This is a genomic window from Mesorhizobium sp. HAY1-8B, assembly GCF_056868045.1.
In genome coordinates this window covers 1011278-1924592 of the sequence record NZ_CP200321.1, presented here as the reverse complement: position 1 = coordinate 1924592, position 913315 = coordinate 1011278, and the positions used below count along the sequence as shown (strand labels likewise).

Genomic DNA, 913315 nt, shown 5'->3' with positions numbered 1-913315 from the left:
TGGGATCGAGAACGCTGGGCGGGGTCGCATGGTCGACGGGCCTTGCTTGATCGTGTCAGTTTAAGGAGCGAGGGTGGCCGCGCGCATGTCGTCGATCGTGGCTTCCGCCCCTTCTCGAACACGTCCCGCCGTTTCCGAAGCGAACCCAGCGCCCAAGGACGCAAACCTCGCGACCTCGCTGGTATAGTCGGACGTAGCGTTCTGGAAAAAGTTGACGACCACGTCGTAGGTATCAGCGAATCCGTCCCGCCTCATCAGCGTTTCGATTAGCCTCAGATCGTCCCAAAAACGCCGACTGAAAAAGGACGCTCCTTCCATCTGCAGGCTGAACAGCGCACAGGTGGAATGCATCTGCCATGCCGCAGCGGCATCCAATAGTTTCTGCCCTGTCTTGGCGAACGGGAACAGGTCTGGCGCGCTGAATTCTTCTGCCTTCCAGGTCATTGTAAAATTCCTTGGCTTCCGTCTTCCACGTCAATGCCTAGTCTTCGGGTGGCGCGGCCTTGAACGGCGGCCGAATCCATAGCTCACCGCAGGGAGCTTGCGTCTCTTGGAGGACGCCATTTCGAAGTAGATGCCGATCCCGGCGATACAAGCGAAGCAAAGCAGGACGCCCAAAAAGAGAATGCCTCCAGCGGACATGAACTGATCCTTGTGTGGCTCTGATCGAACATCGCAAGGTCAATTCCGGCACGCATTGATCAAGATCAATCGGCCCCAGCGGCACAGACTTGCCCCGTCCTCGTCCGCCGCTTCCCGACTTTGACATTGATCAAGGCGAGGAAGGGCATTGCCTGGCACGACATCGGCGGAGCAACTGCCTTGCATAAAGTGGAAATGAGGACGCGATGAAGGAACTGCCGCTTGCCGAAGTCTATCGGCTGATAGAGCCCGGTCCCGTTGTCCTCCTGACAACCAGGTCAAAGCAGGGCCGCGCGAACGTCATGACCATGTCCTGGCACATGATGGCGGGAATCGCGCCACCGACCATGGCTTGCGTCGTGTCGAGCGACGACTTCTCCTTCTTCGCTTTGCGTCAAACGAAGGAATGCGTAGTCGCGATCCCTGCCATTGGCCTTGCGGAGAAAGTCGTCAAGGTCGGAAACTGCTCCGGACGCGACACTGACAAATTCGCGACAGCCTGGCTGACGCCCCTTCCCGCCGAGCGCGTTTCGGCTCCCCTGATCGCCGAGTGCTTCGCCAACCTCGAATGCCGGGTCATCGATATACGCCTGGTGAACAAATATAATCTGTTCGTCCTCGAGGTCCTGAAAGCATGGATCGACCCGGGTCAACCGAAACCGAAGACGATCCATCACATCGGAAATGGCGCCTTCGTCGTGGACGGCGAAGTGGTTCATTTCCAATCCCGTATCCCCTGAGCCGCTGCAACCATTTTGATCGACATCAAGGTGAGAACGTTCCTGCAAGGCTAGCTTCGGTGCACCGAATCTCTCAAGCGGAAGCGCCCCGATGAGCTACAAATCCATTCTGTTGAACTTGGGCATCGATGGTTCGATCGAACCGCTCGCGCGGGTCGGCATCGATCTTGCCAAACGTTTCGATGCAAAGCTGATCGGTTTCTGCGCCGCGGACGCTCCGCTGCCGGTCACGATGGCGCCCGAGGGCGCGGCGATCGCTGCTGAACTTTGGGATCAATCGAGGATCGAGATCCGGCAACGGCTTAATGACAGGCATTCCAAGTTCGACAGGCTCGTCGCCGGAACGGTCAGGGCGGAATGGCGTGACACGGTCGAGAATCCAGATCACGCCCTCGCCAGAGCTTCTCTTCTCGCCGACCTCGTCGTCACTGGCGCTTCGCTTGGCGCATCCACGGGCGACGCTTACCGTATGGCTGATCCGGGCAGTTTGGTGCTGCGCGCCGGCAGACCTGTCCTGGTCGCCGCCCGTGGCGCGGCGAGTTTGCCGCTCGGCCGGGTGGTCGTCGCCTGGAAGGACACGCGGGAAGCAAGGCGCGCCGTGGCAGATGCGGTGCCACTGATGGCCATGGCCAATGAAGTCACTGTGGTGGCGATTGATCGCAATCCGGGTGACTGGATCGGGGACGGAGTCAAGGATGTCGCCAGTTTCCTCGCCGGGCACGGCATCAAGGCGGGGACCGAAATCCTGAAGTCAGACGAGGAAGGAAATCGACTCATAGACTTCTTGGCCTCCGTCAAAGCAGACCTAATCGTGTCGGGCGCCTACGGGCACAGCCGGCTGAGGGAATGGGCGTTCGGCGGCGTTACCCATTCGCTGCTGGATGAGGTCTGGCTTAATCGGCTGATGTCGAGCTGATGTTAGTGGGTCCGAAAGATGCTAAGTCTTGATACGATCGACCTTGGGCGCAGTTACGCCTCAGCGCATCTGCGAGGAGAATACTCCTTAAGCCATCGGACCTTTCGCCGAAGCCTCTACGCCTCGGGGTACGGCAAACCAATGAAATATTTGGCTTTTTAACCCTCACCGCTTGCCAAGAAACACGGGGTCGGCAAGCATGTTTTCCACGTTGGCCAGCCGCTCGCTGTCTATTCCGGTCGCGATCCCCCTCGATGCGAAATGCTCCACCAGCGCACCACTACGAAGATTGCCCGCCGCACCGGGGGCGTAGGGGCAGCCGCCGAGCCCGCCGGCCGCGGAATCGAAGACCCTGAGCCCGAGGCTCCATGCCGCATCGACATTGGCCAGCGCCATGCCGCCGGTATCGTGGAAATGGCCGGCGAGTTGCGTCGCCTCCGCCTCCGCGAGGCATGCCAGCACCATGGCGTGCACGCGTTCGGGGGTTGCCATGCCGATCGTATCGGCGACGGCGATTTCCGCACAGCCGAGATCGCGCAGCCGCGCGACGACTTTCGCGGCCGCGCCAGGCTCGATCGGACCTTCATAGGGACAGTCGACGGCACAGGAAACATAGCCCCGCACCGGCAAGGCGTGTTCGGCCGCCAATGCGATCACGGGCACGAAACGGGCCAGTCCCTCCTCGATCGTGCAATTGGTGTTTCGCCTCGAAAACGTCTCGGAGGCGCTGGTGAAGACCGCAAGCTCCTGCGCGCCCGCCGTGATCGCCGCCTGGGCGCCTTGCTCATTGGGCACCAGGGCGGAAAGCACGAGGCCTGCACGACGCACCGCGCCCCGCATGACGGCGTCATGGTCGGCCATCTGCGGGACCCATTTCGGCGAGACGAAGGCCGTCGCCTCGATGCGGGCGAAACCGCAATCAGCCAGCATGCGAATCAGGCGCAGCTTCAGCCCGGTCGAGACCAAATGCTTTTCGTTCTGCAACCCATCGCGCGGACCGACTTCGACGATCGTAACCTGGCGCTCCACGCGCAACGGTTCAGTGGACGGCGGCATACATGATCTTTTCTTCCGATGCTTCGTCGATGGTCATCTCCTCGACGATCCGCCCCTGACGCGCCACCAGGATGCGGTCCGACAGGTTGAGGATTTCGGGCAGGTAGGAGGAGATGACCACGACGGCCGCGCCGGCATCGGCGAGTTTCTCGATCATCCGATGAATCTCGGCGATCGCTCCGACGTCGACGCCGCGGGTCGGCTCATCGAAAATGATCAGTGACGGCTCCTGGATCAGCGATTTGGCTATCACGACCTTCTGCTGATTGCCGCCCGACAGCTCCACCACCTTGGCGTTGCCGCCGATCGAACGGACCTTCATGGCCTCGATCCATTCGGCCGATTGTCGCCTGGCCTCGCTCATGCCGACCATGGTGACCGGATTGGACCCCTTCGCCAGCTTGCCAAGGAACACGTTCTGGACGACGCCCATCGTGTCGAACAGACCGTCAAGCTTGCGGTCCTCGGTGATGTAGGCGACGCCGCGCCGCACAGCCTGCCGCGGGACGCGAAAGCGCACTGTCTCGCCGCGCAGCTGGATGCGCCCGCCATGGAAAAAGTCGCGCTTCAGCACGCCGGCGGCGATCTTCATCATTTCGGTACGACCGGCACCCACCAGCCCGAACAGGCCGGTGACCTGGCCCGCGAACACCGATAGTGTCGCGCTGCGCACCGCCTTGCCCATCGAGACGTTTTCCAGGGCAAGGACCTTGTCGCCGGGACGGCGGGCGACACGCCTTGCGGCGGCATCGCCGTAGAGTGCATCGGTCAATTGCCGGCCAACCATGGCCTGGACGATCTTCTCACGGGTGAGATTGCGGGCATCGTCGGTGGCGATCAGCGCACCGTCGCGCAACACGCTGATGCGGTCGGCGATCGACAGCGCCTCCTCCAGCGCATGCGAAATGAAGATGACGGAGGCGCCCTCGCCCTTCAACCGTTCGACCAGCGCGAAGAAGTGCTGCTTCTCCTCCGGGGTGAGCGTTGCCGTCGGCTCGTCGAAGATGAAGATGCGGGCCTTGTGATGGACGGCGCGGGCAATCTCGACCATCTGTTTCTTGGCCGCCCCGAGCGTCGACACCAGCGCTGTCGGTTCGACATGGAAGTTCAGCCGCTGCAAATGTTGTTGCGCGCGGATGTTGACGCCGCGCAGCCGGTTGAAAAAACGCTCCTCGCCGAGAAAGATGTTTTGGGCGACGTTCATGGACTGGACGAGGTTGGTTTCCTGGAAGACCATGGCGATGCCATGTTTCATGGCCTCGCCCGGAGACGAGAAGCTCACCGGCTTGCCGTCGATCAGCATTTCGCCAGAGGTCAAAGGATAGAGGCCGGCGAGCACTTTTGTCAGCGTCGATTTGCCGGCGCCGTTCTCGCCGAGCAGTGCATGGACTTCGCCGCGCCGGAGTGTGAAATCGACGGCGCGCACCGCCGCGTTGCCGCGGAACTCCTTGGTCGCCTTGCGAAATTCGACGATGTCAGCCATGCACGGATCCACCGTCATCTGCCGGCACTGCCAAGCGCAGCAGCGTGCCCGATCCGCGCGACGTGGCATAGACGCGGCCGCCATATTCGCAAATGGAAGTAATGCCGTGCATGGAGCCATCGGCGCGGCTGTGCCAACTCTCGCGCAGCAGGCCCTTGTCGTCGCAGCGGGCGACCAGGCCATAGGACCGCGACGGCGCCCAGGGCTTGAGCACGCCCATCTGCCGGATGGAACCCTGGCTCAGTGGCTGGTCGGGTTTCGCCGAACCGGCGAGTTCCGGCCCGATCCATTCGTCAGGATCGATCGTCGCCATCATTTCGCGGCGGTAGTCGTCCTCGCGCAGCACCAGTTCGAACAATTGCCGGCGCGGTGCGAACAGCGCTATCCACAGGCCACCGCCGGCGGCGGATGAAAGCCGACAGGGGTAAGCCGGCAAATCCTCCAGCATCGCCATGGGACGCGCCGCGGATTTCAGGTCGATGACGATAACACGATGGCGCCAGCTTTCGCTGATCGCCAGGCGGCCGTCGCCGAGGAATGCCGCGCCGTTGGGGAAGGCCAGGCCCTGGGCAAGCGCGCGGCCTGAGCCCTCGGTGGGGTCGACCGCGAACACGCCGCCGCTTGCGCCGTGTTCCATCAGATCGCGTTTCCAATGGCGCGTCGAATGCTTGCGCGAGCCGACGCAGACGAACAGCGCCCCATCAGGCGCAAAGACGCCGGCGGTGAGGCACGACGTCATGTCGGGCGCGAGCTCGATCCGCTTCCAGGTGCCTGCCTGACCGACATGCAAGCCATCGCCTTCGATGCCGACGGCCAGCCGGCCACCGGGCGCCGATGCGACAAAGGTCACCGGTGCGGGAAACTCCGCCACGGCGGCAGGCGAAACGCGCGCGCCGTCGAGGTCAATCCTGAGAAGCGTCTTGTCGCTGCTGCAAAGCAGCCCTGTCGGCGATGCGACGAGATTGTCAATCCCGGGAAGGGCCAGCAGCCGCTCCGCCTCTTCCAGCCGGTTGTCCGGCTTGAAGACGCCGTCCATCGCCGGCACGCTGATGCCGGCATCATCGGCTGAAAACAGCCGGCGCACCAATGTGCCCAGGCCCACCATCAGCGCTTCCCCCAATAATCGTCATGCGCCGTCCATTGCGGGTCGGCGCCCTCGACGCGGACGCGGCCGATGCGGTTGTTGGACACTCCGCCCAGATAGAGCCAGCCCTTGTGCTCGCAGGTCGAGGTGATCGAGGGATGGTTCTCGCCAGCCTTGTCCCAGAGTGCATCGATGATCTCGCCGGTCGCCGACACGCGTAACACGCAGCCGCGATTGATGTTGGGAAACATCCATTCATCGGCGGCGATACGCCTGGCCATACGGCGGCGGAAGGCAGGCTTGCGCATGGCCAGGTCGAAGGTCTTGGTGCGCATGCCGAGGAGCGCGATCCAGTAAGTGCCGTCCGAGCCGCGGTTGAGGTTGTCGGGATAGCCGGGAAGATTGTCGACGAAGATCTCGCGTTTGCCCTTGTTCGGCCCGTCGAACCAGTAGCGGTTGATGCGGCAGGCCCAGGTCTCGGCGAAAAGCAGCGACTGGCCGTCGCGGCAGATGGTGACCCCGTTGGGAAAAATCAGGCCGCGCAGGATGGTGCGCGTGGAGCCCGTCTTCGGATCATGGCATATCAGGCGCCCATTGCCCCTGCCCTCGAGAGCATCGACCGCCCATTCCGACATCTCGTAGCGGATCGTCGCCTCGCTGAAGAAGATGCGTCCGTCCGGTGCGATGTCGAGATCGTCAGGAAGCCGCAGCCGCGAATCGTCGATCACCGACAGCAAGCTGCGGTTGGTTTCGTCGGTGACTTTCGAGACCTTTCCATCGGGCGCAACGCGATAGAGCCCCATGCCGCCGACACAGGTCAAAAGATCGCCATTGGGCGCGAAAGCGAGACCCAGGGGATGCCCGCCAATGCGGGCGAAGACCTCGCAGCGCCCATAATCCGGCGCCAGGAAGCGCATGATCGTGCCGTGTCGCGTTCCCGTGTAGAGATTGTCGTCGCGGTCGAGCACAACATCTTCAGGCCCTTCGACGTCGCCGAGCCCGATCAGTTGCGTGGCGCCAAGCTTGTCGTTGACGGCCAGCACGCTGCTTCCCACCGTGGCCGCTTGCTCGGGAAGGCGCAGATACGTCGGCGAAACATAGACCTTGTTCAAGAGCTTGCCGCGGTTCTTCACCCATTTGGCGTCGAACAGCACGGCGGCGATCAGAACCAGGCCGAGGATCAGTTGGTTGACCGAGCCCGGCATCGACAGCCGGATTAGCCCGTTCGTCAGGATCAGCACCAGAATGGAGCCGATCACCGCATTGCCGACCGAACCCCGGCCACCACCCAGCGAAACGCCGCCAAGCACGACGGCGGTCAGCACCGAAATCTCCAATCCTATTCCGGTGTCGGCGCCGGTGCTGCCAAGCCGGGCTGAAAAAAGGAAGGCGGCAATTGCGGTCAGCACGCCCGAGGCGACATAGGCCAGGCAGACGGTCAGCTTGACGTTGACGCCAGCATTGTATGCCGACCGCCGCGCGCCGCCGACCGCGCGCAGACGCCAGCCCGGCCTGAGCCGTGACAGGACGACATGCGCGCCGATGGCAATGATGGCGAAGATGACGAACGAGACCGGCACGCCGTGGAACGAACCGAAGCCGATCAGGTCCCATGTCGGGGACACCGGCATCGAGCCGACGATGGCGCTGGCAAGGCGCGGAAAGATGATGTCATAGAGCGCGCGGTAGATGACCAGCGTCACCAGCGTGGTGATGAAGGCGCGCAGCCTGAGGTAGCCGATAAGAACGCCGTTCAGCAATCCACAGACAATTCCTGTCGCCAGCGTGGCAATGAGCGCCACGCCGATCGGCAGGCCAAGCACGTTCATCGACACCAGCGCGGCCAGCACGCAAAGAGCGAACACGGAGCCGACCGAGAGGTCGATGCCGCCCGAAAGGATGACGATCGTCAGGGCCAGCGCGACGAGGCCGAACTCCGACACCTGGCGGGCAAGATCCGAGAACGTCCCGGCCGACACGAAGCCGGGAATGGTCCAGATCATGGCCAGAACCGTAACCACCAACGCAAGGGCCGGAATGACGTTGTCAATCCAGCTCTTGGTCAGAAGTTCGCCGAACAGGCGGTCCGGCACGAACCGGTAGCGCAGTCGCAGCAGCACGTCACTGGCGGCCATCGGTCCTGTTATCCGTTACTTCAGGTCGTCCAGGGTCCAGCAATTGCGCTGGTTGACGTTTGCCTTGGTGATCTGAGTAAGCGGATTGAAGTAGAGCGTCTTGGTCTCGCCCGCGGCACCGTCGGAAAGCAGCAAGCGCGCGATCTCCGCATTCAGGATTTCGCCCTGCAGCGGCACGTTGTAGCTGATGTAGAGGTTGAACAGGCCCTTCTCGACATTCTCGCAGCCGACCTTGTTGCCGCCACCGCTGGTGACGAGGAAGACTTGGGCACTCTTGCCGGCCTGCTGGATGGCGGACGCCGTGCCGGTATCCTGGTTGTCCCAGATGCCGATGGCTCCGCAGAGGTCCGGATGCTGCTGCAGCACGGTGTCCATGATCGAACGCGCCTTTTCCGGATTGTATTCGGTGGCCTGCTGCGAGACGACCTGAATATCGGGATGCTGGTTCAGCACGCGATAGATGCCGTCGAGCTGAAAGACGTCCGACGCCGCCGTCGGCACCCCGGTGTCGATTGCCACCTTGGTCGAGGCGCCCTTTCCGGCGCTGCACTTGTCGACCACGGCCTGCGCCGCCTGCTCGCCGATCTCGGTCCAGTCGGCGCCGACATAGGAGTCGGTCTGGGTGTTCGATTCGAGGTTGATCTGCACCACCTTGATACCGGCGGCCTGCGCCTGCGCCAGCAGGCGGGCGTAGGACTGGATGTCGGGATTGTGCGCGACGATCAGATCGGGCTTCTCGCTTATCAGCGACTGCAGCGCCTTGGTGCCGGCGTCGGTGCTCCAGGCTGGATCACGGATCTCGAAGCTGTATTTGAGCCGCTTGGCCTGCTGGCGCATAACGGCTGCCCAGCCTTCGGTGAGGTCGAAGCCCATCGACAGCGGCAGAAAGACGACCTTCTTGCCTTCAAGCGTCTTGTGGAACGTCGTCGAGCGTGGATTTTCCAGGCCCTTGTCCTGCGCGCTGGCCGTGACCACTCCCGCCAGGGCGATACAGGCCGCGGCAAGCCATCTTGTCGTTTTCATAAGTCGCATTGGTTTCCTCCCATTGCATTTGGCGTTTTGGTTGGTTCTCAGAGATCCCCTTGCTGGGATGTCTGCTCGTCACGTGGATTGACGAGTGAATCGATGACGATCGCCAGAAGCAGCACGACGCCCTTGACCAGGTTCTGGATCGTGTAGTCGATGTTCATGATCGTCATGCCGTTGAGCAGGACGCCCACGAAGATGGTGCCCAGAATGACGTTTCGGACCTTGCCGTGGCCACCATTCAGGCCAATGCCACCGAGCACCACGACCAGCAGGATGTCGTAGATCATCGTCGAGTTGAAAAGCCGGGCATTGATCGCCGAAGCAGACGAGGCAAGGATCAGTCCGGCACCGTAGGCGATCAGTCCGCTGATCGCATATTGCGCAACGACCATCGGCCGATAGGGAATGCCGATGATCTTGGCAGCTGCCGGGTTGTTGCCCATGGCATAGATCTGCCAGCCGAACCGCGTGCGGCTGAGCACCAGGTGCAGCACCAGGCAAAGCAGGGCAAACGCCACCACGGTCACCGGAATGCCGAGAATGCGACCTTGGCCGATAAGTGAAAACCATTCGGCTCCCGGCGGCACGTTCTGCATTTCCAGCGTGAAGAAGAAGGTCCTGCCGAGGCCATAGATCACCGAACCGGCGGCAAGTGTTGCAAAGATGGGCGCAACATCGCCGAAGGCGATCAATGCCCCAATCAGCAGCCCGGCGCCGATCGCGAACAGGGCTCCGATCAGCAATGCGAACTCCAGCGAATAGCCCGAGCGCGCGATCACGAATGCCCATGAAACGGAAACCACCATCGTCGCTATCATCGAGACGTCGATGCCCCTGGCGATGACCACCAGCGCCATGCCTAGCGCCAGGATGCCGAGGATCGACACGCTTCGTACCAGAGCGAGGATGTTGCCGGCGCTGAAGAAGGACGGCAGCAGCAAGGAAAAGAGCGCAAAGGCCAGCACCGCCAGCACCAGCACGATGCCTTCCTGGGTCTTCAGCAGGCTTTGAGCCCTTGCCGGATAGCCGTTTGCGGTTGCGTCGCTCACGCTCAGCCCTTCTCCTTGCCGAGTCTCAATAGAATTTCCCTGGCGCGATCGACACGGACATCGTGATTGGCGGCAAGTTCCTTGGCCACTGTCTCGATGTCATCGCCAACCGCCCCCGCCACGATCGCGATGTTGCGGGCGTGCAGGGCCATATGCCCTCGCTGGATGCCTTCGGTGGCCAGGGCCCGCAGCGCTGCCATGTTCTGCGCCAAACCAACAGCCACCGTGACCTCGGCAAGCTCCTGCGCGGTCTTCACGCCAAGCAGTTTCAGCGCGGCGCGCGCGGCCGGATGCGTCTTGGTGGCGCCGCCGACAAGGCCGAGCGCCATCGGCATTTCCAGCGTGCCGACAAGGGCGCCGGCCGCATCGGCTTCCCAACGGCTGAGCGACGTGTAGCGCCCAGTGCGCGCCGCCCAGGCATGCGCGCCGGCCTCTATCGCGCGCCAGTCGTTCCCGGTCGCGACAACGACCGGATCGATACCGTTCATGATGCCCTTGTTGTGCGTTGCGGCGCGATACGGATCGACGACCGCCAGCGAGCAGGCCTCGACAATGCCGGCGACCATGCGCTCGCCGGTGAACTCCCGCGTTGCCAGTGCCTCCGGCGTCAGGCGCACCCGCGCTCGCGCCAGCCGCAGGTCGGCAAGGTTGGAAAGAATGCGCAGCCGAACGACACCGCCGGACAACCGCTCGATCATCGGCGCGACCGCTTCGGCCATGGTGTTGACGGTGTTGGCGCCCATCGCGTCACGCACGTCGACGAGAAGATGCAGCACCACCATCGGCCCGACGGCCGTGTCCTCGAACACCTGCACCTCGATATCGCGACATCCGCCGCCGAGCCGGTTCAGGACCCGGTCCTTTTCATTGGCCGCGGCCACGATCTCATCGCGGCTCGACAGGAGCCGGGCCCGCGCCCCATGCGGATCGGATATGTCGAGTATCTGAACCTGCGCCCGCATGATCGGCGCCGTACTCGACGTCTCGAACCCGCCACAGCCGCGAGCGATGCGCGCCATATAGGATGCGGCGGCGACGACGGAAGGCTCCTCCACCGCCATCGGGATGAGATAATCGCGTCCGTTGATGGTGAAATTGGTGGCGACGCCGAGCGGGATCTCGAATGTGCCGATCACGTTCTCGATCATGCCGGCGGCAATGTTGAGCGGAAGCGCGCCTTGCCCGCGCAAGGCGTCACGGTCCGCCTGAGAAAGGCCCGCAGCCTCGCCGGCCTTCGCCAGGCGATCTGCCGGTGACAGATCGCGAAACTTCTCGATGCGGGAATTCAGCCGCGGCTCGACGCCGTCCAAGACTGCTCCCATCACCATCGCCTCCCTGCGAATGCTGTTTTCTTGTTGAGCCAGCTATCGTCCAACTGATACCATCAGGCAAGGTACAGTTTTAAGAAACAGCGGCCAACTGTACCAGTTCATTTCCGGGCACGCCGCCGCAAGGAACAGAAGATGACGCGCGCCGAGGCCGTGGCCAACGAAATCAGAAGGCGCATCGAGACGGGTTCACTCATCGCCGGCGCCAAGCTTCCGTCGATACGCAAGGCCGCCGAGCAGTTCGACGTTTCCAAAAACACGATTGTCGATGCATACGACCGCCTGGTTTCGGCCGGAATTGCACTGTCACGACCGGGCGCGGGCTTCACCGTCGCCGAACGACGCCGGCAGAAGCCAAGCGAGCGCCCGCTTCATGTGGCCGAGGCGGTGGACATCGCCTCCCTGCTCAATGCACAGCTGGAGGAGAGCTTTTCAATCCGCGTCGGCGACGGCCGCCCCCCGGCCTCATGGATGGAGGAGTCCGAGGTGCGGCGTCACCTCGGGCTGCTGGGCAGAAACCACCGATCCAGCAGTGACGGCTACGGCTCGGCGATGGGGCTGCCGGCGCTGCGCGAGCGGCTGGCCTTCGATCTGATGGAACGCGAGGTGCAGGCTGCGCCGGATCAGATCCTGCTGACGTTCGGCGCCAACCATGCCCTCGACCTCATCATACGCCGCTTTCTGGTGTCCGGCGACACGGTGCTGGTCGACGATCCCGGCTACTACCCGCTGTTCGCCAAGCTGAAGCTGGCGCAGGTCCGCATGGTCGGCGTCAGGCGAACCGCGAACGGGCCGGATATAGAGGACCTCTCCGGCAAGACCGAGCGCGAGCGCCCGAAGCTGTTTTTCACCCAATCGCTCGCCCACAATCCAACCGGCAGTTCGACCAACCTCCCGACGGCCCATTCGATCCTGACGATCGCCGCGCGATACGACATGCTGGTGGTCGAGGACGACCCGTTCATCGATCTGCCAACCGTGCGCGGCGTGGGCCTGGCACCGCTCGACCAATTGCAGAACGTCATCTGCGTGCGCACCTTCGCCAAGACGCTGTCGGCCAGCCTGCGCTGCGGCTATATCGCGGCACGCCCCGACCTCATCGCCTCGCTGGCCGAGCTGAAAATGCTGACGACCGTCAACAGCTCTGGCCATATCGAGCGGTTGATCCATGGGTTGATCAACGAGGGCCATTACCGGCGGCACCTGAAGCGCCTCGGGCAACGTGTGCGCCAGGCGACCGAAACGGTCGTCCCTCGTCTTCAGAAGATCGGCCTGCGGCTCTTTGCCGAACCCACCGGCGGGTACTACGTCTATTTGGAGCTGCCGGACCACGTCGACGACATCGCTCTTGCCCGGGAAGGGGCTCGCGAAGGGATTTTCATCGCGCCAGGCACGGTGTTTTCGCCGGAACGCCGGCCAGGCAAAGCTGGTATTCGCGTGAACATTGCGTGGGCTTCGGACCCTCGTTTCTTTGAATTCATGCAGCGAGCAAGAACGTCCTGACGCGGCATCACTCACTGTTTCCTGATCGAATGGGCAAAGCAGTGAACCTTCTGCGCACTCGGACGCCGCCGCCATTGATCGCGTGCAGTACGGCACTTTCGAAATCGGCTGGGAAGCACGCCTGGATCTTTGCCGCCCGTACGGCTGCCGCCACCCCAAGAAGCGCGTGGGGAGACGGAAAGCTGGCTTCGGTTGGTCTCTCCAGCGCCGCGACCGTCGTGTCGTTCTGGGTAGGCAGCGTGTTGTACCTGCTCGGCTTCGCCGCTTTACGCGGATTGTGGCGAAGAGCGCGTCGAGCGCCAGAATACGTTCGGCAGTTTAGGTGGTGTCGGCCTGGAATGACTTTGCTCTACTCGACCCGTCAGCGGAATTGATTTGCTTGGTGATCCCCCATCCTTAGGGCAAACTTCCCGGAGGGGCTGCAGGAGGTGAAATGAGAGCACGTGCAGCGACGCTCGGGGATCTCGAGGATGTCTTCCATGGTTTGTCCAAGCGGATGTCGGACGAATACGCGGCGGCCGGTAAGGACAGCAAGATCGCCTACGACAATCTGATGATGAATTTGAAGGAAGGCCGCGCGCACGCGCTTGTCGAGGGTGACAAGGCCGTAGCGATCATCGCCTGGCATGAGAACAGCGACGCCGCCGATACGCTGTTTGCCGCGCAGGAGGATTTCTTCCGCGCCTCGACCGTGCGTTTCTGCAAGCGGCACATCCGCCACATCCAGGCGCTCGCCGGCAACCTCCCCATCCACTCACGCAGTTGGTTGCAGGGGCCTGACGTCGCCAGATGGTTCAGCGTCATCGGCTATGTCGAGCGCGGCCAGGAGAACGGCGCCAATCTGTTCGAACTGCCGCCGGCGCGCGCCAGCTGAGGAATCCTGGCTGGTGGCAGGTCTCCTCCTTGCCGCAACGCCGACTGTACCTCGCCATCGGTGGCCTTGCGAGTTGCACACTCGGCCGCCTTATGGACCGCGTGGGCAAGCGGCTTGCGCAGGGCGACGATTGGCGGGATGTTACGAAGGGGCAACCGGGGCCAGACCGGCAGGCCGAGATCGATATGGCTGCTGAAAATGTCGCGAGCATTCTTTGCCCTTCTTACCTTTGTTGCCTTGCTGACACCGATAGAGGCGAGCAAGCGTGTGTCTCATCTGCTTGACCGCTCCAACCTGCCGATCTCCTATCTTCGCGAATCGGATCTCGTGACCGCATACACGAGTGCAATGGCGCGCTTTCGTCTGCAGTTCACGGGACGCGCGGGCGAAACCAATCTTGCGGTCTCTCTCGAACCATTGCTTTTGCGGGCGGAATTCCGTGCGCGGACATGGCGCTCGGCGGACGGCAGCCTGTTGCAAGGCTTCGCCGGCAAGGGCGGCTTCCGGTTGACTATCGGTAACTGCCTGGCGCGTATCTGCGCTGCCAGCGAATGCAGCGATGCCGGTTGGCCGGTTTACACCTGCAGCGATGGACGAAAGCGCAAGATGTCCGTCACCGATTTTGTGACGGCAAGCTTCGATGGTGTCCCTTATCGTCGATTGAGCGCCTCCCCTTCACGAGAATGATGGCGCAGTGGCGGGCACTGCGACTCGCCGCCGCAGTCGTGCAGAACCCTCAGCATGCTGAATTGATCGGCGGCATCATCTTTTTTCCGCGAACATGGTCCATATGGAATGGGATGGCGGCGTGCCCCGGGGCACGGACTCGTGTCGCGTTCGAGCCAGATGGCCGAAAAATCGATGACAAGTGCCGCCGGAACGTGTTGAAGACGGCGGTCAACATGGAGAGGAACGTGCGATCGGGTTGCACTCGGCAAGTGTTGATGGTTTGTTGCCGGTCAGCGGAGAACGAGTGATGCGAGAATCCATCGGTGAAGACGAATACGGGTCTTTCGATCCGGACGACCTGCCGAATCTGAATGCAATCGGCCCGGCCATGGGCGGCGGCAACGACTTCGAAAAATACGCGGTCGCCGTGATCATCGTATTCGGCGCCCTGATCATTGGCGGGCTGATGGCCGCGTCGATGACCTTCGGCCATCGCAACGGATTCCTCTTCGCGCTTGGCGGGGCGACCTCGGCCTGGATATCGGGAAATGCGCTTCTGCTCGACCGGCCGCGCATCTATGCGCTGTTCGTCGGCATCGCCGCCCTGATGCTGATTGCATCGACTATCACGCTGGTCACTTGACGGCCCCGGCCATGAGCCGGCGCCTGTCCAAGGGGTTTACCCGGATATCAATATCCGAGAGCCTCCCCCGATGCCGCACGGCTGTCGATGGCGCCATTGTAGCGTGCGCCGCCGCCCTTCTCGATTTCCGCCAGGCTCTTGCCGCCGACGAGAATGCCGGCCGCCTGGCCCCAGGTCTGGTCGCTGAGATCTAGGTGGTAGCCCATGCCGGCCAGCAGCTTTTCGGTATCGGGCGAAAGTCCAAACGGCTCGACATAGACCGTATCAGGCAGCCATTGGTGGTGGATGCGCGGCGCGTCGATCGCCTCCTGGATGTTCATGCCGTGGTCGATGACGTTGACGATCGCTTCCAGCGTGATGGTGATGATGCGCGAGCCGCCGGGACTGCCGATGACCATGAACGGCTTGCCGTCCCTGGCCACGATGGTCGGGCTCATCGATGAGAGCGGCGTCTTCTTCGGCTGGATGGCGTTGGCCTCGCCCTGGATCAGGCCATAGAGGTTCGGCACGCCGGGCTTCTGGGTGAAATCATCCATCTCGTTGTTGAGCAGGATGCCGGTGCCGTCGGCGACGACGCCTGCGCCGAAGGACCCATTCAGCGTATAGGTCACTGCAACCGCGTTACCATCCTTGTCGATGATCGAATAATGCGTGGTCTCCTTCGACTCGCCAAAACCCTTCGGCATCAGGTCCTGCGACACGCCGGCGCGGAACGGGTCGATCTTGTCGCGGATGTCCTTGGCGTAGGCTTTATCAAGCAATTTCGAGACCGGGTTGTCGACGAAATCGGGATCGCCGAGTGCCGAGTTACGGTCGACATAGGCATGGCGCATCGCCTCGACCATGACATGCACCGTCTCGGCCGAGCCAGCGCCGAGATAGGACAGCGGATAGCCCTCGAGCACGTTGAGGATTTCGCAAATGATGACACCGCCTGAGCTCGGCGGCGGCGAGGACGTGATCTCGTAGCCGCGATAGGAACAGGTCACCGGTTTTAATTCGCGCACCGCATATTGCTCGAAATCGGCCTTGGCCAAGATGCCGCCCTTGGCCCCACTCGCCTTGACGATCGCGTCCGCAATAGCGCCCTTGTAGAAGGCGTCAGGGCCTTTCTCGGATATCGCCGAGAGCGAAGCGGCAAGATCAGGCTGGGTGAGCCGCTCGCCGATGCCGTAGGGCTTGCCATCGGCCTTCAGGAAGGCGGCAGCCGCGGCCGGGTCCTTCGCCAACCTTTCAGCGCTGCTGGCGAACGAGGCGGCATCGCCCTGATTGAGGATGAATCCGTCCTTGGCATAGTTGATCGCCGGCGCCATCAGGTCCTGCCTGGACAAGGTGCCATATTTCTCGCGCGCCATCTCGAAACCGGCCACCGAGCCCGGCACGCCGACCGCGAGATAGCCGTCCAGGCTGGCGCCCTTCACGGGCTTGCCGTCCTTGTCGAGATACATGGTCTTGGTCGCCGCCAGCGGCGCGCGCTCGCGAAAATCGAGGAAAGTCGATTTGCCGTCGGCGAAACGGATGGTCATGAAGCCGCCGCCGCCGATATTGCCGGCATTGGGGTAAACGACGGCCAGCGCATAGCCTACCGCGACCGCCGCATCGACCGCGTTGCCGCCCTTCTTCAACACCTCGACGCCGACTTCCGACGCCAGATGCTGAGCCGTCACCACCATGCCGTGTTCGCCTTTGGCGGGCGCTGGCGACGCCGCAAACGTCACCTGAAGTGGCGCTATCGCAAACGCAAAAGAGAGGCTGACGGCGATCAGGGTTTGGCTGATATGGCGCATGGCGGTGCTCCTGGATGGGGTGCCCAGAAGACCCTGTCGCCGCCGTCAAGTCCACCATCAATGGTGGGCCAGACGGATCAATTCAGATGTCAGGCGCGTCAGACAATCCCGCCCGAGCCGCCGGCGACGGCGGGGCGCTCGGCCGCTACCTTGGCGCGGTAGCCAGCCGCCCGGTAGGCGGCGACGGGATCGATGGCGCCGCCGGTTTTCAGACGCGCCATGGCCAGGATCGGCTCGACATCGGTGCGGTAGGCCGCCTTCAGCGTCTGCGTGGCCATCAGCGCGTCATTGCCGTCCTGGAAACCTTCGAGTGCCTTGCGGTCGACCAGCAGGGCCTGCGCATAGGCGCGCTGCACTTCGACCGCCGACAGCATCAGGCTTTCGATCGGATCGGTGACGTTGTGGCTCTGGTCGAGCATGTGGGCCGGGTCAAAGCCGTCGGCGCCGGAAAGTTCAGCATCGACCAGTTCGTTGAAGACGAGGAACAGCCGGTAGGGATCGATCGAACCGGCATCGAGATCGTCGTCGCCATATTTGGAATCGTTGAAGTGGAAGCCGCCGAGTTTCTTGAACTGGATCAGCCGAGACACGATCATCTCGATGTTGACGTTGGGCGCATGGTGACCGAGGTCGACGAGGCAGAACGCCTTGTCGCCGAGTTCTTTCGCTATGATGTAGTTGGTGCCCCAGTCCTGCACGACGGTGGAATAGAAGGCCGGCTCGTACATCTTGTGCTCGGTGAACAGCTTCCAGTCGGCGGGCAGCCCGGCATAGACCTCTTTCATCGCATCGAGATAGCGCTCGAATGCCTTGGCGAAATTGACCTGGCCCGGAAAGTTCGAGCCGTCGCCGATCCACACCGTCAGCGCCTTGGAGCCGAGCGTCTTGCCGATCTCGATGCATTCGAGATTGTGCTCGATCGCCTGCCGGCGCGTACCGGCATCGGCATGCGAGAGCGAGCCGAATTTGTAGGAAAGCGCCTGGTCCTTCGCGTCGGAGAAGGTGTTGGAATTCATGGCATCGAAGCCGAGACCGAAACGCGAGGCCGCCTGCTTCAGCCGGTTCGGGTCGGCCTTGTCCCAAGGAATGTGCAAGGAAACGGTCGGTGTCGCCTGCGTCAACTGGCTGATGACGGCACAATCCTCGATCTTGTCGAAGATGTCGCGCGGCTCGCCGGCTCCGGGGAAGCGGGCAAAGCGGGTGCCGCCTGTGCCGACGCCCCAGGAAGGGATGGCCACGGCGAATTTCTCGACCTTGTCGCGGATAGCGTCGATGGCGATGCCGCGACGGTCGAGGCGCTCGCCGAGCGAGGCGTAGTCGCGCTCGAGGTCGACCTTGCGGGCGGCGTTGTGGCTGGCGACGACGTCGGCGGAAATGATCGTTTCGGACAACTGCTATTCCTCCCAATATTTGTTCCGTCGGCGCCGTCCCGCCTGCCGGCACTGCGGCCCTTCGCTATCGCTCCGGGCGTTCGTCGTTCGGGAAGCCAAGCAATTGGCTCTCCGTCCGCTTCGCAGACCACTTCTCACCCCCGTGAACAGGGAGAAGGAAGAAGACCTAGCGCGTAAAGCTCTGCGCGTTGCCGGCGTCGACGTTGATGATGTTGCCGGTCGACTTGGCCGACATGTCGGAGGCGAAGAAATAGATCGCTTCGGCGATGTCTTCCGGGAAGACCGAGCGCTTGAGCATCGAGCGCGAACGGTAATGTTCCTCGAGGTCGTCCGTGGACATCTTGTAGGCGGCGGCACGCTGTTCCTTCCACTCGCCGGTCCAGATCTTGGAGCCGCGCAGCACCGCGTCCGGATTGACGACATTGACCCGGATCTGCGCCTCCGCGCCCTCCAGCGCCAGACACCGGGCGAGATGGATCTCGGCGGCCTTGGCGGTGCAATAGGCGGCGGCGTTGGGCGAGGCGGCAAGGCCGTTCTTGGACGCGACGAAGACGACATTGCCGCCGATCTTCTGCACCCTGAACAGCCGGAACGCTTCCCGCGAAACCAGGAAATAGCCGGTCGACAATATGTCCATGTTCTTGTTCCACAGCGCCAGCGACGTCTCCTCGATCGGCGCCGAGGAGGCGAGACCCGCGTTGGACACCAGGATGTCGATGCCGCCGAACTCGACCGCCGTTTCGGCGAAACCGGCTACGACCTGATCCTCCGAGGTGACGTTGATGACCACAGGCCGGACGAAATCCTTGCCGTACGCCTTCGCCAGTTCCTCATTGGCGCTGGCGAGCGCTGTTTCGTCGATGTCGGCCAGCACCACGCAGGCGCCTTCGCGCAACAGGCGGTTGGCCGTCGCGCGGCCGATGCCGCCGGCGCCGCCGGTGACCAGCGCGATCTGCCCGGCCAGCGACTTCGGTTTCGGCATGCGCTGCAGCTTCAGATCCTCGAGCAGCCAGTATTCGATGTCGAAGGCTTCCTGGGCGGGCAGGCCGACATAGGACGAGACGGTCGAGGCGCCGCGCATGACATTGATGGCGTTGACGTAGAATTCGCCGGAGATACGCGCCGTCGCCTTGTCGCCGGCGAAGGTGAACATGCCGACACCGGGCATCAGATAGACCACGGCATTGGGATCGCGGATGGCGGGTGAATCCGGATGCTTGCAGCTGTCGTAATAGGCCTGGTAGCCGACGCGGTATGCGGCGATGTCGTAGGCGAGGCGCGCGATCACCGCATCGACATCGGGTTTGGCCGGATCGAACTCGATGACCAGCGGGCGGATCTTGGTGCGCAGGAAATGGTCGGGGCACGAGGTGCCCAGTGCCGCTAGCGGGCGCAAATCCCTGGAGTTGACGAATTCGAGCACGGCCGCCGAATCGTCGAAATGGCCGAGCTTATGGCTCTTTTCCGAGATCAGGCCACGGATCCTGGGCATCAGTTTCGCGGCGATGGCGCGCCGTTCGGCTGCACCAAGCGACTTGACCGCCTCGCCGCCGAAAATGGCGAGGCCCTCGGAGCGGCGCTCGAACCACTCGATCGCCTGGTTGATCACCGAGATCGTCGTCTCGTAGCATTCCTTGGGCGTGTCACCCCAGGTGAACAGGCCGTGGCTTTCGAGGATGACACCCTTGGCGGCGGGATTCTCCAGGCAGAATTTCTCCAGCCACAGGCCTAGCTCGAAGCCCGGCCGCTTCCACGGCAGCCAGCCGATGGCGCCGCCGAAGATCTCTGTCGTCAGCGCTTTGGAATCCTTGGCAGCGGCGATCGCGATTATGGCGTCGGGATGCATGTGGTCGACGAAAGGCTTCGGCACATAGGCATGCAGCGGCGTGTCGATCGAGGCCGCGCGCGGATTGAGATTGAAGGTGCAGTGGGGCAAATATCCCACCATCTCGTCCTCGTGCTCGACGCCGCGATACAGGCTTTTGAGCGCGCGCAATTTGTCCATGTAGAGCGTGGCGAAACCGTCGAGCTTGATCGAAGCGCTGTCTCCACCGGAGCCCTTGACCCAGAGCACTTCGACATCAGCGCCGGTGAGCGGATCCTTCTGCCAGATCTTGGACGATGTGTTGCCGCCGCCATAGTTGGTGACGCGCTTATCGGAGCCGAGCGTGTTCGAGCGGTAGACCAGAAGCTCAGGCTCGCTCAGCCCCAAGGCTTTCGCATCGTCCCACAGATTGGCAAGGCGCGAGCCGGAGCGCTTGTCGAGCATAGGTATCCTCCCTGGGACGCAAAACCGCGGTCCATTTTGCCGGGAATGTCTACGCAAGAGGTTCGCTTGTCAATCACAAACGATCAAGACCGATCATATTGCACTGCACAATGAAATTATATGATCGGAAATGATTGACAGTGCTTGTTTTGAGTGCCTAGATGGCCAGGCAGGGAGGAACCATGCACGAAAAAGAGCGCCACAGGATCATTCTGTCCGCCGTCCAGGAGAAGCCTGTGGTGACGGTGCAGGAGATGGTCGACCTGACGGAGTCCTCCGAGGCGACGATCCGGCGCGACATAGCGGCTCTTCACGTACAAAAGCGCCTGCGCCGGGTGCGCGGCGGCGCCGAGGCAATCTCGCCGCCGCAATTCATCGGCCTGGCCGGCCGGCCCTTTTCCGTCAACGAAACCATCAACGCCGCGCAGAAGCGGGCCATCGCCCGAGAAGCCGTGGAATTGTGCGGGGACGGCGAGCCGATCATCATCAATGGCGGCACCACCACCTTCCAGATGGTGCATTTCCTGACCGGCCGCCGCATGCCGATCTTCACCAATTCGTTCCCGATCGCCGAGCATCTGCTCAAGCACTCCAAGAATACGGTGATGCTGTCGGGCGGCACCATATACCGCGAGCAGAACATCATCCTGTCGCCCTTCGACAATGACGTGACGCGCAATTTCTACGCGCGCCGCATGTTCATGGGGGCGCAAGGCTTGGGACCGCTGGGCCTGATGGAAGGCGATCCGCTGCTGATCCAGGCCGAGCAGAAGCTTATCGACCAGGCCGACGAACTGGTCGTGCTGGTCGATTCCTCGAAATTCCGCAAACGCTCCAGCCTGATCCTGTGCGGGTTATCGCGCATCGCCACGGTCATCACCGATGACGGCATCGAGGATCGCGAAGCCAAGATGTTGGAGACCGCCGGCGTGACGCTGATCGTCGCCCGCAAATCGGCAAAGGAAGAATCTTCACTGCAGGCCTGAGACGCCCGCAGCGGCGATGGAAATGCAACGCTCAAGGGAGGATATACGATGAGCTTCTTGAAGAAATTGATGGTTACGGCGGCCTTTTCCGCCGCCATGTTCGTGAACGCGGCCTATGCCGAGAATGTCAAGATCGCGCTGGTGGTGAAGTCGCTCGGCAACGGCTTCTTCGACGCGGCCAACAAGGGCGCCGAAGAGGCGGCCAAGGAACTCGGCGACGTCGACATCATCTACACCGGCCCGACCAAGGCGACCGCGGAAGCGCAGATCGAAGTGGTCAATTCGCTGATCGCCCAGAAGGTCAACGCCATTGCCATTTCCGCCAATGACGCCGACGCGCTGGTGCCGGTGCTCAAGAAGGCCATGGAACGCGGCATCACCGTCATCTCCTGGGATTCCGGTGTCGCCAAGGAAGGCCGCCAACTGCATCTCAACCCGTCCGACACCGGCCTGATCGGCGAGACCATCATCAAGCTTGCCGCCGACTACCTCCCGGAAGGCGGCGATGTCGCTATCCTGTCGGCGTCCTCGACCGCGACCAACCAGAACGCCTGGATCGACGCGGCCAAGAAAATCCTGCCGGAGAAGTTCCCCAAGATCAAACTCGTCGCCACCGTCTATGGCGATGACGATTCGGCCAAGAGCACCGACGAAGCCAAGGGTCTGCTGAAGTCCTACCCGAACCTCAAGGCGATCATCGCGCCGACCACCGTTGGCGTCGTTGCCGCCGCGCAGGTCGTTACCGACGAGAACCTGATCGGCAAGGTCAATGTCACCGGCCTCGCGCTGCCGTCCGAATTCAAGAAGTTCATCGACAACGGCGCCAGCCAGGCGGTCGCGCTGTGGAACCCAATCGACCTCGGCTACTCCGCCGTCTACCTCGCCCATGACCTGGCGGTGAAGAAGGAAGAGGCAAAGCCCGGCGCCACGCTGTCGATCGGCCGCGTCGGCAAGGTGACGCTCGACGACACCAACTCTGCGGCGATGGCTCCGCCCTTCCAGTTCGACAAGACCAACATCGAGAAGTTCTCCAAGATCTATTGATCTCTGACCCTCTCAAGCTGTCGCGGCGGGGCTCACGTCCCGCCGCGACTTTAAACGGACCTTGTTTCAGGGCTTGATACAACGATGGACACGACAGCCCAACACGGCGCGGCGATGGAGAAGCCCCTGGCCACCACCCCACGCCTGACGCTGTCCGGCATCTCGAAGAGCTTTCCCGGCGTGCGCGCGCTGCACAATGTCAGCCTCTCGCTCTATCCGGGCCAGGTGACCGCATTGATCGGCGAGAACGGCGCCGGCAAGTCGACGCTGGTCAAGATCATGACAGGCATCTACCAGCCGGACGCCGGCACGATCAGCATCGACGGCCAGGCCGTCACCCTGCCCAGCGCACATGCCGCCTTCGGCCATGGCGTCACCGCCATCCATCAGGAAACCGTGCTGTTCGACGATTTGACGGTCGCCGAAAACATCTTTCTTGGCCACGCGCCACGCTCGCGCTTCGGCACCATCGACTGGCGCACGATGCGCAGGAATGCCCGCGAAGTGCTCGATACCATGCATGCCGGCCATATCGATGCCGACGCCCGGCTGAAGGATCTCGGCATCGCCAACAAGCACCTCGTCGCGGTGGCGCGCGCCATGTCGATCGACGCGCGGATCGTCATCATGGACGAGCCGACCGCCGCCCTTTCGATGAAGGAGATCGAGGAGCTCTTTTTGCTGATCGAATTCCTCAAGGGCGAAGGCAAGGCGATCCTGTTCATCAGCCACAAGTTCGACGAGATCTATCGGATCGCCGACCGCTACACCGTGTTCCGCGATGGCGAGATGGTCGGCGAAGGGCTGATCAAGGATGCCGCCCAGAGCCAGATCGTGCGCATGATGGTTGGCCGCTCGGTCGATCATATCTTTCCGCAGCGCAAGGCCGAGATCGGCGCGCCGGTGCTCACTGTTTCAGGGCTTTCGCATCCGACCGAATTCAACGACATCGGCTTCGAACTGCACAAGGGTGAGATCCTGGGCTTCTACGGCCTTGTCGGCGCCGGGCGCAGCGAGGTGATGCAGGCGATATCAGGCATCACCCGCATGTCAGGCGGCACGATCACGTTGGACAGCAAGACGATCACGCCGAAATCAGCGGCGGATTCGATCGAAGCCGGCATCGTCTATGTGCCGGAGGAACGCGGCAAGCAAGGCGTGGTGATCGGCCTGCCGATCTTCCAGAACGTCTCGCTGCCCTCACTCAAGCGTACCTCCAAGTCAGGCCTGCTGCGGCTGGCGGAAGAGTTTTCGCTCGCCCGCTCCTACACCGAGCGGCTTGATCTCAGGGCCTCCTCGCTCAGCCAGGATGTCGGCACATTGTCGGGCGGCAACCAGCAGAAGATCGTCATCGCCAAATGGCTGGCGACCGCGCCCAAGGTGATCATCCTGGACGAACCGACCAAGGGCATCGACATCGGCTCCAAAGCCGCCGTGCATGGCTTCATGGCCGAACTCGTGGCGCAGGGCCTGTCGGTGATCATGGTGTCGTCGGAACTGCCGGAGATCCTCGGCATGTCGGACCGCGTCGTCGTGATGCGCGAGGGGCTTGTCGCGGCCGTTTACGAGAACAAGGGGCTCGACGCCGAAACGCTGGTTCGGACAGCAGCGGGAATCGCGGCATGAAGGCCTTTCTCAAATATCGCGAAATCTGGCTGGCCGCCGCCATCGTCGTGCTGATCGGGCTGATCTCGACCCGCTTCCCCGCCTTTGCCGATCCAGGCAATCTGCGCCAGGTGTTCAACGACACCTCGATCCTGATGATCCTGGCGCTCGGCCAGATGGTTGTCATCCTGACGCGCTCGATCGACCTGTCGATGGCGTCCAACCTCTGCTTCACCGGCATGGTGGTGGCGATGCTCAACGCCGCGCACCCGGCAATCCCGATTCCGCTGCTGATCGTCATTGCGCTGGTCGTCGGCCTGGTGCTCGGCGCCATCAACGGTCTGCTGGTGTGGCGGCTGAACATCCCTTCGATCGTGGTGACATTGGGCACGCTGACCATCTATCGCGGCGCCACTTTCGTCATATCGGGCGGTGCCTGGGTCAATGCCGACAAGATGAGCCCCGACTTCATCGGCTTCCAGCGCGCCGCCTTCCTCGGCATCCCGGTGCTGTCCTGGATCGCCATACTGGTCATCGCGCTGTTCTTCATCCTGATGACACGCACGGCGCTGGGCCGCTCGATCTATGCCATCGGCGTCAACCCGACGGCATCGGTCTATGCGGGCATCGATGTCGGCCGGACCAAATTCATCGTCTTCTGCATCTCCGGCATGATCGGCGGCTTGGCCGGCTATCTCTGGATCTCGCGCTACGTGATCGCCTCGGTAGAGGTCGCCAATGGCTATGAGCTCAACATCATCGCCGCCTGCGTCATCGGCGGCATCTCGATCGCCGGCGGCATCGGCTCGGTCGGCGGCGCGGTGCTGGGGGCGCTGTTCCTAGGCATCATCTCCAACGCCCTGCCGGTCATCAATATCTCGCCCTTCTGGCAGATGGCGATTTCAGGCAGCGCCATCATCCTGGCCGTCGTGCTCAACGCACGCGGTGAACGCCAGCAGGGCCGCATCATCCTCAAGAAAGTGGGGGCGGCATGACCGACATCCCTGCCCCGCGCCATATTCCCGACCGGCTCGACAAGCCGCTGTCTTCGGCGATCTTTTCCTGGGAAGCGCTGCTGGTCATGGTGGCTGTCGCCATCTTCGCCATCAACAGCTTCGCCTCGCCCTATTTCCTCGACCCCTATTCGTTGTCCGACCTGACCTTCAACTTCACGGAGAAGGGTCTGATCGCCTTTGCCATGGCGCTGCTGATCATCTCGGGCGAGATCGACCTGTCGGTGGCCGCCATCATCGCGCTCGCCTCGACCATGATGGGCATGGCGGTGCAGACCGGCGCCGGCACGTCGGCGCTGGTGCTGATCGGCATCGTGGTCGGGCTCGGCTGCGGCGCTTTCAACGGGCTGCTGGTGACAAGGCTCGGCCTGCCCTCCATCGTCGTCACCATCGGCACGATGAGCCTGTTTCGCGGCATCGCCTTCATCATCCTCGGCGACCAGGCCTACAAGGGCTACCCCGAAAGCTTCGCCTTCTTCGGCCAGGGCTATGTCTGGTGGGTGGTATCGTTCGAACTGGTGCTCTTCCTGATCGCGGCCGTCGTCTACTGGTTCCTCCTGCACCGCACCAGCTTCGGCCGCCGTGTCTTCGCCATCGGCAACAATCCGGTCGCGGCGCAATTTTCCGGCGTGCGCGTCGGCCGCATCAAGTTCATCCTGTTCTGCCTGACCGGGCTGATGTCGGGCATCGCCTCGGTGCTGATCACCTCGCGGCTCGGCTCGACAAGGCCGTCGATCGCGCAAGGCTATGAACTGGAAGTCATCACCATGGTGGTGCTTGGCGGCGTCAGCATTCTGGGCGGCGCCGGCAGCATTGTCGGCGTGGTGCTTGCCGCCCTCATCATGGGGCTGGTGACCTTCGGGCTCGGCCTGCTCAACGTTCCCGGTATCGTCATGTCGATCTTCATCGGCCTGCTGCTGATCATCGTCATCGCGCTGCCGATCGTCTGGCGGCGGCTGCGCGGGGGACGCTGATGCCGCAGAAATACGCGTTCAAGATGACGCTCAAGCCGGGCATGAAGGCCGAGTACGGGAAGCGCCACGACGAGATCTGGCCGTCGCTGGTCGCGCTCTTGAAACAGGCAGGCGTCCGCGACTACTCAATCCATCTCGACGAAGAGACCAACACCCTGTTTGGCGTGCTGTGGCGGCGGGACGACCACGACATGGACGAATTGCCGAAACATCCGGTGATGCGGCGCTGGTGGGCCCACATGGCCGACATCATGGAAACGAGGCCTGACAACGAGCCGGTGGTGGTGCCGCTGGAAACCGTGTTCCATATGGAATGAGTGCGATGCGCCACATCGCCGTGATCGACATCGGCAAGACCAACGCCAAGGTAGCGCTGGTGGACCTCACAACGTTGAGCGAGGTCGCGCTACGCCGGATGGCCAATGCGCCGCCGCGGCAGACGCCCTACCCGCACCATGATGTCGAAGCTCTGTGGACATTCATCCTCGACAGCCTGGCCAGCCTCAACCACGAGCGGCGCATCGACGCCATTTCGATCACCACCCATGGCGCGACCGGTGCGTTGGTCGACGCGTCAGGCGAACTGGTGCTGCCGGTACTCGACTATGAATTCGATGGTCCCGACGCGCTGGCGGCGGACTATGACGCGATCCGCCCGCCCTTTGCCGAGACCGGCACGCCGCGCCTGCCGCTCGGCCTCAATCTCGGCGCGCAATTCTTCTGGCAGCAGAAACGCTTTCCGGCCGAGTTCGCGCGGGCCGCGGCGATGCTGATGTATCCGCAATACTGGGCCTTGCGCCTCACCGGCGTTACCGCCAACGAGGTCACCTCGCTTGGCTGCCACACCGATCTCTGGGACCCGTGGAAGGCGGATTTCTCGTCATTGGTCGGCCGCATGGATTGGCGCCACTTGATGGCGCCGGTACGACCGGCAAGAGACCGTCTCGGCCCGATCCTGCCCGCGCTCGCGGTACGAACCGGGCTTGATCCGCAAACACCGGTGTTCTGCGGCTTGCACGATTCCAACGCCTCGCTGCTGCCGCATCTCTTGTCGGATGCGCCACCCTTCTCGGTCGTCTCGACCGGGACCTGGGTGGTGTCGATGGCGGTCGGCGGCAAGCAGGTTACGCTGGATGCGGCGCGCGATACGCTGGTCAATGTCAATGCACTCGGCAATCCCGTGCCGTCGGCTCGCTTCATGGGTGGGCGCGAATTCTCGCTGCTGACCGACGACAAGCCGCAGGATTGCAGTGGAAGCGATGTGCTTGCGGTTCTGGCAAGGAAGATCCTGCTGCTGCCGTCGACGCAGCAGCGATCGGGGCCGTTCCCACAGCAGGCCGCGACATGGCTTGATGCCGACGGCATGAATGATGGCCAGCGCTTTGCCGCCATCTCGTTCTATCTGGCGCTGATGACGGCGACGTGCCTCGATCTGATCGGCGCCGACGGTCCGACCACCGTCGAAGGGCCCTTTGCCCGCAACCGGCTCTTTGTCGGCATGCTGGCGGCGGCCACCGCCCGCAGCGTCGTCGCCTCGGAAGCCGCAACCGGAACCAGCATTGGCGCGGCATTGCTGGCATCGGATCAGGCCGCGACGCACGGCAAAGGCGAAAGGCTGGAACCGCCGACCAACCCGGCCTGGGCGGACTATGTCAGCGCATGGCGCACGGCGGTCGAAGCACAAGGCTGATTACAGGATCCGCTTGCCGAAGGCCGACATGATGAAATTGACGGTATCAGTGCCGATCCTGGGCTCAAGATCCTTGGTCAGGCCGGAGACATCCATCGAAAGCAGGCCGCCGGAGAGCGCGATCGCCTCCATCGCCTGATGCGTCTCGCGCACGGTCAGCCCGCCGGAGCCAGCCGCCCAGCCGGCGAATTCGGTCGCTGTCGGCGAATAGCTGACATGAAAGCCTTGCGTGCCCGACGTGGCGATACGGATCGCCTCATGCATCAGGTCGCGCATGCCCATGGCGTCGATGTCGGTCATGGTGAAGGCCGACACCCGCGAATCCTTCAGCACCCGCGCCTCGGCCGGATCGGCATGGCGCAAGCCGACGATGACGACATTCTCCGGCGAAAGCTGCGGCTGCAGCGCGCCGGCCTTGTGGTCGAGGCCGAGCGCACGCGCCAGCACCGAGGCCTCCGGCAGGTCGATGCCCTCTTCATCCTCCGGCATCAGGGCGGCGATGGAATCGAGCCAGATCAGGCCGAAGGAGTGCGTCGCGCGCGCCGTCACGGTCAACGCCTTGTGGACGACGCGGCGATCAGCACCGGCGGTGAGACGGATCAGCCCCGAGGGAGGCCGCTCGACATCGGCCAGTTCGACGACGTCGAAATTCATCGCCTCCAGCCGCCCACCCGTCCCCTCGCGGGCGAGGATGCCGGCGGCTTCCGGTTCAGCCGAGATCGACACCATCTTGCGGCCGGAAAAATCCGCGACGTCGTGCATCGGCGCCTTCTCGACATATTCCGAGGTCATCGCCAACAGCATGGCGCCGTAGCTCATGCGGAAGGCAACGCGGTCGCCGACGGTGGGCCGCGGATCGGCGTCCTGCACATCGAGCAGCAGATGGTCGCTGGAGGCGCCGAGCACGCGTATCCCTTTTGCGATGGGAGTCAGCCCTTCGACCAGCACGTCCTCGCGGCCGATATTGGCGATGGCACGCAACCTGTCGCCCTCGTCGGGGAAAACGGGCTGGTTGCCGAAAGCGTCGTAGCCGGACTCGCCGATCGGCCGCGACGGCTTGAGCTTGACCTCGATGATATCGCTGGTCAGGCGGCAGGCATCGGGTTCGAGTTCGGCCCATGGCATCTCGCGAAAGGTCTCGACGCCGCCTTGCAGGATCGCCTCGCCGACCCTGAGATTGTTGATGCCGGCGGGCAACCTGCCTTCGAGCAGCAGCGTCAGCGACGACGAGGCACCGCCTGAAATCCAGTCGAGGCTTTTGCCGGACAGGCGCTCGGTCTTGTAGGCGTGAGCGACGAGCTGGCCGAGATTCTCCGGCGTCGGCATGATGGCGCCGAAGCAGCCGAGATTGGTGCCGATGCCGGCGATGCGCACCCCTTTGAATTCAAGGATCTTCTCGACGGTGGGGATCAGGTCGCTCGGCCAGATGCCTTCGCGGAGATCGCCGAGATCGATCATGAGCATGATGTCGTGGACGCGGCCCATGCGCTCGGCGATGCGCGAAATCTCGCGAATGGTGGCGAGTTCCGATTGCAGACTGATGTCGACGGTGCGCACCACCTCCTCGACGCGCGCCATGGGTGGGCTGCGCAGCAGCATGATCGGCGCGTTGATGCCGCTGTCGCGCAGCCGGCGGATGTTCTCGAAACGCGATTCGGCAATGCCGGCGACGCCGCCGCGCAGCATGGCGCGCGCCACTTGCGGCATGCCGCACATGCCTTTGGTGACGCCGAACACCTTGATGCCGGACAGTGCACAGCGGTCGACGATGGTGCGGGCGTTGCGCTCGATGCGACCAAGGTCGATGGCGACTTGCGGTCCCGACATGGGCTAGCCTCCGTAGACCAGCCCCTGCGGGTCGATCTCCGGCTTGCGGCCAGCGACAAGGTCGGCCAGGAATTTCCCGGAGCCGCAGGCCATCGTCCAGCCGACATGGCCATGGCCGGTGTCGAGATAGAGATTCTCATAGCGCGCCTGGCCAATGACCGGCACGGAGTTCGGCATCATTGGCCGCAGGCCAGCCCATAGCTCCGCTTTCTTCTCATCGAAAGCGCCGGGAAAGAGATCCCTGGCAGTCCTGAACATGGTGGCAAAGTCGCCTGGCTTGTGGGTGCGGTCGAAGCCTGTGAATTCGGCGGTCGAGGCCAGCCGCAAGCGGTTGCCAAGGCGCGAATAGGCCATCAGCTGGTCCTCGTCGGCGCCGCCCATGGTCGGGCCCTTGCTCTCGTCTTCCAACGGAATGGTCGCGGTGTAACCTTTCACCGGATAGACCGGCAGGTCGATGCCGTAGCGGCGGCCGAGCAGGCCGCTTTCCGGGCCCATCGAGATGACCACGGCATCGCCACCGATCGGTCCGGCGGAGGTCATCACCGCGCGCACCCGGCCGCCCTCGATGTCGAGGCCTTCGACCGTCGTGCCGTAGAGAAATCTCACGCCGAGCCTTTCGGCGGCATGGGCGGCGAGCTTCTCGACGAACTGCCGGGAATCGCCGGTCTGGTCGATCGGCGAGTAAACTCCGCCGGCGATCTTTTCCTTCACGCCGGCAAGGCCCGGTTCAAGCTCGACCAGCCGGTCGCGGCCGACGATCTCGATCGGCAGGCCATGCTCGGCCAGATAGCGGTAGTTGTCGGTGCCGGTGTCGAGGCTGTGCTGTGAGCGGAAGAAGTAGAGGATGCCTTTCTTGCGCTCATCATAGTGGATGCCCGTGTCCGCCGAGATGGCGTTGATGCACTCACGCGAATAGAGCGCCAGGCGTAGCTTGACCTGGCTGTTGGCGCGCAGGCGGGCCACGGTACACTGGCGCAGGAAGCGCAGGCTCCAGGCAAGGAAATAAGGATCGAAGCGCAACCGCACCTTGATGCCGAGATCATGGTTGTAGAGCCCGCGCAGGAAGGTCTTCAGCGCCGCCGGCGAGGCCCAGGCGGTGGCGTCGCCTGGCGAAACCAGCCCGGCATTCGACTGGCTGGTGCCACGCGCCGGAGCCGGATGGCGCTCTATCACGGTGACTTCGTGGCCGTCGGCAGCCAGATAATAGGCGGCCGCCGTGCCGACGACGCCAGCTCCAAGCACCGTTATCTTCATGCCATCCCCCAAAAGCTCTCCGCGGCACGGCGCCTCCACGCCGTGTCGCGACTGCTTCCATAGCCTGTCACCGCGCGCGTTGCGAGCCCTCGGGGAGCCTGGCTCAGCCGCGTGCGGAGTTCTTGCTGGTCAGGATGCGTTCCCAGGCGAGCGCGTCGGCGACGATCTGGTCGAGGTCGTCGCGCTGCGGGGCCCAGCCGAGTTCCGCTCGCGCGAGGTCCGAATTGGCGACCACGGCCGCCGCATCGCCGGGACGCCGATCGCCCATCCTCACGTCGAAATCATGACCGAAGGCGCGCCGCACGCTGTCGATCACCTCAAGCACGGAATAGCCATGGCTGTAGCCGCAATTGGCGACGAGGCTCGGGCCCCCCGCGCGCAACCGCTGCAAGGCGAGGCGATGCGCGGCGGCCAGGTCGCTGACATGGATGTAATCGCGCATGCAGGTGCCGTCCGGCGTCGGGTAGTCAGTGCCGAACACCTGCATGAAGGGACGCTTGCCGAGCGCGGTCTCGCAGGCAACCTTGATAAGATGCGTGGCGCCCGGCGTCGACTGGCCCGTGCGACCCTTTGGGTCGGCGCCGGCGACGTTGAAGTAGCGCAGCGCCGTGTAGCGGATGTCGTGCGCAAGGCCCGCGTCGCGCAGCATCCATTCGCTCATCAATTTGGAGAGGCCGTAGGGCGATTCGGGCGCCAGGCGGGCGTCCTCGCGCACCGGCTCAAGCCCGGCGCCACCATAAACGGCGGCGGTCGAGGAGAAGATGAAATTGGGCACGCCCTCACGCACCGCGGTTTCGATCAGCGTGCGCGTCTTTGAGGTGTTGTTCTCATAGTAGGCAAGCGGGTCGGCGACCGATTCCGGAACCACGATGGAGCCGGCGAAATGGATGATGGCGTCGACATGATTGTCCCGGATGATCGATCCTACCAGTTCCTTGTCGGCGACATCGCCGACGATGAGCTTTGCCTCCGGCGCCACCGCCCATTCGAAGCCGGTCGAGAGCCGGTCGAGAACGACCACGCTGTCGCCGGCATCAAGCAATTCCCAGACCATGTGGCTGCCGATATAGCCGGCGCCGCCTGTCACCAAAACCGTCATCCGCATCCTCGCATCTCAAGATTTATCGGAAACTGTCTCAAACACCGCCTTACTGGAAAGCCGTCCGCATGGCCATTAGAACCCTTGGTAACCGGCGTTCACTTGATGTGGCATCGTGTGGAAACAAAAGTGATCCACAGAGCGTGTCTTGGACCGGGAATAGGCCACGATCCGCCAGCGTTAGGAACAGGCGCGGGGCGTGGCATTTTGACCAAAGCGGCCCGGTGGACGACCAATAAGGCAATGATTATGATCCCGCGCAAAATTGGGAAGCCGACATGAACTACCAGCGGTTCTTCGAAGAAGCGATCGATCAGCTCCATGCGGAGCGTCGCTATCGTGTCTTCGCCGATCTCGAGCGTATCGCGGGCAAGTTTCCGCGCGCCATCTGGCGTTCGAACGGCCGCGCCGAGGAAATCACCGTCTGGTGCTCCAACGACTATCTCGGCATGGGCCAGCACGCGGATGTCATCGCCGCCTTCCAGAATGCGGCCGGCAAGATGGGTTCGGGAGCCGGTGGCACCCGCAACATCTCCGGCACGTCCAACCCGCTGGTCGAGCTCGAGCATGAACTCGCCGACCTGCACGGCAAGGAGGCAGCGCTGGTCTTCACGTCCGGCTTCGTCTCCAACGAAGCTTCGATCTCGACCATTGCGCGGCTTTTGCCGAACTGCCTGATCATCTCGGACGAGTTGAACCACGCCTCGATGATCGAGGGCGTGCGGCGCTCGGGCGCGGAAAAGAAGATCTTCCGCCACAATGACGTCGCGCATCTGGAGAGCCTCCTGCAGGCGGCGGGCCGCGAGCGCGCCAAGCTGATCGTCTTCGAAAGCGTCTATTCGATGGACGGCGACATCGCGCCGATCAGAGAGATCGTCGAGCTCGCCGAACGCTACAACGCCATGACCTATATCGACGAGGTCCATGCCGTGGGCATGTACGGACCGCGCGGCGGCGGCATCACCGAGCGCGAAGGCCTCGCCGACCGCATCGACATCATCCAGGGCACGCTGGCCAAGGCGTTCGGCACGCTGGGCGGCTACATCACCGGCACCAGCGCGGTGATCGACGCGGTTCGCTCCTATGCGCCGGGCTTCATCTTCACCACGGCGCTGCCGCCCGCGATCGCCGCCGCCACCACCGCCTCCATCCGCCATCTCAAGCAATCGCAGGCCGAGCGCGACGCGCAGCAGCAGCAGGCGAGCCGAACCAAACAGATCCTGGCGGCCGCCGGCCTGCCGGTGATGGACTCTCCGACCCATATCGTGCCGGTGCTGGTTGGCGATCCGGAGCTTTGCAAGATGGCGAGCGACCGGCTGCTTGGCGTTCACGGCATCTACATCCAGCCGATCAACTACCCGACCGTGCCGCGCGGCACCGAGCGGCTGCGCATCACGCCGACGCCGTTCCATTCGGATGCGCTGATCGCGCAACTGCAGGATGCACTGGTCGAGACCTGGGATGCGCTCGGCATCCCCTATGCCAGTTCCGGCCGTCCCGCTGTCGCCAAGAGCGACCGCATCATTCCGCTCCTGGTCCCCAAGTCGGGCGGCTGATCTCGGGCGGCTTAGAGCAATTCCAGGAAAAGTGTGAAACGGTTTTCCGTCCGGAATTGCGTCAAAACAAATAGTTAGAGCACTTCGCCGTTTCCGTGAAACGGTGAATTGCTCTAAAGCCACCTCCGGCTCAAACGGTCTTCATCCACTTCGCCAGCCGGTGCGCCGCTTCCTCGATCTGATCGAGCCGGCGGTGGAAGCACAGCCTGAGGAAGGCTTCGCCGCCGGGACCAAAGGCCGTGCCGGGCGCCAGGCCGACATTGGCCTTGTCGACGATCTCGAAAGCGGCCGAGCGCGAATCGGTGATGCCGTCGACGGCGAAGAACAGATAGAAGGCGCCCTGCGGCACGGTGAACCGCGCCCGGCCAGTGGCTCCGAGAATGCCGCAGACCAGGTCGCGTGCCTTCCTCGCCCGCTCCACCTGTTCGGCGACGAAGCCATCGCCCTCATCGAGCGCGGCGATCGCACCGCGCTGCATGAATTGGGCAACACCCGAGTTCGAATACTGGATCAGGTTCTCGAACACCTGCTGCAGGCTCGGATGCGTCTTGATCCAACCGACACGCCAGCCGGTCATCGCCCAGTTCTTGGAAAAGGAGTTGACGAACAGGATGCGGTCCTCCGCCGTCGCGATGTCGAGGAAAGACGGGGCGCGGCCATGGCCATAGTGGAACAGCGAATAGATCTCGTCGGCGATGATCCAGAGGTTCTTCGCCCGCGCAAGATCGAGGATCGCCTGCAAGGTCTCGTGATCGGCGGTCCAGCCGGTCGGGTTCGAGGGCGTGTTGATGAACAGCGCCCTGGTGCGCGGCGTGATCGCCGCCGCTATCTTCTCGACGTCGCAGGACCAGCCATTGCCCGAGTTGTCGAGCGTGACCGGCACCGGAACGGCTCCCGATATCGCCGCCGCGGCATCGAAATTCGGCCAGGCCGGCGACAGATAGATAACCTCGTCGCCGGCCCCGGCGAGCGCATCGAGCGCCAGCTGGATCGCATGCATGCCGGAGCCGGTGACGATGAACTGCTCCTCGGGGAACGTCCTGGCGAAATGCCTGGCATAGTAGCGGGCAAGCGCTTGCCTGAGATCAGGAATACCCTTCTGCCAGGTGTAGAAGGTCTCGCCATTGGACAATCCCCGAGCAGCGGCGTCGGAAATGAAGGCCGGCGTCGGCAGGTCGCCCTCACCCGCCCAAAGCGGGATCAAGCCGTCGCGCAGGCGGCCGTAATTGACGACGGCGACAATGCCGCTTTCAGGTGCCGCGCGGGCTTCGGCACGCAAGCTGTCGATCAAGGTCATGGCGGGTCGGTTCCGGTCTCAAGCGTTGGTCAGCGCTCCTTACCAGATGCGAAAACAGAAAACCCCGGCCGCGAGCGACCGGGGTTTTGGTCCAGCAATGGCAGGCCGAGTTATTTCTTGGCGAGCAGATCGCGGATTTCGGTCAGCAGCGCGACATCGGCGGGGGGCGGCGCCGCGGCGGGCGCGGGCTTCTCGGCCTCAAGCCGCCGGCGCAGATTGTTCACCGCCTTGACCATCAGGAAGATGATGAAGGCGAGGATGAGGAAATTCAGCACCACGGTGATGAAACTGCCATACGCAAAAACGGCGCCTTGCTTTTTGGCGTCCGCCAGCGAGGTGGCGTTGACGGCCGAGGAAAGGCCGAAGAAATAGTTGTTGAAATCCAGGCCACCGAAAATCGCGCCGACGATCGGCATGATGATATCATTGACCAGCGAGGTAACGATCGTGCTGAAGGCGCCGCCGATGATGACGCCGACGGCCAAGTCCATCACGTTACCCTTGGAAATGAATTCCTGGAATTCTTTCAGCATTCCGACCCTCCTTGTCATGACCCGACCGCGCTGCCGTTCCGTCCTTGCGGCATCGACCATGGGCACAATAACAAAAACCTGAAGTTGCAACATGGGTAAAAGGGAGAAAACAATCGCTTTCTCCTTGCCCGCGTCAACCTCCAGAAATCATGCCCTCCATGCGCCCAAAGCCGCGATGGACTTAGGGCTCAAGCTGTGATTGCGTTCGAACAAGCCGGGTAAAAAGACGGCAAAGGAGGAATTTCCAGGCGTGCAGGGTTTGTTCATCGTCATCATCGCGATCGCCTATGTGACGCTGCTGTTCGCCATCGCCAGCCTGGGCGATCGTCGCTCGGCCATTTCAGGGCCGGGCCGCGCAAGGCCGTTCATCTACGCGCTCAGCCTGGCGATCTACTGCACCTCGTGGACCTTTTTCGGCTCCGTCGGCCTCTCGTCCGAACGCGGCCTCGAATTCCTCGGCATCTACACCGGCCCCGTGCTGGTGTTCGTGTTCGGCTTTCCCCTGCTCAACCGCATCATACGGCTGGCCAAGACCGAGAAGATCACCTCGATCGCGGACTTCCTCGGCGCGCGCTACGGCAAGAGCTTCACCGTCGCGGCCATCGCCACGCTGATCGCCACCATCGGGGCGGTGCCCTACATCGCGCTGCAATTGAAGGCGATCTCCGGCTCGGTCAGCCTGATGGTCGAGCACTATACGGGATCGCCGCCCTCCTTCGATCCGTTCGTCAGCGACATCTCGCTGGTCGTGGCGATGCTCCTGGCGTTGTTTGCCGTGCTGTTCGGCACCCGCCACGCCGACGCCACCGAACATCAGGACGGGCTGGTGCTGGCGGTGGCGGTCGAAACCGTGGTCAAGCTCGCCGCTTTCCTGGCGATCGGCCTGATGGTCACCTTCCTGATCTTCGGCGGCCCGGGCGACATGTTCGCCAAGCTGGCGCAAAATGGTCAGGTGCGGCAGGCGATGGGCTACAACACCTCGCTTGCCACCTGGCTAGTGCTGACGGGCCTCAGCGGCTGTGCCATCATCATGCTGCCGCGGCAATTCTACGTCACCATCGTCGAGAACCGCGGCGAGGCCGAGTTGCGCACCGCGACCTGGGTGTTTCCGCTCTACCTCGTGGCGATCAACCTGTTCGTGCTGCCGATCGCGTTTGCCGGCCTGTCGCTGGTCGGCACCGGCACCAGCAGCGATCTCTACGTGCTGTCGCTGCCGCTCTTCAGCGGCCACGACCTGCTGGCCATGGCGGCCTTCATCGGTGGGTTGTCCGCGGCAACAGCCATGGTGATCGTCGAAAGCGTGGCGCTGTCGATCATGATCTCCAATGACCTCGTCATTCCGCTGTTCGTGCGCCGTCTGCTCAAGACCTCGACCTTGGAGACCGAGGACTGGTCGACGCTCATCCTCAACGTGCGGCGCGGAGCGATCTTCATCCTTCTGTTCATCGCCTTCCTCTACTATCGCGAGAGCACCAACAGCGCGCGGCTGTCGTCGATCGGCCTGATGTCGTTCGCGGCCATCGCGCAATTCGCGCCGGCGCTGATCGGCGGGCTGATCTGGCGCGGCGCCAACGGCAGGGGGGCCGCGCTCGGCATGGTCGCCGGCATCCTTGTCTGGAGCTACACGCTGCTCCTGCCCTCGCTTGTCGCGCCCGACACCGACATCGTCGTGCATGGGCTGTTCGGCTTCGAGGCACTGCGCCCGCAAGCCCTGTTCGGCACGGTCGCCGAACCTCTGAACCACGGCGTGCTATGGAGCCTGTCGATCAACGCGGTGTTCTTCGTGCTCGGCTCGCTGTCGCGCGCGTCGGTGCCGCTGGAGCGCATCCAGGCATCGATCTTCGTGCCGCGCGACGCCGGCCCGATGCCCAGTCTACGCCGCTTCCGCACCGCCATCACCGTCAATGACCTCAAGGACACGATCGGCCGTTATCTCGGTGTCGAGCGCACCGAGCGCTCTTTCCAGTCGTTCGAGAGGACCAACGGCACCTCGCTGCAAGGCAAGGAGCAGGCGAGCATGGACGTCATCCGCTTCTCCGAGCAGCTTTTGGCCAGCGCCGTCGGCTCCTCCTCGGCACGGCTGATCCTGTCGCTGCTGTTCAGGCGCCATGACCGCGAATCCCGGGATGCCTTCCGCCTGCTCGACGACGCCACCGAGGCGCTGCAGCACAACCGCGACCTGCTGCAGATCGCGCTCGACCAGATGGAGCAAGGCATCACTGTCTTCGACAAGGACTTTCGGCTGATCTGCTGGAACCGCCAGTACCGGGCGCTGTTTGATCTGCCCGACGAGATGGGCCAGGTCGGCGTCTCGCTCGACCAGATCTTGCGCCACCTCGCCGAGCGAGGCGACATTCCCACCGACCAACGCGTGACAATGCTCAACCGTCTGACCAGTTTCGTCAGCCCCTGGCAGATGGAGCTGAAGACCAGCGGCCGCATTCTCGAACTGCGCTCCAACCCGATGCCGGACGGCGGCATCGTGGCCACCTATGCCGACATTTCCGGCCGCGTCGAACAGGATCTGGCGCTGAAGCGCGCCAATGAATCGCTGGAACAGCGCGTCAAGACCCGTACCATCGAGCTGACCAGGGTCAATGAGGAGTTGACCCGGGTCAACGAGGAACTGGCGCAGGCGCAGATGCTGGCCGAGGAGGCCAATCTGGGCAAGACGCGCTTCCTCGCCGCCGCCGGCCATGACATCCTGCAGCCGTTGAATGCTGCCCGGCTCTATTGCTCCTCGCTGATCGAGAAAGCCGGCAAGGGTCCGGCCGGCAAGGCCGCGGTCAACATCGAATCCTCTCTGGAATCGGTTGAGACGATCCTGGGCGCCGTGCTCGACATCTCCCGCCTCGATGCCGGCGCGATGAAGCCGGACGATACCGCCTTCAACCTCGACGGATTGCTGCGCCAGATCGGCAATGATTTTCGACCGATGGCCGCGGAGAAAAAGCTCGACCTGACGATCATGCCGTCTTCTCTGACGGTGGTGACCGACCGCAATCTGTTGCGCCGCCTGATCCAGAACCTTGTCTCCAATGCCATCAAATATACGCGCCAGGGCCGCATCCTGGTCGGCGTGCGGCGACGCGGCGAACTGGCGGAGATCCAGGTGATCGACACCGGCATCGGCATCGCCGGCGACAGGCTGAACACCGTCTTCCATGAGTTCACCCGGCTGGACGAAGGTGCGCGGGAGGCCGAGGGCCTCGGTCTCGGTCTCTCCATCGTCGACCGCATTGCCAGGGTACTCAGGCTCGAAATCCGCCTCTTCTCCAATCCGGGCAAGGGCACGCGCTTCTCGGTCATACTGCCGGTGGCGGCTGTGGCGGCGCCGCGGCGCGAGATCGAGAAGGCACCAGCACGCGCCGCTTCCTCGCTTGCCGGGCTGACAGTACTTTGCATCGACAATGACGCGCGCATCCTCGACGGCATGCGTCTTCTGCTCGAAGGCTGGGGGTGCACCGTCGACACCGCCTCCGGATCGGGAGAGTTGCTGCGGCCTGGCGCGCGCAGGCCCGACATCGTGCTTGCCGACTATCATCTCGACGGCGTCACCGGGCTCGACGCGATCAGGACCTTGCGCGCGACCTGCGGCCAGGATCTTGCGTGTGTGCTGGTCACCGCCGATCGTTCCAACGAGGTGCGCGCGGCGGCTAGCGAACTCGACGTTCCGATAATCAACAAGCCGCTGAAACCGGCGGTGCTGCGTTCGATGATGGCCAGGGTCAGGCCGCTTGCCTCGGCGGCCGAATAAGATCAGCTCCTATTCGCCTCGTGAGCACTATGCCAGGGCCTTCGAGATATCGTTCGCGGTCTGGATTACCAGCGGAGCAAGACTCTCGCCGCGGCAGGCGGGCCGGCGCGACCGCCTCGACGTCGCCGCGTCTCGGCAGGGCAAGCTATCTCGGTGAGCGGGCAGTCGGCGCGCCGGACGGCGGCGCTGCGGCCGTTGCGACCTGGATGCGCGCGATCGCACAAGCGATAGCCAGGCAAGGGTGACAGACAAGGCTGAACGATGACCTGAAACACGTCGCATGAATCCGTTGCGGCGCCGGCACTCAGTGCGCCGGCTGCAACGGATCACTGCCGATCTTGGACAGCAGGATAACCGCCTGGGTGCGGCTGTCGACACCGAGCTTCTGCAGGATGGCCGAGACATGCGCCTTGATCGTCGCCTCGGAGACGCCGAGTTCGTAGGCGATCTGCTTGTTGAGCAGGCCCTCGGCCAGCATGCCGAGCACGCGGGTCTGCTGCGGGGTCAGCGCCTGCAATCTTTTGATCAGGTCCGATATTTCGGGATCGCGCTCGACGCCGAGATCGACGCCCACCGGAGCCGCTATGTCGCCGGCCAGCACCGACTGCACGGCGTTGCGGATCTCCTCCATGCTCGCCGATTTGGAGATGAAGCCGGAGGCGCCAAGATCGAGCGCACGCCTGATGGTCGCCGGATCGTCATGCGCAGAGACAACGATCAGCGGCACCGCCGGATGGATGCCGCGCAGCGAGATCAGGCCGGAAAGGCCGCTGGCGCCCGGCATCGACAGGTCGAGCAGCACAAGATCGACATCCTCATTGGCCACGACCAGCGCCTTGGCGCTTTCGAAATCGCCGGCCTCGTGGATGGCGGCGACATTGCCGATGCCGGCAAGTGCCTCACGCAGCGCGCCGCGAAACAGCGGGTGATCGTCGGCGATGACGAAAGAATAGCCTGACGGCAAATGTTCCTCCCCGAATCCCGTCGATGATTTTTAAGCTTTTCGGGACCAGTCGGACGATTATGAGGGGCCGCGCGCCGTTTTCAAGCGGCAAAGCCGGCACGCCCCATTTTCCCTGGTTTGGATGCTCAGGTTTTCTGCGAGTTGAGCTGGGCGCCGTCGCCGTTATCCCTGTCCATATCCTTGACGATGCCCATGAAGCCCTTCAGGAAGCGCTCCATGTAGCTCATCGTCTTGTTGAAATCCTCTTCGCTCGGAAGCTTCGATTCGAGACGGGCGGAGAGCGAATTCTCCAGCTTGGTGACGCGCTCATCCATTGCCTTCATCGAGGTCTGCAGGCGGTCGACCTCGTCCTGGAAGGCGGCGCGTTCGTCGGCCGCCATCTTGCAGACGAGCTGGCCCGAACGCTCTTCGCAGAGCGACATCGCGCCGGTCTGCGTGTCCATGCGGACATAGCCGTTGTCGGACTTTTCCAGCCGGTAACGATCGGTTTCTTCCGAATAGGCTGATGCCGCGACCAGCGAAACGAGCGCGGCGGGGATCAAAATGTGGTGCAGACGCATGTTGTCCTCCATGGCCAAGGCCTGAAATATCGCATGTTTGCGCCGGAAATGGGGAAGACCCTTGGCGTGGCCTTCCCCGCACGACTGGTTCGGACTATAGCGCAACCATGTCTCAGTTTATCTACAAGATAACCCCGCGAGCGCTTTGGCGCGAGGCCGAAGCCAATGGCCGCTTCACCGGGGCGCCGATCGATGTCACCGACGGCTTCATCCATTTCTCGACGGCGGCGCAGGTCCGGGAAACGGCGGCAAAGCATTTTTCCGGCCAGACAGACCTTCTGCTCGTCGCCATCGACGGCGCCAGCCTGGGGCCTGCCCTGAAATATGAGGTATCGCGCGGCGGCGCGCTGTTTCCGCATCTTTACGGTGTGCTGGAGCTGAAAGCCGTCACGTGGGTGCGACCGCTGCCGCTTGGTCCCGACGGTACCCACCAGTTCCCAGCGCTGGAGGCCGAATGAGCGTGCTCGACCGGCTCGGCCAGAAGCTGCTGTTCACCTTCGATCCGGAAACCGCGCACGGCCTGTCCATCGCGGCGCTGCGCTGCGGACTGCCGGTCGGCGCGCGGACGGTGCACGATACAAGGTTGAAGGTCAGCCTTTGCGGCCTCGATTTCCCCAACCCGCTCGGCATGGCGGCCGGCTATGACAAGAACGCCGAGGTGCCGGACGCGCTGCTTGGCCTCGGCTTCGGCTTTGCCGAGGTCGGCACGGTCACGCCGCTGCCGCAGGCCGGCAACCCGAAGCCGCGCATCTTCCGGCTGACGGCGGATGAAGCGGTGATCAACCGGCTGGGCTTCAACAATGAGGGCCATGCGGCGGCCGAAAGACGCCTTGCCGCCCGCAAGGGGCATTCCGGTATTGTCGGCGTCAACATCGGCGCCAACAAGGACAGCACCGACCGCGTCGGCGACTATGAGCGCGGCGTCGCCCGTTTCGCCCCCTATGCCGGCTATCTGACGGTCAACATCTCGTCGCCCAACACGCCCGGCCTGCGCAACATGCAGGCGCGCGAACAGCTCGGCGAGCTTCTGTCTCGCGTCATGGCCGCACGCGCCACGGCGTCCGCGCAGCCGCCGGTCTTCCTGAAGATCGCGCCGGATCTGGTCGAGGCCGAGCTGGAAGACATCGCCGCCGAGGTCACCGAGAAAAAAATCGACGGCGTTATCGTCTCCAACACCACGATTTCACGGCCGCCGCTGCGCAGCGGTGGCACGATAAGCGAAACCGGCGGACTTTCCGGCAGGCCGTTGTTCGAACGCTCGACCATCGTACTGGCCAGGATGCGCAGACTGCTCGGGTCGGATATCGCCATTATCGGCGTCGGCGGCGTCGATACCACGGATGCGGCGCTGGAAAAGATCCGCGCGGGCGCTGATCTCGTCCAGCTCTACACCAGCATGATCTATGCAGGGCCGGCACTGCCGGGCCGTATCGTCGCCGGCATGGCGCGCTTTTGCGAGACGGGGCGGCTGAACTCCATCCGCGCGTTGCGCGACAGCCATCTCGATCGGTGGGCGTCAAAGCCGCTCAGCTGAACGCCGTCCGCACCCGCAGCCGCAGAATCGCCAGCAGGCTGAAGCCGCGCGTCAACAGGAACACGTGAAGTGCCGCCCACAGGCCATGATTGCCGAAGGCAGGCGCGAGCGTCAGCAGCGCGACGATAAAGACGAGAAATGACAGCAACATCATGTTGCGCATGTCGCGCGACCATGTCGCGCCAATAAAGACACCATCCATCTGGAACGCCAGCACGCCGCTCAGCGCGGTGAATGCCGCCCAGGGCAAATAGATGTCGGCCACCGAGCGGACCTCCTGCGATGTCGTGACGACGGCGACCAGATCGGCACCAGCCGAGAGCAGCACCAGCGTCGCGGCTCCGGCAAGCCCGAAACCCCAGAACAAGGTCAGCCGCACCGCCCGCCGGAAGGGCTGCTCGGCACGTGCGCCGACGGCACGGCCCGCGAGCTGTTCGGCGGCGGTGGCAAAGCCGTCGAGGAAATAACCGGCGACGAGGAAGAAGTTCATCAAGACCGCGTTGGCGGCCAGCGTCACCGTGCCGAACTGCGCACCTTGACGCGTGAACAGCGCGAAGGCGGCGAGCAGCGAGAACGAGCGGATCATGATGTCGCGGTTGAGCGACAGCATGCGCAGGAAGGCGCTCATGTCGAGCAGGCGATGGCGCGGCAGGGACGCGGTCGAGCGGAAGCGGAGCACCACGATGGCGAGACCCAGCAGCATGGCCAGGAACTCGCCGGTGACGGTCGCCCAGGCGACGCCGGCAACACCCCAGCCGAGCTTCAGGCCAAGCAGGAAGCAGAGCGCGATGTTGATGCCGTTGAGCACCAGCTGCAGCACAAGGCCGAGCCCGCCCTCGCCACGCCCCAGCACGTAACCGAGGATGGCATAGTTGATCAGCGAGAAGGGTGCGGCAAGCAGCCTGATCCTGATGTAGACGCCCATCGCCTCGCTGACGCGCGGTTCAGCGCCCATGAACCACTGGCCGCCGACGGCGATCAGCGGTGAAAGCGCTACCAGCACGATGCCGGCGACGACCGCGATCAGCACGGCACGCCAGAACACCGCCTGTTCCTCCAGCGCGTCGCCGCGCCCGAACGCCTGGGCGACGAGACCCGTGGTGCCGGAGCGCAGGAAATTGAAGGTGGTGAAGACGACACTGAACACCAGAGATCCCGCGGCCAGGCCGCCGAGAAGGGCCGCGTCGCCGAACTGCCCGACCACCGCCGTGTCGACCAGGCCGAGCATTGGCGTGGTCAGATAGGCGAGCGTCATCGGCACCGCTATGGCGAGCACGGAACGGTTGGTGACGACAAAAGATCTGGCGTCGGCTGGGATTGCACCCTTGTCCAAGGAATTGCTGCCTTGCTGATTGATGCTTGATCGAGGAGCCGATGTGCCCCATTTTCCGGCCACCGCGCAATCGTTCTTCCCGCGATGGCCAACCGAAATCCCGGTCTGGCGTGAGCCCGCCGGATTCCGTTCATGCCCCTGCAGATCGTCCACCATCCTGACTACGACGCCGGCTTCACTGCCAACCATCGCTTCCCGATGAGCAAGTATCCGCTCCTGATGGAGGCCTTGCGGGCACGCGGCCTGGCGGGACCCGACGCGCTCAACACAGCGGTCCCCGCACCAGCGTCATGGCTGAAGCTTGCCCATGCGGCCGACTATGTCGACCAGGTCATCGGCTGTTCGGTGCCGGAAAAAATCGAGCGTGAGATCGGTTTTCCGGTCGGCCCGCGCGTTTCGCTCCGCGCGCGGCTTGCCACCGGCGGCACGGTGTTGGCCGCGCGACTTGCCTTGCGCCACGGCATCGCCTGCAACACCGCCGGCGGCAGCCATCATGCGCGGCGCGCGCAAGGTGCCGGCTTCTGCACCTTCAACGACGTCGCCGTCGCTTCGCTGGTCTTGCTCACACAGGGTGCGGCACAGAATATCCTGGTCGTCGATCTCGATGTACATCAGGGCGATGGCACCGCGGATATTCTGAGCAGCGAGCCAAGCGTGTTCACATTTTCCATGCATGGCGAGCGCAACTACCCCGTGCGCAAGATCGCTTCCGATCTCGACATTGCACTGCCCGACGGAACGGGCGATGCCGCCTATCTCGAAAGGCTGGCCACGATCCTGCCGGAGCTCTCGGCCCAGTTGCGCTGGGACATCGTTTTCTACAATGCCGGTGTCGACGTCCATGCCGAGGACCGGCTCGGCAGGCTGGCACTTTCCAATGACGGCCTGCGTGCCCGCGACAAGATGGTCATCGGCCATTTTCGCGCGCAAGGCATTCCGGTCTGCGGCGTCATCGGCGGCGGCTATTCCACCGATGTGCCGGCCCTTGCCGCACGGCATGCCCTGCTGTTCGAGGTTGCCACGGGTTACGCCTAGCCCTCTGTTTTAACGCAATTCCGAACGGAAAACCGTTTCACACTTTTCCTGGAATTGCTCCAAGTCACTTCCGGTAATTGGCGATCCTGAGCAGGATGAAGGCCGGCACGACGATCGCGGCACCGAGCAGGATGTAGCCAAGGAAGCGGTCGATGGCATGGAAGCCCAGATTCCAGAGGTCGATGAAGAATTTCTGGATGCCGTAGAACACATCCATCGGCGACCAGCCGAAGGCATTCATGACAAGCCCGACGAGGAACGACACCACCAGCAGCTTCAGGATCACCCTGAGCGGCGAGTCGCCGAGAAAGCGCGTCAGTGCGGACAAGGCCGTCTCCCGATTGAGATGCCCAGACTCACGGGCACAGCCCAGAGATACGTGCTTGGCGGTGATCCATCAAGCCAGCGTGCTCTGTCCGCGTAACCCGATTGGCCGCCGCTGGAAACCCGCGTATCCACCTTACTTATCTGTTTTCTAACCAATTGCCGCTATTGCCATTGCAAGAGCGGGAGCCAGGCTTTGGTGGGAACGGGAAAAATCGGCGCGCACCGCGCGGTCATGCTGTCGGTTGTCGTGCCATGCTATAACGAGCGCGATGGCGTGGCCGAGCTTCACCGACGCGTCAGCGCCGCATGCCTTGAACAGAACGCTTCCTACGAGATCGTGCTCGTCATCGACGGCGCGACAGACGGCACCCGCGAGACCATTTTCGAACTGGCCGAAAAGGACGACCATGTCGTCGCCATCGACCTTGCCCGCAACTACGGCCATCAGATCGCGCTCAGCGCCGGGCTGGAATTCTGTCGCGGCGAGCGCATTCTCATTCTCGACGCCGACCTTCAGGATCCGCCCGAACTGCTCGGCGCGATGATGGCCAAGATGGATGAAGGCTTCGATGTCGTCTACGGCCAGAGGGTGAAGCGCGACGGCGAAAGCTGGTTCAAGCGGGCTTCGGCCTCGATGTTCTACCGATTGCTCGGCCGGATGGTCGATGTCGAGATCGCGTCGGACTCCGGAGACTTCCGGCTGATGAGCCGCCGTGCGCTCGATCATCTGAACGCGATGCCCGAACGCTATAGGTTTATTCGCGGCATGGTGAGTTGGATCGGCCTGAACCAAATTGCCTTTCCGTACGAGCGGCACCGGCGTTTTGCCGGCACCACTCACTACCCGCTGAAGAAGATGGTTCTTCTGGCGGTCGACGCGATGACCAGCTTTTCGATCCTGCCTTTGCGATTTGCCTCGCTGCTGGGGATGATGTTCGGCCTGCTCGGCATGGTCGTGCTTGGCTATACGCTGTTCGAATGGTCCAGGGGCAACGTGGTACCCGGCTGGACGAGTCTTGCCGCGATCATGCTGATCATGGGCAGCGTCCAGCTTCTGGTGCTTGGCATCTTCGGCGAATATCTTGGCCGCATGTACATGGAGACGAAGCGGCGGCCGCTGTACTTCGTCAATGAGATCGTTTCGCGTGACCAGCCGACCAAGGACAGCGACCTACCCATCCATCGCCTGCAGGAGATGGCGAAAGGGTCGCGCCTAGCTGAGGCGAAAGTCGACCGGATGCAACCGAAACGGCGTGGGCGGCATGCGGTCGGCTCTTCCATCTGACGTCTCGCGGATGCTGCGCTTTGGCGCTGTAGGGCTTCTCAACACGGCGCTCGGATATACGTTGATCCTGGCCGGGCTGGCGCTGGGCCTCGGCGATATCGTTTCCAATGCGGCCGGCTATGCCGCTGGCCTCACCCTTGGCTTCTTTCTCAATCGCCGCTGGACATTCGCACTTGCAGGCGGCTTCCGCCCCGGCGCGGTTGCTCGATACGCGATGACCTTCGTCGTTGCCTACGGCGCCAATCTGGGCATCGTCATTGCCGCCATGTCCGCCGGCTTCATCGAGAACCCGTTCGTCCACCTGGCGGGAAACTGCCTCTACTCGATCATCTTCTATCTCGGCTCGGCCCGGTTCGTCTTCGTCGGCGGCGCGGATGATCCTGACGCCTTCGCCGCAACGAGCGCGAAATGGCCCGGAGCCGTGACATGAACCAGGCCGCAGCAGTCGTGACGGCGACGCCGTCACCCGGAGCCGTGACATGAACCAGGCCGCAGCAGTCGTGACGGCGACGCCGTCACCCGGAGCCGCAACATGAGCCAGGCCGCTGCAATCGCCACGGCAACGCCTTCGCTGGGCGACGCGCAACGCATCAGGCTGATATTCTGCCTTCTGTGCGCCTGCATCGTGGCTTGTGTGCTCAGCGCCCTTGCCAGCGCGATCCTGCAGGATCCCGACAATTGGTGGCAGGTGAAAGTTGGCCTGGACTTCCTGGAACACGGGACGTTTCCGCTTGTCGACCCTTATTCCTATACGTTCGGCGGCCAGCCCTGGATCGCCAAGGAATGGCTGGGACAGGTCTTTCTGGCGCTTGCCTACCGCGCGGGCGGCTGGAATGGCGTCGTCGCACTGATCATCGCCACCGTCGGCCTGACCGTCTTCCTGATGGGATGGTTCCTCAGCGCATGGCTGAGGCCGATACTGGCGATAGGGCTGACCTTCGTGGTGGCTTTCCTGATCGCCCCTATCTATACCGCACGCCCCCACGTCTTCACCTTGCCGATCATCGTCGTCTGGACGGCAATGCTGTTTCGCGCCGCGCGGGAAGAGAGGGCTCCACCTTTGTGGCTGCTCATACTTGTCGTCTTGTGGGCCAACCTGCACGCCACGTTCACCCTGAGCTTCGTCATCGCCGCCTTTGCCGGGCTTGGTCTGCTGGCGCGCTCGGGCCTGTCGAAACCCGCTCTCCTGGCGAAATGGGTGGCTTTCGGCCTCCTCTGCCCACTTGTGAGCCTGATGCATCCCTACGGCGTCAAAGCCATCCTGGCGACATTCACCGTGGCCTATGGCAACGAGGCGGTGCCGCTCATACTGGAGTGGCGGCCGTTCAATGCCCAGGAGCAGATCTTCGAGGAAGCGGTGATGCTGTTGGCGCTTTTCGGGCTTCTGGTGTCGAGGCTGCGGATCGGCTGGGCCAAGGCGCTGTTCGTCGTCTTCGCCTTGCATGTCTATCTCACCCATCTGCGATTTGTGTATCTGCCCTTCCTGCTGATTCCCTTGGTGATCGCCGTCGAGGTCGCACAGCAATACCCTTCGCTCTCAACCACGACCTGGCTGACGGAAAAGCGTGACGGGTTGGAAAAATTCTTCGCCAACCGGTTCTACGCTGTCTGCGGCGCCATGGCCGTCCTGCTGGTCGCGGCGGCCGCAATCCTCGGCAATGCCTACCAGGTGGCACCGAGCCCGAAGACATCCGCCAGCGGTGCCCTCGCATTCGCCGGGGATCACCACCTATCGAGCAACGTGCTGAATTCCTATAATTTCGGCGGCACCCTGATTTTTCATGGCATCAAGACTTACATCGACGGCAGGACAGACCAGCTGTTCCTGGGCGGTTTCACGAAAACCGACGACGCAACGGGACGCAGCGACGGAAAACCGCTGCTCGAGGCCCAGTTGAAGAAATACGCCATTGGCTGGGCACTGCTTACAGCCGACGACACCCGCATCCCCTTCTTCGCGGAGTTGGGCTGGAAGCGGGCCTATGCGGACGATTATGCCGTGATTTATCTGCCCGGCACCTGATTTTCAGCATCGAGAGAGGCCGGTGCAGCCGGCGCCCAAACCCCGGCATCCGGCTTGACATGAATATTGCAGTGCAGCAAACTTATGCTGCAGAGCACAGTCCGTGAAACCACGAGCCACGATTTTGTACGACGGGGAAATCGCAGCATGAGGAGCATGTCAAGTTCCGAGGCACGAGCCACGGCGTACGGACCGGCCGAATGAACTACAGGCGCGATATCGATGGCCTGCGGGCCGTTGCCGTGCTCCCCGTCGTGCTCTTCCATTTCGGCGTGTCCGCCATTCCCGGCGGCTTCACCGGCGTCGACATTTTCTTCGTGATATCGGGCTATCTGATCAGCGGCAGCCTGCTCGACGATCTCGAGCGCGGCCAGTTCTCGATCGGCCGCTTTTACTGGCGCCGCGCACGGCGGATCCTGCCGGCGCTGACCTTCGTCATCCTGCTCGCGAGCATCGCCGCCTGGTTCATCCTTCTGCCGTCCGACCTTCACGAATACAGCCTCAGTGTGATCGCGGCCTCGACCTTCTGGTCGAACATCTATTTCTGGAAGACGACCAACTATTTCTCGATCGACGCGGAACTGCGGCCCCTGCTGCACACATGGTCGCTTTCGGTCGAGGAGCAGTACTATATCTTCGCGCCGATCCTTGTGTATCTGATCTACCGATACGCCTCGAAGCGCTGGCTGACGATATTGCTGCCGATTGCCATCGGCAGTTTTGCCCTGGCGGTGATGGCAACCACGCTGGCGCCGACCGCCGGTTTCTACCTCTTGCCGACGCGTATCTGGGAACTGGCGCTGGGCGCCATGCTGATGCTGAGAAAGCCACCCGCACTTGCCAGCCGTCCGCTGACGGAACTGATCGGCCTCGCCGGTTTCGGCCTGCTTGCATTCGGGTTTCTGACGATTTCGGAGAGTGACCCGTTTCCGGGCTACAATGCCCTGTTTCCCTGCATCGGCACGGCGCTGCTGATCTATGCGGGCCAGATCCACCCGGACAGACCTGTCCCTGTCGCCACCCGCGTGCTTCAGCTCACTCCATTGGTCTGGGTCGGCCTGATCTCGTATTCGCTCTATCTCGTTCACTGGCCGATCAATTCGTTCGTCCACTATCTCTCGCTGAAAGCCATCGGCGTGCCGACGATCATCGCAATGATCGTGGCGAGCGTCGCCCTGGCGACGTTCTCCTGGAAATATGTCGAGCAGCCGTTCCGCCGGAAAAGCACCTTCACGGCGCCGCTGCCCATCTTCGCCTTTTCGGCCACAGCGATCGTCCTTCTGTGCGTCGGCGGTTTGGCCGGCGCGCTCGGCAAGGGGTTTCCGCAACGGTTCCCGGACTTCTCGACGGAGCGGGTGCTGGTGGGCGACTGGCGCAATGGCGTCTGCTTCAACGAGGGCGCGAGCCGGATCGAGAACTGGAACCTCGCCGACTGCACCCGAACGCACGGCTTTCCAACCAATGTGCTGTTGTGGGGCGATTCCTTCGCCGCTCACTACGTATCGGGCCTTGAGGCCAACGCGCAGAAAATCCAGGCCAATGTCATCCAGTACACCTATGCCGGCTGCCCGCCCAACCTGAGCTACTTCTCGTATGCCCGGCCGGCCTGCACGCGCTTCAACGAACGGGCGCTGTCGATCATCCGCGATGCCAACATCCAGGCCGTGATCCTGAGTGGCCGATGGACCGACTATCAGGCCAGGGGTTTCGACGGCCTGCAGAAGACGATCGACCGGCTTAACGGGATGGGCGTCAAGGTCTATGTCATCGGGCAGTCTCCGGAGTTCATCGCCGACGTGCAGAAAATCGCCTTCTTCGCACGGCGCGAGCATGTGGCGAACACATCCTGGCCGATGGCCATGGACCCGGACATCAACAAGCAGGTGCTGCCTTTCGTCAAAGGGGCAACGTTCATCGACCCGCTGGCCTATCTGTGCGACGCGGCCGGCTGTTCCTACGCAGACGCCGGCACCAGGCAATTTCTCTATTTCGACTACGGTCATTTCTCTTCGGCGGGCGCGATACTCGCCATCTCGAAATACTGGCCGAGCTTTGCCGCCAGCAACAAGGTCGCGAAGGCAAAATAAAAACGCAGGCCCGCGCTGAGGGAACTGCTGGAGAGTGCGTTTCGCGAGCCGCTTTGCGATTGCCCGAAGGCCGAACCTCATGGTAACGAGGGCACGCGCGGGTATGATGTAATGGTAGCCTGTCAGCTTCCCAAGCTGAACGCGCGGGTTCGATTCCCGCTACCCGCTCCAAGCTTTCGGCGCACCATCCAGACAACAGACGGATAAGGCGGCACTTTCAAAGCCGCCGCCCAATCGACAAAGGACGACACCTGTGAGCGAACCCACCGTGGCCGAGGCGACTGAAAATATCTATGCGTCGCTACGGGCGGACAATGCCGACATCGACGCACATATCGCGACGCTTAAGGCAGCGCTGACACGAGAGGGCACAAAAGAGGCTGTGTTCGATCCGACCAAGTTGGCGCAGAACAACCGCTCGGGCCGCAAATTGATGCAGGCTTATTTTCGGCAGCGCGGCGTGAGCGTGAAGTTTTCGGACCAGTAGGCCGAGCGGGCGATCTCAAGCGCGCCGCTCGGAGTGCTCGGACGGACCGGCGTTTGCCATTTGGGGTCGGCTGCCTGGCGAAATAATAACGATCGACCGACAGCTCGAACGCCGCGTGGGATCACGGTCTCCCCCGTCATTCGTGCGAGCCAAACTGCAACGATCAATCGCGGTGTTCGGGCATGGCCTTCAGCTGATCCTTCGTCCATGACGTGACGGCATGGACATCTCCATCCTCGTCGCGCATGAAGTCGAGTTCATTCGATGCGACCGCAACGGGCTTTGCACCGATGCCAAGAAACCCACCGACATCGATGACAATTTGCGTGCCATGGACATGGTCGACGGAACCGATCTTCTCGTCGGCCGGGCCATAAATGGTAGCACCCTCAAGAATGTCGGGGGTCAGTTCCGAGCCAGCAAGGCGGGTGTGATTCGAGTGGTCCATGAGCTGCTTCTCCGCTTGGGTTGACACGATCTAACCAGCGAAAAGGCGAACGGTTCCAGCGGTCCCGAGGCGGACTATCGCTTGTGTCTGCGCCGAAAAGCCTTGGCGCCCTTGCTGAGCGCCTTGGCGGCCTTGCCAGCGTCCTGCCAGCCCTTCAGCTTGATGGTCTTGCCCGTGCCCAGCACCGAGGACAAGAAGAACTGTTCGATCTCCTTGCGCAAGTCTTGCGGCACATGGTCAGCGGCCACGGGCCGGTCGGGGGCGTCCTCCTTGCGCGGGCAGAAGATATAGCGGTCGTTTCGGATTACGTTCCCGTGCGGGTCCTTCTGCTTCACCCGCAGCGCACCGAGCAATTCGCATTCAATGACTATACCAGGTGCCGTTGCCGCCTGATGGATCACCATGCCGTCAAGCGGATCGCCGTCATCGCCGAGGGTGGATGGCACAAACCCCCAATCATAAGGGTATGTGTTGCCCACCGGCAGCGGTCGTGAATATTGGAAGACACCTGTTTTCGGCTCGTAAGCGAGCTTTGCCGCTGCTCCCCTTGGTGTTTCGATAACGACACGAAAGAAGTCCCGGGATCTCGTCGGAAGTTTCAGGAAGTTTGTCATAGCCCATGCATCCAAGACCATTGTCGCAGTAGCACGCGCGAAGAGGCAAAAGGTTCCCTTTTCCGCGAGGCCACGAGTGGAACCTGCTTTGGATGCAATTGTTCAACAGTGTAGCGAAAGGGAGAGTTTGATGGCTAAGATTTCGCCGCATGCGCTGAAGGGTGTCGGCTACGTGATTTCGACGATGAGCGTCATATTGCTGGCAGTGGTCAGCTGGAAAAGTGCCTCGCAAGATCCGATGCTTGCCATATGCCTGTTCGCCGGTGCCGCCACATCGGTAATAGGCATGTGCTGCCGCTGGACTTCCTATGCGATTGAAAAGCGCCAGCAAAGTACGCAGCGGATGCCTTGAGTCCTCGGGGCCAGTCACTCGATCTCAATGGCTCCACGCGCTCCTTTTCGGGCCTTTGCCACGACGACAGCCTTTGGTTCTAAAGTCCCCAACGACATCCGTTGCTCACGCAAACGCGCCGTCTTTGCTTCCCGGGCTTGCCGCTCGGCATCAAGCATCAGCTTGCTCACGCGGTCCGCTCTCTCAATCCTCTCGCGATCAACCTTTCGTTTCAAGAAAGCCTCCTCTGGTCTGACGGCCAAAAGCGTGGACTCGAGAAATTGTTCCCGAAAAATAAAATTGCCTTTCGGTGTCATTTGTTATTGCGGCGTTGCAGCTCGAGATGCGGCCTGCACGCCTTGGATACGAGGACCGAAAATGGCTGTTTTGCACGCGCGCGGTGTCGAGCTGGTCTGTGAGCTGTTGAGCGCAGCCGATCACCTGGAGAAGATAAATCCGGAGGAAGTCAGGGAGTTGTTGCGCGAAACCGCCACGGTCCTCGGCGACCTGCTGAAACGCGACAAGCCGGCGCCGCCGCCGGAATGAAAAAGCCGCCCACCGGAGCCGGCGGGCTTTTTCATGACAAGCGCTTTCGAGAGCGTGCCGGTCCGGCAGGATCGGCACGGGATTGGTCAGGCTTAAACCTGGCCGAGGCGCATCTGCTTCTTGAGCAGGAACCGGGCAAGGTTGTTGATATTCCGCGGCGCCACCTTCTTGGGAAGATGGGCCAGCAGGCCCTTGGACTTGGCGTCGCTCCGGAACCGCTCGGCCCACTCTTCGGTGCAGCTGTCCCGCTGCAATCGCAAATTCGTCCTGAACTCGCAGTTCGGGACTTCAATCGACAACTGCCGGGCCACCGACGCGACGTAGGGACGAGGGTCGTCCAACAGATCTTCATAGAACAAATGGTCGTAAGGCAGGTCGGCCATGCGCAGATAAGCCTCCCAGAAAGCATAGCTCTGCCCGATCAGGAAATAGGCCTGGCAGATTCCGGCAAAGTCGTATTGCGGAACCCGATCCTCGCCGCCCATCGTGCTTCTCCAACGACCCGACGCCTTCGCCCGACAATAGGAGATGGCTTGGCGAAGGCGGTCCCGCCGCTCCAGAAAGACCACACCCATGGCATGGCGCCGGACGCATTCGGCAAGGAAGTCGGCGTCATATTTCGCTTGCGACCAGTGAAGGTGGCGTGGAAACAGCTTGACGGCGAACCTGCCATTTTCGGTCCCGCCACGATCGATGACGGCGGACAGGAGTTCGTCGAAGGATTTCGGCCTGAGGCCCAACGTGTCCGTATCGAGCCATTCGGCCGACCGGCCCAGTATTCCCGTGCTGTTCGCCAGACTGCCGAGCCATTCGGAGCCACTGCGGGCTTCGGTCAGTATCGCCACGCCTTTCATGCGTGCGGATTGCCTCTGGCCTGTGGATCTGTGGTCACAATTGTAGAATACGATTCTTTTCGGTAGCCGTCTGGCATAGTCACAATCCCCAGTAAGCAGCGCCCAACGGGTAACGGCTGGTATGGTTCCACCGATTCCTAGATTGAGCTAAAATACGTGGCTGGGCCCATAACGGTCGTTTGATCGGTGCCCTGGGACACCGATTTGCAAAACGCATACATTGGCCCTGCACGTTTTGTGCACCCTGTCGACACCGGCCACGCTGTTGGTGGCCGGCTTGCGTCAGTGAGAATCCAATCGTTACCAGAGCCATACCCGCTCGCGCCAGCAACGGACGCGGCGACGACCATGACGCCAGTAACTGCGGCACACCCGTCTCCAGCCTCTACGCCTTCCGCCATACCGGCGATGATGGCGGTAATGCCCGCGACGATGGGAGACCTGTTCCAGTCCGACCTCGTCATCGCCTTCGAAGACAGCCGGATCCGGCTTGTCCAGTTCATCGAGAATTCCGTTGCCTTGGGGAATACCGGCAACCGCCCGGCCAGGCCCGGCCACGCTCGCAAACGCCACGGCGCCCGCAACACCCAGCATTCCAGTGAGAAACAACCGACGTTCCATCAAAAACCTCCAGAGTTGTTGACTATCGGCACCTCGTTCCCTCGCCCAAACAGGCTGCAGCGACATGTCGATTGGATTGAACGCGCGACTGCGCTTCTTGTTCCATCATCCCCCTTCGCGCAGGGCGAAGTCGTGCAGCATCTTGGCGGAGGCGAGAGTGCGCGACGCCGGCGCCCTCAGAATGTCACGCCGAGATCGACCTTGGCGCCCTGGTCGACGCCGCCGCCGAACTGGCCAGTATAGGACAGGCCGAGCTTGGCGTTGGGGGCGAGCAGCAGGTCGAGACCGGCCTCGATGAGCGCGCTGTCCCTGCCGATCGGCACGCCAGCGATGGTGAAGCGATCGCCGCCTGCGAAAGTGACGGTCGACAGCGGCTTGATATCGCCGAAGGCATGACGCCAGCCGAGCATGCCGCGCGCGGTGGCATTGACGCCGCCAAGCGCGAATTCGGTGGAACCGCGCAAGCCGAGCGTGGTGAAGGTGGCATCGGTGGTCGAACCGGCACTGGCCAGCGCCGCTGAGCCACCTTGTTCGGTAAACCCGTTTGTGTGGACGCTGACATAAGCAAGATTGGCGAAAGGCTCGAACTTGAATTGTCCGGCATCGGCCCTGTAGGCGAACTCCCCGAAGATTTGCGCGGTGCCAGCCTCATAGTCGGCCGAGAGCGCGTCTGCAAAACCGTCGAAAGCTACCGAGCGCCTGGTCGAGATGCTGCTCCAACTGTAGGTGGCGCCGGTGCGGAAGGCGATTGCGCGCCAGTTGGTGCCGCCATAGAGACCGAGATGATAGTTGTCGCTCTTACCGGTCGAATTGCGACCGTCGGCACCGAAGCTCGAATGGCTGTAGCCGCCGAGCAGACCAACACGCCAGCCGCCGACCGACGTATCGGCGCCGGCCAGCAGGCCGCCAGTCGAGCGATCGAAAGCGGCGGCGTTGCCATCGGAGTCCATGCTGCCCCAGGACCCAAAAGCCTGGCCCCAGACGGCGAAACGATCGGTGTCGGCGGCGACCATTTCGGGACCGCCCTCGCCATAGGCCATGATCGGCAGGGCGGCCACGCCGCCATCGCCGAAGGCAGCGGATATGCGGTCAGTGGCGGCATCACGGACGAAATGGCCATCTTCCAGCAGCATGCCCTTGGCCGAGGCATGGATCTCACCCGACAATTGGTCGAGGGCATCTTGAGCGGCAGCCGTGGCGGGCAGTTGAAGGATGGCGTCGTAGAGCGGATTGCCGCTGCCCAGGCTCTCGGCGCCGCCGCCGGTGGCCATCTGGTTGGCGGCCAGGCCAACCGAGGCAAAACTGATGTTATTGCGGTGCAGCCGCAGATAGACATTGTCCGCGTCGTAGCTGAGCGAAGGATCGAGGAAGGCAAAATTGCTGGTCACATCGGCGAAGGCACCGCTAACGCCGCCGGCCGCCGACAGGATCGTGTAGTCGGTCTGAGGACTGTAACTGCCCGCACCAGCCAGCACGCTGACCGTTCCGCCGTTGATCGTGGCCGACCCAGTCGCGTTGATACGGGAGGCTTGTCCGGCCGCATTCGCGCCGACCTGATAAGTCGAGCCGGTGTTGAAGGTGACGGCACCCACGCTCATCGTGCCGATGCCACCGCCAGCGCCGGATGCGAGCGTGCCAGTGAAGAGGCGGCCGGAGACCGTGACAGTGCCCGTGATCGTGCCGGTGCCGCCGAGCGCAGCCCCCGATGCAACCGCGACCTGGGTGTTGCTCAAGGCCCCTTCGATGAGCAGCGTTCCACCGGTCACCTTGGTGTTTCCGGTATAGGTATTGCTACCGCTCAAGGTAAGCGTGCCCGCGCCCGATTTTGTCAGCCCGACGACCGTCGGCACGAGAATCGCCGGAAGGCTGGCACTACCGGGACTGGCGATATAGATGCCGTTGCGGATGGCGCCACTAAAGGTGGTGTCCGTGGCCTGATCCACGGTGAGCAGGCTGGGAGCCCCCATCGCGACCGTGCTGGTGATATCGCCTGCACCCGACAGCGAACCGACCGTCTGCGACGTGATGCCGAGGTCGAGAGTGGCGCCGCTTGCGACGAAAAGCGATCCGGTTGGGGCGCCGAGCGTGCCGCCATCTCCAAGGAACAGCCTCCCCGCCTCGATATTGGTGCCGCCTTCATAAGTGTTGGCCCCGATCAGATACAGCTCGCCCGCGCCCTGTTTGGTCAGCGCCCCGACGCCGCCGAGCGGGGAGGATATCTCCACGTCATAACCGTTGCTGTCGATGAAGGCGCCTCCCGCCTTGATCGTCACATCGCCGGCAGCGAAGTGGCCGAGCAGATCGGCGTCGGCAGTCGTGGCGCGCAAAATGCCGCCATCGAAATTGACCGTCGCGCCATCGAGACCTTTCCAGACGCCATTGGTTTCCAGTACCCCGCGTGCCCCGGCCGTGCCGTTCAGATTCAGCGTGCCACTGCCGGAGCTTGTGCGCACCATATCGACCGTGCCGACGCCGGTGCTGACCCTGCCACCATCTGCGACGGTAAGCGTGCCCGCGCCCTGATAGCCGAGGCGCAGATAATCCGTCGTCCACACTGACCCGATGCCGGTGACGAGCATCGTGCCATTGCTGCCGGCCACTTCGCCGATATAGCTGGTCAGGTTCGCGACCGTACCGCCATTTGCGATCGCCAGCGTGCCGCCATCGACAGTGGTGAACGAAAACGCGCTGTTGCCGGTCAGGGTCAGCGTACCCGCACCATCCTTGATGAGCCACACGGCGCCTTCCCCAGCGCCCGTCATGAATCCGTCTGTGATCGCACCGCTGAAACTGGTGTTGGTCGCCTGATTGACCGTGAGCGGGCTTTGCCGGCCGCCATACACCGTAGTGGTAATGCTGCCGGCGCCGGACAGCGCGCCGACCGTCTGGTTGGTACCGGTAAGATCAAACGTGCCACCGCCGGCGATCGCAAGCGCACCAGTTGGTGCGCCAAGCGTGCCACCCAGGTCGACGTCGAACTTCAGCGTGCCCGCCGAGATCGTGGTTCCACCCGTGTACGTGTTGAACCCGGAAAGAACGAGCGTACCAAGGTCGGTCTTTTCGACGCCGCCACTGCCGGTGAGCACGGACGAAATGGTCGCCGTCATGCCTGCCCCGTCAGCAGTGCCGTCACCCACGCGGATCGGCGTGGCCGCCGCGGTGAAGTTCAGCGCATCACCCGTTACCTTGTAGCCATCGACAAAGAACTGCATCCCGCTGCCTACGTCCAGCGCGCCACCGCCCGCGCTGACCGTGACCGTGCCCGGCGTGCCCTGGAATATCTGCATGGCCGCCGGATCGTAGGCGCCGCTCGCGCTGCCGCTGGCGTTCGTCCAGTTGGTTCCGGCAGCGCTCCACGTGCCTGTGCCGCCATTGACCATATTGTTGGCCGTGGTCTGGGCGCCGTTCCAGAAGCTGTGGGAGCCGGACGCGACCGCCCCGACCAGCAAGTTGACCTGGTTGACCACTGAAGTCTGCACGATCAGATCGCCGCCGGCATAACCGGTTGGCGTCGCGCCAACGATCATCCCATTGTCGGTCAGCGCCCCACCATAATCGAACAGGCGATAGAGACCGTCGCCGAAACCGCCGGTGTCGCTGATGTTGAGCGTGCCGGCGAGCGTCAGGTTGCCGGCGACGTTGAACAGGCGCGTGTTGCCCGGTGCGCCGAGCGAGACATCGACGAGCGAGCCGCTGTTCAGCGTCAGCGACCCCATCGACAGGGTCTGGCCGGTGTGGCCCAGGAGGATGCCGCCGGATGCCACGGAAACATCGCCGGCGATCGATCCGGCGCCGCCCAGGCTGCCTCCCGACGCAACCGCAACCGGGGACGTGCCCAACAGAATGGGCCCCCACATTACACTGCCCAGGGATCCATCGACGAGCAGCGTGCCGCCCGTCACATTGGTGGTGCCGGTATAGGCGTTGTTGCCGCTCAGGGTGAGCATGCCGGCGCCGGACTTGGTCAGTCCGGTCATGGTGGTTACGCCATTGATTTCGTCGAAGTAGTCCGTGATGACGCCACTGAAAGTGGTGTCAGTGGCTTGATCGACGGTGAGCAGGCCGGGGTTGAAATCCGAACGGGTGACGGTGCCCGCACCCGAAAGTGAGCCGACCGTCAGGGCCGTGGTATCAAAAAGCAGCGTGGCACCGCTGGCGATGTCGAGCTCCCCCGTTGGCGCACCGAGAGTGCCGTTGCCCTTGAGATCCAGGGTGCCCGCTTCGATCCGCGTCCCGCCGGTATAGGTGTTGGAACCCGAAAGTGTCAGCGTGCTCAATCCGCGTTTGACCAGTTCGAGCGTGCCGCCACCGGCGCCGTCGGCGATCACGCCACCGAAAGAGGAATCTCCAAGGGCCGAACCATCGATCGTCAGCACGGCATCCGCCGCGCCGCCGTTTACGATCTGCCCGCTGGGGATGTAATTCGTGATCCGCCCGACGGTCGTGCTGTAGCCGTTGAGGTTGAGGAGACCTCCGGCGCTCACTGCCTGACTGCCGAATTCCAAGTCGGTATTCACGGTCGTTGCGTTGGCGGCCCATATGTCGACGACGCCGTCTCCACCGAGCCTCAGCCAGGCGCCATCGATGGCGCCGGTGGCCATTGCGTTCACGGTGCCGTCGATGACCAGCGTCCCACCGGTAATGGCGTTGGCAACGTTCGCATTCACGACGGCGTCGAAGGTCGGCAACTGCACGAGACCGCCGCTGACGGCGCCGGCAGCGTTCGCATTGAGGACGGCGCCATTGCGGAAGGTCGCCGCTACAGTGCCGCTGAATGTGTCGGCTGTGTCGGCATCCACTTCGCAACCATTGGTGGGACCGCCGTTGAAATCCGGGAAACCGCTGGTGTAGGGGGCCCCTCCCGGGTCACAAGGCTGTTGCGCATGGGCCGTCGAAGGCGCGCAGGCGATGGCGAGGAGCGCGAGGGTCGAGGTCGTGACCGACAGCCTGCCGAGCGAAATGGTCCTCGAACGATTGCCGCGCCCTGCCGCCATTGCCATGCTCCCTCGCGGCAGCCGCCCGCGCGCCGACGCAAGGGAAGCGCGGGTATGCACCCTCCCCCGCGCCGCCACCGGCGGCACCGCGATTTCGTCGATTTGGTTCCGATCCCGAACGGGAGTCGTCGATGGTCTTTTCCGCCGGGGCGACTGACACATCAATCCCGCGTTCGAGGGGGTACCGGCAGAATATTATGGTAAATTCGACATTTCGCCCGGCGGCCACGCAACGCGCTTCCCGGCATTCCGGTCGGCCGTCGCCGTCACCAAGCGCGGCACCATTGTCTGAGCCAGACCCGCCGAGCGTTTGCCCCCCGCTGACCTGCTTCGACGCAGCGATCAGGACTTTCGTCCTGCGGCGTGGGTCGGGATGGCCAAGGTTAGTTGCGTGCCGCGTCCAGGCGCACTTTCGATTGCTATTCGTCCGCCCATCTGGTCAGCCCGACGGCGGATGTTCGCAAGGCCCCGTCCTTCTCCGACAGCGCCTGAGGCTCTCTCGGGCTCGAACCCCATGCCGTCGTCCGACAATATGATGAGAATTGCGCCATCGTCACCCGGGTTCATCGCGAGTTCGATCCTTGTGGCGGAAGCATGGCGCAAGCTGTTGGCGATACCCTCCTGCAACAGGCGATAGAGGCTGAGCAGCCGCCGCACGTCGAGGCTCGGCGCCGGGATCGGGAGCGTGCAGCGATAGTCCAGGGTGATGCCAGATCGGGCAAGACGGCCTGCCATGCGCTCCCGGAACATCGCCAGCGCCTCGTCGATCGGTTCGTTGCCCGCGTCGATTGCACTGGCCATGTTGCGCAGGTCATCGACTGAAGACTGTAGTCCCTGCTCGATTTCCCGTGAAGTCAGTCGATTCTCGCGGACATCAAGGAGAAGGTGCGTCAGCACACCGCCGACTCCATCGTGCATGTCGCGTAGCAGACGCTGACGCTCGGCGTCGATCGCGATCAGCCGTTCCTGATGGCGCAGCAATCGCGAGGAGCGCAGCAGGCTCGCATCCTGCTCCAGCACCTGACGTTCCAGGTCGCTACGCGCCTCCTCGGCCTCCTGATTGAGCCTGTGCCCCTGCAGCGCGATCTCGAACAGGATGCCGAACATCGTCAATGGCGGTGCGAGGACCGACGCCTGCAGCGCGAAGCCAGTGGGCGGCGGCAGGAGAAACAGGTCGAAGCCAATCGAGGCAAGAGCGACAAGCAATATCGCCAGAACCCGGATCGCCGGCCCGGGAGCTGTCCTTCCCATCCGTAGCAAGGCCAAAAAGCCATATCCGAGCAGCAGCGTCAGCGTGATCGCATCGAGCCAGGCGACGATTGTCGCGAAGCTGGCGCCCGCGATCATGGTCCCGAGCAATATGGCAAAGACGGCAACGAAATAGCCGCAGGCCGCCCACGCCTCGCGCGGCCGCCAGTCGGCAAAGGCGTTCACGGCAAGCGCTGCTGTCGTCAACATTAGATATTCCACGCCGTAGCGCAGCAACGGAAACCAGACATAGGGCAGGCTCTCCGCACCGAAGGTGGTGAGCCAGGCGTCGATGCCCACCGAGATGAGCAGCAGGCCAGTGATGCACTGGAGCCGCGAAAACCCGTTGACCGGCAACAGGACGAGCAGCGCTGCGCCCATCATCAGTTCCGTCACAACGACCAACCATACCATGTCGAAGCGCTGGAACTTCTCCCAACCGGCCGCCTCATCCATACGGTCGAAAGGCCCTGCATAGGCTGTCGCGGCCTCCGGACAGGGATTTCCCCGGCAGGTGAGCGACCACTCATTCCCCGCCGACGTCTCCGCGCGCGACAACAGGCTCGCCTGCGCCGGCTGCAGGACCACGGGCTGCCAGCCTGGGATACGCAGCATGGCCGGCCCTGAAAGCCCGGCAGCATAGGCGCCCACCTCGGCCGGCTCGGACGCCAGCAGCGCCCGCGCCGCTGGCAACCGATAGTCCTCTAGTGTGCCCACGGGCTGCAAACCGGCGACGATGAGCGCATAAGCGCACCAGAACAGCAGTTGCGCGCCGAGAATGATAGCCAGCGCGCGGCGCCATCCCGTCAGCCGGGGCATGATGGTCACAGACGTAGCAACCCGCTGCGAAAGGCGCGTACCATGGCCTCGCCCCGATTGCTGACCCTGAGCTTCCTGTAGATCGATTTCACATGATCACCGATCGTGTACGGCGATATTTCCAGTTCGGCCGCCGCCTGCCGGTTGCTGTACCCGCGCGCCAGAAGCTGGAGCAGTTCGATTTCGCGCGGTGACAGCGGCGGATCGGCATCATCCGATTTCGAATCTTCCCGTTGCCGGCGCAGATGACGCAGCACATAAGCGGCGATGCTGGGCGACAATGGCGCACCACCGGTCAATGCATTGGCAGCCTGCTGGCCGATGTCGAGACTGTCGATATCTTTCAGCAGATAGCCGTCCGCTCCCGCCAGCACAGCCGCCAGCACCGTATCCTGATCGCCCAGCACCGAGAGGACGAGTATTTTCGGCTCAAGACCGCCTCGTGCACGGATTTCCTCGATCAATTCGATCCCGCTCCCATCGGGAAGGCCAAGATCGAGAATAAACAGGTCCACCTTCTCTTCGAGCAGAGCACGCGCACCGGCCAGCGTCCCCGCGATGGCCGCCAGCGACAAGCCGTCATGCGCCGCCACGCCGCGTCCAACATGAGCGGCAACGAGCGGATCATCCTCGACAACGACGACGTTCGCTTTCACGTCCCCCTACCCGCCTGTCCTGCAATGGATCTGCCGGGCCATTGTAAACCGATCAATACACCAGATGGCAACCTCTTCACCCGCCGACAATCACGTGGCCACGCATCAACCGACCTCCCGCAGGATGAAATCGTGCAGCATCTTGGCGGCCGGCGACAGCACGCGATTCCTGACCGTGATCAGGCTGTAGGGCCTGACCTCGATGTCGAATTCGGTCTGGACGACGTCGATGGCGCCGGCGAGCCCGTCGGGATTCTGGATGAATTTCGCCACCTGCACCGAAACCGGTGCGATGGCGTCGGATTGCGCGACCATGACCAGTGTGAGCAGCAGCGAACTGGTGTTGAGGATCCGGTCCGGCAGGGCGATGTTGCGGTTCAGGAAATTGCTCTCCATCGCCTGGCGCAAGGGCGAACCGCCCGACTGGAAAACCCAGTCGTAGGCGGCGGTGTCTTCCAGCCGCACCACGCCGCCGCTGGTGAGCGGGTGGCCACGGCGCACGATCAGGCAGGCTTTCTCGACGCCGATGACACGCGATTCGAACAGCCGCGGATTGAGGTCGTCGGGGATGCGGGCGATGATGAAATCATGGCGCGTGGCGATCAGTTCGCGCGCCAGCACATTCGAGGTCTCGACCTGCATGGTGATCTCGATGCGCGGGTAGATGCGGCGGATTTCGCGGATCGCCGGTACCGCAAGTTCGATCGCAGGCGCCGTCACGGCACCCAGGAACACCGATCCACCCTTGCCCGCCTTGAGCTCGGAAATCTCGCGGTCGACCTCGCGCATCTCCAGCAGGATCGAGCGCGCACGCCTGGCCAGCGCCTTGCCGTAGGGTGTCAGCGTGATGCCGCGCGGCAGCCTTTCGCACAGCTTGACCTCGAGTACCGCCTCCATCTCGGCGATCATGCGCGAGGCCGCCGGCTGCGAGATGTTCATGACTTGCGCCGCCGCGCTCACCCGGCCGTGATCGTCGAGGGCGACGATCATGCGCATGTGACGCAGGCTGAGACCGCTGCGCAGCAGGGTTTCGCCGTCGCCCGGTATGTCGCTGGAAACGTTTAAAGCCGTAGTCGGATTCTGTAACGCCGCCATGGTTTTCCTTACCTCCTGCCGCGGCCCGATGGCATTTGCCAGCGACCCGTCACGCATCACAACATATACCACTTGCGGTATAGCAATCATCAAAGATCGCATTTGACAGTTATGGCAAAAGGGCGGCAACGTCAGCGCGTTCCGAGACGCAACGGTCGCCGACGATAAAAATCGTATCGATTGAAATCAGTGCCTCGGGGCCATGGGAGGATACCGGAGATCGATATGACGGCAGCAGTGCCTTGGCGCTTCTGCACGATTGCGCGGCCCGCGACCCCCGGGGTGCCGCGTCCATCAACCAGGGAGAGTTAAGTGAAAATCATCAAGACACTGGCCGCAGTCGCGGCGCTTGGCATCGCTGCCATGACCTACTCGGCGCACGCAGCCGACAAGGGTCTTGTCGGCGTGCTGATGCCGACCAAGACCTCGCAGCGCTGGATCAATGACGGTGATGCCGTGAAGTCCCAGCTCGAGGCTCTCGGTTACACCGTTGATCTGCAGTATGCGCAGGACGACATCCCCAACCAGCTCAGCCAGCTGGAAAACGAAATCACCAAGGGCCCGAAGGCGCTGATCATCGCCTCGATCGACGGGACCACCCTGTCGGATGCGCTGCAGAAGGCCGCTGACGCCGGCGTCGTCGTCGTCGCCTATGACCGCCTGATCAAGAAGACCGCCAATGTCGACTACTACACCACCTTCGACAATTTCGGCGTCGGCGTGATCCAGGCGAATTCGCTGGTCAAGGGCCTCAAGGAGCGCTTCCCGAACACCAAGCCCTGGAACGTCGAACTGTTCGGCGGCTCGCCCGACGACAACAATGCCTTCTTCTTCTACAACGGTGCGATCTCCGTCCTGCAGCCGTTGATCGACGACGGCTCGATCAAGATCAAGTCCGGCCAGACCGGCATGGACAAGGTCGGCACGTTGCGCTGGCTGGCGGCAACCGCCCAGGCACGCATGGATAACCTCTTGTCGGCCAACTATTCGGACGGTAGCCGCGTCGATGGCGTCCTGTCGCCCTATGACGGCCTGTCGCGCGGCATCACCGCCTCGCTGCGCGCCGTTGGTTACGGCACGGAAGCACAGCCCTGGCCGATCGTGACCGGTCAGGACGCCGAGACCGCCTCGGTCAAGCTGATCATCACGGGCGAACAGTACTCGACCGTGTTCAAGGACACCCGCGACCTGGCCAAGGCCACCGTCGAACTCGTCGACAAGGTGCTCTCGGGCGGCAAGCCGGATGGCCTCGACACCAAGACCTACAACAACGACGTCAAGGTCGTTCCCTCGATCCTGCTGACGCCGCATGAGGTCGACAAGTCGAACTACCAGAAGCTGGTCGTCGACTCGGGCTACATCAAGGCCGAAGACCTGAAGTAATTTCGGTTGTAAAGTCAGGGGTCCTGCGCAACGCAGGGCCCCTTTTCGTTCACAAGCGACCCCGGTATTGTTTCTGCCGGCCTCGGAGGAGCTTGCGCCAATGACCTCGACGATTTTGGAGATGCGCGACATCACCAAGACGTTCCCCGGCGTGAAGGCGCTGTCGAACGTCAACCTGCGTGTCGAGGAAGGCGAGATTCACGCCGTGGTCGGCGAGAACGGCGCCGGCAAGTCAACGCTGATGAAGGTGCTGTCGGGCGTCTATCCCGCGGGGACCTACGACGGCCAGATCATCTTTCAAGGCCAGGAATGCCAGTTCAAAGGCATCCATGACAGCGAACACAAGGGCATCGTCATCATCCACCAGGAGCTTGCGCTGGTGCCGATGCTGTCGATTGCCGAAAACATCTTTCTCGGCAACGAACACGCCAGATACGGTGTGATCGACTGGGATGCCAACGAGCAGCGCACCAGCGCCCTGTTGAAGAAGGTGGGCCTCAAGGAAGACCCCAAAACGCTGATCACCAATATCGGTGTCGGCAAGCAGCAGTTGGTCGAGATCGCCAAGGCGCTGAGCAAGGAAGTCAAGCTGCTGATCCTCGACGAGCCGACGGCCTCGCTCAGCGAAAAGGACAGTCAGGCGCTGCTCGACCTTTTGCTCGAGTTCAAGCGGCAGGGCATGACCTCGATCCTGATCTCGCACAAGCTCAACGAGGTGAACCGGGTCGCCGACAAGGTTACCGTCATCCGCGACGGTCGCACCATCGAGACGTTGGCCAAGAAGGACATTTCGGAAGACCGCATCATCACCTCGATGGTCGGCCGTTCGCTCGACGACCGCTATCCGCCACGCGAGCCCAAGATCGGCGAGGTCGTGTTCGAAGTGAAGAACTGGTCGGTCTATCACCCGCTCCATGCCGAACGGCAGGTGATCAAGGGCATCGACATCAACGTGCGCAAGGGCGAGGTGGTCGGCATTGCCGGGCTGATGGGCGCTGGCCGAACCGAATTCGCAATGAGCCTGTTCGGCCGCTCATATGGCCGCCGCATTACCGGCGAGGTGCTGCTCAAGGGCAAGCAGATCGATGTCTCGTCGGTGAGCAAGGCGGTCGAACACGGCATCGCCTATGTCACCGAGGACCGCAAAACCTACGGTCTCAACCTCATCGACCATATCAAACACAACATAACACTCGCCAATCTGGGCGGCGTGTCGCGCCACAGCGTGATCGATGATCTGCGCGAGCTCGCCATCGCCAACGACTATCGCAAGAAAACGAACATCCGTGCATCGAGCGTCTATCAGATGACCGGCAATCTTTCGGGCGGCAACCAGCAGAAGGTGGTGTTGTCGAAATGGCTGTTCGCCGACCCGGACGTGCTGATCCTCGATGAGCCGACACGCGGCATCGATGTCGGCGCCAAGTACGAAATCTATACGATCATCGCGCGTCTTGCCTCGGAAGGTAAGGCGATCGTGGTCATCTCGTCGGAGATGCCGGAATTGCTCGGCATCACCGACCGCATCTACGTCATGAACGAAGGGCGCATCGTGGGCGAAATGCCCGCGGCGGACGCAAGCCAGGAAAAAATAATGCGCGCCATCGTTCGGGGAGAAGGAAAAGCAGCATGAGCACCGAAAGCGCCCCCGCCCCGCAGGGCAACGTCGCCGAAGAACAGCGTCCACGCATCGCCGTCTCGGCGCTGACGGCGAACCTGCGCGAATACGGTCTGATCATCGCGCTGATCGTCATCATGCTGTTCTTCCAGTTCACCACGTCGGGAACGCTGTTCAAGCCGGTGAACCTCAGCAATCTGGTGCAGCAGAACTCCTTCATCATCGTGATGGCGCTGGGCATGCTGCTGGTGATCGTTTCCGGCTATATCGATCTCAGCGTCGGATCGGTCGCGGGCTTCATCGGCGCGCTGGCGGCAAACATGATGGTCATCTGGCAGCTCGGGCCGCTCAGCAATCCGCTGGTGGTTTCGATCGTCTGCCTGATCGTGGGCGGCCTTATCGGCGCGGCGCAAGGCTACTGGATCGCCTATCACCGAATACCGAGCTTCATCGTGACGCTGGCGGGCATGCTGATCTTCCGCGGCATCTGCCAGGCGCTGCTGGGCGGCGGATCCTCGGTGGGTCCCCTTCCGGACGACTTCAAGGCGCTGAGCTCCGGCTTCATTCCGGACGTGATCGGCCCGCTGACGCTGATCCCGCCGACGGTGAATGCCGCCGGCAAGACCATCATGGGCAGCGGCCTGACGCTGCATATGACCACGATCGTGCTGGGCGTGATCGCCGTGCTGGCCTATGCCTATTTCGGGCTGCGCACCCGGCGCAAGCGCGAGCGCCATGGCTATGAGGCCGAACCCTTCCCCCTGTTCGTCGTCAAGACACTGGTCGCCAGCGCGCTGGCGCTGTTCCTGGTCTATGAGTTCGCCAGTTACAGGGGGCTGCCGGTAGTGCTCCTCGTCATGGGCGTGCTGATCTCGCTGTTCGTCTTCGTCACCAAGCGTATGACCATCGGCCGCCGCATCTACGCAATGGGCGGCAACGCCAAGGCGGCGCAGTTGTCGGGCATCAACACCGAGCGGCTGACGCTCTACGTGTTCATCAACATGGGCGTGCTTTCGGCACTCGGCGGCCTGATCATCGCGGCTCGCCTCGGCCAGGCCGTGCCGGCGGCGGGTCTGGGCTCAGAGCTCGACGTCATCGCCGCCGTCTTCATCGGCGGCGCCTCGGCGATGGGCGGCGTCGGCCAGGTCATAGGCGCCGTGGTCGGCGGCTTCATCATGGGCGTGATGAACAACGGCATGTCGATCATGGGCGTCAACGTCGACTGGCAGCAGGTGGTCAAAGGCCTTGTGCTGCTCGGCGCCGTGATCTTCGACGTCTACAACAAGAACAAGGCCTGACACGAGCAATTCCAGGAAAAGCGCATCGCGGTTTTCCCACAGGAATTGCGCGGAAACAAAATACCGGGAGCGGCTCGGTTCCTCAGAGCTGAACCGCTCCAGCAAGGCAACAAGGAAGGCATACGGGTCCAGATCGCGGTGCTGCCGGCAACCCGCCGGCGTCAAGAAGTCCCTGAGGGACCAAGCTCGCGAGCGCAATCCGGACGAAGAATTTCACCCGTGGCGCGGCGAGGTCCGAGCCGCGCAGGTCAAGGTTTGCCAAGAGGCAACCGGACCAAGGCAAATAAGAGAGGATTGATCATGCTGATCTCGCAGATTCTCGACGACGCGGAGACCATTCGTGTCGTGGCCCGCAGCGGCGGCAAGACCCGGATCATCAACGGCGCCCGCAGCGTCTATTCGCTGGCGATGGAAGCTGCACGCACCGGCGTCGGCCTCATCGCGCTGATCGAGCGCAAGGGACTTGGCGAGGCGGTCGATCTCGACGCCGCCTACAAGAAGGGGCGGCTGTTGTCGCCGATCAACCATCCCGATCCGGCGCATCTGCATCTCACCGGCACCGGGCTGACGCATCTGGGTTCAGCCGCCACACGCGATTCCATGCACAAGAAGCTCAGCACCGATGGCGAGGAGCAGCTCACAGATTCCATGAAGATGTTCCGCATGGGCCTGGAGGGCGGCAAGCCCGCCAAAGGCCAGGTTGGCGTGCAGCCGGAATGGTTCTACAAGGGCAACGGTACCATGGCCGTGGCGCCAGGTGCGGCACTCCTGTCGCCGGCCTTCGCCAAGGACGCCGGCGAGGAACCCGAGGTTGCCGGCATCTATGTCATAGGCGACGACGGCGCCCCCTTCCGTGTCGGCTTCACGCTGTCGAACGAATTTTCCGACCATGTGACCGAGCGCGTGAACTATCTCTTCCTCGCCCATTCCAAGCTGCGCAATGCCTCGTTCGGGCCGGAGATCCTGATCGGCGACCTGCCTTCCGACATCCGCGGCACATCGCGCATCGTACGCGACGGCAAGACGCTGTGGGAAAAACCGTTCCTGTCGGGCGAAGCGAACATGTCGCACACCATCGCCAATCTTGAGCACCATCACTTCAAATATTCGGCGTTCCGCCAGCCGGGTGACGTGCATGTGCATATGTTCGGTACCGCGACACTGTCCTTCGCCGACGGCGTCAAGACCGAGGCCGGCGATGTGTTCGAGATCGAGGCGGGGGATTTCGGCCTGCCGCTGCGCAATCCGCTGGAGATCGAAAAGCCGGTGAAGGTGGCGGTGAAGGCGCTGTAAGGCGTCGACGACAGCATGATTTTCCCCCACGAGGGGGAGGTTGGCAGCGTCACCGCGCGGCGCGGAAATGCTTGGACAGCTTTAGGCCCTGCGCCTGGTAGTTGGAGCCCAGATCGGTGCCGTAGAGCGCTTGCGGGCGCTTCAGCATGTGCTCGTAGACCAGCCGGCCGACGATCTGGCCGTGGTCGAGGATGAAGGGTACCTCGTGGCTGCGCACTTCGAGCACGGCCCGGCTGCCAGTGCCGCCGGCCGCCGAATGGCCGAAGCCCGGGTCGAAGAAGCCGGCATAGTGGACGCGGAATTCGCCGACTAGAGGGTCGAACGGCGTCATCTCGGCGGCATAGAGCGGCGGTACGTGCACCGCTTCCTGGCTGACGAGGATGTAGAATTCGTCGGGATCGAGCACCAGTTCGCCGGCCCCGCTCTTGTGGATCGGTTCCCAGAAATCGACGACATCCTGCGCCCCGCGCTTGTCGACATCGACAAGGCCGGTGTGATGCTTGCCGCGATAACCGACCAGACCCTCCTTGTCGCCATTGAGATCTATCGACAGCGCGATGCCGCCACCCGAGATATTCGGCGGCTCGGTGGCGACCAGCATCTCGGCACGGTGCAATTCATGCAGTTCGCCCTCCGAGAGCAGCGCGTTGCCGGTGCGGAAGCGTATCTGCGACAGGCGCGAACCGGTGCGCACCACGATCGGGAAGGTGCGTGGGCTGACTTCCAGATAGAGCGGACCGTTGTAGCCGGCCGCGATCTTGTCGAACTCGTGGCCACGGTCGGTCATGACACGGGTGAAGATGTCGAGCCGCCCGGTCGAGCTTTTCGGATTGGCCGAGGCGGAAATCTCCGGCGGCAATGTCAGGCTCTCGAGCAAGGGCACGATGTAGACGCAGCCGGTTTCCAGCACCGCGCCGTCGGCAAGACTGATCTCGTGCAGCTTAAGCCGGTCGAGCTTCTCCGAAACCTTGTGATTGGGGCCGGGCAGGAAGGAGGCCCGCACCCGCCATGCCCTGTCACCGAGTCTCAGATCGAGACTGGCCGGCTGGATCTGGTCGGCATCGAGCGCGCGCGGCGACTTCAGCGCGCCAGACTGGAACAGCGCCGAAATGTCCTGATCGGGAAGAATGCCCGTCTCTCGCAAGGCTTCGCTCCTAGAGGCAGGCTTTGTCGAACCCGCTTGGTACAAACCTCTTAATGAAGCCGGCAATTGACGCAAGCGTGGGACGGGTCTAAAGGGTCGTTATCCCGTGGTGATTTGGCCGGTCGGCTTGCAGCCACGTTAAACAAGTCGCTAAAGGACCGTCGGGCCGCAAGGCCGTATGGACCGGTTGCGACTTTCGCGGCCGGTTTTTTTGTGTCTGGAACAAAGCGATGAGCACCAAGAAGCGCAACTGGAAGCCTCAGACAGCCCTCGTGCATGGCGGAACCCTGCGTTCCGGCTTCGGCGAAACCTCCGAAGCGATGTACCTGACGCAGGGCTATGTCTACAAAACGGCCCAGGCGGCCGAAGCCCGGTTCAAGGGCGAGGAACCGGGTTTCATCTATTCGCGCTACGCCAATCCGACCGTCGACATGTTCGAAAAGCGCATGTGCGCGCTCGAAGGCGCGGAGGACGCGCGCGCCACGGCATCGGGCATGGCCGCGGTCACGGCGGCCCTTCTGTGCAGCGTCAAGGCCGGCGACCATATCGTGGCGGCGCGCGCGCTGTTTGGCTCTTGCCGCTGGGTGGTCGAGACGCTGGCGCCTAGATACGGCATCGAGGCCACGCTGGTCGACGGCACCGACATCGCCAATTGGGAAAAGGCGGTCAGGCCCAACACCAAGCTCTTCTTCCTGGAAAGCCCGACCAACCCGACACTGGAAGTGGTCGACATCGCCGCGGTTGCCGCGCTTGCCAACTCCATCGGCGCACGGCTTGTCGTCGACAATGTCTTTGCCACGCCTTTGCAGCAAAAGCCGTTGCAGCTTGGCGCGCATATCGTCGTCTATTCGGCGACCAAGCACATCGATGGCCAAGGCCGCTGTCTCGGCGGCGTGATCCTGTCGGACAAGAAGTGGATCGACGAGAACCTGCACGACTATTTCCGCCACACCGGCCCCAGCCTGTCGCCCTTCAATGCCTGGACGCTGCTGAAGGGCCTGGAGACACTGCCGCTGCGCGTGCGCCAGCAGACGGAGAGCGCCGGCAGGATCGCCGATTTTCTCGCCGAACAGCCGCAGATTGCTCGCGTCATCTATCCCGGCCGCGCCGACCACCCGCAGGCCGATATCGTCAAGAAGCAGATGTCGGGCGGCTCGACGCTGATCTGCCTCGATGTGAAGGGCGGCAAGCAGGCTGCCTTCGCCCTGCAGAATGCACTCGACATCGTGCTGATCTCGAACAACCTTGGCGACGCCAAGAGCCTGATCACCCATCCGGCGACGACGACGCACAAGAATTTGAGCGACGAGGCCCGCGCCGAACTCGGCATCGGGCCTGGTACGCTCAGGCTGTCGGTCGGCCTGGAGGATACTGACGACCTTCTGGAAGACATCGCACAGGCGCTCAGATCGCAAACTCGCTGAGTCTGCATTCTGCCCATATTTGTTGGAAAATCGGACCACCCGCTTTATGTTATTGGTGGCGGTGAGCGGATTCGACTCGACCGCGAGGCAGGGGATCGATGTCCGATTTCGCTAGTTCTTTTGATGACTACTATATAGACCTCCCGGATGACCCGGACGAGGCCTTTATAGTTTTTCAGACTCGGAAGTTTGAAGAACTTCAGAGCGTTCTCCGAAACGCAAATATAAATCATTGGAATAATGAGAGGAACTATATTTTAGCCATTCAAGCGTTTGATGAAGTTTACGATCTCAAGATATTGTCAGGGGTTACCGTCCCCTCAATTAATGAGGATTTCGCCGAGTTCTATACAAATACCCAAGGCGCGATACAAAAGGCTGTCATCAAGTGTCAGCTCGAAAGAAGCCGGCGGGTTAGAGGTGACAAAACTGATATTGTAATTTTGAATGCGGAAGAGCGGAAAGCGATCAGGCAGCTAATTGAGAGCATAAAAGAGAGGCTGGATGCGATTTCTATTCCTGAAGAGAAGCGCCGTTCGCTGTTTCTAAAATTGAACGCGTTTTTGTCGGAATTGGATCAGAATTTGACTCGGACTCAGGCTTTTCGGTTTTTCGCCCTAGAGATTGCAAGGACCGCCGGCGCCGCAACTGAAGAGATAAAACCTCTTTGGGAACGAGTTGACCGAGTTCTCGATTGGTTGGATAAGGCCAAGAAATGGTCTGAAAGCCTGCCTCCTTGGACTGAGCGGCGCAAGATAGAGGGGCCTAAACAGCAACCTCCTGCGCCAAGAGAGTTAGACGACGAAATTCCATTCTAGCGCAAACTCAAGCGCGCGACGGCGCCTCTTCAAGTTCGGCGGCCTTGGTGCCGATGGTCATCGCATTGCCGCGCCAGTCGACGGCGCCGCCGAGCCAGCCGCGTGCCCACATCGCCGGCAGGATCAGGTCACGCATCACGGTCGCCGCGACCATGCGCGGCGAAAGGTACCAGCCCTTGGACCAGGCCAGTGCACATTCCGGGAGGTAGAAGGCCGCCAGCACGGCGACGGCAGTCAGCGGCACGCTGAAGCCGGCGCTTGCCGCCGCAACCAGCGCAAGCAGCAGCGGCACCACCGCGCCGGTCAGGATTTCGGGCGCGAAGAACAGCGGGAAGGTGACGCGGCGCAGGCGCGCCCAGCGGGCCTGGCGCGACCAGATCTCGCCAAGCGTGCGCCGGCCAAGCGGCTGTTCGAAGGGCGAAGCGACGAGATTGACGCGCAGGCCGAGCCCATTGACCAGCTTGGTCGCGGCGGCGTCCTCGGCGATTTCTGCCGCCAGCGCGCGGATGCCGCCATTGGCATCCAGCATCGGCTTGTTCCAAAGCATGCTCTTGCCCTGGGCAAAGCCAAGGCCGAGCGCCTCACCGGCATACTGCCAGCGAGCCTGCAGGGTGTTGAGGAAGGCGCACTCGACCTCGGCCCAGAAGCCCTCCGGCCGCGAGCCGATCGGCGTCGAGCAGACAAGGCCCGTGTTTGACCGCCATGCCGCCATCAGATGCTGGATGTAATCCCTGGGCATCAGTACGTTGGAGTCGGCCAGCACGACCCAGTTGTGCCGCGCTGCTTCCCAGCCCTTGACGCAATTGTTGAGCTTGGGATTGGCGCTGACGCGATCGTCACCGATCAACAGCCGGGCCGGCACCTTGGGGAAACGGGCGATAGCTTGTCTGATCAACCCGACCACCGGATCATCGGCATGGGCAACGCAGAAGATCAACTCATAGCGCGGCCAGTCGAGCGAGAAGGCGCGTTCCAGAGTCTCGTGCGTGAACGGCTCGACGCCACGCGACGGCACGACAATCGACACCGGCTGCGATTTGCCGGCTGGCGGCGAGATCGTGGTGCGCCGTTTCAGCCGCGAAGCGGCCAGCGCGATGCTGGCAGCGTTTGAAAGGATAAGAGCAGTTGAAAGCAAGGCGGCTATGAAAGTGAGTTCCATCGAGGTCTGGGCACTCCAGAAGAGACGGCCCGCGGTGTGGCCGCTTTCAACAGTTCGACAGAGCGCCGAGTCGCTCGGTTCGCGCACACCACCATTGTCATGTGTCACTTAAATGACATTCTTTGCCGGCACCTGCCTTTCGAGGACGAGCGCGACAAGACGCGCACGTTGACCTCCTCGCCTGGAGGGCCGAAAGTTTTGTTTGTTTGAGCATGATCTTTGGACAAACGGAAACCGTTTGGCCGAGAAAACCGGTTCCCACTTTTCGGGATCATGCTCGACATCGTTTTGGAGCCGCTTATGTACCGCGCCGTCACGCGCAATATCGAAGTGCAGGTCAGGCCGTTCTATCTCGAGGACCGTTCGGATCCTTCCGAGAACCGCTATGTCTGGGGCTACCAGGTAACGATCGACAATCAGTCGGACGAATTCGTGCAGCTTCTGTCCCGCTATTGGCACATCACCGACGGCGCCGGCCGGGTCGAGGAAGTGCGCGGCCCCGGCGTTGTCGGCGACCAGCCCGAACTCAATCCCGGCGACAGCTATCAATACACGTCGGGCTGCCCGCTCTCGACGCCGTCAGGGATCATGGTCGGGCGCTATACGATGCGCAACAAGCGCGGCGAGACATTCGACATCGCCATCCCTGCCTTTTCGCTGGATCTGCCGGGCACGAGACGGACGGTGAATTAGCATCTTTCTCCCCGTTCTACGGGGAGAAAGACTGACTCACTGTGCCGCGAATTCCGCCGGGTCGAAGTCATATTGCTTCGAGCAGAATTCGCAGGCGACGTGGATGCCGCCATCCTCGGTCGAGTCCTTGATCTCCTGCGCGGAGAAGCCCTCGAGGATGCCACGGATCTTGTCCCTGGAGCATGAGCACTGGTCGGCGACGGGGACGCCACCGAAGACGCGCACGCCATGCTCATGGAACAGGCGATAGAGCAGCCGTTCGGCGCCGATCGTCGGATCGATCAGCTCTGTCGGTTCGATGGTGCCGAGCAGCGCCAGCAATTCCTGCCAGGAATTGTCGGCCGGATCGTGGATCTCCTCGCGCGGATCGCCGTCGCCGCCGGGCAGGTCCGGAACGCGCATGCGCTCGGGGGACTGCGGCAGGAACTGCGCCAGGATGCCACCGGCACGCCACTGTTCGCGCGCGCCACCAGGGCCCGGCGTCAAAAGCTTGGCCACGGAGAGCCTGATATCCGTCGGAATCTGTTCCGACTGGCGAAAGTAGGTGCGCGCCGCGTCCTCCAGCGTCTCGCCGTCGAGTTGCACGATACCCTGATAACGCTGCGTGTGGGCACCCTGGTCGATGGTCAGCGCCAGCACGCCGCTGCCGAGCAGCGTCTGCTGGGACGTCTCGCCTGCCGCGACCAGCGCCTCGAGCCGATCCGCGTCGAAGCGCGCATAGGCACGCAGCGCCGAAGGCGTCGAAAAATCCGCCACCAGCATGTCGACCGGCCCGTCGGTGCGGGTCTGCAGGATGAACTTGCCCTCGAATTTGAGGGAGGTGCCGAGCAGCACCGTCAGCACGCAGGCTTCCGCCAGCAGGCGGGCGACCGGCTCGGGATAGTCGTGGCGGCTGAGGATGGCGTCGAGCATCGGCCCGAGCTGGACAGTGCGACCGCGCACGTCGAGCGGACCGACCTCGAAAGGCACGACATGGTCGTCGCCGGCATAGCCGAACTCGCCGAGTTTGGGGTGATGTTCAGTCACTTGATGCGTTTCCAACATGACAAAGCTCCAGGGCGCGGCCATGCCGTCCCCCTGGGGTGCATGCGTCCAAACGCGCTTGATTTGCGTGATGCGGCGCAGATAAGCATCGCGCCCCCGCGGATCAAGCGCCCAGACACTTCATCTCAAGCACCAAGACACCAGGCGAGCACCGCCTTCTGGGCGTGGAGCCGGTTCTCGGCCTCGTCGAAGACCACCGAATGGGGTCCGTCGATGACCTCGTCGGTCACTTCCTCGCCGCGATGCGCAGGCAAGCAGTGCATGAACAGCGCGTCCGGCTTGGCATGCGCCATCAGCTTGGCATTGACCTGATAGGGGGAGAAGACGTTGTGGCCGCGGGCGCGATGCTCCTGGCCCATCGACACCCAGCAGTCGGTGACGACGCAGTCGGCCTGGTCGACGGCTTCCTCGGGCGAGCGGGTGAAATGCAGCTTGCCGCCATGCGCCTTGGACCAGTCGACATGCTTCTGCGCCGGCTCGCTGCCTTCGGGAACGGCGACGTTGAGGTTGAAGCGGAACCGCGCAGACGCTTCGAGCAGCGAATGCAGCACATTGTTGCCGTCTCCGGTCCAGGCGATGGTCTTGCCGGCAACCGGACCGCGATGCTCCTCGAAGGTCATGATGTCGGCCATCAGTTGGCAGGGGTGGGTGTCGTCGGTCAGCCCGTTGATCACCGGCACGGTTGCGTTCTCGGTCAGTTCCAGCAACCGCTCATGCGAGGTGGTGCGGATCATGATCGCGTCGACATAGCGCGACAGCACCTTGGCGGTGTCGGCGATGGTTTCCGAGCGGCCGAGCTGCATCTCCGTACCGGTCAGCATGATGGTCTCGCCGCCAAGCTGGCGCATGCCTACGTCGAAGGAAACGCGTGTGCGGGTCGACGGCTTGTCGAAGATCATCGCCAGCACCTTTCCTTCGAGCGGCTTGGTCCGCTCGCCGGCCTTTAGGCGCGCCTTTCGCACCACCGCGTCGTCCAGCATGAAGCGCAGGTCGCCCTCGGAAACGGTGGAAAGATCGGTAAAATGGCGAACTGACATCAGCAATGTTCCGGAATTACTTCGCGGCGGCCACGGCGATGGCGTCCGCCAGGCCTTTGGCACCAGCGCGGATGCGGTTGAGCGCTTCGTGGATCTCGGCGTCGGTGACGGTGAGCGGCGGCAGCAGGCGGATGACGTTGTCACCGGCCGGAACCGCCAGCAAATGCTGATCGCGCAGCGCCATGTTCACCTTGGTGTTGGGCATGGCACATTTGAGGCCAAGCATCAGGCCGATGCCCCTGATGCCTTCGATGACATCGGGAAATTCGTCCGCGATCGCCGCCAGGCCTTGCTTCAACAACAATGCCTTGCGCTGGACATCCTCGAGGAAGCCGTCTTCGAGCACCACATCGAGTACTGCATTGCCGACAGCCATTGCCAGCGGATTTCCGCCGAATGTGGTGCCGTGCACGCCCGACGTCATGCCAACCACTGCCTCGTCAGTGGCCAGGCACGCACCCATCGGGAAGCCGCCGCCAATGCCCTTGGCGATCGCCATGATGTCGGGCGTCACGCCCGTCCACTCATGCGCGAACAGCTTGCCGGTGCGGCCGATGCCGCATTGGACCTCGTCGAAGATCAAGAGCAGGCCGTGCTGGTCGCAGAGCTGGCGCAACCGCTTCAACGATTGTGTCGGCACCGGACGGATACCACCCTCGCCCTGCACCGGTTCGATGAGGATCGCGGCGGTTTCCGGCGTGATCGCCTTCTCGGCGGCATCGATGTCGTCGAAGCCGACCTGGTCGAAGCCTTCGACCTTGGGGCCGAAGCCTTCGAGGTATTTGTACTGGCCACCGGCCGCGATGGTCGCCAGCGTGCGGCCATGGAAGGCGCCTTCGAAGGTGACGACGCGGAAGCGCTCGGGATGACCCTTGACGAAGTGGTAGCGCCGCGCCGTCTTGATCGCGCATTCCAGCGCCTCGGCACCGGAGTTGGTGAAAAACACCTTGTCGGCGAAGGTGGCGTCGGCCAGGCGCTCGCCAAGCCGGCTCTGTCCCGGGATCTCATAGAGGTTGGAGACGTGCCAGAGCTTGCCGGCCTGCTCGGTCAGCGCCGCGACGAGATGCGGATGGCTGTGGCCGAGCGAATTGACCGCGATACCGCCGGCGAAATCGAGATATCGCTCGCCCTTGTCAGTAACCAGCCAGGTGCCTTCCCCGTGGTCGAAAGCCAGGGGTGCGCGAGCAAAGGTCTCGTAAAGCGCCGAACCGCTCATTATATGCGTCTCCGGTACCGGAAAATCAAAAAAGCCGCCAAAGCGGCGGCCTTGTGCGGCTTATCGTGTTTTTCGGCCATGAAGTCAACGAAAACGTCGCGTAGTGCGCGCGGCAAGCCCTCCAACGCGACGCCGGCTCATAAGCGACCGGGCAAGTTGGGGAAAACCGAAAAAACCGATTCGTGTTGCACTTGGGACTCTTGTCACCGAGTCAGCGCATAAGGTAATTGTAGTCGAGAAATAACTAGATTTCGTGCGGCGGACCTAATCACCAGATATATGTGGTGTCTGCCCCAGCAGTGGTGCTGGGTCGGGAGTGGATTCCGATTGCCGCACGCTTAGCAGGAGCGCGGTCTCATGAACTGGACTGACGAGCGGGTCGAACTTCTCAGAAAACTGTGGTCGGAGGGTCTGAGCGCAAGCCAGATTGCCGCCCAGCTTGGAGGGGTGAGCCGCAATGCCGTCATCGGCAAGGTGCACCGGCTGAAGCTGTCGGGCCGCGGCCGCGCAACGGCAACGCCGGCACGCCAGAAGAAGGCGACACAGGGCTCGACCGTCCAGAAATCGGTGGCGCGCGCCGCAACCACGGCTCGCCATGTCACGACATCGATCGGCGCGACCGCACTTCAGACGCAATTCGACGCCGAGCCGGTGACGCGACACTATATCCGCCCGGTCGAGAATGTGGTGGTACCGATCTCACGGCATCTGCAGCTCGTCGAGCTGACCGAGCGCACCTGCAAATGGCCGAATGGCGATCCGTTGTCGGAGGACTTCAACTTCTGCGGCAACGAAGCCGCCGAAACCGGTCCATATTGCAAATACCACGCCCGCGTGGCCTTCCAACCGGCGGCGGAGCGCAGACGCAATCGCTGAGAGGAATAGGACAGTAGGGCAATATGTTTCGAGCTGCGCTGAAGAGCGGCTTATCTTAACCTACTGCCCTACTGCCGTGTCTTCAGAGCCATCCATTCTTGCGAAACCGCCAGTAGAGAAACGCGCAGATCGCCGCGCTGGTGGCCAGCACCATCGGGTAGCCATATTCCATCTTCAGTTCCGGCATGTCGGTGAAGTTCATGCCGTAGATGCCGGCGAATGCCGTCGGCACGGCCAGAATGGCGGCCCAGGAGGCGAGTTTCTTCGAGATCGCCGTTTCCTGGCTCTGGCCGACCAGCAGGCTTGCCTCGAACGCGAAGGCCAGCACCTCGCGCAAACTGTCGATCTTTTCCTGGACCGTGCGGATGTGGTCGGTCACGTCGCGAAACAGCGGGTGCATGGCTGAATGGATTTGCGGCAGGTCGGCGCTGGTCAGCCGGCGGCAGACTTCAACCAGCGGCAGCGCTGCATTGCGCAGGCGCAGGAGATCGCGGCGCAGCATATAGAGCCGCTCGATGTCGGGACCGGTCATCGGCTTCAGCAGGACCTTGTCCTCGATCGCCTCGACCTCGTCCTCGATCTGCTCGAGCACGGGCATGTAGTTGTCGACGATGAAATCTAGAATGGCATAGAGGACGAAATCCTCGCCCTTGGCCAGTGAATGCGGGCAGCTTTCCCAATGCTGGCGAACGGCGGCGTAGGAGGTCGACGGGCCATGCCTGACGCTGACGATATAGCCCGAGCCAACGAACAGATGCGTCTCGCCGAAGGTCACCCGTCCTTCGATCAGCTGCGCGGTGCGGGCGACGATGAACAGCGCGTCACCATATTGCTCTAGCTTGGGCCGCTGGTGAGGATGCTCGGCATCCTCGATCGCCAGTTCGTGCAGATGGAACTGGGCCTGGACGCGTAGCAGAAGGTCACGGTCCGGTTCGAGCAGCCCGATCCAGACGACGTGTCCTGATTTCTTGGCCCAGTCGCCGGCTTCCTCGATCGGGATATCGGCAATACGCCGCCCGGCGGTGTAGACACTGGAGGCGATGATGCCTGACGTTGGCGCCGCGGGCTTGAACTCTCGGATATATTCCATCGCAGCCTCCTGAAGGCAGGACCTTTATCAAGGCCTGAGAAGCTTAACGCCGGGATAGTTTAGCGCAATCTGATCTGGCGTTCGAGAGGAAGAGCGTTCATTCCGCCGTCAGCGTCGCGGAAAGACTTATCTTGTCGGTCTTGTCGCCTTTCGGCCGCTCGGCCGGCATCTGGTCGCCCGTGACGATGTAATAGATGGTTTCGGCGATGTTGGTGGCATGATCGCCTATGCGCTCGATGTTCTTGGCGCAGAACAGGAGATGCGTGCAGGGCGTGATGTTGCGCGGATCCTCCATCATGTAGGTCAGCAATTCGCGAAACAGCGACGTGTACATGGCATCGATCTGGTCGTCGCGGTCGCGCACGAAGCCGATCTTGTCGACCGAGCGCGAGGCATAGACGTCGAGCACTTCCTTGAGCTGCGTCAGCGCAAGGTTGGCCAGAGCCTCCAAGCCACGAAACAGGCTGGTTGGCTGGCGGCCGTCGGTGACGGCGACCACCCGCTTGGCGACATTCTTGCCGAGGTCGCCGACCCGTTCGAGATCGGCGGAAATGCGGATGGCGCCGACGATCTCGCGCAGATCCGTCGCCATCGGCTGGCGCTTGGCTATGATGATGATCGCCTTGTCGTCGATTTCGCGCTGCCCTTCATCGAGCACGGCGTCATCGCGAATGACTTTCTGGGCCAGTCCCGGATCGGCATTGACCAGAGCGGCGACCGCCTGCTCGACCATGCGCTCGGCATGGCCGCCCATAGCGGCGATGCGCTTCGACAGATATTTCAGCTCCTCGTCATAGGCGCTCATGATGTGCACGGACTGCATGAATGAAATGCCTTCCCACGGGTTCTTTGCTTTGAGTCGTTTCCTCGAATCCCCGCTGATACGCTAGCGGGATGACAGAAAAAAGAAACGGTCCAGGGGAAAACTAGGGCGAGATCAGTGCGTCGGCAAATGAACCGAGAAGGCGGCGCCCTTGCCGACCTCGGATTTGATCGTCAGCCTGGCATTGTGGCGCGTCAGAATATGCTTGACGATCGACAGGCCGAGGCCGGTGCCTTTCTGGGTCCGGCTGGTCTCGACGTCGATGCGATAGAAGCGCTCGGTGATGCGAGGAATGTGCTCCTCGGGAATGCCGGGGCCGAAATCCCGGATCGTCACGTCGATGCCGGGTTCGGAATCGAGGTCGCCGCGCGCGATCGACACCAGGACGCGGCCGCCCGACTGCCCGTATTTGCAGGCGTTTTCCAGGAGATTCTCGAAAACCTGGAACAGCTCGTCGCGATCGCCCGGCACATTGAGCGGCCCTTTGGCGAAGTCGCGCTCGATGGCAACGCTGTTTTCGCGGGCAAGAGGGGCCAGCGAATCGATGACGCTGTCGACGGTCTGGCGCAGGTCGACCTCCATCCCGGGCTTCAGATAGGGCTTCATCTCAAGCCGAGACAATGACAGGAGGTCGTCGATCAGCCGCGCCATGCGGCCGGTCTGGTTCTGCATGATCTGCAGAAATTGCTCGCGCGCCGCCGGATCGTTGCGGGCCGGTCCGCGCAGCGTCTCGATGAAACCGGCGATCGAGGCCAGCGGAGTGCGCAATTCGTGGCTGGCATTGGCGATGAAGTCGGCGCGCATGCGGTCGATCCGCCGCGCCTCGCTCTGATCCTTGAACACCAGCACATAGAGATCGGTGCCGTGCCCGACCGAGGACGCGCTGACCCGGTAGGCCCGCTCGACCGGCAGCTTCTCGGTATAGTCGACGACATCCGAGGCGAGCGTACCCGACAACACGCTGTCGAGCAGGGTCTGCATTTCCGGCGCCCGGAATTTCAGCGGCAGCGATATGCCCGGTGCAATCCCGCCAAAGGCGGCAAACGCGGCGGCGTTGGCATGGACGATGGTGGCGGCATGATCGAAGATGATGAGCGGGTCAGCGACGGCCGCCGCCAGATATTCGCCCGACAGGCGCTGCAGGCCGATCGCCTCGATCGCGGCGGTCCCGTCGGCGGACTGGCGCAGACCCGCGGCCGGCAGCATAGCCGCCGCAACCAACAGGAGCAGCGCCGGTACCAGCACGTAGGCGGAAATGCCCGCGAAGGCAAAGGCGATCAGAACCGCGGCGACACCGGCAGCGAGCAGCCAGCGGCTGTTCCACAGCCGGGCGGCCAGGATTTGCACCATGCCTTTCTGCCCTGCGTCCAGTTCAGTCATTCGCTCGCGCGCCCGCGCCCCATGCCGTTCCACCGGTCGTGCGGCAGCGGAAACTTCCGCTGGACCGCTCCGCGCACGATCCCGTAAATCGGGAATCGATTCTCGGAAAGGATCATGCGCAAAATCAAAAGTCCTGCAGCGTCGTTTGCGCGTCCAGACGGACGCGCGGTCTGTAGTGGCTCCCAATAGCATGAGTCCGAAAGCTGGAAAGGGTTCGTCAGCATGAAAAATGCCAAGGAAAGTTCCGCCGCGCCGGCTTCGGGTCCGCTGAAGATCAGGATCGACGGCAAGGAACGGGAGTTCGACATCGAGAATCCCGAGCTTCCGGACTGGGTCGAGGACAAAAAGCTGACCGCGGGTGGCTACCCCTACGACAAGAAGATGAAAAGCGACGAGTATGACGAGACGCTCGAAAAGTTGCAGATCGAGCTCGTCAAGGCGCAGGCATGGCTGCAGGCGACCGGCAAGCGGGTGATGGCGCTGTTCGAGGGCCGTGACGCCGCCGGCAAGGGCGGCACGATCTTCGTGGTGCACCAGTACCTCAACCCACGCACGGCGCGCAACGTGGCGCTGACCAAGCCGACCCCGACCGAGCTGGGACAATGGTACTATCAGCGTTATGTCGACCACTTCCCGACATCGGGCGAGTTCGTCACTTTCGACCGCTCCTGGTACAACCGCGCCGGCGTAGAGCCGGTGATGGGCTTCTGCACGCCCGAACAGCACGAGAAGTTTCTCGACGAGACGCCCCATTTCGAACGGATGATCGTCAATGACGATATCCATTTCTTCAAATTCTGGCTGAACATCGGCCGGGAAACGCAGCTCGAGCGTTTTCATGACCGTCGCTACAGTCCGCTAAAGAGCTGGAAGTTCTCGCCGATCGATGTTGCCGGCATCACCAAATGGGATGATTACACCAAGGTGCGCGACACCATGTTCGAGCGCACCCACAAGGCGTTCGCGCCATGGATCATCGTGCGGGCCAACGACAAGCGTCGCGCGCGGCTGGCGGTGATGCGGCGCATCCTGTTGTCGCTGCCCTATGAGGGGCGCGATCTCGATATCATCGGCAAGGAAGACAAGAAGATCATCGGCGAAGGGCCGTCATTCCTCGGCAAGGAAGGCTGAGTTCGCCGTGCCGCGTGGCCTCCACGCGGCACGGCATTCTTCGCGATCCTCAGGCCGCCAGCCTTGCAATGCGCTGCAGGCGCCGCAGCGTGGTGTCGTCCTGCAATGCCTGCTGGAACAGCGATATCTCCTGGTCGATGCGGTCGCACAGCGCGGCGGTGTTCCCCTTGAGCAGGCCACGGGTCTGCAGCAGGGCAGCGACCGGCTTCTTGGCCAACTGCCTGGCCCGGCCGAGCGTCGCCTCCTCCACGCCGTCATGCACGATCTCGGCGACGAGGCCGAGCGCCCTGGCATCCTCGGCGTGGAGCGTGTCGCCGAGGCAGAAGAAGCGGAAAGCGCCGGCATAGCCGAGCTTCTGCGGCGCCAGGATGCTGGTCGCCGCGTCGGGCACAAGGCCGAAATCGACGAACGGCACCCGGAACGTGCTTTCATTGGACGCGATCACCATGTCGCAGTGGAACAGGATCGTGCAGCCGACGCCGACGGCATCGCCGTCGACGCAGGCGAGGATAGGCTTCGGAAACGTCGCCAGGGTGCGGAACATGTCGGTGACAGCGGCGATGAGCTTCTGATGCTTGGTGGCGTCGAGGAATTCGGAGAAGTCGCCACCGAGGCAGAAACAGCCTGCCAGGCCACGTAGCACGACGACACGAACCTCATCATTGTCGGCGGCTTCGTGGAACGTCCTGGCAAGGCTTTCATAGGCCCTTCTGTCGAGCACCGGCCGGCCGTCATTCGACGACACGGTGACGATGAGCGTGTGGTTGCGCAGTTCTGGTTGCGGGTGCATGGCCATCTCCGATCTCATGACGCCCTCCTTTGGCCGAACATGTCGGGATATCCCCTGGCCAGAACGGGAGCATGATGATTGCGGCGCGAACGCACCACGTCCAGCGTGTGCTCGGTGAAGGAAAGCAGTGTCGCCACGACCTGCTGATTTCCGTAGGTGCGCTGGTAGCCCAGCGGCGTCGCCAGGAAATGCAGTTGCAAGGCGCGCAATACCCACATCGGCTCGAACTCGATGATCACCTTGTCGACGCCGCGCTTCAGCCCCCACTCGACGAAGCCGGCGATCAATTCGGTGCCGACGGTCGAGACGCCGCGACGGCCATCGCGAAAACCGGGAGCCACCGCATAGCGGGTCAATTCCCAGATGTTTGGGCCCGATGGCGGCGTTCCCTCGGAAAGGTCGGTCAGGACTTCGGTCAGCAGATGGGGCCGCGTGGTCGGCAACATCCTTTGATAGCCTGCGATTTCGTTGCCCCTGATGACGATCTGATGTACCGCCTCATCATGGTCGAACTGGTCGACCTCGAATCCGTCCGGGCGCCGCAGGTCCTCCCACCCCATTTCTTCGACAAATATCTGGTAGCGCAGCCGATGGACGGCCTCCCAAAGGTCGGGACGTTCCATCAATTCCTGAGTTGTAAGACAAAAAAGCATGCCGTCGTCTCCTGGGTTTAAGAGGAAGATACGGCCGTGCTTCAGTGAGAAAATTGCGTGATCACGTAGGCAAGAATTTCTAGGTCGGCACGGCCGACCTAACTAATGTAGCCGCGCCTTATCGCTTCGGCGACAGCCTGAACCCGGTTGACGGCACCGAGTTTGCTTTTGGCGTTAAGAAGATGTTTCTCCGAGGTGTGCTCCGAGATGCCGAGGATCTGCGAAATCTCCCATTCGGACTTGCCGACAGCCGCCCATTGCAGGCATTCGCGCTCGCGCGGGGTCAGCTCGATATGGTCGATGGTCTTGGCCGCCACGGTGTGGAGTTGCATGGCACGGCCAACGGCATAGGTGGAGACCAGCGACACCAGGCCGAACTCGTCCGCCGATAGCTGCACGGCCTCGCCACCCAGCGACACCATGACGATCTGGCCGTCGAGTGTGATCAGCGGGAAAGCCAAGCCGTCGCGCAGCTTGAAGGCCCCGGCATCGCCCATCACTTCGCCGCTGCTCTTGTCGATGCGAATGCCCTCGGCGGCTTCCCGCCACTGGAACGGCGCCTGCAGCTGCTTCATGTGGCTGACCACGGGATCGTGATCGACATAATTGCGTGACACGTAGCGCTCGAGCCATTCGACAGGCCAGTCGCACAGCAGCACATGCTGCTTTTGCTGCCCGGTCGGCGTGCCCGGCTGCGGAACAGTTCCGGCCATAAGCGCGGTCAAACCGAAATCCGACGTTATGCCCAACAGCTTCTCGCAAACCGCCGCCGCCGTTCCGGCGTGCTGCAGTTGATCTATGTATTCCAGCGTACGATCGAATTGACCCATCGCAACATCAACCCCATGTTGCCTCATGCATTGAGACCGATGGTCCATGCCTTGTCTGCACTTTGCCACCGACCACGGATTGCAATCGCACTTTTCCGGTTGTGGTTCTCGACCCTGGTCCCCCCAACCAAGGCAGCCACCGCTGTTTGCAAACGCGTTAAATCATATCCTGAAATCGGGGCGTTGAAATCAAAAACCATTGTGCCTGTATCATTTTCGTACCAAAACCAGTGCGAAAACGAGTGCGGCGGAGTTCAATCGTGGCGTTCCAATGGCGGTTCCTGATCCTGGCGTCGCTGCTGATCGCGGCACTGCCGCTGGCTTCTGGGGCACGCGCGGCGGAACCGCAGGTGCCGGTGTTGTGGGACGCCAAGGAACGGTTGCCCAAGCCGGATCTTTCGGCCCTGCCACGGCTGCGGTTCCTGACGACCACGGATTTTCCACCCTTCAATTTCCTCGACGGCGCGGGAAAGCTGTCCGGTTTCCACATCGACCTGGCACGCGCCATCTGCGCCGAACTCGGCATTATCGACAAATGCCAGATCCAGGCATTGCCGTGGGCCGAGCTCGAGGGGGCGCTTGAGAAAGGCGAGGGCGAAGCCATCATCGCCGGCATCGCCGCAACGCCACAGGCACGCCAGACATATGCCTTCTCACGCTCCTACCTGCAGTTTCCGGCGCGCTTCATCATGCCGAAGGGCAAGGCGTTGACGGAACCGGTCTTCGACAAATTGCACGGCAAGCGTGTCGGCGTGCTCGCCGGCTCGGCGCATGAGCGCATGCTGCGCGACTATTTCAACACGGTCCAGATCGTCTCTTTCGACGGACCGGAGGCCCTCTACGCCGATCTCAAGGCAGGCAAGATCGATGCGGCCTTTGGCGACGGCATGCGCTTCGCCTTCTGGCTGGGCGGCTCGGATGCGGCTGGCTGCTGCCGCTTTGCCGGCGGCCCCTATCTGGCGCCCGAATATCTGGGCACGGGCATGGCCATCGCCACACGGGCGGACAATCCGGCCCTGGCCGCCGCGATCGATTACGCGCTGCAGGAGATTTCGATGAAAGGTACTTTCGCCGAATTCTACCTGCGCTACTTCCCGGTCAGTTTTTTCTGATCCGGTCCCGGTCGGTGTTTCCGATCCGCCCGTAACGCCGTCAGGTCAGCGTGCGAAGCCGGGCCTTGGCGGCGCGGCCGATGGCGGCGACGGTCAGAGTGTCGAGATCGAGCTGCCGGCGGATCAACTGCAGCACGCGCACTTCCTCCATGCGCATTTCGAGATCGACGGCGGCCACTTCGAAAGCCGCGGCATAGGCGGTGTCGCGCAGGCGCTCCGGCAGGGCTTCGGCGACTTGGGCCAGGACACCCTCCAGGCCGTCCTTTTCATGCAGCAGCTTCTGGCAAGCCTGGGCGACGGGAACCAGCTGGTCCTGCTTGAAATCCTCGAAGACCGGCCATGAGCGGACAACATCGCCGATCCGGGCCAGTTCGACATCGGTCATGTCCCGATCGGAGGCCGAGGTGATGACCATCAGATAGATCAGGGCTTCATGCGGGGTCGGCGACGGCATTCTTTACTCCTTGCACGGGCCTCGAAGGTAGGTAGGCGCCATCTGCGCCGCAAGGAAAAAGCGCTGCGCGCGTTGACGCTCCGGCCACGCACGCCTAGAGACCGGTTGAAAATCGACACCGCGGTCATATCAGGCGAATTTGGCCGGCGAATAATTGGAAAACAGGACCATGGCGGGATCAAACATCATCGATCTCAACCCCGAGCTGCTGGCGGCTGCCGCCGAGAGCAAGGCGTGGCCGTTCGAGGAAGCCAAAAAGATCATCGAGCGCTACAAGGGCGCCGACTTTCCCGAAACGATCCTTTTCGAGACCGGCTATGGTCCGTCCGGCCTGCCGCATATCGGCACGTTCGGCGAAGTGGCGCGCACATCGATGGTACGCCACGCGTTCCGCGTGCTGACGCAGGACAAGGTCGCGACCAAGCTCTTGTGCTTTTCCGACGACATGGACGGCATGCGCAAGATCCCCGACAGCGTGCCGGATCGCGCCGCGCTTGAGCCGCATCTGCACAAGCCGCTCTCTTCGGTTCCCAATCCGTTCGGTGGTGACTATGCGAGCTTCGCCGACCACAACAACGCGATGCTCTGCCGCTTCCTGGACACGTTCGGCTTCGACTACGAATTCGCCAGTGCGACGCAGTACTACAAGTCGGGCCGTTTCGACGCGATGCTGCTTCGCGCCGCCGAGCGCTACGACAAGATCATGGCGGTGATGCTGCCGACGCTCGGACCCGAGCGGCAGGCGACGTACAGCCCGTTCCTGCCGATTTCTCCGAAGAGCGGCCGCGTGCTTTACGTGCCAATGAAGCATGTCGATGCCAAGGCCGGCACCATCACCTTCGATGACGAAGGCACCGAGACCACGCTTTCGATCACGGGCGGCAGGGTGAAGCTGCAGTGGAAGCCGGATTTCGGCATGCGCTGGGCAGCCCTTGGCGTCGATTTCGAGATGTTCGGCAAGGACCACCAGACCAATGCCGTGGTCTACGACCGCATCTGTGACATCCTGGGCGGGCGCGCGCCGGAGCATTTCGTCTACGAACTGTTCCTGGACGAGAACGGCCAGAAGATCTCGAAGTCGAAGGGCAACGGGCTGACCATCGACGAGTGGCTGACCTACGCCCCGACCGAGAGCCTCGGGCTTTACATGTACCAACGGCCGCGGCAGGCCAAGAAGCTCTATTTCGACGTCATCCCGCGGGCCGTGGACGAATATTACACCTTCCTCGCCGCCTACCCACGGCAGGACTGGAAGGAGCGGCTGGGCAATCCGGTCTGGCATATGCATGACGGCAACCCGCCCGCCATCGACATGCCGGTGCCGTTCTCGCTGCTGCTTAACCTGGTCAGTGCTTCCAATGCGCAGAACAAGGATGTGCTGTGGGGCTTCATCTCGCGCCACGCCGCCGGCGTGACGCCGACCACCCATCCCGAACTCGACAGGCTGACGGGCTATGCGATCCGCTATTTCGACGACTTCGTAAAGCCGACGAAAACATTCCGCGCCGCCGACGATGTCGAGCGCGAGGCACTACAGGCACTGGACGCGGCGCTTGGCACGCTGCCGGCGGACGCCAGCGGCGAAGCGATCCAGAACGCCTCGCTCAACGTGGCGCGCAAGATCGAACGCTATCAGGATCATTCCAAGCAGAGCCCGGAAGGCGGCCCAGGCGTTTCTGGCGCCTTTTTCCAGATGATCTACCAAGTGCTCATCGGGCAGGAGCGCGGCCCACGCTTCGGCTCGTTCGCCGCGCTCTACGGCGTCGCCGAGACCCGTGCGCTCATTCAGCAGGCGCTGGCTGGCCAGCTGGCTTGAGGGCGCCGTCGACCTCTTCCAGGATCGAGCCCGGCGCCTGGGGCGCCGGGGCGGGCGCGGCGGGCATCGCCGAGATGCCGGCAAGATCCGGCGCCGGCCCGAAAATGCCCTTCTTCGCGCTTTGCGCCTTTTCGCCGGCCTCGACATAGGGCCCGCCCTTGGCGGCACGCGCCCAGCCGTTTTCGACCAGCCACTGGCCGACGTCCTGCTTGCCGATCCGGCATTCCGCTGCGATCCGGTCGCGCCCACCTTCGGGCGGCACCGTGCAAACCACCGCGCGGCCGCGCAGAAAGGCCCTGAACGCGCTGCGCGCGCGAATGCCGCACGGCCAGGATTTGCCGTCTGTGGTGCAGGCCTCGTCCTGCGCGACGACATCGATTCCGGAAACCGCGACGGAATAGCCTTTCGCCTCGATCAGGCCGGCGGCCGGCGCGACCGGCTGGAACAGCTTCGTGCCGTTCCAGTCGTCGGGCATCTTCGGCTTTGGCGGCATGGCCAGCGCCAGCTTACTCAGCGGTTCGCGCGGTTCGACCCGCTCGATTTCCCCGGCGGGCAGTTCCGGCGGCGCGACGACCTCCGGATCGATCGCCCGCGAATGCACCGCCGGCTTTGCCGGTGGCGCAGCGGCCGGCGCTGGAATGGCTGACGTAGCCGGCTCTTCGGGCCCGGCATCGGTGCCTGCCTGAGAGATCGTATCAACGCCAGGATCGATCTGGTCCACCGTGACGGTGCCTTCGCTTCCTTTCAGCGTGCGGCCGCCGGCGACGACCAGGGCCGCCATCACCGGAACCATCACAACCGCCAAGGCAAGATGAGGAAGCCGCACCAGTTCGGACCTACTGACTTGCCCAGACAATCCGCGCCACCCATTCGACATCGCGCATGGGAATGTCGCGGTCGGGATGATCGGGATTGAGGGACACCAGCGCGATCGACTTGATGGTCTGGCGCTCGAGCACCTTGGCCATCACCTCGCCTGACGTGGTCTTGACGACGACGCGATCGCCCTTGCGGGTGGCCGCGCCCGGCTCGACGATGAGGACGTCACCATTGCGGTAGAGCGGCAGCATGGAGTCGCCTTGCACCTGCAGCGCATAGGAGCTTTCTGTCGACTGCGCCGGCAGTTCGACCAGATCCCAGCCCTGCCCTGCCGGAAAACCGGCATCGTCGAAAAAGCCGCCGGCGCCGGCCTGGGCAAAACCAAGCAAGGGCACGGATCGCCGGTAGGCGGGCGCGGCGCTCATGCGGCCTTCGATAAGCCCGGTGAATTCGTCGAGTGAAGCACCCGTCGCCTCGATGATCTTGGCCAGCGATTCGGTCGAAGGCCAGCGTGGCCGGCCGTCGGACGACAGGCGTTTCGATTTGTTGAAAGCAGTCGAATCGAGCCCCGCGCGCCTTGCCAAACCTGAAGCCGAAAGCGAATAGCGCTCGGCGAGAGCATCGATGGCGGCCCAGACGCGGTCGTGCGAGAGCATGTCGTGCTCTCCTTCGAGACAGGAAAAAATGCCTGTTCGTTCTAGTCCGCGAAGGCCGCTTTGTCCACCGGCACCACTCACACGACACACATTCGTGTCGACCCTGGACATTGGGATTCCCGGGATCAATTGGCCGCCTTGGCGAGGGTACGCAAACCCTGGTGCGACGCCATGAAAATCCGTTCCGCCTCCGTTGGCTGTCGTGGATCGACTGTGCGACCAAGGGCTGCAACAACCTCGGCAATGTCGAGGAAGCGGCGAGCCTTGCGGTCGTAGACGCCGGCGGTCGTCAGGATCAAAGCAGCCGTCTCGCCATTGTCGAGGACGAAACGGTGCTTGCCGATGACCTGGCTGCCTTCCCAGGTTTCGATCGACGACACCACTTCGAAGCGGCGCCACAGCCTGATCTCGCGTGCGTAGACCGCCTGCAGCCCGCCCATCATCGGCGCCCAGCCGTTCTTCCGCGCCAGCGTGATCAGCCCCGCGCGGACAAAGAGGTCAATGCGGCCGAGGTCGGCCAGCATCATGTAGCGCGCATTGTTGAGATGGATGTTGAAATCGATGTCGGTCGGCAGGCAGCGAAAGGCCAGCCGGCCTTCACCGCCCATCACATAGGGGCCACGGCTTCGAGCCGTGGCCAGCATGCGCGCCATGCGCGCCCAGACGTACATAATCCCGCGTCAGGCGGCTTGCCTCACGTCGCCCTTTGCGTAGGGGTCGAAGCGTTCGTAGAAGGTCTCGCCCTTCTCGGCCATGTCGATGAGAAGCCTGGGCGCCTTGAATTCGGCGCCATATTTCTTCTGCAGCCCCTTGGCGATCTTGACGAAGCGCTTGGCGCCGATGCCGTCGATGTAGGACAGCGCACCGCCGGTATAGGGCGCGAAGCCGAAGGCCAGGATCGACCCAACATCGGCCTCGCGCGGGTCGGTGACGATGCCCTCTTCCATCACCCGTGCCGCCTCCAGAGCGATGGTGACGAGCAGCCGCTGCTGCAGTTCCTCGTAGTCGACTTTCTCGGGCTCGAGCTGCGGATAGAGGTCCTTCAACCCCGGCCACAGCTTCTTCTTGGCGGGCTTGGCCGGATAGTCATAAAAGCCCTTGCCATTCTTGCGGCCGAAACGGCCATGGTCGTCGACCATGGTGTTGATCAGTGCCATCTGTTTGGGGTCGACGGCGTTGTCGCCGAGATCCCTGATGGTCTGCTTCATGATCTTCTGGGCAAGGTCGATCGCCGTCTCGTCGGTCAGCGCCAAGGGACCGACCGGCATGCCGGCGGCCTTTGCCGCATTCTCGATCATCGGCGCGGGAACGCCTTCGATCAGCATCTTGTAGGCTTCAGACATGTAGCGCAGCACGCAGCGATTGACGTAGAAGCCGCGCGTGTCGTTGACGACGATCGGCGTCTTCTTGATGGCACGGACGAAATCGATCGCGGTCGCCAGCGCCTTGTCGCCGGTCTTCTTGCCCAAAATGATCTCGACCAGCATCATCTTGTCGACCGGCGAGAAGAAGTGGATGCCGACAAAATTCTTCGGCCGCGCCGAATTCTTCGCCAGCGAGGTGATCGGGATGGTCGAGGTGTTGGACGCGAAGATCGCCGAGGACTTCAGCACGGCCTCCGCCTGTTCGGTGGCGGCCTTCTTGACGGCGGAATCCTCGAACACCGCCTCGACGACGAGGTCGCAACCGGCAAGGTCGGCATAGTCGGCCGTGGGCGTGATCAGCGACAGGAGCTTGTCCTTCTCCTCCGGCTTGGCGCGGCCCTTCTTGACCTGATCCGAGACCAGGCTGTCGGAATGCGCCTTGCCCTTCTGAGCGGACTCGATATCGCGGTCGAGCAGCACCACCGGGATACCGGCCTTGGCCGTGACGTAGGCGATGCCGGCGCCCATGAAACCGGCGCCGAGAATGCCGATCTTCTTGAATTTGGTTTCCGGCACGCCGGCCGGGCGGCGCGCGCCCTTGTTCAGTTCCTGCAGCGACACGAACAGCGAGCGGATCATCGCCGCCGCTTCCCTGGTCCGCATGATCTCGGTGAAATAGCGCTGCTCGATCCTGAGCGCGGTGTCGAACGGCACCAGCAGGCCTTCATAGACGCATTTCAGGATGGCGGCGGCGGCCGGGTAGTTGCCATAGGTCTCGCGACGCAGGATGGCGATGGCCGGCGGCCAGAGATTGAAGCCGGCCGGCGAATAGATCTGGCCGCCGGGCAGCTTGAAGCCCTTCTCGTCCCAGGGCTGGACCGCTTTCAATCCGTTCCTGATCATGGCCTTGGCGGTCTCGATCAGCTTGGCCGGCTCGGCGACCTCGTGGATCAGGCCCATGGCCTTCGCCTTCTGCGGCGACAGATTCTGGCCCGAGGTCAGCATCTGCAAAGCCTGCTGCTGATCGGTCAGCCGCGGCACACGCTGGGTGCCGCCGGCGCCGGGGAAGATGCCGACCTTGACTTCCGGCAAGGCCATCTTGACCTTGTCTGAATCAGCGGCGACGCGACCGTGGCAGGCCAGCGACAATTCGAAAGCGCCGCCCATGCAGGTGCCGTTGATCGCCGATACCCAGGGCTTGCCTGATGTTTCGAGCTTGCGCCAAAGGCCGCCCATGCGGCCGGCATTGTCGAACAGCAGCTTTGCCGCCTTCTCCGGATCCTTGTCTTTCTCCCTGGCAAAGACCGCCAGCATCTTCTGGAGCATGGTGAGATCGGCGCCGCCGGAGAAGCTGTCCTTGCCCGAGGTGATCACCGCACCCTTGATGCCGGCATCGGCCACCACATGGTCGATGATCTTGTCCAGCTCGCCCATCACCTCCTCGGTGAACACGTTCATCGAGCGGTCCGGCATGTTCCAGGTGACGAGCGCAATGCCGTCAGCGTCGGTGTCGAGGGTGAAATTGATGTAGCTCATTGTTCTCTCCCCGTCAGACGCGTTCGATGATCGTTGCGGTGCCCATGCCGGCACCGATACACAGCGTCACCAGCGCGGTGTTGAGATCGCGGCGTTCGAGTTCGTCCAGCACGGTGCCGAGGATCATCGCGCCGGTGGCGCCGAGCGGATGGCCCATGGCAATGGCGCCGCCATTGACGTTGATCCTGTCGTGCGGGATGTCGAAGGCCTGCATGTAGCGCAGCACCACCGAGGCGAAGGCCTCGTTGAGCTCGAACAAGTCGATGTCCGACAGCTTCATCTTGGCGCGCTTCAGGAGCTTCTCGGTGACGTCGACCGGACCGGTCAGCATCAGCACCGGCTCGGAACCGATATTGGCAAAGGTGCGGATGCGCGCGCGGGGTTTGAGGCCCATGGATTTCCCGGCCTTCTTCGAGCCGAGCAGCACGGCCGCCGCGCCATCGACGATGCCCGACGAGTTGCCAGCGTGGTGGACGTGGTTGACCTCTTCCACCTCGGGGTGCTTCTGCACCGCGACCGCGTCGAAACCGCCCATTTCGCCGGGCATGACGAAGGACGGGTTGAGCGATGCGAGCGACTGCATGTCGGTCGAAGGCCGCATGTGCTCGTCATGGTCGAGAATGGTGAGCCCGTTCTGGTCCTTGATCGGAATGACCGAATTCTTGAAGCGGCCGTCGGCCCAGGATTTGGCGGCGCGCTTCTGGCTCTCGACCGCATAGGCGTCGACGTCGTCGCGGGAGAAACCGTATTTGGTGGCGATCAGGTCTGCCGAGATGCCTTGCGGCACGAACCAGCCGGGCAGGCCGACCGAGGGGTCCATGAACCAGGCGCCGCCGGAGGCGCCCATGCCGACGCGCGACATCGATTCGACACCACCGGCGATGACGATCTCATCGGCGCCCTGCGCGATCTTGGCGGCGCCGAAATTGATGGCGTCGAGACCCGAGGCGCAGAAGCGCGATATCTGCATGCCAGGCGCCTTGGTGTCGTAGCCGGCCTCGAAGGCGGCGGCGCGCGGAATGACCGAACCCGCCTCGCCGACAGGATCGACGCAGCCGAAGATGATGTCGTCGACTGTACCGGTGTCGAGCCCGTTGCGGTCGCGCAATGCCTCGAGCGTCTTGGCGGCAAGCCGCACCGCCGGCACCTCGTGCAGCGATCCGTCCTTCTTGCCCTTGCCGCGCGGCGTGCGCACGGCGTCATAGACATAAGCCTCAGCCATTTTCTTGCTCCTTGGGTTTGCCGGTCGCCACTCTCAGAGAGAGCGTCCGATCAGCAATTTCATGATCTCGTTGGTGCCGCCGTAGATGCGCTGGACGCGAGCGTCGCGGAACATGCGGGCGATCGGATATTCATTCATGTAGCCATAGCCGCCATGCAATTGAAGGCATTCGTCGACGACTTTGCCCTGCAGGTCGCTGAGCCAGTATTTCGCCATCGACGCCGTCACCGGATCGAGGCCACCATTGATGTGGCGGGTGACGCAATCATTGTAGAAGACGCGGCCGATGGTGGCCTCGGTCTTGAGCTCGGCCAGCTTGAACTGGGTGTTCTGGAAATCGATGATCGCCTTGCCGAAGGCCTTGCGCTCCTTGACGTAGTCGATGGTCAGCGCCAGCGCGCGCTCGATCATGGCGATGGCGCCGGTGCCGATCTGCAACCGCTCCTGCGGCAACTGCTGCATCAGCTGGATGAAGCCCTGGCCTTCCTCGTGGCCAAGCAGATTGGCGGTCGGCACGCGCACGTCGTTGAAGAACAGTTCCGACGTGTCGTTGGCCTTCAGGCCGATCTTGTCGAGGTTGCGACCGCGCTCGAAACCGTCGACCTCATCGGTCTCGACGACGATCAGCGAGGTTCCCTTGGCGCCCTTTTCCGGATCGGTCTTGGTGACGACGATGATGAAGTTGGCGAGCTGGCCGTTGGTGATGAAGGTCTTGGAGCCGTTGATCCTGTACTGGTTGCCGTCTTTCTCAGCCCGCGTCTTGACGCCCTGCAGATCGGAGCCGGCACCAGGCTCGGTCATGGCGATGGCGCCGATCAGCTCGCCGGTCGCGAGCTTCGGCAGCCATTTCCTCTTCTGCTCCTCGGAGCCGTAGTGCAGGATATAAGGGGCGACGATCGAATTGTGCAGGCCGATGCCGAAACCGTCGACGCCGACATGGCCGATCGCCTCGATGATGGCGCTCTCATGCGCGAAGGTGCCGCCGGACCCACCATACTGCTCCGGCATCGAGGCACAAAGCAGGCCGGCGGCACCCGCCTTCAGCCAACTTTCGCGGTCGACCATCTCGTTCTTCTCGAACTCGTCGTAGCGCGGCGCGATCTCCTCCGCCATGAAGCGGGTCGCCATGTCGTAGAGCATGCCGACCTCGTCCGCCGCCCAGGCGGGCTTGGGAAGGCCAAGTATTTCGGCGGGGTTGGTCATGTGGATATGGTACTCCTCCCAGAGCGCATCGTCGGAGTTGAGGTCGGCGCACGTCACGCGGGCCTCAACCGCCCCTCCCCTCGAGGGAGAAGGCAACCATCTTTAGAACGCTTCGGCGGGCAGGGCCATCAGCGTGTCCGCGCCACTCGAAATACGGGCGAGATGGGCCGACGTCTCCGGCATGATCCGCTCCATGAAGAAGCGCGCCGTCACCACCTTGTTGTCGTAGAAGGACTGGGTACCGTTGGCGCCGGTCTTGCCCTGTGCCACCTTGGCCATCTGCGCCCACATGTAGCCCAGCGCGACAAGGCCGAAGAGATGCATGTAGTCGGTCGAGGCCGCACCGGCATTGTCGGGCTTGGCCATGCCATTCTGCACCAGCCACATGGTCGCCGTCTGCAGGTCGTTGAGGCCCTTCTTCAGAGCCTTGGTGAACGGCGCCATCTTCTCGTCGGCGCGGTTTTCCTCGCAGAATTCGCCGACCTCCTTGAAGAAGGCCTGGATGGCGCGACCGCCATTCAGCCCGAGCTTGCGGCCGACGAGGTCGAGCGCCTGGATGCCGTTGGCGCCTTCATAGATCATGGCGATGCGGGCATCGCGCACGAACTGGCTCATGCCGTGCTCTTCGATATAGCCGTGACCGCCGAAAACCTGCTGGGCCATCACCGCATGGTCGAAACCCTTGTCGGTGAGCACGCCCTTGACCACAGGCGTCATCAGCCCGGTGTAGTCGTCGGCGGCCTGGCGGTCCTTGTCGTCGGCGGAGCGATGCGCGATGTCGGACTTGATGGCGGTCCACAGCGCCAGCGCGCGGCCGGCTTCGTTGAAGGCCTTCATGGTCATCAGCGAACGGCGGATGTCGGGATGGACGATGATCGGGTCGGCCTTCTTGTCCGGCGCCTTGGCACCCGACAGCGAACGACCCTGCAAGCGGTCCTTGGCGTAGGCGACAGCGTTCTGGTAGGCAATCTCCGACAGCGACAACCCTTGCAGGCCGACGCCGAGGCGGGCTTCGTTCATCATCGTGAACATCGCCTTGAGGCCGCCATTGGCCTCGCCCAGCAGCGTGCCTTCGGCCTCATCATAGTTCATGACGCAGGTCGAATTGCCGTGGATGCCCATCTTCTCCTCGATCGAGCCGCAGGAGAGCGTGTTCTTCTCGCCCGGATTGCCCGAAGCATCGAGCTTGAGCTTCGGCACGATGAACAACGAAATGCCCTTCACACCTTCCGGCGCCCCCTCGATGCGAGCCAGCACCAGATGGACGATGTTGTCCGACATATCGTGCTCGCCGGCCGAGATGAAGATCTTCTGGCCCGAAATCCTGTAGGTGCCGTTGCCGTTCGGCACCGCCTTGGTGCGCAGCAGGCCGAGATCGGTGCCGCAATGCGGCTCGGTCAGGTTCATGGTCCCGGTCCAGGAGCCCTCGACCATCCTGGGCAGCCAGGTCGCCTTCTGCTCGTCGGTACCGTGGGTGATGATCGCCGCGATCGCGCCTTGCGTCAGGCCCGGATACATCATCAGGGCCATGTTGGCCGAGACCATGTACTCGGAGACCGCCTGGTGCACCATGTAGGGCAGCCCCTGGCCGCCGAACTCGACCGGTGCGGCCAGCCCCATCCAGCCGCCCTCGCGATACTGGTCGAAGGCCTCCTTGAAGCCTTTCGGCGTCGTCACCGAACCGTCGTCGTGACGGACACAGCCTTCCATGTCGCCGACACGGTTGAGCGGATGCATGACGTTTTCGGCGAGCTTGGCGCCCTCGGCGAGGATCGCTTCCAGAACGTCGGGCGTGGCGTCGGCAAATCCGGGAAGGTTGGAATAGCGCTGATAGCCCAGCACCTCGTTGAGTACGAACAGCGTATCCTGAACCGGAGCCCTGTATGTCGGCATGCTCTTTCTCCACCCTGCGGACCTGGTCCGAAAAGCCCCCGAATTCATGTCAGGGCAGCATGCGGACCCGTGTTGGAGTCGGGATAGCAAAAATTGACGTTTGCGTAAACGTCAATTTTTTCGATGCGACAAGATTTCCGCCCTACCCAAGCCTGGTGAGCCTAGCCGCGCAACGTCGTGCGAGCCAGCGCCGAGGGATCAGAGAGAGAGAGAGAGAGAGAGAGAGAGAGAGAGAGAGAGAGAAGAGGCAGGTGCACAAGGCGAAAAAGCCGCGTGGCAGAGCCCCGCGGCTTGATCGTGCCAGAACCGGCGGTTTGCTTAGCCTGCGACGCTCGCCTGCGGCGCTGTGCGCTCGGCCAGCATCTGGCGAACCGCCGACATCGAGCCTGAGAGCTCGTTGATGGCGTCATCGATCAGCGCCCGCTGCTTCTGCAGGCGGGCAAGCTGCTTCTCCGACTTGTCCAGCGCCAGCCGCAGCTGCTTGGTGTTGGAACCGGTCGGATCGTAGAGATCCATCATCTGCTTGACGTCGCGCAGCGAGAACCCGACCTTGCGGCCAAGCAGGATCAGCTTCAGCCGAGCCTTGTCGCGGCGTGTGTAGAGACGGGTCGAACCGTCGCGCTGCGGGTTGAGCAGGCCCTTGTCTTCGTAGAAACGCAGCGTACGCAGCGTCACGCCGTATTTCTTGGCCATTTCGCCGATGCGGACGAGATCCTCACCGGCTTCGACAGATACATTATTGGTATTGGCGGCGGTCTCGCCGGCCGAGATAAGCTTCATGGTCACTGGCTTTCCCCGTCTGGTGGCGTCGCGGTCCTGGACCATGCGTCGCCTGACTGGAAGCGGGGGCGTGCTTCCGGCCGTGGTTTCGACAAACAAAATCGCAAACAGCACACTCAAATGCGCCTTTTACGTTTACGTCAATTCTATACCGATAGCCGCCTCATGACGCAAGGGGCGTTCTATGAAGGTGCTTTATGCCGCACCGCGGGCAGCGACAGCCAACTTCTTGCAACTTCTTAAGCTTGGTTAACGCGTTGTTTACCACGTTGAGGGAAATGTGGGCGCGTCGGCTACCCGTGTTTATCCTGTATCGAATTTTTCACGGTTTTTCGGAGCGCGGGTGAACCCCGGGAAGCTTGTCTTCCACCGTGGCATGGAAGCGCGGTCGCCTTCGTTCCGGCAGGGACTTGGGGAGCTGGCCGCAAGCCGGCCAATCTGAAAGACGGACGCACCGATGAACAGCAAGCGGTCCTACCTCGATACACTCAACGCCGGCAGGCAGCGCAGGCCGCAGACCACGCTCGAGCAACTGAACCGCTCGCTGGAGACGCTGGAGCAGCGATTGGGGCAGAGCCGCGAGGAGGTGACGGCACGTCCGGCTCCGCGCCAATACGGCGCCGACCCGCGTTATCCCGCCACGGACCCGCGCTATCCCGCCGCGCAGCCAACCGGCCAGCAGCGCTGGTACGAGGATCCGCAACCGGCACCACGCCCGCAGAGCCCGGCGCCAGCCCCTTCATTCGAGCAGAATTACCAAGCCATCGCCCGCGACATCGACCGTGTGCGCGGCCAGGAAGACAGTGTCGCCATGGTCGGCAAGATCGCCGGCGAGCTGCGCGGCATGCGCGAGGAACTGCGCCACCAGATGACGGCAGGCCTGCAGCGAGAATTCGATGCACTGCGCAAGGATATCGACCGCGCCTTCCAGGCGAACGCCAAGCCCGGCGCAGCGGGCAAGGGCAGCGCCGAGCTCGGCGTCGAGTTCGAACGGCTTTCCGGCGCCATCAAGTCGCTGTCGGAGAAGAGCGACGACAGAAGCGTCAATCTGCTGCGGCTGGAGCTCGAGCAGGTCAAGGCCGCGCTCGACACGCTGGCGCGCGAGGAGAGCGTGCAGAAGGTCGACCGCCGCTGGGACGAATTCGACCGCCGCTGGACGGCTTTCGAAGACCGCGTCGACGCCGACCAGCGCAAACGTTCCGACGATCCGGCCCTTGCGGCGCTCACCGACCGGTTGGAGCAGATCAGCAACGCCGTCAACAACCTGCCGGAATCGCTGTCGCTGCGCTCGCTCGAGGAAAAGGTCCGTACCCTGGCCGGCGCTGTCGATCACTTCGCCAGCCAGCAGGACAATCGCGGCGGTGACACGCTTGCCATGATCGACGAGCGGCTGGACGAGATTTCCCGCGCCATCGTTGCCTCGACCGTCGCGGCACAGGCCAATTCGGTCGACCACGAAGCCTTCGACCGCATCGAGAAGCGCATCGACTCGCTCGCCCGGCAGATCGAGGAAGTGGCACAGGATCGCCCTGGCGACGCGGTCATGGATCGGCTGGGCACGCTATCGAACCGGGTCGACGAACTTGCCGGCCGCGCCAACCTTCCCGAACAGGCGATGGAACGGCTGGCCAAGCAGATCACGCTTATCGCCGACAAGATCGACCAGGCGCCTGCCATGCCCGACGCCGACTATATCTTCCAGGGGCTGGAGCAGCGCTTCGACGTGCTGTCCGGCATGATGGAACGCCGGCAGGGCGACGCCATCGAACAGGGCAACATGCTGTTTCGCGATCTCGAGCGCCGCCTGGACGAGGTTGCCGACCGGCTCGACCAGCGCTTCGTGCCGCAAGTCGACAGCGCCGGCATCATGGAAGCCATCGACGCACGCTTCACCGCGCTCGCAACGCGCATGGAGACGCGCGCGCCCGATCCCGCCGGCGAAGCGGCGATCCGTGGACTGGAAAGCCGGCTCGATGACATTTCCAGCCGGCTCGACGCATCGGCGGCCCAGGTGGCCGGCATCGACCCGGCGCTGATCCGCAGCCTGGAAGCGCAGGTCGCCGGCCTGTCCGCCCATCTTTCCAGGCCGAGCACCCCACTGCCGGAATTCGAGGACATCAGCCCGCGCCTCGACGAAATCGAGAAGGCGCTGGCCGGCACCCGCGATTCCATCCTCGGCGCCGCACGCGAAGCGGCCGAGAACGCGGTGCGTTCGCTGGCCGGGTCGAGCGCCAACACGACGGCCGTTTCCGGCCTCGCCCAGGATCTGAAGACACTGGAAACGCTGACGCGGCGTTCCGACGAGCGCAATTCGCGAACCTTCGAGGCCATCCACGACACATTGCTCAAGATCGTCGACAGGCTTGGTTCGCTGGAGACCAGCGAACCGCCCGAAGCGGTAAGCGAGCTTCTGGACACGCGCCAGGACGAGGCAGTCGGCAAGCGCCGCGCGCGGACCGCCAAGATGGCTGTCGAGGCGCCGTCCCTGGATATCGACGAGCCGACGCCGCTGACCGGCGACATGGCCGATCTCGATGGCCGCGCCGCCGCCATCTTGCGCAACGAGCACGGTGCGCGTGGCGATCTGGGTACGCGTGGCGACCTGGGTACGCGCACGCCCGCGGAAGCCGCCGCGGCTGCCGCCATCGCGGCCCTCGGGTCCGACACCATCGCCGAGAAGGACCAGCCGACAGGCCGCAAATCGATGTTCGGCGGGCTGGCACGTGCCTTCAAGGGCAAGAAGGCGGCGGATGTTCCGCCGCTGGCCGGTTCGACGCCGAGCAGCGATATCCCGAGTGTTGATCTCGACGAGCCTCTCGACCCGAAAGTGGCCAATCGCCCGCTGGAGCCCGGCTCCGGTGCGCCGGACCTCAATGCCATCATGAAGCGGGTGCGCGACGAGCGTGGTCAGCCGGCCAAGCTCAGCGAAAGCGACGCCGCGAAATCGGACTTCATCGCCGCCGCACGGCGCGCAGCCCAGGCCGCCGCGGCCGAGGCCGACGCCTTGAAGCGCCAGTCAACGATGAAGGGACCGGTGAAGGCGCTCAGGATCGGCGACCTGCTCAAGGCGCGGCGCAAGCCGATCCTGATGGCGGCGGCGGCGATCATGCTGGCGCTTGCCGGCCTGCAGCTCGGCAAGGCGTTTCTCTCGGATCCCGCCCAGGTGGCAGGCAATGACGCGGCACCGATCGTCGCCGCGAAACCTGTACAAACGGCGTCCGTCGACACGACGAGCCAGCCAAAGGCGGAAGTTCAGTCGGCCGCAACGGACAGCGCGCCGGCCCGCGCCGTCAGGCAGGCAGAACCATCCGCGTCCGCGACCAAGGACGACATGGTGACGCAGACCGCCCTGGCGATGCCGTCAGACATGGATGCAACGGCGGATACAGCGCCGGTTGCGGCGCCCGCGGCTTCGGCCGCCTCTTCCGGCCCGAGCGCTGCCGCCTCCGACGCGATGGCTCCGGCACCAGCCGCGCCCGTTGCCGTGACCCCGTATGCGACGGCGTCAGTTCCGACCGCCATCACCGGCGGCGCGCAAGCGACGGATACCGATGCCCAGCCGGTCGCGGCTGCCCCGACAGCGGTCAATGAGACCACGGCCAAACTCACCACCGGTGCCGTTGCGCCGACGGATGCACCGGCAGCCACGACCAAGTTCGACATTCCGGCCGATGCCGGCCCGGCCGCATTGCGCGATGCCGCCGCCAATGGCGACGCCAAGGCGCTGTTCGAGATCGGCTCGCGCTACGCCGAGTCGCGCGGCGTCAAGGAAGACATGGCGGCAGCGGCCAAATGGTACGAGAAATCGGCCGAACTCGGTTTCGCGCCGGCCGAATACCGCATCGGCAATTTCTACGAAAAAGGCATCGGCGTCGCGCGCGACATCAAGAAGTCGAAGACCTGGTACCAGCTCGCCGCCGAACAGGGCAACGCCAGCGCCATGCACAATCTGGCCGTGCTGTTCGCCATGGCCGCCGATGGCGTGACCGACAATGAATCGGCAGCGCATTGGTTCCAGGAGGCAGCCGACCTCGGCGTCAAGGACAGCCAGTTCAATCTCGGCATCCTCGCCGCCAAGGGCGTCGGCATGAAGCAGAACCTCGAGGAATCCTACAAATGGTTCGCGCTCGTCGCCAAGACGGGCGACAAGGACGCGGCCGCCAAGCGCGACGAGATTGCCAACGCGCTGCGGCCCGAGCAGCTCGAGCGGGCACGCGCCGCGACCGAATTGTGGAAGGCCAAGCCGCTCAACGCGGCATCCAATTCGGCCGACATTCCCGAGTCCTGGCAAGAGGGTACGCCGCAGACGACCGCCGGCATCGACATGAAGAAGGCGGTCAAGAACATCCAGCTCATCCTCAACAAGAACGGCTATGACGCCGGCGGCGCCGACGGCGTCATGGGCGACAAGACCAAGAACGCGATCATCGCTTTCCAGACCGACAACAAGCTGCCGGCGACCGGCGCCGTCGATGAGAAACTGGTCCGGGCGCTGCTGGCGCGCAAATAACAGAACAAGCGTCGTTTCCACGACGCTACTGCCATACATTTGCCTGTTAACTGATTGAGATATTTTTTGTTTCGGCGCGGCGACGGGGTTTGACCCCGCCGCCGCGTCGGCGCAAGGAAAAATTGGCTTTTCGGTGCGAGACTGCTCACAGCGGCTGTATTTCGCCGACAGGCAAACTGATCGAGACTGACGGGTGGGCATCTATCTCCCGATTGCGGAAATTTCCGTCAACGTCTTCGTGCTGCTGGCCATGGGCGCGGCGGTGGGCTTCCTATCGGGCATGTTCGGCGTCGGTGGCGGGTTCCTCATCACGCCACTCTTGATTTTCTACAACATCCCCCCGGCGATCGCGGTTGCCACGGGCGCCAACCAGGTCATCGCCTCTTCAGTCTCCGGCGTGCTTTCTCACATGAAGCGAGGTACGCTCGACTTCAAGCTCGGCGGCGTGCTTCTGGCCGGCGGCATCGTCGGCTCCACCGCCGGCATCTACGTCTTCGCCTTCCTGCGCCGGCTTGGCCAGCTCGACCTGTTCATCTCGCTGCTTTATGTCGTGCTGCTCGGCACGGTCGGCGGACTGATGCTGGTCGAAAGCATCAATGCACTGCGCGCAACACGCAGCGGTGCCGCCCCGGTGCTGAAGAAATCCGGCCAGCACAACTGGATTCACCGGCTGCCACTGAAGATGCGCTTCAGGGCGTCGAAGCTGTTCGTCAGCGTCATCCCGGTGCTTGGCCTTGGCGCCGGCATCGGCTTCCTGTCGTCGATCATGGGCGTCGGCGGCGGCTTCATCATGGTGCCGGCGCTGATCTATCTGCTCAAGGTGCCGACCAATGTCGTTATCGGCACCTCACTGTTCCAGATCATCTTCACGTCGGCCTATACGACGCTGGTCCATGCCACCACCAACCAGACGGTCGATGTCGTGCTGGCCTTCCTGTTGATGGCGGGTGGCGTGGCCGGCGCGCAATATGGCGCCAAGGCCGGCCAGAGGCTGCGCGGCGAGCAACTCAGGGCGTTGCTGGCCTTGCTGGTGCTGGCCGTGGCGATCAGGCTCGCCATCGATCTTTTCGTCACCCCGCCCAATCTCTATTCGCTGTCCAGCGTGGGCCTCAACTGATGACGGGCCCGAAAGCGTTCGCAGCCGCCATCCTCCTGTCACTGCTTGCGGCCGCCGCACCGGCGAAGGCACAGTCGCCGCTGCCGGAAGGCATTCAGATCGGGCTCTCCACCGACAATGTCTCGATCACCGCCGGCTTTTCCGGCGCCGACCTGACCATCTTCGGCTCGCTGGAAAACCCCGACCCGCTTATAGCCCGTCAGAACCGCTACGATGTCATCGTCGTGCTCGAAGGCCCGCCGCGACCGGTGGTGGTGCGCCGCAAGGACCGGGTGCTTGGCGTGTGGGTCAATCTCGATTCCGAAACCTTCGAGAACGTGCCGATGTCCTATTCGGTGGCAACGACGCGGCCGCTGCAGGATATCACCGAACCGAACAGCTACAGACAGCTGTCGCTCGGCGCCTCCAACCTCTATATGCAGCCCGCCGACGCCGGCGACAGTCCGGCGACGATCGAGGAATTCACCGCGGCATTGCGCGAACGCAAGGCCGCGACCGGCCTCTACAGCGAAAATGTCGGCGGTGTGCAATTCCTGTCGCAGAACCTGTTCCGCGCCACCGTCAGGCTGGCGCCGAATGTGCCGGTCGGCACCCACAAGGCGCGCGCCTTCCTGTTCAGGAGCGGCCTGTTCATCAAGGAGAGTTCGGCCCAGCTCGAAATCCGCAAGTCCGGATTCGAACAGTCGATCTTCCGGGTCGCCCACGACTACTCCTTCCTCTATGGCGTCTTCGCCATATCGCTGGCCATGCTGACGGGCTGGCTCGGCAGGCTGGTCTTCCGCAAGGACTGAGCCATCCCAAAGGGGGTTTCCCTTTCCCGCCTCATGCTATAGACCGCACCTCCCCGCCCACCGGGCAAGCACGCACAATTCAATTCGGCAAAGTGGTTCGGTCGCCCGAAACCGCAGCGCACGCTTCTCCTGCGAGCGCCGATCCACTGCCTGGCGCCAATGACAGGAGGCTGCCTTGCGACCAGCATTCGCCGGTATCGACTTCGGCACTTCGAACTCCACTGTCGGCGTGGTCCGCAACGGGCAACCCCGTCTCGTCACGCTTGAGGACGGCCAGGTCACGCTGCCGAGCGCCGTGTTCTTCAATTTCGAGGATGGCCGCATCTTTTTTGGCCGCCAAGCGATCGCCAACTACACCGACAGCGTGGAAGGCCGGCTGATGCGTTCGCTGAAGAGCGTGCTCGGCAGCTCGCTGGCGCATGAAAAGACACGCATCAAGGCGCGCTCGATCGGCTTCATGGAGATCATAGGCCTGTTCCTCGGGCATCTCAGGAAAAGGCTGGAAGAGGATGGCGGCGACCAGGTGGAGACCGTGGTGCTCGGCCGCCCGGTGCAATTCGTCGATGACGATGCGCAAGCCGACGCCAATGCCCAGAGCGACCTGGAAAAGGCCGCGCACGCCCAGGGCTTCAAGCACATCGCCTTCCAGTTCGAGCCGATCGCGGCGGCGCTCGACTATGAGCAGAGGGTGACGCGCGAGGAGCTGGCGCTGATCATCGACATGGGCGGCGGCACATCGGATTTTTCGGTCGTGCGCGTCTCGCCCGAGCGCGCCCGATCGCCGGACCGCAAGGACGACATCCTGGCCAGCCGAGGTGTCCATATCGGCGGTACGGATTTCGACCGACTGCTCAGCATCGCCCATGTCATGCCGCAGCTCGGCTATCTCTCCCCGACCAAGGACGGCAAACGCAATCTGCCGGCCAGCTATTTCATCGATCTCGCGACATGGCAGCGCATCAATCTGGTCTACACCGCCAAGGCGATGACGCATCTGCGCCAGATCCGCTACGAGGCCGCGCGCGCCGATCTGGTCGACCGCTTCATCCACATCGTCGAGCACCGCTACGGGCACGCGCTGGCGGCATTGGTCGAAAAGGCCAAGATCGAGCTGACCGACCTGTCGTCGGCGGAAGTCTCGGTGAGGCTATCTGACGTGGAGTTTGCCGCCGAGATCACACGCAACGGGCTGGACGCCACGATCGCCAGGGACATCGAGCGCGTCACCGCAACGGTGGCCGAGACCATCCGCGACGCGCAGGTCAGGCCGTCCGACATCACGGCGGTGTTCCTGACCGGCGGCTCGACCGCGATCCCGCTGGCAAGACGGGAAATCCTGTCGCTGGTGCCGCACGCTTCCGTCATCGACGGCGACATGTTCGGCTCGGTCGGGCTTGGCCTGGCGCTGGATGCCCAGCGCAAGTTCGGCTGACCCCAACCCTACCCTGGCGCAGACCCGTTCATCTCTGTAGCCAGATGTGCCTTCAGCGCCATCTGGGCCAGGCTTGCCTGCCGATCGCGGTGCGTGATCATGGCGAAGTCGCGCTTCGGCAGTTCAATCGGCACGGCTCTCAGACTGCCCTCAGCCACGGCGCGTCCGACGACGAGTTCCGAGATGATGGTGGCGCCGGCACCCGCCTCCACCGCCTGGCGGACGGCTTCGTTGCTGGGCAGCACCAGGAAGATCTGCAAATCGGCAAGCGAAATGCCCTCGCGCCGCGCAAGGTCCTCCAGCACCTCGCGCGTGCCCGAGCCGCCCTCGCGGATGATCCAGCGCAGGCCCTTGATGTCTGGCCGGCCCGGCGCGGTTTCGACGATCTCGGGATGTGACGCGGCAACCACCAGCATCAACCGGTCGGTATCGACCTTGGCGCGGCGCAATATGTCGGACTCGGTGCGCCCCTCGACCAGGCCGAGATCGGCGGTTCCGTCCAGCACGCTGGCCTCGACCTGCCTTGTGTTGCCGATGCTGACGCTCAGCCGCACCGCCGGATAGGCCTCGTGGAAGGACGCCAGCCGGCGCGGCAGCCAGTAGCTGGCGATGGTCAGGCTGGCGGCGATGGAGAGGCTGCCGGCGACCGTCTGCGAGACATGTTCCAGCACATTGCGGGCGGCGGCGGCCCGCTCCAGCACGGCCTTGGCTTCTGGCAGGAACCGGTGGCCCGTCTGGGCAAGCTCGATGTTGCGGCCGACGCGGTTGAACAGATGGACGCCGTGCTGCTCTTCGAGCGCGCGGATGGCGGCCGAAGCCGCCGACTGGGAGATACCCAAAAGCTCCGCCGCCTTGGTCATGTGGCCGCGCTCGGCGACGGCAACGAAAATGCGCAACTGCTCCAGGGTCATGGACGCATTAAGAACCAATATCGATCGAATTTACAAGAACAACTGATTAGACGGATCGATGGCTTTATTCTACTTTTTCAGGCGAAGTTAGAAAAAATTGGCCTTCAGGTCGCGGCGCATAAAATGATCGGGCGGTTCAGATCCCTGTTTGCCCATTGGGCCCGTGGCATAAGGCGGCGGCTGGCCGGCGATCGCTATCACCCGGAAGAACATTACATGCGCGGCCCGGGGCCGAAGACGCGGGCCAAAGCCGCCGGCCGTGCGGGCACAACCAGCCCATGATCCACGGTCCGCCGCGCGGCGCGAATTCGGCACCATCGCAACGCCCGCTTGCCGACACGCGCGCGCCCGATGAGGGTGACGGCGTCGACACCTCGCCAAGCGTTTCGGACAGCATCGCCAAGACCACCTGCTACATGTGTGCCTGCCGGTGCGGCATCGACGTACACATCAAGGACGGCAAGGTCCGCTACATCAACGGCAACAAGGACCATCCGGTCAATCGCGGCGTGATCTGCGGCAAGGGCAGTTCCGGCATCATGCAGCACTATAGCCCGGCCCGGCTGAAGAAGCCATTGCTGCGCACCGGCCCGCGCGGCTCGGGCGAGTTCCGCGAGATCGAGTGGGAAGAAGCGTTTGCGATCGCCACCGAACGCCTGTCCGCCATCCGCCGGAACGATCCGAAGAAACTCGCCTTCTTCACCGGCCGCGATCAATCGCAGTCTCTCACCGGCTGGTGGGCGAGCCAGTTCGGCACGCCGAATTTCGCCGCCCATGGTGGCTTCTGTTCAGTCAACATGGCGGCCGGCGGCCTTTACTCGATCGGCGGCTCGTTCTGGGAGTTCGGCGAGCCCGACTGGGACAACACGCGATATTTCATGCTGTTCGGCGTCGCCGAGGATCATGATTCCAACCCGATCAAAATCGGCCTCGGCAAACTCAAGGCGCGCGGCGCCAAGGTGGTGTCGATCAATCCGTGCCGGACCGGCTACAATGCGATCGCCGACGACTGGATCGGCATCCGGCCCGGCACCGACGGCCTGTTCGTCTTCGCACTCATCCACGAACTGCTGAAGGCTGGCCGCGTCGATCTCGATTATTTGCTCCGCTACACCAACGCCCATATCCTCGTCGTGCAGGAGCCTGGCGCCTCCGACGACGGGCTGTTCGTTAGGGATGCCGACGGCAACCCGCTGGCCTGGGACAGGGTGGCGAAGACCGCCGTCAAGGCCATCGACCCGGAGGCAAAGCCGGCGCTGACCGGCAGCCTTGAAATCGACGGACGTCGGTGCACGCCGGTGTTCCAGCTGATCGCCGACCGATATCTTGACGAGAGCTACGCCCCCGATGCGGTCGCCGAGCGTTGCGGCATTGCCGCCGATACGATCCGCCGGATCGCCGCTGAACTCGCCCATGTCGCCTTCGAACAGACCATCGAACTGCCGGTGGCCTGGACCGACTGGGCCGGACGCCGGCACGCGACGATCAAGGGACGGCCGGTTTCGATGCATGCCATGCGTGGCATCTCCGCCCATTCGAACGGTTTTCATACCTGCCGCGCCATCCACCTGCTGCAGGTGCTGCTGGGCACGGTGGACGTTCCCGGCGGCTTCCGCTTCAAGCCGCCCTACCCCAGATCGGCGCCGCCTGGCCCGAAACCCGCCGGCAAGACCGTCAAGCCGATGACGCCGCTCGACGGCATGCCGCTCGGCTTTGTCTGTGGGCCGGACGATCTGCTGGTCGATGAGGCCGGCACGCCGCTTCGCATCGACAAGGCCTATTCCTGGGACGCTCCGCTGGCGGCACACGGACTGATGCACACCGTCATCCGCAATGCCTGGGCCGGCGATCCCTATCCGATCGACATGCTGATGATGTACATGTCGAACATGGCCTGGAATTCCTCGATGAACACCGTCGAGACGATTGCCATGCTGACCGACCATGACGAGGTGGGCAATTACAAGATCCCCTTCATCATCTATTCCGACGCCTATTACTCCGAGACCGTGCCGTTCGCGGATCTGGTGCTACCCGACACCACCTATCTCGAACGCCATGACTGCATCAGCCTGCTCGACCGGCCGATCAGCCACGCCGACGGGCCGGGCGACGCCATCCGCCATCCCGTCGTCGAGCCGGACCGTGACGTCAGGCCGTTCCAGTCGGTGCTGATCGAGTTGGGTGCGCGGCTGGGACTCCCCGGCTTCGTCAATGACGACGGAGCGGCCAAATATGCCGACTATGCCGACTACATCGTCAACCACGAGCGCACGCCCGGCATCGGTCCGCTGGCCGGCTGGCGCGGCAAGAACGGGACGTCGATCGGCAGGGGCGAGGCCAATCCGGATCAGTTGCAGCGCTACATCGACAATGGCGGCTTCTGGCATCACGACTTTGCCAACGACCAGCGCTACTACAAGATGGCCAACCGCTCCTATCTCGATTTCGCGGTGCAGATGGGTTTTATCCCCAAGGCCGATCCGATCGTTTTCCAGCTCTATTCCGAGCCGATGCAGCGCTTTCGGCTGGCCGCGCGTGGCCATGGCCGTGTCCAGCCGCCGGAGGGCGAGCGTCAGCGCATCGAGACCTACATGGACCCGCTGCCGTTCTGGTACATGCCCTTCGAGGAAGCGGCCGTCGACCTCGAGAGATATCCGCTGCATGCGCTAACGCAGCGGCCGATGCACATGTATCATTCCTGGGGCTCGCAAAATGCCTGGCTGCGGCAGATCACCAGCCAGAACCGGCTGTTCGTGCACCACCGCACCGCTGCCGGCCTCGGCCTCGTCGACGACGACTGGGTCTGGATCGAAGGCATCAATGGCAGGGTGAAGGGGCAGATCAAGCTGATCGACGGGGTGAACGAAAGCACGGTCTGGACCTGGAACGCGATCGGCAAGCGTCGCGGCAGCTGGGGGCTGAAGGATGACGCCGCCGAGAGCAATCGCGGCTTCCTGCTCAACCACGTCATCGGCGACCAGACCTCGGCCGACGCGCAGGGCAAACGTTATTCGAATTCCGACCCGGTCACCGGCCAGGCGGCATGGTTCGATCTTCGCGTGCGAATCGTCAAATGCGCTGATGAGGAAGCCGGCTTCACCGAGCCGCAATTTGAGCGTTTCCACCAGCCGCCGCATTTCGAGCCCTCGCCCGACAAGCTGACTTTCGGCGCCGAATTTCGCCGGGCAAGAGAGGCCGCGGAATGACCTGCCTTCCCTCTCATACGGACAAGAAGCTCGGTCTGGTCATCGATCTCGACACCTGCGTCGGCTGCCAGGCCTGCGTCACCGCCTGCAAGGAATGGAACACCGGCGGACACATGGCGCCGCTGACCGACATCGACCCCTATGGCGGCCATGTCGATGGGGTCTGGTTCAACCGCGTGCACAGCTATGAGCACACCACCGAGATGGGCGGGCGTACGGTCAATTTTCCGCGCTCCTGCCTGCATTGCGAGACGCCGGCCTGTGTCACCGTCTGCCCGACTGGCGCCTCCTACAAGAGGGCCTCGGACGGCATCGTGCTGATCGACGAGGACAAGTGTATCGGCTGCAAATTGTGCAGCTGGGCCTGTCCCTATGGCGCGCGCGAATTCGACACCGATGTCGGCGTCATGAAGAAATGCACGCTCTGCGTCGACCGCATCTACAACGACAATCTGGCTGAGGAAGACCGCGTGCCGGCCTGCGTCGCCGCCTGCCCGACAAGCGCGCGGCACTTCGGCGATCTCGGCGATCCCCTCTCGGCCGTCTCGAAACTGGTGGTGGAGCGCGGCGGGGTCGACCTGATGCCGGAACTCGGCTATCGGCCGACCAACAAATATCTGCCCCCGCGCGCGCATACGCAGCGCGCCGCATCGGTCACCGCTCCCGCGCTGGAGCCGGTGCGGGCCGAAGGGGGTTTCCTCGGCTGGGTCGACCGCATGCTTTCGAACTGACATCCATGCATCCAGCCCTCTCCGTTGTCTTCTTCACCACCGCCACTGGTGCCGGCTACGGCCTGCTCGCGCTGCTTGGCGTGCTCGGTGGGCTCCAGATCATCCCGCCCGATTTCTGGCTCGGCCTCATCGGCCTGGCGCTGGCGCTCGGCCTGGTCGCGGCGGGATTGTTGTCCTCGACCGGTCATCTCGGCCGGCCCGAACGCGCATGGCGGGCGTTCTCGCAGTGGCGCAGTTCCTGGCTGTCGCGCGAGGGCGTGTCGTCGATCATCACCTTCATCCCGGCGGGACTGTTCGGCATAGGCTGGGTGTTCTTCGGCCACACTGATGGCTGGGTGGCCATTGCCGGGTTGCTGGCCGCCATCGGTGCGATCGTCACCGTCTGCACCACTGGGATGATCTATGCGTCACTGAAGCCGATTGCCCAATGGCACAGCCGCTACACCTTGCCAGCCTATCTGATCTTCGCGACCATGACCGGCAGCATTCTGTTGAACGCGCTGCTGCAGGGCTTCGGCATCGGCTCAAGAGCCATGCTTGCGCTGTCGATGCTTGCCAGCCTTGCCGGCTGGGGCTGGAAACTCGCGACGTGGCGCTACAATGACCGGCTCGAGATCCCAACCACCGCCAACACCGCGACCGGTCTGGCCGGCGGGACGGTGCGGTCGCTGGAATGGCCGCATACCGAGGAAAACTACCTGCTCAAGGAAATGGGCTTCCGCATCGCGCGCAAGCACAGTGCGAAGCTGCGCCGGATCACGCAGTTGCTGGCCTTCGCTCTGCCCGTCCTGCTGCTCATCGCCACCTTCGTCCTGCCCTGGCCCTTTGCGGCGGCGCCGTCGGTGCTCGCCGCGATCGTCCAGTTTGCCGGCATGCTGGTCGAGCGCTGGCTATTCTTCGCCGAGGCAAAGCACACGGTCACCCTTTACTACGGACGTTGACAGTCAGCCAGGCCGCAGCATCGAACCGGAAATCGCAAAGATGCGCTGGGTGCCAAGCATGTAAGCCATCAGCGTTTCCAGCCGGAACAGGCCGGCATAGGCGCGGTCGAGCACATTGAGCGAACCGGTATAAGCGCCGAAGGCCGGCATTATCATGCGGCCGCCATCGCCGGCAAAGCAGCGCCTACGCACCGAGCGGCCTTGTTGCACGATCCGCGCGCAAGGGTGCAGATGGCCTGATACCTCGCCCTCGACGCGCAGCTTGGACGGTTCATGCCGGAACAGCAGCGAGCCTATGGCCAGTTCCCGCACGGTTTCACCGGGTAGATCGGCCGGCGCTTCCGGATCATGATTGCCGGCGACCCAGAACCAGTCACGGCCTGCCATCAGCGCTTCCAGCCGCTCGCGAAAGCTTGCATGCATGCGCTCGGCACCACCGCCATCATGGAAGCTATCGCCCAGGCTGATGACGATCGACGGCTGGTAGTCCGATATGACCGCCTGCAATCTGAGCAAGGTCGCACCGGTGTCGTAGGGCGGGATCAGCATCCCGCGCCGTGCCAGCGACGAGCCCTTTTCCAAGTGCAGGTCGGAAACGGCCAGAAGCCTGAATTCGGGAAAATAGAGCACGCCGCGCGGATCGCAGACCGCGCGCTCGCCGGCGATGCCGATCATCTCGGCCTCGCCAATCAGCGATGCGCGTGCAAGCGAAAAATTCATTCCTCGACCATCTCCGGCCCCATGGCCTCCTCGACCAATGTCGCCGCATCCATCAACAGTGTTTCGTCGGCTTCGCCGTTCACCGGCATCTTGCCGATCTCGAGCATGATGGGCACGGCGAGTGGCGAAATCTGCTCCAGATTCTTATGCATGATTCGACCCTGGATGCGCGAGAGCATGTCGGCAAGTCTGCTGACATCGAGCAGACCGGCTGCCGCATCGGCGCGCGTCGCCTGCAGCAGGATGTGGTCGGGCTCATGGCTGCGCAGCACGTCGTAGATCAGATCAGTCGACACGGTGACCTGGCGACCGCTTTTCTCCTGACCCGGATGGCGTTTCTCGATCAGTCCCGAAATCAGCGCGCAGTTGCGGAAGGTGCGCTTGAGAAGCCAGCTGTCGGCCAGCCAGGCTTCGAGATCGTCGCCCAGCATGTCCTGGTCGAACAGCGCGCCGAGCGACGGTTTTCGGGACTTGAACATGGCGCCCATGTCACCCAGCGACCATATGGCCAGCGCATAGTCGGTGGCGACGAAGCCGAGCGGCCTGGCGCCTGCCCTGTCGAGGCGGCGGGTGAGCAACATGCCGAGCGTCTGGTGGGCGAGCCTGCCCTCGAAGGGATAGGCGACCAGATAATGGCGGTTGCCGCGCGGAAAGGTCTCGATCAGCAGGTCATCGCGTTTGGGCAGCACCGACTTGTCGGCCTGGAATCGCAGCCAGTCGGCCACCTGCTCGGGCAGCTTCTTCCAGCGCTGCGGATCGTCCAGCATGATGCGGACCTGTTCGGCGAGATAGGTCGAAAGCGGGAACTTGCCGCCACCATAGTAGGGCACCTTGGCATCGCTGCCGGGCGCGTTCGACACAAAGCATTCGTTCTCGCGAATGCCTTCGAAGCGCAGCACCTTGCCAGCGAACATGAAGGTGTCGCCATGCGTCAGCGTTTCGAGGAAGGCCTCCTCGATCTTGCCGAGAACGCTGCCGCCGCGCGTAGCCGAGCCTTTGCTGCCAGCCTTGACGTAACGCACGTTGAGCGCCGGCACTTCGATGATGGTGCCGACATTGAGCCTGTATTGCTGGGCGACGCGCGGATTGGGAACCCGCCATAGGCCATCCTTGTTCAGGCGGATCCGGGCGTATCGCTCATAGTTCTTCAGCGCGTAGCCGCCAGTGGCGACGAAATCGATGACGCGGTCGAAGGTCGGCCGATCGAGGCTGGCATAGGGTGCCGCCGTTCGCACTTCCTCGAACAGATCATCGGCGCGGAAGGGTGCGCCACAGGCGCAGCCGAGCACGTGTTGGGCCAGCACATCGAGACCGCCATCGACCAGCGGCGGTGTATCCTGTGCACCGAGATAGTTGGCGTCGAGCGCGGCCCGGCATTCCAGCACCTCGAAGCGATTGGCGGGGATGAGGATCGCCTTTGACGGTTCGTCCATGCGGTGGTTGGCGCGGCCGATGCGCTGCGCCAGCCGGCTCGCCCCCTTCGGCGCGCCGACATGCACGACCAGATCGACATCGCCCCAGTCGATGCCGAGATCGAGCGTCGAGGTGGCGACGATGGCACGCAGCGCGTTCTCGCCCATCGCCTTCTCTACGCGCCGGCGCTGGGCAACATCGAGTGAGCCGTGATGAAGCGCGATCGGCAAGGTGTCGTCGTTGACCCGCCACAATTCCTGGAACAGCAGTTCCGCCTGGCTGCGGGTGTTGACGAACAGCAGCGTCGTCTTGTGGCGCTTGATCTCGCGATAAATCTCCGGCGTGGCGTAGCGGGCCGAATGCCCTGCCCACGGCACGCGCTCTTCGGAGTCGAGGATGGAGATCTCGGGCTTCGCACCACCCGTGACGATGATCAATTCGGACATGTCGCCGGGTGGATTCTGGCTGACCAGCCAGCGTCGCAATTCGTCCGGTTCGGCCACCGTCGCCGACAGGCCGATTGTCTGCAGGCCGGGCACAAAGCTGCGCAGCCGCGCCAGGCCGAGCGCCAGCAGATGGCCGCGTTTCGACGTCACCAGCGAATGCAGCTCGTCGAGCACGACATAGCGCAGGTCCTCGAAGAAGCGCCCGGCATCGCCGGCCGCTATCAGCAACGCCAGTTGCTCGGGCGTGGTCAGCAGAATATCGGGCGGCACCAGCTTCTGCCGCTGGCGCTTGTGCGACGGCGTGTCGCCGGTGCGCGTCTCGATGCTGATCGGCAACCCGATCTCCTCGACCGGCTTGCCGAGATTGCGCTCGATGTCGACGGCGAGCGCCTTGAGCGGCGAGATGTAGAGCGTGTGTATGCCGCGATGCGCCTGCCCCGGCTTTCGCCTTGGCCTGACGGCCAGTTCGGTCAGCGAGGGCAGGAAACCGGCCAGCGTCTTGCCAGCCCCGGTCGGCGCGATCAGCAGCACCGATTGCCCACTTTGAGCCTTCGCCAACAATTCGATCTGATGGGCGCGCGGCGACCAGCCTTTCTCGCCGAACCATCTGAGGAATGGCTCGGGCAGGGCCACAGTGGCATTCTGTTCGGCAAGGCGCGGCTCAACTGTCACGCGCAAGAGGTAGCGCGGCCACGGGCAATCGCCAAGGAAAATCGGAACAAAAGGGGATCGAGGAGAGCGCTCCTCTTCCCATCGCTATACGGCGAGAGGATGCCGGCAGGGCAGGCAAGGGCCAGCGCCAGCGATCACAAATTGGCTTGGCGCGATCACCTGCAGGCTCGCGCCGCCCCTCATCCGCCCTTCGGGCACTTTCTCCCCGTATAGTGACGGGAGAAGGAAGGAGCTTACGGCCGCCGAAACCCCGTCGGGCCGCCATAGAGATAACCGATGCGGGCGATGGCATCCTTCAGCCCTTCGCGTGAGACCAGCATGGTGTGGCCATTGGCATGGATCATGGTCTCGGCATCGGTCATGACCGCGACATGACCTTTCCAGAAGACGAGGTCGCCCCGGCGCAATCCGGCATGGTCCGGGCCCGGATCGAGCGGCTCGCCGATGCTTGCCGCCTGCATGTCGGAATCGCGAAGCACGTCCCGGCCGGCCATGCGCATCGCCAGCTGCACGAGGCCCGAACAGTCAATGCCGAAGCCGGACGCGCCACCCCAAAGATACGGTGTTCCAAGAAAGGTCTCGGCCACCGCGACATAGTCGGCGGCGACTTCGCCGATCGGCCGCAAATGGCCCGCGATGATCCCCTCGCCAGAGGGCAGGACGGCATAGTACGTACCGCGCGTTTCGGCGCTCCCCGCCACGGTCACCATCGATCCCATTGATAGCCGTCCAGCGATCGGAAAGCGCAGATCCGGACCGGGGTAGAGGAAGGTGCGGGGCACCGAGACGATATGGGTGGGCGCGTGGTCCCGTCCGCCCAGCATGGATGCGTTGACGTAGCCGACATAGCCATCGCGTTCGGCCTGGATCCAGGCCCAGCCTTCGGCTTCCTCGAAAACCAGCACATCGTCACCAAACAGGGCTTGCGTGTTGATGCCCGCATCCGCCCTAGGCGCCTTGCGGATATCGGCCACCGAGACCGAAATCCGCGCCGGCCGGCCGGCGACGAAGCGGTCGGCGACGACCTCACCCTTCAGCCTTGCGTCGGCAAGGTCGGAACGGAAAGCGTGAAGGCGGGCATCGTGAGCGGTCAAATCGGCAATCCGGTCAAATGGCTAGTGGTCAGATGGGCAGTTCGTGCGCCCTGGCGATGATACCATCGCCGAAGCGCTCGACAAAGAGCGCGCCCTCGACCGTTCGCTTGATCAGGACATTGCGCTTGTCGAGCTCGTCGCGATGGCGCGAGACCAGCTTCAGCGCGCCCATCGTGTCGAGCGCGCGGGTGATGACCGGCTTGGTGACGTTGAGGCGAGCGGCGAGCCCACGCACCGTATGCGGCGGCGGATCGAGATAGATGGTGAACAGGATCGCCGTCTGGCGCATGGTCAGGTCGGGTGCGTCGTCGCGCACCTGCGACAGCATCACCTGCTGCCACAGTCGCAAGGCCTGGCTCGGGCGCATCGCAATCGACATCGCACAAGCATGACACCAAATTGTTTCGGTTCCGTTTCAGTTTCGGCGATTTGCCGGCTCTGTTGGCCGGCTCAGCCGAAACGCTTGGAAATGACCCGCTCCAAAGCCCTGATACCCTGGGCTTCGCCGCCAGCAGGGCCATGCGGGCGGTCGGCGGGGTTCCAGGCGAAGATGTCGAAATGCGCCCAGCTCTCGGTCTTCTCGACAAAGCGCTTGAGGAACAGGGCAGCGGTGATCGAGCCGGCGAACCCGTCCGTGGTGACATTGTTGATGTCGGCGATCTTCGATGACAGTTTCGCATCGTAAGGCCGCCACAGTGGCATGCGCCACAGCGGATCCTCGACCGCGGCGGAAGCCGCGGCCAGATCCGAGGCCAGCGCCTCGTCACCGGTGTAGAAGGGCGGCAGATCGGGGCCAAGCGCGACACGGGCGGCTCCCGTCAGCGTGGCCATGTCGACCAGGAGCTGCGGTTCCTCGTCGTCGGCAAGCGCCAGCGCGTCGCCCAGCACGAGCCTCCCTTCGGCGTCCGTGTTGCCGATCTCGACAGTGATGCCCTTGCGGCTCGCCAGCACGTCGCCCGGTCGGAAAGCATTGCCGGCGATCGAATTCTCGACCGCGGGGATCAGCACCCGCAACCGCACGTTCAATCCGGCGGCCATGATCATGGAGGCCAGGCCAAGCACGTTGGCAGCGCCGCCCATGTCCTTCTTCATCAGCAGCATGCCGGATGATGGCTTGATGTCGAGGCCCCCAGTGTCGAAACAGACACCCTTGCCGACCAGCGTCACCTTCGGCGCGGGCTTCGGTCCCCATGTCATGTCGATCAGGCGCGGCGCGCCGGTCGAGGCACGGCCGACGGCATGGATCATCGGGAAATTCTGGGCGAGCAGGTCGTCGCCCTTGATGACAGAGACTTCGGCCTTATGAACACCGGCCAAGGTTCGCACCGCCTTCTCCAGATCGTCCGGTCCCATGTCGCTGGTCGGCGTGTTGACCAGGTCGCGTGTCAGAAAGACGCCATCGGCGATACGGCGAACACGCCCTGCGTCGACACCGGCCGGCAGACGGAAGCGCAACGCCTTGCCCGACTTCTTGCCATAGCGGGTAAAGACATAGCCGCCGAGCGCCAGTGCGATTGCCGCGAGTTCCGGCTCGTTCGGCGTCGCGGCGAAATGCCAGTCGCCTTCCGGCAGGTTTTTGGACAATACACCGAGTGCCAACGCGCCGTCGCCGTCTCCAATGCCGAACAAGGCCCCGGCAAGCGCACCGTTTTGGCCGGGCACGGCCAGCGTCCTGCCTGCCTCGCCGGAAAAGCCGTTGGCCCTGGCCCAGGCCATCGTGGATGGCGCAAGGCCCGCGGCCTCCAGACCGTCCCTGGCCACCAAGTGCACCGGCAACGCGCCGTCCAATTTCTTCTCGACGAGTTCGACAGGCATTCGATGTTCTCCATGCCGAACCAAACCGAGTCGGCGTTTCTTAACTCTCCGTTAGGGTTAACAGAATATTTCTGCGGGAGGGAAGATGGCCACGCAATGGCCGCGCGCATGAATGGAGGCTTGGGTAGCGATGCCGACCGACCGCACAGTGAATGCCAGGGGAAAACGGCTCGTCACCACGGCCCTCATGCTGGCGCTCGCGGCGGGCGTCGCCGGCTGTGGAACCGACAAGCTCACCACCGGCTCGATCGGCCGCACCGGCGGCAAGCCGCTTGCGACCATGTCGGCTGGAGAGTTGCACAGTGCGACGGCCGCCCTTGGCCAGTCCTACGCCAGGAACCCCAACGACAAGCGAATCGCGACCAACTTCGCGGCCGCGTTGCAGATGGACGGCGATGCCGACCAGTCGCTTGCCGTGATGCGCAAGCTGGCGATCGCCTACCCCAAGGACCGCGACGTGCTCGCCGCCTATGGCAAGGCGTTGGCCGCCAATGGCCAGTTCGAAGCAGCGCTCGACGCCGTGCGCCGCGCGCAGACACCGGAATATCCTGACTGGAGGCTGGTGTCGGCGGAGGCGGCCATCCTTGACCAGATCGGCCAGAAGGACGACGCGCGCCAGCTCTACCGCAAAGCCCTCGAACTCAAGCCGAACGAGCCCTCGGTTCTCTCCAATCTCGGCATGTCCTATGTGCTGGAAGGGGATCTGCGTACCGCCGAGACCTATATGCGCTCGGCCGCCCAGCAGCCCGGCGCCGACAGCCGTGTACGCCAGAACCTGGCGTTGGTCGTTGGCCTGCAGGGCCGTTTCGACGAAGCCGAGAAAATCGCCTCGCAGGAGCTCTCGCCCGAACAGGCACAGGCCAATGTCGCCTATCTCAGGCAGATGCTGGCCCAGCAGAATGCCTGGAGCCAGCTCAAGGATCAGGACAAGGCGAAGCCGGCAACCAACTGACAACGATTTCGCCGACAGACGTTGAAAGCCGCGCTGCATGCAGCGCGGCTTTTGACTTTGGGCGAGGACCTGCCGCGACTTTTACTGACTGGTCGACGCTGGCGCCCCGGAATGATCGCCAAAGATGCCGCGCTGGCTGACCTGGATGCCGGCGGGGCCCAGGATGATGGCGAAAAGCACCGGCAGGAAGAACAGGATCATCGGCACGGTGAGCTTGGGCGGCAAGGCGGCGGCCTTCTTCTCGGCGGCGTTCATGCGCATGTCGCGGCTTTCGGCGGCAAGCACGCGCAACGCGTGCGCCACGGGCGTGCCGTAACGTTCGGCCTGGACGAGCGCCTGCGAGACCGATTTGACCGATTCCAGGCCGGTGCGGCTGGCAAGATTCTCATAGGCCTGCTTGCGTTCCTGCAGATAGGAGAGCTCGGCGTTGGTGAGGATGAACTCTTCCGCCAGAGCCACCGACTGCGCGCCGATCTCGTCGGCAACCTTGCGCAGCGCGGCTTCCACCGACATGCCCGACTCCACGCAGATCAGCATCAGGTCGAGCGCATCAGGCCACGCCATCTGAATCGACTGCTTGCGCTTGGTGGCGCGGTTGTTGACATAAACGACCGGTGCGTAGAAGCCGCCATAGGCAACGAGGACGCAGACGAACAGCCGCACGACCAATGGTTTGTCCGGCAACCCTCCAAGCACGAATATGTAGACCAGGGCCAGTGCGAAGCCGACAAAAGGCAGCACGAGACGAAAGAAGAGAAATCGCGTCAGTGGGTTCTGCCCGCGAAAGCCGGCGACCTTGAGCTTCTGCAAGGTGTTCTCGTCGGCCAGGGCGCGCCGCAGGTCGAGCCGGTCGACAATGTTGCGCATGCCTTCCGACTGTTGCTCGCGCAGGCCTTTGCGGCGGCGATCGGCCTCGCTAGCAAGCCGCGCGCGCTGCTTGGCGCGAAGCTCGTCGCGCTCCAGCGCGACCGACTTCATGCGCGCCTTGAGCTGGTTGCCGCCAAGCGCCGGCAGCAGTGTAAAGACGGTCGCGAACACGGCGATGGCGACCAGCACCGCGATCAGGAACGCCGGATCCGTCAGTGACTTGACGACTTGTTCACTCATGCCGCGGCCCTAGACATCAAAGTTCATCATCTTGCGCATCACGAAGATGCCAATCGACATCCAGACGGCGGAAACGCCGAGGATCAGATTGCCAACACTGGTGTTGAACAGCGGCATCAGGTAGAGCGGGCTCGATAGGTAGACCAGGAAGGCGACGATGAAGGGCAGCGCGCCGATAATGGCGGCCGACGCCTTTGCCTCCATGGACAGCGCCTGGACCTTGGCCTTCATCTTCTTGCGGTCACGAAGCACGCGCGAGAGGTTGCCCAGCGCCTCGGACAGATTGCCGCCGGCCTGCGACTGGATCTGGATGACGATGCCGAAGAAACTCGCCTCGGTGCATGGCATAGTTTCGGGCATGCGCAGGGTCGCATCGGGGATCGACAGGCCCATCTGCTGCGCATCGACGATGCGACGGAACTCGGTCTTCACCGGCTCCGGGGATTCGTTGGCGATCAGGCGCACGGCATCATTCAGGGGCAGGCCGGACTTGACCGCGCGCACGATGATGTCGAGCGCATTTGGAAATTCGTTGAGGAATGCCTTGACGCGCCGGGCGCGGCGAAATGAGACGAACCAGCGCGGCAGGCCGAGCGCACCGGCCAACAGCACGCCTGGCAGGACAAGCATCGGCGCCCCGGCCATGAAGGCGACCACGGTCAGCGCGAGACCGCATATGGCGGAATAGATGTAGAAGCGCTCGATCGAAACCTTCATGCCGGCCTGGCGAAGCTGGGCTTTGAGCGGCGGCTTCTTGACGGCGTTGTCCTTGGTTCTCTGCTTCTCGTCGAGGTCCTTCAGCGAATCCTGTACCGATTTACGGCGCTTGGCCGCATCCGCCGCGCGGTCGCGCGTGGCCTTGACGATGGAACGGTCGGTCTCCGCGGCCTTGATGGTTTCAAGCCGCTTGCCGGCCTGTTTCTCATTGCTGATCTGGTTGAACAGGAACGCATAGGCGACCGCGCCGGCGCTGAAGCCGGCGAGCACGACAAAAGCCAATACGGTGCCGTCAATTCCAAACATCGACCAGAACCTTCACGCCGGCGGATACGTCAGTCAGCACGTTTCTCCATCGCCTCGAGCGCAGTGGCGAGGCGCTGTTCCTCGCCGTAGTAACGGGCTCGATCCCAGAAATGCGGGCGGCCGATGCCGGTCGAGACGTGCTCGCCCAACAGCCTGCCGTTGGCGTCCTCGCCCTTGATGTTGTAGAGGACGATATCCTGGGTGATGATGACGTCGCCTTCCATACCGATCACCTCGGTGATGTGGGTGATGCGGCGCGATCCGTCGCGCAGACGCGCCGCCTGGATGATCACGTCGATGGAGCCGACGACGATCTCGCGCACGGTCTTCTGCGGCAGCGAATAACCGCCCATGGCGATCATGGATTCAATACGGTTCAGGCATTCGCGCGGGCTGTTCGAGTGGATCGTTCCCATCGAACCGTCATGGCCGGTGTTCATCGCCTGCAGAAGGTCGAACACTTCGGGTCCGCGCACTTCGCCGACGATGATGCGCTCGGGCCGCATGCGCAGGCAGTTCTTGACCAGATCGCGCATCGTCACTTCGCCTTCGCCCTCGAGGTTGGGCGGGCGGGTTTCCAGGCGCACGACGTGCGGCTGCTGCAGCTGCAGTTCGGCCGAGTCCTCGCAAGTGATGACGCGCTCCTCACGGTCGATGTAGTTGGTCAGGCAGTTGAGCAACGTCGTCTTGCCCGAGCCGGTGCCGCCCGAGATGACGATGTTGCAGCGAACGCGGCTGATGATCTTGAGAACCTCGGCTCCCTGCGGGGAAATGGCGCCGAACTTGACCAGTTGATCGAGCGTCAGCTTGTCCTTCTTGAATTTTCGGATGGTCAGTGCGGCTCCATCGATGGAGAGCGGAGGCGCGATGACGTTGACGCGGGAGCCGTCGGGAAGGCGTGCGTCGCAGATCGGGCTGGATTCATCGACACGGCGGCCGACCTGGCTGACGATGCGCTGGCAGATGTTGAGAAGCTGCTGGTTGTCGCGAAAGCGAATGCCGGTCTGTTCGACCTTGCCGTTGACTTCGATATAGACGTTCTTCGACCCGTTGACCATGATGTCGGCGATGTCGTCGCGTGCGAGCAATGGCTCGAGCGGCCCATAACCAAGCACGTCGTTGCAGATGTCATCGAGCAGTTCCTCCTGCTCGGCAATCGACATCGCGAAGTTCTTGATCGCAATGATATCGTTGACGATGTCGCGAATTTCCTCGCGCGCGCTTTCGGGTTCGAGTTTGGCGAGCTGCGAGAGGTCGATCGTGTCGATGAGCGCCGAGAAAACCTGGCTCTTTGTGTCGTAGTAGGTTTCGCTCTTTTCGCGACCCCGCTTCGCCTCCGGCGCGATGGGCGGCGCTTCGACCGCGCGGCGAGCCGGCGGAGCGACAGGTGCGCCTGGCTGCGGCTGTGCCGCGGGCCGGGCCAAAACCGCCGTATCCGCTGAACCCGCGGGCGGCGGCGCGGCCGGCGCAGGTGCTGGCTGGCGGAATTCCGGCGTGAACCGGTTGCCGTCGTCGTTGCCTCTTTTACCGAACATGATCGACTACCGACCCCACTGCGTCACTTCTTGTTGCGTGAGAGCTTGCCGAGCAGACTGCTCAGGCCAGCCTTCTTTTTTGTCCTGATCTCGCTGCGGCCGGTCAGCACATGGGCAATCTCATTGATCATGGCCACAACCGGATTCTTGGCATCCATCTCGCCGAGCATGCGCCCATTGTTGGCTGCATTGCCGAAAAGCAACGGGTCAAAGCCGATGACCGACATCGGCGTCAGGCCGAGCGGCTCGGCGAAATCGGACGGCGAAATTTCCGGCCGCTTGGGGACGCCGGCCTGGTTGATGATGAGCTTCGGCGGCGGGTCGTTGGGGCGAAGCCGCTTCAGCATGTCGACCAGGTTCTTGGTGTTGCGCAGATTGGCCAGTTCCGGCGTCGCCGTGATGACGATCTCGTCGGCCTTGACCAGCGTGTTCTTTGCCCAGCCCGTCCAAACATGGGGAACGTCCAGCACCAATAGCGGCACACTGCGCTGAGCGGTATCGACAAGCTGCGCGAAGGCATCGGGATCGAAGTCGTAGACGCGTTCCAGCGTCGAGGGCGCCGCGAGCAGCGACAGGTGCTCCGCGCACTGGGTCAGCAGCCGGTCGAGATAGACTTCGTCGATGCGTTCGGGCGAAAACACCGCTTCGGCGATGCCCTGTGCCGGATCCTGGTCGAAATTGATATTGGCCGTGCCGAAGGCGAGGTCGAGGTCGGCAACGACGACCTCGGACTTGAATAAGGAGGACATTGCCCAGGCTACATTATGGGCGATGGTGGAAGAGCCGACGCCGCCCTTGGCACCGACAAAGGCCATCGAACGGCCGAGCGGCTCGGCCTCAGGGTCGACGAAAATCGACGACACGACACTGACGATGTCGGCCATCGACACCGGCGCGATGACATATTCGGAGATGCCGGAGCGGATCAGCTCGCGATAGAGACCGACGTCGTTGTAATGGCCGATAACCACCACTTTCGAGGATGGATCGCAGTGTTCCGAGAGCTGGGCGAGCTGCTCCAGCAATTGCTTGGGTTCGCTGCGTGACTCCAGCAGGATCAGGTTCGGCGTCGGTGCCGACTGATAGAATTCGATGGCGGTGGGAACACCGCCCATATGGACCTTGAGATGCGCCTTGGTCATGCGGCGATCCTCGCCGGCGCGCTCGACCGGATTGGCAACGCCCTCGGTCTCGCAGAATGCCTGGATCGAGATGCGGGGGACCGGCCGCAAGGCCTGCATCGCGGCGATGTCCTGCGGTGAGGTGTCACCGCCGTCCACGGTGGCGTCATAGGCAAGGTTGCTCATGGTCATGCTCTTTCCGTGGCCTGTTCTTTCCGTGTCTTCTCTTTCCCAAGGGCGGCTTAGTAGGTCACTTCCGAATTGCCGAGGAATTCATCCGAAATGCCCCTGTTGCGGTAGACATCGATCACCGCGCCACGATTTTCCGCGTCGATAGTGGTCTGCTTGCGCGGTCCGAGCAGGTCGGACGGGTTCGCAACCTGGGCGGCGAGATTGTTCTGATAGGAGCAGCCGAAGTCGGCATAATGCTTGTTCTCCGACGTCTCCGCCAGATCGTCGGGCCAGCGTCCGCATTTGTCGGTCTGGGCTCTCACCGCGATATAGGAGACGCGAACCGGGGCCGATGTCTCGCTCGATCCAGCCTGATAGGAAACCACGACGATCCGGTTGCGCTTGACGCCGCTGGCGACCGCCAGCCGGGCGAAATCGCGGCCGGCCGCCGACGCGGCGACCTGATTGGCTGATCCGCTGGGGATCTGGATCGTCAATGTCGGAGCGGCACTCTTGTCATAGCCGTCGAGGAAACCGAGCAGCGTGTCGCGCTGCGAACCGGTCATGCCACGGTCGCCGGCGCCGACAGGAAGATCGATCTTCTGGTTCTTCTCCGCGATCACGATCGGATGGTTGGTGCGATAGTCGTCCGGAATGGCACCCACGGTGATGCTGTCGCGCTGGGCGCAACCGGCCAGCAAGGCCGTTGCCGCCGCCGCCAGGATCGAGAGCGCCCGCAGGCTGGCCCGTGAACGGCCGGTGCGCATCGTCGTGGCGATGCTCCTTGTGTTCAACGCTGACTGAGACATGTCCGCTTCCCCATTCACTTGTAGATAAAGCCGACAACGCCGTGATACCGGCCGTTGGGCTTGTCGGTCTGCATGGTGCCGTAGACGCGATTGACCTTGCCAAGGAACATGCCGGCGCCGTCGCTCGGAGGGTTGAAATTGTCGTCCGGCTTGGCGAGATCGTTGCGGGCTACCGGCTTCGTCAGATAGGGCGTGATGATGATGACGAGCTCACTTTCGTTGCGCACGAAGTCCCTGCTACGGAAGAGCGCCCCAAGCACGGGAATCTTCGTCAGTCCCGGCAAGCCGTTCACGGCCTGCCTGACATCGTCGCGAACCAGGCCGGCGATCATCATGGAGCCGCCCGAGGGCAGTTCGACTGTCGTATCGGCAAGGCGCTTGCGCAGCGACAGGATATTCGTGCCGGGGCTCGTCACGCCATTGGAAAGCGACACGGATCCTTCGGTCGTCGGCTCCGAAACCGAGGTTCTGACCTTCAGGCTGATACGGCCGGGAGACAGCACGACCGGCTGGAATTCCAGGCCGATGCCATACTCGATCTTTTCGATGTTATAGGTTGTCAGGCCAGTCTGGTTGTCGGTGGATACGTTCTGGGAGACGCCGGACACCATGTTGTATTCGCCACCGACCTTGAAGGTCGCCTTCTCGCCGGATACGGCGGTCAAGGTCGGCTCAGCCAGCGTCTTCATGACCCCGGACTCCTCCATGGCGTTGATATAGGCCATCAGTGCCGAGTTGCCGATGCTGAAGCCCGAATGCGACAGCTGCTTGCCCAATCCCGTGAAATTGTCGCTGATCGCACCGTAGCTGATGCCATTGCTGCCGCCATTGCCGATCATGTTGACGCCGAGCTGTTTCATCACGGACCGGCTGACTTCGGCGACGGTCACTTTCAGCGTGACCTGGTCGTCACCGATGATCTGCAGGAGATTGACGATCTTCGAGACGCGTCGTTCCTGGTCGGGGTTGTTGATGTCGACACCGCTCTGGGCCGAGCCGCCGGCCGCGGTCTGCGAATACTGACCCGTCGTCGCTTCACCGCCCGAAACGAAGATCGTCGCCAGATCGACCGCCCGCTTCGCATCCAGCGGTGTATCGACGGTCCCGGTCAAGACGACGTTGTCGTTCAGCAATTCCACCTTGACGGCCGAGGTCGGAAGGAAGCGCTTGATGTAGCCCTCCAGGCCGGCAACGTCGCGTTCGACGGCCAGATCCAGGCTGGCGATCTGTTCGCCGTTCGGACCGAAGACGAAGATGTTGGTCTCGCCGACCGACTTGCCGAACAGGTAGATCCGCCTTGCGGTGCGGGTCACCGCATCGGCGACGCTCGGGTTGGCGACAAGAATGTCGTAGGCATCGCTCGGCAGGTCTATGACCACCGATTTGTTGAGGCCCAGCTTGACGCGCTGCGTGGCTGTCGTAGCCGTCACCTGCGTACTCTTGGCCTCGACAACGCCCTGCACATTCGTCCCGACGAGCAGCAGGCCGAATGCCGCGGCTGCGATTGCCGGCAGTTTACCGCTTAGCCTCATTTCCTTGCCCCTACCTCGGAAACTTCACCCGACTTGATCAATCTCACCGTTCCCTTGCGGCCATTGCCGGAAACGAGATAGTCGGCCTCGTCCACATTCTTTTCCTGGGTGTCCGTGATCGCCCGCAGCGCCAGGGTCAGGCGATCGGCCATCTGCTGGGCAACAGTGATGATCTCCGCCTGTTTGGGCGTGAGCTCCAGCGTGGCGGTCTGGCCGACCCTGGTCTTCTTGCCCTCCTCGTCCTCCTGGATGGTCTGGTCGATTGCCAGGACGCGGATATTCTTGAGGATGGTTTCAGTGTTGAAACCGGTGCTGCCGCTGTTTGCATCCGCCCTTCGCGTCATGATGACGTCGACAAAATCGTTTGGAAGGATGAAGCCGCCTGCCGAAGTGTCGGCCGATATGGCGGTGGCGACCGCCCGCATCCCGGAAGGCAGGATGGACGACATGAAGCTCTGGCCCTCGCCGATCAGCTTGGAACGCCGCACGGGCTCGCCCGCGTACATCGGCACACGGGCGATCGATCCCTTCAACTTGTCCAGGGCGTCGGGAGCGGTTGCCTTGGTGATGAAATTCGCGTTGACGCCGTCGGCCGGCCAGGATTGCCAGGAGATGTTGTTCTGGAGCGCGTTGCCCATCGCGACATCGCCCGAGAGCACGAGCACGTCCTGCAGGGGCACGGCGGGAGCCTGGGGACCCGAATCGACGACGATCTGGGGCGGCGGCGCGGCGACCATGTTCTTTGCGACATAGCCAGCGCCACCTGCCGCGGCCACCGCCACGCTCAGAATAATCAGTCGGGATGCTGGCATCTGTCCGAACCCTCGCCCTTGGCAAACCACCTAGCCAAGCCGGACTTTGCAGCGGCAATCGTCAAAACAAGGTTAATGCAATGCTTACGATCGTGATTAATTTAAGGTTTACATAAATTAGCTGGATCGCCTCGCCACGGATGCAAAAGAGGGTCCTGGCCGCCGGCGCTCCAAAGCCGGTCGGGCAAGCCGATCAAGGTGACGGAATTCAGATCGCGTTCAGCTCGCCAGCCTTGCCAGCGCCCACACCATCAAGGGCGAATCCGGATAGGTCAGCAGTCCGCCCAGGCCGAGCGCGATCCCATAGGGAACCCCGGTCGTGTCATCCGCGAAATGACGCAGGAATGGATTGCGACCGGTAATAACCGCCAGCGGCGATTTCCGATAGACGAGAATGGCAAGCGTCAGCAGGCCGCCGATAAATGTCGAGACGACCAGGTATTCGACAAGATGAACGTTCAACCCCATCCACACGGCCGTGGCGGCGAGCAGCTTGGCATCGCCTCCACCCATGCCACCCATTGCGAACAGGCCGAACGTCACGGCAAGGACCAGGGCGCCGGCGGCGAAATGCCAACCATAGGCCGCCCATTCCATACCCGTCAGTGGCGCAACCAGCGCAAAGACGGCGACAAGCAGCACCGACACGCGATTGGCAATCGTCATCGACAGCATGTCGGAGATCGCGGCAAACAGCATGCAGAACGGAAAGACGACGAAGATCAGGGCCTCAAGCATCGGCGCTCATGCCTATTGTCAGAATTCCAAGGGGCTCAATCTAGGCTCGTTCGATTAACGATTGATGAGGCCCGCAACGAAAAGATGGCTGGTATTGGCAGTGACATGGACGAACAGAATAAAACAGGGGCCGCCATGTGGCGGCCCCTGTCTGGAACGCTATCGGAGCGTTCAACAATAAGCAGATCAGCTGCCGCTGGTGTTCAGGGTGCTTCCGATGGAAGTGAACTTGGCGTTGATCGCATTGCCGAGTGCGCCGGCGCCGGTGATGATGGCGAGCGCGATGAGAGCGGCGATCAGACCATATTCGATAGCGGTCGCGCCGGATTCGTCCTTCACGAAACGTGCAAAAAGATTAGACATTCGAGAGCTCCTACTCCACGTGTTACAGCACTTCCGTCAACTTCTGTGATGGTTGATCGGATGCTGCCAATCTAGGGAGAAGCTCTTTCGATCGGCTTAATAAACAGCCTTACCGATTCCTTTCCCGGCTCGAACGGAGTGCTTGGTTAACTCCATGCTAAGCGCCGGCTAAAGTACCGTTCCCCAAGCCAACGCCGCAAAGGGCAAGGACTTGAGGAATCTTGCGACCCAGAGCGGATCGACCATGCGAGCAGCCGTAGCGATCGCCATATCCGGCGCCAGCACGCCGACTTAACCGTTGGTTCACCAATCTCGTTCATGTTCCGTTGAACAGTTTGCTTGCTTGGAGCGCCTCGATGGCCGTGCAGAGATCCTCAATCCTGATTGCCGTGCTTCTTGCCGCCACGGGCCTGATCACGCCAGCCAGAGCCGGCGCCGATATAGAAGTCACCATGAATCAGGCCAAGATCGTGAAACTGTCGCGCCCCGCCGACACGATCGTCGTCGGCAACCCGGCAATCGCCGATGCCTCCGTCCAGGATGCCTCGACGATCGTGCTCACCGGCAAGGGTTTCGGTGTCACCAACCTCGTCGTTCTCGACCAGGACGGCAGCCCGATCGTCGACGCACAGGTTACCGTCGTGCGGCAGGCAGCCTCGTCGGTTCGCATCTACCGGCGTGCCGAGGTCCAGACCATGTCTTGCACACCCTATTGCGAGAGCTCCTACAAGAGCGAGGCCGAAAAATCCTCCGAAGCCGAAATGAACGTCAGCAGATAGGCTGCACGGCCCCGGCGCCCGTCCAGGTTACCGGCCAGTTAAGACGCCCTCGCCGACTTTAACGATCATCCAAACCGGACTTCAATTGGTTTGCGTTAGTACACCTGCCAGGACCGTCCAGGGATGGCAGGAACAGGGCATGCGCAACGGATTCGGCTCGACAGTTCGGCACAAGATGGAGCGCGCCAGGTCTTTCAGGCGCTTCCTTCGCGACCGGCGTGGCAGCACGGCGCTGGAGTTCGCGCTGCTCGCATTGCCGTTCGCCCTCCTTGTGTTCGCCATCCTTGAAAGCTGCATCTCGTTTGCCGGCCAGGAGGTGATGGCCAACATCACCGACGATGTCGCGCGCCAATTGCGCACGGGCAAGTTGAAGCCGGCCGATGTGGCCGGGGACAAGCTGACGACCCTGATCTGCGGCAGGCTGCAGATCATCGTCTCCACGGATTGCCCGCAACAGTTGCTCGTGGATCTTCGCGAGTATCCGACTTTCGCCGACGCGGCGACGGCGACCTTCAAGATCCAGAGCGGCGACGTCGTGCTGATGCAAGGCACGAATTCACAGACTTTCGCGAACGCGCCTGGCCTGGCGGAATCGAAGAACATGCTGCGGGTCTTCTACAAGTGGCCGGTCATGACCGATCTGATGGCCAAGTCGATGGCTAATCTGAATGGTGGCAGGACGCTGCACTTCGCGTCCGTGACCTGGCAGAACGAGCCGTTCGACAATTGAGTTCGAAGACGCCAACAAGAAAAAAAGGCAATGACATGATGCGTGCGGGGGCACATCCGGGAATTGCAGGGATCTGGGGCAAGGCGGTCGGGTTCCTCTCCAATCGCCGTGGGGTGGCGGCGGTCGAGTTCGCTCTGATCGTGCCGATCCTGCTGGTCATGTACTTCATGACCATGGAGGCTTCGCAGGCCATCGAGACCAGCAAGAAGGTCAGCCGCATCGGCAGCATGGTTGCCGACCTCGTCACGCAGCAGCCGACCATCGTCAAGGCGGATCTCGACGCCATCATGAAAATCGGCACCTCGACCATCCAGCCCTACAACCGCTCGACACCGAACATCACCATCACCGCAATACAGGTCACCACCGATACGCCACCCCAAGTGAACGTGGTGTGGTCGCGCAAGGTGGTCAACGGCGTCTACAGTATCGCTACTGCCCTGCCCGCGACCACCACGGTTCCGGCAACGCTCAAGGTCGCCGGCACCTTCCTCATTCGTGTCGAGAGCAATCTGGCCTATACGCCGATTATCGGCTGGACGACGGACACCCAACAAAAGCTTGGACTGACCAGATCCCTTACCACGACGATCCCGATGGGCGAGACCTACTACCTGCGCCCACGCAGGAGCCTGACGATCCCCTGCAGCGATTGCTGAAGGTTTTTACCGCTGGCCACCATCGGCCGACACAAAGCGCACGATGGCTTGTGCCGTCGCATAGTCTTTCGGGGCCACGGTCAGAAAGCCGCCGGAGTGTTTCGATTCCAGGAGATCGTAGACATCCGGCGTCGTCGATTTGAGGTTGGTGAGGAAGACGGTCAGCCTGCGCTTGGCTTCCGGGTCGAGATCGCTGCGTACGGCATGGGGACCGTATCTCAGCAAGCCCGACGTCCACACGACCTGAAATGCCGACGGCGAAAGCCCGGCCTCTTCCAACCTTGCCTGCGTGCCGTCAGACAACAATGGCTGGCCGTCGGCCGTCGCCGTCACCCAGCCGAACAAAGCGTCAGCCTGGCCATCGAAGAGCATTTTTTCCGCCGCGGACGCTGAATCGGCATGGAGCAGAAACGGTGAATCTTCGGTGATCTTGACGTGTTCGGCGGCCAATCCCGCCAGCGGCAAAAGCGAACCTCCGACGCTGTCCGGCGGCGGCATGGCGATCCGGTGCGTCTCCATCGCCGCCAGGTCGGGCAGTTTGCCGTCCCTGGTCAGCAGCACGGAGCGGATGCCGGCCGCGCCGTCGGAATCGACCGGAGCCACAAGCGGCTCGATGCATCCACAACGCTGCAGCGCCGTCGCGTAGGCCGTCGCCGAATAGATGGCATATTCGATCCGGGCATTGGCCTGAGCCTCGATCAGTGCCGCATAATCGCGCGCGACGACAAACTCCACCTTCATGCCAAGCGCATCGGTAAAGGATTGCGTCAACAGCGCCAGGCCCGGGACGGTGTTGCCGGCGCCAGGCTCGGCGACGATACCGATGCGAAACGTGCCGATATCATCGCGCCAGTCGGCCCGCGCCGGACCACACCAAAGCGCGCCGTGCACGGCCACAAGGGCAGCGCATGCCTTCCGCGCGGCATTCATGACAAGACCGTCCTGCGTTTTCTTCGATCCATATCCATTGCCCGCTGCGCGCGACACTTTACATCCTGGATTGAGCTTGTCGTCGCCCAAAACCGCTGCACACTTTTGGGGGACATGGGCCTTAGTTTTTGTGCATGTCGTTGCCCCAAAACCGCTACGCACTTTTGGGCGACATGCACTCTTAGGTTTGCTTATGTCGTTACCCCAAAACCGCTGCGCACTTTTGGGCGACATGCACTGGACTATCGCGCCAAGCTGTTGCCGTTTGGTTTCCGAATTGCCAATGCCGCCGTGGAACCCTATGTCTGGGCGTCCAAACTGGCGATAATGACCCGATGGCGCGTGCTTTCCTCTTCGTCCTGGATTCTTTCGGCATCGGCGGCGCGGCCGACGCCGAACGCTATGGCGACGCCGGCGCCAACACGCTCGCGCACATCGCCGAAGCTTGCGCCGAAGGGCGCGCGGATCGCGAGCGGCTTCGGCAAGGGCCGCTGTTTGTCCCCCACATGGCATCGCTCGGGCTCGGCAAGGCAGCCGAGACGGCGACAGGATTGGCTTTTGCCCATTTCGGGACGGATCTGCTCGCCAATGCCTTCCATGGCGCGGCGCAGGAAGTTTCGAGCGGCAAGGACACTCCGTCCGGTCACTGGGAGATCGCGGGCCTGCCGGTGCGTTTCGATTGGGGATACTTCCCGGATACGGTTCCAGCCTTTCCGGCTGATCTGACCGCTGCGATGATCCGCGAGGGCGAGGTTTCAGGCATTCTCGGCAACTGCCATGCGCCGGGCACCGAAATCATCGAACGGTTCGGCGAGGAGCACATCCGCACCGGCAAGCCGATCTGCTACACCTCCGTCGACTCGGTCCTGCAGATCGCCGCGCATGAAGTCCATTTCGGGTTGGAGCGGCTTTATGAATTCTGCCAGGTCGTGCGCCGTCTGGTTGATCCGCTCAGAATCGGGCGCGTGATCGCACGGCCGTTCGTCGGTGAAACCGCCGCGACCTTCGAACGGACGTACAACCGCCACGACTATGCCGTGCCGCCGCCGGAGCCGACCTTGCTCGACCGGCTGACCGCGCGGGGGAGCCGCGTCATCGCCGTCGGCAAGATCGGCGACATCTTCGCCCATCGCGGGATTTCGGAAGTGCGCAAGGCCGCCGGCAACATGGCCATGTTCGACAAGGCGCTCGGCGCGATGGACGATGCCGGCAACGGCGATCTCGTTTTCGCCAATTTCGTCGATTTCGACACCGAATTCGGTCATCGCCGCGATGTCGCCGGCTATGCCGCCGCACTCGAGGCCTTCGACCGGCGGCTGCCGGAGGCACTCGAAAGGCTGCGGCAGGACGACCTACTCATCCTGACGGCAGACCACGGCAATGATCCGACCTGGCGAGGGACCGACCATACGCGTGAACGCATACCGGTGATCGGCACGGGACCCGGTCTGAGGGGTGGCGACATCGGACTGAGAACAACATTCGCCGATATCGGCGAGACCGTCGCCGAACACCTCGGGCTGGCGCCCGGCCGCCACGGCACTTCTTTCCATGCGATGATTGGCGGCCATGCCTGAATTGCCCGAAGTCGAAACGGTCCGGCGCGGCCTGCAGCCTGTCCTGGAAGGTGCCCGTCTGGCCAGGGTCGAGGCGCGACGGCCAGATCTCCGGTTTCCCTTTCCCGAACGGTTTTCCGAACGGCTGACCGGCAGGACGATCACGGCGCTCGGCCGCCGGGCCAAATATCTGACCATGCATATGCAGGATGGCCCGCTGCTGATCTGCCATCTCGGCATGTCGGGTTCGTTTCGTATCGAGGCCGACGATGACAGCGACACACCAGGCGTGTTCCACCACGAACGCTCGAAAAGCACGGTGCACGACCATGTCGTGTTCCATGTGGTCTCCGCCGCCGGTGCCCCGTCGCGCGTAATCTTCAACGACCCGCGCCGCTTCGGCTTCATGCTGTTCGCGGAAGGATCGCCGGAGACGCATCCGATGCTGGCCGGGCTGGGCGTCGAGCCCACGGGCAATACGCTGGACGGCGTGCTGCTCGCCTCGTTGCTGAAAGGCCGCAGATCGCCGCTCAAGGCAGCACTTCTCGACCAGAGACTGATCGCGGGACTTGGCAATATCTATGTCTCGGAGGCGCTTTGGCGTGCCGGCCTGTCGCCCTTGCGCGAAGCCGGCACCATCGCCAAGCCGGGCAAGAGGGCCAGGGAACAAAGCGAACGCCTGGCCGAGGCGATCCGCTCGGTCATATCCGATGCCATCGCCGCCGGCGGGTCGTCGCTGCGCGACTATGTGCACACCGACGGATCGCTGGGCTACTTCCAGCACTCCTTCGCCGTCTACGACCGCGAGGGGGAGCCCTGCCCGAAACCCGGCTGCGGTGGTCACATCGAGCGTATCGTGCAGAGCGGACGCTCGACCTTCTATTGCCGGACGTGTCAGAGCTGAGTTAGTGAACGGTTTTCGTGGGAAGGCGCATGGCTTTCCCTTGAGAAGGCTTCAAAACAAAGAGATAGACCGGATCGCGAGGAGAAGCAGCCATGGCCTATGAAACGATCATCACCGAGACGCGCGGCAAGGTCGGACTGATCACGCTGAACCGGCCGAAGGCGCTCAATGCGCTGAATTCCCAGATCCTTGCCGAACTCGTCTCAGCAGTGAACGGTTTCGGCGCCGACCCCGGCATTGGCGCCATGGTTATTACCGGCTCCGACAAGGCCTTTGCCGCCGGTGCCGACATCAAGGAGATGCAGGCGATCTCCTATGTGGACGCCTACAGCCAGGACTTCTTCGTCGGATGGGAAGAGTTCACGCGGGCGCGCAAGCCGATCATTGCGGCGGTGGCCGGCTATGCCCTGGGTGGCGGGTGCGAACTGGCGATGATGTGCGATTTCATCATTGCCGCCGACACGGCCAAATTCGGCCAGCCCGAAATCACGCTCGGTGTCATTCCTGGCATGGGCGGGTCGCAACGCCTGACCCGGTTCGTCGGCAAGTCGAAGGCGATGGACATGTGCCTGACCGGACGGATGATGGATGCAGCGGAAGCCGAACGCTCAGGCCTGGTGTCGCGGGTCGTGCCTGCCGGCGAACTCGTCGAGGAGGCCATCAAGGCGGCGGCCAAGATCGCCGATTTCTCGCTGCCGTCGGTGATGATGGCGAAGGAAGCCGTCAACCGCTCCTATGAGACGACGCTGGCAGAGGGATTGCGGTTCGAACGCCGCCTGTTCCATTCGCTTTTCGCGCTCGAAGACCAGAAGGAAGGCATGGCGGCTTTCGCCGAAAAGCGGAAGCCGAATTTCACCAATCGGTAAAGCCTTGCCGGCCGACGATCGAAACCCTGGGGCGGCGACCAAAAAGAACGCCGGGCAGCGTTGACGCGCCGGAAAAGCTGAACTATAAGCCGCACCAACCGAGGCGGCCCCGTGGCTGCCCGTTTGTTTTTTGCGCCCTGCGGCATGCCGCGTGCGCCGACCAGATCAGAAGAGAGGCATCATGGCCAACACATCCTCGGCCAAAAAGGCAACGCGCAAGATCGTCCGCCGCGCAGCGATCAACAAGAACCGCCGCTCGCGCGTGCGCACCTATGTCCGCCAGGTCGAGGAAGCACTCGCTTCCGGCGACAAGGCTGCCGCACAGGCCGCCTTCAAGGCTGCCGAACCGGAATTGATGCGCGCCGCGACCAAGGGCGTCATCCACAAGAACACCGCGTCCCGCAAGGTGTCGCGGCTGGCCCAGCGCCTCAAGGTATTGTCTGCCTGACATCGCCTTTTCAGACTGATCTTCTTTAGAACCCGGCCAGTCGCGCCGGGTTTTTTCGTTTGCCGGCAAGCACTTAAAAAGAATACTCGGAAATGGCGGTCAAAGCGGATTCCAAGCTTCGAAATGCTTTGCCGGCACATGCATGTCCGCTGATGGTTGGCACGCCTGAAAAGCATCCGCTTAAGAACTCTTAATTCTCAGAAATAAGCGATATTTTTCAAATAGTTATCTGTGGTCATCCACAGCTTGTCCACAGCGCCCCGGGGAGGTGGGAGGACAACTGGCTGTCAAGCAAATTATTTCAGAATATTTCGCGCCGGCCCGTATTTTTCATATTCGCGGGAAAAGGGTTTGAATCACAATGGCTTTGTCAAAATACACCGCCGTGGCATGGCGCTCCAACGCGCCCGAGGTAACCAGATTCCTTAAAAATCCGTTAGACGTGGCCTTGCCCTATCCACAGCGATTTCGGTAATGTCGATCTATCGAAAGGGACGGGCCTCTGGCCCTTAACCAGCCTGACGCGGCCAGCTTAAATTGGCGGGATTTGCGACGCGGATCAAGTCTGCGGATAGGTTTGGTTTGCTCTTTTTCGATACGGTAGGGGACTGGCGTAACTAGACATGGCAGGTCGATGGCGCGCCGGCGTTTTCGCCGGGCGGTGTTGTATTGCCCTGACATACCCGACGCGGACTGGCTTCCATGGGCCGGCACCGGTTCCCTGAGACAATGGGCGATGTTCACTGCCAGCGGCGGCAGCGGACGTCGTAGCAAAGCGCAGTCGCTGGAAGAAGGATGCAGGAGGCGCATCCCCGGCGGAAAAACAGGTACAAAAACAAGGAACTCGATCATGCAGAGCGGCATCGAAAGGGAGCTTACGGGCGACCTCCCATTTCCTGGAACTTTGATCGGAGCAAACGAGATGGCGGTCTCCAGCGACGCGGAACAGAAGTTCGACCGGGTCAAGACCCAGTTGAAGGCGCGCCTGGGGGCTGAAGTCTATTCGAGCTGGTTCGGCCGCATGAAGGTCGCGGAGGCATCCAAGGGCATTGTCCGCATCTCGGTGCCCACCGCGTTCCTGCGCTCGTGGATCAACGGCCACTATCTCGACCTCATCTCCGAGCTGTGGAAGCAGGAGGATGCCGATCTCCTCAAGATCGAGATCGTGGTGCGCACGGCCACCCGCCAGGGACGCAACCATGCGGAACCGGATTTGGCCCCGGCACGCAAGATGACACGGCAGACGCAAACCGCATTGGCCGCCGGCACCGTGAGCCCCGGCAGGGTGGAACGCCCCCCGGTGCCGCGTCCGGGCGCCGCGACCGAGAGCGAGTTCCGCCACAATGTGCTGGGATCCCCGCTCGACCCGCGCTACACGTTCGGTTCCTTCATCGAAGGCCCGTCGAACCGGGTGGCTTTCGCCGCCGCCAAGGCCGTGGCGGAATCGCAGTCGAGCGCAGTGCGCTTCAACCCGCTTTTCCTTCACGCGACTGTCGGGCTCGGCAAGACCCATCTGCTGCAGGCCATCGCGGCGGAATCGCTGAAACAGAACCCCAAGTCGCGCGTCGTCTATCTCACCGCGGAATATTTCATGTGGCGCTTCGCCACGGCGATCCGCGACAACAATGCACTGACGCTCAAGGAACAGTTGCGCGACATCGACCTGTTGATCATCGACGACATGCAGTTCCTGCAGGGCAAGTCGATCCAGCATGAATTCTGCCATTTGATCAACATGCTGCTCGACAGCGCCAAGCAAGTCGTTGTCGCCGCCGACCGGCCGCCGTCGGAGCTGGAATCGCTTGAGCCGCGGGTCCGCTCGCGCCTCAATGGCGGTGTCGCGCTCGAAATGTCGGCGCCTGATTTCGCCATGCGCCTCGGCATGCTCAAGCTGCGCCTGGCCACGGCCCGGGTTGACGACGCGTCGCTCGACATTTCAGACGAAATCCTCAACCACGTCGCCCGCACCGTGACCGGCAGCGGACGCGAACTGGAGGGGGCGTTCAATCAGCTGCTGTTCCGCCAGTCGTTCGAGCCGCAGATCACCATCGACCGCATCGACGAGATCCTCGGCCATATCTATCGCACCGGCGAGCCGAAGCGGGTTCGCATCGAGGACATCCAGCGCATCGTGGCGCGCCACTACAATGTCTCGAAGACGGAGTTGCTGTCCAACCGGCGCACGCGCACCATCGTCAAGCCGCGACAGGTCGCAATGTACCTGTCGAAGGTGATGACGCCGCGCTCGTTGCCCGAAATCGGACGGCGCTTTGGCGGCCGCGACCACACAACGGTGCTGCACGCCGTGCGCAAGATCGAGGACCTGTCCGGCAACGACAACACGCTGGCGCAGGAACTTGAGCTGCTGCGACGCTTGATCAACGATCAAGCCTGATCGGACCGAGACAGGCAAGCCAGAACCGTACCGGAATTCAATGGCTTGGCCGCTCCGTGGCCTCGCTGAAATGGGCTCGCGGCGCTGGCTGGTGGCGATCCGGATTCCGGATTCAGCACCCTGCCCGGCGGTCTTCGCGGCCTTTATCCCCAGAAAGCCCGCGCAGCCGCCCGGAACCGGCGGCGCGGGCTTGCGTTTGCTGGCTTTTTCCTGTCAGTTTACGCAGATTCTGAGCCTGTTCAGACCTTTCGCGGGGCGCCGCCAGCCGGAGACCCGCTCATCCTTTCAAGCGAGCCTGTTTCGTCATGCGTGTTATCCTGGAACGGTCAAATCTCCTGAAGTCGCTCAACCACGTCCATCGCGTGGTCGAACGGCGCAACACGATACCGATCCTGTCCAATGTGCTGCTCAGCGCCGAGGGCGCCAGCCTCGAAATGAAGGCGACCGACCTCGATCTGGAGGTGACGGAAGCGACGCCCGCCAAGGTCGAGCGCGGCGGTGCGACGACGGTTCCGGCGCATCTGCTCTACGACATCGTGCGCAAACTCTCGGACGGCGCCGAGGTGATGCTGAAGACGGACGAGGACGGCAACGCCATGACGGTGACGTCGGGCCGATCGAGCTTCCGCCTGCAGTGCCTGCCGCAATCCGATTTCCCCGAGCTCTCGGCCGGATCCTTCTCGCATATCTTCCGGCTCGACTCGGTTGCCCTGAAGGGGCTGATCGAGAAGACGCAGTTCGCCATTTCCACCGAGGAGACGCGCTATTACCTCAACGGCATCTACCTGCACACGCATGAGGTCGGCGGCAAGTTGAAGCTGCGCTCGGTGGCGACCGACGGCCACCGTCTGGCGCGCGCCGAAATCGATGCGCCGGCGGGCTCCGAGGGCATGCCCGGCATCATCATTCCGCGCAAGACGGTGAGCGAACTGCAGAAGCTGGTCGACGACCCGGATGTCGCCGTGACGACCGAACTGTCCGACACCAAGATCCGCTTCACCATTGGCAGCGTGGTCCTGACCTCGAAGCTGATCGACGGCACGTTCCCCGATTATCAGCGGGTCATTCCGACCGGCAATGACAAGAAGCTGATCCTCGACCGCCAGAGTTTTGCCGCCGCGGTCGACCGCGTCTCGACCATCTCCTCCGAACGCGGCCGCGCGGTGAAGCTTTCGATCAGCGAAGGCCAGGTGACGCTTGCGGTCAACAACCCGGATTCAGGCAGTGCCACCGAAGAACTGGCCGCCGACTATTCGTCCGACCCGATCGAGATTGGTTTCAACGCCAAATATCTGCTTGATGTCGCCGCGCAGCTGACCGGCACGGAAGCCAAATTCATGCTGGCCGATGCCGGTTCGCCGACACTGATCCACGACATGGCCGACGAGACCGCGCTTTACGTGCTGATGCCGATGCGGGTATAGCCGGCGCTGCATCATCGATCCGGTTCCGCGGCGGAACCGGCAGCGACAACAATGGCGACTTCTACAGGCGGATAGCGGTTGCCGGCACAAACTCATATAAGTAAGCTTACACTTACTAATTTTCGCAACTATGCGGCGCTGACGATCGATCTCGCCCCGGGGCCCGTGGTCTTTTCAGGCGACAATGGCGCCGGCAAGACCAACCTCCTCGAGGCAATTTCCTTCCTGACGCCGGGACGCGGCCTGCGACGTGCGCCCTACGCCGACGTCGCACGCGAGGGCGGCGATGGCGGCTTCGCGCTGCACGCCCGCCTCGACGGACCTGACGGCCAAGTCGAGATCGGCACGGGCATTTCCGGCGGTGAGGGCGAAGGCGGCAGGCGGGTTCGCATCAACGGCGCGACCGCGAGATCGGCCGAAGACATGCTGGAATGGCTGCGAGTGGTGTGGCTGACGCCGGCCATGGATGCGCTGTTCACCGGACCGGCCGCGGATCGCCGACGCTTTCTTGACCGGCTGGTGCTGGCAATCGATCCCGGCCATGGGCAGCGGGCGCTCGACTACGAAAAAGCGATGCGCGGCCGTAACCGGTTGCTGATGGATGGGTCTCGGGACGATCGCTGGTTCGAGGCGATCGAGACACAGATGGCCGAAACCGGCGTCGCCATTGCTGCGGCGCGCGCCGAACTGGTGCGCCTGCTCGCCGCCATGATCGACAGGCTGCCCGACACGGGACCGTTCCCGCAGGCCGACATCAGCCTTTCCGGCGATCTGGAAACGGAGGTTTCCGCCGCGCCGGCAGTCGATGTCGAGGAGCGGTTCCGACGGGCGCTCGCCGATGGCCGCGATCGTGACCGCGCCGCCGGACGTACGCTCGAAGGACCGCACCGTTCCGATCTCCTGGTGAGACACAGGCCCAAGGCAATGCCGGCCGAACTCTGTTCCACCGGCGAGCAGAAGGCACTGCTGGTCGGCATCGTCCTGTCACATGCCCGGCTGACCGGCGAGATGTCGGGCCTGACACCGATCCTGCTGCTCGACGAGATCGCCGCTCATCTGGACAGCGGGCGGCGGGCGGCGCTGTTTTCGATCCTCGAGGAGTTGAACTGCCAGGCCTTCATGACGGGAACCGATGCCGCGCTGTTTTCCAGCTTGCAAGGCCGCGCGCAGTTCCTGACCGTCGACCACGGCACGGTTGGGCCAACCGAAGGCTCCTGACAAGGTTTTTCAGCCGCTATATGGTCCCGACATGACCACCGCGCTTACCGCCGACGAAATCGAACGCTACGCCCGCCACATCGTGCTGCCAGAGGTCGGCGGCGCGGGCCAGCAGAAGCTCAAGCAAGCACGGGTCCTGGTGATCGGCGCCGGCGGGCTGGGCGCGCCGGTGCTCGAATATCTTGCGGCCGCCGGTGTTGGCACGCTCGGCATTATCGACGACGACACCGTGTCGCTGTCCAATCTGCAACGCCAGGTCATCCACGGCACCGATACGGTCGGCATGCTGAAAACCGAGAGCGCAAAGGCGGCAATCGCCCGCATCAATCCCAACACCGCCGTCGAGACCCACACAGTCCGGCTGAGCGCGGAGAACGCCCCTGCCCTTGTCGCCCGCTATGACATCGTCGTCGACGGTTCCGACAATTTCGAGACCCGTTATACGGTGGCCGATGCCTGCGCGAGCGCGCGCAAACCGCTGGTGCATGCCGCTGTCGGTCGCTTCGACGGCTCGGTGACGGTGCTGAAGCCATTCGAGAACGGCAAGGATGGCAAGCCGAACCCGGGCTATCGCGATCTCTTCCCGGAAGCTCCGCCGCCGGGCCTTGTGCCGTCATGCGCCGAGGCCGGGGTGCTTGGCGCGCTGACCGGCGTCGTCGGAACGCTGCAGGCGATGGAGGCGATCAAGCTGATAACCGGTATCGGCGAGCCGCTTGTCGGCAGGCTGTTGCTCTACGACGCGCTCGCAGCACGCTTCGAAACGATCCGCTACGCCAGGCGCTGACCTTGACGCAAACGATGCCCCTTTCCATCGACCGCATTTCGATCGCCTTCAATCGTTGGGACGAGGTGCTTTCCCTGATCATGCGTGCCTTCGCCTTCATGGACGGCGTTATCGACCCGCCGTCCTCTGCTCACCTGCTCACCGTAGACACACTGCGCGACAAGGCCGGGCGGGAGACCGGTTTGGTGGCCCTCGACGGCGCCAGGATCGTCGGCTGCGTCTTTGCTCTTGAAAGGGCAGATGATTTCTACGTCGGCAAGCTCGCCGTCGACCCGGACCGCCAGGGGCAAGGCATTGGCCGGCGGCTGATGCGGGCGGTCGAACAGTTCGCGCTCGACCACGGCAAGGCGGCGCTGGAGTTACAGACACGGATCGAGCTCACCTCCAACCATGCCGCCTTTGCCCGCCTCGGCTTTCACGAGACCGAACGGACGGCGCATGACGGCTACGCCAGGCCGACCTCGATCACCATGCGCAAGGCTCTTTCGTAAGCTTCAGCTTTCGCTTGAAGACGGCGAGCCGGTCAGGTCCTGAGCGGCAGCACGCGGTCCGGCGGGCGGTGGCCATCGACGAATGCCCGGATATTGATGATGACCTTCTCGCCCATGTCGATGCGGCCTTCGAGCGTCGCCGAGCCCATATGCGGCAGAAGCACGACCTTGTTCCTGGCGGCGAGCTTGAGCAGCTTGGCGTTGAGCGCCGGCTCGTGCTCGTAGACGTCGAGGCCGGCCCCGGCGATCTTGCCGTCCTGGATCAGCTTGACCAGCGCTTCCTCGTCGATGATGTCGCCGCGCGCGGTGTTCACGACATAGGCCGTGGGCTGCAGCAGAGCCAAGCGCCGTGCCGACAGAAGATGGAAAGTCGCCGGCGTCGACGGACAATTGACCGAGATGATGTCCATGCGGGCCAGCATCTGGTCGAGGCTTTCCCAATAGGTCGCCTCAAGCCCGTCCTCGACAGCCGGCAGGACGCGATGGCGGTTGTGGTAGTGGATGGAGAGGCCGAAGGCCTTGGCGCGCCGAGCGACGGCCGTGCCGATGCGCCCCATGCCGACAATACCGAGCCGCTTGCCCCAGATGCGCCGGCCAAGCATCCAGGTCGGCGACCAGCCCGCCCATTTCTTGTCGCCGGTGAGCACATTGGCGCCTTCCGCGAGCCGGCGCGGCACCGCCAGCAGCAGCGCCATGGTCATGTCGGCGGTATCTTCGGTGAGTACATTGGGCGTATTGGTGACGGTGATGCCCTTCTTGGCCGCCGCAGCCACGTCGATCTTGTCGACGCCGTTGCCGAAATTGGCGATGAGCTTGAGGTTGTCGCCAGCCTGGGCGATCAGCGCCGCGTCGATCTGGTCGGTCACCGTCGGCACCAGCACGTCGGCCTCCTTGACGGCGGCAACCAGTTCCGGCTGCGTCATCGGCCTGTCCTCGACATTCAGCCTCGCGTCGAACAGCTCGCGCATGCGGGTCTCGACCGGGTCGGGGAGCTTTCGCGTGATGACCACGAGAGGCTTCTTTTTGCCTGGCATTGTTTCCCTCGTTGAGACCTCTTTAACCAAGACCGGCGAAACTGAAAGCCGGTCGCGGTAGCCGATTTACCCATGTAACAAGCGGTGCCGCCGAAGACAAAGAAAAAGGGGCGCAGAGGTCACCGGGCCAGCGCCGAAAGGAACGAAAGTGTCTGGTTTCGCGTCGCTTCGCCTGACCCTCAGCGCAGCATTTCTCGGCGCTCTCCTCTATTCCCCGCTCGCCGCGGCGCAGAGCGCGGCCGCACCAGCCCAGAGCGCCGTCACGCTCGGGCCGAGCGGCCTGCCATTGCCGCGATTCGTCAGCCTGAAATCCGGACGCGTCAACTCGCGCGTCGGCCCCGGCGCCAATTATTCGGTCGACTGGATGTATATGAAGGCAGGGCTGCCGATGGAGATCATCCAGGAGTTCGATACGTGGCGCCGCGTGCGCGATGCCGACGGTTCGGAAGGCTGGATCAACCAGTCGCTGCTGTCAGGCCGGCGCACCGCGATCATCGCGCCCTGGCAGCGCGGCAAGGGCGCCCAGATCAATCTTCTGCGCAGCCCCGACAAGGATGCCAGCGTGGTGGCGATCATCGAGCCGGGCGTCATGGGCACGATCAAGTCCTGCGACGGCCAATGGTGCGAAATGACGCTCGACGGCCATACTGGCTGGCTCGCCCAGGCGGCGGTCTGGGGCGCCTATCCCGGCGAGCGGGTCAAGGACTGAGGTCGTTCCGTTCGTGCCCGATACGGCCGAGATGGGATCCTGAAGGCCGGTTGACGGTTTCAGGCCATAGCCCAATGCGCGGTCGATGGCGATGTGGGCGATCCAGACGGCCGCACGACAGCCGATTCGAGCCGGATTGTCAGGTCGAGGGGTTTCGTCCCTTGCCGATTATTCCGACCTGGTCGATTGTTCTGGTCTTGCCGCTCATTCCTGGCGCTTGGGGCGCAATCTCACCACGATATCGACATTGGCGATTTCCATGCCCTCGGGCGGGTCCGGCAGGTTGGTGACCGTCACAGGGCCGCTGGCAATGTCGAAAATCCGGTTCTCGCCTTCGATGTAGAAATGGTGGTGGTCCGAGGTGTTGGTGTCGAAATAGGTCTTGGCGCCCTCGACGGCCAGGATTCGCAGCAGTCCCGCCTGGGTGAACTGGTGGAGCGCGTTGTACACCGTGGCCAGCGACACCGGCACGCCGGCGGCCAGCGCTTCCTCGTGCAACTCCTCGGCCGACAAATGGCGGTCGCCCTTGGCAAAAAGCAGGTCGGCCAGCGCAATACGCTGGCGCGTCGGCCTCAGGCCGGCTTCACGCACCCGCTTGTCCACAGCGACATTTTCCTTCCGGCAGCCCCGGTCCATCTGGTCTTCCAAGCTTGCAGTCCCGCTTCAAGACACGCCCAGAATGGCAAAAAAATGAACGTCTGCCGAAACCGGACCCCTGTTGACATATATTCTGTCGTCCGAATGCGATCAATAGCGCGCATTGACCCGGGCAGACTGGCGGGTTAAGCGCAAACGCCGGTTTCCGGCCTGAAACAGATTGTGTTAGGACACCGACGACAAGGGCGCGCTACCGCCCGGACGATATGGGGACGAGATTGATGGCGGGTAAATCCAGCTACGACTACGAAGAATTGCTGGCCTGCGCCCGCGGCGAACTGTTCGGTGAGGGCAATGCCCAGTTGCCCTACCCGCCCATGCTGATGTTCGACCGCATCACCGAAATCAGCGAGACGGGCGGCGCCTTCGACAAGGGCTTCATCCGCGCCGAGTTCGACATCAAGCCGGACCTGTGGTTCTTTGCCTGCCATTTCATCGGCAATCCGATCATGCCAGGATGTCTCGGCCTCGACGCCTTGTGGCAGTTGACCGGCTTCTATCTCGGCTGGCTCGGCGAACCCGGCAAGGGAATGGCGCTGTCGACCGGTGAGGTCAAGTTCAAGGGCATGGTCACCCCATCGGTCAAAAAGGTCGAGTATGGCGTGGATTTCAAGCGCGTGATGCGTGGCCGACTGGTACTCGGCATCGCCGATGGCTGGATGAAGGCGGATGGCGAGCCCATATATGCGGCTACCGACCTGAAGGTCGGTCTGTCCAAGCAGTCGGCGGTCGCTTGACCGCAATCCTGGCCGACCACTGGCCAGCATCCCTGGAAGGAGTTGCGAATGAGACGTGTCGTAGTCACAGGCCTCGGCATCGTGTCGTCGATCGGCAACAATGCCAACGAGGTGCAGACCTCGCTGCATGACGCCAGATCCGGCATCAGCTTTTCCGATTCCTTCGCCGAACATGGCTTCCGCTGCCAGGTCTGGGGCGCACCTACACTCGACCCGTCCGCCATGATCGATCGTCGCGCGATGCGCTTCCTGAGCCAAGGTGCGGCCTGGAACCACGTCGCCATGGATCAGGCGATCGCGGATGCCGCCTTGAGCGAAAGCGACGTCACCAACGAGCGCACCGGCATCGTCATGGGCTCGGGCGGCCCCTCCACCCGTACCATTGTCGAGGCGGCCGAAACCACGCTCAAGAACGGTAGCCCCAAGCGCATCGGCCCGTTCGCGGTGCCAAAGGCGATGTCGTCGACCGCGTCGGCGACGCTGGCCACATGGTTCAAGATCCACGGCGTCAACTATTCGATCTCATCGGCCTGCTCGACCTCGGCGCATTGCATCGGCAATGGCTACGAACTGATCCAGTGGGGCAAGCAGGATATCGTCTTTGCCGGCGGCCACGAGGATCTCGACTGGACCATGTCGGACCTGTTCGACGCCATGGGCGCCATGTCGTCGAAGTTCAACGACAAGGCATCGGCCGCATCCCGCGCGTATGACGTCAATCGCGACGGTTTCGTCATCGCGGGCGGCGCCGGCGTGCTGGTTCTGGAAGAACTGGAACATGCCAAGGCGCGCGGCGCCAAGATCTATGCCGAGATCGTCGGCTACGGCGCGACCTCGGACGGCTACGACATGGTCGCGCCTTCCGGCGAAGGCGCGGTCCGCTGCATGCGCCAGGCGCTGGCGACGGTTTCCACGCCAATCGATTACATCAACACCCACGGCACCTCGACGCCGGTGGGTGATTCCAAGGAAATGGGCGCCATCCGCGAGGTGTTCGGCGAGAAGATGCCGTTCATCACCTCGACGAAATCGCTGACCGGCCATTCGCTGGGCGCGGCTGGCGTGCAGGAATCCATCTATTCGATCCTGATGATGCAAGGCGGCTTTATCGGCGAGAGCGCCCATATCGAAACGCTCGACCCTGAATTCGAGGGCATGCCGATTGTGCGAAAGCGCATCGACAACGCCAAGATCGACACCGTCCTGTCAAATTCCTTCGGTTTCGGCGGCACCAACGCGACGCTCGTTTTCCAGCGCTATTCCGCATAAGGCTAGCGCTTTTCTAAAAGGATTGCCTGACATGGACGGATTGATGAAGGGCAAGCGCGGGCTTGTCATGGGTGTCGCCAACGATCATTCGATCGCCTGGGGCATCGCTCAGAAATTGTCCGAACATGGGGCGGAGCTCGCCTTCACCTACCAGGGCGAGGCCTTCGGCCGCCGGGTCAAGCCGCTCGCCGACAGGCTGGGCGCGTCGCTGGTCGTTCCCTGCGATGTCGAGGACAGCGCTTCGGTCACCGCCACGTTCGAGACGCTTGGCAATGCCTGGGGCGGGCTGGATTTCGTCGTCCATGCCATCGGCTTTTCCGACAAGAATGAGCTGAAGGGCCTTTACGCCGACACCAGCCGCGACAACTTCGTCCGCACCATGGTGATCTCCTGCTATTCCTTCACCGAAGTCGCCCGCAATGCCGCGCCATTGATGACGCAGGGCGGCTCGATGATCACGCTGACCTATGCCGGTTCGGTCCGCGTCATGCCGAACTACAATGTCATGGGCGTCGCCAAGGCCGGCCTCGAGGCCAGCGTGCGTTATCTCGCCAATGACTATGGTCCGCGCGGCATCCGGGTGAACGGCATCTCGGCGGGGCCGGTGCGCACGCTCGCCGGCGCCGGCATTTCGGACGCCCGCCACATGTTCTCCTACCAGCAGCGCAACTCGCCGCTGCGCCGTACCGTGACCATCGACGAGGTCGGCGGCTCGGCGCTTTATTTGCTGTCCGACCTGGCTTCCGGGGTCACCGGTGAAATCCACTATGTCGATTCCGGCTATCACATCGTATCGATGCCGACGCTCGATGAGTTGAAGCAGACGGATGGCTAACGAGTACTGGAACGGGTCAAGGCGACACGTTTCGGGCAACATGGATGGAGCCGTTTCGCAGGAATGGTCCTTTTCCAGTAAAGAAATAATCCTCTCCAGTAAAATTGGATGCATTCGCGGAAACTCATTTTAAGAGGATTTCCGCTATAGAGGCCCGCAATCTGGGGACCTTTGAATGCCTGCCGTCAGCAACCCGAAGCGAACACCGGTGTTCCGACTGCTCACGATAGCGAGTTCGGGGATTGGCAGTTTCGTCCTCGGCATCTGGGGTCTGAAGCACGGTCTCGGCGCTGAGTTTGCCGGCATATCGGTGGACATGATGGTCGCGATCATGGCTGCGCTTTGCGCGCTCGCGGCATCGGTGGCGGCAATGTCCTTCTTCGCCGGCGTCGATGAATCGGCGGATTTCGTTTTCAACGAAACCCATTTCGACAAGCTGACGGGACTTCTGGCGCGACCGGCGATGGTCGGCAAGATCGCCGAGGCGGCATGCGTGACAAGCCGGACCGGGGAACCGGTGTTCCTGATCGACATCGACATCGACCGGTTCAAGCAGGTCAACGATGCGATTGGCTATAGCCAGGGCGACGAGTTGATCCGCGCCTTCACCAAGCGGCTGCAAGACAGCGTGCCCGCACGCGCCCTGATCGGGCGCATCGGGGCCGGGGAGTTCGCAATATTGCTACCGGATCACCAGATCCAAGGGACGATGGAGGGCATGATCGAGCGGCTCATCGACGAGATGATGGAGCCCTATGAACTCAGCAGCCATCAGCAATCGGTGAGCCTGTCCGTGGGCATCGTGGCCATGCCCAAGGATGGCGTCGATCCGGTCCTTATCCTGCGCCGGTCCAACCTGGCGCTGCAGCATGCGCGCGCCAGCGGCGTCGGCAACTGGTCGGTATTCGACAGCGAGATGGGACGAGTCGCCGATTATCGCCAATGGGTGGAATCCGAGCTGCACACGGCTTTCGAACGTGGCGATTTCGACCTCCACTATCAGCCACAGCTCGACCTGCCGAGCGGCCGCATCGTCGGCTATGAAGCGTTGATCCGCTGGAACCATCCTGAACGAGGCATGATCCCGCCCATGGAGTTCATCCAGATCGCCGAGGAAACCGGAATGATCAACCCGATCGGCGAATGGGTCCTGCGCAAAGCCTGCAACGACGCCCGACATTTGCCAGACGACTGTTTCGTCGCGGTCAACATTTCGCCGGTCCAGTTCATGACCAAGGATTTCGTCGGCATCGTGCGCGACACGATGCGGGCCACCGGCATCAAACCGTCGCGGCTGGAGCTGGAGGTCACCGAGACGGCGATGATGCAGGATCGCGATCGCGCTGCCGCCATCCTGAAAGAGCTTGCCGAAATGGGCATCTCCGTTGCCGTCGATGATTTCGGCACCGGCTATTCGAACCTCAGCTATCTGATCGATTTCTCGTTCGGCAAGCTGAAGATCGACCGCTCCTTCGTCAGCCGCATCGATACCGATTCCAGCTCCGGCGCCGTCGTCTCGACCATTGTCGGGCTTTCGCGTGCGCTTGGCGTCAGCATCATTGCCGAAGGCGTCGAGACCGAGAGCCAGGCAACGCTGCTGCGGGCGGCCGGCTGCGAGGTGGTGCAAGGTTACCTGTTCGGCCGGCCGGCGCCACTCAAGATCAGCCTTGGTGGCGGGCAAGCCACGGAAGAGGTCCGACGCGTCGCCAATCTGCACTGAACGCGATACGCATCGTTTCAGCGACGCGCGACAAACACCTTGAACATGCCGTCGCGGGCAAGCTCGGCGTGGCTGGCAAAGGCGGCCGACAGCACCGGCTCGTATGGAAGCTGGCGGTTGGCGACCATGACCAGCCTGCCGCCGGGCTTGAGCGCCTTGGCTGCCGCGCGGATCATGCCGGCACCGATCTCCGGCTCCGCCGCACGGCTGCGATGAAAGGGCGGGTTCATGGCGATGACGTCATAGCGGCGCTCGACAGGCTCGGCGAGCAGATCCGTCCAAAAGAAGCCTTGCGCCACGGTGCTGCCGAGGTTTCCCTTGGCAGCCTCCAGGGCATCGAAATCCGCCTCGTAAAGGTCGAGCGCCGACAAGCCCGGCGAACGGGCAGCCATTTCAGCCGCCACATAGCCCCAGCCGGCGCAGAAATCGGCCGCATTGCCACGCAGATCGCCGGGCAAATTGTCGACCAGCAGTTTCGAACCCGCATCGACGCGATCGAAGGAAAACATGCCGGGTGCGGTGCGGAACCGGTCCTCGACCAGCAAGGTGGGGTTGGCGGCCCGAAACGCCGCGGCAGCTCGCATATCCGCCGGACGGCGCAGCCAGAAGGCAATGCCGTGATATTTCGGCATATGCCCGTCGAGGGACACGAACTCGTCGACGCGCTTGCGCAGGCTGGCAACCCCCTCGTCCTTGCCGCCGGCGATGATGACCAGTCCGCCCGGCACCACGCGCTCGAGAGCCTCGGCGATACGCAGTTCGTTCTGGCCGCGATGGCGGCCAGCGAGCACCAGGGCGGCATCAAAACCGTCACCCACCGGTTGCGGCGTGACCGTGAAACCCGCCGCCTGCAACGCGCGGAAATGCGGCCGGAAGCCCTGTACGAGATGCAGCGAGGCCTCGAAGCCAGGTGGTGAGCGCAGGCCGGGCTCGGCGCCGAGGAAGAGGATGCGCTCGCCCTTTCCCGGCAAGGCAATAGCCTCGGCCTCGAACGGATGGAAAAGCGTCTTCAGCGCTTCAGCGGGCATAGCCGTGTTCCCCATGGTCTTACGCAATTCCTGTGGGAAAGCACTACGCACTTTCCTGGAATTGCGCCAAACGAAAACGGGCGCGACATAAGCCGCGCCCGCTCCGATTGTCGGTCAGTTTGCTCAGGCTGCGTCTTCTTCGCCTTCGGCCTTCTTTTCGCGCACGATTTCCTTGCCGGTGGCCTGGTCGACAACCTTCATCGACAGGCGGACCTTGCCGCGCTCGTCGAAGCCCATCAGCTTGACCCAGACCTTATCGCCTTCCTTGACGACATCCGAGGTCTTGGCAACGCGGTCATTGGCGAGCTGCGAGATGTGGACGAGACCATCGCGGGGACCAAAGAAATTGACGAAAGCGCCGAAGTCGGCGGTCTTGACGACCGTGCCTTCGTAGATCTCGCCGACTTCCGGCTCGGCGACGATGGTGTGGATCCATTTCTTCGCCGCCTCGATCTCCTTGGCGTTGGAGGAAGCGATCTTCACCGTGCCGTCGTCCTCGATGTTGATCTTGGCGCCGGTCTTCTCGACGATCTCGCGGATGACCTTGCCGCCCGAGCCGATGACGTCGCGGATCTTGTCGGTCGGAATATGCATGACCTCGATGCGCGGCGCGAACTCGCCGAGTTCGGCGCGGGCGCCGGTCAGGGCATGCGCCATTTCGCCGAGGATATGCTGGCGGCCATCCTTGGCCTGGTCCAGCGCGATCTTCATGATCTCCTCGGTGATGCCCTCGATCTTGATGTCCATCTGCAGCGAGGTGATGCCGTTGGCGGTGCCGGCGACCTTGAAGTCCATGTCGCCGAGGTGATCTTCGTCACCCAGGATGTCGGACAGAACCGCGAAGCGCTCGCCTTCCTTGATCAGGCCCATGGCGATACCGGCAACGGGCTTGGCCAGCGGCACGCCGGCATCCATCAGCGCAAGCGAGGTGCCGCAGACGGTTGCCATCGACGACGAGCCGTTGGACTCGGTGATCTCCGAGACGACGCGCAGCGTGTAGGGGAACTGGTCAGCGCTCGGCAGCATCGGCCGGATGGCGCGCCAGGCGAGCTTGCCGTGGCCGATTTCGCGACGGCCCGGCGAACCCATGCGGCCGGTCTCGCCGACGGAATAGGGAGGGAAGTTGTAGTGAAGGAGGAACTTCTCCTTGTACATGCCGGTCAGCGAATCGACATACTGTTCGTCTTCGCCAGTGCCGAGCGTGGCAACGACCAGCGCCTGGGTCTCGCCGCGAGTGAACAGCGCCGAACCATGGGTGCGCGGCAGCACGCCGACTTCGGAAACGATCTTGCGGACCGTCTTCAGGTCGCGGCCATCGATGCGCGAGCCGGTGTCGAGGATGTTCCAGCGCACGACCTTGGCCTGGAGTTCCTTGAACACGGAACCGATCTGCTCGGAAGTGTATTTGGGCTCTTCGCCTTCGGCCGGAGCGAACGCGGCCTTGACCTTGGCCTTGACGGCGTCGACGGCGGCATAGCGCTTCTGCTTGTCGGTGATCTTGTAGGCTTCGCGAAGCTCGTCGCCGACGATGTTCAGCATTTCGCCTTCGAGCGCGGAATAGTCAGGCGCGGTGAAGTCCCGTGGCTCCTTGGCGGCAACTTCGGCCAGCTTGATGATGGCATCGATAACCGGCTGGAAGCCCTTGTGGCCGAACATGACAGCGCCGAGCATCAGCTCTTCGCCAAGTTCCTTGGCTTCCGACTCAACCATCAGCACGGCGTCGGCGGTGCCGGCGACAACGAGGTCGAGCTTGGATTCCTGCATCTCGTCGATGTGCGGGTTGAGAACGTACTCGCCGTTGATGTAGCCGACGCGCGCGCCGCCGACCGGACCCATGAAGGGAACGCCCGACAGGGTCAGCGCGGCCGAGGTGGCAACGATCGACAGGATGTCCGGATCGTTCTCGAGGTCATGCTGGACGACCGTGACGACGATCTGGGTATCGTTCTTGTAGCCGTCGGCGAAGAGCGGACGGATCGGGCGGTCGATGAGGCGCGAAACCAGCGTTTCCTTTTCGCTCGGACGGCCTTCACGCTTGAAATAGCCGCCCGGGATCTTGCCGGCGGCGTAGGTCTTTTCCTGGTAATTGACGGTCAGCGGAAAGAAATCCAGGCCGGGCTTGGGCTCCTTCATCGAAACGACGGTGGCCAGAACCTTGGTCTCGCCGTAGGTGGCAAGCACAGCGCCGTCAGCCTGGCGCGCGATCTTGCCGGTTTCGAGGATGAGCGGGCGACCGCCCCATTCGATTTCTACTTTGTGTTGATTGAACATGTCTTGTCCTTTGTATGAGGAAAGGCCGCGCCGTTTCAGCGTGCGCGGGTGCCCTTTCCTCTGCTTCCTTTCTCGGGCAGCCACGGGCAAGACAACGGGAGGCTCGGGTTTCATCGGCGCGGTGGCCTTACGAGCGTCCTGCAATCCTGCCCCATGACCGTCCATGGGTGGCTTCGAGTGGCCCTCTGCGCGCTCGAAGCCGGATATGGCCAATCGATCGACTGGCCTGCGCACAACCCCGAAACCCACGGCTTACGGAACGCGTCATGCGCAAATTCAACTTTTGGAGCGCCCGGCCGGCATCCGGAAGGGTGCGCGGCGCTCCAGTCCTGCATCCGAGATCGGGTTGGCCCGGGCTCGAATGCGCGACCGGCGGACTCCTTGAAGGAGCCCGCCGGTCAATTCGTCAACGGCGCAGACCGAGCTTCTCGATCAGTGTCTGATAGCGCGCGTCGTCCTTGCGCTTGAGATAATCAAGCAGGCTGCGGCGCTGGGACACGAGAGCGAGCAGACCACGGCGGGAATGGTTATCCTTCTTGTGGTCCTTGAAATGGTCGGTCAGGTTCTTGATGCGCTCGGAAAGGATGGCCACCTGGACTTCCGGAGAACCGGTATCGCCCTTGGCGGTAGCGAATTCACCCATCAATTCCTTCTTGCGCTCGGCAGTAATCGACATCGTGTTTTTCCTTATCTGTTTGAGGAAACGGGTCGCCCTCAGCCGGGATGTCGTCCAGCAGGGGCCGGTGCAAGCTAAGCGTCGTGGCGCTATGCTGCGGCGCATATAGTGCAATTCCCGGCAAAACACCAGCCCAATTCACCAAGCCGGCTTTTCAGCCCCAAATGGCAAGTTTCGGCGTAGTCAAAGCCATTTCTTCCATTTGAAGAACGCAATCAGGCTGACCGCGATAACAGCCATGAACAGGAGCGCCTCCGGGTAGCCGTAATAGGCCTTCAACTCCGGCATGTTCCACGGCGAGCTCTCGGGATCGAAATTCATGCCCCAGACACCGACCAGGAAGGTGAGAGGCATGAAGATGACCGAAACGATGGTGAGATAGCTGATCACGTCGTTGGTGCGCGCCTGGCTCAGCGACAGATGCATCTCGATCAGGCCGGTCAGCATGTCGCGCTGGGTCTCGACGAGTTCGATCAGCCTGAGCGAATGGTCGAGCGTGTCATTGAGGAAGACCTTGGTCTCGGCTCTGACATAGGGCACTTCGTTGCGGATCAGCGTCGCCAACGCATCGCGCATCGGCCACAGCACGCCCTTCAGCACATTGGCGTCGCGCCGCAATTCGTGCAGCTGCCGCATCTGATGCTTGTGCGGCGAATGCAGCATCTCATCCTCGATGCTGTCGACCAGATCCCCGGCCCCCTCGATCGGCGGAAAATAGCTGTCGACGATAGCGTCGATAAGCGCGTAGGCCAGATAGTCGGCGCCGCGGGTCCGCAACCGGTTGGGAGCCGAACTCTCGATGCGCTTGCGCACCGGGTCGAACGGATCGCCCTCGCGCTCCTGGAAGGTGACGACGAAGTTCTCGCCGACGAAGAGAGCGATCTGTTCGTAGCGATGCGAGGTGACATCGTCGATCATGCGCACGACGACGAAGGCATGATCCTCGAAGAAGTCGACCTTCGGCCGCTGGCCGGTGTTGACGACATCCTCCAGCGCCAGCGGATGCAGGCTGAAGATGCGGCCGATCTCCTCGATCAGCCCGATGTTGGCGAGGCCGGTGCAGTCGAGCCAGATCACCGGCCATTTCCGGCAATTGGCCTCGACGTCGGCGATGCTGGCATTGTCGATGGTCTTGAACTTCTGCGGCGAGATCAAGGTCAGCCGCAATTCGGAACGCCGCGCCGCCGGATCGGCGATCAGCGTACCCGGCGAGGCACCGACCGGCGGCCGCCTTGTCTTCACCGGCGCCCGCTTTTTCACCGCCTCGGCTTTTGCCATGTGCCCCTTGAGCGTAGAGTCGACGTGAAGTTAGAACCTTGTTCTCGCAATTTCGAACAGAAAACCGTTTCACACTTTCCTGGAATTGCGTCAGCCGTCAGCCGGCAAAGACCCGCTTGGGCTTGAACATGCCCTGTTCGATCGCGCCGATGGCGACCAGCTTGCCGCGCGCCGTGGCGCAGGCCTCTTCGGCCTCCACCGGCGCATCGCGGCCGCGAATGATGACGGGATTGCCGAGACGGATCTTGGTCGCCGCGTCATCGCTGATGGCGATCTGCGGCAAGCAGTCGAGAGCGGCCGATGTGTCGACAAGAAGCGCATCGATGGCATCGAAGTCGACGGGGATCTCTGTCGGCTCGGCGCCATCGGCGGGCTCCGGTTTGTCCTCACCTTGCACTCCGAAGCGAGCCGCCTCGAGCTCGGCGATGGTGACGAAATCCTCTTGCGTGAACGGCTCAACCTCGACCCGGCGCAGGTCGGAAATATGGCCGAAGCAGCCGAGGTCGCGGCCCATGTCACGAGCCAGCGAGCGCACATAGGTGCCCTTGCCGCATTCGACCTCGAAAACCGTGTGATCAGTGTGGTGCTCGATGATGTCCAAACGACCGATTTCGATCTCGCGCGGGGGAATATCGACCGTCTCGCCTTCGCGGGCAAGGTCATAGGCGCGTTCGCCTGATATCTTGATGGCCGAGAATTGCGGCGGCGTCTGCATGATGACACCGGTGTATTTCGTCAGCAACGCCTTCACCTCGGCTTCCGCCGGACGCAGGTCGGAGCTCTTCGTCACCGGCCCTTCGAGATCGTCGGTGGAGCGCTCATCGCCCCAGGCGACCGTGAAGCGATAGATCTTGGCGCCGTCCTGCACGTAAGGCACGGTCTTGGTGGCTTCGCCGAGCGCGATCGGCAGCATGCCGGAAGCCAGCGGATCGAGCGTGCCGGCATGGCCGGCCTTCTCTGCCTGGAACAGCCACTTGATCTTGGAGACAGCCTCGGTCGAGCCCATGCCGACCGGCTTGTCGAGCACCACCCAGCCGGAGACCGGCCGGCCCTTCTTCTTGCCGCGGCGCGCCATTATTCGCTGTCCTTGTCGTCTTTGGCCTTGATGTCTTTGTCCCTGTCGTCATCGTTTTGGCCTTCGGCACCCAGATCCCGCGCCACCTCGGGCGACTTCAGGAGATCGTTGATCCTGGCGAAATTGTCGAAGGAGGTGTCGAGCTTGAAGCGGAACTCCGGCATGAACTTCATCTGCCGCAGGGCGCCCGAGACACGGCCACGGACGAATTTCGCATGCTTGTTCAGCGCCTCGACTACCGCATCGGTATCCTTGGCACCGAGTGGCGAAACGAACGCGGTAGCGACCCTCAGATCGGTGGACATACGCACTTCCGACACCGAAATGACGGTGTTCTCGATCAGCGGATCGATGATCTCGCCGCGCTGCAGGGTTTCGGACAGGGCATGGCGCACCTGTTCGCCGACGCGCAGCATGCGCTGGGATGGGCCGGATGTGGTGGAACGGGGCATTTTTCTCAATCCTGAAAGCGTGAGGCGCGGAGTAGGACCGTGCCGCATGTCTCAAATGGGTCATTCTCAAAAGGCTTTGGGCGGCGGTCTTTCGACCACCGCCCGGCACCGCAAGTCACGCGAACTCAGAGCGTCCGGGTCACCATCTCGACGCGGAAGCACTCGATGATGTCGCCAACGCGCATGTCCTCGTAGTTCTGGAAGGCCATGCCGCACTCCTGGCCGCCGGGGACTTCCGAAACCTCGTCCTTGAAGCGCTTCAGCGTCTTCAGCGTGCCTTCGTGGATGACGACGTTGTCGCGGATCAGGCGTACGCCCGCGCCGCGCTCGACCTTGCCTTCGGTGACACGGCAACCGGCGATCTTGCCGACCTTGGTGATGTCGAAGATTTCGAGGATCTCGGCATTGCCGATGAAGGTCTCGCGACGCTCCGGCGACAGCAGGCCCGACAGAGCCGCCTTCACATCATCCACGAGGTTATAGATGATCGAGTAGTAGCGGATCTCGATGCCCGCGGCCGCGGCCGCGGCGCGCGCCTGCACGTTGGCGCGAACGTTGAAGCCGATGATCGCAGCACCCGAAGTCTCCGCCAGCGAGACGTCGCTTTCGGTGATGGCGCCGGCGCCGGCATGGACGATGCGCGCACGCACCTCGTCGGTGCCGAGCTTGTCCAGTGCGGCGTTGATCGCCTCGATCGAACCCTGAACGTCGCCCTTGATGACCAGCGGGAATTCCTTCAGCCCGCTCGTCTGCAGCTGCGACATCATCTGTTCGAGCGAGCCACGCTGGCCGGCATGCCTGGCCACCGCCTTCTCGCGCGCCAAACGCTGGCGATACTCGGTGATCTCGCGGGCGCGGGCCTCGTTGTTGACGACCGCGAAGCGATCGCCAGCCTGTGGCGTGCCCTGAAGGCCGAGCACCTCGACCGGCATAGCCGGCGGCGCTTCCTTGATCTGTTCGCCGCGATCGTTGACCAGAGCGCGCACCCGGCCCCATTCGTTGCCGGCGACGAGGATATCGCCCGGCATCAAGGTTCCGGTCTGCACCAGCACGGTGGCGACGGGACCACGGCCCTTGTCAAGCTGCGCCTCGATGACGACGCCCTCGGCGGTACGGTCCGGATTGGCCTTCAGGTCGAGGATTTCGGCCTGCAGCAGGATCGCCTCGAGCAGCTTGTCGAGATTGGTGCCCTTGGTCGCCGACACTTCGACGTCCAGCACTTCACCACCCATGGATTCGACGAAGACCTCATGGCGCAGCAGTTCCGAGCGCACCTTCTGCGGATCGGCGTCATGCTTGTCGATCTTGTTGATCGCCACGATGATCGGAACGCCGGCCGCCTTGGCATGGCTGATCGATTCGATCGTCTGCGGCATCACGCTGTCGTCGGCCGCCACCACCAGGATGGCAATGTCGGTGGCCTGGGCGCCGCGGGCACGCATCGCCGTGAAGGCGGCGTGGCCGGGCGTGTCGATGAAGGTGATCTTCTGACCATTCTTCTCGACCTGATAGGCACCGATATGCTGGGTGATGCCGCCGGCCTCGCCGGAGACGACATTGGCATTGCGGATCGCATCGAGCAGCGACGTCTTGCCGTGGTCGACGTGGCCCATGATGGTCACCACAGGCGGACGCGACACGAGGTCTTCCGGACGATCGGCGATGTTGAACAGGCCTTCCTCGATGTCGGACTCGGCGACGCGGCGGACCGTGTGGCCGAATTCGGTGGCGACCAGCTCGGCCGTATCGGCGTCGATGACGTCCCCCGGCTTCAGGATCTGGCCCTGCTTCATGAAGAACTTGACCACATCGACCGCACGTTCGGACATGCGCTGCGCCAGTTCCTGGATGGTGATGGTCTCGGGCAGGATCACTTCGCGCATGACTTTCTCGCGCGGCTCATTGTGCATCGCGCGCTTGAACTTCTCCTGGCGGCGACGCATCGACGACAGCGAACGGGCCCGCGCATCCTCGTCGGAAAGCGCGGAATTCAGTGTCAGCTTGCCACGGCGACGATCTTCCTCGCCCTTGGTCGGCTTGGCCGGACGCGCCACTTCGGGCGTGACCAGGCGACGTACCGGCGCACCGGCGCCGGTCCGCTTCGGCTTGACCTCTTCCTCTTCGTCGACGGTTGCCAGTTCCGCGGCCTGCGGCGCGCGGCGGCGTGCCTCTTCCTCGGCGCGACGGCGCGATTCGGCCTCGGTCTGCAACCGTGCCTCTTCCTCGGCCTGGCGGCGCGCGGATTCCTCGCGTTCCCGCTTGCGGCGCTCGTCGTCCTCGGCGCGGCGCTTGGCTTCCTCGGCGGCGCGCTGACGGTCTTCGACCTCGCGGACCTTGGACCCTTCAAGCGCCCTGCGGCGGGCTTCCATTTCACTGCGCGACAATTCGTTCAGCACCATGCCGCTGCGCTCGACCGGAGCTGGCGGCGGAGGCGGAGGCGGTGCCTTGGGCGCTTCCTGCACGACAGGCGCTGCCGCGACCGGCGGCTTCGGCGCGAAGACAGGCACAGGGGCAGCGGCAACCGGCTCCGGCTTGTCGCCGGGCAGGGAGAATTTGCGCTTCTTGGTCTCGACCACGACCGACTTGGTACGGCCGTGCGAGAAGTTCTGGCGCACGGTGCCCTGTTCCATGCCGGGGCGCTTCAGCGTCAAGGTCTTCTTGGGTGTAACACTCAACGTCTTGTCGTCGCCCGATTTCGTATCGCTCATTCCATATCCTCTGCGGCCTCATCTTCGTCAGCAACGGCCGCAAGCATTGCCAGATCGTCCGGGGTACCGCCCCGATACCGGTCGAGCGCAACCATGCGCTTCTGGACCGCCTTACCCGCGTCTCCCGCGAGGACGGCAGCATGTATCACATTTGTACCCCCCAATGCCAAGCTCAACTCGGCCTCGGAGAAAAGTTTGTAGGCAAGGATGGAGGGGCCGCCGATATGGACGGTCGCTCGCCGCGCCTGGCTGATCTTGCGTACGCCATCGTCGGACGCCTCGGTCGCGTGGAGTACGAAAAGCGCCAGCCCGCCGCGCACGGCACTCTCGACCTTGGTAGCACCGAGAGCGATCGCGCCTGCCTTGCGGGCGAGACCCAGCATGCCCAGCGCGGATCTGGAGAGCAGTCCGTCGACCATGCCGCCAAGATCCGGCGGCACAACCACCTGTGCCTTGAAGGCGCGGGCAAAAAGGTTCTTGGCCGCCGCCTTGTCGATATGTAGGCGGTCGGCGCTCACCCAGCAACCACGGCCGGGCAGATTTCTCTTGAGATCGGGAACGACGGCCGAATCCGGGCCGACGACGAACCGGATCAGATCATCCGGTTCGGCCTGCTTGCGGGTGACGATGCAGGTGCGATCGTTCATCTCGTCCTGGGGCGGGTTCTGTGCGATGCGGTTTCACCTCACGCACCAACGGCTTCGTCAGCCGATGCTTCTTCGGCCGCAAGCTCGTCTTCGGTGATCCAGCCGGCCTTGAGGCGGGCATTGAGCACCATCTGCTCGGCATCGGCGCGCGAAACGCCGTGATTGGCCAGCACGCCCGGATAGACTTTTGTCTCGCCGTCCTTGCGTTCCTTCCAGCCGGTCAGGTCGTCAGCGGCATAGCCGGCGAAATCCTCGATCGTCTTCACGCCGTCCTCGCCGAGCGTCACCATCATGGCGGTGGTGATGCCGGGGATTTCGCGCAGTTCGTCCGAGACACCCAGCGCCTTGCGCTTCTCGTCATGCTCGGCCTCGATCTTCTCGAGATATTCGCGAGCACGGGTCTGGATTTCGGAAGCGGTGTCGTCGTCGAAGCCGTCGATCGAGGCGATCTCGCCGGCGTCGACATAGGCGACTTCCTCGACGCTGGTGAAGCCTTCGGAGGCCAGCACCTGGCCGACCATCTCGTCGACATCGAGGGCTTCCATGAACAGCGCCGAGCGCTCGACGAATTCCTTCTGGCGGCGCTCGGACTCCTCGGCCTCGGTCAGGATATCGATATCCCAGCCGGTGAGCTGCGAGGCGAGACGCACGTTCTGGCCGCGGCGGCCGATGGCCAGCGACAGCTGATCGTCGGGAACCACCACTTCGATGCGCTCGGCGTCCTCGTCGAGCACAACCTTGGCGACTTCCGCCGGCTGCAGCGCATTGACGATGAAGGAGGCGGCCGAGGGCGACCACGGAATGATGTCGATCTTCTCGCCCTGCAGTTCGCCGACGACGGCCTGGACACGGCTGCCGCGCATGCCGACGCAGGCGCCGACCGGATCGATCGAGCTGTCACGCGAGATGACGGCGATCTTGGCGCGCGAGCCCGGATCGCGGGCAACCGACTTGATCTCGATGATGCCGTCATAGATTTCCGGCACTTCCATGGTGAAGAGCTTGGCCATGAACTGCGGATGCGTGCGCGACAGGAAGATCTGCGGACCGCGCTGCTCGCGGCGCACATCGTAGACATAGGCGCGGACGCGGTCGCCATACTTGTAGTTTTCGCGCGGGATCAGCTCGTCGCGGCGGATGATGGCCTCGCCACGACCGAGATCGACGATGACGTTACCATACTCGACGCGCTTGACGGTGCCGTTGACGATCTCGCCGATGCGGTCCTTGTATTCGTCGTACTGACGGTCGCGCTCGGCCTCGCGCACCTTCTGCACGATGACCTGCTTGGCCGACTGGGCGGCGATGCGGCCGAAATCCATCGGCGGCAGCTGTTCGGCGATGAAATCGCCGAGCTGGGCGTCGGGATTGCGCTCACGGGCCGAGGAAATGGCGATCTGCGTGGCATAGTCGTCGACCTTTTCGACCACTTCCATCAGCCGCTGCAGCTTCATCTCGCCGGTGTTCGGGTTGATGTCGGCGCGGATGTTGGTCTCCTGGCCATAACGCGAACGCGCCGCCTTCTGGATCGCATCGGCCATGGCGGCGATAACGATCGACTTGTCGATCGACTTTTCACGCGCGACCGCGTCGGCAATCTGGAGCAGTTCAAGTCTGTTGGCGCTTACAACCATGTTTTTTCTCCCGAGCCTGTTTGCCGGACCTTCTCGCCCGGCAGCTCAATCAACTTTCCTGTTCGTGTTCTTCCGTAGCGTCCGCTTCCGCACCCTCTGGCACGTCGTCGTCCGGCTCGCCGCGTCGTTTCTTGGCTTCCTTGCGCGCCCTGTTGTCCTTCGACAACGCGTCGCGGATGAGGTCGTCGGTCAGGACCAGGCGTGCCTCGGCGATCGTGTCGTAAGGCACACGCACCGTCGGCTCCTCGCCATAGGCCGCCTTGTCGCGCTCGATCAGCACGTCATTTTCGCCGGCCTCGGCAATCTTGCCCTTGAAACGCTTGCGATCGGCGACGACGACCGATGTCTCCATCTTCACCAGATGGCCGGTCCACGCCGTGAAATCCGACTTGCGGACCAGCGGCCGGTCGATGCCGGGAGAGGAAACTTCGAGATGGTATGCTTTCTCGATCGGATCATCGACATCGAGCGCCGGCGACACCGCGCGGCTGACCTCTTCGCAATCCTCGACGGTCATGGTGCCGTCCTCGCGCTCGGCCATGATCTGCAGCGTCAGCCCGTTCTGGCCGGACAGACGCACACGCACCAGACGAAAGCCGATGCCGCGCAGCACCGGCTGAATGATCAGCGCGATGCGCGCATCGATGCCGCTTTCGCGGATGATGCGGTCGTCACCTTCGCTTGCCGTCGCAGTCATCAATTACCTGTCGTTCGTTTCAAACCTATCGGCAGGTAATAAAAAGAGCGGGACCGGGTGGACCCACTCTTCGTCATACCGACCAAGAATTTGAGGCTGATATAAACGAACACTGCCTGTGTTTCAAGCCCGCCGTGGCAAACCGACGAGGTGTCACGCCGCCGCGCCAGCGTTGCGTCAGACGCATGGCCTCCATGCAGCCGCACCTCTGTGAGCCTTGATGCCGCATCCCCATCTATAGTGCATCGCACAAATTCAGAGAGATTTCGCAGACGCGAAAGGGCACGACCATGAGCAACCGTAAGATTTTTTCCGCCATAGGCGATCTATTCACGACGTTCGGCAGCGCGGTGGCCGCATCGCGCGCCGTGGAAGCCGGCCGCAAGCCGCGCGCTGACGACCTGCGCAAGCTTGGCATGGATCCGGCTGTCTTCAACCGGATCGGTCGTTTCTGAAAATCCGGCGGGAGGCGCCGTGACACTTATTTCCTGATAAAAGTCAGATAGGCCGGTGGGCGGCCCTCGCGAATGGCCTTCGCCTCGTAACGCGTGCCTGGCCAACCATCGTAAGGGCGATGCCAATCCGCCGCTTCCGTAGCCTGCCATGCGAAGGCGCCATGCGCCCGGCAATGAAGCAAGGTCCAGTTGACATACGTATCGATGTCTGACGCGAAGCGGAATTTTGAACCCGGCTTCAGCACATGGGCGAAACGGTCAAGATTGACCGGGCTGACGAAACGCCGCTTCCAATGCTTCTTCTTCGGCCAGGGATCGGGATAGAGAAGGTCTATGCCGTCGAGCGAGGCCGGGGGCAACCAGTCAAGCAGGCGGGTGGCATCATCGTCGTAAACCCTGAGATTGGCCAGCGGCCTCGCCCGCACCGCCATCATCATCTTGGCCATGCCGTTGACGAACGGCTCCACACCGATGAAGCCGACCGTCGGCGTCTCGATTGCGCGATGCAGAAGATGCTCGCCGCCGCCAAAGCCGATTTCGAGCCGAACCGCCGAAATATCAGCCGCAAACAGAGTGCGCAGATCCGACGGCGCTTTGGCCGTCAGATCGAGCCGGTAGGCGCCTAGCCCGCTTTCCAGGGCCGCCGCCTGCTGCGGGCGAACGGGCTTGCCGCGTCGACGACCGAAGAAGGCTTCGGTCGTACGGCTTGGCCTGTTTTCAGGGCTCATCTGGTTGGCGCGAGGTCTGTCGCGGCTCAGGCCGCGACAGCATCCTTGAGCGCCTTGGCGAGATCGGTCTTCTCCCAGGAGAAAGACCCGTCACGGCCGGCCTTGCGGCCGAAATGACCGTAGGACGACGTCTTGGCGTAGATCGGCTTGTTGAGGTCGAGATGCCGGCGGATGCCGGATGGTGACAGGTCCATCACGCTGCGCAGCGCTTCCTCGAGCTTTGCCTCGTCGACCTTGCCGGTACCGTGCAGGTCGACGTAGACCGACAGCGGCTGGGCGACACCGATGGCGTAGGAAAGCTGGATGGTGCAGCGGTCGGCAAGCTTCGCCGCCACGACATTCTTGGCCAGGTAGCGCGCCGCATAGGCGGCCGAACGGTCGACCTTGGTGGTATCCTTGCCGGAGAACGCGCCGCCGCCATGCGGTGCCGCGCCGCCATAGGTGTCGACGATGATCTTGCGGCCGGTGAGGCCGGCATCACCGTCCGGGCCGCCGATGACGAACTTGCCGGTCGGGTTGATGTACCACATGCAATCGTCGGCAATCTTGAGATCACCAAGCGCCTCGCGGATATAGGGTTCGACGACCTTGCGGACTTTCTTGGAATCCCAGGTCGCATCGAGATGCTGTGTCGACAGCACGATCTGCGTTGCCTCGGCGGCCTTGCCGTCGATGTAGCGGACGGTGACCTGGCTCTTGGCGTCCGGTCCGAGCTTGCCGGCCTCGCCGTTGTTTTCGTGACGGGCGGCGGCCAGCAATTCGAGGATCTTGTGGCTGTAGTAGATCGGCGCCGGCATCAGGTCCGGTGTCTCGCGGCAGGCATAGCCGAACATGATGCCCTGGTCGCCGGCACCTTCCTCGCCCTGGCGGTCGGCGGCGTTGTCGACGCCCTGGCCGATATCCGGCGACTGGCCGTGCAGGAGAACCTCGATCTTGGCTGTCTTCCAGTGGAAGCCGGCCTGCTCGTAGCCGATCTCGCGGATCGCCTTGCGGGCGACGGATTTGAACTTCGCCGGATTCACGACCGGGTGACCGGCCGCGTCCTTGAGGATATTGCCTGCCTTGTCCTTCTTCAGCAGCGTCTCGGGGACGCGCACTTCGCCGGCGATGACGACACGGTTGGTGGTCGCCAGCGTCTCGCAGGCGACACGCACTTTCCATGGGTCCATGCCGGTCTTCTTGGCCTCACGGTAAACCAGATCGACAATTTCGTCGGAGATCCGGTCACAGACTTTGTCGGGATGGCCCTCGGCAACGGACTCCGAGGTAAAGAAGTAATTCTGCCGCGTCACGGGTGTCCCCTCTTGAAAAACGATCGGCAGGCTGCCGATTTTGGCGCGCCACGTGTTAGCGGGGCAAAGCGCCGCTCGTCAAGCGTTGCCGCCATTCTGGCACGACTGTCGATGTCAATATCTTGTGCCACCGGCGGCGAATGCCGCCGGTGGCAGGCGCATTGAGCGTCAGTCGAGGTCGTCCGCGGCGAGCGACTTCACCAGATCGATGATCCTGCGGCGTACCTTGACGTCGGCGATCTTGACGAAGGCCCGGTTGAGTTGAAGGCCTTCGGGACTGCCGCAGAATTCCACGGCGAAAGCCATCGACGCATCCTCGGCAAAGCCACGATTGGCCGTGGGCTCCTGGCCCGGCGCATCCTCGAAAAAGAAGGCGACGGGCACGCCGAGTATGGAGGCAATCGCCTGCAGGCGGCTGGCGCCGACGCGGTTGGTGCCCTTTTCATATTTCTGGATCTGTTGAAATGTGATGCCGAGATTCTCGCCCAGCTTCTCCTGGCTCATTCCGAGCATGTTGCGCCGAAGCCGGACGCGACTTCCAACGTGGATGTCGATGGGATTCGGTTTTTTCTTGTTTTCTTCTGTCATATTTTCCTCGCCGAATTTTTTCGGCTTTGTGATTTTTTTCCACCCAAACAAAGCCGGGGCGACTGCCCCAACAGAACGATCCACCGGCTTTGAGAATTTTTCAGGCAGTACAGTATGAGTTTCTAATGTGTCGACTGTCAATTCACCCGTAGCCTTTGCCTTACGTTCAGCAGCACCCCCACCACCGCAAACAGCAACATGATCAGCATTCCGTTAATGCGCCGCTGGCCCGAGGAAACGACCGTCTGTCCGGAAATCGGCACCTTCACATCGATGGCGCCGCGCGCGTCGATCGCCAGCGCATCGACGATGCGTCCGTGTGGATCGACGACGGCCGAAATGCCGTTGTTGGCAGCACGCAGCAAGGGCAATCCATTCTCCACCGCGCGAATCTGGGCTTGTCTGAAATGCTGATAAGGTCCTGGCGTGTCCCCAAACCAGGCATCATTGGTAACGTTCACAATAAGCTGCGCTGACGTAGCGTCAACCGCCACAAGATCCGGAAAGATCACCTCATAACAAATAAATGGCAGGGCTCGGATGCCGCCAGGCAGCGTGATGGCGTGCCGCTCGTTGCCGGCTGCGAACGTCACCGGCCCAGCAACAAGCTGTGCGATGCCGAAACGGTTGAGCAGGTCGGCGAAAGGCAGGTATTCGCCGAACGGCACCAGATGGACCTTATCGACGGCATCGGTGATTTCGCCCTTGTCGTCGATCGCCACCACGGAATTGTAATAACGGCTGTCGGCGGCCGCGGAGCCGCCTTCCTCGCGAACGACGCCGGCGATCAGCATCTGGCCATCGGCCAGCATGTCGCCCAGCGCCGTCAGCGCATCCGGACGCTCGGTGAAGAGGAATGGCACCGAGGTTTCCGGCCAAAGAATGAGTTGCGGCTTACCGTGACCGGGGTCCGGCGCCTTGGCGGACAGGCCCAGCAAGGTAGCGAAGATGCGATCGCGCACCGAGGCGTCCCATTTTTCCGACAGGTCGACGGCAGGCTGGACGATGCGGACATCAAGGCTGCGCTGCGCCGGCTTTTCAGGAGCGGCAAGCCTGACATAGCCGAACCCGACATGGGCCGCTGCAAGCAGGATGAATAGCGCCGCGCCCAGGCGAAGATGCCGGCGCGCCGCCAGCAGCGCGGGCAGCGAAAAAAGGAACACGGCAAGCGCATTCATACCGATCATGCCGGTCACCGAGACGCTCTGCATCAAGAGAGGCACGGGCATTGCCGCGTAACCGATCGCATTCCAGGGAAAACCGGTGAACAGGAAGCCGCGCAGCCACTCCGTCAGCCCGAAGCCGAAGGCCAAGGCGGCAATGCGGCCGATATCGCTGCTCCACAGCAGGCGGGCAACCATCGTTGCGAAGCCATAGAAAAAGGCGAGCGCGAAGGGAATACCGACCACGGCGAAGGGAAGCGCCCAGGCAAAATCATCGGCCTCGACCAGCAGCGCCGAGCCGATCCACCAGAGACCGGCGAGGAAATAGCCGAAACCGAACCACCAGCCGACGGCGAAGGCCGGCCGCAGGCGCCGGAACAGGCTGCCGGAGGCTTCGCCGGTCGCGCCATCAAGCAGCCAGACCAGCACCGGAAACGAAATGAAGCAGGCTGCGAAGAAATCATAGGGCGCCTGCCCAAGCACCGTCAGCGCTCCGGCAAGAAAGGCCACGAGCGCGCGCCGCCAACCCCAAAGCAGAATTATCCGGCCGGCAAGGCGCTCCATGCATACTTCCGAGTCGCGCGAATCAGGACGCAAGATTTATCAGGCCGCGGCCTGCGCTCCAAACGGCCGATCGGCCGGGATGCCTCGACCGCCGCTCTAAAACGCGCCGCGTCGAAACGGATTCATGCGACACGCTTCAGGTCTTTGTTCTTTATGCATGTCGTTCTGCCAAAACCGAGGTCACTTCTGGGCGACGCCCACTAACGGTGCCAGCCGTCGATGCGCAGGCCACTCAGCCGCTCGGCCTCTTCGCGGGAAACGGAACGGATGGGCTGAGTGAAGGTCCAGACATGACCCTCGGGATCGCGCGCTCGATACTGGCGTTCGCCGTAGAACTGATCCGCCGGCTCCTGGATTATTTCGGCGCCGCTCGCGCGCGCCTGCTCGCAATGCGCATCCAGCGCGCCCACGAGCCTCACATAGACCGACTGCGTGTTCTTGCCCGACACCGAAGCAGGACTCGCGACATAATCGCTCCATTCGGAATCGACGATGATGTAGCAATCGCCGAACCGCATCTCGGAGTGGACGAGCTTTCCCGCGGCATCGGTCACCACCATGCTGGGCTCAAAGCCAAAAGCCGCTTCGAGCCATGCCAGCGCTGCGCGAGGATCCCTGTAGAAAACGCCGGAACCCAGACTTGCGTGCCTGAACGGGTCGTCGATCGTCATCGAGAGCCGAACCGTTCAGGCTTGTTCGGTGCGCGCCGTAGCCCGCCGGCGGCGCTCGCCCTTCTGGCTCTGCACGATGCGCACGCGCTTGACGCGGCGCGGATCTGCATCGAGCACATGGAACTCGAAGCCCGGAATGGCCTGTACCACTTCGCCACGCGTCGGCACGCGACCAAGCGTGTTGAAGATCATGCCGCCAATGGTGTCGACATACTCGCCGTGCTCGCCTGCGGCGAAGTCCTCGCCGATCATCTTGGCGACGTCGTCGATCTCGGCCTTGCCGTCGACGATGAACACGCCGTCCCCGGCCTGGGTGATCATCGGCTCATCATCGTCATGCTCGTCCTCGATGTCGCCGACGACCATCTCGACAATATCCTCGAGCGACACAAGTCCGTCGGTGCCGCCATATTCGTCGATGACCAGCGCCATCTGCGTGCGCGTCGTCTGCATGCGGCCCATCAGGTCGGAAGCAAGCATCGATGGTGGCACGAACAGAACCTGGCGGATCAGATTGAGCTCGCCGATGGTGCGTGCGAGGTCGACCTGAGCGAGATCCAGTTGCGTGGCGGCGGGGGTCTTTCTGGTCGTGCGGCCCTTCTTGACGCGCGCGAGCTTGGTGATGTGGGCCAGCACGTCGCGGATATGGACCATGCCGCGCGGATCGTCGAGCGTCTCGGAATAAACCGGCATGCGGGAATGGCCGGACTGCTCGAAGGTGCCCAAGAGGTCGCCGAGCGTTGTGGCGATCTCGACCGCCTCGATGTCGGCGCGCGGCACCATGACGTCCTCGACGCGCACCTCGCGCAGCCGCAGGATGTTGTTGAGCATGGCGCGCTCGCCAGGCGAGAAGGATTCGACGTCGCTAGCCGTCTCGGCCAGCGCGCCGGCGATTTCCTCACGCAGGCTGGTGCCGTTGCGTTGCCTGAACAGGCCCAAAACGCGGTCGAACAGGGAGGGGCCGGCAGGCGAAGACTCGCTGGCAACGCTGCCGGTGTTGGCAGCACCAGTGGTAACGGTACTCGGACTTGATCCCTCTTCCGACGTATCGGAAGCCTTGGGCGCACTGCCGGCGTCGGGGCGGGCGGCAGTCTCTGGTTTGTCGTTCATCGTCGTCCGGTCAATTGTCAGATGTAGTTACGCGTAGGGATCGGGAATGGCAAGCCTTGCAAGGGCTGCGCGTTCGATGGCTTCCATAGCCTCGGCCTCGGCGTCGGTCTCGTGATCATAGCCCAGCAAATGCAGCAGGCCATGGATGACGAGATGGGTGATATGGTTCTCCAGGGGCTTGTCTTCCAGTGCCGCCTCGCGCGTCACTGTCTCGGCGGCAAGCACGATATCGCCCAGCATCGGCGGCAGTGGGCCGCCGGGCACGGGCGGAAAAGCCGGGAAAGACAGGACGTTGGTGGGTTTGTCCTTGCCGCGCCAGCCGGCATTGAGCGTACGGATATGGGCGTCGTCGGAAAAAACGACGCTGAGCTCGGAACGACCGGCCACGCCGGTCTCGGCGAAAGCAGCATCAACCGCCCGATCGACCAGCCGCGTCAGGCTTGCCTCATCGGGCCAGTCGCCCGCTTCGACCGATATATCGATGTCGACGGGCACCGAAGGGCTCCCGTCGCCGGATAAATTGTCCTCAGGCATGAAGCCGCATCGCTGAAATCAATTCTCCGCGCCGAGGCCCCGCGCCAGTTTGGCATCGCGGTCATAGGCCCTGACGATCTCCGCCACCAGCGGATGGCGAACGACGTCGACATCGTTGAAGCGCACGGTTACCGCGCCGGCCACGCCGTCGAGGACACGCAAGGCCTCGACCAAGCCCGATTTGGTGCTCGGAGGAAGGTCGATCTGGGTCGGATCGCCGGTGACAATCATGCGCGAGTTCTCGCCAAGACGCGTCAGGAACATCTTCATCTGCATCGGCGTGGTGTTCTGCGCCTCGTCGAGGATAACAGCGGCATGCGCCAAGGTACGGCCGCGCATGAAGGCAAGAGGTGCGATTTCGATGACTTCAGCGGCAATGGCGCGCTCGACCTTGTCGGCCGGCATCATGTCGTAAAGCGCATCGTAGAGCGGCCGCAGATAAGGATCGACCTTCTCCTTCATGTCGCCGGGCAGGAAGCCCAGCCGCTCGCCAGCCTCGACGGCCGGCCGCGACAGAATGATGCGCTCGACCATGCCGCGCTCGAGCAGCATCGCCGCATGCGCCACCGCCAGATAGGTCTTGCCGGTGCCGGCCGGACCGATGCCGAATACCAGTTCGGAGCGCTCGAGCGCCCGCATATAGGCGTCCTGGTTCAACGAGCGGGCATAGATGGTCTTCTTGCGGGTGGCGATCTGGGCGGCGGAGACCTTGCCCTTGCGCTCCAGCGTCGGCAGCGTCAGCTGATCGTCGGCGGCGACCGCCATGCGCACGGCGCCGTCGACATCGGACTGGCCGATATCGACGCCTTTCTGCAGAATCCCGTAGAGATTGTCCAAGGCGCGGCGTGCCTGCTCGGCGGCCGAAGCTGACCCCTTGATGGTCAGCTGGTTGCCGCGCGAGCGGATATCGACGCCGAGCTTCTGCTCGAGCCGGGCGAGGTTCTCGTCGAACTGACCGTAAAGGGCGCTGGCAAGCTTGTTGTTGTCGAAAGTCAGAACGATGTGCGCCATGTCAGAAGCCCCAGATGCCGGTACCGGGGGCAGGTTCTTCAGCTCTGCTGCGCTCAACCGTCTCTCCTCATCTGCCGAGGTCTGTGGCTATGCATGTCGTTGTCCCAGAACCGGGACCACTTTTGAGCGACATGCATCAGGCCAACTCGGCGAACAGGCTGTTGTAGCCCGTCTTCGTGATTCGCACCTGGATAATGTCACCGATTTCGCCGGCCTTTTCATCAACAATAACGGGCTGCAGCCAAGGTGAGCGGCCGACCTTCTGACCAGCCTGGCGGCCAGGCTTCTCGATCAGCGTGTCGATGGTGCTGCCGACAAGGCTCAAGCCGAAATCCTGCTGCTGTTTCAGGAGCAGTGCCTGCAAGCGCTGCAAGCGCTCGTCCTTGATCGTTTCCGGCACATGATCAGGCATGTCGGCGCCCGGTGTGCCCGGGCGCGGCGAATATTTGAACGAGAAGGCCGAAGCGTAGTTCACCTGGCGGACCAGTTCCATGGTCGCCTCGAAATCGGCTTCCGTCTCGCCGGGGAAGCCGACGATGAAGTCACCGGACAAGGCGATATCGGGGCGCGCTGCGCGGATGCGATCGAGCAACGCCAGATAATCCCTGGCCGTGTGCCTGCGGTTCATCAATTTCAGGATGCGGTCGGAGCCCGATTGCACCGGCAGATGCAGATAAGGCATCAGCGACGGCAGGTCGCGGTGGGCCGCGATCAGTTCGTCATCCATGTCGCGCGGGTGGCTGGTGGTGTAGCGCAGCCGGGCCAGGCCGGGGATTTCAGCCAGCCGGAACAGCAGCCGGCCAAGGCCCCACTCCTCACCGTTCCCGCCCTGGCCGTGCCAGGCATTGACGTTCTGGCCAAGCAGCGTCACCTCGCGCACGCCGGCTTCGGCCAGGCGCTCGGCTTCCGCGACGATCTGCGCCACCGGCCGCGAAACTTCCGAGCCCCTGGTATAGGGCACGACGCAGAAGGTGCAGAACTTGTCGCAGCCTTCCTGCACGGTGAGGAAGGCGGTGACACCGCGCTTGATCACCTCGGCGCGCTTGGGCTGTGGCAGGTGTTCGAACTTGTCCTCGATGGCGTAGTCGGTCTCGACGATCTTCTCGCCGCCGCGCACTCTAGCCAGCACGTCGGGCAGGCGGTGATAGGTCTGCGGCCCGATGACCAGGTCGACGGCCGGCGAACGCCTGATGATCTCCGCACCCTCGGCCTGCGCCACGCAGCCGGCGACGCCGATCAGCAGTTCGCGGCCGGCAATGGCGCGCTCCGCCTTCATGTCGCGGATGCGGCCGAGCTCGGAATAGACCTTTTCGGCCGCCTTCTCCCTGATATGGCAGGTGTTGAGCAGCACCAGATCGGCCTCGCCGATGGCATCGGTCGCGGTATAGCCGTCGGCGGCCAGCGCGTCGGTCATGCGCTGGGAGTCATAGACGTTCATCTGGCAGCCATAGGTCTTGATGAAGACCTTCTTCGCTGCCGTGGCGAGCGATGCCGGCTGTCCGGCCACCGTGCCGATGTCGTCGCTTTCAATCGTGTTCAAGTCCATCCGGCGGCTTCTAACGCCTTTCCGTGACAAAAAACAGACGATTCTCGGCGTGCGCCCCCAAGGCGCATGTCGGGGCTAGCGGCTTGGGCGCGGATCGGCGAGTGCCGCCTGCATCATCCCGCGCACATGGCTTTCCATCAGCTTCGACGTTTCCTTGCGGTTCGAACCCTTCGCAAAGGCGATCGGTTCGCCGAAATGCACTTCGACGTCGAGCGCGCCTTCCGCCATCAGCACCTTGAGATGCGGCATCAGATCCTCGTCGCCGATCCAGGCCGCGATCGGGCGGTGCCGACGGCCGAGCGGCACGCCATGCAGGCGCGTGTAGGCGATCGCCACGGGCTGGATAAACACCTGCTCGGCCGCTCCCTCCGAAATCGCCATCGAGGCAGCGCCGAACAGCGTGCTCTTGAATGGCAGGACAACGTTGCCGTCACCGGTCGACCCCTCGGCGAACAGCACCATGGCGTCGCCCTTGGCCATGCGGCTGGCGATCTCGCTTGCCTGGTCGCCGGAGGAACGCTTGCGCTCGCGCTCGATGAAGACGGTGCGCTGCAGCTTGGACAGCATGCCGATCAGCGGCCAGCCTTCCATATCGGCCCTGGCGATGAACTTCACATCGGCAAAAGAGCCCAGCGCCATGATGTCGGTCCAGGAGATGTGGTTCGAGGCAACGAGCAACGGGCGCTTGGCCGACAGGCCCCCTTTGACATGGACGCGCATGCCGAGCGCCCTGAGGACAAGCCTGTGCCAGATCTTGAGGATGAAGGTTTCCGGCCACCAGCCGGTCTTCATCGACAGGATCTGCAGCGGCACCAGGACCAGCGAACCGGCGACGACAAGGCCCAGGGCCAGGAAAATCCTGATTTTTCCGATCATGCTGTCCTGATCCTGCCATTACAGCGCCGCGCGTTCTCTTGGACGCGCAAAGGACGCCGTAATGCTTTAATTTCGACGCACGATCCTTTCCGAAAATCGGAACCGATTTTCGGGGTCATGCGGCGTCTGGCTAGCGAAGATCGCGGCGCATGACAAGCGCGCCGGTCGGCCCGCGATCGGGCGACTTGTAATAGTCCGGGCGCTTGCCGACTTCGCGGAAGCCCAGCCGACGGTACAGGGCGATCGCGGCGACGTTGGTCTCGTCTACCTCCAGGAACAGCGCTTCGGCGCGTTGCACATGCAGTTCGCGCAACACGGCGTCCATCAACTGCCAGCCCAATCCCTGGCGGCGATGGGATCGCGCCACCGCGACAGTCAGGATCTCGCCCTCGCCGGCGGCCAGCCGGGCCAGCACGAAGCCGACGGGTGGCTTGGCACCCTGCCCGGTTTCGCGCGCGGCATAACCGAACACGGTGTCCTGTCCGAGCAAAGCGGCGAACTCGCCATCGGTCCACGGGCGGACAAAGTCCTCGCGATGCAGCAACGAGACCGCAGGGCTGTCGGTGATCCTGAGCGGCTCGAGTGCATAGTCCCGGCGCCGCGGCTGTAAGAAAGGTATGCGCATTAATTTTGTTGCCTTGAAAGAATAAATCCGGCTTGCGGCTTTGCATCGGCGCCGCGCAGGTAAAGTGGTTTCGGCCTTTCACCCTCGCCTTTGGCGGCGGCGAGGCGGGCGTATGTGACAATGTCGGCGGTGGCCGTCCGAGGCCCGATGTCGGAAATCCGACCCGCCGATGCGGCGATCTGCACCGCCGCGGTGCCGGCAAGCACCGCAAGGTTCTCCACCGCCAGGGCAGTGGCTTCCGACAATGTGGTCACCGCTGGTCCGTAAGTCAAACCTGACATTTCGTCGTAGAGCGCGGCATGGATTTCCTCGCGACCGGCATCAAGCGCCGCCAGCACGGCACGGCCGGGAAATGCCGCTGCCGCCTCGGCGGCCAGTGCCTCGAGCGTCGTCACCCCGATCGCCGGGATTTTCAACGCCAGCGCCAGGCCGCGCGCGGTCGACACGCCGACGCGCAGACCGGTGAAGGACCCCGGGCCGACAGAGACGGCAATGGCGCCAAGGCCGGGATAGTCGGTCGCGCCCGCCTTCAGCGCCTCGGCGATGACGGCCATCAGGTGCTCGGCATGGCCCTTGCCGAGATCGAGCACCACGCGGCCAAGCTCCCGCCCGGCCGCCGCGTCGTAGACGCAGGCGGCGCAGAGGCTGGCGGCACAGTCGATGGCAAGCACTTTCATGAAACGACCGGTTCCGAAAAACAACTTCCCTGTGCCCGCCAAGGCGCGCCACCGCAAGCATAATTTGTTAAGCGGCTTCGCTTCCGCCAGGGCGCCGTCAAACCTGCTCGATGCGCAGCATGTGGTTGTCCCAGACATAGTCCGGTTCCGACCGTGTCGCGCCGCTGCCCTCGATGATCTCGCCGGCGCCGGTGGTTGCCATGAAGCCAGATCCGTCCGGCGCCAGGCCGCAGACCTCGACCAGCGCACTGGTCGAAACCACCCTGCCGCTCGCCACGTCGATCACGGCAAGCGAATTGCCTTCCGGCGACGAGACGGCGACGGTGCCGGCTAAAGGATTGGCGGCGACCGAGCCTATGTAGTTGCGAAAGCCGGACAGCACGTCCGGCGACATGTCGAGCAACTGCAAATCCTTGCCGCGCGCGGCGCGACCAACCAGCAGCGGACGATCGGTGCCCGGCCCCCTATACTGACAGCCGAACCAGACGGTGCCGGCCTGGTCGGTGTCCATGTGGCGGATCGACAGTTGGTGCAGGGAAGCCGCCAATTCATGCTTCTCGATCAGGTCGCCGGTGACACGATCGATCAGCACGTAGGACGGCTTCATGGTGGCGATGTTGAGTTCCGCGCGGCCATAATCGGGATGGGTCTCGATGCCGCCATTGGCGACCGCGATCGTCCTGCCATCGCCCAGCAGCAGAAGCTCGTGCGGACCCATGCCGTAAGTCGGGAATTCACCGATGCGGCTGAACTTCGCCCGCGCGTCGTAGATGCCAACGACGCCGGCAGCGTTGTCGAAGTCGTTCTCGGTGGCATAGAGCAGGGCTCCGTCGGGCGAGAACACCCCATGGCCGAAGAAATGCCGGCCGGTGACGCTGGCGATGGTCAGCGGGGCGTCGCGCCCACTGTGATCGAAAACCACGGCGAAGGTGCCGGGCTGGCGGGCGAAGACCACCGAGCGCTTCGAGATGGGATCGAAAGTGACATCATGGCCGCGATCGGGCAGGTCGATCGCATGCAGCACCTTGCCGGCCTCGGACAGGACGGCGGCGCCAAAACTGCCGTCACGCTTGACGAAAGCGGTGGCGAAGACGGCGTCGGCAGCGAGCGTCTTCGCCCAGGCCGATGGAGTCATCGCAACGGCAAAGCCGATGCCCGCGGCTCTCAGGAAATCCCGGCGATCGATCAGCGGCGTTTTCAAGGATCAATCTCCATCGAGCGACGAAAAGCCTGCGGTCAGGCCGAATTCGGCGGTCAGCCGGGTACCGATCAGGGTCGAGAGGCTGGAGGTGATCAGGGCGAAATGCTCGAGTTCTTCGCGCAGTGCCGGGTCCGCGAGCGCCTTGTCGATCGGACCCGAGACGGACTTCGCGGTGGCGACACCGTTGACCAGCTGGATATGGATCGACTCCGCCATCCAGCGCGCATCGGGCGACAGCGCATCGCCAAGTTTGGAGGCCTGGAACAGCGCATCGATGCCGGCGAGATTTCCTGCCAGCGAGTTGGTGGTGTTTTGCGAACGCCAGTAGATCGCCTGCTTGGGCTTGTCCGCCTCGGGCTTGCCGCCAAGGAAACCTTTCAGGCGGACATCCCGGACCATCTCCAGCTCGTTGATGAAGACACCGACCAGTTCGGTCACCGCTTCGTTGCCGTCGCGGTAGAGCGCATTCTGCGGCCCGGGATTGGACCAGAGTGCGGCAAAACCGTCCGGCTTGTTCCAGGCTGCGCTGACCTCGCCAGCCATGGTTTCGATATTGCCGGCAACCGCCGCTCCATAGGCGCAGCGATAGGGATCATCCTTACCCGTCAGCGCATCGGCGCCGTCGCCGAAAAGCACGAACTCCAGCGCGCCGAGCCCCTGCATGGCGACGCTCTTGCCGGCAAGCTGTGCCGGATCGGTGGCCGCCGGATCCTTGTCCAACAAGGCCGCCTGCACCTGTTTGAGGCCGATGCTCTTGCGGTCCGGCCAGAACAGCATGCGCTCCAGACGATTGTTCTCCTTGATCGGTCCAAAACCGATGATCTCGGCAGATGACCAGGCATGGACCGTGGCGGAAAACTCGGTCCGCGCCGCGTCGAGCTCGCCTCGAGAAGGCGCCTTGCAGAGCTTGTGCATCGCCTTCGTCAAGGTTTCGGCATGCTGGTGCAAATCGGCATAGGCCGGGCGGACGAAGCCGTCGATCGCCTGCTGGATGATGTCGGAGGCCTTCACCGCCGCCGATGCCGGGAAAACGCCCAGCAGGGCCAGCGGAAGAACGAGAACCAGCGCGGAACGCTTCAGCATCAGAATGACTCCAGGAATTTGAGCAGCGCATCGCGCTCGGCCGCATTGGCGGCGGCAAAGCGGTCGCGCGCCTTCTGCGCCTCGCCACCATGCCACAGGATCGCCTCGGTCAGGCTGCGCGCGCGCCCATCATGCAGAAAGAAGGAATTGCCGTTGACGGTCTCGGTGAGGCCGATGCCCCACAGCGGCGGGGTGCGCCATTCGCTTCCCGTCGCATCGCCCACAACCTGGCCGTCGGCCAGGCCGGGCCCCATGTCGTGCAGCAGGAAGTCGGAATAGGGCCAGACCAATTGGAAGGCCTGCGACTTGTTGGGCGCGTCGCGGCGGGTGACGAATTTCGGCGTGTGACAGGAAACGCAGCCGATTGCATAGAAGACCTTCTTGCCGGCGAGCACATCAGGCGCAGCGAGATCGCGGCGTGCCGGCACGGCCAGGTTCTGCGAATAGAAGGTGACGAGATCCATCACCGGCGTCGGCGCCTCGACCGGACCGAGGCGCGCCTGCACGCCATTCGGCATTGCGAGGCATTCTGCCTGCGCCGCGGTGCAGTCGCCCCAATGTCTTGGTTCTTCCGGCGTCGAAATGCCGATGTCGCCGGCAAAGGCATCCGCGGCCTGCTGCCGGATCGATGCGGTCTGCGCCTTCCAGCCGAAACGGCCAAGCGTCAACTCGCCGCTCAGACCGTCGAGCACGATGTTGGGCCTGCCGGAAATGCCGTCATTGTCGCGGTCGTCCGGATCGGCGTGGGACAGAATGTCCGCCGGCGCGATCTGCTCGATCAAGCCAAGGCCGATCATCGGCGGCGTCAGACGCGGCGACAGCGTGGTATGCGGATCGAGCGGCCCATAGGCGAGATCGGTGACGGAATAATCGGGCTTGCGCAGGGAAACCACGGTGCCATCCGTCAGTTCTACCTTACGTTCCTGATAGTCGACGCGCATCCGGCCTTCGCCGCGCAGGCCGGGCACCGCCAGCTCCTGCAACTGCGTGCCGTAGACCGGGTCGGGAAAATTGAGCCGTTGGCGGTTGGCGATCGCCGCTTTTTCCTCGGCGCTGCCGGCGTCCCGCGCCAGGCGCAGGAACATCGAAGTGGTGCCGGTATCGCCTTGCGGCGGACGGCCGCGGCCGTCCTTCAGATGGCAGTTCTGGCAGGCCCGCTCGTTGAAAAGCGGACCAAGCCCGTCCGACGCCTGCGTCGAGGATGGCGACGAGACCCAGTTCTTGCGGAACAAGGCGTTGCCGAGCTTGAAAGTGCCCTCTTCCTCGAAGGTGATGTTGGCCGAGGATTGCGAGAAGGCGTCGCGGCTGACGTCCTTCTCGGACGTGCCGGCGCCACCTTGCATCAGCTCGAACGGCTCGGGTTTGGAGAAATCCGTGGTCGGCCTGGTGACGGCGGTGACCCGCGTCTGATCCCGGACATTGAGGTCGCCGCGCGTGGTGGCAAGGCCGGCTGGCTGAAGGTCACCCGCAATCGCGGACGATGTTAGTGCCAGGACAAGAATGGTAGAGCGCCGACAAGCCGGTCCGGCTGGTCTTTTCGGGAGAAGCGGCGAGCCGGCGGCCCGCCGCGAGCGGCGCAGGAATTCTAAGAGGCGCCGCATTCCCGCATGCCTTTACTCCGCCTCGTTGGCCGAGTCGGCGTTGAGCTGGCCGTACTTCTCCTCGCCGATCGAGGCGAGCAGGTCGAGCTGCGTCTTCGAGAAAGTCGATGTGACCCTCCTCGTCGGCCAGCAGATCCTCGAACAGTTTCATCGTCACGTAATCGCCCACCTCGTGGCAGATCTCGCGCGAACGCTTGTAGGCAGTGCGCGCGTCATATTCGCCGGCGAGGTCGGATTCGAGCACTTCCTTGACGTTCTGCCCGATGCGCAGCGGCGCCACGGACTGCAGGTTCGGATGGCCTTCAAGGAAGATGATGCGCGCGATGAGCTTGTCGGCGTGGTGCATCTCCTCGATCGATTCGGCCCGCTCCTTCTTTGCCAGCTTGGTGTATCCCCAATCCTCCAGCAGACGGAAATGCAGCCAATATTGGTTGACGGCTCCAAGCTCCAGAAAAAGAGCCTCGTTAAGCCGCTCGATGATCTGACTTTCGCCCTTCATGGGTTCTGCTCCCGTATTGGATGCGCAGGCCTCTGACGCGATCCAGATGTGAAACGACATCCACGCCGCTCGCCTCCGAGCAGGCGTGGTAATTTTCGGTGACCCGAATGATCGTTTCCACCACATTTGGGAAGCAGCCGCAACAGCGACCGCGCTTTTGCATCGAGTGATAGATCTTTGCCGGCACGATAAGTTGCCAAGGGTCCTGGTCCAGCAGCCCGATGATCGTCTGCTCGATCTCCCTCTCCGTGATGATATTGCAATGGCAGATCAGCATTTATAGTGCTCGGATGGCTGACGGCGCCTTCCGCGCCGTGTGGCTTGATTGGTCCTGGAGCCCATTCCGGAGCCAATTGTCAGGCTCCGGAACCACGCACCAGGTTCGGTCTTACTTGAACACCTTGTCGGGCGCGTCGAGGCTGTCGGAGCCTTCGAAGGCGATGGCGTTGAGTTTCAGCGAGCCAACGGCACGTTCGATCGACTTGGTCTGGTCGACCAACGCGTCGATCGCCGCCTGCACGGTGGCGTTGCCTTCCTTGTTTCCTTCAGCGATCTGCTGGTCATAGGCCTCACCGGCCTCGGCCCGCGTCTTGATCGCCTCCATCTTGGCGACGGTCACATCGAGCTTGTCGGACAGTTCCTTGTCGATCGCCGGATCGGCAACCTTGACCATGTCATGCACCGAAGGCCCGGAAACGACGGTGCCGTCGAGCCTGGTATAGCTGGCGAGGTAAGCAGCACGGATGCCGATCGCGTCGTAGAGATGCGAGTTGTAGGTGTTGTCGGAGAAGCAGTCGTGCTCCTCCTCCGGGTCGTGCAGCAGCAGGCCGAGCTTCATGCGCTCACCGGCCAGTTCACCATAGGACAGCGAGCCCATGCCGGTGAAGATGACCGAGATCGCGGTGTTCGGCTCTTCGTCGACGAGGGCCTTGCGCGCGGCGCCGTCTTCCTTCCAGTTGCCGACCATTTCCTGCAGGTCCGAAACCAGAAGCGTGCTGGCCGACTTCAGATACTCGGCACGGCGGTCGCAATTGCCGCCGGTGCAGTTCTTGAGGTCGTAGTCGGTGTAGGGGCGTTCGCCGGCGCCCGGGCCGGTGCCGTGCAGATCCTGGCCCCAGAGCAGGAATTCGATGGCATGATAGCCGGTGGCGACATTGGCCTCGATGCCACCGGCCTCCTGCAGCGTGCCGGAGAGGAATTCCGGCGACAGTTTCGAGGCATCGACCTTCTTGCCGTTGATCTCGATTTCCTTGTTGGCGATCACATTGGCGGTATAGAGCGAATTCGCATCCGATTCGGTGCCGTAGCTCTTGGCGACATAATCGATCAGGCCTTCGTCCAGCGGCCAGGAATTCACCTTGCCTTCCCAATCGTCGACGATCTTGTTGCCGAAGCGGTAGACCTCGGTCTGCTGGTAAGGCACGCGCGATGCCTTCCAGGCGTCGCGAGCGGCCTTGAGCGTGTCAGCGGACGGATTGGCAAGCAGCGCGTCGATCGCCTTGTCGAGGGCCTGGGCCGTGGTCAGCGAATCCTCATACTTGGCAAGCGCGATGTCTGAATAGGTCTTGATGACCGCTTTCGCATCGGTTTCCGCCTTGGCCGGCAGCACAAACACCGCCGCCGTCAGCAGTGCCGTGGCGCCAATCGCCGCAAGCCTGCCGCCATATCGTGCTGTCATTATCGCTCTCCAGTTTTTTGGAAATTCTATAAACGGCGCGTGCGGCAGCCGGCGCCAGGCCATGTCGATGCCGTGGGGCGCAAGACTTGCCACGCGATCGCGCGGTTCGGGGAAGAAAGACACCAAAATGCCTCCAATCGAACGGGTTCAAGGCCCAGACATCAAAGGGATGCGCTAACGCGCAGGCTTCCATAAAGCTTCGACGCCCATGGAAGTCAACGAAAATCGTCTGGAAAAGCCAATTGAAACAATAGTTTAGAATTATTCTAAACTACGAATGTCAACTTTATACCTCGACTGTGCCGGCTTTGCCGCCGAACTGTACGATTGACAGCCGTCATCCCGGGTGCGACCCGCAAACGCTCTCTTGCGGCGGCGCCAGACAATTGCCACTTGGCGAGACGCCCTAGGATCGAATCGGGATCGGAATGCGATGAAGAACGGTGTGGTCATTGTCGGTGCGGGTCACGCGGGCGTGCAGGCGGCCGCCAGTTTGCGCGAGGACGGCTATGACGGGCCGGTGATCCTCGTCGGCGACGAGAACGAGTTGCCTTACCACAAGCCGCCGCTGTCGAAGACCTTCATCAAGGATGCCGAGGCCAAACCGCAACCCTTGCGAGGCGAGGCCTTTTATACCGGCAACGCGATCGACTACCGGCCGGGCATCCGGATCGAGCGTATCGATGCCGGCCGCCGCAGCCTGGAGATGTCAGGCGGCGGCGAACTTGCCTTCGATCATCTGGTCCTGGCGACCGGGTCGCGCCCACGCGTCCTGCCGCTGCCGGGCTCGGACCTGTCGGGCGTCTTGTCGTTGCGCTCGTTGGCCGACGCACGGCTGATCCGGGAGCTCAGCGCGAGCAGCGAGGATGTTGTCATCCTCGGCGGCGGTTTTATCGGACTGGAGATCGCCGCGACGCTGCGCGCGGCCGGCCGCACGGTGACTGTGGTGGAAGCGGTCGACCGGCTGCTCGGCCGCGCCGTGGCGCCCGTGGTGGCCAGCCATGTCCGCCAGCGGCTGGAGGCGACCGGCGTACGCATCCTGACCGGCACCTCGATTTCAAGGCTCGAAGGCGAAAACGGCCATGTCGTGGCCGCGATCACCTCGTCAGGCGAAAGGCTGCCGGCGCGCATGGTCATCGTCGGCATCGGCGCCGTGCCCAATGTCGAACTGGCACAGGAAGCCAGCCTTGCCATCGCCAACGGCATCCGCGTCGACCACCAGATGCGCAGTTCGGCGCCGGAAATCCTGGCCATCGGCGACGCCGCCTCCTACCGGCACTGGTTCACGGGCGGCGACGTGCGGCTGGAATCGGTGCAGAACGCCACCGACCAGGCCCGCCTTGCGGCCCGCACGATCACCGGTCACGCGGACGCCTATTCGGCGGTGCCATGGTTCTGGTCCGATATTGGCGACATGAAGCTGCAGATGGTCGGGCTGACCGCCGGCGGCGACAGCCACGTCGTGCTGGGCGACCTGCCCGACAACAAGTTTTCCATCTATCACTATGCCGGCGACCGGCTGCTCGGCATCGAATCCGTCAACCGCCCCGGCGACCACATGCTTGGCCGCAAGATGCTCGGTGCCGGCTTCTCGCCGACGCCGCAAACGGTCGCCATGGGTCCCGAGGGGCTCAAGGCGGCATTGGCCGCGTTTCAGCAGGACGAGCCGGCAAGGGCCGCGGGCTAGATGCGCTTACCCTCCCCTTGTGGGGCTGCAAAGCAGCGGGGTGGGGTCAGCGCCAAGCCCCCCACCCGGACCTTCGGTCCGACCTCCCCACGAGGGGGAGGTAGAACGCTAGGCAGCGCAGACTTCGCGGATCGAGCTTTCCAGGATGTCGAGCGCCTCGTTCATGACCTCGTCCTGGATGGTGATCGGCGCCAGGAAACGGATGACGTTGCCGTAGACGCCGCAGGTCAGCAGGATCAGGCCCTTGTCCAGTGCCTTCAGCCGGATGGCGTTGGCGATCTCCGCCGAGGGCAGGCCCTTCTTGACGTCGTTGAACTCGACCGCGTTCATGAAGCCGAGGCCCCTTATATCGACGATCTCGGGCACGTCGTCGCGGATCGACTGCAGGCGCTGCTTCAGCCGCGCGCCAAGCGTGTTGGCGCGGTCGCACAGCTTTTCGTCCTCGATCACGTCAAGCACGGCGTGTGCCGCGGCAACGCCGATCGGGCTGCCTCCATAGGTGCCGCCGAGGCCGCCCGGGCCAGGCGCATCCATGATCTCGGCGCGGCCGGTCACCGCCGACAGCGGGAAGCCGCCGGCGAGGCTCTTGGCCATGGTGGTGATGTCGGCAGCGACCTCATGATGATCCATCGCAAACATCTTGCCGGTACGGGCGAAGCCCGTCTGCACTTCGTCGGCGATCAGAAGCATGCCGTGCTGGTCGCAGAGCTTGCGCAGAGCGGTCAGGAGTTCACGGGGCGCGTCGTAGAAGCCACCCTCACCCTGGACAGGCTCGATGATGATCGCAGCGACGCGGGCCGGATCGACGTCGGCCTTGAACAGCTTGTCGAGCGCGGCAAGAGAATCGGCGACCGAGACACCATGCAGCGCCACTGGGAACGGCACGTGGTAGACGTCGCCCGGCATGGCGCCGAACCCGACCTTGTAGGGAACGACCTTGCCGGTCAGCGCCATGCCCATGAAGGTGCGGCCATGGAAGCCGCCGCCAAAGGCGATGACGGCCTGGCGACCGGTGGCGTTGCGGGCGATCTTGATGGCATTTTCGACCGCCTCGGCGCCGGTGGTGACGAAAATGGTCTTCTTCTCGAACTTGCCGGGCAGCATGGCGTTCAGCCGCTCGGCCAGCCTGACATAGCTCTCATACGGCACGACCTGGTGGCAGGTGTGGGTGAAACGGTCGAGCTGCGCCTTGACCGCCTCGATCACCCTGGGGTGGCGGTGGCCGGTGTTGACGACCGCGATGCCGGAGGAGAAGTCGATGTAGCGGCGCCCCTCGACATCCCAGATCTCCGAGTTTTCAGCCCGGTCGGCGTAGATTTGCGTGGTCATGCCGACGCCGCGCGAGATCGACTGGTTCTTGCGTTCGGAAATGGCTGAATTCTTCATGATATCCCTCATCGGGCCGGCGCCCGTTCTCGTTGATCAGATGTCTTCTGACCTTATTTCATGTTTTCCTCAAGTCGGCACCACCGGATGGCGATTGGGCCTGCGACGAGCAGATCTCCGCCCTTAACCAGTAGGGCGATACACGTACGAGAACGGTTTCCTTTTTCGGGGGATCGATTATCCTCCGAATATCCGCCAGGCATCGCTATCAGCGAGCGGCCCGCGGCTGGGGGAGCCCATGAGCAGGAACGCGACATCGTCCGTCTCGCCGCCATCCATCAAAACCTCCAGCCTTTCGTCTTTTCCCTCGGCAGTCTGCGTCTGCGCAGCCGCCCTGCTGCTGGCCGGTTGCCAGAAGCAGGAAGCGGCGGCCAGGAAACTGCCGGTCATGGTGCGCGCGGAAACGGTGGCGATGGCCGACTACGCACCGAGGACCTCGCTGACCGGGGTGATCGCGGCGCGTACGCTGAACAATCTGTCGTTTCGGGTCGGCGGCCGCGTCGCCGAGCGGTTTGTCGATGTCGGCCAGCATGTCGACCAGGGCGCGGTGCTGGCCCGCATCGATCCGCAGGAACAGGAATCCGATCTGCGTTCCGCACAAGCCGATCTCGATGCGGCGCAGGCGCAGTTGACCCAGTCCGCCGCCGCCTTCCAGCGGCAGAAGACGCTGCTCGCCCAGGGCTTCACCACCAGGCGCGATTATGACGCCGCCGACCAGGCGATGAAGGTGGCACAAGGCAGCGTCGATGCCGCGCAGAGCGCATTCGCCAATGCCCAGCAAAACCTCTCCTTCACCGAGCTCAAGGCGGGCGCGCCCGGCGTCATCACCGCCCGCCAGGTCGAAACCGGCCAGGTGGTGCAAGCGGCGCAAACCGTCTTCACCGTCGCCGAGGACGGAGACCGTGACGCCGTGTTCAACGTGCAGGAGACGCTGGTCGCCAGGACGCCGGCCTCGCCGGCGGTGACGATCACGCTGTTGGCCGATCCGCAGGTCCGGGCAACAGGCAAGGTGCGCGAAATCTCGCCGGTGGTAGACCAGGCCTCCGGTTCGATCCGGGTCAGGGTCGGCATTCCCGACACGCCGGCCGGCATGCCGCTAGGGGCGGCCGTGATCGGCTCGGTCAGCGCCAAGCCGGCGAAGGCGATCCTGTTGCCCTGGCAGGCACTGACGTCCAGTGCCGGCAGGCCGGCTGTCTGGATTGTCGACCCAGCGACCAAGGCGGTGTCGACGACGCCGATCGAGGTGCTGGCCTTCGATTCGGGCACGGTCGTGGTCGCCAGCGGTCTGAACGAAGGCCAGAGTGTCGTTACCGCGGGCGGGCAGTTACTCAGTCCCGGCCAGACGGTGGAGATATCGGGGGCGGGCCAATGAACCGGCTGCCACGAATTGTGCTCGGCCTGTTCGCGCTTGGCGCGCTCGCCGCCTGCTCAAAATCCGAAGAAAAGCCGCCGGAGATCATCCGGCCGGTGCTTTCGGTGGTGGTCGAGCCGCGCACGATCGAGACCTTCGGCTTCGCCGGCTCGGTCGAGCCGCAGGTCAGCGCCGACCTTGCCTTCCGTCTGCTGGGCCGGGTCGTCTCGCGCGACGTCAAGGTGGGCGACCTCGTCACCAAGGGCACGACGATCGCCGCCCTCGACCCGACCGCGCTGGAGCTGGCGGTGCAAGCGGCCAAGGCAGAGCTCTCCAATGCCGAGGCACAGTTCGCCAATGCCGCGGCGAGCGAGGAGCGCCAGCGCCAGCTGCTAGCCTCGGCCAACGCTTCGCAGGCCGTCTTCGATGCCGCGCAGCAGGCACGCAAGGCCGCGGAAGCCAGCGTCGAGCGAGCCAGGGCTTCGCTGGCCAAATCGCAGGAACAGCTTGGCTATGCCAGGCTGTTCTCCGACTTCGACGGCGTCGTCACCGCGGTCGGCGCCGAGGTCGGGCAGACGGTCTCGGCAGGCCAGACAGTCGTCACCGTGGCGCGCTCCGACCTGCGCGAAGCGGTGGTCGACATTCCCGACCAGCTGATCGGTGATCTCACCGCCGGCACGCCGTTCCAGGTCATCCTGCAATCGCTGCCGACGATCCACACCGAGGCCAAGCTGCGCGAGATCGCGCCACAGGCGGAGGGGTCGACGCGCACCCGGCGCGTGCGGCTGACGCTCACCGATCCGCCGCAGGCCTTCAGGCTCGGCTCGACGATAACGGCGACCCGCGTGACCAAGGTGGCGCCAACGATCGAACTGCCGATGTCGGCGCTGCTCGAAAAGAACGGTTCCGACAAAGTTTGGATCGTCGACCCGCGGACGTCGAGCGTGAGCACGCGCGACATCAAGATCGCTTCCAGGAATGGCGGCACCTTCACGGTGGCCGAGGGACTTGAGGCCGGCATGCGCGTGGTCACCGCGGGCGTCCATAGCCTGAGCCAAGGCCAGAAGGTTAGAGTGCCGGAGGGCGGCGTCTGATGAAGGGCTTCAATCTCTCCGACTGGGCGCTCAGCCACCGCTCCATGGTCTGGTATTTCATGCTGGTCTTCGTGGTGGCCGGCATATTCTCCTACCTCAATCTCGGCCGCGAGGAAGACCCCAACTTCACCATCAAGACGATGATCATCCAGGCCAACTGGCCGGGCGCGTCGGTCAAGGAGACGGTGCAGCAGGTGACCGACCGCATCGAGAAGAAGCTCGAGGAGCTCGACAGCCTCGACTTCACCAGATCCGTCACCACCGCCGGCCAGACCGTCATATTCGTCAACCTGAAGGACACCACCAGGGCGCGCGATGTCGTGCCGAACTGGCTTCAGGTGCGCAACATGGTCAACGATATCAAGGCGCAGTTTCCGCAAGGCGTGCAGGGGCCGTTCTTCAACGACCGCTTCGGCGATGTCTACGGCAACATCTATGCCTTCACATCGGACGGGCTGACGCCGCGCCAATTGCGCGACTATGTCGAGGACGTCCGCACAAGAATCCTGACCGTGCCCAATGCCGGCAAAGTCGACCTCGTCGGCGCGCAGGACGAAGCCATATACCTGGAATTCTCGACGCGCCAGATCGCGGCCCTTGGCCTCAACCAACAGGCGATCGTCGCCAGCCTGCAGGCGCAGAACGCGATAACGCCGTCCGGCGTCATCCAGTCCGGACCGGAGCGCATCAGCGTGCGCGTCGACGGCCAGTTCACTTCCGAAGAGAGCCTGCGTGCCATCAATCTGCGCGTCAACGACCGCTTCTTCCGGCTGAGCGACGTGGCAACGATCACACGCGGCTATGTCGATCCGCCGACGGCACTGTTCCGTTTCAACGGCCAGGACGCCATCGCGCTCGCCATCGGCATGAAGCCCAACGCCAATCTGCTCGAATTCGGCGCGGCGCTGCACAGGGAGATGGACAAGGTGCTGGCCGACCTGCCGGTCGGCGTCGGCGTGCATCTGGTCGCCGACCAGCCGGTGATCGTCGAGGAAGCGGTCTCGGGCTTCACCCGCGCGCTGTTCGAGGCGGTGGCCATCGTGCTTGCTGTCTCATTCATCAGCCTTGGCATGCGCGCCGGCTTCGTCGTGGCGCTGTCGATCCCGCTGGTGCTGGCCATCACCTTCACGGTCATGGAGTATCTCGGCATTTCGCTGCAGCGCATTTCGCTGGGCGCACTGATCATCGCACTCGGGCTTCTGGTCGACGACGCCATGATCGCGGTCGAGATGATGGTGGCGCGGCTGGAGGTTGGCGACAACCTGCGCAAGGCGGCGACCTATGTCTACATCTCGACCGCCTTCCCGATGCTGACCGGCACGCTGGTGACGGTCGCCGGCTTCATCCCGATCGGCCTCAACTCAAGTGCCGCCGGCGAATACACCTTCACCCTGTTCGTCGTCATCGCCGTGTCGTTGCTGGTGTCATGGATCGTGGCGGTGCTGTTCGCGCCGCTGCTGGGCGTTACCATCCTGCCGGCGACGATGAAGACCAAGCATCACGACCAGCCTGGCCGATTCACTTCGCTGTTCCGGCGGGCGCTGGTGTTTTCGGTGCGCCGGCACTGGCTAACCATCATCGTCACGGTGCTATTGTTCGCGGCCTCGATCGCCGGCTTCGGCCTCGTCCAGCAACAGTTCTTCCCGCCGTCCGACCGGCCGGAGCTGATCGTCGACTGGAACCTGCCACAGAACTCGTCGATCGCCGAGACGCGCGACCAGATGGAACGGTTCGAGCAGCGGGCGCTGGTCGGCAATCCCGACATCGACCATTTCAGTTCCTATATCGGCCAGGGCGCGGTGCGCTTCGTGCTGGCCTATGATGTGCAGCCGGCCAACCCCTATTTCGGCCAGACCGTGATCGTCACCAAGAGCCTCGAGGCGCGCAACCGGGTCAAGCCGGCGCTGGAAAGGCTGTTGCGCGAGGAATTTGTCGGCACCGACGCCTTCGTCAAACTGCTCGAACTCGGACCGCCTGTCGGCCGTCCGGTGCAGTATCGCGTCGGCGGACCAGACATCCAGACCGTGCGCGAGTTGGCGCAGCAATTCGCCGGCCTCATCTCGGCCAATCCGAAGCTCGCAGCCCCCACCTTCGACTGGAACGAGCCGCAACGCGTGCTGAGGGTCGACGTGCTGCAGGACAAGGCACGCCAGCTCGGCATCACCTCGTCCGACATCGCCAGTGCGCTCAACAGCACGGTCGGCGGCGCCACCATCACCCAGGTGCGCGACGCCACCTATCTGATCAATGTCGTGGCGCGCTCACGCGATGCCGAACGCGGCTCGATCGGGACACTGCAGAACATGCAGCTGCCGACCAGCACCGGCGAAGCCATCCCGCTCGCGGCGGTGGCCAATTTCAGTTACGACCTCGAGCAGCCGACAGTGTGGCGGCGTGACCGCATTCCGACGATCACCGTGCGCGCCGGCATGGTGGGCGACACGCTGCCGGCCACCGTGGTCAACGAGCTGAAGCCGTCGGTGGATGCCTTCATCGCCAAGCTGCCGCCGGGCTATTCGGTGGAAACCGCCGGCTCGGTCGAGGAAAGCGCCAAAAGCCAGGGGCCGATCGCGGCCGTGGTGCCGCTGATGCTGTTCATCATGGCGACCATCCTGATGGTGCAGTTGCAGAGCTTCCAGCGTCTGTTCCTGGTCGTGGCGGTGGCGCCGCTCGGGCTGATCGGCGTGGTGGCCGCCCTGGTGCCGAGCGGCGCGCCGCTCGGCTTCGTCGCCATCCTCGGCGTGCTGGCGCTGATCGGCATCCTGATCCGCAACTCGGTCATCCTGATCGTCCAGATCGAGGATCTCGTCCGAGAGGGTAAGGACCGATGGACGGCCGTCATCGAGGCGACCGAACACCGCATGCGGCCGATCGCGCTGACGGCGGCCGCCGCCAGCCTGGCGCTGATCCCGATCGCGCGCGAAGTGTTCTGGGGACCGATGGCCTATGCCATGATGGGCGGCATCATCACCGGTACAGCGATCACGCTGCTGTTCCTGCCGGCGCTTTATGTGGCGTGGTTCCGGATCAAGGAGCCGAAGCAGCGGGACGAACCATCCGTTCCGGAGAACGGCGAACTGACGCAAAGCTCGACTTAAGACTCTGCTGCATCACTCGTTATCGTTGGAGGGTATAGGGAGTGATTTGGCGCGCTGCCAGGGCGAAATGTTTGAAGTACGCCAAGCATGCCAGCCTTTTGGCAGATCGGCCAATTCCAGGATGCTCTCATCCCTCTGAACCACATTTTGGAGGCTGACGAGCATTATCTCGCGTTCATCGCGATTTTGCTTTTCGCTGCTATGAAATTGCCAACTGCCACCTTCATCGTTGTAGTTGTCGTCGTCGTCAGCTTCATGCACAACATATGCGATCCAGTCGCCACGTTTGAATATGCTCTTGTCCGATACCACCGCGACATTGGGCGGATCTGCAAACTTCCATTCCTTCATGGAATTCCCCAAGACGGTTGGTTTGCGTACAGGAAGAACGAATTCAGGCGGTTCTCACGAACCCTTCGCTCGCCCTGAGCAGATTGCGCGTATAATCCTCGGTCACGCGGTGCGCGACAAGTTGGGCGGCCGTGAGATTCTCCACCGCCTCGCCGCTTTGCATCACCATCAGCCGCTCGCACATATGGGTGATGATGGCGAGGTCGTGGCTGACCATCAGGAAGGTCAGCTTGCGCCGCCGGCGGACCTCTTCCAGAAGGTTGAGCACTTCCGCCTGCACCGAGGCATCGAGCGCCGAGGTCGGCTCGTCGAGCAGCAGGATCGACGGCTCGAGGATGAGCGCACGCGCGATCGCCACACGCTGGCGCTGGCCGCCGGACAATTGGTGCGCGTAGCGGAAGCGAAAACCGTTGCCGAGGCCGACCTCGTCGAGCGCGCGTTCGATCCGCTTTTCGCCGTCGGCAAAGCCGTGGATGGCGAGCGGCTCCTGCAGCAGGCGGTCGACGGTCTGGCGCGGGTGCAGCGAGCCATAGGGATCCTGGAAAACCATCTGCACTTCGCGGTAGAAGGCCTTGTCGCGGCGTGCGCCGAGCTTCTTGCCATTGACGGTGATGCTGCCCGAAGCGACCGGCGCGAGACCGGCGATGGCCCTGAGCAGCGTCGATTTGCCGGAACCGCTCTCGCCGACCAGGCCGAAGGATTCGCCCGACCTCACTTCAAGGCTCACGCCTTTCAGCGCGCGAAACCGGTCGAAGATCACTTCCAGCCCATCGATGGTGATCGCAGAAGTCATGCCGCCCACTCCGGCTTGCGGTCGAGCACCGGCAGCGGATGGCGCTCGAAGCCGATCCTGGGCATGCAGTTGAGCAGGCCGCGCGTGTAGGGATGCTGGGCCTGGCCGAGTTCGGAGGCCTTGAGCTGCTCGACCACCTTGCCGGCATACATGACGATGACGCGGTCGCAGAAGGACGAGACCAGGCGCAGATCATGCGAGATGAAGATCAGCCCCATGCCGCGCTCGCTGACCAATTTATCGAGGATGCCGAGCACGTCGAGTTGCACGGTGACGTCGAGCGCCGAGGTCGGTTCGTCGGCGATCATCATTTCCGGTCCGGCGATCAGCATCATGGCGATCATGGCGCGCTGGCCCATGCCGCCGGACACTTCATGCGGATGCAGGTCGAAGACACGCTTGGGGTCGCGGATCTGCACCGCCTCCAGCATGGCCAGCGCCCGCTCGCGAGCCTCGGCCCTGGAAACCCTTTCGTGCGTGCGCAGCGTTTCGACGATCTGCCGGCCGATGCTCATCACCGGATCGAGCGAATATTTCGGATCCTGCAGGATCATGGCGATGCGGTTGCCCCGCAACGCCCGGCGTTGGCGCGGCGAGATGCCGAGCAGGTCGAGGCCGTCGAAGGCCAATTTGTTGGCCGATATCCGGGCCTGCGGCGGCGTCAGTCCCATGATGGCGCGGCCAGTCTGCGACTTGCCCGAGCCGGACTCGCCGACGATGCCGAGCCGTTCGCGGCCAAGCGAGAAGGAGACGCCGCGCACCGCTTCGATCAACCCGGTGCGGGTTGGGAAAGTGACACGCAGATCCTCGACCTCAAGAAGCGCGCTCATTGGTCACCACTGCGGGGATCTAGCGCGTCGCGAAGGCCATCGCCGAGCAGGTTGAAGCCGAGGCTGACGATGAGGATGGCGAAGCCCGGGGCGCCGGCCACCCACCACTGGTCGAGGATGAAGCGGCGGCCGGACGCGATCATCGTGCCCCATTCGGGCAGCGGCGGCTGCGCGCCGAGACCGAGGAAGCCAAGGCCGGCGGCGGTCAGGATGATACCAGCCATGTCGAGCGTCACGCGGACGATCAGCGAGGAGATGCAGAGCGGCATGATGTGGCGCAGCACGATACGAGTGGGCGAGGCGCCCATCAATTGCACCGCCTTGATGTAATCGGAATTGCGCACCGTCAGCGTTTCGGCGCGCGCGATGCGGGCATAGGGCGGCCAGGAGGTGATGGCGATGGCAAGCACCGCGTTTTCGATGCCGGGGCCGAGCGCCGCCACGAAGGCCAGCGCCAGGACCAGCTTCGGGAAAGCGAGGAAGATGTCGGTGATGCGCATCAGGACGGCATCGGTCCAGCCGCCTGCGTAACCGGCGACGGTGCCGACCAGCAGACCGATGGGGGCCGCGATAATGGCGACCAGGATGACGACATAGAGCGTCCAGCGCGAACCGTAGAGGATGCGTGAAAGGATATCGCGGCCGAGGTCGTCGGTGCCGAACCAGTGCTGCTCGCTCGGCGCCAGCAGCCGCGCGTTCTTCAGATCGCCGAAGGTCGGCGAATAGGGCGCCAGCACGCCGGCAAGGGCGGCGATGACCAGCAGGGCGATGATGATCAGCAGGCCGACGAAAGCCAGCCGGTTGGCGGAAAAACGCCGCCACGCGACATAGGCGCGGCCAAGCCTTGCCTGCATGCGCGAGGCCGGCCGCTCGCTGAGCAGCCAGTCGCGCCGGCTCTGGATGGTGTCTGTACTCATCCTGTCTTCGTCCTCGGATCGAGCACGCGGTAGAGAAGATCGGACAAGAGATTGATGCCGATGAACACCGAGCCGATGACGATGGTGCCGCCAAGCACGGCGTTCATGTCGGCGTTCTGCAGCGAATTGGTGATGTAGAGGCCGATGCCCGGCCAGGAAAAGACGGTTTCCGTCAGCACCGAGCCTTCGAGCAGGCCGGCATAGGAGAGCGCGATCACCGTGACCATCGGTACGGCGGCGTTGCGCAGCGCGTGGCCCCAGATGATGCGGGTTTCCGACAGGCCCTTGGCACGCGCCGCGACAATGTATTCCTGGGCGAGTTCGTTGAGCATGAATGAGCGCGTCATGCGGCTGATATAGGCGAGCGAGAAATAGCCGAGCAACGAGGCAGGCAGGATGATGTGCCGGAAGGCGTCCCAGAAGACATCCCACTGACCCTGCATCGCCGAATCGAGGAGGTAGAAACCGGTGATCGGGGTGAAGGTGTACTCGTAGACGACGTCGAGCCGTGCCGGAAAGGCCACCCATTGCAGCTTGGCGTAGAACAGTACCAGGCCCAGCAGGCCGAGCCAGAAGATCGGCACGGAATAGCCTATCAGCCCGATGACGCGCACGATTTGGTCGATGACGCTGCCGCGCCTGACCGCGGCCAGCACACCAAGCGGCACGCCGAACAGCGCACCGATCAGCGTCCCGAGCGTCGCCAGTTCCGTGGTTGCCGGAAGCGCGCGGCGGATGTCGGTCATGACCGGATTGGTGGTCAGCACCGAGGTGCCGAAATCGCCGTTCAGCGCGCCTTTCACATAGATGTAGAACTGCTCGATCAGCGGCAGGTCGAGGCCCATCTCGCGCCGCGTGCGCTCGACGACATTGGCCGGCGCCCGGTCGCCGAGCACCGCCAGCACCGGATCGATCGGGATGACACGGCCGATGAAGAAGGTCACCGCGAGAAGACCAAGATAGGTCGTTATCGCGATGACCAGGAAACGGCCGAGCGATGATGCAAGGGCGACGGCGCGGGCGCCACCGCGCCCGCTTCCGTTTTCAACCGCACTCATGCAGCGCGTCCGCGGGCGCTATTCCTTCGAGACCGGCCCGACGAAATTGGTGTCGAAGCTCGGGCCGAGCGCGAAGCCCTTGAGGTTCTTGCGCAGGCCGGCGACTTCCAACTGCTGATGGATGACGACGAAGGGGCTGGTGTCGAGGATCTTCTTCTCGAGGTCCTTGTACATGTCGGCGCGCTTGCCTGAGTCCTTCTCCAACAGGGCCGCTTCCGTCTCCTTGGTCAGGTCCGGAATATCCCAGGCATTGCGCCAGGCGAGCGTCTTGGTCTTGCCTTCATCCGAATTGTCCGGATTCGAGGCAAAGGTCTGGGCGTTGGAGTTCGGATCGAAATAGTCCTGGCCCCATTGGCCGATATAGATGTCGTGATTGCGAGCGCGATACTTGGTCAGCGTCTGCTTGCCGTCACCCGGGATGATCTCGAGCTTGATGCCGGCTTGTCCGAGCGTCTGCTGGATCGATTCCGCCATGCCGGTCGTCGGCTGACCGGTGCGCACGTCCATGGTTACGCTGAAGCCGTCGGCCAGGCCGGCCTTGGCCAGCAATTCCTTGGCCTTGGCCACGTCAAGCTTGAACGGGTTCTCGTCCAATTCGCCAAGCACGCCCTTGGGCAGGAAGGTCTGGTGGATCTCGCCGATGCCCTTGAGGATGGTCGAGCTCAGCGCGTCGTAGTCGACCAGATATTTGAAGGCCTGGCGTACTTCGGGCTTGGCGAGGTTCGGATTCTTCTGGTTCAGGCTGATGTAATAGACCGTGCCCTTCGGCGCGCTGGTCGAGGTGAGGTCGGCGTTCTTGGCGATGGCGTCGAGATCGTTCGGCTCGAGGTTGCGGGCGACGTCGATGTCGCCGGCTTCAAGCGCCAGGCGCTGGGCCGAGCTTTCCTTCATGTTGCGATAGATGACACGGGCAAGCTTGGCTTTCTCGCCGTGATAATTATCGTTGCGCTCCATGACGACAGCTTCGTTGGCGCGCCATTCACGCAGCTTGTAGGCGCCGGAGCCAGCATAGCCGGTCTTCAGCCAGGCATTGCCGAAATCATTGTCCCATTTGTAGTCGGCGCTCGGCGTCACCGCCGCGACATGTTCCTTGACGAGCTTGGCGTCGACCACCGAAGCGACGGTTGCCGAGAGACAGTTCAGCACGAAGCTCGGCGCATAGGGCTTGTCGACGGTGAACTGGAAGGTGGTGTCGTCGATTGCCTTGGCCTTTTCGGTGACGTTGTCGCCGCTGATGCCGAACTGGTCGATGATGAAGGCCGGGCTCTTGTCGAGCTTGACGGCGCGCTCGAACGAATAGGCGACATCGGCCGCGGTGATCGGGTTGCCGGAGGCGAATTTGAGGCCGGGCTTGAGCTTGAAGGTATAGGTCAGGCCGTCGTCGGAGACGGTCCAGCTTTCGGCGAGATCGCCCTTGACCTTGGAGGTGTCGCTGAGGTCGAGGCGGACCAGCAGGTCATAGGTGTTGCCGGTGATTTCGGCCGTCGACAGTTCGAACGCCTCGCCCGGATCCATGGAGATGATGTCGTCGATCGCAAAACCTTCGACCAGCGTGTCGGCGGGCGTGACCGCCCCAGCCGGGGCTCCGGCCAAAAGCAGTGCCGACATGGCCGCGCCCGCGAGCAAGATGCGGGATCGTAGAGCAAGCTTTTCCATCATCATGGTGATTGTTCCCTTTTTTGTTGTTGACCTGAGTTCCCGGCTCAGGATTAAGGTGTTCTTTTCGAGGCCTATGATGGCCCCTTGTCCACTTACCGTCGTGGTTTTTGTCCATTTGGTCAACACCATATCCGGCGGCCTCGTGGCCGGCAACGAGCATTTACACGACGGCTCATTGAAGCAGGATGGCGGGTCGCGCGTCGACGCATAGGCCGGCCAATCGAGGCAACCGACCGAGAATAATCTGCTAATTTCGGCGTTATTTCAGTGCGGTGACCAGGCCCGCATCGGGAAAGCAGGTTGCGGCCTGACCGTTCTTGGCCTGCCACTTGCCGATCGAGCGGCGGGTCTTGAAGCCGGGCAGGCCATCGGCGCTGCCGACATCATAGCCCTTGGCTTCCAGCACCCGTTGCAGGGCGGCAATATCGGAACGGTGCAGATCGCCAACGGGGCCCCAACTGCCGGAAAAATCCTGATCGCCATGCGCGATGCGGTCGGCGCCATGGCCAATGAACAGCGCGTAGAGGTCGCTGGTGTTGTATTCCTTCAGCACGTAGAAATTGGGGGTGGCGATGAAAGCCGGTCCACTGCGGCCGGCCGGCATCAGCAGGAAGCCCTCGGCTTTCAACTCGCTCGCCGGAAACGGCTTGCCGCCGACGCGCTTGATGCCCATACCAGCCCACTCAGATATCTTCTTGCCCTGATCGGGACCTTCCAGCGAGCAGGAGACGCTCTCCGGCACGGTCACCTCGAACCCCCAGCCCCGTCCCCTCACCCAGCCATAATGGACGAGATAGTTGGCGATCGAGGCGAGCACGTCGGGCGTCGAGTTCCAGATATCGACGCGACCGTCGCCGTCGAAATCCACGGCATGCTTGAGAAAGGAGGTCGGCATGAATTGCGGCTGGCCGAGCGCACCGGCCCAGGACGATTTCATAGCGCCGACAGGGGCCAGCCCACGCTCGACGATTTCCAGTGCCGCCAAGAGCTCGGTGCGGAAGAAATCCTTCTTGGTGGACATGAACGCCTTGGTGCCCAGCACCTCGAAGGCGTCATAAGGCATCTTCGCCGCGCCGAAACCGGTCTCGCGGCCCCAGATCGCCAGAATGATCTCGCCGGGCACGCCATAGCGCTTTTCGATCGCGGCAAGCGTCCTGGCGTTGGCCGCCTCGCGCGTGCGTCCACCCGACGTCACGGCGCGAACCGTCTTTTCGGCGAAATAGGCGCCGGGCGAGCCGAACTCGGCCTGATGCTGCTTCTGCGGCGTCTTCGGCTTCTCGCCAGGCATGACAAGGTCGGGCAGCTTCAGATTGGGTTTTATGCCGTCGAAGGCGGCATCGAAGGTCTTCTTGGAAATGCCTTTCGCTTTGGCTTCGGGCCAGAGATCGTTCTGCAGCCAGGCGCGGAACTGGTCGTCGATCTTGGCGGCCGAGACCGGGGTGACGAGGAAGACACCGAGAAGCATAGCGACAAGGGCGAAGGCGATCGTACGAAGGAATGCAGTCATTCGGCAAACGTCCCCGCCAATTGCGTCAAAACGCCGTCCGCGAGCGCAGCGCCGCGGCGAGCGTGCCCTCGTCGAGATAGTCGAGTTCACCGCCGACGGGCACGCCATGCGCCAGCCTTGTCACCTTGATGTCAAAGCTGGACAGCTGGTCGGTGAGGTAGTGCGCGGTGGTCTGGCCCTCGACCGTTGCGTTGACGGCGAGGATGATTTCCTTGACCTCGCCGCCGGCGACGCGGTCGATCAGCGAGCGGATGTTGAGCTGATCAGGGCCGACGCCGTCGAGCGGCGACAGCGTGCCGCCGAGCACATGGTAGCGTACGTTCATTGCCGCCGCGCGTTCGAGCGCCCAGAGATCCGAGACGTCCTCGACGACGATGAGGGTGGCGGCATCGCGGCGCGGATCGGTGCAGATCATGCAAGGATCCGACGTATCGACATTGCCGCAGGTGGAGCAGATGCGTACCTTGTCGGCAGCCTCGCCCATGGCGGCGGCGAGCGGCGACAGAAGCTGCTCCTTCTTCTTGATCAGATGCAATGCCGCGCGCCTGGCCGAACGAGGCCCGAGCCCCGGCACTTTGGCCAGCAGCTGGATCAGGCGTTCGATCTCGGGACCGGCGATTCGCTTGGACATCGCTCTGATCTAGGATTTTTCAGAGCGCTTTGAAACATCCCGTGTCAGCGTATGGTCTGCCATGCCGCCACGAGAAGCCGTGACGATGCGAATCAGTTGACCTCGAGCGGTCGACTCTGGCTGGCGATCATCGCACCGATGGCATCGGTGTTCTCCGGCGTCGACTGGAACCCCATCGCCGCCTCTTGCGGCTCACCCTGAACCGAACTGATGACCCTCGTGTTCAAGGTTCCGCCGAAACGGGCGGCATCCGGTTCTTCCATCGGCTCCTGCATCGCGACCATCGTCTGCTTCACGGTCACACGCGTCGACTTCGCCGTGGCCACCGGGGTCGCGGTCACATAGGTCTCTTGAACCGGGGAGGTCCTGGTTTTGGGCTGCCGGGCCGGTTCCGCGGCGGCGGTCATATAGACCTGCTGCGCCGGAGCGACGCGGGACGTTTTGGCCGGGCGCGCCGGCTCGGCCGAGGCAACCATCGTCACCGGCGCGGCCGGCTTCACGATTTCGGATCCAGCCGAGGCAACCGCCACGGTCGGCTCGTCGGGCAGCGGCTGCCAGTTGCGGCCGCGCTTCTCGTAGAAGGCATTGCCACCGGCGACCATGGTGTAATGCATGTTCTTGTAGGGGAAGCGCAGGCCCGCCGTGTGGAAATACATGGTGTTCTTGAGCTTGGCCTTGCGCTCGCCCTTGAGCACAGCGTTGGCCGCTTCCTCGACATCGGGCATTGCGCGCGAATTCATCGGCCTGGTCATGACGCCCGGCGCGAATTGGCCGGGCTCACCCACCACTTCGCAGATGGTGTTGCCATGCTGGCCGGAGCGCAGGCGGTTCATCACCACGGTGCCGACAGCGATCATGCCGTCGCGGCTCGACCTGTTGGATTCGAAGAACATTGCCCTTTCCAGGCATTCCCTGTCCTTCGGCGTGTGGCTGTAAGGCCGCGAGCTCAGGAAACTCGGCGTGATGGCATCGGTCAGACTGGCGACGGACATGCCATGCGACGTCGTTTGGCTACAGGCAGCCAGGAACAGGGGAGACGTGATGACGCCGAGCAACAGCGGCGCCTTCCATCGCGTGACGATCAACAGGTTACCCTCTCACTTCGATGCCCGCCCCCAGGCTGCGGCAAGAATGAGACACTTTCGGGCAAAATGATGGCCAAAACGTTATTAACAGCGTACTGTTGCCGAAAAGGCACAATTTCGAGGCTTTCCAGATAGATCGAGCCATCATTTGACAAAAGCGATGACCGCTATCCCTTCGTTTCGCCGCAATTGTCGAGGGAAAACCGCGGCACACTTTTCCGGGGAATCGCTACCGCCCCGCCGCAATCGCGGCCGGCCGACCAGGCTCAAGCTCCTCGACTTTCTCCGAAAACAGGCCGCGCCTGAGGAACAACGACCGCGCGTTCCTGGCCGTCGGCGCGATCTTTCCCGGCCAGTCGCTATCGATGAATTCGGCCTTGGTGAAATCGGGATTCGTCTCGGAAGCCGCCTCGAGGAATTCGGCGATTTCCAGCACGATCGCACGCTCCTCCTTCGAAAGCGCCGATGTGCCGGCCTCGATCGACGGCCGGTGCACGAAATCCTCGAACAAATGGAAATAGCCCTTGATGCCGACGATATCGACGCCGTCATCGCAATCCGCGAGGATTTCCAGGATCTCATAGATCCTGTTGCGGATACGCTGCTCGATCAGTCTTTCGGACGGCTCTTCGGTCATGGGCGCATCGCCGCTGGGCTCAACTTTCGTGCATGACACTCAAAACCGCCGCACGGTTTTGGGTGTCATGCATCAGAACGGCAGTTTCATTCCCGGCGGGATCGGCAGGCCGGCGGTCAGTGCCTTGGTCTTTTCCTGCATGATCTGCTCGACCTTGGCCTTGGCGTCATTGTGGGCGGCAAGAATCAGGTCCTCGAGGATCTCGACATCGTCCTCCTTGAACAGAGACGGGTCGATCTTCAGCGACTTCATCTCGAATTTTCCGGTCAGCGTCACGTTGACCAACCCGCCGCCAGCCTGACCGGATGCTTCCAGCGTGGCGATCTCGTCCTGCATGGCCTGGAATTTGGCCTGCATTTCCTTCGCCTTGCCCATCAGGCCGAGAAGATCTTTCATGGTCCGATCCTTGTCTTGGTTTATCAGGTCTCGTCGTCATCCGCCGGCGGCTCGACCGGCACTTCCGCCTCGGTCTCGTCTGCCTCCGGCGCATCGGGAATGCGCACGTCGATGATCTTGGCGCCGGGAAAACGCGCAAGTATGGCGGCCACGGCCGGATCGCTCTTGGCATCGAGGAAGGCATTTTCGCGCTTCGTCGATTCCATTTCAGCCAGCGTCTGGCCGCCCTCTTCCTTGGATAGGGAGACAAGCCAGTTGCGGCCGGTCCAGGCGCGCAGTTTCGTTGTCAGATCGTTGAGCAGCAGCTTGGGCGCATCTTCGGTCAGGCTGACGTCGATGCGGCCGGGTTCGATGCGCACGGGACGGATGCAGCGCTTGACCAGCACCTTGAAGGCGATGTCGCGTTGTGCGTCGGCGAGGGCAACGATATCGGCCAGCGACCTGACCGGCACCTGCTGCGGCTCGGATACCGGCGCGGGCGGCGCGACGAAGGCGACCGGCGCCGGCGTGGCCTCGACCAGCCGCATGGTCTGCGCGCCACCGGACCCGGATGGCAGACGCGTCTGCGCCACCGCGCTGGCTCCACCGCCATTTCCGTTGCCGGAACCCGCAGGCGCGCCATTCGGACGCGATGCACCATTTTGTGCCGATCCGGCGCCCTCAAGCGACCGCAACGCTTCATCCAGCGTCGGCAGGTCGGCGGCATGGGCCAGCCGGATCAGCACCATCTCGGCGGCACTCACGGGCCGATTGGAGGACTGCACTTCGGGAATGCCCTTGAGCAGCATCTGCCAGGTCCGCGACAGCACCCTGACCGACAGCGCCCTGGCGAAATCGGCGCCGCGCTCGCGCTCGTCCTGCGACAGCGAAGCATCATCCATGGCGGTCGGCACGAAACGCAGCCGGGTGACAAGGTGGTTGAACTCGGCAAGATCGGTCAACACGGCGGCCGGATCGGCGCCGGTGTTGTACTGCGTGCGGAATTCGGCGAGCGCCGCCGCCACGTCGCCCTTCATCACATGTTCGAACAGATCGACGATGCGGGCGCGGTCGGCCAGGCCCAGCATGGCCCGCACGGCCTCGGCGCTGACGGAGCCTGCGCCGTGCGCAATCGCCTGGTCGAGAATGGAGAGCGAATCGCGCGCGGAGCCTTCGGCCGCGCGCGCAATCATCGCCAGCGCGTCATCGTCGACCGAAATGTCTTCCTTGGCGGCGATCGAAGAGAGATGCGCGACCAGCGATCCCGCATCGATGCGTCTCAGGTCAAAACGCTGACAGCGCGACAGGACGGTGATCGGCACTTTGCGGATTTCGGTGGTGGCGAATATGAATTTGACGTGCGGCGGCGGCTCTTCCAGCGTTTTCAGCAGGCCGTTGAAGGCCTGCGTCGACAGCATGTGCACTTCGTCGATGATGTAGACCTTGTAGCGCGCCGAGACCGGCGCATAGCGCACACGCTCGATGATGTCCCTGATGTCGTCGATGCCGGTGTGCGAGGCGGCGTCCATCTCGATGACGTCGACATGGCGTCCTTCCATGATCGCCTGGCAATGCTCGCCGAGCACGGCAAGGTCGACCGAAGGCTGGTCCACGGTCGCGGTCTTGTAATTCAGTGCCCGCGCCAGGATGCGCGCCGTCGTGGTCTTGCCGACACCCCGAACGCCGGTCAGCATCCAGGCCTGGGCAATGCGGCCGGTGGCAAAGGCGTTGGTGAGGGTGCGCACCATCGGCTCCTGGCCGACCAGCTCGGAAAAATTCGACGGACGGTATTTGCGCGCCAGCACGCGATAGGCAGCGGCCTTTCCATTCTCCGGGTCTTTTGGCTCCAGGCTTTTTGGCCCCGAATTTCCGGCTTCGCTCATTCGCCCGTTAAGCTCCAAAAGGCCGCGCCCAAAGGCGCCGATTCCTGCGCATAGTCTCGCCCGCGCTGCAATGCGTCGTCAATGTCGCGAGGAGGGCCGATGAGGTGGGAGGCTGGAACAATGACCCGTTCCGGGCTCGTTAGGGCTGCTTCCTTCCGGACCTGACCCGGTTGGCGAGTGGATCGTCCACCACCAACCTCCCGCTGTCCATATCGGCAATTGCGCGATGAAATGCAAGTGCGCAGGCGATTTGGCGCACCAAACCGTGAGAGGAACAATGATTCGCTTGCAGCCCCAGTGCCGCCGCTCTAGCGTCATCAGTTCGAGGAAACCAAGAAAAGCAAGGGAAACGCCGATGCTGCCGGGCCTGAAGGCCGGATTCATGCTGGATGCCCGGTTGGAGGCGGACAGCGAGCAGTTGATGTGGCTTGGGCTGTGCGAATTGCGGGTAATGAACGATCGCCGCTGGCCATGGCTGCTTTTGGTACCGCAGCGGCCGGGCGCGGAGGAAATCCACGACATGACGCCGCTCGACCAGGCCATGCTGACCTTCGAGACCAACATGGTGGCGCAGGCGCTCAAGAAAGTCAGCGGTTGCACCAAGATCAACACGGGCGCGCTCGGCAACATCGTGCGCCAATTGCATATCCATATCATCGCCCGGTCCGAAGGCGATCCCGGCTGGCCCGGCCCGGTGTGGGGGCACGGCCTGCGCGAGCCCTATGAGCGCTCCGACCTGCGCCGGTTTGCCGAAACGATAAGGGCGGCGCTATAAGCTCCCCTGTGTTCATTCCAAAACATGTCCATCCCAAAGAACCAGAGTCCGCATGAGCTTCAGCCTGTTTGACGCGCCCCTGCGCGAGCCGAGCCAGTTTGTCGGCTTTGCCGGCAACACCATCGACCGGCAATCCGAGAACCGCGCCGACGATTCGGTCGACAAGACGCTGGCCGATCCAACGACGCGGCTGCTGTTGATGAATGGCGGCCGGCTCTATCTGAAGTTGGGAAATGGCAGCGGCCTTGATCCCTGGTTCGGCATCTCCGAGAGCCAGCCTTTCAAGCCTTCTTTCGACCAAAGCGTCCTGCTCGGCTTTTCCGACCAAGGACCGGTGCTTGCGGTGCCGGCGGGCGTTGACGCCGAACAGCTGCCGGAGACCGTCAAGGCGATCGACTACCGGTCAGTCTACATGCAAGGGCTGATCGACGAAGCGGCCGCCGGCGCGATGGCGCAAGGGGCCGCCCTGCTCGCCTGGCACGCCAGCCACCGTTTCTGCAGCAAGTGCGGCACCCAATCGCAGATGCGGGCCGGCGGCTACAAGCGCCATTGCCCGAATTGCGGCACCGAGCATTTTCCACGCACCGACCCGGTGGCGATCATGCTGACGGCGACGCGGGAGAAATGCCTGCTTGGGCGCGGCCGGCACTTCGCGCCGGGCATGTATTCGGCGCTCGCGGGCTTCATCGAGCCGGGCGAGACGATCGAGGCGGCGGTGCGCCGCGAGACGCTGGAGGAGGCCGGCATCCGGCTCGGCCGCGTCGTCTACCACGCCAGCCAGCCTTGGCCGTTCCCCTACTCACTGATGATCGGCTGCTTCGGCGAGCCGCTCAATGAGGACATCCAGGCCGACCTCAACGAGCTGGAGGACTGTCGCTGGTTTGGCCGAGACGAGGTGCGCCTGATGCTGGCCAGGGAGCATGCCGATAATCTGGTCACGCCGCCGAAAGGGGCGATCGCGCATCACCTCATACGCGCTTGGGTCGACAGCGAATAGCCGATATTGAAAGTCATTGCAGGAGAGACAAATGATCCGCCACACCGTCGTCTTCACGCTGAAGCACGCGCCGCATTCGCTGGAGGAAAAGCGCTTCCTCGTCGATGCCAGGAAAATCCTCACCGCGATCCGGGGCGTCACGCATTTCGAGCAATTGCGGCAGATCAGCCCCAAGAACGACTATCGGTTCGGCTTCTCGATGGAGTTCGCCGACCAGGCCGCCTACACCAGATACAACGACCATCCCGACCATGTCGCCTTCGTGCGTGACCGCTGGGTGCCGGAGGTCGAGAAATTTCTCGAGATCGATTATGTGCCGCTGGGCGCGGTGATCTAGAGTTCACCGTTCACGGAAACGGCGACCCGCTCCAACTCTTTGTTTTGACGCAATTCCCAAGGGAAAGCGCTAAGCACTTCTCCTGGAATTGCCCTAGTCCGCCACCTTCCATTGCTCGCGCGACTGGCTGGCCGGATAGACGCCCAGGATGCGCACCTCACGGGAGAAGAAGCGAAGCTCGTCCAGCGCCAGCTTGACCAGCGGATCGTCGGGATGGCCCTCGATGTCGGCGTAGAAAAGCGTCGCCGTGAAAGCGCCGAGCTGGTAACTCTCCAGCTTGGTCATGTTGATGCCGTTGGTGGCAAAGCCGCCCATCGCCTTGTAGAGCGCGGCCGGCACGTTACGGACGCGGAAGATGAAGGTCGTCATCATCTTGGTGTCGGCCGTCGGCCGTTCGGCCCATTGCTTGCTCTTGGTCAGGACGACGAAGCGGGTGACGTTGGAATCGGTGTCCTCGACGTTCTCCTCGATGATGTCGAGCCCATAGAGCGTCGCGGCCAGTGCCGGCGACAGGGCGGCCATCGTGCGGTCCTTGACCTCGGAGATCATCTTGGCGGCGCCCGCCGTATCGCCGGCCACGACCGCCTTCCAGCCGTTCTTGCGGATGTATTTGCGGCACTGGCCAAGCGCATGGATGTGGCTGTGCACGGTCTTGATCTCGTCGCGGCTGACGCCGGGCAGCACCATCAACTGGAAATGGATCGGCAGGAAATACTCGCCGACGATGTGCATCCTCGATTCCGGCAAGAGATGGTGGATGTCGGCGACGCGTCCGGCGATGGTGTTCTCGATCGGGATCATGGCGAGATCGGCCTTGCCGGTCTCGACCGCGTTGAACGCATCCTCGAAGGTCGGGCACGGCAACGGCTCCATCGAGGGATAGACGTTGCGGCAGGCGGTATCGGAATTGGCACCCGGCTCGCCCTGGAAGGATATTCTGTTGGTTTTTTCAGGCATGGCGAAGGAATTTCTCAGTTTGAAAGGATGGTTCGGGCGCGCTCAAGGTCTTCCGGCGTGTCGACGCCTAGCGGCAGCGACCGGACGATCTCGGCATCGATGCGCATGCCGGCTTCCAGCGCCCGCAGCTGCTCCAGCCGCTCGCGGCGTTCCAGCGGCGACGGCTTCAGCGCGACGAAGCGCTCGAGTGCCGCGCGGCGATAGGCGTAGAGGCCGACATGGTGATAGAGCGGCCCCTCGCCCCAAGGTGCTGTGGCGCGGGTGAAATAGAGCGCCCTCAGCCTGGTGGCAGACAGCGGCGAGCCCACGATCTTGACGACATTGGAATTGGTCCTTTCCTCCTCGCGGACGATCTCGACACCGAGTGTGGCGATATCCACCGCCCCGTCCTCGAATGGCCTGAGCGAGGCGGCGATGATGCCGGGATCGATGGTCGGCAGGTCGCCCTGCACATTGACGATCGTTTCGACCTTTTGTCCAGGATCGAGCGCGACCAGCGCCTCGTGGATGCGATCGGAGCCGGATTCGTGGTCGATGCGCGTCATTACCGCCTCGAACCCATGCGCGCGCACCGCTTCGGCCACGCTTTGCGTGTCGGTCGCCACCACCACCCGGCCGAGGCCGGCTTCGGCCGCACGGCGGGCGACATGGACGATCATCGGCACGCCGGCGATGTCGGCCAGGGGTTTGCCCGGCAGGCGGGTGGAGGCCATGCGGGCCGGTATCAGGATCAAGGTGGACATCGCTATGGCAAGGCGTTCGAAAAGAGGAGGGGAAAAGTGGCAAAAGGTCTCACTGGCAGCGCCCTTATAGGTGTTGCAACGCCCGAGCAAAAGACCTAGTTTCCGCCCGATTTGACCGGCTCTGGAGGGCAGGTCTCGATACCGACGGACGGAGTGGACGGTTCGGTCCGCCGGAAAAGGGAGCAAGGGGCGTATGGATTCCAACGAAGTCAATAAACTGCTCGCCGGATTGCTCGGAACCGTTTTCGTCGTTTTCTCGGTCGGCCTGGTATCGGACGCACTGTTTGCCTCGCCGCCCCCGGAAAAGCCCGGCTTCGCCATCGAGGCGGCTGAGCCCGCCGAAGGCGGCCCGGCCGCGCCGGCTGCCGCCGCCAAGCCGATCGCCGACCTGCTGCAGACCGCTAATGTCGAGGCGGGCGCTGCCGTCTTCAAGAAGTGCCAGGCCTGCCATTCCGGCGAAAAGGGCGGCCCCAACAAGGTCGGCCCCGATCTGTGGGATCTCGTCGACCGTCCCGTCGCCGAACATGCAGGCTTCGCCTATTCGGCCGGCATGAAGGAATTCTCCAAGGGCGGCACCGAGAAGTGGACCTACGACAATATCAACCACTTCATCACCTCGCCGAAGAAATTCGTGAAGGGCACCGCCATGGGCTTCGCCGGCCTGCCCAAGGACGAGGACCGCGCCAACGTCATCGCCTATCTGCGCACGCTGTCGGACAATCCTAAGCCGCTGCCGGCACCTGGCGCCGCCGCGGACGCCAGCGCGCCCGCCAAGCCGGTCGATGCGGCCGCCCCGGCGAAGCCGGCTGAGGGCGCCGCACCGGCCAAGCCTGCTGCTCCAGCGCCGGCACCCGCCCAGTGAACAATTTGTAATCTCCACGATCTTGAAAAAGCCGGGTTCAACCCGGCTTTTTTGTTGGGAATATCCAGGGTGCGGCGACAAAGCCGGTGCATTACTGTTTTCACCAGCGCCAAATCATCTAGGATCGCGTCCTGGATGATCTGGCACGCATCGCGAAGAGGATAGTGCATGACGGTTGGCCGAATGCTTCTCAAGTCGCTGCTGGCGGCGGCCCTGCTGGCGGCGGGGTTGCAGACGACCCGAGCCGACGAGTGGCGGACCACCTCATCGCTGATCGGCCAATCCAAATATGGCGACAATTTCCAGCATTACGACTACGTCAACCCGAACGCTCCCAAGGGCGGCACGCTGAATTCGGTGGTGCTCGGCACCTATGACAGCTTCAACCCCTATATCGTCCAGGGATCGCCGGCGGCGGGTTTGGTCGGCTTCGGCGGCGGCCTGCTCTACGACACGCTGATGGAACAGGCGACGGACGAGGGCAGCACCAGCCACCCGCTGATCGCCGACGCCTATAAATATCCTGCCGACTACTCCTCGGCCACGTACCGGCTTGACCCGCGCGCGAAGTGGCATGACGGCCAGCCGATCACCGTCGACGACGTGATCTGGTCGTTCCAGGTGCTGAAGGCCAACAGCCCGCAATACAACCGGTATTTCGAGAATGTCACCGACGCGGTGGCGATCTCCGATCGCGAGGTCGAGTTCCATTTCAACCAGAAGGGCAATCGTGAACTGCCGAAGATCATCGGCGACCTCGTCGTTCTGCCGAAGCATTGGTGGGAAGGCACCGACGCCCATGGCAAGAAGCGCGACATCACCAAGGGAACGCTGGAACCGCCGCTGGGCTCGGCCGCGTACAAGATCGCCAGCTTCAAGCCAGGCTCCGAAATCGTCTGGCAGCGCGTGCCGGACTATTGGGCGGCCAAGTTGCCGGTGAAGATCGGCCGCGAGAATTTCGACACGCGCCGATATACCTACATCCTCGACGACAATGCCGCCTGGCTGGCCTTCACCAAGGGCGGACTGGAAGACATCAACCGCGAATACAGCTCCCGCAAATGGGCGACGGCCTATAATTTCCCGGCCATCCAGGCCGGCGACGTTATCAAGAAGGACTTCCAGACCCAGTCGCCACAGCCGATGCAGGGCTTCGTCCTCAACCAGCGAAGGCCGCTGTTCCAGGACCGGCTGGTCCGCGAGGCACTGACCATGCCGTTCGATTTCGAGAGCATGAACCGCACCTTGTTCTTCGGCTTCAACACCCGCACATCGAGCTATTTCCAGGGCACCGAACTGGCATCCAGCGGTTTGCCGCAAGGCAAGGAACTGGAAATCCTGGAAAAATACCGCGACAAGCTGCCGCCCGAACTCTTCACCCAGGAATTCAAGCTGCCCGTCTACGATTCGCCGCAAGCGGAGCGAAAGTACCTGAAGCAGGCTGTCGATCTCTTCGCCAAGGCCGGGTGGGTCATCAAGGGCGGCAAGATGGTCAACGCCAAGACAGGCGCGCCGTTCAAGTTCGAGATCCTCGGCTGGAACGACACCGACCAGGTAATCGCCAGCCCTTACATTGCCAATCTGCGCAAGATCGGAGTCGACGCCTCGCTGCGCATCATCGACCAGACGCAGTACATCAACCGCGTCAACAACTTCGATTTCGATGTCGTCACGGGCCTGTTCGGCCAGTCGGATTCGCCCGGCAACGAGCAGCGCGATTTCTGGAGTTCGAAGGCCGCCGACGCACCTGGTTCGCGCAATCTGATGGGCATCAAGGATCCGACCGTGGATGCGCTGGTCGACCGCATCATCTTTGCCACGGACCGCGATGATCTCGTTGCCGCCACCCATGCGCTCGACCGGGTTCTGCTGTGGAACTTCTACGTCGTGCCGCAATATCACCGGTCGGCGGTCTGGCTAGCCTATTGGGACAAGTTCAAATTTCCCGACAAGCAGCCTGCCTATGTCGGTGTCGATATCGATTCCTGGTGGATCGACGTCGACAAGGAAAAGGCGCTGGCGGCCAAGTACAAGGGCGGCAATTGATGGGGCGGCAATCGATGACGGCCCTGCCCCGCCGTGATTTTCTCGTGCTTGGCGTGGCGGCGGCGGCCGCCGCCTTGTCGCCCGCAAAGGCCTTCGCCGACATTGCGACCGGCACCAAGCTGCATGGCCTGTCCGCCTTTGGCGACCTCAAATACGGACCGGATTTCACCCATTTCGACTATGTGAATGTCGACGCACCGCCCGGCGGAATTTTCAATTTCTCGCCGCCGAACTGGGGCTACAACCAGAACACACAAACCTTCAACACGATGAACTCCTTCGCCGACAAGGGCGATGCGCCGCCGCGCATGGAGATGTGTTTCGACGGGTTGATGGTGCGCGCACTCGACGAGCCCGACGCCGTTTACGGCCAGATCGCCGACGGCGTGACACTGTCGGAAGACCGCAACTCCTTCACTTTCTCGCTCCGCCCCGAGGCGCGCTTCCACGACGGCACGCCGCTGACCGCTCATGACGCCGCCTTCACCTTCAAGCTTTACAAGGACAAGGGCCATCCCGACCTGTCGTTGTCGCTGACGCACATGGTCGACGCCGTTGCTGTCGACGACCGCACGCTGCGGCTCACCTTCTCCGGCAAGCAATCGGCCCGCACCGTGCTCAACGTTGTGGAATTCCCCATCCTGTCGAAGGCCTTCTATGCGGCCAACCCTTTCGACTCTTCGCAGTTGAACCCGCCGCTCGGCTCCAGCGCCTACAAGGTCGGCCGGTTCTCGGCCGGCGCATGGATCGAATATGATCGGGTCGCGGACTATTGGGGCCGTGATCTGCCGGTCAATCGCGGCCAGAACAATTTCGACCGTATCCGCATCGAATTCTACCAGAACCGCACCGCCGGCTTCGAAGCCTTCAAGAAGGGCGAAATCACCTACCGCGAGGAATTCACCTCGCGCGTCTGGGCGACCGCCTACGACTTCCCCGCGCTGACCGCCGGCAAGGTGGTCAAGCACGAATTCCCCGCCGAGAAGCGGCCGACCATGCAGGGAACGGCGGTCAACCAGCGACGCGAACAGTTTCGCGACGCTCGCGTGCGCCAGGCGATCGCGCTCTGCTTCGATTTCGAATGGACGCGGCGCAATTTCTTCTACGGCTCCTACGAGCGCTCGCAATCCTGCTTCGAGAAATCGGATTTTCGCGCCGAAGGTGTGCCATCAACACAAGAGCTGGCGCTGCTGGAGCGGCTGCGAAGCCAGGTGCCGGCGGAGGTCTTCGGCCAGGCCGTGGCCCAGCCGGCATCCGACGGTTCCGGTCGCGACCGCAAGCTGCTTGGCCAGGCGGCGAAGCTTCTGGCCGCAGCCGGCTGGAAACGGTCGGGCGATTTCGTCGTCAACGGCAAAGGCGGCCGGCTTTCGGCCGAATTCATGGTCGACGACGACACTTTCGTGCAGGTCTATTCGCCCTGGGTCGCCAACTTGAAGGCGATCGGCATCGATGCCACGATCCGGCTGGTGGATTCGGCCCAATACCAGGCCAGGCAGGCGACCTTCGATTTCGATCTGCTGTCAGCTGCTTTCTCGTTCAGCGCGACACCGACACGCGACGATCTCGAAGGCTTCTTCCATTCCAGGACGGCCAACCTCTCCGGTTCGCGCAATCTGCCGGGCACCTCAGACCCCGCGATCGATGCGCTGATCGACACGGTGGGCGCGGCAAAAGACCGTGAAAGCCTGACGGTCGCGATGCGAGCGCTCGACCGGGTCTTGCGCGCGCGGTGCGATTGGATTCCAAGTTGGTTCCTGGCGAATCACCGAAGCGCCTATTGGGACATGTTCGGCTTTCCCGAGCAAAAGCCCGATTTCGGCTTTCCGGTCGAAACGCTGTGGTGGTTCGATAAGGGCAAGGCGGCAAAAATTGGCAAAGGCTGAGATGTTGGTCCGCGGAGGGCAGGAAGCCTGATGGGCGCCTATATACTGCGCCGCATCCTTTTGATGATCCCGACCCTGTTCGGCATCATGGCGATCTCCTTCGCCGTCATCCAGTTCGCGCCGGGCGGACCGGTCGAGCAGGTCATCGCCAAGCTGACCAATCAAGGCGGCAGCGACCGCCTCGGCGGTGGCGGCGGCGATGCGGGCGGCTCCAACTTCGACGCCGCCGGCGACGTCAGCTCGAAATATCGCGGCGCGCAGGGGCTCGATCCGGAATTCATCAAGAAGCTGGAGAAGCAGTTCGGCTTCGACAAGCCGCCGCTCGAGCGCTTCGGCATGATGCTGTGGAACTATGCCCGCTTCGATTTCGGCAACAGCTACTTCCGCGACATCTCGGTGCTCGACCTGATCCTGGAAAAGATACCGGTGTCGATCTCGATCGGGCTCTGGATCACGCTTCTGTCCTATCTGATTTCCATCCCGCTCGGTATCCGCAAGGCGGTGAAGGATGGCTCGCCTTTCGACGTCTGGACCAGCGGCATCGTCATCGTCGGCTATGCCATTCCCGGCTTCCTGTTCGGCATCATGTTGATGGTGCTGTTTGCCGGCGGCTCGTTCTGGGACTGGTTTCCGTTGCGCGGCATCGTCTCGGACAATTGGGACCAGTTGTCCTGGCCGGCCAAGATCGCCGACTATCTCTGGCACATGACCTTGCCGCTGACGGCGCTGGTGCTGTCGGCCTTCGCCACCACCACGCTACTGACCAAGAACTCGTTCCTGGAGGAGATCCGCAAGCAGTATGTGGTGACGGCGCGCGCCAAGGGCCTGTCGGAGCGGCAGGTGCTCTACGGCCATGTCTTCCGCAACGCCATGCTGATCGTCATCGCCGGCTTCCCCGGCGCCTTCATCTCGGCCTTCTTCACCGGTTCGCTGCTGATCGAGAACATCTTCTCGCTCGATGGCCTGGGACTGCTCGGCTTCCGGTCGGTGGTCGAGCGCGACTATCCCGTGGTGTTCGCCAATCTCTACATCTTCTCGCTTCTCGGCCTGTTCGTCGGATTGTTGTCCGACCTCATGTACACCTGGGTCGATCCGCGCATCGATTTCGAGCGGAGAGACATCTGATGTCGGAGGCAAGCGTGACCGCCGGAGTGGTGCCGGAGCGGATGCCACGGCCATTCCTGTCGCCGCTCAACAAGCGCCGTCTGCAGAATTTCAAGGCCAACCGGCGCGGCTACTGGTCGTTGTGGATTTTCCTCGTCCTGTTCGTGCTGTCGCTGTTTGCCGAATTCATCGCCAACGACAAGCCGATCATCGCCTCCTACAAGGGCGAGATCCTGTTTCCGGTGCTGGTCGCCTACCCCGAGGAAAAGTTCGGCGGCTTCTATGCCGTCACCGATTATCGCGACCCGGTGATCCAGGACGAAATCAACGCCAATGGCTGGATGATCTGGCCACCGATCCGCTATTCCTACCAGACCGTCAACAACGCCATTCCGGAGGCCGCACCCGCCAGGCCGTCCTGGCAGTATGACGCCGCGAAGCGCTGCAACCAGTATCCGCAAGGGGCTGCCGACCCGGCCTGCATCGTCGGCAACTGGAACTGGCTCGGCACGGACGACCAGGCGCGCGACGTCCTGGCGCGGGTCATCTACGGCTTCCGTATTTCGGTGCTGTTCGGGCTGATCCTGACCGCGGGCTCGGCGCTGATCGGCGTCGGCGCTGGCGCCTTGCAGGGCTACTTCGGCGGCTGGACGGACCTGCTGTTCCAGCGCTTCATCGAAATCTGGTCGGCGATCCCGGTGCTCTATCTCTTGCTCATCGTCGCCGCCATCCTGCCGCCGGGCTTCTTTATCCTGCTCGGCCTGATGCTGTTGTTCTCCTGGGTGGCACTGGTCGGCGTGGTGCGGGCCGAGTTCCTGCGCGCCCGCAACTTCGAATATGTCAACGCCGCCCGCGCGCTCGGCGTGCCCAACCGCACCATCATGTTCCGGCATTTGTTACCCAACGCCATGGTGGCGACATTGACCTTCCTGCCCTTCCTGCTCTCAGGCTCGATCTCGACGCTGACCTCGCTCGACTATCTCGGCTTCGGCCTGCCGCCAGGTTCCGCCTCGCTGGGCGAGTTGCTCAAGCAGGCGCAGCGCAACCTCAATGCGCCGTGGCTCGGCATTTCCGGCTTCGTCGTCATCTCGCTGATGCTGTCGCTGCTCGTCTTTGTCGGCGAGGCAACGCGCGACGCCTTCGATCCGCGCAAGACGTTCAAATGAGCGAAGCGCCTTTGCTCAGCGTACAGGACCTCAGCGTCGCCTTCAGCCAAGGCGGCGGCCAGTCTGTCGCCGTCGACCACGTCTCCTTCGACATCGCGAAGGGCGAGACAGTGGCGCTGGTCGGGGAATCCGGCTCCGGCAAGTCGGTCTCGGCGCTGTCCGTGCTGAAGCTCCTGCCTTACCCCAGCGCCAGCCACCCCTCGGGAAAAATCCTGTTCCGGGGCACCGACCTGCTGGCGATGACCGAGAAGCAGCTGCGCCAGGTGCGAGGCAACAAGATCACCATGATCTTCCAGGAGCCGATGACCTCGCTCAATCCGCTGCACACGATCGAGCATCAGATCGTCGAGATCCTGAAGCTGCATCAAGGCATGGCCGATCGCCCGGCCAGGGCGCGCACGCTGGAACTGCTGAACGAGGTCGGCATCCGCGACCCGCAAAAGCGCCTCGACGCCTATCCCCACCAGCTTTCGGGCGGCCAGCGCCAGCGCGTGATGATCGCCATGGCGCTGGCCAACGAACCGGAACTGCTGATCGCCGACGAGCCGACGACCGCGCTCGACGTCACCGTGCAGGCGCAGATCCTCGAACTGCTCGCCGGCTTGAAAAGCCGCAAAGGCATGTCGATGCTGTTCATCACCCACGATCTCGGCATCGTGCGCAAGATCGCCGACCGGGTCTGCGTGATGACCAAGGGCAAGATCGTCGAGACCGGACCGACCAAGGAGATCTTCGCCAACCCGCAGCACCCCTATACGCGGCACCTTCTGGCGGCCGAGCCGAAAGGCAAGCCGCCGGCGGCCAATGCCGACGCCAAGCCGGTGATGACCGGCAAGGACATCAAGGTCTGGTTCCCGATCAAGCAAGGCTTCTTCCGCCGCACGGTCGACCATGTGAAGGCGGTCGACGGCATCGATGTCACCGTGCGCGCCGGCCAGACGCTGGGCGTGGTCGGCGAATCCGGTTCGGGCAAGACCACGCTCGGCCTGGCGCTGGCGCGGATGATCTCGTCGACCGGGACCATCCAGTTCAACGGGCGCGACATCAACCAGCTCACCTTCAACGCCATGCGGCCGCTCAGGCGCGAATTGCAGATCGTCTTCCAGGATCCGTTCGGTTCGCTCAGCCCACGCATGTCGATCGCCGAGATCATCGAGGAAGGGCTCAAGATCCACGAGCCGAAGCTGTCGCCCGATGAACGCGACGACAAGGTTGCGGACGTGCTGAAGGAGGTCGGCCTCGATCCGGCGACCCGCAACCGCTATCCGCACGAATTTTCCGGCGGCCAGCGCCAGCGTGTCGCCATCGCACGCGCCATGGTGCTCAACCCGCGCTTCGTCATGCTGGACGAGCCGACATCGGCGCTCGACATGAGCGTACAGGCGCAGGTCGTCGACCTCTTGCGCAATCTGCAGGCCAAGCACGACCTCGCCTATCTCTTCATCAGCCACGACCTCAAGGTCATCCGGGCGCTTGCCAACGATGTCATCGTCATGCGCAATGGTCAGATCGTCGAAGCCGGCCCTTCCCAGCAGATTTTTGAAAATCCGCAAACCGACTATACTCGGGCGCTGATTTCGGCGGCCTTCAAGATAGAGACGGCGCCAGTCGGCATCGTCAGTCAGTGATTAGAGGGACTAAACGAACAACGATGGAAAAAGGCCGCATCCTGCTTGCCGTCACTGGCTTTCACCCGCAGCGCTGGCGCGATCTGTTGTCGGCCGAGCGCGAGGTGGTTCTGGAGCCGGACGGCGCCAAGGATCCATCGATCACCTATGCGGTGGTGTGGAAGCAGAAGCCGAACCTGTTGTCGTCGCTGCCCAACCTGCGCGCCATCTTCTCGATCGGCGCCGGCGTCGACCATATTTTCGCCGATCCCGGCCTGCCCGACGTGCCGATCGTCAAGGTCGTCGCCGACAACCTCACGCAGTACATGACGGAATATGTCGTCTGGCGGGTGCTCGATCACCATCGCCACGGCCTGCTCTACCGGTCGCAGCAACCGAAGAAGATCTGGCACGAGGCGCAGCAGAGGCCGGCCGGCGACATTTCCGTTGGCATTATGGGGCTCGGCAATCTCGGCCGCGCCGCGGCCTCGGTGCTTCTTTCGCTCGGCTTTGCCGTCAATGGCTGGTCGCGCAACGACCGGCCGATGCAGGGCGTCGCGACCTATTCCGGCGAGGCCGGCTTGATCCCGTTCCTCAAGGCAACCGACATACTCGTCGTGCTCTTGCCGCTGACGCCCGACACGCAGGGCATCATCAATTATGGCGTTCTGAAGGAACTGCGCAAGCGCAACGGCCTTGGCGGCTCGGTGCTGATCAACGCCGGACGCGGCCGCCTGCAAAAGGACGCCGACATCGTGCGGGCGCTGGACGATGGCACGTTGAAGGAGGCGAGCCTCGACGTGTTCGAGGTCGAGCCGCTGCCGAAGACCAGCCCGCTATGGAGCCATCCGAAGGTGTTCGTGACGCCGCACGCCGCGGCGACCTCCGATCCGATGCACCTGGCGCCGATCATGCTGCGCCAGATGGATGCCTTCGAGCGCGGTGAGCCATTGCAGAACCTGGTCGATCGCAAGGTGGGTTACTGATCGCGTCAGCGCTCCTGCGCCATGCTTTCCAGCTTCTTCGAATGCTGCACCCCTGCCAGGTCCATCACGTGCTCCTTGCGGGCACGCTGAAGGTCCAACGGCGACTTGCCTTCGATCATCCGGGCAATGTCTTCCACAATCAGGTGGCCCATCAGTTGCCGGCCACCGCTTACCGCGGCGGCACGGTGGGGCGACAGGATGACGTTGGGCATGCCCCGCAAGGCATGATCCCTGGCCAGCGGCTCCGACGGGAACACATCGATTGCAGCGCGGATGCGCTTTGTCCGCACCGCCTCGACCAAGGCATCGAAATCGATGAGATGTGCACGGCTGACAAGGACGAGCAACGCGTTCGGCTGCAGCCTGGCAATGGTAGCCGCATCCACAAGGCCCTTGTTGGTCCTGGTCGGCGCCGCCGTCACGAAGAGCACGCGGCAGGTGCTCGCGACTTCCTCCAGGGAAGCGAGCCTGACGCCATGCTGCCTGGCCACAGACGGATCAAGCCAGGGGTCGTAGGCGGATATCCTCGGCGAGAACGGCGCCAGGAGCCGGCTGCACTCCTTGGCAATGGCGCCGAAGCCAACAAACCCTATCGCCTGTTCGAACAAGGTGAAATCGGTCGCCGGGTTGTCGTTGAGCCAATGTTCACCACCGGTACGGAACAGTTCATGTTCTTCCACGAGGCCACGCGCGCCCGACAACGCCATGGCCACCGCCATTTCGGCGACCGAGCCGCGCATGCCCGGACCAGTTGCCAGCACCTCGATGCCGCGGTCGAAACAGGAAGCGTAGTCGATGGTGTCGGGAAAGGCGCCGTAAAGCTCGATCACCGCCTTGAGTTTGGCCGCACGCTTGATCTGGGCGGCATCGAGCGTCGGCAAGGCCGAGAGATAGAAGGACATGCCGGCCAGGTTCTCATCCAGTACATGATCGGGCATGGGCTCGTTCTTCGCCCAAACCAGATCGCAAAGCTCGCCAAGTCGCCTCAGGTCAGCCTGCGTGAACAGTTCGTCAAGCTGTCGCCATTGTGGGTCAAGGACCGCAACGGGTTTGTTCATATCGACATCCTCCCTTGGAGTTGAAGCTGTTGACGCGGCATCACGCGTTCGTTGCCTTCGCCTGCCGGCTGCTCACGCCTTTGCCCCGGTAATCAAGGCGACCAGTTCCTCGCCCGAGGTCTCGCTCGTGCGGCGATGACCGACGACGTGACCATTGCGCATGATCCATATTTCGTTCGAGAGCCGCATCACCTGATCGAAATTGTGACTGATCAGAAGGAAGGTCCTTCCTTGTTGCCGCAAGCGGTCGATCAGGCCTTCGACTTCAAGACGTTCCCGCACGCCAAGGGCCGCCGTCGGTTCGTCCATGATGGTGAGCTTGGCGTTCCAACCCACCGCGCGGCTGATGGCCACCGCTTGCCGCTGGCCGCCGGACAGCTGACGCACGCGCGCATTGATCGACGGTATGTTGATCTGCAGGCCGGCCAGCATTGTGCGCGCCTGGGCGGCCATGGCACGCTTTCGGGTGATGCTCAACGGACCACCCCAGGTAAGCTCGCGGCCGAGAAAAAGGTTCTGCCAGATCGTCAGGTCATCGACGAGCGCGAGGTCCTGGAACAGTGTCTCGACACCGATGCGCCTTGCGTCGTCAGGGCTGCGCAGCGTCGCCAGCCGGCCATCGAAAAATATCTCTCCGGACGTTGGTTGATGCACGCCGGTCAATATCTTGACCAGGGTGGATTTTCCCGCGCCATTGTCGCCGACGATGGCTGCGACCTTGCCTTCCTCGACGGAGATGCTGACGCCATCGAGGGCGACGACCGAGCCGAAATGCTTGTGGACATTGCGCACCTCCAACATCTTGCGCCCGACGGGGGTGCCGACCGCGCCATCATTCGAAGCAGGAGCGATCGTCATTTTTGAAACCGGTAAGCGATGGCGAAAAGGATGACGACCATGCCGGTGACGATCGGCTGGTAGAAAACGCCGACGCCAAGCAGCGTCATCAGGTTCAGAAGGGCGGTCAGGACCAGGGCGCCCACTACAGGGCCAATGATCGTGCCACGCCCGCCAAAGAGGCTCGTTCCGCCGAGCACCGATGCGGCTATCGAGTTCAGCAAGTAGGAACTGCCGGTGGCGGGTTCGGCGGATCCGATGCGCGCGGTGAGCATGACGCCGGCGATGCCAGCGAGCAAGCCGCTGATGGCAAAGGCCGCGATCTTGATCCTCGCGACCTTGAGGCCGAGGTTGCGGCTGCCTTCATGGTTGCCGCCGATGGCGAACAGGTGCGTGCCCAGTTGTGTGTGGAACAGGAGCAGGTGGGCAATGACGGCAACCACGGCCGCGAGCAGCGTTATGTTGGGGATTGGCCCGAAGCTGCCGCTGGCCAGTTGCGTAAGCAAGGGTGAAATGACGCCCACCGGTCGGCCGTTCGACAGCACCAGGGCACAACCCGAAGCAATGCTGAGCATTCCCAATGTCGCTATGAAATCGCTGATCTTGCCCTTCGAAATGACGATGCCGCTGATGATGCCGAACAACATGCCTGTAACAACGGCCATCACGATGCCGATCGGCACGCCCCATTTCTGGGTGACGGAGATGCCGATCATCACGCAGGATATCTGCACCAGCGACCCGACCGAAAGGTCGATGCCCGCCGTGATGATGACGAAAGTCTGTCCGATCGCCACCACAACGAGGATCGAGCAGGCGACAAGAATCGAAGTGATGTTTCCGGCCGTCAGGAACAGTGGCGAAGCCAGCGCTCCGACCGCCATGAGCACCAAGAGCGCCAGGACGATCGCCCAGTCCAGCACACCGCTCGACCCGACCGTCCGTGCAATGCGGCCGGCCGACGCTCGGACGGCCGTTTCTGTCTCTGCTTGCAAGCTCACGCGCCAGGCCCTGCTATTTGATCAGCTTGGCAATCGGGCTGTGATATTCGAACCAGGGCTGCGGCGACGACGTCTTGGCCGCGGCGATATTCTCGGAGGTGATCAGGGCCTGTGGCGCGACCGTGGTCGCGTCGACCGTGGCACCCTGCGACGCCGCAAGGCAGGCTTCGACCTCGATCTGGCCCATCAGGTAGGGGAACTGCGCGGCGGTGCCGGTCATCTGTCCGGCCTCGATGGAATTGAGCGCGTCGTCGATGGCATCCGTGCCGAACACCAGGACCTTGCCGGCCAGGCCAGCATTGTTGACCGCCTGCTGGACGCCCAGCGCCATGCCGTCGTTGGCAGCATAGAAGCCTTTCAGGTCGGGGTGAGCGCGCAGGATCGCATCGGCGGCGTTCAGAGCCTTCTCGCGATCCCAATCGGCCGCCTGTTCCTGAACGATTTCGAGGCCGCCGGCGCCGGAGCGAAACCCTTCGAGTCTCTGGATGCTGGCCGGATGGCCCGCAAGGCCACCGATCAGAGCAACCTTTCCCGTGCCGCCCAGGCGTTTTACCATTTCCTCGGCCACGGCCTTGCCCGCATCGGTATGACGCACGGTGACATAGGTTGTCAGCTTGACGCCGGCGGCGGCGAGCGCGTCGTTGTCGAATGCGTCCCCCGCGACGATCGGGATGTTTTTCTTGGCCGCCGTCACCAGTGGCTGGATCAGATTGCTGTTGCTGATCGGCGCGACGATGAAGCAGTTGAAATCCTGTCCGACCATTGTCTGGACCATGTTGGTCTGTTCATCGATGGCCGACTCATCCGTGCCGGCCTGAACCGTGACCGTTGCGCCGATCTCCTTTGCCTTCGCCTCGATGCCTTGTTGCGTGGCCAGCCAATAGGGATTGGCGAGTGTCTTCAGCACCACGGCGATCTTCAGGTTCTTCCCCGGCAGGTCGGCGGCCCATGGCTGACCGACAAGGACCAGAGACAGGATCGATCCCGCAAGCAGACTTTGCATCGAGACTTTAACGCGCATGCCTTATTCCTCCCATTGTGTGGTTCGCCAGGCTGGCTCCATCCGGACCAGCGCAGAAGCGTGAAATTGTGCGCTTCTTGAGCGGCGCACATCTTTCCGAAGCTCAGGATAGAGGCTGCCCGGTCATCAACAATCAGCAGCTCCATCAGATCGCATCAAACGGCGGCGAACCGTCACTGTCATGCGACGGAACGAAGTGCATCGAGCCCTGCTTGCGGCGGAGAAACACGTAAGGGACCGCACGGGTGGCGGCTCTCCAATACGGTGTGTCGGGATCGTCAGCCCGGCAGAGCGAACTTCTTCTTCTGATTGTCCGGCTTGCCGCAGTCGCGGCGGTCGATGGACCGGTTCATGGCGTCGATCTCGCCAGCCGCCTTGTCGCTGTCGCGCTGGGCCTTGGAGCGCATATCGGGCGTGAACGGACCGAAACCCATCGCTGGATTGGAGAAGGTCGGCTTCACGGTCGTCGCAAGATTGTATTGCTGTGCCAACCCATTGCGCCGCGCCAGCAGCTGATCGCACGGCACGGTGTCGTATTGCAGGGAGGATTCTATGTTGGCGTCCTGCCGCTCGGACATCGAATTGCCGACGCAGCCGGCCGTTGCCAGGCAAGAGGCCAAGACCATCATGTTCCAGCGCATATGATATGCTCCTCCTGATATCCCGCCCCTGACGCGACCAGATCGCAAATATCAGTCGCGCACGCAAATCGGACTTTTTCGCAGCAGCGCGGAGCGGTGACGGGATTCAACCGCAATGATCATGCCCACTTCAAGTGGCGTGAGCCTTCAGGGCCAAAACGACCAAGCCTTTGACGGGTTCGCGGCGATCCTGCCGAATGGTCGTTGGCTCCAGCGCCAGGATTGAAAGCCCGTTGGCCTCGAGTGTCCGCCTGACATAGCTGTCCGAATGGGCGTAGCGCCGCGAGGGCTGCAGCGCGAAGTCGCCGCTTGCAAGGCTCTCGACAGAGAAAGCAAACAGGCCGCCGTCGGCGAGCAGACCGGCGACCCTCTCGATCAGGCCTTCGAGTGCGCCGACATAGATCAGGACGTCGGCCGATGTCACCAGATCGGGATTTTCGCCTGAGTGGGAAAAACCCTGCAGATCAGCCTTTGTCAGCGTGTCATAAATGCCTTTCGTCCGCGCCTTCTTCAGCATCCTGGCAGAGATGTCGATCCCCTCCAGCCGGTCGACGATCGGCCTCAGCCTCTCGCCCATCAGCCCGGTGCCGCAGCCCAGGTCGAGCGCCAGACGGAAGCGGCCCGACCTTGCCTTGCGAATCACCTGCTCGAGGACTTTGGGCAACCGGTAGTCGAGCTTGCCGACCAGCATCTCTTCGAATGTCTCGGCGTAGTGGTCGAACAGCGCTTCGACAAAGGCGCTAGGCGGCGCGCTGGAAACCGGGCCTTTGCCGATCAGCTGCAATTTGAGGGCCGCGCCCTGGCGATCGGCTGGATCCAGGTTCAGCGCCATCACCCAGGCCTGCGCCGCCAGGTCGAGCCTGCCTGATGCGTCCTGCATCTCGCCAAGGCGAAACCAGCCCATTGCCCATTGCGGCGCCAATTCCAATGCGCCGAGCAGGAGTTCGGCCGCCGCCACGTGATCGCCGGAGGCAAAGAGCATCTCGGCATAGTCGGCACGGCGATCGGCGTTCAAATCGCCCGATGAGGTCTGCAACGGCTTCATGATGGCGGGTTCCGCCGGCGGAGGCAGCCGGGCCACCATCTCTGTAATGCAAAGGATGCGGAAGCTGAACCGAATTGAGCGTTCTTTGCCAGGAGAGTCAGCAGTCTCCGACGACAGGCTTCCCGCAGCGGAATTATATCCTATCTTGCAGACCATGCGCGCCAGCGACCTGCTTCATCCCCGGCCAGAAGGCCTTTATTGCCCGCCGGGCGATTTCTTCATCGACCCGGTGCGGCCGGTGGGCCGGGCGCTGATCACCCACGGTCATTCCGACCATGCTCGTTCCGGCCACCGCTCGGTGCTGGCGACGCAGCAGACGCTCGACATCATGGGGCTGCGCTATGGCGAGGGCTTTGCCAGCACCACGCAACCAGCCCGGCTCGGCGAGACGATCGTCCTCGACGGCGTCAGCGTCAGCTTCCATCCGGCCGGCCATGTGCTGGGCTCGGCACAGATATCGGTCGAACATCAGGGCATGCGTATCGTCGCTTCCGGCGACTACAAACGGCGAAAGGACGCGACCTGCGTGCCGTTCGAGCCAATCCGCTGCGACGTGTTCATCACCGAGGCGACCTTCGGCCTGCCGGTGTTTCGCCACCCGCCCGACACGGAAGAGATCGCCCGCCTGCTGAAATCGGCGGCGCAGTTTCCCGAACGCTCGCATCTGGTCGGCGCCTATGCGCTGGGGAAAGCGCAGCGGGTGATGCGGCTGTTGCGCGACGCCGGCTACGACAGGCCGCTCTATATCCATGGCGCACTGGCCAAGCTCAGCGAGTACTATCAAAGCCAGGGCATCGACCTCGGCATACTCGAACCGGCGACGGTGGAAGGCGGCAAAGGGGATTTCGCCGGCGCCATCGTGGTCGGCCCGCCATCGGCCTTCGCCGACCGCTGGGCGCGGCGTTTCCCCGATCCGATCTCGTGCTTCGCGTCCGGCTGGATGCGTATCCGCCAGCGCGCCAAGCAGGGCGGTGTCGAACTGCCGCTGATCATCTCGGACCATGCCGACTGGGACGAGCTCACCGCCACCATCAAGGAGACCGGCGCCGAGGAAATCTGGGTCACGCATGGCCGTGAGGAAGCACTGGTGCGCTGGTGCGAACTCGAAGGCATTGCCGCCCGGCCATTGCATCTTGTGGGCTATGAGGACGAAGGCGATTGATGGCATGAACCGCTTCGCCGAACTCCTCGACCGCCTGGTGCTGACGCCGTCGCGCAACGGCAAGCTGACGCTGCTGGTCGACTACTTCCGCAGCGTCGAGGACCCGGATCGCGGCCTGGCGCTGGCCGCCATCACCGGCGATCTGAACATCGCCGCGGTCAAGCCGGCGATGCTGCGCACCCTTGTCACCGAACGCATGGACCCGGTGCTATTCGGCTATTCCTACGACTATGTCGGCGACCTCGCCGAGACGGTGTCGCTGGTCTGGCCGCAAACCCCCGGCAAAATCCCCAACCGTGAGCCGACACTCGGCGAGGTCGTGGCCAAGTTGCAGGCGGCAAGCCGCTCCGACGGACCGAAGGTGCTGGCTGGGCTGCTCGACAGCGCCGGCATTTCGGCGCGCTTCGCCATTATCAAGCTGGTCACCGGCGGCCTGCGCATCGGAGTGTCGGCGCGGCTCGCCAAGCAGGCGCTGGCGGATTTCGGCAAGGTCGACGTCGCCGAGATCGAGGAACTCTGGCACGGGCTGTCGCCGCCCTATACGGCGCTGTTCGCGTGGCTGGAGGGCAAGGCTGAAAAACCCCGCAACACGGCGATGGCGCTGTTCAGGCCGGTGATGCTGTCGAACCCGGTCGGCGACGGCGATCTGGAAAAGCTCGATCCGGCGGACTATGCGGCCGAATGGAAATGGGACGGCATCCGCGTCCAGGCAGTGGCGGAAGGCGGCATCCGCCGGCTCTATTCGCGCACCGGCGACGATGTCTCCGGCGCCTTTCCCGACCTTGCCGACGTGATGCAATTTTCCGCGACGCTGGATGGCGAGTTGCTGGTTGGCGATCCCCGACAGGCGACGGGGACGTTCTCGGACCTGCAGCAAAGGCTGAACCGCAAGACGGTGACACCGAAGATGCAGCAGCAATATCCGGCCTTCATGCGCTGTTACGATTTGCTGCAGATCGGCGCCGAGGATTTGCGCGAGCTATCCTTCCGAGAGCGGCGCGACCGCCTCGAAGCCTTCGTCAAGACGCTCGACCCCAGTCGTTTCGACCTGTCGCCCTTCGTCGACTTCGCGGATTGGCAGGCGCTGGAGGAGATGCGCCGCGCGCCGCCGCACCCGATCATCGAAGGCGTAATGCTGAAACGCTGGGATTCGCCCTATGTCGCCGGACGGCCGAAAGGCCCGTGGTTCAAATGGAAGCGCGATCCGCACACGGTGGATGCCGTCCTGATGTATGCCCAGCGCGGCCATGGCAAGCGCTCGAGCTTCTACTCCGACTATACGTTCGGCGTCTGGTCCGGGGCCGAGGGCGAGGAGGAACTGGTGCCGGTCGGCAAGGCCTATTTCGGCTTCACCGACGAGGAGCTGAAGCAGATCGACAAATATGTCAGGGACAATACGGTCGAGCGCTTCGGCCCGGTGCGTTCGGTGCGGGCGGACCGCGACAATGGCCTGGTGCTGGAAGTCGCCTTCGAGGGGCTCAACCGCTCGACCCGGCACAAATCCGGTGTCGCCATGCGCTTTCCCCGCATTTCACGGCTACGCTGGGACAAGCCGGCCAACGAGGCCGACCGCATCGAGACACTGCAGGCGCTGCTCGCTCGCTGAGTTCCAGCCGACTAAGGCTCGATCGAGACGCGGATCTCGTAGATGTTGACCGCCTTGCCCTGCTTGTCGAAATCGGAATTGACGGCGATGGTTCCGGCCGAGCCCGGCCGCTTGTTGGGGAACTGCACGTCGAACAGATATTCGTTGCGCTGCTGGCCGACCGCGTAGCGTTTGCGGCCACAGTCGCCGAGTTCGCCGAAATTGCAGTCGACGGATATCTGCGTGTCCTTGCCGTCCTCGGCGCGGGCGATGATATCGAACACGGCATGCTTGCCGGCGAGCTTCTCCAGCACGCCTTGCCCGACATCGAAGGCGATCGCCGAGCCGGAGGCGCCGGACCGGATGCGCAGGAACGGACCGGTGTCGTCCTTCATTACCTCGGCCTTGGCGTCCGACGGGGCGGCGACATGTGTGGGATCGGTCGGCGAGAACACATTGATCCAGTCGCGCGATTGGTCCGCGGCGCCAGGCTTTGCCGGCGCATTGGCGCCGTCGGCCGGCGTGAAATCGTCGTCCTCCACGGTTGGCGGCGCCTCCGGCGGTGCCGTATCGAGTTGCGCCGCGGTCTTGAAAACACCGGTCTGCATGGCGAAAAACAGGCCGATGCCAACCGCCGCAAGCAGGGTCACGGTGAAGAAGATGGCGGTCAGCGGCAGGCGACGACCGCGAATGCGGCGTTCGTCGCGATCGGGCGCCACTTCCGCCGCGGCTCCCGAAGCGGCGGGAGCGGACATGTCGATGGCCGGCGCGCCGGGCAGCGTGGCGTCCGGCATGATGTCGGGAACGACCGGCAGCACGCGCGAGCGCGGCGCGTCGGATGCGGGCTGCGCGGGGCCGTCGACGGCGACCGCGGGCAACGGCGTCCTGTCGCCGATCTCGATCGCGGGCGCCGCGGTGGCCGCGGGCTCGCCCGCCGGGGAATCGACTTGCGGACCAACATCCGGCACCGCCGGCAGGAACTCGGATTCGATTTCGGCGATCTTCGCCTGGATCGCCTTGCGGCGCTTGATGGCGACTTCCACGGTCACGCCGGGATTGGCCTGGAGCGCACGATCGAGCGCGGCAAAGGCCGACCGGTAGACCTTCTCGCGGAACGCGCGGTCCTCGGCATTGCCCTTGTCCAAGGCGTTCCGGATCGCTTTTTCGATCGCGTCCAAGCGAGATCCCTCTGCAAATTGCACCAATCTTCCCTGATGGTTAGCCGTAGGCGACCAATCAATCAACGGGCGTGCGGCTGCATTCTGCCTCGACGGGCCGTCCAAAGTCCATCTTGGCGATGTTCCGGCAAATAAAATCGGACCATCCCGGCGATTCTTCGCAGGCAGCGACGCCCCAACCCTGGTTTCGACCGTGTTGGGCGCTCGTGCATGATTTGCCAAGTCGCATCTTGAATTCACGGCCAGTTGAGTTTATCACCCAGCCCATCTTGGAGGCCTTGGCCTCCCGGGCCGCTTTAGCTCAGTTGGTAGAGCACATCATTCGTAATGATGGGGTCGCGTGTTCGAGTCACGCAAGCGGCACCAATCCTTCATCCAAATATGTCCACCCTCGTCCTAAAATGGCATGAAAACCTGCCACTCAGCTGGTCACTGCCGTTGCCCGGTTGCGAGAACCGAAAGGTCCGGTTGCCGCAATAGACGATCTTATCGAGGAGTTGAGGAGCTTGAGCGTTCCGAAGAGGAGGCCTATCTCCCCGAGCCTCCCAGCGACTGGACCGTTGGAAGCTTGCGCTTCACGATCGAGCAGGAGCGTGATTGAGCGTTGCTTAAGACCACGACGGTTACAGCGTGCACTCGTTTCGCGTTCGTAACCTCTCTTGGTACCCGAAGATGGACAGCCGCTTTAAGGTTGATATGTAATCACGCAATGGCCGAGATGAGGCGCAACGCTGACTTTGCCGCACAACAGGGTATGCCCCTGGGTGACGTAACCCGCCGGCGACACGTCAGCGTAACATCTGGGTTGATATAACCCGTTGTGACAGGATGGGTCGAAGCCTAAACCTCGATGTGACAATGGCGATAAGCCGGCTCCAGTAGCTATGTTCGGCCTTACGCGAACGTCCGCTATGCGCCTCATTTCGGAGGTTCAAGGGCCGAACCCTCATCTCCCAAAAGCTGCCATAGCACTAAGCGAAGTCAATGGCCGAGATTGGTGGGAAATTGACCGTCTGCTTTTGTCAGCACGCCTTGAGAAGCAGACATTTACTCGGAACTGCGAAACGCCTTGCTGGCATTCCGTCTGACAACTGCCGTAGTTGGAGGTTGCAGCATACCTGGGCTGGTCGCTTTTTGTCATGATATTGCCTGCCCAATGCCTTGGCGTCACGATTACTGTTTGCATGTGGGAGCCTGGGAATGCAATCGACCCGAAGCGACATTGAGGGCAAGCGTCGCTCCGGGCCTGACAAGGGCGCTTGCCCCGTTCTGTCAAACTTGCGCCTGACCACCGTCGACGAAGAACTCGACGCCGTTCACGAAGCTTGCCTCATCCGAAGCGAGGAAAAGAACGGCCCTTGCAATCTCCTCGGGTTCACCGACACGCCCGAGCGGGATTCGCGAGCCCAGGAAATTGAGAAGCTCCGTTTGCTTCTCAGCATCGTCACCGGCGAGACCGACGAGACCGGGCGTGCGCGTCGCGCCGGGGCTGACGACGTTGACGCGAATGCGGCGCTCCTTGAGGTCGAGGATCCAGTTGCGGGCAAAGTTGCGCACCGCCGCCTTGCTGGCAGAATAGACACTGAAGGCTGGCGTTCCTTCACTGCCGGCAGTCGAGCCTGTCAGCACGATGGCGCCGCCGTCTTTCAGCAGCGGCAAGGCCTTCTGGACAGTAAAGAGCGTGCCCTTCACGTTCGTGTCGAAGGTGGAGTCGAACTGCTCTTCGGTGATCGCGCCCAGCGGGGCAAACTCGCCGCCACCTGCATTGGCGAAGACGACATCGATCTGCGCGTGGTGCTGCTGCACGGTGTCGTAGAGTCGATCGATGTCCGCAAAATTTGCCATATCGCCCCGTACACCTGTCGCCTGACCGCCGATCGCCTTGACCGCCGCGTCCAGCGCGTCCTCACGGCGCCCGGTGATGAAGACCGATGCACCCTCTTGCGAGAAGGCCTTGGCAGCCGCGAGACCGATGCCGCTCGTCGCGCCCGTTACCACTACGACTTTGTTCTGGAACCTGTTCGTCATCTTCGTTTCTCCATCTCTCGGCGACCTGCTCGCCATTGCCTGGAGAGATAATTCGACAACGATGATGCTTATAGACGGCGGATGTGGCACGTAGCGTTCCATTGGAGGAACGATAATGCGCCACGACCTCAACGACTACGTCTACTTCGCAGAAGTGGTTGCCCATGGCGGGTTCGCAGCTGCTGGCCGGGCGTTACGCGAGCCTAAGTCGAAACTCAGCCGGAGGATCTCAGCGTTGGAGGTCCGCCTCGGCGTGCGCCTGATCGAGCGGTCCAGCCGACGCTTCCGGGTCACCGAAGTGGGGCAAACCTTCTACGAGCGCTGCCGTGTCATGATGCTGGAGGCAGCGCGGGCAGAAGCGCTCGTCGCGGAGGCAAAAGCCGAGCCGCACGGGCGCATCCGCATGAGCTGTCCGCTCAATCTGGTAGAGAAAGTATCCGCCATTGCCAGCGACTTCCTTGCCCAGTTCCCGAAGGTCCAACTACAACTGGTCGTGACGGACAGAGCCATCGACCTTATCGAAGAGCGTGTAGACTTGGCATTGCGCGTCCGCCGCGAACTGACAAGCGACGCTTCCCTCACCATGCGCTCACTCGGCCGCTCACGCTGGATCCTCGTCGCCAGCCCGCAGATGGCGAGCCAGCTCGGTACTGACATCGCCGATCTTGCCTCCATCGCAACGCTCGGCACGAGTGATGCTGAAGGGGAGATCACATGGACGCTCGAGCGTGACGACGGGGCAACTCATGTGCTGCGCCACGAGCCACGCATGACCTGCGCTGACTACGCCGTTGTCTGCGACGCAGCCGCGAGCGGACTGGGAGTCGCTTTTCTGCCGGACCACGCCTGCGCAGCGCAGGTTGCCGCAGGCAAGCTGGTTCGCGTCTTTCGGGACTGGCGGAGCGAGGACGGTATTGTCCATCTCGTCTTCACAACTCGTCGCGGCCTGCCTCCAGCCGTGCGCGCTCTCATAGACCATATGGCGAGAAAGTTTCCCGATCTGCAGGCGCGGGAGGTACCGCAGGCGCTGGGGCGATGAATGTCCGCTTTCAGGATTGGTAAATGATAGTGCGAACGACCGAAATGGGGTCGCATGGAGAACGGCAGCTTATCTCGAATGCCTGCCGAAACCCGACCATCCGGTATCGGCCCCAGTGCTGCCGGGCCACAACGCGCCTGATGTCGGCCGCCGTGTATTATCTTGCCCTTCCTTAAAGCTGACACCTACTTGACAGCATCCGCAACTCAAGCCGATTCCGGCATCGAGTAGCGCGGCATCGGCAGGGATGATCACGGTGCTTTTTGATCTCGTGGCAGCCGGCCTGTAGCACTTAGCGCACAGCGGCATGAGACCCGACATTCAGTGTGTCTGCAAACCTGGCTTCATCTACGGCGAGACTTCACAATGCGGCCGATCTGGACCAGATTCAGAATCACAAAGAAAACGTTCCAGCCGACGACGTTCATGAGTGGCGCCGGCTGGCCATAGAAATACACGGCGAGGCAGGTTGCAGCCGCTGTGGTGAGAATCCTCAGCCGCAAGATGTCCAGCGTGAAGTAGGCGATCACATACATGACGTTCGCCACGTTTATCAGAAGTTCCATTTCCCTGGTTTCCAATTGGTCTGGGCACTCAGACGAGACGGTCCTTGAAGTGTTCCCGAACAGCATGTGCGATCGCACCGCGGCGAATGCCTATGTCCTTCAGGATGTGGTCAGGCAGTTCGTGCAAAGCCCTCTCGGCCCTGCGTGCTCTCAGACCGATCGAAACGCGCTTCAGGTAGTGAAACATTGGTTTTCTCCATTCGTGAGGAATCGCGGCACCGGAATGGGGCATGCCGTCCAAGCGCCGTCTGTTCATTGTTTGCTGATTGGATGACGCTGCCCCGCTTTGATCGGGCGAGGCAGCGACTGGCGGTCTCAGGCGGCCGCTGTCATCGGATCATTGCGAATGATGACCGTGTCGGCGACCGGGTAAAATTCCTCACCGGGCATGCCAACGCGCTTGGCGTGATCGCGGATGGCCTCGCCGTCTTTGGCCTCGTAGATGCAGAAGGTGCCGATGCGGCCATCGGGTTCGTGCACGACATAGCTGCGGATCCAGCTGACCGTACCCGACATCTGTTCCTTGGCGACCTTTGCCGATTTGGCGCCGGCGGCTTCGAGTTCCTGCAGTGATGCCCAAGCGCTGGGGCGGCGGATAACAAATAGGTTCATGATCTTTCCCTTTCGATTTCGCGCCAACCCTTCGCGGCGCTGCTTATTGCCAGGCGTGTCTGCTTGGCTGGGGAAAGATTACCTTCAGGGAGGACTGATCATCCTTATCGGGACCTGATCTCTGGCTGATCTTTCGCCAGCACCGCCGATAAGCTCGATCGGCGGCTCGTCCTAAAAAGGAGGGCGGATTGGATCAGCGGGTGAGTTCTTGCATGGAACGATCGCCAACCGGCTGGCTTTCGCGCGAAAAATCATGGCGAAGCGTTGCGGCTTCCTGTTCCAGGCGCCGTGATCCCAAATGGCGGGCCGATCTCTCCGCCGCAGTGATTTCCACTTTCGCTCCGCTGATGTCGCCCGAACGCAGCAGGGCACTGGCGAGCTGCAGCCGAACCCTTGCCGCGTGATAGTCGACGCCTGCACTGGTCCAGAGCTGCCGGGCCAATAGCAGAAGCCGATTTCCGTTTGGGTCGCCTGGCTCGCAAAGTGCTGCCTTGGTTTCGGCTATCAATGCCTGCGTTGCCGGTTGCCGCCAGCGTTCTGGCTGCGCATCGATTTCTTTGAGATAGATTGACGCCTGGTCAGAGCGCCCGCCGCGTGCTGCAATGCAGGCCGCGTTCACCAACAGGTTTCCGCGTCGCTGCAGATGGAACCACGACGTCCCCTGCAGAGCCCGGTCGATTGCGGCAAGCGCCCCGTCCAGATCGCCGGTTTCGAATAGAAGCACAGCATTGCCCGGCTCCGCGTCCCAGCCGAGCGCATAAGCCTGATCGTAGTCGGCGCGCGCTGATTTAAGGTCGCCGATCATGGCGAAGATATCGCCGCGGACACGAAAGCCTTCGCCGAGCGACCAGGATTCCTCCAAGGAGAGCTTGGGCAGCGCTTCGTTTATGCAAGTCAGGGCTTCCGGCAATACCTGCTGCGCCGCGACCACTTCAGCGCGATGAAGGTCACACGCACCCGAGGTCTGCGCAAAACTTACGGTGCACCAACTTTCAAAGCCTTCGCTCCACTGGCGGGCACGAGGCCAATCGGCATATGTCCTGCAGCTCCAGAGGATATTGCAATAAACAAGGCTGCCGGTGATCGGGTCAACCTGGCTCGACAAGGCGATCGCCGCCGCATGATTCTGCTGCTCGCTGCCCTCCGCGATCTTGCCGAGGGCGAGATTGAAAAATCCCTTATACGTCAAAGTCAGAGCCCGCAGGCCGGGATCGTCGCAATTCTCAGCTATCGCGTGAGCGGCTGATGCCAGTCTCAGCGCTTCCTCAGGCCGGCCGCCGGAAGATGCCAGGCGTGACCTCATCCACAGCAGATATGCCTGCGTGCTATCGTCTTTTGACTGGGAAAGGAGCGACGCTGCACGTTCCAGCCATCCCTCGGCTACGGCACCTGATCCGCGCTCGGCCTGGATCTTTGCGAGTGTGATAGCGGACCTGGCGGCGCGGGCGAAGTCGCCAGCCTCGACATGAGCTGCCACCGCGCGGTTCAGCACGGGGATCGCCTCGGTTGGCCGCCCGCCACATTCGACGACCAGCGCCCAGAGATCGACGTCAGCAGGAGAGAGACCTTCATCGTCCGCCAAATTCGCAAAAAGTCTTGCAGCAGCGCTCCAATCGCGCAAGGCTGCCAGCTTGCGCGCCTTGGCAAGCGTGTCGTCCCCTTGCAGAGAGGCAGGCCGCGCGTAGCCCAGTCCCGGATCGTCGATGGCGAAGCGATAGCCGTGGCGAACGTAGCTGTGTATCGCGTCCTGCAGGCCGCCTGCCGCAAGCGCCTTGCGGGCGAGGCTGACCACGCGCTGAAGCGATGCTTCAGTCACGATGACATCCGGCCAGAGAGCGTCCATCAACTCGTCCTTGGGTACGACCCTGCCGGCGTTGCGCACCAAGTACACCAGCAAATCATAGACAAGCGGCTGGATTTTCTGCCCAACGCCGCTTAGCGACAGCTTGCGGGCAGCTTCATCAAGTTCGAATTGTCCGAATGCGTGATGCATCGACCCTTTCCAATGCAACAATGTACCTTATCAGTTTTGACTATGGGAGAGGCCTGGGCCGAAAGGTGGCAAGGCTTAAGCTGGGTCGGTAGCCAACGCAACTTTAGCCATAGCCCACCGAAAACTGGACAGTCCGCTCCCGGCCCCGTTGCCGCCGTGAAAAAGCTCAAGCGGCGCAATATCTCGTCTATTCCACGTTGCAAACTGCCGTTTAATGATGCTTTGTCGACGTTGGTGCCGGCCGCCTTCATGGCGACGCGGCAGCCCTACCGCAGACTCAACGGCAACCTCTGTCGCTATCTCGCCTAGGACGGCGAAGATCTCATGGCGGTCATCCCTAGGATTGATTGGCGATGATTGGTCCTCCCGGCTCCCGTGGCCGGCGCTTCTCCGCCCGTAAAGTGAGTGTTCAGGGCCCAGATGTGGTTCCTCGGTCTTGATCCAACACTTGGAATATTGGAGACGCGATGGTTTCATGGATGTCAGCACAGCTATCAACAGGTAAATTATTCTTTGTAATTTGTTAGTATTTCCTAAAGCAACGATATGGCCTCGTCTTCTACTCGCACGCATAACTTGATTCGGAGTGGATTATGACATCTGCGTTGCCGCCTAGATTGTTCATCGGTCTAGCGACGATGACCGGCTTGCAGGCGTGTGGTCTTTATACCCCGTTGAAGACAGCGTCCGAACCCGATCGGTTCACCGCTCTTGTCTGATGGAACCCCGAATTTATCACGCAACGGGATCTTCGAAAGCAGTATCATATCAAATATCCGATGCGAGGTCCGCAAAGGACTCTATCGCGCAAGCCAACTCAAAACTATGCCATATCTAGAGGACTGGGGACAATCATTACGCTTACGCTCACGTGGGATGAAGTGTCGACTGTTGCGCCTGGCCTATCGATAATACATCCGCTGAATAGCTGAGAAGAGTCCCTTAGCTCGCGCTCCAGAATTGAGACGAGGCCTGCTTCGCCCTCACCCGTAACGATGTAATCCACATCATCGAATTCGGAGAGAAACGTATCAGCCGAATTATTACCATCACTTCGCGACGGATTATGAGTCCCTAAGCGGCACCAATTTCCCACTTCTGGTTGTCGTCCCATATGCCGCAATTGGCACATGCACCACTGTCTGTGTGATGGCTCGCGCCGCGGCGATCCATATCCGCCATTGTCGCGACTCGGGTTTGGTGGGAAACTCGTGGGCCTCAGCATGGGAGGTCCGAAATGCCCAACACTTTCAAGACCGGAGACGTCGTCAAGCTGAAGTCGGGAGGGCCGAAGATGACGGTCAGCGATGGGGCCGCTTCCGGCATGTATCTCTGCCACTGGTTCAACAAGGAAGGCGACGTTTGGACGCCGCAGCATGCGGGTTTCAAACCCGACCAGTTGGTCGCCGCCGATCAACCTGCGTAATCCCTGCCCGTCCACCAGGAACGGTGGCCGGCCCGGCGTGAATGCAGGCGGCGCGGGAGGATGCGTCACGGCGGTCGCTCTTGGGAGCGACGTCGAGTCGGTATCGCAATCGAAGGTATCCGTACAGGCGACCGACGGATTTTCCCCATCTCGGCGTTTAACGGTTGAAGCGTGACCACGGTATGGGCCGTGGCCGACGCGCCAACCGGAGACGCCGAAGCATGATACGCCGTTCGATCCTTGCCGTTGCCTTGAGCCTGCTGACCGTCGCGGCTCTCGCCCAGACAGCGACACAGCCCCCGGCTGCCACGCCTCCGGCCGCCGCCCCCGCAGCGTCAAATGCCAAGTCTGAACTCACGCTGGCCAAGTTCCAGAAGCGGCGGGAGAAGGCGGTCATGGCCGCCGACACGGACGGTGACGGCAAGATCAGCCTCTTGGAATGGGAAGCCATTCAAGCCAAGCGCAACGTCAAGGGAGACGCCGCCAAATCCTTCGCCCGTATCGATTCCAATCATGACGGCTTCATCGATCGCGCCGAGCTCGATGCGTTCTTCGCCAAGCGTTTTGCCAGGCTGGACAAGAACGGCGACGGCGTTCTGACAGCCGATGAGATGCCAGGACACAAATCCGCTCCCAAGCCGGAGCAATGACCAAGAGGCTATGACGCGTGATGGATATCGGGAGTGCGCGAGCCGATGAGCGCCGATCCGGACGAGGAGCTGGTTCGTCGGGTCGGAGCTGGCGATCCCGCGGCGGTGCAGACGCTCGTCGCGCGCAAATTGCCGCGCATCCTTTCACTTGCCGTGCGCATGCTGGGCGACGCGGCGGAGGCCGAGGACGTCGCGCAGGAAACCTTCGTGCGCATCTGGCGTCATGCCTCCAGCTGGCGGCGCGGCAATGCACGCTTCGACAGCTGGATCCACCGGGTGACGCTCAACCTTTGCTACGACCGGTTGCGCCGGCGCCGCGAGGTGGTGACCGACAATCTGCCGGACATGGCCGACCCTGCCCCGCTTCCCGACGCCCGCGAAGAGCCACACCGCGTCGAGCAAGCCTTGCAGGCGATCGCGCCGCGCCAGCGCGAGGCGATCATCCTGGTCTACTATCAGGAGATGTCCAACATAGAGGCGGCCGCGACACTGGAGATCAGCGTCGACGCCCTGGAGAGCCTGCTTTCGCGCGGCCGTCGGTCCTTGCAGATGATTCTGGCCAGGGACGGCGTCCATGACTGAGAAAGGCGCGATCATGGATGCCGGACATTCATCGCGCCCCGCGGGCGCCCGGTGGGGCTGCCTCGTTTCCAACCCGCGTGGGCACGCGGCACCAAGGGGCAAGGGGAAAACACATGGCTGAAGACATCGAGGACGGCCCGGCAATGGATGCCAAGCGCTTCGCGGCGCTCGCCGAAGCCTATGGCGGCGATCTGCGGCGCTGGCCGCAAGCGGAGCGTGAGGCAGCCACCATTTTTGCTTCAACCGAGGCGGGCCTAGCCATTTCGCGGCATGCCGGCACGCTTGACGCCCTGCTTGACAGCTATGGCGTCCCGCACCCCGGCAAGACACTGCACGACACCATCCTGCGGACCGCCAGCCGGCACATCGTCCGGGGCCGGCATCAGCGGTTCTGGTGGCTCGGGCTGGGGTTGGCCGGCATTGGGCTCGCCGGCGCCATCGCCGGACTGGCCCTGGTGGCCGTCGTTACGCCGGAGGTTCAGCCCGACCACTATGTGCTCGACGCCAACGCGACGGCCTTCGGCGACGCCGGACCCGACACGATCGAGGAAGACCTATGAGCACCGGCCGTAACCTCCTCATCGCGTCGGTGGTGGTGAATGTCTTCCTGGCCGGTGCGCTTGCCGGCGGAGCCGTCTGGATAAGAAGCGGCAAGCCGGCCCAGGGCTATTCGCTGGAAGCGGCCGGGGGCCGCCTGCCCGACCAGCAGCGTACGCTGTTCCGCAAGGCGTTGCGCGAAGTCCGCCAAGAGTCGCGCGAAATCATTCGCGACGGCCAGCAGGCGAGGCGCGAGGCGGCGGATTTGCTGCGGCAGCCCGTCCTCGACACGGCGGCCCTGTCGGCCGCCCTGGAGCGGGCCCGCAATGCCGACGTCACCGTGCGCACGCGGCTTGAGCAGCGCATCGTCGAGTTCGCGGCAGCAGCGTCCACCGAGGATCGCAACATGCTGGCCGAGGGCCTCGCGAGACGCAGCGGGACGCAGCCATCGGCCAAGCCAAAAAAATCGCCGTGACGACCGACGGAAATGCCGATGGCGCCCGTTTAACGAGATGAAGGGCAGGATCTGCCGGACCATCTGGCGCCGACAGTTTCAACCTCGGACAACTTCGGAGTTTGGCCATGAACTATCTGGCAAAATACGCGATCACCGCCGCTCTCGCGGTGACCGGAACGGCTGCGACCGTTGCGGCGTCCTCGGCGATGCCGCTGGCGCCGCTTGCCGCCCCGGCGGTGGTGGAGCAAGTCGCCTGGGGTTGCGGCCCCGGCTGGCACCCCAATCCCTGGGGGCGTTGCGTCCCCAATCGCGTGGTGGTCTATCCCCGCTATCACTACTGGCACGGCCCGGCTTATTACGCCTGGCATCCGCACCGCCACTGGCACCGCTGGCATCGCTGGTAAGGGCCATGGGGCCGCCCACCGCGCCGGCTCCATGATCCCAGCTGAGCAGGCACGAACCGGCTCGAATGGGCTTCAGGCGCTGCTCGCCGGAAGCCCCAGCAATGGAGAGCTGACTTGGCTATCCCGGCCTCCAATTCCCCGCCAGATCCGACCCTCGTCGCTTGCAACCGCTTCGGGCTCGGGGCAAGGCCCGGCGACCGCGACAGGATTGCCGGCGACCCGCGCGGCTATCTGAAGGCGGAACTGCGGCAACTCGACATCGCCCTGATCCCGCTTGACGATCCGGCCTATGCGGGCCTGCTGGGCAGCACACCGGCTATTCAGGCCAGCATGGCGGCAAATGTCCAGCGCAGGCTCGAGCGCGAGCGCATGGCTGCGGCACAGCCGGCGATGGCAACGGCGAGCATCCAGAACATGCCTGCCCAAGCCGCGCCGGCCCAGCCCGTCCAACCCATGCCGTCGCCCGCGGCGCCGCCAAAGCCAGCCGTTCCGCCGGTCGAGGCCACGCTGTTCCGCGCCGAAGCCCAGGCGCGCTTCGACAAGGCTCTGCGGGCCGATGCCGGCTTTGTCGAACGTCTGGTCTATTTCTGGTCGAACCATTTCTGCGTTTCCGTGGCGAAGGACAACGTCGTGCGGGCGAGCGCCGGTGCCTTCGAACGGGAAGCGATCCGCCCTTTCGTGCTCGGCCGTTTCGCCGACATGCTGACGGCCGTGGAGCGGCATCCGGCGATGCTGTTCTATCTCGACAACCAGCAGTCGATCGGCCCGGATTCCCGCGCCGGCAAGAACCGCCAGCGCGGCCTCAACGAGAACCTCGCCCGCGAGATCATGGAACTGCATACGCTCGGCGTCGGCAGCGGCTATACCCAAGCCGATGTCACCAGCTTTGCGCGCATCCTGACCGGCTGGACGATGGCCGGGCGTGAAGGTCGGCTGGGTGAACCCGGCAGTTCCGTCTTCAACGCCAATGCGCATGAGCCGGGCGACGCGGTGCTGCTCGGCAAGACCTATCCGGCCGGGGGCATGGCTCAGGCCGAGGCGGCACTCAACGACATCGCCGGCCACCCGGCGACGGCGCGGCACATCGCCACCGAGCTTGTCCGCCATTTCATATCCGACGATCCGCCGCCGGCCGCGGTGGCGCGGCTGGCCAAGGTTTTCGCCAAGAGCGACGGCAATCTCAGGGCATTGGCCACGACCCTCATCGATATGCCGGAGGCCTGGTCGACGCCACTGGCCAAGATGCGCTCGCCGTTAGACTACATTGCCGCCATCCGGCGGGCGGTCGGCCCGGGTCCGGCGAACGATCCGGGCCAATCGCTCAACTGGCTTAACGTGCTGGGCGAGCCGCTCTGGCAGCCACCGGGGCCGAACGGCTTCTCCGACCAGGCGGACAGCTGGGCGTCGGCGGAAGGCATGAAGGTCCGCCTCGACATCGCCTGGCAGGCGGCCCGCCAGGTCAAGGACATAGGCAATCCCAACGACATGCTCGACGCCGCCATTGGGCCTTCCGCCTCGCCGGAGACGCGGCAGGCGATCGCCCGCGCCGAGTCCAAGCAGCAAGGCCTGGCGCTGCTGCTGATGGCGCCCGAATTCCAGAGACGATAGCTCGAGCGATAGATCCGGCGCCGACAACTCCCATGGAGACCAAGCCATGAGCCTGCTGTGTGAAACCCCTCATCCCTCCCGCCGTGCCGTGCTGATGACCGGCGGCGCGCTGTTTGCCTGGGCCTATCTGCCCCGCTTCGCTCGCGCCGCCGACAATCGCGACCCACGCCTGATCGTCATCGTCCTGCGCGGCGCGCTCGACGGCCTGTCAGCGGTCGGCCCGGTCGGCGATCCCGACTATGCGGGCCTGCATGGCGACATCGCTTTGTCGCTCACCGGCTCGCACGCGGCGCTGCCGCTCGATGGTTTCTTCGTGGTCAATCCGGCGATGCCGGTGTTCGCGCGGCTGTTCAAGGCAAGCCAGGCGGCGGTGGTGCATGCGGCCGCGACGGGCTATCGCGAACGCTCGCATTTCGACGGGCAGGATGTGCTGGAAAGCGGTTTTGCCGGACCCGGCCATGTCGCCACCGGATGGCTCAACCGGGCGCTGGAAAGCCTGCCGGCGGGCGATCGCGTGGCCGCGCTTGGTGGTCTCGCCGTCGGCCCGTCGACGCCGCTGGTGATCCGTGGTGCCGCCCCCGTGCTCGGCTGGGCGCCGCAATCCCTGCCGGAGCCGGCCGGCGACCTCGCAGCGCGGGTTCTCGATCTCTACCAGCATCGCGATCCGGTGCTGGCGGTGGCGCTGCAAAAAGGCCTCGATGCCGACCGCATGGCGCTGGACGACCAGATGGGTGCCAAGGCGATGAAACCGAAGGGCGGCCTCGACAGCGCCGCCGGCATGCGGCAGGCCGCGCAAGGCGCCGCCAAGCTGATCGCGGCCGATGACGGTCCGCGTGTCGCCGCACTGGCCTTTGACGGCTGGGACACGCATGTCAACGAAGGCGGCGCGACAGGCCGGCTCGCCACGCTGCTCGGCGGCCTCGACGGCGCCTTCGAGGAGTTCGAGAAGGGCCTGGGCGAACGCTGGAAGGACACGGCGATCGTCGCCATCACCGAGTTCGGGCGCACGGCACAGATCAACGGCACGGTCGGCACCGATCACGGCACCGGCACGGTGGTGCTGCTCGCCGGCGGCGCGATCAAGGGCGGCCGCGTCATCGCCGACTGGCCGGGATTGAAGCCGGCTCAGCTTTACCAACAGCGCGACCTCGCCCCGACCAGCGATGTCAGGGCGGTGCTGAAGGGGTTGCTCGCCGACCAGTTCGGCCTTTCCGCAACCGTGCTCGGCGACAAGGTGTTTCCGGAGTCCACGCAAGTGAAGCCGATGCGAGATCTCGTCGCCTGATGGCCTGAACGAAAGACACCCGCGCCGTTTCCGGAGCGGGTATTTCGGTCGCCCGTCCGATCGCTCGAGGGATCACCAGCCCCAATAGCCGGGGTGCCAACGGTGATGGGCCCAGAAGCCGGGATGCCAATGGCGCGCCGGCCGGATCATCATGCGGCGGTTCGGCACGCAATTGCCCCAACGGTTCATGTGCCAGCCGGGACCGCAGCGCCAGCCGACCGTTTCGATCGGCGCCGGCGCGGCACTCGGCCTGGCCATCGGCATGGCCTGCAAGCCGGCGCCGGACAGCATCAAAGTGCCGGCCGCCAGTGCAAAGGGCAGCAAGTATCTTGTGAACATGTGTTGTCTCCGTGGTTTCGTCCCTAACCACCGTGAAACGCGGCACACGGCCGAAACCCGTCGCAGCGAGACGGATCACATCTTCGTTAGATCTCTACAGCGTTCCGAATTCAGCACACGGTGCCTCGCGATTCATACCGGCCGCCCGCCGAAAGCTTCGATCGGCGGCGGCGTGGCTTCGTCATTGACAGGGCAGGCCCCCACCTCTGATAGGGCAGGCCCCACCTTTGCAGCTTGGCAGATTGATCCAGATCAATGAGCGATGACAGGTCCGCGCTAGGGTTGATGGAAACCAATTGACAGAAATGCTCAGGCTGAAGGCCATGTAAGACCAGGAGATCACGCCGATGATGATCCGCACGCTCTCTACTTTGGAATGCACGAAATTGCTGGCGGCCAACCGCACGGGCCATCTGGCATGCGCGAAGGACGGACAACCCTACGTCGTGTCCTTCAACTACGCCTACGCCGACAGTCACCTCTATGCATTCTCCTTGCTGGGTAAGAAGATCGACTGGATGCGGGCCAATACCCTGGTGTGCGCCCAAGTGGAAGAACATACAGAGGGGCGCGGATGGAGAAGCGTGATTGTCGACGGCCGCTATGAGGAACTGACGGACCGGATCGGCCACAAGGTTCAACGGGACCATGCATGGTCGGTGTTGAGCACGCACGTGGACTGGTGGGAGCCTGGTGCTCTCAAGCCTGTCACGCCTCTGATGTCAGACAGCTTGCCGCACGTCTTTTTCCGGATCCTTGTCGAAAAAGTTTCTGGACGGGAAGCAAGCGAATAGGTCTTGTCCACCGTTCGATGCTTGCATCCGGCGCCGCCTCGCGCAGGCGCCGGATCCGGCCGATGGCGGCATCGCGACGTTGGACGGAATCGAGCGTCGACAGCATGTGGTCGAATTTCGACTGGGCACGGGGCATGGGTGTCGCTGTTGGCCTTTGATCACGCTGCCTCGACCTTGGCGACCGGCACATCCTCCCCACGTACCAGTTTGGTCACGCCGGCAAAATCGAGCTTGCCGGAGCCCAGCACCGGCACTTTCTGGACGACGCGCACTTCGGCGGGCACCATGAGGTCCATGGCACCGTTCGCCTTGGCGAAGGCCAGGAACTCGGCACGTGTGGCGCCGGGGACTTCGGTGATGAGAATGAGCTTCTCGCCCTTGCGCGCATCCGCCACAGCCGCGACGGCCGACAACGAGCCCTTCCACAATTCACCCGCCAGCGCTTCGACGGCGGCGAGCGAAATCATCTCGCCACCGATCTTGGCGAAACGCTTGGCGCGGCCGCGAATGGTGATGAACCCTCCGTCGTCGACCGAGACGACGTCACCGGTGTCATGCCAGCCATCCGGCAGCGGTTCGAGCACGCCCGGCTTCTCGGCGCGCAGATAACCCGCCATCACGTTGGGCCCACGGACATGCAGCCGGCCGCCATCGTCGACACCGGGCACCGGATCGAGACGATACTCCATGCCGGGCATGACCTTGCCGACACTGCCGGAGCGGTTGTACATCGGCGTGTTGATGGAGATCACCGGTGCGGTCTCGGTGACGCCATAGCCTTCCAGGATACGCACGCCGAACTTCTCCATATAGGTCATGCGCGTGGACGCCTTGACCGGTTCCGCGCCGGCAAAGCAATAGCGTATCGATCGGAAGTCGTACGGGTGCGCGGTCCGCGCATAGCCGCTGAGGAACGTGTCGGTGCCGAAGATGATCGTCGCGTTGGATGCGTAGATCAGTTCCGGCACGATGCGGTAGTGCAGCGGCGATGGGTAGAAATAGACCGGCACGCCCGAAATCAGCGGCAGCACCGTGCCGGCCGTCATGCCGAAGGAATGGAAGATCGGCAGCACGTTGAACACCTTGTCGCCCGAGTGGAAGTCGATGCGCGAGGCCGCCTGCGCGGCGTTGGCCAGAATGTTGCGGTGAGTGAGCACGACGCCCTTCGGCGTGCCTTCCGAACCCGAAGTGAACAGGATTACCGCCGGGTCGTTGGGCTTGCGCGGCGCGCGCGGCGTCGACTTGCGCAGCAGGCCGAGCAGCTTGTCCTTGAGACCGATCGTCTTGCGCAAATCGTCGAGCCAGACGATATCGATCGAGCGGCCGATTTCCTCGACCACCGCGCCGAGCTTTGCCTGCTCGACAAACGCGCGGGAAGTGAGCACCGTGCGCACCTCGGCGGCCTTGCAGGCGGACAGGATATTGGCGGCACCCGCGGTGAAGTTGATCATCGCCGGTACCTTGCCCGCCGACATCACGCCAAGCAGCGTCGCGCATGAGCCGTTGGCGTTGGGCAGCATGACGCCGAGCGTCTGCTGATCGGCATAGAGGTTCTCGAATTTCTCGCCAAGCACGGCGGCCGCCGTCAGCAGCTTGCCATAGCTTAGCGAGCCGGTGACCGGATCCTGCACGGCGAGCCGTTTCATGCCGCGTTCGTTCGCGGTCAGGATGATCTTTTCCAGGACCGTCCTGTCGATGTCCTGGGTGCGGAAGACGAGATCCGACATGACCTGATAGAGGGCGGCACCCGCCGCGGCGCGGCGCTGGCGGCCTTTCAGCTCGGGCGGCACTTCCAGCTTGACCGGCTCCAGAATGGTCACCTTGACCTTCGGGAACAGGCGGCGGCGCACATGCTGCGACGTCAGCCGGGAGAACGGGCTTTTCTCCAACCCGTCGATGCGGATCGGCACGACCATCGAGCCGGTCTTGTCGGCCACCATGGCGGCGCCGTCATAGACCTTCATCAGCCCGCCGGTGACGGTGATGCGGCCTTCGGGGAAGATGACCAGCGGATCGCCGCCCTGCACGATCTTGATCAGCGTGCGGGTCGACATCGGCTTGGCCGGATTGAGCGGCAAAGCGCGGGCGAGCTTCATGAACGGCTTCATCCACCAGGCCTGGGCAATGGCGTAGTCGATGGCGAAGACCGGCTCCTCATCGGTCAGCGTCAAGGCGAGCGGACCGTCGAGGAAGCTGACATGGTTGAGCGCCAGGATCGGCGCCTTGCCGGCCGCCTTGAGGTTCTCCATCCCTTCGACCTCCAGGCGCAGGAAGGCGCGGAACAGGATGGAGACGAAGTCGCGGAACGCGTTGGTCGGCAGGAATTTCAGCATCAGCCAGGCTGCAATGGCATTGGCTACGGCCAAGCCGAAAAGGATGCCGCCGGTGGAGACTTTCGTCTGGATCACGGCGACAACAATGCCGCCGACCGTCATGAAGCCGGCATTGACGATGCTGACGGCGGCGACGACGCGGGCGCGGCGCGCTTCGGGCGACCAGGCCTGCACGGCGGCGAAGGTCGGCACGACGAGGAAGGCGCTGGCGATGGCCATGCCGGCGAGGTCGATCGCGACACGGATCGTGTTTGGCCCGGCGAAGAACAGGGCAAGGGTCTCGGCCCTCGGCGAAGGCTGCATGCTCCAGATGGTCCAGGCCAGATGCAGGCCGAACAGCGCCAGCAGAGCCGTGCCGACCGGCGCGGGCAGCAGCACGATGCGCCCCTGCGACATCCAGGCGGCAATGGCCGAGCCGATGGCGATCGAGACGGCAAAGACCGCGAGATAGACGGTGACGGCGATCTCGTTGCCACCGAGCGAATCCTTGATCAAGGTCGGCAGGATCGAAAGCACGATGGCGCCGATGAGCCAGAACCACGAAGTCATCAGGCCGGCGCGCCAGATGCGCTTGTCGGTGCGCAATTCGCTGACCTGGCGCCAGGTCGAGCGGAAGATGTTCTTGTCGATGACAAGGTCGGGCGCCGCGGAACCCGTGGACGGAATGTAGCGGCTGACAAACCAGCAGCCGACCGCCAAGGCCATCATGATCGGCCCGAACACCGTGACGCCAATGCCATCGGCCGAGACGACGCCGCCGGCAATGGTGCCGCCGAGGATGGCGGCAAAAGTGGCCGACTCGATCCAGGCGTTGGCCTTGGGCAGTTCCTTGCGCTCGAGGTGATCAGGCAGGATGCCGTATTTGATCGGCCCGAACAGCGCCGAGATGATGCCGAACATCAGCAACGCCGTCATCAGCACCGGGATCGACGACAGCGCGATGCCGGCGACAGAGACAGCCGCGGCGGCGATCTCGACGAATTTGAGCCGCCGGGCGATGAGGGCCTTGTCGAAGCGGTCGGCGATCTCGCCGCCAAGCGCGGACAACAACAGGAAGGGCGCCATGAAGACGGCCCCTGCCAAAGTGACCAACGAAGCCGCCTGATCGGCGGCCAGCGTGAAGAGAATCAGGAACACCAGGGTGTTCTTGAGGAAATTGTCATTGAAGGCGGACAGGAACTGCGTCCAGAACAGGGGCGCAAAGCGCCGGGACAACATCAGATGCGTGTTCATGGCGATTTCCATTTGGCGGAACCCTACGACGGCGTGCCGGTGGGCCCTGCGGGGTTGCAGGCGCTGTTTCAATCTCAGTGATATCAGTGAGCTGATTAAACTTCCTTACTGCGCTTGATGCTCATCCGTGGCTTTCGACGCGGAAATGAACATCGTTCACAACCGAAGTCTATCATTTTTTGAACAGCGTTCAAGCGAAAAATGAACAACGTTCACCGCAACTGGAAGCAGCGACGGCGGCCAGCGGCGTTTGTAAGGGGTCAGGGCGCCCCAGTTGCCGGGCCTGCTCCGAGCGTCGCCACTGTCTTCAGCGCACCGTCGAGCATATCGCCCTTCTCGTCCTTGAGGGCCGCCTCGCGCAGGCGGCGGATCCAGTCGGCGGCATCGGCTCGGCCCTTGAGCATGGGAAGCGCCGACAGCACGCGGTCGAATTTCGACTGGGCGCGGACATGGGTGTCGCTGTAGCCCTTGATCAGCCGGCGACAGTTGAGGATTTCGACGGCGAGCGCATGGTCCTGGGACACATGGGCGAGCGCCAGCGCGTACCAGCGATCGAGATGGCTCATCTCGACCTTGTGGCGCAGCAGGCTGCGGCGCCAGCGGCGCAGGCCGCCGATGAACCAGAGGGCCGCAAAGCCGGCAAAGCTGTCGGTGCGGATGCGGCGGCCATGGTTGATGCGCCGGTCGAGAAAGGCGGCGAGCTTCGGCCGGTTCTCAATGTAGCTGCCGAGCCCCGTCGGCAGTGTGCCGCAGAACTCTTCGATGCGCGGATGGAAATATTCGGTCACCTGCAGGACCGAGCCCTCCTTGAGGCCAACCTCCTTGCGCACACGCCGATCACGGGTCGAACGCGTCTTCAGATCGGCAACGCGGATCATGTCGTCATAGCAGAGCGCGTTGGCGAGATGCTTGGCGGCGGCGATGGACAGCGCATGGGCATGGTCGGCGCTATCCAGCGCGACGGCCTTGTCCAGCCGGTCAAGATACTCGCCACCATAGGCGATGTCCTGATAGTCGACGACCTTCCTCAGGCCCCGTAGCGCCATGTCGCGCACGGCGACGGGCATCAGGTCGATGCGAGCGGCGAGCACCTGCCAGCCCTGCAGCAGGCTTTGCGGGCCGGTCACGCGCCCCGCACCCAATGCGGATTCGACAATCACAGGCTCCGCCTGTTTTGGCGCAGATCCGGCCGTGCCGCGCGCGCGGTCAAACGCGGCGCCAAAGGCGACAAGACTCGCCTTGACGCCACGGCCCCCGGCGCCAATCGCCTGTTCATAGCTTTCGCGCGTGAACGGCAGCGCGTCTGACCCCGCCAGCGCGCCAAGCAGGCTGGCCGAGATCATCGAACCGTTGTCGGCGGCGATCTTTTCCATGTCGAAAGCGATGAAGCGCTTCGATGCGGCCTCCGCTGTCGCATGCACCTTGGAGGACGAGGCTCGGCCATCCCCCGGCTCGATTTTTTCCGACACGGCGGCGATGCGATGCGACGAGGCGATCAGTGTCGTGCGCTCGGGCGTGACGAAGCCGCGGATGATGGCGCGGCCGGCCTCCATCAATTCGGCGGCGATCAGGATGTCGACATCGCCTTGCGAGGGCGACAGTGCGAAGACCGGCAGCCGGCCGGTGTCGCGGGCCATCTCGACATAGTAGATCGTCGCGCCGGTGCGCTGGGCGACGCCGGCGACCGAGGTCGATTGCGCGACATAGCCATTGCGCTCGGCGACGCCGGTGATCCAGTCGGCCAGCACACCGCCGCCCTGGCCACCGACCGCCAGCACGGCGAGCTTGATGACGCGCTCGTTGTCCTGGGCGCTGGCCTTGGCGCGAAGTGGCGGGACAGCGTCAAGCATCGGAGAAAGTCAGGCGCCGGCTTTCGCGGCGGCGCTGCAACAGGCTGATCACGGCGCGGCGCGCGCTTTCCAGGAAGCGGTCCCAACGGCTCGGATTGTGCACGACGTCGGCACGATAGAAGGACGGGCAGAGCACCGCCGCATCGGCGACCTCGCCGCAATTGCCGCATCCGACGCAGTTCTGGTCGATGGACGCCACCGGATCGTCGCGCAGCGGATCGTCGAGCGACTTGACCGACAGCGACGGGCAGCCGGACAGCCGCATGCAGGCATGGTCGCCGGTGCAGATGTCCTCGTCGACGCCGAATTTCGGTTTCACGACCCTTGTCCCGCCCTTGATCGCCTTGTCGACCAGCGGCTTTTCGCGGCGCTGGCGGTTGAGCATGCATTCGGACGAGGCGACGATGACCTTCGGCCCCTTCTCCTCCGTCGTCAGCGCCTCGCGCAGCGCGGCTTGCATCTTGCCGACATCGTAGGTGCGGTCGACATGACGCAGCCATTTGACGCCCATGCCCTTCACCGCTTCGGTGATCGGATGTTTTGTCGACTTGGTCTTGTTGCCCGCGCGCGACGACAGGATGTCCTGTCCACCGGTGGCGGCCGAATAGAAATTGTCGACGATGACGATGACGCCGTCATTCTTGTTGAACACGGCATTGCCGATCGAGGAGGTCAGGCCGTTGTGCCAGAAGCCGCCATCGCCGACGAAGGAGATCGAGCGGCGCTTGGCGTCGGGCGAATTGAACGCCGAGGCCGAGGCCGGGCCGAGACCATAGCCCATCGTGGTGGCGCCGAGTTCGAAAGGCGGCATGATCGAGAACAGATGGCAGCCTATGTCGGAGGCGATGTGGTGCTTGCCGAGTTCCTGCTCGACCAGTTTGGTCGCGGCGAAGATCGGCCGCTCCGGGCAGCCGATGCAGAAGCCCGGCGGGCGGCCCGGCACGACGTTGACGAGGTCCGCGGTGTCGACGCCATCGCCGACCTTGTTGGGCGCGCGCACTTCACCTGGGAGCAGATGCGGCGCCTCGGCGCGCAGGAACGTGCCGATGCGTCGAGCATGACCTGGCCGGTGTATTCGCCGGCCATCGGCAGATGCTCCTTGCCGACCAGCCTGGTGCCGCGCCCGGCCTTGTGCAGCATCGAAGCAAAAGCCTGTTCGATGTAGTTGGGCTGGCCTTCCTCGACGACGAGCACCGACTGCTTGCCCTCGCAGAAGGACAGGAACTCGTCATCGATCAGGGGATAGACGGCGTTGAGCACGTAGAGCGGCACGTCGGTGTCGCCATAGGTGTCGGCAAGACCGAGACGCTGCAAGGCACGGATGACCGAATTGTACATGCCGCCCTGCATGACGATGCCTACCGAGCCGTGGTCCGACCCGAAGAATTCGTTGATCTTGTTCTTGGCGATGAAATCCACCGCCGCCGGCCAGCGCTTTGCCACCTTCTCCTTCTCATGCAGGAAGGAAGCGGGCGGCAGCACGATGCGGCCGGTGTCGCGGCGCGGTGCTTCCAACGCATCGGCCACCGTCATCGGCGGGCGCTTGTTGTCCTTGGCGATGAAATGGCCGTGGACGTGGCAGCAGCGGATGCGTACCTGCAGCATGACCGGCGTGTTGGAAATCTCGGACAGCTCGAAGCCGTCCTCCACCGCCTTGACGATCGACGGCAGGTTCGGACGCGGGTCGAGCAGCCAGACCTGGCTCTTCATGGCAAAGGCATGGCTGCGCTCCTGCATGATCGAGGAGCCCTCGCCATAGTCCTCGCCGACGATGATCAGCGCGCCACCGGTGACGCCGCCAGACGCGAGGTTGGCGAGCGCGTCGGAGGCGACGTTGGTGCCGACGGTCGACTTGAAGGTCGCCGCGCCGCGGATCGGATAGTGCACCGAGGCGGCCAGCATGGCGGTGGCGGTCGCTTCCGAGGCGCTGGCCTCGAAATGCACGCCGAGCTCGCCCAGAATGTCTTGCGCGTCGGCCAGCACATCCATCAGATGGCTGATCGGCGCGCCCTGATAGCCGCCGACATAGCCAACGCCGCATTGCAGCAGCGCCTTGGTGATGGCGAGGATGCCTTCGCCGGCGAATTCCTCGCCTGCGCCGAGCCTGAGTTTCTCGACTTCCTTGGCAAAAGACCGTTCGGCCATTTCTTCAATCCTTCCGTTACCGCCCAGCCCGTTATCGGCTGGCACTGGCGGCGCGTAGGTCTAGATGTCGTGCTTGCGAATGTTCTTCAGCATCTTCTGCAGCGTCGCGATGAGTGCCGCGTATTCGGCATCGTCGACATCGTCGAACATCGCCTCGAACGCATCATGCATGGCCGGCCAGGCGCGCGTGAACTCGCCGCGACCCTCGTCGGTCAGGAACACATGGCGGATGCGGCTGTCGGTGACGCCCTGCTCGCGCCGCACGAAGCCTTGCCCCTCCAGCGTGTCGAGCGTGCGGCTCAAGGTCGACTGCTCTATGACCGTATAGACCGAGAGGTCGTTGACGGTGACGCCGTCCGCGACCGACAGAACAGCCAGCGTGCGCACCTGCGGAATGGTCAGGCCCTGCTTGCGGAAATCGTCGCGCAAGGTGGCGTTGTAGCGGCCCATGATGCGGTTCATCAGATAGGGCGCGAATTGCTGCAGGCCGATCTGCCCCAGGGTCGAGATGCGCTGGCGCTTCTCCCCAACCTTCTGCTCCATCACAGCCTCCCCGCCAGGAGAAAGCCGGAACCGCCGCCGAGGCCTGCACCCGGATGGGTCGAGGCGCCGATATGGTAGAGGTTCTTGATACCGGTCTGGTGATTGCGGCTGGTCTTGAACGGCCGCCACAGGAAGGACTGGTCGATGGTCGAGGAGCCGCCATAAGGGTCGCCGCCGACCAGATTGATGTTCATCGCCTCGAGATCGGCCGGCGAATAGGCGCGGCGGGCAATCACACTGTCCTTGAAACCGTCAATGTGGCCGGCGAGGATCGCTTCGGCGCGATCGGCGTAGGCCTCGCGCAGCGCCTCGGTCCATTGCCCGTCAGCCGGGGCCTGCAGTTTGCCGGCGGCATCGCCCTTGATGTACCGGGGCGCCTCGGGCAGTTGCAGCCAAAGGATCGCCTTGCCCGCCGGACAGCGCGAGGGATCGAGCGCATGCGGCTGGCCGACACAGATGGTGGGCACCTCCGGCAGCATGCCGCGCACCGCCTCGTTGCAGGCCTTTGAGACGCCATCCAGTCCCGGCGTCAGATGCAGCAACGCCACCTTGTCCAGCCCCTCGCCGCGCCATGCCGGCGGCTTGTCGAGGGCGTAATGGATCTGGAAATTGCCCTTGCCGTAGCGATATTTCCGCGTCGCATCGACATCGGCTTGGGCAGCATCCGTGCCGAGCAGCCGACCGTAAAGCTGTGTCGGCGTGACCGAGCAGATCACGCTCTTCTTCGCATGAACCGTTTCGCCCGAGGCCAGCCGCACGCCGGTGGCGCGGCCCTCGGCCAGGATGATGGAAGCAACGTCCGCTCCTGTGGAGATGACGCCGCCGCGCTCGGTGATCAATGCCTCGAAAGCCGACAGCAGGTTCCTTGCCCCGCCCTTGACGATCGGCGCGCCGGCCGCCTCGAGCGCGAAGGCAATCACCTTGGCGATCTGGCCGGAGAACGCATCCTCGGGGCCTAGTCCGGCATGCAGTACCCAGGGCGCCCAGAGCGCCCGGATGGTTTCGGACTGGTAAGTACCTTCCAGCCAGCCACGCGCCGGCACCAGGGCGTCGCCGAGAAAGGCGGCAAGGCCGCGCGAGCCACGCCGCCAGGCATCACCGGCCAACAGCTTCGCCGTCGGATAAGACCAGAGCGCCCCGCCGAGCAGACCGAACAGCAGGCCGGCATTGCGCTCGATGCCGCCGACATCGTCCGCGTGCCGATCGCCGTCACCCGCCGCGATTGCGTTGAGTGCGGCGACATTGGCGGCACGGTCGGTGCCGAGCACCGCATGGCTGCCATCCGGCCGAAGCACACCGGTCGGCGTTGCGGTGTGGCAGAATTCCAGCCCATGCCGCGCCAGGTCCTTGCCGAGTGCGGCGAAGGCCGGCGAGGTGATGAACAGCACGAAGGTGGTCGCCATCACATCGTGGACGAAGCCGGGCGCGGTGATCTCCTCGGTGCGCATGCAGCCGCCGATGCGGTCGTTGCGCTCGAGAACGAGCACATCGGCGCCCTTGCCGCCAAGCATCGCCGCGCAAACCAGCGCATTGATGCCGCTGCCGACGATGATGTGGTCGGGCGCTTTCATTGACAGTTTCTCTCGACCGTCGGGGCTGCGCGCATGATCTTCTCCCGAAGACCCCACCTCGCTCTATTTGCCCGATACCAGCGCCAATGCGCGGATCGGGCTGCCGGTGCCGTGCTCGATCTTGAGCGGCGCCGCGATCAGGATCGCGCCCTTCGGCGGCAACTGATCGAGATTGCAGAGGCTGGCGAGGCCGTAGCGGTTGGCCTTGTGCATCAGCGTGTGCGCCGGGAATGGCGGTTCCATGCCGCCGGCCTTGCCGGCGTCGGTGCCAATGGTCTCCGAGCCCCAGCCCTTGATGTCCTTGCTGATCAGGAACTGGATGGCTTCAGCCGTCGGGCCGGGCGTATGCGGGCCGGTCTCGTTGGCGTTGAGGAACTCGGCTTCCGAGCCGTTGCGCTTGTACCAGTCGGTGCGCATCACCACCCACTCGCCGGCGTTGATGGCGCCATGCTTGGCTTCCCATGCCTTGATGTGGTCGACGGTGAGCAGGAAATCGGGATCGGCGGCGGCTTCCTTCGAGCAGTCGATGACATTGACCGGGCCGACGAAGTTCTGCGCCGGAATGGTGTCGGTGGCGCCGTCCGGGTAATCCTTGCCGCTGATCCAGTGCTGAGGCGCATCGAAATGCGTGCCCGAATGCTCGCCAAGCTTCAGCCAGTTCCATGCCCACCAGGGACCGTTCTTGTCGTAACGGGAGATGTTATGGATCTCGACCTTCGGCGTGTCGACCGCGAGTTCCGGCGGCAGCTTGATCAGCGGTGTATCGGGACCGAGCGGTGCCGACAGGTCGACCACCTTGATGGCGCCGGAAAGAAGCTGGCCGGCGACCTCGCCGAGGAGTTTTTGGGTGTCCATGGTCTCTGTTCCCTCTTTTCGATGATGATCAAGGCTCGTCGCGGCCCTTAATATCCTACTAGACGAAAACATATGCATCTGCAATTATCTTTAAGCATAAAGGAAATGGGAACGGGGCGTGAGCGAGTTCGACGCCATCTTTGTCGGGGCGGGCCACAACAGTCTGGCATGCGCCGCGCATCTGGCGCTCAAAGGCTGGAAAACCGGGATCTTTGAGCGCAATGCAACAATCGGTGGCGCTGTCCAGACCCGTGAATTCACCCTTCCCGGCTTCCGCCACGATTTCGGCGCGATGAATCTGAGCCTGTTTGCCGGCTCCGCCTTTCACCGGAAATATGCAAATGAATTGAAAGCGCAGGGGCTGGAGTTCGCGCCCGTCGCCGACTGTTTTGCCAGCGCGTTTCCGGATGGACGCTGGTTCGGCGTCAGCAACGATCTGGAAAAGACCGCAACGCGCATGGCCGCTTTCTCCGCTGCCGACGCAGCGACATGGCGCAAGCTGGTCGCAGCCTTCCCGGCGGAAGCCGAGCATCTGTTCCGGCTGCTCGGCTCGCCGATGGGCGCTCGCGCGCTTGCCGGCACGGCGTGGAACCTGTGGCGCAAGAAGGGTGTCACCGGCGCACTCGACACCGGTCGGCTGCTGTTGTCGTCGCCACGCGCCTGGCTCGAGGAGACTTTCGAGTCCCCACATGTGCGGGCAACGCTCGCCACCTGGGGCATGCATCTCGATTTCGCGCCCGATATCGCCGGCGGTGCAGTGTTCCCCTACCTGGAATCGATGGCGAACCAAAGCTACGGCATGGTGCTGGGCAAGGGCGGGGCGGACACCATCATCCGGGCTCTGACCGGCATGGTGACCTCCGCCGGCGGCCAGATCGTCACTGGTGCCGATGTGGCCGAGATCACCGTATCCGGCGGCAAGGCGACGGGGGTGCGGCTCGCTTCCGGTGAGACGCATACCGCCACCAAGGCGGTCATCGCAGGCGTCGCACCCCGGGCGCTGACCGGCAAGCTGCTGCCCAACGGTTCCGGCGACACCGGCTTTGACACGTCGATGAAAAAGTTCCGCCACGCACCAGGCACGATGATGATCCACCTGGCGCTCGACGATCTGCCGGACTGGAGCGCGGGGGCCGAGCTTCGGCAGTTCGCCTATGTGCATCTGTCGCCCTCGCTCGACACGATGTCGCGCACCTATCAGCAGGCGATGGCGGGCATGCTGCCGGACGAGCCGGTGCTGGTCGTAGGCCAGCCCTCCGCGATCGACCCGTCGCGCGCGCCTCAGGGCAAGCATGTGCTGTGGGTGCAGGTGCGCATGCTGCCAGCCGACATCCTGGGTGATGCATCGGCCAGGATCGCGCCCGCGCATTGGGATCAGGTCAAGGAGGCCTACGCCGAGCGCGTGCTCGACATCATCGAGACCTATGCGCCCGGCCTGCGGGGCAAAATTCTCGGCCGGGCGGTGTTCTCGCCCATCGACCTCGAACGCGAGAACCCGAACCTCGTCGGCGGCGACCAGGTCTGCGGCAGCCACCATCTGGCGCAGAACTTTTTGTTCCGCCCGGCGCGCGGCTATGCCGGCTGGAACACGCCGGTCAATAATCTGCATCTAACGGGCGCCGCGACATGGCCGGGCGCCGGCACCGGTGCGGCCTCGGGCTTCATGCTCGCGCAACAGCTTGGCGGGAGGTAGGCCGACAATTTTATCGGGGCGACGAGAGGCAAGGCGCTGCTGCCCACGAAGCCTGAACCAATGACCTGACACTGCCGCGCAAAGACAATAACCAACAAGGGGAACGACCATGACAATCAACAGACGCGAATTGCTTGGATACAGTGCCGCCGCACTTGGTGTGGCCGCCGTTGGCCTGCCGCGGATCGCCAAGGCGGCCGCCGGCGAACTGACCATCGCCTACAATGTCAACCTGCCCTCCTGGGATCCGACCACCGGACCCTCGGCCGTCAACCCGACGATCCAGGGCCTCTATCAATCGGTCTTCGACCAGTTCATCCCACAGAAGCCGGACCTGTCCTTCGCGCCGGGCCTGCTCACCGAATGGGGCTGGAACGACGACCGCACCAAGGTGACGATGACGGTGCGCGAAGGCGTGACCTGGCATGACGGCTCGCCGTTCACGCCCGAGGACGTGGTCTGGTCGCTGCAGCGGGCAGGCGACGAAAAGACCGGCAATCCGATCCAGTTCGTCTGGAAGAACGTCAACAACTTCAAGATCGACGGCAACAAGATCACCGGCGACGTCGTGCAGTTCGACCCGGTCTATTTCAAGTGGATGTCGTTCCTGACCGGCTACATCCTGCCGAAGGCCTATTACGAGAAGGTCGGCGCCGAAGGTTTCGAGAGGGCGCCGATAGGCACCGGCCCGTACATGGTCGAAAAGTTCGAACGCAACGCCTTCCTGCGGCTCAAGGCCAATCCGAACTATTGGGGCGGCAAGCCGGCCTTCGAGAATGTGACGATCAAGTTCGTCACCGACGCGGCGAGCCGCGTGGCCGAGATCGAGTCCGGCTCCTCGCAGGTGACGCTCGAAATCCCTTACGAGGAATATGACCGGCTGATCGCCAAGGACGGGCTGGCCGGCTCGTGCAAGAACGTATCCGACATCGGCATGATCTTCTTCAACAACAAGGACGCAATGCTGGACAAGAATGTCCGGCAGGCGGCCGTGATGGCAGTGGACAAGGAGCTTCTGGTCAAGCGGCTGCTGCGCGGCTACGGCCAGCCGATCGCGACGCTGGAGACGCCGGAATATGCGGCCTTCGACCCATCGATCAAGGTCGAGCACAATCCGGAAAAGGCCAAGGAGTTGCTCGCCGCCTCCGGCTACTCGCCGGAGAAGCCGGCCAAGGTCACCATCCAGACGACCAAGGGCTTCAAGCCCAAGGACTACGAGATGGTGCAGGCGATCGTCGGCATGTGGCGCAAGGTCGGCATCGAGGCGACGATCGAGGTCTACGAGATTGCCAAGCACTATGAACTGCGCGCCGCGCACAAGCTGGCGCCGGCGGCCTTCTACAACTGGGGCAACGCCATCGGCGATCCGACCACATCAACCGGTTTCGCCATGTTCGGGCCGTCGCCGCACTCGTCCTGGAAGACCGACGACCTCGACGCCAAGATTGGTCCGCTGTGGGGCGAGAAAGACGAGGCCAAGCGCATCGCCGGCTGGAAGGCGGTCGACAAATATATCGCCGAGCAGGCCTATGTGCTGCCGCTGCTGCAGTTCGCCCAGCCAATCGTGCATGCCAAGGGCGTCAACGTCGTGCAGCATATCTCCGGCGCGCTGCTGCCCGCCCTGATGACCCCGGCCTGATATCGGCCTGGATTTGCCGCGCGCCGTCCATAGCGACGGCGCGCATTTATACAGGCATACGAGCCTGCGGGCTCCTGCAAAGATTTACATGCTCATGCAACGATTCCTGATCCGTCTCCTGACGATGCTGATCACGCTGTTCGGCGTGGCCATCGTCGTCTTCGTCGTGATCCGCGTCGCGCCCGGCGATCCGATCGCCATGATGCTGCCGCCCGGCGCGACGGATGCCGACATTGCCCGCCTGCGCGCGCTGTACGGGCTCGACAAGACCATCGTCCAACAATTCTTCATCTGGCTGTCCGGCGTGGTGCGCGGCGATTTCGGCACCTCGATCTCGTTGCGGCAAGACGTGCTCGGCCTCGTCTTCAGCCGGCTGCCGGCGACGTTGGAACTCGCCATCGTCGCGCTGCTCATGGCGGTGGTGCTCGGTGGTACGACGGCGATCCTCGGCGCGCGCGAACGCGGCACGGCGGTCGAGGCCGGCATTGACATCGCCAGCGGCGCCGCGCTTTCCATTCCTGATTTCCTGTGGGGCCTGGTGCTGATCCTTTTGTTTGGCGTGCTGGTGCCGATCTTCGATATTTCCGGCCGGGTCTCGCCACAGCTCGATTTGCCCTTCGTCACCCAGTTCTATTTCTTCGAGAGCCTGCTTCGGCTGCGCTTCGACCTGACCTGGGACCTGCTCAAGCACATGCTGATGCCGGCGGTGGCGCTGGCGCTGCCGCTGGCGGCCATCATCTCGCAACTGCTGAAACAGTCGCTGAAGGAAGTGCTCGACCTCGACTATGTCGTGCTGGCCCGGGTGAAGGGGTTTTCGGAGACGCAGGTCATCTTGCGCGAAGCGCTGAAGAACGCCGCTTTGCCGACCCTGACCCTGGTCGGTGTGCAGTTCACATTCCTCATCGGCGGCACGGTCATCGTCGAGCGGCTGTTCTCCTACGAAGGCCTCGGCAACATGGCGATCGATGCCGTCATCAACCGCGACCTGCCGCTCATCCAGGGCATCGTGCTGGTCTTCGCGCTGCTGTTCGTGCTGATCAACCTCGCTGTCGACATGATGTATGCGCTGCTCAATCCGAGGCTGCGCCATGGATAGAGCCACAAAACGCGGACTGAGCCCCAGGCTGTGGCTCGCCGGCTGCTGGCTGCTGCTGGCGCTGCTGGCGGCGATCTTCGCGCCACTGGTCGCGCCGCAGGATCCGCTGGCACAGGATCTGATGCTGGAGCGGCTGCCGCCTTTCTGGCTCGATGGCGCCGAGCCCGGCTATTGGCTGGGCACCGACAGTCTCGGCCGCGATCTGTTGTCCAGGCTCATCTTCGGCGGCCGCATCGCCTTCATCGTCGCCTTTGCCGCGGCCATCGCCGCCTGCCTGGTCGGCTCGACACTCGGGCTGATCGCGGGCTATTTCGGCGGCTGGGCCGACCGCGTCATCTCACGCATCGTCGATGTCTGGATGGCGTTTCCGCCAGTGCTGTTCGCTATCCTTTTGGTGGCCGTTCTGGGAACGGGCTTGAGCTCCGTCATCCTGGCCATTGCCATCATCGACTGGACGCGCTTTTGCCGGGTGATCCGCGCCGAGGCGATGGGCCAGTCGCGCATGGACTATGTCGAAAATGCCCGCATCGCCGGCTATGGCCGCATCGGCATCATGCTGCGCGAAGTACTGCCCAATGTGGTGCCGTCGATCGTGGCGCTGCTGTCGCTGGAGATGGGCATCGCCGTCATCGTCGAGGCGATCCTGTCCTTCGTCAATCTGTCGATCTCGACCGACGACCCGACCTGGGGCGGCCTCATCGCCGAGGGCCGGCTGTCGATCCACCAGGCGTGGTGGGTGCTGGTGTTTCCGCTGATCACGCTTATCCTCACCGTGCTGTCGTTCAGCCAGTTCGGCGAAGCGTTGAAGACGCGTTTCGATCCGGTGCTGCGATGAACGCCTGTCTCGACATCGCCAATCTCAGCGCCGTGCTGCCGAACGGCGCCCGCGTGCTGCGCTCGGTGTCCCTCTCAGTGCAGCCCGGCGAGGTCCGCGCCCTGGTCGGCGAGAGCGGCGCCGGCAAGACAATGATAGGCAAGGCGGTGCTTGGCGTGTTGCCATCAAGCGTGCGCATCGTCGAAGGCGACATGCTGCTTGAAGGCGAAGCCCTCGGCAAATTGCAGCCAAAGGCGCGGCGTACGCTGATCGGCGCGCGCACCGCACTGATCCCTCAGGACCCGCTGACCGCGCTCAACCCGTCGCGTCGCATCGGGCCGCAGATGACCGACCGGCTGGTGCGCATTCTCGGCTGGAGCAGCGACAAGGCCGACACACGGATCCGGCACTTGCTTGACGAGGTGCAGATCCGCGACCCCGACCGCGTACTGAAAAGCTATCCGCACGAGCTCTCCGGCGGCATGCGCCAGCGTGTGCTGATCGCCGCCGCCTTCGCCGCCGAGCCCCGGCTGATCGTCGCCGACGAACCGACCACGGCACTCGACGTCACCGTGCAGAAGCAGATCCTGCGGCTGATCGCTGCGTTGCAGCGCGAGCACGGCACCGCGATCCTGTTCGTCACCCACGATCTCGGCGTCGTCGCCAAGATCAGCCAGAAGGTCTCGGTTCTCTATGCCGGCAAAGTGGTGGAGGAGGCTGAGACGGCCGCTCTCTTCGCGACGCCGCGGCATCCCTATACGCGCGCGCTGATGGCGGCGACGCCGCGCTACACCGATCCATTCGCCTCGCTGAAACCAGTGGACGAAGCGGTGCTGGCAGGGCTTGCGGCGGAGATCGCGGCGGCGGACCAGGCGTGGAGGCCCAGCCATGGCTGAACCGCTGTTTTCCGTGCGCGGGCTGAAGGTCGCGCTGCCAGACATGACACGCAAGCCGCTGATCGGCCGCGCGCCCTTGGCCGAGATCTTGAAGGGCCTGGATTTCGACCTGCCCAGGGGTTCGGTGACCGGCATTGTCGGCGAATCCGGGTCCGGCAAGTCGACGCTCGGCCGCGCTTTGGTGCGGCTCTTGGAACCCAGCGCCGGCTCGATCAGCTTCGACGGCCGCGATATCACGCATCTGCCGGAAGCGGAGTTGCGGCCATTGCGCCGCGACCTGCAGATGATTTTCCAGGATCCGATGTCGTCGCTCAATCCGCGCCGCACCATCGCCAGCATCATTGCCGCGCCGCTCAAGCAGAACGGGCTTGGCGACAGGCTCAAGGAACGCGTCGCCGAGGCGCTGCAGCGCGTCGGGCTGCCGCAAAGCTTCGCCACCCGCTATCGCCACGAACTGTCGGGTGGCCAGCGCCAGCGGGTCGGCATCGCGCGCGCCCTGGCGCTGTCGCCGAAATTCGTGCTGGCCGACGAGATCGTCTCCGGCCTCGACGTGTCGACACAGGCGCAGATCCTCACCCTTCTGGAAAAGCTGGCGGCGGAGATGGGCCTGACCGTCGCCTTCATCAGCCACGATTTGTCCGTCATCCGGCGGCTGTGCCGGCAAGTGATCGTCATGCGCGAAGGCGTGATCGTCGAAGCCAGCGCCACCGACGCTTTGTTCGACAGCCCTGGAAAGGCCTACACGCGCGATCTCATCGCAGCCATTCCGCTGCCCGAGATCGATGCCGGCTGGCTGGACATCCCTTCAGCCGGCAAGGCGCCGCCATGATTGCATACGCACGCCGAAAAGCGGGCCTCGGACGTGCGACCGGCAAACAACCAGGTCCCGCCAATGGAGAGGACTGACATGAAGACGATACTTCGAAACGCAACGCTCGCCGCCGCTGTCCTTGGCAGCGCCGGCATGGCCTCGGCGGATTCGATCCCCGGCATGCGCGGCCACGATCACACCGGCATCACCGTTCCCGACATGAAGCAGGCGGTCGACTTCTTCACCGAAGTGGTCGGCTGCAAGAAGGCGATGTCCTTCGGCCCGTTCGCCGACGACAAGGGCACCTTCATGCAGGATCTTCTGGGCGTCGATCCCAAGGCTGTCATCGAACAGGTCACCATGGTTCGTTGCGGCTATGGATCGAACATCGAGCTGTTCAAATACACCGCGCCCGACCAGAAGAACCTGACGCCGAAGAACAGCGACATTGGCGGTTTTCACATCGCCTTCTATGTCGATGATGTCGCCGCGGCTAAAGCCTATCTCGACGGCAAGGGCGTCAAGACGCGCATGGGGCCCTTGCCGGTGAAGGAAGGCCCTGCCGCCGGCCAGACCATTCTCTATTTCCAGGCTCCCTGGGGACTGCAACTGGAAGCGATCAGCTATCCCGACGGCATGGCCTATGAGAAGGGTGCCGAGACAGTGCTGTGGAGCCCGAAGAACCCGGACAAGTGACCACCCGGCGCGCGCTTGCGGTTCGACACGCAAGCGCGCCGCCCAATACCCGCACAATGATTTCGATATAAAACTTTAAGCTTGAAATATCTTGCCGCCGGCGCGATACTTGAAGACACAGCAAGCGAAGAGGAGATCGCACACATGAAGGTTGCGGTTCTCGGCGGCGGACCAGCCGGCCTCTACTTTGCCATTTCGATGAAGCTTCGGGACGCCGCCCACGATGTGACGGTGTTCGAGCGCAACCGCGCCGACGACACATTCGGCTGGGGCGTGGTGCTGTCGGCCGAAACGCTTGAGAATCTCGCGAAGAACGATCCAGTCAGCGCCGTCTGGATCAAGAAGCATTTTGCCTATTGGGACGACATTGCCGTCATTCATGACGGCGTGCGCACGGTCTCGTCAGGCCACGGCTTCTGCGGCATCGGCCGCAAGCGGCTGTTGATCCTGCTGCAGCGCCGCGCCCGCGAACTCGGCGTCAAGCTGATGTTCGAGACCGATATCGCCGATCCCCGCCCCTATATGGAGACGCATGATCTGGTCGTCGCCGCCGACGGGCTGAACTCCAGGGCGCGCAACACCTTCGTCGACGTCTTCAAACCCGATATCGACACCCGCAAATGCAAGTTCGTCTGGCTCGGCACCCACCAGAAATTCGACGACGCCTTCACCTTCATCTTCGAGAAGACCGAGCATGGCTGGGTGTGGGCGCACGCCTACCAGTTCGACAGCGACACCGCGACCTTCATCGTCGAGTGCAGCGAACAGACCTGGGCTGCCTTCGGCTTCGGCGCGATGACGCAGCAGGAATCCATCGCGGTGTGCGAACGCATCTTCGCCAAGCATCTCGGTGGCCATGCGCTTATGACCAATGCCAACCATATCAGGGGTTCGGCCTGGATCAATTTCCCGCGCGTGCTTTGCGAGCGCTGGTCGTACAAGAACCTGGCACTGATGGGCGATGCCGCCGCATCGGCGCATTTCTCGATCGGCTCAGGCACCAAGCTGGCGCTGGAAAGTGCCGTGGCGCTGGCCGACTATGTCGAGACCGAGCCGAATCTCGACGCGGCGTTCCGTAAATATGAGGATGCCCGCCGCACCGAGGTGCTGAAGCTGCAATCGGCGGCGCGTAATTCGCTCGAATGGTTCGAGGAGGTCGAGCGCTATCTCGGCCTCGACCCGGTGCAGTTCAACTATTCGCTGCTGACCCGCTCGCAGCGCATCAGCCACGAGAATTTGCGGCTGCGCGATGCCGAATGGCTGGGCGGCGCCGAGGAATGGTTCCAGCGCCAGGCGGGTGCCGGCGGCAACAGGCTGCGCCGGGCGCCGATGTTCGCGCCCTTCAAGCTGCGCGACCTCAGGCTCAACAACCGCGTCGTCGTCTCGCCGATGGCGCAGTACAAGGCCGTCGACGGCTGCCCGACCGACTGGCATTTCACCCATTATGCCGAGCGCGCGAAGGGCGGCGCCGGCCTCGTCTATATCGAGATGACCTGCGTCAGCCCGCAAGGGCGCATCACACCCGGATGCCCCGGCTTCTACGCGCCTGAGCACGAGGTGGCGTGGAAGCGGCTGGTCGACTTTGTCCATACCGAGACCGAGGCGAAGATCTGCGCCCAGATCGGCCATTCCGGTGCCAAAGGTTCGACCCGGCTGGGTTGGGAAGGCACCGACGTGCCGCTGGCCTCGGGCAACTGGCCGATCATGGCCGCATCGGCCGTCGCATGGTCGCCCGAAAACCAGGTCCCGAAGGCGATGGACCGAGCCGACATGGATCTGGTGCGCGACCAGTTCGTGGCTTCGGCCGAGATGGCTGATCGCTGCGGCTTCGACATGCTGGAGATCCACGCCGCGCACGGCTATCTCCTGTCGTCCTTCATCACGCCGGTCACCAACCGGCGCACGGACGCCTATGGCGGTTCGCTTGAGAACCGCATGCGCTATCCCCTTGAAATCTTCCACGCGGTGCGCGCCGCCTGGCCGGCACAAAAGCCGATCTCGATGCGCATCTCGGCCAATGACTGGGTCGGCATCGAAGGCGTGACACCGGCCGATGCGGTCGAGATCGCGCGGCTGCTGCATGAAGCTGGCGTCGACATATGCGACGTCTCGGCCGGCCAGACTTCGGCACTGGCAAAGCCGGTCTACGGCCGCATGTTCCAGACGCCTTTTTCCGACCGCATCCGCAACGAGGTCGGCATGGCGACGATGGCGGTCGGCAACATCTACGAGCCGGACCATGTCAATTCGATCCTGATGGCCGGCCGCGCCGACCTGGTGGCGCTGGCACGGCCGCATCTTGCCGACCCCTACTGGACGCTGCATGCGGCAGTGACGCTTGGTGACCGCGCCGTCAAATGGCCCGATCCCTACCTGCCCGGGCGCGACCAGCTCTATCGTCTGGCGGAGCGCGATGCGGCAGCGGGGCTGAAAGTATGACGGCCGCAACAGCGATCTCCGGCAAGCATGCGCTGGTCACCGGCGGCGGCTCCGGCGTCGGCCGGGCCATCGCGCTGGCACTGGCTGGCGCTGGCATCAATGTGACCATCTGCGGCCGCCGTGAAGCAGAACTCGCAAAAGTTGCCGGCGAAAGCGAAGGCATTTTCGGCATCGCCGCCGATGTCACCAGCGAGGCATCCATGGCCTCGCTCCACGAGACGGCGCAAGCCGCGCGCGGGGCCTTCGACATCGTCGTCGCCAATGCCGGCATGGCCGGCAGCATGCCGGCGCACAAGACCGCGCTGGCCGACTGGCAGAAGATGCTCGACGTCAACCTGACCGGCGCCTTCCTGACTGTGAAGCCGGCGCTGGCCGGGATGGCCGCGCGCAAGGCAGGCCGCATCGTGTTTATCGCTTCGACGGCGGGATTGAAGGGCTACGCCTATGTCGCGCCTTACGTCGCGGCCAAGCATGGCGTCGTCGGCCTGATGCGGGCGCTTGCCGCCGAGACGGCGAAATCCGGCGTCACCGTCAACGCCGTGTGCCCGGGCTTCGTCGAGACCGACATGCTGGAGGAGTCCATCCAACGCATCGTCGAAAAGACCGGTCGCTCGGCCGGTGAGGCGCGGGCAAGCTTAGCCTCGACCAATCCGCAAGGCCGCTTCATCCAGCCGCAAGAGATCGCCGCCGCCGTGCTGTGGCTGTGCGGCGACGCGGCGGCATCGATCACCGGACAGGCAATTTCGATCTCAGGAGGCGAGACATGGTAGCCGGCCCGCTGCCCGCACCGTCGGGACCCGGCAAGGACAGGCTGCGCCTGTGGATCAGGCTGCTGCGTGCCTCGCGCACGATCGAGGCCGAACTGCGGGAGCGCCTGAAGAAAGAATTCGATACGACCTTGCCGCGCTTCGATGTGATGGCAGCACTCTACCGCGCCCCCGAAGGCATGCTGATGAGCGACCTGTCGCGCTTCCTGCTGGTCTCCAACGGCAATGTCACCGGCATTGTCGATCGGCTGGTTTCGGAAGGGCTGGTCGCCCGCGCCCGCCGCAATGGCGACCGCCGCACCTCCATGGTGCGGCTGACGGAGGAAGGCACCAAATCCTTCGCCACCATCGCCGCGGCGCATGAGGGCTGGATCGGTGAATTGCTGGGCAAGGTCAGCGAGGAAGATGCGCGCCGGCTGACCGGCATGCTGACCTCGTTCCGCAGCAACTGGGAGGGACGCGAATGACCGGGATGGCCGGCCTCAAGCCGAAGCATTTCCTGTGGGAGGTCGAGGGCAGGATCGCGAAGGTCCGGCTCGACCGGCCGGAGCGCAAGAACCCGCTGACCTTCGACAGCTATGCCGAGTTACGCGATACGTTCCGCGACCTTGTCTATGCCGACGATATCGACGCCGTGGTGTTCCTCTCCAATGGCGGCAATTTCTGCTCCGGCGGCGATGTCCACGACATTATCGGCCCGCTGGTCAAGATGGACATGAAGCAGCTCCTCGCCTTCACCCGCATGACCGGCGATTTCGTCAAGGCGATGCTGAATTGCGGCAAGCCGATCATCGCGGCTGTCGACGGTGTGGCGGTCGGCGCCGGCGCCATCATCGCCATGAGTTCCGACATCCGCATCGCCACGCCGGAAGCCAAGACCGCCTTCCTGTTCACCCGCGTCGGCCTCGCCGGCTGCGACATGGGCGCCTGCGCGATCCTGCCGCGCATCATCGGCCAGGGCCGTGCCGCCGAACTGCTCTACACCGGCCGCACCATGACGGCGGCCGAGGGCGAGCGCTGGGGCTTCTACAACAGGCTGGTCGATGCCGCATCGCTCGAGGCCGACGCGCTCGACATGGCGGCGCGCATCGTCTCCGGTCCGACCTTCGCCCATGGCATCACCAAGACGCAACTCAACCAGGAATGGTCGATGGGCCTCGACCAGGCGATCGAGGCGGAAGCACAGGCGCAAGCGATCTGCATGCAGACACGCGACTTCGAACGTGCCTACAAGGCGTTCGTGGCCAAGGAAAAGCCGGTGTTCGAGGGCAATTGATGGCTGACAAGAGTTTCCTCAACTGGCCGTTCTTCGAAGACCGTCATCGCGAGTTGGCCGAGCGTCTGGAAGCATGGTGCGCCAAGAACCTGCCGGTCGATCACCATGATGTCGATGCCGCCTGCCGCGAACTGGTGGCAAAGCTTGGCCAGGACGGCTGGCTGAAGCCGACGGCTGTTGACACCGACAATCCGGGGCCGCTCGACGTACGCACCTTGTGCATCACGCGCGAGACGCTGGCGCGCCATGACGGGCTCGCCGATTTCGCCTTCGCCATGCAGGGACTGGGCACAGGAGCGCTCAGCCTGTTCGGCACATCGAACCAGCAGCAATGGCTGGCCAAGACGCGTGCCGGCAAGGCGATCTCGGCCTTTGCCCTGTCGGAGCCACGGTCGGGATCGGATGTCGCCAACACCGAGATGACGGCGACCCGTGATGGCGACAGCTACATCCTGACAGGTGAGAAGACCTGGATTTCCAATGGTGGCATCGCCGATCTCTATGTCGTCTTTGCCCGCACCGGCGAGGCGCCGGGCGCCAAGGGGCTGTCCGCCTTTCTGGTGCCAGGCGACGTCAAGGGCCTTGGCATCGCCGAACGACTCGAAGTGATAGCGCCGCATCCGTTGGCGCGGCTGTCCTTCGACCAGGTCCGCCTGCCCGCCGCCGCACTGATCGGCAAGCCCGGCGACGGCTTCCGCATCGCCATGTCGGTGCTCGACGTGTTCCGCTCGACGGTCGGCGCGGCGGCGCTCGGCTTTGCCCGCCGGGCACTCGATGAAAGCATCAAAAGGGTGGCCGAGCGCAAACTGTTCGGCGCGCCGATGGCCGAATTGCAGATGGTGCAGGGACATGTCGCCGACATGGCCCTCGACGTCGACGCGGCGGCGCTCCTGATCTACCGCGCCGCCTGGACCAAGGACATGGGCGCGGCGCGGGTGACACGCGAGGCGGCCATGGCCAAATTGTTCGCCACCGACAAGGCGCAAGAGGTGATCGACAGAGCGGTGCAGTTGCATGGCGGCGACGGCGTCCGCAAAGGCCATATCGTCGAGAGCCTGTATCGCGAGATTCGCGCACTGCGCATCTATGAGGGCGCATCCGACGTGCAGAAAGTGGTGATCGCGCGGCAAGTTATGAGCGCGGGCTGACAGCGACATTGACGGCATTCGATTTTGACACTTGGCTTTTGGAATACGGGGAGGCTTGAAATGCACGAGGTTCTGCAGCCTGAAGGCTGGGCCAAACCGGTCGGCTACGCCAATGGCGTCGCGGCGCGTGGGCGTCTCATCTTCGTCGGCGGACAGGTCGGCTGGAACGGGCAATGCCAGTTCGAGACCGACGACTTTGTCGGCCAGGTGAAACAGACACTGGAGAACATCGTGGCGGTGCTGGCGGAGGCAGACGCCACGCCTCAGCACATCACCTCGATGACCTGGTATTTCACCGACAAAGCCGAATATCTGGCCAATCTCAGGGGCATCGGCGAAGCCTATCGCGAGGTGATCGGCCGGCATTTTCCGGCGATGGCCGCCATGCAGGTGGTGGCACTGGTCGAGGACCGCGCCAAGGTGGAAATCCAGGCGACCGCGGTCATACCGGATTAATCTGTCGTCATTACCCGCGAAGGCCTGCCTGCCTCAGCAGCGGCAGAACGTGATCGCAGAAATAGGGCAGCTCCTGCGTGTAGTTGACGAAGGAAAGCGCGATGCCCTGATAGCCGTGCCCGGCAATGGCGGCCATGTCGGCGGCAATCGTTTCCGGGGTTCCGATCAGGGGATAGGTGCCGGCGCCGCCGGCGAAGCGCTGGCGGTAGCGGTCATAGGCGTGCGGGTCGTGCGACCGCGAGAATTCCTTCTTGCCGGCCATATGGGCATCGACCGCGTCATGGTCGGCCAGATCGACCGCGTAGCGCGTGTAATAGGCCTGCGCCTCTTCCATCGTCGGGCGGCAGACGACATGCGCCACCGTATAGACGCCGACATCACGGCCGACCTTGTCGGCCCGTTCGCGGATGTCGGCGACATGTTTGCCGGCATCGCTCATTTCGGAAAAGGTCGTGAACAGATAGTCGCACCGGGCGGCGGCGAAATCGCGGCCCGGACCGCCGAATGCGGCATTCATGGTCACCGGACGCGGGATCTGCAAACTGGCCGGCCGACTGACCGCTTCCTTGAGACGATAGTAGGTGCCTTCATAGTCGAGAGGCTCGGTAGAGGCATAAAGCTTTTCGAGGATTTCGATCCATTCGGCCGCCTGGTCGTAGCCCTTTTCGACGAGCGCCGTGCCGAACATGCCGAATTCCTTCGGGTTCCAGCCGCAGACGATGTTGAGGCCGGCGCGGCCCTGACTGATGTGGTCGACCGTCGCCAGCGCCTTGGCGGCATAGAGCGGATGCACCAGCGGCACATGCACGGTCGTGAACAGGCCGATCTGCTCGGTGGCGACGCTAAGCGCCGCCGCCCAGGTGAAGGTCTCGAACGACCATTCGCGCACCTTGTTGCGGCCGCCAAAGCCGCGCCAGCGCGCGATCGGCAGCAGAAACTCCAGCCCGGCACGATCGGCGATTTGCGCCGCCGTCAGATTGTCATGCCAACTCGCCGTCCAGCGTTCCGACACATCGGTGATGGCAAGCCCGCCATCGGCATTGGTCGAAAAGACGCCGAGCTTCAGTTTGTTCGAACCGTGCAGGGGATGCGCTTTGATCATCTCGGGAACTCGCGGCGGGAGGCTACACGCTAGGCTCGCGCCAGAATATTTCAAGCCTGAAATAGCTTCGCCTCGCGGTCGTTTGCGGATATGGATTTGAGCAAGTCGAAAAAGAGGATGGACATGAGCGAGTTCCGCCAGAAATGCATCGGCAAGACGAACCTCGTCGGTTCCTTTGCCGCCATTCCCCATCCCGTTGCGGTCGAAGTGATGGCGCTATCCGGCCTCGATTTCCTCTGCATCGACTGGGAGCATGCCCAGATTTCGCGCGACATGATCGAGACCATGGTGCGAGCCGCCGATGTGCATCGCGTGCCGGCGATGGTGCGTGTTCCCGGCCATGCGCCGGAGGCGATCCAGGCGGCGCTGGACAGTGGCGCGCAAGGCGTGCTGGTGCCGCGCGTCTCGACCGCCGCCGAGGCGGCGATGGCCGCCAAAGCCTCGCGTTATCCGCCGTTGGGCGAGCGCGGCGTCGGACCCGGCCGGGCCGCGGGCTATGGCTATCGCATTCCCGAATATCTTGCCGGCGCCAACGACAGAACCATCGTCGCGGTCCAAGTCGAGACTGCGGTGGGGCTCGCCAACATCGAGGCGATCGCGGCGGTCGACGGCGTCGACGTGATCTTCGTCGGCCCTGGCGACCTTTCGGTGTCGATCGACGCGATCGGACCGCAAGGCGCCGACAAGCTCAATGCGGCGATCCGGACGATCATTGCCGCCACGATCGCACATGGAAAGACATCAGGCATATTTTGCGCCAGCCCACAGACGATCGGCCGTTGGGCAGCCATCGGCGCGAGTTTCTTCGTGCTGGCCAGCGACACGATGTTTCTGGGCGCCGGCGCGGCGGCCAACTTTGCCGCGGCGCGCGACGAATTGGCATGAAACGGGCGCATTGGGGCAAAAAAGGCGTATCGCCAGGGCAACAGGCCACCCAAACTTTTTAAGCTTAAAACTTTCGCCTTGAAAAGTGCGGCACTTTGGATAGCATCCAAGGATCGATGGTGACCGCGATGCCGGAGGGGTTGCCGGCCAGTCCATCGCAGTGCTTCGGGTGGGAGGGGTTCAGTCCTTGTCGTTCATGCTGCCCCAGTCATCGTCCAGCGCGCGCTATGCTTTCGATGGCGTACGCGCGCAGATTCGTGATCTCCATACCGAAAACATCGCCAACCTTGCCGTGCGCGCGCGTGAATTGGGCGACGTCATCGCGCTCTGGTACGGCGAAGGCGACATGGTGACGCCCGCCTTCATCCGCGACGCCGCCAAGGCGGCCTTCGACGAAGGTCAGACTTTCTACGTGCCCAACATGCGCGGGCTCGGAGCTCTGAATGAAGCGCTGTCGGAGTACCAGACGCGCATCCACCGCCGGCCGATCCCGATTACACGGACCACCGTCACGCCGGGCGGCATGCAGGCGCTATACCTTGCACTGGAACTGCTGGTCGATACCGGCACAAACGTCGTCTACGTCGCGCCGCAATGGCCTAACATCCACAACGCAATCCACCTGATCGGCGGCGAACCGCGACCATTTTCGCTCGACTTCGAGGGTGACTGGCGTCTCGACCTCGACAGGCTGTTCGCAAGCTGCGACGCCCGCACCCGCGCCATCTTCCTGTCGACGCCGTCCAACCCGACCGGCTGGACCGCCTCGGCCGAGGAGATGCGGGCCCTGCTCGATTTCAGCCGGCGCACCGGCATCTGGATCATTTCCGACGAGGTCTATGGCCGGCTCTATCTCGACGGCGACGTCGCGCCCTCGATCCTGCAAATCGCCGAGGACGGCGACCGGGTGCTGTCGGTCAACAGTTTCTCCAAGGCCTGGGCCATGACCGGCTGGCGCATCGGCTGGCTGACGCATCCATCGGGAGTGGCCGACCAGCTCGGCGCCATGACCCAATACGTCAACAGCGGCACTGCCGCTCCTATCCAGGCTGGCGCCGTTGCCGCAATTCGCCAGGGCGAGCCACTGGTCGAAGAAATCCGGCAGCGGATCAGGACCGGCCTCGACCTCGCCTATATCAGGCTGGCACAGATTCCGGACGTCATTTTGCCGACGAAACCGCGTGGCGGCATGTATGCCTTCTTTGCCATGGAAGGCGAAAGCGATGCCAGTCGCGCCTGCGCCAAAATCCTGGAGACGGCGCGTGTCGGGCTGGCGCCCGGCCATCTCTTTGGAAGCTCGGCAACGGCATTCCTGCGCATGTGCGTCTGCCGTGACCGCGACCAGATAGCGACCGCGCTCGACCGCATGGTCGCTGCCATGAATTGACGTCCCGCTGGGAGGCGGGACGGCAAGAAACCGTGCGGGGCCAGCCCCGTCCGATCAACAACCAGAGGGAACACCCCAGAGGGACGACCAATGAAGCTCACCCGTCGCAATCTGATCCTGCTCGCCGCCGCCGTCGGCATCGCCGCCGGCCCCGCCACCGCCTATGCCGCCGATGTGCTCAATGTCGGCGCCTACCCGACCAATCCGCCCTTCGAATACAAGAACGAGAGCGGCACTTTCGAGGGCTTTGAAGTCGATATCGTCAACGAAGCGGCCAAGCGCATCGGCATGACCACCGACATCGCCGACCTCGGCTTCCAGGCGCTGTTCGCGGCCACCACCTCGAAGCGTATCGATGTCGCCATCTCCTCGATCACCATCACCCCGGAGCGGCTGAAGTCGCAGTCCTTTACCCAGCCTTACTATGATTCCGACATGGGCATCGCCACCAAGACCGATAGCGCTGTTAACACCGAGGCCGACCTCAAGGGCAAGATCGTCGGCGTGCTGTCCGGCTCGACCGGCGAGACCTGGGTCAAGGCGCATCAGGAAGCCGATGGCTTCAGCGACGTGAAGGGCTATGACACCCAGCAGAACCTTTTGCTCGACCTCAGCGCAGGCCGCGTCGACGCCGCCGTCAGCGACATTCCGGGCATGGAATACTCCTTCACCAAGATGAAGGACCTGAAGGTGAAGCAGCGCATCAAGACCGGCGAACAGTACGGACTGATGATGACCAAGGACCACCCGCTGCTCGGCAAGCTCAACGACGCGCTGACGGCGATGAAGAAAGACGGCACGCTGGCCGCGATCCACAAGAAGTGGTTCGGTAGCGACGCGCCGGCCGACTCGTCGACCGTCAAGGAAATGCCGATGCCGAAGGCCTGAGCGGCAACCCAGAACAGGGGCGTGCCGGCTTAAAAGGCCGGTACGCCTCGTTTTCGTTGATGATCCTTCCCCGGAGCCACAGGTCAGCGCGGCAAAACCGCTTTCGGTGTTTCCGGGCCCTGCTCCAGCGTCACGGGACGCAAAACGGTTCGGGAACGCTCCCATGTCGCTGATCGACACCTTCTTCAACGCCGACGTCATCGCGTCGAGCCTTCCTGCGCTGCTGCGCGGATTCCTGAACACGCTGCTGCTCGGACTGCTCAGCATCGGCATCGGCATTCCTATCGGCCTGGTGATCAGCCTGCTGCGGCTCTATGCGCCGAAGCCGCTGCGATGGCTGGCGGTCGGCTATACCGACATTTTCCGCGCCTTGCCGGTGCTGGTGGTGCTGATCCTGATCTACTACGCGCTGCCCTTCCTCGGCATCCGCCTGTCGTCCTGGGCGTCCGCGGTGACGGCGTTCGCCATCATCATGTCGGCCTATTCGGCGGAAGTTTTCCGATCCGGCATAGAGAGCATTCCGCGCGGCCAGTTCGAAGCTTCGCAAGCGCTCGGCCTGCCGTTCCTTTTGACCTTGCGCAAGGTGGTGCTGCCGCAGGCCGTGCGCGTGGTCATCCCGCCGATGACCAGCAACTGCGTCTCGATGTTCAAGGACACCTCGCTCGCCTCGACCGTGGCGCTGCCGGAACTCTTGAAGGAAGCGACCAACGCGCAGTCGCTCTACGCCAATCCCTCGCCGCTGATCGGCGCGGCACTCGTCTATCTCATCTTCCTCTGGCCGATGGTCCGCCTCGTCAGCCTGCTTGAAGCCCGCTTCAAGACCGAAAAGACGCGCTGACCATCAGACCGTTCGCCATAGCACTTCGCAGGAGACATCCCTTGAGCAATTCCCAGGCCACCGCCACCGGCGGCTTCCCCGTCGCCACCATCCGGGCCATGTTTCCCGCCCTGCAGCGGGCGGGCGATTTCATCTTCCTGGACAACGCCGCCGGTGCACAGATTCCGCAGAGCGTGCTCGACGCGGTGACCAACCACCTTGTCTCGCACAATGTGCAGCGCGGCGGCCGCTATGGCCGCAGCGTCACCGTCGACCAGTCGGTCGCCGATGCCCGGACAAGCGTGGCGCTGCTGATCAACGCCTACAGCCCGGCGGAGATCTGCTTCGGCATGAACGCCACCTCGTTCATCCGTCTGGTCAGCCTCGGCATCGGCCAGATGCTGCAGGAGCGTGACGAGATCGTCATCACCGACATGGACCACGACGCCAACATCGCCACCTGGCTGGCACTGGAATCGGCCGGGGCGAAATTCAAGTGGTGGCGCATGCGCGAGGACGGCAACCTGCATGTCGACGATCTGCGCCCGCTGGTTTCCGACCGCACCCGCCTCGTCGCCTGCACGGTGACGGCGCATTCGATCGGCTCGATCGTCGATGTAGCTTCCGTGGCCAAGATCGCGCATGCGGCCGGTGCCGAGGTGTTCCTCGACTGCGTGCATTACGGGCCACATGGGCTGATCGACGTGCGAGCCTGGGATTGCGACTACCTCGTCTGCTCCGGCTACAAGAACTTCTCGCCGCATATGGGCTTCCTCTGGGGTCGTTTCGACACGCTGAAGCGGCTGCCGACCTTCCGGGAGGATTTCATTCCGGACGAACCGCCCTACAAGGTGGAGGCCGGTACATTCATCTACGAGAATGTCTCCGGCATGGACGCGGCCGTGCAGTATCTGGAACTGATCGGCCGCAATCTCGCGCCCTCCAACAACCGCTCGCGGCGCGAAAATATCGTTGCCGGCATGACCGCAATCCGTGACTACGAGCTGGTTCTGGCGCGCGAGATGCTTGGCGTGCTCAAGGGCTGCGGCGCGACCATCTACGGCGTCGCGGACGAGGCCCGCATCAACGAGCGCGTGCCGACCTTCTGCTTCAACATCGGCAAGCTGTCGCCGCAAAGGATCGTCGAGGAGATGGCCGAGATGCAGATCGGCATCCGGGACGGCCACATGTACGCGCCACGCCTGATGAAGCGCCTCAACCTGTCGATGGACAGCGGCGCCATCCGTGCCTCGTTGGTCCACTACAACACGGTCGAGGAGATCCACCGCTTCGGCGAGGCGCTGCGCGCCATCATCGCCAAGCTGTCCTGATGGACGAAGGGTGCCTGACGGCTGCGGCTCGCAGCCTCAGGCGGCCGCCTTCTTCTTCGCCAACCGCGCTTTGATCGAAGCGACGTCGGCGCGCGGGGTCGCGGCGAACAACGTCCGGGTGTAGCTGTGCTTGGGGTCGGAAAAGACCTCGTCGCGCGAGCCGTATTCGACCGCCTCGCCGAAATACATCACCATCACATCGTCGGCGATGTAGCGCACCACGGACAAATCGTGGCTGATGAAGACATAGGTCAGCTGGAATTCGTCCTGCAGGTCGGCGAGCAGGTTGAGCACCTGCGCCTGCACCGAAAGATCGAGCGCGGAAACCGGCTCGTCGAGCACCAAGAGGCTCGGGTTCAGCATCAGCGCGCGGGCGATGGCGATGCGCTGGCGTTGGCCGCCCGAGAACATGTGCGGATAGCGGTTGTAATGTTCGTGACCGAGGCCGACCTTCTTCAGCATCTTCATGGCGAGGTCACGCCGCTCGGCGGCCGATTTGTCGGTGTTGATCAGCAGCGGCTCGCCCAGCACGTCTCCGATCTTCTGGCGCGGATTGAGCGAGCCGTAGGGGTTCTGGAAGACGATCTGCACCTTGCGGCGCATCTCCTTGGTCAAGCCGCCCTTGGCGATGTCGACCTTGTTGCCGTCGATGAACAGATCGCCCGCGGTCGCCGGATCGATCAACGTGATGATGCGGGCAAGCGTGGACTTGCCGCAGCCGCTTTCGCCGACGATAGCGAGCGTCTTGCCCTTGTCCACGGTGAAGGAGACGCCCTTGACCGCATGCACGGTGCGCGGTCCGGAGAAGAGGCCGCCGCCGATGTGATAGTCGCGAACAATGTTCTTGCCTTCGAGGACCGTGGTGCTCATACGGAAGCTCCAGCGGCAGAGGGAGCGGGCTCGAACAGCATGTCGGACACGGTCGGCAGCCGGTCGCCGACGGCGTTTTCCGGCAGCGCCGACAGCAGCGCGCGCGTGTAGTTGCTCTTCGGCGATTCAAACAGCGATAGCACGTCGGCCTCTTCCATCTTGCGGCCCTTGTACTGGACGATCACGCGGTCGGCGGTCTCGGCCACCACGCCCATATTGTGGGTGATCATGATCAGGCCCATGCCGTATTTGGCCTGCAGCGAGACCAGCAGATCAAGGATTTGCTTCTGGATGGTGACGTCGAGTGCGGTCGTCGGCTCGTCGGCGATCAACAGCTTAGGATTGCAGGCAATGGCGATGGCGATCATGACGCGCTGGCACTGGCCGCCCGACATCTGGTGCGGAAACGAGCTCAGCCGTTCCTCCGGATCGGCAATGCCGACCAGCTTCATCAGTTCGATGGCCCGCGCCCGGCGCTGGGCGCGATCCATGCCCATGTGGAAGCGCAGCACCTCCTCGATCTGGAAGCCGACCGTGAAGCACGGATTGAGGCTGGCGATCGGTTCCTGGAAGATCATCGAGATATCCTTGCCGACGATCTTGCGCCGTTCGGACGGACTGAGCTTCAACAGATCGACGCCATCGAAGGTCATGCGGTCGGCCCTGACCGTCGCCGTGTTGGGCAACAGCCCCATCACCGCCAGCATCGACACCGACTTGCCGGAACCGGACTCGCCGACGATCGCCAGCACCTCGCGCGGTTCGATCGAAAGGTCGATGCCTTGCACGGCCATGAACGGTCCGGCCGCGGTGTCGAAGGAAACGGTGAGGTTCTTGATCTCGAGCAGGGGCATGCTCACGACCTCTTCAGCTTGGGGTCGAGCGCATCGCGCAGGCCGTCGCCGATCAGGTTGATGGCGAAGACGGTGATCAGGATGGCGAGGCCCGGGAAGGTCACCACCCACCAGGCGCGCAGGATGAACTCACGTGCTTCGGCAAGCATGGTGCCCCATTCCGGCGTCGGCGGCTGCGCGCCCATGCCGAGGAAGCCGAGCGCGGCCGCCTCGAGAATGGCGTTGGAGAAGGACAACGTCGCCTGCACGATCAGCGGCGCTATGCAGTTGGGCAGGATGGTGACCAGCATCAGCCTGAGATGGCTGGCACCGGCAACCTTGGCCGAGATGACATATTCGCGGTTCTTTTCCGCCATCACGGCGGCCCGGGTCAGCCGCGCGAAATGCGGCTGCAGCACGAAGGCGATGGCGATCATGGCATTGACGAGGCCAGGGCCAAGGACCGCGACCAGCACCAGCGCCAGAAGCAGCGACGGGAAGGCCAGGATGATGTCCATGATGCGCATGATCAGCGTATCGACCCAGCCGCGGCAATAGCCGGCGAGCAGGCCGAGGATGACGCCGGAGATCAGTGCCGTGGTGACGACGACGAAGCCGATGGCGAGCGAGAAGCGTGAGCCATAGATCAGGCGCGACAGCATATCGCGGCCGACGGCGTCGGTACCGAGCAGGAACTGCGCATTGCCGCCCGCCTGCCAGGCCGGTGGCGTCAGGAAGAAGTCACGGAACTGATCGTCAGGCGAATGCGGGGCGAGCAGCGGCGCGAAAAGAGCGACCAGGATCAGCAACGCGAAGACGAAGAGCCCGATCACCGCGCCCTTGTTGATGGAGAAGTAGTGCCAGAATTCCGCGAACATCTGCAGCCGCGCGTCCTGCGGCTTGACGACGGTGGCGGCTTCGACGGTGGCTGGGCCTTCGTTGGTCATGTCAATTGGCCCGTATGCGCGGGTTGATGACGGCGTAGAGCACGTCGACGATGAGGTTCACCGACATGACGATCAGCGCGATCAAAAGCAACCCGCCCTGGACGGTGAAATAGTCGCGCTTGGAAATGGCGTCGATCATCCATTTGCCGATGCCGGGCCAGGAGAAGATGCTCTCGGTCAGGATTGCGCCGGTGAGCAGCGTGCCGACCTGCAGGCCGATGGTGGTGACGACCGGAATCAGCGCGTTGCGGAAGGCATGCAGGCCGACGACGCGGAAAGGGGTCAGGCCCTTGGCACGCGCGGTGCGCACATAGTCCTCACCCAGCACTTCGAGCATGGCCGAACGCGTCTGCCTGGCAATGACCGCCAGCGGTATGGTGCCGAGCACGATGGTCGGCAGGATGAGGTGCGACACCGCCGAACGGAATGCGCCCTTCTGCCCGGAAATCAAGGAATCGATGGTCATGAAGCCGGTCACCGGCTTGAAGAAGTAGAGAAGGTCGATGCGGCCGGAGACCGGCGTCCAATGCAGCGTGCCGGAAAAGACGATGATCAGCAGCAGACCCCACCAGAAGATCGGCATGGAATAGCCCGCCAGCGCGGTGCCCATGGTGAGCTGGTCGAACCAGGAGCCGCGGCGGATCGCGGCGAAGATGCCGAAGGCGACACCGAAGACGACGGCGAAGATCATGGCGAAGATGGCGAGTTCGACCGTTGCCGGGAACCGCACCAGGAAATCCTTGAGCACCGGCGTCTTGGTGGAAAACGAGGTACCGAAATCACCGCTGAGGATGTTGGTCAGGTAGGTCAGATATTGTTGCCAGATCGGCAGGTCGAAACCGAACTGGTGCATCAGCGCCGTGTGACGTTCGGGCGACAGGCCACGTTCGCCCGCAAGCACCAGCACCGGATCACCGGGCAGGATACGCACGAAGCCAAAAGCGAGGATGGTTATCCCGATGAAGGTCGGGATGATGAGGGCGAGCTTGCCTAGGATATAACGCAGCATGGCGGGCGAGGTGGGGCGGCAGCTTGTGGCGCCGCCCCGTTTCGCGAACCTTATTCGGCGATATCGACGCCGTCAAAGCGGTGAATCCCGAGCGGATCCATCGCAAAGCCGGTGACGGTCTTCTGCATCGGCATGAACACCTTGGAATGGGCGAGCGTTGCCCACGGTGCCTGTTCCTTGAAGATGACCTGTGCCTGTTCGTAGAGCTTGGTGCGCTCGGCCTGGTCGGAAACCGTCTTGGCCTTGTTGATGAGCGCATCGAAGTCCTTGTTGCACCATTCCGCGCGGTTGTTCGAACCGACGGAAGCGCAACTCAGGAGCACGCCGAGGAAGTTGTCCGGATCGCCATTATCGCCGGTCCAGCCGACGATGACTGCGCCGTCGTGATCGACCGCCGAAGCGCGCTTGAGGTATTCACCCCAATCGTAGCTGACGATGTTGACCGTGACGCCGACCTTGGCGAAATCCGCCTGGATCAGTTCGGCGGTGCGGCGGGCGTTCGGCATGTACGGGCGCGAAACGGGCATCGCCCAGACGTTCATCTTGAGATCCTTGACGCCGGCTTCCTCAAGCAGCTTCTTGGCCGCATCCGGATCGTACGGATCGTCCTTCACGTCCTTGTTGTAGGACCACATGGTCGGCGGGATCGGGTTGATCGCCACCTGGCCGGCCCCCTGGAAGACCGCGTCGATGATGGCCTTCTTGTTGATGGCCATGTTGAGCGCCTTGCGGACGCGCACGTCGTCGAACGGCTTCTGCTGGGTGTTGTACATCAGCGCGCCGACGTTGAGGCCCTCCTGCTCGTCGACCTTCAGGTTCGGATCCGCCTGCAGGCCGGCAATGTCGGCCGGGGCCGGGTACGACATGATATTGCACTCGCCGGCCTTGAGCTTCTGCGCGCGCACCGCCGGATCGGTGGTGATGGCGAAGACCAGGTCGTCGATCTTCTGCTTGCCGCCCCAATAGTCCGGGTTGGCCTTGTAGCGGATGGCGGCGTCGGTCTGGTAGTCGACGAAGATGAACGGGCCGGTGCCGACCGGCTTCTGGTTGAACAGTTCAGGCGTCTTGTCGGCCTGCAACTTGTCGGCATATTCCTTCGACACGATCGAGGCGAAGTCCATGCCCAGCGTCGGAATGAAGGTGATCGCCGGCTCCTTGAGGGTGAACTTCACCGTCAGGTCGTCGACCTTCTCGACCTTGGTGATGTTGTCGCCGAACTGGTCATTGTAATACTGGTAGGCAATGCCGGGAATGTACTGGAACCACGGGCCGTTCTTGTCGACCTGACGCTGGAACGAGAACACCACGTCGTCGGCGTTGAAATCGCGCGTCGGGGTGAAATAGTCGGTGGCGGCGAACTTGACGCCCTTGCGCAGCTTGAACGTATATTCCTTGCCGTCGTCGGAGATCGTCCAGCTTTCAGCCAGTCCAGGCGAGGTCGTGGTCTTGCCGTGATCGAACTCGACGAGGCGGTTGAAAACGGTACGCGAGGACGCGTCGAACGTCTGGCCCGCGGTGTACGGCGCGGGATCAAAGCCCTCCGGCGATGCTTCCGCGCAATAGACCAGGGTTTTCGCGTTGGCCACGCCTCCCAGGACGCTTGCAGCCAGCAACGCGGCTGCAAAAGTCAATTTCTTCTTCATTGAGCACTCCCTGATGTTCTTCCAAGCCCCTCTATCAGGCTCGCGAAGCGCGCATATAAGCACCGTTTTTCCGGCTTTGGAACACCCCGTTTGCTTACCCCGCGGGAAGCAGGAAAAGAATCCGTAATTTTGCTAAATGGCAGAAGAAATTAGCAGTTTTTTCCATTCACGATATTATTAACGACCGCATTTTTTTATTGATCCGGCATATGGCGACGTCGCCGCCGCGTCGCGTCTTCAGCCGGCCATGGAAGCGGAGAGATACCGTTCCAAGCGTCGCCGGCGGGGAAGATTTTCGGCGGTAAATCTTTCGGCGCCTTGCCGCAAGGGCAAGACTTGCACCGCCGCCGATAGAGGCAATACATAGATGGTCAGGCTGGCGGCAGCGGAGGACGTCTCTGTCATCTGGAGGCGGGCGCGGCACAGGCGACCAAGAGACGGGCGAAGAAGAATTGCTAGGGAGGAACGGGTGGCAAAAGCATCGAAGGCGCCAGTGAAAGTGTCGGCCAAGGCGGTTTCGAAACCAGCCACAGCCGACGGCCCGAGCAAGGCTGCTGCCAAAGCCGCGGCCGCCAAGGCAGGCGCAAAGCCCGCCAAGACAGCACCAGCGGCAAAGGCGGCGACCACGGCCAAGGGCGCCGCCAAGCCGGCCGTGAAAGCCGCCCCGGCAAAGACCTCGCCAACGAAGCCTTCTCCCGTCAAGGCAGGGGCGAACAAGACCGGCGCAACGAAGGCCGCATCGCCAGCGAAGGCGGCGGCACCGTCACCGCCGCCCGCACCAGGCCGGCGACTGCCGAAGGCACTCACCGAGCTCGTCGCCGGCCTGCCAGAAAAACCATGGCTGAAAAGCTATCCGAAGAACATGCCGGCCGAGATCGGCCCCCTTCCCCACAGCTCCATCGGCGACTTCCTTGTCGCCGCGTGCAAGCAGTTTTCCGGCCAGCCGGCCTTCACCTGCATGGGCAAGTCGATCACCTATGCGGAACTCGAGCGGCTCTCGGCGGCATTCGGCGCCCATCTGCAATCGACGGGACTGCAGAAGGGCGCGCGCGTCGCGCTGATGATGCCGAACGTACTGCAGTATCCGGTGGCGATGATGGCGGTGGCCCGCGCCGGCTATACGGTGGTGAACGTCAATCCGCTCTACACGCCGCGCGAACTTGAACACCAGCTCAAGGATTCCGGGGCGCAGGCCATCGTCATCCTCGAAAACTTCGCAAGCACGCTGCAGGCGGTGGTCTCCAGGACCTCGGTCAAGCATGTCGTGGTCGCTTCCATGGGCGACATGCTCGGCGGGCTGAAGGGCACGATCGTCAATCTGGTCGTGCGCCGCGTCAGGAAAATGGTGCCGGCCTGGTCATTGCCCGGTCATGTCAAGTTCAACGCGGCGCTGAAGGCCGGCAGCGGCATGAATTTCAAGCCGGCCACGGTGGCTGCCAATGATGTGGCCTTCCTGCAATATACCGGCGGCACCACGGGGATATCGAAAGGCGCGACCCTGTTGCACAGCAATGTGCTGGCCAACGTCGCGCAGAACTCGCTCTGGGTCGAAGACGCCTACACGATCAAGCCGAAGCCCGCGCATCTCAACTTCGTCTGCGCATTGCCGCTCTATCATATCTTCGCGCTGACGGTGAACGCGCTGATGGGCATGCAGCAAGGCGCCCAGAACATCCTCATTCCCAACCCGCGCGACATTCCAGGCTTCGTCAAGGAACTCGGGAAATATCCGGTCCACATCTTTCCCGGCCTCAACACGCTGTTCAATGCGCTGCTCAACAATGAGGATTTCCGCAAGCTCGACTTCAAGCCGCTGATCCTGACGCTGGGCGGCGGCATGGCGGTGCAGAAGGGCGTTGCCGAGCGCTGGAAGGCGCTGACCGGCTGCCCGGTCTCGGAAGGCTACGGCCTGTCGGAAACCTCGCCGGTGGCGACCGCCAACAAGTTCACATCGGGTGACTTCACGGGCACCATCGGCCTGCCGCTGCCCTCGACCGAAATCGCCATCCGCGACGATGACGGCAACAATTTGCCGCTGGGCGAGGTCGGCGAGATCTGCATCCGGGGTCCACAGGTGATGGCCGGCTACTGGAACCGGCCCGACGAGACCGCCAAGGTGATGACCAAGGACGGCTTCTTCAAGTCGGGCGACATGGGCTTCATGGACGAGCGTGGCTACACCAAGATCGTCGACCGCAAGAAGGACATGATCCTGGTCTCCGGCTTCAACGTCTATCCGACCGAACTCGAGGAGGTCGTGGCCATGCATCCGGGCGTGCTTGAAGTCGCGGCGATCGGCGTGCCGGACGAGCATTCGGGTGAAGTGCCGAAGCTGTTCATCGTCAAGAAGGATCCAGCCCTGACCGTGGAAGCCATCACCGCTTTTTGCCGCGAGAACCTTACCGGCTACAAGCGGCCCAAATACATCGAGTTCAGGACCGAATTGCCGAAGACGCCGGTCGGCAAGATCCTGCGGCGGGCGCTGCGCGGCTAGTGATCCTTGCCGACAATGATGCACCAGACCGGCGCCCTCGCCTCGATGCGGCGGAATTCATCAAGGCCAACATGCGCCTTGTCCCGGTGCCCGCACTTCCCGAAATCCGGCTCTACACCGCCCACCCGGGCAGTGGATTGAGACGGCTGGTCGAGCCCGAAGACGGCGCCTACGCGGATGTGGACACGCCGGAACCGCAGCCGCCCTACTGGGCCTATGCATGGGCCGGCGGCGCCGTTCTGGCGCGCTATATCCTCGACCATCCGATGCGCGTGGCGGGCCGCCGCGTGCTCGACCTGGGCGCAGGGTCCGGCCTAGTCGGCATCGCCGCCGCGAAGGCCGGCGCGTGCGAGGTGGTTGCCGCCGAGATCGACCGCAACGGCATCGCCGCGCTCGGCCTCAATGCCGAGGCGAACGGCGTCGAGATCACCATTGCCGAAGGTGATATTACCAAGGGCCTGCCACCGGCGGTCGACCTCGTGCTCGCAGGCGACGTGTTCTATAGCCGCGACGTTGCCCGACGGATCACCCCCTTCCTCGATCGCTGTCTGGCAGCAGGCATCGATGTGCTGGTCGGCGATCCCCGCCGCAACGATTTGCCGCTGTCGCGGCTGCGACTGCTCGCCGAATATCAGGTGCCGGATTTCGGCGATGCAAAGGGTACTGCAAGCAAGCAGAGCGGAGTGTTTTCGTTCGAGGCGGAACGGTGGTAGGGGAACGGGCATTGCAGCCGCGAGGCTCAAAGTGATGTCGGTGCCAGAATTCGCTTGGAATCCCGACGCGGGTTCCGTCTAAAATATGTTTGATAGCTTTAATCCGATCCGTTCACAGATATTTGTGCGTTACATTGGTTGTAAGTATCTCCTTGGACGGGCTCTTAGTTGACTTCCGGGCTCGGCCCAGCCAGCCTGCTAGCCCTCGACCGGTAGATACCAGATGGCGACGGTAACGCCAATGTTACCGCGACTTTAGAACTCATAATATTACCTAGATCGTAACAATGATCAAACAGGCCAATTATAAGATAACAGTACTGACTGTGGCTTCTGCCGGAATATCAATTTTCATGCCTTCGTCGCATTCTCTCGCGGGCGAACTGGTTATCACCGAACAATTGACATGTGGAGCGCTCGGCGACTCAGAGCGGCAGCAATGGGAAACTGCCGCCGCCTCAGGCAACACGGCAGCGCTCAACAATCTCGGGTTCATGTACGTATTGGGTTGCGGTGTGAAGCCAGACCCGCAGCGCGCAAGGGATTACTTCGGGCAGGCCGCCGACAAGGGCGACGCCCAAGCAGAGCACAATCTAGGATACCTCTACGATAGAGGCATCGGCGTGGCTCAGAACAGTGCTCTCGCGTTTGGCTGGTATACCAAGGCGGCGGCTCAGGGATTTGCTCAATCGGAATTGAGCCTAGCCACAATGTACCAGATCGGCCAAGAGGTACCAAAGGACCCGGTCAGGGCCGCCGAACTCCTCCGCCAGGCGGCGGACCAAGGGTTTGCGCTTGCTCAATTTCAACTCGGCGCAGCCTATGAAAGCGGCGAAGGCGTTGAGCGCGATTATGCTCAAGCGATGATGTGGTATCAGAAGGCGGCAGCCCAGAACGATCCCACGGCGCTAGTGGCAATTGGCTATTTATATGAATATGCCCGGGGTGTTCCACAGGATTTCACCGCTGCCATGCACTGGTATCGGGCTGCCGCCGCGCTAGGCAGCCCTATCGGGGAAAATAATCTGGGCGGACTTTATGACACCGGTAGAGGCGTCGCACGCGATGCCGCACAGGCCGCCATTTGGTACGCAAAGGCCTCGGCGCAAGGACTGTCCGCAGCCAGTGCCAATCTCGGCACCCTCTATGCGGCCGGCAAAGGAGTGCCGCAAGATTATCAACGTGCTGTGGAATTGTTTTCGACTGCGGCTGAACGTGGGAATGCTAAAGGTGAGTATAATCTCGGAACGGCCTACTTAACCGGAAAAGGCGTGGGGCAAGATTATGCCCTCGCTCGTCACTGGCTCGAAAAATCAGCAGATCAAAAAAATCCTCGAGCGCAATATGATCTGGCTGCTATATACATGAATGGTCTGGGTGTCGAAAAGAACATTGAAAAAGCGATAACTCTGCTTGAAGAGAGTGCAAATAATGACGAACAGGACGCCCAGATTGCGCTTGGTGCAATCTTTGAATTTGGTATCGGTGTAACAAAAGATCGATCAACCGCTATTATGTACTATGAGAAAGCCGCCAAATCCGGTAATATGAGAGCAAAAGATGCACTTAAGCGCCTTTCTTGACGAATTTTATCTAAATTTCTCTCTGTTCCCAGAAGGCCGTGACCGTAGAGCAAGCTATAGGGGTAGATTTGGCGTCGGATTGGAAGCGGATGCTGCGGTAGATGGACCGCTTAATCGCGGGAGGCGGTCGGCTGGGCCGACTGAACGGAACCACCTTGTCCGCTTCCTACTCCGGCCATCCCGAGAGCAGACATTCGGCTCTCGGCCCCATCTCAGCCATCAATGGCAAAGCGCCTTTCCACCCCCTCCCGATCAAACCGTCTCCTTGACCGGCGTTGAAAGGAAATCCGGCAGGTCGGCAACCGAATCCAGGATGATGTCGGCGATCTCGGCCAGCGATTCGCGCGTACCGGTGCCGGAAAGTACGCCGACCGCCAGGCCACAACCGCCGGCACGCGCCATTTCGAGGTCGTGGCGGTTGTCGCCAACCATGGCGATCTCCGACGGCTTCAGCCCGGTGAGGTCGCAGAAGGCCTGGATGGTGTCGGGCGCGGGTTTGGGATTGGCCACCGCGTCGTAGCCATAGGCCGCGTCGAAAAGCTGCGCGACGCCGAGCGTGACCAAGGTCTTTTCCGCGCCGCTGGTCGAATCATTGGTGGCGACGCCAAGCCGGTAGGATTTTTTATGCAGCGCCGCCAAGGTGTCGACGACGCCTGGCAAGGCCACCGCCATCGTCGAGCCCTGCACCGAGGTGATCTCGTTGAAGCGGGCGACGGCCAGCATCTGATCTTCGTTCGACAGGCGCGGAAACCACAGTTCGACGACGTCGAGATTGGTGCCGGAAGCAAAGATGGAGTCCGGCTTGAAGCGCCGGTTGGCGAAATCGAAGCCGGCGGCCGCGAGCAGCCTGTCGGCCTTCCAGCGGTCGCCATCGGATGCGTCCATGGCCATGAAGTCGGCAACGCCGAGCCAGGTCGCGTTGAAGTCGACAAGTGTCCCGTCCTTGTCGAACAATATCCCCTTGATGTCTGCCAAGTCGATCACTCCGAACCACGCAATTGGTGGATGCGTTCCACAAGGCCCCTTGTAGAGGCGTCGCGGTTTGCGGCGCTTTCCTTGCCTTCCACGACAGGCAGCAGGCCGGTCGCCAGTTCCTTGCCGAGCTCGACACCCCACTGGTCGAAGGAATTGATGTTGAACAGCGTACCTTCGACGAAGACGCGGTGTTCGTAGAGCGCGATCAGCCGGCCGAAGGTGCGCGGGTCGAGCTTGCGATAGAGGATGGTCACCGACGGCCGGTTGCCGGAGAAGACACGATGCGGCGCTATCCTGTCGACATCCGCCGGCTTCATGCCCTTGGCCAGCATCTGCGCGCGCGCCTCGTCCAGCGTGCGACCCTTCATCAGAGCTTCCGACTGCGCCAGGCAGTTGGAGAGCAGCAGGTCATGCTGGTGCTTGAGCTCCGGCTCGTGGCCGACGGCCGCGGCAAGGAATTCGACCGGGATGAAGTCGGTCCCCTGGTGCAGGAGCTGAAAGAAGGCGTGCTGGCCATTGGTGCCGGGCTCGCCCCAGACCAGCGGCCCGGTCGGCGTCGTCACGGGCGTGCCGTCGAGGGTGACACCCTTGCCGTTCGATTCCATATCGAGCTGCTGTAGATAGGCCGGCAGCCTGGACAGGCGCTGGTCATAGGGGATGACCGCGCGCGCCGGATAGCCGCAGATCACGCGATGCCACCAGCCGACCAGCCCTAGAAGCGCCGGCAGGTTCCCGGCGAGCGGGGTGGTGCGGAAGTGCTCGTCCATCTCATGCGCGCCGTCGAGGAAGGCGCGGAAATTTCTTGGGCCGACGGCGATCATGACAGGCAGGCCGATCGCGCCCCAGACCGAATAGCGGCCGCCGACCCAGTCCCAGAAGCCGAAGACACGATCCTGCTCGATGCCGAACCTGGCCACCAGGTCGAGCGCCGTCGAGACGGCGGCGAAATGCTTGCCGACCGCTTCCTTGCCGAGCGCCTTCTGCACCCAGTCGCGCGCCGTCTGCGCGTTGGTCATCGTCTCGACCGTGGTGAAGGTCTTGGAGGCGATGATGAACAGTGTGGTCTCGGCGGACAGGCCCTTCAGCGTGTCGTGGATATGGGCGCCGTCGATGTTGGAGACATAGTGCGCGCGCGGTCCGTCATGATAGGGGGCGAGCGCCAGCGTCGCCATGGCCGGGCCGAGGTCGGAGCCGCCAATGCCGATGTTGACGATATCGGTGATCTTCTTGCCGGTGGCACCTAGCGCCTTGCCGGAGCGGATCGCGTCGGCAAAGGCCCCCATCGCGTCGAGCACGGAAATGACATCCGCCTTGACGTCCTGGCCGTCGACCGTGACGCCCTTGCCGCTGAGGTTGCGCAGCGCCGTGTGCAGCACGGCGCGGTCTTCGGTGATGTTGATCTTCTTGCCGGCAAACATGGCGGCGCGGCGGCCCTCGAGATCGGCGGCGGCGGCCAGCTTCTCCAACAAATCCATGGTGGTGGCGTCGACGGCGCATTTCGACCAGTCGAGCAAAAGGTCGCCGTCGGTGGCGGAGAATGTCTGGAATCGCTGTGGATCGGCGGCGAAGGCTTGACGCATGTCGGCCGGCGCACCGGCGCGATGATCGCGCAAGGCGGCAAGCTGCTTCTGGAAGGCTGACTTATCCACTGGCGGGTAGCTCCTGGCGTTTTGGATGCACCATATCAGACCGGATGTTTCCGGCGCGTGTCGTCGCGGCACAACTATTGAGCCGAACTCCGTGCGGTCAATACGCGGCGATGCCGCATCGCATCACGATGCGATGACACAATGTGTCGCTCAGGGAGGTTGCAGCGCCCGATTTCGGCCGGAAGGATCACTGGCATAAATCCCAAAGATCAGAAAAATTGATTGGCGCAACCCCTTGTGCCACCGTTACATTCGACTGGTCCAGCCAAGCGAAAAAAGCTGGCCATCGAGGAACATCTTCCATGCCACAGAGAAACGACACGGCGATATGGTCCGGCCTGTTCCGGATTTCGGCTGAATCCGGCCAGACCCTGCAGGCGCAGATCCGCCAGGCCATCGTGGCCGCCATTCTCGACCGGCAGATCGCCGCTTCGATGCCGCTTCCCTCCTGCCGAATCCTGGCCGAAAAACTCGGCGTGGCACGCGGAACCGTGGTTCTCGCGTTCCAGCAGCTCGTCGACCAGGGGTTCCTGGTGGCGCGCGAGCGGCGCGGCCATTTCGTCAATCCAGACGTGCTGGCGACACCGGCCAAGCCGCACCAGAAGGCGCCCGACCAGGCCAATGAGATCGACTGGAAGGCGCGCCGGCAGATCGCCGCCAGCGACATGCCGCCGCCGGCCAAGCACGAGAACTGGATCAAGTCGTCCTACCCCTTCGTCTATGGCCAGTTCGACCCGGCGCTGTTCCCCACCGCCGAGTGGCGCGAGTGCAACCGCATGGCGCTGGCCGTGCTCGAGATCCGCAACTGGGCGTCCGACATGGTCGATCGCGACGATCCGCTCTTGATCGAACAGATCCAGGCGCGGCTCCTGCCCCGGCGCGGCATCTTCGCCAATCCCGACGAGATCATCGTCACGCTTGGCGCCCAGAACGCGCTGTACATGCTGGCTTCGCTGTTGATGACCAAGGGCTCGAAGGTGGCGATGGAGGATCCTGGCTACCCCGACGCGCGCTCGATCTTCCGCCTTGCGGGCGCCGAGATCCAGCCCGTGCCTGTCGACCAGTCCGGCATCGTAACCTCTTCCATCCCCAATGATTCCGGCTTCGTGTTCGTCACGCCCAGCCATCATTGCCCGACCATGGTGCCGTTGTCGGCCGAGCGGCGGCAGGATCTGCTCGCACGTGCCAACCGTCACAACCAGATCATCATCGAGGACGGCTATGACAGCCAGCTTCTCGACGAGGCGCCGCAGCAGGCGTTGAAGAGCCTCGATCGCTCCGGCCGCGTCGTCTATGTCGGCTCGATGTCGAAGACGCTGGCTCCGGGCCTGCGGCTTGGCTACATCGTCGCGTCGGCTGGACTAATCGCGGAACTCAGGGCACTGCGCCGTTTCATGCTGCGCCATCCGCCGGCCAACAATCAACGCGCCGTGGCGCTGTTCCTGTCGCTCGGCCATCACGAGGCCCTGGTGCGGCGTCTGTCGAGCGCCTTTGACGAGCGGCGCAAGCGTCTGGTCCATGCGATTTCCGCTTTCCTGCCGGAATGGCGTTCGACCGATTCGGCCGGCGGCACGTCGCTCTGGCTCGAAGGGCCGCGGGGCACCGATTCCCGTGGTTTGGCCGAGGCCGCCGCCTCGCGCAGCGTCATCATCGAGCCGGGAGACCGCTTCTTCGACCGCACTGAAAAGCCTTCGCGTTTCATGCGGTTGGGCATTTCCTCGATCGCGCTGCAGCACATCGAGCCCGGCATCCGCGAACTCGCCACAGCGGCCGGGCGCAGACCGGCCGCTGCCTGATCCACCCACCCGATCCTTTGACCGGAGCCCCAAGGGCGGTTCCGGTTCCTTTAGCTCTGGCACATGCAACCGAACCGGCTGGCCCATAGGCTGTGCCAAAGCCGGCGGCATAGTCGTGGCACAAAGGGGAAGAAGCAGCCGATGGTGGACCAACCGCCGCCCTGCTTCCGAGAAAGCTGGGAGTGTCTCCATGTCAGTGGTTCTTGAAAAGCAGGAAGCGGCGGCGGATCAGCGCTCGCGCCGCTCCGGTGGACGCGAAGCGCGCCGAGCCATGCGGGCAGCGCCGCTGGCAGACGACATCAGGCCGGTGCGCGCCGGCCTCGAGGGCGGCAGCTACGGGCCGTTGCGCGGGAACGACCAGGAACGCATCCACGAGGCGGTGCTGACGCTGCTGGAGACGGTCGGCTTCGCCAATGCGATCCCTTCCTGCATCGAGGCACTGACCAAGGTCGGCGCCACCCATGGCGATGATGGCCGCATCCGTTTCCCGCGCGCGCTGGTGCTCGACACCATCAAGAAGGCAGCGCGCAACTTCACCTTGCACGGCCAGGACCCGAAACACGACATGGTGATCCAGGGCAAGCGCGTGCACTACGGCACGGCGGGTGCCGCCGTGCATCTGGTCGATGTCGAGAAGCGCGAATATCGCGAGTCGCTGCTGCAGGACATCTATGACGCGGCCCGCATCGTCGACGGGCTCGACAACATCCATTTCTTCCAGCGGCCGATGGTGCCTCGCGACATTCCCGATCCGCTCGAAATGGACTTCAACACGCTCTATGCCTGCGTGATGGGCACGTCCAAGCATGTCGGCACCTCGTTCACGGTGCGCGAGAACGTGCAGCCGGCGCTGGAGATGCTCTATGCCATTGCCGGCGGCGAGGAGAATTTCCGCGCCCGGCCTTTCGTTTCGAACTCCAACTGCTTCGTCGTGCCGCCGATGAAGTTCGCCGAGGACGCCTGCGGCGTGCTCGAGGCCTGTGTCGAGGGCGGCATCCCGATCCTGCTGCTGTCGGCCGGCCAGGCCGGCGCGACCGCTCCGGCGGCGATTGCCGGCGCGGTGGTGCAGGCGGTGGCCGAAGTGCTGGCCGGCCTGGTCTATGTCAACGCCATCAAGCCGGGACATCCGGCGATCTTCGGCACCTGGCCGTTCGTGTCGGATCTGAGGACCGGCGCCATGTCGGGCGGCTCGGCCGAGCAGGCGGTGTTGACAGCTGCCTGCGCGCAGATGGCGCAGTTCTACGATTTGCCCGGCGGCTCTGCCGCCGGCATGACGGATTCGAAACTGCCCGACATCCAGTCCGGCTATGAAAAAGGCATCACCGACGTGATGGCCGGTCTTGCCGGGCTCAACCTGGTCTATGAATCGGCCGGCATGCATGCCTCGCTGCTCGGCTTCTGCCTGGAAAGCCTGATCATCGACAATGACATGCTCGGACATTGCCTGCGCTGCGTCCGCGGCATCGAGGTGACCGATGAAGCGCTGTCGATCGACACCATCGCCGAAGTCTGCCTGAAGGGACCGGGCCACTATCTCGGCAACGAGCAGACGCTGCGGCTGATGCAGACCGAGTATTTCTATCCGGCCGTCGGCGACCGGTTTTCGCCGAAGGAATGGAACGAAAAGGGCCGGCCCGACATATTGCAGCGCGCGATCATCGAGAAGAAGCGCGTCCTTGCCGAACGTTTCCCGCGCCATGTGCCGAAGCTGCTGGACGACAGGCTGCGCGCGCGCTTCGGCGACATGATCAAGCTGCCGCGCGCCAATATGGGCGGCTGAGTCAAAGAGTCAGTCGGCGCCCAGGCCGTAGCGTTCGACCACTTCGGCGTTGATCAGCTTGGCATGCAGCGTCATCAACACGATCTGGGCGTCGAAACTGTCGCCGGCCTCGACCGCGTGCTCGATACGGCGCTCCACGTCCTGCCGCTGCCGCAGGCCGTGGGAGCGTTCGAACGCCTCGGGTCCGGCAATGCAATAGCTGAACAGCCGCGCCACGTCCGGGTAGGCCTGTGGCGGCGGCTCGTCGGACCAGCGATCCTTCATCAGATTGACGAGGGTGAGTTTCACGCCCTCCGGCACAAGGGCGGGATGAAGATCGGCGTCGCGCAATGCCGTATCAAGCTGCCTCAGATCGCCCGATCGTCCGAACATGCCGAGGAAGCCAAGGGAAGAGCGTCGCTGCGCCATGATGTTCCAATCCGTTTCCAACCACTTAAGTGGTCGGCGAGCGGAATACAAAGGCAGGCGAATATCTAAGCGCGTCGCGTTGAAACGGGTTCATGTGACACGCCTCAGGTCTTTGTTTTCATGCATGTCGTTCTCCCCAAAACCGAGATCACCTTTTGGGCGAGATGCATTAGCCGCTCGCCGCCAGCAGCAAGACACCGGCAAGGGCCGATCCGGCGAGTGTCGGCAGCATGCCGATCTTCAGCTTCAGGACGGCGATCATCGCGGCACAGGAAAGCAGCGCCGCACGCCAGTCGATCGACGAAAGTATCGGCACATTCATGCCGAGGCCCGTCGCGTGCACCTCACGGAAAACGACGTGCAAGGCAAACCACAAGGCAAGATTCATGATGACGCCGACAACAGCGGCGGTGATCGCGCCGAGCGCCGCCGACAAGGCCCTGTTGCCGCGCAGCGCCTCGATATATGGCGCGCCAAGAAATATCCAGAAGAAGCACGGCGTAAAGGTCACCCACAGGGTCAGCAGCGCTCCGAGCGATCCGCCAAGCAATGGGTTCAGCGACCCGGCGTGACGGAACGCGGCGATGAAGCCGACAAACTGCAGCACCAGGATGAGTGGCCCAGGCGTGGTTTCGGCAAGCCCAAGCCCATCGACCATTTCACCGGGCGCGAGCCAGCCAAAGGACTGGACGGCCGCCTGCGCGACATAGGCCAGCACCGCATAGGCGCCACCGAAGGTGACGACCGCCATCAGGCTGAAGAACCGGCCGATCTCGGTCCACACGCTGGCGGAACCGGTGAACCACCAGATGAGCAGAACCGGTCCGAGCCAGATCGGCAGCCAGATCGCGACAGTACGTGGCGCATGCCACCTGGTCGGTTTGACATGGGTCAGTTCGCCGCGTTCGAACATCAAGTCGACGGCGCCCTTGACGTCGGGACCGTCATCCTTGCCGTGCGCCGAACCGGAGAAGAGACCAGGGGAGAGGCGGTCTCCCAGCCATCCTGTCAGACCCGCGAGCAGGATAATCAGCGGGAACGGCACATTCAAAGCGTATATGGCGATGAAAGCTGCGACCGCGATCGACACCATGGCCCGGTTTTTCAGGGCGCGCTGTCCGATGCGGATCACCGCCTCGATGACGATGGCAAGCACGGCCGCCTTCACCCCGAGGAAAAGCGCCTCGACGAGCGGCATGTCGCCATAGATCACATAGAGGCTGCTCAAGATCAGCATGACGAGCGCGCCGGGCACGACGAACAGGATGCCGGCGACAAGGCCGCCGATCGTCCTGTGCAGCAGCCAGCCGATATAGATGGCGAGTTGCTGGGCTTCCGGGCCAGGCAAGAGCATGCAGTAGTTCAGAGCATGCAGGAAACGCTGTTCGCCGATCCAGCGCCGCTCCTCGACCAGTTCCCTGTGCATCAGGGCGATCTGCCCGGCCGGTCCGCCGAAGCTGAGCAGTCCGATCTTCGCCCAGAGCTTCACGGCTTCGGCAAAGGTCGGCACGGCCGGCGCCTCGACGTTCCCCGACTTGTGTGCAGGCGCAACGGCGCTCATGACGGTTTACCCGCGCTGGGCCAATTGTGGGTTTCCTCGGTGGCGTCGCGGCACCAGCGGAAGAACGCATCGTAGAGCAGCATGCCTGCTTCCAGTTGCTCCAGATCGTCGCGAAACATCCGCGACAAGCCAAGCGAGGCAGCCAGAAAGCCGGCGGCCTGGGGCACCAGATCGAGGTTTGCGGTATCGGCAGCGCGCACCATCACGGCAAGGCGATCGAGTGCGGCGGATTCCAGCCCGAATTCCTCGATCATCGTATCGAAGGTGCAGCGTTCGCCACGATGGCTCCAGAACACGTTGTCGATGTCGAACGGCTCGGCCTGAAAGCGGTCGGCCACAGCAGGCACTTCGGCCGCCTCGACGAACAGGAAGACCGCGCGAGGATCGATGAAACGCCGGATCAGCCAGGGGCAGGCGATGCGGTCGACCTTGGGGCGCGCGCGCGTCACCCACACCGTGCGGCCCTTTTCGTCGCGCGGCGGCAATTTGTCGGTGCGGACCAGAAGCCCGTCCGCATCGCCCCAGGCTTCGAAACCGCCTTCGAGAGTTTCGGCGGGAATCCCCTCCTGGCGCAGCCACGCGGCTACACCTTGCGAGAGTTTGCGGCCTTTCTGGCAGACCACCACCACGGGCTTGCCGGCGAAGTCGGGCGCCCAGGTCAAAACGGTTTTGAAATCGCGACGGACCGAGGCCGGCAGCAGGCGCGGATCGGCGTCGAAATCCTCATCAATGCGGACATCGATGATTGCAGACGCACCCGGCAGGCCGACCAGACGGGATAGTTGCGATACGGTGATAGCGGTTGTTGACGGCATGGCGTCCACCTCCTGATAGAGAAGCCTGGACGCGAACGTTGGGCTGACGCCTCACGGGGTCGTCGCGATACACCCCTTGTTATGATCGTGGATTTGTTGGGCGCGCTTGTCAAGGATCGTGACCGGTCTCGAACGGCGGCCAGGACGCACAATGCCCAAACGAAAGCACGGCCGGCGGCCTGATTGATCAAGCCGCCAGCCGTCGATCCAATGTCAGTGGGTGTCCCCGGAGCAATCAATGATTGTCCCTGGGAACGCCGCTGGTATGGGCGACGTCCAGGTATTTCACGGCCGGCTTCAGCACCATCCCTTCCGAGAACTGGTCGACCATGCCGCGCTGGATCTCCTGCCACGGCGTCTGGTGCTTGGGGTAGTGGTAGCCGCCATTGCTCTCCAGCTCGGCGCGCCGCCTGGCAAGCTCTTCATCGCTGATCAGCATGTTGGCGGTGGCTTTGCGCAAGTCGATGCGCACACGGTCGCCGGTCTTGAGCAGCGCCAGTCCGCCGCCGATCGCGGCTTCCGGCGAGGCGTTGAGGATCGATGGCGAGCCCGACGTGCCCGACTGGCGGCCGTCACCGATGCAGGCCAGCGAGTGGATACCCTTCTTGATGAGGTAAGCCGGCGGCTGCATGTTGACGACCTCGGCGCCGCCGGGATAGCCGACCGGGCCGGCGCCGCGCATGAACAGGATGGTGTGCTCATCGATGCCTTGCGCCGGATCGTCGATGCGGGCGTGGTAGTCCTCCGGACCGTCGAAGACCATGGCGTTGCCCTCGAAGGCTTCCGGATCGTTCGGATTGGACAGATAGCGCTCGCGGAATTCCGGCGAGATGCCGCTCATCTTCATGATCGCGGAATCGAACAGATTGCCCTTGAAGTTGATGAAGCCGGCATTGGTCTTGAGCGGTTTGTCGACACTGTGGATGACGTCGGCGTTTTCGTTTGCGACACCCTTGCAATTATCGCCGATGGATTTGCCGTTGACGGTCACGGCCTCAGGATAGGGCAGCAGCCCGGCCTTCATCAGTTCGGCAACCACGGCTGGCACGCCGCCGGCATGATGATAGTCCTCGCCCAGATATTCGCCGGACGGCTGCAGATTGACGATGAGTGGCACCTTGAGGCCGATCTTCTGCCAGTCGTCATTGTCGAGCGGCACGCCGAGATGGCGGGCGATGGCATTGAGATGGATCGGTGCGTTGGTGGAGCCGCCGATCGCCGAATTGACGACGATGGCGTTCTCGAAGGCCTTGCGCGTCATGATGTCGGACGGCTTCAAATCCTCATGCACCATGTCGACGATGCGCTTTCCCGTCTCGTAGGCGATCTGGCCGCGCTCACGGTATGGCGCCGGGATGGCGGCCGAGCCCGGCAGTTGCATGCCGAGCGCCTCGGCCAGCGAATTCATCGTGGTGGCGGTGCCCATGGTGTTGCAATAGCCGGTGGAGGGCGCCGAGGAGGCAACGATGTCCATGAACTCGTCATAATTGATCTCGCCGGCCGACAGGCGCTGGCGCGATTCCCAGACGATGGTGCCGGATCCGGTGCGCTTGCCCTTGTGCCAGCCGTTGAGCATCGGGCCGACCGACAGCGCGATGGCCGGGATATTGACGGTGGCCGCCGCCATAAGCAGCGCCGGCGTGGTCTTGTCGCAGCCGATGGTGAGCACAACGCCATCGAGCGGATAGCCGTAGAGCACCTCGACCAGGCTGAGATAGGCAAGGTTGCGATCAAGGGCCGCGGTCGGGCGCTTGCCGGTCTCCTGGATCGGATGGCAGGGGAACTCGAAGGGGATGCCGCCCATCGAGACGATACCTTCGCGCACGCGCTTGGCGAGCTCGATATGGTGCCGGTTGCAAGGCGACAGATCAGAGCCGGTCTGGGCAATGCCGATCAGCGGCTTGCCCGACATCAGTTCGGCGCGGGTCAGCCCGTAATTCAGGTAACGCTCCAGATAGAGCGCCGTCATTCCCGGATTGTCGGGGTTGTCGAACCACTCCTGCGAGCGAAATTTCTTCTTTCCTGTGGGGGCGCCAGCCATCATGGTCTCCGTATTTGTATGACAAATCGATATGACAACGCGCGGATGCAGGCAAGGGGCACGCGCGATCTGAATCCGGACTTTGGTGCGATAGACATGTATCGGGCCGCGCGCTAGGACCAATCGACATCAGTTGCACGGGAGGTCTTGATGGCTTTGGTGATCGAAGGCGAGGAACGCATCGCGGCGCCCGTCCAGAAGGTATGGGAAGCTCTGAACGATCCGGCGGTGCTTAAGGAGAGCATTCCCGGTTGCCAGAGCCTGGAGAAGACGTCGGACACCGAGATGGCGGCGACGGTCGTGCTGAAGATCGGACCGATCAAGGCGACCTTCAATGGCGAGGTGACGCTGAAGAACCTCAAGCCGCCGCATTCCTACACGATCCAGGGCGAAGGCAAGGGCGGCATCGCCGGTTTCGCCAAGGGCGGCGCCGACGTGACGCTGACGGCGGATGGGCCGAATGCCACGGTGCTCAAATATGCCGCCAAGGCCGAAGTCGGCGGCAAGATCGCCCAGCTCGGCAGCCGGCTGATCGAGTCGACGTCGAAAAAACTGGCCGGGCAGTTCTTTTCGACATTTGGCGAGAAGGTCGGCGGCTGACCCTCTTCCCGGGAGGTCACTCGAAGACGATGCTCGGCACCGCCGCTTCGGCCGCGCCGCGTTCTTCATTGACCCTGTCCCAGACCTTGGTGGCGATGTCGCGGTAGGTTTTCGCGGCTGCGCCGTCGGGCTTCGAGACGACCACCGGCGCACCGGCATCCGAGCTTTCGCGGATGCCCATTTCCAGCGGCACTTCGCCGAGGAAGGTGACGCCGAGGCGTTCGGCTTCGCGGCGCGCGCCGCCATGGCCGAAAATGTCGTAGCGCTTGCCGGTGTCAGGGGCGATGAAATAGCTCATGTTCTCGACGATGCCGAGCAGCGGCACGTCGACCTTCTTGAACATGTTCAGCCCCTTGCGGGCATCGATGAGGGCCAGGTCCTGTGGCGTCGAGACGATGACGGCGCCGGCCAGCGGCACCTGTTGCGCCATGGTCAATTGCGCATCGCCGGTGCCGGGCGGCATGTCGACGACGAGCACGTCGAGCCTGCCCCATTCGACCTCGCGCAACATCTGTGTCAGTGCCGACATCACCATCGGCCCGCGCCAGATCATCGGCGTTTCCTCATCGACGAGGAAGCCCATCGACATCACCTTGAGGCCGTAATTCTCCATCGGCTTCAGGATCTTGCCGTCAACCGTCTGCGGGCGGCCATGGATGTCGAGCAGCTTGGGCATGGACGGGCCGTAGATGTCCGCATCGAGCACGCCGACCCGCAAGCCATTGGCGGCAAGGCCAAGCGCCAGGTTGACGGCGGTGGTCGACTTGCCGACGCCGCCCTTGCCCGAGGCAACCGCGATGATCGCCTCGATGCCGGGCACGCCGCGCTTGCCCTGGCTGTGCGAAGCGGGGGCATGCGGAGCGGAACGCGGTGCGGCGGGCGGAGCCGGCGGGGCCGGCCTGGACGCGGGACGAGCCGGAACCGGTGCCTCCATGCCGCCGCCCTTCTTTTCCGCCGTCAACGCGACAACGGCGCCGGCAACACCTGGAATTGCCTTGACGACACGTTCGGCGGCGGCGCGCAGCGGCTCCATCTCCTGCGCCCTGGCGGCTGGAACAGTGATCGAGAAGAACACTTTCGAATCGGCGATGAAAATCTCGGAAACCATGCCGAGGTCGACAATGTTGCCGGTGAAATCCGGCCCATTGACCGTCTTCAGACGCTCGGTGACGATTTCCTTGGTAACGGACATGATTTTATCCTGGCGTTGGGCTGCCGCTCAGATAGTGCAGATTGAAGCCGACTCCAAGCGCCACGATGCCCGCGGTCAACCCGCCAGGTCGACGGCGAGATAGGTAAGAGCCGAAATCGCCGCCGTCGCCGGCAAGGTGATGATCCAGGCGATGACGATGTTCCCGGCGATGCCCCAGCGCACCGCCGAGACGCGGCGGGCAGCGCCGACGCCGATGATGGCACCGGTGATCGTGTGCGTGGTCGATACGGGAACGCCGAGCCAGGTGGCGGCGAACAGCGTGATGGCGCCGCCGGTTTCGGCGCAGAAGCCCTGCATCGGATTGAGCCGGGTGATCTTCGAACCCATCGTGTGGACGATCCGCCAGCCGCCGAACAGCGTGCCGAGCGCCAGCGCCGACTGACAGGTGAGGACAACCCAGAGCGGCACGTAGAATTTCTCGCCGAGCATGCCTTGCGAATAGAGCAGCACGGCGATGATGCCCATGGTCTTCTGCGCATCGTTGCCGCCATGGCCGAGCGAATAGAGCGAGGCGGAAAAGAACTGCAGGACGCGAAAAGTGCTGTCAACGGCGAACGGCGTCTGGCGCAGGAACAGCCACGAAACCACCAGGATCAGGACAAGCGCCAGGATAAAACCGGTCGCCGGCGAGAGCACGATCGCGGCGACCGTCTTGCCAAGTCCCGACCAGACAATGGCACCGATGCCCGCCTTGGCGACGCCGGCGCCGACCAGTCCTCCGATCAGCGCGTGCGAGCTGCTCGAAGGGATGCCGGCAATCCAGGTGACGATGTTCCAGACAATGGCGCCGACGAGAGCCGAGAAGATCACCGCCGGCGTGACGATGCTGACGTCGACGATGCCTTTCCCCACGGTTTCGGCGACATGCAGGCCGAAGAACATGAAGGCGATGAAATTGAAGAAGGCTGCCCACAGCACTGCATATTGCGGCCTGAGCACGCGTGTGGAGACGATGGTGGCGATGGAGTTGGCCGCATCGTGCAGGCCGTTGAGAAAATCAAAGAACAGCGCGACGGCGACAAGGCCGGCCAGCAGGGGGAAGGCGATCGCGGCGTCCATCGCCTAGACGTTCTCGATGACGATGCCGCTGATCTCGTTGGCGACGTCCTCGAAGCGATCGACCACCTTCTCCAGCTGACCATAGATTTCCGAGCCGATCAGGTAGGCCATCGCGTCACCGCGGCCGTGGCGCCTGAACAGATCCTTCAGGCCCTGCTCATGCAAATCGTCGGCCCGGCCCTCGGCGCGCATGACTTCCTCGGCGAGGGCGTTGAGGCGTGCGCTGTTGGCGCCGACCTTGGCGAGCAGCGGGATCGCCTCCGCGACCAGCCGCGCGGCGTCGACGATGACGGCGCCCATTTCCTGCATCAGCGGATCGAACTCCCGCTTCTCGAACAGTCTTACCGTCTTGACGGTCTTGTGCATCATGTCGATGGCATCATCCATCGACTGGATCAGATCCTTGATGTCGCCGCGATCGAAAGGGGTGATGAAGGAGCGTCGCACGGCCAGCAGGACTTCGGCGGTGACGTGATCGGCCTCGTCCTCGAGATCGACGATCTTCTGGCACCAGCGATCGATGTCCTTGCCCTGGAGAAGCTGCTGCAGCGCCTCCGCGCCGCCGACCACCGTGCGGGAATGCCGCTCGAACAGGTCGAAGAAACGATCTTCGCGTGGCAGCAGCTTGCGGAACCAGCCCAGCATGTCAGTCTCCCATCGCGCCCGGTCCACGACCGTTTTATTGACATAGCGCCGCGCGATGCCGCGGGAAACAGTAAGCCGGCTGAAAGATGTGGATGCGGAACGATTGCGCATATTGCTTGCGGCAAAGGACAATTTCCCCGAGCCTGTGCGTGACGACCGGAAGGATGGCATGATCGACAAACTCGAATTCTTCATCGCGCTGGCCAAGGAAGAACATTTCGGCCGGGCGGCGGAAGCATGTGGCGTCACCCAGCCGACCTTGTCGGCCGGCATCAAACAGCTGGAGGGGCAGCTCGGTGTCATGCTGGTCAATCGCGGGTCGCGTTTCCAGGGGCTGACGCCGGAGGGCAAGCAGGTGCTGGTCTGGGCGCGCCGCATCGTCGGCGATTCGAGGGCCATGCGCGAGGAGATGCGGGCCGCGCGCCACGGCCTTTCCGGCCGCATCCGCATTGCCGCCATTCCGACCGCGCTGGCCATGGTGGCGCGGCTGACGACGCCGTTTCGCGAAAAGCACCCGGGCGTCACCTTCTCGGTGCTGTCGCGCACTTCGATCGAGGTGCTGTCGTTGCTCGGCAATTTCGACATCGACGCCGGCATCACCTATCTCGACAATGAGCCGCTCGGGCGGGTGACCAGCGTGCCGCTCTATGACGAGCGCTATCAGCTGATCACGGCGGTCGGAAACCCCTACTCCGACCGCGACAAAGTGACATGGGCCGAGATCAGCCGGTTGCCGCTCTGCCTGCTGACGCCGGACATGCAGAACCGCCGCATCATCGACCAGCATCTGGCCGAGGCCGGGGTTCAGGTGCGGCCGACGCTCGAATCCAACTCGATGATCGTGCTGTTCTCGCACATACGGACCGGCAAATGGTCGTCGATCATGCCGCTCAACCTCGCGGAAACATTCGGCTTTTCCGAGCCGATCCGGGCCATTCCGATCGTCGAGCCGGATGCCAGCCACACGGTCGGCCTGGTGGCCACGCCGCGCGAGCCGCACACGCCTTTGGTGCAGGCGCTGCTGGACGAGGCAATGGCGCTGGCAGACGATTTCCGCGCCCACCGCTAGGCTAGAGAAAGGCGGCTGGACGTGCTTGATAGAAATTTTCTATCAAGCGACGGATCAGCTTTATTGATTTCGCGGGTTTCCTCTGTTTTTGTAACGACTTAGCGCTAGAACGCTACCGACCAGGGAGGGCGCTGCATGACGATGCAGCCTGCAAGTACCGAGATCGTATCGCGCACGGCCGCGATCATCCACGAGCTGAAAGGCCTCGAAGGCCCGCTGCTGCCGATCCTCCACGGCATCCAGGAAGAGTTCGGGCATGTGCCGCAGGACGCCGTGCCCGTCATCGCCGATGAACTGAACCTGTCCAGGGCCGAGGTGCATGGCGTCGTGACCTTCTATCATGACTTCCGTGCGCGGCCGGCCGGCCGCCACGTGCTCAAGCTGTGCCAGGCGGAAGCCTGCCAGTCGATGGGTTCGGATGCGGTGGCCGCCAGGGTCAAGCAGCTGCTCGGCATCGATTTCCACGAGACCACCCGCGATGGATCGGTCACGCTCGAGCCGGTCTATTGTCTCGGGCTTTGCGCCTGTTCGCCGTCGGCGATGCTGGACGGCGAGGTGATCGGGCGGCTCGATGACGACAAGATAGACGAGATCGTTGCCGAGGTGCGCTCATGATCCCCCGCATCTATATTCCCGGCGATTCGGGCGCGCTGGCGCTCGGCGCGGAAAAGGTCGCCAAGGCCATTCGCGCTGAACTGGCCGAGCGTGGCATCGAGGCCAAGATCGTGCGCAACGGGTCGCGCGGCGCCTATTTCCTCGAGCCCATGGTCGAGGTGGCGACCGCCAACGGCCGTGTCGCCTACGGGCCGGTCAAGCCCTCGGACGTCAAGAGCCTGTTCGATAGCGGCTTCCTCACCGGCGGCCATCACAAGCGCTGGCTGGGCGCGCCGGACAAGATTCCCTTCCTGGCCAAACAGACCAGGCTGACCTTTGCGCGCTGCGGCATCAACGACCCGCTGTCGCTCGACGCCTACAAGTCGCTCGGCGGGCTGAAAGGCCTGCAGAACGCGGTGGCCATGGTGCCCGCCGATGTCGTCAAGCAGGTTACCGAGTCGGGCCTGCGCGGCCGTGGCGGCGCGGGTTTCCCGACCGGCATCAAATGGAAGACGGTGCTGGATACGGCGGGTGACCAAAAATACATCGTCTGCAACGCCGATGAAGGCGACAGCGCCACTTTCGCCGACCGCATGATCATGGAGGGCGATCCCTTCGTGCTGATCGAAGGCATGACGATCGCCGGTGTCGCGACCGGCGCGACCAAGGGTTTCGTCTATATCCGCTCGGAATATCCGCACGCGGTGGCGACGATGAACAAGGCCGTCGAGATCGCCCGCAAGGCCGGCGTGCTCGGCGTCAATGTGCTGGGTTCGCCCAACGCCTTCGACATGGAAATCCGCGTCGGCGCCGGCGCCTATGTCTGCGGCGAGGAAACCTCGCTGCTCAACAGCCTCGAAGGCAAGCGCGGCGTTGTGCGCGCCAAGCCGCCGCTGCCGGCGATCCAGGGCCTGTTCGGCAAGCCGACGGTGATCAACAATGTCATCTCGCTGGCTTCCGTCCCTATCATCATGGACAAGGGTGCGGCCTTCTACAAGGATTTCGGCATGGGCCGTTCGCGCGGCACGATCCCGATCCAGATCGCCGGCAACGTCAAGCATGGCGGCCTGTTCGAGACGGCCTTCGGCCTGACGCTGGGCGAGATCGTCGACGATATCGGCGGCGGCACCGCCACTGGCCGGCCGGTGAAGGCCGTGCAGGTCGGCGGCCCGCTCGGCGCCTATTTCCCGCGCTCGCTGTTCGACACCGCCTTCGACTATGAAGCCTTTGCCGCCAAGGACGGGCTGATCGGCCATGCCGGTATCACCGTGTTCGACGATACGGCCGACATGCTGAAGCAGGCGCGCTTCGCCATGGAGTTCTGCGCCATCGAAAGCTGCGGCAAGTGCACGCCCTGCCGCATCGGCTCGACGCGTGGGGTGGAGACCATCGACAGGCTCGCCGCCGGCATCGAGCCGGAAAAGAACCTCGCTCTGGTCACCGATCTCTGCAACACGATGAAGTTCGGATCGCTCTGCGCGCTGGGTGGTTTCACACCCTACCCGGTGATGAGCTCGATCACCCATTTCCCCGAGGATTTCAAGCCCGCGCCTGCGCGCGTGGCTGCTGAATAGGAGCTGGCAGATGAACATCAAGGCCGACTTCCCGATACTCATCGAAGAACTCGATTACGGGACCCCGGAATCGAAGTCGCAAAAGCAGGTCACGCTGATCGTGGACGGTCGCAGCATCAGCGTGCCGGAAGGCACCTCGATCATGCGGGCGGCGATGGAAGGCGGGGTTGAGATCCCGAAGCTCTGCGCCACCGACATGCTGGACTCGTTCGGCTCCTGCCGTGTCTGCCTGGTCGAGATCGAAGGGCGCGGCGGCACGCCGGCGTCCTGCACGACACCGGTCGGCGAAGGCATGGTGGTGCGCACGCAGTCCGACCGGCTCGACGCGATCCGCCGCGGCGTCATGGAACTCTATGTCTCCGACCATCCGACCGGATGGAACGAGAAGGCCGGAACCGGCGCCAGCGAATTCGACGCGGTGGCGAAGTCGGTCGGCCTGACAGAGAACCGCTACGGCATCGAGGGCCGCAACCACGTCAAGCAGGAAGATGGCGTGGCGCCCGGCCATGGTTCGCTGGCGGTCGACTACATCGCCCGCGACGAATCCAACCCCTATTTCACCTATGATCCGGCACAGTGCATCGTCTGCTCGCGCTGTGTGCGCGCCTGCGAGGAGGTTCAAGGCACCTTTGCCCTGACGATCGAGGGCCGCGGTTTCGAGTCGCGCATGGTTGCCGGCATGCATGAGGACTTCATCGCCTCCGAATGCGTGTCCTGCGGTGCCTGCGTGCAGGCCTGCCCGACCGACGCGCTGCGTGAGAAGACAGTGCTCGAGAAGGGCATGCCCGAGCGCTCGGCCGTAACCACCTGCGCCTATTGCGGCGTCGGCTGCTCGTTCAAGGCCGAGGTGAAGGGCGACGAAGTCATCCGCATGATGCCCTACAAGGATGGCAAGGCGAACCATGGCCATTCCTGCGTGAAGGGCCGTTTCGCCTACGGCTACGCCACCCACAAGGACCGCATCCTGTCGCCGATGATCCGGGAAAAGGTCAGCGACCCCTGGCGCGAAGTGAGCTGGGAAGAGGCGATCGCCCATACGGCCAAGGAATTCCGCCGGATCCAGTACCAGTATGGACGCACCGCGATCGGCGGTATCACCTCCTCGCGCTGCACGAACGAAGAGACCTATCTCGTGCAGAAGATGGTACGGCAGGGCTTTCGCAACAACAATGTCGACACCTGCGCGCGTGTCTGCCATTCGCCGACCGGCTATGGGCTCGGCCAGACCTATGGCACCTCGGCCGGAACGCAGGATTTCGATTCCGTCGAGTTCACCGACGTCGCCGTCATCATCGGCGCCAATCCGGCTTCCGCCCATCCGGTCTTCGCCTCGCGGCTGAAGAAACGCCTGCGCCAGGGTGCCAAGCTGATCGTGCTCGATCCGCGTCGCACCGAAATGGTGAAATCGGCACATATCGAAGCGGATTACCATCTGCCGCTGAAGCCCGGCACCAATGTCGCGGTGCTGACGGCGCTGGCGCATGTCATCGTCACCGAAGGCCTGTTCAACGAAGCCTTCATCCGCGAACGCTGCGACTGGACGGAGTTCCAGGACTGGGCATCGTTCGTCGCCCTGCCGGAAAACAGCCCCGAGACCGTCGGCAAGCTTTCCGGCGTCGATCCCGAGCTGATCCGTGGCGCTGCCCGGCTCTACGCCAAGGGCGGCAATGGCGCGATCTATTACGGCCTCGGCGTCACCGAGCACAGCCAGGGCTCGACCACCGTCATGGCGATCGCCAACCTTGCGATGGCGACAGGCAATATCGGCCGCCCAGGCGTTGGGGTGAACCCGCTGCGCGGCCAGAACAACGTGCAGGGCTCGTGCGACATGGGCTCCTTCCCGCACGAACTGCCGGGCTATCGCCACATCTCCGGCGAAGCCGTGCGCGACATCTATGAAAGCCTGTGGGGGGTGAAGCTCGACGACGAGCCTGGCCTGCGCATCCCCAACATGCTGGATGCCGCCGTCGACGGCTCGTTCAAGGGCATCTACATCCAGGGTGAGGACATCCTGCAGTCCGATCCCGACACCAAGCATGTCGCCGCCGGCCTTGCCGCGATGGAATGCGTGGTCGTGCACGACTTGTTCCTCAATGAGACGGCGAACTATGCGCATGTCTTCCTGCCAGGCTCGACCTTCCTGGAGAAGGACGGAACCTTCACCAATGCCGAGCGCCGCATCAACATGGTGCGCAAGGTCCTGGAGCCGAAGGCACGCTACGCCGACTGGGAAGCAACGCAGGAGCTCGCCCGCGCGATCGGGCTCGACTGGAACTACCAGCACCCCTCCGAGATCATGGACGAGATCGCCAAGACGACGCCAAGCTTCGCCGGCGTCTCCTTCGAGTTGCTCGACCGTGTCGGGTCGGTGCAATGGCCCTGCAACGAGAAGGCTCCGCTCGGCACGCCGATCATGCATGTCGACGGCTTCGTGCGCGGCAAGGGCAAGTTCATCCGCACCGAATATGTGGCGACGGACGAGAGAACCGGGCCGCGCTTCCCGCTGCTTTTGACCACCGGCCGCATCCTCAGCCAGTACAATGTCGGCGCGCAGACGCGGCGCACCGACAATGTCATGTGGCACTCGGAAGACCGGCTGGAAATCCATCCGCACGATGCCGAGAACCGCGGCCTGCGCGATGGCGACTGGGTGCGGCTGACCAGCCGCTCCGGCGAAACGACGCTGCGCGCGCTGATCACCGACCGGGTGTCGCCGGGCGTGGTCTACACGACGTTCCACCATCCCGACACGCAGGCCAACGTCATCACCACCGACTTCTCCGACTGGGCGACCAACTGTCCGGAATACAAGGTGACGGCGGTGCAGGTCGGCGCCTCCAACGGGCCGTCGGAATGGCAACGCGAGTACGATGAACAGGCAAAGCACAGCCGCCGCATCGCCTCGCTGCAGGCGGCGGAGTAATCTTGGCCGCGCGCCGCAAAGCAACGACCGAGATATCGCGGCTGGCGCACCGCGCCAGTGGCACGGCTGCGGCCAACCGCATGGTGCCGGAGGAGACGCCGGTGGCGTTCTCCTTCGCCGGCACCACGCATGCGGTGATGATGGCAAGCCCGGCCGACTTCGAGGATTTCGCGCTCGGCTTCTCGCTGACCGAAGGCATCATCGCTTCCCCTGAAGAGATCGAAGCGATCGAGGTCGAGGATCATGGCGCCGGCATCGACATCCAGATCCGGCTGAAGGACCAGGCCAACACGCGCTTCGAGGCGCGGCGGCGCAGGCTGGCCGGGCCAGTCGGTTGCGGGCTCTGCGGCATTGAATCCATAGAGGAAGCGATGCGCTCCGTCGATGCGGTTGGTGCGTCAAAACTTACGCTTGGCGCCGACGATATCGTGCGCTCCGTCAAGCTGCTGTCGAAGGTGCAGCCGCTGCATCAGGAAACCGGAGCCGTGCATGCCGCCGGCTTCTATATCCCCGGCAAGGGCGTCGTCATGGCGCGCGAGGATGTCGGCCGCCACAATGCGCTGGACAAGCTGGCCGGCGCGCTGGCCAAGGCCGGCATCGACGGCGCATCGGGCGCTGTCGTGGTGACGTCGCGCGTATCGGTCGAGATGGTGCAGAAGACGGCGGCGATCGGCTCGGCCTTCATCATCGCCGTATCGGCGCCGACGGCACTTGCCATCCGCACCGCCGATGAGGCCGGCATGACGCTGGTGGCGCTGGTGCGCGGCGACGATTTCGATGTTTTCACCCACCCTGACCGGGTGGTTTTGGGAGTTGCCCAGCATGTCGCATGACGAAGATCACATCACCAGCACCAGCGAGAAGCTGGTGCGCATGGCCAACCAGATCGCGGCCTTCTTCCATTCCAAGTCGCGCGAGGAAGGGATTGCCGGCGTCGCCGAGCACATCAACAAGTTCTGGGAGCCCAGGATGCGGCGGCAGTTCTTCGAGATGCTGGACAGCGGTGAAGGCTTCGACGAACTCGTCGTGGCCGCATCCGCCAGGATCAAGCGCCCGATCTCGCCGGCCGAGGCCGATCTGAAGCTCGGACTGAAACCCTCCCCAGCCGATATTGCCGCCTCGCAGAAGTAGCCTCCGGACCGCACGGACTTATATTTCCTTTCGCTAAAGTTTGAGCTGCCGCTATCGATGCGGCTCTGCTATGTTTGACGATCAGAAATCGTCAGGCCGGGCGGAAGAACTCGTGAGGCCGATCGAGACCCGATATGCCCTCAGTGGCGAGGTGCGGATCGCCTATCAGGTGGTCGGCCAGGGCTCGCTTGATCTCGTCTTCGTCCCCGGCTTCATTTCCAATCTCGACCTGCATTGGGAAGACGAGGGCTATGCCAGGCTCTTGAGGCGGCTGTCGGCGTTCTCGCGGCTGATCCTGTTCGACAAGCGCGGCACCGGTCTTTCCGACCGTGTCGATGCCCGTCATTTGCCCAGCCTCGAAACCCGCATGGACGATGTGCGCGCGGTGATGGATGCGGCCGGCAGCGGGCGGGCGGCACTGCTCGGCGCCTCCGAAGGCGCGCCGATGGCCATGCTGTTCGCAGCCACCTATCCGGAGCGGACACGGGCGCTGGCGCTCTATGGCGGCTATGCGCATTTCCACAAATGGGTGATGCCGCCCGAACGCGTCGATGCCTTCATCGCTATGGCCGAAACGGCCTGGGGCACCGGTGCCACCTTGCCCAGTTTCGCGCCGGGGCGGGTGGATGACACCCGTTTTTCAACCTGGTGGGCGCGCTTCGAGCGCTTGTCGGCGAGCCCGACAGCAGCAGCGGCACTGGCGCGGATGAACGCGGAGATCGACGTGCGGGGCGTGCTGGCGGCAATCAGCGCGCCAACGCTGCTGATCCATCGCCGCAACGATGCCCGGGTCGATCCCGACGCCAGCCGCTTCCTGGCCAGGAAGATCCCGAATGCGCGGCTGGCCGAAATCCCGGGACGCGACCATCCGATCTGGACCGGCGATGTCGACCGGGTGGCCGACCTGATCGAGGAATTCCTGACCGGCGGGTGCGCCGTGGCGGAAGCCGAACGCGTCCTGGCCGCGCTTCTGGTGACGCGCATCTACGATACGGCGCGGCTTGGCGACCGGATGTGGAGCGAACGCCGTGAGCGTTTCCAGGAAACGTGGCGAGCGCTTGTCGGGCGCCATGGCGGGCGCTGCGTGGACATGCATGGCGAAACGATGATTTCGCGCTTCGATCGGCCAGGGCGCGCCTTGCGCTGCGCGGCGGCTTTGCGCGAGGCGGCGCAGCAGATCGGCGTGGCGAGCGCCCAGGGGGCGCATGTCGGCGAGATCGAGTTGCGCGGGCCGACCGGATTGACAGGCCGCGTGACGATGCACCTCGCCACGCATGCCGGGCGCGGCGACATATTGGCGTCGCGGCTGGTCGCCGACCTGGCTGCCGGCTCAGGGCTTCATTTCACCGACGCCGGCCGCATCGGCATCGACGAACTGGACGAACCGCTGGCGCTTGTCCTGGCGATGTCCGAACGGCATCTGGAACCGGCTTGCCGCCCCAAGGCCAGGGCGACCGAGCCGGCCTGCCTGACGGCGCGCGAGAGCGAGGTGGTGAATTTGATTGCCGACGGCAAGAGCAATGCCGCGATCGCGGCCGAGCTCAGGCTGAGTGAGCACACGGTCAAGCGCCACGTCGCCAACATATTGCTCAAACTCGACCTGCCATCGCGAGCCGCGGCGGCGGCATTTTCCGTCAGGCACACTGGCCCGGACGGGCCATGAGAGCCATGGCGCTTTCGGGCGAAGCGGGCATGCCAACGCAGGCGCTATCAATTTCCCCCATGCAGGCCAGGCGGATGCCGCCGGGAAGGCGCTGCGAACGGAGGATGAAATGCTCAAGTCAAAACTGAATGTCAGATCATTTGTGATCGCGGCAGGCATTGGCGCGCTGTCCGCGATCGCTCCCGCAAAGGCCGAGGATGCATCGGCGACAGCCGCCTACAAGGACATCCAGGCGACGCTCGGCTCGGTGCCGGACATGTTCAAGACACTGCCTGAGGTAGCGGTCGCCGGCGCCTGGGCCGAGATCAAGGGGGTGCAGCTCAACCCCAAGACCGCGCTCGACGGCAAGACCAAGGAGCTGATGGGCCTTGCGGTGGCCTCGCAGATACCCTGCCAGTACTGCGTCTATTTCCACACCGAGGCGGCCAAGCTCAACGGCGCAAGCGACGAGGAAATCAAGGAAACGATCGCGATGGCGGCGATCGTTCGCCATTGGTCGACGATGCTCAATGGCAGCCAAGTCGATCTCGCCACTTTCAAGAAGCAGACCGACGACGTCTTCGCGGCCGTCAAGGCGAAGTCGCAGTGAAAGACGCTGCCCGTCGATAAGCGCCGGGCAGACTTGTGAATGTCAACCGCCCGATCGTGAAGACGGGCCATGGAGGATAAAATGCTGACCAAGACCCAAGCCGTGGATGGCGCGGCCATCAAGAAGGCGATCGAAACCCGCGACGGCAAGATGCTGTCGAGCTTCTATGCCGATGACGCGCTGGTGCGGGTGATCGACCGCAACAACCCGCCAAGCAAACCGCGCGAAATCCGCGGGCGCGCGGCGATCACCACCTTCTGGGACGATATCTGCAGCCGGGCAATGACCCACAAGGTCGATACGACGATCGCCGACGGCAACAGCCTGGCCTTCACCCAGGCCTGCGCCTATCCGGACGGCACAAAAGTGTTCGCCGCGGCGATGCTGGAACTAAAGAACGGGCAGATCGCACGGCAGACGGTCGTGCAGGCCTGGGACGAGTGAGGCCGCCATGTTCAGCGCCAGATGGCAGATCGACGCCAAATTCGGCCACAAGCAGACCGTGCTCGAATTGCTGAAGAAATGGGAAAGCGAGATTGGCTCACAGGTCGGTCTCGCCGACCTCCAGTTCCAGATCATGACCGGCTCGATCGGCGCGCGGGAGGCGACGGTCGAATCCCATCACCAGGTCGAGAGCCTGGCCCAGCTGGAGGCGTTTTTCGCCAAGATCGGCAAGATCGACGCGCACGCCAAATGGGGCAAGGAGATGGAGCCCTATGTCGTGTCAGGCACCAGCCTGTGGAACATCTATCGAATTGTCGAGTAGCGGCTGCGCAGCGGTCTTACCTCTCCCCTTGTGGGAGAGGTCGGATTGCCCCGATTTGTCCTTCACAAATCGGTTGGCAATCCGGGTGAGGGGTAAGCTGGCCGCCAAGCTGGAACACCCCTCATCCGGCTCGGCGCTGCGCGCCGATCCACCTTCTCCCACAAGGGGAGAAGGGAAAATGGCCGCCTCCCGGCCCTTCGCAGGCTCAGGGCGTTCGAAGCTCGAAAAGCCAAGCAATTGGCTTTTCGTCCGCTACGCGGACCGCTTCTCACCCGTGTGCCACCATCACATGGCGCACGGCGGTGTAGTCTTCCAGCGCATAGAGCGACATGTCCTTGCCGTAGCCGGACTGCTTGAGGCCGCCATGCGGCATCTCGTTGGTCAGCATGAAATGGGTGTTGATCCAGGTGCAGCCATATTGCAGGCGGGCGGCCGTCGCCATGGCGCGCGAGACATCCTTCGTCCACACCGATGACGCCAGGCCATAGTCGCTGTCATTGGCCCAGTTCACCGCCTCGTCGACTTCCGAGAACCGGGTGACCGAGACGACCGGGCCGAAGACCTCGCGGCGCACGATCTCGTCTTCCTGCAGCGCGCCGGCGACGACGGTCGGCTGATAGTAGAAACCGCTGCCCTCGCCCGGCTTGCCGCCGGTGGTGATCTCGATGTGCTTCAGCTCCGAGGCGCGCTCGACGAAGCTCGACACGCGATCGCGCTGACGGCGCGAGATCAGCGGCCCGATCTCGTTCTCGGTATCGTCGGGCAAATTGTACTTGATGGTCGACACCGCCGCGGACAGATCGGCGACAAGCTTGTCGTAGATCTTCTTGCCGGCATAGATGCGGCAGGCGGCGGTGCAATCCTGGCCCGCATTGTAGTAGCCGAAGGCGCGCAGGCCATTGACCACGGCGCCAAGATCGGCGTCGTCGAAGACGATGACCGGCGCCTTGCCGCCGAGTTCGAGATGGGTGCGCTTGACCGATTTGGCGGCGGCCTGCAGCACTTTCTTGCCGGTGGCGACGTCACCGGTGATCGAGATCATGTTGACCTTGGGATGGTTGATCAGCGTGTTGCCGACGCTGTCGCCACGGCCGAGCACGACATTGACGACACCTTCGGGCAGGATCTCGGCCAGGATCCTGGCGAGCTTCAGCGCCGTGAGCGGCGTCTGTTCGGAGGGCTTGAAGACGACCGTGTTGCCGCCGGCGATCGCCGGCGCCAGTTTCCAGGCCATCATCATCAGCGGGTAATTCCAGGGCGCGATGGAGGCGACGATGCCGATCGGGTCGCGCCGGACCATCGAGGTGTGGCCAGGCAGATATTCGCCGGCGACAACGCCCGGCATCGAACGCACCGCGCCAGCAAAGAAGCGGTAGCAGTCGACGATCGCCGGGATCTCGTCGTTGAGCACGGCATTGATCGGCTTGCCGCAGTTCAGCGCCTCGAGCGTGGCGAAGTCCTTGGCCTCGGCCTCGATGCGGTCTGCGATCTTCAGCAGATAGCCGGAGCGCTGGGCCGGCGTGGTGCGCGACCACAAGACGAACGCCTGTTCGGCGGCCCTGACAGCCGCCTCGATCTGCGCCTGGCTGGCCTCTGGCAGGTTGAGAATGGTCGCCCCTGTCTTCGGATTGAGGATCGGCTCCTCGGTCTCGGCGCCCTTCTCGAATTTCGAGCCGATCAGCATCTGGGTGTCCATGGAAGTCTCTCCCTTATGAACTGAAGTTACTTGCCCGAACCGGCGATCTGGTCACCGTCGCGGGTCAGGTAGTAGGCAAACAGGATGGGCAACAGCGTCACCAGCACGACGACCATGGCCACGACATTGGTGACCGGACGCTGGCGCGGACGGATCAGCTCCTCCAGCATCCAGATAGGCACGGTCTGCTGCTGGCCGGCGGTGAAGGTGGTGACTATGACCTCATCGAAGGACAGCGCGAAGGCCAGCATGCCGCCAGCAAGCAGCGCGGTGGCGATGTTGGGCAGCACGACATGGCGGAAGGTCTGGAAACCATCGGCGCCGAGATCCATCGAGGCCTCGATCATCGAGCCGGAGGTGCGGCGGAAGCGGGCGACAGCGTTGTTGTAGACCACGACCACGCAGAAGGTGGCGTGGCCGAGCACGATCGTCCAGAACGAGAAGGGAATGTCGGCCAGCGCAAAGGCCGAGCGCAACGCGATGCCGGTGATGATGCCGGGCAGCGCGATCGGCAGGATGACCAAAAGCGAGATGGTTTCGCGGCCGAAGAATCTTGTGCGCGACACGGCGGCGGCACACAGCGTGCCGAGCACCAGTGCGATCGCTGTCGAGATGGCGGCGACGCGCACCGACAGGGATAGCGCCTCCCAGACGTCAGGCCGGTTCCAGGTGACGGCGAACCACTGCGTGGTCAGCCCCGGCGGCGGCCAGACGAAGCTCTTCTCCTCGGTGGTGAAGGCATAGACGAAGATCAGCAGGATCGGCAAATGCAGGAAGAGCAGGCCGCAGGCTGCAGCGACCTTCAGGCCGAGCGGAGCGGATTGACCACGATCAGAGCGCATCGAAAGCCCCCATGCGCTTGGCGCCGCAGAGGTAGAAGCCCATGATGACGATGGGCACCACGGTGAAGGCGGCGGCGAGCGGAATGTTGCCGGCCGTGCCTTGCTGCGAATAGACGGCCTGGCCGATGAACAGGCGCGAGGTGCCGATGATCTGCGGGATGATGTAATCGCCCAGCGTCAGCGAGAAGGTGAAGATCGAGCCGGCGACGATGCCGGGCAGCGCCAGCGGGAACAAAACATTGCGGAAGGTCTGCCCCGGCGAGGCGCCGAGGTCGGACGAGGCCTCGACCAGATTGCCGGGCACGCGCTCAAGCGCTGCCTGAACCGGCAGGATCATGAAGGGCAGCCAGACATAGACGAAGACGATGAAGGTGCCGGTGAACGAAACCGACAGCGAGTTGCCGCCGACGACCGGCAGCGACAGCCAGCCATCGAGCAGCCACAGCAAATGCAACTTGGCGAGCAGCCAGGTCAAAATGCCTTCCTTGGCGAGGATCAGCTTCCACGCGTAGATCTTGACCAGGTAGCTCGACCACAGTGGCAGCATGACGCCGAGATAAAACAGCGCCTTCCAGCGGCCGCGTGCGTAGCGCGCGGCATAGTAGGCGATCGGAAAGGCGACGATGGCCGAGGCCAGCGTGACCAGCGCCGCCATCGTCACCGTGCGCAGGATGATGTCGAGATTGGCGGCCTGGAACAGGTCGCCATAGGTCTTCAGCGTGAACTGCCGGTTGATGAGGCCGGAGAATTCGTCGATGGAGAAAAAGCTCTGCGCCAAGAGCGCGAAGAGCGAGCCGATATAGACGATGCCGAGCCACAGCACCGGCGGCAACAGCATCAGGAGCAGAAGCAGTTGCGGCCGGCGCCAGAACAGGTCCGACAACGCACCGCGCATGCCGCCGCTGCCCGGCAGGATCGCAGGAGCCGTGGCGCGCGGCATGGTGGCGTCGACGCTCATGCCGGCTCGTCCATCAGATGCAGGTGTTCGCGGTTGAAGGTGAGCACCACCGCCTCGCCTTCCACCGGCAGGGCAGTGCCTGCCGGCACGACGGCGTGCAGCTTCAATCCGTCGGCATCGAGCGCCAGCCTGGTGGTGGCGCCGAGATAGTTGGCCGAGACAAGACGGGCGGCGACGCCTTCGCCGCTTGCGGCACGGCCGACGCGAATGGATTCGGGTCGCAGGCTGCCCCAGCGGTGCTGGCCGGAATAGCGCTGGACGAAATCCGGCGGCAACACGTTGGAGGAGCCGACGAAATCGGCGACGAAACGGGTTCTCGGCCGCTGATAAATATCCTCCGGCGTGCCGATCTGCATGATCCTGCCGTCGTTGAAGACGGCAACCCGGTCCGCCATCGACAGCGCCTCGCCCTGGTCGTGGGTGACGAAGACGAAAGTGATGCCAAGCGCCTTCTGCAGCGATTTCAGCTCTTCCTGCATGTTCTCGCGCAGCTTGAGGTCGAGCGCGCCGAGCGGCTCGTCGAGCAGCAGCACCTTGGGCTGGTTGACCAGCGCGCGGGCCAGCGCGACACGCTGGCGCTGGCCGCCGGAAAGCTGGCCGGGCCGGCGGGCGCCGTAGCCGGGCAGCCTGACCAGCGACAGCGCTTCCTCGGCCGCCTTGTGGCGTTCGGCCTTGCCAACGCCCTTTACCATCAGCCCGTAGGCGACGTTGTCCAGCACATTGAGATGCGGGAACAGCGCATAGTCCTGGAAGACGGTGTTGACGTTGCGGCGGTAGGGCGGCACGCCCTCGGCGCGCTCGCCGAAGATCGAGATCGAACCGGCGGTGGGCTGTTCGAAACCGGCAATCAGGCGCAGGCATGTCGTCTTGCCCGAACCAGACGGCCCAAGCATGGCGAAGAATTCGCCCGGCGTTATGTCGAGATCGACGGCGTCGACAGCGCGAACGCTGCCGAAATGGCGGGAGACTTTCTGGAAGGAGACGGCAGAGGTCATGGGCTGTCAGTCTGTTGCCGGTTTTGTTCTATTGAATCATCTTCGCCTGCAAATCATGGCTTGGATGGCAAATTCGCGCGCCACTTCACCTCCCCCTCGATGGGGGAGGTCGCGGCGAAGCCGCGGGTGGGGGTGATCTGGCACAAACGCCCGCGCTGCCCCACCCCGACGCTGCGCGTCGACCCTCCCCACAAGGGGGAGGGTAAGCGAAATCACCGTCCGCCGATGACGCCGATATAGTCCGACACCCAGCGGTAGTAAGGCACGCACTGGTCGTTCTGGGTGACGCATTTCGAGACCGGCGTCTTCCAGAACTTGATCTTGTCGAAATTGTCGTAGCCGTTGGTCTTGCAGCCTTCCTCGCCGAGCAATTCATTGCCCTTGCAGGCGGCAGGGACGACCGGCAGCGAACCGAACCAGGCCGAAACATCGCCCTGCACCTTCGGCGACAGCGAATGCTCAAGCCACATATAGGCGCAGTTCGGATGAGCCGCGTCGGCTTCCATCATGGTGGTGTCGGCCCAGCCGGTGACGCCTTCTTCCGGCACGGTCGAGGCGACCGGCTTCTTGGCGGCGACCAGCGTGTTGACCTGATACGGCCACGAACCGGATGCCACGACGCCTTCATTCTGGAAATCGTCGACCTGAATGGCGGCATCATGCCAGTAGCGGCCGACCAGCGTGCGCTGGACGCGCAGCAGGTCGAGGGCGGCCTTGTACTGGTCTTCGTTGAGCTCGTAGGGGTCCTTGATGCCGAGTTCCGGCTTGTGGAACATCAGATAGTTGGCGGCGTCCGCGATGTGGATCGGTCCGTCATAGGCCTGGACGCGACCCTTGTTGGACTTGCCGTCCGGCAGCTTCATCTCCTCGAAGACGACGTTCCAGCTCTTGGGCGCTTCCTTGAACACCTCGGTGTTGTACATCAGGATGTTTGGGCCCCACTGATAGGGAACGCCGTAGTGCACCTTGTCGACGGTGAACCAGGGCGCGTCCTTGAGGCGATCGTCGACCGTCTTCCAGCTCGGGATCAGATCGGTGTTGATCGGCTGCACGCGCTTGCCGGCGACCAGGCGCAGCGAGGCATCGCCTGAAGCCGTGACGAGGTCGAAGCCGCCTTCGTTCATCAGCGAGACCATCTCGTCGGAGGTGTTGGCGGTCTTGACGTTGACCTTGCAGCCGCTCTCCTTCTCGAAAGCGGTGACCCAGTCATAGCCCTTGTCGGTCTCGCCGCGCTCGATATAGCCAGGCCAGGCAACGATGTTGACCTGGCCTTCGCCCTTGCCGAGCTCCTTGACCTGGGCGATGGCCTGACCCGAGAAGGTCAGCGCGACCGTCAGCGCAGTGCATGACTTCAGAAATGAATTCATCATCGATCTCCCATTTTGGCGCCCGATCCCGAAACCGCTCCGGTTTTCGCCAGATCACGCGCGGACTGAAAAACTGTCGGTTCGTCCTGTGGACTTGATGTCGCTCTGGTGGCGGCTTGGTCCGTGGAATGGAAGGTGCTTGGAAAATTCCGGTTTCGCAAATTCATTTATCAGAAAGTCGATATCGGTTTTTCCGATAGATTGACACTCTGCAATCAGGGGCGTTGGCGGACCGTGCGCTGCGACTGGGCAAGGCCGACGAAGTCCCGTGCCGCCTGCGGCAGGCCGGAGCCGCGCCGCCAGACCATGCCGACCTGGACCACCGGCAAGGAGCCTGAAATATCGCGCGATTCGATACGGTCGCCTTCCAGCGACCATGGCCGGTAGACAAGATCGGGCAGCAGCGCCACGCCGGCCCCGGTTGCAACCAGACTGCGCACTGCCTCGACCGAGCGGGTGCGGAAGGCGACATGCGGCTTGGCGCCGATCGCCGTCAGCAGCTTGCCGGTGTTCTCCTCGATCTCGTCGACGGTGAGCATGATCAGCGGTTCGCCGGCGATGTCGCCAATGCCGATGATGTCGGCGCCGGCGAGCGGATGGCCGAGCGGCAGCCACAGGCGGTAGGCCGAGACCTCGAGGATTTCGGACTGCAGCGCCGTGCGGTCGCGCAAATTGGAAGTGACCATGACGGCGATGTCTAGTTTGCCTCCGATCAGCAGATGTTCGAGGTAGTCGCCATTGTCCTCGATGGCCGAGACCTCGACACCCGGATAGGCGCGTCGATAGCGGGCGAGCAGATCCGACAGCACATAGCCGGCGACCAGCGAGGTGACGCCGAGCTGCAGCCGCCCGCCCGCCACAGCCTGCTCGCCGGAGAATGAGCGGCGCGCATCGGACACGTCGGCGAGGATCTTGGTCGCATGACGCAGGAACTGATGGCCCTTGTGGGTGATGTTGAGGCCACGCGGATGGCGCTCGAACAGTTCGACGCCGAGATCGCTTTCGAGTTCCTTGATCGCTTCGGTGACCGAGGATTGCGAGATGGAAAGGTTCTGCGCCGCGCCCGACACCGTGCCTTGCTCGGCGACGGCGATGAAGAACTGCAACTGGCGGATGGTGAAGGCCATGGCCGGACTAAACACCGGCGCGGGAAGGAAGGAAAGCCGGTGGCGGGCGTTCTCCGCGTCGAGGTTCTTCCGGTGGAATTCCGATTGAGAATACGGCACTTGCTGTCTCAGCGCCGAACCCGAACCTGTGCACATTCGAACCCGACACCTTGATGTCGGCAAGGGAGGTTCGTGCCGACCGGCGCTGTTTGCAATGATTGGATCGCATAAACATTGCGGGAGGGCGCTAACGCGGCGGATTTGACATCGCCATCAATCGTAACTAACTAAGTTACATGAAACGCAACAGCCGACTGTCCTCAACCCTGCACATTCTCGTCCACATGGCCGAGAAGCCCGAACAGGCGCTGACCTCCGAGCAGCTTGCCACCTTCATCCACACCAATCCGGTGGTGGTGCGTCGCACCATCGCCGGCTTGCGCGATGCCGGCATCGTCACCTCATCGCGCGGGCATGGCGGCGGCTGGCTGCTCGGGCGAACGCCCGGGACCATCTCGCTGGCCGAGATCAGCGCCGCGCTTGGCGAGACGCTGCTGCCGTTCAGCACCGAGCCGGAAAGCCCCGGCTGTCTCGTCGAGCAAGCGGTGATCGCCGTGCTCGACGATTTTCGCATCGCGGCGGAGAAGCTGCTGGCGGAGAAGCTCAGCCGCATCACGCTGGCCGACCTGACCGCCGATTTCCGCCGCCGTTATGACCTCATTGGAGTCTCCAGCCATGCAATATGACCTTGCCGTCGTCGGCGGCAGCTTTGCCGGCTTGTCCGCCGCGATCCAGGCGGCGCGGGCCCGGCGCAACGTCCTGGTGATCGACGCCGGCCAGCCGCGCAACCGCTTTGCCGCGCATTCGCATGGCTTTTTCGGTCAGGACGGGCGTACCCCCGGCGCCATACTCGACGATGCAAGGCGGCAACTGCTTGCCTATCCGACGGCCAGGTTTGTCCAGGCGCGTGCCGACAAGGCCGTGGCCAACAGCAGCAGCAATTTCGAGATCACCACCGATGGCGGCGAGACATTCGGCGCCGCGCGACTGGTTCTGGCCACCGGCGTGCGCGACATCCTGCCGGAGGTTCCCGGGCTTGCCGGGCAATGGGGCAAGACCGTGCTGCACTGCCCGTATTGCCACGGCTTCGAGGTTTCCGGCGGGCCGCTTGGCGTGCTCGCAACCGGCCCCATGTCCATGCATCAGGCGCAGTTGATCGCCGACTGGGGCGACGTCACGCTGTTCGGCAACGGCCAGATAGAGCCCGACACCGAGCAGATGCTCGCCATGGAGGGCAAGACCATCAGGTTCGAACCCGCGATAGTCAGCGAACTCAGGGAGGACGGCTCCGGCGGCCTGATCGTCCACCTCGACAGCGGCCGACAGGTTGGTGTCAGGGCGATGTTCACCGCACCGCGCAACATGATGGCGAGCCCGCTGGCCGAGCAGCTTGGTTGCGGCTTCACCGACAGCTTCCTCGGCCCGGTGATTACTGTCGATGACCGGCAGCAGACGACAGTCCCTGGCGTCTACGCTGCCGGCGACGCGGCGCGCGCGATGCACAACATCGCCTTTGCCGTATCGGGCGGGACTTTCGCTGGCGTGTGCGCCCACCAATCCCTGGTGTTCGGCTAAAAAGCGACTTCGCCGCCGGCGATGCTGAGCCGCGCGCCCGCCTGCGCCAGCGCCGCGGCCACATCGTGCGGCGGCGCGCGGTCGGTGGCGAGTTCGGAAAAGCCGTCGAAGCCGCAGACCTGGACAAGGCCCTGGCGGCCGAACTTCGTGTGGTCGGTGACGACGAGCGAGCGCTGGCCGCGTGACAGCACCATGCGGGCGAATTCGGCCTCTTCCAGATCGTAGTCCATGACACCCGTCACGGAATCGACGGCACCGGTGGAGATGATGGCATGGCTGACGGAGAAACGGCTGACGAACTCGATGGCCGAAATCCCGAACGCGGCCCCCGAATCGCTGCGCAATTCGCCGCCGGCCATATAGACTTTGTTGCCGTTGATGGTGGCCAGCGTGCGGGCGATATCAGACGAATTGGTGACGACCGTCAGCCGCCGGTGGCCGAGCAGTTCCCGCGCCAGGAACGAGGTCGTGGTGCCGGTATCGAGCATGATGGACTCGCCATCGCGGATGGTGGCGGCGACCATGCGGGCAATGACGCGCTTGGCATCGGCATTCTCGCGCATGCGTCGCTCGAACGGCGCTTCGCCGATCATCGACGGCAGGCCGATGGCACCATGCATCTTCAGCACCGACCCATCAGCGGTGAGCGGCTTGACGTCGCGGCGCACGGTTTCGAGCGAAACACCCAGCCGGTCGGCCAGGCTGGCGATGGTGACGGTTCCCTCTTCCTGCAGCAGCCGAAGGATCTCGCCGTGGCGTTTGGAATGGACCATTGGGGTTTCCCGGGCTCAGCTTTTGACCGATTTTAAGGCAATTCAAGCGCTTTTAAAGGGACTGACCCCTAGTTTCGGGCAAAACACCCAAAAAAAGTCACATCTTTTTGTTGACAACCGGGCAACCTTGGCGTGAAATCCAGCCATCGACAGGGGTTTCGGAGTTGCGACGGGAGCGCGATGGCAGAGCCGCAACTCACTGGCCAGGCAGTCTTGAACGTGCCTGACGCAAGGAATTTTCAGATCCGCGGGGGCGGATGCCGGGATCAAAAACCTGGCCAAGGGGCTCGTCGGTGCGGTGCGGGATACCGATCCTGGCGTCCCGCACCGACGAGATTATTTGCGTTTCTCCCCGCCGTCGCTGCGCTGTCCATGGCGCCTTGTCGAAGCCCAGCAACCCAGGGATGACCCCGTGATTGCCGAAGACCGCATCCGCGCCCTGCCCTGCTGGACCGGCTCCATCGAGATCGCCCCGCTGCCCGGCGGCCTGAGCAACGCCAATTATGTGGTCAGCGACGGTGCCGGACGGCATGTTGTGCGCTTCGGTCAGGACTACCCGTTCCACCATGTCTTCCGCGAACGCGAGGTGATGACCGCGCGGGCGGCCCATGCCGCCGGTTTCGCACCGGCGGTCCATTACGCCGAACCGGGCATCATGGTGACGGCGTTCCTTGGCGCCAAGACCTATCTTGCCGAGGACGTGCGCACCAATCTCGGCCGCGTCGCCGCCTTGATGCGCGGCTTCCACCGGGAGATGCCCAATCATATTTCCGGCGCCGGCTTCATGTTCTGGGTCTTCCACGTCATCCGCGATTATGCGCGCACGCTTGAGGAAGGCGGCAGCCGCAAGCGCGGTGACTTGCCACGGCTGCTGACGCTGGCAGACGAATTGGAGCGGGCGCAGAAATTGCTGCCGATCGTCTTCGGCCACAACGACCTTTTGCCGGCCAACATTCTCGACGACGGCAGCAGGCTGTGGCTGATCGATTTCGAATATGCCGGCTTCAACACGGCGATGTTCGACCTTGCCGGCGTCGCTTCGAATGCGGGCATGAGCGACGAGGAATCCTTCGCCTTCCTGACCGCCTATTTCATGAAGGAACCAGACGAGGCGATCCGCCGCTCGCACGCCGCCATGCAATGCGCCTCGCTGTTGCGCGAGGCGATGTGGAGCATGGTGTCGGAACTCTATCTCGACGCGCCCGGCATCGACTACGTCGCCTACACCGAGGAAAACCTGATGCGGCTCGACGCGGCGCTGGACAACTACCGGACGAAATACGGGATCCTGAAATCATGACCTTGCCCAGCCAGGCCGCGGTCGTCGTCATCGGCGGCGGCATCATCGGCTGCTCGACGGCCTATCATCTGGCGCGCGACCACAAGGCCGACGTCGTGCTGCTGGAACAGGGCAAGCTGACCTCGGGCTCGACCTGGCACGCGGCCGGTCTGGTCGGGCAACTACGCTCGTCGGCATCGATCACCCGGGTGCTCAAATATTCGGTCGACCTCTACAAGGGGCTGGAGGCTGAGACCGGTCTTGCTACCGGCTGGAAGATGACCGGCTGCCTGCGGCTTGCCACCAATGCAGACCGCTGGACCGAATACAAAAGGCTGGCGACGACGGCGAAGAGCTTCGGCATGGACATGCATCTTTTGTCGCCGGCCGAGGTCAAGGCGATGTGGCCGCTGATGGAAACCGGCGATCTCGTCGGTGCCTCCTGGCTGCCGACCGACGGCCAGGCGAGCCCTTCCGACATCACGCAGTCGCTGGCCAAGGGCGCGCGCATGCATGGCGCGAAGCTGTTCGAGGATGTCCGCGTCACCGGCTTCGAGATGAAGGGCGGCCGCATCACGGCCGTTAAGACAAATCAAGGCGACATCGCCTGCGACAAGGTGGTGAACTGCGCCGGCCAATGGGCACGGCAGGTGGGCGCCATGGCCGGCATCAATGTGCCGCTGCAGCCGGTGAAGCACCAATACATCATCACCGAGAAGATCGATGGACTGGCAACCGACGCGCCGACGCTGCGCGACCCCGACCGGCGCACCTATTTCAAGGAGGAGGTCGGCGGGCTGGTGATGGGCGGCTATGAGCCCAACCCGCAGGCATGGACGACAGGTGATGTGCCCAACGACTGGGAATTTCGGCTGTTCGACGACGATTACGATCATTTCGAACAGCACATGACACAGGCGATCGCACGGGTGCCGGCGCTGGAAAGCGTCGGCGTCAAGCAGATGATCAACGGACCGGAAAGCTTTACGCCGGACGGCAATTTCATTCTCGGCACAGCGCCCGAATGCGCCAACATGTTCGTCGGCGCCGGCTTCAACGCCTTCGGCATCGCCTCGGGCGGCGGCGCCGGCTGGGTGCTTGCGCAGTGGGTGGTCGACGGCGAGGCGCCGCTCGACCTGTGGGTGGTCGACATCAGGCGCTTTTCCAACCTGCACAGCGACCGGCAATGGGTGTGCGAACGCACGCTGGAAGCCTATGGCAAGCACTATACGATCGGCTTTCCGCACGAAGAGTATGCCTCAGGCCGGCCGCGCATCGTCTCGCCGCTTTACGACAGGCTGAAGCAACGGCGCGCGGTGTTTGGCTCCAAGCTCGGCTGGGAGCGGCCGAACTGGTTCGCACCCGAAGGCGTCGAGCCGCAGGACATCTATTCGATGGGCCGGCAGAACTGGTTTTCGGCGGTCGGCGACGAGCACCGGCATGTGCGCGAGCATGTCGGCATCTTCGACCAGTCGTCTTTCGCCAAATATGAATTGAGCGGCCCCGATGCGGCCAAGGCGCTGGACTGGATCTGCGCCAACGATGTCAGCAAGCCGGTCGGCCGGCTGACCTACACGCAACTTCTCAACACGCGGGGCGGCATAGAGGCCGACCTGACCGTGGCGCGGCTGGCCGAAGAGAAATTCTACATCGTCACCGGCACCGGTTTCCGCACGCATGATGCCTCCTGGATCCGTGACCATATCGGCGAGGGCCTCGATTGCAGGCTGACCGATGTCACCGAGGAATTCGGCACGCTGTCGCTGATGGGACCGCGCGCCCGCGATGTGCTTTCCGCGGTGACCGAGGCCGATGTGTCGAACGCGGCATTCCCGTTCGGTCATGTGCGCGAGATCGCCGTTGCCGGCCACACGGTGCGGGCGCTGCGCGTCACCTATGTCGGCGAACTCGGCTGGGAATTGCATGTGCCGATCGCGGCCACCGGTGACGTCTTCGACGCATTGACGGCGGCGGGCGAGAAGCACCGCATCCGCCCGGTCGGCTACCGGGCGCTGGAATCGCTGCGCCTGGAAAAGGGCTACCGCGCCTGGGGCTCCGACATCACGCCCAACGACACGCCGCAGGAAGCCGGGCTCGGCTGGGCGGTCAAGCTGCGCAAGAACACCGATTTCGTCGGACGGCGCGCGCTCGAGAAACTCGATGGCGTGCCTTTGAAGAAGCGCTTTGCCGGCTTCACGGTCGACAATCCGCAGATCGTGCTGCTCGGCCGGGAGACCATCCTGCGCGATGGCGAGCCTGTCGGTTACCTGACCAGCGGCGGCTATGGCTACACGCTCGGCAGGAATATCGGCTATGGCTATGTGCGCAATGGCGACGGGGTGAGCGACGATTTCCTCGCCTCGGGTGATTATGAACTGGTGGTCGCGATGGAGCGGACGCCAGCCAAGATCCATCTCGAGCCGATGTACGATCCAACAGCGGAGAGGGTAAAGGCCTAGATACGGTTCATCGTTTCGCCGAAACGCCGAACCGCCTCTTTGTGTTGACGCAATCCCCAAGAGAAAACAGCGACACACTCTTCCTGTAATTACTTCAGTTTACCCGCAGGACGAGGCCTCGGCTGGGCACGGTGTCGGCCTCGCCCGGCATGGAGACGTAAGGCCGCGTCTCCTCGGCGCGGGTGACGATGCCTTGCGCCTCGAGTTCGGCGATCCGTGCTGCAAAACCCTGATCCCACAGCGTGTTCTTGACCGTCAGCACGATCACCCCGCCGGGACGGCAGATGCGGATCAGGTCGTCCAGCCCTTCGACGCCGACATGGCCCGAGGTGAAGACGCCGGCCGAGATGATCCCGGCATAGGCATCGTCGGCAAAGGGCAATGGCCCGCCCATCGCCAGGCAATGCAGTGCGGAATAGACGCCCTTGCGGGCGGCCTGATCCAGCATGCCTTGCGAGATGTCCAGCGCCTCGACTTCGGGATAGCCCGCAATGTTCAACCATTCACCGATGAGCCCGGTGCCCGCGCCGGCATCGAGCAGCGGCGCCAAGCCACGCGGCAGATGGCGGGCGAGCAAGGCAAGGCAGATCGTCGGATGGCGATAACCGGCGGCTGACATGTCGGCGTCATACGTCTGCGACCAACGGTCATAGAGGGCGGCCACTTCCTCCGGCCGCTTCGCCGCATAGGCGGCGCCGAGCGCCCCATGATGTTTGCCGTCCACCATCGCCGTTCCGCCAGCCGCTCTCTTGCTCACCACGATCTGATGATAGCCAAACGGCGAAAATTGTGGAACCGTTGCGATGAGAAATAATCGCGTGGGGGCGCAGGCATGAGGACAGACGAGGCGCGGGCAGAACTTGCCGCCATTCCGGTGCTGGCCGGCTATGCCGGACCGCTGGACCGGCTTGGCGGCCTCACCAATCTGGTCTTCAAGGCCGGCGACTTCTGCCTGCGCATTCCGGGCAAGGGCACCGAGGAATACATCAACCGCGCCAACGAAGCGGTGGCCGCGCGTGAAGCGGCAAAGGCGGGCGTCAGCCCTGAAGTGCTGCATGCCGACGCCGGCACCGGCGTGATGGTGACGCGCTTCATCGCCGGTGCACAGACGATGTCACCGGAGAAATTCAGGGAACGGCCGGGCAGCCCCGCCCGCGCCGGCGAAGCGTTCCGCAAGCTGCACGCGTCCGGTGCGGCGTTTCCTTTCCGCTTCGAACTGTTCGCGATGATCGACGACTATCTCAAGGTCCTGTCGACCAAGGACGTCGCCCTGCCCGCCGGCTACCATGGCGTGGTGCGCGAGGCCGGGAGCGTGCGCTCGGCGCTGGCCACCCATCCCTTGCCGCTCGTCGCCTGCCATTGCGATCCGCTGTGCGAAAACTTCCTCGATACGGGCGAGCGGATGTGGATCGTCGACTGGGAATATTCGGGGATGAACGACCCGCTCTGGGATCTCGGCGACCTCAGTGTCGAAGGCAAGTTCGACGCTGCGCAGGACGAGGAGATGATGCGCGCCTATTTTGGCGGCGAAGCAAAGCCGGCGGAGCGCGGCCGTATCGTCATCTACAAGGCGATGTGCGACCTGCTGTGGACGCTGTGGGGGCTGATACAGCTTGCCAACGACAATCCCGTCGACGATTTCCGCGCCTATGCCGACGGCCGCTTCGCGCGCTGCAGGGCGTTGATGGAGACGCCGGAGTTTTCGCGGCATCTGGCGGCAATACGCCGGGGTTAGCCCTTTGGGCGACAGGCGTCAATTCACGCCCTTCGGCACGTTTTCAGGCGGCACCGTGGTGTCGACCACCTTTTGGCGGTGGAAAATGAAGATGCCGGCCAGGACGACGATGCCCGAGCCGATCAGGATGCGCGGGCCGGGAACGTCACCGAAGAACACCAACCCAAACACCACGGCCCATAGCAGCAGCGTGTAGTGCAGCGGTGCCAGCGTCGAGGCCGGCGCCAGCTTCAATGCCCTGGTGATCATCAGATGGGCGGCACAGGAGACGATGCCAAGCAGGAGCATGGCGCCGAAATCGATCGCGGAGGGTGTCCGCCACGCGCCGATGGTCAGCGCGCCGCCGACCAGCAACGTGCCGATCGTCTGCCATGTCACAAGGTTGGTATCGCTGGTGCCACGCAAACGCCGGTTAAGGATGATGGCGAAGGCAAAGGCGATGCTGCCAACGAGGGCGAAGGCCGAGGATAGCGAAAACGCCTCCGAGGACGGCTTCAGGATGATCAGCACGCCGCAGAAGCCGACCAGGATCGCCAGCCAGCGCCGCCAGCCGACCTTTTCGCCCAGCAGCAGGTGCGACAACGCCGCGACGTAGATCGGTCCGGCCATGTAGAAGCTCATCACATCGGCGAGCGGCAGATAGACGACCGCGGCATAGAACAGCCCGGTATCGGCCGTGGTCGCCACCACGCGCAGGAGTTGGAGGATGGGCCGCTCCAAGCGGAAAAGCTTTGCGGCGCCCTGGTTGGCGATCATCGGACCGAGCACGATGAAGGCGCCGACAGAGCGGATCAGCACCACCTGACCGACAGAGAAGCTCGCGACCAGCCATTTGCCCATCGCATCGTTCAGCGCAAACATGAAATCGCCGGCCAGCATCAGCAGAATGCCGGCCAGAAGAACGTTCCTGATTGTGGAATTCTGCGCCACGGGCTGCGTCATGCCGATCCCGATTCCTCCCTCACGTAGGCCGCGTCGTAGACCGAAGCCGCTGCTTTGACGAGGCGAAATCAGGAAATCGGTAAGACCAGCATGGGGAATCGGCTATATCTAGGTGGTTCTGTGCCTGCGGTTCACCTGCGCCGGCCTGCCAGGCAGGGAAAGCCTGGTATCCTGCCTTGTCCGTTCCGCCACAACCTTGCCCTTGGCGATGACGCCAATGCGCTCGGCGCGCAGGCGCAGGGCCTCGATCGGATTGCCGGCGTCGAGAATGACAAGACTGGCGCGCTTGCCGACCGCCAGGCCCAGATGATCCAACCCCATGATGGCGGCGTTGACGTTGGTGACCATGTCGAAGCAGCGCGCCATGTCGGCCGGGCTCGACATCTGGGCGACGTGCAGACCCATGAAGGCGACATCGAGCATGTCGGCGGTGCCCAGCGAATACCAGGGATCGAGCACGCAATCCTGGCCCCAGCCGACGCGGATGCCCAGCGCCTGCATTTCCTTGACCCGGGTCAGGCCACGGCGCTTGGGGAAGGTGTCGTGACGGCCTTGCAACATGATGTTGATCAGCGGGTTGGGGATGGCGGAGACGCCGGCCTCGGCGATCAGCGGCAGAAGTTTCGAGACATAGTAGTTGTCCATCGAATGCATCGAGGTGAGATGCGAGCCTGCCACCCTGCCCTGCAGGCCCAGGCGCTGCGTTTCATAGGCCAGCTGCTCGATGTGGCGCGACAGCGGGTCGTCGGTCTCGTCGCAATGCAGGTCGACCATCAGGCCGCGTTTTGCCGCGATCTCACAAAGCTCGGTCACCGAGCGCGTGCCGTCGGCCATGCTACGCTCGAAATGCGGGATGCCGCCGACGATATCGACGCCCATGTCCAGCGCACGAATGGTGTTTTCGCGCGCCTTCGGCGAGCGGTAGAAGCCGTCTTGCGGAAACGCCACGAGTTGCAGGTCGATGTAAGGGGCGATCGTTTTCTTGACGTCGAGCAGGGCCTCGACCGCAAGCAGCCTGTCGTCGCAGACATCGACATGGGTGCGGATGGCGAGCAGGCCCATCGACACCGCCCAGTCGCAATAGGCAAGCGCCCGGTCGCGCACCGCCTCGTGCGTCAGCAACGGCTTCAGTTCACCCCATAACGCAATGCCTTCGAGCAGCGTGCCCGAGGCGTTGATGCGCGGAATGCCATAGGACAGCGTTGCATCCATGTGGAAATGCGGATCGACAAAGGGCGGCGAGACCAGATTACCGCTTGCATCGACCTCGGTCCGGGCGGAACCCTGCAGTTTGGGCTCGATCGCCGCGATCGTCTCGCCGCTGATGCCGATGTCGGCAATCCTGCCATCCGGCAGCGTGCCGCCACGAACGATAAGGTCGAAATCCATCTGTCGTCATCCCATTCCAGAATCACCCAGCCATGGTGGCGCAAAAGACAGCTTGCCGCAGCCGTTTCTTTCGCCGACCGCGAAAGGTTTCCTCCAGCGACAACTCCCTCTATAAGCCGCCTTTCGTCCACGCAGCGATCGGCTTCGGACTCAAGGCCACAGTCGCAAACCATGGAAGTCCCGTGTGAACCTGAACTTGCCGTTCCTGAAACGCGACGAACGCTCGGTGGAGAACCAGCGCCTTATCGGGCGGTTGGTAAAAGAGTCCTTCGGGCAGCATAAGTTCGGATACGGCGCCGCCATCCTGTCGATGCTGGTGGTGGCCGGCATGACGGCTGCCAGCGCCTGGATCCTGCGCGAAATCACCAATGAATTCGTGATCGACAAGCGGGTCGACCGTGTCAACATGATTGCCGGCGCGGTCGCCGGGATTTTCATCCTCAAGGGCCTCGCCAATTTCGTCCAGGCCTACTTCATGAGCCGGGTCGGCAATGCCATCATCGCCGACCGGCAGCGCAAGATCTACGACCGCATCCTGGCGCAAGGCATCGAATTCTACCATTCGACCTCGTCATCCGACCTGATCACCCGCATGACCAACAATGCCCAGGCGGCACGCAACGTGCTCGACCTGATCGTTACTTCCTATGTCCGCGATCTGGTGACCCTGCTCGCCTTGATTGGCGTCATGGTCTGGCAGCAACCGATGCTGTCGCTGATCTGCTTCGTCGTCGGTCCGCTGGCCATCTACGGCGTCAATCGCATCCTGAAGCGTGTGCGCAAGTTCGCTGCCATGGAGTTCCGCTCGGTCGGCCAGATCATTCAGGTGATGCAGGAAACCGCGATCGGCGTGCGGGTGGTCAAATCCTTCAACCTCGAAAGCTTGATGCGCAAGCGCATGTACAAGGCGGTGGCGGACGTCGAGGATCGGGCCAACAACATCGCCGCGCTGGAAGCGGTGACCAGCCCGGTGATGGAGACGCTGGCAGGGCTGGCGATCGCCGGCGCCGTCATGGTCAGCGGCTTCCTGGTCCTGCAGGGCGGCCAGATGCCTGGCAACATCATGGCCTTCATCGCGGCGCTGCTGCTTGCTTATGAGCCGGCAAAGCGGCTTGCGCGCGTGCGCATCTCGTTGGAAAGCGGCATTGTCGGCGTGCGCATGATGTTCCAACTCGCCGACGAGCCGCTGACCCTGGCCGAGAAACCGGGCGCGCGGCCGCTTCGGGCCGGACCAGGCGAGATCCGGTTCGATGCCGTCAGCTTCGCCTATCAGAACGGTCCGCCTGTGCTCGACGGATTCGACCTGACCCTTTCAGCGGGCAAGATGACGGCGCTGGTCGGGCCTTCCGGCGGCGGCAAGTCGACCATCCTGAACCTGATCATGCGCATGTACGACCCGAAGAGCGGCAAGGTCCTGCTCGACGGCCAGGATATTTCGCATGCGACGCTCGCCTCGCTCAGGGAAAAGATCGCCTATGTCAGCCAGGAGACATTCCTGTTTGCCGGCACGATCATGCACAACATCCGGCTCGGGCGAGAAGGCGCGACCGACGAAGAGGTGATTACCGCCGCCAAGGCCGCCAACGCGCATGACTTCATCATGGCGCAGGCGAAAGGCTATGAGACCGATGTCGGCGAGAATGGCGGCCTCTTGTCGGGCGGCCAGCGCCAACGCATCTCGATCGCACGCGCCATGCTGCGCAACGCCGAAATCCTGCTCTTGGACGAGGCGACCAGCGCGCTCGACGCCGAATCCGAAGCGCTGTTCCGCGAAGCACTGCAGCAACTGACCGAAGGCCGCACGACGATCGTCATCGCGCACCGCCTGTCGACCGTGCATCAGGCCGACACGATCGTGGTGCTGGAGGGCGGCAAGGTGGTAGAGAGCGGCTCTCACAAGGCGCTGCTCAACCAGGGCGGGCTTTACCAGAAGCTGTATGAGTATCAGCTGATGCCGTAGCGCGGCGCCTTTCCTTCTCCCCTTGTGGGAGAAGGAAGAAACTACCTCACTCCGGCACGTGCCGCACCGCGCCCTTGTCGGCGCTGGTGGCGAAGGCGGCGTAGGCGCGCAGCGCGGTCGTCACCTTGCGCTTGCGCTTTTCTTCCGGCTTCCAGGCCAAGGCGCCCTTGGCCGCCATCGCCGCCCGGCGTGCCTCAAGCTCGGCATCGCTGACGGCCAGGCGGATGGTGCGGTTGGGAATGTCGATCTCGATCGTATCCCCTTCCCTGACCAACCCGATCGTGCCGCCTTCGGCGGCTTCGGGCGAGACATGGCCGATCGACAGGCCCGACGTGCCGCCGGAGAAGCGGCCATCGGTGACCAGCGCGCAGGCCTTGCCCAGGCCTTTCGACTTCAGATAGCTGGTCGGATAGAGCATTTCCTGCATGCCGGGGCCGCCACGCGGTCCCTCATAGCGAATGACGACGACATCGCCGGCCTTGATCTCGTTGGACAAGATTGCCTTGACCGAAGCGTCCTGGCTTTCGAACACCCGCGCCGGGCCGGTGAATTTCAGGATCGACTCGTCGACGCCCGCCGTTTTCACGATGCAACCGTCGAGCGCCAGATTGCCTTTCAGCACGGCAAGACCGCCATCCTTCGAAAACGGCGTCTTTGCGGAACGGATGACACCCGTCTCACGATTGGTGTCGAGATCGTCCCAGCGCCGGTCCTGGCTGAAGGCGACCTGCGTCGGCACGCCGCCGGGCGCGGCGAGGAAGAAGTCGCGGACATTCTGGCTGGAGGTGCGCGAAATATCCCAATGATCGAGCGCCTCGCCGAGGCTGGCCGTATGCACCGTCGGCAGGTCGCGGTTGATCAGCCCTGCTTCGTCGAGCTGGCCAAGGATCGCCATGATGCCGCCGGCGCGGTGGACGTCTTCCATATGCACGTCGGACTTTGCCGGGGCCACCTTGCAGAGCACAGGAACCCGCCGCGACAGCCGGTCGATATCCTCCATGGTGAAGTCGACCTCGCCCTCATGCGCGGCGGCCAGGATGTGCAGCACCGTGTTGGTCGAACCGCCCATGGCGATGTCGAGCGTCATGGCGTTCTCGAAGGCGCCTTTCGAGGCGATGCTGCGTGGCAGTGCCGTCTCGTCGTCCTGTTCGTAATAGCGCTGGGCGAGATCGACGACGAGATGGCCGGCCTCGACGAACAGGCGCTTGCGGTCGGCATGCGTCGCCAGCGTCGAGCCGTTGCCCGGCAGCGACAGGCCGAGCGCCTCGGTCAGGCAATTCATCGAATTGGCGGTGAACATGCCCGAGCAGGAACCGCAGGTCGGGCAGGCCGAGCGCTCGATGACCTTGACGTCCTCGTCGGAGATCTTGTCGTCGGCGGCCGCGACCATGGCGTCGACCAGGTCGAGCGCCTGCGTCTTGCCAGCCAGCACCACCTTGCCGGCTTCCATCGGTCCGCCGGAGACGAACACGGTCGGGATGTTGAGGCGCAGCGAGGCCATCAGCATGCCGGGGGTGATCTTGTCGCAATTGGAGATGCAGACCATGGCGTCGGCGCAGTGGGCGTTGACCATGTATTCGACGGAATCGGCGATCAATTCGCGCGACGGCAGCGAATAGAGCATGCCGTCATGGCCCATGGCGATGCCATCATCGACGGCGATGGTGTTGAACTCCTTGGCGACGCCGCCGGCCTTCTCGATCTCGCGCGCGACCAGTTGGCCGAGGTCCTTCAGATGGACATGGCCCGGCACGAATTGGGTGAAGGAATTGACCACCGCGATGATCGGCTTGCCGAAATCCGAGTCCTTCATGCCGGTGGCGCGCCACAGGCCGCGGGCGCCGGCCATGTTGCGGCCATGGGTGGTGGTGCGGGAGCGATAGGCAGGCATGTTTTTTCCTTGGTGGCTGGCCGTGGCCAAAGCATGGCGCGGCGGAGCTGAATTTCGATCGCAGGCGTTATAGACGCCACAGCTTGGTCTGGCCACATTTTTGCGATGCGCCAGATTCCGCCGAAAAACGAGAACCCACGAAAAATCGCATGCCGCTGTCGGATTGCGGAGCGCACGGCCGTCCTTGGGCAGACGGCACGGAAATGGCACTATTCCCGGGGTCAGCCGTTTCACTGTAGCAGCAAGAGCAAGCGAGGAGCGCGACATGCAAAAGATCACCACCTGCCTGTGGTTCGACGGCCAGGCCGAAGAGGCGATGAACCACTATGTCTCCATCTTCAAGAATTCGAAGGTGCTGAGCGTTCTGCGCTGGCCCAAGGGACACGCCAGTGAGGGCAAAGTGCTGATGACCACGTTCGAGCTCGACGGCGTGCCGTTCCAGGCGCTCAATGGCGGCCCGAACTTCAAGTTCAACGAGGCGATGTCACAGTCGATCGACTGCAAGACGCAGGAAGAGGTGGATTATTTCTGGGAAAAGCTCACGGAAGGTGGCGAGCCCGGTGTCTGCAGCTGGCTGAAAGACAAGTTCGGCGTCTCCTGGCAGGTCGTGCCGGAGCAATTGCCGAGGCTGCTTCTCGATCCGGACAGGGCCAAGGCCGGCCGGGTGATGTCGGCGATGATGCAGATGGGCAAGATCGACATCGCCAAGATCGAAGCGGCGGCCAAAGGGTGAAAAGCTGTCCGCGCAGCGGACGAAGCCAATTGCTTGGCTTTTCGAGCTTCGAACGGTGAAGACCCGGTTCGCCCTTCGGGCACCTTCTCCCCGTAACCCGGGGAGAAGGGAGAACTTTACGCCGCCCTGTCGCGGACCTGGTAGTCCTTGATCGTGGCGAAGCGGATTGCCTTCCAGCGCTCCGCTTCGTAGTTCAGCGAGAAGGCGTGCTGGGCGAGGAACACCGGATCGTTGTCGAGGTCGCGGGCGATGTCACCGCGATGCGCCTCGATGAAGCGCAAGACTTCCGCCTTGTCGTCGGCCGATATCCAGCGGCAGACGGAAAAGCGCGACATCTCGAATTCGACGGGCAGCGTGTATTCGAAATTCAGCCGCTCCTTCAACACGTCGAGCTGCAACGCGCCGACAACGCCGACGATGGCGGGTGAGCCGTCCTCGGGCGAGAACAGCTGCACGACGCCTTCCTCGGCCATCTGGTGCAGCGCTTCCTTGAGTTTCTTCGCCTTCATCGCGTCGCCGAGGCGGACGCGGCGCAGGATCTCCGGTGCGAAATTCGGCACGCCGCGGAACAGTATCTCCTCGCCCTCGGTCAGCGTATCGCCAATGCGCAGCGTGCCGTGATTGGGGATGCCGACGACGTCGCCGGCAAAGGCTTCGTCTGCCGTGACGCGAGTGCGGGCAAAGAAGAATTGCGGCGCGGACAGGGACATCGGCTTTCCCGTGCGCACCAGCTTGGCCTTCATGCCGCGCTCTAGCTTGCCCGAGCAGACTCGGACGAAAGCGATGCGGTCGCGGTGATTGGGGTCCATATTGGCCTGGATCTTGAAGACGAAGGAGGTCATCTTGTCCTCGGTCGCCTCGACCTTGCGGGTGTCGGCCTCCTGCGCGCGCGGCGGCGGGCCGAAGGCGCCGAGCGCCTCGATCAGGTCGCGCACGCCATAATTGCGCAGCGCCGAGCCGAAATAAACCGGCGTCAGGTGGCCTTCGCGAAAAGCGTCTATATCAAGGGGTCTGCACGCTTCTCGCGCGAGCTCCAGCTCCTCGATGAAGGCCTCGCGCTCGTTTTCCGGCAGCAGGCCGGCGACGCGGTTGGAATCGGGACCATTGACCGGCGTGCGTTCCTTCTCGTCGTCGCCCTTGCGCACCGCGTTCAGCGCCAGGTGATAGGTGCCGGAGAACGTTTTGCCGCGGCCGATCGGCCAGGTGATGGGGGCAGTGTCCAGCGCCAGCTTCTGCTCGATCTCGTCCAGGATTTCGAACGGATCGCGACTTTCGCGGTCCATCTTGTTGACGAAAGTGATGATCGGGATGTCGCGCAGCCGGCAGACCTCGAACAGTTTCAGCGTGCGCGGCTCGATGCCCTTGGCGGCGTCGATGACCATGACGGCCGAGTCGACCGCCGACAGCGTGCGATAGGTGTCGTCGGCGAAATCCTCGTGGCCGGGCGTGTCCAAGAGGTTGAAGACATTGTCCTCATATTCGAACGTCATCACCGAGGTGACGACCGAAATGCCGCGCTCGCGCTCTATCTTCATCCAGTCGGACCGGGTCTGGATGCGGTCCTTCTTGGCCTTGACCTCGCCGGCAAGCTGGATGGCGCCGCCGAACAGCAGCAGCTTTTCGGTGAGCGTCGTCTTGCCGGCGTCGGGGTGGGCGATGATCGCGAAGGTGCGGCGGCGCGCCACTTCCTCTGGTATTGTTTCGGGCATTCTCTGGGATTTCCGTGTGACAGGCCGGGCTTCTAGCAGCGCAGTGCCGGGCTGTCGACCGGTCCGGCGGCACTGACGCCGCCGGATGCCATTGGCCGCTCAGGCCAGTTCGCTCATATGGCTCACCTGGAGGATCTGCGGAAGCCAGCCGGCGATGGCGCCGCCTATCGCGTCAGCGTGGTCCTCCTGCAGATAGTGCGCGCCGGGTCCGAGATTGATGAACCGACAGTTTTTCAGCCCGGCCGCGAATTCACGTGCCGCCTCCGGCCCGATCAACGCGCCGGGATCGCCGGCGAACAGCAGTTTCGGATAGGTGGACAGCCGCAGCGTGCGATGATCATGCTCGCTGATGGCTGCAACGTCGGCGGGTTGGCCTTGGATGGGCAATTCACGGGGCAGGCGCAGAACCGGCTTGCGCGATTGCGGTGTCGGGAAAGGCGCCCGGTAGGCAGCCATCTCTTCCTCGCTCATCGTTCGCAGCACCGAGGCCGGCAGCACCTTTTCGACAAAGACATTGTCTTCCAGGACCAGCTTTTCGCCGACACCGGGCGTGCGCAGCGCCTTGAACATTTCGCGGGCCTGCGGGCGCTGGTGAAAATCCTCCCAGCGCTCGAAGGGCCGGATGAATTCCATGAAGGCGAGACCGAGAATGCGCTGCGGCCGCCGCGCCGCGAGATGGAAGGCCAGGGCCGTGCCCCAATCCTGCGCGACCAGCACCATTTCCTTGATGTCGAGCGCATCGAGGAAGGCGTCGAGATAGCGGACATGGTCGAAGAAACGATAGTCGATATCGGGTTTGCCGGACTGGCCGTAGCCGATCAGGTCCGGCGCGATGCAGCGGCCAAACGGCGCGACATGCGGGATGATGTTGCGCCAGATATGGGACGAGGTCGGGTTGCCGTGAAGGAACAGCACGGTTTGACCGGACGTTCCGGCCTCGACATAGGACATGGTCGAATCGAGTACGGCAATCTGAGAACGCCGCAAGGCGTTGTCGGCTTTCGAGTTCATTGGGGTGTCTCCCTGGCGAAAACAGTGCTGAAGATGATTTCCTTGAACCGTTCGAGCGGCGCGGGGCTGCGTTCGACCTTCATGCGCAGCATGGCGCCCTGCCAGGATGACAGCAGGAAGTCGGCGAGGTCCTCGGCCTCGAAGGTTTTAGGGATGTCCCCGGCCGCCTGGCCTTCGGCGATACAGGCGGCGAAAGGCTGGCGCCAGCGCTCGAAGATAGCGACGAGTTGCAAACGCAGCGGCTCGCTGTGCACCGCGGTCTCCAGGCTGAGATTGCCGATCATGCAGCCACGCGCCCAGTCATGCGCCTCGAGCTTCGAGGTGATGACGTCGAGGTAGCGGCGCAGCCTGCCGATCGGCGGCGTGCCGTCCTGCGCCAGCGCTGCTTCAACCAGCCCGCTGACATAGGCGAAATAGCGGTCCAGCACCTCGCCGGCGAACGCCTCCTTGGAGGCGAAATGGTTGGTGAAAGAGCCCGGCCGCGCATCGGCGGCCGCCACGATGTCGCGCACGCCGGCGGCGGCATAGCCCGAGTTCCAGAGGGTCTTGAAACCGGCATCGAGGAGTTTTTCGCGGAGTGATTGTCTAGCCATGGTCGTATAATACGTACGTACGTATTGAAGTCAAGGCGCATATTTTGCCATGCCCGATGTTGGCAAGCGACGAACGAGGTGGCACTTGGAGGGGGTGCTCTCAAGGACAAGAGGCAGAGGAGTTGATATGACCGCGTCGAAACAAATCATCGTCATCGGCGCCGGCATTATCGGCGCCTCCATCGCCTGGCACCTGACCGAGGCAGGTGCGCAGGTGACGGTCATCGCGGACAGTGCACCCGGCGGTGTGGCGACGCCGAACTCGTTTGCCTGGATCAACGCCAGCTGGGGCAATCCGGAGCCCTATTTCCGGCTCCGCATCCGCGCCATGGCCGAGTGGAAGCGGCTCGCGAATGATTTGCCGGGCCTGCCGCTGGCCTGGTGCGGCGGCCTGAACTGGGACCTGCCGGCGGACAGGCTCGAAGCCTACGCGGCCGAGCACTCTTCATGGGGCTACGGCATCGAACGGGTTGACCGGGAGCAAGTGGCACGCATCGAACCCAACCTCGTCGAGTTTCCCGGTTTTGCCCTGCACGTCGCGGAGGAAGGTGTCGCAGAGCCCGTGGCCGCCGCGAAAGCGCTGCTGGCGGACGCGGAGCGACAAGGGGCGCGCGTCCTGTCCAGTACGGTGACGGCTCTTGTCCAGACCGATGGCAGGATCACGGGCGTGGACACATCGCATGGGCTGATTGCCGCCGACGAGGTGGTGATCGCCGCCGGCGTCGGCGCTCCGGACATTGCCGCGACGGCGGGGATCAGCCTGCCGATCGAGACGCCGCCTGGGCTGATCGTCCATTCGCGGCCCTACAAGAAACTGCTCAACGGTCTGGTGCACGCCGACAGGCTGCATATGCGCCAGACCGCCGAAGGCCGCATCATCGCCGGCTCGGATTTCGCCGGCGGCGATCCCGGCGATGACCCCGCCGCCACGGCGCGCGAATTGTTTGCAGTAGCGAAGGCAGCGTTGCGCGGCGCCGAGGATCTGGAGCTCGATTTCCACACCATTGGCTACCGCCCCAATCCGATCGATGGCTTTCCGATCATCGGCCGGGCCGAGGGCATGGACGGCGTCTACGTCGCAGTCCTGCATTCCGGCATCACGCTGGCGCCGGCCGTCGGCCTGTTCGCCACGCGAGAGATTCTTGATGGCGAGCGCGATCCGCTGCTGGCGCCCTATGGGCTGTCGCGCTTTGCTCAGTAACCCGGCGGACGGCGGAAGCCGCCGGACAACCCCGCCATTGCGCTGGCTATGCCAAGCAGCCGCGATTCCGACCAGCGTTTGCCGACCAGTTGCAGGCCGATCGGCAGGCCGTCACCATCCTGTCCGTACAGCATCGAAAGTGCTGGGTGGCCGCTGTAATTGAAGACGGCGCCATCGGCCGGCAGCATCCAGTAGCTCTGCTCCTCGCCACCGGCGTTGATCGGCGTGCCCGGCTCGCAATGCGGAAAGGCCGTGGTCATGGCAACCGGGCAGAGCAGCGCATCATGGCGGTCGAAAAAATTGTCCCAGGCGAGTGCGGCCGAACAGTGGATTGTTCGACTGCCAGTCCGACAACATGGTCGCGACATTGGTCTTGGCCATCAGCACGCCGCCGGCGGCCTTTAGCCTCGCAACCACCGGGCTGTCGTCGCTGGCGACATAGTGGGCGAAGGCCGGGAAGCCGACCGTGGTTTTCATGCCCGCGGTGTCGTGCGTGTCCTTTAGCGTGAAGGGAACGCCGTGCAGCGACCCGGGCGCGGCGCCGCGCGCGAGTGCGGCGTCGCCCTTTTTTGCTTGGCTGTATGCGCTCTCCCGGTCGAGCAAGATGACGGCGTTGACACCTTCATTGTGCCGGTCGGTCTGCGCCAGATGGGCATCGAGTGCCTCGACGGCGGAGATTTTACGCTGGGCGATGGCTGCGGCGAGGTTGGTTATCGAGGAGAAAGCGATGTCCATGGCAAATGCTCCGGCTTGACCGCTTGCCTGGAAAATGGCGGACAGCGGCACGACTTCAAGCGGATTTGAGCATTCGGAGCTTAGCTCCGTTTGATCGGAATTGTGCCGGTCGTCTGTTGAGACCGGCGCTCTACGGCGGCGTTTCCGACTTAGACTACCCTACCAGCGCAAGCTTCGCCGCCGTTGGCGCAAATGGCCGAATGCTGATCCCGTCCCCAGTCATGGTGACGAAGCTCGACGGCGGGATCGCCTGCCAGTCGCCGCCTTCGCGATCGAAGGGTTCGGAGACGATGCAACCGCCGCCGCCCTTGCGCAGGATAGAGGTGTAGAGTGTTGGCGCATGCGCATCGGTGGCATATCGAACCGCGTGCAGCGCCTGCCCATCCGAGAATGCGGCGGTGAGTTTCAGTGCCGGTTCGAGGCCGGCTCGGCGCGAGGCTTCGAGAATCCGGCTGGTGGCGCGCGACACCGCACCCTGCGGGTCGCCGGCCAATCCTTCGTCGATCATAAGCAGAAAAAAGAGTTCGGAATCGGTGGTGCCTTCGCGCTGGTCGAAGACGGCGTCGGACAATGAATTCTCCAGCGCGCGACGGATTTTCTCGAAGCCCCCTATCTGGCCGTTATGCATGAACGACCAGCGGCCGGAGATGAAGGGATGGCAGTTCATGCGGCTGGTGGCGCCGCCGGTCGAGGCCCGCACATGGGCGAGGAACAGGCCGGATTTGATCTGCCGGCACAGGCTCTTCAGATTGGGATCGGACCAGGCCGGCAGGATGTCGCGGTAGAGGCCGGGCTCCTGACGGTCGCCGTACCAGGCAAGGCCAAAGCCGTCGCCATTGGTCGGTGACTTCGCCTCCTGGGCGCAATGGCTCTGGGCGATCAGCGAGTGGCAGGGCGCCGTGAGGATGTCTTCGAGAAAGACCGCTTCACCGAGATAGGCCGCCCAACGGCACATCGCTTCTGTCGTCCTCTAGGCGCGATCCGGAAGAGCCGCGGGCTCGTTGGTCGCGTGTGTGCCTCTGTTGTGCGTCCGCTCGTAAAGCTCACGGACGATTCGGCTGGCGGTAGTCTCGAAGAGAAATGGCAAGAAAGCGTGAACGAGCGCGGCACCCGCCGCCATCAACAAACGCGACGAAAACCAGGCGGCAAAGGCCATATGGCCGAAATAGGTTTCGCCAACCTTGGCCGGATGAGAGGTGAAGATGCTTGCGACCGACATGCTGGCCCCCTTCAGCGTGAGTTCCGATATGAGTATCCTGGCACGCTTCGCCGGTTCATCGGTCTCAAAATGTCCTTGTATTTTGCTATTCCATGGGACAAACATCCCAATATGGCGCTGGATATCGATGAAATAGACCGAAAACTGCTTGCCGAATTGCAACGCGACGGCACGCTGTCGGTCGACCAGCTATCGGAACGGGTGGCCTTGTCGCGCAATGCCTGCTGGCGGCGCGTCAAGCGGCTGGAAGAGGGAGGCGTCATCACCGGGCGCGTGGCGCTGGTCGATGCCGACAAGCTCGGGCTTGGCTTGTCTGTGTTCATCCTGGTCCGGACGTCGAACCATGACCCGGACTGGCTGCAGAAATTCCGCGCCGCGGTGACCGGCTTCCCCGAGATCACCGGCGTCTACCGCATGTCCGGCGACCTCGACTATGTCCTGCGCGCCCGCGTCGCCGACGTGAAGGCCTATGACCGGCTCTACCAGCGGCTGATCGCCAAGGTGGCGCTGTCCGACGTGTCGGCCTCCTTCGTGATGGAGGAGATCAAGGAAACGACAGTGGTTCCGATGGAAGTGCGCTGAAGCGCGCTCAGGCCACAGTGATGCCCGAAAGAAAGCCGTTGATACCCTTGCGGGCGAATTGACCGAATCGGCAATCGCGCCGATAGGATCGATTTTATGCGCGCAGCCCTCCAAAACTCCTCCGTCATCGGTCCGACCGTCGGCTTCGTCAGGTTGCCGCATGCTGAAGGACTACCCATCCCCGCCTATGAAAGCGCCGGCGCCGCCGGCATGGATCTGCGCGCCGCGGTGCCCGACGACCGGCCGCTGCTGATCCTGCCGGGGAAACGCGCTCTGGTGCCGACAGGGCTGATCCTGGAAATCCCCGAAGGCATGGAAGGCCAGGTGCGGCCGCGCTCCGGCCTTGCTTTCAAGCATGGCCTCACCGTTCTCAATTCGCCAGGCACGGTCGACAGCGACTATCGCGGCGAGGTGAAGGTGCTGCTGGTCAATCTCGGCGATGAGGATTTTGCCGTGACGCGCGGCATGCGCATCGCCCAGATCGTTTTCGCTGCCGTGACGCAGGTGGCCGTCGAAGAACGTTCGCTGGCCGGCGGTACGGCGCGTGGCTCGGGCGGGTTCGGATCGACCGGCACCGCCTGATGCCCATCCCGAAACTTGTTATCTTCGACTGCGACGGGATCCTGGTCGACACGGAGAACCTCGCCAACCGGCGCCTTGCCGAGTGGCTGAGCGCGGCTGGCTATCCGACGAGCTTCGAATATTGCCGCAAGAATTTCTCCGGCCGCAGCATGGCCTCGGTGCAGAAGGAGATCGAAGAGCAGACCGATGTTCGCCTCGGCACCGATTTCGTCGATCGCTGGAATGCCGGCCTACCGGACCTGTTCGCGCATGGGGTCGAGGCGATCCCCTATGTCCGCGAGTTCATCGAGGCGGTCCGCGCGGCCGGTATCGACTATTGTGTCGCCACTTCGGCAAGGGTGTCGAAGATGCATATCACGCTTGGCCAGACCGGGCTGCTGCCGCTCTTCGAACATGCGATGTTCAGTGCCACCATGGTCGGGCGCGGCAAGCCTTTCCCCGACCTGTTCCTGCATGCGGCCAAGACCATGGACTTCGCGCCCGCCGACTGCATCGTCATCGAGGACAGCGTCGCGGGCACGCAGGCCGGCATTGCCGCCGGCATGCGGGTGTTTTCCTATCATGGCGATCCCTATTCCGACCGCGACGGCCTGATCCAGGCCGGCGGCATCCTGTTCGACGACATGCGCGAGCTGGCCGGCCTGGTGCCGATCCACTGATCCTGTTCCGACACGGCTGCACGATGCTGGAACCCGTGCTAGCGTGACTGGCCTGATCTCCGGGGGGACACTCATGCCGACGAACCTGCTCCGCTTCATGCTCGCCTTGATGCTGCTGCCGTTCTTGTGGACGGCGGCCGGAGCGCAAACCGTGAGTTTTCCCGAACTCAACAGCCCACTGCCCGGCCGCAGCGATGTCAGCTATCTCGACCTGGCCAAAATGGTCATCCCGGACCTCGCCGCCGACAAGGACGGTTTCTACAAGGGTGGATTGCCGATCGACATGCGCCACATTGCCGGTGGCGATGAGGGCGGCTCGCCACCGGAGACGACGAGCCTGTCCAATGCGGCAGTGCTTCCCATCAAGGCCGGCGGCAAGGATCGGCTGGCGATGCTGTTCGATCTCGGCGATTCTCCCGACAGCGCCGAAGGCTATGCGGTGCTGGCGCTCTTCGACGTCACGGCCAAGCCGAAACTGCTCGATGCGGCCAATGTCGCGGTCGACCGCGGCACCTATTTCCGCGAGCCGAACAAGCTTTCGATCGGCGACGGCGACGACGTGCTCATCTCCATGAGCACGCATTTCAATTCGAACCAGGGCTATGTGAGTACGCTGCTGATCCTGCCTCGCGGGGATCGCCTTCAATTGGTCGACACGATCAACACGTTCGACGAAAACGTCTGCGCCTACAAACGCACCCAGGATCTGGCCTTCCTGACGCTGGACGACGGAAAGCCTTATGCAGCGATCAAGGTGACGGCGACCGACGCCACGGTGCCGAGTGGTGAAAGTTGCGATGAGGCTGCGCCCAAGGCGGCGTCGCACGACATTTCCGTCACCTACCATTGGGACAAGAAGACCTCACACTACGTCAAGGATTCCGACGCGTTCGAGAAATTGTCAGCAGAGAACGCGAAACGCTTCTGAGCCAAACGCATTCGTTTGCCCGACTTGAGACAGCGCGGTAGCATCCGCTCCAAAACTCGTGATGGGGAGCATTCATGGACAAGGGCAAGATTTTTCGCGACCTGCATGCCTCGACCTTCGTCATGCCCAATCCCTGGGATCCGGGCACGACCAAGCTGCTCGGCTCCTTCGGTTTCAAGGCACTGGCGACAACCAGTGCCGGCTTCGCCTTTTCGCGAGGCCTGCCGGACGGCTCGGTGACCTTCGAGCAGATGATCCATCACTGCCGCGAGGTGACGGCGGCGACCGACCTGCCGGTCTCGGCAGATCTCGAGAGGGGCAAGGGCGACAGCGCCGAGCGGGCCGCCGAAACCATCTTCGCGGCGGAAGCGGCCGGCCTTGCCGGCTGCTCGATCGAGGATCACACCGGCGATCCCGACAAGCCGATCTATGATTTCTCGCATGCGGTGGAGCGCGTCGCCGCGGCGGTGGAAGCGGCGCGGGCGCTGAAGCGCGATTTCGTGTTCACCGCGCGCGCCGAAAATTTCCTCTGGGGCAGAACCGATCTCGACGACACGATCAAGCGGTTGCAGGCCTTCGAGAAAGCTGGCGCCGACGTACTCTATGCGCCAGGGATCGGTGACATCGAGATGGTGCGTACGATCTGCTCGGCGGTCGGCAAGCCGGTCAATGTCATGGCAAAGCCGGGCTTTACCATCGCCGATCTTGCCATGGCCGGCGTGAAGCGCATTTCACTCGGGCCATGGCTGACCAATTTCGCCTACGGCATGCTGGAGACGGCGGCACGCGAGATCCAGCAGGACGGCACGTTCGGCTTCACCCGCGCCGCCATGCCTTTCGGCAAGCTGCAGGCGCTATACAGCAAGCCATCATCATGAACAGGCTGGGCGCATGACGCTGACCGTTGTCGACATGCATACGGGCGGCGAGCCGCTGAGGATCGTCACCGGCGGCTATCCCCGCATCCCGAAGGGCACCATCCTGGAAAAGCGCGCCTATGTGCGCGACCGTCTCGATCATCTCAGAAAAATCCTGATGTTCGAGCCGCGCGGCCATTACGATATGTACGGCGCCCTGCTGGTCGAGCCCGACTTGCCGGGCGCCGATCTCGCGGTGCTGTTCATGCACAATGAGGGCTATTCGACGATGTGCGGCCACGCCATCGTCGCGCTCGGCCGCTACGCCATCGATGAAGGGCTGGTGACGAAACAGGAGCCGATCACGACCGTCAACATCGAGGCGCCGTGCGGCCTGGTCGTCGCTTCGGTCGAGGTTCTGGACGGCAAGGCCGGCGCCGTGTCGTTCGAGAGCGTGCCGGCCTTCCTGTTTGCCGGTGACCAGCAGATCGAGCTGACAAGATATGGCAAGATAGGCTTCGACATCGCTTATGGCGGCGCTTTCTACGCGCTGGCGGACTGCCATCAGTTCGGGCTGGAATTCGGCCGTGATCGCGTGCGCGATTTTGTCGATGCCGCAACGACGCTGACGGACAGGCTCAAGTCAGAATTTCCGCTTTCGCATCCCGACCACGCCGACCTCGCCTTTCTCTACGGCACCATCCTGACCGACGGACGCGACGCGTTTTCCGGCGAGGTGACGAAAAACATCTGCGTCTTCGCCGAGGCCGAGGTCGACCGCTCGCCCACCGGCTCCGGCGTCACCGCCCGTCTCGCCGCCATGCTTGCCAAGGGCGAGATTGCCATCGGGCAGACGCGGACCTTCGAGAGCATCGCCGGCTCGCGCTTTTCGGGCGCGGTGGCTCGGACGGCACAGGCCGGCCCGCATGATGCGATCATCGCCCGCGTCGGCGGCCGCGCCTACTATTCCGGACGGGCGGAATTCATCGTCGAGCCCGATGACGAGCTGGGACGAGGTTTCCTGCTCCGTTGAACCGAGCTGGCTCAGCTATCGACGTGCCGCTTCCCGTGCGGAAATCGTCTTGTGCAGATGCACCATCATGGCGGCGGCGAAGAGCGGCGTCACCAAATTGAGCAACGGCACGGCGAGGAAGGCCGCGATGACCAGCCCGGCGAGAAAGACCGTGCCGGCGTACTGCCGGCGCAAGGCCCTGGCTTCGTCTTCGCCGCGAAAGCGCATGGCGGCAAATTCGAAGAATTCGCGGCCAAGCAAATAGCCGTTGACGACGAAGAAGGCGGCAATGTTGATGCCCGGCACCAACAGGAGCAGCAAGGCGACGATGTTGCCGAGGATGACGACGCCGAAGAATTTTATCGCCAGCACCAGCGAGCGCAGCGCCGGCATGGCGCGCCCAGTCGGGTCGCCGGGATAGTCGGTGCGCTCGACCACTTCGGCGACATCGTCGAGGAACAGGCCGGCGATCACAGCCGTCACCGGCGCGACGAGCAGCGCCGTGCCGAAGGCAAGCGCTATTGCCGCGATGATGCCGCCCAGCCAGCCGGCCCAGGACGGCATGCCGGGCAACAAGGCCTGCAGCCAAGGGAGCGCCAGCCATTCGACCAGGCTGGTCAGGCCGAACCACAAGGCGACCAGGGCCAGCACGGTCAGGCCAAGCGTCTTGAGGAACACGGCACGAAACGGCGGCGAGAGCAGCTCGAGGGCCGCAGTGCGGGCAGCGTCGAAAATCACCGTGCTTCAACCCCAAATCAGCGACAGCGCCGTAAAGGCGGGACGTTCACGAGATAGGCAGCGCGGCTCGTGAGCACAAGCGCGTATCGCTATCGGGCAAACGCCGGCTTCCTGACCGGGATCGTCATGGCCGCAACGCCGATCACGACAAAGGCCATGCCCAACCATGCCGTTGGCCCCAGGCTTTCGCCGAGGAAGACAGCACCGATGCCGACGCCGATCGGTACGCGCAGATAGGCCTGCGACGTCGTGCCGACCGAACCCAGCGTGTGGATCAGGCGAAAATAGATGACGAAGGCCAGCGCGGTTGAAAACACCGACAGGCCAAGCAGGGCCAGGATCGAGGCCATCGAGGGTGTCAGCGTCCATGGCTGGTCGACCAACAGGCTGAGCGGCACCAGCATGACCGCGCCGCACAGCATCGAACCGGCGGCCGGCAGCATCGGATCGAGGCCCTTGAAGCCGCGGCCGAAGATCGCCGCACCCGCATAGCAGATCGTTGCCACGACGATGGCGACCTGTGCCCACAGTTCGTGACCGAGACCACCCAGCGCCTGCGTGCCGACAATGAAGCAGATGCCCGCCATGCCGGCGCCGACACCGATCAGCTTGCGCGCCGTCACCGACTCATGGCGGGTGATGAGCGCGGTGAAGACGAAGGTGAAGATCGGCGAGGTCGCGTTGAGGATCGTGGCCAGGCCGGCATCGACCGAGCGCTCGGCGGCGGCGATCAGCGTGAATGGTATGACGCTGTTGAGGCATGCCTGGAAGGCGAAGCGGCGCCAGCTTGCCGCATCGCCCGGCATGGCCAGCCCGCGCCAGCGGATAATGGCGAACAGGATGCCGCCGGCGATCAAGGTGCGGGCGGCGATGAAGGTGACCGGCGGGATCGTCTCGACGCCGATCTTGATGAAAGTGTAGGAGGCGCCCCACAGCACCGCCAATACGGCAAGCAACGCCAGGTCGATGGTCTTGTCGTTCTTCGCGGACATGGGCTTGCCGTCTTCCGGTGCGGTCGATCCGGCCCGATTTGTAGGCAATGCGGCGATGAAACGCTTCGTCCACGGTCGAATTGTCGTAGCGCCTGGCTGTTGGCGCCCTGTTCAGGGGCGATCCCGTCAAAGTTGAGTGTCATGCTCTAGGCAAAGCTGTCGTTAATCGCTAAACCCGCGCCCGGCCAGCGTGGCAAGAAGCCGGCTCGGGTTTTGGCGGAGATATTGATGCCGGATTATGACGTGCTTTGCATCGGCAATGCCATTGTCGACATCATCGCCCAGTGCGAGGAGGAATTCCTCGAAACCAACGGCATCATCAAGGGCGCGATGAACCTCATCGATACGCGGCGCGCCGAACTGCTCTACAGCCGCATGGGCCCGGCGATCGAGGCCTCCGGCGGCAGCGCAGGCAACACGGCGGCCGGCGTCGCCTCCTTCGGCGGACGCGCCGCCTTCTTCGGCAAGGTCTCCAACGATGCGCTGGGCGAAATCTACGCGCACGACATCCATGCGCAGGGCGTCGCCTTCGACACCAAGCCGCTCAAGGGCGAGCCGCCGACGGCACGCTCGATGATCTTCGTCACTCCCGACGGCGAACGCTCGATGAACACCTATCTCGGCGCCTGCGTCGAACTCGGCCCCGAGGATGTCGAGGCCGAAAAGGCATCGGGCGCCAAGGTCACCTATTTCGAGGGCTATCTGTGGGACCCGCCGCGCGCCAAGGAGGCGATCCGGCAGACGGCCAAGCTGGCGCACGCGGCGGGCCGCGAAGTGTCGATGACGCTTTCGGATTCGTTCTGCGTCGACCGCTACCGTGAGGAGTTCCTCGAGCTGATGCGCTCGGGCACGGTCGATATCGTCTTCGCCAACAGCCACGAGATCAAGTCGCTCTACCAGACATCGTCCTTCGACGAGGCGGTGGCCAAGATTCGCAAGGACTGCAGAATAGCCGCGGTGACCCGTTCTGAAAAAGGCTCGGTCATCGTGCGCGGCGACGAGACCGTGGTCATCCAGGCGACGGCGATCCGGGAACTGGTCGACACGACGGGCGCCGGCGATCTCTACGCCGCCGGTTTCCTGCATGGCTACACGCAAGGCCGCGACCTCAAGACCTGCGGCGACCTTGGCTCCCTGGCCGCCGGCCTGGTGATCCAGCAGATCGGCCCAAGGCCAAGGCAAAATCTGCGCCGCGAGGCGGAACTGGCCGGGTTGCTGTAACCGCAAGCTCGGCGCTTCTGTTGTAAACAGCCGGCCGCGCCGCAGCCCTTCGCAGGCTCAGTGCGTTCGAAGCTCGAAAAGCCAAGCAATTGGCTTTTCGTTCGCTGCGCGGACCGCCTCTCACCGTCGCGTGACTGTCACAGATCGCTCCTACACGAAATTGAGAGCCTCCCGTGACTGACATTTCGGGGGCCCGCAGTCAGATGGGGTGTTGAAAGATGCAAGACAGCAAGCTGTCGGGCGGTGCGTTTCGTTGCCGCCATGATTTCCGTTTTCCGCACTAGAAATTCAGCGATCGGCCGCGGCTGAGGGGAGAGCGCGCGCGGCCGGAAGACAGATGCATGAGCAGATTTCAGATTAACGGTCTCGGACAGGACGACTTCGCGGATATGGTCGCGGAGGATGTCGAGCGCGCGCTTGCCCATTATGACGAGGCCATCAACCAATCCACCGTGGTCTCTGTCGGCAAGATCGCCGGCAGCATAGCATCCGCCGTCACCTTGCTGTCGCCGAAACACCAGAGGGCCATCGACGCCATCCATGCCGACCTTCCCGGCCTTGCGTCGAAATTCGTGCGCGCGCTGGCAGCGGAAGCCGAGCGCCGCAGCGAAGCCGGCACTGCCGGGGCCACGAGCCCTTCGACGGCTTTGCTGGCCGATGAGCCGCTTCCTCCCCCGCCACGGTCCGACGACCTCGAATCGATGCTGATCGAGGACTGGGCCGGCCGTGTCGCCGGTTCGACCTACCTCGAAGAAAATCTGGGCATCGCCCGCTCGACCCTGCATCGCTGGCAAAGGCGCGGCGACGTCATCGCCTTGCGCAAGGGCGGCCGCAAACACGTCTTCCCGCTGGCGCAGTTCGTCGACGGCAGGCCGGTCGCGGGCATAAGCGACGTGCTCAAGCAGATCGGCAATCCGAGGCTGGCGTGGTTATGGCTGACACGCCCGGCGGCACAGCTCGACGGGCGCATCCCAATCGACCTGTTGCGTGCTGACGAGGTCTCGGACGTGGTCGAGGCGGCGCGGGCGTTCGCGCCGGGCTGAAGCTCTCATCCGCTGCGCGGACCGCTCCTCAAGTCCCCGCCGTGTATGCCGCGATCACCGCCATGTTGACGATGTCGCTATCCTTGGCGTTCAGCGAGACGATCTGGACCGGCTTGTTCAAGCCGACCAGCAGCGGGCCGATGACCGTCGAGCCGCCGAGTTCCTGCAGCATCTTGGTCGAGATCGAGGCCGAGTGGAAGGCCGGCATGACCAGCACATTGGCCGGGCCGGTGAGGCGGATGAACGGATACTGCGCCATGGCGCGGGCGTTGAGCGCGACGTCGGCGGCCATTTCGCCGTCATATTCGAAATCGACGCGGCGCTTGTCGAGGATGCGCACCGCTTCCTGGACGCGTTCGGAGCGTTCGCCCTGCGGATGGCCGAAGGTGGAATAAGCGAGCATGGCAAGCCTCGGCTCGTAGCCCATGCGGCGGGCAAAGCCAGCCGCCTCCTCGGCGATGTCGGCGATCTGCTCGGCGTTCGGCATGTCGTGCACGGCGGTGTCCGCGACCAGCACGGTCTTGCCCCGCGCCAACACGATCGACACGCCGATGACGCGGTGGCCGGGTTTGGCGTCGATGACGCGCCTGATATCGTCGAGCGCGGTCGAATAGTTGCGGGTCACACCGGTGACGATGCCGTCGGCGTCGCCCAGCGCCACCATGCAGGCGGCGAAGTGGTTGCGGTCGTTGTTGATCAGGCGCTGGCAGTCGCGGAACAGGAAGCCCTTCCGCTGCATGCGCTCATAGAGATAGTCGGTGTAGATGCCGTTGCGGCGCGACAGCCGGGCATTGATGATCTCGATGCCTTGCTTGTTGAGGTCGATGCCGGCGTGCTTGGCGTTTTCCTTGATGACATCGTCGCGGCCAAGCAGGATGGCGGTGCCGAGCCGCTGGTTCACATAGGAGACGGCGGCGCGCATCACCTGCTCCTCCTCGCCTTCGGCGAAGACGATGCGCTTGGGCTGGCGGCGCACGCGGTCGTAGATGCGCTGCAGGGTCGAAGCGATCGGGTCGCGGCGGGCCGACAGTTCCTGTGCGTAGCGGTCGAGATCGAGGATCGGCTTGCGGGCGACGCCCGAATCCATCGCCGCTTTGGCGACGGCCAGCGGAATGGCCGAAATCAGGCGCGGGTCGAACGGCACCGGAATGATGTAGTTGGGGCCGAATTTCGGCCGATTGCCCTGATAGGCGGCGGCGACGTCGTCGGGCACGTCCTGGCGCGCCAGTTCGGCGAGCGCCCTGGCCGCGGCGATCTTCATGTCGTCATTGATGGTGGTGGCCCGCACGTCCAGCGCGCCGCGGAAGATGTAAGGGAAACCGAGCACGTTGTTGACCTGGTTCGGATAGTCCGAACGCCCGGTCGCCATGATGGCGTCGGTGCGGATCTCGGCCACTTCCTCCGGCGTTATTTCCGGATCGGGATTGGCCATGGCGAAGATGATCGGGTTCTTGGCCATCGACTGCACCATGGCGGTGGTCAGCGCGCCCTTGGCCGAGAGGCCGAGGAAGACGTCGGCGCCGTCGAGCGCCTCGGCGAGGCTGCGCGCGTCGGTCTTGACCGCATGCGCCGACTTCCACTGATTCATGCCTTCGGTGCGGCCCTGGAAGACCACGCCCTTGGTGTCGCACAGGACGATGTTTTCCGGCGCGAAGCCCATCGCCTTCATCAGCTCGATGCAGGCGATGCCGGCGGCACCCGCGCCGTTGCAGACCAGCTTCGTGGTCTTCATGTCGCGGCCGGTGACTTCCAGCGCGTTGATCAGGCCGGCGGCCGAGATGATGGCGGTGCCGTGCTGGTCGTCATGGAAGACGGGGATGTCCATCAGCTCGCGCAGCCGCTGCTCAATGATGAAGCATTCCGGCGCCTTGATGTCCTCGAGGTTGATGCCGCCGAAGGAAGGACCGAGGAAGCGCACGCAATTGATGAACTCGTCGGCATCCTCGGTGTCGACCTCGAGGTCGATGGAATCGACATCGGCGAAGCGCTTGAACAGCACCGCCTTGCCTTCCATCACCGGCTTGGAGGCCAGCGCGCCGAGATTGCCGAGGCCAAGGATAGCGGTGCCGTTGGAGATGACGGCGACCATGTTGCCGCGCGTCGTGTAATCGAAGGCCCGGCTGGGGTCCTCGGCGATGGCGCGCACCGGCACGGCGACGCCAGGCGAATAGGCGAGGCTCAGATCGCGCTGCGTCGTCATCGGCTTGGTGGCGACGATCTCAAGCTTGCCTGGCCGGCCCATGGCGTGGAATTCGAGCGCTTCCTGCGCGCTGACGGACGGACCGCTGTTCTCGGTTTTCCTGGCCATGATGCTTTTGATTTCCTCGCCGGTGCAGCACCTCCTTGAAGCGGGTGCTTTGTTTCGGTCCGAATTAAGACCACGCGCCGCCGCGTGTAAACCGCCACCACGCCTGAATCGCGGATCGCATGGGAAATTGCGGGCACTTCTCGCCTCGGTCTTCCCCTGCTTTTCGATGACCCGGCATTAAACCCGGCCATCACATCTGCTAGCGTGCCGGGCCATGAACATGCACAGCCCCAACGAGCCCGACGTCCCCGAGGTGATGACGCCGCCACAGCCCGGCACGGCCGCAGTGACACCGATGATGGAGCAGTTCATCGAGATCAAGGCGGCGAACCCGGATTCGCTGCTGTTCTACCGCATGGGCGATTTCTACGAGCTGTTCTTCGACGATGCCGAAAAGGCGAGCCGCGCGCTGGGCATCGTCCTGACCAAGCGCGGCAAGCACCAGGGACACGACATCCCGATGTGCGGCGTGCCGGTGCATGCGGCCGACGATTATCTGCAGAAGCTGATCGGCCAGGGGTTCCGCGTCGCCGTCTGCGAACAGATCGAGGATCCGGCCGAGGCCAAGAAGCGCGGCTCCAAATCGGTGGTGCGCCGCGACGTGGTGCGGTTGGTGACGCCGGGCACGATCACCGAGGACAAATTGCTGGCGCCGTCGGAATCAAGCTTCCTGATGGCGCTGGGGCGGGTGAAGGGCGGGGCGGACCATTCGTTCGCGCTGGCCTGGATCGACATCTCGACAGGCGCCTTCCGCGTCGCCGAGACCACCGCCGACCGGCTGCTCGCCGACATCTTCCGTGTCGATCCGCGCGAGCTGATCGTCGCCGAACCGGTGTTTTATGATCCGGAGCTGAAGCCTGTGTTCGACGTGCTCGGCCGCGTCGCCAACCCGCAACCGCCGTCGTTGTTCGATTCGGCCTCTGCCACCGGGCGCATCGCCCGTTTCTTCGAGGTGGCGACACCGGACAGTTTCGGCACGTTTTCGCGGGCGGAACTGTCGGCGATCTCTGGCGCCATCGCCTATGTCGAGAAGACGCAGAAGGCCGAACGCCCGCCGCTGTCGCGCCCTGAGCGCGAAGAGCAGGGCTCGACCCTGTTCATCGATCCGGCGACACGCGGCAATCTCGAGTTGCTGCGCACGCTGTCCGGCAACCGCGAAGGCTCGCTGTTCAAGGCGATCGACCGCACGGTAACCGGCGGCGGCGCAAGGCTGCTCGCCGACCGGCTGATGGCGCCGCTGACCGACCCGGCGGCGATCGGCGCACGACTGGACTCGGTGTCGTTCTTCCGCTCCGAAACGCGGCTTTGCCAGGCGGTGCGGGCGAGCCTGAAAAGCGTCGCCGACATGCCGCGCGCTTTGTCCAGGCTGGCGCTTAACCGCGGCGGCCCGCGCGATCTCGGCGCGTTGCGCGCCGGCTTCGAGGCGGCGGGCGCCATCGCCGAGACCTTTGCCGCGATCGCCCTGCCCCAGGAATTGGCGGCCGCACTTGCCGCCATTCATGCCTTGCCCAAGCCGCTTGCGCAGCACCTGACGCAAGCGCTTGGCGACGAACTGCCGCTGCTCAAGCGCGATGGCGGCTTCGTTCGCGGGGGCTACCACCCGGAACTCGACGAGATGCGGGCGCTGCGCGACGAGTCGCGAAAGGTGATCGCCGCGTTGGAACGCTCGCTGATCGAGGAGACCGGCATCCGTTCGCTGAAGATCCGGCACAACAACGTGCTGGGTTACTATATCGAGGTGACCGCCAACCACCACGCGGTCATGACCGGCAGCGATGGCGCCAAGGCGCGCTTCATTCACCGCCAGACCATGGCCAATGCCATGCGCTTCACCACGACCGAGCTTGCCGAACTCGAGACCAAGATCGCCAATGCCGCCGACCGGGCGCTGAGCATCGAACTGGCCGCCTTCGATGCGCTGACGGCAGAAGCCGTCGGCGAGGCGGAAAAGATCCGTGCCGGCGCCGACGCGCTTGCCGCTCTCGACGTGTCGGCGGCACTCGCGCTGCTTTCTGAAAGCGAAGCCTGGTGCCGTCCATTGGTGGATTCGAGCCTCGCCTTCGATATTTCCGGTGGCCGGCATCCGGTCGTCGAACAGGCGCTGCGCCGTTCGGGCGAGGGACCGTTCGTCGCCAATGATTGCGATCTCTCGCCAGAGGGGAGCGCCAAGAACGGCGCGATCTGGCTGCTGACCGGCCCGAACATGGGCGGTAAATCGACCTTCCTGCGGCAGAACGCGCTGATCGCGATCCTGGCCCAGACGGGCTCCTTCGTGCCGGCGGTATCGGCTCATATCGGTGTCGTCGACCGGCTGTTCTCGCGCGTCGGCGCTTCGGACGACCTGGCACGCGGCCGTTCGACCTTCATGGTCGAGATGGTCGAGACGGCGGCCATCCTCAACCAGGCCGGCGATCGGGCGCTGGTGATCCTCGATGAGATCGGCCGCGGCACCGCCACTTTCGACGGCCTGTCGATCGCCTGGGCGGCGGTGGAGTATCTGCATGAGAAGAACCGCTGCCGGGCGATCTTCGCTACCCATTTCCACGAGATGACGTCGCTGGCCGGCAAGCTGGCGCGGCTGCACAACGTCACCATGCGGGTCAAGGAATGGGAGGGCGACGTCGTCTTCCTGCACGAGGTCGGCAAGGGTGCGGCCGACCGTTCCTACGGCGTGCAGGTGGCACGGCTGGCCGGCCTGCCGGAAGCGGTGGTGGATCGGGCCAAGGAAGTCCTGCACCAGCTGGAAGAAGGCGAGGTTTCCGGCAAGACCAACCGGCTGGTCGATGACCTGCCGCTGTTTTCCGTGGCGATGAAGCGGGAGGCGCCGAAGCCGCTGAAAAGCGATGCGCTTGGCACTGCGCTCGGCGAGATCAATCCCGACGAGATGACGCCACGGGAAGCGCTGGAAGCGCTGTACCGGCTGAAGGGATTGGCCGGCAAGTAGTCAGATCATCTCCAGCCCGCGCTTGCGGATCGGCGGGGGGAAGGCGCGGTCGAGATCGGCGAGGTCTTCGCCCGTGAGCGCGATGTCGAGCGCGGCGACGTTCTGGCGGACGTGCTCCTGGCTGCTGGCCTTCGGGATGGCGATGACGCCGTCCTGATGAATCACCCATGCCAGGGCTATTTGCGCGGCGGTCGCATTGTGGCGGGCGGCGACCGCATCGAGCCTGGCATTGCGCGCCAATGCGCCCTGCTCGACCGGCGAATAGGCCATCAGCGGAATGCCGCGCTGCCGGCTCCAGGGCGCCAGATCGAACTCGAGGCCGCGACGGACCAGATTGTAAAGCACCTGGTTGGTCTGGACGTTGCCGCCATTGGCAACGCTGACTAAGTCTTCCATTTCCTTGGTGTCGAAATTGCTGACGCCCCAGTGACGGATCTTGCCGGCCTTCTTAAGCGCCTCGAACGCCTCGACCGTCTCCGCCAACGGCACGCTGCCTGGCCAATGCAAGAGATAGAGCTCGATGCGGTCGGTGCGCAGGCGCTTCAGGCTGTTCTCACAGGCGCGCTGCACACCCGCGCGCGAAGCGTTCGACGGTAGAACTTTCGAGACCAGAAAAGTCTCGTCGCGGCGCCCGGCAATGGCCTCGGCGACGACTTCCTCGGCGCCACCGCTGGCATACATTTCGGCGGTGTCGATCAGCGTGATGCCGAGATCGAGGCCAAGCTTGAGAGCATCGACTTCCGTGGAGCGACGGCGTGGATCCTCACCCATCTTCCATGTGCCCTGGCCGAGAACGGGTATGGCCTCGCCAGACGGCAACGCGATGGTTCTGACGCTCGACGGCATGGCAGGCTCCAGTTGAGGCCCGATCGCATCACAGGCCGGACGAGAAATCCAGAGCGTTCTCGCCGCAGCCTACCTTGCGATGCCTCGAAAGCTCTACTTCACCGGATGGGCGGCAAGCCAGTCCTGCATCTGCTTGATCTCGGCTTCCTGGGCGGCGATCACGCCTTCGGCCAGCTTGCGGATCTCCGGGTCCTTGCCGTTGGCGAGCTCGACCTTGGCCATGTCGATGGCGCCCTGATGATGCGGGATCATGCCGCGAACGAAATCGACGTCGGCATTGCCGGTATATTGCGATGCCATCATGTCGGCATGCATCTTGTCCATCGCCGCCTTGTAGCCTTCGGTCGAAGGGCTGGTCGCGTCCGTCGACATGCCGGCCATGTCGTGTTTCATGTCTTCGCTCTGCGCCGGAACGGTTTCGAGGAAGACGGCGAGCAGCATTCCAGCCGCCATCAGCAAAAGCACGAGTTTCTTGGCCAAAGTCATTCATGGTCTCCTGTTACTTCGGTTTCGTATTTGGGGGTTTGGATCAGAGTTTCAACGTCCGCAGACGCAATGCGTTGGCGATGACGGAAACGGAGGACAGGCTCATCGCCGCCGCCGCCAGCATCGGCGACAACAGCATGCCGGTGAGCGGATAGAGCACGCCGGCGGCGACCGGCACGCCGAGCACGTTGTAGAGGAAGGCGAAGAACAGGTTCTGGCGGATGTTACCGATCGTCGCCTGGGCGAGTTTACGGGCCCGGACGATGCCGTTGAGGTCGCCCTTGACCAAAGTGATGCCGGCGCTTTCGACCGCGACATCGGCGCCGGTGCCCATGGCGATGCCGACATCGGCGCTGGCCAAGGCCGGTGCGTCGTTGACGCCGTCGCCGGCCATGGCAACACCGGCGCCCCTGCCGCGCAATTCCTCGACCAGGGCTGCCTTCTGTTCCGGCAGCAAACCGGCACGAACCTCATCGATGCCGAGGCTTTTGGCGATCGCCTTGGCGGTGCGCTCATTGTCGCCGGTTGCCATGATGATCCTCAAGCCGCTGTCATGCAGCGCCCGGATCGCCTCGGCGGTGGTGGCCTTGATGGGATCGGCGACGGCGACGATGCCGGCCAGCGTCTTGCCGGCAGCGACAAACATCACCGTCTTGCCTTCAGCCTGCAGCGCCTCCGTCCTGCTGGAGATGGAGGCGATGTCAATACCGAGATCGGCCATCATCGCCGCATTGCCGAGCGCGACTTTCTGTCCCGACACGGTGCCAAGAACGCCCTTGCCGGTGACCGCCTCGAAATCGCTGGCCTCCGCGATCTTCAGGTCACGGGAGCCGGCGCCCTCGACGATTGCCTCGGCAAGCGGATGCTCCGAGCCTTTTTCCAGCGCGGCGGCAAGCGCCAGCAATTCATTCTCAACCATGCCCCCGGCAGCGACGACATCGGTCAGTTTCGGCCGGCCTTCGGTCAGCGTGCCCGTCTTGTCGACGATCAGCGTGTCGACGGAGGCGAAGCGTTCAAGGGCGGCGGCTTCCTTGATCAGCACGCCGGCATGCGCCCCGCGCCCGGTGGCGGTCATGATCGACATTGGCGTGGCGAGGCCGAGCGCGCAGGGACAGGCGATGATCAGCACCGAGACCGCCGAGACGACGGCGAAGATCAGACTGGGCTCGGGGCCGAAGACCGCCCAGGCCATGAATGCCACGATGGCCACAAGGACGACCGCCGGGACAAAGTAGAAGGAAACGCGATCGGCCAGGCCCTGAATGGGCGCGCGCGAACGCTGTGCCTTGGCGACGAGTTCGACGATGCGAGCAAGCGTGGTCTCGGCGCCAATGCGCTCGGCACGCATGATCAGCGAACCGTTCTTATTGAGCGTGCCGCCGGTAAGGGCGTCGCCTTCGGCCTTTTCGACCGGCAACGGTTCGCCCGTGATCATGGATTCGTCGATGGAAGAGCGGCCTTCGAGCACGGTGCCGTCGACCGGCACGGCATCGCCGGGCCGGATGCGCAGGCGATCGCCGGCCTTGACGCTGTCCAGCGGCACGTCGGTCTCGGAACCGTCTTCGCCGATACGCCGCGCGGTCTTCGGCGCCAGATCGAGCAAGGCACGGATCGCCGATCCGGTCATTTCGCGGGCGCGCAATTCCAGAACCTGGCCGAGGAAGACCAGCGCGACGATAACCGCGGCGGCCTCGAAATAGACCGGCACCGCGCCGCCATGGCCACGAAACTGATGCGGAAAGATGTCGGGGAAGAGCGTGGCGACGACGCTGTAGAGATAGGCCGCACCGACGCCGAGCGAAATCAGCGTCCACATGTTGGGGCTGCGGTTGACGACCGACTCCCAGCCGCGATGGAAGAAAGGAAAGGCTGCCCAGATCACCACCGGGCTTGCCAGGACCAGCTCGATCCAGACCTTCGTGCGATCGTCGACCAGGCCTTCCAGCGACAGGCCGACCATCGGCGCCATGGCGATGATCAGAAGCGGGATCGACAGGACCGCGCTGACCCAGAGCCGCCTGGTGAAATCGACCAACTCGGGATTTGGCCCTTCATCGCCGGATGGTACGCCCATCGGCTCCAGCGCCATGCCGCAGATCGGGCAGGAGCCGGGCTTGTCGCGGACGATTTCCGGATGCATCGGACACGTGTATTGCGTGCCCTTGAGTGCCTGCACCGGCGCCGGCCTGTCGCTGAGATAGGTTTGCGGTGCCGCCTCGAATTTCGCCTTGCAGCCGGCGGAACAGAAATAGAAGCCCTGGCCTTCATGGCGCACGAAATGCTTCGCCGTCGAGCGGTCGACGCTCATGCCGCAGACCGGGTCGGTGGCCGTCATGTATCTTTCCGGCTCGGCCTGGAATTTCGTGCGGCAACCTTCACTGCAGAAATGATAGAGGCGGCCGCCGTGCTCCGATGTCGGCTTGCCGGCGTCCGGATCCACGGTCATGCCGCAGACCGGATCGCGCAGAACGGCCGTATCGGCACCCTTCGGCGCGCAACAGTTGCCGTGCGCGCCATGTGAATGGTGATCGCCGCGATGGTCATGGTCTGAATGCGTCATTCCAGGAATGCCTCTATCCTCTGCCTGTTTACGGAGGTAGTGCTTCCAGTAACTGGAAGGTCAAGGGCTGTTTTGATTTTTCGTGTTTCCAGATCCAGCCCCGGGCTGTTCGCCCCCGAAAAAACCCTCATTCCGGAGCGCGGCCTGCTAATATATATGCCGGTTATATAAGCAGATCCCTCCAACACGATGCCGATCCCGTTAAAACATGAAGTGTTTGGTCATCAATCTTGATCGGTCTCCTGACCGCCTTGCCCATATTACGGCGGAGTTTGCCCGCATCGGCATCGCCTTCGAGCGAATCGTCGCGATCGACGCGCGTGACCATCCCGACCTGATGCTGCATCCGCAGCATGCGATGTATTCCATCCGGCGCCTGTCCCACAGCGAGATCGCCTGCATGCACAGCCATCGCGTCTGCTGGGCCATCATCGCGCAGGACGACGCCCCTTATGGAGCCGTCTTCGAGGACGACATCGTGTTTTCCGCGAAAGCCGGCGCCCTGCTTGCCGACGTGAGCTGGATTCCGGCCGATGCCGATGCCGTCAAGCTCGAGACATTCTTCATTAAAACCATGACCCAGAGGAAAAGAACCGCCGTCGGTCACGGCTTTTCCTTGGTCAGACTCCGCAGGAACCACGTCGGAACCGCCGGCTACATCCTGTCGAGGCAAATGGCGCGCGACCTCCTCGACGCTACCGCACAAGCCAGCGCGGCAGCCGATGATCTCGTCTTCAATCCGGCGTTCCCGACGTCGAGCAAAAAGACGATCTACCAGCTTGTTCCCGCGCTTTGCGCACAGGATCAGTTCGTCGGCGACAGGCTGCCGAGCCTGCTTGTCGAGGAACGCGATGCGGCATGGGACGCAAGCGGGCTGACCATCAAACGCAGAAGGCCGGTCGCCGAGAAAATAAGGACAGAGACCAGACGCGTCGTCGAATGGATCATTGACTACTGCCGAATGCGGCGATACACGGTCGTTCCTTTCGATCCGCCTGAAGCAGACCGATAGACTTGTTGACCTGGAATAGAAAATTTTCCCCACTTCCCGTCGCATGTACTCCGCCAGTAATCCTGGGAAGATGGGCCGGGTTTAAATCTTGGTTTTCTGATCTGGCGTAAAATATCCCCAGAAAAGATCAACAAATCACAACGTCACCTGTGCTAGAGGGCTCCTGCTGGACGGCTGTGCCGGTTCCGTGAAAGCAAGGGTTTCGTACAAAAATCGCTGGTAGAACATGAAGTGCCTGGTCATCAATCTCGATCGCTCTCCCGACCGGCTTGCCCATATGACCGCCGAATTTGCTCGCATCGGGATCGCCTTCGAGCGGGTGGTGGCAATTGACGGCAGGCAGCATCCGTATCTGGGGCTTCAACCACAGCATGCACTGCACGCCGTGCAACGCCTTTCCGGCAGCGAGATTGCTTGCCTGCACAGCCATCGCGCCTGCTGGGCCATCATCGCGCAGGACGACGCGCCCTACGGCGCCGTGTTCGAGGACGACATGGTGTTTTCGGCGAAGGCCGGTGCGCTGCTTGCCGATGCGAACTGGGTTCCGGCCGATACCGATATCGTCAAGCTCGAGACATTCTTCCACACGACCGTGATCCAGAGAGAACGGTTTTCCGTGGGCCACGGCTTTTCCATGTTCAGACTGCGCAAGAACCACATAGGAGCCGGAGGTTACCTGCTCTCCAAGCAAGCCGCCCGCGACCTTCTCCTGGCAACCGAGGAGGTCAACGTGGCAGTGGACAATCTCATTTTTGATCCCGCGTTCGCAACATCGACCGGCAAGACGATATACCAGCTCGTTCCAGCCCTGTGCGCGCAGGAACAGTTCGTTGGTGCCAAGTTGCCCAGTCTGCTTGCGCCGGAACGGGACGCCGAGTGGGTCGCCGCCGGGCTTGCGAACAAGCGCAGGAAGCCGGTCACGGCGCGAGTCAGGAGAGAGGTCCGGCGGACCGCGCGGTGGATTGCCGACTTCTGCAGGTTCCGGCGACAGATTGTCGTCCCCCTCGGCCCGATCGAGGCAAGCGACCAATGAAGCGCCTGGTCATCAATCTCGATCGGTCTCCCGAGCGGCTTGCCCACATGACAGCGGAGTTTGCCCGCATCAACATCGGGTTCGAGCGGGTCGCGGGGATCGATGCAAAGCAGCATCCCGACCTGGTGCTGCAGCCTCAGCACGCGATACACGCCATCCGGCCGCTTTCCGGCAGCGAGATCGCCTGCCTGCACAGCCATCGTGCCTGCTGGACGATCATTGCCCAAGACGATGCCCCGTACGGCGCCGTGTTCGAAGACGATATGGTCTTCTCCGGCAAGGCGGGGGCTTTGCTGGGCGATATCGGTTGGGTGCCGGCGGACGCGGATGTCGTGAAGCTCGAGACGTTCTTCTCCAGAACCGTGGTCCAGAGGAGAAGGATCGCCGCTGGAAACGGTTTTTCCGTGGTCCGGCTCCGCAAGGGCCACCCGGGGGCCGGGGGTTATCTCCTCTCGCGGCAAACGGCACGCGACTTTCTGGAGGCGACGGCGCATATCAACATAGCTGTCGATGATCTCATCTTCGACCCCATCATGTCAGCCGGCAAGACTGTCTACCAACTTGTTCCCGCCTTGTGCGCGCAGGACCAGTTCGTTGCCGACAGGCTGCCAAGCCTGCTTGATCAGGAGCGGGATGCCGCGCGGACCGCGAGTGGGCTTATGACAAGGCACAGAAAGCCGACAGCGGTGAGAATCAAGAGAGAGGCCGGACGGACCATACGGTGGATCGCCGACTTCTGCAGATTCCGGCGACACATTGTCGTACCCCTCGATCCGATCGAGGCAACGGACTAGCGGTTCATCGTTTCACGGAAGCTAGGTGCTTTTCCCGAGAGGAACCGTTTCACACTTTCCTGGAGTTGCTTCAGCCCTCGCACCGGGCTGCAAGCCGGCCCCATACCCAGCGCCGCGAAAACGCGCTATAGACGCCGCCCAAAAGGCAAGGCCGACCGGTACCTATGGCGAAAATCTCCCTGAAGCTCGATGAACTGATCGATGGCGAAGCCTTGCGCCGCGAGATGACCGCGCTGACGGCCGCCACGGCCGGCGACGGTTCCGGGCAGGCCGCCCGCGCTGGTGTGCTCCAGCTTCTCAAGGCCCGGCTCGCCGAAGGCCGAAAGATCGCCGAGGCCATGCTGAGGCAAGATGGCGGCGGCAACGCCTGCGCCGAGCGGCTGTCGCATCTGATGGATGAGCTGATCCGGGCGCTCTACGATTTCGCGGCGACGCATGTATACCGGGTGAAGAACCGCTCCGTGGCCGAACGCATGGCCGTCGTCGCCGTCGGCGGCTATGGCCGCGGCACGCTGGCGCCAGGATCCGACATCGACCTCCTGTTCCTGCTGCCCTACAAGCAGACGCCGTGGGGCGAACAGACCGTCGAATACATGCTCTACATGCTGTGGGATCTGGGCTTGAAGGTCGGCCACGCCACCCGCAACATCGACGAGTGCCTCAGGCTGTCGCGCACCGACATCACCATCCGTACCTCGATCCTGGAAGCGCGCTTTCTGTGGGGCGAACGCAAGCTCTATGACGAGCTGATGCTGCGCTTCGACCACGAGGTGGTGCGAACGACCGGTCCGGAATATGTGCAGGCCAAGCTCGCCGAACGCGACGAGCGCCACGCCAAGGCTGGCGAAAGCCGCTACCTGGTCGAGCCCAATGTGAAGGACGGCAAGGGCGGCCTGCGCGACCTGCAGACGCTGTTCTGGATCGGCAAGTACTTCTACCGGGTGCGCACCGGCGAGGAACTGGTCGAAAAGGGCGTTTTCACCGGGGCCGAGTACCGGGAGTTCCAGAAGGCCGAGGACTTTCTGTGGGCGGTGCGCTGCCATATGCATTTCCTCACCGGCAAGGCCGAGGAGCGGCTGCATTTCGACATCCAGCGCGAGATCGCCGAGCGGCTGGGCTACACCACCCATCCCGGCCTGTCGGCGGTCGAACGGTTCATGAAGCACTACTTCCTGGTGGCCAAGGATGTCGGCGACCTGACGCGCATCTTCTGCGCCGCGCTGGAGGAGGAGCAGGCCAAGCATGTGCCGGGGTTCAACCGCATCTTCTTGACCTTCCAGCGCCGCAAGCGCAAGCTCGCCGGCACGTCGGACTTCATCGTCGACAACCACCGCATCAATATCGCCGACGATCAGGTGTTCGAACGCGATCCGGTCAATCTGCTGAGACTGTTCTGGTTCGCCGACAAGCACGGGCTGGAGTTTCACCCCGATGCGCTGAAGCTGCTCACCCGCTCGCTCGGCCTGGTCAACAAGTCGCTGCGGCGCGACGAGGAAGCCAACCGGCTGTTCCTCGACATATTGACCTCGGACCGCAACGCCGAGCTCAACCTGCGGCGCATGAACGAGGCCGGGCTGCTGGGCCGGCTCATCCCCGATTTCGGCAAGATCGTCGCCATGATGCAGTTCTCGATGTACCACCACTACACGGTGGACGAGCACCTGATCCGCTGCATCGGCGTGCTGGCCGAGATCGAGCGCGGCGACGGCGAGAAGATCCATCCGCTGTCGCATTCGCTGATGCCGGGCCTGAAGAAGAGCCGCGAGGCGCTCTATGTCGCCGTGCTGCTGCACGACATCGCCAAGGGCAGGCCGGAAGATCATTCCGAGGCCGGCGCGCGGATAGCGCGGCGCATCTGTCCGCATATGGGACTGTCGGCGGCGGATACGGAAACGGTCGCCTGGCTGGTCGAGAACCACCTCGTGATGTCGATGACGGCGCAGACCCGCGATCTCAACGATCGCAAGACCATCGAGGATTTTGCCTCGATCGTGCAATCGGTCGAGCGGCTGAAACTGCTTTTGATCCTCACCGTCTGCGACATCAGGGGCGTCGGCCCGGGTGTGTGGAACGGCTGGAAGGGCCAGTTGCTGCGCACGCTCTACTACGAGACCGAATTGCTCCTGACCGGCGGCTTTTCGGAAGTGTCGCGGGCACAGCGCACCGCGGCGGCGCGCGAACGCCTCGCCGAGGCGCTCGCCGACTGGCCCGACAAGGCCCGCAAGCGCTATGTCGGGCTGCATTATGAAAACTACCTGCTGACCGTGGATCTGCAGGACCAGCTTCGCCACGCCGAATTCATCCGCGAGGCGGACGCGGCCGGCAACAAGCTCGCCACCATGGTCAAGACGCACCAGTTCGAGGCGGTGACCGAAATCACCGTGCTGGCGCAGGACCATCCGCGTCTTCTCTCGGTCATTGCCGGGGCGTGCGCCGGCGCCGGCGGCAACATTGTCGACGCGCAGATCTTCACCACCTCGGACGGCCGCGCCCTGGACACGATCCTGATCTCGCGGGAATTCGACCGGGACGAGGATGAGCGGCGGCGCGCCGAGCGCGTCGGACGGCTGATCGAGGACGTGCTGTCGGGCAAGAGCTGGCTGCCGGAGATGATCGAGAAGCGCACCAAGCCAAGGCGCGGGTCCAAGGTGTTCAAGATTCCGCCGCGCGCCGAGATCCGCAACACGCTGTCGAACCGCTTTTCCGTCGTCGAGGTCGAGGGGCTCGACCGCCCGGGCCTGCTGTCGGAGATCACCGGCACGCTGTCCGACCTGTCGCTCGATATCGCATCGGCGCACATCACAACCTTCGGCGAGAAGGTCATCGACACCTTCTATGTCACCGACCTCACCGGCCAGAAGATCGACAGCCCGGCCCGCATCGCCACGATCCGCAACCGGCTGATGGCGACGCTCGAAGGCATCGCGCCCGAACGCGGCGGCAAGGCCAAGGCGGCCGCCGAGTGACTGCCATCCCCACCTTGTCCCGATCCCTGGAGCTATTCATCGCTTCAAGGAAACGGCGAACCGCGCTAACTCTTTGTTTTAACACAATTCCCAAGGGCAGAGCGCTATGCGCTTTGCCCGGGAAAACCGCTCACACTTTTCCCGGAATTGCTCCAAGGCAGTCTTCAAACGCATGAGCCTCGTCAAGAAATTTGCTACCGTCGCTTCCGGCACGCTGATGAGCCGCGCGCTCGGTTTTGGCCGCGAGATGCTGATGGCGGCGGCACTCGGCACCGGTCCGGTCGCCGACGCCTTCAACGCCGCTTTCCAGTTTCCCAACACCTTTCGCCGGCTGTTCGCCGAAGGCGCCTTCAACGCCGCCTTCGTGCCGCTGTTCGCCAAGGAGATCGAGACGCATGGCACGGACGGCGCCAAGCGTTTCTCCGAGGAAGTGTTCGGCGTTCTGTTCTCGGCGCTGCTGGTGCTGACCATCGCCATGGAACTGGCGATGCCACTGATCGTACGCTACCTGGTGGCCCCAGGCTTCGCCGACACGCCGGGCAAGTTCGAGACGACCGTCCGGCTCGCGACGATCATGTTCCCCTACCTGATCTGCATGTCGCTCGCGGCCATGATGGCGGGCATGCTGAATTCCCTGCGCCGCTATTTCGCCGCGGCGGTCGCGCCCGCTTTCCTCAACATCATCCTGATCAGCGTGCTTGGCTACGCCTGGTATCATGGACTGGACGCACATGCCGTCGGGTTCAGCCTGTCGTGGGGCGTTCTGGCGGCGGGCATCGTGCAACTCGCCATTGTCTGGGTGGCGGTGCGCAACGCCGGCATCTCGATCGGCTTCCGCCGGCCGAAGATGACGCCGAACGTGAAACGCCTTCTGATCCTGGCGCTGCCGGCGGCGATAACCGGCGGCATCACCCAGATCAACCAGTTGATCGGCACCGCGATCGCCTCGGCGCAGGACAGTGCCGTCTCCTCGCTCGCCTATGCCGACCGCGTCTATCAGCTGCCGCTCGGTGTCGTCGGCGTCGCGGTGGCGATCGTGCTTCTGCCGGAACTGTCGCGGGCGCTGAAATCAGGCAATCTCATCGAGGCCGCCAACCTGCAGAACCGCTCCGTCGAGTTCACCTTGTTCATGACCTTGCCGGCGGCCGCCGCACTCTGGGTGATGTCGGAGCCGATCGTGCGGCTGGTCTATGAGCGCGGCGCCTTTGCCGCCAACCATTCGACGCCCACGGTGGCGGCGATCCTGGCGATCTTCGGCTTGGGCCTGCCGGCCTTCGTGCTGATCAAGGCCTTCACCCCGGGCTATTTCGCCCGCGAGGACACGCGCACGCCGATGATCTTCGCCGCGATCTCGGTGGCGGTGAACGTCGCCACCGCGCTGACGCTATTCCCAAGGATGGGCGCACCCGGCATTGCGGTCGCCTCGGCCGTGGCCGGCTGGGTCAACGCGCTGATGCTGCTTGCGGTGCTGATCCGGCGCGGCCACTGGGGCCGCGACGTGCCGCTCCTGAAGCGCATTCCCCGCTTGGTTCTGTCGGCGGCGGTAATGGCGGTGGCGCTGTATTTCGCCGAGCATTGGCTGGCCGTCAGGCTCGGCCCCGGTTCGCCGCTGGTCGTCAAGGCAACGACGCTGCTGACGTTGGTGGCCGGCGGCGCGCTGCTCTATTTCGTCACCGCCTTTGCCATAGGCGGCGCCGATTTCGGCATGATCCGGCGCAATGTCAAACGCAAGGGACCACCGGCGCCTAAGGAACAGTCTCCAGACCAGTAAGCCGGACGGTGGCGATGTCGCCGGCAAGCATCAGTCTTCTCCAGAGACAATTCGTCGTAGATTTGGCGCGGCAGTGGCTCGCGTGCCTGTTTGCTTAGCTCGATCCCGAATTCTGACCGAAGCCGCGCCGCCGTCTCCAGCGGTGTCTCGCGGTCGCGTCGGCGCTTGAGCGCTTCCTCGTCGGCAACGGTCACGGGCATCCTATTTCTCATCAGGATCGTATGAAATACACGTGCCACCATATCATACACGTCGATGTCGGCACGGACCTGTCAGACGGGGAAAGGCGCAACAAGCGCGGCGCCCGACAACATCGAACAAACAATTCAGCTGAGGCAATGGCTGTGCGGGTTCTCCTGCCTCTTGATCGTCTCCACACTCTCGTTCATAAGCGCGCCGTCGAAAGACTTTCGCCGCGCGCGAAACGGCCCTCCACAAGCCATGAGGAAACCCATGTCCGCCTTCAAGCCTCTCGTCTTCTCCGGTGTCCAGCCGACCGGCAATCTGCATCTCGGCAACTATCTCGGCGCCATCAAGAAATTCGTCGCCCTGCAGGACACGTCCGACTGCATCTACTGCGTCGTCGACCTGCATTCGCTGACCGCGCAACTCGTGCATGACGACCTTGCCGACCAGACGCGGTCGATCACCGCCGCCTTCCTTGCCTCCGGCATCGACCCCAAGAAGCACATCGTCTTCAACCAGTCGCGGGTGATGCAGCACGCCGAGCTTGCATGGATCTTCAATTGCGTCGCGCGCATCGGCTGGATGAACAAGATGACGCAGTTCAAGGACAAGGCCGGCAAGGACCGCGAGAATGCCTCGCTGGGCCTGCTTGCCTACCCGTCGCTGATGGCTGCCGACATCCTGCTCTACCGCGCCACGCATGTGCCGGTGGGAGAGGACCAGAAGCAGCATCTTGAACTGACCCGCGACATCGCCCAGAAATTCAACAATGACTTTTCGAGCCGCATCGCCAGCCTTGGCGTCGGCGTCGAGATGCAGGTTGGCGAGGAGACGGTGAACGGCTTCTTCCCGATCACCGAACCGGTCATCGGCGGCCCGGCGGCACGCATCATGAGCCTGCGCGATGGGTCGAAGAAGATGTCGAAGTCAGACCCGTCGGACCTGTCGCGTATCAACCTGACGGACGATGCCGACACCATCTCGAAGAAGATCCGGAAGGCCAAGACCGATCCGGAAGCCTTGCCGAGCGAGGTCGACGGGCTGGAAAGCCGGCCGGAAGCGGAAAACCTGGTCGGCATCTATGCCGGCCTGGCCGAGATTTCGAAGGCCGACGTGCTCAAGGAATTCGGCGGCCAGCAGTTTTCAGTGTTCAAGCCGGCGCTGGCCGACCTCGCGGTGGAGAAGCTGGCGCCGATCGCCGGCGAGATGCGCCGCATCCAGGGCGACCGCGCCTATGTCGACGCGGTGCTCAGGGATGGCGGCGAACGCGCCGGCGTGCTCGCCGAAACGACCATGAAGACGGTGCGCGACATTATAGGCCTGCTGCAGGGCTGATCCGGCGTCGGTGCACTGCATCAACACTGGCACAAGGCCGGCCGCTTGCGGCCGGTCGAAGCGGGTGGCAGATTGCGGTCGAAAACACACTCGTGTCTCTGATCTTGAAATTCGCCAGAGTTGGATATCAAGGGTAATGCGAATTTCAAAATCAGGGACACGAGCAAACTATTGATTTCTAGTGTCGTTTTTGATTTCGAAGTTCGCTCGGGGCGAGATATCGAAAGCAGGCGAACTTCGAAATCACGACACTAGGTAGATAGACATGGTCTCCAAACGCCTTAGCCGCGAAGCCGGTCATCGCAGGAAATTCCTGACGATCATCGACGACACGCCCGAGTGCGAACGCGCCGTTGCCTACGCCTCGAAGCGGGCGCTGAGCACCAACGGCACGCTGGTGCTTCTCTATGTCATCGTACCGGACGATTTCCAGCACTGGCTGGGCGTCGAGAAGATCATGCGCGAGGAGGCGACCGCAACGGCGCGCGCGGCCCTCGACGGCTATGCCAACAAGGTGCGCCAGAAGCTCGGCATCGAGCCGGAAATGGTGGTGCGCGAAGGCAAGCCGACGGAAGAGATCCACAAGCTGATCGAGGAAGACCAGGATATAGCCATCCTGGTGCTGGCGGCCGGCGCCGGCAAGGAAGGGCCAGGACCGCTGGTCGGTGCCGTTGCCGGCAAGGGTGCGGCCTTCCCTATTCCGGTCACGGTCGTGCCGCAAAACCTTTCGGACGAGGAAATCGACAGCCTCGCTTGAAACCAGCCAGGGATTCGATCCCCAGCCAGCAAAAACATTCCGCCAGCCAGCCGTTCGGGCGACGCGTTTCGCTTGAATATCCAGCCAATAGAGCCTATTTAGAACTATTCCAAACTAGATGCCCGAAATGGGCACGGAGACGGCCATGTTCATCCAGACCGAATCGACGCCCAATCCTGCGACGCTGAAATTCCTGCCCGGCAAGGAAGTGCTCCTGGAAGGTACCGCCGATTTTCGCGACGCCGATAGCGCAGCCACGGCCTCGCCGCTGGCCGGCCGGCTGTTCGAAATCACCGGCGTCACCGGCGTCTTCTTCGGCTACGACTTCATCACCGTGACCAAGGACGGCCCCGACTGGCAGCATCTGAAGCCGGCGATCCTCGGCGCCATCATGGAGCATTTTATGTCCGGTGCGCCAGTCATGGCCAAGACCGGCCCGGCCGCGGAGACCAGCCAGACCGGCGAATTCTACGACAAGGCGGACGAGGAGCTCGTCATCACCATCAAGGAACTGCTCGACACACGAGTGCGCCCGGCAGTGGCCCAGGACGGTGGCGACATCACCTTCCGCGGCTTCGAGAACGGCACGGTGTTCCTGCACATGAAGGGCGCCTGCGCCGGTTGCCCGTCATCGACGGCGACGCTGAAGCACGGCATCCAGAATCTGCTTCGCCATTTTGTGCCCGAAGTGCAGCAGGTCGAGCAGGTCGCCTGATACTTCCCGCGCGCCGCCGCTTCGGCCTGCGAGCGCGACTTGGAACATCCTGTTCGTGAATAACAAAAAACCGGGCCGAATTGCCCGGTTTTCTGTTTGGGACGTCCGTTGTTGCCTAGACGGTCCGCGCACGAAAGGTTTGACCTGATCCTGAGATCAGGATGCTCACATCACGATGACCTTGGCGCCGACCGAGGCGCGGTCATAGAGATCGATAATGTCTTGGTTCATCAGCCGGATGCAGCCAGACGACATCGCCTTGCCGATCGAATTCCATTCCGGGCTGCCATGCAGACGGTAACCCATGTCGCCGCCCTTGTTGAAGAGATACATGGCGCGCGCGCCGAGCGGGTTCTTGAGGCCCGGTTCCATGCCGCTGGCGAACTTGGCCAGTTCCGGCTGGCGCTTGATCATTTCACGGGGCGGCGTCCAGGTCGGCCATTCGCGCTTCAGCGCGATATGAGCGGTGCCATGCCACTCGAAGCCCTCGCGGCCAACGCCGATGCCGTAACGGATCGCGCGGCCATCGCCCTCGACGAAATAGAGGAACTTGTTCTGCGTATCGACGATGATTGTGCCTGGCTTTTCCTTGGTGTCGTAGTTCACTTCCTGTCGGTGATACTGCCTCGGCACTTTTTCGATCGGGATGCGCGGCAGCTGGTAGCCAGCGTCGGTCACCGCGCCGTAGTCGTTTGAGAAAATCTGCCCGCCGATGGTGCTGCAACCGGCGATAGCAGTGGACAGCGCCAATGCGGCAATAATTGCAAGCGACTTCATGCGCATGTGATGATCCGGTGCCCTGCCCAAACGCCAGCGGCACGAGTCGGCCGCTTTCTCACCATCATTCATGCTGGCATTTGCTTTGCTTGCCAAGCACACGATGCCTATATCCGTGGCCTTACCTGCTGGTAAGCGTATCAGTATGGCATTTCGGCAACAGCCTTCACCAGATTGTGAAGTAAATTCAATGGGCCTGAACGCGCGGGCCATAAGATCGAGGATCTCCGCCATGAATGTCGGCGACGCCGCCCACCGTTCAGGACTGCCGGCCAAGACCATCCGCTACTATGAGGAGATCGGCCTGATCGCACCCGCGCGTGCCGCCAACGGCTACCGTGATTATTCCGGCGACGACGTGCACCGGCTGGCTTTCCTGCGCCGCGCGCGCAACCTCGGCTTTTCCATCGACGATTGCCGTCAGTTGATGGCACTCTACCGGGATCGCGGTCGCGCCAGCGCCGATGTGCGCGAGATCGCGTCCGCCCATGTCAGGGCAATCGAGGAGAAGGTGCGCGAACTGCAATCCATGCGCTCGACGCTGCAGAAGCTGATCCATGCCTGCCATGGCGACGACAGGCCGGACTGCCCGATCCTGGATGACATGGCGGGGACGGCGGCGGGAGCCGACCAGGCGTTCGGCTGACCCTTCGAAGAGTTCCGGCACCACGCGCAAACGCTGAACTATGCCGCGGGGCTTCGTCTCGGCGTGCTCGCAACGCCCGACGCCCTGATCTATATTCATGGCGGCTACAGCCACGCCGCCTTCAAGGGTCCGGCTTTCCATCGGCCACCCCATTGGATGCCATCGTACGCAATCTGCTCGCCACGGATCGGTCGAACCAGGGACTTCAACGCTATTTGCGCTTACTAATATATATGTAGGTTAATCCACGCGGGGATAATCATACCCAACGCCAAACCGCAATGGCCGGCGCGGCCCCCTATAAACCCAAAGCCAGACTGCGCCGGCTATTCCGCCAGCCATCTTCCCTTACGTCAGCCCTTATATGCTGAATAACTAAAGTAATGGAACGTCCAATGGACATTGACGGAACCAAAACGGTAACGTCGGACCTTTGCTTTTCTGGCGCAAGACTTTAGTCCTGCCGTCCTATGGTTAGGATCGGAAGTTGATCGAGGCGACATAGGGCCGTCTCGCAGCAGGTCAATACCAGACTGCACTTGACCGGCTTATGGCGCGATCGCGGAAGGTCGCTCATGGTCCAACGTGTCTGTCAAATATACAATCGCCCGGCACAAACGGGTTCAAACCGTGAACAGAATCTGGCATGGTGCTTGTCATGCCAATCATCTCCCCCATCGCAATCAACCCTCTCATTGACGGCCGCCAGTCGGAACGCGCCTTGCTGGTGCGGCGTGGCGTGCAGCGGCTGCTCATGGAAATGGGCGCGCATGTGCTGCCTGAACTGTCGCTGGCCACCGGCCGCCGCGCCGACCTCGTGGCACTGACCCGCCAGGGCGATATCTGGATCATCGAGATCAAATCCTCGATCGAGGATTTCAGGGTCGACCGCAAATGGCCGGACTACCGGCTGCATTCCGACCGCTTCTTCTTCGCCACCCATCCCGGCGTGCCGGCCGAGATATTTCCGGACGAGTGCGGCTTCATCCTGTCCGACGGCTACGGCGCCGAAATCATGCGCGATGCGCCGGAGCACCGCATGGCGGCGGCGACGCGCAAGGCGCTGATGCTGCGGATTGCGCGCGCCGGTGCCTCGCGGCTGTTGGCGGCGGAGCTGGCCGGCGTCTCGGTGCCGGTGCTGGAGGGGGAGAGCGAGTAGTTCGCGGGCCTGCGCGGCATCTGCCGCCGCTACTCTTCACCGCCCTCCGCTCCAGCAGCAGGCGCCATCAGCAGCACGGCGGCGCCGAGGATGGCGGCGATGAAGGAGCCAGCGAGAATGCCGACCTTGACCGCGTCCTGCAGGGCCACGTCGCCGGCGAAGGCAAGCAGGCCGATGAACAGGCTCATGGTGAACCCGATGCCGCAGAGCAGCGAGATGCCGAGCATGTGTGACCAGCCGGCATGGGCCGGCAGGTCGGCCAGGCCAAGCCTTATGGCAAGCGCGGACGAGCCGAGCACACCGACGAGCTTGCCGACCACCAGGCCGGCGGCGACACCCAGCGTCAACGGCTCGATCAGCGCGCCAAGGCTAAGGACGGCGAGCGAAACGCCGGCATTGGCAAAACCGAAAATGGGGATGATGACGAAGGGCACGATCCTGTGCAGGCCATGCTCAAGCCGGTGCAGCGGCGAATGGTCGAGGTCGTGGCCGATCCCGGCCGAGCGTTCGAGCGGGATGGTCAGCGCCAAGGCGACGCCGGCAAGCGTGGCGTGGACACCCGATTTCAGCACCAGCACCCACAGGATGGCGCCGAGCACGAGATAGGGCACCAGCGTCATTACCCGCATGCGGTTGAGCACGACGAGCACGGCAATGACGGCGAAGGCGGCGCCGAGATAGGCCAGCGACAGGCCGCTGGTATAGAAGATGGCGATGATGATGACGGCGCCGAGGTCGTCGATGATGGCGAGCGCGGTGAGAAAAACCTTCAGCGAGGCCGGCACACGGCTGCCGAGCAGCGACAGCACGCCGAGCGCGAAAGCGATGTCGGTGGCGGTCGGGATCGCCCAACCGGGCAGTGCGGCTGAATTGTTGCGGTTGATGGCGACATAGACCAGTGCCGGAACCAGCATGCCGCCCGCCGCAGCGATGCCAGGCAGGACGCGGCGCGGCCAGCTGGAAAGCTGGCCGTCCAGCATCTCGCGCTTAATCTCCAGCCCGACGAGCAGGAAGAACACAGCCATCAGCCCGTCATTGATCCAGTGCGAGACACTGAGCGGGCCGAGATAGGCGTGGAGCACGGAGAAATAGGTTCCCGACAGCGGCGAATTGGCGACGATCAGGGCAAGGGCCGCCGCCGCCATCAGGATGATGCCGCCGGCCGCTTCGCTATCGAGAAATTCGCGGAAGACGGAAAGCGGCCGCTGCTTCAAATCCTGCATGTCGCCTCCGATGTCACCCGACCTGCCGACTAGCGCGGTGCGCGCTTGGCGAGTATCCGCTGCAGCGTGCGGCGATGCATGTTGAGCCGGCGCGCGGTCTCGGAGACGTTGCGCTCGCACATTTCGTAGACGCGCTGGATGTGCTCCCAGCGAACGCGGTCGGCCGACATCGGGTTCTCCGGGGGCGCGGCGCGCTCGCCCGAGGTGCGGGTGAGGGCGGCAAAGATGTCGTCGGCGTCGGCCGGCTTCGACAGATAGTCGACGGCACCGAGCTTCACGGCGGTCACCGCGGTGGCGATGTTGCCGTAGCCGGTCAGGATGATGGTGCGGGAGTCCTCGCGCTTCTCGCGGATGGCGGCGACCACGTCGAGGCCGTTGCCGTCGCCGAGCCGCATGTCGACCACGGCGTAAGCCGGCGGATTGGCGCGGGCCTTGCCCACGGCCTCCTCGACGCTCTCGGCGGTCTCGACCACGAAGCCCCTGGTTTCCATGGCGCGGGCCAGACGGGTGAGGAACGGCTTGTCGTCATCGACGATCAAAAGCGAGGTGTCTTCGCCTTCAACCATTGCGCCAATATTTTCATCGCCTGTCATTGTCTTGAAAATTCCTGCTGCCTTAATTTTACGCAGATATAGTTTTGCGCCGCTATTGTCCAACTTATGCAATGTCAAACATGGTGGCAGGGGCCGTTTCCGGGTTCAGGAAGACTGTTCTCGGCCACGAAATCTGCACCACCGCCCCCTCGCCGAGGCCACTTGAATTGCGGAAATCCAGCGCGGCACCCGAGCGTTCAAGCAGTGTCTTGGCAATGAACAGGCCAAGCCCAAGGCCTCCGCCGGCCTCGGTGCCCTGGCGCGTCGACATATAGGGCTCGCCGATGCGATCGATGATCTCTGGTGGAAAACCGGGCCCGTCGTCGATGATCGAAAAGGTGACGGTCGCCTCGTCCCAGCTCCAGCGCACGGTGACGCTCTTGCGGGCGAAATCGACGGCGTTCTCGACCAGATTGCCAAGACCATAGATGACGCCCGGATTGCGGCGCCCGACCGGCTCGGGCCCGGTGCGCTCGCCGGGGCGAAGCTTGATCGAGATGCCGAAGTCGCGATGCGGCGCGGTGATCTCCTCGACCAGCGAGGTCAGCGGCAAGCGGGAAAGATGCGCCTCACCCTCGGACGACAGGCTGGTCAGACGCTTGAGGATTTCGCGGCAGCGCTCGCTCTGCGAGCGCAGCAGCTTCACGTCTTCCCCGTATTTCGGGTCGCTGCCGAGCGCTCTTTCCATCTCCTTGGCGACAAGCGTGATGGTGGCGAGCGGCGTGCCAAGCTCATGCGCGGCGGCCGCCGCCAAGCCGTCGAGCGCCGAAAGGTGCTGCTCGCGCTGCAGCACCAGTTCGGTGGCGGCAAGCGCATTGGCCAGAAGCCGGGCTTCGGCTGCCACCCGGAAGGCATACATGGCCGTGAAGGCGATCGAGGACAGCACCGCCATCCACATGCCCGCGACATAGATGAAGGGCATCACCAGCGGCGCGCCTTCATACCAGGGCAGCGGCAGATGGATGAAAACCAGCAAGGTCGCCGCTATCATCACCAGCCCGCCGAGAATGGCGGTCAGGCGCAAGGGCAGCGACGTCGCCGAGATGACGACGGGCACCGTCATCAGCAGCGAGAACGGATTGGTCAGGCCGCCGGTCATGTAGAGCAGGCCGGCAAGCTGCAGGCTATCGAAGATCAGGATGCCGAAAGCGGCGAACGGGGTGAGCCGGTGCGCGGCCGGAAAGCGGAACGCCAGGAACAGGTTCATCCAGGCCGAACAGGCGATCAGCGCGAAGCAAAGGCTGACCGGCAGCGGGAATTTCAGGCCATAGGCGACGACGAGCACCGTTACGCTCTGGCCGACAATGGCAAGCCAGCGCAGCCGGATCAGCGTATTGAGACGCAGCCTCTGGCTTTGCTGGAAATCGGGCGCACGCAAAACATTGATCATGGCCATGGATTACAGCCGCAGAGCGCCCAAGGCTAGGTCCGCTCCAATCCGATGGAGTCGGATTGCAGCTCTACTTCTGGTTTGAGCATGATCTTTTCCAAAAACCGGTTCCCACTTTTTGGGATCATGCTCGCGGTTTAGCGCGGGCGGTAGCGGCGGCGAGCAGCGGATTCTCCGGCCAGACATGCTTGGGATAGCGGCCGCGCATGTCGGCGCGTACATCGGTCCAGGAGCCGCGCCAGAAGCCGGGCAGGTCGCGTGTCGTCTGGATCGGCCGGTGCGCCGGCGACAACAGTTCGAGCGTCAGCGGCACCGTGCCGTTGGCGATCGAGGGATGGCGGTCGAGGCCGAACAGCTCCTGCACGCGAACCGCCAGCACCGGCCATTCGCCGTCATAGCGGATCGGCACATGGCTGCCCGACGGCGCGTCGAAATGCGTTGGCGCCAGGGTATCGACCTTGCGCTGGAGGTCGTGCGGCACGAGCGAGGCAAGGCCGGCCGAAACAACCCCGGAATCGACGGCGGCCAGGGACGCGGCGCCCGGCAGGAACGGCAGCAGCCAGTCGTCAAGGCGCTCGATCAGCGCGTCATCCGACATATCGGGCCAGGGCGCTCCGAGGCCGCGATGCAACCAGGACAGCCGTTGGCGCAGCGTCTCGGCCTCCTTGCTCCAGGTTAGCAGCGACAGCCCATGCTCGCGCAAGGCGTCGAGAATGGCACGGTCGGCCTCGGCGCCTGAAGGAGCGGGCAGCATGCGCTCCGCGAGCGTGATAGCGCCCAGGCGAACGGTCTCGCGCACCCGCACGGCGCGCCGGTCGCGATCGAAGCTCGTTTGCCGGCGCGTTTCGATCCGGTCGGCCAGCGTGGCGCGGATGTTGTCCTCGCCGATTGCGGCCGCCGCGGCGATGCGCGCGTTCTGCGCCTTGCCCTGCAGGTCGGCGACAACCACGAACGGCTCGCCCGCCAGAGGGTCGGCGGCATCGAGCATGGCGCCGGAACCATTGGCCAGCACGAAGCGTCCGCGCTCGCCGCGCGCCTTGGCGACGCGATCCGGCCAGGCGTGGATGAGCAGGGGACCAGCAGGAACAGCCGCGCTGTCCTTCGCGCCGCTCGCCTGTCTTGCCAACCGCTCCGCTAGCTGCCGCGCGGCGACGGCGCGCGGCGATCGTTCAGCGCGAAAGCGCATCAGCCGCCGTTCGAGGTCGGCGCCGTCGCCACCAAGGCCGCGTTCGGTCAGCAGCACGGCCAACATAGCCGCCTCGCCGGCATGGCCGCTCTTCGCCGCCTCGGCGACCATATGCGCCAGCCGCACCGGCAGAGCGAGCTTGCGCATAGCCATGCCCGCTTCCGTGAGGCGGCCTGCCTCATCGATGGCGTCCAGCGCGCGCAGCAGCACCCTCGCCTCGTTGAGCGCCGGCGCGGGCGGCGGATCGAGGAAGGCGAGCGCCGTCGGATCGGCGACACCGAAGGCGGCGCAGTCGAGCAGCAGGCCCGACAGATCCGCCTCGAGGATTTCCGGCGGCGTGAAAGCGGGAAGCGCCGCCGTCTGTTCTGCGCGCCACAGCCGGATGGCGACGCCGGCTTGCGTGCGCCCGGCGCGGCCGGCGCGCTGATCTGCGGAAGCCTTGCTGACGCGCACGGTCTCCAGCCGCGTCAGGCCGCTCGCCGGCTCGTAACGCGGCAGCCGCGACAGGCCGGAATCGATGACGACGCGCACGCCGTCGATGGTGATCGAGGTTTCGGCGATGGAAGTTGCCAGCACCACCTTGCGGCGACCGGGCGGCGCTGGCTTGATCGCGGCGTCCTGCGCCTTGCCGTCGAGCTGGCCATGGAGCGGCACGATGTCGGTGTCGGCGCCGACCTTGCCGGCCAGCCGCTCGGCGGTGCGATCGATCTCGCGCTGGCCGGGCAGGAAAGCAAGCACGCTGCCGCTTTCGTCGGTGAGCGCCGAGCGGATCGCCTTGGCCATGGCATCCTCGATCGGGATACCGGCCGGCCGTTCGTCGTAGCGGATATCGACGGGGAAGGCGCGGCCCTCGCTTTCGATCACCGGCGCGCTCGACAGAAGCTTGCCGACGCGGGCGCCGTCGAGCGTCGCCGACATAACAACCAGGCGCAGATCCGGCCGCAGCGCCCCTTGCACATCGAGTGCCAGGGCAAGGCCGAAATCACCGTCGAGCGAACGCTCGTGGAATTCGTCGAAAATGACCGCCGAGACACCGGGCAGTTCGGGATCGTCGAGGATCATGCGTGCCAGCACGCCCTCGGTGACGACCAGGATCCTGGTCCTGGCCGAGGTGCGGTTCTCCATCCGCATGGCATAGCCGACCGTGCCGCCGGGCTCCTCGCTTAGCAATTCGGCCATGCGCCGCGCGGCAGCGCGGGCGGCGAGCCGGCGCGGTTCGAGCAGAACGATCCGGCCGGTTCCCAGCCAGGACGCGTCCAGCAGCGCCAAGGGCACCAGCGTCGTCTTGCCGGCGCCGGGCGGCGCCACCAGCACGGCGCTGTTGCCATTGCCAAGCGCTTCGCCGAGCGCCGGCAACACAGCTGTGACCGGAAGCTCCGGCAACGGTTTCGTCTTCATCGCGCCCGCATATCAGCGGTCCCGGCCGCCGTGCAACTTTATCGCGCTAACGCCTGGTCAAAGGCGGGTGCGCGAAAACGGGTTCCAGCGCACCGTGCCGAGCCTCACCTCCTCGCGCACCATCGTCAGCAGGCCGGAGGCGCCGACAACCGCGAGGCCGACCAGCGATAGCCAATCGGGATATTCCTGGAAGAACAACGCGCCGAGGATGACCGCCCACACGATCTGCGAATAATGCGTCGGCGCGATCCGGTTGGCGGGCGCGTATTTGGCCGCCAGGAGCTGCATGAGCTGCCCGCCGGCGGTGAAGGCGCCGGCCATCGCCAGCCAGACAAGCTGCATGGCGTTCGGCAATGTGAAGGAGCTGACGGCGGCGCCAGCTCCGTTGAACAGCAGGCCATAGCCGACAAGCACGCCGAGCATCGATGTGCGCTTCTCCTGCTGGGCGAGCGAGCGCAGCAGGATAACACTGGCCGCGGCGAGAAAGGCGTTCACGAAGGCGGCCAGATGGCCGAGGTTCAATTCGCGGAAACCCGGTCGCACCACCAGCATCACCCCGGCAAAGCCGGCGACAACCGCCAGCCATCGCCAGGGACCAACCTTTTCCTTCAGGATGACGGTGGACAGGATGGTGACCAGCAAAGGCGCCAGGAAGATCAGCGCGTAGACTTCGGCAAGGGGAATGTGAGTGAAGGCATAGACGCTGAGCACGCCCGACGCGATGCCGGCCAGGGCCCGCGCCTGCACGGCCCATGGCCGCTTCATGCGCCAGAAATCGCGCCAGCGTTCACCCGCGGGGCGGCTGAAGAACAGGAAACAGCCGGCGAACAAGGTGGAGAAGAAGCCGATCTCGAAGACGGTGAACTGTCCGCCCAGGCTCTTGATCACGGCATCGCTGCCCGAATAGCTTGCATAGGCGATCAGGGCGAGCAGGATTCCGTTCGGCACGTTTTTCCATTTCCGGGAGAGAGTAGCGTGAGAATACTGGCGCTCGGTGCGCATCCGGACGACATCGAGATCTTCATGTTCGGTACGATGGCCGCCTATGCGGCGCAAGGCGCAGAACTCACTTTTGCCGTGGCCACGGATGGTGCCAGGGGCGGCAAGAGCGATGCCGCGGTCCTCGCGCGTGTCCGCCGTGGGGAAGCAACGGCGGCGGCGGCGCTGCTTGGCGCGGCACCGCGCTTCCTCGACTTTCCCGATGGCGAACTGGTGGCCGATGCGGCGCTGATCGGTGCGCTGAAGGCGCTTGTACGCGAGACCGGGCCGGACCTGGTCTTCACGCACGCGCCCAACGACTATCACGCCGACCATCGCGCGCTGTCGGACGGCGTGCGCATCGCTGCCTCGTTCGCGGTTCCTGTGCTGCATGCCGACACGATGGGCGGCACCGGATTCTCGCCGACGCACTATGTCGATGTTTCCGCCCATCGGGATGTCAAGACGCAAGCGATCCGCGCGCACCGCTCGCAACGGCCGGAGCAATATGTCGACCGGGCGCGCATCCAGAATGAATTCCGCGCCGGCCAGTGCAACGGCCTCCCCGGTTCACTGGCCGAGGCCTTTCGTTTCGAGCCGACATTTCCCTTCGCCGACATACGCGCCTTGCTGCCGCCCGCGCCGCCGGTCCGGCCGGTGACGCCACAGCCCTATGTCATCGGCGAGGCCAACTGAGCGGCTGCCGGAAAAACCATCCGGCGGTCATTTCCCAACGATTTCAATCACCCGTTTCGTCATGCTGCGGCGCAGCAACGAATTCGCTTGCCTTGTTTAGTAAAAATTGCATCACTAAACAAATTACTAAACATCCGCGGTGCCGAGACGCCGCCATGTTTGGGCCTCTGAGGAGAGAGGTTTGAGAGCTCTTGAAACCGTCATCCGGGCGCGTTTCGCAAATGGGAGGAAGACATGAAATCGAGCTTGAAAATGGCGTTGGGACTGGCCTCGGCGGTGGTTGCGTCGACAGCTGTTTCGAACGCCGCGCACGCTGAAGACCTGACGCTGTGCTGGGCCGCATGGGACCCGGCAAACGCGCTTGTAGAACTGTCCAAGGATTTCACCAAGGAAACCGGCATCGGCATGAAATTCGAATTCGTGCCGTGGACCAACTATGCCGACCGCTTCCTCAACGAGCTGAACTCGCACGGCAAATTGTGCGACCTGATCATCGGCGACAGCCAGTGGATCGGCGGCGCGGCCGAGAACGGCCACTACGTCAAGCTGAACGACTTCTTCGACAAGGAGAAGATCAGCATGGACGACTTCGTGCCGGCAACGGTCGTCGGTTACTCCGAATGGCCGAAGAACACGCCGAACTACTGGGCGCTGCCGGCCATGGGCGACGTCGTCGGCTGGACCTATCGCAAGGACTGGTTCTCCAAGCCCGAGCTGCAGAAGGAATTCAAGGAAAAGTATGGCTGGGATCTCGGCCCACCCACCACCTTCGACCAGTTGAAGCAGATCGCCGAATTCTTCCAGAAGCGGCAGATCGACGGCAAGACCGTCTATGGCGCCTCGATCTACACCGAGCGTGGTTCGGAAGGCATCACCATGGGCGCCATGGACGTGCTCTACAGCTACGGCTTCCAGTATGAGAACCCGAAGAAGCCCTACGAGATGGAAGGCTTCGTCAATTCGGCCGACTCGGTCAAAGGACTGGAATTCTACAAGTCGCTTTACGACTGCTGCACCCCTCCGGGCGCATCGAACAGCTACATGGGTGAAGGCGTCGATGCCTTCAAATCCGGTCAGGTGGCGATGCACATGAACTTCGCCTTCACCTGGCCAGGCCTGCAGAAGGACGAGAATGTCGGCGGCGACAAGATCGGGTATTTCGTCAATCCCAAGGGTCCCGGCGGCGCCCAGTTCGCGCAGCTTGGCGGCCAGGGCATTTCGGTGGTGTCCTATTCCGACAAGCAGGAATCGGCGCTGAAGTACATCAAGTGGTTCGCCAACAAGGATGTGCAGGCCAAGTGGTGGTCCCTCGGCGGCTATTCCTGCTTGAACGCCGTGGTGAAGGATCCGAAGTTCCCGGCCAGCCAGCCCTATGCGCAGACCTTCCTCGACTCGATGGCCATCGTGAAGGATTTCTGGGCCGAGCCAAGCTACGCGCCGCTGCTGCAGGCCTCGCAGAAGCGCTTCCATGACTATGTCGTTGCCGGCCAGGGCTCCGCCAAGGATGCGCTCGACGGCCTGGTCAAGGACTGGACCCAGGTCTTCCAGGACGATGGCAAAATGTAACCGGCTCCTCCCGAGCTAGGACCCAGAGCCGGATGATTTCGGGTCGAACAGACCTGAAATCATCCGCTCCGGACCAAGAGAGAGAGCATGATGTCGTCCGAAAACCGCTTCACACTTTTCGGCATCATGCCCCTGGTCCCGTGCCGCCCTTGGCACGGGACGCAGTTCAGATAAATTCCATGACAGAGACGACCCAAGTGACCGAAGCAGGACTGACCATGCTCAATCGGACCGCGGAGAACGTTGCCCGGGCGACCCCGGAACCGTTGGCCCGCAAGGTCCGTGGCATCAGCGACAAGGGCCTCGCCTGGCTGTTCATCTCGCCGACGATCCTGTTGCTGCTGGCCATCAACATCTTCCCGCTGTTCTGGGCGATCTATCTGTCGTTCACCAATTACCGGGCCAACCGGCCGAACGAGGTGGTGAAGAACCTCGGCTTTGCCAACTACCAGCGCATTCTCGGCGACCAGGACATCTGGATCGCCATGCAGACGACGGCGCATTTCGTGTTCTGGACCATCCTGTTGCAGACGCTGATCGGCTTCACGCTGGCCTGGCTGATCGACCGGAAGTTCCGCGGCCACGCCTTCTGGACGACGCTGATCCTGGTGCCGATGATGCTGTCGCCGGCGGTGGTCGGCAATTTCTGGCGCTTCCTCTACGAGCCGCAGATCGGCCTGTTCTCTTATGTCATCTCGTTCGTCAGCGGCATTCCACCGACAAGCATCCAGATGCTCTCCAACGTATCGCTGGCGCCGTGGTCGATCATCATCGTCGACACCTGGATGTGGACGCCCTACGTGATGCTGATCTGCCTCGCCGGCCTGCGCTCCATCCCTGAATACATCTACGAGGCGGCCGAGGTCGACCGCGCCTCCAACTGGCGGCAGTTCTGGTCGATCACGCTGCCGATGGCGCTGCCCTTCATCATGCTGGCGGTGCTGTTTCGCGGCATCGAGAACTTCAAGATGTTCGACATGGTCAATCTCTTGACCGGCGGCGGGCCGGGGTCGACCACCGAGGTCGCCTCGATCACGCTGAAGCGGCAGGCTTTCGAGAGCTGGCGTACCGGCTATTCCTCGGCTTTCGCCATCATCCTGTTCGTGGCGGTGTTCGGCCTCGCCAACATCTACGTCAAGGCGCTCAACAAGGTGAAGCAGAGATGAGCCTGACCACAGCCCATTCGGTCGTCGCCCCCTCGGCCAACTCGAAGCGCATCGCCGGCGCGATCATCATCGCCTATGCGCTGATCTCGATCGTGCCGCTGTTGTGGATCTTCGCCACCAGCTTCAAGACGCCGCCGGATTCGATCGCCTATCCGCCGAAGCTGCTGTTCCAGCCGAGCCTCGAAGGCTACTGCAATCTGTTCACGACGCGGACGCGGCAGACGCCGGAATACATCAACTCGCTGGGCCCGGCGACCGGCTTCTGCGACGAGACCACGCGCAAGCGCAACATGGTGATCGCCGGCCCATCCAACTTCCTGCCCCGCTTCGTCAATTCGTTGATCATCGCCTTCGGCTCGACCTTCTGTGCGGTCTTTCTCGGCACGCTGTCGGCCTATGGCTTCTCGCGCTTCAAGGTGCCGCTCGCCGACGACCTCCTGTTCTTCATCCTGTCGACGCGCTTCATGCCGCCGATCGCGGTCGCGATTCCCATCTACCTGATGTACCGCGAGCTTGGCCTGTCGGACACAGCGCTTGGCATGATCCTGCTCTACACGGCGGTCAACGTGTCGCTGGCGGTATGGCTGTTGAAAGGCTTCATCGACGAGATTCCGCGCGAATATGAAGAGGCGGCGATGATCGACGGCTACACGCGGCTGCAGGCATTCTGGCGCACCGTGCTGCCGCAGGCGACGACCGGCATTGCCGCGACCGCCATCTTCTGCCTGATCTTCGCCTGGAACGAATATGCCTTCGCCGCACTGCTGACATCGGGCACGGCGCAGACCGCGCCGCCCTTCATCCCGACCATCATCGGCGAAGGCGGCCAGGACTGGCCGGCGGTGGCGGCCGGCACGACCATCTTCCTGGTGCCTATCCTGGTTTTCACCATCCTGCTTCGCAAGCAATTGCTGCGCGGCATCACCTTCGGCGCGGTGCGCAAATGAGCATGACCAAACCAGCCAAACGCAAATCGCGCTGGCCGGCCTGGGCCCGGCGCGGCGTGATGGAAAACATCGCGACGGCACTGATCGCCATCGGCTTCCTGATGTTGTTCCAGCCCTTCGCGCTGTCGCTCTACACCTACTCCTTCATCACCATGCTAGCCGGCACCGTGATGTTCATCATCGTCTCGAAGTTTCCGGAATAACCATGGCCGAAATTCGCGTCCAGCACCTGAGAAAGGCCTTTGGCGATTTCGTCGCCGTGCAGGATTCCAACTTCGTCGTCGAGGATGGCGAGTTCTTCGTCATGCTTGGGCCATCGGGCTGCGGCAAAACGACGACCTTGCGCATGATTGCAGGGTTGGAACTGCCGACTGGCGGCCAGATCCTCCTCGGCGGCGACGACGTCACCATGCTGCGGGCACGCGAGCGCGACATCGCCTTCGTCTTCCAGCTGTTCGCGCTCTATCCGCACATGAATGTGCGCAAGAACATCGGCTTTCCGCTGCTGGCACAAGGCATGCCGTCGGCCGAAATTCGCAGCCGCGTCGAGGAGACGGCAAAGCTCCTGCGCATCGACCATCTGCTCAACAAATCCGTCTCCGGCCTTGCCGGCGGCGACCGCCAGCGCGTGGCGCTCGGCCGCGCCATCGTGCGGCGGCCGAAGTGCTTCCTGATGGACGAGCCGCTCGGCACGCTCGACACGGAATTCCGCGACCTGATGGTCCATGAATTGCGCGAACTGCACAACCGCATCCACGCCACCACGGTGTATGTCACGCATGACCAGATGGAGGCGATGTCGATGGCCGACAAGATCGCCGTCATGAACCACGGCGTCATCGAGCAGTTCGGCAGTCCGCGCGAAATCTACGATCGACCGGCAACCATGTTCGTCGCCGACTTCATCGGCTCGCCGCCGATGAATTTTCTGGGCTTCGGCGGCGGGCTCGCCAAGGGCGCCAAGGAAATCGTCGTCCAGGGTGCGAAGGTCACGGTACCGGAAGTACGCGAGGACATCGCGCCAGCCGACATGGCGCTCGGCATCCGGCCTGAACACATCCGCTTCGACGATGCCTCGAAACTGCGCGGCGCCATCTACGGCACCGAATATCTCGGCACCACCCAGATCGTCGCGGTGGAGACGGCGGACGGCATCATCAAGGCGCGCGTGCCAGCCGAGATACGGCTCAATGCCGGCGATCATGTCGGCCTGACGCTCAACAGCGCGCGGCTGTCACTGTTCGACAAGGGATCGGGCCGCGCGGTGCGAACCGCGGTCCACGACACCGCCTCTCAAGGGAGAGCGCAGCATGGCTGACGTGCACATCAAGAACGTGACCAAGAGCTTTGGCGAGCATGTCGCCGTCGACGGTCTCGACCTGCACATCGCCGATGGGGAATTCGTCGTGCTGCTCGGACCGACCGGGGCCGGCAAGACGACGACGCTGCGGCTGATCGCCGGGCTGGAGCGGCCGGACAGCGGCACGATCGAGATCGGCGGCCACAATGCGACGACGCTGTCGCCGGCCGAGCGCGACACCGCCTTCGTGTTCCAGCAATATTCGCTGTACCCACATCTGTCGGTGTTCGACAATCTCGCCTTCCCGCTGCGTTCACCGGCACGCAAAATACCGGAAGACCAGATCCGCCGGCGGGTCGAGGAGGTGGCGAAGATGGTGCGCATCCATCACAAGCTCCCCAACCGCTCGACCAAGCTGTCGGGCGGCGAAATGCAGCGCGTCGCCATAGGCCGCGCGCTGGTGCGCAAGCCGGCCATCTATCTGATGGACGAACCGCTGTCGTCGCTCGACGCCAAGCTGCGGGCGGATCTCAGGCTCGAGCTGAAGCGCATCCAGTCCGAGCTCGGCGCCACCATGCTCTATGTCACGCACGATCAGATCGAGGCGATGACCATGGCCGACCGCATCGGCATCCTCGCCGACGGCGTTCTGGTGCAGATCGGCACGCCAAGGACGATCTATTCGGAGCCCGCGAACCTGCATGTCGCGGCAAGGCTCGGCCAGCCGGCGATCAATCTTCTGCCGACCGGCTTGCTGCCCGATGGCGGCGCTCCGGCGGGCACCAAGACGATCGGCGCGCGCACCGAACATCTGACGATCGAAAAGGCCATGAATGGCCATGCCGACGGCGTCGTCGACTGGGTCGAGCATCTCGGCGACCAGAACCATCTGCATGTGACGGTGGGGCCAAAGAAACTGGTGACGCTGACCGACCCGGACACCGATCTGGCGCAAGGCGACAAGGTTATGATCCGCTATCGCTCGCCGCTCTATTTCGGCGCCGACGGACAACGGTTGATGTGAAAGGGGTCCGGCGCTCCCATTGAGGGTTCACGCCGCCTCTGATTGACGATCGCGAATACGGGACGAATTCGATGAAGCACTTTTTAAACCGCAGGGAAACGATCGTCACCGAGGCGCTGGACGGCCTGTTGCGGACCATTGGCTCAGGCGATCTCGCGCGCCTCGACGGCTATCCCGAGATCAAGGTCGTGCTGCGCGCCGACTGGGACAAGGCGAAGGTCAGCGTCGTTTCCGGTGGCGGCGCCGGGCACGAGCCCTCGCATGCCGGGTTCGTCGGTAAGGGCATGCTGACGGCGGCGGTTTCGGGCGAGATCTTTGCCTCGCCAAGCGTCGAAGCGGTGCTGGCGGCCATCCGCGCCGTCACCGGCCCGGCCGGCTGCCTGCTGATCGTCAAGAACTACACCGGCGACCGCCTCAATTTCGGCCTGGCGGCCGAGAAGGCGCGCGCCGAAGGTTTTGCCGTCGAGATGGTGATCGTTGCCGACGACATCGCTTTGCCCGACATCGCCCAGCCGCGCGGTGTCGCCGGCACCTTGTTCGTGCACAAGATCGCGGGACATTTGTCGGAGACCGGCCGTGATCTGGCAGAGATCGCGGCAGCGGCGCGGGCCGCTGCGAAGGACATTGTTTCGCTCGGCATGTCGTTGTCGTCCTGCTCGATTCCCGGCCAACCGCACGAGGACAGGTTCGGCGAAAATGATGGCGAGCTTGGCCTTGGCATCCATGGCGAGCCCGGCGTCGAGCGCATCGCGGTGCAAAGCGCGGACCGGCTGGTGGCGATCATGGCCGAGCGCCTGGCGGCGCGGCCCGATCCGAAGGCAAGCCATGCCTTGCTGATCAACAATCTCGGCGCGGTGCCGCCGCTCGAAATGTCGCTGGTTGCCAATGCGGTTCTGGCCTCGCCGCTGGCCAAGACCGTCAAGCTGGCAATCGGTCCTGGCCCGCTGATGACGGCGCTCAACATGAACGGCTTCTCGCTGTCGCTGATCCGGCTGGATGCCGCGCGAGAAGAAGCCCTGCTGGCGCCGGTCGGCCCGTACGCCTGGATGCCAGCAAAGCTGGTCGCAGCACCTGCCATTGTGCCCATGGCGAAGGCAGTCCGACAAAGTACGGCCCACAAGGCCAGCCAGAATGCCGGCACCAGGCGCCTGATCGTCACCGTCTGCGACAGACTGATTTCGCTCGAAGCGACGTTGAACGGACTCGACGCCAAGGCGGGCGACGGTGACACCGGCTCGACGGTGGCGACCGGCGCGCGCAGCATTCTTGAACGGCTCGACGCGCTGCCGCTGGCCAACCCCGCGGCGACCCTTGGCGCCGTCGGCGACACGCTGAGCGCATCGATGGGCGGCTCCAGCGGGGTGCTGCTGTCGATCTTCTTCACGGCGGCGGCGCAGGCGCTGGACGGCGGCGCCAGCCTGCCCAAGGCGCTGCTCGCCGGACTTGAGCGAATGACCTTCTATGGCGGCGCCAAACCGGGCGACCGTACCATGGTCGATGCGCTGGAGCCGGCGCTCAAGGCGCTCGACAGCAACGGCCCTGGCGAAGCAGCGATCGCGGCCCGGCGCGGAGCCGAGGCGACGGCCGCCATGGAGAAGGCAAAAGCTGGACGCTCCGCCTATGTCGGCACCAAATTGCAGGGCGTGGTCGACCCCGGCGCCTATGCTGTGGCCGAGGTTTTCGCAGCCGTCGCCGCGCTGCTCGTCACGGCCTGACACATGCACCAGTTGTCGAATGACCGTTCTTTCGCTACTGCCGGCAAGGTGAAAACCGGGACTTTGGACAACATGACGGCGTTGAACCTTGCCGGGCTGATCGCGGCCGCCGCGGATACGATTGCCGCGCACGCCGAGGAATTGACGGCGCTCGACCAGGCAATCGGCGACGGCGACCATGGGCTGAACATGAAGCGCGGCTTCGAGGCCGTGCGGGCCGAGGCTGACGTGTTCGCCGCGAAGCCCTTGCCCGAGGCCCTGAAGGCGATCGGCACCAAGCTGGTGATGACGGTTGGCGGTGCCTCCGGCCCGCTGTTCGGCACACTGTTCATGGCGCTGGGCAAGGAGATTGCGGCGGAGCCCGATCGTGCCAATTTGACGGCTGCCTTCGGCAAGGCGATCGAAGCGGTGGCCGCGCGTGGCAAGTCGCAAGTCGGCCAGAAGACGATGCTCGATGTACTGCAGCCGGTGCATGACGCCTTGGCGGGAGGCAAGACGGCGGCGCAAATCGCCGACGTCGCCGACGCCGCCGCCGAAGCGACCGTGCCGATGAAGGCGCTACGCGGCCGCGCCTCGTTCCTTGGCGATCGCTCGATCGGCCATATGGATGCTGGCGCGCGCTCGACCGCGCTGCTGGTGCGCATGTTGGGGCAAGCGATCGGGGAAAGCGCATGAGCAATGTCGGGATCGTGATCGTGTCGCATTCGCCGCTGGTCGCGGAGGGCACGGCCGACATGGTACGCCAGATGGTGGGCGACGAAGTGCCGCTTGCATGGTGCGGCGGAAACGGCCATGGCGGGCTTGGCACCAGTGTCGAGGCGATCATGGGTGCCATCGACAAGGCCTGGTCGGAGGCCGGTGTCGCCATCCTGGTCGATCTCGGCGGAGCCGAGACCAATTCGGAAATGGCGGTGGAGATGATCGGCGAGCCGCGTGCGCAGAAGATCGCCGTCTGCAACGCGCCGATCGTCGAGGGCGCGGTGATGGCGGCGACCGAATCCTCCGGCGGCGCCTCGCTGAAGGAAGTGGTGGCGACGGCGCACGAATTGTCGCCGTCGTGAGTGAACGGGATCTCTGAAAATGTCCGCAGCCGCCGAAGCGACCGTCCTGATTACCCACGATGTGGGCCTGCATGCGCGTCCCTCGGTGAAGTTCACCAAGCTGGCCAAGACGTTTGCCGCCGACGTGGAAATCGCGCTTGCCGCCAACGGCCCATGGTTCGACGCCAAGAGCATCGTCAAGGTGATGGCGGCCAAGGCGCCGAAGGGCACGGTGTTGCACATCAGGGCCAGCGGCAGCGGCGCCGATGATGCCGTGCGCGCGCTGATCGAACTGGTGCAGCGCGATTTCGACGAGGACGCCGGTCATGTCCGGTCGGCCTGACGCCGGCGCGCGCCTTCGCCGGCCTGCAAGGAATGCGGGCCATGCGGATTGAGGGGGTTCCGGCCTCGGCCGGCTATGCCGAAGGGCCGTTGTTCGACCTCGACCGGCCGCCGGCCATCTATGCAGGCAAAGCCACATCAGCCGAAGAGAAGACGTCGCTGGAAGTCGCGATCGGCAAGGCGGTAAGCCGGCTTGCGATAATAGTCGAAACCGCCGACAGCGACGCCGCCGGCATACTCGAATTCCACATCGCCATGCTGGAGGACGATGCACTGAGCGGACCCGCCTTCGCTTCGATCGCGTCCGGACGGACCGCCGACGCGGCATGGCGGGAGGCGCTCGACGCCGAAATCGCCGGCTACGAGGCCTCCGACCAGGATTATTTCCGCGCCCGCGCCACGGACCTGCGCGATATCAGGGACCAGGTGCTGCGCGCGCTGACCGAGGACGGTGGCGCTACTGCGCCTACCGGTGCCATCCTGTGCGGCGAGGACATCGCGCCGACACGTTTTCTCGAAACCGACTGGAGCCATGGCGGCGGCATCGCGCTGAAGGCGGGCAGCACCGCCAGCCATGTCGCCATGTTGGCGCGCTCGCGTGGCGTGCCGATGGTGGTGGGGCTGCGCGAACCGCTTGCCGGTCTTGCCGGCATGGCGCTGCTTGACGCCGAACACGGCAATATCGTTCTGGCGCCGTCGACGGCGGAGATCGGATCGTTCCGGCGGTCGTCCTCTTCCTTCGCGGCCCGACAAGGCAAGGCGAGGACTTTTCTGGCGCGGCCGGCAGCGACAAGAGCCGGCACGGCGGTGCGGGTGCAGGTCAACATCGCCGCCCCGTCCGATGTCGACGCCATAGATGTCACGACCTGCGACGGTGTCGGGCTGATGCGCACCGAATTCCTGTTCGGCAGGATATTGCCGGATGAGGAGACGCAGTATCGTGCCTACCGCAAGGTGCTTGAGTGGGCTGGCGACAAGCCCGTGACGATCCGTACTGTCGATGCCGGCGGCGACAAGCCGGTGCCGGGCTTCACCGTCGAGGAAGGCAATCCATTCCTCGGGCTGCGCGGGATCAGACTGTCGCTGGCGCGGCTTGACATTTTTCGCGTGCAGATCAGGGCATTGCTGCGCGCCGCGCCACACGGCAATCTCAGGGTCATGTTTCCGATGATCGCCATCGCCGATGAGTATGAGCGCGCAGCCGCCCTGTTCGCGGAGGAACAGGCAGCCCTTGCCGGGCGTGGTGTCGCGCACAAGATGCCGCCGCTCGGCATCATGGTCGAAGTGCCTTCAGTCGCCATCGCGCCGGAAGCATTCGCCGGCGTCGCCTTCTTCTCGATCGGCTCCAACGACCTGACGCAATATGTGATGGCGGCAGCGCGGGACAACGCTACTGTTGCCCACCTCAATTCAGTTCGCCATCCCGCGGTGCTGCGGCTGATCGGCTCGGTCACTGCCTTTGGACGGGAGAGCGGCATTCCCGTCAGCCTGTGCGGCGATGCCGGCGGCGATCCGGACGCGATCCCGTCGCTGCTCGAAGCAGGCTTGCGCGATCTTTCCGTCGCGCCGGCGCAACTCGCCATGGCCAAGGCGGCCATTTCAGATGTTTCGGTGTAGGCGCGGCTGGCATGGTCGACATCAAACCCGAACCCGGTTCCGAAGAGGCGATCCGCGCCTACAAGACGATCCTGTCGCAGGTCATCGACCAGCGCCCGTCCGGCATGCGGCAACGCCTTGCCGACGCGCTCGGCAAGCACCGCAGTTTCGTGACGCAGATTTCCAGCCCGGCCTATACGGTTCCGATTCCGTCGAAGCATTTGCCGGCTATTTTTTCCGTCTGCCATTTCAGCCCGGCCGAGCGGGATCAGTTCCTCGCCGCCTACCATCAGGCGCATCCGGGAAAAATGTCGATCGCGGCAGGCATGCGCAAAACCCGGCACGTTTCGCTTGTCGTTCCCGATTTCGGTGACGACAAGCAGAATGCGGCGCTCGACCGGGCCATCAACGAATTCATCCAGAAGATCACCAGCATCGCCGGCAAGGGTGGCGGCTGACCATTTCTTGCCGGGCTGTTTGGGAGGATGCCATGAAGAAATTTATAAACGCGGTGGACACGGTGCTGACCGAGAGCCTCGACGGTTTCGTGGCCGCCCATGCCGATATACTGGTGCTTGGCGAGGAGCACAAATTCGTCCGCCGCAGGACCTTGCGGCCGGGCAAGGTGGCGCTGATCTCCGGCGGCGGCTCGGGCCACGAGCCGCTGCATGGCGGTTTTGTCGGCCATGGCATGCTGGACGCCGCCTGCCCCGGCCAGGTGTTCACCTCGCCGACGCCGGACCAGATGCTGGCGGCGGCGCAGGCCGTCGACACCGGCGCCGGCTGCCTGTTCATCGTCAAGAACTACGAGGGCGATGTGATGAACTTCGACATGGCCGCCGAAATGTCGGAAGGCGTCCTGCAGGTGGTGACCAATGACGACGTCGCCGTCGAGAATTCATCCTATACGACCGGCCGGCGTGGCGTCGCCGGCACGCTGGTGGTGGAAAAGATCGTCGGCGCGGCGGCCGAGCATGGCCTCGCCCTGCCCGTGCTGAAGACGCTGGGCGAGCGCGTCAACGCAGCCACCCGTTCGATGGGTGTGGCTCTGACCAGCGGCACCGTGCCGGCCGCGGGCAAACCGACATTCGACATCGGCGACGGCGAAATGGAATTCGGCGTCGGCATCCATGGCGAACCCGGCCGTCGCCGCGACAGATTGAAAGGCGCCGATGCGATCGCCGAGGAAATCTGCACCGCGATCCTGGGCGATCTTGGTGACAGAGCGACAGGCCCGGCGCTGCTGTTCGTCAACGGCTTCGGCGGCACGCCGCTGATGGAGCTCTATCTGATGTATAACAGCGCCCGCCGGATTTTCGAGAAGCGCGGCGTGACGGTAACCCGCTCGCTGGTCGGTACCTATGTCACCTCGCTCGACATGGCCGGATGCTCGATCACGCTGACCATGCTCGATGAAGAGATGATCGGCTGGTGGGACGCGCCTGTCCACACGGCAGCATTGCGCTGGGGCATGTAGGACTGGCTTCCACAGCGCTTTTCTGCAACCGTCCTGGACATCCCCCTGGCGATAAGATTTGTCTGGCTTGATGCTGCCATCCCTGACCTCCGCCGAAGAAAGACTGCTGCTGCGCTTCGCCGATCCGGAGGCGGCGGCAGTCGAGGACAATTTGTCGGCAAAGTCTCTGTCCGCGCTGCTCGACAATGCCGAATTCCACGGCATCCTGCCGATCATGCTGCGCAAGCTCAGGGAGCGCGGCGATGCACGCCTGCCGCCGGATACCGGCTTGCGGGACAAACTCGACGATTTGCGCGACAAGGCGACGATCGCCACCGGCCAGTCGATGCTGCTGCAATATCATGGCGACCGCATCATGAAGGAGATGGCGGCACAGGGCATTCCGGCGCGGATCGTCAAGGGACCGGTCTTCGCGCGAAGGCTTTATCGCAACGTGTCGGACAGGCCGTTCACCGACATCGACATCCTCGTCGAACCCGTCAACCTTGCGCGGGCAAACCAGGTGATCGCGGCATGCGGCTTCGAACTCGGCAGCAATGAGGCCGAATCCTACCAGCTGCAGGAGTTCAAATGGCTGGAAAAGGAGAATTCCAGCCTGCTGGTCGAACTGCATGGCGACCTGGTGCATGACACCGGCATGCGGCGGCGCCTGTCGCTGGGGTTTCGCGAACTGGGCGTCATCGACGGAGATGTGAGGGACACGCCGGCCGCGCTTTTGACCATCGCCATCGTGCACGCCGCCGGCGGCCACAAATTCCACCGGCTGCAGCTTTGCGTCGACGTGCTGCAAGGGGTGCGGGCGCTGCAATCAGCGGAATCGGAAAGACGCCTGCTCGATGCGGCCCGGATGACCGGCATCGAGCTCGAACTGGCCATCGTGCTCAATGTCACTGGCCAGTTGTTCGGCGAGGGTCGCGCGCTTGAGCTCGCCGGTCGGATCAAGCCCGATCTGTCGATAAGGCTGGCCAAGCGGCTGATCACGACGAACACGCTGCTCAGGGTCAATTCCCGGGAGAAAATCGGCTCGCGTTTGCGGCGCGATGCCTTCCGCTGGATCCAGCGGCTGGCCAAGGCCAGGCCATACGCCGCTTGAACTTGCCGTCAACCCGGTGATGTCAAAGTGGCGCTTATCAGCGCCGCCGCGTCGGCCGGGCGTGCGCCCACTTCCAGGGTGAATGTCGGCACCGACGAAACCAACTTGCCGATCGTCGCCAGCCGGCGCTTCTGCGACGGCAGCAGGCCAGTCATGCCGGTGCGGACATTGTCCATCGCCAACGCCACCATCGCGTCGGTCCGGGCCATGGGCACGAGCCGGGTCTCACGGTCGGCGGAGCGCGCCAGGTGCAGCAGGGCCGCCACCGGCCGGGCAATCGGGCTTTCGATCCGTACGATCTCGCTCAACCGCTGCAGCGAGACGGCCTGTTCGCCGTTGCGGTCCCACGACGGACCAAGGCAAGGCGCAACCTGCGGGATCATCTCGGCGGTCTTCTGGTGGATCTTGACGTGGCGCGGCAGACCCCAGGCCAAGGGCTTCTCCAAAGCCAGATCCAGGATCATGGCGTCGTCGGAGCAGAGACCAAAGCCTTGCGTTGCCAGCGCCAGCGACGTCGTGGTCTTGCCGGTGCCGCTTGGGGCATGGATCAGCACGATGGTGTCGCGGCCCGGCAGTGTCAGGCCGGCCGTGTGCAGCATATGCTGGCCACCGGCGTCGAGTGCCGCGTCCAACACCAGCATCGATGGCGTCCAGGCTGCTTTCGCACCAGGGCGAACCCGAAGTTTCGCCCACCCTTCCTCGTCATTAATGGCAACGGCCTGGCGCCCGGGAAAGATGAGATGGATGGTGCCGCCCTCAGCGACCATCCGGCAGTAGCCGTCCTCCGGTATCTCACCATCGAAGACGAGCGATCCGCCGGGCTGCTCGTCGAGAACGTCCGCCTCGGTGATATCGAGACGAAAGCCCGGCGCGGTATCACCGGTGATTCGCAGGATGCCCAGCATCCTGTCGAAATCCTGCCAAAGCTCGGGGCGTTCGGCCGATATGCCGAAGACCTGGCCGTTGAGGTCGTAGCATGCTGAAGGCCTGGTCAAGCGGGGCGCACCTTTGAGGCATCGGCATGGTGGCGATAGATCTCCACCATGCCGGGAAGGCTGTCACTGACCACCGGCCTGCCGTCGAGGCAGACCCAGCAATGCGCAGAGACGCGCGGCGTCTGCAGTGACTTCGGATCGACGCCGAAACGCAGCTCCGGATCGAAGCCGGCGAGGCGCAGGAAGCGATGGCCGAGCAGGCCTTCCCGCAGGCATCTGCGGTCGCGCATCAGCCAGGGATGGCGGACAGTGCGATTGACGCGAGCGACGATGTAGGCAGCTGGCAGGCCGCGATAGGGGGTCGAGGAGGCAAGCGGGGCCCATTTCAGCACGTCCTCGAAGCTGCGCCCGGCAATGAGCGACGGCATCAGTCGCGCGCTTGTCCAGAGATGGCAGCGAAACAGGGCACGCAGGAGCGGACTGTCAGCCATCAGGCGGTACCTCTAGCCATCAAGCATTTGGGGCGGCGAGGATACCTTCCGAGACCAGATCGCTGGCCAATGCCGCCATGTCCTCATCGAGCGTATCCTTGTCGACCTCGAACTCCTCGCAAAGCAGGCCGACGATCTGATCGAGGCTGCGCGCGCCATCCACCTTGTCGAGAAAGGCTTCGGTCGTGCCGTTACAGGTATAGAGCTGGCCGCTGCGCGCCAGAAGCACGACGGCACCGTCGCCGACATGCTGGACCGAGGCGTCGTCCGCCAGCCGCAAAACCGTTCCAGAGACAATTTCCATCACCAACCCCAACAAGCCCTGCCAGAACCCGAAAATGAGATAGCGCGGCGGTGCGGCGCTGTCTATCGGCCGGCCGGGAGAGATAGCCGATGCGGCTTTGCGGTGCGACGGATTCCTGCCGATCGCAGAAGCGCCATCACCCGTTCCTAACCGAAAATCGTCCCAGAAATAGTCGTCGCCGTGACGCCACAGGCAAGTGCGTTGACCGATGGGACCGTTGCTTTTCTTCCCTTAAGTAAGGTAAAGACTCCACGGGTTTTGGGGAGATAGCGTATGCGTTACAACTGGGAGCGGGCTCCGACGACTTTCGAACGTCATCGAAAAGCCCTAGCGGCGGCGATTTTGATCTTCGGCGGCGTAGGCCTCATGCTTGTGGCCCTGCCGATCTAGTACAATCGAATTTTGTCCAATGAATACCGTTCGTTAGACGGCTATCGGACCGGCTCCTCAGCATGCCTGCCCCGTCACGGCAACGAAACGGCGGTCGCGGCCTTCGAGGCCCTGGCTGAAGCGCTGCACCAGCACGCCGGTCATCAGCGCGAATACCGGTTTTGCCATGATCGGCAATGGAAGGCGCATTGTTCGGATCCTCCCCCGCGAAGGCTCCACTTCACGACACAGCGCACCAGGGGTCAAGACGAGACCGGCTCAGACGAAAATCAGGGAAGACAGCGCCGGAAAAAACAGCATAGGCTGTTTGCAAAGACGGCAAATGGTTCCCTGGGGAGGTTACGGATGGCTTCACGCTATCATGAGGTCTATGACGGCTGGAAACGCGAGCCGGAGGAATTCTGGGCGGACGCGGCCGGCGCCATCGACTGGTATTCGCCCTGGGACAAGGTGTTCGATGCCACCGCCGGCGTCTATGGCCGCTGGTTTACCGGCGCGACCTGCAACACCTGCTACAATGCCATCGACCGGCATGTCGCCGGCGGACGCGCCGACCAGATCGCGCTGATCTACGACAGCGCCATTACCGGAACGGTCAAAAAATTCACCTATGCCGAGCTGAAACGTGAAGTGGTGGCGCTGACCTCGGTGCTGAAGAACCGGGGCGTCGGCAAGGGCGACCGCGTCATCATCTACATGCCGATGGTGGCGGAGGCGGCCATCGCCATGCTCGCCTGCGCCCGTATCGGGGCCGTGCATTCGGTGGTCTTCGGCGGCTTTGCCTCGCATGAGCTTGCCACCCGCATCGACGACGCCAGGCCAAAGCTGATCATCTCGGCCTCCTGCGGCCTGGAGCCAGGCCGCATCGTTGCCTACAAGCCTCTGCTCGACAGAGCGATCGAGATGTCCCGCCACAAGCCGGACGCTTGCCTGATCCTGCAGCGCGACCAGCTGCGCTGCGATTTGAAGGACCATTTCGACATCGACTATGCCGATGCCGTCGCGCGCGAGCGGGCCGCAGGCGCCAATGTCGACTGCGTGCCGGTGCTCGCCACCGATCCGCTCTACATCATCTACACGTCGGGCACGACCGGACAGCCGAAGGGCATCGTGCGCGACAATGGCGGCCACATGGTCGCGCTGAAATGGACGATGGAGAACGAGTTCGGCGTCAAGCCGGGCGAAGTGTTCTGGGCGGCGTCGGATGTCGGCTGGGTGGTCGGCCATTCCTACATCGTCTACGCACCGCTGCTGCATGGCTGCACCAGCATCCTGTTCGAAGGCAAGCCGATCGGCACGCCGGATGCCGGCACCTACTGGCGGGTCATCTCGGATCATGGCGTCGTCGCGCTGTTCACCGCGCCGACGGCCTTCCGCGCCATCAAGGGGCAGGACCCCAAAGGCGAATTCGTTCCCAAATACGACCTGTCGAAATTCCGCACGCTTTTCCTCGCCGGCGAGCGCGCCGACCCCGAAACCATCAAATGGGCGGAGCAGAAGCTGAATGTGCCGGTGGTCGACCATTGGTGGCAGACGGAGACCGGCTCGCCGATGACGATCAACCCCGCCGGACTTGGCCTGTTGCCGGTGAAATACGGCTCACCTGGCGTGCCTATGCCCGGCTACGACATCCGCGTGCTTGACGATGCCGGCCACGAGGTGCCGCGCGGGACGCTCGGCAATGTCGTGGTCAAGCTGCCGCTGCCCGCCGGCTGCCTGCCGACGCTGTGGAACGCGGATGCCCGCTTCCGCCAGGCCTATCTCGATGAGTTCCCCGGTTTCTACAAGACAGCCGATGCCGGCATGATGGACGAGGACGGTTACCTCTACGTGATGGCCCGCACCGACGACATCATCAATGTCGCCGGCCACCGGCTGTCGACCGGCGCGATGGAAGAGGTGCTGGCCGCCCATCCCGATGTCGCCGAATGCGCTGTCGTCGGCATCGCCGATGCGATGAAGGGCCAAATTCCGCTCGGCTTCGTGGTGCTGAACGCCGGTGTGGCGCGCGACGGCGGCGCCATCGAAAAGGAGGTCGTCGCCCTGGTGCGCGAGCGTATCGGCCCGGTCGCCGCCTTCAAGACCGTGGTGACAATCAAGCGCCTGCCCAAGACCCGGTCGGGAAAGATCCTGCGCGGCACCATGCAGAAGATCGCCGACAAGGAAGAGTGGGCGATGCCGGCGACCATCGACGACCCTGCCATCCTGGACGAGATCACCGCTGCCCTGAAGGCGCGCGGGATCGGGGTTTGAGGCCGACACGGCGAGCGGTTTCGCGCCGCCCTTCCCTTGCCGGTCGACCTGTCTTGACCGGCAAGCAATACTTTTATTGTGCAATGCAGCAAGCCACCCTACAGTGACGGGTGGGGGGCCATCCAGCGGTGCGGTATGGCTCAACAGAAAATTACGTTCGGCGGCGTCGACATCCTGCGGTTTCTCGCCGCCGTGCTGGTCATGATCTACCACTATGGCTTCTGGGTGTGGGCCTATCCTGGTGGCATTTCGGCGCAGGCCACGGGCGGCGTGCCGGCGCAGCCAACCATAGGAGCCTGGGTCGGGTCCGGCTGGGTCGGCGTTGAGATCTTTTTCGTCATCAGCGGCTTTGTCATCGCTTTCAGCGCCGAGAAATCGACGCCGCTGCGGTTTTTCGAGGCAAGGTTCAAAAGGCTGGCGCCGGCGGTCTGGATCTGCGCGCCGATCACCGCCGTGCTTTTGCTGCTCATCGGCCTGAGTTGGCCAACCGATGCGGTGGTCAGGCTCGTCCGCACCGGCCTCTTCGCGCCCTATGGCTCCTGGGTGGACAGTGTCTACTGGACGCTCGGCATCGAGATCGCCTTCTACGCCATCGTTTGGATCCTGCTGCGGCTCGGCCGCTTCCATCTCATGGAAATGGTCGCCATCGCCATCGGCCTGATCAGTACGCTGTTCTGGTGCCTCTATTATCTCTTTGACTGGTCCGACTTCGCCGAGACACGCTGGCTGCAGCTTACCCTGGTGCACCATGGCTGTTTCTTCGCGGTCGGCGTGTTGCTCTGGCTGATGCGGTTCAAGGCGCTGACGCCTTCCCGCCTTGGCTTCTGCCTGTTGTTCCTCGGCGGCGGCGTGCTGCAGATCGCCAGTTCGGTCGACGTCCACAGCATCAAGGTCAATGCCGTGATGCCCTATGCGCCGCCAATCCTGATCTTTCTCGTCGCTATCGCCTTGATGGCATGGTCGTTGCGGCTCAACCTCGGCTGGAGCGGCTGGCGCCGGATCGGCCTGATGACCTATCCGCTCTACCTGATCCACGATGTCGTCGGCGCGGCAATGCTTGGGGCGATGGTCCGTTCCGGTGCGCCTTATCTCCCGTCGATGGCGATCGTCGGCGCGGCCATGATCGCGGCAAGCTGGCTGGTGGCGACCGAGGCCGAGCCGCGTATCCGGCTGCTGCTCGACCACACCGTTTTCCGCTACCGGCTCAAGGCTGCCTAGACGCCAGCCGATCTATCTCTTTGTTCTGGTGCAGCTCGGGGCGGAAAACCGCCTCGCCCCTGTCCTGGAATTGCGCCGTGGCGTGAACCATGCCGGCATCAGGCCGGGCGTCGACCTCGCGGCGCAGGACGACCGTGACCTGCTCCATATCCGTTCGGATTTCTTCGACGCGGCGCATCTGCTCGACCGCTGGGTGGTGCATGGAGACACGCCGGTGGGCATCCCGAGACTTGAGGGACGCAGGCTGGGCATCGACACCGCCGCCTTCCAGAGCGGCCGCCTGACGGCGGTCAGGATCGCCGACAAGCAGGGCCGGCTGATCTTCTCCTGATCAGACGCGGCGGCTCTAAATCAAAGAGATAGAGCATGATGTCGTCCGCTCTGGCAATTCCAGGAAAAGTGTGAACGGTCTTCCCGGGAAAAGCGTGTAGCGCTTTCCCTTGGAAATTGCGTCAAAACAAAGAGTTAGGGCGGTTCGCCGTTTTCGCGAAACGACGAGATGCCCTAGACCGGTGCCTTGCTGCGGACTTCCGACTTGTCGAGATAGTAGGTCGAATATTTGTCGAAGAATTTCTCCGACGCCCCGAACGATCCATATTTGGCGAGCTTCTTCAGATCGACCTTGTTCAGCACCACCCCGACGATCTTGTTGGCGACATAGGGTTCGGATTCCAGCATCGACCGCACCATGGCGCGCGGCGTGCGGCCCCATTCGGTGACGAGCACGAAGCCGTCGACGAGCGGCGCGAAGGCCTTGGCGTCGACCACCGGCCCAAGCGGCGGCAGATCGACGACGATGTATTCGAACGTCTCCTTGGCATTCTCGATGAAGCGCCGCATTCCGGCCGAGGAAAGCAGTTCGCTGGTGTGCGAGAAGTGCCCGCGCGACACGGCCGGGATGATGGCGAGCTTGGTCTGCCTGTCGATCTTGCCGACGGATTGCCATGTCTGGCCGCTCACCACCGCCTCCATCAGGCCTTGCTCGGCCTCCATGCCAAGGCTGCGGCTTAGACCGGGATTGCGCAAGTCGCCGTCGATGAGCAGCGTCCTGGCGCCGTTGGCGGCAAGCAGCCCGGCGAGATTGGCCGCCACCGTCGACTTGCCCTCGCCGGGAAGCACGGAGATGACGCCGATGACGCGGCTGCCTTGTCCCTCCATCACGACATCGAAGGCGATCTTGGCGCTGCGCAGCGTTTCGGCAAACATCGATGCCGGAGCGTCGATGCTCACCCTCATTCGCGCCCGCCTTTCAATGGCGGCCGGCGATCTGGCTGCCTTGGCATCCGGCTGAGCCTCGGCCGGCTTGTCGTCCTTGGCGGGTTTGCTGCCGATGGTCGGCAGGTAGCCGAGGAATTTGAGACCGACGCGGTCGCGCACCTCGTCACCGGTCCGGAAAAACCGCTCGTTGAATTCGTTGAGGGCGCCGAAGCCGGCCCCCATCAGCACACCGAGCACGAGCGAGAGCCCGAGCACGACAATGGTACGCGGGCTCGAGGCGGAGAGCGGCGTCGAGGCGTCCGAGATGATGCGGATCTTGCCGACCGGGAAGGATTGCTGCTGCGCGGCTTCCTCGTAGCGGCCGAGGAACGTCTGGTAGAGGGTCGTGAGCGCAGTCGCCTTCTGGTCGAGGTCGCGCAACTGGACCTGCGACTGGTTGTCGATGGAGCTCTTGCCCTGTGCGGCGGCGACATTGGCCCTGAGCGCGGTCTCGCGCGCCAGCGCCACCTCATATTCGTTGCGATAGCTTTCAGTGAGCTGCTTCAGTTCGCCAAAAATCTGCGCCGATATGTCGGCCTTTTCCTTGGCAAGCGCGACGGCCTGCGGATGTTCGGCACCGAAATTCGCCTCGACGTCCTGCTGCCGCTTGGCGACGGTGAGGTAGCGGGTCTTGAGCGCCGAAATGACCGAGCTGCTCGGCTGGTCGGCCGATATGGCCGCGTCCTTGAAGGCGTTGTCGGAGCCACTATCGACAATCGACTTGTACTGCTGGTAGCGGGCGCTGGCGCGAGCCGTGTCGGCCTGCGCCACGATCAGCTGGGCGTTGAGATCGGCAAGCTGCTTGTCGCTCATCAGCTGGCCATCGCTGTTGGCGGACAGGCCGTGCTCGGCCCTGAATTTCTCGACCGCGAGCGATGCCTGCTGCGAGCTCTCGCGCAGTTCCGTCAGCCGGCCCTGCAGCCAGACCGCCGCGCGCTCGGTGGCGTCGAAGCTGGCGTCGAGCTGATCTGCGAGGTAGGCGTCGGCATAGGCCTTGGTGATCGCGGTCGCGAGTCCCGGATCCGTCGCCTGATAGCCAAGCGCGATGACATAGCTTCGCCCGACACGCTCCGCCCGGATTTCGTTCTGCAGCTTGAGGATCGCGTAGTCACGGCGCGACGTGGCAATCAGCGCATCGCGGGCAGCCGGGTCGAGTTTGCTGATGTCACCAAGGCCCGGCATGGCCGGGCTGGGGCGGACATACTGGATCAGGCCGCGGATCAGGCCGACGCCCCTGGCAAGCGCCGACTGCGGCGGGTTCATGAAGGCATCGTTCTGGTCGAGCTTGAGCTTGTCGACGACCACCGCGGCAAGCCGCGTCGAGGTCAGTATCTCGATCTGGCTCAAAATGGCGGAATCGGTCTGCATGGTGGTCGACGCCGCCGAAATGTCGTCGACGATCTTGTTCAGACCCTCATCGATCAGCACACTTGAAACCGACACAAATTTGGGTGGCGTGGTCTGCAGATAGAGCATGCCCAGGAAAAGACCGATGGCGGCGCAAACGGCAACCACCTTGGCCTGCCGCGCAGCCATGCCAAGCAGACGCTCGATATCGATGAAGTCTTCGCCGTCTCCTGCATCCGAATTCGGCAATGGCATCCTCTTGTCGAGAGGAAAGTTGGCATAGTTCATCGTCGGTCCAATCCCAGAGCCTGTTGCGTCCCGATCATCGGGCTGAGGCTCTATCTCTTTGTTTGGGCGCAATCTTTTCCGAAAACCGGGACTGACTTTCCGGGATCGTGCCTTGGCTTGCAGTTGCCTCGACGGCCGGGAGCATTGCCGTGGGCAACGCAAGCCTCATGCCAACCAGCGAGGAACCTGCCGGCCCCTCGCCAACAGTCATGTGACAATGCTCCCGAAAAATGGGCATTATGCGGCTTCTTCCTGGCGTTCATGCGACCGGACGAACTCCTGAAGCATCTCGAAGACCGGACCCTTCATGTCGTTGCGCGCCAGCGCGAAGGCGATGTTGGCCTGGATGAACCCTTCCTTGGACCCGCAGTCGAACATGCGCCCCAGGAAAGGCTGGGCAAAGAACGGCTGGTTCTTCGACAGGCGGACCATGGCGTCGGTCAGCTGGATCTCGTTGCCGGCACCACGTTGCTGATCGCCCAGCAGCGCGAAGATCTCGGGCTGCAGGATGTAGCGGCCGTTGATGTAGAAGTTCGACGGCGCGTTGGCCGGGGCCGGCTTCTCGACCATGGCCGTGACCTCGAAACCGCCGCCGATATCGGCGCCGCGGCCGACAATGCCGTATTTGTTGGTTTCGCTCGGATCGCAGCGCTCGACGGCGATCACATTGCCGCCCGTCTCGGCGTAGAGATCGGTGATCTCGGCCAGGCAGCCGCGCCCGCCGAAGGAGACCATGTCGGGCAGAAGCAGGGCGAAAGGCTCGTTGCCGATGACTTCGCGGGCGCACCAGACGGCGTGGCCGAGGCCTTGCGGCGACTGCTGGCGGATGAAGGACGTGGCACCAGCCACAGGCAGCATGCTTTCTAGCGCCTCCAGCTGGGTCTTCTTGCCGGTCTGCTCCAGGGTGCCGATCAATTCCGGATGCAGGTCGAAATAGTCCTCGATGACGGCCTTGTTGCGGCCGGTCACGAACACGATGTGCTCGATGCCGGCTTCGAAGGCCTCGTCCACCGCATATTGCACGACAGGCCTGTCGACCACGGGAAGCATTTCCTTCGGCATCGACTTGGTCGCCGGCAGGAACCGTGTTCCAAGCCCCGCCACCGGTATCACGGCCTTCCTGATTTTCTTCATCGCAAATTCCTTCTGAGGAGATCGACTGCAGTCCATTCACAGGCCACGAAAAATCCCTCCATGTGCCTGCATCTTCACCTCCCCGCCCCCACGGCAAACTGTGCCGCTACTCGTCGCAACCGCACGGCGATCGGCATGCCCATATGCCTGACCGCCGCCGGGTCGCTGAGCGCCGTCCGGATCGCCTTGAGCGGGGACCGCGCCTTGATATGCTGGACCATCGCCAGGAAGGAGGCCGCCTTGCGCAGGCTACGGCCGCGCCGGGCAAAGGCCGCCTGAGCTGCCTCGTCCATCCGATGAGTTTGAGCGAATACGGCGTCCGCCTTGCGCATCGCTTCAACATGATGAAGTTCGAGCACACGCGAGATGGAGCCGCTGCGAATGTGATAGGCGTAGCCGATATCGGGCTCGACCACGCATCTGCCGCCCTTGGCCAGGGCTTCGGCAAACAGGATATAGTCCTCGCCGATCCTCAGTTTCTCGTCATAGCGAAGCCGGTTCTCGTCCAGGAACCGGCGCTGGAAGATCGGCTTGAGGTAGCCGAGGTTGAACTTCGATTCGAAGACGATGTTGCCGGCGATGTAGGTGGCCAGCGAAATCTCGCGCAAACCTTCCAGATACTGCCGCGGGAACATCGCATCCTCGACCACACCGTCCTCGCGGATGACCTGGAGATTGTCGACGGCGATCTGGGCATCGGCTTTTTCGGCGCGGTTGATCATGGCGGCGAGACGGCCGGGAAAGACGGCGTCGTCGGAATCGAGAACCGCGATCCACCTGCCGCGGGCGACGTCGAGGCCGGCATTCCTGGCGCCGCCGGGGCCGCGATTCCTGGCGAGCGCAACGACGCGCACGATGTCCCCGGGATAGGCCCGCGCCACATCGAGCGTGGCATCGCGCGACTGGTCGTCGACGACGATGATCTCCACCGTGACATCCTTCTGCGCGATGGCGCTGGCGATCGCCCTGTCGAGCGTCGCCTCGGCATTGTAGGCCGCGATCACAACGGAAACGTCGGGGGCTGAGACATCGGGGGACGGGGAAACGTCAGGCTGCACGCTTGCCCCCTTCCCCCGGCGAGGGTTGGCCATAGAGGCGGATTTCGCGGACGCCGACAAGACCGCTGACGACACCGACATGCATGATGCCGCGCAACACGCTGCGGTTCCTGCGTACCGGGCTGGCGACGACGGGAAGTGCCGCAGCGAAACAATAGGCCGCCTTTGCCGCGGCCAGGCCGACATGCTTGATCAGCCCGATGCCGCGCGCATTGCCGCCCAGGAGGTGACCATGCGTCTGACCGACGCGAAAACGGCGCCGGCCAAGCCAGTCGAACGCGGCCCTGGCACGCGGCACCACCTCGTCCACCCAGGCGTCTTGAGAGAAGGCGATGCGGCCGCCTGCCGTGACCATCTGATCGAAGAACTCGGTGTCCTCGCCGCCGGTCTGGCCGCGCGCCAGGCTGAAGCGGCGGCCGCGCAAGCTGTCCGATCCCATACGCAGCAGGACATTGCAGGTGTAGCCGGTGCGGATTTCGCCGCGCACCCAGACGGGCAAGGTCGAATGGAAATCGCCACGCCGCATCCATTCGGGCGCATCCGGACGGTAGAGCGCGCGCACCGGGCCGAGCACGGCTGTTGCGCCGCTGTCCTCAGCCGTCGCGACCAGTTCGGCCAGCCAACGGGGCGAAGCAGTCTCGTCATCGTCGATGAAGGCGAGGAAATCCGCCTCGCTGGCATCCAGGCAAGCATTGCGGGCGACCGAGATGTTGCGCGCCGGAGCGTGCCGGTAGCGGATCGGCAATTTCAAATCCCGCGCCAGCGCCGTCACCAGGGCCTGCGCGCTTGGCGTGTCGTCATTGTCGGCAACGATGACGCTGACATCAAACCCTGCCGGCATTTCCATGGCGGCGAGCGAGCGGAGCGTATCGGCTAGCTCCGGCCGCCTGAACGTGCACACGCCGATGTCGATGCCGCGGTTCTTGGCCTGAACCGCCATCACGCCACCCCGCGTCGCGCGCCAAGGCCGAGAAGCTGCAGCCAGAAGCCGACGGACCAGCCGAAATGCATGACCATCGCCGAGACGCCGGCGAGCGCGATGTCGGCATTGCGCTGGCGGATGGCCGTCACCAGACCGTAGCCCAGGCAAACCGCCGCCCAGACCAGCAAGGGCACAGCCGCGATCCAATGCACGAAGGAGAAGGCAGCCAGGAGAACCACCGGAAAGACCGCCAGCGGCACCATCTGCCGGACCTTCGGAATGACGCGGTGCTTCAGCACATTCTTGGCGCGGCCACGCCCATAACCGAGATACTGGAAATAGAGACCTTTGAGCGACCCGCGCGGGTAATAGACCATATGCGTCTTGCCGCTCATCCAGATCTTGTAGCCGGCTTGCCGCAGCCGATAGTCGAGTTCGGCATCCTCATTGTGGCTGAACGTCTCGTCATAGCCGCCGACAGCGCCGAAGGCTGAAATCCTCATCAGCGCGTGATGGCCATGGTCGACCCACTCTCCGGCGGAGAGGTGACGATGCTTGGAGCCACCGGTGCCGAGTTTCGAATTCTGCGCCGCCGCAACCGATTTCTGTACCGCGCCGCTGCCGCTGGTCAGCATCGAAACCACGACCGAATCCGCACCCGTGGCCAGCGCTTCCTCAAGCAGCCGGTCACAATAATCGTCGGGATAGCCGCCATGCGCGTCGATGCGGATCAGATAGTCCGCGCCCTCACCGAAAGTGCCGATGGCGAGATTGATCGCCGCGCTCTGGATGCGGCGCTTGTTGTGAAGCAGGATGACGCGCGAATCCTTCGCGGCGATCTGCTCGACAATGGCCAGCGTGCCATCGGTGCTGCCGCCATCGGCGATGATGATCCTGGCGCCCAGCCTTTGAGCCGCGGGCCGCAATTGATCAAGCAGCGTGCCGATATGGGTTGCCTCGTTCAGGCAGGGGATCACGATCAGGCTGGAGGGAAGCGCTTGCGTCATCAGGCGATGTCCATTCTATGCCATGGCTTCGGCCGCGAGGGGCTCGCGCACGGTGGTCAGGCGGCGCAATTTTTCGACCAGCGCCCTGCAGTCGCTGCGATCGTAGCTCCACGTCCTGGGATTATGGGCAAGCACGCGCGCCTTCAGCCTGCCGAAGCGGTGCTCTTCCATCTTGCCAAGCGCGGCCTCGAGCGCCTGGAAAGTCGGCTGGGGCAGGAGAATGCCGATATCCTGCTGGCTGAGGAACCGTCCCGTTTCCGTATGGCCCATCGAGATCGGCACCGCCCCGAAGCGACAGCCCTCATAGAGGCGGTTGGGCAGCAGCCATTCCGAATTCTGGCCCTCTTCGAAGAAATCGATCGCCCAGGCGAAATGGACGTCCTGGTAGATCGCCGCCATGTCCTCAGGGTTGCGGTAGGGTCCGCGAAACCACAGATAAGGCTCGGCATCGACGAAGTCATGGAAATCCGGGAATTCCGAGAGCGCCGGACGGCCGCGCAGCACGACCTCGAAACGTCCATCCATGCGGCGCGTGAAATCGGCCAGCAGCCTGAGCGAGCGGCGACAGCGCAGCGCCCCGAACCAGCCGATCCGCCATGGCGGAGCGACAGGCCCCTCCACCGCCTCGCCTGTGCCCGGCAGGATCGCCGCCGCTTCGAAATACTTGTTCTCGACCAGTTCGACGGGGGCGGCGACCTGTCGGAAAGGTTTGAAATAGTTGGCGATGAAGGCGGGCGAACTGGTCACCAGGAGCTTCACGTCGCGCGCCAGATGGCGTTCGGTGGCGCGCAACGCCTTGCCGAGGACATCGTCGCGGAGCACCAGGCGGTGGATATCGAGGCATTCATAGACAATCGGCACCTTTGCACCGAAGGCCGACCCGGCGCGACGGGCAAGCGCCAGCATTTCCAGATTGCGCGCTATGATGAGATCGGGCCGCGGCGTGCCGCTCAGCTTCGCCCGAAGCGAAACCGTCGCTTTTGCCACCGCCGCAAGGCGTTGGGCGAATCGGCCGTCGCGCGTCGCGCCAAGGTCGATCGGCAGCAATCCTTCGATATCGGCAATCGGGGTGGCGGTGCGGCGGAAGCCCGCCAGGGTGACCTGGGCGCCACCTGTCCTGAGCATTGTGATCCGCCGGCGAACCGCCGGATCGGAGACATCGTGCACCAGGTACAAGACATGCAGCATGAAAACTCGACCGCTGTTTGACCCACCCAGGGGGAACCTAGTACAGCTCTTGCTGCATCGCAACATTTTTGGTGCAGTGTAGCAAAATTGGTCACCTCTACCGCGCCGCACAAACATATCGCCTGCGGTCCACAAACTCTTGAGAATGACCCCGCAGTTGCGCCGCGCAAAAGCAATATGGCCCGCTGCGCAAGCAATTTCGGGCAGTTTCACCCATCTTGCGGCAACAAGGCGATCTCACCGGACGAGTCGCGAAGCCCCAGCGACGGAGATGATGGTTAATCAATTCCTAAATAATGTATTGCAGTGCAACAAAAAATGATGTTGAATTCTTGCCAGGGAAGTTGGGTTTTGGAAGTTGGCTAGGGGATCCGCGCCTGCATTGTGTTGCAGCGCGGTATATGATTGCAGCGCTGCTGCAGCTTTGGAATAGCCTGCGAATACCCCCTGATGCCACTGTGTCGATACGGGTGGTGCTGTATGAGCAAGGCTCTTCGTATTGCCGTCTATGACGACAAGTATCCGACCAGCTTCGTTACACCGCGAACATCCAGGCATACGATCTTGCGACAGCGATTTCTGCCGCTGAACCTGGTCTCGTCGAAGCTGGAAGGTGTGACGCTGATCGAACCTGCCCTGTCTGTCGACATGGTGCATGCGTTCAACCGGATACCGGTCAATTCCTCCAAATACATCATGTCGTTCGAATCCCATTTGCCCCGGCAATTCGCTCTTCGCAAACGTGGGCTGGTGGCGCGCTACCTGATGTGGCGGATCACCAACCCCAGTTGCCGCCGCATCATCGCCTTGTCGCATTTTGCCCGCAGAAGTCTGCTTGCCCAGCACTCCGACCATCCAGAACTGGACCTGCTGACGAAAAAACTGCTGGTCCGCCACCCGAACATCGTGGTGCCGGCAACGAAAGACGCGATGGCGCAAGACGTTGCCGAGGAGTTGGTGCTGACATTTATCGGCGCCCACTTTGGCCGCAAGGGCGGATGCGTGGCGGTCAAGATCGCGGAAAAGGCAGTCGAGCAAGATCTGCCAATTCGAATGAACATCGTGTCCAGTCTGCAGGTTGGCGGCCATATATGGACGGATCCGACGAGCCCGGGCTTCTTCGACCCCTACATCAAGCTGCTCGAACTGCCGAACGTCCGGCATCACGGTGTGTTGCCAAACCAGGAGGTACGACAATTGCTGCGCAACTCGCATTTCGGCGTCCTCGCCACCTTTGGAGACACTTTCGGTTACTCGGCGCTGGAATCGATGTCCGAGCACACGCCGGTTCTTGGAACGAAGGTCTGCGCCTTACCGGAATTCCTGGAGGATGGCGTCAACGGGATCTCATTGCCTGTGGAGCTCGACGATACCGGCGACTGGTCCAGCCCGGGATACGACGCGCGCGGGGAGGCGAAATACGCACGGTATTTCCGCGATGAGGTCGAACGGCTCGCCAGCCTGGCCATCGAACGGCTGAAGCCGTATATCGGGCAACCGGCCTTGATGGCGCCGCTGCGACGCGAAGCCCGCAGGACCGCGGAGGTCATGTTCGCGGCAGAGCCGGCAGGCGCGTTCTTTGATGCGCTCTACGATCGTGTCGCAGCGGAAAAGGCCCGCCAACCGGCACAAATCGATCCCGCCCTCGACGTTTCGTCTCCCCAGTCCCTGCCGCTTGAACCCCTTGAGCCCGTGTCATTGCCGTTTGCCCCTGACCCGCAGAATGCAACGGGGCAAGTTCACCGCATTCCGACAGCCTCCGCGGCCTGAGCACCACCGCGAGCATTGCAACAGAGGCTCTTTTTGCCTGGGCGTTGGCCCACCGATCGAGAGGGACCACTCCGCCTGTTCTCGCTGCCCGGATCGCGCCCACACCCGCAAGGAAACTTTTTGTTGCATCGCAACATTTTGATGCGGCGTGGCAAAAAACCGCCTCACCGGGGTGCAAGACTCTTCGGGATGGCGCATGCCCAGCGCCACGGCGCCAAGGCCGCATCGAGTACGTCGCCGCCGACAAGGGCAAGGCGGCCAATGGAGGCTACCGATGAATTACACACGCAGAAAACTCCTGGCGCTTCTGGCCGCCTCCACGGCGGTACAATCGGTCGCCAGCCAGGCACTGGCCGAGAGCGTCGTGGCGGGAAGCGGGGACGTCGTCCTCGACAAACTTCCCGACTGGGCCGATGTGAAACTCCAGCTTTGGAAATACTCCAATCCCTTCGCACCGTCGCAGTGGAGCGAGCCCAAGCTCGGAGGCTATGACTGGAAGGCCGCCAACGTCAAAATCGTCGATGGCGCACTTCAGCTTACCGTCAGCGAGAAAGCCTCGGCGGAGGTGATCTCGGGCAGCAATTCCGCATCCGCATCGGCGAAATGGGAGGTGGACGTAACGCTGCCGACGATGAAACCAGGGCTGATCGCGGCGCCACTCTGGATCTTTAACGACAAGGCCCATGAGGAGGTCGATTTCGAGATCGTAGGCACCAGGGGGTTACAACTCACCGTCTGGGCGAACGTCGATAACCAGCACAAGGCAGTCTGGGTAAAATGGATTCGGGTTGGCGACCTTTCGGGCAAACGATATCGTCTCGGCCTGCAATATGAGGCCGGGAAACGAGTTATCTTTTCCATCGATGGCCAGGAAGCCGCGGTCGTCACGCCGGCCGACACCACCGGCGGTGCCTTTCCGAACAAGCCCATGCAGCCGTATTTCGACCTTTGGGTAGCAGCAGGTGCCATCATGGACCCGCGCTGGGCCGGCAAATGGGAGCCGATGGCTCCGTCGGAGAGACTGGTCATGACCGTTCACGGATACAGGCGGACCGACATTTAGCCATGAGGTAACTTCTTGCCGAGATGCTGTCGTGGATAGCCTCGAGGAAGGGCGCATGCGCCAATCCGGATATGCTGCATTGCAGCATTTTTGGTGCAGTGTAGCAAAAATCCACGTTTTCTGTTGCACTGCAAAATTATTGCCGTAGTTTGGGGTGGGTGGCGGTTGTGGATTTCGGATTTCCGGAATCCGCGCAAAGATCAGGAATCCTGAATTTGGAAGCCAATCCATTCGACCCGCCAGAAGGCTCGTTGCGCAAATCGGTCGGGCGCGGCGCGGTGGTGACCGCCCTGTCGCAATCGGTGCGGGTCGCGACACAGATCATATCCGTCATCGTGCTGTCGCGGCTGCTGTCACCGCAGGATTTCGGCGTCGTGGCGATGTGCGCGCCGGTCCTGGCATTCATCGCGCTGTTCCAGGATTTCGGCCTGACCCAGGCAACGATCCAGAAATCGGGCATCCGGCATGAGGAGGTGAACTACCTCTTCTGGATCAATGTCGCGGTCAGCGCGATCCTGGCCTGCGTGCTCGCGGGCGCGGCACCGCTGGTCGCGGCCTTCTACAGCGAGCCGCGCGTGGCCGGGCTGGTGGCCGCGTTCGGCCTGCAGATCATGGCCTATGGGCTCGGCGCCCAGCATCTGGCGCTTTTGACCCGGCGCATGCAGTTCGGGCGCCTGGCGATCATCGATGTCGCCAGCGCCATCGCCGGGCTGGCGGTATCGATCGCCTGGACCTTCATCGACCGTTCCTACTGGGCGCTGTTCGCCGGCACGCTGACCGGCGCGGTGCTGCCGACGCTGTGTTACTGGGCAAGCTCGCGGTGGCGGCCCGGCATGCCGCGCAAGGTCGCTGGCATCGGCGAACTGATCAATTTCGGCGCCGGCATCACCGGCTTCAACTTCGCCAATTTCTTCGCCCGCAACCTCGACAATGTGCTGATCGGCAAATACTGGGGCGAGCAGCAACTCGGCCTTTACGACCGCGCCTACAAGCTGCTTCTGTTCCCACTCAGCCAGATCACCAATCCGCTGTCGAAGGTCATGGTGCCGGCGCTGTCCAGGCTGAAGGACGAACCGGACCGCTATCGCAGCGCCTATCTGCGCGTCATGCCGCTGATCCTTTTGGTGGCCTTGCCCGGCGTTGCCTTCGCTACCGCCATGTCGGATGTGCTGATCCCCTTCGTGCTCGGCGAGCAATGGCGCGCAAGCGCTTCGATCTTCCTGGCGCTCGGCTTTGCCGGGCTGCTGCAGCCGCTCAACAACCCGGCGGGCTGGCTTTTCGTCAGCCAGGGCCGCTCCGGTGACTTCATGCGCTGGGGCATCATCACGGCGGTGACGTCGGTGCTCGCTTTCGCGATCGGCCTGCCCTATGGCGCGCTCGGCGTGGCCATCGCCTATGCGGTCAGCGAATATCTGCGCACGCCGTTCCTGTGGCTCTATGTCGGCAAGAGCGGACCGCTGCGGGCCAGTCATGTGCTGCGCGCCGCGACCCCGTTCGTGCTCGGCGCGCATCTGGCGCTGGCGGCGGTCTGGCTGATCAAGCCGATGCTGCCGCAGCAACATGTCATCGCCTTGGCCAGCGGCGCCATTCTTGCCTACCTCATCACCATCGTCGTCGCGCTCGCCTTCGCATCCGGCCGCGAGGCCTTGCGCGAGGCCCTGAAAATGCTGCCGGCAAGGCAGCCAGCGGCAACGCCGCGCGAGGCGCAATAATTTCGACGCCTTTGCCGGCTACCCAACATCCACACGAGCATCAGGTCCGATCCATGCACTACCGATCGATCTCCGACATGAACGACGCCATCGTCAGCAACCTTCACCGGCTGCCGCGCGACATCGACCTCGTGGTCGGCGTTCCCAGAAGCGGCGTGCTGGCGGCGACGCTGGTGAGCCTTGCCGCAAACATTCCGATGACCGACCTGGATAGCTTCCTGGAAGGCCGTGTCTACACGTCAGGCATCACCAAGCGCCGCGCCGCACTCGACCGCAAGGTCTCCGAGATGCGCAAGGTGCTGGTGATCGACGACAGTGTGGCGGGCGGCAATGCCATGCGCGACGCCCGCGTCCGCATCCAGGCTGCCGGTATCGAAGCCGACTTCACCTTTGCCGCCGTGTTCGGCCTGCAGCCCCGGCACCCCGAAACCGACGTCGTCTTCGAGGTCGTGCCTCATCCGCGCATGTTCCAGTGGAATTTCATGCATCACAAATTCCTGGCGCAATGCTGCGTCGACATAGACGGGGTGCTGTGCCTCGACCCGACCGAAGCGGAAAACGACGACGGCCCCGCCTATGAAAAATTCCTCAGCGAAGCGCGCCCTCTTCATGCCCCGACCCACAGGATCGGCTGGCTGGTCACCAGCCGGCTCGAGAAATACCGCGCGCTGACCGAGGCATGGCTCGCAAGGAACGGTATCCAGTACGACCAACTGATCATGCTCGACCTGCCGAGCAAGGCGGAGCGCCAGCGGCTTGGCGCGCATGGCAGTTTCAAGGCTGATTTCTACCGCAAATCCGACGCCATCCTGTTCATCGAAAGCGAGCATGCGCAGGCGTTGAAGATCACCGAACTGTCGGGCAAGCCAGTGCTTTGCGTCGAAACGCACATGGTCAGCGTTCCCGACGCGCTGTCGCTGCCGGCGCTCGGCCAGGCAGCGCGCAACCTGCCAGCGAGGCTGCGGCAGATCAACTCGCAGGAGGGCCGCAAGGGCGCCGCCAAGGCCCTCGCCCGCGCCCTGCTTGGCGCCCGCGGCTACGAGACGCTGAAAAGCCGGGTCAAGCGCCCGGCCTGATCAACGCCGTGACAGCTGTCATCGAGCAGCGCGCCCGCCATGGCTACGCCGCCTGGCGGGCGCGCTGCCGCACCGCCCTGTCCAGTATGGAGAAGAAGGTGACGAACTGGCGGTCCGGGTCGAGTTCCGGGCGCGCCGCGAAACCGCGCGCGAGGCCCGAGACGCAATCATATTCCTTGTTGTCGTTCCACAACCGCCTGACGGCCGCGACCCAGTCGGCGAGCGGAGCGTCGTAATCCAGCACCGCGCCGCCCGGGCCGATCGCTTCGGGCAGGCCGCCGCGCCGCGAGCCGACGACGGGGATTCCGCTGCAATGGGCCTCCGACGCGACGCGTCCCCAGGCTTCTTCCCATTTGCTGGGCGCAAGCAGGATCCTGGTGCGGCCATAGACCGTCTTCATGTCGTTGGTGCGGCTTTCCAGCGTGACATTGCCAAGCGGTGCGATCGTCTCTTCGATGCGCGCGCGATGGTCCTCCTCCAGCTTCCAGCTTTCAACGAACAGGAACGGGATCTCGGGGCAGGCACCGGCGATGCGCACCGCCAACTCGAAACCCTTTTCCTCATAGGGATTGATCAGCGTGACAAACTGGCCCGTGGTCGGCGTGCTGTACTGCGTCGGGTTGATGGTCGGCGGGATCACTGTCGCCTCGATGCCGAACTCCCTGCTGTAGGTGCGCGCGGTGAATTCGGAATTGGCGATGTAGAGGGCGGAGCGCAAATCGCGCAGGTCGCCGGCCAGTTCATGAAACTCGACATTTCTGAGATAGACGACCAGCGGCACGCCCTCGGCCTGCAGCGCCTTGCCGAGCGGAACCGACTTGTGGCACTGAACCACCGCCACATCCGGCTTCACGCGGTTGACGGCAAAGCCCGCCGCCTCCCAGGGGAACCACGCCCGGATCACCGGGTAGCCGGGGAAACTGTCGACGACCGCGGGCTGGCGCAAAAGCTTCATCTTGGCGCGCGCCTTGAGGCCGAAGACGCCGTCGCCGAACAGGGCGGCAAGCACCGCGGCCTCATGCCCATGCTCGATCAGTTGTTCGGCCAGATGATGCGTGCTCGACTGGACGCCGCCGCTGAATTCCGGCGGGTAGCCGTTGCCGCCTGCAAAAAGAACTTTCATGATCGTGACTCCTGTCTTTTCGCGTTTCATTCGATGCGGCCGGTTAACAGCCGCGTCGAAGGCGCCTCATGCGCTCGGAGGCGGATCAAGCGTCGCGAACGGGTTTGTGCATGAGTGCCATCCGGTGAAGCGGATCGGATCGTCGGGCGAACTGCGCCCGGCGTAGTCCGTCAGCATATGGAATTCGGCAACGAGCCAGCGATCGAAATGCCTGAGATCGCGCCGCTTGCGCTGCGGCAGCAACCCACGCGCCTGGCCGAGCTTCGTCTTTTCAAGCAAGGTAACGGCATCGCCCAGCGTCTCGCTTGGGAATATCCAGGGATTCCGGTTACGGAACTCCAGCACGAACTGCTGCAGATGCTCGATGCGCATGTTCAGCCTGCCAAGATATTTTTCCAGCGTGACCCGAACCAGATCCTCGTCCGAAAACGAGGAGACGGCCGCGTAGGCAGCGCCCGTCGAGGCAACTCCACCCGCCAGGATGGCCAGTGCCGAGCGCCGTGTGACTTCGATCATGGGCCCGCTCCTCTCACGCGATCCGGCTCGCCGCCCGCAGCGACAACGCCGCCGCCGTCAGGCTCGGGTTGGCGCAGGAGCAGCTCGGGTAGGTGCTGGTGCCGACGACAATCAGGTTTCTCAACCGGTGATGGATCATGTCGCTGTCGATGACCGAATCGGCCGGGCCGGTGCCCATCCTGAGCGTTCCCTGCACATGCGATTCGGTTGGCCGGATGCCGCGATCGAAAAGTCTTTCGACCGGCAGCGGGGCGAGCAGCCCGGGCAATTTATCCAGCGCCCGGGCCATGCCCTTCACCGCGTAGTCCGACGGCGCCTTGAAGGAGACAAAGGCATTGTCGTCCTCGTCGAGGGTGACGAAGTTCTCGTCATCGAGCAGGTTCTCCGTGACCACGACCAGCGGCAGCGTCTGGCGCAGACGCCCCTTCTCGGCGCGCATCCCGTGCTGCCAGCGGTTCTCGAAATAGACCAGGGCCGCCGCGTGCTCGGACCGGTGCGGGCCGTCATAGAGGCCGAAATTCAGCCCGGTGGTAATTGTGCTGCCGTCGAAATTGTCGACGCCGTCGAGATAGACCTCGAAATTCCAGCCATAGGATTCGTGCAGGCCGCGCCCGACGAATTCATCGCCCAGGCCGGAGCGCAGCATGATCGCGGCGCTCTGGATGGCATTGGCGCCGAGAATGAAGAGGTCGCCGCTGACCTGATATTGCTTGCCGTCATGGACGAAGGTGACCGAACGGACCGTACCGCCGACATGGTCGAGCCGCCGCACTTCCGCACCGAGGCAGACCGAAACGTCGGGATGCTCGAAGACGTGCATCAGGCCGTTGTTGGCGGTGAATTTCGCGTCGACCGGGCACAGCCAGCAGCGCAGATTGGCACAGCACGAGGTGCGTTGCGAGGTCGGGACCCGGGCACGGGCGGTCGGCATGACGAAGTGCTGGTCGGGTTGGGCCGCCTTCATCATCTTGTCCGGCGTCGACATGCGATGCGGCGGTTGCGGAAACGGTTTTGAACGCGGCAGCATCGCCGCCATGTCAGGGTCGCCCGAGATCGACATGATCTCTTCGGCATCGCAGTAGAACGGCTCGACATCGTCATAGCTGATCGGCCAGTCATTGCCGATGCCGTAGGTGCTTTTCAGCCTGAAATCATTGGGATGGAACCGTGGCGTCTGCGCGAACCAGCAGTTGGTCCCGCCGCCCAGCCCGATCGTATAATTCCACGGCTTGTCGGAATTGGTCTTGTAGGTCGTCTCGTCGTCGATGTCGGTGTTGGCGTTCTGGTCGAGCTGCCATTCATGCGTATTGTGTCGGCCCCACTCCAGCACCAGGATGCGCGCCTTACGCCGCTTGGCGAACTCGTGCAGGAAGAAGGCCGAACCGAAGCCGGAACCGATCGCGACAAGATCGAAATGATCCCTGGTGATTTGCTCGGGCTTTACATCCAGCACCATCAGCTACAACTCCGCACAGAAATACACACCCATCGGGGCCTCGCGACCGTTCTTCATGTCCGAGACCAGTCTCACCACTCCAGTCTCATGCCGCCATTCTGCCGATCGAGTGATATTCGATGCCATGGCGCGCCACGACCTTGGGATCATAGAGGTTGCGCCCATCGAAGATGACCGGTGTGCTCAGCGCGTCCTTGAGCGCGTCGAAGGACGGCGCGCGGAAGCTCTTCCATTCGGTGGCGATGAGCAGTGCGTCGGCACCGCGCAGTGCCGCTTCCTTGGTGCCGCACAGCATCAGGTCGTCGCGCAGCCCGTAGATGGCCTGGCATTCCTGCATCGCCTCGGGATCATAGGCCTGCACGGTCGCGCCGGCCTTCCAAAGCGCCTCCATCAGGACGCGCGCCGGCGCCTCGCGCATGTCGTCGGTGTTGGGTTTGAAGGCCAGGCCCCACAGCGCGAAGGTCTTGCCCGCAAGATTGCCCTTGAAGTAGCGGTTGACCTTGTCAAACAGCACGGACTTCTGGTCGTTGTTGCGTTCCTCGACGGCACGCAGCAGCTTGGCGTCGAATTTGACGCCTTCGGCGGTCTTGATCAGGGCGCGGACGTCCTTGGGGAAGCACGAGCCGCCATAGCCGAGGCCCGGATAGATGAAGTGATAGCCGATGCGCGGGTCGCTGCCGATGCCCTTGCGCACCTCCTCGATATCGGCGCCGAGTTGCTCGGCCAGATTGGCCATCTCGTTCATGAAGCTGATCTTGGTCGCCAGCATGCAGTTGGCGGCGTATTTCGTGAATTCGGCGCTGCGCACGTCCATCACGATCATCTTTTCGTGGTTGCGGTTGAAGGGCGCGTAGAGCTCGCGCATCACCGCCTCGGTGTCCTCGCTGGACGTGCCGACGATGATGCGGTCGGGCTTCATGCAGTCGGAAACGGCCGAGCCTTCCTTGAGGAATTCGGGATTGGAGGCGACGTCGAAGCTCAGGTCCTCTCGCCCTCTTGTCTTCAGCGTTTCGGCGATCCTGGCCTTTACCTTTTCGCAGGTGCCGACCGGCACGGTCGACTTGCCGACGATGATCTTGGCGGTGTCCATCTCGCGACCGATGGTCTCGGCGACCGCCAGCACATATTTCAGATCGGCCGAACCGTCCTCGCCGGGCGGCGTGCCGACCGCGATCATCTGGATTTCCCCATGCCTGACCGCGGCGGCGGCATCGGTGGTGAATTTGATGCGGCCGGCGGCGTGATTCTCCCTGACGAGGCTTTCGAGGCCCGGCTCGAAGATCGGGACGAAGCCCTGGTTGAGCCGTTCCACCTTGTTCGCGTCGATGTCGACGCAAACAACCTGGTGGCCGACCTCGGCAAGCACCGCCGCCTGCACGAGGCCGACATAGCCAATTCCAAACACCGTCAAGTTCATTCGATTTCGTTCCTGTCCAGGGTCGCGAACCACTTTCGGTCCGGCCGGTTCAATTCGACGTTCCCAACTATTTTATAGTGCATGCGAGCGATTCAGGAAATTGACAGGGTTCGCCGAGCGCGGTGAAGGCGACGCGTTCGATCTGCAACGAAAGCTTGCGGCCCGGATCCGCGAACGCGCCCATCCAACCTTTCATCGTGTCGCTGCCCCAAAAGCTGAAGAAAATCTTCTGCGCATGGCTGGGCAGCTTCGCCGGATCGGTGATGGTGTTCACCAGCTGGCCGTTGACGTACCAGCGCAAACTATCCTTCTCCCAAACGAAGGCGTAGTCGTTGAAGGCCTTGTCGGTGCCGCCCGGCACCTCGACCAGCTTCTCGTTCTTGCCCTTGCCGTCGATATAGGCGTTGACCTGCACCTTGGATGTGTCCTTGGTCAGGATCTCGAAGTCGATCTCGTCCCAAGGCTGCTTGTCGGACGGGCCGATATAGGAAAAGAAAGCCGCGTTCAGGCCGGGACCGGTGTCGGTCTTCATCCGCGCCTCATAAGTGCCGTAGCCGAAGCGCTGCTTGGTCTGGATCTCGCCGCAGGCGAACTCGCGATCCTTCGTCTTCTGCTTCTCGAACCCTAGTGACAATACACTGTCGGACAGGCTGATCTGCCCCTTCGACCAGGTGCAATTCTGGTGACTGCCGTTCGTCCAGCCGTCGGAAACGTACCAGCGTTCACGATTGAAACTGGTGAAATCGTCGACGAAAGAGGGGGCCGTCTCGATATTCTGTGCATAGGCGGGAACTGCCGGGAAACCGGCGAGAGCGGCCAACAGCAGCGCCCCGGCCGGACCCAGCAGCCACAGCCCGGTCCGCCGGGTCCGGTGCGCGATGGGCAATGCATCAATTGCAGTCGTGGATGTGGATTTCGAACCCGAATTCATACCAAACTCACCTTTGTGCTGTGTGTCCCCAACCCAAAGTCGACGTTTGAACCGCTTCCAAACGGGCCAACCTTGACCTCCTCCTTGACCCTCCCGAAATCCCTCTCCAGTCTTGCATCGCATCCTTGCGGCAGTCCCGCGCCTTCACGGTCACGCTCGGCCGGTGCCAGCGGGCCTGGCGAAATCGACCGCGGCGGCCGAATCGGACGTCCCACCCTCGTCGAAGACCGTATGCAGCGAATGACGGAGTTCCTTCATCATGCCGTTCTGGCGCGACAATGCCGCGATGCGACGCTCGCAATTCAGGATCGACTCCGTCAGCGCGGTGACTTCGGATGAGCGTCTGCGCGAGGCAGAGCCGTTTTCCATGGCTTCGACAAGAAAGGCCGCGTTGGTGGCAGTCTTGCGGTAACGGCTCTCCAGGCCGGTTCTCTCGGCTTCGATCTCGGCTGCAATCTGCTCGAAGAGCTTCGCCAGCCGGTCCAGGCGCGAGACGTCGGCCTGCCGGTCGCGGGCAGGATCCCTTGATCTGAAGCCGAATATCGAGGCCATGGCTTAAATTCCTGTCATCGCCGGCTTGCGTGCCGGGCTACTGGCCAATCCCCGCAACCGGGGCTGAAAAACTCGTACCGCATTGTCCAACTCCACTGACGGGAGAGACTTCAGACCAATCCGATCGGGGGCCAGTTCGGCTGGTCGTTTAATTTGCTGCACCGCAACATAGACTGCCATCGTCGGAGCCGTGAGGCAACCACCCAATTCGTAAACTCATAAATCCGGTGGAAATGGTTTGCGCGGTGACGTGCTGCCGGCGGGGGCAAAGCGAGCATTCCCAGCGGCTTACCGTTCCTTGCCCGCACTGGTCCCGGCCATCAGGAAACGCAACGGCGGCACATGCCTTTGCCCGGAGGCAAGGCCAACGCGACGAAACAGCGCCTCGAGCTTGTCGGACGCCACGCCCTGGACGATGGGGACCAGGTTGGATTGACTGGCGAACGCATAGGCCGCGGCCGAAGCCAGCCCGCGCTCGGCCTTCACGTCAAGGAAGTTGCGCAGCCGGTATTTGTCGCGCACGTGCCGCTCGTGCCGCCGCAGCACTGCTTTGGAACCTTCCGGCAAGCTGTCGATCGCCAACAGCGCCAGATCCGCGTCGGCCAATCGCTTCAGGTCCTGCGTCTTGTGGCGGCCGCTGAGCGAATCGGCGCGCACGATGGCGCCGTAGCCGCAGGAGCGGATGACCTTGAACCGCGCCCCGTGGGCGACCGCGCGGGCGTAGAGTTCGTAATCCTCGCCCAGCCGCAGGCTCTCATCGTAGCGCAATCGGTGCCGATCGAGGAAGGCGCGGCTGATCACGGGCTTCAGGAAGCCAAGCTCGCCTCTTTGCACGCGGCGCCTGGAGATGTTGCCTTCGACGAAGCGCTCCAAGTCGAGGAATTCCGGCTCGGCGGCAAAATCCGGGGCAACGATTTTCGTCGCGTCGCCTGTCGTGTCATCCCTGATCAACATGATGTTGTCGGCCGCGAAATCCCAATCGGCGCCGGCAAACAGGTTGCGGAACCGGCCTTCGAGGAAGAAGTCGTCGGCATCCAGAATGCTGATGAACGGCGCCTTCGAGCCGGCTATCGCGGCATTGCGGGCGAAGGACGGGCCGCGATTGACGTCGAGACGCATCACCGCAAGCCGGCCGCTACCGTCGTCGGCGGAGCGGGCGACCTCGGCGGTGTTGTCGGTGGAGCCGTCGTCGACGACGACGACCTCCGTCACTTCCGGTTCGCGCAACGCGGATGCGATGGCTACCGCGATCGTACGTGCCGCGTTTTTGGCCGCGATGATCACGCAGACCTCGGATTTCGTCATCGACATGGGTTTTGCCTCTTGCACAGGTTTCGATCTGCCCTCGCCCTGTACGTATTCGATGCCCATCGCCATCACGGACTGGCCGGCCGTTCGAAGATACGGCGGCTGATATCCGCCGATGCCGCCCAGCCGGCTTCTGCCAGATAGCGGACGGGAGCCCGGCCGCACAATTCCCACAACACGGTTCGCCGCTGCGGCCATCGCAGTGACGACAGCCATGGCGCGATGACCATGTTGAGCAGATCCTCATTGCCGATGCGCGAAAGGATCGGCTTGGCCCGCTCCGACAAAAGCGTATCGGTGCCGCCCAGCAGCACGTCGGCGGCACGCAGGCCGAGCAGCAGCGTATCGTCCAGCCCCTGGCTCACCGCCGCATCGAGAACACGGCGCTGATCGGCCTCGTCGAGACGGTTGGCGCTGGCCCTGATGTCGCAGACATAGCCAGCGCAGGGTTCGCGGTTGAACAGGGCCTTGGCGACACTGATGCAGGACAGCATCAGCGTGTCGGCGACCGACGTGAACGGCACTCCAGTGCCGGTGATCTCGACCAGCCGTTTGCGTCGCAGGAACCCGTCGGCATCGCGTGGGCTGGGCGAGCCGGGCTGCTGGAGCCGATAGTGAAGGTCGACCGTGGAGGATTTCGGCCCGCTTCCGCGAATCATGTGCTGTTCGCCAAGGAAGCGAACCCACCAGACCGAGCGCGACTTGCCTGATACCTCGTAGCCGATCGAACGCAGCGCGTCGCGCGCCGTCGAGAAACCTGCAGGCGAAACCAGGATATCGACATCGCCCGAAGGCTTCATGAAATGGTCGTCGTAGAGCAGATGCTGCTGAAACGGGCCTTTCAGAAAAACGAAATCGATCTGCCTGTCGCGCAGCGCCTGATGGATCGCCATCGAATCCATAAGGCAGGCGGCGTTCATCGAGACCGTCTGTCGGCGATAGGTATCGAGCCATCGGGAAAGCTCAGCCGGCCTGTCGCCCGCCGGCGCGCGCGACAGCGCCTTCAGAACGAAGGTGGCGACTTTGTTCAGCCTGGCGATGTCGGCGACGGCAGCATCGGAAAGGCCCTGCCGCGACAGATCGGCGGCCGAGGCCGCCGCGCCCGAGAAATACAGCCGCAGGCAGGCCTGCACATAGGCAATCTCGTCGGCGCAGTCGGCGGCGCGCAGTCGTTCATAGGAACTTTCCGGCAAGGCCATTGAGCGCATGGTCTCCAAAACGCGGTTTGCGCGACGCGTATGCTGCAGGTGCGAAGCAAAGCATCCTCAAAAACCTCGGCGGCGTAAAGTCTTTCCTTTCGCAGTGCGAAATTTTGCAACCAGAGCGGTTGCCAAGCCTCCCGAAGACCGCGAAATATACGATTGGAATTGCAACCGACGTCGAGGCGTTTCGGCCGATCATCACCATGGGTCGGCTAACAAGAATCCATCTTTTTTAGGCGTGCCTAAAAAATCATCAGCATTACCAACTTTTTATGCAAGTAAAATCAATCGTTTAAAGAATCACCCTCGCCGAAGGCATCCCTTGATGCTTCAATCCAAAAGAGGCGGAATTTTGAGCAACCCGCACACGCATGGTAACGCCCGCAACCCGCAATTGATTAACCAGAGGTAAATCAGGCTTGACTCATAAATGCTGCCATGCAGCTATTGCACCGCAGCATGAAAGTGCTGACGGCACTCGACAGGCCGTTTCCAGTCCTCATTGGAGAGTAAAATGGAACAGAATGTTGAAAAGCACGAGTACGAAACGCCAAGCCTGACGGTACATGGTTCCATTGAGACCATCACCCAGGGCGGTGGTGGCAGCACGGCAATCGACGCGTCGTTTCCCGCGCACACCCCAATCGGCGACCTGACGTTCTCCTGAGACTAACCTGGTTCCGGAGGAGTGACGTTGGGCCTCCGGGATCCAAGACCATAAATGGAGCCGGGGATGAAAATCCCCGACTTTCCCTTTTGACCTGACGACGCGTAGACCGTGTGTTGCAACGAGGTTTTGGCATGAACTGGAACCCATCCGAGCACGATTGCGTAAGTGCCACCGGGGATGCCGTGGCTTGCGAATTTGGTGAGGGCCTCGCGCTTCTCAATCTCAAATCCAATATCTATTACAGTCTCAACGGCGTCGGCGCTTTCATCTGGGAGCTGATCCAGGAGCCGAAATCGATCGCCGATATCCGCGGCGCCGTGCTTGCGCGCTACAATGTCGACGCCGAGCGCTGCAAGGCCGACGTTGACGCATTGCTGCAAGGCCTGGCCGAAAACGGACTTGCGAGGCTGCAGCATGAGGCACTCGTCTAGGCAGGCTCCGCAAAAGGTCATGATCCCGCGGCAAAGACCTGTGATGGAACAAAGACCCAGGCCGACAACCCGCCGGCCCGGTCGGCGAAGTTTGGCCAGGGTTCTGTCGCTGAGCGGCTCTGAAGCCCTTTTCCTCTGCCACTGCCTGCTGGTGGTCGCGGCCGTCCGGCTGGGGCTGACATTGTTCTCCTACAACCGTGTTCGTGGCATGGTGACCCAGCTCAACGCGCGCCAGTGCGCCAGCATGGGCGAGCTGCGGCTCGTCGCCTGGGGCGTCGCCGCGGCTGCACGGTTCGTGCCGCGTGCCACTTGCCTTACCCAGGCACTTTCGGGTCAATACATTCTCGCACGCCAGGGCAATGCCTCCAACATCCGCATCGGCATCGAACGCGGCACGGGCGAGCAATTGAAGGCGCATGCCTGGCTGGTCAGCGACAACCATGTCGTGCTTGGCGGCTCCGTCGACGGCTTCGCGCATCTGGTCGACCACGGCAGCAAATGAGCGGCGTGGCCGGAATCCTGTTGCGACAGGGACACGCGATTGCGGTCCGAGGACACGCATCCGCGGTTCGGGGATCTGCGCCGGCGGACGCGGCGACCGACATCCAGCAGATGCTGGCACGCATGCGCCACCGTGGTCCCGACGGAAATTCGTGGTGGCTGGACAGCGGCATCGCGCTTGGCCACGCCTGGCTCAACACCACGGATGAGGCCGGCCCCGGCCCGCTCACCATGGCCGGCGGCAAGCTCGCCATCACCGCCGATTGCCGGCTGGACAATCGCGACGAGCTGATGGCGAGGCTGGGTGTCCGCGACAGATCGGTCGCTGACGCAGTGTTGCTGATGCGGGCCTATCTGCGCTGGGGCGAATCCTGCCCCGTCCACCTGCAGGGCGATTTCGCCTTTGCCATCTGGGATGCCGAGCGGCAGCTGTTGTTTTGCGTTCGCGACCATTTCGGGGTCAAGCCATTCTACTACCACGCCGCGGACCGGCGTTTTGCCTTTGCCTCCGAGATCGGGCCGATCCTTGGCCTCGACGGGGTCGATGCGCGCATCAGCGAGCACCGCATTTCGGGATTCCTGGCCGGACTTCCCGACGACCCGCAATCCACGCCCTACGGCGATATCTTCAGCCTGCCGGCGCGTCACAGCCTCACCGTCACCGCCCAACAGGTGGTGCTGCGCCGATACTGGCAGATCGAGCCATCGACGCGGCCGCTGCGATCGGATGCGGCGGAGGAATTTAGCCATCTGTTCGCCCAATCAGTGCGCAACCGGATGCGCGGCAGTCAGTCGATCGGCGCGATGCTGAGTGGCGGCCTCGACTCCTCCTCGATCGCCTGTGTCGCCGGCCTGCAGAATGCCGCCGAGCGGAAACCCAAGCTGCCGACCTTCTCGCTGATCTTCGAAAAGGGTTCATCGATGGATGAGCGGGCGTTCATCGATGCCGTGCTTGACCAGCAAAAGACCGATCCGACGCTGATCCCTGTCGGCAATTATGCACCCTTCGCCGAGTTCGAACGGGTGCTGGAGGAGCAGGAAGGCACCTTCCTTGCGCCGGGCCTGACGCTGACCCGCGGCATCTACAGAACCGCAGGCGCCAAGGGCGTCAAGGTGCTGCTCGACGGCCATGGCGGCGACGAGGTCGTTTCACAGGGCCATGGCCATCTGCACGAGCTTGCCAATGGCGGCAGGTGGCTGGACCTTTGGCGCGAGGTCCGCAGCGCCTCCAACACCTATGGCGACAGCACGCTCGCCCTCTATTTCCAGTTCCTGACCCTCTATGGGCCGGCATGGCGGATCGCCAGGCTGAGACAGCTGGCGAACCGGGCGCTGAACCGGATACGCAAACCCACGCGGATACAGCGCGGCCGCAGCTGGCGCGACCTGATCAATCCGGACCTGGCCAGGCGCACCGAGATCATCGACCGTTTCCACCGGGCCGGATACATGCCGCCGGGCGTCCAGGCCAGCGACGCCTTGAGCCATCGCTGGATCCTCTTGAACGGCTATGTGCCGCACTCTTTCGAGGTGCTCGACAAGGCGGCCGCCAATTTCGGCGTCGAGCCACGGTATCCCTTCTGGGACAAGCCGCTGGTCGAATTCTGCCTGGCGCTGCCGGGCGAGGAGAAACTCAGCCACGGCTTTGGCCGCTATGTGTTGCGCCGGGCGATGGAGGGCGTCCTGCCGGCGGCGGTCCAGTGGCGGCGCGACAAGATCGATTTCACCGCCAATCTGGTCAATGGCATGGTGCGCAACCACCGCGACCTGCTGGAGCAATTGCTGGTCTCGGATGCCGGTCGCATCGAGCCCTATGTCAACCTGCCACAGGTGAGCGCCGCATATGGCCGGCTGCTGCGCCAGCCCGATCAGGCAACCCCTCTCGATGTCCAGTATGTCTGGCGTTCGGCCTCGCTGTCACTCTGGCTGCGGCAGGTCCAGCATAGCGGGAGCCCAGCATGATGCCTCGCGACCAGCCGTTCGCCACCTGCCTTGGTGATCATCCTCCCCATGACGGGATGATGAGGGAGCGACGTTACTACCGAGCCTACGGCCTGACCGTCGCATCCGACGTGGCGTTGCCCGAACTGCAACCGGCGGAACCGGCGACGCCGGATATCCTGATCGCCATCGGCATGATCGACATGCCGAAGCCTTCGCCCGAGACCGCGACGATCTTCCGCTTCGAGCCGGACCGGCAATATCTGGCATGGCATGCCGTCGGTGCCTTCCTGATCAGTGATTTCAGCCGCATCGATATCGAGCCGGCGCCCGGCGTCGACGACGCGCTGCTGGCCTTCCCGCTGCTCGGGCCGGTGATGGCATTGTTGCTGCACCAACGTGGCCTGCTCGTCCTGCATGCCAGCGCCATCGCGGTGGCCGGGAGGGGCGCCATCTTCATGGGCGACAAGGGCGCCGGCAAGTCGACGACGGCAAGCGCGCTGATCCGAGCCGGACATGATTTGCTTACCGATGATGTCGTGGCGCTGGACCTGGCCAACCCGGCCACGCCGATGATCGTTCCGGGCTTTCCCCAGATCAAGCTAGCCGCAGATGCCGCGGCCGCGATTTCGCTTGGCCAGGCGGAGGTGCGGCCGCAAGTGCATCCGGCGATCGAGAAGATGCAACATCGCCTGCACGGCGCCTTCTCCGGAGGCACGGTGCCGGCGACCAGGATCTATGTCCTCGAGCGCGGCCAAAAGGCCGGGATCACGCCCTTGCCCGGTATCGCCGCCCTGCCGGCCATCATCAAATTCTCCTATGTGACGCGGTTCGGCCGCGCGGCGCTGTCCGGCGATTTCGCGACGCTGCATTTTCGCCAATGTTCAGCAATCGCTAACCATGTCGGCGTGTTCCGGCTGGAAGTTCCGACCGGCCTCGACAGGATTGGCGAGGCGGTGGAGCTGATCGAAGCCGACCTTGCGGTTGGCAGTTTAGCCGCCGGGGAGCCGGTGGCTGGCCGTCGGCAGCGGTGAGGGCAATCATGTCGAAGTTCTCGATCCTTCGCCTGTCGCTGTTTCATGATGTCGCCGCGTTCGGCGCCGTCATTGCCCAGATCGGCGGGCGACGGACCTGGACGGCGCTGCTGTTCCTCATCCTCGGCAGCCTGACGGAAGGCATCTCGATCCTGCTGCTTGTGCCGCTGCTGCACCTGGTCGGGCGCGCCGACCAGGATTTCGCGGTGCGGTTGCCGAACAATGATTTCGTGCGCTGGCTGGTGCCGGACGGAACGCTGCAACTGACGACGGTGCTGTGCGCGCTGGTCGGGCTCGTTGCCGTGCAGGCAGCATTCAACCGCTTCAAGTCGGTCTACATGGCCAGGCTTCTGTTTGATTTCATCAACCGCTTGCGCATGAACCTGTTCGAGAGCATCGGCAAGGCGCGATGGGGGGTGTTCTCGCGCATGCGCAGCTCAGACCTCGACCATGCCCTGACCGGCGACATCGATCGCGTCCAGGGCGCCGCCTTCTCGCTGCTGATGCTGGTGCAGATCGCGGTGCTTTTGGTGGGCTATCTCGTGATCTCCATGTTCATCTCGCCGATCATGACGGCGTTTGCGATCGTCATCGGCATCGTGATGTTCATAGCGCTGCAGCCGTTTCGCTCGCGCGCCACAGCCTTCGGGCGTGTCCTGACCAGCAACCGCCAGGATCAATACCGGACAGTCTCGGAATTCCTCGGCGGCATCAAGGTGGCCAAGAGCCTGAATGTCGAGGCCAGTTATTTCGCGCAGTTGCAGGCAACCCTGGAAAGGATGAAGGCCGACAACATCGACTATGTGCGCAACAGCTCGATCGGTACCGCCGTATTCCAGGTGACGAGTGTCGTGGGCCTCAGCCTGTTCATCTACGTGGCGCTGGTCCGCTTCAACCTGTCGCTGGCCGAGATTGTCGTGCTGCTCCTGGTTTTCATGCGTATCGCGCCGCGCTTCATGGACATGCAGACGCAGGCCCAGCAGGTGCTGATCAACCTGCCCGCCTATATGGCCATGCGCAGCCTGCAGGCACGCTTCGATGCCGAGCGCGAGCCGGGCCATGCCGAATTCGACGATGCCGAAAAGCTGTCGCTCGATACCGGGCTGAACATTCGCGGCGTCTCCTTCGGCTACGACGAAGGCGCCGGCAAGGCGGTGGTGAGCGACATCACCTTCGGGCTTCCGGCCGGCAAGGTCACCGCCCTGATCGGGCCTTCGGGGTCAGGCAAGAGCACGATCGCCGACATGCTGCTTGGCCTGCTCGAGCCGACCACCGGCAAGATCCTGGTCGACGGTGTCGAGATCGACGCCAGCAATCGCCGCCGCTGGCGCGATCAGGTGGCCTATGTGCCCCAGGACGTGTTCCTGCTGCATGACACGATCGCGGCGAACCTGCGGCTTGCAGCGCCACAGGCCAGCGACGACGCGCTATGGACCGCGCTGCGCGCCGCACATGCTAGCGAATTCGTCGAACAGCTCGGCCAGCGGCTCGAGACCGTGGTCGGCGACCGTGGTGCGCGCCTCTCAGGTGGCGAGCGCCAGCGCATTGCACTGGCGCGCGCGCTGCTGCGCAAGCCGTCGCTGCTCATCCTCGACGAGGCGACCAGCGCGCTCGATTGGCAGAACCAGGCACTGATCGCCAGGTCGATCGATGGATTGCGCGGCGCAATGACCATCCTGACCATAGCGCACCGGCCATCGATGATCGCCTTCGCCGACTGGGTGGTGGCGATGGAAGACGGCCGTGTGGTGGAGGTCGGACAGTATCAGCGGCTGAAGGCGAAGCCGGCGAGCCGGCTATCCAGGATGCTGTCGGGAGAACAGTCGGAAACCGAACCCGCCAATGTGGCCTGAGGCTGGATCGGGGGGCGAGAATTCAGGCTAGGCCGGCATCACCTGAATATCTGAACGCCCTAATGCAGGCTGCGCCGGGCGCTGCCCAGCTTCTCGCCTTCGGGCGCGTCGGGCGAGTTCAGCTTTCTTTCGGCTTCGCGTAGCCTGTCCGCAGGCGTCGGCGCGCTCCTGGCGATCATGGCATAGACGAGGATGAAATAGCCGGCCTGGATAACCGCCGCGCAGATGATGAGGCGCAGCAGCGTCGTGCCCAGCGAGGCGCCGCCAAGCCAGGACCAGGCGACGACGATCGCAAGAGCGAAAAGCATCCCAACGATGAATTTTGGAAGCGACATTACCCAACAGCCCATAAACCGGCTCGGGTCATATCCAACAATTGCCCCACCCGAGCGCCGTCCCTTGTCATGCGGGCTTGTTAAATCACCCGCTCTCGGCCGGTTGCTTCCGGCCTTTCACCCTGTCGCCACTGTGACAGGTATAATTTGCAATTCTATTAAGGCGAGCAGGAGGCGGCAAGGGCAACCGCACATATTTTTGATTGAGCTTACGCGATCGACTCTGTCATGCTGCAACGCACACGACGGCATTTCACTCAACATGCAACCGACGGCCTTTTTCAGTACAATCCGTAATATTAAGTAGTATTTTATGTTAATAGTCGTGAGGCTCGTACCTTTCTAAAGCACTAATATGTGCCGTCCCAGGCGAACGAGTGCGCCCTGCCCAAAAATCGCCCCAAAAAGGTCCGTATTTTTTTCCATTTGCCCATTTATTGTCACAAATTTGCTAAATATTCCGAAAAATGTGCATTGCTAGCTTATTATTTAGTCAATTCATGACGTGACTATTTCAATGGGCCGGGAAATTGTGTGTTGCGCTGCAACATTTTTTTGATATCGTGTGGTGAACCATTCGTTCAACGCATGGAGTTTCCGCATGAGGGATATTGCCAAGTCGGCCACGGCGGGCTTTTCGCAGGCTGACACCGATTTTCCGCCGCCGATCGGCGGCCTCATCAAGCGCTGCTTCGATATCGCCGGTTCGCTGGTCGGTCTGATTGCTCTCAGCCCGCTGTTCGTGATGATTGCCCTGCTCGTCAAGTTTTCCGACGGTGGATCGATTTTCTATGGCCACCGTCGAATCGGGCGCGGCGGACGGATTTTTCCGTGCCTGAAATTCCGCACCATGGTCCCGGACGGCGACAAGGTGCTGACCGCGTATCTTGCCACCAATCCGGATGCCAATGCGGAGTGGATAGCGACCCGCAAGCTGAAGAACGACCCGCGTGTCACCCGCGTCGGAGCGGTGTTGCGGAAGCTCAGCCTTGATGAACTGCCGCAGATCATCAACATCCTGCAGGGCGACATGAGTCTTGTAGGGCCTCGCCCCGTGGTGCGTGACGAGTTGGAAATCTACGGCAGTGCCGCGGTGTATTATCTGAAATCCCGGCCCGGCCTGACCGGCCTGTGGCAGGTCAGCGGCCGCAACGACGTCTCGTACGACAGCCGAGTCGCCTTCGACCGCCACTATGTCGAGAACTGGTCGCTGTTCGGCGACGTGCGCATCATCATCAAGACCGTGCCGGCCGTCTGGATGTCACGCGGCTCTTACTGACCGGCCGCAGGCACCAGGCATCCGGCGGCAAGCTCATCGGGCGATGGGGTTAAAACGGATCGGAACGTTCAGTTGAAAACAGACATGTTCGAAGCCTTTAGCAGCGGCCGCTTTTCCGGCCGCTCTCGGCTCGTGGCCAGCTGCCTTGCGGCGTCGCTCGCTTTTCTTCCCCGGATCGCCGCGGCCGAGGAATACCATCTCGGCTCGCAGGACAAGCTCACCATCCGCATCGCCGAATGGCAGACCGTGGAAGGCACGTTCCGCGACTGGTCGGCGGTGAACGGCGAATACACGGTCGGCCCGGGCGGAACGCTGTCGGTGCCTTTTGTCGGCGAGTTGCCGGCGGCCGGCAAGACCACGGCGGAAGTCGCTGCGGCAATCGGCGAGGCGCTGCAGCACAAGCTCGCCCTGTCGGACAAGCCCGAAGCCTCGGTCGAAATGGCGCAATTCCGGCCATTCTACATTTCGGGTGAAGTGCAGAATCCCGGCCAATTCCCCTATGTGCCCGATCTGACGGTGCTGAAAGCACTCAGCGTCGCCGGCGGCATCAGGCGCAATACCGACTACGGTCCCCAGCTCGGCAAGGACCTGGTCACCGCCAAGGGCAATTTCGATATTTCCGACGACCAGCGCGTGCGGCTGCTCGTCAGGCGCGCCCGCATCGATGCCGATCTGGCCGGCAAGACGAGCTTCGAAGCGCCGAAGGAGGTCGAGGGCGACCCAAGGCTGCCGACCATCGTCAATGACGAGATGACGATCCTGACCGCCGACCAGAAGGCGCTGAAGCTGAAGCTTGAGGCGCTCGACGATCTCAAGGGTGTCCTGCAGGCCGAAATCGAATCGCTCCAGAAGAAGATCGCCAACCAGCAGAAGCAGGTCGACCTGGCGCAGCAGCAGCTCGCCAGCATCGGTCCGCTGGCGCAGAAGGGCCTGGTCGCCAATGCGCGGCTTCTGGATTCGCAGCAGTCCGTTACCGACCTGCAGGGCAAGATCCTCGACTACGAGACGGCCATCCTCACCGCCAAGCAGGCGATCAGCAAGGCGACGCAGGACGCCATCGATGCCCAGAACACGTTGAGCTCGAGCCTCGCCGCCGACCGGCAGCAGACCGAAGCCGACCTGAACGAGGCCGCGTTGAAGGTGAATATGCAGAGAGGCCTGATAGCCCAGGCCAGCGATCCCGCGACGACGGCCGCCATCACCAACGACCAGCAGCCTACCCTGCTCTATTCGCTGGTGCGCAATGTCGACGGCAAGACCAGCGAAATCGCCGCCAAGGAAGACACGCTGGTGCTGCCCGGCGATGTGATCAAGGTCAAGCTGGCGCCGCTGGCCAGCCAGTAAGACCCGGGACTTCGGCGCCATCAAGCGCTTCGATCCGTATTCAGGGAATTCCCACCTCCGCCAGGCCCGCCTGGTGGAGGTTTTTATTGACGCGATTTTCGGGCCGCCAAACGATTGGAGCGTTTCGCGGAAATGGCGAACCGCTCTATCTCCTTGTTTTAACGCAACTCCCAAGAGAAAACGCTACGCGCTTTTCCCGGGCAACCGCTCATACTTTTTCTGGAATCGCTCCAGTTCACGATGCGTCGGCGGCCGGACGACCGACATGGCGGGGCCAGGCTGGCTCGCCCCGTGCCGCATCCGCCGGCTCGAAAGCCGGCGACCACCGCGTGCGGGTGACAGGCAGCCGGGCCAGCTTGAAGTAGCTGAAATACATCAGGAAGGAGCCCATGATGTAGGGATTGAGGATCTCGACCTCGACGAAGGAGCGGATAAGCAGCAGCACCATCACGCCGAAGAGAACCACCGATTCCGACTGCCATGCCTTGAAGATCACCGTCGAGACGTGGCCGTAAAGCGTGCGCAGCATGATCAGCGATACCATCGCCGCTCCGGTGAAGCCGAGCTCGACAAGCGCCTCGACATAGGTGTTGTGGAAATGGAAGCCGGTGCGGGTGGTGATGTAGAATTCGTTCCACAGCCGCTCGGCCTCGGCAAAACCCTGCACCCAATAGGCGGCATAACCGACGCCGAGGATCGGCGAGCGCTGCGCGGCGTTCCAGCCCTGCTCCCACAGATAGGTCCGCCCGGTGAGGGTCGAATCCTTGCCGAAAAGGCCAAGCACGAAGTCCATGAGCCCGAGATTGAGCGCAACGAAGGCCACCACGGCGATCAGGCCGGCGCCGACCAGGAAGATCACCCGGCGATAGCGCCGTGACAAAAGCTTGGTCATGGCAAGAAGCGCGATCAGCGCCAGGACCGCCGGTATCGAGGCCATCGAGGTGGCGGAATGCGAGACAACCAGCACATAGGCCGACAACAGCACGACGGGCACGGTCAGGATGAAGCTCAGCCGGCCACGCCGCAGGAAAGCAAGGAACACCACGGAGAAATAGATGCCGAGGGAGCCGACAAAGCCGATCTGGTTCTTGGAGGCAAAGGCGCCGACGAAATTGTAGGTGCCATCAAGCACGTCCTCGGAATAGCCGCCCACCTTGAGCGAATAGAGGAGGACGAAGAATATCCCGATCAGCGCGCCCAGCGTCAGGGTCCGCACGCTGACGGTGCGCGCGGCGACATAGGCACAGGCGATGTGGGAAAGGTACTGGATCGCCGTCCTGGCGGTGATGCCGGGTGCCTGCGACCAGAAGACGGAGAAGCAGACATAGGCCGCGAACAGCAGCGGCAGCCACGCGCTGGACAGCTGCCGCAGGAAGCGCCGGTAGTCGACCAGAATGAGCGGAAGCCAGACGGCGTAGTAGGCCAGGACCAGCACCTGGCCGAAAATGACGGAATAGGAGAACGCCCAGATCGAGAGGGCAACGGCAAACGCGCCATAGACCGAGTTCTTCTCGGGATCGACCAGCAGGGACTTTGGAATCTTCATTTCAGAGTCCCGTCGATGCGACCCAAGTCCGGCAGGCCGCAAGCCGGCCGGCATATCCGCGAACAGGGGCGTGCAATAAACGGCATCTCCATTGTGCAGTGCAATATAACCTATCGCACCGCATGCTCAATGGCAAATCCGGTCACCTTGTCTTACATCGGCGCGAACGGGGAGAGGTCAGCCGGCACACAGCACGCTCGCGCCGATCAGGCGAGGAGAACGCTACCACAGGGCTCCGCCGGTGACCTGTATGTTTTCCATGGTGATGCCTCTGGCGAGATCCGAGCACAGGAATACCGCCAGAGCGGCTATCTCCTGCGGCTGCAGCATGCGCTGCTGCGGGTTGCCCCTGGCAATCTCGGCCATTGCTTCTTCGGCCGTCCGCCCCTTGCCCTCGCGCTCGACGACTTGCGCCACATTGCGTCGCATCAGTTCGGTCTCGACCCATGTCGGGCTGATCATGACGCAGGTGACGCCGTGCGCGGCCCCTTCCAAGGCCACGCAGCGGGTGAGGCCGAGAAGTCCGGCCTTGGAAGCGCAATAGGCGGGGTTATCCTTCCAGCCGACGGAAGCGGCGGTCGAGCCGATGTTGACGATGCGCCCCCAGCCGCGCTCGATCATGCCGGGAAGCACGGCGCGGGTAGCGCGGAAGGCGCCGGTCAGGTTGGTGTCGACGATCTTGTCCCACAGCGCATCGGAATGGCCGCAGACCGGCTGCTCGGTGGTGGTGCCGGCGGCGTTGACCAGTATGTCGGCAGGGCCGATGGCGGCTTCGGCTTCGGCCACGAAACGGTTGGTGATCTCACTGTCGCGGACATCGAGATGAGCGGCCCGAACCCTGGTGCCATGGGCTGACAGGGCCGATCGCACGCGCTCAATTTCGTCGGCGCCCGGATAATAGGCGGCATCGGATCTGTCGGTGTCCGCAGGCGCGATATAGGAGCCGACGGCAACATTGGCGCCGGCTTGCGCCAAGGCCGTCGCAATGGCGAAACCCATGCCCGAAAACCCGCCGGTGACGATCGCGCCGCGGCCGGAAAGGTCTGTCATCGCGTGGTTCTCCGTTGGTTTGGGCAGGCAATCAGGTCCGGGAGTATTTGTCGACGCGGTTCGCGGCTTCACCCCCTCAAAGAGGCTTGCCCAGCCATTCGCGATAGAAGCCTTCAAGATCCGGTTCGAAATCGTGCACGATGGGATAGCCGGGTGCCGCCGCTTCGACCTCGTGCATGGTGCCGCACTCAGGGCAGATGAATTCGCGAATCTCCATCCATTGCGGATCGGGGATATCGCTGTTGGGATAGATTTCGCGCAGCGATTCCTCGGTGTTGCGCACGATGATCGAAGCCTTCAGCTTCCAGTTCTTGCGATAGTCGCCAAAGGAATGGCCGCATTCGCAGCGTGTCACCCTCTCGTCGCCGCTCTGGCAGATGAAGAGATGATCCGAGACCGGCAACAGGATCGGATCCTTCCAGCCGACGCGGTCCTGCAGCACCGCGACATATTTGAAGAAGCGGTCGTCGTCCTTGTAGGCGCTCATGACGCGGCGCGTCTGCGGCCAGGGCAGCGTGCCCGCGACCAGATCGGCGATGACTTCCTTGCTGTACGAGGTCATGGCTTTGCTCCCGGCATGAAGATCGATTTGGCGTCGACGTTCCAGAAATCGCTGAATTCCCTGGTGAAGCGCGACGACAGCTTGATCGCGCTGGCATACATTTTCTTCACCTCCGGTGCGAAGTCGGCCTTTTCGACACGGCCGCGTTCGGTCGCGATCCATTCCGAGACCGGCCTTGCCTGCGCCAGCCGCCTGGCGCGCATCTCGGCGCGATGACGCTTGGTGGCCTCGAGATTGGCGACGGGATAGCCGTCCTCATCCTCATCCAGCATGATGCCGAAGATGCCCTCGGCCGCTTCCTTGGTCAGATAGCCGTTCTCGACATCCATCGCCGTCTTGATCGGGTCGCGCTCCAGCACGTCGCCATAACCGCCGCCACCATTGTAGGAATGGGTGAAGACGTCGCCGGTCTTGTGCGGGGCAGTGATATAGGGCCCTTCCATCGTCACGTGCTCGCCCTGCAGCCGTACTTCGAGTTCGGAGCGATGCGGGTTGGTGCCGGTGTGGTGCGCCAACGGCGCCCGTTTTTCGGCGAGTTCGAAGATGTTTGAATCGCGTACCGCGCGATGCTTCTGGCAGGTCGGCGCCGGATAGCCGCCGCACATGCCGCCATTGTCGAACACACGGGAGGAATGCTCCGATGTGACCAGCCTGAGATGGTCGGTCTTCGAGACCAGCCATGTCGACAGGAAGGAGCAGCCGCCGCGATATTTGCCGGCGCCGCCGGAATTGGGAACGATCGAGCGGCCTATATAGACCATCGGCATGCTCTGTTCCCAAATCTCGATGTTTCCCATGTCGGATTCAGGGTTCCAGCCGACATAGGCCGTGTCCAGCCCATCCTTGATCGCCAGCGCGCCGGAACCGGCGGCAGCACATTCGAAATGCGCCATGCCGAACAGCTTGCCGTACTGGCTGGTGCCGCCCATCTCGATCATCGGGCTGTTGACCTGGCCGACGAAGGCCTCCTCGACAAAACCGCGGCCGATGAAGGAGCGCGACAAAAGCCGCTGGAACACGCCATAGGCAGGAAGCAGCAGGGCCCATGAGGTGGCGGTCGCAACCATCTCGTTGTCGGGGTTGGTCCAGGTGCCGTGCGGCAGTTTCAGTTCGGTCGCCATCCAGGCGCCGTCATTAACCAGGCCTTCGAAATTCATGTGCTGGGTGAGCGTCACGAACATGCCGCCATCCATTCCGGCCGGCGTGCAGTTCATCGAATGGTAACCCCAGGGCTGCGTGCCTTCGAAGTCCATGATGATCTTGCCGTCGGTGGTGATCTCCATCTCGATCGGTATGTTGTAGAGCCAGTCGGGATCGCCGAGCGGCTGGTAGCCCGGCTTGCCCTTGGTGACGTGGCCGTAGAAGGTGTGGCCGCGATAGATGCCGGGCACTGTCAGCTGGCGCGTGCGGGCGAGCTGCGCGCGGCGGCCTTCCTCGATGAACTCCTTCGACACCTGCATCCAGTAGTCGAGGCCGATCTCGTCGATCAGCGTCTTGACGCTTTCGCGCATGTCGATGCAAGAGGCGACCTTGGCCTTCTCGTCGAGCACCCAGTAGATCGGCATGCGCAAATTGCGCTCGCAACGGATGACATAGTCGCGGCGGATCTCGTCGTTCTCGCCGACCTTTTCGGCGCAGACGAAAAGACCCTCGGTGAAGCGCTCCTGCGCCAGTGCCACGTCGCCGCCGGGCGTGATGCCGCCAGCCTCGAGTTCGTGGCAGACCGCGCCGGCCCAGCCAACCAGCTTGCCCGAATGGAAGATCGGCACAACGTCCATCACGTCGGGCACCTGCACCGTACCGATGAAGGCATCGTTGTTGGCGAAGATATCACCGTCGCGGATGCAAGGGTTCTCTTCGTAGCCGTTGCGGATCATCCATTTGATGAAGCGGCTCATCGTGTGCACATGCACCATGATGCCGTTGGAGAGCGCGATCGCATCGCCTTCCGGCGTGTAGATGGCGACGACCATTTCACCGACTTCACGCACGCCGGGCGAGGCGGAGATGCGACGGGCCATCTCGCGTGCCGAGACGCAGTAGGCGCGCAGCTTGGTGTGCAATGTTTCGAACTTCAGCGGGTCCTGGTTGCGCAGTTCGAGCTCGGTGATGCCGTCATAGCAGCCGGTCTCTTCCATGAGTCGTTCGGATTCGATCAGCCTTTCGCGGATGCGGAGCGCGGAGGCGGGTTTGTCCAGCATGGCGTTCGCCCTTCTCAAGCGTGGGTGTAGTGCAGCAGCGTCCATTCATCGACATGGACACGGTCTTGCGGGTGAACGACCAGCGTTGTCGCCGGGTGTTCGATGATGGCCGGGCCGATGACCTCGTGGCCGGGCCGCAGAAGGTCCATCTCGTAGAGATTGGCCTTGTGCCAACGTCCGCCAATATAGGCATCGCGAACGCCCTTGTGGGCGGACGCCGGATCCGACTTGCCTAGCGGGCGCTTGAGCAGCACCGGCTTGACCTTGTCGGCGGTGGCGATGAGGCCGAGTTCGGTGATGGAGAAACCGGCTTCGCCATAGCGCGAGACGCGATGGTTGACCTTGGCGTAGACCGCCTCGAACTCGTCGATGACCCTGCGCATGTCGTCGGCCGATTGGATGGCCGACAGCGGCGCCATCACCTCGACGTCCTCGAGCTGGCCGGTGTAGCGCATCATCAGGAACGGCACGGTCCTGATCTTGTCGCGCGCATGGCCGTCCTCGATCATCTCGTCGACCGCCGCCTTGGTGAGGTCGTCCCAGACATTGGTGACCTTCTTGCCGAAGGCGGGCAGTTCGTCATCGCTGGCGCGTGCGCCGATGTCGTGCTGCGTCGACACAGAATGTCGACGCATGAAATCGGCGGTGGTGCAGCCAAAGGCCGAGAAGGCGGCGGCAAACTGGAAGGTGATGATGTCCTTGAAGCCGATGCCCCTGGAGCAGCCGGCCAGATGCAGCGGACCTGAGCCGCCATAGGACAGCAGCGTGAATTCCGAGGGATGGATGCCTTGGCCGGAGATGACGCGGCGCAACGCATTGTTGGCGTCGGCCTCCAGCATGTCGATCATGCCTTCGGCGGCCTCCTCTACACCGACGCCAAGCAGGCGTGAGCACTTTTCCTCGAAGGCCGCCCTGGCCTTCTCGACCTGCAGCACGACCTTGCCGCCGAGGAAATAGTGCGGGTTGAGGCGGCCGAGTATGGCGTCGCAATCGGCGATGGTCGGCTCCGTGCCACCCTTGGCGAAGCAGATCGGGCCGGGGTCGGAGCCGGCGCTTTCCGGCCCGAGCGAGACTTTCCTGGTCAGCGGGTCGACCTTCAGGATCATGCCCGCACCGGCGCCGATCGTATCGAGATGCAGCGTCGGGACATTGAGCTTGAAGCGGTCCATCAGCGGCTCGTTCTCGATCCGGGTCTGGCCGCGGGTGATGACCCCCATGTCGAAGGAGGTGCCGCCCATATCCGAGCAGATCAGCGAATCATTGCCGATCAGCTTGCCGACATAGGCCGCGCCGAGGATGCCGCCGATCGGGCCGGAGATCATGGTCTCGTGCAGGCGCGGGTGGTTGGTGGAGGTCAGACCGCCGAAGGAGAGCAGCGTCTGCACGCCGTATTTGAAGCCGTATTTCTTCGCGACGTCCTCGATGCCCTTGAGCTGCTTGCGGCCGCGCGAGGTGGCATAGGCCTCGATCAGCACCGAGTTCAGCCGCGACTGTTCGCGGATGACCGGGCGGACCTCATGGCTGGTGTAGACGCGGATATCGGCGCCGGCGGCAGTGACCTCCTCGCGGCAGATCTCGGCGATGCGCTTCTCGTGCACCGGATTGACGTGCGAGAAGATCGTCATGATGCAGATGCCCTCGACCTTGTCGGCGATGAGCTTCCTGGCGGCGGCAACGACCTCATGTTCGTAGAGCGGCAGGATGATGTCGCCGAACTGGTCGATGCGTTCGGTGACGCCATGGGTGCGGCGGCGCGGCACAAGCGGATCCGGGTGCTGGTGCGTCACCGCATGGAGGCGGTCGGCATAGGAATAGTCGGCCCAGGCCTGCAGGCCGCGGCCCATCAGGATCATGTCCTCGAGGCCCTTGGTGGTGATCAGGCCAAGCCGGCGGCCGGTGCGCGACAACAGCGTGTTGAGCATGCCGGTGCCGGAATAGAGCACCACGTTCACGCCCGAAAACAGCTGTTCCAGCGAGATGCCCCAGGCGTCGGCCGCATCCTCCGCCGAAGCGAGGAAACCCTCGGCCTCGTTCTTCGGCGTGGTCGCCGACTTTCCGATCTTGAAGTGGCCGTCCTGATCGACAAGGATGGTGTCGGTCATGGTGCCGCCGGCGTCGATGCCGATGACGATGGGGTTGGTAGTGATCTGGTCCACGGGTCGCCTTCCCTCTTCGAGAATGACCGCAGGCTAGATTCGATCGCGCGGATCGCGCCATATGCCTAAAGGCACAATGACGAGCGGGGGACTCGTCACCGACAAAGAGGCATGCGCATGGGCAATATCTGGGCGCCGCTCGCAAAGGCGATCGCCGCCACCGGCACGGACAAGCATGTCGACTGCCTGATCGATCTGATCGGCGCCGACATCGATCACGACCTTGTCACGGTGACGCGCTACTCGACGACCCAGACACCGGAATTCGTCAAGCACCGGCGCTTCTCCGACGAGATGGTCCAACGCTATCTCGCCAGCTACTACGTCTTCGACCCATTCTATGCCTCCTGGCGGCGCGAGCGCCGGTTGGGCATCATGCCGTTGAAGCGGCTTGCCGACGACGAAGCCAAGCGCGGCCAGTACATAGCCGGCTTCCTGACGCAGTCGGAGATCTGCGACGAGGTCGGCATCATGCTCGCCGATGGCGGCGACTGGTGCCTCGGCATCTTCCTCGACCGGTCGACCAGCGCGTTCAAGGAGAGCGAGATCGCCCTTCTGGATGAGCGGCTGCCGGTGTTCGAGGCGCTGCACGCGCTCGACATCAAGGCGCGCGGACGAGAGTTTCTTCGCACGTCGGCGCCAACCGGTCCGGGCGCCTCACCCCGGCAGGAGCCGACCATCCCGACGGGGCTGTGGCCGGAACTGTCGCTGCGCGAACGCGAGCTGGTGCAGCTCATCCTCGCCGGCCATCCGACGGCCAACATCGCCGAGCGCCTCGGCATCACCGTCGGCACCGTCAAGAACCACCGCCGGCGCATCTATGAAAAGCTCGACATCACCACCGAGCGGGAATTGTTCCTGCAGTTTTTCCAGCACCGGGCCGACCGGTAGCTAGCCTCTAATGTCTGCGCCACGTGGCCTTTCAGTGCCGCCGAAACGATCCGATCACGCGCCTCAAAATTCCACTTGCGGAACCGCGCCGTCCCGGCTTAGTCTCGGCTTTGCGCAGAAAATGAAATTTAATTCCATTTACCTGCCGAACCCGCAAGCCAGTGTCGTGGCGAGAAAATCGCCTGACACAATCGACTGAGACAATATTTGATATATCATCTACCGAAACGGAACTAGCCTAAATGGTTCAGCAGACAGCGATCCAGCCATCGGCGCCCTGGTTGCGGCTCGACGTCGACGAGTCCGACTGGAACGCCGCCGAGGTGCCGAACCTGGTGCGCTGGTATCACCAGATGCTGCTCATCCGCCGTTTCGAGGAAAAGGTGCTCGACCTTGCCAATGCCGGGCTGGTGCATGGGCCCGCGCACGCCAGTATAGGACAGGAGGCGACGGCGGTCGGCGCGATGTCGATGCTTGGCACCGGCGACCGCATCAACGGTACGCATCGCGCGCACCATCAGGTGCTGGCCAAGCTCGTCAACGCGCAGACACCGGCTGGGTTCAACCCACTGCATGACGCTTTCAGTGCGGACATGCAGGGGTCCGTGCGGGGCCTGATGGCCGAGATCATGGGGCTCAACGCAGGTTACTGCGGCGGCCGCGGCGGCTCGATGCATATGCGCGACGATGCTTCCGGCATTCCCGGCACCAGCGCCATCATCGGCGGCAACCTGCCACACGCGGCGGGCTATGCGCTGGCCGACAAGCTGCTTGGCACCGGCAACATTTCGGTCGCCTTCTTCGGCGACGGAACGATGATGGCCGGACCGGCCTATGAGGCGATGAACATCGCCGCGCTCTACCGGCTGCCGGTAATCTTCTTCGCCGAGAACAACTTTTATGCCGTCTCCACCCATGTCAACGAACAGACGCGCGAGACGCGGCTGGCGTCACGTGGTCCGATGCTGGGCTTTCGCGGCATCGAATGCGACGGCATGGATGTGGTGGCGGTCCATCACGCCATGCGCGAGGCGCGCCGGGCGATCGAGGAAGACGGCGGGCCGGTGCTGGTCGAGGCGCTCTGCTACCGCTTCCTGCACCAGAGCGGTGCACGGCCGGGCAGCGAGTTCGGCTATCGCACACGCGCCGAGGAGGACGTCTGGAAGGCGCGCGACCCGCTCACCACGATGGCCGCGCGGCTGAAGACGATGGGCATTCTCAATGCCTCCGACCTCGCTACACTCGACCAGCGCGTCATGGAGGTGGTCAACACCGCCGCCGACTCGCTGACCGAAATGAGCGGCAATGCGTTGCGCATTCCCGACCATCTGTGGCCAAGCCCTGATGAAGTCGACAACCAGATCCGCGGCGACCTTTCGGAACTCAGGAACGAACGCTTCCTGGAGATGGAGGACGTGCCGCCGGCCGGGACCAGGCCGGTCAAGTTCATGGTTGCCGCATCGGAAGTGATCGCGCGCGCCATGGAGCAGGACCCGCGCATCATCATCATGGGTGAGGATGTGCACCGGCTGCGCGGCGGCGTCTCGGGCGCCACCAAGGGCGCGCTGGAGCGCTGGCCGGAGCGCGTGCTGGCGATGCCGATCGCCGAGAACGGTTTCGTCGGCGTGGCGCTGGGCGCGGCCCTGTGCGGCCTGCGGCCGATCGTCGAGATCATGTTCGGCGACTTCTGCCTGGTCGCCGCCGACCAGCTTTTCAATGCGGTCAGCAAGGTGCGGCACATGTTCGGCGGCGGCTTCCCGGTGCCGATCGTGGTCAGGGTGCGCGTCTCGCCGCACACCGGTTACGGCTCGCAGCATTCGGGCGATCCGTCCGGCCTGTTCGCCCTCTATCCCGGTTGGCGCATCGTCGCGCCGACGACGCCCTTCGACTATGTCGGCCTGATGAATTCGGCGCTGAAATGCGACGACCCGGTCGTCGTCATCGAGCATGTCGAACTGTTCCCGAGCGAGGGGCCCGTTCCAACCGATGACCGAGACTATTGCGTGCATCTCGGCAAGGCGAAAGTCGTCAGGCCAGGCAGTGCCTGCACCTTGCTCACCTCGGCCAGCATGGTGTCCGTTGCAAGGCAGGTGGCCGAGGAGACCGGCGTCGATGCCGAGATCATCGACCTGCGCAGCCTCGACCCGACCGGGCTCGACTGGCAACTGGTGGAAGCCTCCATCCGCAAGACCAACCGCGTCGCCGTCGTCGAGCAGGTACAGCGCGGACTGTCGCTCGGCGGACGGCTGACACAGGAGATTCAGGACCGCGTGTTCGACTATCTCGACCACGAGGTGCTGCATGTGACGGGCAGCCTTTCGGCTCCCGTCGTATCGGCCCCGCTCAACCGGGCCGCACTGGGCGGCGCTGACAAGCTCAAGGCCGCTCTTCGATCCCTCACCGGCGTGAGCGGGTAGAGCTGATGCATTGCCACAAAGATCCGACAAGAAAATGGGAGAACTGACATGAACATCCTACCGAGAACTAAGACCAGGGCGACGATGCTGGCGGCCGTGCTTATGGCCACCAGCGCCTTCTGGGCGCCGTCGACCTTCGCTCAGGACGAGAAGCCGCTGGTCATCGCGCGCAACATCGACCTCAACTCGCTCGATCCGCACCGCGCCTTCTGCGACACCTGCCAGATCTACAATTCCAGCGTCTATGAATCCCTGCTGACGCTGGACAAGGACAACAAGCTGGTCCCACTCTTGGCTTCCAAGTGGGAAGGCAATGCCGACCAGACCAGCTTCACCTTCACGCTCGACCCGGCCGCCAAATTCTCGGACGGTTCGCCGGTCGAAGCCAAGGACGTGAAATGGTCGTGGGAGCGGCTGAAGAACCTCAAGGGCAGCGCTTCGTTCCTGATGGACAATGTCGCCTCGATCGAGACACCGGACGCACACACGGTCGTCGTCAAGATGGTCGCGCCGAGCTCGGAATTCCTCAATATCGCGGCGGCGCCCTATACGGCTGTCGTCAACAGCAAGGTTGCTACCGAGGCCGGCGCCAAGGCCGGTGCGGACGCCTCGACCACGGACAATGCCGAGGCCTGGTTCCTGGCGCATTCGGCCGGCAGCGCGCCGTTCGTGCTGAAATCCTATGAGCCGAACTCGGAAGTGCGCCTGGTGCGCAACGACAAGTACTGGCGCAAGGCGCCGGCGCTGAGCGAAGTCGTCATCCGCCAGACCAAGGACGCGGTGGCGCAGGCGCAGATGCTGCAGAGCGGCACCGCCGACATCGCCATGCAGATCGACCCGGATACCGCCAAGACGATGACGGGCAGCGACGTCAAGATCGAGACCGTGCCGTCCTACAACTTCATCTATGTCGCGCTGTCGCCCGGCGCCAAGGCCAACAAGGTGCCGTTGACGCCCGAGGTGCGCGAGGCGATCTCGCTTGCGCTTGACCGCCCGAGCATCCTCGACTTCACCATCGGCTCCGAAGGTCAGCTGATCAGTGCACCGATCCCGCTCGGCTTCCCCGGCGGTTCGGGCTTCGAGGCACAGCCCTATGATCTGGACAAGGCAAAGGAACTGCTGGCCAAGGCCGGCCATGCCGACGGCTTCGAGATGGAAGCGGCGTTCCCGGGCATGAACGTCTATGGCGTCGACCTGTCGCTCCTGATGCAAAAGATCCAGCAGGACCTGGCCAAGGTCAACATCAAGCTCGATCTGCAGCCGATCCCCTTCGCCAACTGGCGCGAACGCATCAATGGCGACGGCATCCCGATGACCGCGGTGTTCTACGCGCCGGACTATTACGGCACCTCGCAGTACATCGAGTATTTCGCCATGACCAAGGGTAGCCCGTGGGCGCGGCGCGCCGGCGCGGAACGCGAGCCTTCGGTGCTCAACCCGAAGGAGTCCGAGCTCTACAAGGCGGCGCTCGCCGCGAGCGGCGACGAGGCCGCCAAGCTCTGGCATCAAGCCGGCGAGGAGATGATCAAGGACAGGGTCATCCTGCCGCTGGTCAGCCCGAACCTGATCCTGGCCTACAAGTCCGACGTCAAGGGCGTGCGCTACAGCGCCTGCTGCAACCTGCCGCTGGCCGAACTCAGCCACTGAACGAAAAGATGACGGGGAGGCGCAAGGCCGCCTCCCCGTTTCTCCCTCTGGAAGATCGGAAATCCTGTTCTTCCAGCACATAGAATTAATATATGATATATCAATGAGCGGAGACAAACCATGCCTTCCCTGATCAACTCCAAGGACCAGATGCTGCGCGAGCGCGCGGCGTCGGTCATTCCGGGCGGCATGTGGGGGCACATGTCCACGCGCTATCTCGGCTCCGCCTATCCGCAATTCTTCGAGCGCGCCGACGGCTGCAGGGTCTGGGATGTCGACGGGCGCCAATACATCGACCTGATGTGCAGCTGGGGTCCCAACATCCTCGGCCATCACCATCGCGCGGTCGAGGAAGCGGCGGCGCGGCAGCGCAGCCTGGGTGACGCCATGAACGGCCCGGGCGAAGTGCTGGTCGAACTCGCCGAACTGCTGGTCAAGACTGTGGCGCATGCCGACTGGGCGATGCTGCAGAAGAACGGCACCGACGCCACCACGGCCTGCGTGACCATAGCGCGAGCGGGCACCGGCCGGCGCAAGGTACTGGTGGCGCGCGGCTCCTATCACGGCGCGGTGCCATGGTGCACGCCCTCGCTCGCCGGCGTCACCGCCGAGGATCGCGCCCATCTGATCCATTTCGACTACAATGACGTTGCCAGCCTGGAAGCCGCCGTCGAGCAGGCCGGCAATGATCTAGCCGCCGTCGTCGTCACCGCCTTCCGGCACGACATCGCCCGCGACCAGGAACTGCCGACCGCCGCCTTTGCCAAGCGCGCACGCGAACTCACCTCTGCCGCCGACGCGGCGCTGATCGTCGATGATGTCAGGGCCGGGTTCCGCATCGATCTCGCCGGCAGCTGGGAGCCCCTCGGCGTGCGGCCGGACCTTTCCGCCTTCTCGAAGGCTATCGCCAATGGCTATCCGCTGGCCGCCATCACCGGCACGGACCGGTTCCGCGAGGCCGCGACGAAAGTCTATGTGACGGGCTCGTTCTGGTATGGCGCGGTCGCCATGGCCGCCGCGATCGCCACCATCAAGACGCTACGCGACACCAATGCGATCGCCAGCATGAATGCCGCCGGCGAGAGGTTGCGCTCCGGCCTCGACGCGGCCGCCAGGAAGCATGGCCTTTCGCTTCGCCAGACCGGGCCAGTGTCGATGCCGATGGTGCTGTTCGACGGCGATGCCGAATTCAGGAAGGCCGATGCCTTCTGTTCGGCCGCCTTGCGCGAAGGCGCCTATTTCCATCCCCGGCACAACATGTTCCTGAGCGCCGCGCACACCGCCGGGGACGTCGACCTTGCGCTTCAGGCCGCCGATGCCGGCATGGCCGCGGCTGCGCAGGTGGCGTGAGCCGGCGCCGATGCGTTTGGGGAGAAAGGATCGCTCAGCCGGCCGCCGAGACCAGGCGGCCGTTCTGCGCGGCGCGGCGCAGTTCCTCCGGCGTGACCGAACCGTCGTTCAGCCTTTCCAGAACCTTGACCAGCAGCCGGCCGCCTTCGATCATGTCTTGCTGGATGCCCTTGCGCACACCGTTCTCGTCGCGCGCGCGCAGCGCGTCGAGTATGTCGAGATGACGATGGCGGCCGTCATAGGTCGGCCTGGCGTTCGGGTACTGGTAATTGACCAGCGGGCCGTTGCGCAGCCAGATGCCCTCGATGATGGCGAGCAGCTCCGGCATGCCCGCCGCCTGGTAGATCGAGTGGTGGAATTCCCAGTTGTCGCGGACGGCCTCGAACCAGCGGCCATTGTCCTCGTCGTCGATCAGCCTCTCATGCACCGCCGTCAGACGGTCGATCTCGCGCGGTTCGATGCGCATCGTCGCCGCGGCACCGGCCATGCCTTCAAGATGCAGGCGAATGCTGCGCAGTTCCAGATATTGGGCGAGCGACAGCTGGGCGACGGTGATCGACCGGCCCGCCTCCATCTCCAGGCCCTTTTCACGGACCAGTTGCATCAACGCCTCGCGCACCGGCGTTTCGGAAACCTGAAGACTGGCGGCGAGGTCGCGGATCTTGAAGCGATGGCCGGGCCAGAAACGGCCTTCCATCATGGCGCGGCGCAGCTCTTCGTAGACGCGTGTCGTCAGATTGTCGCGCGCGATCGGCGCGATGGAAGCAGTCACATCCAGTCTCCGTCCTTGCAGGGGCGCAGGCGTCGCCTGAGTCGAGCGGGCCGTGTATATGATATCACAAGTCGCCTGACCATCGACGTCGGACACGCAAAAATGAGACGAAGCGCATGACCGCGTTGATGCCTTCCCTGTTGTTCGGCGCCATTGCCGACGATCTGACCGGCGGCACCGAACTGGCGTCGATGCTGGTGGCCAGGGGCATTCCGACCGGCTGTACGGTCGGGCTCGAAGCGGCGATCCCGTCGGGGAATCTTGCCCATGTGATCCTGCTGAAAACGCGCGTCATCGCCGCCGGCGACGCGGTGAGCCAGGTGCTCGAGGCCGCCGACCGGCTGGCCGAAGCGGGCGCGCGGCAGATCTTCTTCAAATATTGCGCCACCTTCGATTCCACGCCCGCCGGCAATATCGGCCCCTGCGCGGAAGCGCTGCTCGAACGGCTGGGCGGCGGCGCGACGCTGTTCACGCCGGCGTTGTGTGAAACCGGCCGCACGGTCTACCAGGGGCATATGTTCGGCGGTGCGCAATTGCTGGCCGAATCGCCCAAGCGCTTCGATCCGCTGACGCCGATGACCGATTCCAACCTGGTCCGTGTGCTGCAGGCGCAAAGCAAGGGCAAGGCAGGGCTGGTGCCCTGGCTCACCATCGATGCCGGCCCGGAAGCCATCCGCGACGCCGTGCGGGAGAAACGCGCGCGCGGCGAGACGCTGCTGGTCACCGACACGCTCCGCGAGCGCGACCTGGCGGCGATCGCGCAAGCCGCCTTCGACCTGCCGCTGATGACCGGCAATTCCTCGGTCGTGGCGCATCTGCCACCGGCCTGGATGGCACACGGGCTGCTGAACCGAGACGATCTCGTTGCGGCCAGCCTGCCGGCAGTCGATGGCCCGGCAGCGGTACTGGCCGGCAGTGTCGCCGATCGCACCATCGAACAGCTCGAACGCTTCGCGCAAAACAATCCGGTGTTGACGATCGATCTCGCCGAGGCCTTTGGCGGCAAGGACGTTGTCGCGGAAGCGCACGCCTTTGCGGGGCGGTATCTGCCCGGCGCGATGATCGCGATTGCCACAACCGCACCGCAAGCGACGGTCGAGACGTTGCAGCAGGCACATGGCCGTGACGTGGTGGCGGCGCGGGCGGAAGAGATACTGGCCGGGATTGCGCAAATCCTGGTTCGCGATTTCGGCGTGCGGCGCCTGGTCGTTGCCGGCGGCGAGACAGCCGGCTCGGTGGTCAAGGCGCTCGGCATCAGCCGGATCGCCATGGGTGCCTATGAGGGCCCCGGCCTGTCGCGCGCCATCGCCCACCTGCCCGGCATGCCCGACGATCCGCTGGCGCTGATGCTGAAATCCGGAAAGCTTGGCGGCCCCGACATTTTCGCCGATGTGTTGCAGGACATGACGCGGGCCACCACCATCGCGCCCGCGATCGACACATGGCCACCGGCAAAGCCAACCATCGAGCCAAGGACTGGAAAGACTTCGTGATGAATACCGAAACCGCACGCGCCAAACTGATCGCCGCGACCGAGACGCTGGACGCCAGCGGGATGAATGTCGGCACCACGGGCAATATCAGCGTGCGCACGGCAGGCGGCATGCTGATCACGCCGACGGGAATTGCCACGAGCGCGCTGCGGCCGGAGCAGATGGTGGCGATGCGGCTCGATGGATCCTGGGATGGCGCCTTCAAGCCGTCGAGCGAATGGGAGATGCATGCCGAGATCTACAAGGCTTTCCCGGAGGCCGGCGCCGTGGTGCACGCCCATCCCGACCATTGCGTGGCGCTGTCCTGCCTGCGCGAAGGACTGCCGCTGTTCCACTACATGGTGGCGGGTTTCGGCGGCGACGATGTGCGCTGTTCGGACTATGCGCTGTTTGCGTCAAGCGAACTGGCCAAGGTGGCTGTTGTTGCACTCAAGGACCGCAATGCCTGCCTGCTCGCCAATCACGGCATGATCGCCTTCGCCGGCGATCTCGACACGGCGCTGATCCGCACCATCAAGCTCGAAACCCTGGCGCGGCAATATCTTCTGGCGCGAAGCGCCGGCGCGCCCGTGCTGATCGAGGGCGGCGAGCTTGCTGCCATTCGTGGGCGCTACAAGACCTACGGCCAGCAGAAGTAATCGGTCTGGTCAGTCTCTTCGGCTCAACGCAATTCCGGACGGAAAACCGTTTCACACTTTTCCTGGAATTGCTCAGTCGACCTGCAGGTGCGAGACGAATTTGCTGTTGAGATAGCTCTCCAGCGCGTCGGCACCGCCTTCGGTGCCGTTGCCGGAATCGTTGATGCCGCCGAACGGCACCTCAGGCAGCGCCAGGCCATAATGGTTGATCGACACCATGCCGCTGGCAATGCCCGACGACATCTTCGCGGCACTCGCCGCCGAGCGGGTGAAGCCATAGGCGGCGAGCCCATAATTCAGCCGGTTGGCTTCGGCCAGAGCCTCGTCCAGCCCGCTCACCGGCGTCATCAGCGCCAGCGGGCCGAACGGTTCCTCGTTCATGGCGCGGGCGTCGGTGCCGACGCCAGACAGGATGGTCGGCTCGAAGAAATAGCCGGAATTGCCGATGCGCTTGCCGCCCGTGACGAGCTCGGCGCCTTTCTGCACGGCGTCGTGGACCAGCTCTTCCATCGCCTGGACGCGGCGAGGATTGGCGAGCGGGCCCATGGTCGTGCCTTCGGCGAAGCCGTCGCCGACCTTGATCCGGCTTGTCGCCTCGGCGAAGCGGCCGACGAAATCATCATAGACGGCGTGATCGACGAGGAAGCGTGTCGGCGCGACGCAGATCTGGCCGGCATTGCGGAATTTCGACGCCACCATCGCGCGGGCGGCGCGGTCGAGATCAGCGTCGGGCAAGACGATGACCGGCGCGTGGCCGCCCAATTCCATCGTCGCGCGTTTCATATGCAGGCCGGCGAGCGACGCCAGTTGCTTGCCGACAGGCGTCGAACCGGTGAAGGAGATCTTGCGGATCACCGGATGAGGGATGAGATAGGCGGAGATTTCCGACGGCGTGCCGTAGACGAGGTTCAAGACACCATCGGGCAGGCCGGCATCGACAAAGGCGCGCACCAGTTCGGCGGGCGAAGCCGGCGTTTCTTCCGGTCCCTTGATGACGATCGAGCAACCGGCGGCAAGAGCGGCGGACAGTTTGCGCACCGCCTGGTTGAGCGGGAAATTCCACGGCGTGAAAGCGGCCACCGGGCCGACCGGCTCCTTGACCACCGACTGGCTGACGCCCTCTAGGCGTGCCGGCACGATGCGGCCATAGGCGCGGCGCGCTTCCTCGGCGAACCAGTCGATGATGTCGGCGGCAGCGAACGCTTCCATGCGCGATTCGGCAAGCGGCTTGCCCTGCTCCAGCGTCATCAGCGTGGCGACGTGTTCGTTGCGCTCACGCAGGATGTTGGCGGCCTTGCGCATCAGCTTGGAGCGGTCGAAGGGCGAGACGCGCCGCCAGGCGTCGAACCCCTTCGCGGCGGCGGCGAGCGCTTCATCCAGATCGTCGATGCCTGCATGGGCGAGCGAACCAAGCTCGGCCTCCGTCGCCGGATTGATCACGGGCATTGTGCGACCGTCGCGAGCCGGGCGCCACGAGCCGTCTATGTGGAGATGGATGTCAGGATACATGGCAGGCTCCGTGAAAGGTCAGGCGGGAACAGGTTCGGCGGCGGGCGTGTAGATGCCGATGGCACCGGAGCCGGCCAGTCGGTCGATGGTCTCGGGGCTGTAGCCGAGGATATCGGTCAGCACAGTGGCTGTGTTCTGGCCGAGCATCGGCGGTGCCGTGAAGTCGGCGGTCAGTTGGGCAGCCAGCCCCTGCGCCGGGCGCACCATGGCGACGGAACCCAGATGCGGATGCGGCAAGGTGTGGACGAGGCCGCGCTCGCGGACATTGGGGCTGTCGAAAACCTCTGGTATCGACTTCACCGTGCCGGCCGGCACACTGGCCGCGGCACAGGCCGCCATCCAATGGTCGCGCGGCTTGGTCCTGAAGACCCTCGCCAATTCGGGGATCAGCGCTTCGCGATTGGTGGCACGCGCCCCCGCCTTGATGAAGCGCTGGTCCTTTGCCAGGTGTGGCAAGCCGACGACCTTCTCGCACAGCGCGGCGAATTGCTTGTCATTGCCGACCGCCAACGCAAAGCCGCCATCGGAGGCGTCGAATATCTGGTAAGGCACAACAGTCGGATGCGCGTTGCCGTAGCGGGCGACCTCGCGGCCGGTGTTGAGGTAGCCGCTGCCGACATTGATGAGCAGGCTGAGCGCACAGTCGATCAGCGACAGGTCGAGGAACTGACCCGTGCCCGTGGTGGTGCGTTCGTAAAGGGCGGCCAGGATCGACTGCGTCGCGACCATGCCGCAGACGACGTCGGTGATGGCGACGCCGACGCGCATCGGCTCGCCGTCGCTGTCGCCGGTGATGGCCATCAGGCCGCTTTCGGCCTGCATGACGAAATCATAGCCGGGCCGGCCGGCGTCGGGCCCGGTCTGGCCATAGCCGGAGATCGAGCAGTAGATCAGGCGCGGATTGGAAGCGCTGAGTTCCTGGAAGCCGACGCCAAGACGGTCCGCCGTACCGGAGCGGAAATTCTCTACGACGATGTCGGCCTTGGCCGCCAGTTCGCGTACGATCGCCAGCCCTTCAGGGCTTTTCATGTCGAGCGCGATGCTCTGTTTGCCGCGATTGGCGCAGAGATAGTAGGTCGAGACGCCCTTGTAGCTCGGCACCGACCAGGCGCGAGTGTCGTCGCCGCCATCGATGTTCTCGATCTTCCAGACCTCGGCGCCGAGATCGGCAAGGCTCATCGTTGCCCATGGACCGGCAAGCACGCGCGAGAGGTCGAGCACCTTGATGCCTTCGAGCGGCAGGCGCGGACGGCTTGCCTGGCCGGCATCCTTGAAGTGGTCTTCAGTCACGATCAAAATCCTTTGCGGCGGCGGCTGGCCTTGCGGCCCGTCAGACAGCCTTGAAGGCGTTGACGGGTTCCGGAAAATGGCAGGCGACGCGGTGCTTTTCGCCTGATGGTCCGAGCGGCGGTTCGACGGACGCGCAAATCGCCTGCGCCTTGAAGCAGCGTGTGCGGAAGCGGCATCCCGACGGCGGATTGAGCGGGCTCGGCACGTCGCCCGACAGCACGATCCGCTCGCGCTTGCGCTCCTTCTCGGGATTGGCGAGCGGCACGGCCGACAGAAGTGCCTGTGTGTAGGGATGCAATGCTCTTGAATAGAGCTCGGCCGCCGGCGCGATCTCGACGATCTTGCCGAGATACATCACGGCGACATGATGCGAGATATGGCGCACGACCGAAAGATCGTGGGCGATGAACAGATAGGAGGTGCCGAAGGATTGCTGGATGTCCTTCAGCAAATTGAGCACGCCGGCCTGCACCGAAACATCGAGCGCCGAGACAGGCTCGTCAAGGATCACAACCTGCGGGTTGAGCGCGAGCGCGCGGGCGATGACGACACGCTGGCGCTGGCCGCCGGAGAGCTCATGCGGATAGCGCCGGCCGTGCTCGGGATTGAGCCGCACCAGTTCGAGCAGTTCGGCGACGCGCGCGCGACGGTCGGCCTTCGACATGTCGCTCATGCGCAGCGGCTCGGCGATGTTGTCGGCGATGCGCATGCGCGGATGCAGTGAACCGTACGGATCCTGGAAGACGAGTTGGATGTAGCGCCGCATCAGGCGCATGTCCTCATGGTTCAGCGCCAGAAGGTTCTGGCCGCGGAACCAGCTTTCGCCGCTGGTCGGCTCGATCAGCCGCATCAGGCAGCGCCCGAGCGTCGACTTGCCGCAACCGGATTCGCCGACGAGGCCCAGCGTTTCGCCGGGGGCTACGTCGAAGGAGACATCGGCGACCGCCCGCACATGGGCAATTGCGCGGTCGAAGACGAGGCCGCCGCGAACCGGGAAGTCCTTGACCAGATGGCGAACCGACAGCGCAGGCGCTGTGTGCAATGCCGCGTCGGTCTTGTGTTCGGCCACTGCGCTCATGGGGTCACGCTTCCAGTCTCCAGGCCTGCCGCCGCCGACGAGACGCCGTGGAAGGGCGGCAAGGTCGTCGCGAAATGGCAGGCCGAGAAGCGGCCGCCAATATCGTGCAGCGGCGGATCCTCGATCCGGCAGCGCGCCTCGGCATGGATGCATCGCGGATGGAAGGCGCAGCCGCCCGGCAGACGGCCGAGCGCCGGCGGTGAGCCATCGATCGAAAACAGCCGCTCGCGGCTTTCCTCCAGATTGGGGATCGAGGCGATGAGGCCGCGCGTGTAGGGGTGGCGCGGATCGGCGAACAGGTCCGACACATCAGCCTGCTCGACGACACGGCCGGAATAGACCACCGCGACCCGGTCGGCATGGCCGGCGACGACGCCAAGATCATGAGTGATCAGCACCAGGCCAAGGCCGAGCCGCTCCTGCAGCGAACGCAGTACCGTCAGGATCTGCGCCTGAACGGTCACGTCGAGCGCCGTGGTCGGCTCGTCGGCGATCAACAGATCAGGATCGTTGGCCACGGCCATGGCGATGACCGCGCGCTGGCGCATGCCGCCGGAGAATTCATGCGGATACTGGTTGACCCGGCGCTCCGGCTGCGGGATCGCTACAAGATTAAGCAATTCGACCGCGCGCGCCATGGCCTGCTTGCGGGTCAGGCGCTGATGCAGCCTGACCGCCTCGGCGATCTGGGCGCCAACCGTCATAACCGGATTGAGCGACGAAAGCGGATCCTGGAAGATCATGGCGATGCGCGCGCCCCTGATCTTGCGCATTTCGCGCGCCGGCTTGCCGACCAGTTCTTCTCCCTTGAAACGGACAGAGCCGGTCACGACCGCGTTCTTCGAGGTCAGGCCGAGAGCGGCAAGCATGCCGACCGATTTGCCCGAGCCGGACTCGCCGACAATGCCGACCACCTCGCCCTTGGCGACGTCGAGGTCGATGCCGCGCACGGCCTCGAACTGGTTGCCCGCCTTGCGGAACCCGACGCGCAGGCCGCGAATGGACAGCAGCGGCTCGCGCTCACCCTTGCCGGCCGCGCCGGAACGCGCTGAAGATAGCTGTGCGCTCATCGTCTAGTCCGACCTTGGATCGAGAATGTCGCGCAGGCCGTCGCCGATGAAGTTGAAGCCGAGCACGATGGTGAGGATGGCGGCCCCGGGGCCGAAGGCGATCCACCACTGGTAGAAATGGACGGCGCCGTCGGAGATCATCGAGCCCCATTCGGGCGTCGGTGGAGTGGCGCCGAGGCCGATGAAGCTGAGCGATGCGGCAAGCAGCACGACCTGGCCGAGGTCCATGGTCGCGCTGATCAGCACCGGCGTCCAGCAGAGCGGCAATATGTGCTTGAACAGGACGCGGCTTGGCCTGGCACCTGCGGCGATCGCCGCCTCGACATGCTCGCGCTCCTTCACTTCCAGCACCTGCGCACGCATCAGGCGGGCGTAGACCGGCCACCAGACCAGCACCATGGCGATGGCCGCATTGCCGAGGCCCGGTCCGAGCGAGGCCGCGACGGCCATGGCGAGCAGCATCGGCGGGAAGGACAGAGTGACGTCGACCAGCCGCATGATCGCCGCGCCCGTCAGGCCGCCGACGAAGCCGGAAATGGCGCCCAGCAGCGAGCCGATGACCACGGCGGAGACGACGACCAGAACCGCGATCGGCAGCGAATGCGCCGCCCCGTGCAAGGTGCGGGCCAGCACGTCGCGGCCAAGCGCATCGGTGCCCAGCCAGTGCGCCCAGCTCGGCGGCTGCAGGCGGCGCGCGACCATTTCGAGTGGATCGAACCGCACCACCAGATTGGCGAACACGGTCATGAACAGCCAGAACAGGATGACGACCGTGCCGATGACCAGCGGCGCGGTCAGCCATTCGGGAATGCCGGCGGAGCGTGATTTGGTGACGACGGCCGACATCAGCTCAACCTCACCCGCGGATTGGCCACGACATAGAGGATGTCGGTGATGAGGTTGGTGACCAGGAAGGCGAGGCCGCCGACAATGGTGACGCCGATGATCGCCGGAAAATCCAGCGCACGCGCCGCCTCCACGGCATAGGAGCCCATGCCGGGCCAGGAAAAGATGGTCTCGGTCAGCACCGCGCCGGTGATCAGATAGGCGAAGGAATAGCCGATGACGGTCAAGGTCGGCACCATGGTGTTGCGCAGCGCATGCACGATGACGACACGGAATTCGCTCGCGCCCTTGGCGCGTGCGGTGAGCACAAATTCGCGACTCATCACATCGAGCATGTTGGCGCGCACCAGCCGCGAGATGGTCCCAGACACCGTCCAGCCCAGCACGAAAGCGGGCAACAGCAGATGCCACACAGCGTCCTTGAAGACGGTGAGGTCTCCGGCCAGCAGCGAATCGATGGTCAGGAATCCGGTGATGCCAGGCGGCAGCGGCAGCCGAGCATCGAGCCGGCCAGGCCCCGGCAGCCAGTTGAGCATGACCGAGAAGATGAACAGCAGGCCAAGGCCCGACCAGAACACCGGCAGCGACGAGCCGAACAGAGCGAACAGCCGCGCGCCATGGTCGATCAGGCTGTTACGGAAATAGGCGGCCAGCACGCCAAGCACGATGCCGAGCGTGGTGCCGAAGATCATGGCGGCGAAGACCAGTTCCAGTGTTGCCGGCAGGCGGTAGAGAATATCAGTGCCGACATTGCGCTTGGTGATGAAGGATGTGCCGAGGTCGCCGCTCATCAAATTGCCGAGATATATCATATAGCGCTCAGGCAGAGGACGATCCAAACCCCAGCGCGCCTTGGCGGCGGCGACCACTTCGGGATTGCTCATCTGCTGTTCGGCGACGATTGCGGTCAGCGGATCGCCCTTCGTCACCGTGGTGATCAGAAAAGCGATGGTGACGATGCCAAGCACCAGGAACGGCATCGCGATAAGCCGGCGCAAAATATAGCGGGACACGTGGCTACCTTCACAAGGACGGGCTTCGTAAGATGGCACAAGGCGCTGGAAGATGCCATCGAGGGGGCATATTGACAGGCTGCAAAAGCCGCTGTCAATATAAATGGAATTTAATTTCATTTTTGACTACACTAGCCGGCGAGACCGGCCCGACAGGTGGGCACTCCGCCAGAAAGACCGCCAGCGTGCGCAAGCGAGCGACCCGGTACGAGACGGATGTTGACGGCGAAGGCGCGCAGCTTTCGACGTCGCTGGTTCGCGGGCTCGGCATCCTGCGCGCCTTCCGGCCAGGCGACGCCTCGCTTGGCAACCAGGACATCATCGCGCGCACCGGGCTGCCCAAGGCCACGGTTTCGCGCATCACCTACACGCTCAGCGCACTCGGCTACCTGCTCTATGACAAGGAGCTCGGCCGTTACAGCCTGGGACCAGCGACCGTGGCGCTCGGCTATTCGGCGCTGAGCTCCAGCGCCGTCGTCCACATCGCAAGGCCGCTGATGCAGCCGCTGGCCGACTTGACCGGTGCGGCGGTGGCGATCGGCACGCGCGACAGCCTCAACATGGTCTATCTCGCCAATTGCCGGTCGGAGAGCCTGGTCACGCTGCGGCTCAATCCGGGCTCCTATTTGCCGATCTGGAAGACCTCGATGGGGCTGGCCTATGCGGCGGGACTTCTGCCCGAGGAGCGGACCAGCCTGGTACGGGCGCTGCAAGAGGCCGAGCCCGACAAGGCAGCGATGATCGCCACGGCAATCGAGGAGGCGATCGCCCAGTACGCTCAGCTTGGCTACGTGACCTCGTTCGGCGCCTGGCACAGCTACATCCACGCGGTCGGCGTGCCGTTCCGTCCGCGAGACGGTTCGCCGCTGGTCGCCATCACTTGCGGAGGTATCGGCGAGATCATCACCGAGCAACGCGCACATGCCGAAATCGGACCGGCGCTGGTGGCGATGGTGGAAGCGCTGCGCCGAGAGCTTGAGGGAACTTCAGCCTGATCCGCATTGGCCCAGAGAATGGGGGCTCCATGCCGGCTTGAACTTGCCTGGCCGTGACATCACGGTCGCCGCGGCCGATCAAGCCAGTTGCGGACAAGGGAGAAGCAAATGAACTTCGCGGGACGCTTCAACGGTCGCACGGCTGTCATCACCGGCGGTGCCTCGGGCATCGGCCTGGCGGTCGCGCAAAGGATCGTCGCGGAAGGTGGACGCGCCAGCGTCTGGGACCGCGATCCGGCCCAGATCGAACAGGCAAGGACCATCATCCCTGGCCTGCATGGTGTTACCGTTGACGTCGCCGATGCCACCGGCGTTGAAAGCGCCGCCGCACGGACCATCGAGGCCCTTGGCGGCGTCGACATCCTGGTCACCAGCGCGGCCATCACCGGGCCGAACATGACGACCTGGGCCTATTCGGCCGAGGATTGGCAGAGGGTCATCGACATCAACATCAATGGCGTCTTCTACTGCAACAAGGCGCTGGTGCCGCACATGCTCGAGCGCAATTATGGCCGCATCGTCAACATAGCCTCGATCGCCGGCAAGGAAGGCAATCCCAATGCCTCCGCCTACAGCACTTCAAAGGCGGCGGTGATCGGCCTGACCAAGTCGCTCGGCAAGGAACTGGCCAAGACCAAGGTGACGGTGAATTGCGTGACGCCGGCGGCCGTGCGCACCGCGATCTTCAAGCAGATGAGCCAGGAGCATATCGACTTCATGCTGTCGAAGATACCGATGGCGCGCTTCGGCGAGGTCGAGGAGGTGGCGGCACTGATCTGCTGGATCGCCTCGGAGGAGTGCTCGTTCACGACGGCCGCCGTGTTTGACGTTTCCGGCGGCCGCGCCACCTATTGAGCCTGATCGAAACATCCCGGCCCTGGCCGTTGCGACTACAATTCCGCGTGACGAGGCAACGATCGGAACCGGACAGGCGTATAGTAGCTGAGGACTGGACGGGGCGGTGACACAACAGGGTTTGCGGGAAGCCATGACACGACGAGACAGCCCGGCAAGGGCGATTAGCCATTGCCGCCATACCGGCACCATGCGATCGACGGAAGCATCGACGACCAGGCTGGAGCTTGCATCGTTTGCCTGACGCAAATCCTGCCGCGTTGTCCGATGACGAGCTTCTGGACCGCTACCAGCGCGCCGCCTTCGGCTATTTCCTTGAGAATGTGAATTCCGACAACGGTCTGGTCGCCGATACGTCGCGGCCGAACTCGCCGGCCAGCATCGCCGTCGTCGGTTTCGCCCTGTCCTGTTATCCGATCGGCGTCGAGCGCGGCTGGATGTCGCGCATGGCGGCTGTGGAGCTGACGCTTGCGGCGCTGCGTTTCTTCTCGGTCAGCCCGCAAGGCGGCGGTGACGACGTCACCGGCCACAAGGGTTTCTACTACCATTTTCTCGATATGCGGACCGGGCTGCGCGTCTGGCGCTGCGAACTGTCGATGGTGGACACCGCTCTGCTGATGGCCGGTATCCTGGTGGCCGGCGCCTATTTCTCCGGCGAGAATGAACAGGAAGCCGAAATCCGGCACCTGGCCGAAACGCTCTACCGGCGCGTCGACTGGCGCTGGGCGCAAGGCAGCAGTCCGACCTTGCGGCAGGGCTGGAAGCCGAAGAGCGGCTTTCTGCATTATGGCTGGGAGGGCTATAACGAGGCGACCATCCTCTATGTGCTGTCGATGGCCTCGCCGGACAACCCAACCTCCGACGACAGCTACGAGGCCTGGACGGCGACCTACCAGTGGGAGAACATCTACGGCCATGACGTGCTCTATGGCGGACCGTTGTTCATGCACCAGTTCTCGCACGCCTGGATCGATTTCGCCGGCATCCGCGACGCCTTCATGCGCGAGAAGAACTCCGACTATTTCGAAAACAGCCGCCGCGCGACCTACCTCCACCGCGACTATGCCCGCCACAACCCCTATGGTTTCGACGGCTACGGCGAGAACCTTTGGGGCCTCTCGGCCGGAGACGGGCCCGGCGGTTTTCGCGCCAGCGTCGAGCGACGGAGGCACCGGTTTTCCGGCTATGCGGCGCGCGGCGCTCCCTTCGGGCCGGATGATGGCACGATCGCGCCCTGGTCCTATCCGGCATCGCTGCCCTTCGCGCCGGACATCTGCATGGCAGCGATGCGCCATCTCGGTGAGCACTATCCCGAGGTGATCGAGAACTTCCGGCTGCCGAGCGGATTCAATCCGACCTTGGCCAACAGGCGAAAATTCGGCCGCAACGGCTGGGTATCGGAAGGCCATTACGGGCTGGACCAGGGCATCGTGGTGATGATGATCGAGAACCACCGCTCGCGCCTGATCTGGGAGCTGATGCGGTCCAATCCGTACATTCGCCGCGGTTTGGGAAAAGCAGGCTTCACCGGCGGCTGGCTGTCGCAGCCGGCGGGGCCGTCCGCGGAGGGGCGCGATGCCGCGTGAACGGACAAAGGCCGCCAGCTTCCCAGTCGACCGCAACGACGTCGAACTGATCCGGGGCGCGCATCCGCCGCATTGGAAGAACCCTCTCCCCGGCGGTCCCTACAATCTCGTCGTCATCGGCGCCGGGCCGGCGGGGCTGACCGCGGCGCGTGATGCGGCAAGCCTCGGCGCGAAAGTCGCGCTGATCGAGCGCGGGCTGATCGGCGGTGCGTGCGTCAATGTCGGCGGCATCCCGTCAAAGTCGATCATCCGCACGGCCAGGCTCTATGCCGACATGCGTGATGCCGAGAATTTCGGGGGCGACACGCCGGAGCGTCTTCAGGTCGACTTCGAGCGGGCCATGACGCGGATGCGGCAGATCCGCCAGCGGATCAGCGGCGCCGATTCGGCCGTGGCCATCGCGGCCGAGGGCATCGATCTCTATTTCGGCGAAGCCCGCTTCGCCGGACCGGACACGGTGGTGGTCGCGGACAAGACGCTGCATTTCAAGAAGGCATTGGTCGCGACAGGCGCGCATCCGAGCGTGCCGGCGATTCCAGGGCTCGCCGAGGCCGGCTATCTCGACAATGAGAGCATGTTCAACCTCACGCAACGTCCCGAGCGGCTCCTGGTCATCGGCGGCGGGCCGCTTGGCTGCGAGACGGCGCAGACCTTCTGCCTGCTCGGCGCGAACGTGATCCTGGCGCAGAGCGATCCGATGTTCCTGCCCGGCGAGGAACGAGACGCCGCGCAGATCCTTTCGGACGCGCTGGCGCGCGAGGGGATCGAGGTGCGCCTCAACACAGAAGTGGTGGCGGTGCGGACAGAGGGCGGCAAGAAGCTCGCCGATCTGATGCGGGATGGCGACACGACGACGATTTCCGTCGACGAGATCATCACCGGCGTCGGCCGCTCGCCCAATGTCGAAGGCCTCGGCCTGGCAGACGCCGGGGTGGCGTATGACGCCAGCGGCATCAAGGTGAACGATCACCTGAGAACCACGAATCCGCACATCTACGCGGCGGGCGATGTGTGCCTTGAATACAAGTTCACCCATACCGCCGAGGCGACAGCGCGCATTGTCGTGCGCAATGCGCTGTTTCGCGGGCGCGAAAGGCTCAGCGAACTCGTCGTTCCCTGGTGCACCTATACCGATCCGGAAATCGCCCATGTCGGTCTCTATCCGATCGAGGCGCGACGGAACGGCATTCCGGTCAAGACCTATACGGTGCTGATGCATGATGTCGCCCGTGCCGTGATGGACGGCGAGGAGGAAGGATTCGTCAAGATCCATGTCAGGGAGGGGTCCGACCGTATCCTGGGAGCGACGGTCGTCGCCAGCCATGGCGGCGAGATGATCAATGCGGTGACGCTCGCCATCCGGTCGGGCATGGGACTGCATGCCCTGGCCGACGTCATCCATCCTTTCCCGACGCAGGCACAAGGCATCAAGATGGCGGGCGACGCCTACAGGCGAACCCGGTTCACCTCCTTGCGCAGGCGTCTGGCGGCGCGCTGGCTGGCATGGTCCAGGCGATAACTTCGCCGGCCCGCAGAGAGCTCGGGGCGGAAGTGGTCAGAAATATACAGTGCTTGACGAAAGCCTTGTTCAGCTAAACAAGGTGGCGCCGATGCTTGTGGTCACGGAATCGTTCTGAATGCCATCTGAATTGGGGCCTCTGCCTGGAACAACGCCACAGGCGTCCGCTTTGAACGGCCCAGGCGCGCGACCGGCTGTCGGCTCGCTCGAGCGGACGGCCCGGAGGCGTACGCTGATCGTGTCGCACGACCCGGGCTTTCCGCCGGCTTCAGGTTCGGATCTGAGAAACTATCGCAACGCTGAAGCGGCCGCCAGGTTCGGCCCGGTCTGCCTGGTTTCGGTGCGACCAAAGACAGAAGGGACCGTGCCTGATCCATTGATCCGCGTAGAGGCTCTGTCGGTCGAGGGAGAGCCCCGCACAGCGTCGATCGGTTGGTGGCGGTCAAGGGCGGAGAATCGCATACCGTGTTCCGCCCTGACACGGCTTGAGGCCCTGATCGGGGAATTCCGCCCGGACACCATCATTGTCGAGAGCGTCAGCCTGTTCAAGCTGCTGCGGCCTCTGCGGCCTCTAGCTAAGCAACTCATTCTCGACATGCACAATGTCGAATCCGACCTGGCCGGACAGATCAGGCATCTCAGCACCAAGCGAACCGCGGCTGCATTCAGCGTCAGGTTCCTCGAGAGGAAGGCACTATCCCTTGTCGACAGGGTATGGGTCTGCTCGAACCTGGATCGCCAGAAGCTGATGACGCTTTCCCGGCACAAGATCCCGATCGACGTCGTTCCGAACGGAATTCCGAAAGCCGGCAGTGGTCCCGGGCGCCTGCCTGCCGAGCCGTCAACCGGCAACGGCTTTCCTGTGATCGTGTACATCGGCCATCTCGCCTATCCGCCAAACGTTGATGCCGCGCAGCGATTGGCCAGTGTCATATTGCCCCGTATCCGAAACGCCCTGCCGGATGCCAGGCTCGTCCTGGCTGGACGCACCCCAAGACCGGAGGTGCAGGCATTGGCCGGATTGCCTGGTGTGGAGGTCATTGGAGATCCCGCGGATGTCGCGCCACTCTTGTCCAGCGCGCATCTCACCATCGTCCCGCTGACGGCGGGCGGCGGCACACGCATCAAGATCCTGGAAGCAATGGCCGCGGGCGTGCCGGTGGTCGCCACGCCGATCGCGGCCGAAGGCCTGGACCTGGTCGAAAATGACGAGGTGCTGCTGTCTCACTCCGACGAAAAGCTTGCCGAGACGGCCATCGAACTCTGCCTCGACCCCGAGCGCAGGGCGCGGCAACGCCTTCGCGCGTATCAGGCGGTATGGGCAAGGTTCAGCCCGCAAGCGATAGGCAATGCCGTTCGAGACGGACTTGGACTGAACGGTGCGACCATATGATCCCGCCGATCCTGCACCAGACATGGAAGACCGACAGCGTTCCCGCACGCTTCCAGGCGTATGCTGAGAGCTGGAAGCGGCACAATCCACACTGGACGGTGATGTTCTGGAGCGACCGGATGCTGCTCGAATTCGTGGCTGAGCACTATCCTGATTTCCTGCCAATGTTCTGCAGCTACACGAACGGCGTGCAGCGCTCGGATGCGGCCCGCTACATGCTGCTGCATCATTTTGGCGGGGTCTATGCCGACATCGACTGCGAATGCGTCGCGGCCTTCGATCCGATCATGGACGAGAGCCGTGTCGTGCTGTGCAAGGAGCCGGCCTCGCATGCGGCCGTCCAGGTGGATTTCCGGGACCTGCCCCACCTCCTGTTCAACGGGACGATGGCGAGCCCGCCCCGTCATCCGTTCTGGATCCATCTGCTGTCGATGATGCCCGGGCTCGCCGGCGCCAAGGACGTGCTCGACGCGACCGGTCCTTGCCTTTTGACCTCCGCCCAGCGCGGCTACAGCGATCAGGCGGCCTTCGCCATCCATCCCTCCGGTCTGTTCGCGCCGGTGACGTCTGGCGGGAGCACGGAGATCGAGGCCGGCGACGATGCGGCGCCGCTTTCGATCCATCACTGGGCAGGCACATGGTGGACCCCGGAGCCGCCGCCGAAATGGACGACCAAGCTTCGCAACCGGGCCTATCGGCTTCGGTACCACCTGACACGCGGTGCGTATCTGGATGAGGCCGTGGCAAAAGCCAGCGTCGACAAGGCTGTCCTCTCGGCACCGCCGCCCCCGGGCGGCAATATTGCCGTTCTGGTGCCGCTTCGCGATGCCGCCGACCTTATCCAACCTTTTCTCGATGCGCTGGATGGGCTCGACTACCCCAAGGACAGGATCAAGCTGGTCTTCTGCGAAGGCGACAGCCTGGACGGGAGTTGGGAGCGGCTACAGGCCGCGACAGCGGGACTGGCCGGCAAATATCGCGACATCGTGCTTCTGCAGCGACAGGTCGGCACCAAGCTCGACAGGGCAAAGCGGGCAAAGCCTCGGATGCAACGCGTCAGGCGGGGCGCGATCGCCAAGGTGCGGAATTACCTGATCGATCACGGGCTGCAGGAAGACGACGACTGGGCGTTGTGGATCGATATCGACGTCTGGCGCTTTCCCGGCGATGCGCTGAAGCAGTTGATCGCCACCGGACATCGCATCGCGGTGCCCAACTGCGTGAAGGTCGCCAATGGCGGCAGCTTCGACCTGAACAGCTTCATCATCAGGCGGCAGACCAAGGATTATCGCTACTACCGCGAGATACGCGGCGGCCTTCACCAACCTTCGGCGCAGACGCCAAGTCGATACCATCTCAGTGATGTCAGGCATCTCGACATCATCGGCCTGGACGCGGTCGGCGGAACGATGCTGCTGGTCGATGCCGCCTTGCATCGCGGCGGCCTTCGCTTCCCCGAAATTCCCTACCGCGACCTGATCGAGACCGAAGCTTTTGGCGTGCTCGCCAACGATCTCGGCATCAGGCCGGTCGGCCTGCCGAAGCTGGAGATCCTACACGTCCCCTGGTGAAGCGGCGGCCTGCCGAAGCGCCAGCCTGAGCGGCTCCAGACAGGTTTGCGGGCGCAAGCGCTCCCAGACATAGTTCGGGTCCGTCAGATGGGCGACCTTGTCGATCCAGCGTTGCGGCGCTTCGGGATCCCTGACCTCGTGCCAATCCTCGACAATGATGACAGGCAGGCCTTCGTAGAGAGGGTCTATCGGCGATGTCTTGGTCACCACGATGCAGCCGAGATAAAGCAGTTCCCATGTCCGGTGGCAGTCCAGGCCGTTTCCCGTGGTCGAGAGCACGAGCGGGTATTGCGCATACAGCTCCCAGATCGCGCGCTGCGACACACGTTTCCCGAGGAAATCGACATGTGGGCATCCGTCCAGGGCATCAAGCACTTCTCGACGCTGGCTGGAGCCCCTGCTGATGCTGAAATCGCAGAACACCCTGGGTGGACGGCGAGCCGCATCCCCCTGCCGGCCGCGCAGTGTTCGCAACTGCCGCGCCATACCAGCGGGCGTGGCAAGGGAACGTGGCGTATGGAGGTCCAGCCCGATCGGGAACGGCTTGATCCTGGGATGATCGCTGTCGCAGTTCTGGGTGTACCAGGACACCATATAGGGGTTGGCGAGAAGCCGCTCGACGGTATCTCTTGCCATGTCCGATGGCGCCGAGGCATCGCCGTCGGTGGTCAGCAGGATGAAGGGCGCCTTGATGGTCGGCAGGGCCACCCGGGTAAACGTGTCGAGATCGCAGGTTCGCGAAACCCTGGCCAAGGTGCTCAGCCGAACCCAGACGATGCCGTGCGCGCCGCTATAGTGGTCGCGGAAAAAGGCCTCGCCCTGGGTCGATTCGGTCGGTGCGCGGCGATACCAGTCGGGCCCGGCAAAGTCGCAGAAATGCGCGATCCCTTGCGACCAAAGCACGGGAGGAACGCTGAAGAATCGCAGCGCCTTGGAATACACAGCTTTTTTGCGTTTTGCCCACCAACGCTTCATGCCCATCGGCAACGCTTAGCCCAGACGCGGTAGCGGCTGCAATGTCCTGCCGCTCCATACCCATGCGACAACCCGCGATTCAACCCTGGACACACCAATCGTCAGGCGTGCAATTCCCTCGAAATCGGCGGTCCGACCGAAAATCCGGAGAATGTGACTTCGAAACCCTCGCGCTGTGGCGAGCAGCACATCATGCCGACATCGACCGTCTTCGAGATCGGGAAATAGGCGAGCCGCACCGGCTTCCAGTGACCGTCCGAAGCATCGAGATACTGGACGCGGATCGCCTGGCCATGGCGGGTCAGGCGGATGCTGACGCCATTGGGACCGGCATGAATGGCCACCAGCGACCAGTCCGATGTGTCGTTGGTGACCACGACGGAGAAATAGGCGAGGCCGTCGGTGTATTCGACGCCGGCTTTGATCCAGTTCGTTTCGCTCAGCCGGACCATCAGCCCGGCCTGGTCATAGAGCACCTTGTAGTCGCCCTTGACGGTGACTTCGGCGGTGAAATCGCCCTCGACCTGCCGATGCAGGAAGTGGCCGTTGTCGCGCCAGAAGCCGTAGAAGGTCTCGCGCCAGAAATCGGTCTCCTTGCCGGTGCGCACGCGCACCGCATCGCCGTCAATGGCGTGATGCGGCGGCGGGTTGAGCCAGGTCAGGTCCTGCAATGCCATTGCCTCGTGCCGATTCCGTGGTGAAGGCTCGCCGGCCCGACAGGCCGGCGCCTCATCAGCCCGCGAGTGTATAGGCGGTCTTCACCGTGGTGTAGAACTCCATTGCATAGCGGCCCTGTTCGCGCGGGCCGTAGCTCGAGCCCTTGCGGCCGCCGAAGGGGACATGGAAATCGACACCCGCCGTCGGCAGGTTGACCATCACCATGCCCGCTTCCGAATTGCGCTTGAAGTGGGTCGCGTGCTTGAGGCTCGTGGTGCAGATGCCCGAGGTCAGCCCGAAGGGCGTGTCATTGGCGACGGCAAGCGCCTCGTCATAGTCCTTGACGCGGATGACGCTGGCGACCGGGCCAAAGATCTCTTCGCGCGAACTGCGCATGGCATTGGTGGCCTCGGTCAGCAGCGCGGGGCTGAGATAGAAGCCCGGCGTCTTGCGGTCGAGCCGCTCGCCGCCGAAGGCGAGCGTGGCGCCTTCCCTGACACCGATGGCGATATAGTCCTCGTCCTGCTTCAACTGGGTGGCGTCGACGACCGGGCCGATCTGGGTCTGCGCATCGAGCGCATCGCCGATCACCAGCTTGCCCATCCGCTCCTTCAGCGCGTCGACGAAACGGTCGTGGATACCTTCGGTCACGATCAGCCTCGACGAGGCCGTGCAGCGCTGGCCGGTCGAGAAGAAGGCGCCGTTGAGCGCGCAATCGACGGCGACCGCAAGATCGGCATCGTCAAGCACGACCAGCGGGTTCTTGCCGCCCATTTCGAGCTGGAACTTGCGCATGTGTTCCACGCTTGCGGCGGCGACGCGTTTTCCGGTGCCGACCGAGCCAGTGAAGGTGATGGCATTGACGTCGGGGCTGTCGAGCATGGCCTGGCCGACCACCGAACCCTTGCCCATGACGAGGTTGAGCACGCCCTTGGGCAGGCCGGCGCGATGCAGGATGTCGACGATCGACCAGGCGCTCTCGGGAACGAGTTCCGCCGGCTTGAAGACGATGGTGTTGCCATGGGCCAGCGCCGGCGCGATCTTCCAGGCTGGAATGGCGATGGGGAAATTCCATGGCGTGATGATGCCGACGACGCCGACCGCTTCGCGCGTGATCTCGACACCGACGCCCGGCCGCACGCTCGGAACCATCTCTCCGGTCAGCCGCAATGTTTCGCCGGCAAAGAAATCGAAGATCTGGGCGGCGCGGATGGTTTCGCCAATGCCTTCGGCCAGCGTCTTGCCTTCCTCGCGCGCCAGGTTGCGGCCGATCTCGTCCTTGCGCGCCATGATCTCGTCGGACGCCTTTTTCAGCACCGCGTGGCGCGCCAGCGGACCGGAGCGGGACCATGCCGGGAACGCCGCCTTGGCCGCGGCGATCGCTTGGCTAGCCTGTTCAACGCCCGCCGAGGCATATTCGCCGACGACGTCGCCGGTATCCGAGGGGTTGATGTTGCGGGACCCGGCGTCGCCGACCCATTCGCCATCGATGAGGTTTTTTCGAAACTGAGCCATGTCCTGGTCTTTCCTGCTGGTTGGCCGCGCGGCGGCATCTGTCCGAACTGGTATTTGCCAGACAATTGCGTTGCGGGAAAGCACGCACTGGCCGAGCCGCCGCGACAAAAATCCCCGGGCCTATCCCTGGCCTTGATGGGACGGCAGGGGCCGGCACCCATGAACCCGCAATCCGGCTGACATCGGCCAGATGTCATCGCGGCTCAAACGAATTGCCCTGTACATAAGTGTCCACGAGCTTGATTTGCCTGATCCGGCATGTCATGCGTCATGCTGATGGCAGCAATCGAAACGACGATCCAGCGCGCCGGCGCCACCGGCAACATCAAGGCCACTCGTGAAGACTGGCTGAAGCTGGCGCTTGAAACACTGATCTCGGACGGTGTCGAACGCGTCCGCGTGCTGACGCTTGGCCAGCAGCTCGACGTCTCGCGCTCCAGCTTCTACTGGTATTTCAAGAGCCGGCAGGATCTGCTCGATCAATTGCTGGGCTACTGGCGGCAGACCAACACCAGGTTCATCGTCGAACGCGCCTCGCGGCCCTCGGCGACCGTCATTCGTGGGGTGATGAGCATTTTCGAATGCTGGGTGGATGAAAAGCTGTTCGACCCCCGGCTGGACTTCGCGATCAGGGCCTGGGCCCGCCGCTCGCCCGCAATCCGGCGCGCGCTCGATGAGGCCGACGAAGAGCGTGTCAATGCCATACGCGACATGTTCAAGCGCCATGGCTACGAGGAAGAAGACGCATTCGTGCGGGCCCGCGTCCTCTATTTCATGCAGATCGGCTATTACTCGCTCGAACTCAACGAACCGATGAGCACCCGCCTTACCCACGTCGCTTCCTATCTGCGCAGCTTCACCGGCCAGGAGCCTCCGGCGGAAGATGTCGAGGACTTCGCGCGCTATGTCGAGAAGACGCTTTCCGGCAAACGGTAGGCGCGCAACCATGGCCGCGGGGCCCTGAAGCCTTCTTGACGACACGCACCTCGCGCCCACCCCATGGACAGCACGCCCCCTCCGGGCTAAAGGCTGCAACGCACTAGACACATATGTACAATGCCGATAGGGTGCGCCGCCATACAGGTGGAGTGCGGCAGGATGAAATCCCAATACAGGGCGATCGTTATTGGCGGCGGCGTGGTTGGAGCCTCGGTGCTCTATCACTTGGCTAAGTTCGGCTGGAGTGATGTCGCACTGATCGAACGCGAGGTGCTGACAGCCGGGTCGAGCTGGCACGCGGCCGGCGGCTTCCACGCGCTGAACGCCGACCCCAACATCGCCGCGCTGCAGGCCTATACGATCGACCTGCTGTCGGAGGTCGAAAAAGAATCGGGCCAGAGCATCGGCATGCACATGACCGGCGGCATCTCGGTTGCCTCGGCGCCGGAACGCTGGGAATGGCTGAAGGCTTCCTACCGCATCTTCCAGACCATGGGCATAAACGATGTCCATCTGGTCGGCGTCGACGAGATCAAGCAACGCTGCCCGATCCTCAATACCGACGGCATGCTGGGCGGCCTTTATGCGGCACGCGAAGGCCATATCGACCCCTCGGGAGTCGTCCACGCCTATGCCAAGGCAGCGAGGAAGCGCGGTGCCGACATCATCGAGCACAACCGCGTTCTGGAGCTCAATCGTCGCGCCGATGGCAGCTGGGACGTGGTTACCGAGAAAGGCACTCTCATTGCCGAGCACGTCGTCAACGCCGGCGGATTGTGGGCCAAGCAGGTCGGCCGGATGGCCGGCATCGATCTGCCGGTTTCGCCAATGGAGCATCACTATCTCGTCACCGAAGCGCTGCCCGAGATCCAGGCGCTCGGCCGGGAATTGCCGCTGATCGTCGACCTCGAGGGCTTCACCTATATGCGCCAGGAGCAGAAGGGGCTGCTGCTCGGCATCTACGAGATCAACCACAAGCACTGGAACATGGACGGGGCACCCTGGGATTACGGCATCGAGCTGATCCAGGAGGACACCGACCGCATCGCCAACGAACTGGCGCTCGGCTTCAGCCGCTATCCCTGCCTGGAGACAGCCGGCATCAAGCGCTGGGTGAACGGCGCCTTCACCTTCTCGCCGGACGGTAATCCGCTGGTCGGCCCGGTGCGCGGTGTTCCCAACTACTGGGTGGCCTGCGGTGTCATGGCCGGCTTCCTGCAAGGCGGCGGCGTCGGCAAGTCGCTGGCCGAGTGGATGATCCATGGCGAACCGGAAGCCGACGTCTACGGCATGGACATCGCCCGCTACGGCGATTTCGCCTCCAACCGCGAATACATCAAGCAGACGACCGGGCAGTTCTATTCGCGCCGCTTCGTCATGAGCTATCCCAATGAGCAATTGCCTGCGGGGCGGCCGTTGAAGACAGCAGGCGCGCATGACGCCATGGATGCGGCCGGCGCGCGCTGGGGCAATTCCTGGGGCATGGAAGTGCCGCTCTATTTCGCCCCGCAAGGTTTCGTCGAAACACCGACGCTGAAGCGCTCCAATGCCTTCGACATCGTCGCCCGGGAATGCCGCAAGGTACGCGAAGGCGTCGGCCTGCTCGATATCACCGCCTTCTCGCGCTACGAGGTCACCGGACCGCAAGCGGAAGCCTGGCTCGACCGGTTGCTTGCCTGCGCCCTTCCCAAGCCTGGCCGCGCGAAACTCGCGACGATGCTGGGCGAAAACGGCAAGCTCAAAGGCGACCTCACCGTTTTCAACTGGGGTGACGGCAGCTGGTGGATCATGGGGTCCTACTATCTGCGCCAATGGCACATGCGCTGGTTCGAACAGCATCTCGGCGAGGGCGTGGCCGTACGCGACATTTCGGACGCGGTCGTCGGCTTTTCGCTCGCCGGCCCCAATGCGCGCCGCCTGCTCGAACGGCTGACGCACCAGGATGTCTCGCATCAGGCCTTCGGTTTCCTCACCTGCAAGATGCTGGATGTCGGCCTGGTTCGTGCCAAGGTCGGGCGGCTCTCGGTCATCGGCGAACTCGGCTACGAAATCCATTGCCAGGCCAATGAGCATGCGGGGCTGCGCCGGGCGCTGCTTGCGGCAGGCAGCGACCTCGGCGTAACCGAATACGGCTTCGGCGCGGTCAATTCGCTGCGGCTCGAAAAGAGTTTTGGCATCTGGTCGCGTGAGTTCACGCAGGATTACACACCGGCCGAGACCGGCATGGACCGCTGGATCGCTTTCGACAAGGGCGATTTCATCGGCCGCGAAGCGGCGCTGAAAGAGCAGAAGGCCGGCGCCAGGCGCACGCTGGTGACGCTCGAGATCGATGCCGCGGATGCGGACGCCAGCGGCTACGAACCGGTCTGGAGCGGAGGCAAGCTTACCGGCTTCGTCACTTCCGGCGGCTATGGCCATACGGTCGGCAAGAGCCTCGCCATGGCGCTTGTCGATGGCGATGCCACCGATGTCGATACTGAGTTGACAACCCATATCGTCGGCGTCGAAAGAGGTGCGCGCGTCATCGCTTCGTCGCCTTACGATCCACTGGGCAAAGCGATGCGGGCATGACCGATCGAACCGGTGCCATCCATGCTGAAGACCATGCCATGATCCACGCTCGCTCCCTGAAATCAGGCCTGTCCGGCACGCCATGACCAGACGCTATTCCGCTCTGTCGCTGTTCAAGGAAGGCCTGGTCGGCCAGACCGGCTGGAGGCAGGCCTGGCGCTCACCCGAGCCGAAACCATCCTATGACGCGGTCGTCATCGGCGGCGGCGGCCATGGGCTGGCGACGGCCTATTACCTTGCCAAGAATCACGGCATCGCCCGGGTGGCCGTGTTGGAGAAAGGCTGGATCGGCGGTGGCAACACCGGCCGCAACACCACGGTGGTACGATCCAATTACTATTATCCGGAAAGCGTCGAGCTCTACGGGCTGGCGCACCGGCTCTATGAAGGCCTGTCAAAGGACCTGAACTACAACGTCATGCTGTCGCAGCGCGGCATGGTCAATCTCTGCCATTCGACCGCCGAAATGGAGATCGGCGCCCGCACCGTCAACGCCATGCAGATCAACGGCATCGATGCGGAGCTGTTTTCACCGGAGGATGTGCGGCGCGTGGCGCCGATCTACAATTTTTCTCCGGATGCGCGCTTTCCCGTGTTCGGCGGCATCTGGCAGGGCCGCGCAGGCACCGCCCGCCACGACGCCGTCGCCTGGGGCTATGCCCGGGCGGCGAACCGGCTCGGCGTCGATATCATCCAGAATTGCGAGATCACCGATTTCATCGTCGAGGGCGGCCGCTGCCGCGGCGTCCAGACGACGCGCGGCGCGATCCGCACCGAGCGCGTCGGCATGGCTGTGGCCGGCCATTCCTCGGTGCTGGCGGCCAAGGCCGGTTTCCGGCTGCCGATCAATTCCTACGCCCTGCAGGCCTGCGTTTCCGAACCGGTGAAGCCGATCCTCGACACGGTGGTGCTGTCGCCCGGCTGCGGCGTCTATGTCAGCCAATCGGACAAGGGCGAGATCGTCATTGGCGGCGGGCTCGACCGCATCCCCTCCTATGCGCAGCGCGGCAATTTGCCGACGCTGGAAACCGTCATTGCCGGACTGCTGGAGATGTTCCCGATCTTCGGCCAGTTGAAGCTGATGCGGCAATGGGCCGGCATTGTCGACGTCGTGCCGGATTCCTCACCGATCATCGGTCCCTCGCCGCTGCCCAATTTGTTCCTCAATTGCGGCTGGGGCACTGGCGGCTTCAAGGCCATTCCCGCCGGCGGCACGCTGCTGGCAAACCTGCTGGCCACGGGCAAGCACAATGATATCAGCCGTCCCTTCGATCTCGATCGTTTCGCCAGCGGGCGGCTGATCGACGAAGCGGCCGGCTCCGGCATCGCGCACTGAGACAAAGACCAGAGGCCATCATGCAGCTCTTCCCTTGCCCGTTCTGCGGCCCGCGCGACGAGACCGAATTCCACTATGGCGGTGATGCCGGCAATGCCAGGCCGGATGGCGCCGACGTGCCGATCGAGCGCTGGGCAAATTACCTCTATCTGCGCGGCAACCCGAAGGGAGCGGCACGCGAAATCTGGGTGCACATGAATTGCGGCGAGTTCTTCGTCATGGAACGTGACACGGTCACGCACAAGGTGGTGTCCTCGACCGCCCTTGGCGGGGAGCACGCGACGTGACCGCCTCGCGCCTCGCCACCGGCGGCAGCGCCATCGACCGCTCGCGCCCAATCCGATTCAGCTTCGATGGCGCAACCGTGGACGGCTTTGCCGGCGACACCATCGCCTCGGCGCTGCTGGCCGGCGATGTCGCGGTCGTCGGCCGCAGCTTCAAATATCACCGGCCGCGCGGCATCTGGGGCGCCGGCGTCGAGGAGCCAAACGCGCTGGTCGACATCGGCGGCCCACAGGCGACGCCGAACACGCGCGCCACGACCGAGCCGGCACGCGACGGGCTGGTGGCGAAAAGCGTCAACGCGACGCCCAGCGCGCTGGCCGACCGCAACGCCTTTCTCGACCGCTTCTCGCGCTTCATTCCGGCGGCGTTTTACTACAAGACCTTCATGTGGCCGGACTGGCACATGTTCGAGCCGCGCATCCGCGCCATGGCCGGACTGGGCAAGGTCGACACCGACTGGGCGTCGCCGGGCACGGCTGACCAGATCAACCACCATTGTGACGTGCTGGTGGTCGGCGCGGGACCGGCCGGATTGGCAGCGGCAAGGCTGGCGTCAGGCGCTGGCCTCTCCGTCACGCTGGTCGACGACCAGCGGACGCCGGGAGGATCACTTGGCCACCGCGCCGGCGAGATCGACGGCAAGCCGGCTTCCGTGTGGATCGACGAGACGGTTGCGGAACTTGGCGCGGGCGGTCACCTGATCCTGACAGCGACCACCGCCTTCGGCATTTACGACCACAATCTGGTCGGTCTGAACCAGCGTCATTTCGATGGCCGGCACGACACGCTGTGGCGGGTTCGGCCGCGCCAGATCGTGCTGGCGACCGGCGCCATCGAACGGCCACTGCCCTTTGCCAACAACGACCTTCCGGGCATCCTGTCGGCGGACGCGGCACTTGCCTATCTCAGGCGCCATGCGGTGCTGGTTGGGCGGCGCATCGCCGCCGCCACCAACAATGACAGCGCTTACGAGGTCGCGGCAGCGCTGGCCGAGGCCGGCGCCGAAGTCACGCTCGTCGACATCAGGCGTGACGGCATGCCCGACGCACCGGCCAAGGTGCGGCTGGTCAAAGGGAGCGCGCTTGCTTCCGCCAGGGGCAAACTGCGCGTCGAGGGCGTGACGCTGGATGACGGCACCAGGCTCGATGCCGATTGCGTGCTGGTCTCGGGCGGCTGGACGCCGACCATTCATCTCTTCGGCCAGGCCAAGGGCAGGCTGGCCTGGAGCGACGCACGCGCCGCCTTCCTGCCGGGCGATCCTGTCGACGGCATTTCAGTCGTCGGCGCCGCGGCTGGCGCGGTCTCCTTGTTGGAGGTGTTCGCCGGCTCGGAGAAAGCTGTTGGCTTGCTCGGCCAGACGAAAGCAGCCGTGCCGCGCAGCACGGGTCCGGAAGCGACGGGCGGCGTTGCGGCCGCCTGGCCGGTGCCCGGTTCGAAAGGGCGCATCTGGATCGACTACCAGAACGACGTGACGGTAAAGGACGTCGAACTGGCGGCGCGCGAAAACTTCGTCTCGGTCGAGCATCTGAAACGCTACACCACGCTCGGCATGGCGACCGACCAGGGCAAGACCTCCAACCTGCCCGGCTTGGCGCTGATGGCCGGCATCACCGGCCGCACCGTGCCGGAAGTCGGCACCACCACCTACCGTCCGCCCTTCACGCCGGTGCCGCAGGCAAGCTTTGCCGGCGCGCGCGTCGGCGAACTGATGGCACCGGTGCGCAGGCTGCCGCTGGAGACCATGCATCGCGCCGGCGGCGCCGTCTTCCAGGAATATGGCGGCTGGCTGCGGCCGGCCCATTATGGCGGCCGCGGCGCTGACGCGGATCGCGCCATCCAGGACGAGGCGTTGCGCGCGCGCCAATCGGTCGCGCTGTTCGACGGTTCGACGCTGGGCAAGATCGAGGTGATCGGCCCCAAGGCGGCCGCGTTCGTCGATTTCCTCTACTACAACACCATGTCGACGCTGAAGCCGGGCCGCTGCCGCTATGGCTTCATGCTGTCGGAGAACGGCGTGGTCTTCGATGATGGCGTGCTGGTTCGGTTGGACGAGCATCGCTTCGTCGTGTCGTGTTCATCCTCGCATGTCGCTGCCGTGCATGCGCGGCTGGAAGAGTGGCGCCAGGACCGATTTGGCCGCGACGCGGTCTATATCCACAACGCCACATCGGACATGGCGACGCTGACCGTTTCGGGGCCAAACGCCCGCAAGCTGCTCGAAAAACTGGAGCTCGGCCTCTCGCTCGACGAGGCCGACCTGCCGCATATGGCGATCGGTCACGGCAGCTATGGCGGCGACGAGGTCCGCGTCGCCCGCGTCAGCTTCACCGGCGACAGGAGCTACGAGGTCTCCATCCGCGCAGATCGTGCCGAGCCTCTATGGGCGCATCTGCGTCAGGCCGGCCAGGTGTTCGACGCTGTCGTCATCGGCCTCGAAGCGCTGATGATCCTGCGCGCCGAGAAAGGCTTTATCGTCATCGGCAAGGACACCGACGGCACGACGCTGCCCCACGACCTCGGCAGCGAAGCGCCCCGCACCAAACGCCAGACCGAATATGTCGGCCGCCGCTCGCTGTTCACCGAGGAGGCATCGCGAAACAACCGCCTGCAGCTTGTCGGCCTGGCGGTGCCGTCTGGCGAGGCGCCGCTACCAACTGGCGCCCACGGCATCAAGCGGAGCGACGGCAGACTGTACAGCCAGGGCTTCGTCACCTCGAGCTACCAGAGCCCGACGCTTGGCCGTCCCATCGCGCTTGGCCTGATCGAGCGCGGCGCGGTCCGCCACGGCGAGGCGATCGAAATCCAGCATCTCGGCAAGGTTCGGACGGCAACGATTGCCGCGCCTTGCGCCTTCGACCCGGCGGGAGAGCGGCTCCATGCGTGATCTCGCGGAAAAATGGTCGGTCGCACCTGACTGGCAGAACGCCACGATCGAGGTGCCGGGGCTCAGGATAGGCGCGGTTGCCGGGCTGCACCAACGTCTGGTCAGCGGCGACCTTGCTGCATGGGCCGAGGCATCCGGCTTCGATGGAACGGCCGTCGGTGCGTTCGGCCTGGCCGAGGGCGCACGCTATTCGGTTCGTCTGGCACGCGACCGATTGCTTGCCGTGTCGGCCACGCCCATCGGCATGGCCACGGGGTGGTGCAGCCAGGGGTTCGCGGTGACGGAGATCAGCGCCGGGCTACAGGCGTTCGAGGCAGAGGGCGCGGCGCTTGATGCTTTCATCGCCCGTGGAACGGCGCTCGATCCCGGACAACCGAGCACCAGTGCGGCACTGTCCTTTGCCGGCATCAGCGCCATCGTCTATCGCCATGAAAGCAAGCTGCGCATCCATGTCGACCGCGGTCTCGCGGCCTATCTCTGGACGTGGATGGAGCAGGCTACCGGCCACATCGCGGCGAAAACCAGCCGGCCATGATCACGCTCAGAGCGTGAACGACCAGAACAGGCAGGCCAGCGTCGCGGCGGCGAAGACCACGAAGAACAGGCTGCGCAACAGCACGTTGCGGCGCAACTCGTTCATGACGAAGTGGCAGCCGACAACCGCCACGGCAAACAGGAACCGCCAGTTCAGCAGCGCCCACAAGGCGCTGCCCTGACCGAAAGCCCATCTGGCGAGAAGGCCGCCTACGATGGTGGCAAACAGCACGATCACCGTCCAGAAGATCGCGTCGGCGGCATGGGTGAGAACGATGCTGGCGGCGCGGATCGGCAGGATCATCATCAACAGCGCGCTGAAGAAGTAGACGGCAGCCAGCGGAATGAACGTCCCGGCATCGGCGATGCCGTCGAGGCGCCTGACGCCGATCGCACCATAGGGATAGCCGTGCCGTGCCACCGCCAGGCTCAACGCCATCAGCAAGGCGGTCAGCACCGCGACGAGTGCGAAGGTCGTGAGGGCTTTGCTCATGGTGTTCCTGTCCCGGGCGAATCAGACAGGAACTTTGTAGCGGGCGGTCGTAAATTGCACGTAAGCGGCGGTACCGCCCGTGCGGATTTCGACCTTGGCGCAATCCTCTTCGCGGCTGGCTATTCGGCGGCGATCCTGCCGGCCGAGCGGTTGGCGAGCACGAAGCCGACCTCGTCGACCGCCTGCGCCGCGCGCTTCAGGATGGCCTCTGAGCGCAGCACGCCGTCGGTGAAATCCTTGTCGGTGGCATAGACGGCGGTCGGCAGGGCAAAGGCCTCGAAGAAGCCGAACAGCGGCCGCAGCTGATGCTCGACGATCAGGGCATGACGCTCGCCACCGCCGGTCGCGGTCAACACGATGGGCTTGCCCCGGAGCGCTGCCGGATCGATCAGGTCGAAGAAGTGCTTGAACAGGCCGGTGTAGCTGCCCTTGTAGGTCGGCGAACCGACCACGAGCACATCAGCCGCGAGGATCTGGGCCAGGATCGGTTGAGCCTGGCCGTCGAGGTCGCGCGCCCACCTTGCCGTACCCAGCGATGGGCCGACATCCTCGATGTCATAGGTGCTCGCCGACAGGCCATGGCGCGCGGCGATGTCCCTGGTGACCAGATCGACGAAGGCGCGCGTCTTTGACGGCCGGGTGATGTTGCCGGAAAAGCCGACGACTGTTGGGTTTGACATGGCAGTGGGCCTCTTGATGGTCGAAGTTTTGCTGTGCGGGCCGCCCGCCCGCCGGTGGAAATCAGCTCCAGGCGTGCAGCGGCGGAATTTCGCCATTGGGGATATATTTTCCGAGGATCGAGTACTTCCATCGCACCGGATCGTGCCGCATGTCGGCGGCTTTCGCCACCTGTATCAGACAGGGGAGGTCGACGGTCCTGCCGCCTTCGGTCGTGATGGGAAAATGGCTGTCGCCAAGTGTCGGCGGGAAGCGGAGAACCTTGATGCGATCGGAAACGTCCGTGGTCATGGCCGGCCTCCCGCGATCCAGCGGCGGGCTATACCTGACGGCGTTGAAAGCGGGCGCAGAAGGGCTGGCATGGCGTGGTCCTGTCCAGAAAACAGATCGCCGATGCAGATTGCTTATTCTATAAATTCTGTAGAGTTAGTTTATTCCAAATCGTTGCCCACGATTAGTTTTTTCTCTTCAGACCATAAGGGCGGAGTCGGCCGAGGGCCGGCCCGGCTGAACCGGGCCGGCTTCGATGATCAGAATGCCGGTTCGACCGAATTGACATTATCCTTGGTGACGACGGTGAGCGGGATCGGCAGCCGGTCCTTGACCTCCTTGCCGTCGATGATCTGCGCCATCGTGTTGATGGCCAGGCGGCCGTCCTCGACCGGCGACTGGACGATGGTCGAATACATCTCATTGCTGCGGATCGACTCGAATGCGTCCTTCTGGCCGTTGATGCCGACGATCGGCGGTGCCGCCTTGGAGGGGTTGGCCTCCTTCCAGGCGTCGATGAAGCCGCGCGCCATGGTGTCGTCATTGGCGTAGACGCCACTGATCTGGTCGCCGAAGCGGGTGATCAGGTCGCGGCTCACCACCAGCGCCTTCTGCTGGTCGAAGTCGGCGTTGACCGTGTCGAGCACCTTGATATCGGCGTTGGTTTCCTTGAGGCGGTCGGTGAAGCCGGTCACGCGGCCGATCGTGGTACCGTTGCCGGCCTGGCCGGCGATGATGACGACGGAGCCCTTGCCCCCCAGCGCCTTGCTGAGCGAATCCGCGGCGAGCTTGCCTTCCTCGTAGACGTCAGGCCCGGTGAAGGACTTGATGAACGGCTTGGCATCGTCGCTCATCGGCGAATTGATGAGGATCGCCGGAATGTTGGCCTGCTGTGCGCGGGCGAGGCCCGGTATGTAGGCCTGCGGATCGAGCGGCCACAGGATGATGCCGTCGACCTTGCGCGCCACGCAGGTGTTTAGCTGCTCGGTGCCCTTCTGGACGTCGAAATCCTGGCTAAGGCTCAGGATCTCGATGTCGAGCTCCTTGGCACGGGCTTCAAGCGCCTTGTTGGCTGGCGTGGCATAGGCATGCGAATCCGCCGCCGTCACATAGCAAACCGTCTTGGCACTGGCCCAGCCTGTCGATGCCAGCACCGCGATGGCGGCGATCTGGAGCATGCTTGTCTTGCCGATCATGTTTTTCCTCCTTGAGTGATTGGATTGTCGCGAATGAGCGCGGGGCGCGTGCCCGGAGCCCTCCCCTTGGTGGTAACGGCCCGATCGAGCACGACGAGCAGGATCAGGATGAGCCCCGATACGACCTGCTGGACGTATGCGGGAACGGACTGGAACTCCATCGCGATGGTCAGCGAGCCGATGGTCAGCACGCCGCCGAGCGTGCCGAGCGCGGATCCCCTGCCGCCTTCGAGGCGGGTTCCGCCGACGACGACGGCGGCGATGACGGCAACCGTCAGTTCCGAGCCGAAGACGGGCGAACCGGTGTTGGTGACGAGGCTCTGCAGAACCCCGGCCAGGCCGGCGAGCGTGCCGGCGAAGACGAAGCCGAGAAAGACGACGCGGTCCGAAGCAACGCCGCTTTCCTTGGCGGCCGCCGGATTGGAGCCGACGGCAAAGACATTGCGGCCCGGAATGGTGCGCGTCAGCCAGAAATGCAGCAGCACGATCAGGATGATGAACAGGGCGCTGCGAATGGTGAAGACATCGAGATAGATCTTGGCCAGCGCCAGCGAGAGCATGATGTCGGTGCCTGTCACCGGCTGGCTGTTGGTGATCCAGTGCGCGAGCGAACGGAAGATCAGCATCGTCGCCAGCGTCAGGACAAGCGAATTCACCTTCAGGCCGACGACCAGCGCGCCGTTGATGGCGCCGGCCAGCGTGCCTACCAGGACGCCGGCGATCACGGCTGGGAGGATGCCGATCTCGCGTTGGAGGATAACCGATACGATGCCGGCCAGCGCGAACACGGCGCCGCCGGAGAGATCGATCTGGCCCGATATCAACAGCACCGTCAGGCCGATGGCGATCAGGCCGATCGTCGCCGCGCGGTCGAGGCCTAAGCCGAGGGTCGAGGCGGAGAAGTAACCGGGAACCACCAGCGCCGAGATGACGAGCGTCAGGCCGAGGATGATCACGACCCGATGCCGCGAGGCAAGCGTCAGCAGCCGCATCATGCCACCCCTCGCTTGCGCAACGCGGCATCCATGCCGACGGCGCCGACGATCAGGATGCCGAGCACAAAGCCCTGGATCGGCGTGCGCACGCCGTCGAGAACCATGACATTGGTCAGAAGCTGTACGAAGATGAGGCCGGCGATCGCCCGCGGCACGGAGCCGAAACCGCCGATGATCGACACACCGCCGACCACCACCGCGGTGATGGCGCTGAATTCATAGCCAGCCCCGATGAGCGGCCGCGCGCTTTGCAACGTCAGCCCGAGCAGGCCGCCGCTGATGCCGGAGGCGAGCGCCGTGATGACGAAGGCGCCGGCCTTCACCGCCTGCACGGGAACGGCGCTTGCCTCTGCGGCTTTGTAATTACCGCCGGTGGCGAGCGTCCACCGGCCCCAGACGGAACGCGACAGGACGAAATGGCCGATGAGGGCGATGGCCAGGAAGATCAGCACCACGACCGGAATGCCGAACAGGCGGCCCTTGGCGAATTCGGCCGAGGCCGGGTTGCTGCCGTAGACGATGACCCCGCCGACCGCCGCCTGGACGATGCCCAGGCCAATGGTGCCGATGCCGAGCGTGGCGATGATGGGATTGATGCCGACATAGCCGACCAGCACGCCGTTGAGCAGGCCGATCAGGCCGGCGAGGCCGACCGCCAGAACGAAGGCGGGCAGCGGCCCGATCAGCGGCTGCAGCCCGAGCGACAGGATGGCGCCGCAGGCGATCGTTGCCGGCACCGACAGATCGGCCAGGCCGCCGACCACCAGCACAAAGGTCATGCCGACGACGACGATGCCGACGATGGACATCGAGGTCAGGACATTGAGCAGATTGCCTGTGGTGAAAAAGGCAGGGCTGACAAAGGAGCCGTAGAGCAGAACGGCGAGGATGGCGAAGGCGAGCCCTGCCTTCGACAGGGCGTCGACAAGCCTGCCGCCGCGCGTAAAACGCTCGTTGCGGGTCACGCCGCTGATCTCCATGGCCGCGTCGGTCACGCCATTTCCTCCCCGGTCGCCAGCGCCATGATGCGTTCCTCGCTGAGGTCGGCCCGCATCAGCGGTTCGGAAGCGTGCCCGTCGCGCATCACCACGACGCGGTCGCAGACGCCGAGGATTTCGGGCAGTTCCGAGGAGATCATGACCACCGCCATGCCGCCGGCGACGAGTTGGCCGATGATGTGATGGATCTCGGCCTTGGCGCCGACATCGACGCCGCGCGTCGGCTCGTCGAGGATCAGCGCCGACGGCTTGGCGGCAAGCCATTTGGCGATCACCGCCTTCTGCTGGTTGCCGCCTGACAGGAGATTGATGCGGCGTTCGCCGTCGGGCGGCGAAATGGAAAACTGCTTCACATAGTCCGCCGCCAGCGCGCGATCGGCACCGCGCCTGATGCGCCCGAAACGGCTGAGGCGACGCAGTATGGGCAGGCTGATATTTTCCCGGATCGACATGCCCGGCACGATGCCGTCGCCCTTGCGGTCTTCCGGAACATAGGCAATCCCGGCCCTGACCGCCTGGGACGGGGAATTGATCGAGACCTTGCGGCCGTTGACGCTGACCGTGCCTTCGACCAGCCGCGACAGGCCGAAGATGGCGCGCGCCACCTCGGTGCGGCCGGCGCCGACCAGGCCGGTCAGGCCCAGTATCTCGCCGGCTCGCACATCGAAGCTGATATCGCGGAAGTGCTTGCCGTCGCTGATGCGCTCGACGCGCAGCACGGACCTGCCAATCTCGGCCGGGCTTTTGGGGAAGACGTTGCTGACCTCGCGGCCCACCATCAGCCTGATCATCTGGGCGGCGTTTATGCCTTGGATCGGACGGGTCTCGATCATCGAGCCGTCGCGCAGCACGGTCACCTCGTCGGCGATCTCGAGCACCTCCTTCAGCCTGTGACTGATGTAGATGATGGCGATGCCGTCGTCGCGCATCTTGCGCAGGATCCGGAACAGTGCCGCCGTCTCATGCTCGCTGAGGCTCGATGTCGGCTCGTCCAGGACGATGATCCGGGGCTGGGCCGCGTAGGCCTTGGCGATCTCGACGAGCTGCTGCTGGCTGATCGACAAATTGCCGAGCCGTTCGCGCGGGTTGATGGCCGCTCCCAGCTCGTCGAGGACGGCGGCGGCCTTCCTGACCATCTCGCCCTTCCGCAGAAGACTCCATTTGCCGGGCATTCGGCCCAGATAGACGTTTTCCGCGACCGTCAGATCCGGAACCAGATTGATCTCCTGATGCACCATGCGGATGCCGAGCGCCTGGGCGTCGGCCGGCCGGCGCATGCGCACCTCGGCACCGCCGACCTTGATGGTGCCGCTAGTGGGTGCGTAGGAGCCGTTGAGCACCTTCATCAGCGTCGACTTGCCGGCGCCGTTTTCGCCCACAACAGCATGGACGGTGCCGAACCTGACAGCGAAATTGACGCTGGACAGAGCCTTCACGCCCGGAAACGTCTTGCTGATGCCTTTCATGTCCAAGGCGAAGTCGGCGGCGACGGCACTCATGTCTGGCAGGTTCCTCCCTGGCGGCCTATCCCGTTGTCCTCGGCATCGGGTGTTGCGTTATTTTAGTATAATACCCCATTGGAACGCGAACCTCCTCCGACCTGAATGCTCACCTCCCGGCGTGCGAATTGGTTCAGGCCTTCGTCTGCGGATCGAATTCCTCACTGCGGATGCCGGACTATTGCACTAATATAACAGTTCTGACAAGCTGGATTCCGATGAACTGGAACCGCTCCATTGCCGGCAGAGATCGCCACGCGCATTGGGTGCATTCCAATCTACATTCTAATATAATCTGATCACTTCTGGTGAACGAAGCTACGGATTTGCCATGGACCTGGACCCTTCGACCCTCAATCGGGCTCTGCCGCTTCGCGATCAGATCTATCAGAAGATCCGTAATCTGATCGTCGTCGGACAGATGAAGCCGGGGGAAGTTATCAACGAGGTGGCCATCGCGGAGGCACTCGGTGTTTCACGGACGCCGGTTCGGGAAGCGGTCAAGCGCATCAGTGACGAGGGCCTGGTCAAGATACTGGCGCAGACCGGCACCTATGTCGCGCCGATCAGCCGGGCCGACCTGGAAGAGGCCTATGTGATCCGCCGGGCGCTCGAGATGGAGAGCGCCAGGCGTGCGGCCGTGAAGCTGACGCCGGCAGCCGCCGAACTGCTTGAGGACAACATGGCGGCGCACCGGCTGGCCATATCGCGCGGCAGGTACGCAACCGCGATCCAGCTCGACGACGTCTTCCATCGTACCATTGCCGAGATCTGTGGCCTGCCAATGATCTGGCGGGCCGTCGACATTTCCAAGGCGCAGATGGATCGTGGCCGTTATCTCGCTATTCCCAAGCCCGGCTATGGCGAACAGACGATCGAGCAGCACGAGGCCATCCTTGACGCGCTGAAGCGACACGATGCCGAAGGCGCCGCGAAGGCAATGGAGCACCATCTCGAGACGTCGTTCCGCAACACGCTCGAAGTCGCCGCCGACCTTCTCGGCTGAACCCGCACCGGAGACGACCCGCACATGCGGAGAATGGGACTTTGCATCGGCCTGAAGGCCGAGGCGATCGCCGAATACAAGCGCGTCCACGCCGCCGTCTGGCCAAGCGTGCTCGAAGTCATCAGCCGTGCCAACATCCGCAACTACTCCATCTTCCTGCGTGAGCCCGAGAACCTGCTTTTCGCCTATTGGGAGTATCATGGCAGCGATTTCGCCCAAGATGCCGCACGAATGGGCGAATCCTCCGCCATGCGCAAATGGTGGGAGCTGTGCGATCCCATGCAAAAACCATTGCCGACCCGCGCCGACGGAGAATGGTGGGCAGCCATGGAAGAAGTCTTCCATCTCGACTGACCGCGAACCAATCGTGCGTGGTCGCCTGCCCGGCCAGATGCCCGGTTTCAGTCGGGATTGATCCGAGCGCGGCGGACGGGTGGAATTCACTCCCCTCTACGCCAAGACGGTTCCTCAGCGCCGGTAAGGCGGCTGTCACTGCCGCCGCTTGACCACTGACATTCTATTATATTAGTATTTCTCATCGTTCATCCCTGACTTCGTCGGGGAGAGCTTCCTTCAGAGTTTGTGTAATGACGCGGTTCATCCAGCTTTCGCATGCCGACAACATTCTTCTTGCGGTCGACCCGTTGAAGGTCGGCGACAGGGCCGGCGAGGTCGCCGCCAGGGCACGGATACCGCGCGGCCACAAGATGGCCATGCGCGACATCGCTTCGGACGAACCGATCGTGAAATACGGCCAGACCATCGGCTTTGCACGCGAACCAATCGTCGCCGGCGACTGGGTGCACGAGCACAATGTGTATCTGCGCAATTTCGAGCGCGACTACCTGTTCGGCACAAACGCCAGGCACACGCCTGTTCTTCCAGAGGCCGAACGCGCCACCTTCCTGGGTTACCGCAGGCCGAGCGGCAAGGTCGGCACGCGCAATTTCATCGCCGTCCTGACTTCGGTGAACTGCTCGGCCAGCGTCGCCCGCTTCATCGTGGAAGAGGTCAACCGGTCGGGCATCCTGCGCGACTATCCCAATGTCGACGGCGTCATTTCGCTCGTCCACGGCACAGGTTGCGGCATCGACACCAAGGGCCCCGCCTACGATCTCCTGAAACGCACGCAATGGGGGTTTGCCACCAACCCCAATGTCGGCGGCGTGCTGATGGTCGGGCTCGGCTGCGAAGCGTTCCAGATCCCGCGCTGGATGCAGTCCTACAACATCGAGGAGAGCACCATCTTCCGCACGATGACGATCCAGGAGACCGGCGGCACCCGCAAGACCGTCGAGGCCGGTGTCAAGGCGATCCTCGACATGCTGCCGACCGTGAATGCGGCGGAAAGAACGCCGCAGCCGGCTTCCGAACTGGTGCTGGCGCTGCAATGCGGCGGGTCGGACGGTTACTCCGGCATCAGCGCCAACCCGGCGCTTGGTGCGGCGGTGGACCTGCTGGTCGCGCAGGGCGGGACGGCCGTTCTCTCGGAGACGCCCGAGATCTATGGCGCGGAGCATCTTCTCACCTTGCGCGCCGAGACCCGCGAAGTGGGAGAGAAGCTGATCGAGCGCATCCGCTGGTGGGAGGACTATACCGCCAGGCACGACATGGAGATGAACAACAACCCGTCTCCCGGCAACAAGCTGGGCGGGCTGACGACCATACTGGAGAAATCACTCGGCGCCTCCGCCAAGGGCGGCACGACCAACCTGCGCGCCGTGCTGGAATATGCCGAGCCGATCAACGAGCGCGGCCTCGTCTTCATGGATACGCCGGGTTACGACCCGGTCTCGGCCACCGGACAGGTTGCCGGCGGCGCCAACATATTGTGCTTCACCACGGGACGCGGCTCGGCCTTCGGCTGCAAGCCGACGCCTTCGATCAAGCTCGCCTCCAACTCCTTCATCTTCGAGCAGATGCGCGAGGACATGGACATAAACTGCGGCGACATACTGGACGGTGTGACGCTGGCCGAGAAGGGCGAGGAGATCTTCACCGAGATCCTGCGCGTGGCATCGGGCGGGCGCACCAAGTCGGAATCGCTCGGTTATGGCGACAACGAGTTCGTGCCCTGGAGTCTCGGCGCGACGATGTAGCAATCCCGCCCGCTTTCATCGGGCAGCCCTCCAGCATCTCAAACGGAAAGAACCGCTCGACATGAACAGGATCGATCTTGACGGCCAGCACGCCGTGGTCACCGGCGGCGCGCAAGGCCTCGGCTTCGCGATGGCCAAGCGTTTTGTCGCCTCCGGCGCGACGGTCACCTTGTGGGACATCGACGAAGCCCGTCTCGATGCGGCCAAGCGGGAGCTCGGCAAGGCCGCCACGACGCTGGCCGTGGACATAGCCAGTTGGGAAGCGGTGGACGCCGCCCGCGCCAGAACGGAGGAGATCGCCAACAAGATCTCCATCCTGGTCAACTCGGCGGGCATCGCCGGTCCGGCCGCGCCGCTCGATAGCTACGACATCGATGTCTGGAAGAAGGTCATCGACATCAACGTCAACGGTACCTTCTACGTCAACCGCGCCGTGGTTCCCGGGATGAAGGAGCGCAATTACGGGCGCATCGTCAACATCGCCTCGGTCGCCGGCAAGGAAGGCAATCCCAATGCCGCCGCCTATTCGGCCTCGAAAGCCGCGGTCATCGGCATGACCAAGTCGCTTGGCAAGGAACTGGCGCAGTACGACATCGCGGTCAACTGCATCTCACCGGCGACGGCGCAGACGCGCATCCTCGAGCAGCTGACGGCCGAGCACATCGAATATATGCGTTCGCGCATTCCGCGCGGCCGCCTGCTGGAGGTCGACGAGGCCGCCGCCATGGTCGCCTGGCTCGTCTCGAAAGAAAACAGCTTCACCACGGCCTCGACCTTCGATCTGTCGGGTGGACGCACGACCTACTGATCGAGATCAAGCTTCCGCGGCACTGGCTTCCGGCGTCAGCCGACGGCCGGGACGGCACGTGTCCGCCCCGGCACGATCTCGAGCGCGCCGTCGGGCATGGCGGCCGCGATGCCTAGAATGTGACCGGAGCCGAGAAGCAGCCGCGGAGAGCCCAGCGGGGGCGTCGTCATCGATCTCGTCGCCGAAATGGGCAACAGACGGCGAGCCCTGCTTGGGAAAGGTCGGCGCGGCGGTTAGGCGGTGAGGCTGGATTGTCGGCGCAACCCTCTAGTGAGCGGAGCTGCTCGAGGCGAGCGTGACCAGGGCCGTACGGCCCATTCACCGGTTGCGGTTGGCTGAGAGACTGTTTGGTGGAGCCAATCGGAATCGAACCGACGACCTCTTGAATGCCATTCAAGCGCTCTCCCAACTGAGCTATGGCCCCACTTCCGGCAGTCAACCGGCGCCGTTTCCGGCGAAGAGATCAGCGCGGGTTGGAACACCGCGCCGTTAGTGCAGGCGGCTTCTAACCCCGCCTTTCCCAGATATCAAGCCTTCAATGCCGGCTTTTTGTTCACAGGCCAAGAAAGCCTGCAAACGCTTGTCTCTCGGGTCGATCAGACCTCGTCGTCGTCGTCGCCGACGCCGATCATGTCGGCAACGTCGTCGTCTTCTTCCTCTTCGTCGGCAAGGAAGGTATCGTCCTCGTCGTCGCCGAGATCAACGTCCTCGTCGTCGCCGAGATCCGGCAGGTCGTCACCCTTGACGTCCTCGTCGGCCTCTTCGAGCGAGACCACTTCAACGCCCTCTTCGTCCTCGGCGTCCACTTCCTTCTCGGCCACTTCCTCTTCCTCCTCGAGAGCGGCGATCTTGCCTTCCTCGAAATAGGAACGCGGATAGGTCTTGCCGGTGTAGGGCGAGACGATCGGGTCCTTGTTCAGGTCGTAGAATTTTCGACCCGTTTCGGGGTCGATACGCTTTGTGCCAAGTTCGGTTTTTGCCACGGCAAGCCTCGTGAATAAAAGAGTGGTCCCCTTAACCACTGTTTGCGGCGCTGTCAAAGCCAAAAGCCGGCGTCACAAAACCAAGTCCTGAAAGGCCTCGCGGCAAGTGACGACCATGGGGATGACCATTTCGCCCCGCCGTGATACGAGACCGCCGCAACAAATGAAAAGCGCCGGCCCGCCGGCATTCCGTTCAGGGAAATTCCATGTCTCACGCCGCCGCTGCCAAGCCGGCCACCGCCCGCAAATCTCAAGCCCTTTCCGGCACGGCACGCGTGCCGGGCGACAAGTCGATCTCGCACCGCTCCTTCATGTTCGGCGGTCTCGCCTCCGGCGAAACCCGCATCACCGGTCTGCTGGAGGGGGAGGACGTGATGCGCACGGGCGCGGCCATGAAGGCGATGGGCGCGCATATCGAGAAGCGCGGCGCCGAGTGGGTGATCCGCGGCACCGGCAACGGTGCGCTCTTGCAGCCGGAAGGCCCGCTTGACTTCGGCAATGCCGGCACCGGCTCACGGCTGACCATGGGTCTCGTCGGCACCTATGACATGGAAACCACCTTCATCGGCGACGCCTCGCTGTCCGGGCGGCCGATGGGCCGCGTGCTCGAGCCGCTGCGCCAGATGGGCGTGCAGGTGCTGAAGGCCACACCCGGCGACCGCATGCCGATCACGCTGCATGGTCCCAAGCACGCCGCCCCGATCACCTACCGCGTGCCGATGGCCTCGGCGCAGGTGAAGTCAGCCGTGCTGCTCGCCGGCCTCAACACGCCCGGCATTACCACGGTGATCGAACCGGTGATGACGCGCGACCACACCGAAAAGATGCTCAAGGGCTTTGGCGCCAACCTGTCGGTCGAGACCGACGAACGCGGCGTGCGCCACATCTTCATCGAGGGCCAGGGCAAGCTGACAGGCCAGACGATCGCGGTACCGGGCGACCCGTCCTCGGCCAGCTTCCCGCTGGTCGCGGCGCTGATCGTGCCGGGTTCGGACATCGTGATCGAAAACGTGCTGATGAACCCGACCCGCACCGGCCTGCTTCTGACGCTGCAGGAAATGGGCGGCAAGATCGACATCCTCAACCCGCGCAATGCCGGCGGCGAGGATGTCGCCGACCTGCGCGTGCGCTATTCGGAATTGAAGGGCGTCACCGTGCCCCCGGAGCGGGCACCGTCGATGATCGACGAGTACCCGGTGCTGGCTGTGGCCGCCAGCTTCGCCGAGGGCGAGACGCTGATGCAGGGGCTGGAAGAGCTGCGGGTGAAGGAATCCGACCGGCTGTCGGCCGTCGCCAACGGGCTGAAGCTCAACGGCGTCGACTGCACCGAGGGCGAGGCTTCGCTTGCCGTGCGCGGCAAGCCGGGCGGCAAGGGCCTCGGCGGCCATCCCAACGGCCTGGATACGACGGTGCAAACCCATCTCGACCACCGCATCGCCATGAGCTTTCTGGTCATGGGGCTGGCGACGGAGAAGCCGGTGACCATCGACGATCAGGCGATGATCGCGACGAGCTTTCCGGAGTTCATGGGGCTGATGACGGGGTTGGGCGCGGAGATTGAGTGACGGGTGATGGCAATTACAAACCCTGGAGAATGGGGGCCGACATCCCTCCCTTCGCCATCCACGGGCGGAGCGGGAGCGAAACGGACGCGTAGACCCGAGGATCCATGCCGTGACGCCAAAGCGTCTCGACGATGCAGAGTTATGGACCGCAGCATTCTTCGACTGATGTCACGGCATGGATCCCAGGGTCTCCGCGACGCAGCTGCGCTCCTGCTCCGCCCTGGGATGACGAAGGCGCGTGGGCTGGACGCCAAGCCTTGCGAAGCGCTGGGCTGCCAATGACCTCAACCTTCACCATCGCCATCGACGGACCCGCCGGCGCCGGCAAGGGCACGCTGGCCCGGAGGCTTGCCGACCACTATCGGCTGAACCTGCTCGACACCGGCCTCACCTATCGGGCGGTCGCCTATGCGCTGATCCAGCACGCGCTGCCGCTCGACAATGTCTCGGCCGCCGAAACCGCCGCCCGTCAGGTCGACCTGGCGAAGCTTGACCGCGCGGTCTTGTCGGCGCATGCCGTTGGCGAGGCGGCCTCGAAGGTCGCGGTGTTCCCGACCGTGCGGCGCATTCTCGTCGAGAAGCAGCGCGCGTTCGCCAAGACGCCGCCGGGCGCGGTGCTGGACGGGCGCGACATCGGCACTGTCGTGTGCCCCGACGCCGACATCAAACTCTATGTGACGGCGAGTGCCGAAGTGCGGGCACGACGCCGGCTGGCCGAGATTGAAAGCATCGGCGGCACCGCCAATTTCGCCGAAATCCTCGCCGACATCGTGCGCCGCGACGAGCGCGACATGGGCCGTGCCGACTCGCCCTTGAAGCCGGCCGCCGACGCGCACTTGCTTGATACCAGCGAAATGGCTATAGAAGCCGCGTTTCTCGCGGCCATGGCGATCGTTGACGACGTGCTGGCCAGGAGAAACAAGGCCTGATCCGGGTTTTCATGCTGTTTCCGTTGCCGGAAGCGAAGAAAATACCCATATCGGGCACGAACCAGCCTGCCAGCATTCTTCATGCGCCGGAATTGCCGCTTCAAAGCGGCCCAGGGCTTTTTAAAGCCCGGAACGCCGGCAGGCCAACGCAACGCTAACCCACGGCGCCCGTCCCGCTCAGAGATGCGGGGCACTCCAGGAGAAACAATGTCAGCTGCAAATCCCACTCGCGACGATTTCGCGAGCCTGCTCGAAGAATCATTCACCACCGGCCATTCCGGCGAAGGTCAGGTCGTCAAGGGCACGATCACCGCGATCGAAAAGGACATGGCCATCATCGACGTCGGCCTCAAGGTCGAAGGCCGCGTGCCGCTGAAGGAATTCGGCGTCAAGGGCAAGGACACGACCCTCAAGGTCGGTGACACCGTCGAAGTCTATGTCGAGCGCATCGAGAACGCGCTTGGCGAAGCGATGCTTTCGCGTGAGAAGGCTCGTCGCGAAGAGAGCTGGGTCCGCCTCGAAGAGAAGTTCACCAAGGGTGAGCGCGTCGAAGGCGTCATCTTCAACCAGGTCAAGGGCGGCTTCACCGTCGACCTCGACGGCGCCGTGGCCTTCCTGCCGCGCAGCCAGGTCGATATCCGCCCGATCCGCGACGTCTCCCCGCTGATGCACAACCCGCAGCCCTTCGAGATCCTCAAGATGGATCGCCGCCGCGGCAACATCGTGGTGTCGCGCCGCACCGTCCTCGAGGAAAGCCGCGCCGAACAGCGTTCGGAAATCGTGCAGAACCTCGAAGAAGGCCAGGTTGTCGAAGGCGTCGTCAAGAACATCACCGACTACGGTGCGTTCGTCGACCTCGGCGGCATCGACGGCCTGCTGCATGTCACCGACATGGCATGGCGCCGCGTCAACCATCCGACCGAAATCCTCAACATCGGTCAGACGGTCAAGGTGCAGATCATCCGCATCAATCAGGAAACCCACCGCATCTCGCTCGGCATGAAGCAGCTCGAGAGCGATCCGTGGTCCGAGATCGGCACCAAGTTCCCGATCGGCAAGAAGATCAAGGGCACCGTCACCAACATCACCGACTACGGCGCGTTCGTCGAGCTGGAGCCGGGCATCGAAGGCCTCATCCACGTTTCGGAAATGTCGTGGACGAAGAAGAACGTGCATCCCGGCAAGATCCTGTCGACGACGCAGGAAGTCGACGTCGTGGTGCTCGAGGTCGATCCGGCCAAGCGCCGCATCTCGCTCGGCCTCAAGCAGACGCTCGAGAATCCGTGGGAAGCCTTCGCGCGCAACCATCCGGTCGGCAGCCAGGTCGAGGGCGAGGTCAAGAACAAGACCGAGTTCGGCCTGTTCATCGGCCTGGAAGGCGACGTGGACGGCATGGTGCACCTCTCCGACCTCGACTGGACCCGTCCGGGCGAGCAGGTCATCGAAGAGTACAATCGCGGCGACATCGTCAAGGCGCAGGTGCTCGACGTCGACATCGAGAAGGAGCGCATCTCGCTCGGCATCAAGCAGTTGGCCCGCGACACGGTCGGCGAAGCGGCGACTTCTGGTGAACTGCGCAAGAACGCCGTCGTCACCTGTGAGGTCATCGGCGTCAAGGATGGCGGTCTGGAAGTGCGGCTGGTCGACAGCGGCATCGAGACCTTCATCAAGCGCTCGGACCTGAGCCGCGACCGCGACGAGCAGCGCCCCGAGCGCTTCACCGTCGGCCAGAAGGTCGATGCCCGCGTCATCGCCTTCGACAAGAAGACCCGCAAGCTGCAGGTCTCGATCAAGGCGCTGGAAATCGCCGAAGAGAAGGAAGCGGTCGCCCAGTACGGCTCGACCGACTCCGGCGCTTCGCTGGGCGATATCCTGGGTGCCGCGCTGAAGAAGCAGGGCAACTAAGCCTCTTCTTCCACCCCCAAAACAAAACCCCGCCGGCGCGATCCGGCGGGGTTTTTCTTTGGCGAAAGCCAGGTCGTTCGATTACGGAGCTACGCCCGGCCGTAGAGCGGCACCAGCGTTCCGCTCATGGCCTGGTTGGCGGGCGAGGCGAGATAGGCGATGGCTTCGGCAGCCGCTTCGAGGCTGACCCATTTGGTGAAATCGGCATCCGGCATGTCGGCGCGGTTTGCCGGCGTGTCGAGCGTCGAGGGGGCCACGGCATTGACAAGGATGCCCTTGGCCTTGAGCTCTTCGGCCATCGCCACCGTCATGGCCGCGACCGCCGCCTTGCTGGCCGTGTAGGCGACCATGCCGGCGCCGCGCCTGGGGTCGAGCCCGGCCCGCGCGGTCACATTGACGATGCGCCCAGCGGTGCCCGAAGCCAGCATCGAACGAATAGCCGCGCGGCTGCAAAGGAAGGTGGTGCGGGCATTGGTGTCCATCATCTCGGCAAAGGACGCCGATTCGATCTTTTCCACCGGCGCCATGGCGAAACCGCCGGCGAGATGGATCGATCCCCACAAGGCGGGAACCTGAGTGTAGAAGCCTTCAACCTTGGCGGAGTCCGACAGGTCGACATTGTGCGCCAGCTTGACGTTCTCATGCGCGGCGAATGGAAAATGCTGGGGTGCCGCGGCATGTGCGTTCGGCACATGGCAGACCGCGCCCTGCTCCAGCAGTCTGCCAACCACCGCACCGCCGAGCGCACCGGTTCCACCGGTCACGACGATATGCCTGCCTTGAAGTGTTTCCGTCATCCTGGATCGCTCCTGTCGTATTCTTATGATTATTTCGCTTGTTGCGCCGCGCCGACGCGAAGCGTCGCGCCTTTCGGCCAATCACTCAACTGATATCTCGACATGGCAGTTGTTGCGTCTTTGCATGCGTCAGCTCGCTGGCCACCGCGATTTGCCGGCCCTGCGGCTTGAGCCGTGCAACAGGCAAGCCGGCAAATGGCCGATACAGGTTGAAAAATCAACGCCGGCCTTGGCGCTCAATCGACCGTGATTTCGATGACACGCGGCAACCCGGTCGCCCGCGCCTGCCTCAACGCCTGCGGCAAGGCGCCGATATCCGCCAGCCGCTCGGCACCGATGCCATAGGCTTCGGCCAGCTTGCAGAAATCCGGCGGCGCCGGCGAGACCCCGACAGGTTCCACACCGACATCGAGCATCGAGGTCTCGATCTCGCGATAGCCCCTGTTGTTCCAGACCACGAAGATGACCGGGGCCTGGGCATCGAGTGCCGCGCCGAGTTCGGGCAGCGTGAACTGGAAACCACCGTCTCCAGTCAGGCAGACGACCGGTGCATCGGGCACGGCAAGTGCCGCCCCGATCGCCGCCGGCGGGCCGTAACCAAGCGCGCCGAAGCCGGTGGCGGCGTTGAACCAGCCGCCCGGCCGGTCGTGGTCGTAGTAGAGGTTGGCGGCATAGACCGGCTGCGTCGAATCGCCGACGACAATGGCGCCCGGCAGTGCGTCACGGATCATTTCCACCGCGTGCACCTGCGCCACATAGGCCGGGCTGAGCTCGGCGAACGCCGCCCTCCGCGCCGCGGCGGCGCGTGCCTCACCGTCTGGCGCCGCAGGATGAGCGGAGCCGGTCGCGGCGAGCAAGGCCTCGATCGCCTCGGCGCAGTCGGCCTGGATACCGATCGTCACCGGGCGGCGCGCGAGCTGGTCGGCGCCGATGTCGATGCGGATCAGGTTGGAAGGCAGAACGAAGCCGCCATCGCCGTAGCCGTCATAATCGGTCGGACCGAATTCGGTGCCGGCGGCAATCACCAGATCGGCCTCGGCCATCAGCGCGCGGACCGCCTTCAGGCTGGGGCTTGCCGGCACGCAGAGCGGGTGGCGGTGCAGCAGACCCCGCGCATTGGTGGTCTCGATGACCGGCGCACCGAGTTTCTCGGCCAGGCGCCGCAATGGCGCTTCGGCACACTTGGCGCCGCCGCCGGCCAAGATCAGCGGGCGGCGCGCGGCCGCGATGAGTTTGGCTGCACGGGCAATTGCCGCGCCGTCCGGCGCCGGCGGTGCCGCATTGCTCAGCAGTGCCGCGATATCGTCAGCCGGCTTGACCATGACATCGGTCGGGATCTCGATATGCACCGGGCCCGGCCGCGAGGACGAAAACAGGGCGAAGGCCCGTGCCAATGCCCCGGGCAACTCGCTGGCCTCGGTGACACGCTGCGACAACAGCGCTACCTTCTCCATCATGCCGCGCTGATCCGGCAGCTCATGCAGGAAGCCAAGCCCCTTGCCCAGCGTCGGCGTGGCGTTGACACCCGAGATGACCAGCATCGGCACCGAATCGGCGCGCGCCTGGCCCATGGCGGTGATGGTGTTGGTCAGCCCCGGTCCGGTGATGACGAAGGCGACACCCGGCCTGCCGCTGGCGCGGGCATAGCCGTCGGCCATGAAGCCGGCGCCCTGTTCGTGGCGCGGCGTGACATGGCGGATTTTCGAGCGCGCCAGGCCACGGTAGAGCTCGACCGTGTGGACGCCGGGAATGCCGAAGACGGTGTCGACGCCGTGGGCTTCGAGCAGCGTGATGAGGGCCTCGCCAATGGTCGGCCCCGTGGTCGTCCCAGCTGTCGTCATTGGCGCAGCACCGGACGTGTCAGGCAGGTCGGACCACCCTCGCAAGCGATACACAGCGCATCCGCCTCGAAGGTGGAGACCGTGCAGCCGGCCGCCGCCATGGCCGCCGCCGTCTTGGGAAAACCGGCGACGGCGATCACCTGGTGCGGTGCGGTCGGCAGGACGTTGAGGCTGAGCCCGTTGGAGGCCATGAACTCATCGGCATCGCCCTCGACCAGCTTGATGCCGCGTGCCCGCAGCATCTGGTAGAAAGGCGCCGGCAGGAGCGGCGAATAGACCAAAGCCAGATCGTCGGCGAGCGGGCTGATCACCGACATCAGATGCAGGCAGGCCTCTTCGCCGTGCCACAGTGGCAGATCGAAACCAAAGACCTGTATGCCCTTGGGCGAGAGCAGGTTGGCGAGCTGCTGGATGCCGTCCTGGTTGGTGCGTACGCCGCGGCCGATGGCCAGCGTGCCAGCATCGACCCAGACGCAGTCACCGCCTTCCACCTGACCGGGATGCTCGATGCGGCCGAGGATCGGAATGCCCATGCGGGTGTAGGCGGCTTCGTGCAGGCCGGGCTCCGGCCGGCGCAGTGCCTTGCCCATGGACAGGATGATGGCGCCGTGATCGGTCATCAGCGAAGGATCGTGGGTGAAGACGGAATCGGCCAGCCCGTCATCGGCGTCCGTCAGCCATTCGATCTCGGCACCTGAAGCGGCGACCAGCCGCGTCAGCCGCTCATGCTGGGCGGCGGCTTTTTGCGGGTCAAAGCCTGGGCCATAGTGCCATTCCCGCGCCCTGGCGTGGCGCATGGCACTCGACGCGGATCGCATCAGCACGCGTTTGAGCGGTCCTGCCATGGACTGCGAACCGTATGTTTTGCCCACTAAATTCTCCCGAAACATCCCTGCCGCCACTAACCACTACAGCAAGCCGTGATCAATGGTCCAAAAACCATGGTTGACGGAGGCAAGCGGAACGGTCCATCTTGAGAATGGGAACTCTGTCCAGTGATGGGTAATGGGTAAAACAATCCAGCAGCGATGGGCTCGACCGCTCCGCGGAGCGTCGAAGGGATGATGGCGCAGGGCGCCGCATCCGTCCTCACACAAACGGCGCAGGACGGCGCCGCCGAAGCCATCCATGTCGAAAACCTACACAAGAAATTCGGCGAACTGCATGTGCTGAAGGGCGTGTCGCTGTCGGCGCGCGACGGTGAGGTAATCGCCATCATCGGTGGCTCAGGCTCGGGCAAATCGACGCTGCTGCGCTGCATCAACTGCCTCGAAAATCCGACCAGCGGCATCATCCGCGTCAATGGCGAGGAGATCAAGCTGAAGGCGGACAGCCACGGCCACACCGTTCCGGCAGACCGCAAACAGATCGAGCGCATCCGCTCCAAGCTCGGCATGGTGTTCCAGAATTTCAATCTGTGGAGCCACATGACGCTGATCGAAAACGTCATCGAGGTTCCGGTGCATGTGCTTGGCGTCAAGCGCGACGAGGCGATCGCCCAGGCCGAAAAGCTGCTGGCGCGCGTCGGGCTTGCCGAAAAGCGCGACGTCTATCCCGCCTATCTGTCGGGCGGCCAGCAGCAGCGCGCCGCTATCGCGCGCGCGCTCGCCATCAATCCGCGCGTCATGCTGTTTGACGAGCCGACTTCGGCGCTCGACCCCGAACTGGTCGGCGAGGTGCTGAAGGTGATCGGCGACCTGGCGCGCGAGGGCCGCACCATGGTGCTGGTCACCCATGAAATGAAGTTCGCCCGCGAGGTCGCGACCCACGTCGTCTATCTCTACAACGGGCTGGTCGAGGAAGAAGGCCCGCCGGAGCAGATCTTCGGCGCACCGAAATCCGAAAGGCTGAAGCAGTTCATCCGCAACATCGGCTAGGGACAGGCCGAGACGGAAGAAAACCGGGAACCAACAACAAACTGGGAGTTTGAAATGAAGACTGTTCTGAAGACATTCGCCGCGGCACTGCTGCTCGGCGTCGCCGCCATGGGCGTGGCCAAGGCCGATCCGGTCAAGATCGGTGTCGCCGCCGAGCCCTATCCGCCCTTCACCTCGCCGGATGCTTCGGGCAAATGGGTCGGCTGGGAGATCGACTTCATCGACGCCGTCTGCGCCGAGGAAAAACTCGACTGCGTCATCACGCCCGTTGCCTGGGACGGCATCATTCCGGCGCTGACCACCAAGAAGATCGATCTCATCGTCTCGTCGATGTCGATCACCGACGAACGCAAGAAGACGATCGACTTCTCGGACAAGTATTACAACACGCCGACGGCGATCATCGGACCGAAGGACCAGAAGTTCGGCTCGACGCCGGATGACCTCAAGGGCAAGGTCGTCGGCGTCCAGGTGTCGACCGTGCACGCCGTCTACGCCAAAAAGCACTTCGGCGCCACCGCTTCCGAAATCAAGGAATACCAGACCCAGGACGAAGCCAACCAGGATCTCGCCGCCGGCCGCCTCGATGCGGTGCAGGCAGACTCCATCGCGCTTGGCGAATTCCTCAAGTCCGACCAGGGCAAGGCCTGCTGCGACTTGAAGGGCATGGTGGCTCCGGACGACGAAGTGCTCGGACCGGGCGTCGGCGCCGGCGTGCGCAAGGAAGACACCGCCCTGAAGGAAAAGATCAACGCCGGCATCAAGGCGATCCGCGCCAACGGCAAGTATGACGAAATCTCGAAGAAATATTTCGATTTCGACATTTACGGCGGCTCGACGCAGTCGAACTGACCCCCCTCGCACAGGCCGGAGGGCATGACGCCAAGGTCATGCTCTCCGGCCGACCCTTCCCACGCATGCTTGCCGTCGGCCACTGACGTCGGCGAATAGCGCCAGCAAACCGGGGGCGAAGCTGATCGACGCGCTTCTTCCGGCCTCGGCGGCCGGTATCATCGAACTCCTGTCGCCCGCGCCGGTCGGCTGGGGCGGGACACTCATGCTCGGGCTGCTGCATTCGATCGAGATCGCCGTCGGCGCCACGATCGTCGGCCTGTTCATCGGAACCTGCGGTGCCTACGGCAAGCTCTATGGCGGGCCTGTCGTGCGCGACCTGCTTGCGGTCTACACCACCGTGGTGCGCGCCGTGCCCGAACTGGTGCTGATCCTGTTGCTCTACTACGCCGGCACCGACCTGATAAACCAGATGCTCACCGCGATCGGCTACCAGCGTGTCGATATCAACGGGCTGGTGGCCGGCATAGCCGTGCTTGGCTTCGTCCAGGGCGCCTACTCGACAGAAGTCATGCGCGGCGCGATCCTCGCCATCCCGCAGGGCCAGATCGAAGCCGCCCGCGCCTATGGCATGTCGCCCGGCCTTCTCCTGCGGCGTATCACGCTGCCGGCGATGCTGCCCTTCGCCATTCCGGGTCTCGCCAATCTGTGGCTGATCGCGACCAAGGACACCGCGCTGCTGGCCGTCGTCGGCTTCTTCGAACTGACGCTTGCGACACGGCAGGCGGCAGGAGTCACCAAGGCCTATCTGATATTCTATCTCGCCGCCGGAGTGCTCTATCTCGCGGTGACGCTGTTTTCCAACCTCCTGCTTGGCCGCGCCGAGAAATGGGCGCGGCGCGGCATGCCTTCGATCAAGGACGCACGCTGATGGTGGGCGAAGCTGCCATCATCAACACGGCGGCGCGCGCCTCGCTATGGCTGCAGCCGCATCGCATCGTCCTCATCGTGATCGCTCTGGGGTTGGTGCTGTCAGCCGCCTTTTTCATGCGCTGGGACTGGCTGCCGCAATATTGGGCACTGGGCCTGATGGGCATCTGGCGCTCCCTGTGGATCCTGGCCGTCACCTGCGTGCTCGGCTTTCTGATCGCCGTGCCGGTCGGGCTGGCGCAAGCCGCCGGTTCAATCTGGGTTGCGGCGCCGGCGAAGGTTTTCTGCACCATCATCCGCGGCACACCGCTGCTTTTGCAACTGTGGCTGCTCTATTACGGGCTGGGTTCGCTGTTCCCGCAATATCCATGGATCCGCGAATCCTGGATGTGGCCCTATCTCAGACAGGCCTGGCCGTATGGCGTGCTGGCTCTGACCCTGTCCTTCGCAGGTTACGAGGGCGAGGTGATGCGCGGCGCCTTTGCCGGCGTGCCCAAGGGACAGCTGGAAGCCGCCCGCGCCTTCGGCATGAACCGCTGGAAGATCTTCCAGCGCATATGGCTGCCGCAGGCCTTCTATCGGGCACTGCCGACGCTGACCGGTGAAACCGTGCTGCAGTTGAAGTCGACGCCCCTGGTGGCGACGATCAGCGTCATCGATATCTTCGCCGTCTCGTCCAAGGTGCGACAGGATACCTACCTCACCTACGAGCCCTTGCTGCTGCTGGCGTTGATCTATATGGCGATCACCGGCATTCTCGTCCTGGCCTTCAGCCGGATCGAAGCGCGGATACCGGTCAAGGTCGGCTAGAGGCGCACCGATCGCGCACGGCACGATGGAGATATCCGCCGCTTTTCTTGCAGTTGCGGACGATTTTCAACACAAACGCCGGCTCATCTGCTGCTACGCACGCACGGACCCGACCAACTCAACCAGTTCTCGCGACCCCAGGACGGCCATAATGCAACTCAGTCTCGACCAGGCAAGAGGACTGTGCCGGATGGCGGCACTCGGCGCCGGCGCCAATGAGGAGGCCGCGCAATCGCTCACGGCCTCGATCATCGCAGCCGAGGCGGAAGGGCTTTCGGCCGTCGGGCTTTCGCATTTCATCGACTATCTCGAGGCCCTCGAGGCCGGCCGCATCGACGGCAATGCCGATCCGGTGATCACCAGGCCGGCGCTGGCCGTCTATCTTTCCGACGCACGCGGCGGGCTGGCGCATACCGGCTTCGACCGGACGATCGACGACCTCGCCAAGGCGGCAAGACTGTTCGGCGTTGCCATCTTCTCGCAGAAGAACGCCTATACATGCGGCGCGCTTGGCTATTTCACCGGAAGGCTGGCGGCACAGGGACTGGTATCGTTCGCCGCCACCAATGGCCCGGCCGTTCTCGCCGGCTCGGGCTCTGTCAAGCCGGTCTATTGCACCAACCCGATGTCGTTTGCCGCACCGGCCGCCGACGGCGCGCCGCTTGTCATCGATCAGTCCTCGAGCGCCACGGCCTTCGTCAACATCCGCAAGGCGGCCGAGGACGGCAAGAAAATTCCCGAAGGCTGGGCGCTGGACGCCAGCGGCAACCCGACCACCGATCCGGCAGCGGCCATGAAAGGCGCCATGCTTGCCTTTGGCGGCCAGCGCGGGGCCAACATCGCGCTGATGGTCGAAGTGCTGGCGGCGGGCATTTCCGGGGCCAACTGGTCGCTCGACGCGCCATCGTTCACCGGTGGGCCGGACAGCCCCGGAACCGGCCTGTTCGTGCTGGCCATCGAGCCCAAGCTGCTCGACCCGGATTTCGAGCAGCGCATGAAGGACCAGCTTGACCGTCTGCGCCGCCGCTTTGGCGTGCATGTGCCGGGCCGTGCCCGGGCCGAGGCGGTCGAGAAGGCGCAGGCGCGCGGCATCACCGCGCCCAAGGCGGTGGTGCAGCGCATTTCCGAATTCGCCGAGCGCTATTCGGCTTGAAGAGATCGACTTTTTTTCCGTGCCTTCGTGAACCTTTGCGCGCATCGCGACGACCCATGATTGTCCGGGTTGGGGTTGCCCGGTCGGTGTCTTCTGTCGGATGCGTCCAGGGCTGGGGCGGGCGGGCTTGCTTCACGCCAAGCTGATACCGTCTCAGGTCAGGCCGCCTCGTTGGACCCTGGTTTCGACATGAACTTCACCCGGAAAACCCCGCTTCGGCGGGGTTTTCTGCGTTTCATCCTGCGCACATAAACATGATTGTGAAAGTTAACTTTTGTTAACTTGACTTGACGGGGACCATCGGGCGTTTGCATGGGGATCATCACAACAACAGGAGCCACGATGTCCGCAACCACCGACGCTTCCCACGGCAAGCTGATCATTCCGGCGCTTGGCCGCCTGTATTCGTCGCTGCATGACGGGGCCGAAACCCTTCTTCGCGTCATCGCCGGCGGGTTTCTTACCATCCATGGCTCGCAGAAGATCACCAATCCGTTCGGTGCGGCCGAAATGGTCGAAGGCCTCGGCTTCTATCCCGGCGCCTTCTGGTCGCTGCTTCTGGCCTGCGCCGAATTTTTCGGCGGCATTTTCATCGCCATCGGGTTTTTGACACGGCCGGCCGCTTTTGCCGGCCTGTTCGTGCTGCTGGTCACCGTCTGGTTCCACTGGGTGACCATGGGCCAGGGTTATTCGGGTGCCGAGAAGTCGCTTTTGTGGGCCGCGATCCTGCTCTTCTTCGTCATTCGCGGCGGCAACCGGCACTCGGTCGACGCCCGCATCGGCAAGGCATTCTGACAAGCTTTCGAGAGCGGTGACGCGACGACGCGTCACCCTTTGCCTTTGGCGCAAAACGGACTATGAAACGGCTTCAGCCAAGCCATCTGGAAAGTGCGCCGGAGCCCACCATGACCGAAATCCTGCAGACCCCAAAGCTCGTCGTCGTCTTTGGCGGGTCAGGCTTTGTCGGCCGCCATGTCGTGCGCGCGCTGGCCAAGCGCGGCTATCGCATCCGGGTCGCCTGCCGGCGGCCCGACCTTGCCGGCCATTTGCAGCCGCTCGGCAACGTAGGCCAGATCCAGCCGGTACAGGCCAATGTGCGGGTGCGCTGGTCGGTCGACCGCGCCGTGCAAGGGGCCGACCATGTCGTCAATCTCGTTGCCGTCCTGCATGAGAGCGGCCGGCAGAAATTCTCCGCCGTGCATGAATTCGGCGCCCGCGCCGTCGCCGAGGCCGCGCGTTCCGTTGGCGCCGGGCTGACGCATGTTTCGGCGCTTGGCGCCGATGCGGGCTCCGAATCGGATTACGCGCGCACCAAGGCGCTAGGCGAGAAGGCCGTGCTGGAGACGATTCCCGACGCCGTCATCTTCCGGCCGTCGATCACCTTCGGACCCGAGGACAGCTTCTTCAACCGCTTTGCCAACATGGCGCGCTATTCGCCGGTGCTGCCGCTGATCGGCGGCGGCCAGACCAAGTTCCAGCCGGTCTATGTCGGGGACGTCGCCGAGGCGGTGGCGCGCTCGGTCGACGGCAAGGTCAATCGCGGCCAGATCTACGAGCTTGGCGGCCCCAATGTGCTCACCTTCAAGGAGTGCATGGAAGAGTTGCTGACGGTGATCGAGCGCAAGCGCCTGCTGGTCCCGGTGCCGTGGTGGGTGGCCAACATCCAGGCGTCGATCCTCGGCCTGTTGCCCAATCCGCTGCTGACCAAGGACCAGGTGATGCAGTTGCGCGAGCATAACATCGTTTCGGACGCCGCTGCCAAGGCCAACCGGACACTTGCCGGGCTTGGCATCCAGCCGCAGTCGATCGCAACGATCCTGCCGAGCTACCTCTGGCGCTTCCGCGCCGCCGGCCAGTTCCAGCAGCGCAAGCCCGCAGCATAAGCCCAAGGTGCGTTGAGATTCACGTCAGGCCGCCATCGTTCGCAGGCGGGATCACCTGAATGTCGGCATGCCTAGAGCGTTTCACGGAACCGCAGAACCGCTCTAACTATTTGTTTTTACGCAATTCCGGACGGAAAACCGTTATACACTTTTCCTGGAATTGCTCTAGCGAGGCGTTACCTGCATCGGCAGCCCGCCTTGCGGCTGGGTCGTCAATTTCTGCACCGGCCAGGGTTTTGTTTCGGCCGTGGTGTCGAAGCGGAAGCGCGACAAAAGGATGGCGAGCGCGATGATCGCCTCCTGCATGGCGAAACTGGCGCCGATGCAGACGCGCGGGCCTGCTCCGAACGGCAGATACTGGAAACGGTCGATCTTTTCACGGTTCCCCGGGTGGAAACGCTCGGGCAGGAAGGCATCTGGCCGGTCCCACAGCTTCCTGTGACGATGGACGACCCACGGCATCACCAGCACGGCCGCGTGCTTGGGGATATAGAGATCCTTCCACATCTCAGGCACGATCGGCTCGCGGTTGATCGAGGGCGCCGGCGGATAGAGCCGGAGCGCCTCGTCGAAGGCGGCGCGGGTCAACGGCATGGCGTCGAGCCACTTCGTCGGATCGGGTTCGCGGGCCAGAACCTGGTCGATTTCCTGCTCGACCCGGTTGCGCTCCCATGGCGATTCGGCGAGGCAATAAAGCGTCCAGCCAAGCGCCCGCGCCGTCGTCTCATGGCCGGCGCCGATGAAGGTGATGATGTTGTCCTCGACCTCCGAGCGCGTCAGCCCCTCCGGGCCTTCGGCCTTGAGCAACAGCGTCAGGAAATCCTGTGGTACGGCATCGGGATCACGCCTGAATTTCTCTTCGCGCATCTTGACGGTATCGGTCACGATCTTGCGGAAATAGGCCATGGTCTTGCGGCCGCGGATGCGGGTGAGCCGCGGCAGCCAGTCGGGCGCGCGCAGCAGGTCGAGCGGATCGACACGGCCCATGGTCTCGAACAAACGGTCGATCTCGTTGGCGAAACTGCCCGGCTCGCCCGCGATTTCGCCGGAGAACAGCGTCTCGGCCAGGATGTCATAGGTGAGCAGCGTCATGTCATGGGCAATGTCGGATGTGCCGCCCTGCTCGTAGCGGGTGACGAATTCGAGCGTGCGCTTCAGCATCGGCTGGGCAAAGCCGAAGATGTGGCGCGGCGTGAACACCGGCGCCATTGCCTTGCGCGACCGCTTCCAGACCTCGCCCTCGGCGGTCAGCAGGCCATCGCGCAGGATCGGGCGCAAGATCTTCTGGCGCACCGTTGCCATTTTGTAGTTCTTGGCGTTGTCGACCAGAACATGGCGGATGAGGCCGGGATCGTTGGCGATGACCAGCGGGCCGCCGGCGCCCTTGGCCGAAATCCAGGGTTCGTTGTAGGTCGGCTCGCCCCAGAGTTCGAGCGGATTGCGGTAGACGATGCGGATCATCTCCAGCGTCGAAGGCGGCGATGTGCGCGGCTTCGGTGCGGGAGGAACGAAGGGGGCGGGCTGAATGTCCATGAAGTGCTCCGCTGCTGCTTCAATGTAGTGGCTGGCACCCCGGACGTCCATGTGACCGAACGGCAGGCAATTCGCGGTACGAAGCAGGCAGTCTGTTCATCCGATCGTGACCGCTCCGCCTGGCGTTCAACCTTGTCCGACAGGACGCTCTGCCGTAGTGACAGTCACCAACAGATACCGCCGACAAAGGAGCCTGTCTTGAAGCACCAGTTGAACATCATCATCGGCAGCACGCGGCCAGGCCGCGCCGGTCCTGTTTTCGCGGAATGGCTGGAGACGTTCGCGCGCGAGCACGGGAAATTCGAACCGGTGCTGACCGACATCGCCGCGTTCCACCTGCCGGTGCTCGACGAACCGCATCATCCGAGGCTGGGCAACTATCAGAACGACCACACCAAGGCATGGTCGAAGGCGATCGACGCCGCCGACGCCTTTGTCTTCGTGGCGCCGGAGTACAATTATTTCGCCGCGCCCGCGATCATCAACGCGATCGACTACCTCGCGCGCGAATGGAAGTACAAGCCCGCCGCCATTTTCAGCTATGGCGGCGTCTCCGGCGGCCTGCGCGCTGCGCAGGCGCTGAAGCCTCTGTTGGCCGCCGTGGGGATCATGCCGATCCCCGAGGGCGTCGCGCTGCCGATGTACCAGAAGCTGCTCGACGAGAACGGTGCCTTCAGCGCCAGCGACCAGGTGACCGGTGGCGCCAGGACCATGCTGGACGAGCTGTTGCGCTGGAGCGAGGCGTTGAAACCGATGCGCGCTGCCTGAAAGAGCCGGTTTGGCCGAATGCCCGGCTTGCTCGCGCCATGAAGAGGTGGAATGGTCGGCAAGGGACTGAGCCGGGGGCGGTTCGACTTGCGTTTGCTGTTTGCCTTGCTGCTGATGCTTGCGACCACCGTCACCGCGGTCGCGGAACGGCGCGTGGCGCTGGTCATCGCCGAGGATGACTACCGGCTGGTCCGGCCGCTTGCCAATCCCCTGCATGATGGCGAGGCCATGCAAGCCGCGCTGAAGAAACTCGGCTTCGAGGTCGTGCTCGAAACCAATCGCGACCTCAGGCGTATGCGGCGCGCTCTCGACGATTTTCGCGAGGATGCCAAGGGCGCCGATGTGGCCTTGGTCTATTTCTCCGGCCATGGCGTCGAAATCTCCGGCGACAACCGGCTGCTGCCGGTCGATGCCGACGCCTCCTCGCTCGATCAACTGGACAAGACCAGCCTGCCGCTGGAAGAGGTGCGCGACGCCGTGGCCGCCACCGCGAAGGTCGGGCTGATCGTACTCGACGCCTGCCGCAGTGATCCGTTCTCGGGGAGCAGCGGCGACGGTCGCGGCGCGACCTCGCTAGCGAAGGATGTCGCCGACAAGGTCAAGCCAGGCCTCGGCCGCGTCGGGCGAGCGGAAAACATCCTGTTCGCTTTCTCGGCCGCACCCGGCGAGACGGCCGCCGACGGCACCGGGCAAAACTCACCCTTCACGACGGCGCTGACCAAATATCTCGGCACGGACGGGCTCGAAGATCCGCTCGGTGCTGACCTTGGTGCAGCAGGAGGTGTATGACCTCACACGCGGCAAACAGCTGCCTTATGTCGAAAGCGGCCTGCCGAAATTGTTCTTTGCCACTGCGGCCAAGGAACAGCTGCCGGAGCGCGAACGCCTGCTGCTTGCCATGGCCGATGTGACACCGGAGATGCGCGGCGAGGTCGAGCAGATCGCCAGCGACGCCGACATGCCGCTGGCCCCGCTCTATGGCGCACTGATCAGCGCCGACGCCGGCCATCTCTCCGCCGACAGCCTGAACGCCCGGCTGCGCGAAGCTGCCGACGCGTTCGTCAAGGTGCGCAGCGAAATGAAGACACTCGCCTCCGACGATCCGCGGGTGGCGGAGTTGCGCCGGCAGGCCGAGGAACAGCTTTCGCTCGGCGCCTTCGATGGCGCCCGCGCCCTTCTCGCCAAGGCAGCCGACATCGACAATGTTTCGCGCCAGGCGCTGAAGGTCAATTTCGTCAGCCGCACCCTTTCCGAGGCCGCGACGCTTTATCTGTCCGGCGGTGCGGCGCGCGCCGACCTCGACTACGCCACCGCCATCAAGGACTATGAAACGGTGTTGTCGCTCTATGGCGAGGCCGGGCAGTCCTCATTGGCGTTGGAGGATGCCGACCGCCAGATCCGCACCCTGGACGAACTCGGCAAGCTCTACACCCTTGTCGGCAACACCGACGCCGCAGGCCGAGCCTTTTCGGCGCTGGTATCCAATCTCGAATTGCGCGCCGCCCGGGAAACCGATCCGAGCGTCAAGCGCGACTTTGCCGTCAGCCATATCAAGCTCGGCAATATCAGGATGGCGCAAGGCGACCTGCCGGCCGCGCTGGAGAATTACCAGACAGCCAGAACCATGCTCCTGGATTTGACCGCGGCCGAGCCCGGCCGCCTGCCATGGTTCGGCGATTTCGCCATGGTCGACGACAAGATCGGCAATGTGCTGGTGACGCAAGGCGATCTGGCGGGGGCCTCGCAGGTCTATCAGGAAAGCCTGTCGATCAAGAAACAGCTCGCCGCCAACGAACCCGAACGCGCCGACCTGCAACGCGACCTGACCATCACCTATGACGAGATCGGCAATCTGGCACACAGCGCCGGCCAGTTCGACAATGCCGAGGCGGCCTATGAGGAGAGCCTGAAGATCCGGTTGGCGCTGGCCGGGAAGAAGCCGCAGGATGCCGAGCGCCAGCGCGACGTCTCCGTCAGCCATGACACGATCGGCGATCTCAAGCGCGAACGCGGCGATGCCGCCGGTGCGCTCGCGGCCTACCAGGCGAGCCACGCGATCGTCGAACAACTGGTCAGCCGCGATCCCGACAACAGCGAGTTGAAACGCGACCTGTCGGTCGGCAACGCCAAGATCGGCAATGCGCTGAGCGACCAGGAGAAGTGGCCGGACGCACTGGCCGCCTATCAGGAAGCGCTCCGAATATCCCGCGTGCTGGCAGCCAGCGATCCAAACAACACCGACTGGCAGCGCGACCTTTCGGTATCTATTGAAAAGGTCGCCGGGGTTCTCGCCATTCAGGGCGACCAAAACGGGGCGCTGAAAGCCTATATGGACAGTTTCGCCATCGCCGACAGGCTGGCGAAACTCGATCCGGCGAATGCCGACTGGCAACGCGACTTGTCGATCACGCTGTCCGAGATCGGCATGCTCAAGGTCAGGCAACGCGACGTCAGAGGTGCACGGCAGGCCTTTCAGGACAGCCTCGACATCCGCCAGCAGCTTGCCCGGTCCGACCCTGATAACGCGACATGGCAGCGCGACCTGGTGGTCGCCATGGTCGACTACGCCCAGGTCGCCAAGAACCCCAAGGCGGTGCTCTCCCAGGCGCTCGACATGACGCTGGAACTCGACCGGACCGGGCGGCTGGCGCCGCGATACAAGTTCATGATCAAGTTTCTCAGGGAGCGCGTGGCCAAGGCGAAATAGCGCCCGGCGGGAGCCAGCCATGGACAGCCGGCTCATCCCCGAGGAAATGCCCGCAAACCTTGGAAAAACCGCCTTTAGCGCCTATATCTAGCGCATATCAGACGCGCGATTCGGGGCCGATTTTTCGCGCTGTACAAGCGGCATCTAGACAATAGGTTTTCATGAGCGACCAGACCGAGAACACCAACGGCGCCGAAGCCGAATACGGCGCCGATTCCATCAAGGTTTTGAAGGGGTTGGATGCTGTCCGCAAACGCCCTGGCATGTATATCGGCGACACCGACGACGGTTCCGGCCTGCATCACATGGTCTATGAGGTGGTCGACAACGCCATCGACGAGGCGCTGGCCGGTCACGCCGATCTCGTCACCGTGACGCTCAACCCCGATGGTTCGGTGACGGTAATCGACAATGGCCGTGGCATTCCGACCGATATCCACACCGGCGAAGGCATTTCGGCCGCCGAAGTGATCATGACGCAGCTGCATGCCGGCGGCAAGTTCGACCAGAACTCCTACAAGGTGTCGGGCGGCCTGCATGGCGTCGGTGTCTCGGTGGTCAACGCCCTTTCGGCATGGCTGAAGCTCAAGATCCGCCGCAACGGCCAGATTTATGAGATGAGCTTCACCCACGGCAATGCCGATGCGCCGCTGAAGGCGACGGGCAGCTACCAACAGGACAAGCAGCCAGGCACCTATGAGGGTCGCAGCGGCAGCTCGATCACCTTCTTTCCGTCGGCCGAGACCTTCACCATGGTCGAGTTCGACTTCGGCACGCTGGAGCACCGGCTGCGCGAGCTCGCCTTCCTCAATTCCGGCGTGCGCATCGTTCTGACCGATGCCCGTCACGCTGACATCGTACGGCATGAACTGCACTATGATGGAGGCCTCGAAGAGTTCGTCAAATATCTCGACCGGGTCAAGAAACCGCTGATCGAGAAGCCGATCGCCATCAAGGCCGAGCGCGACGGCATCACCGTCGAAGTGGCGATGTGGTGGAACGACAGCTACCACGAGAACGTGCTGGCCTTCACCAACAACATCCCGCAGCGTGATGGCGGTACCCATCTGGCCGGCTTCCGTGGCGCGCTGACGCGCCAGATCACCGGCTATGGCGAATCCTCGGGTCAGACCAAGAAGGAAAAGGTCTCGCTGATCGGCGACGATTGCCGCGAGGGCCTGACGGCGGTGCTGTCGGTCAAGGTTCCCGACCCGAAGTTCTCCTCGCAGACCAAGGACAAGCTGGTCTCGTCGGAAGTGCGGCCGGTGGTCGAGGGACTGGTCAACGAGGCGCTCGGCACCTGGCTGGAAGAGCATCCGACGGAAGGCAAGGTGGTCATCGAGAAGGTGATCCAGGCCGCGGCGGCGCGCGAAGCCGCGCGCAAGGCGCGCGACATCACCCGCAAGACCTCGCTCGGCGTTACTTCGCTGCCGGGCAAGCTGGCCGACTGCCAGGAGCGCGACCCGGCAAAATCGGAAATCTTCATCGTCGAGGGTGACTCGGCCGGTGGCTCGGCCAAGGGCGGCCGCTCGCGCCAGAACCAGGCCATCCTGCCGCTGCGCGGCAAGATCCTCAATGTCGAGCGCGCCCGCTTCGACCGCATGCTCGGCTCCGACATGATCGGTACGCTGATCACCGCGCTCGGCACCTCGATCGGCAAGGACGAGTTCAACGCCGACAAGCTGCGCTACCACAAGATCATCCTGATGACCGACGCCGACGTCGACGGCGCCCATATCAGAACCCTGCTGCTCACCTTCTTCTTCCGGCAGATGCCGGAGCTGATCGAGCGCGGCCATCTCTACATCGCCCAGCCGCCGCTCTACAAGGTAACGCGTGGCAAGAGCTCGCAATACATCAAGAATGAAAGCGCCTTCGAGGAGTTCCTGATCGAGTCCGGGTTGGAGGAAGCTTCGCTCACGCTGGGTTCAGGCGAAGTGCGGACCGGGCAGGATCTGCGCGGTGCCGTTGACGACGCGCTCGCTGTCCGCCAGCTGATCAACGGCCTGCACACGCGCTACAACAGAGGCGTGGTCGAACAAGCCGCGATCGCCGGCGGGCTCAACCCCGAGGTCTTCGGCGATCTTGGCCGCGCCAACGCCATGGCGGAGCGGATTGCACAACGGCTCGACATCATCGCCGAGGACACCGAGCGCGGCTGGATCGGCCGCATGTCGACCTCGAATGACGGCAGCGGCGGCTATGTCTTCGAGCGCACCGTGCGCAGCGTCAAGGAATACGCCCATCTCGACATGGGGCTGATCAATTCGGCCGACGCCCGCCAGCTTGACCGCTACGCACAGCGCCTCAGTGAGGTCTACGGGACGCCGCCGGTGCTGCGGCGCAAGGATGTGGCCGAAACAGTCTCGGGGCCGCTGGCGCTGCTCAACGCCGTCTTTGCGACCGGCCGCAAGGGCCTGACCATGCAGCGCTACAAGGGTCTCGGCGAGATGAATGCCGAGCAGCTCTGGGAGACCACGCTCGACCCGAATGTGCGTTCGCTGCTGCAGGTCAAGGTCAATGATGCGACCGATGCCGACAGCCTGTTCTCGCGTCTGATGGGCGACGAGGTGGAGCCTCGGCGCGAATTCATCCAGGACAATGCGCTGTCGGTCGCCAATCTGGATATTTGATCGACCGCAATATTGGCGCGCCCAAGCATAGCGCTATCCCTGGGGAATAGCTTCAAGGAAAGAGATAGAGCAGTTCAACGTTCTCGTGAAACGGCCCATGACGCGCCAACGTGTTCCATCGCCGGCAAACAAAATCATTTTATAGCCCGCCGGAACGGAAGTCATCTCGGGACATTGTGACACATCGATCACAATTGCTCACAGGAGGCCTTCATGGGACGTGGCATTTTGCTCTGGTTGCTCGGTATTCCGATTCCGATCATCATTCTCATCATGCTGTTCGTACGGTAGGGGGCGTTGATGCAGCCCACCGTATCGGCTATCGACCTAACCGCTTCAGAAGAATCCTCAGCTACGGCTGTCAGCTGGGGGCCGATCATCGCCGGCGCCTTCGCGGCCTCGACGCTGACTTTCACCCTCATGCTGCTTGGCTCCGGTCTGGGCCTCAGCATGGTTTCGCCATGGTCAGGGTCCGGCGCCTCGATCACCACCTTCGCTGTGTCGACCGCGATCTGGCTGATCATCGTGCAGTGGCTGTCCTCCGGCGTCGGCGGCTATCTTGCCGGACGCCTGCGTACCAAATGGGTCGGGATCCACACCGACGAGGTCTATTTCCGTGACACCGCTCACGGCTTCCTCGCCTGGGCACTGGCCACCTTGCTCGTCGTCGGCGTGCTTGGGTCGGCGCTTTCGGCAGCACTCAGCTCAGGCGTGCAGGCGGTATCAACCGTAGCGTCGGGTGCCGCCATGGGTGCATCGGCCGGCGCTTCCGCCAATGCGGGCAGCGCATCGGCCGATAATGCGACCTCCTATCTGGTGGATTCACTGTTCAGACCGGCCGATCCAGCCAAGCTTGCGGCTGCGAACCCGGACAGCGATGCCGCCGCGGTCGGGCAGGCCTCACGCATCCTTATCGCCAGTGCGGCAGCGGGCGAGATTTCGGCTGAGGACAAGACCTACCTATCGCAACTGGTTGCCGCCCGCACCGGCCTTTCCGAGGCCGACGCCAAGGCGCGTGTCGATGCACTGGTGGCCAAGGTGGAGGACGCCAAGGTCAAGGCAAAGCAGGCGGCCGACACCGCCCGGAAGGGCAGCGCGACCTTTGCCTTGCTCGGCGCCTTGTCGCTGGTCATCGGCGCCTTCATCGCCAGCGCCGCCGCGGCCCTCGGCGGCAGGCAGCGCGACGAAGAGGAAGCGATTTTCCTGACCAGCCGCTGAACCCAGGCACACTCCCGAAAAATGAAAGAGCCCGGTTTCGAAGCCGGGCTCTTTGCTATTCGGATAAGCGGCGCGTTTGCGCGATTGGCCGGATCAGTGATCCATGGCCTTAACGATTTCCTCGGTCATCTTCTTGGCGTCGCCGAGCAGCATCATGGTGCCGTCCTTGTAGAACAGCGTGTTGTCGATGCCGGCATAGCCGGAGCCGAGCGAGCGCTTGACGAAGAGGCAGGTGCGCGCCTTGTCGACGTCGAGGATCGGCATGCCGTAGATCGGCGACGACTTGTCGTCACGGGCCGAGGGATTGGTGACGTCATTGGCGCCGATGACATAGGCGACGTCGGCCTGCGCGAACTCGGAGTTGATGTCCTCCAGTTCGAAGACTTCGTCGTAAGGCACGTTGGCTTCGGCCAAGAGCACGTTCATGTGACCAGGCATGCGGCCGGCGACGGGATGGATGGCGTATTTGACGTCGACGCCGTTGGCCTTCAGCTTGTCGGCCATTTCGCGCAGCGCGTGCTGCGCCTGGGCGACGGCCATGCCGTAACCCGGCACGATGATGACCTTCTGTGCGTTCATCATCAGATAGGCTGCGTCATCGGCCGAGCCCTGCTTGACAGTGCGCTCGATGCCGTCGTCCGCCGCAGCGGCCGTCTCGCCGCCGAAGCCGCCGAGGATGACCGAGATGAAGCTTCGGTTCATGCCCTTGCACATGATGTAGGACAGGATGGCGCCGGAGGAGCCGACCAGCGCGCCGGTGATGATCAGCGCCAGATTGCCAAGCGTGAAGCCGAGTGCCGCGGCGGCCCAGCCCGAGTAGGAATTCAGCATCGAGACGACGACCGGCATGTCGGCGCCGCCGATCGGGATGATCAAGAGGATGCCGAGCACCAGCGAAGCGGCGACGATCAGCCAGAAGACCAGTTTCGATTCGGTCGTGACCAGCAGCACGATCAGCACGACCAGCGCGATGCCAAGGGCGGCGTTGATGAAATGGCGGCCGCCGATCATGATCGGCTTGCCCGACATGCGGCCGTCGAGCTTCAAAAAGGCGATGACCGAGCCGGTGAATGTGATGGCACCGATGGCGACGCCAAGGCTCATTTCGACCAGGGCCTGGGCATGGATGTCGCCCGCCGTGCCAATGCCGAAACTTTCCGGCGCATAGATCGCCGCGGCCGCCACCATGACGGCGGCAAGGCCGACCAGCGAGTGGAAGGCCGCAACCAGCTGCGGCATCGAGGTCATGGCGATGCGGCGCGCGGTGACGGCGCCGACACCACCGCCAATGGCGAGGCCGAGCACGATCAGGCCGAAGCGGCCGGCAGACGGTGTTGCCAGCGCCAGCGTGGTGGCGATGGCGATGCCCATGCCGATCATGCCGTAGAGATTGCCCTGGCGGCTGGTGGTCGGATGCGACAGACCGCGCAGCGCCAGGATGAACAGGATGCCGGAGACCAGGTAGAGGAAGGAAGCGAGATTGACGGTCACGTCACTTTTCCTTCTTCTTGTACATGGCCAGCATGCGCTGGGTGACGAGGAAGCCACCGAAGATGTTGACCGAAACCAGCATCAGGGCGACGAAGCCGAAACCGGCGGCGACGCCGGAGGCAGCAATGCCGACAGCCAGCAGCGCGCCGACGACGATGACCGACGAGATGGCGTTGGTGACGGCCATCAGCGGCGTGTGCAAAGCGGGGGTCACCGACCAGACCACGTAGTAGCCGACGAAGATCGCCAGCACGAAGATGGCGAAACGGAAGACAAAGGGATCGATGGCGCCGCCGGAGAGCGCGTGCGCGGCATCACCCGCCGCTTCGGCACCGCCTGGAGCATTTGCCAGGTTCTGCACCGCCAGCCGGACGGCAGCACTTGCCTGATCGAGCTGGTCGAGGGCTTTCTGCAAGGTCTGATCCATCACGCGGTCCCTTTCGACTTGGGCGAGGGCGACTTGGATGCGGCGGTTTTCCTGGGCGCGGCCTTTTTCGGCGCGGCGGGCTTGGAAGCATCGGCGACCATGGTCGTGGCCGGGATCGCGGCCGGCTCGACATGGGGCTGCTGGTCGGCCTTGGCGAAGGCCGGATGAACAACCTTGCCGCCGTCGGTCAGCATCGTCGCCTTGACCAGATCGTCATCTCGGTTGATGGCAAGCGTCTTCGTGGTCTTGTCGACCAGCGTCTCGAGGAAGGCGAACAGGTTCTTGGCATAGAGCAGCGAGGCGGATGCGGCGACGCGGCCCGGCACATTGAGGTGGCCGACGATCTTCACATTGTTGGCCGTGGTGACGACCTTGCCGGCTTCCGCGCCCTCGACGTTACCGCCGCGCTCGACCGCCAGATCGACGAGCACAGAGCCCGGCTTCATCGAGGCGACCATGGCCGCCGAGACCAGTTTCGGCGCCGGGCGGCCGGGGATCAGCGCCGTGGTGATGACGATGTCCTGCTTGGCGATGTGCTCGGCGGTGAGCGCCGCCTGCTTGGCCTGGTATTCCTTCGACATCTCCTTGGCGTAGCCGCCCGCGGTTTCCGCGGCCTTGAACTCGTCATCCTCGACAGCCAGAAATTTCGCGCCGAGCGAAGCGACCTGTTCCTTGGCGGCGGGGCGCACGTCGGTGGCGGTGACGACCGCGCCGAGGCGGCGCGCCGTGGCGATCGCCTGCAGGCCGGCGACGCCGACACCCATGATGAAGACCTTGGCCGCCGGCACGGTGCCCGCCGCCGTCATCATCATCGGCAGCGCCCGGTCATATTCCGAAGCGCCGTCGATCACCGCCTGGTAACCGGCAAGGTTGGCCTGCGAGGACAACACGTCCATCGATTGGGCGCGGGTGATGCGCGGCATGAATTCCATCGAGAAGGCGGTGACGCCGGCCTTGGCCAAGGCCGCCACGGCGGCGTCATTGCCGTAAGGATCCATGATGGCGATCACGGCGGCGCCGGATTTGTAGTTCTTCAGTTCGGCTTCATCAGGTCGGCGAACCTTCAGCACGACATCGGCCTTGGCGACATCAGACGCCTTGCCGATGGTGGCACCTGCCTTGGCAAACTCCTCGTCGGGGATGCGCGACCTTGTGCCGGCGCCGGTTTCGACAATCACATCGAAGCCAAGCCCCGCCAGTCGCTTGACCGTATCGGGCGAGGCCGCGACACGCGGCTCGTTCGCGTCAAGCTCACGAGGGATGAAAACCGTCTGTCCCACCGCATGATCCTTTCGGCTGGAACCTGTTTGCGCAAAGTGTCGGCCGGACATCCGGCGACGTCAATGGCAACGGGGTTTTGGAAGGTCTATCGCATCTATCGCAGAATGAAGGCGCCAGCGGCCATAATCAGGACGAACAGGATTAGCGCCGAGAAGAAGCCGCCCGCGAAGAAGCCGAAAGCCATCGCCAGAAGAAGCGCGCCGCAGAAAAGCGACCCGTATTTAGCCAGCATGAGAAAGCCCGCATAGGTGCGGTCATGCTCGGCATAGTCCATCTTCGCGCCCAGTTCGACAGGACCGGTCGGCGAGTGATCAGCCATAGGAATACCCCTTCGAAGACATCTTTCAGGCACATAGCGAAAAGCCGGGCCGAGAGCAATGGCGCTATTGCCGCATCGCGGCCGAGACTGCCTCAAGGGAAAATTGAAACTGCAGGCCTATCCCGGCGAGGGACAGCCTCCGCGCGAGGCTGGATCGGCGGCCTCAGCCGGCGAGGTGCGGGAAAAGACCGAGCAATCCGACGACGATCAGATAGAGCGCGACGATGTAGTTCAGCAGCCGTGGCATTATGAGGATCAGCACGCCGGCGATCAGCGAGATAAGCGGCGTGAGCGCGAGCTGGGAAATATGCATGTCGGGGTCCTTTCCAGAAGCGATGCCCACCAACTTACGGCGATGCCGCCATACACAACGCCGTCACGCCAGGAAAGCTCCATCGTGATGCACGTTGGCCAAAAGCCGAGTCCGGTTCAAAGCGAGGACATGCCCGAGGAAGCGGCCAAAAGACTTGCGTGGACTCAGGCTGCTTCGAAGTACTTGGCGGTGGGCAAGATGGTCAGCGGTGCCAACTCGCCCCTGTTGGGGCGTTGGAAGAGCATGCGTTGCTCGAATGCCGTCGAGTTGAAGAACGGAAAGCGATCCAGCGTTGCCTGCATGTTCTCGGAGCACTTCGACTGGAAGAGATGCACGGGGACGGTAAGGCCGGGATAATTTCGCGGAGGCACCGCCTGCTCCGATCGGAAGATGCGATGATAGAAGGCGGAGTGCTCTTCCTTGATCGCCGTCAGGCAATAGGTCGGCTTGAAATGGCTGCAAGCAACCACCGCCAGCCTGAGGGTGACATACGGCAGCACGCGCAAGCTGCTCGACCACTCAAGGTCGGCTGCGAACCGGCTTGGATCGACGAAAGTCTCGCCAGTCGCCAGTCGCCGCGCCAGCACGTCGCCGAAAACATCGGTGCTGGGCGACACGGGATATCTCGCGCTGACGTAGTGGATTCTGATGGTGCTGACGAGCGCGCCGTCGAAGAAGACGCCGAAGCGGTATGAATTGGGCAGGTCGTCGAAGTCGTCCTTCACCATGCGGGAGGCATCTGGCTTCACCATGCCGGCGTGAAGATAGGAATTGTAGCGAAGCCTATAGATCGCCTCTAGATCCTCGGCGCCATCGCAAAGGCGATACTCCACATGCTCCAGAACATCCATGACGTGGTCTGAAAACACTGAGGGGCTATTCTTGCCCTTGCCCGCAGTCGCCGCCACGGGCGTACCCAACAACTTGTTTTCCATTCTGTCCTCGTACCGCCGCATAACGACAATAGCGAAGCACAGAAGGAACAAGAAGCAAAATTCCGAGCTTTTGCGTTTACCCTAAATTAACGTTAACAAATGGTAAATTGCGGCCGGTGGAAAATCTGGGTCTCGATAACTGGATTTCAGGGGACGGCGCGCTTGGCGATCGGCTGCAATTCGGCGGCGAAAGGCCAGGTCACATTGGACATGGTTTCGATGCCCGACGCGCTCAGTGCGGCGCCGAACAGGAAGCCCTGGACAAGATCCGGTTTCACCGAATGCAACAGGATCTTGAGTTGCTCGAATGTCTCGACGCCTTCGATGGTGACGGTGAGACCCAGGATACGGGCCAGGTCGACGACGCCCTTCAACAACTCGAGCGAGCGCGGATTCTGAGTGACATCCATCACGAAAGAGCGGTCGATCTTGATCTTGTCGAGAGGCAGCTTGTGGAGATAGCTCAGGCTGGAATAGCCGGTGCCGAAATCATCGAGGGCGATGCGCACGCCAAGCCGCTTCAGTTCCTCGATATATTGGCGCGTCTGCGACTTGTCGTCGAGCAACGCGGTTTCGGTGACTTCGATCTCCAGCCGGCCGGCGGCGAGGCCTGAACTGGCCAACGCATCGCGGACCTTGTGGATGACATCGCCGTTGCGGAAATCCCTGGCGGAAAGGTTGACCGAGACGCTGGTCTGGTCAGGCCATTTGGCGCATTCGGCGCAGGCCGCCTGGAGCACGAAAGTGCTGATCTCGGAAATGATGCCCATCTCCTCTGCCAGCGGGATGAAGACGCCGGGCGAAATCGGCCCGAGATCGGGATGGTCCCAGCGGCACAGCGCCTCGCAGCTGGCGATGCGCATGGTCTTCATGGCCACGATCGGCTGATAGACAACCCGCAGGTTCTTGCTTTCCACCGCGGTGCGCAGATCCGCCTTCATCAGCTGACGGTTGCGGAACGCGGCATCCATCGCCGCCTCGAACAGCCGCCAGCCGTTCTTGCCGAGCTCCTTGGCCTTGTAGAGCGCCAGGTCCGCCTTGACGATCATGGCGTCGACGTCGGTTCCCTCGACCTTGGACAGCACCGCGCCGGCGCTGGCCTGGATCCGCAAGCCGTGACCGGCGACGTCGACCTCGCCCTGCAGGTCGGCGAAAATCTGGTCGAGCAGGCTGGCGAGATGGCTTTCGTCCTCGATGCGGTCGAAGAACATCATGAATTCGTCGCCGCCGAAGCGGCTGACGGTAATGCCTTGCCCGGCGATCGCCGCGAGCCGTTCCGCGACGGCATAGATCAGGCCATCGCCGACAGGATGGCCGAGCGTGTCGTTGACGCTCTTGAAATCATCGAGGTCGACCACCGCCAGGCCGCACAGGCGGTCGCGCTCGCCGGAGGCCATCAGTTCGCCGACCAGTTCGTGGAAATAGGCGCGGTTCGGCAGGCCGGTGAGGTTGTCGTAGCGCGCCATGAAACGGATTTTTTCCTCCGTCTCGACACGCGCGGTCACGTCTTCAAAGGTGATGACGCCCAGTTCCTGGTTGCCCTCGCGGGCGGAGAACTCAAAGTGCTGGCCATTGGAGAAGGAAACCAGCACCTTGCGGTCGCGCCCCTCGCGCAAGGCGCGCGTCAGCTGCGCCTCGACATAGCGGCAGTCCTTCGGTGCCAGCATGCCGCCGGCAACGCCGCGCAGCAGCAATGAATGGATCGAGCGCCCGAGCAACTGGTCGGGGGATTTCAGCGACATCAGACGGGCGGCCTCGGCGTTGCCGACAACCACCTTGCCGTCCGGGCCGAGCATGACCAGGCCATGCGACATGGTGTTAAGGGCGCGGTTGAAGCGCTGCGCGATCTGTCTCGCCTGCTTGTGTCCGACAACGGCCGAAAACAGCACATTGCGGACGTGGTCGGCGCTGCCCTTGATGATGAACATGAAGGGGATGATCAGCAGGCCCAGCACGACGTAGGGCAAGTCGAACCGGAGAATGAGCGCCGCGGCGATCGGCCCGACGAAGGTGACCGCGAAGATCATGACCATGCGCGGCGAGCCGTAATTTCGGCCGACGACGGTCACCAGGGAGGCCATCGTCACCGACAGCGCCCCGATCTCGGCATAGGAGTCCGAGTAGACATAGATGGAAATGAAGCAGAAGAACCCCAGCAACAACCCTTGAAGGCTACCCTTCAGGATGTATTCGCGCTCCCACTTCGTTGCGTCGGCGGCGTCGCGAATCTCACCGCCCGAGCGGTGGAACCGCCGCAGACTGAAGTAACGCCAGACGCCGATGCCGAGCAGCGCGCCGGCGAGAGCCAGGAAAATAGGCTGGCCGTGACGCCAGTACACCATGAGGCTGATCGTGGCGTGGCAAAGCGCGCCGATCACCAGCATATGCGCGTTGTCGAACAACGAGCGCACAAACTGGATATAAACATCCACTGGGATGTTATCGGTCTTTGTTTTGCCCATTACTGGCGCCCAATGAGCCCCAGCCTTGGCATAGTCCCATTAAAAAACCTTTAGCCTGGGCTGAAACGCCTGGTTTTAGGCGCTTTTTGGATCATTCGGCGGCCTGAAGTTCCGGCCTTGCCGGTGCGTTTGCCAGGCGATCGAGCAGTCTTTGGCGCTCACCCAGGGCCTTTTCGGCGCTGGCCTGCCGGACATGGCCATAACCGCGGATGAGCGCGGGAACCGAAACGAGAGCGACCGCCGCATCGGCCCTGCCAGGCGCCAGCGACTTGGCGACGAGCTGCAGGTCACCCTCATACTGTGCCAAAAGCTGCCGTTCCGCACGCCGTTCGGCGGTATAGCCGAACAGGTCGAAAGCGGTGCCGCGCAAGCCCTTCAGCGCCGCCAGCAGGCGAAAACCCTTCATCATCCAGGGGCCGAAGCTCGATTTCCGAGGGCTTCCGTCATTGCCGCGACGTCCCATGAGCGGCGGCGCGAGATGGAATTCGAGCTTCTCGTAGCTCTGGAACTGCTTTCCAAGCTCGGCGGCAAAGGAGCCGTCGGTGTAGAGCCGGGCCACCTCGTATTCGTCCTTGATCGCCATCAGCTTGAACAGGTTCCTCGCCGCCGCCTCGGTCACAGCGGTCGAGCCGGGCACGGCCTTGGCCTCGGCGGCGCGCAGCAGCGCCAGCCTGTCGGCATAACGCCTGCCATAGGCGGCGTTCTGATAGGAGGTCAGGAAGGCGACACGGCGGGCAATGATCTCGTCCAGCGTCTGCGCGACCGGGGCGGCTTGTCCCGCCTTGCCCGGCTGGGCGACAAGGCCGCGCACGAAATCCGGCTGGTGTGCCGCGCGGCGGCCCCAGCGGAAGGCGGCGATGTTCATCGCCACCGCTTCGCCATTGAGCTCGATGGCCTTTTCGACGGCCTCTGCCGACAGCGGCAGGCCGCCATGCTGGAAGGCAAAGCCGAGCATGAACATGTTGGCGCCCAGCGAATTGCCGAACAGCGATGTGGCGGTGCGGGTGGCGTCGAAGAAATGCGCCTTGTCCTCGCCGGCGGCGGTGCGGATCGCTTTCTTCAGGCGTTCGATGGGCAGCGAGAAATCCGCCGAGCGGGCAAACTCGCCGGGCATGATCTCGGCGGTGTTGGCGAGGAAGATGGTATGGCCCTCGCGTACCGCCGTCAGCACCTTTTTGGCGCCTGACACGACGAGGTCGCAGCCAAGCACGAGGTCGGCCTTCCCCGCCGAAACGCGGATGGCATGGATATCGTCCGGCGTGCGGGCGATGCGGACATGGGTGAACACCGAGCCGCCCTTCTGGGCGAGACCGGCCATGTCGATCATGCCGCACCCTTTGCCCTCGAGATGAGCCGCCATGCCAAGCACGGCGCCGACGGTGACGACGCCGGTGCCGCCGACGCCGTCGATGATCGCCGCCCATCCCTCGGCACCCAGAGGAAATTCGGCCGGTGCCGGCACACCGTCGAGCGGATCAGTCTTGCCGGCCAGGCCCTCGGCTTTCCTGATCTTGGCGCCGTGCACGGTGACAAAGGACGGGCAGAAGCCGTTGACGCAGGAGAAGTCCTTGTTGCAGCTCGACTGGTCGATCCGGCGCTTGCGGCCGAATTCGGTCTCGACCGGCTGGATCGAGACGCAGTTAGACTGCACGCCGCAATCGCCGCAGCCTTCGCAGACCAGTTCGTTGATGAAGACGCGCTTGTCGGGATCGGGAAAGGTGCCGCGCTTGCGGCGCCGGCGCTTCTCGGCCGCACAGGTCTGGTCGTAGAGCAGGATCGAAACGCCCTTGACGTCGCGCAACTCGCGCTGGACGAGGTCGAGGTCGTCGCGGTGGTGGATGGTGGCGCCGGCGGGGAATTCGGCCTTGCCGGCATATTTGTCGGGTTCGTCGGTGACGATGGCGATGCGGTCGACGCCCTCTGCCCGCACCTGCCTGGCGATCATGTCCACCGTCAGGCCGCCCTCGTGCGGCTGGCCGCCGGTCATGGCCACGGCATCGTTGTAAAGTATCTTGTAGGTGATGTTGGCCCCGCTCGACAGCGCGAAGCGGATCGCCAGCGTGCCGGAATGGTTGTAGGTGCCATCGCCGAGGTTCTGGAAGATATGATCGCGCTTGGAGAAAGGCGCCTGGCCGACCCATTGCGCGCCTTCGCCGCCCATGGCCGTGAAGCCCAGCGTATTGCGGTCCATCCAGAGCGCCATGAAATGGCAGCCTATGCCGGCGGCGGCGATCGAGCCGTCCGGCACCTTGGTCGAGGAGTTGTGCGGACAGCCCGAACAGAAGAAGGGCGTGCGCGAACCGATGTCGGTGGCATCCGCCAGCATCGCCTGGAACTGGCGGAGCTTCGCCACCCGCGCCGAAATCTCTTCCGACGGACCGATGGTTTTCACGATCCGCTCGCCGAGGGCAATGGCGATCTCGTTGGGGTCGAGCGCGCCCTTGGCGGGAAACAGCCAGTCGCCGCGCTCATCCTTCTTGCCGACGATGACCGGCTGCACGGCGGTACCGTAGAGGTTCTCGCGCAGTTGCACCTCGATCAGCGAGCGCTTCTCCTCGACCACGACGATGGCGTCGAGGCCACGGGCAAAGTCCGCGATGTGCTGCAGGTCGAGCGGCCAGGGGCAACCGACCTTGAACAGCCGCACGCCGATGCGGTTGGCAGCCGCCTCGTCGATGCCGATATCCTCCAGGGCCTGGCGGACATCGAGATAGCTCTTGCCCAGCGTGATGATGCCTAGCTTCGGGTTGCGGCCGCCCGAATAGACGATGTGATTCAGCCCGTTGGCGTGGATAAAGGCGGAGGCCGCGGCACGCTTGTACTCGTGCAGCCGCTCTTCCTGGCCGAGCATGTCGATCTCGTGGCGGATGTTGAGGCCGCCCGGCGGCATGTCGAATTCCGGCAAGACGATGTTGAGCCGTTCGAGCGAGGCGTCGACCGAGGCCGTCGATTCGATGTTGTCCTTGACGCATTTGATCGCCGCCCAGGTGCCGGCGAAACGCGACATGGCAAAGCCATACAGGCCGTAGTCGATGATCTCCTGGACGCCGGCCGGGTTGAGGATCGGCACCATTGTGTCGACGAAGAGGAATTCGGTGGCGTGCGCGTTGGTCGAGGATTCGGCCATGTGGTCGTCGCCCATGAGAGCGAGCACACCGCCGTGCTTCGACGAGCCGGCAAGATTGGCGTGACGGAAGACGTCGCCTGAACGATCGACGCCCGGCCCCTTGCCGTACCAGACCGAAAAGACCCCGTCATGGGTGCCCTCGCCCAGCAACTCCGTCTGCTGTGATCCCCAGCAGGCGGTGGCGGCAAGCTCCTCGTTGAGGCCGGGCTGGAAGACGATGTCGGCCCCGGCAAGCTGCTTCTTCGCCTTCCACAGCTGCATGTCGAGGCCGCCGAGCGGCGAGCCGCGATAACCGGAGACGAAACCGGCCGTGTTCAGGCCAGCGCGGCGGTCGCGCTCGCGCTGCATCAGGAGCATGCGGATGACCGCCTGCGCGCCGGACAGGAAGATGCGCTCCTTTCCGAGGTCGAACTTGTCGTCGAGCGCGACATCATGCAGCGTCATCAGGCATTTCCTCTGCGAAGGCCGCGGGGCAGCAGCCAACGTCGGGATCGGATGACGCATCCTTTCTCCCCTTGCAAGGCAGGTCAAACAAAATCGAAGGGGCCAGGCAACGCGCAACAAAGAGTCCGGCGGGCGCCGGAGCACGCATGAAACCGTGCATCGACGGCGCCAACGCGTACGAAAATTCCCGCCGACACCGGCGCGGTCGGAAGGTGTCAGCCGGCTTTCGAGCAGTCCGGCTTTGGCTCGCCCGGCAGCTTGCCGTCGGGATGGCCCGCTAGGTCGGGATTGGCCGTATAGAGCTGGTCGATGACCAGCGGCCGGTCGGGCAGAATCGACTGGTCCTCCGTCGACATCAGCGTGGTGTCGATCGTCTGCAGGACGGCACCGTCGGCGCCCCTGATGCTGATGGCGATGGCATAGGGCTTGTTCTTGACAATGCAGGTCAGCGCCGGGCTCTCCAGGCTCACCTTGTCGAGCTTCGGCCAGACCTTCTGTTCGACCACCAAAGGCGCACCGCCGGCAGGATTCTGGAAGCTGGCAACCGCCACCTGGCCCTCACCCATCGGCCGCAACGGCCGCAGCGTCACCACGTAGGTCGCCCTGGCGAGACGGTAGTTGAAGACGAATATCTTGCCGGAAACCTCGAACAGCTTGCCCTCGCCGCCGGTATCGCGGCAGGCGCCGAGCGCGGCGGCGGCGATCAAGATGGCGCCGGCAACGAGAGCGCGTGAAAATCCCCTAGGCATCCTTGACCTCATGGGCCGCCAAGCGGCGGCGACGATAGTGACGACTTGCCTTCTGCCGGTTGCCGCAGACCGACATGTCGCACCAAAGACGGCTGGAATTGCGGCTTCTGTCGACAAACAGCCAGGTGCAGTTGGGACAGATCCTGAGCCTCGCGACCGTGTCGTCACGCAGCAGCGACAGTGCCGAAACCGCCAGCGCCGCCTCGAAAGCGATCGGTGTCGAGGGATTCCCGAACGGCCTTCCCGGCACACCGATCTCGGTGCGGCTGCCGGCCAGGCCCTCGGCACAGGCCCGCAGGAAATCCGGCAGGTCAGCGGTGGCGAGCGCGCCCTTCGAAACCGCGCCGCGAAACAGCCGGTCGGTCGTCTCGCGGATCGACAGCACGACAGGCGCGATTGCCGCCGGTGAGGATACCGCCAGCCGCCTGTCGCCAAGCTCGGCGGCGCGGAAGCCGCTGGCCGCATCGGCAAAGCGGGCGATTTCGACCGGATCGTCGAAGCGGTCGAATGTGCGTTGCGGATCGCCGCGCAGCACGACGGTGTTCGCCGTGTCGAGCGCAAGCAGGCCGCCAGTGAAGCGGTGCGGGGTCCAGGCAACTGTCATATCGCAAAATCTAACCGATAAATCGCATTTGACAAGTTAGATTCGACGATGCAAACCTCTGATGCGCACGGTATCGTCGCTTTGTCTTGAGCATTTTCGTCGTCCCGGACCACCGCGCATTCGGGGCGAGATGCTTCTGGTGTTGAGCATGCTCTATTTCTTCCAGCAGGTGCTGAACGGGCTGCATTCGGGCGCGCTCTATGCGCTGCTCGCCTTCGGCTACGTGCTGACCAACGGCATCCTGCACCGCACCAACCTCGCCTATGGCGCGCTGTTTGCGTTCTGTGGCCAGGCGATGATCCTGAGCGTCGCCTTCGGCTACCAGGTTCTGTGGCTGACACTGTTGGCTTCGGTGCTGTTCGGTGTCGTCGCGGCGTTCCTCTTTGCCGCGCTGATAAGCCATGTCCTGTCGCGCAGCATCTTCGAACCGCTGGCCGACCGCTCGCCCAATGCCATCGTGGTGACCACGCTCGGCATCCTGCTCGTGCTGTCGGAAGCAAGCCGAATCGCGGCCGACACGCATGATCTGTGGCTGCCGCCAATGTTGGCTCAGCCGATCGTCTTCGCCGAAGGCTCCGGTTTCAAGGCGACGCTGACGCTGATCCAGGTGCTCGACTGCGCGGTGGTCCTGGCGGCGGTCGCACTCGCCACCTTTGCGTTTGCCCACTCCAACTTCGGCCGGTGCTGGCGTGCTGTCTCGGACGATCCACGAGCCGCCGCCCTGTGCGGTGTCGACGTGCGCGGCGTGTTCCGGCGTGCCGTGCTGTTCGGCGGCTTCTGCGCCGCGCTGGCCGGCGTGATGGCCAGCCTCTACTACGGCAATGTCAGCTTCGGTTCCGGCCTGGTCTACGGGCTGAAGATCCTGTTCGTGACAGCGGTCGGCGGCTACCTTTCGCCGCCGCGGGCAGCACTGGGCGCGGCCGCCTTCGGCATGGCCGAATCACTGTGGGCCGGCTATTTCCCGGTCGAATGGCGCGATGCGTGGATGTACCTGTTCCTGGTGGCCATGCTGATCCTGATCGGCGCCGGCCGCGATACCGGCAAGGTCGTCTGAGCCCATCAGACTTTGGTTGCATGACGCAGGGGCAGACCGCCCTTGTCCCGCGCCACCCTTCATCCGCTACCGTTTTGCAGCCGCCATCCGTGTTGACCCGTCCGGCCACGCGCGGCATACCGTTGGGCCACGCGGCGTGACGGCTGAAAAGGGGGAGCCGGCACGCCTCGGATACAAGGGAGGACTGCATGGAAGGGCCGCTCGCTCTGTCGCGGGGCATCGACCGCCTCAACGAATTCATTGGCAAATCGGTATCCTGGCTGATCCTGCTGGCGATCCTGGTGAGCGCGGCCAACGCCGTCATCCGCAAGATATTCGACACCTCGTCGAATGCGTGGCTGGAACTGCAATGGTACCTGTTCGGCGCCGCCTTCATGCTGGCGGCCGCCTATACGCTGAAGCAGAACGAGCATATCCGCATCGATATCGTCTACGGCCTGTTTTCACGCCGCGTGCAACACTGGATCGACCTTCTCGGCCATATCCTCTTCCTGATGCCGTTCGTGACACTGATGGTCGTCTATTTCGTGCCCTACGTGTCGCTGTCGTTCCACAGCGGTGAAATGTCGACCAATGCCGGCGGCCTGATCGTCTGGCCGGCCAAGGCCATCCTGCTGGTCGGCTTTTTCCTGCTCGCACTCCAGGGCATTTCCGAGATCATCAAGAAGATCGCCATCATGCGCGGCGTCATGGACGATCCCAACCCCTTCATTTCCGTGCACGAACAGGCTGAACTCGAAGCCAAGGCGCTGGCCGACGAGGTGCGCTCGTGATGGAGTTCATCGCCCAGAACATGGCGCCGATCATGTTCACCTCGCTGATCCTGTTCATGCTGATCGGCTATCCCGTCGCCTTCTCGCTGGCCGCCAACGGCCTGATGTTCTTCTTCATCGGCGTGCTTTTGACGCCCTATTCGGGCGGGGCGATCAACCTCGCCTGGCCGCTGCTCTATGCGTTGCCGGACAATTTCTACGGCAGCCGGGTGATGTCGAACGACACGCTGCTGGCCATTCCGTTCTTCACCTTTATGGGCATCGTGCTCGAACGATCGGGCATGGCCGAGGACCTGCTCGACACGATCGGCCAGCTGTTCGGCCCGATCCGCGGCGGCCTCGCCTATGCGGTGATCTTCGTCGGCGCGTTGCTGGCGGCGACCACCGGCGTGGTGGCGGCATCGGTCATCGCCATGGGGCTGATCTCGCTGCCCATCATGCTGCGCTATGGCTACGACCGCCGTCTGGCGTCCGGCGTCATCGCCGCCTCCGGTACGCTCGCCCAGATCATCCCGCCCTCACTGGTGCTGATCGTTCTGGCCGACCAACTCGGCCGTTCGGTCGGTGACATGTATGCGGGTGCGCTGATCCCGGGCCTCGTGCTCACCGGTCTCTACGCACTCTACATTCTCATCGTGTCGATCTTCCGGCCGAAGATGATGCCGGCGCTGCCACTCGAAGCGCGCACACTCGGCCATGGCGTGATTTCGCTGCTGGTGGCATTGGCGGCGGCGGTGGCCATCTCCTATGCGGCGTACAGCTATCTGGCGCCGACCCATGGCGACGATGCCGACATTCTTGGCGCCTGCGTCGGCGTGATCCTGATCTATGTCGTCGCGATCGCCGACAGAAGGTTGAACATCAACATGATGTCGCGGCTGGCGCAGCAGGTCGTCATCGTGCTGATCCCGCCGCTGGCGCTGATCTTCCTGGTGCTGGGCACCATCTTCCTCGGCATCGCCACGCCGACCGAAGGCGGCGCCATGGGCGCGGTCGGCGCTCTGGCGATGGCCGCGGCAAAGGGCCGGCTGTCGCTGGATGTGATCAAGCAGGCACTGGCCTCGACGACGCGGCTGTCGTCTTTCGTGCTGTTCATCCTGATCGGCGCGCGCGTCTTCTCGCTGACCTTCTACGGCGTCAACGGCCAGATCTGGGTCGAGCACCTTCTGACCTCGCTGCCGGGCGGCGAAGTCGGCTTCCTGATCGGCGTCAACATCCTCGTCTTCTTCCTGGCCTTCTTCCTCGACTTCTTCGAGCTGGCCTTCATCATCGTGCCGCTCTTGGCGCCGGCGGCCGACAAGCTCGGCATCGACCTGATCTGGTTCGGCGTGCTGCTCGGGGTCAACATGCAGACCAGCTTCATGCACCCGCCCTTTGGCTTCGCGCTGTTCTACCTGCGCTCGGTCGCCGCGCGCGTGCCCTATCTCGACCGCATCACCGGCAGGCAGATCGCGCCGGTCACCACCGGTCAGATCTATTGGGGCGCGGTGCCCTTCGTCCTGATCCAGGTGGTGATGATCGGACTGACCATCGCCTTCCCGCAAATGGTGATGCGCTACAAGGGGACGGCGATCGATCCGGGCACGATCGACTACAAGGTGCCGGAAGTGCCCGGCCTGTCGCCGCTCGGCGCTCCGCAGGATGGTGGCGCGCCCGCCAATGGCGGCAGCGCGCCGGCCGCGCCCGGCACGCCAGATCTATCGCAGCCGCCGAGCTTCGGCGATGCGCCGCCGGCCAAGCCGGCGACACCGGCGCCGGACCTCTCGCAACCGCCGAGCTTCAATTGAGAGGGACGACGCCATGAAAGCGGTGCGGCTGGAGGCCGTGGGCAGCATCGCGCTGCGCGAGGTCGTCAAACCTGTCCCCGGCCCGGACGAGCTTCTGGTGCGGATCGAAGCCTGCGGTGTCTGCGGCACCGACCGCCACCTCTTCCATGGCGAATTCCCCTGCCGGCCACCGGTGACGCCCGGACATGAATTTTCGGGCATCATCGAGGCGGTCGGCGACACGGTCTCCGGCTTCGCCATCGGCGACCGCGTCACCGCCGATCCCAACATCGCCTGCGGGCGATGTCCGCATTGCCATGCCGGCCGGGTCAATCTCTGCCGCAATCTCAATGCCATCGGCATCCATCGCGATGGCGGCTTTGCCGAGTATGTCGTGCTGCCGCGGGAGCAGGCCTTCATCCTGCCCGCCGATCTGCCTCCAACGCATGGCGCATTCTGCGAGCCGCTCGGCTGCTGCCTGCATGGCATCGATCTTGCCGCGATCAAGCCCGGCAGTTCAGTGATCGTGCTGGGCGGCGGCGTCATCGGCCTGCTCACCGTGCAATTGGCAAGGCTGGCCGGTGCCACGACCATCATCCTGTCGACCAGACAGGCCTCGCGGCGCGCGCTTGCCGAGGAGCTCGGTGCGACGGCGACGGTCGACCCCACCGCCGCCGACGTCATTGATGCCATTCGCGGACCGGCGGGGCTGATGCCTGGCGGCGCCGACGTGGTGTTCGAATGCGCGGGCGTGCGCGAGACCGTCGAGCAATCGATGCGGCTGGCAAGGGCCGGCGGCACGGTCGTCATCGTCGGCGTGACGCCACAAGGCATGAAGGCCGAGTTCGAGCCCTTCGATCTGCTGTTCCGGGAATTGAAGGTGGTTGGCTCCTTCCTCAATCCCTACACGCATCACCGCGCCGCCGAGCTAATCGCGTCGGGCGCGATCGAGATCAACCGGCTGATCTCCAGGCAGGTGCCGCTCGAAGAGGCGGCTGATGTGATCGCCAATCCGCCGGCGCCGGGCGAGGTCAAGGTGCTGGTGGTGCCGGGTCGAAACTAGGCGGCGGGCCCTTCCGGGATCACCACGCGGCCAAATGAAAAGACCCGGGTAAGCCGAGCTTTCCGGGTCTTCTTGAGTCGATGTTCGCCTCTTACAGCTTGCCGTTGCGCTGCTGGACCATCATGAAGGTGTCGTAATTGTACTCGGCCACCTGTGCCCAGAGGTAGTGCTCCTTGCGGAAGCCCTTGATCGATTCCCAGATCTTCTTGAACGGCGCGTTCGAGGCCTCCATCTCGGCATAGACCTCGTTGGCCTTTTGGAAGCAGGCGGCCATGATCTCCTGGCTGAACGGACGCAGTTTCGCGCCGCCGGCCACCAACCGCTTCACCGCTGCGGGGTTAACATAGTCGTATTTCTGCAGCATGTCGGCATCCGCGGCTTGCGCGGCGGTGTGCAACAGCGATTTGTAAGCTGGCGAAAGCTCTTCGTATTTCGCCTTGTTGAACATCAGGTGGACGGTCGGACCACCTTCCCACCAGCCGGGATAGTAGTAGTAGGGCGCGACCTTGTAGAAGCCGAGCTTCTCGTCGTCATAGGGGCCGACCCATTCGGCGGCGTCGATGGTGCCCTTTTCCAGCGCCGGGTAGATGTCGCCGCCGGCGATCTGCTGCGGCACGACGCCGAGTTTCTGCACCACCTTGCCGGCAAAGCCGCCAATGCGCATCTTAAGGCCGGAGAGATCGGCGACCGTGTTGATCTCCTTGCGGAACCAGCCGCCCATCTGCACGCCAGTGTTGCCGCCCGGCAGCCCGAAAAGACCTTGCGTGGCGAGAAACTCGTTGAACAGGTCAATGCCGCCGCCATGGTAGTGCCAGGCGTTCATGCCGCGCGCGTTGAGCGAAAAGGGAACCGCCGCACCGAGCGCCCATGTCGGGTCCTTGCCCCAGTAATAATATGCCACCGTGTGGCAGGCCTCTACCGTGCCGGCCGTGGTGGCGTCGGCGGCCTGCAGGCCGGGCACGAGTTCGCCGGCGGCAAAGACCTGAATCTGGAAATTGCCGTCCGTGGCTTCCGACAACATCTTGGAGAACACCTCGGCGCCGCCATAGATGGTGTCGAGCGATTTCGGGAAGGACGACGCCAGCCGCCATGTCACCTTGGGATTGGATTGGGCGATCGCCGGAGCGGCAAGCGTTGCCGCCGCCGCCGCGGCGCCGACACCGGTCACGCCGGCCTTGCGAATGAACGAACGACGATCCATGCAGTTCCTCCCTTTTGGATCAACAGACCGACATTCGGGAAATCCTCGGCTCCCCGTATCGGTTGGCCGAAACAATACACGGGCAAGAAGTCTAGTCCAGCACGGCGGCGTGATTTGGTAACCGAGCCATGCGGCCCTGCAACTATAGTCTAACGGGGGATTTGGTGGCCCATGCGACACGCCGAAACTTGCCATGGAAAAACCACAGCGGATCGCCTATTTTGAAGGCAGGATAGACCTTGCCAGATGGAAACCAGAGCCAAAATGCAGCAGCCGCTCGTCGCCATATCGACCGACGTCCGTCAGTTCGACAACTACACCTGGCATGCCGCCCCTCAGCAATATCTGGAAGCCGCAATCACCGGTGCGGGCGTGTTCCCGCTGCTGGTGCCGTCGTTCGGCGACAGGCTCGACTTCGACGAACTTTTGTCCTCGGTCGACGGTGTCATGGTCACCGGCTCGAAATCCAACGTGCACCCCTCGCTTTACGGCGGCGATGCCAGCGAAGCCAACGGCCCTTATGATCCGGCGCGCGACGCCACCACGCTGCCGCTGATCCGCCGGGCGATCGAGCGCGGCGTGCCGCTGCTCGCCATCTGCCGCGGCATCCAGGAGCTGAATGTCGCGCTCGGCGGCACGCTGGGCACCGAGATCCAGGAACGCGAGGGCTCGCTCGACCACCGCGCGCCAGTGAGTGACAATCAGGACGAGCGCTTCGGCATCCGCCAGAAGGTGACCATCAGGCCCGGCAGTTGTCTGGCCGGCGTCTTCGGCGAGGGCGACATCATGGTCAATTCCGTGCATCGCCAAGCCGTCGACCGGCTCGGCTCGAAACTGCAAATCGAGGCCGTCGCAACCGACGGGACGGTCGAAGCGGTTTCGGTCAGGGATGCCCGGGCTTTTGCCGTTGGCGTCCAGTGGCATCCGGAATACTGGGTCAAATCGGACAGCAACTCGGCCAAGATCTTCCGCGCCTTCGGCGATGCGGTGCGCCTGCATGCAGCGGCAAAGGCTGGCTCGCGCGCTGCCGCGGAATAATCAGTCGTCAGTCTTCCGGTCGCCCGCCAGTGAAAGCAATGGCGTGGCTGGTGCATAGGATTCGTACCCGTCGCCATCAGCCACGGCGAAGGTGACGATCGGATCGATGCCGTCGGCGCTGAAGGCGACCGTGCCATCCTCTTCTTCGCGCCAGAATTTTGCCTGCTCGATGCCTGGCAAGAGCCGGCGGCAGGTCGGAGCCACCGTCAGCAACGACAGCCCCTGTGAAATCGAGGCGCCACGCTTGACCATGCAAGCCCCCTCGTCACCATTGGCGACCAGTCTGTAGGTATTATCCGTTGGCGTGGCCTCTTCGGCGGCGCTTTCCCCGCTGCCGCCGTGAAAGACCTGAACGCCGCCGAACACGGCGACGGCAGCGATAAAGACGGGAAGCGTTTTCATTCTGGTCTTCATCCACAGATGACAGGCAGGATGAAGAATGATTTCAAAGGGTTAAGCTGGCGTTAATAAGTGTGGCAAACTGCCACTCAGCCGCGATCCTTGACATGCGCCGTCTCCGGCACCGGTGTCAGCGCCCGGCGTTCGGTGAACCAGGAAACCAGATTGTCGACGCACAGATCGGCCATGGCGCGGCGCGTGTGCTCCGAGGCCGAGCCGACATGCGGCAAAAGAGAGGTGTTGGGAGCGTCGAGCAACGCCTTGGGCACGTTCGGTTCGTCGGCGAAGACATCGAGCCCGGCTGCGGCGATGGTGCCGTCTGCTAGGGCTGCCGCCAGTGCTGCCTCGTCGACCGTGCTGCCGCGGCCGATGTTGACGAAGACGCCGTTGGCGCCGAGCGCCGACAGGATCTCGGCATTGACCGCCTTCTGCGTCGAGGCCCCGCCAGGCGCCACCGAAATCAGCGTGTCGACCGCTTCGGCCAGGCCCTTCAGCGTCGGGTGATACTGATAGGAAAGACCTTCGACACGGCGCCGGTTGTGATAGGCGACCGGCAGGCCGAACGCCTCGAGCCGCCGGGCAATGGCTTGCCCGATGCGGCCCATGCCGAAAATGCCGACGCGGCGCGCGCGCAAGGTCAGCCGGCTCAGCGGATAGTTGCCCTTGCGCACCCAGCTGCCGTCACGCAGCCAGTTTTCCGCGCGCGGCAGGTCACGGACCGTGTTGATCAGCAGCCCGATCGCGGTGTCGGCTACCTCGTCTGTGAGGACGTCGGGCGTGTTGGTGACCATGATGTTCTTTGCCGCGGCATGGCCGACATCAACCGAGTCATACCCAACCCCAAAGGAAGCGATGAGTTCGAGATTGGGCAAGGCATCCATCATTGCCGCGCTGATGCCGGCAAAGGAGGCTATGCCACGCACCGTGCGGCGCATCTCGTCGGTGACCAGCGCCGGATCGGCGCGCTCGATCCCGACCCGGTTGAAGGTACGATCGATGCGCCCGACGGCATGGTCGCTGAAGTCCGCCGGCACCAGAATGGCGACGGCTTGCAGCTGTTCGGCCTTGGTCATGCACGCTCCACCGGCTTGCCGGTGGACTGGCGCACATGCAGTTCCGGCTTGATCAATTCCTGCGAGGGCCGCACTGTCTGCCCGTTGAGCTTGTCGAGCAGCGCGCTGGCGGCGCGGCGGCCGACCTCGCGCTGGCCGTTCCAGACGGTGGTCAGTGCCGGCGTGGCGATCGCCGCCTCCTCGAGATCGTCATAGCCGGTGACGGAGATGTCGATGCCCGGCACCAAGCCGGCACGGGCAATGCCGTTCATCAGGCCGATGGCGACGAGGTCGTTCCAGCAGCAGGCGGCGGTCGGCTTGTCCTTCAGCGCCAGGAACTGCCCGGCAGCCTCGAAGCCGGCCTGCTTGGTGCGCGGGCCGGCGATGCGCCAGGACGGCCTGACTTCGAGCCCAGCCGCCTCCATGGCGTTGACATAGCCCTGGTAGCGGTCGCGGCCGGTCGAGGTCTGGTCGGTGCCGCCGATCATGGCGATGCGCTTGTGGCCGAGCGAGATCAGATGGTTGGTGGCAAGCCCGGTGCCATAGGCGTCGTCGCCGCGAAACACCGGCACGTCGGCGCCCTCGACGGTGCGGGCGATCAGCACCGCCGGCAGGCCGTTTTCCTCGGCCATCAGGATATCGGAAGCCGGCGTGCCGATGGCCGGCGACATGATGACGCCGTCGGCGCCAAGCTGCAGCAGCGTGTCGATGAAAGTGCGCTGCTTTTCGAGCTGGTCGTAGTGATTGGACAGGATGAAGGTCTGCCGGCTGCGGTCGAGCTCGCTCTCGATCGAGCGCAGGATTTCGGCGAAGAACGGGTTCATGATATCGTGCACGACGACGCCGACAATGCCCGAGCGTGAAGTGCGCAGGCTGGCGGCGCGGCGGTTGTAAATATAGCCGATGGCGCGCGCATGTTCCTTGATGCGATCACGCGTCGAGCCGGCCACCAGCGGACTGTCGCGCAGCGCCAGGGACACGGTGGCCGTGGACACGCCGAGTGCATCGGCGATCGTCGAAAGCTTGATTTTTTGTGCCAGCGCCTTGCGCTCCCCGAACGACCCGAATTTCGACCTAAACTGTTTAAAGGCGGCGTTATGCCACCGATCGGGAGCAAATCAAAGTTTTTTTGCCAGCGCTTCCGCCTCGACATCGGAGGCCGCGCGGCTCCGCAGCCGGAGCCGGTGCTCGCGATGGACGATGTAGAGGCCGCTGGCAACGATGATGGCCGCGCCGACCAGTGTCCAGCGGTCGGGAAACTGCTTGAAGACAATCCAGCCGGAAATGATCATCCACACCATCTGCGAGTAGGGATAGGGGGCCAGTGCCGTGGTCGTCGCCAGCCGATAGGCCTGCACCAGCAGCCAGTGCCCGACACCGCCGAACACGCCAAGCATGAGCAGGACGAACCAGTGCCAGCCATCATGCGGCAGCGAGAATGAGAACGGCAGCATGGGCAAAAGCAGCACCGCCGGCGCCAGCGCCGAGAACAGGATCAGGCTTTCCGACGTCTCGGTCGCCGACATGCGGCGCGTCATGATGACATAGAAGCTGTTCGACAGCATCGAGCCGAGCGCGAAGAGGTGGCCGATGCCGAAAACGCCGACACCTGGCCTTGTGATGATCAGAACTCCGGCGAAGGCGGCGAGGATGGCCAGCCAGCGCCGCCAGCCTGCCCATTCACCAAGCAGCGGGCCGGCAAGTGCGGTGATCACCATCGGCCCGAAGAAATAGATCGACGTCGTCTCGGCCAGTTGCAGGGAGCGGAGCGCCAGGATGTTGCACATGGTCGAGCCGAACAGGAACACACCGCGCAACACATGCGCCGGCAGGTTGACCGGGCGAAATCGCATGGGTTGCCGCCAGCCGCGCAGCAATGCGCCGACCAGCACGACATGCACGGCAAAGCGCACCCAGGCGACGATCAGCGCGGAAACGCCGGCCAGGACGAGATATTTGCTTGAGGTGTCGAGGAAAGTGAAGAAGACATAGGTGGCAAGCATGCACAGGATCGCCACCGGCGGCGTCGCGCTTTCGACATATCTCTGGGAAGCACTCACTTGCAGGCCGGGGAAAAGCTGGGCTGGAACCCACCTTTGCTGGAATTGTGACTTCCCGGCAAGCCAATTGTCGCCCGCTGCTGTGCCAAGGCCGGCTGGCACAACAACAGAAGCCGGCAGGCTTAGTCCAGGCTTGCCTGCTATGCATGCATGCGGGCGCCCTTGGTGATCTTGTCGACGAGCTTCTTCTCGGCGCGCAGCGCGATGCCGACCACCTTGGCGTCTTCCGGCGCGAATTCGGCGAAGACGGCGCGGTTGGCGGCGTCGAAGCCGGTCGAGAACATCTCCTCGACATAGAGCGAACTCGTCACGCCACGCTCCAGCGCGCGCCGGTGGATCGCGCTCAGCGTCACCTGGTCGGCCGACAGCACGATGACCGGCTGGATCGACAGCGGGTTATAGAGATTGCCTGATCGGTCGCGATAGGGTTCGCCGATGATTTCGGGAAACTGCGCGACGATGCCGCTGGTCAGGAAGGCGGTGACGTTGAGTTTCTGCCAGACGGGCAGATCTTCCCGCAGCACGATTGCAAATTTCGTATCGAACATGAGAAAATGGACCATTCAAGCTTGCGCCCCGATTTTCGAGGCTGAGGGAGACGATGGCGTTGGAACTAGACCGCCGGGCCTTCGAGGGTCTTGGACGTTTGTGCGCCGATGCGGCTGAGAACTGCATCATTTCCGCTCCCGACCCCGCTGGGATGGAGCGGATCGAGGCGCGGTTCCACGGCAGTGCCTTCGATCTGCATCGCCATGACACCTATGCGATCGGGGTGACGCTGCAGGGCGTGCAGACCTTTCGCTATCGGGGCGCGACGCGGCTAAGCCTGCCCGGCCAGATCATCGTGCTGCATCCCGACGAATTGCATGATGGCGGCGCCGGTACCGAGGACGGGTTGCGCTACAGGATGCTCTATCTCGAACCGTCGCTGATGCTGGACTGCCTTGGCGGCGCTTCCCTGCCCTTCGTCGGGGATGCCGTCGTGAGCGACGACACCTTCTGCGCAACGCTGCTCTCGGCACTGGGGCCGCTGCAACAGGAGCTCGACGAGCTGTTTGTCGACGACTTCCTGACGCAATTGATGCAGAGCCTGGCGCGGCATGCCGGCCAGCCGGCGAAGCCGATGGCCAGGACGGCCTGGCGGGCCGCCGCCCTGGCGCGGGACTATCTCACGGAGAACGTCACGCGCCCCGTGCGTTCCGGCGAACTGGAAGCCATCACCGGACTCGACCGCTACGCCTTGTCGCGGCATTTCCGCGCCGCTTTCTCGACCAGCCCGCATCGTTTCCTGGTGATGCGCCGGCTTCAGCGCGCGCGGCGGATGATCATCGCCGGCGAACCCTTGGCGCAGATCGCCGTCGAGGCCGGCTTCACCGACCAGAGCCACTTCAACAGGCAATTCAAGAAGGCGTTCGGCATGACGCCGGGGCGCTGGTCCTCGCTGACAAGGGACTCTGCCCCGGCGGCAGCCTGACGTTGCGATCAGTCGTCCGACTCGGCGTCGTCGTCGATCAGCACCAATTCCTCGTTGGAGAGGTTGGCCTCGATGCGGGCAAGCAGCTTGAAAAGCGCCTTCTGATCCTTCTTGTCGAGGCCCTTCAGCGCCTGCTTTTCGGTCTTCTTCACCGACTTCTCGATGGCGCGGATGGTTTCTCGGCCGCTGTCGGTGAGAAAGATGTGCGCCTGGCGGGCATCGGCTTCCGATGCGCGCTTTTCCAGAAAACCCTGCGCCTGCAGCCGGTTGATGGTCTTGGTAATGGTCGGCGGGCGCACGCCAAGGCGACCGGCAAGATTACCCGGCGTCTGGCCGTCCTCGCGGTCGAGCGCCAGCATGATCTGGTCCTGGCCGGCATAGAAGCCGTGCGCCAGAAGCCGGGCAGCCAACGCGGTTCTTGCCAGCCTGGCCGCCGAATGCAGCCGGCTCATTGTTGCAGTCTTGTCCGCCTTGGCCATGGTCATCCCTCTTCGGCCGTGCCGGTGCGTGGAGCATAGACGCAGCCGGCCGGTTGGCAATCGACGATAGAAAAGATTCCGGCGCTCCAAACAGCTTTGCCGGCAAGCATTGCGGTGTTCGCCGTGGTGATGCCAGATGTTTATTTCAGTTAGATGACAAACGAGTTTCCGAAATACCGGATTCACAGCGACCACGTCCCAGACGCGACGTGACATTGACAGCCCCTGCCAAGACGCCTCCTTTGTCGTTCCCGCCTTTCAGCATCGCCGAGTACGGATCTTTCCCCCGACAGTAACCACAGGGATAACCCCGGCCGGCCGCTTTGGCCCATTGGTTTGCCCCGTGCAAAAGCCCGGAACACACCCTATATGGGACCGACAATCCCTTTTTCACGGCCTGGATTTTCAAGGCCTGGTCATTTCGAGGCAAGTCATGAGCGACGCACAGACGCAGATCCCCGTAACCGTTCTTACCGGCTATCTCGGTGCCGGCAAGACGACGCTCCTCAACCGCATCCTGTCGGAGAACCATGGCAGGCGCTACGCCGTCATCGTCAATGAATTCGGCGAAATCGGCATCGACAACGACCTGATCGTGGAATCCGACGAGGAAATCTACGAGATGAACAATGGCTGTGTCTGCTGCACGGTGCGTGGCGACCTGATCCGCGTCGTTGAAGGCCTGATGCGCCGCCCCGGCCGCTTCGACGCCATCGTGGTCGAGACCACGGGTCTCGCCGATCCGGTGCCGGTGGCACAGACCTTCTTCATGGACGACGACGTGCGCTCCAAGACCAAGCTCGATGCCGTGGTGGCGCTGGTCGACGCCAAGCATCTGCCGCTCAGGCTCAAGGATTCCAAGGAGGCCGAGGACCAGATCGCCTTTGCCGACGTCGTCGTGCTCAACAAGACCGACCTTGTCACTCCGGAAGAACTCGCCAAGGTCGAGGCGACGATCCGCGCCATCAATCCGGCGGCCAGGATCCACCGCACCACGCGCGCCGGCGTCGCCCTGTCGGAAGTGCTCGACCGCGGCGCTTTCGACCTGTCCCGGGCGCTGGAAAACGATCCTCATTTCCTCGAGGCGCATGACGACCACCATCATCATGACCACGATCACGATCATCATGATCATGACGGGCATGACCATCATCACCATGACCACGCGCACGCTTCCGACATCCATGACGTGACGGTGCAGTCCGTGTCGTTGCGCGGCGGCGAGATGGACCCGAAGAAATTCTTCCCGTGGATCGAGAAGATCACCCAGATGGAAGGTCCGAACATCCTGCGGCTGAAAGGTATCATCGCGCTCAAGGGCGATGACGAGCGCTATGTCATCCAGGGCGTGCACATGATCATCGAAGGCGACCACCAGCGCGCCTGGAAGGATGGCGAGAAGCATGAGAGCCGGCTGGTGTTCATCGGCCGCGAACTGGATGCCGAGCGGCTGAAGAAGAGTTTTGATGCCTGCCAGGCGGCTTGATTTCCAAGCCTTATAACGCTAGCGCTGCCTTTTTTCCTTCTCCCCTTGTGGGGGAAGGTTAGCGCCACACCTGGCCGCGCTGGCGACTTCCAGGGATGGCGACAAATCTCATTGGAACGGTTCTGATGCCCACAGTCGCCCCCCTCGATCTCGAAGGCCATTGCCTAGCCGCCGTCTTCCTTGGCGACGTGCCGCATTTCGCGCTGGCCGATGGCGCCATCCATCGGCTCGACAACGGCCACAAGACGACGCAGGCAAATGACGGGTTGCTCGCCACCTTCCACGATGCGGCAAACGATCGGCTGATCACCGGCGGCGAGGACGGCAAGGTGTTTGCCGTTGCTGCGGGCGGCAATGTCGGGGAATTGGCCAACGCCGGAAAAAAGTGGATCACCAGCGTCGCCGCCGGGCCGCAGGGCGCCATCGCCTACGCCACAGGCAAGACCGCCTTCGTGCGCTTCGCCGATGGCAAGACCAGGGAATTCGCCCATCCGCGTTCGGTCGAGGGGCTGGCGTTTTCGCCCAAGGGCATGCGCTTCGGTGTCGCCCGCTACAATGGCGCGACGCTGCATTTTCCGGCCGCCGAGGGCAAGCCGGTGGAACTCGAATGGGCCGGCGCTCACACAGGCATCACCTTCTCGCCCGATGGCGCCTTCCTCGTCACAACGATGCAGGAGAACGCACTGCATGGCTGGAAGCTGGCCGACGGCAAGCACATGCGCATGAGCGGCTATCCCGGCAAGGTCAAGAGCCTGTCATGGAGCGTCAAAGGCAAATGGCTGGCGAGTTCCGGAGCCCCGGCGGCGATCGTCTGGCCGTTTTCCGGCAAGGACGGGCCGATGGGCAAGGCGCCGCTGGAACTCGGCACGCGCGGCAATACGATGGTGACCTGCGTCGCCTGCCATCCAAGCCAGGATGTCGTGGCGATCGGTTATGACGACGGCATGGTGATCGCCGCCCGTTTCGCCGATGCCAAGGAAGTGTTGTTGCGCCGGCAAGGCAAGGGCCCCATCACATCGATGATGTGGGACAAGGAAGAACGGCGCATCGCCTTCGGCAGTGCCGCGGGCGACTGCGGCGTCATCGACATCACGGCATAGTTCACATAGGCGATTACTCGGCGCCGCAGGAAACCTTGCCGGTCAACTCCGCGGTCTTGCCATCCTTGTCCTTGTCGGCGGTGCTGTCATAGACGGCAAGCGTGTACTGGCCGTCATAGACGCCTTCGTCGCTGGCCTTGGTCAGGATCGTCAGTTCGACTGAATCGAAGGTGTCTGCGACCTCGTGCTCGTGGTAGATGTTCAGCCGTAGCTCCTTGCCGTCCAGCCAGTACTGGGTCAGGTTGGAATCCTCGAACGCCGTCTTGCGCAATCCATCGCCAGCCGGCCTCGCCTTGATTTCGAGATCGCCACGAAAGTTGAAGGTCGGGCCGCCCATGCCCCTGGTGACGCCGGCGCCGACGTCGAATGTCACCGCCGTATCATCGACGTTGCACCAGATGCCGCCGGAGGCGAAGGCCGGGACCGCCGACGATAGAAGCACTGTCACACAGATGATCGTCCGCATCCTTGGCCCCCCACACCAATTCCCGCTCATATTGGCACTGACTTCGACAGCACGGTCAAGCGGCGCTGCCAGACGCTGAGCCAATGCAGAACAGACGCGCGGCCAATTGCGGTTGCGGATGTTGATTGGCTAAGAGGGGCCAGCCAAAGGGGTTTCCATGCACAGCAGCGACAGTTCAACGACGTCCATCGGCGGCATCAGCCGGGATCGCATCGCGCAAATGCGCGACACCGAGGGGGCGGCCTTCCGCGCGGCGCGGCCGAAATCGCAAGCCAAGGTCGGCAATGGGTTGCCCGGCTTCTTCGGCGGCGTGCCGATGCACTGGATGAACGACTGGCCGACACCGTTTCCGATCCTGGTCGACAGAGCCAAAGGCGCCACGATTACCGACATAGACGGCAACAGGTTGGACGATTTCTGCCTTGGCGACACCGGTTCGATGTTCGGCCACTCGCCGCCACCGGTGGCGCGCGCCATCCGCCGCCAGGCCGGACGCGGCCTGACCTACATGCTGCCTTCGCAAGACGCGCTTGCCATCGGGCCGCTGCTGCAGCAGCGCTTCGGCCTGCCGTTCTGGCAGATCGCGACCACCGCGACCGACGCCAACCGCTTCGCGCTGCGCGTTGCCCGCGCTGTGACTGGCCGGGAAAAGATCCTGGTCTTCAACGGCTGCTATCACGGCTCGGTCGACGAGACGATGGTGCGGCTGATCGACGGCAAGCCCGTCAACCGGCCCGGGCTGGCGGGCGAGTTCCGCGACCTGACCCGCACGGCCAAGGTCATCGAGTTCAACGATGTCGCCGCGCTGGAGGCAGCGCTCAAGGACAGAGACGTGGCATGCGTCATAGCCGAGCCGGTGCTGACCAATTCCTGCATGGTGCTGGCCGATCCCGGCTTCCATGACGCGTTGCGCAGGCTGACGCGCCAAACCGGTACGCTGCTGTTGATTGATGAGACGCACACCATCTCGACCGGCCCCGGCGGCTATACCAGGAAATACGGGCTCGACCCCGACTTCTTCGTGCTGGGCAAGCCGATCGCCGGCGGTGTGCCGGCAAGTGTGTGGGGCATGAGCGAGGAGGTCGCTTCCCGCTACGCCGACTACAACCGGACGAAGGAGCCCGGCTATTCCGGCATGGGCACGACGCTGTCGGCCAACCCGCTGCAATTCGCCACCATGCGCGCCACACTCGAGGAGGTGATGACGCCGGAGAATTATGACCGCATGGATCATCTCGCCCGGCGTCTGGATGCCGGGCTGACCGGGGTGATCGACCGCTACCGCCTGCCCTGGCATGTCGCCCGTGTCGGCGCCCGCGTCGAGTTCATCTGCGCACCCGGCCCGTTGCGCAACGGTGCGGAGGCGGAAGGCGCACACGCGCCGGAACTGGAAGCCGCCATCCATGTCGCGTTGGTCAATCGCGGCGTGCTGATCGCGCCCTTCCACAACATGATGCTGATCTCGCCGGCGACCACAGGCACCCAGGTGAACCGGCTGATCACCGCCTTCGGCGCGGTTGCGGCAAAGCTTGCGACATGAGACAAGCGGCCATGGACAATGCCATCGTGACCTCGCCTTCGGGCTCCTCGCCCACCGAGGCGCAAGCCTTTCTCGACGCCCATCCCGAGATCGAAGCCTTCGATATCGTGCTGACCGACGCCAATGGCGTCGGCCGCGGCAAGATCGTGCGCCGGCATGAACTTAAAAGCATTTTCGAGGGCGGCCGGCACATGCCGATCTCGATCCTCGGCCTCGACATCACCGGCGAGGATGTGCACGAGACCGGGCTGATCTGGACCACAGGCGACGGCGACCTCCGGGCCTGGCCGATTCCCGGCACGCTGGTGCCGCTTTATGGAACCAGCCCGCCGCGCGGCCAGGTGCTGATGGCGATGTACCATCTCGATGGCCAACCCATGTCTTCGGATCCGCGGCTGGCGCTGGCACGGCAGGTCGATATCCTCGCGGCCAAGGGCCTTTATCCGGCCGGTGCCTTCGAACTGGAATTTTTTCTCCTGGCCAACGAGCGCGATGCCGACGGCAAGGTGCAGCCGGCGCGTGCCGTGCTCGATGGCCGCGTCTCGGGCAAGACGGAGGTCTATTCCGTCGACCATCTGCACGGCATGGAGCCGCTGTTCTCCGACATCTATGCCGCGGCCAAGGCGCAAGGCATTCCGGCCGAGACGGTTATTTCCGAATATGCGCCGGGCCAATACGAGTTGACGCTGAACTACCGCAAGGACGTGATGCGGGCGGCCGACGACCTCGTCATGCTGAAACGACTGGTGCGGGCGCAGGCGCGCCGCCATGGTGTCACCGCCTGTTTCATGGCCAAGCCGATCGAGAAATATGCCGGCTCGGGCATGCATTTCCATGTCTCGCTGCAGGACAAGGCCGGCCGAAACGTGTTTGCCGAGGCCGGCGGCGAGAGCTGGTCACTGCCCTTGCTGCAAGGGCTCGGCGGCCTGATCCAGACGATGGCGGAATCGATGCTGGTGTTTGCGCCGCATGCCAATTCCTGGCGGCGTTTCGTTTCGCAATCCTATGCGCCGGTGGCGCCGACCTGGGGGGTCAACAACCGCTCGGTGGCGCTGCGCGTGCCAGCTGGCGACGCCAGGAACCGGCGGATCGAGCACCGGCCGTCCGGCGTCGACGCCAATCCCTACCTGATCGCCGCAACCGTGCTCGCCGGCATCATCAAAGGCCTCGATGAAGGGCTCGACCCCGGCCCCGAAACGACTGGAAACGGCTATGAAGCGGCCGTCACGCGTACGACGATGCCGGCGGATTGGCGCGCGGCGATCGAAGCGGCCAAAGCCTCCAGCTTCCTGAAAGGCGCGCTCGGCGATGACCTGCACCGCACCTTCGTGGCAATCAAGCAATCCGAATATCTGCGCGTGGCACGCACGGTCAGCGAACTGGATTATCATCTCTACCTGCATGAGGTCTGATGGCTGAGTGACCCGGCGGCGATCACTTTTTCGCCGCCTATGTCAAATGAGGTAGCGCGGCAGCCTATCAGAACATATCATGAACATATGAGCGCACTCACTGTTCGTGAAAAACTTGCGATCCTGTCCGACGCCGCCAAATATGACGCTTCCTGCGCCTCTTCTGGCTCGGCGAAAAAGGATTCGCTGACATCCGGCGGCATCGGCTCCACGGAAGGGATGGGTATCTGCCATTCCTACGCGCCGGACGGGCGCTGCATTTCACTCTTGAAAATCCTGCTCACCAATTTCTGCATCTATGATTGCAGCTATTGCATCAACCGTTCGTCCTCGAATGTGCGGCGCGCCCGCTTCAGCATCGACGAAGTGGTGAAGCTCACCATGGATTTCTACCGGCGCAACTACATCGAGGGCCTGTTCCTGTCGTCAGGCGTCATCCGCTCGCCTGACGACACCATGGGGGAGATGGTCGAGGTGGCGCGGCGGCTGCGGCTGGAAGAGAAATTTTCAGGCTATATCCATCTGAAAACCATTCCGGAGAGCTCGGCGGAACTGGTCGAGAAGGCCGGCCTCTATGCCGACCGGCTGTCGATCAATGTGGAGCTGCCGACGGACGAGAGCGTGAAGAGGCTGGCGCCGGAAAAGAAGCCGGAGACGATCCGCCTTTCCATGGCGAAGTTGCGCCAGAAGATGGAGGAGAAAGCCGAGCCGACACTCCGGACCAAAAAGCGCGAACGCTTTGCTCCCGGTGGCCAGTCGACGCAGATGATCGTCGGCGCCGACAAGACATCCGACGACGGCATATTGCATACCAGCGCCCGGCTCTATGGCAGTTATCATCTGCGGCGCGTTTATTACTCGGCCTTCAGTCCGATCCCGGATGCATCGTCGTCCCTGCCCTTGCAGAAGCCTCCATTGATGCGTGAGCATCGCCTTTACCAGGCCGACTGGCTGATGCGGTTCTACGGCTTCTCACAGCCGGAGATCCTGGCCGGCAGCAGCGACGGCATGCTCGATCTCACCATCGATCCAAAGCTCGCCTGGGCACTGCGCAACCGGGGGCGGTTCCCAGTCGACATCAACCGTGCCGACCGCGAAGCGCTGCTGCGAGTCCCCGGTCTCGGCACCAAGGTGGTGGCGAAAATCCTGGAAACCCGCCGCCATCGGCGCATGCGGCTCGAAGATGTGGGACGGATTTGCCAGTCAATCGCCAAGCTCAGGCCGTTCATCATCGCCGAGGGCTGGTCACCGGGAGCGCTCACCGACAGGCTGGGCTTGCGCGGCAAGATCGTGCAACCTTGCGAACAACTGGCGCTGTTTTGACCATGCGGCCGGCCGAGTTCAACCTGGCACGGTATAGTGTGCAGCTCGACAGCGAGACCGATTTTGCCGGCTGGCGCGACGCGGCACGGCGGATGGCGTTGAACGAGGTCCGGCCAGAAGACATCAGCTGGCATGTCGTATCCAACTCGGACCAGGGCCAGACGGACTTGCCAGCCATCCCCGCGGGTGCGCAGCTCGTCGTGCCACGCGACTTCATCGCGCGTGCCGAAACCGCCTTCTGCCATTCCGACCCCGGCCGGTTCGCCTTTCTTTACCGGATGCTTTGGCGATTGCGCACGGAGCCGAAGCTGCTGTCGATCGCATCGGATCCCGATACCAGGCGGCTTGAAGCCATGGAAAAGGCGGTGCGGCGCGACAGCCACAAGATGCATGCCTTCGTTCGCTTCCGAAAGATCGGCGACGGCGACGAGGAGCGCTATGTCGCCTGGTTCGAGCCCGATCATTTCATCGTTGAACGCAATGCGGATTTCTTCGTCAGGCGCTTCACCGGCATGCGCTGGACGATCCTGACCCCTTACGCCTCCGCCGACTGGGACGGCGACAGGCTGGCCATCGGACCGGGCGCCGCCAAGGCCGATGCCCCGGCTCAAGACGACACCGAGGCGCTGTGGCGCACCTATTTCGAGAACATCTTCAATCCGGCACGGCTGAAGGTGAAAGCCATGCAGAAGGAGATGCCGAAGAAATATTGGCGGAACCTTCCCGAGGCCTCGCTCATTCCAGATCTGATCGCAGGAGCGGACAAGGCCGCCAAGGATATGATCGCGAAGATGCCAACGACACCGGCGCCGCACCACGCCAAGGTGCAGGCAAAGCATTGGCCGAAGCGTGAACCAACGCAGACGCCTGAAGATGACGACGCCAGAAGCATTTCAGTGTTGCGCGAGGCCGCGAAAGGCTGCCGCCGCTGCCCGCTCTGGCGCGACGCGACGCAGACGGTGTTCGGCGATGGGCCTGATAATGCCAAGGTCATCTTCGTCGGCGAACAGCCCGGCGACCAGGAGGACCTCGCCGGCAAACCTTTCGTCGGGCCGGCTGGCAAGGTGTTCGATTCGATACTGGACGATGCGGGCGTCGATCGCCAGAAAGTCTACGTCACCAACGCGGTGAAACACTTCAAATTCGAGCCGCGCGGCAAGCGCCGTATCCATTCCAAGCCGAATGCCGGCGAGGTGCAGGCCTGCCGCTGGTGGATCGACAGGGAATTCGCGCTGATCAAGCCGGAGCTTGCCGTGGCGCTCGGCGCAACGGCTGCACTGTCATTGCTCGGCAAGGCGATCCCGGTGACAAAAATGCGCGGCCAGGTCATCGAACGCGAGGACGGCTTGCGGGTCTTCATCACCATCCACCCGTCCTTCATCCTGCGCATCCATGAGCCGGCGGAGAAGGAAGCGGAGCGCGAACGGTTCCTACACGACATGAAGCAGGTGAAGCGGCTGATGGCCTGATCCGTTTGCCTAGCGGACGAGAATTGCCCTCAAATCGTTGACATTCGTCCCGGTCGGGCCAGGCACGAAGAGGTCGCCAACCGCATTGAACGCGGTCCAGGCGTTGTTACCGGCCAGCATCGCCTTGGCGTCGACGCCGGCCGCTCGCATGCGCTCCACGGTCGAGCCGTCGGCGAAGGCGCCGGCATTGTTTTCAGAGCCGTCGATACCGTCGGTGTCGGCTGCCAGGGCGTGAATGCCCTCCACGCCGTTGATGCCGATAGCGAAGGCGAGCAGGAATTCCGAGTTGCGGCCGCCCTTGCCCCTGGCGCGCAGCGTTACCGTGGTTTCGCCGCCGGACAGGATCAGCACCGGCTTGTGGAAAGGCCGGTCGCGCGTCGCGACTTCGCGCGCGATCGCGGCATGAACTCCACCAACCTCACGCGCTTCGCCCTCGATAGCATCGGAGAGGATGACGGCTTCGACGCCTTGTCGCTTCGCTTCCACTGCTGCTGCTTCCAGCGACACGCCAGCCGAGGCGATCAAGTGAACCTCATTGCGCGAAAAGCGCAGATCGCCGGGATCCGGCGCATCGGCCGCCGGCGAATTGATATGCGCCATCACCGAGGCCGGCAGGTTCATGCCATAGGCCGATATCGAGGCCAGCGCGTCTTGACGGCCGCCAGTATCCGGCACGGTCGGGCCGGAGGCGACAAGGGCCGGATTGTCCCCGGGAATGTCGGAGACAACCAGCGACACCACCTTGGCCGGCCATGCGGCGGCGGCCAGCCGGCCGCCCTTGATGGTCGAGACATGCTTGCGGATGGTGTTCATCGCCGCGATCGGCGCTCCGGAGGCGAGCAGCGCCTCGTTGACGGCGATCTCGTCGGCCAGCGTCAGGCCGGCGGCCGGCGACGGCAGCAGCGCCGAGCCGCCACCGGAAATCAGCGCCACGACCAGATCTTCCGCGGTCAGCCCCTGGACCTTTGCAAGCAGCCGCCGTGAGGCCTCAAGGCCGGCGGCGTCCGGCACCGGATGCGCCGCCTCGATGATCTCGATGCGCTCGCATTTGGCCCCATAGCCGTAGCGGGTAACGACCAGCCCTTCGATCGGGCCATCCCAGACTTTCTCAAAAGCCGCCGCCATCTGCGCCGAGCCTTTTCCAGCGCCGATGACGATGACGCGGCCTTTAGGCTTCGCCGGCAGATGGTCCCGGATGGTCCGCTCCGGATCGGCGGCAGCAACGGCGGCTTCGAAGATGGAGGTGAGAAAGGCCTTGGGATCGAGCACGGTCATTCAGATTCCGAAGGTAATGCCAGCCCACGCCTGTCGATACCGAGATGGCCGCACAGCGCATCAACCACAACGCCGTGATCCTCGCGCTCCGGCAGACCGGACACAGCAATCACGCCAATGACTCCGGCGCCCTTGACGGTGACCGGAAAGCCGCCGCCAGCGAGCACATAGTCCGAAATGTCAAGGCCTTCGCCGACCTTGAAGGTGCGGTCGGGGCGCTGCTGCTCCAGCACCATGCGATAGGTGCTTCTGAGGAAGCGCCTGACGACATTGATCTTGCGCCGCGCCCAGTCGGGATTGGAAGCGTTCGAACCAGGCATCGCGGCGTAAAACAGGGGCCGGTCCCACAGCCTGATGTCGACGATGATGGGAAGGTTTTCGGTGATCGCACGATCGCGGATCGCGGAACCGATCTTGAAGGCAACCGCCTCGTCGAAGGCGGAAAAGACAAGGGTTTCTTCCTGTCTCCTGATCAGTGCGATGTCGTCAGCAACGGCCATGTCGTTCCCCTGTCAACTTCGCCGCACGCTTTGACCTATGGCTGCCGCCGGGTCAAGCAAGGACCGCGCCTAACGTTCTAACTCGTCATGTCGCTCTTGGCAGCCCGCCCTGCAACATAGACCTCGCGCACGGCGCGGTCGTCGCCCAGCGTCTGCAGCAGAAACAGTTCCTGCGCCAGCGTCTGCGCCGTTTCCATCCTGAGCCGCATCGCCGGCGTCGCCCTGGCGTCGAGCACGACGATGTCGGCATCGGTACCTTCGTCCAGCGTGCCGATCCTGTCGGCCACCGATAGTGCCTCGGCATTCCCGCGCGTGATCTGCCAGAAAGACTGGAACGGGTTGAGCTTCTCGCCGTTCAGCGCGATCACCTTGTAGCCTTCGTCCATGGTGCGCAGCATGGAGTAGTTGGTACCGCCGCCGACATCGGTCGCGGCGGCGATCCGGAGGGCTCTGTCGCGCGTGCGGTAGCGCTGATAATCGAACAGGCCGGAACCGAGGAACAAGTTCGAGGTCGGGCAGAACACCACCACGGAGCCGCTGTCCGAAAGCGCGTCCGCCTCACGCTCCGACAGATGGATGCAGTGGCCGAACAGGCTTTTCTTGCCCAGCAGCCCGTAATGCTCGTAGACATCGGTGTAGTCGCGCGACCAGGGGTAGAGTTCCTGGGTGAAGGCGATCTCGGCGTGGTTTTCCGACAGATGCGTCTGCATGTGCAGGTCGGGATGCTCGCGACAGAGCGCTCCGGCCATCTCCATCTGCTCCGGCGAGGAGGTGATCGCGAAGCGCGGCGTGATGGCATAATGCTGGCGCCCCTTTCCGTGCCATTGCGCGATCAGCGCCTTGGTGTCGTCATAGCCGGATCGCGGCGTGTCGAGCACGCCGTCGGGTGCATTGCGGTCCATCATCACCTTGCCGGCGATGTTGAGCATGTTACGGTCATGCGACTCAGCGAAGAAGGCTTCCGCCGAGGCCTTGTGCACCGAACAATAGGCGACCACCGTAGTCGTGCCGTGGCGGACCATTTCGTCGAGGAACAGGCGCGCTATGCGGCGGCCGTGCTGCGCGTTGGCGAATTTCGTCTCTTCCGGGAATGTGTAAGTGTTCAGCCAGTCGAGCAGTTCAGCGCCATAGGACGCGATGATCTGCATCTGCGGGAAATGCACATGTGTGTCGATGAAGCCCGGCAACAAAAGGTGCGGCCGGTGGTCGATCTTCCTCGTACCCTCGCCGGCCTGCTTCTCGACTTGCGCATAGGTGCCTGATGCGACGATCCTGCCGTCACGGATCAAAAGCCCGCCATCTTCCTCGTAACGCCAGGCCGAATGGTCATCGATGGTCCGCGGCCAGCGCACGAAGGACAGCGTGCGGCCGCGCAGAAGTGTCGAGGTCATGCCTATTTCCCCGCGCCTTCGAACCAGGCCACCAGCAACGCCCGTTCCTTGTCTGATATCTGCGAGACATTGGCGGGCGGCATGGCGTGGCTGCGGCCGGCCTGCAGATAGATCTCGCGGGCGTGGTTGGCTATGTTGGCGTCGGTATCCAGCATCACGCCCTTGGGCGCGTGGTAGATGCCTTCATAGACCGGTTCCTGAGCATGGCACATCGAGCAGCGGCCGAGCACGGTGTCGCGTACCGCCGGGAAATGCGCCGAGGCGATATAGACTTCCGCCGAAGCGGATGCCTTCGGTTCGCCGGTCAACACCTTCGGCACGGTCGACAGCCAGATGATGATGATGAACAGGACAAGGGCGCCCAGCCACGTCCAGTGCGGATTGCCGGCACGCTTGTGCACGGTGTTGAAATAATGCCGGATGAGCACGCCGATGATGAACACCAGCGAGGCGATGACCCAGTTGAACTGCGTGCCGAATGCCAGCGGGTAGTGGTTCGACAGCATCAGGAACAGGACGGGCAGCGTCAGATAATTGTTGTGAAGCGAGCGTTGCTTGGCGATCTTGCCGTATTTCGGATCGGGCTTGCGGCCGGCGATGAGGTCGGCAACGACGATCTTCTGGTTGGGAATGATGACCATGAAGACGTTGGCTGACATGATGGTGGCGGTGATTGCGCCCAGATGCAGGAAGGCGGCGCGCCCGGTGAACAGGTGGGTGAGCCCCCAGGCGATGAACACCAGCACGCAGTAGAGCACCAGCATCAGGCCGGTATCGCTTTTTCCAAGCGGCGAACGGCAGAGCAGATCGTAGACCACCCAGCCGACGCCGATCGTGGCCATGGACAAGAGGATGCCGACCGGCACCGACATCGGCAGCACATTGGGATCGATCAGGAACAGATCGGCCCCGGCATAGTAGACCACGCACAGCATGGCGAAACCGGACAGCCAGGTGGCGTAGGATTCCCATTTGAACCAGGTCAGATGCTCGGGCATCTCGGCCGGTGCAACCAGATATTTCTGGATGTGGTAGAAGCCGCCGCCATGCACCTGCCATTCCTCGCCGAAGGCGCCGACAGGCATGCCGGGACGCTGGCGCAGGCCGAGATCAAGCGCGACGAAATAAAAAGACGAGCCGATCCATGCGATGCCGGTGATGACATGCAGCCACCGCACGGCGAAGCTCAGCCAGTCCCAGAAAATCGCGAAATCCATCATTGAAGTCGTCCCTGCCGATGACGCGACTTTACGGTGTAGCACGCAAACGGAAAGAGGCGAGGTGTACGATGACTTTCAAAAAAAAATGGAAAATACTAGGCTAGACCCACGCAGCAGGATGGGAGCCGCCCGAAGGCGGCCTCAGGAAAGCCACGGAACCGCATGGCCTATCTCGACAACATCGCCGTCTTCGTCCGCGTCGTCGAACTCGGCAATCTGTCGGCGGCCGGTCGCGACATGCGCATTTCGCCGGCGGTCGCTTCCAACCGCATCAAGGAACTGGAGAAGCATCTTGGCGTGCGGCTGTTCAACCGCACGACGCGGCAATTGATGCCGACCGAGCATGGCACGGTTTTCTACTCGGGCGCCAAGCAGGTGCTGGAGGCGATTACCGAAGCGGAGGCCGCGGTGTCGGCCCTGTCCGGCCAGCCGCGCGGCACCATTCGCGTGACGGCGCCTCTGGGACTCGGGCGCCGGCTCGTCGCCTCGGGCATTCCCGATTTCCACGATAAATATCCCGATATCGAGGTGCGGCTGAGGCTGTCGGACCACAATGTCGACATCATGAAGGAAGGCATCGATGTCGCCTTCCGGCTTGGCATCATCGAGGATTCCAGCCTCCGGATGCGCGGCATCATGGAATGCGAGCGTGTGCTGGTGGCGGCGCCGAAATATCTCGAGGCGCGCGGCGAACCTGTGGAGCCGCAGGAGCTGGTCGGCAAGAAGCATGACTGCCTGATGCTGCGCTATTCCGGCGCGCGCGAATATGTCTGGACCTTACAAACGCCTACCGGGCCGCAGAAATTCGAAGTGCACGGGCCCTACGACACCGACGATGGCGACGTGCTGACCGGCTGGGCGCTGTCCGGGCGCGGCATCATCAACAAACCGCGCTTCGAGGTCGAACCGTTCATCCGCGACCGGCGGCTGAAGGTGATCCTGGCCAACACGCCACCGACGCCGGTACAGTTCGCCGCCGTCTATCCGCACAAGAAGCTGCAGGATCCGAAAGTGCGGCTGCTGCTGGATTTCATGGCCGAGCGCTGCCAACGGCTGATCAACGACATTCTTGCCGGCAAATGATGGCTGACTGGAACCAATTGCTGGCCGGCAAGTGAGCGGCAGTTGGCCCAGCGTCAGCGGTTGCCATCGCTGCGAGCGGCGAACATAGTCCCGGCTCCATTTCGTCTCGCAGGAACCATCGATGGACAACGGCGCCACAATGCATCTTGCCGTTTCGCTGTTGCCGGGGACTTCCGACCTAACGGGTGAACCGGAATTCCCCCGCCTTGTCAGGTTTGTGCAGCAAGCCGAAGCGGCGGCGCTGGACATGGTGCTGCTTGCCGATTCCGCCCCGGCTTCCCACAGCGGTACAGTGAACAATCCGATGCCCTTCGAAGCAACGACTTCACTCGCCGCGCTGGCAACGGTGACGAGCCGGATCGGACTGGTCGCGGCAGCCTCGACAGTCACCCACCAGCCCTACAATCTGGCGCGCCGTTTCGCTTCGCTCGACATCATCAGCCATGGCCGCGCCGGCTGGAACGCGACGATGACGCGGAGCCCTCGCGAGGCCACGAATTTCAGCCGGCCGGAAGGATTTTCCGACACCGACTTTCGCCGCCGCAGCGAGGAATATATCGGCATCGTTCAAGGCCTGTGGCAGGGCTGGGATGCGGATGCGCTGTTGTTCGACAAAAGCGGCGGACGCTTCCATGATCCCGAGAAAATGCACCTGCTCGACCACAAGGGCGAGTTCTTCTTCGTGCGCGGGCCGCTGAACGTCGCGCGTTCGCCGCAGGATACGCCGGTGCTGGTGCTGTCAGGCCTGTCCGAGCCCGATCTGGATATTGCGGCCCGCACCGCCGATGTCATCTTGCTGGAGAGCGGGTCGGTCGAGAGCGCGAAAGTACGCTATGATGATCTGAAGCGTCGCGCCACGGCGGCTGGGCGCGATCCGGACGCTGTGAAGGTGCTGACGAATATCTCGCTCGCCCCCGATGACAGCCCGGCCACCGTGGCCGATAGGCTGGAAACCCAATTTCGCGCCAAAAGCTGCGACGGATTCAGCATCCATTTGTCACAGCTTTCGGTATTCGACGATTTCTTCAAGCGTGTCGCGCCGGAGTTGCGGCGCCGCGGCCTGTTTCGAGAGACCTATCGCGGGACAACGTTACGCTCGCATCTCGGATTGGCCGGCGGAGGTGAGCAATGACCGCGCAGATGAAGCTCGGCGTCTTCCTGTGGGCAACAGGCCACCACATCGCCGCATGGCGCCATCCGAAGTCCCATGTCACCGCCGGCATCGACATCGACCACTACATCCAGCTGGCGCGCACGGCGGAAGCAGCGAAGTTCGACATGATCTTCTGCGAGGACGCCGCCGGTCTGCGCGAGGCCAATATCGGCATCGCCAGCCAGACGTCGCGCTCGATCGGCTTCGAGCCGATCAGCCTGCTGTCGGCGCTCGCCGTCCAGACCAGCCGCATCGGCCTCGTTTCCACCGCCTCGACGAGCTACAACGAACCCTACGGCCTGGCGCGGACGTTTCTGTCGCTCGACCATCTCAGCGGCGGCCGTGCCGGCTGGAACCTCGTCACTTCGGCAAGTCCCATCGAAGCCGCCAATTTTGGCGCGACGGGTCTCAAGCCCCATGCCGATCGCTATGAACGAGCGCGCGAATTCGCCGAGGTCGTCACCAGCCTTTGGCACGGCAAGGCTTCCGGCCATGCCGGCCAGAGCTTTTCGGTGCGCGACCCGCTCGACCTGCCGCGCTCGCCGCAGGGCGCGCCGGTCATGGTCCAGGCCGGCGCCTCGGATGTCGGCCGCGATCTTGCCGCCCGCACCGCCGACGTGGTGTTCACGGCGGCGCAGACCTTCGAGGAGGCCAAGGCCTTCCACGACGATCTCAAGGCACGCATGGCTGCCTATGGACGTGAGCCTGACGACATCAAGATCATGCCCGGCGTCTCGCCCGTGGTGGCGGAAACCGAGGCCGAAGCCCGAGAGAAACACGAGGAATTGCAGGAGCTCATTCCCGACGATGTCGGCGTGACGCTGCTCTCCAGCTATCTCAGCATCTCCGATCTGTGGCGTTACCCGATCGACGGGCCGCTGCCCGAACTGCCGGAGAGCGAGGGCATGAAAAGCCGGCAGGCTCTTGTCGTCGAACAATCGCGCCGCGATGGCCTTACTATCCGCCAGCTTGCCCGCCATTTCGCCGGCGCGCGCGGCCATTGGCGCATTGTCGGCACGGCGGCGCAGGTCGCCGACGAGTTGCAGGCACGGTTCGAGGGTGGTGCCGCCGACGGCTTCAACGTGATGCCGTCTTATTTCCCGGGCGAGCTCGATGCCTTTGCCACGCTGGTCGTGCCGGAACTGCAGCGGCGCGGTCTGTTCCGCCGGGACTATGAAGGCCTGACGCTGCGCGAGCATCTGGGTTTGAAACGGCCGGCCTGAGCCGGCAGCTTCTATGCTTCATCCATCATGCGGGCCGTGCCCGAAACCCTGATCGAGCTGCCTGTCTCGCGCGAGATATCGGCGTGCAGGCGCGAGCGCATGCCCATGTCCTCGCCTTGCACGACATCGATCGCGCCGCCATGCGGCCAGCCGATGTCGCGCAGATAGCCGGCGAAGGCCGCCGTCGAGGCTCCCGTCGCCGGGTCCTCGTAGACCCCGCCGGAGGCAAAGGGATTGCGCGTGTGGAAAAGCCGTGGCGTTTCGGCATAGGCAAGCAGGATCGTCACCAGCCCTTCGCCCCGCATCAAGGCCTGGCCGGTTTTCAGATCGTAGCGCATGGCGGCCAGTGCCTCGCGCGAGTTGAGGGCCAGCACAAGGTGGTTCGCGCCGCCATGGATCAGCGCCGGCGGAATCGCCGGATCGAGATCGGTCGCGGCATAGCCGAACAGCGCCAGCGCCCCGGCGATGAGCTTCGGCGGCGCCGGCTTGCTGCGTGTCGGCGGCGACTGCAACGCGGCGGCGATCGTCGCACCATCGCGAAAACCCTCGACGGTGATGCTGGCCTGGTTGAGGATCAGCGGGAAAATCCCATCGCCGAAACGCCGGACAAGGGCGGCCCCCAAGGCGATAGTGGCGTGACCGCAGAAGGGAACCTCGGTTTCCGGCGAGAAATAGCGAACCCGCCACTTGTCCCCATCCGGCGCGGCAAAGGCGGTTTCCGAGAACCCGACCTCCGCTGCCAGACGCTGCATCTCGCCCGCATCGGGCAAGACGTCGCCTATCAGGACCCCGGCAGGATTGCCGCCGGTGTTGCCATCCGAGAAGGCCGCGATTTTCAGAACGTCCATCTATCCTCACCTCATGCAGGAACGCCGGGTGGATACCGCAAATGCACTTTTCCTGCGATTGAAAACAAGGCAGGCCAACGAGCAGCCTTTGGCTAACCGGCCATGACCTTGTCCTGCTGGGCCTGACGGTTGGCATTTGAGGGCGCGTTGTGCACCACCAGCGCCGTCATGATCTCGGCGGCGGCAAGTGCTGCGATGACTGGCGGACGCTTGTCCTTGACGGCATCGCCACCGATCGGCGAGACGAGGCGGGAGAATTCGGCTTCGCTGCCTTCAGCCGACTTCAGGAACCAGTTCTTGAACGTCGCTTTCTTGGTCTTCGAGCCGATCATGCCGACATAGGCAGCGTCGTTCCGTTTCAGCGCCTCGGCGACGATCAGGAAATCCAGTGCGTGGTCGTGGGTGAGGATCGCGAAGGCCGTGCCGGCGGGGGCGTGTCGCACCTCGGCCTCGGGCATCGGCGTTAGCCGCGTCTCGACGGTTTCCGGCATGTCTTCCAGCGCCTCGGCCCGTGTCTCGATGACGACGCCGTGCACGGGAAGGAGCGCGATCGTCGACGCCAGCGCCTGGCCGACATGGCCACCGCCGAAGATGTAGACGTGCGGCAGATGCGCTTCCTCGGCTTCAGCTTCGGCAATCAACCTCTGTTCGATTGCCCTGTCGATCAGGCGGATCAGCACCTCGACGCGGCCCCCGCAGCACTGGCCAATCTCCGGTCCGAGCGGAACGTCGAGGGTGGCGGCGAAGCCGCCGGGTGGAGTCCGCGCGACAGTGCTCGACGTCCTTGCGGTGCCTTCTGGGAGGCCCCCCTCTGGCCGCTTCGCGGATTGCCCTTCGCCATGGCTCCGGGCGCTCGTCGCTGAAAAAGCCAAATCGTTGGCTTTTTCTCGGCCTTCGGCCGACTGCTCCTCTCCCCCTCAAGGGGAGAGAAGAGCATCTGCCGGGCCTTGTCGATGGCCATGTATTCGAGCTGGCCGCCGCCGATCGTGCCGAAGATCGCCGTTTGCGAGACGAGCATGAAGGCGCCCTTCTCGCGCGGCGTCGAGCCTTTGGTGCCGGCCACCTCGACCAACGCGACCCGGCCGGCGCTGGCGAGAAAGGCTTTCAGGCTTTGCACTTTCAAATTCATCGTTCGCATTCCCGTGCGGGAAACATAGGGTTTTTCGGCCTGGATTGCACGTTTTGCCGGATTCAGGCCTTCGCCTCGCCTTTCAGCCGCTCGATCGTCATCAGCACGCGCTCCGGCGTTGCCGGGGCATCGAGACGCGGACAGATCCTGTGATCAGCGACGCTGGCCACCGCATCCGACAGCGCGTGCAGCACCGACATGCCGAGCGGAAAGGGCGGCTCGCCGACCGCCTTGGAGCGGTGGATCGTCGGCTCACTCGCTTCCGGCCAGTCGGCCAAGGTGACGTTGAAGATCTTCGGCCGGTCGGAGGCGAGCGGGATCTTGTAAGTCGATGGCGCATGGGTGCGCAGCCGGCCCTTGTCGTCCCACCACAGTTCCTCGGTCGTCAGCCAGCCCATGCCCTGGATGAAGCCGCCCTCGATCTGGCCGAGATCGATGGCGCGGTTCAGCGAACGGCCGGTCTCGTGCAGGATATCGGTGCGCTCGACCACATATTCGCCGGTCAGCGTATCGACCGAGACTTCCGAGCAGGAGGCGCCGTAGGCGAAATAGTAGAAGGGGCGGCCCTCGCCCTTGTCGCGGTTCCAGTGGATTTTCGGCGTCTTGTAGAAGCCCGCCGCCGAGAGCTGGATGCGCGCCATATAGGCCTGCTTGACGAGATCGGCGAAGGCGATCTCCTGGTTGCCGATGCGCACCCGGTTGGGCAGGAACAGCACCTGATCGCGCGATACCTGGTATTTCTCGGCGGCGAAATCGGTCAGCCGGTCCTTGATCTGGCGGGCGCCATTCTGTGCCGCCATGCCATTGAGGTCGGAACCGGACGATGCCGCGGTGGCCGAGGTGTTGGGGACCTTGCCGGTGGTGGTCGCGGTGATCTTCACCTGGTCGAGATCGATCTGGAATTCTTCCGCCACCACCTGCGCCACCTTGAGATAGAGCCCCTGCCCCATCTCGGTGCCGCCATGGTTCAGATGCACCGAACCATCGGTATAGACATGCACCAGCGCGCCGGCCTGGTTGTAGTGCGTGGCGGTGAAGGAAATGCCGAACTTGACCGGCGTGAGCGCCAGGCCGCGCTTGATGAAACGGCTGTTGGCGTTGAAGGCCGATATTTCGCGCCGCCGCCGTACATAGCTGGCGCTCTCCTCGAGGTCGGCGACGATGCGCTGGATGATGTTGTCCTCGACCGTCTGGTGGTAGGGCGTGATGTTGCGGTCGCTGGTGCCATAGAAATTCTTCTTGCGGATCTCGAGCGGATCCTTGCCGACCGCGAACGCAACCTCGTCGATGACACGTTCGGCGCCGACCATGCCTTGCGGGCCGCCGAAGCCGCGGAAGGCCGTGTTCGACACGGTGTTGGTGTAGAGCGGCGCCGATTGCGCGTGCACGGCCGGCCAGAAATAGGTGTTGTCGCAATGGAACAGCGCGCGATCCGTCACCGGGCCTGACAGATCCGACGAGAAGCCGCAACGCGCGGCGAACATGAAATCGACACCGAGAATGTTGCCCTCGCCGTCGAAGCCGACTTCGTAGTCGACGAGGAAATCGTGACGCTTGCCGGTGGCGATCATGTCGTCGTCGCGGTCGGGCCGGATCTTGACGGCGCGATGGTGTTTCTTGGCGGCGATGGCCGCGAGCGCGGCAAACTGGTTGCCTTGCGTTTCCTTGCCGCCGAAACCGCCGCCCATGCGGCGGATCTCCACCGTGATGGCATTGCTGGGTACGCCCAGCGCATGGCTCACCATATGCTGGACTTCGCTGGGATGCTGGGTGGAGGAATAGATGGTGACGTCCTGATCCTCGCCGGGAACGGCCATGGCGATATGGCCTTCAAGGTAGAAATGCTCCTGGCCGCCGACGCGCATCTTTCCCTTCAGCCGGCGTGGCGCCGCCTTGATCGCAGCGGCGGCATCGCCGCGCTTCAAGGTAAGCGGCGGCGTGACCAGCTTGTCCTTCCTCGGATCGAGCTCGCCAATGTCGGTGACGAAGGGCAATTCCTTGTACTCGACCTTGGCCAGCCTGGTGGCGCGGCGTGCCTGTTCGCGGGTTTCGGCGATAACGCAGAAGATCGGCTGGCCGAAGAATTCGACCTTGCCGTCGGCGAGCACCGGCTCATCGTGCCGGCCGGTCGGCGAAATGTCATTCTCGCCCGGCACATCCTTTGCCGTCAGCACATCGATGACTCCGGAAGCGGCGCGCACCGCCGAAAGGTCCACGCGGGTGATGGTGGCATGCGCGGCGGCCGAGAGCCCGAGGCAGCCATGCAGCGTACCTGCCGGTTCCGGCATGTCGTCGATATAGACGGCGGTGCCGCTGACATGCTTGTGGGCGGAATCATGCCGCTGATCGGTGGCAACGCCGCCAGCGATCTTCTCGGCCTTGAGATTTGACGTGGCATGCTTGTTCATCAGGCAGCCTCGTTGCGTGACACCTGGAATGGTGCCCTGGTGCCGGTGGTTTCGACGAAGAAGCGCAACAACAGGTTTTTCGCGGCCAAAGCCCGGTATTCGGCTGACGCCCGCATGTCGGTGAGCGGGGTGAAATCCCTGGCGTATTCGGCCATCGCCGTCTCGACCGTCTCTTCGGTCCAGGGCTTGCCGAGCAGAGCCTGTTCAACGAACGACGCCCGTTTTGGCGTCGCCGCCATGCCGCCATAGGCGATGCGCACGTCGGAGACCGTACCGTCCTTGGCCAGCGTCAGGAAAAAGGCGCCAAGGGCAGCCGTGATGTCCTCGTCGCGGCGCTTGGTGATCTTGTAGACGGCAAAGTTCGTGCCCTTGGCCGGAACAGGGACATGTACGGCCTCGACGAATTCGCCCGGCTGCCGGTCCTGCTTGCCATAGGCAATGAAGAAGGTTTCCAGCGGGATCGTGCGCCGCTTCTTGCCCTTGCGCAGCGTCAGCCGCGCGCCAAGCGCGATCAAGGGCGGCGGCGTATCGCCGATCGGCGAGCCGTTGGCGATGTTGCCGCCGATGGTGCCCATGTTGCGCACCTGTTCGCCACCTATGCGGTCGAACAGCGGCCCGAGCGCCGGGATGCGTTTGGCCAGGGTCGAGAAGGCTTCAGTGTAGGTGACGCTGGCGCCGATCGATATGACGTCCTTGTCCTCGGAGAGGGTGCGCAGCCCGTCGAGATTGCCGATGAAGATCACCGGCGAGATGTCGCGCATGTGCTTGGTCACCCACAGGCCGACGTCGGTGGAGCCGGCAACGACCGTGGCGCCGGGTTCCTTGTCCAGCACGGCGGCGAAGTCATCGACATTGGCCGGCACGATGAGACGCTTCTTGCCCGAGCCGATCTCGACACGGGCGCCGTCATGCATGGCTTCCAGCCTCGCCGTGATCGCCTTGCGCTCCACCGCCAGCGGATCTTTTGCCGACTTGCCGTAGCTGGAGACGGCGTGCGCCGCGCGCATGATCGCCTCATAGCCGGTGCAGCGGCAAAGATTGCCTTGCAGGGCCTTTTCGATGGCCGCGTTCGATGGGTCTGGAGACTTCATCCACAGGCCATAGAGCGACATGACGAAGCCCGGCGTGCAAAAGCCGCATTGCGAGCCATGGAGATCGACCATCGCCTGCTGGACGGGATGCAGCTTACCGGGCTCGCCGCGCAGATGCTCGACCGTCACGACATGAGTGCCGTCGAGCGAGCCGAGGAAGCGGATGCAGGCATTGACGCTTTCATAAACCAGCCCGCCGGCGGAGAGCTTGCCGACAAGCACCGTGCAGGCGCCACAATCGCCCTCGGCACAGCCTTCCTTGGTGCCGCGCAGCGAGCGGTCGAGCCGCAACCAATCGAGCAGGGTCGCGTCGGGTGCAACCGACGACAGCACGACATCCGTGCCGTTCAGGATGAAGCGGATTTCGTTTCGAACGGTGACCTTGGCCATGCCTCAGCTTCCTCTGTAGGTCGAATAGCCATAGGGCGAGATCAGCAAGGGTACATGATAGTGCACCGCCTCCGCCATGCCGAAGCGGATCGGCACGCTGTCCAGGAAAGCGGGCTCGGGCAGCTTTGTGCCCTGGCCGCGCAGATAGTCGCCAGCCGCGAACACCAGTTCGTATTCGCCGGTGCGGAACTCAGGGCCTACCAGCAGCGGCGCGTCGCAACGGCCATCGGCATTGGTTGCGACAGTCTTCAGATGTGTCCTGGCCGAACCGTCGAGACGATAGAGTGCGATCGACAGTCCGGCCGCCGGCTTGCCGGTCGCCGTGTCCAGTACATGGGTCGTCAGGCGCCCGCCATCGGCTTTCGACGTTTCAGCCATTGGCCGCCTCCCATCCAGGTACATCAGAACAACAGTGATGAATTGTGCGCCAATTAAAGGCGATGCATAAGTCCCGGTCGAGCGGAGTGCGACAAAAACACTTTCAAAAATTTTCGGGGGAATGCGAGAAGCACGCTTTCGATATCCTGATCACACTGCGGGCAATGCCCGGCGGGAGGGACGATGCGTTACGAAAGAGACATGCGCGGCTATGGAGCCAATCCGCCGGATCCGAAATGGCCTGGCGGTGCGCATGTCGCAGTACAGTTCGTGGTCAATTACGAAGAGGGCGGCGAGAACTGCGTTCTGCACGGAGACAAGGCGTCGGAAGCCTTCCTGTCGGAAATCGTCGGCGCCGCACCCTGGGTGGGCCAACGCCACTGGAACATGGAATCGATCTACGAATATGGCGCGCGGGCCGGCTTCTGGCGGCTGCTTCGCCTGTTCAGCGATGAGCAAGTGCCTGTGACCTGCTACGGCGTCGCCACCGCGCTGGCACGCTCGCCCGACCAGGTCACGGCCATGCAGGACGCCGGCTGGGAGATTGCTTCGCACGGGCTGAGATGGATCGATTACCGCGACCACAGCGCCGCGGACGAGCGCGGCGATCTCGAAGCGGCGATCAAGCTGCATTACGAGGTGACGGGCCAGCGCCCGACCGGCTGGTATACGGGCCGCACCTCGGTCAACACGGTGCGGCTGGTCGCCGAGGAAGGCGGCTTCGATTATGTCTCCGACACCTATGATGACGAACTGCCTTACTGGTTCGAGCATGCAGGCGGCACGCAGCTCATCATCCCCTATACGCTCGACGCCAACGACATGCGCTTCGCCACGCCGCAGGGCTTCAATTCGGGCGACCAGTTCTTCGCCTATCTCAAGGACAGTTTCGACACGCTCTATGCCGAAGGCAAGGCAGGACGGCCACGCATGATGAATATCGGCCTGCATTGCCGGCTCGTCGGGCGTCCTGGCCGGGTGGCGGCGCTTAAGCGCTTCGTCGACTATGTGAAGTTGCACGACAAGGTCTGGCTGGCACGGCGCATCGACATCGCCCGCCACTGGCAAGAGAACCATCCCTACAAGCCGGCGGCGCTCAGACCGTCGAAGATGGAATTCGAGACATTCGTCCACACGTTCGGCGGCGTGTTCGAGCATTCGCCGTGGATTGCCGAACGTGCCTATGAACTGGAACTGGGGCCGGCGCACGACACGGCAGGGGGTCTGCACAATGCGCTTTGCCGCGTCTTCCGTGCCGCCAGCGAAACCGAGCGGCTCGGTGTGCTCAACGCCCACCCAGACCTTGCCGGCAAGCTGGCCAAGGCCAAGCGGCTGACGGCGGAATCGACCCGGGAACAAGCCTCGGCCGGCCTCGACGCACTGACGGACAAGGAACGCGAGCTGTTCTCCAAGCTCAATGCCGCCTACGTCACCACCTTCGGCTTCCCCTTCATCATCGCGGTGAAGGGCAAGACCAAGGAGGAAATCCTGGCGGAATTCGAGGCGCGCATCGGCAACAGCCGCGGCGTCGAATTCGAAACCGCCTGCAAACAGGTCGAGCGCATCGCGCTGCTCCGCCTCAAAGACATGCTACCGCAATAGGTTTGAACCATGGATACGATCAGGATGCCCGAGCGAACCTATTATGCGCCGCATGGCGGCCATTCCGGCCAAACCGAGTTGCTGACCGGCCGAGCCGTCTTCACCGAGGCCTATGCCGTCATCCCCAGGGGCGTGATGCAGGATATCGTCACCAGCGCCTTGCCGTTCTGGGACAAGACCCGCGTCTGGATCCTGTCGCGACCGCTGTCCGGCTTCGCCGAGACGTTTTCGCAATACATCGTCGAGGTCGCGCCCGGCGGCGGCAGCGAGCGGCCGGAGCCCGATGCCGGCGCCGAGGGCGCCCTGTTCGTGGTCGAAGGCGAATTGACGGTCATGCTTGCCGGCAAGAAGCATGTCTTGCGACCGGGCGGCTTTGCCTTTCTGCCGCCGTCCAGCGGCTGGACAGTTCGCAACGAAAGCACGGCTGATGTCCGATTCCACTGGATTCGCAAGGCTTACGAAGCGGTCGACGGTCTCGATACGCCTGAAGCCTTCTTCACCAACGAGCAGGATATCGCGCCTTCGCCGATGCCTGGCACCGAAGGCCGCTGGGCCACGACACGCTTCGTCGATCCGGCCGATTTGCGCCACGACATGCACATGACCATCGTCACGCTCGAGCCCGGCGCCGTCATTCCTTTCGCCGAAACGCACGTGATGGAGCACGGGCTCTATGTGCTGGAAGGCAAGGCGGTCTATCGCCTCAACCAGGACTGGGTCGAGGTCGAGGCCGGCGACTATATGTGGCTGCGCGCCTTCTGCCCGCAGGCCTGCTATGCCGGCGGCCCCGGCAAATTCCGCTATCTGCTCTACAAGGACGTCAACCGGCACGCCAAGCTCGGCGGGGCTGGCATCGGCGGTCGCTCGCGGTGACCCGCCCCATCTTGGCTCATATCGTCGCGCGGCCGCTGACCCGTGAGGCCTTTGCCCCCTTTGGCGATGTGATCGACATGGGCGGGGACAACCACTACCCGATCAATGGCGGCAAGGCTGAGCGCTACCATGACCTGGCGACCGCCGAGGCGGCGGGACCGAACGCGCGCGTGCTGATCTCCATGGTGCGCGGCACGCCTTACGAGATGCCGCTGAAGCTCACCATGGTCGAGCGTCACCCTTTCGGCAGCCAGGCCTTCATTCCGCTGTCGCCGCGCCCGTTCTTGGTCGTCGTCTGCCATGACGGCAAGGAGGGGCCGGGCGAACCGCATGCCTTCATCACCGCGCCGGGACAAGGCATCAATTATTCCCGCAACCTCTGGCACGGCGTGCTGACGCCACTCGGCGAAGCTCAGGATTTCCTGATCGTCGACCGTGGCGGCGACGGCTCCAACCTCGAAGAATTCCATTTCTCGCACGCCTACGAGATCCATCTCCCTTGATTTTGCGCATGTCGCCACCCCAAAACCGGGGGCACTTTGGCCGGCATGCAGCAGGAGACCCGTCATGACCGACATTTCACTGATCGACCGCCTGCTCGACGTCATCGAGCACGACATCGTGCCGAAGACGGCGGAAGGTGTCGCCCACGGCAACAAGCTGTTCGGTGCGGCGATCCTGCGCAAGGACGACCGTTCGCTGGTGCTGGCGGAAACCAACAACGAGATCGAAAACCCGCTCTGGCATGGCGAGGTGCATTGCCTGAAGCGTTTTTACGAAATGCCCAGGGCTGAGCGTGTCGACACCAAGGACGCGCTGTTCATCGCCACGCATGAACCCTGCTCGCTCTGCCTGTCGGCGATCACCTGGACCGGCTTCGACAATTTCTACTACCTCTTCAGCCACGAGGATTCGCGCGACAGTTTCGCCATCCCGCATGATCTGAAGATCTTGAAAGAGGTCTTCACCCTCGACCCCGGCGGCTACAATGCCGAGAACGCCTACTGGAAGAGCTTCTCCATCCGCAGGATGGTGAGGGCGCTGCCTGAGGCCGAACGCCAACGGCTGGAGACGCGCATCGGCGCGATCTCGGCACGCTATGACGAGCTGTCCGAAGTGTACCAAGCGAGCAAGACCGAGAACGACATTCCGCTAAATTGAGAGAATGAAGCGGTAGCAGCACAGGTCGCATATTTCGCTGCTCCAGTCGCGAATGGCGATTGAAAGTTGCCGTGCCGCGGGGCGTTATGCGCACCATGAAAACCATCACCGAATTCCCCTGCAAAGTCGTCGAATTTCCTGATATGGGCATCGTCATGCCGGATGGGTGCCGGCTGTCCGCGCGGGTGTGGATGCCGGAAGATGCCGGCGACGATCCGGTGCCTGTCATCCTCGAGCATCTGCCCTACCGCAAGCGCGACGGCACCATCTTTCGCGATCAGCTGACGCATCCCTATTTTGCCGGCCACGGCTACGCTTCGATCCGCGTCGACATGCGCGGCAATGGCGATTCCGAAGGGCTGATGGACGACGAGTATTCCGAGCAGGAATTGCAGGACGCCTGCGACGTCATCGCCTGGGCGGCGGCTCAGCCCTGGTGCAACGGCAATGTCGGCATGATGGGCATCTCCTGGGGCGGCTTCAACTGCCTGCAGGTGGCGGCCAAGCAGCCGCCTGCGCTGAAGGCGGTGATCAGCCTGTGTTCGACCGTCGACCGCTATGCCGACGACATCCACTACAAGGGTGGTTGCCTGCTGATCGAGAATTTCGGCTGGGCCTCGACGATGTTGTCCTATTCGTCGCGGCCGCCGGATCCGCTGATTGCCGGCGACAACAGATGGCGGGACCTGTGGCTGACCCGGCTGGAGAACCAGTCGTTCCTTGCACCGCTGTGGCTGAAGCACCAGCACCGCGACGCCTACTGGAAACGCGGTTCGATCTGCGAGGATTTTTCCGCCATTCATGCCGCCGTGCTGTCGATCGGCGGCTGGCATGACGGCTACCGCAACACGATCTCGCACCTCGTGACCAACATCGAGGCGCCGGTAAAGGGCATCGTCGGTCCGTGGATCCACAAGTATCCGCATTATGCCGGCCCCCAGCCGGCCATCGGCTTTCTGCAGGAGGCCCTGCGCTGGTGGGACCATTGGCTGAAGGGCGCCGAAACCGGCGTCGAGAACGATCCGGCCTACCGCGCCTATGTGATGGACAGCGTGCGCCCGGCACGTTGGCACCCGGAGCGGCCAGGCCGCTGGGTGGCCGAGACAGAATGGCCCTCGCCCACCATCAAGATCCAGACGATCGATCTGCTCCCCAAGGGGAGCCAACCTGCCATCGTCGCCTCGCCGCAGAATTGCGGCCTCGCCGGCGGCGAATATTTTCCATTCACCTTCGGACCGGAATTGCCGGGCGACCAACGCCCCGACGATGCGCTGTCGGTCTTTTTTGATCAGCCGCTGCTCACTGAGGCGATCGACATCGTCGGCGCGCCGGAAGTTGAGGTCACGTTCTCTTCCGACCGCCCACAGGCCAACATCGCGATCCGGCTGTGCGACGTGCATCCCGACGGCGCTTCGGAGCTGATCTCCTACGGCGTGCTCAACCTGACGCACCGTGCGTCGCACGAATTCCCGCAGGCGCTGGTGCCGGGCCAAACCGTGTCGGCGCGCGTCGTGCTCGATCAATGCGCCTATCGCGTGCCGGCGGGCCACCGGCTGCGCATCGCGGTATCGAACGCCTACTGGCCTGTCATCTGGCCCTCACCGCAGCCGGTGCAACTCGCCTTGTCGGCAGCGACGCTGGCCCTGCCGCTGCGCCCGCCGGCGACAGGCGACGAAACGACGTTCGCCGAGCCGGAAGGTGCTGCGCCCTGGGCCACGGAAACGGTCCGGCCCGCCAATTCCGAACGCCATGTCGATCGCGACGAAAAGACGGGGATCGTCACGCTTTCCATATCTGATGATTTTGGCGAGGTGCGCGATCTCGATCATGGCCTGGTCAACGGCAGCATCGCCCGCGAGACCTGGGCGATCCATCCCGACGATCCGCTGTCCGCCTCGGGAAAAACCCATTGGACCCAGACCCTGTCGCGGAATGAATGGTCGGTCCGCACCGAGACATGGGCAGAGATGCGGTCGGACGCGGAAAACTTCATCGTCAGCGCCAGAATCGAAGCCTATGAGGGTGAAAAAATCGTCTTCGAGCGCAATTTCGAGGAAAAGATTCCACGCGCGCTCGTTTGAGATCCCAAGACGTTGGTCCAAATGCGACGTACGATTTACGCCACGGCATGTCGCATTCGGTCTTGCTTACGGCGTTGGCTTACCCTCATTATTCAGGGAGAATTAAAAACAAAAATCGACCGTAAAGTCGAACCAACAGAGTGAGGAACTCAATATGTCAAACGAACTGGAATTCCTTAGCCGGCGTGTTGCGGCGGGCAAGCTGAGCCGTCGTGACTTTCTCGGCAGGGCGGCGGCACTCGGCATCACCGCACCTTTCGCCAACTCGCTTCTTTCAAGTGCGGCGCGCGCGGCAGGCCCGATCAAGGGCGGCACGCTGAAAGCCGGCCTGGTCGGCGGTGAATCCACCAACAGCCTCGATCCGGCACTGATGATGACGCAGGTGCCGTTCGCCTTCGGCAAGTGCTGGGGTGAAATGATCGTCGAGCTGTCCCCCGACGGCAAGCTCGAGAATCGCATCGCCGAAGACATCGGCTCATCCAAGGACGCCAAGGTCTGGACGCTGAAGATCCGCGACGGCGTCGAGTTCCACAACGGCAAGACCGTGACCGCCGAGGACGTGGCCGCCACGCTCGAGCGCCATTCGGACGAGAAGTCGAAATCCGGCGCGCTCGGCTACATGAAGGGCATCGAGACCATCAAGGCCAGCGGCAAGGAAGTGGTGCTGACCCTGAAAGAGGCCAATGCCGACCTGCCCTACCTGCTCAGCGACTATCACCTGATCGTCCAGCCCAATGGCGGCAAGGACAAGCCCGATGCCGGCATCTCGGCCGGCCCGTACGTGGTCAAGACCAACGAGCCCGGCGTGCGCCATGGCGGCGAGCGTTTCGCCAACTACTGGCAGGGCGACAAGATGGGCCATGCCGACCAGATCGAAGTCATCGTCATCAATGACGCGACGGCGCGCACGGCGGCCCTGCAGGGCGGCCAGGTCAACATGATCAACCGCGTTGAGCCGAAGATCGTCGACCTGATCAAGCGCGTGCCGGGCGTGACCATCCGCAACCATGCGGGTCCGGGCCACTATGTCTTCATCATGCATTGCAACACGGCGCCGTTCGACAACAACGACCTCAGAATGGCGCTGAAGCTCGCTATCGATCGCGAGGAGATGCTGACCAAGGTGCTGCGCGGCTATGGCTCGCTCGGCAACGACTTCCCGATCAACTCCGCCTATCCGCTGTTCACCGAGATCGAGCAGCGCAAGTACGATCCCGACAAGGCCAAGTTCCACTACAAGAAATCGGGCCATGACGGCACCGTGCTGCTGCGGACCTCGGACGTTGCCTTCCCCGGCGCGGTCGATGCCTCCCAGCTCTTCCAGCAGAGCGCGGCCAAGGCCGGCATCAAGATCGAGCTTAAGCGCGAACCCGGCGACGGCTACTGGAACGAGGTCTGGAACAAGCAGCCTTTCTGCGCTTCCTACTGGGGCGGGCGTTCGACGCAGGACCAGATGTACTCGACCGCCTATCTGTCGACCGCCGACTGGAACGACACGCGCTTCAAGCGCCCGGACTTCGACAAGATGGTGCTGGCGGCGCGCGCGGAACTCGACGAGGCCAAGCGCAAGCAGATGTACCACGACATGGCTGTGCTGGTGCGCGACGAGGGCGGCCTGATCCTGCCGATGTTCAACCAGTTCATCGACGCCACCGGCGCCAAGGTCGATGGCTGGGTGGACGATCCGCACCAGGAACTGATGAACGGCTACGCCCTGGCGAAGTGCTGGCTGCAGGCCTGAGTCCGGCTTTGCAGAGATGTCTTCACCCATCCTGAAACTAATCGCCCAGCGCATTGCGCTGGGCATCCTCCTTCTGTTGGCCATATCGGTCCTGATCTTCGCCGGCACCCAGATCCTGCCCGGCGACGTCGCACAAGCCATTCTGGGACAATCGGCGACACCGGAGTCGCTCGCCAATCTGCGCGAGCAGCTCGGGCTGAACGATCCGGCCTATGTCAGGTATTTCCATTGGCTCGGCGGTGTGCTGACCGGCGACCTCGGCACGGCCATGTCGAGCGGCCAGGATATCGCCACCTCGATCAAAGGCCGGCTGTGGAACACGCTGTTCCTTGCCTTCTGGGCGGCGATCGTGGCGGTGCCGCTGGCGATCATCCTCGGCCTGATCGCCGTGCGCTACCGCAATGGCTGGGTCGACAAGCTGATCTCCGGGCTGGCGCTCGCCTCCACCTCCTTCCCCGAATTCTTCATCGGTTATCTCCTGGTCTATTTCTTCGCCGTGAAATGGCAGATCTTCCCCGCCATCTCGACCGTCTATGACGGCATGCCGTTCGGCGAGCGGATGCAGGCCATCGCGCTTCCGGCGGCGGCGCTCACCCTGGTGGTGCTCGCCCATATGATGCGCATGACCCGCGCGGCGATCCTCAACGTCATGCAGTCGGCCTATGTCGAGACGGCGGAGCTCAAGGGCCTTTCGGCCTTCGCGGTCATCCGCAAGCACGCCTTCCCGAACGCGATCGCGCCGATCATCAACGTCGTCATGCTCAATCTCGCCTATCTCATCGTCGGCGTGGTCGTGGTCGAGGTGATCTTCGTCTATCCCGGCATGGGCCAGTATCTGGTCGACCACGTCACCAAGCGCGACGTGCCGGTGGTGCAGGCCGTCGGCCTGATCTTCGCCGCCGTCTACATCAGCCTCAACATCATCGCGGACATAGCGGCGATCGTCGCCAATCCGCGTCTCAGACATCCAAAGTGAGGGGGCGGGCATGCTCGATATAAAACGCATCCCCATCCCCGCGCTGATCGGCCTGGTGCTGACCGCCCTGTTCGTGCTGGCGGCGGTCTTCGCACCGTTGATCGCCCCGCACGGCAATGCCGAGATCGTCGGCGACGTCTGGGAGCCGATGTCGGCAACGCATTGGCTGGGCACCGACAATCTGGGCCGTGATCTCTTGTCGCGCATGATCTACGGCGCCCGCATCACCCTGTTCATCGCCGTGCTGGCCACCGCGCTGTCCTTCTCGCTCGGCGCCATACTCGGTTTCTCGGCGGCGGTGTTCGGAGGCTGGTTCGACACGATCCTGTCGCGTCTCGTCGACCTGCTGATGTCGATCCCGACGCTGATCATGGGCCTGGTCGTGCTCTCCGTGCTGCCGACGAACCTGGTGACGCTGATCCTGGTCATGGGCATCCTCAACTCGACACGCGTCTACCGCCTGTCACGCGCGGTCGCCGTCGACATCAACGTCATGGACTATGTCGAGGCGGCAAAACTGCGCGGCGAAGGCAGTGCCTGGATCATCTTCCGCGAGATCCTGCCCAATGCGCTGTCGCCACTGGTTTCGGAACTCGGCCTGCGCTTCATCTATGCGGTGCTGTTCCTGTCGACGCTGTCCTTCCTCGGCCTTGGCGTGCAGCCGCCGGACGCCGACTGGGGCGGCATGGTCAAGGAGAACAAGGACGGCATCGTCTTCGGCATTGCCGCCGCGCTCATTCCGGCGGGAGCGATCGCGGCGCTCGCCATCTCGGTCAACCTTGTCGCCGACTGGATCCTCAACCGCACGACAAGCCTGAAGGGAGGACGCGGGTGATGGCCGACAGCAAAGCGAAACCCGGACAACCCAAGCCAGGCGTGCTGCTCGATATCAGGAACCTGCGAATCGAGGCCACGGTGTACCCGCCCGGCGAGGCGCCAAAGAACATCGTGCTGGTGCACGATGTCTCGCTGACGCTGGAAAAGGGCAAGGTGCTGGGCCTGATCGGCGAGTCCGGCGCCGGCAAGTCGACCATCGGCCTGTCTTCCATGGGCTATGGCCGCGGCGGCGTGCGCATCACCGGCGGCGAGGTGATCCTCAATGGCCGTGACATCCTGAAGGGCGGCAAGGAAGGCTTCCGCAAGCTGCGCGGCCGCGAGGTCTGCTATGTCGCGCAATCGGCGGCCGCCGCCTTCAATCCGGCGCACCGGCTGATGGACCAGGTGGTGGAAGCCACGCTGCTGCACGGCACGGCGACACGCGCCGAGGCCGAGAAGCGAGCGGTCGCGCTGTTCAAGAAGCTCAGCCTGCCAAACCCCGAAACCATCGGCGAACGCTTTCCGCACCAGGTCTCGGGCGGCCAGCTGCAGCGGGTGATGACGGCAATGGCGCTGTGCTCGGAACCGGACCTGATCGTCTTCGACGAGCCGACGACGGCGCTGGACGTGACGACGCAGATCGACGTTCTGGCGGCGATCAAGGATGCCATCCGCGACACCCATGTGGCGGCGCTCTACATCACGCACGACCTTGCCGTGGTCGCCCAGGTCTCCGACGAGATCATGGTGCTGCGCCACGGCCGGCTGGTCGAATGGGGCGGCACAAGGCAGATCATCAAGGAGCCGCGCCAGGAATACACCAACGCGCTGGTCTCGGTGCATGAGATAGAACATTCCGAACAGAAGCCGGGCGCGACGCCGTTCCTGTCGGTGAAAAATGTCACCGCCGCCTATGGCGGCGGCCAGGTCAAGGTGCTGAAGAACGTTTCGGTGGATATCTATCCCGGCCAGACGCTGGCCGTGGTCGGCGAGTCCGGCTCCGGCAAGTCGACGCTTGCGCGCGCCATCACCGGACTTCTGCCGCCCGAGCAGGGTAACATCACCTTCGATGGACGCCCGCTGGCCAACCGGCTTGCCGACCGGCCGAAGGAGGATCTGCGCCAGTTGCAGATGATCTACCAGATGGCCGACGTGGCGATGAACCCGCGCCAGACCGTCGGCACCATTATCGGCCGCCCGCTAGAATTCTATTTCGGCATGCGCGGCCGAGAACGCGACAAGCGCGTTGCCGAACTGCTCGACGAGATCGAGATGGGCAAGGGTTTCCTCGACCGCTATCCGGCCGAGCTTTCGGGCGGCCAGAAGCAGCGCGTCTGCATTGCCCGCTCGCTTGCCGCCAAGCCGAAGCTGATCATCTGCGACGAGGTCACCTCGGCGCTCGACCCGCTGGTGGCCAATGGCATCCTGAAGCTGCTGCTGAACCTGCAGCAGCACGAAAAGGTCGCCTATCTCTTCATCACCCACGACCTGGCGACGGTGAAGTCGATCGCCGATTCGATCGCGGTGATGTATCGCGGCGAAGTGGTGCGCTACGGCTCGAAGAGCAAGGTTCTCACACCGCCCTTCGATGCCTATACGGACCTTCTCTTGTCGTCGGTTCCGGAAATGGAGATCGGCTGGCTGGAAAAGGCCATCAAGGGGCGGCGCATGGCCAGCGCGGGGAACTGAGCAATTCAGGAGGGCGAGCGGGTTTTCCGCCCGGAATTGCGTTGAAACAAAGGGATGGACTGAAGCGGCTGGCTGGGGAGCGACCATCGTCATCAGCATGCAACACTAGGGCGCCACACGTCCTTCCGGACGGGCGCCGCTGGTGTGACGTTATTTTCAACAAGGGGTAGGACATGAAGACTGAACTCGACCATCTCGCTGAGCTCGCCGGCCAGGGCCGGATATCACGCCGCGACTTCCTTGGCCGCACCGCGGCGCTGGGTGTGTCGGCGGCGCTGGCAACGACGCTGGCCGGGAAAGCCTTCGCACAGACGCCGGTCAAGGGCGGCATCCTCAAGGCCGGCCTGCAGGGCGGCGAATCGACCAACAGCCTCGATCCGGCGCTGAACCTCAGCCAGGTCACCTACAGCTTCGGCAAGCAGTGGGGCGAATATCTGGTCCGGCTGATGCCGGACAACAGCCTGACCAACATGATCGCGCAGGAGATCGGCGCTTCCAAGGACGCCAAGACCTGGACGATCAAGGTGCGTGACGGCATCGAGTTCCACAATGGCAAGACGGTGGCAGCGGAAGACATCGCAGCGACGATCGAGCGCCATGCCGACGAGAAGTCCAAATCCGGCGCGCTCGGCATCCTCAAGAACATCAAGGGCGTCAAGGCGAGCGGCAAGGAAGTCATCGTCACGCTCGGCGATGCGGACGCCGACTTCCCCTACCTCATGGCCGACTACCATCTCGTCATCCAGCCGAATGGCGGCAAGGACAATCCGAATGCCGGCATCAGCGCCGGCCCTTACAAGGTCACCGTCAACCAGCCCGGCGTGCGCCATGGCGGCGAGCGCTTCGCCAACTACTGGCAAGGCGACAAGCTGGGCCATGCCGACCAGATCGAGATCGTCGTCATCAATGACGCGACGGCGCGGCTGGCCGCGCTGCAGGGCGGCCAGGTGCACATGATCAACCGCGTCGAGCCAAAGGTCGTCGACCTGGTCAAGCGCATCCCGGGCGTCACCATCGAGAACGTGTCGGGCAAGGGCTACTATCCGTTCAACATGTTCTGCGACACGGCGCCGTTCGACAACAATGACCTTCGCATGGCGCTCAAGCTCGCCATGGACCGCGACGAATTGCTGGAAAAGATCCTGCGCGGCTACGGCTCGGTCGGCAATGACTTCCCGATCAACGAAGCCTACCCGCTGTTTTCCGCTGACATCGAGCAGCGCAAGTTCGATCCGGAAAAGGCGGCGGCGCTCTACAAGAAGTCGGGTCACAGCGGCTCCATCCTGCTGCGCACCTCCGACGTCGCCTTCCCCGGCGCCGTTGACGCGGCCCAGCTTTACCAGCAGAGCGCCGCGAAGGCCGGCATCAAGATCGAGATCAAGCGCGAGCCGGGCGACGGCTACTGGTCGGAGGTCTGGAACAAGCAGCCCTTCTCGCTCTCCTACTGGGGTGGGCGCGCCACGCAGGACCAGATGTATTCCACCGGTTACGTTTCGACCGCCGACTGGAACGACACGCGCTTCAAGCGGCCGGAATTCGACAAGATGCTGTTTGCGGCGCGCGGCGAACTCGACCAGGCCAAGCGCAAGGCGATCTACCACGACATGGCGGTGCTGATGCGCGACGAAGGCGGCCTGATCGTGCCGTTCTTCAACCAATTCATCGATGCCGCCGCCACCAACAAGATCAGCGGGTTTGCCAAGAGCCCTATCGGCGAAATGATGGACGGCTACGCGCTTGGCGAGTGCTGGCTCAACGCTTAGTCGAACCCTGCCTGCCTGATTCACGTGTAAGAACGCCGTGTGCCCGAAACGGCACACGGCGTTCCCGTTTCAACTGCCAGACATAATGGAGCTGCCCATGGCGCTCAAATCCAAACTTCTGCTGATCATCCTCGATGGTGTTCCCTACAGGAACTGGCGCCGGCTGATGGGCAATCTCGAGGGCTGGGTGCAATCGGGCGAGGCACGGGTCTGGAAGATGCGCTCGGTGCTGCCGTCGACCTCAGCCTGCTGCTATGCTTCCATCCACACCGGCGTGTCGCCGCAGGTGCATGGCATTCTTTCCAACGAGAACCGCTTCCGGGTCGCGCAGCCCGACATCTTCTCGGAAGTCAGCAAGGCCGGCGGCAAGACCGGCGCTGTGACGCACTCCTACTGGTCGGAATTCTTCCGGTCCTATCCGTTCGACCTGGTCGAGGACATGGAATATGACGAGCCCGGTGGTCCGATCACGCATGGCCGGTTCCACACCATGACCGGCTACAATGCGCGTAACCAGATGACGCCGAGCGACGTCGACCTGTTCGCGACGCTGACCATGCTGACGAAACGCCACGGCATCGACTACGGCATCCTGCACACATGCACGCTGGACTCGATGGGCCATCGCTTCGGCCACGACTGCCACGAGATGGACCATGCCGTCTATGCGATGGACGGCATGCTGGCAGCCTTCCTGCCGGGCTGGATCGAAGCCGGCTACGAGGTCATGGTCACGGCCGACCACGGCCAGACCGACCGTGGCCACCATGGCGGCCATGACGACGAAATGCAGGATTTCGCGCTGTATTATTTCGGTTCGGCGAAAGGCCCCGAGGGCGACACGCTGCTCGACCAGTTGCAGCTGGCGCCGACCGTGTTGAGCCGGCTCGGCGTGCCGGTGCCGGCGACGATGAAGGCGAAGACGTTCTTGGGGTGAGAAGCGGTCCGCGTGGCGGAAGAAAAGCCAATTGCTTGGCTTTTCGAGCTTCGAACGCCCCCTGAGCTTGCGAAGGGCCGGGTAAGCGTGGATTCGGCGCTCGCCGCCGATTCTAATAACGGTGCTGGAGAAACGCCGCGCCGCGGGCCTTACACCATGGCATCGGGCGTCGTCACTTCAATCCACAAGTCATGGTCGATTGACCGCCTCCGGCGGGACGCTCGTCACCCTCTGGCCACGTCCGCACTCTTCGGTTAGCCTCCGCGAATTCCTTGGCGGAGGATGAACCTTTTTGGACCGATCAGCGACAGAGCAGGCAGGAGCCAGGCGGCTCGACCGGCCATGACGGCAGCGACGGATACCGATCGCGCGCTTGTCGACCGGGTCGCGAAGGGCGACCGTGCCGCCGTGCGGCTCCTGTTCATGCGTCACCACGCGCGGGTATACCGCTTCGTGGCGCGCCAGACGGGATCGGAAATGATGGCTGACGATATCGCGAACGAAGTCTTCCTCGAATTGTGGCGACAGGCGCCAGGCTTCGAGGGACGCTCCGAAGTCTCGACATGGCTGCTCGGCATCGCCCGGTTCAAGGCGCTGTCCCTGCTGCGCAAGAAGAAGGACGACTGGATCGACGATGAGGCCGCTGCCGCGGTGCCCGACAGCGCCGACACGCCGGAGGTCGTCACGATGAAAGAGGACAAGGCCGCCGCCTTGCGCCGCTTTGTCGATGCCTTGCCCGAAGAGCACCGCACGGTGATCGACCTTGCCTATTATCACGGACAGTCGGTGACCGAGATCGGCGAGGTGCTCGGCATCCCGGTCGCGACCGTCAAGACCCGGATGTTCTACGCCCGCAAGAAACTCGGAGAGGCCCTCAAGGCCGCCGGTTACGACAGGGGGTGGCCATGAGCGCCGCTGAAAAAATGTCGCGCCGCGACGAAATGGAAACGCTGCTGCCGTTCTACCTGAACGGCTCGCTGGAAGGCTCGGAGCTGGAAGCCGTCGAAGAATGGCTGGCGACAGATCCAGCCGCAATGGCAGCCCTTGGCGAGGCGGAGGCCGAATTCTCCGGCGTATCTGCCGCCAATGAGGCGATCCGTCCACCGGCCGATGCGCTCAGCCGCTTCGCCAGGGCACTCGACGCCGAAGCGGGACCGGCACGGGCACCGGCAGGCTCCTCCTGGCTGGCGCAGGCCTGGGGGCGGTTCATGGCGGTGCCGGTCGGTGTCGCCTGGGCCACGGCCGCGGTCTTGCTGGCCCTGATCGCGGTGCAGTCCCTGGTGCAGCCCGGCGGCAAGGGCAAGGACTTCGAGATTGCCGGCGCCCAAGACGACCTGGCGAAAATGCCGTTCGCGCTGGTCAAGTTCAAGCCGGATGCGAAGATGTCCGATATTTCGGGCTTCCTCGGCAGCAGCGGGTTGAAGGTCATTGGCGGACCGACCGCCGATGGTGTGTTCCAGCTCGGCATTCCCGCGGCCAACGCAGCCGATTACACCAAGCAGCTCGGCCTTATTGCTGCCCAGCCGTTCACCGAGACTGTGATCGAGGGAAGGAAACCGGCTGATGGCGGCTGAGGCGGTCATTCGATTTGCGGTGATCCTTGCGGCGGCGATGACAATCGCCGCAGTGCCTGCATCGGCACAGACCAACGACACCACTGGCGACCAGACAAAGATCGACTGCCGCAACGGTACCAATGCGGCAGGAGCCGACTGCGCCAAGGACAACGAAAAGGACGGTGCGGGGGCGGCGCGGCCCGGCGCCGTCTTTCTTCCGGCCCTGATCGTCGACCTCTTTCCCAATCCCGCCGAAACTCCGGTGCCCGTGCCGACACCCGCACCGCGCCAGGATCCGGGTACGCCGCCGGCCGCCCCCGCCGATACGCAACCGGGAACCTCGGCCGGTGGGCCGATCGTTTCGCCCACCGATCTCATCGCCGTTCAGCCGCAGCGCGCGGTGGTGGGCGATTTCGTACCCGACGAGGTGCTGGTGACCGTCGACGGCGATGCCGGCGCCGTGCAGCAGATCGCCGCCTCCTTCGGCCTTCAGGTTCGTTCGCAGCGCCAATCGCGGCTGCTCGGCACCACGCTGGTGCGTTTCGGCATTCCCGACGGCCGCCCTGTCGGCGTCGTGCTGGCACAGCTTGCCGCCGACGGCCGCACGCAGCGCCGCGAGCCCAACCACATCTACTCGCTGCAGCAGGCCGCCGGCATCGTCAACTATGCCTTCGATCGCATCGCGCTCGACGCCAAGCAAGCCAGCGGCGAAAACGTTCGTGTTGCCGTTATCGATACCGGCATCGACGACACCAATCCGGCGCTGGCCGGCGTCATCGCCGGTCAGTTCGACGCAATGCCCGACGTGCCGATCGAAAAGCGCGACCATGGTACTTCGATCGACGGCCTGATCGCCGGCGTCGGCGCGCTTGGAGGCATGGCGCCGGGCGCCAGGATCTACCACGCCCGTGCCTTCGAAGGCGGCAAGTCGACCATGGACGTCATCCTGTCGGCACTCGACTGGGCGGCCGAGCAGAATGTCAGCATCATCAATATGAGCTTCGTCGGGCCGAAGAACGACCTGCTCGGCGCCGCCTGCCGCAATGCACGGGCACTCGGCATGGTGCTGGTCGCCGCCGCCGGCAATAACGGGCCGAAGGCACCCTATGGCTATCCGGCCGCCTTCGACGGCGTGATCGCGGTGACCGCGACCGACGCCAAGGACGCTCTGATGCCGCAGGCCAACCGTGGCGCCTATGTCTTCATTTCGGCGCCCGGCGTCGAGATGGTGGCGCCAAGCGGCGCCGGCTCCGATGTCGTCACCGGCACCTCGTTCGCGGCGGCGATCGTGAGTGGCGCCATCGCCAATCTCCTCCATGCCGCGCCCGGGCGCTCGGCCGACGACATCGAGAAAGCACTGGCGGCGACAGCGAAAGATCTCGGCCCCAAGGGGCGCGACAACGACTTCGGCTACGGACTGCTGGACATCAAGGCGGCCGAAGCGGCGAAGGAGTGAGCCTGGGCACCTACACCGGCTATCTGCAACGGCCAAGATGGGTGGATTGCGGTCGCCGACCTGCATGGCGATGGACCATGCTTGGCGCGCTCCCCTATAGAGCCGGCCCCAATCGAACGGCGCTTCCATCATAGAAGCGCGACAGCCGGAAGCGGCTGAGATCATGCCCAGTCTCGTTTCCCTGTATCATATCGGAAACGACGCGACCGATTCCTGGCCCGATACCGAACCCGTGACCACTCATGCCGGTCGCGACGAAAAGACCGCCGACCGCCTCCACGCGATCGACGACAGGGACGACATCGGGCATGGCGTCGATCATGCCTCCCCAGCCCGCCTTTAGCCGAAGCGTTTCGAACTGTGGAAAAAGGTGTTTGAAATTGCGTTCTACCGAACGGAGACCGGAGCGTTCGGCGGCTGGGTTGAGCACCCGCATCCTTTCGAAGGGGCTGCGGGAATCCGGTGCCCAGTCGCGCGGCGTCGACCAGCTGTCGGGGTAGCCTGACGGAGCGAACGGAAAGTAACGCGTTCCGAACGGATTGGCCATGAGGGCTGGAAGATACTTGGTGGCGTGCCGGAACGCGTCGGGCCCAACGTAAAGCAAATTACTGCCTCCCGGGGCGAGCGTGTATCCGCCATCCTGTCTGCGCCTGAACGCGATGTGGTCGTCGGCCGCCGCCCCGGAATAGATTTCGGGCAGGGGTTCCGTTGCGGCCACGGTTACCCTGACGCTGAGCTGAGGGACGGACACGCCGTGTCTTGCCAGGAGCAGGGATGACCAGGCGCCGCCCGCGACCAGCACGCTGGAGGTCTCAATGTACCCCGCCTCGGTCCACACTCCCTTGATCCTGCCCGCCGAGATTTCGAGGGTCCGCACTGCGCAATTCTCTACGATCCTGGCGCCTTTTCGGGCGGCAAGCCGAGCAAGCGCGGGCACCGCCAACCAAGGTTCCGCGCGCATGTCGGAGGGCGTCGTCATCGCACCCTTGAACCTGCGCGACATGCCCTTGATGAGTTTTGCGGTTTCGTCCGCGTCGAGGAGGCGTGTATCGAGTTCATGGATCGCGGCGATCTTCATGAATTCTTCGAAGCCGGCCATTTTCTTGTCCGAGCTTGCCAGGTAGGTCACACCTGTCTGGTTCAGACCGATGTCTTCGCCGCATTCCTCAGCCAGCTGCCGCCATAGGCGAGACGCCTCGATAACAATCGGCAGTTCACCCGCGTCTCGCCCCTGCTTTCGAATCCAGCCCCAATTTCGGGAGGACTGCTCGGCCGCTACGCGTCCTTTTTCCAGCAGCGTCACCGGAATGTTGCGCTGCGCAAGGAAAAGAGCGGTCGTTACGCCAATGATACCGCCGCCAACAATGACCACATCCGATGTCTTCGGCGGCGGACCGGCATGTCGGATTGGATCCGCTTCGGAGAACGGGAATATGGGCAAGTGGCGCATCCTGGGAGGAATGATCGATGGCTCTGGTTTACTGGTTGCCACCCTCCCAAAGCCAAATCAAGAGCAGACGCAGGCAGACCATTATCCCACGACACGGCAATCGATCGTCCGGCGATGTCCGCAAGGGCCGGCCTCACGGGACGATTGGGTCTATCTCCTACGCCGGCGCACCGGCGACCGAGCCCCGCACCACCAGATCGACCGGCCAGACCTCGCCGCGGGCGCCCTCTTCCAGGCCCGATATCCGGGCCGCCAGGCGCTCGGCGACGCGCTCGCCGGCGAGACGGATGGATGAGCGCGTCGTCGACAACGGTACGGAAAAATTTTCCGGCTTCAGCCAGGGGAAGACATCGTCATGGGCGATCAGCGAGACATCGCCGGGAATGGTGAGGCCGAGGTCGCGCACCGCGCGCACGACGCCCAGCGCCATGATCAGGCTTGAGCAAGCGATCGCCGTCGGCGCATCGCTCGCCTCAAGCAATCGCCTGGTGGCGCGATAGCCGTTTTCTTCGGTCATGGCCACCGAGCAGACGTGGCGCTCGCCGAGGGTCAGCCCGCTCGCGGCGAGCGCCCGGCGCACGCCACGCTCGCGATGGATGGCAAAGGTCTCGCGGTCGTCGCCATTGATCAGCGCCAGCCGCCGATGGCCGAGCTGGACCAGCAACCGCGCCGCCTCGTGGAAGGCGCCCTCATTATCGATGTCGAGATAAGGATAGTCGAAATCGAAGCCCTCGCTGCGGCCGTGGACCAGGTAGGGGATGCCGAGCGTGCTGACCAGCGCCACCCGGTTGTCCTGTGGCCTGGGCGACGAGATATAGACGGCATCGACCTGCCGGTTGGCGACGATGCGCCGGTAAGTGGTCTCCTGGTCGTCGGCATCGGCCGGCGACAGCACAAGATCAAGCTCATGCGAGCGGGCATAGTCGCCGAGGCCGGACAGGAACTCGACGAAATGCGGATCGATGTCGACGGCCGCACCCGTCGGCAGGACATAACCGATCATGCCGGACTTGCCGGTCGCCAGCCGGCGCGCGCTCGGGTTGGGGCGGTAGCCATGGCGCTTGGCGGCGTCCATCACGCGCCGGCGCGTTTCCTCGTTGACCTCCGGGTAGCCATTCAGCGCTCGGCTTACCGTGGTCTGCGAAAGCGCCAGCATATGCGCGAGCTGCTTGAGGTTCACAACGGTCTCCATTCCCTCAAAGCGCTTTTAAATTGAATCGACCCAAGCGCCACAGGGCCGCGAGGGCATCGACACAACCATAAGCGGGGTCGGGACCGGTTTGAAACAGAAAATTGCTGTTGCGTTGCCAAAAAGCATGCTGCGGTGCACTTTTTGACGCCAGAATCGGCGAGATTAAATCGATTAGCTAACCAAACCTCTTGACTTCCGGTCGATTCAGTGGCGAGATCAGGAAAGCCAAAGCGCTTTGGAAGACTCTTCGAAAGGTTGCGGTTCCCTTGCGACTGAGTCACAGTCCTGCGGCGTCGGCGGGCGGAATGGAGGTTCCGTCCGGTGTGTGTGACCCACTGGGAGGGAATACCGATGAAGAAAATGCTCTTGCTGGGTGCTGCGTTTGCCACGCTCGCCCTGAACGCGCCCGCGCATGCCGAACTGAAGTTCAAGCCGGGCGAGGACAAGCGTTTCAACTGGGCAAATTACGAAGACCTGAAGAAAGTCGATCTCAAGGGCGAGACCCTGACCATCTTCGGGCCGTGGCGCGGCGAGGACGAGGCGCTTGCCCGTTCGGTGCTCGATTATTTTGCCGAAGCGACCGGCGCCGAGGTGAAGTACTCCTCTTCCGAGAACTATGAGCAGCAGATCGTCATCGACACGCAGGCCGGCAGTCCGCCAAACATCGCCATCCTGCCACAGCCGGGCCTGATCCAGGACCTTGCTTCCAAGGGTGTCCTGACCCCGCTGGGCGACGACGTCGCCGCCTGGATCAAGGAGAACTACGCCGCAGGCGACTCCTGGGCAAAGCTCGGCACCTATAATGGCAAGGACGGCAAGCCGGGCTTCTATGCCTTTCCCTACAAGATCGACGTGAAGGGGCTGGTCTGGTACTCGCCCGACAATTTCGACGAAGCCGGCTACAAGGTACCGAAGACGCAGGAGGAACTGGCCGAGCTCGAAAAGAAGATTATCGCCGACGGCGGCAAGCCCTGGTGCATCGGGCTTGGCTCGGGCGGTGCGACCGGATGGCCGGCGACCGACTGGGTCGAGGACATCATGCTCAGGACGCAGCCGCCGGAAGTCTACGACAAGTGGGTCAAGAACGAGATCCCGTTCACCGATCCGGCGGTGGTCAACGCCATCGACATCTTCGGCAAGATCGCCACCGACGACAAGATGGTGGATGGCGGCGCCAAGGCAGTGGCAGCGACCGACTTCCGCGACAGCCCGAAGGGCCTCTTTATCGTGCCGCCGAAGTGCTACATGCACCATCAGGCATCATTCATCCCCTCCTTCTTCCCGGAGGGCGTAAAGCTCGGCCAGGATGCGGATTTCTTCAACTATCCGCCTTATGCCTCCAAGCCGGAACTCGGCACGCCGCTGGAAGTGGCCGGAACATTGGTCATGATCACCAAGGATTCCAAGGCATCGCGCGAGTTCATCAAGTTCCTCGAAATGCCGCTCGCGCATGAATTGTGGATGGCGCAGAAGAGCTTCGTCACGCCCTTCAAGGGTGCCAACAAGGATGCCTATGGCAGCGATGCGCTGAAAAAGCAGGGCGAGATCCTGGTCGGAGCGACGACGGTTCGCTTCGATGGTTCCGACCTGATGCCCGGCAAGATCGGCGCCGGCTCATTCTGGACCGGCATGATCGATCTGGTCGGTGGCAAATCCGCCCAGGACGTGGCCGCCGACATCCAGAAGAGCTGGGACGCGATCAAGTGACCAGCCCGGGCAAGTGACCAGCCCGGGCAGGTGACCAGCCCGGCTTCGGGTGCAATCCAGACTTTCCTAATCCTCATACCGAATCCGGGCCTCCGGCCCGGATTCACCGGCAGCACATGCCGGAAGCCTTTCGCGTTCGATTGTTCCGAATAACGAAATCGGTGCATCCAATCGCCAGCACTGCCTGGCCGATCATGCGCAGGGAGAGGGACCATGGCGGCTCAGATTTTCTCGGCCATATTTGTCATCATCATCGGCGTCGGCGGCTGTGTCGCTTATTTCTGGGGCGCCAACAAACTGCTCGACCTGACCTTCCCCTCGCGCGGGGTTTCCGGCACGGCCGCCGTCAACAATCTGCGCCGGCAGGGCCTGATACGGCCATGGCTGTTCGTCGGCCCGGCGCTGATCATTCTCACCATCTACCTGATCTACCCCGTGATCGCGACACTGTGGCTCTCCTTCCTCGACCGCGGCGGCGAGAACTTCGTCGGCTTCGCCAACTACGAGTGGGCGCTTCGCGATCAGGATCTGCGAAACTCGATCCTGAACAACATCCTTTGGCTGGCCGTGGTACCCGCCGCCTGCACTTTCCTCGGGCTGATCATTGCCGTGCTCACCGACAAGATCTGGTGGGGCACGATTGCCAAGAGCCTGATCTTCCTGCCGCTGGCCATCTCCTTCGTCGGCGCCAGCGTGATCTGGAAGTTCATTTACGAATATCGCGGCGAGGGCCAGGTGCAGATCGGCCTGCTCAACGCCATCATCCAGCATTTCGGCGGCCAGCCGCAGGTGTGGATATCGCTGCCGTTCTGGAACAATTTCTTCCTGATGATCATCCTGATCTGGATCCAGACCGGTTTTGCCATGGTCATCCTGTCCTCGGCGCTGCGCGGCATTCCGGAGGAGACGCTGGAGGCCGCCGTCATCGACGGTGCCAACCCGTTCCAGATCTTCTGGAAGATCATGGTGCCGCAGATCTGGGGCACGATCGCGGTTGTCTGGACCACCATCACCATCCTGGTGCTCAAGGTGTTCGACATCGTGCTGACCATGACCAACGGCCAGTGGAACAGCCAGGTCCTGGCCAATCTGATGTTCGACTGGATGTTTCGCGGCGGCGGCGATTTCGGCCGTGGCGCGACAATAGCCATTATCATCATGATCGCGGTCATCCCGATCATGGTCTGGAACATCCGCCAGGCGAACAAAGAGACGGGAGGGCACTGAAATGGCCGTCGCGACCGGAAATTCCTTCGCCAGCCGTTTCGGCGTCCATATAGCGGTGCTGGTCTTCGTGGCGATCTGGACCATTCCGACACTCGGCATCCTGGTCTCGTCGCTGCGCGACAAGGACCAGATCGTTGCCTCCGGCTGGTGGAATTCATTCGCCAGTTCCAGCCAGACCGAGGCCGGGCGCCTGCCGCCCGCCTCGGCGCAGACCCAGAAGGACGGCAAGTTCGTCCTCGAGGGCAACATTTTCGGCGACGGCGCCAGGCGCAGCATCAGCGCCTTTGGCGTCAAGGCGGCGGCACCGACACAGTATCCGGCCGGCACATCGGCAGACTTGGGTGACGGCGTGACGTTGCAGGTCAATGCCGACGGCAGCTTCGTCATGGCCTCGCCCAAGGCGTTCGAAGGCGATCGTGGCCAGCGCGTCTACTATGCCTCTTCGGCACCGCCGAAATTCACCACCGACAACTACCAGACCGTGCTGTTTTCGGAAGGCATCGGCCGCTCGTTCATGAATTCGCTGACCGTCACCATCCCGGCGACCGTCATTCCGATCCTGATCGCCGCCTTTGCCGCCTACGCGCTGGCCTGGATGCGTTTTCCTGGCCGTGCGCTGCTCATCGCGGTCATCATCGGCCTCCTGGTGGTGCCGCTGCAGATGTCCCTGATCCCGCTGTTGAAACTCTACAACGGCGTCGGCACTTTCTTCGGCGTGCCGTCGAAGACCTATCTCGGCATCTGGCTGGCGCATACCGGCTTCGGCCTGCCCTTCGCCATCTATCTGCTGCGCAGCTATATTGCCGGCCTGCCGCGCGAGATCATGGAATCGGCCCGCATCGACGGCGCCAGCGATTTCGAGATCTTCGTCAAGATCGTGCTGCCGCTGTCCTTCCCGGTGCTGGCCTCCTTCGCCATCTTCCAATTCCTGTGGGTATGGAACGATCTGCTGGTGGCGATGGTTTTCCTCGGTACGGCACCCGACCAGATCGTATTGACAGCCAAGCTCAATGCGCTGCTCGGCTCTCGCGGCGGCAACTGGGAGATCCTGACCACATCGGCCTTCATCACCATCATCGTGCCGCTGATCGTCTTCTTCTCGCTGCAGCGCTATTTCGTCCGCGGGCTGCTTGCCGGCTCGGTGAAAGGAGGCTGAAACCATGCAATCCGCTTTGAAGGCCAACTCGAAGCCTGACCTTGCCGTCGATCGCGACTGGTGGCGAGGGGCTGTGATCTACCAGATCTATCCGCGCAGCTACCAGGATTCGAACGGCGACGGGATCGGCGACCTCAAGGGCATTATCGGGCGGCTGGCCTATATCGCCGCGCTCGGCGCTGACGCCATCTGGATCTCGCCCTTCTTCAAATCGCCGATGAAGGATTTCGGCTACGACGTCTCGGACTATTGCGACGTCGACCCGATGTTCGGCACGCTGGCCGATTTCGATGCGCTCACGGCGGAGGCGCATCGGCTGGGTCTCAAGGTGATGATCGACGAAGTGCTGTCGCACACAGCCGACAGCCATCCCTGGTTCAAGGAAAGCCGGTCGAGCCGCACCAATCCGAAGGCGGACTGGTATGTCTGGGCGGACGCCAGGCCGGACGGCACACCGCCCAACAACTGGCTGTCGATCTTCGGCGGATCGGCGTGGCAGTGGGACACCAGCCGCCAGCAATATTACCTGCACAATTTCCTTGCCGAACAGCCCGACCTCAACTTCCACAACCGCGAAGTCCAGGACGCGCTGCTCGACGTCACCCGCTTCTGGCTGGAACGCGGCGTCGACGGCTTCCGCCTCGACACGATCAATTTCTACTTCCACAGCCAGGGCCTGGAAAACAATCCGCCGCTGCCGCCTGAACAGCGCAACGACCAGACAGCGCCAGCGGTCAATCCCTACAACTACCAGGACCATCTTTACGACAAGAGCCGTCCGGAAAACCTAGGCTTCCTCGAACGCTTCCGCGCCTTGCTCGATGAATATCCGGCGACCGCCGCGGTCGGCGAAGTCGGCGATTCGCAGCGCGGTCTGGAAGTCGTGGCCGCCTATACCGCCGGCGGCAAGCGCGTGCACATGTGCTATTCCTTCGACTTCCTGGCGCCGGAAAAGATCAGCGCGGCCAAGGTCCGCTCGGTGCTGGAAGCCTTCGGCAAGGTCGCCAGCGACGGCTGGTCGTGCTGGGCGTTTTCCAACCATGACGTGATGCGCCCGGCCTCGCGCTGGGCTGCCGATGAGGCCGACCCGACCGCCTATCTCAAGGTCATCTCGGCATTGCTGATGTCGCTGCGCGGCTCGGTCTGCATCTATCAGGGTGAGGAGCTCGGGCTCGGCGAGGCCGAATTGCGCTTCGAGGATTTGCAAGATCCCTATGGCATCCGCTTCTGGCCGGAATTCAAGGGCCGCGACGGCTGCCGCACGCCCATGGTGTGGGATGGCAGCGCCAAGAATGGCGGTTTTTCCCAGGCAAAGCCGTGGCTGCCGGTGCCGGCAAAACATCTGGCGCAGGCGGTCAATGTGCAGCAGGGCGACCAGGCTTCGCTGCTCGAACACTACCGGCGCTTCCTCACCTTCCGCCGTGCCCATCCGGCGCTGGCCAAGGGCGATATCACCTTCATCGAAAGCGAGGGCGAAACCGTCGCGTTCACGCGTCGGGCGGGCAATGAGCAAGTCGTCTGCGTCTTCAACCTCGGCGCCAAACCGGCCAAGGTTGACCTTGGCGGCCCATCACTGCAACCTTTGCCGGGACACGGGTTTTCCGGACAGGCGAGCACCGGTTCGATCGAACTGGGCGGTTACGGCGCCTGGTTCGGGCGCATCGACTGAATCTTTTTTGAGCGATCACTGGGAGGAAACCAATGGCCGATGTCAATTTGAGACAAGTGAAGAAGTCCTACGGCAATCTCAACATTCTCCACGGCATCGACCTCGATATCAAATCGGGCGAGTTCATCGTCTTCGTCGGTCCATCGGGCTGCGGCAAGTCGACCTTGCTGCGTTCGATCGCCGGGCTCGAGGAAATCACTTCGGGTGAGCTCAAGATCGACGGCGAGGTGGTCAACGACGTGCCGCCGTCGAAGCGCGGCATCGCCATGGTGTTCCAGTCCTATGCGCTCTATCCGCACATGACCGTCTACGACAACATGGCGTTCTCGATGAAGATCGGCAAGGAGAACAAGGCCGAGATCGACCGCCGCGTGCGTCAGGCGGCGGAAATCCTGCAGCTGACCAAGTATCTCGACCGGCTGCCCAAGGCGATGTCGGGTGGCCAGCGCCAGCGCGTCGCCATCGGCCGCGCCATTGTGCGCAATCCGAAAGTGTTCCTGTTCGACGAGCCGCTCTCCAACCTTGACGCCGCACTGCGCGTCGCCACGCGCATCGAGATCGCCAAGCTCAAGGAATCGATGCCCAAAACGACCATGATCTACGTCACTCACGACCAGGTCGAGGCGATGACACTGGCCGATCGCATCGTCGTGCTCAAGGACGGGCACATCGAACAGGTCGGCACGCCGATGGATCTCTACAAGAAGCCCGGCAATCTGTTCGTCGCCCAGTTCATCGGCTCGCCGGCCATGAACATCCTGCCGGCGACGATCGACAAATCAGGCAGCCCGACCGTCGTCAGCCATGTCGGCGGGCGCAAGGCTACGGTGCCGATCACGACGCCGGCCTCGGCGAAGGGTACGGCTGTAAGCTTCGGCGTGCGGCCGGAGGACCTGATCATCGCCACCGGCGCGGATTATCTGTTCGAGGGAACGGTCGATTACGTCGAGCAGCTCGGCGAGGTTCAACTGGTCTATGTCGACATCGGCCGCGCCGACCTGCCTCTGGTGACCAAGCTGCCGGGCAATGTCGAGGTCAAGCGCGGCTCGACGCTGCGGCTGACAGCCAATGCCGAGGACTTGCATATCTTCGACACGGACGGGCGGTCCTTCGCGCTGCATGAAGCGGAAGCAAAGGCGGCTTAAGATGCCTGTCTGGACGGCAAAAAAAGAGCGGCGGGCAAGGCCCGCCACTCTTTTTTAGGATCGACTTTGGCTGTTAGTGGCCGAAGAGATTCCGGTCAGCGCCCTGGGGTGCCGACTTCTGCGCGTCGCCCGACGAATTGAGCAGCTTATAGACGGGCGAATCGCCGTTGCGGATCGAAGCCGTACGTGAGTTGTCGACCGAAGTCGCGGCAGGCTGGTTGGCGCCATTGGAGCCGTAGTTGTCGCTGCCGGCGAAAGCGCTGCCGGAGAGAGCCAGAACGGCGGCGGCAGCAATGATGATCTTGTTCATTTCAAGTCTCCTGAATTTCAAGTTTCAACGGGGCGGCAGGCGGGCCCGCCACCCCGGAGAATCGGCTGTTAGTGGCCGAAGAGATTGCGGTCGGCACCCTGAACAGGTGTCTGGGCAGCCGGTTCCGACTTCTTGATCGAAGCGGTGTAAGAGCTGTCGGTCGAAGTAACAGCGGGCTGGTTGGCGCCATTGGAGCCATAGTTGTCGCTGCCGGCGAAGGCGCTGCCGGAGATAGCCAGAACGGCGGCGGCAGCAAGGATGATCTTCTTCATTTCAAGTCTCCTGAATTCTTCGAGTTCCGCCAAGGCGGCGAGCCGAGCCCACCGCCTGCTGGAAATCGACTGTTAGTTGTTGCCGAAGAGGTTGCGATCGGCACCCGTGACAGGCGCCTGAGCAGCCGGCTCCGACTTCTTGGTCGAAGCGGTATACGAACCGTCGACGGCAGCAGTGGCTGCAGGTGCATTCGAACCATAATGATCGCTACCAGCGAAGGCGCTGCCGGAAATGGCCAGAAGGGCGGCGGCAGTGAGAACAATCTTTTTCATTTTTGGTACTCCAGTATTTTTCCGTCCGTCTAGCGGCGTGTCTTGGGATTAAAATCGCGTCGTTCGGACAGCCCCGATGTGGGAAAGCCAGGTGGCCGTTTCCAATCACGAAGTTGTTCCGTGTGGACCAAGAGTCCACCACTTGAAATTGTACCAAAGCCTTCCGGATCAAACATTTTTCTTTTTGATATCAATCGATTAGATAAAATCAGCAACGCGATCACCTGATGTATCGCAGGCCCAGCGTTCACACCATGCTGTACGCACCGTCAACAGAAACGAACCGTTCGGTTCGATTTTAGAATCTGCTAATAGTCACTTTTCGAAACCGTTAACCTTTCTTGCTTCGATTCCGGGGCGATTTCGATAGCCGGCACCGTCTCCACCGAGACACGTTTCGTGGCCGTTGTTCCCGGCCCGCCCGCTGCGCAAGCGTGTCGCGCCACATGGATGCGATGTCGCTTTCATGCCGATGTGGCATGCGCTGTCGTGATTAGATCATGACCATCTCAGGTGCCGCTTCGTGACGACGGGGCGGAGAATTGGGAAGCCGGTCAAAGTCCGGCGCTGCCCCCGCAACGGTGGTGGAGTTCAAGTCGCAACGGGAGACCACTGGGCGAAAGCCTGGGAAGGTGTAGCGACCGTCCGAAAGGACACTCCAGAGCCCGGAAACCAGCCCGAGATTTTTGAACTCGACTGATCGCGGTGGGCGGTCAAGAGGTGGATAGTGCATGACCGGCGCTTCGCCGGGACTGCATCCGATCCTTCCTCCATCACCACCATAGTCAGTCCTTAAACACGAGGACAGGACATGGATGTGCGCAACGATATGCTGAGGCTCCTGGACAGCCGCAGAGAGGGTTTCTCGCTCGAACAGCCCTTCTACACCGACCCGGACTATTTCAAGCTCGACATGGAGCTGATCTGGTACCGCGACTGGCTTTTCATCGGCCATGATTGCGAATTGCCCAAGCCCGGCAGCTTCATCACCGTACAGGTCGGCGACTACCCGGTCGTGCTGGTGCGCGATCAGCAGGGCAAGATCAACGCCTTCCACAATTCCTGCCGCCATCGCGGAAGCCGGGTCTGCAACACGGACAAGGGCACGGCCGCCAAACTTGTCTGTCCCTATCACCAGTGGACCTATGAGCTCGACGGTCGCCTGCTGTTTGCCCGCCAGATGGCCGACGGTTTCGACAAGAGCCAGTTCGGGCTGAAGCCGGTCGCCTGCGAAAGCGTTGCCGGCTACATCTTCATCTGCCTGGCGAAGGAGCCAGCCGACTTCGCGCCGATGCGGGCGATGATCGAACCCTATCTCAAGCCGCATCGGCTCAGCGAGGCAAAGATCGCCTTCGAGAGCACCATCGTCGAAAAGGGCAATTGGAAGCTCGTCTGGGAAAACAACCGAGAGTGCTATCACTGCGCGGGCAATCATCCGGAGCTGTGCAAAACCTTCCCGGAAGCACCGACCGTGACCGGCGTGCAAGGCGCCGACAGCGATCCGGAGATGCTGGCGCACTGGGCCAAATGCGAAGCGGCCGGCCTGCCGAGCAAGTTCCGTATCGACCCGGCGGGGCAATACCGAGCCACGCGGGCGCCGCTGCTGCGCGATGCGGTCAGCTACACGATGAACGGCAAGCGGGCGGTGAAGAAGAACCTCTCCGACAGCGTCTCGGCCGACCGTATCGGCACATTGATGCACTATCACTACCCGACGACCTGGAACCATATCCTCATCGACCATGCCGTCACCTTTCGCGTGCTGCCGATCAGCGCCACCGAAACCGCCGTGACGACCAAGTGGCTGGTGCACAAGGATGCGGTCGAGGGCGTCGACTACGATCTTGCCGAGCTCACCCATGTGTGGACCGAGACCAACGATCAGGACCGCCGCATCGTCGAGGAAAACGCCCTCGGCATCCTGTCGCCGGCCTATGAGCCCGGCCCCTATTCGGAGCTGCATGAGGGCGGCGTGATCCAGTTCGTCGACTGGTACGCCCGCTTCATCGGCCCGCGCCTCGCCGAAGGCGGCCGGCCGGCGCTGCGCAGCGTCGCCTGAGAGGTTGAGGGATGAATGCGATGACCGACCTTGGCCTCTATCGCCATCTCGATCAGATGGCGCCCTGGAACGACAGGCTGCAGGTGCTGGAAGTGATCGGCGTCAGCGACGAGGCGCCTGACGTCAAGACCTTCACGTTCCGATCCGACAACCAGACCTGGTTCCGCTACAAGCCGGGCCAGTTCGTGACGCTGGAGCTACCTGTACCGGACGGGCCGCTGATGCGCACCTATACGCTGTCCTCCTCTCCGTCGCGGCCCTTCTCTATCGCGGTCACGGTGAAGGCGCAGGCCGGCAGCATCGGCACGCGATGGATGTTCGATCACCTGACACCCGGTTCGCACGTCAAGGCCTATGGGCCGAGCGGCGACTTTTCGCTGCACAGCCATCCGGCGGCCAAATACCTGTTCATCTCGGCCGGGTCCGGCGTGACGCCGATGATGTCGATGCTGCGCTGGCTGAACGACTGCGCGCCATGGACCGATGTCGGCTTCGTCAATTGCGCGCGTCGCGCCGAAGAGATCATTTTCCGCAAGGAGCTTGAGCTGCTCGGCGGTCATATGCCAGGCCTGTCGCTGGGCTTCATGATCGAGGAGCGGTCAAGCCGCGAGGGCTGGTATGGCCATATGGGCCGTATCGACGCCATCCGGCTGCCATTGCTGGCGCCCGATTTCCGTGAACGCGAAATCTTCTGCTGTGGTCCGGACCCTTTCATGCGCGCCGTGCGCGGCATGCTGGAAGCCGCCGGCTTCGACATGACGAAATACCACCAGGAGAGCTTTGCCGCACCCGCGGTGGAGGAGATCCCGGCGCCGTTCGCAACGCCGGCGCAGGATGGCGTGGCCGTTCCCGTCGAGGCCGCAACGCAGATCCGCTTCGCGCTTTCGGACGTCGACGCCGAATGCGTCGCCGGCCAGACCGTGCTGCAGACGGCGCGTGCCTCTGGCGTGCGGATACCCGCGGCCTGCGAATTCGGCCTGTGCGGAACCTGCAAGGTGAAGAAAGTCTCCGGTGCCGTCGAGATGAGCCACAATGGCGGCATCCTAGATCACGAGATCGACGACGGCTTCATCCTCGCCTGCTGCTCGAAGCCGCTATCGGCTCTCGAAATCGAGGCGTGATCGGCTTGCGCTCCAACTGATCGCCAAAAGTGCCGGCACCCTGCCGGCGCCGGTTGCCTTGCCAAGAAAGAACCGAGCGTTTACAGGCGTTGTCAGTGGAAGCGATCCCGCTGGCGGGCGGGAATTGTGAAGCGGGGGCAACAATGACGCATGATTGCGACACCTATGCGGTTGCGAGCAGGGACATCGTCTTCGAATCCTTCGATGGCGAGGCCGTCGTGCTCAACCTTGCGAATGGCAAGTATTTCGGCTTCTCCGATTCCGGCAGCAGGGTTTGGCAGGCGCTCTCGTCCGGGGTCAACACCCAAGCCCTGATCGGGCTGACCGCCGGTGGCTCGACACTGGGCGCGGCGGAACTCGAACACTTCATCTCGCAACTGCTCGAAATGGGGTTGCTGGTGCGTTCAGATCAGGTTGCGCAAGCGCTGCCGGACGAGCTATCCGCCGAGCTTGCCGCCACGAACGAACCGCTCAATGTGAGCATTCACGACGACCTCGCCGACCTGATCATCGTGGATCCCATCCACGAGGTCGAGGAACCCCTCGGCTGGCCGGCGGTCAAGCAGGCATCCTGACGAGCCGGCTGCGTCCGAGATAGAGGGCGCTGGATGCCGCGCGTCACGCTCGAAACCTTGCCGGATTACGCACGGTATCTCATCACCGCCGCGGAAGAAGCCGCTGCACATTATCCGGCCCCGCTGACGGTCCGCCTGCCTCGACTGGAGCTGACCGCGCATGTCCGTCCCGGTGTGCTCGCGGATGCGCTGGGCCACGCCTTTGTAGAGGCCCATGATGGCCTGACGGCACCGGCGGCATGCCGTATCTTCATCGCTCATCCTGGCATCGGCGGCATCCCTGAGCCGGCAAGGTGGGGCGACGCGCATTTCACCGAATACGGCTTTGCCGAACGGCTCGCCAGGGACGGGCTGCGTGGCCACTATTTTCACGATCTGGATTTCTGGCAGGTCTACGATCCGCAACGCCGCATTGGCGTGCAGCTGATGGCGTCGGCCGATGCCTTCCCGCCCTGGGAGCCAACAGCGCCACTGCGGGCCTTCCTGCATTGGGAATATGCGGCGCGCGGCATGCGGCTGACCCATGCCGGCACGCTCGGTGCCAATGGCAAGGGCGTGCTGCTTGCCGGTGCGGGTGGCGCCGGCAAATCCGGCACCGTCGCCGCCGGTCTGCTCAACGGGCTCGACAGCGTCGGCGATGACTATGTGCTGATCGATCTCGCCGGTGGCGTAACCGCGCGGCCTCTGTTTTCAACGCTGAAGCAGGATGCGCGCGGTTTCGCGCGGCTGGGCCTGAAGCAGCGGCTGGGGGTCGAGAGCCCCTTGAACTGGCAGGGCAAGCACACTTTTCACATTGTCGACATAGCGCCGCGGCCGGTACCCCCGGCGCTAGACATCGTTGCGCTGGTGGTGCCACATATCGGCGGTGGCGAGGCGAGTTCGATCGTGCCGGTGTCGCGGCGAGACGCCATGATAGCGCTGGCGCCGTCGGGCATCATGCAGATGCCGGGGGAACGCGAAAGCGGCTTTCGTTTCTTCGGCGATCTTACTCGCCTGTTGCCAAGCTACCGCCTGTCCTTGGGAACACATCCCGAGGAGATCGCCGGCACCATTGCGGATTTTCTAACGCGGGTTGCTTCATGAAGTTGAGCGTGATCATGCCTGTCTACAACCGCGAACGCTATGTCGTTTCGGCATTGCGCTCGCTGGTGCGTCAGCGCGACGCCGCCGATCTCGACATCATCGTCATCGATGATGGCTCGACCGACGGTTCGGCGGAGGCCGTGCGCTCGATGATGGGGGAGAACCCCTGCATCCGCCTGTTTCGGCAGGAGAACATGGGCGTGACCAGGACCCGCAACGCCGGCCTCAAGCTGCTCAAACCGGAAACGGAGCTCGTGTCGTTCCTCGATTCGGACGATGTCTCGCCGGTCGGACGATTCAAGGCCGATATTGCGTTCTTTCAGGCCGACCCCGGTCTTGAGCTCACCTATTCCCTCATGATGTTGGTCGACGGCATCGACGACGACAGGCTGGAACCCGAGCCCGGCAGCCATTTCATGACCGTGAGGGGAATTCATCTGTCATCGGGCATTTTCTCGCGCAAGCTCGTCGATCGGATCGGCGGCTTCGACGAAGCCTTCCACCAGGCGGAGGACACCGACTATCTGCTGCGCACCTTTGAAAGTGGACCCAGATTCGTCACGCCGGATACCGTGGCGCTCTATTACAGGCGTCACCCCGGCAACATGACGAAGCAGGCCGACACATCCCTTCGGGAATTCATGCGAGCCATCCACAAATCGATGCGACGGCGCAAGGCCGACCCCTCCTTGCACGGCGTCGAAGGCATCTTCGATGTCAAAGAACTCGCCAATTGGCGGTTCATGTAGCATGCGGAACTACGGCGTCGTCATACCGGCCTTCAACGCAACCGGCACGATTGCCGAGACGCTGCTTTCGGTCGCGGCGCAGACGGTGCGGCCTGAACTGGTGGTGATCGTCGACGATGGTTCGACCGACGATCTCGCTTCGGCGATCAGCGGAACGGAGTTGCCGATGCGGCTGTTGCGCCAGGCAAATGCCGGGCCTGGCAGCGCCACGACCAGGGGCATCGCGGCGCTGTCGACGCCGCTCATCGCGACGCTCGATGCGGACGACCTCTGGCTGCCGGACAAGATCGAGAGGCAGCTCGCGCATCTGGAGAGATTTCCCACGACATCAGGGGTTTTCTGTCACTGGCGGAATTTCCGCAACGACCGGCCCGACGCGCCCGAGGCCGAGGCTGTGCCCGGCTGGTCGCGCACCACCATGATGATCCGCCGTGAGGTCGCCGAGACGATTGGGCCAATCGTCGATCCGCCGGGCGGCCGTGGCGAAATGATCGACTGGATCGCCCGGGTGCGCGAAGCGGGCCTTGCCCTCGACATGCTGGACGAGGTGCTGGCACGGCGCCGCATCCGGCCTGGCAGTCTGTCCTACGGGCGCGATCCGGCACGCGACCGCGGCTATCTCCAGGTCGCGCGGCTCGCCATGCTGCGGCGGGCGCGGAACAAGGCCGGCTCGGGCTGATGGCTGACATTCGCCGTATCGACCGACGCTTCCCGGACTATGGCTGGTCATGGCCGACGGGTGGGCTCGATCAGTTGCTCAAGGCAGCGCTCCTTGCCGACGAGGACGCCGCTGCCACCTGCGCCGCACGCTGGCTGGACGAGAACGATATCGATCTCGTCTCGTTCCGCGAGCACCGGCTGCTGGCCGCGATCTCCGACAGGTTCGGCAGGAAGCTCGCCGGCCATTCCGCTTATCCGCGCCTCGTCGGCCTGCAGAAGATGCTGTGGACCAAATCGCGCATGGCCATGCGCGAGGCCGAACCGGCGCTGAAGGCGATGGCGGATGCGGGATGCCAGGTAATGCTGATCAAGGGTGCCAGCCGCATTGCCTTGAACGCGTCGGCACAGCGCGGCAGGGTGGCGCACGACATCGACATATTGGTGCGGCCGCGGGACATGCAGACGGCCTTCGACGTGCTGCGCGATGGTGACTGGCAGATCGCCACCGGCGTCAGCCCGCAATATCTGCGGACAAGACTGGCGTCGCTGCGCTCGATGAATTTCTTCAAGGGCAATCTTGGCGACATCGACCTGCACCAACTCGCCTATGACGGTTCGCAACGGAGCGAGGATGACGACCTGGCCATCTGGCGACGGGCCGATAGCGCCGAATTCAGCGGCGTCGGCGTGCTGGTGCCGTCGCCGGCCGACCGCATCGCGCTTGCCATCGCGCATGGCGGCCTCGACGCCCACACCCACAGCGACTGGCTGGTCGATTGCGCCGTGGCCATTCGCGGCGGCGATGTCGACTGGGACGTGTTCCTCGATGTTGTCGCCAGGCGCGGCCTTGCCGTTGCCGCGGCGGTGGCGCTCTCCTACCTGACGCTTGAAATAGGCGTGACGACGCCGGACAGGGTGCTGGCGCGCGTGCTTGACATGGCCGACCGCTCCGGCCTCTCGCGCTGGTCGGCCGTGCTGCAGGCCAAGCCGCGGACCGATTTCGGCAGGCTGGTCTGGCTGTCGCGCGGCCTCGCCAAGCAGTTGCGGCTGAGGCGCAAGAGCGGCCGGCTGCGCCAAGAGCCGCCAGCCAAGGCCTGGCGCGGCAAGCCAGCCCGCAACGAGCCGTCGGAAACGGCGCCGCCGTCGGTCTTTTCACAGGCCATACCTTGCCCGCGAACAATGGGCGAGATGATGCTGGACATCACGGTCAGGATAAGCGTTCCACCGGTCCGCCGCCGCATCGAATTGGAGATCAATGCCGATGACCACCATGTCGCGCGCCTGCGCGCCATGGCCATCAGCCGGTCGGGTGGGGAACGGGTGCTGCATTTTCGCGGCAAGGTGACGCTTGATGGCGAAAGGCATGCGCTGACGTTGGAAGCGCGGCCATCGCGGCAATTCCGCCAATGGGACGACGAGGCGACCGTCGCCGCTTATGGCGCACTGCCCTTCCACCTGATCTCGGCGACGTTCTCGCCATTGCGCTGACACAGCGCCTGCCGTCACGGATGGCGGCGTGCCGGTGTGGACAGCGGGAAGCCGCTCCCCAAAGGATATGGCGCCGAGGAAATCGCGACCGTGGTTGCATAGCGAGCCCACGGGCGCCGGAAACTCGTGGCTTTCCAGATCTATCGTTTAGGACGTGTTTACAGCTACCAATCTATGGTTTGGCATGTTCATCGCTTTTTCGGAGGCAGCGAGCGATGTCGAGTGCCAGTCGTGCAAGTCTTATTCTTGTGGCAGTGACGATGGCTACCATCGTGCTGATGCTCGCTTTGCTTGTTGTCACGCGGACCACAATAAATCTCGCAAGCGTGACGACCCTCGCGCTGCTGCTGGCCGTGCAATTGGCGCTGGTGATCTATTGCCGAGTTCGCGGTCTTTCGAGGCTTCAGCCGGTCGTGGAAACGACTTTTCTTTTTCTTCTGCTCAATATTGGCCTCCTTCCCATCACCTATGCGGGCATGAGACTGGGTCTTCCGATCTCCGATAACTGGCTGTCGCAAATGGACCACGCCATGGGTTTCGACTGGCGCGCCTTTGTGCGCTGGATAGACGAAAGGCCACTTCTGGCACTCATGCTGTTTGTTGCCTACTCCTCGTTCATCGTTCAGCTCCTCCTGGTGCCCGCATATTTCGCTCTCACCGGCAGCGTTTCCAGAGCGACTGCGACGATTGCGGCATATGCGATGATCGTTATTTTCTCGACTGTCATTGGGCTCTGGTTTCCCTCAGAAGGAACGTTCCATTTCTATGGGGTAGACCAGTCGCAGTTGAAGAATATCGATATCCATTTTGCTACTGCCTATCTCGCAGAATTCAGCGCCGTTCGAAGTCAGCCCACCTTCGAGATCGGATTCGATCATATTCAGGGTCTTCTAACCTTTCCATCCGTCCACGTCGCCTGCGCCGCACTTTGTACTTGGGCGGCTTGGGGCTCGCGTTACCTTAGGATGCCGGTGACAGCGCTTAACGCACTGATGGCAGTATCGGCCATCAGCCATGGCGGTCACTTCGCTGTAGACGCTGTTGGGGGGCTGTTCGTGGCTATGGCGTGTATCGCGCTCTCAGCCAAGCTTTTCGGCGTGCCAGCCACCATCACAGCCCGGGTGTCCGAAAGAATGTTTTGGCGAGAAATAACCGAGCCAAGATTGCGGACCCGCGATCCCGTCGCTGTCGTGCCCTCTGCTGCCAACGGATAGCATCCTCAATCCGCTAGTCGCCTTTCATTCTTCATTGTCTGTCAGAGTAATGCGCGAGCGATGAATGTGGCCCAGGATCGTCCCATTCCCGATATGCTTGGCACGCAAGATCGAACAGCACGTGTTCGAACAGTCGCGATTTTGACGATTGTTCTCGTGTCCGCGGTTCTTTGGCAGACGCGCTGGGGCACCATTCCGGACACAAGCTGGATCATCAGCATTTGCGAGCGAATGCTGGGTGGCGACCGCCTCTACATCGATTTGATTGAAACGAATCCACCCTTCACCTCTTGGATATTGATGCCGGCCGTTGCTACAGCTCTAGCGCTCGGTCTCCCGCCGGAAACGTTGGTGAGCGCATACTGCTATGCTGTCTGTCTCGTCGGGCTCGGCTTTGCGTCTCTTATTGCCCGCCGAGCCGGATTCGCTGAGAATCGCATGCTGTGGGCTCTGTTGCCTGCATTTCTGGCAGTGCTCCTAATTTTTCCAGGGAATGCATTTTCCGAAAGAGAGCACCTTGGCGTAGCCCTGCTCCTGCCGTTTCTCGCGCTCGTTGCGTGGCGGGCGAATCCTGCTGGCATGCGAACACCAAGCCTGCCGCTCGTGGTGTTCGCAGGTCTGTGCGGCAGCGTGCTGGTGCTCGTCAAACCTTACTATGCTCTCGTGCTCCTTGCACCAGCGCTCTATGCCGCATGGAATCGTCGGTCGATCTGGATGCTGGTCACTCTGGAATATTGGATTGTGGCAGCCGTTTGTGTCTCATATCTGCTGACGGTTTTGTATTTCTACCCGCAATTCTTCAATACGGTTTATCCTGTTGTCGAAGACACATATATGCGTATCCATAATATCTGGCCGCTTCTGTTGAAGTATGGCGGCTGCTATCTCGCCGCCCTATATACGCTCCGCTTTCTGCGGCCCGGTCTCTCTTTATCTCCGCTGGTCGCGGTCTTCGCAGTCGCGTCCCTGGCGGCGACAGTGCCGCTCGTCTACCAGGGCAAGGGTTGGCCTTATCATGCCTTCCCTGCGCTGAGCCTCATCGTTGCAGCGCTCTTGCTGCGGGCGGCCCAGATTGGGGCATCCACTTCCGGAATGACAATGGACCGCGCCCGCAAGGTGCTACTCCTTCTCGTGATTCTCGCCAATGCGGTACCATTCCTCCCGACGCAAAAGCCTGATGCCGCCTTTGTCAACGCGATCCGTGCGCAGGTGCAACGACCATCGGTAGCGTTGATTGGATCGGACATTGCCGTCGGCCACCCATTGACGAGAATGATCGAAGGAAAGTGGATCTCTGCTTACTGCAGTGATTGGCTGGGGAGCTTTGCGGTCTATCTGTCGAAGATAGCAGAACAGAGTGGAGACCCTGTCGCGGCAGCGCACTACAGTGCGATCGCCGACACATATGTGAGCGCCAAGCGGGTCGAATTCGAAAATGCGAAACCCACTCTCGTTCTTGTTGAAAGGGATGACCCCGTCTGGACCGGCTGGCTTCTCGACCACCCAGAATTTAGCCGGCTCATGTCAAATTATCGGCAGATAGCTAAAGACGCCAACGTCTTGGTGTTCGCGCGCAAAGACGCTAGACAACCGCCTTCGTCACCCGCCGCAGCGTCAGATTGATCCTGCCGCCGTTCTTCAGCAACGCCGAGGTCGAGGGATAGATGCGGTCGACGCCGTGGAAGCAGAGGCGCCCCTCGCCGCCGAGCACGACGACGTCACCGCTTTTCAGCCTGAATGACTTGGTGGCGCCCTCGCGCGTCGTCTGACCGACCCTGAACAGGCAATCATCGCCCAGTGAGACGGAAATGACGGGTGCCGAGAAATCGGCCTCGTCGCGGTCCTGGTGCAGGCCCATCTTCGCGTCCGCCGTGTAGAAATTGATCAGGCAGGCCTCCGGCGGATTTGGATAGCCCGACACTTGCCGCCAAAGATCGAGCAGGCCCTCCGGGATCGGCGGCCATGGTTCTCCGGTCAATGGATGCGTCGGCTGGTAGCGATAGCCGCGCTCCTTGTCGGTGACCCAGCCGAGCGTGCCGCAATTGGTCATGCGCACGCTCATCTCCTTGCCGGTGCGCGGCATGGCCGGCACGTACAGCGGAGCCTGCTGGACGATGCTTCTCACCGCCTCGACAAGCGCCTCCTGAACAGTGCGCGGCAGATAGGCCGGCATGTGGCGGACTCCCTTGGGCAGAACGAGCATGGATTTGCGCACCTTGAGATGGTTCGAGCCGGCAAGATGCCACCATCAAGGAAAAACGGCGACCCGAAAGCCGCCGCCGATCTCATCGTGGCTGTTGAGGTAGGATGGCTGAATTCGCGAAGGTGTCTCCGCGGAGCGCGACGGGCAAAATCGAAAACGCCGCGCGTCCTTTCGGATGCGCGGCGCTTGACTTCGCCGTATCGAAACGGCGCGACCTGGCCACCAAGTCAGGGGATGCGCAGCACCTGGCCTGGATAGATCTTGTCGGGGTGGGTCAGCATCGGCTTGTTGGCCTCGAAGATGGCCGTATTCTTGACGCCCTGGCCCTTGCCATAGCTTTTCTCGGCGATCTTCCAGAGGTTGTCACCCTTCTGAACGGTGTAGAAGGTCGGTTCCTTGGCCGGCGCAGCTGCCTTGCCGGCATCCGGCGCAACCTGCAATTCGTCGGCCTGCACCTTGGAGACACCCAGCGTGTTGCCGACGGCAATCACCGCCTTTTCGAAGATCGACTGGTCCTTCACCACGCCCTTCAGCACCGCCGTGTCACCTTGGACGACGACTTGCACGCCATCGGTGCCGAGCTTGTGCGAATCGAGCTCCTTCTTGAGCGTGTCGGCAGTGGGTGCGGCTTCCTCGTCGCCGCCGATGCCCAGTTTCTTGCCGACGCTCTTGACGAAATCGAACATGCCCATCTTTGGTCTCCCTTGCTGTGGCAACGGCGAAACCTTGCATCTGAGGCGTCAAATGGAAAGCCATTTTATGCACGCGCCGGGTGTGGTGCTTAATCGTTCTCCACCCGGCCGCGCAGCTTCTTGATCGTGCCGCGCCCGGCCTTGCCTTTCAGCCGCCGTTCCACCGCGCCCTTCGAGGGGCGCGTCTTCTTGCGCGGCGGCGGTGGCGGCTCCGCGGCCTTGGCCACCAGCGCCGTCAGCCTCGCCCTTGCATCGGCGCGATTCTGCTCCTGGGTACGGAAGCGCCCGGCCTCGATGACGATGACGCCGTCCTTGGTGGCGCGCTGACCGGCAAGCTTGATCGTGCGTGCGCGCACGCGCTCAGAGAGGCCGGCCGCGTTGGCCGCGTCAAAGCGCAGTTGCACGGCCGTCGCCACCTTGTTGACGTTCTGGCCGCCGGGACCGGACGAGCGGATGAAATCCTCGTGCAGGTCGCCCGGATGGATCACGGCTTCGTCTGATATGATGATGTTGTCATCGATCGGCATGCCGCAGTCATGGCGCGGCGGACCGAAAAAGAAAAGGCCCGATCGAAACCGGGCCTTCAATGGTGCTGAGCGGCGTGACGACTACTCCGCCGCTTCCTGCATGCGGGGTGCCGCACCCATGACGGTCGCATCGACATGCGGCTCGAATTTCTCGAAGTTGACCGCGAACATCCCGACCAGTCTTGCCGCCTGCCGGTCATAGGCAGCCTTGTCGGCCCAGGTCGAGCGCGGATCGAGAATTGAGCTGTCAACGCCAGGCACGGCCACCGGCACCTCGAAGCCGAAATTGGCGTCGGTGCGGAATGCGCCGGTCTTCAGCGAGCCGTCGAGCGCGGCGGCAAGCAGAGCGCGCGTCGCCTTGATCGGCATGCGCTTGCCGGTGCCATAGGCGCCGCCGGTCCAGCCGGTGTTGACCAGCCAGCAATCGGCACTATGGCTGGCGATGAGCGCGCGCAGCAGGTTGCCGTATTCCGACGGATGGCGCGGCATGAACGGCGCGCCGAAACAGGTCGAGAACGTCGCCTCGGGTTCGGTGACGCCCTTTTCGGTTCCGGCCACCTTGGCCGTGTAACCGGAGAGGAAATGATACATCGCCTGCGCCGGGGTCAGCCGCGCGATCGGCGGCATCACGCCGAAGGCATCGGCGGTCAGCATGATGATGTTTCTGGGATGATTGGCGCGTCCGGTCTTCGAGGCGTTGGGGATGAAGTCGAGCGGGTAGGCACAGCGGGTGTTTTCGGTGAGGCGGCCGTCATTGAAGTCGGGCACGCCGTCGGCGTCGAGCACGACATTTTCCAGCACGGTGCCGAAGCGCTGCGTGGTGGCGAAGATCTCCGGTTCGGCTTCCGCCGACAGCTTGATGGTCTTGGCGTAGCAGCCGCCCTCGAAGTTGAAGATGCCATGCGGTCCCCAGCCATGCTCGTCGTCGCCGATCAGCGTTCGCGACGGATCGGCCGAGAGCGTCGTCTTGCCGGTTCCGGATAGCCCGAAGAATATGGCGGCGTCGCCGGCCGGCCCCTCATTGGCCGAGCAGTGCATCGGCATCACGCCCTTCTGCGGCAGGAGATAGTTGAGCATGGTGAACACCGACTTCTTCATCTCGCCGGCATAGGAGGTGCCGCCGATCAGCACGATCTTGCGGCTGAGGTCGACGGCGATCACCGTCTCGGTGCGGCTGCCGTGGCGGGCGGGATCGGCGCGGAAGGACGGCAGGTCGATGATCGTCATCTCGGGCACGAACCGCTCGAGTTCGGCGCTATCCGGACGGATGAGCAGATTGCGGATGAACAGCGAGTGCCAGGCGAATTCGGTGATCACCCTGGTGGTGAGCTTCAGCTCCGCGTCGGCGCCGCCAACCAGGTCCTGCACGTAAAGATCCTTGTCCGCGGCGTGGGCCTGGAAATCGGCAAGCAGCGTCTCGAACTGGGCCGGAGAGATCGCCTTGTTGTTATCCCACCAGACATGCGGCTCGGTGGCTGCGTCGCGGACGACGAATTTGTCCTTGGGCGAACGGCCTGTGTGCTGGCCGGTCTCGGCGACCAGCGCGCCATGCGCGGTCAGCCGGGCCTCGCCGCGCCGGATCGAGTCCTCATAAAGGGCCGCCGCCCCGAAATTGTAGCGCACCACGCCGGTGGTTTTCAGGCCGATACGATCGATCGCGCAAGCAGGATTGCGTTTGCCGACTTCCGACATTGGTGTCCCTTCTTCCATTTGCTGCGTCTTTGCCGGCGTATTTCCGGCACGCCCGCGGTACGGGCTGAGATGGTCAGAACCAGAAAAGCCAAATGATATCAAATCATTAATCGATTTAAATATTTTGAAAGTTGTTTAAATCGTTTATATATGCAAAAAGTTTCACGGTTGCCCAAAGGATTGGCCGCGTTCGCTCGTCCAATCCATGTCGAGGTAGGATTGTGGCCTGCGGCGCCCCGCGCGTGACAGCGGACAAGGCCTATGCCACATTTTGTACCTAATTTGTCCTGCAAAAGCCCCTTCTCTACGAAAGAAGGGACAGCTCATGACGGAGCCGCTTGAAATGGCAACAATCGCGCTTGTCGATGACGACCGCAACATTCTGACGTCGGTGTCGATCGCCCTCGAGTCCGAGGGATATCGTGTCGAGACCTATACGGATGGTGCGTCCGCGCTGGAGGGCCTGGCGGCGCGGCCGCCGAATCTCGCCATCCTCGACATCAAGATGCCGCGCATGGACGGGATGGAGCTTTTGCGCCGGATGCGCCAGAAGTCCGACCTACCGGTGATCTTCCTGACCTCCAAGGACGATGAGATCGATGAGTTGTTCGGCCTCAAGATGGGCGCCGACGATTTCATCCGCAAACCGTTCTCGCAGCGTCTGCTTGTCGAGCGGGTACGCGCCGTGCTGCGCCGTGCCAGCGCCCGCGAGGCTGCGGCAAAGGCGCCCAGCCAGCAGGCCCGCTCGCTTGAACGCGGCCAGCTCGTCATGGACCAGGAACGCCACACCTGCACCTGGAAAGGCGAACCGGTGACGCTCACCGTCACCGAATTCCTGATCCTGCATTCGCTGGCGCAGCGCCCCGGTGTCGTAAAAAGTCGTGATGCGCTGATGGATTCGGCTTATGATGAGCAGGTCTATGTCGATGACCGCACGATCGACAGCCACATCAAGCGGCTGCGCAAGAAGTTCAAGGCTGTCGACGACGACTTCGAAATGATCGAAACCCTTTACGGAGTCGGATACCGGTTCCGCGAAGCTTAAGCTGATGCATGTCGCCCAAAAGTGATCCCGTCTGGGGTAGCGACATGCATCGAACCGAAGACTAAGCAGGGCCTGCTATTCGATGGCAGTGGAAGCACAGCGAACAAGACCGGCGGGCGCTGCCAGGCGACCGTCGCGCATCATGCCGTCCTTCGTGTCGAAGATCACCGTTCCGATGCGCCGCTTCCTCGGCCATCACATCTTTTCCAGCCTGACGCGGCGCATCCTGTTCCTCAACCTTGCCGGCCTGGCTGTCCTGGTCACCGGCATCCTCTACCTCAACACCTTCCGCGACGGGCTGATCGATGCCCGCGTCGAAAGCCTGATGACGCAGGGCGAGATCATCGCCGGCGCGATCGCGGCATCGGCGACGGTCGAAACGGACTCGATCAGCATCGATCCGGAAAAGCTGCTCGAACTGCAGGCCGGCGAAAGCCTTGGGCCGGGCTCCGACCAGCTCGACAATCTGGATTTTCCGATCAATCCCGAACGTGTCGCGCCGGTGCTGCGGCGGTTGATCTCGCCGACCCGGACTCGGGCACGCATCTATGACCGCGACGCCAATCTGCTGCTCGATTCGCGCCATCTCTATTCGCGCGGCCAGATCCTGCGCTACGACCTGCCGCCGGTCGACGAGGAAGAGCCCGACCTTGTCGAGCGCATCCAGAAGTTCATCTTCGACTTCTTCCGCAACACCGACCTGCCGGTCTATCACGAACAGCCGGGCGGCAATGGCGCGGCCTTCCCGGAAGTGGTCAAGGCGCTGACCGGGAGCCCGTCGACCATCGTGCGCGTCTCGGAACAGGGCGAGCAGATCGTTTCGGTGGCGGTGCCGATCCAGCGCTTCCGCGCCGTCCTGGGCGTCTTGATGCTGTCGACCGAAGGCGGCGACATCGACAAGATCGTCGCCGCCGAGCGCAAGGCGATCCTGCGCGTCTTCGGTATCGCGGCACTCGTCACCGCCATCCTGTCGATGCTTTTGGCCTCGACCATCGCCAACCCGCTGCGCCGGCTGTCGGCGGCGGCGGTGCGGGTCAGGCGCGGCGTCAAGAGCCGCGAGGAGATCCCGGACTTTTCCGACCGGCAGGACGAGATCGGCAATCTGTCGGTGGCGGTGCGCGACATGACCAACGCGCTCTATGCCCGCATCGAGGCGATCGAAAGCTTCGCCGCCGACGTTTCCCATGAATTGAAGAACCCGCTGACGTCGCTGCGCAGCGCGGTGGAAACCCTGCCGCTGGCCAAGAACGACAATTCGCGCAGCCGGCTGATGGAGATCATCCAGCATGATGTCCGGCGGCTGGACCGGCTCATCACCGATATTTCCGACGCCTCCCGTCTCGACGCCGAACTCGCGCGCGAAGACGCGGGAACCGTGGACCTGAAGAAATTCGTCACCGATCTGGTCGCCGTGTCGCGCGAAACCACCCGCAACAAGAAGGCGGTCGAGATCGAACTCAAGGTCGCCAAGTTGCCGCAGGGCGTCAAAGGCTATTTCGTCGTCGGCCACGATCTGCGTATCGGCCAGGTCATCACCAACCTGATCGAGAATGCGCGTTCCTTCGTTCCCGAGGACCACGGCCACATCAGTCTTTCGCTGGCGCGCGCAGGCAAGTTCAACATCCTCACCGTCGACGACAACGGTCCTGGCATCCGCGCCGACAACATCGACCGCATCTTCGAGCGTTTCTACACCGACCGACCGGCCGGCGAGGCGTTCGGCCAGAATTCGGGCCTTGGCCTGTCGATCTCCAGGCAGATCGTCGAGGCCCATGGCGGCACGCTGACCGCCGAGAACATTCCCGGCACCAAGCCCGGCGAGATCAAGGGCGCGCGCTTCGTCGTGACGCTGCCGTCCGAAGCATGATCCCGAACGGAAGGCCAGCGCAGCAAGAAGCGGGAACCGGTTTTCGGATGGGATCATGCCTGTTGCAAAAGACATGATCCGTGCGGCCTGAAAACACTCACGCGACGGCGGTCCTGATCGGCGAACGTGGCGTTCTGGTCAGCGGCGCGTCCGGTTCAGGCAAGACGACATTGGCGCTGACGCTCATCGACCATTGCCGTCAGCGCGGATTGTTCTCACGGCTGGTCGGCGACGATCAGCTTTTCGTCGAGGCGCATGCGGGGCGGCTGGTATGCCGCGCACCCGCCACCATCACCGGCCTCGCCGAAGTGCCGGGACTTGGACCCCGGCCGCTGCCGTTCGAACCCGCCTGCGTCGTCGACCTGCATATACGCCTGCTGCCGGCCGGTGAAATCGCGCGCTTCCAGGAGGACGCCAGTGACGAGATCGCCGGGTGCGCGGTGCCGCGGATCGATCTGGCCGAACGCAATGTCCAGGCTGCCCTGCCCGCGGTGATGGCGCGGCTATCCATCATGCCTTTTCTATGATCCGCCCGGAATTTTTTGCTGCAATGCGTCAAAATGGCATGGGCAGGCGCAATTTTGGGCTTGTCAACGGGCCGCGCGTCGACAAGATAGCGCTCCCGCCGCCTGGAATGGCTGGCGAGCATAAAATGCGCCTGTGAAGCGGCGATGACGGGAGCCACCAAAGAATGATCGGACTCGTGCTTGTAACGCACGGTCAACTGGCCACCGAGTTCCGACATGCCGTCGAACATGTCGTCGGGCCACAAGACAATTTCGAAACCGTGGCGATCGGTGCCGACGACGATATGGAACAGCGTCGCCGCGACATCGTCGACGCCGTCGCCCGTGTCGATACCGGAGCCGGCGTCATCGTGCTGACCGACATGTTCGGCGGCACGCCGTCGAACCTTGCCATCTCGGTGATGGAGTCCGGCCGCACCGAGGTGATCGCCGGCATGAACCTGCCGATGCTGATCAAGCTGTCGTCGATCCGCAAGGGCGACAACATGGCGGCCGCGCTCGATGAGGCGCAGGCTGCCGGCCGCAAATACATCAATGTCGCCAGCCAGCTTCTGAGCAGCAAATGAACGCGCTATCCTCGGAAAAAGACCAGATCGTCCGGGAGTTTCCGATCGTCAACCAGCGCGGCCTGCATGCACGCGCCTCGGCGAAATTCGTCCAGCTCGCCAGCGGCTTCAATGCCGCGGTCCATGTCGAGAAGGACGGCGTCAAGGTCGGCGGCACGTCGATCATGGGCCTCATGATGCTGGCCGCCAGCCCGGGATACTCGATCCGCGTCACCGCCAGCGGACCCGAGGCGCTCGAGGTCATGGACGCGCTGGAGCAGCTTGTCGCGTCGCGCTTCGGCGAGGAATGCTGACCTCGCATACCGCCCAAGCATATCCAAGAGACATGCAGGGATAAAGATTTCTTTATATCCCATTGTCGTTTCGACATCGATCTGCTAGTCAGGCCAGCAATTCGCGCCCTTCGACGCGCCAACCGGCGCGGGCGCATCCGCAACCAATTCGCGGCATAACAATTCGCATCGGAGCACTGCCATGACGGGTAGCAAGGATTATGTGGTCGCCGACATCTCGCTTGCCGGCTGGGGTCGCAAGGAACTCGATATCGCCGAAACCGAAATGCCGGGCCTGATGGCCTGCCGCGAGGAGTTCGGCGCCAAGAAGCCGCTGAAGGGCGCGCGCATCACCGGCTCGCTGCACATGACCGTCCAGACCGCGGTGCTGATCGAGACGCTGAAGGCGCTCGGCGCTGATATCCGCTGGGCGTCCTGCAACATCTTCTCGACCCAGGACCATGCCGCCGCGGCGATCGCCGAGGCCGGCATTCCTGTCTTCGCCGTCAAGGGCGAGAGCCTCGAACAGTACTGGGACTACACCGACCGGATCTTCCAGTGGCCCGACGGCGGCCTCTCCAACATGATCCTCGACGACGGTGGCGATGCCACCATGTACATCCTGATCGGCGCCCGCGCCGAGGCCGGCGAGGACGTGCTGTCCAACCCGCAGAGCGAGGAAGAGGAATATTTCTACGCCCAGGTTAAGAAGCGCCTGAAGGCTTCGCCCGGCTTCTTCACCAAGCAGAAGGCGGCGATCCGCGGCGTCACCGAAGAGACGACCACCGGCGTCAACCGGCTTTACCAGTTGCAGAAGAAGGGCCTGCTGCCCTTCCCGGCCATCAACGTCAACGACTCGGTCACCAAGTCGAAGTTCGACAACAAATACGGCTGCAAGGAATCGCTGGTCGACGGCATCCGCCGCGGCACCGACACGATGATGGCCGGCAAGGTCGCGGTCGTCTGCGGTTATGGCGACGTCGGCAAGGGCTCGTCCGCCTCGCTCAAGGGCGCCGGCGCCCGCGTCAAGGTCACCGAGGTCGATCCGATCTGCGCCCTGCAGGCGGCGATGGACGGCTTTGAAGTCGTCACGCTGGAAGACGCGGCTCCGACCGCCGACATCGTCATCACCACCACCGGCAACAAGGACGTCGTCACCCTCGACCACATGCGGTCGATGAAGGACATGGTGATCGTCGGCAACATCGGCCACTTCGACAACGAGATCCAGGTGGCGTCGCTGCGCAATCTGAAATGGACCAATGTCAAGCCGCAGGTCGACATGATCACCTTCCCGGACGGCAAGCGGATGATCCTCTTGTCGGAAGGCCGCCTGCTCAATCTCGGCAATGCCACCGGCCATCCGAGTTTCGTCATGTCGGCCTCCTTCACCAATCAGGTTCTGGCCCAGATCGAGCTGTTCACCAAGGGCGAGCAGTACCAGAACCAGGTCTATGTCCTGCCCAAGCATCTCGACGAGAAGGTCGCGCGCCTGCATCTCGACAAGCTCGGCGCCCGCCTGACCGAACTGTCGGGTGAGCAGGCCGCCTATATCGGCGTCACGCCGCAGGGTCCGTTCAAGCCGGAACACTACCGCTATTAACCAAAGCTAAATTTACTACCATATATTGACGCCGGGCGATTGACTTTTCGCCCGGCTTTATTTTTGCGCGGGATCAGCCTTCACGGCGATTCGGCGAGGGTTTATTGTCAGGTGATTCGCGACGCTTCCGGCCCGAGAGGGGATCAGAGAGGCGCGTTTCAGGGCGGTCTTGCATTCAGGCGGCGGAGAGGACCAAGACATGCCGGGGCAAAACCCGCACGGAGCGGGATCGGCCGTTTCCGGCGGCCATGACGATTCGGGGGCCTTAGGCTCGGCCATCCAGGGCGGACGCCTTTCATGGCGCGCCCGCGCGGGACTGTTGCTGGCCGGTTCAGCACTGGCCTGGCCTTTGGCCGGTGCCGTGGCGCATGCCGAGACCGCCGCCGTGGCGACCGCCGGCCTGTCGATCAGCACGGTCGAAGTCATGCAGCTTGCGGTGTTCGTCGGCGTGACGGGCGCGGCGCTGCTGTCAGCCATCGTTCTCATCCGCGAACGGGCCCGCACCTCGGCGGAGAATGTCGAACTGAGAAGCCGCGTCGCCGACGTCAACGCGGCACTGCGCCGGTCGGAAGCATTGCTCAATCTGCGCGACCAGCGCGTGGTCGTCTGGGCCTCGGAGAACAAGAAACCCGAGCTCGTTGGCACATTGCCGGTCGAAAGCGGCGCCCCGGAAGAGCGAGCGGCTTTCCTCGCCTTCGGCCGCTGGCTGATGCCGCGCTCGGCGGCGGCACTCGAACATGCGATCGCGGGTTTGCGCGAAAAGGCGAGGCCTTTCGACCTGGTCATTGAATCGCAGGCTGGCGCACCGCTCGAAGTGCATGGCCGCAAGAGTGCCGCGCATATATTGGTGCGGTTTGTCTCGCTTTCCGAGACGCAGCGCAGCCAGGCCCGCCTGAAGATCGAGAATCAGCGTCTGGCCGCCGACCATGACACGATGATCGGCCTGCTCGAGGCGCTGAAGATGCCGGCGTGGCTGCGCGACGAGCACGGACGCCTGAAATGGGTCAACCGGGCCTATGCCGACGCGGTCGAAGCCGAAAGCGCGGAAGCCGCCGTCCGCGACGCCAAGGAATTTCTTGGCGGCCAGGCGCGCGAGGCCATTGCCGCCCAACACAAATCGCATCCGGTCTTCGAGCAGTCGCTTTCCACTGTGATCGAAGGCGACCGCCGCGTGTTCGCGGTGACCGACTTCGCCGGCGGCGACGGTTCGGCCGGCCTTGCCTGCGACACCAGCGCGATCGAGACCATCCGCGGCGAATATGAGCGGACGGTGCGCAGCCACGCCGATACGCTCGACCAGCTCAACACCGCGGTCGCCATCTTCGACACCGACGAGAAGCTGCGCTTCTTCAACCAGGCGTTCCAGAAGCTGTGGGGGCTCGACAGCGGCTTCCTGCACAGCGCTCCAGACAATGCGCTTTTGCTCGACCGGCTGCGCAGCGAAGGCAAGATCGCCGAACAACCCGAATGGCGCCGCTGGAAGGAAGGCCTGCTCGGCGCCTACCGCGCGGTCGAATCGCAGGAACATTGGTGGCATCTGCCGGATGGCAAGACCATTCGCGTCGTTGCCAACCCGCAGCCCAAGGGCGGCGTCACCTGGGTGTTCGAGAACCTGACCGAGAAGATGGACCTGGAAAGCCGCTACCGGACCGCGGTGCGGGTCCAGGGCGAAACGCTCGACAATCTCGCCGAGGGCGTGGCGGTGTTCGGTCCCGATGGCCGACTGCGGCTGTCGAACCCGGCCTTTGCCACGCTGTGGGGGCTGAGCGCGGACGCCGCCAAGCCCAACGTGCACGTGTCGACGATCCGTGATCTTTGCGACCGGCAGGCGGTCGACAGTCCCTGGCCTGGCTTCGTCGCCGCCATCACCGGGTTCGACGACGAGCGCCGCGACCGTCACGGGCAGAGCGAGCTCAATAACGGCACCGTGCTGCGTTACGCCGTGATTCCACTGCCCAACGGGCAAGTGATGATGACCTTCGTTGACGTCACCGACAGCGTCCGCGTCGAACGCGCGCTGAAGGACAAGAACGAGGCGCTGGAAAAGTCAGATCAGCTCAAGAACGACTTCGTCCAGCACGTGTCCTACGAACTGCGCTCACCGCTGACCAACATCATCGGCTTCACCGAACTGCTTTCAGTGCCCACGACGGGCCCGCTGAATCAAAAGCAGCGCGAATATGTCGAGCATGTCAGCTCGTCCTCCTCGGTCCTGCTGACCATCGTCAACGACATACTGGACCTTGCGACCGTCGACGCGGGCATCATGCAGCTCGACATTTCAGAGGTTCATGTCGACCGCACCATCGCGGCGGCGGCGGAACTGGTTGCCGACCGGCTGCAGGAGCACTCGATCCGACTCGAGGTCGATGCCGCTGCTGCACCGAAGACGTTCCACGGTGATGAAACCCGCATCCGCCAGATCCTCTACAATCTGCTCAGCAACGCCGCCAACTACGCGCCGGAAGCCAGCAGCATCCGGCTCGCCTGCCGCCAGTTGGCGGACGGGGTGGAATTCTCGGTTCATGACGACGGCCCCGGCATGCCGCCGGACGTGCTGGATTCGGTGTTCCGCCGCTTCGAACCGCGTACCAATGGCGGCCGCAGGCGCGGCGCCGGCCTAGGCCTGTCGATCGTCAAGAGCTTCGTTGAACTGCATGGCGGCGGCGTTCGCATCGAAACCGGCAAGGACAAGGGCACGACCGTCATCTGCACCTTCCCCGACATGCCCGGCATCCGCGCCGCGGCCGAGTAGCGCGCTCGATGACGGGGCTTGTGCTGGAGCGTTTGCTCCCTGATGAGACACAGACCGCGCGGCTGGGCGAGGATCTGGCGCTGGCGCTGCGTGCCGGCGATGTGCTGGCGCTCAAAGGCGATCTCGGCGCCGGCAAGTCGACACTCGCGCGGGCGCTGATCCGGACGCTTGCGGACGATGCCGGCCTCGACGTGCCGAGCCCGACCTTCACTTTGGTGCAGAGCTACGACACGCGCATTCCGGTGCATCATTTCGACCTCTACCGCCTGGCGTCCGCGAGCGAGCTCGACGAACTCGGCTTCGATGAAGCGTTGGCGCAAGGGGCAGCCTTGGTCGAATGGCCCGAACGGGCGGAGGGCTATCTGCCGAAGACAGCGCTGTCGATCGAACTCGTCCAGCATGGCGAAGGGCGGCTGGCGCGGCTGTCTGGGCAAGGGGCGGCCTTCGAGCGGGCGGCGCGGTCCCTGGCCATGCGCGATTTTCTCGACAGCGCCGGCTGGGGGACAGCGCGGCGCCGCCATTTCATCGGCGATGCCTCGGCCCGTTCCTATGAGATCGTGACCCTTGCCGGCCAGGAGCCGCGCGTGCTGATGAACTCGCCGCGGCTGGTGCTCGGCCCGCCGGTGCGCGACGGCAAGCCCTATGCCGTGATCGCGCACACCGCCCAGTCTGTCTCCGCCTTCGTCGCCATCGACCGCGCCTTGAAGGCCGGCGGCGTCAGTGTTCCGCAAATCCATGCCGAGGACCAGGACCAGGGTTTTCTGCTGCTCGAGCATCTCGGTTCCGAAGGATTTCTCGGCAAGGACGGCGAGCCGGTGGCCGAGCGTTATGCGGCGGCCGCCGAACTGCTGGCCATGATGCACCGCAAGACCTGGCCGCAACGCCTGGAGGCCGGATCGGGCAGCTTCCACGAGGTGCCACCCTTCGACCGCGACGCGATGATGATCGAAGCCGATCTTTTGGTCGACTGGTACGTGCCGGCGATATCGGGTGGCGCGGCCAGCGAGGATCTGCGCACGGGCTACGCCAGGCAATGGAACGCGCTTTTCGACCGGCTGCGGGGAAGCGAATACACGCTGATGCTGCGCGACTTCCATTCGCCCAACATCATCTGGCGCGGCGACCGCTCCGGGCATGACCGGTTGGGCATCGTGGACTTCCAGGACGCGCTTATCGGCCCGTCGGCCTATGACGTCGCCTCGCTGGCCATGGATGCCCGTGTCACCCTGTCGCCCGAGATCGAAAAGCAGACGCTCGATGCCTATGTCGCGGCGCGACATGCAGCAGGGGGGTTCAACGAAGCGAGCTTCCTGGAAGCCTATGCAATCATGGCCGCGCAGCGCAATTCGAAGATCCTCGGCATTTTCGTGCGCCTCGAAAGACGCGACGGCAAACCCTATTATCTCAGGCACCTGCCGCGCATCCGCGACTATCTGCGCCGGGCGCTGTCCCATCCGGCGCTCGCCAGCTTGAAGGATTTCTACGACACGCACGGCCTGCTTGAGGAACGAACGCTGTGACAAGACCGGATACCGCCATCGTGCTCGCCGCCGGGCTTGGCAAGCGCATGCGGCCGATCACCGACACCATCCCCAAGCCGCTGGTCAGGATCGCCGGCAAGACCTTGCTCGACTGGGGCCTCGACAGCCTCGCCGCCGCCGGCGTAGCCAAGGCCGTCGTCAACGTCCACTATCTTCCCGAACAGATCGTTGCCCATGTCGCGGCGCGCCATGAGCCCCGCATCGTCATTTCCGATGAGAGCGACCGGCTGCTCGATTCGGCCGGCGGCATCGTCAAGGCGCTGCCCGAACTGGGCGAACACCCTTTCTACATCCTCAACGCCGACACGTTCTGGATCGACCACGGCCCGCTCAATCTCGGCCGCCTTGCCCTTGCATGGGACGCCGCGAAAATGGATATTCTGCTGATGCTGGCGGATCTCCATCAGGCGACCGGACACTGCGGCTCAACCGACTTCCTGGTGGCGCCGGACGGTGCCCTGCGGCGTTCAAAAGGGGATCCGGCAGGCCTGATCTATGCCGGCGCGGCGATCATCCATCCGCGCCTGTTCGCGGACGCATCCGCCGAACCGCATTCGCTCAACGCCTATTTCGACAAAGCCATCGCCACCGGCCGCCTGTTCGGCATGCCGCTGCACGGCCACTGGATCACTGTCGGCACGCCCGATGCCATTCCGCTCGCTGAAGCTGCAGTCGCCGGCGCGCTGACCGAGTCGCAATGAGCGGCACAGGCCGCGTTTTCTCTATCCCCCCCGGAGCGCCGTTTCTGCCGACGCTGGCCGAGGCGCTGCTTGCCGGTCGACTGGTTCCCGGATTTCGCTTCGATGGCGATCCGCTCGCTCTGGCCGATGTCACCATCTATGTGCCGACACGTCGTGCCGCGCGCGCCTTGCGCGGTGTCTTCGTCGACAATCTCGCGGCCCGCGGCGGCGGCGGTTCCGCGATCCTGCCGGTCATCCGTCCGCTCGGCGAGTTCGACGAGGACGAAGCGGCGTTCGATGCCGAGCCATCGGCGGCGATCGATCTCGCGCCGCCGATCTCGGCAACCGAACGCCTGCTGCTGCTGACGCCGCTGGTACGCGCCTGGAAACGCCGGCTGCCGGAGCATGTGGCGAAGCTTTTCGCGGAGGAGATCGTCATCCCCGCCTCCACCGCGGACGCGATCTGGCTGGCGCGCGATCTCGCGGCGCTGATGGACGAGATCGAGACGGAAGGTACCGACTGGACCAAGCTCGCCGATCTGGTGACCGGCAACCTCGCCGGCTGGTGGCAAGTAACGCTCGAATTCCTCGGCATCGTCACCGATGCCTGGCCGAAATTCCTCAGTGAAAGCGACCGCTCCAATCCGGCCGCGCATCGCAGCGCGCTGATCCGCTCCGAGGCGGCGCGGCTGCGGCGCAATCCGCCGGCCGGACCGGTCATCGCCGCCGGCTCCACCGGCTCGATACCGGCCACGGCGGAGCTGCTTGCCGCGATCGCCCGCTTGCCCGGCGGCGCCATCGTTCTGCCTGGGCTCGACCGCGCGCTGGACGAAGCATCCTTCCAGGCACTCATCGCTCCCGGAGCACGGCCTGCGGTGCTTGGCCACCCGCAATATGGCCTCGCCAGGCTGATCGGCAAGATCGGCGTGCTGCGCTCGGATGTCGAGGAAGTCAGCGCGGCCGAACCGCACCTCGCGCTTCGCGCCGCGCTTGTCGGCGAAGCACTGCGGCCAGCCGAGACCACCGAATTATGGGCCGAAACGCGCAATGGATTTTCGGCACCCGATATTGCAGGCGCCTTCGCCGGCGTGACCCTGCTTGAAGCAGCCAGCGAACGCGACGAAGCCGTCGCCATCGCCGTCGCCCTGAGGCAGGCGGTAGAGGAGCCGGGCCAAAGAGCTGCCCTCGTCACCGGCGATCGCGCGCTGGCGCGGCGTGTCTCGGTCGAACTCAAGCGCTTCGGCGTTGTCGCCGACGATTCCGGCGGCACGCCGCTCGCCAACACGCCCGCGGCCAGCCTGCTCCGGTTGACCCTCGAAGCAGTGTTCCGGCCTGGCGATCCGGTCGGGCTGCTGTCGTTGCTCAAGCATCCGCTGCTAGGCCTCGGTCTCGAACGCGCCGATGCGCGCCATGCTGCGGAGCTGGTCGAACTGGTGGCGCTGCGCGGCGGCACCGGCCGCCCAGACATCGCGTCGCTGCCGGAACTGTTCGAGGCCCGCCTCACCGGCCTGGATGATGACAGCCGGCCGCCCTTCTGGTTCTCCCGGCTGACCGTGCGCGCCATCGAAAGCGCGCGAAATTTGCTCGAAGGTCTGAAGCAAGCCCTGGCTCCGCTGATGGTCTTTCGCGGCCAGGGGGATGCCGATCTTGCCGCCTTGGTCAAAGCCAGCGTTGTGGCCCTGGAAAATCTCGGCCGCGCCGCCGATGGCGGCCTTGCCGACCTCTATGCCGGTGACGCCGGCGAAAAGCTTGCCGAACTGCTGCGCGGGCTGGTCGCCGCTTCGGCCACGCTGTCGTTCGCGGCGAGCGAATGGCCCGATGTGATGGACGCGCTGATCGCGCCCGAAACGGTCAAGCCGGCGCAAGGCACCGACCGGAACATCGCCATCTGGGGCGCGCTGGAAGCGCGGCTGCAGGATGTCGACACGCTGGTCATTGGCGGGCTCAACGAAGGTGTGTGGCCGCGCAAGCCCGAGAGCGACCGCTTCATGTCGCGGCTGATGAAGACCGGCATCGATCTCGAACCGCCGGAACGGCGCATTGGCCTTGCCGCGCATGATTTCCAGATGGCCATGGGTGCCAAGAAGGTTTTGCTGGCCCGCTCGGCGCGTTCCGGCGACGCACCTGCCGTGCCATCGCGCTGGCTGCAGCGGCTGCTCACCTTCATCGGCAACGAGCAGGCGGCAACCCTGCGCGGGCGCGGCGACGAGCTGCTCGCCTGGGCCCGTGCGCTCGATACCGGACCGAAGCAGGATTTCGCGCCACGACCGCAACCGAAGCCGCCATTGTCAGTGCGCCCGACGCATTTCTCGGTCACCGAGATCGAAACCTTGCGCCGTGATCCCTACGCCGTCTACGCGAGACGGATCCTCGGCCTGATGCCGCTCGATCCTGTGATCCGAGACCCCGGCGCGGCCGAGCGCGGCACGCTGTTCCACGCCATCCTGCATCTGTTCTCGTCCGAGGTGGCCGATCCGCGCGCGCCCGAGGCGCTGGCCGGCCTCATTGCCGCCGGCCGCGCCTGCTTTGCCGAGGCTGACCTTCCGGCCGATGTCGAGGCGGTGTGGTGGCCGCGCTTCGAGAAGCTCGCCGCCAACATCATCGAGTGGGAGCGCACGCGGGCCGACGCGGTGGTCGAACGGCATGCCGAGGAGAGGGCGGGGAAGACCACTGTCGGACAGTCCGGCGTCACGCTGTCCGGCTACGCCGACCGCGTCGATCTGCTGGCCGGCGGCATGGCCGATATTCTGGACTACAAGACTGGCTCCTCGCCCTCCAAGGCGCAGGCGCACACGCTGCTGGCGCCGCAACTGGCGCTGGAGGGCGCTCTGCTGAGGCGCGGCGCCTTCAAGGATCTGGGCGCGCGTGAGCCGTCGCAACTGGCCTTTGTCCGGCTGAAGCCGAATGGCGAGGTGTTCGAGGAGTCCATCCTCGAACACAACCGGCAGCCGCGAACCGCGGCCGATCTTGCCGAGGAAGCCTGGGCACGGCTGGAAAAGCTGCTGGTCCACTACATCGATCCGCAAACCGGATATCTGTCGCGCGCGCTGCCGTTTCGCGAAGGCGAGACCGACGGCGACTACGACCACCTCGCCCGCGTGCTCGAATGGTCGGCCGGCGGCGATGCCGGTGACGAGGGAGGGGAGGCATGAAGAAGGCCTATCCTATCCCGAGCGACACCGCGACCAGCCAGGCCCGCGCCGCCGATCCCATGAACTCCGCCTGGGTGTCTGCCAATGCCGGCTCCGGCAAGACCCATGTGCTGGCCCAGCGCGTCATCCGGCTGCTGCTCAACGGCACCGACCCGTCGAAGATCCTGTGTCTGACCTATACACGCGCCGCCGCCGCCAACATGTCGAACCGGGTCTTTTCCACGCTGTCGGACTGGACCGTGCTCGGTGATGCCGAGCTGGCCGTGAAGATCGAAACACTGGAGGGGCGCCGACCCGATCGCGACACCATGCGCCGGGCGCGGCGCCTGTTCGCCGAGGCGCTGGAAACGCCGGGCGGGCTGAAGATCCAGACCATCCATGCCTTCTGCGAATCCGTGCTCCATCAATTTCCCCTGGAAGCCAACATCCCGGCCCATTTCGAGATGCTCGACGGCCAAATGGAGGCATCGCTGTTCGCCGCCGCGCGTCGCGAGATGATCTCCGGTACGACTGCCGGCAATCCAGGTCTGGCCGACGCCTTCGCCACTGTGCTGGAGCGCGGCGGCGAGGCCGGTCTCGACGCATTGCTCGGCGAGATCGTGCGCAAGCGGGACGGGTTGCGGCATTTTCTCGATGCCGTTGGGCATGACGGTTTCCAACCCTTGTTCGATGAATTCCATTTCCGCCCCGGCCAGACCGCCGAGGGCCTGGCGGCATCGGCCTGGCCCCTGCCCGGCTTCCTGCCCGACTATTTCGCCGGCTTTGCCCAGGCCGCCGAATCCACCGACGCAAGGTCGGTGTTGAACAACATCCTGCCCTATGCGCGCCAAGCCTTCGCGGAGAGCGATTCCATTCACCGCCTGCAATTGCTCGCAAGAGCATTCCTCAAGACCGATGGCGATCCCTATGATCCGGCAAAGGCGTTCAAGAAGGCTCTGACCGACCGCCTGCCGGATCTGGCCGAACGCTATCTCTCGGCCGCGAACGCCATCATCGAAACCGTCGACCGGCTGGCGCTGTTCCGGATGCTGGAAGGCACGGCCGCGGCGCTGACCATCGCCGACTGGCTGATCGCCCGCTACGAGGTGCTGAAGCGCAGTCGCGGCTTTCTCGACTTCAACGATTTGATCACCCGCACGGTCAATCTCCTGGCACGGCCCGACGCCGGCCCATGGGTGCAATACAAGCTCGACCAGGGCATCGACCACATTCTGCTCGACGAAGCGCAGGACACCAGCCCTGATCAATGGGAGGTGGTGAAGCGGCTGGCGGAGGAGTTTTTCGCCGGGTTCGGTGCGCGCGACAGGGTCCACCGTACGGTCTTTGCCGTTGGCGACGAAAAGCAGTCGATCTATTCCTTCCAGGGCGCGGCACCCGACTCCTTCGCCGACAGCCGGCTGTTGTTCGCCGGCAGGGTGCGCGATGCCGAGGCGTCGTTCGCCGACCTCAAGCTGACCTGGTCGTTCCGCTCGACCGACGACGTACTGGCCGCCGTCGACCGCGTCTTTGCCGATCCTGTCGTGCGGCGCGGCATCAGCCACGATCCCGATCCGCTGAGCCACAAGGCGATCCGCACCGATGCGCCGGGCTATGTCGAGGTCTGGCCGTCGCTCGGCACTGAAGCCGTCGACGAGCCCGACGACTGGACGCAGGCGATCGACCACGCCCACGCACCCGCGGTGCGTGTTGCCGAGAATGTGGCGGCCACCATTGCCGGCTGGATCGGCAGGGGCGAAATCATCGAGGGCCGCGGCAAGCGGCTGCGGCCTGGCGACGTGCTGCTGCTGGTGCGCAAGCGCGACAGCTTCGTCCATGCGCTGACCCGCGCCTTGAAACGCCGAGACATTCCGGTTGCCGGCGCCGATCGGCTAAGCCTGCCCGGCCACATCGCGGTCAAGGACCTGATCGCGCTCGGCCATCTGCTGATCCAGCCGCAGGACGACCTGTCGCTCGCCGCCGTGCTGCGCAGCCCGATCTTCGACTTGCCGGAGGAGACGCTGTTCACACTCGCCGCGCAGAGGGCGCCCGGCCTGTCGCTGGCCACATCGCTGCGCCAGCATGCCGAAGAAAACGGGCGCCTGGCGAAGATTGTCGCGCAACTCGACGTCTGGGCCGACGAGGCCGCCTTCAAGCCGGTGTTCGAATTCTATGCCGGCCTGCTGGCGCGCGACCACGTGCGTAAAAGAATGATCGCGCGGCTCGGGCCGGAGGCCGGCGATATTCTCGACGAGTTCCTGAGCTTCTGCCTTGCCGAGGAGCGGACCGGCCTGCCTGGGCTGGAGGCCTTCCTGTCGACGCTGGAAAATGCCGGTCCCGAGATCAAGCGCGAGATGGACCAGACCCGTGACGAGGTCCGCGTCATGACCGTGCACGCGGCCAAGGGTTTGGAGGCGCCGGTCGTGTTCCTGGTCGATGGCGGCTCCGCCCCGTTCAGCGACCAGCATCTGCCGCGCCTGATGCCTTTCAAGGGCTCGGGCACATACTGGGACGGCAAGGGCTATCTCTGGCGCTCGGCCAGCGATGTCGCCAACGGCTTTTCCAAGGCCGCGGCGATGCGGGCACGGGAACTCGCCGACGACGAATACCGTCGCTTGCTCTATGTCGGCATGACCCGTGCCGAGGATCGGCTGATCGTCTGCGGCTACCATGGCAAGCGGGCGCCGAATGCCGGCACCTGGCATTCGATCGTGAGTCGCGCCTTGATCGGTGCGCCCGAGAGCGAACAGCGTCCACATCCCGCCGGCGGCGACCCGGTGCATCGTTTTCACGTGACCAACCTGCCGCCCGTCGCGCCGGGCGCCAGTGAACAGGCGCGGCAGGCCGGTGCTTTTAACCCGTTGCCGGCGACCCTGTTCCGACCCTTGCCACCTTTTGAGGACCTGCCGCGGCCGCTGTCGCCATCCGGCGCCTCGGCGCTGATCGACGAAGGCAAGGAAGCGGTGGTCGACAGGGCTTCGCCGGTGCTGGACGCCGATGCCGAGCCGGGCTTTGCCGTGCTGCGCGGGCTCGCTTTGCACAAGTTGCTGCAGATGTTGCCCGGCATTGCCGAGAACTCGCGCCAGGGCGCGGCCGAACGTTATCTCGCGCGAACGGGTGCCGCGTGGCCGCCGTCAGAACGGGACAGGGCCCTTGCATCGGTCATCGCCATCCTCGACGACCCACGCCTCGGGCAGTTGTTCGCGCCCTCGTCGCGCGCCGAGGTGGCGATCATGGGCAATCTGGACGTGAGGGGGAAAAGGCGTTCCATTTCCGGCAAGATCGACCGGTTGGCGGTGACCGCCGACACGATTTCGATCGTCGACTACAAGACCAACCGGCCGGCGCCTGTCTCGCTGGCTGAAGTCCCGCCGGCCTATCTGCTGCAGCTCGCGCTTTATCGCGCGCTGCTACAGCCGCTTTATCCCGGACGCGAGGTGAAGGCGGCCCTCTTGTTCACCGAAGCGCCAAGGCTGATCGAATTGCCGGCCCAGGCCATGGATGACGCCCTTGCCCGACTCACAGGAGCGTGACACAAGACCTGCTTGAAGAAGGGCCAGACAACCACCACATTTGGTGCGACAAAGAACTCTCGAAAGGATTTTCCGGATGGGTGCCACCGTCAAGGTTGACAAGAATAATTTCCAGGCCGACGTGCTCAACGCCAACGTGCCGGTTGTGGTCGATTTCTGGGCGGAATGGTGCGGACCGTGCAAGATGATCGGCCCGTCTCTGGAAGAGATCGCCTCGGAACTCGGCGCCAAGGTCAAGATCGCCAAGCTCAACATCGACGAGAATCCAGAGCTTGCCGCGCAGTTCGGCGTGCGCTCGATCCCGACGCTGATGATCTTCAAGGGCGGCGAAGTGGCCGACATGAAGGTCGGTGCCGCGCCCAAGACCGCCCTGTCGCACTGGATCAATGGCAGCCTCGCCTGATCCAACTGAATTCCGACATCCAAAGCCCGGCCATCGTGCCGGGCTTTTTGTTTGCGTCACCTACAGCGCCGCGCGTCCTTGGACGCTCAAGGACGCTTTGGCGCATGATCCTTTCTGGGTCATGCGCTGGCCCGCTCTGGCCCTCACATCAGGGCACGCCATGTCCTCTGCTGGGAAGCAGAAACAGGGAGAGCGACATGACCGGATCCGCCAAGGCCACCGTCTTCATCGACAATGAGCGTGTCATCGTCACCGAATACCGCTTCCAGCCGGGCGACAACACCGGCTGGCATCGCCACGGCCACGATTATGTCGTGGTGCCGCTGATGGACGGCAAACTCAAGCTGGAAACCAAGGACGGCGAAACCTTCGCCGAGATGAAGAAAGGCGTGCCTTATTTCCGTAAGGAGGGCGTCGAACACGACGTCATCAGCGCCAATGAGGGCGAATACGCTTTCATCGAGATCGAGTTGAAGTAAGCGGCCGCATTGACTAAGCGATGAACGGCCTCAGGTCGGCGGCGTGCCGTTCTCGGCCAGCACCGCGCCGGCCAGATAGAGCGATCCGCCGATCAGGATACGCGGCGGCGGCCCGTCCCAGGTGTCGCGCAGCAGCATCAGCGCGCTGGCGACGGAACTGACCGGCTCGGCGGACAGGCCGGCTTCCGTGGCGCGGACCGCCAGTTCGTCGTTGGGCACGCCGGCATCGCTCATGCTGACCGGCACGGTATAGACATGCCGGGCCAGGCCCTTGAAGGCGCGGAAATAGCCACTCTGGTCCTTGGTGTTGATCATGCCCGAAATGAGGAACAGCGGGCGCGGGTTCTTTTCTTCCTGATCGGCCAGCGCTTCGGCGACGACCACGCCGGCGCCCGGATTGTGGCCACCGTCGAGCCAGATATCGGCACCCTTCGGCGCCAGCTCCGCCAGCCGGCCCTGCACCAGCTTCTGCATGCGGCCGGGCCAGGCGACATTGGTCATCGCCTTTTCGACCGCGCGGTGGCTGACCTCGAAGCCCGCCGCCTTGACCGCGGCGATCGCCGCCGCCGCATTGGCGAACTGGTGGCGCCCGGGCAGCCGCGGCATCGGCAGGTCCATCAGGCCATCCTCGTCCTGGTAGACCATGCGGCCGTTTTCCTCGAAGGCCAGGAAATCCTGGCCGTAGACGAAGGTCGGGCACTCCAGCCGCTCGGCGGTCTCGATCAGCACCTGCAGCGCCGTCTCGCTTTCCTGAGCGCCGATCACCACGGGGCAGCCGCGCTTCATGATGCCGGCCTTTTCAGCCGCGATCAGTTCGACCCGGTCGCCGAGATAGGCCTCATGATCCATCGACACCGGCATGATCACCGACACGGCGGGCCTTGTGACGACATTGGTGGCGTCGAAGCGGCCGCCGAGGCCGACCTCGATGATGGCGGCATCGGCCGGATGTTCCGAAAACAGGATGAAGGTAACGGCGGTGAGTATCTCGAAGACGGTGATCTTCTGGCCGTCATTGGCCTTGGCGACGCGGGCAATGGCCTCGGCGAAGGTCTCATCGTCGACGAGTCTGCCACCCCCCTCGGCGGCGAGCCTGTAGCGCTCGGCCCAGTTCACCAGATGCGGCGAGGTGTGGACATGCACGAGACGGCCGGCAGCTTCAAGCAGCGCGCGCGAAAAGGCGGCACAGGAGCCCTTGCCGTTGGTGCCGGCGATGTGGATGACCGGCGGCAGCAAGTCCTGCGGATTGCCAAGCCGCTCCAGAAGCCGCGTGATGCGGTCGAGCGAAAGGTCGAAACCTTTCGGGTGAAGCGCCATCAGGGCTTCGATTTCGCGGTCGGCGGCAAGCGTTGTCATGACAAAATCCCGGCGCATGGCCCGAGCACCAGAATCAATCCGGAATGGCCATGGCAGTCAAAAGGCTACAGCGCGCCATGGACATGGCGCAATCGCGGTTCGCGGCGGTCAAAGTCGTGTTTTGTGCATGTCGTCTTCCCAAAAACGAGGTCACTTTTGGGCGACATGCACAGTGTGGCATTCTCAGGCTTGCGGCCGGGCTTCGGTCGCAACCACCGCCGGCGGCAGGATTTCCGGCTCCAGCGGCTTTTGCTCCTCCGGCATCTTGAGCAGCATCTTCAACAGCCGCGCGATTGTCTGGCGCAGCTCGAGCCGCGACACCACCATGTCGACCATGCCGTGCTCCATCAGATATTCGGAGCGCTGGAAGCCATCGGGCAGCTTCTCGCGGATGGTCTGCTCGATGACACGCGGTCCGGCAAAGCCGATCAGCGCGCCCGGCTCGGCAATGTGCACGTCGCCCAGCATGGCATAGGAGGCGGTGACCCCGCCGGTGGTCGGGTTGGTCAGCACGACGATGTAGGGCAGGCCGGCCTCCTTCAGCCGGTCGACGCCGACCGTTGTGCGCGGCAGCTGCATGAGGGACAAAATGCCTTCCTGCATACGCGCGCCGCCGGACGCGGCGAACAGGATCAGCGGCCGCTTGCGCTGCAGGGCGACCTCAAATCCGTGTACGATGGCGTCGCCGGCCGCCATGCCGAGCGAACCGCCCATGAAGGCGAAATCCTGCACCGTCACCACCACCGGCAGGCCTTCGATGGTGCCCAGCGCGTTGACGATCGCGTCTTCCAGCCCGGTCTTGGCCTTGGCGTCCTTCAACCGGTCGGTGTAGCGCTTCTCATCGCGGAACTTCAGCGGATCCTGCACCACCTTCGGGTTTTCGAGCTGTTCGTATTTGCCGTCGTCGAGGAAGTACTTCAGCCGCTCCTTGGCCGAGATCTTCATGTGATGGCCGGAAGACGGGATGACGAACTGGTTGGATTCCAGATCCTTGTGGAACACCATCTCGCCGGTTTCGGGATCCTTGATCCAGAGATTCTCGGGCATGTCGGTGCGCCGGCCGAGCATCGAATTGATCTTCGGGCGAACGTAATTGGTGATCCAGTTCATCGCTTCGGCTCCTGTCCTGACGAAGAGTTGCTAATGCATGTCGCCCAAAAGTGGGAACCGGTTTTGGGCGACATGCACAAACTTGAGGTAGGAGAACTATTCGGCAGCAGCAAGGCGGGCAGAGCGCACGCCTTGCGCAAGGCCGCTGACCAGCGTGGCGACGGCCTCGGCGGGGTCGGCGGTCTTTTCGCCCTTCGGCCCCAGCACATTGGCAACCGCATTGACGATCGCTGTGCCGACGACGACGCCATCGGCATTGGCGCCAATGACACGCGCCTGTTCGGCGGTCTTGACACCGAAGCCGACGCAGACCGGCAGGTTGGTATGGCCCTTGATGCGCTTGACCGCCGCCGCCACCTTGCCGGTGTCAGCCAGCGCCGAGCCGGTGATACCAGTCATGGAGACGTAATAGACGAAGCCGGACGTGTTCTGCAGCACCTTGGGCAGGCGCTTGTCGTCGGTGGTCGGCGTCGCCAGGCGGATGAAGTTGATGCCAGCCTTCAAGGCCGGAATACAAAGTTCCTCGTCCATTTCCGGCGGCAAGTCGACGACGATCAGGCCATCGATGCCACTGACAATGGCATCCTTCAGGAAGCGATCGACGCCGTAGATATAGATCGGGTTGTAGTAGCCCATCAGCACGATCGGCGTCTCATCATCACTGGTCCGGAATTCGGCGGCCATCTTCAGAGTTTTGACCAGCGTCTGGCCGCCTTTCAGCGCGCGCAGGCCGGCGGCCTGGATCGCCGGGCCATCAGCCATCGGGTCGGAAAACGGCATGCCAAGTTCGATGATGTCGGCGCCGGCCGTCGGCAGCGCCTTCATGATCGACAACGAGGTGTCATAGTCGGGGTCGCCGCCCATGAAATAGGTGACGAGCGCCGGGCGGCCCTCGGTCTTCAGCTTCGCCATGCGGCGGTCGATACGAGTGGTCATGTCTGGCCCTTTGGACGAATTTTGCTCATAATCAACTCCCAAGTCGAAACTGTCCAAATGGCCTAGATCTCCATGCCCAGCATCGAGGCCACCGTGTGCACATCCTTGTCGCCACGGCCGGACAGGTTGACGATGACGATCTGGTCCTTGTCCATGGCAGGCACGATCTTGACCGCGTGCGCAATGGCGTGCGCGGATTCCAGCGCCGGGATGATGCCCTCGACGCGCGTCGTCAGCTTGAAGGCTTCGAGTGCCTCGTCGTCGAGGATCGGCACGTACTCGACGCGGCCGGAATCGCGCAGCCAGGAATGCTCCGGGCCGACGCCGGGGTAGTCGAGACCAGCCGAAATCGAATGGCCGTCCATGATCTGGCCGTCGGCGTTCTGCAAGAGATAGGTGCGGTTGCCGTGCAGCACGCCCGGCCTGCCGGCGTTCATCGAGGCGCAATGCTCGATGCCGTCGAGACCACGCCCACCGGCTTCGATGCCGATGATCTTGACCTCCTTGTCATCAAGGAAGGGATGGAACAGGCCGATGGCGTTCGAACCACCGCCGACAGCGGCGATGATGGTGTCGGGCAGCCGGCCTTCCTGTTCCAGGATCTGCGCGCGCGCCTCGGTGCCGATCACCGATTGGAAATCGCGCACCAGCTCCGGATAGGGGTGCGGGCCGGCGGCGGTACCGATCAGGTAGTAGGTGTCCTCGACATTCGTCACCCAGTCGCGCAGCGCCTCGTTCATGGCGTCCTTCAGCGTGCCATGACCAGCGGTCACCGGCCGCACCTCGGCGCCCAGCAGCTTCATGCGGAAGACATTCGGGCTCTGACGGGCGACGTCCGTGGCGCCCATATAGACGACGCAGGGAAAGCCGAAGCGGGCGGCGACGGTGGCGGACGCCACGCCATGCTGGCCGGCGCCGGTCTCGGCGATGATGCGCTTCTTGCCCATGCGCTTGGCCAGCAGGATCTGGCCGAGGCAATTGTTGATCTTGTGGGAACCGGTGTGGTTCAGGTCCTCACGCTTGAAATAGACCTTGGCGCCGCCGCCCAGGCCCTTCGCCGAGGAAACCTCACGAAGATGCCTGGTCAGGCCTTCGGCGAAATAAAGCTTCGACGGCCGCCCGGCATAATGGGTCGACAGGTCGGTCAGCTCGGCCCTGAAGTCCGGATCGTCCTTGACCTCGTTCCAGTGCCGCTCGAGGTCGAGGATCAGCGGCATAAGCGTTTCGGCGACGAAACGGCCGCCGAAAATGCCGAACATGCCCTGCTCGTCGGGTCCGGTACGGAAGGAATTGGGTGTCGCCGGCTTGTTCATCGCCGATCTCCTAACTCTTGATTAGAAGCACGTTCAGGCGGCGCGATCGTCGCGTGCTGCCCTGACGGCCCGGAAAAACTGTTCGATCAGCGCCGGATCCTTGATGCCCGGAGCGCTTTCCACGCCCGAGGAAATGTCTATTCCGGGCGGGTTGGCAAGCCGAAGGGCATCGCCGATGTTGGCGGCGTTGAGCCCACCGGAAAGCATGTAATCGACGCCGGCGTCAAGGCCGGCAAGGATGCGCCAGTCGAAGGCCACGCCATTGCCGCCCGGCAGCACGGAGCCCTTTGGCGGCTTGGCATCGAAGAGGAACCGGTCGGCAACGCCGATGAACGGCTTGATCCGGTCGAGATCGGCAGCCTCGCTGAGCGGCAGCGCCTTCATCACCGGCAGCCCATAGCGGACCTTCAGTTCGGCCACCCGCTCAGGGGTTTCCGACCCGTGCAGCTGCAACATATCGGGCCGCATGGCCGTGACGATCTCGTCCAGGAACGCGTCGCTGGCGTCGACCGTGACGGCGACCGCCAAGGCCTTGCCACGCGCCGCTTCGCGCAAGCGTCCGGCTTCCGCCGGCTCGACATAACGCGGGCTTTTGGCAAAGAAAATGAAGCCGACATGGCTGGCGCCGCCGGCCAGGGCCGCGGCCATTGCCTGGTCGGTCTTCAAGCCGCAGATCTTGATGTCGAGCGCCATGGCGCGGGAATTGGCATGAAATCGCGACAGAGTCGAGAAAAAGCATGCTGTTTGCCAGCAGCGCCAAAGGCGCTACCTATTGATGGACAGCATGTGGATTGGATTGACAGCATGCCGGGCGGGAGAAAGATCATGGCCGACATAACCATTGCCGAACTGAAGCAGAAGATCGCGCAGGCGCGGGCGGTCATCGCGCACCTGATGGACAAGGCCGCCTTCAACGGCGCCGAAGCGCATCGGGCGCTGGACTATTTCGGTGGCGATACGTTCGACCGGAATTTCCTGCCCTGGCCGCATCATGGCGATGAGGGGTTGCGGCCGGATGAACTCAATGCGGCTAACGACGATTGACTACTCGAACACGATCGCCTGCAGCGCGCCGCCATTGCGCTTCAGCCAGTCCTTGCAGCGGTCGGTGTCGGGGCAGAGTTTCTCGCACAGTTTCCAGAATTTCGGTCCGTGATTCATCTCCTTGAGATGCGCCACCTCATGCGCCACAAGGTAGTTTATGACCGGTTGCGGCGCCATCATGATGCGCCAGGAGAAGGAGAGATTGCCTTCCGAGGTGCAGGAGCCCCAGCGGCTGGACGTGTCCTTGTAACGGATCGCCTTGGCGCGCTTGCCGAGCGCCTCGGTGTGCCTGGCCACCAGCTTCTCGATCTCCTTCTTCGCCTCGCGCTTGAGGAAATCGGCGATGCGGCGCGGCAGATGTATCCGGTCGCCATGCACGATCAGCAGCGGCCCGCGCTCGTCGCGCGATACCGTGACGGTGCCGCGCTTTGACGGCTCATGGACGATACGGTGCGGCACGCCCCGGATTGGGATCCTGATACCCGGCCGCACCTGTGGCCGCGTCGGCACTTTTGCGAGCCGCTGCTCCAGCCAATCCTGGTGACGCTCGAGGAACCTGTCCACCTCGCCGCGGCGCAGGCCCGGCGGCACGGTGATGCGCAGGCCCTGGCCGCCGGAATCGATGCGCAGCGTCAGCCGCCGCGCCCTGGCGCTCTCGACGATCTTGAGCGGCAGCGTGCGGCCGGCAACGCAATATTCGCGCTCCACGACAGGCGTGGGCTTGGGCTTCGTCAGATTGCGAAAGAATCCGATGGTCATGGCCGGACGATACGCGATTCGAGAAAAACGACTAGAACAAAAAAGAAACGGCGCCGCTCGCGCGACGCCGTTTTTACGATCGGGCTTGTCCTACAGCGCCGCGCGTCCTCTGGGACGCGCAAAGGACGCTGTAGCACTTTAAGTTGGCGCATGACCTTTTCCGAAAACCGGTTTCGGTTTTCGGGGTCATGCGCTCGGCCTCAGTCGTCAAGCAGGTTCGAGCCCTTGCCACGCTTGGTCGGGGTCGTGCCAGTGCTCGGATCGGTCTTCGCCGGAGCGGTCGACTTGTTGCGCTTCGCCATGAAGCGGTCGAACTCGTCCTGATCCTTGGCGCGACGCAGTTCGCGGGCATAGTCGTCGAACTCGGTCAGCATGTCGTCGAGCTTGCGGCGTTCCTCGGCGAGGCGCTCAAGCTCCTTTTCGCGCCAGTCGTCGAAAGCGACGTTGCCGGTGCGGGCAGAGCCGTTGCCCCAGCGCGCGGCCTTGTCGGAACCACGGCGACAGCCGGCGAAGATGCCGTCGGTCGCGCGGTTGACGTCACGCTTGAAGCCGTCGAGCCGGTCGCCCCAGATGATGTAGGCAAGCATGGCGAAGCCGAGCGGCCAGAACACCATGAAGCCGATCACCATCAACGCGATGGTTGCCGGCGTCCAGGCCGGGCGGATCAATGCAGATGTGTTCATTTTCTCCCATTCCTTCGGTTGGAGACAGCCAGGACCGGCTGCGTGGAATCGAAATGGGAAGGCAAAAACGGCGATTCAAGACAATGTCCGCCAAAACCGGACAAGCTTATGAAATGATTATCGCTTTTTGAGCATGTCGAGGAAAAGCACGCCCAGCCCGGCAATCAACCCCCAGAACGCGGCGCCGACGCCGAACAGTGTCAGCCCCGAGGCGGTGACGACAAAAGTGACGGTGGCAGCCATCCGGTCGGCCTCGTCCTTGAGCGCGATCGCCAGCGCGTTGGCGAGCGAGGCCATCAACGCAAGCCCAGCCACCAGCACGATCAGGCTCTGCGGCAGGACGGCGAAGATCGCCACCAGCGAGGCGCCGAAGATTGCGAAGACGAGATAGGCGAGCGCATAGAACGGCCCGGTCTTCCAGCGCTCGGCGGGGTCGGGATGAACGTCCGGCCCGGTGCAGATTGCCGCCGAAATCGCCGCCAGATTGGTGGTCGAGCCGCCGAACGGCGCCGACAGCAGCGAAAACAGGCCGGTGACGCCGATCAGCGGGCCGGGCTCCGGATGGTAGCCGGCGGCGCGCAACACGGCGAGGCCAGACAGGTTCTGAGAGGCCATGGTGACGAGATAGAGCGGCAGCGCCAGGCCGATCATCGCCTTGGCGGTGAAGTCAGGTGCAATCAGCGTCAGTGTCGACAGCTCGGGTGTCGGCAGGCCGCCGACACGACCGGTGAGAAACGCGGCGAAACCGCCGCCGATCAGCACCGCCAGCACCGACAGCGCCGGGTTGAACAGGCGGATGATGAAGAACGCCGCGATCAGGGGCAGGATCAGCCAGGGGTCGACGGGAACGGTCTTGACCGCATTGATGGCGAAGGTGACGACGATGCCTGCCAGCATGCCTGAGGCGACCGAGGGCGGTATCCTGGAGATCAATTGCGTCAATGGCCGAAACAGGCCGGTGGCGATCAACAGGATGGCGGTGACGATGAAGGCGGCGACGGCCTCGCCTATCGAAAAGCCGGTCGATGCCGCCATCAGCGCCAGGCCCGGCGTCGACCAGGCGGTGATGACGGGCATCTTCGTGCGCCATGACAACCACAGGCTTTCGATCGCCATGGCCAGGCAAACGGTCGTCACCCAGCTCGCCGTCTGGATTTGCGTCGCGCCGACCGCGTGGGCGGCGGCAATGACGATGGCCAGCGTGCCGCCGAAGCCGACGATGGCGGCGACAAAGGCCGAGATCGGGATGGAAAGGCGCATTCTCACTTGCCCCCGCCGGCCATGTCACCGACCGCCCGCACCAGCATGCCGAGATCCTGCGGCCGCGACAGGCGATGATCGCCGTCGGGAATGAGCGACAGCGTGACATCATCGGCCGGCAGCAGGCTGACCAGTTTCAGCGCATGGCTCGACGGCACGTCCGCATCGGCCAGGCCCTGCAGGATGTGAACCGGGCAATGGGTGTCGATGGGCCCCGTCATCACCAGGTTGTTGCGCCCATCCTCGATCAATGCGCGCGTGTAGATATAGGGCTGCGTGGAATAGTCGGAGGGCTCGGCGAAGAAGCCCTTTTCGGCGAGGTCGTGCTTCTGCGCCGCGGTCAGCGCCGGCTCGACCAGCTCGGCGGTAAAATCCGGCGCCGGCGCCAGCAGCACCAGGCCGACGACGTTTGCGTCACCCGCCTTGCGCAATTCCTGCACCATGCGCAGCGCGATCCAGGCGCCCATGGACGAGCCGACCAGGACCTGGCTGCCGCTGGCGAAGTGCCGGAACACGGCGAGGCTTTGCGAAAGCCATTTCGAAATCGTGCCGTCGGCAAAAGCGCCGTCGGATTCGCCGTGGCCTGAATAGTCATGGCGCAGGAAGGCGCGGCCTTCGCTTGCCGCCCAGTCCGACAGCGTCTGCGCCTTCGTGCCGAGCATGTCCGACTTGTAGCCGCCCAGCCAGACAATGCCGGGCGTCGAACCCGCCATATGGCGCACCGCGATGCGCGATCCATCGACATCGAGAAAGGTCGGGGGCGTGACGGTCATGGCTTTTTCCTCAGGCCCCTCTTTTGGCACGGCGTTCTTGTGGCACAGCCACAGGCGTGGCGAAAAGTGCTCTCGCCGTTTCTTTGTTTGGTGCAGGCCAGCGATCAGGGTGATTTTCTGTCAATGCTGTGCTATTGACTCCGCCCGCGCGCTCACCACATTGGCGCGTCCACGCATCAGACTGACAAATCCTGAACGAAACGGCCAAGGAGACCACGACCATTCGCAGACCTTTCAAAGCAGCGGCGCCGACCAAGGATGGGCCGCGCTCCAACCGTGATATCCGGGTTCCCCGGGTCCAGCTTATCGACGCCGAAGGCCAGAACCGCGGCGATGTTTCCATAAACGACGCATTGCTGCTCGCCGAAGAGGCTGGGCTCGATCTCGTCGAGATATCGCCCAATGCGGTGCCGCCCGTCGTAAAAATTCTCGATCTCGGCAAGTTGAAATACGCCAACCAGAAGAAGGCGGCCGAGGCGCGCAAGAACCAGAAGGTCATCGAGATCAAGGAGATCAAGATGCGCCCCAACATCGACAGCCATGACTACGAGACCAAGATGAAGGCGGTTCGCCGCTTCTTCGAGGAAGGCGACAAGGTCAAGCTGACGCTGCGCTTCCGTGGCCGCGAAATGGCGCATATGGAGCTCGGCATGCAGCTTCTGAACAAGGTCCGCGAGGAAGTGGCTACCATCGCCAAGGTCGAGGCGGAACCGAAACTCGAAGGCCGCCAGATGATGATGGTGCTGGCGCCGCGCTAGGCGGATATTTTTGCGGAACCTGCCTGGATCACGATAAGGTTAGGCGCCGTCATCACGCTCTAAATCCGCCTGAATTGTGTTACAGGGCGTCCCGACGATCGGCGGGACGCCTGTTTCTTGGCGAAAGCTGCGATCGCCGGCTTTGTTTTTATGCATGTCGTCCTCCCAAGACCGAGGCCACTTTTGGACGATGTGCGGTAGGCTCCTCGACGATCGGATATCCCTTGGACAATGAAGTGAAATACGGGCTGGGCAACTACCAGCAGATGCGCCGACTGGTGCTTGCCGTGCTTGTGGTGGTGCTGTTTCTGGCGCTGCTGTTCGGCCAGTCGACCTTCCCGCCCGACACGCCGGTGCATGAGACGATCGAGATGTTCGGCGTGCTCTTGATTTTCCTCGGCATCGTCGGACGCCTCTGGGCGACGCTCTACATAGGCGGGCGCAAGTCGTCCGAAGTCGTGACGGGCGGGCCTTATTCGATCACCCGCAATCCGCTCTACGTATTCTCGACCGTGGCCGCGGCTGGTGTCGGAGCGCAGATCGGCTCGTTCTCCGGCATTATTCTCTTTGCGCTGCTCTGCGCCGGGGCCTTCCACATCGTCATCCTGCGCGAGGAGAAGTTCCTCAAGGAAGCGCTCGGCGCGCCGTATGCCGCCTATCTGGCGCGGGTGCCGCGCTTCTTCCCGAAGCTTTCCCTGTACCAGGAGGGCGATACGGGTAGCTTCAAGCCGCGCCTGCTGTTGACCACGCTGCTCGATGGCCTGGTGTTCCTGATCGCGCTGCCGGCCTTCGAACTGATCGACGGCGCCCAGCAGTCGGGCATGCTGCCGGTGTGGTTCACGCTCCCCTGACCGGGAGACAGAGCGTCGCACGGTCTCAGGTGTTGCGCACAAGGCGTCTTTGACGTATAGGACCGCCGTTCAAGAGAACCGCCCGGCAGGGCATGCCGTGGCGGTTTCATTTGCTTTTCGGGCTTTGGTCGGCCCGGAGCGAACAAGAAGCGCGATAGTGCGCCAACAATACGGAGTAGCAAAATGCCCAAGATGAAGACCAAATCCGCCGCCAAAAAGCGGTTCAAGATCACAGGTACGGGTAAAGTCCTGTCGGCTGCGGCCGGCAAGCGTCACGGCATGATCAAGCGTTCCAACAAGTTCATTCGAAATGCCCGCGGCACGATGGTTCTGGCTGAACCGGATGGCAAGAAGGTCATCAAGAATTTTCTGCCGAACGGCCTCTGAGGCATTCGGTCCGGACACGCATTAGTTTTACGCAATTCGGAACGGAAAGCCGCCAGGCACTGGAATTGCTTTTAAGGAGATCATGACATGGCACGCGTAAAGAGAGGCGTCACCTCGCACGCCAAGCACAAGAAGGTCCTGAAAGCCGCCAAGGGCTTCTACGGCCGTCGCAAGAACACCATCCGCATCGCCAAGCAGGCGGTGGAAAAGTCGCTGCAGTACGCTTACCGCGACCGCAAGAACCGCAAGCGCTCGTTCCGCGCGCTGTGGATCCAGCGCATCAACGCCGCGACCCATGAGCACGGCCTGACCTATGGCCGCTTCATCGACGGCCTCAACAAGGCCGGCATCGAGATCGATCGCAAGATCCTGTCCGACATGGCCATCCACGAGCCGCAGGCCTTCGCAGCCCTGGTCGCAAAGGCCAAGGTGGCGCTCGAATATCTGAAGAACACCACGCCGAACGCTTTTGAAAGCGCTGTCGCCTAAGACCAGCGCTTCCCAAGCATTCGCAATTCTGATTTGGGGAACCCGCGCTGGCACGGCTGGCGCGGGTTTTTCTTATGCCTGAACACCCAACTTGAACGTGACTTTCACGTTAGCGCAGATTTCCAACGTAGCGAGTTTGACCGTGAACGACGCAACCACCGGCCTGGATACGCTTGAAAGCTCACTTCTGGCCGATATCGCATCAGCCGCCGACGAGCCGGCCATCGAGGCCGTGCGCATCGCTGCCTTCGGCAAGAAGGGCACCATATCCGAAATGCTGAAGACGCTTGGCGCCATGACCGCCGAGGAGCGCCAGCTCAAGGGCCCTGTCATCAACGGCCTCAAGAACCGCGTCACCGAGGCGCTGACGGCGCGTAAGGCCGAATTGAAGGACGTCGCCATCGCCGCGCGCCTGGCCGCGGAAAAGGTCGATGTGACGCTGCCGGTGCGACAGTCGCCGGCCGAGCGCGGCCGCATCCATCCGATCAGCCAGGTCATAGACGAGATCGCGGCGATCTTCGGCGACCTCGGCTTCTCGATCGCGGAAGGGCCCGATATCGAGAGCGACTATTACAATTTCACCGCGCTGAATTTTCCGGACGGCCATCCGGCGCGCGAGATGCACGACACTTTCTTCTTCCAGCCGGACGAGAAGGGTGAGCGCAAGCTTCTGCGCACCCACACCTCGCCGGTGCAGATCCGCACAATGGAGACTAAGAAGCCGCCGATCCGCATCGTCATTCCGGGCAAGACCTACCGGCAGGATTCCGACGCCACCCATTCACCGATGTTCCATCAGGTCGAGGGGCTGGTGATCGACAGGACAGCTAACGTCGCCAACATGAAGTGGGTGCTGGAAGAATTCTGCAAGGCGTTCTTCGAGGTGCCGTCGGTCAAGATGCGCTTCCGGCCGTCCTTCTTCCCGTTCACCGAGCCAAGCCTCGAAGTCGACATTCAGTGCGACCGCTCGCGGCCCGGCGAAGTGCGGTTCGGCGAAGGCTCCGACTGGATGGAGATCCTCGGCTGCGGCATGGTGCACCCCAATGTGCTGCGCGCCGGTGGGCTCGATCCCGACGAGTACCAGGGCTTTGCCTGGGGGATGGGCATCGACCGCATCGCCATGCTGAAATACGGCATGCCGGACCTGCGCGCCTTCTTCGACGCGGATGTGCGCTGGCTGTCGCATTACGGTTTCCGGCCGCTCGACATGCCGACGCTGTTCGGCGGATTGAGCGCATGACAGCGCCGCACACCGGCGGCTGCCGCTGCGGCGCCGTGCGGTTCGAGGCTTCGGCCGAGCCGCACCACGTCAGCTATTGCCATTGCGGCGATTGCCGGCGGGCCAGCGGCGCGCCGGTTTCGGCCTTTGTCGGCTTCCTGGTCGACCAGGTGGCTTTCACCGGCAAGGCGCTGAAGATGTACGAGAACGGGCCGGTGACGCGCTCCTTCTGCGGCGTCTGCGGCTCGCCCATCGCCTATGTCGACGAGCGGCTGGAAGACGACATCTATTTCATGCTCGGCGCCATGGACGCGCCGGCCGATTTCGCGCCGACGATGCATGCCTATGTCGGCGAGCAGCTGCCCTTCCTGCATATGTCCGACGACTTGCCGAGACACCTGAAATCAAGCGTCAAAAGACCAGACGGAACAATCCCATGAAATTCACCCTCTCCTGGCTCAAGGACCACCTCGAGACCGATGCCTCGCTCAACGAGATCGTCGAGCGGCTGACGTCGATCGGCCTCGAAGTCGAGCATGTCGACGATAAGTCGAGCCTGAAACCCTTCGTCATCGCCAAGGTGCTGACGGCGGTGCAGCACCCCGATGCCGACCGGCTGCGCGTGCTGACCGTCGATACGGGCGACGGCAAGCCCCCCGTGCAGGTCGTCTGCGGCGCGCCGAATGCCCGCGCCGGGTTGATCGGCGCCTTTGCCGCGCCCGGCACCTATGTGCCCGGCATCGACGTGACGCTTACGGTCGGCAAGATCCGTGGCGTCGAAAGTCATGGCATGATGTGTTCCGAGCGCGAACTGGAACTGTCGGACGAGCACAACGGCATCATCGACCTGCCCGAAGATGCGCCTGTCGGCACCAGCTTTGCGTCCTATGCGCATCTCGACGATCCGGTGATCGAGATCAATCTCACGCCGAACCGGCCCGATGCCACCAGCGTCTACGGTATTGCCAGGGACCTGGCGGCGAGCGGGCTCGGCACGCTGAAAAGTGGTTCAGTCGAAGCGATCTCCGGCAAGGGCGAGACGCCGGTCAAGGTGGTGATCGAGGCGCCGGAACTTTGCCCCGGGTTCGCCTTGCGCCTCGTGCGCGGTGTCAAGAATGGCCCGTCGCCGAAATGGCTGCAGCAAAGGCTGATCGCCATTGGGCTGAGGCCGATCAGCGCGCTGGTCGACATCACCAATTACGTCACCTTCGATCGCGGCCGGCCGCTGCATGTGTTCGATGCCAGGAAGGTTGCCGGCAATCTTGTCGTGCGCCGCGCGCGCGACGGCGAGAAGGTGATGGCGCTCGATGGCCGCGAATACACGCTGACATCAGACATGTGCGCCATCGCGGACGACAACGGCGTCGAATCGATCGCCGGCGTGATGGGCGGCGAACATTCAGGCTGCGACGAGAGCACGACCGACGTGCTCATCGAATCGGCGCTCTGGGATCCGATCACCACCGCACGTACCGGCCGCACGCTCGGCATCATCACGGATGCGCGCTACCGTTTCGAGCGCGGTGTCGATCCTGAATTCATGGTGCCCGGCGTCGAGCTGGCGACCAGGCTTGTGCTCGATTTCTGCGGCGGAGAGCCGGCCGAGACCGAGGTCGTCGGCTATGCCGGCCACAAGCCCAAGATCGTCTCCTTCCCACTGTCGGAAGTGACGCGGCTGACCGGCATCGAGGTGCCGAAGGCGGAAGGCCTCGACATCCTGTCGCGCCTCGGCTTCAAGCCGCAGGGTTCGGGCGATGTCGTCGATGTGGCGGTGCCATCCTGGCGTCCCGATGTCGACGGCAAGGCGGACCTGGTCGAAGAGGTGATGCGCATTCACGGCGTCGACAACATCGCGCCGCAGCCGCTCGGCACGCATGACGCAGTCAATTCGAAGATCCTGACCACGCTGCAGGTCCGCACCCGCACCGCCAAGCGCGCGCTTGCCGTGCGCGGCATGATGGAGGCCGTCACCTGGTCGTTCATCCCGGCCAAACATGCCGAACTGTTCGGCGGCGGCCAGACGGCGCTGAAGCTTGCCAACCCGATCGCCGCCGACATGTCCGACATGCGGCCGTCTCTGCTGCCGGGGCTGATCGCCGCCGCGCAGCGCAATGCCGACAAGGGCATTGGCGATGTCGCGCTGTTCGAGGTGTCGGGCACTTATGAGGGCGACGGCGCCGACCAGCAGCGGCGCGTGGCCGCCGGCGTGCGCCGCGGCACCGCCAAGCTCGACGGCTCCGGCCGCAACTGGGCCGGCAATTCAGGCCCGGTCGGCGTGTTCGACGCCAAGGCCGATGCGATCGCGGCACTCGAAGCCTGCGGCGCGCCGGTCGAGCGGCTGCAGATCGAGGCAGGCGGGCCGTCCTGGTACCATCCCGGCCGCTCCGGCACGATCAAGCTCGGGCCGAAGACCGTGCTCGGTACGTTCGGCGAATTCCATCCGAAGACCATGGAAGGACTGGACGTTTCCGGACCGCTCTGTGGTTTCGAAGTGTTCGTCGACGCCGTGCCCGAGCCGAAGGCCAAGCCGACGAAGACCAAGCCGAAGCTGGAGCTCTCCGCCTTCCAGGCGGTGAAGCGCGACTTCGCCTTCGTCGTCGACAAGACGGTGGAAGCCGGCACACTGGTCCGCGCGGCGCTGGCCTCCGACAAGAAGCTGATCACAGGCGTTTCGGTGTTCGACATCTTCGAGGGCGCCTCGCTCGGCGAGGGAAAAAAATCGATCGCTATCGAAGTGTCGATCCAGCCGGTCGAGAAGACGCTGACCGACGAGGATTTCGAAGCGCTGGCCAAGCGCATCGTCGAGAATGTCGGCAAGCAGACGGGCGGCGTGCTGCGCGGGTAGAACTCTCTGTTTTGACGCAATTCCGGACGGAAAACCGTCTTACACTTTTCCTGGAATTGCTCCGAAACTTGCGGGCAGATGGCGAATCGTCCTCCAAAGGGCGATGGACCATCTGCGCTATTCCGGGCTTCCGTTCGAAGCACAACGCGAGGCGTTTCTCGACATCGTATCGGGGGATCCGCTGATTCACGAAGCCCTGGCGCGTGCCCGCATGCTGGCTCTGCCGGACTGGTTGGTGGTTTCCGGCGCACTCTACAACAGCGTCTGGAACCATCTGACCGGCAAGCCGTCGGGCTATGGCATTAAGGACATTGATCTCTTCTACTTCGATGATGGCGACCTGTCCTACGAGGCCGAGGATGCGGTCATCCGTAGAGCGGCGCGGCATTTCGAGGGGCTGGCGCTGCCGGTCGAAGTGCGCAACCAGGCGCGGGTGCATCTGTGGTATCCGCAGAAATTCGGCCAGCCCTGCCCGCGCTATACGAGCGCGAGCGAATCCGTCAGCCATTTTGCCTCGAAGACGCATGCGGTTGGGGTGCGCCACGATGCCGGCGGGCAGCTTGAGCTGGTGGCGCCGTTCGGTCTCGACGACATTTTTTCGTTCCGCATCACGCCGAACCGGGTGATGGACAACCAGCGGACGCATGAGGCGAAGGGGGCGAGGGCGAGGGAGTGCTGGCCGGAGATTAGTGTCTTGCCTTGGTGACCTTACCCTCCCCCTTGCGGGAGGGTCGATCCGCGCACGGATCGGGCTGGGGGTACTCGTAGGGCGCTCCCCCACCCCGTCTCGCTGCCTCCGCTTCGCTGCGACAGCGAGCCGACCTCCCCACAAGGGGGAGGGTGACGGCCTAGCCATTCACCAGCGCCAGCAACTCCTCGGTATAGCGCTTGCCCATCACCTTATCGGGCGAAAGCGCGTCACCAATCGCCGCGACCTCGGCCGCACTCAGTTCAATCCCGGCCGCCGCCGTGTTCTGCTCGAGATGGCGGATTTTTCGCGCGCCGGGGATCGGCACGATGAAATCGCCCTGGTGCAGCACCCAGGCCAGCGCCAGCTGCGCCGAGGTCACGCCTTTTTCAGTCGCCAGCTTTTCCAGCGCCGCGATAACCTTGGCATTGGCTTCCATGGCCTCGGCCTGGAAGCGCGGCAGGGTGCGGCGCCAGTCGCCGTCGTCAAGCGTTTCGGGCCTGGCGATGGCACCCGTCAAAAGGCCACGGCCGAGCGGGCTGTACGGAACGAAGCCGATGCCGAGTTCGCGGCACACGGAAAGCACCTCCACTTCCGGATCACGGCTCCACAGCGAATATTCGCTCTGCACAGCGGCGATCGGATGCACGGCATGCGCCCGGCGGATGGTCGCGGCACTTGCCTCCGAGAGACCCAGCGCGCGCACCTTGCCCTCGCGCACCAGTTCGGCCATGGCGCCGACCGTATCCTCGATCGGCACGTTGGGATCGACCCGGTGCTGGTAGTAGAGGTCGATGACATCGGTGCCCAACCGCTTCAGCGAGGCTTCGGCCACCGCCTTGACGTGCTCGGGGCGGCTGTCGACGCCGGCCATGCGGTCGAGGCCCGTGCCTTCCTCCTGAATCTTGAAGCCGAATTTGGTGGCGATCGTCACTTTGTTCCGCACCGACTTCAGCGCCCTGCCGAGCAGGATCTCGTTCTCGTAAGGGCCATAGACTTCCGCCGTGTCGAAGAAGTTGACGCCGATCTCGACGGCGCGATGCAGCGTGGCGATTGCCTCTGCCTCCGGCTGGCCGCCATAGGCGAAGCTCATGCCCATGCAGCCGAGGCCGACGGGATAGACGTTCAGTTCAGTTCCTAGCTTGCGGGTTTGCATCACGCGTCTCCTTGTTGTGATGGCTAGGAGATAGCGTCTTGCCTTATGTTCGATAATTGGTTCATCTGCGCACGGGCCGTTCTAAGAAATAGAGCAATGAATCGAGCACATCTTTCGCAGCTGGCGGTGCTGGCAACCGTTGCCCAGTGCGGCAGCTTTCGCGGCGCGGCCAGGGAATTGGCCATCGCACCGTCGGCGGTCAGCCATGCTGTATCCAGCCTGGAGGCGCGGCTTGGCGTGCGACTGCTGGCACGCAGCACGCGCAGCGTTGCGCCGACCGAGGAAGGCGCGCAGTTGCTGGAGCGATTGCGGCCGGCGCTTTCCGAGATCGACCTGGCGCTGGAGACGGCGGTCGAGGCGCGCGACCGGCCGGCCGGGAACCTGCGGCTCAGCGTGCCGCGCACGGCAGCGCATCTGGTGCTGACGCCGCGCCTTGGGGCCTTTGCCCGAGCCTATCCCGACATCGTGCTGGAGATCGTCATCGAGGACCGCTTCACCGATGTGGTGGAAGGTGGTTTCGATGCCGGCGTGCGGCTCGGCGAGAGCCTGCAGCGCGACATGATCGCGGTGCGCATCGGGCCGGACCTTCGCGGCGCGGTGGTCGGCGCGCCATCCTATTTCGAAGCGAATCCCAAGCCGCACCACCCGCGCGATCTTGCCGACCATCGCTGCATCCGCTTCCGCTTCTCCAGCGGCATCCTCTACCGCTGGGAATTCGAGAAGGATGGTGAGGAGATCGAGATATCAGCGCAAGGGCCGCTGATCCTCGATGAGGACCATCTGGTCGCGCAGACGGCGGTCGACGGCGCCGGTCTGGCCTTCGTCTTCGAGCCCTATGTCCGCGCGCCGCTCGCCGACGGCAGGCTTATCCGAGTGCTGGAGGACTGGTGTCCCTCCTTCGATGGATTCTTCGTCTATTACCCGAGCCGACGGCAGATGCGGCCGGCACTCAGGGCTTTCGTGGATTTCTTCAAGGTGAGTGGGTAACGGGCGGGCGGGAACGAAAGAGGCAGTCGCTTCGGCTTGAACTCATTCAGCTGACGTCGGCGGGAAGAAAGCGTCGATCGGCGGCGTTTGCCAATCATGCAATCTGCCATCACCAACACGCCAACCCGCTACGGCTGGGCGATGATCCTCCTTCACTGGCTGATCGGCATCATCTTCATCGGCCAGTTCGCCCTCGGCTTCATGATGGTGCGCATCGCCAGCCAGCGCACGGCCTTCGAGCTGATCCAGCTGCACAAATCGCTGGGCTTTCTGCTGCTTGGCCTCATCATCCTGCGCATCGCCTGGCGGCTCGGCAATGCTGCGCCTGCACTGCCGCGCTCGGTCGGAACGCTTGAGCGCCGCACCGCACCGCTTGCACATTTCGCGCTCTATGCGTTTCAGCTTGCATTGCCTTTGTCCGGCTGGGCGCTGGTGTCGGTGTCTACGCTGGAGATCCCCAGCTTGCCGTTCAACCTTTTCGTCATGCCTAATCTGCCGCTCGCCGAATCGGATGCGGCGGAAAGTTTCTGGGCGGCGGCGCATTGGTACCTAGCCTATGCCGGCATCGCCCTGGTTGCGCTGCATATCGCGGCGGCGCTGCGTCATCACTTCCAACTCAGGGACACCGTGCTCACGCGCATGATCACGCCTTCGTCAGATCGCGACTTGGAATAGAGCGGCAGGTTCAGTCGTTCATGGGTTGAGGGCGCAGGAAAATGCGCTGCCTCCAACAAGGAATATCCCCATGTATGCGCGCATCCTCGGATTTGCGGCGGTCGCCGCTTGCCTTGCCATGCCTGTTTCAGCGGCTGTCGCGCTCGGCGACGCCGCCGGAAGTTACTCGTTCAGCCCGGCCACATCGAGCATCCGTTTTTCGATCGGCAAGGTTGGCGGTGGTGGCCTGAACGGCGCCTTCGCCCGCTTCAAGGGCTCGATCCGCATCGACAACAGCGATGTCGGGCACTCCGAGGTCGATTTCACCATTTTTCCCGAAAGTGTCGGCACCGGCCAGGGCCGCATCGATGCGTTCCTCCGCTCCGACGCGGTGTTCGATGCGGCCAACAGCCCGGAGATCCAGTTCCGCTCGACCAGCGTGACCCGCACCGGCGACACGACAGCCCTTGTCACCGGCAGGTTGACGGCGCGCGGGAAGACGTTTCCGGAAAAGTTTACCGCCGAGCTCGACGGCTTGAAGGGCGGCACGATCAAATTCCATGTCACTGGCAAGGTGCTCAGATCGCGCTACGGCATGGATGTCGGCACGCCGATCTATTCGAACATCGTTGATTTCGACATGACACTGACGGGTAAGCGGAGCTAACCCGGGGAAGCGGGGGCTGATCTACGATCAGCCTTCGGTCATTGGCTTTTCCATCGATTTCGGGCAAACCTCGTCTGATATAATCGACATGGAGACGCGTGATGTTCCGATGGGGTGTGTTGTCGACGGCCAAGATCGGCCGCGAACAGTTGTTGCCGGCAATCGTCGAGGCGGAGAACGGCGTGCTGTCGGCGATCGCCAGCCGCGACCTGTCGAAGGCCAAGGCGCTGGCAGACCGTTTCGGCGCCCGCCACGCCTTCGGCTCCTATGAGGAATTGCTGGCTTCCAAGGATATTGACGGCGTCTACATCCCGCTGCCGACCTCACAGCATGTCGAATGGACGGCAAAGGCGATCGAGGCGGGAAAGCATGTGCTGGTCGAGAAGCCGCTGGCGCTCGACGCCAAGGACATTCTCCCCCTGATCAAGCTGCGCGACGCCAAGAAAGTGCTGGTCTGCGAAGCCTTCATGGTCATCTATCATCCGCAATGGATCAAAGTGCGCGATCTCATCGCCAGCGGCGCCATCGGCCGGCTGCGCCATGTCCAGGGTGCGTTCTCCTACTACAATGTCGACCCCAACAATATGCGCAACCAGCTCGATCTCGGCGGCGGCGCGCTGCCCGACATCGGCGTCTACCCGACCGTGTCGACGCGCTTTTCGACCGGCAAGGAGCCTAGCCGTGTCCAGGCGACGATCGAGCGCGACAAGAAATTCGGCACCGACATCTACTCCTCGATCCGCGCCGATTTCGGCGATTTCGAACTGTCCTTCTATCTGTCGACGCAGATGGCGGCGCGCCAGGTGATGGTGTTCCACGGCGAAAAGGGTTTCATCGAGGTCTTCTCCCCGTTCAATGCCGGGCTCTATGACCATCACCGCGTCGAATTGCACAACCAGAACCACACCGAAGCGCAAGTGTTTCGTTTCCCCGGCACGCAGCAGTACCGGCTGGAGGTCGAAACTTTCGCGCGGGCGGCACAGGGCGGCAAGGAACGTGTTTTCACTCTGGAGGAGTCCGTGCTCAACCAGAAGGTCATCGATGCCATCTTCCGCGCTGGCGGCAAGGACGGCTGGGAGGCCGTCTAACTCTTGCTTGACGCAATTCCGGACGGAAAACCGCTTGCACCCGGAATTGCGTTAACCGGCTAATTCTTGGAGGAGAGATGGCTGACGAGGCGGACGTGATCATTGTCGGCGCCGGCCTTGCCGGGCTGGTTGCCGCCGCCGAGCTTGCCGAGGCCGGCAAGAAGATCATCATCGTCGACCAGGAGCCGGAGCAGTCGCTCGGCGGCCAGGCGTTCTGGTCGTTCGGTGGCCTTTTCCTCGTCGATTCACCCGAGCAACGGCGCATGCGCATCCGCGATTCGCATGATCTGGCGCTCGATGACTGGATGGGCACCGCCGCCTTCGACCGGCCGGAGGATTTCTGGCCGCGCAAATGGGCGGAGGCCTATGTCGGTTTCGCCGCCGGCGAGAAACGTTCCTGGCTGATCGAGCGCGGCCTGAAGTTCTTTCCTGTCGTCGGCTGGGCCGAGCGCGGCGGCGGCAACGCCATCGGCCACGGCAATTCGGTGCCGCGCTTCCACATCACCTGGGGAACCGGCCCCGGCGTGCTCGAACCTTTTGTGCTGCGCGTGCGCGAGGCGCAAAAGCGCGGATTGGTCAGCTTCAGGTTCCGCCACCGCGTCAATGAACTGACGCGGACGGGCGGCGCCGTGACCGGTGTGCGCGGCGATATCCTTGAGCCGAGCACGGTCGAGCGCGGCCACAAGAGCTCGCGCGAGGTATCAGGCGAATTCGAGCTACATGCGCAAGCGGTGATCGTCGCTTCCGGCGGCATCGGCGGCAACCATCAGCTGGTGCGGGAAAACTGGCCCAAGCGGTTGGGCGCCGCGCCAAAACGCATGATCACCGGGGTGCCGGACCATGTCGACGGCCGCATGCTGGCGATCACCGAGGCGGCCGGCGGTTCGATCATCAACCGCGACCGCATGTGGCACTATGTCGAGGGCATCAGGAACTGGGCGCCGATCTGGACCGAGCATGCGATCCGCATCCTTCCCGGCCCGTCGTCGTTATGGCTCGATGCCAAGGGAAAACGCCTGCCGGTGCCGCTCTATCCCGGTTTCGATACGCTGGGCACGCTCAGCCATATCATGAGCACCGGCTTCGACTATTCCTGGTTCATCCTGACCAGGAAAATCATCCAGAAGGAGTTCGCGCTGTCGGGCTCCGAGCAGAACCCGGACCTGACCGGCAAGAGCTGGCGTCAGGTGCTCGGCCGCGCGACATCGGGCATTCCGGGTCCGGTGAAAGCCTTCATGGAGAAGGGCGAAGACTTCATCGTCGAGGCCGACCTTTCGAAACTGGTCGCGCGCATGAACGCGCTGGCCGGCGGCGAGCCGCTGCTCGAGCTTGCCCAGGTCGAGCGCGAGATCCGCGCCCGCGACAGGCAACTCGACAATCCGTTCTCCAAGGACATGCAGATCACCGCACTGCGCGGCACCCGCGCCTATCTCGGCGACAAGCTCATCCGCACGGCCAAGCCGCACAAGATGCTCGACCCGGCGAATGGCCCGCTGATCGCGGTGCGCCTCAACATCCTGACCCGCAAGACGCTGGGCGGCCTGCAGACCGATCTCGACAGCCGCGTGCTGGGTGCCGATGGCCAGCCGGTCGCCGGGCTCTATGCCGTCGGCGAAGCCGCCGGTTTCGGCGGCGGCGGCGTGCATGGCTATGCGGCGCTGGAAGGCACATTCCTCGGCGGCTGCATCTTTTCAGGCCGCAGCGCCGGCCGGGCAGCGGCACGTTCGGTGGCCTGAAACGACGCTACCGCTGCCTGATCCATCGCCTGCGCCTCCATATGCCCGGGCGATAAACATATGACTTTTTTATATTTTTCAGATTTCGCCCGCCTCGAATACAAATGCCGATGCTTTTATCTTTCCGAGTGCAGCCGGTGCTGAGCCGCTGCAGGCAGCCGCCACCTCGTGGCGGCGGTACCAGAAAGAAGGAAGTCTTCGATGTTCCTCTCAGACGGGCTGTATCTGCCCACCCATCGCCCTATGCCGGCGTCGCAGGTCGAACAGATCAGGCGTGTGGCGAACACCAATCGCCGGCCGGTCAGCCTGATCGCGCCGTTCACACCGACATGGTGGCTCCTGGTCGTCGGCGCCTTGCTGGCCGCCGCCGCGATCGCTGCCCAGCCTTCCTGAAAGGCAGGAGATGACCATGCAAAGCTCCCCTATTCCCCCCGACGGAAACGCCCTTCACCGCTTCATCGTCGGGCGCGATGGCGAAGGCCACTGGATCGCGCGTGACGAAGAAGGCCAGACCGGCGGCGTTTTTGCCGACAAGAATTCCGCTGTCCGTTTCGCCACCATGGAAAGCGGCCATCGGGCCGGCGCGATACGCTTCGCACCGGCGAGTGTGCGGCTTTCCCTGTTCAACTGAGCCGCGCCCGTTCCGAGCTGATCGGAACGATCTGGCCATGGACAATTCCAACACCATTGCTGGCCCCAACAGCGCCGATCTCGCCGGATTGCTCGATCGCCTGCCGCATGTCGGCCGGCTGCTCGAACACCAGCTTTGGGAGGCGGCACGCGCCCTGTCGCTCGACAGATCGTCCCGGCAAGGCCGGCGATTCGCCGGTCTGATGGAGGCCGGCGCCATCCTAGAAGCCGTCCTCCTGCTGGTCGCGTCGTCGGAGCCGGAGCGTTCGGTATCGGCCATCAGCAAGATCGGCGAGCGCTGGTTTTGCTCCATTGAAATCACATCCGCAGGGCCACTGACCAAGGCCGGCAGGGCAGAAGCGGACCACACCGATCTGGCTGCCGCGCTGCTGTCGGCCCTGCTTTCCTCGCACCTCGAAAAGACGGTGTATCCAAAAATTCATCCAGGAGAATCCCATGACACCCGAACAAGCCCGAATGCGCCTGACCGGAGCGATGACCGCGCTGGTAACGCCGTTCACCGACGGCGAGGTCGATCTGAAGCAACTGACCGCGCTGTTGCGCTGGCAGATCGAACAAGGGATCAACGGGCTGGTCCCATGCGGCACCACAGGTGAGGCCCCGACCCTGTCATGGGAGGAGCGCCTCGATATCCTCGCGCTCTGCGTAAAGGTCGCCGGCGGCCGGATCCCGGTCATCGCCGGCACTGGAACGAACAGCACCGAGACGACGATCGCCTTTTCGACAGCCGCCGAAGCCTTTGGCGCCGATGCCGCCCTCATCGTGACGCCCTACTACAACAGGCCGAGCCAGGAAGGGATTTTTCGCCATTTCGAGGCGGTCGCCAGAAAGGTCAGGATACCGATCGTCGTCTACAATGTGCCGGCGCGAACCGGCGTTGACCTGTCCGAGGACACGATCGAGCGCCTGGCGCAGATCCCGACCATCGTCGGCATCAAGGACGCCACCGGCGATGTGAGCCGGCTATCCTCGCTTCCTGCCGTGCTCAGGCGCCGCTTCATCTTTCTGTCCGGCCATGACGCGACATCGTTCGGCTTCAACACGATGGGCGGGCGCGGAACGATCTCGGTGATCTCCAATGTCGCGCCGCGACTGTGCGTCGAGATGCACGATGCGTGCAGGCAAGGCGACCACCACACCGCCCGGGCCATCCATCATCGCTTGCGACCGCTGATCGCGGCATTGGAGCTAGAGAGCAATCCGGTGCCGGTCAAATATGCAATGAGCCTGGCGCTGGGCATGAGCCCCGATGTCCGTTTGCCGCTGACTCCGGTTCGTCCTGAAACCGAGACCGCGATACGCGAAGCCATGCTGGTCCTGAACGGGAGCATCGCCGGCGCCGTGCAATCAAGACCGGTGCCGGCCTGCCCGTGCCGTGGCGGCCTTGACGAAGGCGCCTTGCTGTCAACGGCATAAACCAGCCCCGGCTGGACGATCCATTCCCCGGTGCGGAGCGCTTCGACATCGAAGCGCCCGCTGCGGTCGCGAGGTGCAACGCCGACAAAACGGTATTGCAGTCCACTCGCATCGACGACGATATCGGCGATAGGATGATCCGCGAGCCGCCCGATGATTGCTCCCTTCTCCCTGAGGTTTGCCAGGACGAAATACTCCGTCGGCACCCTTTGGCTGGTCCCGGAGGTCAGCCAGGCTGAAGGTGATTTCATGGTCGTCTGAAGCCAGTTTGTTGATCGGGCCTCAGTCAGGCAGCGGCCCGCAACTACATAATCGCTGGCGGCATAGGAATTCGAGAGGGGGTTTTGGCCTGAATTATATACGCCGCATATGTCCTGGCAGTTCGTGACGAAAGCCACCCCACCAGCGTCAGGCGCCCCGTCCGAGCGCGGCGATCGCGTCGACGATCCGCGTGAAACTTTCGCGGGCGCGACCGACCGTGTGCCGAGCCCTGAGGTAGCCATGCACCAGCCCCGGTTCCTCGAACCAGGTGGCCTGCCCGCCCGCCGCGACGATCCGGTCGCGATAAGTCTCGCCGTCTGAAGACAGCGGGTCGCACTCGGCGGTGATCAGCACCGTCGGCGGCAGGTTGGCGAAGTCGGTGTCGGCCAGCGGCGAGAGTGTTATGTCGCCGGCCCGGTGCGCGCCACCGGTGCGGATATGCTTGTAGAATTCGAGATCGCGCATGGTCAGCATCGGCGCTTCGGCATGCGTGACATAGGAACCCTTCGAGCGGTCGCCGCCAAGGCCGGGATAGATCAGCACCTGGCCCACGGGCCGTTTCGCGCGGCCGCGTGTGGCGTGCGCAACGGCGGCGCAGAGATTGCCGCCCGCACTGTCGCCACAGAGCAGGATGGGTCTATCGCGGGTGGATGCAACCCATGCGAAGGCGCTCATCGCGTCGTCGAAGGCCGCCGGATGCAGATGCTCCGGCGCCAGCCGGTAATCGACCGAGACAACCTCATGGCCGGTGCGGGCGCAGAGCTCGGCGCAGACATCGTCATGACTGTCCAACCCGCCAAGGATGAAGCCGCCACCATGGATGTAGAGCACTGTCGCCGCCGGTTGCGGGGCGCTTCGGTAGATGCGGATCGGAATGCCGTGCGTGGGCGTTGCAATGGCTGAGGTTTCGACAGCTACGCCCTCAGGATAGCCGGCAAAGAATTCTCGGCACATGCGGTCATAGATTTCGCGCTGCTGTGCGATCGTGTAGTCGATCGTATCGGGCGGATAATAGGAATTGGTCCGCTCGATGAAAGCCCAGGTCTCGGCGTCAATGAGTTTTGTGTAGTCGGTCATGGAACTCCTTTACCTCCCCCTTGATGGAGGAGGTCGCCGCGGTGCGGCGGGTGGGGGTGACGGCGCTTCACCCAACCCCGGACCTTCGGTCCGACCCTCCCATCAAGGGGAGGGTAAGGTGGCTCACTTCCCCTTCCACACCGGATCGCGCTTTTCGGCGAAGGCGCGGAAACCTTCCATATTGTCTTCGGAGCCGTAGAGGACATCAACCGTCGCCAACTGGCGGCGCGTCACCTTGTTCATGGCGTCCTGGAAGGTCAGCGCTTCGGCCACCCGTGCCGTCTCCTTGATCGCCGCGAACACCAGCGGCGGACCACTGGCCAGCAGGCGGGCGATCTCCCAGACGCGGTCCTCGAGCTTTTCCTTGGGCAGCACCTCGTTGACCAGGCCCCAGCGATGCGCCTCGGCGACATCCATCCAGCGGCCGGTGAGCAGGAGATCCATGGCGACATGATAGGGGATGCGCTTGGGCAGCTTGATCGTCGCCGCATCGGCCAGCGTACCGGCGCGGATTTCCGGCAGCGCGAAGGAAGAGTGGTCGGAGGCGTAGATGAGGTCGCAGGACAGCGCCAGTTCGAAGCCGCCGCCCACCGCCATGCCGTTGACGCAAGCGATGACCGGCTTGTTCAGGTCGCGCAGTTCCTGCAGCCCGGCAAAGCCCCCGACACCGTAGTCGCCGTCGACCGCATCGCCGCCGGCGGCGGCTTTCAGGTCCCAGCCGGCGCAGAAGAACTTGTCGCCAGCGGTCTTGACGATGGCGACGCGCAGTTCCGGATCGTCGCGGAACGCCTTGAAGGTTTCGCCCATCAGCCGCGACGTCTTCAGGTCGATGGCATTGGCCTTGGGCCGGTCCAGGGTGACCTCGAGGATCGAGCCTTCGCGGCGGGTCGAAATGACGTCAGACATTCTTGTTTTCTCCCAGCACCAGCAGCGCGTCGGCGATCCAGGCGCCCTTGCCTTCGACGCAGACGATCAGCGGGTTGATGTCGAGTTCCTCGATCTCGCCGGCATTCTTCTGCACGAAGCCGGCAATGCCCGCGATGGCGTCGATGGCGGCCGCGACGTCGGCCTTCGGCCGGCCGCGATAGCCTTCGAGCAGCGGGAACAGCTTCAGGCCGCGCAATGCCGCCTCGATGTCGTCGCGGGTCGCCGGGAGCATCAAGGTGACGCTGTCACGCAGCAATTCGACCAGAACGCCGCCGGTGCCGAGCGTCATGACCGCGCCGAACATCGGATCGCGGGTGAAGCCGACAATCAGTTCGGCAACGCCGTCGCGCACCATGCGTTCGACATAGAGGCCGGTGCCGAGCGGCAGCAGATCATGCGCCGCCGTGCTGACGGATTCCGCGTCCTTGAGGTTGAGCTTGACGGCGCCGACCTCGGATTTGTGGGTGACGCCCAGCGCCTTCAGGGCGACGGGAAAGCCGAGCGCCATCGAGGAAATCACTGCCTCGACCGCATTGCCGGCACGCTCGCCCTTCGGCACGGGAAGGCCGGCCTTGATGAGCCGCGCCTTGGCTTCGGCCTCGTCAGGCGTGACATGCTCGCCGCCGGCGGCACCGGCAGCTGACGTGTCGACCGGCTGCGCCTGCGGTTCAGCCCACGCCCAGCCGATGAAGGCCGCCGCGCCAGCGGCATCCATGGCCTCGGAAATGCCGAACAACGGCACCATGCCGCGCGCCATCAGTTCGGCGGTGTATTCCTCGGGCAGGTTCTCCGGCAGCGAGGAGACGATGGCGCCATGCGCCTTGTTCGTCTTCAGAGCCGATTCGAAGGCGCGCAGCGTCGCCCACCAGTCGGTGACCGAGCAGCGATCCGGACGCGGGAAATCGAGCACCAGCATGTTGAGGTCGAAGCCGCCCGACACCATGGCGGTGAAGGTGGCGGTCATCGCCGGCTCGTTGTTCCAGATGAAGGTGTGATAGTCCAACGGGTTGGCGACCGCGACCAGCGGCCCAAGCGTTGATTTGACATGGGCGCGGTGCTGTTCCGTCAGAACCGGGAAGTTGACCCAGCGCCCTTCGGCGCTGTCGGCCATGACGGAGGCTTCGCCGCCGGAACAGCTCATCGACGATAGTTTGTACCCCGGCAGCGGACCGGTGATGTGCAGCAGCTTCAGCGCCTCGATGAAGGCCGGGATGGAATCGACGCGGGCAATTCCAAGCCGCCTCAGAAAGGCGCCCGAGGCCGCATCCGAGCCGGCGAGCGAGGCGGTGTGCGAGACGGTCGCCTGCCGCGCCTGTTCGGAGCGGCCAACCTTCATGGCGATGATCGGCTTTTTTAGCTCGCGCGCCCTGGCGGCCAAGCGTTCGAAGCCGGCTACGGAGTCAAAAGCCTCGATGTGCAGCCCCAGCGATGTCACACGCTCATCCTCGATCAGGCCGAGCGCCATTTCGGACAGGCCGGTCTGCGCCTGGTTGCCGGCGGTCATCAGGAAGGCGATCGGCAAGCCACGCTTCTGCATCGTCATGTTGATGGCGATGTTGGAGGACTGGGTGATGATGGCTACGCCCTTGCCGCCTTCCTCCAGCCTGATGCCGCCATGCTGGTCGGGCCACAGAAGCGCGCCGTCGGCATAGTTGATCAGGCCGTAGCAGTTCGGGCCGATGATCGGCATCTGGCCGGCGGCCGCGACCAACTCGGCCTGCAGCCGTTCGCCGTCATCGTCATAGGCCTCGGTCTCGAGGAAGCCGGCGGCAAAGCAGACGGCGCCACCGGCGCCGCGCTCGGCCAGCGCCTTGACGACCTCGATGGTCCGATGGCGGTTGACGCCGACAAAGGCGGCATCCGGCGCGCCGGGCAGATCCGCGACGGACCGATAGGCCTTGCGGCCGGCAACCTCGTCCTTGGTCGGATGCACCGGCCAGATTTCGCCGGCAAAGCCCATCTTGATCGATTGCGCGACGACGGCGGCGGCCTGCACGCCGCCGAAGACGGCGATGGATTTCGGGCGCAGGAGACGTTCGAGTTTATGCATGGTCATCTTTTCGTTTGAGCGCGATCTCGGGACAAACGATCTCGTTTGCCCGACAGGACCGTATCCCGGCTTGGGCGATCATGCTCTAAGCTCCGAACGGACGCAGCAGCGCCCGCGAAATAATATGTCGCTGAATCTCCGACGTGCCTTCCCAGATGCGCTCGACGCGGGCGTCGCGCCAGATGCGCTCCAGCGGCAGGTCGTCCATCAGCCCCATGCCCCCATGGATCTGGATCGCTTCGTCGGCGACGTAGGCCAGCATTTCGGTGGCCTTCAGCTTGGCCATGGCCATGTCCTGGTCGGTGACCGTGCCCTGATCGTATTTCCAGCCGGCTTCGAACACCATCAGGTCGGCGGCTTTCAGTTCCGTGGCCATGTCGGCAAGCTTGAACGACACACCCTGGAACTTGCCGATCTGCTGGCCGAACTGCTGGCGCTGCGCGGAATACTCGATGGCGTGGCCGAGCGCCCGCTCGGCTCGGCCGAGACAGGTGGCGCCAACCTGCAGGCGGGTGGCGCCCAGCCAGGAATTGGCGACCTCGAAACCCTTGTGCACTTCGCCGAGCACCTGGCTTGCCGGCAGCCGGCAATCGTCGAATTCGAGGATGGCGTTGGTGTAGCCGCGATGCGAGACATTGCGGTAGCCGTCGCGCACCGTGAATCCCTTGGTGCCCTTGTCGACGAAGAAGGCGGTGATCTTCTTGCGTTTGCCACGCGCGGTTTCTTCCTCTCCCGAGGCCATGAAGCAAATCGCGAAATCCGCGAGATCGGCGTGGGAGATAAAGTGCTTGGTGCCGTTCAGCACCCAGTCGTCGCCATCCTGCACCGCGGTCGCCTTCATGCCGCGCAGGTCCGAGCCGGCGCCCGGCTCGGTCATCGCCAGGCAATCCCACTTCTCCCCGCGAATGCACGGGAACAGATATTTTTCGCGCTGCTCCGGCGTGCCGGCGAGCAAGATGTTGGAGGGACGCGCAACGCAAGTCCAATGCAGCGCGTAATTGGCGCGGCCGAGTTCCTTTTCGTAGAGCAGCCAGGTCACCGTATCGAGGCCCGCACCGCCAACGTCCGCCGGCATGTTGGCGGCGTAGAGGCCGGCCTCGATCGCCTTGGCCTTTATCTCCTCGATCAGGTCGCGGCGCAGCACGCCGGTGCGCTCTACCTCGCGCTCATGCGGGTAAAGCTCGTTCTCGACGAAGGCACGCGTCGTCTCGACAATGAGCTTCTGTTCCTCCGACAGCCCGAAATCCATGGTCTCAGCCTTTCTTCTTTTTCTTCGGCTTTTCCGCCTTCTTCACCGGCTTGGAGGCCTTGGCCTTTTCTGCAGCCTTTGAGGCCGCCGGCTTCTTCGCCGCCAGCTTGGCCAACTGCTTGGTATAATCCTTGTGCAAGGCGCCCGCGCCCCAGCCCTTGCCCTTGTTCTGCTTCGACAGCGCATCCATGATCGCGACCAGATTGTCGTCGCGGATCTTTTCCAGTTCGCGGATCGACAGACCGTGCGCCTGGTCGTCCGACTGGGTGGCGATCAGGTCGACCAGCTCATCATTGAATTCGGGCACGTCCATGAGCTTGGTCCACGGCCATTTCAGGCACGGCCCGAACTGCGCCATGAAGTGGCGCATGCCGGCCTCGCCGCCTGCAACGCGATAGACCTGGAACATGCCCATCTGCGCCCAGCGCAGGCCGAAGCCGTAGCGCATGATGTCGTCGAGTTCCTCGACCGTGCAGATGCCGTCCTTGATCAGCCACAGCGCCTCGCGCCAGGCCGCTTCGAGCAGGCGATCGCCGACGAAGGCTTCGATCTCCTTGCGGATGACGACCGGCTTCATACCGATCGAGGCATAGATCTCCTTGGCGACCTCGATGGCCTCGGGGAAGGTCTGATCGCCGCCGACGATTTCGACCAACGGCAGGAGGTAGACCGGATTGAACGGATGGCCGACGACCAGCCGCTCCGGGTGCTTCTTCATCGCCACCTGCATGTCGGTCGGCTTGATGCCGGAGGTCGAAGAGCCGACAATGGCGTTGGCCGGCGCATGGGCGTCGATCTCGGCCAGCACCTTGTGCTTGAGGTCAAGCCGTTCCGGCACGCTTTCCTGGATGAAGTCGGCATCGGCCACCGCCTCGGCTATGGTCTTGGCGAAGGTCAGCTTGCCCTCTTTCGGCAAGCCGCCGGGCACCATCTGCTTGTAGGCGCGGCGCGCGCCCTTCATCACTTCCGATACCTTGCGCGAGGCTTCCGGGTCCGGATCAAAGATCGACACGTCGATGCCGTTGAGCAGCAGCCGCGCCACCCAGCCGGCGCCGATGACACCACCGCCAATGGCGGCAGCCTTGTTGATGATGCTCATGCGGAAGCTCCGGTTCTTGTCCTGGCTGTTTCGGGATCGATGAGAGGCACGCGCTCGCCGGCGCGGATCACCGCGGGGTCGTAGGCCTTGCGGGCGAAGACTTCGAGCACGAAGGGCCGAAAGAAGTCGATCGGCAGCGTCTCGTATTCGGGATCAAAACTCGACTGGTCCCAGCGTTCGCAGAACTGGTCGCAGTCGTCGAAATAGGCATGGCCGGCGAAGCGGTCGCGCGCATGGCGGTTGCCGCCGAGATGGTGGGCGTAATAGAGCCGCTGGAAATCGCCGTGCTTCTCCACCACCCAGGTGCATTGCTCGCGCACGAAGGGTTTCAGGATCGAAGCGGCATATTCGTCGTGGTTGTAAGGGGCATAGATGTCGCCGATATCGTGCAGCAGCGCGCAGGCGATCCAGTCAGTGTCGGCGCCGTCGCGCCAGGCGCGCGTCGCCGCCTGCAGCGAATGGCCAAGCCGGGTGATCTTGTAGCCCGACAGGCCCTCATCGAGCTGCACCAGCGCATCGAGCAGCCGATCGCCGGTCTTGGCGGCATAGTCGATTTCATGGGCGGTCAGGAACTCGTAGTCGTCCTTGTCGCCATCCTTCATCGCGGTGAATTTGACGGTTGTCATTCTGGACGCCCTCCAAACTATGCCGCGATCGGCGCCCGCTTGGTCAGGTTGAGCTTCTTGCGCACTTCCTCCGGCCCCAGGATCCGAGCGCCGAGATTGGTGACGATGCTGGCGGCACGCTCGACCAGCTGCGCATTGGTGGCCAGTACGCCCTTGTCCAGCCAGAGGTTGTCTTCCAGCCCGACGCGGACATTGCCGCCGGCGAGCACCGCGGCCGCGGCATAGGCCATCTGGTTGCGGCCGATGGAAAAGGCCGACCAGTTCCAGGTCGACGGCACGTTGTTGACCATGGCCATGAAGGTGTTGAGATCGTCCGGCGCCCCCCACGGCACGCCCATGCAGAGCTGCACCAGCGCGTCGGGGTTGAGCACCTTTTCCTCGACCAGCTGCTTGGCGAACCAGAGATGGCCAGTGTCGAAAGCCTCGATCTCGGGCTTGACGCCGAGCGCCGTCATCATGCCGCCCATGGCGCGCAGCATGCCGGGCGTGTTGGTCATCACATAGTCCGCTTCGGCGAAGTTCATGGTGCCGCAGTCGAGCGTGCAGATTTCCGGCAGGCACTGGCGCACATGTTCCATGCGGTTGGTGGCGCCGCCCATGTCGGTGCCTTTTTCGTTGAGCGGCAGCGGTGCTTCTGGCGAGCCGAACACCATGTCGCCGCCCATGCCGGCGGTGAGGTTCAGGATGACGTCGACGTCTGCCGCGCGGATGCGCTCGGTCACTTCGCGATAGAGGTGGACGTCGCGCCGGGGCTTGCCGGTCTCGGGGTCGCGCACATGGCAGTGGACGATCGCGGCACCGGCCTTGGCCGCGTCAATGGCCGAATCGGCGATCTGCTTGGGCGAGCGCGGCACATGCGGGCTGCGATCCTGCGAGCCGCCGGATCCGGTCACGGCACAGGTAATGAAGACCTCACGGTTCATCGCGAGCGGCATGGAATTCTCCTCCCAATTCGAACAGAGGCATAACATTGCGCGACTTGCAGGGGACTGCTTTGCGCTTTACGAAGATGACATGATAAAAAACGAAAAAGCGACAATCTTTCGTGCCGAGCAGTCGCCGCTCAGGGTAACGCTGCTGGTGTTCTCCGGGGCGTCCATCATGTGCGTGGCATGCGCCGTCGATCCGCTGCGTGCCGCCAACCGTATTGCCGGCGAAACCCTGTTCGACTTCAAGCTGGTTTCGGTGACCGGGGAGGCACCGGTCACAACATGCGGCCTGCCCGTGGCGGTCAGCGGCCGGTTCGATGCGACGGAGCCAACCGATGTCCTGGTCGTGGTCGCGGGCTTCGGCACGCAGAACTATGCCACGTCGGCCTTGCTCGCCGGCCTGCGCCGCGCGGCGCGCTCGGCTCGCGCCTGTGGCGGCGTCGAGGCGGGCACATGGCTGGTGGCGCGCGCCGGCCTGCTGGAGGGGCGCAGCGCCACCACCCATTGGGAGGACATGGAGGATTTTTCGTCGGCCTTTCCAGGCGTCGACGTGCGCCCTGATCGATACATCATCGATGGGCCGGTCTTCACCACCGGCGGCGCCTCGCCGACGCTGGACCTGATGCTGCACCTGATCCGCACCCGTCTCGGCATGGCCGTGGCGCTGGATGTGGCAAGCGCGTTCATCTACGATCAGGCGCGGGTGGCTACCGACGCGCAGCCGCTGGTCTCGCTTGGCCGGCTCGACGGCTACGATCCACGCCTGGCGCAGGCCATCCGGCTGATGGAAGCGCATGTCGACCAGCCGCTCACCATAGAAGCCATAGCAAAGCGCGCCGGCGTGACGGCGCGGACCCTGGAAAGCATCTTTCGCAAGTCGATCGGCGAGACGCCTGGCGCCTATTATCTGAGGCTGCGCCTGGGCGCGGCGCGCCGGCTGGTGGTCGACACCAGGGTGGCGATGGCGGATATTGCCGGGCGGACGGGATTCTCCTCCGCCGCGGCATTTTCCAGAGCGTTTTCAAGAGCATTTGGCGAAGCCCCGGTCAGACTTCGTCGGGGTTAAGCCGCGTTCCGACGATCGGTGCCAGCGTCGATCTGCGAGCGCATCTGCCTCACAAGACGGACTTCAAAACGGCTGCTGACGGCGCGATCCCATTCGTTTTTCACGTCGTCGGTCGGCCGCGGCAGCGCCATCAGCCGGTCGATGATCGATCCGGTCTCACCGGATGAGAGCAGGGCGTCGATTTCGCGTTCGTGCTGCATATCGGTTCGCCTCCTTCCTTTTCACCCGCCACAACGTCACTCTTATACGAGATACGTGACGGCAGTTTGAAGGCAAGAGCGAGGTCATTGAGGGGCGGCCAGGGGCAAAACCATGTCGCCGAATGAGCGCTTTGGCGCAAAGCCGTTCCGCACGCCAAAATCCGAATCAGGTGACGTTCAGCCTAGCCGCTTCTCGAACAGCACGGTGGTGAAACCGCTGTCCCATTCATCGTCGGGGTAGCGATCTTTCTCGACATAGCCGACCGCCTTGTAGACACTCTGGGCGCGCTCATTGAACGTATCGGTCTCGAGCCGCGCCTGGCGGAATCCGGCAGCGCGGATAGCCTGTTCGGCGTGCGCCAGCAGCCTGCCACCGACCCCCTGGCCCTGATGGCTGGCCCTGACATGCAAAGCCTCGATGAAATCGCCGCGCCAATGGATCAGGCCGGCAATCTCGCCATCGATCTCGGCAATGGTGAATTCCGGCCAGCTCTCCTCGACGTAGTGCCCGCCAAGATCGGTCTCGACATAGCGCTGTGCCGATGCCTGGGAGATGTGCGGCAGCCAGGTGCCCTCGAACGTCTCCCGCAGCACCTTTTTGAGAGCCACAAGATCGCTTAGCCGCGCCTTGCGTACCGTGATCCGCCCGTTTGCCATTGTCATCTCCCTTCTGGGGAGCGGACTAGCAAAAGGCGATCACGGCGGCTTTCAGCCACATCGGGCAGATATCGGTCCAGAAGTCAGGCGTCAGACGTAACGGTTGACAATGTTCTCCAACAGCTCCTGACGGCCGGAGCGCGGCTGCGGCTCGATCTTCTTCTTCACCACGCGTTCGGCGATCTCCTCCAGCGTGCGCTTGCCCGACAGCATCGCCTTGGCCTCGGCGGTGTTCCAGCCCGCGTAGCGCTCTGCCAGCGGCGCGGATAACGCCTTGTCCTCGACCATGCGGGCCGCTGCCTTGAGGCCGCGCGCGCAGGAATCCATGCCGCCGATGTGACCGATCAGCAGATCCTGCGGATCGAGCGACTGCCGGCGCAGCTTGGCGTCGAAATTGGTGCCGCCGGTCTTGAAGCCGCCGGCCTGCAGGACCTGATAATAGGCCAGCGCCATCTCCGGCACGTTGTTGGGGAACTGATCGGTGTCCCAGCCCGACTGGTAGTCGTTGCGGTTCATGTCGATGGAGCCGAAAACACCGAGCGCATTGGCCAGCGCCAGCTCGTGCTCGAAGGAATGGCCGGCCAGGATGGCATGGCCCTGCTCGATGTTGAGCTTGACCTCCTTCTCCAGGCCGAAGCGCTTGAGGAAGCCGTAGACGGTGGCGACGTCGTAATCGTACTGGTGCTTGGTCGGCTCCTGCGGCTTCGGCTCGATCAGGATGGTGCCCTTGAAGCCGATCTTGTGCTTGTAGTCGACGACGAGGCTGAGGAAGCGCCCGGCCTGTTCCTGCTCGCGGGCGAGGTCGGTGTTTAGCAGCGTCTCATAGCCTTCGCGCCCGCCCCACAGCACGTAGTTCTCGCCCTTCAGGCGCTTGGTGACGTCGATGCAGCTTTTAACCGTCGCCGCCGCATAGGCGAAGACATCCGGATCCGGATTGGTGGCGGCACCCGACATGAAGCGGCGGTTGGAGAACAGGTTCGCCGTGCCCCACAGGAGCTTGACACCGGTCTGCTTCATCTTGCCGGCAAAGTAGTCCGCGATCTCATCGAGGCGGGCGGCACTCTCAGAAAAATCCTTGCCCTCGGGCCGGACATCGGCGTCGTGGAAGCAGAAATAGGGTGCGCCGAGCAGCGAGAACATCTCGAAGGCGACATCGGCCTTGAGTTTCGCCAGTTCCATCGTGTCGACGCCGCCGGCCTTGGGGAACCAGGGACGGTCGAAAGTCTGGCCACCGAACGGATCGCCGCCCGGCCAGGCGAAGGAATGCCAGTAGGCGACAGCGAAGCGCAGATGGTCTTCCAACCGCTTGCCGGCCACGACCTCGTCTGGGTTATAGAACCGGTAGGCCAGCGGATTGGTCGAATCCGGCCCCTCATATTTGATCTTCTGGATGTCGCCGAAAAATCCGCTGCTCATGATTTCTGTCCTCTCTCGAATAGTTCGCCCTGATTACCTCAGGCGTAATTGGTTTCGGTCCTGCACCGGTCGAAAAGGCTGATGTCAACAAACAAAGGAGACGGACCATGACCGACCTCAACGCAATCGCCGAGGGCTACATCACCGCCTGGAACGAAAGCGATGCCAGCCGCCGCGCCGAATTGCTCAAGGCGACCTTCACCGAAGACGTCAGCTATCGCGACCCGCTGATGCAGGGCGACGGCCATGATGGCGTCGCGGCGCTGATCGACGGCGTGCACCAGCGCTTTGCCGGCTTCCGGTTCTCGCTGAAGGGCACGCCGGACGGGTTCGCCGACAAAATCCGCTTCTCCTGGAATCTCGGCCCGGAAGGCACACCTTCCATCATCGAAGGCACCGACATCGGTGTCATCGAGAACGGCCGCCTGAAGAGCGTCACCGGGTTCCTCGACAAGGTGCCGGCGCAGTGAGTTGCCGAGCCGCGGCGTGTGCGAGAAACCGCTCACGCCGTGGCGCCCCTGATAGCCGGATACAGCGCCCGGTAGCGGTGATAGGCGTCCGCATAGGCGCCGCCGAGCCCGGCATCCGGTTCGATCGTGGCATCCGTCCTGGGCGCGGAGCAGACGGCCAGCGGATCGGCGCCGGTCGCCGCGATCAGGCCAAGCCTGGCGGCGCCAAAGGCGGCGCCGAAATCGCCGTCGGCTGGAATATCCACCGGCACTTGCAGCGCGGTGGCGATCGATTTCAGCCAGTAGCGCGAGCGCGAGCCGCCGCCGATCGCGGTGACGCGCGTCAGTGTGGTGCCGGCTTTCTTCAGGGCCTCGAGGCTGTCGCGGAAGGCGAAGGCGACGCCCTCCAGAACCGCCTGCGTCAGCGCCGCGCGGCTCGATTCGTGCGCCAGGCCGGTGAAGGAACCGCGAATGGCGGAATCATTATGCGGCGTACGCTCGCCGGAAAGATAGGGCAGGAAGGACACGCCGCTCGGCGCCATCAGTGTGTCCCCCAGTTCGGCGGTCAGTTCGCCAGCGCCCTTGCCCGTGATCTCGGACAGCCAGTTGAGCGAATCGGTCGCCGACAGGATGACGCCCATCTGATGCCAGGTGTTGGGCAGCGCGTGGCAGAAGGTGTGGACCGCGCTTGCCGGGTTGGGCAGATAGGACGCGTTGGCGGCAAACAGCACGCCCGACGTGCCGAGCGAGACAAAGGCATGGCCGGCGCCGACCGTGCCCATGCCGCAGGCGGAAGCCGCATTGTCGCCGGCGCCGCCGGCAACCGGGATGCCGGCCTCGACGCCCCATTTCGACGCGAGTTCGGCACGCAACCCGCCAGCCTTCTCAGTGCCCTCGACCAGGGACGGCATCTGCTTCTCGTCAAGGGCGGTGGCGGCGAGCAGTTCAGGCGACCAGCGGCGCTTGCCGACATCGAGCCAGGACGTGCCGGCCGAATCCGACATCTCCGAAATGTGCTCGCCGGAGAGCCAAAGTCGCAGGAAATCCTTCGGCAGCAGCACCTTGGCAACCTTGGCGAAGACCGCAGGCTCGTTGTTCTTCACCCAGGCGAGCTTGGGCGCGGTGAAGCCAGGAAAGACGATGTTGCCGGTGAGCGCGCGGAAGCGCGGATCGGCGTCGAGTGCCGCCGCCTCGACATGGCTGCGCGTGTCGTTCCACAGGATGCAGGGACGCAGCACGTGATCGGCCGCATCGAGTAAGGTGGCGCCATGCATCTGGCCCGACAGGCCGATGCCTTTCACCGCCGCGAACTGCTTGGGATAGGAAGCCTTCAATTCGGCGATCGCGTCTTCGCAGGCGCGTATCCAGTGCGACGGATCCTGTTCGGACCAGCCGGGATGCGGCCGCGAAACGTCAAGCGCGCCATGGCCGGAGCCGACGACATTCTGTCCGGCATCGATCAGCAGCGCCTTGACGCCCGACGTGCCCAGGTCGAGGCCGAGATACATGTTTTCCTCCCACGCCATTATTTTTTTCGGATCTCGAAAAAATCTGGCCGAGCCAGTTTTTAAGGCAAGATCCGCTCCGGGTCAATTCTCTGACAAATCGGCGGCGCGTCGTGAAAACAGGACCGATAGCGGGCTGTCCGGCCGCGCCATCGACCGCTCGGCCGCGAGCGCCCTGGCGAGCACGCCGTCCCCAGCTCGCAGCGCGGCTTCGATCAGCGTCAGGTCGATGACGTCGCGCTGCGCATGGCTTCCCCCGAACCGGTGGGCGATCGCGCGGATCGGCCGGATCAGGCGTATCGCCTCGGCGTAGTTGCGTTCGCCGAACGCCTTGATCGCCAGCGTCAGGGGATAGCCGACATCCCGGGTAAAGGCGGCGTTGTCGTCGCCGCCACGCATGGCCTCGCGCTGTGCCTCTAGCAAGGTCCGGGCCGGGGCATCCAGCCCGGCGCCCACAAACGCCATCATCGCATGGGCGTCGTTGAAGGCATAGTCGCCGGCGCCGGCCCCCGGCCAATTGGCGGCCAGCGCTGCCCAGCGATCGCCGATATCGATGCCGCCGAGATGCAATCGCCACAGGAGTGCCGACGCATCGACCATGTTCAGCGCCATCGCCGACGGCGTGCCGTAGATCGGTCCGTCATAGAGCGCCAGCGCCTGGTCGGTCTCGCCGAGATCGTAGTGAAACAGCGCCAGATGCCACCAATTGTGCACCTGCAGGAAGCTTTCCTTCGTCCACGCTTCGGGGTTGGCGCGCATCCAGGCAATGCCGTCTCTTTGCCGGCTTTGCATTTCCATCACATGGGCGACGGCGTGTTGCGCCCAGCCGTCGCGCGGCTCGATCTCGACCGCCATGCGGCCGAGTTTCTCGGCCCTGATATAGTCACCCATCTCCTCCAGCCCGAAGGCCTGCATGCCAAGCATGGCATGGTAACCTGGCATGCCGCTCTGCCAGGATGGCAAGGCGCGCGCGATGCGGTCGCGCAGCATGCGGGCATTGCCGGTGAAAAAGTCGATCTGGTGCCCGACCTGCAGCGCAACGGCGTCGAGTGGGGTGTCGATGGTGATATCCTCAAGGATCCTGGCGGCGTCATGCCAGCGCCCGTTGGCGAGATGACCGAGGGCTGAGACATGGGCCTTTTCGCGCGTTGTCGCGGCAAGCGGCAACGCCGCCTCGTGGCAGGCCCTGGCCACGGACGTCGCCTCACGTTCGGTGGCAAGCCCGAAGAGATAGCCCTTGAAGACATGCGCCATGACAAAACCGGGGTCCTGCGCGATGGCGCGATCGACGGAAGCCACCGGATCGCCGATGAAGCACTGCAATTGGCCCACCGCTTCGCTGTAGGGCACGAATCCCGCTTGCGTCGCACCCGAAAGTGCCAGGTCGAATGGATCCTTGATCGCCATGCAAAATCCCCTGACCGGCGTGTTGCGGGCACGATGCTCCTCGGTCCAACGCGATCTTAAAGCATGGGTCACGGACGCGCCAACCATGCGCCGTGCACACTGATTCCAGTAGATTTCGCAATTCATCAACCATGGCGAGCAGATTAGGCTTTGTAAAATTGAACGGATTGTGGCTTCATTGCGGCGCGGCAAAGGGCTTGTAATCGCGATCTGAGAGGGGACGCGATGCGGCATTTTGAAATACAGCTTCCGAACAGCCGTTCGGAGCGCGATGATAGGCTGATTTCTTTGTCGCGGCGAAGGCCGGCGCAAATTCGACCATGGTTTATTAGCTTACTTGCAACTACAGCGTTTGTATTGCTGCCCGGTTCCGCGACTTTCGCGGCCTGCGTGCTGATTCCATCGGCGGGAAATACCACCTTCACCTGCGACAGCGGCGATTCAGGCGGCAGCCTCACCGACACCAGCGGCGACAACACGCTCACCTTTCCCGCCGGCGGCACCGGCCAGGTGAGCGGCAACGTCACATTCGGCCCCGGCACGGATCGCATCAACATGCAGTCCGGCACCATCACCGGCACGGTCGATCAAGGCGACGGCACGGATTTCTTCACCATCGGCGGCGGCACCGTCACAGGTAACGTCCAGCAGGGCGCCGGCATCGACGACTTCAACATGAGCGGTGGCCAGATCGGGTCGCTCAACCAGGGCGACGGGCTCGACACCTTCACCATGACGGGAGGGCGCATCGTCGATTTCTTCGATGATGGGGATCGCGCGGTGATGACCGGCGGCCGCATCGGCCGCGTCAACATGAAGCTCGACAAGAACTATTTCAACATGTCCGGCGGCACCATCGACCGCAACCTCGTCACCGGCTTCGACCAGGACACCATCATCCTCTCGGGCGGCACGATCGGCGGCAACATCAGCGTCAGCGGCGGCAATGACAGTGTGACGATATCAGGCGGCACGGTCGGTGGCGATGTGCTGATGAGCTTCGGCTCCGACAATTTCGTCTGGAATGGTGGCGGCATCATCTATGGCGCGGTCGATCTCGGCGCCGACAACGATACCGCCAGCCTGAGCAACCTCACCAACGCCAATCTCGGCGGCACGGATGCCATAAATGGCGGCCTTGGCACCGACGCGCTGACCTTCGACAACGTCAAACTGGACGGGATCGCCCGGGTCCAGAACTGGGAGAGCATCGACGCCACCAACGACACGCAGCTGGCGCTCGACGGCAATCTCGTGCTCGGCGACAGCGGCACCGGCACCGGCTCGCTCAGCGTCGATGCATCGAGCACGCTCTATGGCGGCGGCTTCAACTCGACGATCCAGGCCTTCACGGCGGGCCAGCTGGCGCAGGTCACCAATGCCGGGCGCATCGACCTGACCAACGGCACCACTGGAGCGACCGACCGGCTGACGATTTCGGGCAATTATGTCGGCGCTGGCGGCGTGCTGCTTGTCCAGACCGAACTCGGCGACGATTCTTCCGCGTCCGACAGGCTGGTCCTGTCGGGCGGCACAGCTTCAGGCTCGACCGGCATTTCCGTGGTCAATGTCGGCGGCGCGGGCGCGGCGACCAAGCAGGACGGCATCATGGTCGTCCAGGCCATCAACGGCGCCACCTCGGGCGCCTCGACCTTCGCGCTCGATGGGCCGGTCGCCGCCGGCGCCTTCGAATACTATCTTTTCAAGGGCGGCGTCAGCGCCGGCAGCGACGAGAACTGGTATCTGCGCTCGACGCTGATAACACCGACGTCGCCGGCTGCGGCGCCACCGACGCTCGAGCCCTCGCCACCGGTGGAACCGGTGCCCCCGGCGGCCGAGCCACCGCCTCCGCCGCCCTCCGAACTGCCGCCGACGCCGCCGCCGAGCGAGGGCGACATCGACAATCCGCCGGTCGACCCGACGCCGCCGGTGCAAACCAGCGACCCGCAACCCGAACCACCGCCGCCACCGCCACCGGCGCCTCCGGCGGATCCGCCACCGCCGCCACCGGTGGTGCCGACTGCCGTGCCCGACCTGCCGGTACCGGCGGCCGGTCAGGAAATCGTGCTCTACCGCATCGAGGTGCCGGTCTATTCGGCCTTGCCGCCTGTGGCCGAGCACCTGGCGATGACCACGCTCGGCACCTTCCACGAACGGCGCGGCGAGCAAAGCCTGTTGTCGGATACGGAGTTGTCGCCGGTCTGGGGCCGCATCTATGGCCAGGACGCTGAGATGGGCTGGTCCGGGACGGTGTCGCCATCCTTCGACGGCACCCTGTTCGGCCTGCAGGCGGGCTTCGACGTGTTCGGCCGCGACACCGCCTCGGGCGGAATCGATCGCGCCGGCCTGTTCATCGCCTATGCCAGCATGAAGGGCGATGTGCGCGGCCAGGCGCTGGGGTGGAACGACCTGTCCGTCGGCAGCCTCGACGTCAGCGGCACCAGCGTCGGCGGCTACTGGACCCGCATCGGCCAGGGCGGCTGGTACCTCGATGGTGTCCTCATGGCCACCTTCTTCGGCGGCGACGCGACATCGTCGCGCGACATCGGCATCGATGTCGGCGGAACAGGCGTCACCGCTTCACTTGAAGGTGGCTATCCCATTGCGCTGGCGCAGGGCTGGACGCTCGAACCGCAGGCGCAACTGGTCTGGCAGCATATGTCGCTCGACGATACCAACGACCGCTTCTCATCGGTTTCCTTCGGCACCGACGATAGCGCCAGCGGCCGGCTGGGTGCGCGGCTGCAGGGCGAGACCGTCATCAACGGCATGGCGCTGCAGCCTTATCTCAAGGCTAACATCTGGCACGATTTCGGCGGCACCGACCGTGTCAGCTTCGACACCACCGACATTACGACCGAGGGCAGGTCGACCTCGTTCGAGTTCGGCGGGGGCGTAGTGGCCAAGGTGACGGACAAAGTCAGCATCTTCGCCACTGGCGACTACACCACCAATCTCGGCGGCGACAAGCGGCGCATCCTCGAGGGCAATCTGGGAATCAGCGTCAAATGGTGAGGCCCTCCAGGCCTCACCCCGTGTCAGGACATCAATTGCCCGAACGCATCGCCACCGTGGCGATGCCGGCACCAACCAGCAATGTGCCACCGGTACGGTTGAAGATGCGGATCGCCTTGGGATTGCGCACGACGTTTCGCGCGCGTGCCGCGATCAGCGCATAGCCAAAGGCATTGGCAAAGGCGAGCGCCAGGAAGGTGGCCTCGAAGATCAGCATCTGCGTCCAGAAGTCGGCGTGCCGGTCGAGGAACTGCGGCAGGAAGGCAACGAAGAAGGTGATGCTTTTCGGATTGAGCGCGGTGACCAGCCAGGCATGCGCCATCATTTTTGCCGACGATACGGCATCGGTCCGGGGTTCGGCCTTCAGCGCGCCGCCGGCGCGGAACAGTTTCACGCCGAGATAGATCAGATAGCCGGCGCCGATCAGTTTCAGGATGGTGAAGACACCAGCCGAAGCTGCGAGCAGCGCGCCGATGCCCAGCATCGACAAGGTCATGGCGGTGAAGTCACCGAGCGCCACGCCGACGGCCATCGGCAGGGCGGTGCGCCAGCCCTGGCCCAGCGCATAAGACACGACCAGCAGAATGGTCGGCCCCGGGATGATGAGAAGGATCGTCGACGCGGCGGCGAAAGCGGCCCAGTTTTCGAAGGACATGTCTGTCTCCCTTGGGTTAAGGAAAAGGATAAATCCTCAGTCCCGGGAGAATGTAAAGGGGCAGGATCTTTGTTTCTTGCGCGATTGCGGACGCAAGACCACCGCGCATTTTTCCTGAAATTGCCGCGCCATCAATTGCGCGAACGGCAGGGTTGGCGTCAGTTCGCGCCGCCCAGCGTGCTCACGATATCGGCCAGGCTGACATTGGCACCGAGGACCAATGCGGCCGCGACAATGGCGGCGGCAAAAAGCTTGATGTCGGTCTTTAACGTCTTGCACATGGAGGCCCCTCGCTGATCGCTTGCTGCGTAGGAGCCGCCGACGCCGGGATTATGACATGAGCTGGGTCTTTTTGTGCAGACCCCCTCGGTGGGCGGCCACCCGGGAGGGCCGAACCCGGCCAGGCAACGCGCAAATGCAGGCGATGCAAGGCATTCACGCTTTATCAACCATGAATGATGAAAATGCCTGCTATCCGGCCGGACCGTGCTTCCCGCCGACAGCGTAAGGTTTGGGTATATGCGCGAGTTGCCGCAAGGTCTGACGCCGCCACGAAACGGCGACGCAATCGAAACCGATCATCGTCTTTCCCGCCGCGCCGTCCTGTCGGGGGCAGGCGCACTGGCGCTGCTCAGCGCCGCCGGCTGCTCGACTTCCGGCGGCGGCATGCCGGCGCTTGAACTCGACAATACGGTCACCGGTTCCGTACCGCCGATGCGGCCGTCGATCAGCGTCGACAAGAACATCACCAGCCCCGACCTGATGTATGCCGCGTTGACGGACAACGGTTTTAACGTGCCGGAGGTGCCGTATCTGAAGGTCAAGCCGGAATTCCGCCGCCAGATCGTCGTAGACACGACCGGCGAAGCGCCCGGCACCATCGTCGTCCATCTCAAGGAGCGCATGCTCTATCTCGTCCAACCGGGTGGCGACGCGATCCGCTACGGTGTCGGCATCGGCAAGGACGGCTTCCGCTGGTCCGGCCGCGCCAACATCCAGTATGGCCGGGAATGGCCTACCTGGACGCCGCCGCCGGAGATGATCCAGCGCAAGCCCGAACTGGTGAAGTGGCAGGGCGGCCAACCCGGCGGCCTGACCAACCCGCTCGGGGCGCGCGCGCTCTATATATATCAGGACGGCAAGGATACCGGCTACCGCATCCATGGCTCGCCCGAATGGTGGAGCATCGGCCAGGCGATGTCGTCGGGCTGCGTGCGCTTGATCAACCAGGACATCATCGACCTCTACAGCCGCGTTTCGAAGAAGAACCCGGTCGTCGTCATGTGATCTTTCGAGCGGCCAACGCGGCCGCTTTATCGTCTTGTCCGAGCATGATTTCTGAACAAACGGAAAACCGTCCGTCCGAGAAAACCGGTTTCCATTTTTCGGGATCGTGCCCGTGACTCCCCGTTGCGCGATGCCGCGAGACAGGCGAAGGTGTCTTGAAACCCATCGCCTCGGGAGACGTCAGGAATGGCCGGAACTTTTGTTATCGCGCAAGGCGGCGGCCCGACCGCCGTTATCAACCAGACGGTTGTCGGCGCCACGCTGGAGATCCGCAAGAGGCATCCGGGCGCCAAGGTGCTGGGCTCCCTCCATGGCGTGCGCGGCATTCGTGACGGCAATTATGTCGACCTTTCAGCCATCCCCGAGGACCGGCTGCGGCTGATTGCCGGGACACCGAGCGCGGCGCTTGGCTCGACGCGCGACAAACCGGACGCGGCCTACTGCGACGTCATCCTCAAGGGCTTGCAGAAGGCCGGGGCCGACGCCTTCATCTATATAGGCGGCAACGACACCTCGGGCACACAGCAGATCCTGACCGACGCCGCCGGCGGCTCCATTGCTTTCGTCCATGCGCCCAAGACGATCGACAATGATCTCGAGGAGAACGACCATACGCCGGGCTTCATTTCGGCGGCGGAGTTCGTCGCTGGCGCCTTTCTGTCCGTCGACCTCGATTTTCGCGCTTTGCCCGGCATCTATGTCGGCATCGTCATGGGCCGGCACGCCGGCTTCCTGACTGCCGCCGCCGCGGCCTGGCAGCTTGATCCCGACAGCGGCCCGCATCTCGTCTATGTGCCCGAGCGGCCGTTCTCCGCGGCCGGTTTCATCGACGACGTGCGTGCGACGCTCGATCGCCACAAGCGCTGTATCGTCGCCGTGTCGGAAGGGGTCAGCACCGCCGACGGCAAGGCACTGGTCGAGAGCCTGGTGCCACCGGAGAAACTGGAACGCGACCAGCATGGCAACGTCAAATTGTCGGGCAGCGACCTGCCGGCCGCACTGGAACGGGCATTGGCCGATGGGCTCCCGGGCAAGCGGGCCCGCGTCGACGCACTCGGCTACATGCCGCGCGGCTATGTCGGCGCCATCAGCGCCGTCGACGCGCGGGAGGCATTCGATGCCGGCGCCTTCGCGGTCTCTGTCGCCGAACAGGGTGGCGGCTCGGTGGCGCTGCAATATGATGGCGCAAAGACCGTGCTGAAGAAGGTGCCGCTGAAGAATGTCGCCGGCAAGACCCGCCACATGCCGGACAATTTCATGAAGCCCGACGTCAGCCAGCTGTCCGACGCCGGCATGGCCTATCTCAAGCGGCTGGTGCCGGAAAAGTACAAGGTCGGGAAGCCGTTCGTCTAATGTCAGGCTGGTTCAGCAAGAGCATCGTCGACGACAGGACGACGATGCTGACCGAGCCGTTCGTGCATAACTATGTGCGCGCCAACATCTGGCATCTGCGGGGTCGCGACGCCGACCTTTTGGTCGATACCGGCATGGGCATCTGTCCGCTGGCGCCGCAGATCGAGACGCCGCGGGACAAGCCGCTGCTGGTCGTCGCCACGCACATCCATCTCGACCATGTCGGCTCGCTGCACGAATTTCCATGGCGGGCCGGACCGAGGATGAGTGCCGCGCAGTTCGAGAGCATGGATGAGGCGGCGACCTACGCCTACATGTTCCACGATCTCGAAGGCGCCGTTTCGAAACTGCCGGGGCCGGGCTGGAAGGCGGCCGATTACAAGATCCCAGCGGCGCCGCTGACGCGGACCCTCGACGAGGGCGACGTGATCGATCTCGGCGACCGGCAATTCCGCGTCCTGCATCTTCCCGGGCATTCGCCGGATTCGATCGCGCTGTTCGACGAGGCCGACGGGCTGTTCTTCAGCGGCGACGCCATCTACGACGATACGCTGATCGACAGCCTGCCGGATTCCGACCGGGCCGCCTATGTCAGTACCATGCAACGGCTGCTCGACCTGCCGATCCGCATCGGCCATGGCGGCCACGGACCGAGCTTCGACCGCAAGCGTATGCGTGAGATTGCAAAGGCTTACATCGAGCAAACCGGCGAAATCTGAGCCTCGCGAAGCGTTCACATCGCCAGGAGCGGTGATGCGAGCGCGGCACGCCGATCAGGCCGCAAAGAATTAAATCTTTGTAATATAACCGAAAAAACCTAATTCGCCCGCATCCGCGTCCTAGATTCCGGTTTCATCGACCTGAACGGCCGCCGCATGAAGCGAGACAGGCGGCCGCGACGGCCGGTACGCCGAATGGGCCGCTCCCTTACAGGCCACGGCGCCGAACCCAATGTCTCGCACGGACAACGACCATGTCATCCCACAACATTCTTCGCAGACATCGCGTCGCCGCATTGCTGGGCGCCGCCCTCATCATCTCCCCCTTCGTCGTTTCATTTGCTCAAAGTGCCGGCAACACAGGCGTGAGCAACGTTGTCGCGACGACCCAGACCCCTGTCGCCGGTATCACCGCCCCCAATGGCTCCTTTGCGCCGATCGTGGCGACCGACAAGCCCGCGGTGGTGACGGTCACAACCGTAATGAAAGCGCAGCCTGCAAATGACGACGACGGGATGCCTCTCGGCAACTCGCCGTTCGATCAGTATTTTCGCCAGTTCTTCGGCGACCAGGGCATGCCCGCTCCGCGGACACCGCCGCAACAGGCGCAGCGCGCCGAAGCGCTCGGCTCCGGCTTCATCATCTCCGCCGACGGCACGATCGTCACCAACAATCACGTCGTCGACGGCGCTTCCTCGATCAAGGTGACGCTCGATGACGGCACCGAACTTCCCGCCAAGCTTGTCGGCCGCGACGCCAAGAACGACCTGGCCGTGCTCAAGGTCAAAGCCGACAAGCCCTTGCCGACGGTCAGATGGGGCGATTCCGACAGGCTGATGACCGGCGACCAGGTGCTGGCGATCGGCAATCCGTTCGGCATCGGCACGACGGTGACGGCAGGTATCGTTTCGGCACGCGGCCGCGACCTGCACAGTGGGCCGTTCGACGATTTCATCCAGATCGACGCGCCGATCAACCATGGCAATTCCGGCGGCCCGCTGGTGGATGTGAACGGCAATGTCGTGGGCATCAACACGGCGATCTATTCACCCAATGGCGGCAGTGTCGGCGTCGGCTTCGCCATCCCGTCCGACCAGGCGCAGAAGGTCGTGGCCAAGCTGATGAAGGACGGCTCGATCCAATATGGCTATCTCGGTGTCGAGATCCAGCCGGTGACGCCCGACGTGGCAAGCGCCATAGGGCTCGATCATCCTGGCGGCGCGCTGGTTTCAAAGGTCAATGACAGTTCGCCCGCCGCCAGCGCCGGCGTCGAGGCCGGCGACGTCATCACCGGCTTCGCCGGACAGGACGTCAAGGACCCCAAGGATCTGTCACGCGCCGTCGCCGATGTCGCCCCTGGCGCCAAGGAATCGCTCGATGTCTGGCGCAAGGGCAAGGCCATGCAGATTTCCGTCAATGTCGGGCAAAACAGCGACGACGTGAAGACAGCGTCGACTGACGATTCCGGCATGCCGAGCGCCGAACAAGGCTCACGCGCGCCGGCGATCGGCCTCGGACTGATGGATATCACGCCCGACATTCGCCAGGAAATGAACCTCGCCGATAACGAGCATGGCGCGGTGGTTGCGCGCGTCAGCCCCGACAAGGCGGCCGCTGCTGCCGGCATCCAGCCGGGCGATATCATCGTCGCCGTCAACCAGGCGCCGGTGAAGAGCGCCCGGCAGGTTACGCAGGCGATCGCCCAGGCCAGCAAGTCGGGCCGCAAGTCGGTGCTGCTGCTGGTCGAACGCGACGGCGGCCAGATTTATGTTGCCGTGCCATTCGCCAATGGCTGAGGCGCGGGGCCGGATTTGACCCGAGGGCGGGCTCGTCGCGACGAGCCCGCCCTCGCCATCTAGAGTTTGCGCAGCGCCACTTCCTCGACCAGATGGTCGGCGCCCTTGCGCAGGATGAGGTCGGCGCGGGCGCGCGTCGGCAGGATGTTTTCGCGCAAATTCTTCAGATTGATGTTGGTCCACAGGCCTTCGGCGATGGCGCGCGCCGAATCCTCCGAGAGCTGCGAATATCGGTGGAAGAAGGAATCCGGATTGCGGAATGCGGTCTCGCGCAGACGCATGAAACGGGAAATGTACCACTGGTGGATCAGGTTCTCGTCGGCATCGATATAGATGGCGAAATCGAAAAAGTCCGACAGGAAAGGCACGATCTTGCCGTCCTGCGGCAGCTTGCCCGGCTGCAGCACATTGATGCCTTCGAAGATCAGGATGTCCGGCCGGTCGATGGTGACGAATTCGCCGGGAATGACGTCGTAGGTGAGATGCGAATAGACCGGCGCGCGCACATTGGGCAGCGCCGACTTGATGCCCGAGAGGAAACGCAGCAGCGCGCCGACATCGTAGCTGTCGGGAAAGCCCTTGCGTTCCATCAGGTTTTCGCGACGCAGGACCTCGTTGGGCAGCAGGAAGCCGTCGGTGGTGATGAGATCGACCTTGGGGCTCGACGGCCAGCGCGCCAGCAATTCCTTCAGCACGCGGGCCGTGGTCGATTTGCCGACCGCTACCGAGCCGGCGATGCCGATGATGAACGGCGTCTTGACGATATCGACGGCGTTGAAGAAGGCCTGGCGCTGCCTGAACAGCAATTGGCTGGCCTCGACATGCGCGGATAGAAGCCGCGACAGCGACAGATAGATGCGCTTGACCTCTTCGAGGTCGACCGGGTCGTTGAGCGAACGCAGCCGGCGGAACTCGTCCTCGCTCAGTGTCAGTGGCGTGTCGGCTCGGAATTGCGACCATTGCTCGGCGGAGAAGAAACGAAACGGGGAATATTTCTCGGTTGGCGCGAGCTGATCCATCGAGATACCTGCCCTCCTCGTGCTCAGCCCTTGGGCCGCGACGCCTTCTCGGCGATGCCCGAACGCGCGGTGCGGCTTTCGAGCTCCTGGAGCACGTCGCGCAACGGAACACCCGAAATGCCGAGAACGACGAGCCAATGATATATAAGATCGGCACTTTCGGAAACGAGGCCTTGTCTGTCGCCCTTGACGGCGGCAATCACGGTCTCGACCGCCTCTTCGCCAAGCTTCTGCGCCGCCTTGTCGATGCCGCGCGAAAACAGCTTGGCCGTCCACGAGTCCGCATCGCCGGAATGGGCGCGCTCATGGACGATTTTTTCCAGATCGGACAGCGAAAATTCAGCCATGGCGCCGAGAGCCTTTCTTAGCCGGAAAGCCTCTAGGACCGATAGACCGAGGAGTCCAGCCGCATCGGCAGCCCGGCCTCGGCCATATGCGCCTTGGCCTGCGCTATGGTGTAGGTGCCGAAATGGAAAATCGAGGCCGCCAGAACCGCGCCGGCATGGCCATCGCGAATGCCTTCGACCAGATGGTCCAGCGTGCCGACCCCGCCCGATGCGATGACTGGCGCGCGCACCGCATCAGCAATCGCACGCGTCAACGCGATGTCGTAGCCGGCCTTGGTGCCGTCGCGGTCCATCGAGGTCAACAGGATCTCGCCAGCGCCACGATCGACCATTTTCCGGGCGAATTCGACCGCGTCGATGCCGGTCTTCTCGCGTCCGCCATGGGTGAATATCTCCCAACGATCGACCTCGCCGGCGCCGGAAACCTTCTTGGCGTCGATGGCGACGACGATGCACTGATTGCCGAACTTGTCGGCTGCTTCGGCGACGAAATCCGGGTTCTTCACCGCAGCCGTGTTGATCGACACCTTGTCGGCGCCGGCCAAAAGCAGCTTCCTGATGTCGGCGACCTGGCGCACGCCGCCGCCGACGGTCAGCGGCATGAAGCACTGTTCCGCGGTGCGGGCAATGACATCGAAGATGGTTTCCCGGTTGTCGGACGAAGCGGTGATGTCGAGAAAACACAGTTCGTCGGCACCGGCGGCGTCATAGGCCTTGGCTGCCTCGACCGGGTCGCCAGCGTCGATGAGATCGACGAAATTGACGCCCTTGACGACACGACCGTCCTTGACGTCGAGACACGGGATGACGCGGGCTTTCAGCATCAGCGGCTCTCTATCGTGGCGATAAGGTCATTGAGCAACTGGCCGACCAGCGGCGGCACGTCAGCCTGGGCATCGAAGGCCGGATCGTAGGCGGAAACGGTGATGCCGACGACCGGTACAGCAAGCGCCATGGCGCAGGCCGCGTCGCGCAACTGTTCGGGGCTCGGCCCGCCAGGTGTGACATAGCGGTTGGCCTGCAGCTCCTTCGGGTCGTGCACGTCGAGATCGAGATGCATGTGCACGCTTTTGGCGCCGGCGGCTTTCAGCCTTTCGGTCGCTTGCGCCACGCCGGGGCATTCAGTGCGGATCACCGGCAAGGTCTTGAGGAGTTGTTGCTCGGCCGGATCGAGATCGCGGGCGTTGACGAGCACGCAGCGCGAGGGATCGATCGGCTGGAAGCCGGGAATGGCTGATGCCATCGGGCGCCAGCACAGACCGAGCACGGTCGCCAGCGCCATGCCGTCAAGGAAGCCGTATACGGAGGTCTCGGGCGTGTTGAGGTCGCCATGCTGGTCGGCCCAGATGATCGCATCGGCGCCTTCGCCGGCGACCGCGCCAGCACTGGTCAGGCAGTTTCCGGCGAGCACGATAGGAAACCGTCCCCTGTCGATGGCAATGCGGACCTCACCCGAGACGGCGTTGCAGACGGCAAAGCCGGTGGCGATCTCCCGCTCCTGGTCGCCGCCGACCCTGCCGATATCCTCGACCGCGACGTCGTGGCCAGCCATGGTCAGGGCATCGACGAGACCGCCCGCAATCAGCGCGTCCGGCCCCTGGCCCATGCCGCCATGGTAGTGGCCGCTGTCATAGGAGGCGAGGATGATGGTGATCTTCACGATTTCGCCTCCGCCACCGGCCGGCCCTGCAGGATCGCCAGCGCCTCGGCCGGATCGATGCGGCCGTCATAGAGCGCGCGGCCCGAGATGGCACCTTCGAGCTTTTGTGCGTCCGGCATGGTCATGCGCACGATGTCGGCGATCGAGGCCAGCCCCCCGAAGCGATGACCGGGATCGATACGGCGTCGGCGAGGTCGATGGTGGCATCCCAGTTGATGCCGGTCAGCACGCCGTCGCGATCGATGTCGGTGTAGATGATGGCGGCAACGCCGGCGCCTTCGAACTTCTTCGCCAGTTCGATGACGCCAAGGCTCGACGCTTCGGCCCAGCCCTCGACGGCGACCTTGCCGCCCTTGGCATCGATGCCGACCGCGACCTTGCCAGGGAAAGCCTTGCAGGCCTGCCGGACCAGATCGGGATCGCGCACCGCCACCGTGCCGAGAATGACGCGAGCGAGACCGCGAGCGAGCCAGTCCTCGATCTGCGCAATCGTGCGGATGCCGCCGCCGAGCTGCACCGGGTTCTTCGTCGCCTTGAGGATGGCGCCGACCGCCGCGCTGTTGACGCTCTGGCCCTTGAAGGCGCCGTTGAGGTCGACGACATGCAGCCATTCGAAGCCCTGGTCCTCGAAGGCTTTTGCCTGCGCGGCGGGATCATCGTTGTAGATGGTGGCGGTCGCCATGTCGCCGTGCTTCAGCCGCACGCATTGGCCGTCCTTGAGGTCGATGGCAGGAAACAGGATCACGATTCAGGCGCCTTCAACGATGACGAAATGGCCCGTCGATGCGGCCAGCCTGAATTTCGAGGCATGCTGATATTCGGGCGAATGATAGCATTCCACTGCCTTGTCGTAGGATTCGAACTCGATCACGACATGGCGATTGCCTGTCGGCTGTTCCGGGTTCTCGTGGCGGCCCGCCCGCACGATGAATTTGGCGCCGTACTTGTCAAAGGCAACAGCATTCGCCTCGATATAGTGCTTGTAGACCTCGGGATCGCGAACATCGATCATCGCCATCCAATAGCCCTTCCTGCTCATGTTTCAGGGCCTCCACTTCAGGAAATTGGTGATCAGCGCCAGCCCCAGCGCCTGGCTCTTCTCCGGATGGAACTGCGTGCCGACGAGATTGTCGCGGGCGACGGTGGCCGTCACCGGGCCGCCATAGTCGGCGACCGCCAGAACCTCGTCCGCCTTGCGCGCGTCGAGATGATAGGAGTGGACGAAATAGGCGTGCAGTCCCGCGGTTCCGGTTGGAATGCCGGCAAACAGCGGATGCTGGCGCCGAAGCTCGATCGTGTTCCAGCCGATCTGCGGGATCTTCAGCGCCGGATCGGCCGGCGTGATCTCCTTGACGTCGCCTGATATCCAGCCAAAGCCTTTGGTGACGGTTTTTTCCAGGCCGCGCTCGGACATCAGCTGCATGCCGACGCAGATGCCGAGGAAAGGCCGACCCTTGGCGATCGCGACGTCCTCGACCGCTTCCCACATGCCCTCGACGGCACGCAGGCCCGCCGCGCAGTCGGCATAGGCGCCGACGCCGGGCAGGACGATGCGGTCGGCGCTACGCACCCGGTCGGCATCGGCCGTCAGCTCGATCTCGGCCGATATGCCGGCTTCGCGCGCGGCGCGCTCGAAGGCCTTGGTGGCCGAGCGCAGATTGCCCGACCCATAGTCGATGATTGCTACCCGCATGTCAGGGCCGTCCCGGGATGTGGGTCAGGCCCAGCGCCATGCCGGGCTGCGCCGGGCGGGCCAGGGCGGCATCCGGAACCATGCGTGGCGCGGGAATGGTTTCCTCCGCGTGCCCTTCGGCCTCAAGCGCATAGCGGATGTCGGCGTCGCCGAGCCGGCCGGCGTGAACCACGCCCCATTCATGCCAGCCGCGCCGGCGAAGGGCAGCGATGCGCAACCCCTGCCCCTCCAGGCCGACATAGAACGAGACGAGCAGCGACAGCAGCGAACTTGCCAATCCAAGGCCAAGATTTTGCCCAGCCATCGAAAGCAGGCCCATGACGACGAAGGCAAGCCCGGCTTCGATCCACAGCCGATGCCAGGCGAGCCATAACGGCGGCACCAAGAGGCCGAGCCAGGTGAAGCCGTCGCGGACAAAGGCCGTGGTGTCGACCTTCTCGCTGCGGCCGGGCGGTTCCATCACGACATAGGCGGCCATGGCGCTATCCCTTCAAAGATCCCTTGGTGGAGGGAACCGCATCCGGCTGGCGCGGGTCCGGCTCGAGTGCCGTGCGCAGCGCGCGCGCCACCGCCTTGAAGCAGGTCTCGGCGATGTGGTGGTTGTTGGCGCCATAATGGTTGGTGACATGCAGCGTGATGCCGGCATTCTGCGCCAGCGCCTGGAAGAATTCCCTCACCAGTTCGGTGTCGAACGTGCCGATCTTGGGCGACGAGAAGGACACGTTCCAGACCAGGAACGGCCGGCCCGACACGTCGATCGCCGCACGCGTCAGCGTCTCGTCCATGGCAAGGTCGATCGAGGCATAGCGCATGATGCCGCGCCGTTCGCCCAGCGCCTTGGTCAGCGCCTGGCCGAGCGCGATGCCGGTGTCCTCGACCGTGTGATGGTCGTCAATATGCAGGTCGCCCGTCGCCCTGACCGTCATGTCGATCAGGGAATGGCGCGAGAAGCTGGTCCAGCATGTGGTCGAAGAAGCCGACGCCCGTGGCGATATCGGATTTGCCCGAGCCGTCGACATGGACAGACACCGAGATGTCGGTCTCCTTGGTCTTGCGGCTGGCTTCGGCGGAACGGGGCGCCATCACTCTATCCTTGTCCCAGCGGTTCACGTGGTAAACCGGGTTCACATGGTAAACCGGTTCACAGGCTCCAAGCGCTCGCGGACTTGAAAACGAATGCCTTCTATCAGCATGATCCGGCGATTGCCAGTTGCCTCGGACAGAGGTATCGGGCCTTGCCGGAGAGGCGATTTGCAATCATTGGTCCCGTGCATACATATGGCCGATAAAAATCACTCGTACCGCGCCAATCGCCTTTTGGGATCGCGCGAATCGGAGCCAGGAAATGTCTGATAATCTGACCATGCACGCCACGACCATCGTGACGGTGCGCAAGGGCAACAAGGTGGTGATCGCTGGCGACGGCCAGGTCAGCCTTGGCCAGACCATCATGAAGGGCAATGCCCGTAAAGTGCGCCGCATCGGCAAGGGCGGCAATGTGATTGCCGGTTTCGCCGGCGCCACCGCCGATGCCTTCACGCTGCTTGAGCGGCTGGAAGCCAAGCTCGAGCAGTATCCCGACCAGCTGACGCGCGCCTGCGTCGAACTCGCCAAGGACTGGCGCACCGACCGCTATCTGCGCCGGCTCGAGGCGATGATGCTGGTGGCCGACAAGTCGGTCTCGCTGGCGCTGACCGGCACCGGCGACGTACTCGAACCCGAATTTGGCGTCATGGCTATCGGGTCGGGCGGCAATTACGCATTGGCGGCGGCACGTGCGCTGATGGACACCGACAAGGATGCCGAGGAGATCGCCCGCAAGGCGATGCAGATCGCCTCCGATATCTGCGTCTACACCAACAACAATTTCGTCATCGAAACGCTCGATGCCGCCTGAGAAGGTGGGCCTTGATCCCGAAAAGTGGGAACCGGTTTTCGGAAAAGATCATGGCCAAACAAGAAGGTAGCTATGATTTTCGGCCGGTGACTGAAGAGGACCTGCCGATGATCGCCGGCTGGCTCGCCGAGCCTGAAGTCGCTCAGTGGTGGAACGATCCGGAGGCGGAAATCGCCGAGATCCGCGATCATATCGACTCGATTTCGGTCGAGCCGCTGATCGTCGAACTCGGCGGCAAGCCGATCGCCTATCTGCAGAGCTACGATCCGCATTTGGAAGACGACCATCCCTATGCCGACCAGCCGTTCGGCACGCTCGGCATCGACCTGTCGATCGGCCGGCCTGAACTGATCGGTATCGGCCATGGCTCGGCGATCGTGCGCCAATTCGTCGAAGACCTGTTCAGGGAAGGCGTACCGCGCGTCATCATCGATCCGGACCCGGCCAATATCAGGGCCATCCGCGCCTATGAAAAAGCCGGATTCCGGACCATTGATCGCAGGCAATCGGTCTATGGCAATGTGGTGCTGATGGCTATCGATGCAGAAGAGGGCGACGCTGAAGAGGGCGATGCCGAAGAAGGCGACGGGGAAGAGGGGCTATAGGGCATGAATGCATCCGGCGAGGAGAAGAACCTCTCGGCCTACGAAAACAGCTGGCGGATGGGGTTGCTGCTCGTTGCCGGGCTTGTCATCGTCCAGGCCGTCACGCTCTATCTGATGGGCCGGACGCCGATCTGTACATGCGGCTACGTCAAACTCTGGCATGGCGTGGTGAACAGTTCCGAGAATTCCCAGCACATTTCGGACTGGTACACCTTCTCGCACATCATCCACGGCTTCCTGTTCTACGCGCTGGCACGGTTCCTGTTCCCACGCTCGCCGATCGGCCTGAGGCTGGCGTTCGCCGTTCTCATCGAAGGCGGCTGGGAGTTGCTCGAGAACAGCCCGTTCATCATCGACCGCTACCGTGCCGGCACCATCTCGCTCGACTATTACGGCGACAGCATCATCAATTCGGTGTCCGACACACTGGCCATGGTGCTGGGATTTGTGATGGCGCGAAGGCTACCTATATGGGTGATCGTCAGCCTCGCCATCCTTTTCGAACTGGGTACCGGCTACCTCATCCGGGACAATCTGACACTCAACGTGATCATGCTGCTGCATCCGTTCGAGGCCATCAAGCAGTGGCAAAGTGGAATTTAGTGATATGAGCACATTTTCTCCCCGCGAAATCGTTTCGGAACTCGACCGCTTCATCATCGGCCAGAAGGACGCCAAGCGCGCCGTGGCCATCGCCTTGCGCAACCGCTGGCGCCGCCAGCAGCTGGAAGGCCAGATGCGCGAAGAGGTGATGCCGAAGAACATCCTGATGATCGGGCCGACCGGCGTCGGCAAGACCGAGATCTCGCGCCGCCTGGCGCGTCTGGCCGGTGCGCCTTTCGTCAAGGTCGAGGCAACCAAGTTCACCGAAGTCGGCTATGTCGGCCGTGACGTCGAGCAGATCATCCGCGATCTCGTCGAGATCGCCATCGGCCTGGTGCGCGAGAAGATGCGCGAGGACGTCAAGGCGCGCGCCCACATCAATGCCGAGGAACGCGTTCTGGAAGCGCTGGTCGGCAAGACGGCGAGCCCGGCGACGCGCGACAGCTTCCGCAAGAAGCTGCGCGACGGCGAACTCGACGACAAGGAGATCGAGATCGAAGTGGCCGATACCGGCAATGGCGGCATGCCCGGTTTCGAGATCCCCGGCATGCCGGGTGCCAATATCGGCGTGCTCAACATCAACGACATGCTGTCCAAGGCGATGGGCGGCAAGAAGACCAAGCTGCGCAAGACGACGGTGAAGGAATCCTACGATCTGCTGGTCGGTGACGAGTCCGACAAGCTGCTCGACCAGGACGAGGTGGTGCGCCGGGCGCTGGATGCCGCGGAAAATGACGGTATCGTCTTCCTCGACGAGATCGACAAGATCGCGGCCAGATCGGACATTTCGGGCGGGCCTTCGCGCGAAGGCGTGCAGCGCGACCTGCTGCCGCTGGTCGAAGGCACCACGGTGGCGACCAAATACGGGCCGCTGAAGACAGACCACATCCTGTTCATCGCATCGGGCGCCTTCCACGTCTCGAAGCCGTCCGACCTGTTGCCGGAATTGCAGGGCCGCCTGCCGATCCGGGTCGAGCTGCGCGCGCTCGAGAAGGAGGATTTCGTCCGCATCCTGACCGAGACGGAAGCGAGCCTGATCAAGCAGTATATCGCGCTGATGAAGACCGAGGGCGTCGACCTGACCTTCACCGACGACGCCATCGATTCGCTCGCCGGCATCGCTGTCGATCTCAACGCCAGCGTCGAGAATATCGGCGCTAGGCGACTGCAGACGGTGATGGAACGGGTGCTGGACGAGATTTCCTACGACGCGCCCGACCGCAACGGCACGAGCGTCACCATCGACGCCGCCTATGTGGAAAAGCATGTCGGCGATCTCTCCAGAAATACAGATTTGTCGCGATTCATCCTCTAAACGACAGCTCTGGAAGGTTCCGGCGCCGGAACAGGCAACACCTCCGGCGGAGTCATGTGTGGCCAGATGGTACCATCTGGCCACCTTTCGTCTTGCCGGCGGAAAGGGCGCTCTCGACTCAACCCAGAGCATTACCCTAGTTTGCGCGGCAATACCTCAGGGCGGCGGCGCATGAAAAAACTCATCCCAATTATTCTCAGGCCAATCATTCTCAGGCCAGTCATTCTGGGCTTGACGCTGGCCGCGACGCTGTTCGTCGCCGATGCGGCGACATTGGTGCCGCCGGGAAACCGCAATGCCGAGCAGCCCGACATTCCAGGCGCCTCGAGCCGGCGCACGCAGGCGACCAACACCACCTTCCAGGCGAAATACCGGAAGGTTTATGCCCTGCTGCAGAACGACGCCGATCTGCGCGCCAAGATCAAGAAGGCCGCTTCCGCCTACGGCATTGATCCCCTGCACATCGTCGGCGCCATCGTCGGCGAGCACACCTACAATGTCGACGCCTATGACCGGCTGCAGACATACTACGTCAAGGCGATCTCCTATCTTTCCAGCAAGCTGTCCTTCGCCTATGACGGCGAGGACATCACCGATTTCGTGCAGCGGCCGGAATTCAAGAAATGCGCCGCGATGTCGGACAGCTACGACCTTTGGGAATGCCGCGAGCAGGTCTGGAACCATTCGTTTCGCGGCAAATCGGTCGGAGGGACAAGCTTTCCCGATGACCGCTTCGGCGCCACTTTCTTCCAGCCCTACTATGCCGGCCAGACCTTCGGCCTTGGCCAGCTCAACCCTTTGACGGCGCTGCAGATGAGCGATCTCGTGCACAAGGTCTCCGGCCTGCCGAGGCTCGACGTCGGGGACCCCAATTCGGTCTACAAGACCATCATGGATCCCGACCTGACGCTGCCCTATGTCGCCGCTACGATCAGGAAATCGATCGATGCCTACAAGAGCATCGCCGGCTTCGACATTTCGGGAAATCCGGGACTGACCGCCACGCTCTACAATGTCGGCAATCCGGAGCAGCGTGCCTATGCGCTGAAGGCGGAGAACGACGAGCGTCGCGCCGCCGGTGAACAGGTGAAGCTGCCGGAAGAGAATTATTACGGCTGGCTGGTCAACGACAAGCTGCCGGAACTCAAGGCGCTTTTCTAGATCGCTTCAGGGAACCCGCAGAACCCTACGTCTGCCTGTCGCCGTCTTCGATCTTGGCAAGTGCATTCAGCCGCGCTTCGCTGATCTCCGCGCCGTTCTTGTCCAGAATGATGATACCCACGGCCTTGGCGCGCCGCAGTGCTTCGAGACGCGCTACAGCCTCTTTCGCAGCGGCAAAATCGTCCCTGATCTGCGCGACCGAAATGCCGTAGAGGATCGAATAGGGCATGAGCCGGTAACCTAGAGCAACCTGCGCAGGCTAGCACGGCTCAAGCGGCCAGCAACGATTTCAGCTTTACGGCCTGTGATCCCAGCGCCTCCGGCGCCGGCCTGGCCTGCTTGCCGATCAGCATTTCGGCCAGCCTGATGTCACGGGCGACAGCGTTGCCGGGACCGATGCCGCTGGCCGCCACCAGCCTGCCGTCCTCGGCCAGGTGGAAGATGATGAAGGCGCCATCATCGAGATCGCGTCGCACGGTGCCGCGGCCTTCGTCGGCAAGGCCGGATATCTGCAGGGTGAGCCCATACTGATCCGACCAGAACCACGGCACCGCCGCATGCGCTTCGCCGGCTCCGAGCATATTTTTCGCCGCCAGCGCGCCCTGTTCCTGCGCATTGCGCCAGGCTTCGAGCCGCACGCGGCGGCCGCCATAGACGGCAAGCGGGAACGAACAGCAGTCGCCGGCGGCAAAGACATCGGGATCGCTGCTGCGCAGCTCGGCATCGACCGCGATGCCATTGTCGATGGCCAGGCCGGCCTCGGCCGCGAGCCCGGTCACTGGCACGGCGCCGATGCCGATGATAGCGAGGTCGGCTGTGATTTCGCGTCCGCCGGCGAGCGCGATACGCACATGCTCGCCGTCGTCGGCGATGGACGCAAGGCCTTCACCGCACAGGATATCTACGCCTTCGGCGACATGCGCGGCATGAATGATTTCGGCGATCTCGGCCGGTACGCCGCGCATCAGGATGCGCGGCTGTGCCTCCACGACAGTGACCGCAGCGCCGAGATTGCGGGCCGCGGCGGCGAGTTCGAGGCCGATGAAGCCGCCGCCGATGACGGCGATGCGGTTGCCCGCACGGAGGTGGGCGCGAATGGCCAGCGCATCGCCGAATGTCCTGAGATAAACGCAGCGCTTGCCGAGGCCAGGCATCTGCAGTTTGCGCGGGGTCGAGCCGGTGGCCAGCAGCAACTTGTCGTAGGGCAGGACCGAACCGTCCGACAGGCGCACCGTATGCGCCGCGCGATCGATCGCGACGGCCCGGACGGAACGGATATGCCGGATCGATTTCTCGGCCAGGATCGCGTCGCTGGCGATCGCCTTGATTTCCGGCGCGTCGCCGGCCATCGCGTCCTTGGACAAAGGCGGCCGTTCGTACGGCAGGTGCGGCTCGTCGCCGACCAGCGTCACCGGCCCGTCATAGCCGAGATCGCGCAGCGTGAGCGCTGCGCGCCCCCCGCATTCGCCAGCCCCTATGATGACCATTCCGCGCGTCATCTCCGTCACCCGATCTGCACGAGGACTTTGCCGGCGTCGACCCTGACCGGATAGGTCCTGAGGTTGACGCAGACCGGCGCGCCCCTGGCCGCGCCGGTCTTGTAGTTGAAGCGACCATTGTGCTTGGGGCATTCGATGATGTCGTCCATCACCAGACCGTCGGCAAGATGCACCTTTTCATGTGTGCAGAGCCCGTCCGTGGCGAAGTATTCATCGTCCGGGCTGCGATAGATGGCGAAGGTGCGCCCGCCATGATCGAAGCGCATCACATCCTCTTCGTCGATGTCATCGGCAGCACAGGCCTCGACCCAGTCGCTCATTCAGTTCTTTCCCCAGGGAATTGCGTTGAAACAAAGAGTGTAGATCGGATGCCACGATCATTCCGCCGCGGCGGCGATGACATCGCCATGGAATTCCTCGCGGTACGGCTTGGCGGTCGGCGGCAGTTCGCGCTTGAGGAAATAATCCTCGTTGCGCAGCTGGCGCAGGAAGACCGGGATCATCTCGCGGTAGCCGGCCAGGATCGATGGCGTCGGCGCCGGCAGATCATGCTTGATCAGCGCATGCAGCTTGGGCAGAGCATGGTAAGGCACCATCGGGAACATGTGATGCTCCACATGATAGTTCATGTTCCAGTAGATGAACCGGCTGATCGGGTTCATGTAGACGGTACGGCTGTTGAGCCGGTGGTCGATGACATTGTCGGCGAGGCCGCCATGCTGCAGCAGGCCGACCATGACGTGATGCCAGGCGCCATAGAGCCTGGGCAGGCCGACCAGCATCAAGGGCAGAAACGATCCGGTGTAGAGCGCCAGCACGATGGTTGCGGCATAGATCGCGGTCCAGATACGGGCAATGCGGATCGCCTTGCCCTGCTCCTGCTCGGGAATGAAGGTCTTTTCGGCCGCGCTGATGTTGCCGGCCGCGTTGCGCAGCATGTCCGACATCGCATGCCAGGCATCGAGCACGCCGACAAAGCCGAGGATGGCGCGCACCAGGTCCGGCGGCCGCATGACCGAGATTTCCGGGTCGCGGCCGACGATGATGGTGTCGGTGTGATGGCGCGTGTGACTCCAGCGCCAGGTCACCGGGTTGCGCATGATCATGAAGCAGGCGATCTGATAGATCACATCATTCATCCACTGCGTCCGGAAAGCCGTGCCGTGGCCGCATTCGTGCCAACGTGAATCGGTGGATGAGCCGTAGAAGACGCCATAGACGAAGAAGAACGGCACACACCACCAAGTGCCCCAGAACCAGGCGCCACCCGCACCGCTGACAATGAGGGCGGCGAGCCAGATCGCGGTGTCGCGGATCGCCGGCCCGTCGGAGCGTTGCATCAGCTCCTTCATCTGCTTGCGCGGAATGTCCGTGTGATACCACTCGGCCGCCGACAGCCCGTTTTCCACGGCGAGCTTGGCGTCGCGCCCGATCAGGCTGTAGTCACGCCGGGACGGCGCTGTCGTCATGATTGCCTCCCTCGGCTGGGCATCCGCCCGGGCGAATGCGGCTCACCCATTGGCTTCGAGCCTAAAAATACCGCCGAGCGATGATAGACTCAATATCACAAAGATAGTTTCTATCATTTCCTATCAGAATGATGTATCCATGCTATTGGGAATAGAACGAGGGCGATCATGGCGAAACGGCCGACCATCACCGATCTGGCACGCATTTCCGGCGTCAGCGTTGCCACGGTGGACCGGGTGCTCAACAACCGCCTGCCAGTGCGCGAGGAAACCGCGCGCCGTGTCTACGAGACCGCGACCGAGATCGGCTATCACGCCGCCGGCCTGATCAAGCAGCGGATGCGCCATGAGCTGCCGGAGTACCGGCTCGGCTTCCTGCTGTTGCGAGGCAATGACGTGTTCTATTCGGAGTTCGCGCGGCAGCTCGAGCTCGCGGTCTCGCAATCACAGCGCTTCCGCGGCGTCGCGATCATCGATTTCGCCAGTTCGCTGACGCCGGACGAAATCGTCGAGCGCACGCGCAAGCTGGCGGCCAGATGCAGGGCCGTCGCGCTGGTCGGGCCGGATCACCCGACGCTGACGGTCGTCGTCGAGGAGATGAAGGCCAAGGGGTTGCCGGTGTTTTCGTTGCTGTCCGACTTCGCGGCCGGCATTCGCGAAGGCTATGTCGGCCTCGACAACCGCAAGGTCGGCCGCACCGCGGCCTGGATGATCTCGAAAGCGGCGAAACGGCCTGGCAAGGTCGCGCTGTTCGTCGGCAGCCACCGCTTCCACGGGCATGAGTTGCGCGAGATCGGCTTCCGCTCCTTCTTCCGCGAACAGGCGCCGGACTTCACCTTGCTTGAAACGCTGGTCAATCTCGAGGCCAACCAGATCACGCAGGATACGCTGCTCGATGTTCTCGCCCGCCATCCCGATCTGGTCGGCTGCTATGTCGCCGGCGGCGGCATGGAAGGCGCGGTCGCGGCGCTGAGGCAAGCCAGGCCGGCACAGATGCCGGCGGTGATCTGCAACGAGATCACGGCGGTCTCGCGTTCGGCCCTGGCCGACGGCATCCTGACGATGGTGATCTCGACGCCGCTGACCGCACTTTGCCGCGACCTCATGGACCTGATGGCGCATGCCATCGAGACCGGCGCCGCGAACGCGCCGGGGCAGACCTTCCTGCCGTTTGAAATCTACCTGCCCGAGAATATCTAGCGATGCATTGCGCCTCCGGGTATCGCCCGGCCGAGTTGACGCAGAATCCCGTCGCCAATATAGACCGCTAATGGGTGAGGACAGGTTTGGGTACATCGCCTTTGGCAAGGACGAGCTCTATGCTCGTGGGGCGCTTTTCAGCGCCCTTCGGCTGTTGCATTACACGCCGGGAGCCAGAATTTCAGTCCTGACGGACCGGCCAGGCGTTTTCGACGGCTATCCGATCGAAGCGATCGAGCTTACCGCCAAAGAAATGACCGAGATGTCTTTTGGCGATCGGTACCTGTTTGGCATCAAGGCGGCCGGCATCATTGAGCTATTGCGGCGTTGCGATCGCCTGTTTTTCATGGATACCGACATCTACCCCGTTGGCAATGTATCGAGATGCTTCGGAAAAATCTCCGCCTCGCACTCGATCATGAGAAAATGCGAAGGGACGCCAAAGGCCGCCGCCTATCAGGCAATCGCGGATAAGGGATTTTTGCTTGGGGACCAGCGGCTGTCCGGACGCGAGCCGATGTGGAATAGCGGCGTCGTAGGTGTCCACAATTCCAATCTTCCGGCGCTGGCTGAAGCTTACCAGGCCATCGAGCAAATGATCGGCGTGGTCAGAGCACACACGTCCGAACAGTTCTGCATTGGTGTGGCGTTATCGCAGCACGGTCGCTCCATAAGCGGACACTGGCTGCCCCTGCGGAACTATAACACCAGAGGTCGAAAGCTATTTGCCAGGCAGCGCATTGAAGCCTTTTTCGAGCGCGCCAATCATCTTACCGTAAGTCAACAGATAGAGTCCGCGGGAAGATACCGGGTGTGGCGGGCTCCGCTCGACTTGTTGATGCAGCGGGACATCTGGCACTTCTAGGCCAATCGCCGCAGCCCATCACGGGCCCCTCACTTATGCCCCCGGACTTGCCCCGGCTTGGGTCAGCCCTCGCATCGAGCACGCTCGCCCAGCCCGCATCGACGCCGCTTTCCCGCATCGGCCAAAATCGCGCATCCGGTTCTGGAATCGCCCTTGACGCCTTGTGGCAAAATGGAATAAATATTTCACCAACTGTATATTTTGGTTCTTTCGTTCCGGAACGTCTGTTTCAAACGGAGAGTTTGGCGTTCCAGCCGATGCGGGGAATGCAGCGCGGAACGAAACGATATCAGGGAGAGATTCCCCGGGGAGATCGGGGATTCCGGATAGATCGGTGCAACCGGACACCAAAAGTGGAGGAGAGATACAATGAAGAAACTGCTTTTGGGCGTCGCCTTCGCGGCGCTGATGAGTTCATCGGCCATGGCCGCCAAGATCGGCGTATCGATGGCCAAGTTCGACGACAACTTCCTCACCGTGCTGCGCAACGGCATGATCGCGCAGGCCAAGGGCATGAGCGGCGTCGAGCTGCAGGTCGAGGACGCACAGAACGACGTCGCCAAGCAGCTCGACCAGATCAAGAACTTCGCCGCTTCGGGCGTCGACGCCATCATTGTCAACCCTGTCGACACCTCGGCCACGCAGGCGATGTCGGACGCCGCCGCGGCCGCCAAGATCCCGCTGGTCTACGTCAACCGCGAGCCGGTCAATGTGAACTCGCTGCCGGACAACCAGGCCTTCGTCGCCTCGAACGAAGCCGATTCCGGCACGCTCGAGACCAAGGAAGTCTGCCGCCTGTTCAAGGAGGCCGGCAAGAAGGAAGCCAATGTCTATGTGATCATGGGCGAGCTTTCCAACCAGGCCGCCGTGCAGCGCACCAAGGACATCGAAGAGGTGATCGCCACGCCGGACTGCAGCTTCATCAAGATCATCGACAAGCAGACCTCGAACTGGAACCGCGACGAGGCACAGAACCTGATGACCAACTGGCTGTCGACCGGCAAGCCGTTCGATGGCGTCATCGCCAACAATGACGAAAGCGCCATCGGCGCCATCCAGGCGATGAAGGCCGCCAACATCGACATGAAATCGGTTGTCGTCGGCGGCGTCGACGCCACCCAGGACGCGCTGGCGGCGATGCAGGCGGGCGACCTTGACGCAACCGTGTTCCAGGACGCGGCCGGCCAGGGTGCCGGCGCGCTGGATGCGGCGCTCAAGCTGTCCAAGGGTGAAAAGGTCGAGCACAAGGTCTACGTGCCGTTCCAGCTCGTCACCCCAGCCAACATCGACAAGTTCCTGAAGAAGAACTGAGCCACGGACATACGGAGCGGCGCTTTCGCGCCAAAGAAGGCGCCGCTCCTCTTTCCCTCAGCGCCTGAAGGCGATCGAGGAACGACCGCGGCTGACGGAGGATAGAAGATTGTCACAGACATCCCATGGCGTCGGAGGGCTCACCTACGATGCGAAGAAGCGCGCATGGCCGGCCGAGCTCAATGTTTTCCTGGCGCTTGTCATCCTCGTCGTCGCCTTTGAAGTGATCGGCCGGGTCTTTCTCGGCGACAGTTTCCTGTTCAACACCCGCAGCGACGTCGGCGGCATCTTCAACGAGGCGCGCCTGCAGATCATCATCCTGCAGGTGTCGATCGTCGGCATCATCGCCATCGGCGTGACGCAGGTGATCATCACCGGAGGTATCGACCTGTCCTCGGGTTCGATTGTCGGCGCCACCGCCATGATCGCCATGAGTTTCGCCCAGGTGGCAACCGTCAACGGCAACCCAAATCCCAAGGCGATGTTCCTGGCGCAAGGCTGGACCGACCTGCCTGTGATCGTGCCGCTGCTGGTCGCGATCGGCTGCGGCCTGCTGGCCGGCCTCGTCAACGGCGCCTTGATCGCCTACACGCGCATTCCGCCCTTCATCGCCACGCTCGGCATGATGGTGACCGCGCGCGGCATCGCCAAATGGTGGTCCAAGGGCCAACCGATCTCGTTTCCCACCGACAGCTTCGCCGCGATCGGCAAGGGTCTGATGCCTGTCATCATCTTCCTGTCGCTGGCGGTGCTGTTCCAACTGATCCTGACCTACACCCGCTACGGCAAGCACTGCTATGCGATCGGCTCCAATGAGGACGCCGCGCGCATGTCCGGCATCAAGATCGCCAACCACAAGATCCTGGTCTACGTCATCGCCGGCATTCTCGCCTCGCTCGCCGCCGTGGTGCTCTCCTCCAAGAACCTCACCGCCCAGGCCGGCATGGGCGTGATGTACGAACTCGACGCCATCGCCATGGCGGTCATCGGCGGCGTCTCCCTGTCGGGCGGCCGCGGCTCGATCATCGGCACGGTGATCGGTTCGCTGATCTTCGGCGTCATCATCTCCGGCTTCACCTTCCTGCGCCTCGACGCCTACTACCAGGAGATGGTCAAGGGCGTGATCATCGTCGGCGCGGTCGTTCTCGACCAGTGGCGCCAACGCCTGCGGGCATTGAGGGCTTGACCATGTCAGACATCGTCCTGAAGACCGAAAACCTCACCAAACGCTATGGCGGCGTGCATGCGCTCGAGGGCGCCAACTTCGAGCTGCGCAAGGGCGAGCATGTCGCCATCATGGGTGACAATGGCGCCGGCAAATCGACATTCGTGCGCCAGATCACCGCGGTCGAGCAGCGCACCAGCGGCCAGATCTGGTTCGATGGCAAGGAAGTGAATTTTGCCGGGCCGATCGAAGCGCGCACGGCGGGCATCGAGACCGTGTTCCAGAACCTGGCATTGGCCGATGATCTCGACGTGCCGTCGAACCTGTTCCTTGGCCGCGAAAAGGTGCTGTTCAATCTCGGGCCGTTCTCAATCCTCGACCGCAAATACATGCGCAAGGCAACCGAGGCTGCACTGATCCGCACGGCGGTGAAAATCCCCAATCTCTCCAACACCATCCGCCACATGTCGGGCGGCCAGCGCCAGTGCGTGGCGATCGCCAGGACGGCGACCTTCGCCTCCAAGCTGATCATCATGGACGAACCGACGGCGGCCCTCGGCGTGCAGGAGACGGCGCAGGTCGAAAACATCATCCGTACGCTGAAGGACAATGGCGAGCCGCTGATCCTGATCAGCCACAATATGCGCCAGGTGTTCGACCTGTGCGACCGCATCGTCGTCTTCCGGCGCGGCCGCATCGTCGCCAATCTGCGCAAGGAGAACACCGACGGCCAGGACATCGTCTCCTACATCACCGGCGCCAAGACCGGAGAGGCGGAACTCGCGGCTTGAGGCCGGGCGTGGTCTCCCGGTTCCGGGACGATCCGCCGCGCCAGGAAAATAGCCTTGCCACCTTTCCCGACAAGAAAGGTCGGGACACAACTCTCTCGAACCCACCCCTAGAGGAAATATCCATGACTGTTCGCTTCGCCCTCCTCGGTGCCGGCCGCATCGGCAAGGTCCATGCCCGTGCCGTCGGCTCCAACCCGCAGGCCAAACTGGTGGCCGTGGCCGATGCCTTCGAGAAGGCGGCTAAAGAGCTGGCGAGCGCCTATGGCGCCGAGGTGCGCACCATCGATGCGATCGAGACATCCAAAGACATCGACGCCGTCGTGATCTGCACGCCGACCGACACCCATGCCGATCTGATCGAGCGTTTCGCCAAGGCCGGCAAGGCGATCTTCTGCGAGAAGCCGATCGACCTGAACGTCAAGCGGGTGGAGAAGTGCCTGGCCGTGGTCGAGAAGGCCAAGGCGACGCTGATGGTCGGTTTCAACAGGCGCTTCGATCCGCATTTCGCCGCCGTGCGCAAGGCCATCGACGACGGCGCCATCGGCACGGTCGAGATGGTCACCATCACGTCGCGCGATCCCGGCCCGCCGCCAGTCGACTACATCAAGCGTTCGGGCGGCATTTTCCGCGACATGACCATTCATGATTTCGACATGGCGCGCTTCCTGCTCGGCGAGGAGCCGGTGGCGGTCAGCGCGCACGCCTCGGTGCTCGTCGACAAGAAAATTGGCGAGGCCGGCGATTTCGATAGCGTCAGCGTCATCCTGGAAACCGCGTCCGGCAAGCAGGCAATCATTTCGAACTCGCGCCGCGCCACCTATGGCTACGACCAGCGCATCGAGGTGCATGGCTCGAAAGGCATGATAGCGGCCGAGAACCAGCGGCCGGTGTCGATCGAACTGGCCAACGAGAAGGGCTATACCCGCCCGCCTTTGCACGACTTCTTCATGACCCGCTATCTCGACGCCTATGCCAACGAGATAGCCGCCTTCATCACGGCCGCGACGAAGGGCAAGAAGGCAGCGCCAAGCGGCGCCGATGGCCTGGTGGCGCTGAAGCTGGCGGACGCGGCGCTGAAATCGGCGACGACGGGCAAGACCGTCCGCCTCGACAAGTAAGTACCGGAATTCGGATCCCAACTACAGGAGCAGGGCGATGAGCACATCCGCCGATCGCAATTCGAAAACGCGCGCCATAGTCACCGGCGGCGCGCAAGGCATCGGCTTCGCCGTCGCCGAGGCACTCGCCGACGAGGGCTGCCGGGCACTGGCGCTTATCGGCCGCTCTCAGGAGAAGGGCGACAAGGCCGTCGCCACCCTCAAGAAGTCGGGCGTCGACGCCATCTTCATCAGCGCCGACGTTTCCAAGGTGGCCGACTGCAAGCGCGCGGTGGCGACCGCGCTCTCGCATTTCGGCACCATCAACGCGCTGGTCAATGCCGCTGCGACGTCGGCGCGCGGCTCGCTCGTCGAAACATCGGAAGAGCTGTTCGACACGATCTTCGACACCAATGTGCGCGGGCCCTTCTTCCTGATGCAGGGCGTGGTGGCGCATCTCCTGGAGAAGAAGGCTCCCGGTTCGATCGTCAACGTGCTCTCGATGTCGGCACATACCGGCCAGTCCTTCCTGACGCCCTATTCGACCAGCAAGGGCGCGCTGATGACGCTGACCAAGAACGTCGCCAACGCCTATCGTTTCAACCGCATCCGCTGCAACGCGGTGCTGCCGGGCTGGATGGACACCGAGGGCGAGGACATCGTGCAGAAGAAATGGCATGACGCCCCGGACGACTGGCTGGCGAAGGCCGAAGCCGCGCAGCCGATGGGCCAGTTGGTGAAGCCGGACCAGCTCGCCCGGCTGATCAGCTACATGGTCAGCCCGCAATCGGGGGTCATGACCGGATCGCTGGTCGACTACGACCAGAGCGTTGCGGGGTCGTCACCGGAGTAGGGCCGACGGTCCGGCGGAAACGCCGATCACTTCGTCATCCACGGGCGGAGCAAGGAGCGCAGCAACGCGGCATAGACCCGAGGATCCATGCCGGGACTCCTGAGCGCCGCCGCGGTGCAGAATTCTGCTCCGCTGCACCCTTCGACTGAGGTCGCGGAATGGATCCCAGGGTCTCCGCGACGGAGCTTCGCTCAGGGATGGCGAAATCGCGAGGGTTCGGCCTACCGGAATTGACAGCCATCAGGCACGTGACAAACGCCTCCGCATCGACTATAAGAGCCGCATGATCCACCTGTCCGCCACGTATTGGTACTTTAGCAGCTCGCTGGCGGCGGGAGGATTGCGCTCGATCTGAAGATTGCAGCAACAACATCCGAACAGCCGCCAGACCTGGCGGCTTTTTTGTTTCAGCCGGCAGGTCTCCTAACAGGAGCAGAAAGCCGTGTTGACCACCACAGACGACCTTCGGGTCAAGGAAATCCGAGAACTGAGCACGCCGGACCAGGTGATGCGGGAGATCCCGCGCACGCTGACGGCGACGCGCACCGTCAGCGCATCACGCAATGCGATCCACGCCATCTTGAACGGGTCCGACGACCGGTTGCTTGTCGTCGTCGGCCCCTGTTCGATCCACGATCCGGTCGCGGCCGTTGACTATGCCAGCCGTCTGGCGGCGCTGCGCGAGACCCTGGCCGACCGGCTCGAGATCGTCATGCGGGTCTACTTCGAGAAGCCGCGTACCACGGTCGGCTGGAAAGGGCTGATCAACGATCCCGACCTCGACGGCAGCTTCAACATCGACAAGGGGCTGCGGATGGCGCGCAATGTGCTCTCGGCCGTCAACAATCTCGGCCTGCCTGCGGCGACCGAATTCCTCGACATGACCACCCCGCAATACATTGCCGACCTCGTCGCCTGGGGCGCGATCGGCGCGCGCACGACCGAGAGCCAGATCCATCGTGAGCTGGCGTCGGGCCTGTCCTGCCCGGTCGGCTTCAAGAACGGCACCGACGGCAATCTCAGGATCGCCGGCGAGGCGGTGAAATCCGCTGCCCAGCCGCACCATTTCATGGCGGTTACCAAGGGCGGACGCAGCGGCATCGCGACCACCACCGGCAATGAGGACTGCCATGTCATCCTGCGCGGCGGCGTCCAGCCCAATTATGACGCGGCGAGCGTCGAGGCGGCCTCGGTCGAACTCGCCCGCATCGGCGTCGCGCCAAGGCTGATGATCGATGTCAGCCACGCCAACTCGAGCAAAAAACCGGAGAACCAGCCCAAGGTGGCGGCCGACGTGGCAGGCCAGGTCGCGGCGGGCGACGAGCGCATCATCGGCTTGATGATCGAGAGCAATCTCGTCGCAGGGCGGCAGGACGTCGTGCCTGGCAAGCCTCTCGTCTACGGCCAGAGCATCACCGATGGCTGTATCGACTGGGCGACCACCGAGACCGTGCTGCACGGCCTGGCCGGTGCCGTCGAATGGCGCCGCTCGGCTCGCCGTGCCATGCTGGAGAACCGTCAGGGAGCCGCCTGATCTGGCCAGAGACAAGGCAGGGCGGCGGTTCCCGTTTCAGCCGGGGATCACGCCGCCCTCAGCCCTTCCCAAGCGGTGAAGACCGAGACCGCGAAGAGCAACAGGCCGGCCGCCCGGCCCGCAAGAGTGGTCGCCCGTGGATTGGCGATCAGAAGGTTGCGGCTGCGGCCAGCCGTGATCGCGAGCCCGCCATAGATCGCGGCCTGGGTCAGCACCGTCATCAGCCCCATCACCGTTGCCTGTATCCAGATGGGGCCGTAGTCCGGCTTCAGGAATTGCGGGTAGACGGCAAGCACGAACAGATACGCCTTCGGATTGACAAGGCAGGTCACCAGCCCCTGCCGAAACGCCTTCCATGCAGAGCGGCTGCCGGCAGGCCCGTCCTGACCGACGGTGATGGAGCTGCGCATCAACGAGATGCCGATGAAGGCCATGTAGGCGGCGCCGGCGATCAGCAGCGGCTTGAACAGGACCGGCACGAAATGCATCAGCAGCCCGACGCCGATCGCGCCGTTCAGCGTGTGCACCATGCCGCCGACCATGATGCCGCCGGTCGCGGCCAACCCCCTGTCGCGGCCGCCGGTCAACGCATTGGCCAGCACGAACAGCATGTCCATGCCCGGAACGATGATGATGCCGAACAGGAGAATAAAGAAAAGCCAGAGATTTTCCGCGTAACCCATGTCAGTTGCCTGTCGCCTCGTTCCACCAAGCCGCAGCGGAACCTGTTGATTTTCAATTCGATAGGCAGTCCTATAGGTCGACCCAACTGACAATGGTGTGTCAGTTGGGTCGAAGCCGGGTGAGGAAAATGCGCAAGGCGTCACGCCTGTTCGAGATCATTCAGATCCTGCGGCTGGCGCGGCAGCCGGTGACGGCGGCCATGATTGCCGAGCGGCTGGAAGTGACGATCCGTTCGATCTATCGCGACATCGCCGCGCTGCAGGCGATGCGCGTGCCGATCGAGGGCGGGCGCGGCATCGGTTATATCCTGCGCCCCGGCTTCGACCTGCCGCCGCTGATGTTTTCGATCGAGGAGATGGAGGCGATCGTCCTGTCGCTGGCCCTGCTGGAGCGCACGGGCGACGACGAACTCAAACAGGCGGCCAAACGTGTCAGCGCCAAGATCGCCGGCGCGGTGCCGCCGCCGCTGCGCCAGACCTTCGACGCCAATGCGCTGCATGCCTGGGGTTTCGCCGCGCCCTCGGCCGGCACGATCGACCTGGCGCTGGTGCGCCGCGCCATCCGCGACGAGGAGAAGCTTGATCTCTCCTATCGCGACGAAATGGGCCGCGCCTCCGAGCGCCTCGTCCGCCCGATCGCGCTCATCTATTATGCCGAGACCGCTAACATCGTCGCCTGGTGCGAGTTGCGGCAAGCCATCCGCAATTTCCGCAGCGACCGGATCGAGGATTGCCAGCCGACCGGGCTGCGCTTCAAGGGCGAAGGCGACCGCTTGCGGCAGATCTGGGTCGACGGCTGGGAAACCCCGGCCGCCGGCGGCTGAGGCGCGCTTGTATTACCGCACATCCACCCAACGCTTTTCCTGGAACGAGCGCGCCATGGCGTGCACGGTGCGCTCGATCTCCAGCCCTTCGGCGAACTCGATGAGCCTTGCCGGTCTGCCGGCAAGCCGCGTCAGCAATTCGTGACACTCGATGATCTTGAGGTCGTTGAAACCGAGACCGTGCCCGGGCGCCGGCAGGAAGGCGTCGTAGGGTTTGTGGTGCGGCGCCATCAGGATGGTGCGGTAGCCCTGTTCGGTCGGGCGATCTGACGTGACATAGAGCTGGATTTCGTTCATCCGCTCCTGGTCGAACAGGATCGACCCCTTGGAGCCGAAGATCTGGATGGCGATGCGGCCCTTGCGGCCCCAGGCCGAGCGGTTGACCTGAAGCGTGCCGGCAATGCCGTTTTCCAGATGCATCAAGACGCTGGCGATATCATAGGTCTCGACCGCGCGGCGCCCGCCGGCCGCCAGCTTGCGGTCGGCATAGGGCTTGGCCATGTCGCAGATGACGCTGGAGACGCGACCGAACAGTGCCGAGACCAGCGACAGCGGATGCACGGCGAAATCGTCGAGCGCACCGTAGCCGGAGGCGGCCTCGTGCTTCCAGAAGAAGAGCGCTTCGGGATCGGCCATGAAATCCTCGTCCATCTCGATGCGCAGATGATTGACCTCGCCGATGATCTTCTCCTCGAGCAGCGCGCCGATGTGGCGGATGGCCGGGCTCTGGATGTAATTGTAACCAAGCGCCGCGATCTTGCCTGATGTCTTCGCCGCGGCCGCCATCGCCTCTGCCTCGGCAAAGCTTGGCGCCATCGGCTTTTCGCACCACAAATGCTTGCCGGCTTGGAGAATGGCGATGGCCATTTCCGGATGGAACTGGTTGGGCGTGGTCAGCGAGACGATGTCGACTTCCGGGTCGTTGACGACAGCGCGCCAGTCGCCTGAGGCCTTGTTAAAGCCGAACTCCCTGGCCTTGCGCTGGGCCAACTCCTCATTGACCTCACCAAGATGGACAAGCCTGGGCTTGGCCACGTCCGGAAAGACGGCGCCGACGGCACTCCACGCGATGGCATGGCATTTGCCCATGAAGCCCGTGCCGATAAGACCGACGCCAACCATTTTCCATCTCTCCGCTGCCTGAAGCACCGCGTGGATGAATTAATCCATTTTTTCTCGGAATGGAATGTCTGCCTCATTTTTTATGGCGTTCTTGCACAGGCTCGCTATGATGGGGCAGAGAGGACGCTTCCAATGCATGTCGCCCAGAAGTGCGCAGCGGTTTTGGGACACCGACATGTATGGAATCAAACGGTCTAACGCGCGTTGACACGCCTTGGACAAGCTTGGACGGGCCGACGATGGACGAACGGGTACCTCGCGACTTCGAGACGCTGCGCGCCACGATCCTCGATCGTCGCGAAACCCTGCCGAAACGCATCGCGCAGATCGCCGCCTATGCGCTCGACAATCCCGACGACATCGCCTTCGGCACCGCCGCCAGCATCGCCGCTTCGGCCGGCGTGCAGCCATCGACCCTGATCCGGTTCGCGCAGCAGCTTGGCTTCGACGGCTTCACCAGCCTGCAGCAGGTGTTCCGAGAGCGGCTACGTGAGCGCAACTCGTCCTACGATGAACGGTTGCAGGCCTTGCGCGCCAAGGCCGAGGGCGGCGCCGGCCATCGCGCGATCTTCGACGGATTCGTCGCCGCCGCCAGCACCTCGCTCAACGACATTTCCCGCACGCTGGATGACGCGCATCTGGAAGACGCGATTTCGCTGCTGGCAAAAGCGCAGACCATCTACGTGCTGGCCAAGCGCCGCTCCTACCCGGTGGCGACCTACATCGCCTATGCGCTGGGCAAGCTGAAGATCCGCAACCAGCTGATCGAATCAGCCGCCGGCCTGAATGCCGAAATGGTCGGCTTCGCGACGCCGGCGGACGCCGTCATCGCCATCTCCTTCTCGCCCTATGCGCCGGCCACCATCGAGGAAGCACGCACCATCTCCGAACAGGGCGTGCCGATCGTTGCCATCACCGACAGTTCGTTCTCACCGCTTGCGCAGTTCGCCAGGGTCTGGTTCGAGGTTGCCGAGGCGGACTTCGCCGGCTTCCGTTCGCTGTCGGCGACGATGGCGCTGGCCATGGCGCTGACCGTCGGCGTTGGTGAGAAACGGCGCGACGCAAGCCGCAAGCGCAAGGCCTGAGCCTGTCGCTGGACTCGGGCCAGTCTCAAAATCGGGCGCTGGCTCTTGCTTCCCATGCCTCCACCGGGGGATCATGATTCCGTACTTTTCGGTCCGGGAATGCTCATTCCATATTGACTATGGATTGGAATTATTATTTCATATTCCTGGCACCACGCTGCCGCTCGCGCGTGTTACCCAAACAAATGTTGTTCCTGACAACAAGACCGATGGGAGGTTCCAATGAGCGAAGCCGTGGATTCAAGACAGGCGCCGCTCGACGTCATCACCATCGGCCGCGCTTCCGTCGACCTCTATGGCCAGCAGATCGGCTCGCGGCTGGAGGACATCACCTCCTTCGCCAAGTCGGTCGGCGGCTGCCCGGCCAACATCTCGGTCGGCACGGCCAGGCTCGGCCTGCGCTCGGCGCTGCTGACGCGCGTCGGCGACGAGCAGATGGGCCGCTTCATCCGCGAACAGCTCAAGCGCGAAGGCGTCAGCACCGACGGCCTGAAGACGGACAAGGAGCGCCTGACGGCTCTGGTGCTGCTCTCGGTCGAGAGCGAAGGCGTCTCGCCGATGATCTTTTATCGCAGCGACTGCGCCGACATGGCGCTGGCGCCGGAGGATATAGACGAGGCGTTTATCTCTTCGGCGCGTTCGATCGTCGTCACCGGCACGCATTTTTCCCGCCCCAACAGCGACGCCGCCCAGCGCAAGGCGATCCGCGTCATGAAGGCCAAGGGCGGGAAGGTTGTCTTCGATATCGACTATCGGCCCAATTTGTGGGGCCTTGCCGGCCATGCCGAAGGCTTCGAGCGCTATGTCAAATCGGACCGCGTCTCGGCCCAGCTGAAAACGGTGCTGCCCGATTGCGACCTCATCGTCGGCACCGAGGAAGAGATCATGATCGCCTCGGGCGCAGACGACTGCCTGAGCGCGCTGAAGACGATCCGCGCGCTGTCCTCGGCCACCATCGTGCTCAAGCGCGGCGCCATGGGCTGCATCGTCTATGACGGACCGATCAGCGACGATCTGGAAGATGGCATCGTCGGCAAGGGTTTCCCGATCGAGATCTACAATGTGCTGGGTGCCGGCGACGCCTTCATGTCCGGCTTCCTGCGCGGCTGGCTGGGTGGGGAAGACCATGCGACAGCGGCGACCTGGGCCAATGCCTGCGGCGCGTTCGCGGTGTCGCGGCTGCTGTGCGCGCCGGAATATCCGACCTTCGAGGAGTTGCAGTTCTTTCTCAAGAACGGCAGCAAACACCGGGCCCTGCGCAAGGACGAGGCGATCAACCACATCCATTGGGCAACGACCCGCCGGCGCGACATCCCCTCGCTGATGGCGCTCGCCTGCGACCACCGTGTGCAGCTCGAGGACGTGGCGGCCAAGGCCGGCGCCGATGACGCGCGCATCCGCGATTTCAAGGTTCTGGCGGTCAAGGCGGCGGCCAAGGTCGCCGCAGGCCGTGACGGCTACGGCATGCTGATCGACGAGAAACATGGCCGTGAGGCGATGTTTGAATTCGCCAGGCACCCCTTCGCCTGGCTTGGCCGTCCCGTCGAGTTGCCGGGCTCAAGGCCGCTGCGCTTCGAGTTCTCGCAGGACATCGGCTCGCAACTGGTGGAATGGCCGGTCGATCACTGCATCAAATGCCTGTGCTTCTATCATCCCGACGATCCGGCGGCGCTCAAGGAAGAACAGCAGCAGAAACTGCGCGCGCTGTTCGAGGCGGCACGGAAAGTCGGCCGGGAACTGCTCATCGAGATCATCGCCGGCAAGCACGGCAAGCTCGACGACACCACCATTCCGCGCGCGCTGGGGGAACTCTATGCGCTTGGCATCAAGCCCGACTGGTGGAAGCTGGAGCCACAGGCATCGAGCGGCGCCTGGGCCAGGATCGAAGCGGTGATCCTGAAGCATGATCCGTGGTGCCGCGGCATCGTGCTGCTTGGCCTGGAAGCGCCGCAGGACGAACTGGAAGCGGCTTTCGCCGCCACCGCCAAGGCACCCATCGTCAAGGGCTTTGCCGTCGGCCGCACCATATTCGTCCACGCGGCCGAGGAGTGGCTGGCCGGCAGGATGTCGGATGACGAGGCTGTCGCCGACATGGCGTCGCGCTTCGAACAGCTGACCGAGGCGTGGCTTGCCGCGCGCGGACGCAAGGCGGCATAAGAAGGCGGCACAAGGACTGCGGAGGAAACACAATGAGCAAGACAATCCGTCTGACGATGGCGCAGGCGCTGACCCGCTTCCTGTCCCGCCAGATGACCGAGGTAGACGGCAAAAAGGTGCCGATCTTCGGTGGTGTCTGGGCGATCTTCGGCCATGGCAATGTCGCCGGCATCGGCGAGGCGCTCTACCAGGTGCGCGACGAATTGCCGACCTTCCGCGCCCACAACGAACAGGCGATGGCGCATGCGGCGATCGCCTATGCCAAAGCCAATTTCCGGCGCCGCTTCATGGCCGCAACCTCTTCGATCGGACCCGGCGCGCTCAACATGGTGACGGCGGCAGCCCTCGCCCATGTAAACCGGTTGCCCGTCCTGTTTTTGCCCGGCGACGTCTTTGCCAACCGCATCCCCGACCCGGTGCTGCAGCAGGCCGAGGATTTTTCCGACGGCACGGCAACGGTCAATGACTGCTTCCGCCCGGTGTCACGCTATTTCGACCGCATCACCCGGCCTGAGCAGATCATCCCGGCACTTAGCCGTGCCATGCAGGTGTTGACCGATCCGGCCGATTGCGGGCCCGTGACGCTGTCGCTTTGCCAGGATGTGCAGGCCGAGGCCTATGATTATCCCGAGAGCTTCTTTGCCGAACGCTTGTGGCACCAGCGCCGGCCACGCCCTGACCGTGGCGAACTGGCGACGGCCGTGTCGGCGCTCAAGGGGGCGAAGAAGCCGCTGGTGATCGCCGGCGGCGGCGTGCTGTATTCGCAGGCTTCGGACGAGCTAGCGAAATTCATCGAAGGCGCCGGCATTCCGGTCTGCGAGACGCAAGGCGGCAAATCCTCGCTGCCGGACGATCATCCGCTCAACATGGCGGCGGTCGGCGTCACCGGCACTTCGGCGGCCAACCGGCTTGCGGAAGAAGCCGATGTGGTGCTGGCCATCGGCACGCGCCTGCAGGATTTCACCACCGGCTCGTGGGCGCTGTTCAAGAATTCCGGCAAGACCATCATTGGGCTGAACGTCCAGCCTTTCGATGCCGGCAAGCACCGGGCGCTGCCGCTGGTCGCCGATGCGGCCGAGGGGCTCGCTGAACTCGGTGCCGCGCTGAAGGGCTGGAAGGCGCCTGCCGCCTGGACCGGCAATGCGGCCACCGGCAAGAAGGCCTGGCAGGCCGAGGCGGCCAAGGTGACAGCGTCGACCAATGCCGCTTTCCCGTCCGACGCACAGGTGATCGGTGCCGTGCAGCGGGCCATGGGCTCCGGCGTGACGCTGCTGAATGCATCGGGCGGCCTGCCGGGCGAACTGCATAAGCTCTGGCAGGCGGGCGCGCCCGGCTCGTACCATGGCGAATACGGGTTCTCCACCATGGGTTACGAGATCGCCGGCGGGCTCGGCGCCAAGATGGCCAAGCCCGAGCAGGAGGTCGTCGTCATGATCGGCGACGGCTCCTACCTGATGATGAATTCCGAGATCGCAACCTCGGTGATGCTCGGCTTGAAGCTGACCATCGTGCTGCTCGACAACCGTGGCTATGGCTGCATCAACCGGCTGCAGATGGCGACCGGCGGCGCCAATTTCAACAATCTCCTGAAGGACGCGCGCCACGAGATCCTGCCCGATGTCGACTTCGCCGTCCATGCGGCGAGCCTGGGCGCGATATCAGAGAAAGTACCCTCGATCGCCGGGCTCGAAAACGCGCTGCAAAAGGCCAAGAAGAACGACCGCACCACCGTTGTGGTCATCGACACCGATCCGCTGGTTTCCACCGATGCCGGCGGCCATTGGTGGGACGTGGCGGTGCCGGAAGTCTCGGCGCGGCCGCAGGTCAACGCGGCGCGCAAGGCCTATGACGAGAAGCGCCGGATGCAGAGCGTCGGCGATTGATGCGAGCTCCCTTCTCCCCGTCCCTATACGGGAGAAGGTGCCGGCAGGCGGATGAGGGGCGGCGCCAGCGGCCAAAGAATGAACTGTTCCAATCTGGAGTGACGACTTGAAAGCCAAACTGGGCATGTCCCCCATCGCGTGGTGGAACGACGATCTTGCGGAACTGAGTGATGACGTGTCGCTGGAGGAGTGCCTGCGCCAGTCGCGTTCGGCCGGCTTCACCGGCATGGAAATGGGCCGGCGTTTTCCCAACGACCCCGCCGTCATGCTGCCGATCCTGAAGGCAGCCGACGTGACGCTGTGCGGCGGCTGGTTTTCCGGAACGCTGGTCGATGAGGAGATGGGCAAGAACAAGGACCGCATCCAGCCGATGATCGACCTGTTCAAGGCGGTCAATGCGCCTTGCATCGTCTATGGCGAGGTCGGCCGCTCGATCCAGGGCGACCGTTCGAAGCCGCTCGCCACCAAGCCGAAACTCACCAGTGACGAAATGAAGGCCTATGGAAGGCGCCTGACCGAATTCGGCGAATGGTGCGCCGAGCAAGGCATGCCGCTTTCCTATCACCACCACATGGCGGCGGTGGTCGAGACCGAGCCGGAACTCGATGCCTTCATGCGCCATTCCGGCGAAGGCATTCCGCTGTTGCTGGATGCGGGACATCTGGCCTTTGCCGGCGGCGACGTGCTGCGCGCCATCGACAACCACCACAAGCGCATCAGCCATGTCCATGTGAAGGATGTGCGCATGGACGTGATCGACAAGCTCGACCGCACGAAACAGTCCTTCCTAGACGCCGTGGCGCTCGGCGCCTTCACCGTGCCGGGCGATGGCTCGCTCGATTTCGGCGCCATCGTGCAGCGCTTCGCCGACCATGGCTATGAGGGCTGGTTCGTGGTCGAGGCCGAGCAGGACCCGAAGAAGAACCCGCCGCTCAAGATGGCGCAGGTCGGCCACAAGGAGCTGATGCGGGTGATGACGGCCGCCGGCTACACGGTGGAGACCCAGGGTTTTCCGAATGCCTGACGCGATGGGTTCACGGCGAGCCAGGTTGCTGTAGATTGGCCCGATGAAAGATTCCGAGCACCCCTTCTTCCGGCCCTTGTGGCGGCGTGTTGCCGTCGTCGCGGTCTGCGTCATCTGGTCGATCATCGAGTTCGCCACCGGCACGCCGTTCTGGGGCGTCCTCGCGCTCGGCTTCGCCGGCTATGGCGTCTGGCAGTTTTTTTATCTGTACAAGCCGGCCGAGGAGAACAAGGCGACGGCCGAGCCCGAACCGAAGGAGTAAGGCATGTCGAAGCTGCTCGTGAAGGCGGACAAGGGCCATGGCCGCATCGCCCATGTGACGCCGAAAAGCGCTGGCTGGACCTATGTCGGCTTCGACCTGCATCGGATGAAACCAGGCGAAAGCGCCTCGGGAAAGACGGACGATCGCGAGGTCTGCCTGGTGTTCGTCACCGGCAAGGGTGCCGCGAAAGCCGGTGGCAAGGATCTTGGCCTGCTCGGGGAACGCATGTCACCCTTCGAAGGCAAGCCGTGGTCGGTCTATATTCCCGAGGGATCGGACTGGTCGGTAACGGCCGATACCGAGTTGGAACTCGCGGTGTGCTCGGCGCCCGGCCTTGGTGGCGGCCTGCCGGTTCGGGTGATCGGGCCGGACGATCTCGGCCAGGAGGTGCGCGGCAAGGGCACCAACACGCGTTACGTCACCAACATCCTGCCGGAAGGCAAGCCGGCGGACTCGCTGCTGGTGGTCGAGGTCATCACGCCCGGCGGCCATACGTCGAGCTACCCGCCGCACAAGCACGACCAGGACAATCTGCCTGATGAATCCTATCTCGAGGAAACCTACTATCACCGCCTCAACCCGCCGCAGGGCTTTGCCTTCCAGCGCGTCTACACCGACGCCGACAAGAACGGCCATCGCGCGCTGGACGAAGCCATGGCGATCGAGGATGGCGATGTCGTGCTGGTGCCCAAGGGTTATCACCCCTGCGCCGCCTGCCATGGCTACGATCTCTACTATCTCAACGTCATGGCCGGGCCGAAGCGGACGTGGAAATTCCACAATGCCCCGGAGCACGAATGGTTGATGAAGACCTGATCGTTGCGGTGGCGCCGGCTGAAGTTGTTGGTCCAGCTTGAAAAAATCGTCGGCTAAGGACCGCCTGGCTCGATTTGCCTTCGAAAACCCTTCAAAGCTTCGTCAATCCGTCATGGAAATCACCTATGGCAACGGATCTGACGAGGACTTCCCATGCGTTATGCCATCTATTTCACTCCCCGGCAGGACGAACCGCTGGCGCGGATTGCCGCCAATTGGCTGGGCCGCGACCCGTTCGGCGCGGCGACAAGGCCGGTTGAGGCCGTGGCTGATCTGGCGGCGGCGGAAGTTGCCTTCCACACCGCTTCGGCCCGCCGCTATGGCTTCCACGCGACGCTGAAAGCGCCCTTCCGCCTTGCGGCCAACGAGAGCGAGACCTCGCTGCGCGCGGGGCTCGACCATTTTGCCGAGGCGACGCCGGTGGTGACGATACCGCGGCTCGTCGTCAGTCAGATCGACAGCTTCTTCGCGCTGGTTCCTGAGGGACCGTTGCCTTCGCTCAACCGCTTCGCCGACGAGGTCGTGCGCGACTTCGACCGCTTTCGCGCGCCACTGACCGAGGCCGAGATCGAGCGGCGCAGCCCCGATTCGCTGAAGCCGACCGAGTTCCGCAATCTCTGCCAGTGGGGCTACCCCTATGTCTTCGAGACCTTTCGCTTCCACATGACGCTGTCGGGTCGGGTCGGGCCACAGGAAAGCCCTCGTCTTCGCCTAGCAATCGACAGCCTGTTCGCCGAAGTGCTGCAACAACCTGTGCTGGTGGACGCGCTGACGCTGTTTGTCGAAACCGAACCCGGGGCGCCGTTCATGGTGCTTTCCCAGCACGCACTGGGACGCCGACCGGCCAGAAAAATCGCCTGAACAATTCCGGCCCCAGATGATCAAGGACTGCCCAAAATGACCGCCGAGACCGTTCTTTCCAACGCCCGTATCGTGCTTGCCGACGAGATCGTCGAGGGGTCGCTGGTGCTGCGCGACGGCTTCATCGCCGGCATCGATGCCGGTGCTGCCCGCACCGGCGAGGACATGGGCGGCGACTATGTCATTCCAGGGCTGGTCGAACTGCACACCGACCATCTCGAGGGGCATTACGCACCACGGCCGAAGGTACGCTGGAACCCGATCGCCGCGGTGCTTGCCCATGACGCGCAGGTGGCGACGGCCGGCATCACCACCGTGCTCGACGCCTTGCGCGTCGGCATGGACGAGGACGCCGATCTCACCTTGGCCGATATCCGCAAGCTGGCCGATGCAATCGAGGACAGCGTCGCGCAGGACCGTCTGCGCGCCGATCATTTCCTGCATCTGCGTTGCGAGGTTTCGGCGCCGGACTGCCTGCAGGCATTCGCCAATTTCGATCAGGACGACCGGGTCAAGTTGGCCTCGCTGATGGACCATGCGCCCGGCCAGCGTCAGTTCGTCAATCTCGAAACCTATGCCTACTACTACCAGCGCAAGCTGAAGCTGACCGACCGCGACTTCAAATTGTTCTGCGAGAAGCGGATGGCGGAATCGGCGCGCTATTCGGCGCCGAACCGCGCGGTGATCGCCGCTGCCTGCCAGGAGCGCGGCATCGTGCTCGCCAGCCATGACGACGCCACGTCGGGCCATGTCGACGAGGCGATCGAGCAAGGTGTGCGCGTCGCCGAGTTCCCAACCACCGAGGAAGCGGCGCGCGCTTCGAAGGCCGCGGGGCTCGGCGTGCTGATGGGCGCGCCCAACGTCATGCGCGGCGCTTCGCATTCGGGCAATGTCTCTGCGCGCACGCTGGCCAGCGACGGCCTGCTCGACATCCTGTCATCCGACTATATTCCGTTCAGCCTGATCCAGTCGGCCTTCTTCCTCGGCGATATGGTCGAAGGCATTTCGCTGCCGCAGGCGGTCGCCATGGTTTCGAAGAACCCGGCGGAAGCCGTTGGCCTCACCGACCGCGGCATCATCGAACAGGGCCGCCGCGCCGACCTGGTGCGCGTGCGTGTCGACGACCATGTTCCGGTCGTGCGCACCGTCTGGCGGCAGGGACGCCGGGTCGCATGATGGTGTCGGCCTTGATCGAGCGTGAGCTGTCCGCCGAGACGTTTCCGATCCGCCACGGCGTCTTTGTCGCTGTCGTGGGGCCTAGTGGCGCCGGCAAGGACACGGTGATCGGCTACGCCCGCGCGCTCTTCGCCGAAGAGAGCCGGCTGGAGTTCGTCCGCCGCGTCATCACCAGGCCGAGCGATGCCGCGAGCGAGGATCACGACACGCTGGCCGACGCGGCCTTTGTCGAGGCCGAGGCCGACGGCGCCTTCGCCATCTCGTGGGAAGCGCACGGCTTGCGCTATGGTCTGCCTGCCGATGTCGACTGGTCGGTCGCCAATGGCCATGTCGCCGTCGCCAATGTGTCACGCGCGATCATCCCCACCTTGCGCGAGCGCTATGCCAATCTGGCCATTGTCGAGATCACCGCCTCGCCTGATGTGCTGGCCGAGCGGCTGGCGATGCGTGGCCGTGAGTCGCGCGGCGAAGTGCTGGCACGCCTGGCGCGCAGCGCCAACGTCACCCTGTCCGGCCCCGGCGTCACCTCGATCGACAACAGCGGCCAACGCGAGGTTGCCGGCGAACGTTTCGCCGAGCTGCTGCGCAAGGCAATGGCCTTCTCCGACATGTCAGGCATGATCTAAGCGCGCATCCTGCAGCCGCGGTGTGCGGCTCGATTGTCTCGAAGCGCCGCCCAGTGGCGCTCACTTGCTTTCCCGCGGCTCCCGGAGCGCTATGTGGTGCGGACCATATATGTGATTTCGGGCCTCCCTTCCCGGGATTCCGCCGGAAGCTTCGGGCCGGACGAGACAGGACAGGAAGCCCTGATGCAGACGCTGACACCCATACTCTCGACAGTCACGGCGGCATTTCTCGCCTCCTTCGTCGAGGTCGTCGAAGCCTTCACCATCGTGCTTGCGGTCGGCGTGACGCGCAGCTGGCGCCCGGCATTGACCGGCGCCGCCCTGGCGCTGGCGGTGCTGGCGGCCCTGGTGCTGGCGTTCGGACCGCTGCTCGCACTGGTGCCGATCTCCACACTGCAGTTCGTCGTCGGCGTCCTGCTCATCCTCTTCGGCATGCGCTGGCTAAGAAAGGCCATCCTGCGCAGCGTCGGCGTCATCGCCCTGCATGACGAGGCGGCGGCCTTCTCCAAGGAGACCGCCGCGCTGCACCAGCAGGCCAACGACCGTCGTGCCGACTACCTCGCCGGACTGGCCTCGTTCAAGGCGGTGCTGCTCGAGGGCGTCGAGGTGGTGTTCATCGTCATTGCCGTCGGCGCGGCTCACGGGCAAACGCTTTACGCCAGCCTGGGCGCGCTGGCGGCCTTCGTCCTGGTCATGCTCGTCGGCCTGGCGGTCCACAGGCCGCTGGCGCGTGTGCCGGAGAATGCGCTGAAATTCGTGGTCGGGCTGATGCTGACCAGCTTCGGCATCTTCTGGACCGGCGAGGGCATCGGTGCCGACTGGCCGGGCGCAGATCTCGCCCTGCTCGCCATCTTCGCCATTGTCGCGCTGGCGTCCTTTGCCATGGTGCGCTGGCTGCGCAGCACCTACCCCGCGGCCGCTGGAGGGCTCGCCCGATGAATGCCATTCGTCTTGTCGCCAGGGAATTCTTCGGCATGTTCGTCGATGACGGCAATCTGGCGCTGCTGGCGCTGGTGCTGGTGGCCGCCATCGTGGCGGCGGTGAAGCTGCTGGCATTGCCGCCGCTCATCGGCGGCGCGCTGCTGCTGGTCGGCTGCCTCGCCATCCTGCTGCAAAGCGTTCGCCGCGCGGCACGCCAGACCGGTCGATAACGGCGGCGACCATGCGGCTCGATGCCTTGCAGGCATCAGCAGTGCTCATGATTCAGATGATCGGTAGCCGTGCCCAAGAGGTGCGCCGAGAGAGGCACGTTTCTGCCAGCACTTACGGTTACCAAGGCGATGAAAAAGGCTGCCTGAACACTCATGGACAGGCGAATAACATTATAATAGCATACCATTATAACTCGCGGAGGAACGCTGCGTCCCTGGTTTGCAAGGGATGTCGGCAGCGAGATCGATCTGTTTCAAATCCTCGGGCGGCGAGTGCGCCCCGCTCGAACGATATCGACGCAAGGCGCCAGAAAAATGCATGGGAGGAAAACATGCGGACTTTCCTGAGAGGGGCCGGTGCCTTGCTGGCCGGCATCGTGCTGGCGATTGCGGCGCTGTTGCCATCGATCGCTTCGGCACAGTCGGTCGAGGATATTATCGCGCGCGGCAAACTGGTCGTCGCCATCGACACCACGACGCCGCCCTACGGCTTTCTCGACGCCAATCTGAAGCCAACCGGCTTCGACGTCGAGGTCGCCAACAAGATGGGCGAAGCGCTCGGCGTGCCGGTCGAATTCGTCACCGTCACTTCGCCCGGCCGCATCCCGGCCTTGCTGACCAAGCAGGTCGACGCGGTGATCTCGATCTTCTCGATCACCCCGGCGCGCGCCATCCAGATCGACTATTCGATCCCCTATGCCGGCCAGTCGGCGGTGGTGATCGCCCCGAAAAGCACCGGCATCAAGGGTGTCGCCGACCTGGTCGGCAAGAAGGTTGGCCTGACGCGCGGCACCGGCGAGGACGGGTTGCTGACCAAGGCCGCCGAAGCCAATCCGGGCATCGAGATCCTGCGCTTCGACGACTATTCCTCGCTGCTGCAAGCGATGGTGTCGGGCCAGATCGATGCCATGGGCGGCGGCGACTATGGCGAGATCTATCTGAAGAAGGCGCAGAATGGTGACGCCTTCGAGCAGAAATACGTGCTGAAGACCTTCTATTTCGGCATCGGCGTCGCCAAGGGCAACGACAATCTGCGGCAGTGGATCAACACCTGGCTGTTCACCATGAAGACCGACGGAACGCTGGATGCGCTGTCGATGAAGTACCGCAACCAGCCGCTGCCGGTACTGCCGGTTTTCTGATCGACACCTCCAGATGGTGGGGGCCTCGTTGGGTCCCGCCACGACCAATTGGCTTGCCCATGCTTCAGCGCATAGACAATCACCAAAGATTATAATATTATAATTATATTGGGAGGAGCCCAACAGGCAAGACATGAGGTCTTGCCGTGCATCGTCGGGCTGTTTGCGCCTCGCCGCCGACGAATCTGATGGGAGGGGCGTACACAAAATGCCTGGGGAGGAAAACATGCGGAATGTCTTGAAGGGGGTTGGCGCCTTGCTGGCCGGCCTGGTTCTGGCGCTGTCGGCGCTGTTGCCGTCGACCGCTTTGGCGCAATCGGTCGACGAGATCATCGCGCGCGGCAAGCTGGTCGTCGCCATCGATACGACCACGCCGCCCTATGCCTTTCTGGATGCCAATCTGAAGCCGGCCGGATTCGATATCGACGTCGCCAACAAGATGGGCGAGGCGCTCGGCGTGCCGGTCGAATTCGTTACCGTCACCTCGCCCGGCCGTATCCCGGCGCTGCTGACCAAGCAGGTCGATGCCGTAATCTCGATCTTCTCGATAACACCGGAACGCGCCATCCAGATCGACTTCTCGATCCCTTATGCCGGGCAATCGGCGGTGGTCATCGCGCCGAAGCGCATGGCGATCAAAGGCAATGCCGATCTGGTCGGCAAGAAGGTGGGGCTGACCCGCGGCACCGCGCCGGACGGATTGCTGACCGCTGCGGCAGCGGCCAATCCGGGCATCGAAATCCTGCGTTTCGACGACCAGCCGGCGCTGATGCAGGCCATGATTTCCGGCCAGATCGACGCCATGGGCGGCGGCGACTATGGCGAAATCTATCTGAAGAAAGCGCAAGACGGCGGCGCCTTCGAGCAGAAATACGTGCTGAAGACCTACTACTTCGGCATCGGCGTCGCCAAGGGCAACGACAATCTGCGACAATGGATCAACACCTGGCTGTTTACCATGAAGGCGGATGGCACGCTCGACGCGCTATCGATGAAATACCGCAACCAGCCACTGCCGGTGCTGCCGGTCTTCTGATCTTTCGCTCCCGCGCGGGACCGGCATTGGATCGGTCCCCGCTACCTTGACCTTCGTGACGGGATGCCATGCAAACCGCCCTGCAATTCGGCCCGATCCTTGTCCATCTCGACTTGCTGCTGCGCGGCCTGGAAAAGACCATCCAGCTGGCGGCACTGTCGATCCTGTTCGGCACCGCCATCGGCGTGCTCGGTGCCGTCGGCCGCAGCTTCGGGCCGCGCTTTGTGTCGTGGCTCATCGCTGCCTATGTCGAGCTGATCCGCAACACGCCGCTTCTGATCCAGCTCTATTTCGTCTTCTTCTCGCTGCCGCTGTTCGGCTTCAAGCTGTCGAGCAACACGGCCGCCGTCGTCGCGCTGTCGATCCATCTCGGCGCCTATGCGACCGAAATATTGCGCGCCGGCATCGAAGCCGTCCCGGAGGGGCAGATCGAGGCGGCCAAGTCGCTCGGCCTCAGCCGCTACCGCATCATCCGCCATGTCGTGCTGGTGCCGGCGGCGCGCGCGGTCTACCCGTCGCTTTCGGCGCAGTTCATCCTGCAGATCATGGGCACCTCGATCGTCGGCGCGATCGCGGCGGAAGAACTGACGGCGGTCGCCAACAACCTTGTCATGCAGACCTTCAGGAGCTTCGAGGTCTACATTATCATCGCCATCATCTATTTCGTGCTGGTGCAGGCCGCCAGCCTGCTCTTCGCCGGCATCGGCAAGCTCGTGTTCCGCTGGAAGGTCTGAGCCATGAGCCTGCGCGATTTCGGCCCCAACGAACTGATGTTCCTGCTCTTGGCGACACGCTGGACGATCCTTCTGGCGCTGATCGCCTTTGCCGGCGGCGGCCTGATCGGCCTCGTGGTGGCGGCGATCCGGGTGGCGCCGGCGCGACCGCTGCGCTGGCTGGCTGCCGGCTACATTCAGTTCTTCATGGGCACGCCGATCCTGATCCAGCTGTTCATGGCCTATTACGGGTCATCCTTCCTGGGCTACAGGCCAGACCCGTGGGCGGCTGCGGCGGTGACCTTCTCGCTCAATGGCGGCGCCTTCTTCGGCGAGATCTTCCGCGGCGCCATCGAGGCTATCCCCAAGGGACAATGGGAGGCTGCGACAGCGCTCGGCTTCCGTTTTGTCAGGACGCTGCGGCTGGTGGTCATTCCCCAGGCGGTACGGCTGATGCTGCCGCCGACGGTCGGCTTCATGGTGCAGATCGTCAAGACGACGTCGATCGCCTCGCTGATCGGGCTGACCGAGCTCGCCCGCGCCGCCACGCAGGTCAACACCGTGACTTTCCAGCCGGTATTGGTGTTCGGCACGGTGTCGATCATCTACTTCGCGCTGTGCTGGCCGCTATCGCTCTATGCCGGCTATCTCGAGCGTCGTTTCGCTACCGGAATGACAAGGAAGGCCGAGACACCGCTGGCGATGTCGGCGGCTTGAGTGTGGACGTCAGCCCTTGAAGGCCGGCAAGGTCAGGCCCTTGACGCCGACATCGAGCGCGAACAATCCGCCAGGGTTCTTCTGGCCGATGAAGTGGCTGTTGGGACGCTTCAGCACGGCCGAGGTGACATAGAGGATGTCGAGGTCCTTGCCGCCGAATTCGCAGCAGGTCGGCAGATCGGTCGGCAGCAGCACCGTCTGCATCAGCCGACCGTCGGGGTCGTAGCGGCAGATCTTGCTGGTCACCGGAATGGTCACCCAGTAGCAGCCTTCGGCGTCAACCGTGGCGCCGTCGGCAACGCCGCCGGTCACCGTCATGTCGATGAAGGTGCGGCGGTTCTCGATATCGCCGGTGGCGGGATCGAAATCATAGGCCCAGACCGCGCCGGCATGGCTGTCGGAGAAGTACATGGTCTTTGAATCCGGGCTCCAGGCGAGCCCGTTGGAGCAGCCGATGCGGTCGATCATCTTGTGCACCGAGAGATCGGGATCGAGCCTGTAGAGTGCACCTATGAATTCGATCGGCTGGCCCGGCACCTCGAACATCGAGCCAGACCAGAAGCGGCCCTGGCGGTCCGGCTTGCCGTCGTTGAAGCGGGTCTTCGGCATATGCGCTTCCGGATCGACGATCGCCTCGAACCCGCCGGTCACTGGGTCGAAGAAATGAAAACCGTTGGTCATGGTCAGCACCAGGCCGCCTTTCTCGCGCAGGCCGAGGCAGCCAAGATATTCCGGTGTCTCGAAGGTCTCGTCCTTGCCGCTCGACGGATCGTAGCGGTGGATCAGCTTCTTCCAGATGTCGATCCACCACAGCACGCCGGCCTGGGGGTCCCAGAGCGTCCCTTCGCCGAGCTCGGCCCTGGCGTCGACGACACAAGAAATTTCGACCATGGTCAGCCCTCTTTTCTGCGCAGCTTGCCGCCAAGCCCGGCGAAGGTTTCGCTGCCGATCGACACGGTGAGCAGGATCACCGCGCCATAGACGATAAGCAGCGCTCCGCTCGACAGGTTCAGCGCTGGCAGCAGGCCGGTGAGGATGGTGAGCACCATGGCGCCGGCGACAGTGCCGAGATAGTGGCCGCTGCCCCCGAGGATCGAGGCGCCGCCGATGGCGACCGCGGCTATGGACGTGAACAGATAGGCGTCACCCATGCCGAGATAGGCTTGGCCGGAATAACCGGTCAAAAGCATGCCGGCGAAGGCGGCGGTGAGGCCTGATATGACATAGGTGAGGATGGTGGTGCGCGCTGTCGGCACGCCGGAGAATTCCGCGACCGTGGCGCTGGTGCCCAAGGCATAGAGATGGCGGCCGAACGCCGCCTTGGAGAGCAGCAGCGTCGCAACCAGCGTCAATGCCAGCCAGATCAGCGCAATGACCGGAAAGCCGCCGATGCGGCCGACCGAGAGGAACTGGATCAGGGCTGGCGCCGAGGGTGTTGGCGAACCGCCGGTCAGCACCAGGATCAGGCCTTGCAGAATGACGTTGGTGGCCAGCGTCATGATGATCGGCGGCACGCCGAACTGGGCAACGCCGAGGCCGTTTATCAAGCCGATGAACGCGCCGCCGCCAAGCAGCAGCGGCATCACCCAGACCAGCGGCAGGTCCTGGCCGCCGCATAGCAGCGCCATGATGATGGCGGCCGAGTTGAGCACCCAGGGTACCGACAGGTCGATGCCGCCGCCGATGATGACGAAGGTCTGGCCGAGCGCGACGATGCCGACGAAGGCGGCAAGCACGACAGTCGAGCGCATGTTGGAGATCGACAGGAAGCCCGGCGAAAACAGCGCCGTGACCAGGAGCAGCACGACCATGCCGGCATAAGCGAGCACGATCAGGCGGTTACGGGCAAGGAAGGCGCTCATTGGACGCGGCTCCTCGCAGCTTTTTCGGCGACGGAACTGGCGAGCACCGAGAGCAGCAGGATGACGCCCGACGCGACCGGCTGCCAGTAGCTCGACACATGCAGGACGAAGACCAGATTGCCGATCAGGGTCAGCACGAAGGCGCCGATCAGCGTGCCGGCAAGATGACCACGACCGCCAAACAGGCTGACGCCGCCGATAACGGCCGCCGCCACCGAGGGCAGGATATAGTCCTTGCCGATGGTCGGCGAGCCGGCCCCCGTCTGCGTCACCAGGAACAGCGCCGCACCGGCCGCGAACAGGCCCGACAGGCCGTAGGTGACGAGGTTGACCCTTGTGATCGAGACGCCGGACAGGAAGGCCGATTTCTCGTTGGAGCCGGTCGCCTGGATGGCGATGCCGACCCGCGTCGCGCGAAACCACCACCAGAAGACGAGCAACGCCAGCAGCATCCAGACAGGGCTGGTCAGGCCGATGAGTTGTGCGGACGCGAAGCCGACCCACCACGAGGGAATGCTGCCGCCATCGGTCGGCAGGATGATCATGGCAACGCCGTTGAGGATCGACCAGGTGGCGAGCGTCACCAGGAATGGCTGCAGCCTGAGCAGCGAGATCAGCAGGCCGTTGAGCGCGCCGATGACGAAGCCGAGCGCCAGGATGATCAGTGTCCAAAGTGCCGTGGTCGACGGATCGTCGGTGAAGCGCGTTGCCGCGATCACCGTGCCAAGGCTGATCATGCCGCCGATCGACAGATCGATGCCACCACGCACCAGCACGATGGTCTGGCCGGTGGCCGCCAGCATCAGCGTCATTGCCGCAGCCGTGTCGAGGTTGAGCTCATCGAGCGAAAAGACACCGGACTGCAGGCTGCCGTAGATACCGAAGATCAAGGCCAGCATCAGGCAGGCGACCAGGAACGGCGCGCGGTCGAGCAACCGGCCGCGCCAGTCGATGCCGGGCTTGGCAGGTTTGATTTCGGCTGGCCTTTGCGCCATCTCCATAGGGTGCTCCGCGGACATCACCATGCCTCAGGCCGCCCTTGTTTCAAGCATGGCGGCGCGCAAAATCTGCTCCTCCGAGATCTGGTCCCCCTCCAGCGTCGCGGCAATGCGGCCATTGCGCATGACCAGCACGCGGTCGGCGACGTGGACGAGTTCCGGCATGTCGCTGGAATGGAACAGGATCGCGTAGCCCTTGGCCGCGAGGTCGCGCATCAGCTGAAAAATCTCTCCCTTGGTGCCGACATCGACGCCGCGCGTCGGATCGTAGAGCAGCAGCACGCGCGCCTGTGTGAGCAGCATCTTGCCGAAGATCACCTTCTGCTGGTTGCCACCGGACAAGGTGCCGGCGAGTTGCTCCGGCGTGCCGGCCTTGATGCGCAGGAAATCGACCATTTCCTTGACCAGGGCGGCTTCCTTTTGCCGGCTGAGCAAGCCGTTCTCGGTAAAGCGCTTGATCACCGACAGTGTCAAATTTTCGCGCACGCTCTTGGTCAGGAGCAGGCCCTGCCCGCGCCGATCCTCCGGCACCAGCGCGATGCCGTCCTTGCCGGTCAACGCCTGGCGTGGATTGCCGATCGAGGCGCGCTTGCCCCAAAGCTCGACCGTGCCGCTCGCTCTTGTGGCTCCGAACAGTGCCTGGAACAGCTCGCGCTGGCCGTGGCCCTGCAAGCCACCGACGCCGAGAACTTCGCCCTCACGCAATGCGAAATCGACTCCGGAAAGCCGCCCGCCACTGGAGAAATTCCTGACCTTCAGCGCAATGCGATCGGTGGCGGTGGCAATGCGCTCGGGATAGAGCCGGTCGAGATGCCGACCGATCATCTGGGTGACGATCTCGTTGTCGGAGACGGCATTGGCTTCATGCGCGGCCACTGTGCTGCCATTGCGGAAGATGGTGAGCCGGTCGGCGATGGCGCGTACCTCGGCCATGCGATGCGAGATGAAGATGACCAGCCGGCCTTCGGCGGCCAGTTGCCGGGTGAGCTTCAGCAGCCATTCGGCTTCACGCGCCGGCAAAGCCGAGGTCGCCTCGTCGAGGATCAGGATGCGCGGGGCCTTGGCCAGGCCCTTGGCGATCTCGACGATCTGTCGTTCGGCCAGCGTCAGCCGCCGCAACTCCTGGTCGGGGCGGAGTGTTGGGAAATTGTATTTTTCCAGCAGCGCCAACGTCTTGCGGCGCATCTCCGCGCGGTTGACCGTGCGCAGCAGCGTTCTTGGCTCGTGGCGGAACCAGATGTTCTGTTCCACGCTGAGATCGGGGATCAGCGACAATTCCTGGAAGACGGCGGCAATGCCGAGTGCCCGTGCGGCATCCGGATCAGCGGGACGATAATCCTGGCCATCGACCAGGATCGAGCCGCCATCGTGCCGTACGGCGCCCGACAGGATCTGGATGAAGGTGCTTTTGCCCGCGCCGTTCTCACCGAGCAGCGCGTGCACCTCGCCGGCGCGGGCGCTGAATGTCGCCTCGCTCAGCGCGACGATGCCGCCATAGCGTTTGGACAGGCCGTTGACGGTGACGAGGTCCATGAATGCGCCTTCGAAAAGCTCTCCCGACATCTTGCGATGCCGGGAGACAGGGTCGTGGTCACGGGATGTTACTTGGTACCGGCAGCTTCCGCGGCGGTGATCTCGACCCAGTCGGGCGTGATCGGCAACGTCAGGCCGGGCGCCTGGTCGGGGAACGCATTTTCGCCAATCGCGATCTTGATCATCTTGGTGCCGGGATAAAGCTTGGACTCGAAGGGGTCGGTGGTGACGAAGTCACCCTTGACCGAGACGGAACGCTCGGCCGGTTTCTTGCCGGTGTCGAGAATGTCGACCGCGAGCTTGATCGCTTCGGAGGACAGATAGGCCGGGTTGGAGCCCAGGATACACTTGGCGCCTTGCGTCTGCGCGCAGGTGACGGCGGCGACATTGTAGGAGAAGCCGACGACCGGGACGATCGGCCGGCCGGCATCCTTCAACGCCTGGATGGCGCCGGAGCCATAGCCTTGCGTCATGATGCCGTCGATCTTCGGATTGGCGGCAAGCAGGGCCGCGACGCCGGACTGTTCCGGTCCAAGCGCATAATTGCCGTTGTAATAGCCGACGATCTTGATGTCGGGATATTTGGCCAGAACCTTCTCATAGCCTTGCTGCAGCTGCGCCGAGATAGGCGCACCGGCGAGGCCGCGGTCGAGGATGATGTTGCCCTTGCCGCCAAGCTGCGCGGCCATCCATTCGGCCATGACAGAGGGGATGCGATCCCAGTCGGAAGCGACGGCGAGCGCGCAGGGCTCGGTCACCACCTGGTCGAAGGAGATGACGACGATGCCGGCATCGCAGGCCTTCTTGATGGTCGGGTTCAAGGCCGAGTCCGAGCCGGCGTCGACGAGGATGGCATCCGGCTTCTGGCGGATGATGTTGTTCAGCGAATTGATCTGCGCCTGGACGGTGTTGTCGACATTCTCGATCTTGAGGTCGACGCGGCCCTTGAGCGGCCCCTTGTTGACCGACACGGTGGCGACACGCTCCATCTGCTGGCGCCAATCATTGCCGACGAAATTGTTCGAGAGATAGATGGTGTAGGGCTTCTTGTCCTCGGCGTGGCCGGCCTGTGTGCCCGCGGCCATCATGGTGACGGCAAGCGCTGCAAGGCCGATGTTACGGCTTGGTGATTTCATGATTTTCTCCTCCCATTTTTCGTTGCGAAATCGCGACGCCTAAAGTGGCGCCTTGCATCCACATCAGGTTCCCGAAGCCTCCTTGGGCGTGATCTCGACCCAGCTCGGCGACACCGGCAAGGACAGTCCCGGCGCCAGATCCGGAAATACGGTCTTGCCGAGCTCGATCTTCACCGCCGAGGAATTCGGGGCGTATTTGGCATCGACCATATCCGTGGTCAGGCCGGGTGAGTTGAATAGTACGGTGGTGTCGGCCGGCTTCTTGCCGGTGTCGAGAATGTCGACCGCGAGCTTGATTGCCTCGGCCGATAGCGAGGGCGGATTGGCGCCCAGCCAGCATTTGGCGCCCTTGGTCTCGGCGCACGTCACGCCGGTACCGTTGAAGGCGGCGGCGACGACGGGCACCATCGGCCGGTCGGCATTCTGCAGCGCCTTGATCGCGCCGGTGCCGTAGCCCTGCGAAAAGATACCGTCGACTTCCGGATGGGCGGCGAGCAGGCTGGCGACGCCCTCCTGTTCGGGCCCCGCGGCATAATTGCCGTTGAAGTAACCGACGATCTCGATGCCGGGATACTTCTTCAGCACGGTACCAAAATTCTTCTCGAACTGTTCCGAGATCGGCGCGCCGGCGAGGCCGCGATCCATGAGAACCTTGCCCTTGCCGCCGAGGATGGAGGCCATCCATTCGGCCTGGTTGTTGGCCATGATATCGAAATCGGAATGCAGCTTGTAGGCGCATTCGGCCGAAACGGTCTGGTCGAAGCTGACGACAATGATGCCGGCGTCGCAGGCCTTCTTGATGGTGGGATTGAGCGCCTCGGCTGAGGACGCATCGATGAGGATGGCGGCTGGTTTCTGGCGGATAATGTTGTTCAGCGAATTGATCTGCGCCTGAACGGTGTTCTCGGCGTTTTCGATCTTGAGGTCGACCCGGCCCTTCAACGGCCCCTTGTTGACGGCGACATTGGCGACGCGCTCCATCTGCTGGCGCCAGTCATTGCCAACGAAATTGTTCGAGAGATAGATGACGTAAGGCTTTTGGGTTGCGGTATGGCCCGGCATAGCGCCCATCGAGACTGCGAACCCGGCCAGCGCCGCGAAGCAGGCGCTCAAGCTCCTCAATTTCATGGTCTTCCTCCCAGTGTTTCCTGTCCAGCCGGTGATGGACTGCGCCATCTTGATCGGATGAAGATGAAAAATTGATACCGGTACCAATTGCGAATGTCAATTTGACCAGACTTCCCCGAGGCTGCGTCCGCGAGCCGAATTCGCCAGATTTCCTCCCTTGCGACTTCTCTCGTGGACGGCACTTCAGCCTAGCTATCATGCTATTATAATTTTATGAGCCTGTCTATGCGATCCCGGCAGAAAATACGGCCTCCGGCGCGCTTCAGGACAGATCGTTGGGTGCGTCGTAGGTGATGCTGAAAATGTCCGCGGGATGGCGGGCAACGGAGAATTCGATGCTGCGCTGGTCCGCCGACTGGTAGAGCATCTCCACCGTCAGCACCGGGCTGCCGAGCGTGATGCCGAGGTCGGCGGCAACCACCTCGTCGGCGATCTCGGCGCGCACCGTGACATGCGCCACGTCGAGCCGCAGGCCGAGATGTTTCTGCACCGAACGGAAGATCAGCACGTCGGAAAAGTCTTCCCGCTTCAGGCGCGCGCCGATGTCGGGCGGGAAATAGGTGGTGATCTGCGCCTTGCGCTGTTCGCCGATCGACAGCACGCTGCGCAAGCAGTAGCCCGCTTCGTCCTTGCCCATGCCGAAATGGCGCTGGAGCACGGGCGAAACCTCCTTGCGATAGGATTTCACCGTCAGTTTCGCATCCTTGGTGAAGGCCGCCATGTCGGCAAAGTTCTTGAACTTCCAGCTCAGATTGACCGACGGATTGCGGGCCGCGACCACCGCCGGCTTGGCTGAGCGTTTCCGGATCAGCCCGTCGGCCTCAAGATCGCGCAGCGCCTGGCGAACAGTGATCAGGCTGACGCCGAAATGCTCGGCAATGGTCGCTTCCTTCGGCAGTTCGCCGCCGACCGGGAAGGTGCCGTTGCCGATCGGTTCGCGCAATATGTCGGCAAGCTGGCGGTAAAGCGGCCCATTGGCGCGGCCGAGTGTCCGCCTGGGAAGACTGTCGATGGTGGGAGCGGAATGATCCATGAGCCTCGTCGCGCCTAGAGCGTTTCACCGTTTCACGGAAACGGCGAAACGCTCTATCTCTTGTTTGACGCAATTCCGGACGGAAAACCGCTTCGCACTTTTCCTGGAATTGCTCTAATGTCAAAGCTTTTATAATAGCTTCCTCACCCGGAGGCTAGGCAAGGCTGTTGACGATCATCCGTCTCAGACCAAGAGCCGAAGCGGCTGTTCGATCGCCGATTTCAGGATCGCGAGCCACGTGGCAGCGGTGGCCTCATCAACGCTTGCCGCATCCACCGTCAGCAGGCATTCGGCATGATCGCCTGACGTATTGACCGAGACAGTGAGGCGCATGGCACGGCCGGCCAGGAGCGGTATCATCACCGGCCTGACGTCGCTCTCCGGGAGCAGCCGCAGAGACAGAGCCGCCGGTTTGTCCGCTTCGTCACGGCTGTCGGCCAAGGCGGCGAGCCGCATGGCGCGCAGCGATGTCAGCGGCATCTCGGGGACCACGGCGAATACCGCCTGTCCGCCAGCCAGTTCCAGCGCCACGGCCGCATCGCCGACGCCGCAGGCGTCCGGTATTTCGAGAAATGCTCGACCGGCCGCGCGCAACAGCACGTCGTCGACATCGAATGTACGTCCCGAATTCTTCAGCGCCGCCAATAGATCTTGCAGGGTGCCGAGCGCAATGGAGGTTGCGAAAGCGGCGACACGGGGCACGGCGATTTGGGGCGCTGCCACACGCAGGGCGGCCCCGGGCGAAGCGGCCGGCGCGCCAGCCGAAACGAAGCCCAACACATCGGCGGCCAGGATGCGTCCGCCCGGACCGCTGCCGCGGAGCGTTTCCAGCGACAGGCTTCGTTCGCGCGCCAGCCGGCGGGCATAGGGCGAAGCAGCCAGACGTCCGGATTGCGCCACCGCGATGTTCATTTCAGATACTCTGAATTCACGCAGTTGGTCAGCCGTCCCTCGGCGAGATAGGCGTGCACCACCTCGATCGATTTCAGCCGGAGGTCGCGCATCGATGCCGGACTGTAGAAGGCGGCATGCGGAGTGACGATGAGGCGATTGGCGATCCACGCTTCGCGGCGACGCCAGGCCACCAGCAGCGGATGGTCGAGATCGCCGGGTTCGTTCGGCAAGACGTCCAGTCCCGCGCCGGCGACGGTGCCCCTGCGCATGGCGGCTTCAAGCGCGTCGAGATCGACGATCGGGCCGCGCGCCGTGTTGACCAGGACAAGACCGGGCTTGGCGGCGGCGAAGGCGGCCGCGCCGAGAAGCTTGCGGGTTTCCTCGCTCAGCGGCGCGTGGACGCTCACCACATCCGCGCGCGCCATCAGTTCGCCCAGCGAATGGACCCGCTCGTAACCGGTCGACAGGTCAACGCCGGACAGGAGATGCGGGTCGTAAAACACCACCTTCATGTCGAAGGCCGCGGCGCGGCGCGCGGTGGCGAGCCCGATGCGGCCGAGACCGACGATGCCGAAGGTGGCACCCTTGTGCCGGCGCACCAGCGGCGCCTTGGAGAAATGCCAGCCTTCGGCGCCATTGCCGGCAAGCTCGGCGCCATAGGCAGAGGTGCCGCGCGTCAGCGCCAGCATCAGGCCAATGGCGTGATCGGCGACTTCGGTCGTGCCATAGTCCGGCACATTGCAGGCGGGGATCTTGCGCGTCCCCCAACCCACCGTGTCGATGTTGTCGAAGCCGACGCCGGAGCGCACCGCGATGCGTGCCTTGGGAAAGGCCGATGGCGCGGCGGCGACATTGTGCGTGGGCGAATAGTTGATGACGGCGTCGACCGTCTGGCAGACGGCCGGGTCCAGCGTGGCCGCCTTGTCGTTGGTCGAGCGGGCGAGGATGAACTCGATGTCGGGATAATGCTCACGCTCGAGTTCGGCTTCGTCGGCGGCTTGCCAGTTGGCGCACAGGATCTTCATGCTTGCCCTTCGGATTTCATGTCTGGGTAGAGGTCTATTTCTTGATGCCGCCGATGCGGCCGCCCATCGGCACCACGGCGCCGACCGGCTGATCGATTGCGGCAAGCGTTCCGCTGATCGGTGCCTCGATCTCGACCACGGCCTTGTCGGTCTCGATCTCGGCGATCAGTTCGCCCTCCTTGACCGTTTCGCCAACCGCCTTCAGCCATTTGACGACCGTGCCTTCGCTGACGGTGAGGTCGCCGAACGGCATCGTTATCGGTTCGTCGTCGCCGGGAGCAGCCGTTGCCGCAACTGCCGGCGCGGCGGGCTGCGGCTTCACCGGGGTAGGTACCGACTTAGCCGGCGCAGCGCTTTTCAGACCGACCGTGTACCAGTGATCCGGCACCGGCGGCTTGCCGGCAATGACATCGCGAGCGCCTTGGACAATCCGGGCGGTGTCGACCAGCATGGCGCGCTCCAGAACGGGCGCGAAGGGATGCGAGGTCGGCGCCGTGTGCAGCCTGCCGGGCGGTGCGTCGAGTTCGTCGAAGGCGAGCTCGTTGATGGCCTGGGCGATCTCGCCGCCAAGGCCGCACATCGCCCAGGCCTCATCGACGATGAGCAGGCGATGGGTTTTCCTAATACTGGCGACAATGGTGTCGATGTCGAGTGGCATGATGGTGCGCGGATCGATCACCTCGACTTCGACACCTTCGGCCGCCAGCGCTTCCGCTGCCTCGAGCGCGCGCTGCACCATCTGGCCGGCAGCAACGATGGTGATGTCGGTGCCAGCCCGGGCGATGCGCGCGACGCCGAACGGGACAAAATGCTCGCCGACCGGCACCTCGCCCTTTGAGGCGAACAGCGCCTTGGGTTCCAGCATGATGACCGGGTCGCCGGCTCTGAGCGCCGTCTTCATCAGACCCTTGGCGTCGGCCGGTGTCGAGGGCACGCAGACGATGAGGCCCGGCATATGGGCAAAGACCGGATGATAGATGCCGCTGTGATGCGGGCCTGAACTGCGCAGCGCGCCGGCGCCGACGCGCACCACCATCGGCGCGCTCATCAAGCCGCTGGTCATGTAGCGCAACTTCGCCGCCTGCAAAAAGATCTGGCCGGCGGTCTCGAAAGCGAAGTCGGCGAACATCAGGTCGGAGACTGTGCGGGCGCCGGTGGCGGAGGCGCCGACGGCGGCAGCGGTGAAACCCTGTTCAGAGATCGGCGTGTCGACCATGCGATCGGCGCCGAATTCCTGCCAGAGGTTTTTGGTGTGGGCAAAACTGCCGCCACGCTCGCCGGTGCCTTCGCCGAAATAGAGGATCGCCGGATCGGCGCGCATCTCCTCGGCGATGCCGTCGCGCACGGCCTCAAGCCAGCCTTGCGTGCGGGTCTCGCCAACGGCGCGCGGCTGCAGGGCGGCGGGCGGGTTGATCGGATCGGCAAAGACATGCAGGCGCACCGTAGCCGGATCGGGCTCGGGCGAGTTGCGGGCGAAGTTCAGCGCTTCTTCGACCACCTTCTCGATCCGCGCCTCGATGGCGGCCAGCGCCTCGGCATCGGCGATGCCGTACTCCTCGACCAGTTTCCTGCGGAACATGTCGATCGGATCGCGCTTGATCCAGGCGTCGAGTTCCTCTTGCGTCCGGTAAGTGCCGATGACCGGATCGCCTTCGTGATGGCCGACGGTGCGGTAGGTCTTGGCCTCGATCAGCGTCGGGCCCTTGCCCGAACGGGCGCGCTCGGTGGCCTCCTTCATCGCCAGCCAGACGGCGAAGACATCATTGCCGTCGACAGCCACGCCGGGCATGCCATAGGAAGCGGCCTTGGTGGCGATCTCAGGATTGAGCGTGATGGAGTTGAGCGGCGTCGCCGTGGCGTAGAGATTGTTCTCGCAGATGAAGACAGCCGGCGCCCGCTGCACGGCGGCGAAATTGAGCGCCTCGTGGAAGCCGCCATGGTTGGCGGCGCCGTCGCCGAAGAAGGCGACGCCGATATCGTCACGGCCCTGCTTGCGCGCGCTCATGCCGATGCCGACGGCATGGCCAATGCCGGCGGCGACGATGCCGTTGGTGCCGAACAGGCCGACCGAGCGGTCGTAAAGATGCATGGTGCCGCCGCGGCCGCCGCAAATGCCATCGACCTTGCCGAACAGTTCGGCCATGACGCGGCCGGGATCGGCGCCCTTGGCCAGAGCATGACCATGGCCGCGATGAGTCGATGTGACCCAGTCGGTTGGCCTGAGGTGGGCGCAGACGCCGACGCCGGTCGCCTCCTCGCCGATATAGAGATGCAGGAAGCCCGGCGTTTCGCCCTTGCGGCAAGCGATCTGGGCGATGCTTTCGAAACGGCGCAACAGCACCATGCGTTCGAACAGATCGAGCAGGATCTTCCGGTCGGGGAGGTTTGGCGCACCCCTCGACTCCTCGCGTGCGCGCGCCGCAGACATTGCCACCAAAGCCTCCCTGAATCCATCTGACGCCGGGCGGCAGAGCGCCGGCAGCGGGCTTGTTTGCCGCCCGCTTCGGCGCATCATAGATTATAATAGCATAATGTCTACTGGCTCCAGGCAAAGCCGCATGAAGAGCTAGATTCTCGTCATGCGCACCGTGGCATCCGGGCGCTGGAACAGTTCCGGACGCAGGCTGAGACCGAGCCCGGGCCCATCGAGCGGCGCGACATGGCCGTCCTTGACCGGCGGAATGTCGGCGACGATTTCGGTGTACCAGCCGGTGAAATAGGCGCGCACCGCTTCCTGGTAGTTGATGTTCGGCAAGGTGGCCGACAGCGCGCAGCTGGCGGCATAGACGATCGGCCCGGTACAGTCGTGCAAGGTGACAGGCAGTTCACTGGCCTCGGCCATGTTGGCGATCTTGCGCGCTTCGGAGAGCCCGCCGCACCAGGCGAGGTCGATCATGATGACGCTGGCCGCGCGCTTGTCGATCAGTTGCTTGAACATCTGCCGCGAGGCGAGCCGCTCGCTGGCGGCAATGGGAATTGAGGTGTGGCGGGCAAGTTCGGCCATGGCGTCGAGTTCATTGTAGCGGATCGGTTCCTCCAGCCAGGCGACGTCATACGCTTTCAGCGCCTCCGCGATGCGCAGCACGGGCGGCAAGGTCCACAGCCCGTGCAGCTCGACCATGATTTCCATGTCGCGGCCGACAGCGTCGCGGATCTTCTGGAACGGCTCCAGCGCCTTGTCGAGATCGGGGAGCGAAATGCGGGTGCCGTTCGATACCTCCGCGGCGATGTCGAACGGCCATATCTTCATCGCGCCAATGCCTTCGGATTTCAGGCTCCTGGCGAGATCGCCGGCATTGTAGCGCCAGGCGAGCAGGTCTTCGTACGGGCCCTCGTTCGAATCGCCCGCCTTCAGAGACCAGTCCTCGCCGCGCTCGAACAGAGCGTTCTTCCTAGTGGCGCGGACATGTTTGTAGCCGGCGCAAGTGTTGTAGATCGGCACGGTCTTGTGGGTGCGGCCGCCAAGCAGCCGCCAGACCGGTTCGCCGAGCGCTTGGCCATAGATATCCCAGAGCGCGATGTTGACGGCGGAATTGCCGCGCACCTCGGCGCCGGAATCCCGCGCGCCGACATAGACGCTGCCAAGCATGCGGTCATGCAGCTCGATGTCGCGCGGATCCTTGCCCAGGAGATAGGCGGCGACATTGTCGTGGATGTGGGCCGCGACCGGCCCCGGCGCCCAGAAGGTCTCTCCGGTGCCGATGAGACCGGCATCGGTGTGGACGCGCAGCCAGAACAGGAATGGAAACTCGGCCAGCTGCAGCGTTTCGAGCGCGACGATTTTCATCTTTGTCTCCCCCTTCCAACGGACCGAGCGGCTGACAGGACAGTAGCATATCCTCGTTGACAGCCATTTATGGTACCGGTATCAGATGCGTCAAGATGGTCACCGGGGAGGGTGCTCGCTTGCCTGCCGAAAATCAGAACACGACGTCCAGCAGAGCCCTGGTCACCGGTGCCGCGGGCGGCCTCGGCCGCGAGGTGGCGATCCAGTTGGCTCGGCGCGGCTGTGTCGTTGGGGTTACCGACATCAATGGCGAAGGGCTTGCCGAGACCTCCAGGCTGATCGGCGAGGCCGGCGCGGACGCCGAAAGCATCGTCAGCGATTTCACCGGGGAAGGCGCGCCGGAAACAGCGGTAGAAAAAGTGGTCGCGCGCTGGGGCGGCATCGATATCCTCGTCAACAATGCCGGCTACGGCGTGATCGAACCGTTTCTCGACGCCACCTACAAGGCCTGGACGCGTACGCTGGCGCTCAACGTCACGGCACTCGCCATGGCGTGCAAGGCGGCGGGCCGGGTGATGCGCGAGCAGCGTTCGGGACGCATCATCAACATCACCTCGCCGGGTTCGCGCATGGCGCTGCCCGACTACACCGCCTACACGGCAAGCAAGGCCGGCGTCGATTCCATCACGCGGGCCGCGGCCGTGGCGCTGGCGCCCTATGGCGTGCTGGTCAACAGCCTGGCGCCGGGCATGATGGACACCGAGATGCAGCGCTCGACCGAGGTGGATCTCGCCCGCGCCAATGGCCGCAACGATCTGCAGGCCTTCCTTGATGAACGCACCCGCCGCATCCCGCTCGGCCGCCGCGCCGAGATCTCGGAGGTCGCCGAGGCCGTCGTCTGGCTCTGCCTCGATTCGCCCAAATACATGACCGCCGAGCGGCTCAACATGTCGGGCGGGCTCGACAAGGACTGATCACATGCTGCGAAACTCCCCTCCCGGCAGCGCCGACATCGGCGCGCTCGAACGCAAGGCGATACGGCTGCGCCGGCACATGCTGACCATGGCGCGCGGCCAGGGCCAGGGCTATATCGGTCAGGGCCTCGGCATCGCCGATATGCTGGCCGCGCTGTATTTCCACGAACTGCGCTACGATCCGCACAATCCGGCATGGCCCGATCGCGACCGCTTCCTGCTCTCGACCGGGCATTATTCCATCGCACTGTGGGCCGCACTGGCCGAGGCCGGCATCATTCCCGTCGACGAATTGATCACCTATGGCGCCGACAACAGCCGGCTGGAGATGTCGACGCTCGACACCACGCCCGGTGTCGAAGTGATCGGCGGCTCGCTCGGCCATGGCCTGGGACAAGGCGTCGGCCAGGCGCTGGGCCTGCGCGTGGGCGGCTCCGACGCACGCGTCTTCGTCGAGCTTTCCGACGGTGAGATGCAGGAAGGCTCGACTTGGGAAGCGGCGATGTCGGCCAGCCATTTCAGGCTCGACGGGCTGGTGGCGCTGGTCGACTGCAACGGTATCCAGGCCGATGGCCCGGTGGTGCTCGACATGGAGCCGGTGGCCGACAAATGGCGCGCCTTCGGCTGGCAGACATCGGAGATCGACGGCAACGACATGAGGATGATAGTCGATGCGCTGGCGGATGCGAGGAACCGCAACGGCAAGCCGAAGGCGATCGTGCTGCGCACGCTTCCGGGCAAGGGCGTGCCGCGCATCGAAACCTCCGAGAAATCGCACTTCTTCCGCATCGACGTGGCGCAATGGGACGGCATCATCGCCGAGTTCGAAAAGACCGTGGAGGCAGCCCAATGAGCGGCGCGGCAATGGAGGCCGGGCGTACGCTGGCCATGGGCCAGGACGAAGCGGTTGGCGGCGGGCGGCGGAGCGTGGAGGCGCCTTTCGGCAAGGCTTTGGCGCGGCTTGGCCAGAGCCGTCCAGACATTGTCGGACTGACCGCCGATCTCGGCAAATACACCGATATCTTGCCGTTCCGCGACGCCTTCCCGGACCGCTTCTTCAATGTCGGCATGGCCGAGCAGAACCTGGTCGCGGTGGCCGCCGGGCTGGCGCGCACGGGCAAGGTGCCGTTCGCCACCACCTATGGCGTGTTCGCGACGCGGCGCGCCTATGATTTCGTTGCCATCGCGCTCGCCCACTCCAACCTCGACGTCAAGATCGTCGCCGGCCTGCCGGGACTGACCACCGGCTATGGCGGCACGCATCAGGCGATCGAGGACCTGGCCTTGATGCGCATGATCCCCGGCCTGACCATCATCGACCCTTGCGACGCGACCGAGATCGAAGCAGCCACGGAAGCGATCGCGGAGCATAGGGGTCCGTGTTACATGCGGCTATTGCGTGGCAGCGTGCCGGTAGTGTTCGAGCCCGGCTACATCTTCGAGATCGGCAAGGCGCGCCGCCTTCGCCAAGGTTCCGATGTCGGCATCATCTCGACCGGCTTCATGACCGAGCGGGCGCTGGATGCGGCGGATGCGTTGGGCAAACAAGGCATCTCGGCCGGCGTGCTGCATATGCCGACGATAAAGCCGTTCGACGCCGGGGCGGTGGCGGAATTTGCCGCTGGCTTCAACCATATCGTCACGGCGGAAAACCATGTCGTGGTCGGCGGGCTGGCGAGCCTTGTGGTGGAGACCTTGTTCGACGCCGGCATTGCTAGGAGAGTGACGCGCATCGGCCTGCCCGACCGCTATATCGAATGCGGCGCGGTGCCGACCTTGCAGGCGAAATACGGGCTGACGACCGACGCCATCGTCGCAACAATTGCCGCGTTGAACTAGGACTGCCGCATGAAGATCACCGACATCGAGACCTTTGCCGTCGGCGCCGGCTGGAAGAACTGGCTCTTCGTCAAGGTGCACACGGACAAGGGCATCCATGGCATCGGCGAGGGCACGCTGAACGGCTTCATCAAGACCACCGAAGCGGGTGTACACGAACTCAAGCACCTCGCCATCGGCCAGGACCCGCGCCGCATCAACGCGCTGGCCAAGCGCATGCTGGATAGCGTCTCGCTAGACGGCGGCCATATCCACCGCACGGTGATCGCGGCGGTCGAGGTCGCCTGCTGGGACATTCTGGGCAAGAGCCTCGGCGTGCCGATCCACCAGTTGCTCGGCGGCCAGGTGCGCGACAGCGTGCTCGGCTACGCCAATGGCTGGTACCGCACCGAGCGCACGCCGGAGGCCTTTCTGGAAGCCGCCAAGGCGGTGCTGGCCAAGGGCTTCAAGGCGTTCAAGCTCGACCCGTTCGGCACCGCGCAGGGCTTTATCTCGCGCGAGGAACTGGATCTCTCCTACGCGATCTGCCGAACCTTGCGTGACAAGCTACCGAAGGACACGCTGATACTGATCGACGTGCATGCCCGCTTCACCGAGATCGCGGCGCTGCAGGCGGCGCGGAAGTTCGCTGACCTGGACATCTACTGGTGGGAGGAGCCGACCTCGCGCGACCGGCAGGAGACCGTGCACGAAGTGGCGCATCGCTCGCCGATCCCGGTTGCGACCGGCGAGATGTACGACACGATCGGGCAGTTCTACACGCTGGCTGCTGGCGGTGGTGTCAACATCTTCCAGCCCGAACCGATGTCGCTCGGCGGCATCGCGCCGTCCATGCAGGTGGCCAATCTGGCGCTCGCGCATGGCAGCCACATCGCGCCGCACCAGAGCGGCGGACCGGTGGCGACGGCGGTGTGCCTGCAACTGGCGGCGGCGGTGCCGAATTTCCTCATCCAGGAGCATTTCGACGCCTTCAACGATCCGTGGACGCGCGAGCTGGTGACCTGGCATCCGACGGTCAATCCGGACAACGGCCACCTGTCGCTGCCGGACGCGCCGGGGCTCGGCATCGATCTCGACATCGAGGCGATCAAGGATCACCCCTACGATCCCAACGCCTATCTCAACGTCCATGCCGAAGGCTGGGAAAAGCGCCTCGGGCGGCGCGAGCAACCCGCAAGGAAACCCTGATCACGCGCTTTCGCGGTCGACGATCTCGAAGCCGAGGCTGGTGATGGTCGGCACCTTGGTGTCGCCGCCGAGCCTCGCCAGCAATTGCCGCACCGCGCGGCGGCCCATCTCGTAGCGGTTGACCTTCACCGTGGTCAGGGGCGGATAAAGCTGCGCGGCCAGATCCATGTCGCCATAGCCGGCGATCGCGATCCTGCCGGGCACCGCCCAGCGGCGGCGGTGGCATTCCTGGACGGCACCGACAGCCAGCGTGTCGCTGGAAAAGAAGATGGCATCGATATCCCTGTGCCTGGAGGTCAGCGTCAGCAATGCCTCGGCACCGCCCTGCGCGGTGATCGGCACTTCGACCTCCATGTCGGCATGGTTCTTGAAACCAAGTTCGGTGAGTGCGGCATGATAGCCGGTGCGGCGCTGCTGCAAACGATCATTGCCATGGATCGGCGTCGAGACGAAGCCGATGCGCTTGTAGCCCTTGGCCGCCAGATGCATGGTCATGGCATAGGCGGTCTCGAAGTTGGAGACGCCGACCACCATGTCTATCGGCTTGCGGCCCTTGATCTCGGATATTTCGACCACCGGTGCGCCGCTACTCTTCAGAAGCGCGCGTGCCGCCTCGCTTTGCACGAAGCTCTGCAGGATCATGCCGACCGGTCGCCAGCCGAGCAGATTGCGGATCGATTTTTCCTCCGCTTCCTGCGTGAATTCACCCTGCACCAGAAGCATCGAATAGCCGCTCTCGTGGCATTCGTCGGACATGCCTTGCACCTGTTCGGCGATACCCGAATTGATCAGCGGCGGCACCACCGTGCCGATCATGCGGCCATTGCCGCGCATGCTTGAGGCCAGCCGGTTGGGCACGAAGCCGGCCTGCTCGATCGCTTCGAGCACTCTGATGCGTGTCTCCGGCGACACCATGTCGGGATTGGACAGCGCGCGCGACACCGTCATCGGCGCGACGCCGACACGCTTGGCGATCTCGCGGACGCCAAGGCGTTGCGGTTTTTTTCCGCCCGGGCCGTCCCCTGGCCTATCGGTCATCTCGAATGGCTCCAAAGCAGGCGGGATCCGCCAAGGGGATCACGCAGTAACCGCTCATTCTTAGCGGTTGCGGCGAATGCTTTCCAGCGATCGGCCCGGCTACGCAACGTCAGGAAATTTCGCCGTTGACAAGTTATAATATTATAATCTTAATAATGACGAGGAGTGCGCCGACATCGGCGCTGGCGAATGGGCCGGCAGCAAGAGCCGGCAACAGACGCCGCCAGGGAGGTCAGGATGAACAGCGCGGCCGAGGTGAACTCGCCGCCCCGGGACGCGCAATCGTTCCGGCGGCGACTGATCGGCTTGATTGCCGTCGGCGAGGTGGGGGTGCTTGCGGCCATGGCGCTACTGATCGCCTTCTTCTGGCTGCTCGAACCGGCCTTCCTGTCGGAGCGCAACATCCGCGCCATTCTCAACGTCGTGTCCTTTGTCGGCATCATCGCCATCGGCCAGACCATCCTGCTGGTCGCCGGCGAGTTCGACCTGTCGGTCGGCTCGGTTGCCGGCCTGTCCGCCGTGGTCGCCGGCAAGCTGATGACGGCGGCGGCCTTGCCGGTGACAGCAGCCATTCTCGGCGGCATCGGCGTCGGCGCCCTGATTGGTCTCCTCAATGGGCTGATCGTCGTCAGGCTGGGCATTCCTGCCTTCATCCAGACACTCGGCATGCTGTTCATCGGCCAGGGGCTGATCCAGGTGGTGACGGGTGGTTACCCCGTGTATCCGCTGCCGGATGCGATCAATGATATTGGCGGCACCGATCTCGTCTTCGGTCTCGGTTGGAGCTTTGCCTTCTTCATCATCGCCGCCATCATTGCCGACTTCGTGCTGCGGCGAACCGTGCTCGGGCGCAACATGTATGCCACCGGCGGCAACAAGGAGGTGGCGCACCTCGTCGGCATCAACACCAATGCCTACAAGATCGGCGCCTTCATCACCGTCGGCGCGCTGGCGGCGATCGCCGGCATGTTCGTCATGGCCGACCTCGGCAGCGGCGGCACCTCGATCGGCAGCGGCTGGGAACTGACTGTCATCGCCGGTGTCGTGGTCGGCGGCGTCAGCCTGTTCGGCGGCGCCGGCACGGTGGCTGGCGGCGTTGTCGGCATCCTTTTGCTGAAAATCGTGCAGAGCGGCCTCGTCGTCATCGGCGTCAACTCCAACTGGCAGCAGATCGCGGTCGGCGTGATCATGGTGATGGCCGTCGGCCTCGACATCGTGCGCCGCCGCTATTTCATCGCCGGCGCCTGAAAAGCCAGCCAGAGACAGCGATATTGCGCCGGCAAAAGGCCGGCGAACCAAGGGAGGTAAAGCATGAAAATTCATTTGACGAAGCGGCTGGTCCGCGCCGCGTTTTCGGCGGCGGTGATTGCCACATCGCTGGGCTCGGCCAGTCTTGCCAAAGCAGCCGACGTCCATCTGCTCTGGGTGCAGGCGATGAAAGACCACCCCGTGCACCGGTTGATGCAGGCCGGCTTCCTCAATAAATGCAAGGAGCTCGGCTACACCTGCGAGGTCGTCGGCGACCCGAGTGCAACCAACTGGGACATTCCGGCGACGCTGCCGCTGGCCGAAGCCGCCCTTGCCCGCACCAAATATGATGCCATCGGCGTCTATGGCGTCGATCCGGCGATCTTTTCCTACATCACCAAGCTGGCCAAGGAAGGCTTTCCGATCGTCACCTGGCATGTCCTGCCGCCGGAAGGCACCGTCAAAGGCTTGAAGGCAGCGACGGGCGAAAACATCGCCGAGGTCGGCGCCAATGCGGCCATCGCCATCGGCGACAAGCTGGGCGGCAAGGGCACCGTGGCGCTGACGCAAGGCGCTTCCAACGACACCGAGAACGCCATGTCGGATGCCTTCCGCAAGACCATCGCGGCGAAGTACCCCAACATCAAGGTGCTCGACACACAGATGGAGGGCTTCGAGCCATCGGCGGCGGAAGCCAAGGCGGTGGCGATCCTGCAGGGCAATCCTGACGTGACCGCAGCCTTCGGCACCACGGGCAACTCGATCCAGACCTGGTCGGGCGCGGCGCGCAAGGCCGGACGCGATGTCGTCATCATCGGCATGGACTACATCAGGCAGAACCTTGATCTGGTGAAGTCGGGCGCCGCCTACGGCATCGTCGCGCAACCGCTCTATGAAGAGAGCGCCAAGGTGGCCGAACTGCTGGGCGATCTCGCCCAGGGCAAGACCGTGCCCTACAGCAATCCGTTGCCGGCCAAGGTGATCACAGCAGCCGATCTCGCCCCGTACTACAAGATGCTGGACGGCGCCGGACAGTAACGACCGCACTGCCGGGTCCGCATCTCGCGGATCCGGCTCCTTTCCAAGGGATCATCGTGTCCGACATCAATCAAAAGCCCCTGTTTTCAGCCACTGCAATCGCCAAGAATTTTGGCGGCGTGCAGGCGCTGCGCGGTGTCGACTTCGATGTGACCCCGGGCGAGATCCACGCTCTGCTTGGCCAGAACGGCGCCGGCAAGTCGACGCTGGTCAAGATCCTCAACGGCGTGCATCCGGCCGGCTCCTACAGCGGCACGATCCAACTCGACGGCCGGCCCGTCAATTTCACCTCGCCCGCCGGTGCGCGCTCGAGCGGCGTCGGCTATGTGCCGCAGGAAATCGAGGTGCTGGAACAGCTTTCGGTGGCCGAGAATGTCTTTGCCGGCCGCACAGGGCTCGGCGCCGGCATGCTGGTGCATCAGCGGAAACTCGAGCAGCGCGCCGGCGAGATCTTCGCCGACCTCGGCATCGACATCAATCCCAGGGCCTATGTCGCGTCACTGACCTCGGCACAGCGCCATCTTGTTATGATCGCGCGTGCCATCGTCATGAAGCCGCGCGTGCTGATGCTGGACGAGCCAACCGCCTCGCTTTCCGGAACCGAAGTCGATGCCCTGTTCAGCGTGCTGCGCCGCCTGAAGGCGCAAGGCGTGGCCATGATCTACATCACGCACCGCCTGCCCGAAGTGCTCGCCATCTGCGACCGCGCCACCGTGCTGCGTGACGGCAAGGTAGCGGTGCGGATCGCGCGCGAGGATTTTGATGCCGAGACCTTCATCTTCTCCATGTCCGGCCAAAGGCTGCAGCGGCTGTTTCCGGTGCACGCCGCACCTGTTGGTGCGCCGACCGCGTTGGAGGTTCGCCATCTCACGGTCGCTGGCCACAGCGGCGCTGTTCATGGCGCAAGGGACATCAGCCTCTCCGTGACCGCTGGCGAGATTGTCGGGCTGGCGGGTTTGCTTGGTTCCGGCCGCAGCGAGATCCTGCACGGCATCTATGGTCGCGTCGCTGCCGAAGGCGAAATCCGTGTCATGGGCCAGCCTGTAGCGGTCAGATCGCCAGCCGAGGCCCGCGCGGCCGGCATCGCTTTGCTGACCGAGGACCGCAAGCGCGACGGCCTGCTGTTCAACCTGCCGGTCGGGGCCAACATCACCATCGGCAATCTGGCGCCCTTGTCGCGGCACGGCATGGTGCGCGGGCGGCTGGAGCGCAACTCGATCCTCGCCGCCATGCGTGCGCTCAACGTCAAGGCATCGTCACCGCGGGCGGCGGTCACCCATTTGTCGGGCGGCAACCAGCAGAAACTGCTGTTTGCCCGCGTGCTGATGCGGGCACCGAAAGTGCTTCTGCTCGACGAGCCGACCAAGGGCGTCGACGCGGCGACCCGCCACGAAATCTACCGGCTTGTCGTCGAACTGGCCGAGAAAGGCGTGGGCTTGCTGATCGTCGCATCGGAACTCGAGGAACTGATCGGCCTTTGCGACCGTTGCCTCGTCGTCGCCGACGGCCGCATCGTCGACGAATTCAACCGCGGCGAAGGCGGCGAGGATCGCGTGCTGCGCTCGGTGACATCAGCGCAAGCGGATCGCCACGCAATGGCTGCGCGGGCTTCGTCATGATGTTCGCCGGCAAACGTATTTTTATCACGGGAGCCGCGACGGGCATCGGCCGGGCGACAGCGGAATACCTTGTCGCGGAGGGCGCCAAGGTCTTCGGCGCCGGGCTGGATGGCGAAGAAGGAAGGGCGTTGGCCAACCGTCACACGGAAAGCCAGTTGATCTTCCGCGAAAGTGACCTCACCCGCGAAGCGGACGTCCAGGCAGCCGTGGCCGCAGCGGTCGAGCGTTTCAGTGGGCTCGACGCAGTCGTCAACTGTGCCGGTATCTATCCGACCGGCAAGCGGCTTGAAGAGGTTTCCGACGAGGACTGGGACAGGACCATCGCCGTCAATCTGACGGCCATCTTCCGCGTCTGCCGGGCGACCTTGCCGCTGCTGCGTGCGGCCGGCGGCGGCTCGATCGTCAACATCGCCTCCGTGCACGCCGACGCCACGGTTCCCGGCGTGCCCGCCTACGCCGCGACCAAGGCAGCGGTTGTCGGCCTGTCGCGACAGATGGCGCTCGACTATGCCGTCGACCGCATCCGCGTCAACGCCGTGCTGGTCGGCTCGGTCGCCACCCGGATGACGCTGGACGGGCTGGAAGCGGCCGGCGGCGCCGAGGCGCTCGGCCTGTCCTTCGAACCCAACCGGATCGCGCGCATCGCCAACCCCTCCGAGATCGCCACGGCAATCGGCTTCCTGATCTCGGATGCCGCATCCTTCGTCACCGGCAGCGCCATGCAAGTCGATGGCGGGCTCCTGGCCCGGCTGCTTTAGGTCCCAAGCGCGAAGGGCGTGAACGAAACCGTGCCAGCAGCACTTTCACCTGCGGCGAGCACGATCACGCCCTCTCCCGGATCATCCCATCGGCCCCTGTTGAAGGCGCCCGAGGCGTTGGTCTGCGGTTCGACGCAGAAATACGGCTTTGAGGGGTCGGCATAGAGCATCAGATGCTTGAAGACAGGGTCGGCAGTGATCCGCAATCCCGCGCCGCGTGCCGGAAAGCGGATCGTCGCTTCGCCGTCCCAGCCGCCATAGTCATTGTTGCGCCAGCCGCCCGGCAAGGGCCGGCCCCCGGCAAAGTCGAGTTCGGGCGGCAAGGTGATGGAATCGCCCGACACGCCATCGGGCTCTTCGAGGTAGAAGCGCCTAGCCTTGAACTGCACCGTCACGTCGGGGTCGCGATCAAACCAGGGATGCAGGCCAAAACCGAACGGCAAGGCAGCCGGGCCGGTGTTGGCCAGTGTCATCGTCACCGACAGCCTTTCGTCGGAAACCACGAAGGTTTGCGTCGCGTGATAGGAATAAGGTTCGTCTCCGCAAGCAATATCCAATGACAGCGTCGCGCTGGTCACTCCCATTTCGGTGACCGTCCAGGCATGTTGCCAGCCGCTGCCATGGACGTTGAATTTTTCGGGCGGATTGTTGGGCTGGACCCGCCAGCGCCGTGCCGCGAACTCGAAGGCGTTTCCGGCGATGCGGTTGGCAAAGGGCGTCATCGGAAACATGGCGACGCCAAGCACATTGCCGGCATCAAGATCCGCATCCGAAAGCCGGCGCATGAGGTCGATGCCCTGCCAGCGCAGCGAACTGACGGAGCCGCCGATCCGCGGCACCAACGCGACTTGGAGAGCTCCCGATCCGATGCTCAGCAATTCAGAAATTACGCCCATAGCCTGCCGTCCACCCACCGTCGACGCCCAGCATCTGGCCCGTCGTGTAGGTGTTGAGCGGATCGCAGAAGAACAACACCGCCGCGACCGCTTCCTCGATGCGGCCGGCGCGGCCGACCGGTGTGTGGCTAAGCATCGCCTTGTCGCCCGAAACCATGGTTTCACCCTCGACCGCGCCGAAGCCGACGGCATTGACCAGCACCTTCGGCCCGAACTCCATGGCCAGCGTACGCATGCCGGCCAGGATCGAGGCATTCTCCATGGAGAAGCGCGGATGGCGACGCATCGGCATGCCGGCGGTGGCCGAGATCAGGAAGACAATGCGCCCGCGGCCGCGCTCGGTCATGGCCACGGCGGCCTTGCGGGCATCGGCATACAAGGTGGGGGAATCTTCGGCCGTCGTTCCCGGACGCAACGGGCAGGATACAAGCAAGATGTCGGGGGGCAGCATGCCAGCGGGCCGTGCCCGCACCCCCTCGACAATGCGGCCGCCATTGGCACGCAAGGCGGCAAGTGCCGCTTCGACAAGCGGATTGCCTGGGCCTTCCAGCGCTATCGTCGCGCCGACGAGATCGATTTCCATCGCGTCACTCACATCATGTATCCCGCCGTCCAGCCGCCATCGACGGCCAGGACCTGGCCGTTGACGTAGCTGGCGGCGGGCGAGGCCAGGAACAGCACCGCCTCGGCGATCTCTTGCGGTTCAGCCGGGCGGCCGAGCGGGACATGGGCGAGGAACTCCTGCGTGCGGCCGGCGAACTTGCCGTCGTCGCCGTAAAACAGCTTGGCCGTCAGCGCCGTCATCACCGACCCCGGGGCGACGGCGTTGGTCAGGATGCCCCTGGCGCCAAGTTCGATCGCCATCGAACGTGTCAGATGGATGATGCCGGCCTTGGCGGCGACGAACGGGCTCTGCAGGCGCATGGCGGCAAGCCCGACGACCGAGGCGATATTGACGATACGCCCGCCGTTGCCGGCGGCGAGCATGGATCCGAGCGCCGCCCGGCTCATGATATAGAGGCCGTCAAGGTCGATGCCGGTGATGCGGTCCCATTCCTCGGGCGGGAATTCGTCCAGGGTGACGCGGTGCGCCAGCGTGTTGACGCCGGCATTGTTGATGAGGATGTCGAGGCGGCCGTAGCGCTGCATGATCGCGGCGATCGCACTGTCGACCGAGGCGGCATCACGGATGTCGGTGGCGCAGGCCATGGCGTTGCTCAGACCGGCCGCGACCTGGCTCGCGCCCTCGCCGTTGATGTCGGCGACGACGACGGCAGCACCATTGTCGGACAGGCGTTCGGCGATGGAACTGCCGATAGCGCCCGCGGCCCCGGTGACCAACGCTACCTTGCCTCGCAAATCGCAGCGCATGTCCCGTCCACCCCCCGAGCAATATCGGGTTATGCTATTATAATATTCGCAAAGCGCGGACAAGCAGTTGAGTCATGGGCAAGTGCTTATTCCGCGGGCGCACCAGCGACATTCTTGCGAGCGGCATCCACCATCAGCCGCCGTGCGCGGAACACGCCCCATTGCTGGTCGACCAGCACGCCGATGAGGATGACCCCTCCCATCACCGCGAAGTTGAGGGAAGACGGGATGCCGAGCAGATTGACAAGGTTCTGCAACTCCTGCAGCAGCACGGTGCCAAGCACGACGCCGATCAGCGAGCCCTCGCCGCCACGCAGCGAGAAACCGCCAAGCACAGCAGCGGCAATGGCGTAGAGTTCGTAGAACTGGCCATGGCTGGCGGGTGAAATCGAGCGCGTGTACATGGCGAAGTAGATCGCAGACAAGGCGGTCAGCACGCCGCAGATGACATAGGCGGCCATGACGATCCGGCCGGTGCGGATGCCCGAATATTTCGCCGCCTCCTCGTTCTTGCCGATGGCATAGAGATAGCGGCCGAACACCGAGCGGTGCAGCACCACCCACATGACGATGGCGATGATGATCAGGGCGAAGAAGGAGTTCGGCACGCCCCAGGAGCGGCCAGCGGTGAGAAATTCGAGGTCAGGAAAATTCTGGCCGAAGGCGAAGCCGGCCGTGCCGTCGGCGGTGTAGAAGCGCGCGACGCCGCGATAGATCAGCAAGCCGCACAGCGTCACGACAAAGGGTTGCAATTTCAGCCGCGTGATCAGCCAGCCATGCGCCAGCCCGATGATCGCGCCAAGCACAAGGATGAGCATGAAGGCAACAGGCCATCCCATGCCGCGCACGGCGATGAAGTCGATGAACAGCGTGCCCAGCAGCGCGACCAGCGAGCCGACCGACAGTTCGATGCCGCCGGTGATGATGACGAAGGCCTGGCCGATCGAGAGGATACCAAACAGACCGATCAGGTTCGAGGTGTTGGCAAGGTTGATCGGCAACAGAAAGCGCGGATTGATGATGGCGACGATCGCCCCGACCACCAGGATCAGGATCAGCAGGCCGAGATCTTTCTTGCTCATCGTCGTCTCCGCTTACGGCCTAAGCGCGTCGCGCTCCGGCTCTTTGGTGTATGCATGTCGTTGTCGCGAACCCGAGGTCACTTCTGCGCGACAGCATTAGTTTGCCGGCTTGCCCACAGCCAGCAGCAGCACGTTTTCCTGACTGAACTGGTCCTTGTCGAGAATGCCCGAGATCTGGCCCTCATGCATGACGGCGATGCGGTCGGACACGCCGATCACCTCTTCCATGTCGCTGGAGATCATCAGCACGGCGACGCCGGCATCGGCGAGCGCCCGCATCAGCCCGTAGATTTCCGCCTTGGCGCCGATGTCGATGCCACGCGTCGGTTCATCGAGGATCATCACCTTCGGGTTCATGGCCAGCCACTTGCCGAGCACGACCTTCTGCTGGTTGCCGCCCGACAGCGTGCCGGTGCGTGTCTGCACCGATGGCGCCTTGATGCCGAGATCCTTCTTCTGCTTCTCGGCGGTAGCGTTCTCCGCACTGGCCGACACCAGCGAGCGCCTGGCATGCGCCGGCAGATTGGGTAGCGAAATGTTCTGCGCGATCGACAGGTCGAGCAGGATGCCGGTCAGCTTGCGGTCTTCCGGCACCAGGAAAATGCCGTGCGCGACGGCGTCGGCCGCGGAGCCGAGCACAAGCGGCTTTCCGTCGAGCTCCAACGCGCCGCCAAGGCTGCCGTCAATACCGAAGAACACGCGTGCCAGCTCGGTACGGCCGGAGCCGACCAGGCCGGCAAGGCCGAGGATCTCGCCGCGCCTGACATCGAGGTCGACCGGGCGGCCGGGATAGGTGGGAGTGCGGACGGCCTTGGCAGCGAGGGCGACGGCGCCGGGCGCACGCGCGGCCTCGGATGCCTTCTCGCGCTCCTTCAGCATGCGGCCGATCATCAGCTTGACCATCTGGTCGTGGTTGATGTCGCGCTTGCCCAGCGTGCCGGCCAACATACCGTCGCGCAGCACGACGACGCGGTCGGCGACGCGCTCGACCTCGTGCAGGCGGTGCGAAATGAAGATGACGCTGATGCCATCGGCCTTCAGCGCCTTGATGACGTCGAGCAGTTTGTCGGTTTCGGCGATCGGCAGGCTCGATGTCGGCTCGTCGAGGATGACCAGCCTTGCCTTGATCGACAGCGCCTTGGCGATCTCGACCATCTGCTGTTGCGCAAGCGACAGGTCGGCGACCTGCGTGTCGGCGGAAAAATTGGCGCCGACGCGCTTGAGCAGCGGCGCCACCATGGCGCGCAATCTGGCGCGGTCGACGAGCTTGAGCGGTCCGGCGCGCAGCGGTTCACGGCCAAAGAAGATGTTGGCGGCGACATCGAGGTTTTCGAACAGGTTGAGTTCCTGGTGGACGAAGGCGATGCCGGAGCCCAGGCTGCCTTCAACCGTCAGTCCCTTGTGGGCGGTGCCATCGACCGTGATGGTGCCGGTGTCGGGCGTGGTGACGCCACCGAGGATCTTCATCAAGGTCGACTTGCCGGCGCCGTTCTCGCCGACGAGGCCGATAACCTCGCCCGGCCTGACCTCCATCGAGAAGCCATCGAGCGCGACGACGCCCGGATAGGTCTTGCGCACGTTCTCGAGACTGAGGAACGGGGTGATTGCCGCGATGGATGTGTCGGAATAATTCATCATGCCTGACAGCGATTGGCGGGCCGACCTCTCAGCAGACTGACCATCCCGGCCGGGTTCGTCAATGCGGGCGGCCGGCTCAAGCGAAGCTGAGCCGGCCGAACTGCTTCCTGGCCTTAGTTTCCAGCCATCGCCTTCAGGTTGGCGGCATAGGCGTCGACATCATCCTTGCCGATGATCTTGGTCGGGATGATGATCAGCGCATTGGCCGGGATGCCCGACTTGTCGCCCTTGAGATAGGCCGCCATCAGCTTCATGCCCTGATAGGCCCATTCGAAAGGCTGCTGCACGACGGTGGCGGCAATGGTGCCTTCCTTGACGCCGCCCAGCGTGATCGGATCGTCATCGAAACCGACGACCGTGATCTGGCCGAGCTTGCCGGCGTCGCGCAGCGCTTCATAGATGCGCGGCGTGTTGTAGGAATAGAACCCGACCATGCAGGTCACGTCGGGGCTGGCGACCAGCGCGTCCTCGACATTCTTCTTGGCGCGGGCCTGGTCGATATCGTCGCCACGCACGTCGTCAAGCGTGATCTTGGTGCCGGCCAGCCCATCCTTGAAGCCCTGGATGCGTTCCTTGGCATTGTCGGCACCGAGCAGGCCGACGAAGCCGAGGCACTTGCCGCCATTGGGCATCGCCTTCTTGGCGATATCGGCGGCCTGCTTGCCGGCGTCGACGTTGGACGAGCCGATATAGGCGACACGCTTGGTCTGCGGAGCGTCGCTGTCGGTGGTGAACAGCGCTGTTTGCGAGGCGATCTTGTTCAAGCCATCGGTCGAGGTCTTGGGGTCAACCGCCGAAACCATGATGCCCTTGACGCCGGCCGTCACCAGATCGTCCATCAGGCGCTGCTGGATGGCGACCGAGGACTGCTCGGGATATTTCAGCTCAAGCGTGTAGTCGGGCAGTTCGCCTTGCGCCTTCTTGACGCCGGCTTCGGCCGCTTTCCAGAAATCGGAAGCGCCGTTGACGACGAAGGCCAGCGTCGGCTTGTCGTCGGCGCGCGCGATGGCTGTCGCCGTCAGGCCGACAACCAGGGCCGCGGCGGCCACGGATGCATTGCGTATCAAGGATTTCATGTTCAACCTCCCGTTTTGGTCCAGCCATTCGGCTGACCGGTCTTGCTCACTAGAATTGCCTTGCTCACCTGAATTTGCCGTTTGCGGCTTGGACGCCCCTCCTCCTCAGGGGTTCCCGGCACTCACGAGAATGGCGTCGTTCCAGCCACGACAACGGACTTTAGAGACTCATCCATCATTCGTAAATAGTCCGATTTGTCTGACATATCACATGTCCGAGACAGGGGTTGCGGAGGCAATGTCCGCTCGCCATCGGGCCAGTCACGCACGCTTTTCCGCCGCGCCGGAACCCAACGGGGCCGGACGCGACGGATTGACGTTACAGCGCATTTTTGTATTAGTAAATACTATTAGTTTTGAGCTAACATTCGGTACGCCTCATCGACATTCCAGACGACGTGCCGCGAGCCTACACCCTGGGCGACATGGCGGCATAAGCCTTACAACCCTTGCTTTCCCCGGATAGCCGGAACCTGATGACCGATGGACCACGCGGCTACTAATAGATATAACCATCGTGACGATTTCTATAAATCGACACTGCAGCGCCGTCTTGTCGGCCAGGCAGGCTGCCGCTAGACAGGACTGGGGATTGGGGACACCAATGAGCGAGACGACGGATCCGGTCAGCGAGACGGCGAGACGCAGCAAGGCGCCGGCAAAGCCCAAGGGGCGGGTCACCATGACCGACATTGCCAGGGCCGCCGGCTGTTCGCAGGCGACCGTTTCCTTCGTGCTCAATAATTCACCCGGTATCAGGCTGTCGCAGCAAACCCGCGAGCGGGTGATCGAGGCCGCCCGGGCGCTGGGCTACAGCGCCCCCGCTTTTTCGGCACTGCGCAAGCCTGTTGCCGCCTTCGACGGGCTTGACGGGGTGATCGGCTTTGCCGTCGACCAGCTCGCCACCAGCCCGGAGGCGGTGGTCGCCATCGAGGGCGCGCGCCAGGCCTCGTGGAATGCCGGCAACGTGCTGCTGGTGGCACAGACCATGGGCGACGCCGTGATGGAACCGCGCGCCATACAGGCGCTGACCAGGCGGGGCATTTCGGCGCTGATTTACATGACCATCTTCACCCGTGAGATCACCGCGCCCGACTACCTCTACAGCCTCGATATCCCGGTGATCCTGCTCAACTGCTACACGTCGGACTATGCCTTCCCCGCCGTGGTGCCTTCCGAGATCGCCGGCGGCCAGAGCTCGACCCGGCATCTGATCAGCCATGGCCACCGCCGCATCGCCACCATCACCGGTGAGCCGTGGATGCAGGCCGCACAGGACCGGCTGAAGGGCTACCGCCGCGCGCTCGCCACCGCCGACATCCCGTTCGACCCGGAGCTGGTGGTCGAGGGCGACTGGTCGGCAAGCGCCGGTTATGCCGCAACGGTGAAACTTTTGGCGCTGAAGGACCGCCCGACTGCCATCTTCTGCCAGAACGACCGCACCGCGATCGGCTGCTACGAGGCGCTGAAGGAAGCTGGCCTGCACATTCCCGGGGATATTTCCGTGGTCGGCTACGACGACGAGGAAATCGCCCGGCACCTTTTCCCGCCGCTGACCACATCGATCCTGCCGCACATGGCGATGGGCCAGTGGGCGATCGAACAGCTGGAAGCACCCTTGCCCCCCGGGCAGGGGCGCTATCCCATCACCAAGCTGGAGTGCCCGCTGGTGGAGCGGGAGAGCGTGCGGGCGGTGGCGGGGAGTTAGCGATATGCGCGAACGTTTCGCTTGGGCCGACGGGGCAAAGCGGAAGGCCAATGCTACATGCGCGAGCGTATCCGAGACGCCATTTCTTCATTGAAATCGGCATCGGCCTTTGGCACGGGATACCGTAGCAAACTCACGATTTCGGCAAGAATGCGCAGATTGGTTTTTGCTTCACCAAGCGCGAAGCGAATTTCCTGCACCGTCATTCGATCAACCCGAGACGCAATCTCTTCAATGAATATGTCGCTGTTTCGCCGGCGAGACGCCGGAAGGTGAGCGTCTCCTGGATCAACGATTTGATCGATCGCTACGGGATGACTTATCCGCGCGCCATCACCGAGCGCGACATCACCGAGCGCGACCGGGACAGGCTGCATGAGATCGCCAAGGAATTCCGCGTCATCTTCTCGATGCCGCAAGACGAGCTCGCCAACTTCTCCAACGCCGTGCTCGAGAAGACACGATTTTCGCCACGCATCATGAACCATGGCGGGTTTGGGTGGCACATCCACTACTACGACGATTTCTCCTTCGATGAGCGCATCCGATCCAACACCGCCATGTCGATCATGTCGCTGATCATCCATGGCGAAGCTGGACGGCTGAAGACCTGCAAGGCCGAGACCTGCGGCAACGTCTTTGTCGACACGACACGGAATGCCTCGAAGGTCTATTGCGACGTCAAGACCTGCGGCAACCGCGCCCATGTCGCCAATTTTCGTGCCAAGGCACAAAATTCGACGCCCTTCTAGCTCCTTGGAAAACGGACGCGGTGCCGGTCGTCAAAGCGCAGCGCATGGTTTTCGAAACCTTCTCATCACGCGCGTGTTCCCTGTGGCGCATACGCACCCACGAAACGGAGCCAAGGTTCAGCCAAGCCGAATGCCGAATGCCGAATGCATCGAATGCGAGATAGCGGCCGGTAATCAGCAGGACTTTAGGATGGACCTCACTCCAGACCTGCATCGGCAACCCTGCAACGTACGAATGCGTCTCCGCTCCCTACGCCTTTTTCAGGAACTCTGTCCGCAGAACCAGGTTCTTGACCTTCTCGGCCCGACACTCGACCTCATCCTCGTTGCCCGTGAGATGGATGTTCTTGATCAGCGTTCCCCGTTTCAGGGTGACGGACGTTCCCTTGACCTTGAGATCCTTGATGAGCGTGACGGAATCTCCTTCGCTCAGCGGAGTGCCGTTGCTGTCCTTGACCTTCATGATTTCGCTTCCTGCCTTTGTGCATTCAATCCGTTGAGGAGATCGGCGAGTTCCTCGGCATCGTGCTGGTTCATTCCAACGATGGTTCGGCTGCCCATCTCGGCGGGCCGTCCGGTCCAAGCATCGTTGACGGTCCAGGTGCCGGTCGGCTCCTGAAAAGGTTCGTAGCGCTGAGTCATGCGGATACGATAATTGCCGAGCCCCGTCGTGCCAAGGGCCGATTAATATTTTTTCGCTTTGTATTGATGTTTAATACGTCAATGATACCATGATGGATATCATTTCTCATATTCAGACGCTGATGCCATGATCACTGCTTCCCAGCTTCGTGCTGCCCGCGCCCTTCTCAACATCGACCAGAAAACCCTGGCGGAAATGGCGAGCGTCTCGCTGCCGACGATCCAACGAATGGAAGCCAGCCGGGGCAATGTGCGAGGCGTTGTCGATAGCTTGATGAAGGTGATCAACGCGCTCAACCGCGCCGGCGTCGAGCTTCTCAGCGAACATGTGCGTAGCGACGATGGCGGGCGTGGTGTCAGGTTCCGCCATCCGGACATGCCGCCGGGCAAGCCAAACTAGGCCCTACAAAGCACAGCGTCGACGCCACGCATTCACCGCCCCTTTGTCTTTCCTTCTCCAGAACATTCAATGAGCCTTTCCCGCCACATCAGCTTGCGGTCCTGCTTTTCCGCATGGAAAGACAAGGTTCGATCATGATCCTGTATCTGCGTCGGTTGACCGGAAAGGAACGAAGCGAAAGATCCGATCGGCATCTCGCCCGTTTCCTGACGTTCATCGCGGGAGCCGCCAACGCTGGCGGCTTCCTGGCGGTTCAGCAGTACACGTCCCACATGTCCGGCATCGTTTCGTCGATGGCGGACCATCTGGCACTCGGCGATGTCGGACTGGCGCTTTCCGGGTTGGGGGCCTTGTTGTCGTTTGTCACAGGCGCCGCCTGTTCGGCAATCCTGGTCAACTGGGGAAGGCGGCAGGGCCTACAGGGTGAATACGCATTCCCGCTTGTCCTGGAAGCTATCCTGCTGATCTGTTTCGGTCTGCTCGGCGGCCATCTTGCGCGTCATGAAGCGCTGTTCGTGCCAATGACGGTGATGCTGCTTTGTTTCATCATGGGGTTGCAGAACGCCATCATCACCAAGCTATCGGAAGCCAGAATCCGGACGACGCATGTCACGGGCCTGGTGACGGATATGGGCATCGAACTCGGCAAGCTGCTTTACTGGAACATCTCAGGCAATGACTCGGACAGACTGTTCGTGAAAGCAGACCGGAGAAAGCTGAGACTGCTTGCGTCGCTCGTGGCATTGTTCTTTATCGGCGGCGTCATCGGCGCTGTGGGTTTCAAACACATCGGCTTTGCGGCGACATTGTTTCTCGCCGCCATTCTCCTTGTGCTGGCCTCCATGCCAGTCCTGGAAGATGTGTCTATCCGCATGAAGCGGCTCTGGCAGTAGCTCGACAGGGCTTTGACGCTCTAGGCGGTTCGTCGTGGCACATGCCAAGGCCTGAACGCCAGGAGGCCAAGCTCCCGTTCGATCTCCTCGGCTCCGACCGACGGCGGCATCAGCATCACCGGTTGGACGAGATCCCGTACCTTGCCTGCCATGACGAGTGCGTTGCGATCCTGAGCGCCGCGGATATCGAGCAGTCTCACATCCGCCCAGATATTGGCGAACTTTGCGGCAACGCGATCCGGCATGATGTCGAGGTCGTGACGGGCATGAACGTTGCCGATCAGAATACCGGAAGAATTCTTGAGACGCGTCTGCGCCAAGCCGAAGAATGTCTCGGCGCACAGGTGATCCGGGATGCGCCGCCCGGAATATGCGTCCAGAACGATAGCATCGTAGCGGTGACGGCCGGCGCGCAAAAAATCCCGCCCGTCGGAGATGCAGCAGTGAACCCCATAAGGTAACCCAAAGTATTTCCGGGCGATCTGGAAAGCCTTTGGATTGATGTCGACGACCGTAACACGCACACCAGCCCTATCCAGCATCGTGCCCAGGCTGCCACCGCCACAACCGATCATCAGGACATCGGACACCCGCGCCTGTGCGAGGAGACCAAAGATGGCGTGTATATAGGGCACGACGCTGACGCCATTCGGATCGCACTCGCTTTGATAGCAGCCACCTTGGCGATAGATGAACGAACCGGAGTCCTTGGCCCGCAGAACCTCGATGTTGCCGAAATCGGTATGATATTTCGCAACCCGGATCATGACCTGGTCACCACAGCCAAATTCCTAAGTCCGCCGCTCAACTCGTCTCTCGAACGGCCTTTCGCCAAGGCGTTTCGCGGCCTCCGTCATGGCAGGCCCGTTTTGCATTTGCCGGGCACCGGGGAGCGCCCAATCCCGGCTCCTGTCGCGCGGTTTCCCATGGCGCAGAGATAGATGTGTCACGCATCATTTATTGAATGCACCGCATTTTAATATATGCTGCAACCCGCAGGGACAATATCTCAAAGCTAACAATGAGAGATGCAACCCGTGATAACTGCTCCACAGTTGCGTGCCGCGAGGGCGCTCCTCGGCGTTGACCAGCGCAGGCTGGCCGAATTGTCCGGCCTGTCGGTGCCGACCATTCAGCGCATGGAAGCCAGCGAGTCGATTATCCGGGGCAACGTCGATTCCCTGATGAAGTTGATTGGGGCCCTTGACCTTGCGGGCGTCGAGCTGATCGCCGAGGGCGCCTCCAGCCAGATCGGTGGACGTGGCGTGCGGCTTAAAGCGGATTTCGACCCCGCCAAAGTGCTGGGCGGTGTCGATGCAGGCACCAAATTCACTGCGAGGAGCGTGGCGTGACTTCGGACGCCGCGGTCCTCCTATGGGGCGTTGCATCGCTCCTGGGGACAGCGGTGCTTGCGATTGCGTTGAGCCGCACACCGGGCTCGGGAACACGCCTTGTCTACGGCTTGACGCTCTGTGTTTCGGTCGCCGCGCTCTTGGTCCTCGCTGGCCGCATTCTCGAAGACCCCCTCACGCCGTCGACTGCCGTATTGCCGCTCGGGCTGCCCTGGATTGGGGCTCATTTCCGCCTGGATGCGCTCTCGACTTTCTTCCTCGTCGTCATCAATTTCGGCGGCGCCATGGCCAGCCTTTACGGTCTCGGCCATGGCAGCCACGAGCCCTCGCCGCACAGGGTGCTGCCGTTCTTCCCCGCCTTCCTCGCCGGAATGAATCTGGTCGTGCTCGCGGACGACGCCTTCATCTTCCTGTTCTCCTGGGAATTCATGTCGCTCTCTTCCTGGGCGCTGGTCATCGTCCACCATCGCGAACGGGAAAATGCACGGGCCGGTTACATTTATCTCGTGATGGCGAGTTTCGGCACGCTCGCGCTGCTGCTTGCGTTCGGCTTGTTGTCCGGGCCGGGCGGAAACTACACGTTCGAAGCGATGCGTGCCGCGGGGGCCACCCCGCTCGTGGCCACTTTCGTCCTAGCTCTCATGTTGCTCGGCGCCGGCTCCAAGGCTGGTCTCGTTCCGCTACACGTTTGGCTTCCACTCGCTCATCCGGCCGCGCCAAGTCATGTCTCAGCACTCATGAGCGGCGTCATGACCAAGGTCGCCGTGTATGGCTTCATCCGCGTTATCTTCGACCTGCTCGGTGAACCGACATGGTGGTCGAGCATCATCGTCCTTTTCTTCGGAGGACTCACCGCTGTCTTGGGAATCCTTTACGCGTTGATGGAAAAGGACCTCAAGCGGCTGCTTGCCTACAGCACCATCGAAAACATCGGCGTCATCTTCGTAAGTCTTGGTCTCGCGCTCGCCTTCAAGGCGAACGCCATGCCATCGGCCGCCGCGCTGGCGCTTACCGCCGCGCTGTTCCACGCTCTCAACCATTCATTCTTCAAAAGCCTGCTTTTCTTCGGCGCCGGCGCCGTGCTCACCGCAACCGGCGAACGGGACATGGAGAAGCTGGGCGGTCTTATCCATAAGATGCCGCAGACCAGCTTCGTCTTTCTCGTTGGCTGCGTGGCGATCTCCTCGCTTCCGCCCTTCAACGGCTTCGTCTCCGAATGGCTGGCTTTCCAGGCTGTCTTGCAAAGCCCGGATCTGCCGCAATGGGCCCTGAAGGTGATGGTGCCCGCGGTCGGCGGCCTGCTGGCGCTGTCGGCGGCGCTGGCCGCGGCCTGCTTCGTAAAGGCCTTCGGAATTACGTTTCTGGGTCGACCACGGACCTCGGCGGTGGAACAAGCGCACGAAGCCGACCGCTACTCGTTGGCGGCAATGTTCATCCTTGCCGCGCTCTGTCTGCTTGCCGGCATTCTGCCGGGCTTTGTCATAGATGGCCTTTCCCCCGTGACGCTTTCGCTCATCGGCAGCCGCATGCCGGTGCAGATGGCGCAACCTTGGTTTTCGATCGCGCCAATCGCCGAGAGCCGCAGTTCCTACAACGGCCTGCTGGTGTTTGTATTCATCGCCATTTCCGCATCCGCCGCGGTCTATGTCATCCATCGCTTCGCCTCGCACGCACTCCGTCGCGGTCCCGCCTGGGGCTGTGGCTTCGCCGATGCCGTCCCGGGCTCGCAGTACACGAGCGTCAGCTTCGCACAGCCTATCCGCCGGGTCTTCGGCACATTCGTGTTCCGCGCGACTGAAAGGGTCGAAATGCCGACACCCGGCGATACCGGTCCGGCCCGCTTCAATCTGGAAATCCATGACGTGATCTGGGAGACGCTGTATCTGCCCATAGGCAAGGCCCTCGACTTTGCGACCGACCACCTGAACCATCTGCAGTTCCTGACGATCAGGCGCTACCTGACCCTTGTATTTCTCTTTCTCATTGTCCTGCTTTTGGTGCTCGCACTATGGCCCTGATCCTTGAGTTGGCCGTTCAGGGCGCGCAGATGTTGCTGGTGCTTTTGCTGGCACCGCTCCTGACCGGCTTCGTCCGCAAGGTGAAGGCAAGGCTGTTGCGGCGCCAGGGCCCTCCTCTCATCCAGCCCTATCGCGATCTCTTGCGGCTCATGCGCAAGGAGGTCGTTCTGGCCGACAATGCATCCTGGCTGTTTCGCGTCATACCCTACCTGATCTTCGCCTTCACCTGGGTCGCCGCCGCGCTCATACCGACATTCGCCACCGGCCTCGAGTTCAGTTGGACCGCCGATCTCATAGCGATCGTGGCGCTGCTTGGAAGCGCACGGTTCTTCCTTGCGCTGGCGGCGATGGACGTCGGCACGAGCTTTGGCGGCATCGGCGCCAGCCGCGAGGTGATGATCGCGTCCCTGGCCGAGCCCGCCATGCTCCTGATCGTGTTCAGCCTGGCACTCGTTGCCGGAGCGACGCAACTGTCCACGGTGGCGGCTTTCATGGGCTCGCCGCAGGTTGGCCTGCGGGTATCGCTCGGAATGTCACTGATCGCTCTCGTCATGGTGGCAATCGCGGAAAATGCCCGTGTACCGGTGGACAACCCGGCGACGCATCTGGAGCTGACCATGATCCACGAGGCGATGGTCCTGGAATATTCCGGTCGCCATCTGGCGATGATCGATTTCGCGGCCTTCCTGAAGCTTCTGCTCTACGTCTCGCTGATTTCCTGTGTCTTCGTTCCCTGGGGGCTCGTGACCACCGGGGCCGGGCCCTGGGCCTATGTTCTGGGCGTCATTTTCTACATCTGCAAGCTTGCCGCGAGCGGCGTTCTCCTCGCCTTGTTCGAGACTGCCATCGCCAAGATGCGTGTCTTCCGCGTCCCGGATTTCCTCGGGGCAGCGCTCATGCTGGCCCTGCTTGCCACGCTCCTGCGGTTCGTCTCGAGGAGCCTCTGATGAACGGCCTCACCTTCGACATCGCTCATCTGCTGGCCGGTGGCCTGGTGCTGGTCAGTTTCATGATGCTGTACCAGGATCGCCTCTTTGCACTGATCAACGTTTTTGCGGTTCATGCCATCGTCCTCGCCCTGTCGGTGGCTTGGCAGGCCTACATACAGGACGCGCATCATCTCTACGTCACGGCGGCGATTGCCCTCATTTTCAAGGCGATCATCATTCCCGTCGGGCTTCATCGCATCATTCAGCGGCTCGGCATCCATCGCGATATAGAAACGGCGGTCGGGATCGGTTCGACCATGCTCGCGGGAATAGGGCTGGTGACCCTGTCCATGGTCCTGATGCTGAGGGTCACCCCCTACGCCGCCCCCCTCGCCCGCGAGGACCTGGCCTTCGCGCTGTCCATAATACTGCTGGGACTCCTGGTGATGGTCACCCGGCGGAATGCCGTCAGCCAGGTGGTGGGATTCATGTCGCTCGAGAACGGCCTGGTCCTTGCCGCCACGGGGGCCAAGGGCATGCCGCTGGTCGTCGAGATCAGTGTCGCCTTCTCGATCCTCATCGCCTTCATCGTCATCGGTGTCTTCCTGTTCCGCATCCGCGAGAGGTTCGACTCGGTCGATGTCGGCGCGCTCGACGACTACAGGGGAGAACATCGTTGACCGCGTTTTCCCTCGATGCGGTGGCCGCCATTTTGCTGATACCAGTCGTCGCGGCCGCGCTTCTGGCGGCGCTGCCGAATTATCGGCTGGCGGCTGGCCTCAATGTCGCCGCGAGCTTGCTGACCTTGCTCGCCGCAATATCGCTTTTCGTCACGGTTCGGCCACCGCCCGGTCAATACCTGCTCATCGACGATCTCAATATCGTTTTCATCGTGCTCAACACGTTCGTCGGCTTCACGACCAGTGTGTTCAGCGCCTCCTACATTGCGCACGAACTGGATACGGGACGGCTGACGGCGACGAATTTGCGATTTTATCACGCAATGTACCAGATCATGATGTTCGGCATGAATCTGGCATTCGTGTCGAACAATATCGGCTTGATGTGGGTGGCGGTGGAACTTGCCACGCTGACCACCGTGCTCATGGTCGGCATCTACCGCACGCACGAGGCGCTGGAGGCGGCCTGGAAGTATTTCATACTCGGCAGTGTCGGCATAGCGCTTGCCCTCTTCGGCACCATCCTCGTCTACATGGCCGCGCAGCCGATTGTCGGCGAAGGCACGAATGCCATGGTCTGGACAGTGCTTATCGAGCACGCGGCGCGCTTCGACCCGGCGTTGCTCAACGTCGCCTTCGTCTTCCTGCTGCTCGGCTATGGGACGAAGGTTGGTCTTGCGCCTTTGCATGCCTGGCTGCCCGACGCGCACGCGGAAGGCCCGACGCCGATTTCAGCGGTGTTGTCGGGACTGCTCCTCAACGTCGCGCTCTATGCGGTGCTGCGCTTCAAGCTGCTGCTCGCGGCCAGCCCGGACGCGATCGCGCCTGGGCCACTGATGATCACGATGGGGCTCACCTCCCTCATCTTCGCGGCCTTCATGCTCTACCGCCGCCGCGACATCAAACGTCTGTTCGCGTACTCCTCCATCGAGCACATGGGCATCATCGTGTTCGCTTTCGGCATGGGTGGCCCGCTCGCCAATTTTGCCGGACTGCTGCACATGGTCATGCACAGCCTGACCAAGTCGGCGATCTTTTTCACGGTCGGCCACATCGCCCAGATCAAGGGAACACAGAACATTGCCGAGATCCGGGGGCTGACGGAAACGCATCCGGGGCTTGGCTGGGCGCTCGTCATCGGCGTCGTTGCCATTGCAGGCCTGCCTCCGCTCGGCATCTTCATGAGCGAATTCCTGGTCGTGAGTTCGACATTCGCAAGGCACCCCCTTCTGGCGATTCCTTTGGTGTTCGGGATTCTGCTCGCTTTCGGCGCCCTGCTGCTTCGGTTGACCGGCGTTGCTTTCGGCGAACCGCGAGGCAGCACCGCGCCCGCCGAGGCGTCCTACGTTCCGATGTATTCCCACCTGGCGCTTGTGTTTGCCGCCGGCATCTATCTGCCACCACCGCTGGTCATATGGTTCCAGCATGTCGCCAACCTTCTGGGATGAAGCGGACGGGAGAAAAGACATGCCCGCACTGAGCGACCTCATCCTTGCCGGCAAGGGTGTCGACAACCATTTCCCCTGGTCGCGCGCGGTGGTGACTTCGAAAGAATGGAGCTTTGCCGTCGGGCAACTGGCCGAGGGCCACTGGAGCCTGCTCGGTTTTTGGGGCGAGCCAGGCACCGTCCACATGGCACTGTTCGACGAGACCGCCGGGGACATCGGCGTTGTCAGCCTGCTGTGTCCGGATGGCCGCTACCCGTCGGTCGGCCTGCTGCATCCGCCCGCATTGCGCCTTGAACGTGCGGCGGCGGACCTATTCGGGCTCTTGCCACAGGGCGCGCCCGATACACGACGGTGGCTTGATCATGGCCACTGGGGCATCAGCTTTCCGTTGAGTGCCCGCGTCCGGACTTCTGTTGCGGCGGCGCCCCCCTACCAATTCCTGCCTGCCGAGGGGGAAAGCCTGCATCAGATCCCGGTCGGGCCCGTGCATGCCGGCATCATCGAGCCAGGGCATTTTCGATTTACAGCGAGCGGCGAAACGGTCGTCCGGCTGGAGGAACGCCTGGGGTACACGCACAAGGGCATAGAGGGCTTGATGGCGAGGTCCGACATCGACCATGCCGCCAAGCTGGCGGGCAGAACCTCTGGCGACAGTACCGTGGCATACGCCCTTGCTTTTTCCCGCGCGGTCGAAGCGGCCCTGGGTATCGAGGTTCCTCCGCGCGCGGTCTGGCTGCGAGCGCTCATGGCCGAGCTGGAGCGTCTGGCCAACCATCTGGGCGACATCGGCGCCATCTGCAACGACGCCGCCTTCGCACTCATGCATGCCCACTGCGGCGTGCTGCGCGAGCGCGTATTGCGGGCAAGCGATGCCGCCTTCGGCCATCGTTTGATGCGCGACCGCGTCGTGCCCGGAGGAGCGGCGACCTACCTGAACGACGAGGGGACGACAGCGATCTGGTCCCTGATCGCGGAGATCAGGCAGCGGTTTCCGGCGCTTGTGGAACTCTACGACAACACCGCGTCGCTGCAGGATCGGACGGTCGCAACTGGGCGGCTGAAGGTGGAGCTCGCTCGACAATATCGCGCCGGAGGGTATGTCGGCCGGGCATCCGGCCAAGAATTCGATGCGCGACGCAGTCTGGCCTATCCTCCCTATGACGCGCTCAACTTCAATGTGCCTCTCCTCCAGGAAGGCGACGTGAACGCCCGTGTCTGGATTCGCATTCACGAGGTCGAACAGAGCTTGTCCCTGGTAGAGCAAATCCTGCGCCAGCTGCCGGGCGGACCGATCCGTGTCGACTTTGCACGGACAGGCGGCCCGCATGAAGGCATGGCGCTCGTCGAGGGTTTCCGGGGCGACATTCTGGCCTGGCTGCGCATTGGTGAAAGCGGCCTGGTCGAGCGCTGTCACCTGCGCGATCCGTCATGGTTTCAATGGCCGCTGCTGGAAGCGGCCATCGAAGGCAACATCGTCGCCGACTTCCCGCTATGCAACAAATCGTTCAACTGCTCGTATTCGGGGCACGACCTCTAAGGGTCCAAGGCAAGCCATCATGCGCAAGCTCCTCTTCGAAAGCCTGATACGCCCGCCGCTGACCGAGCGTCCGCCGCGAGTGAGCGACGCGGCGGTTGACGAACTCGCACGCGCCCTCAACGGGGTTGCTCATCGAAGATTGGGGCGAAGCCTGTCGATCCGGGCAGTCGATGCCGGTTCCTGCAACGGCTGCGAACTCGAGATGCACGCGCTCAACAACGCTTTCTACGATATCGAGCGTTTTGGAATCCGGTTCGTCGCATCGCCGCGCCATGCCGATGTCCTGCTTGTCACCGGGCCGGTGACCAAAAACATGCGCGAGGCATTGCAGCGGACCTATGACGCAACTCCCAACCCCAAATGGGTGGTCGCGCTCGGCGATTGTGCCCAGAACGGCGGCTGTTTCGCCGGCAGCTACGCCGTGATGGGCGGAGTGTCGGAGGCGTTGCCTGTCGATCTGCACATTCCAGGCTGCCCGCCACCGCCCATCGAAATTCTGAAGGGCCTGCTCGCCTTGCTTGAGGGAGTGAATTCAAAGGCCGCCGTTGCCCGAAGTTGACTACCGATGTGAAGGGCTCTTCCGCCACCAGGCAGCAAAAGCTCCAGACCTGAAATGGCATCCCGACTGCCCGGGTTTCGATGTGAAAACGGAGCCTTGAACGATCGTAGCGTGAAGCTGAAGCAGGGCGACTTGCCTAAACTGGCGCACCGTGCCGGGTGAAGACGAGAACTATGTCTACGCTATAGCCCTCCTTTAAGCAGAGTTCGAATCTTAGGAGTATTCGGCTGCCCCGTGTCAATCGAAGCTTGGACTATGACGGCGTGCTTCCTCGATAAGCCAATTTGCAAACACCTGTATTGGACCGTCACTCAATCGGATCGGCTCCGGAAGGACGAGGCAGAAGGTCTTGGAGATCGACTCGCCGTCTGGCCAAGGTGCGACCAAGCGACCTTCAGCCAATTCGGTTTCGACATAGAGGCGCGGTACGAGTGCAACGCCGAGGCCGGCTAACGCGGCTTCGATTTGCATGGCGTGAAGATCATAACGGGCGCCAACTGCGGGATTGGTCAGCGCGATCCCGGTTTCCTGCGCATAGCGTTGCCATGCGTCCGGGTTCTGACGTCGATGAAGACGCGGCAGTTCATTCAAGGATACCGCCCCTTCACCTTCATCGACAAGCGCCGGATGGCAAACAGGTACCAACGTCTCATGTAACAGGCGGTGCGTTCTCATTCCCGTCCAGCCAGGATGCTCGAAATGGATCGCGGCATCGAAACCGCTTCCGGCAAGCACAAAGGGCTCCATCCGCTCAGTAAGATGCACGGTGATGTTCGGGTGCATTTTTCCAAACCGCGCCAGCCTGGGAATAAGCCAGCGCGTGGCAAAGGTCGGGATGGTGGCGATGTCGAGGCTCGCGCCATCGCTGGGCTGCCCCATCAGATACTGGCTGTCACGCTCCAGCCGGTCGAGTGACACGCGAACCTGAACGGCATAACGCTCTCCATTCGGCAAAAGCCGGACACGATTGCCAACCCGTTCGAACAGCGTGACACCAAGGAACGCTTCCAGTCGGCCGATCTGGCGGCTGATCGCTCCTTCGGTCAGCGCCAGTTCGTCGGCCGCGCGAGCGAAGCTGCCATGACGAGCCGACGCCTCGAACGCCATGAGTGCGGAATTGCTGGGAATCTTGCGGCGCATAGCGGTTCCTGACATGGTGGTTCGGCATTGGATTCGCCGCCACCTTGATGTTATGTCACTGAAGCATGATCCGTTGTCGATATATGGGCAGAGATCACCAGTCTATCATGAGAAAATATCAACGATAGACAAGGCCGGAAGATCCACTCTTTCGGTCGAAGGTGGTGCGATGATCTATACGGTAGAATGCAGCTTTGCCGATCCGGCCAGCGAAGCGAAATGGAATGACTTTTACAGCCTGGACAAGCTGCCAGCCCTCATTTCGGTGAGCGGCTTCCATACTTCGCAGCGTTTCAAGGCGTTGAGCCGTGGCTGCCCTGTTTATCTTGCTCTTCATTCAATTGATGGCCTCGATATTCTGACGGGTGAGGAATATCGCCAGAAGGGCGGCGGCAATTTCGCACGCTGGCAACAGCACATCACCGAGTGGCACCGGAACCTCTACGGTGGCATTGAGCGCGCGCCAGCCATTGGCGAGGGCGAATATCTGGCGTTGAGCGCAACAGGCCCTGAACCTCTGATCTGGCTTGGTCTCACCCCACATGCGATGCAGGCGGTTGCTATGGAGAAATTCCCGGAGCAGCGCTGGCTCGCCAAGGTGCAGCGCGGCAAGTTGCTTGACATCGAGCATCTGCCGGAAGGCGTCCATGTCTATGCGCCAATGACGGCGCAGTTGACGAATGACGGTAACGTCACGGTCGGGAAGGTGCGGTAACACCAATGCCGAACATCACGATCTACATTCCCGTAGACAGGATGCCACCGGACGAAGCTCTCGCAGACCTCACAGAGCAATGCACTGAACTTTGCACAGGCATCCTCCGGGCCGCGTTGGAGAATGTGCATATCGTCTATGTCGCCGTCCGGCACGGCCGGGGACACCCGGCTTTCGCAGAAATCCAATACCGTCTTGAGCCTTTTCGGACGCCGCCAGTCATGGCGCAGTTCATGGAAGGGCTGGACGACGCCATAAGGCGCAACACGGACCTCACCGCGCGCATCCGTTGCTTTGGCTATGAAGCGTCGAGCATCCACGCACGAAGTTGAGCTGACGCTTGGAGAAGAACCATGTCTCGTCTTGCATTACCCAGTCTGCCGGTCGGTGATTTCACGATCACCGCTGTCAGTGATGGCTACCTCCATGCCAGTTTCGATCTCCTCGCGAATATTGATCCGGCCGATGCTTCCCGCATGCAGGAAAGAGCAGGAATAGCGGATCATACCTCGATCCATATCAACTGCTATCTGGCGCGCGGAGGCGGCCGCGCGGTCCTGATCGACGCAGGTGCGGGCGGTTTCAAGCAATGGGGCGGTCGATTAACCGACAATCTGCTGCGCGTGGGCATCCAGCCTTCGGAGATCGACGCAATCCTGTTGACCCATGCCCATCCCGATCATGTCGGGGGTTTGGTGGACGCATCAGGGGAAGCCGTCTTTCCGAATGCCGAGTTGGTCGCCCACCATCGGGAAGTCGCGTTCTGGGAAGATGACGGCAATCTGAGCCGGGCGCCCGAGCGTGCCCGTGGCAACTTCCTCGCGGCGCGTCAGGCGTTCGACGGCTATCGCGAGCGGCTGCGCACCTTCGATGCTGGCGAAGTGCTTGCCGGCATGACGGCGGTTCCGCTTCCGGGCCACACCGCCGGGCACACCGGCTACCGTCTCGAATCCGGCGGCCAGACTCTGCTGGTCTGGGGAGATATTGTCCATTTCCCTGAGATTCAGATTCCGCGCCCTGACGTGTCGATTGCGTTCGATCAGGATGCACATCTCGCCGCCGAAACACGAACGAGGCTGTTGGACCTTGCCAGTTCGGAAAACCTGCTGATCGCGGGAATGCATCTGGACGAACCCGCTTTCGGACATATCGCGCGAACAGCAAATGGGACGTATGCTGTCTCTTATGAAAAATGAAAGTGGTTCAGTGGCTTTACCTCCGCGTCTTGGCATCTTGGCGCGTGGGAAGGCGGTCACAGGAATCTTCAGCAGGAACATTATCCCAGTTCAATTTGCAGGTGGGAATATCGGATTATCGGCGGACATCAGTTCGCAGACAATGCAATTTTCAGGAGAAATGGCGCACCCGACAGGATTCGAACCTGTGACCTCTGCCTTCGGAGGGCAGCGCTCTATCCAGCTGAGCTACGGGTGCTTCCCGGTGATCCGGAAAACGAACCAGCCGGTGAACCGGCAAGTCACGGCTTCTTAGCGGAAGCCGGCGCGAGCTTCAACGGGCAATTGCCAATTGGGCGGCGCGCCGAAGATCGAGCGTTGGACATGCCGACCAGGCTCGCGCAGTGTCAGGTCCTTCGCAGGCTCGCTGCCCTTTGGGCGTTCATCCCCTTCAAAATGTCCACTGGGCTTTAGATCCGAGTCCATCGTTGGTCAGTCGAAGAGGCGAAGGCTTTTCGCCCGCTGCGGGACAATGCTACTGTCCCGCCTCACCCTGCACCGTCCGCCGTCTCACCCCGCGCACGGCCCGTTTCGCCTTCTTGGCGCCGGTCAGTTCGTGCATGGCGTCGAGCTGCATCTGCTGCATTTCGGCGAGCCGCGTCCATTGGCGCGAGATGAGGTAGTCGAGTTTTTCGTGCAGGTGGCGCACTTCGAGCTCGGCCTTGAGGTTGACACGGTAGTCGTTGAAGGAGCGCAGCCGATCCTTGGTCTCCTGTCGCTTCTGGCTCATCATGATGATGGGCGCCTGGATGGCGGCGATGCAGGAGAGCAGGAGGTTGAGCAGGATGAAGGGATAAGGGTCGAAGGCGCCGACGGCGCCCTCGAACAGGTTGATGCCGATCCAGATCAAGAGCACGCTGGCGAAGGAGATCAGGAACCACCAGCTGCCGCCGAAGGCCGCCATGTTGTCGGAAACGCGATCGGCAAAAGAGCGATGCTCCTCGAACTCCTCCTCCGAGTTTTCGGAAATCGTGTCCTGCTTGGCGATCGATTCCACCACCTGGCGGTCGAGCTCGGAGAATTCGCCGTGCTCCTGCTGCAGCAGTTCCTCCATGTAGCGCATGCGGTAGCGGCCGAGCTCCTCGCGGCTGATGCGGGCCCCCTTGGGCAGGTCCGGGTGGTCGGAACGGATGCGGTCGGCCAGGCTCGGGCGCAGATCGTCGATGCGCACCAGGTCGCGCTTGCGGAATTTGCGGCCCGAGATCGCCGACGGCTTCCGCTTCGGCTTTATGCGTGAGGAGCCGGGGCCGGCGGGTTCGGAGTCCGGCACTTCGGGCGTGTCGAAATGATCGTCCGAAACCTCGTGCAGATCCCCCGTCGTGATCGGCGCCTCGAAATATTCGCCGCCGCTGTCGTTCTCATTGTCCGGCGCCTTCTGCTCGGATGCCTTGGGAACGGTGCTCATGGTGCTGGCTCCTGCTGTGGCGCTGATGGGAGGATACGCCGAGGTGGCGGGGCATATCCACTGTCGGATTGCGCTGCCTATGCCATGGCTTCCAGACGATTGCATGACGGTGTGACAACAATAGCCGGCTGCGGGTTTTTGGCGGCTGTTCTTCGCGGCGGCCGCCGCCCCTTCGCTGGGCCGAGGCGCTTCCCGACTTCGTCATTCACGGGCGAAGCAGCCGCGGAGTGGCGTCGCGAAGACCCGAGGATGACGAAGTCGGGGGCGGACGGAACTTCGCGGGCTCAGGGCGTTCGTCCTTCGAAAAGCCGGGCAGTTGGCTTTTCGTCCGCCGCGGATCACTCCTAGCCTACTGCTGCTCGGCGAACATCAGCCTGGTCTTGGTGGAATCCATCGTTGGCGACAGGCTGCGCTGGATAAGCGCCTCGACATGGTCGTTGCGCTGGCGAGCTGAGTCGGCGCCCATCACCACCACGATCAACTGGCGGCCGTCGGCATTGTAGGAGGTGACGATGTTGAAGCCGGAAGCCCTGATATAGCCGGTCTTGATGCCATCGACGCCGCGCACCCGGCCGAGCATGTCGTTGTGGCCGCGCACGAGCTTGCCGCGGAACATGAAATCGCTTTCGGAGAAATAGTGGAAATGCTGGGGGAAGCGCTGGCGCAGCGCCATGCCCAGCACCGCCATGTCGCGCGCCGTCGTCATCTGGCCGTCGTCGGGCAGGCCCGACGCGTTGCGGAAGGTGGTGCTGGACATGCCGAGCGAACGCGCCTTGGAGGTCATCATGGCGGCGAACTGGTCCTCCGAGCCGCCAAGATATTCGCCGACCGCCACCGCCACGTCATTGGCGGATTTGACGACGATGGCGCGGATGGCGGAATCGACATCGATGCTCTCGCCGCGCCGGAAGCGCATCTTGGTCGGCGGCTGCGAGGCGGCATGATCGGAAACCGGGATCTGCGTCTCCTTGGTGACGCGGCCGGATTCCATTGCCTCGAACAGGAGGTAGAGCGTCATCATCTTGGTCAGCGAAGCCGGATAGCGCTGCGCCGTCGAGTTGACCTCGAACATCTGCTTGCCGGTCTTTGCGTCGACGACGATCGCGGCATATTTCTGCGGCGGCGCGGGCACGGCCAGCACGGAATCCGGCGGCGTCGTGGTCGAGCAGCCGGCGACCATCAGCAACAGGCCAAGGGCGACGAAGAGTCTCTGGAGGAGCGGAAAGGGACGCAGTTTGGACAAGGGCAAGACGTTCTGGCGATGCTGTTGCTGAGATGAGGCGAAGCTAACGTAACGCGATTGGTGCGTCCATTTGGTTAATGGCTGATAGTCCCAGGATTGTCGAGTTCGGCCTGCCGCCCCGAAATCGCCGGTTTCCTGTCTTTCCTTGCCAACGCCGCGCTTCCCGTGGGAAGGGGCGTGGGCATCGGCTGGCTTGGGGGGTGGCATGACGAACATCGGGGCCGGGGGCGCAGCGCCCTCGCTTATCAAGGCATCGCTGAGCCGCACCGGCAAATGGGCCGGAAGCATCGCCTTCGTCGGCGGCGCGGTTTCCGACATCCTCAATCCGCTGGCGCCGTTCGCCGCCTATATCGCGCTGGTCGCCTCGATCGCGGCGGTCATCATCGCCATCGCCATTGTGCTCAGGCTGGTGCTGGCGGCCAGGGCGCTGCCGGCGCTGGTGTTCGCCACCAGTGCGGCGGCGGTCGCCGGCGGCGTCTATGCCGTGCAGCAGCAGACCAATTCGCAGAACGGCGTCATCGCCGGCCTGGTGCCGGCGATCTCGCGGCTGCAGCAGTCGATGGGCATCGTTTCGGAAAAGGTGGCGAAGATCGAGCAGACGGTCACGCAGACCCAAAAGACCGTCGAAGAGGTCAAGAAATCGACCGACACGGTTGCACAGAGGACCAACCAGATCGCGTCCGCCCAGCAGCAGCAGACCCAGCAGGGCGCCGAGACGCAAAAGACCGTCGAAGCGGTCAAACAGACCACCGAGGCGCTCGCCGCCGGCCAGCAACAGCAACAGGCCCAGGCGGAAAAGCTGCAGGCGACGACCGAGCAGATCGCCGCTTCGATCGACACCATCGCCAAGGGATTTGCCCAGTTGGCGGCGCAAGGCGGGGCGATCGCCGAGCCGAAGCGGCCGGATGAATTCTACCACAATGCCCGCGTCTACGAATTGTCCGGCGACATGCTCAATGCCCGGCGCTCCTACCTCGCCTTTGCCGGCTACGACGTTGACGCCATCGACCCCTATACGCGCTTTGCCACGCTGCTTCGGGTGCAAGACGGCAAGGCGGGTGCCCGCGAGGTGTTCGGGCAGCTTGCCGACAAGGGCAAGGCGCTGTCGATCAAGCTGGTGCATATATTGCAGTTCGACGATGCCCAGCGCCTCGATAAGCTCAACGCCTTCATCGCGGCCAATCCCGACTACGCGCCGGCCTATTTCCTCAAGGCGCAGGAGTTTTCGGAAGACCGCCTCGGCAGCCAGACGCTGGCCGACAAGCGCAGCGAAGCCCAGGCGCTGACCAAATTCGTCTCCTACGAAAAGGATGGCGGACTGCTCAAATATTTCGTCGACCAGACCCAGTTGGCCGACTGGCTGGACCGCGGCCGCAGCCGGCTGGCGGCACTAGGCGACGTGCTCGACCCCACGCGCTTTGCGCCTTCGCTGACGCCGATGCGCTCGAATCAGGGCTGGTCGATGACCATTTCGCTGCCCGAGCCGGCGACCGCGATTTCCTGGCGGCTCGGCACCAGCGGTCCCTTCACCGACACCGGCTTCCTGGCAATGAACGACCAGACCACCGGCAAGCCGATGGCCAATCCGAGCTTCGAACTGCCCGACAGCACCGCGGCGACCACGATCGCGATAAGATATCTCGACATCAGGGGCCGCGAGACCGGCCCGTTCGACATCCGCTTCGACCCGGACACGGCACTGCAGCAAGGTGACAAGCAGATCCTCGACCAGTTCTGGACGTCGTGGATCGCCTTCGACTCCGGCGGCAATCACGGCCTGGTCTATTTCACCCAGATGCTGTCCTACCGCTGCGCCATCAAGGAGGTGCATTACAGCCTCAACGGCGCCGCGCTCGACAAGTCGCTCGAGATACCGCCTTGCGACAAGAAGGATCCCTACGCCATCCCCTACGACGCCAAGAGCTATTTCAAGGTTGCCGACAGTGTGAAGTCGATGTCGGTGCAGGTGACCTATACCGACGGGACGAAATCGCCGGTGCGGGAGTACAAGCGGCAGTAGCTGATGCGAAATGCCGACCGCAGTGCTTGCGCAACGCGCGCCGAAAGGGTTCTGTTCGCGGCTTCGGATTCGGTGAGAGCGCAATGACCATCAGCACGATCAAGGCCAAAGGTATTTCGGTTTCGCTCGATCTGACTGTCGGCCACATCGCCGACATGATCGTCGAGAGCGCAGGAAGGCAGCTTCGGCCACTGCACCGCGCCCCTTGGGTCGACGCGGGCGAGGCGCTGCCCAAGGACCTGCCGCAAGGCACGGTTCGCCTGTCCGGCGACTTCCTCTGCGCGCCGTTTTCACGCAGCGATGTCGAAGAGGCGCCACTGCATGGCTGGCCGGCCAACAGCGCCTGGGATGTCGTGGACAGCAACGCCACGCAGGACGGCTGGCGCGCCGTCTTCCGGCTGCGGCACAAGGTCATGGGCGCCAGCGTCGACAAGATTTTTACACTCATCGACGGCCATCCCTTCCTTTACCAGGAACATGTGTTTTCCGGCGGCTCCGGCGCGATTTCCGTCGCCCATCACCCGATGACGGTGATGAAAGGCGGCGGACGGCTGGCCTTTTCGCCGAAGCGCTTTGCCGCGACATTAGCCGATCCGCTGGAGCCCGATCCCGCGCGCGGCCGCTACATGCTGGCCTATCCGGCGCGGTCGGCCGAGCTCGACCGGTTTCCCGCCGCCGGCGCCGGCACGCTCGACCTGACGGAATACCGCATGGATGACCGGCGCGAGGATTTCGTCACCCTGGTCGAGGCCGATCATGGCGGGCCGGGCTGGACGGCGCTGGCGCGCCAGGCCGAGGGCGACCTCGTGCTGGTGCTGAAGAACCCGGCCGAACTGCCGGTCACCATGCTGTGGCTCAGCAATGGCGGGCGCGACTACGCACCCTGGAGCGGGCGCCATCTGGGCGTGCTCGGCATCGAGGACGGCCGCACGGCCGTCGGCCACGCCGCCTCGATTGGCGACAATTGGCTGAAGCGCGAGGGCGTGGCGACCGCCTTTGCGCTCGGCGAGGGTCGAAGCTTTTCGTTCCGCCATGTCATCGGCGCCATGCCCCTGTCCGGCGGCACCCCGCCAAGGGAGATCACTGCCGCCGAGGGTCGCATGCGGCTTGCCGCGGGCGGATCGAGCTGGAACGTGCCCTTCGACAGCGATTTCCTGCGCATCGGCCGGCCCGTCCCTGCCTGAGCAGGGATCGCGCGAGCGCGGGATTTGAAATTTCCGTGAACTGCCGCCAAGATGCGGCGGAAAACATCGTGCCGATCATCCAGGCAAGTGAGGCTTCCCATGTCCGAAATCGCGCACCTCGCCGCCACCATCTTCAAGCGCGCCGGCAAGGCAAAGCGCTTCATCGTCGCCATCGCCGGGCCGCCCGGGGCTGGAAAGTCCACGTTGTCGGCCGGCCTGCATGACCTGTTGCCGGAGGGGGCGGTGGAAGTCGTCCCGATGGATGGCTTCCATTATGACGACATCGTGCTCAATGCGCGCGGCCTGCGTGCGCGAAAGGGGGCGCCGGAAACATTCGACTTTTCCGGCTTCGAAGCCCTGCTGAAGCGCATCCGGGCCGGCGAACCAGACATCGCGATTCCCGTCTTCGACCGCAACATGGAATTGTCGCGCGCCGCGGCGGCGATCGTCGGCACCGAGACGAAATTCATCCTGGTCGAAGGCAACTATCTTCTGCTCGACGAAGAGCCGTGGTCACGGCTGGCGCCGCTGTTCGATTTCTCGATCTTCGTCGAGGTGCCGCGCAATGAACTCGAGCGGCGCCTGGTGGAGCGCTGGCACGGCCATGGCCGCTCCGACGAGGATGCGCGCGCCTGGATCGCCTCCAACGACATGCCCAACATCGAACGCGTGTTGGCCCGGCGCCGGGCCGCTGATCTGGTTATTGGTTAACACGCTTAATTTTCGGTATTTCTGGACGGGAACCTTAAGGGTTGCGCGCCGTTATGTCCGGGAACCCATTTGTCGGGCGTAAGGGATTTTCCGATGGCAACCAAGGCAAGAAAACCCGCAGCCGCCAAGACCAGGACGGCAAAGGACGGCCCAGCGAAAACCGGTGCCGGCGCGGCGATCGCCGAGCGCTCGAAAGACGCGAAACCCTCTTTCGGCAAGGCCGCACCGAGGAAGGTCGTGCCTGCCGCCACCAAGACGCCAAGCCCGCGCAAAGCGGCGAAGGGCAAACAAAGTGCCGTCCGGACCGTGGCGAGCGTGGCGGCCGGTGCGGTGGTCGCCACCGCACGCGGTGCCGTCTCGCTGGCAGCCTCCGTGATCGGCAAGGGCGGTTCGAAGGCCAAGGCGAAGTAGCAGATACTGCGTCGCCGGGCGGCCAAGCAATCGCCCCTGTAGGCCAGTTTCAGTCCTTTGCGGGAATGGTCAGGCCCTTCTGCACCGCCGGCCGGGCAAGGCCGCGCTCCAGCCAGGCCGCCACATTGGCGAAATCGTCAAAACCGACGAGTTCGCGCGCGTCATAGAAGCCGATCAGGTTGCGAACCCAGCCGAGCAGCGAGATGTCGGCGATCGTGTAGTCGTTGCCCATGATCCATTTGCGGCCCTTGAGCCGGCCGTCGAGCACACCGATCAGCCGCCGCGATTCGTCGCGGTAGCGCTCCAGCGGGCGCTTGTCGGCGATCTCGCGGCCGGCGAATTTGTGGAAGAAGCCGACCTGGCCGAACATCGGCCCGACCGAGGCCATCTGGAAGAAGACCCACTGGATCGTCTCGTAGCGTCGCGCTGCGTCCGCCGGTATGAGCAGGCCGGTCTTCTCGGCGAGATAGAGCAGGATGGCGCCGGATTCGAACAGGCCGATCGGCTTGCCGTCCGGACCGTCGGGATCGATGATCGCCGGGATCTTGCCATTGGGATTGAGCGACAGGAATTCCGGCGTCCAGCTTTCGTTCTTGCCGATGTTGATCAGATGCGGCTCGTAGGGCAGGCCGATCTCTTCCAGGGCGATCGAGACCTTCACCCCGTTCGGCGTTGTCGCCGAATAAAGCTGGATCCGGTCCGGATGTTTGGCCGGCCAACGGGTTGCGATCGGAAAGGCGGACAGGTCGGCCATCGAGAAACTCCTGAGCGGGGATTTGCGCCAAAGGCGCGCGGCGTTGGCGGGTGGCCAAGAATTAGGCGCACGGCCAGGCGGGATCAATATGGCGGACAGTTTCGCCATGCACGGACAGTCAACCGAATCGAACGCGGCGGAATGGTACACGGCCTGCCAAGGCGCTCACCCTGGGTAGGCACTGACCAGCCCGGGATCAGATGGCCTTGAACGCCAGCACCGCGTTGGTGCCGCCGAAAGCAAAGCCGTTGCTGATCGCGACGCGCACCTTGCGCTCGCGCGCGACATTGGGCGTCACGTCGAGATCGCAATCGGGATCGGGTTCGCGGTAATTCGCGGTCGGCGGCACCACGCCCTCGCGGATAGCCATGACGCAGGCGATCATTTCCAGTCCGCCCGATGCGCCCAGGCAATGGGCATGCATCGACTTGGTCGATGAGACCGACAGCGAGCGCGCATGCTCGCCAAAGACGCGCTTGATCGCGTTGGTCTCGATCTGGTCGTTGGCCTTGGTGCCGGTGCCGTGCGCGTTGAGATAGTCGATGTCCTCGGGATTGAGCCCGGCATCGGCCAGGCAGAAACGCATTGCCGCTTCCGGTCCCTCAATGGTTGGAGCAACGATGTCCGAGGCATCGGCGGAGAGACCGGCGCCGGCGATTTCAGCGAGGATGGTTGCGCCGCGCGCCATGGCGTGATCGTAGCTTTCCAGAACCGCCATGCCGGCGCCCTCACCGAGCACCAAACCCTGGCGATCGGCCGAAAACGGCCGGCAGGTATCGGGCGACAGCACGCGCAATGCCTCCCAGCCCTTGAGCACGCCCCAGACCAGCGGCGCATCAGTGCCGCCGGCCACCATGACGTCGGCGCGACCGAGCCTGATCTGGTCGACCGCCGAGGCGATGGCGTGATTGGCCGACGAACAGGCCGAAGTGACGCCGAAGACCGGCCCGCGCAGGCCAAGGTGCATGCTGACCTGGCCCGCGGCCGCGCCCGGCATGACCCTGGGCACGGTGAAGATGCCGGCGCGATTCTTGCCCTCGATCAGGATGGCGCGATAGTTTTCCTCAACCGTCTCGAAGCCGCAGACGCCGACACCGACAATGGTTCCCATGCGATAGGTGTTGTCGGCATGCGTAGCCAATCCCGACTGTTTCAGGGCTTCGCGGGCGGCCAGCACCGCCAGCAGGCTGAAGCGGTCCATCGACACCAGCTGCTTGCGCTCGATGCCGTGATCGGGCAGCGCCTTGATCTCGCAGCCGGTCTTCACCTTCAGGTCGTGCAGGAAGGGATTGTCGATCGGACCTATCGCAGAGCGGCCAGCGCGCATCTCGCCCCAAATCGCCGGCACATCGGTGCCGAGCCCGCATATCCCGCCAAGGCCGGTGATGACGACGCGTCTCAGCATTCGGTTAGGCTTTTTTCGCGATCAGCGCGCGAACGGCCTCGACCATGTCGCCAACATTCTTCAGATTGCTCCAGGCATCGACCGTGTTCATCTCGATCTCGATGCCATATTCCTCCTCAAGGTCGAAGATGATCTCGGTCAGCTCCAGCGAATGGATGCCGAGCGCCGTCAATTCGGTGTTGGTGGTGATTTCCTCGCCGCCAGGCTCGGCATGGGCCTTGATCTTTTCGATGATATCCGTTGCCAGTTGGTCAGCCATTCGGTTTCTTCCCCACTTTGTCGTTTCCCGACGCCAACTGAACAGCGCCTTCTTGTCCTCGATATCAGGCCGCGATCGTCGCCTTATACCCCCGCCAAGCATCGCTTGACCGTACCGAGGTGGCTCCCTCTATAGAAACGGAAACGCCATCAAGCAACAAGCTATATATCGACAAAACCGCCGCAGTGCTTAACCTGACGGCGTGGATACGATCGAATATACGAAGTTTTCGCCCCTTTTGGCCCAGCGCGCCGTCGGCCTGGCACAACTGGGCTGCGCCAGCGCCGATGGCCGCACGCGGCTGCGGCGCCTCTATCAGGACGGCTCCGCCAAGATAAGGCTGCCGGCCGTTTCGGCCGATCCGCTGGAGGCGGTGCTGATCAACACCGCCGGCGGACTGACCGGCGGCGACCGCATCGGCTGGGATGTGGATGTCGGCGCGGATGCCTCGGCGTCGATAACGACCCAGGCCTGCGAGAAGGTCTATCGCGCCGCCTCCGACCATGCAGAGGTACGGGTCAAGCTGACGGTCGGCGAAAACAGCCGCATCGCCTGGCTGCCGCAGGAAACCATCGTCTTCGACCGGGCAGCCTTTGCCCGCACGTTGGATGTCGAGCTTGCCGCCGGGGCCGAGGCGCTGCTGCTGGAGGCCACCGTCTTCGGTCGCCTGGCCATGGGCGAACGCGCCGCGCAGGGTATTTTTCGTGACCGCTGGCGTGTTCGCCAGGATGGCTTTCTCATCCATGGCGAGGATTTCCGCGTCGGGCCTGACATCGCGGCCACGCTCGCCCGTCCGGCGGCTGCAGGTGGCGCGATCGCCGTGGCAACGCTGCTGCTGGTGTCGCCACGCGCGGAGGCTTTGCTCGACCCGGTCCGCGAGATCGTCGGAGACCAGGGCGGCGCCAGTGTCTGGAGCGTGAAGGCATCTGGCAAGCTTCTTGCGAGGCTTTACGCCGGGGACGGCTACCAACTGCGCCAGCGGCTGGTTCCGCTTGTCGGATTGCTCAACGGACGGGCGGGGCTGCCCAAATTATGGTCACTGTGATTCGGAAACCTGCATGAACCTGACGCCGAGGGAAAAGGACAAGCTGCTGATCGCCATGGCAGCGATCGTGGCACGCAAGCGGCTGGAGCGCGGCGTGAAGCTGAACCACCCGGAAGCGATCGCGCTGATCACCGACTTCGTCGTCGAAGGCGCCCGCGACGGCCGCCCGGTCGCCGAACTGATGGAGGCCGGCGCCCATATCGTCACCCGCGCGCAGGTGATGGAGGGTATCGCCGAGATGATCCACGACGTGCAGGTGGAAGCGACCTTTCCCGACGGCACCAAGCTGGTGACCGTGCACGAGCCCATCAGGTGAGGAGAGGAAACCGGGATGCTTGAACTGCGCCCAAACTGCGAGTGCTGCGACAAGGACCTGCCGCCCGAAGCCGAGGATGCGCTGATCTGCACCTTCGAATGCACCTTCTGTGCCGATTGCGTGGAAACCGTGCTGGGTGGCGTCTGCCCCAATTGCAGCGGCAATTTTTCGGCGCGGCCGATCCGACCGACAGCGATGCTGAAGAAATACCCGGCTTCCGCCAAACGCGTCCTCAAGGCCGAGGGCTGCGGTCCTCGCAAGGCGGCGTGAACACCTCGACACTGGAAACGGAAGGCAAATCAAAATGATCCCTGCAAAACGACTGTCCCTCTCGGCGATCCTGTTTCTGGCGGCGGCAATGCCCGCCTACGCCCATGTCGGCGTCGGTACGACGTCGTCCTTCACGGCAGGCTTCGGGCATCCCTTGTCCGGCCTCGACCACATGACCGTGATGATCGCGGTTGGCCTGTGGGCGGCACTCAAGGGCGGCAGAGCGATCTGGGCGTGGCCGGCCGCCTTTGTCGGCGTCATGCTGAGCGGCGCCGCCCTTGGCATGGCGCATGTGCCGATGCCCTTCGTCGAGCCGGGCATACTGGCCTCCGTCGTGGCGCTCGGACTGCTGGTGGCGCTGGCGGTCGATCTGCCCGTCTCGGCGGGCGTCGCCATTATCGGCCTGTTCGCGCTGTTCCACGGCCACGCTCATGGCACGGAAGTGCCTGAAAATGCCGGCGGGCTCGAGTACATGGCCGGCTTTGCCATCGCCACCGTGATGCTCCATGCCGTCGGCATCGCCGCCGGTCTGAGCCTTGGCCTGAGGTTCCGCGGTCTGGCCCGCGTCGCGGGCGCTGCCTGCGCGGCGATCGGCGTCGGCCTCGCCTTCGGCGTCGTGTGAAGTCCAATGATCCCTGGCGAAATCATCCCCGCCCAAGGCGACATCGAGCTCAACAAGGGTCTGCCGACCGTCACCTTGAAAGTCGCCAACGCCGGCGACCGGCCGATCCAGGTCGGCAGCCACTATCATTTCTTCGAAACCAATGAAGGGCTGAAATTCGACCGCGAACAGGCGCGCGGCATGCGTCTCGACATTGCCGCCGGCACCGCCATGCGCTTCGAGCCAGGCCAGGAGCGTGACGTCAGGCTGGTGCCGCTTGGCGGCAAACGCGAGGTCTATGGATTCCAGCAGAAGGTGATGGGCAAGCTGTGAGTTTTGTGGCGTCTCACGCGCGGCGCGCACAGAGTCCCAAGGGGAAGCGCCATGCGCTTTTCCCGGGAAAACCGCTTCACACTTTTCCTGGAATTGCTCTAGTCCGACGGCTTGGCAGCCGCATAGATGACGATCTTTCCTGGATTGTCGAACTCCACGGCCAGAATGTCCTGCGTGAGCACGCGCCGCGAATCGATGGCGTTGTAGAGCAAAGCGTTGGCCTCGATCTCCTTGCGCAGTTCCGCGACATCGTCTCGATGCTGCCGGACCTTGTTCTCGATAACCGCCGGCGGGCCGCCTTCGCTGCGTGCCGCGTCGGTCAGGAACACGATATCGACCTTGTCGAGCTTGGAGGTCTTGCGCACCGTGCTGATGTTTTCACGCGTGCGGTCGATCGCCGAGGTGACTTTGCCGATTTCAGCGGTGGTGTTGGCCTCTTCCGCGCTGACTTGCGAGCCGACGATCCGATCGACGGTCTCCGGGCTTTCGAGACCCTGCGCGTTCAGCGCGGCCTGAGGAAAGCTCGCTGCCAGAAACGCAGTCGCCGCTACGGCATACAGCCATCGGCCATCGGGCAAGGTGGTGACGGTCATCGTTCGCTTTCGCAGTTTGTTCCAGCACTCAGGAAACGAAACGACTCCAGCCCTGCCACGGTTCCCCTCATGATGCGGTCGGCGGACCGAATGTCGGCCCGCCGAGCCAGGCCGTCAGCTGGCCTTCTTGGTGATGAGGGTCAGCGCGCCATTGGGCTCCATGCTGGCCGCGACCACCTGCGCCGAGGTCATTCCCTTTGCTTGGAGGGCGGACTTCACCTTGGGTGTGGCATCGATCGAGCTGCGCAGTTTCTGCAGGCCGGCATCGCCGCGCTGGGCGATCACCTGATTGACCTGCGTCTGGGTGTCCTTCGGCAGTTCGGTAATGTCGACGATGTTGACGCTCTGGATCGCCGGCGCAGCCTGCTGACCGCCGGGGGCGGGAGTGGTCGCCTTGGGGGCAGGCGTGGCTGGAGCGGGCTGTTGCGCGGGTTGCTGCTGGGCACTGGCGGCACCGGCCAGCATCAGGCTGGCGGCGGCTGCAAGAACTATCGTTTTGCGCATGGATTTTCCTTCCATCGATTTGGCAAACGGTCGTTTTGGGGTGACCCGCTCACCTCAACCGCCAAATGGGATCAGAAGGTGTCGCCCAGCGGGTCATTGCGTGACCATTGGACGGCGTCAATGTGCACCCGGCCCCAACCATTCCGCATTTCGGGAGCAATCTCTGATGGCTAGAATCTCGCGTTCCACCTATGCCCAGATGTATGGCCCGACCGTCGGCGACAGGGTCAGGCTGGCCGACACCGAACTCTTCATCGAGGTTGAAAAGGACCTCATCATTCACGGTGAAGAAGTAAAATTCGGCGGCGGCAAGGTCATTCGCGACGGCATGGGCCAGAGCCAGGTGTCGCGGGCGCAGGGCGCGGTCGACACCGTCATCACCAACGCCTTGGTGGTCGATGCCAGCGCCGGCATCCTCAAGGCCGATATCGGCCTGAAGGACGGCCGCATCGCCGCGATCGGCAAGGCCGGCAATCCGGACACGCAGGATGGCGTCACCATCATCATCGGCCCGGGCACGGAAATCATCGCCGGCGAGGGCAAGATCCTGACACCGGGCGGCTTCGACGCGCATATCCACTTCATCTGTCCTCAGCAGATCGAGGAAGCGCTGATGAGCGGCATCACCACCATGCTCGGCGGCGGCACCGGCCCGGCGCATGGCACGCTGGCCACCACCTGCACGCCGGGGCCGTGGCACATGGCGCGCATGATCCAGTCTTTCGATGCATTCCCGATGAATATCGGCCTGTCTGGCAAGGGCAACGCGTCGTTGCCGGCGGCATTGGAGGAAATGGTGCTGGGCGGCGCCTGCTCGCTGAAGCTGCATGAAGACTGGGGCACGACGCCGGCGGCGATCGACTGTTGCCTGTCGGTCGCCGACGAGCACGACGTGCAGGTGATGATCCACACCGACACGCTCAACGAATCCGGCTTCGTCGAGAACACGGTCGCGGCGATCAAGGGCCGCACCATCCACGCCTTCCACACCGAGGGTGCCGGCGGCGGCCATGCACCCGACATCATCAAGGTCTGCGGCCTGCCCAACGTGATCCCGTCCTCGACCAACCCGACCAGGCCTTACACCGTCAACACGCTGGCCGAGCATCTCGACATGCTGATGGTCTGCCATCATCTGTCGCCGTCGATCCCCGAGGACATCGCCTTTGCCGAAAGCCGCATCCGCAAGGAGACGATCGCGGCCGAGGACATCCTGCACGATATCGGCGCCTTCTCGATCATCTCGTCCGACAGCCAGGCCATGGGCCGCGTCGGCGAAGTGGCGATCCGCACCTGGCAGACCGCCGACAAGATGAAGAGGCAGCGCGGTTCGCTGCCGCAAGAGACCGGCAACAACGACAATTTCCGCGTCCGCCGCTACATCGCCAAATACACGATCAACCCGGCCATCGCGCATGGGCTGTCGAAAGAGATCGGCTCGATCGCCGTCGGCAAACGCGCCGACCTTGTGCTGTGGAACCCAGCCTTCTTCGGCGTCAAGCCGGACATGGTGCTGATCGGCGGCATGATCGCCGCCGCCCCGATGGGCGACCCCAACGCCTCGATCCCGACACCGCAACCGATGCACTACCGGCCGATGTTCGGCGCCTATGGCAAGGCCAGGACCAACTCGTCCGTGACCTTCGTTTCGAAAGCCGCACTCGAGTCCGGCCTACATGGCAGGCTTGGCGTCGACAAGCAGTTCGTCGCCGTGGAAAACACCCGCGGCGGCATCGGCAAGCACTCGATGGTGCTCAACGACGCCACGCCGCACGTCGAGGTCGACCCCGAAACCTACGAGGTCCGCGCCGACGGCGAATTGCTCACTTGCGAGCCGGCAACGGTGCTGCCGATGGCGCAACGGTATTTCCTGTTCTGATGCTAGATCGGCGACCGGGCCGACTGGCGGGAAACCCATTGCGGCACGTGCCGTGACACCGCAATATGCGGCTCAATGAAACCGCATGACTTGCCATGGCCACCGAAATAGCCTCCGCCCACGACATCTTCCCGCACATCCGCATCGTCATGGGCATGGTGATCGGACTTGGTGTCACCCGCCTGCTGTCGGGGGTGGCCCGTATTATCCAGCACCCCGGCCAGTACCGGCTCTATCCCGTGCATCTGGCTTGGGTCGCCTCGGTGCTTCTGATGCTGGTGCATTTCTGGTGGTGGGAGTTCGGCCTCTACGCCATCGAGGCATGGACCTTCGGCAAATACCTTTTCATCATCTTCTACGCGATCACGCTGTTCCTGCTCTGCGCGCTGCTGTTTCCGGATTCGATGCTGGACTACACAAGCTACGAGGATTTCTTCTATTCGCGCCGCGCCTGGTTCTTCGGCCTGCTGGCCGCGACCTATCTGCTGGACGTGATCGACACGTTGCTGAAAGGGCCGGAGCATTTCTCCCATTTCGGCAATGAATATCTGTTCCGCACGCCGATCTTCGTCGCACTTTGCATTGCCGCGATCCTGCTGCGCGACCGTCGCTTTCACACCGCCTTTGTCGCGGCGGCGCTGATCTATCAGATATCGTTTATCCTGCGGCTCTTCGACACGATCGTATGACGACTGCGAATACTCTAGGCTTGCTGGGAAAGGCAGGTTTCTCATGTACAAGGCCGTCGGATCGCGCGGATCCCGGGTCAGCCGCGTCCTCTGGATGCTCGAGGAACTCGGGCAGCCCTATGAATTCGTCGAGGTCAAATTGCGCTCGCCGGAAGCCTATGCGCTCAACCCGTCGGGCAAGGTGCCGGTCCTCATCGACGGCGAGCTGACAGTGACGGATTCGGCGGCGATCTGCGTCTACCTGGCCGACAAGCACGCCGACAAGGGCATGGGCGCCAATCCAGGTGTCGCCGGCCGTGCCGAGATGGATTCCTGGATGCATTTTGCCCAGAGCGAGTTCGAGGCGCCGCTGTGGAACAAATTGCGCCACCGCTTCCTGCTGCCCAGGGAAGTACGGGTCGATGTCGGCCCCGCCGCGGCCTATGATTTCGCCTCGGAAGCCAAGGCGCTGGACCGCCGGCTTGGCGACAAAACGTTTGCGCTCGGCGACCGATTTTCCGCCGTCGACGTGCTGCTCGGTGATATGGGCGGCTGGGCCCGGGCTGGAAAATTCCCGATCGAGTCCGAGCGCGTCAACGCCTATTTCAACCGGGTGCTTTCGCGCCCTGCCCGCGCGCGGGCGCAAGCCAATGGCGGAGCCATGAAATGAAGCTCAACCTCAACACCGATTTCACCAAATTCCCGCGTGCCGTCTCGGTGGTGCGCGCCGGTGAGGCCGGGACCACAGCGCCGTCCGGCCGTACGGTTCTTGCCCATGACGAACGGCATCTGCGCCGCCGCGCCATCGAACTGTCCGATGGTAGCAAGGTGCTGGTCGACCTGCCCGAGCCGGTTGCCCTGAACGATGGCGACCGGCTGGTGCTCGAGGATGGCCGCCATGTCGAGATCGTTGCCGCACCGGAAGAGGTCTATGACATCCGCGCCCGCGACGGTGTGCATCTGACCGAGCTTGCCTGGCACATCGGCAACCGCCATCTCGCGGCGGGCATCGAGGCGGATCGCATCGTCATCCTGCGCGACCATGTCATCAAGGCGATGCTTGAAGGGCTTGGCGCCACGGTGCGCGAGGTTTCCGAGCCGTTCAAGCCGGTTCGCGGCGCCTATTCGGGCCATGGCGGCGTGCACAGTCACGATCACGGCCATGCACATGCCCACAGCCATGCGGAAGCGCATTCCCATTCACATGGCGACACGCATTCCCATTCGCACGGCCATTCCCACGACGGTCATCACCACGACCATGACTGACCAACCTTCGAACATCGCCTTGCTGCGGCTGATGGCGTGGCTGTCGCCGGCCTTTCCGGTTGGCGGCTTTGCCTACAGCCATGGTCTCGAGCGCGCGGTGCATGATGGCCTGGTTGCCGATGCCGCCGGCCTTGCCGGCTGGCTGGAAACACTGATCGAGATGGGCTCGGGCTGGAACGATGCCGTGCTGTTTTCCGAGAGCTGGCGCCGCGCCCGCAACGCAGGCGATTTCGGCGAAGTGGCTGCACTGGCCGAGGCGCTCGCCGGCTCGCGGGAACGCCACACCGAGACCATGCTGCAGGGTGCCGCCTTCCTCAAGGCCGCCGCCGCATGGCCCAATCCGGTGCTGGGGCGCTTGCCGGCCGAATGCGCCTACTGTGTCGCAGTCGGCGCCATTGCCGGCGGCAATGGCATTGCGCTGCAGGATGCGCTGTCCGCCTTCCTGCAGGCCTTCTTCTCCAATCTTGTCCAGGCGGCGATCAGGCTCGGTGTCGTCGGCCAGAACGAGGCCACCACGCTGTTGGCCGGCTTCGAGCCGCTGGCGCTCGCGACCGCCGGCCGCGCGTCGCGCTCGACATTGGATGATCTCGGCGGCTGCGCCTTCGTCTCCGACGTCATGGCGATGAAGCACGAAACCCAGTATTCGCGGCTGTTCCGCTCATGATCGTGCTTGCCTTCGCGCTGTCCTTCGTCCTGCTGCTGATCACGGCGCTGCATGTCTATTGGGGCATTGGCGGCGTCTGGCCGGGCAGAGACGCAGCCTCCTGCGCCCGCGCCGTCGTTGGCTTTCGCGGTGTCGACGAAATGCCCACGCCCTTCGCCAGTTTCGCCGTTGCCGCCTGTCTCGGCCTGGCGACGCTCTGGCCGCTGGCGCTGATCGGCTTCTTTGCCTCGCCCTTCCCGAAAGAGGGCCTCGCCGCCACTTCGCTGCTCATCGGCCTGGTGTTCCTGGGTCGCGGCATTGCCGGCTTCACGCCGTGGTGGCGGCGGCTGGCGCCCGAGCAGCCTTTCGCCCGGCTCGATGTCCAGTACTATTCGCCGCTTTGCCTGTTGATCGGGCTTGGCTTCGCCATCCTTGCCATCATGGAGTTCCCGACATGACTCAAGCCAACGGTCCTCTTCGCATCGGCATTGGCGGCCCCGTCGGCTCCGGCAAGACGACGCTCACCGAAAAACTCTGCAAGGCGCTGCGCGACGAATTCTCCATCGCCGTGGTCACCAATGACATCTACACCAGGGAAGATGCCATGATGCTGGCCCGGCTGCAGGCGCTGCCCGAGGAGCGCATCGTCGGCGTCGAGACCGGCGGCTGCCCGCATACCGCCATTCGCGAGGACGCATCGATCAATTTGCAGGCCATCGCCGAGCTCAACCGCAAATTCCCAGATCTCGACATCATCTTCATCGAATCCGGCGGCGACAACCTTGCCGCCACCTTCTCGCCGGACCTCGCGGACCTGACGCTCTATGTCATCTCGGTCTGCCAGGGCGAGGAAATTCCGCGCAAGGGCGGACCGGCGATCACCCGCTCGGACTTCCTGATCATCAACAAGAGCGATCTGGCGCCCTATGTGAACGTCAACCTCGACGTCATGGAGAGCGACGCCGGCCGCATGCGCGGCAAGCGTCCGTTCGGCTTCACCGACCTGTCACGCGGCAAGGGGTTGCAGGAGGTCATCGATTTCATCGTCGAGCATGGCGGGCTGAGGACCGGCACCGCCGCCAGCACAGCGGCCTGACAGCTATCCGCCTCTCCCTGCACCAACCAAAACCCGTTGCGAGCAGCCGTCGATCACGGCATTCTGGCCAAAACCGGAGGATTTTCGATGAGCATCGCCCGCCTGCAGAAGGAAACGCTGACCAACCTGCCCTTCTATGAGGAGCGCGTCGATCTCGCCTGTGCCTTTCGCTGGACGGCGCGGCTCAACATGCATGAGGCGGTGGCCAATCATTTCTCGCTGGCGGTCAACGAGAACGGCACGCAGTTCCTGATGAACCCCAACCAGGTGCATTTCTCGCGCATCAAGGCGAGCGACCTGTTGATGATCGACGCCAATGATCCGGACACGCTGTCGGGGCCCAACGCGCCGGATCCGACGGCCTGGGGCCTGCACGGGGCCATCCACCGCAACGTGCCGCATGCGCGCTGCGTCATGCATGTCCATTCGATCCATGCCACGGTGCTGGCCTCGCTGGCCGATTCGACATTGCCGCCGATCGACCAGAATTCGGCGATGTTCTTCAACCGCCATGTCGTCGATGCGCATTATGGCGGCCTGGCCTTCGAGGAAGAGGGCGAGCGCTGCTCGCAGCTTCTCACCGATCCCAAGGTCAAGGTGATGGTGATGGGCAATCACGGCGTGCTGGTGATCGGTGACACGGTCGCCGACGCCTTCAACCGCATGTTCTATTTCGAACGCGCCGCCGAGACCTATATCAAGGCGCTGTGGACCGGCCGCCCGCTGCGCACGCTGTCCGACGCCATCGCCGAGAAGGCGGCCAGCGAGATGGATGATTATCCCGGCCAGGCCGAGCGCCATCTCAGCGAGTTGAAGGCGATCCTCGACGAGGAAGAGCCGGTTTACCGGAATTAGAGCCCGAGCTGAGCCCGCAATTCCTCGGCGCTATTGATGACGATGGCGCCGGGCGGTCCTTCCATCGGCTTTTCCGGCCAGAAGATCGTCTTCATGCCCGCCGCCAGCCCCGCCATGGTGCCCGGCCAGCTGTCGTCGACCGCGACCGCGTGAGCGGGATCGACATCGGCCAGATAGGCCGCGCGCAGGAAGGGTTCGGCATGCGGCTTGCCTTCGCGCACGTCGTTGCGGCTGATCGTCTTCATGCCGGGATAGAAGAGGCCGACGGCGCGCAGGTTGGCATCGACGATCAGCCTGTCGGAATTGGAGACCACCGCTTGCTGAACGCCAAGCGCCCGCAATTCATTGAAGACCTCGATCGCGCCGGGGCGCGGCCGCAAGCCCTCGACCAGCGGCAGGTAATGGTCGTATTTACGCACGATCCAGTCGTCGAAGGCCAAGTCCAGGCCGAACTCGTCGCGCATCATTTCATAGACCGGCCAGGCGGCAACGCCGAGGACACGCTCATGCAGGTCGGATGGCGGCGTGAGGCCGACATTGCGCATTGCCGCCACAAGGGCTGCCTCGTGCAGCGGCTCGCTGTCGACCAGCGTGCCATCCATGTCCCAGAAAACCGCCTTCGGTGTCATGCAGAGCTCCTTTTGCGATCCCCTTAAAGGGTTTGCGCCGAGAGATAAACCTTCGGGATCACAGAAGCTGGCCGCGACCGGACCCGACGCCACCCTGCTTTCCGCATCGCAACATCGCCGACGGGAAAATCCCTGTCGCGCAAGGGCAGGCAATTGCCCTTGCGATTGACAATTGCGCAGGAAGCCGTTCCCTGCGAAACTGGGAGCGGACCGCTCCTGTGAGCAGCGGTTTCGGGAGGCAGGACGTGAATAGCCGGCAGGATGGTGGCAGCAACAGGCTGGACGACGCGGCGCGCGCCGGTTGGCTCTATTATGTCGCCGGCAACACACAGGACCAGATTGCCGCCACGCTCGGCATTTCGCGGCAGACGGCGCAGCGGCTGGTGTCGCTGGCGGTGTCGGAAGGCTTGATCAAGGTTCGCGTCGATCATCCGATCGCCAACTGCCTGGACCTCGCCGCACGGCTGAGATCCCGCTTCGCGCTCGATCTGGTCGAGGTGGTGCCGAGCGATCCCAATTCGTCCTCCACAACCATCGGCATCGCGGAGGCGGCGGCCGCCGAGATCGAGCGGCGGCTGCGGTCACCGACACCGATCGTCATGGGGATCGGCACCGGACGCACGCTGAAGGCGGCGATCGAGCAATTGCCGCCCATGGAATGCCCGCAGCACAAGGTGGTGTCCTTGACCGGCAACATCTCGCCTGACGGCTCGGCAGCCTTCTACAACGTCATCTTCACCATGGCCGACAGGGTCAAGGCGCGCTCCTTCCCGATGCCGCTGCCGGTCATCGCCTCCTCGCCGCAGGAGCGCGAGATGCTGCTTAACCAGCCGATGATCCAGCCGACACTGGCGCTTGCGGCGGAAGCCGACGTCACCTTCATCGGCATTGGCGACCTCGGCCCCAAGGCGCCTCTTTACGAGGACGGCTTCATTTCCGAAAGCGAGTTGAAGGCCCTGCAGAAGGCTGGTGGCATCGCCGAGATCGTCGGCTGGGTGTTCGACAGGGAAGGCCGCATGATCGAGGGCATCACCAACGACCGGGTGTCGTCGGCCTCGCTGCCGTCACGCGAAAAATCGCTGGTTATCGCGCTGGCCATGGGCGAGCGGAAACTGCCGGGTATCCTGGCGGCCGTGAACCGCCGGCTGGTCAATGGGCTCATCACCGACGAGCGGACGGCGACAGCCCTGCTGGCCGGCATCTGACCTCGGGGGCACGCTGCCGCTTGCCGGGTGCGGCCAGGGCGACCGCTTTGCGATAAAGCCAACAAGGCTATCTGTGCCGCCCGAAAGGGTCGTTTCCATCGAGGAACCCGAGGTCACGCTGCAGATGCGGCGACAGGTCCCTGATGTCGAGATGCGCCTTCTTCCTGACCGCGAACCAGCCGAATCCGTCCGTGAGCCACGAAATCCAGCGATGATCTGGAGCGGGAGTGCATTTTTGTTGCGCCATGGTCATGATCGTCAACCTTCGCTATCCTGATCCCGAATGACCGGTTGACGCTGAATGTCGGTCTTGCCGGCCGCCTTTGCCAATCGAACGTCGATAAGAACCCATAAGGAGGCTTTATGCCGGACCTTGGCTCGCGACAGATTTCGCAACTCCCGCCGCTGCAGGCGATCCGGGTGTTCGAAGCGGTGGCGCGGCATCTTTCCTTCACCAAGGCAGCCGGGGAACTCGCCATGACGCAAGCTGCCGTCAGCTATCAGATCAAGGTGCTGGAAGAGCGCGTCGGTGCACCGCTGTTCCTGCGCCGACCGCGACAGATCGAGCTGACCGAAGCCGGCCAGCGCCTGGCGCCGGCCGTCAGCGAGGCCTTCGCCATCCTTGGCCAGGCCTATGCGGCGGCACGTGGCGGCGCGGATGGCTTGCTGTGCGTCACCACCGTGCTGACCTTTGCCTCGAACTGGTTGGCGCACCATCTGGGTTCGTTCCAGATGGCCCATCCAGCCCTTGCCGTGCGGCTCGAAACATCGAGCCGGCTGACGGATTTCGCCCGCGAGGATGTCGACCTCGCCATCCGTTCGGGCGGCGGCAAATGGCCGGGCCTGGAGGCCCACAAGCTGCTCGATGCCGATTTCACGCCGATGCTAAGCCCGAAACTCGCGGCGAGCATCGGCGGCGTCAAGGAGCCGGCGGACCTCCTGCGGCTGCCGATCCTCGATCCCGGCGACATCTGGTGGACACAGTGGTTCGAGACCGCGGGCGTGCACTCGCACGACCTTGCCAAGCGGCCCGGCAGCAGCATGGGCGCGCAGGCCTATGAGGCCAACGCGGCCATCGCCGGCCATGGCGTGGCGATCCTGACCCGGGCGCTGTTCAAGGCCGAACTTGCCGACGGCCGCCTGATCCAGGCCTTCGACCTGGTCGGGGACGATGGCCACGCCTACTGGCTGGTCTATCCCGAGGCCCGCCGCAACGTGCCGAAGATCCGCGCCTTTCGCGACTGGCTGCTTGCCGAGATCGCCTGCTGACAGGCGCTTCGCACCCGCCCCGAGCCTCCAGACCTTCCTGTCCCGTCGCCTGATATCCCGGCACAGGGCGCGGTTCGTCGCCCCAATTTCCATGCGTCGCTTATGAATCCGACCTGTCGAGTGCTGCGCTGCAGCATCGAATCCGGCTTGACATAATTAAGACTTAGTGAGTAATTGCTCACAGCCAAGGCAAATGCTCATCTTGGTTCATGGGAGGAATTTGATGAAACTTCGCACGCTCACCCTGGGCTTGTTGTCGGCCAGCGCCCTCGCTTTCGCCGCACACGCCGAATCCATCACCATCGCCACCGTCAACAATGGCGATATGGTCCGCATGCAGAAGCTGACCGACGACTTCACCAAGGCTAACCCCGATATCCAGCTCAACTGGGTCACGCTTGAAGAAAACGTGCTGCGCGAGCGCGTCACCACCGACATCGCCACCAAGGGCGGCCAGTATGACGTGATGACCATCGGCACCTACGAGGTTCCGATCTGGGCCAAGCAGAGCTGGCTGCTGCCGCTCGACAAGCTCGGTGACGACTATGACGCCAAGGACATCATTCCGGCCATTGCCGGCGGTCTTTCGGTCGACGGCAAGCTCTATGCCGCGCCCTTCTACGGCGAAAGCTCCTTCGTCATGTACCGCAAGGACCTGATGGAGAAGGCCGGGCTGAAGATGCCCGACGCACCGACCTGGGACTTCATCAAGCAGGCCGCGGACAAGATGACCGACCGCGCCAATGGCGTGAACGGCGTGTGCCTGCGCGGCAAGGCCGGCTGGGGCGAGAACATGGCCTTCCTGACCGCCATGTCGAACTCCTTCGGCGCCCGCTGGTTCGACGAGAACTGGAAGCCGCAATTCGACCAGCCCGAATGGAAGAACACACTGCAGTTCTATGTCGACCTGATGAAGGCCGATGGCCCCGAGGGCGCGTCCTCCAACGGCTTCAACGAAAACCTGGCGCTCTTCCAGCAGGGCAAGTGCGGCATGTGGATCGATGCCACCGTCGCGGCGTCCTTCGTCTCCGATCCGAAGAACTCGACCGTCGCCGACAAGGTCGGTTATGCGCTGGCGCCCGACAATGGCCTCGGCAAGCGCGGCAACTGGCTGTGGGCATGGTCGCTGGCCATTCCCGCCGGCACCAAGAAGGCCGATGCCGCCGAGAAATTCGTGTCCTGGGCGACCAGCAAGCACTATGCCGAACTGGTCGCTTCGAAGGAAGGCTGGGCCAACGTTCCTCCGGGCACGCGCTCCTCGCTCTATGCCAATGCCGAGTACCAGAAGGCGGCTCCGTTCGCCAAGATGACGCTGGACTCCATCAACGCCGCCGACCCGACGCATCCGACCGTCAAGCCGGTGCCCTATGTCGGCGTCCAGTTCGTCGCCATCCCTGAATTCCAGGGCCTTGGCACCACTGTAGGCCAGCTCTTCTCGGCGGCCCTTGCCGGCCAGTCGAGCGTCGACGATGCGCTGAAGCAGGCCCAGGACGCCGCCACCGCGGCGATGACCGAGGGCGGGTATATCAAGTAAGGCTCCTCCCGGTGCCGAATGCCGGTTGCCTCCTCGACCGGCAACGGCCGCCCGAGTTCCCAGCTCGGGCGGCCGCCTTCAACGCCTGTGAAAATTCAGTCTGACCATTGAAGGGTGACCGTCATGGCTACTCAGCAGACCCGTTCGCTTGCCCGTTTCATGATGGCGCCATCCGTTGTGCTGCTGTTCGTCTGGATGATCGTGCCGCTGGCACTCACGCTCTGGTTCTCCTTCCAGCAGTACAATCCGCTCAACCCGATCCGCGACGGATTCGTCGGTTTTTCCAACTACGCGCTGTTCTATTCCAACCCCGCCTTCCTGCAGTCGATCCTCAACACCCTGATCCTGGTGGTCAGTGTTCTGTTGATCACGGTGATCGGCGGCATCCTGCTGGCGCTCTTGATCGACCAGCCGATGTGGGGACAGGGGATCGTGCGCATCCTCGTCATTTCGCCGTTCTTCGTCATGCCGCCGGTGGCCGCACTGGTCTGGAAGAACATGATCATGCACCCGCAATATGGGGTGTTCGCCGACATAGCGCGCTTCTTCGGGGCGCAACCGATCGACTGGTTCGGGCAGCACCCGCTGACGGCGATCATCATCATCGTCGCCTGGCAGTGGCTGCCTTTCGCGACACTGATCCTGTTGACCGCGCTGCAGTCTCTCGACGGCGAGCAGAAGGAAGCCGCCGAAATGGACGGCGCCGGCTTCATCAGCCGCTTCATCTACCTGACGCTGCCGCATATGTCGCGCGCCATCACCGTGGTCATCCTGATCCAGACGATCTTCCTGCTCTCGGTCTATGCCGAGATCCTCGTCACCACCAATGGCGGTCCCGGCTACGCCTCCACCAACCTGCCCTTCCTCGTCTACCAGAAGGCGTTGCTGGAGTTCAAAATCGGCCAGGCATCCGCGGGCGGCGTGATCGCCGTCATTCTCGCCAACATCGTCGCCTTCTTCGCCATGCGCGCGGTCGGCAAGAACCTCGACAAGTAAGGGAGGACAAGATGGCCCGTGCAGTCACCACCCAGCACAAGACGATCGCGACAGTTGCCGCCTGGATCGTGGCCCTGCTGATCTTCTTCCCGATCCTCTACACGATCATCACCTCGTTCAAGTCGGAACAGGAGGCGATCCAGGGCTTCAACCTGATCCCGTCGGGAACGTTCGAGAGCTATACCGAGGTTCAGGCGCAAAGCGGCTACTTCAAGTTCTTCTTCAATTCGGTGCTGCTCTCGGTCGGCTCGACCATCCTGGCCCTGCTGGTCGCCATTCCGGCGGCATGGTCGATGGCTTTCTCGCCAACCAAGCGGACCAAGGACATCCTGATGTGGATGCTGTCCACCAAGATGATGCCCGCGGTCGCCGTGCTGTTCCCGATCTACCTGATTTTCCGCAACCTCGGACTGCTCGACAGCCGCATCGGCCTGATGGTCATGCTGATGCTGATCAACCTGCCGATCGTGGTGTGGATGCTCTACACCTACTTCCGCGAGATCCCCGGCGAAATCCTGGAAGCGGCCCGCATGGACGGCGCATCGCTGTGGAACGAGATCATCTATGTGCTGACCCCGATGGCGGTGCCCGGCATTGCCTCGACCATGCTCCTGAACATCATCCTGGCCTGGAACGAGGCGTTCTGGACGATCCGCCTGACCACCACGGATGCTGCTCCGCTGACCGCCTTCATCAGTTCCTTCTCCAGCCCGCAAGGCCTGTTCTGGGCCAAGCTTTCGGCCGCCTCGACATTGGCGATCGCGCCGATCCTGATCATGGGCTGGTTCAGCCAAAAGCAGCTGGTGCGCGGCTTGACCTTTGGCGCGGTCAAATAGCGGGCGGCGCCGAGAAATAATACCGCCGCACGCAACAGACGACGGACAATAACCCCCCGGGGAGGAAACCATGGGAAACATCACGCTCAAGAACGTCTCCAAGTCCTTCGGGGCGACGTCAATCATCCCCGGCCTCGACCTGGTGATCGAGAATGGCGAGTTCGTCGTCTTCGTCGGCCCGTCGGGTTGCGGCAAGTCAACGCTGCTGCGGCTGATCGCCGGGCTGGAGGATACCAGCGGCGGCACCATCAACATCGACGGCCGTGACGTCACCGGCGAGGCGCCGGCCAAGCGCAAGCTGGCCATGGTGTTCCAGTCCTACGCGCTCTATCCGCATATGACGGTGGCCAAGAACATCGCTTTCCCGCTGAAGATGGCGGGCGAGGACCAGGCCACCATCGACAAGAAGGTGAAGGACGCGGCACGCGTCCTCAACCTCACCAACTACCTCGAACGCCGGCCGGGCCAGCTCTCAGGCGGCCAGCGCCAGCGCGTCGCCATCGGCCGCGCCATCGTGCGCCAGCCTTCGGCCTTCCTGTTCGACGAGCCGCTCTCCAACCTCGATGCCGCGTTGCGCGGCACCATGCGCCTGGAGATCAGCGAACTGCACCATCAGTTGAAGACCACCATGATCTATGTCACCCACGACCAGGTCGAAGCCATGACCATGGCCGACAAGATCGTCGTGCTGAACGCAGGCAATATCGAGCAGGTCGGCTCACCGATGGAGCTCTACAAGACCCCGAACAATTTGTTCGTCGCCGGCTTCATCGGCTCACCGAAGATGAACCTCATAGAGGGCGCGCCGGCGGACAAATATGGCGCCAAGACCATAGGCATCAGGCCCGAGCACATGCAGATCTCGACCACGGCGGGCGAATGGAAGGCCACCGTCGGCGTTGCCGAGCATCTGGGCTCCGACACTTTCCTGCATGTCCAAGCCGAGGGCGTCGGTCCGCTGACGGTACGCGCCGACGGCGAGCTGGCCGTCCATCACGGCGACACGATTTATCTCACCCCCGACAAGGCCAAGCTGCATCGCTTCGGCCCTGACGGCAAGGCGATGGCGAAGTGAGGCTGAAGGACAAATCGGCGCTGGTCACGGGATCGGCGCGGGGCATCGGCAGGGCCTTCGCCGAAGCCTATGCGCGCGAGGGCGCCACGGTGGCGATTGCCGACATCAACCTCGAAGCGGCGCAGAAATCCGCCGCCGAGATCGGCGACAAGGCCTATGCGGTCAAGCTCGATGTCACGGATCAGGCATCGATCGACGCCGCGGTGAAGGCGGTGGAGAGCCGGACCGGCGGCCTCGACATATTGATCAACAACGCCGCCTTGTTCGACCTGGCGCCGATCGTCGACATCTCCAGGGCGAGCTACGAGAAACTGTTCTCGGTCAATGTCGCCGGCACTTTGTTCATGCTGCAGGCGGCTGCGCGCTCGATGATCGCGCGGGGCAAGGGCGGCAGGATCATCAACATGGCAAGCCAGGCCGGACGGCGCGGCGAGGCACTGGTCGGCGTCTACTGCGCCACCAAGGCCGCCGTCATCTCGCTGACCCAGTCGGCGGGGCTCGACCTGATCAAGCATCGCATCAACGTCAACGCCATCGCGCCCGGCGTGGTCGATGGCGAGCACTGGGATCATGTCGATTCGCTGTTCGCCAAATACGAGAACCGCCCTAGGGGCGAGAAGAAGAAACTGGTCGGCGAGGCGGTGCCATACGGCCGCATGGGCACGGCCCAGGACCTTACCGGGATGGCGGTCTTCCTCGCCAGCGCCGATGCCGAATACATCGTCGCCCAGACCTACAATGTCGATGGCGGCCAATGGATGAGTTGAGGGGGGCGGCCTCTGTTTCTCGTCCCTCCGCGAGGCGCAGAGGCCAACATCGGAGGTTGCATCGGCCTTCGCGGGCATGCCGCCCCTTATCCTCTCCCGGCTGGACCGGGAGAGGCGGAATAACGAGGCCGGAGCCGGCCAAAGGGTAAAACAGATGACCGTGAAACTCTCTTCCGCCAATCTCGCGAACCTTCCCGCCAAGGTTGCGGGTCCGAAATACGACCGTGCCAAGCTGAAGGCCGGCATCGTCCATTTCGGTGTCGGCAATTTTCACCGCTCGCACCAGGCCGTCTATCTCGACGATCTGTTCAATTCAGGTGTCGGCCATGACTGGGCCCTGGTCGGCGCCGGTGTGTTCGAGGGCGAGAAGATCGGTCGCGGCAAGCTCCAGGAGCAGGACTGGCTGACCACGGTCGTCGAGCAGGATGACGGCCATATGAGCGCCCGCGTCACCGGCGCCATGGTTGACTTCCTGACGCCGGGCGATGCCGCCGGCATCATAGACAGGCTGGCCGATCCGGCGATCAAGATCGTGTCGCTGACCATCACCGAAGGTGGCTACTTCATCGATCCGGCCTCCGGCAAGTTCAACCCGGCTCATCCGGACATCGTCGCCGACGCCCAACCGGGCGCGACCCCGAAAACCGTGTTCGGGATCATCCTTGCCGGACTGGTGCGGCGGCGCGCTGACGGCATCGTGCCGTTCACCGTCATGTCCTGCGACAACATTCCCCATAACGGCCACGTCACCTCGGACGGCGTCATTGGGCTAGCCCGCCTGATCGACGAAGAGCTTGCCGGATGGGTGGGCGACAAGGTCGCTTTCCCAAACGCCATGGTTGACCGAATCACGCCGGCGACCACCGACCGCGAGCGCAAGATTCTGGCCGACGATTTCGGCCTGGAAGACAATTGGCCGGTGTTCTGCGAGCCCTTCAAGCAATGGGTGTTGGAGGATCACTTCACGGCCGGCCGGCCGGCCCTGGAGAAGGTCGGTGTCCAGTTCGTCAAGGATGTGTCGCCTTACGAACTGATGAAGATCCGTATCCTCAACGGCGGCCATGCCACCATTGCCTATCCCGCCGGGCTGATGGACATCCATTTCGTCCATGAGGCGATGCAGGAGCCGCTGGTGCGCGGCTTTCTCGACAAGCTCGAGCATGACGAGATCATTCCGACGGTGCCGCCGGTGCCGGACACGGTGCTGGAGGACTATTACCAACTCATCGAGAAGCGCTTCTCCAATCCCAAGATCGGCGACACGGTGCGCCGGCTCTGCCTCGACGGCTCCAATCGTCAGCCGAAATTCATCATCCCGACCATTGCCGACCGACTCAAGGCCGGCAAAGGCGTTGCCGGGCTGGCGCTGGAATCAGCCCTCTGGTGCCGCTACTGCTTCGGCACGACCGACAGCGGCGCCATCATCGAACCCAACGACCCGAGCTGGGACCGGCTGCAGGCGACGGCAAAGGCGGCAAAGGATGCGCCCGCCGCCTGGCTGGCGATGGAGGACATCTATGGCGATGTCGGCCGCGCCACGGCATTCGTCGAGGCCTTCGGTCACGCGCTCGGCGTCCTGTGGGCCAATGGCGCCCGCGCCACGCTGACGCGCTATCTCGCCGGCAATCTCTGAAAGCCATTCGATATCATGACGCCTGAACTGGTCATCTTCGACTGCGATGGCGTGCTGGTCGACAGCGAAGCGCTCTCCGTCTCGGCGCTGCTTGGCATGATCGAACTCGCCGGCGGCAATATCGGCGTGGATGCCGCCTACGAACACTTCCTCGGCAAGAGCATGAAAAGCGTGCGCGAAATGCTTGGCCGCGATTTCGGCCTGGAGATCACCGACCAGCACCTTACCGCCATGCGCGTCGACCTGATGCGAAAGTTCCGTGAGGAACTGCAGCCGATCCCAGGCATCAAGGAGATGTTGCCCAGGCTTGGCCTGCCGTTCTGCGTCGCCTCTTCCGGCACGCTGGAACGCATTCGATACGCGCTCGACGTGACCGGCCTGCTCGGGCTGATGGAGCCGCATCTGTTCAGCGCCACCATGGTCGCCAAGGGAAAACCGGCGCCCGATCTTTTCCTGCATGCCGCGGCCAGCATGCGGGCCCATCCGCGCAAATGCCTCGTCATCGAGGACAGTCCGGCCGGCGTCGCGGCGGCGCGCGCGGCCGGCATGCGCGTCTTCGCCTTCACCGGCGGCTCGCATGCCGGCAACCCCGCCTTGAAAGCGCGGCTTGCGTCGAGTGAACCGGACTTTATATTCGCTGACATGCTGCAGTTGCCCGATCTGATTGCAGGCATGGGAGCGAGAGTTAGAGCATCTTGACGAAACAGTTTGTTTGCGCGGTCGATGTCGGCACCGGGAGCGCTCGCGCGGGCATTCTCGACGCCAGTGGTACCTTGCTCGGCCGTGCCGATCGGCCGATCGCCATGAACCAGCCAAAACCCGATCATGCCGAGCATGATTCGCGCGATATCTGGTCGGCCGTCTGCGCCGCCGTGCGTGCCGCCCGCGAAAAAGCCGGTGTCGCGGCGCAAGAAATTGTCGGCATCTCCTTCGATGCCACCTGTTCTCTTGTGGTGCGCGACCGGCAGGGCGATCAGCTCAGCGTTTCGACCACCGGCGACAAGCGTTGGGACACCATCGTCTGGCTCGACCACCGCGCCATTGCCGAGGCCGACGAATGCACGGCGAGCAGCCACGAGGTGCTCAACTATATTGGCGGCGTGATGTCGCCGGAAATGGCAACGCCGAAGCTGATGTGGCTGAAGCGCAACCTGCCAAGGACCTGGAATGAAGCCGGCTATCTATTCGACCTGGCCGACTTCCTGACCTGGCAGGCGACCGGCTCGCTGGCCCGCTCGCAATGCACGCTGACGGCGAAGTGGACCTATCTGGCGCATGAGGAACGCGCATGGCAGCGCGATTTCTTCGAAATCGTCGGCCTGGATGACCTTTTCGAGCACGGCAATCTGCCGGAGCGCGCCAGTCCGGTCGGCGCCGACATTGGTCCGCTGACGGCGCAAGCGGCGGCGGAGCTCGGCCTGACGGAAAGCTGCCGGGTCGGCGCCGGGGTCATCGACGCCTATGCCGGCGCGCTTGGCGTGCTTGGCGGCTTTGTCGGCGATGAACAGGATATCGGCCGTCACCTGGCGCTGATCGCCGGCACGTCGAGCTGCGTCATGGCAATGTCGCCCGATCCGCAGCCTTTCGCCGGTGTCTGGGGTCCCTATTACGGCGCGGCGCTGCCGAAGCTGTGGCTGTCGGAAGGCGGCCAGTCGGCCACCGGCGCCCTGCTTGACCACATCATCCGCTGGCACGGCGCCGGCGGCGAGCCCGACGCCGCGATGCACGCCAGGATCGCCAGGCGTGTCACCGAACTGCGCGCTGCCGAAGGGGAGAACCTCGCCGCGCGGCTGCATGTGCTGCCGGACTTCCACGGCAACCGCTCGCCGCTGGCCGATCCGCATGCCGTCGGCGTTGTCAGCGGGCTGACGCTGGATTCCTCCTTCGATAGCCTGTGCAAGCTTTACTGGCGTACCGCCGTCGGCATCGCGCTCGGCGTGCGTCATGTGCTGGAGGCGCTGAACGAGAACGGCTATCTGATCGACACGCTGCATGTCACCGGCGGTCACACCAAGAACCCGCTGCTGATGGAGCTCTACGCCGATGCCACCGGTTGCACGGTGGTCGAACCGCTGGCCGACGAGGCGGTACTGCTCGGCACCGGCATGGTCGCCGCCACCGCCGCCGGGCTGTTTCCCGACCTCAACGCCGCCTGCCTTGCCATGCAGCAGGGCGGCAAGAGGCGTGCCGCCAACCCGGTCGCCGGCGCCCGCTTCGATCGCGACTACCGGATATTCCTGGAAATGCACCGGCAGCGGCAGGCGCTCGACGCGATACGGTAGGCTTTGCACTACTGCTTGCGCAGCGAGGCGCCCGATGCCGCGTCAAACAGATGGATGCTTTCTTCCTCGAATGTGTAGCGCACAGGGGCGTTCAGCACCGGGCATTCACGTGCCGGAACCAGCGCGCTGATCTCCTTGCCACCGGAACCGAATGTCACCAGCGCGTCATTGCCGTGGAATTCGATGAGATCGGCCGTGCCTTGCAATATGCCGGCGTCACCGGCACCGGCCGTCTTCAGGTCCGGAGGCCGGATGCCCAGCACGGCGCGGTCGCCATGCCGCAGATGAAACCCCCGGCCCTCGACCGAAAGAACCGTTCCGGCACCGGTCAATATCCAGCCATTGCCTGAGCGGCCGACCGTTACCTCGATGAAATTCATGTTCGGCGTGCCGATGAACCCGGCGACGAACATGTTGCCGGGCCGCCGATAGATTTCCGCCGGAGAACCGATCTGCTCGATGACGCCGTCCTTGAGCAGCACGATGCGGTCGGCCAGCGTCATCGCCTCCAGCTGGTCATGAGTGACGTAGACGGTGGTGGTCTTCAACGACTGGTGCAGGCGCGCGATCTCGACGCGCATATGGTTGCGCAGCTTGGCGTCGAGATTGGAAAGCGGCTCGTCGAACAGGAACACTTTTGGTGTCTTGATCATGGCCCGCGCAATCGCCACGCGCTGCTGCTGGCCGCCGGAAAGCTCAGCCGGCTTGCGGCCGAGATAGGGTTCGAGCCCAAGCGTCCTCGATACCGCTTCGACCCGCTTGCGGATATCGGCCGCCGGCACCTTCTGGCGCCGCAAACCGAAGGCGATGTTGTCGAAGATCGTCATGTGCGGATAGAGCGCGTAGTTCTGGAACACCATGGCGATGCCGCGGTCGCCCGGATCGAGATCGTTGACCACCTTGCCGCCGATCGAGACCTCGCCGCCGCTGATGTCCTCCAGCCCCGCCAGCATGCGCAGCAAGGTCGACTTGCCGCACCCGGACGGGCCGAGAAACACGACGAATTCGTGCTCTTCAATGCTGAGATTGAGGTCGCGGATCACCGTGGTGGCGCCATAGGCCTTGTCGACATGGGAGCAAACGATCGCGGACATGGTCAGCCCTTCTCGCCGCTGAGCAGGATCTGCAGCTTGACGTCCTGCGGGTTGCCTTCGGCAGCCCGCTCGAATGCCTTGATGCTGTCGGAGAAATCATAGGTGCCGGTGATCAGCGGCTTGAGGTCGACCTTGCCGGAAGCGATCAGTTGCAAGGCACGGTCGAAGATGTTGGCATAGCGGAACACCGTCTCGATGCGCACCTCCTTGGAGATCGCAGCCGGCACGTTGAGGGCGACCGGCTCCACCGGCAGGCCCACCAGCACCACCGCACCGCCCGGCCGCACGATATCGAACAGGCCCGCGAAGGCCTTCGGGCTGCCGCTGGCCTCGAAGACGATGTCGGCACCCCAATTGCCGGTCGCGGCGGCAACGGCATCGGCCAGCGACTGCTCGCCGATATTGACCGGCACGATGCCGGCATATTGCGCGGCAATCGCCAGCTTGGGCGCGGAGAAGTCGGAGATCAGCACCTTCGAACAACCACCGGCAAGAGCGGCAAGCGCGATCATGATGCCGATCGGGCCGCAGCCGACGACGACGGCAACATCGCCCGGAACGATCCGGGCACGGCTTGCCGCCTGCATGCCGATGGCGAAGGGTTCGACCATCGCACCCTCGGCGAAAGAGACATTGTCGGGCAGTTTGTAGGTGAAGGCGGCCGGGTGCACGGCGTAGGGCGCGAGCACGCCATGCACCGGCGGCGTCGCCCAGAAGCGTACGTCCGGATCGACATTGTAGATGCCGAGCTTGGTCGCGCGTGACGACAGGTTCGGCACGCCCGGTTCCATGCAGACGCGGTCGCCTACCTTGAACGTCTCGACATTGGCGCCGATCTCGACAATCGTCCCCGCGGCTTCGTGGCCGAGCACCATCGGCGCGCGCACGACATAGCTGCCGATGGCGCCATGCGTGTAATAGTGCACGTCGCTGCCGCAGACGCCGACCGTGTGGATGGCTATCCTGACGTCGTCCGGCCCGACATCGAGCGGCAACGCGATCTCGCGCAGCGACAATTCGCCTTTTTTCTCAAGCACCAGTGCCCGCATCGGGAAATCCTCACATCAAGTCTTTTTTTGCCGGAAAACGGAATTCAGGAAGCCGCTGAGCACGCCGAGGAACAGCAGCGGCGGCAGCGACAAGAGCACGACCGAGGCGTTCAGAATGCCCCACGGCACATTCATGCCCTGCTGGGAGAGTTCCGAAGCGACGATCGGCAAGGTCTTGGCGTTGGAACTCGACAGCATCAGCGCGATCAGGAATTCGTTCCAGACCAGCACGAAGCTGAAGGCGACCGCCCCTGCCAGGGAGCGGGCGGCGACGGGCAGCGCGATGCGCCAGAACACCGAATAGGCACCATAGCCGTCGACGAAGGCTGCTTCCTCGATCTCCTTCGGCACGCCTTGGAAGGCGGGGATGGCGAGCCACATGATCACCGAGATGGTGAGCAGGCAATAGGTGATGATCAGCGCCGGCAAAGTATCGTAGAGGCCGACCTGCAGCCAGATCACCATCAGCGGGATGGCCACCGCGACCGGCGGCAGGAAGCGCAGCGACAGCACGAAGAACTGGATGTCGCCGGCCCATCGGTTGGGATAGCGCGCCACCGCATAGGCCGCCGGCAGGCCGAGCACGACACCGATCAGCACGGCCGAGCCGCAGGCGACGACCGAGTTGTAGAGCCCTGTGAGCACGCTGTCGCGGCCAAGGATGTAGCTGATGTTGGCCCATGTCGGCGTGAACACCAGGCGCGGCACGCGGGTGATGATGTCGACATTGTTCTTGAGCGCGTTGAGCGCCGTCCACAGCAGCGGAAACACGGCCAGGAATCCAGCCAGCGCCAATATCGCCTTGCCGATCAGCCTGCCGGGCTTCATGCCTGCACCCGCTTCCACAGCATGGTGAAGGTGATGACGGTGGCGATCATCATCAGCACGGCCATGGCCGAGGCGTAGGAGACCTTGCCGGACTCGATGAAGCCTTGCGAAAAGGCGTACATGTCGAGCGTTTCGGTGGCCACGCCGGGCCCGCCGCGGGTCATCACATAGATCAGGTCGAAGGAGCGCAGCGATTCGATCATCTTGACGAACATCAGGCTGATCAATGGTGCCTTCAGCATCGGCAAGGTCACATAGGCGTGGATCTGCCAGCGCCTGGCATGGTCGAGCCGTGCAGCCTCGATCGGCTGCGGCGGCAGGGTTTCGAGCAGCTTCAGCACGATGACGGCGAAGAACAGGCCCCATTGCCAGACATCGACCGACGCAACGGCGAACAACGCCGTCGCCGGCTTCGACAGCGGGTCGAAGATCAGCCCGCCGGTGATGAGCCTGTAGGGGTAGGTGGCGATGCCGTAGAGCGGATGGTAGGCGAACTTCCAGACGAAGGCGGCAGAGACGCGCGGCAACAGCACCGGGACGATGAACAGCAGGCAGTAGACATTGCGCAGCCGTGGGCTGGCGACCTCGAACATCAGCACGCCGAGCCCGATCGCCACCACCATGGTCGCGACAACGGTGACGATTTCCCATTTCACCGACACCCAGACGGCATTGAGGAAGCGGCGGTCGAGGAACAGGTCGGCGAAGTTCGACAGCCAGACCCAGGAATAGTCGGGCGTGCTCAACTCGCGATTCTGCAAGGCGATGACAATGGCGTAGAGCGTCGGCACCATCGACAGCACCAGAAGGATGGCGATGGTCGGAACGACGAAGGTGACAGGGAGCGACGTGCGTCGGGCCATTGGCATCTATCCTCGCTTGCGTCTCGATCGTGTCGGCATGACTTACTCGTTGGGCAAAGTTCCCGCGGCGCGCAGGTCCCGGCATTGCGGACAATGTCGCGGACCGCGCGCCACGGGCGGGAGGATGGCTCTATTTCTTCTTCGCCAGATCGTTGGCATAGGCCTCGAGCTCGTTGAGGCCGCCCTTGATGTCGGTGCGGGTGCCGGTGACCAGTTCCTCGAGGATGATGCCCCAACGGTCGCCGAGATCCGGCCAGCGCGGATCCTGCCAGAAGTTCACCGCCGTGACCTTGCCGGTCTCGGCCAGCGCCTGACCGAGATCGGCGCCATAGATATCGGCGAATTCCTTGCTGGACAGGATGCTGGTGCGGTTCAGCTCGCCGAACTGGTGGGCATCGAGCCTGCGCTTCTCGTTTTCCTTGGACGTCGCCCAGGCGATGAACAGGCCGGCGCATTTCTTCGAGGCATCATCGGCATTGGCCTTCGCCGCGATGGCAAGGCCATGGCCGTAACCGCCGCCGGGCAGTGGCGAGGGCGGCGGCAGGAAGCCGATCTTGCCGACCACCTGCGAGGTCTTCGGATCTACCGCCATGCCCGACAGCGGCGTCGATTCGACGAGGATGGCGACCTGGCCGGAGAGGAAGGCGCCGGTCGATTCATCCCAGCTGCCGGTCTGCGTGCCGGGGGCCGAATCCTTGAAGAGTTTCAGATAGGTTTCGGTCGCCTTGACGGCGGCGTCCGAATTGAAGACCGGCTTGTCGCCATCAAACCACTGACCGCCATAGGCCTTGAAGAAGGGCATCCAGCGCCAGACATTGGCGCCCGAACCGCGTGCGCCGCGCAGCGCGATGCCATACATGCCCTTGTCCGGATTGGTGAGCTTCGGCACATCGGCGATCAGTTCGTCGAGTGTCTTCGGCGGCTTGATGCCGGCGGCCTCGAGCACGTCCTTGCGGTAGACCATCAGGTCGCCGCCGCCGGTCAGCGGCGCGAACCAGACCTTGCCGTCATAGGTCGCGACCTTCTGGCGGCCGGGATCGAAGTCGGCATAATCGTAGTCAGCCGGATAATAATCGGTCAGCGGCACGATCCATTTCGACGAGGCGAACAGAGCGACATTGGCTTCGTCGACATAGTAGACGTTGTAGTTGCCGACGGTGGACGCATCGGCGCGCGATTTCGCGCGGCGGTCGTTCTCGTTCAGATAGTCGATCTGGAAGCCGGCGCCGGCAAGCTTCTCGAACTCGGCCTTGGAATCCTCCAGAAGCGTCAGGCCGTCTCTTGGCTGCGCCAGCACCTTGACCGGCGCCGAGCAGACCGGCGCCTGCGCCAGCGCGATGGTTGATACGGTAGCGGAAAGCATGAAAGCTGCGCCCAAGCCCGCAGCGAGCCGAATTGGTTTCATTGATTTTCTCCTCCAGGAACACTCGCGGGAAGCGGACATCCTCGGGGTCTGCGATCCTCACCATCGCCCGAGCGACAAGCGACCCGTCGCCAAAATGAGGAGTTCAACCGGACCAAGCTAGAAGCCCCGTTGCAGCAAACATGTACTTTTATGCATTGTGCAGCGCAAAAAACGGCACCTCGGAACAAAGTCCGTCACACGAGTATCGATCGCGTCCAAGCCGTTGATTTAAGTCGTGCTTATGCGCGCATCGTCAGCCGTTGCCGCGACAGCTTGCGGTAGGACGACGGCGTCATCTTGTGCTTGCGCAGGAAGGCGCGGTTGAAGTTCGAGATGTTCATGTAGCCGACCTGGAAACAGATGTCGGTGATGGCAACATCGGTATCCGCCAGCAGCTTGCAGGCCTGCCAGAGCCTGAGCTTGGCAAGGTGGTCGCTGAAGGAGTTGCCGGTGTTCTTCTGGAAGAAGCGTGAAAATGTGCTCTCCGTCATTCCCGCGAGTTCGGCCACGTCGGGCAACTTCAGATCCTCGGCGAAATGCTGGAACAGATAGGTCAGCGTGCGCTGGATGATGTCGAGCGACGCGGCATCGAGAACCGGCGAGAAATCCGGCGAAGACAAGAGTTCGTACTCGTCGGTCCTGGCCAGGAGGTCGACCAGTTCGAGGAACAGGCAGAGGCGGGCGAGCCCATGCACCGTTCCCATCCGCTCCATCAGTTCGGCGCCCTCCAGCGCCGTGCGACCGTGAAAGACCATGCCGCGCAGCGACCGTTCGAGGAACGGCTCCAGTTCGCGCAGTTCGGGCAACAGGCCCGCCGAGCCGCGCAGCCTCTGCGCATCGAATTGCAGGACGATGTCGCGGCCTTCGATCAGCTCGCCCGGCTGCACCGCCGTCACCCAGTCATGCGGCAGGCCGCCGCCGACGATGGTCAGGTAGCCAGGTCCGAACTCGCCAATGTGATCGCCAACCAGGACCACGCCGGAGGATTTCCTGAGCAGATGGATTTCGTATTCCGGATGAAAGTTCCAGACATTGCGCTCCCAGGGGTAGTCGTCGAGCCTCCACAGGAAACTGTCGCTCGCCTCGGTGACGATATGTTCGAAGGCCGGCGCCGTCCGAAGCGTGGCAACAGGGTTTTTTCGCTGTCTGAACGCCATCCATTCCTCCCAGGGGGTTCGCTGGCTGTCGATCTCCGAAGCAATCCGTAACAGCCCGCAGCCCGCAAGGGAACGACGCAACCGCACCCGGGAATGGCACTGGCTCAATCGGTACCCGCTCCTCCTCCCTTGCCTTCATGGCGCATTTCGTTCAATAGACGGCGCAAACGCCGCGAAACCGTTGGTTTTGCCGTTTGACATGCGGCTTCCGGCTTCTTTTGCCGACGTGCCGCGCCTGGAAAGAGCGGAACAATGTCTGCGATCGAAGCCGGCGCTCGCGCGCCGGAAAATCTTTGGCGTCAGGAAATCAAGGCGACGCTGGCGCTGGCCTGGCCGATGGTGCTGACCAATCTCGGCCAAACGGCGATGACGGCCACCGACGTCATGATGATGGGACGTCTTGGAGCGGATACGCTGGCCAGCGGCGCGCTTGGCGCCAACCTCTATTTCATGCCGCTGATCTTCGGCCTTGGCCTGATGCTGGCGACCTCGCCGATGATCGCGACCGAGCTTGGCCGCCGCCGCCATTCGGTGCGCGACCTGCGCCGCACCGTGCGCCAGGGCCTGTGGCTGGCAATCCTGATCTCGATCCCGATATGGCTCGTGCTTTGGCACGGTGAGGCCATTCTGCTGGCGATGGGCCAGGAGCCGGCGCTGGCGCATCAGGCCGGCATCTATCTGCGCTGGCTTGAATGGGCGGTGCTGCCTTTCTACGGCTATATCGTGCTGCGCTCGTTCATCTCGGCGCTGGAACGGCCGGGCTGGGCGCTGGTCATCGTCTTCGTCGCCGTTGCCTGCAACGTGTTCTTCAACTGGGTGTTCATGTTCGGCAATCTCGGCGTACCGGCCATGGGCATCTCCGGCTCGGGCCTTGCGACCTCGCTTTCCAGCACGCTGATGTTCGTCGGCATGTCTGTCGTGGTGATGCTGGAGAAGAAGTTCCGGCGCTATCATCTCTTCGGCCGCTTCTGGCGATCCGACTGGCCGCGCTTCAAGGGGCTGCTGCGGCTTGGCCTGCCGATCGCCGGCATCCTGGCTTTCGAGGTGACCATCTTCAACGCGGCCGCCTTGCTGATGGGTCTGATCGATGCGGATTCGCTCGCCGCGCACGCCATCGCCATCCAGATCGCCTCGATCTCCTTCATGGTGCCGCTCGGCCTCAACCAGGCGGTGACGGTCCGCGTCGGGCTTGCGCATGGCGCCGGCAATCCAGAAGGCGTGTCGCGCGCTGGCTGGACCGCCTTTGTTATCGGCGTCTCGTTCATGGCACTGATGGGGCTGGTGATGGTCCTTTGGCCGCATCTCTTGATTAGCGCCTTCATCGATCTCGCCAACCCGGCCAATGCCAGGGTGATCGCGCTCGCCGTGTCCTTCCTGGTGTTTGCCGCACTGTTCCAGGTCTTCGATGGTGCGCAGGCGGTTGCCGCCGGCATGCTGCGCGGCCTGCACGACACCAAGGTGCCGATGATCTACGCCGCGATCGGTTACTGGGGCGTGGGCCTGCCGCTAGGTGTGCTGCTCGCCTTCCATTTTGGTTTGCACGGCGTCGGCATCTGGATCGGTCTCTCGACAGGGTTGGCCGTGGTGGCGGCGCTGCTCCTGGCGCGCTGGCTGCGCCGCGATCGGATCGCGCCGCCGCTTGCCTTCGGGCATTGAACGGGACGGTTGCCGGCTGCCCGGCGGCGTTTTTGCATGTATCGCTTCGCTGGCTCAGTGTCCCGCCGCCCGCCTTTCGAGCGACCGGGCATATTGCGTCAGCGGAAAGCACATGACGAAGAAGATCAGCGCCACCAGGCCATAGACCTTGAACGGTTCGAAAGTCGCGTTGTTGATGGCGTTGGAGGTCCGCACCAGTTCCTCGAAGCCGATGATCGAGGTCAGTGCCGTCGACTTGATCAGCTGCACCAGGAAGCCGACCGTCGGCGCGCGGGTGATCGAGAAGGCTTGCGGCAGAATGATCAGCCTGAGTTGCTGCAGATAGTGCAGGCCGAGGCTGGCGCCGGCATCCCATTGGCCCAATGGCAGCGCGTCCACCCCGGAGCGCCAGATCTCGGCCAGATATGCGCTGGCGAAGAAGGTCAGGCCAAGCACCGCCGCGGTCCAGGGTTCGATGCGCAGGCCGAGCATCGGCAGGCCGAAGAACATGAGGAACAGCTGCATCAAGAGCGGCGTTCCCTGGAACAGGGCGATGTAGCCGGAGGCAATGCGCCGGCTCCATTTGTTTTTGGAGATCCTGAAGAACAGCACCGCCATTCCAACCACCGCGCCGCCGATGAAGGCGGCCAGCGACAGCAGCACCGTCCAGCGGGCGGCAAGCAGAAGGTTGCGAACGATGTCCCAGAGCGTGAACTCGATCATGACACGCCCGCTCCGAGCGCGCGGCGCCCGCCGGTGACCAGCAAGCGGCGCAACGCCATGGACAGAGCGAGGTAGACCAGCGTCACGACGAAATAGGTCTCGAAAGACCGGAAAGTGCGCGCCTGCAGCATATCGGCCTCATATGTCAGTTCACGCACCGCGATCTGCGAGACCACGGCCGATTCCAGCATCATGATGACGATCTGGCTGGTGAGCGCCGGATAGATGATCTTGAGCGCCTGCGGCAGAACGATCTTGATGAACACCTGACGTGGCCTTAGGCCCAGTGCCAGGGCAGCTTCCGTCTGCCCTGGTGGCACGGCGTCAAGCCCGGCGCCGACGATCTCGATCGTGTAGGCCGCCATGTTGAGCGTCATCGCCAGCATGGCGGCCAGGATCGGGTCGAGCCGGATCCCGAGACTCGGCAGCCCGAAGAAGATGAAGAACAGCTGCACCAGGAACGGCGTGTTGCGCATCACTTCGACGTACCAGGCGATGGCCCGGCGAAGCAGCGCGGGGCCGTTTCGCCGTCCCGCGGCACCCAGGATGCTGAGCAGCGTTCCCGCCAGCGTGGTCACCACGATCAGCAGGATCGTCGTGGCCGCGCCGTGCGCAATGTCGCCCACGGCACCTGGAAGCCAGCCGAAGGCCACGGGAACTCAATCCTTGAGGTTGTCGGGGTTGAGCGGCGTCTTCAGCCAGGCCTTCGAGCTTTCGTCCAGCTTGCCGTCGGCCAGCATCTTGGCGATGGCGTCGTTGACCGCCTTCTTCAACCCGTCCTCGTTCTTGTTGAGGCCGATATGCGATGGCGAGGTCAGAAGCTGGAACTTCTGCTCCGGCTTCAGCGCATCCTGCTTGGCCAGCACCTGCGCGCCGACATCGTTGCCGACGACCATCAGCTGTGTCTGACCCGAGATGAAGGCCTGGATCACCGAATTGTAGTTGTCGAAGCGCTTGATGTCGGCCGAGGCGGGCGCGGCCTCGGTGAGCGAAGTGTCCTCGAGCGTGCCGCGATTGACGGCGATCGACTTGTCGGCAAGGTCTTCCTTGCCCTTGACCGTCATCGCAGCCGGACCGATCACCGCGATGTAATAGGGCGCGTAGGCGGCGGCGAAATCGATGACCTGCTCACGCTCCTTCGAGTAGCCGACGCTCATCAGGATGTCGACGCGATGGTCGTTCAGATAGGGGATGCGGTTCTGGCCGGTGACAGCGACCGGATTGAGCTTCACCTTGAGCGTGTCGGCGATGTATTGAGCCACATCCATGTCATAGCCCTTGAGGCTCATATCGGCGCTGGCCGAGGAGAAGGGCGGGAAGTCCGCGAAGACGCCGACATTGATGGTGCCGGCCTTGGTGATGTCAGCCAGCGCGTCGGCGTTGGCCGCCTGCGTGGCAATGCCAAGACCGGCAGCACCCAGCATCAGCGCGGCGGCGATGGATGATTTCAGTGTCGAGTGGATTGTCATTGTCATTCCCCTTCTGGAAGCTTTTTGATTGTTGGGTCAGCCGCCGGCTCCAGCGCGGCGGCCGCCTTTTCGTGAAGTCCGTCAGGCCCCCTTGCCCGTGATGGCCGGGCTGAACACCATCAGGCTCAGTATCTCGAACAGCACCTGGGCGCCGGCATGCGCCGTGTTGGTGGTGGCGTCATATTGCGGCGCCACCTCGACGACGTCGCCGCCGACGATGTTGAGGCCTTTGAGGCCGCGCAGCAGTTCAAGCACCTCGCGCGTCGTCAGCCCGCCGACTTCCGGCGTGCCGGTGCCCGGCGCGAAGGCCGGATCGACGCTATCGATGTCGAAGGAAACATAGGTCGGGCCGTCGCCGACGATCTTGCGGGCCTTTTCGATGATCGCGGGGATACCGAGCCCGGTCACCTCCTCGGCGTGGACCACGGTCATGCCGGACTCATAGGTGAACTCCCACAGATATTCGGCCGAGCCGCGGATGCCGATCTGGATGGTGCGCGTCGGATCCAGCACGCCGTCGAGCACCGCGTTGCGGAACGGCCCGCCGTGGTGGAACTTGGTCATGTCGAACAGGCCACTGGTGTCGCAATGAGCGTCGATGTGGATCAGGCCGACCGGCGCCTTCTTGCCGACGGCCTTGAGGATCGGATGGCTGATCGAGTGGTCGCCGCCGACAGACAGCGGAATGACGCCGGCATCGACGATCTGGTTGGTGCGGCGCTCGATATCCTCATGGCTGATCTCCAGACGGTAGCGGCTGCGGAATGGCGTGTCGCCGATGTCGGCCACCCTCAACTCATGCGTGGGGGCGCATTCCAGCACGTGGTTGTAGGGGCCGATGCGCTCGATGGCGCGCAGCGCCCTCGGCCCGAAGCGCGAGCCCGGCCGGTTGGTGACGCCGAGGTCCATCGGCACGCCGATCATGGCCACCTGCAGGTCGCCGAAATCCGGGTTCTCCGCGGCGATTTCGCGGTAGGGCGCGGCGAGGAAGGTCGGGATGCCGGAATAGGGCGCCAGCCTGGTGCCGCTCTTGGAGAAGATCTTGTCGGCGACCTTGCGGAACTTGGGGTCGAACATTTCGCCGCCATGGCTCTCGCCATATTTGCGACGCAGCGCGTCAAGCTTGCCGCGATCGTAGCCCATATCGGTTCCTCCTCGATTGGTGCAGCTTGACCAGTGGTGACCTCAGGCGAATTGACCGCCGTCCGGCCGGGTCGCTTGTCCCGCTGGCTGCCTGCAGATTTCTCGTCTTGAAGTTGTTCAGGGCCGAAGTGTCCGGCAGCCGCATTGAAAAATCAATTGATATTGTTAGGGTGTTTTCTGTGAGAAAATCTCACAAACTGTCGAGTCCCTGATGGCCAAACGCCTGCCGCCCTTGAACCCACTGCGTGCCTTCGAGGCGACGGCGCGCCATGGCTCGCTCACCAAGGCGGCAAGTGAGCTGAACGTCACGCATGGCGCCATCAGCCACCAGATCAAGGCGCTGGAGCAGTCGCTCGGGGTCAAGCTGTTCGAGCGTGTCGGCCAGCGGGTCAAGTTGACGCCGCATGGCGCCGAACTTTTGCCGGCTGTATCGACCGCGTTCGACGGCATCGCCGCCGCCACGCAGCGGCTGACGCGCCCAGCCAGCAGCGGCGCGCTTTCGGTGTCCTGCGTGCCGGCATTGCTGCTTTTGTGGATGACACCGAGGCTCGGCAGCTTCACCGCGCAATATCCCGACATCCAGCTGACGCTCATTCCCTCCAACGACCCCAGGGATATAAGGGCGCCGCATATCGATGTCTGCGTCCACTATGGCAACGGCAGCTGGGCCGATTGCTGGATGCGCAAATGGTCGGGGCTGGAACTGTTTCCCGTGGTGAGCCCGACCTTGATCAACAACCGCCCGATCCGCAGCGTCAGGGATCTCGCCGACCATGTGTTCCTGCATGGCGACGACGGCCGCGAATGGCATACCTGGCTGGCGGCCGCCGATGCGCTGGACCTCGAGCGCGGCCGCCGCCATCATCTTGGCGATGCCCGCATGGCGACCGAGGCCGCGGTGCACGGCCATGGCGTGGCGCTGGGCGATTCCGTGACGGCAAGCGCGCTGCTGGCCAGGGGCATGCTGATCGCGCCGTTCAGCCTGTCGGTGCCAGCGGTCGATGAATTCTACATCGTCTGCCGCAACGAAATGCGCACGGCGCCGATCGTGCAGGTGTTCATCGACTGGCTGTTCGCCGAGAAGGCCGGGGATGACGGCCGTGCCGACGCTCCGGTCGCGGGCCGCATCATCAGCCGCCGCAAGCGTCCGCAGCTTAAGGTCATCGGCGCAAAGACCGCCGGCTGAGCATGGCCAGACGCAGGCAGTTCTTTTTGTCGGGCCAGCCTGAAAGCGGGCAGCGTTTTGGTCAATTCGATGCTATGAGGCCTCTCGCGGTTGTGGATTGCAGGCAGCGAAGGCGGCGTTGAAACATGGCTAAGACCGATATTGCGCGGCGCGTCTACAACCACACCTGGAAGCTCGATCCGATCGTGCGCAGTCTGCTCGACACGGATTTCTACAAGCTTCTGATGCTGCAGATGATCTGGGGCATGTACCCCAAGGTCGAGGCCACCTTCTCGCTGATCAACCGCACCACTTCGGTGCGGCTGGCCGACGATATCGATGAAGGCGAGCTGCGCGAACAACTCGACCATGCCCGCACCTTGCGCTTCTCCAAGAAGGAGATGATCTGGCTCGGCGGCAACAATTTCTATGGCCGCAAGCAGATATTCGAGCCGGAATTCCTGGCCTGGCTGGAAGGTTTCCGGCTGCCCGACTACGAACTGTCCAGGCGCGACGGGCAGTATGAGCTCTCCTTCAGCGGGCCGTGGATGTATACCACGCTGTGGGAAATCCCGGGGCTCGCCATCATCAACGAGCTGCGATCCCGCGCGGCGATGCGGGCCTTCGGGCCCTTCGCGCTCGATGTGCTCTATGCCCGCGCCAAGGCCAAGATGTGGGCCAAGACCGAACGACTGAAGGCACTGCCCGGCATCCGCATTTCCGACTTCGGCACGCGCCGGCGGCATTCCTTCCTTTGGCAGCGCTGGTGTGTCGAGGCGCTCAAGGAAGGTATCGGCGAGGCCTTCACCGGCACCTCCAACGTGCTGCTTGCGATGGACAACGACCTCGAAGCGCTCGGCACCAACGCACACGAATTGCCGATGGTGTTCGCGGCACTTGCCAATTCGGAGAAGGAGCTGAAACAGGCCCCCTACAAGGTGCTGCAGGACTGGCAGCGCTACTATGGCGGCAATCTGCTGATCGTGCTGCCCGACGCTTTCGGCACCGCCTCCTTCCTGCGCGACGCGCCGGACTGGGTGGCCGACTGGACCGGTTTTCGCCCCGACAGCGCCCCGCCAATCGAGGGCGGCGAAAAAATCCTGTCCTGGTGGCGCGAGAAGGGCAAGGATCCCAAGCAGAAACTGCTGATCTTCTCCGACGGCCTGGAGGTGGAAACGATCGAGGAAACCTACCGCCACTTCGAGGGCAAGGTGCGCATGTCCTTCGGCTGGGGCACCAACCTCACCAATGATTTCGAGGGCTGCGCGCCGACGGAGACCAACAGCCTGGACGCCATATCGCTGGTCTGCAAGGTCACCGAGGCCAATGGCCGGCCGGCGGTGAAGCTTTCCGACAATCCAGCCAAGGCGACCGGCGACGAGAAGGAGATCCAGCGGTATTTGCGGATTTTCGGCGAGAAGGACCGCGTGGAGCAACTGGTCAAGGTGTGAGTCGAGATCGGACTCATGGATAGTTCGAGCTCCTTCACGCCCCCCTCTGTCGTGGGGGAGTTGTCCGACAGGACAGAGGGGGGCGCCGTAGAGTGCCGTCATCACGGATTGGCCTGCGCCATCGCTCTTCTAGCCCTCCCCACTCCCGCCTTCGCCCATGCCTCCGACCGAGGCCACGTCCTGCTTCTCCCGACCGGCTACTACCTTGTCGGCGGCGCATTCGCCGTGGCCGTCAGCTTTCTCGTGCTGGCGCTGCTGCCGGCGGCTTCCATCGATCGTTTCTGGCGCCAGCGGCTGCCGCTTTTCACCTTCGGCGATACCGCCCGCACTTCCCTCAGCCTGATATCCTTTGCCGGCTTTGCAACTCTCATCGCCGCCGGCCTTTTCGGCAGCCGCGACCCGCTCTCCAATCCACTGCCGCTTGTGATCTGGACGCTGTTGTGGGCCGGCCTCACGCTGCTGCAAGGCGCTCTCGGCGACATCTGGTCATGGCTCAACCCTTGGTATGGACCGTGGCGCCTCGCCTCACGCCTGCGCGGCGCAAGCGATGAGGGGCTGTGGCGCCTTCCCCGATGGATCGGCTGCTGGCCGGCCGTCATACTGTTCTTCGCCTTTGCCTGGTTCGAGCTCATCGATCCGGCGCCTGACGACCCGGCACGGCTTGCCCTTGCCGCCGGCTTCTACTGGCTGCTCACCTTCCTTGCCATGCTGATGTTCGGCTATCGCGGCTGGAGCCGCAGCGGTGAGTTCCTGACCATCTTCTTCTCCATGGTGGCGCGTTTCGCGCCTGTCGAGCGCGACGAGAGAGGCCGGCTTGCGCTGTGCTGGCCAGGCGCCAAGCTGCTGGCGGCGGATCCGTTACCGCCCAGCGGCATCGCCTTCCTGCTGCTGACCTTGTCCTCGGTCTCCTTCGACGGCCTGTCGAAGACCTTCTTCTGGCTTGGCCTCTTCGGCATCAATCCGCTCGAATTCCCAGGCCGCACGGCGGTGATCGGCAGCGGCAGTCTCGGGCTCGTTCTGACATTCGTCCTGCTGGCGGCGGTGTTCCTTTTGGCCGTTGTGCTCGGCCAACGTCTTGCCGGCAGCGGACCGCCGCTCGCCCAGGCAGCCGGGCTGCTGGTCTGGTCGATCGTGCCGATCGCGCTCGCCTATCATGTCGCGCACTATATGACGGCGCTGCTGGTCGACGGCCAGTATGCGCTAGCCGCCCTGTCCGACCCGTTCGCGCTGGGCTGGAACCTGTTCGGCACCGCCGACATGCAGGTCGAGGCCGGCATCGTCGCCGGCGCGGCGTCCGCCTGGTGGCTGTGGAACATCCAGGCCGGTGCCATCATCCTTGGCCATGTGCTCGCCGTCCTCGTCGCCCACGGCTTCGCCTGGCGCCTGCATCCGCAGCCCGCCCGCGCCGCGCTCAGCCAGTTTCCGCTCACCCTGCTGATGATCGCCTACACGGTCTTCGGTCTCTGGCTGCTCGCCACCCCGACGGTCGGCTGAGGCATTTGCGCTGGAAAATAAACCGGGATTCCCTTAGGGAACCAGCATTGCCGTGTCCGGACTTTGGTGATTTAGTTTGTACACATGCAATTTTTCGACTTCCGGACATGAGCGGACTTTGCGCTCCTAACGCTGAACAAGGGGAACGGCATATGGACAAGAGCAAGACCTTCAACCTCCCGAAAACCGGTCTCACCCGCCGCACGGCGCTGAAGGGCCTGGCAGCGGGCGCGGGCCTCGCCATGGCGCCCGGCTTCGTCCGCTATTCCCAGGCGCAGAGTTCGGCGCCAATCAAGATCGGCTTCCAGTCGCACCGGACCGGCATCGGTGCCGCCTATGGCCGCTGGTATGAGAAGACCACCGCCGCCGCGGTGAAGGCGATCAACGCCGCCGGAGGCATCAATGGCCGTCAGGTCGAGGTCATCATCGAGGATGACGGCACCGATCCCGGCCGTGGCGCCGAGGTAGTCGGCAAGTTCGCCACGCAGCACAAGACCGACATCGTCTTCGGCACGCTGTTTTCGCATGTCGTCATCGGCTCGGCGCCCGCCGCCGGCGAAAACAAGATGCCCTATTTCGTCGTCAGCGAAGGCCACCACGTCGCTTCGACCAAGCTCAACCGCTACGTCTTCCAGCCCGGCATCACCGATGTGAAGAGCCAGATCCAGTCGATGGCGCCGTGGATCGCGGCCAATGCCGGCAAGAAGGTGACGCAGATCTTCCCCGATTTCGCTTTCGGCTACGATCATCGCGACTATCTGCCGCCGGCGCTGAAGGCGCAGGGCGCCGATGTCATTGCGCAGATCGCCATCCCGCCGACGGAATCGTCCTTCACCAAGTATTTCCCGCAGATCCCGGCCGAGACCGAGGTGATCTACCACGTGATGGTCGGTCCGGCGGTGCTCACCTTCGTCAAGGAACTCGGCGAGTTCTACGGCTCCAACCGGCCGCAGCTGTTCGGCTTCATCGATTCGCTCGAAGCCGTAGACATCAACAGCCCGGGGCTGGAATTCCTCGACGGCAGCCATTTCTGGGAAGGCTCGCCGCGCTATGCCCAGGCCGATGATACAGAGGCGCAGAAAGCCTATCGCGCCGCCGTCGGCATCGACGACAATGGCGCCGCCGTCGGCGACCCCAAGGATGTCTCCACCGCCGCGCACATGTTCGGCTGCTGGGAAACGCTCTACGTCGTCAAGAAGGCGATGGAGGATGCCGGCTACAAAGGGCCGGAAGACCGCGCCAAGCTGGTCGAGGCAACCGAGGCGCTGACCGCCTTCGCCGAAGGCCCGGAGCATCCGCAGGGGCCGAAGACCTTCAATGGCAAGATCCACCAGTGTTTTGGGATCCAGAACATCTCCAAGGTCGAAGGCGGCAAGCTGAAGGTCGTGCACAAGACCAAGATCGAGGACGGGCTCTACGAGGCCGAAGGGGATTATACGACGCAGGCGCTTTGAGGCGCCTTACCCTCCCCCCTTGTGGGGAGGGTCGGCGAATAGGGTTCGCGTTCTTGCGAAGCCTATGAGACGGGGTTGGGGTCGCGACGGCCCAAGCCCCACCCCCCCACCCGACCGCTTGGCGGTCACCCTCCCCACAAGGGGGAGGGTTAAGGGCGCCCTGAATGCACTTCGGACCCCATCTCCTCCTTGCCGCCCTCGAAGGCCTCGTCACCTCCGCCGTGCTGGCGCTGACGGCGCTTGGGCTGTCGCTGGTGTTCGGCGTGATGCGGGTGGTCAATGTCGCGCATGGCGAGTTCTTCATGCTGGGCGCGGTGCTCGCCTGGGCGATCTCCACGGCGATCGGCGGCCACCCGGCGCTCGGCTTCCTGGCGGCACTGGTGATTGCGCCGCTGATCGTCGGCACCATTGCCCTGATCGCCGAACAGCTGGTGCTGCGCCGGCTCAACTACAATCCGGAAGCCACCATCGTCGCCACCATCGGCATGCTCTACATCATCCAGCAGCTGGCGCTGACCTTCTATGGTCCGGAGGCGCGGCCGGTGGAGCCGCCGTTCAGCTACCGCATCCTTTTGCCGTGGTTCGGCTACTCCGGCTACAAACTGTCCATCATCGCAGCTTCCGCTCTTCTCTTGATCGCCACATGGCTGGTGCTGACACGCACCAAAATCGGCCTCATCATGCGCGCCACGCAGTATGACAGCGAGACGGCGCAAGCGTTCGGCATCCCGGTCGACCGTGTCTACGGTGGCGTCTTCGCGCTCGGCGCCATGCTGGCGGCGATCGCCGCGGTGCTGATCGTGCCGATCAGCCAGGCGCATTATCTGATGGGACAGGACCCGCTGCTGCTTTCCTTCATCGTCGTCATCATCGGCGGCCTCGGCTCGCTGCGCGGCACCGTCGTCGCCGCCGTGCTGATCGGCCTGTCCGATGGCATCATCTCGATGTTCTTCTCGCCGACCCTGGCCAAGATCATCGCCACGCTGCTGGTCGCCATGGTGCTGGTGTTCCGGCCGCAAGGCCTGTTCGGAACGGCATCGCGATGAGCGAAGCTTCGCCGGCAAAGGCCTATGCGCTGCATCTCGGCGTCATCATCCTGCTCTTCGTGCTGAGCTTCGTGCTGCCTGAGTACTATCACGGCCTTCTCGCCCGCATCATGGTGCTGGCGGTGTTCGCCATGGGCTACAACATGCTGTTCGGCTATGTCGGCCTGCTCAGCCTCGGCCATGCCATGTTCTTCGGCGCCGGGCTTTACGGCGCCGGCCTTGCCGTCATCCAGCTCGGCTGGGACGTGCCACTGGCCTTCCTCAGCGGGATTGCCTGCGGCGCGGTGCTGGCGCTGATGATCGGCCTTCTTGCACTGCGCACCACGGGCGTCGCCTTCATGATCGTCACCATGATGTTCGCGCAGGTCTTTTACCTCCTCATCCTCTACTTCGCGGCGTGGACCGGTGGCGACCAGGGCATGGTCGTGCCGCAGCCGGCGCGTGTCCTCACTTTCGGCGCGACCGCGCTTGACCTCACCAACCCGACCGTGCGCTATATGACGGCGCTGGCGCTGTTCTCGCTCGTGCTGCTGATCACGCTGGCCATCGTCCGCTCCCGCTATGGCCGGGTGTTGGTCGCCATCCGCGAGAACGAGGAACGCACGAAGATGCTCGGCTACGACACCTTCTCCAACAAGCTCGCGGCAGTCGTCGTCTCCGGCACTATCTGCGCCGCCTCGGGCGCTGCCTACGCGCTGCTGTTCGGCTATGTCGGATCGAGCTTCGCCTCGGTGCAATACTCGATCCTGCCGTTGCTGTGGGTGCTGCTCGGCGGCGGCGCCACCACGCTCGGGCCGCTGATCGGCACGGTCTTCATGTACTATGTCATCGACATCACCAGCGGCTACACCTCCGCCTATCTGCTGATCGTCGGCATCGCACTGATCCTGCTGGTGCTGTTTTTCCCCAAGGGCATTCTCGGCAGCATCCGTCAGCGCTGGCTCGGGTGGCTGCCATGACACCACTTTTGATCACCAAGGGCCTGTCGCGCAATTTCGGCGGCCTGCGCGCCGTCGACAATGTCGATTTCACCTTGATGCCGGGCGAGATCCGCGCCGTCATCGGCCCCAACGGCGCCGGCAAGACCACCTTCGTCAGCCTGGTCAGCGGCCGTATCCAGCCCTCTTCCGGCATGATCGTCTTCGACGGCGTCGACATCACCAGCCAGCCGGCCTACGTCCGGGTCCGCCAAGGCATCGCCTACACGTTCCAGATCACCAGCGTCTATGCCAACCTGTCCGTTTACGCCAACGTCGCGCTGCCCGCGCAACTGACACTGCGGCATGGCCCTTCCAAGAGCGCGATACAGGCCGCCGTCATGGCGGCGCTCGAACGCACCGGCCTTGCCGACCAAGCCGCCATGCCGGCCGGACAATTATCCTATGGCCATCAGCGCCTGCTGGAAGTGGCGATGGGCCTTGCACTGAAGCCGCGCCTGCTGATCCTCGACGAGCCGACGCAAGGGCTGGCCGACGGCGAGATCGACAATTTCATCACCCTGGTGCGCGAGATCGCCAAAAACGCCACCGTGCTGCTGATCGAACATAACATGCCTGTGGTCATGCATCTGGCCGGCCGCATCACCGTCTTCAACGCCGGCAAGATCCTGGCCGAAGGCACGCCGGAAGCGATCCGCGAGAACGCAGCGGTGCAGGAGGCCTATCTGGGGACCGCCCCATGACCGAAACGAACAAGGCGGAGACAAAGTCTGAAGCGCTGGTGATCTCGGGACTGGACTGCTTCTATGGGGAGGTCCAGGTGCTCTACGGTCTCGACCTCGTGCTGAACAAGGGCGAGGTGCTGTGCCTGTTCGGCCGCAACGGCGCCGGCAAGACGACGACGCTGAAGGCGATCATGGGACTGGTTCCGTCAAGCGCCGGCTCGATCAGGCTCGACGGCCGGGAATTGACCGGCCTGCCGGCGCATGAGGTGCCGAAGGCCGGCGTCGCCTATGTGCCGCAGGGCCGGCGGCTGTTCGCCGAGATGACGGTGGCGGAAAACATCGAGATCGGCCTGATGGCACGCAGCAAGGGCAAAGCCGTGCGCGAAAACGTGCTCGACCTCTTCCCGCTGCTGCGCCAGCGGTTGCGGCAACGGTCGGGCACCTTGTCGGGCGGTGAGCAGCAGATGCTGGCGATGGCGCGCGCGCTCTGCCTCGAGCCGCAGGTGCTCTTGCTCGACGAGCCGACCGAAGGTCTGATGCCGTCGATGATCGCCAAGATCCGCGAGACGGTTTCGACGCTGCGCGACATGGGTGTCTCGACCATCCTGGTCGAGCAGCGGGTCGACGCGGTGCTGTCGGTCGCCGACCGCGTCTCGTTCATCGAGAATGGCCGCAACCGCGAGACGGTCGATGTCGAGGAACTGCGTGCCGATCCATCGGCGGTCAGGCGCTATGTCGGCGTTGGTTGATCAGCCGAAAAACACAAAGCCCGCGATCAAGAAAGTCGGGATCAGCACCAGCCCGGACCACAGCATGTAGCCGAAGAAGCCCGGCATCCCGACGCCGCGCTGCCTGGCGATGGCATAGACCATGAAGTTGGGCGCATTGCCGATATAGGTGTTGGCGCCCATGAACACCGCACCCGCCGAGATCGCCGCAAGCGTCGAGGCGAATTCGGTCATCAGATGGCGTGGATCGCCGCCGGCAAGCTCGAAGAACACCAGGTAGGTCGGCGCATTGTCGAGGAAGGACGACAGCGCTCCGGTCAGCCAGAAATAGGCGAGGTCGTTGGGCGTGCCTTGCGCCGAGGTGACGAGCGCGACCAGCGGCGCCAGCGCGCCCTCATGGCCGGCTCTCAAAATGGCAATGACCGGCACGATGCAGATGAAGATGCCGGCAAACAGTTTTGCCACTTCCGCGATCGGTCCCCAGTTGAAGCCGTTCGCCTCGCGGTATTCCTTGCGCGAAACCGCCAGCGAGACGAAGGCGAGCGCCAGGATGACGCCGTCGCGCACCAGGTTCTGCAGTTCCAGCGTCACGCCTTGAATGGAGACGCTGATCTCAGGCTTCCATGTCGCCGACAGCAGGATGGCGCCGATGACCCCGGCCAGCAGCGGAATGTTTGGCAGGCCTCGAATGCGTATCTTCGAATCCGGTGTCGGGTCCTTGATCTTCGGCGCGCCTGCCTCGCGCCGGTGCAGGATGATGTCGATCGCCAGGAACGCCGCCAGCACCAGGCCGCCGACGAACAGCGTTTCCCGATAGAGGTTCGTGGTCGTCCAGAAGAAGTCGATGCCACGCAGGAAGCCAACGAACAGCGGCGGATCGCCGAGCGGCGTCAGCGAGCCGCCGATATTGGACACCAGGAAGATGAAGAAGACGACGACATGGGCATTGAACGGCCTGTTGTCGTTGGCGCGGATGATCGGCCGGATCAGGATCATCGAGGCGCCCGTCGTGCCTATGACCGAGGCGAGCAGCGCGCCGACCAGCAGCAGCCCGGCATTGACCAGCGGCGTGCCGTGGATGTTGCCGGCGACCAGAATGCCGCCCGAAATGGTGAACAGCGCAAACAGCAGGATGATGAAGGACATGTATTCGGTAAGCAGCGCATGCAGCACCGCCTCGGTCGCCGAAGGCAGACCGAAGGCAAGAGCCAAAGGCACCACCACAAATGCGGCCCAAAGCGCCGCGATCTTGCCGTAGTGGTGCTCCCAAACATGGTGGAACAGCAGCGGGCCGGTGGCAATCGACAGCAGCAGGCCGGCAAAGGGAAGTGCCCACCACAGCGACATCGAGGCGCCGGGCAACGCGTGTTCCTCGGCCGCTAAAGCCGCTTCCGGGAACAGCATCGCGACGGCGATGGCGGCACCCGTCATTGCGCCTGCGGTGATCCGCGAAAGGTCCCCCTGATGCCCCACCGTCCGTTCAGTCCGACAAATGGTCTTCAAGCGTCACGCCGGCATCGCGCATGCGACGCAGCATGGCATTGAGCGAGCCGTTGAGGTCGATGCCGCGGCAGGCGTCGAGCCGGACGGTGGTGTTGAACCCCTGGCTGACAGCGTCCAGCGCTGAAAAGCCGACGCAGAAATCGGTCGCCAGGCCGACCAGGGTCAGACTGTCGATGCCGCGCTCCCTGAGATAGCCGGCGAGACCCGTCGGCGTCGTGTGGTCGTTCTCGAAGAACGCCGAATAGCTGTCGATCGCTGGGCGAAACCCCTTGCGGATGACGAGCTCGGCCTTGGTCCAGGCAAGGCCGGAATGGAAATCCGAGCCGAGGCTGCCCTGGATGCAATGGTCCGGCCACAGCGTCTGCTGGCCATAGGGCATCTCGATCATGGTGAAAGGCTGCGCGCCCGGATGGCTGGAGGCAAAGCTCGAATGGCCGGCGGGGTGCCAGTCCTGCGTCAACACGACATGGTCGGTCCGCCGGATCATATCGTTGACCAGCGGCACGATCTCGTCACCCCCGGTCACGGCCAACGCGCCGCCCGGGCAAAAGTCGTTCTGCAGGTCGATGACAACAAGCGCTTCGTCGGCCATGCGGCTTCCTTCCCTCTGTCTCGATGCCGCTGTTGCGACCGGAGGCAGAAACTTGACCAGATGGCCGCGCACGTCAACCTCCGAAGGCGTAACAATCTCGTTGCATGCGGCCCGTCAGGTGCGACACCTCAAACTCTGGCTTTGACAATTTCCACCGGCTTGATATCATTTGCATACGAATGAATTTCCGGTTCGAAACCGGCAACATGATCCCAGGGGAAAATCCTTGGGAGGGCCAAATTCGGGGAAGGCCCACTCTCTGGGAAGGCAAAGCGTGATCCGTTACGCGAAACCCACCACGGTCGATGAGGCGCTCGCGCTGCTTGGCGAGGGCGCCTGGCGCATCCTCGCCGGCGGTACGGATTTCTATCCGGCACAAGGCACGAAGCCGTTCCGCGACAATGTCCTCGACATCAATGGCCTCACTGCGCTGAGCGGCATCGCCGAGACGGATGACCACTTTGTCATCGGTGCACGCACGACATGGACCGACATCATCCGCCATCCCTTGCCGCCCGCCTTCGATGCGCTGAAACAGGCCGCGCGCGAGGTCGGCTCGCCGCAAATCCAGAACGTCGCCTCGGTCGCGGGCAATCTCTGCAACGCCTCGCCGGCCGCCGATGGCGTGCCGGGCCTGCTCGTGCTTGATGCCGAAGTCGAACTGCGTTCAGCTACAGTGACGCGCTACCTGCCCCTGCCGGATTTCATTCTCGGCAACCGCCAAACGGCCTTGCGAGCGGGGGAGATGGTCAGCGCCATCCGCGTGCCGAAGCCCGCTGCAACGGGCACGTCGGCTTTCGTCAAGCTCGGCGCGCGGCGCTATCTCGTCATTTCCATCGCCATGGTGGCGGCGCGTCTGATCGTCGAGAACGGCACAGTGACCGAAGCGGCCATCGCCGTCGGGTCGTGCTCGGCCGTCGCCAGGCGCCTTGCCGGCGTCGAGGCGGCGCTGCTCGGATTGCCTGTGGATCACCGGCTCGCTGATGCGGTCCAGTCCGCATCGATCACGGAACTGTTGCCGATCGCCGACGTGCGCGGCAGCGCGGAATACCGGCTCGATGCTGTGCGCGAGATTGTCGCCCGCGCCGTGCTGACGGCCGCCGGTCCAACGAACGACCACATGGTGGCGGCATGAACCAGCTTCTGCCTGAAGTGACTGAAGCCCTGCCCGATCTGGGCGGAGGCACGCCCGGCCTCGGCCCTGAACGCGCCGACATAGCCTTCGCGGTCAATGGCGACGCCGTCCTGGTCAATGTGCCGCCGCTGCGCCGGCTGTCCCAGGTGCTGCGCGACGAATTGCGGCTAACCGGCACCAAGGTCGGCTGCGATGCCGGCGATTGCGGCGCCTGCACGGTGCTGGTCGACGGCGCTCCCGTCTGCGCCTGCCTGATGCCGGCGGCTTCCGTAGCAGGGGCGGCAGTGACAACAGTCGAGGGACTTGCCAATGGCCGGCTCTCGGCACTGCAGGCCTCGTTTCTCGCCCATGGCGCTGCGCAATGCGGCATCTGCACGCCGGCACTGCTGGTCGCGGCGACAGCGCTCCTGGACACGACACCCAGGCCGACCGAGACCGAGGTGCAGGATGCACTGGGCGGGATTCTGTGTCGTTGCACCGGCTACCGGAAGATCATCGCGGCGGTGATGGAGGCGTCCCTTCAGACAGCGAGCCTGGATTTCCGTCTGCCTCGGTCCGGGCATGCCATCGGCGCGTCCCCTGTCAGGCTCGATGGCGTGCCAAAGGTGACCGGGGCTGAGAAATTCGGCGGCGATTCCTTCCCGGCCGATGCGCTCGCCGTGCTGGTGGTCCGCTCGCCGCATTATCACGCCGGCTTTGCCTTCGACGATCTCGATGACTGGGCTAAGAGACACCCCGGCATCGCCGGTGTCTTCACGGCGGCCGACATTCCGGGAAAGAACTGCTTCGGTGCGATCGGCCCGTTCGCCGATCAGCCGGCACTGGCCGAAGGATTTGCGCGGCTGCGCGGCGAGGCGGTGGCGCTGGTCGCTGGCGAGCGCGAGGCGATCCTCGATCTCGACCTGTCGGATTTCCCGGTCCGCTGGACCGAATTGCCGCATTTCCTGCAACCTTGCGAAGCGCAGGCCGAAGGCGCGGCACGGGTCCATGACAACCGCCCGGCCAACCTTCTGACCAAGGGCCTTGTCGAGCGCGGCGATCCTGAGGCGGCGCTCGCCAATGCCGCCGTCACCGTAAGCGGCGCCATCGAAACATCCTATGTCGAGCACGCCTACATCGAACCGGAAGCCGGCTATGCCTATCTGGATGGCGACACGCTAGTTGTCGTCGCCTGCACGCAGGCGCCCTACATGGACCGCGACGAGACGGCGAAGGTGCTTGGCCTTGCCGTCGACAAGGTGCGCATCGTGCCGACCGCGACCGGCGGCGGTTTCGGCTCGAAACTCGACGTTTCACTGCAGCCGCTGATCGGCCTCGTGGCGCTGAAAACCGGCCGACCGGCGGCGCTGGCCTACACCCGCAACGAATCGATGACATCGACCACCAAGCGCCATCCGGCTGAGATGAGGGCGACCATCGGCGTGGACGCTGAAGGCCATGTCACCGGCATGACCTTTGCCGGCGATTTCAACACCGGCGCCTATGCAAGCTGGGGCCCGACCGTTGCCAACCGAGTGCCGGTGCATGCTTCCGGACCCTATGCGACGCCCAACTATCGCGCCGAGGGCCGCGCCATCCATACGCATGGTCCGATTTCCGGCGCCTTCCGCGGCTTCGGCGTGCCCCAGGCGACGATCATGCAGGAGACGCTCTATGACGAGCTGGCCGGCAAGCTTGGTATCGACCGCCTCGACTTTCGCCTGAAAAACTGCCTTCGGAACGGCTCCGAAACGGTTACCGGCCAACGTCTGGAGTCCGGCGTCGGCATTGCCGAGTGCCTTGAGGCGCTGCGGCCGCATTGGGCGCGCGCGACAGCCGACGCGGACGCGTTCAACCATGCCCACGCGGACAAAAAGCGCGGTGTCGGCGTGGCATCCTGCTGGTATGGCTGCGGTAACACCTCGCTGCCCAATCCATCGACCATCCGGGTCGGCATAGCAGCTGACGGCACGGTCATCCTGCACCAGGGCGCCGTCGATATCGGCCAGGGCTCCAACACCGTCATCAGCCAGATCTGCGCCGACGCGCTCGGCCTGCCGCTGGAGAAATTCCGGCTGAAGAGCGCCGACACGGCGATCAGCCCCGATGCCGGCAAGACTTCCGCCTCGCGCCAGACTTTCGTGACCGGCAAGGCGGCCGAGAAGGCCGGCCGCGCGTTGCGCGAGAAGATCCTGCGCTTTGCCAATGTCTCGGAAAAGGCATCCCTCCAGTTGGATGGTGTGGCAATCGTAATCCGCGAGGGCGAGGCCACACGCCGCATCGATCTCGCCTCGCTCGACGTCGATGCCGATGGCTTCGTCTTCCGCGCCGAGGAGACCTACGACCCACCGACACTCCTGCTCGATGCCAAGGGCCAGGGCAAGCCCTACGCTGTGTACGGCTTCGGTGCGCAGATCGCCGAACTCGAGGTCGATCTCAAGCTCGGCACGGTGAAGCTGCTGAAAATCACCGCCGCGCACGATGTCGGCAAGGCGATCAACCCACTGCTGGTCGAAGGCCAGATCGAGGGCGGCATCGCGCAAGGCATCGGCATGGCGCTGATGGAAGAATATATCCCCGGTCGCACGGAGAATTTGCACGACTATCTCATCCCGACCATAGGCGACGTGCCGCCGATCGAGACCATCCTGATCGAGGTTCCCGATCCGGAGGGCCCGTTCGGCGCCAAGGGCCTGGGCGAGCATGTGCTGATCCCGACCGCACCCGCGATCCTCAACGCCATCCGCCATGCCACCGGCGTTCTGGTCACCAAGATTCCGGCGACGCCGACGCGTCTGCGCGCTGGCATTCGTGAAAAAGATGGCGTCCGCGAAAAGGAAGCACGCCCATGAGCGAGCTTGCCGAGCGCTTCGAAACACATGATCCCGGCGAGAAGCTGGTGGCGGAGAAGATCCGCTGCGATGCCTGTCCGGTCATGTGCTACATCGCCGATGGCCGCACCGGCGCCTGCGACCGCTACGGCAATACCGGCGGCCGGATCGTACGCATGGACCCGCTGGCCATCCTCGACCACGCGGCCGAGACCGGCGCGGCGATCGTACCTTTCGTCGCCGACGGCGAGGCCTGGGACGGCGAACTGGTCAACGCCGGGCGCCGCTTCGTCACGGCAATAGGCGCCGGCACCACCTATCCCGACTACAAGCCGGCGCCGTTCATCGTCAGCCAGGAGGTCGAGGGCGTCGATCTCGTCACGGTCGTCACCGAAGGCATCTTTTCGTATTGCGGCGTCAAGGTGAAGATCGATACCGACCGTCATATCGGACCGGAAACGGCTGTTGTTCGGGCCGAGGGCGAGGCGATCGGCCATGTCACGACAGGCGAATATGGCTCGCAGATGCTGTCGCTGGGCGGCGTGCATCACCTCACCGGCGGCTCCAAGGCCGAAGGCCGCGCCACCTGCGATGCGCTGCTCAATCTGTGCAACCGCAAGCCGGTGGAACTGACCATCGATGGCGGCGCCACCATCATCGTCGAAGCCGGCAAACCACCCGTCATCGACGGCAAGCAGGAGCACCGCATGCGCGTCGGCTGCGGCTCGGCGACGATCGGCATGTTCGCCACGCAATGGCGCGGGCTGGTCGACGAGGTGGTGGTGGTCGACGACCACATCACCGGCGTCGTTTCCGAGCATCAGGCCGGCAAGGTGCTGGGCTGGCAAGATACGGGGATCAAGATCATCGGCCGCCGCTCGACGCCAGGCCGCTATTTCAAGGTCTCCGAGCCTGGCCTCGGCTGGGGCGGCACCTCGATTTCCGACCCGCTGTCGATCCTTGGCGACTGGAACGCCAAGAAGGGCGCGCGGCCAGGCCTGTCGTTGCTGATGGTTTCGACCACAGGCGAACAATTCGCCTACTACGAACTCGACGACGAATTGAAACCTGTCGAAAAACCGTTTCCCGAACGGCTGCGGAAGTCGGTCAATCTGATCGAGGACAATTGCGAGCCGGCGCTGTGTACCGTGCTGTTCATCGGCGGCGCCGGCGGTTCGCTGCGTGCCGGCGTCACCGAAAACCCGGTCAATCTCACCCGGTCGGTGCAAGGCCTGAAGACCTATGTGACGGTCGGCGGCGCGCCGGTCTATGTCTGGCCGGGCGGCGGCATCACGCTGATGGTCGACGTGACGCGGGTGCCGGAAGGTGCTTTCGGCTATGTGCCGACACCAGCGCTGGTGGCGCCGATCGAATTCACGCTGCGCCGCGACGACTATATCAGGCTCGGCGGCTACGAGGCCGAAATCCGCAGCGTCGAGGACATCGTCGCCAAGGGCGGCGAATACCTCAACCCGCGTCGCGGAACCGGCGCGCCGTCCGACAATCCATGGCCGCCGCTCGCGCAATTGCGGCGTGCCGCCTCGAACCGAGCCGGATGATGGACGGCCCGCAAGTCCACTGGCTGCAGGACGGCAAGCGGCTGCACCTCAACCACGGGCCGATCGACCTGATCGTCGAGGCCTTTGGCGAGGCGGACGAATGCCGTGCCGCCTACGCCCAGGCTGTCGCGCGCTTCCAGACGATCCTGATCGAGTTGGTCAGGGAGCTTCCCGAATTGCGGCTCCCGGCGTTTTTCCTGCGGCCGCGCGCCTTTGACGGCGCGACGGCGCGACGCATGGAAGCCGCCGTCATGCCCTTGGCGGAATGCTTCATAACACCGATGGCGGCCGTTGCAGGATCGGTAGCCGACGAAATGCTCGCCGCATTGCTTGCCGGCCGCAGGCTCGATCGCGCCTATGTCAACAATGGCGGCGACAGCGCTCTTCACATCGGCACGGGCCGGTCGATCGGTCTGGCGGTCGCCGGCACCGGCAACGGCATGGCCGACCGGATCACGATCCGCGCGGAAGATGGCGTTCGCGGCGTTGCCACCAGCGGCTGGCGCGGCCGCTCGTTCTCGCTTGGCATTGCCGACGCCGTCACCGTGCTGGCGCGGACCGGCGCCGAGGCCGATGCGGCGGCGACGCTCATCGCCAACGCGGTCGATCTGCCCGGCAATCCCGCCATCAAGCGCATTCCGGCACAGGAGCTGTCGCCCGACAGCGATCTCGGCGCGCGGCTGGTGACACAAGCCGTCGGCACGCTGGCATTTGGCGACGTGGCGCAAGCGCTGGACAATGGCCTTGCCGTCGCCGAAGATTTTCGCCGGCGCGGGCTGATTGCCGCATCGGCGCTGTTTCTTGGCGGTGAGGCCCGCATCAGTGGCTCGGTTGCACTTTCCGCGCCCAACAAAAATCCGAGGGAGGAAGTTGCCCATGCCTGAGTTTCCGATCCGCAAGGTCGCGGTGCTGAGCGAAGAGATTTTTCACGAGGGCGGACCGGTCGCGGACGTACCGCGCCGGCGGGCGGCGGCCATGGCCGTGGTCAGGAACCCGTTCGCCGGGCGCTATGTCGAGGATCTGCAGAGTGCCATGGACGATCTGAAGCCACTCGGCCTGCTGCTCTGCGACCGGCTGATCGCAGTGCTCGGCGGCGACGTCAAGCAGATCGACGGCTACGGCAAGGGCGCCATCGTCGGCACGGCGGGCGAACTGGAACACGGCGCGCTCTGGCATGTGCCCGGCGGCTACGCGATGCGCGAGCGGCTCGGCGACGCCAAGGCGATCGTGCCATCGGCGAAGAAAGTCGGCGCCTTCGGCTCGAAGCTCGACGTACCGCTCGGCCACATCAACGCCGCCTATGTGCGCAGCCATTTCGACGCGATGGAAGTCGGCATCAGCGACGGCCCGCGTCCCGACGAGATCCTGTTCTGCCTCGCCATGACCTGCGGCCCGCGCGTCCATAATCGCATGGGTGGTCTTGCGGCCGACGACATCAAGGCCTGGGACGGGTTGCGGTGAACGGCGAGGACAATCTGCTCAAGCTGGTCGAGGCCGAAGAGCCTGGGGAACATGACTACCTCCTCCAGGAACAGGTCGGCTTCATCCTGCGCAAGGCGCACCAGCGCCATGTGTCTATCTTCGCCGCGCATATAGGCGACCTGACGCCGCCACAATTCGCGGCACTGGCCAAGCTGCGCGATGTCGGCGAGACCTCGCAGAACCAGCTCGGCACGCTGATCGCGATGGACGCGGCGACCGTGAAGGGCGTGATCGACCGCCTGAAGGCGCGCGGCCTGGTAGAACTCTCCAGGCATGAGGTCGACAAAAGGCGGCTGCTGGTCAATCTGACCGCCGAGGGTCGCGATGCGATCGAACGGCTGATCCCGCTCGCCCGCGAGATCACCAGGGAAACACTGGCGCCGCTCTCGGCCAAGGAGATCGCCACGTTCACAAAGCTGCTGGCGAAGCTGGCGTAGGCTGGTCCTGCCGGACGCCAATCAGCGCCCGGCAGAAGCGTATCGTCTCAGAGTCCGTTGTCCTTCAGCACCTGAGCGGCGTTTTCCTTGGTGATCTTCTCGGTGGGCAGCGTGATGGTCTTTTCGACCTTCTCGCCGTTGAGGAACTTGATTGCCTGGCGCAGGCCTTCGGCACCGGGGGTAACGTAGGTGAAAGTCGCCGTCAGCTCGCCCTTGTTCACCATTTGCACGCCTTCATTGGGCAGGCCGTCAATGCCGATGAACTTGATGTCCTTCTCGCGGCCGACATCCTTGGCGGCGAGATAGGCGCCGTAGGCCATCGGATCGTTGTGGCCGTAAACGAGATCGATCTTCTCGTTGGTTTTCAGCGCGTTGGCCATCAGATTGTAGGCCTGGTCCTGCTTCCAGTCGCCCGACTGCTGGTCGAGCAGATACTTGATGCCCGGCTCCTTGTCGGTGAATTCATGGAAGCCGTCATGGCGGTCATGCGCCGGCTGGGTGCCCATGCCACCCCAGATCTCGACGACATTGCCGGCCGCCTTGCCCTTGCCGCCGAGCAGTTCGACCGCATACTCGCCTGCCGCGCGCCCGATCAGCTTGTTATCGCCACCGACGAACTGCGTGTAGTCCTTGGTATCGACGTTGCGGTCGAGCACGAAGACCGGAATCTTGGCGTCGATGGCCTGCTGCACGACGCCGGTCAGGCCCGCGGATTCCTTCGGCGACACCAACAGCGCGTCGACCTCCTGACGGATCAGGTTCTCGACGTCGGCGACCTGCTTCTCGGTCTTGTCCTCGCCATCGGTGATGATCAGCTCGACCTCGGGATGCTTGGCGGCTTCGGCAATGATGTCCTTGTTGAACTGGGCGCGCCAGGGCTCGATGGTCGTCACCTGCGAGAAGCCGATCTTCCACTTCTTGTCCTGGGCGAAGGCATTGCCGGTCGAAAGCAGCGCGGTGGTGGTCAGCAATGCCGCGCCGAGTGCGGCAAGCTTCAGCATGTCACGTCGTTTCATTTCTTGTTTCCTCCGAGATTGAGAGACGGGGTCTCTTGTGGCGGCCGCTTGGCTGCGGCCGTTTCCTTGCGCGCCGGTTGCCCGCCGGGCAGGCGCAGATAGGCCAGGAGATCGCCGGCATTGCGCTCCTGCACGAGCACGGTGCCGATGATGATCATCCCCTTCAGCACCAGCTGTAGATTCGAATTGATGTTGTGGAGCTGCAGTATGTTGGAGAGCAGCCCGAAGATCAGCACGCCGCAGAACGTGCCGATCAGGCTGCCGCGTCCGCCCATCAGGCTGGTGCCGCCGATGACCACGGCGGCGATTGCGTCGAGCTCCAGCCCGGCGCCGGCATCGGGCTTGCCTTGCCGGTACTGCGCGACATAGAGCACCGCGGCGATGCCGGCGAGCAGGCCGGAGACGGCATAGGTCGCGATCTTGACGCGGCCGGCGGCGATGCCGGAAAGCCGTGCCGCCTCCTCATTGCCGCCGATGGCATAGACATAGCGGCCGAACGGCGTGAAGCGCAGCACGGCGCCATAGATCAGGATGGCGCCGAGGAAGAACAGGCCGGGCATCGGGATGACGCCGAACACCAGCGAGCGCAGCATCTCGAAATCGGCGGTGGCGTTCGAGCCGGTATAGACCGGCAGCACGGCATTGTTCTGGCCGGCGGTGAGCCGGGCGATACCGAGCGCCGTGACCATCATCGCCAGCGTGACGATGAAGGGCTGCAGCCGCCCGGCAACGATGATGAAGCCGTTGATGGCGCCGAACAGCAGGCCGACGCAGGGCGCCACCAAAAGCACACCGAGCACGCCGAATTTGGGCTCGATCTGCGGCAGCAGGTACCATAGCGACAGGCAGCACAGGACCACGCCGACAATTGCCGGCGTGACCAGGCCGCGAACGCTGTCCAGCCTCACATCCCGCGCGGCGGCATCCGGACCGGCACGGGATTTTTCCACGTTGAGGAAAATGAAGCGAGTGACGACGAAGCCAAGGCAAAGCGCCACCAGCGCGACGGTCGGCACGCCCAGCACGACACCCGGCGTAACACCCGGTACCGTCAGCAGCATGGCGCAGACCACCGAGCAGATGGCCATCAGGGAGCCGACGGAAAGATCGATACCGCCGGTGATGATCACCGCCGTCATGCCGGTGGCGATCAGTCCGGTGGTCGACACCTGGCGCAGCACGTCGAGCAGATTGCCGTAGGACAGGAAGATGTTGTTGCCCTTGGAACTCACCGGCGAGCCGAGCACGCCGATCAGGAATATGGCGATCAGGCCCCAATAGAGCTTGGTGCGGGACAGGAGTTTCAGGGCAGTCATGCGGCTGGTCTCGATAGGGTCCGGCGGGGTGCGGCGAGGCGCATGATGGCCTCTTCGCTTGCCGCGTCGCGGGAAAGAATGCCGGTCTGGCGGCCGTCGGCCATCACCAGGATACGATCCGAGAGATGCAGCAATTCCGGCAATTCGGAACTGATCACCGCGATGGCCAGGCCATCGCGCGCCAACTGGAAGATGAGGTCGTAGATCTCGCGCTTGGCGCCGACATCGATGCCGCGCGTCGGCTCGTCCAGCAAAAGCACGCGCGGCCTGGTCGCCAGCCACTTGCCGATGACGACCTTCTGCTGGTTGCCGCCCGACAGCGTGCCGGCGGGCTGATCGATGTCCTGGCAGCGTATGCCGAGTGCCTTCACCGCCTGCCGCGCCAATCCCTGCTCGCCGGCCAGCGAGCGGATGCCGAAGCGTGCCAGCGACCCGACCAGCGGCAGCGCGACATTGTCCGTGATCGAGGCCTGCAGGTGCAGGCCTTGCGTCTTGCGGTCCTCGGTGACCAGTGCGATGCCCAGCCGCCTGGCGTCGCGCGGCGAGCGGATGTTCACGGACCGGCCGTCAAGTTGAATCTCGCCGCCGGCACGGCCATCGCCCGAGCCGAAGATCGCTTCCATGATCTCGGTGCGGCCCGAGCCCAGAAGGCCGCCTATGCCGAGGATTTCGCCGGCGGCCAGATCGAAGCTGACGCCGTCGATCACCTGGCGCCAGCCCTGGCGGTCGGGCTTCGACAGCGACAGATTGCCGACCGAAAGCACGGTTCGGCCGCCGGGATCCCGCTCTTCTTGGGAGGATGCGAGCAGGTCCCGTCCGACCATCGCCGAAATGATGGCATTCTCGTCAAGCTCGGCCATCGGCCGCGTCAGCACATGGCGCCCGTCACGGAATACCGTGACGCGGCCGGCCAGATGCATCACCTCGTCGATGCGGTGCGAGATGTAGATGATGGCGACGCCGCCTTCGGCAAGCTGGCGGATGATGCGGAACAGCCGCTGGCATTCGGCGGGCGAAAGCGCCGAGGTCGGCTCGTCCATGATCAGGATGCGCGCCGACATCGACAGCGCCTTGGCGATTTCGACCAGCTGTTGTTCGCCGACGCGCAAGGCGCCGACGCGCGCTTCCGGGTCGAGTTCGATGCCAAGCCGCTGCAGGAGGGCGGCCGCCGCTCGGCTGCTCGCCTTGCGATCGACGATCAGCCCGGCGATCAGTTTTTCGCGGCCGAGGAAGATGTTGTCGGCGACACTGAGTTCCGGCACCAGGTTGAGCTCCTGGTGGATGATGGCGATGCCGGCATCCTCGGCGTCGCGCACGCCGGCGAAGCTGACCGGCCTTCCATCGACGCTGACCGTGCCTTCGTAGCCGGTATAGACGCCGGAGAGGATCTTCATCAGCGTCGACTTGCCGGCGCCGTTCTCGCCCATCAGGGCATGGACCTCGCCGCGCCGCAATTCGAAGCCGACATCGACCAGGGCGGCGATGCCGCCGAAGCTCTTGGAAATGCGCTCGGCGCTCAGGACGACATTGGAATGGTCCGCCGCCGCGGCATGCCCATGGGCGATGGAACCTCTGTGCTCCATGACAATGGCGGCCTCCCTTCCGTCCTCGTCAATCTCATCCAAACGCTATTCTAAACGTTTCGATACTGTCAAGCCGCTATCTGATAACGCAGGATTGACCCTTTTCAATTCTTGCGAAAAACCTTGATATTCCGTAGGTATGGCGAACAGACACCGGCGAAACGTTTCGAAATGGCAGCATCCAAGCGGACGAGACAGCGAAAATCGACGGCGCCGACCATGCTGCATGTGGCGGAAGCGGCGCGTGTCTCGGTCGCCACCGTGTCGGCGCTGATCAATGGCACGGCGACCGTCAGCCCCGAACTCAGCCAGCGCATCGAGCAGGCGATCCGCGATATCGGCTACAAGCGCAATGCGATCGCCCGCAGCCTGAAAATGGGCACGACGCGCACCATCGGCCTGACCGTGCCGCACATCACCAATCCGTTCTTCACCGATGTCGTCTCGGTCATCCAGCAGGCCTTCGACCGCGCCGGCTATGCCGTCATGCTTTGCTGCACGGACGAGGATCTGAACACCCAGGACGACCAGATCAGGCTCTTGCTCGACCGCATGGTCGACGGGCTGATCGTGGCGCGTGTCGGAGACGGCGCGATCCTCAAGGGGATCGTCGACGACGCCAATGTGCCCGTCGTGCTGCTGGACCGCATCTGCGAGGGCGTCGATACCGATGCGGTGGTGCTCGACAACCAGCGCGCCGTGTTCGACGCCATCACCTACCTGATCAATCTCGGCCACCGGCGCATCGGCTACATCACCGGCACGTCCGATATTTCGCCCATGCACGACCGTATGACCGGATACCGCGAGGCGCTTAGGGCGGCCGGCCTGCCGGTGGCCGAGGAACTGGTTCGCTCCGGCAATTTCCATGAGATCGACGGCTACAACGCGACCATGCAGCTGCTGTCGCTGCACAATCGGCCAAGCGCGATCTTCTCGGCCAACAACCCGATGGTGATCGGCACCATGAAGGCGATACGCGACATCGGCCTGTCCTGCCCGGAGGATATTTCGGTCGCCTGCTTCGACGATTTTCCGTGGTCCGACGTGTTCCAGCCGCAACTGACCACGGTGGCGCAACCGGTGCAGGCGATTGGCGAACAGGCGGCCAATCTGTTGCTCGACCGCCTTGCCGGCAACCGGGACGCGCCACCGCGCAAGCTGGTGCTCAAGGGCCGGCTGATGATCCGCAATTCGTGCCGGCCGCTCGGAGCAATCGCGCAGAGCGTGAGCGCCTGAACGACGCGTGTTGGATCAGGGCTTGAACACTCCCGAACAAAGCGCCTGCAGTTTCGAAAATACGCCCTTGCCGCCTGATATGACCTGTGTCCCGCTTTGCAGCACAGTCTTGCGATCCGCCTTCAGAACGGTACCGCCGGCCTCCTCGATCAACAGCATGCCGGCCAGGCAGTCCCAGGCGTTCATGTGCTCTTCCACATAGCCAAGCAGCCGGCCCGAGGCCACATAGGCCAGCATCAGGGCGCCAGACGCGTTGCGGAAGAAGACACCGCCTTCGGCGAGGATCTTCTTGATCAGCACGGCGATGTTCTCGGCCTCGGCCCGGTTCGAGAATCCGGTCCCCACCGACCCTTCTTCCAGGCTGGTCGCCGCGCTTGCCTTGATCGGCCGGCCGTTGACGAAGGCGCCGCCATCGAGCCTGCCGTGAAACGTCTCGTCGGTCGACGGCTCGTGGATGACGCCGACGACCGTCTCCCCGTCCCGGGCGCAAGCGATCACCACGCACCACGCCGGAATGCCGCGCACGAAATTGGCGGTGCCATCGATGGGATCGATGACCCAGACATGGCCTGTCGAGCCGGCAACGGAGGCATGTTCCTCACCGACGATGCCGTCTTGCGGATAGTCGGCGGCGATTGCAGCGCGGATGAACAGCTCGACCTCGCGGTCGGCTTGCGAGACCAGGTCCTGATGGCCCTTGCTCTCGATGGTCAGGCTCTCCAGATCGCGGAAATATCCGAGCCCGAGGTCACCGGCGCGCCGCGCCAGATCGATGGCAAACCGCTCGCGCGCTTCATGGTCGTTTTTCAAGGGAGGTTTCCGATCCGTGGAAGGAAACCCGCCCATAGCAAAACGGCGGTGCCCGCAACAGTGCCTGCCAAGCAGGTTCCGTAAAAGTGTCCCGCGGTTTGCGGCAAGAACCTGCGGCAAACAAAGAAACTTAAGCAGACGACACGTTGGCGAAGCCGGCGGAGTCTGCCTAGAAGATCAGGCCGCCTGCAAAAGCGATTTGTGAGCCTCAGCCAAAATCTCGAAGGAGCGCACCCGCGCCGCATGATCAAATATCTGCGCGGTGACCATCAGCTCGTCGGCACCGGTGCGGCGCACGAAGGCATCGATGCCTTGCCGGACCGTTTCGGGAGAGCCGACGACGGCGCAGGACAGCGCCTGGCCGAGCATGGTCTTGGCCATCGGGTCGAGATCGCGGTCATAGTTCTCGACGGGCGGCGGCAATCTTCCCGGCTTGCCGGTGCGCAGGTTGACGAAGGCCTGCTGCAGCGAGGTGAACAGCAGACGCGCCTCGGCATCGGTAGGTGCCGCAAAGACATTGAGGCCGAGCATGACATGCGGCTTGTCGAGTTGCTCCGACGGCTGGAAGCGAGAGCGGTAGATGTCCAGCGCATGATCGAGCTCCGCCGGCGCGAAATGCGAAGCAAAGGCGTAGGGCAGACCGAGCATGGCGGCGAGCTGCGCGCCATAGAGGCTTGAGCCGAGAATCCAGATCGGCACGGTCTGGCCTTCGCCCGGCACGGCGCGCAGGCGCTGGCCTTCCTCCGCGGGGAGGAAATAGCCCATCAGCTCGACGACATCCTGCGGAAAATTGTCGACGCCGGCCTCCAGGTTGCGGCGCAAGGCGCGCGCGGTGTTCATGTCGGTGCCGGGGGCTCGGCCGAGCCCCAGATCGATGCGGCCGGGAAACAGGGCTGCCAGCGTGCCGAACTGCTCGGCAATCACCAGCGGCGCATGGTTGGGCAACATAATGCCGCCGGCCCCGACGCGAATGGTTTTGGTACCGCCGGCGACATGGGCGATGACCACCGATGTGGCGGCGCTGGCGATACCCGGCATGTTGTGATGCTCGGCCAGCCAGTAGCGCTTGTAGCCCAGCCGCTCGGCATGGCGGGCAAGATCGAGCGAGTTGGCCAGCGACTGCGAGGCATCGCTGCCTTCGACGATCGGCGACAGGTCGAGAACGGACAGTTCGGTCATGCGTTGGGATCCTGTGTAGAAACCGCATGTAGGATGCGCGTGGCGACGCCGCAAATTCAAAAATATTGATCAGCCCTTCGCGGGCTCGGTGTTGGCGGCATCATCGTCCCCCACCATGCCGGTCTGCTGCGCGGCGAGAAAATTGCCAACATGGCCGAGCCCCTCGAAATGGTCGCAGAACACCTTGATAACGACCAGCAGCGGCACCGCCATCAAGGCGCCGACGAAACCCCACAGCCACGACCAGAAGGCAATGGCGATGAAGATCGCCACGGCGTTGATCTCCAGGCGCCTGCCGACCACCATCGGCGTCACGAACTGGCCTTCGACGACATCGCAGAACAGCACGAAGGCCGGTGCCAGAAGCGCGTATGAAATGGTGTCGAAGCTGATCAGCGCCATTACCGCGACCAGCACGATGGTCAGCAGCGCGCCGACATAGGGCAGGAAGTTGAGCAGCGCGGCGGCCACGCCCCAGACCAGCGGGTTGGGCATGCCGAGCGCCCAAAGGCCAAGGCCGATGACCGTGCCGAGACCGGCATTGATGATGGTGACGGTGAGCAAATAGTGCGAGATCTCGCGCTCGACGTCATAGACGACACGCAGCGCCCGCTTCTTTTCCGTGAGGCTGGCGAAGGACTGGATGATCTTCTCGTAGAACATCGTGCCCGAGGCGAGCAGGAACAGCGACAGCACGAAGATGATGGTGAGGCTGGTTCCCGCCGCCAGGATGTTGCTGGCGGCGGATGACAGGATGCCCGACTGGGCGACCGCGACTTTCTGGATGCCCGGCTCCTGTGAGGTCTGGGTCAGTTGTTCGATCTGATGCGAGACCTGCATGATCCTTTCCAGTGGACGCCGCAATTGCGCCAGCCGCTCGGTAAGCTGCTGGCCGATCGACGAGGTGTTGTTGAGGAGGTCGATGACCGGGCCGCTGAGCAGGTAGCCGGCGCTGGCGAAAACGCAGATCGACAGCAGCACCAGAAGGGTCGCCGAAACCACTTCGGGAATGCCGCGCTTGCGCAGCAGCCGGACGATCGGTGTCAGTGTCAGCGCCAGCAGGAACGCCAGGATGACGGGCATGAAGAAGGCACGGCCGAAGTAGAGCGCATAGACGGTCATGAAAATGAAGATGCCGACCAGCAGCGTGCGCATCAGATGCGTATCGGCACGCGCCACGGCGCGCGCTTCGGCCGCTTCGGCAACGCCCGCGCCCAGCGCGTCGGGTTCGGCTTTCATCTCGGTCCCTCAGCGGTGCACCGCAATTGGTGCAATCCATCGACCGAAAACGCTAGCGCGGCTTCAAGGTTCCGTTAGCCGGCAGAGCCTGAGAAGCCGACCCTGCCGTTAGCTTACGCCACCGGGGCTGCCACAGCCGGCGCGGATTTCACCGTCTCCTTGCGCACGATCGGCGCCACCTTGGTGCCGTAGAGTTCGATCGCCTTCATGATCTTGGCGTGCGGCATGGTGCCGATCGCCATCTGCAGCAGGAAGCGGTCATTGTTGAATATCCTGTGCTGGGCGACGATCTTTTCGGCCACCTGCTCGGGGCTGCCGACGAACAGGGCGCCATTGGTGCCGCGCGCCTGGTCGAAATGCGCCCGCGATGTCGGACCCCAGCCGCGCTCGCGGCCGATGCGGTTCATCACCTCGGCCTGTGGGCCGTAGAAATCGTCGGCCGCCTGCTCGGTCGTGTCGGCGATGAAGCCATGCACGTTGATGCTGGTGGCGAGACCGGCCGGGTCACTGCCGGCCCGCTTGGCGGCCTCGCGGTAGAGGTCGAACAGCGGTGCGAAGCGCGCCGGCTCGCCGCCGATGATGGCAAGCGCCAGCGGCAGGCCGAGCGCGCCGGCGCGGGCGGCGGACTGTGGTGTCCCACCAATCGCAATCCAGATCGGAAGCCTGTCCTGGAACGGACGGGGGTATACGCCGCGATCGTTGATCGCCGCGCGCAGATTGCCGGACCAGGTGACCTTCACCTGGTCACGGATAGCAAGCAGCAGATCGAGCTTTTCGGCGAAGAGCTCGTCATAGTCCTCGAGATTGTAGCCGAACAGCGGAAAGGATTCGATGAACGAGCCGCGCCCGGCCATGATCTCCGCGCGGCCGCCCGACAGAAGATCGAGCGTGGCGAACTGCTGGAAGACACGCACCGGATCGTCCGAGGAGAGCACGGTGACCGCGCTGGTCAGCTTGATGCGCTTCGAGTGCTCGGCCGCGGCGGCCAGGGCCACTACCGGCGCGGAGGCGGCATAATCGGGCCGGTGATGTTCGCCCAGGCCAAAGACGTCGAGGCCGACCTGATCGGCCAATTCGACCTCCTCGATCAGGTTGCGCAGCCGCTCATGCGGCCCCATTGCACCTGGGCCAGGCTGTGGGCTGACGTCGGCGAAAGTGTAGAGACCGAGTTCCATGTGATGTCATCCTGGTGTTGGGTTTTGTCGATAAAGCAATTCCAGGAAAAGTATGAAACGGTTTTCCGTCCGGAATTGCGTCAAAGAGAAAGAGCGGTTCACCGAAAGGTGAACCGCTGACGTAGCGATCGTATCGCCTCGCCGCCAGGGAGGCTGACGGTGAACAGTGCATGTCGGTTTGGGTGGGAAAAGGCGTCTCCCGGCTGCAACATCGCGGAATTTCATGGCTGGCATACCGTTTTGGCGCTTGAACTCTCGGCATTCGCGCGTATGTAAGCCTCGCGAATTGACTTCAGGGAAGTGGACTTGGCTATCTACAGGGAAAAAGACATTTTCGAGCGGCGCAACGCCGCGAACGAGGCAAAGAAGGCGCTTCTGGAGCGTTTCAAGTCAAAGCCGGCGGCAGATGATCCTGCGGTGCTGGCGCGGCAGGCCGAACGCAAGGCAATCCTCGATGCTCGCGCGATACGCGAGGCTGAAAAGGCCAGGCTGAAGCAGGAAAAGCTGGCACGCGAAGCAGCTGAGAAGGCTGAGCGCGAGGCAGCAGCCGAGGCGGCACGCATTGCCGCCGAGGAGGCAGCCCAGGCCGAAGCCAAAATTCGGGAAGCCGAAGAGACCGAGCGCATTGCCCGTCTGCTCGCCGACGAGGCCGAGCGCAAGGCCAAACGCGACGCACGCTATGCGGCCCGCAAGGCGCGTACAGGCAGAGCGCCTCCCGGCTTCTCCGCCCGCTAGCAGCTTCGGCGCAGCCAAGTGTGAGTATTGAATCAGGGTCGCCTTGCAGCGGCCCTGATTGTGTTTGTGCGAAAGTAGCGCTTTGACCTTCGGAGATGCGTATCGTTGTCCCAAAGCCGCTTTGCGCCTTTGGAAGACGTGCATTCAAGCCGCGAACTTCAGCCCCATAATGCCGCAGACAATCAGCGCGATGCAGGCAAGCCGGATCGCCGTGGCGGGTTCGCCGAGCAGCCAGATGCCAAGCAGCGCCGTGCCGACTGTGCCGATGCCGGTCCACACCGCATAAGCGGTGCCGACGGGAAGCGCCTTCAGCGCCAGGCCGAGCAAGGTGAGACTGACGATCATCGACGCGACCGTGAGCACGGTCGGAACGAACCTGGTGAACCCATCAGTGTATTTGAGGCCGATTGCCCAGCCGATTTCGAACAGGCCGGCGAAAAACAGAAAAATCCAAGACATCGGGAACGCTCCATCCAGCATCGGATCGGAAATAGAATCCGATCCTCAGATCAACAATGGGCGGGTCGTCCCGACCTGGTTTTTCGGAGAAGCGCGGGGTCGTCCCCGCGCCGGGGATATAGGGTTGTCCAGAAGCCTATCAACACCCGCCGGCGGCATTGTCTGACGCCGCCGGTGAGATCCCACCTCGCCGGATTTGTCGAGGCCTACTTCTCCTTGATGCGCATCGCCTTGACCGGCGGCGCCTTCAGGACGGGAGCGGCTGCCGGCTTCTTGGCGTCCTTCTTCGGCTTGCGGGCTTCCTTGCCTGCCTTCATCGCACCTTTAGCCATGATTCGTTCCTCCAATTGCGGGAGGTGAAGTGAAACAAGAGAAACGCTTCGCTGCAAGGGGGCAGCGCCTGTCGCGACCGTCGGCCGACTGCTTTCAACCGGTTTCTAATTTACTCGTAAACCACGGCGGTCCGTGCCATTCTCGTCTTCGCACTGCAGCATCGACCCGCGCATTCGCCGGGTGATCGTCAGGCAGGCCGGTCAGGACGACAATGCGGATCCATATCGGCTGCGAGATGAGTTTCGACTTCCCGCAGGAAACGCCGCTTATCGCGATGCTCAATGTCCACTATTCCCGCGCTTCCGATCTCGAGCGCCCGGATTTCTTGACATCGAACCCGCCGGTGCCGATCGAGAGCTATCGCGACAGTTTCGGCAATTGGTGCAACCGCTTCGTGGCTCCGCCCGGACGGTTCACATTCGGCACCGATGCCGTCATCCGCGCGCCCGGCACATTCGAGATGAGGGAGCTGATGGCCTGGCAGCACGAGGTGCGCGACCTGCCGGCGGAAACTCTGCTGTTCCTGCTGCCCAGCCGGTTTTGCGAGAGCGACCTTTTGGCCAGCGAGGCATGGCGGCTGTTCGGCCATACGCCGCTCGGCATCCCGCGCGTTCAGGCGGTGTGTGATTTCGTCCACAACCACATCGTCTTCAACTACGGCAACGCGCGGCCGACGCGCACCGCGGCGGAAGCCTATCGCGAGCAGAGCGGCGTGTGCCGCGACTTCGCACACCTCGCCGTCACCTTCTGCCGGGCGCTCAACATCCCGACGCGCTACTGCACCGGCTACATCAGCGATATCGGCATGCCGAAACCGTGGTCGAGCATGGATTTCGCCGCCTGGATGGAAGTCTATCTCGGCGGCCGCTGGCACGTCTTCGATCCGCGCAACAACGCACCGCGCATCGGACGCATCCTGATCGCCTCCGGACGCGACGCGGCGGATGTGCCGCTGACCCATATTTTCGGACCGGGGACACTGGCCGGCTTCAAGGTGTGGACCGACGAAATCGTCGAATAGTCACCGCCCCGCCGGTCCCAGGCAAATCGCGTCTTGAACGACCCGGCAGTTGGCGCGTTGTGATGGAGCTTCGGCCGTCCGGCCGTTAGGCTGGGTGCGTTAAACGAGGACCAAACTGCATGGCCGGGCATGGCGGCTCCAAAACGGTCATCTATGCGGCGCTCGCCGGCAATCTGGCTATCGCGCTGACCAAATTCGCCGCCGCCTTCTTCACCGGCAGCTCCGCGATGCTGTCGGAAGGCGTCCATTCGCTGGTCGATACCGGAAATGGCGGGCTCCTGCTCTACGGCATGCACCGGGCCGCGCGCCCGGCCGACCGCACGCATCCGCTCGGCTACGCCCGCGAGCTCTATTTCTGGAGCTTCATCGTCGCGCTTCTGGTTTTCGCGCTGGGCGCCGGCGTGTCGTTCTACGAGGGCATTGTCCATATCATGGCCCCGGAGCCTGTCGCCAATGTCAAGGTGAACTATGTCGTTCTGGGCCTCTCCTTCCTGTTCGAAGGCAGCTCCTGGCTGGTGGCGCTGAAGGAATTTCGCCGAGAGAAGGGCAAGCAGGGCTGGCTGCAAGCCGTGCAATCGAGCAAGGACCCGAGCGTCTATACGGTGCTGTTCGAGGATAGTGCGGCGCTTCTTGGCCTGATCGTCGCCTTTGCCGGCATATTGGCAGCGGAGTTGCTGGAGATGCCGGAGCTCGACGGCGCCGCCTCGATCGGCATCGCGCTCATCCTCGGCGCGACGGCGATTTTCCTCGCCCGCGAAAGCAAGGGCCTGCTCATCGGCGAGCCGGCATCCCTTGATGTGCAACGAAAAGTGCTGGCAATCGCCCAGCAGGATCCGGCGGTGCAGCGGGCGAACGGCGTCCTGACCGTTCACATGGGACCGCAAGAGATCGTAGCGGGGTTGAGCATCGAATTCGAGGATCATCTTACTGCGCCGGAAATCGAAGCCTGTGTCCAGCGCATCGAGACGCGACTGAAGGAGGAGATGCCGGAGATCACGCGGCTGTTCGTCAAGCCGCAGACCACGGGCACCTGGGAGCAGCGACGCAAGCCGATCGAGGCCGCATCGAACTAGTCGTGGACCAGCACTGCACCGTTGCCCCGTCGCATTGCCTTGCTAAGATCAGGCGACGGATTTCGGAGGAACGACCATGAAGATCGACGGCGGGTGCCATTGCGGTGCCATCACCTATGAAGCGGAGGTCGACCCGGCAAAGACCTCGATTTGCCATTGCACGGACTGCCAGCAGCTGACTGGGACGGCCTTTCGCGTCACCGTTCCCGCGCCCGAGGATCACTACCGGATCACCAGGGGTGCGCCAAGGATCTATATCAAGACCGGATCGAGCGGCGCCAAGCGCGCCCAGGCATTTTGCGGCGATTGCGGTTCGCATCTTTATGCGACGTCTGTCGGCGACGGCCCGAAGGTCTATGGGATCCGGGCGGGGACCGCGCGGCAACGCGAGGATCTGGTCCCGACACAACAGAAATGGCATCGATCGGCCCTGCACTGGCTTCCGGAATTCGATGGCATAAGCATCGTGGAAGAGCAGTAGCACCTGCCACTCGGCCGAAAGCGGGCCCAGACCACAATTCTGTGCTAGCCTGGCTCGCCATCAAACGGGCGGGTGATAGTCATGTTGGAAACGGACAAGTTGTTTGCCGGCTCGATCCCGGAAAACTACGACCGCTATATGGTGCCGCTGATTTTCGAGCCGTTCGCCGCGGACCTTGCACAGCGGGCCGCGTCCTTCTCGCCCAGCGCCGTCCTGGAAGTCGCCGCGGGCACTGGGGTCGTCACCCGCGCCTTGGCGCCAAGACTTTCGCCTGGCGCGAGCTATGTCGTGACCGACCTCAACCAGCCCATGCTCGACTATGCCGCTTCGCGTCAAGCGCCCGACAATCGTATCCAATGGCGCCAGGCCGATGCCCTGGCACTGCCGTTTGAAGATGCGGCCTTCGATCTCGTTTGCTGCCAGTTCGGTGCGATGTTCTTTCCGAGCCGCCCCTCCGCCTATCGCGAAGCAAGGCGGGTGCTGAAGCCCGGCGGCCATTTTCTGTTCAACGTATGGGATCGCATCGAAGAGAATGTGTTTGCCGATGATGTGACGAATGCCCTGGCCAGGATTTTTCCGAACGACCCGCCACGCTTTCTGGCCCGCACGCCGCATGGCTACCACGATACGGCACTGATCCGCAGCGAGTTGGCAGAGGCCGGTTTCTCCGGTGTGGCGGTCGAAACAAGAGCCGAACAGAGCCGTGCCCCCTCACCGCGCATTCCGGCCGTTGCCTATTGCCAGGGAACCGTCCTTCGCACCGAAATCGAGGCCCGGGATCCGGGCAAACTCGACGCTGCAACGGATTATGCCGCAGCCGCGATTGCGGCCAGGCATGGCAGCGACGCGGTTGCCGCCAAGATTCAGGCACACGTCATCGTCGCCGTGGCCTAACGTAATTCCAGGAAAAGCGTGGGCGGTTTTCTTGGGAAACGCGTAGCGCTTTCCCATCGGAATTGCGTCAAAATCAAAGAGTATCGCTCAGTCGTCGCCTTCGACGACCCGCAGCCTGAGCTGCCCGGTCTTTGAATCGGCAACGCGCGGGCCGGGGTCGAGTTTCGCGGCCGGTGCCCGGGACGGCGCCTCCAGGGCGGCATCGCCATCGGGCTGCACGCCGAACTCCAGCGCCTCGATCTTCTGGCCACGCTTGGTCACCTTCGATGTCGAGACGAGGATATCGTCGATGTCCTTGGCCGACTGGCCGAAATGTACCTGCAGCTTGCGCACGCGCTCGTCGACACGCGCGACATCTTCCATCAGCCGGATCACCTCGCCCTGGATCAGATGCGCCTGTTCGCGCATGCGGGCGTCCTTGAGGATCGCCTGGATGACCTGGATCGACAGCATCAGCAGCGACGGCGAGACGATGACGACGCGGGCGCGGTGCGCCTTGTGGACGATCGCCTCGAAATTCTCGTGAATCTCGGCGAACACCGATTCCGACGGCACGAACATGAAGGCGGTGTCCTGCGTCTCGCCCTGGATCAGATACTTCTCGGAGATATCGCGGACGTGGATCTCGATGTCGCGGCGGAAGGCCTGCGACGCGACCTTCTGCAGGTCGGCGCCATCGGCGGCGCGGATGGCATTCCACGCCTCCAGGGGAAACTTGGCATCGATGGCCAGCGATGGCGCGCCGTTCGGCATCTTGACCAGGCAATCGGGCCGGCTGCCGTTCGACAGCGTCGCCTGGAATTCATACGCGCCCATCGGCAGGCCGTCGGCAACGATCGCCTCCATGCGCGACTGGCCGAAGGCGCCGCGGGTCTGCTTGTTGGAGAGGATGGCCTGCAACTGCACCACCTGGCCGGCAAGCGACTGGATGTTGCCTTGCGCGGTATCGATGACCGCCAGCCGCTCCTGCAGTTTGGCCAGGCTCTCATGCGTGGATTTGGTCTGCTCGGTCATGGTCTGGCCGAGGCGGCCGGTCATGGCGTCGAGCCGCTGGCCGATCGACTGCGTCAGCTCCGCCTGGCGCGCGCCGAACACTTCGGCGATGGCGCCCATGCGGCCCTGCATCTCGGCCTGGCTCTGCAGTATGCCGGCCATCCGTGCCTCGGCGTCGCGGGCATGGTCGGCGGCTTCCGCGGCAGCGACCGCGCGCGCCTTGGCCGACCGCCACAGCGCGATAACCAGCGCCACGAACAGACCGAGAAACAGCAAGACGCCGAAGGCCAGCGCGTGGCCGAGCGTGATTGTCGACGCGCCAAGCCGTGCGATGGGCTGCGAAAGGATGCTACTAAGATCATTCATGTGGACAGCATAGCCGATTCGGCCTGATCGCACAGATCAAAACAAGAACACGGCTTGGATGCCCCGGTTGACGCTTTTCGCTGGACGTCTTACGTGGGACGCCATGCCGATCAAGCCGCTCATCATCCTTCCCGATCCCATCCTGCGCCAGCTTTCCAAGCCGGTGGAGCGCGTCGACGCGCCCTTGCGCAAACTGGCCGACGACATGCTTGCGACCATGTATGACGCACCCGGCATCGGGCTGGCGGCAATCCAGATCGGCGAGCCGTTGCGCATGCTGGTGATCGACCTCGCCAAGGAAGACGAAACGCCGGCGCCGCATGTCTTCATCAATCCGGAGATCCTCAAAAGCGCCGATCAGCGCTCCGTCTACGAGGAAGGCTGCCTGTCCATCCCCGACTATTACGCCGAGGTCGAACGCCCGGCTTCCGTTCGGGTGAAGTATCTCGACCGCGACGGCAAGCTGCAGGAGATGGCGGCCGAAGGGCTGATGGCGACCTGCCTGCAGCACGAAATCGACCATCTCAACGGCGTGCTGTTCATCGACCACATCTCGAAGCTGAAGCGCGACATGGTGGTGAAGAAATTCAAGAAGCTCGCCAAGGACAAGGCGCCGGGCAAACTGGTGGGATAGGGGAATGCCCCTTCGCGTCATCTTCATGGGCACGCCGGAATTTTCGGTGCCGACGTTGCGCGCGATCGCCGAGGCCGGACACGAGATTTCCGCCGTCTACACGCAGCCGCCGCGCGCCGCCGGCCGGCGCGGGCTGGAGCTGACGCCGTCGCCGGTGCAGCGCGAGGCGGAGCGGCTTGGCATCGAGGTGCGTACGCCGACCTCCCTCAAGGCCGAGGCCGAACAGACCGCTTTCCGTGACTTGCGGGCGGATATCGCCGTGGTCGTCGCCTATGGATTGCTGCTGCCAAAGGCTGTTCTCGACGCCCCCCGACTTGGCTGCATCAACGGCCATGCATCGCTCTTGCCGCGCTGGCGCGGTGCTGCTCCCATCCAGCGCGCCATCATGGCGGGAGACCTGGAGAGCGGCATGATGGTGATGCGCATGGAAGAGGGTTTGGACACCGGCCCGGTGGGATTGCTTGAAAAATGCGCCATCGAGCCCAATATGACAGCCGGCGATCTGCATGATCGGTTGATGAGTGTCTGTGCCGCCCTGATGGTGGAAGCGCTGGCGCGACTGGAGAGGAACGCCCTGACATTTACCGCGCAAGCGGCGGAAGGGGTGACTTACGCCAGAAAAATCGATAAATCCGAGACGCGTGTGGACTGGACGCGGCCTGCGGCCGAGGTCCACAACCACCTTCGTGGCCTGTCGCCCTTTCCCGGCGCCTGGTCCGAAATTGACATTGGCGGCCGCATGGAACGGCTGAAACTGCTTCGCTCGACGCTGTCCGAAGGCCTGTCGGTTTCGGAAGATCTGGGTGAGTCGGGAGGAATTCTCGATGACCGGCTGACGGTCGCCTGCGGGGCAGGCGCGATCAGGCTGGTCGAAGTTCAACGTGCGGGCGGAAAGCCCGCCGCCGCGTCGGAATTCCTGCGCGGAGCCAAGATCGTAAAAGGAATGAAGTTCTCATGAGTATGATGTCGATACGCGCGGCGACGCCGCGGGATCGCGAGGCCATCCGCCTCGTCGAGGAACACGCTTTCGGCCAGCAGGCGGAGGCCGGGCTGGTCGACGCACTGGTCACAGGCGGCGACGCCGTGGTCGAACTGGTGGCGGAAGAAGACGGCCAGGTGCTCGGCCATATCCTGTTTTCGCGGCTGTTCGTCCAGAATGGGGGCAAGAGCTTTGCGGCCGTGGCGCTGGCGCCGCTGGCGGTAGAACCTTCGTTCCATGGCAGCGGCATTGGCGGCGCGCTGATCCGCGAGGCGCATATCCGTCTCAGGGATGCCGGCGAGCGGCTTGCCGTTGTGCTGGGCGACCCGGCCTACTACGGCCGTTTCGGCTATAGCCACGCTAGGGCCGGAAAATTCGAGAGCGAATACCAGGGCGAGGCGCTGCAGGCGCTGGCCTGGGGCGACGCTCCGGAGGCCGGCAGGCTGGTCTACGCTTCGGCCTTCACCGCTCTCGCCGCTTAGGCAAGAGCGTATAGCCGCCCGGCATGCCGCGTTTTCGCCTCGACATCGAATATGACGGCAGCCTTTTCGCCGGCTGGCAGCACCAGGCCGACCAGCCTTCGGTGCAGCAGGCGATCGAGCAGGCGATCGAGAAGTTCAGCGGCGAGGCGGTGCGGCTGCGTGCCGCCGGCCGCACCGATGCCGGCGTGCATGCAACGGCCCAGGTGGCGCATGTCGACCTCGCCAAGGCATGGCCCGAAGACAAGGTGCGCGATGCCATCAACGCCCATCTGCAGGCGGCCGGCGCACATGTTGCCATCCTGAAGGCGATGGTTGTCCCTGACGATTTCGACGCGCGCTTCTCGGCCGCCGGCCGTCACTATCTCTACCGCATCCTCAACCGCCGTGCGCCTTCGGCGCTGGAAAAGGGCAAGGTGTGGTGGGTGCCGAAGCGGCTCGACGCCGTCGCCATGCACGAGGCGGCGAAAGTCCTGCTCGGCCGGCACGACTTCACCACCTTCCGCTCGACGCAGTGCCAGGCCAACAGCCCGATCCGGACGTTGGAGCGGCTCGATGTCAGCCGGACGGGTGACATGATCGAGGTAAGAGCCTCGGCGCGTTCCTTCCTGCACAACCAGGTACGCTCGATGGTCGGCTCGCTGAAACGCGTCGGCGACGGCGGCTGGACCGAGGCCGACCTCAAGGCGGCGCTCGAAGCGCGCGACCGCGCCGCCTGTGGCCAGGTGGCACCGCCCGACGGACTTTTTCTCATTGGCGTCGATTATCCCGGATGAGCCTGCAGGCTCTTCCCGAATAGGGCCCGGCAGGCCCTTACCCGGGAGAGAGCCCGGAAAGGCTCTGAGCCCCGATATCGTCCGGCACGGTGATGCCAAGCAGCATCTGCAGCGCGAACAACACCAGCAGCGAAGCGATGAACATGCCGACGAAAACGGCGGTTCCAACCGCCGCGCCCTTGCCGATCGTCGCAGTGGTCATGCGCCAAGTCAGCACCATCGACAGGGCAAACAACAACAGCGACAGAAGGCTCGAAGACCTGGCTTGCCGACGACAGGAAAAGCCTGACCAGCGCCGAGGGCAGCATCAGCCAGGCGGTGATGGCCGAGGCCCAGTTGCTGGCGACGACGTAGTGGACGAAGCGGCCGCCAATGCCGGCGCGCGGCGCGACCAGGGCGAGCGCGATCAGCGGCAGCACCCAGGAGCCGATGTCGACCGTGGCCAAGCGCAACAGCATGCTGAAGCGGCCCACGAAAGCATCGGGATCACCGATCTCGTTGGCGATGCCGACCCAGCCGACGATCAGCGGCGGCGCGGCAACGATGATGGCGAAGAAAGAATTCCAGAAACCGTCGGCCGACAGGTCGAGCAGGCGCAGGCCATCGACCTTGCCGAGCATCAGCCGCCAGGCGCCGGTCAGCGAAGCTTGAGTTTCGTCCGCCGTCAGCATGCTGCTCAGCCCTGTCCGAACCAGTCTTCGATGAAGCGCTGGTAGATCCGCGTCAGCGTTTCGAGATCGGCGACTGCGACGCGCTCGTCGACCATATGCATGGTCTTGCCGACCAGGCCGAACTCGACCACCGGGCAGTAGTCCTTGATGAAGCGCGCATCCGATGTGCCGCCCGAGGTGGACAGCGTCGGTTCCTTGCCGACCGCCGCCTTGATCGAGCCGGCAAGCGTGTCGATGAGCTTGTCGTCACGGGTCAGGAAGACATGGCTCGGCCGGTCGCGCCAGACGAGGTCGTAGTCTACCGGCATTTTTTTACCTGGCCGGTACTTCTTGCGCTTGGCCGCCTGGTCGAGCCGGTTGTGGATTTCGGCCTGGACGGTCTCGGCCGTCCAGGTGTCGTTGAAGCGGATGTTGAAGGTCGCGGTGGCCTTGGCCGGAATGACATTGGTGGCCGGGTTGCCGACATCGATGGAGGTCACCTCCAGATTGGTCGGCTGGAAATCCTTCGTGCCCTTGTCGAAGACGGGATGCAGCAAGGCGTCGACCAGGCTCATCAGGCCGCGCACCGGATTATCGGCAAGCTGCGGATAGGCGGCATGGCCCTGGCGGCCATTGACGGTGACCGAACCGGACATCGAGCCGCGGCGGCCGATCTTGATCATGTCGCCGAGCGCATCGGGATTGGTCGGCTCGCCGACGATCGAGGCATCCCATTTCTCGCCCCTGGAAGCGGCCCATTCGAGCAGCTTGACCGTGCCGTTGATGGCCGGGCCTTCCTCGTCGCCGGTGATCAGCAGAGAGACCGAGCCCTTGGGACCGCCATTCGCCTCGACATGGCGTGCCACGGCGGCGATGAAGCAGGCGATGCCGCCCTTCATGTCGACCGCGCCACGGCCGTACATCTCGCCATTGGCGATCTCGGCGGCGAAGGGCGGATGCGTCCAGGCGGCCTCGTCGCCGACCGGCACGACATCGGTATGGCCGGCGAACATCAGATGCGGGCCGTTGCCGGACCGCCTTGCATAGAGGTTCTCGATGTCGGGCGTGCCGTCCTCGGAGAACACCGGCCGATCGACCAGGAAGCCGAGCGGTTTCAGCATCGTTTCCAGCGCGCTCAGCGCGCCGCCTTCGGCTGGCGTCACCGAGGCGCAACGGATAAGGGCGGCGAGATTTGCGGCGGGGTCGGTCGGCAGCGTCATGGCAAAAGCGATAATCGAAAGCTGAGGGCCTGTCACGGCCAGACATGGAGGCCAGCCCAATGGCAGACGATGCCGCCGACATTATGGTTTTCATGTCGTATAGTCGGGCCGGTGCGGAACGGCAGTATGGCAAACGGGCAAAAAAGGATCGTCATAGCCGGCGCGGGCAGCATCGGCTGTTATGTCGGCGGCTGCCTGGCGCTCGCCGGCAGGCAGGTGATTCTGCTGGCCCGGCCACGCATAGAGGCAGCCATGCGGCAGGGCGGACTGCGCATCAGCGACCTTGAAGGCCGCGATCGCCTGGTCAAGAACGACGCGCTCGGGATCACCGTGGATCCGGCCGCTGCCTTGCCCGGGGCGGATGTGATCCTGGTCACCGTCAAGAGCGGCGCGACGCAGGAGATGGCAGCGCTCATCAATACCCATGCCCGCCCCGATGCCGTGGTGGTGAGCCTGCAGAACGGCGTCGACAATGCCGACAGGCTGCGCGCCGGGCTAGGCCAGCGAACCGTGCTGGCCGGCATGGTGCCGTTCAACGTGGTGCAATCACCTGAGGGCGAGCTGCCGCTGCGCGTCCACCGCGCCAGCGAGGGCAAGGTGATGATCGGAGATGGCGGCCTCGCCGGCCTTCTCGATGTCGCCAGTCTTCTTGATGTGGAAGGGCTGGCGGTCGAGACGAATGGCGACATGAAGGCCGTGCTGTGGGGCAAGCTGTTGATGAACCTGAACAACGCCCTGGTGGCGCTGTCAGGCCTGCCGCTGGCGAGCGAACTCGCCGATCGGCGCTGGCGGCTGATCCTGGCCGGACAGATCGACGAGGCCTTGCTGGCGATGAAGGCCTCCGGCATCGCGCCGGCGCGGATCGCCGGCCTGCGGCCGGCATTGCTGCCGAGGGTGCTTCGGTTGCCGGACTGGCTGTTCAAACGGCTGGCGCGACGCATGCTGGTGATCGATCCCGAGGCACGCTCTTCGATGTGGGACGATCTGCAGCGCGGGCGGCCGACGGAGATCGGCAAGTTGCAAGGGGCGGTGCTCAGCCTCGCTGAAAGAACGGGCACGCCGGCGCCGCTCTTGAAAAACGTTACCGCTTTGGTGCGCGCGGCGGAAGCGGCGCGGCTTGGCTCGCCGGGCCTGGCGCCGGAACAGGTAATGCCGCCGGGTGGCTCTCGATCAGGGTGATCTTTTGCCAGATCTTGCGCGACAGGTTGGAACTCAGATTCTCGATGTCGTTGACGCCGTCGATGACCACGTCGTCATTGACCGACTGGGCGAACAGAGCGGCGATCTTGCCGGTGATCGACAGCATTTCGGAGCAATAGTCGAGATAGCGCGCCAGGTCGGCGGCATTGGTGATGCGGGCAGGCGACTGCGCCGTCGGCTTGAAACTGGCCGAAAGCGTCGCCGGATCCTTGGTCAGCTGATGCATGTCGATGACATGGATCAGCGAGCGCAGGCCATGAAGCTGGCGAAAGACCCTCTTGCGCTTGATGCGCTCCTCGGTGCGGATCAGTGCCAGAAAGCCAAGCACGGCGAGGATGACGGTGTTGATCGAAGCCTCGATGCCTTGCACCGATTGCACGGCATCGTCGGTTCCGGAAATGCGGTCGAGCGGCAGGATGGTGCCGACGAACAGGAAGATCAGCACCCCGGTGATGAAGGTCGCGACGATGAGGCCGCGCAGCCACCAGATCGGCTCCTCGAGCCCTTTCGCCGCCTTGGCCAGATCGCGCGACAGCGATACCAGTTCGGCAGCGACGCCACGCAGTCCGGCCTTGGGAAAACGTTCCGCAACGCGACCCTCAAGCCGTTCGGCGGTCTCGATGATCAGTTTCGGATCAAGCGTACGGTAGCGCATGTCCGATCGGTCCTCAGAGCATGATGCCGAAAAGTGTGAAGCGGTTTTCGGAGGACATCATGCTCTATCTCTTTGATTTAGAGCCGGATGATCTCAGGTCGATTCGACCTGAGATCATCCGGCTCTAGGGTTGTGCCGGCTCGTTGGTGCGTCGGCCATAGCGGTTAGGTCCAGGCTGGCCTGGAAACAAGCACAGTACAAGAAAGGCGACGATGGAGACGACCGGCACGAACAGGATCAGCGCGGCTATGCCCGGCTTGTCGAGGTCGTGCAGCCGCTTCACCGCCAGCGCGATGTTCGACCATAGCGAGGCAATGAAGGCGATGAAGAAGATGAACGACCACATATTGCTCTCGGCCGAGCCTTCCGGCACCAGCGTGAAGCGATAGAGCGGGAACGCCTGGATGATGGCGACCAGCAAGCCACCAAGAAAATAGACCGCGCGACTGACGCGGCCCGATGTCTTGAAGAAAAGCCAGGTGAGATTTGAACTGTCAGGCAAGCGGGTCCGATCCGTATTGATTGGCACCCTTGGCGCCTTCGAGAATGCCGCATTCCACCAGAAACCAGATCGCGCCGATGAAAGGCACCAGAATGATCAGGCTCCACCAGCCGGACTTGCCTCGGTCATGCCAGCGCTTGGCATAGACGGCGAAGACCGAATAGAGCATGGCCAACGCATAGAGCAAATAGATAAAGCCGTACGGCATGTGGTTGAATGTCGTACCCAGTATGTTGTCGAGAATCATGGCGATCACCGCGCCAACGAAAATCACGCCCACGCAAGCCCAGAACTTTGCGCGGTTGATGCGACCCTCATAGCTGGTCAGCAGATACTTCCAGTCCATGTCACCCCTCCATGTTGAACCAGCGCGACCGATTGTCGCGCCGGCGGAAGGTGCGCCAGCCCGGTGGAAAGATCAATCGCGCAGCAATTCGTTGATCGAAGTCTTGGAGCGGGTCTTGGCGTCGACGCGCTTGACGATGACGGCACAGTAAAGGCTGGGGCCGGGCTCGTTGTTTGGAAAAGGCTTGCCGGGCAGCGAGCCGGCGACGACGACGGAATTTGGCGGCACCTCGCCGTAGAAGATCTCGCCGGTGGCGCGGTCGACGATCTTGGTCGACTGGCCGATGAAGACGCCCATGCCGAGCACCGAGCCCTCGCGCACGATGCAGCCCTCGACGACTTCCGAACGCGCGCCGATGAAGCAATTGTCCTCGATGATGGTGGGACCGGCCTGCATCGGCTCCAGCACGCCGCCAATGCCGACGCCGCCCGACAGGTGGACGTTCTTGCCGATCTGGGCGCAGGAGCCGACCGAGGCCCAGGTGTCGACCATTGTGCCGCTATCGACAAAGGCGCCGACATTGACGAAGGACGGCATCAGCACGGCGCCCGGCGCGACATAGGCCGAGCGGCGCACGATCGACGACGGCACCGCGCGAAAACCCGCCTTCTCGAAATCGACGGCGCTCCAGCCATCGAACTTGGACGGTACCTTGTCCCACCAGACGGCCTGGCCCGGGCCACCCTTGATGATCTCCATCGGGTTGAGCCGGAAAGAGAGCAGCACGGCCTTCTTCAGCCACTGGTTGACGTGCCACTTGCCGTCGGCCTGCCGCTCGGCGACGCGGGCGCTACCGCGATCGAGCAGGTCCAGCGCCGACTGGATGGCGTCGCGCGTCTCGCCGCGTGTCGCGGTCGAAATGGAGTCGCGCTCCTCGAAGGCCTTCTCGATGGTCTTTTCGAGGCTCGCCAGATCGGGCTTCGACATGAATTTGCTCCATTACCAAGCTGTTAAGGGCCTGCGCCTTAACCTGTTTTGAGAGTCGCGCGGCCCCCCAGGCATGCTTTGCATGCTTGGGTCTTTGCATGTAGCAGGTTCTTGTCGCAAAACCGCCGGACTTTGCGGAACCTGCTTATGTTAAGCCTCAATGGGGGTCAATCGTGGCTGCGTCACGGGACGACGCAAGTGAAGGAATTGGACGGGTGGATTCGATGACTCCCATGGAAAAGGCGGGATGGACGCCGCTGCCGCATTCGGACGAGGATCTGGAGCGGTCGAAAGGCGTGCCGGACACGCCGCAGACGCGGGCCGAGACCTACCGGCTTGCCTGGAACGACCCCGACTTCATGACACGGCGCGAATTGCGGGCGGTCAGGCTGCAGCTCGAGCTTCTGAAACCGGAAATGATCCTGGCCGAGCGCGGCATCCGTTCGACGGTGATCCTGTTTGGCGGCGCGCGCCTGCCGGAACCAGGCGGCGAAGCCTGGGCGGCCAAGAACGAGACGCAGAAGAAGAACCTCGAGGAAAACAGCAAATATTACGAGGAGGCGCGCAAATTCGCCCGTCTGTGCTCGCAGCAGTCGGCGGCGTCATACTACCGCGAATATGTGGTGGTGACCGGCGGCGGCCCTGGCGTGATGGAAGCTGGCAATCGCGGCGCCGATGACGTTGGGGCGCCGTCGATCGGACTCAACATCGTGCTGCCGCACGAGCAGGCGCCGAACGCCTATGTGACGCCGGAGCTCTGTTTCAACTTCCACTATTTCGCCATCCGCAAGATGCATTTCGTCATGCGCGCCAAGGCGGTGGCGGTGTTTCCCGGCGGCTTCGGCACGATGGACGAGTTCTTCGAGACGCTGACCTTGATCCAGACCGGACGCATGGAGCGCGTGCCGGTGATCCTGTTCGGCAAATCCTTCTGGAAAAGGGCTATCGACCTCGACTTCCTCGCCGAACAGGGCACGATCAGCCCCGGCGACCAGGACATCATCGATTTCGTCGACACCGCCGACGAGGCCTGGGGCATTATCAGCCGGTTCTACAAATTAGGGGAGTAGGGCTGGGAGCTGGAGAATTGAGGAATTGAGGAAAAAGGGGCCGGATCGTTCTTCAATTCCTCAGTTCTCCAATTCCCCTTCACCTACTCCCTCTCCACAATCGCAGTCAGGAACCCCGCCAGATCGTCGGTGACGAAATCGACGTCGTCCTCCTGCGCGGGGTCGCGTTCCCAGATCTCGGCAAAGGTCGGCTCGAAATTGCGTGGCACCACCAGTACGGTGGTCATGCCCAGCGCCTTCGGTACCTCCAGGTTGCGGGCGAGATCCTCGAACATCACCGCATTGTGGCCGGTGACCGCGTGCAGTTCGGCGAACTTCTCATAGGTCTGGCGCGCGGGCTTGGGATTGAGGCCGGCGGCGACGATATCGAAGATGTCGTCGAAATGATCGAGGATGCCAAGCTGGCGCGCGGTGCGCTCGGCGTGCTTGCGGTCGCCATTGGTGAAGATGAACTTGCGGCCGGGAAGCTGGCGGATGGCGGTGCCGAGAACTGGGTCGGGCACCAGCCATGAATAGTCGATGTCATGCACCTTCTCGAGGAAATCGTCGGGATCGATGCCGTGGCGCGTCATCAGCCCGTTCAGCGTCGTGCCGTATTCGAGATAAAGCTCCTTCTGCAGCTTGCGCGCCTCGTCGCGCGGCAACGCCAGCAGCTCCCCGACATAGGCCGTCATCTTGACGTCGATCTGCGAGAACAGATTCGAATGATGCGGATAGAGCGTGTTGTCGAGGTCGAACACCCAGTCGGTGACATGGGCGAAGCGGGCGGGATCAGGCAGCGTGGTCATGCGCTCCTTATGGCATGAAACGGGGATTCTGAAAGGGACTTTATCCACAACTTCCACGCGCTTTCAGTGGCGGAAATGACCTCACGATTCAAATTTTAAGCAACCGGGAAAGGTGGCCTTCAGGGCTTGCTGGCACAGAGACAGTCCTGTGGGAGCCCGCGATGAACAGCATCATTCTGAAATCCGCCGCTATCGCTTTTGCCTCCGTCGCCGCCTCCCTTCTTCTCACGCTGATCATCGTTCCGGCCATGGGATTTCCGATTAACCGGACGATCTGGCTGACCTCGACCCTCTGCCCGCTGGTCCTTGCATGGGTCGCCTGCATCAGCACCTTCTGGCAGAGCGACAGGCTGAAAAACGCGCACCGCGAACTGGCCCGGGCGCACGCCCAGCTCGCCGCGGCGCACCGCCGCTTGTCGGAAAAGGCCAGCCGCGACGACATGACCGGCATGCTCAACCGGGAAAGTTTCTTCGCCGCGCTGGACGGCTCCCGGCGCAAGTCCGACCGCGGTGCACTGCTGATCATCGACGCCGATCATTTCAAGAAGATCAATGACAGTTTCGGCCACCTGACCGGCGACGACGCGTTGCTGTTGATCGCCAGCGCCATCGAGCGCGGCGTGCGCAGCGGCGACGTGCTCGGGCGCATTGGCGGCGAGGAGTTCGGCGCGTTTCTGGTCGGAGCCACGGAAAAAGAAGCCAAGCGTGTTGCCGAGCGCATTCGCCGCGAGGTCGAGCTGATCCGCTTCCGGCCCGTCGACGAGCGGACCATTCCGCTGACCGTCAGCATCGGCGGCACCGTCTGCGGAGAAGAGGCAAACGTCTCGGAGCTGATGCGTGCCGCCGACCAGCGCCTCTATCAGGCCAAGCATGCCGGCCGCAATCTGTCGATCCTCGATACCGATATTTCCGCGGCCGCCTGAGGCGGTCGGCCCGGTACACCCGCCTGTTAAGAAATTTCTAACTCTGTTTGCATTCGGTTGTGCCGCTTGCCAGCCTTTTCGCTGCCTTGCGGCCTGACTTGGCACGATACTGGCTTCTGTGACGATGCGTGTGCCGTTCGGGGAATGTCATGCGCATCGAAGCCCCTATGCGAGAGACCTGTCATGAGTTTCTTCAAGAAAATGTCACGCCGCACACTCGTGCGGGCGATGATCGCACTGCCTGCCCTGTCCTTGTTCCGCAAGCTGCCCGAGGCCGGCGCCACCCATGCCAATCGAGCCCAGGCCGACCCGAACGAGATCGTCGAGGTCAATGGCTGGATCCTGAAGCGGAGCGACCTGGCATGATCTTCGACAGCTACGAGGCGTACCGCGCCGCCACCTTCAAGCCCAAGGTCTGCATTCTCGGTTCCGGTCCGGCCGGCACCACCATCGCCCGCAAGCTGGGTGCCGCCGGCATCCAGGTCGTCGTGCTGGAGGCCGGCGCGCGCGAGTTCAGCGACGAGTCGCAGGATTTCTACCGCGGCACCACGGTCGGCGACTTCTATTTCGATCTCGACATCACCCGGCTGCGGTATATGGGCGGCAGCTCCAACCACTGGGCCGGCTGGTGCCGCGTGCTCGACAAGCAGGATTTCGAGCCGAAGGCCTGGGCACCCGACACCGGCTGGCCAATCCGCCGCGCCGACATCGAGCCCTATTTGCCCGAGGTGCACGATATCCTCGAACTTCCCGATTTCCGGCCTGACGTGCCGATCTCGGACGACATACGCTGGGTGCAGCTGATCAAGAGCCCGGCGGTGCGCTTCGGCGAGAAATTCGCCGACGAACTCGACAAGAGCCCCAACATCGCCGTCGTGCTCAACACCTATGCCACCGAACTTGCCGGCGACGGCAAACGGGTGACCGGCGCCAAACTGTGGTCCAACGGCCAGGATGCCGGCACATTCAGCGCCGACTATTTCATCGTCTGCGCCGGCGGACTGGAGAATTCGCGGCTGCTTCTGTGGTCGAACCAACGTTCCAACGGCGGCGTGGTCCCAAACGCCACGGCGCTCGGCCGCTACTGGATGGAACATCCGACCTTCGAGGGCGGCAATGCCATCCTGGCCAACTACAGCGAGTTCGAGGTCGATGCCGTCAACGAAGCCTTCTTCTCGCCGACTCTCGCCGCGATGGAACGCCTGCGGATCATGAATTTCGGCATCAGGCTGATCGAGACGCCCTATGCCGGCATCAAGCATGTGATTGCCGACCTCGCCTGCACGGCACCCGACATGGCCGAATGGGTCGCCTATCAGCTCAGCCAGAACCTGCGCTGCGCGGCCCAACTCTACGTCGCCTGGGAACAAGCACCGCTGGCCTCCAACCAGGTCGAACTGTCGAAGACCGATGTCGACCATGCCGGCGTGCCGCGCATCGAGTTGCACTGGAAGAAATCCGAGCTGGAACGCCGCACGCTTGTCGAAGGCCTGAAACTGTTCGGCACGACGCTCATCGAGAAGGATCTCGGCCGTGTTCGCTTAATGGACTGGATTGCCAACGCCGAGGACTACCCGACCAACGAGGAGACCGCGGGACACCATCACATGGGCGGCACGCGCATGGGCACCGACGTCACCAAGAGCGTGGTGGACGCCAACTGCAAGGTGCACGGCATGGACAATCTCTATGTCGGCGGCTCCTCGGTGTTCTGCACCTCGGGTCAAGCCAACCCGACGACGACGATCACCGCGCTGGCCTGTCGGCTGGGGGACCATCTGAGCAAGGTGGTCGCGGTCTGACGGTTGCGCCGCGAGCCCATTCGCCCCGCTGCAAGCTGATATGTTGCCGGCGCCGATAACGGCACCGGCGGGAGCCCGGCATGGCTCTCAAAAGCGGTAGATCGCGAGGCGGAGCGCCGTTGTGTTCGCGGCGTCACCGCAAATGTCGGCAGGGACGGAGACTATTTCGGCTTGACCCCATAGGTGACAAGAAACGCCTCCACCGAGGCATCCGCGTGCCGTTCCAGTTCGGCCTTGGAGCGTCGGTTGCTTCCCGTGAACATGGCTTCAGGTCTTTGGGCGAGATCCACTAGACCGTGGCCGGGTCGAGCGCCGGCTGGCCCTTGCGGCGGGCGACGATCGCCTCGAAATCGGCGGCCTGGAAGGCATCGCGCAAGGCGTCGAAGGACGGCAGAACGAAATAGGCGCGCTGGAACTTGTCGATCTCGTAGCCGGTACGCATCACCGTTTCGAGGTCGAAGGGCACGTGATGAGCGTCCTTGCTGTCGACGGCGAACTGCAGTTCGGTGAAGGACGACATCAGGCCGGCGCCAAAGGCCTTCAGCGGCTGACCCCTCTCCTGCATCAGGCCATATTCGGCCGTGTACCAGTAGAGCCTTGTGATCATCTCGTCACCGCCGAGCGCGATGATGTCACCGGCCTTCTTGCCATACATCTGCATGAAATCGGCGAATACCGGCTGCGACAGCACCGGCACGTGGCCGAAGAAGTCGTGGAACATGTCGGGTTCGACGATGTAGTCGAGCTCCTGCCTGGTGCGCAGCCAGTTGGTGACCGGGAAGCGGCGATTGGCGAGATGATCGAAGAAGGGGGCGGCGGGAATGAGACCCGGCACGGCGACGATCTCCCAGCCGGTCAGCTTGCGCAGCTTGGCGCTGACATCCTCGAAATCGGGAATGCGGTCGAGCAGGCCGAGTTTTTCGACACCGTCGAGATAGGAGTGGTGGGCGAGCTTGCGCGTCAGCTTGGTCTGGCGGTCGCACAGCGTGCGCCACACCGCCTGTTCCTCGTCGCTGTAATCGTAACCCTGCGCCACGGTGAAATCGGCACGGCAGACAGAATAGTCGCCGCGCAGGCCTTGAGCCGCGCAGTCGCGGGCGTATTCGGCAACGCTCATCGTCGTCATGGTTCTTCTCCTCGCAAATCATGAGTGCCGGATGGTGCCATGAGGCTAACCGGATCTGTCGAGGCAAATCGGTTTTAATGATGGCTCGAACGGAATATTCGGGATATATTCACTCAATCAGAGCACACACGGAGTTAAAATGCCTCAATTCGATGATTTCGAGATCAAGATGCTCGACGTCCTGCAACGTGATGGCCGCAAGCCGGTCTCCGAGCTGGCGCAAGAGATCGGCCTGTCGACGACGCCATGCGCGCGGCGCTTCGAGGCGCTGCAGGACGCCGGCATCATCAAGGGCTTCGCCGCGGTGATCAGCCGCCGCGCGGTCGGTCTTATGGTCGAGGTGTTCATCCAGGTGCGCCTTGTCAGCCACAGCGACGGCTCGCCCGAGAGCTTCATTGCCGCCGTACAGCGCATGGACGAGGTGTCCTCGTGCTGGACGATGACCGGCGACCACGATTTCCTGCTGCATGTCATGGTGCCGTCGGTCGACGAGCTCAACGCCTTCGTCATGCACCGGCTGATGCGGCTCGACGGCGTGCGCGACGTCCATACTCAACTGGTGCTGCAGAACATCAAGGGGCCAGGCCACGTGCCGCTCGCGCATCTCAGGCGATGACGGCGCCAGCCTTCCTCGTTCCCTAGGGAAAAGCTGCACGCAAACTGCTGAAACAGGCCAATCAGGGGTCCACATCCCGGATCAGTATACGCGGACCATCTCTCCATGAGGTCCGCCATGAAAATCGTCCTGATCAATCCGCCGCACACCGCCATCGGCAGCCGCGTGCCCGACGACCATCTGCCGCCGCTCGGCCTGCTGGCGATCGGCGGCCCGCTGATCGATGCCGGTCACGACGTGCGGCTTGTCGATGCCGAATTCGGGCCAATGCCCCTCAAGAAGGTGGTGGGCGACGCTCTGCATGACTTCCCGGACTTCGTCCTGATCGGCCATTCCGGCTCGACCTCGGCGCATCCGACCGCCTTGCTGATCGCCAAGATGATCAAGCAGCGCGAGCCGGCGACCATCATCATCTATGGCGGCGTCTTCCCGACCTATCACTGGCACGACATACTGGCTGCGACGGATGTCTTCGATTTCATCGTGCGCGGCGAAGGCGAGGCGACCGTGGTGGCGCTGGTCGAGGCACTGGAGATGCACCAGCCGCCGGCGAGCGTCGCCGGCATAGCCTTTCGTGACGATCTGCGCCGGCCCTTCGCCACGCAGGCGGCGATGACCATTGCCGAGCTCGACGCCTACCGTGTCGGCTGGGAGTTGATCGACCATGACATGTACAGCTATTGGGGCGGCAAGCGCGCGGTGGTGATGCAGTTTTCGCGTGGCTGCCCGCATCTGTGCAACTATTGCGGCCAGCGCGGCTTCTGGACCCGCTGGCGGCATCGCGACCCCAAGAAATTCGCGCGGGAGATCGCCTGGCTGCATCGCGAACACGGCGTCGAGTTGGTCAATCTCGCCGACGAGAACCCGACTGTTTCCAAGAAGGCGTGGCGCGCGTTCCTGGATGCGCTGATCGCCGAGAACGTGCCGGTTCTGATCGTCGGCTCGACGCGCGCCGACGACATCGTGCGCGACGCCGACATACTGCATCTCTACCGCAAGGCCGGTGTCATCCGCTGGCTGCTCGGCATGGAAAACACCGACGAGCAGACGCTTCAATTGATCCGCAAGGGCGGCAGCACCTCATCCGACCGCGAGGCGATCAGGCTGCTGCGCCAGCACGGCATCCTGTCGATGGCGACCTGGGTGGCCGGCTTCGAGGATGAGGGGTTTCGCGACCTGTGGCGCGGCTTTCGCCAGCTCGTCGCCTATGACCCCGACCAGATCCAGGCGCTCTATGTGACGCCGCATCGCTGGACGCCGTTCTTCCGCATCGCACGCAATCGCAAGGTCATCCAAAAAGATGCCCGGCTGTGGGACTACAAGCACCAGGTGCTGCACATGACCCGGCTGAAGCCATGGATGCTGTTCTTCAGCGTCAAGCTGATCGAACTTGCCGTGCAGTCCAGGCCGAAGGCGCTGGCGCGCATCCTGTTCCACCCCGACCCCGAGCAACGGCATTCGATGCGCTGGTACACCAAAATGGGCCGCCGCGTCTGGTTCCGCGAGGTCTGGGGCTTTCTCGCCCGCGACGGCAGGGTGAAGGACGGCCCGACACTTGCCGAATTCTGGGGCGCGCCGCAGGACGCCCAGGAAGAATCGATGACCGTTCGGCGCGCGGCGCCGAAACCGGGGCTTTCCACCGCAAATCGCGAACTGCCGGAGAAAAGATTAGCCGGCTGATATTTTGCTAGGGTACGATCAGCGTGCCGGCGCCGTGTTCGGTGAAGAGTTCGAGCAGCACCGCATGCGGCGTCTTGCCGTTGAGGATGACGACGCCTTCGACACCGCGCTCGATCGCCTCGATGCAGGTCTCGACCTTGGGGATCATGCCGCCCGAGACCGTACCGTCCTTGATCAGTGCCTTGGCCTCGGCGACGGTCAGCTCGTCGATCAGCTTCTTGTTCTTGTCCAGCACACCCGGCACGTCGGTGAGGAACAGCAGCCGTGTCGCCTGGCAGGCCCCCGCAATGGCGCCAGCAAAGGTGTCGGCGTTGATGTTGTAGGTGTGGCCGTCGCGGCCGGGCGCCACCGGCGCCAGTACCGGGATCATCTCGGAGCGCGCCAGGAGGTCGAGCAGCGTGCGGTCGACCTCGACCGGCTCGCCGACAAAGCCGAGATCGAGCACGCGCTCGATGTTGGAATCGGGGTCGATCATGGTCTTGCGCGCCTTTTCGGCGAAGACCATGTTGCCGTCCTTGCCGCACAGGCCGATCGCCCATTCGCCCTCGGCGTTGATCAGCGCGACGATCTCCTTGTTGATCGAGCCGGCCAGCACCATCTCGACGATCTCGACCGTCTTCTGGTCGGTGACGCGCAGCCCACCCTCGAATTTGGATTCAATGCCCATCTTGGTCAGCATGGCGCCGATCTGCGGCCCGCCGCCATGGACGACGATCGGGTTGACGCCGGATTGCTTGAGCAGCGCGATGTCGCGGGCGAAAGCCTTGCCGAGTTCGATATCACCCATCGCGTGGCCGCCATATTTCACCACGACCGTCTTGTGTTCGTAGCGCTGCATATAGGGCAGCGCCCGTGACAGCAGGGCGGCCTGCATTTCGGCGGTGGCGGTTATCTCCGTCATCGGCATGGTTCCCTGGATATGGGTAAGGACGGCGGCGTCTTAGCGGGAATTGGCGCAGGGGGCAAATGGCATTGCTGTCATATTCGACGTCTCACGACGTCGTCATCGCGAAGGGACCATCAACGGCGCCCTGCGGCCCAGCCAACCCGAGATCTTCTCCATCTGCGCGGCGAAGGACAAAAGCGTCTCTTCGTCGCCCGGGCGGCCGGCGGCCTGGATGCCCAGCGGCAGGCCGGCGTCGGTGACATGGACCGGCAGCGCGATCGACGGCTGGCCGCTGACATTGTGGATCGCCGGCCAGTGGGTGAAGAAAAGGCTCTTGTCCATCAACTGGCCGAAAAGTGATTTCAGCTTCAGCAAAGGCGTCAAGTGAAGCTTGTCGAGCAGGTTCTCGATCAGCTCATCGGCGCCCTGCGGATCCATGGCGCCGCAGGCGAGCGGCGGGTGGGCGATGATGGGCATCAGCACAGCATCATACTGCGCGGTTTCCTCGATCATCCGCCGCGAGGCAGCATGCAGCCGCTGCAGGCTGGCATAGATCTCGCCGGCCGACACCATTTCGCCCAACCGGCCCAGCACCCGCGTGGCACGCTCGATGTCGCCGGTGACGGAACGGCCGACGCGCAGCGCTTCCGCCCGCAGCATGCCGGCGACGGCCGAAGCAACCGTACTGCAGAAGTCGGCGAAGAAGTCACGGTCGATGAAGGGCAGATCGATGTCCTCCACCGTATGGCCGCCCTCTCGCGCAAGCGCGACCGCCATGTCGAGCGCTTTCATTGTTTCAGCCGAAATCGGCAGGCCAAGCGGCGACTTGCGATAGACGGCCAGCCTCAGCTGGCCCGGATCGCGCGCGGCGGCTGCGGCGAACGTACCCTTCGGCGGCAGCGCGGCATAGGGCGACAAGGAGTCCGGACCATGGGTGAGGTCGAGCAGCAGTGCGGTGTCGCGCACCGAGCGGGTGACGGCGTGGTCGACCACCATGCCGTACCAGCTTTCGCTCACCAGCGGCGTCAGCGGGATACGGCCGCGCGAGGTCTTGAGGCCGACCAGGCCCGTGCAGGCGGAAGGCACCCGGATCGAGCCGCCGCCATCGGAGGCATGCGCCACCGGCACCACGCCGGCGGCGACGAGGGCTGCCGAACCACCCGACGAGCCGCCGCTGGTATGGCCGGTGTTCCAGGGATTGCGGGTGATGCCGAAGGCTTTTGATTCGGTCATCAGCCGCAGGCCGTGCTCCGGCGATGTCGAGGTGACGATCGGGATCAGCCCGGCGGCGAGGTAGCGCTCGGTCATCACCGAATTGATATCGGGCACCGAGGCCGGAATGCGACTGCCGCCATGCGACGGCACGCCCTTGATGGCGATGCCGAGGTCCTTGATGGCAAAGGGCACGCCGGCCAGCGGCAACGAGCGGTCGATGGTCCTGGCCCGCGCCCGCGCGGCCTCGTAGAGCGGTTCGGCCGTGGCATTGATTTCAGGCCGCGTGGCCTCTGCGCGCGCGATCGCCGCTTCGGTCAGCTCGATCGCCGACAGTTCGCCCTTGCGCACCAGACCGGCGAGGCCGGTTGCGTCCTCTTCCCACAGGGTCCGTTCGACCGACATCAGCGCTCCCCACTTTTGGCCAAGCTAGCCAGCGGCGATTCCCTTGGCAATCGAAGCCGCTACCGAACGCCGGAGCTTCAGGGTGCACAGAATATTTCCGGCGTTGCAAATACAACGCAATCACCTAATTTGGCTCGCATGACGCCGCAGGATATCTCGAAGCTGATCGTCCGGACTTCGATGAAGGATCGGGCTGCGTTCGATCTGCTCTACCGGCAGACCAGTGCGAAACTTTTCGGCGTCTGCCTTCGTGTATTGAACGATCGGGGAGATGCGGAAGAAGCGTTGCAGGAAGTCTTCGTCAAGATATGGACGAAGGCGGATCGTTTTGCTGTCTCCGATCTGAGCCCGATCTCCTGGCTGGTCGCAATCGCACGCAACCACGCGATCGATCGTATCAGGGCGCGGCGCAGGCCTGCCGCCGATATCGATGCCGCGCTCGATGTGGCCGATCCGGCACCGGGACCTGAAGCGATGGTGGTGGCGGGCGATGAATCCGGACGCATCCATCATTGCCTCGATGAGCTGGAAAAGGACCGGGCGGCGGCTGTCCGGGGTGCTTATCTCAAGGGCGAAAGCTATGCCGAACTGGCGGAGCGCCACGGCGTGCCGCTGAACACGATGCGTACCTGGCTGCGCCGCAGCCTGATGAAACTCAGAGAATGTCTGGAAAGATGACGCTGGCAGAGGACAATGGACCGGAACGTGGAGGCGACGACCTGTTCGCCGCCGAATACGTTCTTGGCGTTCTGCCGGCGGAAGAGCGGCAGATCGCGATCAGGCGCATCGATACCGAAGCCGAATTCGCACGGCTCGTCGATGGCTGGGAGGTTCATCTCTCGCCGCTGGGCGCAGCGTATCCGGAGGTTGAGCCGCCGGCTTCGATGAAGCCGGCGATCGACCGCCGGCTTTTTGCGTCGACGGCTGCAATACAACCCGAGGCAGGCGCCGGCCTGTGGTCCAGCCTTGCCTTCTGGCGCGGCCTTGCCGTGGCGGCGGTTGCCGCCCTGGCTCTCTATGTGGCCGTGCCCTACGTCAATCGCCCGGCTGAACAGCCGCAGGCGCGGCTTGTCGCCTCGCTGGCCGCCGATGGCAGCGACGTAAAATATCTCGCGGTCTATGATTCCGAGCGGCATGAGGTCAGCCTTTCGCATGTTTCCGGCACGCTCGCTTCCGGCAAGGACTTCGAGCTTTGGATGATCGAGGGCAAGAACGCCCCGGTCTCAATGGGCGTCATCCCGGCCGGTGCGACAGCGCATATCGGGGTCTCGCCCGCCACGCAGCAGAAACTGGCGCAAGGCGCGGTGCTGGCTGTCAGCCTTGAGCCGGCCGGCGGCTCGCCGACCGGGCAGCCCACCGGCCCGGTGGTTGCCGCGGGCGACTTGAAGAGCATCTGACCGGCTTCTCCTCGTAGCGAAGCCGTCGCCAGACTATTCCAAATTCATCTCATGTCACACGTGCTTAAATAGGCATGTGTGCCGGCAAACTGTTGCGCGGAACAAATCTCTTCGCCCGGACGAATAAATTAGAAATTCAAAAATATTCTGAAACTCCCGCGTTTGTGGTCCGTATCTCCTCGCGTCCCCAAGAATGGGAAGAGAAACCCGAGGAGTTTGAACATCATGCGTAGATTCGCCACCCTTTTGCTCGCCGGTACGATCGCGGTCTCCGCGCTTGCCACCGCTGCCTATGCCGAAAACCCGATGGTCGGCGGCGCCGCCATGTATGCCAACAAGACCATCGTCGAGAATGCCGTCAATTCGAAGGATCACACGACGCTGGTCGCCGCCGTCAAGGCAGCCGGCCTGGTCGAGACCCTGCAGGGCGCCGGTCCGTTCACCGTGTTCGCGCCGACCAACGAGGCCTTCGCCGCGCTGCCGGCAGGCACGGTCGACACGCTGCTCAAGCCCGAGAACAAGGACAAGCTCGTCAAGATACTGACCTGCCATGTCATCGGCGCCAAGGCGATGGCGGCGGACGTGGCGTCGATGGCCAAGGCTGACGGCGGTACGCACAAGGTCAAGACGGTCGGCGGTTGCGAACTGTCCCTCAAGGCCGATGGCGGCAAGGTCACCGTCACCGACGAGAATGGCAATGTCGCCAATGTGACGATCGCCGATGTCGAGCAGTCCAATGGCGTCATTCACGTCATCGACAAGGTTCTTCTGCCGAAGATGTAACAAAGGGCTTGCCGCGCACGAAGTTGCGGCAAGAGCTCTCCATCGATCGCGCCGTCTCGCTCCCGTGATGCGCAGTCGACACGCATGCTCCGCGCCGCCCACGATCAACCGTGGAACGGCGCGGAGTGTCGTTCGAGGGCAAACCGTCACCGGCTTTTGATTTCTGCGTGGCGGTATAGTTTGGCAAAAGAGAAGACAGGAGGAACTGGCCATGAACCGTCGCGACTTTCTTTTGAGCGGTGCCGCCGCCATCGGCGTCGTCGGAGCCGCGTCAACCCTGCTGCGCATGAGCAGCCCGCAAGCCGCGCAGGCCGCCGAGAAATTCGAGATCACCAAGACAGACGACGAGTGGAAAGCGATCCTGTCGCCGGCCGCCTTCGACGTGCTGCGCAAGCAAGGCACGGAGTATCCCGGCACCAGCCCGCTGCTCAACGAACACCGCAAGGGCATTTTCGCCTGTGCCGGCTGCGATCTGCCGGTCTATCCCTCGGAGACGAAATTCGATTCCGGTACCGGCTGGCCGAGCTTCTGGCAGGAGATCGCCAACGGCATCGGCAAGACCGAGGACCGGTCGCTCGGCATGACCCGCACCGAGGTGCATTGCCGGCGCTGCGGTGGCCATCTCGGCCATGTCTTCGACGATGGCCCGGCGCCGACCGGCCTGCGCCATTGCATCAACGGCGTGGCGCTGACCTTCAAGCCCGCCACGGCCTGAACAGGCTATGAATGCAAAAAACTCCGGGTCTTGCGGCCCGGAGTTTTTTGCGCTGTCAGGGCTTCGGGCGTGGACTGGAGGAGCTTCCCGAAACCGCTGCCGGCGGATGGATCTCTTATTCAATGCCCGCCGCCGCCACCGCCACCGGGCGCAGCCGGCTTCTTGATCAGCATGGTGAACAGGCCGAGCGTCGCAAACAGCACGGTCAGCATGTAGAACACGTCCATGAAGGACAGCAGCGCCGCCTGCTGCTGGACCATGCCAGACAGCTTGGAGATCGCCGCGCTGGCCGCATCGAGGCCGGTGGTCTGCTCGAAATTGAGCGTCATGTTCTGCAGCTTGGTCTGCGCGGCCGCACTGCCCCACTGCACATGCTCGGAGAGCCTCGCATAGTGGAAGGCGTTGCGATCGATCAGCACGGTGTTGATGAGGGCGAGGCCAACGGCACCGCCCAGATTGCGGGTGAGGTTGAACAGGCCGGACGCATTCTTCAGCCGGTCCGGCGGCAAGGTGCCGAGCGCGATGTTGTTGATTGGCACCATGCACAGCATCATCGAACAACCGCGCAGGATCTGCGGGATGAGCAGCTCGTAGAAATCCCAGTCGGCGGTCAGATGCGTCATCCACCAGGTTCCGGTGGCGAAGCCGAAGAAGCCGATCATCATCATCAGCCGCAAATCCATCTTGCTCGACAGGATGCCGGAGATCGGCGCGGTGACGAACATCGCCAGGCCGCTGACGAACAGCGCTTCACCGATCATCATCGAATCGTAACCCCGGATACGGCCAAGGAAGACCGGATAGAGATAGGTCAGGCCGTAGAGGCCGATGCCGATGACGAAGGAGAACAGCGAGCCGAAGGCGAAGTTGATGTTGCTGAACGCCTTGAGGTCGACGATGGGTTCCTCGGCGGTGAAGACCCGCCAGAAGAAGATCACCGCGCCGACAGTCATGACGATGGCGCAGATGAACACCCCTTGGTCCTGCAGCCAATCATTGTTCGGGCCTTCCTCAAGCACATATTCCATGCAACCCAGGAAGGCCGCCATGCCGGCGAGGCCCCACCAGTCGAACTTGTTGAACAGCTTGAGATTGGGCTTGTCGAAATCGATCAACGACCAGGCGGCGGTCGCCACCAGGATGCCGGGCACGACATTGACCAGGAACAGCCAGTGCCATGAAAAGGCGTGACTGATATAGCCGCCGACGGTCGGACCGATGGTCGGCGCCAGCGTCGCCACCAGGCCGATCATCGGCGAGACGATGGCGCGACGCGAGGGCGGGAAGATGGTGAAGGCCGCGGCAAAGACGCTCGGGATCATGCCGCCGCCGATGAAGCCTTGCACGGCGCGGTAGACGATCATCTGGTCGATGTTGGTGGCGGTCGCGGCAAGGGCGCTGGCGGCGGTGAAGCCGGCGGCGGCGATGGTGAACAGCACGCGCGTCGACAGCATGCGGCTGAGGAAGCCCGACAGCGGGATCATGACCACCTCGGCGATCAGATAGGCCGTCTGAACCCACGGGATTTCGTCGGAGCTGGCGCTGAGGCCCGCCTGGATCTCGGACAGCGAAGCCGAGACGATCTGGATGTCCAGGATCGCCATGAACATGCCGAACACCATCGCCAGGAAGGCGATGATGCGGCGTGTGGAAATGGTGTCGGGGACCGCCGGCCGTGCCGGCGGCGCTCCTGCGGTGATTGTTGCGGTTGCCATTGCGTGAGCCTCCTTGAGGCAGGCCGGGCGGCTCAGTGCTCAATCAGCCACCGAGCCGCCCTCCGAAAGCGCTTAGTTGGTCGTGGCGGCAGGTGCGGTGCGGCTGTCAACGTTGACGACAACGCTCAAGCCAGCGCGCAGCTTGCCGGTCTTCAGGGCATCGGCCGGGACGTCAATGCGCACCGGGACGCGCTGCACGACCTTGGTGAAGTTGCCGGTGGCGTTTTCCGGCGGCAGCAGCGAGAAGACCGCTCCCGAAGCCGGAGCCAGTGACGAAACGGTTCCCTGGATGGGCTGGCCATCGATGGCGTCGACCGAGATGTTGACCTTTTCGCCGGGAACCAGCCGGGCAAGCTGGGTCTCCTTGAAGTTGGCGACGATGTAGAGCTTGTCCATCGGCACGACGACGGCGAGCTTCTGGCCGGGGCTGACGAGATCGCCCTGCTCGACCGAGCGGTTGCCGACGACGCCGTCATAAGGCGCCTTGAGCACGGTGAAGGACAGATCGCGCGCGGCCTTGTCGCGGTTGAGCTGCAGGGAGGCGAGCGTGCTCGCCGACTCGGCGCGCTGCGCCTCGAGCACACCGATATTGGCCTGCGCGGCGGCGATCTGGGCGTCGGCACCGACAAGAGCGGCATTGGCCTGGTCGAGCGCGGTCTGGGCGTCATCCAGCTGTGCCTGCGTGCCGACATGCGTCTTGACCAGCTGCGCGGCGCGCTGCTGGGCACGGGCGGCGTTGTCGGCCGCGGCCTGATCGGCGACCTTCTGCGCCTGCGCCTGCTGCAGGGAGGCCTGCGCGGCCTTGGTCTGGGCGTCGATGCGGTCGAGCGTCTTCGACAGCGTGGCGATCTGCGCCTCGGCCTGGGCGACAGCGATCTTGTAGTCGCCATCGTCGATGGTCAGGAGCGGATCTCCAGCCTTGACCAGCTGGTTCTCGCTCACCTTGACCTGGTCGACATAGCCGGAAATCTTCGGCGAGACGAACGCCATGTCGGCCTGGACATAGGCGTCGTCGGTCGAGATCATGAAACGGCCCGTGGTCCAGTAGTCGTAGCCGTACCAGGCGCCGCCGCTCAGCAGGGCAAAGCCGATGATCGGCAGCAGGAAGGAGCGTACCGAGCGCTTCTTCCTGGCCGGAGCTTCAGCCGCCGGCGGCGGTGCGACCGGCTGGACCGGAATCTCCGGTGCTTCCGTCGCCGGAGCGACCTTGGCGTTGGGGAAAGGGCGGACTTCGGCGGTGGTGGGTGCGTTCGAGGACATCACATCTCTCTAAAGTAATAATACTGAACCGTTCGGTTCGATCTGGCCGTTGACATAGCGTGAAAAGAAGACCATATCAAGAGGCAATCGAACCGGTCGGTTCGAATTATTTCGAGGTGTCACCCCATGGCCGAAACCAAAGCCGAAACCTCAGCCAGTATTGAAAAGGAAGAGTGCGACCTGCTGGACAGCCTGCGCCGCGGACGTCCGGCGGCCGGACAGGATCCGGTCAAGCGCAGCCAGATCATCGATGGCGCCCGCCGTGTCTTCATAGACAAGGGCTTCGAAGCCGCCTCGATGAATGACATCACGCGCGAAGCCGGCGTGTCGAAAGGCACCATCTATGTCTATTTCGCCAACAAGGAAGAGCTGTTCGAGGCGCTGATCGAGGAAGAGCGCGGCACCATCTTCAAGAACATGTACGACATGCTCGACCGCGCCGACGACCTGCGCCAGACGTTGGTGAAGTTCGGCAAGGTGCTGTCCATGAAGATCACCTCGGCCAAGGTCATCCAGGCGCAACGCACGGTGATCGGCGCCTCCGACAGGATCCCCGACATGGGCGCGCGCTTTTACGAACGCGGCCCCAAACGCGGCCATGACAAGGTGGTGGAGTTCCTCAATGCCGCCATCGAACGCGGCCTGCTCGAGATCGACGATGTCGATCTCGCCGCTTACCAATTCACCGAACTTTGCCTGGCCGGCCTTTTCCGGCAGTGCATCTTCGCCTACCGGACCAAGGCGCCGAACCAGGATGAGATCGACCACATCGTCCGGTCGGGAGTAAACATGTTCCTGAAGGCCTACGGCACTGAAAGGCTCGCCGAGGAGGAAAGCCACCAGATGATTGCCCTGGAGGCAAAGGCCTAAGGCCAGCCGGGTTCATCGGGACCGGCCCTATCTCCCTGCCCTAGCCGCCATTGGCGGCAAGCACGATCGCGGCCTGCAATTCCTCCAGGCCTTCGCCCTTTTCCGATGACGTCGCCAGGACGAACGGAAACGCCGCAGGACGCTTCTTGATCTTCTGCAGCGTCTCCTCGATCAGCCGCGGCACGCCGGCGACCTTGATCTTGTCGGTCTTGGTCAGCACGATCTGGTAGGACACCGCCGCCTTGTCGAGCAGCGACAGCACTTCGTCGTCCTTGGCCTTGATGCCGTGGCGGGCATCGATCAGCACATAGACCCGCTTCAGCGTGACGCGGCCCTTGAGATAGTCGAAGACCAGTTTGGTCCATTCGTCGACCTTCTCCTTGGGCGCGGTGGCGTAGCCGTAGCCCGGCATGTCGACCAGCGCCATCGGCGGCAGGTCAGCGCCTTCGCCCGAAAATCCGTCCGGCACGAAATAGTTGAGTTCCTGCGTGCGCCCCGGGGTGTTGGAGGTGCGCGCCAGCCCCTTCTGGTTGACCAGAGCGTTGATCAGCGAGGATTTACCGACATTCGAGCGGCCGGCGAAGGCGATTTCCGGCGGCCCTTCCGGCGGCAGGAATTTCATGGCCGGCACGCCGCGGATGAAAATCCACCCGCGCGTGAACAGGTCGGTGCCGATCACGGTGCTGTTTTGAGCGTTCAAGCTGCTGCCTCCAGAAGAGAGATATCGGCGCCCCTGATGGCATCGAGGTTGCGGCCGATCTTGTCCACCGGCCAATCCCACCATGCCAATGCCAGCAGCCGCCTGATCGTCCTGTCGTCGAAACGCATCTTCACCATCTTGGCCGCGTTGCCGGCAACAATCGCATAGGGCGCCACATCATGCGTCACCACGGATTTGGCGGCGATGATGGCGCCATGGCCGATTTTCACGCCGGGCAGGATCACCGCTTCCATGCCGATCCAGACATCGCTGCCGACCACCGTGTCACCGCGCACCTCCCTCGACCATGTCGCCGGGTCAAAGCCCTCTTCCCAGCCATGACCGAAAATGTTGAACGGATAGGTCGAAAAGCCGGACATTGCGTGGTTGGCGCCGTTCATGATGAAGCGCGTGCCTTCGGCGATGGCGCAGAACTTGCCGATGATGAGCTTGTCACCGATGAAGGGATAGTGGTGCAGCACGCATTTCCGCGCGAATTTGTCAGGCCCGTCCGGGTCGTCATAGTAGGTGAAGTCGCCGATCTCGATGTTCGGCTCCGTCACCAGCGGCTTCAGGAAGCCGACACGCGTGTGCATCGGGATCGGATGCTTGATGTCGGGGTTGGGTCCGTCCATGTCGGGTTCGTCCGGGAATTGGCAGGCAGGCGCATCCGCAGCCGGAGGCGCCTGGTCAAAATAACGTGATCCGCCCTATAGCACCAATCGGCCGGGGAGCCAGTCTCCCGTGGCGAGCAAGCTCATTTGTTGCCGCGGCAGATCACGATCGGATTGGACAGCGCGCTGTCGAAACCGCTGCCCTGATAGACGGTGACATTCGAGGCTCCGGGCGGCAGCAGGAAGGTGCCTTCGACGACTTTCTGATCGCCTGATGCCATGTGAAGAGCCCAGCTAAACGTGCAGAATTGCGGCGGTGCCTTGGGTTCCACGTGGCTGCAGTTCAGTTGCGCGCCGCCCAGCATCGCGGCGCCACCGCAACTGACCGCATCCTTCGCAACCGCCGCGCCCGGGCATCCGACAAGCGCCGTCACGGCTGCGATCCTGATCCAATTCATCGTCGAAATCCTTGCCGGAAAATTCGCGCCGCGAGGCACCTTCTCCGCACCGTGGCCCATGAAATTTTTCTTCCGCGCGGCTTAGTGCGTCTTGCGCGCGCCGTCCAGCAGGATTATGTGCATGATGATAATAAGCATGCTCACGAAAAGTTGTCCATAGATCCTGACCTCCTCCCATGTCTCCCTCGCCAAATATCAGCTTCGTGCTGCACGACGTTGCGCGCTTGCTTCGGAAGCGGTTCGAGCAGCGTTCACGGACATCGGGACTGACCCGCGCCCAATGGCAGGTGCTGGCCTATCTTTCGCTGCATGAAGGCATTCACCAGAACAAGCTCGCCGACCTCATAGAGATCATGCCGATCACGCTTGCGCGGCTGCTCGACAAGATGGAGGCGCGCGGCTTCATCGAGCGCCGGCCCGACCCCACCGACCGCAGGGCCTGGCTGCTTTACCTGACCCCGCGGGCCCATCCGCTGCTCGAGACCATGCGCGGCAACGGCCAGAAAACAAGAGACGAGGCCTTCGCCGGCCTTTCGTCTGAAACACAGCAGCATCTGCTGCAAACCCTAAGCTTGATCAAATCCAATCTGCTCGCGGCTTGCACCCAGCCAGCCGTCGACCGGGAGAACGTACATGGTTGAATCAACATCCCCAAAGAAGCCTGCCGAGGATGACTCTTCAAAGGGTCGCGCCGGCGACCAGATCATCCGGCTGGACAGTGAGCGCGAACAGAGGCGCGCCAATGTCGTCATCGACAATGACGATCTGGAAGCTCCGGTTGCGCTGGAGCCCGCGGCACTCGAGGCTCCGGCCAAGGAGCCGCAGCCTCAGCAGGCCCCTGCCGCCCTTGCCCCTCCTGCCCCGGCCAAGCCGAAGCGCGGCCTGACGCGGCCAGTGCTTTTTGCCCTGCTTCCCGTCGCGCTGGCCGTCGGCGGCTATTATTACGTCACCGGGGGCCAGGTGATGACGACCGACAATGCCTATATCCAGGCGCAGTCGCTCGGCGTGTCCACCGACGTCTCCGGCACCGTGCAGGAGATCGACGTGCACGAGAACCAGGCTGTAAAGAAGGGCGACGTACTCTTCCGCCTGCGGCCGGCCTCTTTCGAAACCGCTCTTGCAGCCGCCCAGGCCCAGCTCGGGACCGTGCGCAACCAGGTTCTGACCCTGCAGGCCAGCTACCAGCAATCGCTGTCGCAGATCGAGCAGGCCGAGGCCGACATTCCCTATTACGAGGCCGCCTTCCAGCGGCAGCAGGATCTGCTCAAGACCTCGACCGCCTCCAAGGCGTCTTTCGACAGCGCCCAGCACGACCTCGTCGCAGCGCGCCAGAAAGTGTCCGTCGCCAAGGCGCAGGCGCAGGCCATGCTTGCCCAGCTGGGCGGCGATGCCAGCCAGCCGGTGGAAAAGAACCCCTTCTACCTGCAGGCCCAGTCGGGCGTCGATGACGCGCAGCGCAACCTCGGCGATTCGGTGGTCAAGGCGCCGTTCGACGGCATCGTCACCAATGTCGACGCGCTTCAGGTCGGCAAGTATCTGCCGGCTTCACAGCCGGCCTTCAGCCTGGTTTCGTCGACCGATCTGTGGATCGAGGCGGAGCCGAAGGAAACCGAGCTGACCTATGTGCGGCCGGGACAGACGGCGACGATCAGCGTCGACACCTATCCGGGCGCCGTCTGGCACGGCACGGTCGCCTCGATCAGCCCCGCCTCGTCGTCGAGCTTCTCGCTGCTGCCGGCCCAGAACACCACCGGCAACTGGGTCAAGGTCGTGCAGCGCATCCCGATGCGCGTGACGGTTGACGATCCCGAGGGCAAGCCCCCGTTGCGCGGCGGCATGAGCGCCGTGGTCGACGTCGAGACCGGCCATGCGCGCGGCCTGCCGGACTTCGTCACCAACCTCCTGAACCGGTTCGGACAGAAATCATGAGCAACGCGTCCGCGGCAGGTGCCACACCGGTGGTCGCCAATCGCGGCGCCATCACAGCTTGCGTGATCCTGGCCGTCATCATGCAGGCGCTGGACACGACCATCGCCAATGTGGCACTGCCCTACATCCAGGGCAGCGTGTCGGCCAGTGCCGACCAGATCAACTGGGTGCTGACCTCCTACATCGTCGCGGCGGCGGTGATGACACCGCCTTCGGGCTACCTCGCCAACCGCTTCGGCCGCAAGCGCATCCTTCTGACCTCGATCACCGGCTTTGTGGTCGCCTCGGTCCTGTGCGGCTTCGCGCAGTCGCTGCCGCAGATCGTCGGCTTCCGCCTGCTGCAGGGCCTGTTCGGCGCGGCCCTGGTGCCGCTGTCGCAGAGCATCCTGCTTGACATCTACAGCGTCGAGGAGCGCGGCTCGGCGATGGCGCTGTTCGGCGTTTCGGTGATGGTCGGGCCGGTGCTGGGCCCGGTCATCGGCGGCTGGCTGACCGAGAATGTCTCCTGGCGCTGGGTGTTCTACATCAACGTGCCGATCGGCGCGCTGGCTTTTGCGGGCGTGTCCCTGTTCGTCCTGGAAACCAAGCTGGACATCAAGGCAAGGCTGGACTGGCTGGGTTTCGGCATGCTCAGCATCACCATCGCGGCTTTGCAGATGTTTCTCGATCGCGGCGAGCAGCTCAACTGGTTCTCCTCGTCCGAGATCATCGTCGAGGCGCTGATCTGCGCGTCGGCCTTCTACATCTTCCTCGTCCATACCTTCACCGCCAAGAACACCTTCGTGAATCCGAGGCTCTTCCTGGACAGGAATTTCGCCGTCGGCATGGTCTTCATCTTCATCATCGGCATCACCTATCTCGCCTCGCTGGCGCTGATGACGCCCTATCTGCAGACGCTCATGGGCTATCCGGTGGTGACGGCTGGCATCGTCATGGGCCCGCGCGGCCTCGGCACGATGGCATGCATGTTCCTGGTCGGCAGGCTGATCGGCAAGGTGGATACGCGATGGCTGCTGCTGACCGGCCTACTGGTCACCGCCTGGGCGATGTACGACATGACCGGTTGGACGCCCGACGTCTCGCAATGGACGATCATCAGCACCGGCTTCGTCCAGGGCGCTGGCCTGGGCTTCCTGTTCGTGCCGTTGACCACCATCACCTTCGCCACGCTGGCGCCGGAGCGGCGCGCGGAAGGCACCGGGCTTTACAACCTGTCGCGAAACATCGGCTCGAGCGTCGGCATATCGGTGGTCACCGCGCTCTTGACGCAGAACGTGCAGATCAACCATGCCAACATCGCCACCTATGTGACGCCCTTCAACCAGGCGTTCAGCAACCCGGCGATCGCGCAGGCGATGAACCCCTACACCGCCGCCGGCCGGGCCGCGCTGGACGGCGTGGTGACGCTGCAGGCGACGATCATCAGCTACATGAACGACTTCAAGCTGATGATGATCCTGTCGCTGGCGGCCATCCCCCTGGTGCTCTTGCTGCGCAAGCCGGGCACGCCGGCCAAGGTCGACCATAGCGCCGTCATGGAGTGAGGCCGGGGCCCGGCTGATCGCGCCGGGGCCAGCCACGCACATATCACAAAGAGAAACCGGGGTCCTGTGAGGGACGACAGGACCCCGGCCTCGCCGACGCGGCTTCCCAAGAAACCTAGCGCCTCGACATGAGGCGGGGACGGCAGGCCGAGAAAGCCCCAACGGCCTGCCGCTGCCCCTTTCGCCGGAAGCCGCTACTTCGGCAAGAGCACCTTGTTGACGACATGGATGACGCCGTTCGACTGGTTGACGTCGGCGATGGTCACCTTCGCCTCGCCGCCGGATTCGTCCATGATGTAGAGCTTGCCCTTCTTGACCTCGGCGGTGAGCGTGTCGCCGGAGACGGCCTTCATCTCATATTTGCCGCCCATCGCCTTGGCCTTCTTCATCATCTCGGCGCCCGAAATCTTGCCGGCCACCACATGCGCGGTCAGAACCTTGGTGAGCTGGTCCTTGTTTTCAGGCTTCAGCAGCGTATCGACGGTGCCCTTCGGCAATGCCGCGAAGGCTTCGTTGGTGGGCGCAAAGACGGTGAACGGTCCGGCGCCCTGCAAGGTATCGACCAGGCCGGCCGCCTTGACGGCGGCGACCAGCGTCGTGTGGTCCTTCGAATTGACGGCGTTCTCGACGATGTTCTTGGTGGTGTACATCGGCGCGCCGCCGACATTCGGGTTCCTGGCATAGGCAGGAGCGGCAATCGCCACGCTGGCGACAAGGGCCGAAATGGCGATGGTCCTGAATGATGGCAAGCGCATGTGGTCTTCCTCCGGGTGAGGGCTGATCGGAATTGATAGCCTTTGGAAACGCACACGCAGTCACGTCCCGCGACCGCTTGCAGTTTCATCGATCACGGGAACGTGAACGGATATTTTCCCAAAGAAAAAGCCCGGACAAACCGGGCTTTTCGGGAAGGAGAGCTTCTATTCCGCTTTTTGCAGAAGAAGGGCGGCTACTCCGCCGGCGACGGTTTCTTTCGAAAGAGTGCGACCAGATTGTCCCACAGTTCGATCTTGGCGCCCTGGCGCTTCATGATCACGCCCTGCTGGAGGATCGAGAGCGTGTTGTTCCAGGCCCAGTAGATGACGAGGCCGGCCGGGAAACCCGCCATCATGAAGGTGAAGATGATCGGCATCCAGGTAAAGATCGCGGCCTGCGTCGGATCCGGCGGCGTCGGGTTCATGCGCATCTGCAGGAACATGGTGACGCCCATGATCAGCGGCCAGACACCAATCATCAGCATATGCGGCAGCGTGACCGGGATCAGGCCGAACAGGTTGAACAGCGACGTCGGGTCGGGTGCCGCCAGATCCTGGATCCAGCCGAAGAACGGCGCGTGGCGCATCTCGATGGTGATGTAGAGCACCTTGTAGAGCGAGAAGAAGACCGGAATCTGCAGCGCCACCGGCCAGCAGCCGGCAAGCGGATTGATTTTCTCGGTCTTGTACAACTCCATCATCGCCTGCTGCTGCTTCATCTTGTCGTCCGCGTATTTCTCGCGGATCTCCAGCATCTTGGGCTGCACCTTCTTCATGTTCGCCATCGACGCGTAGGACTTGTTGGCGAGCGGGAAGAAGATGGCCTTGACGATGACGGTGGTGGCGAGGATCGCCAGGCCGAAATTGCCGAGGAACTTGTAGAGCGTGTCGATCAGCCAGAACATCGGCTTGGTGATGAAGTGGAACCAGCCCCAGTCGATCAGAAGGTCGAACCGCTTGATGTGGCGGTCTTCGGCATAGGCGTTGATCTTGGCGACTTCCTTGGCGCCGGCGAAGACCTCGGTCTCCACGGTCGCCGACTGGCCGGCATCGACATTGATCGGATCGGTCAGGAAGTCGGACTGATAGCGGTGGCGGCCGTCCACGAAATAGCCGAAGCGCGGCTGGAACGGCTGCTTCTCGCTCGGAACCACCGTCACCGCCCAGTATTTGTCGGTGATGCCAAGCCAGCCGTCGGTCGACTTGCCCGGCTTGACTTCCTTGTCCTTCTCGATGGACGCGTATTTGTGTTCCTGCAGTCCTTCCGCTCCGGTGAAACCGATCAGGCCCTCATGCAGCACGTAGGTGCTGGCGACAGCCGGCTTGTCGTAGCGGGTGACACGGCCGTAGTTCGACAGCGAAACCGCGCTGGAACCGGCATTCTGCACCGTGTCCGAGACCGTGAACATGTAGTCGCCGTCGACAGAGAAGGTGCGCTTGAAGGTCAGCCCCTTGTCGTTGGTGTAGGTCAGCGTCACCGGCGTCGACGGGGTCAGCGTCGGGTTGCCTTCAATGCTCCACACCGTGTCCGCACCCGGTACCGTGCCGGTCTTGTCATTGCCGACGAAGCCGATCTCGGCGAAATAGCCGGTGGGCAGCGTCGACGGGTTGAGCAGTTCGATCTCGGGCGAATTCTTGTCGACGGTCTCGGTGTAGTGCTTGAGCTTGAGGTCGTCGAGGCGCGCGCCGGTCAGGTTGATCGAGCCCTCGAGGCTCGGCGTGTCGATCTTGACGCGCTTCGACGCGGCAAGCGCCTGATCACGGCCGGCCGCGGTGACGGTATCGCCGCCCGGCGCGTTGGGAATGGCGCCCGGCGCCGGCGCCGGTGTTCCAGCACCCGGATTGGCGGCCTCGGCCGCCTTCTTCTGCTCTTCCACACGCTGTTGCTCGACGCGCGCGGCCTCGCGCTGCGCCTCGACACGCGGGTTCATGTAGAAAACCTGCCACAAAGTCAGGATCAGCACCGACAGCGCGATGGTGATGAAGAAGTTCCGGTTGTTTTCCATCGAGAGCCCTTGGCCTATCGTGTTCCGCGAAGTCGGCGGGAGAGTTCGGCCTTCAACTGGCCGAAGGGGGCGCGCAGCGCATCATCGCGCCCGACGATGACATAATCATTGCCGGGCGCCATGTCATCTGCGGCATGGGTGCGGACGGCTTCTCTCAGCCGCCGCCTGACGCGGTTGCGCACAACAGCGTTGCCGACCTTCTTGGTAACGGTGTAGCCGACACGCGGCACGCCGCCATCGCCGCGGTCAAGGACCTCGACGAGGAAAAACCGCCCGCGTCGCTTCTCACCACGACGGACGGCCAGGAATTCCGCGCGTTTCAGAAGCCGCTTGGGATTTTGCCCCACTGGCTTGCCGGTTGCGGGCAACGATCTCGTCTCGCTTAGGCGCTGAGCCGCTTGCGGCCGCGGTTGCGGCGAGCTGCGACGACGCCACGACCACCCTTGGTGGCCATGCGGGCACGGAAACCATGCCGGCGTTTGCGGACGAGTTTGGACGGTTGGTAGGTACGCTTCATTTGTTTTAATACCGCGGGGTGCGGCCCTTCTTGATTCTGTCACTTTGTAACAGGAGCTTTGCCGGGCCTGTTTTGGCGCGATCGAAACCGCGCCGGGACGAATGGCCCGAGCGTGAGCGGGCTTATAGAAAGAAGGGTTTTGGAAGTCAATCCGGCGTCTTCGCGACGTGGACGCAGGTTCATGACGGTAATTTAATGTTCGGACCAAAGGATGAAATTGGCAAAAAAGGCGTAATCGCCTAATCTTGGCCGATCAAGTGATTGTGAAGACAGAGTCGCATGAGCGAAGCCAGCCAAGCAGGGGAAGGGATCGGCACGGCGCCAGCCGCCGTCCGCACGGTACCCTTGTCACGCGGCCTGTCGACAAAACTGCTGCTGTTGACCATCGTTTTCGTGCTTTTGGCTGAAGTGCTCATCTTCCTGCCCTGGATCGCCAGTTACCGGCTGAGCTGGCTCAAGGAGCGGCTGAGCACGGCCGCCGCCGTTTCGATCGTGCTGGTGCAGGGCGAGTCCACCTCATTGTCGCGCACGGCCCAGAACGACGTGCTGATGGCGATCGGCGCCAAGGCGATCGCGGTGCGCGACGGCGGCGTCTCGCGGCTTCTGGTGGTGGCGGACATGCCGCCGCAAGTCGACGAGCACATCGACCTCGCCAGCGTCGGCATGATCAAGGGCATGACCGGCGCGCTCGACACGCTGTTCTTCGGCGGCGACCGGATGCTGCGCGTTTTCGGACCGGTCGGCGACAGCGACAAGGAATTCGAGCTGATCATGCCGGACTACTCCCTGCGCAAGGCGATGCTCATCTATTCGCGCAACGTCGCCTTCGTCTCGCTGCTGATCTCGCTGTTCACCGCCATGCTGGTCTATGCCGCGATCGATCTGATCATGATCGGGCCGATCCGTACCATGACGCGCTCGATGCTGTCCTTCTCCGAGGCCCCGGACGATCCCGGGCGCATCATCCATCCCGCCGCCCGCGCCGACGAGATCGGCGTTGCCGAACGCGAGTTGTCGCAGATGCAGGAGCGGCTGCAAAAGATGCTCTCCGAGCAGAAGCACCTTGCGGACCTCGGCCTGGCGGTCTCGAAGATCAACCACGACATGCGCAACATCCTGGCCTCCGCACAGCTGATGTCGGACCGCCTGCGCCAGGTCAGGGATCCGACCGTGCAAGCCTTCGCGCCAAAGCTTTTGCGCGCGCTCGACCGGGCCGTCTCCTATTCGGAAGGCGTGCTTCACTACGGTCGCACGCAGGAGCCGCCGCCTTCGCGCCGCAGGGTGCGGCTGCGCCAGTTGGTCGAGGACGTGCACGGGCTGCTCGACATCGAGGAGGGCATCGAGTTCATCAACGCGGTCGAGGCTGCTTTCGAGGTGGATGCCGATTCCGACCAGCTGTTCCGGGTGCTCACCAATCTGTGCCGCAACTCGGTGCAGGCGATGGCGGCGGACACCGAGAGCGCGGTGGTGCGGCGGCTCGCGGTCTCGGCCGAGCGCATGGGCAGTGTCAGCCGCATCGCCGTCACCGATACCGGTCCCGGCCTGCCGCCGAAGGCGCGCGAGAACCTGTTCGCGGCGTTCCGCGGCTCGGCGCGCAGCGGCGGCACCGGTCTTGGCCTGGCGATCGCGCACGAACTGATCCGTGCGCATGGCGGCACGGTGGAACTGGTCGAATCGATTGGCGGGCGCACCACTTTCGCGGTCACCATCCCCGACCAACCGGTTCGGCTCGACCAGGCGCGCGGCAGCCTGCGCCGTCCGGCGTGACGGCCTCGGTGGTGCTTTCCTGAAGCTCTCGCCTTCCGGGCCTGACGCTTTTGATGCCCTTCCCCGCGACTTTTCCCGCCCAGCTTGAAATCAGACCGGCTCGTCGGCCGCTTCAAGCCTCCGGGGCGGGGCTGTCATGGCCAGATGACACACTCACGACAAAACTTTTGCCGGATCGGCTTGCTTTTCCCAAATTCAGTCGCTAGGGAACTGCACACATTCGCGGCCGGTCCCTGGGATCGGATCGCGGGGCCGTTGAAAACATGGCCTGATGCGCGCCCGTAGCTCAGCTGGATAGAGCACCAGACTACGAATCTGGGGGTCAGGAGTTCGAATCTCTTCGGGCGCGCCATTCCATCCAAATGATTTTTATAAGCTTTTTGGTCCTTCAAGCGGGACGGCACCGGCTTGATCTCTAAAATTCAGCCGGTTTTGGAAAAACGGATGTTTCCGCGAACGATTTCGCTGTTTGGCGTATATGCTCCGCAGCCTCTTCCGTGTCCAAAGCCTCTATGAACTGTGTTGCCTGCTTCAGGTGCCTCGCTACATCAGCGCGGGTCGTGGAGCAGTCAGACTCATATGGCGGCAAATCACCGGGATAGCTTTCAGATCGCGAAATACGGAAGCGATGTGTGGCCAAGGGAAATCGGTCGGATCGCCGATATCCCGGTCCGCTCCGACAATCACTTCCAACTTGGCCAAGATGCCAGCTAGGGACAGGGCCGAAACCTCTGGAAGCGCATCCTGAAGTTTGAGCGCCTCGGTTACGCCATTACCGACAAACTGGTTGCCAATTTTGACTATCGCTATTCAGATTTCGGAAGCTCGCCATTCAACACGCCGGCCGTTACCCAGGGCCAGACGAGCGTCGACATTAAGGAAAACGCCGTCAGACTGGGACTTATCTACAAGTTCTGAGAGTGAGTGCCGGAAGACCACGCCGCCCAGCAATAAGCCCAGCCCCCTGTCCGTTAGGTTGTGTGATGATGTCAGGGCTGTTTGCGGTCACAGGCTTCGAGCTCGATGGTGACTCCGCGGTATCTGGCCTTCAGCCTCTCCGATAGGCAGGGGTGGGTCTCAAGGCCGACTATTCAGTCTTGCCGAACCCGTGCGAGGATGCCTCCAGGCAGGCTTCGTAGCCGCTCTGGTGCATGGGACAGGTCTTCGAATAGTGGATATGGAGCAGCACCTTCATCACGCCGATTACACCAGGAGAATCTTGCTGGGGTCTCCTTCGACTTCCGGTCAGGATCAGTATTGCTCATTGGCGCTTCATCTCCTCACAGGCGGCCGGGAAGTCGTGGTATTTCTCGGCGAGCAGGTCGGCCTTGCGTCGGCTTAGCTTCACAAAATGGTCACCCCGCAATCGCTTGCTGTGTTCCATAGGCGCAATGCCCGGGTGTCGGCGCGGAAAGCCGCCTCGTTGTGAAAGAACTCGGCCACAGAGCTGCGAGAAGGTTTTTCCTCACGCAAACAGGGGAGCTAGAGCTCCCCTGTGGCGCCTAACTTTGATCTGCTGGAGCCTGTAGCTACTGACCCATGCCGAACTTGTAGGTCAGCCGGGCCATGACGGCGTCGACCTTTGCCTTGGTGCGGTAGGTCTCGGGATTAGAACCGAGGTTTCCGTTATCGAACACGTTGCTGCCCGTGCTCGTCTTATGGCCGAGGTCAACGTGGGTGTAGTCCACGCCCAGCGAGAGGTTGTTGGTGAGGGCATAGTCGATGCCGGCGCCGAGCGCATAGCCGTTCTGCCACTCATTCTTCTCGTAGGTCACGAGGGCGTCGTTGTCTCGGGCGCGGAAATCCACCTTGCCGCCGGCGTAACCTGCCTTGGCGTAGATCAGCACGCGATCGAAGGCGTAACCGACCCGGCCGACGACCGTGGCGTAGTTCGAGATTTTGGCGGTCTCGGTGTCGGTGTCCGGGAAGTAGGGGCTGGTGATGGTCTTCTTTATGCCCGTCGCCGTCCAGGTAGCCTCGCCGCCCAGAACCCATTGGCCCCACTGCCACTGCGCGCCGGCATGAATACCGCCAGCCACCGCGCCCTTGTTGAAATCGAAGCCCTCGGTGCCAGCCGGAACGTCGTCGGTGAAAAACCCACCGTTCGGATCCGTTACGTCCGTTGCCGTGATGTCGCCATTGGCAAAGCCGACATGGCCGCCGACGTAGAAACCGCTCCAGTCATAGGTCGAACCGGCGATAGGCGCCACCATGTCGGCTGCCGAGGCACTGCTTGCCGAGAGGGCGGCAACGGCCAGAACTGCAAAGAACTTATTCACGTATTTCTCCCAACCCAAATAATCCCTCGCGCAAGTTAATAGCGGGGAAGTTGTTAAAAGTGTGTGACCTTTTTGCCACAACCACATACAAGTCGATGCCGGCCCGCGTTCTGCCGGTTCCAGACCCTATACATGAGCAACACTTGCATTGGACTAACTATAGTATAGCTGCCGGCCGGCCTCATGCTGCTGAGGTTGTGTGGGCAGAACCATCGCCCGGTGACAGGATCCATCAGGAAGCTCGAAATTCGGGCAGTTTCTCAATCCCAATTTCAGGGAAGAGTATCTTGTGGTGATACTGGCCATGGTGCAGGGCGCGACGGATTTCCATTAGCGCCGCCCGGCCTCTTCCTCGTTTGCGTGGACCTTGCCCTTGGTGAAGGGCGAATCATGGGAGGCATGGTCCAGACGCCGGCGCCATATGGTCCAACGGTATTTGGACACGGCCTTATAGTAGCCCAGCCAGATATCCCCAGCCGGCGCAGGAAACGCCCTCGAGCTCCTCCCAGCCATCGGCACGCCGCATCATTGGATCGAAGCAAAGGCAACGACGGTATCCCCAGCGCCGCAACCCCTGCGCCATGGGATGGTATCGCGACTTTCGTGGCGTTCTGCTGACCACGGCTGGACGATACCGCGAGGCAACGGCCTGCTACGCGAAAATGGCAGCCGTACCGCCATGGTCACTCGTTCGTCTTGTCATCTGCCATTCAGAACTCGACGAAACCAGGCAGGCGCAAGACGTCCTGGCAAAAGTCAAGGCACATTACCCCGGACCAGCCTTGACGAGATCGTCGATACGGAAGTGGATTTCTACAGGGATCCCGCCGTGCGATGGATTGTGTGGTTCTGCTGATGCAGCCGACACTGTCCGTTTGCGTGCGGCGGGCACAGCCTTTGGAGTAGACCCGACCATGACCCTTCCGAGCATCAAACGCGCCTTGGTCACCGGTGCCGGTGCCGTCGACGGCATCGGCTTCGCCGTTGCCCGCCAGCTTGGTCACACCGGCCACGCCGTGTTCCTCACCGGCGCCAGCGCGCGCGTGCTTGACCGCGCCACCGAACTTCGTGCCGAGGGCATCGATGCCGGGGCCATGGTCGCCGATCTCACCAAGGCCGCCGATGTCGCGCGGCTGCGGGGAGATGCCGGCGCCATCGACATACTGGTCAACAATGCCGGCATGGGTTCGCTGGCATCACCCTCGGCCGACAAGGCGTTTCTCGCCATGAGCGAGGCCGACTGGGATCGAGGCATCGACGTCAGCCTGAAGACGGCGTTCCTCGCCACCCATGCGTTCCTGCCGGCGATGATCGAAGCGGGCTATGGGCGCATCGTCAATGTGGCGTCGGTCACCGGGCCGCTGGTGTCTTTCGAAGGTACCTCAGCCTATTCGGCCGCCAAGGCCGGCATGGTCGGCCTGACGCGCACGCTGGCACTGGAAGTGGCCAGGAGCGGCGTGACGGTCAATGCCGTGGCTCCCGGCTGGATCGAGACGGGCGCGTCGAGCGAGATGGAACGGATGGCGGCCTTGCATACGCCGCCGGCGCGGGCGGGCCGGCCGGATGAAGTGGCGGCGGCGGTCGTGTTCCTGGCTTCCGAAGGCGCCAGCTATGTCAACGGCGCTCTTTTGGTGGTCGATGGCGGCAACAGCCTCCAGGAACACAAGGGCTGAAGGTCTGCCGGCCCTGGTGCCCTTGCGCAAGGCGGTGGGAACCAAACCGCCCGGCGGCGGTTTTCCCCTCGAAGGGACCGCAGACCTCAAGGGTGCGGAACAATGTACGACCATCTGGAACTGGAACTGGCGAGAGCCAGGCAGCGCGTCAAGCGTGCGGAATCCTTTCTCACGCGAGCAAATGCAATGCTGGACGGGGAGCGTGGCGTCGGCATCAGCCTTGCCCTTTGCTGCCGGATCAGATCCGAGCAAAAACGTGTGGCTGAAGCGCGCTCACGCCTCCGCCAAATCGATCCGACCACACACTGATTATGCCATGACCATGATGCCCTCTCCCGAAAAGAGTGCCGCATATCGCGCCGCAAAGCTCGCCATGCTGCGGAAGCTGATGGTGAAACATATCGAGCGCACCGATGCCCAGGCGCAGAGTGTCGAACAAGCGCTGGCGGTGTTGGCTGAAGCGACCGCTCGGGCGCGCGGCGCGCATCAGTAGCATCGCCACCGCTGGCTGTTCCCAGAGGGATGCGAAAAGCTCGCTTGCAATCCAAGTCGCCCTCAGGACGCCTTGGCCAGGAAACTCTGGTAATCCGACTTGGCCTGCAGCAGGCGAAGCACATTCTCGCGTGATCCCCGCACATGGGCACGGGCCAAGGCACCGGCCCGAGCGGCGTCGCCGGCGCAGATCGCCTCGACGATCTCGGCATGCTCCTCGCGGGCGATCTTCCATTCGTCGAGCCACAACAATTCGGTCCAGACATAGTGCTGGCACTTGTCGAGGATGCCGCACAGCATGCCATGCAGCATGGCGTTGCCGCTGATCTCGGCAATGACGCGGTGCAGGTCGATGCCGACTTCGAGTTCCTGGAATTTTTCCCTGGTGGTGCGGTCGGGAATGGCGGCCAGCCGCTCGCATTCAGCCAGCATGGCGCGGAGCCGGGCCTTGTCCTTCTCGGTCGCGGCGGCAGCCGCCAGCTCGGTCGCATGGCCGTCGAGGAGTTCGCGGATGTCGAAGGCCTCGCGGAACATGTTGATGTCGAACTCGGTGACGACATAGCCCTGGCGCGGCCGGCCGGTGACGAGGCCGTCGCGTTCGAGGCGGTTGAAGGCCTCTCGCACCGGCGTGCGGCTGACATTGAGCCTGACCGCGATATCGTTCTCGGTCACGCGCGAGCCCGGTGGAATCTGACCGGTCACGATCATCGCCTTGAGCGAGGAATAGACAGAGTCGCGCAGCGTGTTTTTGGTTTCCTTGGCCAAGTCCGTTTCCAGTTCTCCGGTCTTTCCGCCGGAAGCCGATGTGTTCTCATAGCTGTATTCAAAGTCGGCTCGATTTGCCACGCCCTGGCACCGCGTCCTCCCACCCCCATCAAGGCTCCTGGCAATGCCGCGCGCTGTTGACATCGCCGATCCCCAAGCTACACTCAAAATTGTATACAAAATAGCATGCGAAATCAAAAATAATGGGAACACCGGTTGGAGAGCCGAAAAATGAACAGGATCAGAAGCGTTAGCGTTGTTGCGGTTGCCGCCCTCATGGCGGCCGTCGCGGCCCCCGCCCTGGCGGGCGATACCATCACCGTCGCCTCATGGGGCGGCACCTATCAGGAGGCGCAGACCAAGGCCTTCTTCAATCCGACCGCCGACGCGCTCGGCATCACCATCAAGCAGGACACCACCAATGGCCTCGACGATGTGCGCCTGCAGGTGACCGGCAATGCGGTGAAATGGGATATAACCGAACTCGGCGCCGACGAATGCGCGCGCGGCTCGAAGGAAGGCCTGTTCGAGAAGCTCGACTACGGCATCATCGACAAGAGCGGCATCAACCCGAAGCTGGTGCATGACGACTGGGTCGGCATTTCCTACACCTCCGTCGTCCTCATTTACCGGACCGACGTCTTCGGCGACAAGGGTCCGAAGACCTGGGCCGACTTCTGGAACGTGGAGAAATTTCCGGGGCGGCGCGCGCTGAGCGGCAGCCAGTCGACCGAGACGCTGAGCGTCGCCGCACTCGCCTCGGGCCTGCCTATCGACAAGGTCTATCCGGTCGACATCGACAGCGCGCTGAAATCCGTCGACAAGATCCGTGGCCATATCGATGCCTGGTGGACATCAGGCGCGCAGGCGATGCAGCTGGTCAAGGACGGCGAAGTCGACATGGCGAGCATCTGGAACGGCCGCGCCGGCACGCTGAAGAAGGAAGGGGCGCCGGTCAGCTTCTCCTTCGACCAGGGCGTGCTCACCGCCGACTGCATGGTCATTCCCAAGGGCGCCAAGAACAAGGAAGCCGCCATGAAGGCGCTGGCGATGTTCGTCAGCCCGCAATTGCAGGCCAATCTGCCGCTTTATGTCGACAACGGGCCGGCGAACGAGAAGGCTTTCGAGACCGGCAAGATCCCGCCGGAGCGGATCAAGGACATCAACTCGTCGCCCGAAAACGTCAAGAAACAGGTGCTGCAGGACGCCGAGTTCTGGCGTGACAATCTGGTGGAGGCGACGGAGAAGTTCAACAATCTGATCCAGCAATAGGCCGCGGCCGGACCCAAACCACGGCAGGGCGGCGCACGCTGAAACGGAACCCGCCCTGCTTCCGCCGCCCCTTCACCAGGAGACGATGATCTTGTCCATTGCGCCATCCGCGCTGCCTATCAGCATGCGCCGGATCGAGAAACGATTTGGCAGCGTGTCAGTGCTGCGCGACCTGAACCTCGATGTCGAGGCCGGCGAGTTCCTGACGCTGCTCGGGCCCTCCGGCTCCGGAAAGACGACGCTGCTGATGATCCTGGCCGGTTTCGTCAGGGCCAATGGCGGCTCGATCAGGGTCGGCGGTGACGAGATCATCACCACGCCGCCGCACAAGCGCAACATCGGCATGGTGTTCCAGAACTACGCGCTGTTTCCACATATGAACGTCTTTCACAACATCGCCTTCCCGCTGAAGCAACGCGGCGTGCCGGCCACGGAAACGGCGGCGCGTGTCGAAAAGGCGCTGGAGCTGGTGAAGCTCAAGGGGTTGGGCGAGCGCCGGGTCGACCAGCTTTCCGGGGGCCAGCGCCAGCGCGTGGCCCTGGCGCGCGCCATCGTCTTCGAGCCGCGTATCGTGCTGATGGACGAACCGCTGTCGGCGCTCGACAAGGGCCTGCGCGAACACATGCAGATCGAGCTGCGCGCCCTGCACCGGCGGCTTGGCATGACGACGGTCTATGTCACCCACGACCAGCGCGAAGCCATCACCATGTCGGACCGCATCGCGGTGATGAATGCCGGGCGCATCGAGCAACTCGACAAGCCGGAAACGCTCTACGCCGCGCCCAGGACGCAATTCGTGGCCGGCTTCATCGGCGAATCGAATTTCATTCCGGTCGAATGCCGCAACGGGTCAGTCTGGTATGAGGACAGGCGGATCCAGACGGCAGGGGCGCCGCCGGCCGCCGGCCGGCATCTGATGGTGGTGCGGCCGGAGAAGTTGCGGCTGGTCACGGCGGCCGAGCCGTCGAACGGCATCAACGTGCTCGACGCCACGCTCAGTGACATCATCTACCAGGGCGACAGCTTCGTCTGTTACGCCTCGCTGCGCGACGGCCGCCAGCTGACGTTGCGCGACTATTGCCGCAGCGACGTGCTGTCCAGGCTGCCGGCCCCCGGCCAGCCGGTCAGGCTTGGCCTCGATGCGCAGGACACGATCCTCGTGGAGGCAGAGGGATGAGCGCGCCATCCGCCCTCCTCCAAGAGGCAGCCAGCGCGGGTCGGGACCTCAACGCGCGGGCGCTGCGCGCCGATGCCCGGCGCGAGCAGCTCAGGCTACTGGCGCTCTTATCGCCCAGCCTGTTCCTCGTCTTCGCCATCATCATCGTGCCGATCGGCTGGCTGTTCTGGCTTTCTCTGTTCGACGAGGCCGGCGCCTTCAGCGCGTCCAACTATGCGCGCTTCTTCGAGCAGGCCTCCTACATCAAGACCTTCATCACCACCTTCAAGGTAGCCTTCATCGTCACCGGCGCCTGCGTGCTGCTCGGCTATCCCCTGGCCTACATGCTGTCGCAGCTGCCGCGCCGGGCGGCGTCGATCTGCCTGATCTTCGTCATCCTGCCGTTCTGGACATCGGTGCTGGTGCGCACCTATGCCTGGCTGGTGATCCTGCAGCGCAAGGGCCTGATCAACAGCTGGCTGATCGACCTTGGCGTGATCAGCCAGCCGCTGTCGCTCGCCAACAATCTGTCCGGCGTCGTCATCGGCATGACGCATATATTGCTGCCCTTCCTGGTGCTGCCGCTCTACGCCTCGATGAAGACCATCGACACCGACTGCCTGCGCGCCGGCATGAACCTTGGCGCCGGTCCGGTCGCCACCTTCCGGCAGATCTTCTTTCCACTGTCGCTGCCCGGCCTCGCCTCGGGCGTGGTCATCGTCTTCGTGCTCTGCCTCGGCTTCTTCGTCACGCCTGCGCTGATGGGCGGCGGCAAGGTGATCATGTGGGCGATGCGCATGGAGCAGACCACCAGCCTCTATTCCAACTGGGGTGCGGGCGCGGCGCTTGGCGTGGTGCTGCTGTTGGTCACGCTGGCGCTTCTCGGTCTCTTCCAATGGCTGCTCGGCGCGCGCGCCACCGGTGTGTGGAGTTCGCGATGAGCGGGGACGTCGGCCTGCCGATCTCGCACCGGCAACGTCTGTGGCTCTACGCGCTGGGCGGCCTGGTGCTGTTGTTCCTGATCGCGCCATCGGTCATCATCGTCATCATGTCGTTTTCGGATTCGACGCTGCTGCAGTTCCCACCACAGCAATGGTCGCTGCGCTGGTACCAGAGCTACTTCCAGTCGCTGGAATGGCGCGATGCGACCATCGTATCGGTCAAGGTGGCTGTCATGACCGTACTGGTGGCGACGCCGCTCGGCACCGCCGCCGCCTATGCGATCAACCGGGGTACGTTGCGCTTCAACGGCACCATCAACGCGCTGTTGACGGCTTCGCTGATCATCCCGGTGATCCTGATCGGCATCGGCACCTTCTTCCTCTATGCCCGTATCGGCCTCAACAACACGCTGACCGGCCTGGTCATCGCCCATACGGTGCAGGCGCTGCCCCTGGTGGTGCTGACCGTGCTGTCGGGCCTGCGCTCCTACGACATGAACCAGGAGCGCGTGGCGCGCAGCCTAGGTGCCGGCCGCGTCGCCGCCTTCTGGCAAGTGACGATGCCGCAGATCCGCTTCTCGATCGTCTCGGGCGCGCTGTTCGCCTTCATCACTTCCTTCGACGAGGTGGTGGTTTCGCTGTTCATCTCGGGCGGAGAGACGACGACACTGACGCGCCGCATGTTCAACGCGCTGCGCGACCAGATCGATCCGACCATCGCCGCCATCTCGACCTGCCTGATCGTGCTTTCCGTTCTGCTCCTGTCGGTGGCGCAGATCTTCGGGCGGCGGCATTGATTTCCACCAGACCAATTCGCTGAAGTGACCATGGGATATCCAGACAGAATGCGTGATTTCCAGTTTCCCGGCCGCTCGCCGGTTCGTGCCACGGAAGCGGTTGCCGCGACATCGCATCCGCTCGCCACCCTTGCCGCGATCGACATGCTGCGCGCCGGCGGCAACGCGATGGACGCCGCAGTCTGCGCCGCCGCCGTGCAAGGCGTCGTCGAGCCGCAATCGACCGGCATTGGTGGCGATTGCTTTGTCCTTTACTGTCCGAAGGGACAAGGCGACGTGCTGGCCTTCAACGGTTCTGGCCGAGCGCCCGCGGGCGCCACCGTCGACTGGTACCTCGACAAGGGTTTCAGCGAGCTTCCCAAACAGGGGCCGCACGCGGTGACCGTGCCAGGCGCCATCGATGCCTGGTGCCGGCTGCTGGAAGATCATGGCCGCAAGAGCCTGGCCGAGGTGCTGGTTCCGGCCATCCACTACGCCGAGAACGGCTATGTCGTGCATGACCGCGTCGCCTTCGACTGGGCCGAGCCGGAGACCGACCTGTCGGCCGACGAGCATGCCGCGCGCATCTTCCTGCCGGGCGGCCAGGCGCCGAAGGCCGGCGACATCCACCGCCAGCCGGAACTCGCCGCCACCTTGCGGATAGTCGCAAAGCAGGGCCGCGCAGGGTTTTACGAAGGTGCTGTCGCCGACGACATGGTGCGCCGGCTCAATGAACTCGGCGGGCTGCATTCGCACGATGATTTCGCAGCGACCAAGGGCGACTATGTGGCGCCGGTCAGCACCTCTTATGGCGGCCATGACATCCACCAGATGCCGCCGAACAACCAGGGGCTGACGGCGCTGTTGATGCTGAACGTGCTGTCGGGCATCAAACTCGGCGGGCTCGACCCCAACGGCGCCGAGCGCCTGCATCTCGAAATCGAGGCCGGACGCCTCGCCTACCAGGACCGCGACCGATACCTCGGCGACCAGGACCATGTCTCGGTGCCGGTGAGAGAGCTTCTGTCCAGCGCCTATGCCGACCGGCTGCGCGCCGAGATTCATCGCGACCGCGCCATGACGCATCTGCCGCGCCTGGACCTGCCCGGCAGCGACACGGTCTACATCTCGATCGTCGACCGCGACCGCAACGCGGTCTCTTTCATCAACTCGACCTATTATTCGTTCGGCAGCGGTGTCGTCGGTCCGAAGACCGGCGTCGTGCTGCAGAACCGCGGCTTGAGCTTCCGCCTCGACCCGGCGCACCCGAACGCGATCGCGCCCGGCAAGCGGCCTATGCACACCATCATGCCCGGCATGGCGACGAAGAACGGCCGCGCGGTGATGCCGTTCGGCGTCATGGGCGGCGGCTACCAGCCTTTCGGCCATGTCCACCTTTTGACCAACATGATCGACTTCGGCATGGACCCGCAGCAGGCGCTGGACGCGCCGCGCGTGTTCTACAATGACGGCGTTGTGGAGGCCGAGCGCAGCGTTCCCGCCGAGGCGCTCGAAGGCCTGCGCAAGCGCGCCCATCGCGTCGCCGAACCGCAGCATCCGCTCGGCGGCGGGCAGGCGGTGCTGATCGACTGGGAGAAAGGCACGCTCACCGGTGCCTCCGATCCGCGCAAGGACGGGATGGCGCTGGGGTATTGAGGCGGTTGGAGGAATTTCCGGACGGTGGCATCGCCCCTTCATCCGCCCTTCGGGCGTTCGTCGTTCGAAAAGCCAAGCAATTGGCTTTTCATCTGCTGCGCGGTCCACTCCTCAACTCCCCACAAACGGAGAGAAGGAGGCGGTGCTTATCCCCAGGGCTTTCTAGAAGCAGTCGTTTGAAACATAGTCGGTGACCATGAGCACGAATTCAGAAAACCTTTCCCATCGTCTCGCCGCCGGCGCCGACGACGCTCCGGCAATCCTGGCACCCGAGAGAGCCACACTCACCCATGGCGGGCTGCGGAGCCTGATCCAGGCCACGGCCGAGCAGCTGCACAAGCTCGGCATCGGTCGCGGCGACCGGGTGGCGATCGTGCTGCCGAACGGGCCCGAGATGGCCACCGCCTTCGTGACGGTAGCGGCGGCCGCGTCGACGGCGCCGCTCAATCCGGCCTACCGGGCCGACGAGCTCGATTTCTACCTCACCGACATCGGCGCCAAGGCGATCCTTGTCGCGGAGAACGAGACCGGGCCGGCGGTGACGGTGGCCGAACGCCTCGGCATCGGCGTGTTGAGGCTCATCGTGCAGCCCGATGCACCTGCCGGCAGCTTCACCATCGAGGGCGCGGCGGTCGGTCCGCGAGCAGCGCCCGACATGGCAGGGGATGGCGACATCGCGCTTTTGCTGCACACGTCGGGTACGACATCGCGTCCAAAACTGGTGCCGCTCAGCCATGCCAACATCGCCGCCTCCGCTCGCCATATCGGCGCGACGCTCGGCCTGACCGCCGACGACCGCTGCCTCAACATCATGCCGCTGTTCCACATCCATGGCCTGATCGCGGCGGTGCTGTCGTCGCTGGCAGCCGGCGGCAGCATCTACTGTACGCCGGGCTTCAACGCCTTGCGCTTCTTCCAATGGCTGAGCGAGGCACAACCGAGCTGGTACACGGCGGTACCGACCATGCATCAAGCCATCCTGTCCCGGGCAGCCCGCAATCCAGAGGTGCTGGCGGCAGCGCGTCTGCGCTTCATCCGCTCGTCCTCGGCGTCGCTGCCGGCGCAAGTGATGGCCGAGCTCGAGGCGACCTTCGGCTGTCCGGTGATCGAATCCTACGGGATGACCGAGGCGGCGCACCAGATGGCTTCGAACCGGCTGCCGCCGGGCCTGCGCAAGCCGGGCAGCGTAGGGGCTTCCGCCGGCCCCGAGGTGTCGGTGATGGCGCCCGACGGGCGGCTGCTGACAGCCGGCGAGACCGGCGAGATCGTCATTCGCGGCCCCAATGTCACGGCGGGCTATGAGAAGAACCCGGACGCCAACGCCGCGGCCTTCGCGCATGGCTGGTTCCACACCGGCGACCAGGGCGTGCTCGACGAGGACGGTTATCTCAGGGTCACCGGCCGGCTCAAGGAGATCATCAACCGCGGCGGCGAAAAGATCTCGCCGCTCGAGGTCGACGACGTGCTGATGGACCATCCGGCGGTGGCGCAGGTGGTCACCTTCGCCATGCCGCATGACAAGCTCGGCGAAGAGGTGGCGGCGGCCGTGGTGCTGCGCGAAGGCATGAGCGCCACCGAAAGCGATATACGCGCTCACGCCGCGACGCGGCTCGCCGACTTCAAGGTGCCGCGCAAGGTGCTGATCCTGGACGAAATCCCCAAGGGCGCGACGGGCAAGCTGCAGCGCATCGGGCTTGCCGCCAAACTCGGACTTTGACGATGAAGATCACCATTTTCGGCGCCGGCGCGATCGGCGGCTATCTCGCCGCCAAGCTGGCGATCGCCGGCCGCACGGATCTGTCGATCGTCGCGCGCGGCGCCCACCTCGAAGCGATCAGGGCAAATGGACTGCGCCTGATCGAGGACGGCCAGGAATCGGTCGCTCCCGTCCGGGCCGCCGCCAGCGCCGAGGACCTCGGCGTGCAGGACACTGTCGTGCTGGCGCTAAAGGCCCATTCGCTCAACCCCGCGCTGGACCAGATCGCGCCGCTGTTTGGAGACCACACATCGGTCGTCACCATGCAGAACGGCGTGCCGTGGTGGTATTTCCATGGCGTGGGCGGGCCGCTCGAAGGCACCAGGCTGAACGCGGTCGATCCCGGCGGCGCGATCTGGCAGCGGATAGGGCCGGAGCGCGTCATCGGCTCGGTCGTCTATCCCGCCGTCGAGGTCGGCGCACCCGGCCTTATCCGCCATGTCGAGGGCAAGCGCTTCTCGCTCGGGGAACCCTCGGGCGAGCGCAGCGAACGGGTCACGCGTCTGGCCGAGGAAATGGTCAAGGCCGGCCTGCAGGCGCCGGTGCGTGAGGATATCCGCAGCGAAATCTGGGTGAAGCTGTGGGGCAACCTGTCCTTCAACCCGATCTCGGCTCTGACCGGCTCCACGCTGGCGGGAATCGTCGCCGACGAAGGCACCCGCACGCTGGCCCGCACCATGATGCTGGAGGCGCAAGCGATCGGCGAAAGCCTGGGCGTGCGTTTTCCGATCGGGGTCGACCGCCGCATCAAGGGCGCCGGCGATGTCGGCGAGCACAAGACCTCGATGCTGCAGGATTTGGAGCGCGGTCGCCCGATGGAGATCGACGCGCTGGTAACAGCGGTACAGGAACTTGGCCGGCTAACGGACAAGCCGACGCCGGCAATTGACGCGGTGTCGGCGCTGGTGCGGCGGCTGGCGGTGGAGCGCGGGTGTTACGGGTGAGGGGGAAGGCTGAGCCTTGACCTGCTCGTACCCTGCCCAACATATCGTCGGCCCGGCCTCCACGGCATCGCCGAGCACCACTACTTACCGGAACAGTCGCCGCAGACCATACTCTTTGAACCTCTCATATGGCGCAAAGCTGTCCTCTGCCTTCATACGGACCAGGGCGCCTTCGTAGGCTTCGATCAGAAAAGCGGCGGCCGCGTCGGCGGCGACGCCGGGGGCTAGGGCACCAGCGGCATCCGCCTCCCGCAGGGCATCGCGCAGGTTGAACTCCCAGAGGGCGAAGCACTGCTGCAGTGTTTTGCGGAGCGCCGGGCTGCGGGTGGCCAGGGTCTGTGCCACGACGCCGTAGAGGCAGCCACCGAGCGGCTGCTCGCCGCGCAATTCTTGCTCCAGCGCGGCGAAGTAGGTCTCCAAGCGCTGCTGCGGGCTCTGCGTCGGATCGGTCAGCAGCACGGCCAGATTCTGACGGTAGTGCTCACCATAGGCTTCCAGTACGGCGCAGGCGAAGACCTCTTTGCTGGGAAAGAAGTGATAGAAGGAACCCTTGGGCACGCCGGCCTCGGCCAGAATCGGGCCGACTCCGACACCGTCGTAGCCATTCGTCAGCAAGGCCTTCAACCCCACCCTGATCAGCTCTTTACGTGTCGCACTTTCTGCCATAGAGCTACAAGTAGACCGGTCGTCTAGTACAGTCAAGACCCAGCGCGACCGGCTGGAGAGCGGCATGGTCAGCAGCGTGCAAGAAGGCCTGATCGACACAGGCGTGGTTTCTAAAAGGCACAAGGAGCAACGGCTGTACGGGGTGCTGCTGGTCATGGCGTCGACCCTGATGTGGAGCAGCGCCGGCTTTTTCGTCCGCACGCTTGACCTGGATCTCTGGACCATGACGGCCTGGCGCTCGCTTTTCGCCTGCCTCTTACTGCTGCCACTGGCTTTCATGCTGCGCGGGCGGGCGCTCTTCCGGCTGTGGCAGAGTGTCGGGCTGGGCGGACTGGTAGCGATACCCATAATGGCGATAGCCATGTTCAGCTACGTCGCGGCGTTGAAGTTGACCAGCGTGGCCAATGTCATGGTCGTCTATGCAACTGTGCCCTTCCTGGCCGCCGCCCTGGCCTTCCTACTGCTACGTGAACGGCCCGGCCTGCGCGCGCTCTGCGCCGCCAGTGTGGCCTTTATCGGGGTGATGATCATGGCCGGCTCGGTCACCGCAACGGCGGACCTTGCGGGCAACGGCTTCGCGCTGTTGATGACAATAGGCTTCGCCGCCTCCGTCGTCGTCGCCCGACGCTGGACCAGCTACGACGCAGTGCTGGTGACGGGGCTAGCGAGTGGCCTGTGTGCGCTGGCCTGCTTCGCCGTAGTCCTTGCCACGCTGCCAGCCCTGCCGGTGCCGACCGTGCGGCAATTCGGCATCCTCTTCCTCTTTAGCCTAGCCACGCAGAGCCTCAGCTACCTCTTCTTCCTACTGGGTAGCCGCCATGTGCCCTCATCGGAGGCGGGACTGATTGCCTTGCTCGACGTGGTGCTGGGCCCTCTTTGGGTGTGGCTTGTCTTTGCAGAGACGCCAGGGATTCCAGCCCTGATCGGCGGTGCGCTAGTGCTGCTGGCCGTGGTGGGCTACCTCACACTGCCGCGCTTTGGGACCGCTTCATCCTGAAATTCCAAAGATCATAAGAATCTGGTGACGGGGATTACCCGACAGGCGGATCCGCTCATCGCGTCGAATCAATCCGGAGCGGATCAGCCTCCGCCCACCCGCCCGAGCACCCGCGCGTAAAGCTCGCCGACGATGCCGCGGCGGAAGACCAGCACGCACACCATGAAGATGAGCCCGGTGGCGATGGTCACCGGGAAACCGGAGGTGGCGAGCGTGTTTTCCAGCCCGACGACGAGGCTGGCGCCGACGATCGGCCCGACCATCGTGCCGATGCCGCCGAGCAGCGTCATCAGGATCACCTCCCCCGACATCTGCCAGGTGACGTCGGTGAGCGTGGCGAACTGGAAGACGATCGCCTTGAGGGAGCCTGCCAGCCCGGCCAGCGCCGCCGACATGACGAAGGCGCCGAGCTTGTAGTTGGCGACGGAATAGCCCAGCGAAATGGCGCGGTTCTCGTTTTCGCGGATCGAGCGCAGGATCATGCCGAAGGGCGAATTGACGATGCGCCAGATGGCGAAGACGCCGACCAGGAACACGCCAAGCACGAAATAATACATGTTCAGCGAGACGTTCAGGTCGAGGACGCCAAGCAGCATGCCGCGCGGCACGCCCTGAATGCCGTCCTCGCCCTCGGTGAAGGGCGCCTGGACGCAGAAGAAGAAAAACATTTGCGACAGCGCCAGCGTGATCATGGCGAAATAGATGCCCTGCCGGCGAATGGCGAAGAAGCCCATGACAAGGCCGAGCAGGGCGGCCCCCGCCATGCCGAGCAGGATGCCGGCTTCCGGCGGCCAGCCCCAGACCTTGACGGCGTGCGCGGTGAAGTAGGCGGCGCCGCCAAAGAAGGTGGCGTGGCCGAACGACAGCAGGCCGGTATAGCCGAGCAGGAGATTGAACGCGCAGGCGAACAGCGCGAAACACAACATCTTCATCAGGAAGATCGGATAGACCAGGAAGGGCGCCACCAGCAGCGCCAATATGCCGAGCCCGACCAGCGTCCATTCGAGCCATGCCGGGGTTCTGGCTGATGTCTCGCGAAGCGTCAGCTCGGCCATGTCGGGTGTCCCTTGCGCCATGTCAGGCGTCCCTTCCGAACAGGCCGGCCGGCCGGACCAGAAGCACGATCGCCATGATGACGAAGACCACGAGGTTGGAGGCCTCGGGGTAGAAGACCTTGGTCAGGCCCTCGGCGAGGCCAAGCATGTAGCCAGTGACGATCGCGCCGAGGATCGATCCCATGCCGCCGACCACGACGACCGCGAAGACGACGATGATGAGATCCGATCCCATCAGCGGGCTCACCTGATAGACGGGTGCCGCCAGAATTCCGGCCAGCCCGGCAAGGGCGGAGCCGAGGCCGTAGGTCAGCGTCAGCAGCAACGGCACATTGACGCCGAAGGCCTGGACGAGACGGGGATTCTCGGTTGCCGCGCGCAGATAGGAACCGAGCCTGGTCTTCTCGATCAATGCCCAGGTTCCGAAACAGACGATCAGCGAGGCGACCACGACCCAGCCGCGATAATTGGGCAGGAACATGAAGCCGAGATTGGTGCCGCCCGAAAGCAGCGGCGGCACGGCGTAGGGATTTCCCGACACACCGTAAGAGTAGCGGAATATGCCTTCGAGCACGAGCGCGAGGCCGAAGGTGAAGAGCAGGCCGTAGAGTGGATCGGTGTCGTAAAGCCGTGACAGCGCCAGGCGCTCGACCACGATGCCGAAGAGGCCGACGATCAGCGGCGCAAGGATCAGAGCCGGCCAATAGCCGATGCCGAGATAGGTGAGCAGGAGATAACCTGTGAAGGCGCCGAGCATATACTGGGCGCCATGGGCGAAATTGATGACACGCAGCAGGCCGAAGATGACGGCCAGGCCCAGGCTCAGCATGGCGTAGAAAGAGCCGTTGATCAGGCCGACCAGCAACTGGCCGAGGAAGGCCTGGACGGGGATGCCGAAGATCATCGTCATGGCGTCATCATACACCCAGAATTTCGTGGAGCTGCGTCATGCGGTCCGCCAGTTCGCCGGTCGGAAATCCGGCGACGACCTTGCCGTGCTCCATCAGATAGAAACGGTCGGCGACACGGCTGGCGAAGCGGAAATTCTGCTCGACCAGCAGGATCGTCATACCGCGCTTCTTCAACGTCACCAGCAACTCGCCGATGCGTTGCACGATGACGGGAGCGAGGCCCTCGGTCGGCTCGTCGAGAAGCAGCATCTTCACACCGGTCCTGAGCATGCGCGCGATCGCCAGCATCTGCTGTTCGCCGCCCGACAGCCTTGTGCCAGGGCTGTTGCGCCGCTCCTTCAGATTGGGGAAGAGATCGAATATTTCCGCGACGCTCATGCCGCCTTCGGCGACGACCGGCGGCAGGACCAGGTTCTCTTCGACGGTCAGCGTCGCGAAGATGCCGCGCTCCTCAGGCACGAAGCCGATGCCTTGGTGCGCGGTGCGGTGCAGCGGCAGACGCATCAGGTCCGTGCCGTCGAAAACGACCTCGCCCGTTCGCTTGCGGATCAGCCCCATGATGGCCCGCAGCGTCGTCGTCTTGCCGACGCCGTTGCGGCCGAGCAGCGTGACCGTTTCGCCGCGAAGTACTTCCAGGTCGACGCCGTGCAGCGCATGGCCCTCGCCATACCAGGCGTTGAGACCGCGGACCACCAGCAGGGGCGCGGCATCAGTCATCGGCGGTGCCCATATAGGCGACCTTGACGCGTTCGTCGCGGCTGACTGTGGCGTAGTCGCCGGCCGCAAGCACCTCGCCGCGCTGCATGACCGTGATCCAGTCGCAGAGATCTGCGACAACCGTCAGATTGTGCTCGACCATCAAAACTGCGCGGTCGCTGGCCACCGAGCGAATGATGGCCGAAACCGTGGCCACGTCCTCATGCCCCATGCCGGCCATCGGCTCGTCCAGCAGCAGCACTTTCGGATCGAGCGCCAATGTGGTGGCGATCTCGAGCACGCGTTTCCTGCCATAGGAAAGATCGCCGGCCAGCCTGTTCCTGGCATCGTCGAGGCCGACGGAGCGCAGCAACTCCACGGCGCGCGGCGTCAACCGATCGAGTGCCGTGAGCGAACGCCAGAACTGGACGCCGAGGCCAGCCGGCCGCTGCAGCGCGACGCGCACATTGTCGAGCACGCTGAGGTGCGGAAAGATCGCCGATATCTGGAACGAGCGCACCAGCCCCATCCGCGCCACCTTCGCCGGCGAGGTGCGGGTGATGTCGTGGCCGAGCAGTTCGATCCTGCCGCTGGTCGGCGCCAGGAACTTGGTGAGCAGGTTGAAAACGGTCGTCTTGCCGGCGCCGTTGGGCCCGATCAGGGCATGGATGTTGCGATGGCGGACATCGAGGTCGACATTCCTGACGGCGACGAAGCCGGCGAAGTCGCGCCGCAGCCCGCGGGCGGACAGCACCACAAGCGGTTCGCTCCCGTCGAGGTCAGGCGGCGCCATCGGCCGCGCCGATCACTGGGCCGCCGTTGGGCAGCCGCTCTCCTTCTCGCTCAGGAAAGCCTCCTTGCCGGGGATGGTGGCGAGATATTTGTAGTAGTCCCAATCCTTGGTGCTCTCGCTGGGCGCCTTGACCTGGTAGAGATACATGTCGTGGACCATGTTGCCGTCCGCCTGCACCTTGCCGTTGGTAATCACGGCGTCGTCCACCGGCAGCGAATGCAATTGCTTGGCGACGGCCTCAGTCTCGTCGGTGCCGGCCTTGTCGATCGCTTTCAGATACTGCGTCACCGCCGAATAGGTCGCGGCCTGGATCATGTTCGGCATGCGGTTGGTGCGCTTGAAAAAGCGCTGTCCGAATTCGCGGCTCTTGTCGTCGCGATCCCAGTAATAGCCCTCGGTCAGCACGACGCCTTGCGCCGCCTGGAGACCGAGCCCATGCACCTCGGCCAGTGTGAACAGAAGCGCCGCGAGACGCTGGCCGCCCTGGACGATGCCGAATTCGGCCGCCTGCTTGATGGAATTGGACGTGTCGAGGCCGGCATTCGCCAGCCCGATGACCTTGGCGCCCGAAGACTGCGCCTGCAGCAGGAAGGATGAGTAATCGGTCGACCCGAGGGGATAACGCACCTCGCCCAGCACCTTGCCGCCATGGCTCTCGACGAATTTGGCGGTCTGCTCCTTGAGCGAATAGCCGAACGCATAGTCGACGGTGACGAAGAACCAGCTGTCGCCGCCCTGCTGCACGAGGGAGCCGCCGGTTCCCACCGCCTGCGAATGGGTGTCATAGGCCCAGTGGAAGCCGTAGGGCGAGCACTGCTTGCCGGTAAGGTCGGTGGTCGCGGCACCCGTAACGATGTCTATCTTCTTCTTTTCCTTGGAAATCCCCTGGACGGCGAGCGCGACCGATGAGGTCGTCAGTTCCATGATGGCGTCGACCTGTTCGGTGTCGTACCACTGCCGTGCGATGTTGGAGGCGATGTCGGGCTTGTTCTGGTGGTCAGCGCTGATGATCTCGATCGGCGCGCCCTGCACCTTGCCGCCGAAATCCTCGACCGCCATCTTGGCCGCCTCGACCGACCATTTGCCGCCGAAATCGGCATAGACGCCGGATTGGTCATTGAGGATGCCGATCTTGACTTTCCCATCGGAAATTTCGGCGGCCGAGGCGGGGATCGCGGTCGCGGCGAGGAGCGCGGCCGAAACGAAACAGCATGCCTTCATATGTACTTCCTCCCATCATGAATCCGACCGTCCCCCCAAACGATCACCAGCAAGCGGTATTGAACATGTGCAAGATGAGGAGGAACGGCAAGGGGCGGCTTGCGGATTTCACGTTCGAAGCCTGGCAGGCTCTTGCTCGCCGGACGGCTTTCCGAGCCTGCCGCCGCCGCCGGGGTGGCAGCAAGGCCGATCGGCCAGATCATGTCAGCCGGAAGCTCGGGAAGCGGCACGGCCATGTGAGGCGTGACCGGCGGCATGGCGGAATCAGCGCACACATCATCCCATTCTTAGTCAGGGGAATGGACTCGACCGCCAGAGCCGTAACGCTTAGATTGCGGTATGGATCGCTAGGCTCCAGGGGGAAGCCAACTGAGATATCAGGATGGCTTTGGTAATGAATAGATCGATAACCGCCGTTACCGTGACGCACAACAGCGCGCATACCGTGCGCGGCGCGCTCGCTTGCCTGCCCCCGGGCATCGAGATCGTGTGCGTCGACAATGCAAGCACCGACGATCTTTCCGCCGCGCTATCCGGTTTTGCCGTTCATCGCATCGATAATCCTGAAAACCTCGGCTTTGGGCGTGCCTGCAACATCGGGGCGGCGGCGGCATCGGGAGAGTATTTGCTGTTCGTCAACCCCGATGTGCGCCTTGGCGCGGACGCCGTCGACGCGCTCATGCAGGCGGCTGAACGCTACCCGAATTGCGGCGTCTTCGTGCCGCGCACAAACACGGTGGATGGGCGCCTGTGGTTTCGCGAGCAGAGCGAAATCGATCGCCTTTCCGGCGTGTCGCTGCCCACACGTATCCGGCAGGTCTGGGGGGACTGTTGCGTGCGCTTCGTCAATGGCGGCGTGTTCATGATCAGAAGAACACTGTTCCTCGATACAGGAGGCTTCGACGAGGATATCTTCCTGTATTTCGAGGATGACGATCTCTCTTATCGACTGCTGCAGCGTGACGAACCCATGATCCTTGTCAGTAGCGCGCATGCTGTCCACGACGTTGGCACTTCGGTTGCACAATCAACCCGGTCACGGATCTTCCGGTATCGGTCCAAGATGCGATCGGAGATCCATTTGCGCAGAAAATACGGCATAGCCTATAGCCCATTTGTGGACATACTCCGCTATCTGACGAAGATAGGCTTCTACTGTCTTACGCTTAATCGAAATAGACTGATCAATTCCCTGGGCCGGCTGATCGGCATATTTGACAGCATCCTTGACCGATCGCACGCGAATCGGAACAGCGGCTATGTCGCCTGACGCTATCGACACGAGACTTGTTCCGCCTGATGTCCTGCCCTGCGAACCGCGAAAAGGCGACGCATATGGCGTCGGCCGAAGCGGTGCGCTGAGCGAAATCCACATTCACACGCCGGGACGCTACATCGTCGAGCTTTCGCCAACAGAGAGGCGGATGCCGTTTCTCCGGCTCAATGTTCGCCGCCCGGGACAGGCCGACAAGATCGTCTATGTGCCTGTCACCAGGCGGACGTCCTATCTGCTTAGAAGCCGTGAAGGCGGGCTGGTGCTGCGGTTTGATAGAGGCGACGTCGTTGCAGCGAGTGCCCGCCTCCTAAGCATCAGGGATATTGGCGCGCTGTTGAGACGGCGCCGCCGCCACAAGCGATTTCAACTGCCGCTTGGCCAAGGCCTTGTATTGCAGCCTCTTTTGCACATTTCAGGGGCGGAAGGGCGCGAGTTGGCTCGTGCCCTCGGCAGCCTTGCCGGTTGGGGTTTTGGCACGGCGAGCGACAATCTGCAGAAAACCCTGTCGCGGCACTTTGATGGTCCGCCAGCCGAGGCCCCCGAGCGCCGGCCCACCGTCAAACCCAGGATCGCCGTAGCGCTTCACCTGCATTACCCCGATCTCTGGCCCGAATTCGAGGCGCTGCTGGCGACGATCGATCGACCGTTCCATCTCATCCTTACACTGACCCAGTCCGACGTGGCACTCGCGCAACGCGTCCAGGCGAGATTTCCGGATGCCGAGGTGGTCGTTTATGACAATCGCGGTCGCGACGTCGGTCCTTTCATCCAATTGCTTCGCGAAGGAAGGCTCGATCCCTTCGACCTGATCTGCAAGCTGCATGGCAAGAAGTCCGGGCCGCGCGGACCGCGCATGGTCCTCGGTGATATCTGGCGCCAGGCGAGTGCGTTCGACCTGATCGGATCCCGCGACATGGTTGACCGCATCATCGCCGAGTTCGAGCGTTCGCCCGATACCCAGATGATTGGATCCAGACGCTTTCGGTTGCCCAATGAATGGAAGGGGGAGAAGGCTGCGTGGGGCGAGAACAAGGCGATGGTCCTCAATTTGCTGGAGACGATGGGGATGCCCTCCAGCTCTCGTCTCGACTTCTTTGCCGGAACGATGTTCTGGGTCCGCCGCGGCGCGCTGGAACCTCTCATGCGGCTTGATCTGCCTTTGGCGGTCTTCCCCGAAGAGGCAAGCCAACAAGACGGCACGTTGCAGCATGCCCTAGAGCGTGTGCTTGGAATGATCTGCACAAAGATCTCCGGCGTTGCCTGGGATGACGACATGGCGCCGGATTCCCGCGAGGCAGACCCGATTGGATAGATCCGAATTCCTGATCTTCATAGGATCGCTCACCAGCAGAAGGCGCTGGAAGATCTTCCAAACCTGGCAACGAATTCGCGCCAGCGGGTTGTTCGATTTGTCGTGGTATCTGGTCCAGAATCCGGATGTAGCCAGGAGCGGAAAGGACCCGATCCTGCATTACATCAGGCACGGTGCCGCCGAGTCACGAAACCCGAGTCCGGACTTCGACAACGAATACTACCTGGCGAAGTATCCCGACGTGACTGCCGCGTCGATGAATCCGTTGGATCACTACATTCGTTTCGGCAAGATTGAGGGGCGCAGCATCCGGCGTGCTCCGGGCACAAATGCCGGCGCCCTCCAGAGACCCGCTAGCTATGTGCCGCGATCCGGCGAGGGGCGACCAGCCGCTTTGAGGGCGCGCCTCATTGCATTTTATCTGCCGCAGTTTCATCCGATTCCTGAAAATGATGCCTTCTGGGGAAAGGGCTTCACGGAATGGACGAATGTGACGCGGGCGACGCCGCAGTTCGACGGTCATTACCAGCCCAGGCTGCCGGCGGATCTTGGCTTCTACGACCTGCGCGTGAAGGACATCCAGAAGGAGCAGATCGAGATTGCCCTTCAGTATGGCCTCTCGGGGTTCTGTTTCCACTTCTACTGGTTCAACGGCAAGCGCGTTCTTGAGATGCCGATCGCCCAATTCGTCGAGAACGATGCACACGAGATGGGCTTCTGCATCAATTGGGCAAACGAGCCGTGGAGCCGCCGTTGGGATGGGCGCGAACAGGAAGTCTTGATCCCGCAATCGCACTCGCCCGAGGACGACCTGGCCTTCATCCAATACGTATCCGGCTATTTCCGCGACAGAAGGTACATCCGTATCGCCGGCAAGCCACTGCTTATGGTTTATCGGCCCGGATTGTTTCAGTCTGCAGCTGAAACGGCACGGCGCTGGAGAGCCTATTGCCGGGAGGCCGGCATCGGCGAGATTTTTCTTGCCTATCCGCAATCGTTCGCCTCGGGCGATCCCGCCGAATTCGGATTCGACGCCGCCGTCGAGTTTCCACCGAATCTTGGACGATTTCCCGATATCAGCGCCAGCATCCCAACGCTCAAGAGCGGCTTCAGGGGGAAGATCTACGACTGGACAGAGCTCCTCAATCGCAGCCGCGCCTACCCGCAGGTTCCCTACACGCTGTTTCGCGGACTTTGCCCTTCCTGGGACAACACGGCGCGGAGGATGGAGGCCGCCTACATTCTGGTGAACGCATCGCCGTCCCGCTACGGAGAATGGCTCGCCAACGCGGTCGTCGATACATGCGACCGTTTTGCCGATTTCGACAGCCGGCTGATCTTCATCAATGCCTGGAACGAGTGGGCGGAGGGAGCCTATCTCGAGCCTGATGCCCGCTATGGCTACGCCTATCTGCAGGAGACGAGGGACGTCCTGTCGGCACGGCGGGCGGCCGGCAGATCACCCGGGGGGCCGTCGTGGCGCGTTTTGTTCGTGTCGCACGATGCGGCTCTCGGTGGAGCGCAGGCATCGTTGATGAACATCATCCAATGGCTGCAATCGCACACCAATCTGGAGATCAAGGTGCTGTGCCTGGCAGGTGGTCAACGGCTCGAAGAGTTTCGACGTCTCGTCGATACCGTCGTTCTGGATGATCTGGTTTTGAAGACCGCGACGACCGCCACAAAGCTGGCCTGCATTACGGCCTGGTTCGGCGGCAGGCCGGATCTCATCTATTGCAACAGTCTGGCTACCGGCCGCGTGCACGCGCTGCTTGCTAGACTGGGCAGTCCGATCCTGACGCATGCCAGGGAGTTGGGAACGAGCGTTGCCCGATACGCAAAGGACAATATGGGCGATGTCGTTTCCCGCACGCAGAGATTTGTAGCGTGTTCCCGAAGTGTCCGGGACTATCTGGTATCCGAGCACAACGTCGCAGCGGACGCCATCGACGTCATCCCAAGTGCGGTTCCGCAACCCACCGCCGACCACAACCTTACGGAAATCCGGCGCCTTGAAAGCCGCCGCCTTGCCGGCTGGCCGACGGACAAGGTCATCGTCCTGGGTTCCGGCGTCGGCATGCCCTTCCGCAAGGGTGCCGACCTCTTCATCGAGGTCGCCCGAATCCTTCGGGCACGCGGGGTTGAAGACTATCATTTCTACTGGCTCGGCTCGTTTCCGGGGCGGGAACGGGATGAGGTTGTCGGTACATGGTCGCAGCAACTCGACAGATTGCGGGCCGACGGGTTGGACGAAAAAGTCACATTTCTGGGTGATGTCGACGATGTGGGAGCTTACCTTCGGCGCGCCGATCTGTTTCTTCTGACGTCCCGCGAAGAGCCGTTCGGCCGCGTCATGCTGGAGGCGGCCTTCGCCGAATTGCCGGTGATCTGCTTCGCAGGCAGCGGCGGGGCACCGGAGTTCGTCGAGGAGGATGCCGGCATCATAGTCGAGCGGGCTGATCCCGCCGCGATGGCCGATGCCGCGTTGAGACTGATCCGGGACAAGTCCCTGCGGATGCAGCTTGGCAAGCAGGCGGGCGTCAAGGCAAGGCTACATTTTTCCACCGATCGGGTCTTTCCGCGCCTTCTGTCGGCCATGCGGAAGGTCGCCGACAAGCCGCCGGCGGTCTCGGTCATCGTGCCGAACTACAATTACGCCCGCCATCTGCATGAGCGCATGGACAGTATTCTGGGGCAGTCGTTTCAGGATTTTGAACTCATCATCCTGGACGATGCCTCGACAGACGGCAGCCAATCGATCCTGAATTATTACGCCGGTGTCCATGGCACCCGTGTCATCGTCAATGACAGGAATTCCGGGGCGCCTTACCCCCAGTGGTTCAAGGGCATGGCGCTTGCAAGGGCCGACTTGATCTGGATCGCCGAAGCCGATGACGTATCAGACCCGAGTTTCCTCGAAACACTGGTGCCCTTGTTCCGCGATCCAGGCGTGAAGTTTGCCTTTTGCGCATCGAAGATCATCAATGATCGAAGCGAGACCGTCGGCGACTATCTGTCCAGCCCGTACCTCACCGATCTCTCCAATTTCAAATGGAGGCGCAGCTACCAAGTTTCGGCGGCGCAGGAGGTCAACGAAGGGCTGGGTGTCAAGAACACGGTCATCAATATCAGCGCGGCGGTTTTCCGGAAGTTCGACATCACGCCGGATTTCGTCGCGCAGGTCCTGTCCCTGCCAGCGGGCGGCGACTGGTACTTTATCCTCGAGGCAATCCGCAACGGCTCCGTCGCTTATGAGGCTGCATTGCTCAACCATCACCGCCGGCACGACGACAGCGTTACCAGCGCCGTCACGGCCTCCCATTCAGAGGCACTGCTGCGCACGCGGCAGATGATCCATCAGCATGTTTTGCACACATACGAAACGGATTTGGCCATCAAGCCGAAAATGGCCGAACATGTCCTGCAACTCTGGAACCAGCTCTTTCCCGGGCGCCCGGCCGGCGAGATGGAAAGCCTGTATTCGCTAACCAAATTGGGCGAATTCCCTGCGAGAAGCCCGCGGATCCCAGAGATTGCTCTCGAGCAGTAGCCGTTTCACGGAAACGGTGACCTGCTCCACTCTGTTTTGACGCAATTCCGCACGGGAACCCGCTTCACACTTTTCCTGGAATTGCTCTAATTACCGGCAGCGACGAGATGGCCGTTGCCGACATCTTGCAAGGCCAGCTTTAGCGGCGCCTCGCCGATCTTGCGGGTCGCGCTCGGGATCTCCTGATCGAGCCGGGCGAAGCGGCTTCTGCGCCTGGCCGGATCAGGCACCGGCACGGCCTCGATCAGCTGTTTCGTGTAGGGATGACGCGGGTTGGAAAAGACTTGGTCGCGCGTGCCCATCTCGACGATCTGGCCGAGATACATGACGGCGACGCGGTCGGAAATGTTCTCGACCACCGCCATGTCGTGCGAGATGAAGAGGTAGGCGACGCCGAATTCGCGCTGCAGTTCCTTCAACAGGTCGAGGACGCGCGCCTGCACCGAGACGTCAAGCGCCGACACGCTTTCATCCGCGATGATCAGTTTTGGCCGCAGCGCCAGCGCGCGCGCAATGCAGACACGCTGGCGCTGGCCGCCGGAGAATTCGTGCGGATAGAGCTCCATCTGGTCGGCCGACAGACCGACACGGTCGAACAATGCCGCCACACGCTCCCGCCGCTCATCCTTCGAGGCAATGCCGTGGATCACCAGCGGCTCGGCAACGAGGTCACCGACGCGCATGCGCGGGTCGAGCGAGGCGAAGGGATCCTGAAAAATCATCTGCACGTCGCGACGCACCGCCTTGCGTTCGTCGCGGCCCAGGCCCGACAGATTGCGCCCACCGACAACGATGTCGCCGCTGTACGGCACCAGCCCGGCCAGCGCCTTGGCGGTGGTCGACTTGCCGCAGCCGGACTCGCCGACCAGCGCCAGCGTCTCGTTGGGCGCGATCGAGAAGCTGACACCTTCGACGGCGTGAACGCGGCGGTTGACCCTGCCGAAGACGCCGCCGCGCAGGTCGAAGCGGACATGCAGCTCTTTGACCTCGGCGACATTGGCCGGCGTTAGCGTCTGTGCGTCCCTGGATTTTTGCCGCCCGACGCCGCTGCCGATGCGCGGCACGGCGGCCAGCAGTTCGCGGGTGTAGTCGGCCCGCGGCCGGGCAAAAATGTCCGATGCCTTGCCCTCCTCGACCATGCGGCCATGCCGCATGATGATGACGCGATCGGCCATCTCGGCGACCACGCCCATGTCGTGGGTAATGAGGATGACGCTGGTGCCATGCTGGCGCTGCAGGTCGCGCAGCAGTTCCAGCACCTCCCCCTGCACGGTGACGTCCAGCGCCGTCGTCGGCTCGTCGGCGATCAGCACGTCGGGCTTGAGCGCCAGCGCCATGGCGATCATCACCCGCTGGCGCATACCGCCGGAGAGTTCGTGCGGAAACTGCTTTAGCCGGCTTTCGGCTTCCGAAATGCGCACCGCCTTCAGCGCCTCGATGGCACGCTGGCGGGCCTCGGCTTGCGACAGGCTGGTATGCGCCTCGATGGCTTCGGTGAGTTGGCGACCGATCGACAGCACAGGGTTCAGCGAGGTCATCGGCTCCTGGAAGATCATGGCGATGCGGTCGCCGCGAATGCGCCGCATCTGGCGCTCGTCGAGATCAGTCAGCTCGGAATCACCGAGACGGATGGTGCCTGAGGATATGCGGGCTGCGGGCTGCGGCAGCAATTGCATGATCGCCAGCGCCGTCATCGATTTTCCGGAGCCGGACTCGCCGGCGATGCAGAGCGTTTCGCCGCGTGCAAGCGTGAGCGACAGGTCGGAAACAACCTCGCGCTCGCCATCCTCGCCGCGCACGCTGACCGACAGGCCGGCGATATCGAGCACCGGCCCCGCCGTCACCGGAGCGGCAACCCCGGTCCGCTTTTTGCCCACGCCAGCGTTCATTCGAAGACGCAGCGCGGAAAGTAGAACGAGACCACCCAGTTCGGCATGTCGACGATCTCGCTGATGCGCAGGTCGCCGCACACCGAGGCCAGCATGTAAGCCTCGACCGGATCGAGCTTGTAGCGCCCGGCGAGCAGGTCGACCATCTGCGCAACGGCCTCCTTCGCGCCCGTCATCAGGTCCGGCCCGATGCCGGTCGTCACCTCATAGCCCTTGGCGTCAAGATGGCGCGTCACCGGCCCCGGCGTGGTGAAGCGCGGCGTCTTCAGCCTGGCGTCCTTGACCAGGTCGAGCTTGAGCACGACGTCCATCGGGCTTTCGATCGCCGTGCCGCAGACCTCGCCGTCGCCTTGCGCGGCATGGGTATCGCCGACCGAGAACAACGCACCAGCCACCTCCACCGGCAGATAGAGCGTGGTGCCGGCGGCGAGATCGCGGATGTCGAGATTGCCGCCGACGCGCCTGGGCGGAACCACCGAGTGATGGCCCATCTCAGCCGGGGCGTTGCCAATGGTGCCGGCGAAAGGTTTCAGCGGCACACGCGCATTTTTGCCGAACAGCGCCGGCTCGAGCGAGGCTGCGTCATATTTCCAGATGTTCAGCGCCGGCTCCATGAAATCGTCGGCGAGCAGCCCAAAGCCCGGAATGTTCGCCGTCCAGCCGAAGCCGGACGGTTTGAACATCTCGATCGTCACCTTCAGCGCGTCACCCGGTTCGGCGCCCTCGACGAAGATCGGCCCGGTCACCGGGTTGATCGTAGCAAAGTCGAGCTTGGCGATATCGCCGACCGTGCTATCGGGTTTCAGCTGACCGCCGGAGGAATCGAGGCACTGGAACTCGATGGTCGAGCCGGGCGCCACACGTTCGGCCGGGGCAAAGGAATTGTCCCAGCCGAAATGGTGATGGCGGCCATGGATGGTGTAGTCGCAGTTATTGCACATCTTTTACGTACACATTGTCATAGTTGATCGGAACGTGGACCGGGTCGACATAGAGGTTGTCGGCGCCGCCCATGCGCGCGGATTTCATGGTGAAGCGCTGCTCGTTGAAGACCGGCGCCCAGGGCGCGTCCGCCATGATCTTGGCGTAGATGTTGCTCCACATTTTGTAGCGCTCATCCGACTTCGCCGGATCAACGATCGAGTCGGCTTCGGCGGCCTTGGCATCGAGATCCTTGTTGCAATACCACGACCAGTTCCAGCCGCCCGGCACCGCGCCAGCGCAGCCAAGGATCGGACCGTAGAAGTTCGAGGGATCGGGGAAGTCCGCGATCCAGCCCATGCCGCCGGACCAGATCATCGGTGCGCCGGCCTTGTCGCCGCCGGCGGCGATGACGTTGGCCTGTGCGAGCGCCTGAATGCTGGCCTTGATACCGATCGCCGCCAGGTCCTGCTGGATCGCCTGGGCAATGCGCGGGTTGGGATCGGTGTTCATGGCGAACAATTGCGTGTCGAAGCCATCGGGATGGCCGGCCTCGGCAAGCAGCGCCTTGGCCTTGGCAACGTCATAGGGATAGCCCTTGTATTCCTTGTCGTAGGCCGGCATCGACGGCGGCAGCGGCTGGTTGGCCGGCACGGCACGGCCATTGATGATCTGGATAATGCGCGCCTTGTTGATCGCCATGTTGACGGCCTGGCGCACCTTCACATTGTCGAAAGGCGCCATGGTGGTGTTCATGGTGATGTAGCCGGTGTGCAGTTGGCCGCCCTCGACGACGCGCGCCTTTTGTTCGGGATCGGACATCACCTCCTGGAATTTTGCCGGCGGAATGCCGTCGAGGGGCAGGTCGATTTCGCCCTTCTGCAGGCGCAGCAGCGCCACGATCGGCTCCTGGCCGACCTCGAAGGTGATCTTGTCGAGATGCGGCAGGCCCTTGTGCCAATAGTCCGGATTGCGCACGAAGACGATGCGCTGGCCGAGCGTCCATTCGGCGAGCTTGAAGGCGCCGGTGCCGACGGGGTGCTTGCCGAAATCGGCGCCATACTTCTCCACCTCTTCCTTCGGCACGACATGCGAGAAATTGATGGCCATGACATGCAGGAAGGTGGCGTCGGGCCGGCTTAGTTCGAACTTGACGGTGTAGGGGTCGACGACGGTGACACCCGCGAGGCTGTCCGCCTTGCCGGCCGCGACATCGTCATAGCCCTTGATCGAACCGAAGAAGCCGGCACCCGGGCTCTGCGTCTTCGGGTTGGTGACGCGGTCGAGCGAATATTTCACGTCGTCCGCGGTCATCTCGCGGCCATTGTGGAATTTGACGCCGTGGCGCAGCTTGAAGGTGAAGGTCTTGCCGTCGGGCGAAATCTCGTAGCTTTCGGCAAGGTCGGGCTTCAGCTTGGTCGTGCCCGGCTCGTAATCCATCAACCCGTCGAACAGGCTCTTGATCATCGACCAGTTCTGCCAGTCATAGCCGATGGCAGGGTCGAGCGTGGTGACGTCGTCCTTGTAGGTGGCGATGATTTCTCCGCCCTGCTTGGCGTTGGGATCGATTGTGTCTTCGGCGCGAGCACTCGTCATGCCGAGCATCAGCGCCAGCGCCGATGCCGCGACTGTGGAGGCGAGGAATTTTTTCATTTCGTGTTCCCTTTCTCTGTTTGTTTTCTTGGTTTCATCTGAGTTTGATGCTCATCTGAGTTTGATACGGGGGTCGATGAAGGGCGCGATGATGTCGGCAAGCAGATTGCCGAGCACGATGGCGAAGGCCGAGACCAGCGTGACGCCCATGATGATCGGGATGTCGACGCGCTGAATGGCCTGCCATGCCAGCTGACCGATGCCGGGCCAGCCGAACACGCTTTCGACGACGACGATGCCGCCCATGAAGATGCCGATGTCGATGCCGATCATGGCGATGATCGGCAGGATGGCGTTGGGCAGTGCATGGCGGAAGAGGATGGCACCGCGCGCCAGGCCTTTCGCACGCGCGGTGCGGACGTAATCCTGGCGCAGCACGTCGATCATCGACGAGCGCATCATGCGCGCATACCAGCCGGCGCCGAGGATGCCCATGGTGAGCGACGGCAACACCAGATGACGCCACGTGCCGTAGCCGCCGATCGGAAACCAGCTCAGCCGCACGGCAAAGACGTAGAGCAGCAAGAGACCGACGACGAATTGCGGCGCCGAGACGCCGACGAAGGACGCGACCATCAATGTCTGGTCGGTCGCGGTGCCGCGTTTGACGGCGGCGACCAGGCCCATGGAGAGGCCGATCAGCAGCTCGCACAGGATGGCGCCGACCATCAATAGCAGGCTCGCCGGCAACCGCGAGACGATCAGCTCGGCAACCTCGGAGCGCTGGATGTAGGAGCGGCCGAGATCGCCGCTGACGAGCCTGGCCAGATAGTGCCAGTACTGGACGACGAAGGGCTGGTCGAGGCCGAGCTGCTGGCGGATGTTCTCGACCGTCTGTGGCGTGGCGCTGCGCCCGGCGATCTGGCGTACCGGATCAGCCGGCAACAGATAGAGCAGCGCGAAGGTGATCAGCGAGACGCCGAGCAGGATGAGCAGTGACTGGATCAGCCGGCGGCCGAGATAGGCGATCATGCCCGGCCCCTTTGCGTCGGATCGAGGATGTCGCGCAGCGCGTCGCCGATCAGGTTGAAGGCCAGCGCCAGCGCCAGGATCGCAGCGCCGGGGAAGAACACCAGCCAGGGTGCCGCTTGGAAATAGGTTTGGTTCTCGAAGATGATGTTGCCCCAGGATGCGGTCGGCGGCTGCACGCCGATGCCGAGGAAGGAGAGCGTCGCCTCCAGCAGCACCGTGGTCGAAATGCCGAGCGTGCCCCAGACGATGATGGTCGGCAGGAGATGCGGCAGGATGTGGCGAAACAGGATGCGCGGCGCGCCGGCGCCGATGGTGCGTTCGGCGTCGATGAACTCGCGTTCGGCGAGCGAGGAGGTTTCAGTGTAGATGACACGGGCGGTCTGCACCCAGTTGACCAGTGCGATCACCATGGCGACGATCCACAGGCTGGGCTCGAACACCGCCGCCAGGCAAATGGCGAGCAGCAGCGCCGGGAACGCCATCATCAGATCGGTGAAGCGCATCAGCGCGCTGCCGATCCAGCCGCGGAAATAGCCGGCGGTGACGCCGACCAGCGTGCCGATGAACAGCGCCACGCCATTGGCAACGATGCCGATGATCAGCGAGGTGCGGGCGCCGTAGAGAATGCGGGTCAGCAGGTCGCGGCCAAGCAGGTCGGTCCCCAGCCAGAATTTGGCATCCGGCGGCAAGGGCGAGCCCTCGATGGTCAGGCCGTCGAACATCTGTTCGTTGGGATCATAGCCGGTCAGCCATGGCGCCAGCACGGCGCCAGCGACCACGATGGCGACGATGACCAAGCCGAGCATCGCCAGACGGCGCTTGACCAGCCGGCGCCAGACGCCGGCGCGTGGCCTGGCCGGCATGCGCGCCGGCGCGATGAGGTCAGGCGCGATGGGACTGGTCATCGCCACCTTCCTCGTTCGTTACTTCCTCGCACGTCATGGCCACGATTCGGCGTGCGGCATCCTCGACGCTGATCTGCCAGCTCATCGCCAGCGAGCGCAGTTGCGCATAGGCGCGCTCGTCATCGGTGCCTTTCGACAGTGCCGCCACCGCGCGCACGATCGTCTGGCGCTCGGCGACGCGCTGGCGCAGCGACGAAATTTCGCCGGCTAAGTTCTTGCGGGCCTCGAAACTCTGCCGTGCGATCAGCAGCGCGCTGTAGACGCCGGCGGTGCCGACCGGCTTCAAAAGCTGGGCGTCGGCCTTGTGCGACAATGCCCATTCGATGCGGCCTGGCGCCTCCGAACCGATCAACGCCACCAGCGGCATCGGCGCCTCGCCCGGCTTCCAGGGGAATTGCTCGTCGAAACCGAGATCGGTGTCGAAGAAGACGAAATCGGCGGCGAGCGCCTCTGGCTGCAGTTCCGGCCAGCAGTCGAGCGTGACGAGGCCGATGGCCGACAATTGTCTTGTGATGGCGTGCACCGTCGGATGCGGGCGATGCAGGATGAAGGCCCTGGCGCCGCCGAGATTGGGGATACGCGGGGTTCGGGTCACGACACCACCCTCAGGCGCGGACGGCCGAACGTCTTGGCGGGGTCGTAGCGCGACAGATAGGGATCCGGCGCGACCTCGTGCTGCCGGCTGACGACCTCGAAATGGCCGTCGGCGATCCGGCCGATGATGACCGGCAGCGTCGCGTGCTGGGTGTGGGCGTCGATGGCGATCGGCCCCAGCCGGGTGGAGAAGCGCGTTGCGGCGAAGGCTTTCGAGAATTCCGCCGGACCGGCGTCGGGATCGCGCGACAACACGTCGGCCATCACCTGAACCGAGGCATAGGCGGAGGCCTCGAAGGACGAGGCGAAAGCCGCAGGCCGTGGTGCGAAATAAGGTCCGACCGATAGATGTCCCTTGCCCGTTTCGCCGATCGCCGGCAGCTCGCCCTCGGTGAGGTTGCAGGAGATGACCGGGCAGGTTTCCGGGCTGAAGGCAGGATCCTCATCGCCCAAATCGCGATAGGCGGCCAGGAAGGCGTAGGACGATGTGCCGATCAGGTTGTTGAGGATGAAGTTCGGCCGCGTCGCCCGGATTTCCCCGATCAGGCGCGACACGTCGGTCTCGCCGATGCGCAGATAGCGTTCGCCAAGCACCTTGCCGCCGGCGTCCGCGATCAGGTCGCGCGCGACACGGTTCATCTCCCAGCCCCAGATATAGTTGGAGCCGAGCAGAAAGCCGTTAGCGCCGAAGCGCGGCACGACATGGGCCATCAGCGGCACCAGGTGCTGGTTGGGGCAGGCGTGCATGTAGACGACATGCTCGTTGGCCTCGAAGCCTTCATAGGGGCAGGCGTACCAGAGCATGCCGCCGGCCTTCTCCAGCACCGGGATCGTCTCCTTGCGGCTCCAGGATGTGACGCAGCCGACGACATGGCGTGCGCTGCTGGTCTTGAAGATGTCCTCGCAAAGCGTCGCGTAGCGGTCGGCATTGCTTTGCGGATCGCGCTCGACCGGCACCAGCTCGATGCCTGAGCCGCGGTCGGCATTGATGTCGGCGATGGCGCGCATGGCGCCGATGCGGCACGCGTCGGAGACGAGCTGATAGCTCCCCGAGCGGGAATAGAGGATGCCGATCTCGATGCGCCGTTTCAAACAGGACCCCAGAAATGACAATGCCCCGCAGCCAGCGCCACAAGGGCGAGGCATACGAGGCATTCTTGCCGCCCGGCGATCAGAGCCGGTATTTTGGCCTAGGGTATTCGGTCCGGCTGGTCAGTCAAGCGGGAAAGTTGTCCTCCTGCAACGCTTGCGGCGCCAACCCGCGTGGAGGAGCGGTCAGATCTCACCCTCGATGAGGCTCTCCAGCAGATCAAGCAGTTGCTCCAGACGCTCGTGGCCGAAGCGGCGCTCGATGTCGTCGTAGATGACGCGGCGCTCGGGCGACAGAGCGCGGATCAGGGCGGAGCCGGCCGGGGCGATGGTCAGCACCACGCGGCGGCCATCGCCCTCAGCCTTGTTGCGGGTAATGAATTTTCGGCCTTCGAGCGTCTTGATGATGCGGGTCAGGCTGGGCGGCAGCACCGACGCGCGATCGGCAAGCTCCGTCGCCTCCACCGGGCCGGCCTCGCTCAGCACGCACAGCACGCGCCACTGCTGTTCGGTCACGTCATGCGCCGTAAGCATTGGACGAAACCGCGCCATCACCGCTTCGCGGGCGTGCAGAAGCGCCATAGGCAGGGAACGACGGGAGTTTTCCGGCAGCAAGCGACGTTTTCTCCAGTGCTGAGTGCGACCAGCGGCAGGCTTTGCCAGCAGGCTGGTTCTCAAAGCCCGTCACCGTCATCCCGTATCGTCGCCTCTGGCGGGATGCAAGGCCTGACTTCGGCGACATCATTCGCACTTGATGCGTTAATTGCAGCAAGTGAAGCTCTGTTCCTTGCGCCGGCGTCGTTTACATCAACACCTATGCCTGCCGGATCGCAGCGCAGTGCCGCCGCGGTCGGTCCAGTGGTGTCCTGTGCTCCCTTCCCTGGAATTTTTGAGAGAATATTCCCGGCTTTGCCGAGAACAGCGAAACACGTCCTTTTATAAAATCGAGACCTCGGTGATGGTGGCTGTGGTGATCGTGCTGATCATCCTGGTCTGTGGGATTCAGTGGGCGGGTGACCGGCTGGTGGCGCGGCTGGACCGGCGGGGGTGATGAGCCCGGTAGGCTCGCGCGGAATGGGCAGAGGCTTCCCGACTTCGTCATCCACGGGCGGAGCAGCCGCGAAGCGGCGTCGCGGAGACCCGAGGATCCATGCCGCGACCGGAGACGCAGGGTGCAGCGGGGCGGAATTCGGCACCGTTGGTGACGCATTGGAGTCCCGGCATGGATCCTCGGGTCTGCGCTGCGTCGCTACGCTCCTTGCTCCGCCCGTGGATGACGAAGCGACGGGCGTTCCGGCTAACCTCGCAACCTTACCCCTTCCGGATCAAAGAACGGCATCGCCGCCACGACCGCACGCGTCGGCTTGCCATCGATAGCGATGCTGAGTTCGGTGCCGACAGCCGTGAAGGGCAACCGCAGATGCGCCGTCGCCAGCACTTTCCCGAGGGAATAGCCGTGGTCGCTGTAGGTGACGACGCCGGCATCCTCGCCTTCGGCCAGCACGCGCGCATCCGTCGCGGCCGGTCTGTCGCCGTCGAGGATCAGGCCGGTCCAGCGCTCGCCGAGGCCCTTGTCGCGGATCTTGAGCAGCGCTTCGCGGCCGATGAAATCGCCCTTGTCGAACTTGATCCAGCGGTCGAGACCGACATGGAACGGCGTGCGGCTCTCATCCATGTCGATGCCATGCGCCGGATAGGCCTTTTCCAGGCCGAGCGTGAACATCGCCAGCACGCCATAGGGTTTCAGGCCGAAGTCCGCCCCTGCACGCATCAGGACGTCCCAGACGGAGGCTGCCTCGTCGGCCGGCACGAACAGTTCGAAGCCGAGTTCGCCGGTGACGCCGGTGCGCGAGATCAGGACGCGCGTGCCGTTGACATGGCCCGAAGTGAACGCCCAGCGCTTCAACCCGTCGAGATTGGCATCGCCGATCATGGCCTTCAACAATTCGCGTGAGCGCGGGCCCTGGATGGTCGGAAAAGCAATTGCCGCGGTGATGTCGGTGACGTAGGCCTTGCGGCCCTGGGCATGGTGCTGCAGCCAGGGCAGCATCTTCAGGCGGTTGACCGAGCCTGTCACCAGCATGAAATGCTCCGGCGCCAGCCGGAACACGGTGAGGTCGTCCATGATGCCGCCATCCTCGCGGCAGATGGTGGAATAACGGACCTGGCCCGGCTTCATCGCAGCCGCGTCGTTGACGATGACATGATTGACCAGCGCCTCGGCGTCCGGCCCCTTAATGTCCATCTTGCCCATGGTGCTAAGATCCTGCACGCCGACATTTGCGCGGGTGTTCAGGTGCTCGTCGGCGATGCCGGAATAGTATTTGGCCGAGATGAAATCGCCGCCAACCCGACCCATGGTCGCACCCAGTCCGACGATGCTGCTGTAGAGAGGGGAACGCCGCTCAGCCAAGAAAATTCTCCGTCATTCATGAAAACGGCAGCGCCCGGCGGCGCTGCCGGAAGGCATTCATTGTCGGTCTCAGCTGCCGTAGACGTCGAAGGCAAAATACTTGTCGTTGATTTCCTTGTATTTGCCGTTGGCGCGCAGCGCGTCGATGGCGGCATTGAACTTGTCGGTCAGCTCCTTGTTGCCTTTCTGCAGCGCGATGCCGACGCCGGGGCCGTGAATGGCCGGATCGGCGGTCAGCGTGCCGAGCAGCTTGCAGCAGGCGCCGTCGGGCTTCTTCAGCCATTCGGTGAGGATGATCGAGCCATCCATCATCGCGTCGAGACGGCCATTGGCCATGTCGGTGCGGGCGTCGTCGCCCGTGGGATAGGCCTTGACGGTCGAGCCCCCATATTTCTGCTCGGCGAATTTCTGGTGGATGGTGGCGGTCTGCACGCCAAGCGCCTTGCCTTTCAAATCGTCCGGCGAGGTGCCCACGATGGTCGAATCCTTCGGTACGGCGATGGCCGGCGGCGTCTGGTAGTATTTGTGGGTGAACTCGACCTTCTCGGCCCGCTCCGGCGTGATGGTGATGTTGATGATGGCATCGAACTTGCCGGCCTGCAGCGCCGGGATCGAGCCGTCGAAATCCTGCACGATGAATTCGCATTCGGCCTTCATCTCGGCGCACAGCGCCTTGCCGAGATCGATGTCGAAGCCGCCCAGCGTGCCGTCGGCGCTGGCGTAGTTGAAGGGCGGATAAGCACCCTCGGTGCCGATCCTGAGCTTCTTGTCCTGGGCGGACGCAGCACCAGCGGCAAGGGTAAGGGCGACGGAAGCGGCAAGCACGAAACGACCGAAAAGACGCATGTTCCAGATCTCCGTTGACCGCAGAAGTCTACGGGCTTTCGTGCCACCGGCGGTGACGGAAACGACATGTGCTGCGGCGATCACGGCGCTGTGACCGGTCTCCGCCATGGCGCGTGGCGGTGTTTAGCCGGCGCGCTGCCTGTCCGTCGCCTTGCGGTCAATCGTGAGACCGTCCGCCGCCAGGACCACGCCGAATTTTTGGGCAGCTTCCTCAGACGTGTAGTACCCCAGCGCCACGTCGCGCTGTACCTGATCGGCGTCACGCTCGCGCGGATCGCCATAACCGCCGCCGCCCGGGGTGCCGACGCGCACGCGGTCACCGGCCTTGAGCGGGATGTCCTGCTCCTTGGAGAGATGCGGCGGCACATGTTCTTCGCCATTGCGGAAGACGGTCACCGTGTTGACCGCGCCATCCCCGCCGCCGAGCGCGCCTTGCGGACCGAAGCGGCCGTGATCCATGACGAAGGAGGCCCGTGCGTCGCCACGCAGGATCTCGACCTCGTAGGCGAGGCCGAAACCACCGCGATGCTTGCCAGCGCCGCCCGAGCCTTCGCGCAAGGCATAGTGGCGGTAGAGCACGGGAAACGCCTGCTCCATGATCTCGACCGGCGGCGATTTGGAAATGCCGATGGTCGAGCAGCCATTGGTCAGGCCGTCATGGCCGGAATTGCCGCCATAGCCGCCGCCGGAGATCTGGTACATCACATAATCGCGGCCACGCACGGGATCGTTGCCGCCGAGCGCGAAATTGCCGCTGGAGCCGGCGGGGGCCGCCGTCACCTTGTCCGGCAGCGCCTGCACCATGGCCGCGAACACCGCCTCGGCGATCCGCTGCGAGACTTCCGCCGCACAGCCAGAGACAGGGCGCGGATATTTGGCATCAAGGAACGTGCCTTCCGGCCGCTTGACGATCAAGGGTTCGAAGGCCCCGGCGCTGATCGGCACATCCGGGAAGATGTGGCGCATGGCGAGATAGACCGAGGACAGGGTCGTCGCCAGTACGCTGTTCATCGGCCCGGCGCAGGGTTTCGACGAACCGCTAAAATCGAAGGTCAGCGTATCGCCCTTTTTCTCGACAGCGAGCGCGATGGTCAGCGGTTCGTTGACCACGCCGTCGGAATCGACAAAGGCCTTGGAATGATAGGTGCCGTCGGGAATGGCCGCGATGTTGGCACGCATCTGCTCGGCGGCGCGGCGGCGCAGTTCGGCGATCGCCTCGACAACAGTTTCGTCACCGTAACGATCCAGGATTCCATTGAGCCGGTCCTGGCCGATCAGCAGCGCGGCGGCCTGCGCCCTGATGTCGCCAATGCGCTGGTCGGCGACGCGGATGTTGGAGCAGATGATGGCGTAGATTTCGGGATCGAGCACGCCCTTCTTGAACAATTTGACCGGCGGCAGCCGCAGGCCTTCCTGCTCGACCGCGGTCGCCGAAGCGGAAAACCCGCCCGGCACCGAGCCGCCAATATCCGGCCAGTGGCCGGTGTTGGACAGCCAGCAGAAGATTTTCCCGCCTCGGTAGACCGGCATGACGAAGCGCACATCCATCAGATGGGTGCCGCCGAGATAGGGATCGTTGACGATGTAGATGTCGCCTGGCTCCGGTGGCAGGCAGCGACCGTCGGCGATCATCTCGATCACCGTTTTGGTCGAATACTGCATGACGCCGACGAACACCGGCAGGCCCTGGCTGCCCTGTGCGATCAGCGAGCCGTCGACCGCAGAATAGATGCCGTCGGAGCGGTCATTGGCTTCGGCGATGACCGGCGAGAACGCGGCGCGGGAAAAAGTCAGGTCCATCTCGTCGCAGACCTGCTGCAAGGCGGCCTGGAGAACCGAGAGCGTGATGGCGTCGAGCTTTGCCATATCAATGTCAGGCATCTCAGGCCTCGCCAATGTCGATGATGATGTTGCCGTCGGCATCGGAACGGGCGCGGTCGCCGGGTTCGAGCACGGTCGTGGCGTCCATCTGTTCGAGGATCGCCGGGCCCTGGATGACCGCATCGAGCGGCAGTTTTTCCCTGATATAGACCGGCGTGTCGTGCCAGCGCCCGGCATACCAGACCGGGCGGATCTCACGCCGCGCCTCGTCCAGCGTTTTCGCGCGCCCCGCCGGATCGATAAGCCGCGACAGGTCGATCGCCGGCCGCACGCCTGTCACCGAGGTGTTGAGATTGACGAGGTTGGCGCGGATCTCCGGCAACTCGACCTTGAAGCGGGCGAAATAGGCTTTTTCGAACAGGTCCTGCAGCTCGTTGCGGCTCACTGCCGAGGACGGCAGCGGCACGTTGATGATGTGGGTCTGGCCGACGAACTGCATGTCGGCGGAGTGGGTGACGCGGATCGTCTCCGGCTTCACCGCCTCCTTGCCGATCAGCTCCTCGCCTTCGTTTCGGTGCCGTTCCAATATTTGGTGAAGCTGGGTTTCATCGAGTATGGCGACCGGCTGGTTGACGGTGTTGACGAAGTCGTGGCGCAGGTCAGCGACGACGCAGCCGAGCGCGTTGGTGATGCCGGGGCGCGCCGGCACCAGCACCTTGGGCAGGCCGAGTTCGCGCGCCAGCGCGGTGGCATGCAGCGGTCCGGCGCCGCCGAAAGCGAACAGAGCGAAATCGCGCGGGTCATGGCCGCGCGACACCGACACCATGCGGATGGCGCCGGCCATCTTCATGTTGCCGAGCCTGAGCACCGCGCCCGCCGCCTCGACGCCGGACAGGCCGGTCGCCTTGCCGATCCTGTCTTCGAAGATGCCGGTGACGCGCTCCACGGTGACCGGGTTTTCGACGGCCAGCAGCTTCTTCGGCGCCAGCCGGCCAAGCACGAGATTGGCGTCGGTGATGGTCGGCTCCAGGCCGCCGCGGCCGTAACAGATCGGGCCGGGATTGGCGCCGGAGCTTTCCGGGCCGATCTGGATCAGGCCAGCGGCATCGACGCGCGCGATCGAACCGCCGCCGGCTCCGACCGTGTGCACCGCCACCATCGGCACGTGGATCGGCATGGCATATTCGATCTCGATCTCGTTCGAGACCGCCGGCTCGGCGTTGCGGATCAGCGCCACGTCGGTCGAGGTGCCGCCCATGTCGTAGGTGACAAGGTTTTCGAAGCCGGCGCGCTTGCCCGTATAGGCGGCGGCAATCACCCCGGAGGCCGGACCTGACATGACGGTCTTGGCAGATTCACGTGTGACGAAACGGGCCGAGATCATGCCGCCATTGCCGTTCATGATCAGGAAGTCGCGGGCATAGCCTTTCGCGGCCAACTCCTTGCGCAGCCGCTCGACATAGCGCTTGAGGATCGGCTGCACCGAAGCGTTGACCGAAGCGGTGACGCCGCGCTCGAATTCGCGCGCTTCCGACAGCAGCGCATGGCCCGTGGTGATGTAGTCGTTCGGCCAGAGCTCGGCGGCGATCTCGGCGGCGCGCCGCTCGTGCGAGGGGTTGGCGTAGGCGTGCAGGAAATGGATGACGAGGGATTCGCAGCCGGCCGCGATCAGCGTCTTCACCGCTTCACGCATCCCGGCTTCATCGAGCGGCGTGCGCACCGCACCTGAAGCCTCGACGCGCTCGGACACTTCGAGCCTGAGATTGCGCGGGATGACGGGAACGAAGGTGCCGGTCATGCCGTAGGGTTGCGGCCGTGTGCGCCGGCCAAGCTCGATCACGTCGCGAAAACCGCGTGTGGTGATCATGCCGGTCCTGGCCAGCCGGCGCTCGAGCACCGCATTGGTCGTGGTGGTGGTGCCATGCACGATGAGGTCGATGCCGTCGATCGGAAATCCGGTGGCGCCGAGTGCCGAAACCACGCCGAACGCCTGGTTGTCGACCGTCGTCGGGGTCTTGGCGATGTGCACCTTGCCGCCGTGCTTGCCGTCGATCAGAAGCAGGTCGGTGAAGGTTCCGCCGACATCGATGCCGGCCACGACGCTGCCCAGGGAATCCGGCGGCTGCACCGAAAAATTCTCTTTCATTGTCGAAACCCGAAATGCTGGGACTACGGATACGGCACAGTTTGGAAAGGTGTTTCGCGACGGTATCTTGACGCAAATATCGTTTGTATACTAATAAATTCCGGACACAAGAGCTTACCGCCTTGGAGTGTGCGAGCAGCACGCCGGAACCTGAACGGTTCGGGCGTGCAGGAAAAGGTTTGGCGCCCGCGTCCCCGGTTGGGCCAGAAAGTTGGATTTGATGAACACCACATCCGCCTTCAACACCGCCGGCGCCCGCCCGCTGCAGTTTCCGATTCCGGCCAATGTCTATGCTGAAACCGTCGTCTCGGTGAAACACTATACCGACCGGCTGTTCTCGTTCCGCATCACCCGTCCGCAATCGCTGCGCTTCCGCTCCGGCGAGTTCGTCATGATCGGCCTGCCCAATGCCGAGAAGCCGGTGTTCCGCGCCTATTCCGTGGCAAGCCCGGCCTGGGACGAAGAGCTGGAATTCTTCTCGATCAAGGTGCCGGACGGCCCGCTGACCTCGGAACTGCAGAAGATCCAGGTCGGCGACACCGTCATCATGCGTCAGAAGTCGACCGGCACGTTGGTGGTCGATGCGCTGACACCGGCCAAGCGGCTGTTCATGATCTCGACCGGCACCGGCATCGCACCGTTCGCCAGCCTGCTGCGCGATCCCGACACCTATGAGAAATTCGACCAGCTGATCCTGACCCACACCTGCCGCGACAATGCCGAACTCACCTACGGCCAGGAATTGGTGGCGGCGCTGGAAAGCGACCCGCTGATCGGCGAACTGACTGGCGGGCGCGTGACGCTCTACAATTCAACGACCCGCGAAGAGTCGGCCTGCATGGGCCGCATCACCGCGCTGATCGGCTCCGGCAAATTCTACGCCGACCTCGGCATCGAGAAGCTCAATCCCGAGACTGACCGCATCATGATCTGCGGCTCGATGCATATGCTGAAGGACGTCAAGGAACTTGCCGAAAGCCTCGGCTTCCAGGAAGGTTCCCTCAGCCATCCCGCGACTTTCGTCGTCGAGCGCGCCTTCGTCGGCTGAGGCCTGCTACCCACCCTGTGGACATGCTGCCCTCCAGGCGAACGCCTGATAGCGGACAGCCTGCTGGAATGGGTCGGGCCGCTCCATTCCGACCGGAAGCACTGCAAGCGCGCCTGTCAGCGCATACCGGCATATCTGATTTCAGGCCAGGCACGGTTGTGCCCGGAACGGCGCCGACAACGTCTGCCGGGCGGGCATGGCCGTGGGCGGTTGAGACGCTCCCCGAACCCTGACGCGGACGGACCATAGAAGTCACTTTATTGCGATGCAGCATTCAAGGCGGCCTCACGCATCCTTGAATGCCGCAGCGCAACATGACCGACTTGTAACCTGACAGCGGCGGGCCATCGGGACTACTGTCCCGGTGATCGACGCAGTCGGTCCTAACCACCTAACCATCCTGAAAAGGCTTGATATTCTTGCCAGCCAGGTGGACGGCACCATGAGCATTTCATCAACACAGCAAACCAGTCGCAAACGGCCGAAGCGCTCCCGGAGCATCGTCCTGTTGACCACACTCCTCCTGCTCGGCGGCGGTTACGGCCTATGGCGCAACCACGCCGACGGCGTGGCAAAAGCAGCCACCCAAACGGCGCAGCCCGCACCCAAGGTCCCAGTCACCGTGGCCACGGCAGAGAAAACCGATTTCCCGCTTTACCTCTACGGGCTCGGAACAGTTACGCCGCTGAACAGCGTCAGCATCTCGAGCCGCGTCGCCGGTGTCGTCAACCAGGTTCCGGTCGAGCAAGGACAGATAGTCAAGCAGGGCGACCTGCTCGCCGAGATCGACCCTCGCCCCTATCAGGCGGTGCTCGACCAAGCGAAGGCCAAGGAGGCGGAGGACGAAGCGACGCTCAAGAATGCCCAGGTCGTCCTCGATCGCCTTGCCACGCTCCTGAAAAAGACCTTCGAAACCCAGCAGGATGTCGACAACCAGCAGGCGGTGGTCACGACTGCCGCCGCCACGATCGAAGGCGACAAGGCCGCGATCGAGGCGGCGCAGCTCAACCTCGATTTCACCCGGATCACGGCGCCGCTGACCGGCAAGACAAGCTTCCGCACCATCGATCCGGGAAACATCGTGCAGGCCGGCCAGAGCCCCGGGCTTTTCACGGTCGTGCAGCTTCAGCCCATCTACGTGTCGTTCACGCAGCCGCAGGACGAGGTTTCGACCATCAACAAGGTTTTCGCTTCTGGCCCGGTTTCGATCGACACGCTTAGCGCGGATATGAAGACCGTGCTGGCGAGCGGCAAGCTGGAGGCGATCCAGAACGCGGTCGACCAGGCTTCCGGCACGATTTCGCTCAAGGCGACATTCACGAACCAGGACAATGCGCTGTGGCCGGGCCTGTCCGTCAACACGCGCATACGCATAGGCGCGATGGCGGGTGCGATCGTGGTGCCGGACGAAGCCGTCCAGCATGGCCCTGACGGGCTCTTCGCCTATGTCGTCGGCGACGACGGCAAGGTCCATCGGCAGACCGTGAAGACGGGTCCTTCGGACGGCGGTGAAACGGTAATCACCGACGGCCTCGCTGCCGGACAGCGTGTCGTGGTTGCCGGCCAATACCGGGTGGTTGATGGTGCAAGCGTCGATCCAACGCCGGCTCCAGGCGCCGGACAAGCGCAGAACGGCGCTGCCGGAGGTGCAAGCTGATGGCACAGATCGGTGTTTCCACGCCTTTCATCCGCTATCCCGTCGCCACGTCGCTGTTGATGATCGGCGTGCTGTTCGTCGGCGTGGTCGCCTATCTCAACCTGCCGGTCGCGGCGATGCCGAACGTCGACTTCCCGACGATCCAGGTGTCTACCAGCCTGCCGGGCGCCGACCCGATCACGATCGCATCGTCGGTGACCCAGCCGCTCGAAACGCAGTTCGCGCAGATCCCGGGCATTGCCGAAATGACATCGAGCAGCCTGTCCGGTTCCAGCCAGGTCACCTTGCAATTCGCTCTCGACGTCGACATCGCATCGGCCGCCGGGCTGGTGCAGTCGGCCATCAATGCCGCCGGCGGACAGCTGCCGAAAAACCTCCCCAATCCGCCCACCTACAGGGAAGTCAATCCTACCGACTCGCCGATCATGCTGATTGGGGCGAGCTCGACCGACTTGCCGCTGACGACGTTGAGCGATGACGTCTACACCAAGCTGGCGCAGGTGATCAGCCATGTCGACGGCGTCGGCCAGGTGCTGGTCGGCGGCCAGCAGACACCTTCGATCCGTGTCCAGCTCGATCCAGCCAAGCTCGCGGCAAGGGGCCTGTCGCTGGAAGCGGTGCGCACGCCGCTGTCGATCGGCACGGTGGACCTGCCCAAGGGCAACATCCAGGGCGAAGTGCGCTCCTTCACCATCTTCTCCAACGACCAGATGACCGCTGCCGATGACTGGAACAACGCCATCATCGCCTATCGCGACGGGGCGCCGGTGCGGGTCAAGGATGTCGGCCGGGCCGTGCTCGACGCGCAGGACTACACCCAGGCGGGCTGGACCGACACGACACGCGGCGTCGTGCTCGTCATCTTCAAGGAACCCGGCGCCAATATCATCGACACGGTCGACAAGATCAAGGCGGAGCTGCCGATGCTGACCGCCTCGATGCCGGCTTCGCTGAAGCTGCAGGTGCTTTCCGACCGCACCCAGACCATCCGCGCCTCGGTGGCGGACGTGCAGTTCACGCTGATGCTCACCATCGGGCTGGTGGTGATGGTGATCTTCCTGTTCCTGCGCAATATATGGGCGACGGCCATTCCGGCCTTCACCGTGCCGCTGGCGCTGCTCGGCGCATGCGGCCTGATGTGGGCCGCCGGCTACAGCATCGACAATCTGTCGCTGATGGCGTTGACGATCTCGATCGGCTTTGTAGTCGACGACGCCATCGTCATGCTGGAGAACATCGTCCGCTACATCGAGCATGGCGAGAAACCGATGGATGCCGCGATCCGCGGCGCCAGCGAGATCGGCTTCACCATCATGTCGATCTCGATTTCGCTGGTGGCGGTGCTGATCCCGCTGCTCCTGATGAGCGGCATCATCGGCCGCCTGTTCAAGGAGTTCGCGGTGACGCTGGCCATGACCATTCTGGTCTCGGCCTGCGTTTCGCTGACGCTGACGCCGATGCTGGCTTCGCGCTTCATCAAACCCGCCAACGAGGAACATCACGGAAGGCTCTACCGGTGGAGCGAAAGCGTCTTCGACGGCATGTTGCGCGCCTATGAGCGCGGCCTCGACCGGGCGCTCGGGCATCGTTTCATCACGCTGCTGGTGTTCCTGACCTGCGTGGGCCTTACCGGCTATTTCTTCACGCTGGTTCCGAGCGGCTTCTTCCCGCAGCAGGACACTGGCCTGATTTTCGGCCAGGTGATCGCAGGCCAGGACGTCTCCACCGGCCAGATGCAATCCTACATGGCGCAATTTGCCGGGATCGTCTCCAAGGATCCGGCGGTGGCGCATTTCGCGGCATCGACGGGCGGCAATGGCAACACGCAAAACACCGGCCGCATGTTCATCCAGCTGAAGCCGCGCGACGAGCGCGACGTTTCGGCCGACCAGATCATCCGGCGGCTGCAGCCGAAGCTGTCGGCCGTCCAGGGGGCGCGCCTGTTCATGCAGGCCTCGCAGGACGTGCGTGTCGGCGGCAAGCTGTCGGCCTCGCAATACCAGTATGTGCTGGAAAGCAGCGACCTCGACACGCTGGACGACTGGGCGCCCAAACTGTTGACGGCCTTGCAGCGCCTGCCCGAACTGCGCGACGTCTCGACCGACCAGATGAGTTCCGGCACGACGCTGACGCTGCAGGTCGATCGCGACCAGGCGGCCCGCTACGGCTTGACGGCGAACGATGTCGACAACACGCTCAACGACGCCTTCGGACAGCGCCAGATCGCCCAGTACTTCACGCAGCTTTCGACCTATGACGTGATCCTCGAGGTGCTGCCGTCGGTGCGCGGCGACCTCAAGGCGCTCGACCAGATCTATCTGACGACATCGAACGGTTCGCAGGTGCCGCTCTCGGCTATCGCCAAATGGACGACGAAACCGGTGCAGCCGCTGGTGATCAATCACGAGGGCCAGTTCCCGTCGGTGACGATCAGCTTCAACCTGGCGCCCAACGTCGCGCTCGGCCAGGCCACTGCCGCGATCGACAGGGCCGCCGCCGAGATGCGGCTGCCGGCGACCATCCAGACCAACTACACGGGAACGGCACAGGCCTTCCAGCAGTCGCTGTCTTCAGTGCCGGTGCTCATCCTCGGCGCGCTGGTGGTGGTCTACCTGATTCTCGGTATCCTCTATGAAAGCTATGTCCACCCGCTGACCATTCTCTCCACTCTGCCCTCCGCCGGGCTTGGCGCGCTGGGCACGCTGCTCGTCTTCCATATGGAGTTCAACCTGATCGGGCTGATCGGCGTCATCCTGCTCATCGGCATCGTCAAGAAGAACGGCATCATGATGGTGGACTTCGCCATCGCGGCGGAAAGGGACCAGAATCTCAGCTCCCTGGACTCGATCCGCCAGGCCTGCCTGCTGCGCTTCCGGCCGATCATGATGACCACCATGGTCTCGATGCTGGGCGCACTGCCGCTGATGCTCGAGAACGGCACCGGGGCGGAGATCCGTCAGCCGCTGGGTTACACAATGTTCGGCGGGCTGCTTGTCAGCCAGGCGCTGACGCTCTTCACCACGCCGGTGATCTATCTCTACCTCGACGACCTTTCCCATTGGCTCACCTCATTCCGCAGGCATGAGCCGGAGCACGGCGAACCCGAACGCATCGAGGCTGAAATCGGCGCGGCTGCGCGCAAGCTGGCGGCCGAGTAGGCTTGCGTCGGCGCGCGGGCCGACATCAGCTTGTGGCCTCGGTCCAAACGATCGTGTAAGTATCGCCCTAAACGAGAAAGGGCAGGAAATGAGCAACACGATCCGCGAAGCCGAGCCCGGCACCAGCGCGTCGAAGGTGACGCCGCTGCCGGCTCGCGCCGCCGCCAACACCCCGATACCGTCGGATCATCGCATCGCGCGCAATCCCGGCATGAAGCTCGATCTCGGCTTCATGGAATCGGTTCGCAGCGTCAACCGCTCGGCACTAGAACGGCGCGTCGCCAGCCTGACCAAGCGGCGCTCGATCAAGGCCGACAACCAGGCGGCCTGGCTGCTGCGCGCCGTTGCCTGCATGGATCTGACGACGCTGAATTCCAATGACACCGAGGAGCGGGTGCGCCGGCTTTGCGCCAAGGCGATCAACCCGCTGCGCCGCGACATCGTCGAAGGCCTCGGCATTTCGGGCGAAACCATCCGGCCGGCGGCGGTCTGCGTCTACCATCCCTTTGTCGCCACCGCCGTCGACGCCGTGCGCGGCACCGGCATCCATGTCGCCGCCGTCTCCACAGCCTTTCCGCATGGTCTTGCGCCGCTGTCGACGCGGCTGCAGGAAATCGAGGCCTCGGTGCGCGACGGCGCCGACGAGATCGACGTCGTCATTCCGCGCGGACTGGTGTTCGGCGCCAAGTGGCGGGAACTCTACAACGAGATCGTGTCCATGCGCGCCGCCTGCGGCGATGCGCATCTGAAGGTCATTCTCGGCACCGGCGACCTCGCCACGCTGCGCAATGTCATGCTGGCCTCGATGGTGGCGATGATGGCGGGCGCCGATTTCATCAAGACCTCGACCGGCAAGGAAAGCGTCAATGCGACGCTGCCTGTCGGGCTGGCCATGGTGCGCGCCATCAGGGCCTATTTCGAGGAGACCGGCTACCTCATCGGCTTCAAGCCGGCCGGCGGCATCTCCACCGCGAAAGCCTCGCTCGACTGGCTGGTGCTGATGAAGGAAGAACTCGGCCGGCCGTGGCTCGAACCCGAGCTCTTCCGCTTCGGCGCGTCGAGCCTTCTGACCGACATCGAGCGCCAGCTCGAGCATCATTTGACCGGGCATTATTCGGCCAATCACCGCCACGCGATGGCTTGAGCACCTACCCTGATCGGCTTTGCCGATCGGTGAACGAGGCACACGATGAACATTCTCGACCGCTATCACGCCATGGACTACGGCCCGGCGCCGGAAGCCCGAAACGAGGCCGATGCGTGGCTTGCCGCGCGCGATTTCGGCAAGGCGCTGTTCATCGACGGTGCCTGGAAGGCCGCATCCGGCGGCAAGACTTTCGAGACCACCGAGCCGTCTTCAGGCAAGCTGCTGGCCAAGGTTTCGGACGCCAGTGCGGCCGATATCGACGCGGCGGTCGCGGCAGCCACCAAGGCATTGCCCAAATGGAGCGCCAGTTCAGGCTATGTCAGGGCAAAAGCGCTCTATGCCATCGGCCGCGCCATGCAGCGCCACCAGCGTCTGTTCGCGGTGCTGGAGACAATCGACAATGGCAAGCCGATCCGCGAAAGCCGCGACATAGACGTGCCGCTGGCGATCCGCCATTTCATCCATCATGCCGGCTGGGCGCAGGCGCTGGACAAGGATTTTCCGGGCCATAGGGGCGTCGGTGTCGTCGGCCAGATCATCCCGTGGAATTTCCCGCTGCTGATGCTGGCCTGGAAGATCGCGCCGGCGCTTGCCGCCGGCTGCACCGTGGTGCTGAAGCCGGCCGAATTCACGCCGCTCACCGCCATTCTGTTCGCCGAAATCTGCGAACGCGCCGGCGTGCCGAAAGGTGTCGTCAATATCGTCCAAGGCGGACCCGAAGCGGGCGCTGCCATCGTCAATCACCCCGGCATCCAGAAGATCGCCTTCACCGGCTCCTCGGAGGTGGGAAAGATCATCAGGAAAGCCACCGCCGGGTCAGGGAAAAAGCTGTCGCTGGAGCTCGGCGGCAAGTCGGCCTTCATCGTCTTCGAGGACGCCGATCTCGACAGCGCCGTTGAAGGTCTGGTCGACGGCATCTGGTTCAACCAGGGCCAGGTCTGCTGCGCCGGTTCGCGGCTCCTGGTGCAGGAAGGCATTGCCGAAGCCCTCATCGCCAAGGTCAAGACGCGGATGAGCAGGTTGCGCGTCGGCAGTCCGCTCGACAAGAACACCGATATCGGCCCGCTGGTCGACATCACACAGCTCGACCGCGTCAAGGGACTGGTCGCCGAAGGCGCGAAACAGGGCGCCGTCTGCTGGCAGCCGGATGCGGCGCTGCCGTCCTCCGGCTATTACCATCTGCCGACGCTGGCCACCGGTGTTTCGCCGGCTAATATCCTTGCGCAAGAAGAGGTGTTCGGACCGGTTCTGGCGACCATGACCTTCCGCAACACCGAGGAAGCGATCGAACTCGCCAACAATACGCGCTATGGACTAGCGGCTTCGGTTTGGAGTGAGAACGTCAACCTCGCCCTCCATGTCGCGCCGCAGTTGAAGGCCGGCGTTGTCTGGGTCAACGGCACCAACATGTTCGACGCCGCATGCGGCTTTGGCGGCTACCGCGAGAGCGGCTTCGGCCGCGAGGGCGGGCGCGAAGGCATGTTCGAATATCTCACGGCAAAACTGCCGCTCGGCCCGGTCATCAAGCCGGCGGCGCTCTCGGCGCAGCCCGTCGAACAGGTCGATGGCTCGGCCATCGATCGCACGGCAAAACTGTTCATCGGCGGCAAGCAGGTGCGCCCGGACGGTAATTATTCGCTGGCGGTCGCCACCGCCAAGGGCAAGCTGGCGGGTGAAGTCGGGCTCGGCAGCCGCAAGGATATCCGTGATGCTGTTTCGGCCGCCCGAGGCTGCAAAAGCTGGCCGGAGGCGACCGCCTACAACCGCTCCCAGGTGCTTTACTATCTGGCCGAGAACCTTTCCGGCCGCGCCGGTGAGTTTGCCGCCCGCCTGACCGAACTGACCGGCGCAACGCCCAAGGCCGCGCGGGAAGAGGTAGACCAATCGATCGAACGGCTGTTCCTCTATGCCGGCCTTGCCGACAAGTTCGAGGGTCGCGTTCACCAGCCGCCGGCCCGTGCCGTGACGCTGGCGCTGCATGAGCCGGTCGGTGTCGTCGGCATCGTCGCACCCGATGCCTCGCCGCTGCTTGGCCTGATCTCGCTCATCGCCCCGGCGCTCGCGATGGGCAACACCGTGGTCGCCGTGCCGTCCGAACGCTATCCGCTGCTCGCCACCGACCTCTATCAGGTGATCGAATATTCCGATGTTCCGGCCGGCGCCATCAACATCGTCACTGGCCGCACGGCGGAGCTTGCCGGCGTGCTGGCCAAGCATGACGATGTCGACGGGCTGTGGATATTCGCCGATGCCGACACCTGCGCCAAGGCGGAAGCCGAATCCATCGGCAACCTCAAGCGCGTCTGGAGCGGCAATGGCCGCAGCCTCGACTGGGCATCCGGGGAAGCGGCCGGCGATGCCTTCCTGCGCCGCGCCATCGAGGTGAAGAATGTCTGGGTGCCTTACGGCGACTGACATTGCCAGGCTGTCGCAATGGTGATCGTGTTCGGGCTTGACGCCCGAACACATGTTCTTTAACGAGAAAAAACATCTTTATCTATAAACTGACGGCGGCCCAGGCTGCATGGTGATGCCGTACTGGCACACGACGCCGTGGCAGGATGCCGTTAAATCCGGATGATCCAGAGGAGCGAGGAGAAAAGCATGGCGGATCTGGCAGGCAAGGTCGTTGTCATCACGGCGGCGGCGCAAGGCATCGGCAAGGCGAGCGCATTGGCCTTCGCCAAGGCTGGAGCCACCGTCCATGCCACCGACATCAACGAGGTGCTGCTCGCCGAACTCGCCAAGACGTCCGGGATCAAGACCCGCAAGCTGGATGTGCTGAACGACGAGGCCGTCAATACGGCCTTTGCCGAGATCGGCCGCGTCGACGTGCTGTTCAACTGCGCCGGCTTCGTTCATTCCGGATCGATCCTCGAGATGAAGGATGGCGACCTCGATTTCGCGCTGAACCTCAATGTCCGCGCCATGGTTCGCACCATCCGCGCCGTGCTGCCCGGCATGCTGGAGCGCGGCGATGGTGCTATCATCAACATGGCCTCGCTGGCGAGCTCGACCAAGGGCGTGCCGAACCGATTCGTCTATGGCCTGAGCAAGGCCGCGGTGATCGGCCTGACCAAGGCGGTCGCCGCCGACTATGTCGGCAAGGGCATACGCTGCAACGCCATCTGCCCCGGCACTGTCGAAAGCCCGTCGCTGCAGGACCGCATGCATGCGCAGGGCGACTATGAGGCCGCCCGCGCCGCCTTCATCGCCCGCCAGCCGATGGGCCGGCTCGGCACTCCGGAGGAAATCGCCGACCTCGCCGTCTACCTGGCCGGCGCCACCTATACGTCCGGGCAGGCCTACAATATCGACGGCGGCTGGTCGATCTAACGCAATCAAGGAGACCGCCGGCAAGCTGGGGGGATCTCGGACCAACAGGAAGATCGCGGCGCTTATCGAAGATCGGGAAGTCTGAAAATCCGGCTCGCGGACCTGCTCAACAAATGTCCGCGCTTGCCCGCGATCAGGTCGATGGGTAGGGTCCGCCCGAATTTGCAAAAGGCCGCGAGGCCGCAACCAGGAGAAGGATTTAGATGAAACTGCTGCGCTATGGCGAGGTAGGGAGCGAACGTCCCGGCCTGCTCGATGCGGATGGGACGATCCGCGATCTCTCCGCCCATGTCGCCGACATTGCCGGCACGGTGCTGCATCCGGCCTCGCTGGAGATGCTGGGCAAGCTCGATCCGAAGTCGCTGCCGGCGGTTTCCGGCAAGCCGCGGCTCGGCGCCTGCGTCGCCGGCACCGGCAAGTTCATCTGCATCGGCCTCAACTATTCCGACCACGCCGCCGAGACCGGCGCCACGGTACCGCCGGAACCGATCATCTTCATGAAGGCAAGCTCGGCCATTGTCGGCCCTGACGACGACGTGCTGATCCCGCGCGGTTCGGTGAAGACCGACTGGGAAGTCGAACTCGCCGTGGTCATCGGCAAAACGGCAAAATATGTCAGCGAAGCCGATGCACTCGACTATGTCGCCGGCTATTGCGTCGCCCACGACGTCTCCGAACGCGCCTTCCAGGCCGAGCGTCAGGGCCAGTGGACCAAGGGCAAGAGCTGCGACACGTTCGGCCCGACCGGCCCGTGGCTGGTGACCAAGGACGAAGTCGCCGATCCGCAGAACCTCAAAATGTGGCTGACCGTCAACGGCAAGACCATGCAGAACGGCTCCACCAAGACCATGGTCTATGGTGTCAAATATCTGGTGTCCTACCTCAGCCAGTTCATGTCGCTGCATCCCGGCGACATCATTTCGACAGGCACGCCGCCCGGCGTCGGCCTCGGCATGAAGCCGCCGGTGTTCCTGAAGGCGGGCGATGTGGTGGAACTGGGCATCGAGGGCCTGGGCCAGCAGAAGCAGACGTTCAAGGCCGATTTGTAGCGGTCAGCTCTTCCTTCTCCCCGTAACCATACGGGGAGAAGGTGCCGGCAGGCGGATGAGGGGCGGCGCCAACCTTGCCTACTTCAGCACCTTCCCATCCACGCCAAACCGATAGGTCTTGGCCGGATCCGGCGTCGCATAGAGCGTCGCGCCCGGCTCGGCGTCGTAGACGCCGAAAATGCGCACCGTGATCAGCCCGGCCTTCTCGCAATCGAGATAGAGATTGGTGTCGGCGCCGAGATGCTCGGCATGCACCACCGTGCCCTTCCAGGCGCCCGATTTCGGATCGACGGTCAGATGCTCCGGCCGAACGCCGATGGTCTTGGCCGTTTCGCCGAGGCGGGCGCCGTCGATGAAATTCATCTTCGGCGAGCCGATGAAGCCGGCGACGAACTCATTTGCCGGCGCATTGTAGAGCTCCATCGGGCCACCGATCTGCTCGATCCTGCCAGCGTTCAACACGACGATCTTGTCGGCCAACGTCATCGCCTCGACCTGGTCGTGGGTGACGTAGATCATCGTCGCCTTCAGCCGACGGTGAAGCTGCGCGATCTCCAGCCGGGTGTTGACGCGCAGGGCGGCATCGAGGTTCGACAGCGGCTCGTCGAAGAGGAACAGCTTGGGCTCGCGCACCACGGCGCGACCGATGGCGACGCGCTGGCGCTGGCCGCCGGAGAGCTCGGCCGGCCGCCGCTCCAGATAGGGCTCCAGCGACAGCATCGATGAGGCGATGCCGATGCGGCGGTCGATCTCGGCCGCGGGGGTGCCGGCCTGCTTGAGGCCAAGGCCCATATTGTTCTTCACCGTCAGATGCGGGTAGAGCGCATAGGTCTGGAACACCATGGCGATGCCGCGCTTGGCCGGCGGCGTGACCGATACATCCTCGCCGTCGATCAACACCCGGCCGGAAGTCGAATCCTCCAGCCCGGCGATGACCCTGAGCAAGGTCGACTTGCCACAGCCCGACGGGCCGACAAAGACGACGAATTCGCCATCGGTCACTTCGAGGTCGATGCCCTTCAGCACCTCGACCGGCCCGAAGGCCTTCTTCACATTCTCGATCTTCAGCGAGCCCACGGCTTCGTTCCTGTCGTTAGAGTTTGACGGCTATGCCGCTGCGCACGCTCTCGTCGGCGGCAAGGCAGACGGCGAGCGACTTCACCGCGTCGTCCATGTGTTTGGTGAGATCCAGATCCTCGCGGATCGCCTTCAGCACGAAGGCCTGTTCGAGATCGCAGAGGTCCTGGTGGCCGGGTTCGCCTTCCATCGACAGCATCTCGTCGGCTTTGGCGAACTTGCCGTCCGCGCCTGTCGCGGCGCTATGCAGGCGGATGGTCGAGGTCTTGGTGTGGGTGTCGATGTCGTCCGACTTCACACCTTCCTTCATGACGATCGACACACAGCCCTTCGGCGAAATGACATCCTTCACGAAGAAGGCGGTCTCCGAAATCATCGGACCCCAGCCGGCTTCGTACCAGCCGACCGAGCCGTCATCGAACAGAACCTGCAGATGGCCGTAATTATACATCGACGGCGCCACCTCCTCGGTCAGCCGCACGCCCATGCCGCGCACCTCGACCGGCCTGGCGTCGGTGATCTGCAGCATGACGTCGAGATAGTGGACGCCGCAGTCGACGATCGGCGAGGTCGTCTGCATCAGCTGCTTGTGCGTCTCCCAGGTGTGACCCGAAGACTGCTGATTGAGGTTCATGCGGAACACGTAGGGGCCGCCGAGCTTGCGCGCCTCGGCGATCAGCCTGATCCAGGACGGGTGATGGCGCAGGATGTAGCCGATCACCAGCTTCCTGCCATTGGCTTGTGCCGCCGCGACGACGCGTCTGGCGTCAGCCACCGTCGTTGCCAGCGGCTTTTCGACAAAGACGTGGCAGCCGGCCTCGAACGCCTTCACCGCATAGTCGGCATGGCTGTCGGAATAGGTGGCGATGCAGGCGACATCGGGCTTTTCATCGCGCAGCGCCTCATCGAAGGAACGCCTGATGCCATAGCCCGACAGCCCGTCCGGCAGCGGCACGTCGGAACGGTTGATCAGCGCAGCGATCTCGAAGCCCGGATTGGTGTGATAGGCCAGCGCATGGCTGCGGCCCATATTGCCGAGCCCGGCGACGACGACACGAAGGGGCGATTTGGAACTCACCTAGGTACTCCAGATATTCCAGTTTCTTCTTGAAAGGGTGTCCCCCCAGCAGAGACTTGCAGAGCTCCGCTCACTTGACGGCTCCCGACGTGATGCCGCGGATCAGCTGACGCGAGAAGATGACGTAGAGGATCAGCACCGGCATGATCGCCAGCGAGAGCGCGGCCAGGATGGCGTTCCAGTTGGTGACGAACTGGCCGAGGAAGAGCTGCGCGCCGAGCGTCACCGTCTTGGTCTCCTCCGACGGCGCCAGGATCAGCGGGAACCACAGATCGTTCCAAATCGGGATCATGGTGAAGACGGCGACGGTCGCCATGGACGGCCGTACCAGCGGCAGCACCAGGCGAAAGAAGATGGTGTATTCGGACAGGCCGTCGATACGGCCGGCATTCTTGAGGTCGTCGGAGACCTGCTTCATGAATTCCGACAGGATGAAGACAGCGAGCGGCAGGCCTTGCGCGGTGTAGACCAGGATCAGCGCGGTCAGCGTATTGACCAGCCCGCTCGCCACCATCAATTGCAGGATGGCGACGGTGCCGAGCCGGATCGGGATCATGATGCCGAGAGCGAGATAGAGCCCCATCAGCGAATTGCCGCGGAAGCGGTATTCCGACAGGGCGAAGGCTGCCATGGCGCCGAATAGAAGCACGAAGAACAGCGAGGCGACGGTGACGACGAGGCTGTTCTGGAAATAGTGGATGAAGTCGCCCTGACCGATGACGGTGGTGTAGCCGATCAGGTCGAAGGTTTTCGGCGTCGGCGGCGTCAGCGGCGCGCCGAAGATGCCGGCGCGGGACTTGAACGAATTCATGATCACCAGGATCACCGGAAACAGCGCGATCGCCGTGTAGGTCAAAAGGATCGCGTGGGCGCCGATGGTGCGGGGCAGCGAACGGGTGGCGGTGCTCATCTCCTGGCCCTCAGAACTGGTAGCGACGCAGGCGCGTCTGGACGAGGAAGAGGTAGACGCAGACGCCGCCGAGGATGATCAGGAACATCATCGTGGCGATCGCCGCGCCCATGTTGGGGTCGCCGACCTGCAGCTGGAAGCCGAAGAAGGCGCGGTAGAGGAAGGTGCCGAGAATATCGGTCGAATAGTTCGGCCCGGCGAGCGCCCCTTGCGCGGTGTAGATCAGGTCGAAGGCGTTGAAATTGCCGACGAAGGTGAGGATCGAGATGATGCCGATCGACGGCAGGATCAACGGCAGCTTGATCTTCCAGAACTGCGACAGGCCGGTGATGCCGTCGCATTCGGCCGCCTCTATGACCTCGTCGGGAATCGACAGCAAGGCGGCGTAGATCAGCATCATCGGGATGCCGACGAACTGCCAGACCGAGATCAGGCTAAGTGTGGTTAGCGCGTATTCCTCTTTCCCAAGGAGAGGCAACATCTTGATCGGCGCACAAGTCTGGCCGAACGTAAAAATGTAGGCGCCGATCAGACGCGGAATCTGACAATTAAAAATGCCGATCAAGCTGGGTATGACACCCCAAATTTGCGACAGGATCAGCTTCCAGGCGAAGCCGACGATGACGAAGGACAGGATGGTCGGAACGAAGATGGCCGTGCGGTAGAAGGCCGAGAACCTGAGCTTCGGGCTGGACAAAAGTGCTGCCAGCATGACGCCGATCGGATTCTGCACCAGCATGTGGATGATGAAGAACCAGACGTTGTTGCGCAGCGCATTCCAGAAATTCACCGACCAGTTGGGGTCGCCGAACAAGGTGCGGAAATTGTCCAGCCCGACGAAGATCTGGTGCTGCTCGATGTTGCGGAACAGCGACAGCTGCAGCGTGCCGGCGAGCGGCAGGATCATTATCGCCGTGTAGACGAGCACGGCCGGCGCCAGGAAGACGGCGATGTGCCAGCGAAACGGTCTTTTCGGTCGTATTTCTGCGGCCATGAGTTCGGTCCCCGCCGTCTCTCGGTTCCAGACGATGTTGATGCTAGAGTGGTTCACCGTTTCACGGAAACGCCGAACCGCTCTATCCTTCTTTGCACGCAATTCCGGACGGAAAACCGCTTCACACTTTTCCTGGAATTGCTCTAGATGATGCCTCGATGCACGGCCCAGAAATCCTTGCCAGGTACGACAAGAACAAAGGCCTGCGACTGATCAGCTAGCCTTCCCCAAGACCAGCAAGGGTAAGGCCGCGAGGCGGTGCCGACAATCGCTATCTGACGGATGCACTTGTGAAAACCGGGTATTCGGAACCGGCCAGGCATGCGCCCGGCCGGCTCCGTTGCCTGAGCTCTTACTTTGCTGGCTTGTACCAGCTGTCGAGACCGGTCTGCAGCTTCTTGGCCGCGGCTTCAGGGGTGTCGGTGCCGTTGATGACGTTGGCCGATTCAACCCAGGTCTCGTTCTCGAGGTTCGGCGTGCCGCGCGACAGGATCTGGTAGGTCGAGCGGATCGTCGACTTGCACTTGCCGCGCCAGGAAACGAATTCCTGCGCCAGCGGGTCTTCCATCTTCACCGGCGAGGAGTTCAGGCTGAAGAAGCCCGGCAGCGCGTTGGCGTAGATGGTGGCGAAATCCGGCGAGGCCACCCAGGACAGGAACGTCTTGGCCGCGTCCGCATGCTTGGAAGCCGCATTCAGGCCCATGCCGATATCGGTATGGTCGGAGATGTAGCAGGTGTCGCCGGCCTTCTCGACCGGCGGCGGGAAGGCGCCCATCTTGAACTGGGCCTGGGTGTTGAACAGGCCGATCTCCCACGAGCCGGCCGGGTAGATGGCGGCGCGGCCGAGCGTGAACAGGTTCTGGCTGTCCGGATAGGTCTGCGCCTCGAAGCCGTCGCCCAGATAGGGCTTCCACTTGGCCAGTTCCTCGAAGGGTGCGACCCAATCCTTGTCGGTCAGCTTCTGCGTGCCCTTGATCAGCGCCGCGCGGCCGTCCTCGCCCTTCCAGTAATTGGGGCCGATGTTCTGGTAGCCCATGGTCGCGGCCTCCCAGAGATCCTTGGTGCCCATCGCCATCGGGATGTAGGTGCCGTCGGCCTTGATCTTGTCAAGCGCCGCGAAGAACTCGTCGCGGGTCTGCGGCACCTTGATGCCGAGCTTGTCGAAGGCATCCTTGTTGTAGATGAAGCCATGGATGACCGAGGCCATCGGCACGCAGAAGCTCGCCTTGCCGTCGTCGGTCTGCCAGGCGGACTTGGCCACCGGCGAGAAGTTTTCCATGCCGGGCAGCGCGCTGAGGTCGGCGAGGTTGCCCTTCTTGAACAGTTCGAGCGACTTGTCGAACGGGCGGCAGGTGATCAGGTCGCCGGCCGATCCGGCGGCGAGCTTGGCGCCGAGCGCCGCGTCATATTCGGTCGGAGCCGATGGTGCGAACACCACCTTGATGCCGGGGTTCTTGGCTTCGAAGGCGGGGATCAGCTTGTCCTTCCAGATGGACAAGTCATCGCCGCGCCAGCTTTCGATGTTGAGCGTTACGTCCTCGGCGTGAGCCAACCCGGCGGAGCCGAGAATGCTGGTGCCCAGAAGCAGTGCCGTCAGTAATTTCGTTGTCATGCTCAGTCTCCCTGTTGACCTTTTTCAGGTTCGGTTTTGATGAGAACAGGGGCTTTTGACCCCTTGCTCCCCTCGCAAGCCCGTTTCACCCCGATGGAAATCGGGATCAAACAGGCTCTATTTCTCTGTTCGAGCGTGATCTTTTCCGGAAAGCGGTTTCCACTTTTCGGGATCATGCCCCAGCGCGGAAAGGGCCGGCCGCAGTTTCTGGCCAGCCTCTTCCAGTATCTTCCGCGCCGCGGCGGCGCTGTCGGCGCCGGCGGCGAGCAGAATTGCGATCTTGACCGCGCCGCCGCTTTTCTCGAGCAGCCCGGCCGCTTCGTCCTTGCCGCGCCCGCTGATGGCGGCGACGATGCGCGCGGCGCGGTCGCGCAGCTTGATGTTGTCGGCCATCAGATTGACCATGTAGCCGTCATGGACATGGCCAAGATGGACGGCGGTCAGGGTCGACAGCATGTTGAGCGCGATCTTCTGGGCGGTACCGGCGCCCATACGCGTCGAGCCGGCGATCACTTCCGGCGGCGTCTCGAGCAGGATTGCGGTTTCGGCCTGGCGAAGCAGGGCCGAGTCCCGGTTGTTGGCGATGCCGATGGTGGCCGCGCCACGACGGGCGGCTTCTTCGATGGCGCGCACCGCATAGGGTGTGGTGCCGCTGGCGGAAAGCGCGATCAGGCAATCGCCCGCGCCGATGCCGGCATTGGCGACAGCCGCCGCGGCCTCCTCGACATCATCCTCGGGGCCGCCCGCCAGCGTCCTGAAAGCTTCGTCGCCACCGGCGACCAGGATGGCGATGCGGTCGCGCGGGATGCCGAAAGTGCCCGGCAGTTCCAACGCATCGGCCAGCGCCATCAGGCCGGAACTGCCGGCCGCGGCATAGGCAAGCTTGCCGCCGCCACTCAATCGGCCTGCAATGATCTCGGCTGCCTTGGCTATGGCGGGAATGGCGTTGCGGACGGCTTTCGCGGCTTCGATCTGCGCATCGGCCAGCGAAACAAGGATGACTTCCGGAGCCTGGATATCCAGCCCCTCGGCATTCCTGTGAAGCGCTTCGGTGCGCGTTTCAGCCATCCGTGTTCCTCCAATACCAGAACAATACCAAAAAAATACCACTTGTCCACACGCATTAACGAATTCGCGGACACGAAATCGCTGAGCCGACGAAATGTGCAGATTTTTCAATAAAATACAGCTTAATCTTTTTGAAACGGAAATTAAGTCTTGGCTATTGGTATTTTATTGGTATTATCGGTTCGGAGGAGAAATCGCGTGAATTTCGTGCTCGGTATCGATGGCGGCGGCACCAGCTGCAGGGCCGCCCTTGCAACAGCGGACGGTACGGTCGTCGGTCGCGCCAAAAGTGGTGCCGCCAATATTCGCACCGACCTCACCGGGGCGCGGTCGAACATCGTCGACGCCGCGCGGCAGGCTTTCATCGCCGCCGGGCAGGATCCCGAGCTGATCCCTCAAACACCGGCCATTCTCGGCCTTGCCGGCGCCAATGTCGGCACCTACCGGCAGCAGCTCGAAGCGATCCTGCCGTTCAGCACCAGCCGCGTCGAAACCGACGCCGAAATCGCGCTTGAAGGGGCGGTGGGCTCGGGCGACGGCGCCATGGCGATCCTCGGCACCGGCACCGCCTATATGGCCCGCAAGGGCGGCAAGTCACGGGCGATCGGCGGCTGGGGATTCCAGGTCGGCGACCAGGGCAGCGGCGCCCGCATCGGCCGCGATCTGCTCGAACAGACGCTGCTTGCCCATGACGGCGTGCGCGCGCGCTCGCCACTGACCGACGCGATGATGGCCATCTTCCGCAACAATCCCGAGGACGTGGTGGAATTCACCACCAATGCCAAGCCCGGCGATTTCGGCGGCTTCGCGCCCAAAGTGTTCGAGCACGCCGAGAAGGGCGATGCCGTTGCCAACTGGATCGTCGACAAGGCGGTCGGCGATGTCGAGGCTTCGCTCGGCGCGCTCGGCCTCTCCGATGACGCCCCGCTTTGCCTGCTCGGCGGGCTGGCGCCGCTCTACGCGCCACGGCTGTCGCCACGTTATCGGGCATTGCTCAAGTCACCGCTCGACGATGCGCTGGGTGGCGCGGTGCAGATGGCGGTGCGTCTGTTCGCCGGACACGCGGAGGCGGCCCGATGAGCGATGCCGCCGACCAGATTTTCGCCACGCTGAAACAATCGTCGCAAAGCGGCGCGCCGCTCTATCTGCAGCTCAGGAAAAGCATCGAGGACGCGGTCAACCGTGGCCTGATCGGACCCGGCGACGCGCTGCCCTCCGAGCGCGACATCGCCACCAAGGCCGACATCTCGCGCGTCACCGTGCGCAAGGCGGTGCAGGATCTGGTCAAGGGCGGCATCCTGGTGCAACGCCATGGCTCCGGCACTTTCGTGGCGCCACGCATGGAGCGTGTCGAGCAATCGCTGTCGCGGCTGACCTCCTTCACGGAGGACATGGCGCGGCGCGGCATGGCGGTGCGCTCGGCCTGGCTCGACCGCGGCCTCTATGCGCCCTCGCCCGACGAGATGATGGTGCTCGGCCTGTCGTCGAGCGAACTGGTGGCGCGCGTGGCGCGCCTGCGCATCGCCAACGACACGCCACTGGCGATCGAACGCGCCTCGTTGTCGGCCAGCGTGCTGCCCGATCCGGCGGGCATCGGCTCCTCGCTCTACGCGGCGCTGCAACTGACCGGCAATCGCCCGGTTCGGGCGGTGCAACGCATCTCGGCCGCCAATCTCGGCGACGGCGATGCGCGCCTGCTGGAAGTGCCGCCGGGTGTCGCCGGCCTGCATATCGAACGCATTTCCTATCTGGCGAGCGGCAAGGTGATCGAGTTCACCCGCTCCATCTACAGGGGCGACGCCTATGATTTCGTCGCCGAACTGCGGCTGACAGGGCCGAGCGAAGAGGGCCGACCATGATCTCCAACACCACACATATGCAGCGCGAGATCGAGGAGATCCCGCAGGCCGTCGCCCGCCTGCTCGATGGCTCCGGCGCCATGCTCGCCGAGGCCGGGCGCGGCATCCGGGAACGCGACCCGCATTTTGTCGTCACCGTGGCGCGCGGTTCGTCCGACCATGCCGCAACCTTCATGAAATATGCCGTCGAACTGACCGCGGGCCTTGCCGTCGCCTCGGTTGGGCCGTCCATCGCCTCCATCTACGGCCGCAAGCTGCGGCTCGGCGGCTCGGCCTGCCTGGCGATCTCGCAGTCAGGCAAGAGCCCCGACATCGTCGCCATGGCCGAAACCGCACGCGCCGGCGGCGCGCTGACCATCGCCGTCACCAACACCGCCGAGTCGCCGCTGGCGCGGGCCTCGGACTATGCAATCGACATCCTGGCCGGCCCAGAACGCAGCGTCGCGGCGACCAAGACCTTCGTCAATTCCGCTGTCGCAGGTCTCGCCTTGATGGCGCATTCCACCGGCGACGAGACGCTTCTCAAGGCACTTGCCGGCTTGCCCGAGCATTTCGGCAAGGCGATCGCCTGCGACTGGATGAGCGTGCTGGCCGAAACCATCGAGAAGCAGAAGTCGCTGTTCATCCTCGGCCGAGGACCGTCGGCGGCGATGGCCAACGAGGCGGCGCTGAAATTCAAGGAGACCTGCGGCATGCATGCCGAGGCCTATAGTGCGGCCGAAGTCATGCACGGCCCGCTGGCGCTGATCGGCCCCGACTTTCCGGTGCTGGCGCTGGCCGCGCGCGATGCGTCAGAACCCTCCATCGCCGAGGCGGCCGACGGCCTGGCGGCCAAGGGGGCACCGGTGTTCGTCACATCAGCGCTTGCCAACCGGGCCACGCGCCTGCCGCATGTCGCCACCGGACACCCGCTGACTGATCCGCTGACGCTGATCGTCTCGTTCTACGTGTTCGTCGAGGCTTTCGCGCGCCACCGCGGCCTCGATCCCGACACGCCGCGCAACCTTCGCAAGGTGACGGAGACCGTATGAGCGACCGTTTTGCCCTGACCGGCGCCCGCATTTTCGACGGCGACAACTGGCACGAAGGCTCGGCGCTCGTCGTGCGCGACGGTCTTGTCGAGGCCATAGTGCGCCAAGGTGCCCTGCCCCCAGGCGTCCGTGTCGTCGACGCCGGCGGCGGCATGCTGGTGCCGGGCTTTGTCGACATCCAGGTCAATGGCGGCGGCGGCGTCATGCTCAACGACCACCCCGATGTCGTCTCGATCGAAACCATCTGCCGGGCGCACGCGCCGTTCGGCACGACGGCGCTGCTGGCGACGCTGATCACCGACACGCCCGCGATTACCGCTGCCGCCATCGCTGCCGGCGAAGCAGCAGCGCTGCAGAAAGTACCCGGTTTCCTCGGCCTGCATCTCGAGGGCCCGCATCTGTCGATCGCGCGCAAGGGCGCGCATGATCCGGCGCTGATCCGACCGATGACGGACGCCGACCAGGCGATGCTGATCGCGGCGCGGCAAAAGCTACCGGTGCTGCTCACCACGATCGCGCCAGAATCCGTCGAACCGGCGCGGGTCGCCGCATTGGCGAAGGCCGGCGTCGTCGTCAGCCTCGGCCATTCGGATACCAGCTATCTCAAGGCAAAAACCTTCGCCGAAGCGGGCGCCAGCGTGGTCACCCACCTGTTCAACGCCATGAGCCAGATCGGCAACCGCGAGCCTGGACTGGCGGGCACGGCGATCGATGTCGGTACCTTGTCCGCCGGGCTCATCGCCGACGGTATCCACGTTCATCCCGCGACAATCCGGATCGCGCTCGATGCCAAGCAGGGACCGGGCAAGATCGTGCTGGTCACCGACGCCATGGCGACGATCGGCACCGACATGACCTCGTTCACACTCAACGGCCGCACCATCTACCGCAAGGACGGGAGTCTCCGACTTGCCGACGGGACGCTGGCGGGCGCCGACCTCGACATGATCTCGGCGATCCGGTTCATGCACGGCGTCGTCGGCGTCGAACTCACGGAAGCCTTGCGCATGGCCTCGCTCTACCCGGCACAGGCGATCGGCCAGTCGCATCGGCTTGGCCGACTTGCCAACGGCACGGCGGCGGATGTCGTTGCGCTGTCGGACGATCTTGGCATAGAACGCGTCTGGATCGGCGGCGACAAGGTGTTCGAGGCGGGCGCTCCACGCTGAGAGCGAAGCCATGCAGACAATCGATTGTGTCGTCGCCAGAGCAGGCGTCGTCGGGCTTGCCATCGGGAATTCGTCCGCTGAGGCTGATGTCATGAAACTTTTTGATTTCGAGGTCGTTGTCGGAGCGCATGTCCGAGGCGAAACCCAAATCAACACCGCCCGACGGCACCCCGAAGCCGCGTCGAGGAAAGCCGCCACGACAAAAACCGCGTGACGAGGGGTCGCACGACGAGGCTCCACGCAAAAAGAAGCCACGCGAGAAGAAC

At 63.5% G+C, this 913315-nt stretch carries 831 protein-coding genes, 5 tRNA genes, 1 other RNA gene, 10 pseudogenes and 2 riboswitches (2 of these 849 cut by a window edge); of the genes and pseudogenes, 448 read left to right on the top strand and 399 right to left on the bottom strand.

The annotated features are described in order from the left end of the window. Both AC1VON_RS09300 and AC1VON_RS09295 read right to left on the bottom strand, forming a co-directional pair. Positions 1-30, bottom strand: the 5' end (the start) of a protein-coding gene (locus tag AC1VON_RS09300) for a c-type cytochrome (protein WP_483121660.1). The gene continues 303 nt to the left of window position 1, outside the view; the window shows 30 of its 333 coding nt (coding positions 1-30); its start codon is at positions 28-30; its stop codon lies beyond the left edge, outside the window. Between the two features lie 30 nt (positions 31-60). Beyond that, positions 61-444: a phasin family protein gene (locus tag AC1VON_RS09295; RefSeq protein ID WP_483121658.1), complete on the bottom strand. Its 384-nt coding sequence runs from the start codon at positions 442-444 to the stop codon at positions 61-63. A gap of 404 nt (positions 445-848) precedes the next feature. Here AC1VON_RS09295 and AC1VON_RS09290 point away from each other — a divergent pair, with 404 nt between their 5' ends. Together AC1VON_RS09290 and AC1VON_RS09285 are read left to right on the top strand one after the other, a co-directional pair. Continuing rightward, on the top strand, positions 849-1382 hold the full coding sequence (locus tag AC1VON_RS09290; protein ID WP_172352578.1) for a flavin reductase family protein: 534 nt from the start codon (positions 849-851) through the stop codon (positions 1380-1382). A 91-nt stretch (positions 1383-1473) separates the two neighbouring features. Then, positions 1474-2298 (top strand): universal stress protein, encoded by an 825-nt coding sequence (locus AC1VON_RS09285; protein ID WP_483121656.1) that lies wholly within the window; start codon positions 1474-1476, stop codon positions 2296-2298. A gap of 165 nt (positions 2299-2463) precedes the next feature. On the opposite strand, the gene AC1VON_RS09280 is transcribed toward AC1VON_RS09285, so the two are convergent. From AC1VON_RS09280 to AC1VON_RS09250, 7 genes are read right to left on the bottom strand one after another with little or no spacing between them, the layout of a single operon-like run. Beyond that, positions 2464-3354, bottom strand: a complete 891-nt coding sequence (locus AC1VON_RS09280; protein WP_483121654.1) for a hydroxymethylglutaryl-CoA lyase — start codon at positions 3352-3354, stop codon at positions 2464-2466. Then, on the bottom strand, positions 3338-4837 hold the full coding sequence (locus AC1VON_RS09275; protein ID WP_483121652.1) for a sugar ABC transporter ATP-binding protein: 1500 nt from the start codon (positions 4835-4837) through the stop codon (positions 3338-3340). The genes AC1VON_RS09280 and AC1VON_RS09275 overlap by 17 nt, the downstream gene beginning before the upstream one ends. Further along, complete coding sequence (locus AC1VON_RS09270; protein WP_483121650.1) at positions 4830-5942, bottom strand: SMP-30/gluconolactonase/LRE family protein; 1113 nt, start codon at positions 5940-5942, stop codon at positions 4830-4832. Before AC1VON_RS09270 ends, AC1VON_RS09275 begins: the two co-directional genes overlap by 8 nt. Next, a complete protein-coding gene (locus AC1VON_RS09265) occupies positions 5942-8056 on the bottom strand; it encodes an ABC transporter permease (protein WP_483121648.1) in 2115 nt (704 codons plus the stop codon). Before AC1VON_RS09265 ends, AC1VON_RS09270 begins: the two co-directional genes overlap by 1 nt. A 15-nt stretch (positions 8057-8071) precedes the next feature. Beyond that, entirely contained in the window at positions 8072-9088 is a 1017-nt protein-coding gene (locus AC1VON_RS09260) for a sugar ABC transporter substrate-binding protein (protein WP_483121646.1), read from the bottom strand. A gap of 38 nt (positions 9089-9126) precedes the next feature. Beyond that, positions 9127-10134 (bottom strand): ABC transporter permease, encoded by a 1008-nt coding sequence (locus tag AC1VON_RS09255; RefSeq protein ID WP_172352585.1) that lies wholly within the window; start codon positions 10132-10134, stop codon positions 9127-9129. Between the two features lie 2 nt (positions 10135-10136). Then, positions 10137-11456: a hydroxymethylglutaryl-CoA reductase, degradative gene (locus AC1VON_RS09250; RefSeq protein WP_483121644.1), complete on the bottom strand. Its 1320-nt coding sequence runs from the start codon at positions 11454-11456 to the stop codon at positions 10137-10139. 141 nt (positions 11457-11597) lie between these two features. Here AC1VON_RS09250 and AC1VON_RS09245 point away from each other — a divergent pair, with 141 nt between their 5' ends. The 4 genes from AC1VON_RS09245 (at position 11598) to AC1VON_RS09230 (ending at position 15151) form a co-directional block, all read left to right on the top strand. Further along, entirely contained in the window at positions 11598-12965 is a 1368-nt protein-coding gene (locus AC1VON_RS09245; RefSeq protein ID WP_483121642.1) for an aminotransferase-like domain-containing protein, read from the top strand. Between the two features lie 433 nt (positions 12966-13398). Further along, positions 13399-13839, top strand: coding sequence for a hypothetical protein (locus AC1VON_RS09240; RefSeq protein ID WP_056565892.1), 441 nt, complete (start codon positions 13399-13401; stop codon positions 13837-13839). Positions 13840-14037: 198 nt separating this feature from the next. Beyond that, positions 14038-14526 (top strand): hypothetical protein, encoded by a 489-nt coding sequence (locus AC1VON_RS09235; protein ID WP_483121640.1) that lies wholly within the window; start codon positions 14038-14040, stop codon positions 14524-14526. Positions 14527-14815: 289 nt separating this feature from the next. Continuing rightward, positions 14816-15151, top strand: coding sequence for a hypothetical protein (locus AC1VON_RS09230; RefSeq protein ID WP_445299339.1), 336 nt, complete (start codon positions 14816-14818; stop codon positions 15149-15151). A gap of 47 nt (positions 15152-15198) precedes the next feature. Here the strand turns inward: AC1VON_RS09230 and ggt (AC1VON_RS09225) are convergent, their stop codons facing one another. The 3 genes from ggt (AC1VON_RS09225) to AC1VON_RS09215 all read right to left on the bottom strand — a co-directional run bounded on the left by ggt (AC1VON_RS09225) (position 15199) and on the right by AC1VON_RS09215 (position 20598). Next, complete coding sequence (gene ggt / locus AC1VON_RS09225) at positions 15199-16938, bottom strand: gamma-glutamyltransferase (RefSeq protein ID WP_483121638.1); 1740 nt, start codon at positions 16936-16938, stop codon at positions 15199-15201. Positions 16939-17036: 98 nt separating this feature from the next. Then, the gene (gene rhaI / locus AC1VON_RS09220) at positions 17037-18329 is read right to left on the bottom strand and encodes an L-rhamnose catabolism isomerase (RefSeq protein WP_483121636.1); all 1293 of its coding nucleotides are present in this window, start codon (positions 18327-18329) and stop codon (positions 17037-17039) included. Between the two features lie 166 nt (positions 18330-18495). After that, positions 18496-20598, bottom strand: coding sequence for a bifunctional rhamnulose-1-phosphate aldolase/short-chain dehydrogenase (locus AC1VON_RS09215; protein ID WP_483121634.1), 2103 nt, complete (start codon positions 20596-20598; stop codon positions 18496-18498). Positions 20599-20780: 182 nt separating this feature from the next. On the opposite strand from AC1VON_RS09215, the gene AC1VON_RS09210 reads away from it, so the two are divergent. The 7 genes from AC1VON_RS09210 (at position 20781) to AC1VON_RS09180 (ending at position 27910) form a co-directional block, all read left to right on the top strand. Next, positions 20781-21584: a DeoR/GlpR family DNA-binding transcription regulator gene (locus AC1VON_RS09210; RefSeq protein ID WP_056565871.1), complete on the top strand. Its 804-nt coding sequence runs from the start codon at positions 20781-20783 to the stop codon at positions 21582-21584. Between the two features lie 48 nt (positions 21585-21632). After that, entirely contained in the window at positions 21633-22628 is a 996-nt protein-coding gene (gene rhaS, locus AC1VON_RS09205) for a rhamnose ABC transporter substrate-binding protein (RefSeq protein WP_065005696.1), read from the top strand. A gap of 84 nt (positions 22629-22712) precedes the next feature. Then, a complete protein-coding gene (locus AC1VON_RS09200; RefSeq protein WP_483121631.1) occupies positions 22713-24254 on the top strand; it encodes a sugar ABC transporter ATP-binding protein in 1542 nt (513 codons plus the stop codon). After that, on the top strand, positions 24251-25228 hold the full coding sequence (locus AC1VON_RS09195; protein ID WP_483121629.1) for an ABC transporter permease: 978 nt from the start codon (positions 24251-24253) through the stop codon (positions 25226-25228). Before AC1VON_RS09200 ends, AC1VON_RS09195 begins: the two co-directional genes overlap by 4 nt. Then, complete coding sequence (locus tag AC1VON_RS09190) at positions 25225-26220, top strand: ABC transporter permease (protein ID WP_483121627.1); 996 nt, start codon at positions 25225-25227, stop codon at positions 26218-26220. The genes AC1VON_RS09195 and AC1VON_RS09190 overlap by 4 nt, the downstream gene beginning before the upstream one ends. Further along, the gene (rhaM, locus tag AC1VON_RS09185) at positions 26220-26537 is read left to right on the top strand and encodes an L-rhamnose mutarotase (protein ID WP_483121625.1); all 318 of its coding nucleotides are present in this window, start codon (positions 26220-26222) and stop codon (positions 26535-26537) included. Before AC1VON_RS09190 ends, rhaM begins: the two co-directional genes overlap by 1 nt. Next, positions 26534-27910, top strand: coding sequence for an FGGY-family carbohydrate kinase (locus tag AC1VON_RS09180; RefSeq protein WP_483121623.1), 1377 nt, complete (start codon positions 26534-26536; stop codon positions 27908-27910). The genes rhaM and AC1VON_RS09180 overlap by 4 nt, the downstream gene beginning before the upstream one ends. Here AC1VON_RS09180 and AC1VON_RS09175 read toward each other — a convergent pair whose 3' ends face one another. The 3 genes from AC1VON_RS09175 to galE all read right to left on the bottom strand — a co-directional run bounded on the left by AC1VON_RS09175 (position 27911) and on the right by galE (position 32090). Next, complete coding sequence (locus AC1VON_RS09175; RefSeq protein WP_172352598.1) at positions 27911-29737, bottom strand: alanine racemase; 1827 nt, start codon at positions 29735-29737, stop codon at positions 27911-27913. A 3-nt stretch (positions 29738-29740) separates the two neighbouring features. Further along, a complete protein-coding gene (locus AC1VON_RS09170) occupies positions 29741-30991 on the bottom strand; it encodes a D-amino acid dehydrogenase (protein ID WP_483121621.1) in 1251 nt (416 codons plus the stop codon). 103 nt (positions 30992-31094) lie between these two features. Beyond that, positions 31095-32090: a UDP-glucose 4-epimerase GalE gene (gene galE / locus AC1VON_RS09165; RefSeq protein WP_483121620.1), complete on the bottom strand. Its 996-nt coding sequence runs from the start codon at positions 32088-32090 to the stop codon at positions 31095-31097. 278 nt (positions 32091-32368) lie between these two features. Between galE and hemA the strand changes: the two genes are divergently transcribed. Beyond that, positions 32369-33646: a 5-aminolevulinate synthase gene (hemA, locus tag AC1VON_RS09160; protein WP_172352601.1), complete on the top strand. Its 1278-nt coding sequence runs from the start codon at positions 32369-32371 to the stop codon at positions 33644-33646. A gap of 130 nt (positions 33647-33776) precedes the next feature. On the opposite strand, the gene AC1VON_RS09155 is transcribed toward hemA, so the two are convergent. Continuing rightward, on the bottom strand, positions 33777-34943 hold the full coding sequence (locus AC1VON_RS09155; RefSeq protein WP_483121618.1) for a pyridoxal phosphate-dependent aminotransferase: 1167 nt from the start codon (positions 34941-34943) through the stop codon (positions 33777-33779). A gap of 110 nt (positions 34944-35053) precedes the next feature. After that, positions 35054-35476 carry a large conductance mechanosensitive channel protein MscL gene (mscL, locus tag AC1VON_RS09150; RefSeq protein ID WP_172352603.1) on the bottom strand — a complete coding sequence of 141 codons (423 nt, stop codon included), beginning with the start codon at positions 35474-35476 and terminating at the stop codon, positions 35054-35056. A gap of 250 nt (positions 35477-35726) precedes the next feature. Here mscL and AC1VON_RS09145 point away from each other — a divergent pair, with 250 nt between their 5' ends. Beyond that, a complete protein-coding gene (locus AC1VON_RS09145; protein ID WP_483121616.1) occupies positions 35727-39233 on the top strand; it encodes a PAS domain-containing hybrid sensor histidine kinase/response regulator in 3507 nt (1168 codons plus the stop codon). A 29-nt stretch (positions 39234-39262) separates the two neighbouring features. Beyond that, entirely contained in the window at positions 39263-39478 is a 216-nt protein-coding gene (locus tag AC1VON_RS09140) for a DAK2 domain-containing protein (protein ID WP_483121615.1), read from the top strand. Positions 39479-39537: 59 nt separating this feature from the next. On the opposite strand, the gene AC1VON_RS09135 is transcribed toward AC1VON_RS09140, so the two are convergent. Together AC1VON_RS09135 and AC1VON_RS09130 are read right to left on the bottom strand one after the other, a co-directional pair. Then, entirely contained in the window at positions 39538-40197 is a 660-nt protein-coding gene (locus AC1VON_RS09135) for a response regulator transcription factor (RefSeq protein ID WP_140775350.1), read from the bottom strand. A gap of 125 nt (positions 40198-40322) precedes the next feature. Beyond that, positions 40323-40757, bottom strand: a complete 435-nt coding sequence (locus tag AC1VON_RS09130) for a hypothetical protein (protein ID WP_172352606.1) — start codon at positions 40755-40757, stop codon at positions 40323-40325. A gap of 107 nt (positions 40758-40864) precedes the next feature. Here AC1VON_RS09130 and AC1VON_RS09125 point away from each other — a divergent pair, with 107 nt between their 5' ends. Next, a complete protein-coding gene (locus AC1VON_RS09125; protein WP_172352607.1) occupies positions 40865-41215 on the top strand; it encodes a DUF952 domain-containing protein in 351 nt (116 codons plus the stop codon). Beyond that, positions 41212-42291: a quinone-dependent dihydroorotate dehydrogenase gene (locus AC1VON_RS09120; protein WP_172352608.1), complete on the top strand. Its 1080-nt coding sequence runs from the start codon at positions 41212-41214 to the stop codon at positions 42289-42291. The genes AC1VON_RS09125 and AC1VON_RS09120 overlap by 4 nt, the downstream gene beginning before the upstream one ends. On the opposite strand, the gene AC1VON_RS09115 is transcribed toward AC1VON_RS09120, so the two are convergent. Then, on the bottom strand, positions 42284-43624 hold the full coding sequence (locus AC1VON_RS09115; protein WP_172352609.1) for an MATE family efflux transporter: 1341 nt from the start codon (positions 43622-43624) through the stop codon (positions 42284-42286). The two genes, AC1VON_RS09120 and AC1VON_RS09115, sit on opposite strands and share 8 nt — an antisense overlap. A 132-nt stretch (positions 43625-43756) precedes the next feature. Between AC1VON_RS09115 and AC1VON_RS09110 the strand changes: the two genes are divergently transcribed. Next, a complete protein-coding gene (locus tag AC1VON_RS09110; RefSeq protein ID WP_483121612.1) occupies positions 43757-44659 on the top strand; it encodes a histone deacetylase family protein in 903 nt (300 codons plus the stop codon). Between the two features lie 64 nt (positions 44660-44723). Here AC1VON_RS09110 and AC1VON_RS09105 read toward each other — a convergent pair whose 3' ends face one another. Further along, positions 44724-44987 (bottom strand): DUF6460 domain-containing protein, encoded by a 264-nt coding sequence (locus AC1VON_RS09105; RefSeq protein ID WP_027047739.1) that lies wholly within the window; start codon positions 44985-44987, stop codon positions 44724-44726. Positions 44988-45182: 195 nt separating this feature from the next. Here AC1VON_RS09105 and AC1VON_RS09100 point away from each other — a divergent pair, with 195 nt between their 5' ends. The 6 genes from AC1VON_RS09100 to AC1VON_RS09075 all read left to right on the top strand — a co-directional run bounded on the left by AC1VON_RS09100 (position 45183) and on the right by AC1VON_RS09075 (position 50868). After that, on the top strand, positions 45183-46271 hold the full coding sequence (locus AC1VON_RS09100) for a glycosyltransferase family 2 protein (RefSeq protein ID WP_246740844.1): 1089 nt from the start codon (positions 45183-45185) through the stop codon (positions 46269-46271). Further along, a complete protein-coding gene (locus AC1VON_RS09095; RefSeq protein ID WP_246740845.1) occupies positions 46249-46701 on the top strand; it encodes a GtrA family protein in 453 nt (150 codons plus the stop codon). The genes AC1VON_RS09100 and AC1VON_RS09095 overlap by 23 nt, the downstream gene beginning before the upstream one ends. Positions 46702-46803: 102 nt before the next feature. Next, entirely contained in the window at positions 46804-48294 is a 1491-nt protein-coding gene (locus tag AC1VON_RS09090; protein ID WP_172352612.1) for a hypothetical protein, read from the top strand. A gap of 200 nt (positions 48295-48494) precedes the next feature. Further along, entirely contained in the window at positions 48495-50381 is a 1887-nt protein-coding gene (locus AC1VON_RS09085; protein ID WP_172352613.1) for an acyltransferase family protein, read from the top strand. 97 nt (positions 50382-50478) lie between these two features. Then, positions 50479-50552 (top strand) — tRNA-Gly (locus AC1VON_RS09080). Between the two features lie 82 nt (positions 50553-50634). Continuing rightward, positions 50635-50868: a hypothetical protein gene (locus AC1VON_RS09075; protein WP_172352614.1), complete on the top strand. Its 234-nt coding sequence runs from the start codon at positions 50635-50637 to the stop codon at positions 50866-50868. Between the two features lie 163 nt (positions 50869-51031). On the opposite strand, the gene AC1VON_RS09070 is transcribed toward AC1VON_RS09075, so the two are convergent. Next, a complete protein-coding gene (locus AC1VON_RS09070; RefSeq protein ID WP_172353145.1) occupies positions 51032-51316 on the bottom strand; it encodes a PRC-barrel domain containing protein in 285 nt (94 codons plus the stop codon). A gap of 74 nt (positions 51317-51390) precedes the next feature. After that, positions 51391-51930, bottom strand: a complete 540-nt coding sequence (locus AC1VON_RS09065) for an inorganic diphosphatase (RefSeq protein ID WP_172352615.1) — start codon at positions 51928-51930, stop codon at positions 51391-51393. A gap of 130 nt (positions 51931-52060) precedes the next feature. On the opposite strand from AC1VON_RS09065, the gene AC1VON_RS09060 reads away from it, so the two are divergent. After that, a complete protein-coding gene (locus tag AC1VON_RS09060) occupies positions 52061-52282 on the top strand; it encodes a hypothetical protein (protein ID WP_172352616.1) in 222 nt (73 codons plus the stop codon). A 14-nt stretch (positions 52283-52296) separates the two neighbouring features. Here AC1VON_RS09060 and AC1VON_RS09055 read toward each other — a convergent pair whose 3' ends face one another. Next, a complete protein-coding gene (locus AC1VON_RS09055) occupies positions 52297-52497 on the bottom strand; it encodes a hypothetical protein (RefSeq protein ID WP_172352617.1) in 201 nt (66 codons plus the stop codon). A gap of 142 nt (positions 52498-52639) precedes the next feature. Here AC1VON_RS09055 and AC1VON_RS09050 point away from each other — a divergent pair, with 142 nt between their 5' ends. Next, positions 52640-52807: a hypothetical protein gene (locus AC1VON_RS09050; RefSeq protein ID WP_172352618.1), complete on the top strand. Its 168-nt coding sequence runs from the start codon at positions 52640-52642 to the stop codon at positions 52805-52807. A gap of 92 nt (positions 52808-52899) precedes the next feature. Here AC1VON_RS09050 and AC1VON_RS09045 read toward each other — a convergent pair whose 3' ends face one another. The 5 genes from AC1VON_RS09045 to AC1VON_RS09025 form a co-directional block, all read right to left on the bottom strand. Continuing rightward, on the bottom strand, positions 52900-53661 hold the full coding sequence (locus AC1VON_RS09045; protein WP_172352619.1) for a Stf0 family sulfotransferase: 762 nt from the start codon (positions 53659-53661) through the stop codon (positions 52900-52902). Positions 53662-54458: 797 nt separating this feature from the next. Further along, positions 54459-59276, bottom strand: coding sequence for an autotransporter domain-containing protein (locus AC1VON_RS09040; RefSeq protein WP_483121609.1), 4818 nt, complete (start codon positions 59274-59276; stop codon positions 54459-54461). A 342-nt stretch (positions 59277-59618) separates the two neighbouring features. Continuing rightward, the gene (locus AC1VON_RS09035) at positions 59619-61343 is read right to left on the bottom strand and encodes a sensor histidine kinase (protein WP_483126296.1); all 1725 of its coding nucleotides are present in this window, start codon (positions 61341-61343) and stop codon (positions 59619-59621) included. A gap of 5 nt (positions 61344-61348) precedes the next feature. Further along, entirely contained in the window at positions 61349-61999 is a 651-nt protein-coding gene (locus AC1VON_RS09030; protein ID WP_172352623.1) for a response regulator, read from the bottom strand. Between the two features lie 105 nt (positions 62000-62104). After that, a complete protein-coding gene (locus AC1VON_RS09025) occupies positions 62105-63094 on the bottom strand; it encodes a LysR family transcriptional regulator (RefSeq protein ID WP_172352624.1) in 990 nt (329 codons plus the stop codon). Positions 63095-63406: 312 nt separating this feature from the next. Between AC1VON_RS09025 and chvE the strand changes: the two genes are divergently transcribed. From chvE to araD1, 4 genes are all read left to right on the top strand, one after another. Further along, positions 63407-64477, top strand: coding sequence for a multiple monosaccharide ABC transporter substrate-binding protein (gene chvE, locus AC1VON_RS09020; RefSeq protein WP_140775431.1), 1071 nt, complete (start codon positions 63407-63409; stop codon positions 64475-64477). A gap of 100 nt (positions 64478-64577) precedes the next feature. Next, positions 64578-66110: a multiple monosaccharide ABC transporter ATP-binding protein gene (gene mmsA, locus AC1VON_RS09015; RefSeq protein WP_172352625.1), complete on the top strand. Its 1533-nt coding sequence runs from the start codon at positions 64578-64580 to the stop codon at positions 66108-66110. Beyond that, positions 66107-67393, top strand: coding sequence for a multiple monosaccharide ABC transporter permease (gene mmsB, locus AC1VON_RS09010; protein WP_172352626.1), 1287 nt, complete (start codon positions 66107-66109; stop codon positions 67391-67393). Before mmsA ends, mmsB begins: the two co-directional genes overlap by 4 nt. A gap of 300 nt (positions 67394-67693) precedes the next feature. Further along, positions 67694-68686, top strand: a complete 993-nt coding sequence (gene araD1 / locus AC1VON_RS09005; RefSeq protein WP_483121605.1) for an AraD1 family protein — start codon at positions 67694-67696, stop codon at positions 68684-68686. A gap of 49 nt (positions 68687-68735) precedes the next feature. On the opposite strand, the gene AC1VON_RS09000 is transcribed toward araD1, so the two are convergent. After that, complete coding sequence (locus AC1VON_RS09000) at positions 68736-69830, bottom strand: 2'-deoxycytidine 5'-triphosphate deaminase (RefSeq protein WP_483121603.1); 1095 nt, start codon at positions 69828-69830, stop codon at positions 68736-68738. 96 nt (positions 69831-69926) lie between these two features. Next, positions 69927-70004: riboswitch (SAM riboswitch) on the top strand. Positions 70005-70060: 56 nt separating this feature from the next. On the opposite strand from AC1VON_RS09000, the gene AC1VON_RS08995 reads away from it, so the two are divergent. Together AC1VON_RS08995 and AC1VON_RS08990 are read left to right on the top strand one after the other, a co-directional pair. Then, the gene (locus AC1VON_RS08995; RefSeq protein ID WP_483121602.1) at positions 70061-71254 is read left to right on the top strand and encodes an O-succinylhomoserine sulfhydrylase; all 1194 of its coding nucleotides are present in this window, start codon (positions 70061-70063) and stop codon (positions 71252-71254) included. A 98-nt stretch (positions 71255-71352) separates the two neighbouring features. Next, positions 71353-72072 carry a hypothetical protein gene (locus AC1VON_RS08990; RefSeq protein WP_483121600.1) on the top strand — a complete coding sequence of 240 codons (720 nt, stop codon included), beginning with the start codon at positions 71353-71355 and terminating at the stop codon, positions 72070-72072. Positions 72073-72079: 7 nt separating this feature from the next. Here AC1VON_RS08990 and AC1VON_RS08985 read toward each other — a convergent pair whose 3' ends face one another. Further along, complete coding sequence (locus tag AC1VON_RS08985) at positions 72080-73231, bottom strand: ceramide glucosyltransferase (protein ID WP_483121598.1); 1152 nt, start codon at positions 73229-73231, stop codon at positions 72080-72082. A 300-nt stretch (positions 73232-73531) separates the two neighbouring features. On the opposite strand from AC1VON_RS08985, the gene apaG reads away from it, so the two are divergent. After that, positions 73532-73924, top strand: coding sequence for a Co2+/Mg2+ efflux protein ApaG (gene apaG, locus AC1VON_RS08980; RefSeq protein ID WP_172352631.1), 393 nt, complete (start codon positions 73532-73534; stop codon positions 73922-73924). 36 nt (positions 73925-73960) lie between these two features. Here apaG and AC1VON_RS08975 read toward each other — a convergent pair whose 3' ends face one another. The 3 genes from AC1VON_RS08975 to AC1VON_RS08965 all read right to left on the bottom strand — a co-directional run bounded on the left by AC1VON_RS08975 (position 73961) and on the right by AC1VON_RS08965 (position 77221). Then, positions 73961-74992 (bottom strand): Hsp33 family molecular chaperone, encoded by a 1032-nt coding sequence (locus AC1VON_RS08975; protein ID WP_483121596.1) that lies wholly within the window; start codon positions 74990-74992, stop codon positions 73961-73963. Positions 74993-75093: 101 nt separating this feature from the next. Then, a complete protein-coding gene (gene argF / locus AC1VON_RS08970) occupies positions 75094-76005 on the bottom strand; it encodes an ornithine carbamoyltransferase (protein WP_172352632.1) in 912 nt (303 codons plus the stop codon). A 16-nt stretch (positions 76006-76021) separates the two neighbouring features. Beyond that, complete coding sequence (locus tag AC1VON_RS08965; RefSeq protein WP_483121594.1) at positions 76022-77221, bottom strand: acetylornithine transaminase; 1200 nt, start codon at positions 77219-77221, stop codon at positions 76022-76024. Positions 77222-77578: 357 nt separating this feature from the next. On the opposite strand from AC1VON_RS08965, the gene AC1VON_RS08960 reads away from it, so the two are divergent. After that, entirely contained in the window at positions 77579-78097 is a 519-nt protein-coding gene (locus tag AC1VON_RS08960) for a GcrA family cell cycle regulator (RefSeq protein ID WP_172352634.1), read from the top strand. Positions 78098-78179: 82 nt separating this feature from the next. Here AC1VON_RS08960 and AC1VON_RS08955 read toward each other — a convergent pair whose 3' ends face one another. From AC1VON_RS08955 to AC1VON_RS08945, 3 genes are all read right to left on the bottom strand, one after another. Then, complete coding sequence (locus tag AC1VON_RS08955; protein WP_483121592.1) at positions 78180-79187, bottom strand: magnesium and cobalt transport protein CorA; 1008 nt, start codon at positions 79185-79187, stop codon at positions 78180-78182. 97 nt (positions 79188-79284) lie between these two features. After that, positions 79285-80010, bottom strand: a complete 726-nt coding sequence (gene phoU, locus AC1VON_RS08950) for a phosphate signaling complex protein PhoU (RefSeq protein WP_172352635.1) — start codon at positions 80008-80010, stop codon at positions 79285-79287. A 114-nt stretch (positions 80011-80124) separates the two neighbouring features. Then, entirely contained in the window at positions 80125-81390 is a 1266-nt protein-coding gene (locus AC1VON_RS08945) for an ATP-binding protein (RefSeq protein ID WP_483121590.1), read from the bottom strand. Positions 81391-81612: 222 nt separating this feature from the next. On the opposite strand from AC1VON_RS08945, the gene ppk2 reads away from it, so the two are divergent. Next, positions 81613-82521, top strand: a complete 909-nt coding sequence (gene ppk2 / locus AC1VON_RS08940; protein WP_483121588.1) for a polyphosphate kinase 2 — start codon at positions 81613-81615, stop codon at positions 82519-82521. A 49-nt stretch (positions 82522-82570) separates the two neighbouring features. Here the strand turns inward: ppk2 and AC1VON_RS08935 are convergent, their stop codons facing one another. From AC1VON_RS08935 to AC1VON_RS08925, 3 genes are all read right to left on the bottom strand, one after another. Next, on the bottom strand, positions 82571-83317 hold the full coding sequence (locus tag AC1VON_RS08935) for an enoyl-CoA hydratase-related protein (RefSeq protein WP_172353146.1): 747 nt from the start codon (positions 83315-83317) through the stop codon (positions 82571-82573). Positions 83318-83325: 8 nt separating this feature from the next. After that, entirely contained in the window at positions 83326-83964 is a 639-nt protein-coding gene (locus AC1VON_RS08930; RefSeq protein ID WP_056570040.1) for an acyl-homoserine-lactone synthase, read from the bottom strand. 98 nt (positions 83965-84062) lie between these two features. Next, positions 84063-84794: a helix-turn-helix transcriptional regulator gene (locus AC1VON_RS08925; RefSeq protein ID WP_172352638.1), complete on the bottom strand. Its 732-nt coding sequence runs from the start codon at positions 84792-84794 to the stop codon at positions 84063-84065. Positions 84795-85093: 299 nt separating this feature from the next. On the opposite strand from AC1VON_RS08925, the gene AC1VON_RS08920 reads away from it, so the two are divergent. Continuing rightward, complete coding sequence (locus AC1VON_RS08920) at positions 85094-85906, top strand: transporter substrate-binding domain-containing protein (protein WP_483126295.1); 813 nt, start codon at positions 85094-85096, stop codon at positions 85904-85906. A 40-nt stretch (positions 85907-85946) separates the two neighbouring features. Here AC1VON_RS08920 and AC1VON_RS08915 read toward each other — a convergent pair whose 3' ends face one another. Beyond that, positions 85947-86360 (bottom strand): tellurite resistance TerB family protein, encoded by a 414-nt coding sequence (locus AC1VON_RS08915; protein WP_483121585.1) that lies wholly within the window; start codon positions 86358-86360, stop codon positions 85947-85949. A 169-nt stretch (positions 86361-86529) separates the two neighbouring features. Between AC1VON_RS08915 and AC1VON_RS08910 the strand changes: the two genes are divergently transcribed. Continuing rightward, positions 86530-88176 carry a lysine--tRNA ligase gene (locus AC1VON_RS08910; RefSeq protein ID WP_483121583.1) on the top strand — a complete coding sequence of 549 codons (1647 nt, stop codon included), beginning with the start codon at positions 86530-86532 and terminating at the stop codon, positions 88174-88176. On the opposite strand, the gene AC1VON_RS08905 is transcribed toward AC1VON_RS08910, so the two are convergent. The 8 genes from AC1VON_RS08905 to AC1VON_RS08870 all read right to left on the bottom strand — a co-directional run bounded on the left by AC1VON_RS08905 (position 88142) and on the right by AC1VON_RS08870 (position 97649). Next, a complete protein-coding gene (locus AC1VON_RS08905) occupies positions 88142-89002 on the bottom strand; it encodes a thermonuclease family protein (protein WP_483121581.1) in 861 nt (286 codons plus the stop codon). The genes AC1VON_RS08910 and AC1VON_RS08905 overlap by 35 nt on opposite strands. 10 nt (positions 89003-89012) lie before the next feature. Beyond that, on the bottom strand, positions 89013-89651 hold the full coding sequence (locus tag AC1VON_RS08900; RefSeq protein ID WP_172352642.1) for a S24 family peptidase: 639 nt from the start codon (positions 89649-89651) through the stop codon (positions 89013-89015). 125 nt (positions 89652-89776) lie between these two features. Beyond that, a complete protein-coding gene (locus AC1VON_RS08895) occupies positions 89777-90322 on the bottom strand; it encodes a thioesterase family protein (protein ID WP_172352643.1) in 546 nt (181 codons plus the stop codon). A 9-nt stretch (positions 90323-90331) separates the two neighbouring features. Further along, positions 90332-92551, bottom strand: a complete 2220-nt coding sequence (locus AC1VON_RS08890; RefSeq protein ID WP_483121579.1) for a 3-hydroxyacyl-CoA dehydrogenase NAD-binding domain-containing protein — start codon at positions 92549-92551, stop codon at positions 90332-90334. A 13-nt stretch (positions 92552-92564) separates the two neighbouring features. After that, entirely contained in the window at positions 92565-93773 is a 1209-nt protein-coding gene (locus AC1VON_RS08885) for an acetyl-CoA C-acetyltransferase (RefSeq protein WP_172352645.1), read from the bottom strand. Positions 93774-93806: 33 nt separating this feature from the next. Continuing rightward, positions 93807-94976, bottom strand: a complete 1170-nt coding sequence (locus AC1VON_RS08880; protein ID WP_172353148.1) for an acyl-CoA dehydrogenase family protein — start codon at positions 94974-94976, stop codon at positions 93807-93809. Positions 94977-95078: 102 nt separating this feature from the next. Continuing rightward, positions 95079-96869 (bottom strand): acyl-CoA dehydrogenase, encoded by a 1791-nt coding sequence (locus AC1VON_RS08875; RefSeq protein WP_172352646.1) that lies wholly within the window; start codon positions 96867-96869, stop codon positions 95079-95081. Positions 96870-97187: 318 nt separating this feature from the next. Beyond that, positions 97188-97649: a MerR family transcriptional regulator gene (locus AC1VON_RS08870; RefSeq protein WP_172353149.1), complete on the bottom strand. Its 462-nt coding sequence runs from the start codon at positions 97647-97649 to the stop codon at positions 97188-97190. A 457-nt stretch (positions 97650-98106) separates the two neighbouring features. On the opposite strand from AC1VON_RS08870, the gene AC1VON_RS08865 reads away from it, so the two are divergent. From AC1VON_RS08865 to AC1VON_RS08850, 4 genes are all read left to right on the top strand, one after another. Beyond that, on the top strand, positions 98107-102159 hold the full coding sequence (locus AC1VON_RS08865) for a peptidoglycan-binding protein (RefSeq protein ID WP_483121576.1): 4053 nt from the start codon (positions 98107-98109) through the stop codon (positions 102157-102159). A gap of 193 nt (positions 102160-102352) precedes the next feature. After that, entirely contained in the window at positions 102353-103276 is a 924-nt protein-coding gene (locus tag AC1VON_RS08860; RefSeq protein ID WP_140775455.1) for a sulfite exporter TauE/SafE family protein, read from the top strand. Then, positions 103276-104067, top strand: coding sequence for a TIGR02186 family protein (locus AC1VON_RS08855; RefSeq protein ID WP_172352737.1), 792 nt, complete (start codon positions 103276-103278; stop codon positions 104065-104067). The genes AC1VON_RS08860 and AC1VON_RS08855 overlap by 1 nt, the downstream gene beginning before the upstream one ends. Before the next feature lie 175 nt (positions 104068-104242). Further along, positions 104243-105499 (top strand): Hsp70 family protein, encoded by a 1257-nt coding sequence (locus tag AC1VON_RS08850; protein WP_483121573.1) that lies wholly within the window; start codon positions 104243-104245, stop codon positions 105497-105499. 8 nt (positions 105500-105507) lie between these two features. Here the strand turns inward: AC1VON_RS08850 and AC1VON_RS08845 are convergent, their stop codons facing one another. Further along, positions 105508-106410: a LysR substrate-binding domain-containing protein gene (locus tag AC1VON_RS08845; protein ID WP_483121571.1), complete on the bottom strand. Its 903-nt coding sequence runs from the start codon at positions 106408-106410 to the stop codon at positions 105508-105510. Here AC1VON_RS08845 and AC1VON_RS08840 point away from each other — a divergent pair. The 4 genes from AC1VON_RS08840 to AC1VON_RS08825 are packed head-to-tail and all read left to right on the top strand — an operon-like array spanning position 106360 to position 111291. Next, positions 106360-106692, top strand: a complete 333-nt coding sequence (locus tag AC1VON_RS08840) for a hypothetical protein (RefSeq protein WP_483126414.1) — start codon at positions 106360-106362, stop codon at positions 106690-106692. The genes AC1VON_RS08845 and AC1VON_RS08840 overlap by 51 nt on opposite strands. Continuing rightward, on the top strand, positions 106689-109619 hold the full coding sequence (locus AC1VON_RS08835) for a molybdopterin oxidoreductase family protein (RefSeq protein WP_483121569.1): 2931 nt from the start codon (positions 106689-106691) through the stop codon (positions 109617-109619). The genes AC1VON_RS08840 and AC1VON_RS08835 overlap by 4 nt, the downstream gene beginning before the upstream one ends. After that, positions 109616-110350, top strand: coding sequence for a 4Fe-4S dicluster domain-containing protein (locus tag AC1VON_RS08830; protein WP_483121567.1), 735 nt, complete (start codon positions 109616-109618; stop codon positions 110348-110350). Before AC1VON_RS08835 ends, AC1VON_RS08830 begins: the two co-directional genes overlap by 4 nt. A gap of 5 nt (positions 110351-110355) precedes the next feature. Then, positions 110356-111291 (top strand): dimethyl sulfoxide reductase anchor subunit family protein, encoded by a 936-nt coding sequence (locus AC1VON_RS08825; protein ID WP_483121565.1) that lies wholly within the window; start codon positions 110356-110358, stop codon positions 111289-111291. A 3-nt stretch (positions 111292-111294) separates the two neighbouring features. Here AC1VON_RS08825 and pdeM read toward each other — a convergent pair whose 3' ends face one another. From pdeM to AC1VON_RS08800, 5 genes are all read right to left on the bottom strand, one after another. Then, on the bottom strand, positions 111295-112011 hold the full coding sequence (gene pdeM / locus AC1VON_RS08820) for a ligase-associated DNA damage response endonuclease PdeM (RefSeq protein WP_172352743.1): 717 nt from the start codon (positions 112009-112011) through the stop codon (positions 111295-111297). Then, entirely contained in the window at positions 112008-114542 is a 2535-nt protein-coding gene (locus AC1VON_RS08815; RefSeq protein WP_483126294.1) for a ligase-associated DNA damage response DEXH box helicase, read from the bottom strand. Before AC1VON_RS08815 ends, pdeM begins: the two co-directional genes overlap by 4 nt. A gap of 233 nt (positions 114543-114775) precedes the next feature. Further along, entirely contained in the window at positions 114776-115636 is an 861-nt protein-coding gene (locus tag AC1VON_RS08810; protein ID WP_483121562.1) for a C40 family peptidase, read from the bottom strand. A gap of 28 nt (positions 115637-115664) precedes the next feature. Next, a complete protein-coding gene (locus AC1VON_RS08805; protein ID WP_010913361.1) occupies positions 115665-116015 on the bottom strand; it encodes a MarR family winged helix-turn-helix transcriptional regulator in 351 nt (116 codons plus the stop codon). Between the two features lie 71 nt (positions 116016-116086). Beyond that, the gene (locus tag AC1VON_RS08800; RefSeq protein WP_483121560.1) at positions 116087-117451 is read right to left on the bottom strand and encodes a leucyl aminopeptidase family protein; all 1365 of its coding nucleotides are present in this window, start codon (positions 117449-117451) and stop codon (positions 116087-116089) included. A gap of 130 nt (positions 117452-117581) precedes the next feature. Between AC1VON_RS08800 and AC1VON_RS08795 the strand changes: the two genes are divergently transcribed. Next, positions 117582-118403, top strand: coding sequence for a tetratricopeptide repeat protein (locus AC1VON_RS08795; protein WP_172352746.1), 822 nt, complete (start codon positions 117582-117584; stop codon positions 118401-118403). 81 nt (positions 118404-118484) lie between these two features. Here the strand turns inward: AC1VON_RS08795 and AC1VON_RS08790 are convergent, their stop codons facing one another. The 9 genes from AC1VON_RS08790 to AC1VON_RS08750 form a co-directional block, all read right to left on the bottom strand. Next, positions 118485-119510, bottom strand: coding sequence for a type II secretion system F family protein (locus AC1VON_RS08790; protein WP_483121557.1), 1026 nt, complete (start codon positions 119508-119510; stop codon positions 118485-118487). A 9-nt stretch (positions 119511-119519) separates the two neighbouring features. Then, on the bottom strand, positions 119520-120533 hold the full coding sequence (locus tag AC1VON_RS08785; RefSeq protein WP_483121555.1) for a type II secretion system F family protein: 1014 nt from the start codon (positions 120531-120533) through the stop codon (positions 119520-119522). Positions 120534-120562: 29 nt separating this feature from the next. Further along, positions 120563-122068 carry a TadA family conjugal transfer-associated ATPase gene (locus AC1VON_RS08780; RefSeq protein ID WP_172352749.1) on the bottom strand — a complete coding sequence of 502 codons (1506 nt, stop codon included), beginning with the start codon at positions 122066-122068 and terminating at the stop codon, positions 120563-120565. A gap of 23 nt (positions 122069-122091) precedes the next feature. Further along, complete coding sequence (locus AC1VON_RS08775) at positions 122092-123381, bottom strand: CpaE/TadZ family protein (protein WP_483121553.1); 1290 nt, start codon at positions 123379-123381, stop codon at positions 122092-122094. A gap of 50 nt (positions 123382-123431) precedes the next feature. After that, a complete protein-coding gene (locus tag AC1VON_RS08770) occupies positions 123432-124169 on the bottom strand; it encodes a CpaD family pilus assembly protein (protein WP_172352751.1) in 738 nt (245 codons plus the stop codon). Between the two features lie 14 nt (positions 124170-124183). Next, positions 124184-125701 (bottom strand): type II and III secretion system protein family protein, encoded by a 1518-nt coding sequence (locus AC1VON_RS08765; RefSeq protein WP_172352752.1) that lies wholly within the window; start codon positions 125699-125701, stop codon positions 124184-124186. After that, the gene (gene cpaB, locus AC1VON_RS08760; protein WP_172352753.1) at positions 125698-126513 is read right to left on the bottom strand and encodes a Flp pilus assembly protein CpaB; all 816 of its coding nucleotides are present in this window, start codon (positions 126511-126513) and stop codon (positions 125698-125700) included. Before cpaB ends, AC1VON_RS08765 begins: the two co-directional genes overlap by 4 nt. Positions 126514-126732: 219 nt before the next feature. Beyond that, the gene (locus AC1VON_RS08755) at positions 126733-127251 is read right to left on the bottom strand and encodes an A24 family peptidase (RefSeq protein WP_056569971.1); all 519 of its coding nucleotides are present in this window, start codon (positions 127249-127251) and stop codon (positions 126733-126735) included. Positions 127252-127437: 186 nt separating this feature from the next. Beyond that, positions 127438-127614 (bottom strand): Flp family type IVb pilin, encoded by a 177-nt coding sequence (locus tag AC1VON_RS08750; protein ID WP_483121549.1) that lies wholly within the window; start codon positions 127612-127614, stop codon positions 127438-127440. A gap of 356 nt (positions 127615-127970) precedes the next feature. Here AC1VON_RS08750 and AC1VON_RS08745 point away from each other — a divergent pair, with 356 nt between their 5' ends. From AC1VON_RS08745 to AC1VON_RS08735, 3 genes are all read left to right on the top strand, one after another. Next, positions 127971-128393, top strand: coding sequence for a pilus assembly protein N-terminal domain-containing protein (locus AC1VON_RS08745; RefSeq protein ID WP_172352755.1), 423 nt, complete (start codon positions 127971-127973; stop codon positions 128391-128393). Between the two features lie 139 nt (positions 128394-128532). Then, on the top strand, positions 128533-129123 hold the full coding sequence (locus tag AC1VON_RS08740) for a TadE/TadG family type IV pilus assembly protein (protein WP_483121547.1): 591 nt from the start codon (positions 128533-128535) through the stop codon (positions 129121-129123). A 35-nt stretch (positions 129124-129158) separates the two neighbouring features. Then, the gene (locus AC1VON_RS08735; RefSeq protein ID WP_483121545.1) at positions 129159-129782 is read left to right on the top strand and encodes a TadE/TadG family type IV pilus assembly protein; all 624 of its coding nucleotides are present in this window, start codon (positions 129159-129161) and stop codon (positions 129780-129782) included. Between the two features lie 6 nt (positions 129783-129788). Here AC1VON_RS08735 and AC1VON_RS08730 read toward each other — a convergent pair whose 3' ends face one another. Beyond that, on the bottom strand, positions 129789-130712 hold the full coding sequence (locus AC1VON_RS08730) for a phosphate/phosphite/phosphonate ABC transporter substrate-binding protein (protein ID WP_483121543.1): 924 nt from the start codon (positions 130710-130712) through the stop codon (positions 129789-129791). Between the two features lie 335 nt (positions 130713-131047). Here AC1VON_RS08730 and AC1VON_RS08725 point away from each other — a divergent pair, with 335 nt between their 5' ends. From AC1VON_RS08725 to AC1VON_RS08685, 9 genes and pseudogenes are all read left to right on the top strand, one after another. Continuing rightward, positions 131048-132289 carry a phosphopentomutase gene (locus AC1VON_RS08725; RefSeq protein WP_483121542.1) on the top strand — a complete coding sequence of 414 codons (1242 nt, stop codon included), beginning with the start codon at positions 131048-131050 and terminating at the stop codon, positions 132287-132289. After that, on the top strand, positions 132282-133172 hold the full coding sequence (gene mutM, locus AC1VON_RS08720) for a bifunctional DNA-formamidopyrimidine glycosylase/DNA-(apurinic or apyrimidinic site) lyase (protein ID WP_483121540.1): 891 nt from the start codon (positions 132282-132284) through the stop codon (positions 133170-133172). Before AC1VON_RS08725 ends, mutM begins: the two co-directional genes overlap by 8 nt. Positions 133173-133264: 92 nt before the next feature. Continuing rightward, positions 133265-134038 carry an enoyl-CoA hydratase gene (locus tag AC1VON_RS08715; RefSeq protein WP_172352761.1) on the top strand — a complete coding sequence of 258 codons (774 nt, stop codon included), beginning with the start codon at positions 133265-133267 and terminating at the stop codon, positions 134036-134038. Positions 134039-134219: 181 nt separating this feature from the next. Beyond that, entirely contained in the window at positions 134220-134486 is a 267-nt protein-coding gene (rpsT, locus tag AC1VON_RS08710; RefSeq protein ID WP_056569958.1) for a 30S ribosomal protein S20, read from the top strand. A 967-nt stretch (positions 134487-135453) separates the two neighbouring features. Continuing rightward, a pseudogene (gene dnaA, locus AC1VON_RS08705) lies at positions 135454-136881 on the top strand (chromosomal replication initiator protein DnaA); the annotation flags it as partial. A gap of 305 nt (positions 136882-137186) precedes the next feature. After that, a complete protein-coding gene (gene dnaN, locus AC1VON_RS08700; protein WP_010913340.1) occupies positions 137187-138305 on the top strand; it encodes a DNA polymerase III subunit beta in 1119 nt (372 codons plus the stop codon). 78 nt (positions 138306-138383) lie between these two features. Further along, positions 138384-139523, top strand: coding sequence for a DNA replication/repair protein RecF (gene recF / locus AC1VON_RS08695; RefSeq protein ID WP_483121537.1), 1140 nt, complete (start codon positions 138384-138386; stop codon positions 139521-139523). A gap of 31 nt (positions 139524-139554) precedes the next feature. Continuing rightward, positions 139555-140307: a molybdopterin-synthase adenylyltransferase MoeB gene (locus AC1VON_RS08690; protein ID WP_172347051.1), complete on the top strand. Its 753-nt coding sequence runs from the start codon at positions 139555-139557 to the stop codon at positions 140305-140307. Between the two features lie 14 nt (positions 140308-140321). Then, positions 140322-140798 carry a GNAT family N-acetyltransferase gene (locus tag AC1VON_RS08685; protein ID WP_172347052.1) on the top strand — a complete coding sequence of 159 codons (477 nt, stop codon included), beginning with the start codon at positions 140322-140324 and terminating at the stop codon, positions 140796-140798. 32 nt (positions 140799-140830) lie between these two features. Here the strand turns inward: AC1VON_RS08685 and AC1VON_RS08680 are convergent, their stop codons facing one another. Then, positions 140831-141832: a 2-hydroxyacid dehydrogenase gene (locus tag AC1VON_RS08680; RefSeq protein ID WP_172347053.1), complete on the bottom strand. Its 1002-nt coding sequence runs from the start codon at positions 141830-141832 to the stop codon at positions 140831-140833. A 148-nt stretch (positions 141833-141980) separates the two neighbouring features. On the opposite strand from AC1VON_RS08680, the gene AC1VON_RS08675 reads away from it, so the two are divergent. After that, positions 141981-142541 (top strand): SH3 domain-containing protein, encoded by a 561-nt coding sequence (locus tag AC1VON_RS08675; protein ID WP_172347054.1) that lies wholly within the window; start codon positions 141981-141983, stop codon positions 142539-142541. A 204-nt stretch (positions 142542-142745) separates the two neighbouring features. Here AC1VON_RS08675 and irrA read toward each other — a convergent pair whose 3' ends face one another. Further along, complete coding sequence (gene irrA, locus AC1VON_RS08670; RefSeq protein ID WP_172347055.1) at positions 142746-143177, bottom strand: iron response transcriptional regulator IrrA; 432 nt, start codon at positions 143175-143177, stop codon at positions 142746-142748. A 242-nt stretch (positions 143178-143419) separates the two neighbouring features. Between irrA and fabA the strand changes: the two genes are divergently transcribed. The 4 genes from fabA (at position 143420) to AC1VON_RS08650 (ending at position 147759) form a co-directional block, all read left to right on the top strand. After that, positions 143420-143935 carry a 3-hydroxyacyl-[acyl-carrier-protein] dehydratase FabA gene (gene fabA, locus AC1VON_RS08665; protein WP_010913332.1) on the top strand — a complete coding sequence of 172 codons (516 nt, stop codon included), beginning with the start codon at positions 143420-143422 and terminating at the stop codon, positions 143933-143935. A gap of 48 nt (positions 143936-143983) precedes the next feature. Continuing rightward, positions 143984-145204, top strand: coding sequence for a beta-ketoacyl-ACP synthase I (gene fabB, locus AC1VON_RS08660; protein WP_172347057.1), 1221 nt, complete (start codon positions 143984-143986; stop codon positions 145202-145204). 31 nt (positions 145205-145235) lie between these two features. Beyond that, positions 145236-146039, top strand: a complete 804-nt coding sequence (gene fabI / locus AC1VON_RS08655; RefSeq protein WP_056569944.1) for an enoyl-ACP reductase FabI — start codon at positions 145236-145238, stop codon at positions 146037-146039. A 175-nt stretch (positions 146040-146214) separates the two neighbouring features. Continuing rightward, a complete protein-coding gene (locus AC1VON_RS08650) occupies positions 146215-147759 on the top strand; it encodes a putative bifunctional diguanylate cyclase/phosphodiesterase (protein WP_172347058.1) in 1545 nt (514 codons plus the stop codon). A gap of 17 nt (positions 147760-147776) precedes the next feature. On the opposite strand, the gene AC1VON_RS08645 is transcribed toward AC1VON_RS08650, so the two are convergent. The 10 genes from AC1VON_RS08645 to rimP form a co-directional block, all read right to left on the bottom strand. Then, complete coding sequence (locus tag AC1VON_RS08645) at positions 147777-148787, bottom strand: class I SAM-dependent methyltransferase (protein WP_172347059.1); 1011 nt, start codon at positions 148785-148787, stop codon at positions 147777-147779. A 123-nt stretch (positions 148788-148910) separates the two neighbouring features. Then, complete coding sequence (gene pnp, locus AC1VON_RS08640; protein WP_172347060.1) at positions 148911-151058, bottom strand: polyribonucleotide nucleotidyltransferase; 2148 nt, start codon at positions 151056-151058, stop codon at positions 148911-148913. A gap of 406 nt (positions 151059-151464) precedes the next feature. Beyond that, a complete protein-coding gene (rpsO, locus tag AC1VON_RS08635) occupies positions 151465-151839 on the bottom strand; it encodes a 30S ribosomal protein S15 (protein WP_483121531.1) in 375 nt (124 codons plus the stop codon). Positions 151840-151917: 78 nt separating this feature from the next. After that, complete coding sequence (gene corA, locus AC1VON_RS08630) at positions 151918-153012, bottom strand: magnesium/cobalt transporter CorA (protein ID WP_483121530.1); 1095 nt, start codon at positions 153010-153012, stop codon at positions 151918-151920. 97 nt (positions 153013-153109) lie between these two features. After that, a complete protein-coding gene (gene truB / locus AC1VON_RS08625; protein ID WP_483121528.1) occupies positions 153110-154087 on the bottom strand; it encodes a tRNA pseudouridine(55) synthase TruB in 978 nt (325 codons plus the stop codon). Beyond that, positions 154087-154539, bottom strand: a complete 453-nt coding sequence (gene rbfA, locus AC1VON_RS08620) for a 30S ribosome-binding factor RbfA (RefSeq protein WP_483121527.1) — start codon at positions 154537-154539, stop codon at positions 154087-154089. Before rbfA ends, truB begins: the two co-directional genes overlap by 1 nt. Before the next feature lie 125 nt (positions 154540-154664). Next, positions 154665-157247, bottom strand: a complete 2583-nt coding sequence (infB, locus tag AC1VON_RS08615) for a translation initiation factor IF-2 (RefSeq protein ID WP_483121525.1) — start codon at positions 157245-157247, stop codon at positions 154665-154667. Beyond that, on the bottom strand, positions 157244-157894 hold the full coding sequence (locus AC1VON_RS08610) for an RNA-binding protein (protein ID WP_172347065.1): 651 nt from the start codon (positions 157892-157894) through the stop codon (positions 157244-157246). Before AC1VON_RS08610 ends, infB begins: the two co-directional genes overlap by 4 nt. Positions 157895-157932: 38 nt before the next feature. Next, positions 157933-159528: a transcription termination factor NusA gene (nusA, locus tag AC1VON_RS08605; protein ID WP_172347066.1), complete on the bottom strand. Its 1596-nt coding sequence runs from the start codon at positions 159526-159528 to the stop codon at positions 157933-157935. Positions 159529-159577: 49 nt separating this feature from the next. Beyond that, complete coding sequence (gene rimP, locus AC1VON_RS08600) at positions 159578-160225, bottom strand: ribosome maturation factor RimP (protein WP_483121523.1); 648 nt, start codon at positions 160223-160225, stop codon at positions 159578-159580. Between the two features lie 290 nt (positions 160226-160515). Between rimP and AC1VON_RS08595 the strand changes: the two genes are divergently transcribed. Then, positions 160516-160680 (top strand): hypothetical protein, encoded by a 165-nt coding sequence (locus AC1VON_RS08595; protein ID WP_140775498.1) that lies wholly within the window; start codon positions 160516-160518, stop codon positions 160678-160680. A 26-nt stretch (positions 160681-160706) separates the two neighbouring features. Here the strand turns inward: AC1VON_RS08595 and trmB are convergent, their stop codons facing one another. The 18 genes and pseudogenes from trmB to AC1VON_RS08505 all read right to left on the bottom strand — a co-directional run bounded on the left by trmB (position 160707) and on the right by AC1VON_RS08505 (position 178127). Further along, a complete protein-coding gene (trmB, locus tag AC1VON_RS08590) occupies positions 160707-161408 on the bottom strand; it encodes a tRNA (guanine(46)-N(7))-methyltransferase TrmB (protein ID WP_483121521.1) in 702 nt (233 codons plus the stop codon). Between the two features lie 26 nt (positions 161409-161434). Continuing rightward, entirely contained in the window at positions 161435-162700 is a 1266-nt protein-coding gene (metK, locus tag AC1VON_RS08585) for a methionine adenosyltransferase (protein WP_140775500.1), read from the bottom strand. A 168-nt stretch (positions 162701-162868) separates the two neighbouring features. Continuing rightward, complete coding sequence (locus AC1VON_RS08580) at positions 162869-163288, bottom strand: helix-turn-helix domain-containing protein (protein ID WP_172352762.1); 420 nt, start codon at positions 163286-163288, stop codon at positions 162869-162871. A gap of 137 nt (positions 163289-163425) precedes the next feature. Continuing rightward, the gene (lnt, locus tag AC1VON_RS08575) at positions 163426-165015 is read right to left on the bottom strand and encodes an apolipoprotein N-acyltransferase (RefSeq protein ID WP_483121519.1); all 1590 of its coding nucleotides are present in this window, start codon (positions 165013-165015) and stop codon (positions 163426-163428) included. Between the two features lie 200 nt (positions 165016-165215). Beyond that, positions 165216-165686 carry a VOC family protein gene (locus AC1VON_RS08570; RefSeq protein WP_483121517.1) on the bottom strand — a complete coding sequence of 157 codons (471 nt, stop codon included), beginning with the start codon at positions 165684-165686 and terminating at the stop codon, positions 165216-165218. Positions 165687-165701: 15 nt separating this feature from the next. Further along, positions 165702-166796, bottom strand: a complete 1095-nt coding sequence (locus tag AC1VON_RS08565) for a hemolysin family protein (protein ID WP_483121515.1) — start codon at positions 166794-166796, stop codon at positions 165702-165704. A gap of 27 nt (positions 166797-166823) precedes the next feature. Next, entirely contained in the window at positions 166824-167330 is a 507-nt protein-coding gene (ybeY, locus tag AC1VON_RS08560; RefSeq protein ID WP_483121513.1) for an rRNA maturation RNase YbeY, read from the bottom strand. A gap of 18 nt (positions 167331-167348) precedes the next feature. After that, positions 167349-168341, bottom strand: a complete 993-nt coding sequence (locus tag AC1VON_RS08555) for a PhoH family protein (RefSeq protein ID WP_019863063.1) — start codon at positions 168339-168341, stop codon at positions 167349-167351. Between the two features lie 136 nt (positions 168342-168477). Next, complete coding sequence (gene miaB, locus AC1VON_RS08550) at positions 168478-169887, bottom strand: tRNA (N6-isopentenyl adenosine(37)-C2)-methylthiotransferase MiaB (protein ID WP_172347073.1); 1410 nt, start codon at positions 169885-169887, stop codon at positions 168478-168480. A 75-nt stretch (positions 169888-169962) separates the two neighbouring features. After that, positions 169963-170763, bottom strand: coding sequence for a lyso-ornithine lipid O-acyltransferase (gene olsA, locus AC1VON_RS08545; protein WP_483121510.1), 801 nt, complete (start codon positions 170761-170763; stop codon positions 169963-169965). Between the two features lie 130 nt (positions 170764-170893). After that, entirely contained in the window at positions 170894-171388 is a 495-nt protein-coding gene (locus tag AC1VON_RS08540) for a GNAT family N-acetyltransferase (protein ID WP_172347075.1), read from the bottom strand. Beyond that, positions 171388-172065, bottom strand: a complete 678-nt coding sequence (tsaB, locus tag AC1VON_RS08535; protein ID WP_483121508.1) for a tRNA (adenosine(37)-N6)-threonylcarbamoyltransferase complex dimerization subunit type 1 TsaB — start codon at positions 172063-172065, stop codon at positions 171388-171390. The genes AC1VON_RS08540 and tsaB overlap by 1 nt, the downstream gene beginning before the upstream one ends. 97 nt (positions 172066-172162) lie before the next feature. After that, complete coding sequence (locus tag AC1VON_RS08530; protein ID WP_483121506.1) at positions 172163-173266, bottom strand: DUF1513 domain-containing protein; 1104 nt, start codon at positions 173264-173266, stop codon at positions 172163-172165. A 3-nt stretch (positions 173267-173269) separates the two neighbouring features. Further along, complete coding sequence (locus tag AC1VON_RS08525; protein WP_483121504.1) at positions 173270-174349, bottom strand: imelysin family protein; 1080 nt, start codon at positions 174347-174349, stop codon at positions 173270-173272. Then, the gene (locus AC1VON_RS08520) at positions 174349-175950 is read right to left on the bottom strand and encodes a di-heme oxidoreductase family protein (RefSeq protein WP_483121502.1); all 1602 of its coding nucleotides are present in this window, start codon (positions 175948-175950) and stop codon (positions 174349-174351) included. The genes AC1VON_RS08525 and AC1VON_RS08520 overlap by 1 nt, the downstream gene beginning before the upstream one ends. A gap of 12 nt (positions 175951-175962) precedes the next feature. After that, positions 175963-176449, bottom strand: a pseudogene (bfr, locus tag AC1VON_RS08515) (bacterioferritin). Then, positions 176415-176726, bottom strand: a complete 312-nt coding sequence (locus tag AC1VON_RS08510; RefSeq protein ID WP_483121500.1) for a (2Fe-2S)-binding protein — start codon at positions 176724-176726, stop codon at positions 176415-176417. The pseudogene bfr and the gene AC1VON_RS08510 overlap by 35 nt, the downstream one beginning before the upstream one ends. A 111-nt stretch (positions 176727-176837) precedes the next feature. Continuing rightward, entirely contained in the window at positions 176838-178127 is a 1290-nt protein-coding gene (locus tag AC1VON_RS08505; RefSeq protein WP_483121498.1) for an imelysin family protein, read from the bottom strand. 433 nt (positions 178128-178560) lie between these two features. Between AC1VON_RS08505 and AC1VON_RS08500 the strand changes: the two genes are divergently transcribed. Continuing rightward, complete coding sequence (locus AC1VON_RS08500; protein ID WP_483121496.1) at positions 178561-179814, top strand: NAD(P)/FAD-dependent oxidoreductase; 1254 nt, start codon at positions 178561-178563, stop codon at positions 179812-179814. A 108-nt stretch (positions 179815-179922) separates the two neighbouring features. On the opposite strand, the gene AC1VON_RS08495 is transcribed toward AC1VON_RS08500, so the two are convergent. Then, positions 179923-181200, bottom strand: a complete 1278-nt coding sequence (locus AC1VON_RS08495) for a 4-aminobutyrate--2-oxoglutarate transaminase (protein WP_056570441.1) — start codon at positions 181198-181200, stop codon at positions 179923-179925. Between the two features lie 238 nt (positions 181201-181438). Here AC1VON_RS08495 and AC1VON_RS08490 point away from each other — a divergent pair, with 238 nt between their 5' ends. Genes AC1VON_RS08490 through AC1VON_RS08480 form a run of 3 tightly spaced genes read left to right on the top strand, consistent with a single transcriptional unit; the run spans position 181439 to position 186743 of the window. Next, positions 181439-182572, top strand: coding sequence for an efflux RND transporter periplasmic adaptor subunit (locus AC1VON_RS08490; RefSeq protein ID WP_483121494.1), 1134 nt, complete (start codon positions 181439-181441; stop codon positions 182570-182572). After that, on the top strand, positions 182569-183645 hold the full coding sequence (locus AC1VON_RS08485) for an efflux RND transporter periplasmic adaptor subunit (RefSeq protein ID WP_483121493.1): 1077 nt from the start codon (positions 182569-182571) through the stop codon (positions 183643-183645). The genes AC1VON_RS08490 and AC1VON_RS08485 overlap by 4 nt, the downstream gene beginning before the upstream one ends. Further along, positions 183645-186743 carry an efflux RND transporter permease subunit gene (locus AC1VON_RS08480; protein ID WP_483121491.1) on the top strand — a complete coding sequence of 1033 codons (3099 nt, stop codon included), beginning with the start codon at positions 183645-183647 and terminating at the stop codon, positions 186741-186743. Before AC1VON_RS08485 ends, AC1VON_RS08480 begins: the two co-directional genes overlap by 1 nt. A 12-nt stretch (positions 186744-186755) precedes the next feature. On the opposite strand, the gene AC1VON_RS08475 is transcribed toward AC1VON_RS08480, so the two are convergent. From AC1VON_RS08475 to AC1VON_RS08450, 6 genes are read right to left on the bottom strand one after another with little or no spacing between them, the layout of a single operon-like run. Continuing rightward, positions 186756-187094 carry a hypothetical protein gene (locus AC1VON_RS08475; protein WP_483121489.1) on the bottom strand — a complete coding sequence of 113 codons (339 nt, stop codon included), beginning with the start codon at positions 187092-187094 and terminating at the stop codon, positions 186756-186758. Between the two features lie 43 nt (positions 187095-187137). Continuing rightward, a complete protein-coding gene (locus AC1VON_RS08470) occupies positions 187138-187887 on the bottom strand; it encodes an ABC transporter ATP-binding protein (protein WP_483121488.1) in 750 nt (249 codons plus the stop codon). Beyond that, positions 187884-188717: an ABC transporter ATP-binding protein gene (locus tag AC1VON_RS08465; protein WP_483121487.1), complete on the bottom strand. Its 834-nt coding sequence runs from the start codon at positions 188715-188717 to the stop codon at positions 187884-187886. The genes AC1VON_RS08470 and AC1VON_RS08465 overlap by 4 nt, the downstream gene beginning before the upstream one ends. Next, on the bottom strand, positions 188714-189634 hold the full coding sequence (gene nikC, locus AC1VON_RS08460; RefSeq protein WP_483121486.1) for a nickel transporter permease: 921 nt from the start codon (positions 189632-189634) through the stop codon (positions 188714-188716). Before nikC ends, AC1VON_RS08465 begins: the two co-directional genes overlap by 4 nt. Next, entirely contained in the window at positions 189631-190692 is a 1062-nt protein-coding gene (locus tag AC1VON_RS08455; protein ID WP_483121484.1) for an ABC transporter permease, read from the bottom strand. The genes nikC and AC1VON_RS08455 overlap by 4 nt, the downstream gene beginning before the upstream one ends. 18 nt (positions 190693-190710) lie before the next feature. Next, positions 190711-192354: an ABC transporter substrate-binding protein gene (locus tag AC1VON_RS08450; protein ID WP_483121483.1), complete on the bottom strand. Its 1644-nt coding sequence runs from the start codon at positions 192352-192354 to the stop codon at positions 190711-190713. On the opposite strand from AC1VON_RS08450, the gene AC1VON_RS08445 reads away from it, so the two are divergent. Next, positions 192299-192562: a hypothetical protein gene (locus AC1VON_RS08445; RefSeq protein ID WP_483126413.1), complete on the top strand. Its 264-nt coding sequence runs from the start codon at positions 192299-192301 to the stop codon at positions 192560-192562. The genes AC1VON_RS08450 and AC1VON_RS08445 overlap by 56 nt on opposite strands. A 48-nt stretch (positions 192563-192610) precedes the next feature. On the opposite strand, the gene AC1VON_RS08440 is transcribed toward AC1VON_RS08445, so the two are convergent. From AC1VON_RS08440 to ffs, 7 genes are all read right to left on the bottom strand, one after another. Continuing rightward, the gene (locus AC1VON_RS08440; RefSeq protein WP_483126293.1) at positions 192611-193816 is read right to left on the bottom strand and encodes a lytic murein transglycosylase; all 1206 of its coding nucleotides are present in this window, start codon (positions 193814-193816) and stop codon (positions 192611-192613) included. 67 nt (positions 193817-193883) lie between these two features. Next, positions 193884-194489, bottom strand: a complete 606-nt coding sequence (gene recR / locus AC1VON_RS08435) for a recombination mediator RecR (protein ID WP_483121482.1) — start codon at positions 194487-194489, stop codon at positions 193884-193886. A gap of 92 nt (positions 194490-194581) precedes the next feature. Then, positions 194582-195574 (bottom strand): cell wall hydrolase, encoded by a 993-nt coding sequence (locus AC1VON_RS08430; protein WP_483121481.1) that lies wholly within the window; start codon positions 195572-195574, stop codon positions 194582-194584. A 229-nt stretch (positions 195575-195803) separates the two neighbouring features. Next, complete coding sequence (locus AC1VON_RS08425; protein WP_483121480.1) at positions 195804-196211, bottom strand: hypothetical protein; 408 nt, start codon at positions 196209-196211, stop codon at positions 195804-195806. Between the two features lie 72 nt (positions 196212-196283). Then, positions 196284-196607, bottom strand: coding sequence for a YbaB/EbfC family nucleoid-associated protein (locus AC1VON_RS08420; RefSeq protein ID WP_172347094.1), 324 nt, complete (start codon positions 196605-196607; stop codon positions 196284-196286). Positions 196608-196630: 23 nt separating this feature from the next. After that, on the bottom strand, positions 196631-198469 hold the full coding sequence (locus tag AC1VON_RS08415; protein ID WP_483121478.1) for a DNA polymerase III subunit gamma/tau: 1839 nt from the start codon (positions 198467-198469) through the stop codon (positions 196631-196633). 104 nt (positions 198470-198573) lie between these two features. Next, an RNA gene (gene ffs, locus AC1VON_RS08410) (signal recognition particle sRNA small type) lies at positions 198574-198670 on the bottom strand. Between the two features lie 154 nt (positions 198671-198824). On the opposite strand from ffs, the gene AC1VON_RS08405 reads away from it, so the two are divergent. Genes AC1VON_RS08405 through AC1VON_RS08395 form a run of 3 tightly spaced genes read left to right on the top strand, consistent with a single transcriptional unit; the run spans position 198825 to position 200578 of the window. Then, complete coding sequence (locus AC1VON_RS08405) at positions 198825-199244, top strand: HIT domain-containing protein (RefSeq protein WP_056569830.1); 420 nt, start codon at positions 198825-198827, stop codon at positions 199242-199244. 52 nt (positions 199245-199296) lie between these two features. Beyond that, on the top strand, positions 199297-200241 hold the full coding sequence (gene nudC / locus AC1VON_RS08400) for an NAD(+) diphosphatase (RefSeq protein WP_483121476.1): 945 nt from the start codon (positions 199297-199299) through the stop codon (positions 200239-200241). A gap of 31 nt (positions 200242-200272) precedes the next feature. Then, positions 200273-200578, top strand: coding sequence for a Dabb family protein (locus AC1VON_RS08395; RefSeq protein ID WP_172347097.1), 306 nt, complete (start codon positions 200273-200275; stop codon positions 200576-200578). A gap of 93 nt (positions 200579-200671) precedes the next feature. On the opposite strand, the gene AC1VON_RS08390 is transcribed toward AC1VON_RS08395, so the two are convergent. Together AC1VON_RS08390 and AC1VON_RS08385 are read right to left on the bottom strand one after the other, a co-directional pair. After that, positions 200672-201535: a prephenate dehydratase gene (locus tag AC1VON_RS08390; RefSeq protein WP_172347098.1), complete on the bottom strand. Its 864-nt coding sequence runs from the start codon at positions 201533-201535 to the stop codon at positions 200672-200674. A gap of 14 nt (positions 201536-201549) precedes the next feature. Further along, positions 201550-202278 carry a 3-deoxy-manno-octulosonate cytidylyltransferase gene (locus AC1VON_RS08385; protein WP_483121474.1) on the bottom strand — a complete coding sequence of 243 codons (729 nt, stop codon included), beginning with the start codon at positions 202276-202278 and terminating at the stop codon, positions 201550-201552. 193 nt (positions 202279-202471) lie between these two features. Here AC1VON_RS08385 and AC1VON_RS08380 point away from each other — a divergent pair, with 193 nt between their 5' ends. The 7 genes from AC1VON_RS08380 to AC1VON_RS08350 all read left to right on the top strand — a co-directional run bounded on the left by AC1VON_RS08380 (position 202472) and on the right by AC1VON_RS08350 (position 211932). Beyond that, positions 202472-203140: a c-type cytochrome gene (locus tag AC1VON_RS08380; RefSeq protein ID WP_483121472.1), complete on the top strand. Its 669-nt coding sequence runs from the start codon at positions 202472-202474 to the stop codon at positions 203138-203140. A 168-nt stretch (positions 203141-203308) separates the two neighbouring features. Beyond that, complete coding sequence (locus AC1VON_RS08375) at positions 203309-205186, top strand: extracellular solute-binding protein (RefSeq protein ID WP_483121470.1); 1878 nt, start codon at positions 203309-203311, stop codon at positions 205184-205186. A 14-nt stretch (positions 205187-205200) separates the two neighbouring features. Continuing rightward, complete coding sequence (locus tag AC1VON_RS08370; RefSeq protein WP_483121468.1) at positions 205201-207069, top strand: extracellular solute-binding protein; 1869 nt, start codon at positions 205201-205203, stop codon at positions 207067-207069. Between the two features lie 30 nt (positions 207070-207099). Further along, entirely contained in the window at positions 207100-208194 is a 1095-nt protein-coding gene (locus AC1VON_RS08365; protein WP_483121466.1) for a microcin C ABC transporter permease YejB, read from the top strand. Beyond that, positions 208194-209339, top strand: a complete 1146-nt coding sequence (locus AC1VON_RS08360; RefSeq protein ID WP_044548852.1) for an ABC transporter permease — start codon at positions 208194-208196, stop codon at positions 209337-209339. The genes AC1VON_RS08365 and AC1VON_RS08360 overlap by 1 nt, the downstream gene beginning before the upstream one ends. Next, a complete protein-coding gene (locus AC1VON_RS08355; protein WP_172347104.1) occupies positions 209336-210967 on the top strand; it encodes an ABC transporter ATP-binding protein in 1632 nt (543 codons plus the stop codon). The genes AC1VON_RS08360 and AC1VON_RS08355 overlap by 4 nt, the downstream gene beginning before the upstream one ends. A 23-nt stretch (positions 210968-210990) precedes the next feature. Beyond that, complete coding sequence (locus AC1VON_RS08350) at positions 210991-211932, top strand: 2-hydroxyacid dehydrogenase (protein WP_483121464.1); 942 nt, start codon at positions 210991-210993, stop codon at positions 211930-211932. 5 nt (positions 211933-211937) lie between these two features. Here the strand turns inward: AC1VON_RS08350 and AC1VON_RS08345 are convergent, their stop codons facing one another. The 6 genes from AC1VON_RS08345 to AC1VON_RS08320 all read right to left on the bottom strand — a co-directional run bounded on the left by AC1VON_RS08345 (position 211938) and on the right by AC1VON_RS08320 (position 217535). Beyond that, on the bottom strand, positions 211938-212990 hold the full coding sequence (locus AC1VON_RS08345; protein WP_483121463.1) for an NAD(P)-dependent oxidoreductase: 1053 nt from the start codon (positions 212988-212990) through the stop codon (positions 211938-211940). 72 nt (positions 212991-213062) lie between these two features. Then, on the bottom strand, positions 213063-213848 hold the full coding sequence (locus AC1VON_RS08340; RefSeq protein ID WP_483121461.1) for an ATP-binding cassette domain-containing protein: 786 nt from the start codon (positions 213846-213848) through the stop codon (positions 213063-213065). After that, complete coding sequence (locus tag AC1VON_RS08335; protein ID WP_483121460.1) at positions 213845-214828, bottom strand: ABC transporter permease; 984 nt, start codon at positions 214826-214828, stop codon at positions 213845-213847. The genes AC1VON_RS08340 and AC1VON_RS08335 overlap by 4 nt, the downstream gene beginning before the upstream one ends. Before the next feature lie 13 nt (positions 214829-214841). After that, on the bottom strand, positions 214842-215849 hold the full coding sequence (locus tag AC1VON_RS08330) for a sugar ABC transporter substrate-binding protein (protein WP_483121458.1): 1008 nt from the start codon (positions 215847-215849) through the stop codon (positions 214842-214844). Positions 215850-216127: 278 nt separating this feature from the next. Next, complete coding sequence (locus AC1VON_RS08325; RefSeq protein WP_483121457.1) at positions 216128-216490, bottom strand: hypothetical protein; 363 nt, start codon at positions 216488-216490, stop codon at positions 216128-216130. 130 nt (positions 216491-216620) lie between these two features. Further along, on the bottom strand, positions 216621-217535 hold the full coding sequence (locus AC1VON_RS08320; protein ID WP_483121455.1) for a methyltransferase domain-containing protein: 915 nt from the start codon (positions 217533-217535) through the stop codon (positions 216621-216623). Positions 217536-217689: 154 nt separating this feature from the next. On the opposite strand from AC1VON_RS08320, the gene AC1VON_RS08315 reads away from it, so the two are divergent. Then, entirely contained in the window at positions 217690-218697 is a 1008-nt protein-coding gene (locus tag AC1VON_RS08315; protein WP_483126292.1) for a ligase-associated DNA damage response exonuclease, read from the top strand. Between the two features lie 4 nt (positions 218698-218701). Next, on the top strand, positions 218702-220303 hold the full coding sequence (locus AC1VON_RS08310; RefSeq protein ID WP_483121453.1) for a cisplatin damage response ATP-dependent DNA ligase: 1602 nt from the start codon (positions 218702-218704) through the stop codon (positions 220301-220303). Between the two features lie 11 nt (positions 220304-220314). Here AC1VON_RS08310 and AC1VON_RS08305 read toward each other — a convergent pair whose 3' ends face one another. After that, complete coding sequence (locus AC1VON_RS08305) at positions 220315-221460, bottom strand: hypothetical protein (RefSeq protein ID WP_483121452.1); 1146 nt, start codon at positions 221458-221460, stop codon at positions 220315-220317. A 290-nt stretch (positions 221461-221750) separates the two neighbouring features. Here AC1VON_RS08305 and AC1VON_RS08300 point away from each other — a divergent pair. After that, positions 221751-221826: transfer RNA gene (locus AC1VON_RS08300), tRNA-Thr, on the top strand. Positions 221827-222732: 906 nt separating this feature from the next. Here the strand turns inward: AC1VON_RS08300 and AC1VON_RS08295 are convergent. Further along, positions 222733-223488, bottom strand: a complete 756-nt coding sequence (locus AC1VON_RS08295; RefSeq protein WP_483121450.1) for an SDR family NAD(P)-dependent oxidoreductase — start codon at positions 223486-223488, stop codon at positions 222733-222735. 112 nt (positions 223489-223600) lie between these two features. Between AC1VON_RS08295 and AC1VON_RS08290 the strand changes: the two genes are divergently transcribed. Continuing rightward, complete coding sequence (locus tag AC1VON_RS08290) at positions 223601-224527, top strand: LysR substrate-binding domain-containing protein (RefSeq protein WP_206681930.1); 927 nt, start codon at positions 223601-223603, stop codon at positions 224525-224527. Between the two features lie 344 nt (positions 224528-224871). Here AC1VON_RS08290 and AC1VON_RS08285 read toward each other — a convergent pair whose 3' ends face one another. The 4 genes from AC1VON_RS08285 to AC1VON_RS08270 form a co-directional block, all read right to left on the bottom strand. Beyond that, positions 224872-225093 (bottom strand): hypothetical protein, encoded by a 222-nt coding sequence (locus AC1VON_RS08285; protein ID WP_172347501.1) that lies wholly within the window; start codon positions 225091-225093, stop codon positions 224872-224874. Between the two features lie 28 nt (positions 225094-225121). Continuing rightward, the gene (locus AC1VON_RS08280; RefSeq protein ID WP_172347500.1) at positions 225122-225280 is read right to left on the bottom strand and encodes a DUF1127 domain-containing protein; all 159 of its coding nucleotides are present in this window, start codon (positions 225278-225280) and stop codon (positions 225122-225124) included. A gap of 128 nt (positions 225281-225408) precedes the next feature. Next, positions 225409-225705, bottom strand: a complete 297-nt coding sequence (locus tag AC1VON_RS08275; protein WP_056595260.1) for a nickel-binding protein — start codon at positions 225703-225705, stop codon at positions 225409-225411. A 193-nt stretch (positions 225706-225898) separates the two neighbouring features. Beyond that, the gene (locus AC1VON_RS08270) at positions 225899-227698 is read right to left on the bottom strand and encodes a winged helix-turn-helix domain-containing protein (protein ID WP_483121448.1); all 1800 of its coding nucleotides are present in this window, start codon (positions 227696-227698) and stop codon (positions 225899-225901) included. Positions 227699-228935: 1237 nt separating this feature from the next. Here AC1VON_RS08270 and AC1VON_RS08265 point away from each other — a divergent pair. The 8 genes from AC1VON_RS08265 (at position 228936) to AC1VON_RS08230 (ending at position 234647) form a co-directional block, all read left to right on the top strand. Beyond that, the gene (locus tag AC1VON_RS08265; protein ID WP_172347113.1) at positions 228936-229124 is read left to right on the top strand and encodes a YodC family protein; all 189 of its coding nucleotides are present in this window, start codon (positions 228936-228938) and stop codon (positions 229122-229124) included. 221 nt (positions 229125-229345) lie between these two features. Beyond that, positions 229346-229774, top strand: a complete 429-nt coding sequence (locus AC1VON_RS08260; protein WP_483121447.1) for an EF-hand domain-containing protein — start codon at positions 229346-229348, stop codon at positions 229772-229774. Between the two features lie 45 nt (positions 229775-229819). Beyond that, positions 229820-230356 (top strand): RNA polymerase sigma factor, encoded by a 537-nt coding sequence (locus tag AC1VON_RS08255; protein ID WP_172347115.1) that lies wholly within the window; start codon positions 229820-229822, stop codon positions 230354-230356. 113 nt (positions 230357-230469) lie between these two features. Further along, on the top strand, positions 230470-230916 hold the full coding sequence (locus AC1VON_RS08250; protein ID WP_483121445.1) for a hypothetical protein: 447 nt from the start codon (positions 230470-230472) through the stop codon (positions 230914-230916). After that, positions 230913-231368, top strand: a complete 456-nt coding sequence (locus AC1VON_RS08245) for a periplasmic heavy metal sensor (protein WP_172347117.1) — start codon at positions 230913-230915, stop codon at positions 231366-231368. Before AC1VON_RS08250 ends, AC1VON_RS08245 begins: the two co-directional genes overlap by 4 nt. 107 nt (positions 231369-231475) lie before the next feature. After that, positions 231476-231754 (top strand): GCG_CRPN prefix-to-repeats domain-containing protein, encoded by a 279-nt coding sequence (locus AC1VON_RS08240; RefSeq protein WP_172347118.1) that lies wholly within the window; start codon positions 231476-231478, stop codon positions 231752-231754. Positions 231755-231868: 114 nt separating this feature from the next. Beyond that, entirely contained in the window at positions 231869-233362 is a 1494-nt protein-coding gene (locus AC1VON_RS08235) for a DUF1800 domain-containing protein (RefSeq protein WP_483121443.1), read from the top strand. A gap of 46 nt (positions 233363-233408) precedes the next feature. After that, entirely contained in the window at positions 233409-234647 is a 1239-nt protein-coding gene (locus tag AC1VON_RS08230; protein ID WP_172347120.1) for a DUF1501 domain-containing protein, read from the top strand. A 72-nt stretch (positions 234648-234719) separates the two neighbouring features. Here the strand turns inward: AC1VON_RS08230 and AC1VON_RS08225 are convergent, their stop codons facing one another. After that, positions 234720-234986, bottom strand: coding sequence for a GCG_CRPN prefix-to-repeats domain-containing protein (locus tag AC1VON_RS08225; RefSeq protein WP_172347121.1), 267 nt, complete (start codon positions 234984-234986; stop codon positions 234720-234722). A 347-nt stretch (positions 234987-235333) separates the two neighbouring features. Between AC1VON_RS08225 and AC1VON_RS08220 the strand changes: the two genes are divergently transcribed. Next, a complete protein-coding gene (locus AC1VON_RS08220; RefSeq protein WP_172347122.1) occupies positions 235334-235780 on the top strand; it encodes a pyridoxamine 5'-phosphate oxidase family protein in 447 nt (148 codons plus the stop codon). 158 nt (positions 235781-235938) lie between these two features. On the opposite strand, the gene AC1VON_RS08215 is transcribed toward AC1VON_RS08220, so the two are convergent. The 6 genes and pseudogenes from AC1VON_RS08215 to AC1VON_RS08190 form a co-directional block, all read right to left on the bottom strand. After that, positions 235939-239346 (bottom strand): acyl-[ACP]--phospholipid O-acyltransferase, encoded by a 3408-nt coding sequence (locus AC1VON_RS08215; protein WP_483121441.1) that lies wholly within the window; start codon positions 239344-239346, stop codon positions 235939-235941. A 260-nt stretch (positions 239347-239606) separates the two neighbouring features. Then, on the bottom strand, positions 239607-241196 hold the full coding sequence (locus tag AC1VON_RS08210) for an indolepyruvate oxidoreductase subunit beta family protein (RefSeq protein WP_483121439.1): 1590 nt from the start codon (positions 241194-241196) through the stop codon (positions 239607-239609). Then, positions 241189-243341: pseudogene (locus AC1VON_RS08205) on the bottom strand (thiamine pyrophosphate-dependent enzyme). The gene AC1VON_RS08210 and the pseudogene AC1VON_RS08205 overlap by 8 nt, the downstream one beginning before the upstream one ends. Before the next feature lie 60 nt (positions 243342-243401). Next, positions 243402-243884: a MarR family winged helix-turn-helix transcriptional regulator gene (locus AC1VON_RS08200; RefSeq protein WP_483121438.1), complete on the bottom strand. Its 483-nt coding sequence runs from the start codon at positions 243882-243884 to the stop codon at positions 243402-243404. Further along, the gene (locus AC1VON_RS08195; protein ID WP_483121437.1) at positions 243884-245455 is read right to left on the bottom strand and encodes a phytoene desaturase family protein; all 1572 of its coding nucleotides are present in this window, start codon (positions 245453-245455) and stop codon (positions 243884-243886) included. The genes AC1VON_RS08200 and AC1VON_RS08195 overlap by 1 nt, the downstream gene beginning before the upstream one ends. Positions 245456-245518: 63 nt before the next feature. Beyond that, the gene (locus tag AC1VON_RS08190) at positions 245519-246310 is read right to left on the bottom strand and encodes a cyclase family protein (protein WP_136619887.1); all 792 of its coding nucleotides are present in this window, start codon (positions 246308-246310) and stop codon (positions 245519-245521) included. A gap of 118 nt (positions 246311-246428) precedes the next feature. On the opposite strand from AC1VON_RS08190, the gene AC1VON_RS08185 reads away from it, so the two are divergent. From AC1VON_RS08185 to AC1VON_RS08125, 13 genes are all read left to right on the top strand, one after another. Then, a complete protein-coding gene (locus AC1VON_RS08185) occupies positions 246429-248003 on the top strand; it encodes a phytoene desaturase family protein (RefSeq protein ID WP_483121435.1) in 1575 nt (524 codons plus the stop codon). 109 nt (positions 248004-248112) lie between these two features. Beyond that, entirely contained in the window at positions 248113-249642 is a 1530-nt protein-coding gene (locus AC1VON_RS08180; protein WP_483121433.1) for an ABC transporter substrate-binding protein, read from the top strand. 88 nt (positions 249643-249730) lie between these two features. Beyond that, positions 249731-250738, top strand: a complete 1008-nt coding sequence (locus tag AC1VON_RS08175) for an ABC transporter permease (RefSeq protein ID WP_483121431.1) — start codon at positions 249731-249733, stop codon at positions 250736-250738. Beyond that, complete coding sequence (locus AC1VON_RS08170) at positions 250704-251573, top strand: ABC transporter permease (protein WP_483121429.1); 870 nt, start codon at positions 250704-250706, stop codon at positions 251571-251573. Before AC1VON_RS08175 ends, AC1VON_RS08170 begins: the two co-directional genes overlap by 35 nt. Next, positions 251570-252448 carry an ABC transporter ATP-binding protein gene (locus AC1VON_RS08165; RefSeq protein ID WP_172347132.1) on the top strand — a complete coding sequence of 293 codons (879 nt, stop codon included), beginning with the start codon at positions 251570-251572 and terminating at the stop codon, positions 252446-252448. The genes AC1VON_RS08170 and AC1VON_RS08165 overlap by 4 nt, the downstream gene beginning before the upstream one ends. Further along, complete coding sequence (locus AC1VON_RS08160; RefSeq protein ID WP_172347133.1) at positions 252441-253277, top strand: ATP-binding cassette domain-containing protein; 837 nt, start codon at positions 252441-252443, stop codon at positions 253275-253277. The genes AC1VON_RS08165 and AC1VON_RS08160 overlap by 8 nt, the downstream gene beginning before the upstream one ends. Before the next feature lie 78 nt (positions 253278-253355). Then, the gene (locus AC1VON_RS08155; RefSeq protein WP_172347134.1) at positions 253356-253955 is read left to right on the top strand and encodes a VOC family protein; all 600 of its coding nucleotides are present in this window, start codon (positions 253356-253358) and stop codon (positions 253953-253955) included. Between the two features lie 144 nt (positions 253956-254099). Beyond that, positions 254100-256394 carry a bifunctional salicylyl-CoA 5-hydroxylase/oxidoreductase gene (locus AC1VON_RS08150; protein ID WP_483121426.1) on the top strand — a complete coding sequence of 765 codons (2295 nt, stop codon included), beginning with the start codon at positions 254100-254102 and terminating at the stop codon, positions 256392-256394. Beyond that, positions 256391-257164 carry an SDR family NAD(P)-dependent oxidoreductase gene (locus AC1VON_RS08145; protein ID WP_483121425.1) on the top strand — a complete coding sequence of 258 codons (774 nt, stop codon included), beginning with the start codon at positions 256391-256393 and terminating at the stop codon, positions 257162-257164. Before AC1VON_RS08150 ends, AC1VON_RS08145 begins: the two co-directional genes overlap by 4 nt. Continuing rightward, complete coding sequence (locus AC1VON_RS08140) at positions 257158-257628, top strand: MarR family winged helix-turn-helix transcriptional regulator (protein WP_056569752.1); 471 nt, start codon at positions 257158-257160, stop codon at positions 257626-257628. Before AC1VON_RS08145 ends, AC1VON_RS08140 begins: the two co-directional genes overlap by 7 nt. After that, positions 257625-258437, top strand: coding sequence for an enoyl-CoA hydratase family protein (locus AC1VON_RS08135; RefSeq protein ID WP_044548838.1), 813 nt, complete (start codon positions 257625-257627; stop codon positions 258435-258437). Before AC1VON_RS08140 ends, AC1VON_RS08135 begins: the two co-directional genes overlap by 4 nt. Then, positions 258437-259585 (top strand): acyl-CoA dehydrogenase family protein, encoded by a 1149-nt coding sequence (locus AC1VON_RS08130; RefSeq protein ID WP_483121423.1) that lies wholly within the window; start codon positions 258437-258439, stop codon positions 259583-259585. Before AC1VON_RS08135 ends, AC1VON_RS08130 begins: the two co-directional genes overlap by 1 nt. Positions 259586-259645: 60 nt before the next feature. Next, positions 259646-260041, top strand: coding sequence for a RidA family protein (locus AC1VON_RS08125; RefSeq protein WP_172347138.1), 396 nt, complete (start codon positions 259646-259648; stop codon positions 260039-260041). Between the two features lie 10 nt (positions 260042-260051). Here the strand turns inward: AC1VON_RS08125 and AC1VON_RS08120 are convergent, their stop codons facing one another. Further along, positions 260052-261143: an LLM class flavin-dependent oxidoreductase gene (locus AC1VON_RS08120; RefSeq protein ID WP_483121420.1), complete on the bottom strand. Its 1092-nt coding sequence runs from the start codon at positions 261141-261143 to the stop codon at positions 260052-260054. 123 nt (positions 261144-261266) lie between these two features. Between AC1VON_RS08120 and AC1VON_RS08115 the strand changes: the two genes are divergently transcribed. From AC1VON_RS08115 to AC1VON_RS08095, 5 genes are all read left to right on the top strand, one after another. Beyond that, positions 261267-262028: an HpcH/HpaI aldolase family protein gene (locus tag AC1VON_RS08115; RefSeq protein WP_483121418.1), complete on the top strand. Its 762-nt coding sequence runs from the start codon at positions 261267-261269 to the stop codon at positions 262026-262028. A 196-nt stretch (positions 262029-262224) separates the two neighbouring features. Further along, the gene (locus AC1VON_RS08110) at positions 262225-263415 is read left to right on the top strand and encodes a pyridoxal phosphate-dependent aminotransferase (protein ID WP_483126291.1); all 1191 of its coding nucleotides are present in this window, start codon (positions 262225-262227) and stop codon (positions 263413-263415) included. Positions 263416-263505: 90 nt separating this feature from the next. After that, complete coding sequence (locus AC1VON_RS08105; protein ID WP_140769800.1) at positions 263506-264303, top strand: ABC transporter substrate-binding protein; 798 nt, start codon at positions 263506-263508, stop codon at positions 264301-264303. 163 nt (positions 264304-264466) lie between these two features. Beyond that, complete coding sequence (locus AC1VON_RS08100; RefSeq protein ID WP_056569735.1) at positions 264467-265141, top strand: amino acid ABC transporter permease; 675 nt, start codon at positions 264467-264469, stop codon at positions 265139-265141. A 41-nt stretch (positions 265142-265182) separates the two neighbouring features. Next, positions 265183-266451: a cysteine desulfurase-like protein gene (locus tag AC1VON_RS08095; protein WP_483121416.1), complete on the top strand. Its 1269-nt coding sequence runs from the start codon at positions 265183-265185 to the stop codon at positions 266449-266451. A gap of 36 nt (positions 266452-266487) precedes the next feature. Here AC1VON_RS08095 and AC1VON_RS08090 read toward each other — a convergent pair whose 3' ends face one another. The 5 genes from AC1VON_RS08090 to AC1VON_RS08070 form a co-directional block, all read right to left on the bottom strand. Continuing rightward, on the bottom strand, positions 266488-267321 hold the full coding sequence (locus AC1VON_RS08090) for a dipeptide ABC transporter ATP-binding protein (RefSeq protein ID WP_483121414.1): 834 nt from the start codon (positions 267319-267321) through the stop codon (positions 266488-266490). Beyond that, complete coding sequence (locus tag AC1VON_RS08085) at positions 267318-268175, bottom strand: ABC transporter ATP-binding protein (RefSeq protein WP_483126290.1); 858 nt, start codon at positions 268173-268175, stop codon at positions 267318-267320. Before AC1VON_RS08085 ends, AC1VON_RS08090 begins: the two co-directional genes overlap by 4 nt. Before the next feature lie 2 nt (positions 268176-268177). After that, complete coding sequence (locus AC1VON_RS08080; protein ID WP_171883339.1) at positions 268178-269032, bottom strand: ABC transporter permease subunit; 855 nt, start codon at positions 269030-269032, stop codon at positions 268178-268180. A gap of 70 nt (positions 269033-269102) precedes the next feature. Beyond that, positions 269103-270110: an ABC transporter permease subunit gene (locus AC1VON_RS08075; protein ID WP_172347143.1), complete on the bottom strand. Its 1008-nt coding sequence runs from the start codon at positions 270108-270110 to the stop codon at positions 269103-269105. Between the two features lie 50 nt (positions 270111-270160). Further along, positions 270161-271753 carry an ABC transporter substrate-binding protein gene (locus AC1VON_RS08070; RefSeq protein WP_483121413.1) on the bottom strand — a complete coding sequence of 531 codons (1593 nt, stop codon included), beginning with the start codon at positions 271751-271753 and terminating at the stop codon, positions 270161-270163. Positions 271754-272222: 469 nt separating this feature from the next. On the opposite strand from AC1VON_RS08070, the gene AC1VON_RS08065 reads away from it, so the two are divergent. The 3 genes from AC1VON_RS08065 to AC1VON_RS08055 all read left to right on the top strand — a co-directional run bounded on the left by AC1VON_RS08065 (position 272223) and on the right by AC1VON_RS08055 (position 276543). Beyond that, entirely contained in the window at positions 272223-274247 is a 2025-nt protein-coding gene (locus AC1VON_RS08065) for a long-chain-fatty-acid--CoA ligase (protein WP_483121411.1), read from the top strand. A gap of 71 nt (positions 274248-274318) precedes the next feature. Beyond that, the gene (locus AC1VON_RS08060; RefSeq protein ID WP_483126289.1) at positions 274319-274960 is read left to right on the top strand and encodes a class I SAM-dependent methyltransferase; all 642 of its coding nucleotides are present in this window, start codon (positions 274319-274321) and stop codon (positions 274958-274960) included. A 287-nt stretch (positions 274961-275247) separates the two neighbouring features. Beyond that, positions 275248-276543, top strand: a complete 1296-nt coding sequence (locus AC1VON_RS08055) for an SEL1-like repeat protein (RefSeq protein WP_483121409.1) — start codon at positions 275248-275250, stop codon at positions 276541-276543. A gap of 252 nt (positions 276544-276795) precedes the next feature. Here the strand turns inward: AC1VON_RS08055 and AC1VON_RS08050 are convergent, their stop codons facing one another. Both AC1VON_RS08050 and pgi read right to left on the bottom strand, forming a co-directional pair. Beyond that, positions 276796-277518, bottom strand: a complete 723-nt coding sequence (locus AC1VON_RS08050) for an HAD family hydrolase (protein WP_172347147.1) — start codon at positions 277516-277518, stop codon at positions 276796-276798. 5 nt (positions 277519-277523) lie between these two features. Then, positions 277524-279167, bottom strand: a complete 1644-nt coding sequence (gene pgi, locus AC1VON_RS08045) for a glucose-6-phosphate isomerase (RefSeq protein WP_483121407.1) — start codon at positions 279165-279167, stop codon at positions 277524-277526. Positions 279168-279469: 302 nt separating this feature from the next. On the opposite strand from pgi, the gene pdxR reads away from it, so the two are divergent. Beyond that, positions 279470-280963, top strand: coding sequence for a MocR-like pyridoxine biosynthesis transcription factor PdxR (gene pdxR / locus AC1VON_RS08040; protein ID WP_056569714.1), 1494 nt, complete (start codon positions 279470-279472; stop codon positions 280961-280963). 190 nt (positions 280964-281153) lie between these two features. Next, positions 281154-282743 carry a trimethylamine methyltransferase family protein gene (locus AC1VON_RS08035; RefSeq protein ID WP_483121405.1) on the top strand — a complete coding sequence of 530 codons (1590 nt, stop codon included), beginning with the start codon at positions 281154-281156 and terminating at the stop codon, positions 282741-282743. 9 nt (positions 282744-282752) lie between these two features. Here the strand turns inward: AC1VON_RS08035 and AC1VON_RS08030 are convergent, their stop codons facing one another. The 4 genes from AC1VON_RS08030 to AC1VON_RS08015 form a co-directional block, all read right to left on the bottom strand. Beyond that, positions 282753-283151 carry a hypothetical protein gene (locus tag AC1VON_RS08030; RefSeq protein WP_172347150.1) on the bottom strand — a complete coding sequence of 133 codons (399 nt, stop codon included), beginning with the start codon at positions 283149-283151 and terminating at the stop codon, positions 282753-282755. Positions 283152-283320: 169 nt separating this feature from the next. After that, positions 283321-284712 (bottom strand): chromate efflux transporter, encoded by a 1392-nt coding sequence (gene chrA / locus AC1VON_RS08025; protein WP_483121402.1) that lies wholly within the window; start codon positions 284710-284712, stop codon positions 283321-283323. Continuing rightward, positions 284709-285527: a chromate resistance protein ChrB domain-containing protein gene (locus AC1VON_RS08020; RefSeq protein WP_483121400.1), complete on the bottom strand. Its 819-nt coding sequence runs from the start codon at positions 285525-285527 to the stop codon at positions 284709-284711. The genes chrA and AC1VON_RS08020 overlap by 4 nt, the downstream gene beginning before the upstream one ends. 235 nt (positions 285528-285762) lie before the next feature. Further along, a complete protein-coding gene (locus AC1VON_RS08015; RefSeq protein ID WP_483121398.1) occupies positions 285763-287568 on the bottom strand; it encodes an IlvD/Edd family dehydratase in 1806 nt (601 codons plus the stop codon). 150 nt (positions 287569-287718) lie between these two features. Here AC1VON_RS08015 and AC1VON_RS08010 point away from each other — a divergent pair, with 150 nt between their 5' ends. After that, entirely contained in the window at positions 287719-288168 is a 450-nt protein-coding gene (locus AC1VON_RS08010; protein ID WP_172347153.1) for an SRPBCC family protein, read from the top strand. A 16-nt stretch (positions 288169-288184) separates the two neighbouring features. On the opposite strand, the gene AC1VON_RS08005 is transcribed toward AC1VON_RS08010, so the two are convergent. The 3 genes from AC1VON_RS08005 to AC1VON_RS07995 all read right to left on the bottom strand — a co-directional run bounded on the left by AC1VON_RS08005 (position 288185) and on the right by AC1VON_RS07995 (position 291085). After that, complete coding sequence (locus AC1VON_RS08005; protein ID WP_483121396.1) at positions 288185-289360, bottom strand: Mrp/NBP35 family ATP-binding protein; 1176 nt, start codon at positions 289358-289360, stop codon at positions 288185-288187. Between the two features lie 75 nt (positions 289361-289435). Then, positions 289436-290440, bottom strand: coding sequence for an inorganic phosphate transporter (locus AC1VON_RS08000; RefSeq protein WP_172347155.1), 1005 nt, complete (start codon positions 290438-290440; stop codon positions 289436-289438). A gap of 3 nt (positions 290441-290443) precedes the next feature. Next, positions 290444-291085: a DUF47 domain-containing protein gene (locus AC1VON_RS07995; protein WP_140769831.1), complete on the bottom strand. Its 642-nt coding sequence runs from the start codon at positions 291083-291085 to the stop codon at positions 290444-290446. 169 nt (positions 291086-291254) lie between these two features. Here AC1VON_RS07995 and AC1VON_RS07990 point away from each other — a divergent pair, with 169 nt between their 5' ends. The 10 genes from AC1VON_RS07990 to AC1VON_RS07945 all read left to right on the top strand — a co-directional run bounded on the left by AC1VON_RS07990 (position 291255) and on the right by AC1VON_RS07945 (position 301394). Then, positions 291255-292154: a LysR family transcriptional regulator gene (locus AC1VON_RS07990; RefSeq protein WP_483121393.1), complete on the top strand. Its 900-nt coding sequence runs from the start codon at positions 291255-291257 to the stop codon at positions 292152-292154. A 135-nt stretch (positions 292155-292289) separates the two neighbouring features. Next, positions 292290-292769, top strand: coding sequence for a formate dehydrogenase subunit gamma (locus tag AC1VON_RS07985; protein ID WP_056569689.1), 480 nt, complete (start codon positions 292290-292292; stop codon positions 292767-292769). Then, positions 292766-294322, top strand: coding sequence for a formate dehydrogenase beta subunit (locus tag AC1VON_RS07980; protein ID WP_483121391.1), 1557 nt, complete (start codon positions 292766-292768; stop codon positions 294320-294322). Before AC1VON_RS07985 ends, AC1VON_RS07980 begins: the two co-directional genes overlap by 4 nt. Before the next feature lie 10 nt (positions 294323-294332). Further along, on the top strand, positions 294333-297245 hold the full coding sequence (fdhF, locus tag AC1VON_RS07975) for a formate dehydrogenase subunit alpha (protein ID WP_483121389.1): 2913 nt from the start codon (positions 294333-294335) through the stop codon (positions 297243-297245). 2 nt (positions 297246-297247) lie between these two features. Then, positions 297248-298078, top strand: a complete 831-nt coding sequence (fdhD, locus tag AC1VON_RS07970; protein WP_172347159.1) for a formate dehydrogenase accessory sulfurtransferase FdhD — start codon at positions 297248-297250, stop codon at positions 298076-298078. Then, complete coding sequence (locus AC1VON_RS07965; protein ID WP_483121386.1) at positions 298068-298376, top strand: formate dehydrogenase subunit delta; 309 nt, start codon at positions 298068-298070, stop codon at positions 298374-298376. The genes fdhD and AC1VON_RS07965 overlap by 11 nt, the downstream gene beginning before the upstream one ends. Positions 298377-298488: 112 nt before the next feature. Continuing rightward, positions 298489-300039: an alpha/beta fold hydrolase gene (locus AC1VON_RS07960; RefSeq protein WP_483121384.1), complete on the top strand. Its 1551-nt coding sequence runs from the start codon at positions 298489-298491 to the stop codon at positions 300037-300039. Between the two features lie 109 nt (positions 300040-300148). After that, complete coding sequence (locus AC1VON_RS07955) at positions 300149-300628, top strand: carboxymuconolactone decarboxylase family protein (protein ID WP_483121382.1); 480 nt, start codon at positions 300149-300151, stop codon at positions 300626-300628. 81 nt (positions 300629-300709) lie between these two features. Next, entirely contained in the window at positions 300710-301072 is a 363-nt protein-coding gene (locus AC1VON_RS07950) for a nuclear transport factor 2 family protein (protein WP_056570412.1), read from the top strand. Between the two features lie 7 nt (positions 301073-301079). Next, entirely contained in the window at positions 301080-301394 is a 315-nt protein-coding gene (locus AC1VON_RS07945) for a hypothetical protein (RefSeq protein WP_172347163.1), read from the top strand. A gap of 268 nt (positions 301395-301662) precedes the next feature. Here the strand turns inward: AC1VON_RS07945 and AC1VON_RS07940 are convergent, their stop codons facing one another. The 6 genes from AC1VON_RS07940 to AC1VON_RS07915 form a co-directional block, all read right to left on the bottom strand. Next, the gene (locus tag AC1VON_RS07940; protein ID WP_172347164.1) at positions 301663-303090 is read right to left on the bottom strand and encodes a gamma-aminobutyraldehyde dehydrogenase; all 1428 of its coding nucleotides are present in this window, start codon (positions 303088-303090) and stop codon (positions 301663-301665) included. Positions 303091-303116: 26 nt separating this feature from the next. Continuing rightward, positions 303117-303932 carry an ABC transporter permease gene (locus AC1VON_RS07935; protein WP_172347165.1) on the bottom strand — a complete coding sequence of 272 codons (816 nt, stop codon included), beginning with the start codon at positions 303930-303932 and terminating at the stop codon, positions 303117-303119. Then, positions 303922-304890: an ABC transporter permease gene (locus AC1VON_RS07930; RefSeq protein ID WP_483121379.1), complete on the bottom strand. Its 969-nt coding sequence runs from the start codon at positions 304888-304890 to the stop codon at positions 303922-303924. The genes AC1VON_RS07935 and AC1VON_RS07930 overlap by 11 nt, the downstream gene beginning before the upstream one ends. Continuing rightward, positions 304887-305885: an ABC transporter ATP-binding protein gene (locus AC1VON_RS07925; RefSeq protein WP_483121377.1), complete on the bottom strand. Its 999-nt coding sequence runs from the start codon at positions 305883-305885 to the stop codon at positions 304887-304889. The genes AC1VON_RS07930 and AC1VON_RS07925 overlap by 4 nt, the downstream gene beginning before the upstream one ends. A 212-nt stretch (positions 305886-306097) precedes the next feature. Next, the gene (locus tag AC1VON_RS07920; RefSeq protein WP_483121376.1) at positions 306098-307252 is read right to left on the bottom strand and encodes an ABC transporter substrate-binding protein; all 1155 of its coding nucleotides are present in this window, start codon (positions 307250-307252) and stop codon (positions 306098-306100) included. A 215-nt stretch (positions 307253-307467) separates the two neighbouring features. Further along, complete coding sequence (locus AC1VON_RS07915) at positions 307468-308379, bottom strand: LysR family transcriptional regulator (protein ID WP_056569659.1); 912 nt, start codon at positions 308377-308379, stop codon at positions 307468-307470. Between the two features lie 275 nt (positions 308380-308654). On the opposite strand from AC1VON_RS07915, the gene AC1VON_RS07910 reads away from it, so the two are divergent. Together AC1VON_RS07910 and AC1VON_RS07905 are read left to right on the top strand one after the other, a co-directional pair. Next, on the top strand, positions 308655-309104 hold the full coding sequence (locus tag AC1VON_RS07910) for an RrF2 family transcriptional regulator (RefSeq protein WP_483121374.1): 450 nt from the start codon (positions 308655-308657) through the stop codon (positions 309102-309104). Next, entirely contained in the window at positions 309094-309993 is a 900-nt protein-coding gene (locus AC1VON_RS07905; RefSeq protein ID WP_483121372.1) for an NAD(P)/FAD-dependent oxidoreductase, read from the top strand. Before AC1VON_RS07910 ends, AC1VON_RS07905 begins: the two co-directional genes overlap by 11 nt. Here AC1VON_RS07905 and AC1VON_RS07900 read toward each other — a convergent pair. After that, the gene (locus tag AC1VON_RS07900; protein ID WP_172347171.1) at positions 309990-310766 is read right to left on the bottom strand and encodes a DeoR/GlpR family DNA-binding transcription regulator; all 777 of its coding nucleotides are present in this window, start codon (positions 310764-310766) and stop codon (positions 309990-309992) included. The two genes, AC1VON_RS07905 and AC1VON_RS07900, sit on opposite strands and share 4 nt — an antisense overlap. Positions 310767-311178: 412 nt before the next feature. On the opposite strand from AC1VON_RS07900, the gene AC1VON_RS07895 reads away from it, so the two are divergent. Both AC1VON_RS07895 and AC1VON_RS07890 read left to right on the top strand, forming a co-directional pair. Further along, positions 311179-312066: a phosphotransferase gene (locus AC1VON_RS07895; protein ID WP_483121370.1), complete on the top strand. Its 888-nt coding sequence runs from the start codon at positions 311179-311181 to the stop codon at positions 312064-312066. Then, complete coding sequence (locus AC1VON_RS07890) at positions 312063-314504, top strand: GcvT family protein (RefSeq protein WP_483121368.1); 2442 nt, start codon at positions 312063-312065, stop codon at positions 314502-314504. Before AC1VON_RS07895 ends, AC1VON_RS07890 begins: the two co-directional genes overlap by 4 nt. A gap of 94 nt (positions 314505-314598) precedes the next feature. Here AC1VON_RS07890 and AC1VON_RS07885 read toward each other — a convergent pair whose 3' ends face one another. Then, complete coding sequence (locus AC1VON_RS07885) at positions 314599-315231, bottom strand: class I SAM-dependent DNA methyltransferase (protein ID WP_172352769.1); 633 nt, start codon at positions 315229-315231, stop codon at positions 314599-314601. 105 nt (positions 315232-315336) lie between these two features. Between AC1VON_RS07885 and AC1VON_RS07880 the strand changes: the two genes are divergently transcribed. Further along, entirely contained in the window at positions 315337-316239 is a 903-nt protein-coding gene (locus tag AC1VON_RS07880; RefSeq protein ID WP_483121366.1) for a phosphotransferase, read from the top strand. Between the two features lie 18 nt (positions 316240-316257). Here the strand turns inward: AC1VON_RS07880 and AC1VON_RS07875 are convergent, their stop codons facing one another. Further along, on the bottom strand, positions 316258-317181 hold the full coding sequence (locus AC1VON_RS07875) for a DMT family transporter (protein WP_483121364.1): 924 nt from the start codon (positions 317179-317181) through the stop codon (positions 316258-316260). Between the two features lie 108 nt (positions 317182-317289). Then, positions 317290-318570 carry an amidohydrolase family protein gene (locus AC1VON_RS07870; protein WP_483121363.1) on the bottom strand — a complete coding sequence of 427 codons (1281 nt, stop codon included), beginning with the start codon at positions 318568-318570 and terminating at the stop codon, positions 317290-317292. Between the two features lie 205 nt (positions 318571-318775). Here AC1VON_RS07870 and AC1VON_RS07865 point away from each other — a divergent pair, with 205 nt between their 5' ends. After that, positions 318776-320530, top strand: a complete 1755-nt coding sequence (locus tag AC1VON_RS07865) for an ABC transporter ATP-binding protein (RefSeq protein ID WP_483126288.1) — start codon at positions 318776-318778, stop codon at positions 320528-320530. A 46-nt stretch (positions 320531-320576) separates the two neighbouring features. Here the strand turns inward: AC1VON_RS07865 and ilvD are convergent, their stop codons facing one another. Next, positions 320577-322421, bottom strand: a complete 1845-nt coding sequence (ilvD, locus tag AC1VON_RS07860; protein ID WP_483121361.1) for a dihydroxy-acid dehydratase — start codon at positions 322419-322421, stop codon at positions 320577-320579. Between the two features lie 265 nt (positions 322422-322686). On the opposite strand from ilvD, the gene AC1VON_RS07855 reads away from it, so the two are divergent. Next, entirely contained in the window at positions 322687-323154 is a 468-nt protein-coding gene (locus tag AC1VON_RS07855; RefSeq protein ID WP_140769881.1) for a VOC family protein, read from the top strand. A gap of 116 nt (positions 323155-323270) precedes the next feature. On the opposite strand, the gene AC1VON_RS07850 is transcribed toward AC1VON_RS07855, so the two are convergent. The 3 genes from AC1VON_RS07850 to AC1VON_RS07840 form a co-directional block, all read right to left on the bottom strand. Then, positions 323271-324863, bottom strand: a complete 1593-nt coding sequence (locus AC1VON_RS07850) for a peptide chain release factor 3 (protein ID WP_172347178.1) — start codon at positions 324861-324863, stop codon at positions 323271-323273. A gap of 99 nt (positions 324864-324962) precedes the next feature. Then, positions 324963-325874: a haloalkane dehalogenase gene (locus AC1VON_RS07845; RefSeq protein ID WP_483121359.1), complete on the bottom strand. Its 912-nt coding sequence runs from the start codon at positions 325872-325874 to the stop codon at positions 324963-324965. Then, on the bottom strand, positions 325871-326467 hold the full coding sequence (locus tag AC1VON_RS07840; RefSeq protein ID WP_483121357.1) for a TetR/AcrR family transcriptional regulator: 597 nt from the start codon (positions 326465-326467) through the stop codon (positions 325871-325873). Before AC1VON_RS07840 ends, AC1VON_RS07845 begins: the two co-directional genes overlap by 4 nt. Positions 326468-326594: 127 nt before the next feature. Here AC1VON_RS07840 and AC1VON_RS07835 point away from each other — a divergent pair, with 127 nt between their 5' ends. Continuing rightward, a complete protein-coding gene (locus tag AC1VON_RS07835) occupies positions 326595-327668 on the top strand; it encodes an NAD(P)/FAD-dependent oxidoreductase (protein WP_483121355.1) in 1074 nt (357 codons plus the stop codon). Here AC1VON_RS07835 and AC1VON_RS07830 read toward each other — a convergent pair. The 4 genes from AC1VON_RS07830 to AC1VON_RS07815 all read right to left on the bottom strand — a co-directional run bounded on the left by AC1VON_RS07830 (position 327662) and on the right by AC1VON_RS07815 (position 329622). Further along, positions 327662-327928, bottom strand: coding sequence for an amidase family protein (locus AC1VON_RS07830; protein ID WP_483121353.1), 267 nt, complete (start codon positions 327926-327928; stop codon positions 327662-327664). The two genes, AC1VON_RS07835 and AC1VON_RS07830, sit on opposite strands and share 7 nt — an antisense overlap. Before the next feature lie 22 nt (positions 327929-327950). Further along, positions 327951-328403, bottom strand: coding sequence for an amidase family protein (locus tag AC1VON_RS07825; RefSeq protein WP_483121352.1), 453 nt, complete (start codon positions 328401-328403; stop codon positions 327951-327953). A gap of 154 nt (positions 328404-328557) precedes the next feature. After that, on the bottom strand, positions 328558-329358 hold the full coding sequence (locus tag AC1VON_RS07820) for a class II glutamine amidotransferase (protein ID WP_483121350.1): 801 nt from the start codon (positions 329356-329358) through the stop codon (positions 328558-328560). Between the two features lie 15 nt (positions 329359-329373). After that, on the bottom strand, positions 329374-329622 hold the full coding sequence (locus AC1VON_RS07815) for a DUF6356 family protein (RefSeq protein ID WP_172352771.1): 249 nt from the start codon (positions 329620-329622) through the stop codon (positions 329374-329376). Positions 329623-329733: 111 nt separating this feature from the next. Here AC1VON_RS07815 and AC1VON_RS07810 point away from each other — a divergent pair, with 111 nt between their 5' ends. From AC1VON_RS07810 to AC1VON_RS07785, 6 genes are all read left to right on the top strand, one after another. Beyond that, on the top strand, positions 329734-330204 hold the full coding sequence (locus AC1VON_RS07810) for an Lrp/AsnC family transcriptional regulator (RefSeq protein ID WP_172347183.1): 471 nt from the start codon (positions 329734-329736) through the stop codon (positions 330202-330204). 96 nt (positions 330205-330300) lie between these two features. Continuing rightward, positions 330301-330786 (top strand): dUTP diphosphatase, encoded by a 486-nt coding sequence (dut, locus tag AC1VON_RS07805; RefSeq protein WP_483121348.1) that lies wholly within the window; start codon positions 330301-330303, stop codon positions 330784-330786. Further along, complete coding sequence (locus AC1VON_RS07800; RefSeq protein ID WP_172347184.1) at positions 330786-331445, top strand: HAD family hydrolase; 660 nt, start codon at positions 330786-330788, stop codon at positions 331443-331445. Before dut ends, AC1VON_RS07800 begins: the two co-directional genes overlap by 1 nt. A gap of 73 nt (positions 331446-331518) precedes the next feature. Continuing rightward, on the top strand, positions 331519-332373 hold the full coding sequence (locus AC1VON_RS07795) for a hypothetical protein (RefSeq protein ID WP_172347185.1): 855 nt from the start codon (positions 331519-331521) through the stop codon (positions 332371-332373). Positions 332374-332447: 74 nt separating this feature from the next. Next, on the top strand, positions 332448-333251 hold the full coding sequence (locus tag AC1VON_RS07790) for an isocitrate lyase/PEP mutase family protein (RefSeq protein WP_172347186.1): 804 nt from the start codon (positions 332448-332450) through the stop codon (positions 333249-333251). Positions 333252-333264: 13 nt separating this feature from the next. Then, entirely contained in the window at positions 333265-334263 is a 999-nt protein-coding gene (locus AC1VON_RS07785) for a proline racemase family protein (RefSeq protein WP_172347187.1), read from the top strand. Between the two features lie 15 nt (positions 334264-334278). Here AC1VON_RS07785 and AC1VON_RS07780 read toward each other — a convergent pair whose 3' ends face one another. Together AC1VON_RS07780 and AC1VON_RS07775 are read right to left on the bottom strand one after the other, a co-directional pair. Next, positions 334279-334980, bottom strand: a complete 702-nt coding sequence (locus AC1VON_RS07780) for a sulfate transporter family protein (RefSeq protein WP_172347188.1) — start codon at positions 334978-334980, stop codon at positions 334279-334281. An 89-nt stretch (positions 334981-335069) separates the two neighbouring features. Then, complete coding sequence (locus AC1VON_RS07775; protein WP_483121345.1) at positions 335070-335972, bottom strand: EamA family transporter; 903 nt, start codon at positions 335970-335972, stop codon at positions 335070-335072. A gap of 228 nt (positions 335973-336200) precedes the next feature. Here AC1VON_RS07775 and AC1VON_RS07770 point away from each other — a divergent pair, with 228 nt between their 5' ends. Continuing rightward, entirely contained in the window at positions 336201-337193 is a 993-nt protein-coding gene (locus AC1VON_RS07770) for an adenosine kinase (protein ID WP_483121343.1), read from the top strand. A gap of 341 nt (positions 337194-337534) precedes the next feature. Next, the gene (locus AC1VON_RS07765; protein WP_483121341.1) at positions 337535-338236 is read left to right on the top strand and encodes an antitoxin Xre/MbcA/ParS-like domain-containing protein; all 702 of its coding nucleotides are present in this window, start codon (positions 337535-337537) and stop codon (positions 338234-338236) included. A gap of 28 nt (positions 338237-338264) precedes the next feature. Here AC1VON_RS07765 and AC1VON_RS07760 read toward each other — a convergent pair whose 3' ends face one another. After that, positions 338265-340544 (bottom strand): NADP-dependent malic enzyme, encoded by a 2280-nt coding sequence (locus tag AC1VON_RS07760; RefSeq protein ID WP_202324783.1) that lies wholly within the window; start codon positions 340542-340544, stop codon positions 338265-338267. Positions 340545-340758: 214 nt separating this feature from the next. Between AC1VON_RS07760 and mutS the strand changes: the two genes are divergently transcribed. Beyond that, a complete protein-coding gene (gene mutS, locus AC1VON_RS07755) occupies positions 340759-343488 on the top strand; it encodes a DNA mismatch repair protein MutS (protein ID WP_483121338.1) in 2730 nt (909 codons plus the stop codon). Here the strand turns inward: mutS and AC1VON_RS07750 are convergent, their stop codons facing one another. The 3 genes from AC1VON_RS07750 to AC1VON_RS07740 all read right to left on the bottom strand — a co-directional run bounded on the left by AC1VON_RS07750 (position 343489) and on the right by AC1VON_RS07740 (position 347380). After that, positions 343489-344334, bottom strand: a complete 846-nt coding sequence (locus tag AC1VON_RS07750; protein ID WP_483121336.1) for an aldo/keto reductase — start codon at positions 344332-344334, stop codon at positions 343489-343491. A 93-nt stretch (positions 344335-344427) separates the two neighbouring features. Continuing rightward, positions 344428-344820: a CopM family metallochaperone gene (gene copM, locus AC1VON_RS07745; RefSeq protein ID WP_483121333.1), complete on the bottom strand. Its 393-nt coding sequence runs from the start codon at positions 344818-344820 to the stop codon at positions 344428-344430. 43 nt (positions 344821-344863) lie between these two features. After that, a complete protein-coding gene (locus tag AC1VON_RS07740) occupies positions 344864-347380 on the bottom strand; it encodes a heavy metal translocating P-type ATPase (RefSeq protein ID WP_483121331.1) in 2517 nt (838 codons plus the stop codon). Positions 347381-347588: 208 nt separating this feature from the next. On the opposite strand from AC1VON_RS07740, the gene AC1VON_RS07735 reads away from it, so the two are divergent. From AC1VON_RS07735 to AC1VON_RS07700, 8 genes are all read left to right on the top strand, one after another. Next, entirely contained in the window at positions 347589-348392 is an 804-nt protein-coding gene (locus AC1VON_RS07735) for a glycosyltransferase family 25 protein (protein WP_483121329.1), read from the top strand. 226 nt (positions 348393-348618) lie between these two features. Beyond that, complete coding sequence (locus tag AC1VON_RS07730) at positions 348619-349425, top strand: glycosyltransferase family 25 protein (RefSeq protein ID WP_172347198.1); 807 nt, start codon at positions 348619-348621, stop codon at positions 349423-349425. Beyond that, positions 349422-350219 carry a glycosyltransferase family 25 protein gene (locus AC1VON_RS07725; RefSeq protein WP_172347199.1) on the top strand — a complete coding sequence of 266 codons (798 nt, stop codon included), beginning with the start codon at positions 349422-349424 and terminating at the stop codon, positions 350217-350219. Before AC1VON_RS07730 ends, AC1VON_RS07725 begins: the two co-directional genes overlap by 4 nt. A 164-nt stretch (positions 350220-350383) precedes the next feature. Beyond that, entirely contained in the window at positions 350384-353185 is a 2802-nt protein-coding gene (locus tag AC1VON_RS07720) for a [protein-PII] uridylyltransferase (RefSeq protein ID WP_483121326.1), read from the top strand. 172 nt (positions 353186-353357) lie between these two features. Next, the gene (gene murJ, locus AC1VON_RS07715; protein WP_483121324.1) at positions 353358-354956 is read left to right on the top strand and encodes a murein biosynthesis integral membrane protein MurJ; all 1599 of its coding nucleotides are present in this window, start codon (positions 353358-353360) and stop codon (positions 354954-354956) included. 453 nt (positions 354957-355409) lie between these two features. Continuing rightward, positions 355410-356477, top strand: coding sequence for a tryptophan--tRNA ligase (gene trpS, locus AC1VON_RS07710; RefSeq protein WP_140769925.1), 1068 nt, complete (start codon positions 355410-355412; stop codon positions 356475-356477). A 265-nt stretch (positions 356478-356742) separates the two neighbouring features. Continuing rightward, the gene (locus AC1VON_RS07705; protein WP_172347202.1) at positions 356743-357234 is read left to right on the top strand and encodes a universal stress protein; all 492 of its coding nucleotides are present in this window, start codon (positions 356743-356745) and stop codon (positions 357232-357234) included. A gap of 145 nt (positions 357235-357379) precedes the next feature. After that, entirely contained in the window at positions 357380-357949 is a 570-nt protein-coding gene (locus tag AC1VON_RS07700; RefSeq protein WP_483121321.1) for a NifU family protein, read from the top strand. A 165-nt stretch (positions 357950-358114) separates the two neighbouring features. On the opposite strand, the gene AC1VON_RS07695 is transcribed toward AC1VON_RS07700, so the two are convergent. Beyond that, positions 358115-358732, bottom strand: a complete 618-nt coding sequence (locus AC1VON_RS07695) for a L,D-transpeptidase (RefSeq protein WP_483126287.1) — start codon at positions 358730-358732, stop codon at positions 358115-358117. Positions 358733-358958: 226 nt separating this feature from the next. On the opposite strand from AC1VON_RS07695, the gene cueR reads away from it, so the two are divergent. Both cueR and AC1VON_RS07685 read left to right on the top strand, forming a co-directional pair. Continuing rightward, a complete protein-coding gene (gene cueR, locus AC1VON_RS07690; protein WP_172347204.1) occupies positions 358959-359372 on the top strand; it encodes a Cu(I)-responsive transcriptional regulator in 414 nt (137 codons plus the stop codon). A 658-nt stretch (positions 359373-360030) separates the two neighbouring features. Next, the gene (locus AC1VON_RS07685; protein WP_483121318.1) at positions 360031-360531 is read left to right on the top strand and encodes an MmcB family DNA repair protein; all 501 of its coding nucleotides are present in this window, start codon (positions 360031-360033) and stop codon (positions 360529-360531) included. Between the two features lie 29 nt (positions 360532-360560). On the opposite strand, the gene nhaA is transcribed toward AC1VON_RS07685, so the two are convergent. From nhaA to AC1VON_RS07660, 5 genes are all read right to left on the bottom strand, one after another. After that, positions 360561-361754, bottom strand: a complete 1194-nt coding sequence (gene nhaA / locus AC1VON_RS07680) for a Na+/H+ antiporter NhaA (protein ID WP_483121316.1) — start codon at positions 361752-361754, stop codon at positions 360561-360563. Positions 361755-361783: 29 nt separating this feature from the next. Continuing rightward, the gene (locus AC1VON_RS07675; protein WP_010913121.1) at positions 361784-362347 is read right to left on the bottom strand and encodes an ActR/PrrA/RegA family redox response regulator transcription factor; all 564 of its coding nucleotides are present in this window, start codon (positions 362345-362347) and stop codon (positions 361784-361786) included. Positions 362348-362411: 64 nt separating this feature from the next. Next, positions 362412-363743: an ActS/PrrB/RegB family redox-sensitive histidine kinase gene (locus AC1VON_RS07670; protein ID WP_483121314.1), complete on the bottom strand. Its 1332-nt coding sequence runs from the start codon at positions 363741-363743 to the stop codon at positions 362412-362414. A gap of 118 nt (positions 363744-363861) precedes the next feature. Continuing rightward, positions 363862-366321, bottom strand: coding sequence for an ATP-dependent helicase HrpB (gene hrpB, locus AC1VON_RS07665; protein ID WP_483121312.1), 2460 nt, complete (start codon positions 366319-366321; stop codon positions 363862-363864). A gap of 57 nt (positions 366322-366378) precedes the next feature. Then, entirely contained in the window at positions 366379-367269 is an 891-nt protein-coding gene (locus AC1VON_RS07660; protein ID WP_172347209.1) for a DMT family transporter, read from the bottom strand. 27 nt (positions 367270-367296) lie between these two features. Between AC1VON_RS07660 and AC1VON_RS07655 the strand changes: the two genes are divergently transcribed. The 15 genes from AC1VON_RS07655 (at position 367297) to AC1VON_RS07585 (ending at position 381261) form a co-directional block, all read left to right on the top strand. Further along, entirely contained in the window at positions 367297-367995 is a 699-nt protein-coding gene (locus tag AC1VON_RS07655; protein ID WP_172347210.1) for a PIG-L deacetylase family protein, read from the top strand. A gap of 234 nt (positions 367996-368229) precedes the next feature. Beyond that, positions 368230-369561 carry an ABC transporter substrate-binding protein gene (locus AC1VON_RS07650; protein WP_477440965.1) on the top strand — a complete coding sequence of 444 codons (1332 nt, stop codon included), beginning with the start codon at positions 368230-368232 and terminating at the stop codon, positions 369559-369561. A 218-nt stretch (positions 369562-369779) separates the two neighbouring features. Further along, positions 369780-370727 (top strand): carbohydrate ABC transporter permease, encoded by a 948-nt coding sequence (locus AC1VON_RS07645; RefSeq protein WP_027040434.1) that lies wholly within the window; start codon positions 369780-369782, stop codon positions 370725-370727. Further along, positions 370724-371674, top strand: a complete 951-nt coding sequence (locus tag AC1VON_RS07640; protein ID WP_096453068.1) for a carbohydrate ABC transporter permease — start codon at positions 370724-370726, stop codon at positions 371672-371674. Before AC1VON_RS07645 ends, AC1VON_RS07640 begins: the two co-directional genes overlap by 4 nt. Beyond that, complete coding sequence (locus AC1VON_RS07635) at positions 371671-371877, top strand: hypothetical protein (RefSeq protein WP_483121308.1); 207 nt, start codon at positions 371671-371673, stop codon at positions 371875-371877. Before AC1VON_RS07640 ends, AC1VON_RS07635 begins: the two co-directional genes overlap by 4 nt. 2 nt (positions 371878-371879) lie before the next feature. Continuing rightward, the gene (locus AC1VON_RS07630; RefSeq protein WP_483121306.1) at positions 371880-372992 is read left to right on the top strand and encodes an ABC transporter ATP-binding protein; all 1113 of its coding nucleotides are present in this window, start codon (positions 371880-371882) and stop codon (positions 372990-372992) included. Next, positions 372985-373998, top strand: coding sequence for an ABC transporter ATP-binding protein (locus AC1VON_RS07625; protein WP_483121304.1), 1014 nt, complete (start codon positions 372985-372987; stop codon positions 373996-373998). Before AC1VON_RS07630 ends, AC1VON_RS07625 begins: the two co-directional genes overlap by 8 nt. 71 nt (positions 373999-374069) lie before the next feature. Continuing rightward, positions 374070-375713, top strand: coding sequence for a dihydroxyacetone kinase subunit DhaK (locus tag AC1VON_RS07620; RefSeq protein WP_483121302.1), 1644 nt, complete (start codon positions 374070-374072; stop codon positions 375711-375713). A gap of 72 nt (positions 375714-375785) precedes the next feature. Beyond that, on the top strand, positions 375786-376388 hold the full coding sequence (gene dhaL / locus AC1VON_RS07615) for a dihydroxyacetone kinase subunit DhaL (protein WP_483121300.1): 603 nt from the start codon (positions 375786-375788) through the stop codon (positions 376386-376388). Beyond that, positions 376385-376774: a dihydroxyacetone kinase phosphoryl donor subunit DhaM gene (dhaM, locus tag AC1VON_RS07610; protein WP_172347217.1), complete on the top strand. Its 390-nt coding sequence runs from the start codon at positions 376385-376387 to the stop codon at positions 376772-376774. Before dhaL ends, dhaM begins: the two co-directional genes overlap by 4 nt. A gap of 19 nt (positions 376775-376793) precedes the next feature. Further along, a complete protein-coding gene (locus tag AC1VON_RS07605) occupies positions 376794-377096 on the top strand; it encodes an HPr family phosphocarrier protein (protein WP_140769963.1) in 303 nt (100 codons plus the stop codon). Positions 377097-377137: 41 nt separating this feature from the next. Beyond that, entirely contained in the window at positions 377138-378712 is a 1575-nt protein-coding gene (ptsP, locus tag AC1VON_RS07600; protein ID WP_483121298.1) for a phosphoenolpyruvate--protein phosphotransferase, read from the top strand. Positions 378713-378723: 11 nt separating this feature from the next. Continuing rightward, positions 378724-379149 carry a hypothetical protein gene (locus tag AC1VON_RS07595; RefSeq protein ID WP_172347219.1) on the top strand — a complete coding sequence of 142 codons (426 nt, stop codon included), beginning with the start codon at positions 378724-378726 and terminating at the stop codon, positions 379147-379149. Positions 379150-379181: 32 nt separating this feature from the next. Beyond that, on the top strand, positions 379182-380168 hold the full coding sequence (gene dhaK, locus AC1VON_RS07590) for a dihydroxyacetone kinase subunit DhaK (protein WP_483121296.1): 987 nt from the start codon (positions 379182-379184) through the stop codon (positions 380166-380168). Between the two features lie 70 nt (positions 380169-380238). Continuing rightward, positions 380239-381261: a nucleotidyltransferase family protein gene (locus AC1VON_RS07585; protein WP_483126286.1), complete on the top strand. Its 1023-nt coding sequence runs from the start codon at positions 380239-380241 to the stop codon at positions 381259-381261. Positions 381262-381269: 8 nt separating this feature from the next. On the opposite strand, the gene AC1VON_RS07580 is transcribed toward AC1VON_RS07585, so the two are convergent. The 4 genes from AC1VON_RS07580 to AC1VON_RS07565 all read right to left on the bottom strand — a co-directional run bounded on the left by AC1VON_RS07580 (position 381270) and on the right by AC1VON_RS07565 (position 383570). Then, positions 381270-382256 carry a serine kinase gene (locus tag AC1VON_RS07580; protein WP_483121294.1) on the bottom strand — a complete coding sequence of 329 codons (987 nt, stop codon included), beginning with the start codon at positions 382254-382256 and terminating at the stop codon, positions 381270-381272. Then, positions 382253-382687, bottom strand: coding sequence for a lasso peptide biosynthesis B2 protein (locus tag AC1VON_RS07575; RefSeq protein WP_483121292.1), 435 nt, complete (start codon positions 382685-382687; stop codon positions 382253-382255). The genes AC1VON_RS07580 and AC1VON_RS07575 overlap by 4 nt, the downstream gene beginning before the upstream one ends. 19 nt (positions 382688-382706) lie before the next feature. Further along, positions 382707-382991, bottom strand: coding sequence for a PqqD family protein (locus tag AC1VON_RS07570; RefSeq protein ID WP_483121290.1), 285 nt, complete (start codon positions 382989-382991; stop codon positions 382707-382709). Between the two features lie 447 nt (positions 382992-383438). Beyond that, positions 383439-383570: a hypothetical protein gene (locus tag AC1VON_RS07565; protein WP_483121289.1), complete on the bottom strand. Its 132-nt coding sequence runs from the start codon at positions 383568-383570 to the stop codon at positions 383439-383441. Between the two features lie 156 nt (positions 383571-383726). Between AC1VON_RS07565 and AC1VON_RS07560 the strand changes: the two genes are divergently transcribed. The 3 genes from AC1VON_RS07560 (at position 383727) to AC1VON_RS07550 (ending at position 387183) form a co-directional block, all read left to right on the top strand. Then, positions 383727-385634 carry a propionyl-CoA synthetase gene (locus AC1VON_RS07560; RefSeq protein WP_483121288.1) on the top strand — a complete coding sequence of 636 codons (1908 nt, stop codon included), beginning with the start codon at positions 383727-383729 and terminating at the stop codon, positions 385632-385634. Positions 385635-385769: 135 nt separating this feature from the next. After that, positions 385770-386852, top strand: a complete 1083-nt coding sequence (locus tag AC1VON_RS07555) for an acyltransferase family protein (RefSeq protein ID WP_483121286.1) — start codon at positions 385770-385772, stop codon at positions 386850-386852. Positions 386853-386934: 82 nt separating this feature from the next. Next, positions 386935-387183 carry a hypothetical protein gene (locus tag AC1VON_RS07550; protein WP_483121284.1) on the top strand — a complete coding sequence of 83 codons (249 nt, stop codon included), beginning with the start codon at positions 386935-386937 and terminating at the stop codon, positions 387181-387183. A gap of 173 nt (positions 387184-387356) precedes the next feature. Here AC1VON_RS07550 and AC1VON_RS07545 read toward each other — a convergent pair whose 3' ends face one another. From AC1VON_RS07545 to AC1VON_RS07520, 6 genes are all read right to left on the bottom strand, one after another. Further along, entirely contained in the window at positions 387357-389744 is a 2388-nt protein-coding gene (locus AC1VON_RS07545; protein WP_483121282.1) for a polysaccharide biosynthesis tyrosine autokinase, read from the bottom strand. Between the two features lie 237 nt (positions 389745-389981). Then, the gene (locus AC1VON_RS07540; protein ID WP_172347227.1) at positions 389982-390878 is read right to left on the bottom strand and encodes a UTP--glucose-1-phosphate uridylyltransferase; all 897 of its coding nucleotides are present in this window, start codon (positions 390876-390878) and stop codon (positions 389982-389984) included. A 74-nt stretch (positions 390879-390952) separates the two neighbouring features. Beyond that, a complete protein-coding gene (locus tag AC1VON_RS07535) occupies positions 390953-391936 on the bottom strand; it encodes a glycosyltransferase family 2 protein (RefSeq protein WP_483121280.1) in 984 nt (327 codons plus the stop codon). Continuing rightward, positions 391926-392876 (bottom strand): glycosyltransferase family 2 protein, encoded by a 951-nt coding sequence (locus AC1VON_RS07530; RefSeq protein ID WP_483121278.1) that lies wholly within the window; start codon positions 392874-392876, stop codon positions 391926-391928. Before AC1VON_RS07530 ends, AC1VON_RS07535 begins: the two co-directional genes overlap by 11 nt. After that, on the bottom strand, positions 392876-393865 hold the full coding sequence (locus AC1VON_RS07525; RefSeq protein ID WP_172347230.1) for a glycosyltransferase family 2 protein: 990 nt from the start codon (positions 393863-393865) through the stop codon (positions 392876-392878). The genes AC1VON_RS07530 and AC1VON_RS07525 overlap by 1 nt, the downstream gene beginning before the upstream one ends. 15 nt (positions 393866-393880) lie before the next feature. After that, positions 393881-395053 (bottom strand): glycosyl transferase family 1, encoded by a 1173-nt coding sequence (locus tag AC1VON_RS07520; protein ID WP_483121277.1) that lies wholly within the window; start codon positions 395051-395053, stop codon positions 393881-393883. Between the two features lie 480 nt (positions 395054-395533). Between AC1VON_RS07520 and AC1VON_RS07515 the strand changes: the two genes are divergently transcribed. The 4 genes from AC1VON_RS07515 to AC1VON_RS07500 all read left to right on the top strand — a co-directional run bounded on the left by AC1VON_RS07515 (position 395534) and on the right by AC1VON_RS07500 (position 400674). Beyond that, the gene (locus tag AC1VON_RS07515) at positions 395534-396823 is read left to right on the top strand and encodes a glycosyltransferase family 4 protein (RefSeq protein ID WP_483121275.1); all 1290 of its coding nucleotides are present in this window, start codon (positions 395534-395536) and stop codon (positions 396821-396823) included. Positions 396824-397019: 196 nt separating this feature from the next. Continuing rightward, a complete protein-coding gene (locus AC1VON_RS07510; protein ID WP_483121273.1) occupies positions 397020-397886 on the top strand; it encodes a LamG domain-containing protein in 867 nt (288 codons plus the stop codon). A 215-nt stretch (positions 397887-398101) separates the two neighbouring features. Beyond that, complete coding sequence (locus AC1VON_RS07505; protein WP_483121271.1) at positions 398102-399598, top strand: lipopolysaccharide biosynthesis protein; 1497 nt, start codon at positions 398102-398104, stop codon at positions 399596-399598. Between the two features lie 53 nt (positions 399599-399651). Further along, positions 399652-400674, top strand: a complete 1023-nt coding sequence (locus AC1VON_RS07500) for a phosphoribosyltransferase family protein (protein ID WP_172347235.1) — start codon at positions 399652-399654, stop codon at positions 400672-400674. Between the two features lie 43 nt (positions 400675-400717). Here the strand turns inward: AC1VON_RS07500 and AC1VON_RS07495 are convergent, their stop codons facing one another. The 8 genes from AC1VON_RS07495 to AC1VON_RS07460 all read right to left on the bottom strand — a co-directional run bounded on the left by AC1VON_RS07495 (position 400718) and on the right by AC1VON_RS07460 (position 409176). Further along, positions 400718-401797, bottom strand: a complete 1080-nt coding sequence (locus tag AC1VON_RS07495; protein ID WP_483121269.1) for a glycosyltransferase — start codon at positions 401795-401797, stop codon at positions 400718-400720. A gap of 66 nt (positions 401798-401863) precedes the next feature. Then, a complete protein-coding gene (locus AC1VON_RS07490; RefSeq protein ID WP_483121267.1) occupies positions 401864-402313 on the bottom strand; it encodes a hypothetical protein in 450 nt (149 codons plus the stop codon). A 13-nt stretch (positions 402314-402326) separates the two neighbouring features. Next, positions 402327-403769, bottom strand: a complete 1443-nt coding sequence (locus tag AC1VON_RS07485; protein ID WP_483121265.1) for a GMC oxidoreductase — start codon at positions 403767-403769, stop codon at positions 402327-402329. An 85-nt stretch (positions 403770-403854) separates the two neighbouring features. Continuing rightward, positions 403855-405186 (bottom strand): UDP-glucose dehydrogenase family protein, encoded by a 1332-nt coding sequence (locus AC1VON_RS07480; protein ID WP_483121263.1) that lies wholly within the window; start codon positions 405184-405186, stop codon positions 403855-403857. A 67-nt stretch (positions 405187-405253) separates the two neighbouring features. Continuing rightward, positions 405254-406117, bottom strand: a complete 864-nt coding sequence (exoK, locus tag AC1VON_RS07475; RefSeq protein ID WP_483126285.1) for an endo-1,3-1,4-beta-glycanase ExoK — start codon at positions 406115-406117, stop codon at positions 405254-405256. A gap of 150 nt (positions 406118-406267) precedes the next feature. Continuing rightward, positions 406268-406669 carry a hypothetical protein gene (locus tag AC1VON_RS07470; protein WP_172347240.1) on the bottom strand — a complete coding sequence of 134 codons (402 nt, stop codon included), beginning with the start codon at positions 406667-406669 and terminating at the stop codon, positions 406268-406270. Between the two features lie 288 nt (positions 406670-406957). Further along, a complete protein-coding gene (locus tag AC1VON_RS07465; protein ID WP_483121260.1) occupies positions 406958-407980 on the bottom strand; it encodes a glycosyltransferase family 2 protein in 1023 nt (340 codons plus the stop codon). Between the two features lie 65 nt (positions 407981-408045). Continuing rightward, entirely contained in the window at positions 408046-409176 is a 1131-nt protein-coding gene (locus tag AC1VON_RS07460; protein WP_483121258.1) for a nucleotidyltransferase family protein, read from the bottom strand. Positions 409177-409693: 517 nt separating this feature from the next. Here AC1VON_RS07460 and AC1VON_RS07455 point away from each other — a divergent pair. From AC1VON_RS07455 to AC1VON_RS07430, 6 genes are all read left to right on the top strand, one after another. After that, positions 409694-409846, top strand: coding sequence for a lasso peptide (locus AC1VON_RS07455; RefSeq protein WP_010913078.1), 153 nt, complete (start codon positions 409694-409696; stop codon positions 409844-409846). Positions 409847-409980: 134 nt separating this feature from the next. After that, the gene (locus tag AC1VON_RS07450) at positions 409981-410280 is read left to right on the top strand and encodes a PqqD family protein (RefSeq protein ID WP_172347243.1); all 300 of its coding nucleotides are present in this window, start codon (positions 409981-409983) and stop codon (positions 410278-410280) included. Positions 410281-410371: 91 nt separating this feature from the next. Then, positions 410372-410782: a lasso peptide biosynthesis B2 protein gene (locus tag AC1VON_RS07445; protein WP_246740851.1), complete on the top strand. Its 411-nt coding sequence runs from the start codon at positions 410372-410374 to the stop codon at positions 410780-410782. Further along, a complete protein-coding gene (locus tag AC1VON_RS07440) occupies positions 410779-412743 on the top strand; it encodes a lasso peptide isopeptide bond-forming cyclase (RefSeq protein WP_483121255.1) in 1965 nt (654 codons plus the stop codon). Before AC1VON_RS07445 ends, AC1VON_RS07440 begins: the two co-directional genes overlap by 4 nt. After that, a complete protein-coding gene (locus AC1VON_RS07435; RefSeq protein WP_483121253.1) occupies positions 412740-413756 on the top strand; it encodes a phosphoenolpyruvate carboxykinase (ATP) in 1017 nt (338 codons plus the stop codon). Before AC1VON_RS07440 ends, AC1VON_RS07435 begins: the two co-directional genes overlap by 4 nt. A gap of 8 nt (positions 413757-413764) precedes the next feature. Next, positions 413765-415609 carry an ABC transporter ATP-binding protein gene (locus AC1VON_RS07430; protein ID WP_483121251.1) on the top strand — a complete coding sequence of 615 codons (1845 nt, stop codon included), beginning with the start codon at positions 413765-413767 and terminating at the stop codon, positions 415607-415609. Positions 415610-415668: 59 nt separating this feature from the next. Here AC1VON_RS07430 and AC1VON_RS07425 read toward each other — a convergent pair whose 3' ends face one another. Then, entirely contained in the window at positions 415669-415944 is a 276-nt protein-coding gene (locus AC1VON_RS07425; RefSeq protein ID WP_483121249.1) for an exopolysaccharide production repressor exox, read from the bottom strand. Between the two features lie 601 nt (positions 415945-416545). On the opposite strand from AC1VON_RS07425, the gene AC1VON_RS07420 reads away from it, so the two are divergent. Beyond that, positions 416546-417223, top strand: coding sequence for a sugar transferase (locus AC1VON_RS07420; RefSeq protein WP_172347249.1), 678 nt, complete (start codon positions 416546-416548; stop codon positions 417221-417223). 84 nt (positions 417224-417307) lie between these two features. Then, positions 417308-418567 (top strand): polysaccharide biosynthesis/export family protein, encoded by a 1260-nt coding sequence (locus AC1VON_RS07415; RefSeq protein ID WP_483121247.1) that lies wholly within the window; start codon positions 417308-417310, stop codon positions 418565-418567. 235 nt (positions 418568-418802) lie between these two features. On the opposite strand, the gene AC1VON_RS07410 is transcribed toward AC1VON_RS07415, so the two are convergent. The 5 genes from AC1VON_RS07410 to AC1VON_RS07390 form a co-directional block, all read right to left on the bottom strand. Further along, complete coding sequence (locus AC1VON_RS07410; protein WP_483121246.1) at positions 418803-420113, bottom strand: O-antigen ligase family protein; 1311 nt, start codon at positions 420111-420113, stop codon at positions 418803-418805. Between the two features lie 222 nt (positions 420114-420335). Further along, positions 420336-421163: an SDR family NAD(P)-dependent oxidoreductase gene (locus tag AC1VON_RS07405; protein ID WP_483121244.1), complete on the bottom strand. Its 828-nt coding sequence runs from the start codon at positions 421161-421163 to the stop codon at positions 420336-420338. 76 nt (positions 421164-421239) lie between these two features. Next, on the bottom strand, positions 421240-421725 hold the full coding sequence (locus AC1VON_RS07400; protein WP_056569396.1) for an acetone carboxylase subunit gamma: 486 nt from the start codon (positions 421723-421725) through the stop codon (positions 421240-421242). Further along, the gene (locus tag AC1VON_RS07395; RefSeq protein ID WP_483121242.1) at positions 421722-423926 is read right to left on the bottom strand and encodes a hydantoinase B/oxoprolinase family protein; all 2205 of its coding nucleotides are present in this window, start codon (positions 423924-423926) and stop codon (positions 421722-421724) included. Before AC1VON_RS07395 ends, AC1VON_RS07400 begins: the two co-directional genes overlap by 4 nt. Positions 423927-423940: 14 nt before the next feature. Continuing rightward, positions 423941-426082: a hydantoinase/oxoprolinase family protein gene (locus AC1VON_RS07390; protein ID WP_483121240.1), complete on the bottom strand. Its 2142-nt coding sequence runs from the start codon at positions 426080-426082 to the stop codon at positions 423941-423943. Positions 426083-426193: 111 nt separating this feature from the next. Here AC1VON_RS07390 and AC1VON_RS07385 point away from each other — a divergent pair, with 111 nt between their 5' ends. From AC1VON_RS07385 to AC1VON_RS07370, 4 genes are all read left to right on the top strand, one after another. Continuing rightward, positions 426194-426973: a helix-turn-helix transcriptional regulator gene (locus tag AC1VON_RS07385; RefSeq protein ID WP_483121238.1), complete on the top strand. Its 780-nt coding sequence runs from the start codon at positions 426194-426196 to the stop codon at positions 426971-426973. 242 nt (positions 426974-427215) lie between these two features. Then, complete coding sequence (locus tag AC1VON_RS07380) at positions 427216-429390, top strand: alpha-ketoacid dehydrogenase subunit alpha/beta (RefSeq protein WP_483121236.1); 2175 nt, start codon at positions 427216-427218, stop codon at positions 429388-429390. Between the two features lie 84 nt (positions 429391-429474). Next, a complete protein-coding gene (locus AC1VON_RS07375; protein ID WP_172352774.1) occupies positions 429475-431037 on the top strand; it encodes an ABC transporter substrate-binding protein in 1563 nt (520 codons plus the stop codon). A gap of 120 nt (positions 431038-431157) precedes the next feature. Continuing rightward, positions 431158-432387, top strand: a complete 1230-nt coding sequence (locus AC1VON_RS07370) for an aminotransferase class III-fold pyridoxal phosphate-dependent enzyme (protein ID WP_483121234.1) — start codon at positions 431158-431160, stop codon at positions 432385-432387. Positions 432388-432421: 34 nt separating this feature from the next. Here AC1VON_RS07370 and AC1VON_RS07365 read toward each other — a convergent pair whose 3' ends face one another. Then, positions 432422-433159, bottom strand: a complete 738-nt coding sequence (locus AC1VON_RS07365; RefSeq protein ID WP_172347257.1) for a GntR family transcriptional regulator — start codon at positions 433157-433159, stop codon at positions 432422-432424. A gap of 116 nt (positions 433160-433275) precedes the next feature. On the opposite strand from AC1VON_RS07365, the gene otnK reads away from it, so the two are divergent. Both otnK and AC1VON_RS07355 read left to right on the top strand, forming a co-directional pair. Continuing rightward, on the top strand, positions 433276-434652 hold the full coding sequence (otnK, locus tag AC1VON_RS07360) for a 3-oxo-tetronate kinase (protein WP_172347258.1): 1377 nt from the start codon (positions 433276-433278) through the stop codon (positions 434650-434652). Then, positions 434652-435290 carry a class II aldolase/adducin family protein gene (locus AC1VON_RS07355; RefSeq protein WP_172347259.1) on the top strand — a complete coding sequence of 213 codons (639 nt, stop codon included), beginning with the start codon at positions 434652-434654 and terminating at the stop codon, positions 435288-435290. The genes otnK and AC1VON_RS07355 overlap by 1 nt, the downstream gene beginning before the upstream one ends. Positions 435291-435362: 72 nt before the next feature. On the opposite strand, the gene AC1VON_RS07350 is transcribed toward AC1VON_RS07355, so the two are convergent. From AC1VON_RS07350 to AC1VON_RS07325, 6 genes are read right to left on the bottom strand one after another with little or no spacing between them, the layout of a single operon-like run. After that, positions 435363-436799: an NAD-dependent succinate-semialdehyde dehydrogenase gene (locus AC1VON_RS07350; protein ID WP_172347260.1), complete on the bottom strand. Its 1437-nt coding sequence runs from the start codon at positions 436797-436799 to the stop codon at positions 435363-435365. Between the two features lie 18 nt (positions 436800-436817). After that, positions 436818-438089 (bottom strand): CaiB/BaiF CoA transferase family protein, encoded by a 1272-nt coding sequence (locus AC1VON_RS07345; protein ID WP_246740852.1) that lies wholly within the window; start codon positions 438087-438089, stop codon positions 436818-436820. A 40-nt stretch (positions 438090-438129) separates the two neighbouring features. Further along, positions 438130-439167, bottom strand: coding sequence for an ABC transporter ATP-binding protein (locus AC1VON_RS07340; protein ID WP_172347261.1), 1038 nt, complete (start codon positions 439165-439167; stop codon positions 438130-438132). Further along, a complete protein-coding gene (locus AC1VON_RS07335; protein WP_172347262.1) occupies positions 439164-440237 on the bottom strand; it encodes an ABC transporter ATP-binding protein in 1074 nt (357 codons plus the stop codon). Before AC1VON_RS07335 ends, AC1VON_RS07340 begins: the two co-directional genes overlap by 4 nt. A gap of 3 nt (positions 440238-440240) precedes the next feature. Continuing rightward, complete coding sequence (locus AC1VON_RS07330; RefSeq protein ID WP_172347263.1) at positions 440241-441083, bottom strand: ABC transporter permease; 843 nt, start codon at positions 441081-441083, stop codon at positions 440241-440243. Then, positions 441083-442096 (bottom strand): ABC transporter permease, encoded by a 1014-nt coding sequence (locus AC1VON_RS07325; protein ID WP_172347264.1) that lies wholly within the window; start codon positions 442094-442096, stop codon positions 441083-441085. The genes AC1VON_RS07330 and AC1VON_RS07325 overlap by 1 nt, the downstream gene beginning before the upstream one ends. A gap of 185 nt (positions 442097-442281) precedes the next feature. Here AC1VON_RS07325 and AC1VON_RS07320 point away from each other — a divergent pair, with 185 nt between their 5' ends. The 6 genes from AC1VON_RS07320 to AC1VON_RS07295 all read left to right on the top strand — a co-directional run bounded on the left by AC1VON_RS07320 (position 442282) and on the right by AC1VON_RS07295 (position 450015). After that, the gene (locus AC1VON_RS07320) at positions 442282-443091 is read left to right on the top strand and encodes an IclR family transcriptional regulator (protein WP_483121229.1); all 810 of its coding nucleotides are present in this window, start codon (positions 442282-442284) and stop codon (positions 443089-443091) included. A 108-nt stretch (positions 443092-443199) separates the two neighbouring features. Continuing rightward, positions 443200-443946 carry an SDR family NAD(P)-dependent oxidoreductase gene (locus tag AC1VON_RS07315; protein WP_172347266.1) on the top strand — a complete coding sequence of 249 codons (747 nt, stop codon included), beginning with the start codon at positions 443200-443202 and terminating at the stop codon, positions 443944-443946. A gap of 236 nt (positions 443947-444182) precedes the next feature. Beyond that, the gene (locus AC1VON_RS07310; RefSeq protein WP_172347267.1) at positions 444183-445532 is read left to right on the top strand and encodes a glucoamylase family protein; all 1350 of its coding nucleotides are present in this window, start codon (positions 444183-444185) and stop codon (positions 445530-445532) included. Then, positions 445522-447051 carry a mercuric reductase gene (locus AC1VON_RS07305; RefSeq protein ID WP_172347268.1) on the top strand — a complete coding sequence of 510 codons (1530 nt, stop codon included), beginning with the start codon at positions 445522-445524 and terminating at the stop codon, positions 447049-447051. Before AC1VON_RS07310 ends, AC1VON_RS07305 begins: the two co-directional genes overlap by 11 nt. 118 nt (positions 447052-447169) lie before the next feature. Beyond that, complete coding sequence (locus tag AC1VON_RS07300) at positions 447170-448444, top strand: glycosyltransferase family 4 protein (protein WP_281411429.1); 1275 nt, start codon at positions 447170-447172, stop codon at positions 448442-448444. Beyond that, positions 448441-450015 carry a glycosyltransferase gene (locus AC1VON_RS07295; RefSeq protein ID WP_483121225.1) on the top strand — a complete coding sequence of 525 codons (1575 nt, stop codon included), beginning with the start codon at positions 448441-448443 and terminating at the stop codon, positions 450013-450015. The genes AC1VON_RS07300 and AC1VON_RS07295 overlap by 4 nt, the downstream gene beginning before the upstream one ends. On the opposite strand, the gene AC1VON_RS07290 is transcribed toward AC1VON_RS07295, so the two are convergent. The 3 genes from AC1VON_RS07290 to AC1VON_RS07280 all read right to left on the bottom strand — a co-directional run bounded on the left by AC1VON_RS07290 (position 449998) and on the right by AC1VON_RS07280 (position 453162). Continuing rightward, positions 449998-450996, bottom strand: a complete 999-nt coding sequence (locus AC1VON_RS07290; RefSeq protein WP_483121223.1) for a hypothetical protein — start codon at positions 450994-450996, stop codon at positions 449998-450000. The genes AC1VON_RS07295 and AC1VON_RS07290 overlap by 18 nt on opposite strands. A gap of 95 nt (positions 450997-451091) precedes the next feature. Continuing rightward, complete coding sequence (locus AC1VON_RS07285) at positions 451092-451667, bottom strand: DUF1349 domain-containing protein (protein WP_483121221.1); 576 nt, start codon at positions 451665-451667, stop codon at positions 451092-451094. Positions 451668-451722: 55 nt separating this feature from the next. Next, positions 451723-453162, bottom strand: coding sequence for an aldehyde dehydrogenase family protein (locus AC1VON_RS07280; RefSeq protein ID WP_483121219.1), 1440 nt, complete (start codon positions 453160-453162; stop codon positions 451723-451725). 276 nt (positions 453163-453438) lie between these two features. On the opposite strand from AC1VON_RS07280, the gene AC1VON_RS07275 reads away from it, so the two are divergent. The 6 genes from AC1VON_RS07275 (at position 453439) to AC1VON_RS07250 (ending at position 461712) form a co-directional block, all read left to right on the top strand. Next, the gene (locus AC1VON_RS07275) at positions 453439-454098 is read left to right on the top strand and encodes a TetR/AcrR family transcriptional regulator (RefSeq protein WP_172347274.1); all 660 of its coding nucleotides are present in this window, start codon (positions 453439-453441) and stop codon (positions 454096-454098) included. A 162-nt stretch (positions 454099-454260) separates the two neighbouring features. Next, positions 454261-456672 (top strand): GcvT family protein, encoded by a 2412-nt coding sequence (locus AC1VON_RS07270; protein WP_483121217.1) that lies wholly within the window; start codon positions 454261-454263, stop codon positions 456670-456672. Positions 456673-456754: 82 nt separating this feature from the next. Beyond that, complete coding sequence (locus AC1VON_RS07265; RefSeq protein ID WP_172347276.1) at positions 456755-458008, top strand: sarcosine oxidase subunit beta; 1254 nt, start codon at positions 456755-456757, stop codon at positions 458006-458008. Positions 458009-458028: 20 nt separating this feature from the next. Beyond that, positions 458029-458295, top strand: a complete 267-nt coding sequence (locus AC1VON_RS07260) for a sarcosine oxidase subunit delta (protein ID WP_483121215.1) — start codon at positions 458029-458031, stop codon at positions 458293-458295. Then, positions 458292-461177 carry a sarcosine oxidase subunit alpha family protein gene (locus AC1VON_RS07255; protein ID WP_483121213.1) on the top strand — a complete coding sequence of 962 codons (2886 nt, stop codon included), beginning with the start codon at positions 458292-458294 and terminating at the stop codon, positions 461175-461177. Before AC1VON_RS07260 ends, AC1VON_RS07255 begins: the two co-directional genes overlap by 4 nt. Beyond that, complete coding sequence (locus AC1VON_RS07250) at positions 461170-461712, top strand: hypothetical protein (RefSeq protein ID WP_483121211.1); 543 nt, start codon at positions 461170-461172, stop codon at positions 461710-461712. The genes AC1VON_RS07255 and AC1VON_RS07250 overlap by 8 nt, the downstream gene beginning before the upstream one ends. Positions 461713-461718: 6 nt before the next feature. On the opposite strand, the gene AC1VON_RS07245 is transcribed toward AC1VON_RS07250, so the two are convergent. From AC1VON_RS07245 to AC1VON_RS07215, 7 genes and pseudogenes are all read right to left on the bottom strand, one after another. Then, entirely contained in the window at positions 461719-462204 is a 486-nt protein-coding gene (locus AC1VON_RS07245; protein ID WP_056569331.1) for a hypothetical protein, read from the bottom strand. Between the two features lie 119 nt (positions 462205-462323). Then, a complete protein-coding gene (gene msuE, locus AC1VON_RS07240; RefSeq protein WP_483121208.1) occupies positions 462324-462884 on the bottom strand; it encodes an FMN reductase in 561 nt (186 codons plus the stop codon). A gap of 61 nt (positions 462885-462945) precedes the next feature. After that, positions 462946-463029, bottom strand: a pseudogene (locus AC1VON_RS07235) (acyl-CoA dehydrogenase); the annotation flags it as partial. 383 nt (positions 463030-463412) lie between these two features. Continuing rightward, on the bottom strand, positions 463413-464348 hold the full coding sequence (locus AC1VON_RS07230; RefSeq protein ID WP_483121206.1) for a sugar ABC transporter substrate-binding protein: 936 nt from the start codon (positions 464346-464348) through the stop codon (positions 463413-463415). After that, positions 464345-465343 (bottom strand): ABC transporter permease, encoded by a 999-nt coding sequence (locus AC1VON_RS07225; RefSeq protein WP_483121204.1) that lies wholly within the window; start codon positions 465341-465343, stop codon positions 464345-464347. Before AC1VON_RS07225 ends, AC1VON_RS07230 begins: the two co-directional genes overlap by 4 nt. Further along, a complete protein-coding gene (locus AC1VON_RS07220; RefSeq protein WP_483121202.1) occupies positions 465340-466338 on the bottom strand; it encodes an ABC transporter permease in 999 nt (332 codons plus the stop codon). The genes AC1VON_RS07225 and AC1VON_RS07220 overlap by 4 nt, the downstream gene beginning before the upstream one ends. After that, positions 466335-467840 (bottom strand): sugar ABC transporter ATP-binding protein, encoded by a 1506-nt coding sequence (locus AC1VON_RS07215; protein ID WP_483121201.1) that lies wholly within the window; start codon positions 467838-467840, stop codon positions 466335-466337. The genes AC1VON_RS07220 and AC1VON_RS07215 overlap by 4 nt, the downstream gene beginning before the upstream one ends. 331 nt (positions 467841-468171) lie before the next feature. Between AC1VON_RS07215 and AC1VON_RS07210 the strand changes: the two genes are divergently transcribed. The 4 genes from AC1VON_RS07210 (at position 468172) to AC1VON_RS07195 (ending at position 471753) form a co-directional block, all read left to right on the top strand. Beyond that, positions 468172-468846 carry a GntR family transcriptional regulator gene (locus AC1VON_RS07210; protein WP_172347284.1) on the top strand — a complete coding sequence of 225 codons (675 nt, stop codon included), beginning with the start codon at positions 468172-468174 and terminating at the stop codon, positions 468844-468846. A gap of 24 nt (positions 468847-468870) precedes the next feature. After that, on the top strand, positions 468871-469200 hold the full coding sequence (locus tag AC1VON_RS07205) for an L-rhamnose mutarotase (protein ID WP_483121198.1): 330 nt from the start codon (positions 468871-468873) through the stop codon (positions 469198-469200). Positions 469201-469433: 233 nt separating this feature from the next. After that, entirely contained in the window at positions 469434-470945 is a 1512-nt protein-coding gene (locus tag AC1VON_RS07200) for a UxaA family hydrolase (RefSeq protein WP_483121197.1), read from the top strand. Between the two features lie 61 nt (positions 470946-471006). After that, on the top strand, positions 471007-471753 hold the full coding sequence (locus AC1VON_RS07195) for an SDR family NAD(P)-dependent oxidoreductase (protein WP_056569286.1): 747 nt from the start codon (positions 471007-471009) through the stop codon (positions 471751-471753). 35 nt (positions 471754-471788) lie between these two features. On the opposite strand, the gene AC1VON_RS07190 is transcribed toward AC1VON_RS07195, so the two are convergent. The 3 genes from AC1VON_RS07190 to AC1VON_RS07180 all read right to left on the bottom strand — a co-directional run bounded on the left by AC1VON_RS07190 (position 471789) and on the right by AC1VON_RS07180 (position 472736). Continuing rightward, positions 471789-471923 carry a hypothetical protein gene (locus tag AC1VON_RS07190; RefSeq protein ID WP_483121194.1) on the bottom strand — a complete coding sequence of 45 codons (135 nt, stop codon included), beginning with the start codon at positions 471921-471923 and terminating at the stop codon, positions 471789-471791. Between the two features lie 178 nt (positions 471924-472101). Beyond that, a tRNA-Ala gene (locus AC1VON_RS07185) sits at positions 472102-472177 on the bottom strand. Positions 472178-472349: 172 nt separating this feature from the next. Then, the gene (locus AC1VON_RS07180; RefSeq protein WP_056569283.1) at positions 472350-472736 is read right to left on the bottom strand and encodes a TIGR02300 family protein; all 387 of its coding nucleotides are present in this window, start codon (positions 472734-472736) and stop codon (positions 472350-472352) included. 206 nt (positions 472737-472942) lie between these two features. Between AC1VON_RS07180 and aroA the strand changes: the two genes are divergently transcribed. The 3 genes from aroA (at position 472943) to rpsA (ending at position 477135) form a co-directional block, all read left to right on the top strand. Next, a complete protein-coding gene (gene aroA / locus AC1VON_RS07175; RefSeq protein ID WP_483121192.1) occupies positions 472943-474301 on the top strand; it encodes a 3-phosphoshikimate 1-carboxyvinyltransferase in 1359 nt (452 codons plus the stop codon). Positions 474302-474579: 278 nt separating this feature from the next. Then, a complete protein-coding gene (cmk, locus tag AC1VON_RS07170; protein WP_172347289.1) occupies positions 474580-475230 on the top strand; it encodes a (d)CMP kinase in 651 nt (216 codons plus the stop codon). Between the two features lie 207 nt (positions 475231-475437). Further along, complete coding sequence (gene rpsA, locus AC1VON_RS07165) at positions 475438-477135, top strand: 30S ribosomal protein S1 (RefSeq protein WP_056569274.1); 1698 nt, start codon at positions 475438-475440, stop codon at positions 477133-477135. An 89-nt stretch (positions 477136-477224) separates the two neighbouring features. Here rpsA and AC1VON_RS07160 read toward each other — a convergent pair whose 3' ends face one another. From AC1VON_RS07160 to AC1VON_RS07150, 3 genes are all read right to left on the bottom strand, one after another. Beyond that, positions 477225-477932, bottom strand: a complete 708-nt coding sequence (locus tag AC1VON_RS07160) for an SDR family NAD(P)-dependent oxidoreductase (protein ID WP_483121190.1) — start codon at positions 477930-477932, stop codon at positions 477225-477227. A 236-nt stretch (positions 477933-478168) separates the two neighbouring features. Beyond that, a complete protein-coding gene (locus AC1VON_RS07155; RefSeq protein WP_483121188.1) occupies positions 478169-479773 on the bottom strand; it encodes a 5-guanidino-2-oxopentanoate decarboxylase in 1605 nt (534 codons plus the stop codon). Further along, entirely contained in the window at positions 479770-480618 is an 849-nt protein-coding gene (locus AC1VON_RS07150; protein WP_483126284.1) for a dimethylarginine dimethylaminohydrolase family protein, read from the bottom strand. Before AC1VON_RS07150 ends, AC1VON_RS07155 begins: the two co-directional genes overlap by 4 nt. Positions 480619-480837: 219 nt before the next feature. Here AC1VON_RS07150 and AC1VON_RS07145 point away from each other — a divergent pair, with 219 nt between their 5' ends. The 7 genes from AC1VON_RS07145 (at position 480838) to AC1VON_RS07115 (ending at position 487218) form a co-directional block, all read left to right on the top strand. Further along, entirely contained in the window at positions 480838-481650 is an 813-nt protein-coding gene (locus AC1VON_RS07145) for an ABC transporter ATP-binding protein (protein ID WP_172347292.1), read from the top strand. A 54-nt stretch (positions 481651-481704) separates the two neighbouring features. Then, positions 481705-482502, top strand: coding sequence for a transporter substrate-binding domain-containing protein (locus AC1VON_RS07140; RefSeq protein ID WP_056569263.1), 798 nt, complete (start codon positions 481705-481707; stop codon positions 482500-482502). 205 nt (positions 482503-482707) lie between these two features. Then, the gene (locus AC1VON_RS07135; protein ID WP_483121186.1) at positions 482708-483373 is read left to right on the top strand and encodes an ABC transporter permease; all 666 of its coding nucleotides are present in this window, start codon (positions 482708-482710) and stop codon (positions 483371-483373) included. Beyond that, entirely contained in the window at positions 483373-484182 is an 810-nt protein-coding gene (locus AC1VON_RS07130) for an ABC transporter permease (protein WP_483121184.1), read from the top strand. The genes AC1VON_RS07135 and AC1VON_RS07130 overlap by 1 nt, the downstream gene beginning before the upstream one ends. A 151-nt stretch (positions 484183-484333) precedes the next feature. Next, positions 484334-485335, top strand: coding sequence for an Ldh family oxidoreductase (locus AC1VON_RS07125; protein ID WP_483121182.1), 1002 nt, complete (start codon positions 484334-484336; stop codon positions 485333-485335). 342 nt (positions 485336-485677) lie between these two features. After that, a complete protein-coding gene (locus AC1VON_RS07120) occupies positions 485678-486130 on the top strand; it encodes a DoxX family protein (protein WP_483121180.1) in 453 nt (150 codons plus the stop codon). Positions 486131-486240: 110 nt separating this feature from the next. Beyond that, the gene (locus AC1VON_RS07115; RefSeq protein ID WP_483121178.1) at positions 486241-487218 is read left to right on the top strand and encodes a complex I NDUFA9 subunit family protein; all 978 of its coding nucleotides are present in this window, start codon (positions 486241-486243) and stop codon (positions 487216-487218) included. 165 nt (positions 487219-487383) lie between these two features. On the opposite strand, the gene AC1VON_RS07110 is transcribed toward AC1VON_RS07115, so the two are convergent. Next, positions 487384-488751, bottom strand: a complete 1368-nt coding sequence (locus AC1VON_RS07110; protein ID WP_483121177.1) for a cytochrome P450 — start codon at positions 488749-488751, stop codon at positions 487384-487386. Positions 488752-488949: 198 nt separating this feature from the next. Here AC1VON_RS07110 and AC1VON_RS07105 point away from each other — a divergent pair, with 198 nt between their 5' ends. The 5 genes from AC1VON_RS07105 to AC1VON_RS07085 all read left to right on the top strand — a co-directional run bounded on the left by AC1VON_RS07105 (position 488950) and on the right by AC1VON_RS07085 (position 496077). Continuing rightward, entirely contained in the window at positions 488950-489519 is a 570-nt protein-coding gene (locus tag AC1VON_RS07105) for an NADPH-dependent FMN reductase (RefSeq protein WP_172347298.1), read from the top strand. 87 nt (positions 489520-489606) lie between these two features. Next, positions 489607-490308 (top strand): caspase family protein, encoded by a 702-nt coding sequence (locus tag AC1VON_RS07100; RefSeq protein ID WP_483121175.1) that lies wholly within the window; start codon positions 489607-489609, stop codon positions 490306-490308. After that, positions 490277-492226, top strand: a complete 1950-nt coding sequence (locus AC1VON_RS07095; RefSeq protein ID WP_483121174.1) for a tetratricopeptide repeat protein — start codon at positions 490277-490279, stop codon at positions 492224-492226. Before AC1VON_RS07100 ends, AC1VON_RS07095 begins: the two co-directional genes overlap by 32 nt. A 161-nt stretch (positions 492227-492387) precedes the next feature. Further along, positions 492388-494859, top strand: a complete 2472-nt coding sequence (gene gyrB, locus AC1VON_RS07090; protein ID WP_483121173.1) for a DNA topoisomerase (ATP-hydrolyzing) subunit B — start codon at positions 492388-492390, stop codon at positions 494857-494859. Positions 494860-495159: 300 nt separating this feature from the next. Further along, complete coding sequence (locus AC1VON_RS07085) at positions 495160-496077, top strand: hypothetical protein (protein ID WP_172347301.1); 918 nt, start codon at positions 495160-495162, stop codon at positions 496075-496077. A 93-nt stretch (positions 496078-496170) separates the two neighbouring features. Here the strand turns inward: AC1VON_RS07085 and AC1VON_RS07080 are convergent, their stop codons facing one another. The 10 genes from AC1VON_RS07080 to AC1VON_RS07035 all read right to left on the bottom strand — a co-directional run bounded on the left by AC1VON_RS07080 (position 496171) and on the right by AC1VON_RS07035 (position 508229). Further along, positions 496171-497568, bottom strand: a complete 1398-nt coding sequence (locus tag AC1VON_RS07080; protein WP_056569240.1) for an NAD(P)(+) transhydrogenase (Re/Si-specific) subunit beta — start codon at positions 497566-497568, stop codon at positions 496171-496173. A gap of 1 nt (position 497569) precedes the next feature. Then, on the bottom strand, positions 497570-497995 hold the full coding sequence (locus AC1VON_RS07075) for a proton-translocating transhydrogenase family protein (protein WP_056570342.1): 426 nt from the start codon (positions 497993-497995) through the stop codon (positions 497570-497572). Further along, complete coding sequence (locus AC1VON_RS07070) at positions 497995-499275, bottom strand: Re/Si-specific NAD(P)(+) transhydrogenase subunit alpha (protein WP_483121171.1); 1281 nt, start codon at positions 499273-499275, stop codon at positions 497995-497997. Before AC1VON_RS07070 ends, AC1VON_RS07075 begins: the two co-directional genes overlap by 1 nt. Positions 499276-499370: 95 nt before the next feature. Further along, a complete protein-coding gene (locus AC1VON_RS07065) occupies positions 499371-499595 on the bottom strand; it encodes an aa3-type cytochrome c oxidase subunit IV (RefSeq protein WP_172347303.1) in 225 nt (74 codons plus the stop codon). Positions 499596-499758: 163 nt separating this feature from the next. Then, positions 499759-499908, bottom strand: coding sequence for a DUF3096 domain-containing protein (locus tag AC1VON_RS07060; RefSeq protein WP_019862764.1), 150 nt, complete (start codon positions 499906-499908; stop codon positions 499759-499761). A 164-nt stretch (positions 499909-500072) separates the two neighbouring features. After that, a complete protein-coding gene (locus AC1VON_RS07055) occupies positions 500073-500843 on the bottom strand; it encodes an N-acyl amino acid synthase FeeM domain-containing protein (RefSeq protein ID WP_172347304.1) in 771 nt (256 codons plus the stop codon). Between the two features lie 146 nt (positions 500844-500989). Beyond that, the gene (locus tag AC1VON_RS07050; protein WP_483121169.1) at positions 500990-503305 is read right to left on the bottom strand and encodes a putative bifunctional diguanylate cyclase/phosphodiesterase; all 2316 of its coding nucleotides are present in this window, start codon (positions 503303-503305) and stop codon (positions 500990-500992) included. Positions 503306-503396: 91 nt separating this feature from the next. Beyond that, positions 503397-506876, bottom strand: a complete 3480-nt coding sequence (locus tag AC1VON_RS07045; RefSeq protein ID WP_483121167.1) for an indolepyruvate ferredoxin oxidoreductase family protein — start codon at positions 506874-506876, stop codon at positions 503397-503399. A 215-nt stretch (positions 506877-507091) separates the two neighbouring features. Beyond that, positions 507092-507625, bottom strand: coding sequence for a hypothetical protein (locus AC1VON_RS07040; RefSeq protein WP_483121165.1), 534 nt, complete (start codon positions 507623-507625; stop codon positions 507092-507094). Further along, positions 507618-508229 carry a CGNR zinc finger domain-containing protein gene (locus AC1VON_RS07035; RefSeq protein ID WP_172347308.1) on the bottom strand — a complete coding sequence of 204 codons (612 nt, stop codon included), beginning with the start codon at positions 508227-508229 and terminating at the stop codon, positions 507618-507620. The genes AC1VON_RS07040 and AC1VON_RS07035 overlap by 8 nt, the downstream gene beginning before the upstream one ends. A 148-nt stretch (positions 508230-508377) precedes the next feature. Here AC1VON_RS07035 and AC1VON_RS07030 point away from each other — a divergent pair, with 148 nt between their 5' ends. The 4 genes from AC1VON_RS07030 (at position 508378) to AC1VON_RS07015 (ending at position 512885) form a co-directional block, all read left to right on the top strand. Continuing rightward, positions 508378-509283 carry a branched-chain amino acid ABC transporter permease gene (locus AC1VON_RS07030; protein WP_483126283.1) on the top strand — a complete coding sequence of 302 codons (906 nt, stop codon included), beginning with the start codon at positions 508378-508380 and terminating at the stop codon, positions 509281-509283. A gap of 188 nt (positions 509284-509471) precedes the next feature. Next, positions 509472-510056, top strand: a complete 585-nt coding sequence (locus AC1VON_RS07025) for a TRAP transporter small permease subunit (RefSeq protein ID WP_172347310.1) — start codon at positions 509472-509474, stop codon at positions 510054-510056. Continuing rightward, positions 510056-511843: a TRAP transporter large permease gene (locus AC1VON_RS07020; protein WP_483121163.1), complete on the top strand. Its 1788-nt coding sequence runs from the start codon at positions 510056-510058 to the stop codon at positions 511841-511843. The genes AC1VON_RS07025 and AC1VON_RS07020 overlap by 1 nt, the downstream gene beginning before the upstream one ends. A gap of 13 nt (positions 511844-511856) precedes the next feature. Continuing rightward, complete coding sequence (locus AC1VON_RS07015; RefSeq protein WP_483121161.1) at positions 511857-512885, top strand: zinc-dependent alcohol dehydrogenase family protein; 1029 nt, start codon at positions 511857-511859, stop codon at positions 512883-512885. 91 nt (positions 512886-512976) lie between these two features. Here the strand turns inward: AC1VON_RS07015 and AC1VON_RS07010 are convergent, their stop codons facing one another. Continuing rightward, complete coding sequence (locus AC1VON_RS07010) at positions 512977-514086, bottom strand: TRAP transporter substrate-binding protein (RefSeq protein WP_172347313.1); 1110 nt, start codon at positions 514084-514086, stop codon at positions 512977-512979. A 246-nt stretch (positions 514087-514332) separates the two neighbouring features. Here AC1VON_RS07010 and AC1VON_RS07005 point away from each other — a divergent pair, with 246 nt between their 5' ends. Beyond that, the gene (locus AC1VON_RS07005) at positions 514333-515124 is read left to right on the top strand and encodes a gamma-glutamyl-gamma-aminobutyrate hydrolase family protein (protein WP_246740856.1); all 792 of its coding nucleotides are present in this window, start codon (positions 514333-514335) and stop codon (positions 515122-515124) included. Here AC1VON_RS07005 and AC1VON_RS07000 read toward each other — a convergent pair whose 3' ends face one another. The 5 genes from AC1VON_RS07000 to AC1VON_RS06980 form a co-directional block, all read right to left on the bottom strand. Beyond that, positions 515125-515526, bottom strand: coding sequence for a hypothetical protein (locus AC1VON_RS07000; RefSeq protein WP_172347314.1), 402 nt, complete (start codon positions 515524-515526; stop codon positions 515125-515127). It abuts the gene before it with no gap. Positions 515527-515612: 86 nt separating this feature from the next. Next, on the bottom strand, positions 515613-516596 hold the full coding sequence (locus AC1VON_RS06995; RefSeq protein ID WP_483121158.1) for a 2-hydroxyacid dehydrogenase: 984 nt from the start codon (positions 516594-516596) through the stop codon (positions 515613-515615). Then, entirely contained in the window at positions 516593-517615 is a 1023-nt protein-coding gene (locus AC1VON_RS06990) for a LacI family DNA-binding transcriptional regulator (protein WP_140606744.1), read from the bottom strand. The genes AC1VON_RS06995 and AC1VON_RS06990 overlap by 4 nt, the downstream gene beginning before the upstream one ends. 78 nt (positions 517616-517693) lie before the next feature. Then, positions 517694-518635, bottom strand: a complete 942-nt coding sequence (locus AC1VON_RS06985; RefSeq protein WP_081295048.1) for a DMT family transporter — start codon at positions 518633-518635, stop codon at positions 517694-517696. Between the two features lie 140 nt (positions 518636-518775). After that, positions 518776-519183, bottom strand: a complete 408-nt coding sequence (locus tag AC1VON_RS06980; protein WP_483126282.1) for a DUF2000 family protein — start codon at positions 519181-519183, stop codon at positions 518776-518778. A 53-nt stretch (positions 519184-519236) separates the two neighbouring features. On the opposite strand from AC1VON_RS06980, the gene AC1VON_RS06975 reads away from it, so the two are divergent. After that, on the top strand, positions 519237-520109 hold the full coding sequence (locus tag AC1VON_RS06975; RefSeq protein ID WP_483121156.1) for an AraC family transcriptional regulator: 873 nt from the start codon (positions 519237-519239) through the stop codon (positions 520107-520109). An 8-nt stretch (positions 520110-520117) separates the two neighbouring features. Here AC1VON_RS06975 and AC1VON_RS06970 read toward each other — a convergent pair whose 3' ends face one another. Further along, positions 520118-520588 (bottom strand): MarR family winged helix-turn-helix transcriptional regulator, encoded by a 471-nt coding sequence (locus AC1VON_RS06970; protein WP_032933964.1) that lies wholly within the window; start codon positions 520586-520588, stop codon positions 520118-520120. Positions 520589-521021: 433 nt separating this feature from the next. On the opposite strand from AC1VON_RS06970, the gene AC1VON_RS06965 reads away from it, so the two are divergent. Further along, positions 521022-522074 (top strand): CobW family GTP-binding protein, encoded by a 1053-nt coding sequence (locus tag AC1VON_RS06965; RefSeq protein ID WP_483121154.1) that lies wholly within the window; start codon positions 521022-521024, stop codon positions 522072-522074. Between the two features lie 125 nt (positions 522075-522199). Beyond that, positions 522200-523174, top strand: a complete 975-nt coding sequence (locus tag AC1VON_RS06960; protein ID WP_483121152.1) for a WD40 repeat domain-containing protein — start codon at positions 522200-522202, stop codon at positions 523172-523174. Positions 523175-523187: 13 nt separating this feature from the next. Here the strand turns inward: AC1VON_RS06960 and AC1VON_RS06955 are convergent, their stop codons facing one another. Further along, positions 523188-523640: a hypothetical protein gene (locus AC1VON_RS06955; protein ID WP_483121150.1), complete on the bottom strand. Its 453-nt coding sequence runs from the start codon at positions 523638-523640 to the stop codon at positions 523188-523190. Between the two features lie 157 nt (positions 523641-523797). Here AC1VON_RS06955 and AC1VON_RS06950 point away from each other — a divergent pair, with 157 nt between their 5' ends. The 4 genes from AC1VON_RS06950 to AC1VON_RS06935 all read left to right on the top strand — a co-directional run bounded on the left by AC1VON_RS06950 (position 523798) and on the right by AC1VON_RS06935 (position 529384). Then, positions 523798-525180, top strand: coding sequence for an aspartate aminotransferase family protein (locus tag AC1VON_RS06950; protein ID WP_483121148.1), 1383 nt, complete (start codon positions 523798-523800; stop codon positions 525178-525180). An 11-nt stretch (positions 525181-525191) separates the two neighbouring features. Further along, on the top strand, positions 525192-526592 hold the full coding sequence (locus tag AC1VON_RS06945; RefSeq protein ID WP_483121146.1) for a glutamine synthetase family protein: 1401 nt from the start codon (positions 525192-525194) through the stop codon (positions 526590-526592). Between the two features lie 87 nt (positions 526593-526679). Next, entirely contained in the window at positions 526680-527915 is a 1236-nt protein-coding gene (locus AC1VON_RS06940; RefSeq protein WP_483121144.1) for a putative DNA modification/repair radical SAM protein, read from the top strand. 2 nt (positions 527916-527917) lie between these two features. Continuing rightward, positions 527918-529384 carry a UdgX family uracil-DNA binding protein gene (locus AC1VON_RS06935; RefSeq protein ID WP_483126281.1) on the top strand — a complete coding sequence of 489 codons (1467 nt, stop codon included), beginning with the start codon at positions 527918-527920 and terminating at the stop codon, positions 529382-529384. Positions 529385-529393: 9 nt separating this feature from the next. Here the strand turns inward: AC1VON_RS06935 and AC1VON_RS06930 are convergent, their stop codons facing one another. From AC1VON_RS06930 to AC1VON_RS06915, 4 genes are all read right to left on the bottom strand, one after another. Further along, positions 529394-530659 carry a glycerate kinase type-2 family protein gene (locus tag AC1VON_RS06930; protein WP_483121142.1) on the bottom strand — a complete coding sequence of 422 codons (1266 nt, stop codon included), beginning with the start codon at positions 530657-530659 and terminating at the stop codon, positions 529394-529396. After that, positions 530656-531159: a heme-degrading domain-containing protein gene (locus AC1VON_RS06925; protein WP_172347325.1), complete on the bottom strand. Its 504-nt coding sequence runs from the start codon at positions 531157-531159 to the stop codon at positions 530656-530658. The genes AC1VON_RS06930 and AC1VON_RS06925 overlap by 4 nt, the downstream gene beginning before the upstream one ends. A gap of 77 nt (positions 531160-531236) precedes the next feature. Continuing rightward, on the bottom strand, positions 531237-532550 hold the full coding sequence (gene guaD, locus AC1VON_RS06920; protein WP_483121140.1) for a guanine deaminase: 1314 nt from the start codon (positions 532548-532550) through the stop codon (positions 531237-531239). Between the two features lie 2 nt (positions 532551-532552). Beyond that, complete coding sequence (locus AC1VON_RS06915) at positions 532553-533770, bottom strand: urate hydroxylase PuuD (protein ID WP_056569160.1); 1218 nt, start codon at positions 533768-533770, stop codon at positions 532553-532555. A gap of 162 nt (positions 533771-533932) precedes the next feature. Between AC1VON_RS06915 and AC1VON_RS06910 the strand changes: the two genes are divergently transcribed. From AC1VON_RS06910 to AC1VON_RS06900, 3 genes are all read left to right on the top strand, one after another. Continuing rightward, positions 533933-534853 (top strand): LysR family transcriptional regulator, encoded by a 921-nt coding sequence (locus AC1VON_RS06910; RefSeq protein ID WP_483121139.1) that lies wholly within the window; start codon positions 533933-533935, stop codon positions 534851-534853. Positions 534854-534974: 121 nt separating this feature from the next. After that, positions 534975-535985: an LLM class flavin-dependent oxidoreductase gene (locus tag AC1VON_RS06905; protein ID WP_483121137.1), complete on the top strand. Its 1011-nt coding sequence runs from the start codon at positions 534975-534977 to the stop codon at positions 535983-535985. Further along, positions 535982-537229 carry an LLM class flavin-dependent oxidoreductase gene (locus AC1VON_RS06900; RefSeq protein ID WP_483121135.1) on the top strand — a complete coding sequence of 416 codons (1248 nt, stop codon included), beginning with the start codon at positions 535982-535984 and terminating at the stop codon, positions 537227-537229. Before AC1VON_RS06905 ends, AC1VON_RS06900 begins: the two co-directional genes overlap by 4 nt. A gap of 11 nt (positions 537230-537240) precedes the next feature. Here the strand turns inward: AC1VON_RS06900 and AC1VON_RS06895 are convergent, their stop codons facing one another. The 5 genes and pseudogenes from AC1VON_RS06895 to uraH all read right to left on the bottom strand — a co-directional run bounded on the left by AC1VON_RS06895 (position 537241) and on the right by uraH (position 543473). Next, a complete protein-coding gene (locus tag AC1VON_RS06895; protein WP_172347330.1) occupies positions 537241-538077 on the bottom strand; it encodes a PhzF family phenazine biosynthesis protein in 837 nt (278 codons plus the stop codon). 92 nt (positions 538078-538169) lie between these two features. Continuing rightward, positions 538170-539206, bottom strand: a pseudogene (gene xdhC / locus AC1VON_RS06890) (xanthine dehydrogenase accessory protein XdhC). 62 nt (positions 539207-539268) lie between these two features. Then, positions 539269-541614: a xanthine dehydrogenase molybdopterin binding subunit gene (gene xdhB, locus AC1VON_RS06885; RefSeq protein WP_483121134.1), complete on the bottom strand. Its 2346-nt coding sequence runs from the start codon at positions 541612-541614 to the stop codon at positions 539269-539271. After that, the gene (xdhA, locus tag AC1VON_RS06880; protein ID WP_483121133.1) at positions 541614-543095 is read right to left on the bottom strand and encodes a xanthine dehydrogenase small subunit; all 1482 of its coding nucleotides are present in this window, start codon (positions 543093-543095) and stop codon (positions 541614-541616) included. Before xdhA ends, xdhB begins: the two co-directional genes overlap by 1 nt. Before the next feature lie 3 nt (positions 543096-543098). Next, a complete protein-coding gene (gene uraH, locus AC1VON_RS06875; RefSeq protein ID WP_483121131.1) occupies positions 543099-543473 on the bottom strand; it encodes a hydroxyisourate hydrolase in 375 nt (124 codons plus the stop codon). Positions 543474-543656: 183 nt separating this feature from the next. On the opposite strand from uraH, the gene puuE reads away from it, so the two are divergent. From puuE to AC1VON_RS06805, 14 genes are all read left to right on the top strand, one after another. Continuing rightward, positions 543657-545075 (top strand): allantoinase PuuE, encoded by a 1419-nt coding sequence (gene puuE, locus AC1VON_RS06870; protein ID WP_483121130.1) that lies wholly within the window; start codon positions 543657-543659, stop codon positions 545073-545075. A gap of 9 nt (positions 545076-545084) precedes the next feature. Continuing rightward, a complete protein-coding gene (locus AC1VON_RS06865; RefSeq protein ID WP_483121129.1) occupies positions 545085-545948 on the top strand; it encodes a bifunctional allantoicase/(S)-ureidoglycine aminohydrolase in 864 nt (287 codons plus the stop codon). An 11-nt stretch (positions 545949-545959) separates the two neighbouring features. Then, positions 545960-546451 carry an ureidoglycolate lyase gene (locus tag AC1VON_RS06860; RefSeq protein ID WP_172347337.1) on the top strand — a complete coding sequence of 164 codons (492 nt, stop codon included), beginning with the start codon at positions 545960-545962 and terminating at the stop codon, positions 546449-546451. A 64-nt stretch (positions 546452-546515) separates the two neighbouring features. Further along, entirely contained in the window at positions 546516-547109 is a 594-nt protein-coding gene (locus tag AC1VON_RS06855) for a nucleoside deaminase (RefSeq protein WP_483121127.1), read from the top strand. Positions 547110-547204: 95 nt separating this feature from the next. Beyond that, positions 547205-549190, top strand: a complete 1986-nt coding sequence (locus tag AC1VON_RS06850) for a CocE/NonD family hydrolase (RefSeq protein WP_483121125.1) — start codon at positions 547205-547207, stop codon at positions 549188-549190. A gap of 154 nt (positions 549191-549344) precedes the next feature. Beyond that, positions 549345-550931 (top strand): ABC transporter substrate-binding protein, encoded by a 1587-nt coding sequence (locus AC1VON_RS06845; RefSeq protein ID WP_483121123.1) that lies wholly within the window; start codon positions 549345-549347, stop codon positions 550929-550931. Between the two features lie 16 nt (positions 550932-550947). Further along, positions 550948-551907 carry an ABC transporter permease gene (locus AC1VON_RS06840; RefSeq protein ID WP_483121122.1) on the top strand — a complete coding sequence of 320 codons (960 nt, stop codon included), beginning with the start codon at positions 550948-550950 and terminating at the stop codon, positions 551905-551907. A gap of 10 nt (positions 551908-551917) precedes the next feature. Then, positions 551918-552742, top strand: a complete 825-nt coding sequence (locus AC1VON_RS06835; RefSeq protein ID WP_483121120.1) for an ABC transporter permease — start codon at positions 551918-551920, stop codon at positions 552740-552742. Continuing rightward, entirely contained in the window at positions 552742-554412 is a 1671-nt protein-coding gene (locus tag AC1VON_RS06830; RefSeq protein WP_483121118.1) for an ABC transporter ATP-binding protein, read from the top strand. Before AC1VON_RS06835 ends, AC1VON_RS06830 begins: the two co-directional genes overlap by 1 nt. A 173-nt stretch (positions 554413-554585) precedes the next feature. After that, the gene (locus tag AC1VON_RS06825; RefSeq protein WP_483121116.1) at positions 554586-556175 is read left to right on the top strand and encodes an ABC transporter substrate-binding protein; all 1590 of its coding nucleotides are present in this window, start codon (positions 554586-554588) and stop codon (positions 556173-556175) included. 97 nt (positions 556176-556272) lie between these two features. Next, positions 556273-557112 carry an alkaline phosphatase family protein gene (locus AC1VON_RS06820; RefSeq protein ID WP_206681889.1) on the top strand — a complete coding sequence of 280 codons (840 nt, stop codon included), beginning with the start codon at positions 556273-556275 and terminating at the stop codon, positions 557110-557112. A 342-nt stretch (positions 557113-557454) separates the two neighbouring features. Then, complete coding sequence (locus AC1VON_RS06815) at positions 557455-558021, top strand: sigma-70 family RNA polymerase sigma factor (protein ID WP_483121114.1); 567 nt, start codon at positions 557455-557457, stop codon at positions 558019-558021. After that, entirely contained in the window at positions 558018-558686 is a 669-nt protein-coding gene (locus AC1VON_RS06810; protein WP_483121112.1) for an anti-sigma factor, read from the top strand. Before AC1VON_RS06815 ends, AC1VON_RS06810 begins: the two co-directional genes overlap by 4 nt. Continuing rightward, positions 558676-560124, top strand: coding sequence for a S8 family serine peptidase (locus tag AC1VON_RS06805; RefSeq protein ID WP_483121110.1), 1449 nt, complete (start codon positions 558676-558678; stop codon positions 560122-560124). Before AC1VON_RS06810 ends, AC1VON_RS06805 begins: the two co-directional genes overlap by 11 nt. Positions 560125-560218: 94 nt before the next feature. Here AC1VON_RS06805 and AC1VON_RS06800 read toward each other — a convergent pair whose 3' ends face one another. Both AC1VON_RS06800 and AC1VON_RS06795 read right to left on the bottom strand, forming a co-directional pair. Further along, positions 560219-561565: an NAD(P)/FAD-dependent oxidoreductase gene (locus AC1VON_RS06800; RefSeq protein WP_483121108.1), complete on the bottom strand. Its 1347-nt coding sequence runs from the start codon at positions 561563-561565 to the stop codon at positions 560219-560221. Positions 561566-561731: 166 nt separating this feature from the next. Further along, a complete protein-coding gene (locus tag AC1VON_RS06795) occupies positions 561732-562754 on the bottom strand; it encodes a substrate-binding domain-containing protein (RefSeq protein WP_483121106.1) in 1023 nt (340 codons plus the stop codon). A gap of 363 nt (positions 562755-563117) precedes the next feature. Between AC1VON_RS06795 and AC1VON_RS06790 the strand changes: the two genes are divergently transcribed. The 5 genes from AC1VON_RS06790 (at position 563118) to AC1VON_RS06770 (ending at position 569670) form a co-directional block, all read left to right on the top strand. Continuing rightward, complete coding sequence (locus AC1VON_RS06790) at positions 563118-564473, top strand: ABC transporter substrate-binding protein (RefSeq protein WP_172347346.1); 1356 nt, start codon at positions 563118-563120, stop codon at positions 564471-564473. A gap of 213 nt (positions 564474-564686) precedes the next feature. Next, on the top strand, positions 564687-565700 hold the full coding sequence (locus tag AC1VON_RS06785; protein ID WP_172347347.1) for a carbohydrate ABC transporter permease: 1014 nt from the start codon (positions 564687-564689) through the stop codon (positions 565698-565700). A 1-nt stretch (position 565701) separates the two neighbouring features. Continuing rightward, positions 565702-566856, top strand: coding sequence for a carbohydrate ABC transporter permease (locus AC1VON_RS06780; protein WP_483121103.1), 1155 nt, complete (start codon positions 565702-565704; stop codon positions 566854-566856). Between the two features lie 4 nt (positions 566857-566860). Next, positions 566861-568525, top strand: a complete 1665-nt coding sequence (gene bglA, locus AC1VON_RS06775) for a beta-galactosidase BglA (protein ID WP_483121101.1) — start codon at positions 566861-566863, stop codon at positions 568523-568525. Positions 568526-568557: 32 nt separating this feature from the next. Next, complete coding sequence (locus AC1VON_RS06770; RefSeq protein WP_483121099.1) at positions 568558-569670, top strand: ABC transporter ATP-binding protein; 1113 nt, start codon at positions 568558-568560, stop codon at positions 569668-569670. 73 nt (positions 569671-569743) lie between these two features. Here the strand turns inward: AC1VON_RS06770 and AC1VON_RS06765 are convergent, their stop codons facing one another. The 3 genes from AC1VON_RS06765 to AC1VON_RS06755 all read right to left on the bottom strand — a co-directional run bounded on the left by AC1VON_RS06765 (position 569744) and on the right by AC1VON_RS06755 (position 570525). Continuing rightward, complete coding sequence (locus tag AC1VON_RS06765) at positions 569744-569980, bottom strand: DUF680 domain-containing protein (RefSeq protein WP_172347351.1); 237 nt, start codon at positions 569978-569980, stop codon at positions 569744-569746. A gap of 68 nt (positions 569981-570048) precedes the next feature. Continuing rightward, positions 570049-570252: a DUF680 domain-containing protein gene (locus tag AC1VON_RS06760; RefSeq protein ID WP_140770226.1), complete on the bottom strand. Its 204-nt coding sequence runs from the start codon at positions 570250-570252 to the stop codon at positions 570049-570051. Positions 570253-570324: 72 nt separating this feature from the next. Continuing rightward, entirely contained in the window at positions 570325-570525 is a 201-nt protein-coding gene (locus AC1VON_RS06755; protein WP_056569087.1) for a DUF680 domain-containing protein, read from the bottom strand. A 494-nt stretch (positions 570526-571019) separates the two neighbouring features. Then, positions 571020-571220, top strand: a riboswitch (cobalamin riboswitch). Between the two features lie 116 nt (positions 571221-571336). Here AC1VON_RS06755 and AC1VON_RS06750 point away from each other — a divergent pair. The 9 genes from AC1VON_RS06750 (at position 571337) to AC1VON_RS06710 (ending at position 581097) form a co-directional block, all read left to right on the top strand. Next, the gene (locus AC1VON_RS06750) at positions 571337-572584 is read left to right on the top strand and encodes an aromatic ring-hydroxylating oxygenase subunit alpha (protein ID WP_483121096.1); all 1248 of its coding nucleotides are present in this window, start codon (positions 571337-571339) and stop codon (positions 572582-572584) included. Positions 572585-572604: 20 nt separating this feature from the next. Then, on the top strand, positions 572605-573705 hold the full coding sequence (locus AC1VON_RS06745; RefSeq protein WP_483121094.1) for an FAD-binding oxidoreductase: 1101 nt from the start codon (positions 572605-572607) through the stop codon (positions 573703-573705). Between the two features lie 143 nt (positions 573706-573848). Further along, entirely contained in the window at positions 573849-574280 is a 432-nt protein-coding gene (locus AC1VON_RS06740) for a PqqD family peptide modification chaperone (RefSeq protein WP_172347354.1), read from the top strand. Positions 574281-574313: 33 nt separating this feature from the next. Next, the gene (locus AC1VON_RS06735) at positions 574314-575363 is read left to right on the top strand and encodes a serine kinase (protein ID WP_483121092.1); all 1050 of its coding nucleotides are present in this window, start codon (positions 574314-574316) and stop codon (positions 575361-575363) included. Further along, entirely contained in the window at positions 575360-576112 is a 753-nt protein-coding gene (locus AC1VON_RS06730; RefSeq protein WP_483121090.1) for a glycosyltransferase family 2 protein, read from the top strand. The genes AC1VON_RS06735 and AC1VON_RS06730 overlap by 4 nt, the downstream gene beginning before the upstream one ends. Before the next feature lies 1 nt (position 576113). Continuing rightward, positions 576114-576791 carry a glycosyltransferase family 2 protein gene (locus tag AC1VON_RS06725; protein WP_483121088.1) on the top strand — a complete coding sequence of 226 codons (678 nt, stop codon included), beginning with the start codon at positions 576114-576116 and terminating at the stop codon, positions 576789-576791. Next, positions 576791-578260, top strand: coding sequence for a nucleotidyltransferase family protein (locus AC1VON_RS06720; protein WP_483121086.1), 1470 nt, complete (start codon positions 576791-576793; stop codon positions 578258-578260). Before AC1VON_RS06725 ends, AC1VON_RS06720 begins: the two co-directional genes overlap by 1 nt. 215 nt (positions 578261-578475) lie before the next feature. After that, the gene (locus AC1VON_RS06715) at positions 578476-579474 is read left to right on the top strand and encodes a phosphatase PAP2 family protein (protein ID WP_483121084.1); all 999 of its coding nucleotides are present in this window, start codon (positions 578476-578478) and stop codon (positions 579472-579474) included. Positions 579475-579534: 60 nt separating this feature from the next. Then, positions 579535-581097, top strand: a complete 1563-nt coding sequence (locus tag AC1VON_RS06710; RefSeq protein ID WP_483121082.1) for a hypothetical protein — start codon at positions 579535-579537, stop codon at positions 581095-581097. Here AC1VON_RS06710 and AC1VON_RS06705 read toward each other — a convergent pair. The 4 genes from AC1VON_RS06705 to AC1VON_RS06690 form a co-directional block, all read right to left on the bottom strand. Next, positions 581057-581677, bottom strand: coding sequence for an alpha-ketoglutarate-dependent dioxygenase AlkB family protein (locus AC1VON_RS06705; protein ID WP_483121080.1), 621 nt, complete (start codon positions 581675-581677; stop codon positions 581057-581059). The two genes, AC1VON_RS06710 and AC1VON_RS06705, sit on opposite strands and share 41 nt — an antisense overlap. 227 nt (positions 581678-581904) lie before the next feature. Beyond that, on the bottom strand, positions 581905-582369 hold the full coding sequence (gene lysM, locus AC1VON_RS06700; RefSeq protein WP_172347361.1) for a peptidoglycan-binding protein LysM: 465 nt from the start codon (positions 582367-582369) through the stop codon (positions 581905-581907). Between the two features lie 89 nt (positions 582370-582458). Beyond that, entirely contained in the window at positions 582459-582896 is a 438-nt protein-coding gene (gene arfB / locus AC1VON_RS06695) for an alternative ribosome rescue aminoacyl-tRNA hydrolase ArfB (protein ID WP_483121078.1), read from the bottom strand. Positions 582897-582977: 81 nt separating this feature from the next. Next, complete coding sequence (locus AC1VON_RS06690) at positions 582978-584588, bottom strand: phosphoenolpyruvate carboxykinase (protein ID WP_483121076.1); 1611 nt, start codon at positions 584586-584588, stop codon at positions 582978-582980. Between the two features lie 343 nt (positions 584589-584931). Between AC1VON_RS06690 and AC1VON_RS06685 the strand changes: the two genes are divergently transcribed. From AC1VON_RS06685 to AC1VON_RS06625, 13 genes are all read left to right on the top strand, one after another. After that, entirely contained in the window at positions 584932-585633 is a 702-nt protein-coding gene (locus tag AC1VON_RS06685) for a response regulator transcription factor (RefSeq protein ID WP_010912942.1), read from the top strand. An 82-nt stretch (positions 585634-585715) separates the two neighbouring features. Continuing rightward, positions 585716-587500 (top strand): stimulus-sensing domain-containing protein, encoded by a 1785-nt coding sequence (locus AC1VON_RS06680; protein ID WP_483121074.1) that lies wholly within the window; start codon positions 585716-585718, stop codon positions 587498-587500. A gap of 80 nt (positions 587501-587580) precedes the next feature. Beyond that, positions 587581-588027 carry an HPr kinase/phosphorylase gene (locus AC1VON_RS06675; RefSeq protein ID WP_483121072.1) on the top strand — a complete coding sequence of 149 codons (447 nt, stop codon included), beginning with the start codon at positions 587581-587583 and terminating at the stop codon, positions 588025-588027. 164 nt (positions 588028-588191) lie between these two features. After that, positions 588192-588593, top strand: a complete 402-nt coding sequence (locus AC1VON_RS06670; protein WP_010912939.1) for a PTS sugar transporter subunit IIA — start codon at positions 588192-588194, stop codon at positions 588591-588593. Continuing rightward, positions 588590-588886, top strand: a complete 297-nt coding sequence (locus AC1VON_RS06665; RefSeq protein ID WP_056569043.1) for an HPr family phosphocarrier protein — start codon at positions 588590-588592, stop codon at positions 588884-588886. The genes AC1VON_RS06670 and AC1VON_RS06665 overlap by 4 nt, the downstream gene beginning before the upstream one ends. A 181-nt stretch (positions 588887-589067) precedes the next feature. Beyond that, a complete protein-coding gene (ahcY, locus tag AC1VON_RS06660) occupies positions 589068-590468 on the top strand; it encodes an adenosylhomocysteinase (RefSeq protein ID WP_483121070.1) in 1401 nt (466 codons plus the stop codon). Between the two features lie 199 nt (positions 590469-590667). Next, positions 590668-593223 (top strand): sensor histidine kinase, encoded by a 2556-nt coding sequence (locus AC1VON_RS06655; RefSeq protein WP_483121068.1) that lies wholly within the window; start codon positions 590668-590670, stop codon positions 593221-593223. Positions 593224-593231: 8 nt separating this feature from the next. Beyond that, on the top strand, positions 593232-594743 hold the full coding sequence (gene tsaE / locus AC1VON_RS06650) for a tRNA (adenosine(37)-N6)-threonylcarbamoyltransferase complex ATPase subunit type 1 TsaE (protein ID WP_483121066.1): 1512 nt from the start codon (positions 593232-593234) through the stop codon (positions 594741-594743). Next, complete coding sequence (locus tag AC1VON_RS06645; protein ID WP_483121064.1) at positions 594740-595465, top strand: nucleotidyltransferase family protein; 726 nt, start codon at positions 594740-594742, stop codon at positions 595463-595465. The genes tsaE and AC1VON_RS06645 overlap by 4 nt, the downstream gene beginning before the upstream one ends. After that, entirely contained in the window at positions 595462-598596 is a 3135-nt protein-coding gene (gene addB, locus AC1VON_RS06640; protein WP_483121062.1) for a double-strand break repair protein AddB, read from the top strand. The genes AC1VON_RS06645 and addB overlap by 4 nt, the downstream gene beginning before the upstream one ends. Continuing rightward, the gene (gene addA / locus AC1VON_RS06635) at positions 598593-602105 is read left to right on the top strand and encodes a double-strand break repair helicase AddA (protein WP_483121061.1); all 3513 of its coding nucleotides are present in this window, start codon (positions 598593-598595) and stop codon (positions 602103-602105) included. Before addB ends, addA begins: the two co-directional genes overlap by 4 nt. Positions 602106-602181: 76 nt before the next feature. Continuing rightward, the gene (trxA, locus tag AC1VON_RS06630) at positions 602182-602508 is read left to right on the top strand and encodes a thioredoxin (protein ID WP_115141308.1); all 327 of its coding nucleotides are present in this window, start codon (positions 602182-602184) and stop codon (positions 602506-602508) included. 197 nt (positions 602509-602705) lie between these two features. Beyond that, a complete protein-coding gene (locus AC1VON_RS06625; RefSeq protein ID WP_056569023.1) occupies positions 602706-602987 on the top strand; it encodes a cupin domain-containing protein in 282 nt (93 codons plus the stop codon). 30 nt (positions 602988-603017) lie between these two features. Here AC1VON_RS06625 and AC1VON_RS06620 read toward each other — a convergent pair whose 3' ends face one another. The 5 genes from AC1VON_RS06620 to AC1VON_RS06600 form a co-directional block, all read right to left on the bottom strand. Then, the gene (locus AC1VON_RS06620; RefSeq protein ID WP_483121058.1) at positions 603018-604343 is read right to left on the bottom strand and encodes a bifunctional folylpolyglutamate synthase/dihydrofolate synthase; all 1326 of its coding nucleotides are present in this window, start codon (positions 604341-604343) and stop codon (positions 603018-603020) included. Positions 604344-604526: 183 nt separating this feature from the next. Beyond that, positions 604527-605453 (bottom strand): acetyl-CoA carboxylase, carboxyltransferase subunit beta, encoded by a 927-nt coding sequence (accD, locus tag AC1VON_RS06615; RefSeq protein ID WP_172347371.1) that lies wholly within the window; start codon positions 605451-605453, stop codon positions 604527-604529. A gap of 96 nt (positions 605454-605549) precedes the next feature. Beyond that, entirely contained in the window at positions 605550-606389 is an 840-nt protein-coding gene (gene trpA, locus AC1VON_RS06610; RefSeq protein ID WP_172347372.1) for a tryptophan synthase subunit alpha, read from the bottom strand. A gap of 62 nt (positions 606390-606451) precedes the next feature. Further along, on the bottom strand, positions 606452-607702 hold the full coding sequence (trpB, locus tag AC1VON_RS06605; RefSeq protein ID WP_483121056.1) for a tryptophan synthase subunit beta: 1251 nt from the start codon (positions 607700-607702) through the stop codon (positions 606452-606454). A gap of 33 nt (positions 607703-607735) precedes the next feature. Next, positions 607736-608395: a phosphoribosylanthranilate isomerase gene (locus AC1VON_RS06600; RefSeq protein ID WP_483121054.1), complete on the bottom strand. Its 660-nt coding sequence runs from the start codon at positions 608393-608395 to the stop codon at positions 607736-607738. 132 nt (positions 608396-608527) lie between these two features. On the opposite strand from AC1VON_RS06600, the gene AC1VON_RS06595 reads away from it, so the two are divergent. Further along, a complete protein-coding gene (locus AC1VON_RS06595) occupies positions 608528-608746 on the top strand; it encodes a hypothetical protein (RefSeq protein WP_172347375.1) in 219 nt (72 codons plus the stop codon). Here the strand turns inward: AC1VON_RS06595 and AC1VON_RS06590 are convergent, their stop codons facing one another. The 4 genes from AC1VON_RS06590 to AC1VON_RS06575 form a co-directional block, all read right to left on the bottom strand. Beyond that, positions 608747-609505, bottom strand: coding sequence for a M48 family metallopeptidase (locus AC1VON_RS06590; protein ID WP_140770283.1), 759 nt, complete (start codon positions 609503-609505; stop codon positions 608747-608749). Positions 609506-609705: 200 nt separating this feature from the next. Beyond that, entirely contained in the window at positions 609706-610188 is a 483-nt protein-coding gene (locus AC1VON_RS06585; protein WP_027047647.1) for a DUF2852 domain-containing protein, read from the bottom strand. 117 nt (positions 610189-610305) lie between these two features. Next, positions 610306-611448: a benzoate/H(+) symporter BenE family transporter gene (locus tag AC1VON_RS06580; protein WP_172347376.1), complete on the bottom strand. Its 1143-nt coding sequence runs from the start codon at positions 611446-611448 to the stop codon at positions 610306-610308. 2 nt (positions 611449-611450) lie between these two features. After that, the gene (locus AC1VON_RS06575; RefSeq protein ID WP_483121052.1) at positions 611451-612221 is read right to left on the bottom strand and encodes an alpha/beta hydrolase; all 771 of its coding nucleotides are present in this window, start codon (positions 612219-612221) and stop codon (positions 611451-611453) included. 221 nt (positions 612222-612442) lie between these two features. Here AC1VON_RS06575 and infC point away from each other — a divergent pair, with 221 nt between their 5' ends. From infC to AC1VON_RS06535, 8 genes are all read left to right on the top strand, one after another. Further along, positions 612443-612979: a translation initiation factor IF-3 gene (infC, locus tag AC1VON_RS06570; protein WP_010912915.1), complete on the top strand. Its 537-nt coding sequence runs from the start codon at positions 612443-612445 to the stop codon at positions 612977-612979. Between the two features lie 224 nt (positions 612980-613203). Continuing rightward, on the top strand, positions 613204-613830 hold the full coding sequence (locus AC1VON_RS06565; RefSeq protein WP_056568993.1) for a methyltransferase family protein: 627 nt from the start codon (positions 613204-613206) through the stop codon (positions 613828-613830). 183 nt (positions 613831-614013) lie between these two features. Beyond that, positions 614014-614217, top strand: a complete 204-nt coding sequence (rpmI, locus tag AC1VON_RS06560) for a 50S ribosomal protein L35 (RefSeq protein ID WP_006201248.1) — start codon at positions 614014-614016, stop codon at positions 614215-614217. An 87-nt stretch (positions 614218-614304) separates the two neighbouring features. Continuing rightward, a complete protein-coding gene (gene rplT / locus AC1VON_RS06555) occupies positions 614305-614706 on the top strand; it encodes a 50S ribosomal protein L20 (RefSeq protein WP_006201247.1) in 402 nt (133 codons plus the stop codon). A 142-nt stretch (positions 614707-614848) separates the two neighbouring features. Then, complete coding sequence (gene pheS, locus AC1VON_RS06550; RefSeq protein WP_172347378.1) at positions 614849-615946, top strand: phenylalanine--tRNA ligase subunit alpha; 1098 nt, start codon at positions 614849-614851, stop codon at positions 615944-615946. Then, positions 615943-616365, top strand: a complete 423-nt coding sequence (locus AC1VON_RS06545) for a GFA family protein (protein ID WP_483121049.1) — start codon at positions 615943-615945, stop codon at positions 616363-616365. Before pheS ends, AC1VON_RS06545 begins: the two co-directional genes overlap by 4 nt. After that, positions 616362-618770 (top strand): phenylalanine--tRNA ligase subunit beta, encoded by a 2409-nt coding sequence (pheT, locus tag AC1VON_RS06540; protein WP_483121048.1) that lies wholly within the window; start codon positions 616362-616364, stop codon positions 618768-618770. Before AC1VON_RS06545 ends, pheT begins: the two co-directional genes overlap by 4 nt. Positions 618771-618873: 103 nt before the next feature. Next, a complete protein-coding gene (locus tag AC1VON_RS06535; protein ID WP_483121046.1) occupies positions 618874-619476 on the top strand; it encodes a nucleotidyltransferase family protein in 603 nt (200 codons plus the stop codon). Between the two features lie 142 nt (positions 619477-619618). On the opposite strand, the gene AC1VON_RS06530 is transcribed toward AC1VON_RS06535, so the two are convergent. Continuing rightward, positions 619619-620614 carry an aldo/keto reductase gene (locus AC1VON_RS06530; protein ID WP_483121043.1) on the bottom strand — a complete coding sequence of 332 codons (996 nt, stop codon included), beginning with the start codon at positions 620612-620614 and terminating at the stop codon, positions 619619-619621. A gap of 96 nt (positions 620615-620710) precedes the next feature. Here AC1VON_RS06530 and AC1VON_RS06525 point away from each other — a divergent pair, with 96 nt between their 5' ends. From AC1VON_RS06525 to dapA, 9 genes are all read left to right on the top strand, one after another. After that, the gene (locus AC1VON_RS06525; protein ID WP_483121041.1) at positions 620711-621601 is read left to right on the top strand and encodes a LysR family transcriptional regulator; all 891 of its coding nucleotides are present in this window, start codon (positions 620711-620713) and stop codon (positions 621599-621601) included. 96 nt (positions 621602-621697) lie between these two features. Beyond that, positions 621698-622276 carry a cytochrome b gene (locus AC1VON_RS06520; RefSeq protein WP_172352782.1) on the top strand — a complete coding sequence of 193 codons (579 nt, stop codon included), beginning with the start codon at positions 621698-621700 and terminating at the stop codon, positions 622274-622276. Between the two features lie 70 nt (positions 622277-622346). After that, entirely contained in the window at positions 622347-622922 is a 576-nt protein-coding gene (locus tag AC1VON_RS06515; protein WP_172347383.1) for a YceI family protein, read from the top strand. Positions 622923-623023: 101 nt separating this feature from the next. Further along, entirely contained in the window at positions 623024-624010 is a 987-nt protein-coding gene (locus AC1VON_RS06510; protein ID WP_172347384.1) for a Gfo/Idh/MocA family protein, read from the top strand. 77 nt (positions 624011-624087) lie between these two features. Beyond that, the gene (locus tag AC1VON_RS06505) at positions 624088-625746 is read left to right on the top strand and encodes an FAD-binding dehydrogenase (protein ID WP_483121038.1); all 1659 of its coding nucleotides are present in this window, start codon (positions 624088-624090) and stop codon (positions 625744-625746) included. A gap of 201 nt (positions 625747-625947) precedes the next feature. Further along, on the top strand, positions 625948-626139 hold the full coding sequence (locus AC1VON_RS06500; protein WP_483121036.1) for a hypothetical protein: 192 nt from the start codon (positions 625948-625950) through the stop codon (positions 626137-626139). Between the two features lie 16 nt (positions 626140-626155). Then, complete coding sequence (locus AC1VON_RS06495) at positions 626156-626377, top strand: hypothetical protein (RefSeq protein ID WP_244494015.1); 222 nt, start codon at positions 626156-626158, stop codon at positions 626375-626377. Positions 626378-626414: 37 nt separating this feature from the next. Beyond that, positions 626415-626993: a hypothetical protein gene (locus AC1VON_RS06490; protein WP_483121034.1), complete on the top strand. Its 579-nt coding sequence runs from the start codon at positions 626415-626417 to the stop codon at positions 626991-626993. Then, on the top strand, positions 626881-627813 hold the full coding sequence (dapA, locus tag AC1VON_RS06485) for a 4-hydroxy-tetrahydrodipicolinate synthase (RefSeq protein ID WP_483126280.1): 933 nt from the start codon (positions 626881-626883) through the stop codon (positions 627811-627813). Before AC1VON_RS06490 ends, dapA begins: the two co-directional genes overlap by 113 nt. Positions 627814-628221: 408 nt before the next feature. On the opposite strand, the gene AC1VON_RS06480 is transcribed toward dapA, so the two are convergent. From AC1VON_RS06480 to bcoG, 7 genes are all read right to left on the bottom strand, one after another. Beyond that, the gene (locus AC1VON_RS06480) at positions 628222-629151 is read right to left on the bottom strand and encodes an alpha/beta hydrolase (protein ID WP_483121033.1); all 930 of its coding nucleotides are present in this window, start codon (positions 629149-629151) and stop codon (positions 628222-628224) included. 123 nt (positions 629152-629274) lie between these two features. After that, positions 629275-630057, bottom strand: coding sequence for a carnitinyl-CoA dehydratase (locus AC1VON_RS06475; RefSeq protein WP_172347390.1), 783 nt, complete (start codon positions 630055-630057; stop codon positions 629275-629277). Next, positions 630050-632128 (bottom strand): acetate--CoA ligase family protein, encoded by a 2079-nt coding sequence (locus tag AC1VON_RS06470; RefSeq protein ID WP_483121032.1) that lies wholly within the window; start codon positions 632126-632128, stop codon positions 630050-630052. The genes AC1VON_RS06475 and AC1VON_RS06470 overlap by 8 nt, the downstream gene beginning before the upstream one ends. 85 nt (positions 632129-632213) lie before the next feature. After that, a complete protein-coding gene (locus AC1VON_RS06465; protein WP_483121030.1) occupies positions 632214-633377 on the bottom strand; it encodes an acyl-CoA dehydrogenase family protein in 1164 nt (387 codons plus the stop codon). Positions 633378-633381: 4 nt separating this feature from the next. Next, positions 633382-634476, bottom strand: a complete 1095-nt coding sequence (locus AC1VON_RS06460; RefSeq protein ID WP_140770327.1) for a carnitine 3-dehydrogenase — start codon at positions 634474-634476, stop codon at positions 633382-633384. Beyond that, positions 634473-635102 (bottom strand): HD domain-containing protein, encoded by a 630-nt coding sequence (locus AC1VON_RS06455; RefSeq protein ID WP_483121027.1) that lies wholly within the window; start codon positions 635100-635102, stop codon positions 634473-634475. Before AC1VON_RS06455 ends, AC1VON_RS06460 begins: the two co-directional genes overlap by 4 nt. A gap of 17 nt (positions 635103-635119) precedes the next feature. Next, on the bottom strand, positions 635120-636037 hold the full coding sequence (bcoG, locus tag AC1VON_RS06450; RefSeq protein ID WP_056570308.1) for a 3-dehydrocarnitine:acetyl-CoA trimethylamine transferase BcoG: 918 nt from the start codon (positions 636035-636037) through the stop codon (positions 635120-635122). Positions 636038-636116: 79 nt separating this feature from the next. On the opposite strand from bcoG, the gene AC1VON_RS06445 reads away from it, so the two are divergent. Beyond that, positions 636117-637097: a GlxA family transcriptional regulator gene (locus AC1VON_RS06445; protein WP_172347394.1), complete on the top strand. Its 981-nt coding sequence runs from the start codon at positions 636117-636119 to the stop codon at positions 637095-637097. On the opposite strand, the gene AC1VON_RS06440 is transcribed toward AC1VON_RS06445, so the two are convergent. From AC1VON_RS06440 to xylA, 3 genes are all read right to left on the bottom strand, one after another. After that, positions 637094-637297, bottom strand: a complete 204-nt coding sequence (locus AC1VON_RS06440) for a hypothetical protein (RefSeq protein WP_172347395.1) — start codon at positions 637295-637297, stop codon at positions 637094-637096. The genes AC1VON_RS06445 and AC1VON_RS06440 overlap by 4 nt on opposite strands. Positions 637298-637474: 177 nt before the next feature. Further along, the gene (locus AC1VON_RS06435) at positions 637475-637954 is read right to left on the bottom strand and encodes a GNAT family N-acetyltransferase (RefSeq protein WP_172347396.1); all 480 of its coding nucleotides are present in this window, start codon (positions 637952-637954) and stop codon (positions 637475-637477) included. A 90-nt stretch (positions 637955-638044) separates the two neighbouring features. Then, positions 638045-639370, bottom strand: coding sequence for a xylose isomerase (gene xylA / locus AC1VON_RS06430; RefSeq protein WP_483121024.1), 1326 nt, complete (start codon positions 639368-639370; stop codon positions 638045-638047). Positions 639371-639477: 107 nt separating this feature from the next. Between xylA and AC1VON_RS06425 the strand changes: the two genes are divergently transcribed. Further along, a complete protein-coding gene (locus AC1VON_RS06425) occupies positions 639478-639840 on the top strand; it encodes a nuclear transport factor 2 family protein (RefSeq protein ID WP_483121022.1) in 363 nt (120 codons plus the stop codon). Positions 639841-639872: 32 nt separating this feature from the next. Here the strand turns inward: AC1VON_RS06425 and xylB are convergent, their stop codons facing one another. Together xylB and AC1VON_RS06415 are read right to left on the bottom strand one after the other, a co-directional pair. Continuing rightward, positions 639873-641327, bottom strand: a complete 1455-nt coding sequence (gene xylB, locus AC1VON_RS06420; protein WP_483126279.1) for a xylulokinase — start codon at positions 641325-641327, stop codon at positions 639873-639875. An 81-nt stretch (positions 641328-641408) separates the two neighbouring features. Continuing rightward, positions 641409-642731, bottom strand: coding sequence for a tetratricopeptide repeat protein (locus AC1VON_RS06415; protein WP_483121020.1), 1323 nt, complete (start codon positions 642729-642731; stop codon positions 641409-641411). A 225-nt stretch (positions 642732-642956) separates the two neighbouring features. Here AC1VON_RS06415 and AC1VON_RS06410 point away from each other — a divergent pair, with 225 nt between their 5' ends. Next, a complete protein-coding gene (locus AC1VON_RS06410; RefSeq protein ID WP_483121018.1) occupies positions 642957-645746 on the top strand; it encodes an autotransporter family protein in 2790 nt (929 codons plus the stop codon). Positions 645747-645777: 31 nt separating this feature from the next. Here AC1VON_RS06410 and AC1VON_RS06405 read toward each other — a convergent pair whose 3' ends face one another. Together AC1VON_RS06405 and AC1VON_RS06400 are read right to left on the bottom strand one after the other, a co-directional pair. Beyond that, positions 645778-646401, bottom strand: a complete 624-nt coding sequence (locus AC1VON_RS06405; RefSeq protein WP_172347401.1) for a LysE family translocator — start codon at positions 646399-646401, stop codon at positions 645778-645780. Between the two features lie 158 nt (positions 646402-646559). Further along, positions 646560-646682 carry a hypothetical protein gene (locus AC1VON_RS06400; protein ID WP_080680899.1) on the bottom strand — a complete coding sequence of 41 codons (123 nt, stop codon included), beginning with the start codon at positions 646680-646682 and terminating at the stop codon, positions 646560-646562. Between the two features lie 238 nt (positions 646683-646920). Here AC1VON_RS06400 and AC1VON_RS06395 point away from each other — a divergent pair, with 238 nt between their 5' ends. The 4 genes from AC1VON_RS06395 (at position 646921) to AC1VON_RS06380 (ending at position 651556) form a co-directional block, all read left to right on the top strand. After that, positions 646921-647688, top strand: coding sequence for a L,D-transpeptidase (locus AC1VON_RS06395; protein ID WP_172347402.1), 768 nt, complete (start codon positions 646921-646923; stop codon positions 647686-647688). Positions 647689-647874: 186 nt separating this feature from the next. Next, positions 647875-649041 carry a diphosphate--fructose-6-phosphate 1-phosphotransferase gene (locus AC1VON_RS06390; protein WP_483121016.1) on the top strand — a complete coding sequence of 389 codons (1167 nt, stop codon included), beginning with the start codon at positions 647875-647877 and terminating at the stop codon, positions 649039-649041. Next, positions 649041-649760 carry an MBL fold metallo-hydrolase gene (locus AC1VON_RS06385; RefSeq protein ID WP_483121015.1) on the top strand — a complete coding sequence of 240 codons (720 nt, stop codon included), beginning with the start codon at positions 649041-649043 and terminating at the stop codon, positions 649758-649760. Before AC1VON_RS06390 ends, AC1VON_RS06385 begins: the two co-directional genes overlap by 1 nt. Before the next feature lie 254 nt (positions 649761-650014). Then, complete coding sequence (locus AC1VON_RS06380; protein WP_483121013.1) at positions 650015-651556, top strand: DegQ family serine endoprotease; 1542 nt, start codon at positions 650015-650017, stop codon at positions 651554-651556. A 59-nt stretch (positions 651557-651615) separates the two neighbouring features. Here AC1VON_RS06380 and coaA read toward each other — a convergent pair whose 3' ends face one another. The 9 genes and pseudogenes from coaA to hisB all read right to left on the bottom strand — a co-directional run bounded on the left by coaA (position 651616) and on the right by hisB (position 657358). Continuing rightward, on the bottom strand, positions 651616-652575 hold the full coding sequence (gene coaA, locus AC1VON_RS06375; RefSeq protein WP_172347406.1) for a type I pantothenate kinase: 960 nt from the start codon (positions 652573-652575) through the stop codon (positions 651616-651618). A gap of 23 nt (positions 652576-652598) precedes the next feature. Beyond that, complete coding sequence (locus AC1VON_RS06370) at positions 652599-652922, bottom strand: phosphoribosyl-ATP diphosphatase (protein ID WP_172347407.1); 324 nt, start codon at positions 652920-652922, stop codon at positions 652599-652601. A gap of 32 nt (positions 652923-652954) precedes the next feature. Beyond that, a complete protein-coding gene (gene hisF, locus AC1VON_RS06365; RefSeq protein WP_172352784.1) occupies positions 652955-653749 on the bottom strand; it encodes an imidazole glycerol phosphate synthase subunit HisF in 795 nt (264 codons plus the stop codon). Continuing rightward, entirely contained in the window at positions 653746-654582 is an 837-nt protein-coding gene (locus tag AC1VON_RS06360) for an arginase family protein (RefSeq protein WP_172347408.1), read from the bottom strand. The genes hisF and AC1VON_RS06360 overlap by 4 nt, the downstream gene beginning before the upstream one ends. Next, positions 654579-655327: pseudogene (hisA, locus tag AC1VON_RS06355) on the bottom strand (1-(5-phosphoribosyl)-5-[(5-phosphoribosylamino)methylideneamino]imidazole-4-carboxamide isomerase). Before hisA ends, AC1VON_RS06360 begins: the two are co-directional and overlap by 4 nt. Positions 655328-655330: 3 nt before the next feature. Further along, a complete protein-coding gene (locus tag AC1VON_RS06350; protein WP_172347410.1) occupies positions 655331-655621 on the bottom strand; it encodes a DUF1330 domain-containing protein in 291 nt (96 codons plus the stop codon). Between the two features lie 3 nt (positions 655622-655624). Further along, a complete protein-coding gene (gene hisH / locus AC1VON_RS06345; RefSeq protein WP_483121011.1) occupies positions 655625-656275 on the bottom strand; it encodes an imidazole glycerol phosphate synthase subunit HisH in 651 nt (216 codons plus the stop codon). 1 nt (position 656276) lies between these two features. Then, positions 656277-656753 carry a DUF2628 domain-containing protein gene (locus AC1VON_RS06340; protein WP_483121009.1) on the bottom strand — a complete coding sequence of 159 codons (477 nt, stop codon included), beginning with the start codon at positions 656751-656753 and terminating at the stop codon, positions 656277-656279. Between the two features lie 4 nt (positions 656754-656757). Continuing rightward, positions 656758-657358: pseudogene (gene hisB / locus AC1VON_RS06335) on the bottom strand (imidazoleglycerol-phosphate dehydratase HisB). A gap of 262 nt (positions 657359-657620) precedes the next feature. Between hisB and hslV the strand changes: the two are divergent. From hslV to AC1VON_RS06310, 5 genes are all read left to right on the top strand, one after another. Next, positions 657621-658172, top strand: a complete 552-nt coding sequence (gene hslV / locus AC1VON_RS06330; protein ID WP_483121007.1) for an ATP-dependent protease subunit HslV — start codon at positions 657621-657623, stop codon at positions 658170-658172. A gap of 50 nt (positions 658173-658222) precedes the next feature. Then, complete coding sequence (locus tag AC1VON_RS06325; protein ID WP_483121006.1) at positions 658223-658777, top strand: GNAT family N-acetyltransferase; 555 nt, start codon at positions 658223-658225, stop codon at positions 658775-658777. Positions 658778-658780: 3 nt separating this feature from the next. After that, positions 658781-659380 carry a DUF2585 domain-containing protein gene (locus AC1VON_RS06320; RefSeq protein ID WP_483121005.1) on the top strand — a complete coding sequence of 200 codons (600 nt, stop codon included), beginning with the start codon at positions 658781-658783 and terminating at the stop codon, positions 659378-659380. Between the two features lie 4 nt (positions 659381-659384). After that, positions 659385-660695 carry an ATP-dependent protease ATPase subunit HslU gene (gene hslU / locus AC1VON_RS06315; RefSeq protein ID WP_172347417.1) on the top strand — a complete coding sequence of 437 codons (1311 nt, stop codon included), beginning with the start codon at positions 659385-659387 and terminating at the stop codon, positions 660693-660695. Positions 660696-660866: 171 nt separating this feature from the next. After that, positions 660867-661856 (top strand): DUF1402 family protein, encoded by a 990-nt coding sequence (locus AC1VON_RS06310; RefSeq protein ID WP_483121004.1) that lies wholly within the window; start codon positions 660867-660869, stop codon positions 661854-661856. 25 nt (positions 661857-661881) lie between these two features. On the opposite strand, the gene AC1VON_RS06305 is transcribed toward AC1VON_RS06310, so the two are convergent. Genes AC1VON_RS06305 through AC1VON_RS06290 form a run of 4 tightly spaced genes read right to left on the bottom strand, consistent with a single transcriptional unit; the run spans position 661882 to position 664824 of the window. Then, a complete protein-coding gene (locus tag AC1VON_RS06305) occupies positions 661882-662085 on the bottom strand; it encodes a hypothetical protein (RefSeq protein ID WP_483121002.1) in 204 nt (67 codons plus the stop codon). Positions 662086-662125: 40 nt separating this feature from the next. Continuing rightward, positions 662126-663355, bottom strand: coding sequence for an NAD(P)/FAD-dependent oxidoreductase (locus tag AC1VON_RS06300; RefSeq protein WP_483121001.1), 1230 nt, complete (start codon positions 663353-663355; stop codon positions 662126-662128). Positions 663356-663360: 5 nt separating this feature from the next. Further along, complete coding sequence (locus AC1VON_RS06295; protein ID WP_140770385.1) at positions 663361-663675, bottom strand: Rieske (2Fe-2S) protein; 315 nt, start codon at positions 663673-663675, stop codon at positions 663361-663363. Positions 663676-663732: 57 nt separating this feature from the next. Continuing rightward, positions 663733-664824 carry a fatty acid desaturase family protein gene (locus tag AC1VON_RS06290; RefSeq protein WP_483120999.1) on the bottom strand — a complete coding sequence of 364 codons (1092 nt, stop codon included), beginning with the start codon at positions 664822-664824 and terminating at the stop codon, positions 663733-663735. Positions 664825-664992: 168 nt separating this feature from the next. Here AC1VON_RS06290 and AC1VON_RS06285 point away from each other — a divergent pair, with 168 nt between their 5' ends. The 8 genes from AC1VON_RS06285 (at position 664993) to AC1VON_RS06250 (ending at position 673640) form a co-directional block, all read left to right on the top strand. Continuing rightward, positions 664993-666024, top strand: coding sequence for a LacI family DNA-binding transcriptional regulator (locus tag AC1VON_RS06285; protein ID WP_483120997.1), 1032 nt, complete (start codon positions 664993-664995; stop codon positions 666022-666024). Between the two features lie 70 nt (positions 666025-666094). Continuing rightward, positions 666095-666889 carry a hypothetical protein gene (locus AC1VON_RS06280; RefSeq protein WP_483120996.1) on the top strand — a complete coding sequence of 265 codons (795 nt, stop codon included), beginning with the start codon at positions 666095-666097 and terminating at the stop codon, positions 666887-666889. Between the two features lie 369 nt (positions 666890-667258). Next, positions 667259-668200 carry a sugar ABC transporter substrate-binding protein gene (locus AC1VON_RS06275; protein ID WP_172347424.1) on the top strand — a complete coding sequence of 314 codons (942 nt, stop codon included), beginning with the start codon at positions 667259-667261 and terminating at the stop codon, positions 668198-668200. Between the two features lie 109 nt (positions 668201-668309). After that, complete coding sequence (locus AC1VON_RS06270; RefSeq protein ID WP_140770395.1) at positions 668310-669386, top strand: ABC transporter permease; 1077 nt, start codon at positions 668310-668312, stop codon at positions 669384-669386. 2 nt (positions 669387-669388) lie between these two features. After that, a complete protein-coding gene (locus AC1VON_RS06265; protein WP_027040720.1) occupies positions 669389-670156 on the top strand; it encodes an ATP-binding cassette domain-containing protein in 768 nt (255 codons plus the stop codon). 122 nt (positions 670157-670278) lie between these two features. Next, positions 670279-671274, top strand: coding sequence for an inositol 2-dehydrogenase (iolG, locus tag AC1VON_RS06260; protein WP_172347425.1), 996 nt, complete (start codon positions 670279-670281; stop codon positions 671272-671274). 37 nt (positions 671275-671311) lie between these two features. Next, positions 671312-672106 (top strand): SDR family oxidoreductase, encoded by a 795-nt coding sequence (locus tag AC1VON_RS06255; protein WP_483120993.1) that lies wholly within the window; start codon positions 671312-671314, stop codon positions 672104-672106. Positions 672107-672548: 442 nt separating this feature from the next. Further along, positions 672549-673640, top strand: a complete 1092-nt coding sequence (locus tag AC1VON_RS06250; protein WP_172347427.1) for a 3-deoxy-7-phosphoheptulonate synthase — start codon at positions 672549-672551, stop codon at positions 673638-673640. Positions 673641-673687: 47 nt separating this feature from the next. On the opposite strand, the gene AC1VON_RS06245 is transcribed toward AC1VON_RS06250, so the two are convergent. Then, entirely contained in the window at positions 673688-674323 is a 636-nt protein-coding gene (locus tag AC1VON_RS06245) for a LysE family translocator (protein ID WP_172347428.1), read from the bottom strand. A 128-nt stretch (positions 674324-674451) separates the two neighbouring features. Here AC1VON_RS06245 and AC1VON_RS06240 point away from each other — a divergent pair, with 128 nt between their 5' ends. Next, entirely contained in the window at positions 674452-675147 is a 696-nt protein-coding gene (locus AC1VON_RS06240) for a helix-turn-helix transcriptional regulator (protein ID WP_483120990.1), read from the top strand. Positions 675148-675159: 12 nt separating this feature from the next. Here AC1VON_RS06240 and AC1VON_RS06235 read toward each other — a convergent pair whose 3' ends face one another. Further along, positions 675160-676269 (bottom strand): Gfo/Idh/MocA family protein, encoded by a 1110-nt coding sequence (locus tag AC1VON_RS06235; protein WP_483120988.1) that lies wholly within the window; start codon positions 676267-676269, stop codon positions 675160-675162. Positions 676270-676508: 239 nt separating this feature from the next. On the opposite strand from AC1VON_RS06235, the gene AC1VON_RS06230 reads away from it, so the two are divergent. The 15 genes from AC1VON_RS06230 to AC1VON_RS06160 all read left to right on the top strand — a co-directional run bounded on the left by AC1VON_RS06230 (position 676509) and on the right by AC1VON_RS06160 (position 690918). Next, positions 676509-677354, top strand: coding sequence for a MurR/RpiR family transcriptional regulator (locus AC1VON_RS06230; RefSeq protein WP_056568825.1), 846 nt, complete (start codon positions 676509-676511; stop codon positions 677352-677354). 222 nt (positions 677355-677576) lie between these two features. After that, positions 677577-679511: a bifunctional 5-dehydro-2-deoxygluconokinase/5-dehydro-2-deoxyphosphogluconate aldolase gene (locus tag AC1VON_RS06225; RefSeq protein WP_483120985.1), complete on the top strand. Its 1935-nt coding sequence runs from the start codon at positions 677577-677579 to the stop codon at positions 679509-679511. A 32-nt stretch (positions 679512-679543) separates the two neighbouring features. Beyond that, on the top strand, positions 679544-681394 hold the full coding sequence (iolD, locus tag AC1VON_RS06220) for a 3D-(3,5/4)-trihydroxycyclohexane-1,2-dione acylhydrolase (decyclizing) (RefSeq protein WP_483120983.1): 1851 nt from the start codon (positions 679544-679546) through the stop codon (positions 681392-681394). 106 nt (positions 681395-681500) lie between these two features. Next, positions 681501-682418 carry a myo-inosose-2 dehydratase gene (iolE, locus tag AC1VON_RS06215; RefSeq protein WP_172347434.1) on the top strand — a complete coding sequence of 306 codons (918 nt, stop codon included), beginning with the start codon at positions 681501-681503 and terminating at the stop codon, positions 682416-682418. A 43-nt stretch (positions 682419-682461) separates the two neighbouring features. Then, entirely contained in the window at positions 682462-682680 is a 219-nt protein-coding gene (locus tag AC1VON_RS06210; protein ID WP_172347435.1) for a DUF3329 domain-containing protein, read from the top strand. Between the two features lie 3 nt (positions 682681-682683). Next, positions 682684-683496, top strand: coding sequence for a 5-deoxy-glucuronate isomerase (gene iolB, locus AC1VON_RS06205; protein ID WP_483120980.1), 813 nt, complete (start codon positions 682684-682686; stop codon positions 683494-683496). Between the two features lie 153 nt (positions 683497-683649). Continuing rightward, entirely contained in the window at positions 683650-684357 is a 708-nt protein-coding gene (locus AC1VON_RS06200) for a DUF1045 domain-containing protein (RefSeq protein WP_172347437.1), read from the top strand. 36 nt (positions 684358-684393) lie between these two features. Beyond that, the gene (locus tag AC1VON_RS06195; RefSeq protein WP_172347438.1) at positions 684394-685533 is read left to right on the top strand and encodes an alpha-D-ribose 1-methylphosphonate 5-triphosphate diphosphatase; all 1140 of its coding nucleotides are present in this window, start codon (positions 684394-684396) and stop codon (positions 685531-685533) included. Continuing rightward, positions 685530-686159 (top strand): phosphonate metabolism protein/1,5-bisphosphokinase (PRPP-forming) PhnN, encoded by a 630-nt coding sequence (phnN, locus tag AC1VON_RS06190; RefSeq protein ID WP_483120979.1) that lies wholly within the window; start codon positions 685530-685532, stop codon positions 686157-686159. The genes AC1VON_RS06195 and phnN overlap by 4 nt, the downstream gene beginning before the upstream one ends. 183 nt (positions 686160-686342) lie before the next feature. Further along, positions 686343-687098: a COG4280 domain-containing protein gene (locus AC1VON_RS06185; RefSeq protein WP_483120977.1), complete on the top strand. Its 756-nt coding sequence runs from the start codon at positions 686343-686345 to the stop codon at positions 687096-687098. Then, a complete protein-coding gene (locus AC1VON_RS06180; protein WP_172347441.1) occupies positions 687095-687310 on the top strand; it encodes a hypothetical protein in 216 nt (71 codons plus the stop codon). Before AC1VON_RS06185 ends, AC1VON_RS06180 begins: the two co-directional genes overlap by 4 nt. A 332-nt stretch (positions 687311-687642) precedes the next feature. Beyond that, positions 687643-688452 carry a transporter substrate-binding domain-containing protein gene (locus tag AC1VON_RS06175; protein ID WP_140770451.1) on the top strand — a complete coding sequence of 270 codons (810 nt, stop codon included), beginning with the start codon at positions 687643-687645 and terminating at the stop codon, positions 688450-688452. Between the two features lie 226 nt (positions 688453-688678). Further along, the gene (locus tag AC1VON_RS06170) at positions 688679-689488 is read left to right on the top strand and encodes a transporter substrate-binding domain-containing protein (RefSeq protein WP_483120974.1); all 810 of its coding nucleotides are present in this window, start codon (positions 688679-688681) and stop codon (positions 689486-689488) included. 68 nt (positions 689489-689556) lie between these two features. After that, positions 689557-690222, top strand: a complete 666-nt coding sequence (locus AC1VON_RS06165; RefSeq protein ID WP_483120973.1) for an amino acid ABC transporter permease — start codon at positions 689557-689559, stop codon at positions 690220-690222. 3 nt (positions 690223-690225) lie between these two features. After that, positions 690226-690918 (top strand): amino acid ABC transporter permease, encoded by a 693-nt coding sequence (locus AC1VON_RS06160; protein ID WP_483120971.1) that lies wholly within the window; start codon positions 690226-690228, stop codon positions 690916-690918. Positions 690919-690927: 9 nt separating this feature from the next. Here AC1VON_RS06160 and AC1VON_RS06155 read toward each other — a convergent pair whose 3' ends face one another. The 11 genes from AC1VON_RS06155 to AC1VON_RS06105 form a co-directional block, all read right to left on the bottom strand. After that, the gene (locus tag AC1VON_RS06155) at positions 690928-691809 is read right to left on the bottom strand and encodes an SMP-30/gluconolactonase/LRE family protein (RefSeq protein WP_483120969.1); all 882 of its coding nucleotides are present in this window, start codon (positions 691807-691809) and stop codon (positions 690928-690930) included. Positions 691810-691811: 2 nt separating this feature from the next. Then, on the bottom strand, positions 691812-692780 hold the full coding sequence (locus AC1VON_RS06150) for an ABC transporter permease (protein ID WP_483120967.1): 969 nt from the start codon (positions 692778-692780) through the stop codon (positions 691812-691814). Next, positions 692777-693781 carry an ABC transporter permease gene (locus tag AC1VON_RS06145; RefSeq protein ID WP_483120965.1) on the bottom strand — a complete coding sequence of 335 codons (1005 nt, stop codon included), beginning with the start codon at positions 693779-693781 and terminating at the stop codon, positions 692777-692779. The genes AC1VON_RS06150 and AC1VON_RS06145 overlap by 4 nt, the downstream gene beginning before the upstream one ends. A 27-nt stretch (positions 693782-693808) precedes the next feature. Then, entirely contained in the window at positions 693809-695311 is a 1503-nt protein-coding gene (locus AC1VON_RS06140) for a sugar ABC transporter ATP-binding protein (RefSeq protein ID WP_246740861.1), read from the bottom strand. Positions 695312-695379: 68 nt separating this feature from the next. After that, positions 695380-696447, bottom strand: coding sequence for a substrate-binding domain-containing protein (locus tag AC1VON_RS06135; RefSeq protein WP_483120963.1), 1068 nt, complete (start codon positions 696445-696447; stop codon positions 695380-695382). 63 nt (positions 696448-696510) lie between these two features. Beyond that, complete coding sequence (locus tag AC1VON_RS06130) at positions 696511-697575, bottom strand: substrate-binding domain-containing protein (RefSeq protein WP_483120961.1); 1065 nt, start codon at positions 697573-697575, stop codon at positions 696511-696513. A gap of 262 nt (positions 697576-697837) precedes the next feature. Beyond that, the gene (locus AC1VON_RS06125; protein ID WP_172347450.1) at positions 697838-698608 is read right to left on the bottom strand and encodes a GntR family transcriptional regulator; all 771 of its coding nucleotides are present in this window, start codon (positions 698606-698608) and stop codon (positions 697838-697840) included. A 183-nt stretch (positions 698609-698791) separates the two neighbouring features. Continuing rightward, on the bottom strand, positions 698792-699520 hold the full coding sequence (locus AC1VON_RS06120; protein ID WP_483120960.1) for an E3 binding domain-containing protein: 729 nt from the start codon (positions 699518-699520) through the stop codon (positions 698792-698794). Further along, positions 699517-700527, bottom strand: coding sequence for a C-terminal binding protein (locus AC1VON_RS06115; RefSeq protein ID WP_483120958.1), 1011 nt, complete (start codon positions 700525-700527; stop codon positions 699517-699519). Before AC1VON_RS06115 ends, AC1VON_RS06120 begins: the two co-directional genes overlap by 4 nt. A gap of 34 nt (positions 700528-700561) precedes the next feature. Continuing rightward, positions 700562-702955 carry a thiamine pyrophosphate-dependent enzyme gene (locus AC1VON_RS06110; RefSeq protein WP_483120956.1) on the bottom strand — a complete coding sequence of 798 codons (2394 nt, stop codon included), beginning with the start codon at positions 702953-702955 and terminating at the stop codon, positions 700562-700564. Between the two features lie 138 nt (positions 702956-703093). Next, on the bottom strand, positions 703094-704314 hold the full coding sequence (locus tag AC1VON_RS06105; RefSeq protein WP_483120954.1) for a mandelate racemase/muconate lactonizing enzyme family protein: 1221 nt from the start codon (positions 704312-704314) through the stop codon (positions 703094-703096). Positions 704315-704433: 119 nt separating this feature from the next. Here AC1VON_RS06105 and AC1VON_RS06100 point away from each other — a divergent pair, with 119 nt between their 5' ends. The 4 genes from AC1VON_RS06100 to AC1VON_RS06085 are packed head-to-tail and all read left to right on the top strand — an operon-like array spanning position 704434 to position 708255. Next, positions 704434-705228, top strand: a complete 795-nt coding sequence (locus AC1VON_RS06100; RefSeq protein ID WP_483120953.1) for an SDR family NAD(P)-dependent oxidoreductase — start codon at positions 704434-704436, stop codon at positions 705226-705228. 4 nt (positions 705229-705232) lie between these two features. Next, on the top strand, positions 705233-706081 hold the full coding sequence (locus AC1VON_RS06095) for a transketolase (RefSeq protein ID WP_483120951.1): 849 nt from the start codon (positions 705233-705235) through the stop codon (positions 706079-706081). Continuing rightward, positions 706078-707067 (top strand): transketolase family protein, encoded by a 990-nt coding sequence (locus AC1VON_RS06090; protein WP_483120949.1) that lies wholly within the window; start codon positions 706078-706080, stop codon positions 707065-707067. The genes AC1VON_RS06095 and AC1VON_RS06090 overlap by 4 nt, the downstream gene beginning before the upstream one ends. A 9-nt stretch (positions 707068-707076) precedes the next feature. Further along, positions 707077-708255 (top strand): mandelate racemase/muconate lactonizing enzyme family protein, encoded by a 1179-nt coding sequence (locus AC1VON_RS06085; RefSeq protein ID WP_483120948.1) that lies wholly within the window; start codon positions 707077-707079, stop codon positions 708253-708255. Here AC1VON_RS06085 and AC1VON_RS06080 read toward each other — a convergent pair whose 3' ends face one another. Beyond that, the gene (locus AC1VON_RS06080; RefSeq protein ID WP_483120946.1) at positions 708256-709293 is read right to left on the bottom strand and encodes a LacI family DNA-binding transcriptional regulator; all 1038 of its coding nucleotides are present in this window, start codon (positions 709291-709293) and stop codon (positions 708256-708258) included. It abuts the gene before it with no gap. Positions 709294-709530: 237 nt separating this feature from the next. Here AC1VON_RS06080 and AC1VON_RS06075 point away from each other — a divergent pair, with 237 nt between their 5' ends. The 4 genes from AC1VON_RS06075 (at position 709531) to AC1VON_RS06060 (ending at position 713956) form a co-directional block, all read left to right on the top strand. Further along, on the top strand, positions 709531-710541 hold the full coding sequence (locus AC1VON_RS06075) for an ABC transporter permease (RefSeq protein WP_483120944.1): 1011 nt from the start codon (positions 709531-709533) through the stop codon (positions 710539-710541). Positions 710542-710604: 63 nt separating this feature from the next. Further along, entirely contained in the window at positions 710605-711579 is a 975-nt protein-coding gene (locus AC1VON_RS06070) for a sugar ABC transporter substrate-binding protein (RefSeq protein WP_172347461.1), read from the top strand. Positions 711580-711635: 56 nt separating this feature from the next. Beyond that, entirely contained in the window at positions 711636-713198 is a 1563-nt protein-coding gene (locus AC1VON_RS06065; RefSeq protein WP_483120942.1) for a sugar ABC transporter ATP-binding protein, read from the top strand. Continuing rightward, positions 713198-713956 (top strand): SDR family NAD(P)-dependent oxidoreductase, encoded by a 759-nt coding sequence (locus AC1VON_RS06060; protein WP_483120940.1) that lies wholly within the window; start codon positions 713198-713200, stop codon positions 713954-713956. The genes AC1VON_RS06065 and AC1VON_RS06060 overlap by 1 nt, the downstream gene beginning before the upstream one ends. Here AC1VON_RS06060 and AC1VON_RS06055 read toward each other — a convergent pair. The 6 genes from AC1VON_RS06055 to AC1VON_RS06030 form a co-directional block, all read right to left on the bottom strand. Then, entirely contained in the window at positions 713953-714852 is a 900-nt protein-coding gene (locus AC1VON_RS06055) for an aldose 1-epimerase (protein ID WP_483120939.1), read from the bottom strand. The two genes, AC1VON_RS06060 and AC1VON_RS06055, sit on opposite strands and share 4 nt — an antisense overlap. Beyond that, positions 714836-715447 (bottom strand): SDR family oxidoreductase, encoded by a 612-nt coding sequence (locus AC1VON_RS06050; protein ID WP_246740863.1) that lies wholly within the window; start codon positions 715445-715447, stop codon positions 714836-714838. Before AC1VON_RS06050 ends, AC1VON_RS06055 begins: the two co-directional genes overlap by 17 nt. Beyond that, positions 715444-716223 carry an SDR family NAD(P)-dependent oxidoreductase gene (locus AC1VON_RS06045; protein WP_483120937.1) on the bottom strand — a complete coding sequence of 260 codons (780 nt, stop codon included), beginning with the start codon at positions 716221-716223 and terminating at the stop codon, positions 715444-715446. Before AC1VON_RS06045 ends, AC1VON_RS06050 begins: the two co-directional genes overlap by 4 nt. 86 nt (positions 716224-716309) lie before the next feature. Continuing rightward, the gene (locus AC1VON_RS06040; protein ID WP_172347466.1) at positions 716310-717305 is read right to left on the bottom strand and encodes an ABC transporter permease; all 996 of its coding nucleotides are present in this window, start codon (positions 717303-717305) and stop codon (positions 716310-716312) included. Between the two features lie 96 nt (positions 717306-717401). Continuing rightward, positions 717402-718940 carry a sugar ABC transporter ATP-binding protein gene (locus AC1VON_RS06035; protein WP_172352787.1) on the bottom strand — a complete coding sequence of 513 codons (1539 nt, stop codon included), beginning with the start codon at positions 718938-718940 and terminating at the stop codon, positions 717402-717404. Positions 718941-719056: 116 nt separating this feature from the next. Next, on the bottom strand, positions 719057-720019 hold the full coding sequence (locus AC1VON_RS06030; protein WP_140770502.1) for a sugar-binding protein: 963 nt from the start codon (positions 720017-720019) through the stop codon (positions 719057-719059). Between the two features lie 604 nt (positions 720020-720623). Here AC1VON_RS06030 and AC1VON_RS06025 point away from each other — a divergent pair. Further along, positions 720624-721727 carry a LacI family DNA-binding transcriptional regulator gene (locus AC1VON_RS06025; protein ID WP_483120934.1) on the top strand — a complete coding sequence of 368 codons (1104 nt, stop codon included), beginning with the start codon at positions 720624-720626 and terminating at the stop codon, positions 721725-721727. A 53-nt stretch (positions 721728-721780) separates the two neighbouring features. Here the strand turns inward: AC1VON_RS06025 and AC1VON_RS06020 are convergent, their stop codons facing one another. Beyond that, a complete protein-coding gene (locus AC1VON_RS06020; protein WP_172347468.1) occupies positions 721781-721933 on the bottom strand; it encodes a hypothetical protein in 153 nt (50 codons plus the stop codon). A 66-nt stretch (positions 721934-721999) separates the two neighbouring features. Here AC1VON_RS06020 and AC1VON_RS06015 point away from each other — a divergent pair, with 66 nt between their 5' ends. Next, on the top strand, positions 722000-722479 hold the full coding sequence (locus AC1VON_RS06015; RefSeq protein WP_483120932.1) for a CGNR zinc finger domain-containing protein: 480 nt from the start codon (positions 722000-722002) through the stop codon (positions 722477-722479). A gap of 250 nt (positions 722480-722729) precedes the next feature. Here the strand turns inward: AC1VON_RS06015 and AC1VON_RS06010 are convergent, their stop codons facing one another. Together AC1VON_RS06010 and AC1VON_RS06005 are read right to left on the bottom strand one after the other, a co-directional pair. Beyond that, positions 722730-722942: an alkylphosphonate utilization protein gene (locus AC1VON_RS06010; RefSeq protein WP_056568696.1), complete on the bottom strand. Its 213-nt coding sequence runs from the start codon at positions 722940-722942 to the stop codon at positions 722730-722732. After that, on the bottom strand, positions 722939-723121 hold the full coding sequence (locus AC1VON_RS06005) for a hypothetical protein (protein ID WP_172347470.1): 183 nt from the start codon (positions 723119-723121) through the stop codon (positions 722939-722941). Before AC1VON_RS06005 ends, AC1VON_RS06010 begins: the two co-directional genes overlap by 4 nt. 127 nt (positions 723122-723248) lie before the next feature. Here AC1VON_RS06005 and AC1VON_RS06000 point away from each other — a divergent pair, with 127 nt between their 5' ends. Next, entirely contained in the window at positions 723249-723521 is a 273-nt protein-coding gene (locus AC1VON_RS06000) for a helix-turn-helix domain-containing protein (RefSeq protein ID WP_483120930.1), read from the top strand. Positions 723522-723652: 131 nt separating this feature from the next. Further along, positions 723653-724402 (top strand): annotated as a pseudogene (locus AC1VON_RS05995) (YoaK family protein); the annotation flags it as partial. Positions 724403-724434: 32 nt separating this feature from the next. Here AC1VON_RS05995 and AC1VON_RS05990 read toward each other — a convergent pair. After that, positions 724435-725181, bottom strand: coding sequence for a spermidine synthase (locus tag AC1VON_RS05990; protein WP_483120928.1), 747 nt, complete (start codon positions 725179-725181; stop codon positions 724435-724437). A 270-nt stretch (positions 725182-725451) separates the two neighbouring features. Between AC1VON_RS05990 and AC1VON_RS05985 the strand changes: the two genes are divergently transcribed. From AC1VON_RS05985 to AC1VON_RS05955, 7 genes are read left to right on the top strand one after another with little or no spacing between them, the layout of a single operon-like run. Next, positions 725452-725766 (top strand): helix-turn-helix domain-containing protein, encoded by a 315-nt coding sequence (locus AC1VON_RS05985; RefSeq protein ID WP_172352788.1) that lies wholly within the window; start codon positions 725452-725454, stop codon positions 725764-725766. Further along, positions 725763-727784 carry a hydrogenase 4 subunit B gene (gene hyfB / locus AC1VON_RS05980; protein ID WP_172347474.1) on the top strand — a complete coding sequence of 674 codons (2022 nt, stop codon included), beginning with the start codon at positions 725763-725765 and terminating at the stop codon, positions 727782-727784. Before AC1VON_RS05985 ends, hyfB begins: the two co-directional genes overlap by 4 nt. Continuing rightward, complete coding sequence (locus AC1VON_RS05975; protein ID WP_096448855.1) at positions 727775-728731, top strand: respiratory chain complex I subunit 1 family protein; 957 nt, start codon at positions 727775-727777, stop codon at positions 728729-728731. Before hyfB ends, AC1VON_RS05975 begins: the two co-directional genes overlap by 10 nt. Next, entirely contained in the window at positions 728731-729393 is a 663-nt protein-coding gene (locus tag AC1VON_RS05970) for a hydrogenase-4 component E (protein ID WP_096448857.1), read from the top strand. Before AC1VON_RS05975 ends, AC1VON_RS05970 begins: the two co-directional genes overlap by 1 nt. After that, positions 729390-730841, top strand: coding sequence for a hydrogenase 4 subunit F (locus AC1VON_RS05965; RefSeq protein ID WP_172347475.1), 1452 nt, complete (start codon positions 729390-729392; stop codon positions 730839-730841). Before AC1VON_RS05970 ends, AC1VON_RS05965 begins: the two co-directional genes overlap by 4 nt. A gap of 19 nt (positions 730842-730860) precedes the next feature. Next, a complete protein-coding gene (locus tag AC1VON_RS05960) occupies positions 730861-732378 on the top strand; it encodes a hydrogenase large subunit (protein ID WP_483120926.1) in 1518 nt (505 codons plus the stop codon). Between the two features lie 19 nt (positions 732379-732397). Then, positions 732398-732937 (top strand): NADH-quinone oxidoreductase subunit B family protein, encoded by a 540-nt coding sequence (locus tag AC1VON_RS05955; RefSeq protein ID WP_483120924.1) that lies wholly within the window; start codon positions 732398-732400, stop codon positions 732935-732937. 237 nt (positions 732938-733174) lie between these two features. Here AC1VON_RS05955 and AC1VON_RS05950 read toward each other — a convergent pair whose 3' ends face one another. Next, on the bottom strand, positions 733175-734077 hold the full coding sequence (locus tag AC1VON_RS05950) for a LysR substrate-binding domain-containing protein (RefSeq protein WP_483120923.1): 903 nt from the start codon (positions 734075-734077) through the stop codon (positions 733175-733177). Between the two features lie 169 nt (positions 734078-734246). Here AC1VON_RS05950 and AC1VON_RS05945 point away from each other — a divergent pair, with 169 nt between their 5' ends. The 3 genes from AC1VON_RS05945 to AC1VON_RS05935 are packed head-to-tail and all read left to right on the top strand — an operon-like array spanning position 734247 to position 735988. Then, entirely contained in the window at positions 734247-734792 is a 546-nt protein-coding gene (locus tag AC1VON_RS05945; protein ID WP_483120921.1) for a sugar ABC transporter, read from the top strand. Between the two features lie 5 nt (positions 734793-734797). Beyond that, on the top strand, positions 734798-735124 hold the full coding sequence (locus AC1VON_RS05940) for a hypothetical protein (protein WP_483120919.1): 327 nt from the start codon (positions 734798-734800) through the stop codon (positions 735122-735124). 21 nt (positions 735125-735145) lie between these two features. Next, complete coding sequence (locus AC1VON_RS05935; protein ID WP_483120917.1) at positions 735146-735988, top strand: MBL fold metallo-hydrolase; 843 nt, start codon at positions 735146-735148, stop codon at positions 735986-735988. A 161-nt stretch (positions 735989-736149) separates the two neighbouring features. Here the strand turns inward: AC1VON_RS05935 and AC1VON_RS05930 are convergent. The 3 genes from AC1VON_RS05930 to AC1VON_RS05920 all read right to left on the bottom strand — a co-directional run bounded on the left by AC1VON_RS05930 (position 736150) and on the right by AC1VON_RS05920 (position 738675). Next, positions 736150-736226 (bottom strand) — tRNA-Arg (locus tag AC1VON_RS05930). Between the two features lie 276 nt (positions 736227-736502). Further along, positions 736503-737432, bottom strand: a complete 930-nt coding sequence (locus AC1VON_RS05925) for a DUF1003 domain-containing protein (RefSeq protein WP_483120915.1) — start codon at positions 737430-737432, stop codon at positions 736503-736505. A gap of 349 nt (positions 737433-737781) precedes the next feature. Further along, a complete protein-coding gene (locus AC1VON_RS05920) occupies positions 737782-738675 on the bottom strand; it encodes a D-alanyl-D-alanine carboxypeptidase family protein (RefSeq protein WP_172347505.1) in 894 nt (297 codons plus the stop codon). 205 nt (positions 738676-738880) lie between these two features. Here AC1VON_RS05920 and AC1VON_RS05915 point away from each other — a divergent pair, with 205 nt between their 5' ends. The 4 genes from AC1VON_RS05915 to AC1VON_RS05900 all read left to right on the top strand — a co-directional run bounded on the left by AC1VON_RS05915 (position 738881) and on the right by AC1VON_RS05900 (position 743001). After that, positions 738881-740695: a methyl-accepting chemotaxis protein gene (locus AC1VON_RS05915; RefSeq protein ID WP_483120912.1), complete on the top strand. Its 1815-nt coding sequence runs from the start codon at positions 738881-738883 to the stop codon at positions 740693-740695. A gap of 83 nt (positions 740696-740778) precedes the next feature. Continuing rightward, entirely contained in the window at positions 740779-741879 is a 1101-nt protein-coding gene (locus tag AC1VON_RS05910; RefSeq protein ID WP_483120911.1) for a hypothetical protein, read from the top strand. 99 nt (positions 741880-741978) lie between these two features. Then, positions 741979-742590, top strand: coding sequence for a nucleoside triphosphate hydrolase (locus tag AC1VON_RS05905; protein WP_172347507.1), 612 nt, complete (start codon positions 741979-741981; stop codon positions 742588-742590). Between the two features lie 93 nt (positions 742591-742683). Continuing rightward, positions 742684-743001: a hypothetical protein gene (locus tag AC1VON_RS05900; protein WP_172347508.1), complete on the top strand. Its 318-nt coding sequence runs from the start codon at positions 742684-742686 to the stop codon at positions 742999-743001. Between the two features lie 49 nt (positions 743002-743050). Here the strand turns inward: AC1VON_RS05900 and AC1VON_RS05895 are convergent, their stop codons facing one another. The 3 genes from AC1VON_RS05895 to AC1VON_RS05885 all read right to left on the bottom strand — a co-directional run bounded on the left by AC1VON_RS05895 (position 743051) and on the right by AC1VON_RS05885 (position 745419). Then, complete coding sequence (locus tag AC1VON_RS05895) at positions 743051-743755, bottom strand: glutathione S-transferase family protein (RefSeq protein WP_172347509.1); 705 nt, start codon at positions 743753-743755, stop codon at positions 743051-743053. A 196-nt stretch (positions 743756-743951) separates the two neighbouring features. Then, complete coding sequence (locus AC1VON_RS05890; protein ID WP_172347510.1) at positions 743952-745160, bottom strand: beta-ketoacyl-[acyl-carrier-protein] synthase family protein; 1209 nt, start codon at positions 745158-745160, stop codon at positions 743952-743954. 4 nt (positions 745161-745164) lie between these two features. Continuing rightward, the gene (locus AC1VON_RS05885; RefSeq protein ID WP_056568590.1) at positions 745165-745419 is read right to left on the bottom strand and encodes an acyl carrier protein; all 255 of its coding nucleotides are present in this window, start codon (positions 745417-745419) and stop codon (positions 745165-745167) included. Between the two features lie 202 nt (positions 745420-745621). On the opposite strand from AC1VON_RS05885, the gene AC1VON_RS05880 reads away from it, so the two are divergent. Genes AC1VON_RS05880 through AC1VON_RS05860 form a run of 5 tightly spaced genes read left to right on the top strand, consistent with a single transcriptional unit; the run spans position 745622 to position 747984 of the window. After that, a complete protein-coding gene (locus AC1VON_RS05880) occupies positions 745622-746464 on the top strand; it encodes an urease accessory protein UreD (protein ID WP_483120909.1) in 843 nt (280 codons plus the stop codon). 13 nt (positions 746465-746477) lie between these two features. Beyond that, positions 746478-746780, top strand: a complete 303-nt coding sequence (locus AC1VON_RS05875; protein ID WP_056568583.1) for an urease subunit gamma — start codon at positions 746478-746480, stop codon at positions 746778-746780. Between the two features lie 15 nt (positions 746781-746795). Next, positions 746796-747050, top strand: a complete 255-nt coding sequence (locus AC1VON_RS05870; protein WP_140770598.1) for a DUF1272 domain-containing protein — start codon at positions 746796-746798, stop codon at positions 747048-747050. A gap of 34 nt (positions 747051-747084) precedes the next feature. Then, complete coding sequence (locus tag AC1VON_RS05865) at positions 747085-747672, top strand: HupE/UreJ family protein (protein ID WP_172347512.1); 588 nt, start codon at positions 747085-747087, stop codon at positions 747670-747672. 6 nt (positions 747673-747678) lie between these two features. Next, positions 747679-747984, top strand: a complete 306-nt coding sequence (locus tag AC1VON_RS05860; protein WP_483120907.1) for an urease subunit beta — start codon at positions 747679-747681, stop codon at positions 747982-747984. 98 nt (positions 747985-748082) lie between these two features. Here the strand turns inward: AC1VON_RS05860 and AC1VON_RS05855 are convergent, their stop codons facing one another. Then, positions 748083-748577, bottom strand: a complete 495-nt coding sequence (locus AC1VON_RS05855; RefSeq protein WP_483120905.1) for a hypothetical protein — start codon at positions 748575-748577, stop codon at positions 748083-748085. 114 nt (positions 748578-748691) lie between these two features. Further along, on the bottom strand, positions 748692-749081 hold the full coding sequence (locus AC1VON_RS05850) for a hypothetical protein (protein WP_483120903.1): 390 nt from the start codon (positions 749079-749081) through the stop codon (positions 748692-748694). A gap of 166 nt (positions 749082-749247) precedes the next feature. On the opposite strand from AC1VON_RS05850, the gene ureC reads away from it, so the two are divergent. The 8 genes from ureC to AC1VON_RS05810 all read left to right on the top strand — a co-directional run bounded on the left by ureC (position 749248) and on the right by AC1VON_RS05810 (position 755491). Next, positions 749248-750960, top strand: coding sequence for an urease subunit alpha (ureC, locus tag AC1VON_RS05845; RefSeq protein ID WP_483120901.1), 1713 nt, complete (start codon positions 749248-749250; stop codon positions 750958-750960). 95 nt (positions 750961-751055) lie between these two features. Then, positions 751056-751649, top strand: coding sequence for a hypothetical protein (locus AC1VON_RS05840; protein ID WP_483120899.1), 594 nt, complete (start codon positions 751056-751058; stop codon positions 751647-751649). 43 nt (positions 751650-751692) lie between these two features. After that, the gene (locus AC1VON_RS05835; RefSeq protein WP_172347518.1) at positions 751693-752298 is read left to right on the top strand and encodes a glutathione S-transferase family protein; all 606 of its coding nucleotides are present in this window, start codon (positions 751693-751695) and stop codon (positions 752296-752298) included. Further along, positions 752295-752897, top strand: coding sequence for an urease accessory protein UreE (ureE, locus tag AC1VON_RS05830; protein WP_172347519.1), 603 nt, complete (start codon positions 752295-752297; stop codon positions 752895-752897). The genes AC1VON_RS05835 and ureE overlap by 4 nt, the downstream gene beginning before the upstream one ends. Further along, complete coding sequence (locus AC1VON_RS05825) at positions 752890-753561, top strand: urease accessory protein UreF (RefSeq protein WP_483120897.1); 672 nt, start codon at positions 752890-752892, stop codon at positions 753559-753561. Before ureE ends, AC1VON_RS05825 begins: the two co-directional genes overlap by 8 nt. Beyond that, on the top strand, positions 753558-753998 hold the full coding sequence (locus AC1VON_RS05820; RefSeq protein ID WP_172347521.1) for a DUF3995 domain-containing protein: 441 nt from the start codon (positions 753558-753560) through the stop codon (positions 753996-753998). The genes AC1VON_RS05825 and AC1VON_RS05820 overlap by 4 nt, the downstream gene beginning before the upstream one ends. Beyond that, positions 753995-754636, top strand: coding sequence for an urease accessory protein UreG (gene ureG, locus AC1VON_RS05815; protein WP_056568543.1), 642 nt, complete (start codon positions 753995-753997; stop codon positions 754634-754636). The genes AC1VON_RS05820 and ureG overlap by 4 nt, the downstream gene beginning before the upstream one ends. Before the next feature lie 87 nt (positions 754637-754723). Beyond that, positions 754724-755491 carry a class II aldolase and adducin N-terminal domain-containing protein gene (locus AC1VON_RS05810; RefSeq protein ID WP_483120895.1) on the top strand — a complete coding sequence of 256 codons (768 nt, stop codon included), beginning with the start codon at positions 754724-754726 and terminating at the stop codon, positions 755489-755491. Here AC1VON_RS05810 and AC1VON_RS05805 read toward each other — a convergent pair. Continuing rightward, the gene (locus AC1VON_RS05805) at positions 755488-756120 is read right to left on the bottom strand and encodes an HAD family hydrolase (RefSeq protein ID WP_172347523.1); all 633 of its coding nucleotides are present in this window, start codon (positions 756118-756120) and stop codon (positions 755488-755490) included. The genes AC1VON_RS05810 and AC1VON_RS05805 overlap by 4 nt on opposite strands. Before the next feature lie 245 nt (positions 756121-756365). Between AC1VON_RS05805 and AC1VON_RS05800 the strand changes: the two genes are divergently transcribed. Beyond that, positions 756366-757325, top strand: coding sequence for a sugar-binding transcriptional regulator (locus tag AC1VON_RS05800; protein ID WP_172347524.1), 960 nt, complete (start codon positions 756366-756368; stop codon positions 757323-757325). A 67-nt stretch (positions 757326-757392) separates the two neighbouring features. Here the strand turns inward: AC1VON_RS05800 and AC1VON_RS05795 are convergent, their stop codons facing one another. Further along, positions 757393-757578, bottom strand: coding sequence for a hypothetical protein (locus AC1VON_RS05795; protein ID WP_483126278.1), 186 nt, complete (start codon positions 757576-757578; stop codon positions 757393-757395). Positions 757579-757688: 110 nt separating this feature from the next. Between AC1VON_RS05795 and gcvA (AC1VON_RS05790) the strand changes: the two genes are divergently transcribed. From gcvA (AC1VON_RS05790) to AC1VON_RS05750, 9 genes are all read left to right on the top strand, one after another. Beyond that, a complete protein-coding gene (gene gcvA, locus AC1VON_RS05790; protein ID WP_483120893.1) occupies positions 757689-758594 on the top strand; it encodes a transcriptional regulator GcvA in 906 nt (301 codons plus the stop codon). A 223-nt stretch (positions 758595-758817) separates the two neighbouring features. Then, positions 758818-760128: an ABC transporter substrate-binding protein gene (locus tag AC1VON_RS05785; protein ID WP_172347526.1), complete on the top strand. Its 1311-nt coding sequence runs from the start codon at positions 758818-758820 to the stop codon at positions 760126-760128. A gap of 123 nt (positions 760129-760251) precedes the next feature. Next, a complete protein-coding gene (locus AC1VON_RS05780) occupies positions 760252-761124 on the top strand; it encodes a carbohydrate ABC transporter permease (protein WP_483120891.1) in 873 nt (290 codons plus the stop codon). An 11-nt stretch (positions 761125-761135) separates the two neighbouring features. Beyond that, positions 761136-761960, top strand: coding sequence for a carbohydrate ABC transporter permease (locus AC1VON_RS05775; RefSeq protein ID WP_056568523.1), 825 nt, complete (start codon positions 761136-761138; stop codon positions 761958-761960). Positions 761961-762030: 70 nt separating this feature from the next. Beyond that, the gene (locus AC1VON_RS05770) at positions 762031-763035 is read left to right on the top strand and encodes an ABC transporter ATP-binding protein (RefSeq protein ID WP_483120890.1); all 1005 of its coding nucleotides are present in this window, start codon (positions 762031-762033) and stop codon (positions 763033-763035) included. Beyond that, positions 763032-763802 (top strand): L-iditol 2-dehydrogenase, encoded by a 771-nt coding sequence (locus AC1VON_RS05765; RefSeq protein ID WP_483120888.1) that lies wholly within the window; start codon positions 763032-763034, stop codon positions 763800-763802. Before AC1VON_RS05770 ends, AC1VON_RS05765 begins: the two co-directional genes overlap by 4 nt. A 154-nt stretch (positions 763803-763956) precedes the next feature. Then, a complete protein-coding gene (locus AC1VON_RS05760) occupies positions 763957-765435 on the top strand; it encodes a mannitol dehydrogenase family protein (RefSeq protein ID WP_172347530.1) in 1479 nt (492 codons plus the stop codon). Positions 765436-765450: 15 nt separating this feature from the next. Next, on the top strand, positions 765451-766134 hold the full coding sequence (locus AC1VON_RS05755; RefSeq protein ID WP_483120886.1) for an HAD-IA family hydrolase: 684 nt from the start codon (positions 765451-765453) through the stop codon (positions 766132-766134). Continuing rightward, positions 766131-767717, top strand: a complete 1587-nt coding sequence (locus AC1VON_RS05750; protein WP_483120885.1) for an FGGY-family carbohydrate kinase — start codon at positions 766131-766133, stop codon at positions 767715-767717. The genes AC1VON_RS05755 and AC1VON_RS05750 overlap by 4 nt, the downstream gene beginning before the upstream one ends. A gap of 8 nt (positions 767718-767725) precedes the next feature. Here the strand turns inward: AC1VON_RS05750 and AC1VON_RS05745 are convergent, their stop codons facing one another. From AC1VON_RS05745 to AC1VON_RS05720, 6 genes are all read right to left on the bottom strand, one after another. Continuing rightward, positions 767726-768811 (bottom strand): ABC transporter ATP-binding protein, encoded by a 1086-nt coding sequence (locus AC1VON_RS05745; RefSeq protein ID WP_172347533.1) that lies wholly within the window; start codon positions 768809-768811, stop codon positions 767726-767728. A 2-nt stretch (positions 768812-768813) separates the two neighbouring features. Further along, entirely contained in the window at positions 768814-769860 is a 1047-nt protein-coding gene (locus tag AC1VON_RS05740) for an NAD(P)-dependent alcohol dehydrogenase (RefSeq protein ID WP_172347534.1), read from the bottom strand. Between the two features lie 15 nt (positions 769861-769875). Beyond that, a complete protein-coding gene (locus AC1VON_RS05735; RefSeq protein ID WP_483120883.1) occupies positions 769876-770688 on the bottom strand; it encodes a carbohydrate ABC transporter permease in 813 nt (270 codons plus the stop codon). Beyond that, entirely contained in the window at positions 770685-771551 is an 867-nt protein-coding gene (locus AC1VON_RS05730) for a carbohydrate ABC transporter permease (protein WP_483120881.1), read from the bottom strand. Before AC1VON_RS05730 ends, AC1VON_RS05735 begins: the two co-directional genes overlap by 4 nt. Positions 771552-771681: 130 nt before the next feature. Then, a complete protein-coding gene (locus AC1VON_RS05725; RefSeq protein WP_172347537.1) occupies positions 771682-772956 on the bottom strand; it encodes an ABC transporter substrate-binding protein in 1275 nt (424 codons plus the stop codon). A 239-nt stretch (positions 772957-773195) separates the two neighbouring features. After that, a complete protein-coding gene (locus tag AC1VON_RS05720) occupies positions 773196-774113 on the bottom strand; it encodes an AraC family transcriptional regulator (RefSeq protein ID WP_483120878.1) in 918 nt (305 codons plus the stop codon). 252 nt (positions 774114-774365) lie between these two features. Between AC1VON_RS05720 and AC1VON_RS05715 the strand changes: the two genes are divergently transcribed. Further along, positions 774366-775769 (top strand): MATE family efflux transporter, encoded by a 1404-nt coding sequence (locus AC1VON_RS05715; RefSeq protein ID WP_172347539.1) that lies wholly within the window; start codon positions 774366-774368, stop codon positions 775767-775769. Between the two features lie 54 nt (positions 775770-775823). Here the strand turns inward: AC1VON_RS05715 and AC1VON_RS05710 are convergent, their stop codons facing one another. The 4 genes from AC1VON_RS05710 to speB all read right to left on the bottom strand — a co-directional run bounded on the left by AC1VON_RS05710 (position 775824) and on the right by speB (position 779083). Next, positions 775824-776471: an amino acid ABC transporter permease gene (locus AC1VON_RS05710; protein ID WP_483120876.1), complete on the bottom strand. Its 648-nt coding sequence runs from the start codon at positions 776469-776471 to the stop codon at positions 775824-775826. Continuing rightward, entirely contained in the window at positions 776468-777124 is a 657-nt protein-coding gene (locus AC1VON_RS05705; protein ID WP_483120874.1) for an amino acid ABC transporter permease, read from the bottom strand. Before AC1VON_RS05705 ends, AC1VON_RS05710 begins: the two co-directional genes overlap by 4 nt. 6 nt (positions 777125-777130) lie before the next feature. Continuing rightward, entirely contained in the window at positions 777131-777940 is an 810-nt protein-coding gene (locus AC1VON_RS05700) for a transporter substrate-binding domain-containing protein (RefSeq protein ID WP_483120872.1), read from the bottom strand. 81 nt (positions 777941-778021) lie between these two features. Then, positions 778022-779083 (bottom strand): agmatinase, encoded by a 1062-nt coding sequence (speB, locus tag AC1VON_RS05695; protein WP_172347542.1) that lies wholly within the window; start codon positions 779081-779083, stop codon positions 778022-778024. A gap of 211 nt (positions 779084-779294) precedes the next feature. Between speB and gcvA (AC1VON_RS05690) the strand changes: the two genes are divergently transcribed. The 8 genes from gcvA (AC1VON_RS05690) (at position 779295) to AC1VON_RS05655 (ending at position 788105) form a co-directional block, all read left to right on the top strand. Further along, a complete protein-coding gene (gene gcvA, locus AC1VON_RS05690; protein ID WP_172347543.1) occupies positions 779295-780269 on the top strand; it encodes a transcriptional regulator GcvA in 975 nt (324 codons plus the stop codon). A gap of 125 nt (positions 780270-780394) precedes the next feature. Then, the gene (pncB, locus tag AC1VON_RS05685) at positions 780395-781699 is read left to right on the top strand and encodes a nicotinate phosphoribosyltransferase (protein WP_172347544.1); all 1305 of its coding nucleotides are present in this window, start codon (positions 780395-780397) and stop codon (positions 781697-781699) included. A 60-nt stretch (positions 781700-781759) separates the two neighbouring features. Then, positions 781760-783193, top strand: coding sequence for a hypothetical protein (locus AC1VON_RS05680; protein ID WP_172352794.1), 1434 nt, complete (start codon positions 781760-781762; stop codon positions 783191-783193). Positions 783194-783345: 152 nt separating this feature from the next. Continuing rightward, positions 783346-784647 (top strand): ABC transporter substrate-binding protein, encoded by a 1302-nt coding sequence (locus tag AC1VON_RS05675; protein ID WP_172347545.1) that lies wholly within the window; start codon positions 783346-783348, stop codon positions 784645-784647. A gap of 164 nt (positions 784648-784811) precedes the next feature. Continuing rightward, positions 784812-785693, top strand: coding sequence for a branched-chain amino acid ABC transporter permease (locus tag AC1VON_RS05670; protein ID WP_172347546.1), 882 nt, complete (start codon positions 784812-784814; stop codon positions 785691-785693). Continuing rightward, positions 785690-786652: a branched-chain amino acid ABC transporter permease gene (locus tag AC1VON_RS05665; RefSeq protein WP_172347547.1), complete on the top strand. Its 963-nt coding sequence runs from the start codon at positions 785690-785692 to the stop codon at positions 786650-786652. The genes AC1VON_RS05670 and AC1VON_RS05665 overlap by 4 nt, the downstream gene beginning before the upstream one ends. Then, positions 786649-787374 (top strand): ABC transporter ATP-binding protein, encoded by a 726-nt coding sequence (locus AC1VON_RS05660; RefSeq protein WP_172347548.1) that lies wholly within the window; start codon positions 786649-786651, stop codon positions 787372-787374. Before AC1VON_RS05665 ends, AC1VON_RS05660 begins: the two co-directional genes overlap by 4 nt. After that, positions 787371-788105 (top strand): ABC transporter ATP-binding protein, encoded by a 735-nt coding sequence (locus AC1VON_RS05655; RefSeq protein ID WP_172347549.1) that lies wholly within the window; start codon positions 787371-787373, stop codon positions 788103-788105. Before AC1VON_RS05660 ends, AC1VON_RS05655 begins: the two co-directional genes overlap by 4 nt. Here AC1VON_RS05655 and AC1VON_RS05650 read toward each other — a convergent pair whose 3' ends face one another. Together AC1VON_RS05650 and pncA are read right to left on the bottom strand one after the other, a co-directional pair. After that, complete coding sequence (locus AC1VON_RS05650; protein ID WP_172347550.1) at positions 788106-789515, bottom strand: sodium:proton antiporter; 1410 nt, start codon at positions 789513-789515, stop codon at positions 788106-788108. A gap of 49 nt (positions 789516-789564) precedes the next feature. Beyond that, positions 789565-790179, bottom strand: a complete 615-nt coding sequence (pncA, locus tag AC1VON_RS05645; protein ID WP_172347551.1) for a bifunctional nicotinamidase/pyrazinamidase — start codon at positions 790177-790179, stop codon at positions 789565-789567. A gap of 274 nt (positions 790180-790453) precedes the next feature. Here pncA and AC1VON_RS05640 point away from each other — a divergent pair, with 274 nt between their 5' ends. From AC1VON_RS05640 to AC1VON_RS05615, 6 genes are read left to right on the top strand one after another with little or no spacing between them, the layout of a single operon-like run. Then, positions 790454-791314, top strand: coding sequence for an FAD binding domain-containing protein (locus AC1VON_RS05640; protein WP_172347552.1), 861 nt, complete (start codon positions 790454-790456; stop codon positions 791312-791314). After that, entirely contained in the window at positions 791311-794145 is a 2835-nt protein-coding gene (locus AC1VON_RS05635) for a molybdopterin-dependent oxidoreductase (protein WP_172347553.1), read from the top strand. Before AC1VON_RS05640 ends, AC1VON_RS05635 begins: the two co-directional genes overlap by 4 nt. Continuing rightward, a complete protein-coding gene (locus AC1VON_RS05630; protein WP_483120867.1) occupies positions 794142-795683 on the top strand; it encodes a 6-hydroxynicotinate reductase in 1542 nt (513 codons plus the stop codon). Before AC1VON_RS05635 ends, AC1VON_RS05630 begins: the two co-directional genes overlap by 4 nt. Continuing rightward, positions 795683-796567 carry a UPF0280 family protein gene (locus AC1VON_RS05625; protein WP_483120865.1) on the top strand — a complete coding sequence of 295 codons (885 nt, stop codon included), beginning with the start codon at positions 795683-795685 and terminating at the stop codon, positions 796565-796567. The genes AC1VON_RS05630 and AC1VON_RS05625 overlap by 1 nt, the downstream gene beginning before the upstream one ends. Continuing rightward, entirely contained in the window at positions 796560-797144 is a 585-nt protein-coding gene (locus AC1VON_RS05620; RefSeq protein WP_483120864.1) for an amino acid synthesis family protein, read from the top strand. The genes AC1VON_RS05625 and AC1VON_RS05620 overlap by 8 nt, the downstream gene beginning before the upstream one ends. Beyond that, positions 797141-797602, top strand: a complete 462-nt coding sequence (locus tag AC1VON_RS05615; protein WP_172347557.1) for a MarR family winged helix-turn-helix transcriptional regulator — start codon at positions 797141-797143, stop codon at positions 797600-797602. Before AC1VON_RS05620 ends, AC1VON_RS05615 begins: the two co-directional genes overlap by 4 nt. A 47-nt stretch (positions 797603-797649) precedes the next feature. Here AC1VON_RS05615 and AC1VON_RS05610 read toward each other — a convergent pair whose 3' ends face one another. From AC1VON_RS05610 to AC1VON_RS05600, 3 genes are read right to left on the bottom strand one after another with little or no spacing between them, the layout of a single operon-like run. Further along, the gene (locus tag AC1VON_RS05610; RefSeq protein WP_056568429.1) at positions 797650-798618 is read right to left on the bottom strand and encodes a substrate-binding domain-containing protein; all 969 of its coding nucleotides are present in this window, start codon (positions 798616-798618) and stop codon (positions 797650-797652) included. Then, positions 798615-799934: an ABC transporter permease gene (locus AC1VON_RS05605; protein WP_172347558.1), complete on the bottom strand. Its 1320-nt coding sequence runs from the start codon at positions 799932-799934 to the stop codon at positions 798615-798617. The genes AC1VON_RS05610 and AC1VON_RS05605 overlap by 4 nt, the downstream gene beginning before the upstream one ends. Next, positions 799931-801517 (bottom strand): sugar ABC transporter ATP-binding protein, encoded by a 1587-nt coding sequence (locus AC1VON_RS05600; RefSeq protein ID WP_483120861.1) that lies wholly within the window; start codon positions 801515-801517, stop codon positions 799931-799933. Before AC1VON_RS05600 ends, AC1VON_RS05605 begins: the two co-directional genes overlap by 4 nt. Before the next feature lie 219 nt (positions 801518-801736). Between AC1VON_RS05600 and AC1VON_RS05595 the strand changes: the two genes are divergently transcribed. Then, the gene (locus AC1VON_RS05595; RefSeq protein WP_483126277.1) at positions 801737-802756 is read left to right on the top strand and encodes a LacI family DNA-binding transcriptional regulator; all 1020 of its coding nucleotides are present in this window, start codon (positions 801737-801739) and stop codon (positions 802754-802756) included. 15 nt (positions 802757-802771) lie between these two features. Here the strand turns inward: AC1VON_RS05595 and AC1VON_RS05590 are convergent, their stop codons facing one another. From AC1VON_RS05590 to AC1VON_RS05575, 4 genes are all read right to left on the bottom strand, one after another. Then, complete coding sequence (locus AC1VON_RS05590) at positions 802772-803566, bottom strand: inositol monophosphatase family protein (RefSeq protein ID WP_483120859.1); 795 nt, start codon at positions 803564-803566, stop codon at positions 802772-802774. Positions 803567-803743: 177 nt separating this feature from the next. Next, positions 803744-804745 carry an LLM class flavin-dependent oxidoreductase gene (locus AC1VON_RS05585; RefSeq protein ID WP_483120857.1) on the bottom strand — a complete coding sequence of 334 codons (1002 nt, stop codon included), beginning with the start codon at positions 804743-804745 and terminating at the stop codon, positions 803744-803746. 69 nt (positions 804746-804814) lie between these two features. After that, entirely contained in the window at positions 804815-805984 is a 1170-nt protein-coding gene (locus AC1VON_RS05580; RefSeq protein ID WP_483120855.1) for an AI-2E family transporter, read from the bottom strand. 113 nt (positions 805985-806097) lie between these two features. Further along, a complete protein-coding gene (locus AC1VON_RS05575; RefSeq protein WP_483120853.1) occupies positions 806098-807159 on the bottom strand; it encodes an LLM class flavin-dependent oxidoreductase in 1062 nt (353 codons plus the stop codon). Between the two features lie 306 nt (positions 807160-807465). On the opposite strand from AC1VON_RS05575, the gene AC1VON_RS05570 reads away from it, so the two are divergent. Continuing rightward, the gene (locus tag AC1VON_RS05570; protein WP_483120851.1) at positions 807466-807894 is read left to right on the top strand and encodes a DUF6481 family protein; all 429 of its coding nucleotides are present in this window, start codon (positions 807466-807468) and stop codon (positions 807892-807894) included. Between the two features lie 144 nt (positions 807895-808038). Here the strand turns inward: AC1VON_RS05570 and sugE are convergent, their stop codons facing one another. Both sugE and AC1VON_RS05560 read right to left on the bottom strand, forming a co-directional pair. After that, positions 808039-808353 carry a quaternary ammonium compound efflux SMR transporter SugE gene (gene sugE / locus AC1VON_RS05565; RefSeq protein ID WP_483120849.1) on the bottom strand — a complete coding sequence of 105 codons (315 nt, stop codon included), beginning with the start codon at positions 808351-808353 and terminating at the stop codon, positions 808039-808041. Positions 808354-808559: 206 nt separating this feature from the next. After that, on the bottom strand, positions 808560-808685 hold the full coding sequence (locus AC1VON_RS05560) for a hypothetical protein (protein WP_081294966.1): 126 nt from the start codon (positions 808683-808685) through the stop codon (positions 808560-808562). Between the two features lie 212 nt (positions 808686-808897). Here AC1VON_RS05560 and AC1VON_RS05555 point away from each other — a divergent pair, with 212 nt between their 5' ends. From AC1VON_RS05555 to AC1VON_RS05540, 4 genes are all read left to right on the top strand, one after another. Continuing rightward, on the top strand, positions 808898-809707 hold the full coding sequence (locus tag AC1VON_RS05555) for a transglutaminase-like domain-containing protein (RefSeq protein ID WP_172347566.1): 810 nt from the start codon (positions 808898-808900) through the stop codon (positions 809705-809707). A gap of 119 nt (positions 809708-809826) precedes the next feature. Next, complete coding sequence (locus tag AC1VON_RS05550; RefSeq protein ID WP_483120847.1) at positions 809827-810780, top strand: cation diffusion facilitator family transporter; 954 nt, start codon at positions 809827-809829, stop codon at positions 810778-810780. Positions 810781-810856: 76 nt separating this feature from the next. Continuing rightward, positions 810857-811261 carry a GFA family protein gene (locus AC1VON_RS05545; RefSeq protein WP_483120845.1) on the top strand — a complete coding sequence of 135 codons (405 nt, stop codon included), beginning with the start codon at positions 810857-810859 and terminating at the stop codon, positions 811259-811261. An 81-nt stretch (positions 811262-811342) separates the two neighbouring features. Then, on the top strand, positions 811343-812155 hold the full coding sequence (locus tag AC1VON_RS05540; protein WP_483120843.1) for a class I SAM-dependent methyltransferase: 813 nt from the start codon (positions 811343-811345) through the stop codon (positions 812153-812155). An 87-nt stretch (positions 812156-812242) separates the two neighbouring features. Here AC1VON_RS05540 and AC1VON_RS05535 read toward each other — a convergent pair whose 3' ends face one another. Then, a complete protein-coding gene (locus AC1VON_RS05535; protein ID WP_483120841.1) occupies positions 812243-813514 on the bottom strand; it encodes a DNA recombination protein RmuC in 1272 nt (423 codons plus the stop codon). A gap of 103 nt (positions 813515-813617) precedes the next feature. Between AC1VON_RS05535 and def the strand changes: the two genes are divergently transcribed. Genes def through truA form a run of 4 tightly spaced genes read left to right on the top strand, consistent with a single transcriptional unit; the run spans position 813618 to position 816382 of the window. Then, the gene (def, locus tag AC1VON_RS05530; protein WP_483126276.1) at positions 813618-814148 is read left to right on the top strand and encodes a peptide deformylase; all 531 of its coding nucleotides are present in this window, start codon (positions 813618-813620) and stop codon (positions 814146-814148) included. Between the two features lie 4 nt (positions 814149-814152). Then, the gene (fmt, locus tag AC1VON_RS05525) at positions 814153-815106 is read left to right on the top strand and encodes a methionyl-tRNA formyltransferase (RefSeq protein WP_483120839.1); all 954 of its coding nucleotides are present in this window, start codon (positions 814153-814155) and stop codon (positions 815104-815106) included. After that, on the top strand, positions 815103-815609 hold the full coding sequence (locus AC1VON_RS05520; protein ID WP_172347572.1) for a GNAT family N-acetyltransferase: 507 nt from the start codon (positions 815103-815105) through the stop codon (positions 815607-815609). Before fmt ends, AC1VON_RS05520 begins: the two co-directional genes overlap by 4 nt. A 23-nt stretch (positions 815610-815632) precedes the next feature. Next, a complete protein-coding gene (gene truA / locus AC1VON_RS05515) occupies positions 815633-816382 on the top strand; it encodes a tRNA pseudouridine(38-40) synthase TruA (RefSeq protein ID WP_483120837.1) in 750 nt (249 codons plus the stop codon). 37 nt (positions 816383-816419) lie between these two features. On the opposite strand, the pseudogene AC1VON_RS05510 reads toward truA, so the two are convergent. Together AC1VON_RS05510 and dapE are read right to left on the bottom strand one after the other, a co-directional pair. After that, positions 816420-817053, bottom strand: a pseudogene (locus AC1VON_RS05510) (transporter). Positions 817054-817058: 5 nt separating this feature from the next. After that, on the bottom strand, positions 817059-818252 hold the full coding sequence (gene dapE, locus AC1VON_RS05505; RefSeq protein ID WP_172347575.1) for a succinyl-diaminopimelate desuccinylase: 1194 nt from the start codon (positions 818250-818252) through the stop codon (positions 817059-817061). 126 nt (positions 818253-818378) lie between these two features. Here dapE and AC1VON_RS05500 point away from each other — a divergent pair, with 126 nt between their 5' ends. Beyond that, the gene (locus AC1VON_RS05500; RefSeq protein WP_483120835.1) at positions 818379-819431 is read left to right on the top strand and encodes a 2-dehydropantoate 2-reductase; all 1053 of its coding nucleotides are present in this window, start codon (positions 818379-818381) and stop codon (positions 819429-819431) included. On the opposite strand, the gene AC1VON_RS05495 is transcribed toward AC1VON_RS05500, so the two are convergent. From AC1VON_RS05495 to dapD, 4 genes are all read right to left on the bottom strand, one after another. Further along, on the bottom strand, positions 819334-820107 hold the full coding sequence (locus tag AC1VON_RS05495) for a hypothetical protein (RefSeq protein ID WP_172347577.1): 774 nt from the start codon (positions 820105-820107) through the stop codon (positions 819334-819336). The genes AC1VON_RS05500 and AC1VON_RS05495 overlap by 98 nt on opposite strands. A gap of 124 nt (positions 820108-820231) precedes the next feature. Continuing rightward, on the bottom strand, positions 820232-820609 hold the full coding sequence (locus AC1VON_RS05490; RefSeq protein WP_172347578.1) for a DUF805 domain-containing protein: 378 nt from the start codon (positions 820607-820609) through the stop codon (positions 820232-820234). Further along, the gene (locus AC1VON_RS05485; protein WP_140770733.1) at positions 820602-820955 is read right to left on the bottom strand and encodes a DUF805 domain-containing protein; all 354 of its coding nucleotides are present in this window, start codon (positions 820953-820955) and stop codon (positions 820602-820604) included. Before AC1VON_RS05485 ends, AC1VON_RS05490 begins: the two co-directional genes overlap by 8 nt. A 72-nt stretch (positions 820956-821027) precedes the next feature. Continuing rightward, entirely contained in the window at positions 821028-821882 is an 855-nt protein-coding gene (dapD, locus tag AC1VON_RS05480) for a 2,3,4,5-tetrahydropyridine-2,6-dicarboxylate N-succinyltransferase (protein ID WP_172347579.1), read from the bottom strand. A gap of 224 nt (positions 821883-822106) precedes the next feature. Here dapD and AC1VON_RS05475 point away from each other — a divergent pair, with 224 nt between their 5' ends. Next, positions 822107-822952, top strand: coding sequence for an LOG family protein (locus AC1VON_RS05475; protein ID WP_172347580.1), 846 nt, complete (start codon positions 822107-822109; stop codon positions 822950-822952). Between the two features lie 83 nt (positions 822953-823035). Here AC1VON_RS05475 and AC1VON_RS05470 read toward each other — a convergent pair whose 3' ends face one another. Further along, positions 823036-823740, bottom strand: coding sequence for a pyrimidine 5'-nucleotidase (locus AC1VON_RS05470; protein ID WP_172347581.1), 705 nt, complete (start codon positions 823738-823740; stop codon positions 823036-823038). 161 nt (positions 823741-823901) lie between these two features. Here AC1VON_RS05470 and AC1VON_RS05465 point away from each other — a divergent pair, with 161 nt between their 5' ends. The 3 genes from AC1VON_RS05465 to AC1VON_RS05455 all read left to right on the top strand — a co-directional run bounded on the left by AC1VON_RS05465 (position 823902) and on the right by AC1VON_RS05455 (position 826465). Then, positions 823902-824663, top strand: a complete 762-nt coding sequence (locus tag AC1VON_RS05465; RefSeq protein WP_140770739.1) for a GGDEF domain-containing protein — start codon at positions 823902-823904, stop codon at positions 824661-824663. 183 nt (positions 824664-824846) lie between these two features. Continuing rightward, positions 824847-825029, top strand: coding sequence for a hypothetical protein (locus AC1VON_RS05460; RefSeq protein WP_483120831.1), 183 nt, complete (start codon positions 824847-824849; stop codon positions 825027-825029). Further along, a complete protein-coding gene (locus AC1VON_RS05455) occupies positions 825026-826465 on the top strand; it encodes a GMC oxidoreductase (RefSeq protein ID WP_483120829.1) in 1440 nt (479 codons plus the stop codon). Before AC1VON_RS05460 ends, AC1VON_RS05455 begins: the two co-directional genes overlap by 4 nt. A gap of 289 nt (positions 826466-826754) precedes the next feature. Here AC1VON_RS05455 and phhA read toward each other — a convergent pair whose 3' ends face one another. Beyond that, entirely contained in the window at positions 826755-827591 is an 837-nt protein-coding gene (gene phhA, locus AC1VON_RS05450; protein ID WP_483120827.1) for a phenylalanine 4-monooxygenase, read from the bottom strand. A 139-nt stretch (positions 827592-827730) separates the two neighbouring features. Here phhA and AC1VON_RS05445 point away from each other — a divergent pair, with 139 nt between their 5' ends. Both AC1VON_RS05445 and bchE read left to right on the top strand, forming a co-directional pair. Then, positions 827731-828207 (top strand): Lrp/AsnC family transcriptional regulator, encoded by a 477-nt coding sequence (locus tag AC1VON_RS05445; RefSeq protein WP_023810775.1) that lies wholly within the window; start codon positions 827731-827733, stop codon positions 828205-828207. A gap of 117 nt (positions 828208-828324) precedes the next feature. Further along, entirely contained in the window at positions 828325-829887 is a 1563-nt protein-coding gene (bchE, locus tag AC1VON_RS05440; protein WP_483120825.1) for a magnesium-protoporphyrin IX monomethyl ester anaerobic oxidative cyclase, read from the top strand. 7 nt (positions 829888-829894) lie between these two features. Here bchE and argB read toward each other — a convergent pair whose 3' ends face one another. Next, a complete protein-coding gene (argB, locus tag AC1VON_RS05435; RefSeq protein WP_172347586.1) occupies positions 829895-830788 on the bottom strand; it encodes an acetylglutamate kinase in 894 nt (297 codons plus the stop codon). A 102-nt stretch (positions 830789-830890) separates the two neighbouring features. After that, the gene (locus AC1VON_RS05430; RefSeq protein ID WP_483120823.1) at positions 830891-832390 is read right to left on the bottom strand and encodes an amidase; all 1500 of its coding nucleotides are present in this window, start codon (positions 832388-832390) and stop codon (positions 830891-830893) included. A gap of 138 nt (positions 832391-832528) precedes the next feature. On the opposite strand from AC1VON_RS05430, the gene AC1VON_RS05425 reads away from it, so the two are divergent. The 4 genes from AC1VON_RS05425 (at position 832529) to msrB (ending at position 835285) form a co-directional block, all read left to right on the top strand. Beyond that, positions 832529-833068 carry a sigma-70 family RNA polymerase sigma factor gene (locus AC1VON_RS05425; protein WP_172347588.1) on the top strand — a complete coding sequence of 180 codons (540 nt, stop codon included), beginning with the start codon at positions 832529-832531 and terminating at the stop codon, positions 833066-833068. Then, the gene (locus tag AC1VON_RS05420) at positions 833065-833787 is read left to right on the top strand and encodes an anti-sigma factor (RefSeq protein WP_483126275.1); all 723 of its coding nucleotides are present in this window, start codon (positions 833065-833067) and stop codon (positions 833785-833787) included. Before AC1VON_RS05425 ends, AC1VON_RS05420 begins: the two co-directional genes overlap by 4 nt. A gap of 225 nt (positions 833788-834012) precedes the next feature. Further along, positions 834013-834570 carry a fasciclin domain-containing protein gene (locus AC1VON_RS05415; RefSeq protein WP_056573615.1) on the top strand — a complete coding sequence of 186 codons (558 nt, stop codon included), beginning with the start codon at positions 834013-834015 and terminating at the stop codon, positions 834568-834570. Positions 834571-834781: 211 nt separating this feature from the next. Further along, complete coding sequence (msrB, locus tag AC1VON_RS05410) at positions 834782-835285, top strand: peptide-methionine (R)-S-oxide reductase MsrB (protein WP_483120821.1); 504 nt, start codon at positions 834782-834784, stop codon at positions 835283-835285. 119 nt (positions 835286-835404) lie between these two features. On the opposite strand, the gene AC1VON_RS05405 is transcribed toward msrB, so the two are convergent. Together AC1VON_RS05405 and AC1VON_RS05400 are read right to left on the bottom strand one after the other, a co-directional pair. Continuing rightward, positions 835405-837000 (bottom strand): DHA2 family efflux MFS transporter permease subunit, encoded by a 1596-nt coding sequence (locus AC1VON_RS05405; RefSeq protein WP_172347591.1) that lies wholly within the window; start codon positions 836998-837000, stop codon positions 835405-835407. 72 nt (positions 837001-837072) lie between these two features. Next, positions 837073-838260, bottom strand: a complete 1188-nt coding sequence (locus AC1VON_RS05400; RefSeq protein WP_483120819.1) for an HlyD family secretion protein — start codon at positions 838258-838260, stop codon at positions 837073-837075. A gap of 126 nt (positions 838261-838386) precedes the next feature. Here AC1VON_RS05400 and AC1VON_RS05395 point away from each other — a divergent pair, with 126 nt between their 5' ends. Then, positions 838387-839130 carry a TetR/AcrR family transcriptional regulator gene (locus AC1VON_RS05395; RefSeq protein WP_172347593.1) on the top strand — a complete coding sequence of 248 codons (744 nt, stop codon included), beginning with the start codon at positions 838387-838389 and terminating at the stop codon, positions 839128-839130. 40 nt (positions 839131-839170) lie between these two features. On the opposite strand, the gene yihA is transcribed toward AC1VON_RS05395, so the two are convergent. From yihA to AC1VON_RS05380, 3 genes are all read right to left on the bottom strand, one after another. Then, a complete protein-coding gene (gene yihA / locus AC1VON_RS05390) occupies positions 839171-839830 on the bottom strand; it encodes a ribosome biogenesis GTP-binding protein YihA/YsxC (protein WP_056573631.1) in 660 nt (219 codons plus the stop codon). Next, complete coding sequence (locus AC1VON_RS05385; RefSeq protein WP_483120816.1) at positions 839827-840465, bottom strand: CatB-related O-acetyltransferase; 639 nt, start codon at positions 840463-840465, stop codon at positions 839827-839829. The genes yihA and AC1VON_RS05385 overlap by 4 nt, the downstream gene beginning before the upstream one ends. Positions 840466-840587: 122 nt before the next feature. Further along, positions 840588-840878 (bottom strand): hypothetical protein, encoded by a 291-nt coding sequence (locus tag AC1VON_RS05380; RefSeq protein ID WP_244494109.1) that lies wholly within the window; start codon positions 840876-840878, stop codon positions 840588-840590. 200 nt (positions 840879-841078) lie between these two features. Here AC1VON_RS05380 and AC1VON_RS05375 point away from each other — a divergent pair, with 200 nt between their 5' ends. The 3 genes from AC1VON_RS05375 to AC1VON_RS05365 are packed head-to-tail and all read left to right on the top strand — an operon-like array spanning position 841079 to position 844375. Then, positions 841079-841543 (top strand): MarR family winged helix-turn-helix transcriptional regulator, encoded by a 465-nt coding sequence (locus AC1VON_RS05375; RefSeq protein WP_140770769.1) that lies wholly within the window; start codon positions 841079-841081, stop codon positions 841541-841543. Further along, positions 841536-842831, top strand: a complete 1296-nt coding sequence (locus AC1VON_RS05370; RefSeq protein ID WP_483120814.1) for an HlyD family secretion protein — start codon at positions 841536-841538, stop codon at positions 842829-842831. Before AC1VON_RS05375 ends, AC1VON_RS05370 begins: the two co-directional genes overlap by 8 nt. Continuing rightward, the gene (locus AC1VON_RS05365; protein WP_172347596.1) at positions 842828-844375 is read left to right on the top strand and encodes a DHA2 family efflux MFS transporter permease subunit; all 1548 of its coding nucleotides are present in this window, start codon (positions 842828-842830) and stop codon (positions 844373-844375) included. Before AC1VON_RS05370 ends, AC1VON_RS05365 begins: the two co-directional genes overlap by 4 nt. Positions 844376-844569: 194 nt before the next feature. On the opposite strand, the gene AC1VON_RS05360 is transcribed toward AC1VON_RS05365, so the two are convergent. The 4 genes from AC1VON_RS05360 to rpmH form a co-directional block, all read right to left on the bottom strand. Then, positions 844570-845130, bottom strand: coding sequence for a fasciclin domain-containing protein (locus tag AC1VON_RS05360; RefSeq protein ID WP_483120812.1), 561 nt, complete (start codon positions 845128-845130; stop codon positions 844570-844572). Between the two features lie 194 nt (positions 845131-845324). Then, positions 845325-847136: a membrane protein insertase YidC gene (gene yidC / locus AC1VON_RS05355; protein WP_172347598.1), complete on the bottom strand. Its 1812-nt coding sequence runs from the start codon at positions 847134-847136 to the stop codon at positions 845325-845327. 14 nt (positions 847137-847150) lie between these two features. Further along, complete coding sequence (gene rnpA, locus AC1VON_RS05350; protein ID WP_056573647.1) at positions 847151-847504, bottom strand: ribonuclease P protein component; 354 nt, start codon at positions 847502-847504, stop codon at positions 847151-847153. Between the two features lie 14 nt (positions 847505-847518). Continuing rightward, positions 847519-847653 carry a 50S ribosomal protein L34 gene (rpmH, locus tag AC1VON_RS05345; RefSeq protein ID WP_008833937.1) on the bottom strand — a complete coding sequence of 45 codons (135 nt, stop codon included), beginning with the start codon at positions 847651-847653 and terminating at the stop codon, positions 847519-847521. A 279-nt stretch (positions 847654-847932) separates the two neighbouring features. Between rpmH and AC1VON_RS05340 the strand changes: the two genes are divergently transcribed. Then, positions 847933-849420, top strand: a complete 1488-nt coding sequence (locus tag AC1VON_RS05340) for an ATP-binding protein (RefSeq protein ID WP_483120808.1) — start codon at positions 847933-847935, stop codon at positions 849418-849420. Between the two features lie 275 nt (positions 849421-849695). Further along, positions 849696-849772 (top strand) — tRNA-Arg (locus tag AC1VON_RS05335). Positions 849773-850949: 1177 nt separating this feature from the next. Here the strand turns inward: AC1VON_RS05335 and AC1VON_RS05330 are convergent. Continuing rightward, complete coding sequence (locus AC1VON_RS05330; RefSeq protein WP_246740867.1) at positions 850950-851699, bottom strand: outer membrane protein; 750 nt, start codon at positions 851697-851699, stop codon at positions 850950-850952. A 914-nt stretch (positions 851700-852613) separates the two neighbouring features. Between AC1VON_RS05330 and AC1VON_RS05325 the strand changes: the two genes are divergently transcribed. After that, on the top strand, positions 852614-853372 hold the full coding sequence (locus AC1VON_RS05325) for an SDR family oxidoreductase (protein WP_483120806.1): 759 nt from the start codon (positions 852614-852616) through the stop codon (positions 853370-853372). 202 nt (positions 853373-853574) lie between these two features. Beyond that, positions 853575-853865, top strand: coding sequence for a hypothetical protein (locus AC1VON_RS05320; protein ID WP_483120804.1), 291 nt, complete (start codon positions 853575-853577; stop codon positions 853863-853865). Between the two features lie 62 nt (positions 853866-853927). Here AC1VON_RS05320 and AC1VON_RS05315 read toward each other — a convergent pair whose 3' ends face one another. Beyond that, on the bottom strand, positions 853928-854629 hold the full coding sequence (locus tag AC1VON_RS05315) for a GntR family transcriptional regulator (RefSeq protein ID WP_483120802.1): 702 nt from the start codon (positions 854627-854629) through the stop codon (positions 853928-853930). Between the two features lie 231 nt (positions 854630-854860). Between AC1VON_RS05315 and AC1VON_RS05310 the strand changes: the two genes are divergently transcribed. The 7 genes from AC1VON_RS05310 (at position 854861) to AC1VON_RS05280 (ending at position 863130) form a co-directional block, all read left to right on the top strand. Continuing rightward, a complete protein-coding gene (locus AC1VON_RS05310) occupies positions 854861-855901 on the top strand; it encodes an ABC transporter substrate-binding protein (RefSeq protein ID WP_483120801.1) in 1041 nt (346 codons plus the stop codon). 91 nt (positions 855902-855992) lie between these two features. Beyond that, a complete protein-coding gene (locus tag AC1VON_RS05305) occupies positions 855993-857078 on the top strand; it encodes an ABC transporter ATP-binding protein (RefSeq protein WP_172352798.1) in 1086 nt (361 codons plus the stop codon). Further along, positions 857075-857998 (top strand): ABC transporter permease, encoded by a 924-nt coding sequence (locus tag AC1VON_RS05300; protein WP_172347606.1) that lies wholly within the window; start codon positions 857075-857077, stop codon positions 857996-857998. Before AC1VON_RS05305 ends, AC1VON_RS05300 begins: the two co-directional genes overlap by 4 nt. Next, positions 857995-858795 carry an ABC transporter permease gene (locus tag AC1VON_RS05295; protein WP_172347607.1) on the top strand — a complete coding sequence of 267 codons (801 nt, stop codon included), beginning with the start codon at positions 857995-857997 and terminating at the stop codon, positions 858793-858795. Before AC1VON_RS05300 ends, AC1VON_RS05295 begins: the two co-directional genes overlap by 4 nt. A gap of 48 nt (positions 858796-858843) precedes the next feature. Then, positions 858844-860430 (top strand): gamma-glutamyltransferase, encoded by a 1587-nt coding sequence (gene ggt, locus AC1VON_RS05290; protein ID WP_483120799.1) that lies wholly within the window; start codon positions 858844-858846, stop codon positions 860428-860430. Between the two features lie 196 nt (positions 860431-860626). Beyond that, on the top strand, positions 860627-862147 hold the full coding sequence (locus AC1VON_RS05285) for an acyl--CoA ligase (RefSeq protein WP_172347609.1): 1521 nt from the start codon (positions 860627-860629) through the stop codon (positions 862145-862147). Positions 862148-862149: 2 nt separating this feature from the next. Beyond that, positions 862150-863130: a 2-dehydropantoate 2-reductase gene (locus tag AC1VON_RS05280; protein WP_172347610.1), complete on the top strand. Its 981-nt coding sequence runs from the start codon at positions 862150-862152 to the stop codon at positions 863128-863130. 84 nt (positions 863131-863214) lie between these two features. Here AC1VON_RS05280 and AC1VON_RS05275 read toward each other — a convergent pair whose 3' ends face one another. After that, entirely contained in the window at positions 863215-863796 is a 582-nt protein-coding gene (locus AC1VON_RS05275) for a TetR/AcrR family transcriptional regulator (RefSeq protein ID WP_172347611.1), read from the bottom strand. A gap of 64 nt (positions 863797-863860) precedes the next feature. Between AC1VON_RS05275 and AC1VON_RS05270 the strand changes: the two genes are divergently transcribed. After that, a complete protein-coding gene (locus AC1VON_RS05270) occupies positions 863861-864793 on the top strand; it encodes a DMT family transporter (protein ID WP_483120797.1) in 933 nt (310 codons plus the stop codon). An 83-nt stretch (positions 864794-864876) separates the two neighbouring features. On the opposite strand, the gene AC1VON_RS05265 is transcribed toward AC1VON_RS05270, so the two are convergent. From AC1VON_RS05265 to AC1VON_RS05240, 6 genes are read right to left on the bottom strand one after another with little or no spacing between them, the layout of a single operon-like run. After that, positions 864877-865848, bottom strand: a complete 972-nt coding sequence (locus tag AC1VON_RS05265; protein ID WP_172352799.1) for a branched-chain amino acid ABC transporter permease — start codon at positions 865846-865848, stop codon at positions 864877-864879. 22 nt (positions 865849-865870) lie between these two features. Next, positions 865871-866758 carry a branched-chain amino acid ABC transporter permease gene (locus tag AC1VON_RS05260; RefSeq protein WP_172347613.1) on the bottom strand — a complete coding sequence of 296 codons (888 nt, stop codon included), beginning with the start codon at positions 866756-866758 and terminating at the stop codon, positions 865871-865873. Between the two features lie 7 nt (positions 866759-866765). Further along, positions 866766-867476 (bottom strand): ABC transporter ATP-binding protein, encoded by a 711-nt coding sequence (locus AC1VON_RS05255; RefSeq protein ID WP_172347614.1) that lies wholly within the window; start codon positions 867474-867476, stop codon positions 866766-866768. Next, on the bottom strand, positions 867469-868248 hold the full coding sequence (locus AC1VON_RS05250) for an ABC transporter ATP-binding protein (RefSeq protein ID WP_172347615.1): 780 nt from the start codon (positions 868246-868248) through the stop codon (positions 867469-867471). The genes AC1VON_RS05255 and AC1VON_RS05250 overlap by 8 nt, the downstream gene beginning before the upstream one ends. A gap of 12 nt (positions 868249-868260) precedes the next feature. Further along, the gene (locus AC1VON_RS05245; RefSeq protein ID WP_172347616.1) at positions 868261-869469 is read right to left on the bottom strand and encodes an ABC transporter substrate-binding protein; all 1209 of its coding nucleotides are present in this window, start codon (positions 869467-869469) and stop codon (positions 868261-868263) included. Further along, positions 869466-869705: a hypothetical protein gene (locus AC1VON_RS05240; RefSeq protein ID WP_172347617.1), complete on the bottom strand. Its 240-nt coding sequence runs from the start codon at positions 869703-869705 to the stop codon at positions 869466-869468. Before AC1VON_RS05240 ends, AC1VON_RS05245 begins: the two co-directional genes overlap by 4 nt. A gap of 146 nt (positions 869706-869851) precedes the next feature. On the opposite strand from AC1VON_RS05240, the gene AC1VON_RS05235 reads away from it, so the two are divergent. From AC1VON_RS05235 to AC1VON_RS05225, 3 genes are read left to right on the top strand one after another with little or no spacing between them, the layout of a single operon-like run. Beyond that, complete coding sequence (locus AC1VON_RS05235; RefSeq protein ID WP_172347618.1) at positions 869852-870739, top strand: glycosyltransferase family 2 protein; 888 nt, start codon at positions 869852-869854, stop codon at positions 870737-870739. Further along, positions 870696-872057 (top strand): rhamnan synthesis F family protein, encoded by a 1362-nt coding sequence (locus tag AC1VON_RS05230; RefSeq protein ID WP_483120792.1) that lies wholly within the window; start codon positions 870696-870698, stop codon positions 872055-872057. Before AC1VON_RS05235 ends, AC1VON_RS05230 begins: the two co-directional genes overlap by 44 nt. Then, entirely contained in the window at positions 872011-875607 is a 3597-nt protein-coding gene (locus AC1VON_RS05225; protein WP_483120790.1) for a glycoside hydrolase family 99-like domain-containing protein, read from the top strand. Before AC1VON_RS05230 ends, AC1VON_RS05225 begins: the two co-directional genes overlap by 47 nt. Before the next feature lie 86 nt (positions 875608-875693). Here AC1VON_RS05225 and AC1VON_RS05220 read toward each other — a convergent pair whose 3' ends face one another. From AC1VON_RS05220 to hpaR, 8 genes are all read right to left on the bottom strand, one after another. Beyond that, positions 875694-877496, bottom strand: coding sequence for an ABC transporter ATP-binding protein (locus AC1VON_RS05220; RefSeq protein ID WP_483120788.1), 1803 nt, complete (start codon positions 877494-877496; stop codon positions 875694-875696). After that, the gene (locus AC1VON_RS05215; RefSeq protein ID WP_172347622.1) at positions 877493-878437 is read right to left on the bottom strand and encodes an acetamidase/formamidase family protein; all 945 of its coding nucleotides are present in this window, start codon (positions 878435-878437) and stop codon (positions 877493-877495) included. The genes AC1VON_RS05220 and AC1VON_RS05215 overlap by 4 nt, the downstream gene beginning before the upstream one ends. Beyond that, on the bottom strand, positions 878427-880070 hold the full coding sequence (locus AC1VON_RS05210) for an ABC transporter substrate-binding protein (RefSeq protein WP_483120786.1): 1644 nt from the start codon (positions 880068-880070) through the stop codon (positions 878427-878429). The genes AC1VON_RS05215 and AC1VON_RS05210 overlap by 11 nt, the downstream gene beginning before the upstream one ends. Positions 880071-880121: 51 nt before the next feature. Beyond that, the gene (locus AC1VON_RS05205) at positions 880122-881042 is read right to left on the bottom strand and encodes an ABC transporter permease (RefSeq protein ID WP_483120784.1); all 921 of its coding nucleotides are present in this window, start codon (positions 881040-881042) and stop codon (positions 880122-880124) included. Then, positions 881039-881947, bottom strand: a complete 909-nt coding sequence (locus AC1VON_RS05200; RefSeq protein ID WP_483120782.1) for an ABC transporter permease — start codon at positions 881945-881947, stop codon at positions 881039-881041. Before AC1VON_RS05200 ends, AC1VON_RS05205 begins: the two co-directional genes overlap by 4 nt. Then, a complete protein-coding gene (locus AC1VON_RS05195; RefSeq protein WP_483120780.1) occupies positions 881925-882542 on the bottom strand; it encodes an ANTAR domain-containing response regulator in 618 nt (205 codons plus the stop codon). Before AC1VON_RS05195 ends, AC1VON_RS05200 begins: the two co-directional genes overlap by 23 nt. Continuing rightward, entirely contained in the window at positions 882539-883633 is a 1095-nt protein-coding gene (locus tag AC1VON_RS05190; protein WP_483120779.1) for a transporter substrate-binding protein, read from the bottom strand. Before AC1VON_RS05190 ends, AC1VON_RS05195 begins: the two co-directional genes overlap by 4 nt. A gap of 183 nt (positions 883634-883816) precedes the next feature. Next, positions 883817-884212 (bottom strand): homoprotocatechuate degradation operon regulator HpaR, encoded by a 396-nt coding sequence (gene hpaR, locus AC1VON_RS05185; RefSeq protein WP_246740999.1) that lies wholly within the window; start codon positions 884210-884212, stop codon positions 883817-883819. Between the two features lie 352 nt (positions 884213-884564). Here hpaR and AC1VON_RS05180 point away from each other — a divergent pair. Continuing rightward, positions 884565-884681 (top strand): annotated as a pseudogene (locus AC1VON_RS05180) (ABC transporter permease); the annotation flags it as partial. A 246-nt stretch (positions 884682-884927) separates the two neighbouring features. Here AC1VON_RS05180 and AC1VON_RS05175 read toward each other — a convergent pair. The 4 genes from AC1VON_RS05175 to AC1VON_RS05160 all read right to left on the bottom strand — a co-directional run bounded on the left by AC1VON_RS05175 (position 884928) and on the right by AC1VON_RS05160 (position 890856). Beyond that, entirely contained in the window at positions 884928-886043 is a 1116-nt protein-coding gene (locus AC1VON_RS05175; RefSeq protein WP_483120777.1) for an aminomethyl transferase family protein, read from the bottom strand. A gap of 69 nt (positions 886044-886112) precedes the next feature. Then, entirely contained in the window at positions 886113-886889 is a 777-nt protein-coding gene (locus AC1VON_RS05170; protein WP_483120775.1) for an ABC transporter substrate-binding protein, read from the bottom strand. Between the two features lie 123 nt (positions 886890-887012). Continuing rightward, the gene (locus tag AC1VON_RS05165) at positions 887013-888755 is read right to left on the bottom strand and encodes a hydantoinase B/oxoprolinase family protein (protein ID WP_483126274.1); all 1743 of its coding nucleotides are present in this window, start codon (positions 888753-888755) and stop codon (positions 887013-887015) included. Between the two features lie 16 nt (positions 888756-888771). After that, complete coding sequence (locus AC1VON_RS05160) at positions 888772-890856, bottom strand: hydantoinase/oxoprolinase family protein (protein ID WP_483120773.1); 2085 nt, start codon at positions 890854-890856, stop codon at positions 888772-888774. Positions 890857-891076: 220 nt separating this feature from the next. On the opposite strand from AC1VON_RS05160, the gene AC1VON_RS05155 reads away from it, so the two are divergent. The 7 genes from AC1VON_RS05155 to AC1VON_RS05125 all read left to right on the top strand — a co-directional run bounded on the left by AC1VON_RS05155 (position 891077) and on the right by AC1VON_RS05125 (position 902251). Next, a complete protein-coding gene (locus AC1VON_RS05155; RefSeq protein WP_483120771.1) occupies positions 891077-891904 on the top strand; it encodes a ferredoxin--NADP reductase in 828 nt (275 codons plus the stop codon). 508 nt (positions 891905-892412) lie between these two features. After that, positions 892413-893561 (top strand): efflux RND transporter periplasmic adaptor subunit, encoded by a 1149-nt coding sequence (locus AC1VON_RS05150; RefSeq protein WP_483120769.1) that lies wholly within the window; start codon positions 892413-892415, stop codon positions 893559-893561. Further along, positions 893561-896719 carry an efflux RND transporter permease subunit gene (locus tag AC1VON_RS05145; protein WP_483120767.1) on the top strand — a complete coding sequence of 1053 codons (3159 nt, stop codon included), beginning with the start codon at positions 893561-893563 and terminating at the stop codon, positions 896717-896719. The genes AC1VON_RS05150 and AC1VON_RS05145 overlap by 1 nt, the downstream gene beginning before the upstream one ends. Positions 896720-896807: 88 nt before the next feature. Continuing rightward, complete coding sequence (deoC, locus tag AC1VON_RS05140) at positions 896808-897863, top strand: deoxyribose-phosphate aldolase (RefSeq protein WP_172347636.1); 1056 nt, start codon at positions 896808-896810, stop codon at positions 897861-897863. Between the two features lie 45 nt (positions 897864-897908). Continuing rightward, the gene (locus AC1VON_RS05135; protein ID WP_483120765.1) at positions 897909-900281 is read left to right on the top strand and encodes an aldehyde dehydrogenase family protein; all 2373 of its coding nucleotides are present in this window, start codon (positions 897909-897911) and stop codon (positions 900279-900281) included. Between the two features lie 189 nt (positions 900282-900470). After that, positions 900471-901202 carry an SDR family oxidoreductase gene (locus AC1VON_RS05130; RefSeq protein WP_140770858.1) on the top strand — a complete coding sequence of 244 codons (732 nt, stop codon included), beginning with the start codon at positions 900471-900473 and terminating at the stop codon, positions 901200-901202. Between the two features lie 203 nt (positions 901203-901405). Beyond that, positions 901406-902251, top strand: coding sequence for a fumarylacetoacetate hydrolase family protein (locus tag AC1VON_RS05125; protein WP_172347638.1), 846 nt, complete (start codon positions 901406-901408; stop codon positions 902249-902251). 78 nt (positions 902252-902329) lie between these two features. Here AC1VON_RS05125 and AC1VON_RS05120 read toward each other — a convergent pair whose 3' ends face one another. The 6 genes from AC1VON_RS05120 to AC1VON_RS05095 all read right to left on the bottom strand — a co-directional run bounded on the left by AC1VON_RS05120 (position 902330) and on the right by AC1VON_RS05095 (position 908990). Beyond that, positions 902330-903328: an ABC transporter ATP-binding protein gene (locus AC1VON_RS05120; RefSeq protein WP_172347639.1), complete on the bottom strand. Its 999-nt coding sequence runs from the start codon at positions 903326-903328 to the stop codon at positions 902330-902332. 16 nt (positions 903329-903344) lie between these two features. Further along, the gene (locus AC1VON_RS05115) at positions 903345-904406 is read right to left on the bottom strand and encodes a Gfo/Idh/MocA family protein (protein WP_483120762.1); all 1062 of its coding nucleotides are present in this window, start codon (positions 904404-904406) and stop codon (positions 903345-903347) included. A 70-nt stretch (positions 904407-904476) separates the two neighbouring features. Continuing rightward, positions 904477-905316 (bottom strand): carbohydrate ABC transporter permease, encoded by an 840-nt coding sequence (locus AC1VON_RS05110; protein WP_010912697.1) that lies wholly within the window; start codon positions 905314-905316, stop codon positions 904477-904479. 10 nt (positions 905317-905326) lie between these two features. Beyond that, positions 905327-906310 (bottom strand): carbohydrate ABC transporter permease, encoded by a 984-nt coding sequence (locus tag AC1VON_RS05105; RefSeq protein WP_172347642.1) that lies wholly within the window; start codon positions 906308-906310, stop codon positions 905327-905329. A 352-nt stretch (positions 906311-906662) separates the two neighbouring features. Next, positions 906663-907922: an ABC transporter substrate-binding protein gene (locus AC1VON_RS05100; RefSeq protein WP_172347643.1), complete on the bottom strand. Its 1260-nt coding sequence runs from the start codon at positions 907920-907922 to the stop codon at positions 906663-906665. 117 nt (positions 907923-908039) lie between these two features. Further along, on the bottom strand, positions 908040-908990 hold the full coding sequence (locus tag AC1VON_RS05095) for an N-acetylmuramic acid 6-phosphate etherase (protein ID WP_172347644.1): 951 nt from the start codon (positions 908988-908990) through the stop codon (positions 908040-908042). 198 nt (positions 908991-909188) lie between these two features. Between AC1VON_RS05095 and AC1VON_RS05090 the strand changes: the two genes are divergently transcribed. From AC1VON_RS05090 to AC1VON_RS05070, 5 genes are all read left to right on the top strand, one after another. Beyond that, a complete protein-coding gene (locus AC1VON_RS05090) occupies positions 909189-910070 on the top strand; it encodes a glucosamine kinase nucleotide-binding domain-containing protein (RefSeq protein ID WP_483120758.1) in 882 nt (293 codons plus the stop codon). Beyond that, the gene (locus AC1VON_RS05085; protein WP_172347646.1) at positions 910067-910849 is read left to right on the top strand and encodes a GntR family transcriptional regulator; all 783 of its coding nucleotides are present in this window, start codon (positions 910067-910069) and stop codon (positions 910847-910849) included. Before AC1VON_RS05090 ends, AC1VON_RS05085 begins: the two co-directional genes overlap by 4 nt. Further along, positions 910846-911880, top strand: coding sequence for an SIS domain-containing protein (locus tag AC1VON_RS05080; RefSeq protein WP_483120756.1), 1035 nt, complete (start codon positions 910846-910848; stop codon positions 911878-911880). Before AC1VON_RS05085 ends, AC1VON_RS05080 begins: the two co-directional genes overlap by 4 nt. Continuing rightward, positions 911877-913049 carry an N-acetylglucosamine-6-phosphate deacetylase gene (nagA, locus tag AC1VON_RS05075; protein WP_172347648.1) on the top strand — a complete coding sequence of 391 codons (1173 nt, stop codon included), beginning with the start codon at positions 911877-911879 and terminating at the stop codon, positions 913047-913049. The genes AC1VON_RS05080 and nagA overlap by 4 nt, the downstream gene beginning before the upstream one ends. 128 nt (positions 913050-913177) lie before the next feature. Further along, a protein-coding gene (locus AC1VON_RS05070) for an ABC transporter ATP-binding protein/permease (RefSeq protein ID WP_483120754.1) crosses the window boundary here: on the top strand, positions 913178-913315 show its beginning. Its footprint extends 1926 nt past the window's final position; 138 of the gene's 2064 nt are visible here — the first part of the coding sequence; the start codon lies at positions 913178-913180; its stop codon lies beyond the right edge, outside the window.

Bases quoted from the DNA above. Each gene is read 5' to 3' on its own strand.
- AC1VON_RS07160 (WP_483121190.1), bottom strand. From the start codon at position 477,932: ATGACGGAAACACTTCAAGGCAGGCATATCGTCGTGACCGGTGGAACC.
- AC1VON_RS08320 (WP_483121455.1), bottom strand. From the start codon at position 217,535: ATGAAGCCGTTGCAGACCTCATCGGGCGATTTGAACGCCGATCGCCGT.
- AC1VON_RS07855 (WP_140769881.1), top strand. From the start codon at position 322,687: ATGCAAAAGATCACCACCTGCCTGTGGTTCGACGGCCAGGCCGAAGAG.
- AC1VON_RS07425 (WP_483121249.1), bottom strand. From the start codon at position 415,944: ATGTCGCTTCCAAAATTCATCGTTGGGATGCTTTTCGCTCTTGCGATC.
- AC1VON_RS06765 (WP_172347351.1), bottom strand. From the start codon at position 569,980: ATGAACAAGATCATCATTGCTGCCGCCGCCGTTCTGGCTCTCTCCGGC.
- AC1VON_RS06110 (WP_483120956.1), bottom strand. From the start codon at position 702,955: ATGTCTGCGGCGCGCGCACGCGAGGAGTCGAGGGGTGCGCCAAACCTC.
- AC1VON_RS08150 (WP_483121426.1), top strand. From the start codon at position 254,100: ATGAAGGTTGCGGTTCTCGGCGGCGGACCAGCCGGCCTCTACTTTGCC.
- infB (WP_483121525.1), bottom strand. From the start codon at position 157,247: ATGAGCGATACGAAATCGGGCGACGACAAGACGTTGAGTGTTACACCC.
- AC1VON_RS06915 (WP_056569160.1), bottom strand. From the start codon at position 533,770: ATGATGGATTTCGCGATTTTCTGGGACTGGCTGAGCTTCGCCGTGCGG.
- xdhA (WP_483121133.1), bottom strand. From the start codon at position 543,095: ATGGCCAAGGTCACCGTTCGAAACGAAATCCGCTTCATCCTGAACGGC.
- AC1VON_RS08200 (WP_483121438.1), bottom strand. From the start codon at position 243,884: ATGGAGCAGAAGGTTGGGGAGAAGCGCCAGCGCATCTCGACCCTGGGG.
- ppk2 (WP_483121588.1), top strand. From the start codon at position 81,613: ATGAAAAATGCCAAGGAAAGTTCCGCCGCGCCGGCTTCGGGTCCGCTG.
- AC1VON_RS07370 (WP_483121234.1), top strand. From the start codon at position 431,158: ATGCCTTCCCTGATCAACTCCAAGGACCAGATGCTGCGCGAGCGCGCG.
- AC1VON_RS06975 (WP_483121156.1), top strand. From the start codon at position 519,237: ATGGCGTTGGAACTAGACCGCCGGGCCTTCGAGGGTCTTGGACGTTTG.
- AC1VON_RS06160 (WP_483120971.1), top strand. From the start codon at position 690,226: ATGAGCCTGCGCGATTTCGGCCCCAACGAACTGATGTTCCTGCTCTTG.
- AC1VON_RS08570 (WP_483121517.1), bottom strand. From the start codon at position 165,686: ATGACGATCGACGACCCGTTCAGGCACGCAAGTCTGGGTTCCGGCGTT.
- AC1VON_RS08925 (WP_172352638.1), bottom strand. From the start codon at position 84,794: ATGGGTCAATTCGATCGTACGCTGGAATACATAGATCAACTGCAGCAC.
- AC1VON_RS06090 (WP_483120949.1), top strand. From the start codon at position 706,078: ATGAGCGGCGCGGCAATGGAGGCCGGGCGTACGCTGGCCATGGGCCAG.
- AC1VON_RS08965 (WP_483121594.1), bottom strand. From the start codon at position 77,221: ATGAGCGGTTCGGCGCTTTACGAGACCTTTGCTCGCGCACCCCTGGCT.
- dnaN (WP_010913340.1), top strand. From the start codon at position 137,187: ATGCGTGTTATCCTGGAACGGTCAAATCTCCTGAAGTCGCTCAACCAC.
- AC1VON_RS07250 (WP_483121211.1), top strand. From the start codon at position 461,170: ATGCGTGATCTCGCGGAAAAATGGTCGGTCGCACCTGACTGGCAGAAC.
- AC1VON_RS06585 (WP_027047647.1), bottom strand. From the start codon at position 610,188: ATGAACACATCTGCATTGATCCGCCCGGCCTGGACGCCGGCAACCATC.
- AC1VON_RS07620 (WP_483121302.1), top strand. From the start codon at position 374,070: ATGAAGCACTTTTTAAACCGCAGGGAAACGATCGTCACCGAGGCGCTG.
- AC1VON_RS07705 (WP_172347202.1), top strand. From the start codon at position 356,743: ATGGTCTCCAAACGCCTTAGCCGCGAAGCCGGTCATCGCAGGAAATTC.
- AC1VON_RS07880 (WP_483121366.1), top strand. From the start codon at position 315,337: ATGAGGACAGACGAGGCGCGGGCAGAACTTGCCGCCATTCCGGTGCTG.
- AC1VON_RS08270 (WP_483121448.1), bottom strand. From the start codon at position 227,698: ATGCATCACGCATTCGGACAATTCGAACTTGATGAAGCTGCCCGCAAG.
- ptsP (WP_483121298.1), top strand. From the start codon at position 377,138: ATGCGGATTGAGGGGGTTCCGGCCTCGGCCGGCTATGCCGAAGGGCCG.
- AC1VON_RS05805 (WP_172347523.1), bottom strand. From the start codon at position 756,120: ATGACACCGAAGGCGGTTTTCTGGGACATGGATGGCACGCTGGTCGAC.
- AC1VON_RS08250 (WP_483121445.1), top strand. From the start codon at position 230,470: ATGGCTGAAGACATCGAGGACGGCCCGGCAATGGATGCCAAGCGCTTC.
- AC1VON_RS07040 (WP_483121165.1), bottom strand. From the start codon at position 507,625: ATGCCTAGGGGATTTTCACGCGCTCTCGTTGCCGGCGCCATCTTGATC.
- AC1VON_RS08245 (WP_172347117.1), top strand. From the start codon at position 230,913: ATGAGCACCGGCCGTAACCTCCTCATCGCGTCGGTGGTGGTGAATGTC.
- AC1VON_RS06075 (WP_483120944.1), top strand. From the start codon at position 709,531: ATGAACAGCGCGGCCGAGGTGAACTCGCCGCCCCGGGACGCGCAATCG.
- trxA (WP_115141308.1), top strand. From the start codon at position 602,182: ATGGGTGCCACCGTCAAGGTTGACAAGAATAATTTCCAGGCCGACGTG.
- rpsT (WP_056569958.1), top strand. From the start codon at position 134,220: ATGGCCAACACATCCTCGGCCAAAAAGGCAACGCGCAAGATCGTCCGC.
- AC1VON_RS09175 (WP_172352598.1), bottom strand. From the start codon at position 29,737: ATGTCGGGACCGCAAGTCGCCATCGACCTTGGTCGCATCGAGCGCAAC.
- AC1VON_RS06475 (WP_172347390.1), bottom strand. From the start codon at position 630,057: ATGTCTGACGTCATTTCGACCCGCCGCGAAGGCTCGATCCTCGAGGTC.
- AC1VON_RS06120 (WP_483120960.1), bottom strand. From the start codon at position 699,520: ATGAACATCGCGGTGGCGCAATCCGGACGTCTGGCTGCTTCGCCCTAT.
- AC1VON_RS06955 (WP_483121150.1), bottom strand. From the start codon at position 523,640: ATGCGGACGATCATCTGTGTGACAGTGCTTCTATCGTCGGCGGTCCCG.
- AC1VON_RS05895 (WP_172347509.1), bottom strand. From the start codon at position 743,755: ATGGCCGACCTGTCCGCCTTTCCGATCGCAACCCGTTGGCCGGCCAAA.
- AC1VON_RS07415 (WP_483121247.1), top strand. From the start codon at position 417,308: ATGTTCGAAGCCTTTAGCAGCGGCCGCTTTTCCGGCCGCTCTCGGCTC.
- AC1VON_RS07625 (WP_483121304.1), top strand. From the start codon at position 372,985: ATGGCTGACGTGCACATCAAGAACGTGACCAAGAGCTTTGGCGAGCAT.
- phhA (WP_483120827.1), bottom strand. From the start codon at position 827,591: ATGACGACGATGAGCGTTGCCGAATACGCCCGCGACTGCGCGGCTCAA.
- AC1VON_RS06195 (WP_172347438.1), top strand. From the start codon at position 684,394: ATGACCGCCGAGACCGTTCTTTCCAACGCCCGTATCGTGCTTGCCGAC.
- AC1VON_RS06390 (WP_483121016.1), top strand. From the start codon at position 647,875: ATGGCCGGAACTTTTGTTATCGCGCAAGGCGGCGGCCCGACCGCCGTT.
- AC1VON_RS07985 (WP_056569689.1), top strand. From the start codon at position 292,290: ATGACGATGCAGCCTGCAAGTACCGAGATCGTATCGCGCACGGCCGCG.
- AC1VON_RS08100 (WP_056569735.1), top strand. From the start codon at position 264,467: ATGTCGCTGATCGACACCTTCTTCAACGCCGACGTCATCGCGTCGAGC.
- AC1VON_RS07565 (WP_483121289.1), bottom strand. From the start codon at position 383,570: ATGCGCCTTCCATTGCCGATCATGGCAAAACCGGTATTCGCGCTGATG.
- AC1VON_RS09180 (WP_483121623.1), top strand. From the start codon at position 26,534: ATGAGTGCGATGCGCCACATCGCCGTGATCGACATCGGCAAGACCAAC.
- AC1VON_RS07150 (WP_483126284.1), bottom strand. From the start codon at position 480,618: ATGGCAGGACCGCTCAAACGCGTGCTGATGCGATCCGCGTCGAGTGCC.
- AC1VON_RS06395 (WP_172347402.1), top strand. From the start codon at position 646,921: ATGCGCGAGTTGCCGCAAGGTCTGACGCCGCCACGAAACGGCGACGCA.
- AC1VON_RS07915 (WP_056569659.1), bottom strand. From the start codon at position 308,379: ATGGCCTTCACCATCCGCCAGTTGCAGTTCTTCATCGCCGTCGCCGAG.
- AC1VON_RS06705 (WP_483121080.1), bottom strand. From the start codon at position 581,677: ATGCTCGTTCTGCCCAAGGGAGTCCGCCACATGCCGGCCTATCTGCCG.
- AC1VON_RS06820 (WP_206681889.1), top strand. From the start codon at position 556,273: ATGGCGCTCAAATCCAAACTTCTGCTGATCATCCTCGATGGTGTTCCC.
- AC1VON_RS06105 (WP_483120954.1), bottom strand. From the start codon at position 704,314: ATGAAAATCGTCGCGCTCGAAACGCTGCAGCTGGCCGAGTTTCCATTC.
- AC1VON_RS07315 (WP_172347266.1), top strand. From the start codon at position 443,200: ATGAACTTCGCGGGACGCTTCAACGGTCGCACGGCTGTCATCACCGGC.
- AC1VON_RS07210 (WP_172347284.1), top strand. From the start codon at position 468,172: ATGGACCTGGACCCTTCGACCCTCAATCGGGCTCTGCCGCTTCGCGAT.
- AC1VON_RS06325 (WP_483121006.1), top strand. From the start codon at position 658,223: ATGGCCAAACAAGAAGGTAGCTATGATTTTCGGCCGGTGACTGAAGAG.
- AC1VON_RS08750 (WP_483121549.1), bottom strand. From the start codon at position 127,614: ATGTCTAATCTTTTTGCACGTTTCGTGAAGGACGAATCCGGCGCGACC.
- AC1VON_RS05610 (WP_056568429.1), bottom strand. From the start codon at position 798,618: ATGAAACGACGTGACATGCTGAAGCTTGCCGCACTCGGCGCGGCATTG.
- AC1VON_RS08740 (WP_483121547.1), top strand. From the start codon at position 128,533: ATGCGCAACGGATTCGGCTCGACAGTTCGGCACAAGATGGAGCGCGCC.
- AC1VON_RS05810 (WP_483120895.1), top strand. From the start codon at position 754,724: ATGAGCATCGCCCGCCTGCAGAAGGAAACGCTGACCAACCTGCCCTTC.
- AC1VON_RS05760 (WP_172347530.1), top strand. From the start codon at position 763,957: ATGACCGTGAAACTCTCTTCCGCCAATCTCGCGAACCTTCCCGCCAAG.
- rpsO (WP_483121531.1), bottom strand. From the start codon at position 151,839: ATGCGCCGCAGCATAGCGCCACGACGCTTAGCTTGCACCGGCCCCTGC.
- mutS (WP_483121338.1), top strand. From the start codon at position 340,759: ATGAACATGCACAGCCCCAACGAGCCCGACGTCCCCGAGGTGATGACG.
- AC1VON_RS05200 (WP_483120782.1), bottom strand. From the start codon at position 881,947: ATGACCAGTCCCATCGCGCCTGACCTCATCGCGCCGGCGCGCATGCCG.
- AC1VON_RS08945 (WP_483121590.1), bottom strand. From the start codon at position 81,390: ATGACTGAACTGGACGCAGGGCAGAAAGGCATGGTGCAAATCCTGGCC.
- AC1VON_RS08390 (WP_172347098.1), bottom strand. From the start codon at position 201,535: ATGCCTGAAAAAACCAACAGAATATCCTTCCAGGGCGAGCCGGGTGCC.
- AC1VON_RS05860 (WP_483120907.1), top strand. From the start codon at position 747,679: ATGATCCCTGGCGAAATCATCCCCGCCCAAGGCGACATCGAGCTCAAC.
- AC1VON_RS08140 (WP_056569752.1), top strand. From the start codon at position 257,158: ATGGTAGCCGGCCCGCTGCCCGCACCGTCGGGACCCGGCAAGGACAGG.
- AC1VON_RS05655 (WP_172347549.1), top strand. From the start codon at position 787,371: ATGACCGAAACGAACAAGGCGGAGACAAAGTCTGAAGCGCTGGTGATC.
- AC1VON_RS08880 (WP_172353148.1), bottom strand. From the start codon at position 94,976: ATGACCAACCCCGCCGAAATACTTGGCCTTCCCAAGCCCGCCTGGGCG.
- cueR (WP_172347204.1), top strand. From the start codon at position 358,959: ATGAATGTCGGCGACGCCGCCCACCGTTCAGGACTGCCGGCCAAGACC.
- AC1VON_RS07735 (WP_483121329.1), top strand. From the start codon at position 347,589: ATGAAGTGTTTGGTCATCAATCTTGATCGGTCTCCTGACCGCCTTGCC.
- AC1VON_RS09110 (WP_483121612.1), top strand. From the start codon at position 43,757: ATGCCCCTGCAGATCGTCCACCATCCTGACTACGACGCCGGCTTCACT.
- AC1VON_RS08725 (WP_483121542.1), top strand. From the start codon at position 131,048: ATGGCGCGTGCTTTCCTCTTCGTCCTGGATTCTTTCGGCATCGGCGGC.
- AC1VON_RS08215 (WP_483121441.1), bottom strand. From the start codon at position 239,346: ATGAACACGCATCTGATGTTGTCCCGGCGCTTTGCGCCCCTGTTCTGG.
- AC1VON_RS08450 (WP_483121483.1), bottom strand. From the start codon at position 192,354: ATGATGATGGAAAAGCTTGCTCTACGATCCCGCATCTTGCTCGCGGGC.
- AC1VON_RS05165 (WP_483126274.1), bottom strand. From the start codon at position 888,755: ATGGCAAAGCTCGACGCCATCACGCTCTCGGTTCTCCAGGCCGCCTTG.
- fdhF (WP_483121389.1), top strand. From the start codon at position 294,333: ATGAACATCAAGGCCGACTTCCCGATACTCATCGAAGAACTCGATTAC.
- AC1VON_RS06305 (WP_483121002.1), bottom strand. From the start codon at position 662,085: ATGCCCTATTCGATCCTCTACGGCATTTCGGTCGCGCAGATCAGGGAC.
- AC1VON_RS08125 (WP_172347138.1), top strand. From the start codon at position 259,646: ATGCACGAGGTTCTGCAGCCTGAAGGCTGGGCCAAACCGGTCGGCTAC.
- AC1VON_RS09155 (WP_483121618.1), bottom strand. From the start codon at position 34,943: ATGACCTTGATCGACAGCTTGCGTGCCGAAGCCCGCGCGGCACCTGAA.
- msrB (WP_483120821.1), top strand. From the start codon at position 834,782: ATGAACCGTCGCGACTTTCTTTTGAGCGGTGCCGCCGCCATCGGCGTC.
- AC1VON_RS07795 (WP_172347185.1), top strand. From the start codon at position 331,519: ATGCCGACGAACCTGCTCCGCTTCATGCTCGCCTTGATGCTGCTGCCG.
- AC1VON_RS06805 (WP_483121110.1), top strand. From the start codon at position 558,676: ATGGCGGCTGAGGCGGTCATTCGATTTGCGGTGATCCTTGCGGCGGCG.
- AC1VON_RS05520 (WP_172347572.1), top strand. From the start codon at position 815,103: ATGAGTATGATGTCGATACGCGCGGCGACGCCGCGGGATCGCGAGGCC.
- hisH (WP_483121011.1), bottom strand. From the start codon at position 656,275: ATGCGGGTAGCAATCATCGACTATGGGTCGGGCAATCTGCGCTCGGCC.
- AC1VON_RS08280 (WP_172347500.1), bottom strand. From the start codon at position 225,280: ATGTTTCACTACCTGAAGCGCGTTTCGATCGGTCTGAGAGCACGCAGG.
- truB (WP_483121528.1), bottom strand. From the start codon at position 154,087: ATGGCGCGCCGCGGCAAGAAGAAGGGCCGGCCGGTCTCCGGCTGGGTG.
- rimP (WP_483121523.1), bottom strand. From the start codon at position 160,225: ATGACTGCGACGGCAAGCGAAGGTGACGACCGCATCATCCGCGAAAGC.
- AC1VON_RS08395 (WP_172347097.1), top strand. From the start codon at position 200,273: ATGATCCGCCACACCGTCGTCTTCACGCTGAAGCACGCGCCGCATTCG.
- AC1VON_RS06790 (WP_172347346.1), top strand. From the start codon at position 563,118: ATGAAGAAAATGCTCTTGCTGGGTGCTGCGTTTGCCACGCTCGCCCTG.
- AC1VON_RS06020 (WP_172347468.1), bottom strand. From the start codon at position 721,933: ATGACGGTGCAGGAAATTCGCTTCGCGCTTGGTGAAGCAAAAACCAAT.
- AC1VON_RS09290 (WP_172352578.1), top strand. From the start codon at position 849: ATGAAGGAACTGCCGCTTGCCGAAGTCTATCGGCTGATAGAGCCCGGT.
- AC1VON_RS08310 (WP_483121453.1), top strand. From the start codon at position 218,702: ATGAACCGCTTCGCCGAACTCCTCGACCGCCTGGTGCTGACGCCGTCG.
- AC1VON_RS05455 (WP_483120829.1), top strand. From the start codon at position 825,026: ATGATCTTCGACAGCTACGAGGCGTACCGCGCCGCCACCTTCAAGCCC.
- AC1VON_RS07540 (WP_172347227.1), bottom strand. From the start codon at position 390,878: ATGAAGAAAATCAGGAAGGCCGTGATACCGGTGGCGGGGCTTGGAACA.
- AC1VON_RS06265 (WP_027040720.1), top strand. From the start codon at position 669,389: ATGTCAGACATCGTCCTGAAGACCGAAAACCTCACCAAACGCTATGGC.
- AC1VON_RS09265 (WP_483121648.1), bottom strand. From the start codon at position 8,056: ATGGCCGCCAGTGACGTGCTGCTGCGACTGCGCTACCGGTTCGTGCCG.
- AC1VON_RS08035 (WP_483121405.1), top strand. From the start codon at position 281,154: ATGTCAGTGGTTCTTGAAAAGCAGGAAGCGGCGGCGGATCAGCGCTCG.
- AC1VON_RS07055 (WP_172347304.1), bottom strand. From the start codon at position 500,843: ATGGAAAACAAGTTGTTGGGTACGCCCGTGGCGGCGACTGCGGGCAAG.
- AC1VON_RS07765 (WP_483121341.1), top strand. From the start codon at position 337,535: ATGAGCAGATTTCAGATTAACGGTCTCGGACAGGACGACTTCGCGGAT.
- tsaB (WP_483121508.1), bottom strand. From the start codon at position 172,065: ATGAAAGTGCTTGCCATCGACTGTGCCGCCAGCCTCTGCGCCGCCTGC.
- AC1VON_RS06055 (WP_483120939.1), bottom strand. From the start codon at position 714,852: ATGGGCGTAATTTCTGAATTGCTGAGCATCGGATCGGGAGCTCTCCAA.
- AC1VON_RS07450 (WP_172347243.1), top strand. From the start codon at position 409,981: ATGAACTGGAACCCATCCGAGCACGATTGCGTAAGTGCCACCGGGGAT.
- AC1VON_RS08080 (WP_171883339.1), bottom strand. From the start codon at position 269,032: ATGTTCGCGGAATTCTGGCACTACTTCTCCATCAACAAGGGCGCGGTG.
- AC1VON_RS07350 (WP_172347260.1), bottom strand. From the start codon at position 436,799: ATGTATCCTGACATCCATCTCCACATAGACGGCTCGTGGCGCCCGGCT.
- AC1VON_RS05365 (WP_172347596.1), top strand. From the start codon at position 842,828: ATGAGCAACGCGTCCGCGGCAGGTGCCACACCGGTGGTCGCCAATCGC.
- AC1VON_RS06425 (WP_483121022.1), top strand. From the start codon at position 639,478: ATGACCGACCTCAACGCAATCGCCGAGGGCTACATCACCGCCTGGAAC.
- AC1VON_RS06740 (WP_172347354.1), top strand. From the start codon at position 573,849: ATGACGCATGATTGCGACACCTATGCGGTTGCGAGCAGGGACATCGTC.
- AC1VON_RS06180 (WP_172347441.1), top strand. From the start codon at position 687,095: ATGAATGCCATTCGTCTTGTCGCCAGGGAATTCTTCGGCATGTTCGTC.
- AC1VON_RS09085 (WP_172352613.1), top strand. From the start codon at position 48,495: ATGAACTACAGGCGCGATATCGATGGCCTGCGGGCCGTTGCCGTGCTC.
- AC1VON_RS08055 (WP_483121409.1), top strand. From the start codon at position 275,248: ATGATCAAACAGGCCAATTATAAGATAACAGTACTGACTGTGGCTTCT.
- AC1VON_RS07815 (WP_172352771.1), bottom strand. From the start codon at position 329,622: ATGTCGGTCGCAAGCATCTTCACCTCTCATCCGGCCAAGGTTGGCGAA.
- AC1VON_RS06715 (WP_483121084.1), top strand. From the start codon at position 578,476: ATGTCGAGTGCCAGTCGTGCAAGTCTTATTCTTGTGGCAGTGACGATG.
- AC1VON_RS09270 (WP_483121650.1), bottom strand. From the start codon at position 5,942: ATGGTGGGCCTGGGCACATTGGTGCGCCGGCTGTTTTCAGCCGATGAT.
- AC1VON_RS08220 (WP_172347122.1), top strand. From the start codon at position 235,334: ATGATGATCCGCACGCTCTCTACTTTGGAATGCACGAAATTGCTGGCG.
- AC1VON_RS08830 (WP_483121567.1), top strand. From the start codon at position 109,616: ATGACCTGCCTTCCCTCTCATACGGACAAGAAGCTCGGTCTGGTCATC.
- AC1VON_RS08405 (WP_056569830.1), top strand. From the start codon at position 198,825: ATGCTGCCGGGCCTGAAGGCCGGATTCATGCTGGATGCCCGGTTGGAG.
- AC1VON_RS05420 (WP_483126275.1), top strand. From the start codon at position 833,065: ATGACGCTGGCAGAGGACAATGGACCGGAACGTGGAGGCGACGACCTG.
- AC1VON_RS05250 (WP_172347615.1), bottom strand. From the start codon at position 868,248: ATGGCGCCGCCTGACCTCGACGGGAGCGAACCGCTTGTGGTGCTGTCC.
- AC1VON_RS06460 (WP_140770327.1), bottom strand. From the start codon at position 634,476: ATGAGCATCATCAACAAGGCTGCCGCCATTGGCGGTGGTGTCATCGGC.
- AC1VON_RS05775 (WP_056568523.1), top strand. From the start codon at position 761,136: ATGGCCCGTGCAGTCACCACCCAGCACAAGACGATCGCGACAGTTGCC.
- AC1VON_RS07730 (WP_172347198.1), top strand. From the start codon at position 348,619: ATGAAGTGCCTGGTCATCAATCTCGATCGCTCTCCCGACCGGCTTGCC.
- AC1VON_RS06780 (WP_483121103.1), top strand. From the start codon at position 565,702: ATGGCCGTCGCGACCGGAAATTCCTTCGCCAGCCGTTTCGGCGTCCAT.
- AC1VON_RS08330 (WP_483121458.1), bottom strand. From the start codon at position 215,849: ATGCGCGTTAAAGTCTCGATGCAAAGTCTGCTTGCGGGATCGATCCTG.
- AC1VON_RS08595 (WP_140775498.1), top strand. From the start codon at position 160,516: ATGAGCAACCGTAAGATTTTTTCCGCCATAGGCGATCTATTCACGACG.
- pnp (WP_172347060.1), bottom strand. From the start codon at position 151,058: ATGTTCAATCAACACAAAGTAGAAATCGAATGGGGCGGTCGCCCGCTC.
- AC1VON_RS08835 (WP_483121569.1), top strand. From the start codon at position 106,689: ATGATCCACGGTCCGCCGCGCGGCGCGAATTCGGCACCATCGCAACGC.
- hslV (WP_483121007.1), top strand. From the start codon at position 657,621: ATGTCTGATAATCTGACCATGCACGCCACGACCATCGTGACGGTGCGC.
- AC1VON_RS08610 (WP_172347065.1), bottom strand. From the start codon at position 157,894: ATGAACGATCGCACCTGCATCGTCACCCGCAAGCAGGCCGAACCGGAT.
- AC1VON_RS06690 (WP_483121076.1), bottom strand. From the start codon at position 584,588: ATGTCGGAAGTCGGCAAACGCAATCCTGCTTGCGCGATCGATCGTATC.
- AC1VON_RS06000 (WP_483120930.1), top strand. From the start codon at position 723,249: ATGATCACTGCTTCCCAGCTTCGTGCTGCCCGCGCCCTTCTCAACATC.
- AC1VON_RS08260 (WP_483121447.1), top strand. From the start codon at position 229,346: ATGATACGCCGTTCGATCCTTGCCGTTGCCTTGAGCCTGCTGACCGTC.
- AC1VON_RS06320 (WP_483121005.1), top strand. From the start codon at position 658,781: ATGAATGCATCCGGCGAGGAGAAGAACCTCTCGGCCTACGAAAACAGC.
- AC1VON_RS07060 (WP_019862764.1), bottom strand. From the start codon at position 499,908: ATGCATATTTCCCAGCTCGCGCTCACGCCGCTTATCTCGCTGATCGCC.
- xdhB (WP_483121134.1), bottom strand. From the start codon at position 541,614: ATGAACAAGCATGCCACGTCAAATCTCAAGGCCGAGAAGATCGCTGGC.
- AC1VON_RS07335 (WP_172347262.1), bottom strand. From the start codon at position 440,237: ATGAGCGCACAGCTATCTTCAGCGCGTTCCGGCGCGGCCGGCAAGGGT.
- AC1VON_RS09230 (WP_445299339.1), top strand. From the start codon at position 14,816: ATGCGAGAATCCATCGGTGAAGACGAATACGGGTCTTTCGATCCGGAC.
- AC1VON_RS05890 (WP_172347510.1), bottom strand. From the start codon at position 745,160: ATGCTGAGACGCGTCGTCATCACCGGCCTTGGCGGGATATGCGGGCTC.
- AC1VON_RS07085 (WP_172347301.1), top strand. From the start codon at position 495,160: ATGCAGCCCACCGTATCGGCTATCGACCTAACCGCTTCAGAAGAATCC.
- AC1VON_RS06960 (WP_483121152.1), top strand. From the start codon at position 522,200: ATGCCCACAGTCGCCCCCCTCGATCTCGAAGGCCATTGCCTAGCCGCC.
- AC1VON_RS05840 (WP_483120899.1), top strand. From the start codon at position 751,056: ATGGCCACCGAAATAGCCTCCGCCCACGACATCTTCCCGCACATCCGC.
- AC1VON_RS08155 (WP_172347134.1), top strand. From the start codon at position 253,356: ATGAAGACGATACTTCGAAACGCAACGCTCGCCGCCGCTGTCCTTGGC.
- AC1VON_RS06045 (WP_483120937.1), bottom strand. From the start codon at position 716,223: ATGCGCTGCGATTTGCGAGGCAAGGTAGCGTTGGTCACCGGGGCCGCG.
- AC1VON_RS05105 (WP_172347642.1), bottom strand. From the start codon at position 906,310: ATGGCCGCAGAAATACGACCGAAAAGACCGTTTCGCTGGCACATCGCC.
- mscL (WP_172352603.1), bottom strand. From the start codon at position 35,476: ATGCTGAAAGAATTCCAGGAATTCATTTCCAAGGGTAACGTGATGGAC.
- AC1VON_RS06170 (WP_483120974.1), top strand. From the start codon at position 688,679: ATGCGGAATGTCTTGAAGGGGGTTGGCGCCTTGCTGGCCGGCCTGGTT.
- AC1VON_RS07530 (WP_483121278.1), bottom strand. From the start codon at position 392,876: ATGGCGGTTCAGGCCAAGAACCGCGGCATCGACATCGGCGTGTGCACG.
- AC1VON_RS09295 (WP_483121658.1), bottom strand. From the start codon at position 444: ATGACCTGGAAGGCAGAAGAATTCAGCGCGCCAGACCTGTTCCCGTTC.
- AC1VON_RS07065 (WP_172347303.1), bottom strand. From the start codon at position 499,595: ATGGCTGATCACTCGCCGACCGGTCCTGTCGAACTGGGCGCGAAGATG.
- AC1VON_RS08380 (WP_483121472.1), top strand. From the start codon at position 202,472: ATGGATTCCAACGAAGTCAATAAACTGCTCGCCGGATTGCTCGGAACC.
- AC1VON_RS07120 (WP_483121180.1), top strand. From the start codon at position 485,678: ATGTCCGCAACCACCGACGCTTCCCACGGCAAGCTGATCATTCCGGCG.
- AC1VON_RS08485 (WP_483121493.1), top strand. From the start codon at position 182,569: ATGAACCGGCTGCCACGAATTGTGCTCGGCCTGTTCGCGCTTGGCGCG.
- AC1VON_RS05265 (WP_172352799.1), bottom strand. From the start codon at position 865,848: ATGGCCGAGCTGACGCTTCGCGAGACATCAGCCAGAACCCCGGCATGG.
- AC1VON_RS08265 (WP_172347113.1), top strand. From the start codon at position 228,936: ATGCCCAACACTTTCAAGACCGGAGACGTCGTCAAGCTGAAGTCGGGA.
- copM (WP_483121333.1), bottom strand. From the start codon at position 344,820: ATGACTTTGGCCAAGAAACTCGTGCTTTTGCTGATGGCGGCTGGAATG.
- AC1VON_RS08165 (WP_172347132.1), top strand. From the start codon at position 251,570: ATGAACGCCTGTCTCGACATCGCCAATCTCAGCGCCGTGCTGCCGAAC.
- AC1VON_RS07555 (WP_483121286.1), top strand. From the start codon at position 385,770: ATGGCTCAACAGAAAATTACGTTCGGCGGCGTCGACATCCTGCGGTTT.
- galE (WP_483121620.1), bottom strand. From the start codon at position 32,090: ATGACGGTTTTGGTGACAGGCGGCGCCGGCTATATCGGCAGCCACATG.
- AC1VON_RS05110 (WP_010912697.1), bottom strand. From the start codon at position 905,316: ATGAGCACCGCCACCCGTTCGCTGCCCCGCACCATCGGCGCCCACGCG.
- AC1VON_RS06465 (WP_483121030.1), bottom strand. From the start codon at position 633,377: ATGGATTTCGGGCTGTCGGAGGAACAGAAGCTCATTGTCGAGACGACG.
- AC1VON_RS08190 (WP_136619887.1), bottom strand. From the start codon at position 246,310: ATGGACACCCAAAAACTCCTCGGCGAGGTCGCCGGCCAGCTTCTTTCC.
- AC1VON_RS07485 (WP_483121265.1), bottom strand. From the start codon at position 403,769: ATGGTGCTGGATGTAAAGCCCGAGCAAATCACCAGGGATCATTTCGAT.
- AC1VON_RS05270 (WP_483120797.1), top strand. From the start codon at position 863,861: ATGGTCAGCAGCGTGCAAGAAGGCCTGATCGACACAGGCGTGGTTTCT.
- AC1VON_RS06230 (WP_056568825.1), top strand. From the start codon at position 676,509: ATGGACGAACGGGTACCTCGCGACTTCGAGACGCTGCGCGCCACGATC.
- AC1VON_RS08900 (WP_172352642.1), bottom strand. From the start codon at position 89,651: ATGCTCTCGCACGACCGCGTCTGGGCCGCCATCGATGCTCTCGCCGAG.
- AC1VON_RS05850 (WP_483120903.1), bottom strand. From the start codon at position 749,081: ATGCGCAAAACGATAGTTCTTGCAGCCGCCGCCAGCCTGATGCTGGCC.
- AC1VON_RS05400 (WP_483120819.1), bottom strand. From the start codon at position 838,260: ATGTCCTCGAACGCACCCACCACCGCCGAAGTCCGCCCTTTCCCCAAC.
- AC1VON_RS07275 (WP_172347274.1), top strand. From the start codon at position 453,439: ATGGCAGCAATCGAAACGACGATCCAGCGCGCCGGCGCCACCGGCAAC.
- AC1VON_RS06495 (WP_244494015.1), top strand. From the start codon at position 626,156: ATGCAAAGCTCCCCTATTCCCCCCGACGGAAACGCCCTTCACCGCTTC.
- AC1VON_RS07260 (WP_483121215.1), top strand. From the start codon at position 458,029: ATGCAGCTCTTCCCTTGCCCGTTCTGCGGCCCGCGCGACGAGACCGAA.
- AC1VON_RS08415 (WP_483121478.1), bottom strand. From the start codon at position 198,469: ATGAGCGAAGCCGGAAATTCGGGGCCAAAAAGCCTGGAGCCAAAAGAC.
- AC1VON_RS05755 (WP_483120886.1), top strand. From the start codon at position 765,451: ATGACGCCTGAACTGGTCATCTTCGACTGCGATGGCGTGCTGGTCGAC.
- ureG (WP_056568543.1), top strand. From the start codon at position 753,995: ATGACTCAAGCCAACGGTCCTCTTCGCATCGGCATTGGCGGCCCCGTC.
- AC1VON_RS08795 (WP_172352746.1), top strand. From the start codon at position 117,582: ATGCCGACCGACCGCACAGTGAATGCCAGGGGAAAACGGCTCGTCACC.
- AC1VON_RS05100 (WP_172347643.1), bottom strand. From the start codon at position 907,922: ATGACAACGAAATTACTGACGGCACTGCTTCTGGGCACCAGCATTCTC.
- AC1VON_RS05360 (WP_483120812.1), bottom strand. From the start codon at position 845,130: ATGCGCTTGCCATCATTCAGGACCATCGCCATTTCGGCCCTTGTCGCC.
- AC1VON_RS07245 (WP_056569331.1), bottom strand. From the start codon at position 462,204: ATGAGCAAAGCCCTCACGACCTTCGCACTCGTCGCGGTGCTGACCGCC.
- AC1VON_RS05540 (WP_483120843.1), top strand. From the start codon at position 811,343: ATGTTGGAAACGGACAAGTTGTTTGCCGGCTCGATCCCGGAAAACTAC.
- ybeY (WP_483121513.1), bottom strand. From the start codon at position 167,330: ATGCCTGAGGACAATTTATCCGGCGACGGGAGCCCTTCGGTGCCCGTC.
- dhaL (WP_483121300.1), top strand. From the start codon at position 375,786: ATGACGGCGTTGAACCTTGCCGGGCTGATCGCGGCCGCCGCGGATACG.
- AC1VON_RS07790 (WP_172347186.1), top strand. From the start codon at position 332,448: ATGGACAAGGGCAAGATTTTTCGCGACCTGCATGCCTCGACCTTCGTC.
- AC1VON_RS05835 (WP_172347518.1), top strand. From the start codon at position 751,693: ATGTACAAGGCCGTCGGATCGCGCGGATCCCGGGTCAGCCGCGTCCTC.
- AC1VON_RS05715 (WP_172347539.1), top strand. From the start codon at position 774,366: ATGTCTGCGATCGAAGCCGGCGCTCGCGCGCCGGAAAATCTTTGGCGT.
- AC1VON_RS07645 (WP_027040434.1), top strand. From the start codon at position 369,780: ATGCTCAATCGGACCGCGGAGAACGTTGCCCGGGCGACCCCGGAACCG.
- AC1VON_RS07140 (WP_056569263.1), top strand. From the start codon at position 481,705: ATGAAGACTGTTCTGAAGACATTCGCCGCGGCACTGCTGCTCGGCGTC.
- AC1VON_RS05295 (WP_172347607.1), top strand. From the start codon at position 857,995: ATGAGCGGGGACGTCGGCCTGCCGATCTCGCACCGGCAACGTCTGTGG.
- ggt (WP_483121638.1), bottom strand. From the start codon at position 16,938: ATGCGCCATATCAGCCAAACCCTGATCGCCGTCAGCCTCTCTTTTGCG.
- AC1VON_RS07050 (WP_483121169.1), bottom strand. From the start codon at position 503,305: ATGGGCAAAACAAAGACCGATAACATCCCAGTGGATGTTTATATCCAG.
- AC1VON_RS05950 (WP_483120923.1), bottom strand. From the start codon at position 734,077: ATGCGCCGCAAGATTCCCAGCAATTCCGCACTCATGGCGTTCGAGGCG.
- AC1VON_RS07430 (WP_483121251.1), top strand. From the start codon at position 413,765: ATGTCGAAGTTCTCGATCCTTCGCCTGTCGCTGTTTCATGATGTCGCC.
- AC1VON_RS07265 (WP_172347276.1), top strand. From the start codon at position 456,755: ATGACCAGACGCTATTCCGCTCTGTCGCTGTTCAAGGAAGGCCTGGTC.
- AC1VON_RS07200 (WP_483121197.1), top strand. From the start codon at position 469,434: ATGACGCGGTTCATCCAGCTTTCGCATGCCGACAACATTCTTCTTGCG.
- trpS (WP_140769925.1), top strand. From the start codon at position 355,410: ATGTCCGCCTTCAAGCCTCTCGTCTTCTCCGGTGTCCAGCCGACCGGC.
- AC1VON_RS08230 (WP_172347120.1), top strand. From the start codon at position 233,409: ATGAGCCTGCTGTGTGAAACCCCTCATCCCTCCCGCCGTGCCGTGCTG.
- AC1VON_RS07595 (WP_172347219.1), top strand. From the start codon at position 378,724: ATGGTCGACATCAAACCCGAACCCGGTTCCGAAGAGGCGATCCGCGCC.
- AC1VON_RS08990 (WP_483121600.1), top strand. From the start codon at position 71,353: ATGTCCGATTTCGCTAGTTCTTTTGATGACTACTATATAGACCTCCCG.
- AC1VON_RS05430 (WP_483120823.1), bottom strand. From the start codon at position 832,390: ATGTCGGTCGAACGGACCCTGTGGGAAGAGGACGCAACCGGCCTCGCC.
- AC1VON_RS09190 (WP_483121627.1), top strand. From the start codon at position 25,225: ATGACCGACATCCCTGCCCCGCGCCATATTCCCGACCGGCTCGACAAG.
- AC1VON_RS08285 (WP_172347501.1), bottom strand. From the start codon at position 225,093: ATGGAACTTCTGATAAACGTGGCGAACGTCATGTATGTGATCGCCTAC.
- AC1VON_RS06520 (WP_172352782.1), top strand. From the start codon at position 621,698: ATGCAATCTGCCATCACCAACACGCCAACCCGCTACGGCTGGGCGATG.
- AC1VON_RS09125 (WP_172352607.1), top strand. From the start codon at position 40,865: ATGTCTCAGTTTATCTACAAGATAACCCCGCGAGCGCTTTGGCGCGAG.
- AC1VON_RS06035 (WP_172352787.1), bottom strand. From the start codon at position 718,940: ATGAATTATTCCGACACATCCATCGCGGCAATCACCCCGTTCCTCAGT.
- AC1VON_RS06670 (WP_010912939.1), top strand. From the start codon at position 588,192: ATGATCGGACTCGTGCTTGTAACGCACGGTCAACTGGCCACCGAGTTC.
- AC1VON_RS07285 (WP_483121221.1), bottom strand. From the start codon at position 451,667: ATGGCATTGCAGGACCTGACCTGGCTCAACCCGCCGCCGCATCACGCC.
- AC1VON_RS09045 (WP_172352619.1), bottom strand. From the start codon at position 53,661: ATGAAAGGCGTGGCGATACTGACCGAAGCCCGCAGTGGCTCCGAATGG.
- AC1VON_RS05630 (WP_483120867.1), top strand. From the start codon at position 794,142: ATGAGCGAGCTTGCCGAGCGCTTCGAAACACATGATCCCGGCGAGAAG.
- AC1VON_RS05915 (WP_483120912.1), top strand. From the start codon at position 738,881: ATGACGAACATCGGGGCCGGGGGCGCAGCGCCCTCGCTTATCAAGGCA.
- AC1VON_RS07270 (WP_483121217.1), top strand. From the start codon at position 454,261: ATGAAATCCCAATACAGGGCGATCGTTATTGGCGGCGGCGTGGTTGGA.
- AC1VON_RS08240 (WP_172347118.1), top strand. From the start codon at position 231,476: ATGAACTATCTGGCAAAATACGCGATCACCGCCGCTCTCGCGGTGACC.
- puuE (WP_483121130.1), top strand. From the start codon at position 543,657: ATGCGTTACGAAAGAGACATGCGCGGCTATGGAGCCAATCCGCCGGAT.
- AC1VON_RS06490 (WP_483121034.1), top strand. From the start codon at position 626,415: ATGGACAATTCCAACACCATTGCTGGCCCCAACAGCGCCGATCTCGCC.
- AC1VON_RS08565 (WP_483121515.1), bottom strand. From the start codon at position 166,796: ATGAACGACAAACCAGAGACTGCCGCCCGCCCCGACGCCGGCAGTGCG.
- pncB (WP_172347544.1), top strand. From the start codon at position 780,395: ATGGCTAAGACCGATATTGCGCGGCGCGTCTACAACCACACCTGGAAG.
- AC1VON_RS08160 (WP_172347133.1), top strand. From the start codon at position 252,441: ATGGCTGAACCGCTGTTTTCCGTGCGCGGGCTGAAGGTCGCGCTGCCA.
- AC1VON_RS08075 (WP_172347143.1), bottom strand. From the start codon at position 270,110: ATGCTGCGTTATATCCTAGGCAAGCTCGCCCTCATCATCCCGACCTTC.
- AC1VON_RS05575 (WP_483120853.1), bottom strand. From the start codon at position 807,159: ATGGAACTCGGTCTCTACACTTTCGCCGACGTCAGCCCACAGCCTGGC.
- AC1VON_RS07885 (WP_172352769.1), bottom strand. From the start codon at position 315,231: ATGGTGGACGGCAAACATCATGGGGCGCTCGGCGCCGCCTATGCGGCG.
- AC1VON_RS06505 (WP_483121038.1), top strand. From the start codon at position 624,088: ATGGCTGACGAGGCGGACGTGATCATTGTCGGCGCCGGCCTTGCCGGG.
- AC1VON_RS06710 (WP_483121082.1), top strand. From the start codon at position 579,535: ATGAATGTGGCCCAGGATCGTCCCATTCCCGATATGCTTGGCACGCAA.
- AC1VON_RS05375 (WP_140770769.1), top strand. From the start codon at position 841,079: ATGTCTCCCTCGCCAAATATCAGCTTCGTGCTGCACGACGTTGCGCGC.
- AC1VON_RS06970 (WP_032933964.1), bottom strand. From the start codon at position 520,588: ATGGCCAAGGCGGACAAGACTGCAACAATGAGCCGGCTGCATTCGGCG.
- fabB (WP_172347057.1), top strand. From the start codon at position 143,984: ATGAGACGTGTCGTAGTCACAGGCCTCGGCATCGTGTCGTCGATCGGC.
- AC1VON_RS07870 (WP_483121363.1), bottom strand. From the start codon at position 318,570: ATGGATTTCGACCTTATCGTTCGTGGCGGCACGCTGCCGGATGGCAGG.
- AC1VON_RS07355 (WP_172347259.1), top strand. From the start codon at position 434,652: ATGAATACCGAAACCGCACGCGCCAAACTGATCGCCGCGACCGAGACG.
- AC1VON_RS08000 (WP_172347155.1), bottom strand. From the start codon at position 290,440: ATGGACGCCGCGATCGCCTTCCCCCTGCTGGCCGGCCTTGTCGCCGTC.
- AC1VON_RS08195 (WP_483121437.1), bottom strand. From the start codon at position 245,455: ATGAAAGCGCCCGACCACATCATCGTCGGCAGCGGCATCAATGCGCTG.
- AC1VON_RS08975 (WP_483121596.1), bottom strand. From the start codon at position 74,992: ATGGCCGCGCCCTGGAGCTTTGTCATGTTGGAAACGCATCAAGTGACT.
- AC1VON_RS07030 (WP_483126283.1), top strand. From the start codon at position 508,378: ATGCTCTATTTCTTCCAGCAGGTGCTGAACGGGCTGCATTCGGGCGCG.
- AC1VON_RS07750 (WP_483121336.1), bottom strand. From the start codon at position 344,334: ATGCCGTCGAGCGTCAGAACCATCGCGTTGCCGTCTGGCGAGGCCATA.
- AC1VON_RS05945 (WP_483120921.1), top strand. From the start codon at position 734,247: ATGATCTATACGGTAGAATGCAGCTTTGCCGATCCGGCCAGCGAAGCG.
- AC1VON_RS07910 (WP_483121374.1), top strand. From the start codon at position 308,655: ATGAAACGCAACAGCCGACTGTCCTCAACCCTGCACATTCTCGTCCAC.
- dapD (WP_172347579.1), bottom strand. From the start codon at position 821,882: ATGTCGAAGCCCGATCTGGCGAGCCTCGAAAAGACCATCGAGAAGGCC.
- AC1VON_RS05475 (WP_172347580.1), top strand. From the start codon at position 822,107: ATGACTCCCATGGAAAAGGCGGGATGGACGCCGCTGCCGCATTCGGAC.
- AC1VON_RS06245 (WP_172347428.1), bottom strand. From the start codon at position 674,323: ATGGGTTACGCGGAAAATCTCTGGCTTTTCTTTATTCTCCTGTTCGGC.
- AC1VON_RS08145 (WP_483121425.1), top strand. From the start codon at position 256,391: ATGACGGCCGCAACAGCGATCTCCGGCAAGCATGCGCTGGTCACCGGC.
- AC1VON_RS08525 (WP_483121504.1), bottom strand. From the start codon at position 174,349: ATGCTGAAGCGTTCCGCGCTGGTTCTCGTTCTTCCGCTGGCCCTGCTG.
- AC1VON_RS08780 (WP_172352749.1), bottom strand. From the start codon at position 122,068: ATGTTCGGTAAAAGAGGCAACGACGACGGCAACCGGTTCACGCCGGAA.
- AC1VON_RS06655 (WP_483121068.1), top strand. From the start codon at position 590,668: ATGCCGGGGCAAAACCCGCACGGAGCGGGATCGGCCGTTTCCGGCGGC.
- AC1VON_RS09070 (WP_172353145.1), bottom strand. From the start codon at position 51,316: ATGGACCACTCGAATCACACCCGCCTTGCTGGCTCGGAACTGACCCCC.
- AC1VON_RS05500 (WP_483120835.1), top strand. From the start codon at position 818,379: ATGGCAAACGGGCAAAAAAGGATCGTCATAGCCGGCGCGGGCAGCATC.
- AC1VON_RS07955 (WP_483121382.1), top strand. From the start codon at position 300,149: ATGCTCAAGTCAAAACTGAATGTCAGATCATTTGTGATCGCGGCAGGC.
- AC1VON_RS08645 (WP_172347059.1), bottom strand. From the start codon at position 148,787: ATGCCCGCTGAAGCGCTGAAGACGCTTTTCCATCCGTTCGAGGCCGAG.
- AC1VON_RS06770 (WP_483121099.1), top strand. From the start codon at position 568,558: ATGGCCGATGTCAATTTGAGACAAGTGAAGAAGTCCTACGGCAATCTC.
- AC1VON_RS07875 (WP_483121364.1), bottom strand. From the start codon at position 317,181: ATGACGCAGCCCGTGGCGCAGAATTCCACAATCAGGAACGTTCTTCTG.
- AC1VON_RS06060 (WP_483120940.1), top strand. From the start codon at position 713,198: ATGTTCGCCGGCAAACGTATTTTTATCACGGGAGCCGCGACGGGCATC.
- AC1VON_RS09200 (WP_483121631.1), top strand. From the start codon at position 22,713: ATGGACACGACAGCCCAACACGGCGCGGCGATGGAGAAGCCCCTGGCC.
- AC1VON_RS06600 (WP_483121054.1), bottom strand. From the start codon at position 608,395: ATGGCGCTCGACATCAAGATCTGCGGCTTGAAGACCGACCAGGCAATG.
- AC1VON_RS08005 (WP_483121396.1), bottom strand. From the start codon at position 289,360: ATGTCCGTTACCAAGGAAATCGTCACCGAGCGTCTGAAGACGGTCAAT.
- AC1VON_RS08650 (WP_172347058.1), top strand. From the start codon at position 146,215: ATGCCTGCCGTCAGCAACCCGAAGCGAACACCGGTGTTCCGACTGCTC.
- AC1VON_RS06620 (WP_483121058.1), bottom strand. From the start codon at position 604,343: ATGACAACGCTTGCCGCCGACCGCGAAATCGAAGCCCTGATGGCGCTT.
- AC1VON_RS06240 (WP_483120990.1), top strand. From the start codon at position 674,452: ATGCGCAAGGCGTCACGCCTGTTCGAGATCATTCAGATCCTGCGGCTG.
- AC1VON_RS06750 (WP_483121096.1), top strand. From the start codon at position 571,337: ATGGATGTGCGCAACGATATGCTGAGGCTCCTGGACAGCCGCAGAGAG.
- AC1VON_RS07490 (WP_483121267.1), bottom strand. From the start codon at position 402,313: ATGATCGAAGTCACACGGCGCTCGGCACTGGCCATCCTGGCGGGTGGA.
- AC1VON_RS05370 (WP_483120814.1), top strand. From the start codon at position 841,536: ATGGTTGAATCAACATCCCCAAAGAAGCCTGCCGAGGATGACTCTTCA.
- AC1VON_RS06200 (WP_172347437.1), top strand. From the start codon at position 683,650: ATGCGTTATGCCATCTATTTCACTCCCCGGCAGGACGAACCGCTGGCG.
- dapE (WP_172347575.1), bottom strand. From the start codon at position 818,252: ATGACGCTGCCGACCGACCCCGCCGCAAATCTCGCCGCCCTTATCCGT.
- AC1VON_RS07900 (WP_172347171.1), bottom strand. From the start codon at position 310,766: ATGGTCCATTCCAAACGCCACGGCGAGATCCTTCGGCTGCTGCAGGAA.
- AC1VON_RS07500 (WP_172347235.1), top strand. From the start codon at position 399,652: ATGCACTACCGATCGATCTCCGACATGAACGACGCCATCGTCAGCAAC.
- AC1VON_RS05665 (WP_172347547.1), top strand. From the start codon at position 785,690: ATGAGCGAAGCTTCGCCGGCAAAGGCCTATGCGCTGCATCTCGGCGTC.
- AC1VON_RS07190 (WP_483121194.1), bottom strand. From the start codon at position 471,923: ATGACGACGCCCCCGCTGGGCTCTCCGCGGCTGCTTCTCGGCTCCGGT.
- corA (WP_483121530.1), bottom strand. From the start codon at position 153,012: ATGGCAAAAGCCGAGGCGGTGAAAAAGCGGGCGCCGGTGAAGACAAGG.
- AC1VON_RS06455 (WP_483121027.1), bottom strand. From the start codon at position 635,102: ATGACAACCGTCAAATTCACCGCGATGAAGGATGGCGACAAGGACGAC.
- AC1VON_RS07385 (WP_483121238.1), top strand. From the start codon at position 426,194: ATGCGCATGGGCAATATCTGGGCGCCGCTCGCAAAGGCGATCGCCGCC.
- AC1VON_RS07650 (WP_477440965.1), top strand. From the start codon at position 368,230: ATGAAATCGAGCTTGAAAATGGCGTTGGGACTGGCCTCGGCGGTGGTT.
- AC1VON_RS06725 (WP_483121088.1), top strand. From the start codon at position 576,114: ATGCGGAACTACGGCGTCGTCATACCGGCCTTCAACGCAACCGGCACG.
- deoC (WP_172347636.1), top strand. From the start codon at position 896,808: ATGAGCAACACGATCCGCGAAGCCGAGCCCGGCACCAGCGCGTCGAAG.
- AC1VON_RS06165 (WP_483120973.1), top strand. From the start codon at position 689,557: ATGCAAACCGCCCTGCAATTCGGCCCGATCCTTGTCCATCTCGACTTG.
- AC1VON_RS06210 (WP_172347435.1), top strand. From the start codon at position 682,462: ATGAAAGATTCCGAGCACCCCTTCTTCCGGCCCTTGTGGCGGCGTGTT.
- AC1VON_RS08690 (WP_172347051.1), top strand. From the start codon at position 139,555: ATGACCACCGCGCTTACCGCCGACGAAATCGAACGCTACGCCCGCCAC.
- AC1VON_RS09170 (WP_483121621.1), bottom strand. From the start codon at position 30,991: ATGAAGATAACGGTGCTTGGAGCTGGCGTCGTCGGCACGGCGGCCGCC.
- AC1VON_RS07820 (WP_483121350.1), bottom strand. From the start codon at position 329,358: ATGTGCCGTTGGGCGGCCTATCTCGGTGAAGCGGTCTTTCTCGAAGAC.
- AC1VON_RS07585 (WP_483126286.1), top strand. From the start codon at position 380,239: ATGCTGCCATCCCTGACCTCCGCCGAAGAAAGACTGCTGCTGCGCTTC.
- AC1VON_RS08225 (WP_172347121.1), bottom strand. From the start codon at position 234,986: ATGTTCACAAGATACTTGCTGCCCTTTGCACTGGCGGCCGGCACTTTG.
- AC1VON_RS06005 (WP_172347470.1), bottom strand. From the start codon at position 723,121: ATGACTCAGCGCTACGAACCTTTTCAGGAGCCGACCGGCACCTGGACC.
- bcoG (WP_056570308.1), bottom strand. From the start codon at position 636,037: ATGCCGCTCGCGATGAACCGTGAGGTCTTCATTACCTGTGCCGTGACC.
- AC1VON_RS06925 (WP_172347325.1), bottom strand. From the start codon at position 531,159: ATGGCCGTTGCTGACGACATCGCACTGATCAGGAGACAGGAAGAAACC.
- bglA (WP_483121101.1), top strand. From the start codon at position 566,861: ATGCAATCCGCTTTGAAGGCCAACTCGAAGCCTGACCTTGCCGTCGAT.
- AC1VON_RS06680 (WP_483121074.1), top strand. From the start codon at position 585,716: ATGGCAGTGGAAGCACAGCGAACAAGACCGGCGGGCGCTGCCAGGCGA.
- AC1VON_RS05960 (WP_483120926.1), top strand. From the start codon at position 730,861: ATGCCCGCACTGAGCGACCTCATCCTTGCCGGCAAGGGTGTCGACAAC.
- AC1VON_RS07405 (WP_483121244.1), bottom strand. From the start codon at position 421,163: ATGACAGACCTTTCCGGCCGCGGCGCGATCGTCACCGGCGGGTTTTCG.
- AC1VON_RS07330 (WP_172347263.1), bottom strand. From the start codon at position 441,083: ATGTCGGCCGTCGTCACCAAATCACGCTCCGCCGGCATTCCCGAATGG.
- AC1VON_RS07480 (WP_483121263.1), bottom strand. From the start codon at position 405,186: ATGAACTTGACGGTGTTTGGAATTGGCTATGTCGGCCTCGTGCAGGCG.
- AC1VON_RS06535 (WP_483121046.1), top strand. From the start codon at position 618,874: ATGGACCATCTGCGCTATTCCGGGCTTCCGTTCGAAGCACAACGCGAG.
- AC1VON_RS08805 (WP_010913361.1), bottom strand. From the start codon at position 116,015: ATGTCGATTGCGATGCGCCCGAGCCAGGCCTTGCGACTGTGGCAGCAG.
- AC1VON_RS06945 (WP_483121146.1), top strand. From the start codon at position 525,192: ATGGACAATGCCATCGTGACCTCGCCTTCGGGCTCCTCGCCCACCGAG.
- AC1VON_RS07845 (WP_483121359.1), bottom strand. From the start codon at position 325,874: ATGAACTCGAAAGCCGACAACGCCTTGCGGCGTTCTCAGATTGCCGTA.
- AC1VON_RS05085 (WP_172347646.1), top strand. From the start codon at position 910,067: ATGAGCGATGCCGCCGACCAGATTTTCGCCACGCTGAAACAATCGTCG.
- AC1VON_RS08465 (WP_483121487.1), bottom strand. From the start codon at position 188,717: ATGAGCGCGCTTCTTGAGGTCGAGGATCTGCGTGTCACTTTCCCAACC.
- AC1VON_RS07300 (WP_281411429.1), top strand. From the start codon at position 447,170: ATGCCATCTGAATTGGGGCCTCTGCCTGGAACAACGCCACAGGCGTCC.
- bchE (WP_483120825.1), top strand. From the start codon at position 828,325: ATGAAAATCGTCCTGATCAATCCGCCGCACACCGCCATCGGCAGCCGC.
- AC1VON_RS07835 (WP_483121355.1), top strand. From the start codon at position 326,595: ATGACCGCGTCGAAACAAATCATCGTCATCGGCGCCGGCATTATCGGC.
- dut (WP_483121348.1), top strand. From the start codon at position 330,301: ATGCGCGCAGCCCTCCAAAACTCCTCCGTCATCGGTCCGACCGTCGGC.
- AC1VON_RS08770 (WP_172352751.1), bottom strand. From the start codon at position 124,169: ATGTCTCAGTCAGCGTTGAACACAAGGAGCATCGCCACGACGATGCGC.
- AC1VON_RS06835 (WP_483121120.1), top strand. From the start codon at position 551,918: ATGCTCGATATAAAACGCATCCCCATCCCCGCGCTGATCGGCCTGGTG.
- AC1VON_RS06545 (WP_483121049.1), top strand. From the start codon at position 615,943: ATGACAGCGCCGCACACCGGCGGCTGCCGCTGCGGCGCCGTGCGGTTC.
- AC1VON_RS06145 (WP_483120965.1), bottom strand. From the start codon at position 693,781: ATGGAGATGGCGCAAAGGCCAGCCGAAATCAAACCTGCCAAGCCCGGC.
- AC1VON_RS08505 (WP_483121498.1), bottom strand. From the start codon at position 178,127: ATGACAGCACGATATGGCGGCAGGCTTGCGGCGATTGGCGCCACGGCA.
- AC1VON_RS06155 (WP_483120969.1), bottom strand. From the start codon at position 691,809: ATGGTCGAAATTTCTTGTGTCGTCGACGCCAGGGCCGAGCTCGGCGAA.
- AC1VON_RS05700 (WP_483120872.1), bottom strand. From the start codon at position 777,940: ATGACAATCCACTCGACACTGAAATCATCCATCGCCGCCGCGCTGATG.
- AC1VON_RS06085 (WP_483120948.1), top strand. From the start codon at position 707,077: ATGAAGATCACCGACATCGAGACCTTTGCCGTCGGCGCCGGCTGGAAG.
- AC1VON_RS09245 (WP_483121642.1), top strand. From the start codon at position 11,598: ATGACGCGCGCCGAGGCCGTGGCCAACGAAATCAGAAGGCGCATCGAG.
- AC1VON_RS08365 (WP_483121466.1), top strand. From the start codon at position 207,100: ATGGGCGCCTATATACTGCGCCGCATCCTTTTGATGATCCCGACCCTG.
- nusA (WP_172347066.1), bottom strand. From the start codon at position 159,528: ATGGTTGTAAGCGCCAACAGACTTGAACTGCTCCAGATTGCCGACGCG.
- AC1VON_RS06340 (WP_483121009.1), bottom strand. From the start codon at position 656,753: ATGGCCGCCTATGTCGTGATGGAACCGCCCGGCCGCAGCGAGAAGGTC.
- AC1VON_RS05235 (WP_172347618.1), top strand. From the start codon at position 869,852: ATGGCTTTGGTAATGAATAGATCGATAACCGCCGTTACCGTGACGCAC.
- AC1VON_RS08340 (WP_483121461.1), bottom strand. From the start codon at position 213,848: ATGACGATCGCTCCTGCTTCGAATGATGGCGCGGTCGGCACCCCCGTC.
- AC1VON_RS07410 (WP_483121246.1), bottom strand. From the start codon at position 420,113: ATGAAGATTCCAAAGTCCCTGCTGGTCGATCCCGAGAAGAACTCGGTC.
- AC1VON_RS07905 (WP_483121372.1), top strand. From the start codon at position 309,094: ATGCAATATGACCTTGCCGTCGTCGGCGGCAGCTTTGCCGGCTTGTCC.
- AC1VON_RS06755 (WP_056569087.1), bottom strand. From the start codon at position 570,525: ATGAAAAAGATTGTTCTCACTGCCGCCGCCCTTCTGGCCATTTCCGGC.
- AC1VON_RS08060 (WP_483126289.1), top strand. From the start codon at position 274,319: ATGCGCCTTGTCCCGGTGCCCGCACTTCCCGAAATCCGGCTCTACACC.
- AC1VON_RS05260 (WP_172347613.1), bottom strand. From the start codon at position 866,758: ATGACGATGATCTTCGGCATCCCCGTCCAGGCCTTCCTCGGCCAGTTG.
- AC1VON_RS08175 (WP_483121431.1), top strand. From the start codon at position 249,731: ATGCTCATGCAACGATTCCTGATCCGTCTCCTGACGATGCTGATCACG.
- AC1VON_RS06810 (WP_483121112.1), top strand. From the start codon at position 558,018: ATGAGCGCCGCTGAAAAAATGTCGCGCCGCGACGAAATGGAAACGCTG.
- xylA (WP_483121024.1), bottom strand. From the start codon at position 639,370: ATGAGCAGCGGATTTTTCGGCGACATCCAGAAGATCAAATATGAGGGG.
- AC1VON_RS08470 (WP_483121488.1), bottom strand. From the start codon at position 187,887: ATGACTTCTGCGATCACCATCGATGGGCTGGAAGTGATCTTCGACCGG.
- AC1VON_RS09240 (WP_056565892.1), top strand. From the start codon at position 13,399: ATGAGAGCACGTGCAGCGACGCTCGGGGATCTCGAGGATGTCTTCCAT.
- AC1VON_RS08755 (WP_056569971.1), bottom strand. From the start codon at position 127,251: ATGCTTGAGGCCCTGATCTTCGTCGTCTTTCCGTTCTGCATGCTGTTT.
- AC1VON_RS07025 (WP_172347310.1), top strand. From the start codon at position 509,472: ATGGAAGGGCCGCTCGCTCTGTCGCGGGGCATCGACCGCCTCAACGAA.
- AC1VON_RS05885 (WP_056568590.1), bottom strand. From the start codon at position 745,419: ATGGCTGACCAACTGGCAACGGATATCATCGAAAAGATCAAGGCCCAT.
- AC1VON_RS05620 (WP_483120864.1), top strand. From the start codon at position 796,560: ATGCCTGAGTTTCCGATCCGCAAGGTCGCGGTGCTGAGCGAAGAGATT.
- AC1VON_RS07640 (WP_096453068.1), top strand. From the start codon at position 370,724: ATGAGCCTGACCACAGCCCATTCGGTCGTCGCCCCCTCGGCCAACTCG.
- AC1VON_RS06510 (WP_172347384.1), top strand. From the start codon at position 623,024: ATGTTCCGATGGGGTGTGTTGTCGACGGCCAAGATCGGCCGCGAACAG.
- AC1VON_RS05545 (WP_483120845.1), top strand. From the start codon at position 810,857: ATGAAGATCGACGGCGGGTGCCATTGCGGTGCCATCACCTATGAAGCG.
- AC1VON_RS05675 (WP_172347545.1), top strand. From the start codon at position 783,346: ATGGACAAGAGCAAGACCTTCAACCTCCCGAAAACCGGTCTCACCCGC.
- AC1VON_RS08865 (WP_483121576.1), top strand. From the start codon at position 98,107: ATGAACAGCAAGCGGTCCTACCTCGATACACTCAACGCCGGCAGGCAG.
- AC1VON_RS09275 (WP_483121652.1), bottom strand. From the start codon at position 4,837: ATGGCTGACATCGTCGAATTTCGCAAGGCGACCAAGGAGTTCCGCGGC.
- AC1VON_RS05625 (WP_483120865.1), top strand. From the start codon at position 795,683: ATGGACGGCCCGCAAGTCCACTGGCTGCAGGACGGCAAGCGGCTGCAC.
- AC1VON_RS08180 (WP_483121433.1), top strand. From the start codon at position 248,113: ATGACAATCAACAGACGCGAATTGCTTGGATACAGTGCCGCCGCACTT.
- AC1VON_RS09285 (WP_483121656.1), top strand. From the start codon at position 1,474: ATGAGCTACAAATCCATTCTGTTGAACTTGGGCATCGATGGTTCGATC.
- AC1VON_RS05395 (WP_172347593.1), top strand. From the start codon at position 838,387: ATGGCCGAAACCAAAGCCGAAACCTCAGCCAGTATTGAAAAGGAAGAG.
- AC1VON_RS06625 (WP_056569023.1), top strand. From the start codon at position 602,706: ATGACCGGATCCGCCAAGGCCACCGTCTTCATCGACAATGAGCGTGTC.
- AC1VON_RS09025 (WP_172352624.1), bottom strand. From the start codon at position 63,094: ATGGCGGCGTTACAGAATCCGACTACGGCTTTAAACGTTTCCAGCGAC.
- AC1VON_RS05940 (WP_483120919.1), top strand. From the start codon at position 734,798: ATGCCGAACATCACGATCTACATTCCCGTAGACAGGATGCCACCGGAC.
- AC1VON_RS06095 (WP_483120951.1), top strand. From the start codon at position 705,233: ATGCTGCGAAACTCCCCTCCCGGCAGCGCCGACATCGGCGCGCTCGAA.
- AC1VON_RS07800 (WP_172347184.1), top strand. From the start codon at position 330,786: ATGCCCATCCCGAAACTTGTTATCTTCGACTGCGACGGGATCCTGGTC.
- AC1VON_RS06070 (WP_172347461.1), top strand. From the start codon at position 710,605: ATGAAAATTCATTTGACGAAGCGGCTGGTCCGCGCCGCGTTTTCGGCG.
- apaG (WP_172352631.1), top strand. From the start codon at position 73,532: ATGTACCGCGCCGTCACGCGCAATATCGAAGTGCAGGTCAGGCCGTTC.
- AC1VON_RS08440 (WP_483126293.1), bottom strand. From the start codon at position 193,816: ATGCTTCTCGGTGTCTTCCTCGTCACCCCGGTCTCGGCCGCCAAGATC.
- AC1VON_RS08135 (WP_044548838.1), top strand. From the start codon at position 257,625: ATGACCGGGATGGCCGGCCTCAAGCCGAAGCATTTCCTGTGGGAGGTC.
- AC1VON_RS05135 (WP_483120765.1), top strand. From the start codon at position 897,909: ATGAACATTCTCGACCGCTATCACGCCATGGACTACGGCCCGGCGCCG.
- AC1VON_RS08475 (WP_483121489.1), bottom strand. From the start codon at position 187,094: ATGAAGGAATGGAAGTTTGCAGATCCGCCCAATGTCGCGGTGGTATCG.
- AC1VON_RS08070 (WP_483121413.1), bottom strand. From the start codon at position 271,753: ATGAAGAAGAAATTGACTTTTGCAGCCGCGTTGCTGGCTGCAAGCGTC.
- AC1VON_RS07810 (WP_172347183.1), top strand. From the start codon at position 329,734: ATGGCGCTGGATATCGATGAAATAGACCGAAAACTGCTTGCCGAATTG.
- fabA (WP_010913332.1), top strand. From the start codon at position 143,420: ATGGCGGGTAAATCCAGCTACGACTACGAAGAATTGCTGGCCTGCGCC.
- AC1VON_RS06940 (WP_483121144.1), top strand. From the start codon at position 526,680: ATGAGCGCACTCACTGTTCGTGAAAAACTTGCGATCCTGTCCGACGCC.
- gyrB (WP_483121173.1), top strand. From the start codon at position 492,388: ATGAGCGACCAGACCGAGAACACCAACGGCGCCGAAGCCGAATACGGC.
- AC1VON_RS06285 (WP_483120997.1), top strand. From the start codon at position 664,993: ATGGCGAAACGGCCGACCATCACCGATCTGGCACGCATTTCCGGCGTC.
- AC1VON_RS08555 (WP_019863063.1), bottom strand. From the start codon at position 168,341: ATGGCGCACATCGTTCTGACTTTCGACAACAACAAGCTTGCCAGCGCC.
- AC1VON_RS05970 (WP_096448857.1), top strand. From the start codon at position 728,731: ATGAACGGCCTCACCTTCGACATCGCTCATCTGCTGGCCGGTGGCCTG.
- AC1VON_RS08735 (WP_483121545.1), top strand. From the start codon at position 129,159: ATGATGCGTGCGGGGGCACATCCGGGAATTGCAGGGATCTGGGGCAAG.
- AC1VON_RS09195 (WP_483121629.1), top strand. From the start codon at position 24,251: ATGAAGGCCTTTCTCAAATATCGCGAAATCTGGCTGGCCGCCGCCATC.
- AC1VON_RS07785 (WP_172347187.1), top strand. From the start codon at position 333,265: ATGACGCTGACCGTTGTCGACATGCATACGGGCGGCGAGCCGCTGAGG.
- AC1VON_RS08345 (WP_483121463.1), bottom strand. From the start codon at position 212,990: ATGAACAAACCCGTTGCGGTCCTTGACCCACAATGGCGACAGCTTGAC.
- AC1VON_RS05905 (WP_172347507.1), top strand. From the start codon at position 741,979: ATGTCCGAAATCGCGCACCTCGCCGCCACCATCTTCAAGCGCGCCGGC.
- AC1VON_RS08895 (WP_172352643.1), bottom strand. From the start codon at position 90,322: ATGTACGTCTGGGCGCGCATGGCGCGCATGCTGGCCACGGCTCGAAGC.
- AC1VON_RS06380 (WP_483121013.1), top strand. From the start codon at position 650,015: ATGTCATCCCACAACATTCTTCGCAGACATCGCGTCGCCGCATTGCTG.
- AC1VON_RS06525 (WP_483121041.1), top strand. From the start codon at position 620,711: ATGAATCGAGCACATCTTTCGCAGCTGGCGGTGCTGGCAACCGTTGCC.
- AC1VON_RS07035 (WP_172347308.1), bottom strand. From the start codon at position 508,229: ATGACAGTTGCCTGGACCCCGCACCGCTTCACTGGCGGCCTGCTTGCG.
- AC1VON_RS05080 (WP_483120756.1), top strand. From the start codon at position 910,846: ATGATCTCCAACACCACACATATGCAGCGCGAGATCGAGGAGATCCCG.
- AC1VON_RS07455 (WP_010913078.1), top strand. From the start codon at position 409,694: ATGGAACAGAATGTTGAAAAGCACGAGTACGAAACGCCAAGCCTGACG.
- AC1VON_RS05795 (WP_483126278.1), bottom strand. From the start codon at position 757,578: ATGACCATGGCGCAACAAAAATGCACTCCCGCTCCAGATCATCGCTGG.
- AC1VON_RS08915 (WP_483121585.1), bottom strand. From the start codon at position 86,360: ATGCCGTCGCCGACCCCGCATGAAGCCCTGATCTATCTGATGGTCATC.
- aroA (WP_483121192.1), top strand. From the start codon at position 472,943: ATGTCTCACGCCGCCGCTGCCAAGCCGGCCACCGCCCGCAAATCTCAA.
- AC1VON_RS07230 (WP_483121206.1), bottom strand. From the start codon at position 464,348: ATGATCGGCAAGACAAGCATGCTCCAGATCGCCGCCATCGCGGTGCTG.
- AC1VON_RS08800 (WP_483121560.1), bottom strand. From the start codon at position 117,451: ATGCCTGTCGAACTCGTCGAGAAGAAATTGGACGGCGCGTTGCCGGTG.
- AC1VON_RS06225 (WP_483120985.1), top strand. From the start codon at position 677,577: ATGAGCGAAGCCGTGGATTCAAGACAGGCGCCGCTCGACGTCATCACC.
- AC1VON_RS05425 (WP_172347588.1), top strand. From the start codon at position 832,529: ATGACGCCGCAGGATATCTCGAAGCTGATCGTCCGGACTTCGATGAAG.
- AC1VON_RS07495 (WP_483121269.1), bottom strand. From the start codon at position 401,797: ATGAAAGTTCTTTTTGCAGGCGGCAACGGCTACCCGCCGGAATTCAGC.
- recR (WP_483121482.1), bottom strand. From the start codon at position 194,489: ATGTCCAAGCGAATCGCCGGTCCCGAGATCGAACGCCTGATCCAGCTG.
- AC1VON_RS08845 (WP_483121571.1), bottom strand. From the start codon at position 106,410: ATGACCCTGGAGCAGTTGCGCATTTTCGTTGCCGTCGCCGAGCGCGGC.
- AC1VON_RS08375 (WP_483121470.1), top strand. From the start codon at position 203,309: ATGACGGTTGGCCGAATGCTTCTCAAGTCGCTGCTGGCGGCGGCCCTG.
- AC1VON_RS06150 (WP_483120967.1), bottom strand. From the start codon at position 692,780: ATGAGCGCCTTCCTTGCCCGTAACCGCCTGATCGTGCTCGCTTATGCC.
- AC1VON_RS07850 (WP_172347178.1), bottom strand. From the start codon at position 324,863: ATGCCCGAAACAATACCAGAGGAAGTGGCGCGCCGCCGCACCTTCGCG.
- pdxR (WP_056569714.1), top strand. From the start codon at position 279,470: ATGCCACAGAGAAACGACACGGCGATATGGTCCGGCCTGTTCCGGATT.
- AC1VON_RS06895 (WP_172347330.1), bottom strand. From the start codon at position 538,077: ATGGACGTTCTGAAAATCGCGGCCTTCTCGGATGGCAACACCGGCGGC.
- AC1VON_RS08520 (WP_483121502.1), bottom strand. From the start codon at position 175,950: ATGCGGCGCCTCTTAGAATTCCTGCGCCGCTCGCGGCGGGCCGCCGGC.
- AC1VON_RS05595 (WP_483126277.1), top strand. From the start codon at position 801,737: ATGCTGCATGTGGCGGAAGCGGCGCGTGTCTCGGTCGCCACCGTGTCG.
- AC1VON_RS06900 (WP_483121135.1), top strand. From the start codon at position 535,982: ATGACCGCGCAGATGAAGCTCGGCGTCTTCCTGTGGGCAACAGGCCAC.
- AC1VON_RS05780 (WP_483120891.1), top strand. From the start codon at position 760,252: ATGGCTACTCAGCAGACCCGTTCGCTTGCCCGTTTCATGATGGCGCCA.
- AC1VON_RS05300 (WP_172347606.1), top strand. From the start codon at position 857,075: ATGAGCGCGCCATCCGCCCTCCTCCAAGAGGCAGCCAGCGCGGGTCGG.
- cmk (WP_172347289.1), top strand. From the start codon at position 474,580: ATGACCTCAACCTTCACCATCGCCATCGACGGACCCGCCGGCGCCGGC.
- AC1VON_RS05255 (WP_172347614.1), bottom strand. From the start codon at position 867,476: ATGACTGATGCCGCGCCCCTGCTGGTGGTCCGCGGTCTCAACGCCTGG.
- AC1VON_RS05460 (WP_483120831.1), top strand. From the start codon at position 824,847: ATGAGTTTCTTCAAGAAAATGTCACGCCGCACACTCGTGCGGGCGATG.
- otnK (WP_172347258.1), top strand. From the start codon at position 433,276: ATGACCGCGTTGATGCCTTCCCTGTTGTTCGGCGCCATTGCCGACGAT.
- AC1VON_RS06435 (WP_172347396.1), bottom strand. From the start codon at position 637,954: ATGGCAAACGGGCGGATCACGGTACGCAAGGCGCGGCTAAGCGATCTT.
- AC1VON_RS08955 (WP_483121592.1), bottom strand. From the start codon at position 79,187: ATGGAATATATCCGAGAGTTCAAGCCCGCGGCGCCAACGTCAGGCATC.
- AC1VON_RS06825 (WP_483121116.1), top strand. From the start codon at position 554,586: ATGAAGACTGAACTCGACCATCTCGCTGAGCTCGCCGGCCAGGGCCGG.
- pheT (WP_483121048.1), top strand. From the start codon at position 616,362: ATGAAATTCACCCTCTCCTGGCTCAAGGACCACCTCGAGACCGATGCC.
- AC1VON_RS05870 (WP_140770598.1), top strand. From the start codon at position 746,796: ATGCTTGAACTGCGCCCAAACTGCGAGTGCTGCGACAAGGACCTGCCG.
- AC1VON_RS06935 (WP_483126281.1), top strand. From the start codon at position 527,918: ATGCGGCCGGCCGAGTTCAACCTGGCACGGTATAGTGTGCAGCTCGAC.
- ureC (WP_483120901.1), top strand. From the start codon at position 749,248: ATGGCTAGAATCTCGCGTTCCACCTATGCCCAGATGTATGGCCCGACC.
- AC1VON_RS07135 (WP_483121186.1), top strand. From the start codon at position 482,708: ATGCTCGGGCTGCTGCATTCGATCGAGATCGCCGTCGGCGCCACGATC.
- AC1VON_RS07830 (WP_483121353.1), bottom strand. From the start codon at position 327,928: ATGACCACGGCCTTTCCGCATTGCGAGCCGGGCACGCCGATCAACGCC.
- dhaK (WP_483121296.1), top strand. From the start codon at position 379,182: ATGAAGAAATTTATAAACGCGGTGGACACGGTGCTGACCGAGAGCCTC.
- AC1VON_RS05205 (WP_483120784.1), bottom strand. From the start codon at position 881,042: ATGATCGCCTATCTCGGCCGCCGGCTGATCCAGTCACTGCTCATCCTG.
- AC1VON_RS07195 (WP_056569286.1), top strand. From the start codon at position 471,007: ATGAACAGGATCGATCTTGACGGCCAGCACGCCGTGGTCACCGGCGGC.
- AC1VON_RS07635 (WP_483121308.1), top strand. From the start codon at position 371,671: ATGAGCATGACCAAACCAGCCAAACGCAAATCGCGCTGGCCGGCCTGG.
- AC1VON_RS06950 (WP_483121148.1), top strand. From the start codon at position 523,798: ATGCACAGCAGCGACAGTTCAACGACGTCCATCGGCGGCATCAGCCGG.
- AC1VON_RS06575 (WP_483121052.1), bottom strand. From the start codon at position 612,221: ATGACCGTCACGCCCCCGACCTTTCTCGATGTCGATGGATCGCGCATC.
- irrA (WP_172347055.1), bottom strand. From the start codon at position 143,177: ATGGACCGGGGCTGCCGGAAGGAAAATGTCGCTGTGGACAAGCGGGTG.
- AC1VON_RS07015 (WP_483121161.1), top strand. From the start codon at position 511,857: ATGAAAGCGGTGCGGCTGGAGGCCGTGGGCAGCATCGCGCTGCGCGAG.
- AC1VON_RS06125 (WP_172347450.1), bottom strand. From the start codon at position 698,608: ATGGATCATTCCGCTCCCACCATCGACAGTCTTCCCAGGCGGACACTC.
- AC1VON_RS06405 (WP_172347401.1), bottom strand. From the start codon at position 646,401: ATGTCCTTCGAAAACTGGGCCGCTTTCGCCGCCGCGTCGACGATCCTT.
- AC1VON_RS05340 (WP_483120808.1), top strand. From the start codon at position 847,933: ATGAGCGAAGCCAGCCAAGCAGGGGAAGGGATCGGCACGGCGCCAGCC.
- AC1VON_RS06140 (WP_246740861.1), bottom strand. From the start codon at position 695,311: ATGGACCTCGTCACCGTCAACGGCCTGTCCAAACGCTATGGCGGCATC.
- AC1VON_RS08960 (WP_172352634.1), top strand. From the start codon at position 77,579: ATGAACTGGACTGACGAGCGGGTCGAACTTCTCAGAAAACTGTGGTCG.
- AC1VON_RS06530 (WP_483121043.1), bottom strand. From the start codon at position 620,614: ATGCAAACCCGCAAGCTAGGAACTGAACTGAACGTCTATCCCGTCGGC.
- murJ (WP_483121324.1), top strand. From the start codon at position 353,358: ATGAGCCTCGTCAAGAAATTTGCTACCGTCGCTTCCGGCACGCTGATG.
- AC1VON_RS07930 (WP_483121379.1), bottom strand. From the start codon at position 304,890: ATGAGCGTCGACGCCACCATGCCGCGCGCCACGGCTCCTGCGATCCTG.
- AC1VON_RS08170 (WP_483121429.1), top strand. From the start codon at position 250,704: ATGCGCTGCTCAATCCGAGGCTGCGCCATGGATAGAGCCACAAAACGC.
- AC1VON_RS05745 (WP_172347533.1), bottom strand. From the start codon at position 768,811: ATGTCCGCGATCGTTTGCTCCCATGTCGACAAGGCCTATGGCGCCACC.
- msuE (WP_483121208.1), bottom strand. From the start codon at position 462,884: ATGTCAAACCCAACAGTCGTCGGCTTTTCCGGCAACATCACCCGGCCG.
- AC1VON_RS08455 (WP_483121484.1), bottom strand. From the start codon at position 190,692: ATGAGTGCGGTTGAAAACGGAAGCGGGCGCGGTGGCGCCCGCGCCGTC.
- accD (WP_172347371.1), bottom strand. From the start codon at position 605,453: ATGAACTGGATCACCAATTACGTTCGCCCGAAGATCAATTCGATGCTC.
- araD1 (WP_483121605.1), top strand. From the start codon at position 67,694: ATGCTGATCTCGCAGATTCTCGACGACGCGGAGACCATTCGTGTCGTG.
- ilvD (WP_483121361.1), bottom strand. From the start codon at position 322,421: ATGCCTGCCTATCGCTCCCGCACCACCACCCATGGCCGCAACATGGCC.
- AC1VON_RS06445 (WP_172347394.1), top strand. From the start codon at position 636,117: ATGATAAAAAACGAAAAAGCGACAATCTTTCGTGCCGAGCAGTCGCCG.
- AC1VON_RS07125 (WP_483121182.1), top strand. From the start codon at position 484,334: ATGCAACTCAGTCTCGACCAGGCAAGAGGACTGTGCCGGATGGCGGCA.
- AC1VON_RS07720 (WP_483121326.1), top strand. From the start codon at position 350,384: ATGGCGAAAATCTCCCTGAAGCTCGATGAACTGATCGATGGCGAAGCC.
- AC1VON_RS08715 (WP_172352761.1), top strand. From the start codon at position 133,265: ATGGCCTATGAAACGATCATCACCGAGACGCGCGGCAAGGTCGGACTG.
- AC1VON_RS06595 (WP_172347375.1), top strand. From the start codon at position 608,528: ATGGCCGACATAACCATTGCCGAACTGAAGCAGAAGATCGCGCAGGCG.
- AC1VON_RS05785 (WP_172347526.1), top strand. From the start codon at position 758,818: ATGAAACTTCGCACGCTCACCCTGGGCTTGTTGTCGGCCAGCGCCCTC.
- AC1VON_RS06275 (WP_172347424.1), top strand. From the start codon at position 667,259: ATGAAGAAACTGCTTTTGGGCGTCGCCTTCGCGGCGCTGATGAGTTCA.
- iolB (WP_483120980.1), top strand. From the start codon at position 682,684: ATGTCGAAGCTGCTCGTGAAGGCGGACAAGGGCCATGGCCGCATCGCC.
- gcvA (WP_172347543.1), top strand. From the start codon at position 779,295: ATGGCCAAACGCCTGCCGCCCTTGAACCCACTGCGTGCCTTCGAGGCG.
- AC1VON_RS07465 (WP_483121260.1), bottom strand. From the start codon at position 407,980: ATGTCGATGACGAAATCCGAGGTCTGCGTGATCATCGCGGCCAAAAAC.
- AC1VON_RS07130 (WP_483121184.1), top strand. From the start codon at position 483,373: ATGGTGGGCGAAGCTGCCATCATCAACACGGCGGCGCGCGCCTCGCTA.
- AC1VON_RS07825 (WP_483121352.1), bottom strand. From the start codon at position 328,403: ATGGACATCGCTTTCTCCTCGATAACCAACCTCGCCGCAGCCATCGCC.
- olsA (WP_483121510.1), bottom strand. From the start codon at position 170,763: ATGATCGGAAAAATCAGGATTTTCCTGGCCCTGGGCCTTGTCGTCGCC.
- nagA (WP_172347648.1), top strand. From the start codon at position 911,877: ATGAGCGACCGTTTTGCCCTGACCGGCGCCCGCATTTTCGACGGCGAC.
- AC1VON_RS08785 (WP_483121555.1), bottom strand. From the start codon at position 120,533: ATGTTTGGAATTGACGGCACCGTATTGGCTTTTGTCGTGCTCGCCGGC.
- dhaM (WP_172347217.1), top strand. From the start codon at position 376,385: ATGAGCAATGTCGGGATCGTGATCGTGTCGCATTCGCCGCTGGTCGCG.
- phoU (WP_172352635.1), bottom strand. From the start codon at position 80,010: ATGCAGTCCGTGCACATCATGAGCGCCTATGACGAGGAGCTGAAATAT.
- AC1VON_RS08275 (WP_056595260.1), bottom strand. From the start codon at position 225,705: ATGAACCTATTTGTTATCCGCCGCCCCAGCGCTTGGGCATCACTGCAG.
- AC1VON_RS05585 (WP_483120857.1), bottom strand. From the start codon at position 804,745: ATGACCGAACTGTCCGTTCTCGACCTGTCGCCGATCGTCGAAGGCAGC.
- AC1VON_RS07935 (WP_172347165.1), bottom strand. From the start codon at position 303,932: ATGCGCTCTGATCGTGGTCAATCCGCTCCGCTCGGCCTGAAGGTCGCT.
- hslU (WP_172347417.1), top strand. From the start codon at position 659,385: ATGAGCACATTTTCTCCCCGCGAAATCGTTTCGGAACTCGACCGCTTC.
- AC1VON_RS06080 (WP_483120946.1), bottom strand. From the start codon at position 709,293: ATGACCGATAGGCCAGGGGACGGCCCGGGCGGAAAAAAACCGCAACGC.
- AC1VON_RS06255 (WP_483120993.1), top strand. From the start codon at position 671,312: ATGAGCACATCCGCCGATCGCAATTCGAAAACGCGCGCCATAGTCACC.
- AC1VON_RS07890 (WP_483121368.1), top strand. From the start codon at position 312,063: ATGACCTTGCCCAGCCAGGCCGCGGTCGTCGTCATCGGCGGCGGCATC.
- AC1VON_RS08935 (WP_172353146.1), bottom strand. From the start codon at position 83,317: ATGGCCATGCACCCGCAACCAGAACTGCGCAACCACACGCTCATCGTC.
- AC1VON_RS06515 (WP_172347383.1), top strand. From the start codon at position 622,347: ATGTATGCGCGCATCCTCGGATTTGCGGCGGTCGCCGCTTGCCTTGCC.
- AC1VON_RS07995 (WP_140769831.1), bottom strand. From the start codon at position 291,085: ATGCTGGGCTGGTTCCGCAAGCTGCTGCCACGCGAAGATCGTTTCTTC.
- AC1VON_RS05160 (WP_483120773.1), bottom strand. From the start codon at position 890,856: ATGAAAGAGAATTTTTCGGTGCAGCCGCCGGATTCCCTGGGCAGCGTC.
- AC1VON_RS06685 (WP_010912942.1), top strand. From the start codon at position 584,932: ATGGCAACAATCGCGCTTGTCGATGACGACCGCAACATTCTGACGTCG.
- AC1VON_RS09235 (WP_483121640.1), top strand. From the start codon at position 14,038: ATGTCGCGAGCATTCTTTGCCCTTCTTACCTTTGTTGCCTTGCTGACA.
- AC1VON_RS07560 (WP_483121288.1), top strand. From the start codon at position 383,727: ATGGCTTCACGCTATCATGAGGTCTATGACGGCTGGAAACGCGAGCCG.
- exoK (WP_483126285.1), bottom strand. From the start codon at position 406,117: ATGAATTCGGGTTCGAAATCCACATCCACGACTGCAATTGATGCATTG.
- AC1VON_RS06415 (WP_483121020.1), bottom strand. From the start codon at position 642,731: ATGGCGATCAAGGATCCATTCGACCTGGCACTTTCGGGTGCGACGCAA.
- AC1VON_RS07435 (WP_483121253.1), top strand. From the start codon at position 412,740: ATGATGCCTCGCGACCAGCCGTTCGCCACCTGCCTTGGTGATCATCCT.
- AC1VON_RS07695 (WP_483126287.1), bottom strand. From the start codon at position 358,732: ATGCGCATGAAGTCGCTTGCAATTATTGCCGCATTGGCGCTGTCCACT.
- AC1VON_RS08130 (WP_483121423.1), top strand. From the start codon at position 258,437: ATGGCTGACAAGAGTTTCCTCAACTGGCCGTTCTTCGAAGACCGTCAT.
- AC1VON_RS08315 (WP_483126292.1), top strand. From the start codon at position 217,690: ATGCGCGCCAGCGACCTGCTTCATCCCCGGCCAGAAGGCCTTTATTGC.
- AC1VON_RS05245 (WP_172347616.1), bottom strand. From the start codon at position 869,469: ATGAAGGCATGCTGTTTCGTTTCGGCCGCGCTCCTCGCCGCGACCGCG.
- AC1VON_RS05935 (WP_483120917.1), top strand. From the start codon at position 735,146: ATGTCTCGTCTTGCATTACCCAGTCTGCCGGTCGGTGATTTCACGATC.
- trpB (WP_483121056.1), bottom strand. From the start codon at position 607,702: ATGAACAAGCCGGCGACACCCAATTCCTTCCGTACCGGACCCGACGAG.
- AC1VON_RS06995 (WP_483121158.1), bottom strand. From the start codon at position 516,596: ATGACCAAGGCCGAACAGCTGCAAGCCGTCGCCATTCTGGTGCCGGCG.
- AC1VON_RS09120 (WP_172352608.1), top strand. From the start codon at position 41,212: ATGAGCGTGCTCGACCGGCTCGGCCAGAAGCTGCTGTTCACCTTCGAT.
- hemA (WP_172352601.1), top strand. From the start codon at position 32,369: ATGAACTACCAGCGGTTCTTCGAAGAAGCGATCGATCAGCTCCATGCG.
- AC1VON_RS07700 (WP_483121321.1), top strand. From the start codon at position 357,380: ATGTTCATCCAGACCGAATCGACGCCCAATCCTGCGACGCTGAAATTC.
- AC1VON_RS06010 (WP_056568696.1), bottom strand. From the start codon at position 722,942: ATGAAGGTCAAGGACAGCAACGGCACTCCGCTGAGCGAAGGAGATTCC.
- AC1VON_RS08930 (WP_056570040.1), bottom strand. From the start codon at position 83,964: ATGCTTTTTTGTCTTACAACTCAGGAATTGATGGAACGTCCCGACCTT.
- AC1VON_RS07305 (WP_172347268.1), top strand. From the start codon at position 445,522: ATGCCGCGTGAACGGACAAAGGCCGCCAGCTTCCCAGTCGACCGCAAC.
- AC1VON_RS08030 (WP_172347150.1), bottom strand. From the start codon at position 283,151: ATGGCGCAGCGACGCTCTTCCCTTGGCTTCCTCGGCATGTTCGGACGA.
- AC1VON_RS06300 (WP_483121001.1), bottom strand. From the start codon at position 663,355: ATGACGCGCGGAATGGTCATCATAGGGGCTGGCGAATGCGGGGGGCGC.
- AC1VON_RS06175 (WP_140770451.1), top strand. From the start codon at position 687,643: ATGCGGACTTTCCTGAGAGGGGCCGGTGCCTTGCTGGCCGGCATCGTG.
- AC1VON_RS06370 (WP_172347407.1), bottom strand. From the start codon at position 652,922: ATGGCTGAATTTTCGCTGTCCGATCTGGAAAAAATCGTCCATGAGCGC.
- AC1VON_RS07515 (WP_483121275.1), top strand. From the start codon at position 395,534: ATGAGCAAGGCTCTTCGTATTGCCGTCTATGACGACAAGTATCCGACC.
- AC1VON_RS08540 (WP_172347075.1), bottom strand. From the start codon at position 171,388: ATGCGCATACCTTTCTTACAGCCGCGGCGCCGGGACTATGCACTCGAG.
- AC1VON_RS06830 (WP_483121118.1), top strand. From the start codon at position 552,742: ATGGCCGACAGCAAAGCGAAACCCGGACAACCCAAGCCAGGCGTGCTG.
- trpA (WP_172347372.1), bottom strand. From the start codon at position 606,389: ATGACCACTCGTATCGACCGCCGCATGGCGAAGCTGAAGACCGAGGGC.
- AC1VON_RS05725 (WP_172347537.1), bottom strand. From the start codon at position 772,956: ATGAAACCAATTCGGCTCGCTGCGGGCTTGGGCGCAGCTTTCATGCTT.
- AC1VON_RS05485 (WP_140770733.1), bottom strand. From the start codon at position 820,955: ATGGACTGGAAGTATCTGCTGACCAGCTATGAGGGTCGCATCAACCGC.
- hrpB (WP_483121312.1), bottom strand. From the start codon at position 366,321: ATGAAGACGAAACCGTTGCCGGAGCTTCCGGTCACAGCTGTGTTGCCG.
- sugE (WP_483120849.1), bottom strand. From the start codon at position 808,353: ATGTCTTGGATTTTTCTGTTTTTCGCCGGCCTGTTCGAAATCGGCTGG.
- AC1VON_RS06980 (WP_483126282.1), bottom strand. From the start codon at position 519,183: ATGTTCGATACGAAATTTGCAATCGTGCTGCGGGAAGATCTGCCCGTC.
- AC1VON_RS05550 (WP_483120847.1), top strand. From the start codon at position 809,827: ATGGCCGGGCATGGCGGCTCCAAAACGGTCATCTATGCGGCGCTCGCC.
- AC1VON_RS08490 (WP_483121494.1), top strand. From the start codon at position 181,439: ATGAGCAGGAACGCGACATCGTCCGTCTCGCCGCCATCCATCAAAACC.
- AC1VON_RS05220 (WP_483120788.1), bottom strand. From the start codon at position 877,496: ATGAACGCTGGCGTGGGCAAAAAGCGGACCGGGGTTGCCGCTCCGGTG.
- AC1VON_RS08855 (WP_172352737.1), top strand. From the start codon at position 103,276: ATGACGGGCCCGAAAGCGTTCGCAGCCGCCATCCTCCTGTCACTGCTT.
- AC1VON_RS06760 (WP_140770226.1), bottom strand. From the start codon at position 570,252: ATGAAGAAGATCATCCTTGCTGCCGCCGCCGTTCTGGCTATCTCCGGC.
- AC1VON_RS05210 (WP_483120786.1), bottom strand. From the start codon at position 880,070: ATGAAAAAATTCCTCGCCTCCACAGTCGCGGCATCGGCGCTGGCGCTG.
- AC1VON_RS06290 (WP_483120999.1), bottom strand. From the start codon at position 664,824: ATGACGACAGCGCCGTCCCGGCGTGACTACAGCCTGATCGGGCGCGAC.
- AC1VON_RS07380 (WP_483121236.1), top strand. From the start codon at position 427,216: ATGGTTCAGCAGACAGCGATCCAGCCATCGGCGCCCTGGTTGCGGCTC.
- AC1VON_RS06440 (WP_172347395.1), bottom strand. From the start codon at position 637,297: ATGCAGCACGAACGCGAAATCGACGCCCTGCTCTCATCCGGTGAGACC.
- AC1VON_RS07440 (WP_483121255.1), top strand. From the start codon at position 410,779: ATGAGCGGCGTGGCCGGAATCCTGTTGCGACAGGGACACGCGATTGCG.
- AC1VON_RS09260 (WP_483121646.1), bottom strand. From the start codon at position 9,088: ATGCGACTTATGAAAACGACAAGATGGCTTGCCGCGGCCTGTATCGCC.
- AC1VON_RS05095 (WP_172347644.1), bottom strand. From the start codon at position 908,990: ATGGCTGAAACGCGCACCGAAGCGCTTCACAGGAATGCCGAGGGGCTG.
- AC1VON_RS09280 (WP_483121654.1), bottom strand. From the start codon at position 3,354: ATGCCGCCGTCCACTGAACCGTTGCGCGTGGAGCGCCAGGTTACGATC.
- AC1VON_RS06590 (WP_140770283.1), bottom strand. From the start codon at position 609,505: ATGACCATCGGATTCTTTCGCAATCTGACGAAGCCCAAGCCCACGCCT.
- AC1VON_RS05225 (WP_483120790.1), top strand. From the start codon at position 872,011: ATGACGACATGGCGCCGGATTCCCGCGAGGCAGACCCGATTGGATAGA.
- AC1VON_RS05720 (WP_483120878.1), bottom strand. From the start codon at position 774,113: ATGGCGTTCAGACAGCGAAAAAACCCTGTTGCCACGCTTCGGACGGCG.
- AC1VON_RS06385 (WP_483121015.1), top strand. From the start codon at position 649,041: ATGTCAGGCTGGTTCAGCAAGAGCATCGTCGACGACAGGACGACGATG.
- AC1VON_RS06500 (WP_483121036.1), top strand. From the start codon at position 625,948: ATGTTCCTCTCAGACGGGCTGTATCTGCCCACCCATCGCCCTATGCCG.
- AC1VON_RS05310 (WP_483120801.1), top strand. From the start codon at position 854,861: ATGAACAGGATCAGAAGCGTTAGCGTTGTTGCGGTTGCCGCCCTCATG.
- AC1VON_RS05445 (WP_023810775.1), top strand. From the start codon at position 827,731: ATGCCTCAATTCGATGATTTCGAGATCAAGATGCTCGACGTCCTGCAA.
- def (WP_483126276.1), top strand. From the start codon at position 813,618: ATGCCGATCAAGCCGCTCATCATCCTTCCCGATCCCATCCTGCGCCAG.
- AC1VON_RS06785 (WP_172347347.1), top strand. From the start codon at position 564,687: ATGGCGGCTCAGATTTTCTCGGCCATATTTGTCATCATCATCGGCGTC.
- AC1VON_RS05240 (WP_172347617.1), bottom strand. From the start codon at position 869,705: ATGGCCGTGCCGCTTCCCGAGCTTCCGGCTGACATGATCTGGCCGATC.
- AC1VON_RS06910 (WP_483121139.1), top strand. From the start codon at position 533,933: ATGGCCTATCTCGACAACATCGCCGTCTTCGTCCGCGTCGTCGAACTC.
- AC1VON_RS08995 (WP_483121602.1), top strand. From the start codon at position 70,061: ATGAGCACCAAGAAGCGCAACTGGAAGCCTCAGACAGCCCTCGTGCAT.
- AC1VON_RS07005 (WP_246740856.1), top strand. From the start codon at position 514,333: ATGGAAACCAGAGCCAAAATGCAGCAGCCGCTCGTCGCCATATCGACC.
- AC1VON_RS06130 (WP_483120961.1), bottom strand. From the start codon at position 697,575: ATGAAATTGAGGAGCTTGAGCGCCTGCTTCGCGGCGCTGGCCGGGTTC.
- AC1VON_RS05600 (WP_483120861.1), bottom strand. From the start codon at position 801,517: ATGGAGCACAGAGGTTCCATCGCCCATGGGCATGCCGCGGCGGCGGAC.
- pncA (WP_172347551.1), bottom strand. From the start codon at position 790,179: ATGGCCGACGAAGCGCTTGTTGTCATCGACCTGCAGAACGACTTTTGC.
- AC1VON_RS08745 (WP_172352755.1), top strand. From the start codon at position 127,971: ATGGCCGTGCAGAGATCCTCAATCCTGATTGCCGTGCTTCTTGCCGCC.
- AC1VON_RS07155 (WP_483121188.1), bottom strand. From the start codon at position 479,773: ATGACGACAGCTGGGACGACCACGGGGCCGACCATTGGCGAGGCCCTC.
- AC1VON_RS05325 (WP_483120806.1), top strand. From the start codon at position 852,614: ATGACCCTTCCGAGCATCAAACGCGCCTTGGTCACCGGTGCCGGTGCC.
- AC1VON_RS05495 (WP_172347577.1), bottom strand. From the start codon at position 820,107: ATGCGCTACCGTACGCTTGATCCGAAACTGATCATCGAGACCGCCGAA.
- AC1VON_RS05670 (WP_172347546.1), top strand. From the start codon at position 784,812: ATGCACTTCGGACCCCATCTCCTCCTTGCCGCCCTCGAAGGCCTCGTC.
- AC1VON_RS07205 (WP_483121198.1), top strand. From the start codon at position 468,871: ATGCGGAGAATGGGACTTTGCATCGGCCTGAAGGCCGAGGCGATCGCC.
- AC1VON_RS06665 (WP_056569043.1), top strand. From the start codon at position 588,590: ATGAACGCGCTATCCTCGGAAAAAGACCAGATCGTCCGGGAGTTTCCG.
- AC1VON_RS07945 (WP_172347163.1), top strand. From the start codon at position 301,080: ATGTTCAGCGCCAGATGGCAGATCGACGCCAAATTCGGCCACAAGCAG.
- AC1VON_RS05555 (WP_172347566.1), top strand. From the start codon at position 808,898: ATGCGGATCCATATCGGCTGCGAGATGAGTTTCGACTTCCCGCAGGAA.
- AC1VON_RS05820 (WP_172347521.1), top strand. From the start codon at position 753,558: ATGATCGTGCTTGCCTTCGCGCTGTCCTTCGTCCTGCTGCTGATCACG.
- AC1VON_RS05650 (WP_172347550.1), bottom strand. From the start codon at position 789,515: ATGACGGGTGCCGCCATCGCCGTCGCGATGCTGTTCCCGGAAGCGGCT.
- AC1VON_RS06855 (WP_483121127.1), top strand. From the start codon at position 546,516: ATGACCGACATTTCACTGATCGACCGCCTGCTCGACGTCATCGAGCAC.
- AC1VON_RS09130 (WP_172352606.1), bottom strand. From the start codon at position 40,757: ATGCGTCTGCACCACATTTTGATCCCCGCCGCGCTCGTTTCGCTGGTC.
- AC1VON_RS07145 (WP_172347292.1), top strand. From the start codon at position 480,838: ATGGCGCAGGGCGCCGCATCCGTCCTCACACAAACGGCGCAGGACGGC.
- xylB (WP_483126279.1), bottom strand. From the start codon at position 641,327: ATGTATCTCGGCCTCGACCTGGGCACGTCGGGCGTCAAGGCGCTGCTG.
- coaA (WP_172347406.1), bottom strand. From the start codon at position 652,575: ATGGATCAGCTCGCGCCAACCGAGAAATATTCCCCGTTTCGTTTCTTC.
- rpmH (WP_008833937.1), bottom strand. From the start codon at position 847,653: ATGAAGCGTACCTACCAACCGTCCAAACTCGTCCGCAAACGCCGGCAT.
- AC1VON_RS07980 (WP_483121391.1), top strand. From the start codon at position 292,766: ATGATCCCCCGCATCTATATTCCCGGCGATTCGGGCGCGCTGGCGCTC.
- AC1VON_RS05215 (WP_172347622.1), bottom strand. From the start codon at position 878,437: ATGTGCAATAACTGCGACTACACCATCCATGGCCGCCATCACCATTTC.
- AC1VON_RS07215 (WP_483121201.1), bottom strand. From the start codon at position 467,840: ATGAGTGCCGTCGCCGCCGACTTCGCCTTGGACATGAAAGGCATCAGC.
- AC1VON_RS09250 (WP_483121644.1), bottom strand. From the start codon at position 11,456: ATGGGAGCAGTCTTGGACGGCGTCGAGCCGCGGCTGAATTCCCGCATC.
- AC1VON_RS05465 (WP_140770739.1), top strand. From the start codon at position 823,902: ATGAACAGCATCATTCTGAAATCCGCCGCTATCGCTTTTGCCTCCGTC.
- AC1VON_RS07545 (WP_483121282.1), bottom strand. From the start codon at position 389,744: ATGAACTATGCCAACTTTCCTCTCGACAAGAGGATGCCATTGCCGAAT.
- AC1VON_RS08425 (WP_483121480.1), bottom strand. From the start codon at position 196,211: ATGACCGAAGAGCCGTCCGAAAGACTGATCGAGCAGCGTATCCGCAAC.
- AC1VON_RS06295 (WP_140770385.1), bottom strand. From the start codon at position 663,675: ATGAGCGACTGGGTCGAGGCCTGTGCTGCCGATGACATCGACGAAGAG.
- AC1VON_RS06720 (WP_483121086.1), top strand. From the start codon at position 576,791: ATGGCTGACATTCGCCGTATCGACCGACGCTTCCCGGACTATGGCTGG.
- ureE (WP_172347519.1), top strand. From the start codon at position 752,295: ATGAAGCTCAACCTCAACACCGATTTCACCAAATTCCCGCGTGCCGTC.
- AC1VON_RS07470 (WP_172347240.1), bottom strand. From the start codon at position 406,669: ATGGCCTCGATATTCGGCTTCAGATCAAGGGATCCTGCCCGCGACCGG.
- AC1VON_RS08680 (WP_172347053.1), bottom strand. From the start codon at position 141,832: ATGCCAGGCAAAAAGAAGCCTCTCGTGGTCATCACGCGAAAGCTCCCC.
- rpmI (WP_006201248.1), top strand. From the start codon at position 614,014: ATGCCCAAGATGAAGACCAAATCCGCCGCCAAAAAGCGGTTCAAGATC.
- AC1VON_RS06745 (WP_483121094.1), top strand. From the start codon at position 572,605: ATGACCGACCTTGGCCTCTATCGCCATCTCGATCAGATGGCGCCCTGG.
- AC1VON_RS08885 (WP_172352645.1), bottom strand. From the start codon at position 93,773: ATGGCTGAGGCTTATGTCTATGACGCCGTGCGCACGCCGCGCGGCAAG.
- argB (WP_172347586.1), bottom strand. From the start codon at position 830,788: ATGACGGAGATAACCGCCACCGCCGAAATGCAGGCCGCCCTGCTGTCA.
- miaB (WP_172347073.1), bottom strand. From the start codon at position 169,887: ATGGACTTGAACACGATTGAAAGCGACGACATCGGCACGGTGGCCGGA.
- AC1VON_RS07290 (WP_483121223.1), bottom strand. From the start codon at position 450,996: ATGGGCATGAAGCGTTGGTGGGCAAAACGCAAAAAAGCTGTGTATTCC.
- AC1VON_RS07740 (WP_483121331.1), bottom strand. From the start codon at position 347,380: ATGACGCATTCAGACCATGACCATCGCGGCGATCACCATTCACATGGC.
- yidC (WP_172347598.1), bottom strand. From the start codon at position 847,136: ATGGAAAACAACCGGAACTTCTTCATCACCATCGCGCTGTCGGTGCTG.
- AC1VON_RS06310 (WP_483121004.1), top strand. From the start codon at position 660,867: ATGAAAAAACTCATCCCAATTATTCTCAGGCCAATCATTCTCAGGCCA.
- AC1VON_RS07725 (WP_172347199.1), top strand. From the start codon at position 349,422: ATGAAGCGCCTGGTCATCAATCTCGATCGGTCTCCCGAGCGGCTTGCC.
- mmsB (WP_172352626.1), top strand. From the start codon at position 66,107: ATGAGCACCGAAAGCGCCCCCGCCCCGCAGGGCAACGTCGCCGAAGAA.
- AC1VON_RS05910 (WP_483120911.1), top strand. From the start codon at position 740,779: ATGACCATCAGCACGATCAAGGCCAAAGGTATTTCGGTTTCGCTCGAT.
- AC1VON_RS09060 (WP_172352616.1), top strand. From the start codon at position 52,061: ATGGCTAAGATTTCGCCGCATGCGCTGAAGGGTGTCGGCTACGTGATT.
- AC1VON_RS07950 (WP_056570412.1), top strand. From the start codon at position 300,710: ATGCTGACCAAGACCCAAGCCGTGGATGGCGCGGCCATCAAGAAGGCG.
- guaD (WP_483121140.1), bottom strand. From the start codon at position 532,550: ATGACCTCGACACTTCTGCGCGGCCGCACGCTGTCCTTCGTGCGCTGG.
- AC1VON_RS05925 (WP_483120915.1), bottom strand. From the start codon at position 737,432: ATGAGCACCGTTCCCAAGGCATCCGAGCAGAAGGCGCCGGACAATGAG.
- AC1VON_RS08350 (WP_483121464.1), top strand. From the start codon at position 210,991: ATGGAAAAAGGCCGCATCCTGCTTGCCGTCACTGGCTTTCACCCGCAG.
- AC1VON_RS07675 (WP_010913121.1), bottom strand. From the start codon at position 362,347: ATGACAGGCGATGAAAATATTGGCGCAATGGTTGAAGGCGAAGACACC.
- mmsA (WP_172352625.1), top strand. From the start codon at position 64,578: ATGACCTCGACGATTTTGGAGATGCGCGACATCACCAAGACGTTCCCC.
- AC1VON_RS07685 (WP_483121318.1), top strand. From the start codon at position 360,031: ATGCCAATCATCTCCCCCATCGCAATCAACCCTCTCATTGACGGCCGC.
- nudC (WP_483121476.1), top strand. From the start codon at position 199,297: ATGAGCTTCAGCCTGTTTGACGCGCCCCTGCGCGAGCCGAGCCAGTTT.
- AC1VON_RS05275 (WP_172347611.1), bottom strand. From the start codon at position 863,796: ATGGCAGAAAGTGCGACACGTAAAGAGCTGATCAGGGTGGGGTTGAAG.
- lnt (WP_483121519.1), bottom strand. From the start codon at position 165,015: ATGGAGCGCCTTGCCGGCCGGATAATTCTGCTTTGGGGTTGGCGGCGC.
- AC1VON_RS07630 (WP_483121306.1), top strand. From the start codon at position 371,880: ATGGCCGAAATTCGCGTCCAGCACCTGAGAAAGGCCTTTGGCGATTTC.
- AC1VON_RS07395 (WP_483121242.1), bottom strand. From the start codon at position 423,926: ATGCTGGACAAACCCGCCTCCGCGCTCCGCATCCGCGAAAGGCTGATC.
- AC1VON_RS07110 (WP_483121177.1), bottom strand. From the start codon at position 488,751: ATGGACATTCAGCCCGCCCCCTTCGTTCCTCCCGCACCGAAGCCGCGC.
- rbfA (WP_483121527.1), bottom strand. From the start codon at position 154,539: ATGCCCCGTTCCACCACATCCGGCCCATCCCAGCGCATGCTGCGCGTC.
- AC1VON_RS09140 (WP_483121615.1), top strand. From the start codon at position 39,263: ATGCCAGGGCCTTCGAGATATCGTTCGCGGTCTGGATTACCAGCGGAG.
- AC1VON_RS07280 (WP_483121219.1), bottom strand. From the start codon at position 453,162: ATGGCTCAGTTTCGAAAAAACCTCATCGATGGCGAATGGGTCGGCGAC.
- AC1VON_RS07770 (WP_483121343.1), top strand. From the start codon at position 336,201: ATGCCGGATTATGACGTGCTTTGCATCGGCAATGCCATTGTCGACATC.
- AC1VON_RS08510 (WP_483121500.1), bottom strand. From the start codon at position 176,726: ATGCTGATCTGCCATTGCAATATCATCACGGAGAGGGAGATCGAGCAG.
- AC1VON_RS08360 (WP_044548852.1), top strand. From the start codon at position 208,194: ATGTCGGAGGCAAGCGTGACCGCCGGAGTGGTGCCGGAGCGGATGCCA.
- AC1VON_RS09090 (WP_172352612.1), top strand. From the start codon at position 46,804: ATGAGCCAGGCCGCTGCAATCGCCACGGCAACGCCTTCGCTGGGCGAC.
- AC1VON_RS09215 (WP_483121634.1), bottom strand. From the start codon at position 20,598: ATGCTCGACAAGCGCTCCGGCTCGCGCCTTGCCAATCTGTGGGACGAT.
- AC1VON_RS06930 (WP_483121142.1), bottom strand. From the start codon at position 530,659: ATGACCGTGCTCGATCCCAAGGCCTTTCTCACCTCCATCTTCGAAGCC.
- AC1VON_RS08580 (WP_172352762.1), bottom strand. From the start codon at position 163,288: ATGACAGAAGAAAACAAGAAAAAACCGAATCCCATCGACATCCACGTT.
- lysM (WP_172347361.1), bottom strand. From the start codon at position 582,369: ATGGGCATGTTCGATTTCGTCAAGAGCGTCGGCAAGAAACTGGGCATC.
- AC1VON_RS06030 (WP_140770502.1), bottom strand. From the start codon at position 720,019: ATGAAATCCTTGATACGCAATGCATCCGTGGCCGCCGCGGCCCTGGTT.
- AC1VON_RS06730 (WP_483121090.1), top strand. From the start codon at position 575,360: ATGAAGTTGAGCGTGATCATGCCTGTCTACAACCGCGAACGCTATGTC.
- rhaS (WP_065005696.1), top strand. From the start codon at position 21,633: ATGAGCTTCTTGAAGAAATTGATGGTTACGGCGGCCTTTTCCGCCGCC.
- AC1VON_RS05560 (WP_081294966.1), bottom strand. From the start codon at position 808,685: ATGGCTAAAGGTGCGATGAAGGCAGGCAAGGAAGCCCGCAAGCCGAAG.
- AC1VON_RS08355 (WP_172347104.1), top strand. From the start codon at position 209,336: ATGAGCGAAGCGCCTTTGCTCAGCGTACAGGACCTCAGCGTCGCCTTC.
- AC1VON_RS08495 (WP_056570441.1), bottom strand. From the start codon at position 181,200: ATGAAGAATTCAGCCATTTCCGAACGCAAGAACCAGTCGATCTCGCGC.
- AC1VON_RS05735 (WP_483120883.1), bottom strand. From the start codon at position 770,688: ATGAAGCCCGGCAGGCTGATCGGCAAGGCGATATTGGCGCTGGCTGGA.
- pdeM (WP_172352743.1), bottom strand. From the start codon at position 112,011: ATGAATTTTTCGCTTGCACGCGCATCGCTGATTGGCGAGGCCGAGATG.
- AC1VON_RS05730 (WP_483120881.1), bottom strand. From the start codon at position 771,551: ATGGCCCGACGCACGTCGCTCCCTGTCACCTTCGTCGTTCCGACCATC.
- AC1VON_RS06815 (WP_483121114.1), top strand. From the start codon at position 557,455: ATGACGGCAGCGACGGATACCGATCGCGCGCTTGTCGACCGGGTCGCG.
- AC1VON_RS06580 (WP_172347376.1), bottom strand. From the start codon at position 611,448: ATGCGCCTTTCCATCCCGATCTCGGCCTTTGTCGCCGCCATCGTCGGC.
- AC1VON_RS06905 (WP_483121137.1), top strand. From the start codon at position 534,975: ATGGACAACGGCGCCACAATGCATCTTGCCGTTTCGCTGTTGCCGGGG.
- AC1VON_RS07225 (WP_483121204.1), bottom strand. From the start codon at position 465,343: ATGATGCGGCTGCTGACGCTTGCCTCGCGGCATCGGGTCGTGATCATC.
- AC1VON_RS09050 (WP_172352618.1), top strand. From the start codon at position 52,640: ATGGCTGTTTTGCACGCGCGCGGTGTCGAGCTGGTCTGTGAGCTGTTG.
- AC1VON_RS06735 (WP_483121092.1), top strand. From the start codon at position 574,314: ATGCCGCGCGTCACGCTCGAAACCTTGCCGGATTACGCACGGTATCTC.
- arfB (WP_483121078.1), bottom strand. From the start codon at position 582,896: ATGCCGATCGATGACAACATCATCATATCAGACGAAGCCGTGATCCAT.
- AC1VON_RS06845 (WP_483121123.1), top strand. From the start codon at position 549,345: ATGTCAAACGAACTGGAATTCCTTAGCCGGCGTGTTGCGGCGGGCAAG.
- AC1VON_RS07510 (WP_483121273.1), top strand. From the start codon at position 397,020: ATGCCCAGCGCCACGGCGCCAAGGCCGCATCGAGTACGTCGCCGCCGA.
- AC1VON_RS05470 (WP_172347581.1), bottom strand. From the start codon at position 823,740: ATGACCACGCTGCCTGATCCCGCCCGCTTCGCCCATGTCACCGACTGG.
- AC1VON_RS06040 (WP_172347466.1), bottom strand. From the start codon at position 717,305: ATGAGCAAGAAAGATCTCGGCCTGCTGATCCTGATCCTGGTGGTCGGG.
- AC1VON_RS07920 (WP_483121376.1), bottom strand. From the start codon at position 307,252: ATGAATTCATTTCTGAAGTCATGCACTGCGCTGACGGTCGCGCTGACC.
- AC1VON_RS05710 (WP_483120876.1), bottom strand. From the start codon at position 776,471: ATGATCGAGTTCACGCTCTGGGACATCGTTCGCAACCTTCTGCTTGCC.
- AC1VON_RS07940 (WP_172347164.1), bottom strand. From the start codon at position 303,090: ATGGACACCCAGATGCTGATCGGCTCGAAATTCGAGAAGGGCGCCGAG.
- AC1VON_RS05635 (WP_172347553.1), top strand. From the start codon at position 791,311: ATGAACCAGCTTCTGCCTGAAGTGACTGAAGCCCTGCCCGATCTGGGC.
- AC1VON_RS05405 (WP_172347591.1), bottom strand. From the start codon at position 837,000: ATGGCAACCGCAACAATCACCGCAGGAGCGCCGCCGGCACGGCCGGCG.
- AC1VON_RS06400 (WP_080680899.1), bottom strand. From the start codon at position 646,682: ATGTGCAAGACGTTAAAGACCGACATCAAGCTTTTTGCCGCCGCCATT.
- AC1VON_RS07075 (WP_056570342.1), bottom strand. From the start codon at position 497,995: ATGGATCAGACCTTGCAGAAAGCCCTCGACCAGCTCGATCAGGCAAGT.
- AC1VON_RS08015 (WP_483121398.1), bottom strand. From the start codon at position 287,568: ATGGCTGGCGCCCCCACAGGAAAGAAGAAATTTCGCTCGCAGGAGTGG.
- AC1VON_RS08910 (WP_483121583.1), top strand. From the start codon at position 86,530: ATGGCGGGATCAAACATCATCGATCTCAACCCCGAGCTGCTGGCGGCT.
- AC1VON_RS06135 (WP_483120963.1), bottom strand. From the start codon at position 696,447: ATGAAATCACCAAGCCGTAACATCGGCCTTGCAGCGCTTGCCGTCACC.
- AC1VON_RS07520 (WP_483121277.1), bottom strand. From the start codon at position 395,053: ATGCTGCATGTCTTGTACCTGGTGCACGATGTCTCCGATCCGGCGGTT.
- ggt (WP_483120799.1), top strand. From the start codon at position 858,844: ATGCGTGATTTCCAGTTTCCCGGCCGCTCGCCGGTTCGTGCCACGGAA.
- AC1VON_RS05125 (WP_172347638.1), top strand. From the start codon at position 901,406: ATGAAACTGCTGCGCTATGGCGAGGTAGGGAGCGAACGTCCCGGCCTG.
- AC1VON_RS08325 (WP_483121457.1), bottom strand. From the start codon at position 216,490: ATGCGCTGGAACATGATGGTCTTGGCCTCTTGCCTGGCAACGGCCGGC.
- AC1VON_RS05855 (WP_483120905.1), bottom strand. From the start codon at position 748,577: ATGACCGTCACCACCTTGCCCGATGGCCGATGGCTGTATGCCGTAGCG.
- AC1VON_RS07925 (WP_483121377.1), bottom strand. From the start codon at position 305,885: ATGACCTCTGCCGTCTCCTTCCAGAAAGTCTCCCGCCATTTCGGCAGC.
- fmt (WP_483120839.1), top strand. From the start codon at position 814,153: ATGCCCCTTCGCGTCATCTTCATGGGCACGCCGGAATTTTCGGTGCCG.
- AC1VON_RS06185 (WP_483120977.1), top strand. From the start codon at position 686,343: ATGCAGACGCTGACACCCATACTCTCGACAGTCACGGCGGCATTTCTC.
- AC1VON_RS07010 (WP_172347313.1), bottom strand. From the start codon at position 514,086: ATGGATCGTCGTTCGTTCATTCGCAAGGCCGGCGTGACCGGTGTCGGC.
- truA (WP_483120837.1), top strand. From the start codon at position 815,633: ATGCCGCGTTTTCGCCTCGACATCGAATATGACGGCAGCCTTTTCGCC.
- AC1VON_RS05145 (WP_483120767.1), top strand. From the start codon at position 893,561: ATGGCACAGATCGGTGTTTCCACGCCTTTCATCCGCTATCCCGTCGCC.
- AC1VON_RS08765 (WP_172352752.1), bottom strand. From the start codon at position 125,701: ATGAGGCTAAGCGGTAAACTGCCGGCAATCGCAGCCGCGGCATTCGGC.
- AC1VON_RS08825 (WP_483121565.1), top strand. From the start codon at position 110,356: ATGCATCCAGCCCTCTCCGTTGTCTTCTTCACCACCGCCACTGGTGCC.
- tsaE (WP_483121066.1), top strand. From the start codon at position 593,232: ATGACGGGGCTTGTGCTGGAGCGTTTGCTCCCTGATGAGACACAGACC.
- iolG (WP_172347425.1), top strand. From the start codon at position 670,279: ATGACTGTTCGCTTCGCCCTCCTCGGTGCCGGCCGCATCGGCAAGGTC.
- AC1VON_RS08085 (WP_483126290.1), bottom strand. From the start codon at position 268,175: ATGCCCCTGCTCGAGATCAAGAACCTCACCGTTTCCTTCGACACCGCG.
- AC1VON_RS07460 (WP_483121258.1), bottom strand. From the start codon at position 409,176: ATGGCCTTGCCGGAAAGTTCCTATGAACGACTGCGCGCCGCCGACTGC.
- AC1VON_RS05580 (WP_483120855.1), bottom strand. From the start codon at position 805,984: ATGAAAGCCGAACCCGACGCGCTGGGCGCGGGCGTTGCCGAAGCGGCC.
- AC1VON_RS05975 (WP_096448855.1), top strand. From the start codon at position 727,775: ATGGCCCTGATCCTTGAGTTGGCCGTTCAGGGCGCGCAGATGTTGCTG.
- AC1VON_RS09065 (WP_172352615.1), bottom strand. From the start codon at position 51,930: ATGACAAACTTCCTGAAACTTCCGACGAGATCCCGGGACTTCTTTCGT.
- AC1VON_RS08890 (WP_483121579.1), bottom strand. From the start codon at position 92,551: ATGAGCTACATCAATTTCACCCTCGACACCGACGCTGACGGCATTGCG.
- AC1VON_RS07115 (WP_483121178.1), top strand. From the start codon at position 486,241: ATGACCGAAATCCTGCAGACCCCAAAGCTCGTCGTCGTCTTTGGCGGG.
- AC1VON_RS08105 (WP_140769800.1), top strand. From the start codon at position 263,506: ATGAAGCTCACCCGTCGCAATCTGATCCTGCTCGCCGCCGCCGTCGGC.
- nikC (WP_483121486.1), bottom strand. From the start codon at position 189,634: ATGAGTACAGACACCATCCAGAGCCGGCGCGACTGGCTGCTCAGCGAG.
- AC1VON_RS05740 (WP_172347534.1), bottom strand. From the start codon at position 769,860: ATGCGGGCACTGGTGCTTGAGAAAAAAGGCGAATTGTCGCTGCGCGAG.
- mutM (WP_483121540.1), top strand. From the start codon at position 132,282: ATGCCTGAATTGCCCGAAGTCGAAACGGTCCGGCGCGGCCTGCAGCCT.
- AC1VON_RS08775 (WP_483121553.1), bottom strand. From the start codon at position 123,381: ATGACCATGAGCAACCTTGCCTATGACGCCACCGTGGACGGCGGTGAC.
- AC1VON_RS07575 (WP_483121292.1), bottom strand. From the start codon at position 382,687: ATGGCTGACAGTCCGCTCCTGCGTGCCCTGTTTCGCTGCCATCTCTGG.
- AC1VON_RS05170 (WP_483120775.1), bottom strand. From the start codon at position 886,889: ATGCGTCTTTTCGGTCGTTTCGTGCTTGCCGCTTCCGTCGCCCTTACC.
- AC1VON_RS05605 (WP_172347558.1), bottom strand. From the start codon at position 799,934: ATGACTGCCCTGAAACTCCTGTCCCGCACCAAGCTCTATTGGGGCCTG.
- AC1VON_RS07420 (WP_172347249.1), top strand. From the start codon at position 416,546: ATGAGGGATATTGCCAAGTCGGCCACGGCGGGCTTTTCGCAGGCTGAC.
- AC1VON_RS08210 (WP_483121439.1), bottom strand. From the start codon at position 241,196: ATGCTTGACGCTGTCCCGCCACTTCGCGCCAAGGCCAGCGCCCAGGAC.
- gcvA (WP_483120893.1), top strand. From the start codon at position 757,689: ATGCCGGACCTTGGCTCGCGACAGATTTCGCAACTCCCGCCGCTGCAG.
- AC1VON_RS05280 (WP_172347610.1), top strand. From the start codon at position 862,150: ATGAAGATCACCATTTTCGGCGCCGGCGCGATCGGCGGCTATCTCGCC.
- AC1VON_RS07605 (WP_140769963.1), top strand. From the start codon at position 376,794: ATGTCCGCAGCCGCCGAAGCGACCGTCCTGATTACCCACGATGTGGGC.
- AC1VON_RS08420 (WP_172347094.1), bottom strand. From the start codon at position 196,607: ATGAAAGATCTTCTCGGCCTGATGGGCAAGGCGAAGGAAATGCAGGCC.
- AC1VON_RS06115 (WP_483120958.1), bottom strand. From the start codon at position 700,527: ATGAAGATCCTGTGCGCCAACTGGCAAGCCGCCGACGAAGCCGAACTC.
- AC1VON_RS05900 (WP_172347508.1), top strand. From the start codon at position 742,684: ATGGCAACCAAGGCAAGAAAACCCGCAGCCGCCAAGACCAGGACGGCA.
- rpsA (WP_056569274.1), top strand. From the start codon at position 475,438: ATGTCAGCTGCAAATCCCACTCGCGACGATTTCGCGAGCCTGCTCGAA.
- AC1VON_RS08385 (WP_483121474.1), bottom strand. From the start codon at position 202,278: ATGTCCACCTTGATCCTGATACCGGCCCGCATGGCCTCCACCCGCCTG.
- AC1VON_RS07020 (WP_483121163.1), top strand. From the start codon at position 510,056: ATGGAGTTCATCGCCCAGAACATGGCGCCGATCATGTTCACCTCGCTG.
- AC1VON_RS09095 (WP_246740845.1), top strand. From the start codon at position 46,249: ATGCGGTCGGCTCTTCCATCTGACGTCTCGCGGATGCTGCGCTTTGGC.
- AC1VON_RS05990 (WP_483120928.1), bottom strand. From the start codon at position 725,181: ATGATCCGGGTTGCGAAATATCATACCGATTTCGGCAACATCGAGGTT.
- AC1VON_RS09035 (WP_483126296.1), bottom strand. From the start codon at position 61,343: ATGCCCCGGCTGACGGGATGGCGCCGCGCGCTGGCTATCATTCTCGGC.
- AC1VON_RS06865 (WP_483121129.1), top strand. From the start codon at position 545,085: ATGGATACGATCAGGATGCCCGAGCGAACCTATTATGCGCCGCATGGC.
- speB (WP_172347542.1), bottom strand. From the start codon at position 779,083: ATGGGCTACGATCGCGGCAAGCTTGACGCGCTGCGTCGCAAATATGGC.
- AC1VON_RS07570 (WP_483121290.1), bottom strand. From the start codon at position 382,991: ATGGAAATTGTCTCTGGAACGGTTTTGCGGCTGGCGGACGACGCCTCG.
- AC1VON_RS08010 (WP_172347153.1), top strand. From the start codon at position 287,719: ATGGCTTTGGTGATCGAAGGCGAGGAACGCATCGCGGCGCCCGTCCAG.
- AC1VON_RS06410 (WP_483121018.1), top strand. From the start codon at position 642,957: ATGCGGCATTTTGAAATACAGCTTCCGAACAGCCGTTCGGAGCGCGAT.
- AC1VON_RS08870 (WP_172353149.1), bottom strand. From the start codon at position 97,649: ATGAAGCTTATCTCGGCCGGCGAGACCGCCGCCAATACCAATAATGTA.
- AC1VON_RS06235 (WP_483120988.1), bottom strand. From the start codon at position 676,269: ATGGTTGGCGTCGGTCTTATCGGCACGGGCTTCATGGGCAAATGCCAT.
- AC1VON_RS08115 (WP_483121418.1), top strand. From the start codon at position 261,267: ATGAGCGAGTTCCGCCAGAAATGCATCGGCAAGACGAACCTCGTCGGT.
- AC1VON_RS05285 (WP_172347609.1), top strand. From the start codon at position 860,627: ATGAGCACGAATTCAGAAAACCTTTCCCATCGTCTCGCCGCCGGCGCC.
- AC1VON_RS06280 (WP_483120996.1), top strand. From the start codon at position 666,095: ATGGGTGAGGACAGGTTTGGGTACATCGCCTTTGGCAAGGACGAGCTC.
- AC1VON_RS08255 (WP_172347115.1), top strand. From the start codon at position 229,820: ATGAGCGCCGATCCGGACGAGGAGCTGGTTCGTCGGGTCGGAGCTGGC.
- cpaB (WP_172352753.1), bottom strand. From the start codon at position 126,513: ATGCCAGCATCCCGACTGATTATTCTGAGCGTGGCGGTGGCCGCGGCA.
- AC1VON_RS07000 (WP_172347314.1), bottom strand. From the start codon at position 515,526: ATGAAAACGCTTCCCGTCTTTATCGCTGCCGTCGCCGTGTTCGGCGGC.
- AC1VON_RS05660 (WP_172347548.1), top strand. From the start codon at position 786,649: ATGACACCACTTTTGATCACCAAGGGCCTGTCGCGCAATTTCGGCGGC.
- AC1VON_RS07525 (WP_172347230.1), bottom strand. From the start codon at position 393,865: ATGACGCAAGCGCTTCCCTCCAGCCTGATCGTGATCCCCTGCCTGAAC.
- AC1VON_RS05955 (WP_483120924.1), top strand. From the start codon at position 732,398: ATGCGCAAGCTCCTCTTCGAAAGCCTGATACGCCCGCCGCTGACCGAG.
- AC1VON_RS09210 (WP_056565871.1), top strand. From the start codon at position 20,781: ATGCACGAAAAAGAGCGCCACAGGATCATTCTGTCCGCCGTCCAGGAG.
- AC1VON_RS05535 (WP_483120841.1), bottom strand. From the start codon at position 813,514: ATGAATGATCTTAGTAGCATCCTTTCGCAGCCCATCGCACGGCTTGGC.
- AC1VON_RS07670 (WP_483121314.1), bottom strand. From the start codon at position 363,743: ATGGCCATGATCAATGTTTTGCGTGCGCCCGATTTCCAGCAAAGCCAG.
- AC1VON_RS05155 (WP_483120771.1), top strand. From the start codon at position 891,077: ATGAACACCACATCCGCCTTCAACACCGCCGGCGCCCGCCCGCTGCAG.
- fabI (WP_056569944.1), top strand. From the start codon at position 145,236: ATGGACGGATTGATGAAGGGCAAGCGCGGGCTTGTCATGGGTGTCGCC.
- AC1VON_RS08480 (WP_483121491.1), top strand. From the start codon at position 183,645: ATGAAGGGCTTCAATCTCTCCGACTGGGCGCTCAGCCACCGCTCCATG.
- AC1VON_RS08500 (WP_483121496.1), top strand. From the start codon at position 178,561: ATGAAGAACGGTGTGGTCATTGTCGGTGCGGGTCACGCGGGCGTGCAG.
- AC1VON_RS06480 (WP_483121033.1), bottom strand. From the start codon at position 629,151: ATGACCGACTACACAAAACTCATTGACGCCGAGACCTGGGCTTTCATC.
- AC1VON_RS06470 (WP_483121032.1), bottom strand. From the start codon at position 632,128: ATGCATAAACTCGAACGTCTCCTGCGCCCGAAATCCATCGCCGTCTTC.
- AC1VON_RS06350 (WP_172347410.1), bottom strand. From the start codon at position 655,621: ATGAGCAGGAAGGGCTATTGGATGGCGATGATCGATGTTCGCGATCCC.
- AC1VON_RS07990 (WP_483121393.1), top strand. From the start codon at position 291,255: ATGATCGACAAACTCGAATTCTTCATCGCGCTGGCCAAGGAAGAACAT.
- chrA (WP_483121402.1), bottom strand. From the start codon at position 284,712: ATGAGCGCCGTTGCGCCTGCACACAAGTCGGGGAACGTCGAGGCGCCG.
- AC1VON_RS05130 (WP_140770858.1), top strand. From the start codon at position 900,471: ATGGCGGATCTGGCAGGCAAGGTCGTTGTCATCACGGCGGCGGCGCAA.
- trmB (WP_483121521.1), bottom strand. From the start codon at position 161,408: ATGAGCCCTGAAAACAGGCCAAGCCGTACGACCGAAGCCTTCTTCGGT.
- AC1VON_RS07775 (WP_483121345.1), bottom strand. From the start codon at position 335,972: ATGTCCGCGAAGAACGACAAGACCATCGACCTGGCGTTGCTTGCCGTA.
- AC1VON_RS05770 (WP_483120890.1), top strand. From the start codon at position 762,031: ATGGGAAACATCACGCTCAAGAACGTCTCCAAGTCCTTCGGGGCGACG.
- rplT (WP_006201247.1), top strand. From the start codon at position 614,305: ATGGCACGCGTAAAGAGAGGCGTCACCTCGCACGCCAAGCACAAGAAG.
- AC1VON_RS07375 (WP_172352774.1), top strand. From the start codon at position 429,475: ATGCTGGCGGCCGTGCTTATGGCCACCAGCGCCTTCTGGGCGCCGTCG.
- AC1VON_RS08120 (WP_483121420.1), bottom strand. From the start codon at position 261,143: ATGATCAAAGCGCATCCCCTGCACGGTTCGAACAAACTGAAGCTCGGC.
- AC1VON_RS07965 (WP_483121386.1), top strand. From the start codon at position 298,068: ATGTCGCATGACGAAGATCACATCACCAGCACCAGCGAGAAGCTGGTG.
- AC1VON_RS08370 (WP_483121468.1), top strand. From the start codon at position 205,201: ATGACGGCCCTGCCCCGCCGTGATTTTCTCGTGCTTGGCGTGGCGGCG.
- AC1VON_RS06840 (WP_483121122.1), top strand. From the start codon at position 550,948: ATGTCTTCACCCATCCTGAAACTAATCGCCCAGCGCATTGCGCTGGGC.
- AC1VON_RS07400 (WP_056569396.1), bottom strand. From the start codon at position 421,725: ATGACCTCGTACAGCAAGGAAGTCATCGCCGATCTGGTCGCGGGCACG.
- phnN (WP_483120979.1), top strand. From the start codon at position 685,530: ATGATGGTGTCGGCCTTGATCGAGCGTGAGCTGTCCGCCGAGACGTTT.
- ahcY (WP_483121070.1), top strand. From the start codon at position 589,068: ATGACGGGTAGCAAGGATTATGTGGTCGCCGACATCTCGCTTGCCGGC.
- AC1VON_RS08685 (WP_172347052.1), top strand. From the start codon at position 140,322: ATGCCCCTTTCCATCGACCGCATTTCGATCGCCTTCAATCGTTGGGAC.
- AC1VON_RS06025 (WP_483120934.1), top strand. From the start codon at position 720,624: ATGAGCGAGACGACGGATCCGGTCAGCGAGACGGCGAGACGCAGCAAG.
- AC1VON_RS05875 (WP_056568583.1), top strand. From the start codon at position 746,478: ATGAACCTGACGCCGAGGGAAAAGGACAAGCTGCTGATCGCCATGGCA.
- AC1VON_RS06965 (WP_483121154.1), top strand. From the start codon at position 521,022: ATGAGCGACGCACAGACGCAGATCCCCGTAACCGTTCTTACCGGCTAT.
- addB (WP_483121062.1), top strand. From the start codon at position 595,462: ATGAGCGGCACAGGCCGCGTTTTCTCTATCCCCCCCGGAGCGCCGTTT.
- nhaA (WP_483121316.1), bottom strand. From the start codon at position 361,754: ATGCAGGATTTGAAGCAGCGGCCGCTTTCCGTCTTCCGCGAATTTCTC.
- AC1VON_RS08110 (WP_483126291.1), top strand. From the start codon at position 262,225: ATGCTGCCCCAGTCATCGTCCAGCGCGCGCTATGCTTTCGATGGCGTA.
- AC1VON_RS08090 (WP_483121414.1), bottom strand. From the start codon at position 267,321: ATGAGCACCACGGTCCTCGAAGGCAAGAACATTGTTCGCGACTATCAC.
- AC1VON_RS07760 (WP_202324783.1), bottom strand. From the start codon at position 340,544: ATGGCCAGGAAAACCGAGAACAGCGGTCCGTCCGTCAGCGCGCAGGAA.
- argF (WP_172352632.1), bottom strand. From the start codon at position 76,005: ATGTCAGTTCGCCATTTTACCGATCTTTCCACCGTTTCCGAGGGCGAC.
- AC1VON_RS08020 (WP_483121400.1), bottom strand. From the start codon at position 285,527: ATGCCGTCAACAACCGCTATCACCGTATCGCAACTATCCCGTCTGGTC.
- iolD (WP_483120983.1), top strand. From the start codon at position 679,544: ATGAGCAAGACAATCCGTCTGACGATGGCGCAGGCGCTGACCCGCTTC.
- AC1VON_RS08985 (WP_483121598.1), bottom strand. From the start codon at position 73,231: ATGGAACTCACTTTCATAGCCGCCTTGCTTTCAACTGCTCTTATCCTT.
- AC1VON_RS07295 (WP_483121225.1), top strand. From the start codon at position 448,441: ATGATCCCGCCGATCCTGCACCAGACATGGAAGACCGACAGCGTTCCC.
- AC1VON_RS08295 (WP_483121450.1), bottom strand. From the start codon at position 223,488: ATGACGAACAGGTTCCAGAACAAAGTCGTAGTGGTAACGGGCGCGACG.
- AC1VON_RS09040 (WP_483121609.1), bottom strand. From the start codon at position 59,276: ATGGCGGCAGGGCGCGGCAATCGTTCGAGGACCATTTCGCTCGGCAGG.
- AC1VON_RS08790 (WP_483121557.1), bottom strand. From the start codon at position 119,510: ATGAGTGAACAAGTCGTCAAGTCACTGACGGATCCGGCGTTCCTGATC.
- AC1VON_RS05385 (WP_483120816.1), bottom strand. From the start codon at position 840,465: ATGGACGGACCCAACCCCGACATCAAGCATCCGATCCCGATGCACACG.
- rhaM (WP_483121625.1), top strand. From the start codon at position 26,220: ATGCCGCAGAAATACGCGTTCAAGATGACGCTCAAGCCGGGCATGAAG.
- AC1VON_RS05825 (WP_483120897.1), top strand. From the start codon at position 752,890: ATGACTGACCAACCTTCGAACATCGCCTTGCTGCGGCTGATGGCGTGG.
- AC1VON_RS07045 (WP_483121167.1), bottom strand. From the start codon at position 506,876: ATGACGCTGCATGATGTCGCGCTCGACGACAAGTTCGACCTCGGAAAG.
- AC1VON_RS05415 (WP_056573615.1), top strand. From the start codon at position 834,013: ATGCGTAGATTCGCCACCCTTTTGCTCGCCGGTACGATCGCGGTCTCC.
- AC1VON_RS08730 (WP_483121543.1), bottom strand. From the start codon at position 130,712: ATGAATGCCGCGCGGAAGGCATGCGCTGCCCTTGTGGCCGTGCACGGC.
- AC1VON_RS05865 (WP_172347512.1), top strand. From the start codon at position 747,085: ATGATCCCTGCAAAACGACTGTCCCTCTCGGCGATCCTGTTTCTGGCG.
- AC1VON_RS07840 (WP_483121357.1), bottom strand. From the start codon at position 326,467: ATGGCTAGACAATCACTCCGCGAAAAACTCCTCGATGCCGGTTTCAAG.
- hpaR (WP_246740999.1), bottom strand. From the start codon at position 884,212: ATGGCGCTTCTGCACGCCCGCGAAGCGGTGATGGCGCGGTTTCGTCCA.
- AC1VON_RS07340 (WP_172347261.1), bottom strand. From the start codon at position 439,167: ATGAGCGCAGTGGCCGAACACAAGACCGACGCGGCATTGCACACAGCG.
- AC1VON_RS08875 (WP_172352646.1), bottom strand. From the start codon at position 96,869: ATGCCGACATACAGGGCTCCGGTTCAGGATACGCTGTTCGTACTCAAC.
- AC1VON_RS08445 (WP_483126413.1), top strand. From the start codon at position 192,299: ATGGCCGCGCCCGCGAGCAAGATGCGGGATCGTAGAGCAAGCTTTTCC.
- uraH (WP_483121131.1), bottom strand. From the start codon at position 543,473: ATGGCTGAAACGTCGAAAGCCGATGGCGGGCGCCTGACGACCCATGTA.
- addA (WP_483121061.1), top strand. From the start codon at position 598,593: ATGAAGAAGGCCTATCCTATCCCGAGCGACACCGCGACCAGCCAGGCC.
- AC1VON_RS06850 (WP_483121125.1), top strand. From the start codon at position 547,205: ATGAAAACCATCACCGAATTCCCCTGCAAAGTCGTCGAATTTCCTGAT.